866 protein-coding genes, 15 tRNA genes, 1 other RNA gene and 19 pseudogenes (2 of these 901 cut by a window edge) are annotated in these 893057 nt (G+C 62.2%); 539 read left to right on the top strand and 362 right to left on the bottom strand.

Translation table 11 applies throughout. The annotated features are described in order from the left end of the window. From AC19YX_RS08725 to AC19YX_RS08710, 4 genes are all read left to right on the top strand, one after another. Nucleotides 1-232, top strand: partial view of a glycosyltransferase gene (locus AC19YX_RS08725; protein ID WP_500606064.1) — the final stretch only. It extends 3350 nt beyond the left edge of the window; the window shows 232 of its 3582 coding nt (coding positions 3351-3582); its start codon lies off the left edge, out of view; its stop codon occupies nucleotides 230-232. A gap of 50 nt (nucleotides 233-282) precedes the next feature. Then, the gene (locus tag AC19YX_RS08720) at nucleotides 283-3024 is read left to right on the top strand and encodes a glycosyltransferase (RefSeq protein ID WP_500606063.1); all 2742 of its coding nucleotides are present in this window, start codon (nucleotides 283-285) and stop codon (nucleotides 3022-3024) included. A gap of 92 nt (nucleotides 3025-3116) precedes the next feature. Then, the gene (locus AC19YX_RS08715) at nucleotides 3117-4052 is read left to right on the top strand and encodes a methyltransferase domain-containing protein (RefSeq protein ID WP_500606062.1); all 936 of its coding nucleotides are present in this window, start codon (nucleotides 3117-3119) and stop codon (nucleotides 4050-4052) included. A gap of 364 nt (nucleotides 4053-4416) precedes the next feature. Further along, nucleotides 4417-5349, top strand: coding sequence for a ketoacyl-ACP synthase III (locus AC19YX_RS08710; RefSeq protein ID WP_500606061.1), 933 nt, complete (start codon nucleotides 4417-4419; stop codon nucleotides 5347-5349). A gap of 56 nt (nucleotides 5350-5405) precedes the next feature. On the opposite strand, the gene AC19YX_RS08705 is transcribed toward AC19YX_RS08710, so the two are convergent. Beyond that, the gene (locus AC19YX_RS08705; RefSeq protein WP_500606060.1) at nucleotides 5406-6203 is read right to left on the bottom strand and encodes a class I SAM-dependent methyltransferase; all 798 of its coding nucleotides are present in this window, start codon (nucleotides 6201-6203) and stop codon (nucleotides 5406-5408) included. 172 nt (nucleotides 6204-6375) lie between these two features. Here AC19YX_RS08705 and AC19YX_RS08700 point away from each other — a divergent pair, with 172 nt between their 5' ends. The 40 genes from AC19YX_RS08700 to AC19YX_RS08505 all read left to right on the top strand — a co-directional run bounded on the left by AC19YX_RS08700 (nucleotide 6376) and on the right by AC19YX_RS08505 (nucleotide 44734). After that, a complete protein-coding gene (locus AC19YX_RS08700) occupies nucleotides 6376-7233 on the top strand; it encodes a flagellin domain-containing protein (RefSeq protein ID WP_500606059.1) in 858 nt (285 codons plus the stop codon). Nucleotides 7234-7306: 73 nt separating this feature from the next. Beyond that, nucleotides 7307-7672 carry a flagellar protein FlaG gene (locus AC19YX_RS08695; protein WP_078471272.1) on the top strand — a complete coding sequence of 122 codons (366 nt, stop codon included), beginning with the start codon at nucleotides 7307-7309 and terminating at the stop codon, nucleotides 7670-7672. An 83-nt stretch (nucleotides 7673-7755) separates the two neighbouring features. Continuing rightward, entirely contained in the window at nucleotides 7756-9192 is a 1437-nt protein-coding gene (fliD, locus tag AC19YX_RS08690; RefSeq protein ID WP_500606058.1) for a flagellar filament capping protein FliD, read from the top strand. A 129-nt stretch (nucleotides 9193-9321) separates the two neighbouring features. Continuing rightward, nucleotides 9322-9717, top strand: a complete 396-nt coding sequence (fliS, locus tag AC19YX_RS08685; RefSeq protein WP_500606057.1) for a flagellar export chaperone FliS — start codon at nucleotides 9322-9324, stop codon at nucleotides 9715-9717. Between the two features lie 10 nt (nucleotides 9718-9727). Continuing rightward, on the top strand, nucleotides 9728-10024 hold the full coding sequence (fliT, locus tag AC19YX_RS08680) for a flagellar protein FliT (RefSeq protein WP_020299299.1): 297 nt from the start codon (nucleotides 9728-9730) through the stop codon (nucleotides 10022-10024). 168 nt (nucleotides 10025-10192) lie between these two features. Continuing rightward, complete coding sequence (locus AC19YX_RS08675) at nucleotides 10193-11668, top strand: sigma-54 dependent transcriptional regulator (protein ID WP_020299298.1); 1476 nt, start codon at nucleotides 10193-10195, stop codon at nucleotides 11666-11668. Between the two features lie 128 nt (nucleotides 11669-11796). Continuing rightward, nucleotides 11797-12990, top strand: coding sequence for a sensor histidine kinase (locus tag AC19YX_RS08670; RefSeq protein WP_500606056.1), 1194 nt, complete (start codon nucleotides 11797-11799; stop codon nucleotides 12988-12990). 5 nt (nucleotides 12991-12995) lie between these two features. Next, nucleotides 12996-14405, top strand: coding sequence for a sigma-54-dependent response regulator transcription factor FleR (gene fleR / locus AC19YX_RS08665; RefSeq protein ID WP_078470981.1), 1410 nt, complete (start codon nucleotides 12996-12998; stop codon nucleotides 14403-14405). A gap of 129 nt (nucleotides 14406-14534) precedes the next feature. Beyond that, nucleotides 14535-14861 (top strand): flagellar hook-basal body complex protein FliE, encoded by a 327-nt coding sequence (fliE, locus tag AC19YX_RS08660; RefSeq protein ID WP_020299295.1) that lies wholly within the window; start codon nucleotides 14535-14537, stop codon nucleotides 14859-14861. A 15-nt stretch (nucleotides 14862-14876) separates the two neighbouring features. Next, nucleotides 14877-16664, top strand: coding sequence for a flagellar basal-body MS-ring/collar protein FliF (fliF, locus tag AC19YX_RS08655; RefSeq protein WP_020299294.1), 1788 nt, complete (start codon nucleotides 14877-14879; stop codon nucleotides 16662-16664). After that, entirely contained in the window at nucleotides 16657-17676 is a 1020-nt protein-coding gene (gene fliG, locus AC19YX_RS08650; RefSeq protein WP_020299293.1) for a flagellar motor switch protein FliG, read from the top strand. The genes fliF and fliG overlap by 8 nt, the downstream gene beginning before the upstream one ends. 9 nt (nucleotides 17677-17685) lie before the next feature. Beyond that, nucleotides 17686-18543, top strand: a complete 858-nt coding sequence (gene fliH, locus AC19YX_RS08645) for a flagellar assembly protein FliH (protein WP_500606055.1) — start codon at nucleotides 17686-17688, stop codon at nucleotides 18541-18543. Further along, on the top strand, nucleotides 18533-19891 hold the full coding sequence (gene fliI, locus AC19YX_RS08640; protein WP_201130039.1) for a flagellar protein export ATPase FliI: 1359 nt from the start codon (nucleotides 18533-18535) through the stop codon (nucleotides 19889-19891). Before fliH ends, fliI begins: the two co-directional genes overlap by 11 nt. Nucleotides 19892-19897: 6 nt before the next feature. Beyond that, complete coding sequence (gene fliJ, locus AC19YX_RS08635; protein WP_078470984.1) at nucleotides 19898-20347, top strand: flagellar export protein FliJ; 450 nt, start codon at nucleotides 19898-19900, stop codon at nucleotides 20345-20347. 86 nt (nucleotides 20348-20433) lie between these two features. Further along, nucleotides 20434-20739, top strand: coding sequence for an STAS domain-containing protein (locus AC19YX_RS08630; protein ID WP_020299289.1), 306 nt, complete (start codon nucleotides 20434-20436; stop codon nucleotides 20737-20739). A gap of 5 nt (nucleotides 20740-20744) precedes the next feature. Further along, a complete protein-coding gene (locus AC19YX_RS08625; RefSeq protein WP_500606145.1) occupies nucleotides 20745-22451 on the top strand; it encodes a SpoIIE family protein phosphatase in 1707 nt (568 codons plus the stop codon). A gap of 30 nt (nucleotides 22452-22481) precedes the next feature. Continuing rightward, a complete protein-coding gene (locus tag AC19YX_RS08620; RefSeq protein WP_078470985.1) occupies nucleotides 22482-22826 on the top strand; it encodes an Hpt domain-containing protein in 345 nt (114 codons plus the stop codon). 107 nt (nucleotides 22827-22933) lie between these two features. After that, nucleotides 22934-24292 (top strand): flagellar hook-length control protein FliK, encoded by a 1359-nt coding sequence (locus AC19YX_RS08615; protein ID WP_500606054.1) that lies wholly within the window; start codon nucleotides 22934-22936, stop codon nucleotides 24290-24292. 288 nt (nucleotides 24293-24580) lie between these two features. Further along, nucleotides 24581-25081: a flagellar basal body-associated protein FliL gene (fliL, locus tag AC19YX_RS08610; RefSeq protein WP_078470987.1), complete on the top strand. Its 501-nt coding sequence runs from the start codon at nucleotides 24581-24583 to the stop codon at nucleotides 25079-25081. A gap of 9 nt (nucleotides 25082-25090) precedes the next feature. After that, nucleotides 25091-26059, top strand: a complete 969-nt coding sequence (gene fliM, locus AC19YX_RS08605) for a flagellar motor switch protein FliM (protein ID WP_020299284.1) — start codon at nucleotides 25091-25093, stop codon at nucleotides 26057-26059. 68 nt (nucleotides 26060-26127) lie between these two features. Further along, nucleotides 26128-26589, top strand: a complete 462-nt coding sequence (gene fliN / locus AC19YX_RS08600) for a flagellar motor switch protein FliN (RefSeq protein WP_043230301.1) — start codon at nucleotides 26128-26130, stop codon at nucleotides 26587-26589. A 45-nt stretch (nucleotides 26590-26634) separates the two neighbouring features. Next, on the top strand, nucleotides 26635-27030 hold the full coding sequence (gene fliO, locus AC19YX_RS08595; RefSeq protein WP_207202405.1) for a flagellar biosynthetic protein FliO: 396 nt from the start codon (nucleotides 26635-26637) through the stop codon (nucleotides 27028-27030). Nucleotides 27031-27227: 197 nt separating this feature from the next. Continuing rightward, a complete protein-coding gene (gene fliP / locus AC19YX_RS08590) occupies nucleotides 27228-27944 on the top strand; it encodes a flagellar type III secretion system pore protein FliP (protein ID WP_500606144.1) in 717 nt (238 codons plus the stop codon). A 23-nt stretch (nucleotides 27945-27967) separates the two neighbouring features. Next, nucleotides 27968-28237: a flagellar biosynthesis protein FliQ gene (gene fliQ / locus AC19YX_RS08585; protein WP_078470990.1), complete on the top strand. Its 270-nt coding sequence runs from the start codon at nucleotides 27968-27970 to the stop codon at nucleotides 28235-28237. Nucleotides 28238-28240: 3 nt separating this feature from the next. Further along, entirely contained in the window at nucleotides 28241-29023 is a 783-nt protein-coding gene (gene fliR / locus AC19YX_RS08580; RefSeq protein ID WP_078470991.1) for a flagellar biosynthetic protein FliR, read from the top strand. Nucleotides 29024-29025: 2 nt separating this feature from the next. Then, on the top strand, nucleotides 29026-30162 hold the full coding sequence (gene flhB, locus AC19YX_RS08575; protein ID WP_078470992.1) for a flagellar biosynthesis protein FlhB: 1137 nt from the start codon (nucleotides 29026-29028) through the stop codon (nucleotides 30160-30162). A gap of 206 nt (nucleotides 30163-30368) precedes the next feature. Further along, complete coding sequence (flhA, locus tag AC19YX_RS08570) at nucleotides 30369-32498, top strand: flagellar biosynthesis protein FlhA (RefSeq protein WP_020299277.1); 2130 nt, start codon at nucleotides 30369-30371, stop codon at nucleotides 32496-32498. Between the two features lie 11 nt (nucleotides 32499-32509). Continuing rightward, nucleotides 32510-33829, top strand: a complete 1320-nt coding sequence (gene flhF, locus AC19YX_RS08565; protein WP_078470993.1) for a flagellar biosynthesis GTPase FlhF — start codon at nucleotides 32510-32512, stop codon at nucleotides 33827-33829. A gap of 119 nt (nucleotides 33830-33948) precedes the next feature. Beyond that, entirely contained in the window at nucleotides 33949-34779 is an 831-nt protein-coding gene (gene fleN / locus AC19YX_RS08560) for a flagellar synthesis regulator FleN (RefSeq protein ID WP_020299275.1), read from the top strand. Continuing rightward, nucleotides 34776-35516 carry an RNA polymerase sigma factor FliA gene (fliA, locus tag AC19YX_RS08555; RefSeq protein WP_020299274.1) on the top strand — a complete coding sequence of 247 codons (741 nt, stop codon included), beginning with the start codon at nucleotides 34776-34778 and terminating at the stop codon, nucleotides 35514-35516. Before fleN ends, fliA begins: the two co-directional genes overlap by 4 nt. Nucleotides 35517-35682: 166 nt before the next feature. Then, on the top strand, nucleotides 35683-36054 hold the full coding sequence (locus tag AC19YX_RS08550) for a chemotaxis response regulator CheY (protein WP_003183998.1): 372 nt from the start codon (nucleotides 35683-35685) through the stop codon (nucleotides 36052-36054). 30 nt (nucleotides 36055-36084) lie between these two features. Next, a complete protein-coding gene (locus AC19YX_RS08545) occupies nucleotides 36085-36873 on the top strand; it encodes a protein phosphatase CheZ (RefSeq protein ID WP_020299273.1) in 789 nt (262 codons plus the stop codon). 12 nt (nucleotides 36874-36885) lie between these two features. After that, the gene (locus tag AC19YX_RS08540; RefSeq protein WP_500606053.1) at nucleotides 36886-39150 is read left to right on the top strand and encodes a chemotaxis protein CheA; all 2265 of its coding nucleotides are present in this window, start codon (nucleotides 36886-36888) and stop codon (nucleotides 39148-39150) included. A 47-nt stretch (nucleotides 39151-39197) separates the two neighbouring features. Continuing rightward, nucleotides 39198-40334: a protein-glutamate methylesterase/protein-glutamine glutaminase gene (locus AC19YX_RS08535; RefSeq protein WP_020299271.1), complete on the top strand. Its 1137-nt coding sequence runs from the start codon at nucleotides 39198-39200 to the stop codon at nucleotides 40332-40334. Continuing rightward, nucleotides 40334-41074 carry a flagellar motor protein gene (locus tag AC19YX_RS08530; protein WP_020299270.1) on the top strand — a complete coding sequence of 247 codons (741 nt, stop codon included), beginning with the start codon at nucleotides 40334-40336 and terminating at the stop codon, nucleotides 41072-41074. Before AC19YX_RS08535 ends, AC19YX_RS08530 begins: the two co-directional genes overlap by 1 nt. Before the next feature lie 15 nt (nucleotides 41075-41089). Next, the gene (gene motD / locus AC19YX_RS08525; RefSeq protein WP_201130044.1) at nucleotides 41090-41974 is read left to right on the top strand and encodes a flagellar motor protein MotD; all 885 of its coding nucleotides are present in this window, start codon (nucleotides 41090-41092) and stop codon (nucleotides 41972-41974) included. Between the two features lie 51 nt (nucleotides 41975-42025). Beyond that, a complete protein-coding gene (locus AC19YX_RS08520) occupies nucleotides 42026-42814 on the top strand; it encodes a ParA family protein (protein ID WP_020299268.1) in 789 nt (262 codons plus the stop codon). An 84-nt stretch (nucleotides 42815-42898) separates the two neighbouring features. Continuing rightward, on the top strand, nucleotides 42899-43780 hold the full coding sequence (locus AC19YX_RS08515; protein WP_500606052.1) for a CheW domain-containing protein: 882 nt from the start codon (nucleotides 42899-42901) through the stop codon (nucleotides 43778-43780). A gap of 78 nt (nucleotides 43781-43858) precedes the next feature. Continuing rightward, on the top strand, nucleotides 43859-44341 hold the full coding sequence (locus tag AC19YX_RS08510; protein WP_007922496.1) for a chemotaxis protein CheW: 483 nt from the start codon (nucleotides 43859-43861) through the stop codon (nucleotides 44339-44341). After that, on the top strand, nucleotides 44342-44734 hold the full coding sequence (locus tag AC19YX_RS08505; protein ID WP_020299266.1) for a DUF2802 domain-containing protein: 393 nt from the start codon (nucleotides 44342-44344) through the stop codon (nucleotides 44732-44734). It abuts the gene before it with no gap. Between the two features lie 43 nt (nucleotides 44735-44777). On the opposite strand, the gene AC19YX_RS08500 is transcribed toward AC19YX_RS08505, so the two are convergent. Together AC19YX_RS08500 and fliK are read right to left on the bottom strand one after the other, a co-directional pair. After that, nucleotides 44778-45110 (bottom strand): EscU/YscU/HrcU family type III secretion system export apparatus switch protein, encoded by a 333-nt coding sequence (locus AC19YX_RS08500; RefSeq protein ID WP_078470997.1) that lies wholly within the window; start codon nucleotides 45108-45110, stop codon nucleotides 44778-44780. Next, nucleotides 45107-46678, bottom strand: coding sequence for a flagellar hook-length control protein FliK (gene fliK / locus AC19YX_RS08495; protein WP_078470998.1), 1572 nt, complete (start codon nucleotides 46676-46678; stop codon nucleotides 45107-45109). The genes AC19YX_RS08500 and fliK overlap by 4 nt, the downstream gene beginning before the upstream one ends. A 195-nt stretch (nucleotides 46679-46873) precedes the next feature. Here fliK and ccmA point away from each other — a divergent pair, with 195 nt between their 5' ends. The 11 genes from ccmA (at nucleotide 46874) to AC19YX_RS08440 (ending at nucleotide 55486) form a co-directional block, all read left to right on the top strand. Further along, nucleotides 46874-47509 carry a cytochrome c biogenesis heme-transporting ATPase CcmA gene (ccmA, locus tag AC19YX_RS08490; protein WP_201130046.1) on the top strand — a complete coding sequence of 212 codons (636 nt, stop codon included), beginning with the start codon at nucleotides 46874-46876 and terminating at the stop codon, nucleotides 47507-47509. Continuing rightward, nucleotides 47506-48174, top strand: coding sequence for a heme exporter protein CcmB (gene ccmB, locus AC19YX_RS08485; RefSeq protein WP_201130047.1), 669 nt, complete (start codon nucleotides 47506-47508; stop codon nucleotides 48172-48174). The genes ccmA and ccmB overlap by 4 nt, the downstream gene beginning before the upstream one ends. A 92-nt stretch (nucleotides 48175-48266) precedes the next feature. Further along, the gene (locus AC19YX_RS08480; protein WP_078471001.1) at nucleotides 48267-49022 is read left to right on the top strand and encodes a heme ABC transporter permease; all 756 of its coding nucleotides are present in this window, start codon (nucleotides 48267-48269) and stop codon (nucleotides 49020-49022) included. Then, nucleotides 49019-49195 (top strand): heme exporter protein CcmD, encoded by a 177-nt coding sequence (ccmD, locus tag AC19YX_RS08475; RefSeq protein WP_500606051.1) that lies wholly within the window; start codon nucleotides 49019-49021, stop codon nucleotides 49193-49195. The genes AC19YX_RS08480 and ccmD overlap by 4 nt, the downstream gene beginning before the upstream one ends. Further along, the gene (ccmE, locus tag AC19YX_RS08470) at nucleotides 49192-49647 is read left to right on the top strand and encodes a cytochrome c maturation protein CcmE (protein ID WP_020299259.1); all 456 of its coding nucleotides are present in this window, start codon (nucleotides 49192-49194) and stop codon (nucleotides 49645-49647) included. The genes ccmD and ccmE overlap by 4 nt, the downstream gene beginning before the upstream one ends. 3 nt (nucleotides 49648-49650) lie before the next feature. Continuing rightward, complete coding sequence (locus AC19YX_RS08465) at nucleotides 49651-51639, top strand: heme lyase CcmF/NrfE family subunit (RefSeq protein WP_078471002.1); 1989 nt, start codon at nucleotides 49651-49653, stop codon at nucleotides 51637-51639. Continuing rightward, nucleotides 51636-52172, top strand: coding sequence for a DsbE family thiol:disulfide interchange protein (locus tag AC19YX_RS08460; RefSeq protein ID WP_078471003.1), 537 nt, complete (start codon nucleotides 51636-51638; stop codon nucleotides 52170-52172). The genes AC19YX_RS08465 and AC19YX_RS08460 overlap by 4 nt, the downstream gene beginning before the upstream one ends. Further along, the gene (locus tag AC19YX_RS08455; RefSeq protein ID WP_078471004.1) at nucleotides 52169-52639 is read left to right on the top strand and encodes a cytochrome c-type biogenesis protein; all 471 of its coding nucleotides are present in this window, start codon (nucleotides 52169-52171) and stop codon (nucleotides 52637-52639) included. The genes AC19YX_RS08460 and AC19YX_RS08455 overlap by 4 nt, the downstream gene beginning before the upstream one ends. Further along, the gene (gene ccmI, locus AC19YX_RS08450) at nucleotides 52636-53841 is read left to right on the top strand and encodes a c-type cytochrome biogenesis protein CcmI (protein ID WP_078471005.1); all 1206 of its coding nucleotides are present in this window, start codon (nucleotides 52636-52638) and stop codon (nucleotides 53839-53841) included. The genes AC19YX_RS08455 and ccmI overlap by 4 nt, the downstream gene beginning before the upstream one ends. A 14-nt stretch (nucleotides 53842-53855) precedes the next feature. Further along, a complete protein-coding gene (locus AC19YX_RS08445) occupies nucleotides 53856-54257 on the top strand; it encodes a hypothetical protein (RefSeq protein ID WP_078471006.1) in 402 nt (133 codons plus the stop codon). A gap of 98 nt (nucleotides 54258-54355) precedes the next feature. Continuing rightward, nucleotides 54356-55486 carry a hypothetical protein gene (locus AC19YX_RS08440; protein WP_500606050.1) on the top strand — a complete coding sequence of 377 codons (1131 nt, stop codon included), beginning with the start codon at nucleotides 54356-54358 and terminating at the stop codon, nucleotides 55484-55486. Between the two features lie 6 nt (nucleotides 55487-55492). On the opposite strand, the gene AC19YX_RS08435 is transcribed toward AC19YX_RS08440, so the two are convergent. Both AC19YX_RS08435 and AC19YX_RS08430 read right to left on the bottom strand, forming a co-directional pair. Continuing rightward, nucleotides 55493-56377: a LysR family transcriptional regulator gene (locus AC19YX_RS08435; protein WP_500606049.1), complete on the bottom strand. Its 885-nt coding sequence runs from the start codon at nucleotides 56375-56377 to the stop codon at nucleotides 55493-55495. A 52-nt stretch (nucleotides 56378-56429) separates the two neighbouring features. Further along, nucleotides 56430-57638, bottom strand: coding sequence for an MFS transporter (locus AC19YX_RS08430; protein WP_201130055.1), 1209 nt, complete (start codon nucleotides 57636-57638; stop codon nucleotides 56430-56432). A gap of 258 nt (nucleotides 57639-57896) precedes the next feature. Between AC19YX_RS08430 and AC19YX_RS08425 the strand changes: the two genes are divergently transcribed. Together AC19YX_RS08425 and AC19YX_RS08420 are read left to right on the top strand one after the other, a co-directional pair. Next, nucleotides 57897-58526: a hypothetical protein gene (locus AC19YX_RS08425; protein ID WP_078471010.1), complete on the top strand. Its 630-nt coding sequence runs from the start codon at nucleotides 57897-57899 to the stop codon at nucleotides 58524-58526. A gap of 120 nt (nucleotides 58527-58646) precedes the next feature. Beyond that, nucleotides 58647-59096: a RidA family protein gene (locus AC19YX_RS08420; protein WP_078471011.1), complete on the top strand. Its 450-nt coding sequence runs from the start codon at nucleotides 58647-58649 to the stop codon at nucleotides 59094-59096. A 68-nt stretch (nucleotides 59097-59164) separates the two neighbouring features. Here AC19YX_RS08420 and AC19YX_RS08415 read toward each other — a convergent pair whose 3' ends face one another. The 8 genes from AC19YX_RS08415 to gcl all read right to left on the bottom strand — a co-directional run bounded on the left by AC19YX_RS08415 (nucleotide 59165) and on the right by gcl (nucleotide 68498). Continuing rightward, nucleotides 59165-60166 carry a sulfate ABC transporter substrate-binding protein gene (locus tag AC19YX_RS08415; protein WP_500606048.1) on the bottom strand — a complete coding sequence of 334 codons (1002 nt, stop codon included), beginning with the start codon at nucleotides 60164-60166 and terminating at the stop codon, nucleotides 59165-59167. A gap of 90 nt (nucleotides 60167-60256) precedes the next feature. Continuing rightward, the gene (locus tag AC19YX_RS08410; protein WP_078471013.1) at nucleotides 60257-61081 is read right to left on the bottom strand and encodes an ion transporter; all 825 of its coding nucleotides are present in this window, start codon (nucleotides 61079-61081) and stop codon (nucleotides 60257-60259) included. Between the two features lie 21 nt (nucleotides 61082-61102). Continuing rightward, complete coding sequence (locus tag AC19YX_RS08405) at nucleotides 61103-62026, bottom strand: urea transporter (protein WP_500606047.1); 924 nt, start codon at nucleotides 62024-62026, stop codon at nucleotides 61103-61105. Between the two features lie 58 nt (nucleotides 62027-62084). Beyond that, entirely contained in the window at nucleotides 62085-63500 is a 1416-nt protein-coding gene (gene pyk, locus AC19YX_RS08400) for a pyruvate kinase (protein ID WP_201130060.1), read from the bottom strand. Next, nucleotides 63490-64770: a glycerate kinase type-2 family protein gene (locus AC19YX_RS08395; protein WP_500606046.1), complete on the bottom strand. Its 1281-nt coding sequence runs from the start codon at nucleotides 64768-64770 to the stop codon at nucleotides 63490-63492. Before AC19YX_RS08395 ends, pyk begins: the two co-directional genes overlap by 11 nt. A 121-nt stretch (nucleotides 64771-64891) precedes the next feature. Beyond that, the gene (locus tag AC19YX_RS08390) at nucleotides 64892-65785 is read right to left on the bottom strand and encodes a 2-hydroxy-3-oxopropionate reductase (protein ID WP_078471016.1); all 894 of its coding nucleotides are present in this window, start codon (nucleotides 65783-65785) and stop codon (nucleotides 64892-64894) included. 54 nt (nucleotides 65786-65839) lie between these two features. After that, entirely contained in the window at nucleotides 65840-66622 is a 783-nt protein-coding gene (hyi, locus tag AC19YX_RS08385) for a hydroxypyruvate isomerase (protein ID WP_078471017.1), read from the bottom strand. Nucleotides 66623-66722: 100 nt separating this feature from the next. After that, nucleotides 66723-68498, bottom strand: a complete 1776-nt coding sequence (gene gcl, locus AC19YX_RS08380; protein ID WP_078471018.1) for a glyoxylate carboligase — start codon at nucleotides 68496-68498, stop codon at nucleotides 66723-66725. 265 nt (nucleotides 68499-68763) lie between these two features. On the opposite strand from gcl, the gene AC19YX_RS08375 reads away from it, so the two are divergent. Continuing rightward, nucleotides 68764-69204 (top strand): GlcG/HbpS family heme-binding protein, encoded by a 441-nt coding sequence (locus AC19YX_RS08375; protein WP_078471019.1) that lies wholly within the window; start codon nucleotides 68764-68766, stop codon nucleotides 69202-69204. Between the two features lie 133 nt (nucleotides 69205-69337). Here the strand turns inward: AC19YX_RS08375 and AC19YX_RS08370 are convergent, their stop codons facing one another. Continuing rightward, nucleotides 69338-69958, bottom strand: a complete 621-nt coding sequence (locus tag AC19YX_RS08370; RefSeq protein WP_201130064.1) for a TetR/AcrR family transcriptional regulator — start codon at nucleotides 69956-69958, stop codon at nucleotides 69338-69340. A 136-nt stretch (nucleotides 69959-70094) separates the two neighbouring features. On the opposite strand from AC19YX_RS08370, the gene AC19YX_RS08365 reads away from it, so the two are divergent. Beyond that, nucleotides 70095-71021: a DUF808 domain-containing protein gene (locus AC19YX_RS08365; protein ID WP_078471021.1), complete on the top strand. Its 927-nt coding sequence runs from the start codon at nucleotides 70095-70097 to the stop codon at nucleotides 71019-71021. Nucleotides 71022-71099: 78 nt separating this feature from the next. Here AC19YX_RS08365 and AC19YX_RS08360 read toward each other — a convergent pair whose 3' ends face one another. Both AC19YX_RS08360 and AC19YX_RS08355 read right to left on the bottom strand, forming a co-directional pair. Continuing rightward, on the bottom strand, nucleotides 71100-71888 hold the full coding sequence (locus AC19YX_RS08360; protein ID WP_201130069.1) for an MlaA family lipoprotein: 789 nt from the start codon (nucleotides 71886-71888) through the stop codon (nucleotides 71100-71102). Then, nucleotides 71881-73179: a lipoprotein gene (locus tag AC19YX_RS08355; protein WP_020299236.1), complete on the bottom strand. Its 1299-nt coding sequence runs from the start codon at nucleotides 73177-73179 to the stop codon at nucleotides 71881-71883. Before AC19YX_RS08355 ends, AC19YX_RS08360 begins: the two co-directional genes overlap by 8 nt. A 233-nt stretch (nucleotides 73180-73412) precedes the next feature. Here AC19YX_RS08355 and AC19YX_RS08350 point away from each other — a divergent pair, with 233 nt between their 5' ends. Continuing rightward, on the top strand, nucleotides 73413-73781 hold the full coding sequence (locus tag AC19YX_RS08350; RefSeq protein ID WP_078471023.1) for a hypothetical protein: 369 nt from the start codon (nucleotides 73413-73415) through the stop codon (nucleotides 73779-73781). Nucleotides 73782-73854: 73 nt separating this feature from the next. Here the strand turns inward: AC19YX_RS08350 and AC19YX_RS08345 are convergent, their stop codons facing one another. Continuing rightward, on the bottom strand, nucleotides 73855-75450 hold the full coding sequence (locus tag AC19YX_RS08345) for a glycoside hydrolase family 17 protein (RefSeq protein WP_178102952.1): 1596 nt from the start codon (nucleotides 75448-75450) through the stop codon (nucleotides 73855-73857). Between the two features lie 287 nt (nucleotides 75451-75737). Between AC19YX_RS08345 and AC19YX_RS08340 the strand changes: the two genes are divergently transcribed. The 3 genes from AC19YX_RS08340 to AC19YX_RS08330 all read left to right on the top strand — a co-directional run bounded on the left by AC19YX_RS08340 (nucleotide 75738) and on the right by AC19YX_RS08330 (nucleotide 78747). Then, on the top strand, nucleotides 75738-76589 hold the full coding sequence (locus tag AC19YX_RS08340; protein ID WP_078471026.1) for a glycine betaine ABC transporter substrate-binding protein: 852 nt from the start codon (nucleotides 75738-75740) through the stop codon (nucleotides 76587-76589). Nucleotides 76590-76780: 191 nt separating this feature from the next. Then, entirely contained in the window at nucleotides 76781-77092 is a 312-nt protein-coding gene (locus tag AC19YX_RS08335; RefSeq protein ID WP_020299232.1) for a DUF485 domain-containing protein, read from the top strand. Next, nucleotides 77089-78747, top strand: a complete 1659-nt coding sequence (locus AC19YX_RS08330) for a cation acetate symporter (RefSeq protein WP_078471027.1) — start codon at nucleotides 77089-77091, stop codon at nucleotides 78745-78747. The genes AC19YX_RS08335 and AC19YX_RS08330 overlap by 4 nt, the downstream gene beginning before the upstream one ends. 282 nt (nucleotides 78748-79029) lie before the next feature. Here the strand turns inward: AC19YX_RS08330 and gltA are convergent, their stop codons facing one another. Next, nucleotides 79030-80319, bottom strand: coding sequence for a citrate synthase (gene gltA, locus AC19YX_RS08325; RefSeq protein ID WP_003222994.1), 1290 nt, complete (start codon nucleotides 80317-80319; stop codon nucleotides 79030-79032). Between the two features lie 363 nt (nucleotides 80320-80682). On the opposite strand from gltA, the gene sdhC reads away from it, so the two are divergent. The 12 genes from sdhC to AC19YX_RS08265 all read left to right on the top strand — a co-directional run bounded on the left by sdhC (nucleotide 80683) and on the right by AC19YX_RS08265 (nucleotide 95171). Then, on the top strand, nucleotides 80683-81057 hold the full coding sequence (gene sdhC, locus AC19YX_RS08320) for a succinate dehydrogenase, cytochrome b556 subunit (protein ID WP_020299230.1): 375 nt from the start codon (nucleotides 80683-80685) through the stop codon (nucleotides 81055-81057). Further along, a complete protein-coding gene (gene sdhD / locus AC19YX_RS08315) occupies nucleotides 81051-81419 on the top strand; it encodes a succinate dehydrogenase, hydrophobic membrane anchor protein (protein ID WP_020299229.1) in 369 nt (122 codons plus the stop codon). The genes sdhC and sdhD overlap by 7 nt, the downstream gene beginning before the upstream one ends. A 3-nt stretch (nucleotides 81420-81422) precedes the next feature. Further along, nucleotides 81423-83195 carry a succinate dehydrogenase flavoprotein subunit gene (gene sdhA / locus AC19YX_RS08310; protein ID WP_078471028.1) on the top strand — a complete coding sequence of 591 codons (1773 nt, stop codon included), beginning with the start codon at nucleotides 81423-81425 and terminating at the stop codon, nucleotides 83193-83195. A gap of 11 nt (nucleotides 83196-83206) precedes the next feature. Then, entirely contained in the window at nucleotides 83207-83911 is a 705-nt protein-coding gene (locus AC19YX_RS08305; RefSeq protein ID WP_020299227.1) for a succinate dehydrogenase iron-sulfur subunit, read from the top strand. A 261-nt stretch (nucleotides 83912-84172) separates the two neighbouring features. Then, nucleotides 84173-87004 (top strand): 2-oxoglutarate dehydrogenase E1 component, encoded by a 2832-nt coding sequence (locus AC19YX_RS08300; protein ID WP_078471029.1) that lies wholly within the window; start codon nucleotides 84173-84175, stop codon nucleotides 87002-87004. A gap of 44 nt (nucleotides 87005-87048) precedes the next feature. After that, nucleotides 87049-88272 carry a 2-oxoglutarate dehydrogenase complex dihydrolipoyllysine-residue succinyltransferase gene (odhB, locus tag AC19YX_RS08295; protein WP_201130072.1) on the top strand — a complete coding sequence of 408 codons (1224 nt, stop codon included), beginning with the start codon at nucleotides 87049-87051 and terminating at the stop codon, nucleotides 88270-88272. A 103-nt stretch (nucleotides 88273-88375) separates the two neighbouring features. Continuing rightward, nucleotides 88376-89812, top strand: coding sequence for a dihydrolipoyl dehydrogenase (gene lpdA / locus AC19YX_RS08290; protein ID WP_078471031.1), 1437 nt, complete (start codon nucleotides 88376-88378; stop codon nucleotides 89810-89812). Nucleotides 89813-90037: 225 nt separating this feature from the next. Then, complete coding sequence (gene sucC, locus AC19YX_RS08285; protein ID WP_020299223.1) at nucleotides 90038-91204, top strand: ADP-forming succinate--CoA ligase subunit beta; 1167 nt, start codon at nucleotides 90038-90040, stop codon at nucleotides 91202-91204. Continuing rightward, entirely contained in the window at nucleotides 91204-92085 is an 882-nt protein-coding gene (gene sucD, locus AC19YX_RS08280) for a succinate--CoA ligase subunit alpha (protein WP_020299222.1), read from the top strand. Before sucC ends, sucD begins: the two co-directional genes overlap by 1 nt. 362 nt (nucleotides 92086-92447) lie before the next feature. Then, a complete protein-coding gene (gene brnQ / locus AC19YX_RS08275; protein ID WP_078471032.1) occupies nucleotides 92448-93761 on the top strand; it encodes a branched-chain amino acid transport system II carrier protein in 1314 nt (437 codons plus the stop codon). 176 nt (nucleotides 93762-93937) lie between these two features. Then, complete coding sequence (locus AC19YX_RS08270; RefSeq protein ID WP_020299220.1) at nucleotides 93938-94675, top strand: DUF599 domain-containing protein; 738 nt, start codon at nucleotides 93938-93940, stop codon at nucleotides 94673-94675. A 37-nt stretch (nucleotides 94676-94712) separates the two neighbouring features. Next, entirely contained in the window at nucleotides 94713-95171 is a 459-nt protein-coding gene (locus AC19YX_RS08265) for a hypothetical protein (protein ID WP_500606045.1), read from the top strand. Nucleotides 95172-95349: 178 nt separating this feature from the next. On the opposite strand, the gene AC19YX_RS08260 is transcribed toward AC19YX_RS08265, so the two are convergent. Continuing rightward, nucleotides 95350-95601 (bottom strand): hypothetical protein, encoded by a 252-nt coding sequence (locus AC19YX_RS08260; protein ID WP_078471034.1) that lies wholly within the window; start codon nucleotides 95599-95601, stop codon nucleotides 95350-95352. Between the two features lie 158 nt (nucleotides 95602-95759). Between AC19YX_RS08260 and AC19YX_RS08255 the strand changes: the two genes are divergently transcribed. From AC19YX_RS08255 to AC19YX_RS08240, 4 genes are all read left to right on the top strand, one after another. Continuing rightward, a complete protein-coding gene (locus tag AC19YX_RS08255; RefSeq protein WP_020299217.1) occupies nucleotides 95760-96236 on the top strand; it encodes a PaaI family thioesterase in 477 nt (158 codons plus the stop codon). After that, the gene (locus AC19YX_RS08250) at nucleotides 96233-96685 is read left to right on the top strand and encodes a PaaI family thioesterase (protein ID WP_078471035.1); all 453 of its coding nucleotides are present in this window, start codon (nucleotides 96233-96235) and stop codon (nucleotides 96683-96685) included. Before AC19YX_RS08255 ends, AC19YX_RS08250 begins: the two co-directional genes overlap by 4 nt. Before the next feature lie 88 nt (nucleotides 96686-96773). Next, nucleotides 96774-98678 (top strand): molecular chaperone HtpG, encoded by a 1905-nt coding sequence (htpG, locus tag AC19YX_RS08245; RefSeq protein ID WP_078471275.1) that lies wholly within the window; start codon nucleotides 96774-96776, stop codon nucleotides 98676-98678. A gap of 70 nt (nucleotides 98679-98748) precedes the next feature. Beyond that, complete coding sequence (locus AC19YX_RS08240) at nucleotides 98749-99477, top strand: dienelactone hydrolase family protein (RefSeq protein ID WP_078471036.1); 729 nt, start codon at nucleotides 98749-98751, stop codon at nucleotides 99475-99477. Nucleotides 99478-99575: 98 nt separating this feature from the next. On the opposite strand, the gene AC19YX_RS08235 is transcribed toward AC19YX_RS08240, so the two are convergent. Both AC19YX_RS08235 and AC19YX_RS08230 read right to left on the bottom strand, forming a co-directional pair. After that, complete coding sequence (locus tag AC19YX_RS08235) at nucleotides 99576-100448, bottom strand: pirin family protein (RefSeq protein ID WP_421547728.1); 873 nt, start codon at nucleotides 100446-100448, stop codon at nucleotides 99576-99578. Nucleotides 100449-100511: 63 nt separating this feature from the next. Continuing rightward, nucleotides 100512-100928, bottom strand: a complete 417-nt coding sequence (locus tag AC19YX_RS08230) for an OsmC family protein (protein ID WP_201130078.1) — start codon at nucleotides 100926-100928, stop codon at nucleotides 100512-100514. A 146-nt stretch (nucleotides 100929-101074) separates the two neighbouring features. On the opposite strand from AC19YX_RS08230, the gene AC19YX_RS08225 reads away from it, so the two are divergent. The 3 genes from AC19YX_RS08225 to AC19YX_RS08215 all read left to right on the top strand — a co-directional run bounded on the left by AC19YX_RS08225 (nucleotide 101075) and on the right by AC19YX_RS08215 (nucleotide 104415). Next, complete coding sequence (locus AC19YX_RS08225; RefSeq protein WP_500606044.1) at nucleotides 101075-102082, top strand: amidohydrolase family protein; 1008 nt, start codon at nucleotides 101075-101077, stop codon at nucleotides 102080-102082. 105 nt (nucleotides 102083-102187) lie between these two features. Next, nucleotides 102188-102652 (top strand): DUF3859 domain-containing protein, encoded by a 465-nt coding sequence (locus AC19YX_RS08220; RefSeq protein WP_020299210.1) that lies wholly within the window; start codon nucleotides 102188-102190, stop codon nucleotides 102650-102652. A gap of 137 nt (nucleotides 102653-102789) precedes the next feature. After that, on the top strand, nucleotides 102790-104415 hold the full coding sequence (locus AC19YX_RS08215; RefSeq protein WP_078471040.1) for a methyl-accepting chemotaxis protein: 1626 nt from the start codon (nucleotides 102790-102792) through the stop codon (nucleotides 104413-104415). 85 nt (nucleotides 104416-104500) lie between these two features. On the opposite strand, the gene fabB is transcribed toward AC19YX_RS08215, so the two are convergent. The 5 genes from fabB to AC19YX_RS08190 form a co-directional block, all read right to left on the bottom strand. Continuing rightward, the gene (gene fabB / locus AC19YX_RS08210) at nucleotides 104501-105721 is read right to left on the bottom strand and encodes a beta-ketoacyl-ACP synthase I (RefSeq protein WP_020299208.1); all 1221 of its coding nucleotides are present in this window, start codon (nucleotides 105719-105721) and stop codon (nucleotides 104501-104503) included. Between the two features lie 11 nt (nucleotides 105722-105732). Then, nucleotides 105733-106248 carry a 3-hydroxyacyl-[acyl-carrier-protein] dehydratase FabA gene (gene fabA / locus AC19YX_RS08205; protein ID WP_010211704.1) on the bottom strand — a complete coding sequence of 172 codons (516 nt, stop codon included), beginning with the start codon at nucleotides 106246-106248 and terminating at the stop codon, nucleotides 105733-105735. 247 nt (nucleotides 106249-106495) lie between these two features. Continuing rightward, nucleotides 106496-108397, bottom strand: coding sequence for an ATP-binding protein (locus tag AC19YX_RS08200; RefSeq protein ID WP_020299207.1), 1902 nt, complete (start codon nucleotides 108395-108397; stop codon nucleotides 106496-106498). Beyond that, nucleotides 108394-109326, bottom strand: coding sequence for an ABC transporter substrate-binding protein (locus tag AC19YX_RS08195; protein WP_500606043.1), 933 nt, complete (start codon nucleotides 109324-109326; stop codon nucleotides 108394-108396). Before AC19YX_RS08195 ends, AC19YX_RS08200 begins: the two co-directional genes overlap by 4 nt. 1 nt (nucleotide 109327) lies before the next feature. Further along, entirely contained in the window at nucleotides 109328-111451 is a 2124-nt protein-coding gene (locus AC19YX_RS08190) for a TonB-dependent receptor plug domain-containing protein (protein WP_500606042.1), read from the bottom strand. 195 nt (nucleotides 111452-111646) lie between these two features. Between AC19YX_RS08190 and AC19YX_RS08185 the strand changes: the two genes are divergently transcribed. The 10 genes from AC19YX_RS08185 to AC19YX_RS08140 all read left to right on the top strand — a co-directional run bounded on the left by AC19YX_RS08185 (nucleotide 111647) and on the right by AC19YX_RS08140 (nucleotide 120201). Next, a complete protein-coding gene (locus AC19YX_RS08185; protein WP_078471044.1) occupies nucleotides 111647-112672 on the top strand; it encodes an NAD(P)H-dependent glycerol-3-phosphate dehydrogenase in 1026 nt (341 codons plus the stop codon). Nucleotides 112673-112691: 19 nt separating this feature from the next. After that, nucleotides 112692-113039 carry a DUF4389 domain-containing protein gene (locus tag AC19YX_RS08180; RefSeq protein WP_500606041.1) on the top strand — a complete coding sequence of 116 codons (348 nt, stop codon included), beginning with the start codon at nucleotides 112692-112694 and terminating at the stop codon, nucleotides 113037-113039. Next, nucleotides 113036-113485 (top strand): phosphohistidine phosphatase SixA, encoded by a 450-nt coding sequence (gene sixA / locus AC19YX_RS08175; RefSeq protein ID WP_078471045.1) that lies wholly within the window; start codon nucleotides 113036-113038, stop codon nucleotides 113483-113485. The genes AC19YX_RS08180 and sixA overlap by 4 nt, the downstream gene beginning before the upstream one ends. A gap of 136 nt (nucleotides 113486-113621) precedes the next feature. Then, nucleotides 113622-115289, top strand: coding sequence for an AMP-binding protein (locus tag AC19YX_RS08170; protein ID WP_500606040.1), 1668 nt, complete (start codon nucleotides 113622-113624; stop codon nucleotides 115287-115289). Between the two features lie 29 nt (nucleotides 115290-115318). Continuing rightward, a complete protein-coding gene (locus AC19YX_RS08165; protein WP_020299200.1) occupies nucleotides 115319-115762 on the top strand; it encodes a hotdog fold thioesterase in 444 nt (147 codons plus the stop codon). A 116-nt stretch (nucleotides 115763-115878) separates the two neighbouring features. Next, nucleotides 115879-116685 (top strand): alpha/beta fold hydrolase, encoded by an 807-nt coding sequence (locus AC19YX_RS08160; protein WP_078471047.1) that lies wholly within the window; start codon nucleotides 115879-115881, stop codon nucleotides 116683-116685. Continuing rightward, a complete protein-coding gene (locus AC19YX_RS08155) occupies nucleotides 116682-117536 on the top strand; it encodes an alpha/beta hydrolase (RefSeq protein WP_500606039.1) in 855 nt (284 codons plus the stop codon). Before AC19YX_RS08160 ends, AC19YX_RS08155 begins: the two co-directional genes overlap by 4 nt. 50 nt (nucleotides 117537-117586) lie before the next feature. Beyond that, entirely contained in the window at nucleotides 117587-118246 is a 660-nt protein-coding gene (locus AC19YX_RS08150) for a glutathione S-transferase family protein (RefSeq protein WP_078471048.1), read from the top strand. A gap of 23 nt (nucleotides 118247-118269) precedes the next feature. Next, nucleotides 118270-119076: a DUF4892 domain-containing protein gene (locus tag AC19YX_RS08145; protein WP_201132134.1), complete on the top strand. Its 807-nt coding sequence runs from the start codon at nucleotides 118270-118272 to the stop codon at nucleotides 119074-119076. A 72-nt stretch (nucleotides 119077-119148) separates the two neighbouring features. Continuing rightward, nucleotides 119149-120201 carry an AI-2E family transporter gene (locus AC19YX_RS08140; RefSeq protein WP_421547722.1) on the top strand — a complete coding sequence of 351 codons (1053 nt, stop codon included), beginning with the start codon at nucleotides 119149-119151 and terminating at the stop codon, nucleotides 120199-120201. Between the two features lie 54 nt (nucleotides 120202-120255). Here AC19YX_RS08140 and xopAW read toward each other — a convergent pair whose 3' ends face one another. The 3 genes from xopAW to AC19YX_RS08125 form a co-directional block, all read right to left on the bottom strand. Continuing rightward, nucleotides 120256-121104 (bottom strand): XopAW family type III secretion system calcium-binding effector, encoded by an 849-nt coding sequence (gene xopAW, locus AC19YX_RS08135; RefSeq protein ID WP_500606038.1) that lies wholly within the window; start codon nucleotides 121102-121104, stop codon nucleotides 120256-120258. 122 nt (nucleotides 121105-121226) lie between these two features. Then, nucleotides 121227-122273, bottom strand: a complete 1047-nt coding sequence (locus AC19YX_RS08130) for a sensor histidine kinase (protein ID WP_500606037.1) — start codon at nucleotides 122271-122273, stop codon at nucleotides 121227-121229. Then, nucleotides 122273-123037, bottom strand: coding sequence for a response regulator (locus tag AC19YX_RS08125; protein ID WP_421547719.1), 765 nt, complete (start codon nucleotides 123035-123037; stop codon nucleotides 122273-122275). The genes AC19YX_RS08130 and AC19YX_RS08125 overlap by 1 nt, the downstream gene beginning before the upstream one ends. A 313-nt stretch (nucleotides 123038-123350) precedes the next feature. On the opposite strand from AC19YX_RS08125, the gene pyrF reads away from it, so the two are divergent. Continuing rightward, nucleotides 123351-124049, top strand: a complete 699-nt coding sequence (gene pyrF, locus AC19YX_RS08120) for an orotidine-5'-phosphate decarboxylase (RefSeq protein WP_421547718.1) — start codon at nucleotides 123351-123353, stop codon at nucleotides 124047-124049. A 77-nt stretch (nucleotides 124050-124126) separates the two neighbouring features. Here pyrF and AC19YX_RS08115 read toward each other — a convergent pair whose 3' ends face one another. Continuing rightward, nucleotides 124127-125131: an NADP-dependent oxidoreductase gene (locus AC19YX_RS08115; protein ID WP_201130084.1), complete on the bottom strand. Its 1005-nt coding sequence runs from the start codon at nucleotides 125129-125131 to the stop codon at nucleotides 124127-124129. 230 nt (nucleotides 125132-125361) lie between these two features. Here AC19YX_RS08115 and AC19YX_RS08110 point away from each other — a divergent pair, with 230 nt between their 5' ends. The 3 genes and pseudogenes from AC19YX_RS08110 to AC19YX_RS08100 all read left to right on the top strand — a co-directional run bounded on the left by AC19YX_RS08110 (nucleotide 125362) and on the right by AC19YX_RS08100 (nucleotide 128299). Next, nucleotides 125362-126123 carry an SDR family oxidoreductase gene (locus AC19YX_RS08110; protein WP_500606036.1) on the top strand — a complete coding sequence of 254 codons (762 nt, stop codon included), beginning with the start codon at nucleotides 125362-125364 and terminating at the stop codon, nucleotides 126121-126123. 166 nt (nucleotides 126124-126289) lie between these two features. Beyond that, nucleotides 126290-127390 (top strand): annotated as a pseudogene (locus AC19YX_RS08105) (HAMP domain-containing protein); the annotation flags it as partial. A 27-nt stretch (nucleotides 127391-127417) separates the two neighbouring features. Continuing rightward, on the top strand, nucleotides 127418-128299 hold the full coding sequence (locus AC19YX_RS08100; RefSeq protein ID WP_421548317.1) for a methyl-accepting chemotaxis protein: 882 nt from the start codon (nucleotides 127418-127420) through the stop codon (nucleotides 128297-128299). Nucleotides 128300-128392: 93 nt separating this feature from the next. Here AC19YX_RS08100 and AC19YX_RS08095 read toward each other — a convergent pair whose 3' ends face one another. Continuing rightward, complete coding sequence (locus AC19YX_RS08095) at nucleotides 128393-129151, bottom strand: hypothetical protein (RefSeq protein ID WP_078471057.1); 759 nt, start codon at nucleotides 129149-129151, stop codon at nucleotides 128393-128395. Nucleotides 129152-129523: 372 nt separating this feature from the next. Here AC19YX_RS08095 and AC19YX_RS08090 point away from each other — a divergent pair. The 4 genes from AC19YX_RS08090 to AC19YX_RS08075 all read left to right on the top strand — a co-directional run bounded on the left by AC19YX_RS08090 (nucleotide 129524) and on the right by AC19YX_RS08075 (nucleotide 129937). After that, a tRNA-Glu gene (locus AC19YX_RS08090) sits at nucleotides 129524-129599 on the top strand. Nucleotides 129600-129602: 3 nt separating this feature from the next. Next, a tRNA-Gly gene (locus AC19YX_RS08085) sits at nucleotides 129603-129678 on the top strand. 104 nt (nucleotides 129679-129782) lie between these two features. Next, nucleotides 129783-129858, top strand: a tRNA-Glu gene (locus AC19YX_RS08080). Between the two features lie 3 nt (nucleotides 129859-129861). Further along, nucleotides 129862-129937, top strand: a tRNA-Gly gene (locus tag AC19YX_RS08075). A 429-nt stretch (nucleotides 129938-130366) separates the two neighbouring features. Here AC19YX_RS08075 and AC19YX_RS08070 read toward each other — a convergent pair. Further along, a pseudogene (locus AC19YX_RS08070) lies at nucleotides 130367-130660 on the bottom strand (hypothetical protein); the annotation flags it as partial. On the opposite strand from AC19YX_RS08070, the gene AC19YX_RS08065 reads away from it, so the two are divergent. From AC19YX_RS08065 to pelG, 8 genes are all read left to right on the top strand, one after another. Next, nucleotides 130544-131455 (top strand): NAD-dependent epimerase/dehydratase family protein, encoded by a 912-nt coding sequence (locus tag AC19YX_RS08065; RefSeq protein ID WP_443217345.1) that lies wholly within the window; start codon nucleotides 130544-130546, stop codon nucleotides 131453-131455. The pseudogene AC19YX_RS08070 and the gene AC19YX_RS08065 sit on opposite strands and share 117 nt — an antisense overlap. A gap of 61 nt (nucleotides 131456-131516) precedes the next feature. Then, nucleotides 131517-134327 (top strand): bifunctional glycoside hydrolase/polysaccharide deacetylase family protein, encoded by a 2811-nt coding sequence (locus tag AC19YX_RS08060; RefSeq protein ID WP_421547716.1) that lies wholly within the window; start codon nucleotides 131517-131519, stop codon nucleotides 134325-134327. Next, nucleotides 134305-137883 (top strand): tetratricopeptide repeat protein, encoded by a 3579-nt coding sequence (locus AC19YX_RS08055; RefSeq protein ID WP_500606035.1) that lies wholly within the window; start codon nucleotides 134305-134307, stop codon nucleotides 137881-137883. The genes AC19YX_RS08060 and AC19YX_RS08055 overlap by 23 nt, the downstream gene beginning before the upstream one ends. 29 nt (nucleotides 137884-137912) lie before the next feature. After that, entirely contained in the window at nucleotides 137913-138431 is a 519-nt protein-coding gene (locus AC19YX_RS08050; protein ID WP_020300236.1) for a hypothetical protein, read from the top strand. A 5-nt stretch (nucleotides 138432-138436) separates the two neighbouring features. Then, nucleotides 138437-139804 (top strand): PelD GGDEF domain-containing protein, encoded by a 1368-nt coding sequence (locus tag AC19YX_RS08045; protein WP_500606034.1) that lies wholly within the window; start codon nucleotides 138437-138439, stop codon nucleotides 139802-139804. Then, entirely contained in the window at nucleotides 139782-140771 is a 990-nt protein-coding gene (locus tag AC19YX_RS08040) for a HEAT repeat domain-containing protein (protein WP_201130091.1), read from the top strand. Before AC19YX_RS08045 ends, AC19YX_RS08040 begins: the two co-directional genes overlap by 23 nt. Further along, nucleotides 140768-142282 carry a GT4 family glycosyltransferase PelF gene (gene pelF / locus AC19YX_RS08035; protein WP_500606033.1) on the top strand — a complete coding sequence of 505 codons (1515 nt, stop codon included), beginning with the start codon at nucleotides 140768-140770 and terminating at the stop codon, nucleotides 142280-142282. Before AC19YX_RS08040 ends, pelF begins: the two co-directional genes overlap by 4 nt. Then, nucleotides 142282-143652, top strand: a complete 1371-nt coding sequence (gene pelG / locus AC19YX_RS08030; protein WP_500606032.1) for an exopolysaccharide Pel transporter PelG — start codon at nucleotides 142282-142284, stop codon at nucleotides 143650-143652. Before pelF ends, pelG begins: the two co-directional genes overlap by 1 nt. 74 nt (nucleotides 143653-143726) lie before the next feature. On the opposite strand, the gene AC19YX_RS08025 is transcribed toward pelG, so the two are convergent. From AC19YX_RS08025 to AC19YX_RS08015, 3 genes are all read right to left on the bottom strand, one after another. After that, nucleotides 143727-144365 carry a LysE family translocator gene (locus AC19YX_RS08025; RefSeq protein WP_078471064.1) on the bottom strand — a complete coding sequence of 213 codons (639 nt, stop codon included), beginning with the start codon at nucleotides 144363-144365 and terminating at the stop codon, nucleotides 143727-143729. A 1-nt stretch (nucleotide 144366) separates the two neighbouring features. Then, nucleotides 144367-145137, bottom strand: coding sequence for a 2OG-Fe(II) oxygenase (locus AC19YX_RS08020; RefSeq protein WP_078471065.1), 771 nt, complete (start codon nucleotides 145135-145137; stop codon nucleotides 144367-144369). 107 nt (nucleotides 145138-145244) lie between these two features. Beyond that, nucleotides 145245-145871, bottom strand: a complete 627-nt coding sequence (locus AC19YX_RS08015; RefSeq protein WP_078471066.1) for an alanyl-tRNA editing protein — start codon at nucleotides 145869-145871, stop codon at nucleotides 145245-145247. Between the two features lie 90 nt (nucleotides 145872-145961). Between AC19YX_RS08015 and AC19YX_RS08010 the strand changes: the two genes are divergently transcribed. Continuing rightward, entirely contained in the window at nucleotides 145962-146960 is a 999-nt protein-coding gene (locus AC19YX_RS08010; RefSeq protein ID WP_500606031.1) for a LysR family transcriptional regulator, read from the top strand. Nucleotides 146961-147031: 71 nt separating this feature from the next. Here AC19YX_RS08010 and AC19YX_RS08005 read toward each other — a convergent pair whose 3' ends face one another. After that, on the bottom strand, nucleotides 147032-147439 hold the full coding sequence (locus tag AC19YX_RS08005) for a PA2817 family protein (RefSeq protein WP_020300245.1): 408 nt from the start codon (nucleotides 147437-147439) through the stop codon (nucleotides 147032-147034). 88 nt (nucleotides 147440-147527) lie between these two features. Next, nucleotides 147528-149975, bottom strand: a complete 2448-nt coding sequence (locus AC19YX_RS08000; RefSeq protein WP_201130098.1) for an acyl-CoA dehydrogenase — start codon at nucleotides 149973-149975, stop codon at nucleotides 147528-147530. Between the two features lie 237 nt (nucleotides 149976-150212). Here AC19YX_RS08000 and AC19YX_RS07995 point away from each other — a divergent pair, with 237 nt between their 5' ends. From AC19YX_RS07995 to AC19YX_RS07980, 4 genes are all read left to right on the top strand, one after another. After that, entirely contained in the window at nucleotides 150213-150872 is a 660-nt protein-coding gene (locus AC19YX_RS07995; protein ID WP_078471069.1) for a transglutaminase-like domain-containing protein, read from the top strand. Between the two features lie 41 nt (nucleotides 150873-150913). Beyond that, nucleotides 150914-151537: a glutathione S-transferase family protein gene (locus tag AC19YX_RS07990; protein ID WP_078471070.1), complete on the top strand. Its 624-nt coding sequence runs from the start codon at nucleotides 150914-150916 to the stop codon at nucleotides 151535-151537. 132 nt (nucleotides 151538-151669) lie between these two features. Then, the gene (locus tag AC19YX_RS07985) at nucleotides 151670-152602 is read left to right on the top strand and encodes an ABC transporter ATP-binding protein (RefSeq protein ID WP_020300249.1); all 933 of its coding nucleotides are present in this window, start codon (nucleotides 151670-151672) and stop codon (nucleotides 152600-152602) included. Then, a complete protein-coding gene (locus tag AC19YX_RS07980; RefSeq protein WP_020300250.1) occupies nucleotides 152599-153378 on the top strand; it encodes an ABC transporter permease in 780 nt (259 codons plus the stop codon). Before AC19YX_RS07985 ends, AC19YX_RS07980 begins: the two co-directional genes overlap by 4 nt. A 59-nt stretch (nucleotides 153379-153437) precedes the next feature. On the opposite strand, the gene AC19YX_RS07975 is transcribed toward AC19YX_RS07980, so the two are convergent. Beyond that, entirely contained in the window at nucleotides 153438-153953 is a 516-nt protein-coding gene (locus AC19YX_RS07975; protein WP_078471071.1) for a DUF2062 domain-containing protein, read from the bottom strand. 136 nt (nucleotides 153954-154089) lie between these two features. On the opposite strand from AC19YX_RS07975, the gene AC19YX_RS07970 reads away from it, so the two are divergent. The 12 genes from AC19YX_RS07970 (at nucleotide 154090) to AC19YX_RS07915 (ending at nucleotide 165565) form a co-directional block, all read left to right on the top strand. Continuing rightward, nucleotides 154090-156321, top strand: a complete 2232-nt coding sequence (locus AC19YX_RS07970) for a DNA internalization-related competence protein ComEC/Rec2 (RefSeq protein ID WP_500606030.1) — start codon at nucleotides 154090-154092, stop codon at nucleotides 156319-156321. A gap of 102 nt (nucleotides 156322-156423) precedes the next feature. Beyond that, nucleotides 156424-157059, top strand: coding sequence for a flagellar polar localization protein PocA (gene pocA, locus AC19YX_RS07965; protein WP_020300253.1), 636 nt, complete (start codon nucleotides 156424-156426; stop codon nucleotides 157057-157059). Continuing rightward, on the top strand, nucleotides 157056-157484 hold the full coding sequence (gene pocB / locus AC19YX_RS07960) for a flagellar polar localization protein PocB (protein WP_078471074.1): 429 nt from the start codon (nucleotides 157056-157058) through the stop codon (nucleotides 157482-157484). The genes pocA and pocB overlap by 4 nt, the downstream gene beginning before the upstream one ends. Further along, the gene (gene lpxK, locus AC19YX_RS07955) at nucleotides 157484-158494 is read left to right on the top strand and encodes a tetraacyldisaccharide 4'-kinase (protein WP_500606029.1); all 1011 of its coding nucleotides are present in this window, start codon (nucleotides 157484-157486) and stop codon (nucleotides 158492-158494) included. Before pocB ends, lpxK begins: the two co-directional genes overlap by 1 nt. A 22-nt stretch (nucleotides 158495-158516) precedes the next feature. Further along, entirely contained in the window at nucleotides 158517-158702 is a 186-nt protein-coding gene (locus AC19YX_RS07950; RefSeq protein WP_020300256.1) for a Trm112 family protein, read from the top strand. Beyond that, nucleotides 158699-159463 (top strand): 3-deoxy-manno-octulosonate cytidylyltransferase, encoded by a 765-nt coding sequence (gene kdsB, locus AC19YX_RS07945; protein WP_078471076.1) that lies wholly within the window; start codon nucleotides 158699-158701, stop codon nucleotides 159461-159463. Before AC19YX_RS07950 ends, kdsB begins: the two co-directional genes overlap by 4 nt. Beyond that, a complete protein-coding gene (locus AC19YX_RS07940) occupies nucleotides 159463-159927 on the top strand; it encodes a low molecular weight protein-tyrosine-phosphatase (RefSeq protein ID WP_500606028.1) in 465 nt (154 codons plus the stop codon). The genes kdsB and AC19YX_RS07940 overlap by 1 nt, the downstream gene beginning before the upstream one ends. Then, nucleotides 159924-160943: a UDP-N-acetylmuramate dehydrogenase gene (gene murB / locus AC19YX_RS07935; protein ID WP_500606027.1), complete on the top strand. Its 1020-nt coding sequence runs from the start codon at nucleotides 159924-159926 to the stop codon at nucleotides 160941-160943. The genes AC19YX_RS07940 and murB overlap by 4 nt, the downstream gene beginning before the upstream one ends. A 251-nt stretch (nucleotides 160944-161194) precedes the next feature. Continuing rightward, entirely contained in the window at nucleotides 161195-161665 is a 471-nt protein-coding gene (locus AC19YX_RS07930; protein WP_078471079.1) for a (2Fe-2S)-binding protein, read from the top strand. Next, nucleotides 161662-163980 (top strand): xanthine dehydrogenase family protein molybdopterin-binding subunit, encoded by a 2319-nt coding sequence (locus tag AC19YX_RS07925; protein WP_500606026.1) that lies wholly within the window; start codon nucleotides 161662-161664, stop codon nucleotides 163978-163980. Before AC19YX_RS07930 ends, AC19YX_RS07925 begins: the two co-directional genes overlap by 4 nt. Continuing rightward, nucleotides 163980-164975, top strand: coding sequence for an XdhC family protein (locus AC19YX_RS07920; RefSeq protein WP_500606025.1), 996 nt, complete (start codon nucleotides 163980-163982; stop codon nucleotides 164973-164975). Before AC19YX_RS07925 ends, AC19YX_RS07920 begins: the two co-directional genes overlap by 1 nt. Continuing rightward, the gene (locus tag AC19YX_RS07915; RefSeq protein WP_500606024.1) at nucleotides 164972-165565 is read left to right on the top strand and encodes a nucleotidyltransferase family protein; all 594 of its coding nucleotides are present in this window, start codon (nucleotides 164972-164974) and stop codon (nucleotides 165563-165565) included. The genes AC19YX_RS07920 and AC19YX_RS07915 overlap by 4 nt, the downstream gene beginning before the upstream one ends. A gap of 75 nt (nucleotides 165566-165640) precedes the next feature. On the opposite strand, the gene rne is transcribed toward AC19YX_RS07915, so the two are convergent. Further along, nucleotides 165641-168880, bottom strand: coding sequence for a ribonuclease E (rne, locus tag AC19YX_RS07910; RefSeq protein WP_500606023.1), 3240 nt, complete (start codon nucleotides 168878-168880; stop codon nucleotides 165641-165643). 715 nt (nucleotides 168881-169595) lie between these two features. Here rne and rluC point away from each other — a divergent pair. Genes rluC through sppA form a run of 3 tightly spaced genes read left to right on the top strand, consistent with a single transcriptional unit; the run spans nucleotide 169596 to nucleotide 172218 of the window. Further along, entirely contained in the window at nucleotides 169596-170555 is a 960-nt protein-coding gene (rluC, locus tag AC19YX_RS07905) for a 23S rRNA pseudouridine(955/2504/2580) synthase RluC (protein WP_078471084.1), read from the top strand. After that, nucleotides 170545-171207, top strand: coding sequence for an HAD-IA family hydrolase (locus AC19YX_RS07900; RefSeq protein WP_421547701.1), 663 nt, complete (start codon nucleotides 170545-170547; stop codon nucleotides 171205-171207). The genes rluC and AC19YX_RS07900 overlap by 11 nt, the downstream gene beginning before the upstream one ends. Before the next feature lie 21 nt (nucleotides 171208-171228). Continuing rightward, entirely contained in the window at nucleotides 171229-172218 is a 990-nt protein-coding gene (gene sppA, locus AC19YX_RS07895; protein WP_078471086.1) for a signal peptide peptidase SppA, read from the top strand. Between the two features lie 57 nt (nucleotides 172219-172275). On the opposite strand, the gene AC19YX_RS07890 is transcribed toward sppA, so the two are convergent. Next, nucleotides 172276-172854, bottom strand: a complete 579-nt coding sequence (locus AC19YX_RS07890; RefSeq protein ID WP_201130125.1) for a Maf family protein — start codon at nucleotides 172852-172854, stop codon at nucleotides 172276-172278. Between the two features lie 105 nt (nucleotides 172855-172959). Here AC19YX_RS07890 and AC19YX_RS07885 point away from each other — a divergent pair, with 105 nt between their 5' ends. The 22 genes from AC19YX_RS07885 to araH all read left to right on the top strand — a co-directional run bounded on the left by AC19YX_RS07885 (nucleotide 172960) and on the right by araH (nucleotide 193299). Continuing rightward, nucleotides 172960-173487: a YceD family protein gene (locus AC19YX_RS07885; protein WP_020300268.1), complete on the top strand. Its 528-nt coding sequence runs from the start codon at nucleotides 172960-172962 to the stop codon at nucleotides 173485-173487. Between the two features lie 13 nt (nucleotides 173488-173500). Further along, complete coding sequence (rpmF, locus tag AC19YX_RS07880; protein ID WP_008152339.1) at nucleotides 173501-173683, top strand: 50S ribosomal protein L32; 183 nt, start codon at nucleotides 173501-173503, stop codon at nucleotides 173681-173683. Nucleotides 173684-173687: 4 nt separating this feature from the next. Then, nucleotides 173688-174698 carry a phosphate acyltransferase PlsX gene (plsX, locus tag AC19YX_RS07875; RefSeq protein WP_078471088.1) on the top strand — a complete coding sequence of 337 codons (1011 nt, stop codon included), beginning with the start codon at nucleotides 173688-173690 and terminating at the stop codon, nucleotides 174696-174698. 126 nt (nucleotides 174699-174824) lie between these two features. Beyond that, a complete protein-coding gene (gene fabD / locus AC19YX_RS07870) occupies nucleotides 174825-175763 on the top strand; it encodes an ACP S-malonyltransferase (RefSeq protein WP_500606022.1) in 939 nt (312 codons plus the stop codon). Between the two features lie 16 nt (nucleotides 175764-175779). Then, complete coding sequence (fabG, locus tag AC19YX_RS07865) at nucleotides 175780-176520, top strand: 3-oxoacyl-ACP reductase FabG (protein WP_020300271.1); 741 nt, start codon at nucleotides 175780-175782, stop codon at nucleotides 176518-176520. Nucleotides 176521-176716: 196 nt separating this feature from the next. After that, nucleotides 176717-176953 carry an acyl carrier protein gene (acpP, locus tag AC19YX_RS07860; RefSeq protein ID WP_003175607.1) on the top strand — a complete coding sequence of 79 codons (237 nt, stop codon included), beginning with the start codon at nucleotides 176717-176719 and terminating at the stop codon, nucleotides 176951-176953. A 107-nt stretch (nucleotides 176954-177060) separates the two neighbouring features. Continuing rightward, nucleotides 177061-178305: a beta-ketoacyl-ACP synthase II gene (fabF, locus tag AC19YX_RS07855; protein WP_201130127.1), complete on the top strand. Its 1245-nt coding sequence runs from the start codon at nucleotides 177061-177063 to the stop codon at nucleotides 178303-178305. After that, a complete protein-coding gene (gene pabC / locus AC19YX_RS07850) occupies nucleotides 178305-179120 on the top strand; it encodes an aminodeoxychorismate lyase (protein ID WP_500606021.1) in 816 nt (271 codons plus the stop codon). The genes fabF (AC19YX_RS07855) and pabC overlap by 1 nt, the downstream gene beginning before the upstream one ends. Nucleotides 179121-179123: 3 nt before the next feature. Further along, nucleotides 179124-180296, top strand: coding sequence for an endolytic transglycosylase MltG (mltG, locus tag AC19YX_RS07845; RefSeq protein ID WP_500606020.1), 1173 nt, complete (start codon nucleotides 179124-179126; stop codon nucleotides 180294-180296). A 19-nt stretch (nucleotides 180297-180315) separates the two neighbouring features. After that, nucleotides 180316-180948 carry a dTMP kinase gene (gene tmk, locus AC19YX_RS07840; protein WP_201130130.1) on the top strand — a complete coding sequence of 211 codons (633 nt, stop codon included), beginning with the start codon at nucleotides 180316-180318 and terminating at the stop codon, nucleotides 180946-180948. Continuing rightward, a complete protein-coding gene (locus tag AC19YX_RS07835) occupies nucleotides 180941-181927 on the top strand; it encodes a DNA polymerase III subunit delta' (RefSeq protein ID WP_500606019.1) in 987 nt (328 codons plus the stop codon). The genes tmk and AC19YX_RS07835 overlap by 8 nt, the downstream gene beginning before the upstream one ends. Before the next feature lie 82 nt (nucleotides 181928-182009). Beyond that, nucleotides 182010-182801 carry a TatD family hydrolase gene (locus tag AC19YX_RS07830; protein ID WP_020300277.1) on the top strand — a complete coding sequence of 264 codons (792 nt, stop codon included), beginning with the start codon at nucleotides 182010-182012 and terminating at the stop codon, nucleotides 182799-182801. 789 nt (nucleotides 182802-183590) lie between these two features. Beyond that, complete coding sequence (locus AC19YX_RS07825) at nucleotides 183591-184229, top strand: TetR/AcrR family transcriptional regulator (protein ID WP_020300278.1); 639 nt, start codon at nucleotides 183591-183593, stop codon at nucleotides 184227-184229. 139 nt (nucleotides 184230-184368) lie between these two features. Then, nucleotides 184369-185337, top strand: coding sequence for a GTP 3',8-cyclase MoaA (locus tag AC19YX_RS07820; RefSeq protein WP_500606018.1), 969 nt, complete (start codon nucleotides 184369-184371; stop codon nucleotides 185335-185337). A gap of 100 nt (nucleotides 185338-185437) precedes the next feature. Continuing rightward, entirely contained in the window at nucleotides 185438-186040 is a 603-nt protein-coding gene (locus AC19YX_RS07815) for a DUF4823 domain-containing protein (RefSeq protein ID WP_020300280.1), read from the top strand. 22 nt (nucleotides 186041-186062) lie between these two features. Beyond that, nucleotides 186063-186626, top strand: coding sequence for a DUF1285 domain-containing protein (locus tag AC19YX_RS07810; protein WP_078471096.1), 564 nt, complete (start codon nucleotides 186063-186065; stop codon nucleotides 186624-186626). 148 nt (nucleotides 186627-186774) lie between these two features. Then, nucleotides 186775-187503 carry a FadR/GntR family transcriptional regulator gene (locus AC19YX_RS07805; RefSeq protein ID WP_500606017.1) on the top strand — a complete coding sequence of 243 codons (729 nt, stop codon included), beginning with the start codon at nucleotides 186775-186777 and terminating at the stop codon, nucleotides 187501-187503. A gap of 33 nt (nucleotides 187504-187536) precedes the next feature. Continuing rightward, nucleotides 187537-188412 (top strand): SMP-30/gluconolactonase/LRE family protein, encoded by an 876-nt coding sequence (locus AC19YX_RS07800; RefSeq protein WP_500606016.1) that lies wholly within the window; start codon nucleotides 187537-187539, stop codon nucleotides 188410-188412. Nucleotides 188413-188684: 272 nt separating this feature from the next. Continuing rightward, nucleotides 188685-189503: an SDR family oxidoreductase gene (locus tag AC19YX_RS07795; protein ID WP_201130134.1), complete on the top strand. Its 819-nt coding sequence runs from the start codon at nucleotides 188685-188687 to the stop codon at nucleotides 189501-189503. A 170-nt stretch (nucleotides 189504-189673) separates the two neighbouring features. Further along, entirely contained in the window at nucleotides 189674-190678 is a 1005-nt protein-coding gene (locus tag AC19YX_RS07790) for a substrate-binding domain-containing protein (protein WP_078471099.1), read from the top strand. A gap of 96 nt (nucleotides 190679-190774) precedes the next feature. Continuing rightward, complete coding sequence (araG, locus tag AC19YX_RS07785; RefSeq protein ID WP_500606015.1) at nucleotides 190775-192334, top strand: L-arabinose ABC transporter ATP-binding protein AraG; 1560 nt, start codon at nucleotides 190775-190777, stop codon at nucleotides 192332-192334. Next, nucleotides 192331-193299 carry an L-arabinose ABC transporter permease AraH gene (gene araH, locus AC19YX_RS07780; protein ID WP_078471101.1) on the top strand — a complete coding sequence of 323 codons (969 nt, stop codon included), beginning with the start codon at nucleotides 192331-192333 and terminating at the stop codon, nucleotides 193297-193299. The genes araG and araH overlap by 4 nt, the downstream gene beginning before the upstream one ends. Before the next feature lie 66 nt (nucleotides 193300-193365). On the opposite strand, the gene AC19YX_RS07775 is transcribed toward araH, so the two are convergent. The 5 genes from AC19YX_RS07775 to AC19YX_RS07755 form a co-directional block, all read right to left on the bottom strand. After that, nucleotides 193366-193746, bottom strand: a complete 381-nt coding sequence (locus AC19YX_RS07775) for a Rho termination factor N-terminal domain-containing protein (RefSeq protein ID WP_078471102.1) — start codon at nucleotides 193744-193746, stop codon at nucleotides 193366-193368. 54 nt (nucleotides 193747-193800) lie between these two features. Further along, nucleotides 193801-194067 (bottom strand): hypothetical protein, encoded by a 267-nt coding sequence (locus AC19YX_RS07770; RefSeq protein ID WP_078471103.1) that lies wholly within the window; start codon nucleotides 194065-194067, stop codon nucleotides 193801-193803. Between the two features lie 47 nt (nucleotides 194068-194114). Then, nucleotides 194115-194441 carry a hypothetical protein gene (locus tag AC19YX_RS07765; protein ID WP_078471104.1) on the bottom strand — a complete coding sequence of 109 codons (327 nt, stop codon included), beginning with the start codon at nucleotides 194439-194441 and terminating at the stop codon, nucleotides 194115-194117. An 86-nt stretch (nucleotides 194442-194527) separates the two neighbouring features. Next, nucleotides 194528-195745: an MFS transporter gene (locus tag AC19YX_RS07760; RefSeq protein ID WP_242487551.1), complete on the bottom strand. Its 1218-nt coding sequence runs from the start codon at nucleotides 195743-195745 to the stop codon at nucleotides 194528-194530. Between the two features lie 115 nt (nucleotides 195746-195860). Continuing rightward, nucleotides 195861-196511, bottom strand: coding sequence for an HD domain-containing protein (locus AC19YX_RS07755; protein ID WP_500606143.1), 651 nt, complete (start codon nucleotides 196509-196511; stop codon nucleotides 195861-195863). Nucleotides 196512-196658: 147 nt separating this feature from the next. On the opposite strand from AC19YX_RS07755, the gene AC19YX_RS07750 reads away from it, so the two are divergent. Next, on the top strand, nucleotides 196659-197138 hold the full coding sequence (locus AC19YX_RS07750; protein ID WP_020300292.1) for a GNAT family N-acetyltransferase: 480 nt from the start codon (nucleotides 196659-196661) through the stop codon (nucleotides 197136-197138). Nucleotides 197139-197400: 262 nt separating this feature from the next. On the opposite strand, the gene AC19YX_RS07745 is transcribed toward AC19YX_RS07750, so the two are convergent. Continuing rightward, complete coding sequence (locus tag AC19YX_RS07745) at nucleotides 197401-197844, bottom strand: hypothetical protein (protein WP_201130139.1); 444 nt, start codon at nucleotides 197842-197844, stop codon at nucleotides 197401-197403. 190 nt (nucleotides 197845-198034) lie between these two features. On the opposite strand from AC19YX_RS07745, the gene AC19YX_RS07740 reads away from it, so the two are divergent. From AC19YX_RS07740 to AC19YX_RS07725, 4 genes are all read left to right on the top strand, one after another. Then, on the top strand, nucleotides 198035-199024 hold the full coding sequence (locus AC19YX_RS07740; RefSeq protein ID WP_500606014.1) for a 2-dehydro-3-deoxygalactonokinase: 990 nt from the start codon (nucleotides 198035-198037) through the stop codon (nucleotides 199022-199024). A gap of 12 nt (nucleotides 199025-199036) precedes the next feature. Further along, nucleotides 199037-199657, top strand: a complete 621-nt coding sequence (locus AC19YX_RS07735; RefSeq protein ID WP_078471110.1) for a 2-dehydro-3-deoxy-6-phosphogalactonate aldolase — start codon at nucleotides 199037-199039, stop codon at nucleotides 199655-199657. Nucleotides 199658-199705: 48 nt separating this feature from the next. Continuing rightward, the gene (dgoD, locus tag AC19YX_RS07730; RefSeq protein WP_421547559.1) at nucleotides 199706-200854 is read left to right on the top strand and encodes a galactonate dehydratase; all 1149 of its coding nucleotides are present in this window, start codon (nucleotides 199706-199708) and stop codon (nucleotides 200852-200854) included. A 112-nt stretch (nucleotides 200855-200966) separates the two neighbouring features. After that, a complete protein-coding gene (locus tag AC19YX_RS07725; RefSeq protein ID WP_500606142.1) occupies nucleotides 200967-201770 on the top strand; it encodes an IclR family transcriptional regulator in 804 nt (267 codons plus the stop codon). Between the two features lies 1 nt (nucleotide 201771). On the opposite strand, the gene AC19YX_RS07720 is transcribed toward AC19YX_RS07725, so the two are convergent. Then, entirely contained in the window at nucleotides 201772-202824 is a 1053-nt protein-coding gene (locus tag AC19YX_RS07720; RefSeq protein ID WP_500606013.1) for an NAD(P)-dependent alcohol dehydrogenase, read from the bottom strand. Nucleotides 202825-203045: 221 nt separating this feature from the next. Here AC19YX_RS07720 and AC19YX_RS07715 point away from each other — a divergent pair, with 221 nt between their 5' ends. Then, complete coding sequence (locus tag AC19YX_RS07715; RefSeq protein ID WP_078471114.1) at nucleotides 203046-203936, top strand: AraC family transcriptional regulator; 891 nt, start codon at nucleotides 203046-203048, stop codon at nucleotides 203934-203936. 82 nt (nucleotides 203937-204018) lie between these two features. On the opposite strand, the gene AC19YX_RS07710 is transcribed toward AC19YX_RS07715, so the two are convergent. After that, a complete protein-coding gene (locus AC19YX_RS07710; protein ID WP_078471115.1) occupies nucleotides 204019-205683 on the bottom strand; it encodes an electron transfer flavoprotein-ubiquinone oxidoreductase in 1665 nt (554 codons plus the stop codon). A gap of 98 nt (nucleotides 205684-205781) precedes the next feature. Between AC19YX_RS07710 and AC19YX_RS07705 the strand changes: the two genes are divergently transcribed. The 15 genes from AC19YX_RS07705 to AC19YX_RS07635 all read left to right on the top strand — a co-directional run bounded on the left by AC19YX_RS07705 (nucleotide 205782) and on the right by AC19YX_RS07635 (nucleotide 217836). Continuing rightward, the gene (locus tag AC19YX_RS07705; RefSeq protein WP_102047915.1) at nucleotides 205782-205973 is read left to right on the top strand and encodes a hypothetical protein; all 192 of its coding nucleotides are present in this window, start codon (nucleotides 205782-205784) and stop codon (nucleotides 205971-205973) included. 256 nt (nucleotides 205974-206229) lie between these two features. Next, nucleotides 206230-206979 (top strand): electron transfer flavoprotein subunit beta/FixA family protein, encoded by a 750-nt coding sequence (locus AC19YX_RS07700; protein ID WP_020300301.1) that lies wholly within the window; start codon nucleotides 206230-206232, stop codon nucleotides 206977-206979. Nucleotides 206980-206981: 2 nt separating this feature from the next. Continuing rightward, on the top strand, nucleotides 206982-207911 hold the full coding sequence (locus AC19YX_RS07695; protein ID WP_020300302.1) for an electron transfer flavoprotein subunit alpha/FixB family protein: 930 nt from the start codon (nucleotides 206982-206984) through the stop codon (nucleotides 207909-207911). 81 nt (nucleotides 207912-207992) lie between these two features. Next, entirely contained in the window at nucleotides 207993-208817 is an 825-nt protein-coding gene (locus tag AC19YX_RS07690; RefSeq protein ID WP_201130147.1) for a substrate-binding periplasmic protein, read from the top strand. A gap of 9 nt (nucleotides 208818-208826) precedes the next feature. Further along, the gene (locus AC19YX_RS07685; protein WP_201130148.1) at nucleotides 208827-209183 is read left to right on the top strand and encodes a DUF4398 domain-containing protein; all 357 of its coding nucleotides are present in this window, start codon (nucleotides 208827-208829) and stop codon (nucleotides 209181-209183) included. Beyond that, nucleotides 209180-209992, top strand: a complete 813-nt coding sequence (locus AC19YX_RS07680; protein ID WP_421547555.1) for an OmpA family protein — start codon at nucleotides 209180-209182, stop codon at nucleotides 209990-209992. Before AC19YX_RS07685 ends, AC19YX_RS07680 begins: the two co-directional genes overlap by 4 nt. Nucleotides 209993-210194: 202 nt before the next feature. Beyond that, nucleotides 210195-211634, top strand: coding sequence for an aminotransferase-like domain-containing protein (locus AC19YX_RS07675; protein ID WP_020300307.1), 1440 nt, complete (start codon nucleotides 210195-210197; stop codon nucleotides 211632-211634). A 79-nt stretch (nucleotides 211635-211713) separates the two neighbouring features. Next, entirely contained in the window at nucleotides 211714-212226 is a 513-nt protein-coding gene (locus AC19YX_RS07670) for a translation initiation factor 2 (protein ID WP_500606012.1), read from the top strand. A gap of 170 nt (nucleotides 212227-212396) precedes the next feature. Continuing rightward, on the top strand, nucleotides 212397-212651 hold the full coding sequence (locus AC19YX_RS07665) for a YkgJ family cysteine cluster protein (protein ID WP_020300309.1): 255 nt from the start codon (nucleotides 212397-212399) through the stop codon (nucleotides 212649-212651). Between the two features lie 42 nt (nucleotides 212652-212693). Then, nucleotides 212694-213302, top strand: a complete 609-nt coding sequence (locus AC19YX_RS07660) for an START domain-containing protein (protein ID WP_078471120.1) — start codon at nucleotides 212694-212696, stop codon at nucleotides 213300-213302. A 108-nt stretch (nucleotides 213303-213410) separates the two neighbouring features. Next, entirely contained in the window at nucleotides 213411-213668 is a 258-nt protein-coding gene (locus AC19YX_RS07655) for a hypothetical protein (protein ID WP_500606011.1), read from the top strand. Nucleotides 213669-213878: 210 nt separating this feature from the next. Continuing rightward, nucleotides 213879-214220, top strand: a complete 342-nt coding sequence (locus AC19YX_RS07650; protein ID WP_020300312.1) for a ribonuclease E inhibitor RraB — start codon at nucleotides 213879-213881, stop codon at nucleotides 214218-214220. Nucleotides 214221-214661: 441 nt separating this feature from the next. After that, the gene (locus AC19YX_RS07645; RefSeq protein WP_078471122.1) at nucleotides 214662-216071 is read left to right on the top strand and encodes a circularly permuted type 2 ATP-grasp protein; all 1410 of its coding nucleotides are present in this window, start codon (nucleotides 214662-214664) and stop codon (nucleotides 216069-216071) included. Between the two features lie 11 nt (nucleotides 216072-216082). Then, a complete protein-coding gene (locus AC19YX_RS07640) occupies nucleotides 216083-217033 on the top strand; it encodes an alpha-E domain-containing protein (protein WP_078471123.1) in 951 nt (316 codons plus the stop codon). Further along, nucleotides 217030-217836, top strand: a complete 807-nt coding sequence (locus AC19YX_RS07635) for a transglutaminase family protein (RefSeq protein WP_078471124.1) — start codon at nucleotides 217030-217032, stop codon at nucleotides 217834-217836. Before AC19YX_RS07640 ends, AC19YX_RS07635 begins: the two co-directional genes overlap by 4 nt. Before the next feature lie 55 nt (nucleotides 217837-217891). Here AC19YX_RS07635 and AC19YX_RS07630 read toward each other — a convergent pair whose 3' ends face one another. Continuing rightward, nucleotides 217892-218698 (bottom strand): c-type cytochrome, encoded by an 807-nt coding sequence (locus AC19YX_RS07630; protein ID WP_500606010.1) that lies wholly within the window; start codon nucleotides 218696-218698, stop codon nucleotides 217892-217894. A 694-nt stretch (nucleotides 218699-219392) separates the two neighbouring features. Between AC19YX_RS07630 and AC19YX_RS07625 the strand changes: the two genes are divergently transcribed. From AC19YX_RS07625 to AC19YX_RS07615, 3 genes are all read left to right on the top strand, one after another. Beyond that, nucleotides 219393-220598: an acetyl-CoA C-acetyltransferase gene (locus AC19YX_RS07625; protein ID WP_078471126.1), complete on the top strand. Its 1206-nt coding sequence runs from the start codon at nucleotides 219393-219395 to the stop codon at nucleotides 220596-220598. Nucleotides 220599-220623: 25 nt separating this feature from the next. Next, nucleotides 220624-222768: a 3-hydroxyacyl-CoA dehydrogenase NAD-binding domain-containing protein gene (locus tag AC19YX_RS07620; RefSeq protein WP_500606009.1), complete on the top strand. Its 2145-nt coding sequence runs from the start codon at nucleotides 220624-220626 to the stop codon at nucleotides 222766-222768. A gap of 105 nt (nucleotides 222769-222873) precedes the next feature. After that, nucleotides 222874-223602, top strand: a complete 729-nt coding sequence (locus tag AC19YX_RS07615) for an amidotransferase (protein ID WP_500606008.1) — start codon at nucleotides 222874-222876, stop codon at nucleotides 223600-223602. Between the two features lie 36 nt (nucleotides 223603-223638). Here the strand turns inward: AC19YX_RS07615 and AC19YX_RS07610 are convergent, their stop codons facing one another. From AC19YX_RS07610 to AC19YX_RS07600, 3 genes are all read right to left on the bottom strand, one after another. Continuing rightward, nucleotides 223639-224610, bottom strand: a complete 972-nt coding sequence (locus AC19YX_RS07610) for a magnesium and cobalt transport protein CorA (RefSeq protein ID WP_020300321.1) — start codon at nucleotides 224608-224610, stop codon at nucleotides 223639-223641. Nucleotides 224611-224767: 157 nt separating this feature from the next. Next, the gene (locus AC19YX_RS07605; RefSeq protein WP_078471129.1) at nucleotides 224768-225490 is read right to left on the bottom strand and encodes a 1-acylglycerol-3-phosphate O-acyltransferase; all 723 of its coding nucleotides are present in this window, start codon (nucleotides 225488-225490) and stop codon (nucleotides 224768-224770) included. Nucleotides 225491-225704: 214 nt separating this feature from the next. Further along, the gene (locus AC19YX_RS07600) at nucleotides 225705-226394 is read right to left on the bottom strand and encodes a crotonase/enoyl-CoA hydratase family protein (protein ID WP_078471130.1); all 690 of its coding nucleotides are present in this window, start codon (nucleotides 226392-226394) and stop codon (nucleotides 225705-225707) included. A 319-nt stretch (nucleotides 226395-226713) separates the two neighbouring features. On the opposite strand from AC19YX_RS07600, the gene AC19YX_RS07595 reads away from it, so the two are divergent. From AC19YX_RS07595 to AC19YX_RS07570, 6 genes are all read left to right on the top strand, one after another. Then, nucleotides 226714-226803, top strand: a tRNA-Ser gene (locus AC19YX_RS07595). A 140-nt stretch (nucleotides 226804-226943) separates the two neighbouring features. After that, nucleotides 226944-227483 (top strand): P-loop NTPase family protein, encoded by a 540-nt coding sequence (locus AC19YX_RS07590; RefSeq protein ID WP_500606007.1) that lies wholly within the window; start codon nucleotides 226944-226946, stop codon nucleotides 227481-227483. A 161-nt stretch (nucleotides 227484-227644) separates the two neighbouring features. Then, nucleotides 227645-227839: a hypothetical protein gene (locus AC19YX_RS07585; RefSeq protein ID WP_078471131.1), complete on the top strand. Its 195-nt coding sequence runs from the start codon at nucleotides 227645-227647 to the stop codon at nucleotides 227837-227839. Between the two features lie 321 nt (nucleotides 227840-228160). Beyond that, nucleotides 228161-228538 (top strand): hypothetical protein, encoded by a 378-nt coding sequence (locus AC19YX_RS07580; RefSeq protein ID WP_043230875.1) that lies wholly within the window; start codon nucleotides 228161-228163, stop codon nucleotides 228536-228538. 110 nt (nucleotides 228539-228648) lie between these two features. Continuing rightward, the gene (locus tag AC19YX_RS07575) at nucleotides 228649-228822 is read left to right on the top strand and encodes a hypothetical protein (protein WP_178102954.1); all 174 of its coding nucleotides are present in this window, start codon (nucleotides 228649-228651) and stop codon (nucleotides 228820-228822) included. A gap of 192 nt (nucleotides 228823-229014) precedes the next feature. Then, the gene (locus AC19YX_RS07570) at nucleotides 229015-229710 is read left to right on the top strand and encodes an HAD-IA family hydrolase (protein ID WP_078471132.1); all 696 of its coding nucleotides are present in this window, start codon (nucleotides 229015-229017) and stop codon (nucleotides 229708-229710) included. A gap of 88 nt (nucleotides 229711-229798) precedes the next feature. On the opposite strand, the gene AC19YX_RS07565 is transcribed toward AC19YX_RS07570, so the two are convergent. Continuing rightward, nucleotides 229799-230545 (bottom strand): 3-oxoacyl-ACP reductase family protein, encoded by a 747-nt coding sequence (locus AC19YX_RS07565; RefSeq protein ID WP_500606006.1) that lies wholly within the window; start codon nucleotides 230543-230545, stop codon nucleotides 229799-229801. A gap of 125 nt (nucleotides 230546-230670) precedes the next feature. Here AC19YX_RS07565 and AC19YX_RS07560 point away from each other — a divergent pair, with 125 nt between their 5' ends. Next, nucleotides 230671-231594, top strand: coding sequence for a LysR family transcriptional regulator (locus AC19YX_RS07560; RefSeq protein WP_078471134.1), 924 nt, complete (start codon nucleotides 230671-230673; stop codon nucleotides 231592-231594). A gap of 42 nt (nucleotides 231595-231636) precedes the next feature. Here AC19YX_RS07560 and AC19YX_RS07555 read toward each other — a convergent pair whose 3' ends face one another. From AC19YX_RS07555 to AC19YX_RS07545, 3 genes are all read right to left on the bottom strand, one after another. Further along, nucleotides 231637-232365, bottom strand: a complete 729-nt coding sequence (locus tag AC19YX_RS07555; RefSeq protein ID WP_078471135.1) for an aspartate/glutamate racemase family protein — start codon at nucleotides 232363-232365, stop codon at nucleotides 231637-231639. 54 nt (nucleotides 232366-232419) lie between these two features. Then, on the bottom strand, nucleotides 232420-233955 hold the full coding sequence (locus AC19YX_RS07550; RefSeq protein WP_421547546.1) for an NCS1 family nucleobase:cation symporter-1: 1536 nt from the start codon (nucleotides 233953-233955) through the stop codon (nucleotides 232420-232422). 577 nt (nucleotides 233956-234532) lie between these two features. Next, nucleotides 234533-235267: a phosphoadenylyl-sulfate reductase gene (locus AC19YX_RS07545; protein WP_020300332.1), complete on the bottom strand. Its 735-nt coding sequence runs from the start codon at nucleotides 235265-235267 to the stop codon at nucleotides 234533-234535. A 174-nt stretch (nucleotides 235268-235441) separates the two neighbouring features. Between AC19YX_RS07545 and thrH the strand changes: the two genes are divergently transcribed. Next, the gene (gene thrH / locus AC19YX_RS07540) at nucleotides 235442-236059 is read left to right on the top strand and encodes a bifunctional phosphoserine phosphatase/homoserine phosphotransferase ThrH (RefSeq protein WP_020300333.1); all 618 of its coding nucleotides are present in this window, start codon (nucleotides 235442-235444) and stop codon (nucleotides 236057-236059) included. Nucleotides 236060-236204: 145 nt separating this feature from the next. Here thrH and pabB read toward each other — a convergent pair whose 3' ends face one another. The 4 genes from pabB to rloA form a co-directional block, all read right to left on the bottom strand. After that, nucleotides 236205-237548, bottom strand: coding sequence for an aminodeoxychorismate synthase component I (gene pabB / locus AC19YX_RS07535; protein WP_500606005.1), 1344 nt, complete (start codon nucleotides 237546-237548; stop codon nucleotides 236205-236207). A gap of 217 nt (nucleotides 237549-237765) precedes the next feature. After that, nucleotides 237766-238752, bottom strand: a complete 987-nt coding sequence (locus AC19YX_RS07530) for an alpha-L-glutamate ligase-like protein (RefSeq protein ID WP_020300335.1) — start codon at nucleotides 238750-238752, stop codon at nucleotides 237766-237768. Continuing rightward, nucleotides 238752-240284 (bottom strand): osmotic stress tolerance membrane protein RloB, encoded by a 1533-nt coding sequence (rloB, locus tag AC19YX_RS07525; RefSeq protein WP_020300336.1) that lies wholly within the window; start codon nucleotides 240282-240284, stop codon nucleotides 238752-238754. The genes AC19YX_RS07530 and rloB overlap by 1 nt, the downstream gene beginning before the upstream one ends. Nucleotides 240285-240289: 5 nt before the next feature. Next, nucleotides 240290-240826 (bottom strand): retropepsin-like aspartic peptidase RloA, encoded by a 537-nt coding sequence (gene rloA, locus AC19YX_RS07520; protein WP_020300337.1) that lies wholly within the window; start codon nucleotides 240824-240826, stop codon nucleotides 240290-240292. Nucleotides 240827-241096: 270 nt separating this feature from the next. Between rloA and AC19YX_RS07515 the strand changes: the two genes are divergently transcribed. From AC19YX_RS07515 to prpD, 6 genes are all read left to right on the top strand, one after another. Beyond that, entirely contained in the window at nucleotides 241097-241792 is a 696-nt protein-coding gene (locus AC19YX_RS07515) for a GntR family transcriptional regulator (protein ID WP_078471138.1), read from the top strand. Nucleotides 241793-241803: 11 nt separating this feature from the next. Then, nucleotides 241804-242700 (top strand): methylisocitrate lyase, encoded by an 897-nt coding sequence (gene prpB, locus AC19YX_RS07510; RefSeq protein ID WP_020300339.1) that lies wholly within the window; start codon nucleotides 241804-241806, stop codon nucleotides 242698-242700. Nucleotides 242701-242769: 69 nt separating this feature from the next. Beyond that, nucleotides 242770-243897: a bifunctional 2-methylcitrate synthase/citrate synthase gene (gene prpC, locus AC19YX_RS07505; protein WP_078471140.1), complete on the top strand. Its 1128-nt coding sequence runs from the start codon at nucleotides 242770-242772 to the stop codon at nucleotides 243895-243897. 113 nt (nucleotides 243898-244010) lie between these two features. Next, nucleotides 244011-246602: a Fe/S-dependent 2-methylisocitrate dehydratase AcnD gene (gene acnD, locus AC19YX_RS07500; protein ID WP_500606004.1), complete on the top strand. Its 2592-nt coding sequence runs from the start codon at nucleotides 244011-244013 to the stop codon at nucleotides 246600-246602. Nucleotides 246603-246662: 60 nt separating this feature from the next. Continuing rightward, nucleotides 246663-247853 carry a 2-methylaconitate cis-trans isomerase PrpF gene (prpF, locus tag AC19YX_RS07495; protein WP_500606003.1) on the top strand — a complete coding sequence of 397 codons (1191 nt, stop codon included), beginning with the start codon at nucleotides 246663-246665 and terminating at the stop codon, nucleotides 247851-247853. 287 nt (nucleotides 247854-248140) lie between these two features. Continuing rightward, nucleotides 248141-249625, top strand: a complete 1485-nt coding sequence (prpD, locus tag AC19YX_RS07490) for a 2-methylcitrate dehydratase (RefSeq protein WP_500606002.1) — start codon at nucleotides 248141-248143, stop codon at nucleotides 249623-249625. A 138-nt stretch (nucleotides 249626-249763) separates the two neighbouring features. Here prpD and AC19YX_RS07485 read toward each other — a convergent pair whose 3' ends face one another. Beyond that, nucleotides 249764-250666, bottom strand: coding sequence for a DMT family transporter (locus tag AC19YX_RS07485; RefSeq protein WP_500606141.1), 903 nt, complete (start codon nucleotides 250664-250666; stop codon nucleotides 249764-249766). 144 nt (nucleotides 250667-250810) lie between these two features. Between AC19YX_RS07485 and AC19YX_RS07480 the strand changes: the two genes are divergently transcribed. Continuing rightward, on the top strand, nucleotides 250811-252235 hold the full coding sequence (locus AC19YX_RS07480; RefSeq protein WP_500606001.1) for an aminotransferase-like domain-containing protein: 1425 nt from the start codon (nucleotides 250811-250813) through the stop codon (nucleotides 252233-252235). Between the two features lie 45 nt (nucleotides 252236-252280). Here AC19YX_RS07480 and ppsR read toward each other — a convergent pair whose 3' ends face one another. After that, nucleotides 252281-253099, bottom strand: coding sequence for a posphoenolpyruvate synthetase regulatory kinase/phosphorylase PpsR (ppsR, locus tag AC19YX_RS07475; protein ID WP_020300346.1), 819 nt, complete (start codon nucleotides 253097-253099; stop codon nucleotides 252281-252283). A 174-nt stretch (nucleotides 253100-253273) separates the two neighbouring features. Here ppsR and ppsA point away from each other — a divergent pair, with 174 nt between their 5' ends. From ppsA to AC19YX_RS07435, 8 genes are all read left to right on the top strand, one after another. Continuing rightward, nucleotides 253274-255649, top strand: a complete 2376-nt coding sequence (gene ppsA / locus AC19YX_RS07470) for a phosphoenolpyruvate synthase (protein WP_020300348.1) — start codon at nucleotides 253274-253276, stop codon at nucleotides 255647-255649. A 101-nt stretch (nucleotides 255650-255750) separates the two neighbouring features. Beyond that, nucleotides 255751-256740 carry an alpha/beta fold hydrolase gene (locus tag AC19YX_RS07465; protein ID WP_500606000.1) on the top strand — a complete coding sequence of 330 codons (990 nt, stop codon included), beginning with the start codon at nucleotides 255751-255753 and terminating at the stop codon, nucleotides 256738-256740. Between the two features lie 264 nt (nucleotides 256741-257004). Continuing rightward, nucleotides 257005-257496, top strand: a complete 492-nt coding sequence (rraA, locus tag AC19YX_RS07460) for a ribonuclease E activity regulator RraA (RefSeq protein WP_020300350.1) — start codon at nucleotides 257005-257007, stop codon at nucleotides 257494-257496. A 25-nt stretch (nucleotides 257497-257521) separates the two neighbouring features. Further along, nucleotides 257522-258517 carry a divalent cation transporter CmaX gene (gene cmaX / locus AC19YX_RS07455; protein ID WP_020300351.1) on the top strand — a complete coding sequence of 332 codons (996 nt, stop codon included), beginning with the start codon at nucleotides 257522-257524 and terminating at the stop codon, nucleotides 258515-258517. A 64-nt stretch (nucleotides 258518-258581) separates the two neighbouring features. Beyond that, a complete protein-coding gene (locus AC19YX_RS07450) occupies nucleotides 258582-258827 on the top strand; it encodes a hypothetical protein (protein WP_020300352.1) in 246 nt (81 codons plus the stop codon). A gap of 2 nt (nucleotides 258828-258829) precedes the next feature. Next, a complete protein-coding gene (locus AC19YX_RS07445; protein ID WP_016964357.1) occupies nucleotides 258830-259654 on the top strand; it encodes a mechanosensitive ion channel family protein in 825 nt (274 codons plus the stop codon). An 87-nt stretch (nucleotides 259655-259741) separates the two neighbouring features. Beyond that, nucleotides 259742-260332: an RNA polymerase sigma factor SigX gene (sigX, locus tag AC19YX_RS07440; protein ID WP_102047916.1), complete on the top strand. Its 591-nt coding sequence runs from the start codon at nucleotides 259742-259744 to the stop codon at nucleotides 260330-260332. 107 nt (nucleotides 260333-260439) lie between these two features. Next, entirely contained in the window at nucleotides 260440-261420 is a 981-nt protein-coding gene (locus AC19YX_RS07435; RefSeq protein WP_078471147.1) for an OmpA family protein, read from the top strand. A gap of 96 nt (nucleotides 261421-261516) precedes the next feature. Here AC19YX_RS07435 and cobA read toward each other — a convergent pair whose 3' ends face one another. The 8 genes from cobA to AC19YX_RS07395 all read right to left on the bottom strand — a co-directional run bounded on the left by cobA (nucleotide 261517) and on the right by AC19YX_RS07395 (nucleotide 272995). Then, complete coding sequence (cobA, locus tag AC19YX_RS07430) at nucleotides 261517-262269, bottom strand: uroporphyrinogen-III C-methyltransferase (RefSeq protein WP_500605999.1); 753 nt, start codon at nucleotides 262267-262269, stop codon at nucleotides 261517-261519. Between the two features lie 10 nt (nucleotides 262270-262279). Then, nucleotides 262280-264997 carry a nitrate reductase gene (locus AC19YX_RS07425; protein ID WP_500605998.1) on the bottom strand — a complete coding sequence of 906 codons (2718 nt, stop codon included), beginning with the start codon at nucleotides 264995-264997 and terminating at the stop codon, nucleotides 262280-262282. Next, nucleotides 264997-265314 (bottom strand): nitrite reductase small subunit NirD, encoded by a 318-nt coding sequence (gene nirD / locus AC19YX_RS07420; RefSeq protein ID WP_078471150.1) that lies wholly within the window; start codon nucleotides 265312-265314, stop codon nucleotides 264997-264999. Before nirD ends, AC19YX_RS07425 begins: the two co-directional genes overlap by 1 nt. Next, on the bottom strand, nucleotides 265311-267764 hold the full coding sequence (nirB, locus tag AC19YX_RS07415; protein ID WP_500605997.1) for a nitrite reductase large subunit NirB: 2454 nt from the start codon (nucleotides 267762-267764) through the stop codon (nucleotides 265311-265313). Before nirB ends, nirD begins: the two co-directional genes overlap by 4 nt. 305 nt (nucleotides 267765-268069) lie before the next feature. Continuing rightward, complete coding sequence (locus tag AC19YX_RS07410; RefSeq protein WP_500605996.1) at nucleotides 268070-269737, bottom strand: bifunctional protein-serine/threonine kinase/phosphatase; 1668 nt, start codon at nucleotides 269735-269737, stop codon at nucleotides 268070-268072. A 7-nt stretch (nucleotides 269738-269744) separates the two neighbouring features. Next, nucleotides 269745-270956, bottom strand: coding sequence for a nitrate/nitrite transporter (locus AC19YX_RS07405; protein ID WP_020300360.1), 1212 nt, complete (start codon nucleotides 270954-270956; stop codon nucleotides 269745-269747). Between the two features lie 237 nt (nucleotides 270957-271193). Then, nucleotides 271194-271769 carry an ANTAR domain-containing response regulator gene (locus AC19YX_RS07400; protein ID WP_020300361.1) on the bottom strand — a complete coding sequence of 192 codons (576 nt, stop codon included), beginning with the start codon at nucleotides 271767-271769 and terminating at the stop codon, nucleotides 271194-271196. A gap of 14 nt (nucleotides 271770-271783) precedes the next feature. Next, a complete protein-coding gene (locus AC19YX_RS07395) occupies nucleotides 271784-272995 on the bottom strand; it encodes a CmpA/NrtA family ABC transporter substrate-binding protein (protein ID WP_078471154.1) in 1212 nt (403 codons plus the stop codon). A 241-nt stretch (nucleotides 272996-273236) separates the two neighbouring features. Here AC19YX_RS07395 and AC19YX_RS07390 point away from each other — a divergent pair, with 241 nt between their 5' ends. After that, nucleotides 273237-274268 carry a quinone-dependent dihydroorotate dehydrogenase gene (locus tag AC19YX_RS07390; RefSeq protein ID WP_078471155.1) on the top strand — a complete coding sequence of 344 codons (1032 nt, stop codon included), beginning with the start codon at nucleotides 273237-273239 and terminating at the stop codon, nucleotides 274266-274268. A gap of 190 nt (nucleotides 274269-274458) precedes the next feature. Here the strand turns inward: AC19YX_RS07390 and rmf are convergent, their stop codons facing one another. Further along, nucleotides 274459-274674: a ribosome modulation factor gene (gene rmf / locus AC19YX_RS07385; RefSeq protein ID WP_020300364.1), complete on the bottom strand. Its 216-nt coding sequence runs from the start codon at nucleotides 274672-274674 to the stop codon at nucleotides 274459-274461. A 545-nt stretch (nucleotides 274675-275219) separates the two neighbouring features. Between rmf and rlmKL the strand changes: the two genes are divergently transcribed. Together rlmKL and AC19YX_RS07375 are read left to right on the top strand one after the other, a co-directional pair. Continuing rightward, entirely contained in the window at nucleotides 275220-277490 is a 2271-nt protein-coding gene (rlmKL, locus tag AC19YX_RS07380; RefSeq protein ID WP_078471156.1) for a bifunctional 23S rRNA (guanine(2069)-N(7))-methyltransferase RlmK/23S rRNA (guanine(2445)-N(2))-methyltransferase RlmL, read from the top strand. Between the two features lie 137 nt (nucleotides 277491-277627). Beyond that, on the top strand, nucleotides 277628-280027 hold the full coding sequence (locus tag AC19YX_RS07375) for a sensor domain-containing diguanylate cyclase (RefSeq protein ID WP_500605995.1): 2400 nt from the start codon (nucleotides 277628-277630) through the stop codon (nucleotides 280025-280027). 45 nt (nucleotides 280028-280072) lie between these two features. Here the strand turns inward: AC19YX_RS07375 and dacB are convergent, their stop codons facing one another. After that, nucleotides 280073-281533: a D-alanyl-D-alanine carboxypeptidase/D-alanyl-D-alanine endopeptidase gene (dacB, locus tag AC19YX_RS07370; RefSeq protein ID WP_078471158.1), complete on the bottom strand. Its 1461-nt coding sequence runs from the start codon at nucleotides 281531-281533 to the stop codon at nucleotides 280073-280075. A gap of 233 nt (nucleotides 281534-281766) precedes the next feature. Here dacB and AC19YX_RS07365 point away from each other — a divergent pair, with 233 nt between their 5' ends. Further along, a complete protein-coding gene (locus AC19YX_RS07365) occupies nucleotides 281767-282111 on the top strand; it encodes a YggL family protein (protein WP_020300368.1) in 345 nt (114 codons plus the stop codon). Nucleotides 282112-282285: 174 nt separating this feature from the next. On the opposite strand, the gene AC19YX_RS07360 is transcribed toward AC19YX_RS07365, so the two are convergent. Then, entirely contained in the window at nucleotides 282286-283476 is a 1191-nt protein-coding gene (locus AC19YX_RS07360; protein WP_078471159.1) for a benzoate/H(+) symporter BenE family transporter, read from the bottom strand. A gap of 320 nt (nucleotides 283477-283796) precedes the next feature. On the opposite strand from AC19YX_RS07360, the gene AC19YX_RS07355 reads away from it, so the two are divergent. Both AC19YX_RS07355 and AC19YX_RS07350 read left to right on the top strand, forming a co-directional pair. Beyond that, on the top strand, nucleotides 283797-284561 hold the full coding sequence (locus AC19YX_RS07355) for a GntR family transcriptional regulator (RefSeq protein WP_020300370.1): 765 nt from the start codon (nucleotides 283797-283799) through the stop codon (nucleotides 284559-284561). Between the two features lie 347 nt (nucleotides 284562-284908). Then, nucleotides 284909-285742 (top strand): nucleoside-binding protein, encoded by an 834-nt coding sequence (locus AC19YX_RS07350; protein ID WP_078471160.1) that lies wholly within the window; start codon nucleotides 284909-284911, stop codon nucleotides 285740-285742. A 95-nt stretch (nucleotides 285743-285837) separates the two neighbouring features. Here AC19YX_RS07350 and guaD read toward each other — a convergent pair whose 3' ends face one another. From guaD to xdhA, 4 genes are read right to left on the bottom strand one after another with little or no spacing between them, the layout of a single operon-like run. After that, nucleotides 285838-287142, bottom strand: coding sequence for a guanine deaminase (gene guaD / locus AC19YX_RS07345; protein WP_421547535.1), 1305 nt, complete (start codon nucleotides 287140-287142; stop codon nucleotides 285838-285840). A gap of 23 nt (nucleotides 287143-287165) precedes the next feature. After that, nucleotides 287166-288008: a xanthine dehydrogenase accessory protein XdhC gene (gene xdhC, locus AC19YX_RS07340; protein WP_421547534.1), complete on the bottom strand. Its 843-nt coding sequence runs from the start codon at nucleotides 288006-288008 to the stop codon at nucleotides 287166-287168. Nucleotides 288009-288015: 7 nt separating this feature from the next. After that, on the bottom strand, nucleotides 288016-290415 hold the full coding sequence (gene xdhB, locus AC19YX_RS07335; RefSeq protein WP_078471163.1) for a xanthine dehydrogenase molybdopterin binding subunit: 2400 nt from the start codon (nucleotides 290413-290415) through the stop codon (nucleotides 288016-288018). Beyond that, nucleotides 290408-291862, bottom strand: coding sequence for a xanthine dehydrogenase small subunit (xdhA, locus tag AC19YX_RS07330; protein WP_500605994.1), 1455 nt, complete (start codon nucleotides 291860-291862; stop codon nucleotides 290408-290410). The genes xdhB and xdhA overlap by 8 nt, the downstream gene beginning before the upstream one ends. A 369-nt stretch (nucleotides 291863-292231) precedes the next feature. On the opposite strand from xdhA, the gene AC19YX_RS07325 reads away from it, so the two are divergent. The 7 genes from AC19YX_RS07325 to AC19YX_RS07295 all read left to right on the top strand — a co-directional run bounded on the left by AC19YX_RS07325 (nucleotide 292232) and on the right by AC19YX_RS07295 (nucleotide 302470). Next, on the top strand, nucleotides 292232-292891 hold the full coding sequence (locus AC19YX_RS07325) for a GntR family transcriptional regulator (protein WP_078471165.1): 660 nt from the start codon (nucleotides 292232-292234) through the stop codon (nucleotides 292889-292891). 2 nt (nucleotides 292892-292893) lie between these two features. Continuing rightward, nucleotides 292894-296382 (top strand): chromosome segregation protein SMC, encoded by a 3489-nt coding sequence (smc, locus tag AC19YX_RS07320; protein WP_500605993.1) that lies wholly within the window; start codon nucleotides 292894-292896, stop codon nucleotides 296380-296382. A gap of 258 nt (nucleotides 296383-296640) precedes the next feature. Further along, a complete protein-coding gene (gene zipA / locus AC19YX_RS07315) occupies nucleotides 296641-297483 on the top strand; it encodes a cell division protein ZipA (RefSeq protein WP_020300378.1) in 843 nt (280 codons plus the stop codon). Nucleotides 297484-297616: 133 nt separating this feature from the next. Continuing rightward, nucleotides 297617-299983, top strand: a complete 2367-nt coding sequence (ligA, locus tag AC19YX_RS07310; RefSeq protein ID WP_421547530.1) for an NAD-dependent DNA ligase LigA — start codon at nucleotides 297617-297619, stop codon at nucleotides 299981-299983. A gap of 105 nt (nucleotides 299984-300088) precedes the next feature. Further along, nucleotides 300089-301255 carry a zinc-binding metallopeptidase family protein gene (locus tag AC19YX_RS07305; RefSeq protein ID WP_500605992.1) on the top strand — a complete coding sequence of 389 codons (1167 nt, stop codon included), beginning with the start codon at nucleotides 300089-300091 and terminating at the stop codon, nucleotides 301253-301255. A 251-nt stretch (nucleotides 301256-301506) separates the two neighbouring features. Continuing rightward, nucleotides 301507-301603, top strand: an RNA gene (ffs, locus tag AC19YX_RS07300) — signal recognition particle sRNA small type. A gap of 276 nt (nucleotides 301604-301879) precedes the next feature. Next, on the top strand, nucleotides 301880-302470 hold the full coding sequence (locus AC19YX_RS07295; protein WP_500606140.1) for an SH3 domain-containing protein: 591 nt from the start codon (nucleotides 301880-301882) through the stop codon (nucleotides 302468-302470). A gap of 68 nt (nucleotides 302471-302538) precedes the next feature. On the opposite strand, the gene AC19YX_RS07290 is transcribed toward AC19YX_RS07295, so the two are convergent. Next, nucleotides 302539-303432, bottom strand: a complete 894-nt coding sequence (locus AC19YX_RS07290) for a DUF2167 domain-containing protein (protein ID WP_500605991.1) — start codon at nucleotides 303430-303432, stop codon at nucleotides 302539-302541. A 117-nt stretch (nucleotides 303433-303549) separates the two neighbouring features. After that, nucleotides 303550-304416, bottom strand: coding sequence for a LysR family transcriptional regulator (locus tag AC19YX_RS07285; protein ID WP_500605990.1), 867 nt, complete (start codon nucleotides 304414-304416; stop codon nucleotides 303550-303552). 102 nt (nucleotides 304417-304518) lie between these two features. Here AC19YX_RS07285 and AC19YX_RS07280 point away from each other — a divergent pair, with 102 nt between their 5' ends. Next, the gene (locus tag AC19YX_RS07280) at nucleotides 304519-305451 is read left to right on the top strand and encodes a DMT family transporter (protein WP_500605989.1); all 933 of its coding nucleotides are present in this window, start codon (nucleotides 304519-304521) and stop codon (nucleotides 305449-305451) included. On the opposite strand, the gene AC19YX_RS07275 is transcribed toward AC19YX_RS07280, so the two are convergent. Both AC19YX_RS07275 and AC19YX_RS07270 read right to left on the bottom strand, forming a co-directional pair. After that, nucleotides 305423-305794, bottom strand: a complete 372-nt coding sequence (locus tag AC19YX_RS07275) for a VOC family protein (RefSeq protein WP_500605988.1) — start codon at nucleotides 305792-305794, stop codon at nucleotides 305423-305425. The two genes, AC19YX_RS07280 and AC19YX_RS07275, sit on opposite strands and share 29 nt — an antisense overlap. 146 nt (nucleotides 305795-305940) lie before the next feature. Next, nucleotides 305941-306255: a helix-turn-helix domain-containing protein gene (locus AC19YX_RS07270; RefSeq protein WP_020300385.1), complete on the bottom strand. Its 315-nt coding sequence runs from the start codon at nucleotides 306253-306255 to the stop codon at nucleotides 305941-305943. Between the two features lie 601 nt (nucleotides 306256-306856). On the opposite strand from AC19YX_RS07270, the gene AC19YX_RS07265 reads away from it, so the two are divergent. Then, entirely contained in the window at nucleotides 306857-308557 is a 1701-nt protein-coding gene (locus tag AC19YX_RS07265; RefSeq protein ID WP_500605987.1) for a putative bifunctional diguanylate cyclase/phosphodiesterase, read from the top strand. A 3-nt stretch (nucleotides 308558-308560) separates the two neighbouring features. Here the strand turns inward: AC19YX_RS07265 and AC19YX_RS07260 are convergent, their stop codons facing one another. Further along, nucleotides 308561-309334 carry a substrate-binding periplasmic protein gene (locus tag AC19YX_RS07260; protein WP_078471173.1) on the bottom strand — a complete coding sequence of 258 codons (774 nt, stop codon included), beginning with the start codon at nucleotides 309332-309334 and terminating at the stop codon, nucleotides 308561-308563. Nucleotides 309335-309472: 138 nt separating this feature from the next. Between AC19YX_RS07260 and dnaX the strand changes: the two genes are divergently transcribed. The 5 genes from dnaX (at nucleotide 309473) to AC19YX_RS07235 (ending at nucleotide 315111) form a co-directional block, all read left to right on the top strand. Continuing rightward, a complete protein-coding gene (dnaX, locus tag AC19YX_RS07255; protein ID WP_421547526.1) occupies nucleotides 309473-311581 on the top strand; it encodes a DNA polymerase III subunit gamma/tau in 2109 nt (702 codons plus the stop codon). A gap of 67 nt (nucleotides 311582-311648) precedes the next feature. Then, nucleotides 311649-311987, top strand: a complete 339-nt coding sequence (locus AC19YX_RS07250) for a YbaB/EbfC family nucleoid-associated protein (protein ID WP_020300389.1) — start codon at nucleotides 311649-311651, stop codon at nucleotides 311985-311987. 186 nt (nucleotides 311988-312173) lie between these two features. Continuing rightward, complete coding sequence (gene curA, locus AC19YX_RS07245) at nucleotides 312174-313208, top strand: NADPH-dependent curcumin/dihydrocurcumin reductase (protein WP_078471176.1); 1035 nt, start codon at nucleotides 312174-312176, stop codon at nucleotides 313206-313208. A gap of 65 nt (nucleotides 313209-313273) precedes the next feature. Next, entirely contained in the window at nucleotides 313274-313876 is a 603-nt protein-coding gene (recR, locus tag AC19YX_RS07240; protein ID WP_078471177.1) for a recombination mediator RecR, read from the top strand. A gap of 86 nt (nucleotides 313877-313962) precedes the next feature. Then, nucleotides 313963-315111: an acyl-CoA dehydrogenase family protein gene (locus AC19YX_RS07235; protein WP_500605986.1), complete on the top strand. Its 1149-nt coding sequence runs from the start codon at nucleotides 313963-313965 to the stop codon at nucleotides 315109-315111. Nucleotides 315112-315183: 72 nt separating this feature from the next. Here AC19YX_RS07235 and AC19YX_RS07230 read toward each other — a convergent pair whose 3' ends face one another. Together AC19YX_RS07230 and fnrA are read right to left on the bottom strand one after the other, a co-directional pair. After that, complete coding sequence (locus tag AC19YX_RS07230; protein WP_078471179.1) at nucleotides 315184-315732, bottom strand: adenine phosphoribosyltransferase; 549 nt, start codon at nucleotides 315730-315732, stop codon at nucleotides 315184-315186. 81 nt (nucleotides 315733-315813) lie between these two features. Continuing rightward, nucleotides 315814-316548, bottom strand: a complete 735-nt coding sequence (gene fnrA, locus AC19YX_RS07225; protein ID WP_201130207.1) for a Crp/Fnr family transcriptional regulator FnrA — start codon at nucleotides 316546-316548, stop codon at nucleotides 315814-315816. Between the two features lie 154 nt (nucleotides 316549-316702). Here fnrA and AC19YX_RS07220 point away from each other — a divergent pair, with 154 nt between their 5' ends. Then, nucleotides 316703-317179 (top strand): hypothetical protein, encoded by a 477-nt coding sequence (locus AC19YX_RS07220; protein ID WP_078471181.1) that lies wholly within the window; start codon nucleotides 316703-316705, stop codon nucleotides 317177-317179. On the opposite strand, the gene hemN is transcribed toward AC19YX_RS07220, so the two are convergent. The 14 genes from hemN to ccoN (AC19YX_RS07150) form a co-directional block, all read right to left on the bottom strand. Continuing rightward, nucleotides 317176-318558, bottom strand: coding sequence for an oxygen-independent coproporphyrinogen III oxidase (gene hemN, locus AC19YX_RS07215; protein WP_078471182.1), 1383 nt, complete (start codon nucleotides 318556-318558; stop codon nucleotides 317176-317178). The two genes, AC19YX_RS07220 and hemN, sit on opposite strands and share 4 nt — an antisense overlap. Before the next feature lie 148 nt (nucleotides 318559-318706). Continuing rightward, complete coding sequence (locus tag AC19YX_RS07210; protein WP_078471183.1) at nucleotides 318707-319390, bottom strand: sulfite exporter TauE/SafE family protein; 684 nt, start codon at nucleotides 319388-319390, stop codon at nucleotides 318707-318709. Then, on the bottom strand, nucleotides 319383-319613 hold the full coding sequence (gene ccoS, locus AC19YX_RS07205; protein ID WP_078471184.1) for a cbb3-type cytochrome oxidase assembly protein CcoS: 231 nt from the start codon (nucleotides 319611-319613) through the stop codon (nucleotides 319383-319385). Before ccoS ends, AC19YX_RS07210 begins: the two co-directional genes overlap by 8 nt. A gap of 22 nt (nucleotides 319614-319635) precedes the next feature. After that, on the bottom strand, nucleotides 319636-322086 hold the full coding sequence (locus tag AC19YX_RS07200) for a heavy metal translocating P-type ATPase (protein ID WP_500605985.1): 2451 nt from the start codon (nucleotides 322084-322086) through the stop codon (nucleotides 319636-319638). 163 nt (nucleotides 322087-322249) lie between these two features. Beyond that, nucleotides 322250-322789, bottom strand: a complete 540-nt coding sequence (locus tag AC19YX_RS07195) for a FixH family protein (RefSeq protein WP_421547521.1) — start codon at nucleotides 322787-322789, stop codon at nucleotides 322250-322252. 11 nt (nucleotides 322790-322800) lie between these two features. Then, nucleotides 322801-324216 (bottom strand): cytochrome c oxidase accessory protein CcoG, encoded by a 1416-nt coding sequence (gene ccoG / locus AC19YX_RS07190; RefSeq protein ID WP_020300401.1) that lies wholly within the window; start codon nucleotides 324214-324216, stop codon nucleotides 322801-322803. Nucleotides 324217-324487: 271 nt separating this feature from the next. Next, a complete protein-coding gene (gene ccoP / locus AC19YX_RS07185; protein WP_078471187.1) occupies nucleotides 324488-325471 on the bottom strand; it encodes a cytochrome-c oxidase, cbb3-type subunit III in 984 nt (327 codons plus the stop codon). Next, nucleotides 325468-325653: a CcoQ/FixQ family Cbb3-type cytochrome c oxidase assembly chaperone gene (locus AC19YX_RS07180; RefSeq protein ID WP_003175465.1), complete on the bottom strand. Its 186-nt coding sequence runs from the start codon at nucleotides 325651-325653 to the stop codon at nucleotides 325468-325470. The genes ccoP (AC19YX_RS07185) and AC19YX_RS07180 overlap by 4 nt, the downstream gene beginning before the upstream one ends. A 5-nt stretch (nucleotides 325654-325658) precedes the next feature. Beyond that, on the bottom strand, nucleotides 325659-326267 hold the full coding sequence (gene ccoO, locus AC19YX_RS07175; protein ID WP_011060240.1) for a cytochrome-c oxidase, cbb3-type subunit II: 609 nt from the start codon (nucleotides 326265-326267) through the stop codon (nucleotides 325659-325661). Then, entirely contained in the window at nucleotides 326267-327709 is a 1443-nt protein-coding gene (ccoN, locus tag AC19YX_RS07170) for a cytochrome-c oxidase, cbb3-type subunit I (protein WP_078471188.1), read from the bottom strand. Before ccoN (AC19YX_RS07170) ends, ccoO (AC19YX_RS07175) begins: the two co-directional genes overlap by 1 nt. 487 nt (nucleotides 327710-328196) lie before the next feature. Further along, the gene (gene ccoP, locus AC19YX_RS07165) at nucleotides 328197-329144 is read right to left on the bottom strand and encodes a cytochrome-c oxidase, cbb3-type subunit III (protein ID WP_500605984.1); all 948 of its coding nucleotides are present in this window, start codon (nucleotides 329142-329144) and stop codon (nucleotides 328197-328199) included. Beyond that, nucleotides 329141-329359: a cbb3-type cytochrome oxidase subunit 3 gene (locus AC19YX_RS07160; protein WP_020300405.1), complete on the bottom strand. Its 219-nt coding sequence runs from the start codon at nucleotides 329357-329359 to the stop codon at nucleotides 329141-329143. Before AC19YX_RS07160 ends, ccoP (AC19YX_RS07165) begins: the two co-directional genes overlap by 4 nt. Before the next feature lie 3 nt (nucleotides 329360-329362). Beyond that, nucleotides 329363-329971 (bottom strand): cytochrome-c oxidase, cbb3-type subunit II, encoded by a 609-nt coding sequence (gene ccoO, locus AC19YX_RS07155; RefSeq protein WP_020300406.1) that lies wholly within the window; start codon nucleotides 329969-329971, stop codon nucleotides 329363-329365. 10 nt (nucleotides 329972-329981) lie between these two features. Beyond that, nucleotides 329982-331406 (bottom strand): cytochrome-c oxidase, cbb3-type subunit I, encoded by a 1425-nt coding sequence (ccoN, locus tag AC19YX_RS07150; RefSeq protein ID WP_078471190.1) that lies wholly within the window; start codon nucleotides 331404-331406, stop codon nucleotides 329982-329984. Between the two features lie 99 nt (nucleotides 331407-331505). Between ccoN (AC19YX_RS07150) and AC19YX_RS07145 the strand changes: the two genes are divergently transcribed. After that, nucleotides 331506-332198: an alpha/beta family hydrolase gene (locus AC19YX_RS07145; RefSeq protein ID WP_500605983.1), complete on the top strand. Its 693-nt coding sequence runs from the start codon at nucleotides 331506-331508 to the stop codon at nucleotides 332196-332198. A 90-nt stretch (nucleotides 332199-332288) separates the two neighbouring features. On the opposite strand, the gene AC19YX_RS07140 is transcribed toward AC19YX_RS07145, so the two are convergent. From AC19YX_RS07140 to acnA, 3 genes are all read right to left on the bottom strand, one after another. Continuing rightward, entirely contained in the window at nucleotides 332289-333854 is a 1566-nt protein-coding gene (locus tag AC19YX_RS07140) for a methyl-accepting chemotaxis protein (RefSeq protein ID WP_078471192.1), read from the bottom strand. A gap of 231 nt (nucleotides 333855-334085) precedes the next feature. Then, complete coding sequence (locus AC19YX_RS07135; protein WP_500605982.1) at nucleotides 334086-334877, bottom strand: CPBP family intramembrane glutamic endopeptidase; 792 nt, start codon at nucleotides 334875-334877, stop codon at nucleotides 334086-334088. A gap of 156 nt (nucleotides 334878-335033) precedes the next feature. Next, on the bottom strand, nucleotides 335034-337775 hold the full coding sequence (gene acnA / locus AC19YX_RS07130) for an aconitate hydratase AcnA (RefSeq protein WP_078471194.1): 2742 nt from the start codon (nucleotides 337773-337775) through the stop codon (nucleotides 335034-335036). 204 nt (nucleotides 337776-337979) lie between these two features. Here acnA and rlmM point away from each other — a divergent pair, with 204 nt between their 5' ends. Then, complete coding sequence (gene rlmM, locus AC19YX_RS07125; RefSeq protein WP_500605981.1) at nucleotides 337980-339053, top strand: 23S rRNA (cytidine(2498)-2'-O)-methyltransferase RlmM; 1074 nt, start codon at nucleotides 337980-337982, stop codon at nucleotides 339051-339053. 113 nt (nucleotides 339054-339166) lie between these two features. Beyond that, entirely contained in the window at nucleotides 339167-339418 is a 252-nt protein-coding gene (tusA, locus tag AC19YX_RS07120; protein ID WP_078471196.1) for a sulfurtransferase TusA, read from the top strand. Here the strand turns inward: tusA and AC19YX_RS07115 are convergent. Further along, nucleotides 339415-340824 (bottom strand): MATE family efflux transporter, encoded by a 1410-nt coding sequence (locus AC19YX_RS07115; protein ID WP_078471197.1) that lies wholly within the window; start codon nucleotides 340822-340824, stop codon nucleotides 339415-339417. The two genes, tusA and AC19YX_RS07115, sit on opposite strands and share 4 nt — an antisense overlap. A 190-nt stretch (nucleotides 340825-341014) precedes the next feature. On the opposite strand from AC19YX_RS07115, the gene pdxB reads away from it, so the two are divergent. After that, complete coding sequence (gene pdxB, locus AC19YX_RS07110; RefSeq protein WP_500605980.1) at nucleotides 341015-342157, top strand: 4-phosphoerythronate dehydrogenase PdxB; 1143 nt, start codon at nucleotides 341015-341017, stop codon at nucleotides 342155-342157. 95 nt (nucleotides 342158-342252) lie between these two features. Here the strand turns inward: pdxB and AC19YX_RS07105 are convergent, their stop codons facing one another. Continuing rightward, complete coding sequence (locus tag AC19YX_RS07105) at nucleotides 342253-342432, bottom strand: PA1571 family protein (protein ID WP_078471199.1); 180 nt, start codon at nucleotides 342430-342432, stop codon at nucleotides 342253-342255. A gap of 255 nt (nucleotides 342433-342687) precedes the next feature. Here AC19YX_RS07105 and AC19YX_RS07100 point away from each other — a divergent pair, with 255 nt between their 5' ends. Continuing rightward, complete coding sequence (locus AC19YX_RS07100; RefSeq protein WP_161955747.1) at nucleotides 342688-344454, top strand: ABC transporter transmembrane domain-containing protein; 1767 nt, start codon at nucleotides 342688-342690, stop codon at nucleotides 344452-344454. Nucleotides 344455-344592: 138 nt separating this feature from the next. Here the strand turns inward: AC19YX_RS07100 and AC19YX_RS07095 are convergent, their stop codons facing one another. Continuing rightward, nucleotides 344593-346521 carry a transglycosylase SLT domain-containing protein gene (locus AC19YX_RS07095; protein ID WP_078471200.1) on the bottom strand — a complete coding sequence of 643 codons (1929 nt, stop codon included), beginning with the start codon at nucleotides 346519-346521 and terminating at the stop codon, nucleotides 344593-344595. Nucleotides 346522-346734: 213 nt separating this feature from the next. On the opposite strand from AC19YX_RS07095, the gene AC19YX_RS07090 reads away from it, so the two are divergent. Beyond that, nucleotides 346735-348651 (top strand): ATP-binding cassette domain-containing protein, encoded by a 1917-nt coding sequence (locus AC19YX_RS07090; RefSeq protein ID WP_500605979.1) that lies wholly within the window; start codon nucleotides 346735-346737, stop codon nucleotides 348649-348651. A 67-nt stretch (nucleotides 348652-348718) separates the two neighbouring features. Here AC19YX_RS07090 and AC19YX_RS07085 read toward each other — a convergent pair whose 3' ends face one another. Next, the gene (locus AC19YX_RS07085) at nucleotides 348719-349156 is read right to left on the bottom strand and encodes a universal stress protein (protein WP_078471202.1); all 438 of its coding nucleotides are present in this window, start codon (nucleotides 349154-349156) and stop codon (nucleotides 348719-348721) included. A 104-nt stretch (nucleotides 349157-349260) separates the two neighbouring features. Here AC19YX_RS07085 and AC19YX_RS07080 point away from each other — a divergent pair, with 104 nt between their 5' ends. The 10 genes from AC19YX_RS07080 to AC19YX_RS07035 all read left to right on the top strand — a co-directional run bounded on the left by AC19YX_RS07080 (nucleotide 349261) and on the right by AC19YX_RS07035 (nucleotide 360553). Further along, nucleotides 349261-349698 (top strand): hypothetical protein, encoded by a 438-nt coding sequence (locus tag AC19YX_RS07080; protein ID WP_201130228.1) that lies wholly within the window; start codon nucleotides 349261-349263, stop codon nucleotides 349696-349698. Between the two features lie 579 nt (nucleotides 349699-350277). Continuing rightward, nucleotides 350278-352425, top strand: coding sequence for a fatty acid oxidation complex subunit alpha FadB (gene fadB / locus AC19YX_RS07075; RefSeq protein WP_500605978.1), 2148 nt, complete (start codon nucleotides 350278-350280; stop codon nucleotides 352423-352425). Between the two features lie 32 nt (nucleotides 352426-352457). Continuing rightward, on the top strand, nucleotides 352458-353633 hold the full coding sequence (fadA, locus tag AC19YX_RS07070; protein WP_008028488.1) for an acetyl-CoA C-acyltransferase FadA: 1176 nt from the start codon (nucleotides 352458-352460) through the stop codon (nucleotides 353631-353633). A gap of 100 nt (nucleotides 353634-353733) precedes the next feature. Beyond that, nucleotides 353734-353970 carry a DUF1653 domain-containing protein gene (locus AC19YX_RS07065; protein ID WP_078471206.1) on the top strand — a complete coding sequence of 79 codons (237 nt, stop codon included), beginning with the start codon at nucleotides 353734-353736 and terminating at the stop codon, nucleotides 353968-353970. 114 nt (nucleotides 353971-354084) lie between these two features. Then, nucleotides 354085-356694, top strand: a complete 2610-nt coding sequence (gene topA, locus AC19YX_RS07060) for a type I DNA topoisomerase (protein WP_078471207.1) — start codon at nucleotides 354085-354087, stop codon at nucleotides 356692-356694. A 156-nt stretch (nucleotides 356695-356850) separates the two neighbouring features. Continuing rightward, nucleotides 356851-357375, top strand: coding sequence for a DUF6586 family protein (locus AC19YX_RS07055; RefSeq protein ID WP_500605977.1), 525 nt, complete (start codon nucleotides 356851-356853; stop codon nucleotides 357373-357375). Between the two features lie 49 nt (nucleotides 357376-357424). Continuing rightward, nucleotides 357425-358441 carry a hypothetical protein gene (locus tag AC19YX_RS07050; protein WP_500605976.1) on the top strand — a complete coding sequence of 339 codons (1017 nt, stop codon included), beginning with the start codon at nucleotides 357425-357427 and terminating at the stop codon, nucleotides 358439-358441. 154 nt (nucleotides 358442-358595) lie between these two features. Further along, the gene (locus AC19YX_RS07045) at nucleotides 358596-359612 is read left to right on the top strand and encodes a hypothetical protein (RefSeq protein ID WP_500605975.1); all 1017 of its coding nucleotides are present in this window, start codon (nucleotides 358596-358598) and stop codon (nucleotides 359610-359612) included. Nucleotides 359613-359614: 2 nt separating this feature from the next. Then, nucleotides 359615-360172: a LemA family protein gene (locus AC19YX_RS07040; protein ID WP_500605974.1), complete on the top strand. Its 558-nt coding sequence runs from the start codon at nucleotides 359615-359617 to the stop codon at nucleotides 360170-360172. A gap of 147 nt (nucleotides 360173-360319) precedes the next feature. After that, nucleotides 360320-360553 carry a hypothetical protein gene (locus AC19YX_RS07035; RefSeq protein WP_078471281.1) on the top strand — a complete coding sequence of 78 codons (234 nt, stop codon included), beginning with the start codon at nucleotides 360320-360322 and terminating at the stop codon, nucleotides 360551-360553. Nucleotides 360554-360659: 106 nt separating this feature from the next. Here AC19YX_RS07035 and sulA read toward each other — a convergent pair whose 3' ends face one another. Together sulA and lexA are read right to left on the bottom strand one after the other, a co-directional pair. After that, nucleotides 360660-361133 carry an SOS-induced cell division inhibitor SulA gene (sulA, locus tag AC19YX_RS07030; protein ID WP_201130231.1) on the bottom strand — a complete coding sequence of 158 codons (474 nt, stop codon included), beginning with the start codon at nucleotides 361131-361133 and terminating at the stop codon, nucleotides 360660-360662. Between the two features lie 10 nt (nucleotides 361134-361143). Continuing rightward, the gene (gene lexA, locus AC19YX_RS07025; protein ID WP_078471213.1) at nucleotides 361144-361752 is read right to left on the bottom strand and encodes a transcriptional repressor LexA; all 609 of its coding nucleotides are present in this window, start codon (nucleotides 361750-361752) and stop codon (nucleotides 361144-361146) included. A gap of 252 nt (nucleotides 361753-362004) precedes the next feature. Here lexA and AC19YX_RS07020 point away from each other — a divergent pair, with 252 nt between their 5' ends. The 3 genes from AC19YX_RS07020 to AC19YX_RS07010 all read left to right on the top strand — a co-directional run bounded on the left by AC19YX_RS07020 (nucleotide 362005) and on the right by AC19YX_RS07010 (nucleotide 364671). After that, a complete protein-coding gene (locus AC19YX_RS07020) occupies nucleotides 362005-362712 on the top strand; it encodes a TetR/AcrR family transcriptional regulator (protein WP_078471214.1) in 708 nt (235 codons plus the stop codon). A 204-nt stretch (nucleotides 362713-362916) separates the two neighbouring features. Continuing rightward, entirely contained in the window at nucleotides 362917-363915 is a 999-nt protein-coding gene (gene nagZ, locus AC19YX_RS07015; protein WP_500606139.1) for a beta-N-acetylhexosaminidase, read from the top strand. Between the two features lie 12 nt (nucleotides 363916-363927). Beyond that, the gene (locus AC19YX_RS07010; protein ID WP_078471216.1) at nucleotides 363928-364671 is read left to right on the top strand and encodes an S-methyl-5'-thioinosine phosphorylase; all 744 of its coding nucleotides are present in this window, start codon (nucleotides 363928-363930) and stop codon (nucleotides 364669-364671) included. 44 nt (nucleotides 364672-364715) lie between these two features. Here the strand turns inward: AC19YX_RS07010 and AC19YX_RS07005 are convergent, their stop codons facing one another. From AC19YX_RS07005 to mfd, 3 genes are read right to left on the bottom strand one after another with little or no spacing between them, the layout of a single operon-like run. After that, entirely contained in the window at nucleotides 364716-367406 is a 2691-nt protein-coding gene (locus AC19YX_RS07005) for a DEAD/DEAH box helicase (protein ID WP_500605973.1), read from the bottom strand. A gap of 11 nt (nucleotides 367407-367417) precedes the next feature. Beyond that, a complete protein-coding gene (locus AC19YX_RS07000) occupies nucleotides 367418-367984 on the bottom strand; it encodes a CsiV family protein (protein WP_201130233.1) in 567 nt (188 codons plus the stop codon). 10 nt (nucleotides 367985-367994) lie between these two features. Further along, nucleotides 367995-371444 carry a transcription-repair coupling factor gene (gene mfd, locus AC19YX_RS06995; protein ID WP_078471219.1) on the bottom strand — a complete coding sequence of 1150 codons (3450 nt, stop codon included), beginning with the start codon at nucleotides 371442-371444 and terminating at the stop codon, nucleotides 367995-367997. Nucleotides 371445-371783: 339 nt separating this feature from the next. On the opposite strand from mfd, the gene AC19YX_RS06990 reads away from it, so the two are divergent. After that, the gene (locus AC19YX_RS06990) at nucleotides 371784-373247 is read left to right on the top strand and encodes a glyceraldehyde-3-phosphate dehydrogenase (RefSeq protein WP_078471220.1); all 1464 of its coding nucleotides are present in this window, start codon (nucleotides 371784-371786) and stop codon (nucleotides 373245-373247) included. Nucleotides 373248-373311: 64 nt separating this feature from the next. On the opposite strand, the gene AC19YX_RS06985 is transcribed toward AC19YX_RS06990, so the two are convergent. Next, nucleotides 373312-374604 carry an MFS transporter gene (locus tag AC19YX_RS06985; protein WP_500605972.1) on the bottom strand — a complete coding sequence of 431 codons (1293 nt, stop codon included), beginning with the start codon at nucleotides 374602-374604 and terminating at the stop codon, nucleotides 373312-373314. A gap of 338 nt (nucleotides 374605-374942) precedes the next feature. Here AC19YX_RS06985 and AC19YX_RS06980 point away from each other — a divergent pair, with 338 nt between their 5' ends. Continuing rightward, entirely contained in the window at nucleotides 374943-375920 is a 978-nt protein-coding gene (locus AC19YX_RS06980) for an FAD:protein FMN transferase (protein ID WP_500606138.1), read from the top strand. Nucleotides 375921-376121: 201 nt separating this feature from the next. Then, nucleotides 376122-377516 (top strand): Si-specific NAD(P)(+) transhydrogenase, encoded by a 1395-nt coding sequence (sthA, locus tag AC19YX_RS06975; RefSeq protein ID WP_078471222.1) that lies wholly within the window; start codon nucleotides 376122-376124, stop codon nucleotides 377514-377516. A gap of 42 nt (nucleotides 377517-377558) precedes the next feature. Here the strand turns inward: sthA and AC19YX_RS06970 are convergent, their stop codons facing one another. After that, nucleotides 377559-378281, bottom strand: a complete 723-nt coding sequence (locus AC19YX_RS06970; protein ID WP_078471223.1) for a glycerophosphodiester phosphodiesterase — start codon at nucleotides 378279-378281, stop codon at nucleotides 377559-377561. 51 nt (nucleotides 378282-378332) lie between these two features. Then, nucleotides 378333-378920, bottom strand: a complete 588-nt coding sequence (locus tag AC19YX_RS06965; protein ID WP_078471224.1) for a PilZ domain-containing protein — start codon at nucleotides 378918-378920, stop codon at nucleotides 378333-378335. Nucleotides 378921-379014: 94 nt separating this feature from the next. Here AC19YX_RS06965 and AC19YX_RS06960 point away from each other — a divergent pair, with 94 nt between their 5' ends. From AC19YX_RS06960 to AC19YX_RS06950, 3 genes are all read left to right on the top strand, one after another. Beyond that, nucleotides 379015-380265: a lipoprotein-releasing ABC transporter permease subunit gene (locus tag AC19YX_RS06960; RefSeq protein WP_500605971.1), complete on the top strand. Its 1251-nt coding sequence runs from the start codon at nucleotides 379015-379017 to the stop codon at nucleotides 380263-380265. A gap of 7 nt (nucleotides 380266-380272) precedes the next feature. Continuing rightward, on the top strand, nucleotides 380273-380956 hold the full coding sequence (lolD, locus tag AC19YX_RS06955; protein ID WP_178102957.1) for a lipoprotein-releasing ABC transporter ATP-binding protein LolD: 684 nt from the start codon (nucleotides 380273-380275) through the stop codon (nucleotides 380954-380956). Nucleotides 380957-381028: 72 nt separating this feature from the next. Then, nucleotides 381029-382273, top strand: a complete 1245-nt coding sequence (locus AC19YX_RS06950; RefSeq protein WP_078471227.1) for a lipoprotein-releasing ABC transporter permease subunit — start codon at nucleotides 381029-381031, stop codon at nucleotides 382271-382273. Nucleotides 382274-382300: 27 nt separating this feature from the next. Here AC19YX_RS06950 and AC19YX_RS06945 read toward each other — a convergent pair whose 3' ends face one another. Then, the gene (locus tag AC19YX_RS06945; protein WP_500605970.1) at nucleotides 382301-383662 is read right to left on the bottom strand and encodes a heavy metal sensor histidine kinase; all 1362 of its coding nucleotides are present in this window, start codon (nucleotides 383660-383662) and stop codon (nucleotides 382301-382303) included. Further along, nucleotides 383662-384342, bottom strand: coding sequence for a heavy metal response regulator transcription factor (locus tag AC19YX_RS06940; RefSeq protein WP_078471229.1), 681 nt, complete (start codon nucleotides 384340-384342; stop codon nucleotides 383662-383664). The genes AC19YX_RS06945 and AC19YX_RS06940 overlap by 1 nt, the downstream gene beginning before the upstream one ends. A gap of 155 nt (nucleotides 384343-384497) precedes the next feature. Here AC19YX_RS06940 and copI point away from each other — a divergent pair, with 155 nt between their 5' ends. Then, the gene (copI, locus tag AC19YX_RS06935) at nucleotides 384498-385070 is read left to right on the top strand and encodes a copper-resistant cuproprotein CopI (RefSeq protein WP_500605969.1); all 573 of its coding nucleotides are present in this window, start codon (nucleotides 384498-384500) and stop codon (nucleotides 385068-385070) included. 67 nt (nucleotides 385071-385137) lie between these two features. Next, on the top strand, nucleotides 385138-385968 hold the full coding sequence (gene queF, locus AC19YX_RS06930; RefSeq protein ID WP_500605968.1) for an NADPH-dependent 7-cyano-7-deazaguanine reductase QueF: 831 nt from the start codon (nucleotides 385138-385140) through the stop codon (nucleotides 385966-385968). A 45-nt stretch (nucleotides 385969-386013) separates the two neighbouring features. Here queF and AC19YX_RS06925 read toward each other — a convergent pair whose 3' ends face one another. Together AC19YX_RS06925 and pcrP are read right to left on the bottom strand one after the other, a co-directional pair. Then, on the bottom strand, nucleotides 386014-386277 hold the full coding sequence (locus tag AC19YX_RS06925; protein WP_500605967.1) for a DUF4404 family protein: 264 nt from the start codon (nucleotides 386275-386277) through the stop codon (nucleotides 386014-386016). 123 nt (nucleotides 386278-386400) lie between these two features. After that, nucleotides 386401-387009 (bottom strand): HAD superfamily inactivated hydrolase PcrP, encoded by a 609-nt coding sequence (gene pcrP / locus AC19YX_RS06920; RefSeq protein WP_421547502.1) that lies wholly within the window; start codon nucleotides 387007-387009, stop codon nucleotides 386401-386403. Between the two features lie 244 nt (nucleotides 387010-387253). Here pcrP and AC19YX_RS06915 point away from each other — a divergent pair, with 244 nt between their 5' ends. Beyond that, on the top strand, nucleotides 387254-387892 hold the full coding sequence (locus AC19YX_RS06915) for an MlaA family lipoprotein (protein WP_500606137.1): 639 nt from the start codon (nucleotides 387254-387256) through the stop codon (nucleotides 387890-387892). A gap of 58 nt (nucleotides 387893-387950) precedes the next feature. Here the strand turns inward: AC19YX_RS06915 and AC19YX_RS06910 are convergent, their stop codons facing one another. Continuing rightward, nucleotides 387951-388250, bottom strand: a complete 300-nt coding sequence (locus tag AC19YX_RS06910; protein ID WP_500605966.1) for a PilZ domain-containing protein — start codon at nucleotides 388248-388250, stop codon at nucleotides 387951-387953. A 275-nt stretch (nucleotides 388251-388525) separates the two neighbouring features. On the opposite strand from AC19YX_RS06910, the gene rssB reads away from it, so the two are divergent. Continuing rightward, nucleotides 388526-389707 carry a two-component system response regulator RssB gene (gene rssB / locus AC19YX_RS06905; protein WP_078471236.1) on the top strand — a complete coding sequence of 394 codons (1182 nt, stop codon included), beginning with the start codon at nucleotides 388526-388528 and terminating at the stop codon, nucleotides 389705-389707. Then, nucleotides 389707-390189 (top strand): anti-sigma factor antagonist RssC, encoded by a 483-nt coding sequence (gene rssC, locus AC19YX_RS06900; RefSeq protein WP_068587814.1) that lies wholly within the window; start codon nucleotides 389707-389709, stop codon nucleotides 390187-390189. The genes rssB and rssC overlap by 1 nt, the downstream gene beginning before the upstream one ends. 76 nt (nucleotides 390190-390265) lie before the next feature. Here rssC and tal read toward each other — a convergent pair whose 3' ends face one another. The 5 genes from tal to AC19YX_RS06875 all read right to left on the bottom strand — a co-directional run bounded on the left by tal (nucleotide 390266) and on the right by AC19YX_RS06875 (nucleotide 394168). Then, on the bottom strand, nucleotides 390266-391192 hold the full coding sequence (tal, locus tag AC19YX_RS06895) for a transaldolase (RefSeq protein WP_500605965.1): 927 nt from the start codon (nucleotides 391190-391192) through the stop codon (nucleotides 390266-390268). A 226-nt stretch (nucleotides 391193-391418) separates the two neighbouring features. Beyond that, nucleotides 391419-391919 carry an RES family NAD+ phosphorylase gene (locus AC19YX_RS06890; protein WP_421547500.1) on the bottom strand — a complete coding sequence of 167 codons (501 nt, stop codon included), beginning with the start codon at nucleotides 391917-391919 and terminating at the stop codon, nucleotides 391419-391421. Then, nucleotides 391916-392386 carry an Xre family toxin-antitoxin system antitoxin gene (locus tag AC19YX_RS06885; RefSeq protein ID WP_078471239.1) on the bottom strand — a complete coding sequence of 157 codons (471 nt, stop codon included), beginning with the start codon at nucleotides 392384-392386 and terminating at the stop codon, nucleotides 391916-391918. The genes AC19YX_RS06890 and AC19YX_RS06885 overlap by 4 nt, the downstream gene beginning before the upstream one ends. A gap of 145 nt (nucleotides 392387-392531) precedes the next feature. Continuing rightward, nucleotides 392532-393533, bottom strand: coding sequence for a tRNA dihydrouridine(20/20a) synthase DusA (gene dusA, locus AC19YX_RS06880; RefSeq protein WP_500605964.1), 1002 nt, complete (start codon nucleotides 393531-393533; stop codon nucleotides 392532-392534). A 146-nt stretch (nucleotides 393534-393679) separates the two neighbouring features. Continuing rightward, nucleotides 393680-394168: a hypothetical protein gene (locus AC19YX_RS06875; protein WP_078471241.1), complete on the bottom strand. Its 489-nt coding sequence runs from the start codon at nucleotides 394166-394168 to the stop codon at nucleotides 393680-393682. Nucleotides 394169-394359: 191 nt separating this feature from the next. On the opposite strand from AC19YX_RS06875, the gene AC19YX_RS06870 reads away from it, so the two are divergent. Next, nucleotides 394360-395931, top strand: coding sequence for a sensor domain-containing diguanylate cyclase (locus AC19YX_RS06870; protein ID WP_078471242.1), 1572 nt, complete (start codon nucleotides 394360-394362; stop codon nucleotides 395929-395931). Here AC19YX_RS06870 and AC19YX_RS06865 read toward each other — a convergent pair. Next, nucleotides 395928-396518, bottom strand: coding sequence for a GNAT family N-acetyltransferase (locus AC19YX_RS06865; protein ID WP_500605963.1), 591 nt, complete (start codon nucleotides 396516-396518; stop codon nucleotides 395928-395930). The two genes, AC19YX_RS06870 and AC19YX_RS06865, sit on opposite strands and share 4 nt — an antisense overlap. A gap of 204 nt (nucleotides 396519-396722) precedes the next feature. On the opposite strand from AC19YX_RS06865, the gene AC19YX_RS06860 reads away from it, so the two are divergent. Beyond that, entirely contained in the window at nucleotides 396723-397559 is an 837-nt protein-coding gene (locus AC19YX_RS06860) for an arylamine N-acetyltransferase family protein (RefSeq protein ID WP_078471244.1), read from the top strand. 40 nt (nucleotides 397560-397599) lie between these two features. On the opposite strand, the gene AC19YX_RS06855 is transcribed toward AC19YX_RS06860, so the two are convergent. Together AC19YX_RS06855 and AC19YX_RS06850 are read right to left on the bottom strand one after the other, a co-directional pair. Beyond that, nucleotides 397600-398025 carry a DUF4952 domain-containing protein gene (locus AC19YX_RS06855; RefSeq protein ID WP_178102958.1) on the bottom strand — a complete coding sequence of 142 codons (426 nt, stop codon included), beginning with the start codon at nucleotides 398023-398025 and terminating at the stop codon, nucleotides 397600-397602. A 25-nt stretch (nucleotides 398026-398050) separates the two neighbouring features. Next, a complete protein-coding gene (locus AC19YX_RS06850) occupies nucleotides 398051-398503 on the bottom strand; it encodes a hypothetical protein (RefSeq protein ID WP_078471245.1) in 453 nt (150 codons plus the stop codon). Between the two features lie 239 nt (nucleotides 398504-398742). On the opposite strand from AC19YX_RS06850, the gene AC19YX_RS06845 reads away from it, so the two are divergent. Beyond that, complete coding sequence (locus AC19YX_RS06845) at nucleotides 398743-400287, top strand: nucleobase:cation symporter-2 family protein (RefSeq protein WP_500605962.1); 1545 nt, start codon at nucleotides 398743-398745, stop codon at nucleotides 400285-400287. Between the two features lie 62 nt (nucleotides 400288-400349). Here the strand turns inward: AC19YX_RS06845 and AC19YX_RS06840 are convergent, their stop codons facing one another. Further along, complete coding sequence (locus AC19YX_RS06840; protein WP_078471247.1) at nucleotides 400350-400766, bottom strand: SH3 domain-containing protein; 417 nt, start codon at nucleotides 400764-400766, stop codon at nucleotides 400350-400352. A 95-nt stretch (nucleotides 400767-400861) separates the two neighbouring features. Continuing rightward, a complete protein-coding gene (locus tag AC19YX_RS06835) occupies nucleotides 400862-402019 on the bottom strand; it encodes an MFS transporter (RefSeq protein ID WP_500605961.1) in 1158 nt (385 codons plus the stop codon). A gap of 536 nt (nucleotides 402020-402555) precedes the next feature. Between AC19YX_RS06835 and AC19YX_RS06830 the strand changes: the two genes are divergently transcribed. The 3 genes from AC19YX_RS06830 (at nucleotide 402556) to AC19YX_RS06820 (ending at nucleotide 406659) form a co-directional block, all read left to right on the top strand. Then, nucleotides 402556-403092 (top strand): sigma-70 family RNA polymerase sigma factor, encoded by a 537-nt coding sequence (locus AC19YX_RS06830; RefSeq protein ID WP_201130268.1) that lies wholly within the window; start codon nucleotides 402556-402558, stop codon nucleotides 403090-403092. Continuing rightward, entirely contained in the window at nucleotides 403089-404036 is a 948-nt protein-coding gene (locus tag AC19YX_RS06825) for a FecR domain-containing protein (protein WP_500605960.1), read from the top strand. The genes AC19YX_RS06830 and AC19YX_RS06825 overlap by 4 nt, the downstream gene beginning before the upstream one ends. Before the next feature lie 97 nt (nucleotides 404037-404133). Continuing rightward, on the top strand, nucleotides 404134-406659 hold the full coding sequence (locus AC19YX_RS06820) for a TonB-dependent siderophore receptor (RefSeq protein WP_500605959.1): 2526 nt from the start codon (nucleotides 404134-404136) through the stop codon (nucleotides 406657-406659). A gap of 578 nt (nucleotides 406660-407237) precedes the next feature. Here AC19YX_RS06820 and AC19YX_RS06815 read toward each other — a convergent pair. Continuing rightward, nucleotides 407238-407633, bottom strand: coding sequence for a cupin domain-containing protein (locus AC19YX_RS06815; RefSeq protein ID WP_020302267.1), 396 nt, complete (start codon nucleotides 407631-407633; stop codon nucleotides 407238-407240). A 128-nt stretch (nucleotides 407634-407761) separates the two neighbouring features. On the opposite strand from AC19YX_RS06815, the gene AC19YX_RS06810 reads away from it, so the two are divergent. After that, nucleotides 407762-408349 (top strand): TetR/AcrR family transcriptional regulator, encoded by a 588-nt coding sequence (locus tag AC19YX_RS06810; RefSeq protein ID WP_020302266.1) that lies wholly within the window; start codon nucleotides 407762-407764, stop codon nucleotides 408347-408349. On the opposite strand, the gene AC19YX_RS06805 is transcribed toward AC19YX_RS06810, so the two are convergent. Beyond that, entirely contained in the window at nucleotides 408346-408921 is a 576-nt protein-coding gene (locus AC19YX_RS06805) for a TetR/AcrR family transcriptional regulator (RefSeq protein WP_020302265.1), read from the bottom strand. The two genes, AC19YX_RS06810 and AC19YX_RS06805, sit on opposite strands and share 4 nt — an antisense overlap. 173 nt (nucleotides 408922-409094) lie before the next feature. On the opposite strand from AC19YX_RS06805, the gene AC19YX_RS06800 reads away from it, so the two are divergent. The 7 genes from AC19YX_RS06800 to AC19YX_RS06770 are packed head-to-tail and all read left to right on the top strand — an operon-like array spanning nucleotide 409095 to nucleotide 416363. Beyond that, nucleotides 409095-409892, top strand: coding sequence for a crotonase/enoyl-CoA hydratase family protein (locus AC19YX_RS06800; protein WP_038442105.1), 798 nt, complete (start codon nucleotides 409095-409097; stop codon nucleotides 409890-409892). Nucleotides 409893-409913: 21 nt separating this feature from the next. After that, a complete protein-coding gene (locus tag AC19YX_RS06795) occupies nucleotides 409914-411689 on the top strand; it encodes an acyl-CoA dehydrogenase family protein (RefSeq protein ID WP_115486828.1) in 1776 nt (591 codons plus the stop codon). A 12-nt stretch (nucleotides 411690-411701) separates the two neighbouring features. Beyond that, nucleotides 411702-413393 (top strand): AMP-binding protein, encoded by a 1692-nt coding sequence (locus tag AC19YX_RS06790; RefSeq protein ID WP_500605958.1) that lies wholly within the window; start codon nucleotides 411702-411704, stop codon nucleotides 413391-413393. Next, the gene (locus tag AC19YX_RS06785) at nucleotides 413390-414310 is read left to right on the top strand and encodes an alpha/beta hydrolase family protein (RefSeq protein ID WP_020302261.1); all 921 of its coding nucleotides are present in this window, start codon (nucleotides 413390-413392) and stop codon (nucleotides 414308-414310) included. The genes AC19YX_RS06790 and AC19YX_RS06785 overlap by 4 nt, the downstream gene beginning before the upstream one ends. Continuing rightward, on the top strand, nucleotides 414310-415044 hold the full coding sequence (locus AC19YX_RS06780) for a nitroreductase family protein (RefSeq protein WP_020302260.1): 735 nt from the start codon (nucleotides 414310-414312) through the stop codon (nucleotides 415042-415044). The genes AC19YX_RS06785 and AC19YX_RS06780 overlap by 1 nt, the downstream gene beginning before the upstream one ends. Nucleotides 415045-415081: 37 nt before the next feature. Further along, nucleotides 415082-415915: an enoyl-CoA hydratase/isomerase family protein gene (locus AC19YX_RS06775; RefSeq protein WP_020302259.1), complete on the top strand. Its 834-nt coding sequence runs from the start codon at nucleotides 415082-415084 to the stop codon at nucleotides 415913-415915. A 10-nt stretch (nucleotides 415916-415925) separates the two neighbouring features. Then, nucleotides 415926-416363: a hypothetical protein gene (locus AC19YX_RS06770; protein ID WP_500605957.1), complete on the top strand. Its 438-nt coding sequence runs from the start codon at nucleotides 415926-415928 to the stop codon at nucleotides 416361-416363. A gap of 16 nt (nucleotides 416364-416379) precedes the next feature. On the opposite strand, the pseudogene AC19YX_RS06765 reads toward AC19YX_RS06770, so the two are convergent. The 4 genes and pseudogenes from AC19YX_RS06765 to AC19YX_RS06750 all read right to left on the bottom strand — a co-directional run bounded on the left by AC19YX_RS06765 (nucleotide 416380) and on the right by AC19YX_RS06750 (nucleotide 420120). Continuing rightward, nucleotides 416380-416681: pseudogene (locus AC19YX_RS06765) on the bottom strand (hypothetical protein). Beyond that, nucleotides 416678-417648, bottom strand: a pseudogene (locus tag AC19YX_RS06760) (integrase domain-containing protein). Before AC19YX_RS06760 ends, AC19YX_RS06765 begins: the two co-directional pseudogenes overlap by 4 nt. Before the next feature lie 912 nt (nucleotides 417649-418560). Further along, on the bottom strand, nucleotides 418561-419883 hold the full coding sequence (locus AC19YX_RS06755; RefSeq protein ID WP_020302255.1) for a tyrosine-type recombinase/integrase: 1323 nt from the start codon (nucleotides 419881-419883) through the stop codon (nucleotides 418561-418563). A gap of 161 nt (nucleotides 419884-420044) precedes the next feature. Further along, nucleotides 420045-420120 (bottom strand) — tRNA-Asn (locus AC19YX_RS06750). A 267-nt stretch (nucleotides 420121-420387) separates the two neighbouring features. Between AC19YX_RS06750 and AC19YX_RS06745 the strand changes: the two genes are divergently transcribed. After that, nucleotides 420388-420621, top strand: a complete 234-nt coding sequence (locus AC19YX_RS06745; protein ID WP_078471253.1) for a hypothetical protein — start codon at nucleotides 420388-420390, stop codon at nucleotides 420619-420621. Between the two features lie 5 nt (nucleotides 420622-420626). Here AC19YX_RS06745 and AC19YX_RS06740 read toward each other — a convergent pair whose 3' ends face one another. Beyond that, the gene (locus AC19YX_RS06740; RefSeq protein ID WP_078471254.1) at nucleotides 420627-420824 is read right to left on the bottom strand and encodes a hypothetical protein; all 198 of its coding nucleotides are present in this window, start codon (nucleotides 420822-420824) and stop codon (nucleotides 420627-420629) included. 123 nt (nucleotides 420825-420947) lie between these two features. Further along, nucleotides 420948-422144, bottom strand: a complete 1197-nt coding sequence (locus tag AC19YX_RS06735; RefSeq protein ID WP_500605956.1) for an amino acid aminotransferase — start codon at nucleotides 422142-422144, stop codon at nucleotides 420948-420950. Between the two features lie 337 nt (nucleotides 422145-422481). Between AC19YX_RS06735 and uvrB the strand changes: the two genes are divergently transcribed. Beyond that, a complete protein-coding gene (uvrB, locus tag AC19YX_RS06730; RefSeq protein ID WP_078471256.1) occupies nucleotides 422482-424497 on the top strand; it encodes an excinuclease ABC subunit UvrB in 2016 nt (671 codons plus the stop codon). A 66-nt stretch (nucleotides 424498-424563) separates the two neighbouring features. Here uvrB and AC19YX_RS06725 read toward each other — a convergent pair whose 3' ends face one another. Together AC19YX_RS06725 and AC19YX_RS06720 are read right to left on the bottom strand one after the other, a co-directional pair. Next, nucleotides 424564-426114 carry an MDR family MFS transporter gene (locus tag AC19YX_RS06725; RefSeq protein WP_078471257.1) on the bottom strand — a complete coding sequence of 517 codons (1551 nt, stop codon included), beginning with the start codon at nucleotides 426112-426114 and terminating at the stop codon, nucleotides 424564-424566. Next, nucleotides 426104-427150, bottom strand: coding sequence for an HlyD family secretion protein (locus AC19YX_RS06720; protein ID WP_500605955.1), 1047 nt, complete (start codon nucleotides 427148-427150; stop codon nucleotides 426104-426106). The genes AC19YX_RS06725 and AC19YX_RS06720 overlap by 11 nt, the downstream gene beginning before the upstream one ends. Nucleotides 427151-427380: 230 nt before the next feature. Here AC19YX_RS06720 and gltX point away from each other — a divergent pair, with 230 nt between their 5' ends. The 10 genes from gltX to AC19YX_RS06670 all read left to right on the top strand — a co-directional run bounded on the left by gltX (nucleotide 427381) and on the right by AC19YX_RS06670 (nucleotide 433221). Continuing rightward, nucleotides 427381-428862 (top strand): glutamate--tRNA ligase, encoded by a 1482-nt coding sequence (gene gltX, locus AC19YX_RS06715; RefSeq protein WP_500605954.1) that lies wholly within the window; start codon nucleotides 427381-427383, stop codon nucleotides 428860-428862. 147 nt (nucleotides 428863-429009) lie between these two features. Further along, nucleotides 429010-429085, top strand: a tRNA-Ala gene (locus tag AC19YX_RS06710). 79 nt (nucleotides 429086-429164) lie between these two features. Then, nucleotides 429165-429240: transfer RNA gene (locus AC19YX_RS06705), tRNA-Glu, on the top strand. 53 nt (nucleotides 429241-429293) lie between these two features. Then, a tRNA-Ala gene (locus AC19YX_RS06700) sits at nucleotides 429294-429369 on the top strand. A gap of 87 nt (nucleotides 429370-429456) precedes the next feature. Further along, a tRNA-Glu gene (locus AC19YX_RS06695) sits at nucleotides 429457-429532 on the top strand. Nucleotides 429533-429714: 182 nt separating this feature from the next. After that, nucleotides 429715-430254 carry a TetR/AcrR family transcriptional regulator gene (locus AC19YX_RS06690; RefSeq protein ID WP_078471260.1) on the top strand — a complete coding sequence of 180 codons (540 nt, stop codon included), beginning with the start codon at nucleotides 429715-429717 and terminating at the stop codon, nucleotides 430252-430254. A gap of 31 nt (nucleotides 430255-430285) precedes the next feature. Then, nucleotides 430286-431119 carry an alpha/beta fold hydrolase gene (locus AC19YX_RS06685; protein ID WP_078471261.1) on the top strand — a complete coding sequence of 278 codons (834 nt, stop codon included), beginning with the start codon at nucleotides 430286-430288 and terminating at the stop codon, nucleotides 431117-431119. A gap of 47 nt (nucleotides 431120-431166) precedes the next feature. Beyond that, nucleotides 431167-431601 carry an acyl-CoA thioesterase gene (locus tag AC19YX_RS06680; RefSeq protein ID WP_020297820.1) on the top strand — a complete coding sequence of 145 codons (435 nt, stop codon included), beginning with the start codon at nucleotides 431167-431169 and terminating at the stop codon, nucleotides 431599-431601. Between the two features lie 97 nt (nucleotides 431602-431698). After that, entirely contained in the window at nucleotides 431699-432658 is a 960-nt protein-coding gene (locus AC19YX_RS06675) for a tRNA dihydrouridine synthase (RefSeq protein ID WP_500605953.1), read from the top strand. A 116-nt stretch (nucleotides 432659-432774) separates the two neighbouring features. Further along, nucleotides 432775-433221 (top strand): Hsp20 family protein, encoded by a 447-nt coding sequence (locus AC19YX_RS06670; protein ID WP_500605952.1) that lies wholly within the window; start codon nucleotides 432775-432777, stop codon nucleotides 433219-433221. 221 nt (nucleotides 433222-433442) lie between these two features. On the opposite strand, the gene AC19YX_RS06665 is transcribed toward AC19YX_RS06670, so the two are convergent. Both AC19YX_RS06665 and AC19YX_RS06660 read right to left on the bottom strand, forming a co-directional pair. After that, nucleotides 433443-436721 carry a sensor domain-containing protein gene (locus AC19YX_RS06665; protein ID WP_078471263.1) on the bottom strand — a complete coding sequence of 1093 codons (3279 nt, stop codon included), beginning with the start codon at nucleotides 436719-436721 and terminating at the stop codon, nucleotides 433443-433445. 70 nt (nucleotides 436722-436791) lie between these two features. After that, nucleotides 436792-437697 (bottom strand): LysR family transcriptional regulator, encoded by a 906-nt coding sequence (locus tag AC19YX_RS06660; protein WP_078471264.1) that lies wholly within the window; start codon nucleotides 437695-437697, stop codon nucleotides 436792-436794. A 153-nt stretch (nucleotides 437698-437850) separates the two neighbouring features. On the opposite strand from AC19YX_RS06660, the gene leuC reads away from it, so the two are divergent. From leuC to AC19YX_RS06625, 7 genes are all read left to right on the top strand, one after another. After that, on the top strand, nucleotides 437851-439281 hold the full coding sequence (leuC, locus tag AC19YX_RS06655) for a 3-isopropylmalate dehydratase large subunit (RefSeq protein ID WP_020297825.1): 1431 nt from the start codon (nucleotides 437851-437853) through the stop codon (nucleotides 439279-439281). Nucleotides 439282-439283: 2 nt separating this feature from the next. After that, nucleotides 439284-439928, top strand: a complete 645-nt coding sequence (gene leuD, locus AC19YX_RS06650; protein ID WP_020297826.1) for a 3-isopropylmalate dehydratase small subunit — start codon at nucleotides 439284-439286, stop codon at nucleotides 439926-439928. A gap of 132 nt (nucleotides 439929-440060) precedes the next feature. Next, complete coding sequence (locus AC19YX_RS06645; RefSeq protein WP_500605951.1) at nucleotides 440061-440825, top strand: class I SAM-dependent methyltransferase; 765 nt, start codon at nucleotides 440061-440063, stop codon at nucleotides 440823-440825. A 51-nt stretch (nucleotides 440826-440876) separates the two neighbouring features. After that, nucleotides 440877-441959, top strand: coding sequence for a 3-isopropylmalate dehydrogenase (gene leuB, locus AC19YX_RS06640; protein WP_078471266.1), 1083 nt, complete (start codon nucleotides 440877-440879; stop codon nucleotides 441957-441959). Between the two features lie 54 nt (nucleotides 441960-442013). Continuing rightward, nucleotides 442014-443126 carry an aspartate-semialdehyde dehydrogenase gene (gene asd / locus AC19YX_RS06635; protein WP_020297829.1) on the top strand — a complete coding sequence of 371 codons (1113 nt, stop codon included), beginning with the start codon at nucleotides 442014-442016 and terminating at the stop codon, nucleotides 443124-443126. Between the two features lie 179 nt (nucleotides 443127-443305). Then, entirely contained in the window at nucleotides 443306-444316 is a 1011-nt protein-coding gene (locus AC19YX_RS06630; protein WP_078471267.1) for an aspartate-semialdehyde dehydrogenase, read from the top strand. A 206-nt stretch (nucleotides 444317-444522) separates the two neighbouring features. Then, the gene (locus AC19YX_RS06625; protein ID WP_500605950.1) at nucleotides 444523-447129 is read left to right on the top strand and encodes a motility hub landmark protein FimV; all 2607 of its coding nucleotides are present in this window, start codon (nucleotides 444523-444525) and stop codon (nucleotides 447127-447129) included. 120 nt (nucleotides 447130-447249) lie between these two features. Here AC19YX_RS06625 and AC19YX_RS06620 read toward each other — a convergent pair whose 3' ends face one another. Next, nucleotides 447250-447909, bottom strand: a complete 660-nt coding sequence (locus tag AC19YX_RS06620) for a M24 family metallopeptidase (RefSeq protein ID WP_500602561.1) — start codon at nucleotides 447907-447909, stop codon at nucleotides 447250-447252. A gap of 231 nt (nucleotides 447910-448140) precedes the next feature. Between AC19YX_RS06620 and truA the strand changes: the two genes are divergently transcribed. The 12 genes from truA to AC19YX_RS06560 all read left to right on the top strand — a co-directional run bounded on the left by truA (nucleotide 448141) and on the right by AC19YX_RS06560 (nucleotide 457571). Further along, complete coding sequence (gene truA, locus AC19YX_RS06615; protein ID WP_020297833.1) at nucleotides 448141-448965, top strand: tRNA pseudouridine(38-40) synthase TruA; 825 nt, start codon at nucleotides 448141-448143, stop codon at nucleotides 448963-448965. Between the two features lie 63 nt (nucleotides 448966-449028). Further along, on the top strand, nucleotides 449029-449661 hold the full coding sequence (locus AC19YX_RS06610) for a phosphoribosylanthranilate isomerase (protein WP_500605949.1): 633 nt from the start codon (nucleotides 449029-449031) through the stop codon (nucleotides 449659-449661). A gap of 259 nt (nucleotides 449662-449920) precedes the next feature. Continuing rightward, nucleotides 449921-450841, top strand: a complete 921-nt coding sequence (gene accD / locus AC19YX_RS06605) for an acetyl-CoA carboxylase, carboxyltransferase subunit beta (RefSeq protein WP_020297835.1) — start codon at nucleotides 449921-449923, stop codon at nucleotides 450839-450841. Beyond that, a complete protein-coding gene (folC, locus tag AC19YX_RS06600) occupies nucleotides 450838-452145 on the top strand; it encodes a bifunctional tetrahydrofolate synthase/dihydrofolate synthase (protein WP_500605948.1) in 1308 nt (435 codons plus the stop codon). Before accD ends, folC begins: the two co-directional genes overlap by 4 nt. Continuing rightward, a complete protein-coding gene (locus tag AC19YX_RS06595) occupies nucleotides 452129-452782 on the top strand; it encodes an SPOR domain-containing protein (protein ID WP_500605947.1) in 654 nt (217 codons plus the stop codon). Before folC ends, AC19YX_RS06595 begins: the two co-directional genes overlap by 17 nt. 98 nt (nucleotides 452783-452880) lie before the next feature. Further along, entirely contained in the window at nucleotides 452881-453438 is a 558-nt protein-coding gene (locus AC19YX_RS06590) for a CvpA family protein (protein WP_020297838.1), read from the top strand. Nucleotides 453439-453479: 41 nt separating this feature from the next. After that, nucleotides 453480-454985 carry an amidophosphoribosyltransferase gene (purF, locus tag AC19YX_RS06585; RefSeq protein ID WP_078474020.1) on the top strand — a complete coding sequence of 502 codons (1506 nt, stop codon included), beginning with the start codon at nucleotides 453480-453482 and terminating at the stop codon, nucleotides 454983-454985. Nucleotides 454986-455020: 35 nt separating this feature from the next. Next, nucleotides 455021-456232: an O-succinylhomoserine sulfhydrylase gene (locus tag AC19YX_RS06580; protein ID WP_078474021.1), complete on the top strand. Its 1212-nt coding sequence runs from the start codon at nucleotides 455021-455023 to the stop codon at nucleotides 456230-456232. Nucleotides 456233-456237: 5 nt separating this feature from the next. Continuing rightward, nucleotides 456238-457005: an SDR family oxidoreductase gene (locus tag AC19YX_RS06575; protein ID WP_207202425.1), complete on the top strand. Its 768-nt coding sequence runs from the start codon at nucleotides 456238-456240 to the stop codon at nucleotides 457003-457005. Between the two features lie 176 nt (nucleotides 457006-457181). Continuing rightward, nucleotides 457182-457257: transfer RNA gene (locus AC19YX_RS06570), tRNA-Val, on the top strand. A gap of 59 nt (nucleotides 457258-457316) precedes the next feature. Continuing rightward, nucleotides 457317-457393: transfer RNA gene (locus AC19YX_RS06565), tRNA-Asp, on the top strand. 101 nt (nucleotides 457394-457494) lie between these two features. Next, nucleotides 457495-457571: transfer RNA gene (locus tag AC19YX_RS06560), tRNA-Asp, on the top strand. Nucleotides 457572-457759: 188 nt separating this feature from the next. On the opposite strand, the gene AC19YX_RS06555 is transcribed toward AC19YX_RS06560, so the two are convergent. Further along, nucleotides 457760-459043, bottom strand: a complete 1284-nt coding sequence (locus AC19YX_RS06555; RefSeq protein WP_500605946.1) for an NAD(P)/FAD-dependent oxidoreductase — start codon at nucleotides 459041-459043, stop codon at nucleotides 457760-457762. Nucleotides 459044-459227: 184 nt separating this feature from the next. Between AC19YX_RS06555 and AC19YX_RS06550 the strand changes: the two genes are divergently transcribed. Further along, nucleotides 459228-459304, top strand: a tRNA-Val gene (locus AC19YX_RS06550). Nucleotides 459305-459473: 169 nt separating this feature from the next. Here the strand turns inward: AC19YX_RS06550 and prfH are convergent. Together prfH and AC19YX_RS06540 are read right to left on the bottom strand one after the other, a co-directional pair. Then, nucleotides 459474-460091 (bottom strand): peptide chain release factor H, encoded by a 618-nt coding sequence (prfH, locus tag AC19YX_RS06545; protein WP_201130281.1) that lies wholly within the window; start codon nucleotides 460089-460091, stop codon nucleotides 459474-459476. Next, nucleotides 460091-461224 carry an RNA ligase RtcB family protein gene (locus AC19YX_RS06540; protein ID WP_500605945.1) on the bottom strand — a complete coding sequence of 378 codons (1134 nt, stop codon included), beginning with the start codon at nucleotides 461222-461224 and terminating at the stop codon, nucleotides 460091-460093. Before AC19YX_RS06540 ends, prfH begins: the two co-directional genes overlap by 1 nt. Nucleotides 461225-461538: 314 nt before the next feature. Between AC19YX_RS06540 and AC19YX_RS06535 the strand changes: the two genes are divergently transcribed. From AC19YX_RS06535 to AC19YX_RS06525, 3 genes are all read left to right on the top strand, one after another. Continuing rightward, on the top strand, nucleotides 461539-461859 hold the full coding sequence (locus AC19YX_RS06535) for a helix-turn-helix domain-containing protein (RefSeq protein WP_020300185.1): 321 nt from the start codon (nucleotides 461539-461541) through the stop codon (nucleotides 461857-461859). 90 nt (nucleotides 461860-461949) lie between these two features. After that, nucleotides 461950-462300: a hypothetical protein gene (locus AC19YX_RS06530; protein WP_078474025.1), complete on the top strand. Its 351-nt coding sequence runs from the start codon at nucleotides 461950-461952 to the stop codon at nucleotides 462298-462300. A gap of 185 nt (nucleotides 462301-462485) precedes the next feature. Next, entirely contained in the window at nucleotides 462486-462923 is a 438-nt protein-coding gene (locus AC19YX_RS06525) for a bleomycin resistance protein (protein WP_500605944.1), read from the top strand. On the opposite strand, the gene AC19YX_RS06520 is transcribed toward AC19YX_RS06525, so the two are convergent. Further along, nucleotides 462920-463168 carry a hypothetical protein gene (locus AC19YX_RS06520; protein ID WP_020300182.1) on the bottom strand — a complete coding sequence of 83 codons (249 nt, stop codon included), beginning with the start codon at nucleotides 463166-463168 and terminating at the stop codon, nucleotides 462920-462922. The genes AC19YX_RS06525 and AC19YX_RS06520 overlap by 4 nt on opposite strands. A gap of 294 nt (nucleotides 463169-463462) precedes the next feature. Then, nucleotides 463463-463657, bottom strand: coding sequence for a carbon storage regulator CsrA (gene csrA / locus AC19YX_RS06515; protein ID WP_007920550.1), 195 nt, complete (start codon nucleotides 463655-463657; stop codon nucleotides 463463-463465). 266 nt (nucleotides 463658-463923) lie between these two features. On the opposite strand from csrA, the gene AC19YX_RS06510 reads away from it, so the two are divergent. Next, entirely contained in the window at nucleotides 463924-464280 is a 357-nt protein-coding gene (locus tag AC19YX_RS06510; RefSeq protein WP_201132145.1) for an SPOR domain-containing protein, read from the top strand. A gap of 93 nt (nucleotides 464281-464373) precedes the next feature. Here AC19YX_RS06510 and AC19YX_RS06505 read toward each other — a convergent pair whose 3' ends face one another. The 3 genes from AC19YX_RS06505 to AC19YX_RS06495 form a co-directional block, all read right to left on the bottom strand. Continuing rightward, nucleotides 464374-465063: an endonuclease gene (locus AC19YX_RS06505; protein WP_020300180.1), complete on the bottom strand. Its 690-nt coding sequence runs from the start codon at nucleotides 465061-465063 to the stop codon at nucleotides 464374-464376. Between the two features lie 4 nt (nucleotides 465064-465067). Next, nucleotides 465068-465319, bottom strand: a complete 252-nt coding sequence (locus AC19YX_RS06500; RefSeq protein WP_078474028.1) for a DUF1654 domain-containing protein — start codon at nucleotides 465317-465319, stop codon at nucleotides 465068-465070. A gap of 210 nt (nucleotides 465320-465529) precedes the next feature. Beyond that, a complete protein-coding gene (locus AC19YX_RS06495; protein WP_020300178.1) occupies nucleotides 465530-466618 on the bottom strand; it encodes an asparaginase in 1089 nt (362 codons plus the stop codon). 333 nt (nucleotides 466619-466951) lie between these two features. On the opposite strand from AC19YX_RS06495, the gene AC19YX_RS06490 reads away from it, so the two are divergent. From AC19YX_RS06490 to AC19YX_RS06455, 8 genes are all read left to right on the top strand, one after another. Further along, entirely contained in the window at nucleotides 466952-467401 is a 450-nt protein-coding gene (locus tag AC19YX_RS06490) for a hypothetical protein (RefSeq protein WP_078474029.1), read from the top strand. A 262-nt stretch (nucleotides 467402-467663) separates the two neighbouring features. After that, nucleotides 467664-468620 (top strand): sugar ABC transporter substrate-binding protein, encoded by a 957-nt coding sequence (locus AC19YX_RS06485; RefSeq protein ID WP_201130285.1) that lies wholly within the window; start codon nucleotides 467664-467666, stop codon nucleotides 468618-468620. Nucleotides 468621-468677: 57 nt separating this feature from the next. Further along, complete coding sequence (locus AC19YX_RS06480; RefSeq protein WP_500605943.1) at nucleotides 468678-470231, top strand: sugar ABC transporter ATP-binding protein; 1554 nt, start codon at nucleotides 468678-468680, stop codon at nucleotides 470229-470231. Next, nucleotides 470228-471205 (top strand): ABC transporter permease, encoded by a 978-nt coding sequence (locus AC19YX_RS06475; protein ID WP_020300173.1) that lies wholly within the window; start codon nucleotides 470228-470230, stop codon nucleotides 471203-471205. The genes AC19YX_RS06480 and AC19YX_RS06475 overlap by 4 nt, the downstream gene beginning before the upstream one ends. A 3-nt stretch (nucleotides 471206-471208) precedes the next feature. Beyond that, a complete protein-coding gene (locus AC19YX_RS06470) occupies nucleotides 471209-472228 on the top strand; it encodes a LacI family DNA-binding transcriptional regulator (protein ID WP_421547410.1) in 1020 nt (339 codons plus the stop codon). A 23-nt stretch (nucleotides 472229-472251) separates the two neighbouring features. After that, nucleotides 472252-473169 (top strand): ribokinase, encoded by a 918-nt coding sequence (gene rbsK / locus AC19YX_RS06465; RefSeq protein WP_500605942.1) that lies wholly within the window; start codon nucleotides 472252-472254, stop codon nucleotides 473167-473169. After that, nucleotides 473166-473570, top strand: a complete 405-nt coding sequence (gene rbsD, locus AC19YX_RS06460; protein WP_078474035.1) for a D-ribose pyranase — start codon at nucleotides 473166-473168, stop codon at nucleotides 473568-473570. The genes rbsK and rbsD overlap by 4 nt, the downstream gene beginning before the upstream one ends. A 41-nt stretch (nucleotides 473571-473611) precedes the next feature. Then, nucleotides 473612-474640 (top strand): nucleoside hydrolase, encoded by a 1029-nt coding sequence (locus AC19YX_RS06455; protein ID WP_500605941.1) that lies wholly within the window; start codon nucleotides 473612-473614, stop codon nucleotides 474638-474640. Nucleotides 474641-474675: 35 nt separating this feature from the next. Here AC19YX_RS06455 and AC19YX_RS06450 read toward each other — a convergent pair whose 3' ends face one another. After that, nucleotides 474676-474888, bottom strand: a complete 213-nt coding sequence (locus AC19YX_RS06450) for a hypothetical protein (RefSeq protein WP_020300168.1) — start codon at nucleotides 474886-474888, stop codon at nucleotides 474676-474678. A 165-nt stretch (nucleotides 474889-475053) separates the two neighbouring features. Here AC19YX_RS06450 and AC19YX_RS06445 point away from each other — a divergent pair, with 165 nt between their 5' ends. Beyond that, a complete protein-coding gene (locus AC19YX_RS06445) occupies nucleotides 475054-475359 on the top strand; it encodes a hypothetical protein (RefSeq protein ID WP_020300167.1) in 306 nt (101 codons plus the stop codon). Nucleotides 475360-475510: 151 nt separating this feature from the next. After that, entirely contained in the window at nucleotides 475511-475822 is a 312-nt protein-coding gene (locus tag AC19YX_RS06440) for an I78 family peptidase inhibitor (protein WP_078474037.1), read from the top strand. 73 nt (nucleotides 475823-475895) lie between these two features. Here the strand turns inward: AC19YX_RS06440 and AC19YX_RS06435 are convergent, their stop codons facing one another. Both AC19YX_RS06435 and AC19YX_RS06430 read right to left on the bottom strand, forming a co-directional pair. Further along, nucleotides 475896-476108: a cold-shock protein gene (locus AC19YX_RS06435; protein WP_003179963.1), complete on the bottom strand. Its 213-nt coding sequence runs from the start codon at nucleotides 476106-476108 to the stop codon at nucleotides 475896-475898. Between the two features lie 293 nt (nucleotides 476109-476401). After that, nucleotides 476402-476701, bottom strand: a complete 300-nt coding sequence (locus AC19YX_RS06430) for a hypothetical protein (protein ID WP_020300165.1) — start codon at nucleotides 476699-476701, stop codon at nucleotides 476402-476404. Nucleotides 476702-477076: 375 nt separating this feature from the next. Here AC19YX_RS06430 and thrS point away from each other — a divergent pair, with 375 nt between their 5' ends. The 9 genes from thrS to AC19YX_RS06385 all read left to right on the top strand — a co-directional run bounded on the left by thrS (nucleotide 477077) and on the right by AC19YX_RS06385 (nucleotide 484531). Then, nucleotides 477077-478999, top strand: a complete 1923-nt coding sequence (gene thrS / locus AC19YX_RS06425) for a threonine--tRNA ligase (RefSeq protein ID WP_500605940.1) — start codon at nucleotides 477077-477079, stop codon at nucleotides 478997-478999. Continuing rightward, nucleotides 478999-479550, top strand: coding sequence for a translation initiation factor IF-3 (gene infC, locus AC19YX_RS06420; RefSeq protein WP_170827566.1), 552 nt, complete (start codon nucleotides 478999-479001; stop codon nucleotides 479548-479550). Before thrS ends, infC begins: the two co-directional genes overlap by 1 nt. 60 nt (nucleotides 479551-479610) lie before the next feature. After that, nucleotides 479611-479805, top strand: a complete 195-nt coding sequence (rpmI, locus tag AC19YX_RS06415; RefSeq protein ID WP_002553160.1) for a 50S ribosomal protein L35 — start codon at nucleotides 479611-479613, stop codon at nucleotides 479803-479805. A gap of 28 nt (nucleotides 479806-479833) precedes the next feature. Continuing rightward, nucleotides 479834-480190 (top strand): 50S ribosomal protein L20, encoded by a 357-nt coding sequence (gene rplT, locus AC19YX_RS06410; protein WP_002553161.1) that lies wholly within the window; start codon nucleotides 479834-479836, stop codon nucleotides 480188-480190. 109 nt (nucleotides 480191-480299) lie between these two features. Further along, nucleotides 480300-481316, top strand: coding sequence for a phenylalanine--tRNA ligase subunit alpha (pheS, locus tag AC19YX_RS06405; RefSeq protein ID WP_020300163.1), 1017 nt, complete (start codon nucleotides 480300-480302; stop codon nucleotides 481314-481316). 26 nt (nucleotides 481317-481342) lie between these two features. Continuing rightward, nucleotides 481343-483721 carry a phenylalanine--tRNA ligase subunit beta gene (gene pheT / locus AC19YX_RS06400; RefSeq protein WP_500605939.1) on the top strand — a complete coding sequence of 793 codons (2379 nt, stop codon included), beginning with the start codon at nucleotides 481343-481345 and terminating at the stop codon, nucleotides 483719-483721. A gap of 3 nt (nucleotides 483722-483724) precedes the next feature. Further along, entirely contained in the window at nucleotides 483725-484027 is a 303-nt protein-coding gene (ihfA, locus tag AC19YX_RS06395; protein WP_002553164.1) for an integration host factor subunit alpha, read from the top strand. Then, entirely contained in the window at nucleotides 484008-484364 is a 357-nt protein-coding gene (locus tag AC19YX_RS06390) for a MerR family transcriptional regulator (protein ID WP_007920509.1), read from the top strand. The genes ihfA and AC19YX_RS06390 overlap by 20 nt, the downstream gene beginning before the upstream one ends. A gap of 90 nt (nucleotides 484365-484454) precedes the next feature. After that, nucleotides 484455-484531 (top strand) — tRNA-Pro (locus AC19YX_RS06385). Between the two features lie 79 nt (nucleotides 484532-484610). On the opposite strand, the gene AC19YX_RS06380 is transcribed toward AC19YX_RS06385, so the two are convergent. The 6 genes and pseudogenes from AC19YX_RS06380 to AC19YX_RS06355 form a co-directional block, all read right to left on the bottom strand. Continuing rightward, a complete protein-coding gene (locus tag AC19YX_RS06380) occupies nucleotides 484611-485774 on the bottom strand; it encodes a tyrosine-type recombinase/integrase (protein WP_500606136.1) in 1164 nt (387 codons plus the stop codon). Then, entirely contained in the window at nucleotides 485660-486046 is a 387-nt protein-coding gene (locus AC19YX_RS06375) for a hypothetical protein (protein WP_223817938.1), read from the bottom strand. The genes AC19YX_RS06380 and AC19YX_RS06375 overlap by 115 nt, the downstream gene beginning before the upstream one ends. Before the next feature lie 85 nt (nucleotides 486047-486131). Beyond that, nucleotides 486132-486443 (bottom strand): hypothetical protein, encoded by a 312-nt coding sequence (locus AC19YX_RS06370; protein WP_500605938.1) that lies wholly within the window; start codon nucleotides 486441-486443, stop codon nucleotides 486132-486134. Between the two features lie 144 nt (nucleotides 486444-486587). Continuing rightward, nucleotides 486588-487079: an SAM-dependent methyltransferase gene (locus AC19YX_RS06365; protein WP_500605937.1), complete on the bottom strand. Its 492-nt coding sequence runs from the start codon at nucleotides 487077-487079 to the stop codon at nucleotides 486588-486590. A gap of 46 nt (nucleotides 487080-487125) precedes the next feature. Then, a complete protein-coding gene (locus tag AC19YX_RS06360; RefSeq protein WP_500605936.1) occupies nucleotides 487126-487503 on the bottom strand; it encodes an ASCH domain-containing protein in 378 nt (125 codons plus the stop codon). Between the two features lie 146 nt (nucleotides 487504-487649). Then, a pseudogene (locus AC19YX_RS06355) lies at nucleotides 487650-487964 on the bottom strand (hypothetical protein); the annotation flags it as partial. A 153-nt stretch (nucleotides 487965-488117) separates the two neighbouring features. On the opposite strand from AC19YX_RS06355, the gene AC19YX_RS06350 reads away from it, so the two are divergent. Then, a complete protein-coding gene (locus AC19YX_RS06350; RefSeq protein ID WP_078468665.1) occupies nucleotides 488118-488360 on the top strand; it encodes a hypothetical protein in 243 nt (80 codons plus the stop codon). Here the strand turns inward: AC19YX_RS06350 and AC19YX_RS06345 are convergent. Both AC19YX_RS06345 and AC19YX_RS06340 read right to left on the bottom strand, forming a co-directional pair. After that, entirely contained in the window at nucleotides 488357-488671 is a 315-nt protein-coding gene (locus AC19YX_RS06345) for a hypothetical protein (RefSeq protein WP_500605935.1), read from the bottom strand. The two genes, AC19YX_RS06350 and AC19YX_RS06345, sit on opposite strands and share 4 nt — an antisense overlap. Continuing rightward, entirely contained in the window at nucleotides 488664-489317 is a 654-nt protein-coding gene (locus AC19YX_RS06340; RefSeq protein WP_500605934.1) for a phiTE_072 family protein, read from the bottom strand. The genes AC19YX_RS06345 and AC19YX_RS06340 overlap by 8 nt, the downstream gene beginning before the upstream one ends. A gap of 70 nt (nucleotides 489318-489387) precedes the next feature. Here AC19YX_RS06340 and AC19YX_RS06335 point away from each other — a divergent pair, with 70 nt between their 5' ends. Beyond that, the gene (locus AC19YX_RS06335; RefSeq protein ID WP_078468668.1) at nucleotides 489388-489618 is read left to right on the top strand and encodes a hypothetical protein; all 231 of its coding nucleotides are present in this window, start codon (nucleotides 489388-489390) and stop codon (nucleotides 489616-489618) included. Here AC19YX_RS06335 and AC19YX_RS06330 read toward each other — a convergent pair. The 14 genes from AC19YX_RS06330 to AC19YX_RS06265 form a co-directional block, all read right to left on the bottom strand. Continuing rightward, the gene (locus tag AC19YX_RS06330) at nucleotides 489615-491684 is read right to left on the bottom strand and encodes a DNA cytosine methyltransferase (RefSeq protein WP_500605933.1); all 2070 of its coding nucleotides are present in this window, start codon (nucleotides 491682-491684) and stop codon (nucleotides 489615-489617) included. The genes AC19YX_RS06335 and AC19YX_RS06330 overlap by 4 nt on opposite strands. Before the next feature lie 43 nt (nucleotides 491685-491727). Beyond that, the gene (locus AC19YX_RS06325) at nucleotides 491728-492039 is read right to left on the bottom strand and encodes a hypothetical protein (RefSeq protein ID WP_500605932.1); all 312 of its coding nucleotides are present in this window, start codon (nucleotides 492037-492039) and stop codon (nucleotides 491728-491730) included. 69 nt (nucleotides 492040-492108) lie between these two features. Beyond that, nucleotides 492109-492699 (bottom strand): hypothetical protein, encoded by a 591-nt coding sequence (locus AC19YX_RS06320; RefSeq protein WP_500605931.1) that lies wholly within the window; start codon nucleotides 492697-492699, stop codon nucleotides 492109-492111. Further along, complete coding sequence (locus tag AC19YX_RS06315) at nucleotides 492696-493463, bottom strand: lambda exonuclease family protein (RefSeq protein ID WP_500605930.1); 768 nt, start codon at nucleotides 493461-493463, stop codon at nucleotides 492696-492698. The genes AC19YX_RS06320 and AC19YX_RS06315 overlap by 4 nt, the downstream gene beginning before the upstream one ends. Continuing rightward, a complete protein-coding gene (locus AC19YX_RS06310) occupies nucleotides 493460-494218 on the bottom strand; it encodes an ERF family protein (RefSeq protein ID WP_500605929.1) in 759 nt (252 codons plus the stop codon). Before AC19YX_RS06310 ends, AC19YX_RS06315 begins: the two co-directional genes overlap by 4 nt. Nucleotides 494219-494228: 10 nt before the next feature. Then, the gene (locus tag AC19YX_RS06305) at nucleotides 494229-495386 is read right to left on the bottom strand and encodes a hypothetical protein (RefSeq protein ID WP_500605928.1); all 1158 of its coding nucleotides are present in this window, start codon (nucleotides 495384-495386) and stop codon (nucleotides 494229-494231) included. 156 nt (nucleotides 495387-495542) lie between these two features. After that, complete coding sequence (locus AC19YX_RS06300) at nucleotides 495543-495785, bottom strand: hypothetical protein (RefSeq protein ID WP_500605927.1); 243 nt, start codon at nucleotides 495783-495785, stop codon at nucleotides 495543-495545. After that, nucleotides 495782-495919, bottom strand: coding sequence for a hypothetical protein (locus tag AC19YX_RS06295; RefSeq protein WP_500605926.1), 138 nt, complete (start codon nucleotides 495917-495919; stop codon nucleotides 495782-495784). The genes AC19YX_RS06300 and AC19YX_RS06295 overlap by 4 nt, the downstream gene beginning before the upstream one ends. After that, nucleotides 495916-496107: a hypothetical protein gene (locus AC19YX_RS06290; RefSeq protein WP_099490147.1), complete on the bottom strand. Its 192-nt coding sequence runs from the start codon at nucleotides 496105-496107 to the stop codon at nucleotides 495916-495918. Before AC19YX_RS06290 ends, AC19YX_RS06295 begins: the two co-directional genes overlap by 4 nt. After that, nucleotides 496104-496535: a hypothetical protein gene (locus AC19YX_RS06285; protein ID WP_500605925.1), complete on the bottom strand. Its 432-nt coding sequence runs from the start codon at nucleotides 496533-496535 to the stop codon at nucleotides 496104-496106. Before AC19YX_RS06285 ends, AC19YX_RS06290 begins: the two co-directional genes overlap by 4 nt. Nucleotides 496536-496554: 19 nt before the next feature. After that, on the bottom strand, nucleotides 496555-496716 hold the full coding sequence (locus tag AC19YX_RS06280) for a hypothetical protein (RefSeq protein WP_500605924.1): 162 nt from the start codon (nucleotides 496714-496716) through the stop codon (nucleotides 496555-496557). A gap of 21 nt (nucleotides 496717-496737) precedes the next feature. Beyond that, entirely contained in the window at nucleotides 496738-496950 is a 213-nt protein-coding gene (locus AC19YX_RS06275) for a hypothetical protein (RefSeq protein WP_500605923.1), read from the bottom strand. Between the two features lie 577 nt (nucleotides 496951-497527). Further along, nucleotides 497528-497833 carry a hypothetical protein gene (locus AC19YX_RS06270; protein ID WP_170060325.1) on the bottom strand — a complete coding sequence of 102 codons (306 nt, stop codon included), beginning with the start codon at nucleotides 497831-497833 and terminating at the stop codon, nucleotides 497528-497530. A 63-nt stretch (nucleotides 497834-497896) separates the two neighbouring features. Beyond that, complete coding sequence (locus tag AC19YX_RS06265; RefSeq protein WP_500605922.1) at nucleotides 497897-498088, bottom strand: hypothetical protein; 192 nt, start codon at nucleotides 498086-498088, stop codon at nucleotides 497897-497899. 550 nt (nucleotides 498089-498638) lie between these two features. Here AC19YX_RS06265 and AC19YX_RS06260 point away from each other — a divergent pair. After that, entirely contained in the window at nucleotides 498639-498950 is a 312-nt protein-coding gene (locus AC19YX_RS06260) for a DUF1654 domain-containing protein (RefSeq protein ID WP_500605921.1), read from the top strand. Between the two features lie 53 nt (nucleotides 498951-499003). On the opposite strand, the gene AC19YX_RS06255 is transcribed toward AC19YX_RS06260, so the two are convergent. The 7 genes from AC19YX_RS06255 to AC19YX_RS06225 all read right to left on the bottom strand — a co-directional run bounded on the left by AC19YX_RS06255 (nucleotide 499004) and on the right by AC19YX_RS06225 (nucleotide 502700). Next, entirely contained in the window at nucleotides 499004-499267 is a 264-nt protein-coding gene (locus AC19YX_RS06255; RefSeq protein ID WP_500605920.1) for a helix-turn-helix domain-containing protein, read from the bottom strand. 50 nt (nucleotides 499268-499317) lie between these two features. Further along, nucleotides 499318-499611 (bottom strand): superinfection immunity protein, encoded by a 294-nt coding sequence (locus tag AC19YX_RS06250; protein ID WP_315415870.1) that lies wholly within the window; start codon nucleotides 499609-499611, stop codon nucleotides 499318-499320. 95 nt (nucleotides 499612-499706) lie between these two features. Then, nucleotides 499707-500033: a DUF2388 domain-containing protein gene (locus AC19YX_RS06245; protein ID WP_315415868.1), complete on the bottom strand. Its 327-nt coding sequence runs from the start codon at nucleotides 500031-500033 to the stop codon at nucleotides 499707-499709. A 92-nt stretch (nucleotides 500034-500125) separates the two neighbouring features. Further along, on the bottom strand, nucleotides 500126-501028 hold the full coding sequence (locus AC19YX_RS06240) for a hypothetical protein (protein WP_102618505.1): 903 nt from the start codon (nucleotides 501026-501028) through the stop codon (nucleotides 500126-500128). Beyond that, nucleotides 501015-501590 (bottom strand): DUF6932 family protein, encoded by a 576-nt coding sequence (locus tag AC19YX_RS06235; protein WP_500605919.1) that lies wholly within the window; start codon nucleotides 501588-501590, stop codon nucleotides 501015-501017. Before AC19YX_RS06235 ends, AC19YX_RS06240 begins: the two co-directional genes overlap by 14 nt. 41 nt (nucleotides 501591-501631) lie before the next feature. Next, a complete protein-coding gene (locus AC19YX_RS06230) occupies nucleotides 501632-501871 on the bottom strand; it encodes a hypothetical protein (protein ID WP_500605918.1) in 240 nt (79 codons plus the stop codon). A 4-nt stretch (nucleotides 501872-501875) separates the two neighbouring features. Then, a complete protein-coding gene (locus AC19YX_RS06225; RefSeq protein ID WP_500606135.1) occupies nucleotides 501876-502700 on the bottom strand; it encodes a S24 family peptidase in 825 nt (274 codons plus the stop codon). A gap of 112 nt (nucleotides 502701-502812) precedes the next feature. On the opposite strand from AC19YX_RS06225, the gene AC19YX_RS06220 reads away from it, so the two are divergent. The 13 genes from AC19YX_RS06220 (at nucleotide 502813) to AC19YX_RS06160 (ending at nucleotide 509900) form a co-directional block, all read left to right on the top strand. Next, a complete protein-coding gene (locus AC19YX_RS06220; protein WP_017479602.1) occupies nucleotides 502813-503049 on the top strand; it encodes a helix-turn-helix domain-containing protein in 237 nt (78 codons plus the stop codon). Nucleotides 503050-503077: 28 nt separating this feature from the next. Beyond that, on the top strand, nucleotides 503078-503554 hold the full coding sequence (locus tag AC19YX_RS06215) for a phage regulatory CII family protein (protein WP_500605917.1): 477 nt from the start codon (nucleotides 503078-503080) through the stop codon (nucleotides 503552-503554). Further along, the gene (locus AC19YX_RS06210) at nucleotides 503554-503850 is read left to right on the top strand and encodes a hypothetical protein (RefSeq protein WP_457246952.1); all 297 of its coding nucleotides are present in this window, start codon (nucleotides 503554-503556) and stop codon (nucleotides 503848-503850) included. Before AC19YX_RS06215 ends, AC19YX_RS06210 begins: the two co-directional genes overlap by 1 nt. 143 nt (nucleotides 503851-503993) lie before the next feature. Further along, nucleotides 503994-504857 carry a BRO-N domain-containing protein gene (locus tag AC19YX_RS06205; RefSeq protein WP_500605916.1) on the top strand — a complete coding sequence of 288 codons (864 nt, stop codon included), beginning with the start codon at nucleotides 503994-503996 and terminating at the stop codon, nucleotides 504855-504857. Then, nucleotides 504857-505783: a DnaT-like ssDNA-binding domain-containing protein gene (locus AC19YX_RS06200; RefSeq protein WP_500605915.1), complete on the top strand. Its 927-nt coding sequence runs from the start codon at nucleotides 504857-504859 to the stop codon at nucleotides 505781-505783. The genes AC19YX_RS06205 and AC19YX_RS06200 overlap by 1 nt, the downstream gene beginning before the upstream one ends. Continuing rightward, on the top strand, nucleotides 505773-506579 hold the full coding sequence (locus AC19YX_RS06195) for an ATP-binding protein (RefSeq protein ID WP_500605914.1): 807 nt from the start codon (nucleotides 505773-505775) through the stop codon (nucleotides 506577-506579). Before AC19YX_RS06200 ends, AC19YX_RS06195 begins: the two co-directional genes overlap by 11 nt. Nucleotide 506580: 1 nt before the next feature. After that, nucleotides 506581-506853: a hypothetical protein gene (locus AC19YX_RS06190; protein ID WP_500605913.1), complete on the top strand. Its 273-nt coding sequence runs from the start codon at nucleotides 506581-506583 to the stop codon at nucleotides 506851-506853. After that, nucleotides 506850-507188, top strand: coding sequence for an XkdD/Y8K6 family phage-associated protein (locus tag AC19YX_RS06185; RefSeq protein WP_500605912.1), 339 nt, complete (start codon nucleotides 506850-506852; stop codon nucleotides 507186-507188). The genes AC19YX_RS06190 and AC19YX_RS06185 overlap by 4 nt, the downstream gene beginning before the upstream one ends. Then, nucleotides 507185-507802: a hypothetical protein gene (locus tag AC19YX_RS06180; protein ID WP_500605911.1), complete on the top strand. Its 618-nt coding sequence runs from the start codon at nucleotides 507185-507187 to the stop codon at nucleotides 507800-507802. Before AC19YX_RS06185 ends, AC19YX_RS06180 begins: the two co-directional genes overlap by 4 nt. 142 nt (nucleotides 507803-507944) lie before the next feature. After that, on the top strand, nucleotides 507945-508415 hold the full coding sequence (locus tag AC19YX_RS06175; RefSeq protein WP_500605910.1) for a hypothetical protein: 471 nt from the start codon (nucleotides 507945-507947) through the stop codon (nucleotides 508413-508415). Further along, on the top strand, nucleotides 508412-508624 hold the full coding sequence (locus tag AC19YX_RS06170; RefSeq protein ID WP_104902916.1) for a hypothetical protein: 213 nt from the start codon (nucleotides 508412-508414) through the stop codon (nucleotides 508622-508624). The genes AC19YX_RS06175 and AC19YX_RS06170 overlap by 4 nt, the downstream gene beginning before the upstream one ends. Then, entirely contained in the window at nucleotides 508621-509226 is a 606-nt protein-coding gene (locus tag AC19YX_RS06165; protein WP_500605909.1) for a recombination protein NinG, read from the top strand. The genes AC19YX_RS06170 and AC19YX_RS06165 overlap by 4 nt, the downstream gene beginning before the upstream one ends. After that, complete coding sequence (locus tag AC19YX_RS06160) at nucleotides 509223-509900, top strand: hypothetical protein (protein WP_500605908.1); 678 nt, start codon at nucleotides 509223-509225, stop codon at nucleotides 509898-509900. Before AC19YX_RS06165 ends, AC19YX_RS06160 begins: the two co-directional genes overlap by 4 nt. 142 nt (nucleotides 509901-510042) lie before the next feature. Here AC19YX_RS06160 and AC19YX_RS06155 read toward each other — a convergent pair whose 3' ends face one another. After that, nucleotides 510043-510993: a hypothetical protein gene (locus AC19YX_RS06155; RefSeq protein ID WP_500605907.1), complete on the bottom strand. Its 951-nt coding sequence runs from the start codon at nucleotides 510991-510993 to the stop codon at nucleotides 510043-510045. Between the two features lie 259 nt (nucleotides 510994-511252). On the opposite strand from AC19YX_RS06155, the gene AC19YX_RS06150 reads away from it, so the two are divergent. Genes AC19YX_RS06150 through AC19YX_RS06140 form a run of 3 tightly spaced genes read left to right on the top strand, consistent with a single transcriptional unit; the run spans nucleotide 511253 to nucleotide 512251 of the window. Further along, nucleotides 511253-511624: a chemotaxis protein gene (locus tag AC19YX_RS06150; RefSeq protein ID WP_025856073.1), complete on the top strand. Its 372-nt coding sequence runs from the start codon at nucleotides 511253-511255 to the stop codon at nucleotides 511622-511624. Beyond that, entirely contained in the window at nucleotides 511624-511941 is a 318-nt protein-coding gene (locus AC19YX_RS06145) for a hypothetical protein (protein WP_368983538.1), read from the top strand. Before AC19YX_RS06150 ends, AC19YX_RS06145 begins: the two co-directional genes overlap by 1 nt. A gap of 55 nt (nucleotides 511942-511996) precedes the next feature. Further along, nucleotides 511997-512251: a hypothetical protein gene (locus AC19YX_RS06140; RefSeq protein WP_500605906.1), complete on the top strand. Its 255-nt coding sequence runs from the start codon at nucleotides 511997-511999 to the stop codon at nucleotides 512249-512251. A 30-nt stretch (nucleotides 512252-512281) separates the two neighbouring features. Here the strand turns inward: AC19YX_RS06140 and AC19YX_RS06135 are convergent, their stop codons facing one another. Continuing rightward, complete coding sequence (locus AC19YX_RS06135; protein WP_500605905.1) at nucleotides 512282-512467, bottom strand: hypothetical protein; 186 nt, start codon at nucleotides 512465-512467, stop codon at nucleotides 512282-512284. A gap of 75 nt (nucleotides 512468-512542) precedes the next feature. Here AC19YX_RS06135 and AC19YX_RS06130 point away from each other — a divergent pair, with 75 nt between their 5' ends. The 22 genes from AC19YX_RS06130 (at nucleotide 512543) to AC19YX_RS06025 (ending at nucleotide 530319) form a co-directional block, all read left to right on the top strand. Further along, nucleotides 512543-513142 (top strand): hypothetical protein, encoded by a 600-nt coding sequence (locus AC19YX_RS06130; RefSeq protein WP_500605904.1) that lies wholly within the window; start codon nucleotides 512543-512545, stop codon nucleotides 513140-513142. Nucleotide 513143: 1 nt separating this feature from the next. Beyond that, a complete protein-coding gene (locus AC19YX_RS06125; RefSeq protein ID WP_500605903.1) occupies nucleotides 513144-514631 on the top strand; it encodes a terminase in 1488 nt (495 codons plus the stop codon). Then, complete coding sequence (locus AC19YX_RS06120) at nucleotides 514631-516091, top strand: DUF4055 domain-containing protein (protein ID WP_500605902.1); 1461 nt, start codon at nucleotides 514631-514633, stop codon at nucleotides 516089-516091. Before AC19YX_RS06125 ends, AC19YX_RS06120 begins: the two co-directional genes overlap by 1 nt. Next, nucleotides 516066-517154 carry a minor capsid protein gene (locus AC19YX_RS06115; protein WP_500605901.1) on the top strand — a complete coding sequence of 363 codons (1089 nt, stop codon included), beginning with the start codon at nucleotides 516066-516068 and terminating at the stop codon, nucleotides 517152-517154. The genes AC19YX_RS06120 and AC19YX_RS06115 overlap by 26 nt, the downstream gene beginning before the upstream one ends. Nucleotides 517155-517199: 45 nt before the next feature. Further along, nucleotides 517200-517634 carry a hypothetical protein gene (locus tag AC19YX_RS06110; protein ID WP_500605900.1) on the top strand — a complete coding sequence of 145 codons (435 nt, stop codon included), beginning with the start codon at nucleotides 517200-517202 and terminating at the stop codon, nucleotides 517632-517634. Nucleotides 517635-517722: 88 nt separating this feature from the next. Further along, nucleotides 517723-518430, top strand: a complete 708-nt coding sequence (locus tag AC19YX_RS06105) for a hypothetical protein (protein WP_500605899.1) — start codon at nucleotides 517723-517725, stop codon at nucleotides 518428-518430. An 11-nt stretch (nucleotides 518431-518441) separates the two neighbouring features. Then, nucleotides 518442-519410: a major capsid protein gene (locus AC19YX_RS06100; RefSeq protein WP_500605898.1), complete on the top strand. Its 969-nt coding sequence runs from the start codon at nucleotides 518442-518444 to the stop codon at nucleotides 519408-519410. Between the two features lie 53 nt (nucleotides 519411-519463). Next, entirely contained in the window at nucleotides 519464-519775 is a 312-nt protein-coding gene (locus AC19YX_RS06095) for a hypothetical protein (protein ID WP_020300112.1), read from the top strand. Between the two features lie 3 nt (nucleotides 519776-519778). Next, entirely contained in the window at nucleotides 519779-520279 is a 501-nt protein-coding gene (locus AC19YX_RS06090) for a DnaT-like ssDNA-binding protein (RefSeq protein ID WP_020300111.1), read from the top strand. A 123-nt stretch (nucleotides 520280-520402) separates the two neighbouring features. After that, nucleotides 520403-520651: a hypothetical protein gene (locus AC19YX_RS06085; RefSeq protein ID WP_500605897.1), complete on the top strand. Its 249-nt coding sequence runs from the start codon at nucleotides 520403-520405 to the stop codon at nucleotides 520649-520651. A gap of 59 nt (nucleotides 520652-520710) precedes the next feature. After that, on the top strand, nucleotides 520711-521079 hold the full coding sequence (locus AC19YX_RS06080) for a hypothetical protein (protein WP_500605896.1): 369 nt from the start codon (nucleotides 520711-520713) through the stop codon (nucleotides 521077-521079). Next, nucleotides 521076-521732 (top strand): hypothetical protein, encoded by a 657-nt coding sequence (locus tag AC19YX_RS06075; protein ID WP_500605895.1) that lies wholly within the window; start codon nucleotides 521076-521078, stop codon nucleotides 521730-521732. Before AC19YX_RS06080 ends, AC19YX_RS06075 begins: the two co-directional genes overlap by 4 nt. Next, nucleotides 521729-522145: a phage tail terminator-like protein gene (locus AC19YX_RS06070; RefSeq protein ID WP_500605894.1), complete on the top strand. Its 417-nt coding sequence runs from the start codon at nucleotides 521729-521731 to the stop codon at nucleotides 522143-522145. Before AC19YX_RS06075 ends, AC19YX_RS06070 begins: the two co-directional genes overlap by 4 nt. A gap of 73 nt (nucleotides 522146-522218) precedes the next feature. Continuing rightward, on the top strand, nucleotides 522219-522875 hold the full coding sequence (locus AC19YX_RS06065; protein ID WP_500605893.1) for a phage tail protein: 657 nt from the start codon (nucleotides 522219-522221) through the stop codon (nucleotides 522873-522875). A gap of 3 nt (nucleotides 522876-522878) precedes the next feature. Then, entirely contained in the window at nucleotides 522879-523259 is a 381-nt protein-coding gene (locus AC19YX_RS06060; RefSeq protein ID WP_500605892.1) for a phage tail assembly chaperone, read from the top strand. Nucleotides 523260-523321: 62 nt separating this feature from the next. Next, a complete protein-coding gene (locus AC19YX_RS06055; RefSeq protein WP_043230749.1) occupies nucleotides 523322-523576 on the top strand; it encodes a DUF1799 domain-containing protein in 255 nt (84 codons plus the stop codon). After that, nucleotides 523573-526794: a phage tail tape measure protein gene (locus AC19YX_RS06050; RefSeq protein ID WP_500605891.1), complete on the top strand. Its 3222-nt coding sequence runs from the start codon at nucleotides 523573-523575 to the stop codon at nucleotides 526792-526794. Before AC19YX_RS06055 ends, AC19YX_RS06050 begins: the two co-directional genes overlap by 4 nt. A gap of 47 nt (nucleotides 526795-526841) precedes the next feature. After that, nucleotides 526842-527180: a phage tail protein gene (locus AC19YX_RS06045; RefSeq protein WP_020300103.1), complete on the top strand. Its 339-nt coding sequence runs from the start codon at nucleotides 526842-526844 to the stop codon at nucleotides 527178-527180. Beyond that, nucleotides 527177-528454, top strand: a complete 1278-nt coding sequence (locus tag AC19YX_RS06040; RefSeq protein ID WP_500605890.1) for a hypothetical protein — start codon at nucleotides 527177-527179, stop codon at nucleotides 528452-528454. Before AC19YX_RS06045 ends, AC19YX_RS06040 begins: the two co-directional genes overlap by 4 nt. Next, nucleotides 528451-528807 (top strand): hypothetical protein, encoded by a 357-nt coding sequence (locus tag AC19YX_RS06035; protein WP_500605889.1) that lies wholly within the window; start codon nucleotides 528451-528453, stop codon nucleotides 528805-528807. The genes AC19YX_RS06040 and AC19YX_RS06035 overlap by 4 nt, the downstream gene beginning before the upstream one ends. Before the next feature lie 49 nt (nucleotides 528808-528856). Further along, the gene (locus AC19YX_RS06030; RefSeq protein ID WP_020300101.1) at nucleotides 528857-529540 is read left to right on the top strand and encodes a phage minor tail protein L; all 684 of its coding nucleotides are present in this window, start codon (nucleotides 528857-528859) and stop codon (nucleotides 529538-529540) included. A gap of 2 nt (nucleotides 529541-529542) precedes the next feature. Next, nucleotides 529543-530319 carry a C40 family peptidase gene (locus AC19YX_RS06025; protein WP_500605888.1) on the top strand — a complete coding sequence of 259 codons (777 nt, stop codon included), beginning with the start codon at nucleotides 529543-529545 and terminating at the stop codon, nucleotides 530317-530319. Here the strand turns inward: AC19YX_RS06025 and AC19YX_RS06020 are convergent, their stop codons facing one another. Then, a complete protein-coding gene (locus tag AC19YX_RS06020; RefSeq protein WP_500605887.1) occupies nucleotides 530320-530862 on the bottom strand; it encodes a hypothetical protein in 543 nt (180 codons plus the stop codon). It lies immediately after the preceding gene. A gap of 121 nt (nucleotides 530863-530983) precedes the next feature. On the opposite strand from AC19YX_RS06020, the gene AC19YX_RS06015 reads away from it, so the two are divergent. The 6 genes from AC19YX_RS06015 (at nucleotide 530984) to AC19YX_RS05990 (ending at nucleotide 537600) form a co-directional block, all read left to right on the top strand. Further along, entirely contained in the window at nucleotides 530984-531403 is a 420-nt protein-coding gene (locus AC19YX_RS06015) for a hypothetical protein (RefSeq protein ID WP_500605886.1), read from the top strand. Between the two features lie 42 nt (nucleotides 531404-531445). Beyond that, entirely contained in the window at nucleotides 531446-532018 is a 573-nt protein-coding gene (locus tag AC19YX_RS06010; protein ID WP_500605885.1) for a tail assembly protein, read from the top strand. A 58-nt stretch (nucleotides 532019-532076) separates the two neighbouring features. After that, entirely contained in the window at nucleotides 532077-535166 is a 3090-nt protein-coding gene (locus AC19YX_RS06005) for a TipJ family phage tail tip protein (RefSeq protein ID WP_500605884.1), read from the top strand. 274 nt (nucleotides 535167-535440) lie between these two features. Then, nucleotides 535441-536133 (top strand): hypothetical protein, encoded by a 693-nt coding sequence (locus AC19YX_RS06000; RefSeq protein WP_500605883.1) that lies wholly within the window; start codon nucleotides 535441-535443, stop codon nucleotides 536131-536133. 319 nt (nucleotides 536134-536452) lie between these two features. Continuing rightward, complete coding sequence (locus tag AC19YX_RS05995; protein WP_500605882.1) at nucleotides 536453-537058, top strand: glycoside hydrolase family 19 protein; 606 nt, start codon at nucleotides 536453-536455, stop codon at nucleotides 537056-537058. Continuing rightward, nucleotides 537055-537600 carry a DUF2514 family protein gene (locus AC19YX_RS05990; RefSeq protein ID WP_500605881.1) on the top strand — a complete coding sequence of 182 codons (546 nt, stop codon included), beginning with the start codon at nucleotides 537055-537057 and terminating at the stop codon, nucleotides 537598-537600. Before AC19YX_RS05995 ends, AC19YX_RS05990 begins: the two co-directional genes overlap by 4 nt. On the opposite strand, the gene AC19YX_RS05985 is transcribed toward AC19YX_RS05990, so the two are convergent. Next, on the bottom strand, nucleotides 537558-538256 hold the full coding sequence (locus tag AC19YX_RS05985; RefSeq protein ID WP_500605880.1) for an SOS response-associated peptidase family protein: 699 nt from the start codon (nucleotides 538254-538256) through the stop codon (nucleotides 537558-537560). The genes AC19YX_RS05990 and AC19YX_RS05985 overlap by 43 nt on opposite strands. A gap of 82 nt (nucleotides 538257-538338) precedes the next feature. Here AC19YX_RS05985 and AC19YX_RS05980 point away from each other — a divergent pair, with 82 nt between their 5' ends. From AC19YX_RS05980 to AC19YX_RS05950, 7 genes and pseudogenes are all read left to right on the top strand, one after another. Next, entirely contained in the window at nucleotides 538339-538548 is a 210-nt protein-coding gene (locus tag AC19YX_RS05980; protein WP_421547349.1) for a hypothetical protein, read from the top strand. A 96-nt stretch (nucleotides 538549-538644) separates the two neighbouring features. Further along, nucleotides 538645-539070, top strand: coding sequence for a LexA family protein (locus AC19YX_RS05975; RefSeq protein WP_421547348.1), 426 nt, complete (start codon nucleotides 538645-538647; stop codon nucleotides 539068-539070). Further along, nucleotides 539063-539383, top strand: a pseudogene (locus tag AC19YX_RS05970) (Y-family DNA polymerase); the annotation flags it as partial. The gene AC19YX_RS05975 and the pseudogene AC19YX_RS05970, both read left to right, overlap by 8 nt. 58 nt (nucleotides 539384-539441) lie before the next feature. After that, nucleotides 539442-540755 carry a site-specific integrase gene (locus AC19YX_RS05965; protein ID WP_017849256.1) on the top strand — a complete coding sequence of 438 codons (1314 nt, stop codon included), beginning with the start codon at nucleotides 539442-539444 and terminating at the stop codon, nucleotides 540753-540755. Next, complete coding sequence (locus tag AC19YX_RS05960; RefSeq protein WP_271674342.1) at nucleotides 540748-542484, top strand: site-specific integrase; 1737 nt, start codon at nucleotides 540748-540750, stop codon at nucleotides 542482-542484. Before AC19YX_RS05965 ends, AC19YX_RS05960 begins: the two co-directional genes overlap by 8 nt. Next, nucleotides 542481-544499, top strand: a complete 2019-nt coding sequence (locus AC19YX_RS05955; RefSeq protein ID WP_238560708.1) for a hypothetical protein — start codon at nucleotides 542481-542483, stop codon at nucleotides 544497-544499. The genes AC19YX_RS05960 and AC19YX_RS05955 overlap by 4 nt, the downstream gene beginning before the upstream one ends. Then, a complete protein-coding gene (locus tag AC19YX_RS05950) occupies nucleotides 544489-544935 on the top strand; it encodes a hypothetical protein (protein ID WP_017849253.1) in 447 nt (148 codons plus the stop codon). Before AC19YX_RS05955 ends, AC19YX_RS05950 begins: the two co-directional genes overlap by 11 nt. Nucleotides 544936-545365: 430 nt before the next feature. Here AC19YX_RS05950 and AC19YX_RS05945 read toward each other — a convergent pair. The 7 genes and pseudogenes from AC19YX_RS05945 to cadR all read right to left on the bottom strand — a co-directional run bounded on the left by AC19YX_RS05945 (nucleotide 545366) and on the right by cadR (nucleotide 551910). Next, nucleotides 545366-546351: pseudogene (locus AC19YX_RS05945) on the bottom strand (arsenic resistance protein). Nucleotides 546352-546448: 97 nt separating this feature from the next. After that, nucleotides 546449-547333, bottom strand: coding sequence for a sterol desaturase family protein (locus AC19YX_RS05940; RefSeq protein WP_017849250.1), 885 nt, complete (start codon nucleotides 547331-547333; stop codon nucleotides 546449-546451). A gap of 68 nt (nucleotides 547334-547401) precedes the next feature. Then, nucleotides 547402-548076 carry a helix-turn-helix transcriptional regulator gene (locus tag AC19YX_RS05935; protein WP_271674341.1) on the bottom strand — a complete coding sequence of 225 codons (675 nt, stop codon included), beginning with the start codon at nucleotides 548074-548076 and terminating at the stop codon, nucleotides 547402-547404. A gap of 59 nt (nucleotides 548077-548135) precedes the next feature. Next, entirely contained in the window at nucleotides 548136-548645 is a 510-nt protein-coding gene (lspA, locus tag AC19YX_RS05930) for a signal peptidase II (RefSeq protein ID WP_017849248.1), read from the bottom strand. Beyond that, the gene (locus AC19YX_RS05925) at nucleotides 548642-548989 is read right to left on the bottom strand and encodes a DUF3703 domain-containing protein (protein ID WP_017849247.1); all 348 of its coding nucleotides are present in this window, start codon (nucleotides 548987-548989) and stop codon (nucleotides 548642-548644) included. Before AC19YX_RS05925 ends, lspA begins: the two co-directional genes overlap by 4 nt. A 7-nt stretch (nucleotides 548990-548996) precedes the next feature. After that, nucleotides 548997-551408 (bottom strand): heavy metal translocating P-type ATPase, encoded by a 2412-nt coding sequence (locus AC19YX_RS05920; RefSeq protein WP_081610208.1) that lies wholly within the window; start codon nucleotides 551406-551408, stop codon nucleotides 548997-548999. A 94-nt stretch (nucleotides 551409-551502) separates the two neighbouring features. After that, nucleotides 551503-551910 carry a Cd(II)/Pb(II)-responsive transcriptional regulator gene (cadR, locus tag AC19YX_RS05915; protein ID WP_081610207.1) on the bottom strand — a complete coding sequence of 136 codons (408 nt, stop codon included), beginning with the start codon at nucleotides 551908-551910 and terminating at the stop codon, nucleotides 551503-551505. A gap of 100 nt (nucleotides 551911-552010) precedes the next feature. Between cadR and AC19YX_RS05910 the strand changes: the two genes are divergently transcribed. The 3 genes from AC19YX_RS05910 to rloA3 all read left to right on the top strand — a co-directional run bounded on the left by AC19YX_RS05910 (nucleotide 552011) and on the right by rloA3 (nucleotide 553838). Beyond that, nucleotides 552011-552904, top strand: a complete 894-nt coding sequence (locus tag AC19YX_RS05910; protein ID WP_222017743.1) for a cation efflux transmembrane domain-containing protein — start codon at nucleotides 552011-552013, stop codon at nucleotides 552902-552904. 59 nt (nucleotides 552905-552963) lie between these two features. Then, nucleotides 552964-553233: a hypothetical protein gene (locus AC19YX_RS05905; RefSeq protein WP_017849243.1), complete on the top strand. Its 270-nt coding sequence runs from the start codon at nucleotides 552964-552966 to the stop codon at nucleotides 553231-553233. Nucleotides 553234-553370: 137 nt separating this feature from the next. After that, complete coding sequence (gene rloA3 / locus AC19YX_RS05900; RefSeq protein ID WP_238560711.1) at nucleotides 553371-553838, top strand: retropepsin-like aspartic peptidase RloA3; 468 nt, start codon at nucleotides 553371-553373, stop codon at nucleotides 553836-553838. Nucleotides 553839-553843: 5 nt separating this feature from the next. Here rloA3 and istA read toward each other — a convergent pair. Next, a pseudogene (gene istA, locus AC19YX_RS05895) lies at nucleotides 553844-554371 on the bottom strand (IS21 family transposase); the annotation flags it as partial. Between the two features lie 49 nt (nucleotides 554372-554420). Here istA and AC19YX_RS05890 point away from each other — a divergent pair. Then, nucleotides 554421-554711, top strand: a pseudogene (locus AC19YX_RS05890) (TetR family transcriptional regulator); the annotation flags it as partial. Between the two features lie 3 nt (nucleotides 554712-554714). Here AC19YX_RS05890 and AC19YX_RS05885 read toward each other — a convergent pair. Further along, nucleotides 554715-554810, bottom strand: a pseudogene (locus AC19YX_RS05885) (DUF4113 domain-containing protein); the annotation flags it as partial. A gap of 459 nt (nucleotides 554811-555269) precedes the next feature. Between AC19YX_RS05885 and AC19YX_RS05880 the strand changes: the two are divergent. From AC19YX_RS05880 to AC19YX_RS05870, 3 genes and pseudogenes are all read left to right on the top strand, one after another. Then, on the top strand, nucleotides 555270-555791 hold the full coding sequence (locus AC19YX_RS05880; RefSeq protein WP_271674645.1) for a hypothetical protein: 522 nt from the start codon (nucleotides 555270-555272) through the stop codon (nucleotides 555789-555791). Between the two features lie 442 nt (nucleotides 555792-556233). Further along, nucleotides 556234-557073: pseudogene (locus AC19YX_RS05875) on the top strand (DUF4113 domain-containing protein); the annotation flags it as partial. A 154-nt stretch (nucleotides 557074-557227) separates the two neighbouring features. After that, nucleotides 557228-558193, top strand: a pseudogene (locus tag AC19YX_RS05870) (DUF4113 domain-containing protein); the annotation flags it as partial. Nucleotides 558194-558787: 594 nt separating this feature from the next. Here AC19YX_RS05870 and AC19YX_RS05865 read toward each other — a convergent pair. The 3 genes from AC19YX_RS05865 to AC19YX_RS05855 all read right to left on the bottom strand — a co-directional run bounded on the left by AC19YX_RS05865 (nucleotide 558788) and on the right by AC19YX_RS05855 (nucleotide 564702). Continuing rightward, complete coding sequence (locus tag AC19YX_RS05865; protein WP_500605879.1) at nucleotides 558788-562072, bottom strand: metallophosphoesterase; 3285 nt, start codon at nucleotides 562070-562072, stop codon at nucleotides 558788-558790. A 630-nt stretch (nucleotides 562073-562702) separates the two neighbouring features. After that, nucleotides 562703-564082, bottom strand: coding sequence for a hypothetical protein (locus tag AC19YX_RS05860; protein WP_500605878.1), 1380 nt, complete (start codon nucleotides 564080-564082; stop codon nucleotides 562703-562705). Nucleotides 564083-564135: 53 nt separating this feature from the next. Further along, nucleotides 564136-564702, bottom strand: coding sequence for a hypothetical protein (locus AC19YX_RS05855; protein ID WP_500605877.1), 567 nt, complete (start codon nucleotides 564700-564702; stop codon nucleotides 564136-564138). Between the two features lie 1216 nt (nucleotides 564703-565918). Between AC19YX_RS05855 and AC19YX_RS05850 the strand changes: the two genes are divergently transcribed. The 7 genes from AC19YX_RS05850 to AC19YX_RS05820 all read left to right on the top strand — a co-directional run bounded on the left by AC19YX_RS05850 (nucleotide 565919) and on the right by AC19YX_RS05820 (nucleotide 572999). Beyond that, nucleotides 565919-566425 (top strand): nuclear transport factor 2 family protein, encoded by a 507-nt coding sequence (locus AC19YX_RS05850; protein WP_500605876.1) that lies wholly within the window; start codon nucleotides 565919-565921, stop codon nucleotides 566423-566425. Then, nucleotides 566422-567516, top strand: coding sequence for an amidase (locus AC19YX_RS05845; protein WP_500605875.1), 1095 nt, complete (start codon nucleotides 566422-566424; stop codon nucleotides 567514-567516). The genes AC19YX_RS05850 and AC19YX_RS05845 overlap by 4 nt, the downstream gene beginning before the upstream one ends. Before the next feature lie 42 nt (nucleotides 567517-567558). Then, the gene (locus AC19YX_RS05840) at nucleotides 567559-568833 is read left to right on the top strand and encodes an aromatic ring-hydroxylating oxygenase subunit alpha (protein ID WP_078473832.1); all 1275 of its coding nucleotides are present in this window, start codon (nucleotides 567559-567561) and stop codon (nucleotides 568831-568833) included. A gap of 16 nt (nucleotides 568834-568849) precedes the next feature. Then, a complete protein-coding gene (locus AC19YX_RS05835) occupies nucleotides 568850-569326 on the top strand; it encodes an aromatic-ring-hydroxylating dioxygenase subunit beta (RefSeq protein WP_500605874.1) in 477 nt (158 codons plus the stop codon). A 16-nt stretch (nucleotides 569327-569342) separates the two neighbouring features. After that, on the top strand, nucleotides 569343-570299 hold the full coding sequence (locus AC19YX_RS05830) for a PDR/VanB family oxidoreductase (RefSeq protein WP_500605873.1): 957 nt from the start codon (nucleotides 569343-569345) through the stop codon (nucleotides 570297-570299). A gap of 208 nt (nucleotides 570300-570507) precedes the next feature. Next, nucleotides 570508-571668: an OprD family outer membrane porin gene (locus AC19YX_RS05825; RefSeq protein ID WP_242487587.1), complete on the top strand. Its 1161-nt coding sequence runs from the start codon at nucleotides 570508-570510 to the stop codon at nucleotides 571666-571668. 26 nt (nucleotides 571669-571694) lie between these two features. Continuing rightward, on the top strand, nucleotides 571695-572999 hold the full coding sequence (locus AC19YX_RS05820; protein ID WP_238596244.1) for an MFS transporter: 1305 nt from the start codon (nucleotides 571695-571697) through the stop codon (nucleotides 572997-572999). Nucleotides 573000-573059: 60 nt separating this feature from the next. On the opposite strand, the gene AC19YX_RS05815 is transcribed toward AC19YX_RS05820, so the two are convergent. After that, a complete protein-coding gene (locus tag AC19YX_RS05815) occupies nucleotides 573060-573998 on the bottom strand; it encodes a LysR family transcriptional regulator (RefSeq protein ID WP_500605872.1) in 939 nt (312 codons plus the stop codon). Between the two features lie 372 nt (nucleotides 573999-574370). Beyond that, on the bottom strand, nucleotides 574371-574655 hold the full coding sequence (locus AC19YX_RS05810) for a hypothetical protein (protein WP_078473826.1): 285 nt from the start codon (nucleotides 574653-574655) through the stop codon (nucleotides 574371-574373). Between the two features lie 298 nt (nucleotides 574656-574953). Between AC19YX_RS05810 and AC19YX_RS05805 the strand changes: the two genes are divergently transcribed. Further along, nucleotides 574954-575307: a HEAT repeat domain-containing protein gene (locus AC19YX_RS05805; protein WP_078473825.1), complete on the top strand. Its 354-nt coding sequence runs from the start codon at nucleotides 574954-574956 to the stop codon at nucleotides 575305-575307. A gap of 12 nt (nucleotides 575308-575319) precedes the next feature. Here the strand turns inward: AC19YX_RS05805 and AC19YX_RS05800 are convergent, their stop codons facing one another. After that, nucleotides 575320-575766, bottom strand: coding sequence for an NUDIX hydrolase (locus AC19YX_RS05800; protein WP_078473824.1), 447 nt, complete (start codon nucleotides 575764-575766; stop codon nucleotides 575320-575322). 57 nt (nucleotides 575767-575823) lie between these two features. Then, nucleotides 575824-576396 (bottom strand): type 1 glutamine amidotransferase family protein, encoded by a 573-nt coding sequence (locus tag AC19YX_RS05795; protein WP_078473823.1) that lies wholly within the window; start codon nucleotides 576394-576396, stop codon nucleotides 575824-575826. 232 nt (nucleotides 576397-576628) lie between these two features. On the opposite strand from AC19YX_RS05795, the gene AC19YX_RS05790 reads away from it, so the two are divergent. After that, nucleotides 576629-577039 carry a hypothetical protein gene (locus tag AC19YX_RS05790; protein WP_500605871.1) on the top strand — a complete coding sequence of 137 codons (411 nt, stop codon included), beginning with the start codon at nucleotides 576629-576631 and terminating at the stop codon, nucleotides 577037-577039. Nucleotides 577040-577076: 37 nt separating this feature from the next. Here AC19YX_RS05790 and AC19YX_RS05785 read toward each other — a convergent pair whose 3' ends face one another. From AC19YX_RS05785 to fabF (AC19YX_RS05755), 7 genes and pseudogenes are all read right to left on the bottom strand, one after another. Further along, nucleotides 577077-577811, bottom strand: coding sequence for a UTRA domain-containing protein (locus tag AC19YX_RS05785; protein WP_078473821.1), 735 nt, complete (start codon nucleotides 577809-577811; stop codon nucleotides 577077-577079). Between the two features lie 104 nt (nucleotides 577812-577915). Then, nucleotides 577916-578497: a nicotinamide riboside transporter PnuC gene (gene pnuC, locus AC19YX_RS05780; RefSeq protein WP_078473820.1), complete on the bottom strand. Its 582-nt coding sequence runs from the start codon at nucleotides 578495-578497 to the stop codon at nucleotides 577916-577918. A 34-nt stretch (nucleotides 578498-578531) separates the two neighbouring features. Next, a pseudogene (locus tag AC19YX_RS05775) lies at nucleotides 578532-580724 on the bottom strand (TonB-dependent siderophore receptor). A gap of 121 nt (nucleotides 580725-580845) precedes the next feature. Further along, a complete protein-coding gene (locus AC19YX_RS05770) occupies nucleotides 580846-581718 on the bottom strand; it encodes a sulfurtransferase (RefSeq protein ID WP_500605870.1) in 873 nt (290 codons plus the stop codon). Beyond that, nucleotides 581715-582878 (bottom strand): phosphotransferase enzyme family protein, encoded by a 1164-nt coding sequence (locus tag AC19YX_RS05765; protein WP_421547333.1) that lies wholly within the window; start codon nucleotides 582876-582878, stop codon nucleotides 581715-581717. Before AC19YX_RS05765 ends, AC19YX_RS05770 begins: the two co-directional genes overlap by 4 nt. Continuing rightward, nucleotides 582878-583795 carry an ABC transporter substrate-binding protein gene (locus AC19YX_RS05760; protein WP_421547332.1) on the bottom strand — a complete coding sequence of 306 codons (918 nt, stop codon included), beginning with the start codon at nucleotides 583793-583795 and terminating at the stop codon, nucleotides 582878-582880. Before AC19YX_RS05760 ends, AC19YX_RS05765 begins: the two co-directional genes overlap by 1 nt. A gap of 221 nt (nucleotides 583796-584016) precedes the next feature. Then, nucleotides 584017-585285 (bottom strand): beta-ketoacyl-ACP synthase II, encoded by a 1269-nt coding sequence (gene fabF / locus AC19YX_RS05755; RefSeq protein ID WP_421547331.1) that lies wholly within the window; start codon nucleotides 585283-585285, stop codon nucleotides 584017-584019. 124 nt (nucleotides 585286-585409) lie between these two features. Between fabF (AC19YX_RS05755) and AC19YX_RS05750 the strand changes: the two genes are divergently transcribed. The 3 genes from AC19YX_RS05750 (at nucleotide 585410) to AC19YX_RS05740 (ending at nucleotide 586533) form a co-directional block, all read left to right on the top strand. Then, a complete protein-coding gene (locus tag AC19YX_RS05750; protein WP_500605869.1) occupies nucleotides 585410-585916 on the top strand; it encodes a winged helix-turn-helix transcriptional regulator in 507 nt (168 codons plus the stop codon). A 99-nt stretch (nucleotides 585917-586015) separates the two neighbouring features. Continuing rightward, nucleotides 586016-586222, top strand: a complete 207-nt coding sequence (locus tag AC19YX_RS05745) for a DUF6021 family protein (RefSeq protein WP_201130318.1) — start codon at nucleotides 586016-586018, stop codon at nucleotides 586220-586222. A gap of 119 nt (nucleotides 586223-586341) precedes the next feature. Beyond that, nucleotides 586342-586533: a DUF2188 domain-containing protein gene (locus tag AC19YX_RS05740; protein WP_078473812.1), complete on the top strand. Its 192-nt coding sequence runs from the start codon at nucleotides 586342-586344 to the stop codon at nucleotides 586531-586533. Between the two features lie 136 nt (nucleotides 586534-586669). Here AC19YX_RS05740 and AC19YX_RS05735 read toward each other — a convergent pair whose 3' ends face one another. The 4 genes from AC19YX_RS05735 to AC19YX_RS05720 form a co-directional block, all read right to left on the bottom strand. Then, nucleotides 586670-587290, bottom strand: coding sequence for a hypothetical protein (locus AC19YX_RS05735; protein WP_421547328.1), 621 nt, complete (start codon nucleotides 587288-587290; stop codon nucleotides 586670-586672). A 39-nt stretch (nucleotides 587291-587329) separates the two neighbouring features. Next, nucleotides 587330-587743: an LIC_13387 family protein gene (locus AC19YX_RS05730; protein WP_500605868.1), complete on the bottom strand. Its 414-nt coding sequence runs from the start codon at nucleotides 587741-587743 to the stop codon at nucleotides 587330-587332. A 99-nt stretch (nucleotides 587744-587842) separates the two neighbouring features. After that, the gene (locus AC19YX_RS05725; protein ID WP_078473809.1) at nucleotides 587843-589615 is read right to left on the bottom strand and encodes an acyl-CoA dehydrogenase C-terminal domain-containing protein; all 1773 of its coding nucleotides are present in this window, start codon (nucleotides 589613-589615) and stop codon (nucleotides 587843-587845) included. 96 nt (nucleotides 589616-589711) lie between these two features. Beyond that, the gene (locus AC19YX_RS05720) at nucleotides 589712-591334 is read right to left on the bottom strand and encodes an acyl-CoA synthetase (protein WP_078473808.1); all 1623 of its coding nucleotides are present in this window, start codon (nucleotides 591332-591334) and stop codon (nucleotides 589712-589714) included. Nucleotides 591335-591515: 181 nt separating this feature from the next. Here AC19YX_RS05720 and AC19YX_RS05715 point away from each other — a divergent pair, with 181 nt between their 5' ends. Together AC19YX_RS05715 and AC19YX_RS05710 are read left to right on the top strand one after the other, a co-directional pair. Next, nucleotides 591516-593387 (top strand): PAS domain S-box protein, encoded by a 1872-nt coding sequence (locus AC19YX_RS05715; protein ID WP_078473807.1) that lies wholly within the window; start codon nucleotides 591516-591518, stop codon nucleotides 593385-593387. Nucleotides 593388-593391: 4 nt separating this feature from the next. Further along, nucleotides 593392-594024, top strand: coding sequence for a response regulator transcription factor (locus AC19YX_RS05710; RefSeq protein ID WP_201130324.1), 633 nt, complete (start codon nucleotides 593392-593394; stop codon nucleotides 594022-594024). Between the two features lie 9 nt (nucleotides 594025-594033). Here AC19YX_RS05710 and AC19YX_RS05705 read toward each other — a convergent pair whose 3' ends face one another. Both AC19YX_RS05705 and AC19YX_RS05700 read right to left on the bottom strand, forming a co-directional pair. Next, a complete protein-coding gene (locus AC19YX_RS05705; protein ID WP_500605867.1) occupies nucleotides 594034-594642 on the bottom strand; it encodes a TetR/AcrR family transcriptional regulator in 609 nt (202 codons plus the stop codon). Further along, nucleotides 594629-595480: a 3-hydroxybutyryl-CoA dehydrogenase gene (locus AC19YX_RS05700; protein ID WP_500605866.1), complete on the bottom strand. Its 852-nt coding sequence runs from the start codon at nucleotides 595478-595480 to the stop codon at nucleotides 594629-594631. The genes AC19YX_RS05705 and AC19YX_RS05700 overlap by 14 nt, the downstream gene beginning before the upstream one ends. 207 nt (nucleotides 595481-595687) lie before the next feature. On the opposite strand from AC19YX_RS05700, the gene AC19YX_RS05695 reads away from it, so the two are divergent. Then, a complete protein-coding gene (locus AC19YX_RS05695; protein WP_078473803.1) occupies nucleotides 595688-596704 on the top strand; it encodes an AraC family transcriptional regulator in 1017 nt (338 codons plus the stop codon). A 79-nt stretch (nucleotides 596705-596783) separates the two neighbouring features. Here the strand turns inward: AC19YX_RS05695 and AC19YX_RS05690 are convergent, their stop codons facing one another. Further along, entirely contained in the window at nucleotides 596784-598673 is a 1890-nt protein-coding gene (locus tag AC19YX_RS05690; protein ID WP_201130328.1) for a sigma-54-dependent Fis family transcriptional regulator, read from the bottom strand. 342 nt (nucleotides 598674-599015) lie between these two features. Between AC19YX_RS05690 and AC19YX_RS05685 the strand changes: the two genes are divergently transcribed. From AC19YX_RS05685 to AC19YX_RS05660, 6 genes are all read left to right on the top strand, one after another. Continuing rightward, nucleotides 599016-600092: an ATP-NAD kinase family protein gene (locus AC19YX_RS05685; protein WP_500605865.1), complete on the top strand. Its 1077-nt coding sequence runs from the start codon at nucleotides 599016-599018 to the stop codon at nucleotides 600090-600092. 2 nt (nucleotides 600093-600094) lie between these two features. Beyond that, nucleotides 600095-601072: a thiamine pyrophosphate-dependent dehydrogenase E1 component subunit alpha gene (locus AC19YX_RS05680; RefSeq protein WP_020300038.1), complete on the top strand. Its 978-nt coding sequence runs from the start codon at nucleotides 600095-600097 to the stop codon at nucleotides 601070-601072. Between the two features lie 33 nt (nucleotides 601073-601105). Continuing rightward, a complete protein-coding gene (locus tag AC19YX_RS05675) occupies nucleotides 601106-602122 on the top strand; it encodes an alpha-ketoacid dehydrogenase subunit beta (protein WP_078473800.1) in 1017 nt (338 codons plus the stop codon). Continuing rightward, nucleotides 602122-603234 (top strand): acetoin dehydrogenase dihydrolipoyllysine-residue acetyltransferase subunit, encoded by a 1113-nt coding sequence (locus tag AC19YX_RS05670; RefSeq protein ID WP_201130332.1) that lies wholly within the window; start codon nucleotides 602122-602124, stop codon nucleotides 603232-603234. Before AC19YX_RS05675 ends, AC19YX_RS05670 begins: the two co-directional genes overlap by 1 nt. A gap of 93 nt (nucleotides 603235-603327) precedes the next feature. Then, nucleotides 603328-604392, top strand: a complete 1065-nt coding sequence (locus tag AC19YX_RS05665; RefSeq protein WP_238596245.1) for a 2,3-butanediol dehydrogenase — start codon at nucleotides 603328-603330, stop codon at nucleotides 604390-604392. Nucleotides 604393-604518: 126 nt separating this feature from the next. Further along, on the top strand, nucleotides 604519-605268 hold the full coding sequence (locus AC19YX_RS05660; protein WP_242487591.1) for a hypothetical protein: 750 nt from the start codon (nucleotides 604519-604521) through the stop codon (nucleotides 605266-605268). A 541-nt stretch (nucleotides 605269-605809) separates the two neighbouring features. Here the strand turns inward: AC19YX_RS05660 and AC19YX_RS05655 are convergent. Next, on the bottom strand, nucleotides 605810-606211 hold the full coding sequence (locus AC19YX_RS05655) for a type II toxin-antitoxin system HicB family antitoxin (RefSeq protein WP_078473797.1): 402 nt from the start codon (nucleotides 606209-606211) through the stop codon (nucleotides 605810-605812). A gap of 32 nt (nucleotides 606212-606243) precedes the next feature. After that, a pseudogene (locus AC19YX_RS05650) lies at nucleotides 606244-606425 on the bottom strand (type II toxin-antitoxin system HicA family toxin). 278 nt (nucleotides 606426-606703) lie between these two features. Here AC19YX_RS05650 and AC19YX_RS05645 point away from each other — a divergent pair. Further along, complete coding sequence (locus AC19YX_RS05645) at nucleotides 606704-607183, top strand: VOC family protein (RefSeq protein ID WP_020300027.1); 480 nt, start codon at nucleotides 606704-606706, stop codon at nucleotides 607181-607183. Between the two features lie 110 nt (nucleotides 607184-607293). Here AC19YX_RS05645 and AC19YX_RS05640 read toward each other — a convergent pair whose 3' ends face one another. Next, on the bottom strand, nucleotides 607294-607575 hold the full coding sequence (locus AC19YX_RS05640) for a hypothetical protein (protein WP_078473796.1): 282 nt from the start codon (nucleotides 607573-607575) through the stop codon (nucleotides 607294-607296). Nucleotides 607576-608071: 496 nt separating this feature from the next. Continuing rightward, a complete protein-coding gene (locus AC19YX_RS05635) occupies nucleotides 608072-608494 on the bottom strand; it encodes a hypothetical protein (RefSeq protein WP_421547321.1) in 423 nt (140 codons plus the stop codon). Here AC19YX_RS05635 and AC19YX_RS05630 point away from each other — a divergent pair. Further along, complete coding sequence (locus AC19YX_RS05630) at nucleotides 608472-608729, top strand: hypothetical protein (RefSeq protein WP_500605864.1); 258 nt, start codon at nucleotides 608472-608474, stop codon at nucleotides 608727-608729. The two genes, AC19YX_RS05635 and AC19YX_RS05630, sit on opposite strands and share 23 nt — an antisense overlap. Nucleotides 608730-608867: 138 nt before the next feature. On the opposite strand, the gene AC19YX_RS05625 is transcribed toward AC19YX_RS05630, so the two are convergent. Beyond that, the gene (locus tag AC19YX_RS05625; protein WP_500605863.1) at nucleotides 608868-609284 is read right to left on the bottom strand and encodes an Imm50 family immunity protein; all 417 of its coding nucleotides are present in this window, start codon (nucleotides 609282-609284) and stop codon (nucleotides 608868-608870) included. Between the two features lie 436 nt (nucleotides 609285-609720). On the opposite strand from AC19YX_RS05625, the gene AC19YX_RS05620 reads away from it, so the two are divergent. Beyond that, on the top strand, nucleotides 609721-610275 hold the full coding sequence (locus AC19YX_RS05620; protein ID WP_500605862.1) for a hypothetical protein: 555 nt from the start codon (nucleotides 609721-609723) through the stop codon (nucleotides 610273-610275). Between the two features lie 544 nt (nucleotides 610276-610819). On the opposite strand, the gene AC19YX_RS05615 is transcribed toward AC19YX_RS05620, so the two are convergent. From AC19YX_RS05615 to AC19YX_RS05590, 6 genes are all read right to left on the bottom strand, one after another. Continuing rightward, a complete protein-coding gene (locus AC19YX_RS05615; protein WP_078473792.1) occupies nucleotides 610820-611608 on the bottom strand; it encodes an amino acid ABC transporter ATP-binding protein in 789 nt (262 codons plus the stop codon). A 17-nt stretch (nucleotides 611609-611625) separates the two neighbouring features. After that, nucleotides 611626-612867 carry an NAD(P)/FAD-dependent oxidoreductase gene (locus tag AC19YX_RS05610; protein WP_500605861.1) on the bottom strand — a complete coding sequence of 414 codons (1242 nt, stop codon included), beginning with the start codon at nucleotides 612865-612867 and terminating at the stop codon, nucleotides 611626-611628. 50 nt (nucleotides 612868-612917) lie between these two features. Then, nucleotides 612918-613628: an ABC transporter permease gene (locus AC19YX_RS05605; RefSeq protein WP_020300018.1), complete on the bottom strand. Its 711-nt coding sequence runs from the start codon at nucleotides 613626-613628 to the stop codon at nucleotides 612918-612920. Next, the gene (locus tag AC19YX_RS05600) at nucleotides 613625-614344 is read right to left on the bottom strand and encodes an ABC transporter permease (RefSeq protein WP_020300017.1); all 720 of its coding nucleotides are present in this window, start codon (nucleotides 614342-614344) and stop codon (nucleotides 613625-613627) included. The genes AC19YX_RS05605 and AC19YX_RS05600 overlap by 4 nt, the downstream gene beginning before the upstream one ends. Before the next feature lie 108 nt (nucleotides 614345-614452). After that, the gene (locus AC19YX_RS05595) at nucleotides 614453-615208 is read right to left on the bottom strand and encodes a transporter substrate-binding domain-containing protein (RefSeq protein WP_020300016.1); all 756 of its coding nucleotides are present in this window, start codon (nucleotides 615206-615208) and stop codon (nucleotides 614453-614455) included. Between the two features lie 12 nt (nucleotides 615209-615220). Continuing rightward, the gene (locus AC19YX_RS05590) at nucleotides 615221-616096 is read right to left on the bottom strand and encodes a MurR/RpiR family transcriptional regulator (protein WP_421547317.1); all 876 of its coding nucleotides are present in this window, start codon (nucleotides 616094-616096) and stop codon (nucleotides 615221-615223) included. 133 nt (nucleotides 616097-616229) lie between these two features. On the opposite strand from AC19YX_RS05590, the gene AC19YX_RS05585 reads away from it, so the two are divergent. From AC19YX_RS05585 to nahK, 4 genes are all read left to right on the top strand, one after another. Further along, nucleotides 616230-617261 (top strand): Ldh family oxidoreductase, encoded by a 1032-nt coding sequence (locus tag AC19YX_RS05585; protein ID WP_500605860.1) that lies wholly within the window; start codon nucleotides 616230-616232, stop codon nucleotides 617259-617261. A 204-nt stretch (nucleotides 617262-617465) separates the two neighbouring features. Next, complete coding sequence (locus tag AC19YX_RS05580) at nucleotides 617466-618650, top strand: porin (RefSeq protein WP_500605859.1); 1185 nt, start codon at nucleotides 617466-617468, stop codon at nucleotides 618648-618650. Nucleotides 618651-618825: 175 nt separating this feature from the next. Next, on the top strand, nucleotides 618826-619989 hold the full coding sequence (gene nosP, locus AC19YX_RS05575) for a nitric oxide-sensing protein NosP (protein ID WP_020300012.1): 1164 nt from the start codon (nucleotides 618826-618828) through the stop codon (nucleotides 619987-619989). Further along, complete coding sequence (gene nahK / locus AC19YX_RS05570) at nucleotides 619919-622555, top strand: hybrid sensor histidine kinase/response regulator NahK/ErcS' (protein WP_161955779.1); 2637 nt, start codon at nucleotides 619919-619921, stop codon at nucleotides 622553-622555. The genes nosP and nahK overlap by 71 nt, the downstream gene beginning before the upstream one ends. A 156-nt stretch (nucleotides 622556-622711) precedes the next feature. On the opposite strand, the gene AC19YX_RS05565 is transcribed toward nahK, so the two are convergent. The 6 genes from AC19YX_RS05565 to AC19YX_RS05540 form a co-directional block, all read right to left on the bottom strand. Beyond that, nucleotides 622712-623377 carry a response regulator transcription factor gene (locus AC19YX_RS05565; protein ID WP_078473787.1) on the bottom strand — a complete coding sequence of 222 codons (666 nt, stop codon included), beginning with the start codon at nucleotides 623375-623377 and terminating at the stop codon, nucleotides 622712-622714. Nucleotides 623378-623434: 57 nt separating this feature from the next. Next, the gene (locus AC19YX_RS05560; RefSeq protein WP_500605858.1) at nucleotides 623435-623992 is read right to left on the bottom strand and encodes a PQQ-dependent catabolism-associated CXXCW motif protein; all 558 of its coding nucleotides are present in this window, start codon (nucleotides 623990-623992) and stop codon (nucleotides 623435-623437) included. A gap of 127 nt (nucleotides 623993-624119) precedes the next feature. After that, nucleotides 624120-624911, bottom strand: a complete 792-nt coding sequence (locus AC19YX_RS05555; protein WP_421547312.1) for an ABC transporter permease — start codon at nucleotides 624909-624911, stop codon at nucleotides 624120-624122. Further along, nucleotides 624908-625651, bottom strand: coding sequence for an ABC transporter ATP-binding protein (locus AC19YX_RS05550; protein WP_078473785.1), 744 nt, complete (start codon nucleotides 625649-625651; stop codon nucleotides 624908-624910). Before AC19YX_RS05550 ends, AC19YX_RS05555 begins: the two co-directional genes overlap by 4 nt. Beyond that, complete coding sequence (locus tag AC19YX_RS05545; protein WP_020300006.1) at nucleotides 625648-626607, bottom strand: YVTN family beta-propeller repeat protein; 960 nt, start codon at nucleotides 626605-626607, stop codon at nucleotides 625648-625650. Before AC19YX_RS05545 ends, AC19YX_RS05550 begins: the two co-directional genes overlap by 4 nt. A 30-nt stretch (nucleotides 626608-626637) precedes the next feature. Then, the gene (locus AC19YX_RS05540) at nucleotides 626638-627822 is read right to left on the bottom strand and encodes an ABC transporter substrate-binding protein (RefSeq protein ID WP_500605857.1); all 1185 of its coding nucleotides are present in this window, start codon (nucleotides 627820-627822) and stop codon (nucleotides 626638-626640) included. Between the two features lie 182 nt (nucleotides 627823-628004). Between AC19YX_RS05540 and AC19YX_RS05535 the strand changes: the two genes are divergently transcribed. The 3 genes from AC19YX_RS05535 to AC19YX_RS05525 are packed head-to-tail and all read left to right on the top strand — an operon-like array spanning nucleotide 628005 to nucleotide 630027. Then, the gene (locus AC19YX_RS05535; protein WP_020300004.1) at nucleotides 628005-628127 is read left to right on the top strand and encodes a hypothetical protein; all 123 of its coding nucleotides are present in this window, start codon (nucleotides 628005-628007) and stop codon (nucleotides 628125-628127) included. Between the two features lie 2 nt (nucleotides 628128-628129). Then, nucleotides 628130-629389 (top strand): HAMP domain-containing sensor histidine kinase, encoded by a 1260-nt coding sequence (locus AC19YX_RS05530; protein ID WP_500605856.1) that lies wholly within the window; start codon nucleotides 628130-628132, stop codon nucleotides 629387-629389. Beyond that, nucleotides 629389-630027 (top strand): response regulator, encoded by a 639-nt coding sequence (locus AC19YX_RS05525; protein ID WP_020300002.1) that lies wholly within the window; start codon nucleotides 629389-629391, stop codon nucleotides 630025-630027. Before AC19YX_RS05530 ends, AC19YX_RS05525 begins: the two co-directional genes overlap by 1 nt. A gap of 784 nt (nucleotides 630028-630811) precedes the next feature. On the opposite strand, the gene AC19YX_RS05520 is transcribed toward AC19YX_RS05525, so the two are convergent. Both AC19YX_RS05520 and exaA read right to left on the bottom strand, forming a co-directional pair. Beyond that, complete coding sequence (locus AC19YX_RS05520) at nucleotides 630812-631471, bottom strand: pentapeptide repeat-containing protein (RefSeq protein ID WP_500605855.1); 660 nt, start codon at nucleotides 631469-631471, stop codon at nucleotides 630812-630814. Nucleotides 631472-631661: 190 nt separating this feature from the next. After that, nucleotides 631662-633557 (bottom strand): quinoprotein ethanol dehydrogenase, encoded by a 1896-nt coding sequence (gene exaA / locus AC19YX_RS05515; RefSeq protein ID WP_078473730.1) that lies wholly within the window; start codon nucleotides 633555-633557, stop codon nucleotides 631662-631664. Nucleotides 633558-633809: 252 nt separating this feature from the next. Here exaA and pedF point away from each other — a divergent pair, with 252 nt between their 5' ends. The 11 genes from pedF (at nucleotide 633810) to AC19YX_RS05460 (ending at nucleotide 646095) form a co-directional block, all read left to right on the top strand. Then, nucleotides 633810-634271 carry a cytochrome c-550 PedF gene (gene pedF, locus AC19YX_RS05510; protein WP_020299999.1) on the top strand — a complete coding sequence of 154 codons (462 nt, stop codon included), beginning with the start codon at nucleotides 633810-633812 and terminating at the stop codon, nucleotides 634269-634271. Nucleotides 634272-634276: 5 nt separating this feature from the next. Then, nucleotides 634277-635152 carry a substrate-binding periplasmic protein gene (locus tag AC19YX_RS05505; RefSeq protein WP_078473729.1) on the top strand — a complete coding sequence of 292 codons (876 nt, stop codon included), beginning with the start codon at nucleotides 634277-634279 and terminating at the stop codon, nucleotides 635150-635152. 9 nt (nucleotides 635153-635161) lie between these two features. Next, nucleotides 635162-635923 carry a quinoprotein dehydrogenase-associated SoxYZ-like carrier gene (locus AC19YX_RS05500; protein ID WP_078473728.1) on the top strand — a complete coding sequence of 254 codons (762 nt, stop codon included), beginning with the start codon at nucleotides 635162-635164 and terminating at the stop codon, nucleotides 635921-635923. Between the two features lie 41 nt (nucleotides 635924-635964). Next, nucleotides 635965-636894, top strand: coding sequence for a quinoprotein relay system zinc metallohydrolase 1 (locus AC19YX_RS05495; protein ID WP_500605854.1), 930 nt, complete (start codon nucleotides 635965-635967; stop codon nucleotides 636892-636894). A 346-nt stretch (nucleotides 636895-637240) separates the two neighbouring features. Further along, nucleotides 637241-639013: a PQQ-dependent methanol/ethanol family dehydrogenase gene (locus tag AC19YX_RS05490; RefSeq protein WP_078473726.1), complete on the top strand. Its 1773-nt coding sequence runs from the start codon at nucleotides 637241-637243 to the stop codon at nucleotides 639011-639013. 266 nt (nucleotides 639014-639279) lie between these two features. Beyond that, complete coding sequence (gene exaC / locus AC19YX_RS05485; RefSeq protein ID WP_078473725.1) at nucleotides 639280-640800, top strand: acetaldehyde dehydrogenase ExaC; 1521 nt, start codon at nucleotides 639280-639282, stop codon at nucleotides 640798-640800. 229 nt (nucleotides 640801-641029) lie between these two features. After that, entirely contained in the window at nucleotides 641030-641101 is a 72-nt protein-coding gene (pqqA, locus tag AC19YX_RS05480) for a pyrroloquinoline quinone precursor peptide PqqA (protein ID WP_011060521.1), read from the top strand. A gap of 64 nt (nucleotides 641102-641165) precedes the next feature. Beyond that, entirely contained in the window at nucleotides 641166-642080 is a 915-nt protein-coding gene (pqqB, locus tag AC19YX_RS05475; protein ID WP_201130358.1) for a pyrroloquinoline quinone biosynthesis protein PqqB, read from the top strand. 232 nt (nucleotides 642081-642312) lie between these two features. After that, a complete protein-coding gene (ercA, locus tag AC19YX_RS05470) occupies nucleotides 642313-643476 on the top strand; it encodes an alcohol dehydrogenase-like regulatory protein ErcA (RefSeq protein ID WP_078473723.1) in 1164 nt (387 codons plus the stop codon). Next, nucleotides 643460-645187 (top strand): hybrid sensor histidine kinase/response regulator, encoded by a 1728-nt coding sequence (locus AC19YX_RS05465; protein WP_500605853.1) that lies wholly within the window; start codon nucleotides 643460-643462, stop codon nucleotides 645185-645187. Before ercA ends, AC19YX_RS05465 begins: the two co-directional genes overlap by 17 nt. Before the next feature lie 65 nt (nucleotides 645188-645252). Continuing rightward, nucleotides 645253-646095 carry a VanW family protein gene (locus AC19YX_RS05460; RefSeq protein WP_500605852.1) on the top strand — a complete coding sequence of 281 codons (843 nt, stop codon included), beginning with the start codon at nucleotides 645253-645255 and terminating at the stop codon, nucleotides 646093-646095. Here AC19YX_RS05460 and AC19YX_RS05455 read toward each other — a convergent pair. Next, entirely contained in the window at nucleotides 646069-646617 is a 549-nt protein-coding gene (locus AC19YX_RS05455; protein WP_500605851.1) for a YniB family protein, read from the bottom strand. The genes AC19YX_RS05460 and AC19YX_RS05455 overlap by 27 nt on opposite strands. A 128-nt stretch (nucleotides 646618-646745) precedes the next feature. On the opposite strand from AC19YX_RS05455, the pseudogene AC19YX_RS05450 reads away from it, so the two are divergent. Next, nucleotides 646746-646893: pseudogene (locus AC19YX_RS05450) on the top strand (VanW family protein); the annotation flags it as partial. A 12-nt stretch (nucleotides 646894-646905) separates the two neighbouring features. Here the strand turns inward: AC19YX_RS05450 and AC19YX_RS05445 are convergent. Beyond that, nucleotides 646906-647454: a YniB family protein gene (locus AC19YX_RS05445; protein WP_421547307.1), complete on the bottom strand. Its 549-nt coding sequence runs from the start codon at nucleotides 647452-647454 to the stop codon at nucleotides 646906-646908. Nucleotides 647455-647635: 181 nt separating this feature from the next. On the opposite strand from AC19YX_RS05445, the gene AC19YX_RS05440 reads away from it, so the two are divergent. The 4 genes from AC19YX_RS05440 (at nucleotide 647636) to AC19YX_RS05425 (ending at nucleotide 652604) form a co-directional block, all read left to right on the top strand. Next, nucleotides 647636-648304 carry an ABC transporter ATP-binding protein gene (locus AC19YX_RS05440; protein WP_078473736.1) on the top strand — a complete coding sequence of 223 codons (669 nt, stop codon included), beginning with the start codon at nucleotides 647636-647638 and terminating at the stop codon, nucleotides 648302-648304. A 1-nt stretch (nucleotide 648305) separates the two neighbouring features. Continuing rightward, a complete protein-coding gene (locus AC19YX_RS05435) occupies nucleotides 648306-650786 on the top strand; it encodes an ABC transporter permease (protein ID WP_500605850.1) in 2481 nt (826 codons plus the stop codon). Next, nucleotides 650776-651858, top strand: a complete 1083-nt coding sequence (locus AC19YX_RS05430; RefSeq protein ID WP_500605849.1) for a lipocalin-like domain-containing protein — start codon at nucleotides 650776-650778, stop codon at nucleotides 651856-651858. Before AC19YX_RS05435 ends, AC19YX_RS05430 begins: the two co-directional genes overlap by 11 nt. A gap of 161 nt (nucleotides 651859-652019) precedes the next feature. Then, on the top strand, nucleotides 652020-652604 hold the full coding sequence (locus AC19YX_RS05425) for a hypothetical protein (RefSeq protein WP_078473715.1): 585 nt from the start codon (nucleotides 652020-652022) through the stop codon (nucleotides 652602-652604). Nucleotides 652605-652839: 235 nt separating this feature from the next. Here AC19YX_RS05425 and AC19YX_RS05420 read toward each other — a convergent pair whose 3' ends face one another. The 18 genes from AC19YX_RS05420 to AC19YX_RS05335 form a co-directional block, all read right to left on the bottom strand. After that, nucleotides 652840-653151: a hypothetical protein gene (locus AC19YX_RS05420; protein WP_500605848.1), complete on the bottom strand. Its 312-nt coding sequence runs from the start codon at nucleotides 653149-653151 to the stop codon at nucleotides 652840-652842. Beyond that, a complete protein-coding gene (locus AC19YX_RS05415; RefSeq protein WP_500605847.1) occupies nucleotides 653148-653390 on the bottom strand; it encodes a hypothetical protein in 243 nt (80 codons plus the stop codon). Before AC19YX_RS05415 ends, AC19YX_RS05420 begins: the two co-directional genes overlap by 4 nt. Continuing rightward, on the bottom strand, nucleotides 653387-653836 hold the full coding sequence (locus tag AC19YX_RS05410) for an SMI1/KNR4 family protein (protein ID WP_500605846.1): 450 nt from the start codon (nucleotides 653834-653836) through the stop codon (nucleotides 653387-653389). The genes AC19YX_RS05415 and AC19YX_RS05410 overlap by 4 nt, the downstream gene beginning before the upstream one ends. Nucleotides 653837-653875: 39 nt before the next feature. Further along, nucleotides 653876-654226, bottom strand: coding sequence for a hypothetical protein (locus AC19YX_RS05405; protein WP_421547303.1), 351 nt, complete (start codon nucleotides 654224-654226; stop codon nucleotides 653876-653878). Nucleotides 654227-654288: 62 nt separating this feature from the next. Continuing rightward, nucleotides 654289-654735, bottom strand: coding sequence for an SMI1/KNR4 family protein (locus AC19YX_RS05400; protein ID WP_421547302.1), 447 nt, complete (start codon nucleotides 654733-654735; stop codon nucleotides 654289-654291). Next, nucleotides 654732-655109: a hypothetical protein gene (locus AC19YX_RS05395; RefSeq protein ID WP_500605845.1), complete on the bottom strand. Its 378-nt coding sequence runs from the start codon at nucleotides 655107-655109 to the stop codon at nucleotides 654732-654734. The genes AC19YX_RS05400 and AC19YX_RS05395 overlap by 4 nt, the downstream gene beginning before the upstream one ends. Beyond that, nucleotides 655106-655486: a hypothetical protein gene (locus AC19YX_RS05390; RefSeq protein ID WP_500605844.1), complete on the bottom strand. Its 381-nt coding sequence runs from the start codon at nucleotides 655484-655486 to the stop codon at nucleotides 655106-655108. The genes AC19YX_RS05395 and AC19YX_RS05390 overlap by 4 nt, the downstream gene beginning before the upstream one ends. After that, a complete protein-coding gene (locus tag AC19YX_RS05385; RefSeq protein ID WP_421547299.1) occupies nucleotides 655483-655923 on the bottom strand; it encodes a hypothetical protein in 441 nt (146 codons plus the stop codon). Before AC19YX_RS05385 ends, AC19YX_RS05390 begins: the two co-directional genes overlap by 4 nt. A 145-nt stretch (nucleotides 655924-656068) precedes the next feature. Beyond that, nucleotides 656069-656368, bottom strand: coding sequence for a DUF3349 domain-containing protein (locus AC19YX_RS05380; protein ID WP_500605843.1), 300 nt, complete (start codon nucleotides 656366-656368; stop codon nucleotides 656069-656071). Nucleotides 656369-656396: 28 nt separating this feature from the next. Beyond that, nucleotides 656397-656735 carry a DUF7668 domain-containing protein gene (locus AC19YX_RS05375; protein ID WP_078473705.1) on the bottom strand — a complete coding sequence of 113 codons (339 nt, stop codon included), beginning with the start codon at nucleotides 656733-656735 and terminating at the stop codon, nucleotides 656397-656399. Between the two features lie 154 nt (nucleotides 656736-656889). Then, entirely contained in the window at nucleotides 656890-657180 is a 291-nt protein-coding gene (locus tag AC19YX_RS05370; protein ID WP_078473704.1) for an addiction module antidote protein, read from the bottom strand. A gap of 1 nt (nucleotide 657181) precedes the next feature. Beyond that, nucleotides 657182-657475 (bottom strand): type II toxin-antitoxin system RelE/ParE family toxin, encoded by a 294-nt coding sequence (locus AC19YX_RS05365; RefSeq protein WP_201130370.1) that lies wholly within the window; start codon nucleotides 657473-657475, stop codon nucleotides 657182-657184. A gap of 173 nt (nucleotides 657476-657648) precedes the next feature. After that, a complete protein-coding gene (locus AC19YX_RS05360) occupies nucleotides 657649-658065 on the bottom strand; it encodes a GlcG/HbpS family heme-binding protein (RefSeq protein WP_500605842.1) in 417 nt (138 codons plus the stop codon). 129 nt (nucleotides 658066-658194) lie between these two features. Continuing rightward, nucleotides 658195-658977, bottom strand: coding sequence for an ABC transporter substrate-binding protein (locus tag AC19YX_RS05355; RefSeq protein WP_078473701.1), 783 nt, complete (start codon nucleotides 658975-658977; stop codon nucleotides 658195-658197). 150 nt (nucleotides 658978-659127) lie between these two features. Further along, nucleotides 659128-659481 (bottom strand): RidA family protein, encoded by a 354-nt coding sequence (locus AC19YX_RS05350; RefSeq protein ID WP_078473700.1) that lies wholly within the window; start codon nucleotides 659479-659481, stop codon nucleotides 659128-659130. Then, nucleotides 659478-660884, bottom strand: a complete 1407-nt coding sequence (locus tag AC19YX_RS05345; RefSeq protein WP_421547297.1) for an FAD/NAD(P)-dependent oxidoreductase — start codon at nucleotides 660882-660884, stop codon at nucleotides 659478-659480. The genes AC19YX_RS05350 and AC19YX_RS05345 overlap by 4 nt, the downstream gene beginning before the upstream one ends. Continuing rightward, the gene (locus AC19YX_RS05340) at nucleotides 660874-661206 is read right to left on the bottom strand and encodes a (2Fe-2S)-binding protein (RefSeq protein WP_421547296.1); all 333 of its coding nucleotides are present in this window, start codon (nucleotides 661204-661206) and stop codon (nucleotides 660874-660876) included. Before AC19YX_RS05340 ends, AC19YX_RS05345 begins: the two co-directional genes overlap by 11 nt. After that, on the bottom strand, nucleotides 661196-662320 hold the full coding sequence (locus AC19YX_RS05335; RefSeq protein WP_500605841.1) for an NAD(P)/FAD-dependent oxidoreductase: 1125 nt from the start codon (nucleotides 662318-662320) through the stop codon (nucleotides 661196-661198). The genes AC19YX_RS05340 and AC19YX_RS05335 overlap by 11 nt, the downstream gene beginning before the upstream one ends. 157 nt (nucleotides 662321-662477) lie before the next feature. Here AC19YX_RS05335 and AC19YX_RS05330 point away from each other — a divergent pair, with 157 nt between their 5' ends. Both AC19YX_RS05330 and AC19YX_RS05325 read left to right on the top strand, forming a co-directional pair. After that, nucleotides 662478-663386, top strand: coding sequence for a LysR substrate-binding domain-containing protein (locus AC19YX_RS05330; RefSeq protein ID WP_500605840.1), 909 nt, complete (start codon nucleotides 662478-662480; stop codon nucleotides 663384-663386). Between the two features lie 117 nt (nucleotides 663387-663503). After that, a complete protein-coding gene (locus AC19YX_RS05325; RefSeq protein ID WP_500605839.1) occupies nucleotides 663504-664181 on the top strand; it encodes an SMI1/KNR4 family protein in 678 nt (225 codons plus the stop codon). A gap of 68 nt (nucleotides 664182-664249) precedes the next feature. Here AC19YX_RS05325 and hglS read toward each other — a convergent pair whose 3' ends face one another. From hglS to AC19YX_RS05310, 3 genes are all read right to left on the bottom strand, one after another. Then, nucleotides 664250-665644 (bottom strand): 2-oxoadipate dioxygenase/decarboxylase HglS, encoded by a 1395-nt coding sequence (hglS, locus tag AC19YX_RS05320; RefSeq protein ID WP_500605838.1) that lies wholly within the window; start codon nucleotides 665642-665644, stop codon nucleotides 664250-664252. Nucleotides 665645-665823: 179 nt separating this feature from the next. After that, nucleotides 665824-666765 carry an alpha/beta fold hydrolase gene (locus AC19YX_RS05315; RefSeq protein WP_500605837.1) on the bottom strand — a complete coding sequence of 314 codons (942 nt, stop codon included), beginning with the start codon at nucleotides 666763-666765 and terminating at the stop codon, nucleotides 665824-665826. Between the two features lie 25 nt (nucleotides 666766-666790). Further along, nucleotides 666791-668245, bottom strand: a complete 1455-nt coding sequence (locus AC19YX_RS05310) for a flavin-containing monooxygenase (protein ID WP_500605836.1) — start codon at nucleotides 668243-668245, stop codon at nucleotides 666791-666793. Nucleotides 668246-668448: 203 nt separating this feature from the next. Here AC19YX_RS05310 and AC19YX_RS05305 point away from each other — a divergent pair, with 203 nt between their 5' ends. Next, nucleotides 668449-669534, top strand: a complete 1086-nt coding sequence (locus tag AC19YX_RS05305) for a diguanylate cyclase (protein WP_078473691.1) — start codon at nucleotides 668449-668451, stop codon at nucleotides 669532-669534. A gap of 101 nt (nucleotides 669535-669635) precedes the next feature. Here the strand turns inward: AC19YX_RS05305 and AC19YX_RS05300 are convergent, their stop codons facing one another. The 5 genes from AC19YX_RS05300 to AC19YX_RS05280 all read right to left on the bottom strand — a co-directional run bounded on the left by AC19YX_RS05300 (nucleotide 669636) and on the right by AC19YX_RS05280 (nucleotide 674763). After that, a complete protein-coding gene (locus tag AC19YX_RS05300) occupies nucleotides 669636-670985 on the bottom strand; it encodes an APC family permease (RefSeq protein ID WP_078473690.1) in 1350 nt (449 codons plus the stop codon). 191 nt (nucleotides 670986-671176) lie between these two features. After that, nucleotides 671177-671929: an N-formylglutamate amidohydrolase gene (locus tag AC19YX_RS05295; protein ID WP_500605835.1), complete on the bottom strand. Its 753-nt coding sequence runs from the start codon at nucleotides 671927-671929 to the stop codon at nucleotides 671177-671179. Continuing rightward, nucleotides 671913-673265, bottom strand: coding sequence for a type I glutamate--ammonia ligase (locus AC19YX_RS05290; protein ID WP_500605834.1), 1353 nt, complete (start codon nucleotides 673263-673265; stop codon nucleotides 671913-671915). Before AC19YX_RS05290 ends, AC19YX_RS05295 begins: the two co-directional genes overlap by 17 nt. After that, nucleotides 673262-673906 (bottom strand): cysteine hydrolase family protein, encoded by a 645-nt coding sequence (locus tag AC19YX_RS05285; RefSeq protein ID WP_500605833.1) that lies wholly within the window; start codon nucleotides 673904-673906, stop codon nucleotides 673262-673264. Before AC19YX_RS05285 ends, AC19YX_RS05290 begins: the two co-directional genes overlap by 4 nt. Before the next feature lie 2 nt (nucleotides 673907-673908). Continuing rightward, nucleotides 673909-674763, bottom strand: coding sequence for a MurR/RpiR family transcriptional regulator (locus tag AC19YX_RS05280; RefSeq protein ID WP_500605832.1), 855 nt, complete (start codon nucleotides 674761-674763; stop codon nucleotides 673909-673911). A 427-nt stretch (nucleotides 674764-675190) separates the two neighbouring features. Here AC19YX_RS05280 and AC19YX_RS05275 point away from each other — a divergent pair, with 427 nt between their 5' ends. After that, nucleotides 675191-675754, top strand: coding sequence for a histidine phosphatase family protein (locus AC19YX_RS05275; protein WP_078473685.1), 564 nt, complete (start codon nucleotides 675191-675193; stop codon nucleotides 675752-675754). 58 nt (nucleotides 675755-675812) lie between these two features. After that, nucleotides 675813-676574 (top strand): precorrin-6A synthase (deacetylating), encoded by a 762-nt coding sequence (gene cobF, locus AC19YX_RS05270; RefSeq protein WP_201130394.1) that lies wholly within the window; start codon nucleotides 675813-675815, stop codon nucleotides 676572-676574. A 15-nt stretch (nucleotides 676575-676589) separates the two neighbouring features. On the opposite strand, the gene ftrA is transcribed toward cobF, so the two are convergent. Then, nucleotides 676590-677564, bottom strand: coding sequence for a transcriptional regulator FtrA (gene ftrA / locus AC19YX_RS05265; RefSeq protein WP_201130396.1), 975 nt, complete (start codon nucleotides 677562-677564; stop codon nucleotides 676590-676592). A gap of 103 nt (nucleotides 677565-677667) precedes the next feature. Between ftrA and AC19YX_RS05260 the strand changes: the two genes are divergently transcribed. The 5 genes from AC19YX_RS05260 (at nucleotide 677668) to AC19YX_RS05240 (ending at nucleotide 681706) form a co-directional block, all read left to right on the top strand. Then, a complete protein-coding gene (locus tag AC19YX_RS05260; RefSeq protein WP_500605831.1) occupies nucleotides 677668-678102 on the top strand; it encodes a rhodanese-like domain-containing protein in 435 nt (144 codons plus the stop codon). 367 nt (nucleotides 678103-678469) lie between these two features. Further along, nucleotides 678470-679249, top strand: coding sequence for an ABC transporter substrate-binding protein (locus AC19YX_RS05255; RefSeq protein ID WP_500605830.1), 780 nt, complete (start codon nucleotides 678470-678472; stop codon nucleotides 679247-679249). Nucleotides 679250-679352: 103 nt separating this feature from the next. Further along, the gene (locus AC19YX_RS05250; RefSeq protein ID WP_500605829.1) at nucleotides 679353-680465 is read left to right on the top strand and encodes a succinylglutamate desuccinylase/aspartoacylase family protein; all 1113 of its coding nucleotides are present in this window, start codon (nucleotides 679353-679355) and stop codon (nucleotides 680463-680465) included. Nucleotides 680466-680493: 28 nt separating this feature from the next. Next, complete coding sequence (locus tag AC19YX_RS05245; RefSeq protein ID WP_500605828.1) at nucleotides 680494-680886, top strand: hypothetical protein; 393 nt, start codon at nucleotides 680494-680496, stop codon at nucleotides 680884-680886. 79 nt (nucleotides 680887-680965) lie between these two features. Continuing rightward, nucleotides 680966-681706 carry an alpha/beta hydrolase gene (locus tag AC19YX_RS05240; protein ID WP_500605827.1) on the top strand — a complete coding sequence of 247 codons (741 nt, stop codon included), beginning with the start codon at nucleotides 680966-680968 and terminating at the stop codon, nucleotides 681704-681706. A gap of 102 nt (nucleotides 681707-681808) precedes the next feature. Here AC19YX_RS05240 and AC19YX_RS05235 read toward each other — a convergent pair whose 3' ends face one another. Then, a complete protein-coding gene (locus tag AC19YX_RS05235; RefSeq protein WP_500605826.1) occupies nucleotides 681809-682384 on the bottom strand; it encodes a DcrB/PsbP domain-containing protein in 576 nt (191 codons plus the stop codon). 316 nt (nucleotides 682385-682700) lie between these two features. Between AC19YX_RS05235 and AC19YX_RS05230 the strand changes: the two genes are divergently transcribed. Genes AC19YX_RS05230 through AC19YX_RS05220 form a run of 3 tightly spaced genes read left to right on the top strand, consistent with a single transcriptional unit; the run spans nucleotide 682701 to nucleotide 683969 of the window. Continuing rightward, on the top strand, nucleotides 682701-682844 hold the full coding sequence (locus AC19YX_RS05230; RefSeq protein WP_161955776.1) for a hypothetical protein: 144 nt from the start codon (nucleotides 682701-682703) through the stop codon (nucleotides 682842-682844). Continuing rightward, nucleotides 682841-683410, top strand: coding sequence for a chalcone isomerase family protein (locus tag AC19YX_RS05225; RefSeq protein ID WP_500605825.1), 570 nt, complete (start codon nucleotides 682841-682843; stop codon nucleotides 683408-683410). Before AC19YX_RS05230 ends, AC19YX_RS05225 begins: the two co-directional genes overlap by 4 nt. A 19-nt stretch (nucleotides 683411-683429) precedes the next feature. After that, nucleotides 683430-683969, top strand: coding sequence for a DUF3833 domain-containing protein (locus tag AC19YX_RS05220; protein WP_201132149.1), 540 nt, complete (start codon nucleotides 683430-683432; stop codon nucleotides 683967-683969). Here the strand turns inward: AC19YX_RS05220 and AC19YX_RS05215 are convergent. Then, nucleotides 683960-684397 carry a thiol-disulfide oxidoreductase DCC family protein gene (locus AC19YX_RS05215; RefSeq protein WP_201130404.1) on the bottom strand — a complete coding sequence of 146 codons (438 nt, stop codon included), beginning with the start codon at nucleotides 684395-684397 and terminating at the stop codon, nucleotides 683960-683962. The two genes, AC19YX_RS05220 and AC19YX_RS05215, sit on opposite strands and share 10 nt — an antisense overlap. A 125-nt stretch (nucleotides 684398-684522) precedes the next feature. Here AC19YX_RS05215 and AC19YX_RS05210 point away from each other — a divergent pair, with 125 nt between their 5' ends. After that, complete coding sequence (locus AC19YX_RS05210; RefSeq protein ID WP_078473734.1) at nucleotides 684523-685842, top strand: Nramp family divalent metal transporter; 1320 nt, start codon at nucleotides 684523-684525, stop codon at nucleotides 685840-685842. 508 nt (nucleotides 685843-686350) lie between these two features. Here AC19YX_RS05210 and AC19YX_RS05205 read toward each other — a convergent pair. Then, entirely contained in the window at nucleotides 686351-687283 is a 933-nt protein-coding gene (locus tag AC19YX_RS05205; protein WP_078473733.1) for a LysR family transcriptional regulator, read from the bottom strand. Nucleotides 687284-687398: 115 nt separating this feature from the next. Between AC19YX_RS05205 and AC19YX_RS05200 the strand changes: the two genes are divergently transcribed. Both AC19YX_RS05200 and AC19YX_RS05195 read left to right on the top strand, forming a co-directional pair. Continuing rightward, nucleotides 687399-687908, top strand: a complete 510-nt coding sequence (locus AC19YX_RS05200) for a DMT family transporter (RefSeq protein ID WP_078473673.1) — start codon at nucleotides 687399-687401, stop codon at nucleotides 687906-687908. Between the two features lie 2 nt (nucleotides 687909-687910). Beyond that, entirely contained in the window at nucleotides 687911-688363 is a 453-nt protein-coding gene (locus AC19YX_RS05195; RefSeq protein WP_500605824.1) for a DMT family transporter, read from the top strand. Between the two features lie 12 nt (nucleotides 688364-688375). Here AC19YX_RS05195 and AC19YX_RS05190 read toward each other — a convergent pair whose 3' ends face one another. The 4 genes from AC19YX_RS05190 to glcD are packed head-to-tail and all read right to left on the bottom strand — an operon-like array spanning nucleotide 688376 to nucleotide 692588. Then, nucleotides 688376-688777 carry a GlcG/HbpS family heme-binding protein gene (locus AC19YX_RS05190; protein WP_500605823.1) on the bottom strand — a complete coding sequence of 134 codons (402 nt, stop codon included), beginning with the start codon at nucleotides 688775-688777 and terminating at the stop codon, nucleotides 688376-688378. Beyond that, nucleotides 688774-690021 (bottom strand): glycolate oxidase subunit GlcF, encoded by a 1248-nt coding sequence (glcF, locus tag AC19YX_RS05185; RefSeq protein WP_500605822.1) that lies wholly within the window; start codon nucleotides 690019-690021, stop codon nucleotides 688774-688776. Before glcF ends, AC19YX_RS05190 begins: the two co-directional genes overlap by 4 nt. 3 nt (nucleotides 690022-690024) lie before the next feature. Beyond that, nucleotides 690025-691089: a glycolate oxidase subunit GlcE gene (gene glcE / locus AC19YX_RS05180; RefSeq protein WP_500605821.1), complete on the bottom strand. Its 1065-nt coding sequence runs from the start codon at nucleotides 691087-691089 to the stop codon at nucleotides 690025-690027. Then, nucleotides 691089-692588, bottom strand: coding sequence for a glycolate oxidase subunit GlcD (gene glcD, locus AC19YX_RS05175; protein ID WP_500605820.1), 1500 nt, complete (start codon nucleotides 692586-692588; stop codon nucleotides 691089-691091). Before glcD ends, glcE begins: the two co-directional genes overlap by 1 nt. Nucleotides 692589-692821: 233 nt before the next feature. Between glcD and glcC the strand changes: the two genes are divergently transcribed. Further along, nucleotides 692822-693589 (top strand): transcriptional regulator GlcC, encoded by a 768-nt coding sequence (gene glcC, locus AC19YX_RS05170; RefSeq protein WP_201130412.1) that lies wholly within the window; start codon nucleotides 692822-692824, stop codon nucleotides 693587-693589. Here glcC and AC19YX_RS05165 read toward each other — a convergent pair whose 3' ends face one another. Continuing rightward, nucleotides 693590-694783, bottom strand: a complete 1194-nt coding sequence (locus AC19YX_RS05165; RefSeq protein WP_500605819.1) for an MFS transporter — start codon at nucleotides 694781-694783, stop codon at nucleotides 693590-693592. It abuts the gene before it with no gap. Nucleotides 694784-694957: 174 nt separating this feature from the next. Here AC19YX_RS05165 and AC19YX_RS05160 point away from each other — a divergent pair, with 174 nt between their 5' ends. After that, the gene (locus tag AC19YX_RS05160) at nucleotides 694958-695131 is read left to right on the top strand and encodes a metallothionein (RefSeq protein ID WP_078473665.1); all 174 of its coding nucleotides are present in this window, start codon (nucleotides 694958-694960) and stop codon (nucleotides 695129-695131) included. A 92-nt stretch (nucleotides 695132-695223) separates the two neighbouring features. On the opposite strand, the gene AC19YX_RS05155 is transcribed toward AC19YX_RS05160, so the two are convergent. After that, complete coding sequence (locus AC19YX_RS05155) at nucleotides 695224-695451, bottom strand: DUF6555 family protein (RefSeq protein WP_020294514.1); 228 nt, start codon at nucleotides 695449-695451, stop codon at nucleotides 695224-695226. 225 nt (nucleotides 695452-695676) lie between these two features. On the opposite strand from AC19YX_RS05155, the gene AC19YX_RS05150 reads away from it, so the two are divergent. From AC19YX_RS05150 to AC19YX_RS05125, 6 genes are all read left to right on the top strand, one after another. Beyond that, a complete protein-coding gene (locus AC19YX_RS05150) occupies nucleotides 695677-696462 on the top strand; it encodes an AraC family transcriptional regulator (RefSeq protein ID WP_500605818.1) in 786 nt (261 codons plus the stop codon). Between the two features lie 160 nt (nucleotides 696463-696622). Then, nucleotides 696623-696796, top strand: a complete 174-nt coding sequence (locus AC19YX_RS05145) for a DUF1427 family protein (RefSeq protein ID WP_020294512.1) — start codon at nucleotides 696623-696625, stop codon at nucleotides 696794-696796. 30 nt (nucleotides 696797-696826) lie between these two features. Further along, nucleotides 696827-697783: a quinone oxidoreductase family protein gene (locus tag AC19YX_RS05140; protein WP_500605817.1), complete on the top strand. Its 957-nt coding sequence runs from the start codon at nucleotides 696827-696829 to the stop codon at nucleotides 697781-697783. Between the two features lie 243 nt (nucleotides 697784-698026). Beyond that, nucleotides 698027-699274 (top strand): kynureninase, encoded by a 1248-nt coding sequence (gene kynU, locus AC19YX_RS05135; RefSeq protein ID WP_500605816.1) that lies wholly within the window; start codon nucleotides 698027-698029, stop codon nucleotides 699272-699274. A gap of 32 nt (nucleotides 699275-699306) precedes the next feature. After that, complete coding sequence (locus AC19YX_RS05130) at nucleotides 699307-700722, top strand: amino acid permease (protein WP_500605815.1); 1416 nt, start codon at nucleotides 699307-699309, stop codon at nucleotides 700720-700722. Nucleotides 700723-700856: 134 nt separating this feature from the next. Beyond that, a complete protein-coding gene (locus AC19YX_RS05125) occupies nucleotides 700857-702185 on the top strand; it encodes an OprD family porin (protein ID WP_500605814.1) in 1329 nt (442 codons plus the stop codon). Nucleotides 702186-702263: 78 nt separating this feature from the next. Here AC19YX_RS05125 and AC19YX_RS05120 read toward each other — a convergent pair whose 3' ends face one another. The 10 genes from AC19YX_RS05120 to AC19YX_RS05075 all read right to left on the bottom strand — a co-directional run bounded on the left by AC19YX_RS05120 (nucleotide 702264) and on the right by AC19YX_RS05075 (nucleotide 711920). Next, on the bottom strand, nucleotides 702264-703601 hold the full coding sequence (locus AC19YX_RS05120; RefSeq protein ID WP_500605813.1) for an MFS transporter: 1338 nt from the start codon (nucleotides 703599-703601) through the stop codon (nucleotides 702264-702266). 135 nt (nucleotides 703602-703736) lie between these two features. Next, complete coding sequence (locus AC19YX_RS05115) at nucleotides 703737-704726, bottom strand: amidohydrolase family protein (protein WP_500605812.1); 990 nt, start codon at nucleotides 704724-704726, stop codon at nucleotides 703737-703739. Beyond that, nucleotides 704723-705295: a 3-hydroxyanthranilate 3,4-dioxygenase gene (locus AC19YX_RS05110; protein WP_078473657.1), complete on the bottom strand. Its 573-nt coding sequence runs from the start codon at nucleotides 705293-705295 to the stop codon at nucleotides 704723-704725. Before AC19YX_RS05110 ends, AC19YX_RS05115 begins: the two co-directional genes overlap by 4 nt. A 17-nt stretch (nucleotides 705296-705312) precedes the next feature. Then, entirely contained in the window at nucleotides 705313-705759 is a 447-nt protein-coding gene (locus tag AC19YX_RS05105; RefSeq protein ID WP_500605811.1) for a RidA family protein, read from the bottom strand. After that, entirely contained in the window at nucleotides 705756-706547 is a 792-nt protein-coding gene (locus AC19YX_RS05100) for a 2-keto-4-pentenoate hydratase (protein ID WP_500605810.1), read from the bottom strand. The genes AC19YX_RS05105 and AC19YX_RS05100 overlap by 4 nt, the downstream gene beginning before the upstream one ends. Next, nucleotides 706544-707581, bottom strand: coding sequence for a 4-hydroxy-2-oxovalerate aldolase (gene mhpE / locus AC19YX_RS05095; RefSeq protein ID WP_500605809.1), 1038 nt, complete (start codon nucleotides 707579-707581; stop codon nucleotides 706544-706546). The genes AC19YX_RS05100 and mhpE overlap by 4 nt, the downstream gene beginning before the upstream one ends. An 11-nt stretch (nucleotides 707582-707592) precedes the next feature. Next, the gene (locus AC19YX_RS05090) at nucleotides 707593-708534 is read right to left on the bottom strand and encodes an acetaldehyde dehydrogenase (acetylating) (protein WP_500605808.1); all 942 of its coding nucleotides are present in this window, start codon (nucleotides 708532-708534) and stop codon (nucleotides 707593-707595) included. 14 nt (nucleotides 708535-708548) lie between these two features. After that, complete coding sequence (locus AC19YX_RS05085) at nucleotides 708549-709361, bottom strand: 2-keto-4-pentenoate hydratase (protein WP_500605807.1); 813 nt, start codon at nucleotides 709359-709361, stop codon at nucleotides 708549-708551. A gap of 14 nt (nucleotides 709362-709375) precedes the next feature. After that, nucleotides 709376-710842: a 2-hydroxymuconic semialdehyde dehydrogenase gene (locus AC19YX_RS05080; RefSeq protein ID WP_078473651.1), complete on the bottom strand. Its 1467-nt coding sequence runs from the start codon at nucleotides 710840-710842 to the stop codon at nucleotides 709376-709378. 103 nt (nucleotides 710843-710945) lie between these two features. Then, nucleotides 710946-711920, bottom strand: coding sequence for a LysR substrate-binding domain-containing protein (locus tag AC19YX_RS05075; protein WP_500605806.1), 975 nt, complete (start codon nucleotides 711918-711920; stop codon nucleotides 710946-710948). A 271-nt stretch (nucleotides 711921-712191) separates the two neighbouring features. Between AC19YX_RS05075 and AC19YX_RS05070 the strand changes: the two genes are divergently transcribed. Then, nucleotides 712192-712554: a nuclear transport factor 2 family protein gene (locus AC19YX_RS05070; RefSeq protein ID WP_078473649.1), complete on the top strand. Its 363-nt coding sequence runs from the start codon at nucleotides 712192-712194 to the stop codon at nucleotides 712552-712554. 3 nt (nucleotides 712555-712557) lie between these two features. On the opposite strand, the gene AC19YX_RS05065 is transcribed toward AC19YX_RS05070, so the two are convergent. Beyond that, the gene (locus tag AC19YX_RS05065) at nucleotides 712558-713232 is read right to left on the bottom strand and encodes a histidine phosphatase family protein (RefSeq protein ID WP_078473648.1); all 675 of its coding nucleotides are present in this window, start codon (nucleotides 713230-713232) and stop codon (nucleotides 712558-712560) included. Nucleotides 713233-713545: 313 nt separating this feature from the next. On the opposite strand from AC19YX_RS05065, the gene AC19YX_RS05060 reads away from it, so the two are divergent. Then, a complete protein-coding gene (locus AC19YX_RS05060; RefSeq protein ID WP_078473647.1) occupies nucleotides 713546-714250 on the top strand; it encodes a glutathione binding-like protein in 705 nt (234 codons plus the stop codon). Between the two features lie 114 nt (nucleotides 714251-714364). Then, entirely contained in the window at nucleotides 714365-715207 is an 843-nt protein-coding gene (locus AC19YX_RS05055) for a PhzF family phenazine biosynthesis protein (protein ID WP_500605805.1), read from the top strand. A gap of 39 nt (nucleotides 715208-715246) precedes the next feature. On the opposite strand, the gene AC19YX_RS05050 is transcribed toward AC19YX_RS05055, so the two are convergent. Further along, on the bottom strand, nucleotides 715247-715867 hold the full coding sequence (locus AC19YX_RS05050; RefSeq protein WP_078473645.1) for a LysE family translocator: 621 nt from the start codon (nucleotides 715865-715867) through the stop codon (nucleotides 715247-715249). A gap of 175 nt (nucleotides 715868-716042) precedes the next feature. On the opposite strand from AC19YX_RS05050, the gene hemB reads away from it, so the two are divergent. Then, complete coding sequence (gene hemB, locus AC19YX_RS05045; protein WP_500605804.1) at nucleotides 716043-717017, top strand: porphobilinogen synthase; 975 nt, start codon at nucleotides 716043-716045, stop codon at nucleotides 717015-717017. 6 nt (nucleotides 717018-717023) lie between these two features. Here the strand turns inward: hemB and AC19YX_RS05040 are convergent, their stop codons facing one another. Both AC19YX_RS05040 and AC19YX_RS05035 read right to left on the bottom strand, forming a co-directional pair. Further along, entirely contained in the window at nucleotides 717024-717938 is a 915-nt protein-coding gene (locus AC19YX_RS05040) for a LysR family transcriptional regulator (RefSeq protein ID WP_500605803.1), read from the bottom strand. Between the two features lie 75 nt (nucleotides 717939-718013). Next, nucleotides 718014-719411: an FAD-binding oxidoreductase gene (locus tag AC19YX_RS05035; protein WP_500605802.1), complete on the bottom strand. Its 1398-nt coding sequence runs from the start codon at nucleotides 719409-719411 to the stop codon at nucleotides 718014-718016. A gap of 209 nt (nucleotides 719412-719620) precedes the next feature. Between AC19YX_RS05035 and AC19YX_RS05030 the strand changes: the two genes are divergently transcribed. From AC19YX_RS05030 to AC19YX_RS05005, 6 genes are all read left to right on the top strand, one after another. Beyond that, complete coding sequence (locus AC19YX_RS05030; RefSeq protein WP_500605801.1) at nucleotides 719621-720475, top strand: SDR family NAD(P)-dependent oxidoreductase; 855 nt, start codon at nucleotides 719621-719623, stop codon at nucleotides 720473-720475. Next, on the top strand, nucleotides 720468-721352 hold the full coding sequence (locus AC19YX_RS05025) for an SMP-30/gluconolactonase/LRE family protein (protein ID WP_500605800.1): 885 nt from the start codon (nucleotides 720468-720470) through the stop codon (nucleotides 721350-721352). The genes AC19YX_RS05030 and AC19YX_RS05025 overlap by 8 nt, the downstream gene beginning before the upstream one ends. Before the next feature lie 280 nt (nucleotides 721353-721632). Continuing rightward, a complete protein-coding gene (locus AC19YX_RS05020; protein WP_078473640.1) occupies nucleotides 721633-722016 on the top strand; it encodes a c-type cytochrome in 384 nt (127 codons plus the stop codon). A 150-nt stretch (nucleotides 722017-722166) separates the two neighbouring features. After that, complete coding sequence (locus AC19YX_RS05015; protein ID WP_078473639.1) at nucleotides 722167-722688, top strand: sigma-70 family RNA polymerase sigma factor; 522 nt, start codon at nucleotides 722167-722169, stop codon at nucleotides 722686-722688. Continuing rightward, nucleotides 722685-723647 carry a FecR domain-containing protein gene (locus AC19YX_RS05010; RefSeq protein WP_078473638.1) on the top strand — a complete coding sequence of 321 codons (963 nt, stop codon included), beginning with the start codon at nucleotides 722685-722687 and terminating at the stop codon, nucleotides 723645-723647. The genes AC19YX_RS05015 and AC19YX_RS05010 overlap by 4 nt, the downstream gene beginning before the upstream one ends. Before the next feature lie 101 nt (nucleotides 723648-723748). Continuing rightward, entirely contained in the window at nucleotides 723749-726235 is a 2487-nt protein-coding gene (locus tag AC19YX_RS05005) for a TonB-dependent siderophore receptor (protein ID WP_500605799.1), read from the top strand. On the opposite strand, the gene AC19YX_RS05000 is transcribed toward AC19YX_RS05005, so the two are convergent. From AC19YX_RS05000 to AC19YX_RS04990, 3 genes are all read right to left on the bottom strand, one after another. After that, entirely contained in the window at nucleotides 726232-727776 is a 1545-nt protein-coding gene (locus AC19YX_RS05000; protein ID WP_421547260.1) for an FAD-dependent oxidoreductase, read from the bottom strand. The genes AC19YX_RS05005 and AC19YX_RS05000 overlap by 4 nt on opposite strands. Nucleotides 727777-727835: 59 nt before the next feature. Continuing rightward, nucleotides 727836-728450 carry a LysE family translocator gene (locus tag AC19YX_RS04995; protein ID WP_020296883.1) on the bottom strand — a complete coding sequence of 205 codons (615 nt, stop codon included), beginning with the start codon at nucleotides 728448-728450 and terminating at the stop codon, nucleotides 727836-727838. A gap of 88 nt (nucleotides 728451-728538) precedes the next feature. After that, nucleotides 728539-729006, bottom strand: coding sequence for a hypothetical protein (locus AC19YX_RS04990; protein WP_500605798.1), 468 nt, complete (start codon nucleotides 729004-729006; stop codon nucleotides 728539-728541). A 193-nt stretch (nucleotides 729007-729199) separates the two neighbouring features. Here AC19YX_RS04990 and AC19YX_RS04985 point away from each other — a divergent pair, with 193 nt between their 5' ends. Then, nucleotides 729200-730291, top strand: a complete 1092-nt coding sequence (locus AC19YX_RS04985) for a DUF1615 domain-containing protein (protein WP_500605797.1) — start codon at nucleotides 729200-729202, stop codon at nucleotides 730289-730291. A gap of 315 nt (nucleotides 730292-730606) precedes the next feature. Further along, nucleotides 730607-731149, top strand: a complete 543-nt coding sequence (locus AC19YX_RS04980; RefSeq protein ID WP_201132151.1) for an ATP phosphoribosyltransferase regulatory subunit — start codon at nucleotides 730607-730609, stop codon at nucleotides 731147-731149. Nucleotides 731150-731773: 624 nt separating this feature from the next. Here AC19YX_RS04980 and AC19YX_RS04975 read toward each other — a convergent pair. Beyond that, the gene (locus AC19YX_RS04975) at nucleotides 731774-732568 is read right to left on the bottom strand and encodes a DUF4349 domain-containing protein (RefSeq protein WP_421547257.1); all 795 of its coding nucleotides are present in this window, start codon (nucleotides 732566-732568) and stop codon (nucleotides 731774-731776) included. Nucleotides 732569-732747: 179 nt separating this feature from the next. On the opposite strand from AC19YX_RS04975, the gene AC19YX_RS04970 reads away from it, so the two are divergent. Next, a complete protein-coding gene (locus tag AC19YX_RS04970; RefSeq protein WP_078472725.1) occupies nucleotides 732748-733158 on the top strand; it encodes a PaaI family thioesterase in 411 nt (136 codons plus the stop codon). 27 nt (nucleotides 733159-733185) lie between these two features. On the opposite strand, the gene rtcR is transcribed toward AC19YX_RS04970, so the two are convergent. Further along, complete coding sequence (gene rtcR, locus AC19YX_RS04965; RefSeq protein ID WP_500605796.1) at nucleotides 733186-734793, bottom strand: RNA repair transcriptional activator RtcR; 1608 nt, start codon at nucleotides 734791-734793, stop codon at nucleotides 733186-733188. Between the two features lie 204 nt (nucleotides 734794-734997). Between rtcR and AC19YX_RS04960 the strand changes: the two genes are divergently transcribed. The 8 genes from AC19YX_RS04960 to AC19YX_RS04925 all read left to right on the top strand — a co-directional run bounded on the left by AC19YX_RS04960 (nucleotide 734998) and on the right by AC19YX_RS04925 (nucleotide 743988). Further along, nucleotides 734998-736548 (top strand): RNA-binding protein, encoded by a 1551-nt coding sequence (locus tag AC19YX_RS04960; RefSeq protein WP_500605795.1) that lies wholly within the window; start codon nucleotides 734998-735000, stop codon nucleotides 736546-736548. Between the two features lie 730 nt (nucleotides 736549-737278). Next, entirely contained in the window at nucleotides 737279-738505 is a 1227-nt protein-coding gene (locus AC19YX_RS04955) for an RtcB family protein (protein ID WP_078472722.1), read from the top strand. Nucleotides 738506-738509: 4 nt separating this feature from the next. Continuing rightward, nucleotides 738510-739859 carry a PBS lyase gene (locus tag AC19YX_RS04950; RefSeq protein ID WP_500605794.1) on the top strand — a complete coding sequence of 450 codons (1350 nt, stop codon included), beginning with the start codon at nucleotides 738510-738512 and terminating at the stop codon, nucleotides 739857-739859. 13 nt (nucleotides 739860-739872) lie between these two features. Beyond that, a complete protein-coding gene (locus AC19YX_RS04945) occupies nucleotides 739873-740514 on the top strand; it encodes a hypothetical protein (RefSeq protein WP_201130447.1) in 642 nt (213 codons plus the stop codon). Between the two features lie 12 nt (nucleotides 740515-740526). Beyond that, nucleotides 740527-741315: a nucleotidyltransferase domain-containing protein gene (locus AC19YX_RS04940; RefSeq protein ID WP_500605793.1), complete on the top strand. Its 789-nt coding sequence runs from the start codon at nucleotides 740527-740529 to the stop codon at nucleotides 741313-741315. A 9-nt stretch (nucleotides 741316-741324) separates the two neighbouring features. After that, nucleotides 741325-742353: an RNA 3'-terminal phosphate cyclase gene (rtcA, locus tag AC19YX_RS04935; protein ID WP_078472717.1), complete on the top strand. Its 1029-nt coding sequence runs from the start codon at nucleotides 741325-741327 to the stop codon at nucleotides 742351-742353. 114 nt (nucleotides 742354-742467) lie between these two features. Then, nucleotides 742468-743619 carry a M50 family metallopeptidase gene (locus AC19YX_RS04930; protein WP_500605792.1) on the top strand — a complete coding sequence of 384 codons (1152 nt, stop codon included), beginning with the start codon at nucleotides 742468-742470 and terminating at the stop codon, nucleotides 743617-743619. A gap of 51 nt (nucleotides 743620-743670) precedes the next feature. Beyond that, complete coding sequence (locus tag AC19YX_RS04925) at nucleotides 743671-743988, top strand: DUF3144 domain-containing protein (protein WP_078472715.1); 318 nt, start codon at nucleotides 743671-743673, stop codon at nucleotides 743986-743988. 10 nt (nucleotides 743989-743998) lie between these two features. Here AC19YX_RS04925 and qhpR read toward each other — a convergent pair whose 3' ends face one another. Beyond that, nucleotides 743999-745054 carry an AraC-like transcriptional regulator QhpR gene (gene qhpR, locus AC19YX_RS04920; RefSeq protein WP_421547252.1) on the bottom strand — a complete coding sequence of 352 codons (1056 nt, stop codon included), beginning with the start codon at nucleotides 745052-745054 and terminating at the stop codon, nucleotides 743999-744001. A gap of 436 nt (nucleotides 745055-745490) precedes the next feature. Between qhpR and eat the strand changes: the two genes are divergently transcribed. The 5 genes and pseudogenes from eat to AC19YX_RS04895 all read left to right on the top strand — a co-directional run bounded on the left by eat (nucleotide 745491) and on the right by AC19YX_RS04895 (nucleotide 751295). After that, entirely contained in the window at nucleotides 745491-746846 is a 1356-nt protein-coding gene (gene eat, locus AC19YX_RS04915; RefSeq protein ID WP_078472713.1) for an ethanolamine permease, read from the top strand. Between the two features lie 15 nt (nucleotides 746847-746861). Beyond that, a complete protein-coding gene (locus tag AC19YX_RS04910; RefSeq protein WP_421547251.1) occupies nucleotides 746862-748253 on the top strand; it encodes an ethanolamine ammonia-lyase subunit EutB in 1392 nt (463 codons plus the stop codon). A 9-nt stretch (nucleotides 748254-748262) separates the two neighbouring features. Beyond that, on the top strand, nucleotides 748263-749087 hold the full coding sequence (gene eutC, locus AC19YX_RS04905; RefSeq protein ID WP_201130453.1) for an ethanolamine ammonia-lyase subunit EutC: 825 nt from the start codon (nucleotides 748263-748265) through the stop codon (nucleotides 749085-749087). Between the two features lie 6 nt (nucleotides 749088-749093). After that, nucleotides 749094-749885: pseudogene (locus AC19YX_RS04900) on the top strand (cache domain-containing protein); the annotation flags it as partial. Between the two features lie 117 nt (nucleotides 749886-750002). Then, nucleotides 750003-751295, top strand: a complete 1293-nt coding sequence (locus tag AC19YX_RS04895; protein WP_500602853.1) for a methyl-accepting chemotaxis protein — start codon at nucleotides 750003-750005, stop codon at nucleotides 751293-751295. 3 nt (nucleotides 751296-751298) lie between these two features. Here AC19YX_RS04895 and AC19YX_RS04890 read toward each other — a convergent pair whose 3' ends face one another. Then, on the bottom strand, nucleotides 751299-752240 hold the full coding sequence (locus tag AC19YX_RS04890; RefSeq protein ID WP_078472743.1) for a LysR family transcriptional regulator: 942 nt from the start codon (nucleotides 752238-752240) through the stop codon (nucleotides 751299-751301). A 91-nt stretch (nucleotides 752241-752331) separates the two neighbouring features. Between AC19YX_RS04890 and AC19YX_RS04885 the strand changes: the two genes are divergently transcribed. After that, on the top strand, nucleotides 752332-752844 hold the full coding sequence (locus AC19YX_RS04885; RefSeq protein WP_201130455.1) for a GNAT family N-acetyltransferase: 513 nt from the start codon (nucleotides 752332-752334) through the stop codon (nucleotides 752842-752844). A gap of 105 nt (nucleotides 752845-752949) precedes the next feature. On the opposite strand, the gene lysA is transcribed toward AC19YX_RS04885, so the two are convergent. Then, complete coding sequence (gene lysA / locus AC19YX_RS04880; protein ID WP_500605791.1) at nucleotides 752950-754188, bottom strand: diaminopimelate decarboxylase; 1239 nt, start codon at nucleotides 754186-754188, stop codon at nucleotides 752950-752952. Nucleotides 754189-754312: 124 nt separating this feature from the next. Between lysA and AC19YX_RS04875 the strand changes: the two genes are divergently transcribed. Then, nucleotides 754313-755245 (top strand): LysR family transcriptional regulator, encoded by a 933-nt coding sequence (locus AC19YX_RS04875; RefSeq protein ID WP_500605790.1) that lies wholly within the window; start codon nucleotides 754313-754315, stop codon nucleotides 755243-755245. Nucleotides 755246-756522: 1277 nt separating this feature from the next. On the opposite strand, the gene AC19YX_RS04870 is transcribed toward AC19YX_RS04875, so the two are convergent. The 3 genes from AC19YX_RS04870 to AC19YX_RS04860 are packed head-to-tail and all read right to left on the bottom strand — an operon-like array spanning nucleotide 756523 to nucleotide 759113. After that, on the bottom strand, nucleotides 756523-757701 hold the full coding sequence (locus AC19YX_RS04870) for an acetyl-CoA C-acetyltransferase (protein WP_078472669.1): 1179 nt from the start codon (nucleotides 757699-757701) through the stop codon (nucleotides 756523-756525). Nucleotides 757702-757715: 14 nt separating this feature from the next. Next, nucleotides 757716-758375 carry a CoA transferase subunit B gene (locus AC19YX_RS04865; protein WP_020300219.1) on the bottom strand — a complete coding sequence of 220 codons (660 nt, stop codon included), beginning with the start codon at nucleotides 758373-758375 and terminating at the stop codon, nucleotides 757716-757718. 39 nt (nucleotides 758376-758414) lie between these two features. Continuing rightward, nucleotides 758415-759113 carry a CoA transferase subunit A gene (locus AC19YX_RS04860; protein WP_500605789.1) on the bottom strand — a complete coding sequence of 233 codons (699 nt, stop codon included), beginning with the start codon at nucleotides 759111-759113 and terminating at the stop codon, nucleotides 758415-758417. 228 nt (nucleotides 759114-759341) lie between these two features. Here AC19YX_RS04860 and AC19YX_RS04855 point away from each other — a divergent pair, with 228 nt between their 5' ends. Then, complete coding sequence (locus AC19YX_RS04855) at nucleotides 759342-760247, top strand: LysR family transcriptional regulator (protein WP_500605788.1); 906 nt, start codon at nucleotides 759342-759344, stop codon at nucleotides 760245-760247. A 19-nt stretch (nucleotides 760248-760266) separates the two neighbouring features. Here the strand turns inward: AC19YX_RS04855 and AC19YX_RS04850 are convergent, their stop codons facing one another. Further along, complete coding sequence (locus AC19YX_RS04850; RefSeq protein WP_500605787.1) at nucleotides 760267-761106, bottom strand: NAD-dependent protein deacetylase; 840 nt, start codon at nucleotides 761104-761106, stop codon at nucleotides 760267-760269. Nucleotides 761107-761236: 130 nt separating this feature from the next. Beyond that, a complete protein-coding gene (locus tag AC19YX_RS04845; protein WP_201130458.1) occupies nucleotides 761237-762202 on the bottom strand; it encodes a helix-turn-helix domain-containing protein in 966 nt (321 codons plus the stop codon). 160 nt (nucleotides 762203-762362) lie between these two features. On the opposite strand from AC19YX_RS04845, the gene AC19YX_RS04840 reads away from it, so the two are divergent. The 13 genes from AC19YX_RS04840 (at nucleotide 762363) to AC19YX_RS04780 (ending at nucleotide 781039) form a co-directional block, all read left to right on the top strand. Continuing rightward, nucleotides 762363-764354 carry a TonB-dependent receptor gene (locus AC19YX_RS04840; protein ID WP_500605786.1) on the top strand — a complete coding sequence of 664 codons (1992 nt, stop codon included), beginning with the start codon at nucleotides 762363-762365 and terminating at the stop codon, nucleotides 764352-764354. A gap of 10 nt (nucleotides 764355-764364) precedes the next feature. After that, a complete protein-coding gene (locus AC19YX_RS04835; RefSeq protein ID WP_500605785.1) occupies nucleotides 764365-765405 on the top strand; it encodes a methyltransferase in 1041 nt (346 codons plus the stop codon). Then, the gene (locus AC19YX_RS04830) at nucleotides 765402-766673 is read left to right on the top strand and encodes an MFS transporter (RefSeq protein WP_500605784.1); all 1272 of its coding nucleotides are present in this window, start codon (nucleotides 765402-765404) and stop codon (nucleotides 766671-766673) included. The genes AC19YX_RS04835 and AC19YX_RS04830 overlap by 4 nt, the downstream gene beginning before the upstream one ends. A 205-nt stretch (nucleotides 766674-766878) precedes the next feature. Beyond that, the gene (locus AC19YX_RS04825; protein WP_500605783.1) at nucleotides 766879-769293 is read left to right on the top strand and encodes a decarboxylase; all 2415 of its coding nucleotides are present in this window, start codon (nucleotides 766879-766881) and stop codon (nucleotides 769291-769293) included. A 23-nt stretch (nucleotides 769294-769316) separates the two neighbouring features. Beyond that, the gene (gene pigE / locus AC19YX_RS04820; RefSeq protein ID WP_500605782.1) at nucleotides 769317-771827 is read left to right on the top strand and encodes a prodigiosin MAP biosynthesis aminotransferase PigE; all 2511 of its coding nucleotides are present in this window, start codon (nucleotides 769317-769319) and stop codon (nucleotides 771825-771827) included. 176 nt (nucleotides 771828-772003) lie between these two features. Next, nucleotides 772004-773176, top strand: a complete 1173-nt coding sequence (gene moeB / locus AC19YX_RS04815) for a molybdopterin-synthase adenylyltransferase MoeB (protein WP_500605781.1) — start codon at nucleotides 772004-772006, stop codon at nucleotides 773174-773176. Between the two features lie 20 nt (nucleotides 773177-773196). After that, nucleotides 773197-773604 carry a M67 family metallopeptidase gene (locus AC19YX_RS04810; RefSeq protein ID WP_500605780.1) on the top strand — a complete coding sequence of 136 codons (408 nt, stop codon included), beginning with the start codon at nucleotides 773197-773199 and terminating at the stop codon, nucleotides 773602-773604. 73 nt (nucleotides 773605-773677) lie between these two features. Further along, nucleotides 773678-773950, top strand: a complete 273-nt coding sequence (locus AC19YX_RS04805; protein WP_078472658.1) for a MoaD family protein — start codon at nucleotides 773678-773680, stop codon at nucleotides 773948-773950. 85 nt (nucleotides 773951-774035) lie between these two features. After that, nucleotides 774036-775886: a CoA transferase gene (locus AC19YX_RS04800; RefSeq protein ID WP_500605779.1), complete on the top strand. Its 1851-nt coding sequence runs from the start codon at nucleotides 774036-774038 to the stop codon at nucleotides 775884-775886. Then, the gene (locus AC19YX_RS04795; RefSeq protein WP_020296669.1) at nucleotides 775883-777532 is read left to right on the top strand and encodes a class I adenylate-forming enzyme family protein; all 1650 of its coding nucleotides are present in this window, start codon (nucleotides 775883-775885) and stop codon (nucleotides 777530-777532) included. Before AC19YX_RS04800 ends, AC19YX_RS04795 begins: the two co-directional genes overlap by 4 nt. Further along, nucleotides 777526-778746: an acyl-CoA dehydrogenase family protein gene (locus tag AC19YX_RS04790; RefSeq protein WP_500605778.1), complete on the top strand. Its 1221-nt coding sequence runs from the start codon at nucleotides 777526-777528 to the stop codon at nucleotides 778744-778746. The genes AC19YX_RS04795 and AC19YX_RS04790 overlap by 7 nt, the downstream gene beginning before the upstream one ends. Further along, a complete protein-coding gene (locus AC19YX_RS04785) occupies nucleotides 778743-779960 on the top strand; it encodes an MFS transporter (RefSeq protein WP_500605777.1) in 1218 nt (405 codons plus the stop codon). Before AC19YX_RS04790 ends, AC19YX_RS04785 begins: the two co-directional genes overlap by 4 nt. After that, on the top strand, nucleotides 779957-781039 hold the full coding sequence (locus AC19YX_RS04780; protein ID WP_500605776.1) for a glucuronyl hydrolase: 1083 nt from the start codon (nucleotides 779957-779959) through the stop codon (nucleotides 781037-781039). Before AC19YX_RS04785 ends, AC19YX_RS04780 begins: the two co-directional genes overlap by 4 nt. 40 nt (nucleotides 781040-781079) lie before the next feature. Here the strand turns inward: AC19YX_RS04780 and AC19YX_RS04775 are convergent, their stop codons facing one another. The 6 genes from AC19YX_RS04775 to AC19YX_RS04750 all read right to left on the bottom strand — a co-directional run bounded on the left by AC19YX_RS04775 (nucleotide 781080) and on the right by AC19YX_RS04750 (nucleotide 788924). Continuing rightward, entirely contained in the window at nucleotides 781080-782711 is a 1632-nt protein-coding gene (locus AC19YX_RS04775) for a methyl-accepting chemotaxis protein (protein WP_078472652.1), read from the bottom strand. Nucleotides 782712-783005: 294 nt separating this feature from the next. Then, nucleotides 783006-785237: an LTA synthase family protein gene (locus tag AC19YX_RS04770; RefSeq protein WP_421547239.1), complete on the bottom strand. Its 2232-nt coding sequence runs from the start codon at nucleotides 785235-785237 to the stop codon at nucleotides 783006-783008. A gap of 347 nt (nucleotides 785238-785584) precedes the next feature. After that, complete coding sequence (locus AC19YX_RS04765) at nucleotides 785585-786025, bottom strand: CBS domain-containing protein (protein ID WP_500605775.1); 441 nt, start codon at nucleotides 786023-786025, stop codon at nucleotides 785585-785587. Between the two features lie 171 nt (nucleotides 786026-786196). Next, on the bottom strand, nucleotides 786197-787381 hold the full coding sequence (gene solA / locus AC19YX_RS04760; protein WP_500605774.1) for an N-methyl-L-tryptophan oxidase: 1185 nt from the start codon (nucleotides 787379-787381) through the stop codon (nucleotides 786197-786199). A 25-nt stretch (nucleotides 787382-787406) separates the two neighbouring features. Beyond that, nucleotides 787407-787931, bottom strand: a complete 525-nt coding sequence (locus AC19YX_RS04755) for a DUF2867 domain-containing protein (protein ID WP_500605773.1) — start codon at nucleotides 787929-787931, stop codon at nucleotides 787407-787409. 102 nt (nucleotides 787932-788033) lie between these two features. Continuing rightward, nucleotides 788034-788924, bottom strand: a complete 891-nt coding sequence (locus AC19YX_RS04750; protein ID WP_500605772.1) for a LysR family transcriptional regulator — start codon at nucleotides 788922-788924, stop codon at nucleotides 788034-788036. 138 nt (nucleotides 788925-789062) lie between these two features. On the opposite strand from AC19YX_RS04750, the gene AC19YX_RS04745 reads away from it, so the two are divergent. Continuing rightward, nucleotides 789063-790574: an MFS transporter gene (locus tag AC19YX_RS04745; protein WP_500605771.1), complete on the top strand. Its 1512-nt coding sequence runs from the start codon at nucleotides 789063-789065 to the stop codon at nucleotides 790572-790574. A 183-nt stretch (nucleotides 790575-790757) separates the two neighbouring features. Here AC19YX_RS04745 and AC19YX_RS04740 read toward each other — a convergent pair whose 3' ends face one another. The 5 genes from AC19YX_RS04740 to AC19YX_RS04720 form a co-directional block, all read right to left on the bottom strand. Then, nucleotides 790758-791855 (bottom strand): polyamine ABC transporter substrate-binding protein, encoded by a 1098-nt coding sequence (locus AC19YX_RS04740; RefSeq protein ID WP_078472646.1) that lies wholly within the window; start codon nucleotides 791853-791855, stop codon nucleotides 790758-790760. A 42-nt stretch (nucleotides 791856-791897) separates the two neighbouring features. Next, nucleotides 791898-792788, bottom strand: coding sequence for an ABC transporter permease subunit (locus AC19YX_RS04735; RefSeq protein ID WP_020298242.1), 891 nt, complete (start codon nucleotides 792786-792788; stop codon nucleotides 791898-791900). Continuing rightward, on the bottom strand, nucleotides 792785-793666 hold the full coding sequence (locus AC19YX_RS04730; protein WP_161955769.1) for an ABC transporter permease subunit: 882 nt from the start codon (nucleotides 793664-793666) through the stop codon (nucleotides 792785-792787). Before AC19YX_RS04730 ends, AC19YX_RS04735 begins: the two co-directional genes overlap by 4 nt. A 44-nt stretch (nucleotides 793667-793710) precedes the next feature. After that, nucleotides 793711-794853 (bottom strand): polyamine ABC transporter ATP-binding protein, encoded by a 1143-nt coding sequence (gene potA / locus AC19YX_RS04725; RefSeq protein ID WP_078472644.1) that lies wholly within the window; start codon nucleotides 794851-794853, stop codon nucleotides 793711-793713. 245 nt (nucleotides 794854-795098) lie between these two features. After that, nucleotides 795099-795860, bottom strand: coding sequence for a gamma-glutamyl-gamma-aminobutyrate hydrolase family protein (locus tag AC19YX_RS04720; protein WP_078472643.1), 762 nt, complete (start codon nucleotides 795858-795860; stop codon nucleotides 795099-795101). A gap of 267 nt (nucleotides 795861-796127) precedes the next feature. On the opposite strand from AC19YX_RS04720, the gene AC19YX_RS04715 reads away from it, so the two are divergent. The 4 genes from AC19YX_RS04715 to AC19YX_RS04700 all read left to right on the top strand — a co-directional run bounded on the left by AC19YX_RS04715 (nucleotide 796128) and on the right by AC19YX_RS04700 (nucleotide 801281). After that, complete coding sequence (locus AC19YX_RS04715; protein WP_078472642.1) at nucleotides 796128-797504, top strand: glutamine synthetase family protein; 1377 nt, start codon at nucleotides 796128-796130, stop codon at nucleotides 797502-797504. Between the two features lie 33 nt (nucleotides 797505-797537). Next, entirely contained in the window at nucleotides 797538-799028 is a 1491-nt protein-coding gene (locus AC19YX_RS04710; protein WP_078472641.1) for an aldehyde dehydrogenase, read from the top strand. A 59-nt stretch (nucleotides 799029-799087) separates the two neighbouring features. Then, nucleotides 799088-800368 carry an NAD(P)/FAD-dependent oxidoreductase gene (locus AC19YX_RS04705; RefSeq protein ID WP_500605770.1) on the top strand — a complete coding sequence of 427 codons (1281 nt, stop codon included), beginning with the start codon at nucleotides 799088-799090 and terminating at the stop codon, nucleotides 800366-800368. Nucleotides 800369-800732: 364 nt separating this feature from the next. Next, nucleotides 800733-801281 (top strand): cupin domain-containing protein, encoded by a 549-nt coding sequence (locus AC19YX_RS04700; protein ID WP_078472639.1) that lies wholly within the window; start codon nucleotides 800733-800735, stop codon nucleotides 801279-801281. 142 nt (nucleotides 801282-801423) lie between these two features. Here AC19YX_RS04700 and fabI read toward each other — a convergent pair whose 3' ends face one another. The 7 genes and pseudogenes from fabI to AC19YX_RS04665 all read right to left on the bottom strand — a co-directional run bounded on the left by fabI (nucleotide 801424) and on the right by AC19YX_RS04665 (nucleotide 807227). Beyond that, on the bottom strand, nucleotides 801424-802218 hold the full coding sequence (fabI, locus tag AC19YX_RS04695) for an enoyl-ACP reductase FabI (protein ID WP_078472638.1): 795 nt from the start codon (nucleotides 802216-802218) through the stop codon (nucleotides 801424-801426). Nucleotides 802219-802568: 350 nt separating this feature from the next. Next, a complete protein-coding gene (locus AC19YX_RS04690) occupies nucleotides 802569-803336 on the bottom strand; it encodes a methyl-accepting chemotaxis protein (protein ID WP_500606134.1) in 768 nt (255 codons plus the stop codon). An 87-nt stretch (nucleotides 803337-803423) separates the two neighbouring features. Beyond that, nucleotides 803424-804509 (bottom strand): annotated as a pseudogene (locus AC19YX_RS04685) (cache domain-containing protein); the annotation flags it as partial. Between the two features lie 170 nt (nucleotides 804510-804679). Then, the gene (locus AC19YX_RS04680) at nucleotides 804680-805225 is read right to left on the bottom strand and encodes a P-loop NTPase family protein (protein ID WP_201130478.1); all 546 of its coding nucleotides are present in this window, start codon (nucleotides 805223-805225) and stop codon (nucleotides 804680-804682) included. 99 nt (nucleotides 805226-805324) lie between these two features. Then, nucleotides 805325-805771, bottom strand: a complete 447-nt coding sequence (locus AC19YX_RS04675) for an HIT family protein (protein ID WP_500605769.1) — start codon at nucleotides 805769-805771, stop codon at nucleotides 805325-805327. Nucleotides 805772-805882: 111 nt separating this feature from the next. Further along, the gene (locus tag AC19YX_RS04670) at nucleotides 805883-806599 is read right to left on the bottom strand and encodes a lecithin retinol acyltransferase family protein (RefSeq protein WP_078472635.1); all 717 of its coding nucleotides are present in this window, start codon (nucleotides 806597-806599) and stop codon (nucleotides 805883-805885) included. 187 nt (nucleotides 806600-806786) lie between these two features. Then, complete coding sequence (locus AC19YX_RS04665) at nucleotides 806787-807227, bottom strand: hypothetical protein (protein ID WP_500605768.1); 441 nt, start codon at nucleotides 807225-807227, stop codon at nucleotides 806787-806789. Between the two features lie 192 nt (nucleotides 807228-807419). Here AC19YX_RS04665 and AC19YX_RS04660 point away from each other — a divergent pair, with 192 nt between their 5' ends. After that, nucleotides 807420-808349: a PoNe immunity protein domain-containing protein gene (locus AC19YX_RS04660; RefSeq protein WP_500605767.1), complete on the top strand. Its 930-nt coding sequence runs from the start codon at nucleotides 807420-807422 to the stop codon at nucleotides 808347-808349. 266 nt (nucleotides 808350-808615) lie between these two features. On the opposite strand, the gene AC19YX_RS04655 is transcribed toward AC19YX_RS04660, so the two are convergent. Together AC19YX_RS04655 and AC19YX_RS04650 are read right to left on the bottom strand one after the other, a co-directional pair. Next, nucleotides 808616-809275: a hypothetical protein gene (locus tag AC19YX_RS04655; protein WP_078472632.1), complete on the bottom strand. Its 660-nt coding sequence runs from the start codon at nucleotides 809273-809275 to the stop codon at nucleotides 808616-808618. Nucleotides 809276-809443: 168 nt separating this feature from the next. Next, the gene (locus AC19YX_RS04650) at nucleotides 809444-810061 is read right to left on the bottom strand and encodes a LysE family translocator (protein WP_500605766.1); all 618 of its coding nucleotides are present in this window, start codon (nucleotides 810059-810061) and stop codon (nucleotides 809444-809446) included. Between the two features lie 64 nt (nucleotides 810062-810125). On the opposite strand from AC19YX_RS04650, the gene AC19YX_RS04645 reads away from it, so the two are divergent. Both AC19YX_RS04645 and AC19YX_RS04640 read left to right on the top strand, forming a co-directional pair. After that, the gene (locus AC19YX_RS04645; protein ID WP_078472631.1) at nucleotides 810126-811043 is read left to right on the top strand and encodes a LysR family transcriptional regulator; all 918 of its coding nucleotides are present in this window, start codon (nucleotides 810126-810128) and stop codon (nucleotides 811041-811043) included. A gap of 142 nt (nucleotides 811044-811185) precedes the next feature. Continuing rightward, nucleotides 811186-812055, top strand: a complete 870-nt coding sequence (locus AC19YX_RS04640; protein WP_500605765.1) for an AraC family transcriptional regulator — start codon at nucleotides 811186-811188, stop codon at nucleotides 812053-812055. A 159-nt stretch (nucleotides 812056-812214) separates the two neighbouring features. Here the strand turns inward: AC19YX_RS04640 and AC19YX_RS04635 are convergent, their stop codons facing one another. After that, nucleotides 812215-813093, bottom strand: coding sequence for a LysR family transcriptional regulator (locus AC19YX_RS04635; RefSeq protein ID WP_020298223.1), 879 nt, complete (start codon nucleotides 813091-813093; stop codon nucleotides 812215-812217). 129 nt (nucleotides 813094-813222) lie between these two features. On the opposite strand from AC19YX_RS04635, the gene AC19YX_RS04630 reads away from it, so the two are divergent. The 12 genes from AC19YX_RS04630 (at nucleotide 813223) to AC19YX_RS04575 (ending at nucleotide 829705) form a co-directional block, all read left to right on the top strand. Further along, nucleotides 813223-814101 (top strand): alpha/beta hydrolase family protein, encoded by an 879-nt coding sequence (locus tag AC19YX_RS04630; RefSeq protein ID WP_020298222.1) that lies wholly within the window; start codon nucleotides 813223-813225, stop codon nucleotides 814099-814101. Nucleotides 814102-814227: 126 nt separating this feature from the next. Continuing rightward, a complete protein-coding gene (locus AC19YX_RS04625; protein ID WP_078472628.1) occupies nucleotides 814228-815796 on the top strand; it encodes an ABC transporter substrate-binding protein in 1569 nt (522 codons plus the stop codon). A gap of 11 nt (nucleotides 815797-815807) precedes the next feature. Further along, nucleotides 815808-816749 (top strand): ABC transporter permease, encoded by a 942-nt coding sequence (locus tag AC19YX_RS04620; protein WP_078472627.1) that lies wholly within the window; start codon nucleotides 815808-815810, stop codon nucleotides 816747-816749. Beyond that, complete coding sequence (locus AC19YX_RS04615) at nucleotides 816746-817615, top strand: ABC transporter permease (RefSeq protein WP_201130484.1); 870 nt, start codon at nucleotides 816746-816748, stop codon at nucleotides 817613-817615. Before AC19YX_RS04620 ends, AC19YX_RS04615 begins: the two co-directional genes overlap by 4 nt. A 2-nt stretch (nucleotides 817616-817617) precedes the next feature. Next, complete coding sequence (locus AC19YX_RS04610) at nucleotides 817618-819249, top strand: ABC transporter ATP-binding protein (RefSeq protein ID WP_078472625.1); 1632 nt, start codon at nucleotides 817618-817620, stop codon at nucleotides 819247-819249. 129 nt (nucleotides 819250-819378) lie between these two features. Beyond that, on the top strand, nucleotides 819379-820659 hold the full coding sequence (locus AC19YX_RS04605; protein WP_500605764.1) for an OprD family porin: 1281 nt from the start codon (nucleotides 819379-819381) through the stop codon (nucleotides 820657-820659). A gap of 67 nt (nucleotides 820660-820726) precedes the next feature. Beyond that, nucleotides 820727-822241, top strand: coding sequence for a serine hydrolase domain-containing protein (locus AC19YX_RS04600; protein ID WP_500605763.1), 1515 nt, complete (start codon nucleotides 820727-820729; stop codon nucleotides 822239-822241). Continuing rightward, the gene (aptA, locus tag AC19YX_RS04595; protein WP_201130487.1) at nucleotides 822238-823563 is read left to right on the top strand and encodes an omega-aminotransferase AptA; all 1326 of its coding nucleotides are present in this window, start codon (nucleotides 822238-822240) and stop codon (nucleotides 823561-823563) included. Before AC19YX_RS04600 ends, aptA begins: the two co-directional genes overlap by 4 nt. A 14-nt stretch (nucleotides 823564-823577) precedes the next feature. Then, complete coding sequence (locus tag AC19YX_RS04590) at nucleotides 823578-824996, top strand: aldehyde dehydrogenase family protein (protein ID WP_500605762.1); 1419 nt, start codon at nucleotides 823578-823580, stop codon at nucleotides 824994-824996. 299 nt (nucleotides 824997-825295) lie between these two features. Further along, nucleotides 825296-825802, top strand: a complete 507-nt coding sequence (locus AC19YX_RS04585; RefSeq protein WP_020298211.1) for a sigma-70 family RNA polymerase sigma factor — start codon at nucleotides 825296-825298, stop codon at nucleotides 825800-825802. Next, nucleotides 825799-826764, top strand: a complete 966-nt coding sequence (locus tag AC19YX_RS04580) for a DUF4880 domain-containing protein (RefSeq protein ID WP_500605761.1) — start codon at nucleotides 825799-825801, stop codon at nucleotides 826762-826764. The genes AC19YX_RS04585 and AC19YX_RS04580 overlap by 4 nt, the downstream gene beginning before the upstream one ends. 97 nt (nucleotides 826765-826861) lie before the next feature. Then, nucleotides 826862-829705 (top strand): TonB-dependent receptor, encoded by a 2844-nt coding sequence (locus AC19YX_RS04575; protein ID WP_201130490.1) that lies wholly within the window; start codon nucleotides 826862-826864, stop codon nucleotides 829703-829705. 5 nt (nucleotides 829706-829710) lie between these two features. Here AC19YX_RS04575 and AC19YX_RS04570 read toward each other — a convergent pair whose 3' ends face one another. From AC19YX_RS04570 to AC19YX_RS04550, 5 genes are all read right to left on the bottom strand, one after another. Continuing rightward, nucleotides 829711-830130: a hypothetical protein gene (locus AC19YX_RS04570; RefSeq protein WP_078472617.1), complete on the bottom strand. Its 420-nt coding sequence runs from the start codon at nucleotides 830128-830130 to the stop codon at nucleotides 829711-829713. A 154-nt stretch (nucleotides 830131-830284) separates the two neighbouring features. Further along, nucleotides 830285-830578 carry a YciI family protein gene (locus AC19YX_RS04565; protein WP_078472616.1) on the bottom strand — a complete coding sequence of 98 codons (294 nt, stop codon included), beginning with the start codon at nucleotides 830576-830578 and terminating at the stop codon, nucleotides 830285-830287. A 58-nt stretch (nucleotides 830579-830636) separates the two neighbouring features. Further along, nucleotides 830637-831944, bottom strand: coding sequence for an MFS transporter (locus AC19YX_RS04560; RefSeq protein ID WP_500605760.1), 1308 nt, complete (start codon nucleotides 831942-831944; stop codon nucleotides 830637-830639). Between the two features lie 43 nt (nucleotides 831945-831987). Then, entirely contained in the window at nucleotides 831988-832767 is a 780-nt protein-coding gene (locus AC19YX_RS04555) for an SDR family NAD(P)-dependent oxidoreductase (RefSeq protein ID WP_500605759.1), read from the bottom strand. Next, entirely contained in the window at nucleotides 832764-833657 is an 894-nt protein-coding gene (locus AC19YX_RS04550) for a sugar phosphate isomerase/epimerase family protein (protein ID WP_500605758.1), read from the bottom strand. Before AC19YX_RS04550 ends, AC19YX_RS04555 begins: the two co-directional genes overlap by 4 nt. 129 nt (nucleotides 833658-833786) lie before the next feature. Between AC19YX_RS04550 and AC19YX_RS04545 the strand changes: the two genes are divergently transcribed. Together AC19YX_RS04545 and AC19YX_RS04540 are read left to right on the top strand one after the other, a co-directional pair. Beyond that, complete coding sequence (locus tag AC19YX_RS04545; RefSeq protein WP_500605757.1) at nucleotides 833787-834692, top strand: LysR substrate-binding domain-containing protein; 906 nt, start codon at nucleotides 833787-833789, stop codon at nucleotides 834690-834692. A 105-nt stretch (nucleotides 834693-834797) separates the two neighbouring features. Continuing rightward, entirely contained in the window at nucleotides 834798-835640 is an 843-nt protein-coding gene (locus AC19YX_RS04540) for an AraC family transcriptional regulator (RefSeq protein WP_500605756.1), read from the top strand. Nucleotides 835641-835726: 86 nt separating this feature from the next. Here AC19YX_RS04540 and AC19YX_RS04535 read toward each other — a convergent pair whose 3' ends face one another. The 3 genes from AC19YX_RS04535 to AC19YX_RS04525 all read right to left on the bottom strand — a co-directional run bounded on the left by AC19YX_RS04535 (nucleotide 835727) and on the right by AC19YX_RS04525 (nucleotide 839750). After that, nucleotides 835727-838186 carry a TonB-dependent siderophore receptor gene (locus AC19YX_RS04535; protein WP_500605755.1) on the bottom strand — a complete coding sequence of 820 codons (2460 nt, stop codon included), beginning with the start codon at nucleotides 838184-838186 and terminating at the stop codon, nucleotides 835727-835729. A 93-nt stretch (nucleotides 838187-838279) separates the two neighbouring features. Beyond that, on the bottom strand, nucleotides 838280-839248 hold the full coding sequence (locus AC19YX_RS04530) for a FecR domain-containing protein (RefSeq protein WP_201130495.1): 969 nt from the start codon (nucleotides 839246-839248) through the stop codon (nucleotides 838280-838282). Further along, complete coding sequence (locus tag AC19YX_RS04525) at nucleotides 839235-839750, bottom strand: sigma-70 family RNA polymerase sigma factor (RefSeq protein WP_078472610.1); 516 nt, start codon at nucleotides 839748-839750, stop codon at nucleotides 839235-839237. The genes AC19YX_RS04530 and AC19YX_RS04525 overlap by 14 nt, the downstream gene beginning before the upstream one ends. Before the next feature lie 224 nt (nucleotides 839751-839974). On the opposite strand from AC19YX_RS04525, the gene AC19YX_RS04520 reads away from it, so the two are divergent. Together AC19YX_RS04520 and AC19YX_RS04515 are read left to right on the top strand one after the other, a co-directional pair. Further along, a complete protein-coding gene (locus tag AC19YX_RS04520) occupies nucleotides 839975-840298 on the top strand; it encodes a hypothetical protein (protein WP_500605754.1) in 324 nt (107 codons plus the stop codon). 37 nt (nucleotides 840299-840335) lie between these two features. Then, nucleotides 840336-841271 carry a hypothetical protein gene (locus AC19YX_RS04515; protein WP_078472608.1) on the top strand — a complete coding sequence of 312 codons (936 nt, stop codon included), beginning with the start codon at nucleotides 840336-840338 and terminating at the stop codon, nucleotides 841269-841271. 138 nt (nucleotides 841272-841409) lie between these two features. Here AC19YX_RS04515 and AC19YX_RS04510 read toward each other — a convergent pair whose 3' ends face one another. The 4 genes from AC19YX_RS04510 to AC19YX_RS04495 all read right to left on the bottom strand — a co-directional run bounded on the left by AC19YX_RS04510 (nucleotide 841410) and on the right by AC19YX_RS04495 (nucleotide 843029). Then, a complete protein-coding gene (locus AC19YX_RS04510; RefSeq protein ID WP_020298197.1) occupies nucleotides 841410-841703 on the bottom strand; it encodes a hypothetical protein in 294 nt (97 codons plus the stop codon). Nucleotides 841704-841796: 93 nt separating this feature from the next. Next, entirely contained in the window at nucleotides 841797-842003 is a 207-nt protein-coding gene (locus AC19YX_RS04505; protein ID WP_078472607.1) for a helix-turn-helix transcriptional regulator, read from the bottom strand. Next, nucleotides 842000-842374, bottom strand: a complete 375-nt coding sequence (locus AC19YX_RS04500; RefSeq protein ID WP_078472606.1) for a hypothetical protein — start codon at nucleotides 842372-842374, stop codon at nucleotides 842000-842002. Before AC19YX_RS04500 ends, AC19YX_RS04505 begins: the two co-directional genes overlap by 4 nt. Before the next feature lie 232 nt (nucleotides 842375-842606). After that, nucleotides 842607-843029: a YybH family protein gene (locus AC19YX_RS04495; RefSeq protein WP_500605753.1), complete on the bottom strand. Its 423-nt coding sequence runs from the start codon at nucleotides 843027-843029 to the stop codon at nucleotides 842607-842609. On the opposite strand from AC19YX_RS04495, the gene AC19YX_RS04490 reads away from it, so the two are divergent. From AC19YX_RS04490 to AC19YX_RS04480, 3 genes and pseudogenes are all read left to right on the top strand, one after another. Further along, nucleotides 843028-843297: a hypothetical protein gene (locus AC19YX_RS04490; RefSeq protein ID WP_500605752.1), complete on the top strand. Its 270-nt coding sequence runs from the start codon at nucleotides 843028-843030 to the stop codon at nucleotides 843295-843297. The two genes, AC19YX_RS04495 and AC19YX_RS04490, sit on opposite strands and share 2 nt — an antisense overlap. 34 nt (nucleotides 843298-843331) lie before the next feature. After that, the gene (locus AC19YX_RS04485; protein ID WP_500605751.1) at nucleotides 843332-844555 is read left to right on the top strand and encodes an MFS transporter; all 1224 of its coding nucleotides are present in this window, start codon (nucleotides 843332-843334) and stop codon (nucleotides 844553-844555) included. A gap of 7 nt (nucleotides 844556-844562) precedes the next feature. Then, nucleotides 844563-844977, top strand: a pseudogene (locus tag AC19YX_RS04480) (NUDIX hydrolase). Between the two features lie 23 nt (nucleotides 844978-845000). Here AC19YX_RS04480 and AC19YX_RS04475 read toward each other — a convergent pair. From AC19YX_RS04475 to argC, 4 genes are all read right to left on the bottom strand, one after another. Then, a complete protein-coding gene (locus AC19YX_RS04475) occupies nucleotides 845001-845402 on the bottom strand; it encodes a hypothetical protein (RefSeq protein ID WP_078472602.1) in 402 nt (133 codons plus the stop codon). Nucleotides 845403-845436: 34 nt separating this feature from the next. After that, the gene (locus tag AC19YX_RS04470) at nucleotides 845437-845733 is read right to left on the bottom strand and encodes a cyclic-phosphate processing receiver domain-containing protein (protein ID WP_078472601.1); all 297 of its coding nucleotides are present in this window, start codon (nucleotides 845731-845733) and stop codon (nucleotides 845437-845439) included. A gap of 383 nt (nucleotides 845734-846116) precedes the next feature. Next, entirely contained in the window at nucleotides 846117-846548 is a 432-nt protein-coding gene (locus AC19YX_RS04465; protein ID WP_078472600.1) for a hypothetical protein, read from the bottom strand. Between the two features lie 120 nt (nucleotides 846549-846668). Then, nucleotides 846669-847598 (bottom strand): N-acetyl-gamma-glutamyl-phosphate reductase, encoded by a 930-nt coding sequence (argC, locus tag AC19YX_RS04460; RefSeq protein ID WP_500605750.1) that lies wholly within the window; start codon nucleotides 847596-847598, stop codon nucleotides 846669-846671. 112 nt (nucleotides 847599-847710) lie between these two features. Here argC and AC19YX_RS04455 point away from each other — a divergent pair, with 112 nt between their 5' ends. Then, a complete protein-coding gene (locus AC19YX_RS04455) occupies nucleotides 847711-848595 on the top strand; it encodes a LysR family transcriptional regulator (protein ID WP_421547209.1) in 885 nt (294 codons plus the stop codon). A gap of 6 nt (nucleotides 848596-848601) precedes the next feature. On the opposite strand, the gene AC19YX_RS04450 is transcribed toward AC19YX_RS04455, so the two are convergent. Next, nucleotides 848602-849306: a hypothetical protein gene (locus AC19YX_RS04450; protein ID WP_500605749.1), complete on the bottom strand. Its 705-nt coding sequence runs from the start codon at nucleotides 849304-849306 to the stop codon at nucleotides 848602-848604. Nucleotides 849307-849475: 169 nt separating this feature from the next. On the opposite strand from AC19YX_RS04450, the gene AC19YX_RS04445 reads away from it, so the two are divergent. Next, the gene (locus AC19YX_RS04445) at nucleotides 849476-850105 is read left to right on the top strand and encodes a DMP19 family protein (RefSeq protein WP_421547208.1); all 630 of its coding nucleotides are present in this window, start codon (nucleotides 849476-849478) and stop codon (nucleotides 850103-850105) included. On the opposite strand, the gene AC19YX_RS04440 is transcribed toward AC19YX_RS04445, so the two are convergent. Both AC19YX_RS04440 and AC19YX_RS04435 read right to left on the bottom strand, forming a co-directional pair. Continuing rightward, a complete protein-coding gene (locus AC19YX_RS04440; protein WP_500605748.1) occupies nucleotides 850093-851052 on the bottom strand; it encodes a 2-hydroxyacid dehydrogenase in 960 nt (319 codons plus the stop codon). The two genes, AC19YX_RS04445 and AC19YX_RS04440, sit on opposite strands and share 13 nt — an antisense overlap. Before the next feature lie 52 nt (nucleotides 851053-851104). Further along, the gene (locus AC19YX_RS04435; RefSeq protein ID WP_078472594.1) at nucleotides 851105-851767 is read right to left on the bottom strand and encodes a glutathione binding-like protein; all 663 of its coding nucleotides are present in this window, start codon (nucleotides 851765-851767) and stop codon (nucleotides 851105-851107) included. 96 nt (nucleotides 851768-851863) lie between these two features. On the opposite strand from AC19YX_RS04435, the gene AC19YX_RS04430 reads away from it, so the two are divergent. Beyond that, nucleotides 851864-852712: a LysR family transcriptional regulator gene (locus tag AC19YX_RS04430; RefSeq protein WP_500605747.1), complete on the top strand. Its 849-nt coding sequence runs from the start codon at nucleotides 851864-851866 to the stop codon at nucleotides 852710-852712. A gap of 103 nt (nucleotides 852713-852815) precedes the next feature. After that, nucleotides 852816-853154: a DUF5713 family protein gene (locus AC19YX_RS04425; RefSeq protein ID WP_078472592.1), complete on the top strand. Its 339-nt coding sequence runs from the start codon at nucleotides 852816-852818 to the stop codon at nucleotides 853152-853154. A gap of 18 nt (nucleotides 853155-853172) precedes the next feature. Here the strand turns inward: AC19YX_RS04425 and AC19YX_RS04420 are convergent, their stop codons facing one another. Further along, a complete protein-coding gene (locus AC19YX_RS04420; protein ID WP_078472591.1) occupies nucleotides 853173-853667 on the bottom strand; it encodes a PaaI family thioesterase in 495 nt (164 codons plus the stop codon). A gap of 347 nt (nucleotides 853668-854014) precedes the next feature. Here AC19YX_RS04420 and AC19YX_RS04415 point away from each other — a divergent pair, with 347 nt between their 5' ends. From AC19YX_RS04415 to AC19YX_RS04405, 3 genes are all read left to right on the top strand, one after another. After that, nucleotides 854015-855493 (top strand): hypothetical protein, encoded by a 1479-nt coding sequence (locus AC19YX_RS04415; protein ID WP_500605746.1) that lies wholly within the window; start codon nucleotides 854015-854017, stop codon nucleotides 855491-855493. A gap of 37 nt (nucleotides 855494-855530) precedes the next feature. Further along, nucleotides 855531-855827 carry a hypothetical protein gene (locus AC19YX_RS04410; RefSeq protein WP_078472589.1) on the top strand — a complete coding sequence of 99 codons (297 nt, stop codon included), beginning with the start codon at nucleotides 855531-855533 and terminating at the stop codon, nucleotides 855825-855827. A gap of 308 nt (nucleotides 855828-856135) precedes the next feature. Then, nucleotides 856136-856477: a GNAT family N-acetyltransferase gene (locus tag AC19YX_RS04405; RefSeq protein ID WP_500605745.1), complete on the top strand. Its 342-nt coding sequence runs from the start codon at nucleotides 856136-856138 to the stop codon at nucleotides 856475-856477. Between the two features lie 15 nt (nucleotides 856478-856492). Here AC19YX_RS04405 and AC19YX_RS04400 read toward each other — a convergent pair whose 3' ends face one another. The 7 genes from AC19YX_RS04400 to AC19YX_RS04370 form a co-directional block, all read right to left on the bottom strand. After that, nucleotides 856493-858934, bottom strand: a complete 2442-nt coding sequence (locus AC19YX_RS04400) for a TonB-dependent siderophore receptor (protein ID WP_500605744.1) — start codon at nucleotides 858932-858934, stop codon at nucleotides 856493-856495. 104 nt (nucleotides 858935-859038) lie between these two features. Then, nucleotides 859039-860001 carry a FecR family protein gene (locus AC19YX_RS04395; RefSeq protein WP_421547203.1) on the bottom strand — a complete coding sequence of 321 codons (963 nt, stop codon included), beginning with the start codon at nucleotides 859999-860001 and terminating at the stop codon, nucleotides 859039-859041. Further along, complete coding sequence (locus tag AC19YX_RS04390) at nucleotides 859994-860527, bottom strand: RNA polymerase sigma factor (protein WP_078472585.1); 534 nt, start codon at nucleotides 860525-860527, stop codon at nucleotides 859994-859996. Before AC19YX_RS04390 ends, AC19YX_RS04395 begins: the two co-directional genes overlap by 8 nt. Nucleotides 860528-860743: 216 nt before the next feature. Then, nucleotides 860744-861373, bottom strand: coding sequence for a DUF6348 family protein (locus AC19YX_RS04385; RefSeq protein WP_500605743.1), 630 nt, complete (start codon nucleotides 861371-861373; stop codon nucleotides 860744-860746). A gap of 254 nt (nucleotides 861374-861627) precedes the next feature. Then, nucleotides 861628-864075, bottom strand: a complete 2448-nt coding sequence (locus tag AC19YX_RS04380) for a TonB-dependent siderophore receptor (RefSeq protein ID WP_500605742.1) — start codon at nucleotides 864073-864075, stop codon at nucleotides 861628-861630. Nucleotides 864076-864173: 98 nt separating this feature from the next. Beyond that, nucleotides 864174-865142: a FecR family protein gene (locus AC19YX_RS04375; protein ID WP_500605741.1), complete on the bottom strand. Its 969-nt coding sequence runs from the start codon at nucleotides 865140-865142 to the stop codon at nucleotides 864174-864176. Continuing rightward, nucleotides 865139-865645 carry a sigma-70 family RNA polymerase sigma factor gene (locus AC19YX_RS04370; protein ID WP_020298861.1) on the bottom strand — a complete coding sequence of 169 codons (507 nt, stop codon included), beginning with the start codon at nucleotides 865643-865645 and terminating at the stop codon, nucleotides 865139-865141. The genes AC19YX_RS04375 and AC19YX_RS04370 overlap by 4 nt, the downstream gene beginning before the upstream one ends. Nucleotides 865646-865786: 141 nt before the next feature. Here AC19YX_RS04370 and AC19YX_RS04365 point away from each other — a divergent pair, with 141 nt between their 5' ends. From AC19YX_RS04365 to AC19YX_RS04350, 4 genes are all read left to right on the top strand, one after another. After that, nucleotides 865787-866158, top strand: coding sequence for a hypothetical protein (locus tag AC19YX_RS04365; RefSeq protein WP_500605740.1), 372 nt, complete (start codon nucleotides 865787-865789; stop codon nucleotides 866156-866158). Nucleotides 866159-866219: 61 nt separating this feature from the next. Then, a complete protein-coding gene (locus tag AC19YX_RS04360) occupies nucleotides 866220-867002 on the top strand; it encodes a hypothetical protein (RefSeq protein WP_500605739.1) in 783 nt (260 codons plus the stop codon). Nucleotides 867003-867273: 271 nt separating this feature from the next. After that, nucleotides 867274-868443 (top strand): p-hydroxyphenylacetate 3-hydroxylase oxygenase component, encoded by a 1170-nt coding sequence (locus AC19YX_RS04355; protein ID WP_078472579.1) that lies wholly within the window; start codon nucleotides 867274-867276, stop codon nucleotides 868441-868443. A gap of 75 nt (nucleotides 868444-868518) precedes the next feature. Then, nucleotides 868519-869460, top strand: coding sequence for a p-hydroxyphenylacetate 3-hydroxylase reductase component (locus tag AC19YX_RS04350; RefSeq protein WP_078472578.1), 942 nt, complete (start codon nucleotides 868519-868521; stop codon nucleotides 869458-869460). Nucleotides 869461-869481: 21 nt separating this feature from the next. Here AC19YX_RS04350 and AC19YX_RS04345 read toward each other — a convergent pair whose 3' ends face one another. After that, complete coding sequence (locus AC19YX_RS04345) at nucleotides 869482-870363, bottom strand: alpha/beta fold hydrolase (RefSeq protein WP_500605738.1); 882 nt, start codon at nucleotides 870361-870363, stop codon at nucleotides 869482-869484. A gap of 147 nt (nucleotides 870364-870510) precedes the next feature. Here AC19YX_RS04345 and AC19YX_RS04340 point away from each other — a divergent pair. Beyond that, a pseudogene (locus AC19YX_RS04340) lies at nucleotides 870511-870630 on the top strand (LysR family transcriptional regulator); the annotation flags it as partial. Nucleotides 870631-870717: 87 nt separating this feature from the next. After that, entirely contained in the window at nucleotides 870718-871683 is a 966-nt protein-coding gene (locus AC19YX_RS04335; protein ID WP_201130517.1) for a bifunctional helix-turn-helix transcriptional regulator/GNAT family N-acetyltransferase, read from the top strand. A 59-nt stretch (nucleotides 871684-871742) separates the two neighbouring features. Here the strand turns inward: AC19YX_RS04335 and AC19YX_RS04330 are convergent, their stop codons facing one another. From AC19YX_RS04330 to AC19YX_RS04320, 3 genes are all read right to left on the bottom strand, one after another. Then, nucleotides 871743-872381 carry a hypothetical protein gene (locus AC19YX_RS04330; RefSeq protein WP_201130518.1) on the bottom strand — a complete coding sequence of 213 codons (639 nt, stop codon included), beginning with the start codon at nucleotides 872379-872381 and terminating at the stop codon, nucleotides 871743-871745. Between the two features lie 9 nt (nucleotides 872382-872390). Then, nucleotides 872391-872681 carry a hypothetical protein gene (locus AC19YX_RS04325; protein WP_020298850.1) on the bottom strand — a complete coding sequence of 97 codons (291 nt, stop codon included), beginning with the start codon at nucleotides 872679-872681 and terminating at the stop codon, nucleotides 872391-872393. A 239-nt stretch (nucleotides 872682-872920) separates the two neighbouring features. After that, nucleotides 872921-873979, bottom strand: a complete 1059-nt coding sequence (locus tag AC19YX_RS04320; protein WP_078472575.1) for an NAD(P)-dependent alcohol dehydrogenase — start codon at nucleotides 873977-873979, stop codon at nucleotides 872921-872923. A 200-nt stretch (nucleotides 873980-874179) separates the two neighbouring features. Between AC19YX_RS04320 and AC19YX_RS04315 the strand changes: the two genes are divergently transcribed. Then, complete coding sequence (locus AC19YX_RS04315; protein ID WP_500605737.1) at nucleotides 874180-875061, top strand: LysR family transcriptional regulator; 882 nt, start codon at nucleotides 874180-874182, stop codon at nucleotides 875059-875061. Nucleotides 875062-875070: 9 nt separating this feature from the next. On the opposite strand, the gene AC19YX_RS04310 is transcribed toward AC19YX_RS04315, so the two are convergent. Then, entirely contained in the window at nucleotides 875071-875694 is a 624-nt protein-coding gene (locus AC19YX_RS04310; protein WP_500605736.1) for a LysE family translocator, read from the bottom strand. A gap of 222 nt (nucleotides 875695-875916) precedes the next feature. Between AC19YX_RS04310 and AC19YX_RS04305 the strand changes: the two genes are divergently transcribed. Together AC19YX_RS04305 and mntP are read left to right on the top strand one after the other, a co-directional pair. Further along, nucleotides 875917-876639, top strand: a complete 723-nt coding sequence (locus AC19YX_RS04305; RefSeq protein WP_500605735.1) for a GNAT family N-acetyltransferase — start codon at nucleotides 875917-875919, stop codon at nucleotides 876637-876639. A 273-nt stretch (nucleotides 876640-876912) separates the two neighbouring features. Next, nucleotides 876913-877482: a manganese efflux pump MntP gene (gene mntP / locus AC19YX_RS04300; RefSeq protein ID WP_421547191.1), complete on the top strand. Its 570-nt coding sequence runs from the start codon at nucleotides 876913-876915 to the stop codon at nucleotides 877480-877482. Nucleotides 877483-877549: 67 nt separating this feature from the next. On the opposite strand, the gene AC19YX_RS04295 is transcribed toward mntP, so the two are convergent. The 4 genes from AC19YX_RS04295 to AC19YX_RS04280 all read right to left on the bottom strand — a co-directional run bounded on the left by AC19YX_RS04295 (nucleotide 877550) and on the right by AC19YX_RS04280 (nucleotide 879817). Beyond that, on the bottom strand, nucleotides 877550-877999 hold the full coding sequence (locus tag AC19YX_RS04295; protein ID WP_421547190.1) for a DUF7832 domain-containing protein: 450 nt from the start codon (nucleotides 877997-877999) through the stop codon (nucleotides 877550-877552). Nucleotides 878000-878037: 38 nt separating this feature from the next. Then, complete coding sequence (locus AC19YX_RS04290; RefSeq protein WP_500605734.1) at nucleotides 878038-878976, bottom strand: ankyrin repeat domain-containing protein; 939 nt, start codon at nucleotides 878974-878976, stop codon at nucleotides 878038-878040. A 120-nt stretch (nucleotides 878977-879096) separates the two neighbouring features. Beyond that, entirely contained in the window at nucleotides 879097-879405 is a 309-nt protein-coding gene (locus AC19YX_RS04285) for a DUF2834 domain-containing protein (RefSeq protein WP_078472570.1), read from the bottom strand. A gap of 1 nt (nucleotide 879406) precedes the next feature. Further along, nucleotides 879407-879817 carry a DUF6713 family protein gene (locus AC19YX_RS04280; protein ID WP_500605733.1) on the bottom strand — a complete coding sequence of 137 codons (411 nt, stop codon included), beginning with the start codon at nucleotides 879815-879817 and terminating at the stop codon, nucleotides 879407-879409. A 112-nt stretch (nucleotides 879818-879929) separates the two neighbouring features. Here AC19YX_RS04280 and AC19YX_RS04275 point away from each other — a divergent pair, with 112 nt between their 5' ends. Beyond that, nucleotides 879930-880754: a helix-turn-helix domain-containing protein gene (locus AC19YX_RS04275; protein WP_421547187.1), complete on the top strand. Its 825-nt coding sequence runs from the start codon at nucleotides 879930-879932 to the stop codon at nucleotides 880752-880754. Here AC19YX_RS04275 and AC19YX_RS04270 read toward each other — a convergent pair. Together AC19YX_RS04270 and ppnN are read right to left on the bottom strand one after the other, a co-directional pair. Then, a complete protein-coding gene (locus AC19YX_RS04270) occupies nucleotides 880751-881125 on the bottom strand; it encodes a DUF2784 domain-containing protein (RefSeq protein ID WP_421547186.1) in 375 nt (124 codons plus the stop codon). The two genes, AC19YX_RS04275 and AC19YX_RS04270, sit on opposite strands and share 4 nt — an antisense overlap. Nucleotides 881126-881350: 225 nt before the next feature. Further along, entirely contained in the window at nucleotides 881351-882724 is a 1374-nt protein-coding gene (ppnN, locus tag AC19YX_RS04265) for a nucleotide 5'-monophosphate nucleosidase PpnN (protein ID WP_078472566.1), read from the bottom strand. Nucleotides 882725-883127: 403 nt separating this feature from the next. Between ppnN and AC19YX_RS04260 the strand changes: the two genes are divergently transcribed. Further along, nucleotides 883128-883535, top strand: a complete 408-nt coding sequence (locus AC19YX_RS04260; protein WP_500605732.1) for a response regulator — start codon at nucleotides 883128-883130, stop codon at nucleotides 883533-883535. On the opposite strand, the gene AC19YX_RS04255 is transcribed toward AC19YX_RS04260, so the two are convergent. After that, nucleotides 883536-884405 carry an isocitrate lyase/PEP mutase family protein gene (locus AC19YX_RS04255; RefSeq protein ID WP_020298836.1) on the bottom strand — a complete coding sequence of 290 codons (870 nt, stop codon included), beginning with the start codon at nucleotides 884403-884405 and terminating at the stop codon, nucleotides 883536-883538. Nucleotides 884406-884858: 453 nt separating this feature from the next. On the opposite strand from AC19YX_RS04255, the gene AC19YX_RS04250 reads away from it, so the two are divergent. Next, nucleotides 884859-885986, top strand: a complete 1128-nt coding sequence (locus AC19YX_RS04250) for a saccharopine dehydrogenase family protein (protein ID WP_500605731.1) — start codon at nucleotides 884859-884861, stop codon at nucleotides 885984-885986. A gap of 195 nt (nucleotides 885987-886181) precedes the next feature. Continuing rightward, on the top strand, nucleotides 886182-888302 hold the full coding sequence (locus tag AC19YX_RS04245) for a TonB-dependent siderophore receptor (protein WP_500605730.1): 2121 nt from the start codon (nucleotides 886182-886184) through the stop codon (nucleotides 888300-888302). 51 nt (nucleotides 888303-888353) lie between these two features. Here AC19YX_RS04245 and AC19YX_RS04240 read toward each other — a convergent pair whose 3' ends face one another. The 3 genes from AC19YX_RS04240 to AC19YX_RS04230 form a co-directional block, all read right to left on the bottom strand. Next, nucleotides 888354-889676 carry a hypothetical protein gene (locus tag AC19YX_RS04240; protein WP_500605729.1) on the bottom strand — a complete coding sequence of 441 codons (1323 nt, stop codon included), beginning with the start codon at nucleotides 889674-889676 and terminating at the stop codon, nucleotides 888354-888356. A gap of 133 nt (nucleotides 889677-889809) precedes the next feature. Further along, nucleotides 889810-890757, bottom strand: a complete 948-nt coding sequence (locus AC19YX_RS04235) for a sensor domain-containing diguanylate cyclase (RefSeq protein WP_500605728.1) — start codon at nucleotides 890755-890757, stop codon at nucleotides 889810-889812. A gap of 4 nt (nucleotides 890758-890761) precedes the next feature. Next, on the bottom strand, nucleotides 890762-891751 hold the full coding sequence (locus AC19YX_RS04230; protein WP_078472560.1) for a response regulator: 990 nt from the start codon (nucleotides 891749-891751) through the stop codon (nucleotides 890762-890764). Between the two features lie 610 nt (nucleotides 891752-892361). On the opposite strand from AC19YX_RS04230, the gene AC19YX_RS04225 reads away from it, so the two are divergent. Continuing rightward, nucleotides 892362-893057, top strand: partial view of a suppressor of fused domain protein gene (locus AC19YX_RS04225; RefSeq protein WP_500605727.1) — the 5' portion only. Its footprint extends 336 nt past the window's final position; the window shows 696 of its 1032 coding nt (coding positions 1-696); it begins with the start codon at nucleotides 892362-892364; the stop codon falls past the right edge of the window.

Genomic DNA, 893057 nt, shown 5'->3' with positions numbered 1-893057 from the left:
GTGCGGCTTCCCGGTGATCTGCACGGATACGAAAGCGTATCGCGGTTATCTGCCTTGCACGCGAGTGAGCGATAACTCGACTCGCGAGTGGCTGGACGCGATACGGATGCACCTTGCCGACCCGGGCGCCAGTTATCGCCAGGGCGATGCGTTGCGCGAAGTCGTGCTTAGCGACTATGTGCTGACCGAGAACAATCTGCAGCTCTGGGCCAATGCCTGGTTAGCTGATTGAAGTCCTTGTGCTGATGCAGGGCAAAGAACAACGTGAGTATCGGGTGTGCTATGGGTGAACAGGCTGGCGAACAAAAGTGGCCACTGCAGAATGTGACAGTGGTGTTGCTCGGGCATGAAGATGAAGAGTGCCGGGCACGGGCAACCCGTTACTACGATATGCAGGGCATCCGCTGGTTGACTGTTGAGTCACGTCTCGGCGATGGCGGTCAGGCCGCGCTACGCCAGGCTTTACAAGGCGTCGATACACCGTATGTGGTGCTGGCTCAAGCGACTGATGTGTTGTTGCCGGAGATGCTCCATGCATCCGTAGACTGGCTTCAGCAAAACCCCGGCGAACAAATGGCGCAGGGTTATGCGCTGGGTTATCGCCCGGGTAACGGTGTGGTGGCTTACTTCAAAATCGGCGAAGCGATCGCGGATGAAGTGGTTGCAGATGCTCGTGCACGTATTGATCGACATGCCGCCAGTGGCTTGCAAGCGTGGCGCGCAGTGGTTCGACCGGAGGCGCTTGATATCGCGTTGAGCGCTTTGCCCTGCGCACTGGCATTCGATGAGTGGCTGGTTGCGTTGTCCTATGCGCTATTGGCGAACGGCCCGGTGAAAGTGCTGGATTGCACCGGTGTATTGGTCCAGTGCGCCCCTGATACGGTTGATCAGGTCGCCCGGGAACAGACATTGGCCGATCTGGTTCGCACCCTTCGGCATTGGGAGGGTGAGCAACATGGGGTGTGTGCTGACGATGACGGCTTTGTCATTCTGCGCAAATTCGTCCACAACACTTATCCGGCTTGCGACGCCGTCCAGCTGTTCACCTCGCCATGGACCCGTATTGGCTCTGAGCCGGAGCGCAGCTTCGAGGCGCGGCAGTTTGTCGAGTTGCCTTACTACAATGCGCGTTTGTTCAAGCAATTGACGGTTGTTGAGTTTCTGCTGCACGCCTGGCCGGTGGGAAGTCTTCACACCCACGCACTGGAAGGTGTTTGGGTGCAGGTGCACGATTTACTACAGGCCCAGGCCAGTGACACCGCCGAGAGCCTGCTGCATCGTTACCGGCAAGCGCTGAGTTTGTATCGATTCAGTCCGCATGTTTGTCGCCTGCTGTTGAATGCCTTGGATGATTCGGGCATCGAAGCGGGCACTGTCGAGCTGAGAGATTGGTTGAGTCGCCTGGAGCAAGTTGTTTCGGTCGACATTGAGTCGCGCCTGGCGTCGACCCCGTCGGGAAGGATTCTTCAGGCGATCAGCGTGGCAACTCCGGACTCCGCTGAGAAACAGCGTATAGCGCAGCATTTCGCCAGCCTTCAAGTGCCCGAAATCGCGTTGGTGGTCTTCGATCCTGACGACAATAATGATGCTCTGCAAAGCACCTTCGACAGCATCCTGGCAAGCGGTCTGCAGCGTTTTCGCATCGTTGTGCTCAAAAGTGGCGATTTACCGGCTATTACCACTGCACGTGACACCCTTCACTTCATCAAGGTGACGGCTGAGAACCAGGTGTCGCACCTGAATCAACTCTTGCGGCAATTGCCCAGCGAGTGGCTCATTCTGCTTGATGCCGGAGATTTGCTTTGCGCAGCAGGTGTGTTGCGTTTGCAGGAAGCGTTAGGCAACTCACCGGCGTGTCTGGCGATTGCCGCCAACGAGGTGCAGCGTGATCCTGATGGGCGCTTGATCAGCGTCGTGCGGCCAGGTGCCGATATTGATCTTCTACGCAGCCGTCCCGATGTCATGTCCAGGCACTGGCTGGTTAAGCGTCAGGCGGTGCTTGAGGTCGGAGGGTACAGCGAGGTTTATCGACAGGCACTAGAGTTTGACGTGCTTTTGCGACTGATCGAGACCCAGGGACCGGCATGCCTCTCGCATCTAGACGAATATCTGGTGATTGGACAGCAAAGCGAGGAGGCGGTGACGGACCACGCGATGTCCAGCCTCAATCGCCATCTCACTCAGTTGGGGTACCGAGCGCAGGTCAGTGATCAGGGAGAGCGTCATCTGCACATTGATTTTCGCCATTCAACCACACCGTTGGTGAGTATTCTGCTCAGCGCAGGTGCGGATCCTGCGCGACTTCAGGCCAGCCTCAATAGTGTGCTCCAGCGGACACGTTACCCTCGGTATGAAGTGTTGGTGGTGTGTACGCCTGATACCGTTGCAAGCTGCGAGCAAGCCCTGCTGGGGATGGGTAGCAAAGTCCGCCTCGTATGTGCTGAAGACGGCTGTACTGAAGGCCAGTCGCTCAATATCGCCTCAGCTCAGGCGCGGGGCGACTATCTGGTGTTTCTCTCCAGTCGTTGCCAGGTGGTGACTCCCGCATGGCTCGAAGCGTTGCTGAATCAGGCAGAGCGCCCTGAGGTCGGTGTTGTTGGTGCCAGGTTGGTCGCAGGCAATGGTGTCATCAGCCATGCAGGTTACGAGTTGCTGAGCAGTCGCGAGGTGGATTCCGTTTGGCTTGGGTTGAAACAGGCGACTGCACGTGAATTAGGCGTGCGCGAGGTGCGCAGCTATCAGGCGGTTTCTGCCGATTGCCTGATGGTGCGGCGCGAGGTCTTTGAGCAGTGCGGCATGTTGTCAGCGGCCAACGGCGCAGATATTGAACTTTGCCTGCGAGTCGCGGCTGCTGGCTTATTAGTGCTTGGCTCGCCTTATGCACAGCTATGCAATGAAACAGTGCCGACGTTGACCGAAGAGCAGATTCAGCCATTGTTCGATCAATGGCCTGAGGCGTTTTACCGTCGGCGTGTGGCACTGGCAACTTGTCACAACGGACTCGACGAAAACTGTAGCAACTAGAACATATCGATGAATAAAAGGTCGTCTCTCAACGAGCGACAGGTTCTCAGGCGTGTCGGGTTGGCCGCATTATTAGATTTGGGGGATGAACATTGAACAATGAAAAAGTAAAAGGTATGGCTCTTGCGCATAAGTACTGCCTGGGGAGCGGTATCGAACTCGGTGCGGCAGCGCACAATGCATTCTATTTGCCTGATTGCCTCAATGTGGCGCCAAGCAACGGCACGGACTATGTACATGAGCGTGACTTGGCGGATTACGTCAAGTACCGCGATGCGCAACTTCAACGCACCGGCACTGTATTGCCAGTGCACTTGGTCGGGGATTTCCAATCCATTAAATGCCCCGATGAGTCCTTTGACTACCTGGTCAGCTCCCATGTTATCGAGCACTCGCCGAACACCTTGGCGGCTTTCGTCGAGTCGTCCCGTGTTCTCAAGAACTTTGGCGTGTTCTTCTGCATTTTCCCCAAGCGTATTGCTGCCGCAAGTGATGCCCTGCGTGCATTGACCCCGCTGTCGTTACTGGAGCAGGCATTCGAGGAAAAACTGGATATTCACGGAATGCCGGAAGCGGACTGGCGTGAGCACTACCATGTGTTTTCCCTGCAGAGCATGCTCAAGATTGTCAATTACCTGAACACTAATGAATTGGGCAGTTGGTACATCGAGTGCGTTGAGGAAACCGACAGTAAGGTGGGTAACGGCCACACGATTGTACTGCGCAAGTTTGATGGCCTGTCCGGTTCTCGTTGGGCTGACAACGATGCTTTTGCGAAAGAGTTCACTGATCAGTACAACGCTGGGAAGCTGGGAGAGGCGCTAGTCATGCTCAAGGTCTCCTTGTCCTATGACTTTTTTGACCCGGTAAAGCTGCACCTCGCTGCGTGCCTGAGTCGTGAGCTGGAAGATGAGTATGAAAGTGTCGAGTTCTTGCGCCAAGCCTTGATACTCGAGCCCGAGAACGAAGACTTCCGCAGTGACTTCTTCAGCTGGACAGGTCGTTATTACACCAATCCGGTTCTCTGAAGATAACCGCAACCCTTCGCGGGTGTGGCCTGAGCGCTAGCCACGGCGCAATATGGGTGTGATTTGATGACAAGCCCACTGCCATAGTGGCCTCTGGGCCTCGTGTGGGTGGGCTTGCTTCGAATTAATTTTGTGGCCGGTGTGCGTGGTCGGTGATTGAGGTCTTGGGGCTACCTGTAGATCGAGCTCAGCCATTGATGGCATTTCCTGAAACGGTAAGGCGTTGCAAGAGTGACTTGGCAGTCGAAACGCGCATCTCTAAGCTAATCAGTCATCTGGCGGTGAGGTTGGTGCGGTATGCGAATTCCTGTTGCCAAGGTTCCCTGCCTCCCTGAAATTCCGCCATATCTATCGGGAAGCCACAATGATTGGCATCAAAAGCATCGCGAGTTACGTCCCTGTTGAGGGTGTCGATAATTACGCCCAGGGTGCGAAATTCGGAAAGGACCAGGATTTTATTTTCGGCAAGATCGGTTCGACCTTCCTGCCGCGCAAGGATGCAAGTCAGGAAACTTCGGACCTCTGTGTGGAGGCGGTGAATGCTCTTTTCGCCGCGAATCCGTCGCTGGATCCGGCGTCAATCGATGCGTTGATCGTCGTCACCCAGAATGGGGATGCTGAAGGCCTGCCGCATACATCCGCCATCGTGCAGCACAAGCTCGGCCTCTCAACTGGGGTTGCTGCGTTCGACATTTCCTTGGGGTGCTCTGGCTATGTCTATGGCCTTTACGCCATGAAAGGCTTTATGGAAGCGGCCGGCTTGAAGAATGGCCTGTTGATCACGGCCGACCCCTATTCAAAAATTGTCGATCCCGAAGACCGTAACACCACCATGCTCTTCGGTGACGCGGCGACGGTCACCTGGATGGGGGAGGATGCCCGCTGGAGCTTGGGCAAATCGCGCTTTGGTACGGATGGCAGTGGTGCGGAGTTCCTCAAGGTCAACGATGGCCTGTTCTTCATGAACGGCCGCCAGGTCTTCAACTTTGCATTGCTCAAGGTCCCCGCGCACCTGCACGAGTTGATCGAGGCAAGTGAACTGGTCGAAACAGATATTGACTTGTATTGCATTCATCAGGGCAGCGCGGCGATTGTCGATGCCGTGGCTCGACGCTTTGAAGAAGAACCGGCCAAATTTATCAAGGACATGACAGAGACTGGCAACACCGTGTCTTCCAGTATTCCGCTATTGCTGGAAAAACATGTCCTTGGCTCGCCGCACAAGCGTGTTGCGTTGAGCGGTTTTGGAGTTGGTTTGTCCTGGGGCTCTGCGATTATCGAGCGGGTGGAGAACTGATTTGCTGTCGTCCGGACAGGCCCACCTTGTTAAGGAGGGCCTGTCCAGGCCGATAATCAGCTCATATCGACACTGAGCAAGCGTGTAGCAAGATTTTTGATGCTGGTCTGTGGTGCTTTCTTCAAGGGGATATTGCCCCTCTGGAAGACGATGACGCTGTCGTAGTAACTGATGCTGAACGTAAATCGCGTGATGAAATTCGGTTCAACGGTCCCGCGAGAATGGTCGGCATTAAGGTCGTCGATGAAATGCTTGCTGATGTTGATGAATGTCTCTGGGTTATCCTTGCCGCCACCGTATTCCTGCCAATATGCGGTATGCAGGTCTTCGACGATGTAAATGCCGTTCTTCGACACTTTTGGATAGAGGAACTCGAACGTCTTGTTTATGTGCGCCATTTGATGGCTGCCGTCATCCAGTACGATGTCGAAGCTGCCAAACTCGGTGATCAGCGCCTCCAGGAATGCAGGATCCGATTGGTCGCCAATTCTCACGTGAACGCCGTCTTCCTCGAATGCCTTGCAGTTCGGGTCGATATCAATGCCGACAATCGTGGCGAGCGGTCCGAAGAAGCGCTTCCACATTTGCAATGACCCTCCCTTGGAAACACCTATCTCCAGAATTGTGATGGATTTGTTGCGCCATTCCATCAGATGCTTTTCGTAGATCGGAAAGTAATGAGTCCATTTATGAATCAATCGATCATCGTTGGTGAGGAAATCTTGCCAAAGGTTCATTAGGGTGGCTTCGCTAGAGTCCGGTACAGCAACCGGACGTGGTGAGTGGAGTTGGCGCGACGTCGGGAAAATGCCGGCCATGGACTGGCGAAAGCTCATAAGCAAGGTCTGTTCCAACGACTCTCAAGCCCTTGGTTTTATTGAAGTGGCTAGGTGCCAGTAAAAAAATCTCAAATAAGCCCTAAAGCAACCTGAGTTCCCGACGATAACCATTACGAAGGTTCTCTAGGCCACACCCGGCGGATGCCAGGGCCGGAAGCCGTAGTCCCCATCCAACGAGGAATTCGTCATGGCATTAACCGTAAACACTAACGTCACGTCTTTGAGCGTTCAGAAAAACCTGAACCGTTCTTCCGATGCGCTGAGCACCTCGATGACCCGTCTTTCCTCGGGCCTGAAAATCAACAGCGCTAAAGACGACGCTGCCGGCCTGCAGATCGCTACCCGCATGACCTCGCAGATCCGTGGTCAGACCATGGCGATCAAAAACGCCAACGACGGTATCTCGATCGCCCAGACCGCTGAAGGCGCGATGCAAGAGCAGACCAACATTCTGCAACGTATGCGTGAACTGGCTCTGCAATCGGTGAACGACTCGAACAGCAAGCTGGATCGTGATGCTCTGGATAAAGAATTCAAGGCGATGATCAGCGAAATCGGCCGTATTGCTGATAGCACCCAGCTGAACGGCAAGAACCTGCTCGACGGTAGCGCTGGCAAAATGGTTTTCCAGGTGGGTTCCAACACCGGTACTCAGAACCAGATCTCCATCGACATGTCGAAAGGCCTGAGCTCCGCAACTTCCGGTGCATTGAGCGCCTTGGCAACCCAGACCATCTCTGGTGCCGTGAGCTCTGATGCCCAAGCAACCTTCAGCGCTGCAATGAGTGCGATTGACTCGGCACTGGATACCATCAACGGTGTGCGTGCTGACCTGGGTGCTTCCCAAAACCGTCTGTCCAGCACCATCAGCAACCTGCAAAACATCAACGAGAACGCCGAAGCTGCTCGTGGTCGCGTACAAGATACCGACTTCGCTGCTGAAACTGCGCAGTTGACTAAGCAGCAAACCCTGCAACAAGCTTCCACCGCAGTTCTGGCTCAGGCCAACCAACTGCCATCCGCTGTACTGAAACTGCTTCAGTAATAGCTGATGCGTTTTAGGCGGGGGAGTGCGCTAGTCGCACTCTCTCGCTTTTTTAGTTCGAGAGGTGATGGACATGGATATGAGCGTCAAGCTGAACTTGTCTTATCCTGCTGCGAAGCCTGCAACGCCTGTTGCTGAGCCTGTGGCGGAGAAGCCTCAAGCCGCTGCTGCGGTTGCGGCAACGGTCAAGGATGAAGCAAAAGATACGACCAGCGAGCGAGACAAACTTAAAATGGCCGTTCAGGAAATTGAAAAGTTTGTGCAGTCGGTCAAGCGAAACCTGGAGTTCTCGATTGATGAACCCTCAGGCAAAGTCGTCGTCAAAGTCATAGCCAGTGACTCCGGTGAGGTGATCCGTCAGATCCCCAACGAAGAAGTTCTGAAATTGGCCAATAGCTTGAATGACGCAAGCAGTCTGCTGTTCAGCGCTCGAGTCTGACAGCTGGCACAAATTTTGTTGCTATGTTCTTTTGGGCGTTGTAGTGGTCAAAAGACCGGCGAGACACTAAAAGGGAGCTCCTCATGGCAAGTCCAATTCTACCAGGCACGGGTTTAGGCTCTGGTCTGGACACCGGTGCAATCGTCAAGGCCCTGGTCAACGCTGATAAAGCGGCCAAACAAGGGCAGATTGACCGTGGCACCACCACCAATACCGCGTCCATCTCCGGTATCGGTACTCTCAAGTCGCTGATGGCGACATTTCAGACGACCTTGGCGGCGCTGGGTAACACCACTGAGCCTCAGTTCAATGGGTTTGTTGCGACCCCTTCCGATCCTAAAGTCCTTTCTGCCACGGCCAAAAACTCGGCGATCAATGGTGTTTACAACATCAAGGTCGATCAAATTGCGACCGGCTCGAAGATTGCGTCGGCTGCGTTCAAGGATGGTCCAAAGAGCGCGATAACCGCCGGCACCATGGTGATCTCCGTAGGTGCCTCCCCCGACAACGCCTATAACCTGGAAGTGCCTGAAAACGCCACTCTAGAATCGGTCGCCAAGTCGATCAACGACAAGTATCAGTTCAGTGGCCTGAGTGCCAACATCGTGACCGACAGTTTCGGTTCGCGCCTGGTAGTCAGTTCGTCTAACACGGGTGCCGGTTCTGATATTTCCCTCAGTGGGATTCCTGAGCTGAAAGTCGATGGCACGAAGGTGATGGCGGGTACCGGTGGGAAAGATGATACCTCGGAGGCTACGGCTACATCGTCGGGCGCTGTCGGGGCGATAGCCAAGGATGCGAAGTTCAGCGTCGATGGCATGCCGATTACCAGTGCGAGCAACAAGCTTGATAATACGGTGTCCGGGTTGTCGATGACGCTGTTTACGGTTGGTGAGTCGCGGGTTGTGGTCAGTCCGAACAACGATGGCCTGAAGGCTTCGGTGCAGAAGTTCGTCGATGCCTACAATGCTGTGGCCAACGCCATTACTTCGCTGACCAAGCCTTCTCTGGATGACGACGGCAAGCCGACTATTCCAGCGGCGCTGACAGGCGACGCCCTGCCACGTTCAATCCTCGCAGCCATCCGCGGCCCCTTAACCGAAACTGGTAGTGGCGACAAGTTGACCGTGCTTTCGCAGTTGGGTATCACGACTGATCAGAAAACCGGTGCCTTGAACTTCAATACCGTCAAGTTCGATGCCGCGATGAACGACAAGAAGCTGGGTGGTGAAGTGCAAACCCTGTTCTCGGGCGATAATGGTCTGATGAGCCGCATGACTAAGGCCATCACGCCCTACACTAAGACGGGTGGCATTCTGACCACGCGTAGTGATGACTTGAACAAGGCCAAGACCAAGCTTGCAAACGATCAATTGGCGCTGGATCGCCGCATTGAATCCCTGACCGCTATGCTGACCAAAAAGTACAACGACATGGATACTCTGGTCGGCAAGCTCAAGGCCACTGCCAGCAACATCACCTCGATGTTTGATGCGATGAACGCGCAAAAGAAAGGCTGATAGCCGCTAGTGCCAAAAGCCCGGCGGCGCCTTTCGGTGTTCCGGGCTTTTGTGTTTCAGGTCTAAAGATTTTTGACGCGTTGTCGATACACTGGTTATACGAACCACAGAATTTGCATGAGGTAGAGCATGAATCCAATGTTAGCCCTTCGCCAATATCAGAAAATTGGTGCCCAGGCGCAGACCTCCGAAGCCAGCCCGCACCGTCTGGTACAGATGCTGATGCAGGGTGGCCTGGACCGTATCGCTCAGGCCAAAGGCGCCCTGGAACGCAAGGACATTCCCAACAAAGGCATTCTGATCGGCAAGGCCATCGGCATTGTCGGTGGTCTGCGCGAGGGGCTGGATCTGGAAAACTCGCTCGACAGCCTGGGCGAGCTGGATAACCTCTACACCTACATGATGAAGCGTCTGGCAGAAGCCAACGTGAAAAGCGATCCCCGGATTCTCGATGAGGTCGCAGGTTTGCTCCGCACGGTCAAAGATGGCTGGGATGCCATCGCCGAGCCTGGTCCGCAGTTTTAAGGAGATCGCCATGAGTCTTGTATTGCAGCGAATCGAACACACCCGTGATGCCCTGGTCGGAGCTCTGGCCGAGCGTAATTGGGAAGCCATTGGTGAGTTGGACTTGGCGTGCCGTTCCTGCATGGAAGACGTCTTGAGTGAAGCTTCGGTGGACGAGGCGGCGTTGCGCAATAATCTTGAGGAGTTGCTTGGGGTCTACAAGCAATTACTGGAGGCGGCGAGTGGTGAGCGCCAGGCGATTGTCGACGAGATGTCGCAGATCCATCAAGCACAGAGCGCGGCAAAGGTTTACCATCTGTTCGGTTAATGTTGAGTTAATCCGAACCTGGCGCGCCATAAATTTGACTGTGCACGCTTTTTTGACTTAACTAGTGCTGTTTTCAGATTTCAGACGTCTATAAGGCAGATAATGCCTACAAGCGTCTAGCTTGCCCCTCATTCTGGGCATTGAGTTGACTAGGGAAGTTGCTATTGCATGTGGCGTGAAACCAAAATTCTGCTGATCGATGACGATAGCGTCCGCCGCCGCGACCTGGCGGTAATTTTAAATTTTCTCGGCGAAGAAAATTTACCCTGCGGCAGCCATGACTGGCAGCAGGCGGTCGGCTCTTTGTCATCAAGTCGTGAAGTCATTTGCGTACTGATCGGGACGGTGAGTGCTCCTGGCGCGCTTTTGGGCCTGTTAAAGACACTCTCAACCTGGGATGAGTTCCTTCCAGTTTTGTTAATGGGCGATAATTCTTCCATTGACCTGCCTGAAGACCAGCGTCGGCGAGTGCTTTCGACCCTGGAAATGCCCCCCAGTTACAGCAAACTGCTCGACTCCCTGCACCGTGCCCAGGTCTATCGTGAAATGTACGATCAGGCCCGCGAGCGCGGTCGTCATCGCGAGCCGAACCTGTTCCGCAGCCTGGTGGGCACCAGTCGCGCTATCCAGCATGTGCGGCAGATGATGCAGCAGGTGGCCGATACCGACGCCAGTGTGCTGATCCTTGGCGAGTCCGGCACGGGCAAGGAAGTGGTGGCGCGCAACCTGCACTATCATTCCAAACGCCGCGACGCGCCATTTGTGCCGGTCAACTGTGGGGCGATTCCTGCGGAACTGCTTGAAAGCGAATTGTTCGGCCATGAGAAGGGCGCCTTTACCGGGGCGATCACCAGCCGGGCTGGCCGTTTCGAGTTGGCTAACGGTGGCACCCTGTTCCTCGACGAAATCGGCGATATGCCTCTGCCGATGCAGGTCAAGCTGCTGCGGGTCCTGCAGGAACGTACCTTTGAGCGTGTGGGCAGCAACAAGACCCAGAGCGTCGACGTGCGGATCATTGCGGCGACCCACAAGAACCTTGAAAGCATGATCGAGGTCGGCAGCTTCCGCGAAGACCTGTACTACCGCCTGAACGTATTCCCGATCGAGATGGCCCCGCTGCGCGAGCGCGTCGAGGACATCCCGTTGCTGATGAACGAGCTCATCTCGCGCATGGAGCACGAGAAGCGCGGGTCGATCCGCTTCAACTCCGCCGCCATCATGTCGCTGTGCCGCCATGGCTGGCCGGGCAACGTCCGCGAGCTGGCCAACCTGGTGGAGCGCATGGCGATCATGCATCCCTATGGGGTTATCGGCGTGGTCGAGTTGCCGAAGAAATTCCGCTATGTCGATGACGAAGACGAACAACTGGTCGACAGCCTGCGCAGTGACCTGGAAGAGCGCGTGGCGATCAATGGCCATGCGCCGGACTTCGCGTCCACCGCCATGTTGCCGCCTGAAGGCCTGGATCTGAAGGACTACCTGGGCAGCCTTGAGCAGGGCTTGATTCAGCAGGCGCTGGACGATGCCAATGGCATTGTTGCGCGTGCAGCGGAGCGTTTGCGTATTCGTCGCACCACCCTGGTGGAGAAGATGCGCAAGTACGGCATGAGTCGTCGTGAGGGTGATGAACAGGCGGATGATTGACGCCTGTTTTTCAACTCGTTGAAATGGCTGTGGTTTTTTTTAGGCACGGGTATTGCTAAGTCTCTTGCAACGTTCCGTTTAACTGACGGTCAGCCAAGCGAGAGAGCACGATGCCCCAAGCCGCCCAGATGTCTCCTGTCCCTGACGCTTCGGGGCAATCGTCGTCCGTAGAGCAGGCAAGCCGGCTTGGCCTTGAGCAGGCGTTCGCCTTGTTCAACCAGATGTCGAGCCAACTTACCGACTCCTACAGCATGCTTGAAGCGCGGGTCACCGAGCTCAAGGGTGAGTTGGCGGTGGTCAGCGCACAGCGCATGCAGGAATTGGCGGAAAAAGAACGCCTGGCCAATCGCCTGCAAAACCTCCTTGATCTGTTGCCGGGTGGCGTCATCGTCATCGACGGCCAGGGCATGGTCCGTGAGGCCAACCCGGCGGCCTGCGAATTGCTCGGTCTGCCGCTCGAAGGGCAACTGTGGCGCCAGGTCATTGCCCGCTGCTTTGCGCCTCGTGAAGACGATGGTCATGAAATATCCCTCAAGGACGGGCGCCGCCTGTCGATTGCCACGCGCTCGCTGGATGCCGAGCCGGGGCAATTGGTGCTGCTCAACGACCTGACTGAAACCCGACACCTGCAAGACCAGTTGGCGCGCCATGAGCGCCTGTCCTCCCTGGGGCGCATGGTTGCCTCCCTGGCCCACCAGATTCGTACGCCGTTATCGGCGGCTTTGCTGTACGCCAGTCATTTGACTGAGCAGGAGTTGCCGCTGGCAACCCAGCAGCGTTTCGCCGGGCGCCTGAAGGAGCGTTTGCACGAGTTGGAGCATCAGGTGCGCGACATGTTGGTGTTCGCCCGTGGCGAGCTGCCGCTGACCGATCGCATCACCCCCAAATCCTTGTTGCAGTCGCTGCAGGCGGCCGCCTCGACCCAGGTCCAGGACGTGCCAGTCCGTTGGCAGTGCGACAGCCATGCCGGCGAGTTGCTGTGCAATCGCGACACCCTGGTCGGCGCAGTACTCAATCTGATTGAAAATGCGATCCAGGCCAGTGCCGGCCAGGCACGGCTCAAGGTGCACCTCTACACCCGCGATAACACCTTGCGCCTGTGCGTCAGTGACAGTGGCAGTGGAATCGAAGAAGCGGTGCTGGCGCGCCTTGGCGAGCCGTTTTTTACCACCAAGGCCAATGGAACCGGCCTTGGCCTGACGGTGGTCAAGGCGGTGGCCCGTGCCCATCAGGGAGAATTGCAGCTGCGCTCGCGTTCGGGGCGTGGAACCTGTGCGCTGGTGACCTTGCCGTTGTTCTCCAGCGCTCACGCAACGGAGTGAAAGTAATGGCGATCAAGGTGTTACTGGTTGAAGACGATCGTGCCCTGCGCGAGGCCTTGGCGGACACGCTGCTCCTGGCGGGTCATGACTACAAGGCGGTCGGCAGTGCCGAAGACGCTCTGGACGCGGTGGCCAGCGAATCGTTCAACCTGGTGGTCAGTGACGTCAACATGCCGGGTATGGACGGTCATCAGTTGCTCAATGTGTTGCGCTCGCGCCAACCGCAATTGCCGGTGTTGTTGATGACCGCCCACGGCGCCGTCGAGCGCGCGGTGGATGCCATGCGTCAAGGCGCCGCCGATTACCTGGTCAAGCCCTTCGAGCCCAAGGCTCTGCTCGACCTGGTGGCGCGTCATGCCCTGGGTTGTCTGGGCGCTGCGGAAGGCGAGGGGCCAGTGGCGTTCGAGCCGGCCAGTGCGCAGTTGCTGGAATTAGCGGCGCGGGTCGCCAGAAGTGACTCCACGGTGTTGATTTCCGGCGAGTCGGGCACGGGCAAGGAGGTGCTGGCGCGTTACATCCACCAGCATTCCGGCCGTGCCAGCCAGCCGTTTATCGCCATCAACTGTGCGGCGATTCCCGACAACATGCTCGAAGCAACTTTGTTCGGTCACGAGAAGGGCTCGTTTACCGGCGCCATCTCGGCCCAGGCCGGCAAGTTCGAGCAGGCCGATGGCGGCACGATTCTGCTCGATGAGATTTCCGAAATGCCCCTGGGCCTGCAAGCCAAGTTACTGCGTGTGCTGCAGGAGCGGGAAGTGGAGCGGGTCGGGGCGCGCAAGCCCATCACCCTGGATATCCGCGTGGTGGCCACCACCAACCGGGATCTGGCCGCTGAAGTGGCAGCCGGGCGTTTCCGTGAGGACCTGTACTACCGGTTGTCGGTCTTTCCCCTGGCCTGGCGCCCACTGCGCGAGCGCACCGCCGACATCCTGCCGCTGGCCGAGCGCCTGCTGGCCAAGCACGTCAATAAAATGAAACACGCCGCGGCGCGGCTGTCGCCCGAGGCCCAGGCCTGCCTGATCGGCTACCCGTGGCCGGGCAACGTGCGTGAGTTGGACAACGCCATTCAGCGTGCGCTGATCCTGCAGCAGGGCGGCCTGATTCAACCCCAGGACTTCTGCCTTGCCGGTCCTGTGGCCTGCGCTCCGCTGCCGTCACTGGCGCCCCGGACCCCGGTTGCGGAGCGGGCGCAGGTGAAAGAGGTCGAGGCGGGAGTGGGTGAATCGGCGGGTGCGCTGGGGGATGACCTGCGGCGGCGCGAGTTCCAGATGATCATCGATACCTTGCGCTCCGAGCGCGGGCGCCGCAAAGAAGCGGCCGAGCGCCTGGGCATCAGCCCGCGCACGCTGCGCTACAAGTTGGCGCAGATGCGTGATGCGGGAATGGATGTCGAGGCCTATCTGTTTGCAACATGAATCGTTTCACACTAGGCCCGGGATGGGCTTTTGTTCGGCGTGGCCATGGAGCTGGCACCCTTGTTGCTAACACCTCACTAACCGCTGAGTGAGTGTCAAAAAATTGCGGGTCGTCAGAGAGAGTAGAGCATGAGCCAGGGTATTGAATTTAATCGATTGATGTTGGATATGCGGGCCATGCAAATGGACGCCATGTCTCAGCCCAAATCGGCCGCCGTGCCACAAATCAGCGGCAGCAGCTTCTCCGACATGCTCGGGCAAGCGGTGAACAAGGTCAGCGATACCCAGCAGGCTTCCAACCAGTTGGCCAGCGCCTTCGAGATTGGCAAAAGCGGCGTGGATCTGACGGATGTGATGATTTCCTCACAGAAAGCCAGTGTGTCGTTCCAGGCGTTGACCCAGGTGCGCAACAAGCTGGTTCAGGCGTACCAAGACATCATGCAGATGCCGGTTTAAGGACGAGATTGAGTCATGGCAGAAGCAGTCGCCGATAACGTACCGGCCAAGGCCACCCCGATAGACGGCAAACCGCCGCTGTTCGGGCTGTCCTTCCTGGAAAACCTCTCCGAGATGACCATGCTGCGTCAGGTAGGCCTTCTGGTCGGTCTGGCGGCGAGCGTGGCGATTGGTTTTGCCGTGGTGCTGTGGTCTCAGCAGCCCGATTACCGTCCGTTGTACGGCAGCCTTGCCGGCATGGATGCCAAGCAGGTGATGGACACCCTGGCCTCCGCTGACATTCCCTACACCGTCGAGCCCAACTCCGGGGCTCTGCTGGTCAAGTCCGAAGACCTGTCCCGTGCGCGCCTGAAGCTGGCTGCTGCCGGCGTGGCTCCGGGTGACGGCAATATCGGCTTTGAAATCCTCGACAAGGAACAGGGCCTGGGTACCAGCCAGTTCATGGAAGCGACCCGTTATCGTCGCGGCCTGGAAGGCGAGCTGGCGCGGACCATTTCCAGCCTGAACAACGTCAAGGGCGCCCGCGTGCACCTGGCGATTCCGAAAAGCTCGGTGTTTGTGCGCGACGAGCGCAAGCCCAGCGCCTCGGTATTGGTCGAGCTGTATTCCGGGCGCTCCCTGGAGCCCGGCCAGGTGCTGGCGATCATCAACCTGGTGGCTACCAGCGTTCCCGAGCTGAGCAAATCGCAGATCACCGTGGTCGATCAGAAGGGCAACCTGCTCTCCGATCTCGCGGAAAACTCCGAACTGACCATGGCCGGCAAGCAATTCGATTACAGCCGCCGCATGGAAAGCATGCTGACGCAGCGGGTACACAACATCCTGCAACCGGTGCTGGGTAACGATCGCTACAAGGCTGAAGTGTCCGCCGATGTGGACTTCAGTGCGGTCGAATCGACTTCCGAGCAGTTCAACCCTGACCAGCCTGCGTTGCGCAGCGAGCAGTCGGTCAACGAACAACGTACCGCCAGCAATGGCCCGCAAGGTGTGCCGGGTGCCTTGAGCAACCAGCCGCCGGCGCCTGCTTCGGCGCCGCAAACCACCGGCGGCGCCACCGCTTCGGCCGGCATGGTGCAGCCAGGCCAGCCACTGCTCGACGCCAACGGTCAACAGATCATGGACCCGGCCACCGGCCAGCCGATGCTGGCACCGTACCCGGCCGACAAGCGTCAACAATCGACCAAGAATTTCGAGCTCGACCGTTCCATCAGCCACACCAAGCAGCAGCAGGGTCGCCTCAATCGCCTGTCGGTCGCCGTCGTGGTCGACGATCAGGTCAAGGTCAACGCTGCCAACGGCGAAACCAGCCGTGCGCCGTGGAGCGCCGATGAATTGGCGCGTTTCACGCGGCTGGTGCAGGACGCGGTGGGCTTCGATGCCAGTCGTGGTGACAGTGTCAGCGTGATCAACGTGCCGTTCTCGGCTGAACGCGCTGAAGTGATTGCCGATATTCCGTTCTATTCGCAGCCGTGGTTCTGGGACATTGTCAAACAGGTGTTGGGCGTACTCTTCATCCTGTTGTTGGTGTTCGGTGTCCTGCGTCCGGTGCTCAACAACATCACCGGCGGCGGCAAAGGCAAGCAATTGGCAGGCCTGGGCAGTGATGTCGAGCTGGGTGGCATGGGCGGTCTGGATGGCGAGTTGGCCAACGACCGTGTCAGCCTCGGTGGTCCGCAAAGCATCCTGCTGCCTAGCCCGAGCGAAGGCTATGACGCTCAATTGAACGCGATCAAGAGTCTGGTGGCTGAAGACCCGGGTCGTGTGGCTCAGGTCGTGAAAGAGTGGATTAACGCAGATGAGTGATAACCGAGTCGCTACCGCCAAACTGACCCGGGTCGACAAAGCCGCGATTCTGCTGCTGTCCCTGGGGTCCACCGATGCTGCGCAAGTGCTGCGCCATATGGGGCCCAAGGAGGTCCAGCGGGTGGGTGTGGCCATGGCCCAGATGGGCAACGTGCACCGTGAGCAGGTCGAGCAGGTGATGAGCGAGTTTGTCGACATCGTCGGCGATCAGACCAGCCTCGGCGTCGGTTCCGATGACTACGTGCGCAAAATGCTCACCCAGGCACTGGGCGAAGACAAGGCCAACGGCCTGATCGACCGCATCCTCCTGGGCGGCAACACCAGCGGCCTGGACAGTCTGAAGTGGATGGAGCCGCGTGCCGTGGCGGACGTGATCCGTTACGAGCACCCGCAGATCCAGGCCATCGTCGTGGCGTACCTCGACCCCGACCAGGCCGGTGAAGTGCTGGGCAACTTCGACCATAAGGCGCGCCTGGACATCATTTTGCGGGTTTCCTCGCTCAATACCGTGCAGCCTGCCGCCCTGAAAGAGCTGAACCAGATTCTCGAGAAGCAGTTCTCCGGCAACTCCAATGCCTCGCGTACCACCCTGGGTGGCATCAAGCGCGCGGCCGACATCATGAACTTCCTCGACAGCTCGATCGAAGGTCAGTTGATGGATTCGATTCGCGAAGTCGACGAAGACCTGTCCGGTCAGATCGAAGACCTCATGTTCGTCTTCAACAACCTGTCCGATGTCGACGACCGCGGAATCCAGGCGCTGTTGCGCGAAGTGTCTTCCGATGTGCTGGTGCTGGCCCTCAAGGGGTCGGACGAAGGCGTCAAGGAAAAGATCTTCAAGAACATGTCCAAGCGGGCTGCCGAACTGTTGCGCGACGACCTCGAGGCCAAGGGCCCGGTGCGCGTCAGCGATGTGGAAACCGCGCAGAAGGAAATCCTCACCATTGCCCGCCGTATGGCCGAAGCCGGAGAAATCGTTCTCGGCGGGAAGGGCGGCGAAGAAATGATCTAAGGTCGCTTTATGTCGTCCAGCAGTGATGAATCCCCCAGCGACCTGATTCGCGCCCGGGACGTCGGAGGTTTCGACGTCTGGTCGCTGCCCAGCTTCGACCCGCATCAACCTGAGCCCGAGCCTGAGCCGGAGGAAGAACTGCCGGCGCAGATGGAAGAAGTGCCGCTGGATGAAGTCCAGCCACTGACCCTGGAAGAGCTCGAAAGCATTCGTCAGGAAGCCTACAACGAAGGTTTTGCCACCGGCGAAAAAGAGGGTTTTCACAGCACCACGCTGAAAGTCCGCCAGGAAGCCGACACGGCTCTGGGCGCCAAGCTGCAAAGCCTTGAGCTGCTGATGAGCAACCTGTTCGAGCCTATCGCCGAGCAGGACGCGCAGATCGAGAAGTCCCTGGTGGGCCTGGTCAAGCATGTCGCCCGGCAAGTGATCCAGCGTGAGCTGGCGATGGACTCGACGCAGATCGAACACGTCATGCGCGAAGCCCTCAAGCTGCTGCCCCTGGGTGTGGGCAATGTGCGCCTGTATATCAACCCGCAGGATTTCGAGCAGGTCAAAAGCCTGCGCGAGCGCCATGAGGAAACCTGGCGCATCGTCGAGGACGAAGCCATGTTGCCGGGCGGGTGCCGGGTCGAGACCGAGCACAGCCGGATCGATGCGACCATTGAGACGCGTATTTCCAAAATCATGGACCAGCTTGATGACCAGTTGCACGAGCAGGTCCTGCATCCGGCGCCGGCCGACCTGAGCCTTGAGCTGGGGGCGGCCGCAACGCCGGTCCCTGAGGCCGAGCCGGCCACCGAGGGCGCGCCAGAGGCGCCGTCGGAGCCAGGCTCGGAGCCGGATTCGGAGCCTGCCAATGCGCCTTGAGCGCACCAGCTTCGGCAAGCGCCTCGGCAGTTATGCCGAGGCCAGCGAATTGCCTGGCCAACCCATTCTCGAAGGACGCCTGTTGCGCATGGTGGGCCTGACCCTCGAAGCCGAGGGCCTGCGCGCCGCCATGGGCACCCGCTGCCTGGTGATCAACGACGACAGCTACCACCCGGTGCAGGTCGAGGCCGAGGTCATGGGCTTCTCCGGCGCGAAGGTGTTCCTGATGCCGGTGGGCAGCGTCGCTGGCATCGCCCCGGGAGCCCGTGTGGTGCCCCTGGCGGATACCGGGCGCCTGCCGATGGGCATGAGCATGCTCGGGCGGGTGCTTGACGGTGCCGGTCGCGCCCTGGATGGCAAGGGCGGGATGAAGGCCGAAGACTGGGTGCCCATGGATGGCCCGACCATCAACCCACTCAAGCGCGACCCCATCAGCCAGCCCCTTGACGTTGGCATTCGTTCGATCAACGGTTTATTGACGGTCGGCCGCGGCCAGCGCCTGGGTCTGTTCGCCGGTACCGGCGTGGGCAAAAGTGTGCTGCTGGGCATGATGACCCGCTTCACCGAGGCCGACATTATCGTGGTCGGTTTGATCGGCGAGCGGGGTCGCGAGGTCAAGGAGTTCATCGAGCACATCCTCGGTGAAGAAGGGCTCAAGCGTTCGGTGGTAGTGGCTTCGCCCGCCGACGATGCACCGCTGATGCGCCTGCGTGCCGCCATGTACTGCACGCGGATCGCCGAATATTTTCGCGACAAGGGCAAGAATGTCCTGTTGCTGATGGACTCCCTGACCCGTTTCGCCCAGGCCCAGCGGGAAATCGCCCTGGCCATCGGCGAGCCGCCGGCGACCAAGGGTTATCCGCCTTCGGTATTCGCCAAGCTGCCGAAGTTGGTGGAACGCGCCGGTAATGCCGAGGCCGGAGGCGGTTCGATCACCGCGTTCTATACCGTGCTGTCCGAAGGCGATGACCAGCAGGACCCGATCGCCGACGCGGCGCGGGGCGTGCTCGACGGCCATATCGTGCTGTCGCGGCGCCTGGCCGAAGAAGGTCATTACCCGGCAATCGATATCGAGGCCTCCATCAGCCGGGTCATGCCAGCGGTGGTGACCCCCGAGCACATGAATCGGGCCCAGTACTTCAAGCAGTTGTGGTCGCGCTACCAGCAGGCGCGCGACCTGATCAGCGTCGGCGCCTATGTGCCGGGCGGCGATCGGGAAACTGATACCGCGATCGCCTTGCAGCCATCGATGGTGGTGTACCTGCGCCAGGGCCTGAACGACAGCATCAGCCTGGGCGAAAGCGAGGCCCATCTGGAGATGGTCTTCGCTCCCGCGCCCGGGGGTTGATAGGCCATGGCTAACAGCCGCGCCGCGCGCCTGGCGCCGGTGGTCGACATGGCTCAAAGCGCCGAACGCACCGCCGCCCAGCGCCTGGGGCACTTCCAGGGCCAGGTGCGCCTGGCGGAAAGCAAGCTCGGCGACCTTGAGCGCTTCCGTGGCGAATATCAGCAGCAATGGATCGACCGTGGCAGCCACGGGGTGTCCGGGCAGTGGCTGATGAACTACCAGCACTTCCTCAACCAGCTGGAAACAGCCGTGGCCCAGCAGCGCCAGAGCCTGGTCTGGCACCAGACCAACCTCAATCGTGCGCGGGAGACCTGGCAGCAGGCCTATGCCCGGGTCGAAGGGCTGCGCAAGCTGGTGCAGCGCTATGTCGATGAGGCCAGGCAGTTGGAAGACAAGCGTGAGCAGAAGCTGCTCGATGAACTTTCCCAGCGCCTGCCCCGTCAAGATCAGTACTGATCCGCGCATTTTGCTACTGCGGGTTGTCCATGTGCCGTGGGGGTGCTAAACCTTCTGCACGTTGCCAATGACAAGGAAGCAGTCTTATGTCAGTCGTTACTGAAGTGTCCCCGGATGGGCAAACGCTTACGATCTCGATCAAGGGCCGGTTCGATTTCGGTCGGCATCAGGAGTTTCGCGAGTCCTATGAGCGCCTGAATCAGAAGCCCGACTCCATCGTGGTCGACCTCAAGGACGCCACCTACCTCGACAGCTCGGCCCTGGGCATGTTGTTGCTGCTGCGCGATCACGCCGGGGGCGACGATTCCGACGTACGGGTGATCAACAGCAATTCGGATGTACGCAAGATCCTGGCAATTTCCAACTTCGACAAACTCTTCGATATCAGTTGATCGATATGCGTTCGATGGCGCGGCCGTTGTGTGTCTTGATTGCCGAGGACGGCGCTGCCGATCGCCTGTTGCTATCGAGCATCGTCCGCCGCCAGGGGCATGAAGTGCTGACCGCCGCCAATGGCGCCGAAGCGGTGGCGCTGTTCGAGCGCGAGCGGCCGCAGTTGGTGCTGATGGACGCGATCATGCCGGTGATGGACGGTTTCGAAGCGGCCCGGCAGATCAAGCAGTTGGCAGGCGAAGCGCTGGTGCCGATTATTTTCCTGACCTCGATGACCGAGAGTGAAGGCCTGGCCCGCTGCCTGGAGGCGGGCGGTGACGACTTTCTGGCAAAGCCCTACAACCCGGTAATCCTGGCGGCCAAGATCAAGGCCATGGATCGCCTGCGCCGCTTGCAGGACACGGTGCTGCAGCAGCGTGACCAGATCATCCGTCACCACGACTACCTGCTCAACGAGCAGCGGGTGGCCAAGGCGGTGTTCGACAAGGTGGCGCACTCCGGCTGCCTCGACGCGCCGAATATCCGCTATCTGCAATCGCCCTACGCGCTATTCAATGGCGACCTGCTGCTGGCGGCGTTCACCCCGGCCGGCGACATGCATATCCTGCTCGGGGATTTCACCGGGCACGGCTTGCCCGCGGCGGTTGGCGCCATGCCCCTGGCCGAAGTGTTCTATGGCATGACGGCCAAGGGCTATGGCCTGGCGGAAACCCTGCGCGAGATGAATGCCAAGCTCAAGCGCATCCTGCCGGTGGACATGTTCTGTTGTGCGACCCTGCTCAGCCTGAGTTTTCAGCGGCGCGCAGTGGAGGTCTGGAACGGCGGCATGCCCGATGGCTACCTGCACTGCCTGGAAAGCGGGGTGCGCACGCCGCTGGTGTCCCGGCATCTGCCCCTGGGCGTGCTCGGGGCGGAAGCCTTTGACGATCGCACCGAGGTCTGGCCCATGGCACGGGGGGATCGGGTGTTCCTGCTGTCCGACGGGGTCATCGATACCGGCGATGCCGACGATCAATTATTTGGCGCCGAGCGCTTGCAGCAGGTGTTTGCCGCCAACCGGCACGTCGACAGCCTGTTCGAGGAAATCCAGCAGGCCCTGGCCGATTTTGGCGGCCAGGTGCGTGATGATGTGAGCATGGTCGAAGTCGGCCTGCTGGAGCCGACGCAACTGCGGCCGCCGAGCCTGGTGTATTCCGACAGCGGCCAGTCGTGTCCCCTGGACTGGTCGCTGAGTTTCGAATTTCGCGCGGCCACCCTCAAGCGCTACAACCCGTTGCCGTACCTGTTGCAATTGCTGTTGGAGGTGCATGGGCTGCGGGCCCAGAGCGGGGCGCTCTACAGTGTGCTGGCCGAGTTGTATTCCAATGCCCTGGAGCACGGGGTACTGGGCCTGGACTCGAGCCTCAAGCGAGACGCCCAGGGGTTTGCCCGTTACTACCGTGAGCGTGGCGCGCGTCTGGCCGAGTTGCAGGAAGGCTTTGTCCGGGTGCATCTGCAAGTGGTTCCACAAGCGACCGGCGGTTGCCTGACCATCCGGGTCGAGGACAGTGGCAAGGGGTTTGATATCGAACGGGTCATGGCCAGGCCTCACGACACCGACCGGCTTTCCGGGCGTGGGGTGAGCCTGGTCCGGCAACTGAGCCGCCGGGCCAGTTGGTCAGACGATGGTCGCAGTGCCTGCGTGGAGTTTTCCTGGGAGGCTCAGGCATAATTCGTCGATTCTTGATCAAGGAGTGAACAAGTGGCTGAGATTCATCTGGACCACAACGTATTGAGCGCATTGCAGGAGGTCATGGAGGAGGAGTATCCGGTGCTGCTGGAGACTTTCCTGTGTGATTCCGAGGAGCGCCTGCGCGTGCTGCGCCACGCCGACGATGCCGGCGAACTGGTCGCCACCGCCCACAGCTTCAAGGGCAGTAGCAGCAATATGGGCGCGATTCGCCTGGCGCGGTTGTGCCATGAGCTGGAGCAGCGCGCCAAACAGCCGTCGCTTTCCGGGATCGAAAAACTGGTCGGCGAAATCGACGGTGAGTTCGCCATTGTCCGCAGCCTGTGCGAGCAGGAGCGGCAGCGCTTTCACTGCTGAAGGCTTCGTGGCTGGGGAATTTATCGGGGTAAGGCAAAAGCTGGCTCGACCTTTGCAGTCTTGTCTTCTACCTGTACCTACGATCCCAGTGCAGCGGAGACCGTGTTATGCCACTTGCCCCCAATCTGCTTCTTCAGGCCGCTACGCAGGCCAAGACTCAAGCCGCGTCCGCCAATACTGTGGCGAATGCTCCTGAGCCCGGGGATAAGGCCTCAAGCTTCGCCCAGGTGTACGCCAACCAGTCCCCAAGCAAGGCCCAGAGCGCCAGTGATGGCCCGCTCAAGCCGGCGCGCGACAAGGGCGCGGACACCAGCGCCAAGAAGGATGTCGCCAGCGACAAGGCTGCCGCCCCCGAGCCTGCGGTTGCCGATAGCGGCAAATCCTTGCCTGCCGACAAGGCTGCCAGCAGTGACGACAAAACCGCCAGCGACGATTCGAGCGCCAGCGATACGCCGGTGGCCGATGCGCTGCCCGTGGATCCGACCCTCGACCCGGCCCTGCTGCAAGCCGCGCAAGCCGTGCCTCCGGTAGTGGTGGCTGAAGCGGCGCCGGCTGCGGTGGCCACACCGCCAGAGGTTGAAGTGACGCCTCTGGTGGCGGCGACGGTGAACAGTGCCGCGCCGGCGGTGGCGGCCGAGCCTGCGTTCGATCCCGAAGCCGATCCGCTCGATGCCTTGCCGGCCGTGCGCCTGGCCATGGAGCAGGGTGGGCATGTGTCGGCGAGCAGCCAGGCGCAACCTAAAAACGCACCGGCGACGCCTACCGATGCCGAGCCGACTTCGGCACAGAACTTCGCCAATGGCATGGCGGGCATGCTTGACCTGCAGTCGGCCAAGGACAGTACCGAGCAAGGCGGCGACAAGGCCTTCAGCGGCCTGATCGACGATGGCCTGAAAGACCTGAAAAGCGCCTCCAGCGACACCCGGGTCGACGATTTCGCCAACCGCCTGGCGGCACTGACTCAGGCGGCCACGCCCAAGACTGCCAATGCCATCCCGGTGAATCAACCATTGGCCATGCACCAGAGCGGCTGGACCGAAGAAGTGGTGAACCGGGTCATGTACCTCTCCGCCACCAACCTCAAGTCGGCGGAGATTCAGTTGCAACCGGCTGAGCTGGGGCGTCTGGACATCCGGGTCAACATGATTCCGGACCAGCAGACTCAGGTCAGCTTCATGAGTGCCCACGCCGGTGTGCGTGAGGCTCTGGAAGGGCAGATGCACCGCCTGCGGGATATGTTTAGCCAGCAGGGCATGGGGCAGGTTGACGTCAACGTGTCTGATCAGTCCCGTGGTTGGCAGGGTCAGGAGCAGCAGGCCCAGCAAGGTCAGAACCGCAGCAGTGGCAGCAGTGCCAATGGTGGTCGCCTGGACGCCATGGATGATGAAACGCCCCAGGGCATCGCGGAAATTGCCGCCAGCACCACGTCGGTGGTTGGCTCCAGTGCCGTGGACTATTACGCCTGACGCCCAGCGCGCCACCTTGTTCGCCGTGCGGGTCGCCCTGACCCGCGCGAGCGGCGTTGCCTCCCGAATATCACGACCGTTGTAGCCGCTGCCGAAGGCTGCGCTGTCCGCCCAAGGCGCCATCTCCCCCCGGGGCACACCGTCTTTCATCACGGCTATCGCCAGCTACTGGCGGCCGCGACGGCCTGGCGTGTAGCGGGGCAATGACCGTTCAGACAAATCTGGCATAACACTTGCTCTTGCCTAGGCGTGCAACTGTGAAAACCCGAATAGTGACGGATTATTGGCATGGCGAAGAGCGAAGCAGCAGAGAAACCCCCCGCAGGGAAAAGCAAACTCAAGCTTATCCTCTTGATTGTTGTCGCTTTGTTGTTGGCGATCGGCTTGTCCGTCGGGGCAACCTGGTACTTCATGCACAGTGCCCAGAGCAAGCCTGCACCGACCCCGGAAGCGGCCAGCAACGTCAAGCCGGCGGCGATCTACGAGCCCATGGCGCCAGCCTTTGTGGCCAACTACAACCAGAACGGTCGGCAGCGTTACATGCAGGTGAGCATTACCCTGCTGGCGCGTAACCAGGCCGATCTGGATGCGCTCAAAGTCCACATGCCGGTGATCCGCAATAATTTAGTGATGCTGTTCTCTGGGCAGAGCTTTGACACCCTTGCGACCCCGGTCGGCCAGGAAATGCTGCGCCAGAAGGCCACCGCCAGCGTGCAGGAAGTGGCGCAGAAAGAGGTCGGCAAAGTGGTGGTCGAACAGTTGCTCTTCACTAACTTCGTACTGCAGTAGGAACTCGACATGGCCGTGCAGGACCTGCTGTCCCAGGATGAGATCGATGCGCTGTTGCATGGTGTCGATGATGGTCTGGTACAGACCGATAGTGCTGCCGAGCCCGGCAGCATCAAAAGCTACGACCTGACCAGCCAGGATCGCATCGTCCGTGGACGCATGCCGACCCTGGAAATGATCAACGAGCGTTTTGCCCGTTACACCCGTATCAGCATGTTCAACATGCTGCGCCGTTCGGCAGATGTGGCGGTAGGCGGTGTGCAGGTGATGAAGTTCGGCGAGTACGTGCATTCGCTGTACGTGCCTACCAGCCTCAACCTGGTGAAGATCAAGCCCTTGCGCGGCACCGCCTTGTTCATCCTCGACGCCAAGCTGGTGTTCAAGCTGGTGGACAACTTCTTCGGCGGTGACGGCCGTCACGCCAAGATCGAAGGTCGCGAGTTCACCCCGACCGAGTTGCGTGTGGTGCGGATGGTGCTGGAGCAGGCCTTCATCGACTTGAAGGAGGCCTGGCAGGCGATCATGGAAGTCAATTTCGAGTACATCAACTCGGAAGTGAACCCGGCCATGGCCAACATCGTCGGCCCGAGTGAAGCCATTGTGGTTTCGACCTTCCATATCGAACTCGACGGCGGTGGCGGCGACCTGCACGTGACCATGCCGTACTCGATGATCGAGCCGGTGCGCGAGATGCTCGACGCCGGCTTCCAGTCCGACCTCGATGACCAGGACGAGCGCTGGAGCAAGGCGCTGCGTGAAGACGTGCTGGATGTCGATGTGCCGCTGAGCGCCACCGTGGCCCGCCGCCAATTGCGCCTGCGGGACATTCTGCACATGCAGCCGGGTGATGTGATCCCGGTTGAATTGCCGGACGAAATGATCATGCGCGCCAATGGCGTGCCGGCCTTCAAGGTCAAGCTGGGCTCCCACAAGGGCAATCTGGCCTTGCAAGTGGTCGAGCCGATCGGGCGCCGTTAATCGGCGCCTCACTCTTTTGCTTTTAAACGACTGCTTCTGATTGAAGAGTTGCCCGCCGAGGACAAATGATGGCTAACGATATGAATTCCCAAGACGACCAGGCCCTGGCCGATGAGTGGGCTGCGGCCCTGGAAGAAACCGGTGACGCTGGCCAGGACGATATTGATGCCTTGCTGGCCGCCGATGCCGGCAACGCGTCGGCCCCCGGTCGCCTGCCAATGGAAGAATTCGGCAGCGTGCCGAAGAACCATGAGCCCGTGACCCTGGAAGGCCCGAACCTGGACGTGATCCTGGATATTCCAGTGTCGATCTCCATGGAAGTGGGCAGCACCGATATCAATATTCGCAACCTGTTGCAGCTCAACCAGGGGTCGGTGATCGAGCTCGATCGTCTGGCCGGCGAGCCGCTGGATGTGCTGGTCAATGGCACCCTGATCGCCCATGGCGAAGTGGTTGTGGTCAACGAGAAGTTCGGCATCCGCCTGACCGACGTGATCAGCCCCAGCGAACGCATCAAGAAGCTGCGCTAAGTGAAAAGGTTTCTCGGTGTGTTGCTGGCCCTGCCGGCCATGGTCATGGCGGCTGAGCCCGTAGCGTCGACCGCGGCGCCTTTGCCTGTCGGCAGTGGCAGCGTGGCCGGGCAATTGAGTCAGCTGGTGCTGGGTCTATTGCTGGTGCTGGGGCTGATTTTCTTCCTGGCCTGGTTGCTGCGCCGTGTGCAACGGGCTGGGCCTGCGGGCAAGGGCCAGGTGATCGACCTGATCGGCTCCCGAGCCCTGGGGCCACGTGATCGGCTGCTGCTGGTGCAGATCGGCAACGAACAGATCCTGCTTGGCCTGACGCCGGGCAGCATCACGGCCTTGCACGTGATGAAAGAGCCGGTGCAGGTGCCCAGTACCGAGCAGGCGACACCCGAGTTTGCCCAGCGCCTGATGGAGCTGTTGGGCAAGGATCAGAAGGATAGGAAGTAATGGCATTGTCAGGCCCCGTGATAACTACTCCAGGCTGCGCTCCTTCGTCGCACGTGCGAAATTCTGCGTTAAAAACAGGCTCGGACTGCTCATTTACAGCCTGTAAACTCCGCGTCCTCGCCTGTTTTTGCCTTGTCTTTCCTTCGCTCGCTACGTTCTCACTCGGCCTGCCGCGCATCCTCTTGACCCTGGCGCTGATGCTGGCCGCGCCGTTGGTGTTCGCGGCCGACCCGCTGTCGATTCCGGCCATTACCCTGGGTACCGGGGCCAACGGCCAGCAGGAGTACTCGGTCAGCCTGCAGATCCTGCTGATCATGACCGCGCTGAGTTTTATCCCGGCGTTCGTCATGCTGATGACCAGTTTCACCCGGATCATCATCGTCTTCTCGATTCTGCGTCAGGCCCTGGGTTTGCAGCAGACGCCGTCGAACCAGATTCTCACCGGCATGGCGCTGTTCTTGACCATGTTCATCATGGCTCCGGTATTTGACCGGGTGAACCAGGATGCGCTGCAGCCTTACCTCGCGGAAAAGCTCTCGGCTCAGGATGCGGTGGCCAAGGCCCAGGTGCCGATCAAGGACTTCATGCTGGCGCAGACCCGTAGCAGCGACCTGGAGCTGTTCATGCGCTTGTCCAAGCGCACGGACATTGTATCCCCCGATCAGGCGCCGCTGACCATCCTGGTGCCGGCCTTTGTCACCTCGGAGCTGAAGACCGCGTTCCAGATCGGTTTCATGATTTTCATCCCGTTCCTGATCATCGACCTGGTGGTGGCCAGTGTGCTGATGGCCATGGGCATGATGATGCTGTCGCCGCTGATCATTTCCCTGCCGTTCAAGATCATGCTGTTCGTCCTGGTGGATGGCTGGGCCCTGATCATCGGCACCTTGGCGGGCAGTTTCGGTGGTGTCTAAACCTTGTTTTCGGGTAATGCACAATGACTCCTGAAGTTGCGGTAGACCTGTTTCGCGAAGCGCTGTGGCTGACCACCATGATGGTTGCGGTGCTGGTGATCCCCAGTCTGCTGGTGGGGCTGGTGGTGGCGATGTTCCAGGCTGCGACCCAGATCAACGAGCAGACCTTGAGCTTTCTGCCGCGCCTGATCGTGATGCTGATCACGCTGATCGTCGCCGGCCCCTGGCTGGTGCAGACCTTCATGGAATACATCCTGCAGCTGTACGGCAGTATTCCGCAGTTGATCGGCTGACCCATGTCCTTGCTGGCGTTGACCGACACCCAGATCAGTACCTGGGTCGCGACCTTCATGCTGCCGCTGTTTCGCATCACGGCGGTGCTGATGACCATGCCGATCTTCGGTACGACTCTGGTGCCGCGGCGGGTGCGCCTGTATTTCGCGGTGGCGATCACTGTGGTGTTGGTGCCTGGCTTGCCGCCGATGCCCGAGGTTCGCGCGCTGGACTTGAGCGCGCTGTTGTTGATCGGCGAACAGGTGATTATCGGCGCGCTGCTGGGCTTTTCCCTGCAGCTGTTCTTCCAGGCCTTTGTGGTGGCCGGGCAGATCATTTCGATTCAGATGGGTATGGGTTTCGCCTCGATGGTCGACCCTACCAACGGCGTCTCGGCGGCGGTGATCGGACAGTTCCTGACCATGCTCGTGACCTTGCTGTTCCTGGGCATGAACGGCCATCTGGTGGTGTTCGAGGTGTTGACCGAAAGCTTCACCACCTTGCCGGTGGGCAGCGGCATGCTGGTCAATCATTTCTGGGAGCTGGCAGGCAAGCTCGGCTGGGTGCTGGGGGCGGCGATGCTGCTGGTGTTGCCGGCGATCACTGCACTACTGGTGGTGAACATCGCCTTTGGCATCATGACCCGCGCCGCGCCGCAACTGAACATTTTCTCTATCGGCTTTCCCTTGACCCTGGTGCTGGGGTTGGTGATTTTCTGGGTCACCCTCGGCGATATCCTCAATCAGTACCAGCCGCTGGCCGTTGAAGCCTTGCAGCTGTTACGCAGTCTGGCTCAGGCGCGTTAGCCATGGCGGAAAGCGAGAGCGGTCAGGACAAGACAGAAGACCCCACGGACAAGCGCAAGAAGGACTCCCGTGAGAAGGGGGAGATTGCCCGTTCCAAGGAGCTCAACACCCTCGCGATCATGCTCGCGGGAACTGGTGCGCTGCTGGTCTACGGCGGCGGCCTGGCGTTGGATCTGCAAGAAATCATGCGCCTGAATTTTTCCCTGCCGCGCGAAGTGGTACTCGACACCGGAGCCATGGCTCGCTACCTGCTGCATTCGGGCAAGATCGCGATTCTGGCGGTGCAGCCGGTGCTGCTGACCTTGGTTCTGGCGGCGGTGATCGGTCCGATTTCCCTAGGCGGCTGGTTGTTTGCCGGCAAGAGCCTGGCACCGAAGTTCAGTCGCATGAATCCTGCCAGTGGCCTGAAGCGGATGTTCTCCTCGACGGCGCTGATCGAGTTGCTCAAGGCCTTGGCCAAATTTCTGCTGGTGCTGTTTGTGGCGTTGTCAGTGCTCTCGTCGGACATCGACGACCTGCTGCAAATTGCTCACGAGCCTCTGGAGCGGGCGCTGGTCCACAGCCTGCAACTGGTGGGCTGGAGCGCGTTGTGGATGGCCTGCGGGCTGATCCTGATTGCCGCAGTCGATGTGCCGGTGCAGCTCTACCAGAGCCACAAGAAACTGCTGATGACCAAGCAGGAAGTGCGCGACGAACACAAGGACAATGAGGGGCGGCCGGAGGTCAAGCAGCGCATTCGCCAGTTGCAGCGCGAGATGTCTCAGCGGCGGATGATGGCGGCGATTCCCGACGCCGACGTGGTCATTACCAACCCGACTCACTACGCCGTGGCGCTCAAGTACGACGCCGAGAAAGGCGGGGCGCCGGTGCTGCTGGCCAAGGGCAGCGATTTCCTGGCGCTGAAGATCCGCGAGATTGCGGTGGCCAACGAGGTGCTGCTGTTGGAGTCGCCGGCTCTTGCGCGTTCGATCTTCTATTCCACCGAGCTTGAGGAAGAGATCCCGGCCGGCCTGTACCTGGCGGTGGCCCAGGTGCTGGCGTACGTCTACCAGATCCGCCAGCACCGCGCGGGCAAGGGCAAGCGCCCGGATCCGCTCAAGGATCTGCCGATTCCGCCGGATTTGCGGCGCGACTCCTGACGTCAGAGGTGATTGGCGGCACGGCCCGGCAAATTGCATATGGCCTGTATCTGCCCCTTCGCCGTTCCCGGCGCCCTTCATTAGCTCTTCGGCCCGCGACTTAGCGGGCCTTTTGTCGCATGGGCAAAAGTTGGAAGGCTTCTTGCAATACCCGTCCTGCGGCGCTTTCAGGCGTCAAAAGTTTGCTTAAGGAACGGGGAAAACCGGTGGATCGTACTCAGTTATTCAACAGCGCTCGCAGCAACCTGACTGACCTCGGACGAGGCAATCTGGGTGTGCCGGTGTTGCTGTTGGTCATGCTGGCGATGATGATGTTGCCCGTCCCGCCGTTTCTGCTGGACGTGTTCTTCACCTTCAATATCGCGCTGTCGATTGTGGTCCTGCTGGTCTGCGTGTACGCCCTGCGTCCGCTGGACTTCGCCGTGTTCCCGACCATCCTGCTGGTGGCCACGCTGCTGCGCCTGGCGCTCAACGTGGCGTCGACCCGGGTGGTGATGCTCCACGGCCAGGACGGCCATGCCGCGGCCGGCAAGGTGATCCAGGCCTTCGGTGAGGTGGTGATCGGCGGTAACTACGTGGTCGGTATCGTGGTGTTCGCGATCCTGATGATCATCAACTTCGTCGTGGTGACCAAGGGTGCCGGGCGGATTTCCGAGGTGAGCGCACGCTTCACCCTCGATGCGATGCCCGGCAAGCAGATGGCGATCGACGCCGACCTCAACGCCGGCCTGATCGACCAGCCCCAGGCCAAGCTGCGCCGCCAGGAAGTGGCGCAAGAGGCCGAGTTCTACGGTTCGATGGACGGTGCCAGCAAATTCGTGCGCGGCGACGCCATTGCCGGCCTGCTGATTCTGTTTATCAACCTGATCGGCGGCATGGCGGTCGGTATCTTCCAGCACGGCATGAGCTTCGGTGACGCCGGTCGGGTCTATGCCTTGCTGACCATCGGTGACGGTTTGGTGGCGCAATTGCCATCACTGCTGCTGTCGACTGCGGCGGCGATCATGGTGACCCGTGCTTCGGGCTCCGAAGACATGGGCAAGCAGATCACCCGCCAGATGTTCACCTCGCCCAAGGCCCTGGCAGTCGCTGCCGGCCTGATGGCGGTGATGGGTCTGGTGCCCGGCATGCCGCACTTTTCATTCCTGACCATGGCGGCGGTGGCTGGTGGCGCCGCTTACCTGCTGTGGCGCAAGCACAACGTGGTCAAGGTCCAGGCTTTGCAAGAGGTCAAGCGCCAGCAGGAACTGCTGCCGTCGCCGGCCCGGGCCATGGAAACCAAGGAGCTTGGCTGGGATGACGTGACGCCGATCGACATGATTGGCCTGGAAGTCGGTTACCGCCTGATCCCCCTGGTGGATCGCAATCAGGGTGGGCAGTTGCTGGCGCGGATCAAGGGCGTGCGCAAGAAGCTGTCCCAGGACCTGGGCTTTCTGATGCCGACCGTACACATCCGCGACAACCTTGACCTGGCGCCTAGTGCTTACCGTTTGACGCTGATGGGGGTGATCCTGGCCGAGGCCGAGATCTACCCTGATCGCGAGCTGGCAATCAACCCGGGGCAGGTCTACGGCTCGCTCAATGGCATCACCGCCAGGGATCCGGCTTTTGGCCTGGAGGCGGTGTGGATCGAGATCAGCCAACGGGCCCAGGCGCAATCCCTCGGTTACACCGTGGTCGACGCCAGTACCGTGGTCGCCACTCACCTCAACCAGATTCTGTACAAGCACTCCAGCGAGCTGATCGGCCACGAGGAAGTCCAGCAGTTGATGCAATTGCTGGCCAAGAGCTCGCCGAAACTCGCCGAGGAGCTGGTGCCGGGCGTGCTGTCGCTGTCGCAGTTGCTCAAGGTGCTGCAGGCGTTGCTCGCCGAACAGGTGCCGGTACGGGACATTCGCAGCATTGCCGAGGCCATCGCGAACAATGCCGCCAAGAGTCAAGATACTGCCGCTCTGGTGGCTGCAGTCCGCGTCGGATTGTCGCGTGCCATCGTCCAAAGCATTGTAGGCACTGAGTCCGAGCTGCCTGTGATCACCTTGGAACCAAGGTTGGAACAAATATTGCTCAATAGTCTGCAGAAGGCAGGACAAGGCCAGGAAGAAGGCGTTCTGCTGGAGCCAAGCATGGCTGAAAAGCTGCAACGTTCGCTGATCGATGCGGCGCAGCGTCAAGAGATGCAAGGTCAACCGGTGATTCTGTTGGTAGCAGGTCCGGTACGCGCAATGCTTTCACGGTTTGGACGTTTGGCAGTCCCCGGTTTGCATGTGTTGGCGTACCAGGAAATCCCTGACAACAAACAAGTGACCATCGTTGCGACAGTAGGGCCCAACGGCTGAGGTAACGGGTTATGCAAGTTAAGCGTTTTTTCGCCGCCGATATGCGTCAGGCCATGAAACTGGTTCGTGATGAGCTGGGCGCAGAGGCCGCCATTATCGGCAACCGCCGTATTGCTGGCGGTGTCGAGCTGACGGCTGCCCTCGACTACAAGCTGTCGGCGCTGGCGCCGCGCGTGCCGAACATGGAGCTCGAGGATGAGCTGCGCAAGACCCAGTCGCGGATCGTGACCGCCCAGGCGGAATTGAGCCTGCGTGGCGACAGCGATGCCATGACCAATCGTCAGCTGTTCGCCGGCCTGCCACTGACGGCAGCCGAGCCGCTGATCGAGCCGACTTTTTCCGAGCCGCACCGTCCGGCGCCGGCCCCTGTCGCGGCAGACGGCATTGACCAGCGGGCGTTCGATTCGATGCGGTTCGAACTCAATGGCCTGCGCGAACTGCTGGAAGTCCAGCTCGGTTCCCTGGCCTGGAGTCAGCTGCAAGGCAGTCGTCCGGAGCAGGCCAACCTCTGGCGTCGCCTGCAGCGCATCGGCTTGTCCGGCCCCCTGGCCCGTGACCTGCTGGCGCTGGTGACTGAAATCGACGAACCCCGTCAGGCCTGGCGCATGCTGTTGGCGCACCTGGCGCGGATGATCGTGACCCCTGAGGTCGAGCCTTTGGAAGAGGGGGGCGTGATCGCCATGGTCGGCCCTGCCGGCATGGGCAAGACCACCACCCTGGCCAAGCTGGCGGCGCGTTATGTGCTCAAGTACGGCGCGCACAACATCGCGCTGGTGAGCATGGACAGCTTCCGTATCGGTGCCCAGGAACAGCTCAAGACCCTGGGGCGGATTCTCAATGTGTCGGTGACCCATGTCGATCCGGGCCAGTCCCTGGCGCAGGCGCTCGACCCACTGTTGCGCAAGCGCGTGGTGCTGATCGATACCGCCGGCCTGCAAGCCAGCGACCCGGCCCTGCGCATGCAGCTCGAAAGCCTGGCCGGTCGCGGGATCAAATCGAAGAATTATCTGGTCCTGGCCACCACCAGCCAGAAACAGGTGCTCACCGCCGCCTATCACAGCTACAAGCGCTGCGGGTTGGCCGGTTGCATCCTGACTAAACTGGATGAAACGGCCAGCCTCGGTGAAGTGTTGAGCCTGGCGATCAGTCATGAGTTGCCCGTTGCCTATCTGACCGATGGGCCACGGATTCCTGACGATCTGCACCTGCCGCGTCGGCACCAGTTGGTCAGTCGCGCAGTGAGCGTGCAGATGCAGGAAGAACCCAGCGAAGAAGCCATGGCCGATATGTTCGCGGACCTCTATCACAACCCCGCAAAACGGGTTGGATGAGGGTGGTCATGAAGAGATTGCACCGTATCTACATCGATGGTCTGCCATGCATTGTTCCAACGGTGAACGCGCAGCCAGTTATGTGGCCCCGTCTAAGTAAGACAAGGTAAAGAAAGAACATGGGCAGCATGCATCCCGTACAGGTGATTGCGGTGACCGGCGGCAAGGGTGGCGTCGGCAAGACTAACGTGTCAGTGAACTTGTCACTGGCCCTGGCTGAGCTCGGCCGGCGCGTCATGCTGCTGGACGCCGACCTGGGCCTGGCCAATGTCGACGTCCTGCTGGGCCTGACCCCCAAACGTACCCTGGCTGACGTCATCGAGGGCCGCTGCGAGCTGCGCGACGTGTTGCTCCAGGGCCCGGGCGGGATCCGTATCGTGCCTGCCGCCTCCGGCACCCAGAGCATGGTGCACCTGAGCCCGGCCCAGCATGCCGGCCTGATCCAGGCTTTCAGTGATATCGGCGACAACCTCGATGTGCTGGTCATCGACACTGCTGCGGGTATTGGTGACTCGGTAGTCAGTTTTGTCCGCGCGGCCCAGGAAGTTCTGCTGGTGGTCTGCGACGAACCGACCTCGATCACTGACGCCTACGCGCTGATCAAGCTGCTCAATCGCGACTACGGCATGAACCGTTTCCGGGTCCTGGCCAACATGGCGCAAAGCCCGCAGGAGGGTCGCAATCTGTTCGCTAAGTTGACCAAGGTCACGGATCGCTTCCTGGACGTGGCCTTACAATACGTCGGTGCAGTTCCTTACGACGAATGCGTACGCAAGGCCGTGCAAAAGCAGCGTGCGGTCTATGAAGCCTTTCCTCGTTCGAAGTGCTCGCTGGCGTTCAAGGCCATTGCGCAAAAAGTCGATACCTGGCCGTTGCCTGCCAACCCACGTGGGCATCTGGAGTTTTTTGTCGAGCGGCTAGTGCAGCAAACAGCAGGACCGGTGCTATGACAGCCAGCGGCTACAACCTGTACAAGAAGTCGGCGCGTGACAGCCAATATGAATTGATCGAGCGCTATGCGCCTCTGGTCAAGCGTATCGCCTACCACCTGCTGGCACGGCTGCCGGCCAGTGTTCAGGTCGAAGACCTGATCCAGGCCGGGATGATCGGTTTGCTCGAAGTGTCGACCAAGTACGATGCGAGCAAGGGCGCAAGTTTCGAGACTTATGCCGGGATTCGTATTCGTGGGGCGATGCTCGACGAAGTGCGCAAGGGCGATTGGGCGCCACGTTCAGTACACCGCAATACACGGATGGTGAGTGATGCCATTCGCTCAATTGAAGCTAAAACCGGTCGTGACGCTAAAGATCACGAAGTTGCGGCCGAACTTGAATTGAGCCTCGACGATTATTACGGGATTTTGAACGACACCTTGGGCAGCCGCCTGTTCAGCTTCGACGACCTTTTGCAGGACGGCGAGCATGAAGGGCTGCATGAGGATGGCGCGAGTGCTCATCTCGAGCCGTCACGCGATCTGGAAGATGAACGCTTCCAGGCGGCGCTGGCGGACGCGATTGCCAATTTGCCGGAGCGTGAGCGACTGGTCTTGGCGCTGTACTACGACGAAGAGCTGAACCTCAAGGAAATCGGTGAGGTCCTGGGGGTCAGCGAATCGCGGGTCAGCCAGTTACACAGCCAGTGCGCGGCCCGCTTGCGGGGGCGTTTGGGGGAGTGGCGAGCGCGCTGACAGGCAGTGTGGGGACACTGCGAACGGGACCGGTAAGGCGTGATGCCGCACCGGTCTTGCAGTGTGTATTCCATGCAGTCGTTGAGTGTTACGTCGTATTGATTGAATGGCGCGTTCAGGTGCTGGGCGCGTTTAAGACTGCTTGGAGGTCGAATTGGACAAGAACATGAAAATCCTCATCGTTGATGACTTCTCAACGATGCGGCGGATCATAAAAAACCTGTTGCGTGACCTGGGTTTCACCAACACGGTCGAGGCCGATGACGGTACTACCGCCATTCCGGTCCTCAACAGCGGGAGCATCGACTTTCTGGTAACGGACTGGAACATGCCTGGCATGACCGGTATCGATTTGCTGCGCCACGTGCGCGCCGACGAGAAGCTCAAGCACCTGCCGGTGCTGATGGTGACTGCCGAGGCCAAGCGTGAACAGATCATTGAAGCGGCTCAGGCCGGCGTCAATGGCTACGTAGTGAAACCATTCACGGCTCAGGCGTTGAAAGAGAAGATCGAAAAAATCTTCGAACGCATCGGTTGATGCGCGAAGACATTGCGCCACGGGGGAGCTATGGAGCATAACGAATCTTCATTGGGCGATTTTGAATCGACCCTGAAAAAACATGCCCACGAACTGGTCGAGAGCCTTGAAAAAGGCAAGTTTGGCGAGGCTGTGCAACTGATCCATGAGCTCAATCAGACCCGTGACCGCGGCCTGTATCAGGAAGTCGGCAAGCTCACCCGCGAGCTGCATAGCGCGATCGTCAATTTTCAGATTGACCCGCATATGCCGCAAGCCGAGGAAGTTTCACAGATCACGGATGCCACCGAGCGCCTGTCCTATGTGGTCAGGCTGACCGAGGCTGCGGCCAATCGCACCATGGATTTGGTGGAAAGCAGCACCCCGCTGGTCAACGGCCTGAGCAACGATGCCCAGGCCTTGAGCGCTGACTGGGGGCGCTTCATGCGTCGCGAAGTCGGGGCTGAAGAGTTTCGCGAGCTGGCACGGCGCGTCGACAGTTTCCTGACGCGTAGCGAACAGGAGACCCGGACCGTTTCCGGCCATCTCAACGACATTCTGTTGGCGCAGGATTACCAGGACCTCACGGGCCAGGTGATCAAGCGCGTGACCCAGTTGGTCACGGAAGTCGAAAGCAATCTGCTCAAACTCGTCTTGATGGCCAGCCAGGTCGACCGTTTTGCGGGCATCGAACATGACCGCGAATCGATCCTGGCTGAAAAAGATCCGCAAAAACATCTCGCCAAGGGTGAAGGTCCGCAGATTCATGCCGATAAACGTGAAGACGTTGTGTCCGGTCAGGACGATGTAGACGATTTGCTTTCCAGCCTTGGATTCTAGGAGCACCCATTAATGAGCTTCGGCGCCGATGAAGAGATCCTTCAGGATTTCCTGGTTGAGGCCGGCGAGATTCTAGAGCAACTGTCCGAACAACTGGTCGAGCTGGAAAGCCGACCGGATGATGCGGATCTGCTCAATGCAATTTTTCGCGGTTTTCACACTGTTAAAGGGGGCGCCGGCTTCCTCCAGCTCAATGAGCTGGTGGAGTGCTGCCACATCGCCGAGAACGTCTTCGACATCCTGCGCAAGGGTGAGCGTCGTGTCGACTCGGAGCTGATGGATGTGGTGCTCGAAGCGCTGGACGCGGTGAACGGCATGTTCGGCCAGGTCCGCGAACGGACCCAGGTCACGGCAGCGACTCCGGAGCTGCTCGCGGCTCTGGCGCGTCTGGCAGAGCCTGCGGCTGCGGTAGAGGTGGCAGCGGAGCCCGAAGTGGCTGAAGCGGTGGCCGAGCCGGTGGCTGAAAGCGAATCGGGCGATATCACCGATAACGAATTCGAGCTGCTGCTGGACTCGCTCAACGCCGCCAAGGCCGAAGCCGAGGCGCCTGCGGCTGCTCCGGTGGCCAGCAGCGATGCGGCCAGCGACGAAATCACCGATGCCGAGTTCGAGTCCTTGCTCGACCAGTTGCATGGCAAGGGCCAGTTCGCCCCGGATGCCGTTGCAGCGAGCGAACCTGCCGCGGCGAAAGCAGCGACGCCGGGTGCGAGCGACAGCAACGAAATTACCGATGATGAATTCGAAGCACTGCTCGATCAGTTGCATGGCAAGGGCAACTTTGCCGTGGACGCGCTCGAGTCTGCCGTCGCTTCGGTACCGGCAGCTACCGCGCCCGTTGCGGCTGCAGCCGGCAGCGACCTGATCAGCGATCACGAATTCGAATCCCTGCTCGACGAGTTGCACGGCAAGGGCAAATTTTCCGAGGTGGCGGGTGCCGGTTCTGCCGCTCCAGCCGCTGCGACCGCGGCTGCGGTGGCGGCCAAGCCCGTGGCGAAAAAGCCCGAGCCCAAGGCCGAAGCTCCCAAGGCTGCGGCTCCAGCGGCCGCTGCAGCTCCTGCTCCGGCACGTGCCGCCGCAGCGCCACCGCCAGAAAAACCCGCCAGTGAAGCCGAGACCACCGTACGGGTTGATACCGCACGCCTGGACGAGATCATGAACATGGTCGGCGAACTGGTGCTGGTGCGTAACCGCCTGGTGCGCCTGGGCCTCAACAGCGGCGATGAAGCCATGCAAAAGGCCGTGTCGAACCTCGACGTGGTCACGGCTGACCTGCAGACCGCGGTGATGAAGACCCGGATGCAGCCGATCAAGAAAGTGTTCGGGCGCTTCCCGCGCCTGGTTCGCGACCTTGCGCGGCAGCTGAAGAAAGAGATCAACCTGGAGCTGGTCGGCGAAGAAACCGACCTCGACAAGAACCTGGTGGAGGCCCTGGCCGACCCGCTGGTCCACTTGGTGCGCAACGCGGTCGACCACGGTATCGAGTCACCGGAAGAGCGCGAAGCCTCGGGCAAGGCGCGCGGTGGCAAGGTGATCCTGGCCGCTGAGCAAGAGGGCGACCATATCCTGCTGTCGATCTCCGATGACGGCAAAGGCATGGACCCGAATGTGCTGCGCGCCATTGCCGTCAAGCGTGGAGTGATGGACAAGGATGCCGCTGATCGCCTGAGCGACACCGAGTGCTACAACCTGATTTTCGCCCCGGGGTTCTCGACCAAGACCGAGATCTCCGACGTCTCCGGACGCGGCGTGGGCATGGACGTGGTGAAAACCAAGATTTCCCAGCTCAACGGTTCGATCAATATTTACTCGACCAAAGGCCAGGGCTCGAAGATCGTGATCAAGGTGCCGTTGACCTTGGCGATCATGCCGACCCTGATGGTCATGCTGGGCAACCAGGCGTTTGCGTTCCCTCTGGTCAACGTCAACGAGATCTTCCACCTGGACCTGTCGCGCACCAACGTGGTCGACGGCCAGGAAGTGGTGATCGTGCGCGACAAGGCGTTGCCACTGTTTTACCTCAAGCGCTGGCTGGTCCGTTCCGCCGCTCATGAAGAGCAGCGTGAAGGCCATGTGGTGATCCTTTCGGTGGGCACCCAGCGGATCGGCTTTGTCGTCGATCAACTGGTCGGCCAGGAAGAAGTGGTCATCAAGCCATTGGGCAAGATGCTGCAAGGGACCCCGGGCATGTCCGGCGCCACCATTACCGGTGACGGCCGCATTGCACTGATCCTCGATGTTCCAAGCATGCTCAAGCGTTACGCCGCACGGCGTATTTGATTCGGGGTGGCGGGGCGATTTGCCTCGCCCCGCCTAACGGAGTGTTTATGGCAGTCAAAGTCCTGGTGGTGGACGATTCGGGGTTTTTCCGCCGCCGCGTCTCGGAAATTCTTTCAGCGGATGCGAACATCCAGGTCGTCGGTACGGCGACCAATGGCAAAGAGGCGATCGATCAGGCCCTGGCACTCAAGCCGGACGTGATCACCATGGACTACGAGATGCCGATGATGGATGGCATCACGGCGGTGCGGCACATCATGCAGCGCTGTCCGACCCCGGTATTGATGTTTTCCTCGCTGACCCATGAAGGCGCCCGGGTAACCCTCGATGCGCTGGATGCTGGTGCGGTCGACTTCCTGCCCAAGAACTTCGAAGACATCTCGCGCAATCCCGAGAAGGTCAAGCAGCTGCTGTGCGAGAAAGTCCACAGCATCTCGCGCAGTAACCGTCGTTTCAGCAGCTATAGCACTCCGGCTCCGCAGCCGGCTGCCGCCCCGGCGCCTGCGCCATCGGGTATCAGCAGCTTCGGCAGCAGCAGTGCTGCGCCGCGTCCGTCCGCACCGGCTCCTGCGCCTGCCCGGGCTCCGGCGGCCAGCGCTTCGTCGCCGGCACCGAAACGCAAAGCCTACAAACTGGTGGCCATCGGTACCTCTACTGGCGGTCCGGTTGCCTTGCAGCGGGTCTTGACCCAGTTGCCGGCCAACTTCCCGGCACCGATCGTCTTGATCCAGCACATGCCAGCGGCCTTCACCAAGGCTTTTGCCGAGCGTCTGGACAAGCTGTGCCGGATCAGCGTCAAGGAAGCCGAGGATGGCGACATCCTGCGTCCGGGCCTGGCCCTGCTGGCACCCGGTGGCAAGCAGATGATGATCGACGGCCGTGGCGCGGTGAAAATCCTCCCCGGCGACGAGCGTCTGAACTACAAGCCTTGCGTGGATATCACCTTCGGTTCGGCGGCCAAGTCCTACGGTGACAAAGTTCTGGCGGTGGTGCTCACCGGCATGGGCGCCGACGGTCGCGAAGGCGCACGCCTGCTCAAGCAGGGCGGCAGCGCGATCTGGGCCCAGGATGAAGCCAGCTGCGTGATCTACGGCATGCCAATGGCCATCGTCAAAGCCGACCTCGCAGACGCGGTGTACGGCTTGGACGACATTGGCAGGCATCTGGTCGAGGCCTGTATCTGATGGATGTCTTGAGCCTTATCGGGATCATCATGGCGTTTGTCGCCATCATTGGCGGCAATTACCTGGAAGGTGGTCACCTGTCGGCCCTGGCCAACGGTCCGGCGGCGCTGATTGTGCTGGGTGGCACCATCGGTGCGGCCTTGCTGCAGTCGCCGATGAGCGCATTCAAGCGTGCCGTGCAGATTCTGGGCTGGATCCTCTTCCCGCCCCGGGTCGATCTGCCCGGCGGCATCGATCGGGTCGTCAACTGGAGCCTGACCGCGCGCAAGGAGGGCCTGCTGGGCCTGGAAGGCGTGGCCGATGCCGAGCCCGACGCTTATTCGCGCAAGGGCCTGCAACTGCTGGTGGACGGCGCCGAGCCGGAAGCCATCCGCAGCATCCTGGAGGTGGACTTCTACACCCAGGAAAGCCGCGACATCGAAGCGGCCAAAGTCTTTGAAAGCATGGGCGGCTATGCGCCGACCATCGGCATCATCGGTGCGGTGATGGGCCTGATCCACGTGATGGGCAACCTCGCCGATCCGTCCCAGCTCGGCAGCGGCATTGCCGTGGCCTTTGTCGCCACCATCTACGGCGTGGCCAGTGCCAACCTGGTGCTGCTGCCGGTGGCGGCCAAGCTCAAGTCGATTGCCTTGCGGCAGTCGCGTTATCGCGAAATGTTGCTGGAAGGGATCCTGTCGATTGCCGAAGGTGAGAACCCTCGTTCCATCGAGTTGAAGCTGCAAGGCTTCATGGATTGATGGGAGGAATGGAGCATGGCCCGTCGCCGCAAGCCTGAAGAACACGTCAACCACGAACGCTGGCTGGTGTCCTACGCCGACTTCATCACCTTGCTGTTCGCGTTTTTCGTGGTCATGTACTCGATCTCGTCGATCAACGAAGGCAAGTACAAGGTGATTTCCGAAGCGCTGGTCGGCGTATTCACCGACTCCGACCGGGCCCTCAAGCCGATTCCCATCGGCGATGAGCGGCCCAAGACCGTGACCCCGGCCAAGCCGCTGGTCAAAGACAGCGACGAGACCGATGCCGGTATTTCCGGGGGCAGCGACCCGCTCAAGAGCATCGCCGACGATATCAGCGCAGCCTTTGGCGACCTGATCAGCTCCAACCAGATGACCGTGCGCGGCAATGAGTTGTGGGTCGAGATCGAACTCAATTCGAGCCTGTTGTTCGGCAGCGGCGACGCCATGCCCAGCGACCTGGCGTTCAACATCATCGACAAGGTGGCGGCGATTCTGAAGCCGTTCGATAACCCGATCCACGTCGAAGGCTTTACCGATAACCAGCCGATTCAGACCGCCCAATACCCGACCAACTGGGAGCTGTCCTCGGCCCGTTCGGCGAGTATCGTGCGCATGCTGGCCATGCAGGGGGTCAACCCCGCACGCATGGCATCGGTCGGCTATGGTGAGTTCCAGCCGGTGGCCAACAATGCCACCGCCGAAGGCCGGGCACGCAATCGCCGGGTGGTGCTGGTGGTGTCGCGCAACCTCGATGTACGGCGCAGCCTGACCGGTACCGGCACCGCCAATGCGACACCCGATGCCGCATTGAAGCGGGCTGGCACACAAACTGCACCAACCCCGGTCAAGACGCCGGTACGACAGAGCGCCGTCAATTCTCCGTCACCCGCTTTATAACTAGTGCTATTTCTCGGCCGGTCTTCTGGCTTGTCGAGAGGAACAATCCGAATGAGAGTCTGGGCAGTCGCCAATCAAAAGGGTGGTGTCGGTAAAACCACCAGTTCCATCGCTTTAGCCGGCTTGCTGGCCGAGGCGGGCAAGCGCGTGGTCGTGGTTGACCTCGACCCCCACGGCTCGATGACCAGTTACTTCGGTTACGACCCCGACACCCTGGAGCACAGCAGCTACGACCTGTTCCTGCACCGGGGCAGCGTGCCCCAGGATCTGCCGGGCCAGCTCCTGCTGCCCACCAGCGATGAACGTATTTCCCTGCTGCCATCGAGCACCGCGCTGGCGACCCTTGAGCGCCAGTCGCCGGGGCAGAGCGGCCTGGGCCTGGTGATTGCCAAGAGCCTGGCGCAGCTGTGGCAGGATTTTGATTACGCCGTGATCGACAGCCCGCCGCTGCTCGGGGTGTTGATGGTCAATGCCCTGGCGGCCAGCCAGCAGTTGGTGATCCCGGTGCAGACCGAGCATCTGGCGGTCAAGGGCCTGGAACGCATGGTCAATACCCTGGCGATGATCAATCGTTCGCGCAAGCAGGCGCTGCCATTCACCATCGTGCCGACCCTGTTCGACCGTCGTACCCAGGCTTCCCTGGGCACTCTGCGGGTATTGCGTGACAAGTTTCCCGACGACATCTGGCAGGGCTACATCCCGGTCGATACCCGCCTGCGCGATGCCAGCCGGGCCGGCCTGACGCCTTCGCAGTTCGACGGCAAGAGCCGTGGCGTCCTGGCCTACCGGGCGCTGCTCAAGCACCTGCTGGCGCAACAGCTTGTCGCGCAGGTGGCCTGACGTGCGTCTTCATTCAAGCCGGACCCCGATCTTGCCGATAACCCCTACAGGTCACTGTGTCGGGGTCGCTCCATGGGCATTCATATGAACCGTCCTCTGGACATAAAAAGCCGACCGCAACTGGCGCTGCAGTCCTATCTGGACGCGTTGTTGCAGGACGCGACCGAAGAAGAAGCGGCACCGCTGGCGCCCCCTTTGGCCGTGATCGAAGAGCCCGTCGCGGAGTTGGACGAGTTCCAGCTGGCGGTGCTCGAAGAGCAGGCCCATGACGCCAAGGTGATCAAGGCCGCGCCGCCGGTGGCGCGTACCGAAGTTCAGGTCAAGGCGGCTCCTGTGGTGGCGCCTGTGCTGGACGCGCCAGTGCCGGTCCTGCCGTCGATTTCACCGGTCGCGCCGATGCTCCAGGCATTGGTGGCGCCGGTGGTCGAAGTGCATTTGCCGCCCAGCAATACGCCGCCACCCGTGGTGGGTGACGACCGCCCCAGCTGGGCCGCCGAGCCGTTCGAATGCCTGCTGTTCGACGTTGCCGGTTTGACCCTGGCAGTGCCGCTGGTGTGCCTGGGTTCGATCTACTCCCTGGCTGGCCAGGAGTTGACGCCGCTGTTCGGCCAGCCGGAATGGTTCCTGGGCATCCTGCCGAGCCAGGCTGGCAACCTGAAGGTGCTGGACACCGCGCGTTGGGTGATGCCTGATCGCTATCGCGATGATTTCCGCCAGGGCCTGCAATACGTGATCTCGGTGCAGGGCTACGAGTGGGGGCTGGCGGTGCATCAAGTCAGCCGCTCGTTGCGCCTGGACCCCAATGAAATCAAATGGCGCAGCCATCGCGGCCAACGTCCGTGGCTGGCCGGTACGGTGATCGAGCACATGTGTGCCTTGCTCGACGTCGCCGCATTGGCTGAACTGATCGCCAGCGGCGGCGCCAAGCAGATGGCCTTCAACAAACCGGCCAACAAGCCGACATAGACAAATAACAGGCGGCGCCGGTGGCGTTGCCCGATAGAACACACACCGTTTTCAACGGTTTTTTGAGGGGTCAGGGGTATGAATAAGTCGTCGTCTGCACAGAGTTCCGAAGATCCGATCCTGCAATGGGTAACCTTCAAGCTGGATAACGAGTCCTACGGCATCAATGTGATGCGTGTCCAGGAAGTCCTGCGCTACACCGAAATCGCCCCTGTGCCGGGGGCGCCGAGCTATGTGCTGGGCATCATCAACCTGCGCGGCAATGTGGTCACCGTGATCGACACCCGCCAGCGCTTCGGCCTGGTACCGACCGAGGTCAACGACAACACCCGTATCGTCATCATCGAAGCCGACAAACAAGTGGTCGGGATCATGGTCGACAGCGTGGCGGAAGTGGTTTACCTGCGTCAGTCGGAAGTCGAAACCGCACCTAACGTCGGTAACGAAGAGTCGGCCAAGTTCATCCAGGGCGTGTGCAACAAGAACGGCGAACTGCTGATTCTGGTTGAGCTGGACAAGATGATGAGCGAAGAAGAATGGTCGGAACTGGAGAGTATCTGATTGATTCTTGAGGTTGCTGTGATTGTCCTGGCCATCCTCTGGATAGCCTCTGTGGCGCTGTTTGTGTCCTATACCCGCAACCAGCGGCAGATTGCCGCGCAGCAGGCCGAGGGCGATGCGCTGCGAGACCAGCGCATCAAGGAACTCTCCCGGCGCGTCGACAATTACCAGAACGGTACGGTGCGCATGGGCGAGGACTTGCACGAGTTGCGCGCCGTGGTCGGGCCGCTGCCGGACAAACTGGCGCAGCTGGAGCAGCGTGATCCTTCCAGCCTGTCGTTTGCCCAGGCCGCGCGCCTGGTGGGCATGGGGGCCAGCGTCGATGAGCTGACCCAGTCCTGCGGCCTGACCCAGGCCGAAGCCGAGCTGATGAGCAAGTTGCATAAAAACTAGCTGCAAGCCGCAAGCTGCCAGTTTTTAGCCTGAAGCTTGTGGCTTACAACTGGCGGCTGCTGTCCGGTGTTACATCCTTCTCCTGCGCCACCGCATCCGGATCATGCCCCGCCGGGAACTTGCCCTTGAGGTTCCAGGCGAAGGCAATGATCTCGGCGATGGTCCGATACAGCTCCTCGGGGATACTGTCCCCCAACTCCATCCGTGCCAGCAGCTTCACCAACTCGGCGTTTTCGTAGATCGGCACTTCATAGTCGCGGGCGATTTTCAGGATTGCTTCGGCCAGGGCATCGTCACCTTTGGCGGTCAGGGTCGGGGCTTGCCGGCCGTCGTACTTGAGGGCGATGGCTTGGCGGGGAGTGTTGGGGTTTTTCATGCGGTTTCGTCGACCCAGCGTTGTTCCAATCGGGTTTTCGTGCCCTGGGGCGGGGTGCCGAGGTGGCAGTCCAGATCGCCCACCGTCAGGCCTGAAGCCAGCAGGCGCTCGCGCAGGCTGCCCAGGTGGCTCTCGATCAGGCTCGCGGTATAGGCCCGTTCAGCCCACAGCTGGCTGGATAGCCGGCCCTGAATCAATTGCGCCTGCACGTGCAGCGGCCCCAATGGCTCAAGATCGAACGCCAGTTCGACCCGCCACAGTGCCTGCTTGGGTTCGCGTTCTTCGCGTTTTTCGTTGGGTTCCGGCTCTACGGGCTCCTCGCGCTGGAACTTGACCTGCAACGGCACGATGTCTTGCAGGGTGCGCATGGGGATTTCCAGTTGCCAGGTGGTTTGCAGGCGTCCGTCATCGGTCAGGCCGGTTTGCTCCAGGCTGGACAGTTGATGGCTTTGCAGGCGCGACACGGCTGCCGCGGCCAGGCGCAGCAGGTGCTCCAGGTCGCCTTCGCCCTCCAGGCTCTGCAGCAGCCGCGAGGGCAGGGGGAAGCCGCCTGGCTGGGGCTTGGCGCTGACTTGACCGAGGGTGCCCAGGGCGCTGCGCACAAAGCTCGGCAGGACCTGGGCCAGGGTGTTGGCGGCAATGATCGCGTTGAAGTTGCTGCCGGTGGGGAGCGCCGGGGCCAGTTGCGCGATCAGGCGCAGCAGGTTGCCCTTGAGGTCCGGGGGCTGGACCGGGTTGTCCCCGGCCAGCAGCTTGGCTTCCAGGAACATGCCGCTATTGGCCAGCGCCAGTGCCAGGCCCTTGGGATTGCTCAGTTGTTGCAGGTCGGGGAGCCCGGCCAGGAGTTTGTCCACGGCCAGGCGCAGGTCATTGGAGGTGGCATCGTCGGCCGGCAGATTCTGCAGGGCGCTGAGCAGCCCGGTCAGCGAGGCCTGGCGGCTTTGCTGGGTGCTCAGTTGCTGGGCGATTGCCAATTGCTCCTGGCGTCCGCTCAGGGGCACGAAATTCAACGTCTGGGCATCCTGGACCATGGCGCTCAACAGGCTGCCGATGCGCAGCGGCTGAGGGCTGTCGATGCTCAGGGTGCTGCCGCTAAGGGCGGTGTTGAGCAGGCTCACCAGGGAGCGGTAGACCGCCGGTTGGCCGGCGGCCTGGGGCAGCACCTGGCTGGTCAGGACCTTGCCTTGCAGCAGGGTGCCGACCGGCAGTTGCGCGGTATCGAGGCGGGTCAGGGTGGCGACGCTGGACGCCAGGGCCTGCTGCACGCTGATCGCCAGGTTGCCGGCGGACGGCTGGCTGATGGCGAGGCTGGTGCCTTGGGGCAATGGCTGGTTGCTGGTGGCCTGAATCGTGGTCTGCTTGCCGCTGTCGAGGGTGACCTTGAGCAACAGCTCGAAGGTCTGGTCCGCCTGCTTCAGTGACAGGACTTCGGCGCGGGCAGTCTGGCCGGCGGCGATCAGGCCTTCCATGGGCTGCAACAGCTTGAGCAGCTCACTGCCGACCCCCGGCGCGCGCGTGGCGGAGGGCGTCGCCTGGGGCAGCGGGAGGATGTTGATTTCACCTGACATCTGGACACAACCTGAGGAAATTAGCCCTCTTTAGAGTAGGGCATCACATGTATAATGCCGCCCGTCTTTGGATGCGCGGTAAAAACATGGCAAATGTTTGACGCAGCTCTCTAGAACCGGCTGCCAATGCATTTATTCTGCACCTCTTTAACGGCCGCTCGACAGCCGACTTGAACCGTAAAGGCCTGCTATCTCTTGACCAGCCCTCTTCTAGAAGCCGTCGCCCTTGCCTGTGAGCGAGACTTGCGTCTGCTGTTTGAAAACCTCGAATTGCGTGTGCAGGCGGGCGACATGCTGCAGATCAGCGGCCCCAATGGCAGTGGCAAGACCAGCCTGCTGCGCTTGCTGGCCGGGCTGATGCAGCCCACCGACGGCAAGGTGCTGCTCAATGGCCAGCCATTGGCCTCCCAGCGCATCGAACTGGCGCGCAATCTGTTGTGGATCGGCCATGCCGCCGGGATCAAGGATGTGCTGAGCCCGGAAGAGAACCTCTCCTGGCTCTGTGCCCTGCACCAACCGGCGCAGCGCGAGGCCATCTGGCAGGCGCTGGCGGCGGTCGGGCTGCGAGGCTTCGAGGATGTGCCGTGCCACACCTTGTCGGCCGGTCAGCAGCGCCGCGTGGCCCTGGCCCGTTTGTACCTCGACGGGCCGCCGCTGTGGGTGCTCGATGAACCTTTCACCGCCCTCGACAAACAGGGCGTGGCCCAACTTGAAGAACACCTGGCCGGGCATTGCGAGCGTGGCGGCATGGTGGTCCTGACCACTCACCATACGTTGGCGCGGGTACCGGCCGGTTATCGCGACATCGACCTGGGGCAGTGGGCGGTATGAGTGTGTTTGCGCTATTGGTGGCCCGCGAGGCCCGACTGTTGTTTCGCCGTCCGGCGGAGTTGGCCAACCCGTTGGTGTTCTTCGCCATCGTTGTCGCATTATTCCCATTGGCGGTGGGACCTGAGTCTCAATTGTTGCAAACCTTGTCTCCGGGACTGGTCTGGGTCGCGGCACTTTTGTCAGTCCTGCTCTCGCTGGACGGGCTGTTTCGCAGTGATTTCGAGGACGGATCCCTGGAGCAGTGGGTCCTTTCGCCGCACCCCCTGGCTCTTCTGGTATTGGCCAAGGTGCTGGCACACTGGGCGTTTTCCGGCCTGGCACTGGTATTGCTTGCGCCCCTGTTGGCCTTGATGCTCGGATTGCCTACGGCGGCCATTCCGGTGCTGCTGTTGTCATTGTTGCTCGGCACCCCGGTACTGAGCCTGCTCGGCGCAGTGGGCGCCGCGCTGACAGTGGGGTTGAAACGCGGCGGGCTGTTGCTGGCGCTGCTGATTCTGCCCCTGTACATCCCGGTACTGATTCTCGGCAGCGGCGCCTTGCAGGCGGCGTTGCAGGGCATGCCGGCAACCGGTTTTCTGCTGTGGCTTGGGAGCCTGACCGCCCTTGCAGTAACCCTGACACCCTTTGCAATAGCGGCTGGCCTGAAGATCAGCGTCGGCGAATAATAATGCGGTCTGATCGTTTTTTGATCACTTCTTGGTACAAGAACAGACCCTGACTTTTCGTGATAACGAAGAGCAACCGTGATGGAAACAGTATGAACTGGACCTGGTTTCATAAGCTCGGCTCACCCAAATGGTTTTATGGCATCAGTGGCAAGCTGCTGCCCTGGCTGAGCGTCGCCGCCTTGTTGCTGATCGGTATCGGCGTGGTTTGGGGCCTGGTCTTCGCGCCGCCGGATTACCAGCAAGGCAACAGCTTTCGGATCATCTATATCCATGTGCCGATGGCGATGCTGGCCCAGTCCTGCTACGTGATGCTGGCGGTGTGCGGGGTGGTCAGCCTGGTATGGAAGATGAAACTGGCCGATGTCGCCCTGCAGTGCGCGGCGCCCATCGGGCATTCGATGACCGTGATTGCGCTGTTGACCGGGGCAATCTGGGGCAAGCCGACCTGGGGCTCGTGGTGGGTCTGGGATGCACGACTGACGTCGATGCTTATCCTCCTGTTTCTGTACGCAGGTCTTATTGCGCTGAACCAGGCCATCAGCAATCGTGAGAGCGCCGCCAAGGCCTGCGCGGTGCTGGCCGTCGTCGGGGTGATCAACATCCCGATCATCAAATACTCGGTGGAGTGGTGGAACACCTTGCACCAGGGCGCGACCTTCACCCTGACCGAACGCCCGGCGATGCCTGCCGAGATGTGGCTGCCGCTGTTGCTGACGGTGCTGGGTTTCTATTGCCTGTTCGGCGTGCTGCTGCTGTTGCGCATGCGCCTTGAGGTGCTCAAGCGTGAAGCCCGGACCAGCTGGGTCAAGGCCGAAATCCAACGCAGCCTGGAGGTGGCGCCATGAGTTTTGCATCCTTCGACGAATTTCTCGCCATGGGCCATCACGGCCTGTATGTCTGGTCGGCCTATGGCATCTGCCTGGTGATCCTGGCTCAGGAACTGGCGGTGCCGATCGTGGCCCGCAAGCGTTATCTGCAACAAGAGGCGCGTCGTTTGCGCCGGGAGAACGGCAAGTGAATCCGCTGCGTAAAAAGCGTCTTTTGATCATCCTGGCGATCCTGGCCGGTATCGGCATTGCCGTGGGCCTGGCCCTCAGCGCGCTGAAGGAAAACATCAACCTGTTCTACACCCCGACCCAGATCGCCAATGGCGAGGCGCCCCTGGACACGCGGATTCGCGCCGGCGGCATGGTGGAGCAGGGTTCGCTGCAACGCTCCGGCGATTCGCTGGACGTACGCTTTGTGGTCACCGACTTCAACAAGTCAGTGACTATCTCCTACCGCGGCATCCTCCCGGATCTGTTTCGCGAAGGGCAGGGCATCGTTGCCCTGGGCAAGCTCAATGCCGAGGGCGTGGTGGTGGCCGATGAAGTACTGGCCAAGCACGACGAGAAGTACATGCCCCCCGAGGTGACCAAGGCCCTGAAAGACAGCGGCCAATCGGCACCGACACCCGCGAAGGAGGGTTAACCCATGACTTCCGCACTTTTCATCCCTGAACTGGGGCATCTGGCGATGATCCTGGCCCTGTGCTTTGCCCTGGTCCAGGCGGTGATCCCGCTGCTCGGCGCCTGGCGCGGCGATCGGTTGTGGATGAGCCTGGCTCAGCCGGCGGCCTGGGGGCAGTTCGCCTTCCTGCTGTTCGCCTTCGGCTGCCTGACCTATGCCTTCATGAGCGACGACTTCTCGGTCGCCTATGTGGCCAGCAACTCCAATAGCGCCTTGCCCTGGTACTACAAGTTCAGCGCAGTATGGGGCGCCCACGAAGGCTCGCTGCTGCTCTGGGCGTTGATCCTGGGTGGCTGGACCTTTGCCGTGTCGGTGTTCTCGCGACAGTTGCCGCAGGTGATGCTGGCCCGGGTGCTGGCGGTGATGGGCATGATCAGCACCGGCTTCCTGCTGTTTCTGATCCTGACCTCCAACCCTTTCGCGCGGATCTTGCCGCAGATCCCGGCCGACGGCCGTGACCTCAACCCGTTGCTGCAGGACATCGGCCTGATCGTTCACCCGCCGATGCTGTACATGGGTTATGTCGGTTTCTCCGTGGCCTTCGCCTTCGCCATTGCCGCGCTGCTCGGCGGGCGTCTCGACGCCGCCTGGGCGCGCTGGTCGCGTCCCTGGACCATCGTCGCCTGGGCTTTCCTCGGCATCGGCATCACCCTGGGCTCCTGGTGGGCCTACTACGAACTCGGCTGGGGCGGCTGGTGGTTCTGGGACCCGGTGGAAAACGCCTCCTTCATGCCGTGGCTGGTGGGGACGGCCCTGATCCACTCCCTGGCCGTCACGGAAAAGCGCGGCGTGTTCAAGAGCTGGACCGTGCTGCTGGCCATTGCCGCGTTTTCCCTGAGCCTGCTGGGAACCTTCCTGGTGCGTTCCGGGGTACTGACCTCGGTGCATGCCTTCGCCTCCGACCCAGAGCGCGGCGTGTTCATCCTGATCTTCCTGCTGTTTGTGGTGGGCGGTTCGCTGACCCTGTTTGCCCTGCGCGCGCCGGTGGTCAAGAGCCATGTCGGGTTCAACCTGTGGTCGCGGGAAACCCTGCTGCTGGGCAACAACCTGGTGTTGGTGGTGGCTGCGTCGATGATTCTGCTGGGCACCCTGTACCCGCTGGTGCTGGATGCCCTGACCGGGGCCAAGCTGTCGGTCGGCCCGCCGTACTTCAATGCGCTGTTCATTCCGCTGATGGCGCTGCTGATGGTGGTGATGGCGGTCGGTGTGCTGGTGCGCTGGAAAGACACCCCGGTCAAGTGGCTGGTGAGCATGCTGACCCCGGTCCTGCTGGGCAGCGCGGCCTTGGCGGTGGTGGCTGGTATCGCTTACGGCGACTTCAACTGGGCGGTGCTGGCGACCTTTATGCTGGCCGCCTGGGTGCTGTTGGCCGGTGTGCGCGACATCGTCGACAAGACCCGCCACAAAGGCCTGATCAAAGGCCTGCCAAGCCTGACCCGCAGCTATTGGGGCATGCAGATTGCGCACCTGGGCATCGCGGTCTGCGCCCTGGGCGTGGTGCTGTCGAGCCAGAACAGCGCCGAGCGCGACCTGCGCCTGGCGCCGGGCGAATCCATGGACCTGGCCGGTTATCACTTCATTTTTGAAGGCGCCAAGCACTTCGAGGGGCCGAACTTCACCTCCGACAAAGGCACCGTGCGCGTGGTGCGCAACGGCAAGGAAGTCTCGGTGCTGCACCCGGAGAAGCGCCTGTACACCGTGCAGAACTCGATGATGACTGAAGCCGGGATCGACGCCGGCTTTACCCGCGACCTGTATGTGGCCCTCGGCGAGCCGCTGGGCGATGGCGCCTGGGCGGTGCGGGTACACGTCAAGCCGTTTGTGCGCTGGATCTGGTTCGGCGGCCTGCTGACCGGCTTCGGTGGCTTGCTGGCGGCGCTGGACCGGCGTTACCGGGTCAAGGTGAAAAGCCGCGTGCGCGAAGCGCTGGGCATGACAGGAGTCACTGCATGAGACGTTGGATGATGTTGCTGCCGCTGGCACTGTTCCTGGTGATGGCGGTATTCCTCTACCGCGGGCTGTACCTGGACCCGGCCGAGTTGCCGTCGGCCATGATCGGCAAGCCGTTCCCGGAGTTCTCCCTGCCGGCGGTCGAGGGTGAAACAACCCTGACCCGCGCCGACCTGCTGGGCAAACCGGCACTGGTCAACGTCTGGGGCACCTGGTGCATTTCCTGCAGGGTCGAGCACCCGGTGCTGAACAAGCTGGCGCAGCAGGGCGTGGTGATCTATGGCGTCAACTACAAGGACGTCAACGCCGATGCCTTGAAGTGGCTGGCCGAATTCCACAACCCGTATCAGCTGGATATCCGCGACGAAGAGGGCACCCTGGGCCTGAACCTGGGGGTGTACGGTGCGCCGGAAACCTTCTTCATCGACGCCAAGGGCATCATCCGCGACAAATACGTCGGGGTGATCGACGAGGTGGTCTGGCGTGAAAAACTGGCGGCCAAGTATCAGTCGCTGGTGGACGAGGCCAAGCCATGAAGCGCTGGTTCGCCGCCCTCGTACTGGGTCTGGGTATGGCTTCCGTAGCCCAGGCCGCCATCGACACCTATGAGTTCGCCAATGACGCCGAGCGTGAGCGTTTTCGCGAGCTGACCAAGGAGCTGCGCTGCCCCAAGTGCCAGAACCAGGACATCGCCGATTCCAATGCGCCGATTGCCGCCGACTTGCGCAAGGAAATCTTTCGCATGCTGGGCGAAGGCAAGGACAACCAGCAGATCATCGACTTCATGGTTGACCGCTACGGCGACTTCGTCCGCTACAAGCCGGCCCTGACCGGCAAAACCGCCTTGCTCTGGTTCGGCCCCGCCGGGTTGCTGCTGGGGGGAGTGGTGATCATCGCCGTGATCGTCCGGCGTCGTCGTGCCGAGCGCACTGACAGCCCGAACACGCTTTCTGCCGAGGAGCGTCAGCGCCTCGACCACCTGTTGGAAAAAGACTCCGAATGATTGATTTCTGGCTCGCTGCAGGTCTGCTGCTCCTGGTAGCCCTGAGTTTTCTGTTGATCCCGGTTTTACGCGGCCGCCGTGCCCAACGTGAAGAGGATCGTACCGCGCTGAACGTGGCGCTCTACCAAGAACGGGTTGCCGAGTTGCAAGGGCAGCAGGCGGAGGGTGTGCTGAGTTCGGACCAGATGGACAGCGGCCGCGCCGAAGCGGCCCGCGAGTTGCTGGCCGATACCGAAGGCGTGGCCCCAGCCAGGGTTTCGCGGCTGGGCAAGCCGCTGCCGTTGCTGGCGGCGATCCTGGTGCCGGTGCTGGGCCTGGGTCTGTACCTGCATTTTGGCGCTGTGGACAAGGTCGAACTGACCCGCGAATTCGCCCAGGCGCCGCAGTCCATGGAAGACATGACCCAGCGCCTCGAGCGCGCGGTGGCGGCCCAGCCGGATTCCGCCGAGGGCCTGTACTTCCTCGGTCGCACCTATATGGCCCAGGATCGTCCAGCGGACGCGGCGAAGCTCTTCGAGCGCACCGTGGCCCTGGCGGGCCGCCAGCCGGAGCTGCTCGGGCAATGGGCCCAGGCGCAGTATTTTGCCGACAACAAACAGTGGTCGCCCAAGCTCCAGGCCTTGACCGACGAAGCACTCAAGGCCGACCCCAAGGAAGTCACCAGCCTTGGACTGTTGGGCATCGCGGCGTTTGAAGGTGAGCGTTATCAGGACGCCATCGATTACTGGAACCGCCTGTTGGCCCAATTGCCGCCGGACGACAGCTCCCGCGCTGCGCTGCAGGGCGGTATCGCCCGGGCCAGCGAGAAGCTGGTCGCCACCGGTGGCAAGGTTGCCCAGGCGCCGGCCGCCCCGGCCAAGAGCGCCGTGCTCAAAGTCCGGGTCGACCTGGCGCCTGAGCTGAAGGCCAAGGTCCAGCCGGGTGACAGCGTGTTCATCTTTGCCCGGGCCGTGTCCGGCCCACCCGCGCCGTTGGCGGCCAAGCGCCTGACCGTGGCTGATCTGCCGGCCACCGTCGAGCTGGGGGATGCCGACGCAATGATGCCGCAGTTGAAACTGTCGAACTTCCCTGAAGTCCAACTGGTTGCGCGCGTGTCCCGTGCCGGCCAACCGACAGCCGGTGAATGGGTCGGTCGCAGCCAGCCCCTGGCCAGCAGCACCACCGCGCCACAACAGCTGACCATCGACAGCCCGGATCAATAACCAGAGAAGCCGCCATGACCGCCATCGCACGTATCACCCTGTTATCACTGGTTGTGGGGTTGAGTGCATGTACGGTCCAGCGGCCGCAGCCCACCAGCTCCGAACCCATCCCGCCGGCGGTGCCGAGCACACGCTCGGTGCCCTCGACCGCGCCTGGGGCACCGGCGACGCCCAATCGTCCGGCCAAGCCCCTGCCACGCACCTCCGCCAGTTTTGCCCCACCTCCCGGCGGCCATAGCCATTGGGATGCGCGGCTGGGGGTGTATGTGCTGGATGACCAGAGCAACACCTTCTATCGCCAACGCACCTATTACCGCTGGAACAACGGCTGGAGCCGCTCCATCGGCCCGGATGGCCCCTGGGAGGAAACCGACATCCATGGCGTTCCGTCCGGCTTGGGGCGTCAGTTCAAATAGCCCCGCGAGGGGCTTGGGCGACGGTGCTTGTTGTTCAAGCCCTCTGGCTCACGGCCGATACAGCGCCATGTCCCTGAGTATCGTTGCTTGAGCACCTGATGAAGATAAAACCCAACAAGCTGTATTTGGCCCGGCTGCAGTTCTGCCTGTATGTCTGCCTGTGTTTCGTGGTGCTGTATTACTGTCACAACACCGACATTCCGGGGCTGATCTATCTGTTGCTGACGCCGTTCTTCCTGGTGGCGCTCTACGGTTTTATCTATTACCTGTTCTGCTGGCTTTTTATCGCCTACCGGCCTCGGGATGAGACGTGGTGGAAGCGTATCGACTATGTCTGGCTGTTTTTCGCCTCGTTGGCGTTGATCGGACAGACCCAGAGCGTGCGCGAAATGTGGTTTCAGTCGCCTTACGAGATGGCCCAGGCCTCCAAGGCCGGCATCGACAAAAGCCTGCGCGCCGAAATCAACGACATGCTCGACCCGGCGCAATGCGCCACGGCTACCAGCCGCTACGAAGCGGCCGACGCGCTGCAGGTTGCAAGCCTGTGCCAGCGCTATGCCGACGTGGCCCGGCCGCTGTCCGACGTGGCGTTGGTCAATCTGTTGCAGGAGCTGCCGGCGCTGGGCGCCGAGTACTCGGCCGAGCCGATACAGCGCTGGCTGGCGGGGTTGCAGGAGACGCTCAAGGAGCGAGAGCTGCGGCGTACAGAGGTGGTCAAGTACCAGAACCTGATCAGGGAAACCGAGTTCGAAGAGCTATTTCGCTATTTCGCGCCGTTGCTGGTGGTAATCGCCCTGGCGCTGCGCGCGTCCAAGGTCTCCGGCGAGCTCTATTTGAAAGCGCCGAAGCAACGCAAGTTTTGGCTGATCATCAACCAGCGGGTGGTGGTCGACAGCCTGGGCTTCAGCGATGTTGCGCACAAACGCTTTGCCCAGGCCCTGGGCAGCTGGCGCAAGGCCGAATGGGGCGTGGTCCATATGGCCTGTGATTTCATTGCTCAGAGCAGCCAGCGTGGCAGCAACGAACCGGTGCTGCCCGGGAGGTTTGAGAGTGAGTTTCAGTTGGCGAGCGTCGAGGAGTTCGAGACGTCGGGTTTTGTGCAGTGGGCCGCCGGGCAGTCGATGGAGCTGTTGTACCTGGTGGGCGAAACCGACCCTGAGCTGATCCGTCGGCTACGGCAGTGGGGCGAGGCGACGAACACTGAAGTGCTGGTGCGCGAGCACATCTGAGGCCGCTCAACGGCTGGTCATCAACGCCTCGACATACGTGACAAAGGCCCGGGCCTTGGCGCTGGCCAGGCGCCCGGTAGGAAATACCGCCCACAGTTGCTGGGGCGGCAGCTGCCAGTCGCCGAGCAGCTCCTGGACCTGACCTCGGGCCAGCTCCGGGGCGAACATCCAGTACGAGGCCACGGTCAGCCCCTGGTGGGCCAGCACTGCCTCGCGCAGCCCTTCGGCGGCGTTGACCCGCATCCTGCCTGCCAGTACCACCGCCTGTTGTTCGCCGTGACGGGTGAAGGTCCAGTGGGCGCCACCGCCCAGGCTGTAGATGATGGCCGGCAATCGGGGCAACTGCTCGGGGGCGGTCGGCGTGCCATGCCGTGCCAGGTACTCAGGCGTCGCCACCACCACGCGTCGGCACTGGCTGATCTGGCGTGCGGTCAGCGCCGAATCCTCCAGGCTGCCCATGCGCAGGGCGACATCGATCCCGGCCTCCACCAGGTTGCTGTTGTGGTCGTCCAGTACCACATCGATCGACAGTTCCGGGTGCTGCTCAAGGAAGGGGCCCAGGTTCGGCACGATGTGCATGCGGGCGAAGGTCACCGCCGCAGCGATGCGCAAGGTGCCGCGCAGGCCGGCCGCCGAGCCCCGTGCCGCGCGCTCGGCCTCATCGGCCTCTTCCAGGGTGCGCCGGGCACGCTCGAAAAACGCCAGGCCGGCCTCGGTGGGCGTGAGGCCGCGGGTCGAACGCAGCAACAGTCGCACGGCCAGGTGTGTCTCCAGTTGCGCGATGCTTTTCGAGACGGCCGGCTGGCCGATGTTGAGGCGCCGGGCGGCGGCGGAAAACGAACCGGTTTCCACCACATTGATGAAGGTTTCCATGGCAGCCAGGCGGTCCATCGGCGTTGCTCCAGTCGGGGGCAGGGCGCGGGCCAGCCCGCGCAGGTGGGTTTCAGGCGCTGGCCGGCAGCGGCTTTTCGGACACCAGCAAAAAGCGCAGCAGCGCCAGCAGCGGGAACAGGCTGCCGACCAGGATCACCCCCAGCCAGCCGCCGTGTTCGTACACCGCACTGGCGATGGACGAGCCAAAGGCGCCGCCGATAAAGATGCTGGTCATGTACAACGCATTCAAGCGGCTGCGGCTCTGGGCATCCAGGGCATACACCGCCCGCTGGCCGAGGACCATGTTCATCTGCACGCAGAAATCCAGGACCACGCCGGTCACCGCGAGACCGATGACGCTGTAGGCCGGATGCACCAGGCCCGGAAGAAAACTCAGGGCCGCGAACAGCATGGCCAGCAGCGAGGCGACGCGGGTGTGGCCGGCATCCGCCAGGCGCCCGCTGATGGGGGCGGCGATGGCGCCGATGGCGCCAACCAGGGCAAAGAGTGCGATCTGGGTCTGGGACAGGCCGTGATTGCGCGCCAGCTCCAGCGGTGCGGCGGTCCAGAACAGGCTGAAGGTGGCGAACAGGCAACCCTGGTAGAACGCCCGCTGGCGCAGTACCGGCTGGCGGCGCAGCAAGGTGCCCAGGGAGCGCAGCAACTGGCCGTAGCTGGCACTGTGCTCGGGCTGGCGCTTGGGCATGGTCAGGGCCAGCACCGCACTGATGGCGACCATCAATACCGCAGCGGCAATGAACATGGCGCGCCAGCCGAAGTGATCGGCCACCACGCTGGCCACCGGCCGTGCCAGCAGTATCCCCAGCAACAAGCCGCCCATGATCCCGCCGACCACCCGCCCGCGAGACTCGGCCGGGGCCAGGTGTGCTGCCAGGGGGATCAGGATCTGCACCGACACCGAGCTGAAGCCGATCAGCAGCGATACCAGCAGGAAGGCATTGGGGGCGGTGGTGAAGGCCGCCACCAGCAGGCTGACAATGGCCACCAGGGTGGTGACGATCATCAGGCGCCGGTTTTCCAGGAGATCGCCCAGGGGCACCAGGAAAAACAGGCCCAGGGCATAGCCGATCTGGGTCAGGGACACGATCAGGCTGGCCAGGGTGCTCGACAGGCCGACGTCCGGGGCGATCAGCTCGATGATCGGCTGGGCGTAATAGATGTTGGCGACGATCGCGCCGCAGCAGAAGGCAAACAGCAGCACCATGCCCCGGGTCATTGTCGCGCTGGTGGCGTGCAGCGCTTGGGAAGTTGTAGTCATCGCGGTTCTCTTGGCGGCGAAAGGATGTGGGCGAGGTTAGGAGGCTGGCCCGTGACGCGGTAGAGAGGCTCGGGTGATAGCATTTATTCCCGTGGGGAATAGGGGGGCGAAGCGGCTTGAACGAAGCACTGAGAAGGGCTCCCCGGGCTGATGATACATTTACTTACAACTGCTTCGATAGCCGGCTTATAGTTGGCCAGGAAGTCGTGAGCATTGCTCCGATTGATCATCAGCCTTTCAGCACGGGAAGCCTGCCCCATGAAACTGTCTTTGCGCCGATTGTTCGACGCTGTCGCGAGCATCGTTTTGGCCAGCCTGATGCTGGTCGGCCCGGCCCAGGCCCAGGATGCGCCGGGGATGCGCATCGCGGTACGGGGTGAAATCACCGGCATCAGCGGCGATGTGCTGCGGGTGCATGCCAACAATGGTGAGGTGGCCAGCATCGAGCTGACGCCCCAGACCCAGGTGCGGGCAGTGAGCCTGGCCAATATCGAAGACATCAAGCCCGGCAGCTACATCGGCTCGGCGGCGGTGCCCATGGCCGATGGCACCCTCAAGGCCCTGGAAGTGCATGTATTTCCCCCACAGATGGTCGGCACGGGCGAAGGCCATCGACCGTTTGACCTGGTCAAGGGCAGCAGCATGACCAATGGCAGTGTCGGCGACCTGGTGGTGAGCAACGGTCGCACCCTGACCGTCAACTACAAGGGCGGCCAGCAGAAGATCCTGGTGCCGGACGATGTGCCCATCGTCAATCTGGCGCCAGCTGATCGCAGCCTGCTCAAGGCCGGGGTCAAGGTGGTGATGTTCGTGACCCAGGGCGCCGATGGCAAATTGACCGCGCAATCGATCTCGGCCGGCAAGGACGGGGTCACCCCGCCGATGTAAGGCGCGCCCTCTCTGCACGGCGGCTGTTGCGTTGCCAAGTGTTGCTGTAGCGGCGTTTCGGTGGAACTCCGGGCGGGCTTGGTTTAGGGTTTTCGGTCGCTCATCGCGTCGGGAGGCCCCATGCAAAAGTCCACGTTCAATCCGCCAAACATCTTCAATTCTCTGCAATACGGTTTCAGCCAGGCTGTCGAGGTTCGCGGCGGCCGGCGCCTGCTGCTGTCGGGCCAGGTTGGCGTCGACGAGCACGAATCCACTGTCGGCCCCGGACTGCGGGAGCAGACCGAGCAGGCCTTCGACAATATCGAACGGGTGCTGGCCCACGCCGGTGGCGCGCTGGGGGATGTGGTGATGCTGCGCATCTACATTGCCGAAGCGGCCCGTGACCAGCAGGAGCAGATCAGCCAGGTTCTGCTGCAACGTTTCCCCAATGACCCGCCGGCATCGTCGTGGATCATCGTCAGCGGCTTGTCGTTGCCCGAGTGGCTGATCGAGGTCGAGGCCGAAGCCATGCTCGCCGAACGGCAGCCGGCCCAGGAGGCGGCGTTGCTGAGCCCGGTGGTGGGGCTCTAGCCGTTGCGCCTAAAACCGCAGGCATAAAAAAAGCGACCATCACGGTCGCTTTTTTTCAGCAGTAACCCTTACTTGGCGTCGCCGTAGATCTGGTCGAAGATCCCGCCGTCATTGAAGTGGGTCTTCTGCACGGTGCGCCAGTCACCGAAGGTTTTCTCCACCGAGAGGAAGTCGACTTTCGGGAAGCGGTCGGTGTACTTGGCCAGGACTTTCGGGTCCCGTGGGCGCAGGTAGTTGTTGGCGGCGATTTCCTGGCCTTCCGGCGACCACAGGTACTTCAGGTATTCCTCGGCCGCGGCGCGGGTGCCTTTCTTGTCGACCACTTTGTCGACCACCGACACCGGTGGCTCGGCTTCGGCGGAAACGCTCGGGTAGATCACTTCGAACTGATCGCGGCCGAACTCGCGGGCGATCATCTCGGCTTCGTTTTCAAAGGTCACCAGCACGTCGCCGATCTGGTTGGTCATGAAGGTCGTGGTAGCGGCGCGGCCACCGGTATCCAATACCGGAGCCTGGCGGAACAGTTTGCCGACAAAGTCCTTGGCCTTGCTTTCGTCACCGCCATTCTTGAGCACGTAACCCCAGGCCGAGAGGTAGGTGTAGCGGCCGTTGCCCGAGGTTTTCGGGTTGGGCACGATCACCTGGACGCCATCCTTGAGCAGGTCCGGCCAGTCTTTCAGGGCTTTCGGGTTGCCTTTGCGCACGATAAACACGGTGGCCGAGGTGAACGGCGCGCTGTTGTTCGGCAGGCGGGTCACCCAGTTGTCCTGGACCAGCTTGCCGTTGTCCACCAGGGCATTGATATCAGTGGCCATGTTCATGGTAATGACGTCGGCCGGCAGGCCGTCGATGACCGAACGCGCCTGTTTGCTCGAACCGCCGAAGGACATCTGCAGGGTGATGTTCTCCTTGTGCTCGGCTTGCCAATGCTTCTGGAAGGCTGCGTTGTAGTCTTTATAGAAGTCGCGCATCACGTCGTAGGACACGTTCAGCAGGGTCGGTGCGGCCTGGGCCGCGCTGCCCAGTGCCAGGCCGGCAGCCAGAAGAGAGGCGCTCAAAAGTTTTTTCACTGCACATTCCTTTTATTCGAGAGTGAAGGCATTTTGCCGCCGACTATAGCCGGGGCGTCATAGCGGTTTAAAGATTAAAAAGCACTTTGCTTATTCCATTTTCTTGAACAGCGCATTCCCGCAGCGCGAGCAGAATGCAGCGCTGGGTTCATGGTTGCTCTTCTTGCACACTGGGCAGTCATGCTTGAGTTGTTCGCCGCGCATGGCACTGGCCAGTTCAGCGGTAAAGATCCCGGTGGGGACGGCGATGATCGAGTAACCGGTGATCATCACCAGCGATGAAATCACCTGGCCCAATGGGGTTTTCGGCACGATATCGCCGAAGCCCACCGTGGTCAGGGTGACGATAGCCCAATAGATGCCCTTGGGAATGCTGGTAAAGCCGTGCTCCGGGCCTTCGACCACATACATCAAGGTGCCGAACACCGTGACCAGGGTCGACACGCTGAGCAGGAACACAATGATCTTCTGCTTGCTGCCCCGCAGGGCCGACATCAGGTAGTTGGCCTGCTTGAGGTAGGGGCTCAGCTTGAGCACACGGAAGATCCGCAGCATGCGGATCACACGGATGATCAGCAGGTACTGGGCATCGCTGTAATACAGCGCGAGGATCCCTGGGACGATGGCCAGCAGGTCCACCAGGCCATAGAAACTGAAGGCATAGCGCAACGGCTTGGGCGAGCAGTACAGGCGCAGGCCGTACTCGATCGCGAAAATCAGGGTAAAACCCCATTCGATGTAGGCCAGCACGTTGGCGTAGTCGCGGTGCACCTGGTCGATGCTGTCGAGGATCACGATCACCAGGCTGGCGAGGATGATCAGCAGCAAGGTGCTGTCGAAGCGTCGACCGGCCACGGTGTCGGTCTGGAAAATCATGACGTAGAGACGGTCACGCCAGTGGTTGCTGCTGTCCATGTAGATCGCCTGAAACAAATATCAGCGCAGCCTAGGTGGATTGCCCCTTGCAGTGCAAGGCGCACTGTCTCGGGCCGCCTGACGCATGACCCGGACCGTGGCGCGTACCAGCCAGGCAGCGAGGATAAAGGGCGCGGTCAGGGGCGCCAGGCCCAGGGCGGCAAAGCCCGGCGTCAGTAGCAGGGCCAGGGCGACACCGGGCACTGGCAGCCAGCACAGGGCGCGGGGTTGCTGGCTGAGGGCGATGGCCACCAGCACGGCGTTGTAGCCGCCCAGGCCAAGCAGGGCGCTGGGGTTTTCATGATGCAACAGACTGAACCCCAGGCCGGCCGCCGAACCGAACACGGCCCAGGCCGCAGCGCGCCGGTTGGCCAGGAACAGCCCGAGGGCAATCAAGGCACCGGCCAGTGGCTGTTCAAGGAACAGCACTTGCCCCAGGCCCTTGGCGGTCGCCCCCAGCAGCTCGAGCAGGCCGGGTTCGGCCAGGGGCGGGTTGGCCGGCAACATGGGCTCGGCAACGCTCAGCAGCAACCAGCTCAAACCGACAAAAGGCGCGGTGTAGGCCGGCAGGCAATGGTGGTCCCGTGAGCGCTTGAGCCACTGCTGGGTCAGGATCGCGCTGATCCCGCCGCAGGCGACAATCAACGGCGGCAGCAGCGCCGACCAGGGGAAATAAAGGCTCAGCAGCAAGCCAAGCAGCACCCCGTTGTAGCTGAACAGCCCGGCCTGGCGATCGGCCTTGGGGTAGCCGCGTCGTTGTGCCGTAAGCAGGCCGGCGACGCCACCGAGCAGGGCGCCGCCGAGCAGGGCCGGAGCACCGATCAGGATGGCCAGCAGGCACAGCAGGCCACACAGCGGGTGGCGCTGGAGAAAGATCTGACTGAAGCCATTGAGCACGGCGCTGGCCCAGTCGGGGCAATAGGAGTTGAACGACTCTGAAGGCATGAACAATTCGTCAGGGCGCGCCATGGCCGTCGCCGGCCATGGCGGTTGGGGCCGAGGGTCAGATCAGGGTTTCGATCCGCAGCGAGTTGGTCGAACCCGGCTGGCCGAATGGCACGCCGGCGGTGATCAGCAAGGTGTCGCCGCGTTTGGCCAAACCCTGGGCCTGGGCGATCTCCAGGGCCGTGGAGCAGATCTCATCGACCTGGCGCAGGCGGTCGTTGACCACCGAATGCACGCCCCAGGCCACGCTCAGGCGGCGCGCGGTGGCCAGGTTCGGCGTGAGGTTGAGGATCGGCACCCGAGGCCGCTCGCGGGCGGCGCGCAGGCTGGAGCTGCCGGACTCGCTGTAGTTCACCAGCACCGCCACTGGCAGGATGCTGCTGATACGGCGGATCGCGCAGCTGATGGCGTCCGACTGGGTGGCTTCGGCCTGGGGCCGACTGACGTCGAGCTGAGCCTGGTAGTCGGGGCCGCTTTCGACCTGGCGGATGATCTTGCTCATCATCTGCACGGCTTCCAACGGGTATTCGCCGGAGGCGGTTTCCGCCGACAGCATTACCGCGTCCGCCCCTTCGGCCACCGCATTGGCCACGTCCGTGACCTCGGCCCGGGTCGGCGCCGGCGAAAAGCGCATGGATTCGAGCATCTGGGTCGCCACCACCACCGGTTTGCCCAGTTGGCGGCAGGTGCTGATGATGTCTTTCTGGATCTGCGGCACGCTTTCCGCTGGCACTTCCACCCCCAGATCACCTCTGGCGACCATGATCGCGTCGCTCAACTCGGCGATTTCCCGCAATTGGGTGACGGCCGAAGGCTTCTCGATCTTGGCCATCAGGAACGCTTTGTTGCCGATCAGGACCCGCGCTTCATGGATATCCTCGGGGCGCTGGACAAAGGACAACGCCACCCAATCCACCCCCAGCTCCAGGCCGAAGCTGAGGTCGCGGCGGTCCTTGGCCGTCAGCGGGCTCAGGTCGAGCACGGCCTGGGGCACGTTGACGCCCTTGCGGTCCGACAGCTCGCCGCCGTTGAGTACCGTGGTGTCGATGGCGTCGGCGTGTTTGCCGGTTACCCGCAGGCGCAACTTGCCGTCGTCCAGCAGCAGGTCCATGCCCGGCTCCAGGGCGGCGATGATTTCCGGGTGCGGCAGGTTGATCCGGCGCTGGTCGCCCGGGGTTGGGTCCAGGTCCAGGCGCAGGGCCTGGCCGCGCACCAGTTGCACCTTGCCCGCGGCGAACTTGCCAACCCGCAGCTTCGGCCCTTGCAGGTCCATGAGGATGCCCAGGGGGTAGTTCAGCTGGCGCTCGACCTCGCGGATCCATTGAAAGCGCTGGGCGTGGTCGGCGTGATCGCCGTGGCTGAAGTTGAGGCGAAAGATATTGACCCCGGCCTTGACCAGTTCACGGATGTCCTCAATGCCGTCGGTGGCAGGGCCCAGGGTGGCGAGGATTTTGACCTTTTTATCAGGCGTCATGTGTCGGGTTCTCAAGAATCAGGATGGCGCGGAAGTCATTGACGTTGGTGCGGGTCGGTTCGGTGACGATCAACGCGTCCAGCGCGGCGAAGTAGCCGTAACCGTTGTTGTTATCCAGCTCGTCGCTGGCGCTCAGGCCCAGGGCGGTGGCGCGGCTGTAGCTGTCGGGGGTCATGATGGCCCCGGCGTTGTCCTCCGAGCCGTCGATGCCGTCGGTGTCGCCGGCCAGGGCATAGATCCCGGGCAGGCCCTTGAGGCTGTCGGTCAGGCTCAGCAGGAACTCGGCGTTGCGCCCGCCGCGGCCGGTGCCGCGCACGGTGACCGTGGTTTCGCCACCCGACAGAATCACGCAGGGCGCCGCCAGCGGCTGGCCATGCAGCAGGACCTGGCGGGCGATGCCGGCGTGGACCTTGGCCACCTCGCGGGATTCGCCTTCCAGGTCACCCAGGATCAGTGGGCTGAACCCGGCCTGGCGCGCCTTGACTGCGGCGGCCTCGAGGGACTGCTGGGGCCGGGCGATCAATTGGAAGTGGCTGCGGGCCAGGGCCGGATCACCGGGTTTGACGGTTTCCGATTCGGCGCTTTGCAGCCAGTTGCGCACGGCAGCGGGCACGTCGATGGCGTAGCGCTTGAGAATGGCCAGGGCTTCGGCCGAGGTGCTGGGGTCGGCCACCGTCGGGCCGGAGGCGATGACCGTGGCCAGGTCCCCGGGTACGTCGGAGATCGCGTAGGTGTACACGCTGGCCGGCCAGCAGGCCTTGGCCAGGCGTCCGCCCTTGATCGCCGACAGGTGCTTGCGCACGCAATTCATCTCGCCGATGGTGGCGCCCGACTTGAGCAGCGCCTTGTTGATCGACTGCTTGTCGGCCAGGCTGATGCCGGCAGCGGGCAGGGCCAGCAAGGCTGAGCCACCGCCTGACAGGAGGAAGATCACCCGGTCCTGTTCCGACAGGTTGCTGACCAGCTCCAGGACCCGCTTGGCCACGGCCAGGCCGGCGGCGTCGGGGACCGGGTGGGCGGCTTCGACCACTTCGATTTTCTGGCACGGCGCGCCATGGCCATAGCGGGTCACCACCAGCCCGGACACTTCGCCCTGCCAGCAGCGTTCAACCACCTGGGCCATGGCGGCTGCGGCCTTGCCGGCGCCAATAACGATCACCCGGCCGCTGCGATCGCGGGGCAAGTGGGCTTCGAGCACGTGTTGCGGATGGGCGGCGTCGATGGCTGTGGCGAACAGCTCGCGCAGGAATTGTTGCGGATCGACCGACATGGCGGGCTCCCGGTGTTCTTGTTATGGGGGGCTTGAAACTGCCTGCTGGCGCGGACGCAGGCGCTGCCGGGGGGAACTGATGCACTCTCCGGCGGCCTGCGCTCGCGGCTACAGCCGAGGCTTATTGCGGGTCGCGAATCGAGAAGTTGGCCATGTGCTCCAGGCCCTTGATCAGCGCCGAGTGGTCCCAGTTGCTGCCACCGATGGCGGCGCACGTACTGAACACCTGCTGGGCGTTGGCCGTGTTCGGCAGGTTGATGCCCAGCTCGCGCGCGCCGGCCAGGGCCAGGTTGAGGTCCTTCTGGTGCAGGTTGATACGGAAACCCGGGTCGAAGGTGCCCTTGATCATCCGCTCGCCATGGACCTCGAGGATCTTCGACGAAGCGAAGCCACCCATCAGCGCTTCACGCACCTTGGCCGGGTCGGCGCCGTTTTTCGCCGCGAACAGCAGGGCCTCGGCCACCGCCTGGATGTTCAGGGCGACGATGATCTGGTTGGCCACCTTGGCGGTCTGGCCGTCGCCGTTGCCACCGACCAGGGTGATGTTCTTGCCCATGCTCTGGAACAGCGGCAGGGCGCGTTCGAAGGCCTGGCTGTCACCGCCGACCATGATGCTCAGGGTCCCGGCCTTGGCTCCGACTTCACCACCGGACACCGGGGCATCCAGGTACTGCGCGCCTTTCTCGTTGATCTGGGCGGCGAAGGCCTTGGTCGCGGTAGGCGAGATCGAGCTCATGTCGATCACGATCTTGCCTTTGCCGACACCGGCGGCGATCCCGTCGGCACGCAGCAGCACGTCTTCGACCTGCGGGGTGTCGGGCACCATGATGATGATGAACTCGGCTTCCTGGGCCACTTCCCTGGGGTTCGCCAGGGCGACCGCGCCCGCGGCGATCAGGTCGGCCGGTGCCTGGCCGTGATGCTCGGACAGGAACAGGCTATGACCGGCCTTTTGCAGGTTCGAGGCCATTGGGTGGCCCATGATGCCGGTGCCGATAAATCCGATTTTAGCCATGAAGAAATCCTCTTGTGGGGGCCGCTCGATAAGGGCCGGGGTAGGGCTGCCGGGTCAGATCGCGTTGTGGCTCTTGAGCCAGCCGAGACCGGCCTGGGTGGTGGTCAGCGGTTTGTATTCGCAGCCGACCCAGCCCTGATAACCGATGCGCTCCAGGTGTTCGAACAGGAAGCGGTAGTTGATTTCGCCGGTGCCCGGTTCGTTGCGCCCGGGGTTGTCGGCGAGCTGGATATGGTTGATGGCCGGCAGGTGGTTTTCCATGGTTCGGGCCAGGTCACCCTCCATGATTTGCATGTGGTAGATGTCGTATTGCAGGAACAGGTTGGCGCTGCCGACCTGCTCGCGAATGGCCAGGGCCTGGCGCGTGTTGTTCAGGTAGAAGCCCGGGATGTCACGGGTGTTGATGGCTTCCATCACCAGTTTGATGCCCACCGCCTGCAGCTTGTCGGCGGCGTACCTGAGGTTGGCGACCAGGGTTTTTTCCAGGGTGGCGTCATCGATGCCTTGTGGCCGAATACCGGCCAGGCAGTTGATCTGGGTGTTGCCCAGGACCTGGGCGTAGGCGATGGCCAGGTCGACCCCGCCGCGGAACTCCTCGACCCGATCCGGCAGGCAGGCGATGCCCCGCTCACCCTTGGCCCAGTCACCGGCCGGCAGGTTGAACAGCACTTGGGTCAGGCGGTTGGCATCCAGCTGGGCCTTGATTTCGGCGGAGCTGAACTCGTAGGGGAACAGGTATTCGACCCCGCTGAATCCCGCCTCGGCGGCGGCCTTGAAGCGGGCAAGGAAATCCTGTTCGGTGAACAGCATGGACAGGTTGGCGGCAAAACGCGGCATGGTGATCTCCGGTAAAAATGAAGCGTTCCGGCAGTGGCTGCCTGAAGGTGCGCCCGCTTTTGCGGTTGATCGCAGCCTTCGGCAGCCGCTACAGGGCGGGTCAGTCGAGCATGGAAATGGCGGTGGGCGCGTCGTTGCCCACCAGGGCCAGGTCTTCGAACTCGTTGACCGCGTTGATCTCGGTGCCCATGGAAATATTGGTCACGCGTTCGAGAATGATCTCGACGATCACCGGCACCTTGAACTCCTCGATCAACGCCTGGGCCTTGCGCAGGGCCGGCTGGATCTGGCCCGGCTCGAATACGCGCAGGGCCTTGCAACCCAGGCCTTCGGCGACGGCGACGTGGTCGACGCCATAACCGTTGAGCTCCGGTGCATTGAGGTTGTCGAAGGACAGCTGCACGCAGTAGTCCATCTCGAAACCGCGCTGCGCCTGGCGAATCAGCCCCAGGTAGGAGTTATTCACCACCACGTGGATGTAGGGCAGCTTGAACTGTGCGCCCACCGCCAGCTCTTCGATCATGAACTGGAAGTCATAGTCGCCGGACAGCGCCACCACCTTGCGGCTCGGGTCGGCCTTGACCACCCCGAGTGCGGCGGGGATGGTCCAGCCCAGCGGGCCGGCCTGGCCGCAGTTGATCCAGTGCCGTGGCTTGTAGACGTGGAGGAACTGCGCCCCGGCGATCTGCGACAGGCCGATGGTGCTGACGTAGCAGGTGTCCTTGCCGAACACCTGGTTCATCTCTTCGTACACCCGCTGCGGCTTGACCGGCACGTTGTCGAAGTGGGTCTTGCGCTGCAGGCTGGCCTTGCGCTGCTGGCAGTCCTGGAGCCACGCACTGCGGTCCTTGAGTTTGCCGGCGGCGTGCCATTCACGGGCCACTTCGAGGAACACGGTCAGGGCGAAGCCGGCGTCGGAGACAATCCCCAGGTCCGGGTTGAACACCCGGCCGATCTGGGTCGGCTCGATGTCGACATGGATGAACTTGCGACCTTCGGTGTACACCTCAACCGAGCCGGTGTGGCGGTTGGCCCAGCGGTTGCCGATGCCCAGCACCACGTCCGACTTGAGCAGGGTGGCGTTGCCATAGCGGTGCGATGTCTGCAGGCCGACCATGCCCACCATCAGCGGGTGATCGTCAGGAATGGTGCCCCAGCCCATCAGGGTCGGGATCACCGGAATCCCGGTCAGCTCGGCGAATTCCACCAGCAGCTCGCTGGCATCGGCATTGATGATGCCGCCCCCGGCTACCAGCAATGGGCGCTCGGCCTGGTCCAGCAGGGCCAGGGCTTTTTCCACCTGGATCCGGGTTGCGGTGGGCTTGGCCAGGGGCAGGGGCTGGTAAGCATCGATGTCGAATTCGATCTCGGCCATCTGCACGTCGAACGGCAGGTCGATCAGCACCGGGCCTGGGCGGCCGGAGCGCATTTCATAGAAGGCTTTCTGGAAGGCGTAGGGCACCTGGCCCGGCTCCAGCACGGTGGTCGCCCACTTGGTCACCGGCTTGACGATGCTGGTGATGTCGACGGCCTGGAAGTCTTCCTTGTGCATGCGGGCCCGTGGCGCCTGGCCGGTGATGCACAGGATCGGGATCGAGTCGGCCGAGGCGCTGTAGAGGCCGGTGACCATGTCGGTGCCGGCGGGGCCGGAGGTGCCGATGCACACGCCGATGTTGCCGGCCTTGGTGCGGGTGTAGCCCTCGGCCATGTGCGAGGCGCCCTCGACGTGGCGAGCGAGCACGTGATCGATGCCGCCGACCTTCTGCAGGGCGGAGTACAGCGGGTTGATGGCGGCCCCGGGGATGCCAAAAGCGGTGTCGACCCCTTCACGGCGCATCACCAGAACGGCGGCTTCGATTGCTCTCATTTTGCTCATTGTTTTGTGCCTCTTACGTTTTGTAATTGTATACAAGTGGCTTTGCGCAAAGTGTATTCACGGCGGACGGCGCAGGTCAATCCATTTTCTCAAGCGGCTGTGGCTTTCGTCGGAAGCCTTTAAATCAGCGGTTTTTTGTCGCAGGCAGCGCTTTTCGATAATTATTGTATACAAAATAGATTGTCATTGTGTTCTATTTATCCCATTCGGCTTCGTACAACGAATGGCCCGACCGCTTTCCCATAACAAAATAAGGACGGCACCCATGAGCGCTTTAACCTTGAAAGTCGCAGTTAACCTGGCCAGCCAGGCCATCGCAGCGGGGCGCGCGATCAGCGCCGCGCCGCTGACCATCGCGGTGCTGGATGCCGGTGGGCACCTGGTGACGTTGCAACGGGAGGATGGGGCCAGCCTGCTGCGCCCGCAGATCGCCATTGGCAAGGCCTGGGGTGCGGTCGCCCTGGGCAAGGGCTCGCGTCTGCTGGCGCTGGACGCGCAACAGCGCCCGGCTTTTATCGCCGCGCTGAACAGCCTGGGGCAGGGCAGCGTGGTGCCGGCACCGGGCGGAGTGCTGATCCGTGATCGGGAGGGCAGGGTGCTGGGGGCCATCGGTATCAGCGGTGACACGTCGGACATTGACGAGCAGTGCGCCATCAACGCCATCGAAGCCCTGGACCTGACCGCGGACGCCGGCGTAAGCGCCTGACGCCGAACCGGTAGCCGCTGCCGAGCCCGCGAGGCTGCGCTGGCCCGATAGGGCGCCGAGGCGTGTCAGGCAGAAGGATGTTGTTCCGCAGGGTCAGCGCAGCCTGGCGGCAGCGGCTACAGCGGTTGAGGTATCAGCTCGACGCTGGCTGGTCGGGTTCGCAGCCTTTGAGCACCAGGCGGATGATGGTTTGCGCGGCGGCTTCGTAATCGGACTCGTCGAGCTTGGGCTTGCCGGTGACGACCGAGATCTGCCAATCGAAGTCGGCGTAGGTCTGGGTCGCGGCCCAGATGCTGAACATCAGGTGGTTGGGGTCGATGGCGGCGATCTGGCCACGGTCGATCCAGGTCTGGATGCAGTCGATGTTGTGCCGCGCCTGGGCGTTGAGTTGTTCGGTTTGCTCGGCGCTCAGGTGCGGCGCGCCGTGCATGATCTCGCTGGCGAAGACTTTGGAAGCGAACGGCAGGTCGCGGGAGATGCGGATCTTGGAGCGGATATAACCGCTGAGCACTTCGCTGGGCACCCCCTCGGCATTGAACGGGGTCGAGGCCTGGAGAATCGGCTCGATGATGCTTTCCAGCACCTCGCGGTAGAGGTTTTCCTTGGACTTGAAGTAGTAGTAGACGTTGGGTTTGGGCAACCCGGCCTTGGCCGCGATATCGCTGGTTTTGGTCGCGGCGAAGCCCTTGTCGGCAAATTCTTCGCTGGCAGCACGCAGGATCAATTCTTTATTGCGCTCGCGGATGGTGCTCATAAATCCGGTGATTCCTTGCCTGGGGCGGCGGTTGCGCATGGTAGCACCGGCTTTGCGCGGGGCTCAAGAATGCCTCCCGGAGTGCTTCGCCGCGCGGTATGCTGCGCGCCTTGATCACCGAATGGGACTTTGATTCATGGCAGGAAGCAGTTTGTTGGTGCTGATCGACGATATCGCGGCAGTGCTCGACGATGTGGCGTTGATGACCAAAATGGCGGCCAAGAAAACCGCAGGCGTACTCGGCGATGACCTGGCGCTCAATGCCCAGCAGGTCTCCGGGGTGCGTGCCGAGCGTGAAGTGCCAGTGGTCTGGGCCGTGGCCAAGGGGTCGTTCCGCAACAAACTGATCCTGGTTCCGGCGGCGCTGGCCATCAGCGCGTTCGCCCCCTGGCTGGTGACCCCGCTGCTGATGCTCGGTGGCGCCTACCTGTGTTTCGAAGGCTTTGAAAAGCTCGCCCACACCTTCCTTCACAGCAAGGCTGACGATCAGGCCGGGCATGAGCAGTTGCTGGAGGCGGTGGCCAACCCCGAAGTCGACCTGGTGGCCTTCGAGAAGGACAAGATCAAAGGCGCGGTGCGCACCGATTTCATCCTGTCGGCGGAAATCATCGCCATCACCCTGGGCACTGTGGCCGATGCGCCGCTGATGCAGCAGGTGGTGGTGCTCTCGGGTATCGCGATTGTCATGACCGTGGGCGTTTATGGCCTGGTGGCGGGCATCGTCAAGCTCGATGACCTGGGGCTGTGGCTGACTCAGAAGCCGGGGCAGTTGGCGAAGAGTGTGGGTGGGGTGATCCTGCGCGCCGCACCGTACATGATGAAAAGCCTGTCGGTGATCGGCACGGCGGCGATGTTTATGGTCGGCGGCGGCATCCTCACCCACGGCGTACCCGCGGCGCACCACCTTATCGAGGGGCTGACCGGGCAAACCGCAGCCGTGATCGGCGGCTTCTCGGTGATCATGCCGACCCTGCTCAACGCAGTGGCCGGGATTATCGCCGGCGCCGTGGTGCTGGTGGGCGTGACCCTGTTCAGCAAGCTGTGGAAAGCTGTCAGGACCTGAACCCGGGCGCTGTCCCAACCATGAAAAAAGGCCATTCGGAGTTCCCGGATGGCCTTTTTTTGTAGCGCAGGAAGGGGGTTATTCGGCGATCTGCAACTTGCGCGACTCAGTGTAGACGTAGCGCACCTTCTCGTATTCGAACGGCGAGTTCAGCTGGCCGTAGCGGAAGCTGGTCTGGTAGCGCTTGTCGACGCCGCGCAGGACCCAGATCTCCGGATGGTTGCTGCTGACTTCCGAAACGTTGAGGAAGTTGATCGCCGATTCTGCGGTGAAGTCCACTGCCAGGCCGGCGGTGTCACGCAGGTTCGACGGACCGAAGATCGGCAGCACGAAATAGGCGCCGCCCGGAACCCCGTAGAACCCCAGGGTCTGGCCGAAATCTTCGCTCTGGCGCGGCAGGCCCATGGCGGTTGCCGGGTCCCACAGGCCGGCGATACCGATGGTGGTGTTGAGCAACAGGCGCCCGGTGGTCTCCATGGAGCGGTGGCCCTTGAGCTGCAGCAGGCTGTTCAACAGGTTGGGCACATCGCCCAGGTTGTTGAAGAAGTTGCTGACGCCAGTGCGCAGGAAGCTGGGGGTGACGTAGCGGTAGCCGTCGACCACCGGCAGGAACACCCATTGATCGAAGCGGTAGTTGAAGTGGTAGACCCGACGGTTCCATGACTCCAGCGGGTCGTACACGTTCAGTGCGTTGAGGGTTGAGCGCTCGAATTCGCGCTGGTCCAGCCCGGCGTTGAACTTGAGTTTCTTCAACGGCTCGGTGAAGCCGTCCGAGTCAACCACGGTCGGCGCGTTGGCTTTGCTGTTGTCGGCTTGGGCATAGCCTGCACAGAGCAACGCAGCGATTAGCAGGAGATGTTTAGCCACGGAAGAACTCCAGCATGGCGTCGCTGTTGACGCGGTAGTTGAGATTGCCGCAATGGCCGCCATGGGGGTAGACGGTCAGGCGGTCGCCGAAGGTGGTGCGCAGGAAACCCAGGTCGCCAGGGCCGAGGATCACGTCATCGGCGTTATGCATCACGGCGATTTTCGGGCTGTCGTGCAGGTAATCCTTGAGTGCATACAGGCTGACCTGGTCGATCAGTTGCAGCAGGCTGCCGCCGTCGGTGCGCGCGCGCCACATGGGGATCACTTGTTCGGTCAGGTAGCAGTCGAAGTCGCACTGCAGGGCACGCTTGAGGAACGGCGTCAGGCTGGTGCCCTCGCTGATCGGGTATTTGGGCGGGGTGATCAGGCCGCGGCGGTTGATCAGGTCCGAGGTGAAGGCGATATCGGCCGCCGAGAAGCGGAACGAAGTGCCGATCAGCATCGCCATCTGTTCGTTGGTCAGGTGCTGTTTGGACTGCTGGAAGTCGTAGAGCAGCGCATCGTTGAGGTCGATGTAGCCTTTTTGCTGGAAGTAGCGGGTCAGTTTGTTCAGCACCAGTTCATAGAAGGTGGTGCTGTTGTTGATGCCTTTGACTTCGGTCTGCACCAGTTTGTCGAGGTTGCTGATCGAGGTGTACAGGTTGACCGGAGGGTTGAGCAGCAGGACCTTCTTGAAGTTGAAGCTGCGCCGGGTTTCATCCAGTTTGCTGACGAAGGCCGCATCCAGGGCGCCCAGGCTGTAACCGGTGAGGTAGTACTCGGTGATCGGCAGCTTGGGGTTCTGCGCGCGTACGGCCTGCATTACCCGGTACATATCCTCGGCATCTTCCTGGGTGACCCCAGGGGTGGCGAAGCGCGAGGCGGCGCTGATGAAGTCGAAGCTGGTGGGCGACGACAGCTGCACCACGTGATAGCCAGCCTTGTAGTAGAGCTTTTTCAGGTATTCGTTGAGGCTGCTGTCATAGCGCGCGCCGGTGCCGGCGATGAGGAAGATCAGCGGGGCGGCGTGATCCTGCTCGGCGATGCGGTAGGTCAGCTTCTTCACCGCCCAGAAGTTGTCCGGGAGGATGAACTCGCGCTCGGGGCGCAAGGTCAGGCTGCGGTCGGACTGGTTGATATCGTCGTTGGACGGCAGTTCCGGGCGCAGCTCCGGCGGGGTGGTGGCAATGGTCGCTTCGAACGGATTGGTCAAAGGATAGCCATAGCTGGCAGCGTCGATATCGACTGCCAGTGCGGACGCACTCAAGATAAGGCCGCCAAACAGGGCAGCGAAGCGCAAGGAACGGAGCATGACTGAATCCCTTAGAGGAAGGTGCCGGGAGAGGTTCGCAGGCTATGACCACCGGGGTACTGCCGAAGTGCCATGGTTCGGCACAAATATCGGTCAAGACAGGCGGGATCGGGGGTAATAGTAGCCGGACGATACACTTTGCCGCTAATTGCTCACAGTTATATGTGTAACAGGCTTGCTTACCGCTCTCGGGCGATTATGCTGGGCGCCGTTTTCGCTTATCGGAGTGCCTCATGTCCCGTCTTCCCGTGGTTGTGCTGCTTATTGTCCTGCCCCTGTGGCTGGCCGCCAGTTATGGCCTGCGCTACGGCTTTATGGAAGATGCTCGGTGGGTGGGCGTCTGTGTCGATGAGGCGAGCCGCTGGGAGTGCCAGGCACGTTCCACTCTGGGCCTGTGGATTCACTTCAAGGTCATGGGCTGGGCGGCCCTGGTCTCGGCGCTGCTGGCGTTTGTGCTGCCGGGCCGCGGTGGCTGGGGCCTGGCGGTGGTGGCGCTGCTGTGCGGTTTGCCGGCGCTGGCGCTGTACAACACCACCCTGGCGGTGTTTGCCGTGGTGATCGCGGCCTTGCGCCTGGTCAGGGCGCCGCGCCAATCGGCCTGATCAAGCGGGGCTCGATAAAAAAGGGATGACTGTTGTCATCCCTTTTTTTGTGCCCGTGAGGCCTGAATCGGGATCAGGCCTTGCGTGCCCGCAGGCTGCGCCACATGGCGGCCACCAGCAGCAGGCTGACCAGGGCCCAGGTCCAGGCCTGCTGGTTTTGCAGGCCTTCGCGATACAGCTGCGGAGCAATCCCGGCGCCGACGATAAAGGTCAGCAGGGCGATCTCGCGGCGTGGCACCCGTACCGGGCGGCACAGGTAGACCAGGGCCGGCAGCACCAGGGCCGCACTCGGGAAGCTGCGATAGCGCGGGTCGAACACCAGCTCCAGCATCATCACCGCGGCCGCGAAACCGGCGGCGGTGAGCAACCAGCCAGCGCGTTTCTCCAAGGCAGCGAAGGCGCATCCACGCCAGCCGCTGCGGGTACTCAGGGTCAGGGCCGCGTGGGCCAGCACCAGCAGGTTCAGGCCCAGCAGCAGCGCGGCCCAGAACCACTCGCCGGCAAACCGGCTGGTGACCCGCGCCAGCTCGCCCCAGGCCCCGATGGAGCAGGCGGCGAGGGCGCCCAGCAGTGGCAGCACCAGCGCCGCGCGGGTGCTGCGGACACGGCCGCCGAGCAGCAGGGTCACGAGGAAGATCGCCCCGCCCACGCCCAGCCACACTGGCCAGTAAGGCAGGTTGGATACCGAGCCGGCGAGCACGCCCTTGTCCTGGCGGTCGGCATCGAACAGGCCCCAGTAACCGCCGACGGCGCCTTCGCTGGCGCGCTTCCAGGGTTGGTCGAAGGCTTCAATCAGGTTGTAGTGCCAGCCATTGTGCTCGGCCAGGGCGACGAACCCGCGAATGAACTTGGCTTCATTGACCCGGCTCGGCAGGGCGGTTTCACGCTGGCGGCCTTCGCTGGGCCAACCCGTTTCGCCGATCATCACGTCCTTGGGCGCGAAGCGGTTGCCGAATACCTGGCGCACCTCGGCAACGTGGTTCAACGCGGCGTCGATATTGGACGGATCGTCTTCCCAGTACGGCAGCAAGTGGATAGTCAGGAAGTCCACCGCCGGGGCGATTTCCGGGTGCTTGAGCCAGAACTCCCAGACATCGGCATAGGTCACCGGCTGTTTGACGTTGGCCTTGACCTTGTGGATCAGCTTGGCCAGTTGCGGGCCGGTGACTTCCTTGCGCAGCAGGGCTTCGTTGCCGACGATCACCGAACTCACCACATCCGGGTTGGCGTTGGCCGAGGCGATCAGCAGGTCGACTTCTTTTTCGGTGTCCACCGGGTTGCTGTTGACCCAGGCGCCGATCATCAGCTTCAGGCCGTGCTTGCGCGCCAGGTCCGGCAGGGCTTCAAGGCCGGTCATGGAATAGGTGCGGATGCACTCGAAGCGGGTGGCCAGCAGCGCCAGGTCGGCGTCCATGCGCTCCGGGCGCAGTTTGAACGGCTGGTCGAACGGTGACTGGTCTTTATCGAAAGGGGTGTAGGAGGCGCATTGCAGCTTGTGGCTGGCGCTGGCGACGTCGGGCAGCAAAACCGGCTGGCCGAGGCCGTACCAGAAGCCGCAGATCGCAAACAGGCCAAGCAGGCAGGCAAATAAATAAGGCAGGACAGGGAAGCGGGCTATCGCGGGCATGGTCAGGCCGTCTGGGAGCAAAGCCGGGCATCTTACCTGCATTTGCCGCTGGCTTGGGGCGCCGCATGATTTTGACATGCAAAGTTCGGGCGGGATCGGTATCTGCCCTGGAAGCGGCAGGATTGCTGGCTATCTGATGTCGTTGCTGGCTGCCTTGAGGTCGCAGACAGAGCAGGTTGCAGATGGCCGCAGGTTGATGATCGAAACATCAGTACTCCGCTGATGTTCGAACGGGTTTTGTGGTGAGCGTGAAGGGGGCGCCGTGCACCAGAACAATAGGTTGACGCGGCTCGGCATCCGTCGGGCGCAGCACTTTCGGGGAAGTAACGATGAAGATGCGACGACTCTTAGGCGCAGGTGCCGCTCTGGTACTTGCGATCAGCTCCACCCTGGCCAGCGCCGACAGCAAAACCCTGAGCATCGGCTATGTCGACGGTTGGTCGGACAGCGTGGCGACTACCCATGTGGCGGCTGAAGTGATCAAGCAGAAGCTCGGTTATGACGTCAAATTGCAAGCCGTCGCGACCGGGATCATGTGGCAGGGCGTCGCCACCGGCAAACTCGATGCCATGCTGTCGGCCTGGCTGCCAGTGACCCATGGCGAATACTGGGCGAAGAACAAGGACAAGGTGGTCGACTACGGCCCCAACTTCAAGGACGCGAAAATCGGCCTGATCGTGCCGGAGTATGTGAAAGCCAAGTCCATCGCCGACCTCAAGGACGACACCAGCTTCAAGAACAAGATTGTCGGCATCGACGCCGGATCGGGTGTGATGCTCAAGACCGACCAGGCGATCAAGGATTACGGCCTCGATTACAAACTGCAGGCGAGTTCGGGGGCGGCGATGATTGCCGAGCTGACCCGTGCCGAAGAGAAAAACGAATCGATTGCCGTCACCGGCTGGGTGCCGCACTGGATGTTCGCCAAGTGGAAACTGCGCTTCCTCGACGACCCGAAAGGCGTGTATGGCGCGGCTGAAACCGTCAACAGCATCGGCAGCAAGGGCCTGGAGAAGAAGGCGCCGGAAGTCGTGGCCTTCCTGAAAAAGTTCCAATGGGCCTCGAAAGACGAAATCGGCGAAGTCATGTTGGCCATTCAGGACGGTGCCAAGCCTGATGTAGCAGCGAAAGAGTGGGTGGCCAAACACCCGGAGCGCGTCGCGGAGTGGACTGCTAAATAATCGACGAAGCGTCTAGATTAGGCTTCTCAAGGCTGCCCGGTGTTCGCACCGGGCGGCCTTTGTTTTTTCTTGGGGATAAATTGGCGTCATGACTAATGTCGTTCTAATACTAAGGTCGTCTGGAACCTGCTCCATAGCCGCATAGAGTGGAATGCGTTCCAACTAAAATCTGTGCTGCGAGGATAAAAACAATGAACGACAGCATTTACCTCTCGATTCAAAACAGCCCGCGTTTCAAGGAGCTGGTCAGCAAGAGAGAGCGGTTCGCCTGGATTCTTTCGGCGATCATGCTTGGGCTTTACTCGGGCTTCATTCTATTGATCGCCTATGGACCTCAGATCCTTGGCGCCAAACTCAGTCCAACGTCATCCATCACCTGGGGCATTCCCATCGGTGTCGGGCTGATTCTTTCGGCCTTTGTGCTGACGGCTATCTACGTACGACGCGCCAATGGCGAATTCGACGACCTGAACAATGCGATTCTCAAGGAGGCTCAGCAATGATCCGGCGTCTATTGGCATTACTGGGCGTCGCGGCCTTTGCTCCAAGTGTCTGGGCGGCTGAAGCCCTGACTGGCGAAGTGCATAAACAACCACTCAACGTTTCCGCGATCATCATGTTTGTGGTGTTTGTCGGTGCAACCTTGTGCATCACCTACTGGGCCTCCAAGCGCAACAAGTCGGCGGCCGACTACTATGCGGCAGGCGGCAAGATCACCGGTTTCCAGAACGGCCTGGCCATCGCCGGCGACTACATGTCGGCGGCGTCCTTCCTGGGTATTTCCGCGCTGGTGTTCACCTCCGGTTATGACGGCCTGATCTACTCGATCGGCTTCCTGGTGGGCTGGCCGATCATTCTGTTCCTGATCGCCGAGCGCCTGCGCAACCTGGGCAAATACACCTTTGCCGACGTGGCGTCCTACCGCCTCGGGCAAACCCAGATCCGCTCCCTGTCGGCCTGTGGCTCGCTGGTGGTGGTGGCGTTCTACCTGATCGCGCAGATGGTAGGTGCCGGCAAGCTGATCCAGCTGCTGTTCGGCCTCGACTACCACGTGGCGGTGATCCTGGTGGGGATCCTGATGTGCCTGTACGTGCTGTTCGGCGGCATGCTGGCGACCACCTGGGTACAGATCATCAAGGCCGTGCTGCTGCTGTCCGGTGCCTCGTTCATGGCATTGATGGTGATGAAACACGTCAATTTCGACTTCAACGCGCTGTTTGCCGAGGCGATCAAGGTTCACCCCAAAGGTGAAGCGATCATGAGCCCGGGCGGCCTGGTGAAGGATCCGATCTCGGCCTTCTCCCTCGGTCTGGCATTGATGTTCGGTACCGCTGGCCTGCCACACATCCTGATGCGCTTCTTCACCGTGAGTGACGCGAAAGAAGCTCGCAAAAGCGTGCTGTATGCCACTGGTTTCATCGGTTACTTCTACATCCTGACCTTTATCATCGGCTTCGGCGCGATCCTGCTGGTCAGCACCAACCCGGCCTTCAAGGACGCTGCTGGCGCGCTGTTGGGCGGCAACAACATGGCGGCGGTGCACCTGGCCAATGCCGTAGGCGGCAGCGTGTTCCTGGGCTTCATCTCGGCGGTGGCCTTCGCCACCATTCTGGCGGTGGTTGCCGGCTTGACCCTGGCAGGCGCTTCGGCGGTGTCTCACGACCTGTATGCCAGCGTGATCAAGAAGGGCAAGGCCAACGAGAAGGATGAAATCCGCGTCTCGAAGATCACCACCATCGCGCTGGGCGTCCTGGCGATCGGCCTGGGCATCCTGTTCGAAAGCCAGAACATCGCGTTCATGGTCGGCCTGGCGTTCTCCATTGCCGCCAGCTGCAACTTCCCGGTACTGCTGCTCTCGATGTACTGGAAAAAGCTCACCACCCGTGGCGCCATGATCGGCGGCTGGCTGGGGCTGGTCAGTGCGGTTGGCCTGATGATCCTGGGCCCAACCATCTGGGTGCAGATCCTGCATCACGAGAAGGCGATCTTCCCGTACGAGTACCCGGCATTGTTCTCGATGATCATTGCCTTCGTCGGGATCTGGTTCTTCTCCATCACTGACAAGTCGGCTGCTGCGGAAAATGAGCGGGCGCTGTTCTTCCCGCAATTCGTCCGCTCGCAAACCGGTCTTGGCGCCAGTGGGGCGGTGTCGCACTAAGGTAGCAAGAGGTATCGGCTTCTATATATAAGCGGCGTTACCCGAAAAATGCCCCGGTCGAGAGACTGGGGTATTTTTTTGCCTGGGGGGAGGGCTGGGGTGAGGCGGAGATCGAGCGCAGCCTGAGGCGGTGGTTACAGAGGGTGGGGCGCTGTCGGTATGCTGTAGCCGTTGCCACAGCCTGCGCGGGTTGTAAGGTTGTCGACCTTTATCTCGGACACAAAAACGGCCTCTTAAAGAGGCCGTAATCGCTGCTGCTAAGACGTTATCGCAAGGCAGATCTTATTTGCGGTCTTCCAGCTTGGTGATATCACGCGACTCGTAACCGGTGTACAGCTGGCGCGGGCGGCCGATCTTGTACGGGCTGGAGAGCATTTCTTTCCAGTGGGAGATCCAGCCAACAGTCCGCGCCAGGGCGAAGATCACGGTGAACATGCTGGTTGGAATGCCGATCGCCTTGAGGATGATCCCCGAGTAGAAGTCGACGTTCGGGTACAGCGAGCGTTCGATGAAATACGGGTCGGTCAGGGCGATCTCTTCCAGGCGCATGGCCAGTTCGAGTTGCGGATCGTTGTTGATCCCCAGTTCCTTGAGCACTTCGTCGCAGGTCTGCTTCATCACGGTGGCGCGCGGGTCGCGGTTCTTGTAAACCCGGTGACCGAAGCCCATCAGCTTGAACGGATCGTTCTTGTCCTTGGCCTTGGCGATGAATTTGTCGATGTTCGAGACATCGCCGATTTCATCGAGCATGGTCAGCACGGCTTCGTTGGCGCCGCCGTGGGCAGGGCCCCAGAGCGCGGCGATACCGGCAGCGATACAGGCGAACGGGTTGGCGCCCGAGGAGCCGGCCAAGCGCACGGTGGACGTCGAGGCATTCTGTTCGTGGTCGGCGTGGAGGATGAAGATCCGGTCCATTGCCTTGGCCAGTACCGGGCTGATCGGTTTGATCTCGCACGGGGTGTTGAACATCATGTGCAGGAAGTTTTCCGCGTACGTCAGGTCGTTGCGCGGGTACATCATGGGCTGGCCCATGGAGTACTTGTAAACCATCGCTGCCAGGGTCGGCATCTTGGCGACCAGGCGGATCGCGGAGATTTCGCGATGCTGCGGGTTATTGATGTCCAGGGAGTCGTGGTAGAACGCCGAGAGGGCGCCGACTACGCCGCACATGACGGCCATCGGGTGAGCATCGCGACGGAAGCCGTTGAAGAAGGTCTTCAACTGCTCGTGGACCATGGTGTGGTTTTTCACGGTGCTGACGAACTGGGCCTTCTGTTCCGCTGTTGGCAGTTCGCCATTAAGCAGCAGGTAGCAGGTTTCCAGATAGTCCGACTTTTCAGCCAACTGCTCGATCGGATAGCCACGGTGCAACAGGATGCCGTTGTCGCCGTCGATGTAGGTGATTTTCGACTCGCAGGAAGCGGTCGACATGAAGCCAGGGTCAAAGGTGAAGCGGCCCGTGGCCGTCAGGCCCCGAACATCAATAACATCGGGACCAACGGTGCCGGTTAAAATGGGCAGCTCGACGGGGGCTGCGCCCTCGATGATCAACTGCGCTTTTTTGTCAGCCATGTGGCCTCCTATTTATGCTTGAAATCATCAGACAGACCCCCCACGCAGGGCCCGCACCACTATAGTGAGATAAATCTGAATGTCAATTTGCCTAAAGTCTTGCCCCAGAAGGCTTTAACCGTACTTTTTCCTCGAAATTCCCTGCCATTTACGCCTTTTATACTCGTAACGCAATGCGCTATTAGGGGAAGGCGTTTGCGTTGTCATTAGTAGCCTAACTGTCTATACTCGGCCACCGACCGCCATGGGCTTTTGGGCCTGTTTTGATGGGGGTCGCACTCCCTGGGTGGTGGTTACCTGACCAGTGCACTCCCCAACAACTTTGCCCTGATTGTTAGGGGCTCTTCAGTGTGAAAAAAAGCCGTGAATAGCCAACGACCTGTAAACCTAGACCTAAGGACCATCAAACTCCCCATTACTGGCGTTACGTCATTTCTCCACCGTGTTTCCGGCATCATCCTCTTCCTGGGCCTTGGCATCATGCTTTATGCATTGGGCAAATCCCTGGGCTCCGAGGAAGGTTTCGCCGAGGTGAAGGCATGCTTGACCAGCCCGCTGGCCAAATTCGTTGCGTGGGGCCTGCTGTCCGCCTTGCTGTATCACTTGGTGGCCGGTGTACGCCATCTGATCATGGACATGGGCATCGGTGAGACGCTGGAAGGCGGCAAGCTGGGCTCGAAAATCGTTATCGCCGTATCCGTGGTGATCATCGTTCTGGCGGGAGTTTGGATATGGTAACTAACGTCACGAACCTGTCGCGTTCGGGCCTCTATGACTGGATGGCGCAACGCGTTTCTGCAGTCGTTCTCGCGGCTTATTTCATTTTCCTGATTGGATACCTCGTTGCGAACCCGGGCATGGGCTACGCCCAGTGGCACGCGCTGTTCGCAAACAACGGGATGCGCATCTTCAGTCTGTTGGCTCTGGTTGCTCTGGGCGCTCACGCCTGGGTCGGCATGTGGACCATTTCGACCGACTACCTGACGCCGATGGCGCTGGGCAAGTCCGCGACTGCAGTACGTTTCCTTTTCCAGGCAGTATGCGGCGTTGCAATGTTCGCTTACTTCGTCTGGGGTGTGCAGATTCTCTGGGGTATCTGATTCATGTCTAACATTCCAACTATTTCCTTCGACGCCATCATCATTGGTGGCGGCGGCGCCGGCATGCGTGCCGCACTGCAGCTGGCCCAAGGCGGCCACAAGACTGCAGTGATCACCAAGGTGTTCCCGACCCGTTCGCACACTGTGTCTGCCCAGGGCGGCATCACGTGCGCCATCGCTTCGGCCGACCCGAACGATGACTGGCGCTGGCACATGTACGATACCGTCAAGGGTTCCGACTACATCGGTGACCAGGACGCTATCGAATACATGTGTCAGGAAGGCCCGGCTGCGGTCTTCGAACTGGACCACATGGGTCTGCCTTTCTCGCGTACCGAGCAAGGTCGTATCTACCAGCGTCCATTCGGCGGCCAGTCCAAGGATTACGGTAAAGGTGGCCAGGCTGCCCGTACCTGCGCCGCGTCCGACCGTACCGGTCACGCGCTGCTGCACACCCTTTATCAGGGCAACCTGAAAGCCGGCACCACGTTCCTGAACGAGTACTACGCGGTTGATCTGGTCAAGAACGCACAAGGCGAATTCGTCGGTGTGATCGCCATCTGCATCGAAACCGGTGAAACCACCTACATCCGCGCCAAGGCTACGGTTCTGGCGACCGGCGGTGCAGGTCGTATCTACGCATCGACCACCAATGCCCTGATCAACACCGGTGACGGCGTCGGCATGGCACTGCGTGCAGGCGTTCCGGTACAAGACATCGAAATGTGGCAGTTCCACCCGACCGGCATCGCCGGCGCCGGTGTACTGGTTACCGAAGGTTGCCGTGGTGAAGGTGGTTACCTGATCAACAAGCACGGCGAGCGTTTCATGGAGCGTTATGCTCCGAACGCCAAAGACCTTGCCGGCCGTGACGTTGTTGCCCGTTCGATGGTTAAAGAGATCATTGCCGGTAACGGCTGTGGCCCTAACGGCGACCACGTACTGCTGAAGCTCGATCACCTGGGTGAAGAAGTGCTGCACAGCCGCCTGCCAGGTATCTGCGAGCTGTCCAAGACCTTCGCTCACGTTGACCCGGTGGTTGCTCCGGTTCCGGTTGTTCCAACTTGCCACTATATGATGGGCGGCGTGCCGACCAACATTCATGGCCAGGCGATCACCCAGAATGCCGAAGGCCAGGACGAGATCATTCATGGTCTGTTCGCGGTAGGCGAAGTGGCTTGCGTATCCGTACACGGTGCCAACCGTCTGGGCGGCAACTCGCTGCTCGACCTGGTGGTGTTCGGCCGTGCGGCTGGCCTGCACCTGGAAAAAGCCCTGACCGACGGCATCGAGTACGATGACGCGACCGACGCCAACATCGAGGCCGCCCTGGCGCGTCTGAACGCTCTGAACGAGCGCACTGATGGCGAAGATGTGGCTACCCTGCGTCGCGAGCTGCAAAGCTGCATGCAGAACTACTTCGGTGTGTTCCGTACTGGCGAATACATGCAGAAAGGTATCGCCCAGCTGGCCGACCTGCGCACGCGTATCGCCAACGTCAAGATCAACGATAAGAGCCAGGCGTTCAACACCGCTCGTATCGAAGCCCTTGAGCTGCAAAACCTGTTGGAAGTGGCTGAAGCGACTGCGATCGCCGCCGAGGTTCGTAAAGAATCCCGTGGTGCTCACGCTCGTGAAGACTTTGAAGATCGCGACGACGAAAACTGGTTGTGCCACACCCTGTACTTCCCGGGTGACAAGCGCGTAACCAAGCGTGCCGTGAACTTCTCGCCGAAGACGGTTCCGACGTTTGAACCGAAGATTCGGACTTACTAAGGGTGGCTGCCATGTTGAAAGTCAGTGTTTATCGCTACAACCCTGATCAGGACGCTGCGCCGTTCATGCAGGAATTTTCGGTCGATACCGGTGGTAAAGACCTGATGGTGCTGGATGTGCTGGCCCTGATCAAAGAGCAGGACGAAGGTTTCTCCTATCGTCGCTCTTGCCGTGAAGGTGTTTGCGGTTCGGATGGCATGAACATCAACGGCAAAAACGGTCTGGCGTGCGTTACGCCGCTGTCCGCTGTCGTAAAAGGTAACAAGCTGGTCATTCGTCCGCTGCCAGGTTTGCCGGTTATCCGTGACCTGGTCGTCGATATGAGCATCTTCTACAAGCAATACGAGAAGGTTAAGCCATTCCTGCAGAACGATACGCCGGCTCCGGCCATCGAACGTCTGCAGTCCCCGGAAGAACGCGAAAAGCTCGATGGTCTGTACGAGTGCATCCTGTGCGCTTGCTGCTCGACTTCCTGCCCGTCCTTCTGGTGGAACCCGGACAAGTTCCTGGGTCCAGCTGCTCTGCTGCAAGCCTACCGCTTCCTGGCAGACAGCCGCGATACCAAGACTTCCGAGCGACTGGCTTCGCTGGATGACCCATTCAGCGTATTCCGCTGCCGTGGGATCATGAACTGCGTCAACGTTTGTCCGAAGGGCCTGAACCCGACTAAGGCCATCGGTCACATTCGTAACATGCTGCTGCAAAGCGGCGTTTGATTCAGCTGCTGTACCCGTAGACCGCTGTACCGTAGATGCTGCGGCGCAGGCTTCAACCGGCGCCGTAGTTTTAACCTGAGTAGCAGCTCACAAAGCTGCCGCTCTATATTTTGAAGAAATGAGACAAGCAGGGGCATCCGGGCTGGTACCCGGACTATCAGCGTGATCCTAAGTGGCTTGTTTTGGTCGCTGCACTCGGACTTCTGCAAGTTTGCTCGGTGTCTTCGCCGGTGGTGTTCCCCTAACCGAGGGTGACCAAGCATGCAAGAAAGCGTGATGCAGCGCATGTGGAACAGCGCCTACCTATCCGGTAGTAACGCTGCCTATGTGGAAGAGCTCTACGAGCTCTACCTGCACGACCCTAACGCTGTGCCAGAAGAGTGGCGCACTTACTTTCAGAAGTTGCCTACCGAAGGCAGCACTGCCATCGATGTTTCGCACTCGACAATCCGCGATCATTTCGTCTTGCTGGCAAAGAACCAGCGCCGCGCTCAACCGGTATCCGCCGGTAGCGTGAGCAGTGAGCACGAGAAGAAGCAAGTTGAAGTGCTGCGATTGATCCAGGCCTACCGTATGCGGGGCCACCAAGCAGCCCAGCTTGACCCGCTGGGGCTGTGGCAGCGTCCTGCACCTGCAGACCTGTCGATCAATCATTACGGCTTGACCAATGCCGATCTTGATACGACCTTCCGTGCCGGCGACCTGTTCATCGGCAAAGAGGAAGCGAGCCTACGCGAAATTCACGAAGCGTTGCAGCAGACATATTGCCGCACCATCGGCGCTGAATTTACCCATATCGTCGATACCGAGCAGCGCCACTGGTTCCAGCAGCGTCTGGAAAGCGTGCGTGGTCGCCCAACGTACTCCGCCGATATCAAGGGCCACCTGCTTGAGCGCGTAACTGCAGCTGAAGGCCTGGAAAAATACCTGGGTACCAAATACCCGGGTACCAAGCGTTTCGGCCTGGAAGGCGGCGAGAGCCTGATTCCGTTGCTCGACGAGCTGATCCAGCGTTCCGGTTCCTACGGCACCAAGGAAATCGTCATCGGCATGGCCCACCGTGGTCGCCTGAACGTGTTGGTCAACACCTTCGGCAAGAACCCGCGTGAGCTGTTCGACGAGTTCGAAGGCAAGAAGAAGGTCGAGCTGGGGTCCGGTGACGTCAAATACCACCAGGGCTTCTCGTCCAACGTCATGACTGCCGGCGGTGAAGTTCACCTGGCCATGGCTTTCAACCCGTCCCACCTGGAAATCGTTTCCCCGGTGGTCGAAGGTTCGGTACGTGCTCGTCAGGATCGTCGTAACGACGCCAATGGCGACAAGGTCCTGCCGATTTCCATCCACGGTGACGCTGCATTCGCAGGTCAGGGCGTGGTCATGGAAACCTTCCAGATGTCGCAGACCCGCGGCTTCAAGACTGGCGGCACGATCCACCTGGTGATCAACAACCAGGTTGGCTTCACCATCAGCAACCCGCTGGACTCGCGTTCCACCGAGTACGCTACCGACGTTGCGAAAATGATCCAGGCGCCGATCCTCCATGTGAATGGTGATGATCCGGAAGCCGTATTGTTCGTGACCCAGTTGGCCATCGATTACCGCATGCAGTACAAGCGCGATGTCGTGATCGACCTGGTCTGCTACCGTCGCCGCGGTCACAACGAAGCGGATGAGCCGAGCGGCACCCAGCCGCTGATGTACCAGCAAATCGCCAAGCAGCGCACTACCCGTGAGCTGTACGCCGAACGCCTGACTCAGGCCGGTGTGGTGGATGATGCCCGTGTTCAGGCGAAGATCGATGAATACCGCAACGCGCTGGACAACGGCCTGCATGTTGTAAAAAGCCTGGTCAAAGAGCCGAACAAGGAACTGTTCGTCGACTGGCGTCCATACCTGGGCCACGCCTGGACTGCGCGCCACGACACCACGTTCGATCTCAAGACCCTGCAAGAGCTGTCTGCCAAGCTGCTGGAAATTCCGGAAGGCTTCGTGGTTCAGCGTCAGGTTGCGAAGATCTACGAAGACCGTCAGAAAATGCAAGCCGGCGGCCTGCCGATCAACTGGGGTTATGCCGAAACCATGGCGTACGCGACCCTGGCGTTCGAAGGTCACCCGATTCGCATGACCGGCCAGGACATCGGCCGCGGTACGTTCTCGCACCGCCATGCGGTCTTGCACAACCAGAAAGACGCGGGCACCTACATCCCGTTGCAGCATCTGTACGAAGGCCAGCCACGTTTCGACCTGTACGATTCGTTCCTGTCCGAAGAAGCTGTATTGGCGTTCGAGTATGGTTACTCGACCACCACGCCAAATGCCCTGGTTATCTGGGAAGCTCAGTTCGGCGATTTCGCCAACGGTGCCCAGGTGGTTATCGACCAGTTCATCACCAGTGGCGAGCACAAGTGGGGCCGTCTCTGCGGTCTGACCATGCTGCTGCCGCACGGTTATGAAGGGCAGGGGCCGGAGCACTCCTCGGCTCGTCTGGAGCGTTACCTGCAGCTGTGCGCCGAGCACAACATTCAGGTGTGCGTACCGACCACCCCGGCTCAGATCTACCACCTGCTGCGTCGCCAGGTCATTCGCCCACTGCGCAAGCCGTTGGTAGTCCTGACTCCGAAGTCGCTGTTGCGTCATAAATTGGCCATCTCGACCCTGGAAGATCTGGCGGAAGGTTCGTTCCAGACCGTTATTCCGGAAATTGATGCCCAGGACCCGAAAAAGGTCGGTCGCATCGTACTGGCGAGCGGCAAGGTCTATTACGACCTGCTGGAAAAACGCCGTGCCGAAGGTCGTGACGACATTGCTATCGTGCGTCTTGAGCAGCTGTACCCATTCCCTGAGGACGACTTGATTGAAGTCCTGGCTCCTTATTCCAACCTCAAACACATCGTTTGGTGTCAGGAAGAGCCGATGAACCAGGGTGCCTGGTACTGCAGCCAGCATCACATGCGTCGCATCATCAGCGGTCACAACAAGTCGCTCGTACTCGAGTACGCGGGCCGTGACGCTTCTGCTGCACCTGCTTGTGGTTATGCATCGATGCACGCTGAGCAGCAGGCAAAACTGCTGCAAGATGCCTTTACTGTTTAACGCCTTCGCGCTGACTGAAACCGAATTTTAAGGAACCACAGATAATGGCTATCGAGATCAAAGCCCCCACTTTCCCGGAATCGGTTGCCGATGGCACCGTTGCCACCTGGCACAAACAACCGGGCGATGCTGTCAAGCGTGACGACCTGATCGTCGATATCGAAACTGACAAAGTCGTACTGGAAGTGTTGGCCACTGCTGACGGCGTGCTGGGCGCTATCGTCAAGAACGAAGGCGACACCGTTCTGTCCGACGAAGTCCTGGGCTCCATCGTGGAAGGTGGCGCTGCCGCCGCCGCTCCGGCCGCTGCTGCTGCACCTGCTGCCGCACAGGCCGCTGCTCCAGCCGCTGCTGGCGAAGACGATCCTGTTGCTGCTCCAGCCGCGCGTAAGCTGGCTGAAGAAAACGGTATCAACATCACCTCCGTTGCCGGCACTGGCAAAGGCGGTCGTGTGACCAAGGAAGACGTGGTAGCTGCTGTTGCCGCCAAGAAAGCCGCTCCGGCTGCCGCGCCTGCCAAGGCTGCTGCTCCTGCTGCCGCTGCCCCGGTATTCGCTGCCGGTGATCGTGTCGAGAAGCGCGTACCGATGACCCGTCTGCGGGCCAAGGTTGCCGAGCGTCTGGTTGAAGCTCAATCGAACATGGCGATGCTGACCACTTTCAACGAAGTCGACATGACTGAAGTCATGGCCCTGCGTTCGAAGTACAAGGACCTGTTCGAGAAGTCCCACAACGGCGTACGCCTGGGCTTCATGTCGTTCTTCGTGAAAGCGGCTACTGAAGCGCTGAAGCGTTTCCCGGCAGTCAACGCCTCGATCGATGGCGCGGACATCGTTTACCACGGCTACGCCGACGTCGGTGTTGCCGTGTCCAGCGACCGTGGCCTGGTAGTGCCGGTTCTGCGTAACGCCGAACTGATGAGCCTGGCTGAAATCGAAGGCGGCATCGCCACCTTCGGCAAGAAAGCCCGCGACGGCAAGCTGTCGATGGAAGAGATGACTGGCGGTACCTTCACTATCACCAACGGTGGTACTTTCGGTTCCATGATGTCGACCCCGATCGTCAACCCGCCGCAAGCGGCCATCCTGGGCATGCACAACATTCTGCAGCGTCCTATGGCGATCAACGGTCAGGTCGTTATCCGTCCGATGATGTACCTGGCACTGTCCTACGATCACCGCCTGATCGATGGTAAAGAAGCTGTGACTTTCCTGGTTACCATCAAAAACCTGCTGGAAGACCCGGCTCGTCTGCTGCTGGATATCTAAAAAGCAGCGGCAAGCTGCAAGTGGCAAGCCTCAAGCTCAAGAGCTGCTGGGCTTCGAACTTGCAGCTTGCGGCTTGTAGCTTGTTGCTAAAAGGGAACCTTTTATGACACAGAAATTTGACGTTGTAGTTATTGGTGCGGGCCCTGGTGGCTACGTAGCCGCGATCAAGGCTGCACAATTGGGCCTCAGCACTGCCTGCATCGAGAAATACACCGACAAAGAAGGCAAGCTGGCCCTCGGCGGTACTTGCTTGAACGTAGGTTGCATTCCTTCCAAGGCGCTGCTGGACAGCTCCTGGAAATTCCACGAAGCCCAAGACGGTTTCGCGATCCACGGTATCAATCACGCTGGCGTGACCATGGACGTATCGGCGATGGTCGGCCGCAAGGCCAACATCGTCAAAGGCCTGACTTCCGGCGTTGCCACCCTGTTCAAAGCCAACGGCGTGACCTCTATCCAGGGTCACGGCAAGTTGCTGGCTGGCAAGAAAGTCGAAGTGACCAAGCCTGACGGTTCGGTTGAAGTGATCGAAGCCGAAAACGTGATCCTGGCTCCAGGTTCGCGTCCAATCGACATTCCACCGGCTCCAGTCGATCAGAACGTGATCGTCGACTCCACCGGCGCTCTGGAATTCCAAGCTGTACCAAAACGTCTGGGCGTGATCGGCGCTGGCGTCATCGGCCTGGAACTGGGTTCGGTATGGTCGCGCCTGGGTGCCCAGGTGACCGTTCTGGAAGCCCTGGATACCTTCCTGATGGCTGCAGACGCTGCCGTTTCCAAGGAAGCGCTGAAAACCCTGACCAAACAAGGTCTGGACATCAAGCTGGGTGCTCGCGTTACCGGTTCCAAGGTCAATGGCGAAGAAGTCGTAGTGACTTACACCGACGCCAATGGCGAGCAGACCATTACTTTCGACAAGCTGATCGTAGCCGTTGGTCGCCGTCCGGTGACCACCGATCTGCTGGCTGCTGATTGCGGCGTGACCCTCGACGAGCGCGGTTTCGTGCACGTTGATGATCACTGCGCCACTACCGTACCGGGCGTTTACGCCATCGGTGACGTGGTTCGCGGCATGATGCTGGCTCACAAGGCCTCGGAAGAGGGCATCATGGTTGTCGAGCGCATCAAGGGTCACAAGGCTCAGATGAACTATGACCTGATCCCTTCGGTTATTTATACTCACCCGGAAATCGCGTGGGTCGGTAAAACCGAGCAGGCCTTGAAAGCTGAAGGCGTTGAAGTTAACGTCGGCACCTTCCCGTTTGCAGCCAGTGGCCGTGCCATGGCCGCCAACGACACCGGCGGTTTCGTCAAAGTGATCGCCGATGCCAAGACTGATCGCGTATTGGGCGTCCATGTGATTGGCCCAAGCGCTGCGGAACTGGTTCAGCAAGGTGCAATCGGCATGGAATTCGGCACCAGTGCCGAAGACCTGGGCATGATGGTTTTCTCCCATCCGACCCTGTCCGAAGCCCTGCACGAAGCAGCATTGGCAGTGAATGGCGGCGCCATCCACATCGCCAACCGCAAAAAGCGTTAAGACAATAAGAAACCACGGCGGATTGCCCGTCGTGAGCCTTGCGAGCAAGACTCACCGCGGAACATCCGCTGGACTCGACCTCATGGGATCGCTTCAGCGCTGTACCAGAGCCACGGCTCCGGGTTCAGGGCTGGAGATGTCCGGTGAGTAGCGGTCACAGGTGGCGCGGCACTTATCAACAGTGCAGCGCCGAATGCGCAGTACCTAACGAAGACGGTAAAAAGCATGAATCTTCACGAGTATCAGGGTAAGCAGCTGTTCGCTGAGTACGGCCTGCCAGTATCCAAAGGTTACGCGGTAGACACCCCCGAAGCAGCAGCAGAAGCTTGCGACAAGATCGGCGGCACCGAGTGGGTTGTCAAAGCCCAGGTTCACGCAGGCGGTCGCGGTAAAGCGGGCGGCGTTAAGCTGGTTCGCAGCAAAGAAGACGCTAAAGCATTCGCTCAACAGTGGTTGGGCAAGCGTCTGGTGACTTACCAGACTGACGCCAATGGTCAGCCTGTCACCAAGATCCTGGTTGAATCGTGCACTGATATCGCTAAAGAGCTGTACCTGGGCGCTGTCGTTGACCGTTCGAGCCGTCGCATCGTGTTCATGGCTTCCACCGAAGGTGGCGTGGACATCGAGAAAATCGCTCACGATACCCCTGAGAAAATCCTCAAGGCCACTATCGATCCACTGGTTGGCGCTCAGCCATTCCAGGGTCGCGAGCTGGCATTCCAGCTGGGCCTGGAAGGCAAGCAAGTCACTCAGTTCGCCAAGATTTTCGTAGGCCTGGCCAAGCTGTTCCAGGACCACGATCTGGCTCTGCTGGAAGTGAACCCGCTGGTGATCAAGGCTGACGGTGATCTGCATTGCCTCGATGCCAAGATCAACATCGACGCCAACGCCATGTACCGTCAGCCTAAGCTGAAGACTTTCCACGATCCGTCGCAAGACGATCCGCGCGAAGCGCACGCTGCCAAGTTCGAACTGAACTACGTAGCCCTGGAAGGTAACATCGGTTGCATGGTCAACGGTGCTGGCCTGGCCATGGGTACCATGGACATCGTCAACCTGCATGGCGGCAAACCAGCCAACTTCCTCGACGTAGGTGGTGGCGCTACCAAGGAACGCGTTACCGAAGCGTTCAAGATCATCCTGTCCGACACCAACGTCGCTGCAGTATTGGTCAACATCTTCGGCGGCATCGTTCGTTGCGACATGATTGCCGAAGGCATCATCGGTGCAGTGAAAGAAGTCGGCGTGAAAATCCCGGTTGTTGTTCGCCTTGAAGGTAACAACGCTGAACTGGGCGCTAAAGTACTGGCAGAAAGCGGCTTGAACATTATCGCTGCTACCAGCCTGACCGACGCTGCTCAACAAGTTGTCAAAGCTGCGGAGGGCAAATAATGAGCGTCCTGATCAATAAAGACACCAAAGTTATCTGCCAGGGTATTACCGGTTCGCAAGGTAGTTTCCATACCCAGCAAGCTCTGGAATACGGCACCAAGATGGTGGGTGGTGTAACGCCTGGTAAAGGCGGCACCGAGCACCTGGGTCTGCCAGTGTTCAACACCGTGAAAGACGCTGTAGCTGCCACTGGCGCCACCGCCAGCGTGATCTACGTTCCAGCTCCTTTCTGCAAGGACTCCATCCTGGAAGCAGCATTCGGCGGCATCAAGCTGATCGTTTGCATCACTGAAGGCATTCCTACCCTGGATATGCTGGATGCCAAGGTCAAGTGCGACGAACTGGGCGTAGTCCTGATCGGTCCTAACTGCCCAGGCGTGATCACTCCGGGCGAATGCAAGATCGGCATCATGCCAGGTCACATCCACTTGCCAGGCAAGGTCGGTATCGTTTCCCGTTCCGGCACCCTGACCTACGAAGCTGTGAAGCAGACCACTGACGCCGGTTTCGGTCAGTCGACTTGCGTCGGCATCGGCGGTGACCCGATCCCAGGTTCGAACTTCATCGACATCCTGAAGCTGTTCCAGGAAGACCCGAAGACCGAAGCGATCGTCATGATCGGCGAGATCGGCGGTTCGGCTGAAGAAGAAGCCGCTGCCTACATCAAGGCCAACGTGACCAAGCCGGTTGTTTCCTACATCGCTGGTGTGACTGCCCCTGCGGGCAAGCGCATGGGCCATGCTGGCGCAATCATCTCCGGCGGCAAGGGCACTGCAGACGAGAAGTTTGCTGCCCTGGAAGACGCAGGCGTGAAAACCGTGCGTTCGCTGGCAGACATCGGCAAGGCTCTGTCCGAGCTGACCGGTTGGGCTATCAAGTAAGCCTCGCGCTTAGCTGAAACCCCTAACGACAAAAGCCACCTTCGGGTGGCTTTTGTTGTTTTAGGGGCCGCTACAAGCGGCAAGTTTGTAGCTTCAAGCTTGAAGCCCAAGGCCGTTGTTTGCCGCTTATGGCTGCTTTTCTTTCAAAAACGCGACACGCAAATGTCGCTTATCAGATAGTTCGCCCTCTAACGGTGCGCTTGTCTTGTGAAATCTGTAATCTAGCCGCCTCTTTTTGCGTCTGCGTCCCATAAGGATGCTGCGCGCTAAACGGGTCAGTCTTATACGGACTGACAGCATTTCCCTCACCCATAAGGGAAATCCCTCTCTAAATTCCGATTCAGTAGTGTGGTATTTCCTTAATGAAAGTGTTGAAAGGCCAGGACATTCTGGCACTTGGTTTTATGACGTTCGCCCTGTTCGTCGGGGCTGGCAACATCATCTTCCCGCCTATCGTCGGTTTGCAGTCCGGACCTCATGTCTGGATGGCGGCGCTGGGTTTCCTGATCACGGCAGTCGGTCTGCCGGTGGTCACAGTCGTAGCCCTGGCCAAGGTCGGCGGTGCGATGGATGCGCTGAGCAGCCCGATCGGCAAGATCGCCGGTGGCCTGCTGGCGGCATCGGCTTATCTGGCGGTAGGGCCGTTGTTCGCGACGCCGCGGACCGCCACCGTGTCCTTTGAAGTGGGCCTGGCGCCATTGACGGGTGAAAGCCCGCTGGCGTTGTTCCTCTACAGTTCGGTGTATTTCCTCCTGGTGTTTTTCGTCTCCCTCTACCCAGGTCGCTTGCTGGATACCGTTGGGCGCTTCCTGGCGCCGTTGAAAATCATCGCCCTGGCGGTACTGGGTATCGCTGCGTTTGCCTTGCCAGCCGGTGATATCGGGGTTGCTACCCCGGAGTACGTTGCCGCGCCGTTCTCTCAAGGCTTCGTCAATGGCTACCTGACCATGGATACCCTGGGGGCACTGGTGTTTGGCATCGTTATCGTCAACGCCATCCGTTCTCGCGGTATTGAGTCGCCACGCCTGATCACCCGCTACGCGATCATCGCCGGCCTGATCGCTGGGGTGGGTCTGGCATTGGTGTACATCAGCCTGTTCCGCCTGGGTGCGGGCAGCCATGAAGTGGCGGCGGGTGCCAGCAACGGCGCCGCGGTATTGCACGCTTATGTGCAGCACACCTTTGGCTCCCTGGGCAGCGGCTTCCTTGCCGTGTTGATTTCCCTGGCGTGCCTGGTGACTGCGGTCGGCCTGACCTGCGCCTGCGCCGAGTACTTCAGCCGGATCCTGCCGCTTTCCTACAAGACCTTGGTGGTGATCCTCGCGCTGTTCTCGCTGGTGGTGTCCAACCTGGGCCTGACCAAGCTGATTGCGTTCTCGATTCCGGTGCTGACCGCGATCTACCCGCCGTGCATCGTTCTCGTGGCCCTGAGCTTCTGCAAGGACTTCTGGTATGAGGAGCGGCGTATTGTCGGGCCGGTGATGCTGGTGGCGTTTGTGGTTGGCGTGATTGACGCGCTCAAGGGCACGCCGTGGGCGCACAAGATCCCGCCGGCGTTGTCCGACATGCCGCTGAGCGCACAAGGCCTGGCATGGCTGGTGCCTGCATTCAGCGTCCTGGTGTTCGCCTTCTTGTGCGATCGCCTGCTGGGTAAGCGCAGCGACGCCCTGGCCTGATACCTCCTTGATGGCTGGGTTGCCACGAGCGACCCCGGCGCAGGAATGAACATGCCCCGCATCCATCGATGCGGGGCATTTTTTATGGGCGGCGCAGGGTGTCTTTTTCTCAGGTGCAGCGTCGAAGCAGTTCGGGTCTGTTCTTACCTTCTGCCAACGCTCTTGTAGGGAAATGCATGTCGTTTGTTCAAGCCAACCTGATCCATATTCTTGCGGCCCTGTGGTTTGCCATCTGTTGGGGCGGCTACACCCGCTACGCCACCTGGAAGGGGCGCGATACGGCGTGCCTGGCCAGCGTGCTGCATTTGTACCGCGAAGACTGGATGCGTCGGATGCTGCTGCGTGACAACCGCATCGCCGATGCCAGCGTGATCGGCAACCTGGAGCGTAATGCCTCGTTCTTTGCTTCCAGCACCCTGATTATCCTGGCGGGTATCCTCACTGTGTTGGGCGCGTCCGAGCGTGCAGTGTCGCTGCTGGCGGACATTCCCATGGTCCAGCAGGCGTCCCAAGGCATGTCGGAAATCAAGTTGTTGTGCCTGGCGCTGGTGTTTGTCTATGCCTTCTTCACCTTCAGTTGGTGCATGCGCCAATACAACTTTGCCGCGATCCTGGTGGGCTCGGCCCCGATGATCGGCGAGCGGCATGTCTCCGAGCAGGAGCGCAAGGCATTTGCCTCGCGGGCTGCGCGGGTGATCTCCATGGCTGCCAACCAGTTCAACTTCGGCCTGCGTTCCTATTACTTCGGCATGACTATGTTGGCCTGGTTCGTCAGCCCCTGGTTGTTCATGCTGATGAGTGCCGGGGTGGTGTTTGTGCTCTATCGGCGTGAGTTTCATTCCGATGTGCTCGACGTTATGGTCTATACCCCGACCGAGGCGCCGCTTGCGGAGTCCGCCAAGGACGCAGGCTGACGGGCTTTTTCATATTCAGCTAAACAGGATGTTGCCGATGACGCAGTCGAGTGCCTTCAAGCTGCTGCTTTTATGTGTGCTGGTGTTGCCGGGATGCCGAGTTCAGACCTTGTACCTCAATGGTGAAGGTTCCGCCGTGGTGGTGGATGCCATGACGGCTGAGCCCATCGCCCAGGCGCAGGTCAACTTTTGCGGGGTCAGGCGGGTGACGGGCGATGACGGCGCTTTTCATGTCGCCGAGAAAACCGATTGGGAGGTGGTGAACTTCCTGGCAGGGCGCTCGCCACTGGACAACAAGCGGCCGTGTTTCGTGAGCATTGAGGCTCCGGGTTACCAGGCCAGGCATTGGGAAGTGCTCTTCGACAGGCGTTATGAGTTTCCTGTGCGCATGCTCCCGGCTGGCAGCCACTTAACTTACAAGGTTGCCGAGCATTCCACGGTGGATGTTCCGTTGCAGGTCGAACCCCAGGCCGATGAGGTATTTGTTCCGCGATAGGCCTGGCCGCCATTAGTTGTTGGGGGTGGTGACTGAATCGTTTTACTGCGTTATCGATCGGCATTGGTCGACGCTGTATCAACTTGCAATCAAGCAGTCTTTGCAGTGGCGCAGCTGAATAACTTAGCCCATAAAAAAACCCGCACTAAGCGGGTTTTTTTGTTGCTCTAAAACCGTATTAGTTGGTTTTAGGTGCAGCTTCCGGAGCGGCTTCTTGAGCAGCAGCCTTATTCGATTCAGCCTGATCTTTGGCAGCTTCGGCGTTTTCTTTTGCCGCCTCGTTCACCTTATTCTGAGCTTCGTTCATTTTCTGTTGAGCTTGCTCAGCATGTTGGTTGGCATCTTGAGCTTTGTCCTCGGATTTTTTATCGCAGGCAGCGAGACCGAGGGTAGCGGTCAACATCAAGGCAATAGCTAAAGTCTTACGCATGGGGTGTTTCTCCTTAGTGAAGATATCTTCTGGCCTTTCGAGCACACCCCAACAGGTTAAGTTCCTTGAGATTCACAGATATATTAAGTGCTCAGCGCAGGGAACTTTTACAGCCCCCACCCATTGCCAAGTTTCGACATTAAAAGAGAGTTCAGCCCATGGCGCAAAACCCCATTTTTGAGCGTGCGACGCGATTTCTTTCAGCGTTGCGACACTGTCAGGTCCTGGGGATGTGCGTGCACAGCGCCTCGACGGACGGCATTACCGTGACCCTGCCATACAGCCCGCAAATTGTCGGCAACCCGCAAACCGGGGTGATTCATGGTGGCGCGCTGACCTCATTGATGGATACCGCGTGCGGCATGGCCATCCTCTGTGTGCTGCCGGAGTTCGAGGTCTGCCCGACCCTCGACCTGCGCGTCGATTACATGCACCCAGCCGAGCCGCACAAGCCGGTGTATGGCTTCGCCCAGTGCTACCGGGTTACCCGTGATGTGATCTTCACCCGCGGTTTTGCCTATCAGGACGACCCCGAACAACCGGTCGCCCATGCTGTCGGCACCTTCATGCGCATGGGCAAGGGGCTCAAGGGAACCAGGGGCTTCACCAGCGCGATCAAGGACGGTGCTGCATGAGCGACGACTTCAAGGAACAACTGCAAACCGCCCATGAGCAGGGCGACTATGCATCGCTGCTGCACCTGATTCCCTACGCCAAACTGATCGGCATCGAGTGTTCGCGCCTGGGCGATGAATTGCTGTTTCGCCTGCCGGCCAACAAAGACAACATCGGCAACCCCTTGCTGCCGGCGATCCATGGCGGAGTGATTGCGGGTTTCATGGAGTTGGCCGCTGCCCTGCACCTGTTGATTTTCACCGGCTCGCCCGGGGTGCCGAAGATTATCGACTTCTCCCTGGACTACCTGCGGGCCGGGCAATTTCGTGATACCTACGCCAAATGCCAGGTGTGCCGCCAAGGCCGACGGGTGGCCAACGTCGCGATAACCGCCTGGCAAAGCACCCAGGCAGAGCCCATCGCCACGGCGCGGGCACATTTCAAGATTGAAGAAAGCCCCAGCCCTTGAAATCCCGGCCACAGCCCCCAACTTTGATGACATCCCGCCGTTAGCCCCGTAGGCACGGCTTATGCCATCTGATTGGAGTTTGATGACCATGAGTGTGGAAACTCAAAAAGAAACCCTGGGCTTCCAGACCGAGGTGAAGCAACTGCTGCACCTCATGATCCATTCGCTGTATTCCAACAAGGAAATTTTCCTTCGCGAATTGATCTCGAACGCCTCTGACGCAGTCGACAAATTGCGCTTTGAAGCCCTGTCCAAGCCCGAGTTGCTGGAAGGTGGCTCGGAGCTGAAGATCCGTGTGAGCTTCGATAAAGACGCCAAGACCGTCACCCTCGAAGACAACGGCATCGGCATGAGCCGTGAAGACGCGATCACCCATCTGGGCACCATCGCCAAGTCCGGCACCGCAGACTTCATGAAGAACCTGTCGGGCGACCAGAAAAAAGATTCGCACCTGATCGGTCAATTCGGTGTGGGCTTCTACTCGGCCTTCATCGTCGCCGACAAAGTTGAAGTGTTCAGCCGTCGCGCCGGCCTTGACGCCAGCGAAGGTGTGCACTGGTCGTCCAAGGGTGAGGGCGAATTCGAAATCGCCACCATCGACAAGGCCGACCGTGGCACCCGCATCGTGCTGCACCTGAAATCCGGTGAAGATGAATTCGCCGATGGTTACCGCCTGCGCAATATCATCAAGAAATACTCCGACCATATCGCGCTGCCGATCGAACTGCCGAAAGAACAGGCAGCTGCCGAAGGCGAAGACAAGCCTGCCCAGGAATGGGAAGTGGTCAACCGCGCCAGCGCCCTGTGGACCCGTCCTCGCACCGAGGTGAAGGACGAGGAATACCAGGAGTTCTACAAGCATATCGCCCACGACTACGAGAACCCGCTGAGCTGGAGCCACAACAAGGTCGAAGGCAAGCTGGAATACAGCTCGCTGCTCTACGTACCGGCCCGCGCTCCGTTCGATCTGTATCAGCGTGAAGCGCCGAAAGGCCTGAAACTGTACGTGCAGCGTGTGTTCGTCATGGACCAGGCGGAATCCTTCCTGCCGCTGTACCTGCGCTTCATCAAGGGCGTGGTCGACTCCAACGACCTGTCGCTGAACGTGTCGCGGGAAATCCTGCAGAAAGATCCGATCATCGACTCCATGAAGTCCGCACTGACCAAGCGCGTGCTGGACATGCTGGAAAAACTGGCGAAGAACGAGCCTGAGCAATACAAGGGCTTCTGGAAAAACTTCGGCCAGGTGATGAAAGAAGGCCCGGCTGAAGATTTCGCCAACAAGGAAAAAATCGCCGGCCTGCTGCGCTTCGCCTCCACCCAGGGTGAAGAAGGGGAACAAGTGGTGTCCCTGGCCGAATACCTGGCTCGCGCCAAGGAAGGTCAGGACAAGATCTACTACCTGACCGGCGAGACTTACGCACAGGTCAAGAACAGCCCGCACCTGGAAGTCTTCCGTAAGAAAGGCATCGAAGTGCTGCTGCTGACCGACCGCATCGACGAGTGGCTGATGAGCTACCTCAACGACTTCGACGGCAAGAGCTTTGTCGACGTGGCACGTGGCGACCTGGACCTGGGCAACCTGGATTCCGAAGAAGAGAAGAAAGAAGCCGAAGAAGTGGCCAAGGCTAAAGAAGGCCTGGTCGAGCGTATCAAGACTGCGCTGGGCGATGCCGTCAGCGAAGTCCGGGTTTCCCACCGCCTGACCGATTCCCCGGCGATCCTGGCCATCGGCGAGCAGGACCTGGGTCTGCAGATGCGGCAGATCCTCGAAGCCAGCGGTCAGAAGGTTCCGGATTCCAAGCCGATCTTCGAGTTCAACCCGGCTCACCCGCTGATCGAGAAACTCGACGGCGAGCAGAGCGAAGAGCGTTTTGGCGACTTGTCGCACATCCTCTTCGACCAGGCGGCCCTGGCTGCCGGCGACAGCCTGAAGGATCCGGCGGCCTATGTCCGTCGACTGAACAAGCTGTTGGTTGAACTGTCGGTTTAACTGCGTTGCAAGAAAAACCCGCTTCGGCGGGTTTTTTCATTCTCGTCCTCTCAGCTGGAGAACATGATTAATGAGCCAAGTCACTCTGCGTTCCGTGGTCTATCAGGTCGATGGCCAGTCTTATGAAAGCCGCCTGGCATTCGACGCCAGCCATAAGGGCGCGCGGCCGGGCCTGTTGATGGCGCCGAACTGGATGGGCGTCAGCGCCGGTGCCGAGCAGATCGCCGAAGCGGTCGCCGCCAAGGGCTACGTGGTGCTGGTGGCCGACTTGTACGGGCAGACAGTACGGCCGAGCAACGCTGACGAAGCCGGTGCCGCAATGATGCCGCTGAAGAATGACCGCGCCCTGTTGCGCAAGCGCATGCAGGCCGCCTTTGAAGCCTTGCAGAGCCAGGGCGAGGCGGCGGTGGACAGCTCCAGGCTGGCGACCTTTGGTTTCTGTTTCGGTGGCTGCTGCTCGCTGGAACTGGCCCGTACCGGTGCGCCCCTGAAGGCCGCGGTTTCGTTCCACGGCACCCTGGATACGCCGAACCCGGCAGACGCCAACAACATCAAGGGTTCGGTGCTGGTGCTGCATGGCGCCGCTGATCCGCTGGTGCCGAAGGAGCAACTGCCGGCCTTCGAGGCGGAAATGGATGCAGCAGGCGTCGATTGGCAATTGCTCAGTTACGGTGGCGCTGTGCATTCCTTCACCGATCCGCACGCCAACGTGCCGGGCAAGATGATGTACGACGCCAAGACCGCCAGCCGCGCCTTCACCTCAATGCATAACCTGCTGGATGAAGTGTTCAAGGCCTGACCCGGAGCGGGCGCCGGCAAGCCATCGGTTTGCCAGCTTCGGCTTTTTTGCCCGGGGAGCGCCCTTGCCATCCTGGGTTGCCGGCGAATTGAGCAGGATCAGCGCCTGCTCGGCGGCAATTCGATGCGCTCGCTTTCTCCCGGTACCTGCGGCCAGTCGCCGGCCGCCCAGCGTCGGCGAGCTTCATCGATGCGTGCCGGGTCGCTGGCAACGAAGTTCCAGTTGATGCGTCTCGGCCCGTCCAGCGGCGCGCCACCCAGAATCACCCCATGACAGTCACTCTGGGCGCAGAGCGTCGCGCTTTGCCCGGGTTCAAGCACGATCAGCGTGTGGGGCTGCACCGCTTCGCCATCCAGTTCGGCATCGCCATCCAGCACATATAGCGCGCGTTCCTGATGTTCGGCCGGGATCAGCAGGCTGGTTGCCGTCTGCAGCTGCACCTCGGCATACAAGGTCGGGGAGAGCACCGGCACCGGGGACTCCAGGCAAAAACCGCTGCCGGCAATCATGCGGATCTTCACCCCCAGCACCTCACTGACCGGCAGGCTGGCGGCCGGGTGATGGCTGTAGTGCCCGGGGCCCTGCTCATGGTCCTTGGGCGAAGCCAGCCAGACTTGCAGCCCATGCAGACGGAAGCCGCTCTGTTTCAAGGCTTCAGGCGTGCGCTCGATGTGGGCGATGGCGCTGCCGGCGGTCATCCAACTGACGTCCCCCGGGTTGACGAGTTGGTCTGAGCCGAGGCTGTCCTTGTGCTGGATCTGGCCTTCGAACAGGTAGGTGAGGGTGGACAGGCCGATATGGGGGTGCTGGCGGATATTCATGCCGCTGCCGGCCGGGTAGGCGGTGCTCAGCATATGGTCGAAGAATACGAAAGGCCCGACGCTGCGGCATTGTGCCGAGGGCAGGGGGCGCAGGATGGGTTGGCCTTCGACGTCCTCGGCGCGGGGACGGATCACGACTGATGTGGGCATGGGGACATTCCAGGCAGGGCGGGTCATGCCCGAAAGCATAACCCGCCGCTGATGCCCGCGCCGCTACTGGCTGAAGGCGCCTTCGGAAAGGTGGGTCTCGATGCTGACCTCGGTCGTGGTCATCAATTTATGCACCGGGCAGCGATCCGCCACCTGGTGCAATTCGTCGCGCTGGGCGTCGGTCAGCACGCCCTTGAGGGTCAGTTTGACGTGCAGCGCGTATTTGCCTTTTTGCTCCTGGCTGCTGTCGTGCTTGACCTCCACCGTGACCCCGGTCAGCGGGATGCCCTTCTTGTGGGCGTACAGCTTCAGGGTCAGGGCTTTGCAGGCGCCCAGCGCCGCGTCGAAGTAGTCGTGCGGGTCAGGAGCCGAACCTTCGCCGCCCAGGGTCTTGGGCAGGTCGGTAAACAGTTCATGGTCATCGATCTGGATGCTGTGGCGAAAACCTTCGCTGGACTCGGTATTGACGGTAATGGTCATGGCAAACCTCAGGCAGTGATGAAACTCGGACAGGCTTCAAAGGTGCTGAAGTTATAGAGCATTACGCTGCCGCTGCGTTCCCCTTTTTATGAACCGCAGCGCCTCGGGACGGGTCTATCCTGCTCGGAACGACTGGAGATTACCCCGTGCACTGGACTCATCTGACTGCCCTGTTGTTGCTGCTGCCCGCGGCCCTGACCCAGGCCCGGGACTACGCCTACAGCGATGCGCACCTGCATTACGTGGACTTTTTCCAGGAAACGGCGGGCATGGACAAGCTGCTCAAGTCCATGGCCGACAATCGCATCGAGCACGTGATGATTTCCGGGATTCCGGTGGCCAAGAAATGGCATGAGGATGAACCCAAGCGCCCGCGCTATTACGCCGGCGATGACGCCGATGCCTACTGGTACAGCGCCACTGACGTGATTGTCGCGGCGGCGGTCAACAAGCTGACGCCCGAGCAGCGCCAGCACTTTCATCCGTTTCTTGCGGGTTTCAATCCCAATGATAAAAACTCCGCGGCCCATATCCAGCGCATGCTCGATCTTAACCCGGGCCTGTGGCAGGGCATCGGCGAGGTCTTCACTCGCCACGACGATCTGACCGCACTGACCTCCGGCGACACGCCGCGCGCCAATAACGAAGCCATGACCCGCATCTATCACCTGGCGGCGGAAAACGATCTGCCGGTGATGCTGCATTCCAACATCACCTCCAAGCGCGAGCGCAACCCGCTGTATCTGGCGGAGGTCGAAGAGCCGCTGCGCAACCATCCGCACACGCGTTTTATCTGGGCCCATGCCGGCACCAGCGCGGAGATCCATCGGCACCAGGTGCAGCTGGATTTTCTGCTGCCGACCCTGGCGCGAATGCTCGAGGCCTACCCCAACCTGTACGTGGACCTGTCCTGGAGCGTGCTCACGCCTTATCTGCTGGATGACAAGGGCAAGCCTCGCCCTGAATGGCTGGCGCTGGTCCAGCGCTTTCCGGAGCGCTTCATGCTGGGGTCCGATGTGGTCGGGCGTTTCAACAAGCTGGGCCGGGAGTTGTGCAGTTTCGAGCCGTTTCTCGATGCCTTGCCGCCGGAGGTGGCGCACAAGGTGGCGCGGGACAACTTTCTGGCGATATTGCCCCGCACCGTGGCGCGCTGAGCGCCGGTGCCTGGGGGGAGCGAGTGCGCCAGGCGCGCCTCAGACTGTCATCAGCCTGTCATGCCTGCGTCATAGGCTCGCGCCATCTCAATCAAGGAGCGCGATATGCACCTCACCCGTTTTAGCGCGTTGGCCGCGCTGATGATGCTCAGTGGCCTGGCCAGTGCCGAAGTCCGTGTCGAAGGCCCGGTGGAATATGGCGTGTTCAGCGGGCCCAAGGCCGAGTTGCAGTCGGGCGAGCGCGTGCTGCGCCGCAGCAATGAGAAAATCCAGCAGACCGAAGTGGTCCCGGCCAAGTTGGGCAGCAAGTTCGGCCTGCGTTATTCGCTGGTGGGCAAAGTGGCCGATGACGTGCCGCTGACCCTGCTTTACCTCACGCCAGGGATCCGCACCCCTGACGGGCTGCGCCATGACAAGTTCGAAGTCACCCAGAAGCTGGTGCCCGGAGCACCGCAGGATGTGATGGCCTACGAATTCACCGAAAGCCATGAAGTGATACCAGGCGAATGGCATTTCATGGTGTTCCAGGGCGATCGTTTGCTGGCGCAGCAGCGTTTTACCGTACGCTGAATCGATTGAGCCCTGGTATGGAAGTGCTAGGGCGTTTTGATATCACGTTTTTGTCTTACGCAAAATTTCCAAGGGCCGATACCTTCTAAAGCAGCCAGCTGCATGGCGGATGCAGCGCTCTTGGAAGGAACCAGAGGATGAGTATCAGAAGTCTCAATATCGCGCCGCGTGCAGGCCTTGGTTTTGGCTTGCTGGCGCTGATGGTGTTCGGCCTGGGGATGTTCGCCCTGATGCAGATGTCGAACATGCGCCAGCAATCCGATGAGGTCGACAACAACTGGCTTCCCAGCGTGATGTCGGTTGGCGAGATGAATCAGGATCTATTGCGCCTGCGGGCCCTGACCATGCGCTTGCTGGTCAATCGCAATCCCCAGGCCCTGGCCCAGAACGAGGGCAAACTCAATGACATCAAGCGCGGCCTGAGCATTGCTCAGGACCGCTATGAAGCGCTGATCGTATTGCCCGCGGAGCGCGTGCTGTTCGACCGCTTCAAACAGATCGAGCGCCAATACCTTGAGCACCAGAGCCAGGTCATGGCGTTCTCCGGTCAGGGCCGGGTCGAGGACGCGGTGGCGGTGGTCAATGGCGAGATGAGTCAGCTGGCCGACGACATGACCCTGACCCTGAACGAGCTGATGGCCTTGAACAAGCTGAACGCCAGCCAGGCCACTGAACTGGCACGCACGGTATTCAGCAACTCCCGGGTGTGGGTGATCGGCATGATCCTGGTGACTGGGCTGGTGACCATCGCCCTGGCGCTGCTGCTGACCCGCAGTATTGTGCTGCCGCTCTCGCAATCGCTGAATGTTGCCGAAGTGGTGGCGGGCGGCGACCTTACCGGAGATATCACGATCAGCGGCAAGGACGAGCCGGCGCGCCTGCTGCAGGCACTCAAGACCATGCAGCACAACCTGCGCGAGACCATCCGCCGGATTTCCGACTCTTCCAGCCAGTTGGCGTCCGCCTCGGAAGAACTCAGTTGCGTGACCGAGGACGCGACCCGTGGTCTGCACCAGCAGAGCCTGGAGATCGAGCAGGCGGCGACGGCGGTCAACCAGATGACGGCAGCGGTGGAGGAGGTGGCAAGCAATGCCGTGGCCACGTCCGAGGCATCGCGGGAATCGGATCGGATTGCCCAGCACGGTCGCGAGCAGGTGCATCAGACGGTGCTGTCGATCGAGGCCCTGGCCGACGATGTGACCGCCAACGCTTCACAAGTTGAAGATCTGGCGCAGAAGGTCTACGGCATCAGCAAGGTGCTGGATGTGATTCGTTCGATCGCCGAGCAAACCAACCTGCTGGCACTCAATGCGGCTATCGAGGCGGCGCGCGCTGGCGATGCCGGGCGCGGTTTTGCGGTGGTGGCCGATGAGGTGCGGGCCCTGGCCCATCGCACCCAGCAGTCGACCCAGGAAATCGAGCAGATGATTGGCGGTATTCAGCAGGGCACCGACCAGGCTGTCAGTTCCATGCAGCACAGCAACACCCGTGCCCGTTCAACCCTGGAGGTAGCCAAGGCCGCTGGCACGGCGCTGGAGGAGATCGCCTCGGCGTTCACCCTGATCAATGAGCGCAATATCGTGATCGCCAGCGCATCGGAGGAGCAGGCGGCTGTGGCACGGGAAGTCGACCGCAATCTGATGAACATCCGTGACCTGGCGTTGCAGACGTCGGCCGGAGCCAACCAGACCAGTGCCGCGAGCCAGGAGCTGTCGCGCCTGGCGGTGGACCTCAACAGCATGGTGGCGCGCTTCTCGGTATAGGTGGTCGGCCTGGAAAGGCCATTGTCCCAGGCATAAAAAAGCCCCGAACCAGTCGGGGCTTTTTCATGGTGCCAAGCTGCGGGGCTTACTTGCCCTGCCAGCGTTTCAGGACCAGGGTGGCGTTGGTGCCACCGAAGCCGAAGCTGTTGCTCATCACGGTGTTGATGGTGGCGTTTTCGCGAGTCTTGGTCAGGATTGGCATATCGGCCACTTCCGGATCCAGTTCGTCGATGTTGGCCGAGCCGGCCATGAAGTTGCCTTCCATCATCAGCATGCAGTAGATCGCTTCATGAACGCCGGCGGCGCCCAGGGAGTGACCGGACAGGCTCTTGGTGGAGCTGATGGCCGGAGCCTTGTCGCCGAACACTTCACGCACGCCCTTCATTTCGGCAACGTCGCCGACCGGAGTCGAGGTGCCGTGGGTGTTCAGGTAGTCGATCGGTGCGTCAACGGTGGACATGGCCATCTGCATGCAGCGGATGGCGCCTTCGCCGCTTGGAGCGACCATGTCGTAGCCATCGGACGTTGCGCCGTAGCCCACGATTTCAGCGTAGATCTTCGCGCCGCGAGCCAGAGCGTGCTCCAGCTCCTCGACCACGACCATGCCGCCGCCGCCGGCAATGACGAAACCGTCACGCTTGGCGTCGTAGGCGCGGGAGGCTTTTTCCGGGGTTTCGTTGTACTGGCTGGACAGGGCGCCCATGGCGTCGAACAGGAACGATTGGCTCCAATGTTCTTCTTCACCGCCGCCGGCAAACACGATGTCCTGCTTGCCCATCTGGATCTGTTCCATGGCGGTACCGATGCAGTGAGCACTGGTGGCGCAGGCAGATGCGATGGAGTAGTTCAGGCCCTTGATCTTGAACGGCGTTGCCAGGCAGGCGGAAACGGTGCTGCTCATGGTCCGCGTAACGCGGTATGGGCCGACGCGCTTGACGCCTTTCTCGCGCAGGATGTCCAGCGCTTCCATCTGGTTCAGGGTCGACGCGCCACCGGAACCGGCGATCAGGCCGGTACGCGGGTTGGAAACCTGCTCTTCGGTCAGGCCGGAATCGGTGATGGCGTCTTTCATGGCCAGGTAGGCGTAAGCCGCCGCGTGGCCGACGAAGCGATAAATCTTGCGATCGATCAGTTCTTCGAGGGGCAGGTCAATGGAGCCGGAAACCTGGCTACGCAGACCCATCTCGGCATATTCCGGGTTGAAACGGATGCCAGGGCGACTTGCACGCAGGTTAGCGGAGACGGTCTCTTTGTCATTGCCCAGGCACGAAACAATGCCAAGACCTGTGATAACGACGCGGCGCATGCGGATAACCCTTAGAAGTTGTCAGTGGAGGTGAATACGCCGACCCGGAGGCCTTCGGCGGTGTAGATTTCGCGGCCGTCGACACTGACCGAACCATCGGCGATGGCCAGGTTCAGCTTGCCTTTCAGGACGCGCTTGATTTGGATGTTATAGGTGACTTTCTTGGCAGTCGGCAGGACCTGGCCGAAGAATTTCACTTCGCCCGAACCCAGTGCGCGACCGCGGCCTGGCAGACCCTGCCAGCCAAGGAAAAAGCCAACCAGCTGCCACATGGCGTCGAGGCCCAGGCAGCCCGGCATTACCGGATCACCTTCGAAGTGGCAGGCGAAAAACCACAGGTCTGGAGTGATATCCAGCTCGGCGACCAATTCACCCTTGCCGTACTTGCCACCCTCTTCGCTGATATGGGTGATGCGATCCACCATCAGCATATTCGGGGCGGGCAGTTGCGCGTTACCTGGGCCGAACAGCTCACCGCGACTGCAGCGCAGCAGGTCTTCCCGGGTAAAGGCGTTTTGTTTGGTCATGCGAGCTCCTCAATAGTCCCATGCGGCAGGTGGGGCAAATCTTCCCGGCCGATCGAAGCCTTCATGCCTCGAACCGGCAGCCTACTCATAGACTATTGCGTTGTGGTGAAAGTCACAGCACAAGGAACATGAATGTACACTTGTGCACTGAAAATTTAAAACCGGCCCGTTTCCGGGTCCGTTCGGGTGCCTAAGACTGCCGCACTTTCGCCCTTCACGCCAGTCGTAGCAGTACGAAAACCGCTTCTCAGCGCACCCAGCGTTGGAGAATTTGCTGCAAATCCGTGCGTTTGAACGGCTTGGCCAGGTAATCGTTCATTCCAGCCGACAGACAGGCCTCGCGATCACCCTGCAAGGCGTTGGCGGTCAGGGCGATGATCGGCAGATCGGCACAGCCGGGCAGTTGGCGGATCTGCCGGGTGGCTTCATAGCCATCGATCAGCGGCAGCCGGCAGTCCATCAGAATCGCTTCGAATATCAGGCTCTCGGCACTGCGGATTGCCTGGGCACCGTCGGTGGCGATGCTCACGGTAAAACCCAGGCTGCGCAACATGGCCTGGATCACGGTCTGGTTGACCGGGTTGTCTTCCACCAGCAGCACATTGCGCCCCTCGCCGTGGGCGTTGCCGGCGTGGGCTCGCGGTGCCAGCACCGGCAGGCTCTGTTGAAACCGCGCCAGAGGGATTTCCAGGGTGAAGACCGAGCCCTGACCCTCTTCGCTCTGGGCGCGCAGGGTGCCGCCCATGCGTTCGGCCAGGGTGCGGGCGATGGGCAGGCCCAGGCCGGTGCCGCCATAACGTCGGGAGATCGAGCTGTCGGCCTGTTGGAAGGCATCGAACATCAGCTCCAGGCTTTGCGCGCTGATACCAATGCCGCTGTCGCGCACGGTGCAGGTGAACCACAGCAACTCGTGATCCAGCGCTTGCCACTGCGGCTCGATGCTGACACTGCCTTTCTCGGTGAACTTCAAGGCATTGCCCACCAGGTTCACCAGGATCTGGCGGATCCGCGTCGGGTCGCCCTTGACCTGCAAAGACTCCATACCGGGCGGGATCTGCAGTTGCAGGTCGAGGCCGCGCTGCGCGGCGTTGTGCTGGAAGGCCTGGGCCGAGCTGATGATCAGCTCCGACAGGTTGAACGCAATATGCTCCAGCTCCAGGGCCGAACGCTCGATGCGCGAGAAATCGAGAATGTCGTTGATCACCTTGAGCAGATGCTCGGTGGATTCGGAGGCCAGCGCTGCGTATTCAGCCTGCTCCTCGGTCATTTCGGTGGTTTCCAGCAACTGCAGCATACCTAGCACGCCATTCATCGGCGTGCGCAGCTCGTGGCTCATCATCGCCAGGAAGTCCGATTTGGCGTTGTTCGCGCGCTCGGCTTCTTCCCGGGTCTGGATCAGTTGCGCCATGGCCTGGTGCTGCTCGCGGCTGGCGAGTTCGAGGCCGGCGGCGAGGTTGTTGATGTGCCGCGCCAGGTCGCCCAGCTCGGCGTCGTCGACAATGGGCAGCGGCGTCTTGAAGTCGCCTTCCTGGATCGCCTTGACCGCCTGGCCCATGGCACTGATGGGCTGCGACAGGCCGGCCGCCAGGCGCCGCGCCAGGAGAAAGGTGAACAGCAGGGCAAACAGCGCCAGCACGGCGGCCTTGAGCAGGATTTCCTGCTGGCGCTGGCTGAAGGCGTCGTTCGACATGCCGACGATGACCCGGCCCAGATACCCGTCGCCCAGGGTGCCGAGGTGGCTGTCTTCATTCTGGAAGAAGTCGTTCTGCACCTGGATCCGCTGCAGGCGTACCGGGGCCTGGAACACCTTGACCTGTTGCGAGCGGTTGTCGGCCTCCGACGGCTGTTCGACGTAGACCAGGATGTTGTTGGCGCTGTCCTGGACTTCCAGGAAGCGCACATGGGGCGTGGCCAGGGTGGCTTTGAGCAGGCTTTCGAGCCCCTCGCTGTTGCCCGAGATCACCCCGTACTCGGTGGCGGGCGCCAGTTGGTTGGCGATCAGTTGGCCGGTGTGGTTGAGCTCCTGACGCAAATCCTGGATTCGCACGAAGGTGAAGAAGCTGATCAGCAGCAACGTCAGCAGCAAGGCCGGGCCAAGGCTGATGACCTGGGTGCGGGTGTTGATGTCCCAATGGCGACGCAAACTCATGGGCGTTGTTCTCCTTCGGCCAGTCGGCGTGCGACGGACGTCTCGTCAATCTCTTCGATACCCAGTGACCGAGCCACCTGCGGGTTGCTCAGCACCTTGAAATTCGTGGGGTAGAGCGCTCCAGGCCAGCGCGCCGGGGGCTGGTCGAGCAGGCTGTTGAGGGTGTGCAGCCAGTCTTGCTGATCGCTGTAGGTACTGACCAGGCTGCCGGCCTTGACGAAGCCGGCATTCGGGCCGACCAGCGCCAGGTGGCGAGCGTAGCTGCTGAGCAACAGGTTCTTGGCGGTCTTGGGGTTGTACAGCAGGGGATCGTCCAGCCCCAGCAGGACGTCGCTGTTTTTCAGCAGGGCCTGCAGCGGCCGGCTGTCAGCGGTGCTGTCCCAGCGCTCGGCAACGATTTCCAGCCCCTGGTGGGCGGCGGCGCTGCCCAGCTCCTTGAGCAGAAACTCGCTGTGGGCGCTGTACAGCACGCCGACTCGCCTGGCTTGGGGCAGGACGCTTTGGATCAGGCGCAATTGCCGGGCCAGCGGTGGATCGCTCCATAGCAGGCTGAGGCGTGGAGTGCGGCTGATTACCGGGTGTTTTTCGGCTTGCAGGCGGCTGATGCGCAGCACCAGAGTCCATGGTCCCTGGGCGTCCTGCAGGCGCCAGTCGAGGCTGGGAGGGTCGAGCAGGATCAGTCGGGTATTGCTCGGCAGGTGGCTGGGGGCGGGCAGGTCATACAGGGCGACGAACCGTACGTTGTCCATCGGTCGTTGCCGGGCCAGTTCCTGGGTGAAGGCCTGAACGCCGAGGCTGTCTTCGCTGGCAGTCAGCAGAACCGAGGCGGCCCAGGCCGGCGCCGCGCCCCACAGGCTGGCCCATAGCGCCAGGCAGGCGACCAGCTTGCGGCCCCAAGCGGACGGTACCCGTGACTGAGCCCTGCCCATGTCAGAACTCCAGCTCCGCGCTGAAGTACAGGACGTGACGCTGGTCGTAATTGTTGTCGCTGAAGGTTGTCGGCTGTTTGTCCAGGCGTTGCTGGAGCATGGCGGCCAGCTCCAGGTTGGCCTTGCCCAGGGCCAGGTGCTTGGCGACACGGCTGTCCACCCGTTCGAAGCGATAGCCGTTGAGCGCATTGTCGCCATAGTAGAAGAGCGCGCTCGACCAACCCTGGCCCCAATCGCGCAGCCAACCCGCCGAACCACTGTTGCTGGCGGTCTGGCGCTGATCCAGGCGATTGCTGGCTTCGGCATGCACATAGGCGTAGGTCAGGCGCAGCCGGTCGGCGCGGCTCAGGTGCCAGTCCAGCTGGCTCTCGGTGCCGCTGAAGCGCGAGCTGTTGGCATTGCTGGCGATGTACTGATTGTTGCGCAGGGGCTCGCTGACCATGCCGGTGATTTCGTCATAGAACAGTTTGACGTCGAGGTTGAGCCCCAGGTCGACGAAAAAGCCGTTGTAACCCAGCTCCCGCGAACGCATGTGTTCCTGGTCGAGGTTGCCCGGACCCCGGGTCTTGACGAAGTATTCGGCGCTGGGCTGGCCATAGGCGCGAGGGCTGAGGCCGGTGACCCGGTAACTCCAGTTGACGTTGTTCTCGAACATGTCCGGTGAGCGGATCGCTTCCGAATACACCGCACGCAGACCATGGCGCGGGTTGATCAGGTAGTTGAGCGCGACCCTCGGGGTCAGCGAACTGCCGGTCAGTTGGCTGTTTTCAAACATGGCTCCGCCCTGCAACAGCCAGTGTTCGCTGGCGCGCCATTCAAGCTGGCCGAACAGGCGCCAGGTGGTGTCATCGAGGGTGCCATTGAAGTAGGTCTCGGAGTCCGCCCGGTCATAACGATAGTTCATGCCGCTGACCAGTCGCAGGCTGTCGGACAGGCTCAGGGTGTCTTGCAGCTCCAGGTCGTAGCGGGTTTCCCGGGCGCTCTGGTCGATATTGCCGCACACGGTCTGGCTCGCGCCGTCCCGCCACTGGGTCAGTACCTGGTTGGCCAGGGCCTGTTCGTCGCTGCGGCCCGCCGGCGCACCGGTGCCGAGGTAGCTGGGAATATTGCGCGCCAGGCGCTCGGCGTAATTCGGGTTGAGCTGCCACAGGCGGGTCAGTTCGGGGCTGAACGAGATCTCGGCATCGCAGGCGCGCCAGGTCTGCTGGCGGTCCCAGTGCTGGGCCGACCCCTGGATGTACAGGCTGTGCCTGGGGTTGAGGTCGAGGTTCCAGCGCAAGGAACTGGCGTAGTCCTTGGCCGCCACATCGGAGTCCTTGCCGGTCTGAGTGATACCGGCGAACACCGGCCGGTAGGTATAAGGACGCTGGTTGCTGCCTTCCTTGGCGCTGAACTGCCAGTCGATGCTCTGCCGCTCATCGAGCATCTGCCCCAGGGCCAGGCTGACGCGGTTCAGGCGCCTGCTGTCGCGGTAGTCGGCACCGCTGCGGTCGGAGTCGAAGCCGTCGTCTTCCTGGCCGGACAGCGACAGCCGCAGGTCGCCGCTGTCCCAGCCGGTGCCCTGGCTGGCGTACCAGTCGCTGATGCCGCGTTGGCCGCGGGTCATCTTGAACCGGGTGCCGTGGCTGTCGGCCGGGGCGCGGGTAATGATGTTGACCACCGCCATCAGCGCGTTGGCGCCGTAACTGACGGTGTTGGGGCCGCGGAAGACTTCGATGCGCTCGATGTCTTCCATGGCCACCGGGATATCGCTCCAGTCCACGGTCGCCAGGCCCGCGCGATACACCGAGCGGCCGTCGATCAGCACCTGCATGCGTCGCGCTTCGCTGGCGCTGGTGCCGTGATAGTTGACCGCCGCCTGGTTGCCGTTGATGGCGCCGACCATCATCCCCGGCACCAGGCGCAGCAGTTCGCCGATATCCCGGGAACCGCTGGCCTTGATCAGCTCGCTGTCGAGCACCGTCATGCTCCCGGGCACCGCTGCCGGGGACTGCTTGAGACGGGTAGCCGTCAGCACTTGCGGCAGCGGCTGGTTGTCCACAAACAGGTCGTCGGCCAGCGCCGCAGCACTGAACAACAGTGCCAGGAGCAGCGACGAGGGGCGGCGGGGAGGGCCAAAACGCACGGTACAGCCTTGAATCGGAATAATGGCCGCGCATGTTAACCGAGATGGTTGAGTTTTCCAGTCGATAAGCCCGACATTCCCAGATCGAATCCGGCAGATCCCGACATTTCGCGCTAATTGTCCCAGGGGCTGGTAGGCGCAGGACCGAACCGTATAATGCCGCCATCGCCACTGGTATGGATTGACGGATTGCATATGACTGAACAGCGCCCTATTGCGGTCCTGGGAGGCGGAAGTTTTGGTACCGCCGTTGCAAATCTACTGGCCGAAAACGGTCATCGGGTGCGGCAGTGGATGCGCGATCCCGAGCAGGCCGAGGCCATTCGGGTCAATCGCGAGAACCCGCGCTACCTCAAGGGCATCAAGATTCATCCGGCGGTCGAGCCGGTCACCGATCTGTTGGCCACCCTCGGCGAATGTGACCTGTGCTTTGTTGCGCTGCCTTCCAGCGCCTTGCGCTCGGTACTGGCCCCCCATGCGCAACTGCTCAGCGGCAAATTGCTGGTGAGCCTGACCAAAGGCATCGAAGCCCAGACCTTCAAGCTGATGAGCGAAATCCTCCAGGACATCGCTCCCCAGGCGCGGATCGGCGTGCTTTCAGGGCCGAACCTGGCCCGCGAAGTGGCCGAGCATGCGTTGACCGCCACCGTGGTCGCCAGCGAAGACGAAGAGCTGTGCCAGCGCGTGCAGGCCGCGTTGCATGGGCGCACCTTCCGCGTGTACGCCAGTGCCGATCGTTTTGGCGTCGAGTTGGGCGGGGCGTTGAAGAACGTCTACGCGATCATCGCCGGCATGGCGGTGGCGCTGGGCATGGGGGAAAACACCAAGAGCATGCTGATCACCCGGGCGCTGGCGGAAATGACCCGCTTTGCCGTCAGCCAGGGTGCCAACCCGATGACCTTTCTCGGCCTGGCCGGGGTGGGCGACCTGATCGTCACCTGCTCTTCATCCAAGAGCCGCAACTATCAGGTCGGCTTTGCCCTGGGCCAGGGCTTGAGCCTGGAAGAGGCGGTGACCCGCCTGGGCGAGGTGGCCGAAGGCGTCAACACGCTCAAGGTGCTCAAGGTCAAGGCCCAGGAACTGGGGGTGTACATGCCGCTGGTAGCCGGGCTGCACGCGATTCTGTTCGAAGGGCGTACGCTGAACCAGGTGATCGAGTTGCTGATGCGTGGCGAGCCGAAAACCGACGTCGACTTTATCTCCACCAGCGGATTCAACTGAAAGCAGACAGGAGCGAGACATGAACGATAGCAATTCCGAAGCCAAATACGAGTCGATCCTGCTGCGGGTCCTGTGGATGCTGGTGTTTCTGCTGGTGTGGCAGGTGGCGCAATTCATCCTCGGCGTCCTGGTGCTGGTGCAGTTGATCTATCGCCTGATCTACGGCGCGCCCAGCGCCAGCCTGATGAACTTCGGCGACAGCCTGAGCCAGTTCCTGGCGCAGATCGGCCGTTTCGGCAGCTTTCATACCGATCAGAAACCCTGGCCCTTTGCCGACTGGCCGGCGCCGCGCACCCCAGAAGGCGAGGCGCCCCATGCCGTGCCGCCGGCCCCGCACCCGGCCTGTGACGAGGAGCCCAAGCTATGAAGCTCTGGGTGTTGCGCCACGGCGAAGCCGAGCCCCACGCCCGCAGCGATGCCGAGCGCAACCTGACCGAGCATGGGCGCAAGGAAGTCCTGAGTAGTGCCGCGCAATTGATCGGCCAGCCCATCGACGCCATCCTTGCCAGCCCGTATGTGCGGGCCCAGCAGACCGCCGAGCTGGTGCGCGAGGCCCTGGGCTTCGAGGCGCCGATCCGCACCGTGCCCTGGCTGACGCCCGACAGCAACCCGCTGACCGCGCTGGAGCGAATCGATTCGGCGGACAACCTGCTGCTGGTCAGCCACCAACCCCTGGTGGGCAACCTGATTGGCTTGTTGCAGCATGGTCACCTGCGCAGCCCGCAGGCGATGGGCACCGCCTTCCTTGCCGAGCTTGAAGGCGACTGGCCACTGGCCGGGCTGATGGCGCTCAATAGCCTCAAGCAGCCCTAGAGGGACAGCCCTGTCTCCAGGTGGCAGGGCGCAACATTTCTTAACTTGCAGCGCTCCTTTGTGCGTGGAATAGTCGGCCGAGCAAGTGCTTGGTTGGCTAGTCTCACGATCAGAACAAAAACAAGGAGCGAGTCGCATGTCTACTGCTTTTCGTTTGCCGCTGGAAGTGTTCTACGAGCGTGAAGCTCGTCATCCCCGCCAACGTTTTCTGGTCCAGCCCACGGGCGGTGGGCAGGTCGAGGAACTGGACTGGTCCCAGGTCGCTCACCAGGCACGCTGCGCCGCACATTGGCTGCGCGGGCGCGAGCTGCCGCCCGGCAGCCATATCGCGATCATCTCCAAGAACTGCGCGCACTGGATCATTGCCGACCTGGCGATCTGGATGGCCGGCCACGTCTCCGTGCCCCTGTACCCCAACCTGACCGCCGACTCGGTGGCCCAGGTGCTTGAACACTCCGAGTCGGTCCTGGTGTTTATCGGCAAGCTGGATGACTGGCCCGCCATGGCGCCCGGGCTCAAACCGGGGTTGACTACCGTCAGCCTGCCGCTGCACCCCGAGGGCGATTTTGATTTCAACTGGGACGATCTGCAGCGCTGTTCACCGATCCTGGACAGCCCCACGCCGGCCGGCGAGCAACTGGCGACCATCATCTATACCTCCGGCACCACCGGCCTGCCCAAAGGGGTGATGCACAGCTTCGCCAACCTGGGGTTTGCCACCACCCACGGCGCCGGGCTGTTCGGCCTGGGCACTGCGGACCGCCTGCTGTCCTACCTGCCGCTGTGCCACGTGGCCGAGCGCATGTTTGTCGAGATGGCGGCCATCTATACCGGGCAGACGGTGTTCTTCGCCGAGAGCCTCGATACCTTCCTCACCGACCTGCAGCGCGCGCGCCCGACCGCGATGTTCGGTGTGCCGCGGATCTGGACCAAGTTCCAGATGGGGGTCTACAGCAAGGTCCCGGCCAAGCGCCTGGATTTTTTGTTGCGACTGCCATTCATCGGCAAGCGCGTGGGCCACAAAGTGCTGGCCGGGCTGGGCCTGGACGCGTTGCGCGTGGCGCTGTCGGGTGCGGCTCCGGTGCCGCAGACGTTGCTGCACTGGTATCAGCGCCTGGGGCTGGATGTGCTGGAGGTGTACGGCATGACCGAAAGCTGCGGCTACTCCCATATCGGCCGCCCCGGGGAACATATTCCCGGCTGGATCGGCAAGCCGTGCCCGGATGTCGAAGTGCGCATCGATGAGTTCGGTGAAGTCCAGGTGCGCAGCGGCGCGACCATGCTCGGGTACTACAAGGATCCGCAGAAAACCGCCGAGACCCTCACCGCCGACGGGTTTTTGCGTACAGGCGACAAGGGCGAGCAGGACGCCGCTGGCAACCTGCGCCTGACCGGCCGGCTCAAGGAGATCTTCAAGACCAGCAAAGGCAAGTATGTGGCCCCGGCGCCAATCGAGAATCGCCTGGCGGTGCACCCGCGGATCGAGCAGGTGTGCGTGGTGGGGGACGGTCTGGGGGCGCCGCTGGGGCTGTGCGTGCTTTCGGCGGTGGGCGTGCAGGAGGCCGCCGGCGCGGCGCGCGGTGCCCTGCACGGCAGCCTGGAAGTGCTGCTGGAGCAGGTCAATCAGGTCCTGGATAAACACGAGCGCTTGCGTCGCCTGGTGGTGGTGAAGGACAGTTGGGCGGTCGAGAACGGTTTCCTGACGCCGACCCTGAAGATCAAGCGCAACGTGATCGAAGCCGCTTACGGCCAGCGCTTTCAGGAGTGGAGCGAGCGCTCCGAAGCCGTGCTGTGGCAGGATTGACCCCCATAAAAACCCTGAAGGATGCAGCGATGAGCCTATGGCGTACCACTCCGAACATCGAACAACTCAATTCGCTTCAGAAAAACACCATCGGCGAAGTACTGGATATTCGCTTCGAGTCCTTTGACGAAGAATCCCTGACCGCAAGCATGGTCATCGATCATCGCACTCACCAGCCTTACGGCCTGCTGCATGGCGGCGCCTCGGTGGTGCTGGCGGAAACCGTCGGCTCCATGGCCAGCTACCTGTGCATCGATGCCAGCAAATTCTATTGCGTGGGCCTGGAAATCAACGCCAACCACCTGCGTGGCCTGCGCAGCGGCCGGGTGAGCGCGGTGGCCAGGGCGGTGCACATCGGCCGCACGACCCATGTCTGGGATATCCGCCTGAGCAGCGATGAGGGCAAGTCCAGCTGCATCTCGCGCCTGACCATGGCGGTGGTGCCGCTGGGGGAAACGCCGCCGGCCCGCTGAGCGGCGCAGGCTTATAGGCTGAAGCGGCGTGTCATCATTCGTGTTCGTTACGGTCATTGCCCTGGTGCGGTGACCTGCGGACAATCAGCCATTGTCCGGTCCATGGGTAACTCGGTATGTCGCAGCAGGTCTTTTTCGCTCACGCCAACGGCTTTCCTTCGGGAACCTACGGCAAGTTGTTTGCTGCCCTGGCGCCCGAGTATGACGTGGCCCATTTGCAGCAACACGCGCACGATCCGCGTTTTCCAGTGGACGACAACTGGCAGAACCTGGTCAGCGAGCTGATCCACCATCTGCAACAGCAGGCGCAGCCGGTGTGGGGCGTGGGTCATTCCCTGGGCGGCATTCTGCATTTGCATGCCGCCCTGCGTTGTCCGGAACTGTATCGCGGGGTGGTGATGCTCGATTCGCCGGTGCTGACCCGTGCCGACCAATGGGTCATCCGGGCGGCCAAGCGCTTTGGATTTATCGACCGCCTGACCCCGGCCGGCCGCACCCTGGGGCGGCGCGAGGAGTTTGCCAGCCTGGAGTCGGCCCGCAGTTACTTTGCCGACAAGAGCCTGTTTCGCCGGTTTGATCCGGAATGTTTCGAAGCCTATCTGCAACACGGCCTGCATCAGGTCGGCGATCGTCTGCGCCTGCGCTTCGACCCAGCGACGGAAATCAGCATCTACCGTGGGGTGCCCCACACCAGCCCGGGCCTCGCCCGCCAATTGCAGGTGCCGCTGGCCATGGTGCGTGGACGGCATAGCCGGGTGGTGATGCGGCATCACGCCAGCGCGGTCGGGCGCATGCCCCAAGGCGAGTCGCTGAGCATGCCGGGCGGGCACATGTTTCCGCTGGAGCGCCCCCAGGACACCGCGGCGCTGCTCAAGGAGCTGTTCAGCCGCTGGGACACACGCCGCGAACGGAGTTGCGCATGAGCCGGGTGGTCGAAGAGGTGCGCCTGAGCCTGCCCCATATCGAACTCGCGGCCCATCTGTTCGGTCCCGAGGACGGCTTGCCGGTAATTGCCCTGCATGGCTGGCTGGATAACGCCAACAGCTTTGCGCGCCTGGCGCCCAAGCTCGACGGCTTGCGTATCGTTGCCCTGGACATGGCCGGCCACGGCCACTCCGACCATCGGCCGGCGGGCGCCGGTTATGCCCTGTGGGACTATGTGTACGACGTGCTGCAGGTGGCCGAGCAACTGGGCTGGAAACGCTTTGCCCTGATGGGCCACTCCCTGGGGGCGATTGTCTCGCTGGTGCTGGCCGGGGCCTTGCCGGAGCGCGTCAGCCACCTGGCGTTGATCGATGGGGTGATCCCGCCCACCGCTGGCTCCGAGAATGCCGCCGAGCGCCTGGGCATGGCGCTGCAGGCGCAACTCGCCCTGCAGGACAAGCGCAAGCGGGTCTACGCCACTCTGGAGCAGGCCATCGAGGCGCGGATGAAGGGCCTGGTGGCGGTCAGTCGTGAAGCGGCCGAATTGCTGGCCCAGCGCGGCCTGATGCCGGTGCCCGGGGGCTATACCTGGCGCAGCGATAACCGCCTGACCCTGGCGTCGCCGTTGCGCCTGACCGAAGAGCAGGCCATGGCCTTCGTGCAGCGGGTCAGTTGCCCGACCCGGCTGGTGGTGGCGGCCGATGGCATGCTGGCCAAGCACGGGCAATTGCTCGAGCGACTACCCTTTGCCCGGGAGCAGTTGCCGGGAGGCCATCATTTGCACCTGAACGACGAGGCCGGCGCGATCTTTGTCGCAGACTGTTTCAATCGGTTTTTCGCCGTTCCTTGACTTGCGCCGGTCAACTGTCGAGGCTGGGCGGGTTGAAATCGGAGACAACCATGATAGATCTCTACACCGCTGCGACGCCTAATGGCCACAAGGTCTCTATCGTGCTCGAGGAACTCGGCATGCCCTATACGGTGCATGCCCTGAGTTTCGACAAAAAGGAACAGAAGGCTCCAGACTTTCTCAAGATCAATCCCAACGGGCGGATCCCGGCAATCGTCGACCGTGCCAATGGCGATTTCGCCGTGTTTGAATCCGGCGCCATCCTTATCTACCTCGCCGAACTCAGCGGCCAATTGCTGCCCGCCGACCCCAAGGGGCGTTCGCTGGTTCTGCAATGGCTGATGTTCCAGATGGGCGGGGTCGGCCCGATGCAGGGTCAGGCCAACGTGTTCTTCCGTTACTTCCCGGAAAAACTCCAAGGCGCCATCGACCGCTACCAGCATGAAACCCGGCGTCTGTACGAAGTGCTCGACGGTCGTTTGCAGACGGTGGAATTTCTGGCCGGTGACTACAGCATCGCCGACATCGCCACATACCCCTGGGTCCGCGGCCATGAATGGTCCGGGGTCTCGGTCGACGGCCTGCCGGCCCTGCAGCGCTGGATGGCGGCCCTGGCGGCGCGCCCGGCGGTGCAACGCGGCCTGCTGGTCCCCCAACGCACGGATGACGCCAGCGTTGTCAAAGGTGCCCAGGCCATGCTGATCCGATGAGCGTATTTCCAATGAAAGGACTCATCCGTTGTTTCAGCATGCTGGGTTTGTACTGTGCCAGTTCCATGGTGTTCGCCGCCGACGTGCCCGGTAGCCACGACTTGCCGCTGGTACCGCGCCTGGCCGATGCGCAGATTGTCGATTACCGGCCACTGGCGGAGCTGGAGCGCATCTACCCCATGGGGTCGATCCGCAGGATCAGCGGCCAGTTGCGCTTTGACGGCCAGGTTGGCGCCCGGGGCAAGGCCACTTCGGTGACCTATGAGTTGCCGCCCGAGCATTCATCCACCGAAGCCTTTACCGCCGCCCGTGAAGCCCTGCAGAAGCAGGGCGCCGAACTGCTGTTCTGGTGCCAGGCGCGGGACTGCGGGGAAAGCAGCCTGTGGGCCAATGAAGTGTTCGGCAACGCCAAGCTCTTTGGCGCCGACGACCAGCAGGCCTACCTGCTGTTGCGCCTGGCCGCGCCCCAGGACAATTCCCTGGTGGCGCTGTACAGCATCACCCGGGGCAATCGCCGGGCGTACCTGCATGTCGAACAGTTCGAGGCCAGTGCGCCACTGGGTGACTTGCTGCCGACTTCGGCAACCCTATTGCGCCAGTTGAAAGACACCGGCCGCCTGGACCTGCCCAAACTCGGTGCCGACCCGCAGCCGGTCTGGCTGACCCTGCTGTCCCGGGGGCTGAACCTGGATACCACGCTGCGGGTCAGTATTTCCGGGAGCAACGCCGAAGCCTGGCGTCAGGCCCTGATCGGCCAGGGCGTGCGCGCCGCGCGGATGGAAACCGGCAACACCGATACGACGGGCCTGCACTTCGAGCTGTTGCGCTAATACCCTCCAAGGCGAACACACCGGCCCTGTGTTCGCCTACTCTGTGTTCGACGTCCTTTCTCGAGATTCTTCATGCTCAATAACGATCGCCTGTTGGTGCAGATTCTGCTCCTGGTGTTGTTTGGTGCCAGTTTGTGGGTGATGGCGCCGTTTTGGTCGGCGCTGTTCTGGGGTGCGGTGCTGGCGTTTGCCAGTTGGCCGCTGATGCGCCTGCTGACACGCTGGCTCAATGGCCGCGAGTCGTTGGCCGCGGCCCTGTTGACCCTGGGCTGGATGGTGCTGGTGGCCGCACCCATGGTCTGGCTGGGCTTGAACCTGGCTGACCATGTGCGCGATGCCACGGCCTTTATGAAGGACGTGCAGGTCGATGGCCTGCCCGCTGCGCCGGTCTGGCTGGGCAGCATCCCTCTGGTCGGGGAGCGTCTGGTGGGGCTGTGGGACAGCATCGATCAGCAGGGCGCGGCGATGATGCTGGCGGTCAAGCCCTACCTGGGGCAGGTCGGGAACTGGTTGCTGGCGCGCAGCGCACAGATCGGCGGCGGCATCCTCGAGTTGACCCTGAGTATCGTCTTTGTGTTTTTCTTCTATCGCGACGGCCCGCGCCTGGCGCTGTTCGTGCACAAGCTGCTGGAACGCCTGATCGGCGAGCGGGCCGGCTACTACATCGAGCTGGTGGCGGGTACGGTGCAGCGGGTGGTCAATGGCGTGATCGGCACGGCAGCGGCCCAGGCGATCCTGGCCCTGATCGGCTTTCTGATCGCAGGGGTGCCGGGCGCCCTGGTCCTGGGGATCACCACCTTCCTGCTCAGTCTGATTCCCATGGGGCCGCCCCTGGTGTGGATACCGGCCACGGCCTGGCTGGCCTGGAAGGGCGAATACGGGATGGCGGTGTTCCTTGGGATCTGGGGCACGTTCATCATCAGCGGCGTCGACAACGTGCTCAAACCCTACCTGATCAGCCGTGGCGGCAACCTGCCGCTGGTGATTGTGCTGCTGGGGGTGTTCGGCGGCTTGATCGCCTTCGGTTTTATCGGCCTGTTTATCGGCCCGACCCTGCTGGCGGTGGCCTACAGCCTGCTCACCGACTGGAGCGCGAGCCAGGCGCGGGTCGAGGACCAGCGCTGACTGTGCGACTTGCTGGCGTGCAGGCGCTGGCAGGCCAGCGCCGCTTTCCGCGGATCAGGCGGCGACGTTGACGCTGCTGCCGACCTGCGCCACGTTATCGAGCTGATACTGCTTGTTCAGGTTGGCGATCATCTTGCCCAGGGCCTGGGCCAGTTCGCTCTTTTCGCTGGAGGCCGTGCTTGGCTGATCACGACCGGCCTGCAACGCGGCCTTTAGCTCGTCGCTGCTGACGCCACCGCTGTTATCGCTGTCCAGCACCTTGAGCAGGGCGGCACTGCTGTCAGTACTGGTGGTGCTGCTATTGCTGGCCTGCAGCGCGCTGCTCAGTTCGCTGGTGGTAATGCTGCCGTCGCCGTCGGTGTCCAGCTGGCTGAACAACTCCTCACTGGAAACCTGCTGAGGCGGCGGTGGAGGCGGGGCGAGGGCGGCGGCCATTTCTTCCTGGCTGACGCTGCCATCCTGGTTCTTGTCCAGGGCCGAGAAGATTTCCTTGCTGTCGGCGCTGCTGCCGGCACTGCTCAGGCCGTTGCTCAGCTCGTCGCTGCTGACAACGCCGTCACCGTCGGTGTCCAGGGCCTTGATCAGGGCATCGGCCAGCTCGGTATTGGGTGCCTGGGCCTGCGATGGCGGCGGCGGGGGCGCCATGGCGGCCATTTCTTCGCTGCTCAGGCTGCCGCTGCTGTCGCTGTCCAGGTCACTGAAGTTCTTGCTCAGGCTGACCAGGATGCCGTTGTCGCTTTTCTGCGACAGGGCGCTCTTGAGCTCGTCCTGATCCACTGCGCCGTCGCCGTTGCTGTCGAGTTTGCTGAACAGCTCTTTCTGCAACTGCTGGCTGCGGGTGTTGTTGGTCGTACTGCTGCTGGAGCTGATATAGCTCGAATAGTTACTGACGCTACCGATCATGGGGCTCACTCCCTGCGGATGGATAAAGCCGGTGGGTGTGCCGGCTTGTGCAGCCTCGCGGGGGGATTTGTCGTGGGTATGTGGGCTTTGTACCCGGGGCTACACATGCTGCTCGAGGGGGATCAGTGACGCGGCAGGCGGACTACTGCGGTCAGCCCGCCGCCAGGGGTTTGTTCCAGGCTCAGCTGGCCACCCAGGCGCCCGACCGCCTCGCGGGCGATGGTCATGCCCAGGCCGACGCCGCCGGAGTTGCGGTTGCGCGAGCCTTCCAGACGAAAGAACGGCTCGAATACCGCCTCGCGTTGGGTGGCGTCGATCCCCGGGCCGTGGTCGATGACCCGGATCAGCAACTGTTCGCGGCTGTCCTGCAGGTCGATCGCGGCATGCCCGGCGTAACGCAGGGCGTTGTCGAGCAGGTTGTTCAGGCAGGAGCGCAAGGCCATGGGCTGTACTTGCAACGGCGCGCAGTGGCCGCTGGCCTGGACATCGGCGCCCTGGTCCTGGGCGTTTTCGCAAAGCGATTCAACCAGGGCCTGCACGTCCATGCGCTGCTGGGCTTCACTGGTGCGCTGCTCGTGCAGGTAGCTGAGGGTCGCGTCGAGCATGCTGATCATGTCGTCGAGGTCCTGGCGCATCTGCCCTTGCAGCTTGATGTCTTCGATCTGCTCCAGGCGCAGCTTGAGGCGCGACAGGGGCGTGCGCAGGTCATGGGAAACCGCGCCGAGCATGCGCCCGCGCTGCTGCACCTGCTCGCGGATGCGGCGTTGCATCAGGTTGAAGGTGTGGGCCGCTTGGCGTGCCTCTCGTGGCCCGGACTCATCCAGTGGCGGGCTGTCGAGGTTTTCACTCAGGCGTTCGGCGGCGCCGCTCAGGCGCTGGATCGGGCGGCTCAGCAGCTTGGCGCCGTACCAGGCGGCAATCACCAATGAAATCAGCTGAAAGGTCAGCGGCACGATGGGCCCGCCAAACCACGGTCGTGGCGGCCGCGGTTCAAAATTCGGCGGCCCGCGGGGCGGACCGTTGAAGGCTTGTCCGGCCGGAGGAGGGGGTGGCGGCGGTGGCGGGCCGTAGTGGTGAAACCAGAAAAAGGCCAGCAGGTGGGCGAGTACGATCGCAATCAGCAACATCCCGAACAGGCGGCTGAACAGCGTATCGAAACGCCCCCGCATCAGCCGATGTCTCGCGCGTCGAACAGATAACCCTCACCGCGTACGGTCTTGATCAGCTGTGGCGATTTCGGATCGTCGCCCAGCTTCTGCCGCAGGCGCGAGACCAGCAGGTCGATACTGCGGTCGAAGGCTTCGATGGAGCGGCCGCGTGCGGCGTCCAGCAGTTGCTCGCGGCTCAACACCCGGCGCGGGCGCTCGATGAACACCCAGAGCAGGCGGAACTCGGCATTCGACAGCGGCACCACCAGGCCATCGGCGGAGATCAGTTGGCGCAGGACGCTGTTCAGGCGCCAGTTGTCGAAGCGGATATTGGCCCGCTGTTCGCTGCGATCGTCGCGCACCCGGCGCAGGATGGTCTGGATCCGCGCCACCAGTTCCCGAGGCTCGAACGGCTTGGCCATGTAGTCGTCGGCGCCCAGTTCCAGGCCGATGATGCGGTCGGTGGGTTCGCAGCGCGCGGTGAGCATCAGGATCGGGATGTCCGATTCGTTACGCAGCCAGCGGCACAGGGACAGGCCGTCTTCGCCCGGCAGCATCAGGTCGAGCACCACCACGTCGAAGTGTTCGGCTTGCAGTGCCACGCGCATGGCGGCGCCATCGGTGACGCCACTGGCGTGGATATTGAAGCGTGCCAGGTAGTCGATCAGCAGTTCGCGGATCGGCACGTCGTCGTCAACGATCAAGGCCCGGGTGTTCCAGCGTTTTTCGTCGCTGCTGACGGGCGCTTTCTGATCGTCGTTGAGAGGGGCTGGAGTGTTTTGCATGGGTGCGATCATCTGCCAGGTAGGCTGCCAACCACAAAGATGGGCTGCGAGGTTGTGGCTTCAGCATAGGCGTCCGGCCCGAGGGCTGGAAGTGCTGTTCGGGGTATAGCGGCTGGCGAGGGTAGCGCTGTGGATTGTTGCGGGCGTGTCGGAAGTGTATCGGGCTTGATACAAAGCCCGCCGTGTCGGCCATTGTGCCCGACCTGGCAGCTGATCGGGCGCTCCTGGCGACGATTTACCGATCACCGGGTCCCGGAACATCCCGGCTTGCGCTACAATCCGCGCCGATTTCGACTTGCCTGAGAGCCCATTCATGTCCGCCTGCCAGACTCCTATCATCGTCGCCCTGGATTTCCCCACCCGTGACGCCGCACTGAAACTGGCTGATCAGCTGGACCCGAAACTGTGCCGGGTCAAAGTCGGCAAGGAACTGTTCACCAGTTGCGCCGCCGAAATCGTCGGGACCTTGCGCGACAAGGGTTTTGAAGTGTTCCTCGACCTCAAGTTCCATGACATCCCCAACACCACGGCGATGGCGGTCAAGGCCGCGGCGGAAATGGGTGTGTGGATGGTCAACGTGCATTGCTCCGGTGGCCTGCGCATGATGGCCGCCTGCCGTGAAGTGCTCGACCAGCGCAACGGCCCGAAACCGCTGCTAATCGGCGTGACCGTGCTGACCAGCATGGAGCGCGAGGACCTGGCCGGGATCGGCCTGGACATCGAGCCCCAGGAGCAGGTGCTGCGCCTGGCGGCGCTGGCGCAAAAGGCCGGCATGGATGGCCTGGTGTGCTCGGCGCTGGAAGCCCAGGCGCTGAAAGCCGCCCACCCGTCGCTGCAATTGGTGACTCCGGGCATCCGTCCGGCAGGCAGCGCCCAGGACGACCAGCGGCGCATCCTCACCCCGCGCCAGGCGCTGGATGCCGGTTCCGACTACCTGGTGATCGGTCGGCCGATCAGCCAGGCGGCTGATCCAGGCCAGGCGCTGGCGGCTGTGGTCGCCGAACTGGCCTGAGGGTGAACAGGCCCTGAGGCGCCAGTCCATCGCCGGTGTGCCGGCGATGGACGGTGCTCTTCAATGGTCAGCCGCGCTTAAACCTTCAGCACCAACTTGCCAAAGTTCTCGCCGCTGAACAGTTTCATCAGGGTTTCCGGGAACGTCTCCAGCCCTTCGACAATATCTTCCTTGCTCTTGAGCTGCCCCTTGGCCATCCAGCCGGCCATTTCCTGCCCGGCCGCCGCGAATTGCGCGGCATGGTCCATCACCACAAAACCTTCCATGCGCGCACGGTTGACCAGCAACGACAGGTAGTTGGCCGGGCCTTTGATCGCTTCCTTGTTGTTGTACTGGCTGATGGCACCGCAGATCACCACCCGTGCCTTGAAATTCAGGCGGCTGAGCACCGCATCCAGAATGTCGCCGCCGACGTTGTCGAAATACACATCGACGCCTTTCGGGCATTCGCGCTTGAGGCCGGCGTGCACGTCTTCGCTCTTGTAGTCGATGGCGCCGTCAAAACCCAGTTCGTCGATCAGGAACTTGCACTTGTCCTGGCCCCCGGCGATGCCGATCACGCGGCAGCCCTTGATCTTGGCGATCTGCCCGGCAATGCTGCCCACCGCTCCGGCGGCCCCGGACAGCACCACGGTCTCGCCGGCCTTGGGCGCGCCGACGTCGAGCAGGGCGAAGTAGGCGGTCATGCCGGTCATGCCCAGGGCCGAGAGGTAGCGCGGCAGGGGAGCGAGCTTGGGGTCGACCTTATAGAAGCCGCGAGGCTCGCCGAGGAAGTAGTCCTGCACGCCCAAGGCGCCATTGACGTAGTCGCCGACATTGAAGCCCGGGTTGTTCGACGCAATCACCTGGCCCACGCCCAGGGCACGCATCACTTCGCCAATCGCCACCGGCGGGATGTAGGACTTGCCCTCGTTCATCCAGCCGCGCATGGCCGGGTCCAGGGACAGGTATTCGTTCTTCACCAGAATCTGCCCCGGCCCCGGTTCACCGACCGCAACCTGCTGGTAGGTGAAGGTCTCGCGGGTCGCCGCGCCTACAGGGCGCTTGGCGAGCAGGAACTGGCGATTGGTCTGGCTGGTCATGGCAGGCACTCAAGGTCAATGAAACCCTAGTTGATAGACCTTCAGCGCCGCTGCCGCAAGGATTGCCGGCGCAGCGAATAGGCGCCGATCCAGTGCAGTGATGGTCACCCCGGGCGGTTTATCACTGCCGCGCATAAGTCCTCAACCGGGCTTCTGATAGTGCTGCCGCAGGGCCCCGGCCTGTGGCTAGACTCCCGGCACGCGACCCGCATTCCATCGAGGACATAACAATGAGCATGACGTTTTCCGGCACAGTGGCCCTGGTTACCGGTGCCGCCGCCGGTATTGGCCGAGCCACGGCCCTGGCATTCGCCGGCGAAGGCTTGAAAGTGGTGGTGGCGGACCTGGATGTTGACGGCGGCGAAGGCACAGTGGAGCTGATTCGCCGTGCCGGTGGCGACGCCTTGTTCGTGCGCTGCAACGTGACCCTGGAAGCAGATGTACAGCAGATGATGGCCCAGGCGGTGAATGCCTACGGGCGGGTCGATTACGCCTTCAACAATGCCGGAATCGAGATCGAGAAGGGCCGGCTGGCCGACGGTACCCAGGATGAGTTCGACGCGATCATGGGGGTCAACGTCAAGGGCGTCTGGCTGTGCATGAAGTACCAGTTGCCGCTGATGTTGGCTCAGGGCGGCGGTGCCATCGTCAACACCGCTTCGGTGGCAGGCCTCGGGGCGGCACCGAAGATGAGTATCTACGCCGCTTCCAAGCACGCGGTGATTGGCCTGACCAAGTCCGCAGCCATCGAGTATGCGAAGAAGAAAATCCGCGTCAACGCGGTCTGCCCGGCGGTGATCGACACCGATATGTTCCGCCGCGCCTATGAGGCCGATCCAAAGAAAGCCGAGTTCGCGGCAGCCATGCATCCGGTGGGCCGGGTGGGCAAGGTCGAGGAGATCGCCAGCGCCGTGTTGTATCTGTGCAGTGACGGCGCGGCCTTCACCACCGGCCATGCGCTGGCGGTCGACGGCGGCGCCACCGCCATCTGAGAGGATTTTTCGTCGAGGCGGGACGGTGATGTGCCCTGTCGCATCCAGGCCCGCCCGATCGACCTCGACCGTCCTGAAAACGACCTGCACCTAGCTTTTTGCCATTATTCCGACGCCAGAGACTTGTGTTGCGGTACAGCCCGTTGCGAACCTGCAGTACTCGAAAATGGCCTTGCCGCCATTGGGTATCGGAAGGGGACTGAGCGCAATGAATTCGGCCACGAGCGGACGTTTTGCCAACCTGGGCATGGCAAAGAAACTGGGCATCGGGTTTACCCTGGTCCTGTTGTTGACGGCAGTGGTGGCGGCCATTGGTGTCTGGTCGTTGCAAACCATCAGCCATCGTTTTGATGGCCTCAAGCAGATGTCGTCCCTCAACAGCGGTTTGCTCAACGTGCGCCTGCTGGAGCAGGAGTACGCCCTGCGTGGCGACCCCAAGACCGTCGATGCCCTGCATGAGGGGGTCGAGGGTTTGCTGCGGTTGGCGTCCGAGCTCAAAAGCCAATCGGCGGCGAACGTGCCGGTAATGAACGATGTCGAGCAGGCTTTGGCGGCTTATCGCAAGGCTTTCGATGAGTTTGTCGAACTGACCCAGGCCAAGGACCTGGCGCTGGAGATGGCCAGTTGGTCGGTCTCCAGCGTGGCCAATAACCTCGATGTCCTCCAGGCCGGGCTGGCCGACGATGGCACCTACGGATTGAAGGAGTCCCAGGGCAAGGAGGGCAGCGAATTCATCGACCAGGCCAATCAGGTCAGCCAGGTCTCGCGGCTGATGTTGCAGGCCATGAATGAAGCGCGCCTGCGCCTGGATCAAAGCCGCAAGGGCGACGAAGAAAATGCCGGCCAGGGCAAGATCGAGCAGGCCGAGCAGGCGTTGGCCCAGGCCGAGCAGCTCAAGACCGCAGTCAAGGATGCCGGCTATCAGACGGTGCTCAATGAGGTCGCCGGGCACATTGGCAACTTCGGCGAAAAACTCGCGGAGTACACCGGGCTGCTGGCTCAGGAGAAAACCGTTTACCAGCAGCTGCGCGAACGCGCCGCGCAGGTGACGGAGCGGGTCGACCAGGCCTACGCCGCCCAGGACCTCTCAATGCAGGCCGAGCTGAAGCAGAACGCCTGGCTGATCATCGGATCTTCGGCCCTGGCCCTTTTGGTGGGGCTGCTGGCGTCGTGGATCATTACCCGGCTGATTGTCGCGCCGCTGCGCAGCGTGATTCGCGTGGCCCAGCAAATCGCCGCCGGCGATCTCAGCGCCACGGTCGAGGTCACCCGGCGCGATGAGATCGGCCAGTTGATGCTGGCGATGCAGCAGATGGGGGCAGGGCTCAGCAGTATTGTCAGCGGCTTGCAGGCTGGTATCGAGCAACTGGCCAGTTCGGCACAGTCCCTGTCGGCGGTCACCGAGCAGACCAACCTTGAAGTCAGCAGCCAGAAGGAAGAAACCGAGCAGGTTGCCACTGCCATGAATCAGATGACCGCCACCGTCCACGACGTGGCGCGCAACGCCGAGGAGGCGGCGCTGGCGGCGCAGTCCGCCGACAACAAGGTGGAGAGCGGGCAACAGGTGGTGCGCCAGAGCATGCAGCGCATCGAGCAACTGGCCGACTCGGCGAACAGTGCCAGCAGCAGTATCGAAAGCCTGAGTGCCGAGATCCAGAACATCGGCGCGGTGTTGGGGGTTATCAAAAGCGTGGCCGAGCAGACCAACCTGCTGGCCCTCAACGCTGCCATTGAGGCTGCGCGTGCGGGCGAGCAGGGCAGGGGTTTTGCGGTGGTGGCCGACGAAGTGCGGGCGCTGGCCAAACGGACGCAGCAGTCCACCGAGGAGATCGAGCGCCTGGTCAGTGCCTTGCGCGCGGCGGCGGACTCTTCGGTGCAGCAGATCCAGGGCAGCGGCGAGCTGGTCAAGCTGGCGGTCAGTGATGCCCTGCAAACCGAAAGCGCCCTGGGCAGCATTGCCGCGGCGGTGTCCCTGATCCAGCAGATGAACCAGCAGATCGCCGCCGCCGCCGAGCAGCAGAGCTCGGTGGCCGAAGAGATCAATCGCAGCGTCACCAGCATCCGTGCCAGCGCCGACCAATCGTCACTGGCGATGCAGGGCAATGCCGCATCGAGCATTGAGCTGGCGCAGTTGGGGGTGGAGTTGAAGGGGATGGTCGGGCACTTCCGGCTCTGAGGCCGTGTGCTTCACCTGCGGGTTATTGGCCGCAGGTTGAGGGCAGGTCCTGGCCCTTGCCGCACGAGGAGCTCGTGGGGCAAGGGGCTGGCATCAATCGTAGATCGCTTTCTTCTTCCAGTCGGCATCGGTTTCGGCGGTCTTCAGGCCTTCGGTCAACTGGTTGACTTCGCCTTCGACCGGCTGGGTGCTGGCCAGCACCATCGAGTTGGCCCGGGCCAGGAGCTTCTCCAGGTACTCGAGTTGCTCCCTGTAGGTGTTCGGGTCCTGCTGCTTGCGCAGGTACTGGGCGCCGCGCTCGAAAGCCAGGCGCGCCTGGCCGGGCTGGCCCTGCTGCAGGGCATGCTGGCCAAGGTTGTTGAAGAACTCGATGTGCAACAGCACCAACAGATGGCGGATCTCGCGGATCCAGCGCTTGGCTTCATTGGTCGGCAAAAAGCCGTCCTGGGCCGCGCGCGTCACCTGGCCGTGCATGGCTTCCAGCAGAAAGCGCACATCCTTGGCCTTGGCTTCGGTCTGGATCGGGCAGGGTGGGTTGTTCACCGGGATCGATTCGCCCTGGGCGATCAACGCATTGAGCTCGGCGATACGGGCCTTGATCCCGCTATCGGACTTGTGCAGGTTGAGCAGGCGCTGGTTGACGTTGAGTTCCAGTCGGGTCAGCAGCAGCTTGAGCGCCGGTGTCATCAACTGGCCGGGGAATGTCTCGGTGATTTCGCCGCAACGACGCAGGCGATCATTGAGTTCGACCTTGGTGCGGGCCTTTTCCAGTTTGCTGTTTTCCACCACATGGTTCATGTAGCCAATGGCGATCAGTATTACGATCCCGGCTACAACTAGCAGGGTGATCATGAGTGGTGTCACCGTTAAGACCTCTTTATAGGATTTCGCGTGCGAGTGTAGTGGCTTCGCATGGGGGCGCATAGCGCCGCTCGACGAGCCGGGCCAAGCTGCAACGCTGCTTATATAGGTAGTGGCGGCAATAGGTGCACATTGCCATCATTGGCAGCGCTGGACTATAACGCCTTGTCGGGTGCCAGAATATAGGCGTCAAAGCCCGGGCGACAGAAATGCCCGCCCAGCCCGGTAATCGGCGGGGAAGTCATTGATTTAAATAAATTTATATCAGGGGGTTGACGACCCCCCAATCCATCCATAGAATGCGCGCCACTTACAGCGTAAAGCACATAGCGAAACGCAGTAAGCAGTGAATGTTGTACGTGTGTCCCCTTCGTCTAGTGGCCTAGGACACCGCCCTTTCACGGCGGTAACAGGGGTTCGAGTCCCCTAGGGGACGCCATATGCGGGAATAGCTCAGTTGGTAGAGCACGACCTTGCCAAGGTCGGGGTCGCGAGTTCGAGTCTCGTTTCCCGCTCCAATTTTAAACAGCAGTGCCTTCGGGTGGTGCTGAGTGAAACCAGGACCAAGTCTTCGGATTCGGGTCTGGGCACTGGAATACACACCATGTATTTCAGTTAGCGTGTCCCCTTCGTCTAGTGGCCTAGGACACCGCCCTTTCACGGCGGTAACAGGGGTTCGAGTCCCCTAGGGGACGCCATTTGCGGGAATAGCTCAGTTGGTAGAGCACGACCTTGCCAAGGTCGGGGTCGCGAGTTCGAGTCTCGTTTCCCGCTCCAATTTCACAAAAACGCCGCTCATTGAGCGGCGTTTTTGTTTGTCCGCGATTTACCGATCCACTGTTTTTTCAAACAGTGGATTATTGATCTCCAGGCACGAATCCGAGCCTGTAATCCCTCCTGAAGTCCTTGAATCTCCCAAGAAGTTCCGCCTGCACCATGGCATATCAGCCATTTTTTCAGTCTTTCAGTCGGAGCCACTCAATCGCCTGACGTGGCGTCAATCCTAGGGAAACCGCTTTAGATCGGGCGTCTTGCCGCTATGGGTGCAGTCCTTTTTATAGAGCGACTCTATATTGTCGTCAAACAAATGGCATTTTATTGGCGTATTACCGTTTGTCCGCGAAAAAATACAAAGCAAAAACAAAATATTGACACTCTTGGGCGGGTATCTCACTATCGGCGCCGCATTCGATGGCGCATAGCCAGCTATGCGTCGCGGCGAATCGCGTTCAAATTCGGCCGAAACGCCGTCTTTGGCGGGGTTTTCCGACGAAAACAGCGGCAGGCATTGATGCCCTGCGCCGGCCCAGCCCCTTGGCAGGCTGAAAGTGGCAGGCGGATACAGTTTCTTGGAGTTTTTGCATGTTTTCTGAGCGGATATTGGTGACGGGCGGAGCTGGCTTTATCGGCTCTCATTTGGTCGAAGCGTTGCTGGCCATGGGCTACAAGGTCCGTGTGCTGGATAACCTGTCCACCGGTAAGGTGAATAACCTGCCCATGGACAATGGCAACCTGAGCCTGATCATCGGCGATGTCGCCGACAGCGATGCCGTAGCCCAGGCCATGTCCGGCTGCCAGGCCGTGGTGCATCTGGCTGCCGTGGCCTCGGTACAGGCGTCGGTGGACGACCCGGTCGCGACCCATCAGAGCAACTTCGTCGGCACCCTCAACGTCTGCGAAAACATGCTGCACGCCGGCATCCACCGGGTGGTGTTCGCATCCAGCGCGGCGATCTACGGCAATAACGGCGAGGGCACGGCGATCCCCGAGGACACCGCCAAGTCACCACTCACGCCTTATGCCGCCGACAAGCTGGCGAGTGAGTATTACCTGGACTTCTACCGCCGCCAGCACGGCCTGGAGCCGGTGATCCTGCGCTTTTTCAATATTTTCGGGCCGCGCCAGGACCCGTCTTCGCCGTATTCCGGGGTGATCAGCATCTTCACCGAGCGGGCCATGGCCAAGCAGCCGGTGGCGGTCTTCGGTGACGGCGATCAGACCCGTGATTTCGTCTATGTAGCGGACCTGGTCAGCATCCTGATCCAGGCGCTGCAAGCCGATCAGCCGGCCCCTGGTGCGGTCAACGTCGGCCTCAGCCGTTCCACCAGCCTCAATGACCTGATCGGCGAACTGGGCCGCGCCACCGGCAGCCCCCTGACCGTGATCCACCACGCGCCACGTCTGGGCGACATTCGCCACTCGCGCGCCAATAACACTCGTCTGCTCGAGCGCTTCACCCTGCCAGCACCGACCTCTATCGGCGATGGCCTGGCGCAACTGATCCGCAGTTTGTAACTCGGTCCGTCACATCAGCCGAGACATCCACGTATCGGCTCAGTCATCTCAAGAGTGAGTTATGGAAAACGTTTTTCGCGGGACGCACTTCTGCTCGGCCATCAAACGCCTGCTGGCTGCCCTGACGCTCTGTTTTACTGGCGCGGCGGTGCATGCCGCGGCCCCGGTGGCGCCTTCCAGCGTGGCGTTCTGGTACGCCGATAAACCGCCGTTGCCGGAGCTGGCGCAATTTGACTGGGCCGTGGTCGAGCCGGGGCACATGGCGCCCGCGGATGTCAAAACCCTGAGTGGGATGGGCAGCCAGCCGTTCGCTTATCTCTCGGTGGGTGAGTTCCACGGCGGCAAGCGCGAGCTGGACCAGCAAGCCCTGGGCGCCGCCGTCAGCCCGACGCGCAACAAGGCCTGGAACAGCCAGGTGATGAACCTGGCAGCACCGGCCTGGCGCGAGTATCTGTTCGCCCAGGCCAAGGCGCTGCAGGCCCAGGGTTATGCCGGTCTGTTCCTCGACACCCTGGACAGTTTTCAACTGCTTCCGGCCGCAGACCAGGAAGCCCAGCGCCTGGCCCTGGCCAGTTTCCTGCGGGAACTGCATCAGCGCCAACCGGCCCTGAAGCTGTTTTTCAACCGCGGCTTCGAGGTGTTGCCGGAGCTGGAGGGTGTGCCTGCGGCGGTCGCCGTGGAGTCGATCCACGCCGGTTGGGATGCTTCGGCCAAGCGTTATCGCCCGGTCCCGGAAGCGGATCGCCAGTGGCTGGAAACCCACCTGCAACCGTTGCGCGCCAAGGGCATCCCGCTGGTGGCCATCGACTACCTGCCGCCGGAACGGCGTGAAGAGGCGCGCACACTGGCTCGGCGCCTGCGCGACGAGGGGTTCATCCCTTACATCGGCACCCCGGACCTGGACTCCCTGGGCATCAGCAGCATTGAAGTCCAGCCCCGGCGTATCGCCCTGGTGTTCGACCCGCGTGAAGGCGACCTGATCCGCAATGCTGGGCACACCCTGCTCGGCGGCTTGCTGGAGTACCTGGGCTATCGCGTGGATTACCTGGCGGCCGATGCGCTGCCTGAGTACAGCTTCAGCGGCCTGTACGCCGGCGTTTTGACCTGGATGACCAGCGGTGCGCCGCAAGACAGCCAGGTGTTCAACCGCTGGCTCAACAAGCGCCTCGACGAGCAGGTGCCGCTGGTGTTTTTCGCCGGCCTGCCGGTAGAGGACAAGGTCCTGCTCAAGCGCCTGGGGCTCGAACGCTCCGCGCCGCCGGCGACCCAGGCATTGCAGATTACCTACCAGGACAAGGCCCTGATCGGCGCGTTCGAAGCACCGGTACAGCCGCGTTCCCGTGACCTGACCGCCCTCTCTCTGTTGCCCAAAGGCCCCAAGGCCGCATTGCTGCTCAAGGGCGAGGGCGGCCAGGAGTTTGCGCCAGTAGCGGTCGCGGCGTGGGGCGGCCTGGCGCTGGCGCCTTATGTTCTGGAAGTGAACAACGAGCGCAGTCGCTGGATTCTCGATCCGTTTGCCTTCCTCCAGGCGGCCTTGCGCCTGCCGGTGCAGCCGCGTCCGGACACCACCACCGAAAACGGTCGTCGCATTGCCACGGTGCACATTGACGGTGACGGCTTCCCCTCGCGCGCCGAGGTCCGGGGTACGCCCTATGCCGGCAAGCAGGTGCTGGATGACTTCATCCGTCCCAACCCGTTCCTGACGTCGGTGTCGATCATCGAAGGCGAGATTTCCCCGCGCGGCATGTTCCCGTTCCTGGCCCGGGAGCTGGAGCCGATTGCCCGGGATATTTTTGCCGACCCGAAAGTTGAAGTCGCCACCCACACCTTCAGCCATCCGTTTTTCATGCAGCCGGAAGTGGCGAAGAAACGCGAAGGTTTTAACCCTGAGTACGGCTTGAAAATGGCCATCCCGGGCTACGAAAAAATCGATTTTCGGCGTGAGATCTTCGGTTCGCGGGACTACATCAATCAGCACCTGACCACCCCCGAGAAACCGGTCAAGGTGGTGTTCTGGCCGGGTGACGCTTTGCCCGCGCCGTCGACCATCAAGCTGGCCTACGACGCCGGGCTAAAGAACGTGAACGGCGCCGAGACCATGCTGACCCGCGCCAACCCGTCGCTGACCGGGCTCAACCCGCTGCTGCGTCCCACCGAAGGCGGCTTGCAGTATTACGCGCCGATCATCAACGAGAACCTCTACACCAACCTGTGGAAAGGCCCGTACTACGGCTTTCGCGATGTGATCGACACCTTCGAGCTGACCGACAGCCCACGGCGCATGCGCGGCCTGCACCTGTATTACCACTTCTATTCCAGCACCAAGCAGGCCTCGATCAAGGCCATGAACGAGATCTACGGCTACATGAAAGGCCAGCAGCCGATCTCCCTGTGGATGAGTGATTACCTGGATCGCCTGCACGGCCTGTACCAGTCCAGCCTGGCGCGCACCGCCGATGGCGCCTGGCAGGTACGGGGCATGGATGCCTTGCGCACCCTGCGCCTGGACCCGCAGATGGGCTGGCCGGACCTGGGTCGCTCCAGCGGTATCGCCGGGGTTCGCGATTTGCCCCAAGGGCGATATGTGCACTTGAGCAGCGACCGTGCGTTGCTGGTTTTGCGGGCCGATCGCGACCCGCGTCCGGCCCTGGAGGAAGCCAACTTGCCGCTGCAGGAATGGCGCTACCTGGATGAGCGCCGGGTGAGTTTCTCTTTTGCCGGCCAGATCGATTTGAGCTTCTCGGTACGTGCGCCTGGCGTCTGCCGGGTTGAAGTCGACGGCCAGCGTTTCGCGGGTCAGGGGTCGGCAGGCCTCTGGCATTTCCAACTCCCCATGAAGCAGGTGAGTCATGCCCAACTCCTCTGCAACTGAAAGCAGCCGGCTGCTCAATCCCTGGGCACTGGTAGTGATAGCGGTCGCCGTGGGCGGCCTGTTATGGCTGACCTTCCAGCGAGAAGAACTGTTCGAGCCCGATGGCCGGCAGCCGGACGCCGTGTCGGCCAATTACGCCGAACTGCTGCTGGCTGCGCACCCGGAAGATGACCGCCTGCGCTTGCAGTTGGTGGACCTGTTGATCCAGTTGGGCGACTACACCAAAGCCCGACAGAACCTGGACAGCTGGGCCCATCCGCAGCCGACGTTGCTCGCGTATTACCAGCTGGAAATCGACACCCTGGTCGCCGCCAGCAGCCAGGAACAGGGCGCCGCAAAGGGCCTGGTGGAGCGTCTGCAAGCCTTCGACCATCGCCAGTTGCCGCTGCCGCAATTGCAGCGCCTGGCCAAGTTGGCGCTGAGCCTGCAAGCCCCGGCGTTCGCCGCCGGGGTTTATGAAGAACTGGCCGAGCGCGACCCGCAGCAGCGTATCGAATCGCTCAAATCCGCTGCCCAGTGGTACCTGGCGGGGGAGGAGCCGGGCCGTGCCGCGGACATCTACCTGCTGCTCAAGCAGGACACTCAGCAACCCGAAGAGCGCCGTCGCTACGCGCAGCTGGCTTTCAACAGCCTGCTGGCCGCCGGACGTGGCGAGCAGGCGGCGCAGGTATTGGCCGATGAACTGGATCAGCTAAACAACCCGGAAACCGATGCGGCCTGGCTGGAACAGGGCGTGGATGTGGCCGTGGCCAACAAGCGCTTCGACCTCGCGCAGCGCCTGGTGCAGCAATGGCGCACCTTGCAGCCGAATAACCCGCGGATCCTGGCCAAGGACTTCACGATGCGCCTGGCCCTCGGCGACCTCGACGGCGCCTGGAGTGCCGGCCAGCAACTGCTGGCGGCTCACCCGGATGACCCCGAGCTGCTGGAGCAGATGGGCCACCTTGGCGAATGGCGGGGCCAGACCTATGAGGCACTGGGGTACTGGATCCGCCTGCTGGCGTTGCGTGAAGACCCGCAGACCCGCGAGCACGCCTGGCGCCTGGCGAGCCAGCAATTCGACTTTGATCGCAGCATCCCGTTACTGGCCGGCATCATGGACCAGCGGGCGCTGACTGACGTCGAACTCGACGCGCTGATCTACGGTCATGAATCCCGCGGCACCCCGGAGCAGGCCGAGGCCTGGCTGCAAACCTATCTGCGCAAGTACCCGAAACACCGCCTGGCCTGGACCCGCCTGCTGCAGAATCTGGAAAACACCGGCCAGTTCGCGGCCAAGACCAAGGCCTACAGCGGCATGTCGAGCCGCTTTGCCCTGACCAGCACCGAACGCGTCGACTGGGCCAACACCTGGCTCAAGCTCTTCGACAATCAGGCCGCCTGGAAGGTGTTGCAGGTGGATAACCGCAAGATCACCGACGACAGCTACTGGCGTACCCGCGCGGCACTGGCCTGGGACCTGGAGCTGGATGATGAGTTGCAGGTTTCCCTGGAGAAACTGCTGGCGCTCAAGGGCTCGCTGAACAGCGGCGACGAGAGCCAGTTGATCACCCTGTATCGCACCAGCGATCCGCAACGAGCCTTGGCCCTGATGGTCGCCGGCTGGCAGCGCAGCCATGATCCGCAGCGCCTGGTGGAAGCCTTGCAGCAAGCCCAGGAACTGCAGGACTGGCCGCAGGTGGCGGCGTTGATCAAGGACGCCGAGCAGTACCCGGCGGTCTACGATCAGGCCCAGGTGGTGGCGGCGCGCGGTGCCCTGGCGATGCAGCAGGGGCAGTTCGACGAGGCACAGCGCCTGTACCTGTCGGGCCTGGCCCGCTTCCCCTACGACAACCTGTTTCGCGAACGGTTGATGTGGCTGTATGTCGATCAGGGCCGGGTCGAGCAGCTCAAGCCATTGCTCAGCCAGTGGCGGACCCAGGCGCGGCAGGACCGGACCCTGTGGCTGCCATTCGCCAGCGCCAGCCAGATGCTTGGCCGCAACAGCGAGGCCTTGGCCTGGTATCGCCTGTACCTCAAGGGCAGCCCCAACGATTGGCTGGTGCAGGCGGCCTATGCCGATGCCCTGGACGGCGCCGGTTATCAGGACGCGGCCCAGCGTTTGCGCCTCAAGCTGTTGCGCAGCCCCGAGGGCGACAACCTGCAGCCGCAATCGCCGCGCTACGGGATCTGGCTGCGCCTGGTGGCCAGCAGTTACTCGCCGCGCAAGGCCCAGCAGCAGGTGCTGAAGTGGCAGGACGGTTCGCCGGCCATGCTGCAGTTGTGGTTCGACCGCTTGCTGGCGCGCCTCGACGCGACCAATCAGGAAGCGCAAAAGGATCAATGGCTGGCCTGGGCTCGCCAGCAAGGCCTGAAGGTCGAGCGCTATGAACAGATCCAGGAAGCCCTGCGCAGCCGCAACACGGCGCAGGTCGAAACCTTGCTTGCCAGCAGTGACCTCAACCCGGCCCAACGGGCCCAGGCCCTGAGTCGCCTGGGGCGTGACGGCGCGGCCCTGGACGTGAGCCTGTCGGCCCTCGGCGACGAGCAGCCCCAGGCCGTACGCGAGCAGTTGCGACGCCAGGCCGTGGAGATCCACGAGCGCACGCCCCAGGGCGCGCAACTGTCGTGGCAGGAGCAAGACTACGGCGGGCTGGAGTTCAACGCGCCGCGCCTGCGGGTTGCGCGCAACCTGGGGGACCAGTGGTACGCCAACCTGGTCCTGGAGCAGGGCACCTACAACAGTGACCAGCTGATTTCTTCGCGCCTGGGTCAGGAGCGCAATGGCGAATTGACCTTGCAGCGTCAGGTAGAGAACGGCAGCTACAAACTGATCGCCGATACCAGCCAGCGTCGGGACGATGACCGCAATGGCCTGGGGCTCAGCCGCTCTTGGCAGCTGGGCGTCAGCGATGAGCTGGAGACCGGGGTCGACTGGCACCGCAAGAGCGAGGACAGCGGGCTGATGCGTGCTTTCGGCCAGCACGACAGTGTCTGGCTGGCCGGGCGCCATGGGTTGTCTGCCCGTGACCAACTGAGCTGGGAAGTGGCACAGAAGTCGTTTTCCACCCGGGGTGGCGACTCCCTGGGCCAGGGGCAGGCATTGAAGATGGAATACAACCACACCCTGGAATTCGAAGGGCCGAACTGGACCCTGCGCAGCGGTATCGACTACCAGCACAACCGGGTCGATGACCGCACCCTGGACGACTTGGCCAGTGGCAACGGTGGCCCGGTGAAGAACCCGGACAACCCGCTTGAGTCGCCCACGGTGCTGGCCAGTGATCTGCTGCAAAGCCGTTACGGCCAGCTGTATGTGGGCAGTTCTTGGCGGCGCGGCATGCCCGGCGCCTTGAACCGCACACGTCCGCAATACACCTGGCTGGTGGATGTCACGGCCGGCTGGCAGTGGTTCGACAAAAGTTTCAACTACGGCCTCAGCACCGGTATCGGTGTCGAGATTCTTGGGGATGACGAACTGGCCCTGACCCTTGGCTACCAATCTGCGCCACAAGGCGGGGACGGGCAGTCCGGCGGCATCCTGGGTGTGAGCTACGGCGTGCGTTTCGGACGCTGATCATGGAATGTCTACAGGAGATAAAACCTATGCAATCAATTCGTAACCTGAGCCTGGCGCTGGCCGCCCTGCTCATGGCCGGTTGCGCCAGCTTCACCAGCGAAACCAGCCCGGGCCTGCCGCGCAATGCACAGTGGGGCATCGTGCCGATGGTCAACTACTCGCAGACGCCCCAGGCCGGTGAACGCAGCGAGCAGATTCTGCTCAGTGTGCTCAGCAGCCATGGCGTGCAGCCGCAGGTCTACCCGGTCTCGACCCAGGGCGAACAGGCGCTGATGGATGACAACGAACGCCTGGCCGGTGCCCTGGATTGGGCCCGTGAGCAGAAGCTCGATTATGTGGTCGCCGGCAGCGTCGAGGAATGGCAGTACAAGAACGGTCTCGACGGCGAGCCGGCGGTAGGCATCAGCCTGCGCGTGCTGGAAGCCGGCACTGGTCGTGTGCTGTGGAGCAAGAGTGGCGCGCGCGCCGGCTGGTCCCGTGAAAGCCTGGCCGGCACTGCGCAAAAGGTGCTCGGCAAACTTGTTGGCGCCCTTCGGTTCGAGTGATCGCAATGAATTCTCCGCACATGGATTACAGCCTGGCGCCTCGCGCCAGCGGCCCGGTGTCTTGGCTGGAAACCTTCCTGGTCACCGGCCTTGCCATCGGCCTGGGGCTGTGGCTGGCCCCGAACGACCCGCTGCAGATGTTCGCGCCCTTTCCCTGGCCGGTGCTGGCGCCATTGCTGGCCGGGGTGCGCTACGGTTTTGTCCGCGGGCTGCTCAGCGCCGGGCTGTTGGTGCTGGCGGTGTTTGTCCTGCGTCATAACGGGCTTGAAGGTTATGCCGAGATCGAACCGTCATTCATTGTCGGCGTACTGGTCTGCGGGATGCTGGTGGGCGAGGTCCGGGATCTGTGGGAGCGGCGCCTGCAGCGCTTGCAGATGGCCAACACCTATCGCCAGTACCGCCTTGACGAGTTCACCCGCTCGCACCAGATCCTCAGGGTCTCCCACGACCTTCTGGAGCAGCGTGTGGCGGGCAGTGACCAGAGCCTGCGCAGCTCCCTGCTGGGCCTGCGCGACAAACTGCGGCTGATGCCGGGGCAGGGCGATGGCCTGGCGCTGTTGGCCGATGCGGTGCTGGCGGTGTTGGGCCAGTACGGCTCGTTGCGGGTGGCCGGTTTGTACCGGGTGCATGAGAACGAAAAACAGGTGCTGCCTGAGGCCTTGGCCAGCATCGGGGTCATGGGCGCACTGGATGTCGACGACGAACTGATCAAATTGTGCCTGGAGCGCGGCGAGCTGGTGAGCGTGCGTCAGGAGCTGATCGATGCCGGTCATTCGATGCAGTTTTCTTCGTTGCAGGCCTGCATCCCGTTGATCGACGCCGAAGACCGCCTGCTGGCGATCCTGGCAGTGCGGCAGATGCCGTTCTTCGCTTTCCAGGAGCGCACCTTGAGCTTGCTGGCGCTGTTGGCCGGGCACATCGCCGACCTGCTGCGTCGCGACCAACAGGTCCTGCAACTGGCGGATGCCGATGCGCAGCATTTCACCCAGCAGCTCAAGCGTTCGCTGGTGGATGTCGAGCAGCACGGCCTGACCGCCGGCCTGTTCGGTTTCGAAATGACCCGCGCCAACGACGAACTGGCGCGCCTGTTCGAACGCAGCCAGCGTGGCCTGGACCTGCAGTTGCCGTTACTCAACAGCCGAGGCAATCGCCTGCTGCTGGTGCTCCTGCCCCTGACCAGCCCGGAAGGCGGCGAAGGCTATCTGGCCCGTATCGGCCTGATGCTGCACGAGCACTTCGGCATCGACAGCGACCTGGCCAGCCTGGGTGTGCGGGTGCTGCCTTACAGCCTGGAACCTGCCGGTGAGCGTAATGAGCTGCGTAATTTCCTGTTCAATGAGTGTGGTCTGAATGATCAGCAAGTGGCTGTTTAGCGGCGCACTGCTGCTGGAAGCGGGGAGTTGGGCCAGCCTGTGGATGGTCGCCCCGCAATGGCAGCAATTCCTGGCGTTTACCCTCAGCCATGGCCTGGCCAGCGCGCTGTTGTGCGCGGCCGTGTGGCGCCTGTTGCCGGCACGCTACCGTGCGCCGCTGCCCTGGAGCCCGCTGTTTATTTTCAGCCTGGCGTTCTTTGTGCCGGTGCTGGGCACCCTGGGCGTGGTGACGGCGATCTTCCCGGCGCTGTACCTGCCGCGCAAACGCGACAAGCAGGCCTGGCAGGCGGTGGGCATTCCCACGCTGCCATTCCGCGCCCAGGTGCAATTGCATTCGCCAACCTTCGCCGATGCCGGGCTGCAGGATGTGCTGCGCCATGCGCCGGACCCGGATCAGCGCCTGGCCGGTCTGCTGGCCACCCGGCGCATGCCCGGGCGGGACGCGGTGCCGATCCTCAAGCTGGCCCTGGGCGACCCGAGCGACGATGTGCGGCTGCTGGCGTATTCGATGCTCGACAAGCAGGAAAACGACATCAACCTGCGGATCCAGCTGGCCCTCGCGCAGTTGCCCAGCGCAAACGCGCAGGCGGCGGGAGCCTTGCATGCCACCCTGGCGCGCTGGTACTGGGAGCTGGCCTACCTGGGCCTGGCCCAGGGCAGCGTGCTCGAACACGTGTTGAACCAGGCCAGTGAACATGCCGAGCAGGGCCTGCAGGCCGGCAAGGGCGGCGAATTGTTACTGCTGGCCGGGCGCATCGCCCTGGAGCGGGGCGATATTCCACGGGCCGAAGTGCTGTTGAACCAGGCCCGCGCCAGTGACATGGATGAAGCCCAGGTGCTGCCGTTCTGTGCCGAGCTGGCCTTCGAGGCCAGGCGCTACCACGAGATCGGCGGGCTGCTGGCCCGTCTGCCGGAAGACATGCGCCAGCGTCCGCCCTTCGCGGCATTGGTCAGGAGCTGGACATGAGCCATAGCGACGACACCCCGTTGACCGATATCTGCCTGCTGCTCGAAGGCACCTGGCCGTACGTGCGCGGCGGTGTTTCCAGCTGGATCCACCAGATGATCCTCGGTTTGCCGGACCTCACCTTTTCCGTGATGTTTATCGGCGGCCAGCGCGAGGCGTACACCGAGCGACGCTACGGGATTCCGGCCAATGTGCTGCATATCGAGGAGGTGTTTCTCGAGGACGCCACGCACCTCAGCGAAAGCCGGGCCGCACCGCGAGCAGCCGACGAGCAGCAACTGTCGGACCTGTACCGCTTTCTGCATCACCCGGAGCAGCCGGCGGTCGAGCTCGGTGAGCGCCTGCTGGCGAGCATCGCCCAGGGCCAACTGACCCTGGATGATGTGCTGCGCAGCCGCGCGAGCTGGGCCACCCTCAGCGAGGGCTATCGCGAGCATTGCGCCGACCCGTCGTTCGTCAATTATTTCTGGACCCTGCGCTCGATGCAGTCGCCGCTGCTGATGCTGGCCGAAGCGTCGCGGCGCATGCCCCGGGCGCGGGTGCTGCATGCGATCTCCACCGGATACGCGGGCATGCTGGGGTGCATTCTCAAGCAGCGCTGGAATTGCGCCTACCTGCTCAGCGAGCACGGCATCTACACCAAGGAACGCAAGATCGACCTGGCCCAGGCCAGCTGGATCGCCGAGAGTTCGGGCCAGGCGCTGAACGGCAGCCTGGATGCGGGTTCGGGTTATATCCGCACCTTGTGGGTACGGTTTTTCGAACGCATCGGGCAACTGACCTACAACAGCGCCGACCAGATCATCGCCCTGTACGACGGCAACCGCCAACGGCAGATCAAGGACGGTGCCGACCCGGCGCGGACCCAGGTGATCCCCAACGGCATCGACCTGCCGCAATGGAGCGCGGCCCTTGAGGCGCGCGCGCCGGGCATCGCCCCGGTGGTGGGGCTGATCGGCCGTGTGGTGCCGATCAAGGATGTCAAAACCTTCCTGCGGGCCATGCGCGGGGTGATCAGCGCCATGCCCGAGGCCGAGGGCTGGATTGTCGGCCCGGAAGAAGAAGACCCGGAATACGTCAGCGAATGCCGCAGCCTGATGGCCAGCCTGGGGCTGGAAGGCAAGGTGCATTTCCTCGGTTTCCAGCGCATCCAGGACATCCTGCCGCAGTTGGGCCTGATGGTGTTGACCTCCATCAGCGAGGCGCAACCCCTGGTGATTCTCGAAGCCTGGGCCGCCGGGACGCCGGTGGTCAGCAGTGACGTCGGTTCGTGCCGCGAGCTGATCGAAGGCGGCAGCGCCGAAGACCGTGACCTGGGCAGCGCGGGCAAGGTGGTGGCGATTGCCGACCCCCAGGCCACCTGTGCGGCGATCCTCGAGCTGCTGCGCAGTCCGGCGAGCTGGCAGGCGGCCCAGGCCAGTGGCCTGCTGCGCGTGACCCGTTATTACACCGAGGCCTTGATGCTCAAGCGCTATCGCGAGCTGTACCAGACTGCCATGGAGAATTGCTAATGGCCGGGATCGGCTTCGAACTGCGGAAAATCCTCTCCCGGGATTCCTACACCGCCACCCTGCACGCCTATGTCTATGCCGGGCTGATCAGCTCGGGGCCCTGGGTCCTGTCGATTGTCAGCGTGATGCTGGTGGGCATCATCAGCCTTGGCCTGCTGTTGCCCGATGTGCTGGTGCGGCAGTTTCTGGTGACGGTCACTTACCTGATGGCCACCTCGCTGATCCTCACCGGCGGCTTGCAGCTGTTTTTCACCCGCTTCGTTTCCGACCGATTGTTCGAGCGGCGCTTTGAGCAGATCCTGCCCAACCTGCTGGGGGTGTTGTTGCTGGTGACCCTGGCGGCGGGAATCCTCGTTACGTTGATCCTGGCGCTGCTGTTCGATCAGCCTCTGATCTACCGGTTGCTGGTGCTGGCGAACTTCGTGGTGCTGTGCAACCTGTGGCTGGTGATCATCTTCCTGTCGGGGATGAAGGCCTATAACCGCATCCTGCTGGTGATGCTGGTGGGCTATACGCTGATGGTGGTCAGCGCCTACCTGCTGAGTTTCCTGCAGATGCCCGGGCTGCTGCTGGCGTTGTTGATTGGCCATAGCACGCTGCTGTTCCTGTTCCTGTACGACATCCTGCGCGAGTACCGCGCCGAGAAACTGATCGCCTTCGATTTCCTAGAGCGCCGCCAGGTATTCCTCAGTCTGTTGGCCACCGGCTTCTTCTATAACCTGGGAATCTGGATCGACAAGTTCATGTTCTGGTTCAACCCCGGGACCTCGGGGCAGGTGATCGGCCCGTTGCGCGCATCGATCCTCTATGACTTGCCGATCTTTATCGCGTACCTGGCGATCATCCCCGGCATGGCGGTGTTCCTGGTGCGCATCGAAACCGACTTCGCCGAATGGTACGACCGCCTGTTCCGGGCGATTCGCGATGGCGAGACGCTGCAACACATCGGCCAGTTGAAAACCGAAATGACCTTGTCGATTCGTCAGGGGCTGCTGGAAATCTGCAAGGTGCAGGGGCTGACGGTGGTGCTGCTGTTTCTGTTTGCCCCGCGTCTGCTGGACTGGCTGGGGATCTCCAGTTACTACCTGCCGCTGTTCTACATCGACCTGGTGGGGGTGAGTATCCAGGTGGTATTCATGGCCTTGCTCAACGTGTTTTTCTACCTCGACAAGCGCACCGTGGTCCTGGAGTTGTGCGTGTTGTTCGCGGTGTTGAACGCAGTCCTGACCCTGTTCAGCCAGTACCTGGGCCCGAGCTTCTTCGGCTATGGGTTCACCCTGTCGCTGCTGGTGTGCGTGCTGCTGGGGCTGCATCGTCTTTCCAGTGCCCTGGAAGACCTGGAGTACGACACTTTCATGCTGTCGCGCTGAATCTTCAGCACACGCGGAAACCAAAAAGGCCCGTCGGCAAACATTGCCGGCGGGCCTTTTTGGTATGCGTGAGGCTACATCGACAGGATCAGGCGCCCGGCGAAAAGAATCAAGATCACCCCCATGCAGCGTTCGAACCAATGCCCCAGGCGCATGAACAACTGGCGCACGCGGGCGCTGGAAAAGAACAGTGCGACGATGATGAACCACAGCGCGTTGACCATGCACATCCACATCCCGTACAGCGCCTGAATCTTCAGGGGCGTGCTGGCGCTGATGACCGTGGTGAAAATCGCCAGGAAAAACAGCGTGGCCTTGGGGTTGGTGGCGTTGGTCAGAAAGCCGGTCATAAAGGCTTTGCCCAGCGTCTGCTGTTGCGCCGGTTCGACACTATCGTTGCTGCCTTCTACGGCGGTCTTGGGTTTGCTGCGCAACAGGCTGATCCCCAGGTACAGGATGTAGGCCCCGCCGATCACCTTGGCCACCGTCAGCAGCCAGGGCGTGGTGTGCATCAGCGCGCCGACCCCCAGCAGGGTGTACAGCACGTGTACGGAAATACCGGCGCCAATGCCAATGGCGGTGCACAGCCCGACCATTCGCCCGAAACGCACGCTCTGGCGGATGGTCACCGCAAAGTCCGGGCCGGGGGCGACCACGGCCAGGAAGTGGATGGTCGCCAGGGCGAGGAATTCGCCAAGATAGTTGGAAAGCATTTCAACTCCAGAAAGTCAGGGGCGACGAGTTGCCGCGGTAGCCGACAAAGAACGACAGGCTCAGGCGCGGCGCAGCGATGCCGGGCGTGACCGAGTGCATGCGTCGTGAATTGAACATGATGAAATCCCCGGGCTCGGGCAGGATTTCCAGGGTCGGCGGGCCGAGCAGGGCAGGGTCGATGCCGTAGCTGTCGCCGCGCATTTCGTCGAACTGGTCGGGGGAAATATCGTGGTCCCACATCTGCAAGGCGCCCCCGGCGTCGGGCATGTTCAGGTAGACGTTGCAGGCAAACTGCGCTTCCAGGCTGCGGGCCTGAAAGCTCTCCGGCGCGTCCTTGGCGAAGATGTCGTGGTGAGCCAGAAAGCACACGCCGGGTTTGACCACGCGCGACAGGCCGACGTACATCTTGCGTCCGTAGAGGTTCTCCAGGTGGGCGCCGGCGGGCCAGGATTCGTCGAGCATGCAGCGCAGGGTGTCGACGGGGGAGGCGAAGGGCGCGCAGCGATTGCGCAGTTCGGTGATGTTGGAGGTGGCGCGCTCGAAGTAGTCCTCGATCAGCAGCGGCTGGTTTTCCGCTTCGTAGAACGCCATGCCGATGCGCCCGATGCTGGGGGCATTGATATAGCCTTCAAAGCCGGGGGCGAGAATCTTGTCGCCCAGTTCGATCGCCTGGGGCTGGCCCAGGAAGTTTTTCAGCCTCAGGGCGAGCACTTCCTCGTTGGCCAGTTTTTTTATGCACGTTTCATCGAGCCGCTCGACGTCAAGCATCATGTCCTAGATCCCTCTATTAGATAGTCCTGGGGACCGCGCACGCGCAATCCCCCCTTGCTTCAGGCGATGAGTCGCGCGTGATGTCTGCAGCGACATCGCTGAATGAGTCAGTCCACGCTGTAGTGAACCGAGAGCGTGCCCTTCTTGTTGGAAAGGGAAGCGATATTGACTGTGCCCAACTCCTGTAGGCGCTTGACATGAGTGCCGCCGCATCCGTAGGCAGGCAACTCGCCGAAGCCGATTTCCCGCGAGCCTTCGCGTAGGGAAATCAGGCGTGGCAGGTCATTGTCGATCCATTGTTCGAGGGCGTGCTGAATGGTCGCGGTGTCGAAATCCTGAGGGTTTTCCCCGGGTTTGAATGACACCCGACCTTCGCCCGGCCAGTGGTGGGCCTTGGTCGGTATCCAGCCCAGGGTTTCGGCGAAGTGGCCGATCAGGTGGCCGGCCGAGTGCATCCGGGTATTGAATTGGCGTCGCTGGGGGTCGACCTGGATCTGAATCATCCCCGGTTTCACCGGCTGGTCGACGTAATGCACGATGCGCTCCGGTTCCTGGACTACTTTCAGTACCTGGCTTTCGCCGATCCAGCCGGTGTCGCAGGGTTGTCCGCCGCCTTGAGGATGGAAAAGGGTGGCGCGCAGCACGACCGCAAAGTGGTCCTCGTGAGCGCTGCACTCGAGAACTTCCACGTTGGCCTTGAGTTCATCGCTGTGGAAGAAGAGGCGAAGCGTCATATTCCCGGCTCTTATTAAAATTGAATTTTTAATTATATGAAGGGGCTGATTGCGTGATAATCCATTCAAACATCAAAGGACTGTTGCGTTGTGAGCATAAATCTCCCGCTGCCGCTGCTGGGTGAAATGGCGATTTTCGTCAAAGTCGTGGAGACCGGAAGCTTCTCGGAGGCCTCTCGGCAACTGGGCTCGTCGCCCTCGGCGGTGAGCCGCAGCATCTCCCGTCTGGAAAAGGCCCTGGCCACGCGTTTGCTGCAACGCACCACGCGCAAGCTGCGGTTGAGCGAAGGCGGAGAGGAGGTGTTCAAGCGTTGTAGCGAGATGGTCAGCGCCGCCAAGTCAGTGATGGAGATCAGCGGCCAGTTCACCCACGAGGCCGAAGGATTGGTGCGTATCAGCGTGCCCAAGGCCGTGGGGCGGTTTGTCGTGCACCCCTATATGCCGGAATTTCTGCGCCGTTATCCCAAAGTGGATGTGGAGTTGCTGCTGGAGGATCGCAGCGTCGATCTGATCGACGATAACGTCGACCTGGCGATCCGCATCACCGATCGGCCGCCGGCGGGGCTGGTGGGGCGCCAGTTGTTGACCATCGATCACATCCTCTGCGCGACACCCCATTACCTGGCGCAGCATGGCACCCCCAGCCACCCCCATGACCTGCTCGATCACAGTTGCATCTACCTGGGAGAAACCCCGAGCGACGCCCGCTGGAAATTCAAGAAAGGCTCGAAAGCGGTGACCGTGGGCGTCCGCGGGCGCTACGCAGCCAATCATACCGGCGTGCGCCTGGGCGCGGTGCTGGAGCATATCGGCATCGGCAGCCTGCCTTATTTCACCGCGCGCCATGCCCTGGCCCAGGGGCTGATCGTGCAGGTACTGCCGGACTGGACCTTCCACGCCTCCTACCACGGCGGCGCCTGGCTGCTGCATTCACCGACCCGTTATCTGCCCCCCAAGTTGCGGGTGTTTATCGACTACCTGGTGGAGTGCCTGGCCAAGGAGCCGACCTTGAGCAAGCCGGGCAAGCAGGGCGACGCGATGCGGGTTGCGGGTAAATACGAATTGCCCGAGTGCGACGGCCTGCTCTAGGGCGCCGGTTCCAGCATAAAAAAAGGCCCGCCGGGGTTACCGTGCGGGCCTTTTTAGCAAGCGATTCGGGCTCAGTGCTTGCTGTCCTGGGCGGAGAGCGCCAGCAGCTGTTTTTCCTGGTTCCAATCGAACGGCTCGTCATTCTGCTCCGCTTCGAAGCGACGCTCTTCGAGGGCCTGGTACAGGTCGATTTCTTCATCGGGCATGTAGTGCAGGCAGTCACCGGCGAAGAACCACAGCAAATCCCGCGGCACCAGGTGTGCCACTTGTGGATAACGCTGGATGACCTGGCACATCAGGTCCTGGCCCAGGTACTGGCTTTCGATCGGGTCGACCGGCAGCAGGGCACGCAGTTCGTCGAAACGTTCCAGAAACAGGGCGTGGCTTTCTTCGGGAACCTGCTCGGCTTCACCTACCGCGACCAGAATGCTGCGCAGGTGGTCAAGCAGGACAAGATGATCGGCGACGACGTTGGACATGACATAAGTCCTCAAGAGCAAAACGGGCGCGGGAGTATATAGCTCCGGCGCCCGGTTTCATAATCGCCCCGCTGCGAGGCGATCTGGCTTAGCGGATTTTCCCCTCGCTCAAGGTCAACTCTTCCTTGGCGAAATCATCCACATCAATCACGCGGCGGCGCGCAGCTTCTGCGTCACGCAGGGTCTGGGCTTCCCCAGGCTGCAGGACGCCGGCTTGCAGCGCGGCGTCGATGGCATGTTCACCCGCGGCAGGTTTGACCTGGCCGCTTTTGAGCGCCTCGTGGAGTTTTTTCTGCAGCGGATGGCTGGCGCCCAGCAAGTCATAGGCGTGTTGCAGGGCACCCACCGGGTCGTCGCTCGATTGCGGGCGATAACAGCCGGCGAGCACCGCTTCCAGCGCCGGGTCACCTTTGGCCCGGCCCAGGATGGCCGCGACTTCAGCGTCCAGCGTGTCCGAAGGCCCGGTGTGACGACGGCCAAAGGGAAATACCACCACTCGCAACAGGCAGCCGAGAATCCGGCTCGGGAAGTTGCTCAGCAGTTCATCCAGTGCGCGTTCGGAATGCCCCAGGCTTTCCTCCATGGCCCAGGCGAACAGCGGCTGCAGGTATTCCGGCGAGTCGAGATCGTGATATCGCTTGAGCGCCGCCGAGGCCAGGTACATATGGCTGAGCACGTCGCCCAGGCGCGCCGAGAGGCGTTCACGACGCTTCAATTCGCCACCCAGCAGCATCATGCTCAGGTCGGCCAGCATGGCAAACGCCGCTGCCTGCCGGTTGAGGGCGCGGAAATAGCCCTGGCTGAGCTTGTCGCCGGGGGCCTGTTCGAGGTGCCCGAAGCCGAGGTTCAGCACCAGGGTGCTGGCGGCGTTGCTCACCGCAAACCCAATGTGGTCGAGCAGCAGGCCGTCGAATTCGCGCAGGGCCTGATCCTTGTCTTCACGCCCGGCCAGGGCCATTTCCTTGAGCACGAACGGATGGCAGCGAATCGCTCCCTGGCCAAAGATCATCAGGTTGCGCGACAGGATATTCGCGCCTTCCACGGTGATGAAGATCGGTGCGCCCTGCCAGCTGCGGCCCAGATAGTTGTTCGGGCCCATGATGATGCCCTTGCCGCCGTGCACATCCATGGCGTGGCTGATGCATTCGCGGCCGCGTTCGGTCAGGTGGTACTTGAGGATGGCCGAGAGCACCGAGGGTTTTTCCCCGAGGTCGACGGCATTGGCGGTCAGCATGCGCGCGCTGTCCATCAGCCAGGCGTTGCCGCCGATGCGCGCCAGGGCTTCCTGGATACCTTCGAAGGCGGCCAGGGGCACATTGAACTGCTCACGCACCTGGGCGTACTGGCCGGTCACCAGGCTGGTGAACTTGGCCGCGCCGGTGCCCACCGCCGGCAGGGAGATGGAGCGCCCGACCGACAGGCAGTTCATCAGCATCATCCAGCCCTTGCCGAGCATTTCCTGGCCGCCGATCAGGAATTCGAGGGGGATGAACACATCCTTGCCCGAGTTCGGGCCATTCATGAACGCCGCGCCCAGGGGCAGGTGGCGCCGGCCGATGTCGACACCCGGGGTTTCGGTCGGGATCAATGCCAGGCTGATGCCCAGGTCTTCCTTGTCGCCCAGCAGGTGGTCCGGGTCATAGGCCTTGAAGGCCAGGCCAAGCAACGTGGCAACCGGGCCGAGGGTGATGTAGCGCTTTTCCCAGTTCAGGCGCAGGCCGAGGGTTTCCTCGCCTTGCCATTGTCCTTTGCAGATCACCCCGGTATCGGGCATCGCACCGGCGTCGGAGCCGGCCAACGGGCCGGTCAGGGCGAAGCAGGGAATATCGTCGCCACGGGCCAGCCGCGGCAGGTAGTGGTTGCGTTGCTCGTCAGTGCCGTAGTGCAGCAGCAATTCGGCCGGGCCGAGGGAGTTGGGAACCATCACGGTGGAGGCGAGGTCGCCACTGCGGGTCGCCAGCTTCATCGCCACTTGCGAGTGGGCGTAGGCGGAAAAGCCCTTGCCGCCGAACTCCTTGGGAATGATCAGGGCAAAGAAGCCATGTTGCTTGATGTGGTCCCAGGCTTCAGGCGGCAGATCCATGGATTGGCCGATCTGCCAATCGCTGACCATGGCGCAGAGCTCTTCGGTCGGGCCATCGATAAAGGCCTGTTCCTCTTCGCTCAGCTGGGCTTTGGGGTAGGCCAGCAGGGTGTCCCAATTCGGCCGCCCGCTGAACAATTCGCCGTCCCACCAGACGGTGCCGGCATCGATGGCGTCGCGTTCGGTCTGCGACATCGGTGGCAATACTTTTTGAAACCAATTGAACAGCGGCGCGCTGAAATGCTTGCGCCGCAGGTCAGGCAGCAGCAACGGCGCGGCAACGGCCGCCAGCAGCACCCAGAAAATCAGCAGCAGCCAGCCTGGCGCGTGGCTGAATGCGCCCATGGCCAACAGGTAAACGGCGACCACACCCAGGGCGGGCAGGGGGGCGATGCGCCGGTGTGCCAGATAGGCAATACCGACCACCAGAACCAGTATCCACAACAACAGCATATTTAATCCTCCGTGAAACCAGGGGCAAAATCACCCTCAGAGCTTAGTCGGCATCCGATAAAACGGGTGATCAGCGCGGTACCTTTGAATCGGTAAGAAATAGCCGACAGACAACGTCAGGCGGGTTCTTGAGTGGGGTGCAGCACACAGCGCCAGGCACTGATAATTGGCCGAAACGTCGTTATCTCTGGGCCGGATGCCTGGTTAGACTCCAGGTTTGCGCCGGAGACCAGCCTCATGCATCAGTACCTGAGCCCCAGCCGCTTCATCGATAGTGACCACCCAGCGGTGGTGGAGTTCGCCGAAACTCATCGAGGTTCCAGTCGTGACCCTCGACAGCAGGCGATAAGCCTCTACTACGCGGTTCGCGAAGCGGTGCGCTACAACCCCTACACCTTCAGTCTCGATCCCCAGACCCTGTGCGGCAGCTACGCGTTGCAGGCTGGCGAAAGCTACTGCGTGCCCAAGGCCACCCTGCTTGCCGGTTGTGCCCGGCAGTGCGCGATACCGGCGCGGATCGGCCTGGCCGACGTGCGCAATCATCTGTCGACTCCGCGCCTGCTGGAGTTGCTGCGCAGCGATGTGTTTGCCATGCACGGCTATACCGAGCTGTACCTGGAAGGCCGTTGGGTCAAGGCCACACCTGCCTTCAACGAAGGTTTGTGCACCCTGTTCGATGTGGCGCCGCTGGAGTTCGACGGGGTGCACGACAGCGTGTTCCACCCGTTCAACCGTCAGGGCGCGCCGCTGATGGAGTATCTGGTGGACCACGGCCAGTTCCCCGATGTGCCCGAGACCTTCTTCTTTGCCCACCTGGAAAAATGCTATCCCCACCTGTTTGGCGAGCAGCAACCCCAGCTGTTGGGGGACATGCAGAGTGATTTGAGTCGCGGCTGATCCGGCGTAGACTGCTGCGCACTCACTATTTAGGAGCGGTCATGCTGAAGATCTGGGGTCGGAAAAACTCATCGAACGTCAGGAAGGCACTGTGGTGCGCCGAGGAACTGGGGCTGAGCTACCAGGCCTTGGATGCCGGAGGCGCCTTTGGTGTGGTGGACACTCCTGAATACCGGGCGATGAATCCCAACGGGCGGATTCCGTTGATCGAGGACGACGGTTTCGTGCTCTGGGAATCCAACACTATCGTGCGCTACCTGGCCGCGCGCCACGCCGCCGATTCGTCCTGGTACCCCGCTGATCCCCAGGCCCGAGCCAGCGCCGAGAAGTGGATGGACTGGACCACCTCGACCTTTGCCGAACCGTTCCGGCATCTGTTCTGGGGCGTGTTGCGCACTCCTGCGGCGGAGCAGGACTGGGTCAAGATCAACGCTGCGCTGAAAACTTGCGGTGATCTGTTGCAGGTGGTCGATCAGGCACTGGCGCAGCATCCGTACCTCTCCGGCGAGGAAATCGGTGTCGGCGATATTCCCCTCGGCAGCTTTATTTATGCCTGGTTCGAGATGCCCGTCGAGCGGCCGCAGATGCCCAATCTAGAGGCCTGGTATCAACGTTTGAAGGCGCGTCCGGCGTATCGCCTGGCGGTCATGACCGCGTTGACTTAATACTGACTATCACTACGCGTGACTGTACTTGTGCGGCGTCGCCAAGCAACATTGCCGGGTTCGACGCCGTTGTAATTGCAACGGTGCGCCCTTATTTATTCTCTTTCCCCCTTCTTGGTGCATGAATCCGATATGAGTTCCGCTCTGTCCATCCGGCAGTTAACCAAAACCTACGGCAACGGTTTCCAGGCCCTGAGTGGTATCGATCTGGACGTCGCCGAAGGTGACTTTTTTGCCTTGCTCGGCCCCAACGGTGCCGGTAAATCCACCACCATCGGCATCCTCTCGACCCTGGTGAACAAGACCAGCGGTACGGTGAACATCTTCGGCCACGACCTGGATCGTCAACCGGCCGCGCTCAAGCGCTGCATTGGCGTGGTGCCGCAGGAATTCAACTTCAACCAGTTCGAAAAGACCTTCGACATCGTCGTGACCCAGGCGGGCTACTACGGCATCCCGGCGAAAATCGCCAAGGAGCGCGCCGAGCAGTACCTGACCCAGCTTGGCCTGTGGGACAAGCGCGATGTGCCCTCACGCTCGCTGTCCGGTGGGATGAAGCGGCGTCTGATGATCGCCCGGGCCCTGGTGCACGAGCCGCGGCTGTTGATTCTCGACGAACCGACGGCTGGCGTGGACATCGAGCTGCGGCGTTCGATGTGGACCTTCCTCACCGAACTGAACCAGAAAGGCATCACCATCATCCTCACCACCCATTACCTGGAAGAGGCTGAACAGCTGTGCCGCAACATCGGCATCATCGACCACGGCACCATCGTCGAGAACACCAGCATGCGTAACCTGCTGGGTCAGTTGCATGTGGAAACCTTCCTGCTCGATCTGAAAAACGACATGCAGGTGGCGCCGCAACTGATCGGTTACCCGAACCGTCTGGTCGACAGCCACACCCTCGAAGTGCAGGTCGACAAAGCCGTGGGCATCACTGCGTTGTTCGGGCAGTTGGCATTGCAGAACATCGAAGTCCTGAGCCTGCGTAATAAAACCAATCGCCTTGAGGAGTTGTTCGTGTCCCTGGTGGAGAAAAACTTGTCGAAGGTGGCGGTATGAGTTCCGAGCTGCAGCCCAACCTTGTCGCGCTCAATACCATTGTCTACCGCGAGGTGCGGCGGTTTACCCGGATCTGGCCCCAGACCCTGCTGCCGCCGGCGATCACCATGGTTCTGTACTTCGTGATCTTCGGCAATCTGATCGGTCGGCAAATCGGCGATATGGGTGGTTTCACCTATATGGAGTACATCGTGCCGGGGCTGATCATGATGTCGGTGATCACCAACTCCTACGGCAACGTGGTGTCGAGCTTCTTCGGCAGCAAGTTTCAGCGCTCCATCGAGGAACTGATGGTATCGCCGGTGTCGCCGCACACCATTCTGATCGGCTACACCCTGGGCGGCGTGCTGCGCGGGTTGATGGTCGGGGTGATCGTGACCTTGCTCTCGCTGTTCTTTACCCATTTGCAGGTGCATCACTTGGGCCTGACGATCCTGGTGGTGGTGCTGACGGCGACGATCTTCTCCCTGTTGGGCTTTATCAACGCCGTGTTTGCGCGCAACTTCGACGATATATCGATTATCCCGACCTTCGTCCTGACGCCACTGACGTACCTGGGCGGGGTGTTCTACTCCATTACCCTGCTGCCGCCGTTCTGGCAGACCGTGTCCCTGGCCAACCCGGTGCTGCACATGGTCAATGCCTTCCGGTACGGCATCCTGGGTGTTTCGGACATCAAGATCAGCGTGGCCATCACCTTTATGCTGGTGGCGACCGTGGTCCTGTACATTGGGTGCGCGCGGTTGCTGGTCAGCGGGCGCGGCATGCGCCAGTAGGCGTCATGGCCACGACCGTTGCATGAAAAAGGCCTCCCATGTGGAGGCCTTTTTGCATTTCAGGAGCGGCTGCGCTTGCGGCGCTTCCATTGTCGAGCCACCCACCAGCGCCAATAGAGCATCGTCAGGCAATAGGCGAGGGCGCCAAGCACCACGCCGGCCACCACCGAACCCAGCAGGAATGGTTGCCACAGGGTCGAGAGCTGGCTGCTGATCCATTCCCAGGTCAGCTCATCGGGCAGGCTGCGAGGCGGTACATTCATCAGCCAGGCGCCGAGCTGGTAAGTGCAGAAGAACACGGGAGGCATGGTGATGGGGTTGGTCAGCCACACCAGGCTGACTGCAATCGGCATATTGCCGCGCACCGTCACCGCGAGCACGGCGGCGAGCAGCATCTGCATCGGTATCGGGATAAAGGCCGCGAACAGACCCACGGCCATGGCTCGGGCCACCGAGTGCCGGTTCAGGTGCCAGAGGTTCGGGTCATGCAGCAGGGTGCCTAGAAAGCGTAAGGACTTGTGTTCCCTGATGCTGCTCGGATCGGGCATGTAACGTCTGATTAAGCGCCGGGGCATAAGGCTTCTCGGTCGGTTCGAGGGGCAAGTATGCCCGGATTCTACGAGGCGCCCATTCAGACTTTGTGACAAATGATATAGCGGTGGCGGCCGCCGCTGAGCTAAGCCAGGAGAGGGGATTCTCAAGGACTGGCTTATGCGCACAGGGATGTTGGCGCTGGCTACGGGGCTGCTGACGCTGCGTTTTCTGCCGCAGTTGCCGCCTGGCTGGCTGTTGTGGCCGATGCCGTTACTGGCATTGATGCTGTTGCCGTTTCGCAGTTATCCGCTGGCTTTTTGGCTGCTTGGCTTCAGTTGGGCCTGCATCAGCGCGCAGTGGGCGTTGAATGACCGTCTGTCGCTTGAGCTCGACGGCCAGACCCGCTGGCTTGAAGGGCGGGTCAGCGGCTTGCCGCAGCAGGTGGACCGCGTGGTGCGTTTTGAGTTGGAAGAGGCCCGCTCCAGGCGCGGGCGCTTGCCGCAGCGTCTGCGCCTTGCCTGGTATGGCGGGCCGCCGATTCACGCCGGCCAGCGCTGGCGGCTGGCGGTCAAACTCAAGCGTCCGGTGGGGCTGCTCAATGTGCAAGGCTTTGACTATGAGGCCTGGTTGTTTGCCCAGCGCATCGGTGCCACCGGCACGGTCAAGGACGGCCAGTTACTGCGCTCCGCCCGCACGCCCTGGCGTGATGACCTGCGCCGGCGTCTGCTGGAAGTCGATGCCCAAGGCCGCGAAGGCGGCCTGGTGGCCCTGGTGCTGGGCGACGGATCAGGTCTGACGAGGGAGGACTGGCGGGTGCTGCAGGACACCGGCACCGTGCACTTGATGGTGATTTCCGGGCAGCACATCAGCCTCCTGGCCGGGGTGATCTACGCCGCGGTTGCAGGGCTGGCACGCTACGGGCTGTGGCCACGACGCGTGCCCTGGCTGCCGTGGGCCTGTGCGCTGGCTTTTGCCGCTGTGCTGGGTTACGGGCTGTTGGCGGGGTTCGATGTGCCGGTGCAGCGCGCTTGCGTGATGGTCGGCCTGGTATTGCTCTGGCGCCTGCGCTTTCGCCATCTGGGGGCCTGGTGGCCGCTGCTGCTGGCATTGAATGCGCTGTTGTTGTGGGAGCCGCTGGCCAGCCTGCAGCCGGGATTCTGGTTGTCTTTTGCCGCGGTGGCGGTGCTGATCTTCACCTTTGGCGGGCGATTGGGGGCGTGGCGCTGGTGGCAGGCCTGGACCCGTGCCCAATGGCTGATTGCAATCGGCCTGTGCCCCGTGTTGCTGGCGTTGGGGCTGCCTATCAGTCTCAGCGGCCCCTTGGCCAACTTGCTGGCGGTGCCCTGGGTCAGCCTGGTGGTGTTGCCTCCGGCCCTGCTCGGGACCTTGCTGCTGCCGCTGCCGCCTGTGGGCGAAGGGTTGCTGTGGTTGGCCGGTGGATTGCTCGACGGCTTGTTCTGGGCCCTGGCACTGGTGGCCGGCTACTGGCCGGCCTGGGTCGCACCGCTGATTCCGTTCTGGGCCTGGGTGATCAGCACCTTGGGCGCACTGTTGCTTTTATTGCCCAAGGGCCTGCCGATGCGCCTGCTGGGTTGGCCGATGTTGTTGCTGGCGGTGTATCCGCCGGGCAACCGCGTGCCCGAAGGACAGGTCGAAGTCTGGCAACTGGATGTCGGACAGGGCCTGGCGGTTATTCTGCGCACCCGCGATCACGCGATGTTGTACGACGCCGGCCCGCGCTTTGGCGACTTCGACCTGGGCGAACGCGTGGTGCTGCCGGCCCTGGGGCAACTGGCGATCCGGCGCCTGGATCTGTTGTTGCTCAGTCATGCCGATGCCGACCACGCGGGCGGAGCCTTGGCGGTTCAGCGCGGCTTGCCCGTGGCTGAGGTCGTCAGTGGTGAGCCGAGTGCCTTGCCCGCCGGCTTGCAGGCCGGTCCTTGCGAAAGCGGACGCGGTTGGCAGTGGAATGGGGTGAACTTCAGGCTCTGGCAGGCACTCGACGGGGCGACCGGCAACCAGCGTTCCTGTGTGCTGCAAGTCGAGGCCAATGGCGAGCGCCTGTTGCTGACGGGAGATATCGACACCTGGGCCGAAGCCCGATTGCTCGCCGGGCCATTGGCAGTTGCTACCGACTGGTTGCAGGCGCCGCACCATGGCAGTCGCAGTTCGTCATCCATGGCCTTGTTGCAGCAGTTGTCACCGGAGGCGGTACTGATTTCCCGGGGCCACGGCAACAGTTTTGGCCACCCGCACCCCGAGGTGCTGGAGCGTTATCGGCGGCTCGGAAGCGAGGTGTACGACAGCGCGCGCCACGGCGCCCTGAGGCTGCAATTGGGCGCTTTCAGCGCGCCGCAGGTGATGCGCGCGCAACCCAGGTTTTGGCGCCAGGCGTCAGCATCTCCTTAAATAGCCGTGAGTTATTAAAGCGTCGGAGGATGCGACATCACGGTCTTCGGTGCGCCCGGACCCTATGTTAGAGTGGCGCACTTTTTCGAGGGGGCTGTCACTGTGTGGGAATTGGTCAAATCCGGCGGCTGGATGATGTTGCCGATCATTCTGAGTTCCATCGCCGCTGTCGGCATCATTGCCGAGCGTTTGTGGACCCTGCGCGCCAGCCGTGTCACTCCGCCCCATTTGCTGGGCCAGGTATGGCGCTGGATCAAGGACAAGCAACTCAATAAAGACAAGCTCAAGGAGCTGCGTGCCGATTCGCCCCTGGGGGAAATCCTCGCGGCGGGCCTGGCCAACTCCAAGCATGGTCGCGAGATCATGAAGGAATGCATCGAAGAGGCAGCGGCCCGGGTCATTCATGAACTGGAGCGCTACCTCAACGCCCTCGGCACCATCGCCGCCATGGCCCCATTGCTTGGGTTGCTGGGGACGGTACTGGGCATGATCGATATCTTCAGCTCGTTCATGGGCTCGGGCATGACCACCAATGCCGCGGTGCTGGCGGGTGGTATCTCCAAGGCGCTGATTACTACTGCAGCCGGTTTGATGGTCGGTATCCCTGCGGTGTTCTTCCACCGTTTCCTGCAACGCCGGGTCGATGAACTGGTCGTGGGCATGGAGCAGGAAGCGATCAAGCTGGTTGAAGTGGTACAGGGCGACCGTGACGTCGACATGGTCGAGGGCAAAGCGTGAAATTCCGCCGAAAGCCTCGGGAAACCGTCGATATCAACCTCGCGTCATTGATCGACGTGGTGTTTATCCTGTTGCTGTTTTTCGTCGTCACCACCACGTTCACCCGCGAAACCCAATTGCGTGTCGACCTGCCCGAGGCCGTCAGCGGTTCGCCCGCTGAAGACCAGCAGATCAAGCAACTGGATATCGCCATCAGTGCCGACGGGGTGTTTTCGGTAAACAACCAGTTGCTGCCGAAAAACGACCTGGCCGGCCTGATCGATGCCTTGCAGAAGGAGTCGGGGGGGGACACCAATATGCCGCTGTCCATCAGTGCGGACGGCAAGACCCAGCACCAGGCGGTCATTACAGCCATGGACGCCGCCGGCAAGCTCGGTTTCAGCCATTTGCGCATGACCACCGTCGAGGCGGCACCGGCACCCTGATGGCACTTTCTGATCGCTTGCTCGCCGCCTGGTACAACGGCCATCCCGCGTTGAAGCTGCTGCAGCCCCTGGAATGGCTGTATCGACGGGTGGTGGTGCGCAAGCGCGAGCGCTTTCTGGCGGGAGAGGGGGCTGTCTACCAGCCGCCGGTGCCGTTGATCGTGGTCGGCAATATCACCGTTGGCGGCACCGGCAAGACGCCGCTGATCTTGTGGATGATTGAACACTGCCAGCGCAGCGGTTTGCGGGTTGGCGTGGTCAGCCGAGGGTATGGCGCCAAGCCGCCACAACTGCCCTGGCGCGTCACGCCCGAGCAAAGCGCGCAGGTCGCCGGTGACGAGCCGTTGCTGATTGTCCAGCGCAGCGGCGTGCCGTTGATGATCGATCCGGATCGCAGCCGTGCCGTGCAAGCGCTGTTCGCCGCCGAACCTCTGGACCTGATTCTTTCCGACGACGGCATGCAGCATTACCGCATGGCCCGTGACCTGGAGCTGGTACTGATCGACGCCGCCCGGGGCCTGGGCAATCGCCGCTGCCTGCCTGCCGGCCCCCTGCGTGAACCGGTGGAGCGTCTGCAAAGCGTCGATGCCGTGCTTTATAACGGCGCCGGTGATGATCGCGAGGATGGCTTTGCCTTTCGCCTGGAGCCCACGGCGCTGATCAACCTGCTGACTGGCGAGCGCCGTGGGCTCGAGCATTTTGCGCCAGGCCAGGGGGTGCATGCGGTGGCGGGTATCGGCAACCCGCAACGTTTCTTCACTACCCTTGAAACGCTACACTGGCGACCCGTCCCCCATGCTTTTGCCGACCACGCCGAATACAGTGCCCAGGCCTTGAGTTTCACGCCGTCGCTGCCCGTGGTCATGACCGAAAAGGACGCGGTGAAGTGCCGTACTTTTGCGGCGGCCGACTGGTGGTACCTGGCGGTGGATGCGGTGCCGTCGCCGGCCTTCGTGGCCTGGTTCGATACCCAACTGATGCGCCTGTTGCCTGCTCGTCTTTTGCCTTAACGCTGTTATCCAGGGAATTCTCATGGACACCAAATTGCTCGATATCCTCGCCTGCCCGATCTGCAAGGGGCCGCTCAAACTCAGCGCCGACAAGACCGAGCTGATCAGCAAGGGCGCCGGCCTGGCCTTCCCGATCCGCGATGGCATTCCGGTGATGCTGGAAAGCGAAGCCCGTACCCTCAGCAACGACGAGCGCCTGGATAAATGACCACCGCCTTTACCGTTGTCATCCCCTCGCGTTATGCCTCCACCCGCTTGCCGGGCAAGCCGCTGCTCCTGATCGCCGGCAAGCCGATGATCCAGCATGTCTGGGAACAGGCCTGCAAAAGCAGCGCCGAGCGCGTGGTGGTGGCGACCGATGATGCGCGCATCCTCCAGGCCTGCCAGGCCTTTGGCGCCGAAGCCGTGCTGACCCGTGAAGACCACAACTCCGGCACCGACCGCCTGGCGGAAGTGGCTGCCCAGCTGGGCCTGGCGGCAGATGCCATCGTGGTCAACGTGCAGGGTGACGAGCCCTTGATCCCGCCTGCAGTGATCGATCAGGTGGCCGCCAACCTGGCCGCCCACACCGAGGCGCGCATGGCGACCCTGGCCGAGCCGATCGAAGACGTCGAGACCCTGTTCAACCCGAACGTGGTCAAGGTGGTCAGCGACCTCAATGGCCTGGCGCTGACCTTCAGCCGCTCCACCTTGCCCTGGGCCCGTGATGCCTTCGCCAGGAACCCCGGGCTGTTGCCGGAAGGCGTACCGTATCGGCGGCATATCGGCATCTATGCCTACCGCGCCGGCTTCCTGCATGACTTTGTCAGCTGGGGCCCGTGCTGGCTGGAAAACACCGAATCCCTCGAACAATTGCGTGCCCTGTGGCACGGCGTGCGTATCCATGTGGCCGACGCGCTGCAAGCGCCGCCGCCGGGGGTGGATACCGCCGAAGACCTTGAGCGCGTTCGTCGCCTGCTGGAGGCCTGATGCGGGTTCTGTTTGTCTGCCTGGGCAACATCTGTCGCTCGCCAACCGCCGAGGGCGTGCTGCGCCACAAGCTGCTTCAGGCGGGCCTGGCCGAGCAGGTCGAAGTGGCGTCGGCCGGCACCAGCGACTGGCACGTCGGCAAGCCTCCAGATGCTCGCAGCCAGCGAGCGGCCCTGGCGCGGGGCTACGATTTGTCGGCGCAACGTGGCCAGCAGGCCCGCCGCGAAGACTTCGCCCGCTATGACCTGATCCTTGCCATGGACCAGAGCAACGTGCGCAACCTCAAGGCCCTGCAGCCAGCGGGGGCCAAGGCTGAGCTGGACTTGTTCCTGCGCCGCTACGAAGGCGCGGTGGATGAGGTGCCGGACCCGTACTACGACGGCGACCAGGGTTTCGAGCAGGTGCTGGACCTGATTGAACAGGCCTGTGACCGACTGGTGATCGAATTGAAGGGGCGCCTATGACCTTGCAGGTGCAGGCCCGGGTTTCCCTCAAACCGTTCAACACCTTTGGCGTCGATGTGCAGGCGCAGCAGTTCGCCGAGGCCCATAACGATGCCGACGTGCGCGAGGCCCTGGCCTACTGCGCCGAACACCAGTTGCCGCTGCTGGTGATCGGCGGTGGCAGCAACCTGTTGTTGACCGCCGATATCCCGGCACTGGTGCTGCGCATGGCGACCCGTGGCCTGCGTTTGCTGAGCGACGACGGCCAGCGGGTCGTGGTCGAGGCCGAAGCCGGTGAAGCCTGGCATCCGTTTGTGTTGTGGACCTTGGGCCAGGGCCTGTCCGGTCTGGAAAACCTGAGCCTGATCCCCGGCACTGTCGGCGCCGCGCCGATGCAGAACATCGGTGCCTATGGTGTGGAGATCAAGGATGTGTTCGCCGGCCTGACCGCCCTCGATCGCCAGACCGGCGAGTTGCGCGAGTTCAGTATCGACGAGTGCGAGTTTGCCTACCGCGACAGCCTGTTCAAGCGCCAGGCCGGGCGCTGGCTGATTCTGCGCGTGCGTTTTACCTTGCAGCGAGTGGCCCATCTGCACCTTGAATATGGCCCGGTGCGCCAGCGCCTGACCGAGCAGGGCATCGATCAGCCGACCGCCAGCGATGTCAGCAGGGCCATTTGCAGCATTCGCAGCGAAAAACTGCCGGATCCTGCGATATTGGGCAATGCCGGCAGCTTCTTCAAAAACCCGGTGATTCCGGCGGCCCTGGCGGCCGAGATCAAGCTTGAATACCCGGGGCTGGTGGGTTATCCACAAGCCGATGGGCAGGTGAAGCTGGCCGCTGGCTGGCTGATCGAGCAAGCAGGCTGGAAGGGTTTTCGCGAGGCCGATGCCGGGGTGCATCGCCTGCAGTCGCTGGTACTGGTCAACTACGGGGCGGCCACCGGTTTGCAACTGTTGCAGTTGGCGCAAAAGATCCAGCAGGACGTTGCCCGGCGTTTCAAAGTGAACCTTGAGATGGAGCCCAACCTCTATTGAGTATCCGGGCTTGAGCTAGTCTCAATGCTTGAACCAAAGCCTTGCCTGGGTCACTCCAGGCAAGGCTTTTTTATTAACGGCGGCTTAACGTGACCTGCTGACAATGCAGCTGTTTTGCCCCCCAAAAGGCCCGGTGAAGATTCGTCCTCACAAGAGAGCCCATTAGCCTGAGTCAATCTGTTTGCGCCGCGAACCGCGCCATCCCGCTGCAGATTGCTCGACCCCATAACCGAACCTATGCGGGCGTGCCCATGATTACCCTGAAGCTCAATGGTCAAGATCATCAACTGGATGTCACCGAGGACATGCCACTGCTCTGGGCGATCCGCGATGTGGCGGGTTACAACGGCACCAAATTCGGCTGCGGCATGGGGCTGTGCGGTGCCTGCACCATTCATATCGACGGCTCGCCGGCCCGCAGTTGCATCACGCCGATCGGCTCGGTACTCGGGCAGAACGTCGGCACCATCGACAACCTGCACGCCGACCCTGTCGGCCAAGTCGTGCAGCAGGCGTGGCTGGACACCGCTGTCGCGCAATGTGGCTACTGCCAGGGCGGGCAGATCATGTCCGCCACCGCCTTGCTCAAGGTCAACCCCAACCCCAGCGACGAGCAGATCGAAGAGGCCATGCTGGGCAATATCTGCCGCTGCGGCACTTATAACCGGATCAAGACCGCCATTCGCCAGGCCGCGACCCACCTCAAGGAGGGCCGGGCATGAGCCAGTTACCCCATGATTTCACCCTGAGCAACCTCAGCCGGCGCGGTTTTCTCAAGGGCGTCGGTGCGACCGGTGCCCTGGTGTTGGCAGCGAGCTGGGGTTGGCAGGATGCCTTTGCCGACGACAAGAAGTTCGGCGCCGATGGCATGCCCCATGGCTGGGTCGACGATCCCAAGGTGTATGTGAGCATCGCCGCCGACGGCAGCGTGACGGTGGTCTGCAACCGTTCGGAAATGGGCCAGGGGGTACGTACCAGCCTGAGCATGGTGGTCGCCGATGAACTGGACGCCGACTGGGCCCTGGTCAAGGTGCAACAGGCCCCGGGCGATGAAGTGCGCTTTGGCAACCAGGACACCGACGGTTCGCGCAGCATGCGCCACTGGTACGAGCCCATGCGGCGCTGCGGCGCTGCGGCACGGGCCATGCTCGAACAGGCCGCTGCCGCCCAGTGGAATGTGCCGCTGGGTGAATGCCGGGCGCAGTTGCACAAGGTGGTGCATCCACCCAGCGGGCGTGAACTGGGTTACGGAGCCCTGGCCGTGGCCGCGGCGGCCTTGGCTGTACCGGCTCGCGACAGCCTGCGGCTGAAGCAGCCGTCGGAGTTTCGCTACATCGGCAAGGAGGCCACCCGCGCCATTGATGGCGCGGATATCGTCAATGGCCGGGCGCTGTACGGCGCCGACGTGCATTTCGACGGCATGCTGTACGCCACCGTGGCGCGCCCACGGGTCCATGGTGGCAAGGTCAAATCTTTCGATGACAGCGCAGCGCTGAAAGTGCCTGGGGTGATCAAGGTGTTGCAGATCGACAGTCGGCCGCTGCCTTCGGAGTTCCAGCCCCTGGGCGGTGTAGCAGTCATTGCCAGCAACACCTGGGCGGCGATCAAGGGCCGCGAAGCTTTGAAGATCGAGTGGGATGACGGGATCAATGCCGGTTATGACTCGATTGCCTATCGCAAGCAACTGGAGGATGCCGCCCGTAAGCCCGGCAAGGTCGTGCGCAGCACCGGCGATATCGATGCCGCGCTGAACAGCGCCGACAGCAGCCTGGAAGCGGCCTACTACCTGCCGCACCTGGCCCAGTCGCCCATGGAACCGATGGTGGCCGTGGCCCGTTTCGAAAACGGTGAATGCCAGACCTGGGCTCCGAGCCAGGCGCCGCAGGTCACCCGCGAGCGGATCGCCGAGCGCTTAGGCATTGCCTTCGACAAGGTCACGGTCAACGTGACCTTGCTCGGGGGCGGTTTCGGCCGCAAATCCAAGCCGGACTTCATCCTCGAGGCCGCGATCCTGGCCCAGGCGGTGCCCGGCAAGGCGGTGCGGGTGCAATGGACCCGGGAGGACGACATCCACTGCTCCTACTTCCATACCGTCTCGGCGGAGTACCTCAAGGCCAGCCTGGGCAAGGACGGCATGCCCTCCGGCTGGTTGCACCGCACTGTGGCGCCCAGCATTACCGCGTTGTTTGCCCCGGGCATGAACCACGAGGGCGCGTTCGAGTTGGGCATGGGCTTTACCAACATGGCCTACGCAATCCCCAACGTACGCCTGGAGAACCCCGAGGCTGCAGCCCATACACGCGTCGGCTGGTATCGCTCGGTGTCGAATATTCCCCACGGCTTCGCGATTCAGAGTTTTGTCGACGAGCTGGCGCACAAGGCGGGGCAGGACCCGCTCAAGTACCAGCTCAAGCTGCTGGGGCCGGATCGTCAGATCGATCCGCGAACCCTCAGCGAAGAGTGGAACTACGGCGAATCCCCGGAACGTTATCCCATCGATACCGCGCGCTTGCGTGGCGTGCTGGAAGTCGCAGCCAAGGCCGCCGGCTGGGGCCGGAGCCTGCCCAAAGGCCGAGGCCTGGGGCTGGCGGTGCACTACAGCTTTGTCACCTACGTGGCGGCGGTGATTGAAGTGGAGGTCAAGGACGATGGCACGCTGATCGTGCACAAGGCCGACATTGCCGTGGACTGCGGCCCGCAGATCAATCCCGAGCGCATTCGCTCGCAGTTCGAAGGCGCTTGCGTGATGGGGCTGGGCAATGCGGTGCTGGGTGAGATCAGCTTCAAGGAGGGCAAGGTCCAGCAGGACAACTTCCATATGTACGAAGTGGCGCGGATGTCCCTGGCGCCGAAACAGGTGGCGGTGCATTTGGTCACTCCGCCGGGCAACGTACCCCTGGGTGGAGTGGGTGAGCCGGGCGTGCCGCCGATCGCCCCGGCGTTGTGCAATGCGATCTTTGCCGCCACCGGGCAGCGGATTCGCAACCTGCCGGTGCGCTATCAGTTGCAGGGCTGGCAGCAAAAGGCCGCCAGTTGATGGACAGCGTCGATCTGAATGTCTTGCGCAGTGTGCTGGATTGGCGCCGTGCCGGGCACGCTGTGGTGCTCTACAGTGTGGTCCAGACCTGGGGCAGTGCGCCGCGGCCCCCTGGCGCCATGCTGGCCTTGCGCGGAGATGGAGTGGTGATTGGCTCGGTGTCCGGCGGGTGCATCGAAGATGATTTGATTGCCCGCTTGCAAGACGGGCGCTTGCCCGCAGAGGGACCGCCGGTGCAGTGGATTACCTACGGCGTCAGTCGTGACGAAGCCGCGCGTTTCGGCCTGCCGTGTGGTGGTACCTTGCGCCTGGCCGAAGAGCGGGTCGGCGATCCGGCCTGGGTCGCCGAACTGCTGCGGCGCTGCGAGGCTCATGAAATCGTCGCCCGGGTGCTGGACCTGAAAACCGGGGCGGTCGAGCTGGAGGTGGCGAGCAAGAGCGACGTCTTGAGCTGCGATGGCCAGACCCTGCGGGCAATCTACGGACCGCGCTGGCGCTTGCTGCTGATCGGGGCCGGCCAGTTGTCGCGATACGTGGCGCAGATCGCGCGCTTGCTGGATTTCGAAGTCCTGGTCTGTGACCCGCGCAAGGAGTTCGTCCATGGCTGGGAAGACCAGCAGGGTCGGTTCGTCGGTGGTATGCCGGATGACGCGGTGCTGACTATCGAGACCGATGAGCGCACGGCGATTGTCGCGCTGACCCACGACCCGCGCCTGGATGACATGGCGTTGCTCACGGCGCTGAATTCGCCGGCGTTCTACGTCGGCGCGCTGGGCTCGCGGATCAACAGCCAGAAGCGGCGAGACAACCTTGCCCAGCTGGGGCTGTCGGCAGACGCCATCGAGCGATTGCATGGGCCGATCGGCTTGCATATCGGCAGTCATACGCCGGCCGAAATTGCCCTGTCCCTGATGTCGGAGATTGTGGCGATCAAAAATGGCATCGACTTGCTGCAGAAAAAGCCCGCGCCGGTCGTGGACGAGGCGCCGGCTTGAGTCAGGAGCCTGCGGTGATTGTGCTGGCAGCGGGGCAGGGCAGCCGCTACCGACAGTTGGCGGGGGCTGATCAGGACAAGCTGTTAGCGCCCTGTATCGGTCGCGATGGGGTGGTGCGACCGGTGCTTGAACACGTGCTGGTCAACCTGCCTGCGCGGTTGTCCCGGCGGCTGTTGGTGACGACGGCAGATCGACACGCAGTCGCACGCCTGGGCCAAGCCTATGGGTGCCAGGTGCTGCGCGTGGATTCGCCGGGCATGGGCCATAGCATTGCGGCCGGGGTCGGCGCCTGTACCGATGCGGGCGGTTGGCTGGTGATGCCGGGGGATATGCCGTTCATCCTGGCGTCGACTGTCGAGCGCGTGTTGCAGGAGATGGAGGAGGGCGCTATCAGCGTCCCCGTGCTGGGCGCCGAGTATGGGCATCCGGTGGGGTTTGGCCGAGGCTATGGCGCTGCGTTGCTGGGGTTGTCCGGTGATCGTGGGGCCAGGCGGCTGTTTGCGCAGGGGGCGGTGGTTCCGGTGTCGGTAACGGACCCAGGTGTGCTGTGGGATGTGGATGTGCCGCAGGCGCTGCTGTTCAGCGGTTGAGTGCAGGAGCGCGACAATAGCCATAAAAAAGCCCCGCCTGGGTGACCAGGCGGGGCTTTTCAGTAGCGACCGGAATCAGACGAGGGGTTTAGTCTCGTGCTCTTCTTCCAGGGCTTTAGGTTGCTGCTCTACCGCTTCTTCGACCACCCGAGGGCTCTCGTCGATGGAAGCTGGCTGTTCAACAACCGGCTCGACCACTGCCGCAGGTTCGGCTTGGGCCGCAACCGGAGCAGGCTCTTGCGCCACAACTGGAGCTGCGGCGCCAGCCTGTTCGGCTTCTTTCTGCAGACGCTCGGCTTCACGTTTGCGGCGACGCACTTCACGTGGGTCGTTCGGCGCGCGGCCATTGCTGCCCAAGGCGCTCACAGGAGCGGCTTCGACCACTGGCTCAACCACTTCGGCAGCAACCGGAGCTTCAACGGCGGCTGGAGTCGGTTCAACGACTTCGGCTGCCACTGGAGCTGCTTGCTCAACCACGGCATCAACCACCGGGGCTGGAGCCTCGACAGGTGCTTCGACCACGATCGATTCGGCAATGCGTTCGAAAGCGCTTGGCGCTTCTTCGGCAGGTGCAGCAGCTTGCTCGGCAGGAGCCTGGAACTCAGGTTCTGCAGTAACGGCTTCGCTGATCACCGGTTGCTCGATCACAACTGGAGTGGCCGGTTCGGCAATGACAGCAGGCTCGACCGAGACTTCAAGCTGAAGTTGCTCTTCGCGAACTTCACGAACTTCAACCGCAGGAGCGACAGGTGCTTCTACCGGCGTGGTGGCTTCAACCACAGGCGCTTCAACCACTGCGGTTTCCAGAGCGGCAGTAGCGCGCTCAGCCTGCTCGTTGGCCTGGGCTTCGGCAGGTGCGCTGATCACGGTGCTGGCAACGGCGGCAGTGACTGCCAGGCCGGCAGCCAGATCGGCAGAGCTTGGTTCTTCACTGTTCTCTTCCGAACCTTCGATCACGTTGCCGTTGGCATCGCGCTGACGTTCACGACGGTTGCTGCGGCGACGCTGGCCACGGGAGCGGCGACGTGGACGATCGTCCTCGGCGTTCTCCTGGCCGTCTTCCGACAGTTGCTCTTCGTTGTTCAGCAGCTCTTCATCGGCAACGGCAGCCGCTTGTTCAGCAGCAGGTTGACGCTCTTCACGCGGTGCACGCGGTTGGCGTTCTTCGCGTGGCGCACGAGCTGGACGTTCCTCGGTGGTCGCGGCAGCAGCAGCTGCAACGGCCGGGGCGGCATCCAGAGGTTCGCGCAGTTCACGGACCGGACGCTCTTCACGCTCGCCACGAGGCTTGCGATCTTCGCGCGGTGCACGTGGTTGACGCTCTTCACGTGGAGCGCGTGGTGCGCGTTCTTCGCGAGCGGTGGCTTGAACTTCTTCGCGAGCCTCGCGTACTTCACGTGGCTGACGCTCTTCGCGCGGCGCACGTTCTTCACGTGGGGCGCGTTCTTCGCGAGGTGCACGTTCTTCACGCGGTTTGCGTTCTTCGTCGCGGCGACCGTTACGGTTGCGGCTTTGCTGGCGACCGTTGCGACGCTCTTCGTTGCGAGCAGGGCGCTCGGTCACAGGCTTTTCAACCACGACCGGGGCGACAGGCTCTTCCTTGGTAGCGAACAGGCTGACCAGGGATTTCACCAGGCCCTTGAACAGGCTTGGCTCGGCGACTGCAACTGGAGCGGCGACCGGCGCTGCGGCTTCAACCGGAACCGGAGCGTTGGCACGTGCCGGGGCGGTCTTGACGGCGGCCTCCTGGCGAACCAGGGTGCGGGTCGCGGCGGCTGGCTGGACTTCTTCAACTTCAGCAGCGGCAGCGGCGATTTCGTAGCTGGACTGGTTGATGCTGGCTTCCGGGCTGTCATCGCGCAGGCGCTGAACTTCGAAGTGCGGCGTTTCGAGGTGATCGTTCGGCAGGATGACGATGCGGGCGCGGGTGCGCAGTTCGATCTTGGTGATCGAGTTGCGTTTTTCGTTGAGCAGGAACGCAGCTACCGGGATCGGCACTTGGGCACGAACTTCGGCGGTGCGGTCTTTCAGGGCTTCTTCTTCGATCAGGCGCAGGATGGCCAGCGACAGCGATTCCACATCACGGATGATGCCGGTGCCGTTGCAACGTGGGCAGACGATGCCGCTGCTTTCGCCCAGGGATGGACGCAGGCGCTGACGGGACATTTCCAGCAGGCCGAAGCGCGAGATGCGACCGACCTGCACGCGAGCGCGGTCGGCTTCCAGGCATTCGCGGACTTTCTCTTCCACGGCGCGCTGGTTCTTGGCAGGGGTCATGTCGATGAAGTCGATGACGATCAGGCCGCCGATGTCGCGCAGGCGCAACTGACGGGCGATTTCTTCGGCAGCTTCAAGGTTGGTCTGCAGGGCGGTTTCTTCGATGTCGCTGCCTTTGGTGGCGCGCGCCGAGTTGATGTCGATGGACACCAGCGCTTCGGTCGGATCGATAACGATGGAGCCGCCGGAAGGCAGTTCAACGACGCGCTGGAAAGCGGTCTCGATCTGGCTTTCGATCTGGAAACGGTTGAACAGCGGAACGCTGTCTTCGTACAGCTTGATCTTGCTGGCGTACTGCGGCATCACTTGGCGGATGAAGGTCAGGGCTTCGTCCTGGGCTTCAACGCTGTCGATCAGCACTTCGCCGATGTCCTGGCGGAGGTAATCGCGGATCGCGCGGATGATCACGTTGCTTTCCTGGTAGATCAGGAATGGCGCGGAGCGATCCAGCGAGGCTTCTTTGATGGCGGTCCAGAGTTGCAGCAGGTAATCGAGGTCCCACTGCATTTCTTCGCTGCTGCGGCCCAGGCCGGCAGTGCGCACGATCAGACCCATGTCAGCCGGGGCAACCAGGCCGTTCAGAGCTTCACGCAGTTCGTTGCGCTCTTCGCCTTCGATGCGACGGGAAATGCCGCCGGCACGCGGGTTGTTCGGCATCAGAACCAGGTAACGACCGGCCAGGCTGATGAAGGTGGTCAGGGCGGCGCCCTTGTTGCCACGTTCTTCTTTCTCGACCTGAACGATGACTTCCTGGCCTTCGCTCAGGACGTCCTTGATGTTCACGCGGCCTTCGGGGGCTTTCTTGAAGTATTCGCGGGAGATTTCTTTGAGGGGCAGGAAGCCGTGGCGCTCAGAGCCGAAATCGACAAAGGCAGCCTCGAGGCTTGGTTCGATGCGAGTAATCCGGCCTTTATAGATGTTGGCCTTTTTCTGCTCGCGTGCACCGGATTCGATGTCCAGGTCGTAGAGGCGCTGGCCATCTACCAGTGCAACACGCAACTCTTCGGGTTGAGTTGCGTTAATCAGCATTCTTTTCATGTAGTACCGTCGGTTTCCGGGCTGCCGGAAACGGCGTTCGGCACACACGACTTCTCACGGTCGGTGTCAGGTGCGTCAGGAGTGGTTGGCCACTCGAGTGTCTAGCGAGGTTCGACCAAAGGGGGCGAAGTCGCGACTCACGCGTCCTGCTTGCTGTGGTGACATAAGGCACCGCTTAAGCAAAAGTTTGTCAGGAGGAGGAATCAACCGGTAACTGTGGACGAGATGAAGCGTCTTGATAAAGCCTAATGCTACACAGTCCGACGGTTGTGCATCTCCACCCTACACGTATCCCTGATAGTTCGGGTGCTGCCGCGCGCAGAATCCGCAGCGGGTTGGCATTTACCGTGAGCTCCGAAAGGGGAGGTCACGCATCATGGCTAATTTAGGCGTTGTTTCCGAAGCCTTCGCTCGGGGTCATTCGCAGCTGACTGCACTTTGTGAACTGGCCATGAATATTGGCTCGCAAGGCGAGTGAAAACTCTGCTTTGCCGCTTGATTCAGGCCTCATGTCACCTGCGCTCGTTACACCTGCAAACTCCACCGTTACGTAGCGAAAGCCCCGTAGGACGGCCTCGCGTCCTGGTGAATTGCGTTGGTCAGGGCCGGTTTTTGACCGTTAGTCCGCTGTCCAGGCCGCTTTTGGCGGCGTTCGCGACTATAGCAGCAATCATTAAGTGCTTCAATTCCATAAAAAATTGTTATCATTTGCGGCATGACGACTACTGCCCCCTCGACTCCAAGCGTGCAACTGCTTGAAGTCTCGCCGGAATATGCCGGCCAACGAATTGACAACTTCCTTCTCGCCCGGCTCAAAGGCGTGCCCAAAACCTTGATTTATCGCATTTTGCGCAAAGGCGAAGTGCGGGTGAACAAGGGGCGGATCAAGCCCGAATACAAGCTGCAGGCGGGCGATATCGTGCGCGTGCCTCCGGTTCGCGTGCCTGAGCGCGACGAGCCAGTGCCGCTGGCCCAGGGCCTGCTGCAGCGCCTTGAGGCCTCGATTGTCTTCGAGGACAAGGCGCTGATCGTGATCAACAAGCCCACCGGCATTGCGGTTCACGGCGGCAGCGGCCTGACCTACGGCGTGATCGAAGCCTTCCGCCAGTTGCGCCCTGATGCCAAGGAGCTGGAACTGGTTCACCGGCTCGATCGTGATACCTCCGGCCTGCTGATGATCGCGAAGAAGCGCAGCATGTTGCGGCACTTGCACGCGGCCCTGCGCGGCGATGGCGTGGACAAGCGCTACATGGCGCTGGTGCGTGGCAACTGGGCGGCCTCGATCAAGCAAGTTCGGGCGCCGTTGGGCAAGAGCAACCTGCGTTCCGGCGAGCGGATGGTCGAGGTCGACGAAGACGAAGGCAAGGAAGCGGTCACCGTATTCAAGGTTCTGCGCCGTTTCGGCGACTTTGCCACCCTGATCGAAGCCAAGCCGATCACCGGCCGGACTCACCAGATCCGCGTCCATACCTTGCACGCCGGGCATTGCATTGCCGGCGACACCAAGTATGGCGACGACGACTTCAGCAAGGAAATTCGTGATCTGGGCGGCAAGCGCCTGTTCCTGCACGCTTACATGCTGACTGTGCCGCTACCCGATGGGGGTGAGCTCAAGTTGCAGGCGCCAGTGGATGAGATCTGGGCCAAGACCGTGGAGCGCCTGAGTGCATCCTGATTACAAGCTGCTGATTTTTGATTGGGACGGCACTCTGGCCGACTCCGTTGGTCGGATTGTCGAGGCCATGCATGTGGCCTCCGATCGTTCCAATTTTGCGCGTCGCGATGACTTCGCGGTCAAGGGCATTATCGGTCTTGGGCTGCCGGAGGCGATTCGCACCCTGTACCCGGAAATCGATGACGAGCAGCTGATTGCCTTTCGCCAGCATTATGCTGATTGCTATATCGCCCTTGAGGCGGAGCCTTCGCCGCTGTTCGCTGGGGTGGTGCAGTCCCTTGACGCATTCCGGGCGGAGGGCTACCGCTTGGCGGTGGCTACAGGCAAGGCGCGGCGGGGGCTGGATCGGGTGTTGAGGGCTCATGGCTGGGAGGATTATTTTGATATCACCCGCGCTGCCGATGAAACCGCCAGCAAACCCCATCCGCTGATGCTGGAGCAGATTCTTGCCCATTGCGATGTGCGTCCCGAGCAGGCGCTGATGGTGGGTGACTCCTCTTTCGATCTGTTGATGGCACGCAATGCGGGCATGGACTCGGTTGCTGTCAGTTACGGAGCTCAATCGCTGGAGGCCTTGCGCGCATTCGAGCCGCGCATCGCTATTGATAGTTTTCCTGAGTTGCACGCCTGGCTTAGCCTGCGCGCCAATTAAGTTTTTGCTGGGGTAGATGGCATGACCGATGAATGGAAGGCGCCGAGCAAGGCGAGTGCTGAAGGCGGCGATGACAAGAGCTGGAAGCTCCTGGAAAAGACCCTGTTGGCCAGTGTGCAGGAGCAGCGGCGTTCGCGGCGCTGGGGGATCTTCTTCAAGTTTCTGACGTTTATTTACCTGTTCGGTGCGCTGGTGTTGTTTACGCCGCTGATGGACATGGAGAAAAGTGCCACCCGGGGTGCGGGCTACACGGCGGTGATCGACGTGACGGGGGTGATTGCCGACAAGGAAGCGGCCAGTGCTGACAATATTGTCGGCAGCCTGCGCGCGGCGTTCGAGGATCCCAAGGTCAAGGGCATTGTCTTGCGCATCAACAGCCCGGGCGGCAGTCCGGTGCAGTCCGGCTATGTCTATGACGAGATTCGCCGTTTGCGCGGCTTGCATGCCGACACCAAGGTTTATGCGGTGATTTCCGACCTGGGTGCCTCGGGTGCCTATTACATCGCCAGCGCTGCTGATCAGATCTACGCCGACAAGGCCAGCCTGGTGGGCTCCATTGGTGTGACGGCGGCCGGTTACGGCTTTGTCGGCACCATGGAGAAGCTGGGGGTGGAGCGGCGCGCCTACACCTCGGGTGAGCACAAGTCGTTCCTCGATCCGTTTCAGCCGCAGAAGCCCGACGAAACCAAGTTCTGGCAGGGCGTGCTCGATACCACTCATCAGCAGTTCATTGCCAGCGTCAAGCAGGGGCGTGGCGATCGTCTCAAGGACAAGGATCACCCCGAGCTGTTCTCCGGTTTGATCTGGTCGGGTCAGCAGGCGCTGCAATTGGGCTTGATCGACGGCCTGGGTAATACCAGTTCGGTGGCGCGCGATGTGATTGGCGAGAAAGAGTTGGTGGACTTCACTGTTCAGGAGTCGCCGTTTGATCGCTTCTCGAAGAAGCTCGGCGCCAGTGTGGCTGAGCAGTTGGCAATGTGGATGGGCTTCCAGGGGCCTGCCCTGCGTTAAGTTCTTCTGTATCCAGGAAAAAGCCGGCCTTCGCGCCGGCTTTTTCGTGGGCGCGGGTCAGGGAATCTCGATGCCTTCGGCAAGGAGCATGTCCACCAGGCGAATCAGCGGCAGGCCGACCAGGCTGGTGGCGTCAGGGCCTTCGGTGCTGCGAAACAGGCTGACCCCCAAGCCTTCGGCTTTGAAGCTGCCGGCGCAGTCGTAGGGTTGCTCGGCGTGCAGGTAGCGTTCGATGCGTTCTGCAGTGAGGCTGCGCATGTGTACGGTGAAGGCAATGCAGTCGACCTGGCAGGCTCCGGTCTGGCTGTTGAGCAGGGCCAGGCCGGTGAGGAAGGTCACGCTGTTGCCGCTGGCGGCGAGAAGCTGGTCGCGGGCCTTTTCGAAGCTGTGAGGTTTGCCGATGATGCGCTCGCCGAGCACGGCAACCTGATCCGAGCCAATGATCAGGTGTTGCGGATGAGTGGCGGCGAGCGCCTGGGCTTTTTCCCTGGCCAGGCGCTTGACCAGTTGCGTGGCGGTCTCTCCGGATCGATGGCTTTCGTCGATGTCCGGGGAGGCGCAGGTGAACGGCAGCCGCAGGCGGGCCAGCAATTCTCGGCGGTAGACCGAGCTTGAAGCGAGTAATAAAGGCAGCATGCGCATCTCCTGAGGCGGGTTGCGGATTCTAGCGAGGCTTGCAAGTGACCGACAGGGTTGAATTTCCTTTGACATGGCCGGGTGCATCCCTATAATGCTGCGCCTATGTTGAATGACCCGATTCCACCTCACGTTGACCCGCGCAAATTGGCTGACCGTGGCACCACCCTTCAAGGTGAACTGCTGCTGGCCGATTTGAAGAGACTCTGCGACCCGCTTTCCGACGATGTCGGTACGGTGCAGGCAAAATTCGTTTTTGAACGAGATGAACGTAAGTCTGTGGTAATCCACAGCTTTATCGACACCGAAGTCAAAATGGTTTGCCAGCGTTGTCTTGAGCTGGTCACCCTGCCGATCCATAGCGAATGCAGTTATGCTGTGGTGAAGGAGGGTGCGAATACCCAGTCGTTGCCGAAAGGTTATGACGTGCTGGAACTGGGCGAAGATCCTTTGGATCTGCAGTCACTGATCGAGGAGGAGCTTCTGCTCGCCTTGCCCATTGTGCCTGCTCATCATCCGGAAGAATGCCAGCAGCCGGCGGGTCTCGATGAGCCCGAACCGAGCGAGGACGAGGTAACGCGGTCCAACCCGTTCAGTGTATTGGCGCAGTTAAAGCGTGACCCAAACGTTTAGGAGTTAATCAATTATGGCTGTTCAGCAGAACAAAAAATCCCGCTCTGCCCGTGACATGCGTCGTTCGCACGACGCCCTGACGGCGAGCACTCTGTCTGTAGAAAAAACCACCGGTGAAATTCACCTGCGTCACCACGTATCGCCAGAAGGCGTATACCGTGGCCGTAAAGTGATCGACAAGGGCGCTGACGAGTAATCACTTGTCTGCTCAAGTCATCGCGATTGACGCAATGGGCGGGGACTTCGGTCCCCGCAGCATTGTTCAGGCCAGTCTTGCTTGCCTGTCTGCTACGCCCTCGCTGCACCTGGCCCTTGTCGGTCAACCCTCCCTTTTAGAAGATCTGATTTCCGGCCATTCGGCTGTGGATCGCGCTCGCCTGACGATTGTGCCGGCCGCCGAAGTGATCGGCATGGACGAAAAGCCCTCCCAGGCTCTGCGCGGCAAACCCGACTCTTCTATGCGGGTGGCCCTTGAGTTGTTGCGTGAAGGCAAGGTCCAGGCCTGTGTCAGTGCGGGGAATACCGGTGCGCTGATGGCGTTGTCGCGCTATGTGCTCAAAACCCTGCCGGGGATTGATCGTCCGGCGATGGTGGCCGCCATCCCGACCCAGCGTGGCTATTGCCAGTTGCTGGACCTGGGGGCCAACGTCGATTGCAGCGCCGAGCACCTGTTCCAGTTTGCGGTGATGGGGTCGGTCGCGGCCGAGACGCTGGGCATCGCGCGTCCGCGGGTCGCGCTGCTGAATATCGGCACCGAAGACATCAAGGGTAACCAGCAGGTAAAGCTCGCGGCGACCTTGCTGCAAAATGCTCGTGGCTTGAATTACATCGGCTTTGTCGAGGGTGATGGGCTGTATCGCGGCGAAGCGGATGTGGTGGTGTGCGACGGCTTTGTCGGCAATATCCTGCTCAAGTCCAGCGAGGGTCTGGCGACCATGATTGCCGCGCGGATCGAGGCGCTGTTCAAGCGCAATGTCGCTTCGCGCCTGGTGGGAGCCCTGGCATTGCCGCTGATGCGGCGTCTGCAGGCTGATCTGGCGCCGGCGCGGCACAATGGTGCGAGTTTTCTGGGTTTGCAGGGGATCGTGGTGAAAAGCCATGGTTCGGCAGGAGTTCAGGGCTTTCAGAGTGCCATCCAGCGGGCGCTGATAGAGATTCAGGAGAACCTTCCCGAGCGTCTGCACGGGCGGCTTGAGGATCTGTTGCTTTAGGCGTTTCCCCTCGGGAGTGCTTAAATGTGACCGCTCAGTTCAATTGGCCATCCAACTGTCAGTTTCTTGCGTCCGCTTCGGCAGGGCGTCAATTCTCCGACGACAAGATCATTAGGGGCTTGTTACATGTCTGCTTCCCTCGCATTCGTCTTTCCAGGACAGGGCTCGCAGTCCCTCGGCATGTTGGCCGAGTTGGGCGCGCAATACCCGTTGATCCTCGACACCTTCAAAGAAGCCTCCGATGCTCTGGGCTACGACCTGTGGGCTCTGACCCAGCAAGGTCCGGAAGAGCTGCTCAATCAAACCCATAAAACCCAGCCGGCCATTCTGACTGCGTCCGTCGCCTTGTGGCGTCTGTGGCTGGCAGAAGGCGGTGCTCGCCCGGCGTTCGTCGCAGGCCACAGCCTGGGTGAATACAGCGCGCTGGTCGCCGCTGGCAGCCTGAGTCTTGGTGACGCGGTGAAGCTGGTAGAGCGTCGTGGCCAACTGATGCAGGAAGCTGTTCCTGCGGGGCAGGGCGGCATGGCTGCGATTCTCGGCCTGGAAGATGCCGACGTGCTGGCGGCCTGTGCCGAGGCGGCTCAAGGTGAAGTGGTCAGCGCAGTCAACTTCAACTCCCCTGGCCAGGTGGTGATCGCCGGTGCCAAGGCGGCTGTAGAGCGCGCCATCGAAGGCTGCAAGGCGCGCGGCGCCAAGCGTGCCATGCCGTTGCCAGTCAGCGTGCCGTCGCACTGCGAGCTGATGCGCCCGGCTGCCGAGCGTTTCGCCGAGTCGATCGCCGCGATCGACTGGCAGGCGCCGCAGATCCCGGTGGTGCAAAACGTCAGCGCGGCAGTGCCGGCAGACCTCGAGACCCTCAAGCGCGACCTGCTGGAGCAGTTGTACAAGCCGGTGCGTTGGGTCGAGTCGGTCCAGGCCCTGGCATCCAAAGGTGCGACCCAGCTGGTCGAATGCGGTCCGGGCAAGGTCCTGGCCGGCCTGAGCAAGCGCTGCGCCGAAGGCGTATCGACCTCCAACCTGAATACCCCCGATGCCTTTGCTGCCGCTCGCGCAGCACTGGCCTGAATTAGGAGAAGCCTGCATGAGTCTGCAAGGTAAAGTTGCACTGGTGACTGGCGCGAGCCGCGGTATTGGCCAGGCCATCGCGCTTGAGCTGGGTCGTCTGGGCGCGATTGTCGTGGGTACCGCGACTTCCGCCTCGGGTGCCGAGCGCATTGCTGCGACCCTCAAGGAACACGGCATTCAAGGCACTGGCCTTGAGCTCAATGTCACCAGCGACGAATCGGTTGCGGCGGTCCTGGCGAGCATTCAGGTGCAGTTCGGCGCGCCGGCGATCCTGGTCAATAACGCCGGTATCACCCGTGACAACCTGATGATGCGCATGAAAGATGACGAGTGGTACGACGTGGTCGATACCAACTTGAACAGTCTGTTTCGCCTGTCCAAAGGCGTTTTGCGCGGCATGACCAAGGCTCGTTGGGGTCGAATTATCAGTATTGGCTCGGTAGTGGGTGCCATGGGCAACGCAGGCCAAGTAAACTACGCAGCCGCCAAGGCGGGTCTGGAAGGTTTCAGTCGTGCTCTGGCGCGTGAAGTGGGTTCGCGGTCGATTACGGTCAACTCGGTAGCACCGGGTTTCATCGATACCGACATGACTCGCGAATTGCCTGAAGCGCAGCGTGATGCCTTGCTGACACAAATTCCGCTGGGCCGTCTGGGGCAGGCACAAGAGATCGCGCAAGTGGTCGCTTTTCTGGCTTCTGACGGTGCGGCATACGTTACTGGGGCTACAATCCCGGTCAACGGCGGGATGTATATGTGAGTTAAATGTGACGGATTGCTTCAAAAAAATGTCATACGAGCTGTCTAAAATCCGTTATAAAGCTGCAATCTATTTATAGGCAGATGGCCAAAGGGTTTGAGGAGTGAAGCTTTCAGTTGAAAAGCTGAAAAGCCTTTCTATACACTTACCCACTGGCCAGCTGCCTGAATTTGTCCATTAGGAGTGAAAACAAGGTATGAGCACCATCGAAGAGCGCGTCAAGAAAATCGTTGCTGAGCAACTGGGCGTTAAAGAAGAAGAAGTTGTTAACACCGCTTCCTTCGTTGAAGACCTGGGTGCCGACTCCCTTGACACCGTTGAGCTGGTGATGGCTCTGGAAGAGGAATTCGAGACCGAAATCCCTGACGAAGAAGCTGAAAAGATCACTACTGTTCAAGCTGCTATCGACTACGTTACTAGCCACCAGGCGTAATAGTTTGTAGTCGTTGCTTGCTGTCATGGAAAAACCGCACTGCCTCATGGCGTGCGGTTTTTTCTTTAGGCCTGATGCAAAGTCGTCATTAGAAAAAGGAGAGTGCTGTGTCGCGTAGACGCGTCGTAGTCACCGGTATGGGTATGTTGTCGCCACTGGGTACAGATGTGCCGAGCAGCTGGCAGGGCATTCTGGCTGGCCGCAGTGGCATTGGTCTGATCGAACACACCGACCTTTCTGCCTATTCCACCCGTTTTGGCGGCTCGGTAAAGGGCTTCAATGTCGAGGAATACCTGTCGGTCAAGGAAGCGCGCAAGCTCGACCTGTTCATTCAATACGGTCTGGCCGCAGGGTTTCAGGCGGTGCGCAACTCCGGTCTGGAAGTCACTGACGCCAACCGCGAGCGCATCGGTGTAGCCATGGGCTCGGGTATTGGCGGTTTGACCAATATCGAAGAAACCAGCCGCACACTTCATGATTCCGGCCCACGACGGATTTCTCCGTTCTTTGTGCCAGGCTCGATCATCAATATGATTTCCGGTTTCCTGTCCATCCATCTGGGTGCCCAGGGACCTAACTACGCCATTTCCACGGCGTGCACCACCGGCACCCATTGCATCGGCATGGCTGCGCGCAATATCGCCTACGGCGAGGCTGACGTGATGATCGCCGGCGGCGCCGAAATGGCTGCCTGTGGCCTGGGCATGGGTGGCTTTGGCGCATCCCGTGCGCTGTCGACCCGCAATGACGAGCCGACCCGTGCCAGCCGTCCGTGGGACAAGGGCCGCGACGGTTTCGTCCTGTCCGACGGTGCTGGGGCCCTGGTGCTTGAAGAGTTGGAGCACGCCAAGGCGCGTGGCGCCACCATCTACGCCGAGCTGATAGGTTTCGGCATGAGCGGTGATGCGTATCACATGACCTCGCCACCCGCCGATGGCGCCGGTGCTGCGCGTTGCATCGCCAACGCCCTGCGGGATGCCAAGCTGAACGTCGAGCAGGTGCAGTACGTCAACGCCCACGGCACCTCGACGTCGGCCGGCGACCTGGCGGAAGCCGAGGCGATCAAGACGGTGTTCGGCGATCACGCCTACAAGCTGGCCGTGAGCTCGACCAAGTCGATGACCGGTCACCTGTTGGGTGCTGCGGGCGCGATCGAGGCGATCTTCAGCGTGCTGGCGATCAACAGCCAGGTGGCGCCGCCGACCATCAACCTGGATGAGCCCGATGAAGGCTGCGATCTCGATTTCGTGCCGCACACCGCGCGCAGCATGGACATAGACGTAGTGCTGTCGAACTCCTTCGGGTTTGGCGGGACCAACGGCTCCCTGGTGTTCCGCCGGTTCGCCGAGTGATGCAGAGCTGGGTCGACGGTCAGTCTGCGGACACGTTGTCGCTAAAAGACCGGGGCCTGGCGTATGGCGACGGCCTGTTCGAGACCATTGCGGTCAAGGCCGGGCAGCCGCTGTTGCTGGAGCGGCACCTTGCCCGTCTGGCCGAGGGCTGTCTGCGGCTGGCGATCACTGCGGACCACTCGCTGATCCGCAGTGAGCTGCTGGCCTATGCGGCAGCGTTGGGGGAGGGTGTGCTCAAGCTGATCCTCACCCGTGGCGACAGCTTGCGCGGTTATGCCGCCGACCCTGCCGCCCAGGCGCGTCGGATTCTCCAGGGCAGCCCGCCCGCCACTTATCCAGCCGCCCATGCCGAACAGGGTATTCGCCTGTTCCCCTGTGCCACCCGTCTGTCCGAGCAGCCCTTGCTGGCCGGCCTCAAGCATCTCAATCGTCTTGAGCAGGTCCTGGCTCGCTCCGAGTGGCGCGATGCCGAGCATGCCGAAGGGCTGATGTGCGACACAGGCGGCCGCCTGATCGAAGGCGTGTTCAGCAACCTGTTCCTGGTGGCTGAAGGGCGCTTGCTGACCCCGGATTTGAGCCGCTGCGGCGTGGCCGGGGTGATGCGCGCTGAAATAGTGTTTCAAGCCGAGTCCTTGGGCATTCCCGTGGAAATCGCCGATATCAGCCTCGATCAGTTGCGACAGGCCGACGAAGTCTTTGTCTGCAATAGCGTTTATGGCATCTGGCCGGTACGGGCCTGTGCTGACCTGAGCTGGTCGGTTGGGCCGCTCACCCGTAAACTGCAGGGCATTTCCCGCGCGCTACTGGATGTTTGATTCGTGAGACGTAAATTACTGCTTCTGCTGGAAACCGGACTGGTTCTGGCAGGGCTGCTGGCGGGCGCTTGCGCCTGGAAACTGCACTCGGCCCTGGAGCAACCGCTCAACCTGCCACAGGAGCAGTTGCTCGATGTGCCCGCAGGTTCGACACCGACCGGGACCTTCAATCGCCTGGAGGCCGACGGCGTGCTGCAGGACGCGTTCTGGTTGCGCCTGTACTGGCGCTTCAACCTCAATGGCCAGCCACTGCACAGTGGCGAATACCGCATGAGCCCCGGCATGACTGCACAAAGCCTGATCGGTGTCTGGCAGCGTGGCGAAGTGGTGCAATACAGCCTGACCCTGGTGGAGGGCTGGAACTTCCGCCAGGTACGCGCCGCCCTGGCCAAGCATGAAAAACTCGAACAGACCCTGACCGGCCTCAGCGACACCCAGGTCATGGAAAAACTCGGCCACCCCGGGGTCTTTCCCGAAGGCCGGTTCTTCCCCGATACCTACCGCTTTGTGCGTGGCATGAGCGACGCCGAACTGCTGGAAAAAGCCTACGACCGGCTCGATGACGTGCTGGCCAAGGAGTGGAGCAAGCGCGCCGCCGATGTGCCCTATACCGACCCCTATCAGGCGCTGATCATGGCCTCGCTGGTGGAGAAGGAAACCGGCGTGCCTCAGGAACGCGGGCAGATTGCCGGGGTGTTCGTGCGGCGCATGCAGATCGGCATGCTGCTGCAGACCGACCCCACCGTGATCTACGGCCTGGGTGAGCGCTACACCGGCAAGCTGACCCGGGCTCACCTCAAGGAGCCGACCCCGTACAACACCTATGTGAATGCCGGCTTGCCGCCGACGCCGATTGCCATGGTCGGTCGCGAGGCGATTCATGCCGCGCTCAACCCGGTGCCGGGCAAAAGCTTGTACTTTGTTGCCCGTGGCGATGGCAGTCATGTGTTTTCCGATGACCTGGACGCGCACAACAGCGCGGTTCGCGAGTTCCAGCTAAAACGCCGCGCCGACTACCGCTCCAGCCCGGCACCGACGCCAGCGCCTGCCCCAGCGGTTCAGGAGGCACCGAGCCCGGCACCGGCAGCCGAACCGGATGCCGCGCCGTCCGCGCCTGTACCGCAGCAAGCGCCGGCCGAGGCTCCCGTCGAGCCTGAGCCGAAAAGCCCGCAATGACTTTGATTAAGGACCGCCCGTGACTGGCTTGTTTATTACCCTGGAAGGCCCGGAAGGCGCCGGCAAGAGCACCAATCGCGAATACCTCGCCGAGCGTTTACGCGCCGCGGGTATCGAAGTGCTGCTGACCCGCGAACCCGGCGGCACACCATTGGCCGAGCGCATCCGCGAAGTGCTGCTGACCCCTGGTGACGAAGTCATGAATGCAGACACCGAGCTGCTGCTGGTGTTCGCCGCCCGCGCCCAGCACCTGGCCGGGGTGATTCGCCCGGCGTTGGCCCGTGGCGCCGTGGTGCTCTGTGATCGTTTTACCGATTCGACCTACGCCTATCAGGGCGGCGGCCGTGGCCTTTCGGTGGAGCGTATTGCCACTCTGGAGCGTTTCGTCCAGGGCGACCTGCGTCCCGACCTGACCCTGGTGTTTGATCTGCCGGTAGAAGTCGGCCTGGCGCGCGCCAGCGCCCGTGGTCGGCTGGACCGCTTCGAGCAGGAAGGCCGGGCATTTTTCGATGCGGTACGCAGCGCTTACCTGGCCCGTGCCGAAGTGGACCCTGTGCGTTATCGCCTGGTTGACGCGGCGCAGCCGCTGACGCAGGTCCAGCAGGCGCTGGATGCATTGCTGCCGCAATTACTGGAGCTTTACCGTGGCTGAGGCCTATCCCTGGCAGGACGCCCTCTGGCAGCAGCTGGCGGGCCGTACCCAGCATGCCCATGCCTATCTGCTGCATGGCCCTGTCGGTATCGGCAAGCGGGCCCTGGCCGAGCGCCTGATGGCGCGCTTGCTGTGCCAGCGTCCGGATGGGCTGGATGCGTGCGGGACCTGCAAGTCATGCATGTTGCTGCACGCTGGCAGCCACCCGGATAACTACGTGCTGGAGCCGGAAGAGGCCGATAAGGCGATCAAGGTCGACCAGGTGCGTGATCTGGTCAGTTTCGTGGTGCAGACCGCGCAGCTGGGCGGGCGCAAGGTGGTGCTGATCGAGCCGGTGGAGTCGATGAACATCAACGCGGCCAACGCCCTGCTGAAAAGCCTCGAAGAACCTTCCGGAGAGACGGTGTTGCTGTTGGTCAGCCACCAGCCGAGCCGCTTGTTGCCGACCATCAAGAGTCGCTGTGTGCAGCAGGCCTGCCCGTTGCCCAGCGAGGCCTTGAGTCTGCAATGGCTGGCCCGGGCGCTGCCGGATTGCGGCGAAGGGGAGCGGGTGGAGCTGCTGACCCTGGCTGCCGGTTCGCCGCTGGCGGCGGTGAGCTTGCACACCCAGGGCGCTCGCGAGCAGCGGGCGCAGGTGGTGGACGGGGTCAAGAAGCTGCTCAAGCAGCAGCAATCGCCGACCCAACTGGCTGAAAGCTGGAACGCGATTCCGCTGCTGTTGCTGTTCGATTGGTTCTGCGACTGGTCGAGCCTGATCCTGCGTTATCAATTGACCGAAGATGAGCAGGGCCTGGGCTTGGCCGATATGCGCAAAGTGGTGCAGTACCTGGCGCAGAAGTCGACTCAGGGCAAGGTCCTGGATATTCAGGACTGGATCCTCGCTCACCGCCAGAAAGTGCTGAGCAAGGCTAACCTCAACCGTGTGCTGCTGCTCGAAGCCCTGCTGGTGCAGTGGGCGGCCTTGCCCGGCCAGCGCTAAGCCCCGTCCTCAAGCACACCGAACCATTGGCCGCCGCCCCGGCTGCGGCCCTTTCATTGACTGGATGTAGTTGCGGCCTCTTATGCTCGTAGATTCCCATTGCCACCTCGATCGCCTTGACCTTGCCGCCCATGACGGCTCCCTGGATGCTGCGCTGGACGCGGCGCGCCAGCGCGGCGTCGGGCACTTCCTGTGTATCGGGGTCAGCGTCGAGAACGCTGCCGACGTCAAGGCCCTGGCCGAGCGCTACGCCGATGTCGATTGCTCGGTCGGCGTGCACCCGCTGGACGTGCAACCGGGGGCCGCTCCGGCGCTCGACTGGCTGCTGCGCGAGCTGGATCATCCGCGGGTGGTGGCCATTGGCGAAACAGGGCTGGATTACCACTACGAGCCGGAAGCCGCCGAGTTGCAGCAGGCGTCCTTTCGTCTGCATCTGCAAGCGGCCCAGCAGACCGGCAAGCCGGTGATCGTGCACACCCGTGGGGCGCGGGCCGACACCCTGGCACTGTTGCGCGAGGCGGCCCTGCCCCAGGCCGGCGTGCTGCATTGCTTCACTGAAGACTGGGACATGGCCAAGGCGGCCCTGGACCTGGGTTTCTATATTTCTCTTTCTGGCATCGTCACCTTCCGCAATGCCGACGCGCTGCGTGATGTTGCGCGCCAGGTGCCGGCCGATCGCCTGCTGGTGGAAACCGACTCGCCGTACCTGGCGCCTATCCCTTATCGCGGCAAGCCCAATCTGCCGCAGTACGTACGCGAAGTTGCGGAGTTCCTGGCGATGCTGCGCGGTGAGTCCTACGACGCCTTTGCCGCACAGACCACCGAGAATTTCCAGCGCCTGTTTCCGTTGGCCCATGTCGGGCGAGCTGACTGAGAACGCCGCTGTAACGGCGCGGGGTGGGTCCAAGGGGAGGGGCCTGGCTGAATCCCGGGCAAAAAAAACCCGGGTTCTGGGGGGTGAATCCGGGTTAAGACCATTAGGAGTAAAACAAAGGCACGCGGTCCTTCGGTACCTTCATCGGCGCTTCACTTGGGGGAGATGTCACGCCGACAGTTCAAGTATTGATCACTATCGCGTTCAGTCCAGTTAGGGCTGCTCGTTTTTTAAACAATTTTGGAATACGCCCGCTTCGGTTGGGTTCTCATTGTCCCGGACGGCCCGGCACCATCGGACGCTTTGGCGGATCAGCACCTATCTGTCGTCATCAGCGGCCAACGCCCGGGTTTCTCAAGGCGCTTCCAGCACACACCCTGTTGCAGTTCAGGTGCCTGGAAGCCCTCCCTGGCTGATACGTGACCGTTCGTGAAAACACTATCAAGATGACGCAGGGCTGGCCTACGCTGTGTTTCTGACCCGTTACGCATCAGGCGTCGATATTGGATGTGGTGGGTCGGATAAGCGTTCATACAATTGCTGCGCAAGTACTGTAGAGTCTCGATGGCGCCGCGGAGTGGCTTTAGAGTTCTGTGTTTTTTCCGCTGCGCCAAGGCCGCATCGGCTGGATAAGCAGGAGCAGGGCCGGAGCCCCCGGGGCAAATGGCTGGCACCCGCAGTCGATGCAAAATCATCCAGATACATCGTCATCTTCGGATGATCCGTGCATTTTTGCGCAAGTTAGGCATAATACGCGGCTTCGATTTTGACCCCGACAGACCTTTTCTTATGCAGAAAGAACCTCGTAAGGTCCGTGAGTTTCGTCGCCGTGAGCAAGAAATTCTCGATACCGCGCTCAAGCTGTTCCTCGACCAAGGTGAAGACAGCGTCACCGTCGAGATGATTGCTGATGCCGTGGGTATCGGCAAAGGCACCATCTACAAACACTTCAAATCCAAGGCCGAGATTTATCTGCGCCTGATGCTCGACTACGAGCGCGATTTGAACGAGTTGCTGCACTCGGCCGATGTCGACAAAGACAAGGAAGCCCTGTCCCGCGCCTACTTTGAATTCCGCATGCGCGATCCGCAGCGTTATCGGCTGTTCGATCGCCTGGAAGAGAAAGTGGTCAAGGGCAACCAGGTGCCGGAGATGGTCGAGGAGTTGCACAAGATCCGTGCCTCCAACTTCGAACGCCTGACCTTGTTGATCAAGGGGCGCATCAGCGAAGGCAAGCTTGAAGACGTGCCGCCTTACTTCCATTACTGCGCGGCCTGGGCGCTGGTGCACGGCGCGGTCGCGCTGTATCACTCGCCGTTCTGGAGCAATGTGCTGGAAGATCAGGAAGGCTTCTTCCAGTTTCTGATGGATATCGGCGTGCGCATGGGCAACAAGCGCAAGCGCGACACCGACACCCCGAGCAGCTGATTCATTCAGCAGCCTGATTGCGCCGTGATTCTCCTATATGGCGCAGTGCCCCAGGAATATACTCAGGCATGGGACTTGCCAAAACCTGATTTATAAGTCAGGTTTTGCCGGTTCTCTACTTCCTCCGCCGGAGTACCCCATGATCGTTGATCGTCAAGGCAGGCGTTTTCGCAATCTGCGGATCAGCCTGACCTCAGCCTGCAACTACGCCTGTACCTACTGCGTGCCCAATGGCAAGCGGTTGGTGGCTGCGCAGGATGAACTGTCGGCCGAGGCAATGGCGCGAGGCGTGGCCTACCTGATCGAATCCGCAGGCATCGAGCGCCTGCGCATTACGGGCGGCGAACCGCTGGTCAGTCCGAAGCTGGAAGCCTTCATGGGCGCCGTCGGACAAATGGGCCTGGACGATATCAGCCTGACCACCAATGGCCAGTTGCTGGCGCGCAAACTGCCGCTGCTGGTAGACGCCGGTATCCGTCGGATCAACGTTTCCCTGGACACTCTGGACGCTGCGGCCTTCCGTGGCATTGCCCGTGGTGGTGACCTGGCCACCGTGCTGGACGGCATGGATCAAGCCAGCGCAGCGGGGTTGAAGATCAAGGTCAATATGGTGCCGCTGCGCGGACAGAACCTGGACCAGGTCATGCCGCTGCTCGATTACTGCCTGGAGCGGGGCTACGAGCTGCGTTTTATCGAATTGATGCGCATGGGCCACCTGGCCAGTGATTCGAATGCCTTCCTGCAACAGTTTGTCAGCCTGCAGCAACTGCTGAGTCTGATCGGCGAGCGTTATGAATATCAGCAGGCCGATGCGCCGGTGGATGCGACGGCGGTGCGCTATGCGATTCCGGGAAGGGGGCACTTTGGCGTGATCGCCAACGAAAGCGTGCCGTTTTGCCGGACCTGCTCGCGCCTGCGGTTGTCCTCCACGGGGTGGCTGCACGGCTGCCTGTCGTCGAGCAATCGGCACTACGTCGGTGACTTGCTGGACAAGCCTCGGCACCAGGCATTGCCGGCGCTGCAGGGGCTGTTGATGAAGGCCCTGGGCGATAAGCAGGAGGTTGCATTCTCCGGTGGCGCAACGGTGATGAAAATCATCGGTGGCTGATCGCTGGCCGTGGTCATTGCTGGCCGTCGGGCAAGCTGGCGCGGAAGCTGCATCTCGTGCCCATTCGCCGGTTTTCCGTCACCGGCTTCTGGAGGGTAGGATGCGTAGCCTGGTTTTGCTGCTGGCCTTTTTGGCGCTTGGCGGCTGCATGAATGTCAGCGATATGGGCGAGGGCGTGCGTTATCACTTGAGCGACTCGGGCATGCTCGATCACAGCGATACGCGCCGCACGAGCTCGTTCCGCATTCAGCCGGACTCGTTCATATTTATCGCCCAGGGCGCGTTTGTGCCGCCTGGCAGCGCCTATCCGCGACCTAACGTCGTGGCGGAAGAAGCCTTTAACGGCTTTATCGAATACTTCCCGATGGTGCGCCGCGCCCGAGCGCCCGAAGGCCTCAACCAGGCCATGGCAGAAGCCCGGGAAGTCGGTGCGCACTACCTGCTCTATGCTCGCTTTGCCAAGGCCGACGACCGTATCGGCAACTCCGATGAGTGGTTCGATCAAGAAGCTGTGGATCGCCTGGGTGTCGACACCGGCGTCATCCAGATCATGCTGATCGAGACCAGCACCCAGTATTTGATCGATACTGCACGGATTCGCAGTCGTGGCGGTTTACTGACGTTCCACGACAACAAACCGCAAGACCTGCTCGGTCCGCCGCTCCAGCAATACGCCCGTGGCTTGCTGGGGTTGAGCGACTGAGCAACGCACAAGGAGTACATCGATGAGTGGTCCAGGCAAAGCCAACGACCTGTTGGCGCAAATTCCCAAGTCTGAAAAAGGCTTGCCGCCGGTCCACCTGTGGAACCCCGATTTCTGTGGCGATATCGACATGCGGATCGCCCGCGACGGCACTTGGTACTACCTGGGTACCCCAATCGGGCGCAAACCGATGGTCAAGCTGTTCTCCACCATCATGCTGCGCGAAGGTGACGATTATTTCCTGATCACACCGGTGGAGAAGGTCGGGATCAAGGTCGACGACGCACCCTTTGTCGCGGTAACCCTGGACGTGCAGGGCCAAGGCGAGCACCAGCTGCTGCGCTTTACCACCAACGTCGAGGAACAGGCCGAAGCCGGTACCGAGCATCCGTTGCGCGTGGTCATCGACCCCCAGACCCAGGAACCGGCGCCGTACGTCCATATCCGCAGCAACCTCGAAGCCCTGATTCATCGCAACGTCTTCTACCAGTTGGTGGAGCTGGCAGTGCCCCGTGAAATCGACGGCCAGCGCTGGCTCGGGGTCTGGAGCGGCGGTGTGTTCTTTCCTATCGGCCTTGAGCCCTGACTCCAGGCGCTACCCTCAGTTGATACCTCGGCATCACGCTGCTTGAGGTTGTCGCCTGCCCGTCGAAAAACCTTTGACAGCCAATCATGTGATCAATAGCGTGAGCCGATGCTGCACGGCTCCGTTTTTCTTCATCACGAGGGTGTCCATGTCCAACAGTTTTCACGCGTCGACGGTCGATTGGCTGGGCTCCTGGATTGCCGCCGGGCATGTTCAGCCCGGGCAGGCGATCAAGGTCGAGGCGGACCTGGGCCTGCAGCTCGGGGTCAGTCGCACGGTGATCCGCGAAGCGATCAAGACCCTGGTTGCCAAAGGCTTGCTGGAAGTCGGGCCCAAGGTCGGCACCCGGGTATTGCCGGTGCGGCGCTGGAACCTGTTCGATCCGCAGGTGGTGGGCTGGCTGTCACGCAACGGCTTGCCGGAAAACTTTGTCGACGACTTGCTGGATCTGCGTCGCACCATCGAACCCATGGCCGTGCGCTGGGCTTGCGAGCGGGCGTCGGTGGAGCAGATCGAGGCCATAACGCTGGCCTACAACGCCCTTGAGCGCGCGGTCGACAGCGGCCTGGATTACAACCTCGCCGATCAGTATTTCCACGAGTGCATTCTTGCCGCCAGCCATAACCAGTTCATCGAGCAAATGGTGCCGGCCCTGGGGGCCCTGCTCGCGGTGTGCTTCGAAGTCTCGGCCGCCGACCCCGACGAACTGCGGCGCACCTTGCCCATTCATAAGGACCTGGCCCACGCCATTGCCGCCCGGGATACCGGGCGCAGCGTGTGGGCCTGCATGACCCTGATCGACAACGCGGCCTTGGCGATCAAGCGCTACTACCCGGATCTGATGGCCGGCAAGGCCGCCAGCGCTGCCGGACGCTGATATCACCTGACCACCATAAGAGCGGGAGGTTGTATGGACTGGAAGGCGGTTACCCCGCATCGGGCCCTGCTGGGCGAGGGACCATTCTGGGACGGTGCCGAACAGGCCCTGTACTGGGTGGACATTGCTGCAAAGCAGGCGCTGCGCTTCAAGGAAGGCGGCTTGCGGGTCTGGCACCTGCCGGAACACGTGTCCGCCTTCATTCCTACGGTGCGTGGCGATGCCCTGGTGACCCTGAGCAGCGGGGTCTATCGGCTCGACCTGGAGTCCCCGGCCGATGCGCCCCGGCTGCAATTGTTGTGCGTCGCCGATCCGCATCCCGGTAACCGGGCCAACGAAGCGCGTTGCGATGAGCAGGGGCGACTCTGGCTCGGCACCATGCAGAACAACATCGGACCCCACGGTGAGGACCTGCCCGTGGTGCAGCGCAGCGGCGGCCTGTTCCGGGTCGACGCCAGTGCGCAGGTGACGCCGCTGCTCCAGGGGCTGGGGATTCCCAATACCCTGATCTGGAGTGATCAGAGCGCCACCCTGCATTTTGCCGACAGCCTGGACGGCACCCTCAATCGCCATGCCGTCGCGGCTGACGGCAGCCTCGGGCCGGCGCAAGCCTGGCTGGGGCAGCATCCCCGTGGGGGGCCGGATGGCTCGGCACTGGATGCCGAAGGTTGCCTGTGGAACGCCCGTTGGGATGGCAGTTGCCTGCTGCGCCTGACCCCGGATGGAGAGGTGGATCAGGTTATCGAGCTGCCGGTCAGTCGGCCCACCAGTTGTGTGTTTGGTGGGGAGGACTTGCAGACCCTGTACGTCACCAGTGCCGCCAGCCCGCAGGCGCATGGGCTGGACGGTGCAGTGCTGGCAGTTCGGGTCTCGGTGGCGGGCACGGTATGCACACGTTTCGCGGGTTAAATCCCTATATATGGGATGTAAAATTATATATTGAGATTTCTTAAGGGCCGGGTTTATAGTCGGCCACAGCTCCACGCACTCACACTAAAAAAATAATACCGGTGACGCGATGCAGAGATCGTCCTACGCACTCCTTAGCGGAGTCGATGTTTCAGGCCATCAAGGCCGGCCGGCGCCTGCCGGTGCGCGATGCATGCCTTCCCCTGTCGATGCTGGCCGGTCATCCCTGGATGCCCGGCGTTCGTCGTGCCCTGCCACAGGAGTCCCGATTCATGGCTGATGCTCTTTCCTTGCCGCCGGTGCCTGAACCGCCTCGGGGCGAACGCTTGAAAAACAAGGTGGTGCTGCTGACCGGCGCGGCCCAGGGAATCGGCGAGGCGATTGTTGCCTGCTTCGCCGCACAGCAGGCAAAACTGGTGATCAGCGATATCCAGGCGGAAAAGGTCGAGGGCGTGGCGGCTCATTGGCGGGAGCAGGGCGCTGATGTCCAGGCCCTGCGCGCCGATGTGTCGCGGCAGGCGGACCTCGATGCACTGGCCCGGCAGGCCATCGAGCTGCATGGCCGGATCGACGTACTGGTCAACTGCGCCGGGGTCAATGTGTTCCGCGACCCGTTGCAGATGACCGAGGACGACTGGCGGCGCTGCTTCGCCATCGACCTGGACGGCGCCTGGTACGGCTGCAAGGCGGTGCTGCCGCAGATGATCGAGCAGGGCGTCGGCAGCATCATCAACATCGCCTCGACCCACTCCACCCACATCATTCCCGGCTGCTTCCCGTACCCGGTGGCCAAGCACGGCCTGCTGGGGCTGACCCGGGCCTTGGGCATCGAATACGCGCCCAAGGGCATCCGGGTCAACGCCATCGCCCCGGGTTACATCGAGACCCAACTGAACGTCGATTACTGGAACGGTTTTGCCGATCCCCATGCCGAGCGCCAGCGGGCCTTGGACCTGCACCCGCCGCGACGCATCGGCCAGCCAATCGAGGTGGCAATGACCGCGGTATTCCTGGCCAGCGATGAAGCGCCGTTCATTAATGCGTCGTGCATCACCATCGATGGTGGGCGATCAGTGCTCTACCACGACTGACGGTGGAGTGTTTCGGGCTGAGAACTTCGCCTGAAGCGCAATGATCATATGATATGACTATTCGCTTGAAGCTGTGACTGCAACGAGATACGCCGCCAGGCTGCGCAACGCCCCCAATCGGAGGTGGTGCCTGGAGGCGGTTGGCTTTCAATAAAAATAAGGAGTGAGCTATGAATCGTCGTCGTGGGTTCCGTTCCCTGTGTCGCGCCGCCCTGGCGGTGACCGCAGTCAGCCTGAGCAGCAGCTTGCTGGCGGCCGAAGCGGTAAAAATCGGCTTTCTGGTCAAGCAGGCGGAAGAGCCCTGGTTCCAGACCGAATGGGCCTTCGCGGAAAAAGCCGCCAAGGACAAGGGCTTTACCCTGATCAAAATCGCCGTGCCCGATGGCGAGAAAACCCTTTCGGCCATCGACAGCCTGGCGGCCAATGGCGCCAAGGGCTTCGTCATCTGCCCGCCGGATGTGTCCCTGGGCCCGGCCATCATGGCCAAGGCCAAGCTCAACGACCTCAAGGTCATGGCGGTGGACGACCGCTTCGTCGATGCCAACGGCAAGTTCATGGAGGACGTTCCCTACCTGGGAATGGCGGCCTTCGAAGTCGGGCAGAAACAGGGCAACGCCATGGCTGCCGAGGCCAAGAAGCGCGGCTGGGACTGGAAAGACACCTACGCGGTGATTAACACCTTCAACGAGCTGGACACCGGCAAGAAGCGCACTGACGGCTCGGTCAAATCCCTGAAGGACGCTGGCCTGCCAGAGGATCACATCATCTTCTCGGCACTCAAGACCCTCGACGTACCAGGCAGTATGGACGCCACCAATTCGGCCCTGGTCAAGCTGCCAGGTGCGGCCAAGAACCTGATCATCGGCGGCATGAACGACAACACCGTGCTCGGTGGCGTGCGGGCCACGGAAAGCGCCGGCTTTGCCGCCGCCAACGTGATCGGCATCGGCATTAACGGCACCGACGCCATTGGCGAGCTGAAAAAGGCCAACAGCGGCTTCTTCGGCTCGATGCTGCCCAGCCCGCACATCGAGGGCTACAACACCGCGAGCATGATGTTCGAGTGGATCACCACGGGCAAAGAACCCCCCAAATACACCGCCATGGACGACGTGACCCTGATCACCCGGGACAACTTCAAGCAGGAGCTGGAAAAGATCGGCCTGTGGAACTGAGCGCCGGGCGAGTCGCTGGCGGCCCGGGTCCGGGGCGCTTGAACGGGTGGTAGGCGAGGGCGGCAGTTGCCGCACTCGTCGGATCGAGGAGGGGCTATGCAGGCGCAAACAACTACAGCGGCCGTGAACGTGGGCGGCAGCCTTCGCTTCACGGGCATCGGCAAGCGTTTCCCCGGGGTCCAGGCACTGGCGGATATCAGCTTCGTGGCGCACCCGGGAACGGTTCACGCCCTGATGGGGGAGAACGGCGCGGGCAAGTCGACGTTGCTGAAAATCCTTGGCGGGGCCTACGCGCCGAGCAGCGGCCACTTGCAGATCGGCGAGCAGGTGCTGAGTTTCAAGTCCACGGCGCAGAGCATTGCCAGTGGGGTCGCGGTGATTCACCAGGAGCTGCATCTGGTGCCGGAAATGACCGTGGCCGAGAACCTGTTTCTCGGTCATCTGCCGTCGCGTTTCGGCTTGGTCAAAGGCGCCGAGTTGCGGCGCAAAGCCCTGGCATTGCTCAAGGGCCTGGCCGATGAGATCGACCCCCAGGACAAGGTCGGCCGGCTGTCCCTGGGCCAGCGGCAATTGGTTGAAATCGCCAAGGCGCTGTCCCGTGGCGCCCATGTGATTGCCTTCGACGAGCCCACCAGCAGCCTGTCTTCCCGGGAAATCGAGCGCCTGATGACGATCATTGCGCGCCTGCGGGACGAGGGCAAAGTGGTGCTCTACGTGTCCCATCGCATGGAAGAAGTGTTCCGCATCTGCAACGCAGTGACGGTGTTCAAGGACGGGCGTTATGTGCGCACGTTCGAGCAGATGAGCGAGCTGAGCCACGACCAGTTGGTGACCTGCATGGTGGGTCGGGACATTCAGGATATTTACGATTACCGCCCGCGGGAGCCGGGTGCGGTGGCGCTCAAGGTCGAGGGTCTGCTCGGCCCGGGCTTGCGTGAGCCGGTGAGTTTTGACGTGCGCGAGGGCGAGATCCTCGGCCTGTTCGGGTTGGTGGGCGCTGGCCGTACCGAGTTGCTGCGGTTGCTCAGCGGCCTGGCGCGCAAGAGTGCCGGCAGCCTGGAACTGGCGGGGCGACCCCTGACCCTGCGTTCGCCCCGGGATGCGATCGCGGCGGGGGTGCTGTTGTGCCCCGAGGACCGCAAGAAGGAGGGCATCCTGCCGCTGGCCAGCGTCGCGGAAAATATCAACATCAGCGCCCGTGGCGCCCACTCGACCCTGGGCTGCCTGCTGCGCGGCGACTGGGAGCGGAGCAATGCCGACAGGCAGATCAAGGCGCTGAAGGTAAAGACCCCATCGCCCGGGCAAAAAATCATGTACCTGTCCGGCGGCAATCAACAGAAGGCCATTCTCGGCCGCTGGCTGTCGATGCCGATGAAAGTCCTGCTGCTGGACGAACCGACCCGGGGCATCGATATCGGCGCCAAAGCCGAGATCTACCAGATCATCCACAACCTGGCTGCCAGTGGCATCGCGGTGATAGTGGTCTCCAGCGACCTGATGGAGGTCATGGGCATTTCCGACCGCATCCTGGTGCTTTGCGAAGGCGCGGTACGCGGCGAATTGCCCCGTGCCCGGGCCAATGAATCCAATCTGTTGCAACTGGCATTGCCAGGCCAGCGCAGCCAAGGCCCTGGCCCATCCGAGAGGTCTCTATGAGTACGCAAAACACCACCTTGAGTGCACCGCGCAAAGCCCCTGACCTGCGCCGCTTCCTGGATGACTGGGTGATGCTGCTGGCGGCAATCGCGATCTTTGCCCTGTGTACCTTGCTGATCGACAACTTTCTTTCGCCCTTGAACATGCGTGGCCTGGGGCTGGCGATTTCCACCACCGGGATCGCGGCCTGCACCATGCTCTATTGCCTGGCGTCGGGGCACTTCGACCTTTCGGTCGGCTCGGTCATCGCCTGCGCCGGTGTCGTCGCGGCGGTGGTAATGCGCTCTACCAACAGCGTGTTTCTCGGCGTCAGCGCGGCGCTGCTGATGGGCCTGGTGGTGGGGCTGATCAACGGCATCGTCATCGCCAAGCTGCGGGTCAATGCCCTGATCACCACCTTGGCGACCATGCAGATTGTCCGGGGCCTGGCTTATATCTTTGCCGACGGCAAGGCCGTGGGGGTCTCCCAGGAAAGCTTCTTCGTATTTGGCAACGGGCAACTATTCGGGGTGCCGGTGCCAATCCTGATTACCCTGGTGTGCTTCCTGTTCTTCGGTTGGCTGCTCAACTACACCACCTATGGGCGCAACACCATGGCTATCGGCGGCAATCAGGAAGCGGCGTTGCTGGCCGGGGTCAACGTCGACCGCACCAAGATCATCATCTTCGCCGTGCACGGCCTGATCGGTGCCCTGGCTGGGGTCATCCTGGCGTCGCGCATGACTTCGGGCCAGCCGATGATCGGCCAGGGGTTCGAGCTGACGGTGATCTCGGCCTGTGTACTGGGCGGGGTGTCCCTGAGCGGGGGGATCGGCATGATCCGCCACGTGATTGCCGGGGTGTTGATCCTGGCGATCATCGAGAACGCCATGAACCTGAAGAACATCGACACGTTTTACCAGTACGTGATTCGCGGTTCGATCCTGCTGCTGGCGGTGGTTATCGACCGTTTGAAGCAGCGTTAAAGCAAGACAACCGGGCCAGCGCCTGCGGGGGTTGCAGGCGCTGGGGGGGCAGGGCGCAGGTCGTTTTCAACCGGCTTTGCGCAGCGCCTCGATCAGCTCCTGTTTACGCATGGTGGAGCGCCCGGGAATGTTCCTGGCCCGGGCTTCCTTGAGCAGGGCCTCCTTGCTCTGGGTGGCCAGCGAGGGGGCGCTGTTGCGGGCATGGCCCTGGCGCGTGGCGACGGCGCGGCGCGCGGATGCCTGGCGATCGCTGGCCTTGGCGCTTTCCGGCTTGTGGCGCCCGGAGCCGCCGGCACGCTCACCACCGCCGGACTGTTTGTTGACAGTGGCCCAGGCGCGGGCCTCGGCTTCGGCTTCAGGTAAGCCCTTGGCTTCATAACTGGCTTCGATATGAGCGGCTTTGCGCTTCTGCGCGGCGCTGTACTTGCTCTTGCTTGCGCGAATCATTGGATCACTCCTCAAGGCCCTGGCGCCCAGGACCTTTATGGATGGGTTTGATACTCAGTGCGAAGTATTGCCCTCGAGCTTCTGCGCGGCCTCGACGCCCGACGCGGTGAGCTTGATCGGCAGGTTGAGGGCATGTTCCCCGGCGGTGTTGCAAGTGACGTGGCCTTCCTTGATCAGCCCGCGATCCTGCAGGGCGGCCAGGGCCTGGGCTACGACTTTTTCCCCTCGGTAGTTATCCAGCACCTCCTTGCCCAGGCCACTGGGGTGGGCATGCAGCAGGCGGGTGAGGACTTCTTTCTCAAGGTTTTTATCGACGTTCATGCTGACCTCTTCGTTGGTTGAATACAGGTGTGCGTCGTCTTGCAGGGTTATTGGCTGTTGCCTTCAGAGCCGGAGCCACCGGTGGTGCTCTTCGAGCCGATGCCGGTCTTGCCGTTGTCGGGCGTGCTGGAATCCATGGTGCCTACGCCGCCCTGGCGCCCGGTATCGCTGCCCTGGACCCGCGGGTCGGTGCCGGTGGCGGGCGGCAGCGAGCCTTCCTCCATGGGCGGTGGGTTGATGTTGATCCTGGGCGTGTTTTGGGTGGCTGGGGACTTGGGACCTTCCACCGGGTTGGTGGGGCCGGTGGCGCCGGCGAAGGCTGCCGAAGACAGCAGCCCGGCCAGGGCGAAAGCGGTGAGTTGAGCCTTGATCATGATGTCGCCTCCATTCGTTTCAGAGTCGCTACCTGATATTGGTCAGCCGCTGATTTGCATTGGTGCCTGATGATCGACGAACGGTCTCAGGCATCTTGCAGGACTTTCTTGTCTTGCCCCCAGCGCCAGAGCAGGCGCCCGGCGCTGATCAGCCAGTTCAGCAGGGCCACCGCCAGAACTGTTAGCAGAAGTGTCGGCATGCCCTGTTCAACGATGATCTTGCCCGCCAGCAGGGGGAACCCGAAGACCCCGATAAAGTAGGCGAGGCTGAACAGCAGCAACGCCTGGGAGGTGCTGCCGGCCGGCGCTTCGTTGGCGGCCAGGCCATTGATCACCGAGTAGGTCAGGCCATAGCCGACGCCCAGGACCATGGCCGCCAACAGGTAGCTGAGGCTGCTGTCGACCACGAACTGCAGCAGCAGCACTGAGAGCACCATCAGCCCGGACAGGAGGCAGGCCGAGCGATAGGCGTCGCGCTTGACCACGATGCCGGCGATCAGCAGGCGGCTGCTGATGGCAGCGCCCATGAAACCGAGAAAGAACAGCGAGTAATCCAGGGAGCGTGACGCCGCATAGCTGGTTTGAAAACTCGACAAACCACCAAATACACAGCCGCCCAGGCCCACCATCAGAATCGGAAACAGCGCCCTGGATGACAGGACCCGGGCACTGCTGGCCCAGCTGATTTTTGCCGCGCCGCTGCCCAGGTGGTTGGTCTGCTGCTGCAGGCGACGGCCAAGGAACCAGAAGATGATCACCCCGGCCAGGCTGGCCGCAGCCGCGATCAGGAAGGCCGCCGTCAATGGCCAGCCCAGGGCACTGGCCGCCCGCCCCAGGAGTGGCCCGGAGCCGATGCCGGTCATCATGCTGCCCGACAGCAGGGCGAAGTATTTGGCGCGCTGGGCGGGTTCCACCAGCATCGCCACGATGATCGGCCCCAGGGTGTAAAACACCCCCCAGCCCAAGCCCAGGATCAGGCCGAACAGGAGCAAGGCATGGCCGAAGCCCGGGGTCAGGGCGAAGCCCAGGCTGGCCACCACCAGCAGGCAGCCGAACAGGGCGATCGAGCGCGCGGCGCCCAGCCAGTCCGAGAGGTGTCCGGAGAAGATCACCGCGACAAAGGTGCTGAGCATGGCAGCGGAAATCACGCTGCCGGCGTCGTGCTCGTTACCGCCACGGGCACTGATCAGCAGCGACAGCAGGAAGGTCGAGCCATAAGACAGCGACAGCAGGTAACTGCCAAGACAGAACAGCCCGAACAATGGGCCTGAAACCATGGGTTGCCGTGTACCGCGAGCAGGCATGAGTGAGCCTCGTCCTTATTGAAGTTATGCGCGATTTTCTACCACGGGCCTGGCGGTTGTTTGTTGTGTACCTGCTGGTTTCAGGATTAGCTCACAGCGGAGTAAGCAGGGCGGCTCAGGCGTCGATCTCCTCCAGCAACTCCTCCATGAAGCGTTGCAGGCGCTGATGCCGAACCTGCGCCAGGTGCGTGCCGGCCGGGGTCTGGAAGCCGCTGGCGAGGTGCAGCAACTTGGTCTGGAAATGGTCCAGGCAAAAGCGTTTGTCATCGTATTCACGATGCTCTGCGCGTGGGTCGAGCGGGTCGTACAGGGCGCTGCCCATGCGCCCGGCAATGTAGAAGGTGCGGGCCACGCCGAGGGCGCCGAGGGAGTCGAGGCGATCGGCGTCCTGCAGGATCTTGGCCTCAAGCGAAATCGGCTCGATCGCCGCAGAAAAACTGTGGGCCTCGATGGCGTGGGCCACTGCGTCGATCGACGCCTGGGCCCAGTGCAGGCTGGCCAGGATCTTGCCCGCCTGCACCGCCGCCAGGCGCGAGGCCTGGGAGCGCAGTGGCGAGTTCTTTTCCACGGCGACACAGTCGTGCAACAAGGTCGCGGCCAGCAGTACGTGCAGGTCGCCGCCTTCCTGCTCGGCGATACGCCGGACATTGCTCCACACCCGCTGCAAATGCGAAAGGTCGTGGGCGCCGTCTTCGGCAGGTTCCAGGGCATGGGGCAGCAATTGGGCGGCGAGGGTGTGCAGGGGGGCAAAGGCCTGGGCGTTCATCGGTGCAACCTGAAGGTGATCGGGCAAGGCCGCCACTGTAGCCGCTGGCGCAGGGTTGTGGGCAAAGCGTGGCGTCAATAAATGCCCGTGCATGTGTTTCCCCTGTCGATCTACTATGGCCGCCTGATTCCGCCATGAGAGCCACCGATGTCCGTCGATATCCGCCCCGCCGTGCCCAGCGATGCTCCGCAAATCCTCGCGTTCATCACGGAACTCGCCGACTACGAGCGTGCCCGCCATGAAGTGATCGCCAGCGTCACCGACATCCAGCGCAGCCTGTTCAGCGAAGGCGCGACAGCCCACGGCCTGATCTGCCTGCGCGATGGCGTACCGATCGGGTTTGCGGTGTTCTTCTTCAGTTACTCGACCTGGCTGGGCAGCAACAGCCTGTACCTGGAAGACCTCTACATCACCCCCGAGCAGCGTGGTGGCGGAGCGGGCAAGCAGTTGTTGCGGCATCTGGCAAAGATCGCCTGTGACAATGATTGCGGGCGATTCGAATGGAGCGTGCTGGAGTGGAATGAGCCGGCGATTCAGTTCTACAAATCCCTGGGCGCGCAGCCCCAGGAAGAATGGGTCAAGTACCGCATGGATGGCGACGTGCTGCGGGCGTTTGCCCGGGGCTGAGAGCGTGCCGGCGGAGGGTGGTTTTCACGGATTTGAACCAGACGGATTTGAACCAGGTTGTTCAGCGGTGAAAATGGCCAGGCCTCTGTAGCTGGTCGTGTTGCTGGCGTGTGCCTCGTGCGTGCATCGGCCGATTCTCGGCCCGGCCTAGGTGATCCTGCACGAGGACGGACGCCAGGAACACGGCGTTACCGACGCGCAGGGCAACACCCACCGGGCGGGCTCGACCGACCCGCAAGACGGGGTGTTCGACCTGGAGTGATCACCGGCTTTCTTCCCAGTCGCCTCCCAGCAAGTCATTCAGGGTCTGGGCCACCGAGGTCTTGAATGCCCCGGCCTGGTGTGCGTCGTAGGCGGTCTTCCACACCGTGTAACCCTCGCTGAAATCGGCCAGTTGCTCGGCGTGCCCCACGCGCTGGGTCACGCTCTGCTGCAACGCGCCGGCGCGAAACGGCAGGTGCGGGATGTCGCTGATCTGATTGCCCTTGAGCGGGTTGATCAGGTGAATACCATCGACCCGGATATGCACCACCTGGCCCAGGTCCGGGTACTGCTCGACTTTGAGAATGGTCAGGGTCGAGGCGTTTTCGCCAGGCCGTGTCTGGTACGACCAGATATCGCCAACCGTGAATGGCTCTGCCGCGCCGATGGCGCTACCGGTTAACAGCAGGCCGCCGATGAGCAGCAGGTTTCTGAAGCGTTGCATGGGTCTTCCTTGAAAGGGGCGGGGCGGGTGGGCGGCATTTTAAGGGATTGGGAGGCAGGTGCGAGCAGTCTGTTTATTCCCTATATATGGGATGTAAATTTATATATTGAGATTTTATTCCTGCGGGGTTTATAGTCGCCGCCAGCAGCTCTTACGCACTCACTGCCAATAACAACTCACAGGTGAAGCGATGCAGGCGCAACTGATCGGGCTCGATTGGGGAACCACTTCCCTGCGTGCCTACAAACTCGCGACAGGCGGCGAAGTGCTGGAGCAGCGCGCGCTGACCTCGGGAGTCATGCAACTGCCCAGGGCCGCTCGAATCATCGACGGCCAGGCCTGCAGCGACGGTTTTGAACTGGCCTTCGACGAAGCCTGCGGCGACTGGCTCGATAGCGCGCCGCACTTGCCGGTGATCGCCTGTGGCATGGTCGGCAGCGCTCAAGGCTGGCGTGAGGCAAGCTACTGCGAAACCCCGGCGGACGTTACCCAACTGGGTCGCGCCCTGGTCTCGGTGCGCAGCATGCGTGGGGTTGAGGTGCACATCGTGCCCGGTGTCATCCAGCGTTCGCGCCTGCCAAACGTCATGCGTGGCGAAGAAACCCAAGTGCTGGGGGCGCTGCACAATCTGCCGCGGCAGGCCACGGATAACCTGCTGATCGGCCTGCCTGGCAGCCATTCGAAATGGGTCGAGGTGGTCGACGGCCGCATCGTGCATTTCGAGACCTTCATGACCGGCGAACTGTTCGCCGTCCTCTGCGAACACAGCATTCTTGGCCGCACCCAACAGCGCGGTGCGGCGTTCGACGGTGCGGCCTTCGACCGTGGGGTTCAGGTGGCGCAGTCCCTGGAGGGGCAGATCGGCCCGCTGTCGACCCTGTTCAGCGCCCGCAGCCTGGGCCTGACGGCTGAACTTGGCGCCAGTGCCCAGCCCGATTATCTGTCGGGGCTGCTGATCGGCCATGAATTGACGGCCCTGGCCCAGGTGCAGCACCGCCGCCGCAACAGCGCCCACCTGCCTTCAATCCTGTTGATCGGCAATTCCCAACTCTGCGCCCGCTACAGCCGCGCTCTTCCTGCCTGTGGGTTCGCCCGCGTGACCCTGGCCGAGCAGGCCACCGAACGCGGCTTGTGGCTGTTGGCCGAGGCGGCCGGGCTGCTCCCTGGCGTTCAACCATAGAAGAGGTTTGCAATGCTCAAGCAAGCACTGGCACAAAACGGCCTGGTGGCGATCCTTCGGGGCGTGCGTCCGCACGAGGTCCTGGCCATCGGCGAGGCCCTGTACGAGGCGGGTTTTCGGGTGATCGAGGTGCCGCTCAATTCGCCCCAGCCCTTTGACAGTATCCGCAGCCTGCGCAGCCATTTGCCGCCCGATTGCCTGATTGGTGCCGGCACTGTGCTGGAGCCTGCGCAGGTGGCCCAGGTGCAGGCGGCAGGCGGACAGGTGATCGTCATGCCCCACAGCGACCCCAAGGTCCTGCGCGCAGCCAAAGCCGCCGGGCTGTACCTGGCGCCGGGTGTCGCCACGCCGACCGAGGCCTTTGCCGCGCTGGCTGAAGGTGCGGATGTATTGAAGATGTTCCCCGCCGAGCAAATGGGCCCGGCGGTGGTGAAAGCCTGGCTCGCGGTGTTACCGGTCGGCACTGTGCTGTTGCCCGTGGGCGGCATTACCCCGGACAACATGCGGGTGTTCGTCGAGGCCGGCGTCAAGGGCTTCGGCCTCGGCTCGGGGCTGTTCAAGCCCGGGCTGAGCAGCACTGACGTGGCCCTGCGGGCCAAGGCTTATGTCGCCGCGTGGCATGCCTTGGCTTAAGCTTTTTCCGGCGCCGCGCGCGCTGCCTCAAACCAGAGAGACAAGCAGATGAAAATCACCAAACTGACCACCTTCATCGTTCCGCCGCGCTGGTGCTTTCTCAAGGTCGAGACCGATCAGGGCGTGACCGGCTGGGGCGAGCCGGTGGTGGAGGGCCGGGCCCACACCGTGGCAGCGGCGGTCGAGGAACTCTCGGACTACCTGATCGGCAAGGACCCACGCAATATCGAAGACATCTGGACCGTACTCTATCGCGGCGGTTTCTACCGTGGTGGAGCGCTGCACATGAGCGCCCTGGCCGGTATCGATCAGGCACTGTGGGACATCAAGGGCAAAGACCTCGGGGTCTCGGTCAGTGACCTGCTGGGCGGCCAGGTGCGGGACAAGATCCGCGTCTATTCGTGGATCGGCGGCGACCGCCCGGCCGACACGGCGCAGGCGGCCAGGGAAGCGGTAGCACGGGGCTTTACCGCCGTGAAAATGAACGGCACCCAGGAGCTGCAATTTCTCGACACCCACGACAAGGTTGACCTGGCCCTGGCCAACGTCGCGGCCGTGCGCGATGCGGTCGGGCCCAATGTCGGGATCGGCGTCGACTTCCATGGCCGGGTGCACAAGCCCATGGCCAAGGTGCTGATGAAGGAACTCGACCCCTACAAACTGATGTTTATCGAAGAGCCGGTGCTCAGTGAAAACTACGAAGCGCTGAAGGAACTGGCGCCCTTGACCAGCACCCCGATCGCCCTCGGCGAGCGCCTGTTTTCGCGCTGGGATTTCAAGCGGGTGCTCAGCGAAGGTTACGTTGACATCATCCAGCCGGATGCCTCCCACGCCGGTGGCATCACCGAAACCCGCAAGATCGCCAACATGGCCGAAGCCTACGACGTCGCCCTGGCGTTGCATTGCCCGTTGGGCCCGATTGCCCTGGCCGCGTGCCTGCAACTGGACGCGGTCTGCTACAACGCGTTTATCCAGGAGCAGAGCCTGGGTATCCATTACAACGAGAGCAACGACCTGCTGGATTACCTCAAGCATCCGCAGGTGTTCGACTACGACCAGGGCTACGTGAAGATCCCCAACGGCCCGGGCCTGGGCATCGAGATCAACGAGGAATACGTGGTCGAGCGCGCGGCCGTCGGTCATCGCTGGCGCAACCCGATCTGGCGCCACGCCGACGGCAGTTTCGCCGAGTGGTAGGCGCGCGCCCGGGCCTCCCTGTGGCGGGTGGCCGAGGTGGCGCGCAGCAAGTTGTGGTCAAGGCGGGTGGGCGACCATAATGCCGCCCGTTCTCTCCCTCGGAAGGCTGGATATGCAGGAAGACGCGCCAAAGATCGCCAAGGACGCCGCACCGACCGGCACCCAGACGCTGCTGCGTGGCCTGGGCGTGGTCCAGGCCGTGGCCAGCGGTGCCCGCGACCTCAAGGAAATCGGCCGGCTGATCGGCACCACCCGTAGCACCACCCACCGCCTGGCCAGTTGCCTGGTGGAAGAGCGCTACCTGCGCGTGGTACCGCAAGTGGGTTATCTGTTGGGACCAAAGTTGATCGAGCTGGGGTTCCAGGCGCGCGAAGCGCTGCCGCTGGTCAGCCTGGCCACGCCTATCCTGGATGAGTTGTCGGCACTGACCGGCGACACCATTCACCTGGCGATTCGCGAGGACGATGACGTGCTGTACCTGCACAAGAACCCGGGGCGCAATGGCCCGGAGATGCGTTCGCGGGTTGGGCATCGGATGCCGTTGGCCCGTACCGGGATCGGCAAGGCGCTGATGCTCGACGACAGCCAGCAGGACTGGCAGCGGTTGTATCAGATCAGTTTGCCGGTGGGGGGGCGCAATGTGCTCTGGCCGCAGCACGAGGAGCCATCCTGGGAGCAGTTCCAGCAGCGCATGCTGGAGTATGTGAAGGGCGGTTATGCGTTTGACCTGGAAGACAACGAGCCCTCGATCCGTTGCGTCGCAGCGCCGGTACGGGATGCCAGCGCACGTATCGTGGCCGGCATCAGTGTCGCCAGTACCGTGCCCTACATGCCGCTGGAGAAAATGGCCGAGCTGATCCCCCTGGTGAAACAGGCGGCCGCCCGGCTTTCCGCGGAGTTGGGCGCGAAGGCCTGAATCAGGCTTTCAGAGTGGCCATGTCGATCACGAAGCGGTACTTCACATCGCCTTTGATCATTCGGGTGTAAGCCTCGTTGATCTGGCGGATGTCGAGCATTTCGATGTCGCAGGTGATGCCGTGCTCGGCGCAGAAATCCAGGACTTCCTGGGTTTCGGCAATGCCACCGATCAGCGAGCCGGCCAGTACCTTACGCCCCAGAACCAGCTTGGCGGCGTTGACGGGTGGGTCGACCGGTTCGATCAGGCCCACCAGGATATGCACGCCGTCAAAGCGCAGGGTATCGAGGTAGGGGTTCAGATCGTGCTGCACCGGAATGGTGTCCAGCAGGAAGTCGAAGTGCCCGGCAGCGGCCTTCATCTGCTCGGCGTCGGTGGAGACGATCACATGATCGGCGCCCTGGCGCCGGCCTTCCTCGGCCTTGCTCGCGGAGCGGGTGAACAGCGTGACCTCGGCGCCCATGGCCTTGGCGAACTTGATCCCCATATGGCCCAGGCCGCCCATGCCGAGAATCCCGATCTTGTCCCCGGCCTTGACCCCGTAGTGCTTGAGGGGCGAGTAGGTGGTGATGCCGGCGCAGAGGATCGGCGCGGCGCTGGCCAGGTCGAGCTTGGCCGGAATCTTCACCACGAAGTGTTCGCTGACCACGATGCTGTCGGAGTAGCCGCCCATGGTGTTGCTGCCATCGACCCGGTCCGGGGTGGCGTAGGTCATGGTCGGGCCTTCGAGGCAGTATTGCTCCAGGTCCGATTTGCAGGCGTCGCAATGGCGGCATGAGTCGACCATGCAGCCCACGCCCACCAGGTCGCCGACCTTGTGCGCAGTGACGCTGGCGCCGACGGCGGTGACTTTGCCGACAATCTCGTGGCCCGGCATCAACGGGTACACGGCAATGCCCCATTCGTTGCGCGCCTGGTGGATATCGGAGTGGCAGACGCCGCAGTAGAGGATCTCAATCGCCACGTCATCGGCACGCGGGCTGCGGCGTTCGAAGGACATGGGGGCGAGGGGAGTGGTGGCCGATTGGGCGGCATAACCGATGGCGGTGTACATAAAAAGACCTCGCAAAAGCAGGAACAGGTGAGGCGGGCCATTCTCCCCATCGAGCCTGGGCGCGGCCATGGCGATTGCTCCGAGTCTTATGCCTAAAGCTCCGGGGGAGCAGTGGAAAGCGGCAAGCGACGCGCTGCAGGCTATAAACTGTGCGCCCACGTTCGCCGCTTACAGCTAATCGCTTGTGGCTTGCCGCTCCCCACACTCCGAGAAGTGCTCCAATGCTCCTGACCCGCCATCTCGACGCTAACGCCACGCTGGTTTCCCTGATCGAGGGGCTGACTTCCAGCGACGGTTTTTCCCCGACCCACCTGCCCGGTGTGCAGGTATTGCGCGCCAGTTGCGACGTGGCGCGTGGGCCGCAGATCTATGAGCCGAGCCTGATGATCGTGGCCCAGGGCAGCAAGGTCGCGTACCTGGGCCCGCGCACCCTGGAATATGGCGCCGGGCATTACCTGATCCAGGCGATGCCGGTGCCGTTCGAATGCGAGACCTTTGCCCTGCCTGATGCACCCTTGTACGGCGTGACCGTCGGCATTGATCGGGTGGTGCTCGGGGAGTTGGTGATGGCGATGGGCATTCAGTCCGGGCCACCGCCGGCGGCGCAGACCCTGGAGTCGATGAGCTCGGTGGTACTGGATGACGCCATGCGTGGCTGCGTCGAGCGGCTGTTGCAGTGCCTGCACGATCCGCTGGAGAGCCGGATCCTGGGTCCGGCGCGGGTTCGGGAGTTACTGTTCACGGCCTTGCGCGGGCCCCAGGCCGATGTGTTGCGGGCGCTGGTGGAACAGCAGGGGCAGTTTTCCCGGGTCGCGACCTCGTTGAGTCATCTGCACGCCCATTACGCCGAGCCGCTGAATATCGAGACCCTGGCCAGTTATGCACACATGAGTGCCTCGACCTTTCATGAGCACTTCAAGCGCTGCACCTTGCTCTCGCCGGTGCAGTACCTCAAGCGCCTGCGGCTGCTCAAGGCCCAGCAGTTGCTGCTGGTAGAGGGCATGGGGGTGGCGCAGGCGGCCCACAGCGTGGGCTATCAGAGCACGTCGCAGTTCAGCCGCGAGTACAAGCGCTACTTCGAGCGCAGCCCGGGGGAGGAGCGGGCGGCTTGATCGCCCCGCGGGGGCGGGCACGCTAGATTTTCGGGCAACAAAAAGGCCCCCAGATGGGAGCCTTGATGTTCAAGCGGGCGGCTTACATGTTCGGGTAAGTCGGTCCGCCCGCGCCTTCCGGCGTGACCCAGGTGATGTTCTGCGAAGGATCCTTGATGTCACAGGTCTTGCAGTGCACGCAGTTCTGGGCGTTGATCTGGAAGCGCTTCTCGCCGTCTTCCTTGGTGATCACTTCATACACGCCAGCCGGGCAGTAGCGCTGCGCGGGTTCATCGTAGAGTGGCAGGTTGGTGCCGATCGGGATGCTCGGGTCTTTCAGCTTCAGGTGGCACGGCTGTTCTTCTTCGTGGTTGGTACCAGAGATGAACACCGAGCTGAGTTTGTCGAAGCTGAGTTTGCCGTCGGGTTTCGGGTAGTCGATCTTCTTGCAGTCCTTGGCCAGCTTGAGGCAGGCGTAGTCCGGCTTGGTGTCGTGCAGGGTGAACGGCATTTTGCCGCCGAGGATGTTCTGGTCGAACCAGTTGAAGCCGGCACCGATGATCGGGCCGAACTTGTGCATCGCCGGGCCGAAGTTGCGGGAGGCGAACAGTTCTTCGTAGAGCCAGCTGTTCTTGAAACTGTCGACGTAGGCGGTCAGTTCATCACCGCCTTCGGATTCAGCGAACAGGCGATCAGCCACGGCATCTGCGGCGAGCATGCCGGACTTCATGGCGGTGTGGCTGCCTTTGATCTTGGCGAAGTTCAGGGTGCCCAGATCGCAGCCGATCAGCGCGCCGCCTTTGAAGACCATCTTCGGCAGCGAGTTCAGGCCACCTTTGCAGATGGCGCGAGCGCCGTAGCTGATGCGCTTGCCGCCTTCCAGGTACTGGGCCAGCACCGGGTGATGCTTGAGGCGCTGGAACTCATCGAATGGCGACAGGAAGGTGTTGCTGTAGGACAGGTCGACGATCAGGCCGACCACCACCTGGTTGTTTTCCAGGTGATAGAGGAACGAGCCACCGGTGTTCTCGGCGCTCATTATGTCCAGCGGCCAACCGGCGGTGTGCACCACCAGGCCTGGCTGATGCTTGGCCGGGTCGATTTCCCAGATTTCTTTCAGGCCGATGCCGTAGTGCTGGGCGTCGGCGTCGCTGTCCAGGTTGAAGCGCTGGATCAATTGCTTGCCGATGTGGCCGCGGCACCCTTCAGCGAACAAGGTGTACTTGCCACGCAGTTCCATCCCCGGGGTGTAGACGCCTTCTTTTGGCTGGCCTTCACGGTCGACGCCGAGGTCGCCAGTGATGATCCCGCGGACCACGCCGTTCTCGTCGAACAGGGCTTCCTGGGCGGCGAAGCCTGGGTAGACTTCCACGCCCAGGTTCTCGGCCTGCTGGGCCAGCCAGCGGCACAGGTTGCCCAGGGAGATAATGTAGTTGCCTTCGTTGTGCATGGTCTTGGGCACAAAGAAGTCTGGAACCTTGATTGAGCTGTCGGCGCTCTTGAGGACATAAATGTCATCGCGTTTGACCGGGGTGTTCAGCGGTGCGCCGAGCTCTTTCCAGTTCGGGAACAATTCGTTCAGGGCCCGCGGCTCGAATACGGCGCCGGACAGGATATGAGCACCGACCTCGGAGCCTTTTTCGACCACGCAGACGCTAATTTCCTTACCGGCTTCGGCGGCCTTCTGCTTCAATCGGCAGGCGGCGGACAGGCCCGCGGGGCCGGCACCGACGATGACCACGTCGAATTCCATAAATTCGCGTTCCACTAGGCTATCTCCTACTCAAGGCTCAACGGTTTTTTTCTAATTGGAGGTTTGGCGCTGCATCCATTATTTCCTCCTCAACAGGGGGGAGGGGACAATGGATGACCCGCCTTTCTCTCTGGGCGGCGCATTATATCTACACCACTCTCAGCGTCCAATACAAACGTTTGTTTGAATTTGCTGGAAGCCAGGTAAATCAAAGAAGCGCGGCTTATGACTGGCCATTTTGCCGTATTGACCGGAAAAGGCGTTCCGGTCAAGATACGGTCGGTTTTGCGCTCGCCGTAGGCTGACTGTTGGTTTCAAGAGCACCTCTAAAGACAGGGCGAAGGCTGTACAAGGTGACGCAGTGCGCCGCGCAAGCGCGCAGTTTACACGCCGCGATAAAGAATGACTCGTCGGTCACCACTGACGAACGGTCATCATCCCCGTGAGCAAGGTCGCCTGTTCCATGCCAGCGTTTTTAGAGGTGCCCTTGTGCCGATGAGCATCAACCGCCAGGTTCTCGCCTAGGCGACTTTCTTTTCACCGGAGAGTAACGAGGAATCCATGAAGGTTCTTGTAGCTGTCAAACGAGTGGTCGACTATAACGTCAAGGTTCGCGTCAAAGCGGACAACTCCGGCGTAGACCTCGCTAACGTCAAGATGTCGATGAACCCTTTCTGCGAAATCGCAGTGGAAGAAGCCGTACGCCTGAAAGAGAAAGGTGTTGCGACTGAAATCGTCGTCGTCTCCATCGGCCCGTCCACCGCTCAAGAGCAACTGCGCACTGCGCTGGCTCTGGGTGCCGACCGTGCCATCCTCGTCGAATCTGCCGAAGACCTGACTTCCCTGGCGGTTGCCAAGCTGCTCAAGGCGGTTGTCGACAAGGAACAGCCATCGCTGGTGATCCTCGGCAAACAAGCCATCGACAGCGACAACAACCAGACTGGCCAGATGCTCGCTGCATTGAGCGGGTACGGTCAGGGCACCTTCGCCTCGAAAGTCGAAGTCAGTGGCGACAACGTTGCCGTGACTCGCGAAATCGACGGCGGCGCGCAGACTGTTTCGCTGAAACTGCCGGCCATCATCACCACCGACCTGCGTTTGAACGAGCCGCGTTATGCGTCCCTGCCAAACATCATGAAAGCCAAGAAGAAGCCGCTTGAAGTGCTGACTCCGGATGCTTTGGGCGTTTCCACCGCCTCCACCAACAAGACCCTGAAAGTCGAAGCGCCGGCTGCACGCAGCGCAGGTATCAAGGTCAAGTCGGTGGCTGAACTGGTCGAGAAACTGAAAAACGAAGCGAAGGTAATCTAATCATGACTATCTTGGTAATCGCCGAACACGACAACAAAGTGCTGGCTCCGGCCACACTGAACACCGTGGCTGCCGCCGCCAAAATCGGTGGTGATATCCACGTGCTGGTTGCAGGTCAGGGCGCAGGCGCCGTGGCTGAAGCTGCTGCGAAAATCGCTGGCGTGGCTAAAGTGCTGGTGGCCGACAACGCCGCCTACGCGCACCAGCTGCCGGAAAACGTCGCGCCCCTGGTCGCCGAACTCGGTGCTGGCTACAGCCACATCCTGGCTGCCGCTACCTCCAACGGCAAAAACATTCTGCCGCGGGTTGCCGCCCAGTTGGATGTTGACCAGATCTCCGAGATCATCTCCGTAGAAAGCGCTGACACCTTCAAGCGCCCGATCTACGCCGGTAACGCGATCGCTACCGTGCAGTCCACCGCAGCGGTCAAAGTGATCACTGTGCGTGCTACCGGTTTCGACCCGGTCGCCGCTGAAGGTGGTTCGGCTGCCGTTGAAGCCGTTGCTGCTGCTCACGACGCTGGCAAATCCAGCTTCGTCGGTGAAGAACTGGCCAAGTCCGATCGTCCGGAACTGACCGCTGCCAAGATCGTCGTTTCCGGCGGCCGCGGCATGCAGAACGGCGACAACTTCAAGCACCTGTACGCCCTGGCCGACAAGCTGGGCGCTGCTGTCGGCGCTTCCCGCGCTGCGGTCGACGCAGGTTTCGTACCCAACGACATGCAGGTCGGCCAGACCGGCAAGATCGTTGCGCCACAGCTGTACATCGCCGTCGGTATCTCCGGCGCGATCCAGCATCTGGCGGGCATGAAGGACTCCAAAGTGATCGTTGCGATCAACAAGGACGAAGAAGCACCGATCTTCCAGGTGGCTGATTACGGCCTGGTGGCGGACTTGTTCGAAGCCGTACCCGAGTTGGAGAAGCTGGTCTAATCCGGCTGCTTCACTTATAAAGAGCCCGGCCTTTTGGCCGGGCTTTTTTATTGTCTGAATTAATTGCGGGAGAGTTTCGCCATGGTTCTGCGCCGCTTGAGTGGATGCGCGGTATTGCTGGGAATGGTTCTGGCGCCTGGTTGGGTGCTGGCCGCCGGCAAGTGCGAGCGCCTGGTAGTCACTGGCAGCCCCGATGCGCCGCCTTATCTGTGGCGCGACCCGCAGGATCCGAAACACCTCATAGGCGCCAGCGCCGACCTGCTGCAGCAGGTGGCGGGCGAGCTGGGGCTCAAGGTCGAATTGCTCTATGCCGGGAAGCGCTCCGAAGCCCTGGCCGAAGTTCGCAGCGGGCGCATGGATATGCTGGCCGATGCGCCGCTGACTCTGAGCGAGCTGGAGTCGCTGGACTACATCCATCCACCCCTGGTGCAGAACGATTACCTGGTGTGGACGCGCAAGGGGTCAACGCTGGTCTACAACCAGTTGGCTGATTTGCATGGGCACCGTGGCGCTGTTTCGGAAAAGGCCCGCCTGACCCAGCCGTTCGAAGCCTTTGCCAAGGATCAGTTGACCCTGCGGCGCACGACCAACCTCACCGAAGCCTTGCAGAAACTGCTGCTGGGTGACGTCGAATATGTATTGGCCGGGCGTTATGCCGGGATGGCGCTGGCGCAGTCCCTGGGCATGGCCAACGACCTGGTGGCCGCTGCGCAGCCGGTCGACCGGCCGGGGCTATTCCTGGCGGTCTCCCATGACTCGGCCTGCAATGACCCATGGTTGCGCGGACAGTTGGCGAAAAAGATGACAGAATTGCCCGCGTCCGGCCTGACCGAGGCCTTGCTGCAGCGCAATCTTGAGCGCTGGAAAGCCCAGTTACAGCAACCCGCCGGCACCTCAAAACAGTAGGGATTTTGTGTGAGTATTCGACCTCTTTTCGCTGCCATGGCCATTGTGGCCCTGGCGGGTTGTGCAACCGATCCGGCGCCCATTGAACAGATGCGCCTGACTGAACAGGCCCTGGAACAGGCCAAGGCCGTTGGGGCCACTGTAGAAGATGTGCCGGAACTGAAACTCGCCGAAGACAAGTTCAAGCGAGCCCAGGGCAATATGCAGGATGAGTCCTACAAGCATGCACGCATGCGCGCCGAACAGGCCGAACTGGATGCGCGCCTGGCCGAGGCGCGGGTCCTGACCCTGAAAAGCCAGGAGCAGCTGAACGTACTGCAGAGCCGCATCACTCGCCTGCGCAAGCAACTGGGGGATGCCCAATGAACCTGATCACCCGAGTATTCAGCGGTGCCCTGGTGCTGGCCTGTGCGGGCTTGTATGGCTGTGCCGGTCAGCAAAGCGAAGAGGTCTTGCAACAGGCCGGTAACGACTTCCAGAAGGTCAAGGAAGACTCCAATGTGCTGCGCATCGCGCCCAAGGACGTGATTCGGGCCGGCGAGTCCCTGGCGCGTGCCGATCGCTTGTCCAGCTACTGGGGCAGCGGCTCCGACGTGGTGCATTACGCCTACCTCAGCCGGCGCTACAGCGAAATCGCCCGCGAGCACACCGAGCAAGTGTTGAATGAAGAGCGTGCAGCCAAGCTCGAACTGGAGCGCCAGCGCCTGCAATTGGCCCTGCGTGAAGCCAAGTTGCTCAGCGTGCAGCAGCAGGGCAAGTGGCTGGAAGAGCAGATTATCAGCCTGGCCACGACCCAGACCGACCGTGGTCTGGTCATGACCCTGGGCGATGTGTTGTTCGATACCGGTGAGGCGGAGCTGAAAAGCTCGGCCAATCGTACGGTGCTCAAAGTGGTGCAGTTCCTTCAGCTCAACCCCAAGCGGGTAGTGCGGATCGAGGGCTACACCGACAACACCGGCGACAAGCAAAGCAACCTGCAATTGTCCCGCGACCGGGCACAAGCCGTGGCCGATATGCTGGTAGACCTGGGCATCGACGAAAAACGCATCAAGGTCGAAGGTTATGGCGACGATTACCCGGTAGAGGCCAATGCTTCTGAACGCGGACGCGCGCAGAACCGTCGAGTGGAAATTGTGTTTTCCGACGAGAAAGGCCAGCTCGGCGCCGCCCGCTAAGGCCTGAGCAACACCCGAACCCGGTTACCTCAAGGTGCCGGGTTTTTTTATACCTGCCGATAGCCTCACAAAAAACCGTACAGTTTTTGCTGACACTGCGGTGTATCGTCGACTATTGTGACAACTGTCCCCGTACACTTCCAAACTGTTCCGGTAGTGTTTCACACAAGAATAAAATGCCCGTGAAATCGAGTGCTGCGTCATGACCAATCTCTTGCTGTATCAACGTATCGCTCAGCAACTGGCTGAGGATATTCGTCGGGGTGTGTACCAGCCCGGTGAGCGCGTACCCTCGGTGCGCAAGATGAGCTCGCAGCTCAATGTCAGCCACGCCACGGTGTTGCAGGCGTATGCCAATCTCGAGGATCAGGGGCTGATCCGCGCCCGGCCGCAGTCCGGTTATTACGTGCACCAGACTCCGGCCCTGACCGCGCCGACCCCGGACATTGCCCGGGTCGAGCGCCCGGGACTGGTCACCCGCAGCAGCATTATTCAACAGGTGTTGGTGGAGTCGCGCCGCGAAGGGGTGTTCCCGCTCGGCGCAGCGGTGCCCAGTGTCGATTACCTGCCGGTGCGCGCCCTGCATCAGCAGTTGGCCAAGGTCACCCGATTTCATAGCCCACGGGCGTTCAGCTACATGTTCAGCCCGGGTTTCGAACCGCTGCGCCGCCAGGTGGCCATTCGCATGCGCGATGCCGGTGTGGTGGTGGACCCTTCCGAAGTGGTGATCACCCACGGTTGTGTCGATGCCTTGCAGATGTCGTTGCGGGTGCTGACCCGGCCCGGCGACCTGATTGCCGCGGAGTCGCCCACCTACTACGGCCTGTTGCAACTGGCCGATCTGCTGGGGCTCAAGGTTATCGAGATTCCCAGTGACCCGGCGACGGGCATGAGCCTGGAGGCCTTGCAGCTGGCGGCCAACCAGTGGTCGATCAAGGCCCTGGTGCTGACGACGCGCCTGAGTAACCCGCTGGGTGGGACCATGCCCGAAGAGCGGCAGAAACAGTTGCTGCGCCTGGCGTCGGATTTTGACATTCAGGTGGTCGAGGACGATATCTACGGCGAACTGATGTTCGAAGTTGGGCGTACCAAGGCCCTCAAGGCCTATGACCGCCTGGACCGGGTGATCTACTGCTCGAGCTTCTCCAAGACCCTGTCACCGGGGGTGCGCATCGGCTGGATGATCGCGGGCAAGTATCAGCAGGAGATCCAGCGGCTGCAGACGTTCAGTACCCATTCGGCGTGCAGCGTGACGCAGATGGGGGTGGCGGCGTACCTGGAGAACGGTGGTTATGATCGCCATCTACGTTATATCCGTCAGGAGTACCGCAAGAATCTCAGTGCCTTCCAGTTGGCGGTGCAGCAGTATTTCCCCGAGGGCACGCAGATTACCCGGCCAACTGGCGGTTTCATTCTCTGGGTCAGCCTGCCGGGGCGAGTCAACACGCAAGAGTTGCACGTGCGTGCGTTGCAGCAGGGAATCAGCATTGCGCCAGGGCTGATCTTCAGTAATACCGAGCAATTCAACCACTGCATCCGCCTTAATTGCGGTACGCCATGGAATCGCGAGGCCGAGCGAGCGTTAATGACGCTGGGTATGTTGGCCAGTCAATTATGTCAGGAGACCGCTGGCGGTTTTTGAGGGGCGCCGGTTGCAACGCTTGTCATGAAGCTGTCGACAAGCGAGCATATGGCACCTTTCACTGCGCCCTTTTTTGTCTATGAAAGCTTTTTATCCTGCTGTCTGCCTGTTGATCTGCCTGTCGACGGCCTTGGGCGCCGGCCCGCTGCTGGCGGCGCCGACGCAGGACGAAAGTGCCCGGAGCGCGGCTTCCGGGTCAAAAAAACCGGCTGCAAATACGCCTTCTGCGAGCAAAAAACCTGCGGCCGCCAAACCCGCAGCCAAGCCCAAAAAAGCGGCCAAGACCAAAAAACGTGCGCCTATTGCTTCCAAATCCAAGTCCGCGCGTGAGATTGCCAAGACCCTGTTGCCGCCCGCCAAGCTCGACCTGAGCCTGCCACCGGAAATGGTCAAGCACCTGCAGCCCATCGGCACGGTAGCCATGCCCAAGCGCGAACCCTTGCTGCCGCAAATGTTTGGTGAGAAGCCCAAGGAAAGCAGCCCGTTTCAGCTCAACGGCCGTTTGTTGAGCAACGAAATGCAGTTGCAGTTGCGCAATGAAGAGCGGCGTGACGTCGAGGGCGCGGCCCTGGATTTCGAGTTCAAGCAATAAATTCCTTCCCCGTGTGTGACCCCTGACAACGACACTTTGTCGGAGACTGGTCAGTCACACAGCTTTCAGTGCAAAAACCGTTCTTAGAGTAATTTTAAACGGCTGTTTTAGCAGTTACTCTTGCTGTGCGTCATTTTCAATACTTTGCTCGTCGCGAGGAGCGTTTCACCATGAACTGCCGTGAAGGTTGTGGCGCTTGCTGCATTGCCCCTTCCATCAGCACACCGATTCCGGGCATGCCCCAGGGCAAGCCTGCCGGAGAACGTTGCGTGCATCTGTCGGTCGAACATTTGTGTGCGTTGTTCGGCCTGCCCGAGCGTCCGGCCGTGTGTGGGGCGTTTCATGCGGATATCGAAGTCTGTGGCGACAGCCGTGAGCAAGCCATCAAGTTGATTGGCTGGTGGGAACAAATGACGGCGGCTTGAGTGTTTTCAATGAACGGAACTTCAACAATAAGGAATAAGACAATGGGTTCGCTGCAACGAATGGCTGCGCTCTGTGGTTTGACAGTGTTACTGGCAGCAACGGCTCAGGCCGAAGATTGGCAAACGGCCAAGGATCAGGACGGGATCAAGGTCTCCCTGAGCGAAGTGGCGGGTTCCAAATACAAGGCTTACCGCGGCGTTACCGTGATCAAAACCTCGATGGCCAAACTGCAAAGCCTGCAGGAAGACGTAGCGGGTGCCTGTAGCTGGATCCACGAGTGCAAATCGCAGAAGCTGCTCAAGCACGAAGGTAACCAGAGCTGGACCTACACCCAGTTCAACACGCCGTGGCCGGTCACGGCTCGTGATTCGGTGCTGCATATCACCACCACCGAAGGCGCTGACGGTAGCCTGACGCGCAAGCTTGAAGGCGTGCCGACCTACATTCCCGAAGAGAAGGGGTTTGTTCGTGTGGCCCAGGTCGAAGGCTTCTGGAAAATGGTGCCCAAAGGTGCCGACCAGATTGAGGTGACCTACCAGGTGCACACCGAGCCTGGCGGCAGCGTGCCGTCCTGGCTGGCCAACAAGTTCGTGGTCGATGCACCGTTCAATACCCTCAAGGCGCTGAAAGAGCGCGCTGAGAAGCCTTGATCATCACCAGGCCTCACGCCAAAGGCCGCCTTCGGGCGGTCTTTTTTATGCGCAACAGCGGTGGAACGATTTCCCGGGCCTCAGGGTCGAGATGTTGTAGGCCCACCCATGGGCTTTATCGAGGAGGCACTGATGCAAAAGTGGCAAATCACTTTCGTTGACGATCATGGTGTCCAGTCAGTGGAGCAATTCGACTGTGAACAGCAGCCCAGCATGGAGCAGGCGGCACGAATGATTCGCGCAAAGCTGTTGCCGGTTTCGGCCGAACTGGATCTCAATGACCTGGAGGGGCGTACCGACGACCCGACAGTCAAAAGTCTGAAAGAACAGAACAGCATTCAAATCCTCGGCATTACTGCAATTTAGTCACCCGCCCGCTTGATCCTCAACCAGACCTTGGCAGCGCCCGGTTCTTGGCGCTACTCTGCAAACGAGATCAGCGAATGAATCGCTAAGGTCTGGTCTTGTCAGCTACATGCTTGTGTCCTGGCGGTGCTGTTTGCCGCAACGTCTGCAGCCTCTAGGTGCGGACAGGGAGTACGGAAAGTCTATCCATTGGTTCCAGGAGGACGTTTCATGAGCACAGCCTATCAAGAAGACATCAGCACCAGCGTGTTGCGCCGCATGAAAGAGGGCGGCTTCGACTTTTCACGATTCCATCCCATCGAGTTCTACGCCATTTTCCCGGATGAGGAGCGGGCGCGCAGGGCGGCAGGACATTTCCGCGGTGAATCCTTGAATGCCCAGATCAGCGTGCGCGACGATGGCGCGTGGTACCTGGAGCTAAGCAAGGTGATGTACGCCACCTACGGCGGCATCGGCGACTTCGAGCAGGACTTTGAGGCGGTGGTCGAGCCTCTGGGCGGCATCATCGAAGGTTGGGGCGTGAAGCAGGAGGTTCGAGGGTTACTCGTATAGCGCATATGAATAGCGTCAAGACAGCATCGGCTGACCCTCGGGTTGGCCGATTTGGTTTCCGCAAGGCAAAAAAAGGCCACCTGCAAGGGGTGGCCAAAAGGGAAGAGCGGTATTAGGGAATGCCGTCGGGGTGGTGAGCACCCATCAGCGGCAACGCCCTGAAGCTTAAGGCATCGACTCCGTCACGCCGGGTTACGAAGTTTTGCGCGATGCACGGATTATCCAGCGCCTCGCCCGGGCAGTGAAATCAACTCTGACTATGCTGGTGATAGCCACGGCCATTGCCTCGCATTAGAGCGTGGGCGATCAAGTTGGGGCGTTTGCTGCACGGCAATGGTGCGGTGTGACCGAGAAGTTAATCCAACTAATTGAAATCAAAGCGTTTATGCCAGTGGCACGGGCCTTGCGATGCCTAGATGTCCGGGTGACAAGGAGTACGGCATGATCCGCACCTATTTTGATGAAATGTACGATGCTGGCGGCCAGGTTCGCCCGCATTACCGGGAGTTTGCCCGTTGGCTTGCCGAAACCCCTGACGAGCTTCTGGCACAGCGGCGACGCGAGGCCGACCTGCTGTTTCACCGCGCCGGCATCACCTTCACGCTCTATGGCGACGAGCAGGGCACCGAGCGCCTGATTCCGTTCGACACCATTCCCCGCAGCATTCCGGCCAGTGAGTGGCGGATCGTCGAGCGCGGCTGCATCCAGCGGGTCAAGGCACTGAACATGTTCCTGGCCGATCTTTACCACGACCAGCGGATCATCAAGGCCGGGATCATTCCTGCCGAACAGGTGTTGGCCAACGAGCAATACCAGTTGGCGATGCAGGGGTTGGATCTGCACCGCGATATCTACTCGCATATTTCCGGAGTCGATCTGGTGCGCGACGGCGACGGTACCTATTACGTACTCGAAGACAACCTGCGGACCCCCAGCGGCGTGAGCTACATGCTCGAAGACCGCAAGATGATGATGCGTCTGTTCCCCGAGCTGTTCGCCGCCCAGCGCATCGCGCCAATCGACCATTACCCGAACCTGTTGCTCGATACCCTGAAAAGCTCCAGCGCGCTGGATGACCCGAGTGTCGTGGTGTTGACACCGGGGCGTTTCAACAGCGCGTTCTTCGAACATGCGTTCCTGGCGCGGGAAATGGGCGTGGAACTGGTGGAAGGCGCAGACCTGTTCGTGCGTGACGATCGGGTCTTCATGCGCACCACCGACGGCCCCAAAGCGGTGGATGTGATCTATCGCCGCCTGGATGACGCCTTCCTCGACCCGCTGGCCTTCAACCCGGACTCCATGCTCGGCGTGCCGGGCCTGCTGTCTGCCTATCGTTCGGGCAATGTCGTGCTGGCCAACGCCATCGGCACCGGCGTGGCCGACGACAAGTCGGTTTATCCCTTTGTCACCGACATGATCCGGTTCTATCTGGATGAAGAGCCGATCCTGAAGAACGTGCCGACCTGGCAGTGCCGCAAGCCCGACGAATTGTCCCATGTGCTGGCTCATCTGCCGGAACTGGTGGTCAAGGAAACCCAGGGTTCCGGGGGCTACGGCATGCTGGTGGGACCGGCCGCTACCGCAGCGGAAATCGAGACCTTCCGCGCGCGGATCAAGGCCAAGCCTCACGCCTATATCGCGCAACCCACCTTGTCGCTGTCCACGTGCCCGACCTTTGTCGAAAACGGCATCGCTCCGCGGCACATCGACCTGCGTCCGTTTGTCCTGTCTGGCCGTGAAACCCGTGTCGTGCCCGGTGGTCTTACCCGTGTGGCGCTGCGTGAAGGCTCCCTGGTGGTGAACTCCTCCCAGGGTGGTGGAACCAAGGACACCTGGGTGGTCGAGGATTAAGGAAGCTTGCCATGTTGAGTAGAACCGCCTCGGACCTGTATTGGATGTCGCGTTATCTGGAGCGGGCGGAAAACCTCGCGCGGATGCTCGACGTCAGTTATTCACTGTCATTGATGCCCCAGGACGGTCGCGGCGATGGCTTGCACGAACTGGCCATGCCGCTGCTGATTACCGGCACCCTGGATGACTACCTGGAGCGCCACGGCGAACTGCACGCCGAGCGCCTGTTGCATTTCTTCGCCCTGGACGCCGCCAACCCGGCCAGTATCTACAGCTGCCTGGGCTCGGCACGTGCCAGTGCCCACGCGGTGCGTGGGCGGATCACCGCCGATATGTGGGAAAACATCAACGCCACCTGGCTGGAGATTCGCGGCATTGCCGAACAGGGCCTGAGCCGTTACGGCATGAGCCGGTTCTGCGAGTGGATCAAGGAGCGCTCACACCTGTTTCGAGGCGCTACCTACGGCACCATCATGCGCAACGACGCCTTTCGCTTCATTCGCCTGGGCACCTTTATCGAGCGCGCCGACAACACCTTGCGCCTGCTTGACGCGCGCTACGAGATGGCCGGCGATCAGGCCGACGCCGTCAGCGACGGCACGGCCCATGCCTATTACCAGTGGAGCGCCTTGCTGCGCGCCTTGTCGTCGTTCGAGGCCTACACCGAGATCTACCGCGACGCGCCGGGCGCCAGGCATGTGGCCGAGTTGCTGCTGTTGCGCGCCGACGTGCCGCGCTCCCTGCGCGCCTGCACCGAAGAGATCGACCAGATCCTCGCCAGCCTGCCGGGAACCAACGGCCGGCCGGCGCAGCGCCTGGCGGCCGAAATGGATGCGCGCCTGCGCTACACCGGCATCAACGAAATCCTCGAAGAAGGCCTGCACGCCTGGCTGACCGAGTTCATCCCGCTGGTGCGCCAGCTGGGCAACGCCATTCACAGTTCCTACCTGGAGGCTGTATGAGACTCTCCATCAGTCACGAAACCGCCTATCACTATGAAAACCAGGTGCGAGCCAGCATCCAGTACCTGCGCCTGACGCCCCACGACAGCGAGCGCCAGCACGTGCTCAGTTGGCAGCTTGATCTGCCGCGTCCGGTGCGCGCGCAGCTGGATCCCTTCGGCAACATTCTGCACGTGCTGACCTTGGACGAGCCTCACGAGGCGATCATCATCGGCGCGCGCGGGCAGGTGGATATCGACGAGTTGCGCGAGGCCGAGCATGAGAGCCAGTCGCCGCTACCGTTCCTGCGCTTTACCCGGCTCACCGAGGCCGACCAAGCCCTGCGTGCCTTTGCCGACAAACAATGCCGCAAGCGTCGTGATCGCAGCGGGCTGATCGACCTGATGCACGCGCTGAACCAGTACATGACCTATGCACCGGGTTCTACTGCAGTGGACACCAGTGCGGCTCAGGCCTTTGCCGGGCGCTCCGGCGTCTGCCAGGACCACACCCACGCCTTTCTCGCCTGCGCTCGCAGTCTCGGGGTGCCGGCGCGGTACGTATCGGGATACCTGTACAGCGAGAACAGCGAGCACCTGGCTAGCCACGCCTGGGCCGAAGCCTGGCTGGATGACGCCTGGTACAGCTTTGACGTGACCAATGAGCTGGCGCGCCCCGAGCGCCACCTGAAACTGGCGGTGGGCCTGGACTACCTGGATGCCTGCCCGGTGCGTGGCATGCGGCGCGGCGGTGGTGGCGAACAGATGCACGCCAAGGTGCTGGTTGCACCGACCCCGCCGGTGATCCTGGTACAGCAGCAGTAGGTTGTACGCCGCGGGCCCAGGGGCGGCCTTTCAGGCGTTTATCTGGCAGCAGTCTTCAAGGCTGCTGTTTACGCCCCGCCATATGTTTCAGATACCCGAGCAGCAACTCCAGCTCCGTGTCCGGCAGGACGCTGCTGGAGAACCCCGGCATCTTCGCCTGGGGCCAGCGGCGCAAGCTTTGCGGATCGCGGATATAGCGCTTGAGAAAGGCTTCACCGAAGTACTCGGTCGGGCTGTAGGGGATGTTCAGGTCAGGGCCGAACTGCGAGTCGCCCGCAGCATTCAGGCGATGGCAGGCCAGGCAGTTCTTCTGGAATAACGCAAACCCTTGGTTCACCGGGTCGTCGCTCGCCAGGGCCGGGTCTGGCCGCAAGGCTGGGAAACGCTCGGCAACCGGCGCCAGGCGCTTGATGCTGGCCAGCTCGAACGGCCATTGCTCCGGGCTGATATGGCCGGCCTGGGGGTTGGTCCAGACCAGGTAGAACGGCCCTGCACTGGGTTTGCCCTGAGCCAGTTTCGGCCAGGGCCTTGACGGGTCTTCGATGGCCAGCCAGGCCCGGGCGCCGTCGCGATTGAGCAGGGGCGCGGCGGAGAGTTCGGCGGCAAACCCGTCCAGGGCCACTGCCTGCAAGTGATCGTCGGCCTTGACCCCTTCCAGCAGCGCCTCCAGTGGCACGGCGCGATAAATCATGTCGCGTTTGTAGGAGACGTCGTCGCTGATGGTGATGGTCCGCACTTCAGGGTGTGCCAGCAACTCCGCGGTCTGCCAGGTGCGGCTGCCTGCGCCCAGCTCCAGGACCAGTTGCGCAGCCTGCAATGGCGTACACAGGAGCAGGGCGCTCCAGAGGATAAGAGGTTTCAATTGATCGCCGTTCTATTGCTGAAAATGAGTGCCCGGGCGCTCCGCAAGAAGCCTGCCTGATGATGGGCAGCGGCGCGGCCATAGGCTGGCTCAGCGGCGCTGCGTCAGGAAGGTTGGCACACAACTTCGCACGCCGAAAGCGCATCGGCGCGCAACGTGCTGCATGGCGGTGAAACAGCCACGCTGACTAGCCGATCACTTTGGTGAGGTTGGGCAAGATCAAGAGCAAGGTGGTAGCGAAAAGAATGAGCCCGGCTTGACGTACTTTCGAATGCTTGAACATGGCTGTGTGCCTTTTGTTGTTATTCCTGAACATCTGATGCATGCGTCTGTCGACTTCACGATGACCCGACCATGTGTCCCTTTTCTTACACGTGCCCGGGAAATCCCCGGCTGCAACGATTTACTGCCTGCTGTTTCTACCTTAGGGGCCTTGTAACACTTGGCTTAGATCCAATTCATATCAAGTTGTCATGTAAAGCTTTTCAACGGTTATGAGGCTTATTGCCAGCTGCGTCGGCGCCCGTTGGCTAGACAGTTCCCCGTCGTTGTTGGCGACATCTATTAGCTCGCTACCGTTCGTCTGAGCGCGTGGGTCAAGGCCGCTGAGCGCATCGGTCATTGAATCCGGCGCCGCCCGGCCTAAGGTGAGCGCTCTGCCTTTTTCTCTCCCGTACAGCGGTTCGAGGACGTCATGACTGAAGCTTTGATATTCGACGCGTTACGCACGCCCCGTGGCAAAGGCAAGGCCGATGGCGCCTTGTACAGCGTCAAGCCGGTGAACCTGCTGGCCGGGTTGCTCAATGCGCTGCAACGGCGCACCGAGCTCGATACCAGCCAGGTGGATGACATCGTCCTCGGCTGTGTCACGCCGGTGGGCGACCAGGGCGCCGACATTGCCAAGACCGCAGCCCTGGTGGCGGATTGGGACATCAGCGTGGCCGGGGTGCAGATCAACCGGTTTTGCGCGTCGGGCCTGGAGGCGGTCAACCTGGGAGCGATGAAGGTGCGTTCCGGTTTCGAGGACCTGGTGGTGGTCGGCGGGGTCGAGTCCATGTCCCGGGTACCCATGGGCAGCGACGGCGGGGCCTGGGTCCTGGATCCGCAGACCAACCTGCACAGTCATTTCACCCCGCAGGGTATCGGCGCCGACCTGATCGCGACCCTGGAAGGCTTCAGCCGGCAAGACGTCGATACCTTCGCCCTGCAGTCCCAGCAAAAGGCCGCGCGGGCGAGGGCGGATGGGGCCTTCGACAAGTCCCTGGTGCCGGTCCGGGACCAGAACGGCATCCTTCTGCTGGAGCAGGATGAGTTCATCCGTGGCGACTCGACCCTCGAAGGCCTGGGCAAGCTCAAGCCGAGCTTCGAGATGATGGGGCAAATGGGGTTTGACGCCACTGCCTTGCGCGTCTACAGCCATGTCGAGCGCATCAACCATGTGCACACGCCGGGCAACAGTTCGGGGATCGTCGATGGCGCGGCGTTGATGCTGATCGGCTCCGAAGCCAAGGGCCGGGACCTGGGGCTGACGCCTCGGGCGCGGATCGTTGCCACTGCGGTCACCAGTACCGATCCGACCATCATGCTCACCGGGCCAGCACCGGCCACTCGCAAAGCCTTGGCCAAGGCGGGTTTGCGCATCGAGGACATTGACCTGTTTGAAGTCAACGAAGCGTTTGCCTCGGTGGTGTTGAAATTCATCAAGGACATGGCCATCGACCCGGCCAAGGTCAACGTCAATGGCGGTTCGATCGCCATGGGCCACCCACTGGGCGCCACCGGTTGCGCGATCCTCGGCACCCTGCTCGATGAGCTGGAGGCCCGGCACCAGCGTTACGGCCTGGCGACGCTGTGCGTCGGCGGCGGCATGGGTATCGCCACCATCATCGAACGCCTCTGAGCCCCGACTTCAAGGAAACCTCGTCATGACCGATGCCATCCGTTACGAAAAAGGCCAGGACCAGATTGTGGTGCTGACCATCGATATGCCGGGCCAGAGCGCCAACACCATGAACGCGCAGTACCGCGAAGCCATGGCCGCCAGCGTCGCGCGCCTGCAGGCCGAGGACGACAGCCTGGCCGGGGTGATCATTACCTCGGCGAAAAAGACCTTCTTTGCCGGCGGTGATCTCAACGAACTGATCAAGGTGGGCAAGCCCGAGGCCAAGGCTTTCTACGACATGGTGCTGAGCCTCAAGGCGCAGCTGCGCGCCCTGGAAACCCTGGGCAAGCCGGTGGTCGCTGCGATCAACGGCGCGGCCCTGGGCGGCGGCTGGGAGATTTGCCTGGCCTGCCACCACCGCATTGCGCTGGATGATCAGACGCTGCAGATTGGCCTGCCGGAAGTGACCCTCGGCCTGTTGCCGGGCGGTGGCGGCGTGGTGCGCATGGTCCGCATGCTGGGCCTGGAAAAGGCCTTGCCCTACCTGCTTGAGGGCAAGAAAGTACGGCCGCAGCAAGCGTTGCAGGCCGGGCTGGTCGATGAGCTGGCGAGCGACCTTGAGCAGATGTTGGCCAAGGCCCGGGCCTGGATCCTGGCCAACCCCTCGGTCAAACAGCGCTGGGATGTGGCGGGTTACCAGATCCCCGGAGGCACGCCATCGAACCCCAAGGTCGCGCAGATGCTGGCCATTGCCCCCTCGATTTTGCGCAGCAAGACCCATGGCTGCATGCCGGCGCCGGAGAAGATCCTGTGCGCAGCGGTGGAGGGCGCCCAGGTCGATTTCGACACCGCGCACTTGATCGAGACCCGCTATTTCACTGAGCTGACCACCGGCCAGGTGGCGAAGAATATGATTGGCACCTTCTGGTTCGGGCTCAATCAGATCAACGCCGGCGGTTCGCGCCCGCAAGGCATTGCGCCCAAGGTGACGCACAAGGTCGGGGTGCTGGGCGCCGGGATGATGGGCGCGGGAATCGCCTACGTCAGCGCCCTGGCGGGTATCCAGGTGGTGCTCAAGGACATCGACCTGGCGGCGGCCGAGAAGGGCAAGGCGCACTCGGCGACCCTGCTCGAGAAAAAGGTCGCTCGCGGGCAACTCAGTGGGTTGCAGCGTGATGCGGTACTGGCGCGAATCAGCCCCACCGGGCAGGACGCCGATCTGGCGGGCTGCGACCTGATCATCGAAGCGGTCTTCGAGGACCGCGAGCTCAAGGCCAAGGTGTCCTCGGCGGCGCAGCGGGTGGTCGGCGCGGAGGCGGTGATCGCCTCCAACACATCCACCTTGCCCATCAGCGGCCTGGCCAGCGCGGTGCCGAATCCGGACAAGTTCATCGGCCTGCACTTCTTCAGCCCGGTGGACAAAATGCCCTTGGTGGAAATCATCAAGGGGGCTCGCACCAGCGACGAAACTTTGGCCCGAGGTTTTGATTTCGTACTGCAAATCAAGAAAACCCCGATAGTGGTCAACGACAGTCGCGGATTTTTTACTTCGCGGGTATTCGGTACCTTCACCAATGAAGGCATCGCCATGCTGGGCGAAGGTGTCGCCGCAGCGATGATCGAAACCGAGGCGCGCAAGGCCGGCATGCCCATTGGCCCGTTGGCGATCTCCGACGAAGTATCGCTGAGCCTGATGAGCCACATTCGCCAGCAGACCACCAAGGACCTGCAGGCCGAAGGCAAGCCGCCCATCGAGCATCCAGCCTTTGCCGTGATCGATCTGCTTCTCAACGAATACAAGCGCCCCGGCAAGGCGGCGGGCGGCGGTTTCTACGATTACCCGGCGGGGGCGCCGAAGCACCTGTGGCCGGAGCTCAAGGTGCGCCTGGAAAAAGCCGAGGGGCAGATTTCAGCGCAGGACGTGCGCGACCGGTTGCTGTTCATCCAGGCCATCGAGACCGTGCGTTGCCTGGAAGAGGGCGTGCTGCACTCGACGGCGGATGCCAACGTCGGTTCGATTTTCGGCATCGGTTTCGCCGCCTGGACCGGCGGTGCCCTGCAGTTCATCAACCAGTACGGCTTACGGGATTTCATCGCCCGCAGCCACTACCTGGCGGAGCAATACGGCCAGCGTTTCGCACCACCGGCCCTGCTTCTGGAAAAGGCCGCCCAGGGCCAATGCTTCTGATGCTGAACGGCGTGCAGTGAACCTTTCCGGGGCTTGCCTTGACCCAGTGTTTCAAGGCAGGCTCTGGGCTGTTCATTATTCCCATCATCGTGTCAGGTATTTTTTATGTCGCTACGCATCTGCATTCTGGAAACCGACATCCTGCGTCCCGAACTGGTCGATCAATATCAGGGTTACGGGCAGATGTTTCAGCGCCTGTTTTCACAGCAACCGATCGCCGCCGAATTCACCGTCTATAACGTGATGCAGGGCGATTACCCGAGTGATGATCTGAGCTTCGATGCGTACCTGGTCACCGGTAGCAAGGCCGATTCCTTCGGCACCGATCCCTGGATTCAAACCCTCAAGACTTACTTGTTGGCGCGCTACGAGCGCGGCGACAAGCTGCTGGGTATCTGCTTCGGCCATCAATTGCTGGCGCTGCTGCTGGGCGGCAAGAGCGAAAGGGCGAGTCAGGGCTGGGGCGTGGGCACCCACAACTACAAACTGGCCGCCAAGGCCCCCTGGATGAGCCCGCTGGTGGAAGAGCTGACTCTGCTGATCAGCCACCAGGACCAGGTCACCGCCTTGCCGGAAAACGCCACGGTGATCGCCTCCAGCGACTTCTGTCCGTTCGCCGCCTATCACATCAATGACCAGGTGCTGTGCTTCCAGGGGCACCCGGAGTTCATCCACGACTATTCCCGAGCGCTGCTGGAGATTCGCCAGCAACACCTGGGCGAGCAGATCTACCAGCAAGGCGTGGCCAGCCTCGATCACGCCCACCATGGCGCCACGGTCGCGGAATGGATGATGCGCTTTGTGGCCCACACCCCTGAGGTCAAGTCGGCCTGAAGCGGCTCAGCTCGGTTCCTGCAACAGGGGCCGGGCCTACAACCATCCCGAGCGCTTGAAGCTGGCCCACAGGCTGACGCAGCCGACACTGATGAACCCCAGTACGCCGAAGTAGCCGTAATGCCAGCTCAGCTCCGGCATGTTCTGGAAGTTCATGCCGTAGATCCCCGCCACCGCTGTCGGAAACGCCAGGATCGCCGCCCAGGCCGCGAACTTGCGTTGCACCACGCTTTGCCGCGAGGCCTCCAGCAGCACACCGATTTCGATGGTCTGGCTGGCGATGTCGCGCAGGGTCGACAAGTCTTCCATTTGCCGCGTGACGTGAATTTGCACGTCACGAAAGTACGGCCGCATGTTCTTGTCGATAAACGGGAAGCTGAGCTTTTGCAGCTCCTCGCTGATCTCCACCATCGGCGCCACGTGCCGCCGCAGACGCAGGACGTCGCGACGCAGGCCGTGAAGGTTCTGGATGTCGCGCTCGTTCAATGAGTCGCACAGGACATTGCGTTCCAGTTCGTCGATCTCGGCGTGGATCGCCTCACTGACCGGCTGGTAGTTCTCGGTGACGAAATCCAGCAGGGCGTAGAGCACGAAGTCTTCGCCATGCTCCAGCAGCAGTGGCCGCGCTTCGCAGCGCTGGCGCACGTAGCCGTAGGATTTGGAGTGGCCGTTGCGGGCGGTGATGATGTAGCCGTTGCCGGCAAAGATGTGGGTTTCGATGAACTCCAGCTTGCCGGCCTCGCGCACCGGGGAATAAGTGACGATAAACAGCGCGTCGCCGAAGGTTTCCAGCTTCGGCCGGCTGTGTTTTTCCAAGGCGTCCTCAATGGCCAGTTCATGCAGGTTGAACTGGCGTTGCAGGTTGGCCAGTTCGTGAGCATTGGGTTCTTCCAGGCCGATCCAGACAAAGTGACCGGGTTTGGCCGCCCAGGCGGCCCCTTCGTCGAGGGTGATATCAGTGACTTTCTTACCGGCGCTGTAAACGGCAGCAGCAACAACTCTACCCATAGTTCTTGTTCGCTTCTTCTTATCAACATGATCGAGACAGACCTGCACCAGCTTAGCCTGCAATACCTGATCAGAGTCAGCAGAATCGGCGGAGTTCGCCGTTAATAAAAAGCCCGCACAAGGCGGGCCATTCGGGGCAAAAGAGGGGGCGCCAGCATCAGCCCGGTTGCAGCTGGCGATCCATCGAGGCGATGCATTCGCGCATCTGTTCACGGCACTGGGCAATCAACAGCGGCATGTCATCCATGCTCAAACCGGCAGTGGGAATGGCCGGCAGCGAGCGGATCAGGATCTTGCCGCTGCGCCAGCGACTCAGATTCATCTGTTTGATATAGCTGCTGACACACACGGGCACGATGGGCACGCCGGCCGCTATCGCCATCTGGAACGCGCCTTTCTTGAATGGCAGCAGGTCTTCACCGAAGTTGCGCGTGCCCTCGGGGAACACCCAGATCGAGGTGTCCTCGTGCTGCAAGGTGTGGGTGGTGGTCAGCATCGAGCGCCGGGCCTTTTGTGCGTTGCCACGGTCAATCAGCACGTTGCCCGCCAGCCAGAACAATTGACCGAACAAAGGCACCCACTTCAGGCTCTTCTTGCCGATGCACACGGTACGGCGCGGCACCACGTTGCCAAACACAAACAGGTCGTAGTTGGATTGGTGGTTGGCAATGATCACGCAGCTCTGTGGCTTGTCCATCAGCGAGCCAACGTCAGCCTTGACCCGCAGGCGCAGGATGCACATCGCCGGCCACGCATAGAGGCGCGCGCAGAGGCGGCTGTTGTCCGGGTTGAACGGGCGGCATAGGCCAATCAGCACGCCAAGGACCCCCGCAGCCATAAAGTGCAGCCCCATCAACAACATACGAAACAAATACAGCATCTACGAGCCCACCTGGGACAAAAGGTGGCGCAGTGTACGGATGTGCACTGGTTTCGGCAATTGCTGCCATTCACTGGAGATGGCCGATGTTTAAGCGCATGTTTCCAGCAGAAGGGCTCAGCTGCGGTTTAGAGCGGTTGCCGTAAGTGACCGGGCTCGGGCAAGAAAAAGCCCGACGCTGAGGTCGGGCTTTTGCCGGGCAAATTCCGGGGAGTTAGCCCAAGTGCTCCTGATCCTGAATGATGGCGTTGTCCAGGGTGTCCAGCAGTGCCTTGCGCACCTTCAGCTTGGTGTTCTTGTGAGCGGTCATGTTGATCTTCTTCAACTGACGTGCAACTTCCAGCGCGGCGCTGGTCAGCTCATCGGGGCTTACCACCTTGTCGAGGAAGCCTGCGTCCACCGCGCTTTGCGGGTTGAACATTTCGCCGTTGATCACTGAGCGATGGAACGCCGACCGGCGCAGGCGATCACGGGCCAGTTCGATACCGGCGTGGTGCATGGTCATGCCGATCTGTACCTCGTTGAGGCCGATGCTGAACGGGCCGTCGACGCCAATCCGGTAGTCGGCCGACAACAGGATGAATGCGCCCTTGGCCACTGCGTGCCCAGGGCAGGCAACGATCACCGGAAACGGGTGCGACAGCAGGCGCCGCGCCAGGGTCGAACCCGACGTCACCAGGCTCACGGCCTCCTTGGGGCCGGCAGTCATGACCTTCAGGTCATAGCCGCCTGACAGAATGCCCGGCTGACCGGTGATGATCACTACGGCACGGTCGGCGACCGCACGGTCCAGCGCGGCATTGAAGGCGACAATCACGTCCGGGGAAATGGCATTGACCTTGCCATTGCTCAAGGTCAGGGTCGCGATACCGTCTTCGAGATGGTAAGAAATCAATTCACTCATGACGCAATTCCTTGTATTGAAGTGGGGCAGACGTTACCCACCACCGTAGGTCAGGTAAAGCGCTGTGACTGACTGATGAGTCAGCCTTTCAGCGCTCGACAAGCCTAGCCGGCCACACAGACCGTGCATCACCCCTTCTATATAGAGGGGCGCCAGGCCAGAGATTGGCCGGTTTGCCATGGCCCAATCCCAGTCCTGAGCCCGGCAATCTGCAGAAGTGCCTTAAGCGCATGAAAATTCTCAAAAAAACCTTTGCCATCGGAAAAGCTTTCGACTACATTAGCGCGCCTCGACAGACTGAATCAGTTTGACGAGACACGGTTGGGTGTCCGAGAGGCTTAAGGAGCACGCCTGGAAAGTGTGTATACAGGAAACTGTATCGAGGGTTCGAATCCCTCCTCAACCGCCATATTCGATGTACACAAAACCCCTGGTTTCCTTGAGAAGCCAGGGGTTTTGTGGTTTCTGGCATTTGAAAATTCACCCGCCTGCGGCATTGATGACCTCGGTGGCTGGGCGAATCTCGGATTGGGCAAGGGAGTCCTGAAGATGGGGAGGCGGATTTACATCAGCGGTGCATCCGGTGCCGGCGTCAGCACCCTGGGTGCCGCGTTGGCGGCGAGGCTTGGGGTGGCGCATGTGGATGTCGATGATTACTACTGGTACCCGACTGAGCCACCCTTTGTGCAGGCGCGCCCTGTGTTGGAACGTGTGAGTCTGCTTCGTGGGGTTCTGGCTGAGGGTGACTGGGTGCTTTCCGGTTCCCTGGATGGCTGGGGCGACGAGGTGATTCAAGGCGTTGACTGGGTGGTGTTTGTCGACACGCCGACGGCGCTGCGTATTGAGCGGATCAAGGCGCGGGAATTGCAGTGTCACGGTGAGCGCATTCTTCCGGGCGGGGACATGCATGAGAATCACCTGGCGTTCCTCGCCTGGGCCGAAAGCTATGAGTCGGGCAGCCGGGCCGGACGCAATCGACCGCGACATGAGCGCTGGCTCGATCAGTTGCCGCTGCCCTGGCTGCGGGTCGACGGTGCGCTGCCGACCGAGTTGCTGTTGCAGCGGGTCCTGTCAGGGATTGCTGGTTGAGTGGCCTGCGACAAAAGCCCGCGGCCGTTCGTCGGTGCCTTGTGCCTCTGAACGGGCAGGTCTGTAAATGACCAGCTAGTCTGAAGCGCCGTGATGGTCAGTATTTCCAAGGCAATCAGGTGCTTGCCGGTGCTGGCTGGTTGTTGATAGGAGCTGGGCTTATGAGTGTTCCTTATATCGAGGACAACGGGGATGAGTTCCCCATCAACAATCTGGTGCGCTGCGGTCAGGCAGCGTTTGATGTGGACGCGGGTGAATCCCTGGCCAAGGTTGTGGCGGGCAGGAGCCCGTCGCGTGCTCCGTTGAAGGTCGGTGGAGCGAAGTTTTTCCCCAAGGCGCTGCCGTTGCGCAAATGACTCGAGTGTTGATTGAGCCCCGCCAGCCAGCGGGGCTTTTTATTGGGCGGGTTGGGGAGGGGCTGCGGCGGGTTGAATCGTGTGGGATAGGGCGGCGGCGTTTTTTTCACATAATCTTCACATCCGGGGCAGTAGGCTCAGCTCATCCGTTAGAAAGCAATCCATTGGCCCGTTACCCCAGCGGGCTTTTTTTTGCCTGTCTTAAAACTCTTTGTGTATAAGCTGTCCAACTCACGCGATATCAGGTGTGGGGCGCTCTGTCGTGCGCCCCATTCCGATCTGCACGTGGGTCTTCGATCTTCTTTTTTTGAGGTTTATGTCATGCGTTTAACACTGCCTGCTCTGGTTGTAGGGCTTCTGGTCGCTCAAGGTGCGATGGCTGGCGATGGCACTGCGGCGATTGGCGGCGGCCTGGGTGGCGTCTTGGGTAATGTGGTCGGCCAGCAGATGGGTGGCAGCACTGGCGCGGCGATCGGCGCCGGTGTAGCGGGTGCGGCCGGCAGTGCCGTGGGCGCGCGCAAGGGTAGCCGGGTCCAGGCTGCGGTAGGCGGCGGTATCGGATCGGCGGGCGGTTCGGTCATCGGCAGCAAGCTGGGCGGCAGTACCGGTTCGAATATCGGTGCCGGCCTGGGTGGCGCAGCCGGTGGCGCGCTGGGCAGCAGCATGGGTAACAAGGGTCACAAGCACAAACATCGTTGAGCATCAGCGGTCGTTGAAAAGCCCGGCAATTTGCCGGGCTTTTTTAGGGTTGAACGTTTTGCGGTTTTTCGATTCGAAATTTTACCTCCCCCGCGAAAATCGAGACTGCCATGACCCCCGAAACTGCAGGCAATGAAGAGAAAGGCCCAAGCGGACTGCCCTTTATCAACGATCCGGGCAACGAAGATCCGGGTTCGCTGATGGATGATGCGCAGGTGCCACTCAACGACGCCGACGAAGCGCTGGATGAAGACGACGAGCCGGATCCCGACGACAGTTACTGAGATTCGCCCCCGCCCTTGGCGTTGAGCCGCCCGTCGCGCCGCCCTCTGTGGCGCTTTTCACCGCGCCCGAGAATCACTGCCCGTTGCCCCTGGCCCGTGCACGCCGCTATGCTGCTGAACCCATTAATCGAGCAAAAAACTGGGCGTACCTGAGCCGCTCCCCGGATGTTTTTTGTTAACGGAGCAGACGCGATGAATGCACGGTTGAATGAATTGGGCCCGATCAAGGCCGTTATTTTCGATATGGATGGGTTGCTGCTGGACACCGAGGGCATTTACACCGAGGTCACCCAGCTGATTGCCGATCGCTACGGTCGCACGTTCGACTGGAGCATCAAACAGAACATCATTGGCCGTGGCGCCGGTGACCTGGCGCGCTATGTGGTCGAAGCACTGGAGCTGCCGATCAGCGCCGAGGAGTTCCTGGTCATCCGCGAACCGCTGATGCGCGAGCGTTTCCCCCGTGCCCTGGCCATGCCGGGCGCCCGGGAGCTGGTGCAGCATCTGAAGGCGCATAAGGTGCCGATTGCCGTGGGCACCAGTTCGTCACGCCAGTCCTTCGGCCAGAAAACCACGCTGCATACGGACTGGTTCGCCCTGTTCGACACCGTGGTCACTGCCGATGACCCCGAGGTTGGCGCGGCCAAGCCGGCGCCGGATATCTTCCTCACCGCCGCTCGGCGACTGGGGGTGGCGCCGCAAGATTGCCTGGTGTTCGAGGATTCGCCGTTTGGCGTGACCGCCGCCAAGGCCGCCGGCATGACCGCGATTGCGGTACCGGACCCGGCCATGGCTGATGAGCGCTATGCCCATGCCGATGCCATTATCCGTTCGCTGAAAGCGTTCCAGCCCGGCGCCTGCGGCTTGCCTTCGCTGCAATGGGCGTGACACCGATCAACGCCGCGTGACCGCGTGACAGCAAAGCGCCGGGCAACCTGATGACAGGGTTGCCCGGCGTTTTTGTGTGGCTGGCGGATCAGGCGCCGAAACCACCGTCGATGGTCAGGCTGGCCCCGGTGATGTAGGCCGCTTCAGGGCCGGCCAGGTAGGCGACGAAACTGGCGATCTCTTCGACCTTGCCGTAGCGGCCGACCGCCATGTAGCCCATCAGGGATTCGGCGAAATCGCTGTCGGCCGGGTTCATGTCGGTGTCTACCGGGCCGGGTTGCACGTTATTGATGGTGATGCCTCGCGGACCCAAGTCGCGGGCCAGGCCTTTGGTCAGGCCCACCAGCGCGGCCTTGCTCATGGCATACGGGCCGCCGCCGGCGAAGGGCATGCGATCGGCGTTGGTGCTGCCGATGTTGATGATGCGCCCGCCCTGGCCCATGTGGCGGGCGGCTTCCTGGGTGGCGATAAACACGCTGCGCACGTTGATGGCCAGGGTCTGGTCGAAATCTTCGAGTTTGAAATCCTCCAGAGGTGCTACTGCCAGCACGCCGGCGTTGTTGACCAGGATGTCCAGGCGGCCAAAGGTCTCGACGGTGTGGTTGACAGCCTGGCGAATGGCGGCTGCATCGGCGCTGTCGGCCTTGATCGCCAGGGCCTTGCCGCCACTGGCAATGATCGCGTTCTGCAGCTCTTCAGCCTTGGCGGTCGAGCTGACGTAGGTGAAGGCAACCACTGCGCCTTCGGCGGCCAGGCGTTTGACGATGGCGGCGCCGATGCCGCGGGAACCGCCCTGGATCAGGGCCACTTTGCCGTTGAGGGATGAGGTGTTCATGTCGTTCTCCTGAAGTTCAAGGCGGGTTGCCTTGTGAATGGAGCCGAGTATCGACCGCTGATTAGCAGCTGTGTAGCGGGTAATCCCTATACTCTGTGTAAACCAAAAGTTTAGAGTCGCCGCTAATGGAAGCCTTCAGCAGCATCGAATGTTTTGTCCGCAGTGCCGAAGTCGGGAGTTTTGCCGAAGCTGCACGGCGGCTGGGCCTGACCCCCGCCGCGGTCGGCAAGAGTGTAGCCAAGCTGGAAGCCCGGCTTGGGGTCAGATTGTTCCAGCGCAGCACCCGGCGCCTGACGCTGACCGAAGCCGGGCGCCTGTTTCTTGCTGAAGTCAGCGACAGCCTGCAGACCATCCAGAATGCCGTGAGTACCTTGGCCAATGCCCAAGGGCGTCCGGCCGGTACGCTCAAGGTCAGTGTGGGCACGGTCTTTGGCTGTCTGTACATCGTGCCGATGCTGGGGGAGTTTCTGCAGCGTTACCCGGAAATCCACCCGGACTGGCATTTTGACAATCGGCAGGTGGATCTGATCGGCCAGGGCTTCGATGCGGCCATCGGCGGTGGCTTCGAGTTGCCCCAGGGGGTCGTCGCGCGCAAATTGTCACCGGCCCATCGCGTGCTGGTGGCCAGTGCGGGTTACCTGCAAGGCTGCGCAGCCATTGACCAGCCCGAGGACCTGCACCATTGCCGGGGGATCCTGATTCGCTCGCCACAGACCGGACGAATCCGCACCTGGCAACTGACCGGGCGAGCCGGGGCCATGCAGCCTCTGGAGCTCAAGGCCGGCATGACCATGAGCGACTCCCAGGCGGCGTGCATTGCGGCCGCTCAGGGTTTGGGGGTGGCGCTGGTCAGCATGCCGTTTGCCGTCAACTACCTGCGTTCCGGTGCCTTGCAGCGGGTGTTGCCGGACTGGTACGTGGATGACGGCTTTACCTCGATCTATTACGCCGAGCACAAGCTGCTGCCGGGCAAGACCCGGGCCTTTGTCGACTTTGTGCTTGAGCAGTTCGCCGAGCAGGGGTTGGCGCAGGCATTCAGCGCGGTGTGATGGCCGGCCCCGTAGCCGGGGCCGGCCCAAGCGTCATGCCACTCAGCGCCCGAAGCGCAGCGGCCAGCCGACAATGGTCTTGGGGCGCGGCGTGGCGTAGGTGCGCACCTTGGAGGTGGACAGCCCGAGCCGCACCAGGGACTCGGCAATGGTCACCGCCGCCGTTACCCCATCCACCACGGGCACGCCGGTGCGCTGGCGAATCTGCTCGTCGAGACCGGCCATGCCGCCGCAACCCAGACAGATGACCTCGGCCTTGTCTTCGCTGACCGCCAGCTCCGCCTGGCGCACGATGGCCTGCACCGCGCGCTGTGGGTCCTGTTCCAGCTCCAGTACCGCCAGGCCGCTGGCCCGTACCGAGGCGCAACGGTCGTAGAGGCCGGAGAGCTTGAGCCGGTCTTCGATCAGCGGCACGGTGCGGTCCAGGGTGGTCACCACCGAGTAGGCGTGGCCCAGGAACATCGCTGTACTGGCGGCGGCGTCGGTGATGTCCACCACTGGCACATTGAGCAGTTCCTGCAGGCCTTCGCGGCCGTGTTCGCCATAGCCGGCCTGGATCACCGCGTCATAGGGCTGGTCGTAGGCCAGTACCCGGTCCATCACCGCGATGGCAGCCAGGTAGCTTTCGAAATTGCCTTCGACCGATTCGGCGCCGAAGTACGGGGTCAGGCCGACGATCTCGGTGCCGGGGGCCGCCACGCTTTGGGCCTGGCGGGCGATGGCCTGGGTGATGGAGTCGGTGGTGTTGACGTTGATCACGAGAATACGCATGAACATTCCTTGCACGTTTGCTTCAAGGGGGCCGTGGTGACGACCGGCTAGCGGTCAGTGGCTGACGTTGTCGACCGCGATGGATTCGCCGCTGATGTCGGCGTAAAAGGCCTCGCGCCGGGCGATCAGCAGGTACAGCAGGGCGGCGATCCCGGCGCCAAACAGCCAGGAGAAGGGCGAGACGCTGGCAAACCCCGGTACCAGCGCCAGGACAATGGCGATCAGCGCGGCGGGAACGAAGGCCGCCACGGCCCTGAGGTTGACCCCGCGGCTATAGAAGTACGCGCCTTGCGGGTCTTCACTGTAGAGCTCGGGCACGTTGATCCGGCCTTTGCGCACCAGCCAGTAGTCGACCATGATCACGCCGTACAGCGGCCCCAGCAGGGCGCCGAGCCCGGACAGGAAGTACACGATCACCAGCGGGCTGTTGTAGAGGTTCCACGGCAGGATCAGGACCGCGATGGCGGCGCTGATCAGCCCGGCGCGGCGGAAGGTCAGGTACTTGGGCGCCAGGTTGCTGAGGACGAAGGCCGGGGCGACGAAGTTGGCCATGATGTTCACCGCCACGGTGACAATCAGGAAGGCCAGGCAACCCAGGACCAGGAACCCGGTGTTGGGAATCGAGGCAATGATTTCGGTGGGGCTTTCAATCACCCGTCCGTTGATCTGGAACTGCGCGCCGCAGAGCACCACGGTAATGACGGCAAACACCAGGATGTTCACCGGCAGGCCCCAGAAGTTGCCCACCAGGATGGTCCTGCGGCAGGGCGACGAGCGGGCGAAGTCGCAGAAGTTGAGAATCAGGGTGCCGTAGATCGCCAGCCACAACGCGCCACCGGCAAAGATCTGGCGCCACATCTCGCCGCCGCTCAGGGGCTCGCGGATCGACCAGGCAATGCGCGCGTCGGCCTGGGTGTACATCCAGAGGGCCAGGGCGGCGACGGTCAGCAGAATCACCGGCCCGGCAAACCCTTCATAGCGCCGGACCATTTCCATGCCGTAGGCCAGAATCACCAACTGCACCAGCCAGATCACCACGAAGCAGGCCCAACCCAGGCCCGACAGGCCGAGGATCAGCTGTTGGTCATACTCGGCAAACCCCGGGTGGATGGCGATCAGCAACACGCGAAAGACCACCGACGCCAGGTAGGTCTGGATGCCGAACCAGGCAATGGCGATGACCGCTCGGATCAGCGCCGGAATCTGCGCGCCGTGGATACCGAAACTGATGCGGCTGATCACCGGGAAGGGCACACCGGTCTTTTGCCCCATGTAGCCGGAGAGGTTCATGAAGAAGTACACCAGCGCCGCGCCGATCCCCAGCGACAGCAGGATCTGCCAGCCGCCCAGGCCCAGGGCGTAGAGCCCGATGGCGAAGGAGTAGTTGGCGATGTTGTGCACATCGTTGGTCCACAGGGCAAAGATGCTGTAGCGACCCCAACGCCGGCCTTCGATTCTGGTGGGCGCCAGGTCTTTGTTGTGCAGGCGCGGGCTCAGGGCCGGCAATGCTCCAGGGGACGGGTCAGGGTAGGTCGAGGGGCGCGAGGAGGGCAGTTCGAGTGCGATGTTGTTAGAGGTATTTGTACGCATTCCGGCAGGCTCCTGACTGCGAGGCCCGCGATGACTGTGCTTGAGCTCATGCTCGACAATCTTCGTCGCAAGGCCCCGTAAGTCACTGGGTTCGGGGCATCTGCAGCCTGGCTCGCTGGACAGGCTTGCGGATATAAAATGTATGTATGTTTTGTGATAATTGTATACAAAACACGAATTCACTTAAGCCACTTCTGTGCCAGATATTTATCTATATCGCCGGGTTTTAATTTCCTTTTTATCTGTTCTATTTATAACTTTATGAATTTGAACAGTTATAAGTTGACCAATTGAACAGCTATTTATTTTTATAAGTCGTCATACAGCCATCAGCCTTATTTTTAATAAAGCGTTGGATGTAACTTTTATGGGCGGTTTATTGTGAAGTGCATACAGGAATGACACGGATGGTGACATCGAGTGTGTACAGGATTTTGGCCGTGGGCGCTCCGCAACATGGCCGGTGTTTAGCGCGTTCGCGGCGGCCAGGGGGAGAGGGGGCGTTGCGGAGGGGGCGGGCGGCGCTCTCGCGGGCCTGGGTCGCCGGCTCTTTTCAGGGCCGGCGCCGCCGTGTGAATCAGGCCTTGCTGATGATATTGCCGGCGTGCAGGCCGCACTCTTTTTGCGTGGCTTCTTCCCACCACCAACGGCCTTCGCGCTCGTGCTGGTTAGGCAGTACCGGGCGGGTGCAGGGTTCACAGCCGATGCTGATGAAGCCGCGCTCGTGCAGGCTGTTGTAGGGCAGTTCGAGCATGCGGATGTAACCCCAGACTTCTTCACTGCTCATCTGGGCCAGCGGGTTGAACTTGTACAGCGGGCGCTCCGGGGTCGAGAACGCGCCGTCGAGTTCCAGTGCCGCCACCTGGCTGCGGGTACCCGGGCTCTGGTCGCGGCGCTGGCCGGTGGCCCAGGCGCTGACGGTGGACAGTTTGCGCCGCAGGGGCTCGATCTTGCGGATGCCGCAGCATTCGCCGTGACCGTCCTTGTAGAAGCTGAACAGGCCCTTTTCCTTGACGAAGGGTTCGAGCTTGCTGTGGTCCGGCGAAATCAGTTCGATCTCGATCTTGTAGTGCTCACGCACCTGATCGATGAAGCGATAGGTCTCCGGGTGCAGGCGCCCGGTGTCGAGGCTGAAGACTTTGACGTTCTTGTTGAGTTTCCAGGCCATGTCCACCAGCACCACGTCTTCGGCGCCGCTGAAGGAGATCCACAGGTCATCGCCGAAATGGGCAAATGCCAGCTTGAGGATGTCCTGGGGGGACTTGTTGGCATAGGTCGCGGCGAGTTCAGCGACGTCGAACGGTTGGCTCATCAGGGCGTTTTCCTACAGGTCGGTGGCGCTGTGCGCTCTATAGGGGGGCGATCTTAACAAAAACCGGCCGGCCCTGGCGCGCTCCTCTGCGTTGCACCTCTCAGGGCGAATCGCTAGAGTTCGCCAGTCCTTTTGCTCGCTCAACTTAATAACCAATACAAATGGGAGTGTCTTGTGGAAATTGCCTGTCTCGATCTGGAAGGTGTGCTGGTCCCGGAAATCTGGATCGCCTTTGCCGAAAAAACCGGGATTGAATCCCTCAAGGCAACCACGCGGGATATTCCCGATTACGACGTGTTGATGAAGCAGCGCCTGCGGATTCTCGACGAGCACGGCCTGAAGCTGTCCGACATCCAGGAAGTGATCGCCACCCTCAAGCCGCTCGACGGCGCAGTGGAGTTCGTCAACTGGCTGCGCGAGCGGTTTCAGGTGGTGATTCTCTCTGACACTTTTTACGAGTTCTCGCAGCCGTTGATGCGCCAACTGGGCTTCCCGACGCTGCTCTGCCACCGTCTGATCACGGATGACACAGGGCGGGTCAGCAGCTATCAACTGCGCCAGAAAGACCCCAAGCGTCAATCGGTGCTGGCGTTCAAGAGTCTGTACTACCGGGTGATTGCCGCGGGGGATTCGTACAACGACACCACCATGCTGGGCGAGGCGGATGCGGGGATTCTGTTCCATGCACCGGACAATGTGATCCGCGAGTTCCCGCAATTCCCGGCCGTGCACACTTTTGCCGAGTTGAAGCAGGAGTTCATCAAGGCCTCGAATCGGGCGCTGAGTCTGTAATCGCCGAGGGAATTCCGGCGTCTGTCCCGGCCAGCGTCGCCTACGGCAGCGGCTACAACGGTGTAGCTGCTGCCGCAGGCGGCGCTGGCGATCTCTGGCAATATTTATCCACCTGACACCCCACGGCGTTTAGCGGCTGCCGAATTCAAAGGTTTTGCAGGGTTTCCAGCAGGACTCGGACCTTGGTGATGGACTCCTGGTATTCCTCCTCGCAATCCGAATCGGCGACTATTCCGCCGCCGCCCCAGCAGCACACCTGCCCGTCCTTGACCAGCAGGCTGCGGATGGCGATCGAGCTGTCCATTTCCCCGCGTACGTCCAGGTACAGCAATGAACCGCAATACAGGCCGCGCCGGGTCGGCTCCAGCTCGTCGATGATCTGCATCGAGCGGATCTTCGGCGCGCCGGTGATCGAGCCGCCCGGGAAGCTGCCGGCAATCAGGTCCAGGGCATCTTTGCCCGTGGCCAGCTCACCGGTAACGCTGCTCACCAGGTGATGCACATTGGGGTAGCTCTCGAGGCTGAACAGCTCCGGAACGCGCACCGAGCCGAGCCGGCAGGTGCGCCCCAGGTCATTGCGCAGCAGGTCGACGATCATCAGGTTTTCCGCGCGGTCCTTGGGGCTGGCCAGCAGTTCGGCGGCATTGGCCGCGTCTTCGCTGGCGTCCTGGCCGCGGGGTCGGGTGCCTTTGATCGGGCGGGTCTCGACCTGGCCCTGGCTGACTTTGACAAAGCGCTCCGGCGACAGGCTGAGCACCGCGCCGCCATCAGGCAGGCGCTGAAAACCCGAGAACGGCGTCGGGCAGGCCAGGCGCAGTGCGCGGTAAGCGCTCCAGGGGTCGCCCTGGCATCCGGCGCGAAAGCGTTGGGCAAAGTTGACCTGGTAACAATCGCCGGCCTGGATGTACTGCTGGATACGCTGGAACGCCTGGCGGTAGTCCTCGGCGCTGAGGTCGGCGGTCATGGTGCTGGTCAGGGTGAAGCGGTCCGCGGTAGGGGATGGCGCTTGGCTGAACAGGTCGATCAAGCGTTGTCGCTGGTCGTCGCCGAGGCTGGGGTGGAACACCAGTTGGCTGCTGGCTTGCTGGTGGTCGCTGATCAGGGCCCAAGAGTACAGGCCAAGACGTGCGTCCGGCAGATGCAGGTCGTCCCCGGCCTGGCTGGGCAGGCGCTCCAGGCGCCGGCCGAAGTCGTAGCTGAGGTAGCCGATCAAGCCACCGGCAAAGGGCAGTTGGCAGGGGGCAGGAAGGTCGGCCGGGCCCAGTTGCTGGAGACTGCTGCGCAGGCGTTGCAGGAACTCGGCCCCGCTTTCACCGGCCTGCACCGTCAATTCAGCCAGGGGCCAGGCGCTGAGCAGGTCGTAGCGACCGCGCTCGGCACTCGGGCGGCCGCTGTCGAGCAGCACGGCCCCTGGGGCATGCTGAATCGCTGCAAAGTAGGCGGCAGGGTCGGCGCGGTAGGGCAGTGGGTGTACGGAACAGGTTGGCATGCGGGGCAGATCAGTCATCGAAGCGCGGCTGGCGATTGTAGTCCTCTGCCAGGGTTGCTCCTAGAGGGATGTCGGCGATTACGGCGTTCGTGGCGTATTCGGCGTGCGGTGGTTTAAGGAGGGGGTGACATTTTTGCGCTGCCTTTGCCGGCCGGCGTCCGGACGCGGCCCGAGCCTTTGGCTGCGGCTACAGAGAGCGGTAGCCGCGCCGACAGGCCTAGCCTTCGACCGGCGGAATATGGCCGAACAGTTCCTGGGCGAATTTCACCCGGTCTTCGACGCTTTCTTCGATGCCGCGTGCCTTCAGCTCTTCCAGGCGCGCCTCGACCGCATGGGTGCGCAAGGTCAGGCCACAGTCGTTGGCGATCTGGATGTTGAGGCCGGGGCGGGCGTTGAGTTCGAGGATCAGCGGGCCTTTTTCCTGGTCCAGGACCATGTCCACGCCGATGTAACCCAGGCCGCACAGCTCGTAGCAGCCCGCCGCGAGCTTCATGAAACCGTCCCAGTAGGGCAGTTGCACGCCATCCACCGCGTTGGTGGTGTCCGGGTGCTTGGTGATGATGTTGTTCAGCCAGGTGCCGCGCAGGGTCAGGCCGGTGGCCAGGTCGACACCGACGCCGATGGCGCCCTGGTGCAGGTTGGCCTTGCCCCCGGACTGGCGGGTCGGCAGGCGCAGCATGGCCATTACCGGGTAGCCCATGAGCACGATGATGCGGATGTCCGGCACACCCTCGTAGCTGATGCTCTTGAAGATCTGGTCCGGGGTCACCCGGTATTCGATCAGTGCACGATCGCGGTGGCCGCCCAGGGAATACAGGCCGGTGAGAATGCTGGAGATATGGTGCTCGATCTCCTCGTGGCTGATGATCTTGCCCGACACCGTGCGATAACGGCCCTCGAAACGGTCGGCAATCACGATGATGCCGTCACCGCCGGCGCCCTGGGCCGGCTTGATCACGAAGTCGCTGCGCCCGGCGATGATTTCGTCGAGCTTGTCGATTTCCTTCTCGGTGGAGATCACCCCGTACAGCTCCGGCACATGGATGCCGGCCTTGATCGCCCGTTCCTTGGTGATGATCTTGTCATCCACGATCGGGTACAGGCTGCGCTTGTTGTACTTGAGCACGTAATCGGCGTTACGCCGATTGATGCCCATGATTCCCCGCGCTTCCAGGGCTTTCCAGGTCTTCCACAGGCCGAACATCAGGAGTCAGCCTTGACGAAGGCTTTGAAGCGTACGAGCTCGGTCAGGCGGTAGCCGCGATAGCGACCCATGGCCAGCATGAAGCCCACCAGGATCAGCAGGATCGCCGGGAAGGTGAAGACGAAGTACGTAAGCTCCGGCACGCTCATGATCAAGTGCGCCAGGGAGGCTGCGAACAGCGTGCCGATCGCCACTTTCATGGCATGGCCGCCACCGCGCTCTTCCCAGGTGATCGACAGGCGCTCGATGGTCATGGTCAGGATCACCATCGGGAACAGCGCCACCGACAGCCCACGTTCCAGGCCCAGCTTGTGGCTGAACAGGCTGATGGCGGCAATCAGCACCACCACGAACGTCAGCACCACCGACAGCCGCGGCAGCATCTGCAACTTCAGGTGTTCGAGGTAGGAGCGCAGTGATAGCCCGAGCGCCGTAATCACCGTAAACAGCACGATGCCAAAGCCCAACTGGGTCTCGCGGAAGGCCAGGGCAATCAGCACGGGAGTGAAGGTGCCCAAGGTCTGCAGGCCGATCAGGTTGCGCAGGATCAGGATCACCAGCACGCCAATCGGGATCATCACCATGATCATGAAGGTCTGCTGGGTCTGCAGCGGCAGGCCGTACAGCGAATACTCGAGGAAGTTGGCGTCGGTGTTCTCGTCGGTCAGCTTGGCCAGGCGAATGGCGTTCATTTCGCTGTTGTTGAGGCTGAAGGTGACGTTGGCTTTCTTGCCGCCATCGACGGTGATCAGGTTGTCGTCGCCGGTCCACCACAGCAGGCGGTCGGTGGGCAGGCCTTGTTCACCGGTTTCCGGGTTGAAGTACAGCCAATCGTTGCCATTGAAGCTGCGCAGCCACAGCTCCGGAGTTTGCGGCTGGTCGGCCACCAGGCGGATGGTGTGCACCTTTTCGATCGGTACGTGGGCGATGGACAGCAGCAGTTCGACGATCTTGGCCTTGTGCGGGGTGGACGGGTCGCCGGCCAGCAGCAGTTTCACGTTGTCGTCGTTGAGGTTGTTGACCCGCTTGATGGCTTCGCCGATGAAAGTCTCGACGTCGGCCGAGTGCTGGCGAATAGGTGCGAGCAGGGCTTCGGCAGCGATCTTTTCCGGGCCTTCGACGGCAATGCTGTCACGGAAGGTCGGGCCTTTGACCTTGGCTTTCTCGCCGGTGTAGCGCTTGGTCAGCACCAGGCGGTAGTACAGGGTCTGGTTGCCCTTGGCCCGGCGCGCCGACCAGGTGACCTTGCGGTTGCCATCGACGCGGTTCACCGCGACCCCGTAGTTGTTGGAGATAAAGCTTTCGTTGAGGCTGACGTAATCGCGGCTCAGGGGCGGCACGAACATCTGGATCTTGATCGGGTCCTTGGCGTTGGCGACAAACTCGACCTTGGCGTCGATGTTCCACAGGTCGTCGGTGGCGTCTTCGGTCACCGGAATACCGAGCACGAAAATCTGGTAGGCCGTGATCGAGATACCCAACACCACCAGGATGGCGATCAGGACTTTCAGATGAAGGGTAAGAGAGCGCATTGGAATTACTCTGCGGTTTGAACGTCGATGGCGCAGGCGGGTTTGCCAGCAGCGTATTTAAGACTGGGGTCGACCAGCGCGTCGAAGCGTTTCAGGGCTTCGGAGCCGATCAGCAGCGGGTATTGGAATGCACTGCGGTCGGTCAAGTTCACTTCTATGCTGCGCAGGGCCGTGCCCATGCACACATCAAGGGTAATGACCGGGCGCGAGGTGTATTTCTTGTCGTCTTCGGGATCGATGTCGCCGGCGCGGCGCTTGATCTTGCTGACCCGAGCCAGCGGCCGTTCGATCGGGTGGGAATGGGCGGCATCGATGGCCAGGTAGAAACGCACCCAGGACTCGCCATTACGCTTGAAGCGTTTGATGTCGCGGGCGCTGAGGGAGGCGGTTTTGGCCCCGGTGTCGAGCTTGGCCGCGACTTCCAGGTCGATACCGGCCAGCCTTGCGTATTCATTGAGACCGTATACGGTCTTTTCGGCGGCAGCGCTCACGCCGGGCAGGCACAAGAGGCAGAGCAATAGGGAAAAGGCCTTGAGTCTCATAAATCCTGATGTGTCGCATGGGTTCTTCAGTTCAAGGCGACTGGCATTGCTGCGCAAACTCCCTCGTGTGCCTGCCATATAAAGATGACAGGCAAATGCGGGCGGCATTCTAGCACGCTGGTTTTATGGCGCCAGCGCCGGGGGCGGGCCATTTGAGTTGTTTTGGTGCAAAGGGTTATTAGACGATTGTCGACAATGTCTATTTTTCCTTTGACTGTAATGGGGTAATTGGCTAGTTTTTGTCACATTGATTTCAAAGGTGTCGACAATATGCTGGATCAACTCGATCCCCCGGTTCTGCTTCAGGACGATTCCGAGACCTTGTCCGAGAACGTTTTCCGGCGCATCCAGGCGGCGATCGTCAAGGGCGAGATCGCCCCCGGCAGCAAGATCTCCGAACCCGAGCTGGCACGCACCTACGGCATCAGCCGCGGCCCGTTGCGCGAAGCCATCCATCGCCTCGAAGGGCAGCGCCTGCTGGTAAGGGTGCCCCACGTTGGCGCGCGGGTGGTGTCCCTGAGCCACGCCGAGCTGATCGAACTCTACGAAATCCGTGAATCCCTGGAAGGCATGGCCTGCCGCCTGGCGGCGGAGCGCATGACCACCGAGGAAATCGACGAGCTGCGCCGGGTGCTCGACACCCACGAGCGCGATGCGGCATTCCAGGCCGGCGTCGGCTACTACCAGCAGGAAGGGGATTTCGACTTCCACTATCGGATCATCCAGGGCGCCGGCAACCGCACCCTCACGCAAATGCTCTGTGGCGAGCTGTATCAACTGGTGCGGATGTACCGCATCCAGTTTTCCGCCACGCCCAATCGGCCGCGCCAGGCGTTCGCCGAGCACCACCGGATTCTCGATGCCATCGCCGACCGCGACGGTGAATTGGCCGAGTTACTGATGCGCCGACATATCGGCGCCTCCAAACGCAACATTGCGCGTCACTTTCCAGAGTCCGCGCCCTAGAGAGGTGAGTCATGAGCTCCACTAACAAAAGCACTCCAGGCCAGCGTTTCCGTGAGGCGGTCGCCAGCGAGCACCCCTTGCAAGTGGTCGGCACCATCAACGCCAACCACGCCCTGCTGGCCCAGCGCGCCGGTTTCAAGGCCATCTACCTATCGGGTGGCGGGGTGGCTGCCGGCTCCCTGGGCGTGCCGGACCTGGGCATCACCGGCCTGGATGATGTGTTGACCGACGTGCGCCGCATCACCGACGTCTGCGACCTGCCATTGCTGGTGGACGTGGACACCGGCTTCGGTTCCTCGGCGTTCAACGTGGCTCGCACCGTCAAGTCGATGATCAAGTTCGGCGCGGCGGCGATCCATATCGAAGACCAGGTTGGCGCCAAGCGCTGCGGCCATCGCCCAAACAAGGAAATTGTCTCGCAGCAGGAAATGGTCGACCGCATCAAGGCCGCCGTCGATGCGCGCACCGATGACAGCTTCGTGATCATGGCGCGCACCGACGCCCTGGCGGTCGAAGGCCTGGAATCGGCCCTGGATCGCGCCGCCGCCTGCATCGAAGCCGGCGCCGACATGGTGTTTCCGGAAGCCATCACCGAACTCGAGATGTACCGGATTTTTGCCGATCGGGTAAAGGCGCCGATCCTGGCCAATATCACCGAATTCGGCGCGACCCCGCTCTACACCACCGAGCAGCTCGGCTCCGTGGGCGTGTCCCTGGTGCTGTACCCGCTGTCGGCCTTCCGCGCCATGAACAAGGCGGCGGAAAACGTCTTCACCGCGATCCGTCGCGATGGCACCCAGCAGAACGTGATCGACACCATGCAAACCCGCATGGAGCTGTACGACCGCATCGACTACCACGTCTTCGAGCAAAAACTCGATGCGCTGTTTGCACAGAAAAAAGGTTGATTAGCCAACCACGAACAAACCGTTGATGAAGTTGCCAAGTCCCTAACAAATTCAAGATTGGAGAGAGCAATGGCCGAAGCAAAAGTATTGAGTGGCGCGGGCCTGCGTGGCCAGGTTGCCGGGCAGACCGCACTGTCCACCGTGGGCCAGGCGGGCGCCGGCCTGACCTATCGCGGCTATGACGTGCGTGAACTGGCGGCGGATGCCCAGTTCGAAGAAGTGGCCTACCTGTTGCTGTACGGCGAACTGCCCACCAAGGCCCAACTGGCGGATTACCAGGCCAAGCTGGGCAAGCTGCGCGACCTGCCCCAGGCGCTGAAGGAAGTGCTGGAGCGGATCCCGGCCGACGCCCACCCGATGGACGTGATGCGTACCGGCTGCTCGTTCCTGGGCAATATCGAGCCTGAGAAGGACTTCAGCGCACAGCACGATGTCACCGACCGCCTGCTGGCCGCATTCCCGGCGATCATGTGCTACTGGTACCGCTTCAGCCACGATGCAAAACGCATCGATTGCGTGAGTGACGAGCCCTCCATCGGCGGCCACTTCCTGCACCTGCTGCATGGCAAGAAGCCTAGCGAGTTGCACGTCAAGGTCATGAACGTGTCGCTGATCCTCTACGCCGAGCACGAATTCAACGCCTCGACCTTCACCGCCCGGGTCTGCGCCTCGACCCTGTCCGACCTGTATTCCTGCGTCACCGCGGCCATCGGCTCGCTGCGCGGCCCGCTGCACGGCGGCGCCAACGAAGCGGCGATGGAGATGATCGAACGCTTCAGCTCGCCACAGGCCGCGGTCGAGGGCACCCTCGGCATGCTCGAGCGCAAGGACAAGATCATGGGCTTCGGTCACGCGATCTATAAGGACAACGATCCGCGCAACGAGGTGATCAAGGGCTGGTCGAAAAAGCTCGCCGACGAAGTAGGCGACAAGGTGCTGTTCCCGGTCTCCGAAGCCATCGACAAGACCATGTGGGAGCAGAAGAAGCTGTTCCCCAACGCCGACTTCTACCATGCCTCGGCGTACCACTTCATGGGCATCCCGACCAAGCTGTTCACGCCGATCTTTGTCTGCTCGCGCCTGACCGGCTGGGCCGCCCACGTGTTCGAGCAGCGGGCCAACAACCGCATCATCCGTCCAAGCGCCGAATACATCGGCGTTGAACAGCGCAAGTTCGTGCCAATCGAGCGTCGCTGACCGGCAGCGTGTCGGCGCTGATATTGAATGAGCCGGGAGTCCCGTGGGGGCAGGCTTCCATTCCATGCAGCGCCGCACGCTTCCTTTGAAACTACCGTGACCGAGTCCTGACGATGAACACTGAATTTCGCAAAACGCTGCCCGGCAGCCGCCTGGATTATTTCGACACCCGCGCGGCGGTCGATCAGATCGCCCCCGGCGCCTATGACAGCCTGCCGTACACCTCGCGGGTGCTGGCGGAAAACCTGGTACGCCGCTGCGATCCGGCAACCTTGAGCGCTTCGCTGCGCCAACTGATCGAACGCAAGAGCGACCTCGACTTCCCCTGGTACCCCGCGCGGGTGGTGTGCCACGACATTCTCGGCCAGACCGCGCTGGTGGACCTGGCCGGCCTGCGCGACGCGATCGCCGACCAGGGCGGTGACCCGGCGCTGGTCAATCCGGTGGTGCCGACCCAGTTGATCGTCGACCATTCCCTGGCGGTCGAGCGCGGCGGCTTCGATCCCGAGGCGTTCGAGAAGAACCGCGCCATCGAAGACCGGCGCAACGAAGACCGTTTCCACTTCATCAACTGGACCAAGAAGGCGTTCAAGAACGTCGACGTGATCCCGCCGGGCAACGGCATCATGCACCAGATCAACCTGGAGAAAATGTCCCCGGTGATCCAGGTGCGCGATGGCGTGGCCTTCCCTGATACCTGCGTCGGCACCGACAGCCATACCCCTCACGTGGATGCCCTGGGGGTGATCGCGATTGGCGTTGGCGGCCTGGAAGCCGAGAGCGTGATGCTTGGGCGAGCGTCGTGGATGCGCCTGCCGGAAATCATCGGCGTCGAGCTGACCGGCAAGCTGCAACCAGGCATCACCGCCACCGACATGGTGCTGGCGCTGACCGAGTTCCTGCGGCAGCAGAAGGTGGTGGGCGCCTGGCTCGAATTCTTTGGTGAAGGTGCGTCGGCCCTGACCCTGGGCGACCGCGCGACCATCTCCAACATGGCCCCGGAATACGGCGCCACTGCAGCGATGTTCTACATTGACCAGCAAACCATCGACTACCTGAAACTCACCGGCCGCGAAGAGCAGCAGGTGCAACTGGTGGAAAGTTACGCCAGGCACACCGGCCTCTGGGCCGAGAGTCTGAAGACCGCGCGTTATGAGCGTGGCCTGCAGTTCGACCTGTCTTCGGTGGTGCGCAACATGGCCGGGCCCAGCAACCCCCATGCACGGGTGGCCACCAGCGACCTGGCAGCCAAGGGCATTGCCGGCCAGTGGGATGACGTACCGGGGCAGATGCCCGACGGCGCGGTGATCATCGCCGCCATCACCAGTTGCACCAACACCAGCAACCCGCGCAACGTGATCGCCGCCGGCCTGATCGCGCGCAACGCCAACAAGCTGGGCCTGACCCGCAAGCCCTGGGTCAAGTCGTCCCTGGCGCCGGGCTCGAAAACCGTGGCCCTGTACCTGGACGAAGCCGGCCTGACCAAGGAACTGGAGCAGTTGGGATTCGGCGTGGTGGCCTTTGCCTGCACCACCTGCAACGGCATGTCCGGGGCCCTGGACCCGGTGATCCAGCAAGAGATCATCGACCGCGACCTGTATGCCACGGCGGTGCTCTCGGGCAACCGCAACTTCGACGGGCGCATCCACCCGTACGCCAAGCAGGCATTCCTCGCCTCGCCGCCGCTGGTGGTGGCCTATGCGATTGCCGGCACCATCCGCTTCGATATCGAGAAGGACGTGCTGGGCCTGGACACCCAGGGCAACGAAGTGCGACTCAAGGACATCTGGCCCAGCGATGAAGAGATCGACGCGGTGGTCAAGGCCTCGGTCAAGCCGGAGCAGTTCCGCCAGGTGTACATCCCGATGTTCGCCATCCACGAAGACACCGGGCCCAAGGTCGAGCCGCTGTACGACTGGCGCGAGATGAGCACCTACATTCGGCGCCCGCCGTATTGGGAAGGGGCCCTGGCCGGCGCGCGCAGCCTGAGCGGCATGCGCCCGCTGGCGGTGCTGCCGGACAACATCACCACCGACCACCTGTCGCCGTCCAACGCCATCATGCTCGACAGCGCCGCTGGCGAGTACCTGGCGAAAATGGGCCTGCCGGAAGAGGACTTCAACTCCTACGCCACCCACCGTGGCGACCACCTGACCGCCCAGCGCGCGACCTTTGCCAACCCCAAACTGTTCAATGAAATGGTCCAGGAAAACGGCAAGGTCAAGCAGGGTTCCCTGGCGCGGATCGAGCCCGAAGGCCAGGTCACGCGGATGTGGGAAGCCATTGAAACCTACATGCAGCGCAAGCAGCCGCTGATCATCATCGCCGGCGCCGACTACGGCCAGGGTTCGTCCCGCGACTGGGCGGCCAAGGGTGTGCGCCTGGCGGGGGTCGAGGCGATTGCCGCCGAAGGTTTCGAGCGTATCCACCGCACCAACCTGGTGGGCATGGGCGTGTTGCCGCTGGAGTTCCTGCCGGGTACCAACCGCAAGACCCTGGGCATCGACGGCACCGAGACCTTCGACGTGATCGGCGAGCGCACGCCGCGCGCGACCCTGACCCTGGTGATCAACCGGCATGACGGCGAGCGACTGGAAGTTCCGGTTACCTGCCGTCTCGACACCGCAGAAGAAGTATCGATCTATGAGGCGGGCGGCGTGTTGCAGCGCTTTGCCCAGGATTTCCTCGAATCGGCTACGGCCTAAGTGGCGCGCCGGGGGCCGACTGCAAGGTCGCGCCCCCGGCCTTATCAGGACCAGATTTCCATGGCTTTCGTACCGCAAATCAAGATTCCCGCCACCTACATGCGCGGCGGCACCAGCAAAGGTGTGTTCTTCAACCTGCAGGATCTGCCCGAAGCGGCGCAGTTGCCCGGCGCGGCCCGTGATGCGTTGCTGCTGCGGGTGATCGGCAGCCCCGACCCGTACGACAAGCAGATTGACGGCATGGGCGCGGCGACCTCCAGCACCAGCAAGACGGTGATTCTGTCGAAAAGCATCAAGGCCGATCACGACGTCGATTACCTGTTCGGCCAGGTCGCCATCGACAAGCCCTTCGTCGACTGGAGCGGCAACTGCGGCAACCTGTCGGCGGCGGTCGGTTCCTTCGCCATCAGCAGCGGGCTGGTGGACGCAGCCCGGGTGCCGCAAAACGGCGTGGCCGTGGTGCGTATCTGGCAGGCCAACATCGGCAAGACCATCATCGCCCACGTGCCGATCACCGAAGGTGCGGTACAGGAAACCGGTGATTTTGAACTCGACGGCGTGACCTTTCCCGCCGCCGAAGTGCAATTGGAGTTCATGGACCCGGCGGCCGAGGAAGAGGGCGCGGGCGGTTCGATGTTCCCCACCGGCAACCTGGTTGACGACCTCGAAGTGCCGGGTGTCGGCACGTTCAAGGCGACCATGATCAACGCCGGGATCCCGACCATCTTTATCAATGCGCAAGACCTGGGTTACCAGGGCACCGAACTGCAGGGCCAGATCAACGGCGATCCCAAGGCGCTGGCGATGTTCGAGACCATCCGCGCCCACGGCGCCCTGCGCATGGGGCTGATCCAGCACCTGGATCAAGCCGCTACGCGCCAGCACACACCCAAGGTGGCTTTTGTCGCGCCGCCGGCCGACTACACCGCGTCCAGCGGCAAGGCGGTCAAAGTCGGTGATGTCGACTTGCTGGTGCGGGCGTTGTCCATGGGCAAGCTGCACCACGCGATGATGGGCACTGCGGCAGTGGCCATCGGCACGGCGGCAGCGATCCCCGGCACCCTGGTCAATCTCGCGGCCGGTGGCGGTGCGCGCAGCGCGGTGCGTTTCGGCCACCCCTCGGGCACCCTGCGGGTCGGCGCCGAAGCCAGCCAGGCCAATGGCGAGTGGACGGTGGTCAAGGCCATCATGAGCCGCAGCGCCCGGGTGCTGATGGAAGGCTGGGTGCGGGTGCCGGGCGACAGTTTCTAAGAGCAGAGGAGTTTGGATGGGGGAGCTTGCCGTGGCGAGGGAGCTTGCTCCCGCTCGGCCGCGCAGCGGTCGTAAAACCTGAGCACGCGATTTACCTGCTGCAACGCATGGGCCGCCTTACGGGCGGCTACGCCACCCAGCGGGAGCAAGCTCCCTCGCCACGATTGCTGATAGTGATGTTGTTATCGAGTAGCTGAGCAGGCGCAGACCTGCGATGCCGTTATTGACCTGACCTGTGCCTGAGGAATCGACCCTACATTCGACCCTGTAACTGGAGTGAATCGCTCATGAGCGCCAACGTTGACCTCAACAACCGTCCCGACTACGACCAGGTCCTGCAGGACATTGCCGACTACGTCCTGACCTACCGCGTCGACTCGCCCGAAGCCCTCGACACCGCCCGCAATTGCCTGATGGACACCTTGGGCTGCGGCCTGCTGGCCCTGCGTTTTCCGGAGTGCACCAAGCACCTGGGGCCGATCGTCGAAGGCACCGTGGTCCCCTTCGGCGCACGGGTGCCGGGCACCAGTTATCGCCTGGACCCGGTCAAGGCGGCCTGGGACATCGGCTGCATCGTGCGCTGGCTCGACTACAACGACACCTGGCTGGCAGCAGAGTGGGGGCACCCTTCGGACAACCTCGGTGGCATCCTCGCCGTGGCCGATCACCTGTCGCAAAAGCGCGTGGCCAATGGCGAGGCGCCACTGACCGTGCGGGCGGTGCTGGAGGCGATGGTCATGGCCCATGAAATCCAGGGCGTGATTGCTTTGGAAAACTCCTTCAACCGGGTGGGTCTGGACCATGTGCTGCTGGTCAAAGTGGCCTCCACTGCGGTGAGTGCCAAGTTGATGGGTGCCAATCGCGAGCAGTTGCTGGCGGCGTTGTCCCACGCCTTTGTCGACGGCCAGGCACTGCGCACTTACCGCCATGCGCCGAATGCCGGTTCGCGCAAATCCTGGGCTGCGGGGGATGCTTCCAGCCGTGGCGTGCGCCTGGCAGATATCGCCCTGCGTGGCGAGATGGGGATTCCCGGGGTGCTGAGCGCGCCGCAGTGGGGGTTCTATGACGTGCTGTTCAGCCATACCAACAAGGACCTGGCGCTCAAGCCCGAGGGCCAGCGCCGGTTCAGCCTGTCGCAGAAATACGCCAGCTATGTGATGGAAAACGTGCTGTTCAAAATAAGCTTCCCCGCCGAGTTCCATGCCCAGACCGCCTGTGAAGCGGCGGTGACCCTGCATCCGCTGGTGCGCAATCGCCTGCACGAGATCGAGCGCATTGTGATCACCACCCACGAATCGGCCATCCGCATCATTTCCAAGGTCGGGCCGCTGGCCAATGCCGCTGATCGCGACCACTGCATCCAGTACATGACCGCCGTACCCTTGGCGTTTGGCAACCTGGTGGCCGAGCAGTACGAAGATGAATTCCACGCCGCGCACCCGATCATCGATCAGTTGCGCGAGAAAATGCAGGTGGTCGAAGAGCCGCGCTACACCCGCGAATACCTGGAGGCCGACAAGCGCTCGATTGCCAATGCCTTGCAGGTGTTTTTCAGGGACGGTTCCAGCACCGAGCAGGTGGTGGTGGAATACCCGATCGGCCATCGTCGGCGCCGCGCCGAAGGCATCCCGCTGCTGGAAGACAAGTTCAAGGCCAACCTCGCCACCCGCTTCACCGCCCAGCGCTCGGCGCAGATCTTCGCCCTGTGCAAGGACCAAGCACAGCTCGAAGCCACACCGGTGCAGCGCTTCGTCGACCTGTTCGTGATCTGACCAGCGCCCATCCACCCTGTAGCTGATGCCTAGCCTGCGAGGCTGCGCTGGCCCGACCTAACGCCGTGGCGTGTCAGGTGTACCCACGGCGTTGAAGATGGCCAGCGTCCGAACGCGGCCCGAGCCTCTCGGCGGTGGCTACAGAGGCGCTTTGGCCTTAAACAACCACTTCTCCACCGGCAATTTGGTGATGGCAAACCCGGTCAATAACACCGCCGAGTACATCAGCAATTCCCGCGACAGGCTTTGCCCTTCGTACCAGGCGCCGATCATCACCGCGAACACCGGGAAGATGATAAACACGAACGACAGAATGATCGGGCTCAGGCGCTTGAGCAGCAGGAAGTACACGATAAAACCGCCCACCGATGCCACCAGCCCCAGGTACAGCAGCGCGCCCCAGGAGCGCGGGCTGATCGTGCCGAAACTCGGGCTCTCGACACACAGCCCGATCACAAACAGCATCAGCCCGGCAATGCCGATCGGCAGGGTGTTGTAGGTGATAACGCTGATGGCGCTGCCTTGCTGCTTGGTGATGACGTAGCACAAGGCGTGCAGCACCGCGGCGGCAAGAATCGCCACCACGCCAAACAGCTCGGCGTGGTCCAGGTGCAGGCCCTGACTGCGGATGATCATGTACAGGCTGGCAAAGCCGATGGCGATCCCGACCACCTGCGAGGTGTAGATTTTCTCCCGCAGGAAGATCGCGGAAAAAATCAGGATAAACACCGGCATGCAACTGAACAGCAAGGCCGTGAGCCCGGAAGAAACGTGCATCTCGCCGTAGTTCAGCAGGTAGTAGGGCAGGCTGAAATAGCACAGGGTGACGAACACGAAGAACCAGCGCTTGGAGCGGGGAAACAGGATCGGCTCGCGGCGTACCAGGGCGAAGCCGAGAAACAGCGGAAAGGCGATCAGAAACCGCAGGCCGGCGGCGGTCAGGGGCGGCACACTTTCCACGGCGATCTTGATGCCGAGCCAGGTGGTGCCCCAGCTCAGGCAGACGATCAGAAACAGCACGCTGGTGATCAGACCGGCCAGCCAGGGCTTGGAGACACGGGTGTTGCTGTGTATGGCTGTTGAGGTAGTCAACCTGGGATTCCTTTCATGAAGCGGAATTGACCTCTATATTGAGCGGGTCTGTTCCGGTAATTGAACCTGTAAAGCACGCTATTAGGGAAAATGATGGCTGTCAAAGTAAGTATTGACATGGTGTCAATGATCCGATCCGCACTCGAATCGGAGGTCGGCCCCAAGTACCAGCGCCTGGCCGGCGCTATCGATGACGGCATTGTTCAGGGGACCATTGCCCCGGGCAGCAAATTGCCGCCCCATCGCCTGCTGGCGGACAGCCTGGGAGTGACCATTGGCACCATCAGCCGCGCCTACGGCGAGCTGGAGCGTCTGGGGCGGGTGGTGGCGCGGGTCGGCGATGGCACCTACGTGCGTCAGCAGGGCATGGAGCGCCAGCGTGATGCGGGCTTTCGCAACGTCAGCGATGAACCGCCGGCCAGCTTCGACATGAGCCGCAACACCCATATCCCCGGGCCGGAAATTGCCCTCATGGCGCAGGGGCTGCACGCCTTGGCCCAGGACCTTGCGACTTTGCATGACCTCAGCCGCTACAGCGCCGAGGCCGGCCTGGTGCGTCATCGTGCGGCGGGCGCGCGCTGGCTGTCGCAGGAGGATTTCACTGCGCAGGCCGAGCAGGTCATTTGCGTCAATGGCGCCCAGCACGGGCTGCACATTACGTTGATGGCACTGCTCAAGCCCGGGGACACTCTGGTCACCGAACAATTGACCTACCCTGGCCTGATCAGCACCGCGCGCATGCTCGGGATCAAGCTGATCGGCCTGGAGATGGACGCGCAGGGCCTGCTCCCGCAGGCCCTGGATGAGGCCTGCCGCAACCATCGGGTGGTGGCTCTGTATTGCACCCCGAGCTTGCAGAACCCGACCACCGCGGTGCAGTCGCCAGCCCGGCGCCAGGCCATCGCCGAACTGGGTCGCCAGCACAATCTGCTGCTGATTGAAGATGAGGCCCATGCGGTGCTGATGGACCAGCGCCCGGCGCCCCTGAGTCATTTCGCCCCCGAGCGCACGGTGTTGATCGGCAGCCTGAGCAAGGCGCTGGCGGCCGGGTTGCGGGTAGGGTTCGTGCATGCGCCGGTGGCGCTGGTGGACCGTTTGGCGGCGGCGGTTCGCGCGACCTGCTGGATGGCCACGCCGTTGACCCTTGAGCTGGCTTGTGCCTGGATCGAAAGCCCGGTGGCCGAGGCCCTGCGGCAACAGCAGATCGCTGAAATCCGCCGGCGCAAGGCCTTGGTCGAAGGCCTGTTGGCGGGGCTGGAGTGGCGCAGTCCACCCGGTAGCCCGCATTTCTGGATCAAGGTCCCCGAGCCATGGCGCGCCTCGGAAATCGAGGCTGAACTCAAGCGCAACCACTACCTGATCGCCACCGCCGAAGCGTTTGCCGTGGGGCAGGCGGCCGTGCCGCAATACATTCGCGCCAGCGTCTGCAACACCTCGGACGATGATCGGTTGTTGGTGGCGGGGTTTGGCGCCTTGGCCCGGGCGCTGGGGCAGGGCGACGGGGCGAGCGCCTGGTAAATCGCCGTGGCTAAGGCGCAAACGCCTTCGCCACGGGGGAGGGGCTTACTTGAAACGGCGTTCCACGCCTTTTTCGACGAGGATTTTTGCCGAAATCTCTTCCACCGAAAAATGCGTGGAGTTGATGTGGGGGATGTTTTCGCGACGGAACAGGTTTTCCACCTCGCGCACCTCGAACTCGCACTGGGCGTAGCTCGAATAGCGGCTGTTGGGTTTGCGCTCGTTGCGGATCGCGGTCAGGCGGTCGGGGTCGATGGTCAGGCCGAACAGCTTGTGCTGGTGCGCGCGCAAGGCGTTTGGCAGTTGCAGGCGCTCCATGTCGTCCTCGGTCAGCGGGTAGTTGGCCGCGCGAATGCCGAATTGCATGGCCATGTACAGGCAGGTCGGGGTTTTGCCGCAGCGCGAAACGCCCACCAGGATCAGGTCGGCCTTGTCGTAATAGTGGGTGCGGGCGCCGTCGTCGTTGTCGAGGGCGAAGTTCACCGCCTCGATGCGCTCCATGTAATTGGAGTTGTGGCCAATGGAATGGGACTTGCCGACCGAATACGACGAGTGCTCGCTCAACTCCTGCTCCAGTGGGGCGAGGAAGGTCGAGAAAATATCGATCATGAAACCATTGGAGGTCGCGAGGATCTCACGAATGTCCTGATTGACGATGGTGTCGAAGATGATCGGGCGAAATCCGTCCTTTTCGGCAGCGATGTTGATTTGTTGTACCATGGCCCGCGCTTTTTCCACGCTGTCGATGTACGGCCGCGTGAATTTGCTGAAGGTGATGTTTTCGAACTGCGCCAACAGGCTTTGGCCGAGGGTTTCGGCCGTAATGCCGGTGCCGTCGGAAATAAAGAAAGCAGATCGTTTCATTTGCACCTTGGGCCTTAAGCTAGTGACGAATCTTGGATATGATAGGCGCGATTTGCCGGCCTGGAATGGCCCGCATTCTCACTTATTTTCCAGGTCCAGGCCATATAGCGGGCAATTGCTCCTTCGAGCAGCCGGCTTCTGAGCTTTTCCAACACAGTTAGTGGAGAGATCACCTTGGTAGAGTACGTAGTTTCCCTCGATAAGCTCGGCGTCCATGATGTAGAGCATGTGGGGGGCAAGAACGCATCCCTGGGCGAGATGATCAGCAACCTCGCGGGCGCCGGCGTATCGGTCCCCGGCGGCTTCGCCACGACGGCTCAGGCCTACCGTGATTTTCTTGAACTCAGCGGTCTCAACGACCAGATCCATGCGGCACTCGATGCCCTGGACGTCGATGATGTCAACGCCCTGGCCAAGACCGGCGCACAGATCCGTCAATGGATCATGGAAGCCGAATTCCCCGAGAAACTTAACGCCGAGATCCGCACCGCCTTCGCCGCGCTGTCGGCCGGCAACCCCGATATCGCCGTAGCCGTACGCTCCTCTGCGACGGCCGAAGACTTGCCGGACGCCTCCTTCGCCGGCCAGCAGGAAACCTTCCTCAACATCCGTGGCGTCGAGAACGTGATTCGCGCCGCCAAGGAAGTGTTTGCCTCGTTGTTCAACGACCGCGCCATTTCCTACCGCGTGCACCAAGGCTTCGACCACAAACTGGTCGCCCTGTCTGCCGGCGTGCAGCGCATGGTGCGTTCGGAAACCGGCACTGCCGGCGTGATGTTCACCCTCGACACCGAGTCGGGCTTCCGTGACGTGGTGTTTATCACCGGCGCCTACGGCCTGGGTGAAACCGTGGTCCAGGGCGCGGTCAACCCCGACGAATTCTACGTCCACAAAAACACCCTTGAAGCCGGTCGCCCGGCCATCCTGCGCCGCAACCTGGGCAGCAAGGCCATCAAGATGATCTACGGCGACGAAGCCAAGGCCGGCCGTTCGGTGAAAACCGTCGATGTCGACAAGGCCGAACGCGCCCGTTTCTGCCTCAGCGATGCGGAAGTCAGCGAGCTGGCCAAGCAGGCGATGATCATCGAGAAGCACTACAAGTGCCCGATGGACATCGAATGGGCCAAAGATGGCGACGACGGCAAGCTGTACATCGTTCAGGCCCGTCCTGAAACCGTGAAAAGCCGCACCCAGGCCAACGTGATGGAGCGTTACCTGCTCAAGGAAACCGGCACTGTGCTGGTGGAAGGCCGTGCCATCGGCCAGCGCATCGGTGCCGGCAAGGTGCGGATCATCAAAGACGTTTCCGAGATGGACAAAGTCCAGCCCGGCGACGTCCTGGTGTCCGACATGACCGACCCGGACTGGGAGCCGGTGATGAAGCGCGCCAGCGCCATCGTCACCAACCGTGGCGGCCGTACCTGCCACGCGGCGATCATCGCTCGCGAGTTGGGGATCCCGGCGGTCGTTGGTTGCGGCAACGCCACCCAACTGCTGAAGGAAGGCCAGGGCGTCACCGTATCCTGCGCCGAAGGCGACACCGGCTACATCTTTGAAGGCGAGCTGGGCTTCGACGTCAAGAAGAACTCGGTCGATGCGATGCCTGACCTGCCATTCAAAATCATGATGAACGTCGGCAATCCGGATCGCGCCTTCGACTTCGCCCAGTTGCCCAACGCCGGTGTCGGCCTGGCCCGCCTGGAATTCATCATCAACCGCATGATCGGCGTGCACCCCAAGGCGCTGCTGAACTACGCCGGCCTGCCGCAGGAAATCAAGGACAGCGTCGACAAACGCATCGCTGGCTATGACGACCCAGTCGGCTTCTACGTCGAGAAGCTGGTGGAAGGCATCAGCACCCTGGCCGCTGCGTTCACGCCGAAAAAGGTCATCGTGCGCCTATCGGACTTCAAGTCCAACGAATACGCCAACCTGATCGGCGGCAAGCTGTACGAGCCGGAAGAAGAAAACCCGATGCTGGGCTTCCGTGGTGCCTCGCGCTACATCAGCGAATCCTTCCGTGACTGCTTCGAGCTCGAGTGCCGTGCCCTCAAGCGCGTGCGCAACGAGATGGGCCTGACCAACGTCGAGATCATGGTGCCGTTTGTCCGTACCCTGGGCGAAGCCAGCCAAGTGATCGACCTGCTGGCTGAAAATGGCCTGAAGCGGGGCGAGAACGGCCTGCGCATCATCATGATGTGCGAGCTGCCTTCCAACGCGATCCTGGCGGAAGAGTTCCTCGAATTCTTCGACGGTTTCTCCATCGGCTCCAACGACCTGACCCAGCTGACCCTGGGCCTGGACCGTGACTCCGGGATCATCGCGCACCTGTTCGATGAGCGTAATCCGGCGGTCAAGAAGCTGCTGGCCAACGCCATTGCCGCCTGCAACAAGGCCGGCAAGTACATCGGCATCTGCGGCCAGGGTCCTTCGGACCACCCAGACCTGGCCAAATGGTTGATGGAGCAGGGTATCGAGAGCGTCTCGCTGAACCCCGACTCCGTACTGGAAACCTGGTTCTTCCTGGCTGAAGGTCAGGCTGCGGTCTGATCGGTGAATGAAGGCCCGGCCGGCCACGTGTCGGCCGGGCCTTTGAGATTCAAGTAGGGCGGGCTCCATCTGGATGCCGCCCTTTTTTGTGCAAGAGCATTATGCAAAGCAGCAGCAACCTATTTCCCGTCGCCTTGATCAGTGCTGAACGTCGAGGCGACCTGAGTGAAGACGTGTACCGCCTGAAGCCGGGTAACAGTCCGGACAGCACGGTGGAGATCGCCGTTACCCGTTTGGGCCTGGCTGATGAGCCTGAGGCTCGTGGTGTTCCGGTGATCTTGCTTCACGGCAGTTTTTCCAACCGCCGCTTCTGGTTTTCCCCCAAGGGCCTGGGTCTGGGCGCATACCTGGCCCGTGCCGGTTTTGATGTGTGGATCCCTGAGATGCGTGGCCATGGCCTGTCGCAGCGCAACGCTGGCTATCGCAAGAATCGTGTCGCCGACTATGCGCGTTACGACCTGCCGGTCATTGGCGCCTTCGTGCGCGAGCAGAGTGGGCAGGTCCCGCACTGGATCGGCCATTCCCTGGGGGGGATCACCCTGGCCGCGGCCTTGGGCGGACAGTACCTGGGCGAGCCGGCTGTGGCCTCGGCGGCCTTTTTTGGCAGCCAGGTCAGCCGCACGTACTGGCCGTTGAAGATTCCACCGGTGGAGTGGGGCGGTCGTTTTGTTCTCAAGCGCTTTGCCCAGCTCTCGGGGTCGCGGCTCAAGCGTGGTCCGGAAGACGAGCCGATCGGCCTGGCGTTGGAAAGCATGCGCTGGTACGGCCTGTTCGGACGTTTCGGCGACAGGGACAAGGATTGGTGGGCCGGCCTGGCCGAGGTCCAGATGCCGGTGCTGGCCGTCAGCGCCGCGGGCGATCATCAGGACCCGACCTGGGCCTGTCGCAAGCTTTATGAGCAGCTAGGTTCCGAGCACAAACAATTTGTCTGTCTGGGGCGCGAGCAGGGTTTCAGCGGTAATTTCGGGCATGTCGAAATGCTGGTGAGCAAAGCGGCGCAGGTTGAAGTCTGGCCGTTGGTTGCCCGCTGGTTGACCGACCAGCAGGCGCTGCTGCTGACGCCGGCACCTGATCTGGCCGCCGTGGTTTGATGCCGGGGCGCTGACAAGAGCATTTCGCTCGGCCCGGGTTGCGGCTAAGATATGACGCATTGAGCTGTTTTGGTCATATTCAGTTACGAAGTGGGAATTGTGTTCGTGTTGCTTGTTTCGGGCGTCGGCCGTTGATGGTCGAGCCTGATGTCGCATGATTCCCACCGCAGCATTAAACCTGCGCGGTCTGGGCTCGTTTCATCAATACAGTGCCCGGGTTTGCGGCATCTTCAATCGTGGTCTTTCTGTTACAGGAGTTTCTCGATGAATCATTACCTCACTCCCGACCTGTGCGACGCCTATCCGGACCTGGTGCAGGTGGTTGAACCGATGTTCAGCAATTTTGGTGGCCGAGATTCCTTCGGCGGCGAAATCGTGACCATCAAATGCTTCGAAGACAACTCGCTGGTCAAAGAGCAGGTCGATCTCAAGGGCGATGGCAAAGTATTGGTGGTCGACGGCGGCGGTTCGCTGCGTCGTGCCCTGTTGGGCGACATGCTGGCCGAGAAAGCAGCGAAAAACGGTTGGGAGGGCCTGGTGATCTACGGCTGCATTCGCGATGTCGACGTCATTGCGCAGACCGACCTCGGTGTCCAGGCGCTGGCCAGCCATCCGATGAAGACCGACAAGCGCGGCATTGGCGATCTCAATGTGGCCGTGACCTTTGCCGGCGTGACATTCCGCCCGGGTGAATATGTCTATGCCGACAATAATGGTGTGATCGTTTCGCCCAGCCCGCTGAAAATGCCTGAATAAACAGTCGACCTAGCAAGGGATGAGGATGTTCGAGGAAGAAAACGCGCAGTGGGGCCTGGTACATGCCCTGATTCTGGATGGTAAAGGCGGTGCGCGTTCGATTGCCCGGACTGAGCTCGACGAGTTGCAACTGCAGCCCCATGAAAGCCTTTGGCTGCACTGGGATCGCAGTCATCCACAGACTCAGACCTGGCTGCGCCGCTCCAGCGGCCTGAGCGAGTTCAGCTGTGACCTGCTGCTCGAGGAGAACACCCGGCCGCGCCTGCTGGCATTGCCGGACTCCGAGTTGCTGCTGTTTTTGCGCGGTATCAACCTCAATCCCGGGGCCGAGCCGGAAGACATGGTCTCGGTGCGCATCTTCGCCTCGGCCCAGCGGGTGATTTCCCTGCGTTTGCGTCCGCTGCGAGCCACTGACGAGTTGCTGGTGCAACTGGCCGATGGCAAGGGCCCGAAAACCGCCTCGGAGCTCATCCTTTATATGGCGCAATACCTGACCCACAAGGTTCAGGATCTGGTCAGCGACCTCTCTGAAGTGGTCGATGGCGAAGAAGAAAAACTGGATGCCGACGAACGGTATACGCCGGAGCATGGCAGCATTTTGCAGATCCGTCGGCGAGCGGCCGGGCTCAAGCGTTTTCTCGCGCCGCAGCGGGATATTTTCGGCCAGCTCAGCCGCATCAAATTGCCCTGGTTTGCCAATGACGACGGCGACTACTGGAACGAATTGAACAACAGTCTGACCCGTTACCTGGAAGAGCTGGAATTGACCCGGGAGCGCGTGGGGCTTGTGCTGGAGGCCGAAGATCGGCGCTTGAGCGTGCGCATGAATCGCACCATGTACCGCTTCGGGATCATCACCGGGATTTTCCTGCCGATGAGTTTTCTTACCGGCTTGCTGGGCATTAACGTCGGCGGCATTCCGCTTTCCGCCAGCCCCTATGGCTTCCTCGTGGCGTGCCTGCTGTTGGCCAGCGTGGCGCTGGGCCAGTGGTGGTTATTCCGACGTTTGCGCTGGGTCTGACGAATGAGCCATGTGACCCGAAGAAATTTGATCGCGTCTTTCACAGACATCACGAGAGGTGCGTATGCACGATCCGTTTGAACAGTCTTTGCGTGACATGCTGAAAGCGACGCCGTCCAGCCGTGACGACGACGCTTGCCTGGGCCGCGTACTGAAAACCGCCAACCGCCAGGTCGGTGCCGGTGATCTGTTCAGCCTGCTGGGCCGTTGGCTGCCAGCGTTGATGATCGCCTTGAATAACGGATCGGCCCACGTCGCGCCGGTGTCCCGTCGTAAACCTACTGCTCGCACTGCTGATAAGGCTGATTGAATATGGAACTTGATCTCTGGACTCAGAGCCTCGTCACCGCGATGACTGCGTTGTGGACCAAGGTAGCGAATTTCATTCCTAACCTGTTCGGCGCCCTCGTGGTGCTGTTGCTGGGTTTTGTCGTGGCCAAGTTGCTGGACACGCTGCTCTCCAAATTACTGGCCAAGCTGGGCCTGGATCGCCTGATGGGCGGCACCGGCTTGACCAAGCTGCTGTCCCGCGCCGGGTTGCAAGTGCCGATCTCGACCTTGATCGGCAAGATCGTGTATTGGTTCGTGTTGTTGATATTCCTGGTTTCTGCTGCCGAATCCCTTGGCCTTGAGCGAGTTTCAGCTACGCTCGACATGCTGGCGCTGTATTTGCCCAAGGTCTTTGGTGCTGCGCTGGTACTGCTGGTGGGGGTTTTGCTGGCGCAACTGGCCAACGGCCTGGTGCGCGGTGCTGCAGAAGGTGTGGGTCTGGATTACGCCAGCGGCCTGGGGCGGATTGCCCAGGGCCTGGTAATTATCATCAGTATTTCGGTCGCGATCAGCCAGTTGGAGGTCAAAACCGACCTGCTCAACCATGTGATCGTGATTGTATTGATTACCGTTGGTCTGGCAGTTGCCTTGGCCATGGGATTGGGAAGCCGGGAAATTGCCGGGCAGATTCTTGCGGGAATCTATGTGCGTGAGCTGTATCAGGTTGGGCAACAAGTACGCGTGGGCGAGGTCGAAGGTCAGATCGAAGAGATCGGCACGGTTAAAACTACACTGCTGACCGAGGAGGGTGAGCTAGTCTCTCTTTCCAATCGGATCCTGTTGGAGCAGCACGTAAGTAGCCGCTAACCCGGCAAACCCTGCTAATGTATGCCGCCGCAAAATGCCCTGTCCGGGATGCGGCGGACATTGACCTGACTGTCGGCCCGACTCGTTTTGAATAAAGCCCAATCGTTATCCATGCGCTACGATCCCCGCGAGCTCTCCGATGAGGAGTTGGTTGCGCGTTCGCATGCGGAGCTGTTTCACGTAACGCGCGCCTATGAAGAGTTGATGCGGCGCTACCAGCGAACCTTATTTAATGTCTGTGCACGTTATTTAGGGAACGATCGCGACGCGGACGATGTCTGTCAGGAGGTGATGCTGAAGGTGCTGTATGGCCTGAAGAACTTCGAGGGCAAATCAAAGTTCAAGACGTGGCTATATAGCATTACGTACAACGAGTGCATCACACAGTATCGAAAGGAGCGGAGAAAGCGTCGATTGATGGACGCTTTGAGTCTTGACCCCCTCGAGGAGGCGTCTGAAGAGAAGGCGCCGAAACCTGAGGAAAAGGCCGGACTTGACCGCTGGTTGGTGCATGTGAATCCGATTGACCGAGAAATTCTGGTGCTACGATTTGTCGCAGAACTGGAGTTTCAGGAGATCGCGGATATCATGCATATGGGTTTGAGTGCTACAAAAATGCGGTACAAACGAGCTCTTGATAAATTGCGTGAGAAATTTGCAGGCATTGCTGAAACTTAGTTCGGCGCAAATATCTCTTACGTCTAGGTGAGTTCTGATAGACTTACCGCCGAGTTGTCCCCCGGTATGTGGGACTGCTTTACAATCACCAGATGGGGATTTAACGGATGAAACTGAAAAACACCTTGGGCATTGCCATTGGTTCTATTGTTGCCGTGACTTCGTTCGGCGTTCTGGCGCAAGGCCAAGGCGCGGTCGAGGGTGAACTGTTTTACAAAAAACAGTACAACGACAGCGTTAATCACGTTGAAGACGGCTTCAACCCAGGCGCATCGATCGGTTACTTCCTGACCGACGACCTGTCGTTGAACGCTACCTACGACAAGACCAACCACACCCGTTCTAACGACGGCACTGGTAACCAGAAAATCAAGGGCGACAACTTCGGCCTGAACGCTCAGTACCACTTTGGTACCGTGGGTGACGCTCTGCGTCCATACGTTTCCGGCGGTGTTGCTCACAAGAGCATGACCAACGTTGAGGTCGACGGCCACAACGGTCGCGATCAGTCGACTTTCCTGACTGCTGGCGCTGGTGTTAAGTACTACTTCACCGACAACCTGTTTGCACGTGCCGGCGTTGAAGCCGACTACAAACTGGACAACGGCAAGTGGGACTACGCTCCTACCGTTGGTCTGGGCGTGAACTTCGGTGGCAGCGGCGGCAAAGTTGCTCCAGCACCTGCTCCAGCACCAGCTCCAGTAGCTGAGCCAGAGCCAGAAGCTCCGGTTGCTGAAGTTGTTCGTGTTGAGCTGGACGTGAAGTTTGACTTCGACAAGGCTGTGGTTAAAACCAACAGCTACGGCGACATCAAAAACCTCGCTGACTTCATGAAGCAGTACCCACAAACCACCACCGTTGTTGAAGGTCACACTGACTCCGTCGGTCCTGACGCTTACAACCAGAAACTGTCTGAGCGTCGTGCAAACGCCGTTAAGCAAGTTCTGACCAACCAGTACGGTGTTGAGTCGAACCGCGTTCAATCCGTTGGTTACGGTGAGTCCCGCCCAGTTGCTGACAACGCAACTGAAGCTGGCCGCGCTGTTAACCGTCGCGTAGAAGCGTCGGTAGAAGCACAAGCTAAGTAATTAGCTTTGTAGCTCAGAAAAACCCGGCCTAGGCCGGGTTTTTCTTTGTCCGCGATTTGAGCCCTGGTCCTTGCGCCGCCAGCCATTCGCCAGGCGCTACGCAAGCTGGACAAGCAGGCTGTCGGGCGCGTCCTCGATGCTTGCAGCGGCTGCAACCTTGCCTATCACCAGGATTGCCGGGCTCTGCAGCTGGAAATGCAGTGCCGCGTCGTGCATTGTCTCCAGGGTGCAGCGGCATTCCCGCTGTTCTGGCAGTGAGGCGTTTTCAATCATTGCCACCGGTGTCTTTGCAGCAAGCCCCCCTTTGAGCAGTTGCTCACGAATGTCCGCGAGTTTCGCCACCCCCATGTAGATCACCAGCGTCGTGCCACTTTGCGCCAGGGCTTGCCAATTCAGGCTGCTGCCATCCTGGGTATGGGCCGTCACCAGCGTGACGCCACGGGCGACGCCGCGCAGGGTCAGAGGGATATCGCAGCGCGTCGCCCCGGCAAGGCCGGCGGTGATGCCATTGACCAATTCCACTTCCACGCCGCGTGCCCTGAGCCACTGCGCCTCTTCGCCGCCGCGTCCGAAAATGCACGGGTCGCCACCCTTGAGGCGCACCACGCATTTGCCCTGGCGGTTGTAGCGCAGCATCAGGCGGTGAATGAAGTCCTGAGGTGTGGAGCGACAGCCACCGCGCTTGCCGACATGGACAACCCGTGCTCGGGGGCAGTGCTCCAGTAGCGCGTGGTTGACCAGGTCGTCGATCAGTACCACCTCGGCTTCGCCCAGGGCGCGGACGGCCTTGAGGGTCAACAATTCGGGGTCGCCGGGGCCGGCACCTACCAGCCAGACTTTTGCGCTCATGTATTTTTCCTCACAAGGTGATGGCGATCGGCTGCGCCGAGGCAGCCAGCAGACGTTTGATTTCCGGGATGCATGACCCGCATTGGGTGCCGCAGCCCAGTTGCTGTTTCAGGCCGTCGAGGTCCAGGCCACGTTCGATGCCGGCAAAAACCGCGTTGAGGCTGACGTTCTTGCAGTTGCACAAGGTCTTGTTGCTAGGCGACGACAGGCCGGCGGCCCCAGGTGGGGTGCTCATGGGCGCCAACAGCCAGCGGCGCAGTTGTTCATCGGCGCGGCCTTCCAACCACAGGTTGTGCAACCAGTGCTGGGCCAGAGTTTCACCGGCCAGGCGGATGGCGATGATTCGCCCCTGTTCGATTCGCACCCGTTTGCCGATGGCGCGTCGCGGATCGTCGTAAGCCAGGACAGGGCCGTGGCTCAGACCCAGTAAATGATCGATGTCCTTGAGCAGCAACGGGTCTGGTGCCTGGGCATGCGCCGCGCGAATCAACAGGGCAGGCCGTTCACGGCCGGTGAGGCTCAGGCTCAGGTAGGAAAAGCTGTCGCACAGTGGCCGCAACGCCTCGAAATGTTGCTGCACATCGCCCTCGATCAGGGCGAACAGATGCCATGGCAGCTGCACCGGCTCCAGGCGCACACCGCTGTGCTTGAGTTCCGGCTGCTTGGACAATGGGTCAAACGCCGATTGGGTGACGGCGTTGATGCCGCCCTTGAGAAAACGATCGCCCCAGTGCATTGGTAAAAAAGCCTGGCCTGGGCGTACGCCGTCGTCGCTGCCCACGGCGACGATCACGCTGCCGCGGCGGCTTTTGAGGCTGACCAGATCGCCATTTTGCAGGCGATGTCGCCGCAGCTCGTCCGGGTGCAGGCTCAGTACGGCTTCGCTGACATGGCCGAACAGCTGCGCGGCGGTGCCGGTGCGGCTCATGCCGTGCCACTGGTCGCGCAGGCGACCGGTAATCAGGGTCAGCGGGAACCGCGCATCACGTTGTTCCTTTGCCGCCTGGTAGGGGTCGCAGACAAACTGGGCGCGGCCATTGGCTGTCGGGAACACGCCATCGCCATAAAGGCGCGCGGTGCCGTGTTCGACGCCCGATGGAAACGGCCATTGCTGCGGCCCGAGGCGGTCGAGCAGGGCATGGCTGATTCCGCATAGATCCAGGTCGCGGCCTTGGGTCAGGTGTTTGTATTCGTCGAATACCTGGGCCGGCTCGGTGAACCTGAACAAGCTTGGCTTACCGGGACGCAGTTGCTGTTCCAGGCGCTGGGCGAAGTCCACGGTGATGGCCCAATCCGGGCGTGCTTCGCCCGGGGCCTTGATCGCCCGGCGGACGTGGGAGATGCGGCGTTCGGAGTTGGTCACCGTGCCGTCTTTTTCACCCCAACTGGCGGCGGGCAGCAGCAGGTCGGCGAACGGCGCGGTTTCGGTGGTGCGAAACGCTTCCTGCAACACCACGAATGGGCAAGCCTCGAGGGCTGCACGAACTGATTGCTGGTCGGGCAGCGATTGCGCCGGGTTGGTACAGGCGATCCACAGCGCCTTGATGCGGCCGCTTTTCACCTGTTCGAACAGCTCGATGGCGGTAAGCCCGGTGCGCTCGGGCAACTGTTCGACCCCCCAGTAGTGGGCGACTTGCGCGCGATGCTCGGGGTTGGCCGCTTCGCGGTGTCCGGGCAGCAGGTTGGACAGGCTGCCGGTTTCGCGACCGCCCATGGCGTTCGGCTGACCGGTCAGAGAGAAGGGGCCGGCACCGGGTCGGCCGATCTGGCCGGTGGCCAGGTGCAGATTGATCAGGGCACTGTTTTTCGCGCTGCCCGAGGTGGACTGGTTCAGCCCCATGCACCACAGGGAAAGGAAGCTCGGCGCAGTTCCAATCCACTGCGCGCACGCCTGTAGCTGCTCGACATTGATCCCGCAGAGCTGGGCCACCATGTGCGGGGTGTAGTCGCGCACCAGGGTTTTCAACGGCGCCAGGCCTTCGGTGTGGGCCTCGATAAAGGCGCGGTCCACCCAGCCTTCCCACAGCAGCAGGTGCAGGATGCCGTGGAACAATGCGACATCGGTGCCCGGCAGGATGGCCAGGTGCAGGTCGGCGAGGTCGCAGGTATCGGTACGACGCGGGTCGATGACGATGACTTTCATCTGTGGTCGCAGGCGCTTGGCTTGTTCCAGGCGGCGAAACAGTACTGGATGGGCGTAGGCCATGTTACTGCCTACTATCATCACGCAATCACTCTGTTCCAGGTCTTCGTAGCTGCAGGGTGGGGCGTCGGCGCCCAGGCTGCGTTTGTAGCCGACCACTGCCGAAGACATGCACAGCCTTGAGTTGCTGTCGATATTGTTGGTGCCGACCAGCGCTCGGGCCAGCTTGTTGAAGACGTAGTAGTCCTCGGTCAGCAATTGCCCGGACAGGTAGAAGGCCACGCTGTCCGGGCCGTGTTCGGCGATGGTGGCGGCAAACACGTTGGCCGCATGCTGCAACGCACTGTCCCAGTCGGTGCGGCTGCGGGGCAGGCGTTTGCCCAGGCGCAATTGCGGGTACAGCGCACGTGCCGCGAGGTCGCCGGTCAGGTGCAGGCTGGCTCCCTTGCTGCACAGTTTGCCGAAGTTGGCCGGGTGCGCCGGGTCGCCGCTGACGCCCAGGATCTGCTGGCCGTCATGCTCGATCAGCACGCCGCAGCCGACCCCGCAGTAACAACAGGTCGAAGCGGTCGTCTGGCGGCTCATCAGCCTGCATCCCGCAGCGCCAGCAGGACCCGGCCATTTTCCACCCGGGCAGCATGCTGGTGTGCACAGCCTGTATCGGGGGCCTGGGCTTGGCCTGATTCGAGGTCGATCTGCCAGTTATGCAACGGGCAGGCGACTTTCTTGCCGTAGATCAGCCCCTGGGACAACGGGCCGCCCTTGTGCGGGCAGCGGTCATCGAGGGCAAAGACCTGGTCGTCGCTGGTGCGAAAAATGGCGATGGCGCCCTTGGGCCCGTCGACGATGCGCGCGCCGAGGGCGTTGATGTCTTCCAGGGCGCAGATATCCTGCCAGTTCATGCCGGCACCTCCAGGTTGTTCAGGGGGATCAGGTCGAATTCTTTCTTCAGCAACGGCTGCTGCAGGCGCTCTTTCCACGGGTCCTGCTCGAACGACAGGGAGAATTGCAGGCGTTCGTTGAGTGCCTTGCGCCGCTGCGGGTCTTCCACGACCGCGCGTTTGATGTGGTCCATGCCGACCCGTTGCAGGTAGTGCACGGTGCGCTCCAGGTAGAAGGCTTCTTCGCGGTACAGCTGCAGGAAGGCACCGTTGTACTCGCGGACTTCCTCGGCGGTCTTGAGCTTGATCAAGAACTGCGCGACCTCGGTCTTGATCCCGCCGTTGCCGCCGATGTACAGCTCCCAGCCGGAGTCGACACCGATAATCCCCACGTCCTTGATCCCGGCCTCCGAGCAGTTGCGCGGGCAGCCGGAGACTGCGAGCTTGACCTTGTGCGGGGACCACATATTGAACAGGTCGTGTTCCAGCTCGATCCCCAGTTGCGTCGAGTTTTGCGTGCCGAAGCGGCAAAACTCGCTGCCGACGCAGGTTTTCACGGTGCGGATGGACTTGCCATAGGCGTGGCCCGAGGGCATGTCGAGGTCTTTCCACACGCCAGGGAGGTCCTGCTTCTTGATCCCCAGGAGGTCGATGCGCTGGCCGCCGGTGACTTTCACCATGGGCACCTGGTACTTGTCCGCGACATCGGCAATGCGCCGCAACTCAGACGGGTTGGTCACGCCCCCCCACATTCTCGGCACCACCGAATAGGTGCCGTCTTTCTGGATGTTGGCGTGGGCCCGTTCGTTGATCAGCCGCGACTGTGGATCGTCCCTGGCTTCACCCGGCCAGGTGGAAATCAGGTAGTAGTTCAGCGCCGGGCGGCAGGTGGCGCAGCCATTGGGCGTACGCCAGTTGAGGTAGCTCATGGTGTCGGCGATGGTCAGCAGGTGCTGTTCGCGGATGGCCTGGCGGATCTGCCCGTGGTTGAGGTCGCTGCAGCCGCAGATGGCTTTTTCGCTTTTCGGCTTGACGTCCGCTGCGCCGCCGACGGTGTTGATCAGGATCTGCTCCACCAGGCCGGCGCAGGAACCGCAGGAGCTGGCGGCCTTGGTGTGTTTCTTGACCTCGTCGACGCTGAACAGCCCGTGCTCCTGGATCGCCTTGACGATGGTGCCCTTGCACACTCCATTGCAGCCGCAGACTTCGGCGTTGTCGGCCATGCCCATGGCTTTGTCCTGACCTTGATGGCCGACATCGCCCAGCGCGTTTTCGCCGAACATCAGGTGGTCGCGGATCTCGCCAATCCCATGGTTCTCGCGGATCTGCCGGAAGTACCAGCCGCCGTCTGCGGTGTCTCCATACAGGCAGGCCCCGACCAGCACGTCATCCTTGATCACCAGCTTTTTGTACACGCCGCCGATGGGGTCGGAGAGGGTGATGGTTTCGGTCCCTTCTGCGCCCATGAAGTCGCCGGCGGAAAACAGGTCGATGCCGGTGACTTTCAATTTGGTTGAGGTCACCGAGCCCTGGTAGCGCGCGAAGCCCAGTTGTGCCAGATGGTTGGCGCAGACCTTGGCCTGTTCGAACAGCGGCGCCACCAGGCCGTAGGCGATGCCGCGATGGCTGGCGCATTCGCCGATGGCGTAGATACGCGGGTCGTAGGTCTGCAGGGTGTCGTTGACCAGGATCCCGCGATTGCACGGGATCCCGGCTTTTTCCGCCAGCTCGGTGTTGGGGCGGATACCGGCGGCCATCACCACCAGGTCGGCGGGGATGATGTCGCCGTTCTTGAACTGCACCGAGCCCACCCGGCCATTGCCGGCATCATGCAGGGCCTGGGTTTGCTCGCTCAGGCGAAAGTGCAGGCCTCGGGCTTCGAGGGCGGTTTGCAGCAGTTGGCCACTGGTCTGGTCCAGTTGCCGCTCCAGCAGCCATTCGCCGATGTGCACCACGGTGACGTGCATGCCACGCAGCATCAGGCCGTTGGCCGCTTCCAGGCCGAGCAGGCCGCCGCCGATCACCACCGCGTGTTTGTGGGTCTTGGCGGTGTCGATCATCGTTTGAGTATCGGCGATGTCGCGGTAACCGATGACCCCCTGCAGGGTGTTGCCGGGGATGGGCAGGATAAACGGCGTCGAGCCGGTCGCGATCAACAGGCGATCGTACTCGGCCTCGGTGCCATCCTCGGCCATCACGCGGCGCCTGGCCCGGTCGATCTGCACCACCTTGCGGTTGAGCAGCAACTTGATCTGGTTATCCAGGTACCAGTCCAGGTCGTTGAGCACGATCTCGTCGAACGACTGCTCGCCGGCCAGGACCGGCGAGAGCAGGATGCGGTTGTAGTTGGTGTGGGGCTCGGCGCCGAAGACCGTGATGTCGTACAGCTCGTTGCTCAGCTTGAGCAGTTCTTCCAGGGTACGGACCCCGGCCATGCCGTTGCCGATCATCACCAGTTTGAGTTTTTTCATCAGGTTCTCCGTGAGCTCAGGCGGTGGGTGGGGCCTGGCTCGACAAATCGCACAACAAAAAAGGCGTCCCGCTAGTTGCCTAGCGAGGACGCCTTTGTCCGGTCCCGTTCTCTCGGGAAGCCTGCCCTTCGTCGTTGAAGGTCGGGCTGTATGTCTGTTGCGTAGAACTAATGCAGCGCTTGTGCCAAGTCGCCACAGGCAGGGTTTTGCCGGGGTTGCTCCGCGCACTGGCGCCTGTTCATGCACCGAATCAAGGCGCGGCGCCCTCTTTCAGCGCGGCAGCGGCTACGGGAGGATTTGGGGTTTCAGTGCAGGAGCAGAAATAGCAGCACCAGATTGAGCAGCAGGGCGGCCAGGGCCACGCTGCGCCAGACTTTCAGCGGCTCGCGTTCGAGCAGGGGGCGCGGGCGTACGCTCAGGCTGCCGCGCTCACCGTGTTCCAGGGCCAGTAGCCATTCCTCGGCGGTCTCGAAGCGTTGGCCGGGGTCGGCATTTACCCCGCGCTCCAGGTTGTGTGCCAACCAGTCCGGCAGATCCGGGCGATAGCGACTGGCGCAGGTCGGGAGGCCGAAGCGCGGGCGCTGGAAGGCTTCGATCTCGCCATGGGGGTAGTGCCCGGTCAGCAGCAGGTACAATGTCACGCCCACGGCATACAGGTCCTGCTGCGCATTCGGCGCAGCACCGCTGAAGGCCTCCGGGGCGATGTAGCTGGGGGTGCCCGGCAGCAAGTTGGCCGGGTCCTCGCACAGGCCGGGGCAGTAGGCCAGGCCGAAGTCCAGCAGGCGCAACTCGCCGTCATCGCTGAGCAACAGGTTCTCGGGCTTGATGTCGCGATGCAGGATCTGTCGCCGGTGCAGCAAGCCCACCACGCGCAGCAGGCGCTGGGCCAGTGTCTGCCATTGCGCCAGGGGCAGCGGGCCATTTTTGGCGAACAGTTCGGCCAGGGTGCTGCCCGGGTATTCGCGCATTACGTAATACAGATGCTGGCGTGAGGTGCTGGCGTGGACCTCCGGAAAGTAGCGCCCGGCTACCCGACGCAGCAGCCATTCCTCAGCCAACAGGGCTTGTCCGGCCCGGTGATCGTTGTCCAGTTGAGTCGGCAGGGTTTTCAACAGCCAGGGCTGCAACTGGGCATCGCGTACCCGATAGCGCAATGACTGCTGGCTTTGCCCGAGCACGGCCTCGACCTGCCAGCCCTCGAACGCCTGGCCGGGCTTGAGTGGCGGCGGCAGGGGCCATTGCTGCAGGTGGATCAGGGCATCGCCGATCGAGTGTTCGCCCAGGGTGTCGACCCGTATCAGCAGTGCGCTGGCATTGTCCTGGCTGCCCGCCAGATGCGCGGCAGCGACCAGGGTCTGCACGGCGCTGTCGAGGTCGGGCTGATCATGCAGGATCGCGGCAATGGCCGTGTCGCCGAGGGTCGCCCAAACCCCGTCGCTGAGCATGAGCAAACATTCACCCTGGCGCAGCTCATCGTCGAGGAAGTCCACCACCAGGTGTTGATCCAGGCCCAGCGCGCGCTTGAGCACGTGCTGCATGCCGGGTTGCTCCCAGACGTGGTCCTCGCTGATGCGCTGCAGATGCCCGGCGTGCCAGCGATAGACCCGGCAGTCGCCAACGTGGGCCAGAGTGAATCGCCGGCCACGCAGCACCAGCGCGCTGACGGTGGTCAGCAACGGCTGGCCACCCCCGTTGGCTTGCAGCCAGCGATTCTGCGCCAGCAACAGACGCTCCAGAGCCTGGGCCACGGGCCAGGTTTGCGGGGTGGCGTAGTAGTCCAGTGCCAACGCCTGCAAGGTCGAACGCGCCGCCAGGCCTCCATCGGCGCATTGGCTGACGCCGTCGGCGATGGCGAATAGCAGCCCTTTGCTGGCCGCCAGCGCCGGTGCCGGCGTCACCAGGCGCAGCGCGTCCTGGTTTTCAGGCCGAGGACCGATGGCGCTCGCCTGGGCATGACTCAGTTGCAGGCTCATGGGCGGCTCAGACCCGCGCCGCGGTGACGGCGGCGGAGCCCCAGGTGGTGCGCCAGCGACGTTTCACCCCATGCAGACCGAACCAGGCCAGGATGCCCAGGCCGGCAAACAGCCACAGTGCCAGTTGATAGCTGCCGGTGCTTTGCTTGATCGCTCCCATGCCCGCCGCCAGGGCAAAGCCGCCGATGCCGCCGGCCATGCCGATCAGCCCGGTCATCACGCCGATCTCGCGACGAAAGCGTTGTGGTACCAGTTGGAACACCGCACCGTTGCCGGCACCCAGGCCGAGCATGGTGCAGACAAACAGCGCCAGCGCCGCGTAGGAACTGGGCAGGTTGAAGCCGACTGCGGCAATGCACAGCACCGCTACGCCGTACATGCCGAGCAAGGTCCGGATGCCGCCGAAGCGATCCGCCAGGGCGCCGCCCAAGGGGCGCATCAGGCTGCCGCCAAAGACACAGGCTGCGGTGTAGTAGCCGGCGGTGACCGGGCTCAGGCCGTACTGGTCGTTGAAGTAGCCGGGCAGAGCGCTGGCCAGGCCGATAAAGCCGCCAAAGGTCACGCTGTAGAAAAACATGAACCACCAGCTGTCACGGTCGCCCAGGGCTTTGAAATAGTCCGCCATGGACTTGGCCTTGGGCCGTTCCGGCGCGTTCTTGGCCAGCCAGGCGAAAATCACCAGGGTCAGAATCAGCGGGATCAAGGCGAAGCCGAACACATTGCTCCAGCCAAAAGCCGCCGCCAGCACTGGCGCGAGCAGGGCCGCAAATACCGTCCCCGAGTTGCCGGCACCGGCAATCCCCATGGCCTTGCCCTGATGCTGCGGCGGGTACCACTGCGAAGCCAGGGGCAACGCCACGGCGAATGAAGCCCCGGCCATGCCCAGAAACACCCCCAGCAGCAGGGCCTGTTCATAACTGTGGATACCCAGTTTCCAGGCGCCGAACAGGGCACAGATCACGATCACCTGGCCGATCAGCCCGGCGGTTTTTGGCGACAGGCGATCAGCCAGCAGGCCCATGGCAAAGCGCAGCAGGGCTCCGGCCAGGATCGGTGTCGCGACCATCAGGCCGCGCTGCTGGGTGGTCAAGTGCAGGTCGGCGGCTATCTGCACTGCCAGGGGGCCGAGCAGGTACCAGACCATGAAGCTCAGGTCGAAATAGAGAAAGGCCGCGAACAGGGTCGGGGCGTGGCCGGATTTCCAGAAGCTTGAATTCATCGCGCACCTCAGCTGAAAAGAGTCTCGAAAGGAGTCATGAGCCTTCAGGTGGTGCACCGTCACGGCCGCACCACCGGCCCCGGGCTGTGGGGCCAAAACGAAAAAACGCCGCAACCCTGTCTGCCTGAGCGAAGGGTGTGCGACGTCTTTGTCGTAGGTGGGGCAACCGCCGTTGGTTACCTGCGGAGTTTCCAAAGCAAGAGCTGAGCCAATCCGGCTGAGGCGTGGGGCGGGGGCTCAGCCAAGCAGTTCACTCATGGCGATAATCTGCTCGGCTACCTGGATCAGTTTCTGCTGACGGCTCATGGCTTGGCGGCGCATCAGGGTGTAGGCCTCTTCCTCCTGGCAGTGCTTCATTTTCATCAGCAAGCCCTTGGCTAATTCGATGCGCTTGCGCTCGGCCAGCTGCTGGTCCCGCGCATGCAGCTGGGCACGCAGCGCCTGGTCACTTTCAAAGCGAGCCATGGCCACATCGAGGATCGGTTGCAGGCGTTGGGTCTGGATGCCCTCGACTATGTAGGCGCTGACACCGGACTTGATCGCCTGGCGCATCACTCCCGGGTCGTGCTCGTCGGTGAACATCACGATCGGCCGCGGCTGATCGCGGCTGACCAGCACCACTTGCTCCAGTACATCGCGGCTGGGTGACTCGGTATCGATCAGGATCACGTCCGGACGCACCGTTTCGACCCTGGCCGGCAGGTCGATGGTCAAGCCGGACTCGTCGATCACTTCGAAGCCGGCCTCGATCAGTGCCGCCTTGAGCCGGCCGACTTTTTTTGCGGTGTCATTGATCAACAGGATTCGCAACATGCTCAAGGCTCCTGTCAGCGGCTGGCGAGAAGGGGTGAGCTGTCGCTCATGGCGTGCAATTTGAAGCTGCGTGCATAGCCGCCCGGGTCTGTGCCATCCCAGATTTTGCCGTCGATCAGTTGGCTGCTGCGCATGTCCTGGCCCCAGGACGCAACACCCACCGCCGTGGCCGCCTCGCGGTACAACCCAAGCTGTTGCACCTGGCGGGCGACGTCGAGGTAGTCCGGGTCTTCGCGCAGCAGGCCCCAGCGGCGGAACTGGGTCATGAACCACATGCCATCGGACAGGTACGGCAGGTTGACCGCGCCGGCATTGTGAAAGCGCAGGGCATGGGGGTCTTGCCACTGGTTGCCGAGGCCGTCGGCATAGTCCCCCAGCAGCCGCGGCTGGATACAGTCGAGCGGGGCGTCGAGGTAGGCGCCGGCGCTGAGCAACTGCGCGGTACTTTCACGGTTTTCACGGCTTTGTTCGATAAAGCGGCTGGCCTCGAGGACCGCCATCACAAGCGCACGGGCGGTGTTGGGGTACTGCTCGACAAAGGCGCGGGTGCAGCCCAGGACTTTTTCCGGGTGGTCGGGCCAGATGGCCTGGGTGGTGGCCAGGGTAAAGCCTTGGTCCTGGCGCACCGCGCTGGCGCTCCAGGGCTCGCCGACGCAAAAGCCGTCGATGCGCCCGGCTTGCAGGTGCGCCACCATTTGCGGCGGCGGCACCACCACGCTGTCGACATCCTGCAACGGGTGGATGCCCTGGCTGGCGAGCCAGTAGTACAGCCACATGGCGTGGGTGCCGGTGGGAAAGGTCTGGGCAAAGGTCAGCTTTGCACGACGTTGGTGCACGTGCTGGTAAAGCGCTTCAGGACTGGTCACCTGCAGCCCTTGCAGCTCTCGCGACAGGTTGATGCTCTGGCCGTTCTGGTTCAGCCCCATCAACACCGCCATGTCGCTGGCATTAACGCCGCCGATGCCCAGGTGCACGGCATAAATCAGGCCGTACAGGCTGTGGGCGGCATCCAGTTCGCCGCTGACCAGTTTGTCCCGCAGGCTGGCCCACGATGCCTGGCGCTTGAGGTTCAGGGTCAAGCCATAGGGCTGGGCGAAGCCCTGGGTTGCAGCAACCACCACCGAGGCGCAGTCGGTCAGTGCCATGAACCCCAGGTCGATGGCGCTCTTCTCCGGGGCGTCGCTGCCGTTGACCCAGGCCAGCGGGCCGATTGCGAGTTCATTCATGAGCCTGACCACCTTGCAATGAAAAAGCGCCGTACCCGAGCGCCTGGCAGAGCCAGGGCGGGTGACGACGCCTTTGTCCGTATCGATAGGGGCACCCTGCCGCCGTTGGCAGAAGTACTGATGTACACCTTGGTGCAAGGCATATGCCATTCACCGCTGATTTCACTGTGCGCCTCGCGTGCAGGCCCCGGGCCCGGCTATAATCGCCGCCTTATTCGCCGCCACCGAGTCAAGCCCGCCCATGTATACCCTGGCCCGCCAGCTGTTGTTCAAACTCTCCCCGGAAACCTCCCATGATCTGTCCCTGGACCTGATCGGCGCGGGTGGGCGTTTGGGCCTCAATGGGCTGTTGTGCAAGGCGCCGGCGCAGATGCCGGTGCGGGTCATGGGGTTGGACTTTCCGAACCCGGTTGGCCTGGCTGCCGGTCTGGACAAGAACGGTGCGGCCATCGATGGTTTTGCCCAGCTGGGGTTTGGTTTTGTCGAGATCGGCACCATCACCCCGCGTGCACAGCCCGGCAACCCCAAGCCACGGATCTTCCGTCTGCCCCAAGCTGAAGCGATCATCAACCGCATGGGCTTCAACAACCTGGGCGTCGATCACTTGTTGGCGCGGGTGGCTGCAGCCAAGTATCAGGGTGTGTTGGGGATCAACATCGGCAAGAACTTCGACACCCCGGTCGAGCGCGCGGTGGATGACTACCTGATCTGCCTGGACAAGGTGTATGCCCACGCCAGTTACGTCACGGTCAACGTCAGTTCGCCCAACACCCCGGGCCTGCGCAGCCTGCAGTTCGGCGAGTCGCTCAAGCAATTGCTCGGCGCCTTGAGCGAGCGGCAGAAGGAGTTGGCGCTGCGTCACGGCAAGCATGTGCCATTGGCGATCAAGATCGCTCCGGACATGACCGATGAAGAAACCGTGGACGTGGCCCAGGCCTTGATCGAAACCGGCATGGACGCGGTGATTGCCACCAACACCACCCTGAGCCGCGCAGGCGTCGAAGGGCTGGAGCACGGTGAAGAGGCGGGCGGCCTGTCCGGTGCCCCGGTGCGCGACAAGAGCACGCACACGGTCAAGGTGCTGGCGGCCGAATTGGCCGGGCGCCTGCCGATCATTGCGGTTGGTGGTATTACCGAAGGCCAGCACGCGGCTGAAAAAATCGCTGCCGGTGCCAGTCTGGTGCAGTTGTATTCGGGGTTCATCTACAAAGGACCGGCGTTGATTCGCCAGTCGGTGGATGCCATTGCGGCATTGGCTGCGCGGCAGTCGTAACCCTCAGGCTTAAGAGCGGCGCGCCCAGGCCTGTTTGGCCTGGTGGCGGGGAGCAGTCTTTCGTCATGAATCGCGGCCAATAAAAAGGGCTCCTTCAAGGAGCCCCTGGGCCGAAGCCCGCCGTCCGGATGGGACGTGCGTGGTTAAGTCACAAGCTATTCAAGTTTTAGTGTCGGAATGGTGCCCTTATTTAGCCGACAGCGTGAAGTTCGTTGAGTCTGTGGATGCCCGCAGTGCCTGTCATACCGTCCCAATTGTCGCCGCGTCCTTCGCGCCAGCCGTTAATCCAGGCTTGACGTACCGACGGTAGAGTAAATGGGCAAAGCTCACGGGATTTGCCGTTAACGCCATAGTGATATCCGCGTACAAATGCTTTTTCCAACGGATCACGCTTAAGTCTTCTCATAGGGTGTTTCCCTCACTTGTTGACTGTACTTATGTCCTATCGACCTCTACCTGAGGTCGGGCAGAATGCTTCTGCCGTTGGTGCTCGCTGCCGGCGTGGCGAGCTTGATTGTTGACGTCATTGCGGCGTCAACCTGTGTTGAGTTCTAACCAATAGGTCACACGGTGGGAATGATCGTTTTGTCATAAGGACGTAACGATAATGCGGGTAAGGCCATAAGAACGGCTGGATGCGAACCGTTTTTATTGGGCAAAGCCTGCTGTGATGAGCCTTTGGTTAGATGACGGTGTTAATGCTTTAGTAAGAATGTCGACCTGTTGCAGTCGGGTATTATTCGACGAAGGGTCGACTTATGACATTTTGTTGCTCGACTTTTTATCTGCCTCTGCCATCTAAGCTTTTTCTACCCTTGTGGTGAGCTGGTCGGCAGGGGTGGGACGGCACACTTTCGTGCCACGCGAGCGCTCTTCAAGAAAAGCGCTTGATTGAAAACCGGGCGGACAATGCGTTGTCCGTTCACTTATGCCAAAGGCCCTGGAACTCCCATGTCGGATCGTTACGAACTCTTCCTCACTTGCCCTAAAGGCCTCGAAGGCCTGCTGATCGAGGAAGCCGTCGGGCTTGGCCTTGAGGAAGCGCGCGAGCACACCTCTGCCGTGCGCGGCATGGCCGACATGGAGACCGCTTATCGGCTGTGTCTATGGTCGCGCCTGGCCAACCGGGTGTTGCTGGTGCTCAAGCGCTTCCCGATGAAGGACGCCGAAGACCTCTACCACGGTGTGCTGGATATCGACTGGCAAGACCACATGCTCGCTGACGGCACCCTGGCGGTGGAGTTCAGTGGCCACGGTTCGGGCATCGACAACACCCACTTCGGCGCCCTGAAGGTCAAGGACGCCATCGTCGACAAGCTGCGCACCCCGACCGGCGAGCGTCCTTCGATCGACAAGCTGAACCCGGACCTGCGCATTCACCTGCGCCTGGACCGTGGCGAAGCGATCCTTTCCCTCGACCTCTCCGGCCACAGCCTGCACCAGCGCGGTTATCGTCTGCAGCAAGGCGCTGCGCCGCTGAAGGAAAACCTGGCCGCCGCGATCCTGATCCGTGCCGGCTGGCCACGCATTGCCGCCGATGGCGGGGCGCTGGCTGACCCGATGTGCGGCGTGGGTACCTTCCTGGTGGAAGCGGCGATGATCGCTGCCGACATTGCCCCCAACCTGAAGCGCGAGCTGTGGGGCTTCACCGCCTGGCTGGGCCACGTCCCGGCGCTGTGGCGCAAGCTGCATGACGAAGCCCAGGCTCGGGCCCAGGCCGGCCTGGCCAAGCCGCCGTTGTGGATCCGCGGTTACGAGGCCGACCCACGACTGATCCAGCCCGGGCGCAATAACGTCGAGCGCGCCGGCTTGAGCGAGTGGATCAAAATCTACCAGGGCGAGGTGGCCACCTTCGAGCCGCGCCCGGACCAGAATCAGAAAGGCCTGGTGATCTGCAACCCTCCCTACGGCGAGCGCCTGGGTGACGAAGCCAGCCTGTTGTACCTCTACCAGAACCTCGGCGAGCGTCTGCGCCAGGCCTGCCTGAACTGGGAGGCGGCGGTGTTTACCGGTGCCCCGGATCTGGGCAAGCGCATGGGCATTCGCAGCCACAAACAGTACTCGTTCTGGAACGGCGCCTTGCCGTGCAAGCTGCTGTTGATCAAGGTCCTGCCGGACCAGTTCGTCACGGGTGAGCGCCGTACCCCGGAGCAGCGCCTGGCCGAACGTGAGCAGGCCGAGGCCGACAAGGCCCCGCTTGAGCCGCAAGAGCGCCAGTACAACAAGAATGGCAACCCGATCAAGCCCGTACCGGCGCCGGCCCCAGTGGTCGAGCAGGCGCGCTTGAGCGAAGGCGGGCAGATGTTCGCCAATCGCCTGCAAAAGAACCTCAAACTGCTGGGCAAATGGGCCAAACGTGAGGGCATCGAGTGCTACCGGGTCTACGATGCGGACATGCCGGAGTACTCCCTGGCCATCGACCTGTATCACGACTGGGTCCACGTTCAGGAATACGCCGCGCCGAAATCCATCGACCCGGAGAAGGCCCAGGCCCGTCTGTTCGACGCTTTGGCCGCCATCCCCCAGGCGTTGAACGTCGACAAGAGCCGGGTAGTGATCAAGCGTCGCGAGCGCCAGAGCGGCACCAAGCAGTACGAGCGCCAGAGCACCCAGGGCAAGTTCACCGAAGTCACCGAGGGTGGAGTCAAGCTGCTGGTCAACCTGACCGATTACCTCGACACCGGGTTGTTCCTCGATCACCGGCCGATGCGCATGCGGATTCAGAAAGAGGCTGCCGGCAAGCGCTTCCTCAACCTGTATTGCTACACCGCGACGGCCAGTGTGCATGCGGCCAAGGGTGGGGCGCGCAGCACTACCAGCGTCGACCTGTCCAAGACTTACCTGGACTGGGCGCGTCGCAACTTCTCGCTCAACGGTTTCTCCGACAAGAACCGCCTCGAGCAGGGCGACGTGATGACCTGGCTGGACGCCTGCCGCGATGAGTTCGACCTGATCTTCATTGATCCGCCGACCTTCTCCAACTCCAAGCGCATGGAAGGGGTGTTCGACGTACAGCGCGATCACGTGCAGTTGCTCGACCTGGCCATGGCCCGCCTGGCACCGGGTGGCGTGCTGTATTTCTCCAACAACTTCCGCAAGTTCCAGCTCGATGAACACCTTGAATCGCGCTATGCGGTCGAGGAAATCAGCGCCAAGACCATCGATCCGGACTTCGCTCGCAACGGCAAGATCCACCGCGCCTGGAAAATCACCGCGCGCTGATCGGCACTTGAATGCACGGAGCCTTGATATTCAAGGCTCTTGGCTATTTTTGCGCTGGTCAAATTAATGGCCAATAGCTATAAGTGACTCGCAGCCAGCTTGGTCCCCAAGCCCCCTCCGGCGTTGTGAGTCTGCTTATGCGGTTACGCGTGGTACGCCCCAGAATTCTCGGTTTCATCAGCGAAGACGTTTCGGCCTGGCTGGTCGCGGGCGTGGCGTTGCTGGCGGGAAGTGTATTGACCGGATTATTGGCCTGGTCGACGCTCAACCTGTACCAGCAACAGTTGCGCCAGCGCTTCCACTTGCTGGCTGGGGAGCGCTTCAGCCGGATTGAAGAGCGCTTTCAGGATCAGGAGCAGCGGCTCGAAGGACTGCGGCGCTTCTTCTCCAATTCCGACGCGGTCACCCGTCAGGACTTCGATGGCTACGCCGCGCCGTTGTTGCTCCGCACTCAAGCCTATGCCTGGGCTCCCAGGGTCAGTCGTGCCGAGCGTCCGTTGCTGGAGCGCAGTGTGCGCGAGCAGGGCATCAGCGATTTTTCAATTCGCCAGTTGAACGCCGCCGGCGAGCTGGAGCCTGCGGCCGATCGCGATGAATATGTGCCGGTGCTCTACAGCCAGACCCAAAGCTGGCTTGGCTCGCCCTTGGGCTATGACCTGCTGGCCCAGCCTCTGCGTCGCGCCACCCTGGAGCGTGCCCGGAGCCAGGGCGGGATGGCGGTGTCCCAACCCTTGCACCTGGTCAGCGTCGATCCGGCCTACGCCAACGGCATATTGCTGGTAGCGCCGGTCAACCGGCTTTCCACCAGTGGCAGGCCAACCACCGAGCCTTACGGCTACGTCCTGGCGATCATCAGCATGCGGCAATTGGTGGCCGACGGCTTGCCGCAGCCTGCCAGTGACAACCTGGCCGTGCGGATACTCGACCTGTCCACCGAGGGCCGGCATGAGGTCCTGTACGAGTCGAGCAATGCCCCTGCCGACAGCTCGCTCCTGGCAACCCGGCTGCTGCGCCTGGCTGATCACTATTACCAGGTGGATATCCGGCCCAGTGCGGCGTTTCTCCTGGCCAATCATTCATCGGCGGGCAGCCTGATGGTCCTTGGCGGGTTGCTCAGTATCCTGCTCAGTGCCTTGCTCTATGTGCTGGTCAGCCAGCGCCAGCGTGCGTTGCACCTGGTCGAGCAGCGCACCGAGGAGCTGCGCACCCGGGAGCGTGAGTTGCGTGGCACCCACGGCCAATTGCGCAGCGTGCTGGATGCGGCGACCCAGGTGGCGATCATTGCTACCGATCTGCATGGCACCATCAGCACCTTCAATGCCGGCGCCGAACAGATGCTCGGTTACAACAGCGCCGAGGTGCTGGGCAAGCTGACCCTGGAAAGCCTGCACCTTCCCACGGAGCTTGCAGACCGCGCGCGCCAGTTCAGCCGGCATTACGGCAAGCACATCTCGCTGGCTCAGGCGATGCTGGCCGGTGCCGAGGAGGAGGGTATCCACGCCGCCCGCGAGTGGACGCTGGTGCGGCGTGACGGTAGCCAGCTGGCGGTGAACATGCTCGCCACCCCGGTGCTCGATGAGCATGGCCTGTGGGTCGGTCACCTGGCGATCTGTATTGATATCACTGAACGCAAGCGGGTCCACGAGGCACTGGCCGCCCGCGATCAGTTGCTGAAAAAGCTCACGGCCCACGTCCCGGGCGGGATCTACCAGTTCAAGATGGAAGTCGCGGGGCACGCCAGCTTCAGCTACGCCAGTGACGGTATCCGTGAGATCTACGAGATCGAGCCCCATTTGCTGCAGCAGGATGCAGCCGTGGTGTTCGATCGGATCCACCCCGAGGATCTGGCGCGGGTGCGGGCCTCGATCCGGGCCTCGGCCACGGACCTCAGCCCCTGGCAGGAGGAATACCGCGTGCTCCTGCCCCGGCGCGGCCTGCGCTGGGTGCGCGGCGCGGCGACCCCGGAGAACCTGCCCGGCGGGGGCGTGGTATGGCACGGCTACATCTCGGACATTTCCGATCTCAAACGCGTGGAGGAGGAGCTGCGGGCGCTGTCGGTCACCGACTCGCTGACTGGTATCCACAATCGCCGGTACTTTCACGAGCGCCTGCAGGCCGAAATGGAACGGGTCACCCGGGGGGCAGGCGATCTGGCGGTGATCATGCTGGATATCGACCACTTCAAGCGCATCAACGATCAATTTGGGCACGGGGCCGGTGACCGGGTACTCAAGTGCGTCTGCGAGCGCATTCGCTATCGCCTGCGGCGCAGTGACGTGTTCTGCCGCCTGGGTGGCGAAGAGTTCATGGTGCTGTGCCCCGGCACCGATGGGGGCAAGGCATATGCCCTGGCTCAGGAGTTATGGCAGAGCCTGCGCAGCTCGCCGATCGACAGCGTGGGTGTGGTTACCGCCAGTTTTGGCATTGCCAGCTGGCGTGAAGGCGAGGGCGCCGATGCGTTGTTGCTGCGTGCCGACGCGGGGGTGTACGCGGCCAAGCAGGCCGGGCGCGACAGGGTCGAGCGCGAGATACCCTGAACCTGATGGGCTGAGTGCTGGCCTCGGCCCATCAGGTGCAGCGGCTTACAGGTCCGAAGCGGCAGTGGCCAGTTTTGGCTGGCGATACAGGTCCAGCAGCACCTGGTCCAGCACCGACGAGGCGCCGAAAGGTTTCGGATCGTTGAGAATCGCCACCACCGCCCAGGTATTGCCGTTGCTGTCACGGCTGTAGCCGGCGATGGCGCGCACGGTGTTCAGGGTGCCGGTCTTGATGTGCGCTTCGCCGGACATGGCGGTGCGTTTCAGGCGCTTGCGCATGGTGCCGTCCATGCCGGCAATCGGCATCGAACTGATGAACTCGGCGGCGTACGGGCTTCTCCAGGCGGCTTGCAGCAGGCCGGCCATTTCCCGTGCGCTGACCCGCTCGGCGCGAGACAGGCCGGAGCCGTTTTCCATCACCAGGTGCGGCGCGGTGATGCCTTTCTTCGCCAGCCACTGGCGCACCACGCGCTGCGCGGCCTTGGCATCGTCGCCATCGGCGTCGTTGCGGTATTGCGCGCCCAGGCTCAGGAACAGCTGCTGGGCCATGGTGTTGTTACTGTATTTATTGATGTCGCGGATGATCTCCGCCAGGTCCGGGGAGAAGGCCCGGGCCAGGACCTTGGCGTCTTTGGGCACCGCAGCCAGGCGGTCTTTGCCCTGGATGCTGCCACCCAGTTCCTGCCAGATCGCCCGTACGGCGCCGGCGGTGTAGGTGGCATGGTCGAGCAGCGACAAGTAGGTCTGGGAGCTGCAGCCATCGCCCAACTGGCCGTTGACGGTGACTGTGACGCTGCCGTCCGCCTGGGCGACCGGGTTGTAGCGCACATCGCCGGTGCATTGCTTGCCGGGCGCGGCTTTGACCTGGTTGTCGATGCGGATCTTGGCGATCGGCGGTTCAACCGACACCAGCACCCTGCCCGAGTCGTTGCGTGCGACAAAACGCAGGGCCTTGAGGTTGACCATCAGCGAGTCGGGCTTGACCAGGAACGGCTTGTTTTCGTCATTGCCGTCGTCATTGAATTCCGGCAGTTGCGGTTGCACGAAGAAGTTGCGGTCCAGCACCAGGTCGCCGGTGACTTGCTGCACGCCGTTGGCTCGCAGGTCACGCATCAGCAGCCAGAGTTTCTCCATGTTCAGCTTCGGGTCGCCACCGCCCTTGAGGTACAGGTTGCCGTTGAGGATGCCGCCGCTGAGGGTGCCATCGGTGTAGAACTCGGTCTTCCACTGATGGTTGGGGCCGAGCATTTCCAGCGCAGCGTAGGTGGTGACCAGCTTCATGGTCGAGGCCGGGTTGACCGAGACGTCGGCGTTGAAAACAGTCGGGGTGCCGGGGCCGTTGAGCGGGATCATCACCAGCGACAGGGCGTTGTCCTGCAGCTTGCTGGCTTTGAGGGCTTGTTGAACCTTGGGAGACAGAGTGGTGTTGACGGGAGCTGCGGAGACGGTGAAGGCCAGGGGCAAGATAAAACTGGCGAGAAGCAATGGACGCAAAGATTTGATCATCTGAAATAAAACCCTGCAGGCGAGGGGGAAAAAGAAGAGGGCATGAAGATAACTTCCCTCGGTGGTCATGAAAGTGTCGGCATTATGCCCCAAGGTATAGCGCCTTGTGCCGTGCGGCGGGCGGCTAATCCGCTATTTTTTTCCCAATGGCCTGCTCGCACGTCTATAGAGTCAGGCAATCACTTGCTTAAACTGCTAAAGTGCCGCCCGTTATTACTTAAGAGGATTGTTCCATGGCTACTAACCGTTCCCAGCGTCTGCGCAAAAAACTGTGCGTCGATGAATTTCAAGAGCTGGGTTTCGAACTGAACCTGGATTTCAAAGAAGATCTGGGTGAAGAGGCTATCGACGCTTTCCTCGAAGCCTTCCTGAAAGAAGCGATGGAAGCCAACGGCCTCGGCTACGTTGGTGGTGATGACTTCGGCCTGGTTTGCCTGAGCAAACGCGGTTCGGTCAGCGAAGAGCAACGCGCCAAGGTTGAAGCCTGGCTCAAGGCCCGCACCGAGCTGACCAGCGTTGAAGTCAGCCCGCTGTTGGACGTCTGGTACCCGGAAAAGCCAATCAATCCGGTAGCCTGATGTCATGAGTCGGCGGCCCGTCCGGGCCGCTGACTCGTTGCTGCCCCAGGGCGGCGTCTCGATTTCCCCACTGATCCTGTCAATGCCTCGGGCCTGTATCCCGGGATGTGCCGTGGGCGTTGATCAAGGTCATGGCGGCCCGGATTGGGTTGGACCGCCGCGTGCGCCAGTGCCTCAGGCCTTGCGCCAGTTGAGGATCGCCAGGGTCAGGACCCCGGCGACAATCCCCCAGAAAGCCGAACCGATGGAGAACAGCGTCAGCCCCGAGGCGGTGACCATAAAGGTGATCAGCGCCGCTTCGCGCTCCTTGACTTCACTCATGGCGATGCTCAGGCCGTTGATGATCGAGCCGAACAGCGCCAGGGCGGCAATCGACAGCACCAGTTCCTTGGGCAGCGCGGCGAACAAGGCCGCGAGGGTGGCGCCGAAGACCCCGGCGATGCCGTAGAAGATCCCGCACCAGACCGCTGCGGTGTAGCGTTTGTTGCGGTCTTCGTGAGCGTGGGGGCCGGTGCAGATGGCCGCGCTGATGGCGGCCAGGTTGATGCCGTGGGAGCCGAACGGTGCCAGCAGCAACGAGGCGATGCCAGTGGCGGTAATCAGCGGCGAGGCCGGTACGTTGTAGCCGTCGGCGCGCAGGACGGCGATGCCCGGCATGTTCTGCGAGGTCATGGCCACCACGAACAGCGGGATGCCGATGCTGATGGTCGCCGCCAGGGAGAAGTGCGGTGTGGTCCAGACCGGGGTTGCCACTTCCAGGTGGAAGCCGCTGAAGTCCAGCAAGCCCATCAGGCCCGAGAGCAGGGTGCCGAGCAGCAGCGCCGCGAGCACGGCATAGCGTGGCGACAGGCGCTTGACCACCAGATAGGTGAAGAACATCCCCAGCACCAGGCCGGTCCGGTGCTGGGCGGCGACGAAGATTTCGCTGCCGATCTTGAACAGGATCCCCGCCAGCAACGCCGCCGCCAGGGACGCCGGAATGCGCTTGACCAGGCGCTCGAAGCTGCCGGTCAGTCCGCAAATGGTCACCAGTACCGCGCAGGTGATGTAGGCGCCGATGGCCTCGCCGTAGGTCACCCCGGACAAACTGGTGATCAGCAACGCCGCACCCGGGGTCGACCAGGCGATGGTGACGGGCGTGCGATAGCGCAACGACAGGCCAATGCTGCACACCGCCATGCCGATGGAGATGGCCCAGATCCACGAGGAAATCTGCCCGCTGCTCAGGCCGGCGGCCTGGCCGGCCTGGAACATCAGCACCAGGGAGCTGGTATAGCCGGTCATCATGGCGATGAAGCCGGCGACGATGGCCGAAGGCGAAGTGTCGGCCAGCGGGCGCAAGGGCGCGGTGGAGGCGTCGGACATGGGGGTGCAATTCCTTGTTCTTGATAAGAGCAGAAGCAGACAACGGGCCGTTGCAGCCAGGGTGTCGGAAGTACCAACAACACTGTTCCGGTACCCGAAGTTCAAGCCTAAACTTAAAAGTAACCGGACATTGCAATACAGCCGCGACCGTAAACAGCCGTACAGTCAGGCCCTGGCGGTCGGCTTTTAACTCTTATTGCGAATGATCCCCATGGGTTGTGTACAATGTGCCATTGTTTTAACGCGATACTTGCCAGCGACCCACTGTGCCGTATTACAGTCACCGTCAAATCGCCGCAGTCCTTCCGACCCGAGTGCCCATGAACGAACAGTTGCAACCCCTCAAGAAACAACCGCGAGCCGGCAAGGCCGGTCGCAGCGGAACCCAGGACGATATTGTCTACGCACATATCTTCGAGGCCATCCTCGAACAGCGCCTGGCGCCCGGTACCAAGTTGAGCGAAGAAGCGCTGGGGGAAATTTTCGGAGTCAGTCGGACCATCATTCGTCGCGCCTTATCGCGCCTGGCCCATGAAGGCGTGGTGCTGCTGCGCCCCAACCGTGGCGCGGTGGTGGCGAGCCCCAGTGTCGAGGAAGCGCGGCAGGTGTTTCTTGCACGGCGCCTGGTGGAGCGAGCGATTACCGAGTTGGCGGTGGAGCATGCCACGGCCGAGCAGTTGGCCGAGTTGCGGCAGATGGTCAACGACGAGCGTGACAGCTTCTCGCGCGGTGATCGCGGCGCCGGTATTCGTCTTTCCGGCGAGTTCCACTTGAAGTTGGCGGAAGCGGCCAAAAATGCACCGCTCATCAGCTTCCAACGTAGCCTGGTGTCCCAGACTTCGCTGATCATCGCCCAGTATGAAAGTGGCAACCGCTCCCACTGTTCCTACGATGAGCACACCCAGTTGATCGATGCCATCGAAGCCCGTGACGGCGAGTTGGCGGTGAACCTGATGATGCATCACATGGATCACATCGACAGCAAGCTCAACCTCGACGAAGAAAGCGCTTCGGACGACCTGCACGCAGTGTTCTCGCACCTGCTGCAAACCAAAAAGCCGGGTCGAGCTGCCGCCAAGCTCTGATTGACCTGAGATAAACATCCCCCGCCCGGGATCACCGGGACGGGGGATTTTTTTGGCCGGGTGAAAAGCGCTGTGCATGTTTTTGCAGCAGCGACGGCTGCGTTCAACGCCTTGTTTTAATTACGGTCAGCCACGGCTCTCAACGCGGCCAGCAAACTATTTGAAATGTTGTGATCAATTGTTTGTGCAATTTAGTCACTGTTTGTATACAGTTTTTGCGTCGAGTCCCGATCAGGCGGTAGCGGCAGGGGCCAAGGTGCCGCGCCTCTATTTCCTGGTGGTTCAGGGCTCGATATGCACTGCCCGGCAGCCGGCCGGGCCTGTATCAGGCACAGGACATAATAAAAATGAGAAAGGCACTTCAAGGCGCAACCCTGCTGATGAGCATCATTGGCGCCGGGGAAGCGGTGGCTGTGGAATGGATGAACAACAGCGTCGGGTTTCGTTACGGCAAAGAGTTCACCAACCCCAACAACCCGCACTACATCAGCAAGCGCATCTACAGCTTCACCCACGCCAGCGGCTACCAGTACGGCAGCAACTACCTGCACCTGGACGTTCTGCTTTCCGACAATGACGACCCACGCAAGGGCACTCGCGAAGGCAGCAGCGAAGTCTACGGCGTCTATCGGCACCAGCTCTTCGCTTCACGGGTCTTCGATACGCCATTGGGCACTGGCGCGATCAAGGATTACGCGCTGACCCTGGGTTTTGACGCCAGCCGCAACAACAACCTGGGTTCGGCGAAAAAACGCGCCCTGGTGTTCGGCCCGACCCTGAAGTTCAACACCGTCGGTGTGCTTGACCTGAGCCTGTTGTACTACAAGGAAAACAACCATTCCGGGATCCCCGGGGCCAAGGATCCGGATCACACCTTTGATGACACCTACCTGCTGAACCTGGCCTGGATGCGCCCGTTCGAGCTGGGTAGCCATGGCGCCAAGTTCCAGGGTTTCATCAATTACACCGGGGAGAAGGGTCACGATTACAACTACCGCGACACCGCGCCGGAAACCCTGGTGCGCACGGCGCTGATGGTGGCGGTGTTGCCGGGTAAAAACGTCAAGCCCAACCTCTACCTGGGGGTGGGCTACGAGTATTGGCACAACAAGTTTGGTGTCGACGGCGGACGCGGAACCCGCACCTCGACCCCGACCCTGAACCTGGAAGTGACCTTCTGATCCACTGCCCGCACAGGTCGCCCTGTGCCTCTGAGCAGGCATGAAAAAAAATCCCCCGCCCGGTTGATCCCGGACGGGGGATTTTGCGTTTGCCCCTAGCGCTGGTGGACCAACTGGCCGGCGGCGTAGGTCTGGGACACGGTGCGGTCATCGCCCAGGGTCATCAGCACGAACAGGGTTTCGGCGATGCTCCTGGCCTGCTTCAGGCGATAGCTGAGCAGTGGTGTGGCGTGGTAGTCGAGCACCAGGAAGTCGGCATCGGTGCCGGGTTGCAAGGTGCCGATCCGGTCTTCCAGGCGCAACGCCCGGGCGCCGCCGAGGGTGGCCAGGTACAGTGACTTGAAGGGGCTCAGGCGTGCGCCTTGCAGTTGCATGACCTTGTAGGCTTCGTTGAGGGTTTGCAGAAGCGAGAAGCTGGTGCCGCCACCGACGTCGGTGCCCAGGCCGACGTTGAGGTTGTGTTTTTCCGCCATCGGCAGGTTGAACAGGCCGCTGCCGAGGAAGAAGTTCGAGGTCGGGCAAAAGGCCACGGCCGAGCCGGTTTCAGCCAGGCGTGCGCATTCGTCGTCGCACAGGTGCACGCCGTGGGCGAACACCGAGCGCTCGCCGAGCAACTGGTAATGGTCGTACACGTCCAGGTAGCCCTTGCGCTCCGGAAACAGCTCCTTGACCCACTCGATCTCCTGCAGGTTTTCACTGATGTGGGTCTGCATGTAGAGGTCGGGATACTCGGTCAGCAACTGGCCGGCCAGGGTCAGTTGTTCCGGGGTGCTGGTGGGGGCGAAGCGTGGGGTCACCGCATAGTGCAGGCGGCCCTTGCCGTGCCAGCGTTCGATCAGCGTTTTGCTTTCCCGGTAACCGGATTCGGCGGTGTCGGTCAGGTAGTCCGGGGCGTTGCGGTCCATCATCACCTTGCCGCCGATCATCCGCAGGTCGAGCTTGTGCGCCGCCTCAAAGAAAGCATTCACCGACTGCGGGTGCACGCTGCCGAACACCAGGGCCGTGGTGGTGCCGTTGCGCAGCAGTTCCTTGATGAAAATATCGGCCACTTCATCGGCATGGGCCTGGTCGGCGAACTGGCTTTCGCAGGGGAAGGTGTAGGTGTTGAGCCAGTCCAGCAGTTGCTCGCCGTACGCACCGACCATGCCGGTTTGCGGCAGGTGGATATGGGTGTCGATAAAACCCGGGGTGATCAGGGCATCCTGATAGTGGTTGATTTCGATATCGGCAGGCAGGCTGGCGAGCAGTTCGCTGGCGTGGCCCAGGGCGCTGATCTGGCCGTTTTCGACCACCAGCAGACCGTCTTCGAAGTACTCGTACGAGGCTTCGATACCGACCACGGCGGGGTCGGCAATGCTGTGCAGGATGGCGGCCCGGTAGGCTTTACGTGTCAGAGGCATGGAGATTCTCAATCAGTGGTTTTTCAGTTTGAAGCCTGGCTGCGGCGCGAAGCCGGCAGCAGTTTGGCAATGGGTTCGGCGCTGGCGCTGTGCTGGCCGAAATTGGCGTTATAGGTGGCGATGATTTCGCCGGCGATGGAGATGGCAATCTCCACCGGCAACTTGCCTTTGACCTCACCCAGGCCCATCGGGCAGCGCATGCGTTGCAGCACGCCGCTGTCGAAACCGCGGTCGCGCAGGCGGTGTTCGAACTTGACGCGTTTGGTCTTCGAACCGATCAGGCCGAAGTAGGCAAAGTCGTTGCGCTTGAGGATCGCGGCGGTCAGTTCCAGGTCGAGCTGGTGATTATGAGTCATGACGATGCAATAGCTGCCCACCGGTAACTCGGAAATTTCGTCGACGGGCTCTTCGCTGACGATTTTGCGCACGCCGTGGGGGATCTGTTGCGGGAACTCCTGCTCCCTTGAGTCGATCCAGCGCACCCGGCATGGCAGGCTCGCCAGCAGCGGCACCAGGGCGCGGCCGACGTGGCCGGCGCCGAACACCGCGATCTGCGCCTGCACCTGGCCCATGGGTTCGAACAGCAGCACGGTAACCCCACCACAGCACTGGCCAAGGCTGGCGCCGAGGCTGAAGCGCTCCAGGTGAGTGTTCTGCTGGCCGCGCAGGAGCATGTCCCGGGCGATCTGCATGGCTTTGTATTCCAGGTGGCCGCCGCCGATGGTGTCGAAGCTGTGCGCCGCGCTGATGACCATCTTCGAGCCGGCATTGCGCGGCGTGGAGCCGAGCTCTTCGATGATGGTCACCAGCACGCAGGGTTCTCCCTGGTTCTGCAGGTCGGCGAGGGCGCTGATCCAGTTGTTCATAATCACCTCAGAGCGAAGCCAGCTCGGTTTCGGGTACCAGCGCTTTTGCAGCGTTCAGTTGGCGCATCTGCTCGCAGCCCCACAACACCCGCTCCGGCGTCGCCGGGGCGTCAATCTTCGGCTGATGGCGGTAGTCGCCGAGGCTGGCCACGGCATCCTTGATCGCACACCAGGCGGCAATGCCCAGCATGAACGGTGGCTCGCCCACGGCCTTGGAATGGAACACCGTGTCTTCCGGGTTCTTGCGGTTTTCCACCAGCTTGACCCGCAGGTCCAGGGGCATGTCGGCCACGGCCGGGATCTTGTAGCTGGCAGGGCCATTGGTCATCAGCTTGCCCTTGGCGTTCCACACCAGCTCTTCCATGGTCAGCCAGCCCATGCCCTGGATAAACCCGCCCTCGACCTGGCCGATATCGATGGCCGGGTTCAGGGAGGCGCCGACGTCGTGCAGGATGTCGGTGCGCAGCATTTTGTATTCGCCGGTCAGGGTATCGACGATCACCTCGGCGCAGGCCGCGCCGAAGGCAAAGTAATAGAATGGCCGGCCGCGGGCCTGGCTGCGGTCGTAATAGATTTTCGGGGTCTTGTAGAAGCCCGTGCTCGACAACGAGACCTGATTGAAATACGCCTGCTGGATCAGGGCTTCAAAGGTCAGGATGTGGTCGCGCACCCGCACGTGGCCATTGTGGAACTCCACGTCTTCTTCGCTGACCTTGTACTGCCGCGCGGCAAACTCCACCAGGCGCTGCTTGATGATCTCGGCCGCGTTCTGCGCCGCCTTGCCGTTCAGGTCGGCACCGCTGGAGGCGGCGGTCGGCGAGGTGTTGGGCACCTTGTCAGTGTTGGTGGCGGTGATCTGCACCCGGTCCATTTCCACCTGGAACACTTCCGACACCACCTGCGCGACCTTGGTGTTCAGGCCTTGGCCCATTTCGGTGCCGCCGTGGTTCAGGTGAATGCTGCCGTCGGTGTAGATGTGGATCAGCGCGCCGGCCTGGTTGAGGAAGCTGGCGGTAAAGGAAATGCCGAATTTGACCGGGGTCAGCGCCAGGCCTTTTTTCAGGATCGGGCTGTTGGCGTTGTAGCGGCGGATCGCTTCACGGCGCTCGGCATACTGGCTGCTGGCTTCCAGGTCTGCGGTCATTTCCTCGAGCATGTTGTGCTCGACGGTCTGGTAGTAGTGGGTGACGTTGCGCTCGGTCTTGCCGTAGTAGTTCGCCTTGCGCACCGCCAGCGGGTCCAGCGCCAGGTGGCGGGCGATGGCATCCATGACTTCTTCGATGGCGACCATGCCTTGCGGGCCGCCGAAGCCCCGGTAGGCGGTGTTGGACGCGGTGTTGGTCTTGCAGCGATGGCCGTTGATGGTGGCATCGCCCAGGTAGTACGAGTTGTCGGCATGGAACATGGCGCGGTCGACAATCGACGCCGAGAGGTCCGGCGAACAGCCGCAGTTGCCAGCCAGTTCCAGCTGGATTCCGTGCAGCCGGCCATTGCTGTCGAAGCCGACGTCGTATTCGATGTAGAACGGGTGGCGCTTGCCGGTCATCAGCATGTCCTCGACCCGCGGCAGGCGCATCTTGGTCGGCTGGCCGGTGAGGTGCGCAATCACCGCGCACAGGCAGGCCGGGCTGGCGGCCTGGGTTTCCTTGCCGCCGAAACCGCCGCCCATGCGCCGCATGTCGACCACGATCTTGTTCATCGACACGTCCAGCACTTCGGCCACCAGCTTCTGCACTTCGGTGGGGTTTTGCGTGGAGCAGTAGACGATCATCCCGCCGTCTTCGGTGGGCATCACCGAGGAAATCTGGGTCTCGAGGTAGAAATGCTCCTGGCCGCCGATGTGCAGCGAACCCTGGATCCGGTGTTCGGCGGTTGCCAGCGCGTTGGCCGAGTCGCCGCGCTGGTGGGTGTGGCTGTCGAGCACGAAGTGGCGCTTGCGCAGGGCCTCGACCACGTCCAGCACCGGTTCCAGGTCCTGGTATTCGATGATCGCGGCCATGGCGGCCTGGCGTGCGGTGTCCAGGTCCCTGGCGGCGACGGCCAGCACCGGCTGGCCGACGAACTGCACATCATCGATGGCCAGCAGCGGATCGCCCGGGAGCAACGGGCCGATGTCCTTGAGCCCGGGAATGTCCTGATGGGTGATGACAATACGTACACCGGCAAAGGCATAGCAGGGAGCGGTGTCGATGCTGAGGATTTTCGCGTGGGCGCGGTCCGAGAGCCGGGCGTACACATGCAGTTGGTTGGGAAACTCCAGCCGGTCGTCGATGTACTGCGCTTCGCCGGACACGTGCTTGTCGGCGCTGTCGTGCTTGACGCTACGCCCGACGCCGGTGGTGAGGTCCTGCTGGAACAGGGCGGCGAGTTCGGCTTGGGTCTTCTCGACCTTGTGATGATTAGACATAAGCGGTCACCCGAGTCTCGATGTGCGGTGTTTGCAGCTCGATAAAGTATTTGCGCAGCAGGTTCTGGGCGCTGAGCAGGCGGTATTCCTTGCTGGCGCGAAAGTCCGAGAGCGGGGTGAAGTCTTCGGTCAGGGCGGCGCAGGCGCGCTCCACGGTGTGATTGTTCCAGGATGCGCCGCGCAGCACGGCTTCGCAGTTCTTGGCGCGTTTGGGGATGGCGGCCATGCCGCCGAAGGCCACGCGGGCGTCGACCACCGTGCCGTTTTCCAGGCGCAGGTTGAAGGCCGCGCAGACCGCGGAAATATCGTCATCCAGGCGCTTGGAGACCTTGTATGCGCGAAACAGCTGCTCGGCGCTGGCGCGGGGCACGATGATCTTCTCGATGAACTCGCTTTCCTGGCGCGCGGTCACCCGGTAATCGATGAAATAGTCCTCCAGGGCCAGGGTGCGGCGGGTGTTGCCTTTGCACAGCACGATCTGCGCACCGAGGGCGATCAGCAGCGGCGGCGAGTCACCAATGGGCGAGGCGTTGCCGATGTTGCCGCCCAGGGTGCCCTGGTTGCGGATTTGCAGGGACGCGAAGCGCTGCAGCAGTTCGCCGAAGTCCGGGTACTCGGCGTTCAGCGCCTCGTAGCAGTCGGTGAGGGCGGTGGCGGCGCCGATTTCCAGGCGGTCGTCGAAACGTTCGATGCGCTTCATTTCTGCGACGTTGCCGACGTAGATCATCACCGGCAAGGTGCGGTGGAACTGGGTGACCTCCAGCGCCAGGTCGGTGCCTCCGGCCAGCAACCGGGCCTGGGGGTAGGCATCGTAGAGGTCGGCCAGGTCGGCGACGGTCAGCGGCACCAGGCAGCGTTTGTCGCCACTGTTGAGTTCGCCGGTGTCACTGGGGGCAATGGCCTTGAGGCGGGCGATGGTCTCGCTTTCGCGAGCGTCGAACTGGTCCGGCTGCTCGCCGCAGCAGGCTTGCGCGGCAGCGGCCAGGATCGGCCGATAACCGGTGCAGCGGCACAGGTTGCCGGCCAGGGCTTCGTGGGCCTTGTGGGTGTCTGGCTGGTCGCTGTTCTTTTGCAGGGCAAACAGCGACATGACAAAGCCCGGGGTACAGAAGCCACACTGCGAGCCATGGCACTCGACCATGGCCTTCTGCACGCTGTGCAACTGGCCTTGATGCTTGAGGTCTTCAACGCTGATCAATTGTTTGCCATGCAGCGACGAGACAAAGGTCAGGCACGAGTTGAGGCTGCGATAGCGGATTCGCTCGACGCCTGTGGCGTCCGTCTGCAATTCGCCGACCACCACGGTGCAGGCGCCGCAGTCGCCACTGGCGCAGCCTTCTTTGGTACCGGGTTTACCCAAGTGTTCGCGCAGGTAATTGAGCACGGTCAGGTTCGGGTCCAGGACGTGCTCACTGCACAGCTCCTGGTTAAGTAAAAACTGGATCACGGAGGGCCTCGCAGACTCATTATTGTTGTTAATCGCTGTGGGCCGAATTTAGTCAGATCTGACTTTTCGGTCAACGAATTTCTGACCTATGGGTCAGGAATTTTAAGCGATCAACAATTCAAGTATGGCCAAGATCCCCGAGGCCGCCTTGCAGAGCGGTCAGCGCTGCTCAAAGGCGCGCTGTGCGTGCGCTTGCCATCAATCCTTCGCAGTGGCTCGCGGCATCAGGCAATCGCCCCGATCGGGGTGGCTTGAATGAGTAAATGTGCTTATTTCATGCCAATTGTGCTGTTTGGGCACTCCGCCATGACGTGTCAATTGCGCTACACTGCGCCGCCTGTACTGATCGAAGATTTTTGAAGGAAAACCATGACGTTCAAGGCGCCGGACAGCCTCGCCGAGCAAATTGCTCACCACCTCGCCGAACGTATCATTCGCGGCGATCTCAAGCCTGGGGAGCGCATTCAGGAGCAGAAGGTCACGCTGGCACTCAATGTCAGTCGCGGTTCGGTCCGCGAAGCCTTGCTGATCCTCGAACGTCGTCACCTGATCGCGATCCTGCCGCGACGTGGGGCCCATGTCACCGAACTCACCGCGCACAAGGTGCAGAGCTTGTGCACCCTGATGAGCGAGCTGTACATCCTGCTCGGCAACTCGGTGGCCAGCGGCTGGACGGTCCAGGTTGACATGGCGCCGTTCCTGCAGATCCAGCAGCGCCTGATCGCCGCCTACGAGCGCCAGGACATCCGCACCTTCGTTGAAGAAAGCTTCAATGTGATGCGCGCGGCCTATCCCTTTGCCAACAACCCGTACCTGCAGGAGACCGTCGAGAACCTGCAGCCGGCCATGAGCCGTGCCTACTTCCTGGCGCTGGAGCAGCGCAAGGCGGAAATGAGCGAGTTCCTGGCGTTGTTCGAGCAGCTGCTGGCGGCGGTGATGGCCCGTGACCTGCCGCAAATCCGCCTGGTGCTGACGGCCTACGCCCAGCGCAGTTGCGACCTGGTGATTTCTGCGTTGACGGTCGCCTAAACGTGCGGCTCAAGTGCATCAAGCTGGCCGGGTTCAAGTCCTTCGTCGACCCGACGACCGTCAACTTCCCCAGTAACATGGCGGCGGTAGTCGGGCCCAATGGCTGCGGCAAGTCGAACATCATCGACGCCGTACGCTGGGTGATGGGCGAAAGCTCGGCCAAGAATTTGCGCGGCGAGTCGATGACCGACGTCATCTTCAACGGCTCCACCAGCCGTAAACCGGTGAGCCAGGCGAGTATCGAGCTGGTGTTCGACAACTCCGACGGCACCCTGGTCGGCGAGTACGCGGCCTATGCGGAAATCTCCATTCGTCGCAAAGTGACCCGCGACAGCCAGAACAGCTATTTCCTCAACGGCACCAAATGCCGGCGCCGTGACATCACCGATATTTTCCTCGGCACCGGCCTGGGGCCGCGCAGCTACTCGATCATCGAGCAGGGCATGATCTCCAAGCTGATCGAAGCCAAGCCCGAGGACCTGCGCAATTTTATCGAAGAAGCGGCCGGCATCTCCAAGTACAAGGAGCGCCGGCGCGAGACCGAGAATCGCATCCGCCGCACCCACGAGAACCTGGCGCGCCTGACCGACCTGCGCGAAGAACTCGAACGCCAGCTCGAACGCTTGCATCGCCAGGCCCAGGCGGCGGAAAAGTACCAGGAATACAAGGGTGAGGAGCGTCAGCTCAAGGCCCAGCTCTCGGCGTTGCGCTGGCAGGCCTTGCATGAGCAGGTGGCCCAGCGCGAGTCGATCATCGGCAACCAGGAAATCAGCTTCGAAGCCCTGGTGGCGGAACAGCGCAATGCCGATGCGGCCATCGAACGCCTGCGCGACGGGCACCATGATCTGTCCGAACGCTTCAATCTGGTGCAGGGGCGCTTCTATTCGGTCGGCGGCGATATCGCCCGGGTCGAGCAGAGCATTCAGCATGGGCAGCAGCGGCTGCGCCAGTTGCAGGATGATTTGCGCGAGGCCGAGCGCGCGCGCCTGGAAACCGAATCGCACCTAGGCCATGACCGCACCTTGCTCGCGACGTTGGGCGAAGAGCTGGACATGCTCGAGCCCGAACAGGAAGTCACCAGCGCCGCCGCCGAGGAAGCCGCCGCGGCCCTGGAAGACGCCGAAACCACCATGCACGGCTGGCAAGAGCAGTGGGACAACTTCAACTTGAGCTCTGCCGAGCCGCAGCGCCAGGCCGAGGTTCAGCAATCGCGTATCCAGCAGCTCGAAGGCAGCATGGAGCGCCTGGCCGAACGGCAGCGGCGTCTGGTCGAGGAGCGGGCATTGCTCGCCGCCGACCCGGAAGACGCTGCGATCCTCGAATTGAATGAAGAACTCGCCGCCAGCGAGGCGACCCTGGAAGACCTGCAGGCCAGCGAAGAGTCCCAGGTCGAGCGCCTGGAGCAGTTACGCCAGGAGTTGCAGCAAGCGACCCAGGCCCAGCAGCAGGCCCAGGGTGAATTGCAGCGTCTCAACGGTCGTCTGGCTTCTCTGGAGGCGCTGCAACAGGCCGCCCTGGATCCGGGCACCGGCACCGCACAATGGCTGCGCGAGCAAAACCTGGCCGAGCGCCCGCGCCTGGCCGAGGGCCTGAAGGTCGACCCGGGTTGGGAGCTGGCGGTGGAAACCGTGCTGGGCGCTGACCTGCAAGCGGTGCTGGTGGATGACTTTGCCGGCTTCGATCTGGCGGGCTTTCATCAGGGCGATTTGCGCCTGCTGCAACTGGCGGGCGATGGTGTGCGGATTGCCGGCAGTCTGCTGGACAAGGTGGAGGCACAGGTCGATCTGTCGCCCTGGTTGGGGCAGGTCAAGCCGGTGGAAAGCCTGGAGCAGGCCCTGGCCTTGCGTGGCCAGCTGGCAGCCGGAGAAAGCCTGATCAGTCGCGATGGCTTCTGGGTTGGGCGGCACTTTTTACGGGTGCGCCGGGCCAGCGAAGCGGAAAGCGGGATGCTCGCGCGCAACCAGGAAATCCAGCAGTTGGGCCTTGAGCGCGATGAGCGTGAAGCCGCGGTCGAGGCCCTGGAAAGCCAGTTATTGAACTTGCGGGCCCAGCAACGCCAGCAGGAAAACGGCCGCGAGCACCTGCGCCGTTTGCTGCAGGACGAAGCCCGCCAGCAGGGCGAGTTGAAAGCCAAGCTCTCCGCCGGCAAGGCCAAGGTCGAACAGTTGGCCCTGCGCCGCACCCGCCTCGACGAGGAAGTGAGCGAGCTGGGCGAGCAGCGCGCCCTGGAGCACGAACAAGTGGGCGAGGCCCGCCTGCAATTGCAGGAAGCCCTCGACAGCATGGCCCTGGATACCGAGCAGCGTGAACTGCTGCTGGCCCAGCGTGACAGCTTGCGCGAGCGCCTCGATCGGGTGCGCCAGGAGGCCCGTCAACATAAGGATCACGCCCATCAACTGGCAGTGCGCCTGGGCTCGCTCAAGGCCCAGCACGACTCCACGCGCCAGGCGTTGGAGCGCCTGGAGCTGCAATCCGAGCGCCTCACCGAAAAGCGCGAGCAACTGAACCTCAACCTGGAAGAGGGCGAAGCGCCACTGGAAGAGCTGCGCCTGAAACTCGAAGAGTTGCTGGAAAAGCGCATGACGGTGGACGTCGAGCTCAAGACCGCGCAGATCGCCCTGGAAGACGCCGATCGCGAGCTGCGCGACGCCGAGAAGCGCCGCACCCAGGCCGAACAGCAATCTCAGTTGATCCGCGGGCAGCTCGAACAGCAGCGCATGGAATGGCAAGCCCTGACCGTGCGCCGCAAGACTCTGCAGGATCAGTTGCTGGAAGATGGCTACGACCTGCAAGGCGTGTTGGCCACCCTCACCGGTGAGGCCAACGAGAAAGACGCCGAAGAAGAACTTGAACGCATTGCCGCGCGGATCCAGCGCCTGGGCGCCATCAACCTCGCGGCCATTGATGAATACCAGCAACAGTCCGAGCGTAAACGTTATCTGGATGCCCAGAACGCCGATCTGGTGGAAGCGCTCGACACTCTGGAAAACGTGATTCGCAAGATCGACAAAGAAACCCGTAACCGCTTCAAAGATACCTTTGATCAGATTAACTCGGGTTTACAGGCACTCTTTCCAAAAGTTTTCGGCGGTGGCAGCGCATATTTGGAACTGACGGGCGAAGATCTACTCGATACAGGGGTAACGATCATGGCGCGTCCGCCGGGCAAGAAGAACAGCACCATTCATTTGCTCTCCGGTGGTGAAAAGGCGTTGACCGCATTGGCCCTCGTATTTGCCATCTTCAAGTTGAATCCGGCGCCGTTCTGCATGCTCGACGAAGTTGACGCGCCGCTGGATGACGCTAACGTTGGACGCTATGCACGCTTGGTCAAGGAGATGTCGCAGACGGTGCAGTTCATCTATATCACCCACAATAAGATCGCCATGGAAATGGCCGATCAATTAATGGGGGTAACGATGCACGAGCCCGGTTGTTCGCGCCTGGTAGCAGTGGATGTCGAGGAGGCGATGGCGATGGTGGACGCCTGAGTCGTGATTGACCCGGGCAGTTGGGGCGGCAAGTAACAGCGTTTTAGCCACTCATACTGCTGGCCAATCAACATAATGGCGCTAGCCATTGCGACAGACGGTGTAAAGTTATCTTTGGTCGTGCTAGTTTAATGTCAATTTTTCGTATGCGTGGGCAAAACGCCATTCAGAACATAGAGTTGGCGCCACGTTTTAAAGCGGTTTGCAGTTTGCTAAACCCCTTATTTTTCAGCATTTTTTATAGAGGCACGGGATTACATGGAAATCGGTCTGCGCGAGTGGCTGATCGTCATCGGCATTATTGTCATTGCCGGTATTCTTTTCGATGGCTGGCGCCGTATGCGCGGCGGCAAGGGAAAGTTGAAGTTCCGTCTGGATCGAAGCCTGTCCAACCTGCCGGACGAGGACACCAGTGCCGAACTGCTGGGCCCGCCACGGGTGCTGGATACCCATAAGGAACCGCAACTCGACGAGCATGACTTGCCGTCGGTGAGCATGCCTGCCCGTGAGCCCCGCGAGTCGGGTTCCAAGCGCGGCAAGCGTGGCAACGAGCCCCATCAGGGTGACCTCAACCTGGACCTGGACAGCGGTCCGAGCTTCAGCAGCCGTGACGATGATTTCCCGGACGAAAACAAAGTTTCCAGCCACGTCGACAAGGACCAGCCGCAGGCCGAAGAAGTACTGGTGATCAGTGTGATCTGCCGCGACTCCGTGGGCTTCAAGGGGCCGGCCCTGTTGCAGAACATTCTGGAAAGTGGCCTGCGCTTTGGCGAGATGGATATTTTCCACCGCCACGAAAGCATGGCCGGTAACGGCGAAGTACTGTTCTCCATGGCCAACGCGGTCAAGCCGGGTGTATTCGATCTCGACGATATCGACCACTTCAGTACGCCGGCCGTGAGTTTCTTCCTCGGTTTGCCAGGCCCGCGTCACCCGAAGCAAGCCTTCGACGTGATGGTGGCGGCGGCGCGCAAGCTGTCCCAGGAACTCAATGGCGAACTCAAGGACGACCAGCGCAGCGTGCTGACCGCCCAGACGATCGAACACTACCGTCAACGCATCGTCGAATTCGAACGTCGCGCCCTGACTCAAAAGCGCTAAGCGCTTGCTCGCCGGCCTGCCGGTTGCCGCCGATCGATCAGGATCGCGCAGGCACCGGTTGGCTGGCGATGCTTCTGGAACCATCTTCAGATCGAGCAGCCTAGGCTGCTCTTTTGCTTTGTGAGAGAACATCATGACCGCCGCCGAAACCCGCATTCTTGAGCTGCGCGCTGAGCTGGATCAGCACAACTACCGCTACCACGTACTCGACGAGCCGAGCATCCCGGACGCTGAGTACGATCGGTTGTTCCACGAGCTCAAGGCCCTGGAAGCCGAGCATCCTGAACTGGTGACCAGCGATTCACCGACCCAGCGTGTCGGCAGCGCGGCGCTCTCGGCGTTCACCCAGGTGCGCCATGAAATCCCGATGCTCAGCCTCGGCAACGCCTTCGAAGAAGTCGACATGCGCGAGTTCGATCGTCGGGTCACCGAAGGCCTGGATCTGCCGGTAGGCGATCTGTTCGGCGCCGGGGCGGCGGTTGAGTACAGCTGTGAGCCCAAACTCGATGGCCTGGCGGTCAGCCTGCTGTATCAGGATGGCGTGCTGGTACGCGGCGCGACACGCGGCGATGGCACCACCGGCGAAGACATCAGCGTCAATGTGCGCACGGTGCGCAATATCCCGCTCAAGTTGCAGGGCAGTGGCTGGCCGCCGACCCTGGAGGTGCGCGGTGAGGTCTTTATGTCCAAGGCCGGCTTCGAGCGCCTGAATGCCACGCAGTTGGAAATCGGCGGCAAGACCTTCGCCAACCCACGTAACGCGGCGGCAGGCAGCTTGCGTCAGCTGGATTCGAAAATCACCGCCAGCCGCCCGCTGGAGTTCTGCTGCTACGGTATCGGCCAGGTCACGGCCGACATTGCCGACAGCCATATCGGCAACCTGCAGCAACTGAAGCAGTGGGGCATGCCGATCAGCCGCGAGCTGAAACTGGCCAAGGGCATCGACGAGTGCCTGGACTACTACCGCGATATCGGTGAGCGCCGCAACGCGTTGCCCTATGAGATCGATGGCGTGGTGTTCAAGGTCAACAGCATTGCCGCGCAGCGCGAGTTGGGTTTCCGAGCCCGGGAGCCGCGCTGGGCGATTGCCCATAAATTCCCGGCCATGGAAGAGCTCACCGAACTGCTCGACGTGGAATTCCAGGTCGGCCGTACCGGGGCAGTCACGCCGGTTGCGCGTTTGAAGCCGGTCAAGGTCGCCGGAGTCACCGTGTCCAACGCCACCTTGCACAACATGGACGAAGTGGCGCGCCTGGGGCTGATGATCGGCGATACCGTGATCATTCGTCGGGCAGGCGATGTGATCCCGCAGGTGGTGCAAGTGGTCACCGAGCGTCGGCCGGAAAACGCCCGGCCGGTGCAGATTCCCGAGAACTGTCCGGTGTGCGGCTCCCATGTCGAGCGCACCCAGTTGGTCAAGCGCAGCAAGGGGCGCGAGACCGTCAGCGAAGGCGCGGTGTACCGCTGCGTCGGGCGCCTGGCCTGTGGTGCCCAGTTGAAGCAGGCAATCATTCACTTTGTTTCGCGACGGGCCATGGACATCGAGGGCCTGGGGGACAAGACCATCGAGCAACTGGTGGACGAGAAGCTCATTGGCTCGCCGGCTGACCTGTACAAGCTCAAGTACGACCAGATCATCGACCTTGAAGGCTTTGCCGAGGTGTCCAGCAATAAGCTGCTCAAGGCCATCGAAGACAGCAAGACCCCAACCCTGGCGCGTTTTATCTATGCCTTGGGGATCCCGGACGTGGGCGAGGAGACGGCCAAGGTCCTGGCGCGGTCCCTGGCGTCTTTGGAGCGGGTCCAGCAAGCCTTGCCCGAAGTCTTGACCTACCTGCCGGACGTTGGCCTGGAAGTGGCTCACGAGATTCACAGCTTCTTTGAAGACAGTCACAACCAGGAGGTGATCGGCGCCTTGCTGGACCCGCAACAGTGCGGGCTGGTGCTGCAGGATCAGGGCGAGCTGGGCGCCGACTTTGCCGCCAGCACCACCCTGGAAGGCATGCTCGACAAGCTGCATATCCCCTCGGTGGGGCCGGGCGCGGCGCAGAAACTGGCCGACAAGTTCGGCACCTTGCAGGCGGTGGTGGCGGCTGACTGGCTCGATATGCGCCAGGCCCTGCCGGAGAAACAGGCCAAAGCGGTGCGCGACTTCTTCGATATCGAGAGCAACGCTCAGCGGGCACTGGCCATCGAGGCGCAGTTAAAGGCGTTCGGCATGCATTGGCAGAGCGAGAAAAGGGTCGTCGAAGGCTTGCCGCTGGCGGGCCAGACCTGGGTGCTCACCGGCTCCCTGGAGTTGATGAGCCGCGACGTGGCCAAGGACAAGCTGGAAAGCCTGGGCGCCAAGGTGGCCGGATCCGTGTCGGCGAAAACCTACTGTGTGGTGGCGGGCCCCGGCGCCGGTTCGAAACTGGCCAAGGCCAATGAACTGGGGCTGAAAGTGTTGGACGAAGAGGCGTTCGTCAGCTTTCTTTCCGGGCACGGCATCACGGTCTGATCGGCGGCGGGCAATCGCGACCACCTGCCGATTAATCGAACGAATCTTGGAACCCCTGAAGCTTGCCCATGATCTAGTCTTGGCAAGCCTCAGGGAGGGATCGTCATGTACCGTTTTTTCGAGCAGCTCAGTTCTCGTATCGCCGCGCCATTCATGGCCGGGCAGAGTCGCAACAGCAAAGTCTGGCAGTGCCGCTGCGGGCAATCGCTGTTCTTTCGCAACAGCCAGTGCCTGGCCTGTTCCGCCGCCCTGGGTTACCAGCCGGAGCAGAGCCGCCTGACGTCCTTGCAGCCAGGTTTTGAGGTGGATACCTGGACGCTCGATGCCGACCCGCCGGCGGGGTTGTTTCGTCGTTGCGCCAACCTTGATACCCCGGCGGCCTGCAACTGGCTGCTGCCGGCCTATGGCGCGGGCACCCTGTGCATTGCCTGCAGCCTCAATCGGACCATTCCTGACCTGTCGGTAGCCGAGAACCCCGAGCGGTGGCGCAAGGTGGAGATCGCCAAGCGGCGTCTGGTCGCGCAGTTGGTCAGCCTGGGTCTGCAGGTCATCCCGAAAACCCAGGATGAGGACTGTGGCCTGGCGTTCGATTTCGTCGGTGTCGACCTTGAAGGCAAGGCCCCCACCACCGGCCATGCCAACGGCCTGATCACCCTGGACATCAAAGAGGCCGACGATGCGCACCGGGAGAAGGTTCGGGTGCAGATGCGCGAGCCGTACCGGACCTTGCTCGGGCATTTTCGCCACGAGGTGGGGCATTACTACTGGGACCGCCTGATCGCCAACAGCCATTGGCTGGAGCCGTTTCGCGGCCTGTTTGGCGACGAGCGGGCCAGTTATGCCGAGGCGCTGGAGCGCCACTATGAACAAGGTGCGCCGCTGGACTGGCAGCAGAACTGCGTCAGTGCCTACGCCACCATGCACCCTTGGGAGGATTGGGCGGAAACCTGGGCCCATTACCTGCACATGATGGACGCGGTCGACACCGCCCTCGGTTTTGGCATGAGTGCGCGGGAGATGGATTTCGATTACCAGCCGTTTCCCTTGAGCACCTTGTATGACCCCGAACATCCGGGCGGGCCGGCCTTCCTCTCGTTCGTCAACGCCTGGATCGAGTTGGCCGGCATGCTCAATGAGTTGTCGCGCAGCATGGGCCAGCCGGACTTCTACCCCTTCGTCCTGCCGCCGGCGGTGATTGCCAAGCTGCACTTCATTCACCTGGTCATCCAGCAGGAAGGCGGCAAGGCCGACGACGTCCTGGCTCTGGACTAACACCGCTGCTGAAGGCCGGGTGGGGCGGCCCAGCCTTCCAGGCTCCCCGACCAGCCCCATGCTGTATCAGCAACCCGTCCCCGGGATTCGGCGTAACACCCTGCCACAACGCCCGCCCGCAGCGTGCCTGCTCCTGCGACAAGTGCTTGAAGCCCATCATATTTTTTAATCTGCATGCAGCGGTTGTAACTTCGACTCAGATAGGTACAATGGCGCGGCTCGCCGTCAGGTGAGCGTCGTTATGGTGACCCCATCGGTCCCCCCGCAACGATTACCCGTGAACCTGGTCAGAGCCGGAAGGCAGCAGCCACAGCGGGAACATTGTGTGCCGGGGTGTGGCTGGTGGGGTTGCCTCCATAACGCTTACTCGTTGATGTTCTTCAACGAGTCTTTTCTCGAATCACTCTCCCTTTTTTGAATGCCATGCTTCAGGCTTATCGTGCTTGCGGTTGAATTTCGCCTGCCTTGGGCGCAGGGGAAGCTGCATTCGCAATGCGGTGCTGATGACGGGCATGAAGTACAAGGACGTTGTCGCCATAGCTTATAGCAGGCGCATTGAAAATGCCGACACGGCACTCAAAGGGAAAAAATAACGTGGTGATTCGACGTTCTACTTGGCTGGTCCTGACCGCTTCGGTCTTCAACCTGTACCTGGGGGATGCTGCGCTGGCGGCGACATCAACCCTGCAATCGGGCAAATACGAAGCCTTGATGTTGGCGGTAACCCCGGAACATCAGGTCGAGGGTTACTACTCCGAACAGATGGGGGAGGGCGTGAGCCGCAGTTGCACCTTTTACCTGCAAGGCAAGGTTGAGGCGGGGCGCAAGGCAGCGCTGGTCACCTGGCTTGATGCCAGCTACCCCGGCAGCCTTGAAGCCACCGCCACGGGCGTGAACCTGACCATCGGCAAAGGCCAGCAGCACCCGGGTTGCATCAGTGTGATGACGCCGGAGATCGCCACCGGCCTGGAGTTGACCCGGACCGCCAGCAAGCAGTGGGTCAGCCTGGTCACCGTGACCGCCGACAAGGCGTACCTGCAAAAGGCCCCTGACGCCAAGGCCGGGCATCGCGCCTATCTCGTCAAGGACGATGTGGTCGGGGTGTTGGGCTTCAACAAGGGGTGGGCGCAGGTTGAGTTCATCAACGATCAGGACCGATCGTTCAGCGGCTGGATCAGCCAGGACCAATACGCGAAGTTGACGCCGAAGCAGTAAGGCGTTTATCCGCTAGGGCCTAGGGATTGGGCAGGCATCGCCCCCGCAGTACGGGGGCGATTTTTGGCTCAGGACTTCTTCTTGAACAGTTTGCGGATCAGCACGCCAAGGCCGACCAGACCAAGCACAATGAATTTCTTGCCCGCCAGGAGCAGTACGCCGAGTTTGGCGAACAGCCCGGCCTTGCTCGCGATACCGCCGGCGACCAGGGCTGCCAGGCCGTAGGAGGCCAGTTTGTCGGTGCCCGGGTTGTAGTCGGCGTAGCGGTTGCCTTCAGTGAAGTTGGTGGAGGCCAGCACCTTCGGCATCTCGCGCTTGATGGTCGGCAAGTCGGCCATGGCCGCCACCGCGTTGAGCTCCAGCACGCCCTCGCGGCCCAGCACGCGGATGCTGTAGTTCAGGGTGCTGTCCTTGGCTTCTTCGGCCTTGAGTTCGCGGGCCCAGTACATCTTGTGCGATTGCGCGTCATAGCGCGGCTGTTCGGCCCAACCCAGCAGGTAGAGAGCGCCGTAGCCCTGTTCCTTGCGTTGTTTGTTGTCTTCTTCGTCTTCGGCCTGCATTTGCTTGAGCAGGTCGTTGTAGTCGATTTTTGCCGCGTCTTCGTCGGAGATATGCCCGTCGTCGTTGTAGCTGATGATCACGCCCCAGCCTTCGGCTGCCAGGGGGCTGACGTTGCTCGGGACGATCATGCCCAGGTTGCTGAAGCCGGGCGGGTTGCCCCAGCCTTCGGTGAGGAGCTTTTCGGTGTCGGTGGGGTTGAGGTAGTAGAACTCTTTACTCAGGTCGAGGCGGGCAATGTCGCCAGGCAGTTTGATGCTGCCGTGCTGCGGCGAGAGTGATGCCAGGAATTGCTCCGGGGTCACCTGGTCGGCGTCGCTGCTGTCGGCAGGGGCGGCGGCGCTGGCGCTGAATGGCGCGGCATAGAGGGTCAGTGCGGCCAGGAGGAGGCGCAGGTATTTCATCGTATTCCCTTACATCTTGTGACAAAAAGACGCGCAGGATACCGGCAGCGTTGGGGGCAGCTCAATCGGATTGTTCCGTTTTGCGCCAGTACGGCAGGGCGTTGCGGCGGTTTTGAATCAGCCTTGGAGCTGCTCCTGCAGCAGTTGCGCAAAGGCGTCACGTGCCGTGTGGCGCTGGATTTCCTGGTGCCAGACAAAGCGATTCTCCACCGGCTGCAATTCGGCAAAGCGATAGATCTGCAAGCTTGCGGACTGGGCGTATCGCTCCAGTACGCCCTCGGGCACCAGGGCCATGCCTGCACCCGCACTGACGCAGCCGATGATGGTGCCCCAGCTGGCGTAGCCGGTGATCGACGCCTGGACCCCGTTGGCGCCCAGCCAGTCTTCCAGGGCGCGGCGATAGGGGCAGCCGCTGGGCCACATGAACAGGGTCTGGCCGTGCAGATCGCGGGCACTGAGGATCGGTGCGGCGCAGGCATGGGTGATCAGCACCAATGGCTCGCTGTAGAGCGTGGTGCGCTGCAATTTGGCGGGCAGTGCGTCGGTGGCGACCAGGGCGCCGTCGAGCCGATGGTGCTGCAGTTCGTCAAACAGCTGGGACCAGGTGCCGGTGACCAGCTCCAGGGTGACGTGGGGATAACGGCGATGGTATTCGGCGAGCAGCGGCGGCAGGCGGCCTCCGGCGCAGGATTCGATTGCGCCGATGCGCAGGCTGCCACGGGGGCTGGCGTTGTGGTCGACGGCGCGCTTGGCTTCGTCCACCAGCGCCAGGATGCGTTCGCTGTAGCCGAGGAATATTTCCCCGGCCGGGCTGATTTTCAAGCCGCGGCCGGCACGGATGAACAGTGCGGTGCCCAGTTCGCTCTCCAGCTGCTTGATCCGGGTGGTGATGTTGGAGGGCACGCAATGCAATTGCAGGGCGGCACGGGCGATGCTGCCGGTGCGCGCTACCGCTCTCACCATGTTTAGTTGGGCCAGTTCCATCGTTCACTTCCTGTGAGGTCTGGGCTCAGTATCCATCAATTGTGGTGAGGTGTGCAGGGCGCGAGACTGAGGTTCTTTCCTCGGCTACCCGGACTTCATCCCTTGAACATTTCCCCCATATTGAAAACGGTCCTGGCCGGCGCCTTCGTCATTCTGTGCTGGGCCTATTCCCCGGTGGGTATCCACATCGGGCTCGAGGGCTATGGGCCGGGGCACCTGGCGCTGCTGCGCTTTGTCATCGCGTCGGTGTTCATGGCCGGGGTGGCCCTGGTGATGAAGATCTCCCTGCCACGCTGGCGCGATCTGCCGTGGCTGCTGGTGCTGGGATTCTTCGCAATTGCCTTGCATCACGTCAGCCTCAATTACGGCCAGCAAGGGGTCAGTGCCGGTGTGGCGAGTGTGTTGGCGCAGTCGGCGCCGATCTTCAGCACGCTGATCGCGTTTTTCTGGTTGAAGGAGCCAGTCAGCGGCTGGCGCTGGTTTTGCGTGGGGCTCGGGCTGTTCGGGGCGCTGCTGGTGATGGGCGCCGATCGTGGGTTGGCCGGGATTGAGCCCAGAGGACTGCTGATTTTGCTGGCGGCGTTTTCCTGGGGGTTGTACTTCGTTTTGCAGCGTCGTTACTCGGGGCATTACGGGGTGCTGACCACGGTGTGCTACATGGTCTGGTCCGGCACTCTGTTGCTGACTGTGTATGCACCGGGCCTGGCCCAGGCAGTGGTGCAGGCAACCTGGCGGGTGAACCTCGCGGTGCTGGTGCTGGGGCTGTTTCCCAGTGCATTGGCTTACCTGGCGTGGGCCTATGTGCTGGCGCGCACCGAAGTCAGTCGGGCGGCGATTGCGATGTACCTGATCCCACCGCTGGCGATGCTGCTGGCGTCGCTGGTGTTGCACGAACCGTTGCGCCCCGAAGTGCTGCTGGGGGCCTGCGTAGTGTTGGGCAGTGTACTGGCGATGCAGTTGGAGGGGCGTTGGCGCAAGGGCAGGGGCGCGCCAGCAGCGGGGCAGATCAGTCGAGGGTCGGCGCAAAGACCCTGAGCCGGTGCCCGTCCGGATCGACGGCGACAAAGGTGTAGCCAAAATCCAGGGCGATGGGGGCGAGGAGGATGGGCTGGCCCAGTTCGCTCCAGCGCTGATGCAGGCGGTCGACCTCGGCCAGGCTGTCCACCGCAAGGCCCAATTCGGCCGCGCCCGGGAGTGCCTGGGGCGAAGGCTCTACGGTGTGCCTGGACCACAGCCCGAGCTTCAGACCCGAATCCAGGATGAACAGGGCGAAGGTCGGCGACAGCTCCACGGGCGGCTTGTCCAGCAGGCGGCTGTAGAAGTGGGCGCTGGTGGCCGGGCTGTCGACGTAAAGCAGAAGGTAGGTGTGGGTCATCATGAGACTCCGATTTCCGTGCTGGGTGGCTGAACAGAGGCCACCAGCTTAAGTGGCGCAGCTGTCAGTTCCTGTCAGGAGTCGTGGTTAAAAAAAACCAGGCAGATTATCGCGGGCGATAGCCTGCCTTGTTCGTGCATGACTGGGCTCTAAGGCTTGGACAAGGCCTGGTCAACCGCTGCTATCAGCTTTCCCAGATCCTTCGGGGGGGCGTTGTGAATGACACCGAACAAATAAGCTCGCTGTTCGTCTTCCTCGCCCATATCGGCAAAAAAGGCTTTCAGCTTCACTCCCAGAACATCGGCAAACAGAAACAGAGCTTCAACGCTGGGGGTGTAGGTGCCGGTTTCGAAGCGGCTGATGGTTTTAGGGTCAAAACCGGTTTTTTCACCTAGTTCAGCCTGAGTAAGCCCCGCTACCTTGCGATAACGTCTTATGGCTGGACCCAAACTTGAAATTTGCATCGCTCAATTCCCATTTAGAATCAAGAACTTAACGATAAATCTTCGCATTAGACAACACCATGATTCATCACCTTGCTTTGCAAAATGTGATGTATTTCGTAGAATCGACGCTTCGGACAGGTATTTGGTGATCTGGTTTCAGAAGGCGGAGTTTGCGAAACAGGAACTCATTGCATTTGCCCTGTCCGCCCGGACCCGAGGATATGGCGCGCGCTGGACGTCTCGTTAACCTGCGCCAACACTCCGTCGCCACCGTGCCCGGTGCCCTGTTTGATCCTAGTTGGTCTTCGTCGACCCGAAGCTCGACCGTCGCGCAAACCGCTGTACGGCTGCAACCCCGGCATCAGTGTCGGTGGAGCCTTGCCGCCCCGAAGTACATTGCGAACAGCCCGCAGCCGGCCACCCCGGCATGGGTTTGGAATGCTCTCCATGGAGTTCTAACGTGCGTCTCAAATTGCCGGTTACCTGTGTTGAACGGATCTTTCCGGGGCAGCAGCGGCTCGATGTCCGGTGCCCCGGTGCTCCGGATCCAAAACGAATCTCTTCCGGGCCCCAGGCCCTGGTCGAGCGGTTCAACCGCTAGCGACAGTGAGCCTGACTCATGGATGAGAAATACCGCAGGGCCGTAGACGCAGCCGCCATTTTTTCCGAGACCGATCTGGACGGGCGTATCACTTACGTCAACGACCTGTTCTGTAAAGTCTCGGGTTACAGCCGCGAAGAGTTGGTGGGCGCCGATCACAAGATCCTCAGCTCCGGCCTGCACCCGCCCGAATTCTTCACCTCCCTGTGGCGCACCATTGCCCTGGGCCAGGTGTGGAAGGGTGAAATCTGCAACCGGGCCAAAGACGGCACCCTGTACTGGGTCGACAGCACCATGGTGCCGCTGCTCGACGATTCTACCGGGCGCGTGATGCGCTATGTGTCGATCCGCTTCGATGTCAGCGAAAACCGCCAACTCTTGCATTCATTGCAATGGCGGGTGGGGCATGACGTGCTCACGGGCTTGCCCAATCGGGCGTTTCTTTCCGATCTGTTGAACCAGGCACTGGCGTTTTCCCGCCAGGAAGACATCCCCCTGGCGGTGTGCATGCTCGATCTCGACGGCTTCAAGGCGGTCAATGATGGTTATGGGCATGCCTGCGGTGACCTGCTGCTGGTCGAAGTGGCCAGCCGCTTGCGCAGCATTGTGCGTGGCGAGGATGTGGTGGCACGGCTGGCCGGTGACGAGTTCGTGCTGATTCTGCGCTATGTGCGCGACGTTCAGGAGTTGCGGGCGGCCCTGCACCGGGTGCTGAGTGCGATTTCCACGCCCTATTCGATTCAGGGCAAGGAAATCAATGTCTTCGCCAGTATTGGTGTGACCCTGTTTCCGGCGGACAACGACGACGCCGATACCTTGCTGCGCCATGCCGACCAGGCGATGTATGTGGCCAAGCAGGGCGGGCGCAATCGCTTCCATCTGTTCGATGTGTCCCGCGACCGCGAGGTCAAGGCTACGCACCAGACGGTCGAGCTGGTGCGCCATGCCCTGAACGCCGGGGAGTTGTGCCTGCATTTCCAGCCCAAGGTGAATATGCGCACCGGCTCGGTGGTCGGTTTTGAAGCCTTGCTGCGCTGGCAGCACCCGCAACGCGGGCTGGTGGGTCCCAATGAGTTTCTGCCGCTGGTGGAAGAAACCGACCTGATCGTGGATATCGGCGAGTGGGTCATGAATCAGGTCATGACCCAGTTGCAGCAATGGCAAGTGAGCGGTCAGGGTTGGCCGATCAGCGTCAATATTGCCGCGCGGCACTTCCAGCGCGCTGATTTCGTCGAGCGCCTCAAAGCGATGCTGGCGCGTTATCCGCAGGTGGCGCCGCAGTTTCTGGACCTGGAAATTGTCGAATCGGTGGCGATCGAGAATATCGAGCACGTCAGCGATTGCCTGCAGGCCTGTCAGGCCCTGGGCGTGCAGTTTTCCCTGGGGGATTTCGGCACCGGTCATGCCTCCCTGAGTTACCTCAAGCGCCTGTGCACCCAGACCATCAAGATCGACCGGGTATTTGTCGCCGATATCCTGCAAGACCAGAACGATCTGGCCCTGGCCCAGGCGCTGATCGGCCTGGCCCGTGCGTTCGGGCGCAAGGTGGTGGCCGAGGGCCTGGAAACCCGCGAGCACGGGGAAGTGTTGATGGCCCTGGGCTGTGACGTGGCCCAGGGCTACTTCATTGCCCAGCCGATGCCGGCGCAGGAGATTCTGCGTTGGGTGGCGAGTTTCAGCGCCCCTCTGGAATGGCAGGCCCGGGAAGTCGCGTTGTGAGGCTCAGGGCTGATCGGCGACCGGCACGGCCTCCGCTGACTCGCGGATGCCGGTGTAGAGCTGGATGATGTCGTCGATTTCGCCGGACATTTTCATCCGCAGCAGGGTACGCAATATGGTTTGCACCGGCACCTGCGGGTCATTGCGCACGTAGCAGCCGATGGCCTGTTCCTGCAGGACCGCCACGCTGTGCAATTGTTTGTCGGGCATCAGCCGCTGGTTGAACCAGTTCAGGGTCCATTGATTGCTGACCGCATAGTGGTAGCGGCCGGCGCCGAGTTTCTCCAGCACCTGTTCCTGGTTGCGCGCATCGTCGCGTACCAGTTGGCCGCGTTCGAACAGCGGCTGCAGGGACGGGTAGGTGTAGCTAAGCACCGTGCCGATGTTTTGTGGCGGCAGGTTCGCGGCCGTGATCGCCTGTGGGTCTTGCCCGGTACTGACCAGCAGGTCGCGCTGCACGAACAGCGGAATGCTCCAGATGTAGTCGCCCGACTGATTGGGCAGCCAGGACTGCGCGACATAGCAGCGCACGTCGATTTCACCGCGTTCCATGGCGGCCTGTACCCGCGCCCGCGCCAGGACATGAAATTCGGCGGGGCGACCGACCTGGGTGGCGAGGCTGGCCATCATGTCGTGGAGGATGCCCTGGGTCGGTTTGCCCGCCTCAATCTGCACCAGGGGCATGGCCCAGCTATCGGCGATCGCAAAACGCAGCGCCGGCTCGCTGGCCGAGGTACTGGCACTGATCAGTAGCAGGGCGCCCCAGGTTAAGCGCATACGATCTCCGTCCGTGATTAGGCCGCTTGCAGCCCCGCAAAATGCAGCTTAGCCAGATTAGACGAGCACACCGGATGCAATTTCGCCCTTGCTCCGCTAGCATTACCGGCTTCCGCTTCCCAGTTGCGACGGTTTTCGATGAGTTATCAGGTTCTTGCACGTAAATGGCGTCCGCGCTCGTTCCGCGAAATGGTCGGCCAGACCCATGTGCTCAAGGCTCTGATCAATGCCTTGGACAGCCAGCGGCTGCACCACGCCTATCTGTTTACCGGCACCCGCGGGGTGGGCAAGACCACCATCGCGCGGATCATTGCCAAATGCCTGAACTGTGAAACAGGTATCACTTCCACGCCCTGTGGCACCTGCTCGGTCTGCCGCGAGATCGACGAAGGGCGCTTCGTCGACCTGATCGAGATCGACGCCGCGAGCCGGACCAAGGTCGAAGATACCCGCGAACTGCTGGATAACGTGCAGTACGCGCCGAGCCGCGGGCGCTTCAAGGTCTACCTGATCGACGAAGTGCACATGCTTTCCAGTCACTCGTTCAACGCCCTGTTGAAAACCCTGGAAGAGCCGCCGCCCTACGTCAAATTCATCCTGGCCACCACCGATCCGCAGAAACTTCCTGCAACCATTCTGTCGCGCTGCCTGCAGTTCTCCCTGAAGAACATGACGCCGGAGCGTGTGGTCGAGCATTTGACCCACGTGCTGGGCGTCGAGAACGTGCCGTTCGAAGACGACGCCCTGTGGCTGCTGGGGCGTGCCGCCGATGGCTCGATGCGCGATGCCATGAGCCTGACCGACCAGGCCATCGCCTTTGGTGAAGGCAAGGTCATGGCTGCCGACGTGCGGGCGATGCTCGGTACCCTGGACCACGGTCAGGTATTCGATGTCCTGCATTCACTGATCGAAGGCGATGCCAAGGCATTGCTTGAGGCGGTGCGCCACCTGGCCGAGCAGGGCCCGGACTGGAATGGCGTGCTCTCGGAAATTCTCAACGTTCTGCACCGCGTCGCCATTGCCCAGGCATTGCCCGAGGGTGTCGACAACGGCCATGGCGACCGCGACCGGGTGCTGGCCCTGGCCCAGGCCCTGCCGGCCGAGGATGTGCAGTTCTATTACCAGATGGGTCTGATCGGCCGGCGCGACCTGCCGCTGGCTCCGGACCCGCGAGGCGGCTTCGAGATGGTGCTGCTGCGGATGCTGGCCTTCCGCCCGGCAGACACTGCGGACGCGCCGAGGCAGGCGCTAAAGCCAGTGGGGATCAGCCAAGCCACAGTTGATTCCGCTCAATCCGTGGCGCGCACCGTACCTGCTGCACCCGTAGCGGCAGTGGTGGCGCCGGTCGCTGCTGTCGAGCCTGTCGCCCCCGTTGTCCCACAGGCTGCCCCACCAGCCGTGCCTGAGCCGGTAGTGGCGGCCGTTGTGGCCCCAGCGCTTGAAGTCGTCCCCGAGCCGACGCCCGAACCGCCAGTTGCCGAAGCGGTGGTCGACTTGCCGTGGAATGACCCGGTTGAGCCGAGCATCGAGCAACAGCCCGCTGTCGAACCGGTGCTGGAAACCGCCGCCGAGCAGCCAGAGCTGACGCCGATGCCGACCCCCACGCCTGACAGCGTGGTGCCGGACGCGCCGGAGTGGGTCAGCGCGCCGGTGCCGGAGCCGACGGTGGCCGAGGTGGACGCCGCGACACCAGGTATTGACCTGGACGACGAGCCGCCGTTGGACGAGGACTATATTGAGCCGGACATGGATTCGGCCTACAGCTACCTGGACGAACTGGCCAGTGAGCACGCCGCTGAACCGGCCCCCGAGCCGGAACCGGAGCCTGCGGCGATGCCGGCCACCGGCCTGGCATTGGAGTGGTTGGAGCTGTTCCCGAAACTGCCGATTTCCGGCATGACCGGCAGCATTGCCGCCAACTGCACCCTGATGGCGGTGGACGGCGACAACTGGTTGCTGCACCTGGACCCGGCGCACAGCGCGCTGTTCAACGCTACCCAGCAACGCCGGCTCAACGATGCACTGAATCAGCATTTCCAGCGCACCTTGAGTATCAGCATCGAGCTGATCAAGCCCGAGCAGGAAACCCCGGCCCAGGCCGCATCGCGGCGGCGGGTCAATCGCCAGCGCGAGGCCGAGGAGTCGATCCACGGCGATCCGTTCATCCAGCAGATGGTGCAACAGTTCGGCGCGGTGGTTCGGCACGATACTATTGAACCTGTCGAAGCCCTGGTCACTCAGGGCTAATAACTGAAGGGCGCCGGGTCCTGTTGGCCGGGCGCGATGTTTATCCAAGTACTTTGAGGTGATTCCCATGATGAAAGGTGGCATGGCCGGCCTGATGAAGCAGGCGCAGCAGATGCAGGAAAAAATGGCCAAGATGCAGGAAGAGCTGGCCAACGCCGAAGTCACCGGCAAGGCGGGTGGCGATATGGTCACCGTGGTCATGACCGGTCGTCACGACGTCAAGCGTGTCAGCATCGACCCAACCCTGCTTGAAGGTGTCAGCGAGGATGACCGCGAAGTACTGGAAGACCTGTTCGCTGCGGCGGTCAACGACGCCGTGCGCAAGATCGAAGCCAACAGCCAGGACAAAATGTCCGGCATGACTGCAGGCATGCAATTGCCTCCAGGCATGAAGCTGCCGTTCTGATTCGCGCGAGCGCATCGGATGTAGTACAAAAAAAGCCAGGCTTCGAGCCTGGCTTTTTTTTGCTTCAGCGCACCTGCCCGGCGCCGGCGATGCCTGGCATGAACAGGTAGAAACTTCGAACGCCCCCGGCATGTCGCGGTCTGCACCCTGTATGACCCATTCAATCCTTGATAAGGAGCGCCTCTGATGTCGCAAGCATTGACCCTCAACCAGCGCGTGGTTCTGGTTTCCCGGCCGAACGGAGCGCCTGTGCCGGAAAACTTTCGCCTGGAGCGCGTGGCGTTGCCGGACCTGGCGGACGGCCAGGTACTGCTGAAGACCTTGTACCTGTCGCTGGACCCCTACATGCGTGGACGCATGAGTGATGCACCGTCCTATGCTGCGCCCGTCGAGATCAATGAAGTCATGACCGGCGGTGCTGTCAGCCAGGTCGAACGCTCACGCAACCCGAAATTTCAGGAAGGTGACCTGGTGGTGGGCGCCACCGGTTGGCAGAGCCACAGCATTTCCGACGGGCGCAATCTGGTGCCGGTGCCGGTGGGGCTGCCCAGCCCGTCCATGGCCTTGGGGGTGCTGGGCATGCCGGGCATGACCGCCTACATGGGGTTGATGGACATCGGCCAGCCTAAGGCCGGGGAAACCCTGGTGGTGGCTGCGGCCTCCGGCGCCGTGGGTTCGGTGGTAGGGCAGGTGGCCAAGCTCAAGGGGCTGCGAGTGGTCGGGGTGGCCGGCGGTGCCGAGAAATGCCGGTATGTGGTTGAGGAATTGGGTTTTGATGCCTGTATCGATCACCACAGCCCGGATTTTGCCGACGAACTGGCCCAGGCCTGCTTCAAGGGGGTGGACATCTATTTCGAGAACGTCGGCGGCAAGGTGTTCGATGCAGTGTTGCCGCTGCTCAACCCGAAGGCACGGATCCCCCTGTGCGGGCTGATTGCCCAGTACAACGCCCAGGAGGCGCCACCCGGACCGGATCGCCTGCCGCTGCTGCAACGTGCATTGCTGACCAAACGCGTGCGCATCCAGGGTTTTATCGTGTTTGATGACTACGCTGATCGCCAGCCGGAGTTTGTCAGCGCCATGGCGCCCTGGGTGCGCGAAGGCAAGGTCAAGTTCAAGGAGGACGTGGTCGATGGCCTGGAACAGGCACCTGAAGCCTTTATCGGCCTGCTCGAAGGGCGCAACTTCGGCAAGCTGGTGGTGCGCGTCGCGCAACCTTGAGCATTTGACGCTAATCGGAGGCGCGGGTATAAACCGCGTCTCGTTGTTTTGTCGGACCTTTGCCCATGAGCTTCAGCCCCCTTATTCGCCAACTGATCGACGCCCTGCGCACCTTGCCCGGTGTAGGTCAGAAAACCGCCCAGCGCATGGCCCTGCAATTGCTCGAGCGCGACCGCAGCGGCGGCTCGCGGCTGGCCCTGGCCCTGAGCCAGGCCATGGAGGGCGTGGGTCATTGCCGGCTGTGCCGGACCCTCACCGAAGACGATCTGTGCCCGCAATGCTCGGATAATCGCCGCGACGACACTTTGCTGTGTGTGGTCGAGGGGCCGATGGATGTGTACGCGGTGGAGCAAACCGGTTATCGCGGTCGCTATTTTGTGCTCAAGGGGCATTTGTCGCCGCTGGACGGCCTTGGCCCTGAAGCCATCGGTATTCCACAATTGGTGGCACGCATCGAGGAGCAGGGCAGTTTCACCGAGGTGATTCTGGCGACCAACCCTACGGTCGAGGGCGAGGCTACGGCGCACTACATCGCTCAACTGCTGAGCAACAAGGGCCTGGTGACCTCGCGTATTGCCCATGGCGTGCCGCTGGGTGGCGAGCTGGAGCTGGTGGACGGCGGGACCCTGGCCCATTCGTTCGCCGGGCGCAAACCTATCGCCTTGTAAGGACTCGTGGCGCGCCGAGCGTGGCGCTGCCTTGAAAACCAAGCAAGCGCTTGGTAAGTTCCTCCGACCTTCAGAGGAGCTTGCCGATGTCTGCCTGCCAGGAATACTTCGACCCCAGCCACCAATTGATCCGCGATAGCGTGCTACGTTTCGTCGAGCGCGAGATCCTTCCCGATATCGACCAGTGGGAAGAGGCCGAGACCTTCCCCCGCGAGTTGTATCTCAAGGCCGGCGCTGCCGGGATCCTCGGCATCGGCTATCCGGAGGCACTGGGTGGCAGCCATGAAGGTGACGTGTTCGCCAAGATTGCCGCCAGCGAAGAGCTGATGCGCAGCGGCTCCGGCGGCCTGGTGGCGGCCTTGGGGTCACTGGATATCGGCTTGCCGCCGATCGTCAAATGGGCCCGGGCGGAGGTTCGTGATCGGGTGGTGCCCCAGGTACTGTCCGGGGAGAAAATCAGCGCCCTGGCGGTGACTGAGCCCGGCGGTGGCTCGGATGTGGCCAATCTGCAAACGCGGGCCGTGCGCGAGGGCGATTATTACCGGGTCAGCGGCAGCAAGACCTTTATCACCAGCGGTGTGCGCGCGGACTTCTACACCGTGGCGGTGCGCACCGGGGCGCCGGGCTTTGGTGGTATCAGCCTGCTATTGATCGAAAAGGGTACCCCGGGCTTCAGCGTCGGCCGTCAGTTGAAGAAAATGGGTTGGTGGGCCTCCGATACCGCCGAGCTGTTCTTCGATGATTGCCGGGTGCCTGTGGAACATCTGATCGGCGCCGAAAACATGGGGTTTGCCTGCATCATGGGCAACTTTCAGAGCGAGCGGCTCGCCTTGGCGCTGATGGCCAACATGACCGCGCAACTGGCTCTGGAAGAGAGCCTGAAGTGGGCGCGTGAGCGTGAGGCGTTCGGCAAACCCATCGGCAAGTTTCAGGTGCTCAAGCATCGCCTGGCGGAGATGGCCACGGCGCTGGAAGTCTCACGGGAGTTCACGTATCGGCAGGCCGCGAAAATGGCCGCCGGCAAGAGTGTGATCAAGGAGATTTCCATGGCCAAGAATGTGGCCACCGACACCGCCGACCGCATCACTTATGACGCGGTGCAGATCCTCGGCGGGCTGGGCTACATGCGTGAAAGCCTGGTGGAGCGGCTGTACCGCGACAATCGCATCCTTTCCATCGGCGGTGGCACCCGGGAAGTGATGAACGAAATCATCAGTAAGCAGATGGGTTTGTAGCGCGATTTGCCGGCAAGGCCGCTGCCACATTGCATGGGGCGGTAGCGGCGGGCGTGCCGGCGAGAAGGATAATCAGCGCTCAGTCAGGGAAAACCGGGTCAGGCAAAAGGTCGGGATGCCCATGTCTTCCAGTTTTTGCGAGCCACCCAGTTCCGGCAGGTCGATGATGGCGGCGGCTTCGAAGATCTTCGCTCCCATGCGCCGTACCAGGTTGGCCGCGGCGATCAGGGTGCCGCCGGTCGCGATCAGGTCATCGAACATCAGCACCGAGTCGCCTTCGCACAGGCTGTCGGCGTGCACTTCGAGGAAGGCCTCGCCGTACTCGGTCTGATACCCCTCGGCCAGCACATCAGCAGGCAGCTTGCCCTGTTTGCGGAACAGGATCAGCGGTTTGTTCAGTTGGTAGGCGATGATCGAGCCGATCAGAAACCCACGGGCATCCATGGCGCCAATGTGGCTGAAGTCTTCTTCGACATAACGCTGGGCAAAGCTGTCGGCTACCAGGCGCAGGGCCTTGGGCGACTGGAACAGGGGGGTGATGTCGCGAAAGATGACGCCCGGTTTCGGAAAGTCGATGACGGGGCGGATCAGGGATTTGATGTCGAAGCTGTCGAAGACCATCGTGAGGGTGTCCTGGCGGGCAAATGGGCCGCGCCAGTATACCCGCGCCTGCGCCGCTTGGCTCGGCGCGGGCGGCTGGGGTCAGACTTCCAGTGCGCCGCCAGCGAGGGCGCAGAGCTGGATCGGATCGAGGATGTGCACTTCCTTGCCTTCGGCCGCGATCAGTTCGTTCTGCTGGAAGCGCGTGAACACCCGGGACACGGTTTCCACCGCCAGGCCCAGGTAATTACCGATTTCGTTGCGTGACATGCTCAGACGGAACTGATTGGCCGAGAACCCGCGAGCCCTGAAGCGCGCGGAGAGGTTGACCAGAAAGGTCGCAATGCGTTCGTCGGCGGTTTTTTTCGATAGCAGCAGCATCATTTGCTGGTCGTCACGAATTTCCCGGCTCATGACGCGCATCAGCTGGCGGCGCAACTGTGGCAGTTGCAAGGCCAGTTCATCGAGGCGTTCGAAAGGAATTTCGCAGACTGAGGTGGTTTCCAGCGCCTGGGCGGAAACCGGATGGCTTTCGGTGTCCATCCCGGACAGGCCTACCAGCTCGCTGGGCAGGTGGAAGCCGGTGATCTGTTCTTCGCCGCTGTCGCTCAGGCTGAAGGTCTTGAGCGCGCCGGAGCGTACCGCATAGACGGAGTCGAATTTATCGCCCTGGCGAAACAGGAATTCGCCTTTCTTCAGTGGCCGACCACGTTTGACAATTTCGTCCAGCGCATCCATGTCTTCCAGATTCAGAGAAAGTGGCAGGCAGAGGGGGGCCAGGCTGCAATCCTTGCAATGGGCCTGGTTGTGAGCGCGCAGTTTAACTGGCTCGGACATTACTAAAATCCTTGTGGGGAAACACACATAAGCCGTAAGGGTACCTCACAGTACAAGGTTCAAGCCAGTCCGCGCCGCAGTGACGTTCAGTCGTAAAGCATTCCTTTCAGGGGTCGATAACCTGTCATCGCCAATCGTGCAGGGAACCTAAATCATGTCTTCCATTGGCAGCATTTCCAGTGGCAACAACAACTTGCAGCCACTGATCGAGCCTTCGCCGATAGCGGGCGATGACCCCTCTCATGCGGCCAATGGGGCCATTGCACTCAGTGCCGAGGGCGTCAAAGTGTCGCTGTCCGGTGCCGGGCAAAGTAAATCCTCCGCTGCCAAGGGCTCCGACAACGATATTGAAGAAAGCGGCCTGCCCGAGAATATCCAGCAACTGTTGAAGATGATTCGCAAGTTGCAGCAGCAGATCGCCGAAAAAATGGCCGAAATGCAGGCGGTCATGGCCGACAAACATCTCACGCCGGAACAGGTCAAAGCCCGCCAAGGCAGCTTGCAAGCCGCCTTGGCGGGGCTCAATGCCGGTTTGCTGACCGCCAACAACGCCTTGGCCAAAGCCATGAAAACGTCCGGACTGTCTCCTGAGCAAGTGCTCAAGGCCGCCTCCTTGTTGATGAAGTCCTAGATCACCCGGGAAAACCGCTGACGATTCTGTTGTTCCAGGTAGGCGTCGAACACCATGCACACCGAGCGCACCAGCAGGCGCCCGGCGGGCAGTACGGTGATGCCGGTGCTGTCCAGCTCAATCAGGCCGTCATTGGCCATGGCCCGCAGTTGTGGCCACAGGTCTTTGAAATAGCCGTGAAAGTCGATATTGAACGCCTGTTCGATGGCTTCGAATTGCAGGCTGAAATTGCAGATCAGTTGCTGAATCACCTCGCGCCGCAGCCGATCGTCCGGGTTGCACACCAGGCCGCGGCTGGTGGCCAGTTGGGCGCCGGCCAGGGCGTTCTGATAGTGATTGAGGTCGCTGCTGTTCTGGCAGTACAGGTCGCCGATCTGGCTGATGGCCGAGACGCCGAGACCAATCAGGTCGCAATGGCCGTGGGTGGTGTAGCCCTGGAAGTTGCGCTGCAGGGTCGAGTCTTCCTGGGCAATGGCCAGCTCGTCGTCGGGCAGGGCGAAATGGTCCATGCCGATATAGCGATAGCCCGCCGCTGTCAGTTGCTCGATGGTGCGCTGGAGCATCTGCAATTTGTCGGCCGGGGCCGGTAGTTCATTGCCGTTGATCCGCCGCTGAGGCATGAAGCGCTCGGGCAGGTGGGCGTAGTTGAACACCGAGAGCCGATCCGGCTGCAGGTTGATCACCTCCTCCACGGTGCGGGCGAAGTTGTCCGGGGTCTGCTTGGGCAGGCCGTAGATCAGGTCGATGTTGATCGAGCGAAACTGCAGGGTGCGCGCGGCTTCGATGACGGCGCGGGTTTCTTCCAGGCTTTGCAGGCGGTTGACCGCACGTTGCACGGCCGGGTCTAGGTCCTGCAGGCCGATGCTGACCCGGTTGAAGCCCAGCTCGCGCAGCAGGCCCATGGTCGACCAGTCGGCTTCACGGGGATCGATCTCGATGCCGTAGTCGCCGGAGTCGTCGTCCAGCAGGTTGAAGTGCTTGCGCAGCTGGGCCATCAGTTGCCGCAGTTCGTCATGGCTGAGAAAGGTCGGGGTGCCGCCGCCGAAGTGCAGCTGCTCGACTTTCTGGTTGGGGTCCAGGTGGCAGGCGATCAGCTGGATTTCCTGCTCCAGGCGCTGCAGGTAGGGCTGGGCGCGGCCGCGGTCCTTGGTGATGACTTTATTGCAGGCGCAGTAATAGCAAATGTTGGCGCAGAACGGCACATGCACATACAGCGACAGCGGGCGCAGGGCCTTGCGACTGTCGCGAAGGGCGTGCAGCAGGTCGAACGTACCGACCTGGCTATTGAATTGCACGGCGGTCGGATAAGAGGTGTAGCGAGGCCCCGCCAGGTCGTAACGGCGGATCAGATCAGTGTCCCAACGAATGGCGTCGAGCATGCGGGAATTCCCCCGGATAGGCTGGCAGTGTTCGCGAGTCTAGGGGGTCGATGCGGCGCCCATCTTGATTTGCATCAAGGGTGGTCGGTGGCTCGCGGGTCGATGCGACCAGCGTAAAGCGTGATGCTAGACGCCTGTCGGGCGTTGCTCAGTGCCCCATCAGCCAGTGCTGGTGCGGGCCGGGCAGGGTCCAGATACCAAACAGGATCACCAGCAGGCCACCCGTCATGCGGATGCTGCGCTTGCGCAACAGGGCCGTGACCCGCTCGGCGGCCAGCCCAGTGGCCAGCAGCACCGGCCAGGTGCCCAGGCCGAAAGCCAGCATCAACAGTGCGCTGTCCACGGCATTCCCCTGGCTGGCCGACCACAGCAGGGTGCTGTAGACCAGCCCGCACGGCAGCCAGCCCCAGAGCGCGCCCAGGAGCAGGGCGCGGGGCAGGCTCGACACCGGCAGCAAGCGATTGGCGAATGGCTGTATATGGCGCCACAGGCCGCGTCCGAGGCTTTCGATGCGGGTCAGGCCGCTCCACCAGCCGGCCAGGTACAGGCCCATGACAATCAGCAGCAGCCCGGCGAGTACCCGCATAAACAGCGCCGCCGGGCTGTTGGCCACCGCCCATCCGGCGAGACCGAGCAACAGGCCGGCCGTGGCGTAACTGAGAATCCGCCCCAGGTTGTAGGCCAGCAACAGGCGAAAGCGTCGGCTGCGCTGTTCCTTGGGGATTGCCAGGGTCAGCGCGCCCATCAGGCCGCCACACATGCCCAGGCAATGCCCGCCGCCGAGCAGGCCGAGGATGACGGCAGAAACCAGCAGCGGCGCCAGTTCAAGCATGGGGCGGTGCCTGGTCTTTGCCGGGCGCCGGCTCAGCCTCGGGCTGGCCTTTGGCTTCGTCGACGGCGGCCTGGTGCTTCGGGTCCTGGTCGTCGAACAGAATGCTGTGGGCCGGGCCGTCGAGGTCGTCGTACTGACCGCTGTCGACCGCCCAGAAGAAGATGTAGATGGCGATGCCCACGATCAGCAGGGCCGCCGGGATCATCACATAAAGAGCTGGCATCTGGACTCCATGCTGGCGCGGCTCAAGCCGGCAACGGGCGGGTTTCAGGCGTGGCGCTGGCTGCCTGCACGGCTGGCATGCGGGTCAGGCGTAGGGCGTTGAGCACCACGGTCAGGGAACTGATGGACATGCCGACCGCAGCCCAGACGGGAGTGATCCAGCCGAGGGCGGCGAACGGCAGCATGAGGCCATTGTACAGCCCGGCCCACAGCAGGTTTTCGATGATCACCCGCCGGGTACGCCGGGCCAGGCTGAAGGCCTGTACCAGGGCCTCCAGGCGATTGGACAGCAGCACCGCGTCGGCACTGGTTTTCGCCAGGTCCGTGGCCGAGCCCATGGCCACGCTGATATCGGCCGCGGCCAATACCGGCACATCATTGACCCCGTCGCCGAGCATCAGCACCTTGCGTCCCTGTTGATGCAACTGTTGCAGGACTTGCAACTTGTCATCCGGGCGCAAGCCGCCGTGGGCTTCATCGATCCCCAGTTCGGCGGCGACGCTGGCAACCATCGGCGAGCTGTCGCCGGACAGCAGCAAGGTGCGCCAGCCGCGTGCCTTGCAGGCGGCGAGCAGGGCAGGGGCGTCGGCGCGCAGCCGATCATCCAGGACGAACCAGGCCAGCGGGCCCTGGCGGTTGCCCAGCAGCAGCCATTGTCCGGCCTCATCAGGCAGGGCTGGCAGTGCCGCGCCGCTCAGGGCGCAGACAAAGGCCGGCTGGCCGATGCGCAAGTGCTGTTCGCCGACTCGGCCTTCAAGGCCCAGGCCCGGGGTGCTGAGCACTTCTTCGGCTGCCACCGGGGCGCGTCCGAATGCGCGGGCGATTGGGTGCTCCGAACGATTTTCCAGCGCGGCGGCAAGGCCCAGGCACTGCTCGCTGTCGAGGTGGCTCAGCGGCCGGATGGCGCGCAAGGCCAGGCGCCCTTCGGTGAGGGTGCCGGTCTTGTCGAAAATGACCGTATCGATCTGGTTCAGGCCCTCCAGCACATGGCCGCGAGTGAGCAGCAGGCCCAGTTTGTGCAGGGTGCCGGTGGCCGCGGTGAGTGCGGTCGGGGTGGCCAGGGACAGCGCGCACGGGCAGGTGGCGACCAGCATCGCCAGAACGATCCAGAACGCCCGGGAGGCATCCAGTTGCCACCACAGCAGGCCGATGGCGGCTGCGGCGATCAATGACAGCAGGAGGAACCACTGGGCGGCGCGGTCGGCGATTTCCGCCAGGCGCGGCTTCTCCGCCTGGGCCCGGTCCAGCAGGCGCACGATGGCCGAGAGGCGGGTGTCCTGGCCCAGGGCCAGAACCTCGACGGTCAGCGCGCCCTCGACGTTGAGGGTGCCGGCGGTGACCGCATCCCCAGTGGTGCGCGGTTGCGGCAGGTATTCTCCGGTCAGCAGCGATTCATCGATGCTCGATTGGCCGTCGAGGATCTTGCCATCGGCCGGCAGGATGGCACCGGGGTGCACCAGCACCCGGTCGCCCAGGGCCAGTTCGCTGAGCAGGATGCGCTCGCTCTGGCCGTCCGCGCCCAGGCGCAGGCACGAGGCGGGCAGCAGGTTCACCAGTTGCGCGGTGGCGGCAGCGGTACGTTCCCGGGCCCGGCGCTCCAGGTAACGCCCAGCCAGCAGGAACAGGGCGAACATGCCCACCGCATCGAAGTACAACTCGCCGACCCCGCTGATGGCGGTCCAGATCCCGGCAATGTAGGCGCCGCCAATGGCCAGGGACACCGAGACGTCCATGGTCAGGTGGCGGGTGCGCAGGTCGCGCATGGCGCCCTTGAAGAACGGTGCGCAGCTGTAGAACACGATCGGGGTGGTCAGGAACAGTGCGACCCAGCGCAGGATGGTGTGCAGTTCGGGGCTGAGGTCGATGTTGAATTCCGGCCAGGTGGCCATGGTGGCCATCATCGCCTGGAACCACAGCAAGCCGGCCACCCCCAATTGGCGCAGGGCCAGGCGATTTTCGCTGGCCAACTGCTCGGAGGCGCGATCGGCCTGGTAGGGGTGGGCCGCGTAGCCGATATGCCGCAGTTCACTGAGCAGTTGGCTCAGCGGCAGTTGGCTGTCGACCCAGCTTACGTGCAGGCGATGGTTGGACAGGTTCAGGCGCGCCTCAGCCACGGCGGGCAGGCTGCGCAGGTGTTTCTCGATCAGCCAGCCACAGGCGGCGCAACTGATGCCCTCCATCAGTAGCGTGGTTTCTGCCAGGTCGCCCTGGTGCCGGACAAAGGGTTTTTGCACATCGGCGCGGTCGTAGAGCGCCAGTTCATCCACCAGTTGCACCGGCAGCGCCTCAGGGTTGGCCGAGGCTTCGCTGCGATGCTGGTAGTAGCTTTCCAGGCCGCCGGCGACGATCGCCTCGGCAACCGCCTGGCAGCCGGGGCAGCAAAATTCGCGGGCCTGGCCCAGGACGACAGCGGTGAAGCGGCTGCCGGACGGAACCGGCAATGCGCAGTGGTAGCAGGGGAGGGGCGTGGTCATGTGCGTAGCCATTAAAACCGTTGTGGCCAGGAAGCGGGCGCGTGCCCGCCAGTCAGGTCGATGCACTGTCGCGCAAGCGCATGACCTGAACGATCGGCGTCGCAAACCATGGTGCCGCGGTGCGGCCTTGCGGGAGCACGCTCCCTAGCCACAGGGGTGCGCATTACTTCTTCAGGTCTTCGGCGCCTTGCAGAGGCTCGTCGCCTAGCAGCAGGTCCTTGTCATGGCTGACTTGCTCCTCTTCGAACATGCGCCAGGTCTTGTCGCCCTCCACGCCCAGCAGCTCGACAAAACGACGGCCCTCGACCTTGTCGGTCAGTTGCCCGATATAGCGGCCTTGCTCGGTTTCGCTGCGGGCCAGGGTGATCTTGCGGTCTTTTTCCGGCTGGGTCGGCGAGATCAGGTTCAGCTCCAGGGTGGAGGGCTGGCTGTTGCCGCTCAGGCGCAGCTCGACTTCGCCGGTCAGCTCGTCGAGGTGCACGTTGGCGCGCATTTTCAGGGTCTGGGCCAGCAGTTCGCGGTCCAGCGAGCGATTGATACCCTTGCCGGCCTCGTAATAGTTGTCGTTGACCAGGTTGTCCGGGTTGTTCACTGCAATGGTCACCATGGACAGGGTCAAGGTCACCGAACAGGCCAGGATGCCGATGATGATCCAGGGCCAGAGGTGCTTGTACCAAGGGCTTGCGGCGGTTGCTGCGGGCATGATGACTTCTCTCAACGAATTTGTGGGCCGATGAACCGGCTCTTGGCTTCAACGTGGACGCTTTCATCGTCGGCGTCCTTGAGGATGAACTTCACCTCGTTGGTGCTCGACGGCAGTTGTTCCGGGGCGCTCGACAGCTCCACCGGCATGCTGACGATATCGCCGGCCGCCACCTTGATCTCGCGTTTGCCTTGCAGTTTCAGGTCCGGCAGGCCGGCAGCGTCGAGGACGTAGGTGTGGTCGCGCTGGTCCTTGTTCATGATCTTCAGGCTGTAGACGTTTTCGATCCGGCCCTCGGCGTTTTCACGGTAGAGCACGCGGTCTTTGCTGACGTCGAAACCCACCAGCGAACGCATGAAGAACGCGGTGACCAGCAGGCTGATCATGGCCAGCAGCACCAGCGCATAACCGATCAGGCGCGGGCGCAGTTTATGGGTTTTCTGCCCGGAAAGGTTGTGCTCCGTGGTGTAGCTGATCAGCCCCCGCGGGTACTCCATCTTGTCCATGATGCTGTCGCAGGCGTCGATGCAGGCGGCGCAACCGATGCACTCAATCTGCAGGCCGTCGCGGATGTCGATGCCGGTCGGGCAGACCTGTACGCACATGGTGCAGTCGATGCAATCGCCCAGGCCCATGGCCTTGTAGTCGGCGCCTTTCTTGCGCGGGCCACGGGCTTCACCCCGGCGCGGGTCGTAGGAGACGATCAGGGTGTCCTTGTCGAACATCACGCTCTGGAAGCGCGCATACGGGCACATGTAGATGCACACCTGTTCGCGCAGCCAGCCGGCGTTGCCGTAGGTGGCCAGGGTGAAGAAGCCGACCCAGAAGTACGACCAGCCATCTGCCTCGCCGGTGAAAAAGTCGATCACCAATTCGCGAATCGGTGAGAAGTAACCGACGAAGGTCATGCCGGTGACGAAACCGATCAGCAGCCACAGGCTGTGTTTACTGAATTTGCGCACGAACTTGTTGGCGCTCATGGGCGCCTTGTCGAGTTTGATGCGCTGGTTGCGGTCGCCTTCGGTGACCTTTTCGCACCACATGAAGATCCAGGTCCAGACGCTTTGCGGGCAGGTGTAGCCGCACCAGACACGCCCGGCATAGACAGTGATGAAAAACAGGCCGAAGGCGGCGATGATCAGCAGCCCGGACAGCAGAATGAAGTCCTGGGGCCAGAAGGTGGCGCCGAAGATAAAGAATTTGCGCTCCGGCAGGTTCCACCAGACGGCCTGGTGGCCACCCCAGTTGAGCCAGACGGTGCCGAAATACAGCAGGAACAATCCGGCACCCCCGAGCATCCGCAGGTTGCGGAACAGTCCGGTGAAGGCGCGGGTGTAGATTTTTTCTCGGGAGGCGTAAAGGTCGACGCTGTTGTTCGCGTTCTTGGCAGGCGGGGTAACGTTTTGTACCGGAATCTGATTGCTCATCATTGCATCCCACGGCAGTGGAAAAATGCCTCGGTCAGTACGTGCCGACCGCGGTCAAGAAAGGTAGTGCAGTGGCGCAATGATACGCCTGTCGCTCTGGCCCAAGGGTGCGACCTTTGGTCGCGTTGGGGGAAATCAATTGATGGTGTAATGACTTGAATCAATTGACTTGTGAATTATGGACGGCTTTGCCGGGGCGGCGAGGGCATGAAAACAAAAAGGCCCCGCTCATTTACATGGGCGGGGCCTTTTTTTGTTTCAGGCGTTTGCCTTACTGGGCGTCTGCCTCAGGCGCCTTGTCGCTGTGCGACAGGCTGTAGACGTAAGCGGCCAGCAGGTGAACCTTGTCGTTGCCTTGCAGTTGTTCCTGGGCAGGCATCTGGCCCTGGCGGCCGTAACGGATGGTCTGCTGCAGTTGGGCAAAGCTCGAGCCGTAGATGAAGGCGGCCGGGTGGGTCAGGTTAGGTGCGCCCATTGCTGGAGTGCCCTTGCCTTCCGGACCGTGGCAGACCGCGCAGTTGGCGGCGAACAGCTTCTGCCCCGCAGCCACGTCGGCCTTGGCGCCTTCCGGCAGCTTGCGCCCATCGAGGTTGGTCAGGACATAAGCCGCCACATCGCTGACGCCTTGCTCGCCAATGACTTCGGCCCAGGCCGGCATCACTGCGTGGCGACCGCCCATGATGGTGGTCTTGATGGTTTCCGGCTCGCCGCCCCAGCGCCAGTCGGCGTCGGTCAGGTTCGGGAAGCCGTAGGCGCCCTTGGCATCGGAACCGTGGCACACCGAGCAGTTGGAGGCGAACAGGCGACCACCCATCTTCAGCGCTTGCGGGTCCTTGGCCACTTCTTCAATGGGCATCGAAGCGAATTTGGCGAAGATCGGCCCAAACTTGGCGTCCGACTTGGCCATTTCCTTTTCCCATTCGTGCACGCCGGTCCAGCCGGACTGGCCGTTGGCGAACTCGGTTTTCTTGTCGTTATCCAGGTAGGCATAACCCGGCAGCAGGCCTTTCCAGTTGCCCAGACCCGGGTACAGCACCAGGTAACCCAGGGCGAAGATGATGGTGCCGACAAACAGCATGAACCACCATTTCGGCAGCGGGTTGTCGTACTCCTCGATCCCGTCGAAGGAGTGGCCAACCGTCTCGTCGGTCTGCTCGGCGCGCTGGCCCTTGCGGGTCGACAGCAGCAGCCAGGTCAGGGCGAAGATGGTACCCAGACTGAGGACTGTGACGTACAGACTCCAGAACGTAGTCATTCTTTGTTACTCCTAGAAGCTTGCTCGACGTGCTTGATGGCTTCGGGATCATCCGCGAAGGGCAGCAAGGTCGCGTCTTCAAACTCGGACTTGCGCTTGGGGCTGAACACCCATAGCGCCAAGCCGATGAAGGCCACCATCACGACAACGGTGCCCAGGCCTCGAATCATCCCGATATCCATCTAGATCACCGTTTGCTTTTGATGATGGTGCCCAGGCCTTGCAGATAGGCCACCAGCGCGTCCATTTCGGTTTTGCCCTTCACAGCATCCTTGGCACCGGCGATGTCTTCGTCGGTGTAAGGGACGCCGAGCGTGCGCAAGACTTCCATTTTTTTGGCGGTGTCCTTGCCGTCGAGCTTGTTTTCCACGAGGAACGGATAAGCCGGCATTTTCGACTCGGGCACTACGTTGCGCGGGTTGTACAAGTGCGCACGCTGCCAGTCATCGGAGTAACGACCGCCGACTCGGGCCAGGTCCGGGCCGGTACGCTTGGAACCCCACAGAAACGGGTGGTCCCAGACGCTTTCACCGGCGACCGAGTAGTGGCCGTAACGTTCGGTTTCAGCGCGGAACGGACGGATCATCTGCGAGTGGCAGCCGACACAGCCGTTGGCGATATAAACGTCGCGGCCTTCCAGTTCCAGGGCGGTGCGCGGCTTCATGCCTTCGACCGGCTTGTTGGTCACGTCCTGGAAGAACAGAGGGACGATCTGGGTCAGGCCGCCGATGCTGACGGCGATGACCATGAAGAAGGCCAGCAGGCCGATATTCTTCTCGACTACTTCGTGCTTCATCAGTGAGCTCCAACTACAGCGATCTGAGCAGCGGCTTCAGCTTCAGCCGGGTTCGAGGCGCGAACGGTGCGGTACACGTTGTAGGCCATGAACAGCATGCCGCTGGCAAAGAACGCACCGCCCAGGGCACGAACGATGAAACCAGGGTGGCTGGCTTGCAGGGCTTCGACGAAGGAGTAGGTGAGGGTGCCGTCATCGTTGATTGCGCGCCACATCAGGCCCTGGGTGATGCCGTTGACCCACATCGAAGCGATGTAGAGCACGGTACCGATGGTCGCGAGCCAGAAGTGGGTGTTGATCAGGCCGATGCTGTGCATCTGCGGGCGCCCGAAGACTTTCGGGATCATGTGGTAGAGCGCGCCGATCGAGATCATCGCCACCCAGCCCAGAGCACCGGCGTGTACGTGGCCGATGGTCCAGTCGGTGTAGTGCGACAGCGAGTTGACGGTCTTGATCGCCATCATCGGACCTTCGAAGGTCGACATGCCGTAGAACGCCAGGGACACCACCAAAAAGCGCAGGATCGGGTCGGTGCGCAGCTTATGCCAGGCGCCCGACAGGGTCATCATGCCGTTGATCATGCCGCCCCAGCTTGGCGCCAGCAGGATGATCGACATCGCCATGCCCAGGGACTGTGCCCAATCCGGCAGTGCGGTGTAGTGCAGGTGGTGCGGGCCGGCCCAGATGTACAGGGTGATCAGGGCCCAGAAGTGCACGATCGACAGGCGATAGGAGTAGATCGGACGCTCGGCCTGCTTCGGCACGAAGTAGTACATCATCCCCAGGAAGCCGGTGGTCAGGAAGAAACCTACCGCGTTGTGGCCGTACCACCACTGGATCATGGCGTCGGTCGCACCGGCGTAAGCCGAGTAGGACTTGAAGAAGCTGACCGGCAGCGAGGCGTGGTTGACGATGTGCAGCATCGCCGTCACGACGATGAAGGCACCGTAAAACCAGTTGCCGACGTAGATGTGCTTGGTCTTGCGCTTGGTGATGGTGCCAAAGAACACCAGACCGTAGACGACCCAGACAATGGCCAGCAGGATGGCCAGGGGCCATTCCAGTTCCGCGTATTCCTTGGTGGTGGTGTAACCCAGCGGCAAGGTAACGATCGCGCCGACGATCACGGCTTGCCATCCCCAGAAGGTGAAGGCGGCCAGCGTGTCGGAAATCAGTCGCGTTTGGCAGGTTCGCTGCACGACGTAATAGGAAGTGGCAAACAGTGCACATCCACCGAAGGCGAAGATCACCAGGTTGGTGTGCAGTGGGCGTAGGCGTCCGAACGTCGTCCAGGGAAGACCGAAGTTCAATTCAGGCCACACAAGTTGTGAGGCAATGAAGACACCAAGCCCCATGCCAAGGATCCCCCAGACCACCGTCATGATGGCGAACTGGCGGACTACCTTATAGTTATAAGCAGTCGGACTGATTGCTGTGCTCATTCTAAGGTTCCACGGTTTGGGTGTTTTATTAGGAGTAAAAAGCGGTCGCAAGTATGGAGAAACCGGGGTGCCATTGCAACGCAACCTGATCTGCGTCAATGCTTGCCAAACCAGATTCTGCGCCCTTTCCATGTTCCGCGTAGGGACAAAATCAGGTGGCAAAAATTGTCGCCTCGGACAAAAAATCCATGGCCGTCAGGTGAGATGTAACTGACTGTGTATGAACACGTTATTCAGGTGACGGACGGCGAGTGACGCGACAGCCGGTATAAACCAGCCTTTGCGCCTGACATCACGCAGAAATGTCTGAGTCGTCGGTTGTCGTCAGCTGCTGAATGGCGGTTCCAGGCCCACTGTCGAAACAAGCGTAGACCCGAATGGGAAGAGGGGAAAGCGAGGTCGGCGAAGGGTGCGACACTTGGTCGCGCAGTAGCGGGGAGCTGCCGCATCTTGATCCGATGCGGCAGCCAGGTCGAGCAGCCGGGGCTTATTCGGCTTTGCTTTCTGGCGTTGTGCCATCAGCAGGGTGGGACAGGCTGTATACGTAAGCGGCCAGCAAATGCACTTTATCGTTGCCTTGCAGGGCTTCCTGGGCTGGCATCTGGCCCTGGCGACCATGGCGAATGGTCTGTTGCAGTTGGGTCAGGCTGGTGCCGTAGATGAACGCGGCCGGTTGCGTCAGGTTCGGCGCCCCCATGGCTTCGACGCCGTGGCCTTCAGGACCATGGCACGCTACGCAGGTGGTGCTGAACGCTTGCTGTCCTGCAGCGAGGTTGGCGCTGCTGTCGGCGGGCAAGGGCAGCTTGGCCAGTTCGTGACGGACATAGGCTGCGACGTTTTTGACCCCGTCTTCACCCAGCACTTCACCCCAGGCCGGCATTGCCGCATGGCGCCCATTCATGATGGTGGCCTTGATGGTGTCTGCCGAACCACCCCAGCGCCAGCTGTTGTCAGCCAGGTTGGGGAAGCCGAACGCGCCCTTGGCATCCGAGCCGTGGCACACCGCGCAGTTGGAGGCAAACAGACGGCCGCCCATTTTCAGCGCTTGTGGGTCCTTGGCCACGTCTTCCACGGGCATGGCTGCGAATTTGGCGAAGATCGGCCCGAACTTGGCGTCGGCCTTAGCCATTTCCTTGTCCCATTCCTTGGTTTGGGTCCAGCCGTCCTGATAACCCGGCAGCACGCCTTTCCAGTTACCCAGGCCTGGGTAAAGGATCAGGTAGCCCACGGAAAATACCAGGGTGCCGGCGAACAGCAGGAACCACCATTGCGGCAACGGGTTGTCGTACTCCTCGATGCCGTCGAAGCTGTGGCCCATGGTCTGGTCGACGCTGCCCTTGGTTTCGCCCTTGCGCGTGCCGATCAGCAGCCAGGTCAGACCGATCAGGCTGCCAATGGTCAGTACGCAGATCCACGTACTCCAGAAGGTGGTCATGGCCGAATGCTCCTTGTTGCAGGCTCTTCAGGTTGAGCGTCAGGTTGGGTAACGGCGTCCGGCAGCGGCTCGTCGGCAAACGGCAGCAGGCTCGCCTGGGCGAACTCCGGGTTGCGCTTGGAGTTGAATACCCAGAGCGAGAGGCCGATGAAGGCAATTGCCACCACCAGCGTGCCGAGGCCGCGGATCATTCCAGTATCGAATTCAAGACCCATGGCTCACCTCTTGCTCTTGATGGCAGTGCCGAGCACTTGCAGGTAGGAGACCAGCGCGTCCATTTCGGTCTTGCCCTTGAGGCTGGCGACGGCGCCGCTGATGTCTTCGTCGGTGTACGGCACGCCGAAGCCGCGCATGACCTTGAGCTTGGTTTCGGTGTGGCTGCTGTCCACCGGTGCGGTGACCAGCCATGGGTAGGCCGGCATCTTCGACTCAGGCACCACGTTGCGCGGGTTGTACAAGTGCGCGCGGTGCCAGTCATCGGAGTAGCGCGCGCCGACCCGGGCCAGGTCCGGACCAGTACGCTTGGAACCCCACAGGAACGGGTGGTCCCAGACGCTTTCACCGGCGACCGAGTAGTGGCCGTAGCGCTCGGTCTCGGCGCGGAACGGCCGGATCATCTGCGAGTGGCACTGGACGCAGCCTTCGCGGATGTAGATATCGCGGCCTTCCAGTTGCAGCGCGGTGTAGGGCTTCATGCCTTCCACCGGCTTGTTGGTGACGTCCTGGAAGAACAGCGGGACGATCTGGGTCAGGCCGCCGATGCTGACGGCGAACACCATCAGCAACATCAGCAGGCCGACGTTCTTTTCAATCGTTTCGTGTTTCATGGCTAACTCCTCAGGCCATCTGCGCAGCGGCGGCAACTTCAGCGGGTTGTGCATCCCGCACGGTGCGCCAGGTGTTGTAAGCCATCAGGAACATGCCGCTGAGGAAGATTGCACCGCCCACCAGTCGCACGATGAAGCCTGGGTGGCTGGCCACCAGGGTTTCGACGAAGGAGTAAGTCAGCGTGCCGTCTTCGTTGACTGCGCGCCACATCAGGCCCTGGGCGATACCGTTGACCCACATCGAGGCGATGTAGAGCACGGTGCCGATGGTGGCGAGCCAGAAGTGCGCGTTGATCAGGCCCAGGCTGTACATCTGCTGGCGACCAAAGACTTTCGGGATCATGTGGTAGAGCGCGCCGATCGAGATCATTGCAACCCAGCCCAGGGCACCTGCGTGCACGTGGCCGATGGTCCAGTCGGTGTAGTGGGAGAGGGCGTTCACAGTCTTGATCGCCATCATCGGACCTTCGAAGGTCGACATGCCGTAGAACGCCAGGGACACCACCAAAAAGCGCAGGATCGGGTCGCTGCGCAACTTATGCCAGGCGCCCGAGAGCGTCATCATGCCGTTGATCATGCCGCCCCAGCTTGGCGCCAGCAGGATCAGCGACATCACCATGCCCAGGGACTGCGCCCAGTCTGGCAGCGCGGTGTAGTGCAGGTGGTGCGGACCGGCCCAGATGTAGAGGGTGATCAGGGCCCAGAAGTGCACGATCGACAGGCGATAGGAGTACACCGGACGCTCGGCCTGTTTCGGCACGAAGTAGTACATCATCCCGAGGAAGCCGGCCGTCAGGAAGAAACCTACGGCGTTGTGGCCGTACCACCACTGGACCATGGCATCCGTCGCGCCGGAGTACAGCGAGTAGGACTTGGTCAGGCTGACCGGCACTTCCAGGTTGTTGACGATATGCAGGATCGCCACGGTGATGATGAACGCACCGAAGAACCAGTTACCGACATAGATGTGCTTGGTGTTGCGCTTGACCAGGGTGCCGAAGAACACGATGGCGTAGGCGACCCAGACGATGGTGATCAGGATATCGATCGGCCATTCCAGCTCGGCGTATTCCTTGGAGCTGGTGTAGCCCAGCGGCAGGCTGATGGCCGCCAGGACGATCACCAGTTGCCAGCCCCAGAAGCAGAACGCGGCGATTTTCGGCGCGAACAGTTGGGTCTGACAGGTGCGTTGCACCGAGTAGAAGGAGCTGGCGAACAGTGCGCAGCCACCGAAGGCGAAGATCACCGCGTTAGTGTGCAACGGGCGCAGACGACCGAAGCTGGTCCACGGCAGGTTGAAGTTAAGTTCGGGCCAGACCAACTGGGCAGCGAGAAAAACCCCGAGCCCCATGCCGACGATGCCCCACACCACCGTCATAATGGCGAATTGGCGGACCACCTTGTAGTTGTAGGCGGTACTGATAGAAGTGTTCATGGTTCCCCATCCACGGTTCAGCTGAAGTGAAAGCGACTGCGCACGGCAAGGCGCGCTCACTTCTTCTGGAGTTATAGGCAGACTAAAAGCGAGGCAAGCATGGGCAAAGAGCACAAGGCCAGTATTGACGGGGATCAATGGGCGCAGTGCGTCAAGGAACTCGGCGGGTTGTGGGATGCTGCGCGGGCGCCGGGCAGTGGCGAGCCGCTGACACTGATCCTGGCTCACGGAGCCGGTGCGCCGATGGACAGCGGGTTCATGAACGATATGGCTGCACGCCTTGCCAGCCATGGGGTCGGCGTCTTGCGTTTCGAGTTTCCCTACATGGCCCAGCGGCGCCTGGACGGTGGCCGGCGCCCCCCCAATCCGGCCCCGAAACTGCTGGAATGCTGGCGCGAGGTGTATGCCCGGGTGCGACCCCATGTCGCTGGGCGCCTGGCCATTGGCGGCAAGTCCATGGGTGGGCGCATGGCCAGCTTGCTGGCCGATGAATTGAGCGCCGATGCCCTGGTGTGCCTGGGTTACCCGTTCTATGCCGCGGGCAAACCGGAGAAGCCTCGCGTAGCCCATCTGGCCGAGATTGCCACGCCGACCCTGATCATCCAGGGCGAACGTGATGCCCTGGGCAATCGGGCGACGGTCGAGACCTATGCATTGGCGCCGAGCATCCAGCTGCACTGGTTGGCGGCCGGTGATCACGATTTGAAGCCGCTCAAGGCCTCTGGCTTCATCCATGAGCAACATCTGGAGGCTGCCGCGAGTCAGGTCGCGTCTTTCCTATGCGCGCTTTGAGGAGGGTCGTGGGCGCCTTGCAGTGGCCTGGACGACGCCCATAAAAAAACCGGAAGCCTGGGCTTCCGGTTTTTTTTACCGCTCAAGGCATCAGCGGTTGAAGCGTTCCACCAACGAGTACTGAGTGTTGGCGGTGCGGGTCAGCTCTTCGCTGAGTTGCGCCGAGTGCTGGGCCTGTTCCGACGTTTGATCGGCCAGTTGCGCAATGGTGCTGATATTGCGGCTGATCTCTTCGGCCACGGCGCTTTGCTCTTCGGTGGCCGCGGCGATCTGGGTGGTCATGTCGGTGATATTGGCCACCGCCTCGCTGATGCCGATCAGTGCCTGGTCGGCTTCCAGAACCCGTGCCACCCCTTCTTCGGCCTGGCGATGCCCGGCGTCCATGGTTTGCACGGCGGTGCTGGCGGTTTGCTGCAGCTTGGCGATCAGGGTGTGGATCTGCCCGGTGGACTCGCTGGTGCGCTGGGCCAGTTGCCGCACTTCATCGGCCACCACGGCAAAGCCGCGACCCATTTCCCCGGCGCGCGCCGCTTCGATGGCGGCGTTCAGCGCCAGCAGGTTGGTCTGGTCGGCGATGCCCTTGATCACATCGACCACGCCGCCGATTTCATCGCTGTCCTTGGCCAGTTGGGTCACGGTCAGGCCGGTTTCACCCACGACCACCGACAGGCGCTGAATCGCCTCGCGGGTTTCGCCGGCGATGTCGCGACCGCGACCGGTCAGGCGGTTGGCTTCCTGGGTCGCGTCGGCGGTGCGTTGCACGTGGCTCGCCACTTCCTGGGTGGTGGCCGCCATCTGGTTTACCGCAGTGGCCACTTGTTCGGTCTCGACCCGCTGGCGTTCCAGGCCGGTGGAGCTCTGGTGGGCCAGGGTGTCGGACTGACGGGCTTGCTCGTTGAGGTGCTCGGCGGTGTCCTGCAAGCGTGTCAGGCAGGTCTTCAGGCGAGCTTCCTGGCTGAGGATGGACATCTCCAGACGCGCCTGTGCGCCACGGCTGTCGGTGTACATCTGCGCAATCAACGGGTCGGATGTGGTCTGTTCGGCCAGGCGCAGCAGGCGCTTGAGGCCGCGTTGCTGCCAGCTCAGGCCGAGCAGGCCCAGGGGCACCGACAGCGCGGCGGCCAATGCGAAGCCCCAGTGGGAGTTGAGCCAGGCGCCGATCATGAAGCTCAGCTGGCTGACCAGGATAAACGGCAGCCAGTCCTGTAGCACCGGCAGCCATTTGTCGCGTTTCGGAATAGCCGACTTGCCCTGGTTGATGCGCTGGTAAAGCGCTTCGGCGCGGCGGATCTGTTCGGCAGTGGGCTTGACCCGCACCGACTCGTAACCGACCACCTGATTGCCTTCGAACACCGGCGTGACATAAGCGTTGACCCAGTAGTGGTCACCACTTTTGCAGCGGTTTTTGACAATGCCCATCCATGGCAAGCCTTGTTTCAGAGTGCCCCACATATGCGCGAACACCGCAGCTGGAACGTCTGGGTGACGGACCAGGTTGTGCGGTGCGCGAACCAGCTCTTCACGCGAAAACCCGCTGATCTCGACGAACGCGTCGTTGCAGTAGGTGATCACGCCTTTGGCATCGGTCGTGGAGATCAACCGTTGCTGAGCCGGGAAGGTACGTTCGCGCTGGGTGACGGGCTGGTTATTACGCATGGTTTTTCAATCCGCAAGGCTTTGATGTGTTGTCGGCCGGGTCGGCCAATTATTGAGATTATTTTTCAATAATCTGCACCAGGTCTCATTGGCGGGAGGTGTCGCTTGCAAATAAGCGTGAGGGGCAGTTGTCGCCGTAGGGCGAGGGCAACAATCAATAGGCTTGGGCGCGGGCAGTCAATAGTACTGAAGTACTGTTTATAAGTACTTCAGTGCCAATTGCCGGCGGATTCAGCCCGCGAGCATGGGGTAGGTGAATAGCGCGAAATGCAGCAGATTCAGGCCGAAGTGGGTGGCCAGCGCCGCCCCCAGGCCGCCAAACCGATAGGCCAGGCCATAGCCGACGCCGGCGATGCTGGCCAGGAGCATCCATTGCCAGCCGGCACCCAGGTGCACCAGGCCGAACAGCAGGGCGGCGCACAGCAGTGACAGGTTCTGACCGTAGGGCAGGTGGTGCAGGCGCCGGCTCAACCCGCCCTGGATATAGCCGCGAAACAGCGCTTCCTCGACCAGGGTGACCAGCAGCAGGTTATTGAGCAGCCACAGCCAGGCCGAGTCCGGCCATTTTGGCGCCCAACTGATGATGCCAAGCCACACCGCGCCACCCAATGCCGCGAGCGCACTCAGCGCCAGCGCCATGGCGCCTGCGTACAGCCCGAGGCGCAACGAGCGGCGGCCGACGATCCAGGGGCAGGCCAGCAACAGCCAGAAGCCGATCATCGGCTTGTCCAGGTTCAGGTACATGGAAAACGGCACGGCGTCGTCAGTGAAGCGCTCGGGACCGATGGCCCGGCCGTTATGGAAGCCGGGCAGCCAATGCATGGCCAGCGCCAGGGCCAGCACCACAAACAGGCCGTGGCCGAGGTAGCGACCGACGGGGCTTCGGCGCTGGCGCACCGCCAGGCCTGCGCACAGCAGCAGGGCCACCGGCACGGCGGCGAGCAGACCCAACTGGCCATAGGTCAGGGCCAAGGCGTAGCCCATGGAAAGAACAGCCAGGTACAGCCATGGCAAGGCGCTCATGGGGAATCCTTGTTGCAAAAATGGGCAGATGGCGTGCCGGTGCAGCCATCGTGCGCGGCGGGGGATTATAGCGAGGCAGGCCAGGCGGGACAGGGCGACGAAAAACACCGCCCGAAGGCGGCGTTTTGTCAGCGTGGTTCAGGACCCGATCGCGTCTTACGAAGCGATCAGTTGGCGCAGCACGTAGTGCAGAATCCCCCCCGCCTTGAAGTACTCGACTTCATTCAAGGTATCGATCCGGCACAGCACCTCGACTTTCTCCTGGCGCCCATCCTCGCGAGTGATGACCAGGGTCAGGTTCATCCGTGGGGTCAGTTCGACGTTGGAAAGGCCGAGGATGTCCAGGGTCTCCTTGCCGGTCAGGTTCAGGCTCTTGCGGTTCTGATCGAGTTTGAACTGCAACGGCAGCACGCCCATGCCCACCAGGTTGGAACGGTGGATGCGCTCGAAGCTTTCGGCGATCACCGCCTTGACCCCCAGCAGGTTGGTGCCCTTGGCCGCCCAGTCACGGCTGGAGCCAGTGCCATATTCCTGGCCGGCAATCACCACCAGCGGCGTGCCACTGGCCTGGTAACGCATGGCGGCATCGTAGATCGCCAGTTTCTCGCCGGTGGGAATGTAGATCGTGTTGCCGCCTTCCTCGCCGCCGAGCATTTCGTTGCGGATACGGATGTTGGCGAAGGTGCCGCGCATCATCACTTCGTGGTTGCCACGGCGCGAGCCGTAGGAGTTGAAGTCACGCGGTTCCACCCCTTGCTCGCGCAGGTATTGGCCCGCCGGGCTGTCGGCCTTGATGTTGCCGGCCGGGGAGATGTGGTCGGTGGTGACCGAGTCGCCAAGCAGCGCCAGGACCCGGGCAGCGCTGACATCCTTGATCACCGGCAGCGGGCCGGAGATATCGTCGAAGAACGGCGGATGCTGGATGTAGGTGGAGTCCTTCTGCCAGACATAGGTCGCGGCCTGAGGCACTTCAATGGCTTGCCATTGCTCGTCGCCGGCGAACACTTCGGCGTATTCCTTGTGAAACATCTGGGTGCTGACCTGGGCCACCGCGTCGGCGATTTCCCGGCTGCTGGGCCAGATATCCCGCAGGTACACCGGCTTGCCGTCCTTGCCTTCACCCAGAGGTTCGCTGCTGATATCGGTGCGCACAGTGCCGGCCAGGGCATAGGCCACCACCAGGGGCGGCGAGGCCAGCCAGTTGGTTTTCACCAGCGGGTGGACCCGGCCTTCGAAGTTGCGGTTGCCGGAGAGCACCGAGGCCACGGTCAGGTCGGCCTTCTGGATGGCTTTCTCGATCGGCTCGGGCAGCGGCCCGGAGTTGCCGATGCAAGTGGTGCAGCCATACCCCACCAGGTCGAAACCCAATTGGTCGAGGTATTGAGTCAGGCCGGCGGCCTTGTAGTAGTCGGTGACCACCTTCGAGCCCGGTGCCAGGGACGTCTTGACCCAGGGTTTGCGCTTCAGGCCTTTTTCCACCGCTTTTTTCGCCACCAGGCCGGCCGCCATCATCACGCTGGGGTTGGAGGTGTTGGTGCAGGAGGTAATGGCCGCGATCACCACCGCGCCGTTTTTCAGGCGGTAGGTCTGGCCTTCGTAGTCGTAGTCGGCTTCGCCCACCAGGTCGGCATTGCCCACGGCCACGCCACCGCCACCTTCGCTTTCCAAGCGGCCTTCTTCCTTGGTGGTGGGTTTGAATTGCAGGTCCAGGAAGTCACTGAAAGCCTGGCCGACGTTGGGCAGGGAAACTCGGTCCTGGGGCCGTTTCGGTCCGGCCAGGCTGGCTTCCACGGTGCCCATGTCCAGGCCCAGGCTGTCAGTGAAGACTGGCTCCTGGCCGGGCAGGCGCCACAAGCCCTGGGCCTTGCTGTAGGCCTCCACCAGTTTCACCAATGGCGCCGGACGCCCGGACAGGCGCAGGTATTCCAGGGTCACTTCATCCACTGGGAAGAAGCCGCAGGTCGCGCCGTACTCCGGGGCCATGTTGGCGATGGTCGCGCGATCGGCCAGCGGCAGGTCGGCCAGGCCATCGCCGTAGAACTCGACGAATTTCCCCACCACGCCTTTTTTGCGCAGCATCTGGGTCACGGTCAGCACCAGGTCGGTGGCGGTGATGCCTTCCCTGAGCTTGCCGGTGAGCTTGAAGCCGATGACTTCCGGAATCAGCATCGACACCGGCTGCCCCAGCATCGCGGCTTCGGCTTCGATCCCGCCCACACCCCAGCCCAGTACGCCGAGGCCGTTGATCATGGTGGTGTGGGAGTCGGTGCCCACCAGGGTGTCGGGGAACGCATAGGTGCGGCCGTCTTCGTCCTTGGTCCAGACCGTGCGTCCGAGGTATTCCAGGTTGACCTGGTGGCAGATACCGGTGCCCGGCGGCACCACGCTGAAGTTGTCGAAGGCACTCTGGCCCCAGCGCAGGAAGGCGTAGCGTTCGCCGTTGCGCTGCATTTCGATGTCGACGTTTTGTTCAAAGGCGCTGGTGGTGCCGAACTTGTCGACCATCACCGAGTGGTCGATCACCAGGTCCACCGGCGACAGCGGGTTGATGCGTTGCGGGTCGCCGCCGGCCTTGGCCATGGCCGCGCGCATGGCGGCCAGGTCGACGACGGCGGGCACGCCGGTGAAGTCCTGCATCAGCACCCGCGCCGGGCGGTATTGGATTTCACGATCGGAGCGACGCTCCTTGAGCCAGGCGGCAATCGCCTTGAGGTCGGCGCCGGTGACGGTCTTGTCGTCTTCCCAGCGCAGCAGGTTCTCCAGCAGGACCTTCAGCGACATCGGCAGTTTGTCGAGGTCGCCCAGGCTCTTGGCGGCCTGTGGCAGGCTGAAATAGTGGTAGGTCTTGTCGTCGACTTTTAACGTTTCAAGGGTTCTCAGGCTATCGAGGGACGGCATTGAATGACTCCTTATGGTCCGCACGGCTACGGACCTGACGGGACGGACAGAGCTCTTAACCTAGCCCTGTTTTAAGTAGCTGGCTAATAACTGGACTCTATGGACAAGTCCAAGGTTCCGAACTCGGCTATCATGCGCCCGTTTTCGTGACAGGCTTTGCTACAGGGCAAGTCCGCGATTCATTGACGTTGCCCAGGAGATTCGATGAACACCCTCTTTATGCATTGCCGCCCAGGTTTTGAAGGCGAAGTCTGCTCCGAGATCGCCGACCATGCCGCGCGCCTCAACGTGGCCGGCTATGCCAAGGCCAAGACCGCTGCCGCCTGCGCCGAGTTTGTCTGCACCGAAGACTACGGTGCCGAGCGCTTGATGAAGGGGCTGCGCTTCGCCGAGCTGATCTTCCCTCGGCAATGGGCGCGGGGCATGTTTATCGATCTGCCGGAAAGCGACCGGATCAGCGTGATCCTGGCTCATTTGGCGAGCTTCCCGACCTGCGGCAGTTTGTGGCTGGAAGTGGTGGACACCAATGACGGTAAGGAACTGTCGAACTTCTGCAAGAAATTCGAAGGCCCGCTGCGCAAGGCCCTGACGGCCGCTGGCAAGTTGGTGGATGACCCAGGCCGGCCGCGTTTGCTGCTGACCTTCAAGAGCGGGCGTGAGGTGTTTGTCGGCCTGGCCGATGCCGGTAATTCGGCAATGTGGCCGATGGGCATTCCGCGGTTGAAATTCCCGCGCGAAGCGCCCAGCCGTTCGACCCTGAAGCTGGAAGAGGCCTGGCATCACTTCATCCCCCGTGACCAATGGGACGAGCGCCTGCACAGCGACATGACCGGTGTCGATCTGGGGGCCGCCCCCGGCGGCTGGACCTGGCAACTGGTCAACCGCGGCATGCTGGTGACGGCCATCGACAACGGGCCGATGGCCGAGAGCCTGATGGACACCGGCCTGGTCCAGCACCTGATGGCCGACGGCTTTACCTTCAAGCCCAAGCAGCCTGTGGACTGGATGGTGTGCGACATCGTCGAGAAGCCGGCGCGCAACGCTGCCCTGCTGGAAACCTGGGTCGGCGAGGGACATTGCCGCGAGGCGGTGGTCAACCTGAAGCTGCCGATGAAGCAGCGTTATGCGGAAGTGAAGCGCCTGCTTGAGCGCATCGAAGAGGGCTTCAAGGCCCGCGGGATTCGTGTGGCGGTGGGGTGCAAGCAGCTGTACCACGACCGTGAGGAAGTGACCTGCCACCTGCGCCGGCTGGATGTCAGCAAGCCCAAGGCCCGTTGAGAATCGGCGTGGCCTGGTGGTCGCGCCCGCAACAATTCATCTGAAAAAACATGGCTACGGATGACCTGGTTTCGGTGTTGCGCGACAATGCCGGCCAGTTTCAGGAGTGAGTAATGAACCCAACCATCGATACCCCCGTTGACGGGACCCTCGACGCCACGGGCCTCAATTGCCCGGAGCCGGTGATGATGCTGCACCAGCACATCCGCGACCTGGCGCCTGGCGGCCTGCTCAAGGTCATCGCCACCGACCCGTCCACCCGCCGCGACATTCCCAAGTTCTGTGTGTTTCTCGACCACGAACTGGTGGCGCAGCAGGAAGAGGCCGGAACCTATCTGTACTGGATCCGCAAGAAGCTCGCTTAACCCAGCGAGCGGCTGATGCGGATCCGCTTGCGCGCACTGCGGGTCAGGCGGATCGACAGCATCAGCGCCGCGCAGCTCAGGCCCACGATCAACCCTTCCCAGAGCCCGCTCGGGCCGCGGGCGGGGCCGAACCAGTCGGTCAGCCCCAGCGCATACCCCACCGGCAAACCAATGCCCCAGTAGGCGAACAGGGTCAGGACCATGGTCACCCGGGTGTCCTGATAGCCGCGCAGGGCGCCGGCGGCGGTGACCTGGATCGCGTCGGAAAACTGGAACAGTGCCGAATACACAATCAGCATCGACGCCACATGGATCACCATGGGGTCGGTGGTGTAGATGCTCGCAATCGGTCCGCGCAGCAATAGCATCATGCTGGCCGAGAGGCAGGCATAAGCCAGCGCCGTGCCCATGCCGACCCCGGCGGCAAACCGCGCCTCACGTGGTTCGCTGCGGCCCAGGGCCTGGCCGACCCGCACGGTCACGGCCATGCCCAGGGAGTAGGGGATCATGAACACCAGGGAGCTGACGTTGAGGGCGATCTGGTGCCCGGCGACCACGGTGGCGCCAAGGCTGCCGATCAGCAGGGCAATCACCGCGAAGATGCTTGACTCGGCAAATACCGCGATGCCGATGGGCAGGCCGATGCTCAACAAGCGCTTGATCACCGCCCATTGCGGCCAGTCGAAGCGACCGAACAGGTCAATGTTGCGATAGGCGGGGGCCCAGCGGGTCCAACTGGCCATGCCGAACATCATGGCCCACATCACGATGGCCGTGGCCCAGCCGCAGCCGACGCCGCCCATGGCCGGCACGCCGAAGTGGCCATAGATGAAGACGTAGTTGATCGGGATATTCAGCGCCAGCCCGCACAGGCCCATGACCATGCTCGGCCGGGTGCGGCCCAGGCCGTCGCTGAAGCAGCGCATGACGTGATACAGCGCCACTGCCGGCAGGCCGCTGGCGATGCCGCGCAGGTAGCCCATGCACGGCTCGATCAGTTCGGGGTCGACCTTCATCAGGTGCAACACCGGCTCGGCGTTGAACAGAATCAGGGTCGCCATCAGCCCCACCACCAGCGCCAGCCACAAGGCCTGGCGCACCAGCGGGCCGATTTCGCCAGGTAGCCCGGCGCCGTGGCGTTGCGCAACCTTGGGCGTGGTTGCCAGCAGGGTGCCGGTCATCAATAGAAAGACCGGGATCCAGATCGAGTTGCCCAGGGCCACTGCCGCCAGGTCCCGAGGCCCGACCCGGCCGGCCATCACCGCATCGACAAAGCCCATGGCGGTGGTCGCCAGCTGCGCGATCATGATCGGCAGCGCCAGCCCAAGCAGGTTGCGCAGCTCGAGATAGACCCGGGCGGGGCGCTTGAGGGAAGTGGCGGCGGGGGTGTCGGAGACAGAATTCACAGGCGAAGCGTCCATAGGTGGGGTGGCGCAGGACGCGACATTCTACGCGTTGACGCTGCGGTCAGGAAAACATCCTGTGTTGCGGATTTGTAAGCGCTGCAGCCCGCCTGAAATCGGGCTGCGGCGGTATTGGCACTGGCCCCTGACCCTCCACTACGCCTACACTGCGGCTCCGCGAAAGGAGCCTGCCATGCTGATTGTTGCCGACGAAAATATCCCGCTGATCGAAGAGTTCTTTGCCGGTTTCGGTGAAATTCGCCGATTCCCAGGACGCTCCATCGACCGTGCGACCGTTGCCGAAGCGGATGTGCTGCTGGTGCGTTCGGTGACCAACGTCGATCAAGCCCTGCTTGAAGGCAGCAAGGTGCGTTTCGTCGGCACCTGCACCATTGGCACCGATCACCTGGACCTCGAGTACTTCGCCCAGGCCGGTATTCACTGGTCCAGCGCGCCGGGTTGCAACGCCCGTGGCGTGGTGGATTACGTGCTCGGCAGCCTGTTGACCCTGGCGGAAATCGAAGGCGTCGCGCTGCCCGGGCGCACCTATGGCGTGGTGGGTGCGGGCGAGGTGGGCGGGCGGCTGATCCAGGTACTGCGTGGCCTGGGCTGGAATGTGCTGGTGTGCGACCCCGTGCGCCAGGCCGCCGAAGGTGGCGACTACGTGAGCCTGGAACAATTGATCGAGCAGTGCGACGTTATCAGCCTGCACACGCCCTTGACCCGCAGCGGCGAACTCTCGACCTGGCACCTGCTGGATAAGGCGCGCCTGCAACAACTCAGGCCGGGTACCTGGCTGATCAACGCTGCCCGTGGCCCGGTGGTCGATAACCACGCCCTGCGCGAAGTGCTGCTTGAGCGCGAAGACTTGCAGGCAGTGCTGGACGTGTGGGAGGAGGAGCCCAGGGTGGATCAGGCCCTGGCCGATCTGTGTGTCCTGGCTACGCCGCATATTGCCGGTTACAGCCTGGATGGCAAGCAGCGCGGCACCGCGCAGATTTACCAGGCCTACTGCCGGTTTTCAGGCCAGGCGGAGCAGGTCAGCCTGGATACGCTGCTGCCCCAGCCGTGGGTTTCGCACCTCTGGCTCAACGCCAATGCCGACCCTGCCTGGGCGCTGGCGACTGTCTGCCGCGCGGTGTACGACCCGCGCCGGGACGACGCCGACTTCCGGCGCAGCCTGGGCGGCACCCCGGCCGAGCAGCGCAGTGCCTTCGACGGTCTGCGCAAACACTACCCTGAACGCCGTGAGATCGACGGCCTGAGCGTGCACATTCAGGGCGATTCGCCAGCGCTGCAGCAGATCGTCACTGCCTTGGGTGCGACCCTGGCCTGAATAGCCTGCGGCGGGTCGCGAGGCCCGCGCAGTGGGGAAGGCAGGCATAAAAAACCCGGCTTCGAGGCCGGGTCAAGAGAGTGCGAGGCGAGGGCTCAATCTTGCTGGGCAGGCTTGACCAGTCGCTTTTCCAGTTCGCGGCATGCGCTCTGGATCATGTCTTCAGTAATCGGTACTTCGCGACCCTGAGCGTCGATGATGGCACACCCTAGAGACTGGTTTGGCTGGGTACGAATCACTTGAATCTTGTCATCGCTGCTGTGTTGCAAGGACATGGCCTGTCTCCTCATCAGGTTGTGTGCTTAGTTTATAACCGCCAGGTGACCGGGCTGTGACAGCGGACTACAGGGCCCCGGCAGTGCTCTCACTCCACCAGAAATCCCCCACGAGTGCCAGCCGGACATTAGATCAATAGCCTCTAGGCTCTAGTGTCAGCGGTCATATTTAACCTGACTCATTGTGATTCGCGTAAGTTCCGGCCAATGGGTCGGTGTAGGCTTGGCAGTGCCTCGCTCCTGGTGACCTATCGGATGATCGTCATGCTTTCTTCGCACCAACGCCGGGCTATTCGCCTGGCCAGTCAGTTTATTGCGCCTTACCGCTGGCAGGCCCTCGGGGCACTGCTGGCGCTGATCGTCACTGCCGGCATCACTTTGTCCATGGGGCAGGGCATTCGGCTGCTGGTGGATCAGGGGTTCATGACCCGTTCGCCACACTTGCTCAATCAATCCATCGGCCTGTTTCTGTTGCTGGTGCTGGGGCTGGCCGTGGGCACTTTCGCCCGTTTCTACCTGGTGTCGTGGATCGGCGAGCGGTGTGTGGCAGATATTCGCCGGCAGGTGTTCAACCACCTGATCTACCTGCATCCCGGGTTTTACGAGAGTAATCGCAGCTCTGAAATCCAATCGCGGCTGACCGCCGACACCACCTTGCTGCAGTCGGTAATCGGTTCGTCGCTCTCGTTGTTCCTGCGTAACGCGCTGATGGTGATCGGCGGCATCGTGCTGCTGTTTATCACCAACCCCAAGCTCACCAGCATCGTGGTGGTGGCCTTGCCGCTGGTGCTGGCGCCGATCCTGATTTTCGGCCGGCGGGTGCGCAATCTGTCGCGCTTGAGCCAGGACCGTATCGCCGATGTCGGCAGCTATGTGTCCGAGACCCTTGGCCAGATCAAGACCGTGCAGGCCTATAACCACCAGCGCCAGGACGAGCAGCGATTTGCGCTGACCGTGGAAGAGGCGTTCAACACCGCGCGCAAGCGTATCGTCCAGCGTTCCTGGCTGATCACCCTGGTGATCGTGCTGGTGTTGGGCGCGGTCGGGGTGATGTTGTGGGTCGGTGGCATGGACGTGATCGCCGGGCGGATTTCCGGTGGCGAGCTGGCGGCGTTCGTGTTCTACAGCCTGATTGTGGGCAGTGCGTTCGGCACGTTGAGCGAGGTGATTGGCGAGTTGCAGCGAGCGGCGGGGGCTGCCGAGCGAATTGCCGAGCTCCTGCGCTCGGAAAGCATTATCCAGCCGCCGACCACTGATGGGGTGGCCCTGCCGCCGCGAGTGCGGGGTGAGCTGGCCCTGGAAAATGTGCGCTTCTCCTATCCTTCACGGCCTGAAAGCAATGCGGTGGATGGCTTGAGCCTGGAGATCCATGCCGGCGAAACCCTGGCCCTGGTCGGCCCGTCAGGCGCCGGCAAGTCGACCATCTACGATTTGCTGCTGCGCTTCTACGACCCGCAGCAGGGGCGAATCCTGCTCGATGGCGTACCGCTGACCCAGCTCGATCCACAGGATCTGCGGCGCTGCTTTGCCCTGGTGTCACAAAGCCCGGCGCTGTTTTTCGGCAGCGTCGAGGAGAACATCCGCTACGGCAACCCCGGGGCGACCCTGGAGCAGGTGCGTGAGGCGGCGAAGATTGCCTACGCCGATGAATTCATCGAGAAGATGCCCAACGGTTACCAGACCCATCTGGGGGATGGTGGGCTGGGGCTTTCCGGTGGCCAGCGCCAGCGCCTGGCCATCGCCCGGGCGCTGCTGGTGGACGCGCCGATCCTGCTGCTGGATGAAGCCACCAGCGCCCTCGACGCCCAGAGCGAGCACCTGATTCAACAAGCCCTGCCCAGCCTGATGCAGAACCGCACCACCCTGGTCATCGCCCACCGTCTGGCCACGGTCAAAAACGCCGACCGAATCGCGGTGATGGACCAGGGCAAGCTGGTTGCGGTGGGCACTCATCAGCAACTGATCGCCAGTAACCCTCTCTATGCACGTCTGGCGGCGTTGCAGTTCAGCGAGAAGGAGTAGGGGCAGCTCTAGGCCGCAAGCTACAAGTTTGTAGCGGTTTTTGAATCGCATACAAAAATGCCCGCATTTCTCAATGCGGGCATTTTGCTTTCAGGCTTGAGCTTGCGGCTTGTAGCTTACCGCTCGCCGCTGCGTCTCTTATTGATCGTCGAAATATCGCTCATGCCAATCCACCAGCGGCTGTGGCGAGTTGAGTTTCTGGCCGTAGATCACCGAGTACGACAGCACGTTCTGCACGTATTGCCGGGTTTCGTCGAAGGGGATGCTTTCAACCCAGACGTCGAAGCTCAGGTGGTCGGCGCCCTTGAGCCACTGGCGCACGCGGCCGGGGCCGGCGTTGTAGGCGGCGGAAGCGAGCACGCGGTTGCCGTTGAACTGGCTGTGGACCTGGCTCAGGTAGGCGGCGCCGAGCTGGATGTTCTTGTCCGGGTCCAGCACTTGCTGGGGTGATGCCAGGGGGATGCTGAACTTGCGTGCGGTTTCCTTGGCGGTGCCGGGCATCAGTTGCATCAGGCCGCTGGCGCCGACGCCGGAGCGGGCGTCGTCCATGAAGGCGCTTTCCTGGCGGGTGATGGCGAACACCCAGCTCGAATGCAGGCCGCGGACCTTGGCTTCGCGCACCAGGGTGTCGCGGTGGGCCATCGGGAAGCGAATATCCAGGTCATCCCAGTACTGCGCCTGGCTGATGGTGCGGATGGCCGGGAAGTACCATTTCAGGTCATAGGCGAGCTTGGCCTGGGCCACCATTTCGTCACGGTTGAAGTGACGGCTGACGTGGTACCACTCGCGCCGGCCATCGACGATCTGGCCGCGGGCGTGGAACTCCAGGGCGCGGCGCACGCCGGGGGTGTTGCGTACCTTGTTGATCAGCGCCTGGCTCATGACCAGCGGTTTGTTGACCAGGGAGTAGGGCGATTGCGAACGGTCGGCAGCCAGGAAACCATAGAAGTCGCGCTCGCGGGCCAGGTTCTTGTAGAGGGTCTGCGCCTGCGGATTCTGCGGCTGTGCCAGTTCCAGGCTGCGGGCCTGCCAGTAGCGCCAGCGGTTGGTGGTGGCCAGGTCCTGAGGCAGGCGTCGGGTCAGTTGATAGGCGTCGTCCCAGCGCGCCAGGCGCAGCAGCAGGCGCAGGCGCCATTCAGACACGGTGTTGTCCCGCAGCTCCGGGTCGTACTTGGTCATGACGTCCAAGGCGCGGCCGTCGAAGCGGCGCGCCAGGGTCAGGCCGATTTCACGGGCGATGGCGACTTTTTCATCGCGGGAGAAATGCATGCTGCTGGCATAGCCGTCGAGCAGGGCCATGGCCTTGTCCGGATCCTGGCGGGCCAGGCGCCGCAGGCCGAGGCTGACGATGTCGGACATCGGCTCATCGGCAGGGGTGAAGCGTGTGGGCTGGTTGAGCAGCTCCGGCTTTTGCGCCACTTCCACCAGCAAGCGCCCGCGGGGGGCGAGGGTGGTCAGGCCGTTCACCAGGCTGTTGGCCAGCGGGTAGTTGCGGGCCTGGGCCGCGAGTTTGGTGCGCTCCCAGCGTTTCTGTTCGGTCAACTGGCCTTCGGCGGCCCACACGCCGAACAGGCCATCACAGGCGGCCGGCTGGCTCTTGCCGCTCAGCCAGAGTTTTTCGGCGTTGGCGTAGCCTTCGGCCTTGAGGTTGTGGCCGATCTGATACTGCGCGTTCAGGCAGTCCAGTTCGGTGAAGTTGAGTTTGGGGTCGTAGTACTTGACGAACGTCGCCCAGTCACCGCGATCGGCCAGCCAGCGCAACCAGCGCAACTTCATCCAGTTGGCCTGGGGCAGGTCGCCATGTTCGGCGAGGAATTTCTCGATCTCGGCGTTGCTCGCGGTTTTCAGGCGCGCGGTCAGCTCGTCGTAGGCAAGATAGGGTTCCAGCGGGTAATCGCTGAGGGCCTGGCTGTAGCGCATGTAGGGCCCGGAATCGCCTTTGGCCAAGGCGCGCTTGGCTTCATCGTAATACTGGCGTTGGGTGGAGAGGTCCACGGCCTGGGCGGATTGAGCAGCGGTGGCAGAAAGAAGCAAGCACGATAAAAGACTGAAAAGGCGACTGCGCATGAGACATCCGTGCAGAGAAATCATGACAAGTGCAAGCCACGCTCGCACTGAATTGTCCGTAGCTTAGCCTTTTGCCGCCAGCAGACGAAAGCTTTGCAGGCTGTGCGGCATCAGTTCGCAACATTTGTTATGCAGAGTGCTTCGACATTGAAAATGCCGGCCTTCTGCGGTCTCAAGTCAGGTAGAATGCGCGCCCGGTTTTTGGAGAAGCTCATGACCCTGCTCAAATTCAGCGATGTGTCCCTTGCTTTCGGCGCTATGCCGTTGTTGGACAAGGTGTCCTGGCAGATCGCCCGTGGTGAGCGGGTGTGCATCATCGGCCGAAACGGCACAGGCAAGTCCAGCATGATGAAGCTGGTCAAGGGCGATCAGAAGCCCGATGACGGCTCCGTCTGGCGCGCGCCTGGCCTCAAGATCGGCGAATTGCCGCAAGAACTGCCGGTGGCCGACGAGCGGACAGTGTTCGACGTGGTCGCCGAAGGCCTGGATGGCGTGGGCGCGTTGCTCGCCCAATACCATCACCTGGCGCAGAACTGCGTCACCGAAGAAGACCTGGACAAGCTGATGCATGTCCAGCAAGACCTCGAAGCCCGTGATGGCTGGCGCTTGCAGCAATTGGTCGACAGCACCCTGAGCCGCCTGCAACTGCCGGCCGACAAGACCCTCGCCGAATTGTCCGGCGGCTGGCGTCGTCGCGTGCTGCTGGCTCAGGCGCTGGTGTCCGAGCCGGACCTGCTGCTGCTCGACGAACCAACCAACCACCTGGACATCGGTGCGATTGCCTGGCTGGAAGAAGCCCTCAAGGATTTCCAGGGCGCCGTGCTGTTCATCACGCACGACCGTTCCTTCCTGCAGAACCTGGCGACCCGAATTCTCGAACTGGACCGTGGCGGCCTGATCGACTGGAACGGCGACTACGCCAGCTTCCTGGTGCACAAGGAGGCCTCGCTGGCCGCCGAGGAAACCGCCAACGCCCTGTTCGACAAGAAACTGGCCCAGGAAGAAGTCTGGATCCGCCAGGGCATCAAGGCTCGTCGCACCCGTAACGAAGGCCGTGTACGCGCCCTGAAAGCCTTGCGCGTCGAGCGCAGCGAGCGTCGCGAGCGTACCGGCAAAGCCAACATCCAGCTGGATACCGCCGACAAGTCCGGCAAGCAGGTCATGGTTCTGGAAAACGTGAGCTTCGCCCACCCGGGTGGCCCGTTCCTGATCAAGGACTTCTCCATGGTCCTGCAGCGCGGCGACCGTATCGGTCTGCTGGGCGCCAACGGCACTGGCAAGACCACGCTGCTGAAACTGATGCTCAACGGCCTGCAACCGACCAGCGGCACTGTGGAAGAGGGGACGCGCATCGACGTGGCCTACTTCGACCAGTTGCGCCACCAGCTGGACCTGGAAAAGACCGTGATCGACAACGTCGCCGAAGGTCGCGACTTTATCGATATCGATGGTCAGAGCCGTCATGTGCTGAGCTACCTCGGCGACTTCCTGTTCAGCCCGCAGCGTGCCCGCACGCCGGTCAAGGCGCTGTCGGGTGGTGAGCGTGCACGTCTGTTGCTGGCCAAACTGTTCAGCAAACCAGCCAACCTGCTGGTCCTCGACGAACCCACCAACGACCTCGACGTGGAAACCCTCGAACTGCTGGAGGAGGTGTTGCTGACCTTCAACGGCACCGTGCTGATGGTCAGTCACGATCGGGCATTCCTCGACAACGTGGTCACCAGCACCCTGGTCTTTGAAGGCGAAGGCAAGGTTCGTGAATACGTCGGCGGGTATCAGGACTGGCTGCGTCAGGGCGGTTCGCCGCGCCTGCTGGGCGTGACCGAGAACAAGTCGGGCAAGGCCGAGCTGAACTCCGCGGTGGTGGCTCCGGTGGTGGAAGCGGCACCGGTTCAGGAGGCTTCGACGGCGAAGAAAAAGCTCAGCTACAAATTGCAGCGCGAGCTTGAAGCTCTGCCAGGTGAGATTGAAGCCATGGAGCAGCAGATTGCTGCGGTCGAGGCCGAGATGGCTGATGCCGGTTTCTATCAGCGTCCATCCACTGAAACCGCGGCGGTGATTGCCGGTTTGGAAAAGCTCAACGCTGACCTTGAAGTGTTGGTCGAGCGCTGGGCCGAGCTGGATGCCTGAGTGAATCAGCACTGACAAAAAGCCCGACGATGATGTCGGGCTTTTTGTAGGGGCTGGCGCGTAAGACTTAACGCTTGACCAGGTGCACCGCCAGTACGTCGCAAGGCGCGCCATGCAGCACGTCATTGGCGGTGGAGCCCAGCAGCAGGGCCAGGCCGTGCCGGCCGTGGCTGCCGACCACGATCAGGTCGCAAGCCTGCTCCTTGGCCAGGTGATGGATCTCTTGGCGTGGCTGGCCGTAGGTCAGGTGGCTGTATTCCTTGGACAGCTCGGGGTACTTGATGATCAGCCGGTCCAGGCGCTCTTTGGCCTGGTCAAATTGTTGTTGCTGCAGTTGTGACAGGTCCATCGGCACATCGCCGCCGAACGCCATGGCCATGGGTTCGACAATATGCACCAGGGACAGCTTGGCGCCGTTGCTCACCGAAAGTTCGCGAGCGCGATGGATAACAGGATCGCACTCTTCGGTTAGATCTACAGCGACCAGAATATGGTGGTAGGACATGAGGTGCACCTCCTGAGGATTGCAATAGCTTCAAGTATGGCTGGTTTCAAGCGGGTTGGTCCAAAGGTGGCGCAACCCGCTCATCAAGAATCGGGAGTACAGATATGACGGTATGGATAGTGGTGTCAATCCTTGCGGTGGTCTTGAGCCCCCTGGCATGGTTGCGCCCCTCGCACCGCCAGAGCGGCCAGATAGCCATGCGCATGGAGGCGCGGCGTATCGGCCTGGCCATGCAGTTGGCGCCCCAGGAGTGGCCGCACTGGCTGGGACAGGAGCCGCCGAACCCGTGTCCGCAGTATCACCGGCCAAGGCGCAGCACCCAGCCGCTGTGCTTCAGCTATTGGCAGACCGCACCCGGGGTGTGGGTCAATCAGTGGCGTGAAGCATGCGTGGATGAGGCGTTGTTAGGGCATTTGGAAAAGTTGCCCGCCACCGTGTTCAAGATCGAGGCCGACAAGCAGATGATCGCCCTGTACTGGAACGAGCGCGGCGAGTTGAGCGTGCTGCAGGACATCGCCTCGGTGCTCAAGGCCCTGGCCTGAACCGGGCAGGCCTGGTGCCGCAATGGCGCAGGCCAAATCGCAGGCAATAAAAAGCCCGATATCATCATCGGGCCGGGGTTGGCCAGGCAGGCCGGTAATTCAGTCTTGAAACAGCGCACCACTAGCTGGTGCGGGTCTTCGCGTGCGCTCGATCTTACGCCCTGTCTCGGATAAACGTGCAACGGTATCTATTCTGCGGTGGTTGCCAGCGTAGACGGTGTATCGGTGCCTGGCATAACAGTTAGGGCGAATTTTCTAACTATTGATTCTATGAATGGCAGAGGATACGCCGGCCTGTTGCTGCGAGCCCATGATATTGAAGTGACCGCAAGGTCGCATTTCAAACCGCATTTTGGGCGATTGACAATTGGTGGTTTTTCCCTGAATGTGGCGTACCCAAATCAAACGGGCGTATGAATTGAGCGTTTGTATTAGCAGGCGACTCTCGCAGAATCCCGACTATCGCGTCGGCGGGTGTGCCTGGCGGATTGGCATCAGCACCGACATTCAGGTCAGTGCCAAGCCAGAAGTCAGCGTCCGACGTGTACTGTTCAGCTTCCATATCGTGGAGATCAGTTGATGATTTACGAAGGTAAAGCCATCACGGTTAAGGCTCTTGAAAGTGGCATCGTCGAATTGAATTTCGACCTCAAGGGTGAGTCCGTCAACAAGTTCAACCGTCTAACCCTGAACGAACTGCGTCAGGCGGTAGACACCATCAAGGCAGATGCTTCGATCAAAGGTGTGATCGTCAGCAGTGGCAAGGACGTGTTTATCGTCGGCGCCGACATCACCGAATTTGTCGACAACTTCAAGCTGCCGGATGCAGAGCTTGTTGCAGGCAACCTCGAAGCCAACAAGATTTTCAGCGATTTCGAAGACCTCAACGTTCCGACCGTTGCCGCGATCAATGGCATCGCGCTGGGCGGCGGTCTGGAAATGTGCCTGGCGGCGGACTACCGCGTCATGGCCACCAGCGCCAAGATCGGCCTGCCGGAAGTCAAACTGGGCATCTACCCGGGCTTCGGCGGTACCGTGCGTCTGCCGCGCATCATCGGTGCCGACAACGCCATCGAGTGGATTGCCGCCGGCAAGGAAAACCGTGCTGAAGACGCGCTGAAAGTCGGCGCCGTCGATGCCGTCGTCGCCTTGGACAAACTCAAGGATGCCGCGCTGGAGCTGATCAAGCGTGCCATCTCCGGTGAGTTCGACTACAAGGCCAAGCGTCAGCCGAAGCTGGAAAAGCTCAAGCTCAACGCGATCGAACAAATGATGGCTTTCGAAACCGCCAAAGGTTTCGTAGCCGGCCAGGCTGGCCCGAACTATCCGGCGCCGGTTGAAGCGATCAAGACCATCCAGAAGGCCGCGAACTTCGGTCGCGACAAAGCCCTGGAAGTCGAGGCCGCAGGCTTCGTCAAACTGGCCAAGACCTCTGCCGCGCAGAGCCTGATCGGTCTGTTCCTGAACGATCAGGAACTGAAGAAAAAGGCCAAGGCCTACGACGAAATCGCCAAGGACGTGAAGCAGGCTGCCGTACTCGGCGCCGGCATCATGGGTGGCGGTATCGCTTATCAGTCGGCATCCAAGGGTACGCCGATCCTGATGAAGGACATCAACGAGCACGGTATCGAGCAGGGCCTGGCAGAAGCCGCCAAGCTGCTGGTAGGCCGCGTTGATAAAGGCCGCATGACCGCCGCGAAGATGGCTGAAGTGCTCAACGGCATTCGTCCGACCCTGTCCTACGGTGACTTCGGCCACGTCGACCTGGTGGTCGAAGCGGTTGTCGAGAACCCGAAGGTCAAGCAGGCGGTATTGGCTGAAGTCGAAGACAAGGTCAAAGAGGACACCATCCTCGCGTCCAACACCTCGACCATTTCCATCACCTTGCTGGCCAAGGCCCTCAAGCGTCCGGAAAACTTCGTCGGCATGCACTTCTTCAACCCGGTGCACATGATGCCCCTGGTGGAAGTGATCCGTGGCGAGAAGTCCAGCGAGCTGGCAGTTGCCACCACCGTTGCCTACGCCAAGAAAATGGGCAAGAACCCGATCGTGGTCAACGACTGCCCGGGCTTTTTGGTCAACCGCGTCCTGTTCCCGTACTTCGGCGGTTTCGCCAAGCTGGTCAGCGCTGGTGTGGACTTCGTCCGTATCGACAAGATCATGGAAAAATTCGGCTGGCCAATGGGCCCGGCGTACCTGATGGACGTGGTCGGCATCGACACCGGCCACCACGGTCGTGACGTGATGGCTGAAGGCTTCCCGGACCGCATGAAAGACGACCGCCGCTCGGCAGTCGACGTGCTCTACGAAGCCAAGCGCCTGGGCCAGAAGAACGGCAAGGGCTTCTACGCCTACGAGACCGACAAGAAGGGCAAGCAGAAGAAAGTCGCCGCCCCGTCGGTGCTGGAAGTGCTCAAGCCGATTGTCTACGAGCAGCGTGAAGTCACTGACGAAGACATCATCAACTGGATGATGATCCCGCTGTGCCTGGAGACCGTGCGTTGCCTGGAAGACGGCATCGTCGAAACCGCCGCCGAAGCTGACATGGGCCTGGTCTACGGTATTGGTTTCCCTCCATTCCGTGGCGGTGCGCTGCGCTACATCGACTCTATCGGTGTTGCAGAGTTTGTTGCCCTGGCCGACCAGTACGCTGATTTGGGCGCGCTGTACCACCCGACCGCAAAACTGCGTGAAATGGCCAAGACTGGCCAGCGGTTCTTCGGTTAAGCGTCCAAACACTAGAGCGAGAGTGAAATTTTATGAGCTTGAATCCTAGAGACGTCGTGATTGTCGACTTCGGTCGTACTCCGATGGGCCGCTCCAAGGGCGGCATGCACCGCAACACCCGCGCCGAAGACATGTCGGCGCACCTGATCAGCAAACTGCTGGAACGCAACGTCAAGGTCGATCCGAACGAAGTCGAGGATGTGATCTGGGGCTGCGTCAACCAGACCCTGGAGCAGGGCTGGAACATCGCGCGCATGGCGTCGCTAATGACCCAGATCCCGCATACGGCTGCCGGCCAGACCGTCAGCCGCCTGTGCGGCTCGTCGATGAGCGCGCTGCACACTGCTGCGCAAGCGATCATGACCGGTAATGGTGACGTGTTCGTGGTAGGCGGCGTCGAGCATATGGGCCACGTGAGCATGATGCACGGTGTCGATCCGAACCCGCACATGTCGCTGTACGCGGCAAAAGCCTCGGGCATGATGGGTCTGACCGCTGAAATGCTCGGCAAGATGCACGGCATTACCCGCGAGCAGCAAGATGCCTTCGGCGTGCGCTCCCACCAACTCGCCCACAAGGCGACGGTGGAAGGCAAGTTCAAGGACGAAATCATCCCGATGCAGGGCTACGACGAGAATGGCTTCCTGAAGCTGTTCGACTATGACGAAACCATTCGTCCGGAAACCACCCTGGAAAGCCTGGCGGCACTCAAGCCAGCGTTCAATCCCAAGGGCGGCACCGTGACGGCCGGTACTTCGTCGCAGATCACCGATGGTGCCTCGTGCATGATCGTGATGTCGGCGCAGCGTGCCCAGGACCTGGGCATCCAGCCTCTGGCGGTGATTCGCTCGATGGCCGTGGCGGGTGTGGACCCGGCGATCATGGGCTATGGTCCAGTACCGGCGACCCAGAAAGCACTCAAGCGTGCGGGCCTGGGCATCAACGATATCGACTTCTTCGAGCTCAACGAAGCTTTCGCCGCACAGGCCCTGCCAGTGCTGAAAGATCTGAAAGTACTCGACAAGATGAACGAGAAGGTTAACCTGCACGGCGGCGCGATCGCCCTGGGTCACCCGTTCGGTTGTTCCGGTGCCCGTATCTCCGGCACATTGCTGAATGTGATGAAGCAGAATGGCGGCACCTTTGGGGTGGCCACCATGTGCATTGGTCTCGGCCAAGGCATCTCCACCGTCTTCGAACGCGTTTAAGCGTCTCGTTGATGGAAGCCGGGGCCAAGTGCCCCGGTTTTTGTTTTTCGGAAGATTTATTTTGTTTTTATTTTGAAAAGATTTGTGTGAGGGCCAAAGCATGCCGTTACAACCCGGGCTCTATCAGCATTACAAGGGGCCGCAGTACCGCGTTTTCAACGTGGCGCGGCACTCGGAAACCGAAGAAGAAGTGGTGTTCTACCAAGCCCTGTATGGCGATTACGGCTTTTGGGTGCGTCCCTTGAGCATGTTCCTGGAGTCCGTCGAGGTTGACGGCGAGCAGGTGCCACGCTTTGCTTTGGTGCAGGCCGAAGCCAGTCTTTTTTCAAAGGCATAAGCGCAGGTCGCGCAGTACCCTGCGCTTGACCTCACCTTGTTGCCACTATATATAGCGGTGCCGCGTCAGGCGCCAACCGCCTTTCTCTTCTCGAATTCAGGAATTTTCTGATCCATGGGCAAATCGCTGGTCATTGTGGAATCCCCGGCTAAGGCCAAGACCATCAACAAGTACTTGGGTAACCAATACGTGGTGAAGTCGAGTATCGGCCATATCCGAGACCTGCCCACCAGCGGTTCGGCGAGCGCCGCCAAGGAGCCTGCCAAGCGTGGCAAGGCCGCTGCAGGCGAAGCTCCGGCCTTGTCGCCTAAAGAAAAGGCGCGCAAGCAGCTGGTCTCGCGCATGGGTGTCGATCCGGAACACGGCTGGAAAGCCAAGTACGAGATCCTTCCTGGCAAGGAAAAGGTCATCGAAGAGCTGCGCCGGCTCGCCAAGGATGCTGACACCATCTATCTCGCAACCGACTTGGACCGCGAAGGGGAGGCTATTGCCTGGCACCTGCGGGAAGCCATCGGTGGTGACGACAGCCGCTACAAGCGCGTGGTGTTCAACGAAATTACCAAGAAGGCGATTCAGGAAGCCTTTTCCAAGCCGGGCGAGCTGGACATCGATCGTGTCAACGCCCAGCAGGCGCGGCGTTTCCTCGACCGTGTCGTGGGCTACATGGTGTCGCCGCTGCTGTGGGCCAAGATCGCTCGTGGCCTGTCCGCCGGTCGCGTGCAGTCGGTAGCCGTGAAGCTGGTGGTGGAGCGTGAGCGCGAGATTCGTGCGTTCAACCCGGAAGAGTACTGGGAAGTCCATGCCGACCTCGGTACAGCCAAGGGCGCCAAGGTGCGTTTTGATGTGGCCCGTGAAAACGGCGAGGCCTTCAAGCCGCTCAATGAAGCCCAGGCCATGGCCGCGCTGGAGAAGCTCAAGGCTTCCAGCTACAGCATCGTCAAGCGTGAAGACAAGCCGACCAGTAGCAAGCCTTCGGCGCCGTTCATCACCTCCACCCTGCAGCAGGCCGCGAGCAACCGCCTGGGCTTCGGGGTGAAGAAAACCATGATGATGGCCCAGCGTCTGTATGAAGCGGGCTACATCACGTATATGCGTACCGACTCGACCAACCTTTCGGCCGATGCCGTGGCGATGGCGCGTACTTATATTGAAGGTGAGTTCGGCAAAAAATACCTGCCGGAAACCCCGAACGTCTACAGCAGCAAGGAAGGCGCACAAGAGGCTCACGAAGCGATTCGTCCTTCCGATGCCAACACCGAACCAAGCAAGCTGTCGGGCATGGAACGTGACGCTGAGCGGCTCTACGAGCTGATCTGGCGCCAATTCCTGGCTTGCCAGATGCTGCCGGCGCAATACCTCTCGACCACCGTCAGCGTCGCCGCTGGAGACTTCGAGCTGCGGGCCAAGGGCCGCATCCTGAAGTTCGACGGTTACACCCGCGTCATGCCGCAAATCAGCAAGCCGGGCGATGACGATGTATTGCCGGACATGGCTCAGGGCGATGTGCTCAAGCTGATCAAGCTCGATCCGAGCCAGCACTTCACCAAGCCGCCGGCGCGCTACTCCGAAGCCAGCCTGGTCAAGGAAATGGAAAAACGCGGTATCGGTCGTCCTTCGACCTACGCGGCGATCATTTCGACGATTCAGGACCGCGGCTACGTGGCGCTGCATAACCGTCGTTTCTATTCGGAAAAAATGGGCGACATCGTTACCGAGCGTCTTTCAGAAAGCTTCTCCAACCTTATGGACTACGGCTTTACCGCCGGCATGGAAGAGAACCTCGATGACGTGGCGCAGGGCGAGCGCGACTGGAAAAGCGTGCTGGACGAGTTCTACGGCGACTTCAAGAAGAAACTCGAAGTAGCCGAAAGCGCTGAAAGCGGCATGCGTGCCAATCAGCCAGTGATGACCGATATTCCGTGCCTGACCTGCGGCCGGCCGATGCAGATCCGCACTGCCTCTACTGGTGTGTTCCTCGGTTGCTCGGGCTACAGCCTGCCGCCGAAAGAGCGTTGCAAGGCCACCGTGAACCTGGTACCGGGTGATGAAATTGCCGCGGATGACGAGGGTGAATCCGAATCCCTGGTACTGCGCGGCAAGCACCGTTGCCCGATCTGCAGCACCGCGATGGACGCCTACCTGCTGGATGAGAAGCGCAAGCTGCACATCTGCGGTAACAACCCGGATTGCGCCGGTTACGAGATCGAGGAAGGCAGCTACCGGATCAAGGGTTATGAAGGCCCGAGCCTGGAATGCGACAAGTGCGGCAGCGAGATGCAACTCAAGACCGGCCGTTTCGGCAAGTTCTTCGGTTGCACCAACCCGACCTGCAAAAACACCCGCAAGCTGCTGAAAAGCGGTGACGCGGCGCCGCCGAAGATGGACCCGGTGAAGATGCCTGAGCTGAAATGCGAAAAGGTCAACGACACCTACATCCTGCGTGACGGCGCTTCGGGACTGTTCCTGGCTGCCAGCCAGTTCCCGAAAAACCGCGAAACCCGTGCGCCGCTGGTGATCGAGATCCTGCCGCACAAGGACGAGATCGATCCGAAGTACCATTTCCTCTGTGATGCACCGCAGAAGGATCCGGACGGTCGTCCAGCGGTGATCCGTTACAGTCGCAAGACCAAGGAGCAGTACGTGCAGACCGAGGTGGACGGCAAGCCTACCGGCTGGAAAGCGTTCTACGACGGCGGCAAATGGAAGGTCGAAGACAAGCGTTGATAGGGTGATGCCCGGGTTCATTTCCGGGTGCTGAAGACAGGCCGCGTGCGCTCTCAAGGGCTACGCGGCCTTTCTTTTGGCTTGCGGTTGGCGGGAATGATCCACGACACTGTGCGACCAGCTCGCTGTTTTCTTTCCGTTGTGGAGGCTGCCGTCATGGCCCACGAACTCTATACCCGTACCAATCAGAAAATTTACTTCGCCGGCTTGTCCCTCGAAGCGTTGGCCAGAGCCGAGGAAGGGCGGGCGATGAACGCCCAGGCGCTGATACAGGCCGGTCGCGAGTCGGTGCTGTTTCACTTGTACGGTGCGTTGCTGGGGCTGTGTCATGAGATTGCGGGGTTCTATCGCTTGCCCCAGGCCAATGCAGCCCGTGCGGAATTGATTCTGACCCGTGAGGTGCTGGACAGCCTTGCGATCCCCGAACTCGCTGAGTTGGTCGAGTTGGCGCAAAACCGCGAAACCTGGCTGGCGAAGCTGCTGGCGGCTCATGCCGCGCTGTTCCAGCCGCCGCGCGCCCCGCACAAGCCCAAGGGCGACGTTACCCAGCCGTTGATTGTGGCTGTCAGCCTGGATGAAGAAGAGCCGGTGGATGAGTTGAGCCGGGACGAACTGGAAAGCTGGCGGCAGAACCTCAAGGCCCTGGCGATTCGCTTTCGCGATGGCTTGAACGAATGCTGAGGCCGAGCGCGGATTGATCCGCGCTCAGGGGTGAGATCAAGGATGAATCATGTTGTTTTTCTTGCGTGATCACGCGTTGAATCGACTGTTGCAAGACTGCCGGGTACGGGTCACTCGGGCCCAGTCCACGGCCGACCTGTTAGACGTGCTGGACAGGCTTGAAGTCTTCCCCGGTGAGCTGGAGTTTGATCACGCGCAGTCAATACTGCTGCTGGTAGTGGCCTTTGCTTCGCTGGTCGTTGCGCTGTTGATGGACGGCATGGGTGGCATGGTCTGGGTGGCCGTGGCGTGTTGTATTTTCAGCTACTACGTGAAGAAAGGCCTCTCTGGTTCGCTGACGGAGCTGTCGGCGAGTATCGCCTGCAAGTGTGCGCTGTTCAGCAATGGCTTGAGCGAACCGGACAGCAGTGCTGACTGGTGCCTGACGAAGCTCGACAGCCAGTTTGGTGATTACCGGCGCGGTAATGAGCGGCGTCATATTGTGGCCTCGGCCCAGGGTGTCTACCAAGGCACCCGCCATTCGCTGGCGTTCGAGTATCACCATCTGCTTTACGTAAACGCCGTCAGTGAGCGGGGCGCCAGCGGCTACAGGACGGCCTATAAAAGCTTCGATCGCTATAGCCTGGTGCTGGAGTTTCCCTGGTTGAAGGGGATTTCGGTCCAGTCCGACCCTCTGGAAATGCCCTTGGCGGGTCAGCGCTTCAAAACCGACTGCGACGAATTCGATCGCACTTTTCTGCTGCGAAGCAGTGATCAGGTCCGTTTCGAAAGCTTCGCCACGCCCGCGACCCTGAGCCTGCTGTTGGACTTATCACGGCTTTTGAACAAGGTGAATCTGGAGTTCTACAGTGAGGGCCGGCTCTGCCTGAGCTTTGATAATGCAGAAGTCTTTGCCCATGCCGATCCGGGGCCGCTCAGTGACCTGGCGGCGTTTCGCCAGCGGATGATCGAGGGCATCGCGTTGCCGGGGCTTAATCCGGCACTGGAGCGCATGCATCGGTTGGCGGAGTTGCACGACCATCCGCTTGATCATCTTTTGGCCGTCACCAAGAAAGTGGCGCTGTAACCTGCGCAGGCTTTGGCGTGGTTCCCTCACCTGAAAAACCCGAAAGAGCGACCGGCCATGGCTGGTACAATTCCGACCTTTCGTGGAAACCGGCCATCAGGCCTGCGCTATCTACAGAAAGTTCTGAATCCAGCAGATTGATCAAGGAAGAGTGATGCAGTTTCTGAAACATGATGCTGAGTTGGTCCGGCTCCTGGAGCGCAGTGACTCAGAGGTCGCACGCGCCAGGTCCAATGACGACCTGTTGCAAATCATCGATAACCTCAAGTCGTTCAAGGGGGGGCTGACGTTCGATCATGCTCTGCCTTTGGTGTTGCTGCTGCTGGCCATCGTTTCGGCGATACCGGCCATGGCGGGCGTGATCTGGATGTGGTTTGCCACCGGATGCCTGGGGTTTGCCAGCCTGTATACCTGGATGAGCCGCGCCAATGTCATTGATGATCTGCCGAAGAAAATAGCCCGCAAGTGCTCCTTTCTCAGTAACGGCCTGCGCGATCCGGGCGGTTCCGCCGATGAGCGTTTCCAGCGATTGAGCGAAGAGTTCGATGACTATGACCGCGGCAATGACAGCCGCCGCATTAAGGACTCGGCCAAAGGTGTCTATCAGGGGACGCTGCACCAGCTGTCCTTTGTTTTTCACCACCTGTATTACGTGAATTCCCGCGATAAAACCGACTCTGACGGCAAGACCGAGAGGATCTATACCGGTTTTGATCGCTACAGCCTGGTGGTGGATTTTCCCTGGGTCAAAGGTGTGAAGGCGCGCACCCATCCTTCGAATAAAAAAAGAACCAAGCTCAAGGGGTTCGACACTACGTCCGATGAATTCAATCGAGTGTTCAGTCTGAGCGGCGAGAGCGAGTTGGCTTGCGCGAAATTCGCGACGCCTACCACCATGGCGTTCTTGCTCAACCTTTCCCGACGGCTGACGAATGTGAATCTGGAATTTTCCGATCAAGGCCACCTGTGCCTGAGTTTCGATAATCCCGAGGTCATGGCCTACAAGGACCCTGGGACGCTAAAAGACCTGCCGGCCTTCTACGCCAATATCAAACAAGGACTGGAACTGCCGGGTCTGTTCCCAGTCCTGGCGTTGGTGCACGAGCTGGCAGAGTTGCATGACAATAATTTCGAGCCTGCCTTGAAAGCCACTGATGAAATGGAGCGGTAAGTATGGAATTGTTGTTGATCATCGCGGTTGCCGTGGGAGTCCTGGCCTATGTGCACTACAACAAGATCGTCAGTGCCTATAACCGCGTGCAGCGCGCCTGGTCGGATGTGCTGACCTATGAGCGGCAGAAGATCAAGGTGCTGGATGTGCTAGAGCCGCAGGTGGCTGGTTTTCAGGAGTACGAAAGTCAGTTGCTGGAGAAGATAGTCGGGCTGCGCACGGCCATCACCAGCTTGCCATCGGTAGCGGATGGCGATGCGCTGAAGTCGGTGGATCAGGGCACCAAGGCGCTGATGGGGGGATTGAACCTGGCGTTTGAGGCGTACCCGGATCTCAAGTCCGCGGGCTTGTTGAACAACTTGATGCGCGAGGTTGCCGAGCAGGAGAGCAATATCGGTGGCGCTATTACGCTGTTCAACCTGAGTGTGGAGAATTTCAATAACACCATTCAGTTGTTCCCTGGTTCCGTGGTCAATCAACTGACCCTGAAGAAGTCGCTGATCACTCCGTTCTCCGACAGCCAGGCCTCGGCAGGTTTTGAATACAAACCCAATTTCTGAAGGCCCTGGCATGCTGCGCTGTCGGCTCGGCTAGAGGTTTGATGTGTGGGGCCAGGGTGGAGGCTCTCGCGCCCCATACGCAAGATCCTGAGCGGGGCGGGGGCGATGACTGATATAATCGCGCCCTTTCGTGGAGAACAGACCTTTATGCCAACGTCCTTTCTAGAAATTGTCGAGTTGCCAGACGGCCGTATCGAGCTGCGCAGAGCTGAGGACGAGGGTTCTCTGGTTACTTTGGATTTCTCCGAGGATGCCAAAGCCTTTTTGCAAGGTCAGCACGTGGAAGTGGCAAAAGCCATGTTGAGCGTCGGCGTACAGATGGCTGGACGTCTGGTTGAAGGCGAAATCGAGAAGGAAGATGGGCCGCGGGTTCTTCACTGAGTCCGTTTGTCGGTTTTTCAGCGGTTATTCGTCGCTTTATATCGGCTTCTCAATCCTGGAGAAGCCCTGTGTCATTTGAACGACTACGGGTCGAGACCCCTCTCAACTAGCCCAGGCGGATATTCAGGCTCTGCGCATCACCCGTGCGCGCGGCGCTGATCAACTGCTGCTTGGCGTTGCTGCTCAGCGGGTTGAGCCAACTGACCACGGTATGGCTACGGCCCAGGCGCAGTGCCTCGCAGGTCAGTTGTTGAGCACTTTGCGAGCCCCTTGGCTGCAGCAGTAGGATCCGCTCGCGATTGAGCCCGGCATCTCGCAACCAGGCCTGGGTCAGGCTGGAGGGTGGAGCGATCAGGGTCAGCCAGCGTGCGTCCTGCTCTTCGCTCAGATCCCTCAGGATTGGGGCCAGCAAGCTCAGGCAGCTCCCCGCCGCACCGCGTAACGACAGTTCACTGAAAACTTCCGGATCGTTATTCCAGGGCGTCTCGACTACTTCGTTGAGCAGCGGTGCCAGGGGCTGCATCATGAATGCTTCGAACAGTGGCAGTTGTGTTTGCTGTGGTGCGTGTGGGAACTGCATAAAGCCTCCTTTAGCGGCGAATCACGCCGACACTCAAGCCTTCGATCACCAGTTCCTGATCTTTCAGGTTGACTTCGATGGGGGCAAACTCAGGGTTTTCGGCAATCAGGAAGACTTTGCTGCCTTCACGCTTGAAGCGTTTTACCGTGACCTCATCACCGATGCGCGCCACCACGATCTGGCCGTTACGGGCCTCGCGAGTGGTGTGAACGGCAAGCAGGTCACCGTCGAAAATGCCGATGTCTTTCATGCTCATGCCGTTGACGCGCAGCAGGTAGTCGGCACGGGGGTGAAAGAAGGTCGGGTTGATGTTGCAGGACTCTTCAATGTGCTGCTGGGCAAGAATCGGCGCGCCGGCCGCAACACGACCGATGATCGGTAGGGTGGAGTCGTCATTCTTGGCTTCGAAGCCGGGGATCCGGATGCCGCGAGAGGCGCCTGGGGTCATCTCGATCGCGCCCTTGCGGGCCAGGGCCTTGAGGTGTTCCTCGGCGGCGTTGGGCGATTTGAAGCCGAGCTCCTGGGCGATTTCCGCACGGGTTGGCGGATAGCCGTTGTCGTCAAGGCAGCGTTTGATAAAGGCCAGAATTTCAGCTTGGCGTGGCGTCAGTTTTATCATCTCGATCGCTCTGTCTTTTTATACAGTGACTGGGATTATATACAGTGAATCGTACTTGGCAATCCTCCTTTTTTCCGCTGCCGCCGGGCGGTCACCGTGGGGGTGGCGGGGCCTTGCCGGGCGAGGCTGGCTACAGCGGGCTGCAGGTGTGATTAAATAGCTGACTGGCCGGCCGCAAAACGGACCGGCAGGCTTGACAATACAAGGGCTGAAACGTATGTTTCAAACAAGTGTTTGTCAGGCGGAGTAGTCATGGCCCAGTCGGAAACCGTTGAACGCATTCTTGATGCTGCGGAACAGTTGTTCGCGGAGAAAGGTTTTGCCGAGACTTCATTGCGGCTGATCACCAGCAAGGCCGGGGTCAACCTGGCGGCGGTGAATTATCATTTCGGTTCAAAAAAGGCCCTGATCCAGGCAGTGTTTTCACGCTTCCTGGGGCCGTTCTGCGCGAGCCTCGATCGAGAGCTCGAACGTCGCCAGTCCAAGCCGGACAACAAGCCAAGCCTCGAAGAACTGCTGGAAATCCTCGTCGAGCAGGCGCTGGTGGTGCAACCACGCAGCGGTAACGACCTGTCGATCTTCATGCGTTTGCTGGGGCTGGCCTTCAGTCAGAGCCAGGGTCACTTGCGGCGTTATCTGGAAGATATGTACGGCAAGGTCTTTCGCCGCTACATGTTGCTGGTCAACGAAGCGGCTCCGCGTATTCCTCCCATCGAATTGTTCTGGCGCGTGCACTTCATGCTCGGTGCTGCGGCATTCAGCATGTCCGGGATCAAGGCGTTGCGGGCCATTGCCGAGACCGATTTCGGGGTCAATACCTCGATCGAGCAGGTGATGCGCCTGATGGTGCCGTTCCTCGCGGCCGGGATGCGCGCCGAAACCGGCGTCACCGATGACGCCATGGCCAGCGCACAGTTGAAGCCGCGCAGCAAATCGGCCCCGGCAGTCGCCAAGGCCTGATCGCACGGGTGGGCGCGGCAGCTTACATCCGCTAAGCTAGCCGCCCATGCCGACTCTGGTTTTACACCTCTTTTCACTCTCTTCGCCGACTGCGGTTTGCCGGGTTGTATTCGTGGCAAGCCGTTGCTGTGCCCGCGTCTTGCCGGCACGATGTTCGGCGCCGGGCATGCACCGGGTTACTAAGGATTTTCTATGAGCGCTGGCCTGCAAGGCTCCTTGATGGTGGACGTCGCCGGTACCTGGCTGACGGCCGAAGATCGCCAACTTCTGCGCCAGCCCGAAGTGGGCGGCCTGATCATTTTTGCCCGTAACATCGAACATCCACGCCAGGTGCGCGAGTTGAGCGCAGCCATTCGTGCCATTCGCCCCGACCTGTTGCTGGCTGTGGACCAGGAGGGCGGCCGTGTGCAGCGCCTGCGCCAGGGGTTCGTGCGGCTGCCGGCCATGCGCGCCATTGCCGACAACCCGAATGCCGAGTACCTGGCCGAGCAGTGTGGCTGGATCATGGCCACAGAAGTGCTGGCGGTCGGGCTGGACCTGAGTTTCGCCCCGGTGCTGGACCTCGACTATCAGCGCAGTGCGGTGGTCGGCAGCCGTTCCTTTGAGGGCGATCCAGAGCGTGCTGCGCTGCTGGCCGGCGCCTTTATCCGCGGGATGAACAGCGCGGGCATGGCGGCTACCGGCAAGCATTTCCCCGGGCACGGTTGGGCCGAGGCGGATTCCCATGTGGCAATACCCAATGACGAGCGCAGCCTCGACGAGATTCGCGCCAAGGACCTGGTTCCCTTCGCCCGCCTGAGCAGGCAGCTCGCCGCAGTCATGCCGGCCCACGTGATCTATCCACAGGTAGACCCCCAGCCCGCCGGCTTCTCCCGGCGCTGGTTGCAGGACATCCTGCGCGGCGAATTGCAGTTCGATGGCGTGATCTTCAGCGACGACCTGTCGATGGCAGGCGCCCACGTGGTCGGCGATGCGGCGAGCCGGATCGAGGCGGCGCTGTCGGCCGGGTGTGACATGGGGCTGGTGTGCAACGACCGTGCTGCCGCCGAGCTGGCCCTCAGTGCTGCCCAGCGGCTCAAGGTCAAGCCCTCGGCCCGGATTGTGCGGATGCGCGGGCAGGCCGTTGCCAGCACCGAATATCGCCAGAACCCGCGCTGGCTGACTGCGCTTGGCGCGCTCAAAGATGCCCAACTGATCGATTAAGGACTTTTCACAATGACGGTTTACGCGATTATCGGTGGTACCGGCCTGACTCAGCTCGAAGGCTTGAGCATTCGCCAGTCGTTGCCGCTGGACACGCCCTATGGCGCGCCTTCGGCCGAGATCCAGATCGGCGAGTATGCCGGCCGTGAAGTGCTGTTCCTGGCGCGCCACGGTCACCCGCACCGCTTGCCGCCGCATCAGGTGAACTACCGGGCCAACCTCTGGGCCTTGAAGCAGGCCGGGGCCGAAGCGATCCTGGCGGTCAACGCGGTGGGTGGCATTCATTCGGCAATGGGTACCGGGCACTTCTGTGTGCCGCACCAACTGATCGACTACACCAGCGGGCGCCAACACACCTACTTTGCGGATGATCTGGAGCAGGTCACCCATATCGACTTCAGCTACCCCTACAGTGAGCCGCTGCGCCAGCAGTTGATTGCCGCGTTGGCCGCTGAAGGCGCCGCCTACAGCAGCCATGGCGTGTATGCCTGCACCCAGGGCCCGCGCCTGGAGACCGTGGCCGAGATCGCGCGCCTGGAGCGTGATGGCTGCGACATCGTTGGCATGACCGGCATGCCTGAAGCGGCGTTGGCCCGTGAGCTGGAGCTGGATTACGCCTGTCTGGCGCTGGTGGTCAACCCGGCGGCTGGCAAGTCCACCGCGGTGATTACCATGGCCGAGATCGAGCAGGCGCTGCATGACGGCATGGGCAAGGTGAAATCAACCTTGGCCCGGGTGTTGGCGGCCAACGCTTAAGCTGCGACGAAGAGCCTGCGTGCCTCAGGGGGGCGCAGGCTGTTTCAGCGGCCGGTCTTTTTGTCTGGCAGGGGCGCGAACAGTGCCTCGATATCTTCGCTCTGCAGTTTCCAGTCCCCGGCCTTGCGCCCATCCAGCACGCCCGCCGCCAGGTCGGACTTTTCCTTTTGCAGGTGCTGGATTTTCTCCTCCACCGTGCCCCGGGCAATCATCTTGTAGACGAATACCGGCTTCTCCTGGCCGATGCGGTAGGCGCGGTCGGTGGCCTGGTTTTCAGTGGCCGGGTTCCACCACGGGTCGTAGTGGATCACGGTGTCGGCTTCGGTCAGGTTCAGGCCGACCCCGCCGGCTTTCAGGCTGATCAGGAAAATCTGCAGTTTGCCGCTCTGGAAGTCCCTGACCGGTGTCCGCCGATCGCGGGTTTGCCCGGTCAGCAGGGCGTAGGCGATGTTGCGGCGTTTCAGTTCGGCCTCGATCAGGGTCAGCATCGAGGTGAACTGGGAGAACAGCAGAATTCGCCGACCTTCCTCGAACAGCTCTTCCAGCATTTCCATCAAGCTGTCGAGCTTGCCCGAGGTACTGCCCCTTGGTGGTGGCGTGTCATTCACCAGGCGCAGGTCGCAGCAGACCTGGCGCAGCTTGAGCAGGGCTTCAAGGATGATGATCTGGCTGCGGGCCACGCCCTTGCGGGTGATTTCGTCGCGGACCTTCTTGTCCATGGCCAGGCGCATGGTTTCGTACACATCGCGCTGGGCTTCATTGAGGTCGACCCAGTGAATGATCTCGGTCTTGGGCGGCAGTTCGGTGGCGACCTGCTCCTTGGTGCGGCGCAGGAGGAAGGGTTTGATCCGGCCGTTCAGGTGTTGCAGGCGCACTTCGCTGGCGTGTTTCTCGATCGGGACTCGGTAGTCGCGGTTGAAGCTTTTGACGTCGCCGAGCCAGCCGGGCAGCAGGAAGTGGAACAGCGACCACAGTTCCCCCAGGTGGTTTTCCAGGGGCGTGCCGGACAGGCACAGGCGTTGCCGGGCGTTCAGCGCGCGGGCGGCCTGGGCGGCTTTGCTCGACGGGTTCTTGATGTACTGCGCCTCATCGAGCACCAGCACATGCAGCGCCACGGCGCTAAGCTGATCGATGTCCTTGGGCAGCAGGGCGTAGGTGGTCAGGAGCAGGTCGTAGTCGGCCAGTTGCTCGAAATGCTTTTTACGCCCCGCGCCATACAGCGCCAGGACTTTGAGCTGCGGCGTGAAATGCGCCGCCTCATCCAGCCAGTTGGGGATCAGGCTGGTGGGCATCACCACCATGCACGGGCGATCCAGGCGCCCGGCGTTTTTCTCACTCAGGACATGGGCCAGGGTCTGCAGGGTTTTGCCCAGGCCCATGTCATCGGCGAGGATGCCGCCCACTTCCAGTTGCCGCAGCGACTGCATCCAGTTCAGGCCTTCCAGCTGATAGGGCCGCAGCGTGGCATTCAGGCCCTCGGGGGCCGGGGCTGAATAGTCGCGGATATCCCGCAGGCGCTGGGCAAAGGTGCGGATGTGATCACCGCCCTCCCACAGCAGGGGCAGTTCTTCCAGCGGATTGAGGCGGATCGCATCGGCGCTGTTCAGGCGCAGGGCGGTTTCACCCGGCTCTTGCAGGTAAAACTCGCCCAGGGTCGCCAGCACCGGTTTCAAGCGGCCATAGGGCAGCGCCACCTGCAGCGCGCCGTGGGGTGAGTTGGGGCGATTGGGGATGTTCACCAGAACCAGCTCGTCGTCGCGGCGTTTGGCCAGGCGTTCCGGGTTGAGCAGTTCGGTGTGGGAGCGCATCAGGTTAAGCAGGATCGGCAGCAGGCTCAGGCGTTCGCCGTTGACGATAATCCCCAGCTCCAGGTCGAACCAGTCGCGACCGGGTGCCTCTTCAACAGTGGCGTACCAGTCATCGACGGTGGTCAGGTCGAAGCCGAAATCTTCGTCGATCTGCAGTTCCCAGCCCTGACTGCGCAACTTCGGCAGCTCATTGAGGGTGAAGGTCAGCCAGGCGCTGTCATTGACCATCTCGAACAGTTCGCCGGCGCTTTCCGGCAGGGCCTTGCTTTGCCGAGTGGCGATCTTGAAGCCCAGGCCGCGCAGTGTTTCCCGATGACGTTGCTCGACCTCGGGCTGGCGCTTGATGCGCAGGACCTGATGTTCCTGGCGGATCAGGATGTCAGCGTTTTTCTGCCCGCTGACGTACTCGTCCAGGTAACTGAAGGAGAGGGCGGCGCGGTGCTGAATATAGCGCTGCATCTTGCCGTTGCGCGGCTCGAAGGCGCTGAACTCGACACTCGCCAGCCACAGGCGCGGCACCGGCTGCACGTTGTCCAGCAGCTGCTGCGGCAGGGCGGCGGGGCTGCGATTGTCGAGCACCGCCTGCAGCTTCTCCAGCAGTTCGGCGTCCTTGGCGGCTGCGGGGTAGGCCAGGGTTTCCTGGACCTGCAGCAGCACCGCCGCCAGGTGTTTGCAGTGGTTGTGCACCGGGCAACTGCAGCTGGATTCGCCCAGCAGCAGGGTGCCCTTGGCCGACTCGCGCAAGTGGATGGTCTGGCGGTAAACGTTGCCGCCGGAGCCTTCACAGCTGGCAGTGATGGTGCTGTCGCCGGCCTGGACAATCCTTACGCGGTTTTCCAGGGCGTAGCGTCGGCCACGCTCCAGGGCTTGTTCCTTGAAACGGCTGACCCACGAAGGCGCCAGGGGTTTGGTCAGGGTCGAGGGCATGGGGACTTGATTCAGTCCGGTATTTCAGCAGGCGCTTGGCGTGGCGCAGGTGCGGAGAGTGAGGTGATCTTGATCAGCAGCGCCAGGTGGCCATTGTCGAGGTAGTTGAGCTGCCCGTTTCGGGTGTGGCTTTGCTGCTTCAGGCGTTCGCTGGCGGTGACCAGGCCGTTGCCATCGATCTGGTTGACCCAGAAGTCGGCATCGACATCGGTAAAGCGCCCGAGCTTCAGGCCCAGGGTGCCTTCGATCGGGAACTGGCCGAACTGTTCCTGGCCGTCGCTGACGGCCACCTTGACCGGGTTCTCGCCCAGTTGCTGTTGCCAGGCCTTGTGCATCAGCACGCTGTAGTCGCTGCTGGCGGCGAGTTTCTCCACGATACCGCCCAGGGCCGGGGTGCGTTGGCTGTCCGCTGACAGGCGCTGCGCCCCGGCGGCCCAGTCCTCGGGCGCTGCCCGGCTGATGATGGCCGGCTCGGCGTTCTGCCGGACCAGGATCATTTCCACCTGGTACAGGTCGTCGGCCAGGACGGCAGGAGTGACCAGGACCAGAAGCAGGGTCAGCGAGCGAAACAGGCGCATGTGGCGTCCTTCAAGCAGATTTCGGAGTGAGGCGCTCGAACAGCGCCTCCAATGTATTGAAGCGTTCTTCCGGGCGCTCCATCGGCACCATGAATTTAAACAGCGTAGCGCCTTCGAACTTGTAGCGTTTGGGCTGGCCCTGGATCAGCTTGATCAGTGCCAGCGGGTCGACCGGAGTGTCGGCGGCGAACTCGATGCGGCCACCCTGCGGCCCGCCATCGACCTTCTTGATCCCCAGTTGCTCGGCCTGCAATTTGAGCAGGGTCAGGCGCACCAGATTCTTGGTCGGTTCCGGCAACAGGCCGAAGCGGTCGATCATCTCGACTTGCAAGTCCTTGAGGCCGTCTTCGTCGGTGGCCGAGGCGATGCGCTTATACAGAATCAGCCGCGCATGCACGTCCGGCAGGTAGTCCTCGGGAATCAGTGCCGGCAGGCGCAGGTTGATTTCCGGGCCGCCGCCCAGAGGTTGGTCCAGGTTCGGCTGTTCACCCTTGCGGATGGCCTTCACCGCGCGTTCGAGCATCTCCATGTAGAGGGTGAAGCCCACGGCCTGGATCTGTCCGCTCTGGCCGTCGCCCAGCAGTTCGCCGGCGCCACGGATCTCCAGGTCGTTGGTGGCCAGCACGAAACCGGCACCGAGGTCCTGGGTGTTGGCGATCGCCTCCAGGCGCTTTTCCGCGTCCGGGGTGATTTGCTGGCGCGGTGGCGTCAACAGGTAGGCATACGCCTGGTGGTGACTGCGCCCGACCCGGCCGCGCAACTGGTGCAACTGGGCCAGGCCGAATTTGTCGGCACGCTCGATGATGATGGTGTTGGCACTGGGCACGTCGATGCCGGTCTCGATGATGGTCGAGGCGATCAGCACGTTGAAGCGCTTGTGATAGAAGTCGCTCATCACCTGTTCGAGTTCGCGTTCGCGCATCTGGCCGTGGCCGATGGCGATCCGTGCTTCCGGCACCAGTTCGGCGAGGTCGGCGGCGCACTTCTCGATGGTTTTCACATCGTTGTGCAGGTAGTACACCTGGCCGCCGCGCAGCAACTCACGCAGCAGGGCTTCCTTGACCGTGCTCTTGTTCTGCTCCATGACGAAGGTGCGCACCGACAACCGGCGCGCCGGCGGCGTGGCGATGATCGACAGGTCGCGCATGCCCGACACAGCCATGTTCAGCGTGCGCGGGATCGGTGTGGCGGTGAGGGTCAGGATGTCGACTTCACTGCGCAGAGCCTTGAGCTGCTCCTTCTGGCGAACCCCGAAGCGGTGCTCTTCATCGATGATCACCAGGCCGAGGTTTTTGATCTTCACGTCATCCGACAGCAGCTTGTGGGTGCCGATGACGATGTCGATCTTGCCTTCGGCCAGGTCGGCGATGGCGGCATTCACTTCCTTGGCCGACTTGAAGCGGCTCATCACTTCCACGGTCACCGGCCAATCGGCGAAGCGGTCGCGGAAGCTGTTGTAGTGCTGCTGGGCGAGCAGGGTGGTTGGCACCAGGATCGCCACCTGGCGACCGCCGTGGACTGCAATAAAGGCTGCGCGCATCGCCACTTCGGTCTTGCCGAAGCCCACGTCGCCACACACCAGGCGATCCATCGGCTTGGGCGCGAGCATATCGGCTCGAACGGCTTCGATAGTGGTTTGCTGATCCGGGGTTTCTTCGAACGGGAAGCCGGCGCTGAAGGTGGCGTAGTCGGCTTTCGGGTCGGCGAAGGCATAACCTTCGCGGGCGGCGCGCCGGGCATAGATGTCCAGCAATTCGGCGGCCACGTCGCGTACCTGTTCGGCGGCTTTGCGCTTGGCCTTCTGCCAGGTTTCCGAGCCCAGGCGGTGCAGCGGGGCCAGGGCGTCGTCGCTGCCGGTGTAGCGGGCGATCAGGTGCAGGTTGGCCACCGGCACATACAGCTTGGCGCCCTCGGCATAGGCCAGGGTCAGGAATTCCGCGGCCTGGTTGTCGATTTCCAGAGTGGCCAGGCCCAGGTAGCGGCCGACCCCATGGTCGATATGCACCACTGGCGCGCCTTCGCGCAGCTCGGTGAGGTTTTTGATCACCGCATCGTTGTTGGCATCGGCGCGTTTTTCCCGGCGCCGACGTTGCATCACGCGCTGGCCGAACAGCGGGCTCTCGGCGATCAGCGCCAGTGCCGGATCTTCCAGGAGCAAGCCTTCGTCCAAGGGGGCGATGGTGATCGCCAGGCGATCCTTGCCGGCGACGAAGTCTGGCCAGCTGTCGACGGTTTTCGGGCGCAGCTTCAGGCGTTCGAGCAGTTCCAGCAGCACCTCGCGGCGTCCGGCGGACTCGGCGGTGAACAGCACCCGCCCGGAGAACTGCTCGAGGAAGCCGGCCAATGCCGCCAGCGGCTGGTTAGCCTTGGCTTCGATGGCCAGGTCCGGCAGGACCTGGGCCGGGAAGCGCTCGCGGCCGACGCCGGTGTCGATGTCCTGCTGGCTGGCAACGACGCGCGGCCAGTTTTTCAGGCGGGCGAAGCAGTCTTCCACAGGCAGGAACAGTTCGGCGGGTGGCAATAAAGGACGGGACGGATCGACGCGGCGCTCTTCGTAGCGGTTGCGCACGTCGTTCCAGAAGTTTTCCGCAGCCTGCTCGATACCCGGCAGGGAGAACACCTGGGTGTCCTGGGGCAGGTAGTCGAACAGGGTCGAGGTGTCGTCGAAGAACAGCGGCAGGTAGTACTCGATACCGGCCGGGGTGATCCCGCTGCTCAGGTCCTGGAAGATCGGGCAGCGACGGAAGTCGACATCGAAGCGCTCGCGAAAGCGTGCCTTGAAGCGGGTCACGGCATCCTTTTGCAGCGGGAATTCCCGCGCCGGCAGCAGGCGCACCGATTCCACTTTGTCGATCGAGCGCTGGTTCTCCGGATCGAAGGTGCGCAGGGTTTCGATTTCGTCGTCGAACAGGTCGATGCGATAAGGCAGTTTGCTGCCCATCGGGAACAGGTCGATCAGGGCGCCGCGTACCGCGAACTCGCCGTGCTCGTACACCGTGTCGACACAGCGGTAACCACTGGCTTCGAGGCGCGTGCGCATCTGCTCGACATCCAGCTTCTGGCCGATGTCCAGCACCAGGCTGCTGCCCAGCAGGAACTTGGTCGGCGCCAGGCGGTGCAGGGCGGTGGTGATGGGCACCACCAGCACGCCATGGTCCAGTTCGGGCAACCGATAGAGGCTGGCGATGCGCTGGGAAATGATGTCCTGGTGCGGCGAGAACAGGTCGTAGGGCAGGGTTTCCCAATCGGGAAAATGCAGCACCGGCAAATCGGGGGCGAAGAAGCTCAGCTCCTGCTCCAGGCGTTCGGCGCTTTGGCTGTCGGCGGTCAGCAGCAGGGTGAAGCGCTTGGCAGCGCTGGCAGCCTCGGCAATGGCCAGGCTCAGAGCGGCACCGGGCAGGTTGCCCCAGTGCTGTTTACCTGCCGCGGCAGGGAGTAGCGGTAGACGCAGAACGGGCACGGAAGGTTGAGCTCCAAGCGTTGCGACAAAGTCGGTAATTGTAGCGGCCCCGGGTGCCGCCTGTCAGTTGCTGACTGTGCCTATTACGTAATGAGGGAAATGTAGTGGTTATGACAAACAATGCCGCTCTTTGACTCAATATGTAGTGCCAAAATGCACGTATGGTTCGGAGGGTTACGGACAAGTCGCCGCGGGCTTTCCGCTAGGGGTGCTCTGAAAGCCGCGTATTTACTGGGCTGGAGCGACGCGTGTTTTTTGCGCAAGGGCTTTTGTTGCGGACCGCGCATTGCTCGCAGGGCGACTGGGCGGCATAATGTAGCCCCTTTTTTAAGCCCCTACATGTGGAAGGTTCCCGTGACTCAGAAGCCCGACCAGTGTCTTGGTGAATGGATCGACCGTGAAGCACTCGCAGAAGCGATGATTCCGCTTATCGGTCAGCTGTACCGCAATAACAATGTGGTGAGCTCGATCTATGGCCGCAGCCTGATCAACCAGTCTGTCATCGCGATTCTCAAAGCTCACCGCTTTGCTCGCCATCGTTCCTCCGACGACAGCGAACTCTCCGTCCACGAAACATTCCCTCTGTTGAAAGCCATGAGCGAGCTCAAGCTCGGCGCGGCTTCGGTAGATTTGGGCAAGTTGGCGTTCAAATTCCGCGTCGAAGGCAATGGTCGCACCGCCGAGCAGTTCGTGCGTGAAGAAATGGCCGACGTCGTTGGCCAGCAAAATGCTTCGGCGCGCAAAGGCACTGACGTGGTGCTGTACGGCTTCGGTCGTATCGGTCGCCTGCTGGCCCGCATCCTGATCGAAAAAACCGGTGGTGGCGACGGCCTGCGTCTGCGCGCCATCGTGGTGCGCAAAGGCGCCGACAACGACCTGACCAAACGCGCCAGCCTGCTGCGGCGCGATTCGGTACACGGTTCGTTCAACGGCACCATCACCATTGACGAAGAAAACAACACCATCACCGCCAACGGCAACCTGATCCAGGTTATCTACGCGAAGAACCCGACCGAAGTGGACTACACCCAGTACGGCATCAAGAACGCCCTGCTGGTGGACAACACCGGTGTATGGCGTGACGCCGACGGCCTGGGCCAGCACCTGGCGTGCCCGGGTATCGACCGCGTGGTTCTGACCGCTCCTGGCAAAGGCAAGCTGAAGAACATCGTGCACGGTATCAACCATGCCGAGATCACCGCTGACGACAAGATCGTTTCCGCCGCTTCCTGCACCACCAACGCCATCGTGCCGGTGCTGAAAGCCGTGAACGACAAGTTCGGTATCGTCAACGGTCACGTTGAGACGGTTCACTCGTACACCAACGACCAGAACCTGATCGACAACTTCCACAAAGGCGACCGCCGTGGTCGTAGCGCCGCGCTGAACATGGTCATCACCGAAACCGGTGCTGCTACCGCTGCTGCCAAGGCCCTGCCTGAGCTGGCCGGCAAGCTGACCGGTAACGCGATCCGTGTTCCGACGCCTAACGTGTCGATGGCCATTCTCAACCTGAACCTTGAGAAAGCCGCCACCCGTGAAGAGATGAACGAGTACCTGCGCTACATGGCGCTGCACTCCGATCTGCATAAGCAGATCGACTTCGTCAATTCCCAGGAAGTGGTTTCCACCGACTTCGTTGGCTCGCGCCACGCGGGTGTAGTGGATGCCGAAGCGACCATCTGCCAAGACAACCGCGTTGTTCTGTACGTCTGGTACGACAACGAATTTGGTTACAGCTGCCAGGTGGTTCGCGTGATGGAAGACATGGCTGGGGTCAACCCGCCTGCATTCCCGCGCTAAGCGTCAGCGGTAAATGAAAACGCCCCGACATGTCGGGGCGTTTTTTTTGCCTGGGATTTAACCCTTAGCGGGCGATAGCCGCTTCGGCGGTACGCAGTTCATGACGGTTGCCCTTGAACAGGATCAGTGTGGCGATCAAGCCAAGCACCGCTGCGGCGCTGAGCCAGATGCCCGGTGCGGCCTTGTTGTCCAGCACGTGGATCAGGTAGGTACAGGCCGCCGGAGTAAAGCCGCCAAAGGTCGCGGTCGCAAGGCTATAGGCCAAGGAGAAGCCGGTGGTGCGCACGTCTACCGGCATGATTTCGGTCAGTGCCACAACCATCGCCCCGTTGTACGAGCCGTACAGGAACGACAGCCAGAGCAACACGATCAACAGATGGCTGAAGCTCGGGTTGGCCACCAGCCAGGACAGCGCTGGATAAGCAGTGAGAATCGCCAGAATCGTCGCTCCCAGCAGCAGGGGTTTACGGCCGATCTTATCGGACACCGCGCCCATCACCGGCAGCCAGATGAAGTTGGAAATACCCACGCAGACGGTTACCAGCAGCGCGTCGAAGTCCGACAGGTGCAATTCGGCCTTGCCGAAGGTCGGGGTGTAGGCGGTGATCAGGTAGAACGACACTGTGGTCATCACCACCAGCGCCATGCCGGCGATCACTATGCCGAAGTTTTGACCGATCGAACGCACGATTTCCCGCAGGGTAGGGCGGTGTTTGCGCGCCTGGAACTCAGGGGTTTCTTCCAGGGAGCGACGAATGACGAATATCACCGGCACGATCAGGCAACCAATCAGGAAGGGCACGCGCCAGCCCCAGTCACCCATTTGTTCGGGGCTGAGCCAGTGGTTCAGGCCCACGCCCAGCAGGCCGGCGAACACCACTGCCGCTTGCTGGCTCGCGGACTGCCAGCTGACGAAGAAGCCTTTGCGGCCCGGTGTGGCGATTTCCGCCAGGTACACCGACACACCGCCCAGCTCGACACCGGCGGAGAAGCCTTGCAGCAGGCGACCGAACAGCACGATCAGGGGCGCCGCGACGCCCAGGGTGGCATACCCGGGAACGCAGGCAATCAGGACGGTGCCGGCAGCCATCAGCGCCAGGGTGATCACCAGACCCTTTTTACGGCCGTGACGGTCGATGTAGGCACCGAGGAAAATCGCCCCCAGCGGACGCATCAGGAACCCGGCACCAAAGGTCGCCAGGGACAGCATCAGGGAGGCGAAGGCGCTGTCGGTAGGGAAGAAGGTCTTGGCAATGGCCGTGGCGTAAAAGCCGTACACCATGAAGTCGAACATCTCAAGGAAGTTGCCGCTGACAACGCGAAATATCGCCTTGCCTTTGCCCGTGGTCGTGGACATTTTTTTCACTCACTTTGGCTGTCTTGTTAGCAATCCCTGGTCATTACTCGTCCTTACTGCAAAGTCGGGGCGCGAAGCTGGACGCTGAACAGTTTTGTAACGATATGTGTATGAGGGCTGTCAGGCAACAAAAACTCTTGGCCTTGGAGTGGGAAGTGCACCCCGGACTAGAGCTTTATCAGGGAATGGAATAGGGCTGATGGTCGCACCTGTGTCTGAGTCATAATGGCGCCCCCTGAAATCTCATGGCTGATGGGGGTTGGGTCCTGTGCTGGAGAAGGTCTTTGGCGGTAAATGATTGGCGACGATGGGCTGCTCCTTGGGTGCTGGTGCTGGTGCTGGTGCTCCCCGGGTGTGGCGACGGGCGCTCCCAGGAAAGTTTCGGCGGCCCGACCATGGGCAGCACCTACTCGATCAAGTATGTCCGCCCGGCCGGAGGGGCGGAGCCTGGCGCGGTGCAGGCCGAGGTGGAGCAGATTCTGGCCGAGGTCGACCGGCAGATGTCGACCTACCGCAGCGATTCGGATATCGAGCGCTTCAACCAACTGCCCGCGGGCAGTTGCCAGGCGATGCCCAAGCCGGTTTTGCAGTTGGTCAAGGTGGGAGAGCGCTTGTCCAGGGAGAGTGACGGTGCGTTCGACCTGACGGTCGAACCCTTGCTCGACCTCTGGGGCTTTGGCCCTCAGGGGCGGGCAGAGCAGGTGCCGAGCGACGAGGCGCTGGCCCTGGCTCGGCAGCGCGTCGGGCATGGGCATCTGCGGATCGAAGGCGATCGGTTGTGCAAGGATGCAGCCGTGGAAGTGGACTTCAACAGCATCGCCGCCGGCTATGCGGTCGATCGGATCGCTGCCCGATTGCAGGCCATGGGTATCGACAACTACCTGGCGGAGGCCACTGGCGAGCTCAAGGCGGCCGGCAGAAAACTTGACGGCTCGGCCTGGCGCATCGCCCTCGAGGAGCCGCGGGACGATCAGCAAGTGGCCGAGCGCATCATCGCGGTGGATGGCCAGGGCGTTTCCACCTCTGGCGATTACCGTAATTACTTCGAGCGTGACGGGCGGCGCTACTCCCACACCTTCGATGCCCGCAGCGGCCGGCCGGTGGAGCATGCCCTGGCGTCCGTCACGGTGATTCATCCTTCGGCATTGATGGCCGATGGCTTATCGACCCTGTTGCTGATCCTGGGTCCGGAGCGCGGCTGGGCGTACGCGGAAAAACAGGATATCGCCGCATTTTTTGTGATTCGCGCCGATACAGGTTTCGTCACACGCAGCAACCCGGCGTTTGATCGCCTGTTTGCTGGGAAAAAGCAGTAACCTTGCGCGGTGCCGATGCCGGGGCAATGCAGGCAAAAGTAGCCTACGACGCGACCAAGGGTTAATGTGCGCGGCGTTGACGCTTCTATAGACTGTGCCCGGGTTCGTAACCGAGCCAAATTGATCCTTCATGCCGCTGGCCGCGGCATGATTTAGCCGGAGGCGCCAGAAGGGTGTCTCGGCCTGTTCTGAGGAGTACGCATGGCTGTCTACAACTACGACGTAGTGGTGCTGGGTTCAGGCCCCGCTGGAGAAGGTGCGGCGATGAACGCCGCTAAAGCAGGACGCAAAGTGGCGATGGTCGATAGCCGTCGTCAGGTCGGCGGTAACTGCACCCACCTGGGTACCATCCCGTCCAAGGCCCTGCGTCACTCGGTCCGGCAGATCATGCAGTTCAACACCAACCCGATGTTCCGGGCCATTGGTGAGCCGCGCTGGTTCTCGTTCCCCGACGTACTGAAAAGCGCCGAGAAGGTCATTTCCAAGCAAGTCGCTTCGCGTACCGGCTACTACGCCCGTAACCGCGTCGATGTGTTTTTCGGCACCGGCAGCTTTGCCGACGAGCAGACCATCGAAGTGGTGTGCGCCAATGGCGTGGTCGAGAAGCTGGTGGCCAAGCACATCATCATCGCCACCGGGTCGCGTCCGTATCGCCCGGCCGATATCGATTTCCACCACCCGCGTATCTACGATAGCGACACCATCCTCAGCCTTGGCCATACCCCGCGCAAACTCATTGTGTACGGCGCCGGGGTGATCGGCTGCGAATACGCGTCGATCTTCAGCGGCCTCGGGGTGCTGGTGGAGCTGGTGGATAACCGTGGCCAGTTGCTGAGCTTCCTCGATTCCGAGATTTCCCAGGCCCTGAGTTACCACTTCAGCAACAACAACATCACCGTGCGCCACAACGAGGAGTACGACCGAGTCGAAGGCCTCGACAACGGTGTGATCCTGCACTTGAAGTCGGGCAAGAAGATCAAGGCCGATGCCTTGCTCTGGTGCAACGGCCGGACCGGCAACACCGACAAGCTGGGCATGGAAAACATCGGGGTCAAGGTTAACAGCCGCGGCCAGATCGAAGTCGACGAGAACTACCGCACCTGCGTGCCGAACATCTACGGTGCCGGCGACGTGATCGGCTGGCCAAGCCTGGCCAGTGCCGCCCACGACCAGGGGCGTTCTGCTGCAGGCAGCATTGTCGATAACGGCAGCTGGCGTTTCGTGAATGACGTACCGACCGGGATTTACACCATTCCGGAGATCAGCTCGATCGGCAAGAACGAGCAGGAACTGACCCAGGCCAAGGTGCCTTACGAAGTGGGCAAGGCCTTCTTCAAGAGCATGGCGCGGGCGCAGATTGCCGGTGAGCCGCAGGGCATGCTGAAGATCCTGTTCCACCGCGAAACCCTGGAAGTGCTGGGTGTGCACTGCTTCGGTTACCAGGCGTCGGAGATCGTCCACATCGGCCAGGCCATCATGAGCCAGCCGGGCGAACTCAATACCCTGAAGTACTTCGTCAACACCACGTTCAACTACCCGACCATGGCTGAGGCCTATCGGGTAGCAGCTTACGACGGCCTCAACCGGCTTTTTTGAGCGACTCCGGCCGGTGGCCTGAGCCGGCCGGGGAGACCGATTTCAGTAATTCTCGAGCGTGGCGCTGGCCAAACCGGGAAAGTCTGTAATCAGGCTATCTACGCCGAAGTCGGCGAGCCTGCGCATCAGCGCGGGTTCGTTGACCGTCCACACCGACACATGCAACCCCTGACGCTGCGCGCGCTGCAGTCGTTCGGGGGTGCAGAGTGTCCAGTTCAACGCCAGAATCTCGCAACCATAGCTTTGTGCGACCTTCAACGGGTCGAGCCAGGCGTATTCGGCCACCAGTCCGCGTGACAGGTCTGGCGTCAGCTCTACCGCGGCCTTCAGCACTTCGCGCGAACTCGAGGTCACGGTGACCTTGTCCAGCAAGCCGAAACGCTGCGCCATCTCGCGAATCGCCAGGACCGTGGTCGCCGCCCGTGTACGCGAAGCGCTTTTGACTTCCAGCTGCCAGTGCTCGAACGCGCATTTCTCGAATAGCTCTTCCAGGCGCGGGATCGGGCAGGGGTTGACCCAGCCCGGGCCGCCCTTGCGCGCATCGTAGGTCACCAGTTCGGCAGCGGAGTGCTCAACCACCTTGCCGCGACGGTCGGTGGTGCGTTTGAGGGTCGGGTCGTGGATCACCATCAACTCGCCGTCCATGGACAGGTGCAGATCGAGTTCGCAACGACGTACGCCGTGTTTCAGGCATTCCTGAAAGCTGGTCAGGGTGTTTTCCGGTGCTTCGCCTTTGGCGCCGCGATGGCCATAAATCAGGGTCACGATTGCTCCTTCACGGAAAGTATTTCCATTCGATGGTGATTGCCAGGTAGATCAATCCGGCGTCGGGTCGCTCTGTTCGCGCGCCAGGCGGCGTTCCTGTGCCTGTTTTTGCAGGATATAGCGCGCCAGGAGCTGGCGCTGGGCGTCGGTCAATGATTCGAACTCGGTGCCGATTTCGAAGTTGCCGAAGCTGCGGGGTTCGCAATGGGTGACCTTGGCCCGCAGCAGGAGGCCCAGGGCCTGGGGCATCAGCAACAGCTTCAGGGCCAGGTGGCTGCCGGCCGGGTAGGCGAGGTTATGCTCGAATTCGATGCCGCCTTCGGACAGTTTCACTCGCTGGGGTTCGCCAAACTTGCCGAGTACGGTCTGTGCCACCACTTGGCCGAGCAGGTCGATGCGCTTGTTCATCACTTTGAGGTAGCTGGCCAGGGTTCGATCACGCTCGCTGACCTGGCGCAGCAGATGCTGGGATTCGAACTCGCTCAAGTGCAATTCGCTGAGCAAATTGAACAGTGGCGAAGCATCCTGCAACACTTCCTTGCTCGCCGCGTCATGGGCGGACAAGGGGCTAATTTCCAGTGCGATCATGTCCTCGATACGGTAGTATTCGCGGCGATCTTCTTCATCTAATGTCGACATGGCGAACCCATGGTAGCGGCGGTGGTCTGAGTGTAAAGCTGCTTACCAAGCCCCGCCACAAGGACGTCTTCTTTTCCTCCGAACAAGCCCCGACATGTTCAGACCTCTCTTCGTATTTATTGGCACGCGTTATACCCGTGCAAAGCGACGCAATCATTTTGTGTCATTCATTTCCCTGACCTCGATGATCGGACTCGCCCTCGGCGTAGTGGTGATGATTGTCGTGCTGTCGGTGATGAACGGCTTCGATCATGAGATGCGTACCCGCGTGCTGGGCATGGTGCCCCACGCGACCATCGAATCCGGTGAACCTATCAGCGACTGGCAGGGCCTGGCGGATAAAGTCCGGCAGAACCCCAAGGTGCTGGCGGTTGCGCCCTTCACCCAGATGCAGGGTCTGTTGACCAACAGCGGCCAGGTGCAGAAGGTGCTGCTCAACGGCATCGACCCGGCCCGCGAGCGGCAAGTTTCGATCATCGATAACTTCATGCAGCAGGGCAAACTGGACGACCTGGCGCCCGGCAGTTTTGGCATCGTCATCGGCGACAAGGCGGCGACCAAGCTCGGCGTCGGCCTGGGCGACAAGCTGACCTTTGTCGCGCCGGAAGTCACGGTGACCCCGGCCGGGATGTTCCCGCGGATGAAGCGCTTTACCGTGGTCGGTATTTTCCATGTCGGCGCCGGCGAGCTGGACGGTTACCTGGGGGTCACCAACCTTGAGGACCTGAGCCGACTGCACCGCTGGAAGCCGGACCAGATCCAGGGTCTGCGCTTGAAGTTCGACGACCTGTTCGAGGCGCCGCGCACTGCCTGGGAAATCGCCCAGCAGTTGGGTGAAAGCCACTACTACGCCCGTGACTGGACCCGCACCCACGGCAACTTGTATCAGGCCATCCGCATGGAAAAAGCCATGATCGGCCTGTTGTTGCTGCTGATCGTCGCGGTGGCGGCCTTCAACATCATTTCCACCCTGGTGATGGTGGTCAACGACAAGAAGGGCGATATCGCCATCCTGCGGACCCTGGGCGCGACCCCTGGCACGATCATGGCCATCTTTATGGTGCAGGGCACGGTGATCGGCGTGGTCGGTACATTGATCGGTGCGGTGGTCGGGATATTCGCCGCGCTGAATGTGAGTGCGGCGATATCGGCCCTCGAAGGCCTGATCGGACACAAATTCCTCAACGCCGACGTCTACTTCATCGACTACCTGCCGTCGCAACTGATGGCCGACGACGTGTTGATGGTCTGCGGTGCCGCGCTGGTCCTGAGTTTCCTCGCCACCCTGTATCCAGCCTGGCGTGCCGCGCGCACCCAGCCTGCGGAGGCGCTACGTTATGAGTGAGTTGGGCATGAGTGAAAAAGCAATCTTGAGCTGCCGCGATCTGGGTAAGTCCTATGACGAAGGCCCGGAATCAGTCGTGGTGTTGTCCGGCCTGCAGCTGGAGCTGCACCCGGGCGAGCGAGTGGCCATTGTCGGGACGTCCGGCTCGGGCAAAAGTACCTTGCTCAACCTGCTGGGTGGTCTGGATACGCCTTCCAAGGGCAGTGTCTGGCTCGACGGTGAAGAGCTTTCAGCGTTGAGCGAGAAAAAGCGCGGCCTGTTGCGTAACCGCTCCCTGGGCTTCGTCTATCAGTTCCACCACTTGCTGGCGGAGTTCACCGCGCTGGAAAACGTCTGCATGCCGCTGCTGATCGGCAAGACCGCGATCCCGGAGGCCCGCCAGCGTGCCACGGCGTTGCTGGAGCGGGTCGGGTTGGGTCACCGCCTGGAACACAAACCGGCCGAGCTCTCGGGCGGCGAGCGCCAGCGCGTGGCCATTGCCCGCGCCCTGGTCAACCAGCCGGGCCTGGTGATGCTCGACGAGCCCACCGGCAACCTCGATTCGCACACCGCCCAAGGCATTCAGGACTTGATGCTGGAGCTCAGCACCTCGATGCGCACGGCGTTCCTGGTGGTGACCCACGACATGAACCTGGCTCGGCAGATGGACCGCGTACTGCACTTGCAAGAAGGCCATCTGGTCGCGATTTGATGCGGCCGCACACGGCGCTGGCGGCTACACCTGCCGGCGCCGGGTTTTTAATTTTTCTACGGTGCCTCGCCCATGTTCAGACCGTTATCGATCTTTATCGGCGCGCGCTATACCCGCGCCAAGCGTCGCAATCGCTTCGTTTCCTTTATCTCGATGACCTCGATGATCGGCCTCGCCCTCGGTGTGCTGGCAATGATCGTGGTGCTGTCGGTGATGAACGGCTTCCAGCGCGAAATGAGCTCGCGCATCCTCGGTATGGTGCCCCACGCCACCATCGTGGGCGTCAAGCCGATCGATGACTGGCAGCCCGTCGCCGCTGCTGCGCTGAAAAATCCTGAAGTCACCGCCGCCGTGCCCTTCACCGAGATGGAAGGGATGCTGTCGTACAAGGGCGCGATGCAGCCGATCCAGATCAGCGGTATCGACCCGGCCCAGGAAGGCAAGGTGTCGATTGTTGCCCAGCATATCGTCCAGGGCCGCCTGGAAGACCTCAAGCCCGGCGAGTTCGGGGTGGTGATCGGTGAAATCACCGCACGGCGCTTTCGCTTGAATGTCGGCGACAAGCTGACCCTGATCGTGCCCGAAGTCAGCAGCGCTCCAGGCGGTATTACGCCGCGCATGCAGCGCCTGAACGTGGTCGGCGTGTTCAAGGTCGGGGCCGAGCTGGACGGCTCCATGGGCCTGATCCACGTGGCCGACGCGGCCGAGATGCAACGCTGGCAGCCCAATCAGGTGCAGAGCGTGCGGCTGGCGGTCAAGGATCTGTACGCTGCGCCGCAAGTCTCCAGTGACATCGCCAAGGGCCTCGGCGCCGACTTCAAGGCCGACGACTGGACCCACACCCAGGGCAGTCTGTTCAGCGCAATGAAGATGGAAAAGACCATGATCGGCCTGCTGTTGCTGATGATCGTCGCCGTGGCGGCCTTCAACATCATCGCGACGCTGATCATGGTGGTGAACGACAAAGGCGCGGATATCGCGATCCTGCGTACCATCGGCGCCACGCCACGGCAGATCATGGCGATCTTCATGGTCCAGGGCACGGTGATCGGGATTGTCGGCACGTTGATCGGTGGTGTGCTCGGTGTGATTGCGGCGTTAAACGTGAGCGAATTGGTGGGCTGGCTGGAGCGGATCAGCGGCCAGCATATCTTCAGTTCCGACGTGTACTTCGTCAGCAACCTGCCTTCAGAGCTGCAAGGCGGCGATGTGGCGCTGATCTGTGGTGCCGGCTTCGTCCTGAGCTTCCTGGCCACGGTGTACCCGGCCTGGCGCGCGTCCAAGGTCGAACCGGCGCACGCGTTGCGTTATTCCTGAGGCTTGAGGCCGTTATGCCGGCCGGGGTCAGTCCCTGGTCGGCAGCTCGATCACAAACCGGGTCCAGGCACTGCCTGATTCGCAATGAATCTGCCCTCCATGGGCACGGATGATCGACTGGGTAATCGCCAGCCCCAATCCCGCATGTTCACTGCTGCCTTCACGGCGCGCCGGATCGGCGCGATAGAAACGGTCGAACAGGCGCGGCAGCAGTTCCGGGGCAATCCCCGTGCCGCTGTTCTCGATGCTCAGTCGTAGCCCGCCAAGTGTCTCCTCGATGCTTACCCGAACCCGCCCTCCGACCGGGGTGAAGCGCAGGGCATTGTCCAGCAGGTTAGACAGGGCCCGGCGCAGCATGCTGCGGTCGCCATTCAGGCGCGCCGTGCCTTCGCGGGTCAGGCTGACCTGTACGTCTTCCGCCAGGGGGGCGTAAAACTCCAGCAGCATGTCGGCCTCGTCCGCCAGCTCCAGGGCTTCACGCCGTGGGGTCAGCAGGCCGTGGTCGGCCTTGGCCAGGTACAGCATGTCGTTGACCAGTTGCGCCATCCATTGCAGCTCTTCGAGGTTGCTGTGCAGCGCTTCGCGGTAATCCTCCAGCGCGCGCGGGCGGGTGAGGGTGACCTGGGTATGGGTCAGCAGGTTGGACAGCGGCGTGCGCAGCTCATGGGCAATGTCGGCAGAAAAGGCCGATAGTCGCTGAAATGAATCATCCAGGCGCCCGAGCATGTCATTGAAGGTGCGCGCCAGATTGGCCAGTTCGGCGGGCATCTGGTCCTGGGGCAGGCGTTGGGTCAGCGAGCTGGCAGACACCCCGGCGGCGACTTCACTCATACGCCGCAATGGGCGCAGGCCGCTGCGGGCAGCCCAGGCGCCGAGCACCGCAGTGGCCAGCGCCGAGAGGCCCACGGTCAGCCAGATCAGGTGTTGCATGCGCTGCAGGAAATGCTGGTGATGGGTGATGTCGAGCATCAGGGTCAATGTGGCCGAGTGCGGATTGTCCGGTTCTAGCGCGACGCTGTACACGCGGTAGGCGTTGTCTGCGTCATGCAGGCTGTGCAAGTTGCCGTCCATCGGCGCGGGCATGCTCAGGTTCGCAGCGCTGTCGAACCAGGTTTTCCCGTCCGGGCCCTGGACGCGCAGCGCCAGGTCTGGCTGATGGTTGAGCTCAGCCTGCAACTGATGCTTGCGCTCGGCAAACCGCTGGATGTCGCTGGCGCCTTGCAGTGCGCTGCGCAAGGTCATCAGCTTGCTGTCCAGTAATTGCTGGTCGAGTTCGATGAAGTGGGCTTCACTGGCGCGGCTGAACAGCACCCCGGCGAGCAGCGAAACCACGGCGGTGCACGCTGCAAACAGCAGCGCCAGGCGGCCACTCAACGACAGCCGGCGCATCAGGCCTGGCGCTCTTCAAGCACATAGCCCATGCCGCGCACGGTGTGGATCAGCTTGTTGGGGTAGTCGTCATCGATCTTCAGGCGCAGGCGCCGAATCGCGACTTCGATGACGTTGGTGTCGCTGTCGAAATTCATGTCCCAGACCTGGGAGGCGATCAGTGATTTGGGCAACACCTCGCCCTGGCGTCGCAGGAGCATTTCCAGCAGGGAGAATTCTTTGGCGGTCAGGTCGATGCGCTGGCCGTCGCGTTCGACTCTGCGGCGGATCAGGTCCAGGCGCAGGTCGGCCAGTTGCAGGCTGGTTTCCTGCGGGGCGGCGCTGCCACGTCGCAGCAGGCTGCGGACCCGGGCCAGCAGTTCAGAGAAGGCAAAGGGTTTGACCAGGTAGTCGTCGGCCCCCAGTTCCAGGCCGTGGACCCGGTCTTGCACGGCATCGCGGGCGGTGAGGAACAGTACCGGCGTATCGAGCCCGGCGGCGCGCACGGCCTGGAGAATCTGCCAGCCGTCGCGCCCCGGCAGCATCACGTCAAGGATCAACAGTGCGTAATCGCCGGTCAGCGCCAGATGTTGGCCGCTGGTGCCGTCGGCCACCAGCTCGGTACAGAAGCCGGCCTCGCTCAGGCCCTGGCGCAAGTAATGGCCGGTTTTCGGTTGGTCTTCGACGATCAGCAGTTTCATGGGCGACTCGTGGCAAACGTAACGGCTGCTTTATACCTTGGGTGGTTGCAAGGTGGCGCAAGCTGACAAAGTTGTAATCTAGCAGTCAGCTGGCTGGCAGCGGCGCGGCGTTAGAGTTTCCCACAAGCTGAATGTAATCGTGTTGGAGTGTGACTATGGCGTTGGCAAGAAAGCACCTTTTAACCCCGCTGCTAGTGGCCGGCTGTTTGCTGGTCTTGAGTGGCCCGGCACCGGCTTCGCCGGCGCAGGGCTATGATTTCGGCCAGCCGGCCGCTGCATCCAAGGCTACGCGCACGGTGGAAGTGGTGATGGGGGATATGTCGTTCGATCCCAAGGCGCTGCAGATCAAGGCCGGTGAGACCGTGCGTTTTGTGCTGATCAACAAGGGGCAGTTGCTGCACGAGTTCAACCTGGGCAATGCGGCGATGCACGCCGAACACCAGCAGGAAATGCTCAAGATGCAGCAGAGCGGAATGCTCACCCCTACGGCCATGAACAGCATGCCCGCCGGGGCCATGGACCATTCAGCCATGGGCCATGGTTCGATGCCGGGCATGGATCATCAGGCCCTGATGAAACACGATGACCCCAACAGCGTGCTGGTGGAACCGGGCAAGACGGCGGAATTGACCTGGACCTTCAGCAAGGCCGGCAGCCTGGAGTTCGCCTGCAATATCCCGGGGCATTATCAGGCCGGCATGGTCGGCAAGCTGACCGTCAGCCAGTAAGCGCCGGGGGCTCAAGGCGCGAGCAAAGGCTGGTAGAATCGCCTGATTCTTCAGTCAGGTTTCCGCCATGCATCCCGCAGCCGAACATTCGCCGCTGGGCAAGTCCAGTGAATACGTCTCTACCTACACCCCGTCCTTGCTGTTCCCGATTCCACGGGCGGCCAAGTGGGCCGAGCTGGGCCTGAGCGCCGAAACCCTGCCTTATAAGGGCGTGGACTTCTGGAATTGCTTCGAGTTGTCCTGGTTGCTGCCATCTGGCAAGCCCGTGGTGGCGATCGGCGAGTTCAGCATTCCCGCGGACTCGCCGAATATCATCGAATCCAAGTCGTTCAAGCTCTACCTCAATTCGCTGAACCAGACGTCGTTCGCCGATCGCCAGAGCCTCGAGGAAACCCTGCGCCGCGATTTGTCGGCCGCTGCCGGCAAGCCGGTGGGGGTGCGTGTTCGCAGCTTGAGCGAGGTCGAGGCCGAAGGCGTGGTGGCGTTACCCGGGACCTGCATCGACGAGTTGGATATCAGTGTCAGTAGTTATGAGCATCCGCGTCCGGAGCTGCTGCGCTGCGATCCGTCACGTGTCATTGAAGAGAGCGTGCACAGCCATCTGCTGAAATCCAACTGCCCAGTCACCAGTCAACCGGACTGGGGCAGTGTGGTGGTGGAGTACCGCGGTGCGGCGCTGGACCATGCGAGTTTGCTGGCGTACCTGGTGAGCTTCCGCCAGCACTCGGATTTCCACGAGCAGTGCGTGGAGCGGATCTTCCTTGACCTGCAGCGCCTGTTGCAGCCGGAGAAGCTGACGGTCTATGCGCGCTACGTGCGCCGTGGCGGGCTGGATATCAACCCGTACCGCAGCACCGAAACGGCGCAATTCCCCAACTTCAGGCTGGTGCGTCAGTAATAAAAAGCCCCGCTTATTGAGCGGGGCTTTTTTGTTTGATGCCGTTCAGATTCCGATGTTGCCGAGGGTCTGCACAATGTTGCGCAAGGTTCCGGCAATGGCGGGGTGTTCAAGCTCGAAGCGTTCGACGGCAAGGTTGACGCCGTCGGCGAGGTTGGAGTCCTGGGTGGCATTCTCGAGTTTGATTTCCAGTTCGATCTGTTGCATCAGATCTTGCAGATTGTCGCGCTCGGCTTGCGAAAGCGGAGGGTTCTGCTCCAATTGCTCGCGCAGGGTATCGAGTTGTTCTTGCAGTTCGCGGGCAGGCATGGCGTTCTCCCTTTATTGATAGGCACAGGCATGGACCGCGGCACTGAGCTAAAGGTCCATGGCCAGGCTGTTAGAGTAATCCACTCCCACGTGTGCTGCATGATCTCGATCAACGAGGGTATGTCAGGGTTTTTCGCCCTTTTGCCGGCGCAAGCCGATGTCTGCCAGGCAGGTGGAAAGCTCCCCCAGATGGTCGATCACCGAATGCACGCCGAGGCCGAACAACTGCATGGTTGCCCTGCCGCGCTTGAGTTCGCGTTCCTGCTGGCTCAAGGCCTGCCACTCGGCCGGAGCCAGGCCGCATAGCGAGCCGCAGGATGCCAGACCGATGGTCCAGAGACCGGCGTTCAAACCGGATTGCAGGAGTCGCGGTTCGCCGCTGACCAGCACGCAGCCGTCCAGCCGAGTGACATTCAGCGCCATCAGCGCCTGCCAGCAGGCATCCGGGGCGGGCCATTGGGTGGGGTTGGCGATAGTCGGTTGGATCCATGGCGGCAGCGCCGCCGCCAATTGCTGACTGACATCGCCAGGCAGTTCATCGAGCCAGGCGCAGGGGATTCCTTGATGCTTGAGGTTGCCCAGGGCCTCCAGTGCGCCGGGCGTGGCGTGGCTGTGGGCGCGTTCGGGCGCGCGATGGGTCTGGGCGCCAAAGTCCACCAGGCAACCGCTGAGGCCGAACAACACGGCGGTCAAAGTGGGAGAGGGCAGGGGTAAGGCGTCAGCGTTCGGCATATCAACGTCCTTGAAATAGCCGCAAGGCTAGCGGGCCCTGATGACGGTTGGGTGACAGCCCGGTGAATGGCAAGTCATGCTTGAGGCATCAACTTGGCGTGCGCAATGCTGCCTAAACGTCGCCATCCGTTTTATACTGAGCCGCTTAACGCCAGGGCATAGCCCCCGCGACAGAACAATCCAAGGAGTTTCTGCTATGCGCTGGAGCAGTCATCTAGTTCAGCTATGCGTGTGTGCCGGTGTGATGTTGGTGCCGTTTGCGGCCCAGGCCGCTGAAGATGATCCATGGGAAAGCATCAACCGCCCGATCTTCACCTTCAACGATAAACTCGACACCTATGCCCTCAAGCCACTGGCTCAAGGCTACCAGGCGATTACCCCGCAGTTTCTGGAAGATGGTATTCACAACTTCTTCCGCAATATCGGTGACGTCGGCAACCTGGCCAACGACCTCCTTCAGGTCAAGCCGCGCGCGGCCGGCGTCGACACCGCGCGCCTGCTGATGAACACCACCTTGGGTCTGGCCGGGTTTTTCGATGTCGGCACCAAGATGGGCCTGCAGCGCAACGACGAAGACTTCGGCCAGACCCTTGGTTACTGGGGCATGCCTAGCGGCCCATACGTGATGCTGCCGTTCTTCGGGCCCAGCACTGTGCGTGACGCGCCGGCCAAGTATGTGGACAGCTACACCGAACCTTACCGCTACATGAATGACATTCCGGCGCGCAATATGTCGATCGGCCTGGATATCATCGATACGCGCGCCAGCCTGCTGTCGGCCGAGAAGCTGATCAACGGCGACAAGTACACCTTTATTCGCAATGCCTACCTGCAGAACCGCGAATTCAAGGTCAAGGATGGCCAAGTTGAAGACGACTTCTAACCGTCGGCGTTAAATGAAAAAAGGCGGCCAGTGGGCCGCCTTTTTCGTGGGCGAGGGTTCAGTTCATCTTAAGGATTGTAAGGCCAAGTTTCTGAGTGTGGTCCTGAAGCTCGGTGACCCAGACCACTTCGGTCTCTGCTTCCAGCCCTCTGAGCGCCGTATGCTCGGAGTCGATACGCACGCTGAGCCGATCACCGACCTTGAACGGGCGTGTCGCCTGAACCTGCATCCCACTGCTGGAAAGGTCGATACAGACGGCTGGAATCACTTGCCCCTGATGAATCAGCGTGACCTCTGCATCCACGCGCATGCGAATGTAATCGCGCTTTTCACTGTAGTCCCGTTCGTTTTGGCTCATGGGTTCCGTCCTGCGATTACGTTGCGGTTTTGCCTGTTCTTATAACTCCCGGTGATTTGCGGTGTAAAGACGCCAGGCGACCATCGGCGTGAGCTTGAAACGCCCCGCGGATGGGAGTACCGTCTGCGCCTTAGAAGGGCACCTCTGTTGGACGAGCGTGCAGGGCTCCGGGCCTTGGCTCCAACTCCAGAGTGGCTAGAAAGCGAATCCAGTAGTGTGCGCCGGGTCTCAGCCTCGCCGCCTACGCCAACCTAATTCTGGCGCCGTTTGCCCACATGCAAAAAACCAGTGCCACGCTGCTGATAATCGATGACGACGAAGTAGTGCGCGCGAGCCTCGCGGCCTATTTGGAAGACAGTGGCTTCAGCGTCCTTCAGGCCGGCAACGGCCAGCAGGGTCTTCAGGTATTCGAGCAAGAGAAGCCCGACTTGGTGATCTGCGATCTGCGCATGCCGCAGATGGGCGGCCTCGAACTTATCCGTCAGGTAACCGACATCGCACCGCAAACGCCGGTGATCGTGGTATCGGGTGCGGGCGTGATGAATGACGCGGTCGAAGCATTGCGTCTTGGTGCGGCGGATTACCTGATCAAACCGTTGGAAGATCTGGCGGTGCTCGAGCACTCGGTGCGTCGGGCCCTGGATCGTGCGCGGTTGCTGCTTGAAAACCAGCGTTACCGCGAGAAGCTTGAAGCCGCCAACCGCGAGCTTGAAGCCAGCCTGAATCTGTTGCAGGAAGACCAGAATGCCGGGCGCCAGGTGCAGATGAATATGCTGCCGGTCAGCCCCTGGTCGATTGATGAGTTCAACTTCGCCCATCAGATCATCCCGTCGTTGTATCTGTCGGGGGATTTTGTCGACTACTTCAGGGTCGACGAGCGCCGGGTTGCTTTCTATCTGGCGGACGTTTCCGGTCATGGCGCCTCGTCAGCATTCGTTACTGTCCTGTTGAAGTTCATGACCACGCGCTTGTTGTTCGAGTCCAAGCGCAATGGCACATTGCCCGAATTCAAGCCTTCGGAAGTCCTTGGCCATATCAACCGTGGCCTGATCAGCTGTAAGCTGGGTAAACACGTCACTATGGTCGGTGGAGTCATCGACGAGGAGACCGGTTTGTTGACCTATAGCATTGGCGGACACCTGCCATTGCCTGTGTTGTACACGCCAAGCAGTGTGCGTTACCTGGAAGGGCGCGGTCTGCCGGTGGGCTTGTTCACTGAAGCCACCTATGAAGACCACATCCTGGAATTGCCGCCGACCTTCAGCTTGACGCTGATGTCTGATGGCATTCTGGACCTTTTGCCAGAACCCACACTCAAAGAGAAAGAAGCCGCCTTGCCTGAACGGGTAAGAACGGCAGGCGGCAGCCTGGATGGTCTGCGGCAGGTTTTTGGATTGGCCACGCTAGGGGAGATGCCGGATGATATCGCCCTGTTGGTGTTGAGCAGGAATCTTTAATGAGTACCGGTAGAATCCAGTTCGCCGAGCAGGACGGCACCTTTGTCCTGAAGTTCGTCGGTGAAGTACGCCTGACCCTGTGTTCGGCGTTGGATGCGACTATTGAGCGGATTTTCACGGCGCTGAACTTCTCGGCCATCGTGATCGATCTGACCGAAACCCGCAGCATCGACAGCACCACCCTTGGCCTGCTGGCCAAATTGTCGATCCTGTCGCGGCAGAAGGTCGGTCTGTTGCCGACGGTCGTCACCACCCACGAAGACATCACCCGTCTGCTGCAATCGATGGGCTTCGATCAGGTGTTCAACATCGTTGATCGTCCGATTCCCTGCCCGGAATGCCTGACTGACCTGCCGTCTCAGGATCAGTCGGAAGAAGTGGTGCGGATCAAGGTGCTGGAAGCGCACAAGATCCTCATGGGGCTCAACGACTCCAACCGCGAAGCCTTTCACGACCTGGTGAATGCGTTGGAGCGTCACTGATCGATTAAGGCGCCAGGCGCATAAAAAAGGGCGAACCCTCACGGGTTCGCCCTTTTTTGCTTGGGCGTGGATCAGTTCACAGCTTGGCGGCCAGCAGGGCTTCCAGTTTCTCCTGGTCGCGGGCGAACTGGCGAATGCCTTCGGCGAGTTTCTCTGTGGCCATGGCATCCTCGTTCGAGGCCCAGCGGAACTGCGACTCAGTCAAGCTCTGGCGGGGTTCGCCTGCTGCGCCCGGGGCCAGCTTGCGTTCCAGCTTGCCGTTGTCGGCAGCCAGTTTCTCGATCAGGTCCGGGCTGATGGTCAGGCGATCACAGCCGGCCAGTTGCTCGATCTGGTTCAGGTTGCGGAAGCTGGCGCCCATGACCACGGTCTTGTAATCGTTGGCTTTGTAGTAGTTGTAGATACGGGTTACCGACTGCACACCCGGATCGTCGGAACCGCTGTAGTCGGTGCCGTTGGCTTTCTTGTACCAGTCGTAGATGCGGCCTACGAAGGGGGAAATCAGGAACACCCCGGCTTCGGCGCAGGCGACGGCCTGGGCGAAGGAGAACAGCAGGGTCAAGTTGGTCTGGATACCTTCACGCTCCAGCTTCTCGGCGGCGCGGATACCTTCCCAGGTGGAGGCGATCTTGATCAGCACGCGATCGCGGCCAATCCCGGCTTTTTCATACAGCCCGATCAGGCGATGGGCGCGTTCCAGCATGGCATCAGTGTCGAACGACAGGCGTGCGTCCACTTCGGTAGAAATCCGTCCCGGAATCACTTTCAGGATTTCCTGGCCGACGGCAACGGCAAAGCGGTCGCTGGCCAGGCCCACATCGCCCTTGCAGTCGCTGACGCAGGCGTTGAGCAGTTCGGCATAACCTGGGATGGCCGCAGCCTTGAGCAGCAGCGAAGGGTTGGTGGTGGCATCCACCGGCTTGACCCGGGCAATGGCTTCGAAGTCGCCGGTATCGGCAACGACGGTAGTGATCTGTTTGAGTTGTTCCAGCTTGGAAGTCATGGGCGTGCTCTGTCCTGTGGGTCTGGTGACATTACCCGAGCGCTGACAGCGGCTCAAGGGCGCATAGGCGTATCGTCGGCTGCAGGGGCAACTCCCTGAGAACAGGCGTTTGAATGCGCAGGCGCTATGCGCTAACTACGATGCCAAAATAGCCGACAGGTTCCGGGTAATTGATCGAAGGCGGTCGCGTGGAGTGACGGCGGCCGTTCTGCTCGGGCGCAAATGGTCAGTGGGGCGGTGGATTGAGGCGGGTATCCAGGGCAAAGCGTTCTTGCTGGACCACTTCGTACAGCCCCTGGGCCAGTTGCGGGTTCATGACGATGTTCCAGCTGTGTCGGGACACCGTCGAAGGAATCAGGATAAACGGATGGCGCTCCAGCAGTTCGTCACCAAACTTCTGTTGTCCCAGGCTGGGAGTTCCGGGTATCAGCCAATTGGGGTTGGCAATCTGGCTTGGCACAATCCGTGGGACTCGGGAAGGATCGAGGATACGCGCTGCGGTCAGCACATGGGGGACACAATCAAGGGCGCGGAAGCCTTTATGCACGGCCACTTCGAGGATGGCGGTGGAAGGATCGGCAGAGCCATACACCGCTTTGACCCCTTTGGAGTTCCAGCGACCGCCGCCCAGCTCCGCACCGATACCGCTGAACCAGGTGGCGGCATGTTCCGAGCGGTCGAGTCGCCAGAAGTACAGTTCGGTTGGCGCGAGTGGGGCAGGACTCAAGAATAAACCCCGTAGTCCATGCGGGTCAGGAAATCATCGACCAGCTCGAAGCCGACTTGGGTGGTCAGCAAATCGATGGGCGCACGGTTTTCCAGGCCCAGTGCGGGTGTGACCATCCAGTTCGCCGCCTCCTGAAGATCGCCCAGCACTCCCTCGGCCTTGCTCAACACCTTGGCCAGGCGCCAGGCACTGCTGCTTTGTTCCGAAGTGAGAGGCTCCGGATTCTTGATCCGCCGCTGCACGGTCCGCTCCGACAGGCCGATGATTTTGCCGAACACCTGCTTGTCCTTGAAGCGCGTGACCGACTGCACAAAGTTGATCACCGCGTCCGACGGAAAGCCTTTTTCAATCAGCTCATGCACCTCAAAGGCGTCATGGGCGCGAGGAGGCCGGTTGCCGAACAGCAGTTGCAGGGGCTTGGTCGGGTCTTGGGACTGGTAGTGATGGGTTTCGCTTTGAGCAGCCATGGAATCACCTCGTTTTGCCATCTGGCGAAAGTATACTGCCAAGTGGCGAAGCTGGCGAATGCTTGCCCTGGCTTTACGCCGAACGGAAAAGCACCAGGCGCCTGGCCTGGCGGTATTTGGGCAACCGCAGCAAATAGCGTCTGGCTCAACGCCCTTCCAGCAATAACCCTACCTGATCCAGCAGCGCCAAAGGGTCCTTGGCCTTGTGGATATCCACCGACAACAACTGGCGGAATTTACGCGCCCCCGGAAACCCGGTGCCCAAGCCCAGCACATGCCGGGTGATATGGTGCATCGCGCCGCCCGCAGCCAGGTGTTCGGCTATGTAGGGGCGCAGTTGTGCCAGCGCCTCGGCGCGGGAAATCACCGGCTTTGTGCTGTCAAACAACTGCTGGTCCACTTCGGCCAGCAGGTAGGGGTTGTGATAGGCCTCACGCCCCAGCATCACCCCATCGAAGGTCTGCAAATGCTCGTGACAGGCCTCGAGGGTCTTGATTCCGCCATTGAGGATAATCTCCAGCTCCGGGAAATCCTCCTTCAACCGCGCGGCAACGTCATAGCGCAGCGGCGGAATATCGCGATTCTCCTTGGGCGAAAGCCCCTCCAGAATCGCAATCCGGGCATGCACGGTAAAACTGGTGCAACCCGCATCCCGCACCTGGCCAACGAAATCACACAGCTCTTCATAACTGTCACGACCATTGATCCCGATGCGGTGCTTCACCGTCACCGGAATCGTCACCGCATCGCGCATTGCCTTCACGCAGTCAGCCACCAGTCCAGGATGCGCCATCAGGCACGCACCGATCATATTGTTCTGCACCCGATCACTGGGGCAGCCCACATTCAAATTCACCTCGTCGTAACCATGCTGCTGCGCCATCCGCGCGCAAGCCGCCAAATCCGCCGGTGTACTGCCACCCAGCTGCAAGGCCAGGGGATGCTCGGACGGGTTATGGCGCAAAAAACGCTCGTGATCGCCATTGAGCAGCGCACCGGTGGTGACCATCTCGGTGTAGAGCAGGGCATGTTTGGACAGGATGCGCAGGAAGTAGCGGCAGTGGCGGTCGGTCCAATCCATCATCGGCGCCACAGAAAAGCGGCGGGACGGCTCTGGCCGGGAAGGGGCTGGGTTGTTCAAAGGCATGGAATAGTGTCGCTGTGGTTCGGCTGGTGCGCAGGTGCGCGCGGGCCTGATGGGCGTAAGCAGGGCGGCGCGAAGTTTATCAGTAATTGATTGGGGACTGGCGGACCTTGGTCGGGTCCGCCAATCACGCTATATCGGTCACTTCGTCAAAGCCCCAACCCTTCCTCCACCACCGTCAGCAGGTTGTCTTCATTGAACTCCACAGGCTCCTGCTGCGGTCGCCCCGATTGCGGAGCCGTGTGAATCATCCAATGCCCTTCGCCATGATCGCTGGCGGTGCGCAGCAGGTATTTTTCCTGGCCTTTGGCATGGATGTCGATGCGTCCGGTGGCGCCCGGGATGAAGCGTGCGATGGGGTCGAAGGTGATGCTGGTGTGGTTGCCTTCGAGCACCAGTTGATCGATGGCGTAGTTGAAGGTGGCGCCGGAAGGCGTGCTCTCGAAGACCCGGGTGGCGTTGCGGCGGATGCCCAGGCCGGCCTCGGACACGGGCGTCAGCCAGGTTTCGATCTGCTGGTACAACTCGTTGACCTGGACGGGCCAGAGTTCGATGGTTTTGTCTGCGCTGGCCTCCTTGTCGGCGCGGCCTTGTTGTTTTTGCTTTAGCTTGGCAGCGAGCTCATCAGCCTTACTCATTCCGATTTCCTATCGTGTGGTGAGTGTGGGGTAGCGCCTCAAGTTACTGCACCTTGGCCTGCGCTGGCCAGTCCGCCAAGCCGACTGTTGACCGCCGGGGTTCATTTGCCCGCTATCGGCCCTTACGCTAAGCTCACCGACATCAAGGGATTTGGGCGCTGGCTCATGCCTTCCCCTTCAGGATGATGCTTTTGCCTATCCCCATTCATGACCCGCACTCCACCTCCGATGGCTCGCTGAAACGCCTCCCTCTGCTCAAGGCTGCGGTGGCATTTATCGCGACGGTTTGCCTGTGCCTGTGTGGTCTGTTGTACCTGCAGTTGGAACAGTCGCGGCGCCATGATCTGGCGATGGCGGAGGTGGTGTCGATCAACCTGACGCGCGCCATGGCGCAGCAGGCGGAAGACACCTTCATGGAGGCCGAGTTGGTGCTGACCAGCCTGGCCGAGTGGGTCCAGGCTGATGGCTATGAAGGGGCGGCGGCCGCACGATTGCACAGTACCTTTTCCCGGCGAGTGCAGGCGCTGCAACAACTGAGCGGGCTGTTCATGTTCGACAAGCATGGGCAGTGGGTGGTGACATCCTTCGATGATCTGCCGCGTGGGGAAGGGGTGGCGGACCGTGATTATTTCCGCTTCCACCAGCAGAATGCCTCGTTGCTGGTGCATATCGGCCCGGCGATTCGCAGTCGGGAAAACGGCGAGTGGATCATTCCCCTGTCGCGCCGGATCAACGATAAGCAGGGCAACTTCCAGGGCGTGCTGATGGCCGGGATCAAGTTGGCTTACTTCGATCAGTTCTTCAAAAGTTTCAATATCGATGACGACGGCACGATGTTCCTGGCCTTGTCCGATGGCACCTTGTTGACGCGTCGGCCTTTTGAAGAGCGGCAGATCGGTGCTTCGCTGAGCCGTGGTGAGATTTTCCAGAAGTATTTGCCCAACTCGCTCTACGGCAACGCGATGATCACCTCGGTGGTGGATGGCGTGGTCAGGTTGTATGGCTATCGGCAGCTGGAGGCCTACCCGCTGGTGGTGGCCGCCGCAACGTCAAGGGATGCGATCCTCAAGGGCTGGTACGCCACGGCTTATCAGTCCAGCGTGATTGTGGCCTTGGTGGTGCTCGGTATCGGTTTGTTCGGCTGGGTGTTTGTGCATCAGGTGCGTGACGGCCAGCGTATCGAGGCTGACCTGCGCAAGGCTCAGGAGGCGCTGGAGGTGATTGCCACCCATGACAGCCTGACCGGGCTGGCCAACCGGCGGCTGTTCGAGCGGGCCCTGGAAATCGAGTTTGGGCGCGGAGCGCGCCAGTCAAGCCCGCTGAGCCTGATCATGCTCGATATCGATTACTTCAAAAGCTACAACGACACCTACGGCCACGTCGCGGGAGACCATTGCCTGACCGAAGTGGCGCAGGTCTTGAAAAACTGCTGCCAGCGCAAGGCTGACCTGGCGGTGCGCTACGGTGGCGAAGAATTCGCGGTGCTGTTGCCGGACACTGATATCCAGGGCGCCCTGACCATCGCCGAGCAGATTCGCCTCCGGGTCATGGAGCAAAATATCGAGCACGGTGGTTCTCCCACGGGTCGCCTGACGGTGAGCCTGGGCTGCTACGCCTTCGTGCCACGAGGGGCGGACAGTATCGAGGCCTTTATCCAGCGCGCGGACGCAGCGCTGTATCAGGCCAAGAAGGGAGGGCGCAACCGGGTGGAGGTGCTGTCCATGGAAGAGGCGGCCGCGCCACTGCTGCGTTCTGACCGCTAGCCCTGTCCCTCCACCTGCTGCGCGAGTTTGCTTTCCAATTGCCGGCGTACTGCTGGCCATTCATCGTCAATGATGCTGAAACGCACCGAGTTGCGCTTGCGGCCGTCGGGCATGATCCGCTCATGGCGCACGATGCCTTCCTGTTGGGCCCCGAGGCGCAGGATGGCCTGGCGCGATTTCTGGTTGATTTCGTCAGTGGTGAATTGCACCCGTACGCAGTCCAGGGATTCGAAGGCGTAGCGCAGCATCAGGTACTTGGCCTCGGTGTTGACGAAGGTTCGCTGCCAGCGGCTGGCGATCCAGGTACTGCCGATTTCCAGCTTGCGGTGCTGGCGGTCGACCTTCCAGAAACGCGTGCAGCCGATCACCTGACCGTTGGTTTTCAGCACCGTGACGTAGGGCAGTACCGTTCCGGCATCCCGCCCGCTCAAGGCCTGTGCGATGTAGGGGTGGACCGTATCCCGCGAAGGCACCACGGTGAATGGCAGGTTCCACAGCTCGCCATCTTGCGCGGCGTCGACCAGGGCCTCGGCGTCGCTGGGCAGCAGCGGGCGCAGGATGATTCGCGGGCCTTCCAGGGTTTGCATGCGGGGCCTTCTCATTCGGGGGCGGGCAGACGGTATTACAGGCAAGCGCGGTGGCCTTGGCAAGATCCAATCCAGGGCCAATGCCATAAAACTGATTGGCTAAATCAATTGTCGAGCCGTGCCCGTTATGACTTATACATAGCCCGCGATTCCCAAGACTGGCCCGCCATACCTTCGTAATACCTTGTGGACAAGGACCGCACTATGAGCCAACCCGCTGTGATGGACTTCGACCTCTACCTGCACCAGCTCGGCTTCGATGCCGCACCCGCGCCGACCCTGGACACCTTGCGCCGGCTGCAACTGCGCCACACCAGCACCTTTGCCTTCGAAAGCCTGTCGACCCTGCTGCGGCTGCCGGTGCCCATCGATTTGCCGACGGTCGAGAAAAAAATCCTGCATGACGGCCGTGGCGGCTATTGCTACGAGCTCAATCAGATGTACCTGGCACTGCTGCAGCATCTCGGGTTCCAGGCCCGGGGCATTACCGGGCGCGTGGTGCTGGGCGGGCCGGAAGATGCCCTGACTTCGCGCACCCATCGCCTGGCGCTGGTGACCCTCGACGACGTGCAGTATTCGGTGGATGTCGGTTTTGGCGGCATGGTGCCAACTGCTCCGCTGCGCCTGGACACCGATGCGGAGCAGGCCACGCCCCACGAGCCGTACTGCATCGTCCGGCGCGATAGCGGTTATGCCTTGCGCGCCAAGGTCATGGGCGAGTGGCGACCCATGTATGTGTTCGATCTGCAGGTGCAGGGCGACGCCGACTACGAGATGGGCAACTGGTACGTCTCGACCCACAGCCGCTCGCCATTTCTCGGGCAATTGAAAGCCGCGCTGACCGGTGACGGCTGGCGCCGGACGCTCAACAACGGCAGTTATGCCCTGCACCGCATGGGCCAGCCCAGCGAGCGGCGACAGATCAGCGATGCGGATGAACTGCTCGACTTGCTGCAGCGCGAGTTTCGGATCCGCTTGCCGCAGCACCCGGCGTTGCGCGAGGTGGTTGCGCAACTGATCAGCGAACCCGCGGCGGTGTGACTGACACTGCGCTGGCGGACGCCTCCAGTCGCTCTCGGCCCTAAGGGTCTTCAGCGTAGGCGTCGACGCGCAGGTAGATAAAGTCGATGTCCTGCAGTGCTTCACGACGGTTGACCGGGGTTTCTCCTGAGCCCATGAAGACCGAGTAACCGATTCCGGTATGCGGATCGCGGAAGAAGCCCGGGGGCGCATCCCAGATGCAGCAGGAGCGGCGCAGCGGCTTCATGGCGAAGCGTTCGGCGGCATAGCGCTCAGCGTTGTACACCTCGCGCCCCGGCAGGCGGTAGGTGGCCCGGAACGGGGCGCCCTGGAGCTCGGGCTCCTGATGACACTCGAGAAACTCCAGGTAGGCAGGCTTGCCGCCAGCATTCGCCAGAAAGTCATCGCAGCTCAGTTCTGCGTGGGCGCTACTGATCAGCAGCAGGAGCGCCACCGGCAGCCAGCGGGTCCATGTACGTCGGTTCAATGTGGGGTTTCCTGGGCCGGGGCCCTTACCAGGGGTCGAATGTCCATTTCCCGCTTTTACGGTCCAGGCGCCGGCAGCGCATGCCCAATCGCGGGCTGACCAGGGGCCAGTGCCGGAGGCGCAGGGTGAAATAAAAGCGGTAGTGCTCAAGTCCTTCGATGGTCAGGTAAAAGTGCCGATCATCCTGCCACGCCACCTCTTCCAGGTAATACGAGCTGTACCAGCGTGTCAGCGTGCGGTGGGCCAATACCCGTTGCAAGTCGAGGCTGACCAGCACCACAAGGACAGCTTCTTCGACCCAGTAGTCGAGCTCGGTAATCAGCACATAGCCCAGTGCGGTCTGGTACTGACGCCGCAGTAGCCGGCCCGGAATACGCAGCGCGGACACTTGCCCGTCGACGATCAGGAGCGCATCGGCGGGGTCGGTCTGCGGCGAGCCATGGTGGGGCTGCAGGGCGAATCGTTCGATCGTTTGCATGAGTCGAGGCGAAGAGGGCGAGGCGGCATTCTAGCAGGGCTCAGCAGCCAGTGATTTATATCCTGGGCCCGGATCGTTGCTCGTCCGGAGCCACTTGGACGGGAGTTGCGAAGCATCAGTGGGGTGTTATGGCACAAAAGCCGTCCTGTATTGTCCGACAAACTGTATACAATTGTATGGACAGTTGTCTTGGATGTTGAATACAGTGTGCCCATAACAAAAACAGGGAACCCCAAACCATGACTACCCCCCTCGATTCACAGCAGCGCCCGGAAGATGAAAACCTGGGTCTGGGCGCCAACATGGCCTACGGCCTGCAACACGTGCTGACCATGTACGGTGGCATCGTTGCGGTACCGCTGATTGTCGGCCAGGCGGCCGGGCTGTCTGCGGCGGAAATCGGTCTGCTGATCGCTGCGTCGTTGTTCGCAGGGGGGCTGGCAACCTTGCTGCAAACCCTGGGCATTCCATTCTTTGGCTGCCGTTTGCCGCTGGTTCAGGGGGTGTCCTTCGCCGGCGTCTCGACCATGGTGGCGATTGTCAGCAGTGGCGGCGAAGGTGGTTTTCAGTCGGTGTTGGGGGCGGTGATCGCCGCTTCGTTGATCGGGCTGCTGATTACTCCGGTGTTCTCGCGTATCACCAAGTTTTTCCCACCGTTGGTGACCGGCATTGTCATCACCACCATCGGCCTGACGCTGATGCCGGTGGCCGCGCGCTGGGCCATGGGCGGCAACAGCCGGGCGGCGGATTTCGGCAGCATGTCCAATATCGGCCTGGCGGCAATCACCCTGGTGCTGGTGCTGCTGTTGAGCAAAATCGGCAGTGCGACCATTTCTCGCCTGTCGATCCTGCTGGCGATGGTGTTTGGCACGTTGATCGCGGTCATGGTCGGCATGGCGGACTTTTCCGGCGTGACCCAGGGGCCGATGTTCGGCTTGCCGACCCCCTTCCACTTCGGCATGCCCACCTTCCATCTGGCGGCGATTCTGTCGATGTGCATCGTGGTGATGGTGACGCTGGTGGAGACCTCGGCCGATATTCTCGCGGTCGGTGAAATCATCAACACCAAGGTCGATTCCAAGCGCCTGGGCAACGGCTTGCGGGCCGACATGCTGTCGAGCGTGCTGGCACCGATCTTCGGTTCCTTTACCCAGAGCGCCTTTGCGCAGAACGTCGGGCTGGTGGCGGTCACCGGGGTCAAGAGCCGCTTCGTGGTGGCCACCGGCGGGGTGTTCCTGGTGATCCTCGGCCTGCTGCCATTCATGGGGCGGGTGATCGCTGCCGTACCGACCTCGGTACTCGGTGGCGCCGGTATCGTATTATTCGGCACCGTGGCGGCCAGCGGCATTCGCACCTTGTCCAAGGTCGACTACCGCAACAACGTGAACCTGATCATCGTTGCCACCTCCATTGGCTTCGGCATGATTCCGATCGCGGCACCCAACTTCTACGATCATTTCCCCAGCTGGTTCGCGACTATCTTCCATTCCGGCATCAGTTCGTCGGCGATCATGGCGATTATCCTCAACCTGACCTTCAACCATTTCACCACCGGCAACTCGGATCAGCAGTCAGTATTTGCCGCGGGCACCGAACGCACCCTGCGCTTCCAGGATCTGGCGGCGCTGCGCGAGGGCGATTACTTCAGCGATGGCAAGTTGCACGATGCCGAAGGCAATGAAGTGCCGGTGGTGGTCGAGCCGGTTGGCAAGGCGGGCGCACATGGGGCGGAAGGGCCGGCGGTCGGCCATGCCAGAAGCGCAGCCGAGACCAGCAAGGTCTAGGTGCGTCCGACGGCAGTGAAGCCTGAGCAAACCGGCGCCCCCAAGGGCGTCGGTTTTTTTGTTCATGGGGTTGCAGGCGCTTGCTGCTCGGGCGCGGGTTCGGCGTCGTCGGCATCGTTGCCACCGTAGTGGTCGCCCAGTTTCAGGCGTTTTTCTTCGACCCAGCCGCTGTAGTCCTGACCGTCCTTGGCGATGTACATCACCTGCGCCCAGCCGCTTTGGCTGGAGGCATATACCGTCAGGCTGTCACCCGGGATGACAAACAGCTTCTTGTTGATGCAGGCCGGGCTGGGAGCGCTGTGGAAATACAGTCGGCCCTGGTCGATGACGGTGGCCTCCAGGGGCGGACGATAGCTGCCAGCCTCCAGGGACGCGTTGTCGCCCAGGGTGTCGCAATCAATGGTTTCGGCCTGGGCGACAGCCAGGGGCAGCAGGCTGAGCAGCAGGCAGGACGGCAGCAGGCGCAGGGATCGGTCCATCGGTATGGGTCCAGGGCGAGGGGGCGGGTGGCGCGATAGTAGTGACAAAAGCCGAGGCTGCCCACCCCGGCCACATGCCCTTTGGCTGGCGCGTATTACTCCGTGATCTGTTGCGCCTGGTGTTGCCTGAGCAGCGAGCAGGCAAACAGCACCACCACTGCTGCGGCAGCCGCGAGGGTCAATGGCAAACCATGGGAGCCGCCGCTCATGGCGGCGCCGCTGAGCAGCGGCCCGAGCAGGCTGCCGATGCCCCATAGCAGGCCGGCACTGGCATTGGCCGTGACCAGGTCCGGGCCGCTGAATTTTTGCCCGATCAGGATGATTGCCAGGGTATACACCCCGCCGGCCGCGGCCCCGAGTACCACCAGGCTGGGCCAGAGCAGTGCCGGATAGCCGATCAGCAGCGGCAGGCCCAAGCCGATCAGCAGTGCCACCAACCCGCAGCCGAGGTAGATGGCGGCGCGGCCGGTCTTGTCCGATAGCCAGCCCAGGGGAAACTGAAACACCGCGTCGCCGAGCAGAATGATGCTGACCATCAAGGCTGCGAGCTTGATGCTGTAGCCGTGGCCTGCGGCATAGACCGGGAACAGCGAGAGAATCACCGTATCGAAGAACGCGAAGAACAGGATGCCCACGCACAGGGCCGGCGCCACACGGATGAAGCCGAGCACCGAAAAGGTCTTGCTCTGGGTGTGATCGGCCAGGATGTGCTGATGGGGCAGGGTCAGCCAGATCACCGCGATGGCCAGTACATAGCCGGCGAGAACGATGGCCAGCACCTGGGGGCCGTCGGTACCCAGCAGGGCGACCAGGCCCGGACCGATCAATTGGAACACCGTGAAGCAGGTGGTGTAGACCGCGATGATGCGCCCGCGGGTGGCCTCTTCGGCCATTTCATTGACCCAGGTTTCCCCGAGGATGATGATCAGGCCGGCGCCGAGGCCCATCACAATGCGCGCCATGCCCAGGCCATAGAGGCCGACGCCGGGAATCTCCAGCAGGGCGATGCTCAAGGCACACAGGCTGAAGCACAGCAGGTAGATCTGCCGCCGACTGAGTTTCAGGCACAGCCAGTCCACCAGGAAGGCCGAGAGCATCATCCCGGCGGCGGGCAGTGCCGACATGATGCCGATCTGTGCATTGGAGGCGCCGGCCTGGTACAGGCGTAGCGCAATCACCGGCACTGTCGAGCCGATGCTGAGGCCGACGATCGAGATGCCGAGAATAAGTGCTGCTAATAGTTTGCTGTTCATAAAAAGTGCCTGTGCCTGGGTTATCAGGCATCGAGGTTGTTCCGTGGTCTGGCCGCAAGGGCCGGGCCTGTACATGACTGCCGGGCAAGGCGCTTTTCTGGACGCAGCACGAGGTTCCGAAGCGCGGTGGCGCTAGCGGTTTCGGGTTCTGCGGTGAAAGGCGTCAACAGCTTTGATCCGAGGCATCAGGGCTGCCGGGGTATCAAAGTCGCGCGGGGTTCAGTCGCAACCGTGGGTGGCGTGGTGCGGCGAGAAGGTGAAGGCGAACAGCACGCTGCGGCGCCGGCGATTGATCGCGCAGTCGTGTCGGGTAACGGCGAGGATGTCCGTTGGGCTCATTGAGGTAAAAGCGCAAGCGGATAGGGCAGGGACATACATCGGATTGGTCGGGTCGGATTAAAAGAGTCGCACAGCCTACGCCAGGCCCGGAGGGCAAAGCAATTGCGGGTATCGAGAGCACGCTGGTCTACGTGTAATTGCCATCAGAATGCCTTTTCGGTTAAATTGAGATTGGTTCTCAACTGCGTATCATTACCATGTCCTCCGGTGCCTCTCCACCCGAAGCTCCTCAGTCCATCACCAGCCTGTACTGTGACCACCATGGTTGGTTGGTGCGCTGGTTGCGGATGCGCCTGGGATGTTCTCATCAGGCGGCAGACATGGCCCAGGACACCTTTGTGCGGTTGCTGCTCAGTGAACGCAAAGGCCCGGCCACTCCTCTGCTGCAAAAGCCCCGCTACTATCTGGCGACTATCGCACGGCGAGTGATGGTCGACAGTTTCCGCCGCAGAGCGCTGGAGCAGGCTTATCTGCAAGCGCTGGCCCAGCAGCCGGAGGCCTATGCGTTGTCACCTGAAGACAAGCTGCTGATGGTCGAAGCGCTGCATGCGGTAGATGCCATGCTCGACGGCTTGGGGCGCAAGGTGAAACAGGCGTTTCTCCTCTCGCAATTGCAAGGCATGGGCTACAAGGAAATCGCCGCCAGACTGGGGGTATCGGTCAGTTCAATTACCCAGTATGTGGCCAAGGCTTCCGAGCATTGCCTGTTGTTCGCCCTGGAATCCGAGCTGTGACTGTCGACGAAAAACGTCAGGCATTGCGCGCTGCAGCACAATGGTTAGCCCGCCGCTCGGGGGCGCCAGACGATATAGCGCTGCAAGACGCCTGGCGCCGCTGGTGCATGGAAACCCCGACCAACCACTGGGCCTGGCAGCGAGTTGAGCGACTGCAACTGCAATTGGGCAAACTGCCGAGTGCCATGGCGTACGAGGTGCTCGATCACGCGCCTGTCGCGCTGGCGCAGCTGAACCGTCGTTCACTGCTCAAAGGAATCATCGTGATCGGTGGTGTCAGCGGTCTGGGGTGGTCCGGCTACCGGCAGGCACCCCTGTGGATGGCTGATCAGCGCACCGCGATCGGCGAGCGGCGCAGCCTGCAATTGGCCGATGGCACCCGGCTGACCCTCAACACCTCGACCGCTGTGGATATCCAGTTCGACGCCCAAGTGCGCTTGATAAAGCTGCGGGCCGGGGAAATCCAGGCCCAGACCGGCAAAGACCCCCGGCCCTTTATCGTGCGTAGCGCCCAGGGCGATATGCAGGCGTTGGGCACCCGGTTTGACGTGCGGCAGCATGCCGGCACTACCACGTTGAGCGTGTCGGAACATGCGGTGCAGGTCCGCCTGGGTAACGGTCGGACTCAAAGGGTCGACGCCGGGCAGACGATGAGTTTCAGCCGCGACGATTTCGGCCCACTGCAAGCGGCGGCGCCGGGCAGTGACAGTTGGGTGGAGGGCTTGTTGCGGGTTGACGACTGGCCCTTGCAGCGTCTGCTTGGCGAGTTGAGCCGCTATCGTCCGGGCTACCTGGGCTGCTCGGACGACGCAGGCAGCCTGGTCCTGTCGGGTGTGTTCCCGCTGGACAACACCGAGCTGGCCCTGGCCGCCATCGCTCGTGCACTTCCGGTGCAGGTGCTCCAGCGCACCCGCTACTGGACCCGGGTGCTGAAGAAAACCTGATCGGCAAAAAAAACACTCGGGTCTCTGTAGAAAGGCCTGAGCCTGTTCGACCTACTCCTGAACTTATAAAACTCTGCCAAACATTTCAGGAGCTTTCATGTCCCCCCGGCAAATCAACTACCTTGATGATCGCCCCTATCGGGCTCGCAAATCGCCGCTGGCCAAGGCCATTCTCTGCGCAAGCCTGGCCTTGCCGTGCATGCTCCTGACGCCCATGGGCGTCAACGCCGGGCAGGCTCAGCCCAGTACCGAACAGCGAAGCTTCAGGATCCCGGCAGGCCCGGTGGGGGCGGCGATTACCCGCTTCTCCGCAGAGGCCGGGGTGGTGGTGTCGTTCGATGCCAGCTTGGCCGCCGGGCGCAAGACTTCCGGGTTGAATGGCGCCTACAGCATCGAGCAGGGGTTCGCCGTATTGCTCGAAGGCAGCGGTCTGCGGGCACAGAAGATTGATGCAAGAACCTATCTGGTCTCCCGCCTGGAGCCTAACGGAGCATTGGATCTTGGCGCCGTCCGCATCGATGCCCAGGAAATGGAGGGCACGACTGAGGGGACGGGCTCGTACACCACGGGTGTGACCAGCACCGCGACCAAACTGAACCTTTCACTGCGCGAAACGCCGCAGTCGGTCAGCGTTATGACCCGCCAGCGCATCGACGACCAGAACTTGCGCAGTATCGGGCAGGTGCTGGAACAGACGCCTGGAATCAACGTGCAAAGCCCGGGCAGTGACCGGCTGTATGTTTTCTCCCGGGGTCTGGCCATTGATAACTATCAATATGACGGCATGCCCACCACGTCCTTTGCCTTCACCCAGGCCTTGCCGCAATCGCTGTCCGACATGGCGATCTATGACCGGGTCGAGGTGCTGCGCGGGGCTTCCGGGTTGCTGTCCGGCGCTGGTGATCCTTCCGGCACGATCAACCTGATTCGCAAAAAACCGACCTCGACGTTTCAGGGGTACATCAGTGCCGGCCTGGGCTCCTGGAACCTGTATCGCAGCGAAGTGGATGTGTCCGGACCGCTCACCGAGAACGGTGCTTTGCGCGGGCGTGCAGTGGCGGCCTATCAGCAGGGCAACAGTTTTACCGATCATCTGCAGCAGGAAAAAACCATCCTCTATGCAGTGATGGAAGCTGATGTGAGCGACAGCACGCTGCTGACCCTGGGTGTCGAGTACCTCGACAATGACCCGCGTGGGTTCTCCACCACCGGGTTGCCGTTGCTCGACAGCAAGGGCAATCGCCTGCACACCTCGCGCAGCGATAACCCTGCCAGCCGCGACAGCAGCAATCGCCAGGAATCGGTGAACACCTTCGCCTCGATCGAGCACAAGCTGGCGTATGACTGGACCTTGAAAGTCTCCGCCAACGCCATGTATGGCACCCGGGATTACGACTCGATCATCGTCGGTACCACCACCGGTTTCGTTAACGCGCAGACCGGCAGCGGCCTGAGCTACACCGCAACCAAGGGCGACAACACCCAGGAACAAAAAGGCCTGGATATCATGTTCTCGGGCCCGTTCCAGTTCATGGGGCGCGAGCATGAGTTGGTGTTTGGCTTCAACTTCCAGGACTACGAAAACCGCCGCGACGGCTTTGGCAACCTGCTGGCCAATGGCACCAGCAACAACGGCGTCAGTGGCAAACCGGTGAATATCTACAGCTGGGACAACTACGCGCCCCGCGCTGCCTACAATTTCAACCGCGAAGACGACAACATCGACCAATGGCAGAATGGAGCCTACCTGGCGACTCGTCTCAAGCCCACCGATGAGCTATCGCTGATCCTCGGGGCACGGGTAAGCAACTACCGCTACGATGCCTCGCTGCACTACAACGTGGCCAACATGGTGGCCTATAACACCGACGATACATTGCGGGTCAACGGCGAAGTCACGCCCTATGCCGGCGTGGTTTACGACCTGACTCCCAACCACTCGGTCTATGCCAGCTACACCAGCATCTTCAAGCCGCAGCCGTACCGCACCAGCGCGGGAAAGATGCTGGATCCCCGGGAAGGCAACAACTACGAGATCGGCCTCAAAAGTGATTACTACGACGGTCGGCTGAACACATCCATCGCGTTGTTCGAAGTTGATCTGGAGAATGATGCCGTGGCCGATGGCATGGTCGCTGGCAGCGATACATTGACGGCCTATGTGGCGAAAAAGACCAGGACCCGGGGCGTCGATCTGGAAGCCAGCGGCGAGCTGCTACCGGACTGGAACCTGGCTGCCAGTTACAGCCACAGCGTGGTCAAGGACGATGACCACGAGCGGATCAAAACCACGATCCCTGCCGATCTGCTGAAAATCTGGACCACCTACCGCCTGCCCGGCGAGTTGGATCGCCTGACCATAGGCGGGGGTGTGAACTGGCAAAGCGGGATCCACATGACGATCGATAGCGGGCGCCTGCCTGCCCCGACACAGGTCAAGCAGGGCGACTACGCCACCGTGAACCTGATGACCCGCTATCAACTGACGCCCCAGTGGTCGGCCACTGCCACGGTCAACAACCTGTTTGACAAGAAGTACATCAGTTCCCTGGATAGCAACTTCTACAGCGGCTCATACGGCGAGCCGCGCAACTTGATGGTGAGCACCAAATACAGCTTCTAGGCCGGTAGCCGCTTCGTGGGCGAGGGGTAACCTCCCTCGTCTGCGATGGCCCGTGACCGGTTTGGGCTCATTCAGCACAACGCTGTTTAAAACGGCGAGCAACCAGCGCCAGGCCAAAACGAAAAAACCCGCCAGAAGGCGGGTTTTTTGGTGGTTTCAGAGCTTTTGAAAGCCTTCTCTGCAACCTTGTGTGGCTCCACGACCTGGACTCGAACAGAAAAATAAGCATTTGTTTTACAATGAAATTATGCTGATTTTTAGTATTCATATCCCTACGATTATCCTAATCAAGCCCGTATTTTATTGGAGTTCTTTCGATTCCCCATGAGCACGGCAGCAGCAAGCTGCCGAAGGTGGCGTACCCAGGCCATTCTGTGCTGGATCAGGAAAGTACATCCGAATGACTCCTTTTGGTTGTGACTGCTTGTCATAAATGGCCGAAAGCAACCCAAAGCAGCCAATCAATTTCAATTCAAGTTGGGTGCGTTCACCTGTGAGCGGGGCGAGCAACTGTTCAGGTCATAAAACTGGAGCATGACTGCAGGTGGCCTGAACACGATGCGAAGATCCATGTGAGGTCAATCAACGGATCCGCTGGTTACCACGGTGAATTTCCGGCTGAACTCAAAGACCTCGCAGACCCCCGTGTGCCCAGCCGGAATCGAGACGGCATCGCCCGCGCTCATCTCGAATCGCTCGCCGGTGTCCATGGTGATGGCGATGCGACCTTCGATCAGCACGAAGGCTTCATCATTATCGAAGCGCCAGTCAAACTTCGACGGTTGTGAAGTGAAGAACGCCACGGCTTTGTACGGGGTTTTCACGCCGACCGTACGCAGAAGCTTCATCCGGGTGTCGGGATTGCCTTCGATCACATCATCGCCCAGTGGGTAGGCAAGCCAGCCATCGGGAGTGTTCAGCGATGCCAGGGCTACGGAATCGATTGGATTGGGAAGTGTGGGGCGAACGGTCATCTTTTCGGTGCCTCGTATTGGAAGAGGTGGATGAACGACTATGACAAGTGGCATAGTCGAGGTCGAGACTACATCAAAATATGACAGGTGGCATAATTTTTACGATGAGCGCTTCCACTCGTGACCGAATGATCGTCGGCGCCGCGGATCTTCTGCGCCGCAAGGGCATGACCGCGACCAGCATGCGCGAGGTCGTTCGTTACTCGAACACGCCGCGCGGCTCCATTGCGCACCACTTTCCCGGCGGCAAGCGTCAGCTGCTTGAGGCCGCCGTCGACCACGCGGGTCGAGAGGTTAGCGAGCCGCTGGTGCAGCTGCTGGGCAAGCATGGTCCTTTGAAAGGTTTGGAGCTGTTCGTCGCCCTGTGGCGCAGCACCCTTGAAGAGACGGCCTTCCAGGCCGGCTGTGCGGTGTTGGCCGTGGCGGTCGAGCAGTACACGTCCGACCAGCGCGGCGAGTCGGAAACCGAACTGGAAGCGCAGATCCAGTTGCAGCTGCTGGATCAGGCCAACGGCATCTTTGTGCGATGGCAGGAAATCATCAGTCATTCGCTACAGGAAGCGGGCGTAGCGGAAATCCGCTCTCGCAGCTTGGCACTGTTCGCGATTGCTTCCATCGAGGGTTCTGTCGCGCTGTGCAGAGCCGCTCGCAGTGTGGAGCCGCTCGACCTGATCTGGCAGGAATTGCAACGGAGTTTTGAGCGGGAACTGGCCTAGACGCCTACGCCCGCTGATTCCAGCTGATGCAGGCCTCGCTCGGTCACAGCATCTATGTAGCTCGGATCGCCATAGATACGAGCCAGCAAGATAGCCCCCTCGAAGTCGGCAACCAACTGCCTCGCCAGCCGTTGCGCCTCCTCCTGGCTGTACCCGGCGCTATAGAGCTTGGCGAACGCGGCAGTCCAGTCATCCAGGAAGAGCCGGATCGGCTCCATCAGCTCCACCTTGCCATAGGTGGCATCGACCGCGACGACGCCCATCAGACAACCGATCGAGTCGTCCTGGAAGAGCTTCTTGGCTTTGCGCCCCATGCTTGTGAGTCGCTCTTGCGGAGCCAGGTTTTCATCGAAGGCGATGGAGAACAGCGACTGTTTCAACCGCTCATGCGTCCAGCCCAGCACGTCCCGCAGTAGCGATTCCTTGTTGGGGTAGTGATGGTAGAAGGACGCCTTGGTCAACCCGCAGGCGGACGACAACGCATCCATGGTGGTGCCGTGGTAGCCGAGGCGCTTGAAGGTATTGGCGCAGCGCTGCAGAAGCTCATCGCGTGGGATTTTCAGTGGGCGCACGGGTTACTCCTGCTCTAAATCATGCAGATTGATTCTACGTCATAAGCCTTGGCGTCTCAATTTGACGGTTACCGAATGTTTGTTTAGTTTTATCAAACCGAACATTCGGTAAGTAATTAGAGCCCGCCTGGAATTGCCAGGCAGCCCCCTCATTAAGCCAGGAGAAGTCTCCCATGAGCGAAGCAAACAGCGGTCCGGGTCGCGTTACCCGAGAGCAGCGTGGTCATCTGTTCCTTATCGGTCTTGAACGGGCCGGCAAACGCAACGCTTTCGACAGCGCCATGCTCAATGACTTGGCCCTGGCCATGGGGGAATTCGAGCGCAACGATGAAATGCGCTGCGCCGTCGTGTTCGCCCACGGCGACCATTTCACGGCAGGCCTCGATCTGATGGAGCTGACGCCGAAGCTGGCTTCGGGCGGCTTCAAGTACCCGGACGAGGGTATCGACCCGTGGGGCGTCTCGAAGCCGCGCCGCACCAAACCAGTGGTCCTCGCCGTGCAAGGCACCTGCTGGACTGCGGGCATCGAGCTGGTGCTCAACGCCGACATCGCGATTGCCGCCAGCAACACCCGCTTCGCCCACCTGGAGGTGCTGCGCGGCATTCCGCCGTCTGGCGGCTCCACCGTGCGCTTTACTCAGGCCGCAGGTTGGACTAACGCCATGCGCTACATGCTGACCGGCGAAGAGTTTGGGGCTGACGAGGCGCTGGCTATGCGTTTGTTGACCGAGGTCGTTGAGCCAGGCCAGGAACTGGCGCGCGCCATCGAGTACGCCGAGCGCATCGCCAAAGCCGCACCGCTGGCCATCAAGGCCACCCTGCAGTCTGCCTTCCAGGCGCGCGACGAGGGTGACGATGCCGCGCTCTCCAAGCTCAACGAACTGCTGTTCACGCTGATCAAGAGCGAAGACGTGCGTGAAGGCGTCATGGCGATGATGCAGAAGCGCGAACCGGTGTTCAAAGGTCGTTAACCAATAAGGCAGGGGCAAGAGATGCTGCAGTACCAAGCACCACTGGAGGAGTTCAACTTCCTCGCTCACAAGGTTCTTCGACTTTCAGAGCTGTTGCCTCTGCTGCCAGAGCACCACCATATCGACGTCGACCTGTTCAAGGCCACTCTGGAGGTCGGTGCCGAGCTCACCCAAGAGCAACTGCTGCCCTTGAACGGCAGCGGCGATGCCGAGGGTTGCAGGCTTGAACAGGGTGGGGTCAAAACCCCACAGGGCTTCAAGTCAGCTTACCGCCTGTTTCAGGAGAACGGCTGGCCCGCCCTGACGGTCCCACTGTCCATTGGGGGGCAAGGTTTCCCAGGAACGGCAGGTGTCTTCTTTGACGAGATGCTCGCCTCCACCAACCTGTCTTTCAGCATTTTCGCCAACGTGCGCGAAGGTGTTCTCCGTTGTGTCGACCGATTCGGCGATGAGCGGGTTCGATCCCTGTTTTCCGACAAGCTTGCCAGTGGCGAATGGCTTGGCACCATGTGCCTTACCGAGCCTCAGGCTGGCAGCGATCTTGGTCTGATTCGCACGACTGCAGTCACGCAGTCGGATGGCTCCTACCTCCTGAGTGGAACCAAGATATTCATCTCGAACGGCGATCACGACCTGACCGAGAACATCGTTCACCTGGTGCTCGCCAGAACGGAAGGGGCCCCGGCAGGTACTGGCGGCCTCAGCCTATTCGTCGTGCCGAAATACCAATTGGAGGTTCCTGCCTCAGCCAACGGGGTGTCGGTCATCGCGCTTGAGCACAAGCATGGCATTCGTGCCAACGCCACATGCGCCCTGGCATTCGAGAATGCCAGGGGCTACCGCGTCGGCGAATTGAACCGTGGCCTTGCCTGCATGTTCCTGCTGATGAACAGCGCACGGCTCGCCGTCGGTGTCCAAACCGTAGGTCTGGCCGAGGTCGCTTACCAAAACGCGCTGCGCTATACCCAGGAGCGCTTGCAAGGCCGCGCGCTGAATGGTGCCACGCACCCCGATCAACCCGCTGACCCTCTGTTAAGTCATATTGGCGTCAAGTCGAGCCTTGTTCAGCAGCGGCTGTTTATTGAGCCAGCACGCTTGCTCTGCGCCTGGGTCGGCACCCTGCTTGATGAAGCGCGTTGCCACCCGGATGACGCGCGACGCAAGGAGGCCTCACAGCTGGCAGAGTTGTTGACCCCCATCGTCAAGGGCTACCTGTCTCAGCACGCGGGTACACATATCTCGTCCGCTCTCCAGCTGTTCGGTGGGCACGGTTACATCGTCGAAACCGGCATGGAGCAGCTGCTGCGCGATGCGGCCATCTGTCCGATCTATGAAGGCACGAACTACATCCAGTCTCTGGACTTGCTAGGGCGCAAGACTCTGAGCGATCAGGGACAGCGCTTGGGGATCTTCCTCAGCCACATCCCCGCGCTAGCCGAGCGTCTGCGCCAGCGTCCAGGACTGGAAGGGGTCGCCACGACCTTGGCGTCATGGGGGACCGAGTTCGAACCATTGGTTCAGCAACTATCGGTCGATACGGTTTTCAACCGGGACGTTGTGGGTTTGGTTGCGCCGGACTTCCTTGAACTGCTGGGTACCGTTGTTTTTGGCTATTTGTGGGCATGGATCGCGGATGCCGTCGCGCCGTCAACGTCTGATGAAGAATTCCTCAGAAGCAAACCTGCTCTGGCCCGTCTGTATTTTTCCGAAGCCGAAGTACGTGTTCCTTCACTTATCGAAAAGCTGAAGCGCAATGCATCGCGTCTTGGGCTGCTCGAACAGATCCAACTCTGCTAGGGCGGACCACAGATGAATCGTTCAAATAAAAAAGATAATGAGAAACTGAAGTTAGTCAGTACCCCGCAGAGTGGCAGCGAGCTTGCTGACCTTGGGGTTTGCACCATAGAAGAGCTGCTGCAGCGTAGCGCTATGAAAACGCCTAAAGCCCCGGCCCTGTCGGCAATGGGTGCCAACATAAGCTACGAGCGATTACAGAATCTGAGTGCTGCGGTAGCGACCTGGTTGATCAACCAGGGGCTGCAACCGGGAGCTCGGGTTGCAGTCGCTTTGCCGAACATGCTCGCCCATCCGGTGGCGTGCCTGGGAATAATCCGGGCGGGTTTGATCGCCGTCTGTGTGAACCCTTTGTATACGCCGCAGGAGCTGGCGCAGGTTTTCAAGGACAGTGAAGTCAAAGCCGTATTTCTCTTCGAACCCATGGGCCAGGGTGTCCAGCAGGCCATGCTCAAGGCCGGTGTAAGTATTGCTGTGCAAGTCGCCCCAGGTGATCAACTAGGCTGGCGACGGTCATTGGTTAATTGGTTAGCTCATCGACGCTTGGGTAGTAAGTTCACCCGCATAGAAGGAGCCGTCGACTGGCGCAAGGTCGTAGCGACTCGTGCGACCAAACTAAGTCGACGCGCGCCCATTACAGCCGAGCAGACGGCCTTCATACTCTATAGCGGTGGCACTACAGGGCAGCCCAAAGGAGTGCCCATCAGTCATCGGGCTTTGCTGTTCAACGTTGGCCAACAGCATTCGGCTCTGCGTCCGCATCTTTTAGGCAGGGCCGAGCCGGATTACGTGTTGCTGCTCGCGGTGCCGCTCTACCACATTCTCGGCCTGGGCAATCTGCTCTTCACCCTGGCCAAAGGCGGTAAAGCGATATTGGTGATGAATCCACGCGATACCACGGCGTTTGTCAAAGAGTGGTCCCGGCACCGCATAAGCAGTTTCCCCGGCGTCAACACCCTCTACAACTCGCTCCTGGAGAACGAAGAATTTCACTCGCAGGACTTCACGGACCTCGCTCTCTGCCTCGGTGCGGGCATGCCGGTCAGCGAGTCCACGGCCAAGTTCTGGCACCGGATCACTGGCTGCCATATCACCGAAGCCTACGGTATGACTGAAACCGGACTGATTTCCTGCAACCCGGCCGGACGCTCCCGCCCCGGCTCGGTAGGTTTGCCAGTAGCGGGAATTGAAATTTCCCTACGAAGCGAGAATGACGACGAGGTCACCGTCGGTGCCGGCGAGATATGTGTGCGCAGCCCCGCCATCATGGCCGGTTACTGGCGACGGCCCGAAGAAAACGCGTCTGCATTCACCAGCGATGGCTTCTTCCGCACGGGGGACATCGGTCTCTTCGACCCGGACGGCTATCTGCGCCTGGTCGACCGCAAGAAGGAAATGATCATTTCCTCGGGATTCAAAGTCTTCCCTTCGGAGATCGAGCGAGTTCTGAATGCTCACCCCGGGGTGATGGAGTCGGCGGTCGTGCCGGCTCCTGACGAGAAGGCCGGAGAAATACCCATCGCCTACGTCGTTCGTCGCCAACCCTATCTGGATGAGGCCCACGTGATCGCACACTGCGAAAAGTATCTGGTCAGCTACAAGCGTCCCCGCCGCATCATCTTCCGAGACGACTTGCCCAAGAGCAATGTGGGCAAGATTCTCCGAAAAGAACTGGTTGGCGCAGAACAGCAGGAGTGCTCTGAATGACTCTGCCTAATTCAGCCGCCACCTTCTCGGTGATTGATCAACTGACGCTAGTGGCCGACGACGGCTACCGCCTCGCCGCCACCCACTATTCAGCACAGGGCAATCTGAAGGGCAACCTGATCATGGCCGGTGCGACCGGTGTGCAACAGCGTTTCTACCGCCGCTTCGCCGAGCATGCCAGTAAACAAGGCTTCAACGTCCTGACTGTCGATTACCGAGGTATCGGAGAGTCCAGGCCCACATCCCTGAAAGGTTTCGAGATGTCCTACCTGGACTGGGGCTTTCGCGATCTGGCAGCAGCCGTTGAGCACATGGACGATGGCAGGACTCCGCTGTTCTGGGTCGGCCACTCCTTTGGTGGGCATGCTCTGGGCTTGCTGCCCAATCATCACAAGATCACTTCTGCCTATTGCTTCGGTACTGGCGCCGGATGGGCCGGGTGGATGCCCAGGCTTGAAGCCTTCAAAGTTCGCCTGCTGTGGTCTTGTGTTCTGCCGCTGATCGTCGCGTACAAGGGCTACATGGCCTGGAGCATGCTGGGGATGGGCGATGACCTGCCACTGGGTGTCTATAAAGACTGGCGGCGCTGGTGTGCCCACCCCCATTACTTTTTCGACGATCCCTCAATGGCTCCGGTCGCCAGCCTTTATGCCGAAGTCCGCATGCCCTGCGTCTTCGCCAATGCGGTGGATGACCCATGGGCGCCTCCTGCCTCGCGAGACGCCTTCCTCAAGGGTTATCGCAATGCTCCGTTGCTGACGCGTGATCTCCATCCCGAGACGAAAAAGCACCCCATCGGTCACATGGGGTATTTCCGGGCTTCAGCTACGGATGCCTGGGACGAGGTGCTCAACTGGTTTGCGGCGCAGAGCAACAGTACAACGACGCAAAGTCGCGCTGGCACGGGATGCCGCTGATGAGCACCACCGCGCCACGCACAGAGTTTTCTGCATCTGCCAAGGTATTCCGCTCACTGGTCGAAAGTCGGCGCGCAGTGCGACATTTCACGGCCGAAGCGGTGCCCAAGGCGGTTATCCAGGAGTGCCTGGAGCTGGCAATGCTGGCACCTAGCTCATGTAATCTGCAGCCTTGGTCTTTTCATGTCGTACGCAATCCCGATCTCCTGCAACAACTGCAGCCTGTGTGTTTGGGCCAGAGCGCTGCGAAAGCACCGCTGATCATTGCCGTGTTCGCACATTCGAACACCTGGGAACAGGCATGTGCCGATGTACTCAGGCTTTGGCCAGAACCCGCTGTGCCCAAGGCGATTGAGCATTTCTACAAGAACAGCGCCCCATTCCAGTACAACCAAGGCTGGTTGGGTTGGCGCGGTTTGCTCAAACGACAGATGGTCAGGCTGATGGGCTTCAGGCGCCCCGTCATGCGCACGCCCAATAGCCTGGAACAGATGCGACTCTGGGCCGTGAAGTCGACAGCGCTGGCGGCGCAGAACCTGATGCTGGCGTTCCAGAGCCACGGCTACAGCACCTGCCCCATGGAGGGCTTCGATGAGAAGCGTCTGAAGCAGGTGCTGCCCGTTCCGAAAGGCGCAATCCCAGTCATGCTGCTGGCGGTCGGGATGCCCGGAGAACGCGCGGTCTACAACCCACGGTTGCGCTTCCCGCTCAATCAGCGCGTGGCGTGGCATTGATCATCCGCACAGAACAATAACAAGAGGGCTAGCTGCCATGGCTTTTACCCAAATCGACTACGAGACACACGGCCCTATCAGGGTCATCCGTTTCAATCGCCCAGACAAGCGCAACTGCATTGGGCCAACCACCCACTTGGAGCTGGTGGAGGCCTGGACACGTTTCCGGGATGACCAGAGTGCTCTGGTTGCGATCATCACTGGTGCCGGCGACAAAGCTTTCTGTACCGGTGGAGACCTTGAGGCAGGATTTGACCTGGTGCCTTCCACCGCGGACGAGATTGCTGCGCACGACCGCGGCGAGCGCCCGGGTATTCTCGGACCCAGCCGTTGGACGGACATCTACAAGCCCGTGATCGCTGCTGTGAATGGCGCTGCCTACGCCGGCGGCCTGGAATGGGCCTGCTTCGCAGACATGCGCATCGCCGAGGAGCACGCCTCCTTCGGTGTGACCTGTCGCCGCTGGAACATTGGCCTGGCCGATGGCGGCAGCCAACGCCTGCCGCGCATCGTGGGGTTGGGCAGGGCAATGGAGCTGATCCTGACAGGCAAGGTCATCTCGGCCTCTGAAGCCCTCACCATCGGCTTGGCCAATGAAGTGGTCCCCAAAGGGCGCTCACTGGAGCGTGCGATGGAACTGGCCAAATTCCTCTGTGCCCTCCCTCAACCCGCCATGTGCGGGGACAAGGAGGCCGCGATCCGCGGCTATGGCCAACCCCTGTCTGAGGGCTTGCGCATCGAGGCGGAGTGTTTCAACCGTTCCATCCATCAACCCGAGACCCGCGAGGGGCTGCGTCGCTTTCTTGAGCGCGATCATCCCGACAGACGCTCCGATGCGCCAACTAAGACGCCAGGTTTGATCAGGGACTGAGGAGAACACCATGCGATTTAACCTTTTGCTTCAACTACATCTTTTCGCCGTGGCCTTCTGGCTGGGCGTCGTAGCGGTCGAGTACCTGCTTGAACGCACCCGAGCACAGAGTCGGAGTCAGGGCTTCACAGTCGCCAGGCTGCACAGCCAGATCGATCTGTTCTTCGAGATGCCCGCCTTCAGCGTGGTGCTGGTGACCGGATTGCTGCTCATCGAGCCTGCGCGCTCCGACGGAATTTATGCCCTAAAAGTTGTGGCAGGAGGCATCGCTGTTCTCGGCAATGCACTGTGCCTTGTGCCCGTACTGAAGCGACGTGCATCCGCAGAGACAGACGACCTCGCCGATGTCATTTATCAGTCAAAGATGATCGACCAGATCTCCTTGTTGGCCATCCCGGCTGGGCTGGTGGCACTAGCCTGTGGTGTCTATCTGACGGTACTTCGCTGACATCTTGATACCCTGCTCAAAGGTTCGTTTTTGGCCGGTTGTTGGCCCTTGTTTGGCGGTTGAACTGCCAGGACTTTCCTAGACGATGAGCAAGCAAGTGCACGGTCAGCAGATAGTAATAGCGCGTCGATTCAGCGTGCTGGTTCATATGGTGATATAGGAACCATGCGAGATGCTTTTGCTGCCAAGTCCATGGATTGTCGCGTCGCCAGCGATCAGCTATTGCTGTTTGGATAGCCTTCGCTGACGCAGGTGGCGTTGGCGTGTGGTATGAGACCCGCCCGCCAGGAACAACTCCATATCGAATGCCTTACTCATGCTCGGCCCCCTATGTAAGCCGAAACTACGTCGATACGACCGTGCCCCAGCTCATAGCTGATTTGTGCTCGGGCCTCCTGATCGAGGTGTCGGTCGGGCTGGTAGCAGCTGCCACCGTTGATGGGTGCAGGATGCTGGGTGATTTGCTCATAGCGTTTGCACGCATAGGTCGCCCGCAATTCGTGGAAACCCTTGAGGTTGTGCGCATGGAGAATCTCCCGTGCGGGGCGAACGATTACCTGTTGGAAATCGAGGTAGCGTTCATTCGCTGCAAGCAGGTTGCGGCTACCGTCAGGCGAGACTTGAAGGGCGAATGCCAGTGCGTCGAGGATGTGCTCATCCACCGAGGGGCCGAGGCGCCGGATCGGCCACCTTTGGTGCCGTCTTGGATGTTGATCCTCCCGAGTTGCTCGGCTTCCCGTTGTAGTCGGGGAAGGTCGGCCAAAATCGCCTCGCGTAAGCGCATACCGGTTGCTCGCGCCAACTGCGCGATGGAGGCGGCGCGCGACTGCTGATGTCCGCAGAGCCCGTCTACGACCCGCTTCACGTGTTCGCGGTCTTGGCCTTGCGGCACCGAGCGACGAACACTGGTGCGCCGCATTCCCAACGCCTTGCTCGGACTCGCCACCTTCACATACTGATCACCGCGCAGCGCAGCCATCGTTCGGTTCACGCTGGACAACCGGTTTTGCGCGGTGGCGATGCCGATAGCGCCTTGTTCAACGTGCTGGCGCAGATGTCCGGCGTAGTCCAGCAAGGTCTGCCGATCAATCTGCCGCGCATCGTTAAACCCTGGCCCATCCTCCGAGCGACACCAGCGTACAAACGCCTGCCAGCGATCACTGTGCGCCTTGACGGTCCCGTAATGCCCGCCGCCAAATAGATCGCGCAATGCCTGCGGCCCGGCATAACTCAGTTGCCGGCCATAGCCAAAATTGCGTCCATCTCGCCTGCCCACCAGTGCCATGATCGAACGCCTCTCGAAGCCAATACTTTTAAAACCTTCCCCACGTCATCCCGCCAAGAATGTTGAGTGTTATCAGGGATCAAGGCCCCTGCGGCCTGTGAGGGTTGTCCACTCACGCGGGACTGGCGGCTCCTTACGACCGGGAGCTTGGGCATCTCATGATCTGACCTCCTGAGCACTTCCGAGGAAGTGGGCGGGTGGAGGCTGCACTGGCTGACGAGACCAGCGCCGCGAGATCCTGAGTCGGGTGAAGGCAGTGATGAGATGACCGGGGCATGCCTGACTGTCAGTCAGGTGCAACCCATTCCTTGGGCTGCGGCACCATCATCTGCATCGCTGTTGCTGGTGACTTCGGTGTTTGTCACGCCGATTGTCACGAGGGGGAATGCCGCAAAGCCTTGTACGAGTTGGGCTGCAGCAGCGGTAGGAGCGCCCGTCTCTTTCCGGGAGAAAGAGACGGGCGCAGGTTGGCGCAATGAAATGGCCAAGCGAATAGGTTGCTGCAGGGCAGCTATAAAAGGGTATGAGTTGCCGCAGTGGGCACACTGGTAAAAGTAGGCATCCATCACTCGGTGAGTGACCGTGCGAGCCGCCGGACGCTAATCGCACTTTGGGAGAACCACCACGGTGTGGCGTAGCCTTAAAGGTTCTGGCTACCTGGGTTGCTGTCAGCGACAGCGCTTTGCCCGACCTTTTCTACGCCTGTGGAGAATTAGGGTCAAGGCTCGAATTTTCGGGAGTTCTGCGGCTGTGGATGAAATTATCCACTAATGGAAATCAGTGGTTTTCCACAGACAATTGCGTGGGCTTTAGATTTTTTAAGTGAGGTCCATCCAAACAGGGCGGCTTTGCAGCCCTGTTTGGATGGACCCGCGTGGACAAACGGATCACTGAGATATGAGGACCGAGCGCTTACTCAGTTGCGCCACGTTTTGCTTTTAGGCGAGTGACATTGGCACCCGTCTGATTGGCGAATTCGCGTGGGCTGACATGCTTCTGCTGATTAGCCTCAAGGTAGCGACTCCACCAGTTCATGATCAGCCTGCGCTCCTCGATGAACTCGGCCTTGTGGATGTAAGCGGCGCGGACGTTGTTGCGTTCCTTGTGGCTCATCTGCCGCTCGATGGCTGTGTCCGTCCACAAGCCTGACTCGATCAGTGCGCTGCAGGCCATCGAACGAAACCCATGCCCACAGATCTCGGATTTGGTGTCGTACCCCATCTTCCGAAGCGCGCTGTTCACCGTGTTTTCGGACATTGGTTTCCAAGACTTGGTATCGCCTGCGAACACCAAGTCAAATTTGCCTGTGATTGCGTGGATCTGCTCGAGCAGGGCGATCGCTTGCGGCGATAAGGGTACAAGATGGATATCGCCTGCCATCTTCGTACCCCTTGTGGAAAAGGGTACGCCTTCCAACGCTGGTCGCGTGTCGGGTATTTCCCAGACGCCACGTTTGAGGTCGAACTCGCTCCAGCGGGCGAAGCGCAGCTCGCTGGAGCGTACAAACACGTGCAGCGACAGCAAGACCGTCAGCCGGGTAAGTGCGCGGCCTTTATAGGTGTCGATCCGTTCCTGCAATTCAGGCAAGCGCGATAAGGATAAGGCGGGGCGGTGGACGACCCGCGAGGCTTTGATCGAGCCTACGAGGTCGTAAGCAGGGTTTACGGTGATAAGCCGGAGGCGCTTTGCCTCGCGCATGATGCTCTGCAGGTAGTTTTGTACCCTTAAAGCAATATCTATCGTTCCGCGCTTCTTAATCGCGTCCAGGGGCCGCATAAGGTCGTGGGTATCAAGGTCGACAATGGCGCGGGCGCCGATCAGCGGGAAGAGATGAGTTTTGAGGCGACTCATCACTGTCTTGGAATAGTCCGGTGCCCACTTGGCTGACATTTCCGTGTGCCAGCCGAGGGCAACGCTTTCAAAGGTGCGGCCTTTGATTAGGGCTTGCGTCTTGGCTTGGTGCTTGGCTCCTATAGGGTCAATGCCATCCGCCAGCATTCGCTTGACCTCCAAGCGCTTGCGGCGCGCATCCGAGAGGCCAACGATGGGGTAGTTGCCGAATGAGGTCAGTCCTTCCCGGCCATCAGGTTTGACGTATCTGAGACGCCAGCCTTTGCGGCCATTGGGTTGGACTAGAAGGTAAAGGCCGTCGCCGTCGAAAAGCTTGTAGGCGCGGTCTGTGGGCTTGGCCGAACGGCAAGCGGCGTCGGAGAGTGGAGCAGTAGTGCGCGACATAAGGGTACTCCCTTTTATCGAACTGACCTTTATCCCAAACTCTACCCTTAAAATGGCTGGTATCCACCGGAATCCGACAGAACGCCAAAACGAAAAAACCCGCCAGAAGGCGGGTTTTCGGGGGTTTCAGAGATTTTGAAAGCCTTCTCTGGAACCTTGTCTGGCTCCACGACCTGGACTCGAACCAGGGACCCAGTGATTAACAGTCACTTGCTCTACCAACTGAGCTATCGCGGAATGCGCCGTATCTTACTGATTGGAAAAGAGAAGTCAAGCGCGAGAAGCGATTTTGTCGGTGCTAGGGGTGTCAACCGTCGCGCGCGCGGCGGTTAAGGGTCAATCGGCAGTTGGCGGTTACCAGAACGGCGGTAGCGGTCTACCATGGCGCCCCGGAAGTGGTTTCACGCGCTGCCGGCCTCAAGCCGCAAAGGTACGCTTTATGACCCGCTTCATGGTTTCACCCGTTGCACCTGCCATTTCCTGCGCCCTGTGGGAGGTGTTCGCATGAGCATCGACCAGATCAGCCTGCCCAAGGGCGTAGGTCCACAGGCCAGCAAGTTGTGGGACGCCATTACCCAGGCCGGCACCGCCGAGGATCTGAATCGCGCCGGGGGCAAGGCCGAGGGTTTTGTCCTGGGCCTGGAAAGCGCTAAGGCGATCAAGAGCCAGGTTGCCGAATCCTTGTATGTCGCCTTTGACGACGCTGCCAGCCAGCGTGCCGCCGAACTGGCTGGCTGAGTTTCTCAGCCGCCGAAGGTGAGGGTGCCCAGCATGAACTTGGCGGCCAGTGTGGTGGCAGCCAATTGCACTAGCCACAGCGCCAGGCCGCCGAGAAACACTCCCAGGGCAACTTGCAGTACCAGGCTTTTTTCACGCTTTTGCTGGCGTGGGATGAAATGGTCAAGCTCGTCGCGGTCTGCCCGCAGGTCATCGTTTTTCATAGGCATTCTCGACAGGGAAGAGGAGGCGGATCGTGGTAGAAGCCGGCTTCTACAGGTGAGCGTAGTGTGGACTAAAAAGGGGAAGCCGATTGGCTTCCCCTTTTTGGTGTTGCCGGGTTGGACTCAGATCACCTGCACGATGGCCTTGGTCACGGCTTCGATGTTGTTCTGGTTCAGCGCGGCGACGCAGATGCGGCCGGTGTCCAGGGCATAGATGCCGAACTCGCCGCGCAGACGCGTCACTTGTTCAACGGTCAGGCCGGAGTAGGAGAACATGCCGCGCTGGCGACCGACGAAGCTGAAGTCGCGCTGCGGCGCGGCCTTGGCCAGCATGTCGACCATTTGCATGCGCATGCCACGAATGCGCAGGCGCATTTCTGCCAGTTCCTGCTCCCACTGGGCGCGCAGTTCCGGGCTGTTGAGGACCGCGGCGACGATGCTGGCGCCGTGGGTCGGCGGGTTGGAGTAGTTGGTGCGGATCACGCGTTTGACTTGCGACAGTACGCGGGCACTTTCTTCCTTCGACTCGCTGACGATCGACAGCGCGCCAACACGTTCGCCATACAGCGAGAACGATTTGGAGAACGAGCTGGAAACAAAGAAGTTCAGGCCCGATTCGGCGAACAGGCGCACGGCGGCGGCGTCTTCGTCGATGCCATCGCCAAAGCCCTGGTAGGCCATGTCGAGGAACGGCACCAGGTTTTTCGCCTTGACCACTTCCAGCACGTCTTTCCAGTCGGCCGGGCTCAGGTCGACGCCGGTCGGGTTATGGCAGCAGGCGTGCAGCACCACGATGGACTGGGCGGGCAGGGCGTTGAGGTCTTCCAGTAGGCCGGCACGGTTAACGTCGTGGGTGGCGGCGTCGTAGTAGCGGTAGTTCTGCACCGGGAAACCGGCGGTTTCGAACAGCGCGCGGTGGTTTTCCCAGCTTGGATCGCTGATGGCGACTACGGCATTGGGCAGCAGCTGCTTGAGGAAGTCAGCGCCGATTTTCAGGGCACCCGTGCCACCAACGGCCTGGGTAGTGATGACTCGGCCAGTGCTGATCAGCGGCGAATCGTTACCGAACAGCAGTTTTTGCACGGCTTGGTCGTAGGCAGCGATACCGTCGATCGGCAGGTAGCCCCGGGAAGCGTGTTGGGCTACGCGAATCGTCTCGGCTTCGACAACGGCGCGCAGGAGTGGAATTCGCCCCTCCTCGTTGCAGTAAACACCGACCCCCAGGTTGACCTTGTTGGTACGGGTGTCAGCGTTGAATGCTTCGTTGAGGCCCAGGATTGGATCGCGTGGTGCCATTTCGACAGCGGAGAACAGGCTCATTTTTACGGCGGCTCTGAATGGAGTGTGGAGGGACGTGTCGCGCTCCAGCCGAATGCACTAGAGCGGTGCACAAACGGGGAGCTAGTATAGAGGCCATCACTGCGGGCGGCGACAGGCGATTGAGCTTTTGCCGCAAGTTTTTCGGTTTATTTTTCGACCGTTAGTCTTATTGCAACGTCAAAGGCGTTAAGGGGTGTAGGACCTTTGCCTTGAAAGCGGTGGTATTTGCCACCACATCTAGGACAATCCCCGTTTCCCCGGCGACAGTCGTCGTTCGCGGTCTTTCTCATTCCTGCCTGGCCACCCCCCGGCCCAGGAGTGAATCCAGAGGTATGTTATGTCCGACTTCCAGCTAGTCACCCGCTTCGAGCCCGCCGGCGATCAGCCGGAAGCCATTCGCTTGATGGTCGAGGGCATCGAGGCCGGGCTGGCGCACCAGACGCTGCTGGGTGTGACCGGCTCGGGCAAGACCTTCAGCATTGCCAACGTGATTGCCCAGATCAACCGCCCAACCCTGGTGCTGGCGCCGAACAAGACCCTGGCCGCGCAGCTGTATGGCGAGTTCAAGGCGTTCTTCCCGAATAACGCGGTGGAGTACTTCGTTTCCTATTACGACTACTACCAGCCCGAAGCCTATGTACCGTCGTCCGACACCTTTATCGAGAAAGACGCCTCGATCAACGACCACATCGAGCAGATGCGCCTGTCCGCGACCAAGGCGCTGCTGGAGCGCAAGGACGCGATCATCGTCACCACCGTGTCCTGTATCTACGGCCTGGGGAGTCCGGAAACCTACCTGAAAATGGTCCTGCACGTGGACCGCGGCGACAAACTCGACCAGCGCGCCCTGCTGCGCCGCCTGGCCGACCTGCAATACACCCGCAATGACATGGACTTCGCCCGTGCGACCTTTCGTGTGCGCGGCGATGTGATCGACATCTACCCGGCGGAATCCGATCTGGAAGCGATCCGCATCGAACTGTTCGATGACGAGGTCGAGAGCTTGTCGGCCTTTGACCCGCTGACCGGTGAGGTCATTCGCAAACTGCCGCGCTTCACCTTCTACCCCAAGAGCCACTACGTGACGCCGCGGGAAACCCTGCTCGACGCCATCGAGGGGATCAAGGTCGAGTTGCAGGAGCGCCTGGAGTACCTGCGTTCCAACAACAAGCTGGTGGAAGCCCAGCGTCTGGAGCAGCGTACCCGTTTCGACCTGGAGATGATCCTCGAGCTGGGTTACTGCAACGGCATCGAAAACTATTCGCGCTACCTCTCGGGCCGCCCCTCGGGTGCCGCGCCGCCGACCTTGTATGACTACCTGCCGGCCGATGCCTTGCTGGTCATCGATGAGTCCCACGTCAGCGTGCCCCAGGTCGGCGCGATGTATAAGGGCGACCGTTCGCGCAAGGAAACCCTTGTGGAGTACGGCTTCCGCCTGCCGTCGGCACTGGACAACCGGCCAATGCGCTTTGACGAGTGGGAAAGTGTCAGCCCGCAAACCATCTTTGTCTCGGCCACCCCGGGCAACTATGAGGCCGAACATGCCGGCCGCGTGATCGAGCAGTTGGTACGGCCCACCGGTCTGGTGGACCCGCAGATTGAAATCCGCCCGGCCCTGACCCAGGTCGACGACCTGCTGTCGGAGATCACCAAACGCGTGGCCCTGGAGGAACGCGTGCTGGTTACCACCCTGACCAAGCGTATGTCCGAGGATTTGACCGACTACCTGGCCGACCACGGCGTCAGAGTGCGTTACCTGCACTCGGATATCGACACCGTGGAGCGGGTCGAGATCATCCGTGATCTGCGCCTGGGCACCTTTGATGTGCTGGTGGGGATCAACCTGCTGCGTGAGGGCCTGGACATGCCAGAGGTGTCGCTGGTGGCGATTCTGGATGCGGACAAGGAGGGTTTTCTGCGCTCCGAGCGCTCGCTGATCCAGACCATCGGCCGCGCCGCGCGCAACCTCAATGGCCGGGCGATTCTCTATGCCGACCGGATCACCGGTTCCATGGAGCGGGCGATTGGCGAAACCGATCGTCGCCGGGAAAAGCAGATCGCCTTCAACCTGGCCAATGGCATTACCCCCAAGGGCGTGTTCAAGGATGTCGCCGACATCATGGAAGGCGCCACCGTGCCAGGTTCGCGCAGCAAGAAGCGCAAGGGCATGGCCAAGGCGGCCGAGGAAAACGCCAAGTACGAAAACGAACTGCGTTCGCCGAGCGAGATCACCAAGCGCATCCGCCAGCTGGAAGAGAAGATGTACCAGTTGGCCCGCGACCTGGAGTTCGAGGCCGCCGCGCAGATGCGCGACGAAATCGGCAAGCTGCGTGAGCGCCTGCTCGCCGTTTGATTGGTTGTGGGGCAGGGCTCCCGTGGCAAAGGAGCGTGCTCGCGCCAGGCTGCAGCGCAGTCCTGTCTAGTGCGCTTCCCCCGCCTTCACGCCCGCCGGCAAGGCCTTGGTCAGCAACACCGCGAGCATGCTGATGCCCAGGGCAATCCCGACAAAATGAAAGGCGTCGTTGTAGGCCATGATCTGCGCCTGCTGGTGGGTGATTTCGCTGAGTTTGCCCAGCGCTGCGTTGTCGCTGCCGAACTTCTCGGCCAGGCTCGCCAGGCGCTCGGCCACTTGCGGGTTGCTCGGGACAATGGCTTCGCGCAGGTAGTCGAAGTAGGTCTTGGTTCGTGCATCCAGCAGGGTGGCCAGCAGGGCAATCCCGATCGCGCCGCCCAGGTTGCGCAGGATATTGAACAGGCTCGACGCCGACCCTGCGTCCTGCGGCTGTATGTAGGCGGTGGCAATCAGCGAGATGGTGACCATGATCAGCGGCTGGCCCAGGGCGCGGATGATCTGGATCTGGTTGAACTGCGGCCCGGCGAAGTCCGGGTTCAGCACTCCGGAGGAGAAACTCGCCAGGCCGAACAGACCGAAGCCCAGGGTGCATAGCCATTTCGGCGAAATGTACTTCATCAGCTTGGGCACCAGCGGAATCAGGAACAGCTGGGGAATGCCCATCCACATGATCACCTGGCCGATCTGCAGGGCGTTGTAATTCTGAATCTGCGCCAGGTACAGCGGCAGCAGGTAAATCGAGCCATAGAGGCCGACCCCCATTCCCAGGCTGGAAATGCTCGCCAGGCCGAAATTGCGGTTGCGCAGGATGCCGAGGTTGATCAGCGGGTTGGGCTTGGACACCTGGACGATGACAAAGGTGATCAGACTGAGCAGGGCGATGCTGCCCAGGGCTACGATCAGGTTCGATTCGAGCCAGTCCTTGCGGTGGCCTTCCTCGAGAAACACCTGCAGGCATCCCAGCCCCACCCCCAGGGTGAAAATGCCGGTGTAGTCGGTGCTTTTCAGCAGTTCCCAGTGCGCGGCTTTCTTCTCCAGGCCATACAGCAGGCCGGCGATCATGATCAGGCCCGGCGGGATGTTGATATAGAAGATGTACTCCCAGCCCCAGTTTTCCGTGAGCCAGCCGCCGATGGTGGGGCCGATGGAGGGGGCGAAGGTGGCAGTCATGGCGAACATCGCCATGCCTTTGGCGCGGTGATGTTCGGGGAGCTTGATCAGGGTCAGGGTGAACGCCAGCGGGATCAGCGCGCCACCGGTAAAACCCTGCAGGGCGCGGAACACGATCATGCTCTCCAGGCTCCAGGCCATGGAGCACAGCAGCGACGCCAGGAGGAACCCCACCGAGACCCAGACCGCCAGCCGGCGTGCCGACAACAGCTGCACCAGCCAGGCGGTGAGGGGGATCATGATGATCTCCGCCACCAGGTAGGAAGTGGAAATCCACGAGCCTTCCTCCAGGGTGGCGGACAGCGCGCCCTGGATGTCCTTGAGCGAAGAGTTGGTGATCTGGATGTCGAGCACCGCCATAAAGGCGCCGAGCATCACGCTCATGACGGCAATCCAGTCGCGCCGGGTCGGTTCGCCGACCGGGCGCAGCAGTTGGTCACCGGCCATCGACAGGGTCTTTGATATTCACATTGACGGTGACCGACATGCCCGGGCGGATCTTGCCGTGCAGCGGGTTGTCGGCAGCGAAGGTCAGCTTCACCGGAATGCGTTGCACCACCTTGGTGAAGTTGCCGGTGGCGTTGTCCGGTGGCAGCAGGCTGAACTGCGCGCCGGAGGCGGCGAACAGGCTCTCGACCCGGCCCTCGATCGGTGTGTCGCTGTAGGCGTCGAAAATCAGCTCGGCTTTCTGCCCAGGCTGCATATGGCCGATCTGGGTTTCCTTGAAGTTGGCCTGAATCCAGATGTCCTGGTCCGGGACGATCGACAGCAGGTAGGCGCCGGCCTGGACGAACTGGCCGTTGCGGGCGGCGCGCTGGCCGATCAGGCCGCTGATCGGGGCGTGGATTTCGCTGCGGGTCAGGTTCAGTTCGGCCTGGGCCAGGTCGGTGCGGGAGTTGGCGATCTGCGCGTCGAGGCGCTTGATCTCGGCGTTCAGCGCATTGACCTGCTGGCGCTGGCCTTGCAGGTCGGCCTGGGCCTTGGCCACTTGCGAACGGGCAATATGGCTGTCGGCGGAGAGGGTGGTGACCCGCTCTTCCGAGACGTACCCGGGCTTGCGCAAGGTCTGTGCGCGGGACAGGTCGATTTGCGAGCGGCCCAGGCTGGCCTGGCTCGACTCTACCTGGGCTTCACCGGCGGCGATCAGGCTGGCTTGCTGGGTCAGTTTGCTCATGGCTTGCAGGCGCTCGGCTTCGCGAGTGGCCAGCGCGGCATTGGCGCGGTCGACGGCGAGGTGGAAGTCATCGCCTTCGAGGCGGACCAGTAATTGGCCTTTTTCCACGTGCTGGTTGTCCTGCACCAGCACCTGCTCGATACGTGCCCCCAATTGGCTGGAGACGCGGGTGATCTCGCCCTGGACGTAGGCGTTATCGGTGCTCTCATAAAAGCGCCCCTTGAACCACCAATGGGCGAAAAAGCCGAGGACGATGATCACGACCAGAAACAGGAAAACAAACAGGCGACGCTTGAGTTGGGCAGGCATGGGCAGGCTGGATTCAAAAAGTGTAAGGAGATATATCCGTGGGCGAATTTGGCATATAGCCACCTAGGGGTAAATGCCACAGCAAGATAATCGCCGTTGCAACGGGGCTACAGTGGTTTGTAGGCGCAACCTTGGCTTAAATGCCCTCCTGACTGGAGCCGGGTCGGCATCGCCTGTTACCATTCGCCCCCTGTTTGATCTCCGCTTTTATATCCTTTCCGAGACATGCCATGACCACCGTCCGCACGCGCATCGCGCCATCGCCCACTGGGGATCCCCACGTCGGCACCGCTTACATCGCTTTGTTCAACTATTGCTTTGCCAAGCAGCATGGCGGTGAGTTCATCCTGCGTATCGAAGACACCGACCAGTTGCGTTCGACTCGCGAGTCCGAGCAGCAGATTTTCGATGCCTTGCGCTGGCTGGGCATCACCTGGGCCGAAGGTCCGGACGTTGGCGGCCCCCACGGCCCGTACCGCCAGAGCGAACGCAGCGACATCTACAAAAAGTACACCCAGCAGTTGGTGGACATGGGCCACGCCTTCCCGTGCTTCTGCACCGCTGAAGAGCTGGACCAGATGCGCGCCGAACAACAGGCCCGGGGCGAAACCCCGCGCTATGACGGCCGTGCACTGTTGCTGTCCAAGGAAGAAGTGGCCCAGCGCCTGGCCGCCGGCGAGCCCCATGTCATCCGCATGAAAGTACCGAGCGAAGGCGTATGCGTGGTGCCGGACATGCTGCGCGGCGATGTCGAGATCCCGTGGGATCGCATGGACATGCAAGTGCTGATGAAGACCGACGGCTTGCCGACCTACTTCCTGGCCAACGTGGTCGACGACCACCTGATGGGCATCACCCACGTCCTGCGTGGCGAAGAGTGGCTGCCATCGGCGCCGAAACTGATCTTGCTCTACGAGTACTTCGGCTGGGAACAACCGCAGCTGTGCTACATGCCGCTGCTGCGTAACCCGGACAAGAGCAAGCTGTCCAAGCGCAAGAATCCGACCTCGGTGACCTTCTACGAGCGCATGGGCTTTATGCCGGAGGCGATGCTCAACTACCTGGGTCGCATGGGCTGGTCGATGCCGGACGAGCGCGAGAAGTTCTCACTGCAGGAAATGGTCGACAATTTCGATCTGTCCCGTGTCTCCCTGGGTGGGCCGATCTTCGATATCGAGAAGTTGTCGTGGCTCAACGGCCAATGGCTGCGTGACCTGCCGGTGGAGGAGTTCGCCAGCCGTGTGCAGCAGTGGGCGCTGAACCCCGAATACATGATGAAGATCGCGCCGCTGGTGCAGGGCAGGGTGGAGACCTTCAGTCAGGTCGCGCCCCTGGCCAGCTTCTTCTTTGCCGGTGGCGTGAACCCGGACGTGAAGCTGTTTGAGTCGAAGAAACTCTCGGGTGACCAGGTTCGCCAGTTGATGCAGTTGATCCTGTGGAAGCTCGAAAGCCTGCGCCAGTGGGAGAAGGATGCAATCACTGCGACTATCCAGGCCGTGGTTGAATCCCTGGAATTGAAACTGCGCGATGCGATGCCACTGATGTTCGCCTCCATCACCGGCCAGGCGAGTTCGGTGTCGGTACTCGATGCGATGGAAATTCTGGGCCCGGACCTGACCCGTTTCCGTCTGCGCCAAGCCCTTGATTTGCTTGGTGGTGTGTCGAAGAAAGAAAACAAGGAATGGGAAAAGCTGCTGGGCGCTATCGCTTAACCCGGCTGATGTAACGGCCAAACCCCGGTTTTCCGGGGTTTGCTCGGTAAGTGATTGTTATCTCGGCAAAAAATTTTGAAAATTGTTGAAAATAAATTTGACAGGTTTCAAATACGCCATTAAGATTCGCCCCGTCCTCACCGACGAGGGGCTATAGCTCAGCTGGGAGAGCGCTTGCATGGCATGCAAGAGGTCAACGGTTCGATCCCGTTTAGCTCCACCAATTTACAGGTTCAAGGTCTGGCCACACCGTCCTTGAATTCGATCAGACTCAGCCTGATCACGTTGTATAGAAGGTTTGTGTCCCCTTCGTCTAGTGGCCTAGGACACCGCCCTTTCACGGCGGTAACAGGGGTTCGAGTCCCCTAGGGGACGCCAGTTTTACAGAAGTGATGTTGCAAGATGTCACTCCGCCGCGAGGCGAAAAATCTGGGGCTATAGCTCAGCTGGGAGAGCGCTTGCATGGCATGCAAGAGGTCGACGGTTCGATCCCGTCTAGCTCCACCAATTTTACAGTTCAAGGTCTGGCCACACCGGCCTTGAATCGATCAGCACTCAGCACTCAGCACTGATCAGTTGTATAGAAGGGTTTGTGTCCCCTTCGTCTAGTGGCCTAGGACACCGCCCTTTCACGGCGGTAACAGGGGTTCGAGTCCCCTAGGGGACGCCACGTTTACCCGCTCTGCGGGATTTTTAAGGGTCATTCAATTATTGAATGGCCCTTTTGTTTGTCTGGCGTTTGGCCAATCCTCTTTTCTTTCCTGAAAATCCCTTCTGACCAGCGGTCACAATCGCGACTTGCGAAAATTTATTATGAGAATAATATTCTGTTCGTAATATTCGGAGGCAACGATGAACGATAAAAAAGCTCAAACCCGAGAACGCATTCTCCAGGCCGCCAGTTCGGCGTTGATCCAGCGTGGCCCGGCCGAGCCGAGCGTGGGCGAAGTCATGGGCGCTGCCGGGCTGACGGTGGGCGGTTTCTACGCCCATTTCGAAAGCAAGGACGCGCTGATGCTCGAAGCCTTCACCCAGTTGCTGGCCCAGCGTCGGGGACTGATTGCCGATATGGACAGCGAACTGACCGGTGAGGAACGGCGTGCCCTGGTCGCGGCGTTTTACCTGTCGCGCAAGCACCGCGATTCCACCGAGCAGGCCTGCCCGATCCCGGCTTCGATCGGTGAGCTGGGTCGCCTGCCTGATGAGTTCCGCAAGGCCCTCAATGAGCATGTGGAGTTGATGGTCGCGCAGCTGGCGTCCAGCCCTGAAGACACGGACAAGGCTCTGGCGGATATGGCCCTGATGATTGGCGGCCTGGCCATGGCGCGGGCCCTGGGCCCTGGTGAGTTGTCGGATCGATTGCTGCGCGCCGCCAAATCGGCGGTGCTCTGACCCGGGCCGTCCTGGCCTGAGGAGATGAACCATGAGCGGGTTGGGCTGGATTCGAAGCGTTAATGGCACCTTGGGGCATGTGGCCCCGCAATTGATTGCCAGGAAGATGCGGCAGGTGTTCATGACGCCCCGCGAGCGCCCGCCACGGGCCTGGGAGTTGCCGTTGCTGGCGCGGGCCGAGCGCATCACCCTGCGTTTCGGGCTTTCGGCGTTGCGCTGGGGTGAAGGCCCGACGGTGTTGCTGATGCACGGTTGGGAAGGGCGGCCGACGCAATTTGCCAGCTTGATCGAGGCCCTGGTGGCTGCAGGCTATACGGTGGTGGCGCTGGACGGCCCGGCCCATGGTCGCTCCCCGGGGAACGAGGCGCACGTCGTGCTGTTCGCCCGCGCCATGCTCGAGGCCGCGGCGGAGTTGCCGCCCCTGCGGGCCGTCATCGGTCATTCCATGGGCGGTGCCAGTGCCATGCTCGCGGTGCAATTGGGCCTGCGTACCGAGACCCTGGTCAGCATCTCGGCGCCCGCGCGTATTCTCGACCTGCTGCGCGGGTTTGCACGCTACATGGGCCTTCCGCCACGGGCGCGCTCGGCGTTTATCCATGAAGTCGAGCAGAAAGTGGGCATGCGCGCCGCCGCCCTCGATGTGGCGCACTACCAATTGGACATGCCCGGGCTGATCGTGCACGCCGAGGATGATCACTTCGTTGCGGTGCAGGAGTCGGAGCTGATCCATCAAGCCTGGTTTGACAGCCGCCTGCTGCGACTGGAAGAGGGTGGCCATCAGCGGGTACTGGCCGACCCGCGAGTGATCGATGGCGTGCTGTCGCTGGTCACCGGTCGTCGCCTGCCGGCGCGGCAATCCGCCTGAGCATCCGGTACACTGCCCCGGTCAAAAAAACTGACCGGGAGTGAGGCATGGGCTGGGATCTGGCAACGCCATTTATCATTGATCTGCAGGTGGACGCACAAGACATCGACGGCTTGGGCCACGCCAATAATGCGGTGTATGTCAGTTGGCTGGAGCGTTGCGCCTGGCGCCACTCTCAGCGCCTGGGCCTGGACCTGGTCGAGTACCGGCGGCTGGACCGGGCCATGGCCGTGGTCCGGCATGAAATCGATTACCTGGCCGCCGCCTACGAAGGCGACGAGCTGCAATTGGCAACCTGGATCGTCGATTGGGACCAGCGCCTGAAAATGACCCGCCGCTTCCAGCTGATCCGCCCCAGCGACAACACCACCTTGTTGCGCGCCCAGACCACTTTTGTCTGCATCGAGCTTTCCAGCGGCAAGCCAAAGCGCATGCCAGCGGAGTTTCTCGAAGGCTACGGGCCGGCCTTGCAGGCGGGTTGAGAGCGGAGCGTTCTGTCAGCCCAAACACCTGCTGGTGTGCGAAACCCAGTAAACTGCCGCACGTTTTTTTGCCCGTGTTTTTCGTTGAGTGTGATTCATGCAAATTGCTTTGGCGCCCATGGAGGGGTTGGTCGACAACATCCTGCGCGATGTACTGACCCGAGTCGGCGGTATCGACTGGTGCGTGACCGAGTTCATCCGGGTCAATGATCGCCTGCTGACCCCGGCCTATTTCCACAAACTCGCGCCTGAATTGCTGCACGGTGCCCGTACCGCTGCGGGGGTGCCGCTGCGTGTGCAATTGCTCGGCTCCGATCCGGTGTGCCTGGCGGAAAACGCGGCGTTGGCCTGTGAGTTGGGTTCCGAGGTCATCGACCTCAACTTCGGCTGCCCGGCCAAGACCGTGAACAAGTCCCGGGGCGGCGCGGTGCTGCTCAAGGAGCCCGAGTTGCTCAATGAAATCGTCGAGCATGTACGGCGTGCCGTGCCGGCCCATATCCCGGTTACCGCCAAGATGCGCCTGGGTTTCGACAGCCCGGACGGTGCCCTGGTCTGCGCCACGGCCCTGGCCGAAGGCGGTGCGGCGCATATCGTGGTGCACGCGCGGACCAAGGCTGACGGCTACAAGCCGCCCGCGCACTGGGAGTGGATCCCGCGGGTGCAGGAAGTGGTCAAGGTGCCGGTGTTCGCCAATGGTGATATCTGGAGCGTCGAAGACTGGCGGCGTTGCCGCGAAATCAGCGGCGTCGAGGACATCATGCTCGGCCGTGGCCTGGTCTCGCGTCCTGACCTGGCCCGGCAGATCGCCGCAGCGCGGGCTGGAGAAGAGGTGGTGGAAATGTCCTGGGCCGAGTTGCAGCCACTGCTCCAGGATTTCTGGGCCCAGGCCGTGGCGCAACTGACCCCGCGCTCGGCGCCGGGGCGTCTGAAGCAATGGATGGCGATGCTCACGCGCAATTATCCGGAGGCGGTCGAGCTGTTCACGGCCATGCGCCGGGAAACCGATCTGGATCAGGTCGGGCGTCTGCTGGGTGTCCAGGGCAGCGCCGCCGCCTGAAAATTTTTTCAAGAAAAACCTCTTGAAATGCCTGCCTCCATCCCTATCTCTTGGGTACGCGATGCCGAATTCGGGTCGCGGAGATAACCACTCGCTGAACTAATCAGGAGATACCCATGAGTACTGCATTTTCTTTGGCTCCACTGTTCCGTTCCTCTGTTGGCTTCGACCGTTTCAATGACCTGTTCGAGTCGGCGTTACGCAACGAGCCGGGCAGCAGCTACCCGCCCTACAACGTCGAGAAGCGCGCGGACGACCAGTACCGCATCGTGATCGCGGCGGCCGGTTTCCAGGAAGAAGACCTGGAGCTGCAAGTTGAAAAAGGCGTGTTGACCGTAAGCGGTGGCAAGCGTGATGCCGATGACAGTGTCACCTACCTGCATCAGGGCATTGCCCAGCGGGCGTTCAAGTTGTCGTTCCGCCTGGCCGACCACATCGAGGTCAAGGCTGCCGGCCTGAGCAGCGGTTTGTTGAATATCGACCTGCTGCGCACCGTGCCGGAAGAGGCCAAGCCAAAACGCATCCCGATCAATGGGGTACAGCAAGCAGCCCTGCAAAACTGAGGCGGCGAGCTGGGAGGGGGCGTGTCGCCGTCACTTAAACGCTGATCCAGCACGCCCCTTCGGCAAAAAAGGCTCCGACTTGTTCGGGGCCTTTTTTTATGGCTTCGGTGTTCTGTTTGAAGGGGATTGTCCGCACCAGCAGGCGATTGCCGTGCAAGGTCAGTGGGGCGGTTCTAGCGCGATCTGGGCACCACAGGCGGCTGAGGCGCTGCTTGGAAGGCCTAGCGCAGCATCAGCCGCAGGTCCTTGAGCGGCAGCGGCCGACTGTGCAGGTAGCCCTGGTACAGATGGCAGTCGAGGCCCTGGAGGAACTCCAGTTGCTGTGGGGTTTCCACGCCCTCGGCGATCACCTTGAGTTGCAGGCTGCGGGCCATGGCCACGATGGCGCGGATGATTTCCGCGTCGTTCGGGTCGTGGGTGGCGTCGCGGACGAAGGATTGGTCGATCTTCAGCGTGTCCACCGGCAGGCGCTTGAGGTAGGTCAGGGAGGAGTAGCCGGTGCCGAAGTCATCCATCGCGAAGCTGATGCCGAGTTTTTTCAGGCGGCGCATCTTGCTGATGGTGTCTTCCAGGTTCTGGATCACGATGCCTTCGGTGATTTCCAATTTCAGCAGCGAAGCGGGCAACTGGTAGTGGGCCAGGCAGTATTCGATGCGCTCGACAAAGTCGTTCTGGCGAAACTGCCGGGGGCTGATGTTCACGCACAGGCTGAAATCCAGCGGGTCGATCAGCCCTTCGTTGATCAACTGGCTGAAGGCCAGGCAGGCTTCGTCGAGAATCCAGGTGCCGACTTCAAGGATCAGCCCGCTGTCTTCCAGGACCTTGATGAATTCCGTGGGCGATTGGGCACCCAATTCCGGGTGCTGCCAGCGCACCAGGGCTTCGGCGCCGACAATCCGGTTATCGCGGGCATCCACCTGGGGCTGGAAGTGCACACTGAACTCTCCCCGTGACAGGGCCAGGCGCAGGTCGGTTTCCATGCGCAGCCGCTCGCTGGCCGCCTTTTGCATGGTGTTGTGGAACATCTGGGTGGTGTTGCGCCCCGAATCCTTGGCTCGGTACAGGGCGATGTCGGCGCGCTTGAGCAGGTCGGTAGGGGTCGAGCCGTGGTCGGGAATCAGCGCAATGCCAATGCTCGGCGTGACTTGCAGGCGCTGGCCGTCGAGGAACATCGGCTCGGACAGCAGCTCGCGCAAGGTATCGGCCAGCTCGCGGACCTGTTCGGTGACGGCGCTGCGGGTGCCGTCCAGGCCACTGAGCAGCACCACGAACTCGTCGCCGCCCAGGCGCGCCACGGTGTCCTCCATGCGCACGCTGGCCTCAAGGCGTGCAGTGATGATCTTCAGCACGGTGTCGCCCACCGGGTGGCCGAGGGAGTCATTGATGTGCTTGAAGTGGTCGAGGTCGAGAAACAGCAGCGCACCGCGCAGGTTGTGGCGCTTGAGCAGGGCGATCTGCTGGCTCAGGCGATCCATCAGCAGGGCGCGGTTGGGCAGGTTGGTCAGCGGGTCGTGGTAGGCCAGGTGGCGGATCTGCGCCTGGGCATTCTTCAGCAGGCTGACATCCCGTGCCGTCAGCAGCAGGCAATCGGTTTCATTGAGGGTGATGGGTTCGACCGACACTTCCAGGGTGATGATTTCCCCGCGTTTGTTGCGTCCGAGCATTTCCAGATGGTGCACCCGGCCCTTGAGTTGCAACTCGGCCATCAGCATCGCCAGCTGCCCGCCGTCGGCCCAGATCGCGACTTGATACAGGGTGTGGCCGAGGACCTCCTCCGTGCGGTAGCCGGTCAGGCGGCAGAAGCCGTCGTTGACCTCCAGGTACCGCCCGCTCTCGCGTTCGCAGATGATGATGGCGTCGGGGCTGGAGTGGAACGCCTTGGCGAATTTCTCTTCACTGGCCTTGAGGGCCGCTTCCGAGCGCTGCTGCTGGGTGATGTCGCGCAGGGTGGTGACGATACAGGGCTGCTTGTCGACGGTGATCTGGCGGCTGGAAATGATGCAGGTCAGGGACTGGCCGTTCTTGTGCCGCACCACCACTGCAACGTTGTTCAACGCCTGTTCGCGGATGACTTGTTCTACCCGTTGCAGGCGTTGTGCGGAGTCTTCCCAGAGGCCTATCTGCTCGGCGCTGCGGCCGATCACTTCGTCGACGGTCCAGCCGAAGGCCTGGGTGAAGCTGGAATTGATCTCGATGAATTGCCCGGTGGCCAGCAAGGTCACGCAGATCGGGTCGGGGCTGACCTGAAACAGGCTGGCGAACTTCTCTTCCGAGGTCACCAGGCGCTGCTCGCGCTCGACCTGTTCGGTGATGTCGAGCAGGGTCCCGGCCATGCGCAGCGGGTTGCCCGCGTCATCACGATAGAGGCGGGCGCGGCTTTCGAGGTAGCGCGAGCTGCCGTCTTCCAGTTGCACCCGGTAGGTCAGCTGATAATTGCCGGCCGGGCCTTCGCGCAGGCTGCGATAGGCGTTGCGCATGCTGTCGCGCTCTTCGTCGGGCACGCCTTCGAAAAATGCGTCGAATGACTCGTGAAAGGGCGCGGGGTCCAGGCCGTGCAATTGGGCGGCCCGCGCCGAACCGTAGAGCATGCCGCTGGGAATGTGCCAGTCCCAGGTGCCGAGCTGGGCCGAATCCAGGGCCAGGTCCAGGCGTTCCTGGCTGTCCTTGAGCGCCTGTTCGGCGCGTTTGCGCTCGCTGGTGTCGAGGAACGTGCTGAGCAGATAGGCCTGCCCCTCCAGCTCGACCTTCTGTGCGCTGAGAATGCCATCGTGAATCTGCCCGTTGCTGGCGCACAGCTGGACTTCAAGGCTCGCGGCCCGGCCCTTTTTCAACACGGCCTTGATCAGTTGCACCCGCTGCTCGGGGTTGACCCATAGGCCGATTTCCACGGTGGTGCGACCAATCACGGTGTGCGCCGGCCAGCCGAACAGGCTTTCGAAGTATTGATTGGCCTCGCTGATCAGGCCGTCTTCCAGCCGGGTCAGCAGCACCATGTTGGGGCATAGATGAAACAGCGTGGCAAAACGCTTTTCCGAGCTGCTGAGGGCTTGCTCCCGTTGACGCTGGTGGGTGATCTCGCGAATCACCCCGATCATTCGGGGCTTGCCGTTTTTGTCCGGGAGCACGCTGCCGTTGATTTCCAGCCAGTGCAGGCTGCCATCGGGCCAGCGGATGCGGTGGTGCATGGCGTGTTCCAGCGGCGCGCCGGCCAGTACCGAGTGGAAGGCGCGGACGGTCTTGGCGCGATCTTCGGGGGGCAGCAGGTCGAGGTATTCCAGGTCCTTGGGCAGTGGCTGGCGGGGGTCGAAGCCAAACAGCGCCTGGGTGCCCCGCGACCAGCTGATTTGCCCGCTTTCGATGTCCCAATACCAGGCGCCCAGGCGTGCGCCATTGAGTGCGGCCAGCAATTGCGGTGCACTCTCCCAGCTTTGCTCCGACTCACGAGGGTCAAGCGCATGGACACGTGGCATGGGGGGCATACGGTCGGCGGGTTTGGGCATTGGCTGCGGGCCTTGGGCTGAATAGGGCGTTTGGCGCGGGAAGCTCAAAGTATTAAAGGGTAGGCACAGATTATTGCCGGGGTTCTTGTGCCTGACTCCCTGGCCAATCGATTTGTGCATCCAATAAGGCCATGAAAGCCCGCGCAGCGTTCGACAGCGTCCGTTCGGTGTGCAGGATATAGCCTAGCTGGCGAGTGAGCTGTATGCCCGGTAAAGGGATGCGCGCCACCTGATCGTCGAGCATGGTGCGCGGCAGAACGCTCCAGGCCAGGCCGATGGACACCATCATTTTTATAGTTTCCAGATAGTTAGTGCTCATGGCGATGTTCGGCGTCAGCCCCTGGGCTTCGAACAGGCGCTGCACGATATGGTGGGTAAAGGTATTGCCGCCGGGGAAAACCGCCGGGTGCAAGGCAATGTCCGCCAGGCTGACCTGGCCATTACTGACCAGCGGGTGCTCGGGCGCGGCGACGAAATCCAGCGGGTCGTCCCATACCGGTTTGGCCTTGACCAACGCATGGGGCTCGGGGGCCAGGGTGATGACCGCCAGTTCGGCGCGGCCATGGAGGATTTCTTCGTAGGCCACTTCCGAGTCGAGAAACTGGATGTCCAGGGCCACGTCCGGGTATTTCCGGGTAAAGGCCCGCAGCAGCGGAGGCAAGCGGTGCAAGCCGATGTGGTGGCTGGTGGCCAGGGTCAGGCGCCCAGTGACTTCGCCGGTAAGGTTGGTCAGCGCCCGGCGCGTGTCATCCAGTACGTTGAGAATCTGATAAGCCCGTGGCAGCAGGGCGCGCCCGGCCTCGGTCAGGCCCACTTCACGACCCAGGCGATCGAACAGCCGGACCTTGAGTTGCTGCTCCAGCCCGGCAATACGTTTGCTGATGGCGGGTTGAGTCAGATGCAGCCGTTCGCCTGCCCCGGAGAAACTGCCGGTCTCAGCGATGGCAATAAAAGCATTGAGGTTGGCCAGGTCCATGTTCGTATTCCAGTTGGTTATCCAAAGCATAAAAAATATGAATTTGAGTTATTTAATGTAACGCCATAGCATCAGCCTCACAAGCCAAGGGGTTATTGATTGGGTGTCAGCAATGACCCGCGGCATAGAAACAAGCTGATGAGGAAACGTCTGATGGCCGGCAAAACGCTCTACGACAAGCTCTGGGATTCGCATTTGGTCAAACAGCGCGACGATGGTTCGGCGCTGATCTATATCGATCGTCACATCATCCACGAAGTGACTTCGCCGCAAGCCTTCGAAGGCCTGCGTCTGGCCGGGCGCAAGCCTTGGCGCATCGATGCCAACATCGCCACCCCGGACCACAACGTACCCACCACGCCTGAGCGCAAAGGCGGGATCGAAGCGATTGCCGACCAGGTCTCGCGCCTGCAGGTTCAGACCCTTGATGACAACTGTGACGAATACGGCATTGTCGAATTCAAGATGAACGACGTGCGCCAGGGCATCGTCCACGTGATCGGTCCGGAGCAGGGTGCAACCTTGCCGGGCATGACCGTGGTCTGCGGCGACTCCCATACCTCGACCCACGGCGCCTTCGGTGCCCTGGCCCACGGTATCGGCACCTCCGAGGTCGAGCATGTGCTCGCCACGCAGTGCCTGGTCGCCAAGAAAATGAAAAACATGCTGGTGTCCGTTGAAGGCACCTTGCCTTTTGGCGTGACCGCCAAGGACATCGTGCTCGCGGTGATCGGCAAGATCGGCACCGCCGGCGGCAACGGCCATGCCATCGAGTTCGCCGGCAGCGCGATCCGTGACCTATCCGTCGAAGGCCGCATGACCATCTGCAACATGTCCATCGAAGCCGGCGCTCGCGTGGGTCTGGTGGCGGCGGACGAAAAGACCGTGGAATACGTCAAGGGCCGCCCGTTTGCACCCAAGGGCGCCGAATGGGACCTGGCCGTCGAAGCCTGGAAAGACCTGGTGTCCGATGCCGACGCCACCTTCGACACCGTGGTCGAGCTCGACGCTGCGCAGATCAAGCCGCAAGTCAGCTGGGGCACTTCCCCGGAAATGGTTCTGGCCGTGGATCAGAACGTGCCGGACCCGGCCAAGGAAATGGACCTGGTCAAGCGCGACTCCATTGTCCGCGCCTTGAAATACATGGGTTTGACCGCCAATCAGGCGATCACCGACATTCAGTTGGACCGTGTATTCATCGGCTCCTGCACCAACTCGCGCATCGAAGACTTGCGCGCCGCCGCCGTGATCGCCAAAGGCCGCAAAGTGGCCTCGACCATCAAGCAGGCCATCGTGGTGCCGGGCTCGGGTCTGGTGAAGGCTCAAGCCGAATCGGAAGGGCTGGACAAGATTTTCCTCGAGGCCGGCTTTGAATGGCGTGAGCCGGGCTGCTCGATGTGCCTGGCAATGAACCCGGACCGTTTGGAGTCGGGCGAGCACTGTGCATCGACCTCCAACCGCAACTTCGAAGGCCGTCAGGGCGCCGGTGGTCGTACCCACCTGGTGAGCCCGGCCATGGCCGCCGCCGCCGCAGTGAACGGTCGCTTCATCGACGTCCGTGAATTGACCCAGGGAGCGCAGTAATCATGAGAGCTTTTACCCAGCACACTGGTCTTGTCGCGCCTTTGGACCGTGCCAACGTCGACACCGACCAGATCATCCCCAAGCAGTTCTTGAAGTCCATCAAGCGCACCGGCTTCGGCCCGAACCTGTTCGATGAGTGGCGTTACCTGGATGTGGGGCAACCGTATCAGGACAACTCCAAGCGTCCCTTGAACAAGGATTTCGTGCTCAACGCCGAGCGATACCAGGGTGCCAGTGTGTTGCTGGCCCGGGAGAACTTCGGCTGCGGCTCGAGCCGCGAGCACGCGCCCTGGGCCCTGGAAGAGTACGGTTTCCGCAGCATCATCGCGCCCAGCTATGCCGACATCTTCTTCAACAACAGCTTCAAGAACGGCTTGCTGCCGATCATCTTGAGCGACGCTGAAGTCGACGAACTGTTCCAGCAAGTGGAGGCCACCCCCGGCTACCAGTTGCAGGTCGACCTGCAAGCCCAGACCGTGACCCGTCCTGACGGCAAGGTCTTGAACTTCGAGATCGATGCGTTCCGCAAACACTGCCTGCTCAACGGTCTGGACGACATTGGCCTGACCCTGCAGGACGGCGATGCGATTGCGACGTTCGAAGCCAAGCATCGCGCCAGCCAGCCCTGGTTGTTTCGCGACGCCTGAGCCGAACCTCGGTAGTCATCCGTCGAGTACTGTCACGTCGCTGCCTGCGCCCATGCGCAGGCAGCGCTCCCACCGGTTTCGACCGAAAATTCATAGTCTGAACCCGGCAACATCTTCCCAAAGGACTTCATCATGACCAGCAACGCCCATAGCCAAGTCGTGCAAAAGCAATTCGGTGAACAGGCCTCGGCCTATCTGAGCAGTGCGGTGCACGCTCAAGGCACCGAATTCGCCCTGCTGCAATCGGCACTGGCGGGGCAGGGCGCTGCGCGCTTGCTGGACCTGGGCTGTGGCGCCGGTCATGTGAGTTTTCATGTGGCGCCGCTGGTCAGCGAAGTGGTGGCCTACGACCTCTCGCAGCAGATGCTGGATGTGGTGGCGGGGGCGGCAGTGGACCGTGGCCTGGGCAATATCAGCACCGTGCGGGGCGCCGCCGAGCGCCTGCCGTTTGCCGATGGCGAGTTCGACTTTGTCTTCAGCCGCTACTCGGCGCACCATTGGAGCGATCTCGGCCTGGCCCTGCGTGAAGTGCGTCGGGTGCTGAAACCCGGTGGCGTCGCGGCCTTTATCGATGTGATGTCGCCGGGCAGCCCGCTGTTCGACACTTACCTGCAAAGCGTCGAAGTGCTGCGCGATACCAGCCATGTGCGCGATTATTCGGCGGGTGAGTGGCTGCACCAGGTCAGCGAGGCGGGGTTGCATACACGCAGTACCACGCGCCAGCGCCTGCGTCTTGAGTACAACTCCTGGGTTGAGCGCATGCGCACGCCGCAGGAGCTGCGGGTTGCCATTCGCCAGTTGCAGCAAGCCATGGGCAACGAAGTGCGCGATTATTTTGAGATTGAGGCCGATGGTTCGTTCAGTACAGATGTACTGGTGCTGTGGGCCGAGCGATAACATTTTCCCGGGTGTGCCCGCGGGCACGCCGACAGAGCAAACGAGGAACGCATGAGCAAGCAGATTCTGATTCTCCCCGGTGACGGTATCGGCCCGGAAATCATGGCCGAGGCGGTCAAGGTCCTGAACCTGGCCAATGACAAGTACAACCTGGGTTTCGAGCTGAGCCACGACGTGATCGGCGGCGCGGCCATCGACCAGCATGGCGTACCCCTGGCGGATGAAACCCTGGAGCGTGCCCGCGCCGCTGACGCAGTATTGCTGGGCGCCGTGGGCGGTCCGAAATGGGACAAGATCGAGCGTGATATCCGCCCTGAGCGCGGCCTGCTGAAAATCCGTGCCCAGCTGGGCCTGTTCGGCAACCTGCGTCCGGCGATCCTCTACCCGCAACTGGCCGACGCGTCGAGCCTGAAGCCGGAGATCGTTTCCGGTCTCGACATCCTCATCGTGCGCGAGCTGACCGGCGGTATCTACTTCGGCGCGCCACGGGGCACGCGCACGCTGGAAAACGGCGAGCGTCAGTCCTACGACACTCTGCCGTACAGCGAGAGTGAAATCCGCCGTATCGCCCGGGTCGGTTTCGACATGGCCCGTGTGCGCGGCAAGAAGCTGTGCTCGGTGGACAAGGCCAACGTCCTGGCATCCAGCCAGCTGTGGCGTGAAGTGGTCGAGCAAGTGGCCAAGGATTACCCGGACGTCGAACTGAGCCACATGTACGTGGACAACGCGGCCATGCAACTGGTGCGCGCGCCGAAGCAATTCGACGTGATCGTCACCGACAACATGTTCGGCGACATCCTGTCCGACGAAGCGTCGATGCTCACCGGTTCCATCGGCATGCTGCCGTCGGCATCCCTGGATGCCAACAACAAGGGCATGTACGAGCCATGCCACGGTTCGGCGCCGGATATCGCCGGGCAGGGCATTGCCAACCCGTTGGCGACCATTCTGTCGGTGTCGATGATGCTGCGTTACAGCTTCAATCTGCACGACGCGGCGGCTGCCATCGAGCAGGCCGTGAGCCTGGTGCTGGATCAAGGTTTGCGCACCGGTGACATCTGGTCTGCCGGTTGCGAGAAGGTAGGTACGCAGGAAATGGGCGATGCAGTAGTCGCCGCGCTGCGGAATCTGTAATCTTTCGGGCCCACCGCTCAGACGGTGGCCCACTTTTGTATAGGTGTAGTTGCGATGAAACGTGTAGGTCTGATCGGTTGGCGCGGTATGGTCGGTTCCGTGCTCATGCAGCGGATGCTGGAAGAGCAAGACTTCGACCTTATTGAGCCGGTGTTTTTCACCACCTCCAATGTCGGCGGCCAAGGCCCGTCCGTGGGCAAGGACATTGCCCCGCTCAAGGACGCGTACAGCATTGAAGAGCTGAAAACCCTCGACGTGATTCTGACCTGCCAGGGTGGCGACTACACCAGCGAAGTATTCCCCAAGCTGCGCGAAGCCGGCTGGCAGGGTTACTGGATTGATGCCGCTTCCAGCCTGCGCATGCAGGATGACGCGGTCATCGTCCTGGATCCGGTCAACCGCCGGGTCATCGACCAGCAGCTCGACGCCGGGACCAAGAACTACATCGGCGGCAACTGCACCGTCAGCCTGATGCTGATGGGCCTGGGCGGCCTGTTCGAAGCCGGCCTGGTGGAATGGATGAGCGCCATGACCTATCAGGCGGCCTCCGGTGCCGGCGCGCAGAACATGCGTGAGCTGATCAAGCAGATGGGCGCCACCCACGCGGCGGTCGCCGATCAACTGGCCGACCCGGCCAGTGCGATCCTCGACATCGATCGGCGTGTGGCCGAAGCCATGCGCAGCGATGCCTACCCGACCGAAAACTTCGGCGTGCCATTGGCCGGCAGCCTGATCCCGTGGATCGATAAGGAACTGCCGAACGGCCAGAGCCGCGAAGAGTGGAAGGCCCAGGCCGAGACCAACAAGATCCTCGGTCGCTTCAAGAGCCCGATCCCGGTGGACGGCATCTGCGTGCGGATCGGCGCCATGCGTTGCCACAGCCAGGCGCTGACCATCAAGCTCAACAAAGACGTACCGATCGCCGATATCGAAGGGCTGATCAGCCAGCACAACCCTTGGGTCAAGCTGGTGCCCAATCAGCGTGATATCAGCATGCAGGAGCTGAGCCCGACCAAGGTCACCGGCACCCTGAACATTCCGGTAGGGCGCCTGCGCAAGCTGAACATGGGTTCGCAGTTCCTCGGCGCGTTCACCGTGGGTGACCAACTGCTGTGGGGCGCGGCCGAACCGCTGCGTCGCATGCTGCGGATCCTGCTGGAGCGTTGATCGGCTGATGGTCTGAACGAGCCCGCGCCTTGCAAGAGGTGCGGGCTTTTTCTTGGCGCCGAAAGTCGGCTTCCTTTCAATAACGCCCAAACCGGGCACGCCGTGACCCGCGGGCGAATTGCCTCGTCCCCATGCGCCGGGTAAAGTGCCGCTCCCCACGTTTCGCCAGAGGTAGCACCATGAACCAGTCCTTTGATATCGCCGTTGTCGGCGCCACCGGTACTGTCGGCGAAACCCTCGTCCAGATTCTCGAAGAACGCGATTTTCCGGTCGGCAATCTGCACCTGTTGGCCAGCAGCGAGTCCGCCGGGCATTCGGTGCCGTTTCGCGGCAAGAACGTGCGTGTGCGTGAAGTCGACGAGTTCGATTTCAGCAAAGTGCAGATCGTGTTTTTTGCCGCCGGCCCGGCGGTGACCCTGAGCTTCGCCCCGCGCGCCAGTGCGGCCCAGTGCACGGTGATCGACCTGTCCGGCGCGTTGCCGTCGGCCCAGGCGCCGAATGTGGTGCCCGAGGCCAATGCCCAGGTGTTGGCCGGCTTGCAGAAGCCGGTGCAACTGAGCAGCCCGAGCGCTTCGGCGACCTCGCTGGCGGTGGTGCTGGCGCCCCTGGTGGGTTTGCTCGATCTGCAGCGGGTCAACCTGACAGCGAGCCTGGCGGTATCCAGCCAGGGGCGCGAAGCCGTGACGGAGCTGGCACGCCAGACCGCCGAACTGCTCAACGTGCGCCCGCTGGAGCCGCGCTTTTTCGATCGGCAGATGGCCTTCAATTTATTGGCCCAGGTCGGTACGCCTGATGCCCAGGGCCATACCCTGCTGGAAAAACGCCTGGTTCGTGAGCTGCGTGAGGTCCTGGGACAACCTTTGTTAAAGATTTCTGTCACTTGCGTTCAAGCCCCGGTGTTTTTTGGCGATAGCTATAGCGTGACCTTGCAGTCAGGCCGCGCCATCGACCTGGCAGCGGTCAATGCGGCGCTGGAGTCCGCGCCGGGTGTCGAGTTGGTGGAAGCCGGCGATTATCCGACAGCGGTGGGTGATGCGGTCGGACAAGACGTGGTGTATGTCGGCCGGGTGCGTACGGGGGTCGATGACCCCGCGGAACTTAATCTGTGGCTGACGTCAGATAACGTACGCAAAGGCGCTGCACTCAATGCGGTGCAGTTGGCTGAGTTGTTGATAAAAGACCTTCTGTAAAAGATACTTGGCGACAATTTGCAGAATGAATCTAGCCGGGCGCTATGCTTGGCTGGTTTGCTGGAGGTGAGCTACCGTCAGGTGCTTCCAAGGGCATGAGTAAATAATCGCGCGCAATGGCTATTCAAGGCCGCGCGCAGTGCCTTACGGCAGTTGCTACAACACCTTCTCGCTGGCCGAGGAATGTTCAGACAAAGGATGAGGCTATGGTTCAAGTTCGCAAACTGGTGTTAGCAATAGCGGCCGCATCGGCGCTGTCCTCCGGTATGGCGCATGCGCTTGGGCTCGGGGAGCTGACGCTGAAGTCGACTCTGAACCAGCCTTTGGTAGCAGAAATCGAACTGCTGGATGTCAAGGATCTCACCGCGGCCGAAGTGGTCCCCAGCCTGGGTTCGGCAGATGATTTCGCCAAGGCCGGTGTCGACCGCCAGGCCTTCCTCAACGATCTGAGTTTTACCCCGGTCATCAATGCCAGCGGCAAAAGTGTCTTGCGCGTCACGTCGAGCAAGCCGCTGTCCGAGCCGATGGTCAAGTTTCTGGTGCAGGTGATGTGGCCCAACGGTCGCCTGCTGCGGGATTACAGCGTGTTGCTGGATCCGTCGAAATTCTCCGCACAAACCGCCGAAGCCGCCGCCAAGCCTGCCCCTGCAGTGGCTGCGGTGCGGGCACCGGTCACTGCGGCCAGCAAGCCTGCGCAATACACCACCTCGGCCCGCGACACCCTGTGGGAAATCGCTGCCAAGGCCCGCAACGGCGGTTCGGTGCAGCAGACCATGCTGGCGATCCAGGCGCTGAACCCGGACGCCTTTATCGATGGCAACATCAATCGCCTGAAAACCGGCAAGGTCCTGCGCCTGCCTGATCCGGTGCAGAGCACCAGCTTGCCGCAGCCCCAGGCGATCGCCGAAGTGGCCGCGCAAAATGCTGCCTGGCGCCAGGGCCGTCGCTCCGCGACACGTGGACAGCAGCAACTGGATGCCACTCGTCGTGGCGGCGGCGACAAGGTGGCCGGGCAGGGGCCAGCCAAAGACAGCCTGAGCCTGGTCTCTGCCGACTCCGCCAAGGGGCGTGGCAAAGGCGCGGCCGGGGACAGCAAGGATTTGAGCAACAAACTGGCGGTCACCCAGGAAAGCCTGGATACCACCCGCCGCGACAATGCCGAGCTGAAAAGCCGCATGACCGATCTGCAAAGCCAGCTGGATAAGCTGCAACGCCTGATCGAGTTGAAAAACAATCAATTGGCCAAACTCGAAGCTGAAGGCGCAGCCAAGCCTGCAGCCGCTGCGGCAGTGCCGCCGGCCATGCCCGCAGAATTGGTGGCCAAGCCTGAAGCTCCAGCAGTTGCTGCAACCCCGGTGACCGATCCGGCCCCGGTTGTCACGCCCGCTGCCGCTCCCGACGCTACCCCGGTGGCGGCTCAGGAGCCCAAGTCCGATGACGCCACGTTCAACGAGCTGCTGACCAACCCGATCCTGCTGGGTCTGGTAGGGGGCGGCGCGGTCCTGGTCCTGCTGTTGCTGTTGCTTCTGGCGCGCCGTCGCAAGGCCCAGCAGGAAGCGGAAAAGCATTTGCGCATGGCCCGGGCCTTGTCTGAAGAGAACGACATCACCACCGAGGAGCTGGATCTGCCGGAAAGCAGCTTCGAAGGCCTGGAAGTGCCTGCGCCGAGCGTCAAGCTGGCGGTCGCCCCAATACCTGCTCCGGCGCCTGCGCCAGTTGTGGCGCCGGTCGCAGTGGTAGCCCCTGCGGTGGCTGCTGCGGTTGAACATCCGACCGATGTGCTGGAGCAGGCGCAGAACCATATCAATGCCGGGCGCCTGAATCAGGCCGCTGAGCTGCTTGAAGAAGCGGTCAAGCTGGAGCCGCAGCGCAGCGAATTGCGCCTGAAACTGATGGAGGTCTACGGTCTCCAGGGCGATCGGAGTGCCTTTGTTGCTCAAGAGCGGCAGTTGGTGGCCAATGGCAAGAACCACGCGGAAGTCGAGCAACTCAAGAGCCGTTTCCCGGCGATGGTGGTTGCGGCAGCAGCGGCTGCGGGCCTGGGCGCGGCGGCAGTGGCTGCGGAGTTGGATGCCGAATACGTCAAGGAGCTGTTGCAGGATGAGCCTCCGGCGCCGATTGCCGAGCTGCCAATCGAAGGTTTTGATGCTGATTTCGATCTGAGCCTGGACGATCTGGAAGCGGCCTCGCCGGCTGTGGTTGCGGCAGAGCCGGTCCTGGACGAGTTCCCGCTGGATGATGACCTGAGTTTCGAATCGGTGCTGCAACAGCAGACCGAGGCCAAGGAAAGCCTGGACGATCTGTCGGACTTCGACCTGGACCTGGGCGAAGACTTGCCGGCTACGGCTCAGAGTGACGAGGATTTCCTGTTGAGCCTGGAGGACGATCTCAAGGATCTGCCGCTGGGTGAGGTGCCTACGATCACCGAAGCACCACTGGATGATCTGGATCTGCCGGCCGACTTCGATCTGTCGCTGGCCGACGAGATGGATGCCCAGCCCGAGCCCAAGGATGCATTCGCTTCCGAGCTGGACGATGTCAACGCCGAGTTGGATCGTTTGTCTCAGAGCCTGGAGCAGCCGGCCGTAGCCGAGCCTACTTTTACGGCTGAAGACGCGGCGGTCGGCATGGACGAGGGTGATTTTGATTTCCTCTCCGGCACCGACGAAGTAGCCACCAAGCTGGACCTGGCCCAGGCCTACATTGATATGGGTGATAACGACGGCGCCCGGGATATTCTCGGCGAAGTGATCACCGAAGGCAGCGATGGCCAGAAAAACGAAGCCAAGGAGATGCTGACGCGTCTGGCTTGATCGACGCTGAGGTCCAAATAAAACGGCAGCCCTTGAGGCTGCCGTTTTTGTTTGTGCTTCGGCTTGAGCGCTTGCCTGCGATGGCCATCTGGCCGGTGCAAGGCGTTGTTTGCAGCGGTTTCAGGTAAGCAGGTCTTCGTAGAATGCGCCGAAGGGCCGGGTAGGGTGGGCGATCTGGATCTCCAGGATCCACAGGCCGACGTTCGGGCACTCGTCGAAATCTCCCAGATCGCCCGCGCGGTAGATCGCGTGGGGAAAGTCACTGACGCGATGGCCCTTGATGTCCAGGTTCAGCACCCAGCCCATGGCGCTCGCCTGCTCTTCGGCGTAGCGGTAGAGTTCGGGGCCGGCCACCTGGTGGTTCTTCCAGTGGTCGTGCACGCGGTCGAACAGGGTTTTGGCCGCGGCGGCGCAGGCCTGCATCTCGGGGTCGTTGCCGGTGGTAAAGGTGGCACCGGAGTCGCCCTCGTGGCGATCCCAGACCACCCCCAGGTCAATAAAGAAAATATCGTTCTGCCCCAGCCGGGGATCGCCTTCGGAGCGTTGCTTGAAGGTCTTCAGGGTGTTTTCGCCAAAGCGAATCAGCAGCGGGTGCCAGATCCGCTCCATGCTCAGGTCCTTGAGAATCGCCAGTCCCAGCTCCCGGGCCTCTGATTCGAGCATGCCCGGCGTGATGCGCCTGGCCATCTCGGCTATCGCTTCCCAGGTCATGCGTTTGGCGTGGAGCATGCCTTCAAGGCTGTACGCCAGGCCCACGGCTTCTTTGCTTGTGGCGGTCATTCATCAGGTCTCGGTCGGGTGGGTCTTTTATAGTTCGTTATATATTTATCTATATAGCGATTACCTGGGTGGCGATGCAATCCCATTAGGTGTGGCCCTGGGCGGAAGATCGATCTGCAACTAAAAGCCGGTGGCGCATGGCGTCTGCTTCCGGCGGCCTTATAATGGCCGCCTTTGCGTACATCAGCGGGCTGTAAGTTCTTGGCAAATATAGATAACGCGGCCGCCGAAATGGCGGCCGCAGGCTTTTTCAGAATCGCCCTGGGTGTTGAATACAAGGGTTCGCGCTATCGCGGCTGGCAGCGGCAGTCGTCCGGCGTGCCCACCGTGCAGGAAACCCTGGAGAAGGCCCTGTCCAAGGTGGCCGACTCCCCGGTAGTGCTGTCCTGCGCCGGACGTACCGATGCGGGCGTGCATGCCTGCGGGCAGGTGGTGCATTTCGACACCCAGGCCGAGCGCTCGCTCAAGGCATGGGTCATGGGCGCTAACATCAATTTGCCCCATGACGTCAGCGTCAGTTGGGCCCAGGTCATGCCGGCGCATTTTCATGCGCGCTTCAAGGCCATTGCCCGGCGTTATCGCTATGTGATCTACAACGATCAGATCCGCCCGGCCCACCTCAACGAAGAAGTCACCTGGAACCACCGCCCGTTGGATGTCGAACGCATGGCCGAGGCCGCGCGCTACCTGGTGGGCACCCATGACTTCAGCGCCTTCCGGGCCGGACAGTGCCAGGCCAAGTCGCCGATCAAGGAAATTCACCATCTGCGGGTTACCCGGCACGGCAAGATGATCGTCCTGGATATCCGTGCCAGCGCCTTTCTGCATCATATGGTGCGCAATATTGCCGGCGTGTTGATGACCATTGGCGCGGGTGAGCGTCCCGTGGAGTGGGCCGGTGAGGTGCTGGAGAGCCGCATTCGGCGTACTGGCGGGGTTACGGCGCATCCGTTCGGGCTGTATCTGGTGCAGGTCGAGTACCGGGATGAGTTCCAACTGCCGGAGCGATACATCGGGCCACATTTCCTCACCGGTTTCACCGAACTTGACGGCTGACGCTGGGAAAAGCATTTGCTACCATCCAGAACTTTTACGGATTTGCCCCGGGGTTTAAACAACATGACAGCCGTTCGCAGCAAAATTTGTGGGATTACCCGCATAGAGGATGCGCTGGCGGCGGTCGAAGCCGGGGCTGATGCCATCGGCCTGGTGTTTTACGCCAAGAGCCCAAGGGCGGTCACGGTGCAGCAGGCGCGGTCGATCATTGCCGCGTTGCCGCCGTTTGTGACCACTGTTGGGCTGTTCGTCAACGCCAGCCGTTGCGAGCTGGGGGAGATTCTCGATGCGGTGCCCCTGGATCTGCTGCAGTTTCATGGCGATGAGTCGCCGGCCGATTGTGATGGCTACCATCGGCCCTACATCAAGGCGCTGCGGGTCAAGGCCGGGGATGATATCGCCGGCCTTTGCGCGACCTATGCAAAGGCCCGCGGGATTTTGCTGGACACCTATGTCGAGGGCGTACCCGGTGGAACCGGTGAAGCCTTCGACTGGTCACTGGTACCGCAGGGCCTGAGCAAGCCGATCATCCTTGCTGGCGGTTTGACTGCGCAGAATGTGGCCCGGGCGATTGCCCAGGTGCGCCCCTACGCGGTGGATGTCAGTGGTGGGGTGGAGCAGGGCAAGGGCATCAAGGACCAGGCAAAGATTCGCGCATTTATGCAGGCCGTGCGCGGCAGCAGTGAGTCGATGTGACGGCTGGCAGTCTGCCGCCGTCCATAACTCCACTGTACAAAACAGGTGGGCACTGTCTTCGGACAGGCCGAAGTCGAAGTGGCAACCGCTCTGTTGCGGGCTGTCGGGATGGCTGAGGAGCAGTTCGCTACAGGCAGGTCGAGCCTCGTGCTGACCGCGGTAGCGCACCGATCATCGCCGCACACATGAATTTAGCTCAAGGGCATACGCGGGGCTGCGAACCAGAGCGTTCGGGCCGCCGGTACTGGAGAAAGAAAGCATGAGCAACTGGTTAGTAGACAAACTGATCCCTTCGATCATGCGTTCCGAGGTGAAGAAAAGCTCGGTGCCTGAAGGTCTTTGGCACAAGTGCCCGTCCTGCGAGGCGGTGCTGTATCGGCCGGAGCTGGAAAAAACCCTGGATGTTTGCCCTAAGTGCAATCACCACATGCGTATCGGTGCTCGCGCCCGTATCGACATTTTCCTCGATGCCGAAGGCCGTGCCGAACTGGGCGCCGACCTGGAGCCGGTGGATCGCCTGAAGTTTCGCGATGGCAAGAAGTACAAGGATCGCCTGACTGCTGCACAGAAGCAGACCGGCGAGAAGGACGCGCTGATCTCCATGAGCGGCACCCTGCTGGGCATGCCGGTGGTGGTTTCGGCCTTTGAGTTCTCCTTCATGGGCGGCTCCATGGGTGCCATCGTCGGTGAGCGTTTTGTTCGTGCCGCCAACTACGCCCTGGAAAACAAATGCCCGATGATCTGCTTCGCCGCCTCCGGTGGTGCGCGGATGCAGGAAGCGCTGATCTCCCTGATGCAAATGGCCAAGACCTCTGCGGTACTGGCGCGTCTGCGCGAGGAAGGTATCCCGTTCATCTCCGTGCTGACCGACCCGGTCTACGGTGGTGTGTCGGCGAGCCTGGCGATGCTGGGTGATGTGATCGTTGCCGAGCCCAAGGCCCTGATCGGTTTCGCCGGTCCGCGGGTTATCGAGCAGACCGTGCGTGAAAAGCTGCCAGAAGGCTTCCAGCGCAGTGAGTTCCTGCTGGAGCACGGCGCGATCGACATGATCATCGCCCGTCAGGAACTGCGCCCACGTCTGGGCAATCTGCTGGCGCAATTGATGGGGCTGCCGACGCCTGAGTTCGTCGCCGCACCTGTCGAGCCGATCGTGGTTCCGCCGGCTCCAGCCAACCTATGACCCAACGTACCCTTGGCGAATGGCTCGCCTACCTCGAGCAGTTGCATCCGTCGGCCATCGACATGGGGCTCGCGCGCTCGCAAGAGGTAGCGTCCCGCATGGGATTGGGCAAGCCGGCGCCTCGGGTGATTACGGTGACCGGTACCAACGGCAAGGGTTCGACCTGTGCGTTCGTGGCATCCCTGCTGCGAACCCAGGGTTTGCGAGTAGGGGAGTACAACTCGCCACACCTGTTGCGTTACAACGAGCGGGTGCAGATCGATGGCGTCGAAGCCAGCGATGCCGAGCTGTGCGAAGCCTTTGCCGCGGTCGATGCCGGGCGTGGCGAGATTTCCCTGACCTATTTCGAGGTGGGCACCCTGGCTGCCTTCTGGCTGTTCCAGCGTGCCGGGCTTGATGCGGTTGTGCTGGAGGTCGGCCTGGGTGGGCGCCTGGACACGGTCAACCTGGTGGATGCGGATCTGGCGCTGGTGACCAGTATTGGTGTCGATCACGTTGACTATCTTGGCGATACCCGTGAGTCCGTGGCCTTCGAGAAGGCCGGGATCTTCCGCCAGGGCGCGCCGGCGCTGTGTGGGGATCTCAATCCGCCACAGCCGCTGCTGGACAGGGCGCGTGAGCTCAATTGCCCATTCTTCCTGCGTGGGCGCGATTTCGACCTGGGTATGACCGAGCAGCACTGGCAATGGCGCGGCCTCGATCTTTCGGGTGCCCCGGTGGAGCTGCACGATTTACCGTTGCTCGATCTGCCCATGGAAAACGCCGCCCTGGCCTTGCAGGCCTATTTGCTGACGGGCCTACCTTGGCAGCCAGAGCGGATAGTGGCTGCCTTGCGCCAGACCCGGGTGGTCGGTCGCCTGGATCGTCGGCAGTTCGATTGGCAAGGCAAGCGCCTTAATCTGCTGCTGGATGTGGGCCACAACCCCCACGCCGCGCAGTATCTGGCCGAACGCCTGGGCCGTCGGCCGCTGGCTGGCAAGCGTCTGGCGGTGTTTGGTCTGCTGGCAGATAAAGACCTGGCTGGCGTGGTTGAGCATCTGCATCCGCAGGTCGAAACCTGGGCGGTGGCCCCTCTGGATTGCCCTCGGGCGCGTCCGGTTGCGGACTTGCAGGCGGCGCTGGAGAACCTTGGGGCTCGCGTAACGTCCTATGACAGCGTTGCTGCCGCTTTGGAAGGGCAGTGCGCGCTTGCAACGGCAGAGGATGAAATCCTGCTGTTCGGATCTTTTTATTGTGTTGCCGAGGCGCTTGAGTGGCTCGCCCGGCGCTCCACGGAGGAAGCTGCACATGGCTATGCTGGATAACGTCTACAAGCAGCGAATGGTTGGAGCTCTGGTTCTGGTGGCACTGGCGGTGATCTTCCTGCCCATGCTGTTTTCCCGCGAAGATGAGCAGCGTCATGTCAGCGTCGAGGCGCCTGCCGCGCCGCAAGCGCCTGTCATGCCTCAGGTGCAGGTCGAGCCGGTTGTGGTTCCCGAGCCGCAAGCGCTGCCCCAGGAGCCGATTCCGAGCGATGACGAGGTGGTGCAGCAGTCCGCACCGTCTGCGCCGATTGTGCCCAGTGCACCGGCGATCCCTGTTGCACCACCGACAGCTGCGATCAAGCCAGCTCCAGCGCCGGTCGCGCCCAAGCCTACACCTGCTCAATCTGTTGCCAGCACACGGCCGGACACCAGCCAGAGCCGGATCGATGCCAATGGCCTGTCGGTGAGTTGGTCGGTGCAACTGGCCAGCCTGTCCAGCCGCGAAAGCGCTGAAAACCTGCAGAAAACCCTGCGCAGTCAAGGCTATAACGCCTATATCCGTTCCGCCGATGGCAAGAACCGGGTATTCGTCGGTCCGCTGATCGAGCGTGCCGAAGCTGATCGCCTGCGTGACTTGCTGGGTCGCCAGCAGAACCTCAAGGGGTTTGTGGTGCGTTTTCAGCCTGAGCGTGGTTAAGGCTATCTGCTTGATTTGAAAAGCACAGTGAATCGCAGCTTACCGACAGCCAAGCGCTCTGCTAAAATGCGCCGCCTTATCCGTCTGTAGGCTGCACTGTGCCATTTACCTGGGTTGATTGGGCGATCGTTGCAATAATCGCCATCTCCGCGTTGATCAGTCTGAGCCGCGGCTTCGTCAAAGAAGCACTGTCGCTGCTGACCTGGATTATCGCTGGAGTCGTTGCCTGGATGTTCGGTGGCTCACTGTCCGAGTACCTCGCCGGATACATCGAAACACCTTCGGCTCGCGTGATCGCGGGCTGTGCCATCATGTTTGTCGCCACCTTGCTGGTAGGCGCAATGATCAACTTTCTTATCGGCGAATTGATTCGCGTCACCGGCCTCTCCGGGACCGATCGATTTCTCGGCATGGCCTTTGGCGCCGCGCGTGGCGCGTTGCTGGTGGTCGTGGCGGTCGGGCTTTTGAGCCTGGGGCCGGTACAACAGGATTCCTGGTGGCAGCAGTCGCGACTGGTGCCACAATTTCTATTGGTTGCAGACTGGTCGAAGAACCTCATATTGGGGTGGAGCAGTCAGTGGCTGGCCAGCGGTATCAGCGTACCCGCTGATATTCCGTTCAAGGAGCACCTCTTACCGGCCAAAACGCCTCAGTAAGATGTGTTCAGTTCAGTTTCATTAAGTAGGGGTTGCGTCGCATGTGTGGCATCGTCGGTATCGTCGGTAAGTCGAACGTCAATCAGGCGCTGTATGACGCGCTAACCGTCCTCCAGCACCGCGGCCAGGACGCTGCCGGTATCGTGACCAGCCATGATGGCCGGTTATTCCTGCGCAAGGACAATGGTCTGGTCCGTGATGTATTCCATCAACGGCATATGCAGCGCCTGGTCGGCCACATGGGCATCGGCCATGTGCGCTATCCAACCGCAGGCAGCTCGACTTCGGCCGAAGCTCAACCGTTTTACGTCAACTCGCCGTACGGCATCACCCTGGCGCATAACGGTAACCTGACCAACGTTGAACAGCTGGCCAAGGAGATTTACGAATCCGACCTGCGCCACGTCAACACCAACTCCGACTCCGAAGTCCTGCTCAACGTGTTCGCTCACGAGCTGGCCCAGCGCGGCAAGTTGCAGCCGACCGAAGAAGACGTGTTCGCGGCCGTGACTGACGTGCACAACCGTTGCGTCGGTGGTTACGCAGTCGTGGCCATGGTGACCGGTTACGGCATCGTCGGTTTCCGCGACCCGCACGGCATCCGCCCGATCGTTTTCGGCCAGCGTCACACTGACGAAGGCGTCGAGTACATGATCGCCTCGGAAAGCGTTTCCCTGGACGTGCTGGGTTTCACCCTGATCCGCGACCTGGCACCGGGTGAAGCGGTCTACATCACTGAAGACGGCAAGCTGCACACCCGCCAGTGTGCGACCAACCCGCAACTGACCCCGTGCATCTTCGAGCATGTGTACCTGGCGCGCCCGGATTCGATCATCGACGGCGTCTCGGTGTACAAGGCGCGCCTGCGCATGGGCGAGAAGCTGGCCGAGAAGATCCTGCGCGAGCGTCCTGAGCATGACATCGACGTGGTTATCCCGATCCCGGATACCAGCCGTACCGCTGCGCTCGAGCTGGCTAACCACCTGGGTGTGAAGTTTCGCGAAGGCTTCGTGAAGAACCGCTACATCGGCCGTACCTTCATCATGCCGGGCCAGGCTGCGCGGAAAAAATCCGTACGCCAGAAGCTCAACGCCATCGAGCTGGAATTCCGCGGCAAGAACGTGATGCTGGTGGACGACTCGATCGTGCGCGGCACCACCTGCAAACAGATTATCCAGATGGCTCGCGAAGCCGGTGCGAAAAACGTCTACTTCTGCTCCGCGGCGCCGGCCGTGCGCTACCCGAACGTGTACGGCATCGATATGCCGAGCGCTCACGAGCTGATTGCGCACAATCGTTCGACCCAGGACGTAGCTGACCTGATCGGTGCCGATTGGCTGATCTACCAGGACCTGCCAGACCTGATCGAAGCGGTCGGCGGCGGCAAGATCAAGATCGAGCATTTCGACTGTGCAGTGTTTGACGGCAAGTACGTCACAGGCGACGTCGATGAGGCTTATCTGAACAAGATCGAAAACGCGCGTAACGATGCCTCCAAGGTCAAGACCCAGGCGGTCAGCGCGATCATCGATCTGTACAACAACTGATTCAGAGCATTTAGAAGACTTGAGGAGTAGGCGGCATGAGTCAGGATTGGGATGCCGGTCGGCTGGACAGCGACCTTGATGGCGTAGCTTTCGACACCCTGGCCGTACGTGCCGGCCAGCACCGTACGCCGGAAGGCGAGCACGGTGACCCGATGTTCTTCACCTCAAGCTATGTGTTCCGTACGGCCGCCGATGCGGCCGCGCGGTTCGCTGGCGAAGTGCCAGGCAACGTCTATTCGCGCTACACCAACCCGACCGTGCGTGCCTTCGAAGAGCGCATCGCCGCCCTGGAAGGTGCCGAGCAGGCGGTGGCCACGGCTACCGGCATGGCTGCCATTCTGTCGGTGGTGATGAGTCTGTGCAGCGCGGGCGATCATGTGCTGGTGTCGCGTAGCGTATTCGGCTCGACCATCAGTCTGTTTGAAAAGTACTTCAAGCGTTTTGGCATCGAAGTCGATTACGTGCCCCTGGCGGACCTGTCCGGCTGGGATGCGGCAATCAAGGCCAATACCAAATTGCTGTTTGTCGAATCGCCGTCCAATCCCCTGGCAGAGCTGGTGGATATCGCCGCGCTGGCCGAAGTGGCTCACGCCAAGGGTGCGATGCTGGTGGTCGACAACTGTTTCTGCACGCCTGCGTTGCAACAGCCATTGAAGCTGGGTGCCGACGTGGTGGTGCATTCGGCGACCAAGTTCATCGACGGCCAGGGCCGTTGCATGGGCGGCGTGGTGGCCGGCCGGGGTGAGCAGATGAAAGAAGTGGTGGGTTTCCTGCGTACCGCAGGGCCGACCCTGAGTCCGTTCAATGCTTGGATCTTCCTCAAGGGGCTCGAAACTCTCAGCCTGCGCATGCGTGCCCACTGTGCCAATGCCTTGGCCTTGGCGCAGTGGCTGGAGCAGCAGGATGGCATCGAGAAGGTGCACTACGCCGGCCTGCCGAGCCATCCGCAATACGAACTCGCCAAGCGTCAGCAGCGTGGATTCGGGGCGGTGGTCAGTTTTGAAGTCAAGGGTGGCAAAGACGGTGCCTGGCGCTTTATCGATGCCACGCGCCTGATTTCTATTACCGCCAACCTGGGTGACAGCAAAACCACCATCACTCACCCGAGCACCACCTCTCACGGTCGCCTGGCGCCGCAGGAGCGTGAAGCGGCGGGCATTCGCGACAGTCTGATCCGGGTCGCTGTGGGTCTCGAAGACGTTGCCGACCTGCAAGCCGACCTGGCTCGCGGCCTGGCCGCCTTGTGATCGAGTTGTCCTCGCAGCAGGGCAGTGCCAATGGTCGCGTTGCGCTGGTCACCGGCGCGGCACGGGGCATTGGCCTGGGGATCGCCGCCTGGCTGATCAGCGAGGGCTGGCAAGTGGTATTGACCGACCTTGATCGCGCGCGCGGCGCCAAGGTGGTCGAGGTCATGGGGGAGAGCGCCTGCTTTATCGCCATGGATGTCTCGGACGAAAAGCAGGTGGCCCAGGGTGTGGCGCAAGTGCTCGGCCAGTTTGGTCGGCTCGATGCGCTGGTGTGCAACGCGGCCGTGGCCGATCCGCGCAATATCACCCTGGAAAGCCTCGATCTGGCGTACTGGAACCGTGTACTGGCGGTGAACCTCAGTGGGCCGATGCTGTTGGCCAAGCACTGTGCGCCTTACCTGCGCGCTCACGGCGGCGCCATCGTCAATCTGGCCTCGACCCGCGCCGGCCAGTCCGAGCCCGATACCGAGGCTTACGCGGCGAGTAAGGGTGGGTTGCTGGCCTTGACCCATGCCTTGGCTATCAGCCTGGGTCCGGAAATCCGCGTCAATGCGGTCAGTCCGGGCTGGATCGACGCACGTGACCCGGCAGCGCGCCGTGCGCAGCCGTTGAGTGATCTTGATCATGCTCAGCACCCCGCGGGCAGGGTCGGGACGGTCGAGGACGTTGCGGCGATGGTGGCCTGGCTGTTGTCGAAGAACGCTGGGTTCGTCACGGGCCAGGAGTTCGTGGTCGACGGCGGCATGACCAAGAAAATGATTTATCAGGAATAAGAGCAGCGACAAGCTTTTAGCTGCAAGCGGCAAGCAGGGGTGAGCAGTATCCCTTGTTGCTGCTTTTTCTTGCAGCTTGAAGCTAGCTGCTCTCAGCTGTTTTTGAAAAAAACTCCAACGCTGCTATTGACTTAGCTTCGGTATCTGCGTAAATTTCGCGGCCTCAACGAAGCAAAGGGTGATTAGCTCAGCTGGGAGAGCATCTGCCTTACAAGCAGAGGGTCGGCGGTTCGATCCCGTCATCACCCACCACTTCTTGAGTGTCTTTCGAAAGAAAGGCGGAAGCTTCCAAGGAAGCCTCCAACCGACGCGCAGCGGTAGTTCAGTCGGTTAGAATACCGGCCTGTCACGCCGGGGGTCGCGGGTTCGAGTCCCGTCCGCTGCGCCATATTTTCCAAGTCAGGTTCGCCTGGCTTGAGATTGAAAAGCCTCGAAGCTGATCAGTCCGACGATTTAAAAGGTTCAAATGGACGCAAGTCCAAGCGATACGCAGCGGTAGTTCAGTCGGTTAGAATACCGGCCTGTCACGCCGGGGGTCGCGGGTTCGAGTCCCGTCCGCTGCGCCATATCTGCCTCAAGGCCCACTGAACGCCTTGAAGCTACGAAGACGCCACAGGTGCTTCGGATTGATAGCAAAGACCCTGGTCGAAAGACCGGGGTTTTTTGTTTTCGATATTTGGAATGTCAGTCGCGTTTTTTGGTTCTGCCGCACACATGAAAACCCCGCCTGTTTGGCGGGGTTTTTTGTGGGAGTTTAGAAACCGTATTTGTCCCGCAGGCTGTAGTACCAGGCGCCCAGGGCGGTAAATGGAGTGCGCAGCAGCTGGCCGCCAGGGAAGGGGTAGTGCGGCAGGTCGGCAAAGGCGTCAAAACGCTCTGCCTGGCCGCGCAGGGCTTCGGCCAGGACCTTGCCCGCCAGGTGGGTGTACGTCACGCCGTGGCCGCTACAGCCCTGGGAGTAATAGATGTTGTCGCCCAGGCGTCCGACTTGCGGCAGTCGCGAGAGGGTCAGCAGGAAGTTGCCGGTCCAGGCGTAATCGATCTTGACGTTTTTGAGTTGGGGGAAGGCCTTGAGCATCTTCGGTCGGATGATGGCTTCGATATTGGCCGGGTCGCGGGCGCCGTAGACCACGCCACCGCCGAAGATCAGGCGCTTGTCCGCAGAAAGGCGGTAGTAGTCCAGCAGGTAATTGCAGTCTTCGACGCAATAATCCTGGGGCAGCAGGCTGTTCGCCAGTTCGTCGCTCAAGGGTTCGGTGGTGATGACCTGGGTGCCGCAAGGCATGGACTTTGCGGCCAGTTCCGGAATCAGGTTGCCCAGATAGGCATTGCCCGCGACGATGATGAACTTGGCCCTGACCTTGCCCTGTGGCGTGTGTACCACCGGATTGGCGCCGCGCTCGATGCGCAGGGCCGGGGATTGCTCATAAATAGTGCCGCCCAGGGACTCTACGGCTGCCGCTTCGCCCAGGGCCAGGTTCAGCGGGTGGATGTGCCCGCCACTCATGTCGAGCATGCCGCCCAGGTATTGATCACAGGCCACGACTTCGCGGATGCGGCGTTGGTCCAGCAGTTCCAGTTGGCTATGGCCGTAGCGCTCCCACAGGCGCTTCTGCGACTCCAGGTGGCCCATTTGCTTGCTAGTCAGGGCGGCAAACACGCCGCCGTCCTTCAGGTCGCACTGAATGTGGTACTTGGCCACGCGTTCGCGAATGATCCTTGCGCCCTCAAAGGCCATTTGCCCTAGCAACTGCGCCTGCTTGGGGCCGACGCTGCGTTCGATCACATCGATATCGCGGCTGTAGCTGTTGACGATCTGCCCGCCATTGCGGCCCGAGGCGCCAAAGCCGACCTTGGCCGCCTCCAGTACTGTTACGCGAAAACCGTTTTCCAGTAGAAACAACGCGCTCGACAAGCCGGTATAGCCGGCACCGATCACACAGACATCGGTTTCTACCTCGCCCTGCAGTGAAGGGCGTTCTGGCACGGCGTTGGCCGACGCTGCGTAATAGGATTCTGGGTAGGGAGTGTTCGCCATCCTGCAGCCTCTGTTTAATATATTTTACGAGTGCGCCGATCGTACCTGAGTTGAAAATCGGCTGCCAGCCGCTGATAAAGTCTTGCTCGCCACTAAAAAATTAAATAATTCGCATATTCATAGGCTTAGCTGCAAAAAAGGTGTTGACACCCCTCCGGAATTCCGTAGAATGCCGCCTCACAGCAGGCACGTAGCTCAGTTGGTTAGAGCACCACCTTGACATGGTGGGGGTCGTTGGTTCGAGTCCAATCGCGCCTACCAAACAAAATCCGCTCTGCTGGGCGGTCTAGAAGGGCTCACCGAAAGGTGGGCCCTTTTTTGTTGTCTGGGATTTGCAAAGCCCTCATTCATTGATTTCCCCATTGGCATTCACTACCAATCACCGGGATTGGAGCAGAGCCGCCTTTATGGCGGCTCTGGTCGATGGTGGTCAGTCCTGGGGGATGAATGTCGGGCCGGCAAACGACCTTACAGCGTTGCCCCGCTCGACCTTGTGGTGGGAGTCCCGGCGCTGCAGGCGCAGGGTGTTGTGGGCTTCCTGCTCAAGGCCTGCGAGGCGCTGCTGAATCAGCAGCACTGCCAGGCGCTTGTTGTCGTGCTGGCTGCGCCCGGACTGGACCTTGACGCTGATCCCTGAAGCCAGGTGAGTGGCGCGCACCGCCGAGTCGGTCTTGTTCACATGCTGGCCGCCGGGTCCTGAAGAACGCATGGTTTCAAAGCGTATCTGGCTCTCCTGGTTACCTTGCGGGGCGTTGAAGACCTGGCCGGCGAAGAACCAGTTCTTGCGCTTGTGCCCGGGTCGGTAATGGCTCTTGCAGCTCCAGAGCAGGGTGCCGGTCCAGCGTCCGGCAAGCGCCTTGGCATTGTCGCCATCAAGGCCGACCAGTACCGACTTGCAGGTGCCGTTATGCCAGCCGGGTTCGCGCTCTATCACGCACAGACTGACCGCCTGGGTTTCGGCTTCGTCATGCAGCCTTTGCAGGGCCTTGGTCACGGCCAATTCACACTCGGCCGGCCCCTGTGCCGATGACAGCTGTAACAGAACCATCAGCAGCACCCCCGGCGTTTGTAGGTCAGCACCGGCTTGAGTCGCGCGATGATGTGCAGCAGGCCTGCGTCACGCAGGCTGCCGACCACGCTGTCGATGGCCTTGTAGGCTTCTGGAGCCTCTTCGTACATCAGGGCGCGATCTTCGCAGATCACTCGACTGCCGAGGCTGGTGCGCTTGAGCTGATCGAAGCTGAAGCGCGCCGCCAGGCGACCCTTGCAGTCGCCGCGAATCCACTTCCTGCCGGCGCCATGGGCCAGGGAGTACAGGCTGCTGGCAAGCGGGATGGGCTGCACCAGGTAGCTGTAGTCACCGCGGGAGCCGGGGATGACCACCACGCCCTGATCGGACGGTGTGGCGCCCTTGCGGTGGATCCAGCCGGCTTCGCCGTCGACGCTGCCGGGCGATACCAGGTTGTGGTTGATATCCAGCGCGCTGCGGCCTTTCGCCCGCAGATTGACCAGGATGCGCTCCGCAATCAGCCGGCGGTTGGCTTCGGCAAAGCGCAGGGCTTCGTCATGGCGTTGCAGGTAGTCGACGCCGGCCGGGCTGTCGACCGCGATACCGGCATGGCCGTGTTGATCGACATGCCGGCGCAGAATGGCTTCGCCCAGGCCGCGCGAGCCGCTGTGTACCAGCATCAGCAGCGAGCGCCGGTCCAGGCCCAGGGTTTCCATGGCGTCGCTGTCATGGATCTCGTCGATCTGTTGCAGCTCGGCGAAATGATTGCCGCCGCCGATGGTGCCCAGGGAGTGTTCGTGGCCGGTGGCGGCCAGCGCCAACAGCGCCAGTTCCTCCTGCCATTGCTCATCCAGGGCGGTGTCGATGTTGCCGATTTTCTTTTCCAGCTTGTCCAGGTTCAACCGGGCGCTCGGGATGTCCGTCTGCCACAGCGTCATGCCGCAACCGATGTCATTGCCCACCAGTGCCGGGTAAAGGGTTTCGCTGGAAAAGAAGGCTGCACCTACCGGATAGCCGCGACCTGGGTGCAGGTCAGGCATGCCGACCACGCGGCGCATGCCGGGCAGTTGTGCGGTCGTTTGAAGTTGCTGGATCGCTTTGTCTTCGATCCAGGTGCTGTCGGAGGCGATAAGTGATACGCCGGCCGACAAATTGCGGATGCAATTGTCCATGTCCAATTCCTGATTGGAGAAAATATTCAGGTAAGTGGCAGGGCGGATCCGGAGTAAGCGAGGCGCTAGAAACTAGCGGGTATAGCGTTTAAACCAGGCACGTCCTGCAAAGAGCGATCAGGTATTTCATGGTGGATCTCCTTTGCGAAAGTGTGGGAAGGGCGCGCAGATTAATCCGCGTTCGCGAATCTGGCAATGGTTGTCGCGGATTTTTGTCGGTGGGTGGCTGTTCCGGGCGAGACCCGGGGTTGGAAAAGGGCACGTTTGGGACGGCGCAGGGTCCTAATCGTGTTGCGTCATGAATGAGGAATTCCATGGACAAGTTTGGAGAACGGTTGAAAGAGGAGCGCAAGGCGCTTGGTCTTTCCCAGCAAGAGTTTGGTGCCATTGGCGGGGTTGAGGCCAATGCCCAGGGTCGTTACGAGAGCGGCGAGCGGCTGCCCAAGTCGGATTACCTGATGGCGGTGGGGCGCAAGGGCGTGGATTTGCTGTATGTCCTGACCGGTGAGCGTTCGAAGCTGTCGGACGGCCAGCTGAGTGCGGAAGAAAGCCGGATCATCGAGCATTACCGCAGCCTGGGCGAAGACGATCAGGAGGCCATTGCCCAACTGGCCTCATCCCTGGCGGAGTGCTGAGCGCGGGTCGCCAGGGGTTTTTCTGGCTGTGTGGTATCTGCCGGCTCCAGGGTGGGCGATACTCTCGGTTTTTCAGCACGAGGTAGCATCATGCGGGTGTTAATGGCGATGATCGCCGCGGCGTTGCTTGCGGGATGCGCGAGTTCGGCAATGAATGAAGCGCGCTCCAAGAGTCCTTCGCGGGTGCTCTCTTCGGCCAAGGCCGATCAACTGGTGGCGCAGTGCGTGCAGTTTGCCTGGCAGGACGAGGCGGTCTTCGGCGTCGATGCTGCTGCCTATCTGGAGCCGCGCAAAGGCGGTGGGTACACGGTCTATACGCGTTCCGCGGAGTCCTTTGCCGATATCCAGGTGCAGGCTTCGGGCACCAGCGTCAGTTACTACGCGCTTCACGACGACTGGATCGCCAAGCGCAGGCTCGCGGCCCTGGGTACGTGCCTGTAACGCGTAGCAGGGCCCAAAGGCGTCTCGGTTTAGGCGCCTTTTTTATGCCTGATGCAATGGGGGGCTTCACCGCGTCATCTGTTGCGAAGTTTTAATCAGTTGTGAACATTGGTAAGCGGGGGCTGCGTAAACCGGGTCGGGGGTTGTAGGCTCGCCCCTCAAATTTACCTGAATGGACGCAGCCGATGTTTGTGATGAATGCCCTGGTTCCGGAGATGCTCGTCAGTGACTTGCAGCGGAGTCTGACGTTTTACCGCGATGTGCTGGGGTTCAAGGTCGAATACGAGCGTCCGGAGCACCTGTTTGCCTTTTTGTCGTTCCATGGCAGCCAACTGATGTTGGAGCAGGACGATGGCGAAGCGTCCCCATGGCGCGTCGGCCCACTGGAGCAGCCGTTTGGGCGCGGTATGAACCTGTCGATCGAATGCCCTGACCTTGCAGTGTTGGTTCAAGCCCTGGCCGACGCCGGTTACCCATTGCGCAAGGAAATCGAGGAGCGCTGGTATCGTCACGATGCCCTGTTGCATGGGGAACTGAACTGTTTGCTGCTCGATCCTGATGGTTATCTGTTGCGCTTCACTCAGGACCTGGGGTTCAAGCCAGTGGAGGGCGGGGCTGCCTAGGAAAGCTGGCTGAAGGCTTTGCAGACCGTGTCGCGATTGGTTTTGTACTCAGCCTGCTGCACCGGAATGATGCCGAATTCATCGCTGATGATGGAGAGGGCGCGGTGCAGGAAGTCGACATTAGCCCTGGAGCGGAACGTGAAAATGCCACGCTTGACCTGGTACAGGCCTTCTGTGGAGCACGCGGCAACGGTTCTCATCGCATTCGGGTCATTGGTGATCAGCAGATAAGCGAACTCTTGCATCAAACTGCTCCTGGTTCATAAGGCATCGACTGGCGTCGTTGACGCTGGCTGACTCGCGTACGTGCGATAGCTGAAAGCTACTCCTGCGACAGCGCCATGCGTTACTGGGCATTTATACAAAGGTGGCTAATTGCCGGTGGTGCAGGCAGCCGCGTGCCTTGGGCGCAAAAGGACAGGGCCTTGCACTTTTCAGGTCGAGTTGCAGGAAGGGGGCGCTAGCGAAGCAGGGAGGGAATGAGACTGAGTCCAGCGCCAGCCATTGTGGTCAGACAAAGGGCTGGCAACTCATCAAGCTCAAGGTGTTTCGCGTTTGTCCGGAGCGGTAAGCCCGGCCTGGATCCGTTGATAGATCTCTTCACGGTGTACGGCTACGTCTTTGGGGGCGTTGATGCCGATCCGGACTTGCTGGCCGCTGACGCCCAGGATGGTGATCGTAATGTCGTCACCGATGTTTATGCTTTCACCGACTTTGCGGGTGAGTATCAGCATGAGCTTCTCCTTGATTGCGTAGTAGGGCACCTGATTTCAGACAGTGCAGATATCGGTCGTATGTATAGATTAGTGCGAAGTTCCACTGAGTGGGTGCCTCTTTTCTGACGCGCAGACGATGTATTAATTCCCAGGGTGCAACTATACAGAGGCGATAAACATGATTCTCCCTGTTTCGGCCTGTTTTTGTGGCAGTGACCTGGCAGCCGGCAGTGTTAAAATCGCCGCCTCAGAATTTTAAGGGGTAGGTTGTGCGCACAGTAGCGATGATGGTTGCGGTATTGGCCTTGGCTGGCTGCGGCGAAGGCAAGGTGGCAGACGCCGGCAATAAGCCCGCTGCGCCGGCCCAGGCTCAACAGGTACAAGAGGCGGCGACCCCGCAGTGGGACGTGCTGGTGGGTAGCGATCTGCCGCAGGCGGTGAGCGATATGACCGGCTGGCTGATCGAGCACGGCATCATCTCCAGCGTGGTGATGCAGGACGGCAAGCAATTGATTCTGGTTGGGCCGTTCAACTCCCAGGCTGAAGCCGAGGCGAAAAAGGCCGAGCTCGAGGAGAAGTTGGCCAAGGCCAAGAAGCGCAACGTCAATGCAACGGTGATCGAGCACCGGGCAACGCAGTGAGCTTGAAGGGGCTGACGACAGGCACGGTCGGCAACCTCGCCTGAAAGGTTGGATCCAGGCCTCGCAGAACCGGCGAGGCCTTGGCGCTGAAGGCTAGCCGCAGGCTTTCAGATCCACCGGGCCAACAAAGTCGTTACCGTGGCCCATCACGCAGCCTACGCTTTGATTGCGCTGGCGTTCCCAGGCCTGGACCGGGTAGGTCTTGTTCCAGGCTTCATACAGCTGGCGATCCTGTTTGGACAGGTTCAGACCGTATTGCTTGCTCATGTAGAAATAAGTACGGGCGATCATTCCGCGAATCGAAGGGCGCGGCATGACCTTCTTCGCCTTGAAGTCGACCTGGGTCAGGCATGAGCCGTATTGCCCGGTTTTCTCCGGCAGCCAGCCAAAGCTGAAGTTATTGCGGTCGCCATTCACCTCGCCGATGCTCGGCACCAGGTTGTGCAGGTCTGCCTCGGCGCGCTGGTAGATCTTGTCGGTGCGGGTGCAGTTCTTGCGCCCGCCCTGTTGCCAGCATTGGCGCTGGTGGCCAATCTGCCAGGCCGGGACGATGTGCTCCCACTCGATACGGGCTGCGCGATTGGCGTTCTTGCGCGGTATGTAACCGCACGCCGCAAGGTCCACGCGATTGCCGTTGTATTTACAGCCACAGTAGAACTCGGTGGATTGCGGGGCGTAGAGCTTCCAGGCGACCTTTTTCGCTTGGCTGAACGTACTTGGCGCATCGGCTTGGGCATTGAGGGCAACGCAGAACAGCAAAAAAACCAGACAGCGGACAATCATCGACTCAATCTTCCTTCGGCACGACCCAGAAAATCTGCACGCCGCCGTCGTCCCGATAGGCCAGGGTGACATTGTCGTTTTCAGCAATTTCCTCCAATAGACGCGCCCATTCGTCCGCAGGCTCATCTTCAAGGCGGAAGATCAGTGCGGCTTTGGCCTTTTGTGCGGTAGGGGAGTTGATGATTTTTTGAACGCGTAGCCCCATCCGTTCGTAGGAGCCTGGCGGGGTATTGCTTGCAGCAGAAGACTTGGCCACGGAGTAATCCTTATTAAGCTGTACGTGCGTACAGTATTTAACTGTAGGCAATTTCGCAACTGCTTAAAATTCAAGAAAATCTTCTGACAGCACTTTTTCCGATTTGTCTGAAATCGTGGGGGTTTTTTATTGCGGCGGGCGGGAGGGGGGCCGCTCGCCCGGGCGTGCAAGCGGCAGGGTGCCCGACCAGGGAAGGTCGGGCGAGTGCTATCAGTATTCCCAGAACATCCGTTGCAGCTCTTTGCTGTCCTGAGTCTTGGTCAGGGCAACCATGGCCAGGATGCGGGCTTTCTGTGGGTTCAGATCATGGGCGACGACCCAGTCGTACTTGTCGTCAGGCTGTTCTGCGTTGCGCAGAACAAAGCCGCCGGCATTGACATGGGACGAGCGAATGATCTGCACGCCATTCTTGCGCAGTTCCTGCAGGGCCGGCACAACCCGCGAAGACACCGAACCGTTGCCGGTGCCGGCGTGGATGATGGCTTTGGCGCCGCCTTGGGCCAGGGCTTTGTAGGCGGTGTCGCTCACGTTGCCGTAGCCGTAGGCGATTTCGACGTCAGGCAGGCTCTTGATGTTCTTGATGTCGAATTCCGAATCCATGGTGTGGCGCTTGGCTGGCAGGCGGAACCAGTAGGATTTGCCTTCGACCACCATGCCCAGCGGGCCCCATGGGCTCTTGAAGGCTTCGGTCTTGATGTTGATCATTTTGCTGACATCACGACCCGACTGGATCTCGTCGTTCATGGTGACCAGTACGCCCTTGCCGCGAGCGTTCTTGCTGCCGGCAACAGCCACGGCGTTGTACAGGTTGAGCATGCCGTCAGCCGACATGGCGGTGCCTGGACGCATGGAGCCGACCACGACGATTGGCTTGTCGGTTTTTTCCACGAGGTTGAGGAAGTAGGCGGTTTCTTCCAGGGTGTCGGTACCGTGGGTGATCACGATGCCATCGACGTCCTTGCTGTCGGCCAGTTCGGCGACGCGACGGCCCAGTTGCAGCAGGTTGTCGTTGGTGATGCTTTCGGAGGCGATCTGCATGACTTGCTCGCCACGAACATTGGCCAGCGTGCTCAGTTCCGGAATCCCGGCGATCAGTTGTTCGATACCCACCTTGGCGGCCTGGTAAGTGGCGCTGTTGGCGGCGCTGGCGCCAGCGCCGGCAATGGTGCCGCCGGTGGCAAGGACCACGACGTTGGCCAGTTTCTGTTGGGTCTCGGCTTCTTTTGCTTGCAGTGCAGTAGGCAGGAGCAGGAGCAGGGCCAAAGCGCCCGGAACAAAGGTATTAAAGGCAGATTTCATTATTTTCTCTCTAGTGGTGAGACGGTGCTGGTGCAAGTTCATCTAGAAACACCCCGGCGGCAGATCTGAATGCCGTGGGGCGATGAGGAGGGAGCAGGATCTGTACCAGCGTCACATTGGCTCGTTAAGTATTTTAAGTTATTGATTTATATCAATTTTATTTCAGTTGTTATTTGATCGACGTGGAACTTTGTCCGGGTTTCCGAACATTTGGCGAGTGCTCTGTTCGGCAATCCGAAAACGGCCCGTGTCCGCTAATGGCGTTTTGCCACGGGCTAAAGAATCGGCCTGGCCGGTCGATGCTGTTCAAAGGGTATTTTTTCAGGAGCTCATATGTCTTTTTCAGTCGGTTTCCCAAGTGCCGGTGCGATCACCATCAATGGCAAGTCGCCGGCCACCATCGACGCGTTGAGCAAGGCGACTGCCGATACGGCGTCACAGGTCCTGGGCACCGATGACCAGGACAAGGTCAAGGCGGGTGGGGCGTCGCAGGCCGAAGAAGGTTCTGCGCAAGGTTCCGATGGCGGTGGCAACAGCATCGCGGTGCAGATCCTGCTCAAGCGCATGCAGGAGTTGCAGGAGCAGCTCAAGCAACAGCAGCAACAACTGGCAGCGGCCCAGGCGGCCAACTATCCGACCCCTGAAGCGAAGCAGACCATGGTGATGGCGGTTCAAGGTCAGATTGCCGATACCAATGGGGCGCTGCTGGACGTCTCCGGCCGTTTGGTCACGGAGCTGAGCAAAGGCTCATCCTCCGGCTCAGTGATTAGCACCACCGCCTGAAAAAGTGCCAGTGCCGACCCTCGAAAGAGGGTTTTCGGCATGTTGGAGCGGGGGTGTCGAGGATTCTCCGATGATAGGGTTATGCGTTGACAAAACGCCGTAGCGTTCGCATAGTTGATTTCCGCAAACGTTTGCGAGGTATTCAAGGGGTGACTTTCATTCCTTGAAGCGCGCGTTGATTGCCGTTGTCAGCGGTGGCGATCGTCAAAGCTTCTAACCTTGCAGGCGCTGCTCACAATAATCATAAGATCGGAGTCAATCCATGAAGCTGCCATTTGCTGGACGTCTTCTCGCTGTCGCTATCCTGGCCGCGGCATCCGCTGCGCTTCCTTTCTCTTCGGCCTACGCCGATACCGCTCAAAAACCCAAGGTCGCCCTGGTCATGAAGTCCCTGGCCAACGAGTTCTTCCTGACCATGGAAGATGGCGCCAAGGCTTATCAGAAAGAACATCCCGCCGATTTCGACCTGGTCTCCAACGGCATCAAGGACGAAACCGACACCGCCAACCAGATCCGTATCGTCGAGCAGATGATCGTGTCCAAGGTCAACGCCCTGGTGATTGCCCCGGCTGATTCCAAGGCCATGGTGCCGGTGATCAAAAAAGCCATGGATGCCGGCATCACCGTGATCAACATCGACAACCAGCTCGATCCGGCAGTGCTCAAGAGCAAAAACATCAGCGTGCCTTTTGTCGGGCCTGATAACCGCAAGGGTGCGCGGCTGGTGGGCGAGTACCTGGCCAAACAATTGAAGGCCGGTGATGAGGTCGGGATCATCGAAGGCGTGTCCACCACCACCAACGCGCAGCAGCGTACCGCTGGCTTCAAGGACGCGATGGAGGCGGCCCAGGTCAAGGTGGTTTCCCTGCAGTCCGGTGATTGGGAAATCGACGCCGGCAACCGCGTGGCGTCGGCCATGCTCAGCGAGTACCCGAATATCAAGGCGCTGCTGGCCGGCAATGACAGCATGGCCGTCGGTGCGGTTTCGGCAGTGCGTGCAGCAGGCAAGGCGGGCAAGGTCCAGGTGGTGGGCTACGACAACATCAACGCGATCAAGCCGATGCTCAAGGACGGCCGAGTACTGGCGACGGCCGACCAGTTTGCCGCCAAGCAGGCGGTGTTCGGCATCGAGACTGCGTTGAAAATCCTCAAGGGCGAGAAGGTCGACAGCGGCACCAACGGCGTCATCGAAACTCCGGTTGAACTGGTCACCAAGTAGTCATTCTGGCGGCACAACGGCGTCCGTCCACAGGGGCGGGCGCATGGAGAGTTTCCTATGTCAGTTTCCGCTGCGAACGCTGTCCTGACGGTCAGCGGTATCGGCAAGACCTACGTCCAACCGGTCCTGACCGGCATCGATCTGACGCTGATGCGCGGTGAGGTGCTGGCACTGACCGGTGAAAACGGCGCCGGCAAAAGCACCCTGTCGAAAATCATCGGTGGCCTGGTCACGCCCACCACCGGGCAGATGCAGTTCAATGGCCAGGCGTATCGCCCTGGCAGCCGCACCCAGGCCGAAGACCTGGGTATCCGCATGGTCATGCAAGAGCTCAACCTGCTGCCGACCCTGTCGGTTGCGGAAAACCTGTTTCTCGACAACCTGCCCAGTCGCGGCGGATGGATCAGCCGCAAGCAATTGCGCAAGGCGGCGATCGAGGCCATGGCCCAGGTCGGGCTGGACGCCATCGACCCCGACACCCTGGTCGGCGAACTCGGCATCGGGCACCAGCAAATGGTGGAAATCGCCCGCAACCTGATCGGCGATTGCCATGTGCTGATTCTCGACGAACCGACCGCGATGCTCACCTCGCGGGAAGTCGAAATGCTGTTCGAGCAAATCACCCGCCTGCAAGCCCGGGGCGTGTCGATCATTTACATCTCCCATCGCCTGGAAGAACTGGCGCGGGTGGCACAGCGCATCGCCGTGTTGCGCGACGGTTGCCTGGTCTGTGTCGAGCCCATGGCCAATTACAACAGCGAGCAACTGGTCAACCTGATGGTGGGGCGCGAGTTGGGCGAACACATCGACCTGGGACCACGGCAGATTGGCGGCCCAGCGTTGACGGTGAAGGGGCTGAGCCGTTCGGATAAGGTGCATGACGTTTCCTTCAGCGTGCGCAGTGGCGAGATTTTCGGGATTTCCGGCCTGATCGGGGCCGGGCGTACCGAGTTGTTGCGTCTGATCTTCGGCGCGGATAAAGCCGACAGCGGTACGGTGGCCTTGGGAACGGCGGAGCAGGTGGTGAGCGTTCGCTCGCCTGCCGATGCGGTGGCCCATGGCATTGCTCTGATCACCGAGGACCGCAAGGGCGAGGGGCTGCTGTTGAGCCAGTCGATCGGAGCGAATATCGCCCTGGGCAACATGCCGGCTATTTCCAGTGCCGGGCTGGTCAACGGCCAGAGCGAGGCACGGCTGGCACAACGGCAGATCGATGCCATGCGTATCCGCAGCTCCGGACCGGCACAACTGGTCAGCGAGCTTTCGGGCGGCAACCAGCAGAAGGTGGTCATCGGCCGCTGGTTGGAGCGCGATTGTTCGGTGCTGCTGTTTGATGAGCCGACTCGCGGCATCGACGTCGGCGCCAAGTTCGATATCTATGCCTTGCTCGGCGAGTTGACGCGCCAGGGCAAGGCGCTGGTGGTGGTTTCCAGTGATCTGCGCGAGCTGATGTTGATCTGTGATCGCATCGGTGTGCTGTCCGCCGGGCGCCTGATCGACACCTTCGAGCGCGACAGCTGGACCCAGGATGAATTGCTTGCCGCCGCATTTGCCGGCCATCAAAAACGTGATGCGTTGCTCAATGAAGCGGCGCCTAGGAATGCACCATGAAAACTGCACCTGCAACCGGCAAGCGTGCTGGCAACTATTACGGCCTGGGGACTTACCTCGGCCTGGCGGGCGCCTTGCTGGCGATGATCATCCTGTTCTCGACCCTGAGCAGTCATTTTTTGTCCTATGACACCTTCAGTACCCTGGCCAACCAGATTCCCGACCTGATGGTGCTGGCGGTGGGCATGACCTTCGTACTGATCATCGGCGGCATCGACCTGTCGGTGGGTTCGGTGCTGGCCCTGGCGGCGTCGACCGTCAGCGTGGCGATTCTCGGCTGGGGCTGGAGCGTGCTGCCTGCCGCCTTGTTGGGCATGGCCTGCGCGGCGCTGGCCGGAACCATCACCGGTTCGATCACCGTGGCCTGGCGCATTCCGTCCTTTATCGTGTCCCTCGGCGTGCTGGAAATGGCCCGGGGTGTGGCCTACCAGATGACCGGTTCGCGAACTGCCTACATCGGCGATGCCTTTGCCTGGCTGTCGAATCCGATTGCCTTTGGCATTTCTCCCTCGTTTATCATTGCCCTGTTGATTATTTTCGTCGCCCAGGCAGTGCTGACGCGTACCGTGTTTGGTCGCTACCTGATCGGTATCGGCACCAACGAAGAAGCGGTGCGCCTGGCGGGGATCAATCCCAAGCCCTACAAGATCCTGGTGTTCAGTCTGATGGGGTTGCTGGCCGGCGTGGCGGCACTGTTCCAGATTTCACGCCTGGAGGCGGCGGACCCGAATGCGGGCTCCGGCCTGGAGTTGCAGGTCATCGCTGCGGTGGTGATTGGCGGCACCAGCCTGATGGGTGGGCGTGGTTCGGTGATCAGCACCTTCTTCGGCGTTTTGATTATCTCTGTGCTGGCTGCAGGTCTCGCGCAAATCGGCGCGTCTGAGCCGACCAAACGCATCATCACCGGCGCGGTCATCGTGATTGCCGTGGTGCTGGATACTTATCGCAGTCAGCGTGCACTTCGGCGGGTTTGATTCATGGCAACAATCAAGGATGTGGCGGCGCTCGCGGGGATTTCCTATACCACGGTGTCCCATGTAGTGAACAAGACGCGGCCGGTCAGCGAAGAGGTGCGGGTCAAGGTCGAGGCGGCAATCAAGCACCTCGATTATGTGCCCAGCGCCGTCGCGCGGTCGCTGAAGGCCAAGACCACCGCGACCATTGGTTTGCTGGTGCCCAACAGCCTCAATCCGTACTTTGCGGAGCTGGCTCGGGGTATTGAGGATTACTGCGAGCGCAATGGTTACTGCGTGATCCTGTGTAATTCCGACGATAACCCGCACAAGCAGAGCAGTTACCTGCGGGTGCTGCTGGAGAAACGCGTCGACGGGCTGATCGTCACCTCGGCTGGCGGCGACAGCGGGCTGGCGGAAGGCCTGGCTGCTGTGCGCACGCCCATGGTGATCGTCGACCGTGGGCTCGAAGGCGTGGATGCGGACCTGGTGCGCATCGATCACGAATACGGCGCGTACCTGGCCACTCGGCATTTGCTCGAACTGGGCCATCGCGATATCGCCTGCATTGGCGGCCCGGCCAATACCAGCGTGGCGCAGATGCGCCTGGCGGGGTTTCTCCGGGCATTGAAAGGGGCGGGGGTTGCGGTCCCGCCAGAGCGCATTCTGCAAAGCGATTTCACCAGTACCGGTGGGTATAGCGCTGCGGCGTTGCTGCTGCAGAACAACCCGCCAAGCGCCATTTTTGCCGGCAACGACATGATGGGCATCGGCGTGCTGCGAGCGGCGGCAGAGCGCAATATCCGGGTGCCCAGCGAACTCTCGGTGATTGGCTTCGACGATATCCAGATGAGCCGTTACGTCTATCCCGCGCTGACCACCGTCGGCCAGTCGATCCTGCAACTGGGCGAAAAGGCCGCGGAGCTGCTGCTGCGGCGGATTGCCAAGCCGGGCCAGGCGATCGATCAGCGCATCGTTACACCCAACATTGTCTTGCGAGAGTCGACTGCACCGCTGGCCGGGGCATTCGCCGAATACCGCTGAATCGAATTGATGAGTACCGATGTATGTCAGCAAAAGTAGTGGTAGTGGGCAGCCTGAACATGGACCTGGTAACCCGGGCCGAGCGCCTGCCCCGAGGTGGTGAAACCCTGATTGGAAAATCCTTCGCCACGGTGCCCGGCGGCAAGGGAGCGAACCAGGCGGTGGCTGCGGCCCGGTTGGGCGCACAGGTGTCGATGGTCGGCTGCGTGGGCGACGATGCCTATGGCGAACAGCTGCGCGGCGCCTTGCTGGCCGAGACCATCGATTGCCAGGCGGTCAGCGTGATCGAGGGTTCCAGCGGGGTGGCGCTGATCGTGGTCGACGACAGCAGCCAGAATGCCATCGTCATTGTTGCCGGGGCCAACGCCCAGCTCGCCCCCGAGGTGGTGGCAGGGTTTGACGCAATCCTGCAGGCAGCCGATGTAATCATCTGCCAGCTTGAGGTGCCGTATTCGACTGTGGGTTATGCCCTCAAGCGCGGGCGGGAACTGGGCAAGACCGTGATTCTCAACCCGGCGCCGGCCAGCGGGCCCTTGCCGGCTGATTGGTATGCGTCGATTGATTACTTGATTCCCAATGAGAGCGAGGCTTCGGCCCTGAGCGGCTTGCCGGTGAATTCCCGGGAGAGTGCAGAAGCCGCAGCCAGCCAGCTGATTGCCGCCGGTGCGGGGAAGGTCATCGTGACACTGGGGGCTCAGGGCTCGTTGTTCGCCGATGGCGCACGCTTTGATTACTTCCCGGCGGCCAAGGTCGAGGCGATCGACACCACGGCGGCGGGCGACACCTTTGTCGGCGCATTCGCGGCGGCCTTGGCTGCCGGTAAAAGCGAAGCCGAGGCCATCAGTTTTGGCCAGGTCGCTGCGGCGTTGTCGGTGACCCGAGCCGGCGCGCAACCTTCTATCCCCACGCTGTCCGACGTCCAGGCGTTCTCTCCCTCATGAAAAAGACACCTTTGCTCAACGTCGCACTGTCGCGTTTGGTTGCCTCCCTGGGGCATGGCGATATCGTGGTGATCGGCGATGCCGGGCTGCCGGTGCCGGCTGGCGTCGAGCTGATCGACCTGGCCTTGACCCACGGCGTCCCGGATTTCGTCACGACCCTGCGGGTGGTGCTCAGTGAAATGCAGGTGGAGAGTCATGTACTTGCCGAAGAGATCTTGCTCAAGCATCCGCCGGCCCTGCAGGCGCTGGATGAGTTGAGCACCAGTGGCGAGCTGGGCTCGCGCGAGCTGTTGAGTCATGAGGCATTCAAGGTACTCAGCCGCCGGGCACGAGCCGTGGTGCGCACCGGTGAGTGTCAGCCTTACTGCAATATCGCCTTGATTGCCGGGGTGACCTTCTAGCCAACCCGGCCTGTTATTTCTTCACGCACAAGGAGTGCGCCATGCACCGCTATGCTCAGCTACTGCACCATTGGCTTCGGAGTCTGCTGCTTTTGTCTTTGCTCACTGCTACAAGCGCCCAGGCGGCGGAAAAAATCGACCTGATCATCGACACCGATCCGGGGGCCGACGATGTGGTCGCCTTGCTGTTCGCCCTGGCCTCACCCGAGGAGTTGCAGGTGCGTGCGCTGACCACGGTCGCCGGCAACGTGCGCCTGGACAAGACGTCGCGCAATGCTCGCCTGGCCCGTGAGTGGGCAGGGCGTGAAGAGGTTCCGGTGTACGCGGGGGCGCCGGGCCCACTGCTGCGGACGCCGATCTATGCCGAAAACATTCATGGCAAGGAAGGTATTTCCGGGGTCACTGTACATGAGCCCAAGGCGGCGCTGGCCAAAGGCAATGCGGTCAATTACCTGATCGATACCCTGCGTGCAGCCAAGCCTCACAGCATCACCATCGCCATGCTCGGCCCGCAGACCAACCTCGCGCTGGCCCTGATCCAGGCGCCGGATATCACCCAGGGCATCAAGGAGGTGGTGGTCATGGGCGGCGCGCACTTCAATGGCGGCAATATCACCCCAGTGGCTGAGTTCAACCTGTTTGCCGATCCACAGGCCGCCGAGGTGGTGCTCAAGAGTGGGGTGAAGCTGACGTACCTGCCGCTGGACGTCACCCATAAAGTGCTGACCAGCGAGGCGCGCCTGCAGAAAATCGCGGCCTTGAACAACCAGGCGAGCAAGATCGTGGGCGATATTCTCAACGAGTACGTCAAGGGCGATATGCAGCATTACGGCATTCCGGGCGGTCCGGTGCACGATGCCACGGTGATCGCCTACCTGCTCAAGCCCGAATTATTCAGCGGGCGTCAGGCCAATATGGTGATCGACAGTCGCGAAGGTCCGACTTTCGGCCAGACCATTGTCGATTGGTACGACGGTTTGAAGCAGCCGAAGAACGTGTTCTGGGTTGAAAACGGCGACGCCCAGGGCTTCTTCGATCTGCTGACTGAGCGCCTGGCTCGGCTGAAATAAATCTGCGTGCTTGAGCGCGGTCAGCCTGAGGGCTGTCACTCGCGCTCGGGATCCGGAGCGCCCGGGTGGTCGGCAGGGTACTTTTCGAAGACTTGTCGGATAAACGCCTGGGCAGCCTGGGTTCCGAACTCCTTGACCAGCAGGTCGATACCGATGATTGCCAGTTCCTCCGGGCTGCCGGGGCTGTAGGAGCAATGGCCTTGTGGCCACTTGGCTTTGATGTCGGCGTCGATACTTACGATGGCCATGAAAATCTCACGATGTCTGTAGTTGAGGCGGGGCCTGAAAGGCACTGGTGCGGTATTGGCGGTGCGGCAAAGTTAAACATCTTGCCAGATTTTTAGCACTGCTACTTAGGCATGAGGGGAGGGCTATGCGACACTTGGGTTTTGTCTGTTTTCAAGGAAGCTCGCGTGCAGATCGATTTGAATAACCCTGACGCCTTGACCCTTGAGGCGGTTCGGCAGTTGCTGGCGTCGGCCAGTGACAACGTTCATACCCAATTGCGGGTTACCAAAGGCGGTATTGCCTACCTTTCCTCGGGAGTGGTGGGAGGCGTTGATATCGATGACCTGCTGTTCCGGCTCGAAACTTGGGCCGCCGGCTCTGGTTATGTAGGTCTGGTGGCGGCCAGCGATGAAGTCTGGGTCATGCAGATATTCAACGCGTTGAAACAGAACTGGCCCAAGCCGCCGTTCGACTACATCGACATTTATTGAACGCTGTTCATATTCAGTGACGATTGTGTGCTCAGGCTTGAGTCGCGTCTGAGGCAGACTTGTCCGCCACAGGGCAAATGGCCATTTTTTTGAAACCAAACGTCCCTGCCGCTGTCGCACGATCTCTGCTTATTTTTGAAAAGGAGGCTTCATGCCTTGGAAGCTTGCATCATTCGCCACCCTGCTGGCCGCGATCACCCTGGCTGGGTGCAGCACCTCGGGAGCGGAAAAGGACCCAGTGGTTGCCGATTCCGGTAACAGTCGTTGTGAGTCGAAAGCCGCCGAGTTCGCTATTGGCAAGAAGGCTTCCCCTGAACTGCTGGAGCAGGCCCGTACCCGTGCGGGGGCGCAGAATGCACGAATTCTCAAGCCGAATGACATGATCACCCTAGAATACCGTTCTGACCGCTTGAACCTCAATACCGATGCCAACCTGGTGATTACCCGGGTCAATTGCGGCTGATTGCTTCAAGACATTGTCAGCGCACATAAAAAACCCCGTCACATGGACGGGGTTTTTTTAGCTCGCGTAGATTTTACTCTGGGCGAACTTGTGCAGCTTGCATACCCTTTTGGCCTTTCTCAGCCACGAAGGAAACGGTTTGGCCTTCTTTCAGGCTTTTGAAACCGTCGCTTTCAATAGCTTTGAAGTGTACGAACAGGTCGTCACCGCCACCTTGAGGAGTGATGAAGCCGAAGCCTTTTTCATCGTTGAACCATTTTACGGTGCCGGTTTGGCGATTAGACATGGTGTATCTCCAAGAAACATATATTTTCAGTAGTGCTGTGCTGCTCAGGCCAACTGGGCACACCGGGCTATCATAGTCGAAATGTTCGACTTGGGAGCCCCCCGGCGGTGCTGTTTACCTGGTAGTTGCATGCTTTTTGTTGCTCTGGTCGGCTGAAACCCCCGGTTTAAGGGGCTTTGGCAGAAAATAATCGGTTATAAAAAAAGCCGTAAAAGCTGCGTAAATTGTGAAAAAAGCCACTTTTTCAGCCTGCTTTAGCCCTGAAAAAGTGTCCCTTCACTGATAGCTTCGAGCTATTTCACTACCCGGCAAGCTGCAATTGCATCCAGCGCCTTGGTTCTGAGTTCTGCGCTGGGCGGATTCTGCTTGCTCATCAGCTCTTTGATTTGCTCACCGGTGAATTTTTCGTTCAGTTTGTCCGCGCCGCACGCGCAGTGCTTCTCAGCGGTCTTGGCATCGACGCTCTGGCTGGCAGCGGCGGTGCAATCCTTCATATAGTCGGCGCGCAGACCGGTGGGCCAGGCAGCTTGGGCGCTAAGAGGCAAAAGCAGGGCAAAGGGGGCGGCTAGGGCGAGTAATTTAGTGAGGCGCATGAGTCGGGCTCTCCTGAGGTCGATAGCAAGAATGGCGATTCTCCGATTATTTGAGGCCGCCGGTACACATCAAGTTCACTTTCTTGCACAAAAGCCTATTAACCAGGTGGCCGCAGCGCGATGACCGTTCATCTGTGCTAGCATGCCCGGCTTGGGTATTTGCCGGCTTTGGACGAATTCAATTGTCCTTGCCCCTTATGCCCCAATCTTTTGATTTGAATCCCAGTCACTCTGGTTCGATTTTCCGGTTGGCCGCCAAGGCCCCTGCCACTGTGCGGCAGGCGTTGTCAGACAACGGCCTGGATTGAACCGCGTACTGGCTCATCCCAACCCACGTGACCTTTGGTAGGGGTCACCACTAGGAGAGGAGGCGCCATGCCCACCATTACTCTTCCCGACGGCAGTCAACGTTCATTCGATCATCCGGTTTCCGTAGCCGAGGTCGCCGCATCCATTGGTGCAGGCTTGGCCAAGGCCACCGTGGCCGGCAAGGTCAATGGCAAGCTGGTCGACGCCTGCGATTTGATCGACGGCGACGCGACCCTGCAAATCATCACGCCAAAGGATGAAGAGGGGCTGGAGATCATTCGCCACTCTTGCGCCCACTTGGTCGGCCATGCGGTCAAGCAGTTGTATCCGACTGCGAAGATGGTTATCGGCCCGGTCATTGATGAAGGCTTCTATTACGATATCGCCTATGAGCGTCCTTTCACTCCGGACGACCTGGTGGCGATCGAACAGCGCATGCAGCAGCTGATCGAAAAAGATTACGACGTGATCAAGAAAGTCACTCCGCGCGCCGAAGTGATCGATGTGTTCAAGGCCCGTGGCGAAGAGTACAAGTTGCGCCTGGTCGAAGACATGCCGAATGAACAGGCCATGGGCCTGTACTACCACGAAGAATATGTCGACATGTGCCGCGGTCCACACGTGCCGAACACACGCTTCCTGAAGTCTTTCAAGCTGACCAAGCTGTCCGGCGCCTACTGGCGTGGCGATGCCAAGAACGAGCAATTACAGCGCGTTTACGGCACCGCCTGGGCCGACAAGAAGCAACTGGCGGCTTACATCCAGCGAATCGAAGAGGCTGAAAAGCGCGACCATCGCAAGATCGGCAAGCGTCTCGGTCTGTTCCATACCCAGGAAGAAGCACCGGGCATGGTGTTCTGGCACCCTAACGGCTGGACCCTGTACCAAGTGCTCGAGCAGTACATGCGCAAGGTTCAGCGCGATAACGGCTACCTGGAGATCAAGACACCTCAGGTCGTGGATCGCAGCCTGTGGGAGAAATCCGGGCACTGGGCCAACTACGCTGAAAACATGTTCACTACTCAGTCGGAAAGCCGCGACTACGCGATCAAGCCGATGAACTGCCCGTGCCACGTGCAGGTGTTCAACCAGGGCCTGAAAAGCTACCGCGAGCTGCCGCTGCGCCTGGCCGAGTTCGGTGCTTGCCACCGTAATGAACCGTCAGGTGCGTTGCACGGCATCATGCGCGTGCGCGCATTCACTCAGGACGATGCGCACATCTTCTGTACTGAAGAGCAAATGCAGGCTGAATCCGCTGCATTCATCAAGCTGACCATGGATGTCTATGCCGACTTCGGCTTTAAAGACATCGAAATGAAGCTTTCCACTCGCCCTGAAAAGCGCGTGGGTTCCGATGAGTTGTGGGATCGGGCCGAATCGGCCTTGGCTGCGGCGCTTGATAGCGCGGGCCTGCCTTACGACTTGCAGCCGGGCGAAGGCGCGTTCTACGGTCCGAAAATTGAGTTCTCGCTGAAAGATTGCCTTGGCCGTGTCTGGCAGTGTGGTACCTTGCAGCTCGATTTCAACCTGCCGATCCGTCTGGGTGCCGAATACGTCTCCGAAGACAACAGCCGTAAACATCCGGTCATGTTGCACCGGGCGATTCTTGGTTCGTTCGAGCGCTTCGTCGGAATTCTGATCGAGCACTACGAGGGGGCTTTCCCTGCGTGGCTGGCTCCGACTCAGGCAGTGATCATGAATATCACTGATAAACAGGCAGATTTTGCCCTTGAAGTCGAAAAAACTCTCAATCAAAGCGGATTTCGTGCCAAGTCCGACTTGAGAAATGAAAAGATCGGCTTTAAAATCCGCGAGCATACTTTGCTCAAGGTTCCTTATCTCTTGGTTATCGGAGATCGGGAAGTCGAGATGCAGACTGTCGCTGTGCGTACCCGTGAAGGTGCTGACCTGGGCTCGATGCCCATCGCCCAGTTTTCGGAGTTCCTCGCACAAGCGGTTTCCCGGCGTGGTCGCCCAGATTCGGAGTAATTACTATTAAGCGTGAAATGAGACAAGATAAACGAGCTGCACCGAAAGCCCCGATCAACGAGAATATCTCGGCACGCGAGGTTCGGTTAATTGGGGCTGAAGGTGAACAGCTTGGGATTGTGTCAATTGAAGACGCGCTTCTTAAGGCTGAAGAGGCCAAGCTGGATCTGGTGGAGATTTCCGCCGATGCAGTGCCCCCTGTTTGCAAACTGATGGACTACGGCAAATCGATCTTCGAAAAGAAGAAACAGGTTGCCGCAGCGAAGAAAAACCAGAAGCAGATTCAAGTAAAAGAAATCAAGTTTCGTCCAGGGACGGAGGAAGGGGATTACCAGGTAAAACTGCGCAACCTGGTACGTTTCCTGAGTGATGGGGACAGGGCCAAGGTATCCTTGCGATTCCGCGGCCGTGAGATGGCCCACCAGGAGCTGGGGATGGAACTCCTCAAGCGGGTTGAAGCTGACCTGCTCGAGTACGGTTCGGTCGAACAGCATCCTAAGATGGAAGGACGCCAGCTGATCATGGTCATCGCCCCGAAAAAGAAGAAGTAATCAATAGGGCACGGCAGGCCTTCTGATTATGTTTATCAACTGAATGCGGAGTATCCGAACATGCCAAAGATGAAAACTAAAAGTGGTGCTGCTAAGCGGTTTCTGAAAACTGCTAACGGTATCAAGCACAAGCACGCTTTCAAGAGCCACATCCTGACTAAAATGTCGACCAAGCGTAAGCGTCAACTGCGCGGTAGCAGCTTGCTGCATCCGTCCGACGTGGCAAAAGTCGAGCGCATGCTGCGCCTTCGTTAATTTTAGTCAAGAATAGAGGAAGTAACTCATGGCTCGTGTAAAGCGTGGCGTCATTGCCCGTAAGCGTCACAAAAAAATTCTGAAACTTGCTAAAGGCTACTACGGTGCACGTTCGCGCGTATTCCGTGTTGCCAAGCAAGCGGTAATCAAGGCAGGCCAATACGCCTACCGTGACCGTCGTCAGAAAAAACGTCAGTTCCGCGCTCTGTGGATCGCTCGTATCAACGCTGGTGCACGTGTTAACGGTCTGTCCTACAGCCGTTTCATTGCTGGCCTGAAAAAAGCGTCCATCGAGATCGACCGTAAGGTTCTGGCTGATCTGGCAGTGAACGAAAAAGCGGCGTTTGCTGCGATTGTCGAGAAAGCTAAAGCCACCTTGGCTTAAGTACCCCCGACAGTCACCTGGGCTCACCTCTGTGGGCTAGGGTGTTAAACGTCATAAATAGGGGAAGAGCCTTCAAGCTCTTCCCCTATTTTGTATCTGGAGTCTGTACATGGAAAACCTGGATGCGCTGGTCTCTCAAGCACTAGAGGCTGTGCAAAGCGCTGAAGATATCAATGCCCTGGAGCAAATCCGGGTTCACTACCTTGGCAAGAAGGGCGAGTTGACTCAGGTGATGAAGACCCTGGGGAATTTGCCGGCAGAAGAGCGTCCGCAAGTCGGCGCCCTGATCAACGTTGCCAAGGAGCGTGTCACAGAGGTTCTCAATGCGCGCAAGGCGTTGTTCGAGGAGGCCGATCTTGCGGCCAAACTCGCCGCCGAATCCATTGACGTGACCCTGCCTGGCCGCGGCCAGACCTCTGGTGGTCTGCATCCGGTTACTCGGACTCTGGAACGTATCGAACAGTTCTTCACCCATATCGGCTACGGCATTGCCGAAGGCCCTGAGGTCGAAGACGACTATCACAACTTTGAGGCGCTCAACATCCCAGGCCATCACCCGGCCCGGTCGATGCATGACACCTTCTATTTCAACGCGAACATGCTGTTGCGCACCCATACCTCGCCGGTACAGGTCCGCACCATGGAGTCGACCAAGCCGCCAATTCGCATCGTCTGCCCGGGCCGTGTGTATCGCAGCGACTCCGATATCACCCATTCGCCGATGTTCCATCAGGTCGAAGGCCTGCTGGTCGATCGCGATATCAACTTTGCCGACCTGAAAGGCACCATCGAAGAGTTCCTGCGGGTGTTCTTCGAAAAAGAGCTTGCGGTACGTTTCCGTCCTTCCTACTTCCCGTTCACCGAACCTTCCGCCGAAGTCGATATGGAGTGCGTGATGTGTAGCGGTAAAGGCTGCCGCGTCTGCAAGCAGACTGGCTGGCTGGAAGTGATGGGTTGCGGCATGGTGCACCCGAACGTGCTGCGCATGTCCGGGATTGACCCGGAAGAGTTCTCGGGTTTTGCCTTCGGCATGGGCGTTGAGCGTCTGGCCATGCTGCGTTACGGCGTGAACGACTTGCGTCTGTTCTTCGACAACGACTTGCGGTTCCTCGCGCAATTTCGCTAGTCGTAACGGATCTTTAGGAGAGCAGGATGAAATTCAGTGAACAATGGCTGCGTGGCTGGGTAAGCCCGCAGGTAAGTCGCGACGAGCTGGTTGCTCGTCTGTCGATGGCCGGTCTTGAGGTCGATAGCGTAACGCCGGCCGCCGGTGATTTCAGTTGCGTGGTAGTGGCCGAGGTGCTGAGCACCGAGCAGCACCCGGATGCTGACAAGCTGCGTGTATGCCAAGTCAGCAATGGCGCGGAAACTTTTCAGGTGGTATGCGGGGCGCCCAATGTGCGTCCAGGCCTGAAAATTCCATTCGCCATGATCGGTGCCGAGCTGCCTGGCGACTTCAAGATCAAGAAGGCCAAGCTGCGCGGTGTCGAGTCCAACGGCATGTTGTGCTCCCAGGCAGAACTGCAAGTGGGCGAGGGCAACTCCGGCTTGATGGAGTTGCCTGCGGACGCGCCGGTGGGTGAAGACATTCGTACCTACCTCAACCTGAACGATGCCAGCATCGAGGTCGACCTGACCCCGAACCGTGGCGACTGCCTGTCCCTGGCGGGCTTGGCTCGCGAAGTCGGCGCCTTGTACGCCGAGCCGGTTGCACGTCCAGCTGTGGCTGCCGTTGCAGCGGTGCACGATGAAGTGCGTCCGGTTGAAGTGCTGGCGCCCGCTGCGTGCCCGCGCTACCTGGGCCGCGTCATCCGCAATGTCGACCTGTCCAAGCCTACACCGCTGTGGATGGTCGAGCGTCTGCGTCGTGGCGACGTACGCAGCATTGATGCGGTCGTGGATGTAACCAACTACGTGATGCTGGAGCTTGGCCAGCCGCTGCACGCTTTCGATCTCGCCGAAATCAATGGCGGCATCCGCGTGCGCATGGCTGACGAAGGCGAAAAACTAGTCTTGCTCGATGGCCAGGAAATTACCCTGCGTGGCGATACCCTGGTCATCGCCGATCATACTCGTGCCCTGGCGATTGCCGGTGTCATGGGGGGGGAGCACAGCGGCGTTACTGCTGGTACTCGCGATATTTTCCTTGAAAGCGCGTTCTTCGATCAGATCGCGGTAGCCGGCAAGGCGCGTTCCTACGGCCTGCACACCGATGCCTCACATCGTTACGAGCGCGGCGTGGATTGGCAATTGGCCCGTGAAGCCATGGAGCGTGCTACCGGCCTGCTGCTGGAAATCACTGGTGGTGAAGCTGGTCCGATCATCGAAACCGTTAGCGAACAGCATCTGCCTTCGGTTGCGCCTATCACCTTGCGTGCTGAGCGCGTCACCCAAATGCTTGGCCTGGAAATCGACGCTTCCGAAGTCGAGCGTCTGCTCACTGGTTTGGGTTTGAAAGTTTTCGCTGATGGGGCAGGGCAGTGGCGTGTTGAGGTGCCAAGCCATCGTTTCGATATCAGCTTGGAAGTTGATTTGATCGAAGAGTTGGCCCGCCTGTACGGCTACAACCGTCTGCCGGTTCGTTACCCGCAGGCTCGCCTGGCACCTCAAGCCAAGGCGGAAGCGCGTAGCGACCTGCCTGAGTTGCGTCGCCTTCTGGTCGCTCGTGGTTATCAGGAAGCGATTACTTATAGCTTTATCGATCCGAAGCAGTTCGAATTGTTCAGCCCTGGCGTTGAGCCGCTGTTGTTGGCCAACCCGATTTCGAATGACATGGCAGCCATGCGCGCCTCTCTGTGGCCTGGTCTGGTCAAGGCACTTCAGCACAACCTGAATCGTCAGCAGGATCGTGTCCGTCTATTCGAAAGCGGCTTGCGCTTTGTCGGTCAGTTGGAAGGTCTGAAGCAAGAGCCAATGCTGGCTGGTGTGGTTTGCGGCAGTCGCTTGCCTGAAGGCTGGGCGCAAGGTCGCGACGTCGTGGATTTCTTTGACGTCAAAGCTGATGTCGAAGCGGTATTGGGCTTTGCCGGTGCTCTGGATTCGTTCAGTTTCGTGCCTGGTAGCCACCCAGCGTTGCACCCGGGGCAAACGGCCCGCATTGAGCGTGAAGGTCGCTTGGTGGGTTATGTGGGCGCCATTCACCCCGAGCTGTCGAAAAACCTCGGTTTGGATCGCCCGGTCTTCGTCTTCGAGCTCGTTCTGGCCGAAGTTGCTCTGGGTAAAATGCCTAAATTCCAGGAGTTGTCGCGTTTTCCTGAAGTGCGTCGTGACCTTGCACTGGTGGCCGACAAAGACGTCGCAGCCAGCGCTGTGTTGGATGTAATCCGTGAAAATGCAGGTGAATGGCTGACAGACCTCAGGCTATTTGACGTGTATCAGGGTAAAGGCATTGATCCGCATAGAAAAAGCCTTGCAGTTGGCTTGACCTGGCAGCATCCATCGCGCACTCTTAATGATGATGAGGTGAATTCTGCGACACAAAATATCCTCACCTCGCTCGAACAAAGGTTGAACGCCACGTTAAGGAAGTGACGTATGGGGGCTCTGACGAAAGCTGAAATGGCCGAACGTCTCTACGAAGAGCTGGGTCTGAATAAACGTGAGGCCAAGGAATTGGTCGAACTGTTTTTTGAAGAAATCAGACACGCTCTCGAAGACAACGAACAGGTCAAATTGTCCGGTTTCGGTAACTTCGACCTTCGGGATAAACGCCAGCGTCCTGGCCGCAACCCGAAAACGGGAGAAGAAATCCCGATCACGGCTCGCCGTGTGGTCACCTTTCGTCCAGGGCAGAAGTTGAAGGCCCGAGTTGAGGCTTATGCTGGAACCAAGTCATAACGACGAGCTACCCGTCATCCCGGGTAAACGCTACTTCACCATCGGTGAGGTCAGCGAGCTCTGTGCGGTCAAACCGCATGTGCTGCGTTATTGGGAGCAGGAGTTTCCTCAACTCAACCCCGTCAAACGCCGCGGAAATCGCCGGTATTATCAGCGCCAGGATGTGCTGATGATCCGGCAGATCCGCGCGTTGCTTTACGATCAAGGGTTTACTATCGGAGGTGCGCGCCTGCGTCTTTCCGGTGATGAGGCCAAAGACGACACCACCCAATACAAGCAATTGATCCGCCAAATGATCTCCGAGCTGGAGGATGTCTTGGTGGTGCTCAAGAAGTGATTTTTTGCTTTTAAAATACTTCCATATTTCAAAAGCTTGCGATATATTCTTCATCGCTTCGTTAGAAGCGAACCCAGTATCACGCCTAGTCGGGGCGTAGCGCAGTCCGGTAGCGCACTAGCATGGGGTGCTAGGGGTCGAGTGTTCGAATCACTCCGTCCCGACCATATTTTTCAATGACTTAGGCCAATGTTCACAGCATTGGCCTTTTTCGTGTGCGTGACTTTTGCGTGACTTCTCTATTTTTCACGCCTGCTTCCTCTTCAAAATTGTCAGGACCGGTCCTCGCGAATCGGTTGCTGATACCATGTTCGCAGCTTCAATCAGATGCCCGAGCTCTGCGCCCGAGTAGTGGCTGGTGATGCTGCCGTTCTTATGCCCCAGAAGAGCCTTTCGGTCTTCCTCGGTTACGCCTGCCGCACGCAGCCGGCGGCCAAATGTGTGCTTGAGGTCGTGAATCCTTATGGATGCATAACCCGGGTGAGCGGGGCGAAGGTTTTCCTCCTGCCAGAGTTTCGCCGCTCTCACCCGCGCCTTCTTCCAGGCCGAGTCGTTCATTCGGTGCATCGCGGTGCCGTTGTATGGGAAAACCCACTCCTTGCTTATGCCGCGCTGCTTCTCGATGATCGACCTGGCCACGCTGTTCAGCACAACCAGGCGCTCGTCGCCGTTCTTGACGCCGGAGCGTTCGTGCCTTCCCCCAAAGTCGGCCGGTATCAGAAATACGCTGGTGCCCAGTTCCGGTACCGCGATCTCCCAATCCCACCTCAGCTTGCAGACCTCCTGCTCACGCGTGCCGGTGTTCACCTTGAACAGCGCCATCGTTTGCAGGTGAGCCGGCAACTCTCCAAAAAGAATCGACTGCTCCGGCCATGACATCGGGTACGGCTTGCGGCTCGACTTCTTCTCTTCCAGCTTCGTGAGCATCGGCACGCTATCCAGCCACGGCCTGCGCTCATCGTCTCGCCACTTCCTGGCACACAACGACAAAACCCGAACCACGCGCTCGATCGAGATATTCACCGTCCTATTGCTGACACCCTTCTTTACCTTCCCGCCCTCCAGTTTCTTCGTCGCCAACCGATCCTTGATGAATGGCACCAAGGCCTGGTCATCAATGTGGGTCAGCGGCATGTCGCCAATGAATGGGTCGAGCTGCGAAAGGTGATGCGCCGACAGCTTGATTGAAGGCTGATCTTTGAACTCCAGCAGAAAGCGAGTCGCCGCCTCCCGCCAGATCCTCACCTTCTTTACGCCGTACACCTTCTGTTGCCGGATCTGCTCCAGCCGGTAGATCAGGTAGCGCTCCGCTTCTTCCCGGTCACCAGTTCCAGTGCTTTCGTAAAGTCGTTCTCCGTTGATTTTCTTGTCGATATGCCAGATACCTTTCCTTTGGGAGAGGCCTGTGATCGATTTTCGCGCCATGATTTATCTCCTTTCTGGCGCTCGCTGCGGGGCGATTGTTGCTCCGTTGCGCCTTTTTTATCAATCGCCTTTGCCTCGACGTAGGCCGTGGCCCAGTCGTCCAGTTCCTGCCGATCAAACCCGACGCCGCGCCCGCCGATGGGGAACTCACTTACAAACGGCCTGACTGTCTCGTCGAAAATTGCCCGGCACATGCCCAGGTATCCAGGTGCTTCCTTTGCCCTGATGAATCTAGGGATCAGCTGTTGAGCGCCCATAGCTATCTCCCACAGCCCATTCGGGGCCGCGCTGAATTAATGGTCATTTGGTGTCCTTGCCGCGCTGGGCGGCAGAAGGTGGTTGTTAGAAGTTCGGCTGCTGGTGATATGGGGTCGGCGCCGGCTGGCGCTTCTTTTTGGCTGGCTTTAGCGAATCGTCGAGGAAGTCGCCAAACTCCCAAATCATGTTGGTGATGGCGAGAACTCTTGTGCGAGGCCCGCCGACTGATTTGAGTCCGGCGCTCAAAATGTTCCACGCTGTCCCTTTGGTCATTCCAGGATTTACAGCACTGACTTGTTCCCAGTTGGTGATCCCGGCCTTGGCGCGCTCGAACATGGTCTCCAGCTGTTCGATAGTTATGGTTTCCGCAATGCGTTTTGCGTCAGTTTTGTTCATGCGTGCATACCTCGCCCGCCGGCCGGCAGGCTGTTTAGATTGTTGAGTGGGATGTTTCAGATGGTGCTGATAGCTGCCAGCGTTGCGCCGTGGGATGGTTGCGTGGCTCGCCCGGCCTATGTCCTGGCCACCCCGCTGACTGCTCTAGGGGCTGGGCGGGCTGTAGCGCTTCATGAACGTGATCCAGTGCGTTTTTTCCCGCTTGCCGGACTTGTGGCCAAACAGGGGCTTTTCGTTGGTCAGTGCCAGCAGTTCGCTCACCAGTACCTGGGTCTCGTTCCACTTGAAGATCAAGATTCCTTCCGGCTCCAGCACTCGGAAGCACTCTGCGAAGCCTTGACGGATATCCTCGCGCCAGTCGCTGGTGAGCATTCCGTACTTCGCCCGCATCCAGCTATCCACCCCGGCCCGGGTCAGGTGTGGCGGGTCAAACACGACCAGGCGGAAGGCACCATCGGCGAAGGGCAGTTGCCGGAAGTCCATCAGAACGTCCGGCTCGACCCGCAGCACCCGACCATCACACAGCAGGTGTTCCTCATCGCGGATATCGCCGAACAGGGCCCGCTGGTCTTGCTTGTCGAACCACATCATGCGGCTGGCGCTGCAGGGGTCGAGAACCTTCGCCGCGGCGCTCATGGCCTTGGCCCCGTGTAGATCAGGTAGAGCATGTAGGCGAGGGCGATCATGGGGTCACCAGTTCATCAGGGACCTCGAAGAAGTTGAGTCGGCCTTTCAGCGGCGTGAACGACAGAGGCTTCGGGTCTTGCAACAGGAACGCCTTCTCGCCCATGTACCAGGGCGAGTCGCTGTGATCAAGACTGTCCACCAGCTCTACAGAGCCGATAATGCCGCCACACTGCATGTCGTTACGATCCGGTAGCGTCAGTCCGCGGTCCAAGCAGTACAGCAGCGCCTGGGTGAACTCATCGCTGGTCATCCCCTTGGCCGCGTGCACTAGGAAACGGCCACGATACTTGGTGTGCCAGGAACGGTTCTCGACGTCCTTGCCGCCGTGGATGATCAGCCACGCCCAGGGCTGGCGAATTGAAAGGGCCTTCACGGGGTCACCTGGGTGCAGTAGCCGCACTTCAGGAGGATCTCTTTGCACTTGTCGGCTGCTTCCGGCCCCTGGTCGACTGCTACCCCCTCAAGCCATTCCTCTACGGCCTCATTGCGCAGAGCAGCCAAGGGGGCATTAATTTCCTCCCGGCGCGCCCACCAGCAGACAGGGCCGTCGTCGGTGTCGTGAATGGCCAGGCAGAACCAGCCTTCGCCATCAGGCCGATCCGGCTCCCAGTAACTGCAGTCTGGGTCCCCAGCTTCGAAATAGCGCTCAGAGACCGATTCGTCGCTGTGGTATTCGAGCTCCACCATCTTCACCTGCAAGTGCTGTGAAGCGACCCAGGCCTTGCACTTATCACCGTCGCCCTCGTCGAAGTCGGGCATATCGGGATGAGCGAACATGCCATATTCATCGCGCACGACCGGGGCTGGCTGGATCAATTTGATTTCTTCAGGCATGACTTCGTCCTTGGCCGCAATAGCGGCTAACTTGAAAGGGAGGGATGGCTTTATGCCTCGATAGAGAGTCCACCCGATTGGGTGTAAAAGTATGGTTTAACTTGGTTCTTAATGGTTCATCATGGTTCAACTTGGTTCAATTAAGGAGGGCGTGTGTCACACATTCGGGATGTGCCAATCGAACATGAATACCGCGGGCAGAAGGTGTTTCTGAAGTTCGAATGGGAGCGGCCAAACGATGTGGCACCGGTCTTATTCCGGGTGATTGAGTCGAGCGAGATTCCCGGCTTTGGGAATGTGGCGGCGGAGATCGCCGGCCCCTGGCAGGACTACCAGGCCGCCCTGGCAGATGCGATGGCAGCGGCCGAACGTTGGATCGACTGGCAACTGACTTAAGCGGGATGCTCGCCATGGGGCTGGGCGGCGTAGAGCGGCGTATCGCAGTACTCCGTGCGCAGTGCGCTACCCGCGATATTCCTCGGCAGGTTGTGCATCATCGGATTGTTCGGCTGCACCTCTCGCGGCGAACGACTGCACAGCAGTAGCTGCTCACCATTGGCCCACGCCACCGGCTCGCCCTGGTGCTGGACGGCTGGCTTGGCGAGAAGGGCGCGCAGCTCTTTCCACGCGCCCCAGAATTCAGGCCCAGCAATCGAGACGTGAGCATCCCTCAGACGCTCCAGCAGTTTGCGCAGTTCGTTATTCATGGCTCGCGCCCTCGGCGGTCTGCTGCTCCTGGCGCAGGGCTTGTTGCACGGCCTCGACAACGCGGCGCAGGTATGTGTATTCGTGGTTTTCCTCGACAGCCTTCCCATCGAGCGGGTAGTGCCATTCGTCCCCGAACAGCTCGGTCAGCAGCGCGCTGTGATGCCAGCACTCGCTCGATCTCTCGACACTGCGCAGAATATCGATGTCGTCCCAGAGCTGGCGGGCTTCGCTTTTGCTCAGCTCGCCCAGTTCCCAGTCATGGCGGCCTGTCTGCTGCCGGCGGCGCTGCACGATGCACTTCTGGGCCAGGGTGTGCAGAGCTTTGCCGCTGAACACCGTAGGGCTGATACCGCGATCCAGGCAATTCAGGATGTAGTCCCAGCCGCAATCGCCCACAAACTCGGCGACGGTGCGAGGGCCCATGTCGCCCCAGTAGGCGTTCCAGCTATTGTCCCAGCAGTTGATGGTGATCTTGCCCTGGGCGGTCTGGTAGTTCGGATCGGATTCAGTCGGGCAGTCGCGCCGGCCGAAGTCCTCGAGGAAGACGGTGATAGGGTCCAGCCGCGGAGCGCCGGTGATCACCAGCTTTGTGACTGTCGAGCGCACGACCTGCAGCGGTGTGGTCGGTTTGTTTTCTGTAGGCATGGTGAGTCCTTGCCGGGCCAGGCCCAGACAGTGGGTGCTACGATGGCGCCTCACTCAAACGAGCAAGCCCATGACAAAGCACGATATTTATGATGAGCACGAAGGCTTTCAGCTCTGGAACTACATGGAGTGCGAGAAGGACGAGGAGGGCCGTGAGACCTGGCGGATCAACGTCGAAGTGAAGCGGGGCGGCGAAGTGGTGGTGCCGGTTGTTGCGGGTGACCGAACCTATGTTGACCGTGGCCTGGCGCAGGTGGCCGGCCGAGAGCTGGGTGCCAAGCTGGTAGCCGGCAGGGCTTAAGCCGCCTCCGACACCCGTTCAGTAACGCGCCACGGGTCATTGGCCCGCGCCAGTGCCGCCATCGGCGGTGGGCTGACGCTGTTGCCGCACATGTGCACCTGTTGGGTCTTGGTGAACGGCTTGCCGTCGGCGCCGTGGCTGATGATGTAGTCGGCCGGGAAGCCCTGGGCCTTGTACAGCTCAGCCGGTTTCAGCATCCGCAGGCAGATGTCGACGATCACATACGGCGTCCCTTGGAGCATTACGGTGACCATGGCCAAGCGATCCTTGGTGGTGATGGTCGGTGCTGGTGAGTCGCAGGCGCTGATGTTCTCGGTGCCGTAGTAGCTGATCAGGAATGCGGCGACACGCAGGGCGCCCGCCTCATGCTCTGGCGAGAGTGTCAGCGATACCAGCGAGCTCTTTCCGCCGCCACCGGCCGTGATGGTAGGCGCCGGTTCTTCCAGGCCCTGGCCAACACTGGCGCCGAACGCCCGCTCCATGAATGCGCTGGCCAGCCCGTGGTGCTGGCCGCCGGCGCTGATGGTGTGCAGCGGGTCGTTTACGTCCCGTGCGTCACAGTTACCGCGCAAGTGCACCAGGTTCGCTGCCACCAGTTGCTGCTGGCTGCCGGTATTAGTCACCGTGGTCATTGGGTCTTCGATGCTCTTGGCGGCCGTGGTGTTGAATCCGCCATTCATCTGGGCCATGAACACCGTGGATATGCCCATGGCATGAGCGGCCCCGGCCGGCCGCTGATAGTTGCCGCCGCTGGTGATGGTCGGCAGTGGCTCATCCAGAGCCTTGCCCGCGTCGTTGAATCGGAACTTCACCAGGTGCGCTGATGCGATCGAGTGCCCGCCGCTTGCTGTGACGGTGCCCAACGGGTCAGCAGAGGATTTGCAACCGTCTCCCCAGCGCTGAACGCCTCCCGGCTTCCCTTCGCCGTGGGCAGCGGTAACCATCACGGGACTGATCAGCGTTAGTTCCCCACGGTTCGCGCAGGTGACTGTCGGTAACGGTTCAAGCGGGTCGTTGATCCGGTCGCTGCCCTGGTGGGTTGCCGGGGCAATGATTGGGCTCACCACCGAGAAGGCGCCGCCCTTTGGGTAAGAGGTGATGGTGCGCAGCGGTTCACCGGCCGACTGAACTGCCTCCCCTGACCAGTTGGCAATCGGCACAATGAACGGCGCCGGATTGTCGATGACAAACTTCTTCATGCCCTTGGCGACACGGCGCAGGGTGGCCTGGGCCAGGTCTTTCTTGCGGCCAAAGATGCTTTTGCCCAAGTCGCTGAAATCGATGCAATCGGCGGCCGTTTTCCACTTCTGCTGTCCCTTTGCTGGGATCTTTGCGTGGGTGGGGGCCGGCCACACGATCGGCTGGCCATCGCACCGCGCGATCATGAACAGCCTTTCGCGGCTCGTCGGTGCGCCGAAGTCGCACGCTTTGATCACCTTCCACTCAACGACGTAGCCCATGCCTTCCAGCAGGGCCACGAAACGGCGCCAAGTCCGGCCACGTTGTTTCGGGTCAGGGATCAGGAACTGCTGGCCCACCGGCACAACCTCACCAGGTGCAGCAATCTCGCCGCCGAGCTTCACCACGCGGCCGGTGGCCTTATCGCGCTTGGCGATCAGCCGGCCCCACTGCAGGATCTGCTTCACATTCTCCAGGCTGATCACCCGGGGCCGCTTCATGCCTGCCCACTTCAGGCCGATCCACGACAGGTTGCGGATCTCGCGCTTGCGCGGCTGGCCGCCGGCTGCCTGGCTGTGGTGGGTGCAGTCCGGGGACATGTGAAACCAGCCGACGGCCTTGCCGCCGCATTCGGTATCCGGATCACCCTCAAACACGTCGGTGGTGAAGTGCTTCGCGCCCGGGTGATTTACGGTGTGCATGCTGATTGCCTGGGGGCTGTGGTTTTTCGCCACATTCACCGTGCGGCCCAGGCCTATCTCCAGACCGGTCCCGGCACCGCCGCCGCCACAGAAGAAGTCGACAACGATCTCATCGTCCTGAGGGTTGAAGCCGAGTCCGTATTGGGTTTTGAAATCGAAGGGGTGTTTCTTCTGTTGTGCGGACATAGGGGATCCTCGCCGGCTGGCGTGATTCGTTGATGTTGGGTGGTTATTCGTCGTGGCAGATGCGCAGTGATTCGCGGGCGTAGGCGAGTTGAAGTTTTGCCGACACGTTTTCGGGTATCACGTATTCGTGTCGCGGCGGCGCGAGGAACTGAGCTGACCCCGCCGGGCCCAGGCCGTGCAGATGGTGAACCATCAATGTCATGGCCTCGCCCTGTTCCTCAATGCCGTGCCAGGCCATCAAATCAGCCAAGGCCTGACGGGTGCCGGCCATGGTGTGCAGTCGCAATTCTTCCTCGCCGCGAGTCTTTCGCCTCGCCGCAGTCTTTGCTGAGCGTTCTTTCGGGGCGGCAGCCATGGCTTACCTCTTCGATTGCGCTGGCGGGTAGATCCAGCCAGGTTTGGCGTTTGCGTTGCTGGATGCGGGCTATGCGGCGCATGAAGTGCCCTGGCGTGCTTTGGGGTAGTCGATGCCGTGGGCGGCGATGATCCGTTCAAAGGCCTTGTTGCTTATCGCCAGACTTCCGCAGCACTGGCGCCGGGTTATGCCCAGTTCCAGGAAGGCGCGAATCCGCTCGGCATACTTCGCGTCTCGGGCTTCCAGCTGTTCCGATCGCTCGGCACCGTTGGCCCCGCCACGAGTTGGCTTCTTGAACTTGATCCCATGTTCTTGAGCCATGCTGCAGAGGGTCCGCCTGCTGATGCCCAGAATGGCTAAAGCCTCGGATTGGGTGTGAGTCGGGGCCAGGGCGATAGCGCGCTCGACATTCCTCATCCGCTTTTCCGTGCGCCCATTCACCGGGGCCGGCGGCAGAGGGGCTGCCTCCACCCGCCGGCGAACGAACGGCTTGGGCGCCGGCGGCATCTGGTTGCTGTAGGTGATTTCCTTAGGCTTGTAGCCGCTCGGCGGCCCTACTTCGATCTTGCCGCCACGCGCCACAAACTCGGCCATCTGTTCGGCCAGCTCATCGTGGAACGGGCGAAGCCTTTCGACTTCGTTCTGCAGGATGCTGATCATGCTGCTTTACTCCTGAGCGCCGACTCGTACCCGTCTACCAGCAGCTTGAATTCCCAGAGGTCTTCTTCGAGGTTTTCGATGTAGTCGTTGTCGCGCTTGAACTCTCTCCACCAGAGCTGGCGACCCACCGCTTTCAACAGCGGGCAGTACATCCCGATGTGCCACCACTTGCGGTCGGTAATCCACATACAGCCCTGCACCTGGTCGATGACTTCGCTGGCATCATTGTCGATGTGGAATGAGCGGAGTTTGTCGGGGGCCAGGAAGCACTTGTACTCAGAGCCGCCGTCATCACCGATGAATCCGTCTGCACTGGCGCCGAATACGCCGTCATCTGTTTTCACAAGGCCGACCTGGGTGACGATGAGTCCGGTCTGGATTTCGTGTTCCATTCGCGCCTCGGGCTCCAGTTCATGCCCTCGGCGCATCTGCCAAGTCTCGAACCCGCCGTCCAGCGGCGCGCCGCCGATGCGCTCGACGGCCAACTCAAAGGCGTAGGACAGTGCTGCGTTCGAAGGCTCCCCGACCTTTTCACCGTCCAGAGCGCGCTGAACGACCTCGGCCTTTGGGCCGGCCTTGTACCCGGCTAACTCCATCGCTTTCGTTTCGCCTTTCCCGGCAAGCATGGCGTCGACATATTTTTTCTGCTGGGCGTTCAGCCCGTTCACTTTGGAGCGTGCGGTGCTGAACATGCTGGCGGTGATGACTCCAGCTCGGGCCTGGAGCCATTCAGGGGAGCCCTGAGTGCAATTCACGATGATCATTGAGGCGCCTCCAGCTTGGCTTTATGGACGGTAACCGCCGTCTTCACTGTGGAATACCCGTTGGTGTCTCCCGACGCCTGAAGAACTTTCAGGCTGGCCTGCCAAACATCCTTCAGCTCATCCGGCGTCGTGGTCTGCCCAACACGCTCAAGGATGTCCGCGACGACCTGGGCGCGCATATCCTCTGTTTCAGAGCCGTCCGACGACTGTCCGTCGTCGTCGCGGATATCGCCGGTCGTGATGTTCAGCAGCGCACACATCACGTAGCGCTTGCCGTAGGTAGTCGATGAGCCAACGGCCTGAACGTCGTTGCGACCCTTTCCAATATCAGCCGGGAGGGTCATGGTTGTTTGTTCGCGGTGCCCACCCCGATGCATCAAAATCCCGGTGACCTTGATTGCCTTGTCCGCGTTTTCAACCTTAAAGGTGATGGCGAACCCGTGCTGCTGCATGATTGGCTTCAGGGTGTGGGTGATGTGGTCCAGAGTGGCGTAGGAGTTGCCTGTGTGCAGATTCACTGCACCCTCGAAAACCGTGGGGATGTTGCACTGCATTTCTGCCATCGCTGCGTTGAAAGCTTGCTCCGCCTCCTTGGCCTGCATGCGCTCGTGCATGGCCAGCAGGCGCTCCATCTTCTCAATGTCGCAGGTTGGATCGGCGGCGGCACGGCTGATGACGGCCATGATGCTGTTGTCCGTGGAGATCGGCGCCACAGCCTGGCGCCGCTGTTCGGGAACGATGATTTGGCCGCTCATGCTGGCTACCTCAGAATTGGATGGTGATGTGTGGGACTTCGCGGCGTGCAATCTTCAGAACAATGGCCTTGGCCAGTTCCTCGGTGATGTTCATCGACATAAGCGCCTCTTTGGCGGCGCCCATGATCTTCACCTTGTGAGCCTGGTCCGCCTCGCGCGCCTTCTGCTGGCGCCGCGTCTCTTCAGCCTCCGCTGCCTGCCGGGCAATCTCCGCCAGTCGCGCCTGCTCTACGGCCTCTTCCTGGCGACGCGCCGCGGCGATGCATTCTTGCTCGGCGCGCTGTTCAGCGGCGATTCGGTTCGTCTCGGCCTGTGCCGCTGCTGCGCGGGACTGTTCGGCCTGCAGTTCCAGTTGCAGGCGTTGGCGTTCGGCGGCGGCCTCGGCATCCAGTGCAGCCTGTGCCGCGGCCCGCTGAGTGGCGGCGGCCTGGTCCAGCAGTTCCTGTTCACGTCGTGCGGCAGCTTCGCGCTCGGCTTGGGCCCGCTGCTCAGCCTGGAGCCGGGCTTGTTCGGCGGCGACTCGGGCAATCTCCGCATCGCGGTCGCGCTGGGCTTGCGCCTCTGCCTCGGCGCGCAGGCGCACTAGTTCGGCTTGTTCGGCTTCGTAGGTAGTGCGCTCAGCCAGCAGGGCGCGCAGCTTCGCCAGTGTCTGGTCCTTCACCTGGGCGGCTTCGGCCAGGAACTCTTCCCAGGTATCGTTGATTTCGACCAGCTCAAGGTCGGCAATGACCTGGGCGACATGGGCGGCGGCCGGTGTTGCCTCGAAAACAGCCAGATCCTTGATTCCCTGAATCCCGTCAACATGCTTGTCTTTGCGGGCCTGCTCGGCCTCTTCCCACTCCGTCAGCGGCTGGCGGGTGGTATCGCGCAGGTTGTCCATCTTGGTGACAAAATCGCGCAGCTCGGCTTCCACCACCTTTGGCATTTCCTTGAGGCGGCGCAGGTAGTCACGGCCCGGCTTTTCCACGGCTGCTTTCGACTTGCTGACTGTGGCGGCGAGGGAAGCGATGCGCTCGCGGCCCTTGCGGGTGGTCAGATCGGGCACCTCACCGGTGACTTCGGCCTTCACCGCGTCGAAGAACTGGCCCAGGCCACCGGCAACGTAGATGGCCGGCGCGTTGTCGGCGCTGATGTCGTCGATGGTGATTACTTGCTGTTTTGCGGACATGGGGATTCCTTGCCGCGATGCTCGCAGCGATTGAAGGTGTTGGTTACTGGGTGACGCGATCGGCGAGGGCGCCAAGCAGCATCAATAGAGAGAGGAGGGTTAGCGTGATGGCAGACCCGCGCCAGAAGCAGTAGCGCTTGGCTCTTTGGTAGGAGGTCATTCGTAACCCCTTGCTTCGTCAGCCCAGGCTTTGCAGGACGCAATATGCTGGGAGTATTTCCGCCACTTTCGCTTTTCTTCGGCGGCCATGCTTCGAAGGCAGTTCTTGCAGGTGACATGCTTGCGTATGCCGGTCTCCTGAATTTCATAACCTTCGATCATGCAATGCGTGCTGCACTCGCAGTCATCCACCGCCGCGCAATGGTGCTCAACCAGATGCACCGCCTTGATCCGACTCACATCGCCACCTTGCACGTCCAGCGGCCCGCACACTTGCAAGGCTGCTCGATCCATTTCACGTCCACCAGAAACAAGAAACCCTGATTTCTCAGGGCCTCGGCGATTCCTTTGAATGATCCGGCGATGATGGTCATGCGGCCTCCTTGCGCTGCCTGACGATCTTCAGCAAGCGCTGGCAGTAGTGACTGAATTCGTCGAGGGTGATGAGTCCATCAGTCATTAACCTGGTGATGATCTGCTGGACCAGAATGCTGTTATCTGGCGGGCTGTCGGGATGGTTGAGGCCATCGAGAGCCACGTCGATAAGAATGTGAGGGCTCACCATCCGACCCTCCGCTCAAGCTTGTCTTGCTCTTCCTGGAGCGCCACAGCATTGGCTGCGTGTGGCTTGAGCAGGCCCACAGCAATTTCCTTTCGGGCCGTCTTGGAGCCAAGCAGATAGACGGACAGGTCAAACATCTGACCGCCGCTGCCGAAGTTTCCGGCTGCAGCCAGAAGCTGCCCGAAGGCGTCGATCTTGTCCTCGCCGTCGATCTGCCGCTGGTTGGCGTGATCCTGAAGGGCCCGGTAGTAGTCGGCCTGGGTCACTTCACCGCGGTCAGCTTTGTTGTAGCCCCACTCAATTCGGTACCCGAGCATCAACCGCTCAGCGCTCGCTTCGATCCATTCAATCTCCGCCAGGTCTTCTTCGCTCACCGGAGGCGGCAGTAGTTCGTCATGCTCAAATTGAGCCTTGCGTAGTGCTGACATGGTCGCCTCCAGGGTGGCGTTATTCTGGGTTACGTTCAGGCTTGATGATGTCGTCACCACCAAGTGCCCAGCCCAATGACCAGCAGCGCTCGCATGGCTCTGGATGGGCATAACAGCCGCACTGGGATGCCTCTTCCTCAGTCCAGCCAACCTCCTTTTCTACTTCTTCTACGGTTCGCATGGCGACCTCCAGTGTTTGGGGTTAGGCGGAACGGGCCGAGATTTCTAAAATCTGCTCAGCCCACTCGGTGCAAAAATCTTCAAAGTCGCTGCTCTCAAGCCACTGCGAGTGGACTTGGTCGCAGTCACCGCTTGGCGAAGTTCGCTGCAGCCAATCTTCAAACACCCGTTGTTCTGCGTTATCGACGGCAGAAGACAGCGCCGTCAGAGGATCTGGAGCGATTTTTGATTCCATGACTCTCTCCATTCGTTGGTTCACCTGTATTCGTCAACACTCATGCCTCCCGCTGGTTGCCGATGGGCGCGGGGGAGGAGTGCTGAAGGGTAGAGGCGGGGAAGGGTGCAGGCGCCCGGCACTGCCCGGGATGTGTCGAGTCTGGCCAGCTATGCCCTCGGACTCGCCTGCGGTGTTCGTCTTCGTTTTGGTTGGGCCTACCTTTCGGCTGATGCGCGGTGACATCGTCGGCCCTGCTTTCCGCTGCCTGTCAGGGTGCTGGGCGAAGCCTTCAGGCTTGCTACGCCACACGAGTGAACCGTTGATCTACTTCATGGCCGTATCTCCTGCTGTTCGCTCACTGGGAAGGCAGCGGCCACCTATTGAATCTGCATCGGGGTGTGATCTGCCCAGGAATCGAACCTGGAAGACTTACGCGTTCGGCTACCGGGCGCCCGTCGCCTTGCGCTGCATATCTGTGGCGATACCGGCCTTCATACCGTCGAACCGATCCACAGATCACACTCCGATGCAGCCTGGTGCTGGGGAGTACCAGGGCCTCGGGCAGTTAGCGACAGGCTGTCGTAGCACTGGTTGTTCAAATAATCGCTGTCAGCGTTTTTGATCCATCAGGGTTCTGGCTGGTGATGTGCATTGCCAGTGATTGCGGCGCTCCACGTCGGATTGTTACGGCACACTTGCTGTAGCGCTCATCAAAAACCTGATCGCCATCGGGGAGATGGGACGTGCATGTCAGGTTGGAGCAGTCTTCACCGTCCGGGCCTTCGCCATCGTGAGCGATATTGAAGCTGGCAATCATCGCAATGCCCTGGGCCTTGCAGATTTCGATAATTTGCAGCATCAGGGGGCTGATCTGGCTGTCGTAAATCTCTTCTTTGTTCATGGTCACGCTCCGGTTGTTTTCCCGATGCACCCGGGTAACCAGGTGCATCAGTAAAAAGGTCCGTCATGCTTGCAGCGTGCTCAGTTTCTGGCGGCAGTCGCGAACTTCTGCCATGCATCGAGCGGCTTCCGCTTTGTCACCGCCGCGCAGCGCTTGCTTGGCCCAATGCGTCCAGTCATCAATAAAGCCCTGCAGATCGGCGGCCATTGCCGTGTTGGTGCTGACGAACTGACCTTTGTCGTTACGAATAGCCATGGTTAATTCCTCTTGGTTGTCATCCCAAGCAGCCCTCGCGAGAAGGCTGCTCAGTGATGCTGTCCAGTTGAACCCCCGAGGATTTCTCGGTAGTTCGTTTCTCCACCACGCGCTTCGCCCGATTCATATCTCTGGCCAGGTCACACATTTCGTGTCCGGTGTTCTTCCTGGCTGGCTTGCGTGGTTTCGCGCACTCGCATGAGGGAGTGCGGCAGCTATCCAGAGGCTGCATGGGCGGCGATTTAGCTTCTTCCGACCCAGGTGATTGCCTGGGTACGTCGCGGTGGTCACGTCATGTTTTTAAAGAGCGGCAGGCCGGAGGCCCTTCGCAGTGGCTGTGTCGCTGCGATGGAGTTAATTTAGCCTCAAGCTAAAATATCGTCAATAGCTCCAAGCTAAATATTTAGCGATTGGCGAAATTAAATCGACTCGACAGATCTCTCCGCGCCGTTGGCTTGAGTCCATAAGCGCTTTACGCGGCAGTTAGCAGTGAGCTATGATTTTTCCGTAAGCTGTATGGATATACAGCATTCGGCTGGGAGGGGATTTCATGGCGAAGAAGCAGGCTGCACCCGCATCTCGGGGAGAATTGAGTGGCATGGAGCGCCTTGCGCTGCGCGTCTCATCGATGATCAATCACCCCGTCGCGCAGACGCAGCGCTGGGTGACGATCCATCGCCTGGACACGGATGGAGATCGCGAGTGGGAAGAGGTGCTGAGCGTAATCGCCGAAACCGACGAGCTTGAGCTGACACTCAATGACGACGGCAGCGTGACGGTGAGGTGGGAGCAGCAGGAAGTCGAGGTGGCGGGCAGGGGAGAGGTCGAGTTTCAGCCAGAAGAAGAGGCGGCGCCTTTCTGATAGGCATGAAAAAGCCCGCTCAGTGGCGGGCTCTGGATTCAGGTCGGGGGGAGCTAGGCTTTATGCGTTGCAGTACAGGGTGTTCGCTTGCCGGTCACAACATAAAGCACGTCCACGCCAGCCTTGGCGATGTTGGCCAGGTAGATTGCATTCGGCACTCTCGCCCCTCTCTCGTAGATGCTTTGGGCATTCACTCTTAACCCGCCAGCCTTTGCAAGATCTGCCTGGGTCAGGCCTAGACGAATCCTCTCTTCCCTGAGTCGATCAGTGATCTCTTTCAATGACGCTACCTCGCAATTGAGCTCGGACTTTAGCATTCGTGGCGTACCGCCCCCATTGAATCGTGGGGTGAAGAGCCCTTCTAGCCCTACACGTTCTCACTGAGCTCATCCTCGACTCGCAACTCTGCACCGCGCAAAGCCAAGTAGTAGGCCGCGCACCATCCGATCAGCGTCCAGCCTGTCAGTAGGTTGATGATAAATATACGTCGCGGGGGAACTGGTTCGACCAGGGCGATGTAGATTGAGGGGAATAGGTACAGGGCAACGGCGGTGATGTAGAACATAAGGTCAGCTGCAATAGCGACTCCATTGTCGCCGCTACTGATGAAGTAACTGACCAGGCAGGTCGGTGCGAGCAGTGCCAATCCAAAAACCTTCATCGCAGTTACTCCGTGAGAACTGGTCGATGGCTAATTGATACCATGCGGCACGCGCTTTAGATAACGGGCGTTTTCATGACCAATATGCGCGCTGCTCAGAAGGTGGATGCGATGGCTTGGGCCAGCTGCATATCTGACATGAGAGGGGAGGGATAGGAAGACCGATAGTATCTGGAAGCCTGCTCAAATTGAGCCCCACGAATCTCTCCATCTGACCCAATGAACGCGAGGGCATCGTCCTTCGCCTTTATCATCATTGACGGGCCGTAGACCGTAAATGCTGTGGTTCCACCGAGGATCATCGTTGGAACCATGGTGGTGACTGTCAGGGTTCTCTCGACGGGGTTCTTGACTTCAAACGCTGCAGCGTCAGCGCTGATCGATGCCAGTAGGGCGATTGCCAGAGTCTTCCATGAGTCCATTCTTCGAAGCTTCCGTTGCGATCAGAGGGCGCCACCATAGCAGAGCAGGGCGCTTGCCAGATACAAGAAGCCCGGCGCTGGGCCGGGCTTGATTACCAGGGGAGCTGGGATAGGGTATATCGCGGCCTGCCTTTGCCCACCGTTCTAGCACGAACTTGAATGGTAAAGGCTTTATTCAGGTGCATATTGATAACTGCCGGATTTTCAATTTCGGCGGCAATTCTTCCGTGTATCACAATCCCTTCCTGAGTCTTGAATTCGAACCGTCTTTCCGCAGGAAAGGCCCCCAAGAACTCGCCAGAAAATTCGACGCCTTTCTCGGAAATGTTTTCAGTACTGAGGCGGGACCTGCTAATCCTGACCTGATCAACACTCGTAAACGAGAACAGATGGTCGCGGGTTGCCACTGAGCAGTAGGCTTCGTATGAGATCAGCTTGTCGAGGTAATCCGAAATCGTTGCTATCGCCCTGGTGCCTAGCCGAGAGGCAGGCTCGGATAACTCCTCATCACTCTTGGTGGAGGCTTCGAGCAGCTCAGCTACCAACTCAAATGCCTGCGAAACAGACGTGGTTCCCTCAAGAGGCAATTGCGCCTCAAGTGATGGAGCCTCTTCAAACTCAAATCCGAAAGAGCCGACAGCCGTGCCTGTTATGAGTATCTGATTCTGGGCCTTGTTCGGTATGGGGCCAAAATCATTCAAAACACCCCCGATAGAAGCGGCTACGGCAGCAATAGCTTCCGAGAACTTCGCAGTTGCTATGGCGCCAAACTCAGCAACGACACCATGCACACCCCAAACGGGAGCGCCTCGGTAGGTCACTACAGCTTTTGCGGGAGAAAATGCCCCTCTACCAGGATCAAGCAGGCGCGATTCAACCTGCTCTTTTCTTGAGCTCATTGAAAGTTGCGCGAGCTTGCTCAGCCCCGGTTTGCGCGACATGCGATCCAAGAAATTGATTTCAGCCTGCGCATGGGTGAATTCAGTTCTGTTCATTCTGGACCTCCCGCTTGCGATTCTCCAAAAGACGCCTGGCACCATCATCATGGTCCGGCTCGAGCCTGACGCTCAAAAAGCCTTTCCACTGCTGAGACCTTCTGTGAGACCACATACTGTACCAGTATGCCGACATCTCGACTAAAAATTCCGCAGGTTCCGACAGAGGGAGAAGGTAAAAGTCAACCTTATAGGTTTGCTTTATCCACGGGTTATCGGTTAGCGCCTTGATGTCCTCCGGCGCCAAAGCAGCTTCCACTTCCGGTCGAATATCCGCAAAGGTCACAACATCCATGTCGTTTGGCGCTCTCCCTTCCAGCAACTCAACGTGCTCCATAAAGCTTCCATTCAACCACTGAAAGCCAGAGACAACGCCTATACGGTGCATTTCAGCTCGGTGGGATAGGAAGCCTTCGAGAATCTCGCACCTTTCAATTGTAGTAGAAAATCGCTCAACGATTTGCTCGACGGTTACCGGATATGGCGCCCTCTCAAGCGCCGTCGGGTCGTTTTCATCAATGGGGGGAATTATCCCTTGGTGATTCCATTGCGGGATCAACACTTACCTCCTTGTGGTGCTGTTATAAGAGCGCTAGGTGCAGCTTAATTTGATTTTGAGCGCGTTATCTGGCCAGCCTTCACCTCATCCGCATACCCATCCATCAGCTCCTCGACCTCCTGGAACCTCATAGCGATCGCTATCAGTTCGCGAGCGTCATCTTCCTGGCCGGCATCAGAAAGCTTTACAGCAGCCTGCTTCAGGTCGACGCCTGACCACTTGAGCAGGGCGGTAGCCTCTTTAAGGTCGCGGTGCAGTTGCTGGTTAGGTTTGGTCAGGGCCATGGCGTTAAACCGGCTGTCCGTTCCACACGTAAAGCACTCGAGCAAGGATGTGCGTGTCATCCACCCGGATGTCCTCGGGGTCGTGGTGCTTGTTGTCCGAGATCATCTTGAAACGATCCTTGCCCTTCTTCTGCAACCGCTTCACGTAAAGCATGTCGTCGTGGGAGAAAAGGTAGATGCCATCCCCAGTGAACTCCCGGATCGTGATGTCGACCAGTAGCGGGTCTCGATCCTTGATGGTTGGAGCCATCGACTGTCCCCACCCGGTGATCATCTTGAGGTGGAAGTGCTCTTTGAAGGTTACGCCCAGATCACGCAGGTGCTTCGGGCTGACCCTTATGTCCTGGAGCATTTCCGGGTATTCGTGCGGTATCTGTCCGCCGCCCATCGCCGCACGCACGTCGTAGTGGGCAATCCACACCTCATCGCCGACTTGGCCCGGGCGAGAGAAGTCGACTGTTATGACGTTACTCGTCTCGTCAGCCGCCGCGATGATTCGGTCACGAGCAGCGCTCGTCAAGCCGCTGACCTTCGCAAGCATTTGTCTTACCTGGTCGGCCGCGCTCTGCGCCGATGCTTCGCCTTCCGCGGCGCCGCTATTTAGAGATGTCGACTCGTCGGCCGAGATGGAGTCAAACCAACCCCTTGGCAGCTTCTCGACAACCTCAATTCGCCGCGCAACATCGTCCCCAAGGTTCTTTGCAGTCTTGTCCGACAGAATCTGACTCAGGTGCGCAGGTGCCATTCCCCAGCGCTCGGCGCAAGCGCCCTTTCTCTGGGTTCCTATCAGACTGATCAGTTTCTGCTTGCGAATCGCATAAATATCCATGCGGGCAAGAATGCCAGCCTTTAGCTCAATGCTAAATGTGCTCAAAGCTAAATATTCCTTGCTACGATATTAGCCATAAGCTAAATTTCTCCTATGTTTAAGGAGAGATCCCATGAATGACCATCTGCGTGACTGGCTCGCCAGCGCTTCAAACGAACGGCGCCAGTCAGTGGCTGCCGCTGCTAAGACGACGGTAGGGCACCTGTGGCAGCTGGCAGGCGGTCACCGCAAAGCCTCTGCGGACTTGGCTGAACGCCTTCAGGACGCATCTGGTGGCGAGATCACCATTGCGGGTCTTCGCCCTGATCTTCTCGACTTGGCGCACAAAGTCCTTCGCGGCGCCGCCTGACATCCCTGTCCGCCGTTCCATTGAGCAAATGATCGCCTCTGCACCTGCAGGGCGCCACGTAAAGAATTTCGAGGTTTTAGGCATGCAGGATTTTTTGAGGGCTTGCGACACCGCCGTAGAAGAGGCGAACACCAAGAATCTCGCCACGTTGATGAGTATGCCTCCTGTGAGCCTGCTTCAGCGTGCCAACGCGAATTACGACAACGCCTGGTTCAACGTAAAGCACCTGTATGCCTTGCTGCTACATACGGATGACATGCGCCCCTTGGCTGCACTGGCTGGCGAGTTTGGTTATTCGATCATGAAGACGGATCAGCCCTCGGCAATCGACATTCATGAGGCGCTGGGGCGCGCAACTCTAGAGTTTGCCGAGGTGACCGTCGAAACGCATGCAGCGATGGCTGATGGCCGAGTAGATCAGGTCGAGCGAGCGCGAATCCTGCGCGAGATCGACCATGCCGAGAGCGCTCTGGCACAGCTGAAAGCCTCGGTGAAGGTCGCCTGATGAAAGCCGAACTGAAACTTCAACTGAACGCCGAGCCGGGCCTTTCCGAGCTTGAGGGGCTATTTGCCGCCCTTGAACAGATTCTCTCCGATGCTCCGCACCTTCGCATGAAGGTCATCGATCTGCTTTTCACCCTCAGCGACGGCAGCCTCAAACCCGGCCTTGTCGAGTTGGTGGCGATTCCCGCATTCGGGGCAGATGGTCATTCGGTCATTGAGCTTCAGATAACCGACCGAATGAGGGAATTGGTGGGCGCACTCGCCGCAGGTGATGTTGAAGTTTTGAGTATCGATTAATGACATGTCCGGCCTCCTGGCCTTCGTTTGTGGAAATTCGAAATTACCACGGATGCGCCGGACACCTATAACGCCTGAATCTCAGGCACAAAAAAACCGGGTTCACGGCCCGGTTCATTGCTACATCACTTGAGGCAACTCTAATGCAACAGATAACTCAAGGCAATACCCCCAACAATCTCGCGCCACGTTTTTCGCAATCTGAAAACGTGGCGCGGATTAAACCAGTGACACCTTTCGACTTCCACGGCTTTCCCGTCCGCGTAATTGACGACGGTCACGGGGAGCCATGGTTCATCGCCAAGGACATCGCCGAAGCCCTGGGCTACTCCAACACATCGAAGGCGATCAATGTCCACTGCAAAGCGGTCAGTACCTGCAATACCGAAATGGGAGGTCAGGTCCGCGCAGTGCAAATCATCCCTGAACGCGATCTCTACCGGCTGGTGATGAAGTCCAAGCTTCCGGCTGCTGAGCAGTTCGAAGAGTGGGTGGTTGGCCAGGTCCTGCCGACCATTCGAAAGACCGGCTCTTACACCGGCCAGGAGACGAACAACTCCAAGGTCATTGGCGAACTCGCCATTCTGGAATGCTTCGATCGCCTGCTGAAGCCGGCGCCCTCCAGCAAAATGATGATGCTTGCGCAGATCGCCGCCAACAACGGCCTGGATGCCAAATTCCTCCCAGGCTATGCAGTGGACGCCGCCTCTGACGCTGCCGGCGGGTCTTCGATGCCGACCAAGGCAATTACCGCCCTGATCAAAGATCACGCCATCGCCAGCACCGCCCGCGCCTTCAACCTTGCACTTGAGGCCCACGGCTTCCTCAAGGTCCTCCAGCGCAAAAACTCCAAGCAGGAAATGGTCGATTTCTGGTCCGTGACCGAGAAGGGCATGGCCTACGGCAAGAACCTCACCAGCCCTCAATGCCCCCGCGAGACGCAGCCTCACTGGTACGTGGATCGTTTCCTTGAATTGTCCGGCCTTGTCGGCAAAGGAGCCAAGTAATGGCCCGCATTCGCACCATCAAACCAGAATTCTGGTCGAGCGAGCAGGTGATGGAAAGCCGTCCGCTCGCTCGACTGCTGTTCATTGGGCTCTGGAATTTCTGCGATGACGGCGGCAACCACCCGCTGGCCCCGCGCACTATTAAGGCTCTGGTATTCCCAGGCGACGACATCACTACCGAGGCGGTCAGCGAATTGCTGGGCGAGCTTGAAGGCTCTGGTCTGACCCGCAGCTATTCCGTATCCGGAAAGCAGTACCTCCACGTTAACGGCTGGAAGCACCAGAAGATCGAAAAGCGCACCTTCAAGTACCCCAAGCCTCCGCAACTGATCGTCGAGGACGAAGAGCCTTACAGCGACGATAAGTCGATCAATCAGGAAGAAGTCGTCGAGCAGTCGTCGAGCGGTAGCGGAGAAGTCGTCGAGGAGTCGTCGAATTATCCTCGAGACCTCGACCCCGGAAGGGATGTAGATGTAGAAGGGAATGGAAGGGATCAACACCACTCTCATAACGCGGGCGAAGAAGTCCCGGGCTCAAGCTTCGAAGGCTTCGATGATCTCGAAGACCTTCCCCCGGAAGAGGGCGAACCACCTGTTGACCCAAAGGCCCCTGTCGAGATGACCCTGGATTGGATGCCTGACGCCAGTCTGCTGAAGACCTACTGCATCCACTTCGGCGTCTCGACTGACCTGTTCACCAAGGAGGCCGTGGCCCCGTTTACCGCTCACCACGAAACAACCGGCCTGCTGCAAACCCAATCCAAATGGGTTTCCCTGTTGGTGAAGTGGGTCAAGGACGACAAGAACAGGGCCAGCAACGTCCGCCCGTTCGTGAAGCGTGAGACCCCATCTCGCCACACGGGCTTCGCTGAGCGCGACTACACCGCAGGCTTGATCCAGCGGGAGGACGGCACCTATGCGCTCTGAGAAAGCGGTGTCAGTTCCGGATGGTGTGCTGCCAATCCGCACCCAGCCGGCCGATTGCGAGAAGCACGGCAAATTCGACCAGAAGGTTACCGTGATCCTCGGGCGGGAGCTGAAGGGCGGATGCCCTGAGTGCCTTCGCGCTATTGCCATTGAGCGTGAGGAAAGCGCCAAAGCCGAGAAGGCATACGAGCTGCGCCTGTCCCTGGCCCGGAAGTTGGGTGACGCGCTGATCCCGAAGCGCTTCCTGAGCCGCACACTGGATAACTACCAAGCCGAGCATGACGAGCAGCGCCGGGCGCTGAAGTTCTGCCGCCACTACGTCGCCACGTTCGACCAGATCCGCGAAGTAGGGCGCTGCATGGTTCTGATCGGAAAGCCCGGAACCGGAAAGACGCACCTCGGCGTAGCCATGGCCAATGAACTGCTGCACAAAACGCCACTTACGGCCGTGTACCGAACCGTCGGGGCAGTCCTGCAGGCCATCAAGGCAACCTTTGACCGCAAGAGCGAACTGTCCGAGTCGGACATCCTGTCCAGCCTGATCAATCCCGACCTGCTGGTGCTGGACGAGATCGGCGTGAGCAAGGAGCAGCCGAGCGACTTCGAGCTGACCACCCTGTTCGCGATCATCAATGGCCGGTACGAGCGTGAAGCTCCGACGGTGATTATTTCCAACCTGGGCGCCGGCGAACTGGGGCGGGCCATGGGCGACCGCTGTGTCGACCGGTTGCGGGAGGGCGGTTTGATCGTCGTTCCGTTCGAGTGGGAATCTCAGCGTGGCAAGGAGGGTTTTTGACATGGCAGTTACCAGCATTCGATACAGCACCGCACAGGCCAAGGCAAAACCGCAGGCCGGCGACGAACGCTTCCTGAAAGGCCGTGGTGTCCAGCAAATCCGCCAGCAGCAGTACAGCCAGATGTACCGGGCTTACATGGTCAGCAACGGCCGTCCTGTGTGGGAGTGGGTCGACAAGGGCAGCGAGAAAGATCGCACGTCTGAGGCGTGGCTCCAGGCGCGCAAGTTGGAGCGCATGGCATTGATCGCAGAAGCAGCGGAGAAGCGGACATGAGCAATCACACCAAAGAAGAATGGCTGGTAGACCGCCAGGACTATTGCGTCTGCGTCCTGCGAGATGGAGAGCCTCTTGAGATCGCCACCATTGGCGCCATGGATCACAACGGCATCAAGTTTGTGATCGGCGACGAGAGCTGGGCGAATGCTTACCTCATGCGCACCGCTCCAGAACTGCTGAAGACCCTCGAAGCCATGATGGCCAAGGCCTACAAGCAGAATTGGAATGATCAGTACCCAGAGTTGCTGGAGCAGGCCGAGAAGGTCATTGCGCTGGCGAAGGCTGGATCTGCGCCGGGCGATGGTGGTGAGTCGCTGGAGCAAGAGCTATGACCTACGTCCGGGAACAAACATCCGCCGAGCTTGCCGCACACATGCGCAGCTTGAAAAAAATGGCTGGCTGGTTCGATCCACTTGCTGACCGGTTGTGGCAAGAGGTTGAAGCGCTCAAGGCCGAGAACGATGCGGCGCGCAAGGATCTGCAAAACCTGCGTTCCGATAACGCCCAGCTGACTTACGCGCTCAAGCAGCAAGAGCAGAGCTATCTGGTGCTTCGTGCCGACCGGGACCGGCTCAAGGCTGAGAGCGAGGCGTTGCGCGACGACATTGAGCAGAGCCAGTACGACGCCAACGCATGGCGCAATGGTGAAGAATCGGTCTGGATCGAGGTCTTCAACAGCGAAGGCGACGATCCATTCATCAGCGCTATAAGCGGCCAAATCACCGTCGAGCAGCTGGCCTTGATCCAGGCGGAGATCCTTGAATATCGGGAGGACTATTTCGATAAGGGGCCGGGCCTTTACGTTTTCAGGTGCGGCCACTGCCAGGCTTATCACGACAACGTGGGCATGACTGAGCCCGCTCATTGGGAGACTGACTTCGAGTCGCACAGTCCTTTCCCTTGGGAAGAAGAGGCCTCCGCCTTGGGCAAGGGGGAGCGGTCATGACTCCAGTTCGCCCTTGCCCAAAATGCCGCGGTTATGACATCGAGCGCCGCTGGTGCGGTCTTTGCGGTGGTCGTGGAGTGGTCGAGCCTGACCGTCGCGATGCGGCCGCAGAAGTTTTCAAGCTGTTGCGGGATGGCAAGTGATGGCTGACCGAATCAGCGTCAACTGCCGCTCCATGCTTACCGAGGCTATCACCCGCATGTCCAAGATGTTCGAGGACAAGCACTTTGTGGTGGTGAGCCTTCGCCCGGGCAAGGATCGCACGCTTGACCAGAACCGCCTGTGGTTCGCGATGTACAAGCGTATCGCCGAGATGACCCAGATCGGTGACGCCGCCGACGCCCGCCAGTACTGCAAGCTGCACATCGGCGTGCAGATCCTGCTGAACGAGGATGCCGGTTTCCAGGCCGAGTGGTACCGGGTGATGCGTCACCTCCCGTACGAAACGAAGCTGGACATGATGGGCGAGTGCCACCTGTTCGGGCCGGACGGCTTCCCGGTGACCAGCCTTTTCAATCGCGCCCAGGGCATCGCTTACACCGACCGCATCGTCGCTCGCTTCGAACCGCAGGGCGTGTACTTCTCTGACCTGCTTAGCCAGGAGGCTGCATGAGCCCATTCAAGGAAAGCCCAGAGTTCACGCGGCAACGGGAAATAGATGAGGCCCGCTGCCGTGCGTACGAGGCTTACGTTTCACCATGGATGAACCGAGCTGCGCGCCGAACTGCAAGAGGTCGAATGCTCGTAGCGCAGGGAGAGGCTGCAGCAATGAAGGCCGAGATTGAAGTGCTGCGTCGTCAGGTTGAGGAGATGAGCGCATGAGCCTCTCAGCCAAACAACCCCGCCCGAAACCCTGCAAAAACCCAGATTGCACGGAATCATTCGTGCCTCAGCGCCTCGGGCAGAAGGTATGCAGCCCCAAGTGCGGCCTTGCCATCAAGGACGTGAACGAGGCGAAGGCGCGCAAGTCGCTGGGCCATGTCGAGCGATCTGAGATCCGGGTACGCAAGGAGAAGCTGAAGAGCAGGGCGGATCACTTGCGTGAGGCCCAGGCCGCCGTGAACGAGTACGTTCGCCTGCGTGACGTGCACCTGCCGTGCATCAGCTGTGACTCGACGCCGAACGACAACGACCTCATGACCGGCAGCCGGTGGGACGCCGGGCATTACCGCTCCGTCGGCGCCTGCCCGGAGCTGCGCTTTGAACCGCTGAACATCCACCGGCAGTGCGTGAAGTGCAATCGGAATCTGTCCGGCAACGCCGTGGAATACCGAATTCGCCTGGTGCAGCGCATCGGCGCCGAGAGGGTTGCCTGGCTGGAAGGGCTGCATCCGGCCTGCAAGTACACCGTGGAAGAGATCAAGGCCATCAAGGCCGACTACCGGGCAAAGACCAAAGAACTGAAGAAGGGGCAGGCAGCATGAAACTGATCAACGCACGTCAAGCGTGGACTGATGCGCAGCACGAATCGAACGCCTCAATCAGTGCCGCGGCGGCTGATCGGGCCAAGTCCGCAACCGTAGTAAGGACGGAAAAGGCAGCACTGCGCGAGATCATCTTCGCTGCCCAGGGCGAGGACAAGGAAGAGCGCATCATGGCTGCGCGCCAGAAGATCAGCATTGCCGAAACGCGACGCGCACCGATTGGACGCTCCACCGATCGTGCAGCTCACCTTCTCACCATGGGGAAGGTGCAGAAGGCAATCGAGTCGCTGCCGTTCCAGGTGCAGCAGTTGGGGCACTACCTCTATCACCCGTGCATGACCGTCGTGCACATGCTCAACGCCGAAAAGCTGATCTGGTCGGATACGGACTTTAGCGCGCTCACCGACGCCAAGGCGGTGAAGGTTCATTGCCTGATCACATGCGCCTTGCAGTCCTACAAGGTAGAGGTGAGCGGCGGTGACCCATGGGGCCCAGCTCGAGTGTCTGACGCCATGATGAAGTTGTATGGGATCACCATCGAGCCCAAGCACTGGGACCGCGACTGGCTCGATATTTGGAATTTCCTGCGAAAAGCTATCGAGGAAGTGGATATTCAGGCGCAAGAGCCGGTGTGGCAGGTGATACACGCGGAAAACTCAGAGGATGCGGCATAAAGTTGTTGCTGTGGTGGGGGATTTGATGTACTTTTCCCACACTGCGCAACTTACCTCCAGCGCACGATCACTTCAAAGCCCAGCCAAAGCTGGGCTTTTTTTGTGCACGCAAATGCGAAATGCATCCTTCTGAGGATGGAGGTCAGCGGATGTCTGGCGGGAGCCCGCTGAATTGCACGTGGATAAGATGCGTGCGCTCCTCGTTAGCGTTTTCACCCCAACCTACCGATGCCCCGCCCCCCATCTTTTTTGCCTTGATCGCGAATTCGATGTTTCTGTCTTCTGAGAAAGAAGTGTTTTCCTTCAGCTCCAGGGAAGCCTCGGTGCATCCACCGTGCTCCCTGGCAAACAGAACCGCTTTCCAAGAGGGCTCAAATGCGAGCCAAAAGAAGCTGCTGCGATCTACTTGTGTTGAGGCGCTCCAAGGACATCCGTTGAGATTGAATACTCTTGTGTCCGTAGTCGCGGCTGCAAGTTGGGTATTGTCCTTGTAGCCTGCTTTCGCCGTAATAATTGGGCCTGCATCTACGGAGCCGCTTGTTTCAAGCCTGTCCCCGTTGCTGGCCGTAGTAATCTTCGTAATGCTGATTCGGATCGCGCCAAGTGAAACCAAAAGCCTAATCAGCTCTGACTCTCTCTCTTCCAAGACATGTGCGTCATAGCTCTCGCTCGGGATGTATAAATTTTCTGTTTCAGTGATAGAAAAGTCTGCGAGGGGATGGCGTCTATACGATTTTCCCGCCATTGGGTGCCCAGGTTGGAACCGATATCCAGCCGCTTTCGCTTGCGTCGGCGAAAAAGTCGCTCGTTCCACAAATGCAGCGAGCAACATTTCTTTCTGTGCTCGTGCAGTCTTGTCCTCTCCTTCGTCAGCGCTTAGGAGGCTACCCAACGTTGGGATGCTAGATATAGCAGCCTGGACAATTGAGTTGGGGAGGGGCCAGAGGATGTCCTGAGTAAGAGCGACAGCAAACGACCCTAGCGGATTTCCGACTGGGTTGCGGCCAACCATAGTGAAGTTCTGAGCTGAGTCGTCTTGCTTCTGTTTAGGTTTTACTAGGTACTCATCAATGATGTGAATGGTGTCAAGCACAATGCAGCTCCAAGTCAGTTTGCGCCCGGCGTTCAGGCTGCCGTGACGCTTTAAAGCAATTCAATCCTGTCGGCACTGAGGGCACGTCGAAGATCATTTTTCGTCAGCTTCTTGAATTCTGTCTGCCTCGATAGGCTGTGTAATACGGATATTACTAGGCAAACTCTCAACAATCTCCTCTTACAATAAGCAGCGCTATTTCAGCCTCAATTTTGGTGTGCCGCGCTGGCGCGCTGTGACCTGCACATAGGGATAACTCATGGATCCTACTGACCTTGGCCCAGGCACAGCTACCTGGCTGGGCGGTAGCGCCACCGTAGTGCTGGGCGGCCTGTTATGGCTGCGCCGGTTCCTCTCCAAGGACGCAACCGACCGGGCAATGGACAGCGCCGATATCGGCACGCTGAAGCGCCTGAACGAGTTGCTGAACCAGGAGCGCGCCGCGCGCAAAGAGGCCGAGGCCCGCGCCGATCAATTTGCGAAAGAGCGGAATGATCTGGCCGCTGCAGTAGGGCGCATGGAAGGCAAGATCGAGGCTCTGACCAGCCAGGTCGCCCAGCTCACTGACCGCGTGACGCAGCAGAGCGATGAGATCACTCGCCTGCGCACCAAGCTGGGAGGAATCGCCTGATGGACAGATGTGCATTGGAATTTATCGCGCGCCGCTGGTGGCGCCGGGCCGAGGTCTGGGCGATTGCTGTCGTGCTGGTCGGTGGTGGTGCTGTTCTCGGTTACCAGGCCGCCTACTGGTCTCTCGCCGAGAGCCAGAGCAACCAGGTGACCGACATCCGCAAGGCCTACGACACCGCAATGGGCGAGCGTGACAAGCGCCTGGAAGAGCTGACCCGCCAGACCGGTACCGCCGCCGACAAGGCGACGAAAGCTGCAACGACCGCGGCTCAGGCTGCCGACAAAGCGGACGAGGCCCTCAACCGGGTATCGCAGTGATCCACGCCACGTTTTCGAATGTGCCAAATCGTGGCGCGCAAGTGTGAGGGGTCGCATGACTATCAAAGTTCTGGAGTTCAAGCGGGAGGACTGGCGCGATGCCGCCAAGACCCTGCGCAAGATCGCCGACGACCTTGATGCAGGTGAGCATCCAGAATGCACTGTAGGTGCCTTGACGCTTATCGGCGCGAAGGGAGAGGTCACGGTGTTCGGGCTGGGGCCTAAATGCGATGACTTGCAGTGCTTGGGCGCCATGCGCCTGGGTGAGCAGAAGCTGATTGATGTGCTGTTGGATGGCGGCGCGGGGTAGGTGTGCCGCAGATGAGGGCGGTACATTCCATCATCGGGCGTTTTCGGCATTCAGCTTCGCACAAACCGAATCAGCCTCTGGTTTGTCTGAAAACACTCCGTTTTTGCTGAGATCGCTTGGATCCTCTTTATCGAAGATTCGGTATTTCTTCTGTCCCGTTGGCCTACCTTGTTCGTCGATAACGTTGGTGTCTATCACTTTGAATCTGACTTCCATATTAGATCTCCGGGAGTTCACTAATCCTCATCAATACCGGCATCCAGCCATCATTTCAAGCATCAGAGTGAACCTATGACAGCCAAGCAGCCCGACTGGGAGGCAATCGAACGCGCCTACCGGGCCGGGGCGCTTTCCATCAGAACCATTGCTGAGCGCCAAGGCGTGAGTGATACCGCAATCAGAAAGAAGGCCAAGGTCCTGGGCTGGGCTAGAGACCTTTCTGACCAGGTGCGCAAAGAGGTTCGCAGCAAGCTGGTTCGCGGAGAGGTTCGCAACGACCAAGGCGCGAACTGCGAACTTGACGCAGAGATCATCGAAGAGGCCGCAGAGGAAGGCGCTCGGGTGGTTCGCAGCCATCGCCGAGACATTCGTAAGGCCTCGAACCTTGCGAACTTGCTGATGGATGACCTGCTCAATACCATCCAGCGTCGCGAAGAGATCGAAGATGCGATCATCGACGAGACAAGCGAGGACAACAACGGCATGCGCCGGGCTTCGATGCTTGCTGCTGTCGCGCTACCCAGCAATTCCAAAACCTTGTTCCAGCTTTCCTCTGCAATGAAGAACCTGCAAGTCCTGGAGCGTCAGGCATTCAGCCTGGACGAGAAGGAGAAAACGGACGACGCCGATGAGATCTCGAAGATGATGGATGAACTAACACAGGACGCCTGATATGAAGCCCGAGCACATGAAGCTGCTCCGGGATCGATTCTGGCGACTGAATAACCTCTACTTCATCACCGACAAGCAGGGCAAGAAGGTTCGCTTCCGCATGACGCAGGAGCAGATCGATTACTTCCAGGGGATGCACACCCGCAACATCATCCTCAAAGCGCGTCAGCTGGGCTTCACCACGCTGGTCTGCATCGTCCAGCTGGACGCCGCGCTGTTTGAGGCCGCCAAGTGCGCGTTGATCGCCCACACCCTGAACGACGCCAAGCGCCTGTTCCGGGAAAAGGTGAAATATGCTTACGACAACCTGCCGAAAGAGATTCGCGCCGCCAACCCTGCGCGCAACGATGCCGCGGGCGAGCTGGTGTTCAGTAAGGGCGGGTCGTTGTACGTCTCCACCTCGTTCCGGGGCGGCACGCTGCGCTACCTGCACGTATCCGAGTTCGGAAAGATCTGCGCAAAGTTCCCGCACAAGGCTCGGGAGATCGTCACCGGTGCTTTCGAGGCGGTGGCCGTTGAGTGCTTCGTCACCATCGAGTCAACGGCAGAGGGCCGGGCCGGGTATTTCTTCGATTACAGCCAATCGGCGGAGAGGCAGCAGCTTTCCGGTGTACCGCTTGGCCTGCTCGACTGGAAGTTCTTTTTCTTCAGCTGGTGGAACAACAAGGCCTACAGCCTTGACGCGACTGACGTGGTCATCCCGCAGCGCTTGACCGATTACTTCAACGAGCTGCGCGCCAAGCACGGGATCGTCACGAACGACGGCCAGCGCGCCTGGTACGCAGCCAAGGAGAAGACGCTCGGCGACGACATGAAGCGGGAATACCCGTCCATTCCTGCCGAAGCCTTCCAGCAGTCGGTCGAGGGCGCTTACTACGCGCAGCAGTTGACCAAGCTTTACGCCCAGCAGCGGATCGGGGTGATTCCCGACAATAGCCACCTTCCAGTGATGACCTTCTGGGATATCGGTGTCGGCGACTCCACGGCCATCTGGTTCGTACGCCAGGTCGGCGAAGAGTTTCACGTCATCGACTACTACGAAAACTCAGGCGAGGGTCTGCGGCACTACATGAAGGTGCTCAAGGACAAGGGTTACACCTATTCCGAACACTGGGGGCCGCACGACATCGACAACCGAGAGTTCGGCAGCGATGCCAAGACCCGCCGAGAGCTGGCCCGTGAGGGCTACGACATCGATGGGCAAAAGTACTGCATGACCTTCCAAGTCGTTCCAAAGCTCGGCGTCAATGATGGCATTGAGCAGGTTCGGGAGATCCTGCCTAAGTGCGCCTTTGATGACTCGAAGTGCGAGCAGGGCGTGTCCTGCCTTGAGAACTACCGCAAGGAATGGGACGACAAGCGCGGCTGTTGGAAAGACAAGCCGCTTCACGATTGGACCTCTCACGGCTCCGACGGATTCCGTTACTTCGCTGTCGCCAAGAGCGCCAGGAAGCCGGTCAAATCAATCAAAATGGGATTCGCACGCTAATGGCAGACGTCACATACACCCGCCCGGAATACGACGCGGCGCAGTCCCGTTGGCGGCTGGTGCGCGACGTGTGCAAGGGATCCGAGACGGTAAAGGGGCGAGGCGATGTGTACTTGCCGAAGCCCAACGAGCACGACACGAGCAAAGAGAACCAAGATCGGTACAAGTCCTACAAGCAGCGTGCCGTGTTCTATAACGCCACAGGGCGCACGAAGCACAGCTTGGTAGGCGCAGTTTTCCGCACCTGGCCAACGCTGACTGTTCCAGGTGCGCTCGATTACGTCGCCACGGATATCGACGGGCAGGGCGTGAGCGTCTACCAGCAATCACAATCGGTCATAGGGCATTTGCTTGAAGTTGGCCGGCACGGATTGCTGGTGGACTACGCAGCTGTTCAGGCTGGCACGGTGAGCAAGGCTGATGAAAAGGCGGGGCGAGCGCGCGCAAATGTGGCGAGCTATCCGGCCGAATCCATCAGGAACTGGAAGACTCGCAGGGTCGGCGGTCAGCACTTGCTGAGCTTGGTCGTGTTGCGTGAAGAAGCTGACATAGACACTGATGATGGCTTTGGTAGCGAAAAGGTCGTTCGGTATCGTGTGTTGCGCCTGGATGAGGCTGGTGTCTATACCCAGGAAGTTTGGCAGGAGAGCTCAAGTGAAACGGCGATGATCATCCCGCCGTTCACACCACTGAACGGCGCCGGCCAGCCTTGGCGCGTTATCCCCTTTCAGTTTCTCGGCAGCGAGAACAACGACACCAGCATCGACGACTCGCCTCTGTACGACATGGCCGTGCTGAACATCGGCCATTACTGCAACAGTGCGGACTATGAAGACTCGGTCTGGTTCTCGGGGCAGCCACAGTTCTGGATTTCCGGCCTGGACGAGGCTTGGCGAGACCACCTTGAGGCCAATGGCATCTATGTCGGCTCCAGGGCGCCGTTGACGCTTCCAGTGAGCGGGGCGTGCGGCTTTGCTCAGCCTGAGCCGAATACGCTTGTTAAAGAAGCCATGGACGCCAAGAAACAGGACATGGTTTCTCTCGGCGCCCGACTCATTGAGCGCGGCAGTGCAGTGAAGACCGCAACCCAGGCCGACAACGACAGCGCTGCCGAACACAGCGTTCTCTCCTTGATGGTGAGCAACGTCAGCGAGGCGTACAGCCAGTGCCTGGTGTGGATGGCCGAGTTCGTCAACGCCCCGGGAGAAGCGATCTACAAGCTCAACCAAGACTTCAGCCAGATCACCCTGGACGCGACGATCCTGGCGGCACTGTTCAACGCAGTACAGGGCGGCAAACTTCCCGAGGGCGACTTCTGGCAATACCTACGCGACCGCGGCGTGATAGACCCCGAGAAGACGGACGACGAAATCCGGGATGAACTGGAGGCACAAAGCACCGGGCCAGCCCTGGACGACACCGAGGTAATTCCGAATGGCGGCAAACCAAGCAATCCTTGACGCCACCATCCGTCATGCCGTCTTCCTGGAGCAGCTGAAGTCGGGGGAGGTGGAGAAATTTGCGCCTTTACTCAAGGAGATCGACCGCTCGATTCGTGAGCGGCTGACACGGGCGGACCTTACGGATTACACCGTCGCACGCCTGGAACGGCTGCTGAGCCAGGTTGACAGCCTGTTGCTGGGCATCTTCGACCGATACAGCGAGAAGTTGAACCTCGACCTGGTGGACATCGCCAATTACGAGGCCGAGTTTGAAGCGACCTGCCTGACCCGGGCGGCACCGGTTGGCGTGTCGTTCGATGCCGCGGTGCCAGGTGCTGCCGCAATAAGGACGGCCATCCTCACCAATCCGCTCAGCGTACGCGGCGCTGATGGCGGGAAGCTGCTCAAGTCGTTCATCGATGGCTTTACTGCTACCGAGCGACAACGCCTCACAGGCGCGATCCGGCAGGGTTTCTTCGAAGGCCAGACCAACTTCCAGATCATCAAGAACATCCGCGGCACCAAAGCGCTCAACTACAAAGACGGCATCCTGGCCACGACCAACCGCAACGCCGGAGCCGTCGTGCGGACGGCCGTGCAGCACGTCGCCACCCAGGCGCGTATGGAGACGCTCAAGGAGAACTCTGATGTCGTGCAGGCAGTCGAGTGGGTTAGCACCCTGGACACGAAGACGACTAGCCAGTGCCGGACGCTCGATAAGCGCCGGTTCAAGCTGACTGAGGGGCCGAGGCCGCCGATCCACATCAACTGTCGCTCGACGGTGGTGGCGGTGACCCGATTTAGCACGCTGTTCGCCGAGGGCGCTACGAGGGCTTCCGTCGGCGATGCTGGCCCGCAGCAGGTGAGGGCAGACCTCAGCTACTACGACTGGCTTGTACGGCAACCGGCGGCGTTCCAGGACAAGGCTATAGGCCCGAAACGCGCCAAGTTGTTGCGGGATGGCGGCCTGAGCATCGAACGATTCTCCGAGCTGCAGCTTGATCGCAACTTTGCACCTCTGACCCTTGTGCAGATGAAGGTTCTTGAGCCCCTGGCGTTCGAGCGGGCTGGCATTCGTTAAGCCTTGATGTAAAGTGCTCAGTCGTAACTTTAGGAATGGATGCCAATGTTCAGTAAAATGCCGGGCGGAAGCAATCGCATCGAGTTGAATAGGTTGTTGATAAATTACCTTTGTTACTATGATGACGAGGGGCGGCGAACGAAACTTTATGATGAACTCGTTAAGACGCTGAATTTTTCGGAGTCGAAAGGCTGGATAAACAAGTCCGTTGTTCTAAATGATCTTAATTTAATTGCTTCTTATAAGTCGCTGAGACTTTCAGCTCGATATCAGTCTAGTGGTTTCATCATGGGTTGGGTGATGAGCGCCGCAAGCAAGCAAAAAATCATTGATCTGGTTGAGTTTTTAGAGAGCCATGATATTTGGCCTGTTCTTAAAGAGGTTTCGATTTTTAGTGTTATTGAATTTATCGAGACTGACCTTGAGCCTCCGCCTTACTGTGAGCGGCATTTTAATTTAGTGCGCATGCATTTCATCTGAAGCCTTCTTCGTTTCACAAAGCCCGCCATCAGCGGGTTTTTTTATGCCCGCAGGCAGGGCCTGCACCTACGTCTCTGGGAGACAACCAATGCTGAAATTCCAACTGGATACCCTGGAAGGGGTAGATGAAGCCGTGCGCGCTCTTTACACCGAGAAGGACGGCAAGTTCGTACTCGGCATAGAAGGTCTGCCTCAGCAAGAAGATGTCACCGGCCTGAAGGCCAAAGTTGATGAGCTGCTTGGCGAGAAGAAAGCTGCCGAAAAGAAGGCGCGCGAAGCTGAAGAAGCAGCTCGTCTTGAGCGAGAAGAACTCGCACGTAAATCGGGCAACGTCGACGAGCTCGAAAAGTCCTGGTCCGAAAAGTACGCGCGCCGTGAAGCTGAGCTGAGCGGTCAGCTGGAACAGGAGCGTGGGGCGCTGAGTGGGCAGATCCGGGATCTGACCGTTGGCCGTACCGCCACTGATATCGCGTCTGCCCTGGCAATCCCAGGTAGCGCCAAAGCCCTGTTGCCGCACATTGAACGCCGCCTGAGCGTCGAGCAGCGCGACGGGAAGCCTGTTGTGGTCGTCCTCGACCAGCAGGGCAAGCTCTCGGCGGCAACGCTGGACGAGCTGAAAGCAGAATTCGCAAACGACACGGCCTTCGCGCCGTTGATCGCGGGTAGTAAGGCATCTGGCGGCGGGGCTGCTGGTGCTGGAGGTGGCGGCGGGGCCGCAAAAGGAAAAATCGGCGGCACCAAAGAGGAACGCACTGCCGCAATCGCCGGCAAGTTCCCAGATCTCCCTCTCAATTAAGGATTTGACTCATGTCCCTGTCGCAAATGCAGGTTTTCAACGAATACATCATGCCAGCGACTCTCGAGACGCTGGATCAGTATCTCGCCGCTTTCAACGCCGCAAGCCGTGGCGCAATCGTGCTCTCTCCGGACGGCTTCACTGGTGACTTCCTTCAGGAGTCGTTCTTCCAGACTCTGGCCGCCGCCCAGCGCCGCGTGGATCGTTACAGCTCGAACGCCGCCGTTGCTGCCACCGACCTGACCGAGCTGAAGAACACTTCGGTGAAAGTCGCCGGTGGCTTCGGCCCGATCCGCTACGAGCCGTCGCAGATGACCTGGCTGGAGCGTCCAACCGCGCAAGGTATCGAAGTCGCCAGCCGCGCGTTCGCTGAAATCCTGTTGAAGGACCAGTTGAACACCGCGATCGCCGCTCTGGTTGCAGCAATCACCGCCCAGGCCGCCGCGGTCAACGATGTGTCGGCTACCGCCGGCATCACCTACGCTGGCCTGAACAACGCTCACGCGAAGTTCGGCGACGCAAGCCAGAACCTGGTCACCCAGGTGATGCAGGGCACCAGCTACCACAAGTTGGTGGGTCAGAACCTGGCGAACCAGCAGCAGCTGTTCCAGGCGGGCAACGTCCGCGTGGTGGACATCCTCGGAAAGATCTCCGTTGTGACGGATGCCCCGGCTCTGATGCAGGCCGGCACCCCGAACAAGGAAATCATCCTGTCCTTGGTGCAAGGCGCTGCGCTGGTTCACGACGGCCGCGACATCATCAGCAACGTCCAGACCACCAACGGCAAGGAGCGTATCGAAACTACGCTTCAAACCGACTACACCTTCGGCCTGGGCATGAAGGGCTACACCTGGGACACCACCACTGGCGGCAAGTCTCCAACGGACGCCGAGCTGGCGACCGGTACCAACTGGGACAAGACCGCCACCAGTATCAAGCACACCGCTGGTGTTGCTCTGATCGGCGACGCCTCCAAGTAACCATTCAATGACTGCGCCGGGGTGTTGAGCCCTGGCCCAGCGGAGTGACAACGATGACTGATAAAAACGTCTGGTATCTCCCGGGCCCTTTCCACCGCTATGAAGACGACGTAAAGGCTCTCGCGAAGAAGGCTGGCCTGCGCATCATCGATGCGAACATGACCGAAAACCGCGACAATGAAGCCGAGAAGCCGCCCAAGGCAAAGCTCAAGGCTGAGTATCGCGAGTCGGGAAAAGCTGCCGCTGATCCTCGAGACAAGTTCGATCTCGACCAAGTGAAGGCCGCCCTGACAGAAAAGTCAGTAACCTTCGACGACAAGGCTGATCAGCCAACCCTGCTGAAACTGCTCAAAGCACAGGACTGACACATGCTCATCATCGAGGACGGCACCGGCAAGCCTGACGCCGACAGCTACGCAAGCGCCGAGGACCTGGCCATGTATGCCGTGAAGTTCGGCACGGTCATTCCTGCGGGTGTTCCTGAGCAGGAAGCGTTGCTGCGCCGGGCGGCCTTGGCGATGGATGGCATGACCTGGAAGGGGCGCAAGACCAACAGTGAGCAAGGCCTGTCCTGGCCGCGCCGGGAGGTGCTGCTGGACCAGGAGATCAAGCCAAACAACTACCTGCCGGCGCGAATCCAGTACGGGCAGATGGCCTTGGCCGCTGAGATTCATCAGGACGATATTGATCCGGTAGAGAAACGGAAGGGGGCGGTGCTGCTAGATCGTGTTGAGGGCGCGGTGACGCGGCAATACGCGGCTATCCCCAGCACCAGCACCAGGCTGTTGCCGGCGGCGCCGGATCGGCCGAGTGCTACTCAGTTTGCTGATTACCTGCAAAAGCGAGGCTTGTTTGCGGTTCGGGCATGAAGCCCTTGGTTGTTTGACAGAGCATTTCGTTTGGTGGATCGTAGCTACTCCCCGAGCAAGTAGAGCCGCAACTGAGGTGGCTGAAAGCGAAGGGATAATCAGATAACGACAGAGGTTATTAGCATGTTGAATAGCACAAACAAATTCAAAGTCCAGAGCATCATTTTCAATAATGGTGAGTTTGCAATCGCATCGGGATTTTGGGATGGCCAGCCTAATCTGAGCGTTGCGTGTCGATGGCATGAAGATGGGGGTATGGGCTACCCGCAGACTTTCGGAAAACCTCAATGGATGTTGCTACCCGAAGTTGGAGTGGACATTCTTAACGCCTTGGATCCATCCAACTCGACGGTTACGCTGACTTTCGGCTGATCATCACTGCCTTACTAAAACCCAGCCATTGCGCTGGGTTTTTTGACTCTGGAGCCATCATGACCTTCTACGACGAAATGGCCTTGATGGCTCTGGAGATGATCACAGAGGTCGGCCAGCCCGTGACCATCCGCGACATCGTCAAGGGTGAGTACGATCCTGATACCAGTATGACCCCGCCTGATTCTGTGGTTGAGCGAACTGCCCAAGGCATCCTGCTGGACTTCACCGGGCAAGAATTTCAAACCAACTCGCTGATCAAGGTCGGCGACAAAAAACTGAAGATCGCGGCCGCCGGCTTGGGCCCGGCTCCCAGTCTGCTCAGTAAAGTGGTGGTCCAGGGGAGAACCTGGATGATCATTCCCCCGCTGAAGGAGATCAACCCCGCCGGTACGCCGATCCTGTATGAGCTGCAGGTCCGATCATGAGCAGTCGGTACGCGGGTATGAACGGCAGCTTCGCCGAGAACATCCGCCAGTTCGCCGAGCAGGCCCAGGCAGGTATAGACGCCACCATCCGCGAAATCGTGATCGAGATCGGCAGCAGCGTGATTCGCATGTCACCGGTGGGCAACCCGGAGATCTGGGCGGCAAACGTGGCTCAACGGCAGGTCAACACGCGCGCAGCTGATGACTACGACTTCAAAGTGGCGGTCCGCAACACACTGATCAACCTGAACGAAGGCAATTTCACCAAGTCGGGCAAGCTGCGCCGAGGCGTGAAGTACGCCAAGCCCCTGACCAAGGCCGAGCGTGACCAGAACTTCAATGTGAACGGTCTGGTCGCGGGCAAGGATTACGTTGGCGGGCGTTTCCGGGGTAACTGGCAGTTCTCGATCGATACCCCGGCCGACGGCGTCTTGGATGAGATTGATCCGTCGGGCGGCGTGACCATCGCGGTGCTTAGGGCGCAGGTGCAGTCACTGACGGCGGGGCAGACTGCCTACATTGTGAACAACCTGCCGTACGGCATTCCGCTCGAGTACGGCCACTCCAGGCAGGCGCCCGGCGGCATGGTGCGAGTGACACTGGCCCGCTTTCAGCAAATCGTCGCCGAAGCCATCAGGAACAACCAAATATGAGCCACTTGATCATCCGGCAGCTGTACGAGAAACGCCTGAGAGATTGGGCTGCGGCACGGCTTAAACCGCTGCGAATTGCCTATGAGAACGTCGAGTTCACGCCTGCGGACGGTGAAACCTACTTACGGGCCTTTGCTATCCCGGCCGGCACCGATAGCAACACCCTCAGCGGTGATCACAGAGCGTTCACGGGCGTGTTCCAGGTTAGCGTCGTGTCGCCTTCGGGTTCCGGCGCCGGCGCTGCTGAGTCAATCGCTGAAGAGCTCGCTGCGTTGTACCCGATTTACCTGCGGCTACAGCGAGCCAGCTTCGAAGTGGTGACCATGACCCCGGTCGAACCAGGTCCAGGCATTCCGGACGACAGCAGCTACACAGTCGCCGCGTCGTTCCAGTACCGCGCCGACACCAACTGATTCCGCCCATCGGGCAACCCCACAGACCCGCCATTGAGCGGGTTTTGTTATTTCTGAAGAGAGGAAACACCCAATGGGATACCGAATTCCTAACGGCGGCACCTTCCAGCACGCAGCCACCTATGAGGTTGCACTGCCGTTTACCGCCATCTCCAACGCAGCAGAGGCGGTGGCCACGGTCGTCGGTGCTGATCTCGATGCCGGTGACATCGTGCTGATCACCTCCGGCTGGAGCAAGTTGGATAACAAGGTCGTGCGCGTGAAGGCAGCGACAGCGACCGCCATCACCTTGGAAGGTATCGACACCACCGATACCCAGATCTTCCCGGCCGGCAACGGCGCGGGCACCCTTAAGAAGGTGCTGACCTGGGTACAGATCCCGCAGGTAACTGACCTGGCCTTCTCCGGCGGCGAGCAGAACTACCTGGATGTGGTGTTCCTCGAGAACGACCAGGGCAAGCAGATCCCCACCGACAAGTCGGCGGCCAGCATGGTGCTGACTATCGCTGATGACCCTGCACAGCCTTTCAACGGTGTGCTGATGAAGGCGGATGCCGGAAAGCAGGTCGAAGCGGCTCGCTTGAACCTTCCAGGTAACGACACGCTGTTCTACGGGGCATACACCTCGTTCTCCAAGCAGCCGGCCGTTTCCCGTAACAACCTGCTCACTCGCACCGTGAGCCTGGCGTTGCAGTCCGAGCCCACTCGCTACCTGACCGCGGTGATCTAACCCATGGCCAAGTTCACACTGATCCAAAAGCCGACCTTTCACGCCACCGTCATGGTTCCTCAGGTCGGCGGCGATCCGGTGCAGGTCGGGTTCGATTTCAAATACCTGGACCGAACCGCGCTTGCGGATCTGTATGCCGAATGGGGGGAGCGCCACAAGACGCTCGGCTTGAAGGTAGAGGAGATGGACCTCAAGTCGTTTACCGCCGCCCAGATCGATCTGCAGGTGGATCAGGTCAAGGCGGTGGTGGTCGGCTGGGAGTTTGACGAAGAGTTGAACGACGAGAATATCCGCATCCTCGTCAGCTCCATTGTCTCGGTACCCAGCGCTGTGTTGGCAGCCTACTCCGAGGCCTTCAACCAATCCCGCCTGGGAAACTCCTAAGCGCCGCACGTGCCCTCTACGCCCAAGGCCCCTCGGCTGAAGAGCTGAAGACCTTTGGCTTCTTGGTCGGCGATCTCTCCGGACAGGACTGTGAGGTCTGGCCAGATAACTGGCCGGCCTTCACCGTCTTCGAGGCGATGAGCACCCAGTGGCGCGTGGGCGCGTGCGGCGCTACTGGCCTGGACTATGCCGTCCTTCCGAGCGTCATTCGAATGTGTGGTGTGCCCGCCAGCGAACGGCAAAGCATCTTCAGCGATATCCGGCACATGGAAGCTGAGGCCCTGCAGGTGATGGCGGAACAGAGAGACAACAAATGAGCACCAACTTCGCATCGCTTGGCATTGCAGTTGAGTCGTCGGAAGCCGTGAAAGCGGCCGAAGATCTGGGAAAGCTGATAGTCGCAGCCGAGGGCGCGGAGAAGGCTGTAGATGATCTGGGCAAGGCCGGAGATGGATTGGCCAGCACTGGCAAGAAGATTGTTCAGGCCGAAACAGAGGCCGCTCAGGGGATCGACAAGTCCACCGGCGCGCGGGAGCGGCAGGCCGGCGCCCGGCGGAAAGCTACCGAAAGCGCCACCAGCGAAATAGCTGTGATCAGCCAGCTCGACAAGGCGATGACGGGTAGCCTCGACAGCATCCAGCAACTGATTCAGGCCGAAGGGCTGCTGGAGCGCGCTCGTAAGGGCGGCCTGGTCACGATTGAGGAGCGGACCCGCTACCAGGATCAACTGGGCAAGGCCTACGACAAGATCGAAAAGGCGGAAGTTAAAGAGGCGGCACAGAAGCAACGACTGATCGAGGCTGAGAATCGCCAAATTGAGGCTCTGAAGCGCACCGTCAACAGCATTGATCCAGTAACGGCAAAGCTCGCCAAGCTCGAGGCGCAGGAGAAGGCCCTGGAGGCCGCTCACAAAGCCGGTGTGGTTGATGCCAATCGCTACAGTGCAGCGCTTGCAAAAATTGGCGGTGACCGCGCAGCCCTGGAGAAAACTGCAACTGGATTCGACAAGCTACGACTCGGTTCCCGCCAGGCTCAGGAAAACGTTGTTCAACTGGGTAACGCCCTGTCGTCTGGAGATTGGGGGAGCGGGGTTCGTGCGGTCGCACAGCTTGGCGCCGGCGCCGGAGCCTCCGCTGCAAGCCTGTTGGCAGCATTGGGACCAATTGCTTTGGTGTCCGCCGCTGTGGCTGCGCTTGGCGTCTCCTATTACAAGGGCACTCAGGAACAGGACGAATACAGCAAATCGCTGATTCTGACTGGTGGCGCTGCCGGAGTGAGTGCCGGTCAGCTCGGGGACATGGCACGCCAAGTTGGCTCACTGATTGGCACCACTGGCGCCGCCGCCGACGCGCTCGCTTCCTTGGCCGGCAATGGCAAGATTGCCGGTGAGAGCTTTCAAAGCATTACTCAGGCCGCTGTGTCGATGCAGGAAGCAACCGGCAAAGCAGTGGGCGAGACGATTGCCGAATTTGTGAAGATCGCGGATGACCCGGTGAAAGCGTCCGCGGCGCTCAACGAGCAATACCATTACCTGACCGCGTCTGTTTATTCGCAGATTGCTGCCCTGGAGGAACAAGGCGATCACGCTGGCGCCGTAAAGCTGGCCACTGAGCAATACGCCGATGCGATCAACGAGCGCACCCCGAGAATCCTCGAAAACCTGAGCTTTTGGGAGAAGGGCTACAACGCAGTCGCGCGGGCAGCGGACAACCTCAAGAATATTGGGCGTCGCGATATCGGTTCGGACATTGATCAGGCCCGTCTGGACCTTGCGCGGGCTCAAAAGGGCGATGTTGGGGCCTTCCAGAACAAGAAGGAGATGATCGAGTTCTACAGCAACCGTCTCAATATGCTGGAGGACCAAAAAGCAGCCGAAGCGGATATTGCCAAGTTCGAAGGAGAACAGGCAAAAATCCAGAAAGACGCGGTTGCGGCGATGACTAAGGTCGATGCCCTTGCCAAGTCCGCTTGGACGAACGAGCAAAAGCGTACGGAAGCGCTGAAGGAGTATCGGCAACAGTTAGACGATATCCGCAAGGCGAATCCCAGCGATAAGCGCCTTGATAAGGACGTCGTCGCAAAGAACATCTCGAACATCAACGACAAGTTCAAAGACTCCAAAGCTGCAGCTGGCTCAGTCGACCTGACTGCTTTCAACGACTCCAAGAATACGCTCACCGGCATCCTGGCCGAGTACAAGAATGCCCAGAAGGAACTGGACGCCGCCCAGAAGGCTGGCCTGGTCTCTCAGGCCGATTACCTGCTGAAGCGCCAGGCCATGATTGGCAACGAGCGGGACGAGGTTTCGGCGGCGTATGAAGCCGAGATCGCAGCGCTTGAGGCCGCGAAAGGGAAGGCCGGCACATCGGCTGCGCAGCGTATCCAGCTGGACCAGAAGATCGCAGATGCGCGTGCGGCCATGGTCAAGGCGCAAAAGGATGCCGATACCGAACTGAGCGTGCTGGCCAAGAACGAAGAGGGCAGACTCAAGAAGCAAGAACTGGCGGTAAAGACCTACACCAGTGCGCTGCAACAGCAGGTCGATACTCTGCGGGAGCAAGGTATTCGAGCTGCAGCTGGACTTGGCCAAGGTGACCGCCAGCGAGATCTGACAAACCAGCAGAATGGCATCGACGACCGTATTAACCAGAAAAAGCTGGATTTGGCGAACCAGTATGGCGATGGCTCTCGAGGCATGAGCCTCGATGAGTACAGCGACAAGCTGAAGGCGCTCGAGGCAACCCAGCAGAAGCTCCACGACACGGTCGTCAGCAATTATGACGATATGTCGGCAGCCCAAGGCGACTGGACGAGCGGGGCGTCATCCGCTTGGCAGAACTACCTGGAGTCGGCACGTGACGTCGCCGGCCAGACCAAAAGCCTGTTCACCAACGCCTTCAGCTCGATGGAAGACGCGATCGTCAACTTCGCGTTAACCGGAAAGCTGTCGTTCGCTGATTTCGCCAAGTCGATCATTGCCGACATGGCTCGGATTGCGGCCCGCCAGGCGGCATCCTCGGCGCTTAGTTCGCTGTTTGGTATGGCGGCGTCCGCTGCTGGGTCGTATTTCGGCGGCGCTGCCTCTGCGGGCTCTACCCAGGCCGGTTACACCTCTGGAACGGACTTCTCCAGCTACCAGGCCAATGGCGGCATGTGGTCGGGCGGTGTGCAGATGTTCGCAGATGGTGGGGCGTTCACCAACTCCATCGTCAGCAAGCCCACCGCGTTCGGTATGGCGGGCGGGCAGGCTGGGGTGATGGGTGAGGCAGGGCCCGAGGCAATCATGCCTTTGACCCGAACCGCAGGCGGCGCGCTGGGCGTGCGAGCGCTGGGGGGCGGGCAAAGCTCAAGCAACAACCAGGTGGTGATCCAGCAAAGCTTTGCAGTGCCTGAAGGACAAGGTGGTGCGAGTGACGCGGATAGCCAGGCCGTGGCCCAGGCCTACGCGAAGTCGGCCAAGCAGGGCGCCCAGGAGCAGATCGCAAAGGATCTTCGCCCCGGCGGCCAGATCTGGGCCGCAATCAACGGTCGATAAAATAGCAGCCCCATTTCGGTGGGGCTTTTTTATGCCAGGAGGAAAACATGGCTACGGAAACTTTCACCTGGACACCGAATGGCGACCCGGCGGCAACCATCAACTTTCGCACGAAGTCTGCCAAGTTCGGTGATGGCTATGAGCAGAAGGCTGCGGACGGCATCAACAACCGCACGCAGTCCTGGCCCCTCACGTTCTCTGGCCAGAAGGCGCGCATCAAGGAAATCATGGCGTTCCTCGATCGTCAGGCGGGCGCGACACCCTTTTACTGGACCGATCCGCTTGGCGACCAGCAGCTCTACCGCTGCGCCGAGTATCAGCCCAAGGCCATGGGCGGCGACACCTACACCCTGACTGCCACCTTCGAACAGGCATTCCACCCATGAGCATTGACCTACTGAATCTTGGCAGCGCGCCTGATGACGGCAACGGGCAAGATTTGCGCTCCGGCGGTCAGGTCATCAACGACAACTTCGCCGAGCTCGATACCCGAACTTCCGCCGCTCAGGCTGCGGCTGACGCTGCCGAACGGACGCTGGTTGCAGGCGAAAACATCCTTATTGATCGAACCGATCCTGATCACCCTGTTATCAGCGCATCGGGTGGTGGTGCCGGGACTGTCCAGACAGTTGCGGGCGTTACTCCGGACGGGGGTGGTGATATCCCTTCTGCCGGTCTGTCCTCTGCGATTGGCCTGGACAACAAGGTCGACAAGGTGCCGGGCAAAGGCCTGTCGTCAACTGACTTCACATCGGCCGAGAAGACCAAGTTGGCGGGCGTGGCCACGGACGCCACCAAGAACGCCACGGATGCCGCTTTGCGCGACCGCGCCACCCATACCGGCACTCAGCTTGCGGCGACCATCAGCGACCTGGCAGCGACCGTGCGCGCCGTGCTCCTTACAGGGCTCGACACGTCGACGAACGCAGTTCTCACAGCAGCAGATACCGTCCTTTCTGGCCTGGGCAAGCTGCAGAAGCAACTCAGCGATGCCGTTGTTTCAATCGCCAACAAGGCAAATAAAGGCGCGAACAGCGATATCACATCGCTCTCCGGGCTCACCACGCCGCTGAGTGTGGCGCAGGGCGGTACGGGCTCGACAACGGGCGTTCCGACTCTGGCGGGAGCCACGGCCTCGACTGCCGGGGCAAAAGGTCTGGTGCCGGCTCCGGCGGTCGGTGATCAGCTCAAGTTCTTGCGTGGCGACGGCACGTTTCAGGCGGTTACGGCTTCTACGGTTTGGGGCGGGGTTACGGGCACGCTTTCGGCGCAGACGGATTTGCAGGCGGCTCTTGACCTAAAGCTAGACAAAAGCGATGCAACTCCAATCAAATCGTACGCCTCTCCTGATCAGACAATCACGCCGGGGGGGTCACTAACCTTGCTTCACCAGCTTGGCTCTGAGCCCTTTGAAGTTCAAGGGTTTATCGTTTGCAGAGATGCGGACGCCGAGTACGCAGTAGGCGACGTTGTCCCTGTACCGCATTTCGCAGTGGACTACGCGTACAACTATGGGGTCTCGCTCGTAACCAGTTCTACAAGTATCTTCTGCCGTTTCGGCACAGCCGCTGGCGCATTCTTTGTATTGCGAAAGACTACAGCCACAACAGTTGGAATTGTCCCTGCAAAATGGCGTTTCATCGTGAGGGCTAGAACATGACCACTAAATATTTCATTAATAGCGACGGCAGATTTGTCGGCGCGTTTGGCGAAGGGGCGGAGCCTCCAGCAGGAGTTATTGAGGTTGAATCCCCGCCACCCATTCACGCCGACCAGCCATGGCGTTTCCCCGGCTGGGGGCCAAGCCCAAGCCATACCCGCAAGGTCGAGGATGAATGGCGAACAGCCGAGATGCCTATCGCCCGCGAGAATGTGACCGCTATCGAATTCGGCGACGATTCAATCCCAGGCAAATCCGCCGATTGGAAAGCCTACTGGCTCGCACTGCGAGCCTGGGTCGTCGGCGCCGATGGCTACCCGGACCCAACCCGCCGACCAATCAAGCCAACCTGATACACCGCACCCGCCAACGAGCGGGTTTATTTTTGCCTGAGGAAACACCATGCCGATCACGGCCGATATCCAGACCCTGGAGCCTGGCGCGTGGGTGGAGCTTTTTGAGCTCGACGCCACCGTCCTTGGCGCCGAGCTTTACCGCTTCCACGGCTACCCCCAGCAGGCCTCGATCTTCTGGCAAGGCAACGAGTACTCGCCCTGGCCGATCAAGGCTGAGGGGTTCGAAATGACGGGGCAGGGTGCCCAGCCGACACCAACGCTTTCTGTCGGCAACGTTGGCGGGTTCATCACGGCGCTCGTGCTGTACTTCGAGGACCTGGTCGGATCGAAGCTGATCCGCCATCGAACCCTGGGCAAGTACCTGGACGGCCAGCCTGAGGCCGACCCTGATGAAGAGCTCCCGCCTGACATCTGGTACGTCGAGCGCAAGTCGGCCGAGAACAACGAAACCGTGCAGTTCGAACTGGCCACGGCCTTGGACTTCGCGGGCGTTCAGCTCCCGCGCCGGCAGATCGTGGCCAACGTTTGCTGGTGGTTGAGCTGTGGCGGTTACCGCGGGCCTTACTGCGGCTACAACGGGCCGCCCGTGGCTGATGAGAACGACGTCATTGTCACGGATGCGGCCAAAGACAAATGCGGTGGGCGCCTGACGAGCTGCAAGCTGCGCTTTGGCGAGAACAACCCACTGCCTTTCGGTTCATTCCCGGCCGCCGGCCTGCTTCGGAGCTGACCATGAACAAAGCAAATAGAGCTGCAGTCGAGCGGCATGCCCTGGCCGAGTATCCCAAGGAGTGTTGCGGGCTACTGGTGCGAGAAGGGCGCAAGGAGGTCTATGTGGCTTGCCGCAACACCGCGTCCACGCCGAGCGAACACTTCCGCCTGGCGCCTGAGGATTATGCGGCCGCCGAGGACCGCGGGCGGGTGCTCGCTGTCGTGCATAGCCACCCTGACTATCCAGCGGCCCCCAGTGAGGCTGATCGCGTCTCCTGCGAGGCCTCCGGGCTTCCCTGGTACATCCTTGAGGTCCGCAAAAGCGAGGACGAACAGGTGCGCCCAGGCGAGCTTGTGAGCTTCGCGCCGGAGGGCTACCAGGCTCCACTGATCGGCCGCAAGTTTGCCCACGGTGTGCACGACTGTCTGAGCATCATCCTCGACTTCTACCGGCGCGAGATGGGCATCGATCTGGGCGATTACGAGCGCGAGGATGGCTGGTGGGACAAAGGCGGCAACCTCTACCTGGAGAATCTGCCGGCCGCCGGCTTCGAGAAGGTCTCAACCCTGGAGCATGGCGACATTGTGCTGATGCAGATCCGATCGCCAGTGCCAAACCACGCCGGGATCTACCTGGCCGACGGCGTGCTGAAGACCGAGCCCGAACATTACCCGGCGCCTGGATCAATCCTGCACCACCTCTACAACCGCGACAGCAAGCGTGACGTGTACGGCGGCTACTGGTCAGAGGTGACGGTGGGCTACTGGCGACACAGGGATGCACTCAAGAACGCTTAGTCATACTGGAGGCTCAAATGCCGGAAGCTCTTGAAACTCGTGTAGGAAGAGATGGAAAAGCTCCACAAGCTGACGATGAGTCGATTCTTCCGTCGCGCGATGGTAAGCGGTTATCAGATATTGCGGCTCACTTCCGCGGAGTGAAAATGAACGATATGCCAATACCACGTTTGCCAGAATCGGTGCGGCGTAGTCTGGGTATTTTGACTTAACCCAATCGTTCCATGCCAAATCAAAGGCGTGAACGGCGTCAATGCTCAGAGCCCGCTCATGGTCTCGAAGAGTGAACTCGATGTATGAGTCGTACGTACCATCCATGCCAGAGGCGCAGCCGAGAGACATGAACTGCCCACCTGGCTTGTTCATCTCAATAAGGAGAGGTCGCAGGCCGTTTTCGTCGGTGGCCTCATGGATGAGCGTGATCCGCTCGGGGTGCTCAATTAGATCTATGCCGCCATTATTGTTGTTCCCGTCCTCTCGAAGCTCGGGAATATATGGCCACCGCTTGAAGTGGTCTGAATCGAAGTCCTGTTTCATTGGCATGTGCTTGTCCTTGGCTGTATGAGGCAGAGGAAGGCTACTACCGCACGCCTCCCGCCAGTTACTGAGGATTCATCCAGCCTGAAAATGCTATCGTCTGCCGATCTCAAAAGGAGCTGGATCTATGCGGATTTTGATTGGCGCGATGGCGCTGGCGGTTTTGGCGGGGTGTTCGACCTCCCCGATGCCTTCTGAAAAAGCAAAGCCTGCGCCTATAGAGCGCGTCACTGGCTTTCAAAGTCCTTCCGAAAACGCAGCGACAATTGTTGTTACCAGGGATACGGGCTATGCGGGTGGCGGTTGTTTTGCAGCTGTTTACCTGAATGGTAATCGTGTCGCCAAATTGAACCCTGGAGAAAAAGCGACTTTCTTCGTACCTGCAGGGGAGTGGATTATTGGTGCGGGACTTGAAGGGGCAGCACTTTGTGGGGCTAACCCAGCAAGGCTCGAGGTGACAACGAATGTAGGGCCTGGCCAGTTGAAAAAGTTCAGAGTTTACAATCCAGGGGACAGCGCATTTCACATAGCGCCTACAACATTCTAAAAACAGCCGCCTCCGGGCGGTTTTTTATTGCTCGGAGAATTTATGTCGCAGACTGTTGAAAAAATGCAAACCGTTCTCCTGTCTGGCTCGCTGGCTCAAAAGTTCGGCCGACGCCACAGGATGACTACAGGCAGTGGCTGGCGGGACATCATGGGCTACTTCAGGCAGTTTCCCGGATTTGAAAAATACATTCTTGAGAGCTCAAGCAAGGGTTTACGTTTTGCGATATTCAACGGCAAGGAAACCATTGCCGAGGATGACCTGGCGAAGCCCACCGGGCGTGACGTTATCCGGATTGTGCCTGTTATAGCAGGCTCGAAAAGGGCGGGCCTGCTGCAAATCATTGCCGGTGTAGTGTTGATTGCGGCCAGCTACTTCGGTGCTCCCACTGCCCCTGTAGGTTTCGCATTACTTGCCGGCGGCGTTATCCAGATGCTCAGTCCTCAAGCCAAGGGCCTTGGAACCCAAGACAGCCCCAACAACCGACCCAGCTACAGCTTCAACGGCCCGGTAAACACCAGCGTCCAGGGCAATCCGGTCCCGCTGCTTTACGGCCGAATGATCGTCGGCAGTGCAGTGATCAGCGCCGGGATCTACTCCGAAGACCAGATGTAGCTCGAACCCCAGCCAGCACACCCGCCATGAGCGGGTTTTTTTCGCCTGAAGGAAAGCCATGACCACCAAGAAAATCACCGGCCGCAAGGGCGGCGAATCGAAGCCGCGCCCCTCTGTTGAGGCGCCCGATAGCCTGCAAAGCACTGCCTACGCGCGCATCCTGGACCTGGTGAGCGAGGGGGAGATCCGCGGCCTCGCCAGTGGCATGCGCTCCGTATTCCTCGATGAGACCCCGCTGTCGAACGCTGATGGCGGGATCAACTTCAGCGGCGTCACGTTGGATGCGCGCACGGGCAGCCAGGATCAACTGCATATCCCCGGCTTCCCGGCCGTAGAGAGCGAGATCAGCATCGGCGTCGAGCTGCGTTATGGCCAGCCCTGGGTGCGCGCGGTCACCAACCTTCAGCTTTCTGCCGTGCGCATTCGCCTTTCGGTGCCGCGCCTGGCCCAGACCAACACCAGCAATGGCGACACCAACGGCTACACCGTCCAGTATTTGATCGAGGTGGCCACGGATGGCGGCGCATATGTCCCGGTTTTGACTTCGGCCTTCAGCGGCAAGACCTCGACCAAGTACGAGCGATCGCACCGTGTAGATCTGCCGCCGGCGACGTCAGGCTGGCAGGTGCGTGTAACTCGCCAGACGCAGAACTCGACCAGCAGCGCGATCGCCGACACCACCAACATCGACGCGATCACCGAGGTCATCGACGCCAAGCTGCGCTATCCCGGGTCGGCCATCATCGGCCTGCAGTTCGATGCCTCGCAGTTCCAGTCGATCCCGACGCGCTCGTTTGACCTGTACGGCCGGATCATCAAGGTCCCGAGCAACTACGACGCCGAGAGCCGGATCTACGCAGGTGTGTGGGATGGCAGTTTCAAGACCGCATGGACGGACAACCCGGCCTGGATCTTCTACGACCTGCTTCTGCACTTCCGCTATGGCCTGGGCCACCTGCTGAACGCCGGCCAGGTCGACAAATGGGAGCTGTACCGGATCGGCCAGTACTGTGATCAGCCGGTCCCGGACGGGAAGGGCGGTACCGAGCCGCGATTCACCTGCAACCTGTTCTTATCGGTTCGCGCCGACGCCCTGAAGGTGCTGCAGGACCTGGCCACTACCTTCCGTGGCATGGCCTACTGGGCGGCCGGCTCCGTTATGGCTGTGGCCGATATCCCTGAAGACCCGGTCTACACCTATTCGAACGCCAACGTCATTGACGGCAAGTTCGGCTATTTTGGGTCGGCGAAAAAAAGCCGGTACACCGTGGCCCTGGTGAGCTGGAACGACCCGACGGACTTCTACCGGCAGAAGGTCGAGTATGTAGACGATCAGGCCGGCATTACTCGCTACGGCATCCAGCAGACCGAGATCACTGCCACCGGCTGCACTTCGCAGGCCCAGGCCCAGCGCGTGGGCAAGTGGGCGCTGCTGACCAACCGCCTGGAGCCGGAAAGCGTGGGCTTCTCCGTGGGCCTCGACGGTACTCTGGCGCGCCCCGGGCAGATCATCCGCATCGCTGACAATGATCGGGCCGGCCGCCGCATCGGTGGACGCCTGCGCTCGTCCACGATCAATACGCTGGTGCTCGACGCGGACGTGAAGGCGTACCCAGGCGACACCATCACGATCATCATGCCCAGCGGCAAAGCTGTATCGCGCGTCATCAAGTCGTCGGGGTACCCGCTGACCTGGGACAGCAGCGGCATCAGATGGGACAACGGCAGCATCACCTTTGACACCACGGGCTTTCCGGCCGAGGTCCAGCAGGTGGTGCTGGCCGAGGACTTGGATGATCTACCGCCTCAGCATTCGATGTGGGCGATTGACTCGGCAACCTTAGCCACGCAGTTGTTCCGCGTGATGTCTGTGGCTGATGATTTCTCCGACACCGATATCAAATTCACCATTACCGCGGTGCGCCATAACGCGAGCAAGTTCGGCGCCATCGACAATGGCACTCGCATCGAGCGGCCGCCGGTGACGGTGATCCCCCCGAGCGTCCAGAGGCCGCCGGCGAACGTCACGGTCAGCAATGACCACTTTGTGGATCAGGGCAGCGCAATCAGCGTGATGACCATTGCCTGGGAGAAACCAGAGGCCGCGATCGCGTACGAGGTTTACTGGCGCAAGAACGACGGCGACTGGATCTTCGCCGGCCGCACGGGCACCACGTCCATTGATGTCAGTGGTATCTACGCCGGGCGCTACGTGGCGAAGGTGCGGGCCATCAACTCGCTCGATATCGGCTCGGTGTTCGCCACTTCGGTTGAGACCGTGCTGAATGGCAAGACCACGCCGCCGCCAGTGCCGTCCTCGTTCACCGCCGAGTCGATCGTATTCGGCATCAAGCTGAAGTGGGGCATTCCGGCAGGGCTCAGCACGGCCGACCTCCAACGGACTGAGATCTGGTACAGCCAGACCAACCAGGTCGGCACGGCGATAAAGTTCGGTGATTACGCTTATCCGCAGACAGACCTGACGATCATGGGGCTGGCCGCCGGCGTGCAGTTCTTCTTCTGGGCCCGCCTGGTCGACCGTATAGGCAACGAGGGTGCATTCTTCGGGCCGGTCACCGGGCAGTCGTCCTCGGACGCTGGCCCGATCCTGGATTACCTCAACGACCAGATCACCGAGACCCAGTTGAGCCAGCACCTTCTGGATAAGATCGACTCGGGCGGTGGCGCCTCGGTGGAGGTGGAAGCGCTGAAGACCGAACTGGCAGCGATGTACACGATCAAGACCCAGCTCACCGTCGACGACAAGCCGTACTTGGCCGGCATCGGGGTCGGCGTGGAGAACGACGAGGGAATTATCACCAGCCAGGTGCTGATCGCCGCAAGCCGGTTCGCCATCATCGACCCCAACACCACCGACGTGTTCTACCCGTTTGTGGTGCAGGACAACGCTGCCTATATCGACACCGCATTTATCCGCAATGGCAGCATCAGCATGCTGAAAATCGGGGAGTCTTTGCAGTCGGATAACTTTGTCTCTGGTTCTACAGGGTGGCGGTTTGCCAAGTCTGGAGGTCTGGAAATGAATGGAGCTATTGCGGGAGGTGCAAAGAAGATTGATACCAACTCAAGCACCAGAATCTACTACCCGAACGGTCAGCTCGCGCTTGCCATGGGGATTGATATATGAGCGTTGGGATTAAGGCGTGGGATGAGGCGGGTAACTTAATCCTTGATTATACAGACCGAATCTCAAAAGTTTTCAAGACGGGATTCATAACGTTTAACTCGCCCAACCAAACAATAAGTGTCAGCGTTCCAGAAATGGCGGACACAGATGATTGGGCAGTTTTAATTCCGAATGGCCATTATGTAAGAATAAATAATGGTTCATTTACGGCTATCGCCTCAAATTCCTGGACTGACCCAGGGGCGTCTGTTCCCTATACGGTGATAAAGAGATAATGAGCATTGGATTTAAGACATATACTCCCGACGGCAAAGAGCAGCTGAATAGCATGATTCCAAATATGCGCGTGGTAGCAACTGGTTATGCTTCGGGTAGCGCCGCGATTGAAAGGATCTCAATCCCGGATTTGTATCCGGAATCACCCATGATGCTGATCAAGCCGGCGCCGGGGACATTTGTGGGTGGAGTGCAGTGTTTCCAGAGAAATAGCCTGATTGGCAACTGCTTTCAATACCAGGCTAATGGCCAATTCCAATGGGCGCTATGCTCGACAATTGGAAATCCGATCACAATAGGAGAAGGGAAGGTAGGATTAAAAATGTGGGATGAAAGCGGAAAGCTGATATTCACCCCGCAATTTAAGTACCCAAGAATCCAGACCCTTGTGTCTATTGAGTCTCCTCCTTACAGCCAAAGTGCAACCAGCAGGACGGTTACCTTTCCGGCGCTAACCCAGACACCTTGGATTATTGCGCAAGATGCGACGTTGGTATTTGAAGTCTCAGGCGGTGGAGACACTGGATATCCGCCTTATTGCTACTCCATTAGCATTGGGGGAGGGCTGAATTCACTTACCGTGCAAATGCGAAATACTGATGATTTCTCGCCAGCTGGATATCGGGCGGCCAATGATGTTTTTAATGGAAGGCTAATGCGCTTTCCGCTTTGCGATATACCCGGTCTGTAGGCTATATCGAAAGCCATTCATTGTATTGCGCATAGTTTCCAAGATCTGACCAAACCCGTTGGTCCTTGCATACAAACTCATACACAACTCGGCGCTGCGGGATTTTATAAACGGAGCCGGCAAGTAGTTCTTTCTTATTCCCAGTAGCCACGCAAGAGTTAGCCTTGGAGAAGGCGGCCCACCGATCTTGGTTCGAGTAGCAAGAAGCGCATGCTGCGAATGCAACAAAGATAATTAGTTTTTTCATGAGTTCGTCCTTGATCACATCGCCGCACTATATGGCAGTGATCGGTTATTGATAGTTTTTGAGGTGTTTGCTATGCCCATCACCCAGCGGCAGTTGCTGCAGATCCTTCCCCAAGCCCGCCAAGTTGCGGGCTTTTTTGTGCCCGCGCTGAATGCAGCGATGGCCCGTTTCAAGATCAACTCCCCGGTGCGCATGGCGGCCTTCATCGCCCAGGTCGGGCATGAGTCCGGCCAGTTGACGCGGATGGTCGAGAACCTGAACTACAGCGCCGATCGTCTCCAGGTCGTCTGGCCGAATCGCTTCGACGCCGCCCTGGCCGCGCAGGTGGCTCGCAAGCCTGAGCAGATCGCGAACATCGCGTACGGCGGCCGAATGGGTAACGTGTTGCCCGGCGACGGGTGGAAGTATCGAGGCCGCGGCCTGATCCAGTTGACCGGTGCGAACAACTACCGCGCCGCCGGCGCCGCCCTGGGTCTGGACCTGGTAAATCACCCTGAACTGGTGGAGCAGCCCGAGACTGCCGCCCTGGTCGCCGGGTGGTTCTGGCAGTCGAACGGCCTCAATGAGCTGGCCGATTCCGGGCAGTTCGCCAAGATCACCCGAACCATCAACGGCGGGCTGACTGGCCAGGCGGACCGCGTGGCACTGCGTGACCTGGCGGCGAAGGTGTTGGCATGAACGTCCTGGCCCTGAAGGTTGGCGGCATTGCCCTGGCGGCCCTGCTGTTTCTGGGCGTGGTGTTCGGCGCGCTGTACGTCGCATATGGCCACGGCAAGTCGGTCAAGGATGCCGAGTGGCAGTCACGATGGAATGCCCGTGATGCTGGAGACAAACAGGCCTGGGCCTTGGCCGACGTCGCCGAGCGCGATAAGGAGCAGGCCCGGCAGAACGCGATCAATAAGGTGGTTCAAGATGGACAACAGATTATCGACCAAGCAACTGCTGATGCTGCTTCCGCTCGCGCTGCTGCTGGTAGCCTGCAGCGGTCAGTCGACGACCTTGCCGGCCGTCTCGCAGCCCAGGCCCGCAGCCATTCCTGCACTGCCGCCACAAGCGAGGCAGCTTCCCGCGCCGTCCTGGTGCTTGCCGACGTGTTCAAGCGCGCTGATGAAAGAGCGGGAGACCTGGCGGCTGATGCTGATCAAAGCCGGAGCAGGGGAGTGACGTGCGAGCAGGCCTATGACGGTGTTTCGACGGGCTCTATCAATTCAGGGCCCTGATTCTTCACATTGCCTACGGCCTTTCCGACTGGGTACCACTCAAACTCTTCAGTGGGTTGGCACAGGTTTTTGGCTATTTCCTCGGCACGCTCGGGCGATAGCTCTGGGTCGAGCCATTCGTTCGCATGCTCAGGTGTCAGCACAAGCGGCCGGCGGTCGTGGATATCGACCATCCCTGAATCACTCGCCGCGGTGATGATCACAAAGCCATCCCCTTCGTGCGGCTCCAGCCCGGGGTGAACTTGGGCCAGGGCGCCGAAGAACATGGGCCGCCCGCTCTTCAAGCGGATGAAGTAGGGCTGTTTCTTCTTGGGATCATCGGGATCCTTTACCCACTCATACCACCCTTCGCTGGGTACGATGGCACGACCTTTCGGCCAGAGCTGTTTGAAAAACTTGCCGGTGGTAACCGTCTCAACCCGGGCATTGATCGGGTCGGGCCGCTTTCCCTTCGCCCAAAATGGCGCCCATCCCCAGTGGACCGCATCTATGTGTAGTCCGTCCTCTTGGCCGTGCAGCACCTGCACGCGCGTCGAAGGTGCGACGTTGAACCGGTTTATCGGTTGAGCGTCGTAGCCGCTGAACAGCTTGAGCTGCGGGCTCAGCTCTTCCATGTAGACCGCCATCCCCTCGTATTGCACGAAGCGTCCGCACATCGCTGCCTCCACATGTCGGAAGTACTGAACGGCCCGGCGTGGCCGTTTTCAATACTGTAGACCCCGACCGGTGCGCATCGTCATGAAAATCGACATCCAAAAAATCAACGAGCTTGAAGCGTGGTACGCGCTGTTTAACGATCCCGAGTTTTTAGCCGGGACCCCTGAAGATCGCTACGACGCCAGGTTGGCCCTTGCTGATGACCTTGTGGCGCGGGGCGTTATTGACAAGTGGGAGTGGAAAGAACTGATGGAAGAGGCTGACGCTGGATACGCTGACGAGCTCGGCTGATATCAATCCGCCTGTCAGATAAATCCTACGTGGAAATTGACCGCAAGCCGTTCTCACAGTTAACTGTACATTCGTACAGTATTGAGCGTCTGCGTCATGAGCTTTTCAATTTTAGGCCCTATCGCCGAGGGCGGCCGGAAGCTGCCGCTGTGTCTCTTCCAGGTCCCTGCCGGGTTTCCATCTCCGGCGGCTGACCACATCGAGGCACACATCTCATTGGATGAGGTTCTAAATATCCGTGCTCCCCATGTGTACCTTGTGTCGATCACCGGTGACAGCATGCAAGGTGCCGGAATCTATGAGGGGGATCTGGCCGTGGTCGACCGCTCTATTGAGCCGGCCCACGGCCATGTCGTCGTCGCATTGCTGAACAATGATCCCGTCTGCAAGCGTCTATGCAAGCGCGGCAAGGAAGTCATTCTGCTGTCCGAGAACCCTAAATACCCGGCCCGGTATGTCTTGGAAGGCGACGAGCTCTCTATATGGGGTGTGATTACCAGCACAGTGCGCAGCCATGTCTAAGGCCCCGTCTGTTTTTGCCCTGATCGACTGCAACAGCTTCTATGCCAGTTGTGAGCGGGTATTCCGGCCGGACCTGGCAAAGGTCCCGATTGTGGTGCTTTCGAACAATGATGGTTGCGTCATCGCTCGTAGCTACGACGCCAAGCCCTTTATCAAGATGGGCGAACCGTACTTTCAGATCAAACAGATACTTCGCCAGCACGGCATCATCCCGTTCTCATCGAACTACGCGCTTTATGGCGACATGAGCGAGCGGGTGATGACGCTGATTGAGTCGATGGTGCCGGCGGTCGAGGTCTACAGCATCGATAAGAATAAGTTGCATACTGTGGACGCCCAAAGTTAGATGGTATCCCCATGGACATTGACGCTTGTTCTTACAGAGATTTCACTTGCCTACCGTCGAACACATTCACTTCAGTCCGCATGACCTTTCTGTCAAAGACCGCCTGATTACCTACTCGCTGAATAGCTCTCGTGTAGTGATCGAAGGACTACCACAAATATTCTGGGAAGACGGCTTGCCCTGGAGAGAAGCCAATCTCTGGGCTATGGAGAGAGTCACCAATGGTGAGGCACTCCTTAAGACCGTTTCTAGCAACCTGAACGGGCTGTTGAACTACGCGAAGTTTTTGGAGAGTCGCGGGCTTCAGTGGTTTGAGTTTCCGTCTCGAAAGGCTGATCGATGTCTTGTTCAGTACCGTGGGGCGCTTATCAAGGCTCGTGATGCTGGTCATATCAGTCCTGCCACGGCTTCCGAGTACATGCGTAACTGCATCAGTTTCTACAGATGGGTTAGGAGGCGTGGCCTTCTAAACCCGATATTGCCGCTGTGGAAAGACAAGCGCTATTTCATCAAATACTTTGACCAGGTTGGCTTCGAGCGAACGCTAGCTGGCACCACCACCGATCTGGGTATTCCAAACCGAAAACGCATTGGGGTCACATTGGAAGGTGGGCTACTTCCTGTGTCTGCGGCTGATCGAGACGCCATTCTTGATTTCGCAAAACAGAACGCCTCACCCGAGCTTTATCTGATGTTGGCTCTAGGTTTCTTTACGGGTATGCGACTGGGAACGATCTGTGACCTTCGTATTGATACGTTGGAGCGTGCCTTACACGATCCGTCTGCTAAAGGTCTATTTCTGATATCCGTAGGGCCAGGTGCGTCCCCACCCGTGCATACCAAATTTGGAGTAACTGGCCAGGTATGGATTCCCGAAGCTTTGTGTTCAGAAGTCCTGGAGTACACCAAGAGTCTTCGCAGGTTGACTCGCGAGGCATCTGCTGCTGGCGAGCATCAAGACTTAGTGTTCTTGACACGATTCGGAAACCCTTTCGGACGTCGCGACAGTGATCAGTCTTCGGCCATAAACGTTGAAATGTCATCGCTTAGAAAATTAGGTATCGCGTCGGGCATCAAAGCGCTCAGGAAATTTCGCTTTCACCAATCGCGATGCACCTTTGGAACTGAGCTAGCTAGGCTCGCTTTAGCAAATTGCACTGATGTGGCGATAGTGATTGCGACGGTCAGCAACGCATTGCTTCACGGGCCAAATTCGGAGGCTACCACCTTCAAATACATCAAATTTGTGCAGGCCGCACCCGCTAAGCAGGCCATTGCGAACAGCTTCATGGCTGCGTTTACAGGTATTGCTTCGATGCAGGGAGCAAGCAATGAATAACCTAACGTTTTCAGACCTAACGTTTCCAGTGCTTGAGTACGCGAAAAATGAGACGCCCTGGGATCTGGCACCACTTTTATACAGCGGTGGTGCTGAGGCAAAGGTGAAGACTGTACGCAGTAAAATCACATCAGGTGCTTTAGGTGATCCTTTGCTGGAGCGAGTAGAGCTTGTGAAGGGGCTCCATGACTGTTTGACCGACGACCTTGTCGGCGGGGGGAGCCGCTTTTCGGCAAATAACAAGATTGGCGCGTTGAGGAAGTTTTTTCAGTGGGTGGATCAGTGCGAGCGTCCGTTGAGCATTGATACGGTCGCGGAGGAATACCTGGGGTGGGCTGAACATCTTCTACAGCGTCATCGCGTGGAAGGATATCTAACTGCCGGATCGTTATACGACGCGGCAAGTTTAACCGCGACGATGCTCGACCGAGTTCTAGGCCGAAGCTCGACGCTTCTGTACAGCACCCGAATCCGCAAGCCTAGAGGCAACGGAAAGGCCAGTAATGGGGGCGCTGATAAGCAAAGTTTAGAAGAGAGCTTTTCATTCGGGCAGTTCATTGCCGACGTCTGTACGTCCCTTACCTATGAAGCTGTGACGGGGCCATTTCCCATCCACGTGGAGTTGCGGTCGGGTTCGACGCTACCTATCTGGTGCGGCCTGCGCGATACAGAGAAGGAAGCGTCGCGACGGATTCGACCTCAAACCAAATTCCAGATTGCGGCCATTCTTAGAAACCGCGAACTTCGGAACGCTGACGTTTCAATCGAGACTCGATACCCGGCGGTGAATCTGCGAATCGAAGCCGAGCTGCTCATGTTCATCGCACAAACCGGCATGAATTTGTCGCAGGCGCATCAGCTTCGGATCGACCAATACCATTACACGAGTCATTTTGATGGTTACCAAGTGAGGTCTTACAAAAAACGCCGTCAGGGTGAAGTGCTGTTTGACGTTTTCTCAAGCTACAAGCAGTGGTTCGAACGCTACATTGAGTGGCGTAACACGTGGTTTCCAGACGATCTAGAGGGACTTCTTTTCCCTCTCGTCCGCCCTGGGGGACGTCTCGTTTTAGAAGCTCCTCAGTTCACGGCTATTGCGCGCGTCTGCACCGATTCCAGTGTTCGATTCGTTCGACCTCGTAAGCTCCGGGGGGCGCGTATTAATTGGCTGTTACGTGAGTCGCAACGCCCCGAACTGGTGGCGGAAATCGCACAGCATACCGCTGAAACTTTGATTCGTGTGTACGCCGAGCCCAATCCGCAAATTGCGATGATTGAAATCACTCGATTTCACCGGCAAGCAGATCCCGTCGTTTGCTCACCTGCTCCAGGTACTTGTGTGGCGCCGATACCAGAATCGGTCGTGGATGCTCCGACTAATGCTCCTGATCCCGATTGTATCAACGCTGCGGGTTGCCTTTTCTGCGTCAATCATCGGGATATTGAAAGCGAGGATCACGTCTGGTCTCTGAGTAGTTTGCGAGTGCTCAAGAGCTTGGAGCTAGTTAGATATCGCCCAGCTTGCACGGATAGATCTGACGAGGCTGACCATCCAGCGATGCTTGCGGTCGAGCGTCTGAGTGCGAAGTTACGGTTCTTTCAAGAGAGTAGCGAGGTACGTCGGCTTTGGGTGGAAGAGGCATTCGCACGCATAGCTGAGGAGGACTATCACCCAGCTTGGGACGGATTTATTCGGCTTGCGGAAGTTACAGCGGGGGCTTCCCTATGAATATGCTCACGACGTTAGGGCTTTCTATCGAGTCGCCTCTCGCCGTTCCTGGGGCATCGAATTACCGTCCAGAGAGCTGGCCTCCGCCACCTGATTGGCCCGTCATAATTGATGCGCAGGGCAACGTAGTAAGCCGCTGGGGTGATCCAATTTGGAGGCTTGATCCATGGGCCAAGAAGGCACTGACCCTGAATTTTGGTGATGGGCCAGTTAAAAAATCAGCGGCGCCAATTAGCTCAAAGAACGCAAATTTACTTCGAATCATCACTGGCTGGTGGCTATACGGGCCGTACGGCGCTCGTGGCTACAGATCCCTTAAAACGCGTTTCGATCAGATGCGGCGGCTCTTTGTTCTTTGCGAAGAGGCAGGAATACTTGCCAGCGAATTAAGCCACTTTCCACGTGTATGCGAACGGATCCCTGCCTTTCTTCATACCTCAAGAAAAACCGAGTTTCTGTCGTTAATGCATGAGCTTTACGCGTCCAGGGATGCCGTAGGGTTTACGTTGCTGGATTCAGGCTCCCTAACCCGTCTGGCTGCGCTTTTTCCAACTCATCATACAGCTCAAACACCTTACATTCCTCCACGTATTTGGCGCTATCAAGTTACTAGGCTGCGAGAGTGCCTTGATGACTTCCTATCCCATCGAGAACAGGTTGAAGCTTGTTACCGGTTCTGCTTCGCGGCTTACGAACATAACCAGAGGGTTTCAGAGAGAACGGCGTGCGTAAACGCACCGCCTTTTTGCGGCCATAATATGCAGTTATCAGGCGCTAAAACGGGGCTTCGTTTTCTCGGCGCGTTTGCAGATACCGCGAAACGCTTCGGCATCTTTGAGCTGCTTGAACGTTGGGTGGGTCGCAGTGGCGACTTACAAGTAAGAGCGCTGACTAGCTATCTGAAACTGGTCAACGGCGCGGGATTAGCTTACATCCTTAACTTCAGTCTCATGCGGGTCGAGGAAGCATGGAATCTTCGAGCCGGGTGCCTTGACATCGAGCACGACAAGAGCTTCGGCGACATTTTTTTGTTACGTGGGCAGACGACAAAAACGCTCTCTGATAGCGACGCCGTTTGGGTCACATCCCCATCTGTGGCAGTCGCCGTGAAGGCGATGGAGGTTATTTCTCTATTTCGCTCACTATACGCGCCTCACGAAGCCGCGAGAGTTCTCGCCGGGCGTTACTTGACCGATTTTTCTTACGAGCCCTGGAGTTCATTGCGCAATAAAGGTAATCACTCACTGAGACCGAGCATTCAGCCATATTCCGACCTTTTGGGGCACGGGAAGCTCTTTGACTTAGAACGTTTGCGTATCACGACTGAGGATTTGAAATTGGCCCGGCTAGCTACCCCTACACTGCCGGAGGAGTATCAAGTGGGCGCTGTATGGCCGTTGGCGTGGCATCAGTTGCGTAGAACTGGGGCAGTAAACATGCAAGCTTCCGGGCTCGTAAGTGATGCTTCGCTTCAGTACCAGCTCAAGCACGTCACTCGAGCGATGAGCCTTTACTACGGACAAAATCACTCTCGGCTGCGTCTAGAGGAGAAGGCTCACACCCTGTACGTTCGCACAATGTACGAGACGCTTGGAAGAGAGTTACAGCAGCTTACGAGTGAGCGTTTTGTCAGTCCCCATGGAGACAAACGAAAGGCTGAGATCGTTCGGCTGATTTCGCCAGAGGATGCGAAGAAGATGATTGGTTTGGCAAAGAAAGGCGCAGTCGCCTGTCGCCCGATCATTCTTGGCGTTTGTTCGAGTCGCGAGCCTTGTCCGTACGGCGGAATTGACAACATTGCCCATTGCGGGGGCGGTGATTCAGAGGATGCAAAACCTTGCCCTGATGTGCTGTATGACTCAGAACGATTGGGTGCGGTAGATGATCTTGAACATGTACTCAAAGAGCGGCTTGCTACTGTTCAGGATGGAAGTCCGCTAATGGAATCGTTGATGGCTCAACAGCGAAGCGTAGAGAGCTTCCGTCGTGTCGTAGGGAGCGCAAATGGACGTTGAACTCCCCACTCGCCGCAGCGCTGCTGATCAATATCGTGATGCTTTTGAGCGCCTGAAACTCAATAGGCCACAGCTTCTACCGAAGGGGACACCGGTCACTCAGAACAACGTGGCCAAAGAGGCCGGGAGCGATCCGTCGGCGCTTAAGAAATCTCGTTTCCCGAGTCTCGTCGCAGAGATAAAAACCTACGTGGATCAACATGCGGAGGAGCGACCTCCTTCGTTGAACAAGGTAAATATTCTCGCCCGCCAGAAAAGCCGCGCCCTGCGTGATCGGATTGAGCAAGTTGCCCGGCAGCGCGACCAACTCGCTAGTTTATTGAGCGAAGCGGATGCGAAAATCATTGAGCTGTATGACCGTATCGCTGAGCTTGAGCGGCAGTTGCCTGCGTCAAATATAATTTCGTTGGATCCGCGCGGGCCGAGAAAGCTTTGAGATAACAGCGCGTATGCAGCTAGTCGCCTGGGTGTAGGGACTGGCCTATTCCGACCACTCTGCTGCTCAACCTTGATGCGGCGAGCCGGAAGGAGCTGAGCGCTCTGCTAGATTGATGCATCTCAGCCGGCAGCTCCGGGCTAGATGCTTCCTGCCTACTGGCTGCGATCCGCCGATGGAAACAGGCAGCTATCGGCCGATTCTGTTGAAAAAGTCGGCCATGGTTTCCTCCGCAGAAAAGTACGCGCTTGAGATTGATATCTTTAATTTGAGCAGAGGATTCCAGGCTCAGATTTCGCGTAGCTGCACGCAAAAAAGGTATTTTCAGCAGTCACTACGTGGGCGGTCGGGAAAGACCGACTTTTTCAACAGAATCGGCCAGTAGCAGTCATTCAAGCTTGATCAAAACCATGTCGCGACGTTTCGATTTCTATCGCGTTATTGACGCAGTCTGCGAACTTTTTCGCCAAATTAGTGCCGGTACTGCGCGGATGTAGATCAGCTCACCCACCAACTCGACTAGCGTCTGGGTGATCACCGCCGCCGCCGCAAGGCCTCGAATCTCTTCAGGCAATGCCAGGGCCAGTGGGAGAACGACCAAAGAGTTGCGTGTTGACGAGCTGAATGTCACTGCTCTGGCAGTCGTGGACGGCAGCTTGAAAGCTCTCGAAGCCAAAGCGCCAACCAACGGAGCCAATAGCATGAAGCCGATGTATACGGGGATGACCGGAGCAAGTTTGTCGATGTCGCGAACGACCGAGGAGATTTGAGAGCCGACCACCGCGACCAGAACCGCAGCCATTGCTGGGACAGGTAGCCAAGCCCAGGCGGCATTCCAACCACTGACGATTTTCGACTTTTGGCTAGCGCCGCTGTTACCACCGCCAATAACAACGGCGCGACAATCAGCACGAGAAAGGCTTCAACAAAGGGGCCAACCGAGATCATGACTTCGGACTGTCCACCCAACATGAAGGCCAAGTACACGGGTAGCAGAACCAGCTGAAGCAGCAGCAGGATTGGTGTGGCTGCAAGGATTCCACGAGAGTCGCCCTTGCCAATATGAGTAAAGACCACCACGTAGTCGATGCAGGGTGTCAGCAGTACCAGGAGAGCACCAACAAGGATCGCCGGATGATCCGTGAGTCCCCGAGTGAGCCCCCATACCAACAGCGGAATCAGTACAAAGTTGGCGATCAGCAGGGCTGACATGAAGCGTCTATTGCTCAGTCCTTCACGCAGATTAAGAAAGGGAATCTGTAAGAACATCGCGTACATCAGCACGGCGATGGTTGGCGTTACCAAAGCGTTCAACCCCTGAGCAGCCACAGGCGCCATGAACCCACCGATTGCTGCGGCAATGACCGCGACGAAATAGATCGGTATTTGGTTCTGTTCAAGTGCGTCCCTATCCATAGCGCTCCCCTCGGGTATCAAAAAAAGGCCGTCAACCTAAACAACACCAGCTCGTCCGTCGAGTGATGGTGTAGGCACACGGTCATGCCATTATATGTCACGTATCATCGCGGTTTATTTGGGGCAAGGTTGCTTTTCCAAAGGGCACAACAAGCTGCTCCAAATAGCCCTGCGGGAATCCCTGTTCATGCAGTCCAACCTCTGCCTCGCCCAGCTTCCCTGCGCTGTCGTAGAACGTGCCGAACAACCGATCCCATACCATCAGAAACTCACCAAAGTTCACTTGGGCATCTTCGAAGTCACGCTTGTGGTGCCAACGATGGATTTCGGCGACCCCAAACACATGTCGTAACCAGCCCACCCGGTAATCCAGGTTCGAGTGCTGGAAGGCCAGGTGCACGCTCAAAATGCCAAACCAGGTCGCGACCACCGCCGAGGGTGCCCCTGAAGCGAGCAGCACTACCAGCCCAGGGCCTGCCATGAGCGCAGCGTGGAGGGGGTGGCGCCGCTCACCGTTCATCCAGTACAGCCGTTCGGCACTGTGGTGAACCATGTGGAAACGCCACAGCCAGGGCACCTGGTGGCTGATTCGGTGGATGCTGTACAGACTCAGGTCGAGCACCACCACAACTAGCAACAGCTGCAGCCATAATGGGCTCTCACTGGGAAATAGACGCATCGAGGCAGGTACCGCATCCCCCAGTTTGGCCACGATTTCTGCCGTGAACTGAATGACGGAAAGGTTTACTAGCAAGTGCAGCAAGTCCGTCTGGGTGTCCTGGTGATCTTCCAGCCACTCCTGCCGAAACGGCAGAAGATGCTCCAATGCCGCGATGGCCAGCAGCCCGACCGCAGCGACAAGGGGGGATGTCGGCCAATAGGGCATTCCAGCGTATAACGCCCACACCATGAAGGCCGCACAGCCGCCAAATACTAAGGGATAGCTCAACCTTCGAATGGCGAAACGAGAAATGCTGGACATTATCGGGCTCCTGAGTTGTGAGCCTTTACGATATGTGTGGGTACGCGCTGGCAGCTTGAACGAAAGAGCTAGCCTTCCTGCAGGCGAACCTCGGCAAGCGCTGAGGATGGATCTATGCCCAGCAGCGCACGAAAGGTTCGTGAAAAATGGGCGGAATCGGAGAAGCCTACCGCGTGTGCCGCTTCGGTCATCGATAGCCCACTGGCCAATAGCTGAACTGCATGGGTGAGGCGCAGCCATTTTGCATAGCTACGCATCGGCAGGCCGGTCTGCTCCACGAACCAATGGGAAAAACGCGTCGGAGACAGGTGCACCAAGGCGGCGAGTTGGTCACGCCGCACGCTGCCGCTGTGCACGGCTGCGCTGACCGCAGCCAGGCGCGGGTCGGTTGTCGGCAGGTCGATTACTCCCAACGCCCTCCGAACTGCCCTTCGGACATCGAGGGTCGTCTCGTCTAAGGCATCGATCAGCCTCGTCACGTCGGCCGTAGCAATTTCGAGCGGCGCCAGGGTTCTGCCCTCGGGCAGAGCCCGGGCTTCATCCGACAATACATCTAGGTAGATCGACATGACGATGTCGCCGCTGAGCCGATGGCGAACACCCGCAGGAATGCGAACCGCGGCCCCGGTGTGGCAACCCTGGGGGGACTCTACGGAGACGAGCGCATTCACTCCCAGTGCAATCTGGTGTGCCTGATGATGGTGCCGGTCTTGATGCCCGGCGCGGCCGATGAAGATAGCCATGCCAGGGGCAATCCACGCACGACCGGACCAGCGAGGCGAGTCGACCGCTGCGGGCACCTTCATCCCGTCCGACCTGCTTGTGGACTCGGTTGCGACAGGCTGCTCAGGAACAACAGTAGAACACCACCGACGATGGCGATATCCGCTAGGTTGAACGCCGGCCAACTCCATGTCTGGTAGTAGAAGTCCAAGTAGTCGACAACATAGCCGCGGAACGACCGATCGATGAGGTTACCGATAGCGCCGCCCAAGATCAGGCTATAACCCAAGGCTTCGCTCGGGGGGCGCGCACGACGAAGCAGCAGGGCGAGCACCACGGACACGGCCAAAGCGATGGCGATGAAAAAATAACGCTGCCAACCGCCCGCTTCAGCCAAGAAGCTGAAGGCTGCGCCGGTATTCCGGGCATGCACGAGATTGAAAAATGAACTCAAGGGAAGCGTTGAACCCAGCGCGAATAGACGCTCAACGATGGATTTGAACCCTTGATCGAGGGTGGCAACTGCAGTCGCCAGTCCCCACCAAAACCAAGGTGTGACGTAGTGCGTTGCTTCCTGATGTGCCTTCACTGGTGCTTACCTTGCAGTAGTCGTTGCAGATCCTTTGGTACTGGCATCGAGCGGAATGCACTGATCCTGGCCCGTCCGGTGTTGCCGATTGGTACCCAGAGTTTGCTGAACAGCAAGGCGGCCATTATCCGTGTGGTTTGGCCAAGCATTTCCCGGTAGTCGCGCTGTTGCCAGCCAGCCCGGAGCATCAACCAATGGCTGCATACGTGCAGCACTGGCAGGCGCTGACTGAGAATGTGGGCGCGCTCCAACCAGGGATATGCGCGCCAAGGCTCCTTGGCCGCAAGTGCCTGCTCGGCTTGCTGGAAGGCCATGCCGATGGCAGTACGTAGTTCGCTGTTCATCTCGCCCTCACTTGCGCAGCAGGCGCAATCCATTCAGGACTACCAACAGACTTACCCCCATGTCGGCGAATACCGCCATCCACATCGTGGCGTGACCGGCCAGCGTGACTACCAGAAAGATCGCCTTAATCCCCAGAGCCAGTCCGATGTTCTGCATAAGCACCGCAGCGGTTTGCCGGGAGAGGCGGATGAAGGCCGGGATCTTGCGCAGGTCATCGTCCATGATCGCCACATCTGCAGTCTCGATCGCGGTATCGGTACCCGCCGCGCCCATGGCAAAACCGACATCGGCACGAGCCAGTGCGGGGGCATCGTTGATGCCATCCCCGACCATGCCCACGGTAGCTCCGTTGTTGATCAGGTCTACAATGGCGCTGAGCTTGTCGGTCGGTAACAGGTTACCTTTGGCTTCGTCGATGCCCACCTGCGCGGCGATCGCTTCGGCGGTGTACGGATTGTCGCCCGTCAGCATCAGCGTTTTCACGCCCAGTGCGTGGAGTTCGCCAATGGCAGCCTGGCTGCTGTCCTTCACCGTATCGGCCACGGCGAACAGGGCCAGCACCTGAGTTTTGTTGGAGAGGATGACAACCGTTTTGCCCTGACGCTCGAATCGTTCGAATAACGCTTCGAATCCAGTCGAACAAAGACCGAGCTCCTCTAGCAATCGATGATTGCCCAGATGGTACTGATGAGCGTCAATAACACCGCGGACGCCGCGCCCAACAATAGCTTCAAAACTCTCTACGGCCAGCAACGGTATTGAGCGCTCAGCAGCCTGGTTGGCAATGGCTTGCGACACTGGGTGGTCAGAGCGACTGGCCAGACTCGCCGCCGCCGAGAGGTATTCCGCTGGCAGGTCTGTGCCAATGGGTAGGAAGTCGGTTTGAACCGGCTTGCCATGGGTGAGGGTGCCGGTTTTGTCCAAAGCCAGGTGCGTGATCTTGCGGCCGCTTTCCAGGTACACCCCGCCCTTGATCAGAATGCCTTTGCGAGCGGCGGCCGCCAGGCCGCTGACGATGGTGACAGGGGTGGAAATCACCAGGGCGCAGGGGCACGCCACCACCAACAATACCAGGGCACGATAGATCCAGTCGAACCACATCCCGTTCATCAGCAAGGGCGGTACGACAGCCACAGCCAGCGAGAACAGGAACACCGTCGGCGTGTAAATCCGCGCGAACTGATCAACGAAGCGCTGGGTTGGCGCACGGGCACCCTGAGCCTCTTCGACGGCGTGGATGATTCGAGCCAGGGTGGTATGGCTGGCTTCCGCCGTGACGCGATACTCCAATTCGCCAGCTTGGTTAATGGTGCCGGCGAACACCGTATCGCCTGGCCCCTTTTCCACAGGCAGGCTCTCGCCGGTGATGGGTGCCTGGTTGATCGTTGAATTACCTTTGACCACCTCCCCATCCAGGCCGATACGCTCACCTGGGCGAGCCCGGACCAGACTTCCGATGCCGACCGTGGCCACCTCCAGCTCGATCCAACGGCCATCGGGTTGCTGCACCGTCGCCTTGTCCGGAGCCAGGTCCATCAGGCCGCGGATAGCATTCCGAGCGCGATCGAGGGATTTGGCCTCGATCAATTCCGCGACCGCAAACAGGAACATCACCATGGCAGCTTCGGGCCATTGCCCAATTAGAATCGCGCCCGTAACGGCAATACTCATCAGCGCATTGATGTTGAGGTTGCGGTTCTTGAGGGCGATCCAGCCTTTCTTGTAGATGGCCAACCCGCACAGCAACACGGACGCCAGGGAAATGGCCGCAACGCCCCATTCGGGCACCAACTGGGTGAAGTGCAAGATCTCCGCGGATGCGGCGGCGGCTCCGGACAGCCCAAGCCGCCACCAGTAAGCGTTGGTCGGTGGATGCGGTTCGGTCGAGGATTGGGTTTCGGCCGCAAGCTGGGGAGTGAAGCCGAGCGCGCGGATCGCGTCCAACGCGGGCGCCAGTGCCTCCGGCTCATGGCTGATGGTGAGTGTTCGTTGCAGCAGATTGAACCGCAGTGCCGAGATGCCCGGCATACCGGACAGTTTGTCGGTGATCAGTCGCTCCTCGGTGGGACAGTCCATTTGCGCAATTACCACACGAGTGCCCTGCGCGGCGGTCAATGGCTCAGCCTTCATCCCCAATGAAGCTATGGCCTCCACAAGCACCTGTGGAGACAGCGGCTCGTGACGAACGTCGAGAGTTCGGTTTAGCAGATTGAACTGCAGCGCCTGCACCCCGGGCAGTTTCTCCAGTTTGCCGCGGATCAGCGCTTCTTCAGTAGGGCAATCCATTTGTTCAATGCGAAAGCTGCTCAGTTCGCCTACCGGTGCTGCCGGTGCCGCGCAAGCCGTTGCACTGCAGCTTGTCTCCGCAGAATCGCCGCAGGAGCTTTTTTTCGGGGTGTCGTCGCAACAATTAGCCATTATGGCGTCTCCTCTGTTGTTGCGCAGTGAACACCCTATAGTCGCTATATGGTCAAGGACTAAATTTTTGAGCAAAAGCGAAGGGGCGCGTGCATCAGGAGTGTGTTGAACCGCCCTCCACCAAGCCCGAAAGTATTCCGCAGTCCAAGCTTTGTCGTTCGTTATCGCAGCAGCGGCGCAATCTCACCAATTGCTCTTCCAGGACTTGCAAGGACGTGATTTGGGTTCTGACCTGAACAATATGACTATCAAGCAGCGCATTCACCGCCGCGCAAGGTTGCTGCGGCTGTGCTTGAAAGCTCTGCAAAACAGCGATTTCCTCCAACGACATACCGAACGACCGGCAGCGACGGATGAACAGCAGTCTTTCCACATGTTCCGCTTCATAGGCGCGGTAGCCATTGGCCTGACGATTGGGCGGTGGAAGCAGACGTTGGCGCTCATAAAAACGAATGGTCTGAATATCCGCTCCTGTCAGCTGTGCTAGTTGACCGATGCGCATCAGTGGTTCCTCGATAAAAATCTAGTATATCTACGCTTGACCCTATACCTACTATATGGTTTTCAATGGCCAGAGTGGAAACCGATAGGAAAAGTGGATCATGAGCGCCTGTGATAAATCCTGTGGTTGTGGCCCCGCGTCAACAACCACTGAAGCGGCATCTTCGTCGTCGAATGATGGAACATGGGTTAGCAGTTTTTTGGTGCCCAAAATGGATTGTCCGTCAGAAGAACGGATGATTCGGCTCGCATTAAATGGCTTGCCTGAGCTCCATTCATTGTCCTTTGATCTGGCGAGCAGGCAGGTACGCGCTTTCCATGACGGGCCTGTTGATCTGATCACTACAAAACTGGAGTCACTTGGCCTGGGCGCAACGTTACTGGGGACTGAACCGGCCAGTCAGGAAGCGGCCTCGGCCAACAGTTCCAATGAAGAGCTGACTACTGCCAAGGAGGCAAGCACGCTCAAAATCCTACTCGGTATCAATGCCGCGATGTTTGTCATGGAGATGGGCGCAGGTTTGATCGCCCAGTCGGCTGGCCTGGTGGCCGACTCACTGGACATGTTTGCTGATGCTGCCGTCTATGGCCTGGCTCTCTATGCAGTCGGCCGAAGTGCACGGCTGCAGGTTCGCGCTGCGCACCTGGCGGGTTTCTTTCAGATCGTGTTGGCCCTGGGTGTACTCGTGGAAGTGGCGAGACGCTTTCTCTACGGCAGCGAACCTGAGTCGATGCTGATGATGGGTATTGGCGCAGTCGCACTGGTTGCCAACGTCAGCTGTCTCTTGATGATCTATGGCCATCGCGAAGGCGGTGCACACATGAAAGCAAGCTGGATTTTTTCAGCCAACGACGTGCTGGCGAACCTTGGCGTTATCGTTGCCGGCGTGCTGGTCGCCTGGACAGGTTCTGCCTATCCAGATTTGGTGATTGGTACTGTTGTGGGCCTCATCGTCTTAAATGGGGCACGCCGAATTCTGGCCTTGAAAGCGTGATTTAGGGGCATTTGCTGGCTGCTGTTCACGCCTTTCCTCCAACCAGAGGCTCGTGACGTATGACTGATAATTACACGCTTGAGATAGAGCAGTTAATGGCGGGTTTAAACCGCACTATCGCCGAAGGGCATGCCGTCCAGAGTCGAGATGCGGCTTATGCTGTCTACCTGAAGTTGATGGCACTGCGCGAGCAGTCGGGCATCAGCGCTGAGGCAGAGAGACTTCTGGAGCAGAACTGTCAGAAGGCCTGGTTGCTCTATGAGGCCTTCCACCTGGAGCTGCAGCATGAGTTGGAATGGGCGAACAGCCGCAGTTACGAGGATGTTTAGGGCTCGTCATTGACGGAGCAGCAGACAACCTAAGCTCCCTACAGCACAAGAAACAACTCTCTCAGCCCATAAAAGAGGTTTCCTTTATGCCGTATCGAACGACAAGATGGTTGATTGCGGGGGTTTTTGCTTTGGCGATGGCGCCCGGATTTGCCGAGACGAAGTCACCCCCGAAGGTATTTGGGTGGGTGGAGGAAGGGCAGATTCAACCAGAAAACATCTCGGTGAAAATCAAGCTCGATACCGGAGCGTTAACCTCGTCCATGGATGCGAAGGATCTGGAACGGTTTGAAAAGGACAACGAGAGGTGGGTCCGCTTTAACGTGGAAGTCAAAGACAACATGACTGGCAAGATGACCAACTCATCCTTTGAGCGCAAGGTCGTTCGTAACGTAAAAGTGCGTGGCGCCGGCGGCGCGGAGCGGCGTCCGGTTGTGATGATGAAAATATGTATCGGATCGCGTATGTATGATGAGGAGTTCTCGCTGAAGGATCGGGGCAAGATGAATTATCCCGTGCTGATTGGGCGCAGTACCTTAGCGCGTATTGGAGCGGTTGATGCCTCGCGGACCTTCACCGTGGAGCCGAAATGCGACACCCCATGAATGTTATGGGCATCGAACAGCATCTCGTGGCCTTGGCTGGGATATGCAACCAACCAGAACGCGCGACTGGCGCACAGCTTCATGTGGGAAACCTGGATGCGTCGGAAAAGGCCGCCGATCAGCAGACCTTCTTCACTCCAGTCAAATTGAAAAGCCTCACCGAGTGCAAACGTCAGCGGTACAAAGGCACGTAAAGATTTGCCTTGCTCACCGCGCCACGAGCGGATGAAGGCGGTGAGCTGGCTGTAGCCGCCGTCGTAACCCTCGGCCTTGATCTGCTCGAAAAGTGCCTTGGCGCTCCTGCGGTTGTGCTTTGCCCGAAACGAATCGGCCTTGAGCGCCTGCTCCAGCGTCTCGTGAAATGGACTGAGTTTGTTGAAGGTAGCGCCCCGCTGGTACGCCGGCTGACTGGCTTCGGGTGCTCTGACCCATTTTCGGATGGTGTTTCTCGACAGCCCGGTACGCTTGGCGATCTGGTGCAGCGACAGTTTGTCGCGAAAGTACATCCTCCGAATTTTCCCCAACATTTCCATGCTGATCACCCTGTGTTCTCCTGCTCGGAAAGTGAGCAGAAGTAGTTGAACACCTGGGTCAGTTTTCAGTCAGCGGCAACACCATAATACCTACCCAGCGGTGGCAGAGAAAATTCGCAATCTGATGGGAAAATCAGTGCGCGCACAGCGAGATTCGAAGCACCAGGCGTTGATGAATGAGAAGGAGAAAAACAGGGCACTCCGAGCGGAAAACGATCAGCTTTTAGAGGAGCTTGTCCGAATTGCTTCTGTTAACCAGCGTCTACTGTTCGAAATGGCTGAGTTGAAAGCAGTCGTCAGTGGAAAGGTTGTCTCTATAACCCCGAAGCCCGGAAAATAGCCCCTATTGGAATTTGACCGTCCAAAGCTGATCAAGCCGGGTTGTGTAGCTGGGACTAAGCATCTTGCGCTTCATACCCCATTCTGGGCTCGCTGGGACACGACCTGGTCATTCAACCTGATCATTCATTTGCATCGAATTTGACCAGTATGTTTCGTGGCCCTGACCGGCAGAGAACGCCCCATAGCTGTCAGTCAGTATCGGCTGAAATTGGCTTTTCGAAGTCTGTCGCGGCAGGCTGCAAACGCATGGTCACGGCTTATCAATTGGTCATGGCCGTGTGGATGCTGCCCCTTGCAGCCATGAGGGGGCTGTTGGGCATCGCCAAGTGCTCATCCGGGCTCTTTGGTCTCCGGCGCAAACAGCGGACTTCGGAGACCGCCTCAGGCTATGACATAAATCAAGGTCGACGTGGGTAGTTCTGCTAATCATTGAGCGTTAACAGGCGATTGTCATGCTGAGGTCTATAATTTCGGGCGAATGCGGTTGAACCCAAGCACCGTAATCGTTTGGCTCATTAGATTTTGGTTCGGCTCACCCCCACAAAGGCAGCGCGAAATGAAAAATACCAAATTGGCCGTTCTTTTCCTCGCCGCATCGCTTTCCCCCATATGGGCGTTAGCAGCTCAGCAATCTCAAGTGACGGAGACGCAGCAACAAACTCCAAATGTTGCCGAGTTCGATAAGCAGATGTCCCAGGCGCAAGAAACCTTCAAGAAAATGCAGGCGGAGATGGAGAAAATTCAGCAGACCCAAGATCCCCAGCAGCGTCAGAAGCTCCTTCAGGAGCATTGGAATACCATGCAAAATGGAATGAGCATGATGAACGGTATGTGGGGGCCGGGAATGATGGGCTGCTGCGGAGGCGGCATGATGGGCAATGGACACATGATGGGCGGTGGCATGATGGGCGGCCACATGATGGGGTGGCAGGACTACTCGAACTTGACCCCGGAGCAAAAGAGTCAACGCCAGTACATGATGGACAGGTACACGGGGATGCAACAGATGATGATGGATCACATGATGTGGCACCAAAACTATATGCAGGGGCAGCCACCGGCCAAGCCTGGACAGTAGGTCTTTGCTCGATTTTTGATCGTGGAGTACGTTCTTCGTTAATTCGGGGCGTACTCCTAAAACGTTGCCCCTTCACCTATGGCTGGTGGCTGACTCGGTAGTGCCCACTGCGGTGCTAGTGGTCATTCTGAACGGTTGCGCTGGCGCAGACGATAGCAGATGGATGCAATCATCTTGTCGTCGCAGAAAAGCTCAAGCCAACTACGTGCTACAGCAGTGGAAACGCTTTGTTTTTTGTCGTGGCCGACAGTCATCTATTGGCCTTTCTCTGCCGATCAGGCCACGAAACGTATAATAAATGATGCAAGCCACCGCTCTGAACACGGCGAAACGCCAGCCGAAGACTCGCCGCCAGGCCAAAAAACACAAAAAATGTTAGCTGAATAATTTCTTTATAAATCAGTAAGTTATTCTCTGCTAATTGTTAGGGTCATTCAGATATAACGATGGTTGTGTGATTGCTCGTAGCGCCGACGCAAAGCCATTCATCAAGATGGGCGAGCCCTACTTTCAGATCAGAGAAAAACTCGTGCAGCACGGGATTGTGGCTTTCTCTAGCAACTACGCCCTCTACGGTGATTTGAGCCAACGAGTGATGACTGTTATCGACAGTCTGGTTGTAAATTCGATGGCCTACAGCATCGACGAAGCATTTTGTGACCTAAGCGGAATGACTGTGCCATTGGAGCGGTTGGGCCGACAAATACGCTCGAAGGTGCTTCGTTACACCGGCATTCCTGTGGGGGTAGGTATTGCCGGAACCAAGACACTGGCCAAGCTCGCAAACCATGCAGCAAAGCGTTGGCAACGCCAAACCGGTGGTGTCGTAGACATCACTGACTCAGTTCGCCGGGACAAGCTGTTGAGCATACGCACCGGCATGTTCAATCCCGACGAGCCCAAATATGCTCGCGGTGTTATCTGTGAACTGCCATATCCAACGGACGACACGCGGGTCATCACAAAGGCTGCGGTTGCGTCTCTAAACGAGCTGTTCCAGGAGGGATTCAAATTCAGCAAGGCGGAGATACTGCTGATGGATCTGCGGCAGCCTAACGAATTCACCGGCGACCTATTCGCGCCATCACAGCCAGAGGCAAGCGGGCGAGTGATGAATGTTTTGGATGAGATAAATGCCAAGTGGGGGCGAGGTACATTGCGGACTGCCAGCGTCCCTGTATCACCTGAATGGGGTATGAGGAGAGAGCTTAAGAGCCCCAGTTATACAACCAGGTTGGATGAGCTTTGGACTATTGGAGCGGGCTCATCTTGGTCACGCTAGCTTTCGTCGTCACAAAATTCGCGTATTTGCCATGGACACCACGTGATCCATTTCTGTGAAAAATGCGTGTGGTCTATGGACATCGGACACCTGATCTAAACCCTGAAAAATATTCATTCAAACCGATGTCCATGGGTTGACATCTTTCCTTTAAATCGATGAGGCCTTCGCCGACCTTACTGGGATCGATGGCCTGGACGGGCTCGGCCGGCGGATCCGGGCCCAGGTGCTGCGCTGTACCGGCATCCCGGTCGGCGTCGGTATTGCCCACACCAAGACCCTGGCCAAGTTGGCCAACCACACAGCGAAGCGCCTGCAGGCGCAAACCGGTGGAGTCGTGAATATCTGCGATCAGGTCAAACGCGACTGGGTGTTGCGCAACACCGATGTGTCAGAGGTATGGGGCGTCGGCCGGCGGATGAAAGCGCACCTGGACGCCATGGGCATCAAGACCGCGATGGACCTGGCCAAGGCCGACCCTTGGACGCTGCGCAAGAACTTCAGTGTGGTAATCGAGAAGACGGCCCGGGAGCTGGCCGGCACGCCGTGCCTGGAGCTGGACGAGCCCGACCCACCGAAACAGGAGATTTGCTGCAGCCGGATGTTCGGCAAGCGCCTCAAGGACCTGGCACCGATCAAAGAGGCCGTGGCCACCTACATGATGCGTGCTTCGGAAAAGCTCCGCGCTCAGAGCTCACTGTGCAAAAAGATTCGCGTCAGCATCCGTACCGGCATGTTCAATCCGGAGGAGGCCAAGTACGCCAATGGCGTGATAGTGGATCTGCCATACCCGACCGACGATGTTCGGCTGCTGACCAAGGCCGCGGTTGACGCCCTTGATCGGGTGTTCAGGCCCGGCTTCAACTACAGCAAGGCGGAAGTGATGCTGCTGAACCTGTGCCAGCCTGGCGAGTATACCGACGATCTTTTCGCTACATCTCAACCAGCCGAGGCTACGAAGGTGATGGCGGTACTTGATCAGATCAATGGCCGGTGGGGCAGGGGAACACTTCGATCGGCCAGCGTACCGACCAATCCGGACTGGGGAATGCGGCGGGAGATGATGAGCCAAAGCTATACCACGAAGCTTGATCAGCTGTGGAAGGTTTCATGTCGATGACGTAGAAAATCAACAGGTAGCTTACGGCTCAGAGTGTGTAAAAACGCTTTTCCAAAATTGAAGTGCGCGCGTCTACGTTAAATCTCAAATTTATCGGTACGTCAGCAGATGTGGATTTTGCGTAGAAACGCGATTTTCAGTCCGGTTTTGAGTACCTGTCGCGCTCAAAAACGGTTTCACACAGCCTCGGCCAGAAGCGGACGTTAAACGGCCTTACCCAACTCATGGCAAGCGTTTGCTAACAAAAGTTGCGCAGGTAGAGGGACATTCTGTTCAGCCGCATCGGTCTCACCTGTTCTAGCCCACCACATTTGAGACACCTCAAGGTGACGCTCATGGCTATCCTATCGATGGAAATTCTGCTGGATCCCTTCCATGCCGCTCCCCTGCGAAATACGGTCTGTTACGTGATCACCTGTACTAGACCGTCATTGACTATCAGCCGTACAAAGTTGGTTTGCTAGGTGATCCCATGCAATGAGTATCTTGGAACATAGGATCTAAATGCCACGCTGGTTTGAAAAGGTTCGAATAAGTAAATTCTTGATGAGAGCAGCCTAGTCAAAGCTATGGCTAATTCTAGGCTGAGCAATATCAAATTTTCTCCAAAAATTTATGAGAAGTTTTTAATTTGAAGTCTTGAATTCTACCTTGAATGTATAAGTAGTCCCTTTCCAGCAACCAGTTATCCGGCCCAATTCTGCGATTGACCAGCTTCTGTAAATATACCTGTTCGAGTGCTTCATCTTGTAACAATCTCAGCGTTTTTGAACTCAATGCCATTAGTCGACCAAGCAATATATCGTTCCGCTTGGCTTCAAGTATTTGCCATAATGACGAGTGAGCCGACCTGAATAACTTTTCGAGCCGCTGGCTTCTGGCGTAATCGTAACACCTACTTAAGGACTTAGTTACATGTTTATTTATGGGGGTGTTCGAGGCCAATAAAAGCTCGACGTATCTTGTGCAAGCTCTTACGTGGTTGTAAAGGTCGTCTTCTCTAATCGCCGTCATGGTAATTCTGCCAAAAGTTTGCATGGCGATTTCGCTTGTTTCAAAGCGATTGGCCACGCGTAGAGCAATGTTGTTGGCAGCTCTCAAATGGTTTTCCTGCTGACATTTTTTTTCTAGCGATTTGAGACGGCTGTGCATATTGCTCGTTTTGGAGCGAATAATTATTATCGAGCGTGCATGGTAATAGGTTGACTTCTTGGCATAGTCTTTCTTTACTGCCTTTGCATGTTTTAATGTGTTGGGCTCATCATCTAGCTCGTCATACAACAGCGCTAAATTAAGATTCAGCCTAGACTGTTGGCTAGTCGATTGCTCGGGTGTTTCAAGAAGCTCTTTATAAAGCTCCTCCGCCTCTTCGAAGTTTTTAAGCATACGCATCGCGTTCGCATATCGAAAAAGAATATCTCGAGCAGCGCTCCATTTAGTGAGGCTTTGTAAGGTCGGAACAATTAAAGCTAATAACTCGCAGATTTCTTTATGGCGGCACTTGAAGTCAAGTTTTGCTGTATAAAAGTTTATAAGCCCCAGCGCATCTTGCATTTTTCGAGGTGTTTTGGAGAGTTGAGCGTCTTTAAAAACCCGACGGAGTAGATTAGTCGCGTTTCGCGTGGAGTATTCGAATTCTGTTAAGATCTCAAGGCTAAAACTCTGGCCTAGTTTATATTTTCCAGAGCGCCAATTTTTTCCAAAATAAAGGTCGATAGCTCGCTCTGTGAGTTCAAAGAACTGGTCAGGATCAGTAGCTCTTATGTATTCATTTGTTGAGTCGCTTGAGATTACGATCTTTGGTAGGTCTTCTTGTTCACGATCAAAAAAGTCCTGTTTAATAGTATTCAAGAGGCCGCGCTGAACTAATTTCGCGGACTGCATTGGGTAGAGTGGCTTTCCCTGTCTCAAATTTCTAAGCTGCTTAATATCCTCGCCGTAAGGAAAGACGCAGAATACAGCAAGAAGGTCGAATAATTCCTGGTCCCCGCTGTTCTTTAGCTCTTTGATTTTAAAAACCAAGCTAGAGTCTATAAGGCTCAGGTCTACGTTTTTAACTGCCATTTCTGAACTTTCGCTGACAACCTCGCCAATGCTTGTGAAAGTTAGCTTATTTAAAATTCTCTGAATTGCTCCGGGATAGCCTCCCCCCAGTCTGTGGATCTCTCCTGTGGCTGCTGCACTACTAGGAACGTTGTCCCTAAGAGGATGTGTTAGAACGAACTGATTTGTGTCAGCTTCATCCATAACATCCAGATAGATGTAAGGCATGGGCGGAGAGAGCGGTATGGATCGAGAGCGTAAAATTAACCTAGTTGTACTGGTTAACCGGATGATGTCCTGGGCAAAAGATATAGCATCCTCAAGGAGGCTAGTGCCTGTCTCAAGCTTCTCATGGCTCACATTATCGAGGATGAGAATTGCCTGAGGAGTTGAGTTTAATATAGCCACCAAAGAGGCATAATTAAGTCCGCAAATATTCTCAACAGATCTTAAAAATGACGTTGAGTTTTGGAGTTGAGAAAAATCCACACGAAAGTATCTGGATGGCTTCGGGGTTACGGCCTCGCTTAATGCGGAAATAAATTGGTCACCGTAAGCATCCCATGGGGATATGTGCCAAGTCAGCCTTTCGGACTCTAATGCGGCCACCGAATTTGCAAGCAATTTCGGATAATAAGTCCACGTCATATAACGTTGGAAAGGGGGGATAGGGTAATTTAGCTTCAACAGGTGATGCTGTAGCGGAAGCTCTTCAATTTCAAGCTTCCCTACATCTTGGTGGTTCCGCTCTAGTGTAGTGAGCGTTAAATTTTTTTTTTTTGTAGTTTGGAAGGGGATTTCTCCGGTTTCAAAGCTTCCCTCGGGGAGAGAGCTGGTTTCTGGAGCTATCTTCCAACCTCCTGCGCCGGTCATCAACTCAGCTTTTCGTGGCCAGTATTTAAGTTTTTCAGTTTCAAAATTAACCTGACCATAGTAGTAGCCGTGGCGTCTTTCTATGTTTTTTTCTGAATACTTTTCAAGGCCGAATAACGATGCAGCTTGTAGTGAGGCTTTGTTGGTTGTGTGGCCATAATTTTCAAACTTTGCAGTTGACTCGTGCATGTGGCCGAATAAGTGTCCGCTGAAAGCGCCCAAAGGGTTTGTGTAATTATTGAAAATAACTTGGGATTCATCCGTCAGCCAGTCGTAAGGATGATGAGTTACCAAAAGGCTAATATCGTTATCCTGAGTCCAATCGTCAAGAGAGGTTGGTAGCACAAGAGAAATTTGTTGCTCGCTAATATGAAGGTGGCGTTTCATGTCTCCACCTTTCCATTGAGACCAAGCAGTATTTAGCCCTACTAAGCCAATACGTTTCCCCCTGACTGTAATTACGCATGAAGAGTCACCGGGAAGCGCGCCAGATTGATCAACTTGGAAGTTGATGCCTATTTTGGCTAGCTCTCCAGTAAAATTGGTGTATTCCTTGAAAATGTTCTTGAGTTCGGTGTCATACGCACTTTCTTTCGAAAGAAACTGCTCTTCTACAGACGTATCCCAATTGGAGATTGCAAGCGCAACTGGTGTTCCTGCTTTAGGGCGAGTGAAGTCGTGGTTGCCCGGCACGCAAAATAGAACTGGATTGCAACCAGTCTCTGCAAATTTTCCCCAAATTGCTTTTAGTTCAGATTTTAAATAATCAAACTCTTCTTTTTTGCCAGCTTGGGTTAGGTCACCTGAAAATATGACTAGATCTATAGTTCCATTTTGTTTGATGAAGTTTGAAATATCATCAAGGAATTTTTTCCTTACTTGATCCCATTTTTTGCTGGCACCATCCATGCCTGCGTGAAAATCGCTGATATGAAGCCATCGGAATGTGTTGCTACTATCCATAGATATCCCCGGGTTCAAGTGAGCTCAGAGTAAACCTCGGAGCGACCAATCAGTCCTCCCTCTTCAGGCGAGAAGGTAGGTATATACTGTCGAAGATAACCTAAAGACGATAGAGTCGCTACCGATGGCCCCCCCAAATAGTCTATCTTTCTGCGGGGCAATCGATCTCGGTGTGTACCATCGTCAACAATTTTCACTTGCGGGTATTCGTCGCAAAGTCAAAAGGTTGGTTTCGCTAACCTATCGGATCGTCAGCAACTATTAGTGCAGATAGCTCAGACGACAGGGCTTATTGGTCGCAGCGAAGGTACTGATTGAATGACCCAGCCCTCATCAGCGATTTTCTTGCTTTTTACCCCACTTGATCTGCTCGTGTGCAAAGCGATCAAGAGTGTGCTGAATTAAAAACGCAGATCACTCAGGAGTCTGCTTTAGATCATAAACGTCGATGGAGGTCTTCTCCTCTGTTCCCTCGAACGCTCGTTTCAGGGGAAACGGCAACGCAGGCTGGTGCAACGTTGCGAATGTCAGCTTCTGGCTGTGGATTCAACCAGCCAAAAGCAGTCACTCCTTTTCTCTTCGAAACACTGGCAATTCAGTCACCGATGGTTTATCCCGCCAAGTCAGGATTTACCAAGTAGACTTGGAAGCCTTGTCCTGCTCCCAATGGGTCACATCCTCAATTTCCTGGGTGTCGTCTGCGGACAGCATCAAGGAGCTGGAGTAGAAATCCATCAACTGCGGCATGCGGGCGAAGAACTGCATCGTCTCCGCCGATTCGTAACGGTTTTCGTACGGGTAATAATTCGCACCATGAATCAGAATACCCATCACCAATGTGCCGGAAGCGTCAACCGTTGAAAGGCTGTCGATGTTTTTAAACTGGCGAATCTCCTCGATATCGACCCCCTCTACTGTCTCGTACCAAATATGGACGATCCCCGGTTTATCAGGGGGAATCTGAGCAATCCCATTTTTGGCAAGCCCCTTGAAATGACGTGAGCGACGCTCATGCGAGATCGCATGGTCACACCGCCATTGGGCCGCTACACAATTGGCAACATCTTGAACAAAAATATTGAGAATGGTGTTTGAGTCACCTGGCCGAACGATGCTTGCTGCTATCGTCGCAATGCTGCGTTTTTCATTGCTATCTATGTCACCGAATACCAGTAACTCATGCTGAGGACTGTTGGCCCTGACAGAGTTGCTGTGGTAATGGCATTCGAGGTGCTCCCTATCAATCCTACGAATATGCGCACTGATCGCTCCCTCCCGAACCCTGCCAGATCCAATTTCGATAGCGCGATTCACCACCTTGATCACATCGTCCGCAGTCACATCAGATACCTGATTATGGAAGGTCAGGTCAACGATGCTCCATGGTGCGACCTTAAGCATATGCTGGCTCAACTGACTCCATATACTGACCCAGCTCTCTTCTTCAATCTGCGAATATTGAGTCTGCTTGTCCGCTCGCTTGCACTCAACGTAGATCTCCACGTCCTCGTTTTTGACAAGCAGATCAGGGGACTTTTTCGTTTTTCCGTCCTGCCAAATGAGACTGTTCTCTGGAATGAAGCTAACCTTATAACCATTTTTCAGATAGAAGGAGGCCGTCAGCAACTCGAAAATCTGCGTCTCAGGCTTCGTGTTATTAGCCAGCATCTTATTCAAAACCCCGTTCACATTAGGGACTTTCCGAAGCTGTTCTGAAAAGGCACCGATGGCCTTAGCGTAAGGATAGATCCGATCGCTGCTGTAGGCGCAGTCGCTGTATGGGCTGTCATAAGCCAACTCAGCCACCAAGATATACCAGTCAATATCGTCCTCTGGCGGTATGAAAAGTTGGGGCTCGATTGGCATCTTAAGATCAATATTCGACTCTTTAGCTCGGATACGATCCTCAAAAGCTGCTCTTCTCTTGGCCCAGACTTTAGCCCCTAGCTTATCCACCAGCAGGTTGTAGAAAGCTTTGATTTTTGCATATTCAACCTCACGAGCATCCATTATAATTTTTCCTAGTTGGGTGTTCGTACCCTGCACCTAATTACCTTAGAAGATTAGTATTGCCGAGGGAAATAATGTCCATCGGGGTATGGTAGCCGCCCATTTATAAACTTCACGAACTCTAGAAACTTGGACAACGCAGCATGCAGCTCATCTGTGGTGCCGATGGTTTTGGCCTTGAAAGCGTGTATCGCGTTCCGGCGCTGTTGAACCATCCGTACCCATGTCTCCCATTCTTCTTCGGGGGCCCAAACTCTTCGTTTGAAAAAGAGAATCAACGGTTCCAGAGATACTCCGTCAGGATCTAGTGTACGCCCTTTCTTTTTGATGGCATCAGCATCTGTTAGGTAAGTCTGGTAATAAACCGAGATATACAACTTCATCTGACCCTCAACTAACGCACCTAGGTTTGCCCAGGCGAGAATAAGCTGGCCGTCACTCAACGTGCCGCACCATACTGACAGTTGATCTGCCAGTGAGCCCTGCCATTCAAGCATTGATTTATTCAGAAGTTCTGCAGCCTGGGTCGGAGCCCAACCTTCAGCCTGTTTCCAGAACTCCATCATGTCTTGAATTAAGCGCGTGGTTCGTTTGACTGTTTCGGTAAGTGGTATCGACATTTGACTTCCTTGTCTAACACGTAGGCGCGTGGGCGTTCGCTTGCCTGGATGGGCGAATCCTGAGCAGATTTGGATCCAACAAGCATTACTGATGTCGCTATGCCGGCGCAACCTCAAAGGGATGTCGAATTGTCACTTCGTCGATTGTTAGATAGGGCTTGCTGTGATCAATACAGGAATGGCCGAGGATGATCTAGACCGTCTCAACATCCCCTGTTGCCGCCAACACTTTGGCCGGCAGGGAGCGTCCGCAGCTGTACGAGGATTCCTGTTTGATGCCGGCCTATCTGTAGAGCCAGCGGATTGTCTGCTGAAGCGAATCACATGCCGGGTAACCCCCCCCCCCCGCTCACTGGTATAGCTGACGATGCTTGAACGCGAGTTCAAAGGCTTGGCCCTTATGTGGCGTGACCAGCGTTGAACCCGGTCGCAAACCTAGGTATTCGTCGGCGCCGAAAAGGCCACAGTGGCGCTGCAAGCGAACTGCGTTCCAGCCGTCCAGGGCAGCAAGGCATCGTGAATGGGTCAGGTGCACATTGTGCGGTCGGCAGCCCTTGGTGATATCTGCGCCCAGATACACCTCGGGCCTTATGACTCCGCTGGGGTACCGCACGTCTGCGACCTCCAGCAAGGCAAGCTCGGTTTTCTCTGGTATGCGCAAAACCTCCCCTGAAGGCCGTGAGTTTTCGTTTGCATAAGAACAAAAACGATGAGATTTTGCCAACCTAGAATCGAAAGTTATTTCTTTTAAAACAATAGGTTATAGGTTTTCTGGTGTAAGCATGGGGTGCTAGGGGTCGAGTGTTCGAATCACTCCGTCCCGACCATATTATTCAATGAAAAAGCCCAACTTTAGCGAGTTGGGCTTTTTCATGTGCGTGACTTTTTCGGCCCTACCTTTTTGTGAGTTGGCAGCAGATTTGGGTACTCACTAGCAACAACGAGCTTTCGAGCCCAACTCCAGTGCCTTATCCAGCGTCAGCGCCATTCACCTCAACTCCAGGTTTAATCCCGTGCTCGCCCGAAACAGCAACGTCGCCTGCCCGCTGACGGCCGACCTTCGCCGTTTCTAACCGCTCCCGCCTAAGCAGCGCCCCCCCAACCCTCAACTCGTTGCATAAAACGCAACAAGTTACTCACGCCCTGTGATTGTTGCCCCTCCAGCTCATCGCTAATTTCCTGTCATCGCAATGTAAACGCTGGCAGGTGCTCTCTTATGAATTCATCCCTTGCAGATATTACGGTCCTGGCCGAGCGGGTCAGGGTGCTTGAGGCTGAGTCGGCGGTGCGGCGGGTGCTGCATCGCTACATGGCGTTGTGCGACGTTCCCGGTGAGGAAGATCGTCTGCCGGCGCTGCGTCAGTTGTTTTGCAGTGATGCGTATTGGCAGGGTGTGGGGTCGCGTTATGCCCGCAAGTTCGGTCGGCTTGAGGGGCGTGAGGCGATTGTGGCGATGCTTGCGGGTTATCTGCCGCCTAATCCGCACTTTCGCTTCAATGCGCATTTTCTGGCGGGCGAGCAAATTGCCGTTGACGGTCTTGAGGTGACTGGCCGTTGGTTGCTGCAGCAGCTCTCGCGTTATGACTCGGGGCAGGGGGAAGCCATTGTCGCTGCGCTGAACCTGAGGTTTCGCCTGGAGGAGGGCGCCTGGCGCATAGCGTCTTTCACCACTGAGCGACTCGATGTCTGCTCCCTTGCGCGCGCACAGGAAGGACAGTCATGAGCCCGCTGGTTGTTGAAACTCATAAGCGGGGGCCAGGGCCTACCGTGGCCATAAAGGATTCGCTGGATGTGGCCGGCTGGCCAACCCGCTGTGGCAGCCGTGCCTTTGAAGCGGCGCCGCCGGCCCAGCGCAATGCTACCGTGGTGCAATCGCTGCTGGACGCGGGTTGGCAGGTGATCGGTAAAACCGTGTTGCACGAGCTGGCCTTTGGCGTCACCGGGATCAACGATTGGGCGGGTACGCCGATCAATCCTCAGGCTCCCGAGCGCATTGCGGGTGGCTCGTCCAGCGGTTCTGCGGTGATTGTCGCCCAAGGCGCGGTCGATGCAGCGCTGGGGACTGATACCGGTGGCTCGGTTCGCATGCCTGCCGCCTGCTGCGGTGTGTACGGGCTCAAGCCGACCTTTGGCCGCTTGAGCCGGGAAGGTGTGTACCCGCAGTTCAGTTCCCTGGACTGTGTCGGCCCCATGGCCCGCGATCTCGACACATTGGTCGCCGTGATGCTCGCCATGGACGCCACTTTTGTCATGCCCCGGGCGCCCGAGCGGGTCCGTATCGGCCTGGTGGATGTGGCCTGTGACTCCAACATCCGCGCCGCCATTGACCAGGAAGTCAGCCGTCGTGGCTGGGAGTGTGAAGTCGTCAGCCTGACCCTGCTGGACTCGGCGTTCGAAGCGGCGTTGAGCGTGATCAATGCTGAAACCTGGGCCGCCTTTGGCCAATACACCGGTCGCGGTCTGCTGGGTGCAGACATCGAAGCCCGGCTGCTGCGTGCAGCCGCCACCGATGACGACGAGCTGCGCGCCGCCGAGGCTGTCCGCGCTGCGTTCAGTGAACAGGTCGACGGGTTGCTTGCGCAGTTCGACGCCCTGGTGCTGCCCAGCCTGCCGCGATTGCCGCCCTTGCTGGCGGATGTGCGCGCTGGTGCGCCGGTAATCGATCTGACCCGTTTTCTACGCCCGTTCAACCTCAGTGGCCACCCGGCGCTGAGTGTGCCCATCCCCTGTCCACAAACCTGTTTGAAAACCAGCCTGCAACTGATCGGGCGCAAGGGCGGCGATGCGCAGTTGTGCGCCATCGCGAACGCCTGACTCATAAAAACGCTGCTCGACATCAACGTATAGGACCTGACCGTGACCCAACTTATCGACGCCGTGAACCTGGGCATCAACCCCGCTGACCTGGTCAAGCCGGACCGTGTCCACACTTCGCTGTATACCGACGCCAAGCTGTTCGACGCAGAGCTTGAAAAGATTTTCTACAGCACCTGGGTCTGGGTGGCGCATGTCAGCGAGATCCCGGAGTCGGGCAGTTACAAAAGCACCTACATCGGCAAGCAGCCGGTGATTGTGGTGCGTGATCGCAAGAAGCAGGTGCACGTGCACCTCAATCGTTGCCGTCATCGCGGGGCAACCGTCTGCGAGCACAAGAAGGGCAAGACCAACAGTTTCGTCTGCCCCTACCACGGCTGGAGCTACGCCCTCGATGGGTCGTTGCGCGGTGTGCCGCATCCGGAGAGCTACGGGGACTGCCTGGATAAAGGCGAACTGCCCCTGGTGAGTCTGCGGGTGGAGGAGTACGCCGGGATGCTGTTCGCCACCTTCAAGGACGACATCGAACCCCTGGTGGACTTTCTCGGCCCGGCGAAAAAGTGGATGGACCTGTTCATGAAGCAGGGCGCCGGTTATCCGATCAAGGTCCCGGGCGAGCACCGTTTCCGCTTCCCTGGCAACTGGAAGATTCAGCTGGAAAACACCACTGACGCCTACCACTTCCCCTTGGTGCACAAGTCGTTCCTGTCGTCCGTGGATGAACAGACCCTGGCGCTGTTCGATTTCGTCGAAGGCCCGGGCTACGTCGAAGACCTGGGCAATGGTCACAGCGTGATGGTGATGATTCCCGACCTGGTGGACCTGGAAGCCGATCTCGACAAGCCGATCCCGGAGCGTTTCGCCGGGCTGGCTGCCGAGTTGCGCGATGAAGGCCTGGAAGAGAACCAGGTGCGGCGCATTGTTCGCGCCGTGGGTGGTTCTGGCTTCAACCTCAACCTGTTTCCCAACGTCGCCTGCTCTATGGCGTTCTTTCGCGTGTTGCAGCCGATCTCGGTGCTGGAGACCGAAATCCATCATTCGGTGATCACCATGGACGGCGGGCCCGTTGCGGCCAACCGTTACCGCCTGCGGCTGCACGAACACTTCCAGGGCCCCATGGGCTTTGGCACGCCGGACGATTCCGAAGCCTGGGAGCGGGTGCAGAAGGGCGCCAGTGCCGGGGAAAACCTCTGGATCATGCTCAACCGTGGTTTGCCCGGCGAACGGGCGACCGAGGATGGCCTGGTCAGTGATGTCAGTGCTGAGACCGGAATGCGCGCGGCCTACCAGCAGTGGAAAAAGATGATGTCGGTGTAACTGGCGGAGAACCTTGATGAACCTGAATTTACTGAACGAAGTCACCGCTTTCATCTGGCAGGAAGGCGACATGCTCGACCATGGCGAATTCGATGCCTGGCTGGACCTATGGGCGGAGAAGGGCACTTACATCATCCCGATCGACCCCCAGGAGCAGGACTTCGAAAACACCCTCAATTACGCCTATGACGACGCCGACATGCGCCAGCTGCGGGTGCAGCGCCTGACCAGCGGCGAGTCGATTTCCACCAGCCCGCAGCCGCGTACCGTGCGCACGTTGTCGCGCTTTCGCGTGCTGTCGGAAAACGCGCAACAGGTGACGGTGCGCTGTGCGCAGAACCTGCGGGAGTTTCGCAAGGATTCGCTCAAGCACTACAGCGCCGACATCGTCTATGAGCTGGAACGGGACGCAGGCACCTTCAAGATTCAGCGCAAGCTGATTCGCCTGATCAACTCCGACGATACCCTCGCCGGTATCGGTTACATCCTCTGATCATGGGCGTGAATCGATGACTGACAGTGTATTGAAGGTTGTGGTGCACAAGGCCCGGCAGCAGGGCGGCAAAGTGCTGGTACTGGACCTGTGTGCCTCGGATGACACGCCGTTGCCCGCGTTCGAGGCCGGGGCCCATGTGGATGTGCATTTACCCGATGGCCTGGTGCGCCAGTATTCGCTGTGCAGCGATCCGGCAGACCCTGGCCTCTATCGATTGGGGGTGCTCAAGGATCCGGCCTCGCGCGGTGGCTCCGAGGCGGTTCATGCCACGTTGCGCGAGGGAAGCGTGGTGACCATCAGCGCTCCGCGCAATCTGTTTCCGCTGGCGGTTGATGCCCAGAGCTCACTGCTGATAGGAGGCGGAATCGGCATCACACCGATGATCGCCATGGCCTATGCACTGCACGCCCGGGGCGCTGATTTCGAGTTGCACTACTGCGGTCGCTCGCGCAGTCAGGCGGCGTTTTTGCAAGAGCTGGCCAGCGCACCGTTTTCCCAGCGGGTCAGCACCCATTTCGATGATGAGCCGGCCGGCAAGCTCGACCTGAATGCCGTGCTCGGCACTGCGGCTCCAGGCTGCCATGTGTACACCTGTGGGCCGTCGGGGTTCATGACCTGGGTGATCGACGCGGCCACGGCGGCTGGCTACGGCGATGAGCAGGTGCATCGCGAGTATTTCCAGGTTGAGGTTGACGGTTCCGGTGAGGCCTTCGAAGTCCACACCGCCCGCAGCGGTAAAACCCTGCAGGTGCATGCCGGGCAAAGCATCGTGCAGGCCCTGGCCGAAGTGGGCATCACCATTGACGTGTCGTGCGAGCAGGGCGTCTGCGGCACTTGCCTGTGTGACGTGCTGGAAGGAGAGCCCGATCACCGTGACGTCTACCTGACTGCAGACGAGCGCGAGGCGAACGATCAAATGCTGCTGTGCTGTTCAAGGGCGCGCTCCGGGCGCCTGGTTCTGGATATCTGATTCACCACTCAAACAACAATAAAAAACATGACAGCCGCGGGCGTTCAGATCGGCGCTGTCATTCACTGCCATGTCTCTGAAGTTCTGCCCCCAACCGTGGCAAACCTGTATGGATGTAACTATGTCAAAGCGAGCTTTGCGTGTGCATGCAATTCACTACTTAGGGCTTATAGGGATAGCAATACCGTGGTCGGCCCACGCCGACCTGATGGACGAGAGTCACCTGTCCTTGAACTTCAGGAACCTGTACCTGAACCGCAACTTCACCAACAGCGAGGCGCCCACCTCCAAAGTCGGCAACTGGTCCCAGGGCTTTGATCTGCAGTTTCAATCCGGATACACCGACACCCCGCTGGCCATCGGTTTCGATGCCAATGCCCAGTACGCGTTGCGGCTTGATTCCACGGGCAACGATGGTTCATTGCCCTACAGCACCTACGAGCAAAAGGCTGCTAATGACTACAGCCGCGCCGGTGGCACGCTGAAGCTGCGTTACTCGAAAACCGAAGTGAAAATCGGTGACCAGAAACCCAACCTGCCGATCGCTTCCAACGATCCCAGTCGGCAGCTCGATACCATCTACCAGGGGGCGGTGGTCAACTCTCGGGAAATAGACCGCCTGGAGCTGACGGGAGGGCGCTTCTGGTCCAGCGTCACCCGGCAGTCTTCCAACCACGAGCAGCTCTACAAGTACGGCTCTACCGACGATCTGGACAGCAAGGGGCTGGATTTCGGCGGCGGCACCTACTCGTTCACGCCGACCCTGCAAGGCACTTATTTTTATGGCGTGCTCAACGATATCTACCGCCAACACTACGCCGGTCTCAAACATGCGCTGGACCTGGGGGACGGCTACGTCCTGAAGACTGACTTGGGCTACTTCAACAACAGTGAAGATGGCAGTGCCCTTGCAGGCAAGGTCGACAACCGATCCTACAGCGGCCTGGTGACCCTGCAAAAAGGCGCCCATCTGTTTGGCGTCAGCTATCAGCGCATGCTGGGTGAAACGGTGTTCCCGACGCTCAACGGCTATGTTCCGCAACCGTATCTGCCGAACTGGGCAGGCCTGCCGTTCATCCGGCCGGACGAGCGATCGTGGTCGGTGCGTTATGGCTATGACTTCGCAAATATGGGGATACCCGGCCTGAAACTGTTCACGCGCTACATCAAGGGCACCGCCATCGACCGTGGTGCAGGGTTGAGCCATGACCAGGAAAGTGAACGCAACATCTTCCTGTCTTATGTGGTTCAAAGCGGTGCGCTCCAGGGCTTGAGCGTTGACCTGAAGAACTTCAACACCAAGCAGAAGTACGGCAACAACTATGACGAGTACCGCCTCGTCACCTCATACACCTGGAAGATCTGGTGAGCCGCTGGCTCGGTTTGGAGAAGTATATGAGTAATTTCAAAGCAGGCGTCACCCAAACACCCAGCTCTTCCACCATGCGCCGAATTGTCATCGCCTCGGTGTTTGGCAACGCATTGGAGTGGTATGACTTCTTCCTGTACGGCACGGCGGCGGCGTTGATTTTCGGCCCGCTGTTCTTTCCTGCCGGGACTGATCCGGTGCTTGGCACCATGGGCGCGTTCGCAGGTTTTGCCGTGGGCTTTTTTGCCCGCCCCCTGGGCGGGATTATCTTTGGTCATATCGGCGACCGGGACGGGCGCAAAAAAGCGCTGGTCATGACGCTCAGCATCATGGGGGTTTCGACATTCCTGATGGGCTTGCTGCCGACATTCGAACAAGCGGGTTATCTGGCGCCCATCACCCTGGTGCTGTTGCGTATCGCCCAGGGCATCGCTTCGGGGGGCGAGTGGGGCGGTGGCGTGTTGATGATCAGCGAAAACGCGCCGGCCAATCGCGTCGGTTTCTATGCGGCCTGGAGCCAGCTTGGCGTTTCCGGTGGGTTTGTGCTCTCGGCCGCAGCGTTCTACCTGGTGCAGATGCTGCCCACCGAGGATTTCCTGAGTTGGGGCTGGCGCCTGCCGTTCCTGGCCAGTGTCCTGGTGTTCGGGGTCGGTATCTACATTCGCCGCAACCTGCCGGAGAGCCGCGATTTCGAGGATGCTGCGGCGCAACGGGCGAAGGTCAAGCATCCGCCGGCGATGGAGGTTCTGCGCAAGCACCCCAGGGAAGTGTTCCAGGCCATGGGGCTGCGCATGGCCGAAAACAGCTGCGCGTATATCTTCCTCGCCTTCGTGATGGCTTACGCAAAACTGACCGGCTTGAGCACGCAAGTGGTCTTGGGCGGGGTGATGGTCGCCATGATTGTCGAGGCCTTCACCATTCTGTTCTGGGGTTGGCTGTCCGACATCATTGGCCGGCGTACGGTCTATGCCATCGGTTCCATCAGCCTGGTGCTGTTCGCGTTCCCGTTCTTCTGGTTGATCGATACCCATGTCAGCGGCTACGTCTACCTGGCATTGCTGGTCGGCCTGGCCTTCTGCCATGGCGCCATGATCGGTACCCAGCCGGCGTTGATGGGGGAACTGTTTCCGGCCCATGTGCGCTATTCCGGCATGGCGTTGGGGCACGAGATTGCGTCGATTTTTTCCGGTGGGCTCGCACCGTTGGCGGCAACGGCCTTGTTCGGGGCCTTCCACTCGGCCTGGCCGGTGTCGGTGATGTTGATTGTGTTTGGCTTGATCACCACGGGCACCTTGTTCAGCATCCGGCGCAAACCGGATTTGCCTCACTGACCTTGCCCTGACAAAAAAGGCGGAACGGTTTCTACGTTCCGCCTTTTTTGTGGTTCCGGTTCAGCCGGCGTTGCTCAATTTGCTGATTGAACGCGCCAGGTGGCGGATCAGTTCCTGGGTGACGGGGGGCAGTTTGCGTGACTGGCGGCGAATGATCTGCAACTCGGTGCTGTTCATTTCCGGGCACTCCACCTCAAGGGCCACCAGGGTTCCGGCCTTGAGCTCCGGCAGGATCATCACCTCGGCCAGCAGGGTGCTGGCCATGTTGGCTTTGACGAAGTCGATGATCACCTGCAGTGAGTTGGCAGTGATTGCCGGTTCAATTTCAAATGGCCTGCCCTTGCAGGACAGGGTGACCAACTCCCGCACCCGATAGCCGTGGTTGGGCAATACCAGTTGGGTGCTCGCCAGTTGTTCCAGGGTAATGGATGGCTGTCGGGCCAGCGGGTGATCAGGGTGGACGATGGCCCGCAGCGGCTGCTTGATACCGAACTGGCGGCGCAATGCAGGGTTGGGATGGGGGGCGAAGAGCACGCCGATCTGCGCCTGGTCTTCCATCACCATGTGCTGAACTTCAAGGGTCGGGGCAATCAGGATCTCGGTGCGCAGGCCCGGGTAGGATTTGAAAAAACTCTGCAGTTTGCCGATCAGCTGCGCACCGAAGAGCCCTTCACCCACGGCCACCACTGTCTTGCCCAAATGCTGGCCGCGCAAATCGTCCAGCCGGTTGAGCAGCGCCTCATGTTGGCTCGCCCGTGCACGGTAGTAATCCACGGTGACCAGGCCCGCTTCGGTCAGGCGAATGCGGTGAGTGCCGGCTTCGATCAGATCGATGCTCAGCTCTGTCTGCAGTAAATTTATTTGCCGGCTGACCGACGATGGGGCGATCCCCAGTTGGTCTGCCGCAGCGCGCATGGACCCTAGTTGATAGCTGAGAAAGAGATACTTCAGCCGCTGGTCCTGAAACTCCAGGGACGGGGTAAGTTTTGAAAGATCCATGCAAGGGCGACCTCTGAACTGCACATCAGGCGAAAGGAGCGCGACTCGTTGTTCGTGCTCTCGTTATGGTTATTTTTTTGCAATTAACGTGCCCCACCCGACTTCGTTTCCAGCTCCGCGCGTGCGCTAGTTTCTGATGGCCGTCCCTGATCAAAGCCGCGTGCATGCGCTGAAGGGCATGCAGGTGAGCAAGACGCCGTGTGGGTGGTTGAGGCTACTATTTGCGCGGCTCTGGGCGTTACTGGAAATTCGTACAGACAGGCAACTGCAGGGTTTGCATGGACAACAAAGCCCGCACTCGGCGGGCTTTGGCGGATCAGTGCTCAGGTCATTGCTGCGCAGTGGATAGGCTGGATCTGCAGCCCCGAATGTTTAGACAAACGGCTGCGAAGCAAAGCCGCGAGGCAAGCGTTGCGGCCCCTTCATGGCGGTCAGTCTTTCTCGCCATGCGGCGCGCCAATCATTGGCGGTGTGGGTGGCCCTGGCTTTGCGGGCGGCGCGACGGGTGGCGTTGCGCTCATCCTTGCGGGCCTGTTTGTAGGCCTCGGTATTTCTGCAGCTACGGCATTTGACCCGGGTCAGTTCGGAGCTTGAGACCAGGTGGGTGCCGTGGTGGCCGCAGGCAAGGTGCCCTGCGACCTTGTAGTGGGTAACCATTGAGTGTCTCCTTCGTTAAGCGGGCGGCACCCGGAACATCTGGGGTGCTCGCTCGATCAGGCGAAGTACTCGATTGTCAGAGTGCTTCGCTGCGTCTGAATCCGCTTATCGCTGATCACGACATCTTGACTCTCGCCCGTATCAGCAGCGTCTTCATAAAGGTTTCGACCTTTATGGACCTGTGACGTTCACCTGCGGGCCGGGACGTTGCACGGCCCGGAAGATCGCGTCGCACGCCCACTCTGTTGTATTTTTGCCCGCGGTCGCAATTTCGCGCCCGCTTTGCGGATTACGCCCCATGGACGCCAAGCAACTGAAGGAGGCCTGCGAACGCCTCATCATGACCGACCACGAGGACCATGAAGAAATCATCTGGTCGCTGCAGCAGGCCGCCGACCCTGGCAGCGTGCCGTTCCTGCGCCAGGCGGTGTTGTTGAAGCCGCTCCTGGAGTACCTGGAATACGACGACTATGGCGCCTACTACAAGAAGTGCTTCTGGGCGCTACGGGCGATTGGCACCAGCGAGGCGGTGGCGGTGATCAAGGCGTTTGCCGAGTCCGAGGACCAGGTGCTCAAGGAGCAGGCGCTGTATCGCCTGCACAAGATCCGCAATCCCGAGACAGGTAGCCGCTACCCGCGCCTGGATATCTGAAGCAGCGCGGGCTCAGTCGAGCAGCCCGGCCTTCTTCAGCAGCTCGTACAGCCCCACGGGCACCAGTGGCGCCTGGTGGGTGAAGCTTGAGCTGTCATGCCAGCTTGCGGTAAAGGCCATGCCGTCGGTTTCATGGCCATTGAGGTGAGGCTGTTGGTAGAGGCTGGAGTCGTCGAAGTCGGCGTCGTAGATCTGCACGATTTCATGACCCTGGGTGCCGTCGTACATAAACAGGCTTTCCAGAGTGCCGAGCAGCCGAACGCCGCTGATGGCCACGCCCAGTTCCTCACGGACCTCCCTGACCACCGTCTGTGCACTCAGCTCACCGAACTCGATGCCGCCACCGATCGGGCGGAAGAAATGCTGCTCTTTGACCTTGTCGTACGCCTGGTTGACCAGGATTTTGCCGTTGTGGTGAAAGACGCAGAGGGCAAGTGGGCGAATGCGTTGGGCAGCCATGGGCGGGGTCCGGTTAGCTGAAAAAAGGGCGCCATTAGAGCACGCTTTTTTTGATTTTCAGCCAGGGTGACTGTGCTCTGCCGCGTGCATCGCCAGGTAGGCGTCCAGGCGTTCATCGTGGATGCCCGCGACCCGCAGGATCTGCGCCATAAAGCTCACGGGTGCGGTGCCCGGGGCGGTGACGACACGCTGGTCGGCCACGGCATAGGGCACATCCTGATAGTGGGCGGCTCCCGCATAATTGAGGGCCAAGAGGTTTTCTGCCGAGTTGGAAGTGTGGCGCACCGCATCCAGCACGCCTGCCTGGGCCAGGACCCGGGTGCCGTCGCAGATGCCGGCGACGATCAGGTTTTTAGCATGGGCGGTGCTGATCAGGGCGCTGATGTCCGGGGCCTGCTCGGACTGCCAGACCGTGCCGCCACATACGATCAACAGATCGAGTTCATCGAGGTCGATGGCCTCGATCGCCAGGTCAGGAAGGATGCGCATGCCGCCGGAGGAGGTCACCGCCGCGCCGCCAGGGGTGGCAAAACGCGTCTGGAAGCCGAAGTAACCGCGGCCCGTGGAGTTGATCAGGGCGGTTTCCCAATCGGCAAAATTCTCGCTGAGGATGGTGATGGAGCGTGTCATCGGAGTGTCCTTCTCATGGGGGCTTGCTTCAGGCGTCGAGTAGCCTGAAGTCGCCGTCAGCCTAACCGGGTTTGGTGTCAGTTTCTGTCAGGAGCGGGCCAGGCCACTGGTGCAGTCCCCTGATGGAAGATGGCTGGATTGATCAATGAGTTGTCCAGGTTGAACGATGCGGTCAATTTTGCTTTTGCAGATGATAGATATTCTTGTTTGTCAGTTTCCGAGGAAGCCTCCCATGATCATCGATCACCGCCAATTTCCCCTGGTCTGGTTGCACTACCGCCCAGCCGTGGGCCAGGACGATCCATTCGCCCAGCTCGACGCCTTGCTGCAACGCCAGCAGCCCTTTGTGCTGGTCACCGCCGACGTGCCGGGCGAGCAGCCGCAACCGAAAGAGGATAGCCAGGCTTCGCTCAAGCAGGCATCGCTGTGGATGAAGCAGAACAAGCAGGCGCTGCGCCGCTGGATCAAGGCCAGTATCGTGATTGCCCCGGACGCCGAGGCCCAGGCCCGGGTCGAGGCCTTCGCCGACAGCTACCAGAAGTTCTGGGGTTACCCCTTGTTGCACTGCGCTTCAGTCGAGGCCGCGAGTGCCAGGGTCGACAGCCTGCTGAGCCGCGCGACGGCCACCCGCCACAATGGGTAGGGCGCGTTGTCGCCCGGGGCCCCTGTACCAGGTGCCTTCAGGCGGTGCCCGGGTAGCGGGTCTGCATCACGATCGACAGGGCATCGGGGCGCCAGAACTCCTGGTCGAACTCCACCGGCTGATCCGCTTCGCCGAAGTTCAGGCGCTCCAGGTAGACGCTGGTGGAGCCGGGAGACAGTTGCAGCAGTTCGGCTTGTTGCTCGTTGACCGTGCCGATGTGCATGTCCAGTTCGCAGCGCGATTGCACCCGCGAGAAGCGTTCGCGCAGCAGTCGGGTGAGGGAGGTGTTCAAGTCGGCGTCGAGCAGGCCCGGGCACCAGCTGGCGAGCAGCGCGTTGAACTCCAGAAGCACCGGGCGGCGGTCGATCCAGCGTCGGCGCTGAAGGTAGAACACGGGCTCGTCGGCCGAAGCCAGGCCCATGCGCCGTGCCAGCCAACTGCCGGCCGGGCGCAGTTCGGCCTGCAGGCATTCGGTGCGCGGGGTACGGCCCTGGGCGCTGACGTATTCCATGAAGCCGCTGATGCGCGTCGGGTCATAGCGGATGCGCTGCGGGCTGACGAACCAGCCCCGGCGGTTTTCGCGGTACACCAGGCCTTCGGCTTCCAGTTGCTGCAGGGCCTGGCGCAAGGTGACCCGGGTGCAACCGAAGCGTTCGATCATGTCGCGCTCGGAAGGGAATTTCTGATCGGCCTCGGGTACGCCATTGGCGATGTCGCTGGCGATCTGCTCGCGGATCCGCTGGTAGTGGGGGGAGATGGGATCGAAGGGCATTCGGTCTGGCGCCTGTTGGCGAAGCGAAGAGGACGATGGCGCCAAACGGCGCCATCAATAGGCTGTCTACACTAACCAATCGACTTGCCAGCCGTCGAGCGGGCTCACACGGGGCGCGCGTGTTGTTCCTGGCGCGCCAGGTCCTGTTGCCAGGCACGCAGGCCGTACACCGCCAGCACCACGAAGCCTGCGTACAACCCGGCCGTCAGGCGCAGGTCCTTGAACAGGAACAGGCCGACATACAGGCAGTCGAGGACGATCCACAACCACCAACTGACCACATATTTGCGCGCCGCCCAAACGCTGGCCACCAGGCTGAAGGCAGTCAGCAGCGCGTCCATCCAGGGCGCCGAAGCGTCGGTGTAGCGGTGCATCACTGCCCCCAGCAACAGTGCGCCGATAGCGCCGCACAACAGGCCCAGCAGGCCTTCGCGCAGCGGCAGGCGCGCCACCCGGACCTTGCCGTCGGCCAGGCCGCCCTGGCTCCAGCGCCACCAGCCGTAGCCCTGCAACACCACGAACACGCCCTGCAACAGGGTGTCGGAGTAGAGCTTGGCCTCATAGAAGATCCACCCGTACAGCAGCACCGCAAGCACGTTGACCGGCCAGCACCAGCGGATCCGCCGGGCGGTCAGCCAGACGCCAAGGATGTTGGTGATGACGGCAGCTATTTCGAGATCGGACATAGCAGGTTCCTTAACTCACACGTCAGGGGGGCAATCAGAAGTTGATCGAAGCACTCAGGCGGGCCGTCAGTGGCGCACCCTGGAACAGGTAGGCATCGCCCATGTATTCGCCGGCATCACGCCAGTAGCGCTTGTCGAACAGGTTGTCGACCGTCAGGCGAAACACCGTGTCGTAGCCGTCGATGCGAGTGCTGTAGCGGCTGCCGAGGTTGAAGATGGCGTAGGACCCGGTCTGCACCTGGCCCAGGTTGTCGGCGTACTTGCGGGCACTGTATTGCACGCCGCCGAGCACTGCCAGGCCATCGAACCAGGGCAGGGCGTAGTCACCGTAGAGGCTGGCCCGCAGCTTGGGGACGTTGATTGCCTGGTGCCCGTCATAGGCGTCGGTGCCACTGTCGCTGACCCGGGCGCGGATCGCCGCCACGCTCGCCGAAATCTGCAGGCGCTGGCTGGCCCAGCCATTGGCCGAGAGTTCCAGCCCAGTGTTTTTCTGTTGGCCCTGCTGGACGAAGGTGAAAGTGTTGGCGACGTCATTGTTGGGCCGCGAGTACTGGTAGGCCTGGCGCAGCTGGAACAGCGCGGCGGCGAAGCTGATGCGCTGTCAGTCATACTTGACCCCGGCCTCGATCTGCCGCGACACGCTGGGCGCCAGGATTTCAAATGAGTTGCTGGCAAACCACGGCGCTTCGCCGCCCAGGGACAGGCCCTTGCTGTAGCGGGTGTAGAGCGCCAGGTTGGGCGCCGGTTTATAGATCAGCGCCGCCTCGGGCAGGAACACGTATTGCTGGGTGTGGCGGACGTCGCTGCCATCTTTGTTGAAGGCCTGTTCGTCCAGGCGCACTTCGCGCCCGCCGAGCACGGTCTGCCATTGCTCGTTGAAGCTGATCCGGTCATTGACGAACAGCCCGTACTGGCGGCTGTCGAGGCGGGTGTGGGACTTGTTGAGCGGGCCGCTGTAGCGCTCCAGGTCCGCCGGTTCGCTGTTGATGTTGCCGCTGCCGAGCCACTCGTTGATCGGCTCGCGTTTATCCACCACGCGGCGCAAGGCGCTGGTGCCGACGCTGAGTTCATGGCCCAGGCCGGCGGTGTCGAAGCGGCCGCTGAGCATGGCCTGGGCTTCGTCGGTGCGCCGGGTGTCGTCGGGGCTGCGGAAGTCGTAGATGTCGTAGTCGCCTTCCGGGCTGAAGTAGTTGGCGACGCCGGGGGTGATGCAGCCGACGGTGCAGCCGCCCCAGGCGAACGAACTGTAGTCGTCGATCACCACCTGGCTGCGCGACGCGCTGAAGCTGCCTTTCCACTGTTCGTTGAAACGGTACTCGAAGTTGCCATTGAGGTTCAGCGCCTCGCTGCTGACCGGCTTGGAGCCGCTCTGGTGTGCCAGCAGTTTTTTCGGCGAGGCGTGGTGCGGCAGCTGGGTGCCGCCAAGCAGTTGGTAGCCCGGCACCGAGCGCTGTTCCTTGGTCTGGTACTCGGCATCCAGTTGCAGCAGGGCGTCGGGGCTGATGTTCCAGTCGAAGGCCAGGGACACGAAGTCGCGCTGGCCATTGGCGTGCTCGACGTAGGAATGCAGGTCTTCATGGGCCACGTTGGCGCGCAGGCCGAATTGCTGCTGGCTGCCGAACCAGCCGCCGACATCGGTGGCCAGGTAGCCGCTGCCGCGATCGTCGGTGGAGACCGTCACCGAGCGCACGTCGGTCGGACGCTTGGTCACGTAGTTGATCAGCCCACCGGGTTCACTGATGCCGCTCTGCAGGCCGGCCAGGCCCTTGAGCAGTTCCACCTGCTGCTTGTTTTCCAGGGCGACATTCTGTTCGCCGGTGATGGTGCGGCCATTGATCTTGTAGCTGCTGGCGGCGTTCAGCGAGAAGCCGCGCACCACGAAGTTTTCGTAGTAGCCGACTGGTGCGTAGCTGTCGCCCACCGAGGCATCGTTGCGCAGCACTTCGCTGAGCAGGCGGGCCTGCTGATCCTTGATCATGGCGTCGTTGATCACCGTGATCGAGGCCGGGGTTTCAAGCAGGGGCGCGGCTTCAAAGCCGCCGACCGACGCGCTGTGGGCCTGATAGCCTGAGGTGTCTTCGCCGGTGACGGTCACCGCCGGCAGTTCGGTTTCGCTGGCCTGGGCCGCAGGCATCGCGTTGGCCAGCAGCAGGCCAAGGGTCAGCAGGTTCAGTGCGAACCGCGGGGCGGACACTCCTTGGCGGGCCGTCCGGTAAAGCGTATCCATGTAAAGCTCCTCGACGACTGCGATCCCGGGCCAGGCGCGTGCCGGGCGCAGTAGCCCAGGCGCGCTCCAGGAAGGAGCCGTGCTGTTAAGACAGGAAAAAGCGATGAGTGCCCTAAGGGCGTCAGGCCGGAGTTGCTCCGGTGGTCATTGGCAAGTCTGAATCCGCGGCCCACTCTTGAAGCGAGCCATCATACAAGAGGACGTCGTCGCGTCCGACCCTTGTCAACGCCAGCGCGAGCGCCGCCGCTGAAATACCACCGCCGCAATACAGCACCAGCGGGCCCGGAGCCTGGAGCAAGTCGCTGCCCAGTTCCTGCTGCAGTTGTCTGCGTGGCAGGTAGCGGCCCTGGGCGTCGAACACGGTGCGCGCCGGCACGTTCAGGCTGCCCGGCAGGTGCCCGCGGCGGGCGTAACGGCTGGCCGTGGTGCCATGAAACAGCGCCGCCGACAGGGCGCAGATCAGCAGCCCCGGGCGCTCGCCAGCCAGCACGGCCTGCACGCCCTGGCGCTCGATCCAGAACCCCGGGCCCTGTTCCAGGCGCTGGGGTTCGACCGGCACCGGGGTCGATTCACCCTGTTCCAGTGGCAGCCCGGCATCGCGCCAGGCGCTGAGGCCGCCGTCCAGCACTTGGGCGTGAATGCCCACGCTGCGCAGCATCCACCACAGGCGTGCGGCCCAGAAACCGTCGCCACGGTCATAAATCACCAGGCGGCTGCTCGCGGCGATCCCCAGGCGGGACAGGCCGTTGGCCAATGCCTGCGGGCCGGGCCAGGCAAAACTGAATGGGGCCTCGGGCAGGGCCAGGTCATGCAGCAGGTCGGCATGCAGTGCGCCCGGAATATGGGCCTGGCGCCAACCCTCGCGGCCGCTGGCCACGCGGTAGTCCTGGTCGAAGCGCGGCGACGGCAATTCGACGCTGGCGTCGAGCACCCGCCACTGGGGTTGGCCCAGATGCCCGGCCAATTCGGTGGGACTGATCAGGATCGGTTTCATCGGCCATGACCTCCCAGGCTGGCCAGGCGTTGCAGGTGCTCCAGCAGGCCTTGACCGGCATCGCCGGCAAACCAGTGCAGGTGCCCCAGCAGGTAGGCGTGGTAGGCCACATCGGCACTGGCGGTGGAGCCCACCACGCCCTGGAAATAGGCGATTTCCGACAGGGCGAAATCCACATGCACCACCGGCAGCAGGGCGGCCAGGGTCTGCAGGTCCCGGGCGGACAGCGGCTTGACGCTGGCGTAGCCGTCGAGCAGGGCGTCGATATCCCCGAGGGCGGCCCGGGCGCTGCCGCCCTGGTCGAGTTCCAGCCAGGGGATGGCGTTGCGTTCAATGGCCGTGGCCAGGTCGAACAAGGCAAAGGTGCGATCAGCCAGGCCGAAGTCGAGCACGCAACTGACGGCGGCATCCTTGGCGCTGGAACTCCACAACAGGTTGGAGCCGTGCCAGTCGTTGTGGGTCCACAGTGCCGGTTGCCGTGCCAGCAGCGGCTGCAAGGTGCGGTGCCAGGGTTGCAGCAGCGGCAGCAAGTGCGCGTGCCAGTCACGCTGCCCCAGGTAATCGGCCAGCGCCGGATCGCGGGCGATGGCTGCGTTGAGGCTGGACCTGAGGTCGCCACCGGCGAGCACTGTGCAGTTGGCCAGCAGGACACGGGCCTGGCGTGCGGGCGCCGGGTAATCCTCGGCGGCACGATGCAGGCGGGCTAGAGCCTGGCCGGCGGCCCAGGCCTGTTGCTGGCTGAAAAACGGCGTCCAGGACAACGCGTCGCGGTACAGGTCCTGGCCTTCAGCCAGGGCGTGCACCTCGTACGTCCATGGGCCCTGGGCGATGGCCGTGGCGCCGTTTGCGTCCGCCAGCACCGGGCTGACGTTGATGCCGCGCTGGCCCAGGTGCGCCATGAAGCGGTGTTCTTCCTGGAGCCAGGCCGGGGTGCGCACACTCTGGTGATGGCGTTTGACGAACAGGGTCGCGGCGTCGGTCTGGACCAGGCTGGCGGCGGAAAACGGCCGGGGGCTGTGCCAGTCGATACGCTGCACCGACCCCAGTTGCGGGTAGCCGCGCAGCAACTGCTCGACGTCGTCGGCCTGCAATGCTGGCCAGTCGGCGGCCACCGGTTCGAGGCTCAGGCCGTGGGCGGTCAATGCCTTGAGCGCAGTCATCAGACTGGCTCCGGCAGGAAGGCATTGCTGGTGGCCTGGCGCCAGGCCTGAGCATCGTCCAGCACCCCGTTGGCGTGCAGCCAGTGGGCGTAGGGTTCGAGCAGTTCATCCCGTTGCCGGCCCCAGGCCCCCTCATGCAGCCAGGTGGGGGCGATCTTGTGCAGCGATGCCGCCAGCAGTTCGCGAGGGAAATAAGGCGTCACGTTTTCGTAGGCCTGCAGGGCGCTGGCCGGGTCCGCCGCTGCGGCCAGGTAACCCCGGGCACTGGCCGCAAGGAACGCTCGGGTCAGCTCCGGTCGGGCCTGCAATGTCTGTTCGTGGGCGCCCAGCAGGTAGCTGTGGTAAGCCGGTGCGCCCAGTTGGTCGACTGGCCAGACCACTCGCCGTTCAGCCTCGATCGGGCTGTCCATCAGGGCCTCCCAGGCCCAGTAGCCGCCGAAGCTGGCATCGGCGATGCCGGCGGCCAGTTGCTCGGGCCGCAGTTCGCGGGTGCCGCTGTCCACCAGGACCAGGGCATCCGGGTCGCCGCCGTCGACCCGCACCAGGTGCCGCACCATGGCCAGGCCGCGCGGTGTGGGGTTGAGCGCCAGACGCCGACCTGCAAGGTCTCGTGGGCGCCGGATTCCCGAGTCGGTGAGGGTCTGGATCGACTCCAGGCCCTGATGATTGATCGCGGCCACGCCTTGCAACGGCTGCCCCAGAGCCCGGCGTACCAGCAGGCGATTGCTGGGGAACAGCCCGAAGTCCACGGCACCGGCCAACAAGTGATCCAGGGTGTCGCCGCGCCAGGGGTCATGCACCACCAGCTCCACATCCAGCCCGGCTTCTTGATACCAACCACGTTCGCGCGCCAGATACAGGCCGGCCGAATTCGGCCAGGGGTGAAAATATTCCAGCATGACCCTTACAGAAACCATCGCATTCGACTCCAACCCGAAGCCTTCGACGGCCTCGTGCACTGTGTTTGATTGCGGCGATTTATAAGGGAGCAATCTGGTATATACCAATATCCTTTATCACTATGGATATACCCGGAATGCGCAACGCCCGCACAGGGCGGGCGTTGCTTGGGGTGGAGCCGCAGTGCCGGTGCTCCAGGTACGTCGCCCGCAAGTGCGGACGACAACTCAGCCAGGACTTATGCCCAGCGCTTGAACAGCACGCTGGCGTTGACCCCGCCAAAGCCGAAGCCGTTGGACAAGGCGTACTCCATGGGCCATGGACGGGCCTGGCCGCTGACCAGGTCGAGGCCCGCGGCGGCGCTGTCGGGGGTTTCCAGGTTGAGGGTGGCGGGCACGATCTGGTCGCGCAGTGCGAGCACGGTGAAGATCGCTTCGATGCCGCCAGCGGCGCCCAGCAGGTGGCCGGTGGCGGATTTGGTCGAACTGATGGCCAGGCCGCTGCCTGGGCCGAACACCGCCTGGATTGCCGCCAGTTCGCCTTTGTCGCCGACCGGGGTCGAGGTGGCGTGGGCGTTCAAGTGCTGGATCTGCGCGGCCTGTACCCCGGCCTGGCGCAATGCCTGGAGCATGGAGCGGCGTGCGCCGTCGCCATCTTCCGGGCCGGCGGTCATGTGATAGGCGTCGGCGCTGGTGCCGTAGCCCACCAGTTCCGCCAGCGGCGTCGCGCCACGGGCCAGGGCGTGTTCCAGTTCTTCGATCACCAGCAGGCCGGCGCCTTCGCCCATGACGAACCCGTCCCGGGCCTGGTCAAAGGGCCGCGAGGCGCGCTGCGGGCTGTCGTTGTAATCGCTGGACAAGGCGCGGGCGGCGGCAAAGCCGGCGAGGCTGACCCGGTGGATCGCGGCTTCCGCGCCACCGCATACGGCGACATCGACTTCACCGGCGCGGATCATCCGCGCGGCATCGCCAATCGCCTGGACCCCGGCCGCGCAGGCGGTGACCGGCGCGCCCAGCGGGCCCTTCAAGCCATGGCGGATCGACACGTGGCCGGCTGCCATATTGCTCAGGAATGAGGGGATGGTGAACGGCGACAGGCGCCGCGGCCCCTTGCTGTCGGTGGTGCGCACGGCTTCGGCAATCGCCGGAAAACCGCCCACGCCCGAGGCGATGATGGTGGCGGTGCGTTCCTGGGCCTCGGCGGTTTCGGGATGCCAGCCCGCCTGGGTCAGGGCTTCTTCGGCGGCGGCCAGGGCGAACAGGATGAAACGGTCCATCTTGCGCTGTTCCTTGAGCGCCAGCAGGGCGTCGGGATCAAACCCGGCCTCGGGGTCCTGGTCACGGTCCTGGACCTGGCCACCGATGCTGATCGCCAAGTCGCCGATCAATTCCTCGGGCAGACGACGGATCCCCGATTGCCCGGCCAGCAGGCGTTGCCAGATCTGTTCGACGCCACAACCCAGTGGGGTCAGCGCGCCCATGCCGGTGACGACTATGCGTTTGTTCATGAGGGTCCAGCTCCTTCAGCGTTTGGGGGGGAAGCGTCTTATGGACGTCACTATCATTATGAAAGTAACATGGCGCAGCGATAAAAGTCCTGGCCCACCCCGCCCGCTCGTCCAAGGAGACCCCATGCAGCGCAAGACCCTGATCCACGCCGAATGCCCGATTGCCCTGAGTCTGGAGCGGGTAGGGGAGTGGTGGAGCATCCTGATCATGCGCGACGCTTTGCAGGGGCTGCGGCGCTTCGAGGAGTTTTCCCGCAGCCTGGAAATCGCCCCGAACATGCTGACCCGGCGCCTCAACTCATTGGTCGAGGACGGCCTGCTCGAACGCCAGGCCTACAGCCAGCGCCCGCTGCGCTACCAGTATGTGCCGACCGCCAAGGGCGAGGATTTCGCTGGGGTGCTGCTGGCCCTGGTGGCCTGGGGCAACCGCCATTACGCCCCCGAGGGCGAGAGCGTGCAGATTGTCGAGCGCGGCAGCGGACGCCCGCTGCAACCGATGATGGTAGACAGGGCCGATGGGCGCCTGGTGCCCCTGGACCAGTGCACGGTGCAGGCCGGGCCTGCGGCCAGTGCCGGTATGCGCCAGCGCCTGGAGGGCCTGGTCCTGGAGAGCCTGGCCGAGACGCCATGAGCCTCGTGGGCCATTCGTCAGTTGCCTCGCACCTTGGTTGCCGTGGGGGCTCTTAGCTGTAGGCCGGCGCTTTTGCCGGGCCCTGAGCAGGAGGTGCACATGAGTGCCAGAACACCCACCGGGCCGCGATCGTCCGAGCATGGTTCAGGTCAGGATGATCTGGGTTTCGACCCTGACTCCCCGGACCTGGCCGACCCGCAAGTCGACCCCATCGGCCCGGCCAAGGCGCCACTGGACGAGCACGATGACCCGTCCGAGCAGCGCTCCCGGGCCTACGATCCGCTGGCCAACCTGAAGAAAAAGTGAGGCGCCAGCACCGGCGCCGTCCCGACGTCTGGCGGGCACGGCCCGACCAGCCGGGTGTAAGGTAGTCCAGGCCATGTGCTCGGTCTCGGTCGAGACGGAGCGGCGATAAGGAGGTGACTATGAGCGTTGCGATGCTGAACAAAATGCATATCAACGGCTACGACGTGCTCAGCGTGAACAATGGGCCCTGGCGAGTCTGCACCCAGGGCGACCGTCTGGGTTCCTTCGGTACCCGGGAAGAGGCCCTGGCCTACGCCGCCTGCCTGCCGGTGCGCAAGGAACGACCGGCACTCAAGGCGAGCACGCGCTGAGCGATCATCCACTAATCCACTGGCCTGGAGCCTGGATCGACCTGACCCTCGCCACACCCCCCCTGTGGCGAGGGAGCTTGCTCGCGTCGGCGCGCGAAGCCGCCCTGAAAAATCGAACGGCTACCCTTGGCACCACTCAGTGACCTGATCCCCCCGCCTGACCCTGCGCTTTATCCTGCGTCCCCACCCCCAGCGAGACCTGCCGTAGCGGCTTGTCATCGCGAGTCAGGCGCACCTGCAACACCAGCAGCGGCAACCCCAGGAAGTAGATCAGCAGCACCCCGGCGGCGATCATCTGCAACAGGCCCTTGCGCCGAGTCAGGGGCGGTCGCTGGCGCGGCGCCGGCTTGCGGCAATAGAAAAACCAGCCGATGCCCAGCCAGCCGATCGCCAGCCACATGGCCAGTTCAAGACTTTTCGGCGGTGGGCTGTATAGCAGGTTGCCGTCGAAATCATCCGGGAAGTTCAGGCGCCAGCCCAGGGAAATGCACAGTTGTACAAGGCCACCGGCAAACCACGCCAGGCGCGCTCCGGGCAGGCGCAGCAGGGCCAGCAGCATCAGGCCCAGGCAGGCCAGGGCCCAGCCCATGGCGATCCAGATAAACCCTATGGACCCGCCAAACAGCGTGCCGCCGATGTCCCTAGGGGTTAGCAGCTCCCAGCAGAAGTAGACGCAATGGGCCACGATCATCGCGGCGGTGAGCCCGCTCAGGGCGTAATACGGGCGTAACCACGAAGGCGGTAACAGACGGGGCATAGAACCTGCTCGGTTGATAAAGGAAAGCAACGCCATGGCTCAGGCCAGCAACAGCGCGGTGCCGACGGCGAACAGCAGCAGCGCCAGACCGATACCCACCAGCGGGACTCTGAACCAGTAGCGTTGCGCCAAAAGCAGCATGGCTCCCAGAAACAGCAGCCCGATGGCTAGCAGCAACGGCGCGTCCAGCAACATTGGCAGGTGCAGCAGGCCCATGTAGCCGTAGAGGGCGCCAAACAGCATCGCCCCCAGGCTGTGGCTGGCGTTGAAGCCGATCCAGGCGCGCCACAAGGTGGTTTGCGGCGAGATGGCCGGTGACACGCACTGCATATGCGCGGTCAGGGCTGCGTCGCGGGGCACGAATTTGGCGCTGAAGTAGGTGAGTAACAGGTGCAGGGTGCCGAGCAGCAGCACAATGGCCGCGCTGGTTACGATCAGGGTTTGCGCCAACACAGTCGTTCCTTGGGTGTGTTTGGGGGCGCAAGTATGCCGTGCCCGGCGCTAATTTGCATGGGCAGGCGCCGGGCCTTGCGCCCGACGCCGGATGGCGCTCTAGAACTGTTCGGCAGGCAGTTCGAACAGCGGGCTGCTGCCGGCGCGAATGCTCTGTTCCAGGCTGAGGATGCGCGGTAGCAGGCGGCTGAAGTAGAAGCTCGCCGTGGCCAGCTTGGCGCTGTAGAACCCCTGGTCCTCGGCGCGCCGATGCTCGGCAATCTGCGCCATGCGCGCCCAGAGGTAGGCGTAGGCCACATAACCGAACAGGTGCAGGTATTCGACGCAGGCGCTGCCAATCGCGTTCGGGTCGAGGGCGGCTTGCTGCTGCAGCCAGTCGCTGAGGGTTTCCAGGCGTTGCACCGCATCCAGCAACGGCGCGGCGTAGGCGGCGCCCGGCAGGACGGCATAGGCGCGGATCTCGCTGGTGAACAGGCGCAGCGCCACACCGCCATTGCCCACCACTTTGCGTCCCAGCAAGTCGAGGGCCTGGATGCCGTTGGTGCCTTCGTAGATCTGCGCAATGCGCACGTCGCGCACCAGTTGTTCCTGGCCCCACTCGCGGATATAGCCATGGCCGCCGAACACTTGCTGGCCGTGGATGCAGCTGTCGAGGCCGGTGTCGGTGAAAAACGCCTTGGCCACCGGCGTCAGCAGCGCCACCAGGGCCTGGGCGTTGTCGCGCTCGGCCGCCTGGTCGGAGAACTTGGCCAGGTCCAGCTGTTGCCCGACATAACTGGCAAAGGCTCGGCCGCCTTCGGTCATGGCCTTCATGCTGAGCAGCATGCGTCGCACATCGGGGTGGACGATGATCGGGTCGGCGCTTTTATCCTTGGCCTGGGCCCCGCCCGGGGCGCGGCTTTGCAGGCGGTCGCGGGCATAGGTGCGGGCGTTCTGGTACGAGGCTTCGGCGCAGCCAATGCCCTGGATACCGATCGACAGCCGCTCGTAATTCATCATGGTGAACATCGCTGCCAGGCCCTTGTTGGCCTCGCCGATCAGCCAGCCGCTGGCGCCGTCGAAGTTCATCACGCAGGTGGCCGAGGCCTTGATCCCCATCTTGTGCTCGATGGAGCCGCAGCTCACTGCGTTGGCCGCGCCCAGGGCGCCGTTGGCGTCCACCAGGACCTTGGGCACCAGAAACAGCGAAATGCCTTTGGGCCCGGGCGGTGCGTCCGGCAGTTTGGCCAGCACCAGGTGGATGATGTTTTCGGTCAGGTCCTGATCGCCGCCGGTGATGAAAATCTTGCTGCCGCTGAGGCGATAGCTGCCATCGGCCTGGGGTTCGGCGCGGGTGCGAATCATGCCCAGGTCAGTGCCGGCATGGGCTTCGGTCAGGCACATCGAGCCGGCCCAGCGGCCTTCGTACAGGGCGGGCAGGTAGCGCTGTTTCAGCTCCTCGCTGGCGTGGGCGTCGATGGCCAGGCAGGCACCGGAGCTCAGGGCCGAATACAGGGCGAAGCTTGAGTTGGCGGCGTAGAGCATCTCTTCGAACTGCACCGCGAGCATCTTCGGCATGCCCATGCCGCCGAACGCCGGGTTGCCGCTCAGACCCACCCAGCCGCCGGCGATGTACGTCTGGTACGCCTGCTTGAAACCCTCGGGGGTGGAGACCTGGCCGGCCAGCCATTGGGCGCCCTGTTCGTCGCCGCTGCGGTTGAGCGGGGCGATCAGGTTGCCGGTGACCTTGGCTGCTTCTTCGAGGATCGCGTCGGCGGTGGCGCCGTCGACCGTCTCGGCCAGGGCCGGCAAGCGCGCCCAGAGGGCCGGGGCGTCGAACAGTTCATGCAGGACAAAGCGCATGTCGCGCAGCGGAGCGTTGAATTCGGGCATTGCACAAAACCTCGTGTCAGGCGGGGCAGGCGGCCGCAACCGCCTGCTTCAAAAGGGTCCAGGCCGAGTGTCATCAGCCTGGCGTCGCAGGCGCCGCTAGAGCGCCTTGGCCATGTCGCGCAGGACGAATTTCTGGATCTTGCCGGTCGAGGTCTTTGGCAGCAGGGTGAAGACCACGCTGCGCGGGACCTTGAACCCTGCCAGATGCTCGCGGCAGAAGGCGATGATCTCGGCTTCGCGCACCTGCTGGTGATCGGCCTTGAGGGTGATAAAGGCGCAGGGGGTCTCACCCCATTTTTCATCGGGCCGGGCCACCACGGCCGCTTCCAGCACCGCCGGGTGCCGGTAGAGCACGCCTTCGAGTTCGATGGTGGAAATATTCTCGCCCCCGGAAATGATGATGTCCTTGAGCCGGTCGCGGATCTCCACGTAACCGTCGGGGTGGGTCACCGCCAGGTCGCCGGTGTGGAACCAGCCGCCCTCGAAGGCTTCGGCGGTGGCGCTGGGGTTTTTCAGGTAGCCCTTCATCACCGTGTTGCCGCGCATGAAAATCTCACCGATGGTCTGGCCGTCATGGGGCGTGGGTTCGAGGGTTTTCGGGTCGGCCACCATCACCCCTTCCAGGGTCGGGTAGCGCACGCCCTGGCGCGCCTTGATCTGCGCCCGCTGCTCTAGGGGCAACTCGTCCCAGGCCGCGTGCCAGGCACACAGGGTCACCGGCCCGTAGACCTCGGTCAGGCCGTAGACGTGAGTGACCTTGATGCCCATTTCTTCCACGGCGCCTATCACTTTGGCCGGCGGCGCGGCGCCGGCGACCATGGCGTTCACCGGGTGGTCGATGGCGGCCTTGGCCGAGTCCGGCATGTTGACCAGGGCATTGAGCACAATCGGCGCGCCGCACAGGTGAGTGACCTGGTGCTCGCGGATCAGGTTGAGGATCTTCTGCGGGTCGACCCGGCGCAGGAACACATGCACCCCGGCCAGGGCGGTCACGGTCCAGGGGTAGCACCAGCCGTTGCAGTGGAACATCGGCAGGGTCCAGAGGTACACCGGGTGGTTGCCCATGGCCCAGGTCATCTGGTTGCCCAGGGAATTGAGGTAGGCGCCGCGGTGGTGGTAGACCACGCCCTTGGGGTTGCCGGTGGTGCCCGAGGTGTAGTTCAGCGAGATCGCCTGCCACTCGTCATCCGGCCATTGCCAGGCAAAATCCGGGTCGCCCTCGGCCAGGAACGCCTCGTAGTCCAGTTCGCTGACTGCCTGGCCTTCGCCGTATTCCGGGTCGTCGAGGTCGATCACCAGGGGCGGGTGGTCGAGCATGCCGATGGCCGCCTGCACCACATCATGGAACTCGCGGTCGGCGATCAGCACCTTGGCTTCGCCGTGGGCCAGCATAAAGGCGATGGCCTCGGCATCCAGGCGCACGTTGAGGGCATTGAGCACCGCGCCGATCATCGGCACGCCGAAGTGCGCCTCCAGCATCGCCGGGATATTGGGCAGCATCACCGCCACCGTGTCGTTCTTGCCGATGCCGCGTCCGGCCAGGGCCGAGGCCAGGCGTCGGCAGCGGCGGTAAGTGTCGGCCCAGGTGCGGCGGATCGAGCCGTGGATCACCGCCGGGTAGTCGGGGTAAACGCTGGCGGTGCGCTCGATGAAACTCAGGGGCGAGAGGGCGATGTGATTGACGGCAGTCGGCGCAAGGCCTTGCTCGTAGATGGACATGGTTCGGGTACCCGGTGGCTGATTATTAGCTCTATGGACCGAGGCTTTTTTAACGGCGCTCGGTGACTTATCCGGGGTCTTTTATATACTGTTTGCCGGTTGGTATGGAAGTACTACCTGAGTTGTATAGTAGTTGTACTATAATCATAATTCGCTGCTCCGGCTCACAGGTTGATCGACGATGCCCAGCTCCACTCCCTTGAACCGCTGGTTGCGCCAGCAACGTGAAGGCCGGCTGACGGACACGCCCTGGCTTGGCCACGACCCGCAACCCAGTGTGCTGCTGGATGCCCAGGCGCAGCCCCTGGACCTCAACCCGGCCCTGGAGCAATGGCTGGAAACAGCGGCGCCGTGCACGGTGTCGGCGCTGTTGCCGGTCAACCACCCGGCCCTGGTGCGGGCCTGCCTGGAGCAGCAGCGGGCCATCGAAGACGTCGAGGCCCAGTGGGGCGAGCGGATCCTGCTCTGGAGCTTTATCCCCGACCCGCAACGGCAACGGGTCCTGGCCCGCTGCCGTGAGGCCACGGCGCAGATCCACGCCGAGCGCGAGTCGGCCCGGGCCCGGCGTCTGTACCGGCTGATCACCGAAAACACCACCGACCTGATTTCCCGGCACACCCCCGACGGCTGCTTCCTCGATGCCTCGCCGGCGTCCTTTACCCTGCTCGGCTACTGGCCCGAAGAACTGCGCGGGCGCCTGGCCCGCAGCCTGTTCCACAGCCAGGACCTGGCCGGGCTGATGCAGCGCACCCGCGATGCCCTGGAGCAGGACGGCTATCACACCATGACCTACCGCATCCGCCATCGCGACGGCCATTACCTGTGGTTCGAGACCGCCTGCCGGGCCATCCGCGAAACCTACACCGGGGCGGTGGTGGAGGTGGTCAGCGTGTCGCGGGACATCACCGCCCGGGTCCAGGCCGAGGAGACCAAGCGCCGCCTGGCCGAGGTGGTGGAAGCCCATACCGACCCGGTGCTGTTTATCCAGCCCAGCGGCGCCGTCACCTACCTCAACCCGGCAGCCCGGCGCACCCTGGGCCTGACCGCGCGCCAGGAGATGCCCAACCTCGACCGCCTGCTGGCCCCCGAGGCCCTGGCGCGCCTGCAGCGTGAAGGCTGGACCTGCGCCGAGCGCGATGGCCGCTGGAGCCTCGACACTCGCCTGCACCCCGTGGTCGATGGGCAATCGGTGGCGGTGTCACTGATGCTGCTGGCCCATCGCTCGGCCAGCGGCGAGCGCTTTTATTCCCTGGTGGCCCACGACCTGACCGAGCGCGAATTGCGCGAAGCCGAGCAACGCCATCACCAGGACGAACTGGCCCACACCGCGCGCCTGGTGACCCTGGGTGAACTGGCCTCGGGCATCGCCCATGAGATGAATCAGCCGCTGGCCGCAGTGGTCAACTACGCCAGCGCCAGCCAGCGTTACCTGCAAGCCCTGGGCAGCCAGCCCCAGGCGGCTGAGCGCGTGGCCCAGGGCCTGGAGCGGATCGTGGTCCACGCCACCCACGCCGCCGAAGTGATCAAGGGCCTGCGCGCCTTCTTGCGCAAGGGCCGGCGGCGCATGGAGGCGCTGGACATCAGCGAAGTGGCCCGGGAAACCGTGCGTCTGTGCGCCTGGGAGGCCGGTGCCTGCCAGGTGACGATCGAGCAGCAGTTGCCGGATAATCTGCCGCCGATTTATGCCGACCGGGTGCTGCTCGAACAGGTGCTGCTCAACTTGCTGCGCAACGCCATCGACGCCAACCGCGAGGTGCACGCGGATGCGCCGTCGCGGATCATCCTCGGCGCCCAGGGGCTGCCTGATGGCGGGGTCCAGGTCAGTGTCAGCGACCAGGGTCCGGGCGTTTCCGAGGCGCAGTTGCAGCAGATCTTCACCCCGTTCTACACCAGCAAGGCCAATGGCCTGGGGCTGGGGCTGTCCATGAGCCGCAGCATTATCGAAGGCTTCGGCGGCGAGTTGCAGGCCCGGCCCCAGGCGGTCGGCTTGCAGATGTGCTGCCGCTTGCCGGCCCCCGCGCTGAGCGGGGCAACCTCACAACAACAGGAGTAAGGCCATGGCGAATGTGGCGCAGCAGGTGGTGTATGTGGTCGACGATGACCAGGGCATGCTCGACTCCACCGTCTGGCTGCTGGAGTCGGTGGGCCTCAAGGCGCTGCCGTTCACCAGCGGCCGCGAGTTTCTGGACGCCTGTGACAGCCGGCTCAATGCCTGTGTGCTGCTGGACGTGCGCATGCCGGGCATGGGCGGGCTGAATGTGCAGGAAGAGATGCGCAGCCGCGAGTTGCGCCTGCCGGTGATTTTCGTCAGTGGGCATGCCGATGTGCCGATCGTGGTCCGCGCCTTCAAGGCCGGGGCCCATGACTTTATCGAAAAGCCCTACAACGAGCAGTTGCTGCTGGACAGCGTGCAACAGGCCCTGAGCCACAGCGATGAGCGTCAGCCCGACGCGGGCCTGGGCGCGGTCCAGGCGCGCCTGCAAAGCCTCACCCCACGGGAGAACGATGTGCTGCTGCCGCTGGTGCAGGGGTACAGCAACCGCGAGGTGGCGGAGCAACTGGGGGTCAGCGTCAAGACCATCGACCTGTACCGGTCGCGGGTGATGAAGCGCATGCAGGCCGATAACCTGCCGCAATTGGTGGGCATGGCCATCGCCGCCGGCCTGGTCGATCCGCTGCAACTGCGCTGAGGGGCCGCTTCAGGCCACCGCCACCTGCAGGCTCGGCTTGGCCGCCAGCACTCGCTCGATGGCCCCGGTCAGCAGGTTTTCCAGCAGCTCATCGCGTTCGCCTGGCTCCAGCGCCTGCTGGGCCAGCCAACTGGGGGCGCTGTTGAGCAGAATGGCGATGGCATGCCCGGCCGCCTGCAGCGCGCCCGGGCTCAAGCGGCGCGGGCGGCCGAGCATCAGCAGCAACTGGCGTTCGTATTGCTCGCGCAACTTCCGCACCCGCAGTTGTTGATCGTCGTTGAGGCAACTGCTGTCGCGCTCCACCAGGCGAAAATGCCAGGGCATCTCGCGGTACAGCTCCAGGTGCGCGCGAATCAGCCGCTGCAGGTTGCCGCGCCGCGAGCGCGGTGTCTGCTCGATGCGCTCCAGAGTTGCCAGCAGCTCTTCGTAGAACTCTTCGATCAGGTCCAGCAGCAAGTGCTGCTTGCTCGGGTAATGGTGATACAGCGAGCCTGGGGTCAGCCCCAGGTAAGTCGCCAACTCGCGCATGCCGACCTGGCCGAAGCCCTTGCAGGCGAACAGCTCCAGAGCCTTGTCGCGGCTCTCGGCAAAACGCGAGCAGCGCTCAGCCATAGACATGGAAGCCGCGTCCGGTTTTGCGCCCCAGGTAACCGGCGGCCACCATTTCCTTGAGCAGCGGGGCGGGGCGGTACTTGCTGTCGTTGAAACCGTCGTAGAAGGCTTCGAGAATCGCCAGCAGGGTGTCCAGGCCAATCAGGTCGGCCAGGGCCAGCGGGCCGATCGGCTGGTTGCAGCCCAGGCGCATGCCGGCGTCGATGTCCTCGGCGCTGGCCAGGCCCTCCTGAAACACCAGGATCGCTTCGTTGATCATCGGTACCAGGATCCGGTTCACCACAAACCCCGGGCGGTTGCCGGCGGTGATCGCGGTCTTGCCCAGGCGCTGGGCCAGGTCCATGGCCAGGGCGTGGGTCGCGTCGCTGGTTTGCAGGCCGCGAATCACTTCGATCAGGCCCATCATCGGCACCGGGTTGAAAAAGTGCAGGCCGATAAAACGCTCGGGGGCGTTGACGCTGGCCGCCAGTTGGGTGATCGACAGCGACGAGGTGTTGGAGGCGATCACGCAGTCGGCGCCGACCACGCCGGCAATCTGTTGCAGCAGGCGCAGCTTGAGGTCGAGGTTCTCGGTGGCGGCTTCGATCACCAACTGCGCCTCGGCCAGGCTGGCGTAGTCGGTGCTGGTACGGATCCGGGCCAGGGCGCTGTGTTTTTGCTCTTCGGTCAGGGTCTGCTTGGCGATCTGCCGGTCGAGGTTCTTGCTGATGGTGGCCAGGGCTTTTTCCAGGGCGCTGGCGCTGATGTCCAGCAGGGTCACCTCGAAACCGGCCAGGGCGCAGACCTGGGCGATGCCGTTGCCCATGGTGCCGGCGCCAATCACGCCAAGGGTGTGCAGATTCATAAAGGACAGTCCTGTGCAAACGGTTCGAATGAGCGCGTAGGGCCGAGGAGGCATCGTCGGTCGCCTGCGACTGGCGTACCATGGCGCGCGGCCCTCGACACGGGGTTGGGCGCCAGTCTAGAGGCCACCGCCTGGCGGGCCTATGCCATAACTGTTCAGCGATGCTGGCGTTTTTTGCCATTCGGCTGATGGGGAGAACCGGCTTTGATGCGGGAAAAGGATTCGGTCGCGGCGTATTTCGTGCACGCCATGATCCACGGGCTGCGTGATCAGCCCCAGCGCCTGGCGGCGGTACTGGCCGAGGCCGGCATCGACCCGTCGTTGATGGAGCAGCCCCACGCCCGGGTGCCGGCCAGTGCGTTCGCCGCGTTGTGGCTGATTCAGATCCGCGAGTTGCAGGACGAGTTCTTCCAGCTCGATGCCCATGGCATGCCCGTCGGCAGTTTCGCCCTGATCTGCCGCGCGCTGATCCAGGAGCCCGACCTGGGCAAGGCGCTGCGCCAGTGCCTGGCCAATTTCGGGCTGTTCCTCAAGGACTTTCACGGCAGCCTCAGCGTGCGCGGCAAGCGTGCGGTGATCAGCCTGCACACCACCGCCACGGACCCGGACGCGCGGCGTTTTGGCGAAGAGACTTTCCTGGTGCTGATGATCAGCCTGCTGTGTTGGCTGGGCGGGCGGCGTATCCCTATCGACCGGGCGGATTTTCGTCAGACGCGCTTGTCCTTGAGCGACGACGCGTTGCTCTGGGGGCCGAATTTGAGTTTCGGCGCCGAGCGCACCGAGATCGAATTTGCCAGCCGCTTTCTGCGCTTGCCGGTGGTCCAGGACCTGGCCTCGCTCAAGGTGTTTTTACGCAGCGCGCCGCAGTGGCTGGTGATCCGCTTTCGCAATCAGCACGGGCTGGCGACCCAAGTTCACCAGCGGTTGCGGCGCAGCCACTACAGCCAGTGGCCGACCCTGGATGCCTTTGCCGGCGAGCTGCAAATGAGCCCCAGCACCCTGCGCCGGCGCCTGGAGCGGGAGGGTTGTTCGTACCAGGAAATCAAGGACGAAGTGCGCCGCGGCATGGCCGTGCAACTGCTGCGCAACAGCGCCACCAGCATCGGCGAAATCGCCGAGCAGACCGGCTTCCAGGAACCCAGCGCCTTCCACCGCGCCTTCAAGAAATGGACCGGCGAAAGCCCCGGCCGCTACCGCGCCCGTTTCCAACCCCACACCCTGTAGCCGCTGCCGAGGCGCGAGGCTGCGCTGGCCGGCCCGAACGCCGCAGCAATACGGCGTCAATCAGGGCTGTCACCAGCGGCTACAGGCTTCGGCCGGGCATTTCGATGCCGTGCTGGTGCACGCGGCGGTACAGGGTGGCGCGGGAGATGCCCAAGGCCTTGGCGGCGGGCAGGGGTTTCCAGCGGTGGCGCACCAGGGCGTCGAGCAGGGCCTGGCGTTCCGGGCTGGCGTGGCTCTCGGCCGGGCTGTCGAGGGGCGTGCCGTCCACTGCCAGGCCTTGCAACTGTTCGGGCAAATCCCGCAGCTGGATCAGGTCGTCCTCGCACACCGCACAGGCGTAGCGCAGCACATGCCGCAACTGGCGCACATTGCCCGGCCAGCGGTAACCCAGCAGGCATTCCAGTGCGGCGCTGCCCAGCTGCACCGGCGCCCCGCACAGCTGCGACTCTTCCTGCACAATGCGCTGGATCAGCGCCAGGCGATCGCTGCGCTCGCGCAACGGCGGCAACTGAAAGCGTGCGCCGCCCAGACGAAAATACAGGTCCTCGCGAAACTCGCCCGCCGCCACCAACTGCTCCAGGTCACGGTGACTGGCGCACACCACCTGGATATCCACGGCCTTGCGCCGCGAAGCCCCCAGCGGCGCCACTTCGCCCTCGGACAGCACCCGCAGCAGCCGGGTCTGCAACGCCAGGGGCATATCGCCGATTTCATCGAGAAACAGCGTGCCGCCATCGGCCTGTTGCAACAGGCCCTGCATGCCCTTGTTCGACGCCCCGGTAAAGGCCCCGGCGACATACCCAAACAACTCGCTTTCAATCAGGCTTTCCGGGATCGCCGCGCAGTTCACCGCCACGAACGGCCGCTCGCGGCGTTGGCTGGCCTGGTGCACCTGGCGGGCAAACACCTCCTTGCCGGAGCCGGTTTCACCCTGGATCAGCACCGGCAGGTTGCGGTCCTTGACCCGTACTGCCAGGCGCAGGCTTTCGGCCAGGCGCGGATCGAGTTCGGCCGGCGCCAGGGCCAGGCGCTGGCGATTGCGGTTGACGCGCCGCGGCGCACTCAGGCGCCCGTGCAGCGCCTGGCGGCCGCCCAGGCAGGGCAGCAGGCACAGCGACTCATCCCGGGCCCGGTGCAGCGACTGTTGGTCGAACACCTGGCCGATGTGCTCCGGCAGGCGCCCCAGCCCCTGCAATAACCACTGGCGCGCCGCCGGGTTCAGCGCGTGCAGGCGGCCATCGTCGTCCCAGGCCAGCAGGTAGTCCGGCTGGCTGTCGACATAGCCCGGGCTGTGGTGGGCCCGCAGCACCCAGAAGCCCTGGGCGCTGCTCATGAAAAACGCCTGTTCGATCTCCCGTGCGCTCTGCACCACCATCTGCCGGATCAGGTGCTGGGAGCGGCGCTCGTCCGGGGAGCGCACCGCCGACACATCGAGCACCCCGAGCAGTTCGCCCTGGGGGTCGAAGACCGGCGCGGCGGAGCAGGTCAGGCCGATAAAGGCAGCGCGAAAGTGGTCGCGCTTGTGCACCGTCACCGGGGCCCGGGCGGTCAGCACTGCGGCCACGCCGCAGGTGCCTTCCTCGCCCTCGGACCAGCAGGTGCCCAGGTACAGCCCGGCCTTGCGGCAATCATTGCGGATGGTGCTTTCGACCCGGTAGTCGATGGTCTGGCCCTGGGCGTCGGTGAGCAGCACGCAATAGTCGGCGTCGCGCACCCGGCCGTGCAGGCGCGCGACCTCTTCGCTGGCGATGCGCAGAAACAGCTCGGAACGCTCGCGGCATTCCTGCAGCACATTCTGCGACAGGATCCGTGGCCCCTGCAGCGAGCCCGGGTCCAGGTGATGTTGCTCCATGGAGCGGCGCCAGGAATCGAGGATCAGGTCCGAGACCGGCAATTGCGGCAGGTGTTCGGCGTTTCTCAAGACACGGCTGACGCAATCCACATGCGCCTTCGAGTGTGCGCAAAGCATGAGGGCCTCCGGTTCCAGCTTCTTATCGTTGTGCGGGCATTAAGCGCCGAACACCGGCCGCCGACAAGCGCCCTCTGATCGCAGGTCGGGGTGAGACGCAACGTCTCAAGGTCTCGTCCAGGCCCCGTGCAGCCTGACATGCAGCGTCTCAGCCGGTGTCTTCCGATGCCACTCGGCCATCGCTTGCACGAGGCCCTGGGCCGGGCTTTTGCGGGGTTTTTTCGCAACCTGGCACCGGCCTTGCTCTAGCTCTGATACCCAGCCTGACTGGCCAGATAATAAGAAGAGGTGCCCTATGTCGTTCGCTCAAGGTTCGTTCGCCGTTGTGCCCGGGGTGGCTGCATGAGCCGTTTGCCCTTGACCGTGGGCATCATCGCCAACCCGGCCTCGGGGCGCGACGTGCGCCGCCTGACCGCCAATGCCGGGCTGTTTTCCAGCACCGACAAAGTCTCGGTGATCCAGCGCCTGCTGGCGGCGTTTGGCGCCACCGGTATCGAACGGGTGCTGATGCCCACCGACATGACCGGCATCGCCGCTGCGGTGCAGAAAAACAGCCACAGCCGCCAGGCCCGGGACAGCCATTGGCCGGCGCTGGAGTTTCTCGACCTGACCCTGCGCCAGAGCGTCGAAGACACGCGCAAGGCCGCACGCTGGATGGCCGAGCGCGGCGTGGCGCTGATTGCCGTGCTCGGGGGCGACGGCACCCACAAGGCGGTGGCCGCCGAGGTCGGCGATATTCCGTTGCTGACCCTGTCCACCGGCACCAACAACGCCTTCCCCGAGCTGCGCGAAGCCACCAGCGCCGGGCTGGCCGGCGGGTTGTTCGCCAGCGGGCGGATCCCGGCCGAGATCGCCCTGCGGCGCAACAAACGGCTGCTGGTGCGCGAGCCCGCACGGGGCCTGCACGAGATCGCCCTGGTGGACGTGGCGGTGTCCTCGCTGCCCTTTATCGGCGCTCGGGCCATCAGCCGTGCGGCGGACCTGGCCGAGGTCTTCGTGACCTTTGCCGAGCCCCAGTCCATCGGCCTGTCTGCCCTGTGCGGGCTGTGGCTGCCGGTCACCCGCCAGGAACCCTACGGCGCCTGGATGCGCCTGGAACCCAATGCGCCCCAGGCCCTGCTGGTGCCCCTGGCCCCGGGGTTGTTGCAGGGCTGCGGGGTGCGCGACGCCGGTTACCTGCAACCCGGGGTACCCCGGCCCCTGTCCCTGCCCAGCGGCACCCTGGCCCTGGATGGCGAGCGCGAAATCGAATTCAACCTGCACGACCGACCCACGGTCACCCTCGATGGCGGCGGCCCGCTGAGCATCGATGTCCAGGCGGCCCTGGCGTTCACGGCGCAAGAGCGCCTGTTGGCCATCGGTCGCGAACACCCGCAACACCCCGTGAACCTTCAGCACCAAGACACTCCTGGAGAATAAAAATGTCGACACCTTTGACCTCTGATCAGTTGCTGCATGCCTACCAGGTGATGCGCACCATCCGTGCCTTCGAAGAGCGCCTGCACGTGGAGTTCGCCACCGGCGAGATCCCCGGTTTCGTCCACCTGTATGCCGGCGAAGAAGCCTCGGCCGCAGGCGTCATGGCCCACCTGGGCGACGATGATTGCATCGCCTCCAACCACCGCGGCCACGGCCATTGCATCGCCAAGGGCGTTGACGTGTACGGGATGATGGCCGAGATCTACGGCAAGAAAACCGGGGTCTGCCAGGGCAAGGGCGGCTCCATGCACATCGCCGATTTCGAGAAGGGCATGCTCGGCGCCAACGGCATTGTCGGCGCCGGCGCGCCACTGGTGGTGGGCGCGGCCCTGGCCGCCAAACTCAAGGGCACCGACAGCGTGGCAGTGGTGTTTTTCGGCGATGGCGGCTCCAACGAGGGCGCGGTGTTCGAGGCCATGAACATGGCCTCGGTGTGGAACCTGCCGTGCCTGTTCATCGCCGAGAACAACGGCTACGCCGAGGCCACGGCCTCCAACTGGTCGGTGGCCTGCGACCACATCGCCGACCGCGCCGCCGGCTTCGGCATGCCCGGGGTCACGGTCGACGGCTTTGACTTCTTTGCCGTGCACGAAGCTGCCGGCGCGGCCGTGGAACGGGCCCGGGCCGGGGAGGGGCCATCGCTGATCGAGGTCAAGCTGACCCGCTATTACGGCCACTTCGAAGGCGATGCCCAGACCTACCGCGCGCCGGATGAGGTCAAGCATTTTCGCGAGCACAACGACTGCCTGATGCAGTTCCGCGAGCGCAGCACCCGCGCCGGGCTGGTCCAGGCCAGCCAGCTGGACCAGATCGACCACGAGGTCGAACTGCTGATCGAAAACGCCGTGCGCAAGGCCAAGTCCGACCCCAAGCCGAGCCCCGCCGACCTGCTCACCGACGTCTACGTCTCCTACCCCTGAATACTCCCTATAACAAGAATCGAGACCTCTATCATGGCGAGAAAAATCAGTTATCAGCAGGCCATCAACGAAGCCCTGGCCCAGGAAATGCGCCGCGACCCCAGCGTGTTCATCATGGGTGAAGACGTCGCCGGCGGTGCCGGTGCCCCCGGTGAAAACGATGCCTGGGGCGGGGTGCTGGGCGTGACCAAAGGCCTGTACCACCAGTTCCCCGGGCGCGTGCTCGACACGCCGCTGTCGGAGCTGGGCTATGTCGGCGCGGCGGTCGGCGCGGCCACCTGCGGCGTGCGTCCGGTGTGCGAGTTGATGTTCGTCGACTTCGCCGGTTGCTGCCTGGACCAGATCCTCAACCAGGCGGCCAAATTTCGCTACATGTTCGGCGGCAAGGCGGCCACCCCGCTGGTGATCCGCACCATGGTCGGCGCCGGGCTGCGCGCGGCGGCCCAGCACTCGCAGATGCTGACCTCGCTGTGGACCCACATCCCCGGGCTGAAAGTGGTCTGCCCATCCTCGCCCTACGATGCCAAGGGCTTGTTGATCCAGGCCATTCGCGACAACGACCCGGTGATTTTCTGCGAGCACAAAATGCTCTACAGCATGCAGGGCGAAGTGCCGGAAGAGCTCTACACCATCCCCTTCGGCGAGGCCAACTTCCTGCGCGACGGCAAGGACGTGACCCTGGTCTCCTACGGGCGCACGGTCAACACCGCGATGGACGCGGCGCGCAGCCTGGCCGGGCGCGGCATCGATTGCGAGGTCATCGACCTGCGCACCACCAGCCCGCTGGATGAAGACAGCATCCTCGAAAGCGTGGAGAAGACCGGGCGTCTGGTGGTCATCGACGAAGCCAACCCGCGCTGCTCCATGGCCACCGATATCTCGGCCCTGGTGGCGCAAAAAGCCTTTGGTGCGCTCAAGGCACCGATTGAAATGGTCACCGCGCCGCACACCCCGGTGCCGTTCTCCGATGCCCTGGAAGACCTGTACATCCCCGACGCGGCGAAGATCGAAAACGCCGTGCTCAAAGTCATCGAATGGAGCAAGCGCTGATGAGCCAGATCCATACCCTGACCATGCCCAAGTGGGGCCTGTCGATGACCGAGGGCCGGGTCGATGCCTGGCTCAAGGAAGAAGGCCAGGCCATCACCAAGGGCGATGAAGTGCTGGACGTCGAGACCGACAAGATCTCCAGCAGCGTCGAGGCGCCGTTCTCCGGGGTGCTGCGGCGCCAGATTGCCCGTCAGGACGAAACCCTGTCCGTCGGCGCCTTGCTCGGCATCGTGGTCGAGGGCGACGTCAGCGACGCCGAGATCGACGCGGTGATCGAGCAGTTCCAGGCCGACTTCGTGCCCGGTGCCGGTGCCGAGGAAGACAGCGGACCCAAGCCCCAGAAAGTCGAACTGGACGGGCGCCTGGTGCGCTACTTCGAGCGCGGCGAAGGCGGTGTGCCGCTGGTGCTGGTGCACGGTTTTGGCGGCGACCTCAACAACTGGCTGTTCAACCACGAAGCCCTGGCCGCCGGGCGCCGGGTGATCGCCCTCGACCTGCCGGGCCATGGTGAGTCGGCCAAGCAGTTGCAGCGCGGCGACCTGGATGAACTGAGCGGCGTGCTGCTGGCGCTGCTCGATCACCTGGATATCCCCGAGGCGCACCTGGTGGGCCATTCCATGGGCGGTGCGGTGTGCCTCAACGCCGCGCGCCTGGCCCCGCAGCGGGTGCGCTCGCTGACCCTGATCGGCAGCGCCGGCCTGGGCACGGAAATCAACGGCAGCTACCTGCAGGGATTCGTCGAGGCGGCCAACCGCAACGCCTTGAAGGCGCCGCTGATGCAGCTGTTCTCCAACGCCGAGCTGGTCAACCGGCAGATGCTCGAAGACATGCTCAAGTACAAGCGCCTGGAAGGGGTGGACAGCGCCCTGCGGCAATTGGCGGCGAACCTGTTCGGCGAAGGCCGGCAACAGCTCGACCTGCGAGCCGTGGTCCAGGACGGCGCGCAACCGGTGCTGGTGATCTGGGGCAGTGATGACGCGATCATCCCGGCGGCCCACAGCCAGGGCCTGGCGGCACAGATCGAGATCCTGCCGGGCCAGGCGCACATGGTGCAGATGGAAGCGGCGGAACAGGTCAACCGGCTGGTGCTGGAGTTTATCCGCCAGCACTGAAGCCCGTGATGGCTGCGCCGGCCCCCTGGCTGCGCAGCCCTATAACAATAAGGAGTAGCCAAGATGGGTGTTTCTCTCAAATCGACTCAAAGCATGCGTGCCGCCGTGTGGCATGGCCGCAACGACATCCGCGTCGAAGACGTGCCGCTGCCGGGCGCGCCACCGGCCGGCTGGGTGCAGATCCGCGTCGAGTGGTGCGGGATCTGCGGTTCCGACCTGCATGAATACGTGGCCGGCCCGGTCTTCATCCCGGTGGATGCGCCGCACCCGCTGACCGGCATCAAGGGCCAGTGCATCCTTGGCCATGAGTTCTGCGGCGAGATCGTCGAGCTCGGTGCCGGGGTCCAGGGTTTCAGTGTCGGCGAGCCGGTGGCGGCCGATGCCTGCCAGCACTGCGGCACCTGTTATTACTGCACCCACGGCCTGTACAACATCTGCGAAAACCTGGCCTTCACCGGGTTGATGAACAACGGCGCTTTTGCCGAACTGGTCAACGTACCGGCCAACCTGCTGTACAAATTGCCGGCCAACTTCCCGGCCGAAGCCGGGGCGCTGATCGAGCCCTTGGCGGTGGGCATGCACGCGGTGAAAAAGGCCGGCAACCTGCTGGGGCAGAACGTGGTGGTGGTCGGCGCCGGGACCATCGGCCTGTGCACCATCATGTGCGCCAAGGCCGCCGGCGCGGCCCAGGTCATCGCCCTGGAAATGTCCGGCGCACGCAAGGCCAAGGCCCTGGAAGTCGGCGCCACCCACGTGCTCGACCCCAAGGAGTGCGACGCCCTGGCTGAGGTCAAGCGCCTCACCGGCGGCCTGGGGGCCGATGTCAGCTTTGAATGCATCGGCAACAAACGCACGGCCAAGCTGGCCATCGACCTGATCCGCAAGGCCGGCAAATGCGTGCTGGTGGGCATCTTCGAAGAGCCCAGCGAGTTCAACTTCTTCGAGCTGGTGGCCACCGAGAAACAGGTGCTGGGCTCCCTGGCCTACAACGGCGAATTCGCCGATGTGATTGCCTTTATCGCCGACGGCCGCCTGGACATCACGCCGCTGGTGACCGGGCGCATCCAACTGGAAGAGATCGTTGGCCAGGGCTTTGAGGAGCTGGTCAACAACAAGGAACACAACGTGAAAATCATCGTTTCACCGGGTCGCGTGTAGCACGCCCAAGCGGGCGATTTGGCGATGGCCGTGGGTGGCCATCGCACTTTTTTAGGTTTTGCCGCTCTATTCATGGCCAGGCCGCGCTGATCCCCAGCTGTGCCAGTGAATATTGACCCGGTGCCGATGGCCTACGCCCCCTTCTTTTGCATGAAGCAATTGCTGCGCCGCCCCCTGCTGTTGGCAGGGCTGTTGGTGCTCTGTTCCAGTGGCTGCAGCCAGCAGCAAGGACGCGATATCGCGGAACAGTTTCGTAAAGGCAAACCCGACGAATTCTTCCAGACCAGCGTCGACCGCATGGCCACCCTGGGCATGCGCGACAACCTGCAAAGCCTGTACCTGCTGATGGGCAAGCTGTACCTACGCAACCCGGCGCAGTGGCGCAAATCGGGCTACCCCGACGGCACCACCGCCCAGCGCGAAATCCGCAACGCCATCGAAAAACGCCAGCCGCTGCCTTCATTGGGCGATCGCCGGGATCTGGCGGCCTTGAGTTATTCCCTGAGCCCGGAATTTCAGGGGGACCGGGTCGGGGCGTTTATCTATGCCATTGGCAGCATGCTGGTGACGGCCCATGGCGGGCGCACCGAGTTTTATATGACTGATGCGATTGATCCGCAGTTTGTCAGCAATGCGGCGCGCAATATTGAGAAGGCCACTTGGTTGTTGAGCCAGCGGCAGGATGCCAATGGGGTGCTGCTGTTGTTTTCCAATGAGATTTCGGAGGAGGGCAGTAATCTGAGTTTTGCGGTTGAGTTTGGCAAGATTGTGGCGCGGTTGGATTTGCTGACGCAGATGTTGGATGAGCGGTATCGGCGGATTGGGTTGAATTATGCGCAGAGTTTGCTGTTTATGAATTTTTTGCCGGTGCAGTAGTTCGCAACTCCCAGGCGGCCCTCCGGCCGACCTGGCTCACGGCTTACCCCGCATCCCTGTGGCGAGGGAGCTTGCTCCCGCTGGGCCGCGCAGCGGCCCCAAGACCGGGCGCCTCGGTTTTATGGGTGTACATATCCATTGCTGCGGGTGTGGCGGCTGAGGGTTCCGCCCTTACGGCGGCTCACTTTTGAACAGCGCAAAAGTAAGCAAAACGCTCTTGCCCCACCACTCGGTGCCTCGCTTCGGCTCGGCATGCCCTCACTCCGGCATTGATCCGTGGGCCGCCGCGATGGGCCATCCTTGGCCCAGCGCGGCTAACCCGGCGTCCTGCCGGGTTGCCCACGGCTCACTGCCTGCGCTCGGCCAGCGTGGTTTAACGGAGCGCTTCAGATCAAAATCAAGGGCAAGACGGCGGCCTTCCGGCCGGCCTGTTTTTGGTTCGTTCTGTCCCTGTAGCCGCTGCCGAGCCTGCGAGGCTGCGCTAGCCCTTACCGCCGCCCAACACACCTGCTACTGCCACCGCCCAAACGCCCCCCAATCCTCAACGCCCCAATTTCTCCATCGCCGCATCCGCCAGAAAAGACGACCGGCTCTTGATGTTGTGCTCGCGCACGAACCGGTCGATCCGTTGAATCACGTACCCGGGCAAGGTCACGTTGACCTTCTCGGTTTTGCCCAGGTAAGGCGCGACGTCGATGTCCAGCATGCCCCAGCCCATCCCCGCGAAATCGGGGTTGGCGCGGTGCTGGCCGATGGAGGTGGGCAGGGGAATGGCGTGTCCTGCACGGGCCAGTTCTTCGAGCATGATGTGGGCGATTTCCATGGCGGCGCCGTACGCGGACTCGAAGCTGTCGCCAGCGGTGACGGCTCCAGGAATGTCGGGAATCTGGATGCCGGTGGCCGTCTGTTCGTCGCCCCACTCGATGCAGATGGGATATTGCACGGGGATTTCCTCAATAGATGAAGGCTGAAGGGCTATATCAGTCCAGTTAGTTTCCGGATGGCCCTGACCGTGCCCGTGGCAGGTCCTTCTTCGGGTGCGGCACCGGAACGGTCTCGGGCCGGTAGGGATGCTTGAACAGGTGGCGGCTTCCGGTGATCCGGTCCAGTACCCATCCTGCGGCTTCAAGCTCCTTGATCAGCTGTCTGCTTTGCACCTCCATCTCCTTATCGGGGTGAGGGGTGCTTTATAACTCTAGGCGCATGGTAACGCAGGTTGAATTGTGTGTCTGGAGTTATGTATCGGAAAGTATCGTTCAGGCGTCTTGGCAAACATCAAAGCGCTTTCGGCCAACGGCTGCCGGTTGTAAGGGGCTGCAAGGGGTCGATTTTTGAAAAAACCGCGCTTTGTACAACACTTAGGGTTCGCCTGTGGATGTGCCTAGGTTCAGCGCGGCTGGAGTGAAGGTATCAGGCCTGATTCTGGAGAAGAAAAATGCTCAACAAAAACACCATCTGCCTCTGGTACAACGGCACCGCGCAAGACGCTGCGCAGTTCTACGCCCAGACCTTCCCGGACAGCGCCGTAATCGCCGTTCATCACGCGCCTGGCGACTACCCGGCGGGCAAGCAGGGCGATGTCATAACGGTCGAGTTCACGGTCATGGGCCTCCCTTGCCTCGGATTGAACGGCGGGGCGGGGATCACCCATAACGAGGCTTTTTCATTCCAGGTGGCGACCGACGACCAGGCCGAAACGGACCGCTTGTGGAACGCGATTGTCACCAACGGAGGCCAGGCAAGCGTCTGTGGCTGGTGCAAGGACAAGTGGGGCGTGTCATGGCAGATCACGCCCCGTGTGTTGACCGCCGCGATCATCGACCCCGATCCCGCGGCGGCCAAGCGCGCTTTCGACGCCATGATGACCATGACCAAGATAGACATCGCGGCCATCGAAGCCGCACTCGCCGGTTAGCGGGCCTGTGAGCCGGTGCGTTTTGGTATTGGCCGTCATCCGAACGCCAGCGGCTACAGAGCCTGTAGCCGCGCCGAGGCACGAGGCTGCGCCGTGATACTTCAGGCGCATCAGAGCTCTTGTCCCGTACGCCACTGAATCACCTCCAACACCGCGCACCCTTCCCGGGTGAGCAGATGCACCCCACGAGTGATCCGCGTCAGATCACAGTCGGAAATATCTTTCAGATTAAGCGTGGACAGCGTGTCCATCAGATCCCGCACCACAGTGAAACGATGGGCCGCACTGCTGGCCAGATCGTTCAGGGAGGCTTGGGTGTCGAGGTAGAAAACCGCTTGATCGGCGTCGTGGGTGTCGACGGCGGTAAAGCGCGAGAGTGCTTGGTCAATCATCGGTGCAGCTCCTATGCATGGAGCAATCACCTGAGGTGCCGGCTACGAGGGAAATGACGATTGTGCGGGTATGTGCCGACCTGGGATCCACCGCGCACAGCCGTCATAACATCCTGTCGCGGGCACCTGATAGGCGACTGCAAGAGTGTGTCGAACGCTGATGCTGCGTTGTAATCCCGACCGGCCAAGGTCGTTCGCGATTTTGCTGCGAGGGCGAACTATAGGGTGGGTGATTGAGAGCGACAACTGGGTATCGGTTGAGATTGTTTGAGTAGGTGTGTCGTGGAAGCAGTGGCGACGACACATAGGTGATTAAGCTGTGGTTTGCCTTCGGGCATTGAGTACATACAAGAGGCCGCTATCGGCCAAAAGGAGTCACTCATAGCATCTACTAAACTGGGGCGATTGATGTATTAATCAAAGGACGCCAAGGTTAGATGTTGATTTATTTCAGTAGACTTTGACCCTCTGGGAGGGTTGGCAGCTGGAATGGAAGTCAAAATGTATATACCCATAGTTCATTAAATACATAATCAGGGTCAAGGATATCGCTGAGGCTTTCAAAGTCGTCAAGCTCTTCGGGAAGAGATAACCCAATTCCGCGAAGCTGGTCTATTTGAACAAAACCCGACCACGCTATTTGTGCTTTTGAATTGGCCAGTACTTCTGAAACGGTAATTCCAGGCCATAATTTATCCATGTACCTTCCTTGGAATTTTTCATTGCATGATACTGCCGAAATTATACCTTCGCTGTCATGGTATGCGGTTATTAATCCATTATTTATGACTAATGCATTCGTTGTTTTTTCAATAAGGTATTCGCTTTTTAATATTGCTCTGGCTATGTTCTCTATCTGCTCGCCAATCGATATTCCCCCAATAGATACTCCGGGGATGATGATGTTGTTTATTTTCATGGTTGCCCTCTATTTTGGCGAGTTAGCCAAGATTTCATTAATGAATACGCTGATGACCGTCTCGCTATCCTTACCGACCAACTTCACCAGCATTACGTTTTATTCGTTCGTTGCCTTTCACGAAGGGCTGCTTCTGGCCGATAGCCGTCCTTCGTTAACGACCGCTATCGGCCAGAAGCCGCCAGTGGCGAAAGACTACTCTCGATCCAAAGCTGACCTTCACCCAGCCTGCTAAAACCGAGAAGCTGAATCAATGTAGACGATCAGCACCAAGGGAAAACGGCTGGAGCATGCTCGACCTCAAGCCGCACCAGTCTTCCTTAGCGACCTTCCAAACAATGTAAAGCTGAGTAAAAAGTAGAGCAGGCGAGGATCAGGACATTAGATTCGTTACCGCTCCAACGGCTACATGGTTGCAACGAATGCTTCCGCCAATTCCCCAGATCGAGACGATCTCCACGAGAATCGATAAGTCTTGTAATCGCTTCAGATCAATTGATTCGAGCACGTTTTGATGATTGAAATCTGTCAGTGAAAGGTCATGGATATCACTGAATATCAGCTCAACCAGTAAACTTTTCTGGCATACGTATTCAAAGTCCGCCGTCCCAACGCCAACCGCATCATGCTCTCGATAGTGCACGCACAGCTTCGCGATCGTAGCCGAACCTTGGTCCGGCAGGGCACGCGATACCAAAAAAGAGATCACCTCTGCGTCGTGAAACGATGGCCAGAAACCAATAGTTTCAATCACATTTTCGGCTCCGCTGATCAGCTCTTCGGGTTTCACTGTGTGCCTCCAGGATGACGTCAATGATTGATATTCATCAGATATGCAGCAAACGGCAAGTCATTGTGCAGCGACCGCGCCTCACACTGTAGAGATCCTATGCAGGAAAAAGCCTGAATCGGTAGGCTTGCTCAGTGATGACTGCAAAGGATCTTTTGGGTCGACTGTAGCCCTTCGCGACAGGCAGAAATCGGCTCTAAGTCTTCCTTCTCGTAGAAGGCTATTGATCAGAGGCTGCTGGTCAATGTTTCTCAATATTCACGCACAGTCCATCCCGCAAGACTCCCAATATTTCCTACACCAGAAAACCCCAACCGGCTTTTCATGGACGCCCCCATGCCGTCCATTGCACTATTGCGCCGACCTTTCAGTCATCCACCATCCTCCCGTCAATGGCCGCCCCATCAACGGCCCACGCTAAGGAAGCAACCGTTTTATGACCGTCTCCGAACTGTTCGCCGCGATTCGTAAACCCTATGTTGAAACGCTGTCACGTGTCGCTGCGCAGTGCGCGTCGCACGTTGAGCCGGCTTATAGAAACAGCGATGGTTCATTGGCCACTGAAGGGGCAATGGACACGCCCTGTCGGGTGGATGTCATTGCAGCGGAGGGCGTTTCGGCTGGGCAGCTGGTGCAGGTCGACTCTGAAACCGAGCTGGCCTTTGAGCCTGTACGTTTTGAGCTTGGGCAGACGGCGGTGGTCATTTCTCCGTTTGGTTGGGACTGGTTGCCGTTGCAGGTGCGGGGCTTGAGTGGGGAGGTGGCTTCACAGGTTATTCGGACCTGGTTCCTGGAGTGGTTCGATGGGGAGGATGAGAACCCGCCCACCGAAGAAGGGCTGCAAGGTGTGGTGCATTTTGTGTCGGACCCGGAGGCGACGGAAGAGGGGTACAGGGTGAAGATTGATTTGGGGTCGGCTCCGGGGGAGGCGGTGGAGGGGCTGCTTTTTGAGTTGTCAGATGCGGGGGCTGTTGGGGTTGCGCTTGGGTGAATGAGTACATCTGAGGGGGCATGGTGTTTTTGAGGGCCAGCGCAGGCTCGGCAGCGGCTACAAGGACGCGAACGAACCAAAACCAGGCCGGCCGGAAGGCCGCCGTCTTGCTCTTGATTTTGCTTTTGATCTGAAGCGCCCCGTTAAACCACGATGGCCGAACGCAGGCAGTGAGCCGTGGGCAACCCGGCAGGACGCCGGGTTAGCCGCACTGGGCCAGGGACGGCCCATTGCGGCGGCCCACGGATCAATGCCGGAGTGAGGGCATGCCGAGCCTAGGCGAGGCACCGAGTGGTGGGGCAAGAGCGTTTTGCTTACTTTTGCGCTTTTCAAAAGTGAGCCGCTGTAAGAGCGGAACCCATAGCCGCCACACCCGCAGCAATGGATATGCACCCCCATAAACCCGAGGCGTCAGGTCTTGGGGCCGCTGCGCGACCCAGCGGGAGCAAGCTCCCTCGCCACAGCAAGCTCCTTCGCCACAACAAGCTCCACCTCACAAAGTCAGCTCGCCAGACCCGCAGATCACACATCTACATCCCAAAAATCAATGCACAATCTGCGCAAGAAACGCCTTGGCCCTCTCACTCTTCGGCGCCCCAAAAAACGCCTCCGGCGGCGCATCTTCCACAATCCGCCCCCCATCCAAAAACAACACCCGCTCCGCCACCTGCCGCGCAAACCCCATCTCATGGGTCACACACAGCATGGTCATACCACTCCCCGCCAGCTTCACCATCACATCCAGCACCTCACTGACCATCTCCGGGTCCAGCGCCGAGGTCGGCTCATCGAACAACATGATCTTGGGCTCCATGCACAACGCCCGGGCAATCGCCACGCGCTGCTGCTGCCCGCCGGACAGCTGGCTCGGGTATTTGTCGGCCTGGTTCTCGATCCCCACCTTGGCCAGAAACCCCCGGGCCAGTTCCTCGGCTTTTTTGCGCGACAGGCCGCGGACGGTGATCGGCGCCAGGGTGCAGTTGTCGAGCACGCTCATGTGCGGGAACAGGTTGAAGTGCTGGAACACCATGCCCACTTCGCTGCGCACGCGGGCCGCTTCGCGGGTGGCTTGGGAGAGGTCGGTGTTGTCGATGAGGATCCGGCCTTTCTCGGCGATTTCCAGGCGGTTGATGCAGCGGATCAGGGTCGATTTGCCCGAGCCGGAAGGGCCGCAGAGGACGATGCGTTCGCCCTCGCGCACTTTGAGGTCGATGTCGTGCAGCACGTGGAACGCACCATAGAATTTGTTCAGGCCGCTGATATCCACCACCACTTTGCGGGTGTCGGTGGCGATGATCGGCGCGGTGGTCAACGGGGCAGTCTGGGTCAGCATGGTCGGGTCTCCGGCGATCAGTGGAAGCGGTCGGCGCTGTAGGGCGCAGGGTCGGTGAACGGCGTGGCGCCGGTGAGCATTTCCGCCAGCAGGCGGCCGCTGACCGGGCCCAGGGTCAGGCCGTGGTGGGCGTGGCCGAAGTTGAACCACAGGCCTTTATGGCGTGCGGCCGGGCCGATCACCGGACACATGTCGGGCAGGCACGGACGACGGCCGAGCCAGGGCTCGGCGTCGACCCGTTCGCCCAGGGGGTAGAAGCGGCGGGCCAGGGCTTCGCAGCGGCGCAGCTGGATTTCATTGATCGGGTCGTCGCGGTCGGCGAATTCAATGCCGGTGGTCAGGCGAATGCCGCCGACCATCGGCGCCAGCACGTAGCCGCCCACCGGGTCCAGCAGCGGGTGTTGTAAATGAGTGCCCGGCAGCGCCGCGTAGTGCATGTGGTAGCCGCGCTTGATCGCCAAGGGGATCTGGTAGCCCAGGGGTTCGAAAATCCCCCGCGCTTCAGGGCCCAGGGCCACCACTGCCTGTTCGGCGCTGATCACCCCAGCCTCGCTCTGCACCTGCCATTGGCCGTCGACCTGGCGCAGGCTCAGGGCATCGCCGATCACGAAGCGGCCACCGCGCTGCTTGAACAGTTCGGCGTAGCCGCGGGTCAGGCCGCCCGGGTCGGTGACGGTCTTGGGGTCGAGCCAATGCAGGCCGCCCACCACGTCGGGGTGCAGCCCGCTTTCCAGTTGATGGATCTGCTGGCGGTCGAGCACCCGGTAGTTCAGGCCGTATTCCTCCAGGGCCAGGGCGTCGGCCTGGGCCTTGGCGAAGGCGGCCGGGTCGTTGAAGGCTTCGATCCAGCCTTCACCCTGGATCAGGCCCTGCATCCCGGCGGGTTCGGCCAGTTGCATATGTTCGCTGACGCAGCGCTCGATCAGCGGCAGCATGGCGCGGGTGGCACGGGCCAGGCCTTTGGGCGCGGAATGGCGCCAGTACTGCAGCAGCCAGGGGCCGGCCTTGGGCAGGTGGCTGAAGCTGTAGCGCACGTCCGATTGCTGGTTGAGGCCGTAGCGCAGCAGCTTCGACACTTCCCGGGGGAAGGCGTAGGGGATCACGCTGGCGCGCTCGATCAGCCCGGCGTTGCCGTGGCTGGTGCCGTTGCCCGGTGGCTGGCGGTCGAGCAGGATCACCTGCTGGCCGCGCGCTTGCAGGTGCAGGGCGGTGCTGACGCCGACGATCCCGGCGCCCAGAACGATGGTTTGGCAATGCATGGGGTCAATCCTTGGTACGCGGGCCGCCAGGGCGTCCCGCTGGAGTTCGGTCAGTTGAGGTGGCGGCTGAGGCGGCCTTCGAGGAGTTTCAGGCTGCGCCGCACCACTTCAACGATCACCAGGTACAGCACCGCGGCCCAGAGGTAGATCTGGAAGTCGAAGCTGCGGGAGAAGGCCAGTTTGGTCACGCCCATCAGGTCATAGATGGTCACCAGGGAGGCGATGGCGCTGGCCTTGATCATCAGGATCAGCTCATTGCCCAGGGGCCCGATGGCCACCAGCAACGACTGCGGCAGGATCACTTTGCGAAAGCTGGTCCAGCGCGACAGGCTCAAGGCCTTGCACGCTTCGCGCTGGCCCTCGGCGACCGCCAGCAGGCTGCCACGCAGGATCTCGGCCTGGTAGGCGGCGGTGTTCAGGGTGAACGCCAGCAGGGTGCAGAACCACGCATCGCGGAAGAACCACCACAAGCCCACGTCCTGCCAGAAGCCTTTGAACGAGCCCAGGCCGTAATACAGCATGAACAGTTGGGCCAGCAGCGGCGAGCCGCGGAAGAAGTACACATAGGCGCCGCTGACGTTGCGCAGCAGGCGGCTGTTGGACAGGCGGGCGAGGGCGATCAGCAGGCCGAGCACGGCGCCGAGGCTGAAGGAGATCGCCACCAGCTTGCCGGTGACCAGCAGGCCGTCGATAAAACGCGCGCCGTAGCGGTCCAGCAGCTCGGGGCTGAGGAACAGGTTGAGCAATTCATCCAGGCTCATGGGCGCGCGCTCCGTTGATGACGGTTGAAGTACTGCTCAAGGAAGCGGAACAGTTGCCCGGACAACGCCGAGAAAAACAGATAGCCGAAGCAGGCCACGGCGTAGAACAGCATCGGTTCCTTGGTCACGCTGACGGCCAGGTTGGTCTGGCGCATCAGGTCCACCAGGGAGATGGTCGAGACCAGGGAGGTGTCCTTGAGCAGTGACAGCCAGTTGTTCGACAGGCCCGGCAGGGCGATGCGGGTCAACTGCGGCAGCACCACCTTGGTGAAGGTGGTACGGCGCGACAGGCTCAGGGCCGAGGCGGCTTCGTACTGGCCCTTGGAGATGGTCTTGAAGGCGCCCAGCCAGATCTCGCTGGAGAACGCGGCGAACACCAGGCTGAAGGCGATCATCGCGGCGACGAAGGTGTTGATCGCCACTTCGCCGGGGTAGCCCATGGCGCCCAGGATCTTCTGTGCAGCAATCTGGCAGCCGTAGTAGATGATCAGCAGGGTCAACAGCTCCGGCAAGCCGCGAAATACGGTGGAGAAGGTGGTGGCCCAGGCCCGCACCCAGCGATTTTTAGAGCGGGCGGCCAGGGCGACGGCGAGCCCCAGGGGCAGGCCGATGGGCACGCAGCTCAGGGCCAGGGCGATGGTGACCAGGGCCCCGGCCAGCAAGGCCGAACCCCAGCCGCCGCTGGCGAACGATAACAGTGACAGATGTTCGAACATGCTCGAACCCTCAGGACAAATTGAGCCTGCACGCCGGCGCCGCACTCAAGGGGTGAGTGCAGGGCAGGGGTACTCGAAAGAGGCGGGCCGCCACGCGGCCCGGGGCGGTCAGTAGATATCGAAGGCGAAGTAGCGGCTGGAGATCTTCTTGTAGGTGCCGTCGGCCACGATCTCGTCCAGGGCCTTGTTCAGGCGCTCGCGCAGGGCGTTGTCTTCCTTGCGCACGGCGATCGAGGCGTCGGCGGTGGTGCCTTGCACGTCACCGATGATCTTGCAGCAGTCCTTGCCGGCGGTTTCGGCCCAGGCCAGCAGCGGAAACTTGTCGGCGATCACCCCGTCGACACGGCCGGCGGCCAGGTCGCTGTTGGCTTCGTCCAGGGTCGGGTAGAACTTCACGTCGGCACCGGCCGGGCCGTAATGGTCTTCGGCGTAGATGGCCTGGGTCGAGGACGACTGGGCGCCGACGGTGCGGCCTTTAAAGCTGGTCTGGGCGTCGGTGATGTCCGAGTCCTTGGCCACGGCGACCGACAGCGGGGTGCGGTAGTAGTGGTTGGTGAAGGCGATTTTCTTCTTGCGCTCGTCGGTGGCGATCATCGAGGCCACCACGGCGTCGTATTTCTTCGCCAGCAGCGCGGGGATGATGCCTTCCCAGTCCTGGGCGACGATGGTGCATTCGACCTTCATGCGTTCGCACAGGGCGTTGGTGATGTCGACGTCAAAGCCGTGCAGCTTGTTGTCGGAGTCGACGTAGTTGAAGGGCGGGTAGGCGCCTTCGGTGGCGATTTTCAGGACTTCAGCCTGGGCACCGGTAGCACCGGCGAGGACCATGGCACATGCACTGGCAAAGCGAACGACATTCTTCATTTAGCACCTCGATTATTGTTTTGGTCTGGCAGAGGATGTGTAACCCACGAACTCGTTATGCAGGGCGGCGGTGGCTTCCAGGCGGCGCTCGACGTCCGGGCCCAGTTGCTTGCACACCTCGTTCACCAGCAGGTGCACCAGCGACAGCATGGCTGCGGTGGACTCCCAGAACAGGTTGAACTCGGTGGGCACGCGGAAAACTTCATCGGCGTTCTGCTCGGCCCAATCGCAGAACGTGTCGGTGACCAGGGTCACCGCGATCCCGGCCTCACGGGCCTTGCGGCACAGGTTGAGGGCGTGGCGCGAATAGCGCCGGGCCTCGAACACCACCAGGGCGCAATCCCCCGGCTGGCTCAGCAGCACCTCGGCGTAATGCCCGGCGGCACCGTCCACCAGGTGCACGTCATCGCGCAGGTACTGCAGCAGGTGGACCATGGACGCGGCAATACCACGCTCGGTCTGGAACCCGGCGACAAACACCTTGCGCCGGGTGGCCAGGCGCTGGGCCACGGTGATCCAGGCCGGGGTCAGGCTGTATTCATAGACTTTCATCAGGGCGCCGACTTCCAGCTCGAAGCTGCGCGGCAAACCCTGGGGCGCCTGGTTCGGCTGCTGGCGAAACTCCTGCAACCGATCGCCGACCAGCCACGGGCCTTCGCCGAGGTCATTTTTCAGGTCGTTCTTCAGGTCTTTGAAGTGGCTGTAACCGATGGCGCGGCAGAAACGCCCAACGCTGGATTCGCTGACGCCGAGTTTGTCGGCAATGTCGGCGGCGGTCTGGAAGGGCAGCTCGTAGAGGTTGGCCAGCATGTAGCTGGCAATGGCCCGGCCCGAAGCGGTGGCGCTCGACAGACTGCTTTCAAGGCGTTGTTTGATGGGCTGGCTCACGGCGAATTCCTGTGGTTGGACAGCGCGTGGAGTGGAAAATGAATGTTTTCTGTCATTAAGTCAATGTTTGACAGATAACTGGCGTGACGCGATAGTCAGGCCACTTCCAATAACAACTCCACCGGAGCCTGCGATGTCCGAAGCCACCCCCGTGCACGCCGAAATCGAGCACCTTGAGCTGTCCGAATTGACCCAGTTGTTGCAGCGCATTTTCCTGCGCCACGGCACCAGCGCCGAGGTCGCGCAGGTACTGGCCGACAACTGCGCCCGGGCGCAACGCGACGGCTCCCATAGCCATGGGGTGTTTCGCATCCCGGGTTACCTGGCGTCCCTGGGCAGCGGCTGGGTCGATGGCCAGGCGCTGCCGGTGGTGGAGGATGTGGCCAGCGGTTTTATAGCCGTGGATGCGGCCAACGGCTTTGCCCAGCCGGCCCTGGCCGCGGCCCGCGAGGCCCTGATCGAGAAGGCGCGCAGTGCCGGGATCGCGGTGCTGGCGATTCGCAATTCCCACCACTTCGCCGCGCTCTGGCCCGATGTCGAGCCCTTTGCCGAAGCCGGCCTGGTGGCCCTGAGCGTGGTCAACAGCATGACCTGCGTGGTGCCCCACGGCGCCCAGCGGCCGCTGTTCGGCACCAACCCGATTGCCTTTGCTGCGCCACGCGCCGGCGCCGACCCGATTGTGTTCGACCTGGCCACCAGCGCCATCGCCCATGGCGATGTGCAAATCGCCGCGCGCCAGGGCGAGCAGCTGCCGCCGGGCATGGGCGTCGATCGCCAGGGCCAGCCGACCTGCGACCCCAAGGCGATTCTCGACGGTGGCGCCCTGCTGCCGTTTGGCGGGCACAAGGGCTCGGCGCTGTCGATGATGGTCGAGCTGCTGGCGGCGGCGCTGACCGGCGGCAACTTCTCCTTTGAGTTCGACTGGTCCCAGCACCCCGGCGCGCAAACCCCCTGGACCGGCCAGTTGCTGATCGTCATCGACCCGAGCAAATCCGGGGGCGGGCGCTTTGCCAGCCGCAGTGACGAGCTGGTGCGGCAGATGCAGGCGGTAGGCCTGGAGCGCCTGCCGGGCGACCGCCGTTATCGCAGCCGCGCCCAGGCCCGCGAGCACGGGATCCCCCTGGCCGCTGCCGAGCTGGCCAAGTTGCGCCAGTTGGCGGGTTGAGCCGCAAGTCGTTCATCCTCTCGGGCCGGGGCTTGTAGGCCTTAAGTTTTGCTCCCGGTAGCGGTCCGGTCTTACGTCGAGTTTGCCGGGCCCTGCCAGCCACTCCAAAGCAGCCGCCATTCAGCGCCAAGGCAGCATGGGCCTGGCCGCAGGTCCTTTTGATAATCGCCTCCGACATCTCGTCCCCCGTTTGCGGAGCGCGCCATGCATAACAATAAGAATTTGCGGCAGTCTTTCCTGCCGGCCCTGATCGCCGGCTTTTCGACCCTCGGCCTGAGCACCATCGCCGAGGCCGAGATCATGCTGTACGACAAGGACCAGACCACCTTTTCCACCGACGGCTACATCAACGCCTTCTACGTCAACAGCGATGTCGACCGTGCCGGCGATCAGTACGACCGGCGCCAGGCACGGGTCAAGATGGGCTTTTTGCCCAACTACCTGGGCTTCAACATGGGCAAGCAGGTGGACGATTTGAAGCTCGGGGCCCGCGCCTCGTTCTGGGTGACCATCAACGACAGTGAAACCAACGGCACCGACACCGCCATCGACGTGCGCCAGTTCTACGGCACCGTGGCCAACCCGGAGTGGGGCGAGGTGCTGATCGGCAAGGACTTCGGGCTGTTCGCCCGGTCCAACATCCTGCTCGATGAGCTGCTCGCCGGTTACGGCCAGGTCAGCGACAGCCTGGGCCTGGTGGATGGCGGCGGGGTGTCGTTCGGCAATATCGGCAGCGGCTACCCGTACCCGTTCCCGACCTCGCAGATCACCTATCGCACCCCGGTAATGGACGGCCTGCGGGTCGCGGTGGGGATCATGGACCCGGTGGACACCAACGACAGCAGCCCGACCGGCAAGGCCTACCAGGAGAACCCGCGCACCGAGAGCGAGATCACCTACCAGTTCGACCTGGGCGGGGCCAAGGTCTACAGCTGGCTCAACGGCAGTTACCAGAGCTCGGACAACACCGACTCCACGGTCAAGTCCGTCACCTCCAAGGGCCTGGGCTATGGGGTGCAAGCCAAGATGGGCGGTTTGTCCCTGACCGGTTCGGGGTTCCAGGCCAAGGGCATCAACCCGTTCTTCACCAACAACGCCGGCGAAGCCACGTTGCGCAATGTCGACAGCAACGGCTACCTGCTGCAGGGCTCGTACAAACTCGGCAAGAACCGCCTGGCCCTGTCCTATGGCAAGACCCGTGACGACGGCAACGGCGTGGTCGGCAGCGGCGCCGACTATGAAACCCGCGGCATCGCGCTGTTCCACGACATCAACGACAACCTCAAGCTGGTGGCCGAGTACAACCAGTTCCAAATCGATGGCCACGACACCAGCGCCCAGAACGAAAACACCGACACCTTCGCCGTCGGCGCAGTCCTCACCTGGTAACCCCCTGGCCCGGATCCCGCCGTGCGCATCGCGGCGTGGCCCGGGCCGTCTGCCTGGCGCTGGCGGTCGGCGTCTCATCCCATTGAAGCGCCCACCCACTACCCAAGTAGCATTCGTCGGGCGCGGGCGACTTCGTACACTCATGCCTCATACAGCGCACCCGCGGGAGGCGAAGATGCAACAAGCCCAGAGCGAGGGTGTCGTCAGCGCGATGTCCCAGGCCACCGATGTGCAGCAGGTCGCCCAGGAGCTGGCGCGGCAGCTGTTGCACCCGCACCTGGGGTTCGTGCTGTTTTTCTGTTCGGCCGAATATGACCTGCAGGCCCTGGGCCAGGCCCTGCATCAGGGTTTTGGCGGGATCCGCCTGGTGGGCTGCACCAGCGCCGGGGAGATCACCCCCCAAGGCTACGGGCGCAATTGCGTGACTGCGATCGGCTTTGACCACCGGCACTTTTCCATCGCCACCGAGCTGATCGACCAGATGGAGCACTTCAGCCTGATCGACGCCCAGCAGATGGTCGAGCGCCTGGTCAGCGACTGTCGCAGCAACACCCTGGCGCCGATCAAGGGCAACAGCTTTGCCCTGACCCTGCTCGATGGCTTGTCCAGCCGCGAAGAAATGGTCCTCGCGGCGCTGAGCGCGGCACTGGGGGATATCCCGCATTTCGGCGGCTCGGCCGGCGACGACAATTACCTGACCCACACCCATGTCTACTTCGGCGGCGAGTTCCACAGCGGCGCGGCGGTGGTGGTGCTGGTCAATACCTGGCTGGATTTCGAGGTGTTCACCACCCACCACATCCTGCCGCGGGAAGAAAAACTGGTGGTCACCGGCGTCGACAGCAGCTTGCGCCGGGTCTACGAACTCAACGCGGAGCCGGCCGCCGAGGAATACGCGCGGCTGATCGGGGTGCCGGTGGCCGAACTCGACCACCGGGTATTCGCCGCCCACCCGCTGGCGGTGCGCATCAACCAGCACTACTACGTGCGCGCAGTGCAACAGGTGCACCCGGACCTGAGCCTGAGTTTTTACTGCGCGGTGGAAAACGGCATCGTCCTCACGGCCATGACCCCGGGGCCGTTGCTGCCCAACCTGCAAGCGCTGTTCGACGGCCTGCAACAGCGCCTGGGCGGGCTGTTGCTGACCATCGGCTGTGACTGCTTTTTGCGTCGACTGGAGCTCGAAGACCGCGGCAGCCTGGACGAGATCGGGGCCTTTTTGCGCGAGCAGCGGGTGATGGGGTTCAACACCTACGGAGAACAGTTCAATGGCATGCATATCAACCAGACCTTTACCGGGGTTGCCATTGCCCGCAGCCGAACCCCCGCCAGCCGCTGAGCTGCAAGCCCAGGTCACGCGGCTTGCAGAAGAGAACCGCAAACTGCGGCGGATCAACGCCGCGCTGATCGAGCGGGTCGAATCCGGGGTCACCCGGGGCAACGACCCCTACGCGGCGTTCCAGCATTCGGTGGTGTTGGCCGAACAGGTGCGCGAGCGCACCGATGCGCTGAACCAGGCCATGGCCGAGCTCAAGGCCGGCAATCGCCTGTTGAGCGAGGCGCGGCTGCGGGCCGAGACCGCCCATCAGTATCTGATCGATGCCATTGAGAGTATTTCCGACGCCTTTGTGCTGTTCGACGAAGAGCAGCGCATCGTGCTGTTCAACAGCCGGTTCAAGGCGTTCTGGAGCAACAGCCGAGTTCGGATCATGGCCGGCATGCGCCTGGCCGAAGTCAAGCGGCTGATGACCAGCACCGGGATGTTCAGCGAAGAACCCCGGGGCCATGGCGACGAACACCTGCTGTATCGCTTGCAGGACGGGCGCTGGTTGCAGATCAGCGAACGGCCGACCCTGGAAGGCGGGCGGGTGATCCTGTTCACCGACATCACCGAGGTCAAGCTCAGCGAAACCCTGCGTCGGGAGCAGGCGGTGGCGCAAAAATCCCACCTGCTGCAGCGGGCGGTGGACAACCTGTCCCAGGGCGTGGCCATGGTCAACGCCGAGGGCATCCTTGAACTGTGGAACCGGCGCTTCCTGGAGCTCAGCGGCCTGGCCCCGGTGGCGGCCCACCGGCCGTTCGCCGAGGTCATCGCCGACAGCGAACTGAGCCTGCTGACCCCCGCCAGCCGCGACAGCAACGGACGGGTGATCCATGAATGCGAGCAGCGCCTGTACGACGGGCGCATGCTGGAAATCCGCACCCATCCGCTGCCCACCGGCGGTTTCGTCAACACCTTCACCGACATCACCGAGCGCTACCAGCACGCCGAGGCCCTGAGCGAAAGCGAGCGCTGGATCCGTCTGATCACCGACCATGTGCCGGCGCTGATCGCCTACCTCAACGCGGACCTGGTCTACGAATTCACCAATAAGGTCTACGAGGAATGGTACTGCTGGCCGCGCGGGGTGATGCTCGGCCAGAGCCTGCGCGAGGTCCACAGCGAACAGCACTACCAGCGCCTGGAGTCCTACGTGGCGCGGGCCTTGGCCGGGGAGAGCGTGACCTTCGAGTTCCCGGAAACCAACATCAATAACCAGGAGCGCTACATGCTGCGTTCCTACGTGCCCAACCGCCTGGCCACGGGTGAGGTGGTGGGGATTTTCGTGCTGATCCGCGACATCACCGAACGCCGGCGCACCGCCGAGGCGCTGCACCAGGCCTATCAGAACCTGGAGCTGCGGGTCCGGGAACGCACCGCGGAATTGACCACCCTCAACCAACAGCTGCTGCGGGAAATCGACGAGCGCAGCCGGGTCGAATCGCGCCTGCGGGAAGCCAAGCTGGAAGCGGAGCAGGCCAACCTGTCGAAAACCAAATTCCTCGCGGCGGTCAGCCATGACCTGCTGCAACCCCTGAACGCGGCGCGGCTGTTCACCAGCGCGCTGCTGGAGCGGCGCGAGCCCCAGGCCTGCCAGGTGCTGGTGCGCAATGTCAGCAATTCCCTGGAGGACGTGGAAAACCTGCTGGGGACTTTGGTGGATATTTCCAAGCTCGATGCCGGGGTGATCAAGGCCGACATCGCGCCGTTCGCCCTCAGCGAGCTGCTGGACAACCTGGCGGTGGAATACGCCCAGGTGGCGCGCAGCGAAGGCCTGGAGCTGCATTTTGTCGGCTGCTCGGCACTGGTGCGCAGCGACATCCAGTTGCTGGCCCGGATCCTGCGCAACCTGCTGAGCAATGCCATTCGCTACACCCGCAGCGGGCGCGTGGTGCTCGGCTGCCGGCGCCAGCGCCAGCGGCTGTCGATCGAGGTGTGGGACAGCGGCATGGGCATCGCGGAAAACCGTCTCGAGGAAATCTTCCAGGAATTCAAGCGCGGCGATGTACAGCGCCCGGACCAGGATCGCGGGCTGGGCCTGGGGCTGGCGATCGTGGAGAAAATCGCCGGCATCCTCGGCCACCGGATACGGGTGCGCTCGTGGCCGGGCAGGGGGTCGATGTTCGCCGTCGAAGTGCCCCTCAGCGCCACCGCGCCCAAGGCCCTGCCCAGCCTGAACATGAGCGAACCGATGCTCGAACGGCTGCGGGGCGCGCGGGTGTGGGTGCTGGATAACGACGCGGCGATCTGCGCCGGCATGCGCACCCTGCTCGAAGGCTGGGGTTGCCGGGTGGTGACCGCCTTGTCCGAGCAGGACCTGGCGCGTCAGGTCGATAACTACCACGCCGAAGCCGACCTGCTGATTGCCGACTATCACCTGGACAATGACCAGAACGGCGTTGACGCCGTGGCCCGGATCAACGCCCGCCGCGCGTCGCCGGTCCCGGCACTGATGATCACCGCCAACTACAGCAACGAACTCAAGCAGCAAATCCGCGAGCTGGGCCATACCCTCATGCACAAACCCGTGCGCCCGATGAAACTCAAAACCGCCATGAGCCACCTCCTGGGCCCCAACCCATAGCCGCTGCCGCCAGGCTGCGCTGCGCCGAGGCACTCAGGTCAATTGGGGGCGTTATTGAGGGCCAGCGTCCGACCGCGGCCCGAGCCTTCGGCAGCGGCTACAGGGTGCTGCGGCTTCCCGTTTCGGGGCGCGTTCAGACGCCGATGGGCTACCGGCTCAACGACGCAAATAGGCGCCGAAGTCGATGTCCCCGGCGCTGAGGATGGCCTGCACGCGGTTGTGGACGTTGAGTTTGCGCAGGATGGCCGAGACGTGGGCTTTGACCGTGGTTTCGGCGATGTCCAGGGTGTAGGCGATCTGTTTGTTCGATTCGCCCTTGGTCATGCGTTCGAGTACCAGCAGTTGCTTGCGGGTCAGGGCCTGGAGCAGTTCCGGCGGGAAGCTGGGGTTTTCGTTCATGCGCCGCCCGGAGCTGCTCTTCTGGGTGCGGATGATGTCCGGCGGCAGGTACACGTTGCCGTTGAGGATCTGCTCGATGGCCTCGGTCATCTGCGAGCGCGGCGAAGACTTGGTGATAAACCCCACCGCGCCATAGGTGATGGCCTGGAGCACGATCTGCTTGTCCTGCTCGGCCGAGACGATCACCACCGGGATGGTCGGCGCTTCGTTGCGCAGGTTGATCAGGCCGTTGAGGCCGTGCATGCCCGGCATGTTCAGGTCGAGCAGGATCAGGTCCAGGTCGTCGTGCTGCTGGGTCAGGGCCAGGGCGCTTTCCAGGTCGGCGGTTTCCATGACTTCGCTGCCGGGGAAACCATCGCTGATAACGTTGTGGATCGCTTCACGAAACAGGGGGTGATCGTCGGCAATCAGAATTTTGTACATGGCCTTTCACCTCGTTATTTTTTGATTGTGGTGGGGCTGGAGCACGCGGGTATTGGCTCAGGGAAAGGGTTCGGGCTGGGCTGGCGACACGGGCAGGTTGGCGGCTTGCCAGGCGTCGAGGCCGTCGCGGTACCAATACAGGGTTTTATAGCCCAATGCTGCGGCGCGTTTTACCGCGTTCCAGCTCAACCAGCAATCGGATCGGCAATAAAAGACCAACGGTTGTTCCAGGCGGCCGGCGCTGGCTTGTTGCAGATGGCGGGCGAAGTAGGCCTGCCAGGGCGCGCTGAGTTCGCCGTCGCCGGTATTGGCCAGCCACAGGCTGCCGGGCAGGTTGGCATGGGGTTCGTCCTCGATGAAGCGGCCTTGCAGCCATTGCCGGCGATAGACATCGACCAGCACCGGGCGCGGGGTCTGTTGCAGCAGCTGTTGCAGGGCGGGGGTGTCGATGATCTGCGCACCGTCCAACTGGTTCGGCGTCGGGCTGCGGTACAGGCTGGTGCGATAACCCTCGGCGGAAAACAGCGGGGTTTCGGCGTGTGCCGGGCCGGCCAGCAGGCTCAGCCAGGCAAGTGCCAGGCAGGGGCGTAACAGACAACGCAGGGCACGTGGCATAGGGCTTTTATCCTTCTTGTTATAGGCCCATTACATGCCACGGATGGAGCTTTGTGAATGCGACGATAGACAGTAAAACCGCTACGAAAGTACTGTTTTCTGCCCACGGCAGGCCCCGGCGGCGCCCTCAGCCCTGTTTGCGCAGCGCCGCATGCTGCGGGTTGAAGGTCAGCACCGCCAGCAGCGAGAACAGCAGGGTCAGGCCCAGGCACACCGCCAGGGCCAGCGGGTTGAAGCGCTGGTACAGGGCAAAGCGCACCAGTTCCACGCCATGGGTGAAGGGGTTGAGGGCGCACAGCCAGTACAGCCACTGGCTGGCTTCGAGCATCTTCCACAGCGGGTACAGCGCTGACGACAGGAAGAACAACGGGAAGATCACGAAATTCATCACCCCGGCAAAATTCTCCAGCTGGCGAATGGCATTCGACAGCAGCAGCCCTAGGGCGCTCAGCATCAGGGCCACCAGCAGCAACGCCGGCAAGGCCATCAGCAAGCCCATGGCCGGCGGCTGCACGCCGTACAGCCAGGCAATGGCCAGGAAGGCATAGACCTGCAGCAACGAGATCAGCGAGGTGGCCAACAGCTTGCTGGCCAGCAGGAAGGCCCGGGGCAGGGGGCTGGTGAGCAGCACCCGCATGCTGCCCATTTCCCGGTCGTAGACCATCGACAGCGAGCCCTGCATGCCGTTGAACAGCAAAATCATGCAGGCCAGCCCGGGGATGATGTAGACCTCATAGGGGATGTAGGTGTCGTAGGGCTCGATGATGGCGATGCCCAGTGCCGCGCGAAAGCCGGCGGCGAACACCAGCAACCACAGGAGCGGACGCACCAGGGCACTGAGAAAACGCGTGCGCTGCAACACGAAACGCAGCCATTCGCGCAGCACGATACCGCTGAAACACTGCCAGTAGGCGTTCATCGGCCTGCGACTCCAGAAGGGGATGGGGCGGTGAGGCGGGCGAACGCCGAATCGAGATCGCCGCCGTGTTCTTGGCTCAAGGCTGCGGCCTGTCCGCTGGCCACCAGCCGGCCCTGATGCAGGATCAGCAGGTCATCGCTGGCCTGCACTTCGTCCAGCAGGTGGGTGGTCCAGAGCACGCTTAACTGCTGCTCGCGGCACAGGTTGCGGATGTGCTGGTTGAGGGCCAGGCGGCTGGCCGGGTCGAGGCCGGCGCTGGCCTCGTCGAGCAATAACAGGCGCGGTTCATGCAACAGCGCGCGGGCGATTTCGACCCGCCGCCGGTGCCCGCCATTGAGCTCGCGGACCCGTTCCCGGCGGCGCTCGGCGAGGCCCTGGCGCTCCAGTTCAGCGTCGATGCGGGCATGGCTCTGGCGCCGTGACAAACCGTGCAACGCCGCGTGGTAACGCAGGTTCTGCTCGATGCTCAGGTCCAGGTCCAGGGTGCTTTGCTGGAACACCACACCCAATTGGCGCAAGGCCGGGCGCGGGGCCTCGCGCAGGGAATGACCGCCGACCCGGATCTCGCCCTGCTGCACGTCATACAGCCGGGTGAGCAAGGCGATCAGGGTCGACTTGCCGGCGCCATTGGGCCCCAGCAACGCGGCAAAACGCCCGGGTGCCAGGCTGAAGCTGACCTGTTTCAGGGCCTCGCGCGGGCCGTAGGCAAAGCTCAGTTGGCTGACCTCCAGGGCATTCATGGGGTGACCACCACGCCCCACGGATAACGCCCGACCTTGATCGACTTCAGCACCTTGCGGCTTTGCACATCGATCACCGAGACGTCGCCGCTGACGCCGTTGGTGGCCAGCAGTTGGCGCTGGTCCGGGGTAAATGCCAACTGCCAGACGCGCCGGCCCACCAGCAGGTAGTCGAGAATCTCGAAGGTCTTGGCGTCGATCACCGCCACATGGTTGGCCGGGCCCAGGGCAACGAAAGCGTACTGGCCGTCGGCACTGAGCTTGATCCCCACCGGCTGCACTTTGTCGGGGTGCACGCCCTTGATCTGGAAGTTCAGGGTCTTGAGGATCTTGCGTGTGGCGACGTCGAGAATGGTCACCGTGCCGCCGATTTCTGCCGAGGCCCAGAGCTGCGAACCGTCCTGGTTGAACTCGACAAAGCGCGGGCGCTGATCCACCAGGGTGCTGTCGGCCAGGGTCTGGGTGCTGGTGTCGATCCAGTGCAGCATGTTGGTGGTTTCACTGGTATTGACCGCCCACTTGCCGTCGGGGCTGACTGCCATGCCTTCGGGCTCGACCCCGACATTGATCTGGCCGATGACCTTGGAGGTCTCGGTGTCGATCACCGTCACCAGCGCATCGTCCTCGTTGGACACATACAGCCAGCGGTTGTTGGGGTGCAGGGCGAACTGCTCGGGGTCCTTGCCGGACGGCAGTTCCTTGATGATCTTGCGCGTGGCCACGTCCATCACCTGGACCCGGTCCGAGTCGCTGGCGCAGATGTACAGCAGCTTGTTGTCGTGGGACAGCAGCAACCCGCGCGGACGCTGGCCCACGGGCAGGGTCTCGGTGACTTGCAGGGTCTGCATGTCGATCAGGCTCAGGCTGTTGTCTTTCTCGTTGGAGACCCAGGCGGTGGCGGCCGCGGCGTTTCCGGCAGCGAGCAGCAGGGCGCATGAGAGCAGGGTGCGACGCATGGCGGATTCCTTGTTGTTGTGGTGTTGGGATCAGGGGTAGCGGCAGGTCACCTCGGGCTTGTCGTAGCCCAGGCTGTCCATTTCATTGAAGGGGTGCAGGAAGCCGTCCTGGGGCGAGGTGCTGACCAGTGCCCGGGGTTGGACGATGGGGATCGGTTGGCGCAACTGGCCGTTCCACGGGCGATAGCTGAGCTTGCGGCCCTTGAACCCGTCCAGGGGCAACTGCTCGGACAGTTCCAGCTGCTGGATGGCCACGGGGTCGGCCTGACGCAATTTGCTGACGGCGCTGGCGATGCTGCGCACGGCGATCCAGGCGGCGAAATCCCGGTCGTTCATCCAGCGTCCGGCCAGGGCCTCGAAGCGTTTCTGCAACTGCGCGGCGCCGTAGGTTTCCACGGTCTTGTGCCAGCCGGTGGGCGTCAGGCCCTGGGTCCCGGCCACCGGCCGCGGGTACCAGGTCTGGTACGGCACGTACTCGCCGAAATCACCGCGTTCATCGGCCACCAGCACCACGTCGTATTCGGCGGTCTGGGTGAACAGCGGCATGTCGGCCTGGGCGCTGCGGCGCTGGTCGTTGTCGAAGCTCCAAGGTTTTTCGGCGACGATCTTCACCCCGAAACGCTTGCTGGCGCGGCGCAGGGCGGCCGCATAGGCCTCGTCGTCCGGGGTCTGGCCGACGATCAGCAGCGCGCGCTGCCATTTGCGCACGGCCATGAACTGCACCAGCGCGTCGGCGAGCATGGCCCGGCTCGGCAGGCTGTGCAGCACGTTGCCCAGGCAGGCGTTGCTGCGCAGGCTGTCATCGGCGCTGCCGGCGTTGAACAGCAGGCTGTCGGGCAGGGCGGCGCTGAGCTGGCGCAGGCTGGCCGCCGGGGCATTGACCACGAACAGCCGCAGGCCCTCGGCGTGCTGGGCCTGGGCGGCTTGCAGCAGGGCCTCGGGGCTGTCGACGCTGGCGCTGCGCAGTTGGTAGTCGTGCTTGAGAAAACGCCCGGTGCTGTTGCTGTCCTCGATCGCCAATTGCGCGCCGCGCTCACCGGCGTCATTGGGCTCGGGAATGACGTTGGACAGCAGCGGGCCGGGGTCGGGACGATACCCCAGGTAGCCGATGCGCACGCTCAGCGTGCCCTCGTCGGCCTGGCTTTGAGTCGCCAGCAACGCGGCGCTGGCAATCGCCAGCAAGTAGATCAAGGCGTAACTGACGAGCTGGCGCATGGGGCACTCCGCTAGGGGAGGCGTCAGCATAGGAAGCCCTGGCGGGCGGGGAAATATGCAGAAAGTACCGCTCGGCCAGTACCAAGGTAGTACCCCGCTGGCTCCGGCGCGGTTTTAGCATGAGGGCAACGGTCACCTGGCGCGCCACCTTCCTTGCATCGCCACCTTGGAGAGCACCGAACATGCGGATTCTCAAAGCGTTGCTGTTGCCGCTGTTACTGATCCTGAGCCTGATCGGCGTCGACAAACTGCACCCGGCGCGACCCTTGCAGACCCTGGTCGCGCCTGCAGTGCCGGGGCGTTAGGGATGTCGGCACTGTGGCGGATCAACCTCTGGGTGACGGCATTTTTCGCCCTGGTCACGCTGGCCTGCATGGCGCTGCTGCTGCACCAGGCGGTGGCGGATGTGGAGCGCGAGCTGCAATCGGCCGAGGCGGTGGTGCAGTACCTGGGTGAAACGGCCGAGCGCGATCCGGCCAGCCTGCAACCGCGCCTGACCCGCAGCCTGCGCCATGTGCGGGTGCACTGGCTGGCGCCGGGCGAGTCACTGGAGCTGGCCTCCGAGCAGGGGCTGGATGCCTGGCTCGGTCGCCAATTGTTCGACGGTAGCCGTCGCAGCCATAAGGTGCTGGACTTGAGCGACGGGCGCCGGGTGCTGATCGGCGTCGACCCCAGTGATGAGATCGATGAAGTCTGGGATTCATTGCAGCAACTGCTGAGCCTGTGTGGCCTGGCACTGTTGCTCAGCCTGCTGACCATCCGCTGGGCGGTGCGCCGCGGCATGGGCCTGCTGGACGACCTGCTGCGCGCCTTGCGGCAAGTGTCGGGCGGGCAACTGGCGGTGCGCCTGCGGGCCGAGGGTCTGCCCGAGGCGCGGCAGCTGGCCGGCCACTTCAACCACATGGTCGAGGCCCTGGAACAGGCCCGGGGCGATAACACGCACCTGACCCAGGCCCTGCTGGCGGTGCAGGAACAGGAGCGCACCCACCTGGCCCAGACCCTGCACGATGACCTCGGGCAATACCTGGCGGGGATTCGCGCCCAGGCCTGCCTGCTGCGGGTGGTGACCGACCAGCCGGCGCTGCTGGCGCAGACGGTGCAAGCCCTGGAATCGAACTGCGAACACCTGCAACAGGGTTTTCGCGCCCTGGTGCACGACCTGTATCCGGTGGTGCTGCAACACCTGCCGCTGGACCAGGCCCTGGGCCTGCTGGTGGAGCATTGGCGGGGTAGCCAGGGCATCGATTGCCAGCTGCGGGTGGACCAATACCTGCCGCCGCTGTCGATGCCGAGCAAGACTCACCTGTATCGGCTGCTCCAGGAAGCCCTGACCAACGTCGCCCGCCACGCCGGGGCGAGCCGGGTCCGGGTGCGCCTGCAACACCGCGCCGGGCGCCTGCGCCTGTCGATCCGCGACAACGGCCGTGGCGCCCAGCAGCCGCAGCAGCCTGGAGTGGGCCTGCATTCGATGTTCGAACGCGCCCGCAGCCTGGGTGGCGAACTGCGCATCAACAGTCAGCCCGGCGCCGGTTGGGCGCTGGCCTTGAGCATTCCCTTGGAGGCGTGATGAATATTTTGCTGGTCGATGACCACGCGGTGGTCCGCCAGGGCTATGCCAGCCTGCTGCGGGCCTTGTTGCCGGCGATCCAGGTGCGCGAAGCGGCCACGGGCGAGGAGGCCCTGGTTCGGGTCCAGGAAGAGGTGCCGAACCTGGTGATCATGGATTTTGGCCTGCCCGGCATCAGCGGCCTGGAAACCACCCGGCGCTTGCGCCAGCGTTTGCCACAGCTGCGGGTGCTGTTCTTCAGCATGCATGACGAGCTGCCGCTGGTGCGTCAGGCGCTGGATGCGGGGGCTTCAGGCTACCTGACGAAGAACTCGGCACCTGAGGTGTTGATCGAGGCGGTGCGCAGGATCCTCGCGGGGCACGCCTACATCGAACAACCCCTGGCTACGCAACTGGCCTGCACGCCCCAGCAGAATGCCAGCGACCCGCGCCTGCAAAGCATGACCCAGCGCGAACTGGAGATTTTTGTGATGTTGGCCAAGGGCACACCGGCGCGGTTGATTGCGCAGCAGCTGTGCATCAGTGCGAAAACGGTGTCCAACTATCTGACCATGCTCAAGAGCAAGTTGCAGGTTAGTTCTCATGCGGAGTTGGTGCATTTGGGGATTGATATGGGGGTGGTTAGGGTGGCTGGGTGATTTTTGGGGGGGAAAATATCCGTTGCTGCGGTAACGGCTACTTAGGGTTTCGCCCTTACGGCGAGTCCCTTTTGTCAAACGCCCGGAATGCCGGCCCAGCCAAAAGTAACCAAAAAGTCTCGCCCCGAGCGTACGGCCCTCGCTGCGCTCGGGTTCCCTCGTTCCGGCGTCCCTCAGGGGGCATCGCTTCCAGCGACGTCTTCGACTGCGTCGAAGGGCGCTGCGCGCCAATCCCCTGATGAACACCTCCACTCGGCCTGCCGAAGGGGCGGGTAGATCAAAATCTGAAGCCACTGCCGCCAGGCTGCGCTGGGCGGCATTGGCGCTGTGGTTTATCAGGTTGATGAGGTGGTGTGAGGGCCAGCGTCCGAGCGCGGCCCGAGCCTGCGGCAGCGGCTACAGATGGCCGGTAAAGTTGCAGTGATTTTAGGGGCGCGGGACGCGCAGGTACCGGCCCAGGCCGGCCGGAGGGCCGCCTCGCTCTTGATTTTGATCTGAAGCGCCCCGTTAAACCACGATGGCCGAACGCAGGCAGTGAGCCGTGGGCAACCCGGCAGGACGCCGGGTTAGCCGCACTGGGCCATGGATGGCCCATTGCGGCGGCCCACGGATCAATGCCGGAGTGAGGGCATGCCGAGCCTAGGCGAGGCACCAAGTGGTGGGGCAAGAGCCCTTTGGTTACTTTGGGGCTTTTCCAAAGTGACCCGCCGTAAGGGCGGAACCCATAGTCGCCACAACCGCAGCAACGGATCTGCCCCCAATCCCAAATCCCCCGACCGACCCCCTACTTATCCCAACTCCCCGGACACCCCCCACACCCCTCCATATTCGCATCCTGAAAATTCGCATAATGCTGCCGCGACCCACTCAGGTTCGCCCGCTCCAGATTACTCTCGCCAAACTTGGCCTCCTGTAGATTGGCATCCCGCAAATCCGCCCCCTGCAAATCCGCCTTGCTCAACCAGGTCATTTCCAGGTCGGCAGCCTGCAGATTGGCCTGGTGCAACTTGGCCCCGGACAACCTGGCAAATTGCAGATAGGCACCGCTCAAATTGGCGTTCTGAAACTGCGCCCCCTGGGCAAACATCCCCCAGCCCTGAATCGACATCAGCTTGGCGTCCGTGAAATCCGCCAGGCGCAGGTTGCTCTGCTGCAAGCTGGCGCGGGTCAGGTTGGCGCCTTGCAACTGGGCTTTTTCCAGGTTGGCCAGGTCCAGCTGGGCATGGCGCAGGTCGGCATCGCGCAGGTCGGCGCCGGCCAGGTTCATCTTGCGCAGGTCCTGGTTGGCCAGGTTGGCCCCGCGCAAGTTGGCGCCAGGGCACTGGCTGGATTCGTCGATCAGGCAACCATTGATGGTCAGGGGGACATCGTTGCCGTCGTCGTCGATATTCACGGCGAAGGCAGGGGAGAGGGTCAGCAGCAGGGCCAGTGGCAGATAGTTCATGGTGCGGTTCTCCGGCTGGAGTGAAGGCGGGTGTGGTGAGGGCGCGGGCTGGCCGGCGCCCCGGGGCGTAGCCGTGGTGAATCCGGCCCACGCGCTATGCCTGAGCTAGCGTGTGGGCGGGTTTCGGGGCCGCTGCGCGCTGGTACGCCAGCCCGGCCCGGCGGGAGCAAGCGCCCTCGCCACACGTCGGTTAGCGCTGGGCGGTCTTGGTATCCCAGCTCGGGATCTTGAACACCCAGAACGAACCGCCTTGCGCCACCGGCTTGGTCAGCTCAGCCATGTCGCCACCCCACAGCGGCACCGCGCCGCCGTAACCCACGGTCACGCCGATGTACTGCTCGCCATCCTGTTCCCAGGTGATCGGCGGCGAAACGATGCCGCTGCCGGTCTGGAACTTCCACAGCTCCTTGCCGGTTTTCGCGTCGAAGGCCTTGAAGAAACCGTCGCCGGTGCCGGTGAACACCAGGTTGCCCTTGGTCGCCAATACCCCAGCCCACAGCGGCAGGTGTTCCTTGTGCTCCCACACCACCTTGCCGGTGGTCGGGTTCATCGCACGCAGGGTGCCGACGTGGTCGTCGTACATGCGCTTGATGCGGAACCCCATCCCCAGGTAGGCCGAGCCTTTCTTGTAGTTGACCTCCTCGGTCCAGTACTCCTCCTTCCACTGGTTGCCCGGGATGTAGAACAGCCCGGTGTCCTGGCTGTAGGCCATGGGGTTCCAGTTCTTGCCACCCAGGAACGGTGGCGAGACTTCCACTGGCTTGCCCTTGGTTTCACCCGGTAATGGCTTGGCCGGACGCTGGCCTTCGTTTTCCACGGGGCGACCGGTCTTCAGGTCGATATGGCTGGCCCAGGTGATGTTGTCGACGAAGGGGAAGGCGTTCTGCAGTTTGCCGTTGTTGCGGTCCACGACGTAGAAGAAGCCGTTGCGGTCGGCGTGACCGGTGGCCTTGACCACCTTGCCGTCCTTGTCCTTGTAGTCGAACAGCACCAGCTCGTTGTTGCCGGAGAAGTCCCAGGCATCGTTCGGCGTGTGCTGGTAGAACCACTTGACCTCGCCGGTGCTCGGGTCGACGCCGACCTGGCCCGAGGTGTAGAGGCTGTCGTAGTCGTGGGGGTTGCCGTCTTTCGAGGTCCGGGCCCAGGTGTTCCACGGGCCGGGGTTGCCGGCGCCGACGATGATGGTGTTGGTTTCGGCATCGAAGCTCGCGCTCTGCCAGGGGGCACCGCCGCCGTGGCTCCAGGCTTCGACCTTGCCGGTTTCGGTGGTCTTGTCATCGGGCCAGGACGGCGCCTTGACGTCGCCGGTGGTGGTGCTGTCCTTGCCATTCAGGCGGCCCATGTGGCCTTCGACGAAGGGCCGCATCCACACCTCTTCACCGGTGTCCGGGTCGCGGGCGAACAGTTGGCCGACCACGCCGAACTCATCACCGGAGCTGCCGTGGATCAGCAGCACCTTGCCGGTGACCTTGTCTTTGATCAGCACCGGGGCGCCGGTCATGGTGTAGCCGGCGCTGTGGTCGCCGAATTTCTTGTTCCACACCACTTTGCCGGTGTTTTTGTCGAGGGCGATCAGGCGCGCATCGAGGGTGCCGAAGTAGATCTTGTCACCGAAGATCGCCGCCCCGCGGTTGACCACGTCGCAGCACGGACGGATGTTGTCCGGCAGGCGGTGGTTGTAGGTCCACAGGCGCTTGCCGGTCTTGGCGTCGAGGGCGAACACCCGGGAATAGGAACCGGTGACGTAGACCACGCCGTCGCTGACGATGGCCTGGGATTCCTGGCCGCGCTGTTTTTCGTCACCGAAGGAGTAGGACCAGGCCGGGGTCAGCTTGAACACGTTCTTGTCGTTGACCTGGGCCAGGGGGCTCCAGCGCTGGGCATTGGTGCCCATGCCGTACTGCAGCACGTCCTTGGTGGTCAGGTGATCGTTGGCGATGTCTTCCCAGGTCACGTTCTTGGTGGCAGGCGCCGCCGGGGCAGTGGCGGCCACGGCGGCCGAGGTCAGCGACAGGCTGCTGACCAGCAAAAAGGCTTGCACAGACAGGGTCAGGGGCGAAAGGGCGGGTAGCGATCTTATTGTCATGGTTGCAGTTCCCAGTGGAGGTTTTGGCCTGCATAGGGTGGGTTGCCGCCGGTTTTGCAGATACGGAAAAAGTCCCGCCCTTGCCGGGAAAAGTTCCCAGGCGGCACATGATTTAGGCCCTCGCCACAAGCCCTACTACCAAGGGAGTAGGGGCCGACCACCAAAGCAGCATACGGCTGGCGCGGGGGTGTTCCTAAGATGGCGGCATAGCCTCTGTAGAGAGGTCTTGCGTGCAATCTTGAGGGCATAACAATGACAACAAAACGCAACGCCTTGCTCGCGGTAGGGCTCCTGGCCGGGTTGATCAGTACCGGTGCGGTCTGGGCCCATGGCAACGTGGTGCCGCAGGCGGTGGAAACCAAAGGCCTGACCCCTGTCAAGGACGCAGGCGTGACCGTGGATGGCGACGGCTGGGCGGCGGTCAACCCGTACCGCACCTCCGCGGAACACGACAAGGCGGTGGAAATCGGCGCCTCGGCCTACAACCAGAACTGCGCGGCCTGCCATGGCCTTGAAGCCAAGTCCGGTGGTATCGCCCCTGACCTGCGCATGCTCGATGTCGGCGAAGCCGGCGATGAGTGGTTTGTCGAACGCGTGCGCCATGGCGCCGTGCGCGACGGCCGGGTGTACATGCCGAAAATGGCCGACTACCTGAGCCAGGAAGCCCTGTGGGCCGTGCGCACTTACCTGGACAGCGTGCACGTCGAGGAGTAAGCGCCATGCGCCTGTTTGCCGCGCTGTTGACCGGCCTGCTGCTGTGCTGCCAGGCGGCGCAGGCGCAGGTGCGCACCTTCGACCAGATGATCGCCGACGGCGAATTGAAGGTCGCTGTCTACAAGGACTTCGCCCCCTACAGCTTCGAGGACCAGGGCCAGGCCAAGGGGGTCGACGTCGAGTTGGCGCAAGCCCTGGCCAAGGCCCTGGGCGTGCGCCTGCAACTGATCTGGGCGCCGCCCGGGGAAAAACTCGACGACGACCTGCGCGACTACATCTGGCGCGGCAGCCAGCTGCGCAACCAGCAGTTGGCCGACCTGATGATGCGCGTGCCCTACGACCATGACTACGCGCAAAAACGCAACGAGCTGGGGGAGCTGAACAATGACCATGTGGTGATGTTCGGCCCGTACCAGAGCGAGTGCTGGCAGGTGGCCTATGACCGGCGGCGCCTGGACTCGGTGGCCAGCGTGGCGGTGTTCGAGCAGCACCCGATCGGGGTCGAGGTCGACAGCGTGCCGTCGTTTTACCTGACCTCGGTGTTCAACGGCATGCTCAGTGCCAAGACCCATCATTACCCCGATGTCGGCCAGGCCTTTGCCGCGATGAAAGCCGGCGAGGTGGACGCCGTCATGGCCATGCGCGGCGAGATCGACTGGCAGGTGCACCAGGCCGCCGACCCGCAACTGGCGCTCGCCGAAAACGCCTACCCGAACATGGGCAAGCAGCTGTGGGAGATCGGCATGGCGGTGCATGAAAGCAATCGCCAGCTGGCCTACGCCGTGGAAGAGGCCCTGGAAGGGCTGATCCGCGACGGCACGCTCAAGGCGCTCTACGCCGGCTACGGCCTGCGTTACGAAGTCCCGCAGATGTATCAATAGGAGCGTGTGATGAACTGGCGAGCGAGTTGGCTGCTGATCTGCTGGCTGCCCCTGGCAGGCCAGGCGGCGACGGTCGACCCGGGCAAGGACCCGGTGCCCTCGGTGATGTGGGCCTTCTACCACAAGCAGATGCTCGGCGATGCGCCCTTTGTTTTCGATGACCGGGTCAAGCTGCTGGCGCCGCCCTTTGCCGAGGATGCACGGCAGGTGCCGCTGGAGATCGACGCCCGGGCATTCGCGGGGCAGGTGGTGAAGATCCTCGCCTGGGCCGAGCTCAACCCGTTGCCGAAGATTGTCGACTTCCAGCCCGGGCCGGGGGTACAGCCCTGGTTGTCGATCCGCATCCGTATCGAGCAGGCCACGCCGCTGCGGGCGGCGGTGCAGACCCGCGACGGCCTGTGGCACGTCGGCTCGACCCTGATCGACGCCGCCGGCGGCGGTTGTACCGCACCCAGTGTGGTGCGCACCCAGCCCGGCTGGGAGGAGCACATCGGCGAAGTCCTGGGCGGGCGCTACCCCCGCGGCGACTCCAGCCGCCTGCGTTTGCAGGTGGCGCACCCGATGGACAACGGCATGGTCAGTGGCATCCCCGAATTCTTCCTCAACCACGCCGAACTGCAGGACGCCCAGGGCCAGGTGCTGGCGCGCCTGGAGCTGTTTCCGGCGGTCAGCGAAAACCCCAACCTGGGGTTCGACCTCGAGGGCGCCGGGCAGACCCGCCTGCTGCTGCGTGACAACAGCGGCAATGAGTTCGAGGCAGCGATTCCCTGAGCCCATTGCCGCACCCCATTCGCTGAACAAGGGAGCGCGCCATGCGCTGGATACTGCTGTTGTGCCTGAGCCTGTGCCTGCCGGCGTGGGCCGAGCTGGACTACCACCTCAAGCCCCGGCAGATCGCCGAAGGCACCTGGCTGCTTGAGGGCAGCACCGACAACTTCGCCAAGAACAATGGCGGCAATATCGTCAATACCGGGTTTATCGTCACCGACAGCGGGGTGGTGGTGATCGACAGCGGGCCTTCCCGGCGCTACGGCGAAGCCCTGCGCCGGGCAATCGCCGCGACCACCGACAAGCCGGTGATCCAGGTGCTGCTGACCCACCATCACCCGGACCATGTGCTGGGCAACCAGGCCTTCGCCGACGTGCCGATCGGCGCCCTGGCCGGCACCACCGACCTGCTGCGCCAGCAGGGCGATGCCATGGCCGAGAACATGTACCGCATGGTGGGCGACTGGATGCGCGGCACCGAGGTGGTGCTGCCGACCCAGGTGCTGGAGACCGGCACCCTGAACATCGGTGGCCACCCGTTGCGCCTGCTGGGGTTGGGCGGGCACACCGGGGCGGACCTGGCGATCCTGGATGAAAAAACTGGGGTGTTGTTCGCCGGTGACCTGGTGTTTTACCAGCGCGCCCTGACCACCCCCAACAGCCCCGGGCTGGACGTTTGGCTCAAGGACCTGGATACCTTGCAGGGCCTGCCCTGGAAACTGATCGTCCCCGGTCACGGGCCGCTGGCCAGCGATGCCGCGCCCTTTGCCCAGATGCGCGATTACCTGGGCTGGCTCGACCAGTTGATGCGCGACGGCGCGGCCCAGGGCGATGACATGGCCGAGATGATCCGCCGCCCCATCCCCGAGCGTTTTGCCGGCATCAGCCTGAGCCGTTACGAGCTGATCCGCAGCGTCAGCCACCTGTACCCGCGTTATGAGCGGCAACAGTTGCGGCGTGTGGACACGCAGTAGTCCAGGCGCCGAGGGCTTTTTCTGTGACGAAGGTGTTGGCGCTGCTGAAGGGCTTCATGTGGCGAGGGCGCGTGCTCCCGCTGGGTTGCAAAGCAACCCCAACCCCGGCGCATGGAGTCTGCCTGATGCAACCCGTACCCAGGTTTTACGGCCGCGGCGCAGCCGAGCGGGAGCAAGCGCCCTCGCCACAGGAGTGTTCACAGCCGCGCTCTTACATTCACCCCCCACCAAGGAACTAGAAAACTCCGTACTGCGGGTAATTGTTGGGAAGCGGGCCGGGACCAAGAATCTGCGCCAGACCGGGAAAATTTCCCGGGTACAACAAAAAACCGCAGAGGTAGCCGCCATGTCCCATCCCGCACGTCGCCCGTCCTTCGCCGTGAGCCTGTTGCTCAGCGCCATGCTGCTGTCCGGTACGGCGCTGGCTGGTGTCACCGATCAGGAAATCCTCCAGGACCCGCAGAACCCCGAGCAGATCGTCACCAACGGCCTCGGGGTCCAGGGTCAGCGCTACAGCCCGCTGGACACCCTCAACGTCGACAACGTCAAGGAGCTGCGGCCGGTCTGGGCGTTTTCGTTCGGCGGCGAGAAGCAGCGCGGCCAGCAGGCCCAGCCCCTGATCAAGGACGGGGTGATGTACATGACCGGCTCCTATTCGCGGGTGTTCGCCGTGGATGCGCGCACCGGCAAGAAGCTCTGGCAATACGACGCGCGCCTGCCGGATGACATCCGCCCCTGCTGCGACGTGATCAACCGGGGCGTGGCGTTGTATGGCGACCTGGTGTTCTTCGGCACTCTGGACGCCAAGCTGGTGGCCCTGAACAAAGACACCGGCAAGGTGGTGTGGAGCAAGAAAGTCGCCGACCACAAGGAAGGCTATTCCATCAGCGCCGCCCCGATCGTGATCAACGGCAAGCTGATCACCGGGGTCGCCGGTGGCGAGTTCGGCGTGGTCGGCAAGATCGAAGCCTACGACCCGAAAAACGGCGACCTGCTGTGGACCCGGCCCACGGTCGAGGGCCATATGGGCTACGTCTACAAGGACGGCAAGGCGGTGGAGAACGGCATCTCCGGTGGCGAGGCCGGCAAGACCTGGCCCGGCGACCTGTGGAAGACCGGCGGTGCGGCGCCGTGGCTGGGGGGCTACTACGACCCGGAAACCAACCTGCTGCTGTTCGGCACCGGCAACCCGGCACCGTGGAACTCCCACCTGCGCCCCGGCGACAACCTCTACTCATCGTCGCGCCTGGCCCTGAACCCGGACGACGGCAGCATCAAATGGCACTTCCAGAGCACGCCCCACGACGGCTGGGACTATGACGGCGTCAACGAGCTGATTTCCTTCAACTACAAGGAAGGCGGCAAGGAAATCAAAGCGGCGGCCACCGCCGACCGCAACGGTTTCTTCTACGTGCTGGACCGCACCAACGGCAAGTTCATCCGCGGCTTCCCCTTCGTCGACAAGATCACCTGGGCCACCGGCCTGGATAAAAACGGCCGGCCGATCTACAACGAAGCCAGCCGTCCGGGCGCCCCGGGCAGCGAGGCCAAGGGTTCTTCGGTGTTCGTCGCCCCGGCCTTCCTCGGGGCCAAGAACTGGATGCCGATGGCCTACAACCGCGACACCGGGCTGTTCTACGTGCCATCCAACGAGTGGGGGATGGACATCTGGAACGAAGGCATCGCCTACAAGAAGGGCGCGGCGTTCCTCGGTGCGGGCTTCACCATCAAGCCGCTGAACGAGGACTACATCGGCGTGCTGCGCGCCATCGACCCGGTCAGCGGTAAGGAAGTCTGGCGCCACAAGAACTACGCGCCTCTGTGGGGCGGCGTCCTGACCACCAAGGGCAATCTGGTCTTCACCGGCACCCCGGAAGGTTTCCTCCAGGCCTTCAACGCCAAGACCGGCGAGAAAGTCTGGGAGTTCCAGACCGGCTCAGGGGTCCTGGGCTCGCCCGTGACCTGGGAAATGGACGGCGAGCAATACGTCTCGGTGCTCTCCGGCTGGGGCGGCGCGGTGCCGCTGTGGGGCGGGGAAGTGGCCAAGCGCGTCAAGGACTTCAACCAGGGCGGCATGCTCTGGACCTTCAAGTTGCCTAAAGCGTTGGTGAAGCAGTAGCGAGCGGCAAGCGGCACGCTGCACGTTAAGAGCGTTCGGTGTAGCGCTTTGGATGTGCAGCAGGCGCGAGCGGCAAGCTGACCGCGTTCCGCTCCGCACTTGCCGCTTGCAGCTCCAGGCTTGCAACTGGGCCGCAAGCGGCCCCGCCCTACTACCAAATAACGAGAGTCCCCCTGCCAACGGCGCATTCGTCTGGGGCCCGGGGCTCTCTACCATCGGGGTATCGCCTGTTGACTGACAGGCTTCGACCCAAGCAGAGGCCCAGCATGATCTACGCACAACCCGGAACCCCAGGCGCTGTCGTTTCCTTCAAGCCGCGCTATGGCAATTTTATCGGCGGCGAGTTCGTGGCCCCGGTCAATGGCCAGTACTTCAGCAACACCTCGCCGGTCACCGGTGAAGTGATCGCCGAATTCCCCCGCTCCAGTGCCGAAGATGTGGAAAAGGCCCTGGACGCCGCCCACGCCGCCGCTGACGCCTGGGGCAAGACCTCGGCCCAGGACCGCTCCCTGGTGCTGCTGAAAATCGCCGACCGTATCGAGCAGAACCTGGAAATCCTGGCGATCACCGAAACCTGGGACAACGGCAAGGCCGTGCGCGAAACCCTGAATGCCGACGTGCCCCTGGCTGCCGACCATTTCCGCTATTTCGCCGGTTGCATCCGCGCCCAGGAAGGTTCGGCCGCCGAGATCAACGAACACACCGCCGCCTATCATTTTCACGAGCCCCTGGGCGTGGTCGGGCAGATCATTCCGTGGAACTTCCCGCTGCTGATGGCCGCCTGGAAACTCGCCCCGGCACTGGCCGCCGGCAACTGCGTGGTGCTCAAGCCGGCCGAGCAGACGCCGCTGTCGATCATGGTGTTCGCCGAGCTGATTGCCGACCTGTTGCCGGCCGGGGTGCTGAACATCGTCCAGGGCTTTGGTCGCGAAGCGGGCGAGGCGCTGGCCACCAGCACGCGCATCGCCAAGATCGCCTTCACCGGCTCCACGCCGGTGGGCTCGCACATCATGAAATGCGCGGCCGAGAACATCATCCCGTCCACCGTGGAACTGGGCGGCAAGTCGCCGAACATCTTCTTCGAAGACATCATGCAGGCCGAGCCGCAGTTCATTGAAAAGGCTGCCGAAGGCCTGGTGCTGGCGTTCTTCAACCAGGGCGAAGTCTGCACCTGCCCGTCGCGGGCGCTGGTCCAGGAGTCGATCTACGAACCCTTCATGGCTGAAGTCATGAAGAAGATCGTCAAGATCAAGCGCGGCAACCCGCTGGACACCGAAACCATGGTCGGTGCCCAGGCGTCGGAGCAGCAGTACGACAAGATTCTCTCGTACCTGAAAATCGCCCAGGAGGAGGGCGCCGAGCTGCTCACCGGTGGCGCTGCCGAGCACCTGGAGGGCGACCTCTCCAGCGGCTATTACATCCAGCCGACCCTGCTCAAGGGCCACAACAAAATGCGCGTGTTCCAGGAAGAAATCTTCGGCCCGGTGGTGGGCGTGACCACCTTCAAGGACGAAGCCGAAGCCCTGGCGATTGCCAACGACAGCGAGTTCGGCCTCGGTGCCGGCCTCTGGACCCGCGACATCAACCGCGCGTACCGCATGGGCCGGGCGATCAAGGCCGGTCGCGTGTGGACCAACTGCTACCACCTGTACCCGGCCCACGCCGCGTTCGGTGGCTACAAGAAGTCCGGCGTGGGTCGGGAGAACCACAAAATGATGCTCGACCACTATCAGCAGACCAAAAACCTGCTGGTGAGCTACGACATCAATCCCCTGGGCTTTTTCTAAAAGCCAGGGTAGTAGCGGGGCAGTTGGGTGCTGCCTCGCTCCGACCTGAAGGAACACAATAAAACGGCGCGACGTCTTGGGTGGACGCCGCGCCGTTTTGCGTTGCCCCTCAACCTCATCCCCTACCAACGCACCCCGCCAGCTTGTCCCAAAGTAGCATTCGGCCTCGTTGCCCCCCGTGCATTAATGCCTCTACCGGAATCGCCCGGCACAAGAAGAGGATTGACCCATGTGGCATAAACCCGCGTACACCGATCTGCGTATTGGCTTCGAAGTGACCATGTATTTCGCCAACCGCTGATGCGTTCCGCTCCGGTCAATCGTCTGCGTTGGCCGGAGTCTTCCTCGATTCCGGGAGCTTGCCCATGCATATCCGCATTCTTGGTTCCGCGGCCGGTGGCGGCTTCCCGCAGTGGAACTGCAACTGCCGCAACTGCGCCGGCGTGCGCGACGGCAGCGTGCGCGCCCTGCGCCGTACCCAATCCTCGATTGCCCTGAGCGACAACGGCGTCGACTGGATCCTGTGCAACGCCTCGCCCGACATCCGCGCCCAACTCGAATCCTTCCCGGCCCTGCAACCGGCGCGGCAGCTGCGGGACACGGCGATTGCCGGGGTCATCCTGCTGGACAGCCAGATCGATCACTGCACCGGCCTGCTCAGCCTGCGCGAAGGCTGCCCGCATCAGGTCTGGTGCACCGAGATGGTCCATCAGGACCTGAGCAGCGGCTTCCCCTTGTTCAACATGCTCAGTCACTGGAACGGCGGCCTCGACTGGCAGCCGATCGATCTTTCGGGCGAGGCCTTCAGCGTCCCGGCCTGCGAGCACCTGCGGTTGCGCGCAATCCCCTTGCGCAGCAGCGCGCCGCCCTATTCGCCGCACCGGGGCAACCCGCACCCGGGGGACAACATCGGCCTGTTTGTCGAGGACCTGCGCAGCGGCGGCACCTTGTTTTATGCGCCGGGCCTGGGCCAGGTAGACCCGGAGCTGCTGGGCTGGATGCGCCGCGCCGACTGCCTGCTGGTGGACGGCACGCTGTGGCGCGACGATGAAATGCGCGTCTGCGAAGTCGGCGACAAACTGGGCAGTGAAATGGGCCACCTGGCACAAAGCGGCCCTGGCGGCATGCTCGAACTGCTCGACGGCTTTGCGAGGGCGCGCAAGGTGCTGATTCATATCAACAACACCAACCCGATCCTCGATGAGGACTCCGCCGAACGGGCGCTGCTCGACAGGCGCGGGATCGAGGTCGCGTTCGATGGGATGGACATTCACCTCTGAGCCCCTGCTGTAGCCGCTGCCGCACGCTCGGGAACCACCGCAGTTCCACGGCGTGCTTCAGGGCCGGTGCAGCCTCGCCGGCCCGGCAGCGGCGACAGGCATTGGGTGGTGTTCGAACTGCCACGGCGTAGTCAGGCAGCGGCTACAGGGGTACCCGATGGTCGGATTGCATTCGCAGCGGGATGCTTTAGGCTGGCGTTCATCTTCCAGAACAACAAGAAACAGGCTTCCCATGGGCCAGAATCTCAGTCTGCTGCGTAAATTCGTTTCCCCGGAAATCATCTTCGGTGCCGGCTGTCGGCACAACGTCGGCAACTATGCCAAGACCTTCGGTGCGCGCAAGGTGCTGGTGGTCAGTGACCCCGGGGTGATCGCCGCCGGCTGGGTGGCCGATATCGAGGCCAGCCTGCAGGCCCAGGGCGTCGACTATTGCCTGTACAGCGCGGTCTCGCCCAACCCTCGGGTGGAAGAGGTGATGCTGGGCGCCGAGATCTACCGCGAGAACGGCTGCGACGTGATCGTCGCGGTCGGCGGCGGCAGCCCGATGGATTGCGGCAAGGCCATCGGCATCGTCGTCGCCCACGGGCGCAGCATCCTTGAGTTCGAAGGCGTGGACATGATCCGCGTGCCGAGCCCGCCGCTGATCCTGGTGCCCACCACGGCCGGCACCTCGGCCGATGTGTCGCAGTTCGTGATCATCTCCAACCAGCAGGAACGGATGAAGTTCTCCATCGTCAGCAAGGCGGTGGTGCCGGATGTGTCGCTGATCGACCCGGAAACCACCCTGAGCATGGACCCGTTCCTCTCCGCCTGTACCGGCATCGATGCCCTGGTGCATGCCATTGAAGCCTTTGTCTCCACCGGCCACGGTCCACTGACCGACCCCCACGCGCTGGAGGCGATGCGCCTGATCAACGGCAACCTGGTGCAGATGATCGCCAACCCGACCGACATCGCCCTGCGGGAAAAAATCATGCTCGGCAGCATGCAGGCCGGCCTGGCGTTTTCCAACGCCATCCTGGGCGCGGTGCACGCCATGTCCCACAGCCTCGGCGGCTTCCTCGACCTGCCTCACGGCTTGTGCAACGCGGTGCTGGTAGAGCACGTGGTGGCCTTCAACTACAGCTCGGCCCCGGAGCGTTTCAAGGTGATTGCCGAGACCTTCGGCATCGACTGTCGCGGCCTCAACCATCGGCAGATCTGCGGGCGTTTGGTCGAACACCTGATCGCCCTCAAGCACGCCATCGGCTTCCACGAAACCCTGGGCCTGCACGGCGTGCGCACCGCGGATATTCCGTTCCTCTCGGAGCACGCCATGGATGACCCGTGCATCCTCACCAACCCGCGGGAATCGAGCCAGCGTGACGTCGAGGTCGTGTATGGCGAAGCGCTCTGAGGAGCAGCAACGCGCCCTCGCCGGACTGCTGGGGCTGGGCAACCACTCGGCGCGCAAGAGTCACTACCCGGAGCTGGCGGCGCGCCTGGACGACCTGGAAGCCGAGCGCAACCGCTACAAATGGCTGTTCGAGAACGCCGTGCATGGCGTGTTCCAGGGCAGCCTGCTGCAAGGCATGCGCGCCGCCAACCCGGCCCTGGCGCGGATGCTCGGTTATCAGGACCCGCAGGAGGTGCTGTTTTCCCTGGCGGACCTGGCCGGCAACCTGTTTGTCGGCGGTGCCCCGGAGCTGGAAGCCATAGGCGAAATGCTGCAACGCCAGCGCAGCCTGCTGGGCTATGAAACCCAGCTGCGGCGCAAGGACGGCAGCAGCATCGATGTGCTGATGAACCTGTTGCTCAAGCCGGACCAGGATGAACTGGTGGAAGGCTTCGTCGCCGATATCACCGAGCGCAAACTGGCCCAGCAGCGCCTGCAACAACTCAATGACCAGCTTGAACAACGGGTCGCGGCACGCACCGACGAACTGCTGGAGGCCAACCGTAACCTGCAGCAGCAGATCGCCCAGCGGGAACAGGTCGAACAGGCCCTGCGCGATGCCCGGGACGCCGCGCAAGCCGCCAACCGCAGCAAGGACAAATACCTGGCCGCCGCCAGCCATGACCTGCTGCAACCCTTGAATGCCGCGCGGCTGCTGATTTCCACCCTGCGTGAACGCCAGTTGCCCGCTGCCGAAAAGGTGCTGGTGGAGCGTACGCACCAGGCCCTGGAAGGCGCCGAAGATCTGCTCACCGATCTGCTGGATATCTCCAAGCTCGACCAGGCCGCGGTCAAGCCGGATGTGGCGCTGTACCGCCTGGATGAACTGCTGGCGCCGCTGGTCTCGGAATTCCAGTCGGTGGCCGAGGCGACCGGACTCGATTTGCGCGCGCGCATCGGTGATTTCGCGGTGCGCACCGACCTGCGGCTGATGACGCGCATCTTGCGCAACTTCCTCAGCAACGCCTGCCGCTATACCGAGCGCGGCAGCATCCTGCTCGGTGCCCGCCGACGTGGGGCCATGCTGCGCCTGGAGGTCTGGGACACCGGCCGCGGTATCGCTGCCGATCGCCTGGACTCGATCTTCCTCGAATTCAACCAGCTGGATGTCGGCCGCGCGGCCGATCGCAAGGGCGTCGGCCTGGGCCTGGCGATTGTCGAGCGCATTGCCAAGATCCTCGGCTACCCGGTTTTGGTGCGTTCCCAGCCCGGGCGCGGCTCGGTGTTCAGCATCGATGTGCCGCTGTCTGGCGAAGTGCCGCTGCCCATCAGCCTGGCCATGCCGCAGCCGAGCACCGGCAACCCGTTGCCGGGCCGACGCCTGCTGGTGCTGGACAACGAAGTCAGCATCCTGGAAAGCATGGCCGCGCTGCTCGGGCAGTGGGGTTGCGAGGTGCTGACCGCGACCGACGAGGCGGGGGCACTGGAGGTTCTGCAAGGGCGGGCGCCGGAGCTGATCCTGGCGGACTTCCACCTCGATCACGGGGTCATAGGGTGCGAGGTGGTGCGCCACCTGCGGGAACATTTCCGTTTGCCGCTGCCAGCGGTGATCATCACCGCCGACCGCAGCGACCAGTGCCGCCGCGCCCTGCAACAGCTCGGCGCGCCGCTGCTGAACAAACCGGTCAAGCCGGGCAAGCTGCGGGCGGTGCTCAGCCAACTGCTGGGCTAGGCTGCGCCGGGCGCTGCCGTTAAGATGCCGCAGTTTTTTCACGGACGAAGGCTGCGGGCCAATCGATGAAACCCCTGTCGCTGTATCACCCGCTCCTGTACTGGCTACGGGTCCGGCAAAAACGCCTGGTGCGGCACCTGGCCTGGCGCTTTGGCCGCCGGCGTTATGCGCGTCCCGAGGCGGGCAGCGAGCGCCTGGCGTACCGCTATATCAAGCACACCTCGAAACTGATCCGCAAACTGGGCGACTCCGACCTGGCCCTGCAGCACAACAAGGTGATCAACCTGCGGCTGGCGGTGGCCAGTATCGATGGGGTGCGCATTCCCCCGGGCGAGTACTTTTCGTTTTGCCGCCTGGTCGGTCGCCCAAGCCGCGAGCGGGGGTTTGTCGAAGGCATGGAGCTGTCGTTCGGCGAGGCGCGCAGCGGCATCGGTGGTGGCATCTGCCAGTTGAGCAACCTGATTCACTGGATGGCGATCCACTCGCCGCTGGTGGTGGTCGAGCGTTCCAACCACAGCTTCGACCCCTTTCCCGACGAGGGCCGGGTGCTGCCATTCGGTTCGGGGGCGGCGATCTTCTACAACTACATCGACCTGGTGCTGCATAACCCGAGCACAAGCACCTTCCAGCTCAAGTTGAAGGTCGGCGAGTCTCAGCTCGAAGGCGAACTGCTGTGCGAGCAGCCGCGGGATTTCAATTACCACATCTTCCAGCGCGGCCATCGCTTCACTCGCGAAGGCAGCCGGGTGCTGCGTGAGAACGAGATCTGGCGCGATGTGCTGACCAAGGGCCAGAACCCGCAGCTGGAGCGCCGGGAGTTGCTGTACCGCAACCGGGTCGTGGTCAAGTACCCGGTGGCGGACGAGCTGCTGGACCCGCCGCTAAAGGACCCGCAGCGTCCACAGTAGGCCGAGGAAGACCACCGCGATGCCCAGGGGCAGCACGTACAGCAGGCGCGCCTGGGAAAAGAACGAAGGCACGTCGCCGATCAGGGTCGAGTCCTCTAACTGCTGGCGGGTCATCACCGGCACGCCGTCCTGCGCCGGGGCGCTGAGCTGGGCCTCGATATGGGGTTCGACGGCCGCCACTTTGCGCATCAGTGCCCGGCCCGAGGCGAACAGTGCGGCACCGACGAAGATCAGCAGGTAAATCACCAGGTATTTCCAGTGCTGCGAACTGTGGAGCCGAATGAAATCCGGGACCGGGCTGTTACTCCAGAACCAGTCCAGGGGCCGGGTGTTTTCGTAGAGCCAGTACATGAAGTTCTTGATCGGCCGGTTGATGGTGCCGGCCATGGCGGTGTAGTCGTCCAGGCGCCACTTGAACATCTGCAGGGTGGAAAACACGGTGGAGATCAAGGCGCCGGTGAACATCAGTGCACCTACGCCGATGAACAGCCGGTATTTCAATTGGGCGCGGGTGTAGTTCATGTGTGCTTCCTGCCATGAAGAAAAGGGGCGCAATACTATATTCCGCCGCGCCTGGCCGATAGGGGCGGCGCGGGTTGATGGGCGCTCAGGCATTGACTGCCTGGAGCGGCGAAGGTTTCAGCGCCACGCACACCTCGAAACTGATCCGGAAGCTGGGTGACTCCGAGCTGGCCCTGACGCACAACAAGGTGATCAACCTGCGGCTGGCGCTGGCCAGTAGCGATGGGGCGCATTGCCCCGGGCGAGTACGTTTCGTTCTGCCGGCTGGTCGGTCGCCAGCGTCGGGCATCAGATGATGCCCAGCATCCACAGTAGGCCCAGGTAGACCGCCGCGGCGCCCAGCGGCCAGACCACAAGCAGGCGGACCTGGCTGAAGAACGACGGCGCCTTGTCCACCAGGGTCGAGTCTTCCAGCTGTTGCAGGGTCTTGGCCGGTACGCCTTCCTCCACCGGGGCCTTGAGCTGGGCTTCGATCAGCGGCTCGACTGCTTCGACCTTGCGCATCATTCCCCGGCCCGTAGCGAACAGCGCCGCGCCGACGAAGATCAGCAGGTAGATCAGCAAAAATTTCCAGTGGGACGGGTAGCTCAGGTCGATGAAGCTGGGTGTCGGGCTGTTGTCCCAGAACCAGTTCAGCGCCTGGGTGTTGTCGTTGACCAGGTACACGAAGTACTTGATCGGGCGATTGATAGTCGAGGCCATGGTGGTGTAGCTGTCCAGGCGCCAATAGAGCATTTTCAGGGTCGAGAAAAAGGTCGAGATCAAAGCACCGGTAAACAACAGTGCGCCTGCGGCGATGTACAGCCGGTACTGCAATTGGACCCTGGTGTAGGTCATGGATGCTTCCTGCAATGAAAAAAGGGCTGCAATACTATATTCCGCCGCGCCAGGCCGATAGGGGCGGCGCGGGTTGATGGGCGCTCAGGCATTGACTGCCTGGAGCGGCGAAGGTTTCAACCGGCCTCGGGCGCTGCACGCGCTATCCTTGGGCCTCATCTTCGGTCGGACGATTCAGCCCATGCTCGATGTACAAGGCGTGTTCAAGAGTTACGCCACGCCCCAGGGGCCGTTGGCGGTGCTGCAGGGTGTCGACTTGCAACTGGGGCAGGGCGGCAGCCTGGCGCTGATGGGTGAGTCGGGCAGCGGCAAGAGCACCTTGCTGCACCTGGTGGCGGGGCTGGATCAGGTTGATCGCGGCAGCATTCGCGTTGGCGGGCAGCCGCTGGAGCACATGAACGAACACCAGCTGGCCAACTGGCGACGCACGGAAGTGGGCCTGGTGTTCCAGCAGTTCAACCTGATCGGCAGCCTGCGGGTTGACGACAACCTGGCGTTCCAGGCGCGCCTGGCCGGGCGTTTCGATCCGCGCTGGCAGGCGCAATTGGTGGAGCGCCTGGGCCTGGGCGAGTTGCTGCGGCGCTACCCGGAGCAGTTGTCCGGTGGCCAGCAGCAACGGGTCGCCCTCGGCCGCGCGCTGGCGTCCAGGCCTGGCCTGCTGCTGGCCGACGAACCCACCGGCAGCCTCGACGAAGCCACCAGCGACGAAGTGCTGCAGCTGTTGCTCGACCTGCTGGCCGACAGCCCCACCAGCCTGCTGATGGTTACCCACAGCCAGCGGGTCGCGAGCCGCCTGGGGCAGATTGTGCTGTTGCACGGCGGACGCCTGGCCGACCCGGACGGGCACTGAGATGGGGGTCTTCAGAGGCGCCCTGGGCGCGTTGCTCAGCCATTGGCGCCGGCACCCGGTGCAGTTCTTCAGTGTGGTGACTGGTTTGTGGCTGGCCACCAGCCTGCTGACCGGAGTCCTGGCGCTCAACAGCCAGGCCCGTGACAGCTACGCCCGGGCCAGCCAACTGATCGGCGGCGAGCCCCAGGCCAGCCTGGGCACGGCCAGCGCCGGCAACTTTACTCAAGCCTGGTTCGTCAGCCTGCGCCGTGCCGGTTGGCCGGTATCGCCCGTGCTGCAAGGGCGCATTACGCTCAAGGAACATCCGCAGGTGCGCCTGCAATTGATGGGGATCGAGCCGCTGTCGCTGCCGGCCGGGGCCGCGGTGGCCGGCAAGGCCCTGGACCTGCGGCAGATCGTCGACTTCTTCGGCCCGCCCGGGCGCACCTGGGTCGCGCCGCAGACCCTGGCTGCCCTGGGTTATCACGAGGGCCAGCAGCCGCAGACGGCGGATGGCCAGGTGCTGCCGCCGTTGCACAGCCAGGCCGACATGGCCCCGGGCATGCTGTTGCTGGATATCGGTTTTGCCCAGGCCTTGCTGGGCCAGCCGGGGCAAGTCTCACGGCTGCTGTTGCCCCGGGACTTCGCCGCCCATGCGCCGCCGTTGCCCGCCGAGCTGGCCGGGCAGTTGCGGCTCAAGCAGGGCGCCGATGAGAGCGACTTGTCGCGCCTGACCGAAAGCTTTCACCTCAACCTCAATGCCCTGGGCTTTCTGTCGTTTGTGGTCGGGCTGTTTATCGTCCACGCCGCCATCGGCCTGGCCCTGGAGCAGCGCCGCAGCCTGCTGCGAACCTTGCGTGCCTGCGGTGTCAGCGCGCGGATGCTGATCTTCTGCCTGGCGGTGGAGCTGGGCGGCCTGGCGCTGCTGGGCGGGATTGCCGGGGTGGCCAGCGGTTACCTGCTGGCGGGGTGGTTGCTGCCGGATGTTGCTGCCAGCCTGCGCGGGCTGTACGGCGCCGAGGTGGCGGGGCAATTGAACCTGAGCCCCGGGTGGTGGCTGAGCGGCATCGGCCTGAGCCTGTTGGGGGCCTTGCTTGCCGGCGGCAACAGCCTGCTGCGTGCCGCGCGCCTGCCGCTGCTGGCCCTGGCCAACCCCCAGGCCTGGCATCAGGCCCACGCCCGCTGGCTACGGCGCCAGGGCCGGGTCGCCGCCCTGGCGTTGGCCGTGGCGGGCGCGGCCTGGTGGCTGGGCGACAGCCTGAGCAGCGGCTTTGTACTGATGGCGGCCTTGCTGCTGGGGGCGGCCCTGGGATTGCCGGTGCTGCTCGATGCCTTGCTCGGCGGCCTGCTGGGGCGCAGTCGCTCGGTACTGGGGCAGTGGTTTGTCGCCGATTGCCGTCAGCAACTGCCGGCACTGAGCCTGGCGTTGATGGCGCTGCTGCTGGCCCTGGCGGCCAATATCGGCGCCGGCAGCATGACGTCGGGTTTTCGCGAGACCTTCACTGACTGGCTCGAACAGCGCCTGACCGCCGAGCTGTACCTCAACCCCCAAAGCCCGGCCCAGGCCCGGGAGCTGCAACAGTGGCTGCCCGCGCAGCCGGAAGTGACAGCGCTGCTGCCCAGCTGGCTGGTGCCGTTGCAAGTGCAGGGCTGGCCGGCGGAGCTGTACGGGGTCATCGACCATCCAACCTACCGCCAGCACTGGCCGCTGCTGGAAGCCCTGGGCGAGCAGCCCTGGGACCAGTTGGCCCGGGACGACAGCCTGATGCTCAGCGAACAGCTGGCGCGTCGGCTCAAGGTGCGCGTCGGCGACCGCTTGCCGATCCCGGTGCCCGGAGGCCAATGGGCGCCGCAGGTGGTGGGGATCTACGCCGACTACGGCAACCCCAAGGGCCATATCCTGGTCAACGCCGGGCACCTGTTGCAGCACTGGCCGCAACTGACGCCGAGCCGTTTCAACCTGAGGATCGAGCCGTCGGCCATCGGCCCCCTGGTCAGCCGCTTGCACCAGCAGTTTGCCCTCGACGACAGCCGGATCATCGATCAGGTGCAACTCAAGGGCTGGTCGAGCCAGGTCTTCGAGCGCACCTTCGCCGCCACGGCAGCCCTCAACAGCCTGACCCTGGGGGTGGCCGGCGTGGCGCTGTTTATCAGCCTGCTGACCCAGAGCCAGAGCCGCCTGGGCCAGTTGGCGCCGCTGTGGGCCCTGGGCGTGACCCGGCGCCAACTGATGCTGCTCAACCTGGGCCAGACCTGGCTGCTGGCGGTGCTGACCCTGGTCCTGGCACTGCCCCTGGGCATCGCCCTGGCCTGGTGCCTGGACACCGTGATCAACGTCCAGGCCTTCGGCTGGCGCCTGCCGTTGCGGGTGTTCCCATGGCAGTTGCTGCAACTGCTGGGGCTGGCGCTGCTGGCCACCTTGCTGGCGTCGGCCTGGCCGCTGTTCACGCTTTACCGCACGCAACCCGTGGACCTGCTGAGGACGTTTGCCGATGAGCATTGATCGGGCATGCCGCCTGTTGCTGGTGTTGAGCCTGTGCCTGGGCGGTTGTGATCAGCCCGCTGCACCGCAACAGGGCTTCGCCGGGCTGGGCAACCAGGCGGCCGACTTCGCCCAGGTGGTGCCGGGCCGCACGTTCGGGTTTCCCGCCGATCACGGCGCCCATGAGGGGTTTCGCATCGAATGGTGGTACCTCACCGCCGATCTGGTGGACCCTCAAGGCCAGCACTTCGGCGTGCAATGGACGCTGTTTCGCAGCGCCTTGCGGCCTGGCCCCGAGCAGCCCGGCTGGGGCGCGCCGTTGGTGTGGCTGGGCCACGCGGCGGCTACATCGGCCGACGCCCATCACGCCGCCGAGCGCTTGGCCCGGGGCGGGGTGGGCCAGGCCGGGGTCAGTGCCCAGCCGTTCCAGGCCTGGATCGACGACTGGAGCCTGCGCAGCCTCACGCCCGTCGGCGATCCCCTGGCCCACCTGCAGGTGCAGGCCAGCGGGCCGGGCTTTGCCTACCAATTGCAACTGCACGCCAGCCAGCCGCCGGTGTTGCAGGGCGAGGGCGGCTACAGCCGCAAGTCGGAACAGGGCCAGGCCTCCTATTACTACAGCCAGCCGTTTTTCCAGGCGGCGGGCAGCTTGCAGATCGATGGTAAGACCTATCAGGTCAGCGGCCCGGCCTGGCTCGACCGCGAGTGGAGCAGCCAGCCACTGGCGGCCGGGCAGAGCGGTTGGGACTGGTTCTCGTTGCACCTGGACAGTGGCGAGCGGCTGATGCTGTTTCGGGTTCGGGAGAACGATCGGGAGCCGTACCTGACCGGCACCTGGATCAGCGCCGATGGCCGCACCCAGACCTTGCACAAGGATGATATCGAACTGCTGCCCCTGGACCTGACCCGGGTCGCCGGCCGCGACTTGCCAACCCGCTGGCAGCTGAAAATCCGCTCCAGGGGCCTGGATATCAGCACCCAGGCACTGAATCCCAAGGCCTGGATGAACCTGAGCATTCCTTACTGGGAGGGACCGGTACGCCTCAGTGGCAGCCATGGCGGCAGCGGTTACCTGGAAATGACCGGCTACTGAGGTCGCGGCAAAATCGGGCGCCGGGTGTGGCGTGCAGTGGGCGGCCGGGATGACGAGCTGGCGGGCGCACTCGCCAGCAGCGTCTATGCTCATGCCCCACGCCTGATCGAACACCTCGATTGGCGGTCGGTTTTGTTTTCAACCACAAGGAATGTTGCCCTATGAAACTGCACACTTTAACCAAGGCCATTGCCCTGGCCACTCTGCTGTCAGCCGCCAGCCTCAGTGCCCATGCGGCGGATATCCCGCTGGCTGGCGCGGTGGAAGCCGATGAGGTGGTGACCAAGGTCCTGTCCGTGGACGCGGCCAAGCACCAGGTGGTTCTGGAAGGCGCAGGCGGCAAGCCGGTGCATGTGCAACTCAGTGACCAGGCCAAGGACCTGGGCAACCTCAAGGTGGGCGATCAGGTCAAGGTCCTGGTCACCCATTCGGTGGTCGCCGTGCTCGACACCCAGGTGGATAAAGGCGCGCCGGATGCCAGCGAAAGCAGCGGGGTGATCCGTGCCACCAAGGACAACCCCAATCCGGGTGGCGAGGCCTATCGCCAGGTCCAGGTGCAGCTGAAAATCACCGCCATCGACCTGAAGAAAAACCAACTGACATTCGAAGGCCCGGCCGGCAATAAAAAGGTCGTGAGCGTCGAGAAGCCGGAAGTCCAGGCCCGCCTCAAGGATCTCAAGGTCGGCCAGAGCGTGGTGGTGACTTACACCGACGTGCTCAAGGTCACCAGCGAGCATGAAAGCTGATCGAGGTTTGTCGCCGCACCCGGTTCGGTTTGAGGCGCAATGGGTGTCTCAAATCGAACATTCAGCGCGGTGATTGTGTGCAGATTTGTTCAGAATCTGTGCACGGACTTTCTTCGGACGTTCGATTAAAATAGCCCCCGTTCGCCCGGTGCAAAGGCTCTTTACCAGTGCATGGATTGCCGAGGCCAAAGCACTGGGCGAACACCTTTTTTTCGACGCGATGCAAGGCAGGGCTTCAGCACTTCAAGGTCTGCAACGGACCGAGCTTCCGGCTCAACGCTGCTGCGAATTGCGCCTCGTCCGCAAACTGTTCGGTCTCGATAAAATCCAGAAACCACAGCCCCTCGGCCCCGGCCAATACCTCCAGCCAGCCGGGCTTGCGGATCTGTTCCTGGGGAATCGTGCTGCCGCCCATGCCATGACCTTTACCCTCGCTCAGCATGAACAGGCGCTGCTCAAAGCAGTAGGCAACCTGTTTGGGCCACTCGGCGTGATGGGGGTACTGGGGAAACAGGTCTTTTTCGGCGATCACGTAAAAGGTTCTCATGGGCAGGCCACCATCGGCGCGACATCACCCTTGAGGCAGCGCTCGAGGAAGGCACGGGCCGCCTGCGGATCACGCTGGAACAGCTCGAAGGACGCCGCGTCCAGCTCGAAGTAATGATCGAACTCCACCAGGCTGCGGCCCGGGCGTATCGGGGTGGACATATAGGTCCGGCCCGACTCCTGCTCGATACCGAGGCAAAACTGCTCGGTGCGGTTGATGAATACGTCGTGGTACGTCATGTGCGCTCCTGATAGTTGACGCAATGGGCCAGCAGGAATTGCAGGAAGTCGGCCGGGGCGAAGCTGCTCCAGCGCTCATCGTCGTGCCGGTAGATCGACACCCGGGGCAGGCAGCGACCGTCCCTGATTGCAAAACCGTACAGGTCACCGCAACCGTTATCGGAGAACAGCACATGTTGGCCGCGCAGGGCAGCGTATTGCTGGTTGAGCTGGACCAGGTTCAAGCTACTGGCCGGGTCCAGCGAGTAGACCGTGCCCAGGGCAAAGAAGCCGCCGCCATGGCGGCTGATGAACCTGAGGTAGTCGTCGGGCAACAGGCAGTTCAATTGCTGCTGGGCATGCTGGATCTGGCTGGCGTTCGGCGGTTGGTCCGTCTCCAGTTCGAACCAGATCGGCTGCCGTTGGCGCGCATCGTCGATCAGGCGCTCAAAGATTTCAAAGTCCATGCTGCACACCCGGTGATGGGGCAGGGAGATGCCTGCGATTCATGAGTACTGGCCCTCGCAGCTGTCCAGCAGGTTGCCCAGGCATTCCTCGTCGAGGGTGACGTTGTCCAGTTGCTGCGGGTCCAGCTCGCTCCAGTCTTGTTCGGCGCTGATTTCATGGATGGTCAGGGGGATTTCCCGGGCCTGGAAAAACGCCAGGATCGCACGCAACGTGGCCGCTTGTTGCACATGCTCGTTGCTGTAGACCTGCCCGTCGTAGAAGAACCCGGTTGCGCCCGCCGCCAGTTTGGCGCTGGCCATGGACAGTGGCAGGCCCAGGCGTTGGTGAAGGAACTTGGTGGCTTCGAGGTTTTTCAGCGGCAGGGTTGAGGCAATTCTGATTCTGGACATGGTCTGGTTCGCTGAGCCCGTAGTAGAGAGTGGGAGGTGCCAGGTGTGGACGCTCGATGGCGTCACAGTCGCAGGTTCACGTAGTCCTGGAAAAACAGCGAGAAGCTCGGGTTGAGCACGCGCTCGATCTTGCGCTGGAACAGGCTGTAACTCAGCACCCGGCCCTGGCCCTGGTCACTGCAATCCACGGCCCAGCAGACTTCGTCGTCACGCAGGTAGATGACGGCCAGGTGTTCGGGCAAGCCGAATTCGCTGCGGCAATAGGTGGTGGCGTAGAGCAGGCTGCCGCCATTGCAGAGTGTCGCGTCGTTGTCTTCAATGCCGGCGATTTCCGATTGCACCACGCCTCCGCCGCCGCAGGTCAGCAGGAACGCCACCAGGTCGGCAGGCAGTTGCAGTTTCAGCAGGCCTTGCAGGCGCTGTATCTGCTCCGCGCTGGCGGGGCCGAACCAGAAGGTTTCCTCGTCGCCGGCGTCCAGGGCGTCGATCAGGGGCTGATAGTCAGTCATGGTTGTGCGCTCGATGGAGGGCCTGGTTGCGGTTGCGGTGCCCGGTCGTACCGACAGTCGTCGGCGATGATGCTCAGCACCGGGCGGCCGCTCCAGGCGCAGATAAAACTGTAGCTGTCAGGGGCCGATGACAACTCCCCCGGGTCCACCTGGGCCAGCAATTGCGACAGAGGAGCGCGGCTCAATTCGGCTATCTCCGTGCCTTCGGCGCCGAGGCTCTGGTAGGCCACCAGCCCGGTGAAGGACAGCACCCAGGGCTGTTGCTGCCAATCGATAAACTCGACGCGCAACAGCCCCGGGCTGCTGCCGAGGTGTTGGATGCTGCCGTCGGCGACACAGAACGGGGTGTCCGGGCCTGGTGTTGACGGGGTCACAGTGCAACACCCTGCAACGTGACATCGCGCGCGACCAGTTCGACCCACCCGGTGCGAGCCTCCGGGTTCGGTGCCAGGGAAATCAGCACAATCGAGCCGCCAACGTTGAGCGCCCCGGTGCCGTCGGCCTCGATGGCGATCAGCTCGGCGCGCAGGTGCAGGGCATCATCCTGGACGCGCAGCTGGCAGTCGTGGTGGGTACTGGGTTTGAGGTTTTCCCCCCAGTGGAATGCATCGTCGAGGTCGAGCTCGACCTCCAGCCAGGCGTCGAGCGCCGGCCGCGGCCCTGACCAGTTGGCCTGGCCCGTGCCGTGGGCGCTGAGGAAGCTGACCCGGGCCGGGTCCGAGGGCTTGCATTGCAACAGACGAACCTTCATTGGCGCGGCTTTACTGCATCGAAGGTTTCACCGGTTACCGTCAGCACATCGCCGTTGAGCTCGGAGGTGAACAGGTTGTTGATCACCAGTTCCAGGCAGCCCTCATTGTAGGGAAACAGATGCTCCAGCAATTCCTGCCACAGGTACTCGCGGATCAGCCAGGCCGCCACGTCTGGCCAGCGCTCGGCCAGGGTCTGTAGGTCCGGGTAGCCCAGAACCTGTATTTCGGGGATGTCGACGGTGCCGTATTGCTGGTCATCGATCGGGCATTCGGCGATGAAGATATCGGCCAGGGCAAAGAACGCCGGGCGCAATTCATCCAGGGTCACGCTGAAGCTGAAGGCCTTGGTAGGGCGGTCGACTTTCTGCGAAAAACCCGGCTCGCGTTGAGTGATTGTCCGTGGGTCGACCACGTTGCCTGCTGATAGGACGATCATGCCGTTCCCTGTTGATGTGAATGAACGCTTCCTTGTGCCAGCGACCCGGGCAGAAGGGGCGCTGCCGGGGGATTTTTACACAGTAAGTGCTTGCCGATCAGCTGCTTATTTTTCCGGGGGCGGTTTTTGTTCGGGCCCTAGCTGTTCAGTGCCCATCGGGCCGCTCGCCATGGCTCTGCTCGGCGCTGTAAAGGCTGCTGAGTCCCAGGGCTTCGAGGTGCTGCTGCACCCGCTTCACGTTTGCGGCATCGGGTTTGTCGGTGCCGTGGACGCGGTAAATATCGTTGAGCACCCGATCCGGATCCCTGGCACTGAGCGTGGCGATCAGTTCGGCCAGATTGCGGTCGGAAAAGTGTTCGTAGAGCAACGCCAGCAAGGGCCGGTAGTCCGCTTCGGGCAGTCCCTGCGGGTAGGCGATCTGCAGCATCTTCAAGCTGGTTGGCATGGGGCAGGTCCTCACCTGGAGCGATGGTTCAAAGCACGTGCAGGTCAAGCATCTGCAGCTGTGGGCGGTCGCCTTCGAACAGCACTTGCAGCGACAGGGTCAGGTCGCTCAAACCTTCCTCGGCGGTCCACAGCGGTACGTCCAGGTGCAGGCCCGACCCATCCTGATAGGCGTAGCGCTCGATGCTGTCGATAAAGGCGGGGGGCGGAGCCACCAGCGTGGCGCCGTATTCGTGCAGGCACAGTTGCACGTCGTCCTGGCGCAGCCGGCCGAGCCAGCCTTCAGCGCAAAGGGTGGCGTAGTCCGCTGTCACCAGTGCATTGACCAGCTCGCGGATTTGCTGTTGCAGAGGGGGATCGACGTCCATTGTCCAGGGCCTTTCAAGTGAGGGCGAAGCCTGTCGCGGTGCGGTGCTTTTTACAAGCCGGCGCACTGGTTTTTTTGCGACCTGCCGGGGTTGTTCGCCGCGATGCCTGCGCCAGGGCGACAGGCTGCCGGGTATTCAGGGCCGCCTGCCGGCTTCAGCCGTGGGTCACTTGGGTACGCAGTTGAATTCCCAGGGCGCGCATGACCTTGACCACGGTGTCGAAGCGCGGCTTGGCGCCGGGGGCGAAGGTTTTATAGAGGCTGGCGCGGCCCAGGCCCGAGTCGCGGGAAACCTGGGCCATGCCCCGTGCACGGGCGACGTGGCCCAGGGCGCGCAGCAGTTCATCGGTGTCGCCGTCGGCCAGGACCTGGGACAGGTACTCGCTGATGGCCTCGTCGCTGTCGAGCAGGGTTGCCATGTCGAAGGGAACAAGTGTGCCAGCCATATTAAAACTCCTTTGCCAGGGCGCGGGCCTTGTGGATGTCGGCTGCTTGGGTCGCCTTGTCGCCACCGTGCAGCAGAATGATCAGCCAGGTGCCACGCCGAATGAAATAAATGCGGTAGCCGGCGCCGATATCGACGCGCATTTCACCGAGTTCGCCGCCCAGCGCCTTGACGTCGCCGAGGTTGCCCGCCGCCGCGCGCTCGAGGCGCCGTGCGATGGCGATCCTGGCCCGCAGATCGCGAAGTGAGGCATGCCAGCGCGCAAAACCGGGCGTCTGCTGGAGCGTGTAATCCATGGCTGAGTGTATCCATATAGAGACAAAAAACAATGCCGTCATGAAGCCATCCGACTGGCGGCTCACAACGAATGCCTGGCTATAAGGTAAGCAGCGAAGGGTGCGGGGAGGGCGGCATTTTTCGTATCGGAATGTTCGGTGCATACCCCCGGCCAGAGCCAGGGGCGCGAGCTTCAGCCTTGTACGGCGTCCAGCGCGGCGACAACCAGGCGCGCCAGTTCCGCGTCCTGCTCGGGCCTGACGCCGGAAACGCCGATCGCGCCGATGCATTGCCCCAGGTGCAGGATCGGCACCCCGCCTTCAAGCATGCCTTGCAGCAGCGGTGCGCTGAGAAATGCCTGGCGACCGCCGTTGATCATCTGTTCATAGGCCCCGCTGTCGCGGCGGCCGAGGGCGGCGGTGCGGGCTTTTTCCGTGGCGATGTAGGCGCTGATGGGCGCCGCGTCGTCGAGCCGCAGCAGGCCCAGGGGATGGCCGCCGTCATCGACCACGGCAATGCTCACGGCCCAGCCGCGTTCACGGGCGGCGTGCTCGGCCGCAAGTAGCATCTGGGTGACGTCGGGCTGGGACAGGACCGGTTTGTTGCGCATGCTGTTTCCTCTATCGAGCGCCACTGGCCAGGCGCGTGTCACGCGCCCGGCCAGCTTCGTGGGGTTTAGGTCTGGCACGTTCACCGTTGCCGGCTAGCGGGCCGCAACGGCGTCCGCCAGGGGGAGGGCTTACTCGCCGTAGATATCGAAGTTGAAGTACTTCTTGCGGATCTGCTCATAGCTGCCGTCGGCCCGTATTGCCGCCAGGGCCTGGTTCAGTTCGGCGCTCAGCGGGTCGTTCTTGCGCACCGCGATGCCGATGCCAGTGCCGAAGTACTGCGGGTCGGTGAAGCTGGGCCCGACAAAGTGATAGTCGCCGCCTTCGGGCCGTTTGAGCAGGCCTTCTTCGACGGCCACCGAACTGGCCAGGGTGGCGTCGACGCGGCCGGCCAGCAGGTCGAGGTAGATTTCGTTCTGCGAGCCGTAGCGCACGATCTGCGCACCGGCCGGCTCGAAGGTGGCCGAGGCGTAGCGGTCGAAGTTGGTGGCGCGCTGCACGCCGATGCGCTTGCCGGCCAGGGACGCTGGAATGGCCTCGATGCCGTTGCCCTTGCGGGTCACCAGCTTGGCTGGGATGCGGTAGTAGCGGTCGCTGAAGTCCACCGATTTGAGGCGCTCGGGGGTGATCGACACCGAAGAAATCGCCGCGTCGATCTTGCGCACCTTGAGCGCCGGGATCAGGCCGTCGAATTCCAGTTCCTGCCACTGGCAGGTGACCTGCATCTTGGCGCACAGGGCCTGGCCGATGTCGTAGTCGAAACCTTCCAGGCGGTTGTCGCTGGTCTTGTAGGCAAACGGCGGGTAAGCCGCCTCGATGCCCACGCGCAGGGTTTTCTCGGCGGCCTGGGTGCTGGCGCCGAAACTGGCGAGGCTGGCCAGGCCAAGGACGGTGAGGGTTTTTTTCAGGTTCATACAAAGCTCCGGATGCGTGTTGTTGTACATCGGGCACTCGCCAATGCAAGGCGCCCGTTATCGGCAGTCGCAATGAGAACGCAGGGTCGGGCGGCTCGCAGGTGGCTGCCCTGACCGGTTGCCCGCGTGTGCGGGCGGCTTGCCTGAGCCTCAGACGGCGGCGGTGACGATCAGCTCGAGGCGGATCTCGGCGTCGTCGAAAGCCACCTGGGCCGTGGCTCGGGCCGGGGTTTGCGTGGGGTCGACCCAGGCGCTCCACAGCGCATTCATGGCGTCGAAATCGGCGGTCATGTCTTTCATCCAGATCTGCACACTGAGCAGGCGGCTCTTGTCAGTGCCGGCCTCGGCCAGCAACTGGTCGACACGCTCCAGCACCTGGCGGGTCTGGCCCTGGATGTCCTGGCTGCAATCGGCGGCGACGATGCCGCTGAGCCAGGCCACCTGGTTGTGCACCACCACGCGGCTTAGCCGTGGGTTGCTTTGGATACGCTGGATAGAGGTCATGGGTGCTCCTGGGAACGGTCGAGGCAGGCTTCACCTGCGAGTTGGGTGAGGGTGATGGGTTTGAGTGGCGGGCGGATGCGGTAGTAGCCGACGGCGGCCGGGGAAACCTGGCGCCGCTCGGCGATCACTTCGCTGACGCTGAGGCCGCACAGGCGGCCCTGGCAGGGGCCCATGCCGCAGCGGCCGAAAGCCTTGGCCTGGTTCGGCCCGAGGCAGCCCAGGTCGACGTAGTGGCGCAGGTCGCCGGCGCTGACTTCTTCGCAGCGGCAGACGATGACGTCGTCGGCGGGGATGCGGTTCTGCTGCTGCGGGCGGTACAGGGCGTCGATCAGCGGACGGGCCGCCAGGTGCCGGGCCAGGGCGCGGCGCAGCGCTGGCAGTTGGGCATTGATCTGCGCGGCAGCATGGGGCTGCAACTGACGGGCGATTCCCAGGGCCGCTATCCGCCCCTGTTCCCGTGCGGCCAGGGCGCCGCCGATGGCCGCGGCATCGCCGGCGATAAACACGCCGGGCTGACTGGTTTCTCCAAACGGGTCGCGATGCACGGTCCAGCACAGTTGTTGTTCGTCCCACTGGTGCTCCAGGCGCAGCGACCAACTGATCTGGGTGTTGGGCACCACGCCCTGATGCAACAGGATCAATTGCGCCGGGAGCCGATGTTCATCCCCGCCGCAGCGAAAGCGCAGGGCCCGGGCCTGGTCTTGGCCTTCGATCTGCAAGTCGCGCGCGCCCCGGAAATGGCGGATCCCGGCACGCCGCAGTTGCCTCAGCAGGCCCAGGCCCTTGCGCAGTTCGCGCCAGCCGCCGAGGGCCGCCGGGATCTGGCGCCAGGCGCGCAGCAGGTCGGCGTGGCTGCTGGTGTCCACTAGGGCCGCGACCTGGACTCCGGCCCGCAGGTATTGCGCCGCCAGCAGGTACAGCAGCGGGCCACAGCCGGCCAGCAGCACCGGCACCGCCGGCAGCAGCGCAGCACCCTTGAGCAGGATCTGCCCAGCGCCGGCGTTCATCACCCCGGGCAGGGTCCAGCCGGGAATCGGCAGGGCGCGTTCGTAGGCCCCGCAGGCAATCAGCAGGCGCCGTGGGTGAAGGGTTCGCGCCTGGCCCTGGTGGAGAAAATGCACTTGCTGTTGCGGGCTCACCAGCCACACCGAGGCCTGGGGGATATAGCGCGCGCCGCAGGCCAGGAAGCGCTCGACCAGGGCCAGCCCGGCCTGGTAGTCGGCACCCAGCACGGCCAGGCGCTGAGGGTCGGCGAGGCGCACATCACGGTAGATCTGCCCGCCGGGGCTGGCCTGTTCGTCGAGCACCGTCACGCTCAAGCCCAGGCCGCAGGCCTCGATAGCAGCCGCCATGCCGGCGGGGCCGGCGCCGATGATCAGCAGGTCCACAGGTTCAGGCTTCATCGTCGGCCCCCTCGGTAGTCGACACTGCACGCACCCCGTGCTGGCTGCGCACACGCATGCCTTCGCGCACCGGCAGCAGGCAGGCCTGGCAACTGGCTTGGCCGTCGACCTCCACCAGGCACTCAAAGCACACCCCCATCATGCAAAACGGCGCCCGCGGGCTGGCACTGACCACGCTGCTGCGGGTGCTGCGCACGCCACTGGCGAGCAGCGCCGCCGCCAGGGAAACACCGGCCGGCACCCGCAGGGGTTGGCCGTCGAATTCGATGGTCAGGGTCGGGTTGCTGGCGGACATGGGTTGAAACAGGCGATCAGCCGGCATGCTGCACCTCGCTGGCAGATTGAAAGCGCGCCAGGCCAAAAGGCTGCACGTCGGGAAGTTGGCCCTGGCCGCTGAGCCACGGCGCCAGCAACAGGGCGTGGGCCGCGGCCAGGGTGACGCCGCTGTGGCAACTGGCGACAAACACCTGCGGGCACTCGGGCAGCGTCTGGTAAATCGGCAGGCCATCCGGGCTCAGGACCCGCAGCGCACCCCAGGCCCGAACCAGGCGCACATCGGCCAGTAAGGGGAAGCAGCGCACGCCGCGCTGGGCGATGTCGGCCATCACCTCGGCGCTGCCCCGGTCGTCGTAGCCCACGGCTTCCATGGAGTCGCCGAGCTGCACCGTGCCTTCGTCGGTCTGGCGCACATAGGTGGTGGGGTAGTGCAAAAAGGGCGCGAGGCGCTCGGTGACCAGGATCTGCCCGCGATTGGGCTGCACCGGTACCTCGACGCCGAGCAGGGCGCCCAGCGAACGGTTGCCCAGGCCGGCGGCCAGCACCAGTTGCCCGGCCTGCCAGCGCTGGTCGCCAGCGCGCACTTCAAGGCCATCACCGACCTGGCGGATGGCGTCGACCCGATGGCCGTTGTCGATCTGCACTCCATGGCGGCGGCAGCCGGCATACAGCGCTCGCAGCAATTTCAGCGGGTTGACCTGGCCATCCATCGGCGAATAGCAGGCCCCGACCACATCCGGACCGACGCCGGGCAGGCGTTTGCGCAGCTCGCCCGGGCTCAGCAGTTCAAAGGGGTAGTCGCCGTCCTGGGCTTGCTGCAGCCAGGCCAGACGCTGGCTTTCCTCGGCCATTTCCGCCTCGGACAGGCACAGCTGGAACCCCCCGGCCTGTTGCAGGCAGACATCCACGCCGCTGTCCTCGCGCAGGTACGCCGCCAGTTGCGGCCACAGCGCCACCGACTGCCGGGTCCACTGGGCATAGGCGCTTTTGCGATAGCCCTTGCCCTGCACCCACAGCAGGCCGAAGTTGCCACGGGCCGCGCGCAGGGCACTGTCGCCCTCGTCCAGCACGCGCACCTGGCGCCCGCTGCGGGCCATGCCGTAGGCGATCGCTAGGCCCACGAGGCCGCCGCCGATTATCAGTGCATCAGGTTTTTGCATGGGTGGGTCCAGTTCCAGGCCGGTCAGGCGTTATCCCGATAAATCGGGTGCAGGCTGAGGCGGTTGAGGCATGGCTGGGATGCTAGGGGGCTGATGCAGCGATGAAAAATGCTTTATTTTGCGCAGGTCATGTCTTTTTGTTATGGGGTGCGGTGGGATGAATTTGCGTCAGCTGGAAGCCTTTCGTGCGGTGATTCTCGGCCAGACCGTGACCCGCGCCGCCGAGATGCTGCATATCTCCCAGCCCGCCGCGACGCGTTTGATCAGCGCGCTGGAGGAAGACATCGGCTTTGCCCTGTTCGAGCGTCTCAAGGGGCGCCTGCAGCCGACGCCCGAGGCCCTGGTGCTGTATGAGGAGGTGCAGCGCTCATTACTCGGCGTCGAGCGCATTGCCCGCACCGCCCAGGAAATTCGCACCCTCAAGCGCGGCTCGTTGCAGATCGCCTGCGCCCCGGCCATGGGCCTGGGATTCATGCCGCGGGCCATCACCGCCTTCCAGCGTGAACACCCCGAGGTGCAGATCAGCCTGGTGGTGCACTCCTCGCGTGAGGTGGTCGACCTGGTGGTCGGCGGGCGCTGCGACCTGGGGGTGATCGTCGAGCCCAACACCTACCCCAGCCCGCGCGCGGAGAAACTGCTGAAATCGCGCATGCTCTGCGCCTTGCCGGTGGGGCATCGCCTGGAACCGCAGGCGCTGATCGTGCCCGAGGACCTGGAGGGCGAGGCGTTTGTTTCCTACCCCCATGCCATCGCCTCGCGCCAGCACGTCGACGCGATCTTTGCCGCCCATGGCGTGCAGCGCCACTTGCGCCTGGAAACCCAGCTGTCGCTGCCCATGTGCCTGTTTGTCGAAGAGGGCGCCGGGGTGGCGCTGGTGGATGCCATCAGCGCCCTTGAATACCGCGGGCAGGGCGTGGTCTTCCGTGCCTTCGAGCCGGCCATCGAAATGGACTTCAGCCTGCTGCTGCCGCCCCAGGCGCCCCTGTCCCGATTGCAGGAGCGCTTTGTCGAGCACATGCGCGAGTTCGTCGCGACCCAGGTGCCGTCGGCGTATCGGGTGCAGTAGGGATCCGGGCGCGGCGAATTTCGCTGCCCAGGGTTCAACCGGAGCTGGCACATGCCCTAAGATGCGTCGGACTTTTTGCGCGGATGACCCCGCCGAACTTTGCAGAAGTGAATGCACATGAGCGATTTTGAACGGCTGGCCGAGACCGCAGGTATAGCCTTGCCAGCGGAGCTGCAGTGGCTGCTGGCCGAGGGACGGACCCGCTACGGCAATAGCCGTGAGGACTGGAGCAAGGGGTGGCGTGAGTACACCCTGTCGGCACAACCGGCGTTGTCCTGCGCCTACGACTTCGAGTGGATCGACGGGCAACAGGCCGGCGACGTTATCGAAGAATGGCTCAACCCGGCCTACCAGGACGGGCGGCGGTTCTTGCCGTTTGCCCAGTCCGGTGCCGGCGACGCGTACTGCCTGACTCCCCTGCAAGACGGGCAGGTCGGCGTCGCCCTGGTCTGGCATGACCGAGAGTCCAGCGAAGTGGAAAACCTGTCGTTTGCCGGGTTCGCCTACCGATTGCTGGTGGAGTCTGCTCAGGATATTGAGCATCTGCTTGACGACGACTGGGCGTTCGACGATGCCAGGCACTGCGTGATCGCCAACCTGCAGCTTATGGAAAACTGCCTGCCGGAGCCCTTCAAGGCCGGGCTCAAGCAACTGGTGGCGCAGGTGCAGCAAGCCCATGCAACCCCGCACGCGTTGATCACGGCAGAACAGGCGCGGGTTGCGCTGGCGGTTGTGCCCGAGCCTGTCGCGCAGCGGTTTTCAGTGACCGCCAGATGGGAGTGCGGGCAGGGTTGAAGCGGCGCTGAGGTCAGGATCCACCGACAACGTCAGTGCCATGGCGGTGGATCACGCGCCGCCTGTATTCACAACCCGGGCAGGCCCAAGGCACTCGCACACTGCTCCAGCGAGCGCTGCTGGGTCTGGGCGTAGAGCTGCAATTCATCGATGGTCGGCCGGCCCAGGGCCTGTTCGAAGGCCTGCTGGTTGGACTGGCCGGCGTAGTGACTTTGTGCGTCGTCGCCGAGGTTGGACTGGAAGATCCCGGCGGCGCTGACCGGCAGGAAGTCTTCATACACCAGAGGTTCGAAGCGCACGTGCCCGGCGGCAATCAGTGTGGCCAGGGTCGTGGGCCGCTGGGCCTGTTCGCGTGCGGCCAGGCCCTGTTCGGTGGCGAAATAGCGGAAGTACGCCAGGTCCTCTTCGCGCATGGCGTCGTGGCTGTCGGGGAAGGTTTCGAAGTGGTCGCGCATCAGGGCGTCGTAGCGATCGGCGTTGGACTCGTTGGGGAAGGCATTGAGCTGGTCGCGGGCGGCATTCAGCAGGCGGTCGTACAGGGCGCGGCCTTTGGGGGTGAGGGCCGCACCGCGTTGTTCGATTTCGCCGAAGCGTGCGCTGTGGCTGCCCTGGCTCTGTTCCTGGTCGGTGAAGGCCACGGTTTCCTCCAGGGCCTTGAAGCTGGTCTGGCGCAGCAGGATCGGGCAGTCCCGCCGTGGCGGGCCTTCGATCACGGCCTTGGGGGTGATGCCGTGGGCGGGCATCAGGCGTTGCACCTGGTCGATGTCCAGGGTACGTGGGGTCAGGTGGTTGATGTGCGGACCCTTGAACGCCACCACATCGGCGATCAGCCGGTGCTGGGCGCTCAGTTGCTGATACTGCGCGGCAGTCACGGTGGCGCTGTGGTGCCAGCGGAAGGTTTCCAGGGCCTGCTCGACGAACGCCTCGGCATCCGCCTGGTTCAGCCCGCCATCCGCTTCGCACTGGGCGATCAGGCTCAGGGCCCGGGCGGTGAAGATCGAGCGCCGGGCCAGGACCGATTCGGCAAAGGCGCGCAGTTCGGGGTTCTCGATCAGTTCCAGGCGCAGCAGCGAGGTGAAGACCCGGAACGGGCTGATGTGCAGCGCCGTTTCATGCACCGCGCGAAAGGCCGTGGAGTGCACCGGGACCCCGGCCGGGGTCAGGTCGTAATAGCCCACCGGCTGCATGCCCATGACCGCGAACAGGCGGCTCAGGGTCGCCAGTTCGGTCGCGGTGCCGACGCGGATGGCGCCGTGGCGCTCCAGGTCCAGGCGTTCGATTTCACCGGTCTGGCGCAGGTGCCGGGCCAGGTCGGGATGCTGTTCCAGGGTCTGGGCGTTGACCTCGGCCACCAGTTCCATCAGCGCGCCATACAGCGGCACTTCATCGCGGTACATGTCCGACATTGCCCGCGAAAAGCGTTGGCGGATCAGGTCAGGGCTGACGAAGCTCTGGTTGCTCATAAACAGGATTCCCGCTGCAGTGACATCAAGGGTGGAGTGGGGCCGATTCTGTTCGGCGTCGGGGGCGCTGACAAACGAAGTTTCCTCTGAACTTCATTCTGCAAATGAATGCACTGCCGTTCGGGCTCCGCGCGTCGGGCGCCGTGCCCGGGCGTCGCTGGCAAAGTGGGCTCGAGCGTTCAGCGGCTATTGCGCAGGGCTGCCTGTTGCAGGAACTGGCGGTACAGCCGGGCGCTGCGGTTAGGGCGCTCGACCATGGGCATATGGCCGATGCCTTGCCAGATCTCCACCTGCAACTGGGGGATGCCCCGGGCCCAGATCAGCGCGCTGCTGGCATGCAGCAGCCGGTCCTCGCGGCCCCAGAGCAGCAGGGTCGGGGCCTGGATCGAGCCCAGCAGGGGTTCCATGGGCGCACTGCCATGGAAGTCGTCGAAGATTTTCGCCAGCTGCGGGCGCCGCTGCCGGTAGCGTTCGGCGATGGCCGCCAGGACCACCTCCGGCACCCAGGGCGGATCGGCCATGGTCATGCCGTAGAAGGTGTCGAAGTCGGCGCGGGTGTCGATCAGGAACGGATTGCGGCCCGCCGCCAGCATGCGCTCCAGGTCGCTGGGCTCGGGCGCGCTGACGCCGGCGGGGTCGAACAGGGTCAGTGACGCTACCCGCTCCGGGCTGGTGGCCGCCAGCCACGCCGCGATATAGCCGCCCATGGAGTTACCGACCAGGTGCACCCGTGCCACCTGGCAGGCGTCGAGCAATTGCAGCAGGCGTCGGCCCTGGGCCGGGATGCTGTAGTCCTGGCTGGCGTCGAAACCGGTGGCGCCATGGCCGCCCAGGTCCGGGATCAGCACCCGGCAGTCTTTGCTGAAGTGCCGGGCAAAACGCAGCCAGATGCTTTTGTCGGCGCTGTAGCCGTGCAGCAGCAACAGGGTCTGGCTGGCGGTGCTCGGGCCGCCCATGTAAGTCGCCAGGGTCATGCCATCGATGGCCACCGGGTGTTTTTTCAACCGGTAGAGCCGGGCCTCCAGCGCGCTGCTGGCGTCATACAGCCAATGGCCGATGCGCGGGTAGGTGCGATAGCACCAGAACAGGCCAAGGGCGAGCAGGGCGACAATCACGAACATCGGGTGGCTCCTGTGCGGGCACGGGTCAGGACAGTTGATGGTCCACGGGCTTGAGGCCCCGGGTCAGCCAGTGGTAGCTGAAGCTGAAGCCGGGAAACAGCGCCGTCACATGCCCGCTGCTGCTGCGGTACCAGCTCTGGCAACCGCCGGATTGCCACACCGTGCGCTGCATCTCGCGGTGGATCATCGCGGTGTAGCGCGCCTCCGCTTCCGGGCGAGCTTCAATGGCCTGCAAGCCCTGGGTCTTGAGGGCCCGGATGCAGCTGAGAATGTAGCGGGTCTGGGATTCGATGATGAACAGCAGCGAGGTGTGGCCGATCCCGGTGTTGGGGCCGCAGAGGATAAACAGGTTGGGGAACCCCGGCACACAGGTGCCCAGGTAGGCGCGCGGGTAGGGCGCCCAGGCATCGCGCAACAACTGGCGGTCCTTGCCGCGCACCGGGTAGGCGATCATGCCGTCGGTGGTGTCGAAGCCGGTGCACCAGATGATCAGGTCCAGCTCCAGGTGCTGGCCGTCTCGGGTGTTGATGCCGCTGGCGTCGAGGCTCTGGATGCCTTGCTCGCGCCCGTGCAGGCTGACGTTGGCTCGCCCCAGCGCCGGGTACAGGGTGTTAGACAGGATCACCCGCTTGCAGCCGATGCTGTAGTCCGGCGTCAGTTGGCGGCGCAGTTGCGGGTCGGGCACCTGGCGTTTGAGCAGGCCCAGGGCCTGGCGCTGCACCAGGGCCATTGCCGGCCGTGAATACTTGAAGGCGATGATCCGGCTTTCCAGCTGCCAATAGATCAACCAGCGCAGCAGGGTGTAGGCCGGCTTGAACCCCAGCAGGCGCCGTTCCAAGGCACTGAAGTGCCGGTCAGGGCGCGGCAGCACCCAGTGCGCACTGCGCTGGAACACATGTAACTGGGCGACATCGGCGGCAATTGCCGGGATGATCTGCGCCGCGCTGGCGCCACTGCCGACAATCGCCACGCGCTTGCCACGGTAGTCGTAGTGGTGGTCCCACTGGTTGCTGTGGAACTGGTGGCCGGTGAAGTCGGCGAGGCCCTGGAGGGGCGGAATCAGGGGTTGGCTCAAGGGCCCCGAGGCGTTGATCACGAACTGCGCCTGGAATCGACCGCGGGCCTGGGTCTGGACGATCCAGCGTTGCTGCGCCGAGTCCCAGTCCATGGCCTCGACCTCGGCCCCGAGCAGCACCTTGTCCTGCAAGTCTTGCTGGTGCAGCAGATGCTGGGTATAGCGCTGCAATTCGTCCTGGGTGGCGTACATCTGGCTCCACCGGTAAGGCGCGAACGACAGGGAGTACAGGGGCGAGGGCACATCGACCGCGGCGCCGGGGTAGGTGTTCTGGCACCAGGTGCCGCCAGGGAAGTTGCGGCGCTCCAGCAGCAGGAAGTCATCTATTCCCGCCTTGAGCAGATTGACCGCTGCACACTGTCCGCCAAAACCGCTGCCGATGATCAGTACCTGATAGCTGTGCATGCGCCTCCTCCGGGGTACTTGGCAAGCGGGCGCAGAGTAATGTTATGTGCCCACCGTCAGTTATAGCCAAATATTCCCGCAATGCCGGGCCAGGGCGCTGTAAACAGGGGGGAAGGGGTAATGGCTATTTGACTCTTCGCTGGTAGACTGCTCGGCAGTCCCAGTAGCCTCATCGACCCTCGTACTGCTTGCACGGAGGAGCCTTGGCCCCTACGCCACATACACCAGGGAAGGGACTTTCATTGGCCAGGAGGCTATACAAGTCGCGGATCCTGGGTCTGGCCCTGGGCTTCTTCTGCGTCGCCGCAGCCATGCAACCGCTGCAGCCCCCGGCCTGGCTCTGGGGCTTCATGCTGTTCAACGCCTTTGCCTGGCCGCACCTGGCGTACCAGTGGGCGCGCCGGTCACGGGTGCCGTTTCGCGGCGAACACCGCAATTTGCTGGTGGACTCGTTCCTCGGCGGGTTCTGGGTCGGCGCCATGCATTTCAATCCGCTGCCGACCACGACCACCCTGGCGATGATGGCGATGAACAATATCGCCATTGGCGGTGTGCGTTTCTTTCTCGCCGGGAGCCTGGCTCAGGCCCTGGGGATCGGCGTCTCGCTGCTGCTGTTCAGCCCGTTGTTCATCGCCGAAACCAGCCAACTGCAAGTCTATGCCTGCCTGCCGATGCTGACGTTGTACCCGCTGGCCCTGGGGTATATCTGCTACCAGCAGGCGTGCGTGCTGGCCGGGCACAAGCGCGAGCTGTTGGCCCTGAGCCGCACCGACAGCTTGTCCGGGCTACTTAACCATGGCGCCTGGAAGGATCAGCTGGAGGTTGAGTTCCAACGCTGCCGACGCCAGCAGCAGGGTGGGGCCATTGCCCTGATCGACATTGATCACTTCAAGGTCATCAACGACACCTACGGCCATGTGGCCGGCGATATCGTGCTGCGCCAACTGAGCAAGATCCTGCGCCAGAACCTGCGGGTCAGTGATCAGATCGGCCGTTATGGCGGTGATGAGTTTTGCGTGATCCTGCCGGACGTGCCCCTGGAGCAGGCGGCCCAGTTGATGGAAGGCCTGCGCACCCGCTTCGGTGCCCTGGGCTACGAGCAGAACCCGGCGCTGCAAGTCAGCCTGAGCATTGGCCTGGCGGCGTTTGATCCGGAGTACAGCGACGCGGTCAACTGGCTGGACGACGCCGACCAGGCGCTGTACGAAGCCAAGACCACCGGCCGCAACAAAGTCAGCTGCCGACCGGGAGACGTGCCGTCGCGGGTGCTGCTCAATTCCTTGCATTGACCCCACCTGTAGCCGCTGCCGAGCCTGGCGGCAGCGGCTACAGGTGCGCCGGTTTCTATCGATTATCGATTGAAAGGACCCGCGCAACCTCGCGCTAGCGGCTACAAAGGTTCCTGGATTTTATAGGGTTCGCCGTTGCCCAGTTTGTTCAGCAGGAACAGGTACACCACGCCGACGACGATCCAGATGGCGCCCAGTTTCTGTGCCTCGATCCCCATGTTGAACAGGATCGCGCAGACGATCAGCAGGCCGATGGCCGGGCACACCAGATGGCGGATCACCTGGCCGGACTTGAGTCGGCGCCAGTAGTAGTTGATCACCGTCAGGTGCAGCAGGATAAACCCGCTCAAGGCGCCAAAGTTGACCAGTGAGGTCAGGGTGTCCACCGAGTCGATGAACAGGTAGCAGATCAGCAGCGACAGCACGGCCACCAGGTAGATGCTGATATGGGGCGTGTTGTGTTTGCGATGGACCCGGGCCAGGACCTTGGGCAGCTTGCCGTCGCGGGCCATGCCGAACAGCAGGCGCGACACCGCGGCTTGCGAGGTGATCGCCACCGCCACGCCCCAGGCCAGGGCCGTGGCCACCCCGGTCAGGGTCGCCAGCCAGCTGCCGGCGGCGATCTCGGCGATCTCGTAGAAGGCGGTGTCGGCGGACTTGAAGCCCATGCCGGCCGCGAGGTCGGTGGCGATCCAGGTTTGCACGACAAAGATCAGCCCCATCACCACCAGGGTGATCAACGCCGCCCGGCCGACGCTGCGCCCGGGGTCGCCCTTGACCTCTTCGGCCAGGGTCGAGATCGCGTCAAAACCCAGGAACGACAGCACCGCGATCGACACCCCCTGCATCAACATGCCGAAGTGGAAACCTTGCGGGTTGTACAGCGGCGCCAGGGTCAGTTGACCGTTGCCGGCGCCCCCGTGCAGGGCCGTCCAGGCGTAGAACAGGAAGATTCCCAGCACCACCAGTTGCGCCAGCAGAAACACGATGTTCATCCGCGCGGTAAAGGTGATACCCCGCAGGTTGACGAAGGTGGCACTGACCAGGAACGCGAGGATAAACCCGACCTTGGGGATGTCCGGGTACAGGTGGTTCAGCGCCATGGCCGCGTAGACGTACAGCAGCGGCGGGATCAGCAGGTAATCCAGGAGCATCAGCCAGCCGGCGATAAAGCCGACATGGGGGTTGAGGCCGCGCTGGGCGTAGGAATAGACCGAGCCGGCGATGGGAAAGGCCCGGGCCATGCAGCCGTAGCTGAGGGCGGTGAAGACCATCGCCACCATGCCGATGATATACGCCAGGGGCACCATGCCCGGGGCTTCCTGATTGACGTAGCCATAGACCCCGAACGGCGCGATGGGGATCATGAAAATCATCCCGTAGACCACCAGGTCCCTGAGGGTCAGTCCGCGTTTGAGTTCCTGTTTGTAGCCGAATTGTTCAATCTCCATGACACAGTGCTCCTGAGCAGGCATTGAGTGGGGTGCAGGCCCGCGCAACGTGGCGCGAGCGCACGTTGAACAAGGCCCGGTGTTCGAACCTGGCAGGTTAAAAGACACACCACGGCGGTTTTTGTAATTGTTCTACCGGTCCGGCAAACAGCAGTTGGTGCAACAGCGACAGCGTGATTCGACAGCAGGGTCTACAACAGCGGCGCCAGGTAATCGCTCCAGCGCCTTACCGCTTGCGGGGTGCGCAGCAGGTCGTTGCGCACCTCGATCAACACCGAGTCCAGGCCGCGCCCGTCGCCGTGCACCGGCACCGTCATGTCGCTGCCGGCCTCGATCCGATACGGCTGGTTGCCCGCCACCTGCAACGGGTGCTGGCCCAGGCCGGCCACCAGGCGTTCGGCGTAGGCCTGGGCGCGGTCGTAGAGCACGCCGATTTCCAGTTGGCGCGGCTCGCCGAAGTACACCGGGGTGAAGCTGTGGATGCCCACCACCCGTAGCGTTTTTCCGGCGGCCAGGCGCTCGTCGATCAAGCTCGCCAGGCGTGAGTGAAACGGTCGGAACAGGCACTGGCGCCGGTATTCGCGGGTGGCTTCATCCAGCGCCTGGTTGCCCGGCACCGGGTAGATCTCGCTCTTGAGCGGGATGCTGTCGGGGGCGTGCAGCGGGCGATTGAGGTCGATCAGCAGGCGTGAGTAATTGGCCGTCAGCAGCGTCGCGCCCAGGGCCTCGGACAGGCTCTCGGCCAGCGCCAGGGCACCGATGTCCCAGGCGATGTGCTGCTGCGCCGCTTCCGGGTCCAGGCCCAGGTCATTGAGCGGCGCGGGGATATAGCGGCTGGCATGCTCGCAGACCAGGATCAGCGGGTGCTCGGACGCTTCACGCAGCAGGCCATAGGCCGGCCGGTCGAAGTAGCCAAGCTCGGGGGTTTCAGTAGAGGCGTGCATAGTGTTCACAGAGTTGGGCCGGGTCAAGGTCTTGGGTCAGGCGCAGTTCTTCGTGCTTGACCGCCAGGTAAGTGTCGAGCAGTGGCTTGGGCACGTCCTGGGTCAGCGCCGGGTTGGCGGCCAGCAGCTCCAGGGCCTGGGCCAGGGAGCCGGGCAGGGCGACGATGCCGCGCTCCTTGAGCTGAGCCGGGCTCAGGGTGTCGGGCGCATCATCGGTGGTGGCGCGCAGGGCCAGCCCCTGCTGGATCCCCAGGCGCCCGGCGATCAGCACCATGGCCATGGCCAGGTGCGGCGAGGCGGTGGCGTCCAGGGCACGAAACTCCAGGTTGTACTGCGGCGCCACGTCCTTCCCGCCGAGGCTGACGGTCGGGCAGATACGCAACGAGGCTTCGCGGTTGCGTTGCCCGAGGCAGGCGTAGGCGGCGCTCCAGTGATGGGGTTGCAGGCGCTGGTAGGAGATCGGTGTCGGTGCGGTAAAGGCGCACAGCGCCGGCAGGTACTTGAGCACCCCGGCGGCCCAGCGCCGGCCCAGTTGCGACAGGCCATTGTCGGCCTGCGGGTCGTAGAGCTTCGGCCGGCCGTCGAGGTCTTGCAGGCTGATATGCAGGTGCACGCCATTGCACACCGCATGCTGCGACACCTTGGGTGAAAAGCTCACCTGCTGCCCCAGTTGCCGGGCGATTTCCCGGGTGATCTCCCGCACGTTCACCGCGCGGTCGGCGGCGGCCACGCCCGAGGTCGGGCGGCAGGTGATCTCGTACTGTTGCTTGCCGTATTCGGGGAGGAACATCTCCGGCTCGACCCCGGCGGCGCGCAGGGCGCTGAGCAGCCAGCCGCCGAAGTTCGCCCCCTGGCGCTGAGCGCCCAGGGAGAACGCCAGTTGCTCGGCTTGCGCGGGGGCGCCCTGCAGGTTGAATTCGTGTTCGAAGGCGGCGGTGATCTGCAGTTTCAGGTCGTCGCGATAACGCGCCACCTCTTCGCGCAGCAGGGTGCGCGGGCAGGCGGCCCAGGGCGTGCCGTCGGTTTCGCAGATATCGGCGTGGAGGTAATCCAGGGGCGCGGCCTCGGGATCCGGGCCGTTGGCGACGCTGACCCGGCTCGCCATGTCCGGGATCAGCCGCAGGTCGCCATAGGCGCCCCAGGGGTTGGCCTCGGCAATCTGGTCCTGCGGGGTCAGGGCGCTGTTGGCCGGGACCCAGCCACAGCCGGCAGCCTGGTAGCTGTCCAGCTCGTCGCTGGGAAAGGAACGCCCGCGGGTCACGCCGATCAGATCGGTGGTGACGATGCTGGTCATGGCCACGGCGGTCAGCGGCGTCACGCCGCTACCCCGGCTCATGCCGCCAACTCATGCAGGCGGTCGAGCACGGTCCGGGTGTCGGTGATCCAGCAATAACCCTTGATCGCATTCAGGCAGGCCAGGTGCCGCGCCTCGGTGTAGGTGGCGCAGGCGTCTTCCACCAGGGTCACCAGGTAGCCGCGATCGGCGGCATCGCGCACGGCCATGTCCACGCACTGGTCGGTGACGATGCCGGCGATGATCAGGTGCCGGGTCTGCAGGTTGCGCAGCACGTAGTCGATATTGGTGGAGTTGAAGACCCCGGACGAGGTCTTGGGCAGGATGATTTCGTTTTCCCCGGCCGCCAGTTCATCGATGATCGCCGCCTGCGGGCTGCCCTTGGGCAAGTGCATGTCCGACAGCTTGTGGTCCAGCGAGCGGTCGCGGCCGTCGGCGGTCAGGCTTTCGATCAGGGTGTGCAGCACGTTCTGCCGGGCGCTACGCATGGCTGCCAGGAGCTGTTGCTGGTTAGGGATCACCTGGGTCCGTGTCCGTTGCAGGAAGTACTGCGCGTCGGCGTCCTGCAGGTGCGGGTCGAACTGCGGTTCGAGCCAGGCACGTTGCATATCCACCAGCAGCAGGGCGGTGTGGTCGGCGACAAAGGGCAGGTCGCGGGGCGAGCGATGGGGCAGGCTGAACATGCTTACTGATCCTCCAGCAGGTGGGTGGCAAAGCTGTCCCGCAGGGCGTCGATACCCTCCAGGCGATCTTCAAGATGGTCGCCGCGCAAGGTCAGGCTGGCGATCAGCGCTTCGACCTGGGCCAGGGCCGGCACCAGGGTGTCGAAGGCCGAGACCGACTCCACCGGGGCGCTGATCACCAGGTCCGCCAGTTCGCGCAGGGGCGAGGCGTAGATGTCGGTGAACAGCACCACCCGGGCGTAGCGCGCCTTGGCCGCGCTGGCCACGCGCAGGGCCTGGGCCTGATAGCGGCGGTAGTCGAACAGCAGCACGATGTCCTGGCGTTGCAGGTCGTACAGGCGGTCGGGCAGGTGCGCGTTGTCTTCCAGGGCGAAGCAGCCCGGGCGTAGCAGCCGCAGATGGTTGAGCAGGTAGCCGGCGAGGAAGCTGCTGAAGCGGCCACCGAAGCAGTACACGGCGTGCCGGCTGTCGAGCAGCCACTCCAGGAGGATGCGGATGTCTTCGGGCTGGGTCAGCGCCTGGGTCTCCACCAGGCGCCGGGCGCTGTCATTCAGGTAGTGATTCCAGGCGTCATCCTGTTGCAGGTGCGAGCGCGGCTGCAACAGGGTGCTGGGCGAGCGCAGGCGGTCATCCATGTCGCTGAGCAGGGCTTCCTGGAAATCGGCATAACCGCCGAACCCGAGCTTTTTCACCAGGCGCACGATGGTCGGATCGCTGACCCCGGCATGCTCGGCCAGGCGCGACATGGGCCCCAGGCCGTTGCGCGGATAGTGGTCAAGCAGGGCCCGGACCACCTTGCGCTCGGCGGGGGTGAGTTCCAGTGCGGGGTCGGTGATCAGCTCTCTGAGCGAGGACATGGCAGCGCCTTGAATGTCGTGTGTTGTTTTTATTTCATATCGAGTGAAATTAGTATTTATGTAATTTACGCTACATGTCCAGCGAAAGTTTCAGCGCAGGTGAAATGCCCCGCAAGGGGGCGTAATGCTGTTCACTTAAGAACCAACACCGTACCTGTGGCGAGGGAGCTTGCTCCCGCTGGGGCGCGAAGCGGCCCTAAAAATGGGATGGCTGCGCACTGGCGCGCCGGCCGGTCCAGTCGGAGCAAGCCCCCTCGCCACATTGACCACACCTATAGCCGCTGCCGCCAGGCTCGGGCCGCGTGCGGACGCTGGCCGGTAGGGCGCCTAGGTCGGGGTTGGCAACGCAGTGGGAAATTGCCCGCCGGCCATGCTACAAACGCAACCTCAGCCCAGGCCGTCGATGGCCCTTTTTCGAGAACGCCCCGTGCAAGCCACCCGCTTGACCCTGATTTGTCATGCCCGAACCGTCGCCCAGAAACGCGCGTGCTTTCCCCTGGACGAGCCGCTGGAGCTTGACTGGCAAGCACTCGCCGGCTCGCGGGCGGCGCTGTTCAAGCGTCCGCCGCGCCTGCTCAGTGCCCCGGAGTTGCGGGCACGGCAGAGCGCCGGGTTGTATGGTGCCGAGCCGCAGATCGTCAGTGCCTTGCGCGACTGCGACATGGGTGATTGGGCGGGGGTGGCGCTGGATCACTTGCAGCAGCACCAGCCGCAAGCCTTGCAGGCGTGGCTGGCCGATCCCCAGGCGGCGCCCCATGGCGGTGAGTCGGTGGCGCAGTTGTGCGAGCGGGTCGCGGCCTGGCTGGACAGTGTGAGCCAGAGCCCCGGCCATGTACTGGCGGTGACCCATCCGCTGCTGATTCGCGCGGCCTTGCTGCAGGTCATGCAATGCCCGCTGGCCAGCTTCAATCACATTGATGTCGAGCCGCTGTCGGCCCTCGAACTACGCTTCAACGGGCGCTGGCGCCTGCGCCTGGATGCCCGGCCATAAGTGGCCGGGTCCCTAAGCCCCCCATACCGGGCTCCTGCCCACAGATTGAGAACCGCCCATGAAAACCCTCCTGATCATCGGCATCGGTGCCGGCAACCCCGACTACATCACGATGCAGGCGGTCAAGGCGCTGAACCGCAGCGATGTGTTCTTCCTCATGGACAAGGGGGCGAGCAAGGACTCATTGATCGACCTGCGCCGCGAGATCTGCGAGCGCTATATCACTGAGCCGGGCTACCGTTTCGTGCAGGCGCAAAGCCCGGAGCGGCTGCGTGGCGATGTCGATTACCAGGCCAGCGTCGAGGACCTCAACCGCGACAAGCAGGCGACCTTCGAACGCCTGATCGACGAGGAATTGGCCGATGGCCAGACCGGGGCCTTCCTGGCCTGGGGCGATCCGGCGTTGTACGACAGCACCCTTCGCATCCTGCAGGCGATTCTGGACAGCGGTCGCTGCCGCTTCGAGTTCGAGGTCATCCCGGGTATCACCAGCGTCCAGGCCCTGGCCGCGCAGCATAAGGTGCCGCTCAACCGCATCGGTCGCTCCGTGGAAATCACCACCGGGCGTCGCCTGGCAGCGGGGCAGGTGAGCGACGCCGACAGCCTGGTGGTGATGCTCGATGCCGAGGACTCCTATCGCCAGGTGCTGGACCGCGAACTGGATATCTACTGGGGCGCCTACCTGGGCACTGCGGACGAGATTCTGATCAGCGGCCGGTTACAGGACGTGGCGGATGAAATCCAGCGCGTGCGCAAGGCGGCGCGGGAGGCCAATGGCTGGATCATGGACACCTACCTGCTGCGCAAACCGGACGCCTGACGGGCGCCGCCGGCTTCATACCGGAGTCTTGGCGCCCCGGCCAAAGCGCTCGCGGTACACCGAGGGCGGCACCCCCACCACGCTGCGAAACGCCACGCGAAAACTCTCCACCGAGCGATAACCGCAGCGCAGGGCGATGTGCTCGGTGTGTTCGCTGCCGCTTTCCAGCAATTCCCGGGCCCGGGCCAGGCGCTCATGTTGCAGCCAGGCCTTGGGCGAGGCACCGGTGGCTTCGCTGAAACGCCGCAAGAATGTGCGCTCGCTCATCAGCGCCTGGCGGGCCAGGTCGCGCACCTCCAGTGGCTCATGCAGGTGTTCGCGCGCCCACTGCATGACTTTCGACAGGTCGCTGCGCGGCGTACGGCTGACCGGCGCCGGAATGAACTGGGCCTGGCCGCCGGTGCGCTGCGGCGACATCACCAGGCGCCGCGCCACCGAGTTGGCAACGTGGGTGCCGAAATCCCGGGCCACCAGGTGCAGGCAGGCGTCGATCCCGGCGGCGCTGCCGGCCGAGGTGATCAACTGCCCGGCGTCGACGTAGAGCACATCCGGGTCCACCTCGATCAGCGGGAAGCGCGCCGCCAGTTCCTCGGTGTAGCGCCAGTGGGTGGTGGCGCCACGGCCGTCCAGCAGCCCGGTGGCGGCGAGGGCAAACACCCCGGAGCAGATCGACAGCAAACGTGCGCCACGCCGGTGGGCGCGGCGCAGGGCGTCGATCAGGGGGCCAGGCAAGGGATCGCTGCGGCTGCGCCAGCCGGGAATGATGATGGTGCGGGCCTGCTCCAGCAGCTCCATGCCGCCGTCGGCCGTCACCTGGATCCCGCCGGTGGCGCGCATGGGGCCTGGGTCCACGGCGACGATGCGGTGCTCATACCAGGGGAAATCGAACTCCGGGCGCGCCAGGCCGAAGATCTCCACGGCAATGCCGAACTCGAAGGTGCACAGGCCGTCGTAGGCCAGGATCGCGACTAAACCGGGGTGGGCGTGCATTTGGCGGAAAGTTACCAGTCAGTGTCTTGTGCGCCACTGTAGCGGCGCGGGCGTGGCGGATAAAGTCTTTCTCTCACCCCCATTCGCTTTCGGAGATGCCCCCATGACCAGCCTGGTTCGTGATGTTCCCGCCGCCCCCTCGGCCATTGCCCTGATGCATTTTTCCAGCCGCCTGACCTTTGAAACCGACTGCTCCGATGTGCACGCCAGCCAGCAGGCGGGCGCGCTGGACTTCGTGTTGCTGGACGTGCGCGGCCCGCAGGCGTTCGAGCGCGGGCATGTGCCGGGGGCGATCAATATCCCCGGGCGGCAGATCAGCGCCGAGCGCCTGGCGGGTTACGCCCGGGACACGCTGTTCGTGGTCTATTGCGCCGGGCCCCACTGCAACGGCGCGAACAAGGCCGCGGTAAAACTGGCGGCGCTGGAGTACCCGGTCAAGGAAATGATCGGCGGCATCACCGGCTGGCTGGATGAGGGGTTCCACCTGAGCGCCCCCATCGAGCGCCCAGCACCCACCGTGATCGAGTGCGCCTGCTAAACCTGGCCTCCCCAACGACGCCAGTCGACCCACCCCGATTCCTGTAGCCGCTGCCGCAGGCTGCGGCTACAGGTGCAAGGCGTATTTCAAGGCCAGCACAGCGTTGCGGCAGCGGTTACAGGATTTGTGGAGGGGGTGTTTTCAATTCGACCGCCGGGTCGGATTCCGGACGGCGGGTGGGCGCTTTACCGGCTTTTGCACCGCTCTGGGGCGGGGCTTTCAGGGGGAAATGGCACGCGTGACTTTTTCATAAATATTTGTCGCATAAACGCAATTTGCTTCCCGGGGGCGCCTCTAGACTGCTGGCCACTTCGATTTCCCGTAATCGAAACCCAGCCAATAAAAGTCTCCACCCTTGGAGTTATAAATGAACAAGTTTGCGTTCTTCGGTGCCCTGGCACTGTCGATGTTTTCCCTCTGCGCCGTGGCCGATGAAGCCAAGCCGATTCGCATTGGTATCGAAGCCGGCTACCCACCGTTCTCGATGAAAACCCCCGACGGCAAGCTCACCGGTTTTGACGTGGATATCGGCGATGCGCTGTGTGAGCAGATGCAGGTCAAGTGTGTGTGGGTCGAGCAGGAATTCGACGGCCTGATCCCGGCGCTGAAGGTGAAGAAAATCGACGCCATCCTGTCGTCGATGACCATTACCGACGACCGCAAGAAAAACGTCGACTTCACCATCAAGTACTACCACACCCCGGCACGCTTCGTGATGAAGCAGGGCATCGAGATCAAGGACCCGCTGACCGAGCTCAAGGGCAAGAAAGTCGGTGTGCTGCGCGCCAGTACTCACGACCGTTTCGCCACCGAAGTGCTGGTCCCGGCCGGGATCAGCCTGGTGCGCTACGGCTCGCAGCAGGAAGCCAACCTGGACATGGTCTCCGGCCGCATCGACGCGCTGCTGGCCGACTCGGTCAACCTCGACGACGGTTTCCTGAAAACCGACGCCGGCAAGGGCTTCGCTTTCGTCGGTCCCGAGTACAACGATCCGAAATACTTCGGTGGCGGCGCCGGCATTGCCGTGCGCAAGGGGGATACCGCCCTGGCCGAAAAATTCAACACGGCGATTACCGAAGTGCGCACCAACGGCAAGTACAAGGCCGTGCAGGACAAGTACTTCAAGTTCGACGTTTACGGTGAGTAATCGCCAGCAGTGAAAAAAAGGTGGCGCCCGTTGATACGGCAGCCACCTTTTTTATGCGCTGCTGTTTTATCCTGCGCCACCCCATTTTCCTCAGGGAGCTGCCATGCAACGTATTGACCACCCATTGCCCTGGAGCCACCTGGGCAGCGAGCGCCAGCTCAGCGTGTTCCGCTTTGGCGCAGGTTTGCGCAAGGTGTATATCCAGGCCAGCCTGCACGCCGATGAGCTGCCGGGCATGCGCACCGCCTGGGAACTGAAAAAACGCCTGGGCGAACTCGAAGCCAACGGCCAGTTGCATGGCGTGATCGAGCTGGTGCCGGTGGCCAATCCCATTGGCCTGGACCAGTACGTGCAAAGCAGTCATCTGGGGCGCTTCGAGCTGGGTAGCGGGAAGAATTTCAACCGTGCGTTCTTTGAACTCAGCGGCCCGGTGGGCGACCTGATCGGTGGCCAGCTGGGCACTGACGCTGCGGCCAACGTGGCGCTGATCCGGCGCACCATGGGCCAGGTGCTGGACCGCTTGCCTGCGCCGGGCTCCCAGCTCGAAGCCTTGCACCGCCTGTTGTTGCGCCATGCCTGCGAGGCCGAGATCACCCTCGACTTGCACTGTGATTTCGAAGCGGCGATCCATCTCTACGCACTGCCCCAGCACTGGCCGCAGTGGCAACCCCTGGCCGCGCGGTTGAAGGCGGGCGTGGCCTTGCTCTGCGAGGACTCCGGCGGCAGCTCGTTCGATGAGTCCTGCTCCGCGCCCTGGTTGCGCCTGGCCCGGGACTTTCCCCGGGCGGCCATTCCCCCGGCCAACCTCGCTACCACCCTGGAGCTGGGCAGCATGGGTGACACCCGGGTCGAGCAGGCCCAGGCCAACTGCGAGGCGATCCTGGGGTTTCTGGCCGAGCAGGGTTTGATCAGCGGCGACTGGCCGCCAGCCCCCGATGCGTGTTGCGAAGGCATGCCGTTCGAAGGCACCCAGTACCTGTTCGCCCCTCACCACGGCGTGGTCAGTTTCCTGCGCGAAGCCGGCGAGTGGGTCGAGGAGGGCGATGCGCTGTTCGAGGTGGTCGACCCGCTGCAGGATAAAGTCAGCGTGGTACGGGCGGGCACCAGCGGCGTGCTGTTTGCCCTGGACCGTGGGCGCTACACCCAGCCGGGCATCTGGCAGGCCAAGGTGGCCGGGCGCGACGCGATTCGCGCGGGCAAGCTGATCAACGACTGACCCGATCTCTTTGAAGGCGAATGGCTCCATGCACCGATGTTCTCTGCTGATTCGCCTGCTGTTCGCCTTGTGCCTGTTGGCCGCGACCGCCAATCACCTGCGGGCCGTGCTCGATCACGGCTGGCTCTGGGATTACGGCTATGGCCCCCAGACCTTGCTGGCCAGCCGGGTGTTCTGGGGCGCGTTGACCGTGCTCGATCCGCTGGCGGCGCTGCTGCTGTGGTTCAGGCCGCGCTGGGGCCTGCTCCTGACCCTGGCGATCATTGCCTGTGACGTGCTGCACAACAGTTTCTACGTCGCCGCCCATGGGCAATGGACACAGACCTTTTACCTGTCCCAGCTGGGCTTTTTACTGGCGGTGCTGGTGCTGTCCCCCCTGGCCTGGCGCGGAGTGCGCTACCCGCTGAGGCCGGTCGGCTGAATCTCATCGCTGTTTGTCGGTCCGATCTTCAGTCACCCGCCTTGTGGCTACCCGCCGCGCCGTGAAAGGAAAACGCCTCATGTCCAAGACCTCGCTGCTCAAGTGCTGGCTGGTGCCGTTGCTGCTGGCCTGCGCCTCAGCCCAGGCTCAGCCCGGCTCGCCCACGCTGCACAGTGACCTGCCGTTGCAGTACCTGGAGCAGGCCGGCGCCGATACCCGCAACCAGCCGCTGGTGATTTTCCTGCATGGCTACGGCAGCAACGAGGAGGACCTGTTCGGGCTCAAAGAGCAGCTGCCGGCCGGCTACACCTACCTCTCGGTACGGGCACCCCAGGTGCTGGAGGAGGGCAGTTATCAGTGGTTCCACAAGAAGGGCGACGGGGCCTATGACGGCGTGACCGAGGAACTGGCCAGCAGCGCCCAGGTGCTCGAGGCCTTTGTGGCCAAGGCTGCGGCCAAGTATCAGACCCCGCCTGACAAGGTGTTTTTACTGGGCTTCAGCCAGGGCGCGATCATGTCCTATGAAGTCGGCTTGCGGCACCCGCAGGCGGTGCGTGGGATTGCGGCACTGAGCGGCAGTGTGCTGCCGGTGCTGAGGTCGCAGCTCAAGCCAGACCAGGGGTTGCAGCACCTGGCGATTTTCATCGGCCATGGCACTGCCGATCAGCGCCTGCCCTACAGCGATGGCTCAGAGGCCAACAGCCTGCTGCAGGGCCTGGGCCTGGCGCCGGAATTTCATGCCTACCCGGGCCTGGGGCACAGCATCAGCGAGAGTGAAGTCCACGACCTCAAGGACTGGTTGCAGCGGCTCAACCCCTGAGAACCTGTTCACGACCTGCTGCGCCTAGCTCAGGGGCGTTAACAATGCCTGAGCGTCGCTGGCTGGTTCGTGAACAGGTTCCGGGACCGCTGCCAGGCCTGCTCAGCGGCCGAGGATCTGTTTCATCAGGGCTTCGTGACCGGCCTTGTCGATGATCCGCGACACCACCTGGATTACCGCGATACGCCCGCCGGAAGCGGCCAGCAGGGTCGAGTTCAGGGTCTTGCCGCCGCCCATGGTGGCGCTGCTGTCGATCTGGCGTACGCCCAGGCCCTTGATGGTCAGGCTCTTTTCACTTTGCTTGGTGAAATCCGGCAGGGCCGCTGCCTGTTGCTTGAGAAACCCCGCCACGGCTGCGTCGAGGAACGGGGCGTCGTTGTCCTTGGCCTGTTGCCCATTGGGGATGGTGTTTTCCGCAGCGATCACCGCAGTCTTGGTGTCGTTGTTGGAGTACAGGGTGCCGGTCGCCCCGGCGGTGCCGTTGGCCGCGCTGCCGGCGGGCAGCACCGTGGCCGTGAAGCCTTTGGGCAGGCTGAAGGCAAGTTTGCCGCCCAGCATCGAGACCTTTTGCGCCGTGGCGCCAGCGGCACTTGGCTGGGCCGCATAGACGCTCGCCGCGCCCAGGCCGAGCAAGGCTACCAGGGCCAGGCCCAGGGCTTTTTTACCGAACAATGACATGCAGATTCTCCAGAGTGATCGCGTCAGGCGCGCATCATCCCACGGGCCCCGAGCGACACTCCAGCGGGTTATGGCGGTTCGGATAAAAGGCGCCGGCGAGCAGGGCAGCCCCTGGCCAATCATTGCACCGCGTGTGCATCCATTCTTCGACCTGATCCGTATGTACAACCATGGGCAGGTCGACTTGTTCGTTTTGTATAGGTTTTTTCGGATTTTGATTGGTTTTTGCGTCAATATCCGCTAAATAGTTATACATTCTTAATTGTGTTGTATAGGTATTGAGAGTGGCGGGCCTGCGAATGGGATCGGCCGCTCCATGGTTAGTGGACCCGAGGTCAAGTCCGGGCAGCGCCAGGGCTGGGCCAGTCAAGCAATCGGCTACCTCGGGTCCACCTTTGTTCAGCCGGGCCAGGCACTCAAGCAGATTGAGGCGGGCTCCTATCAGGACGTGCTGCCATGAATTCGCTTGTGCCCGAGCCTGGAGGAAGCTGCAAGCGTTGCGGTGGATCCGCCTGGCGGCCCTGGTTGTGGCTGCTGCTGGTGCTCAGTGCCACGGCGGCGGCCGGCTGGCAGCAGACGCTGCCCGGTGCCCGGGTGGTGGGCAGCGGCGAGTTCAGCTGGTTTGGTTTCAAACTCTACAACGCCCGGCTCTGGAGCCCGGTCACGCCGCTGGCAGCGGACACCCCGTTCGCCCTGGAGCTGACCTATCGCCGCAGCATCAGCCGCGACGATCTGGTGCAGGCCAGCCTCGACGAGATCAAGCGCCTGTCCGGTTCGGCGGTCAGTGCCGAGCAATTGAGCCGCTGGCAGGCGCAGATGCAGCAGTCGTTTGTCGATGTGCAGGCGGGCACCGTCATCACCGGGGTGTTTCTGCCGGGGCAGGGCGCGCAGTTCTTTGTCGACCAGCAACTGCGGCATGAGGTCAGGGACCCGGCGTTTGCCCGGGCCTTTTTTGATATCTGGCTGGACCCGCGTACGCGCAACCCCGAATTGCGCCGGCAGTTGCTGGGCCAGGCAAAACCCTGAACGGCCGAGGGCCATGAGCATGTGGAAAACCTGGATTCTGTTGTTGGGCCTGGGCGCCGGCCTCGCCGGTTGCGGCGGTATTGATGTCACTCACTACCGCGAACAGACGCCGCCCCTGGAACTGCGCCAGTTCTTCAGCGGACGGGTCGAGGCCTGGGGGCTGTTTCAGAAGCGTTCGGGGGAGGTGATCAAGCGCTTCCATGTCGTGATCGACAGCCACAGCGAGGGCGACACCTTTGTCATGCACGAAGACTTCACCTACAGCGACGGCACCCGCCAGACCCGGATCTGGACCCTGCACCCGGACGGTCCGGGTATCTGGCGCGGCACTGCGGGCGATGTGGTCGGCGAAGCCCTGGGCGAGGTGTCCGGCAATACCTTGCGCTGGCGCTATGTGCTGAACCTGCCGGTGGACGGCAAGACCTATCAGGTGCACTTCGACGACTGGATGTACCTGCTGGATGAAAACACCCTGGCCAACCGCTCCTACATGACCAAGTTCGGGGTCGAACTGGGGCAGGTCACGTTGTTCTTCCGCCGCCAGCCGGGTCAGTCCTGATGGTTGAGAAAGCGTCCGCGGTGCTCGGCGCTGGGCAGCAGGCACTGGTCGTAACGGCCGAACAGCCGATAGCGGTTGCGGGCGATCCGGTCGTAACCCCAGTCGCGCAGCGGTCGCGGCACCAGGCGCAATACCCTGAGCCAGGACCAGGGCCGAGGCAGGTGGCGCATCAGCTGGATAAAGGCCCCGGAGCGGGTATACAACTGCTGATCGTCGATCAAGGCCACGGTGTCGAAACGCTCGGTGGGCAGGCCGAACCAGGCGAGCAGGGCCTGGCCCTCCACCGACTGCACCGAGGCCAGTTTGATCCGGCGCCGGGTGTCGTGGCGGATGACGAAGCCGACCGAGGCATTGCACAACTTGCACACACCGTCGAACAGCAGCACCCGGTCACCGGGTTGTAAAAAAGGCGGGGAGCTGGAGTTCATGCCAATCCTTGGGTGCCAGGGTTGAGGTGCCAGCAGCATACGCGCCTGGGCCTCGGTTTTCAGGCTTGGGCGTGGCGGCGCAAACGTCTAAGCTGGGCCATTGTTTCATGTTGCTGGATGTGTCCGTGAAATTGACCTTGCCGAAAATCGCTACCGCTCCCTTCTGTCCACCGGAAGTGGCGGGCAGCATCAGCGTTGACCCCACTGCCTCGTTGTTCAAGCGTGTCCTGCGTTTCGCCGGCCCCGGACTGCTGATTTCCATTGGCTACATGGACCCCGGCAACTGGGCCACGGCCATCGAGGCCGGCTCGCGCTATGGCTACAGCCTGTTGTTCGTGGTGCTGCTGGCGAGCCTGGCGGGGATGGTCGTGCAATGCCTGTGTTCGCGGCTGGGCATCGCCACCGGGCGCGACCTGGCGCAACTCTGTCGCCAGCGCTACAGCCCCCGCGCGGCGCGCACCCAGTGGCTGCTGGCGGAGATCTCGATCATTGCCACCGACCTGGCCGAAGTGCTGGGCTGCGCTCTGGCGTTCCACCTGTTGCTCGGGGTGTCGCTGAGCACCGGGATCATCATTACCGCCTTCGACACCTTGCTGATCCTGGCCCTGCAGAACCGGGGCTTTCGCCGCCTGGAAGCGATCATGCTGGTGCTGGTGGCAACCATCGGCGTGTGTTTTTTCATCGAGTTGCTGCTGATCAAACCCTACTGGCCGGACGTGGCTCGCGGCTTTGTCCCGTCGCTGGCGGCGGTCAGCGACGCCGCGCCGCTGTACCTGGCGATCGGTATCCTCGGCGCCACGGTGATGCCCCATAACCTGTACCTGCACACTTCGATCGTGCAGACCCGGCTGGTGGGGCACGACCAGGCCAGTCGCGAGGATGCGATCAAGCTGTCGCGCATCGACACCATCGGCTCCCTGGCCCTGGCGCTGCTGGTCAACGCGGCGATCCTGATCCTCGCTGCCGCGGCGTTTCACCAGACCGGGCACACCGAGGTGGTGGAAATTCAGGATGCCTATCACCTGCTTGATCCCCTGGTGGGCGGGGCCCTGGCCAGTGTGCTGTTTGGCGTGGCGTTGCTGGCGTCGGGGCAGAGTTCGACCTTTACCGGGACCATTGCCGGCCAGGTGATTATGGAGGGTTACCTCAATCTGCGTTTGCCGTGCTGGCAGCGGCGTTTGATTACCCGTGGTCTGGCGCTGATCCCGGCGTTTGTTGGGGTTTGGTTGTTGGGGGATGGGGCGGTGGGGCAACTGTTGGTGTTGAGTCAGGTGGTGTTGAGTCTGCAATTGCCGTTTGCGTTGTATCCGTTGATTCGTATGACTAACGATCGGCAGTTGATGGGGGTGTTTGTTAATCGGTGGCTGACTCGGGTTCTCGCTTGGGGGTTGTTTGTTGTGATTAGTGGGGCTAATGCGTGGTTGATTGGGCAGTGGTTGGTTTGAGTGTTCTGTAGTGGGGTTGAGGGTTTTTTTGGGGGGCTTTGGATGTGGTTTCGGGGGGGCGCACATTCTGTGGTGAGGGAGCTTGCTCCTGCTGGATCGCGTAGCGGCCGTAAAACCTGAGGTTGCGGTCTTTTTGGTGTACATATCCATTACTGCGGGCGTCGCGAGTATGGGTTCCGCTCTTACAGCGGCTCACTTTTGAAAAGCGCAAAAGTAAGCAAAACGCTCTTGCCCCACCACTCGGTGCCTCGCCTAGGCTCGGCATGCCCTCACTCCGGCAGTGATCCGTGGGCCGCCGCGATGGGCCATCCCTGGCCCAGCGCGGCTAACCCGGCGTCCTGCCGGGTTACCCACGGCTCACTGCCTGCGCTCGGCCATCGTGGTTTAACGGGGCGCTTCAGATCAAAATCAAGAGCAAGACAGCGGCCTTCCGGCCGGCCTGGGTTGGCAACTGCGCGTTCCCGACACACGGCCAGCAAGCGGCTACACCCGACCTCGGCGGCTACGGTTATTGGTCCCAGTAGGGCACGGGCCCGAATTTTTCGACGAAGAAGTCGATCACGGTGCGCACTTTGACTGACAGGCGTCGGCTGCCAGGCCACAGGGCGGCGATTTGTTGGGGTTCGAGGCTGGTGGCTACCTGGTAGTCGCCGAACAGCGCCACCAGCCGTCCTTCGCGCAGGGCTTCGCCGATCAGCCACGACGGAAACAGTACCAACCCCAGCCCTTGCTCGGCGGCCTGGGTCAGGGTGTCGGCGTGGTTGCCGGTGATCGCGCCTTTGACGCTGTAGGGTGTCCAGTCCATGTCGTCCTGGCGGAAGAACCAGCGCTGCTGGCCGGTCTCGCCCTTGTAGGCCAGGCACTGGTGCGCCGCCAGTTGCTCGGGGTGGTGCGGCGTGCCGTGTTCGGCGAGGTACGCCGGGCTGGCGGCGATGCGGTAGCGGTGCGGGGCGAAGATCCGTGCCTGCATCCCCGAATCGTTGAGGCTGCCGATGCGAAACAGCAGGTCGGCGCCTTCCTGCAAGGGGTCGACGTAGCTGTCGGTCTGCTGGATATCCAGCTGCAATTTCGGATAACGCCGACACAGTTCCCCAAGCCATGGCGACAGGTGGCGCTGGCCAAACACCACCGGTGCGTTGATCCGCACCAGCCCGCTGGGCTCGCTTTCCTGTTCCTGCAGCGCCTGTTCGGCTTCTTCCCACTGCGCCAGGACCCGCCGCGCGTGGTAGCCCAGCAGGCGTCCGGCCTCGGTGGGGCTGACTGCTCGGGTATGGCGGTAGAGCAACTGCTGGCTCAGGGCCTGTTCCATCAGCTGGATCTGCCGCGAGATCGACGACGGCGCCAGGCCTTCGCGCCGGGCCACCGCGGAAAAGCTGCCGAGGTCGAGCACCGCCACAAACAGGCGCAGTGCCTTGAAACCCAGTTCATTGAAGCCGTGCATGATCGGTCCTTGCTGTGCGTAATACGCAAAGGTGTTGTCGGCATGCTCCCATTTATCGCAAAGGATCGGCAATCGATAATGGGCGCATTCCCTTACTCCTTGACGCAGGTTTCCCATGCAGGCTTCTTCCCTTGATCACGTCGCGGCAGCCCCGACCCCGGCCGTGGCGGCCCCCGTTCCCAACCCCTGGCTGCGCCTGTTGCTGCTGCCGCTGGTGATCCTCGCCGGCATGGGCCTGTCGGTGGAGGCCGGGCTGCTCGGGCCGCTGGGGGTGCAAGTCGGGCACCTGTGGGCGACCTTGAGCATCTTCGGCGTCGGTGCGGCGCTGCTGTTTCTGCTGTTGCTGCTCAGCGGCCGCCAGCAGGGCCCGGCCTTCAGCGAGCTGCCGCGCTGGCAGTTGATCGGCGGCTTTCTGGGGCCGATCTATGTGGTGGTGCTGACCCTGGCCACGCCCCATATCGGCATTGCCATGACCATGATCGCGATCCTCTCCGGCCAGGTCGGCAAGAGCGTGTTGATCGACCATTTCGGCTGGTTCGGCAGTGCCCGCAAGCGGGTCAACGGCGAGCGCTGGCTGGCCCTGGCGCTGATTGTCGCCGCCCTTGTCCTGATTGCCCGAGGTTAAGCATGAGCCTGATTCTATTGTTGGTTGTGGTAGTGGCCGCCGGTGCGGTGTTGAGTGTGCAGGCGGCGATCAATGGGAGCCTGGGAGAGACGGTTGGGGTCCTGCGCAGCAGCCTGCTGACTTTTGCCGTGGGCGCGGTGGTGACGGCGCTGCTGATTGTTTTTTTCGAGCCGGCGCACGCCGTGAGTCTGCTTGATGTGCCCAAGTGGCAACTGGCCGGCGCGCTGTTCGGTGTGGTGTACATGATGGTCATGGTCGGCGCGGTGCCCCGGGTTGGCACGGCGGTGGCCACGGTGGCGGTGATCGTCGGGCAACTGGGCATGGGCATGCTGATCGACAACTTCGGCTGGCTCGGCAACCCGGCCATCGAGTTGTCGGGCAGCCGGGTGCTGGCGATGGTCTGCCTGGCCCTGGCGCTGCTGTTCATGTACCGCAGCAGTGCCCGCCAGGCCTGAGCCACGGGGGATTCAGCCGAGGCTTTGGGCGCCGCGGCGGGCAACCTGGGCGTCCTGCTCGGACTTGACCCCCGACACCCCGATGGCGCCGACCACCTGGCCGTCGACGATGATCGGCACCGCGCCTTCGAGGCAGATCAACAGCGGTGCCGAGAGAAACGCCGTGCGCCCGCCGTTGACCATCTCTTCGTAGAGCCGCGATTCGCGGCGACCCAGGGCCGAAGTCCGGGCCTTTTCGGTGGCGATATAGGCACTGGCCGGCGAGGCGCCGTCCAGGCGTTCGAAGGCCAGTGGATGGCCGCCGTCATCGACGATGGCGATGCTCACCGCCCACTGGTTGGCCTGGGCCTCGTCGCGCGCGGCGGCAAGGATCTGGCTGACTTCGGTCTGGCTCAATACGGCTTTGCTGTTCATGGGGTTCTCCGGGGAGCAGGGGGCTGATGGGGCAATGCACCGTCCACCAGTTCGATCCAGTGCCGGACCGGCGTGCGGCCGGCGCCGTCGAGGTGGGTCTGGCAGCCGATATTGGCGGTGACGATGACATCGGGGTGGCCACTTTCCAGGGCGCTGAGTTTATTGTCACGCAGTTGTCGCGCCAACTCGGGCTGGGTCAGTGAATAGGTGCCCGCCGAGCCGCAGCACAGGTGGCTGTCGGGCACCGCCGTGAGGTTGAAGCCCAGGCGCACGAGCACCGCCTCTACCGCGCCGCCGAGTTTCTGCGCGTGCTGCAAGGTGCAGGGGCAGTGGAAGGCCAGGCGCTGCTCGCCGTGGACGCCGAGTTGTTCCAGGGGTTCGTCGCCCAGGACCTGCACCAGGTCGCGGGCCATGGCACTGACCCGTTCGGCCTTGGCCGCATAGCGCGGGTCGTGGGCCAGGAGGTGCGCGTAATCCTTGACGAAGGCGCCGCAGCCGCTGGCGGTCTGGACGATGGCTTCGGCGCCGTTTTCCAGCAGTGGCCACCAGGCGTCGATATTGCGTCGCGCCCGATCCAGGCCTGCTTCCTGGGCATCCAGGTGATAGTCCACAGCGCCGCAGCAGCCGGCCTGGGGCGCGGGCCGGATGCCGATGCCCAGGCGGTCCAGGACCCGTGCCGTGGCGGCATTGGTATTGGGCGACAGCCCCGGCTGCACACAGCCTTCGAGCAGCAGCACCTGGCGCACATGGGCGTTGCCGGGGCGCGCCTCGGCCACCTGGACCCGGCGCGGCAGCTTGCCTTGCAGGGCCTGGGGCAGCAGCGGGCGCAAGCGTTCGCCGCTGTTGACCAGGGCCTTGAACAACTGCGGGTTGGGCACCAGCGCCCTCAGCCCCTGGCGCAGCAGGCGCTGGCCCAGCGGGCGCGGCACCGTGGCGTCCACCAGCGCGCGGCCGATGTCCAGCAGGTTGTGGTAGTCGACCCCGGAGGGGCAGGTGGTTTCACAGTTGCGGCACGACAGGCAGCGGTCCAGGTGCTGCTGGGTCTTGACCGTCGCCGGCTGGCCTTCGAGCACCTGCTTGATCAGGTAGATCCGCCCGCGCGGGCCATCCAGTTCATCCCCCAGCAGCTGATAGGTCGGGCAGGTGGCGTTGCAGAAACCGCAATGCACGCAACTGCGCAGGATGCGTTCGGCCTCTGCGGCGCGGGGCAGTTGCCGCGCCTGGTCGCTCAACGTGGTCTGCATGGTTCAAAGCTCCGCGTACAGTCGGCCCGGGTTGAAGATCCCTTGCGGGTCCAGTTGTGCCTTGAGTTGCCGGTGATAGCGCAGCAGGGTCGGCGCCAGCGGCTGGAACGGGCTGTCGATCAGGCCCGGACGGTAGCAGGTGGCATGCCCGCCGACGGCCTGGACCCGGGCGCGGATCTGTTCGGCACTGGCGTCGGACTTGAGCCAGCGCTGGGCCCCGGCCCAATCGATCAACTGCTCGCCGGGCAGGTCCAGGGGGCCGGTGTTGGTCGGCAGCGACAGGCGCCACAGCGGCAGTGCCTGGGCAAAAAATGCCAGGCGCTGTTCGTTCAGGTCGCTCCAGTAGGCGGACGCCAATGGCTCGCCCCCCAGACGCTCGTGGGCCGCCGCCACCGATCCGGCGCCGCCCTCCAGCCGCAGGTGCAGGCGCTGGCCATCGTGGCTGGCGGCACTGATCGGCAGTGGCTGCTGGCCCCATTCGGCGAGCTTGGCCAAGGCCCGGGCGCTGTCCATTTCCAGGGCCAGGCTCAGGCACTGCCGGGGCTTGGGCAGGACCTTCAGAGAGACTTCGGTGAGCAGGCCGAGGCAGCCGAAACTGCCGGCGAGCAAGCGCGAAAGGTCGTAGCCGGCGACGTTTTTCATCACTTCGCCGCCAAAGCGCAGGTGCTTGCCGGTGCCGGTGATGACCCGGGTCCCGAGCACAAAGTCGCGCACCGAGCCCGACCACGGCCGCCGTGGCCCGGACAACCCGGCGGCGACCATGCCGCCAACAGTGGCCTCGGCCCCCAGGCTCGGCGGCTCGCAGGGCAGCATCTGCCCGGTGCGCTCCAGTGCGGCGTGCAGCTGGTGCAGCGGGGTGCCGGCGCGGACGGTGATCACCAGTTCGGTCGGGTCGTAACTGACGATGCCGCGATGGGCGCGGGTGTCGAGCACCTGGCCCTCGGTGGGGCGCCCGAGGCCGGCCTTGCTGTTGCCGCCCTGGATCCGCAGCGGTGTGCGGCGCAGCAGGGCCTGGTTGACCTGTTCCAATAGGCTGGCGCTGGCGTCGACGTTCTGTGGCCCGGTCATCAGAAACGCTCCAGCTCAGGGAAGGGCAGTTGCCCCAGGTGCACATGCATTGCGCCGAATTCGGCGCAGCGATGCAGGGTCGGGATGTTCTTGCCCGGATTGAGCAGGCCGCCGGGGTCGAAGGCGGCCTTGACCGCGTGGAACAGGGTCAACTCGTCGCTGTTGAACTGGGCGCACATCTGGTTGATTTTTTCCCGGCCGACGCCGTGTTCGCCGGTGATGCTGCCGCCGACCTTGACGCACAGTTCGAGGATCTTGCCCCCCAGGGCTTCGGCGCGGTCCAGTTCGCCGGGCTGGTTGGCATCGAACAGAATCAGCGGGTGCATATTGCCGTCGCCGGCATGAAACACGTTGGCCACCCGCAACTGGTACTCGGCGGCCAGCGCGGCAATGCCCTTGAGCACCCCGGGCAGTTCGCGGCGGGGGATGGTGCCGTCCATGCAGTAGTAATCCGGTGACAGCCGGCCCACCGCCGGAAACGCGTTCTTGCGCCCGGCCCAGAAGCGCACGCGTTCAGCTTCGTCCCGGGCCTGGCGCACCTCGGTGGCGCCGGCGCGTTCCAGCACGGCGCGCACCCGCTCGCAGTCGTCGTGCACATCGGCTTCCACACCGTCCAGCTCACACAGCAGAATGGCCTCGGCCTCCACCGGGTAGCCGGCGTGGATAAAGTCTTCGGCGGCGCGCAGCGCCAGGTTGTCCATCATCTCCAGGCCACCGGGGATGATGCCGGCGGCGATGATGTCGGCCACCGCGGCGCCGGCCTTTTCCACCGAGTCGAACGCCGCCAGCAGCACCTTGGCGATCTGCGGCTTGGGCAGCAGCTTGACCGTGACCTCGGTGATCACCCCGAGCATGCCTTCGGAACCGGTGAACAGCGCCAGCAGGTCGAACCCCGGGGAATCCAGGGCTTCGCTGCCCAGGGTCAGGCGCTCGCCCTCGACGGTGAGCACGTCCACCTGCAACAGGTTGTGCACCGTCAGCCCGTATTTCAGGCAGTGCACGCCACCGGCGTTTTCCGCAACGTTGCCGCCGATGGAGCAGGCGATCTGCGACGACGGGTCGGGCGCGTAATACAGGCCAAAGGGCGCCGCCGCCTGGGAGATTGCCAGGTTGCGCACCCCTGGCTGGACCCGGGCGATGCGGGCTGCCGGGTCGATGTGCAAGATGGCGTTGAAGCGCGCCATCACCAGCAGCAGGCCTTTTTCCAGGGGCAGGGCGCCGCCGGACAACCCGGTGCCAGCGCCGCGTGCCACCACCGGAACCCGCCATTCATGGCAGATCTGCAACAGGGTCTGCACCTGGTCGAGGTGGCGCGGCAGGGCCACCAGCATCGGCGTGGTGCGGTACGCCGAGAGCCCGTCGCACTCATAGGGGCGCAATTCTTCCAGCTGATGCAGCAGCTCCAGGTCCGGCAAGCGCGCTTGCAGGGTCTTGAGCAATGCGGCTTTGTCCACCGTCGGCAGGGCACCGTCGACGCGTTCGTCGTAGAGAATATTCATGGGCGGCTAATGACCCTGAGTTGTTTTTATTAGGGCGCGTTGTCAGCAACGGCTGCCTTGCATCATTGGCCCGGCGGGCTTTACTGTCCATCGGGCGCCAGGGTGGTCGAACCAGTTTGTGCAGCGGTGACTGCTTGCGGGTCGACTTAAAACCACGCATTTCAATGGCTTGAATCGCCCAGTCGGTGGCCGGGGTTTAGCGGTCGCTTCTGGTCATACCAGTTGGAGAGCCCATGAGCGCCAGCCATACCCCGCCACAACCCCATGTCGCAGACGTGGTGTGCCAGCGCATCGAGCGCTTGATCGTCGACGGCGTGCTCAAGACCGGGCAGCGCTTACCCTCGGAGCGACGGCTCACGGAAAAACTCGGCGTCTCGCGCACCGCCTTGCGCGAAGGCCTGCAACTGCTGCGGGCGCGGGGCATTATCGACACCGCCCAGGGCAAGGGCTCGTTCGTCGCGGACTTGTCGGGGCAGGGCCCGGCCTCGCCGTTGATGCACCTGTTCAGCTCCCAGCCGCGGACCCTGTATGACCTGTTCGAGGTGCGCAGCCTGCTGGAAGGCGAGTCGGCGCGCCTGGCGGCATTGCGTGGCACCGAGGCCGATTTTGTGTTGATCGGCCGCGCCTATCAGGCCCTGGTCGACGCCCGCGAGCAGACGCTTGAGGCCTCGGCCCACGCCCGGCTCGATCATGCCTTCCATCTGGCGATCTGCGAGGCCTCCCATAACCCGGTGCTGGTGCAGACCCTGGCTTCATTGACCGATCTGCTACTGAGCTCGGTGTTCGCCTCGGTCAACAACCTCTATCACCGCGACGTGCAGAAACGCCAGATCGATCGCCAGCATGCGCGGCTCTACAACGCCGTGACCGGCCGCCTGCCCGAACAGGCGCGCAAGGCGGCGGTGGCCCATATCCAGAGCATCTGCGACAACCTGCGGGAAATCGAAAACGAAGAGCAGCGCCTGGTGCGCGCCACCTTGCGCCTGGAGGGCTGGGACTGATCAGCCCCGCTCAGGTCTGGCGCCGCTGCCGAAGCGCCACAGCGCGCCGATGCCGATCAGCGCACTGAGCCCGGCCAGGGCCAGGATCACCCGTTGTGTGCCCCAGGGCGTGGCCAGCAGCGCCACCAGCAAACCGGCCAGGGGTTGCGACAGGTTGTTGAGCAGGGTCAGCACGCCCACGGTCTTGCCGAAGTCCCGGGTCGGAATCACTTGCTGGCGCAGGCTGCGGATATAGACATTGAACATTTTGTCGAAGCCGACAATCAGCAAAAAACCCAGCACATAGCCCGACAGCCCCGGGCTCAGGGCGCAGATAAAGGCGCCGCCGCCAATCATCAGGTAGGCCACCAGCCCCAGCACCCGCAATGGCAGGGTGACGCGGGCGAGAAACAGCAGGATGCCGATGGTCACCAGGGCGCCGACCGCTTGCAGGCTGGCGTAGTCATCTTTGCTGGCGCTGTACTGGCCGATGACCATGGCCGCCGAGGTGGCCAGGGTCACGCCGATGATCAGGTTGACCCCGACCGCCAGGGTGATGATTTTCTGCAGTTGCGGCTGCTCGCCGATATGCCGGAAGGCGATGCGCAGCGGTTGCAGCCAGATATCCCGGTGTTGATCGAAGCTTTCCAGGGGGGTGCGGTTGTGGCGCTGCCACACTCCCATCCCCAGGTCGGCCAGCAGGAACAGCCCGGCCACCCACAGCACCACCCAGTGCCAGGCGCAGAATTCCAGCAGCAGCGCGGCCACCAGGGGCCCGAGCACCAGGCCGGCCTGATCGGCAATCTGCGAGTAGGACAGGGTCTTGGTGTAGCTGTAATCACTGAAGATGTGCGGCAACAGCACTTCCCGGGCCATCAGGCCCTGGGTGGTCAGCACCCCGCACAGCGCCGAGAGCGCGATCACCCAGCCGATCCCGCCGAAGACCCCGTGCAGCGCCATCGCCAGCACACAGGCCAGGGCCCGGTAGACCTGGCTGATGTGCAGCACCTTGATCGGCGAGTACTTGTCGCAGAGGGCGCCGCACACCGGAAAGGCCAGGTAGCGCGGCAGTGATTCAATGAAAAACGCCAGGCCGGCCCAGGCAGCGCTGCCGGTGGTCTGGAACACGATCAGCGGCACCAGGAATAGCAGAATCTGATCTGCCAGCCGCGAGACAAACAGCGAGCTGAAAAAGGCCAGGTATTCCTTGCGCATGGTGACGTCCTGTCGGGGCGGGCGGTGGGGCGGCTATCTTAGCCGGCGCCGAGCCGCGTTGCTTGAGCTTGAGCGAGCGTCAAGTTCCCGGAACTTGCTTTCACCCCAGGCAGTCACTGTTTCAGGGGCGGAAAAACCCTGCGCCCTGACGACCACTGCCAAAGGAGTCACACCATGAATGATCAGACCTGTGCCTGCCCGAGCTGCAAATGCAAAGTCGGCGCCAATGCCATCGTCCATCAGGGCAAGCACTACTGCTGCGAAGGCTGTGCCGAGCACCATGCCCAGGGCCAGCCCTGTGCATCGACCGAGGGCTGCAAATGTGCCGAGGGTTCCGGGGAGGGCTGACGGCCAATGACAGGCGGAGCCGGGTAGGGCTCCGCTTTCAACGCCTGGCGTGATGAAGGTGAATCTGCTTTATCGGGATCAAGCCTGAGGTTTCAGACTGACGGGCGCCATGTCACGTTTTCGATGCCGAATTTCTCCGCCAGCGGCTTGCTGGTTTTTTTCACCTGCTCCCGACCGAAACGCCCGATCCGGCCGACCCCTGCATCGCAGCTTGCCCAATGCCAGGCTTCGGCGTTGTCCATCTTGTCCAGGCGGATGATGAAAGACTTCGGCGTGCCGTGCAGGGTGTATTCGATGACGAAAAGTTTTGCGTTGTTCATAAAGCCATTAATTCTCCCTGTGATGGTTAAGTGATCCTGCGTGGCGCAAATAATTCACTCCGATTGCCCGGCGGCGGCACCAGCGGTAGAGCCCTTGGCGCCGATTCATTCGAACGGGTTCGTCGCGCAGTGCACAGGGCTCCGTTCGGGGGGATCTGCGGGCGCTGGCGGCGCCCGGAGCGGCTGGTTACCATGGCCACCCCTCGATCAATCACGTGCCTTGTCATGGCCCTTGCCACGCCTCCCGACCTCAGCGATACCGATGTGCCGGTGCAACCCCTGGCGCGCACCTACCCGCGCGGGCTGTTTATCGAGCCGCATCAGCATGTCTGGGGCCAGTTGCTGTACGCCATGAGCGGGGTGATGTGGGTCGAGACGCCCAGCGAGGCGCTGGTGGTGCCGCCCCAGCGCGCGGTGTGGTTGCCACCGGGGGTGCCCCACGGCATTCGCGTGGTCAGCGACCTGCAGATGCGCAATATCTACCTGCGCCCGTCCCTGGCGGCGACGCTGGACAGCCAGGTCCAGGTGTTGCAGGTGGATAACCTGCTGCGCGAGTTGATCGTGCGTCTGGTCGAACAGGATCAGCCGCAGCCGGAGTACTACGAGGCGCTGGTGGGGCTGGCCTTGCTGGAGCTGCGCCGGGCCCGGCGTTCGTTGCTGAAAATCCCCCTGCCGGACGGTGGCGAGCGACGGCTGATGAACCTGTGCCAGGCGGTGATGGCTGCACCGTCCCTGGCCATTTCCTTCGAGCAGCACGCCGATGCGGCCGGGGCCAGCGTGCGCACCCTGGCCCGGCTGTTCAAGGATGGTCTGGGCATGGGCTTTGCGCAGTGGCGCCGCCAGGTGCAACTGGCCACGGCCGCCGCCGAGCTGATCCAGGGCGTGCCGATCGGCAGCATCGCCCGGGCGTTGGGCTATTCCCCCAGCAGCTTCAGCGACATGTTCCGCCGCGAGCTGGGAGTGGCGCCGTCGCAGTACGGCGCGGAGCAGGGCCTGCGCGCAGCGGGCTGACAGCGCCGGGGCAGGGCAAGGGCGCTGGCGATGGCCGTGCGTCGACCCGGTGTCGCGCCTCATCTTGGCCGAAATTCAGAAGCCCTTGACCGATCGCCTGGGAGGCACCTGCCTACACTCGCGGCATGCCCAATCACTCCCGCCCCCCATGGAGTCTGTCATGAGTTACCTCATTTCCCTGGCCATCGGCCTGGGCGTCGGCTTGCTCTATGGCGCCCTGAACGTTCGTTCTCCGGCACCTCCGGCCATCGCCCTGGTGGGCCTGCTCGGCATGTTGGCCGGGGAGCAGCTGTGGCCCATCGGGCGGCAGTGGCTCAGTGGCTGGTGGTCCTGAAACCCCTTACTCAGTTGGATGAAGACACTTATGAAAGCACTGCAATTTTCCCGTACCGGTGACCTCGCGGCGCTGCAATCGGTCGAGGTGCCGACCCCGGTGCCGGGCGCCGGGCAGGTATTGGTGCAGATCAAGGCGGCGGGCCTCAACCCCAGTGATGTGAAGAACGTGCTGGGGCGCTTTCCCTACACCACCTTGCCGCGCATCCCCGGGCGCGATTTTGCCGGGGTGGTGGTGGACGGGCCGCAGGCGCTGCTGGGGCAGGAAGTCTGGGGCACCGGCAAGGAACTGGGCTTTTTCGCCGATGGCTGCCATGCCGAGTACGTGGTGCTGTCGGCCAAGGGCGTGGCGCCTAAACCCCGGCACCTGAGTTTTGCCCAGGCCGCCAGCCTGGGGGTGCCGTACACCACGGCCTGGGATGCCTTGCAACGCAGCCAGGTGGGCTCGGGTACGCGTCTGCTGGTGATCGGCGGTGGTGCCGTGGCCACTGCGGCCCTGGCCCTGGCCAAGGTCAGCGGTGCCCAGGTACTGGCGGCGGTGCGTCGACCCGAGCAGGCCGAGGCGCTGCGGGCCCAGGGGTATGCCACCTTGCAATTGACCGAGTCCGAAGCCTTGGCGGCGCAGGTCAATGACCTCTACAGCGGCGGTGCCGAGGTGATTTTCGACACCACCGGCTTCTGGTTGCCGGCCGCGGTGCCGGCCCTGGCCCCGTTTGGTCGCATCGCGATCATCGCCGCACCGGTCGACGGCCACGTGCAACTGCCGGCCCTGGCCCTGTACCGGCGGGGCGGCTCGCTGGTGGGGATCAACTCTCTGCTGTACGGCGTCGACGCCTGCGCCCTGATGCTGGAGCAGTTTGGTCGGTTCTTCGATCAAGGCTTGCTGCCATTGCCCGAAGGCCTGGTAGAAGCGCCCCTGGAACAGGGGCTGGAGCGCTACGCACAGGTCAACCAAGGCACCAGCGAGAAAATAATCCTCGTGCCTTGATGCGCCACGGTGTCCTCACGGGCCAGCGTCCAAACGCGGCCCGAGCGGCTACAGGGGGTTTCCCGCGGGGTTTCCCCGCGGGGTGTTCGCGAGGGCTGCAGCGCTTGCGATGTCTATGTCGATTTGGAATACCCAGGGTCACCTTTTCTATTATCGGGTAATGGATGCCGGAGTTAGGATCCGCGGGCGTCTGTGGGCTGTCTGCCGCACCGACTAATAAGAACAATGCCCCGAGGGATCCGTATGTCCAGCTCGACCCCGCTCCGTACGCGCGATTATTGCGTTCATCTTGACCAGGTGGATGAACTCAGGCGTTTTCGCGCACGTTTTGATTTGCCCAGGGACCAGATCTACTTCGATGGCAACTCCATTGGCGCGATGCCGGCCCATGTGCCCGAGCGCATGGACAAGGTCTTGCGCCAGGAGTGGGCCCAGGGCCTGATCCGGTCCTGGAACGATGCCGACTGGTACCCGGCGCCGCAGCGCACCGGCGCCAAAATCGCCCGGCTGATCGGAGCCCAGGGACATGAGGTGATCGTCGCCGATTCGACCTCGATCAACCTGTTCAAGGTGCTGGTGGCGGCCCTGCGCATGCAGCCGGGGCGCAAGGTGATTCTGGCCGAGCGCGGCAACTTCCCCACCGACGTGTACATCGCCCAGGGCGTGGCCGAGCTGACCGCCTGCGAGTTGCGCTGCGTGGAGCCGGAGCAGGTGCTGGACGCCCTTGGCGAAGACGTGGCGATCCTCTCGCTGACCCACGTCAACTTCAAGTCCGGGCGCCGCTACGACATGGCGGCCATTACCGCCCGTGCCCACGAACTCGGGGTGCTGGTGGTCTGGGACCTGTGCCACTCGGCCGGGGCCATGCCCATCGAGCTGAACCAGGCCGGCGCCGACTTCGCCGTGGGCTGTGGCTACAAATACCTCAACGGTGGCCCGGGAGCGCCGGCATTCGTGTTTGTCGCCGAACGCCATATTCCCCAGGTGCGCCAGCCGCTCACCGGTTGGCACGGCCACGCCAAGCCTTTTGATTTCACCCACGACTACGTCCCGCACCCGACCATCGACCGCATGCTGGTGGGCACCGCGCCGCAACTCGGGGTATTGGCCCTGGAGGCCGCGCTGGAGGTGTTCGACGACGTCGACATGAGCGCCCTGCGGGCCAAGAGCGAAGCCCTGGGCGACCTGTTCATCGAGCTCTGCGATCAGCACCTGGGCGGGCTCGGTGTGGAGCTGCGCAGCCCGCGCGAGGCCGGGCAGCGCGGCAGCCAGGTGTCCCTGGCCCATGCCCAGGCCTACGCGGTGATGCAGGCACTGATCGCGCGCGGCATCATCGGCGACTTCCGCGCGCCGGACCTTTTGCGCTTCGGTTTCGCGCCGCTCTACAACGGTTACCAGGATGTCTGGGATGCCGTGGCCGCCCTCAAACACATCCTTGAACAACAAGAATGGGATCGCCCGGAATTCCTCGCCCGTAAATCGGTGACCTGAGTTCCCACGCCAAGCCCTGGAGCATGAATGTCATGACAAAAACAACACGCACATTCGAACAGGTTTCAGACCGCGAAAAAGGCCTCAAGCAGAGCCTGACCAGTGGCCAGCTGTCGATGATCGCCATCGGTGGCGCCATTGGTACCGGGCTGTTCCTGGGCAGTGGTTTCGCCATCGGCTTTGCCGGCCCCAGCGTGCTGATCAGCTACGGCATCGGCGCGGTGATCGCGCTGCTGCTGATGGGCTGCCTGGCGGAAATGACCGTGCGCCACCCGACCTCGGGTTCGTTCGGCTCGTTCGCCGAGTTCTACGTCGCGCCCTGGTTCGGCTTCGCCATCCGCTATGCCTACTGGGCCTCCATCGTGTTTGCCGTGGGCACCGAAATCACCGCGGCGGCGATGTACATGAAGTACTGGTACCCCGAGGTGCCGGGTGGCTACTGGATGGTCACCTTCTCGATGGCGCTGATTCTGGCCAACGCCTTCAGCGTCAAAGTGTTCGGCAGCATCGAGTATGTTTTTTCCTTGCTCAAGCTGTGCGCCATCGTCGGTTTTATCCTGCTCGGCGCCTGGGTGGTGTTCGACGCCCCGGCCCAATCGAGCATCGGCTTTGCCAACTACAGCAATGACCGCGGGTTCTTCCCCAATGGCCTGTGGGGCACCTGGGTGGCGGTGATCGTGGCGTTCTTCAGTTACCTGAGCATCGAGATGATCGCGGTCGCCGCCGGCGAGGCCAAGGACCCGCAACAGGCCGTGACCCGCGCCTTTCGCATTACCGTGGTGCGGCTGGTGGTGTTCTACCTGCTGACCATCGCGCTGGTCCTGGCCATTGTGCCCTGGGGCAAAAACAGCGGTGGCGAAAGCCCGTTCGTCACGGTGATGGCGGCCACCGGCATTCCCTATGCGGGCGCGGTGTTCAACGCGGTGATCCTGATTGCCGCGCTGTCGGCGATGAACAGCCAGCTGTACATCACCACCCGGCTGATGTTCAGCCTGTCGCGCGCGGGACAGGCCCCGGCGGTGTTCGGCAAGCTCAGCGAGAAGGGCGTGCCGTTGCCGGCGCTGCTGCTGTCGTCCCTGGGAATTGCCCTGGCGACCTTGCTCTACCTGGCGTACGCCGACAAGGCCTTCACCCTGATGATGTCGATTGCCATGTTCGGCGCGATGTTCACCTGGGCCGGGATCTTCCTTACCCACCTGTTCTTTCGTCGGCAACAGGGCGACCAGCCGCTGGCGTTCAAACTCTGGGGCTACCCCTGGACCAGCCTCGGCGGGTTGCTGCTGATGCTGGCGGTGATGGTCACCACGCTGTTCACCGCCGAGTTCGAATTGACCCTGTGGATCGGCCTGCCGTTCCTGGGGGTGATCCTGCTGATTTACTTCCTGCGTTTCCGGCACAAGGCGCCCCTCATTGCAGACGCCCCCAAGCCGTTGCCGATCCGTCACTGAGTACCCGGGGCCGGACACGGCCCCACCTTCACCCTGACCCTCCTGGACCGTTCCGGGCCGCTTATCGGCTTGGGCTCACGGCTGTGCGCGATGGCGCGTGCAGGCTTATTACAACAACAAGAAAAGAGGCACCCATGCGTCAACCAACCCATCCCCATACCCTGTTGCTGCTGCCCCTGCTGTGCTCGCTGCCGTTGGCGGCCGCGGCTGGCGAGGGCGAAAGCGGCTTTATCGAAGACAGCCACCTGACCCTGCTCAGCCGCAACTACTACCTCAACCGCAGCATCCAGGACGGGCGCCGCGACCGCAAAGACTGGACCCAGGGCTTTATCGCGCGTTTCAGCTCCGGCTTTACCCAAGGCACGGTCGGGGTCGGGGTCGATGCCTTCGGCACCCTGGGCCTGAAGCTGGATGCCTCGGGCGGCAAGATCGGCACCTACAACCTGCCGGTGCACGATAACGGCAAACCGGCGGACGAATACTCCAAGGGTGGCGCGGCGCTCAAGCTGCGGATTTCCGAGACCGTGCTGCGCTACGGCGAGCAGTCGGTGGACACCCCGGTGTTCGCCGTCGGCCACAACCGCCTGATTCCCCAGGCCGCCACCGGCTTTGCCCTCGACAGCCGGGAAGTGCAAGGCCTGACGCTGCGGGCCGGGCACTTCACCTCGGCCAGCGGCCACGTCACCACCAACAGTGACGGTGATCTCTGGGCGTTCTACGCCGGGGTCACCACGCCGTCGGTGGACTACCTGGGTGCCGACTACCAGTTCAGCGACAAGCTCGGTGCCAGCCTGTACACCGCACGCTTTGCAGACATCTGGAACCAGTACTACGCCAACTTCAACGGCAGTACCGACCTGGACGAGCGCCAGCAAGTGGGCTTCGACCTGAACCTGTACCGCACCGTCGACACCGGCCAGGCCAAGGCCGGGGCCATCGACAACACCACCCTTGGCGCATCGGTGTTCTACGGCCTGGGCGCCCATCGCCTGACCCTGGCCCTGCAGAATGTGGATGGCAACACGCCGTTCGACTACCTCGGGGTGGGCGATATCGACCGCAACGGGCGCAATGGCCGCGACCAGGGGGCGTCGATCTATCTGCCGAACTCGGCGCAGTATTCGGACTTCAACGGCCCCAACGAACGCTCCTGGCAATTGCGCTACGACCTGGCGATGGACAGCTACGGCGTACCGGGCCTGAAGCTGATGGCGCGCTACCTGCGCGGCTCCGGCATCGACGGTACGCACATGCCGGTGGGCAGCCCCTACGCTGGTTTCTACGGCAAGGACGGCACCCACCGCGAGAGCAACCTCGAAGCCCGTTACGTGGTGCAGAGCGGCCCGCTCAAGGACCTGAGCCTGCGCCTGCGGCAAACCTGGCACCGCGCCAATGCGGCCCAGGGCGAGGGCAATATCGATGAGTTCCGCCTGATCACCGACTACCCGCTGGATATTTTCTAAGCCGGTTGCCGCATAAAAAATGCCGCTGGGCCTGTTGGGCGCAGCGGCATTTTTTTCAGGTTCAGCAGTACCTGGCCATCAGCTCTCGACCGACGCCTCCTGGTGCCGGCCCTGGCTGTTCATCAGCATCAGCGCCAGGCTGGCGATCAGCACCGGCACCGCGATCCAGATAAAGAACTGCGGCAGGTCGCCCGCGCTGCTGAAGATCCAGCCGCCGAGCATCGAACCGATGATCGAGCCGGCGCGCCCGGCGGCCAGTGCCCAGCTGACGCCCGTGGCGCGCGAGCGGGTGGGGTACAGGGTCGCGGCCAGGACACTGAGGTTGTTCAGGGTCCCGGTCAGGCTGAAACCGGCCAGGAACACAATCGCCAGCAAGCGTGCGCCGTGCTCCAACTGGCTGCCGGTGCAGGCCAGGGCCACGGCGCCGGTCAGGCACAGCAGCGGCAGCACGCGCAGGGCGCCCAGGCGGTCCATCAGCAAGGCCATGGCGATCCCGCCGAGCACTCCGCCCAGGGGAATCATCGCGCTGATCTGCGCCGCATTCGCCGTGCTGTAGCCGCTGCCGCGGAGCACGGTGGGCAGCCAGTTGGTCAGCAGGTAGAACACAAACAGGCAGCAGAAGAAGGTCAGCCACAGCAGCAGGGTGCGGGCCATCTGGCCCTGGCTGAACAGCGCCGCCACCGACGAGTGCCCGGCGCGTTGCGCGGCGTCGCCGATAAAGCGCACACCGTGCCAATCCTCGCGCCCGCTGATGCGCTCCACCGTGCGCCGCAACGCGGCCTGATGGCGCGGGCTGTCGGCCATGAAACACACCGACTCGGGCAAGGCGAACCACAACACCGGCCACAGCAGCAGCGGCGCCAGGCCACCGATCAACAGCAAGCCCTGCCAGCCCACCAGGGGCAGCAGCACCCCGGCCACCGCGCCGCCCAGGGCCAGGCCCAGGGTAAACCCGGAATAACTCAGGGTGACCAGCAGCATGCGCCGCCGCGCCGGTGAGTATTCGGAGCTCAGGGTGATGCAGTTGGGCAGCACCCCGCCCAGGCCGATGCCGGTGATAAAACGCAACACCGCCAGCACCTCCACCGACGGCGAGATCGCCGAGGCCAGGGTGCCGAGGGCGAAAATCAGCACACACACCAGCAGCACGCTCTTGCGCCCATGGCGGTCGGCCAGGGGGCCAAAGCAGAAGCTGCCCAGTAGCATGCCGAACAGCCCGGCGCCAAACACCGGCGCCAGTTGGGCGCGCTCGATGTGCCAGCTTTGCAGGAGTTCCGGGGCGATGTAGCCGATGGCGGCGGTGTCGAAACCGTCCAGCAATACCACCAGGAAACACAGGACCAGCACCCGTATCTGCAAACGCGAGAGCGGGCTCTGGTCGATCAGTTCAGTGAGGTTTTGCGTGCTGTGGGACATGGCTTGCTCCTTGTGATTGTTGTTGGAGTTGAGCGCAGCGAAGCTGTCTGGCGGCCACAGTCGCCCGTTACCGGGCACGCCCGGCGCGTTGTACCAGCGCCGTCAGACAGGGGGTGGGCCGTCGGGGCCCGGGGATCAGTGCAGGTCGAAGAAGGCCTGGGCGTTGCCGGCGAGGATCTGTGCCTGCTGGGCGCGGTCCAGTTGCGGGTGTTCCAGGACCCCGGCACCGATGCGTTGCTCGCCGAGGGGGAAGGGCGAGTCGGAACCGAGCATCACCCGGTCGCTGCCCATCACGTCCACCAGCAGTTTGAGCGCGCCCGGGTCGAACACCGCCGAGTCGACGAAGAAGCGTTTGACGTAGCTCGACGGCAACTGCGGACAGTCCTCGCGCACGATGTCGCGGTGCAGCCAGGCGTTGTCCACCCGCCCCAGCAAAAAGGCAAAGCCGCCGCCACCATGGGCGAAGCAGATACGCAGCGACTCGGGCAGGCGCTCGAAGGCCCCGGACAGGATCAGCGATAGAATCCCCAACTGGGTCTCCGCCGGCATCGCCACCAGCCACGGCAGCATCCATTTTTTCATGCGTTCGCCGCCCATCATGTCCCAGGGGTGCACCAGCACCGGGATGTTGTCGTGGGCGCAGTGAGTGAGGAAGCTCACCAGGTTGTCGTGGTCCAGGTCATGGTTGCCCACATGGTTGCCGATCTGCACCCCGATGTGCCCACAGGCCTTGGCCCGGCTGGCTTCGCGGCAGGCGGCGTCGAGGTCCTGCAGTGGCACCTGGGCCAGGACCTTGAGTCGCTCGGGAGCGCTGGCGGTCATTTCCAGGGCGCGGTCGTTCATCAACTGGGCCCAGGGCAGGGCCTTGGCGATGGGCGCGTCGTAGGCAAACATCACCGGCGTGGCGCACATGACCTGCTGGTCCAGGCCTTGCTCGTCGAGGTGCTCGATGCGCCGCTGCGGGTCCCAGAGCACGTCGTGCACCGGGCGAAAGGCCTTGTCGCCGACCATGATCTGGCCCTTGCGCCCCTCACGCTGCAACCAGGGCGCGCGCTCGGGGTTGAGCCGAGCCGCCTCGGCCTGGCTGATGGGGGGGAAGAAGTGCGAGTGGATATCGATTTTCATGGGTGCTTCGCTGCGTTGAGGGTTCGGTGCCAGGTCTGCCAGTCGCGGCCAGGGTGGGTTTCGCCGCATTCATTGCAGCGCCGCTCGCTGTCGCTGGTGGCGTAGAACTGTTCGTACACCGGCGGCAGGTCGTGGACGATGCTCTGCAACTGCATCTCGTAGCGCTTGATCAGGGTGCCGCAATGGGCGCACGACCATTGCAGCGCGTCATGCAGGCCCTGGGGCCGCTGGCGCTCGATGACCAGGCACAGGCTGCCGGGCTCCGGGCGCTGGGGCGAGTGGATGACGTGGGGCGCCATCAGGTAGATATCGCCCTCGCGCAAATCGATGCGCTCATAGCGCCCACGGTCCCAGATATTGAGGTAGGCGTTGCCCCGGAACTGGTAGAAAAACTCCTCCACCGGGTCATCGTGAAAGTCGGTGCGCTGGTTCGGGCCACCGACCACCGTGACCATGAAATCGGCGTCCTGCCACACCTGGCGGTTGCCCACGGGGGGCTTGAGCAGGTGTGCGTGTTCGTCGATCCAGCGGTTGAAGTTGAAGGGTGGGCTGTAGTGATGCTTGTCCATGTTCGAGGTGCTCTTTTTTATTGTTGTTCTGGGGCGCCACCGCGATCGAGCGGGGCGTAGGCCACGGCCTTGATTTCGATCCGCAGGTGCGGGTGCGGCAATTGATGCACGGCCACGGTGGTACGGGTCGGGCCGCTTTCATTGAAGTACTCGGCGTAGACCTGGTTGTAGCCGCCGAAGTCGTTCATATCGACCAGGTAGCTGCACAGTTCCACCAGGTCCTGCAGGCCGGCATTTTCGCTGGCGAGGATATCGCGAATGTTCTCGATGACGGCGCGGGTCTGGGCACGAATGTCCAGGCAGGTGGTGCCCATGGCGTCGACTTCGACCCCGTCGAAACTGTTGTCCGGGCGCCGCGAGCTGGTGCCCGAGACATAGAGAAAATCCCCTGCGCGCCGGATATGGGGGAAGCGCCCCCGGGGCGTGGCCTTGCCGGCCACCACGGTCGAGCGGCTGGCGGTCATGGCGCGACTCCCGGGCGGGTGCCGCTGCAGGTGAAGCCACATTCGCCGTAGCCGGCGATCTCCACCGCGACGTGGCTCCCGGGCACCAGGGCAACCGCAGCGGTGGCGGCGCCGGCCATGATCAGGCTGCCGGCCGGCAGGGCGATTTCGGCCTTGGCCAACAGCTGCGAGGCCTGCACCAGGCTGCGCAACGGATGGCCGAGAATCGCCGCGCTGGAGCCGCATTCCACCAGGCGTCCGTCGACACGCAACAGCACCCCGGCATTGGCCAGGCCGCTGAAATCCCGGGACCAGGCGCCCAACACCAGCCCGGCCGATGAACAGTTATCCGCCACCACGTCCTCCAGGCTGAACTTGAAGGCCTGGTAGCGCGAGTCGATGATCTCGATCGCCGGGGCCACCGCTTCCAGGTAGTCGGCGGCTTCGAGCTGGGTCAGTGGGCCGTCGATGGCGCGTTTGGTGAGAAAGCACAGCTCGGGTTCGGCCCGGGGGTGGATGTAGCGCGACAGGTCCACCAGGCCGCCGTCCTCTTCGAGCATGGCGTCGGTCAGCCAGCCCCAGATCAGGCTGTCGACCCCCATCTGGATCATCTTCGCGCGGCTGGTAAACCCCAGCTTCACGCCGATCATGCGTTCGCCATCGGCGTAGCGGTGCTGCATCGAGGCGCGCTGGATCCGGTAGGCCTGTTCCAGGCTGAACGGGGTGACGCTGCTGAATTGCACCAGGGCTTCGGCGCGGCGCGCGGCCTGGTCGAGGGCGTGGGCGATACGGGCGGTATCGGGGGTCATGGGCGCTGCTCCTGAGGGTGGGCGAGAAGGTCGAGGGCGACGTCGACGATCATGTCTTCCTGGCCGCCGACCATGCGCCGGCGGCCCAGCTCGACCAGGATGTCGACGGTTTTCAGGCCGTACCGGGCGGCGGCCACTTCGGCGTGGCGCAGGAAGCTCGAATAGACCCCGGCATAGCCCAGAGCCAGGGTTTCGCGGTCGACCCGCACCGGGCGATCCTGCAGGGGCCGCACCAGGTCGTCGGCGGCATCCATCAAGGCATAGAGGTCGGTGCCGTGGTCCCAGCCGAGCTTGTCGGCGGCGGCGATAAACACTTCCAGCGGTGCGTTGCCGGCGCCGGCGCCCATGCCGGCAAGGCTGGCGTCGATGCGGTTGCAGCCTTCTTCCACGGCGACCATGGAGTTGGCCACCCCCAGGCCGAGGTTGTGGTGGGCGTGCATGCCGGTCGCGGTCTCGGGCTTGAGCACGGCCTTGAAGGCACGGAAGCGCTCGCGAATGTCCTGCATGTTCATCGCGCCGCCGGAGTCGACCACGTAGATGCAGGTGGCGCCGTAGCTTTCCATCAGCAGCGCCTGCCGGGCCAGTTCGGCTGGCGCCAGCATGTGGCTCATCATCAGGAAACCCACGGTGTCCATGCCCAGTTCCCGGGCGGCCTCGATGTGCTGGCGCGACACGTCGGCTTCGGTGCAATGGGTGGCGACCCGCACGATGCGGGCACCGGCGTTGTAGGCGGCCTTGAGGTCATGCACGGTGCCGATCCCGGGCAGCAGCAGGGTGGCGATCCGGGCGTGGCGCACCACGTCGGCGGCGGCTTCGATCCACTCCAGGTCGCTGTGGGCGCCGAACCCGTAGTTGAAGCTGGAGCCTTGCAGGCCGTCGCCGTGGGCCACTTCGATGCTGTCGACCCGGGCGGCATCCAGGGCCTGGGCGATGCGCTGCACCTGGTCCAGTGAGTATTGATGGCGCACGGCGTGCATGCCGTCGCGCAGGGTCACGTCGCTGATGTACAGCGGGGTGTTGGGGATTGCAGTCATGGCGCGGTTCCTCAGCGGCAGTGGCTCATGGACTGGGCCATGCGTTCGGCGGTGGCCAACGCGGCGCAGGTCATGATGTCGAGGTTGCCGGCGTAGGCAGGCAGGTAGTGGGCGGCGCCTTCGACTTCAAGAAAGATCGAGGTCTTGAGGCCACTGAAGCGTCCGATCCCGGGCAGGTACAACGGCGCGTCGGCGTTGATCGGGTCGAACTGCACCTGCTGCTTGAGGCGATAGCCGGGCACATAGGCCTGGACCGCCGCGGCCATCTCTTCGATCGAGGCGGCGACCCGCTGCGGATCGGCGGCGGCCGACAGCACGTACACCGTGTCGCGCATCATCAGCGGCGGCTCGGCCGGGTTCATGACGATGATCGCCTTGCCCCTGGCTGCGCCTCCGATGACTTCGATGGCCTTGGCCGTGGTTTCGGTGAACTCGTCGATATTGGCCCGGGTCCCGGGACCGGCGGATTTGCTGGCGATCGAGGCGATGATTTCCGCGTAATGCACGGTCGCTACCCGTGACACCGCAGCGACCATGGGAATGGTCGCCTGGCCGCCGCAGGTGATCAGGTTGACGTTGAGCTGGTCGAGGTTGTGTTCCAGGTTGACCACCGGCACGCAATACGGGCCGATGGCCGCCGGGGTCAGGTCGATCAGGCGGATGCCCGGCCGGGCCTGGCGCAGCAGGGCGTCGTTGCGCACGTGGGCGGTGGCCGAGGTGGCGTCGAACACGATCTGGATCTCGGCGAACTGCGGCATCCGCAGCAGGCCTTCGACCCCTTCATGGGTGGTGGCCACGCCCAGCCGGCGCGCGCGTTCAAGGCCGTCGGAGGCGGGGTCGATGCCAACCATCACGCTGATCTCCAGGTGCCGGGCCTGGCGCAGAATCTTCAGCATCAGGTCGCTGCCGATATTGCCCGAGCCGATGATGGCGGCTTTTATTTTCGGTTGCATGTGCCAGTCCTTGTTCAGTGCGCGGCGGCGAAGGCGGCGGTGACGCTGCCCAGGCCCTGGATATGCGCGGTAAAGCTGTCGCCGGGCCGGGCCACGACCATCGGCCCCAGGGCTCCAGTGAGCAGCACGTCGCCGGCACGCAGGGGCTGGCCGAGGCGCACCTGGGTGTCGGCCAGCCACAGGGCGGCGTTCAGCGGGTTGTCCATGCAGGCCGCGCCGGCGCCGACCGAGACCGGCTCGCCGCGCAGGGTCATGTGCATGCCGCAGCGCACCAGGTCCAGGGTCGCCAGTGGCACCGGGCGGCTGCCGAGCACGAACAGGCCGGAGGAGGCGTTGTCGGCGATGGTGTCGAGCAGGCGGATGTCCCAGTTGGCGATGCGGCTGCCGACGATTTCGATGGCCGGCAGGGCAAAGGCGGTGGCGCGGATCAGGTCGGCCACGGTGTGCCGCTCATGGGTCAGGTCGTGCTCCAGGATCAGGGCGATCTCCGCCTCGACCTTGGGTTGCAGGGTGTCGGTCCAGGCGATGGGCTGGCCATCACCCCGGGCCATGTCGGCGAACAGCTGGCCGAAGTCCGGTTGCTCCACTCCCAGCTGTTGCTGCACGACGCGCGAGGTGAGGCCGATCTTGTGCCCCACCGGGCGCCGTCCGGCCGCAATCGCTCGTTGGTTGTTATGGCGTTGCACGGCATAGGCCAGGTCGATGGCGGCCTGTTGCGGCAGGTCGGCCTGGGCGCTGGCGATCAGCTCGCGCAGCGGGGCGCAGGGCTGGCCGGTGAGCTGGGCCTGGTGCAGGCGCTCGGCGGCTTGAAGAAGTGCTGCATGCATGGGGAAGCTCCCGCTCAAGGGTTGACGCAAATGGTGGTGATCGCGGAGTAGAAATCCAGGGAATGGTGGCCGCCTTCGCGACCCAGGCCCGACAGCCGCGCACCGCCGAACGGGGTGCGCAGGTCGCGCAGGAACCAGGTATTGACCCACACCATGCCCACGTGAAAACGCCGCGACACCTGGTGCGCGCGCTTCAGGTCGCGGGTCCACAGGGCAGTGGCCAGGCCGTAGGCGCAATCGTTGACCCGGCGCACCACTTCGTCCTCGCTGTCGAACGGGGCGATATGGCACACCGGGCCGAACACCTCTTCGCGCATGCAGCGCGCGTCGTCGCCGAGCCCGGTCCAGATGGTCGGCTGCACGTAGGCGCCGTTGTCCCGGGCATCGCCAAAGTGCGGCACGCCGCCCCCGGTGACCTGGGTCGCGCCTTCATCCCGGGCCAGCTGGAAATAGCCGAGGACCTTGTCCCTATGCTTGTGGGAGATCAGCGAGCCCATGTTGACCCCGTCTTCATCCGGGTAGCCGATCTTCAGTGCCTCGGCCCCGGCCGCCATGGCCGCGACAAACCGCTCGTAGATCGGCCGTTCGACGTACACCCGTTCCGAGCACAGGCAGACCTGGCCCGAGTTGCTGAAGCTTGAGCGCAAGACCCCGGCCACGGCGGCGTCGAAATCGCAGTCGGCAAACACCACCGCTGCGTTCTTGCCCCCCAGTTCGAAGGACACTTCACGCACCCCTTCGGCGGCGGCTTTCATGATGGTCGAACCGGTGCGGGTCTCGCCGGTGAAGGTAATGGCGTCGACGTCCGGGTTGCGGGTCAGGAACTCGCCCGTGGACTGCGGGCCGAAGCCGTGCACCAGGTTGAATACGCCGCTGGGCAGGCCGGCATCGCGCATGACCTCGGCCAGCAGGGTGGCGCTGGAGGGCGAGTCTTCCGACGGCTTGACCACCACCGAGTTGCCGCAGGCCAGGGCCGGGGCGACTTTCCAGGTCAGCAGCAACAGCGGCAGGTTCCACGGCGAGATGATCGCCACCACGCCATGGGGTTTGCGCACGGTGTAGCTGAACACCTCGTTGCCATCGGCGGCGCGCATCTCGAAATACTCGCCGCCGGACTGGCGCAGCAGCTCGGCGAAGGTGCGGAAGTTGTGCACGGCGCGGGCGATGTCCAGGGTTCGCGCCTGATGCACCGGGCGCCCGGTGTCGGCGACTTCGGCGGCCACGAACTCTTCGAAACGCTGCTCGATGCCCTGGGCGATGCGCAGCAGCATGTCGGCGCGCTGGCTGCTGCTGTAAGCGGCCCAGGGGCCTGCCTGGGCAGCGCGGGCGGCGGCCACGGCCTGGTCGACCTGATGGGCGTCGGCCTCGCAGACCTGACTCAGCTGGCGGCCGTCGATGGGCGAGATGTTGGCAAAGGTCTTGGCGCTGGCGACAAATTCGCCGGCGATGAAATGGCGCAACAGGGGCAGGGCAGTGGACACGCGAACCTCCGGAACTTGGGTTTCGGAGCGAGTGTAGGCAGGCCAAGTATTAGTTAATAATCAAATACTCCGGGTTGTCTATTAGTGATTGGAATACATGGGTTCAGGTCTCGAGGCTGGCCTGCTGTGGGTCCGAATCTTCGCGGGCGGCCAGGTACAGGCATTCGCGGAACAGGCGCGCGGCCGGGCCCAGGTTGCGGGCATTGGAGAAGAAACAGCCGATATCGCCGAACTGCATCGGAGCCCCCAGATCGAAGGCCTTGAGCATGCCGGCCGCGACAAACTGCAGGGTCGCCTCGTAGGGCATCAGGGCCACGGTGCGCTGGTCCTGCATCAGGCTGAGGTTGGTCAGGATCGACAGCGACTCTGCAACATTGTCCGGCGTCGACAGCCCGGCGGCGGCGAACATCTGGTCGGACGTGCGGCGCAGCAGCGAGTCGCGGGTCGGCAGCACCCAGGGGTAGGCGTGCAGGTCGTGCAGGCTGATGGCGCCCTTGCCATGCAGCGGGTGCGCGGCCCCAGCGACCACACTCAACTCTTCGCCATACAGCACCTCGACGTCCAGGCTCGGCGACTGGTTGCGCCAGCTCCAGTCGTCCGGAACCCGGCCCACCACCAGGTCCACTTCGCCCACCGCGAGCGCCGGGAACAACTGGTCCATCTGCCCTACGCGCAACGACACCAGGACCCCGGGCGCCCGTTGCTTGAGCAGGCGAATGGCCTTGGGCAGCAGCGAGGTCGAGGCGGAAATCAGCGTGCCGACCATGACCTGGCCCGCGGTGCCTTCCTGAAAGGCGTTGACCTCGTCGGTCAGCGAGCGCAGTTCGGCCAGCAGCGACTTGGCCCGCAGTACCACCAGTTCGCCGAGCTCGGTGGCCGTGACCCCGCGGTTGCTGCGTACCAGCAGCGGTGCGTCGAAATAGGATTCCAGCTCGTGGATGATCTTGGTCACCGCCGGCTGGGTCAGGTTCAGCGCCTGGGCCGCGCGTACCAGCGAGCCGCTTTGCAGCACCTGGTCGAACACCAGCAGTTGGTAGAATTTGAGCTTGCGGGCAATGGAGATGGTGGTGAATTTCATGCAGGGCCTCGGTTCGTTCGCTGGGGTCGCCGCGTGGCGCCGGGCAAGACTAACCAAAGCTGCGGGCTTTTGCTCCTTTGGCACGGCGTACCGTGCTGGCCGGGTTGTCAGCGGCGCGGCAAGAGGCTGGACAGGGGGGGCGCCACCGGTTAATGATCGGGCGCCGTTTATTTCAGCCTACGGGCTGCAACACGCCTGAGTGCGTGATGCCGCGGCATCGATGACGTGGCCAGGAGGCCTGGCCTGTCGATTATCCAAGGAGGAGAACCCCATGAGTCTGCATCAACAATTGCTCGATCTGGAAAACCGCCTGCTGCAGGCCGAGGTCCGCGCCGACCGCGAAAAGTTGCGGGCACTGTTGGCCGAGGACTTTTTTGAGTTCGGCGCCAGCGGTGGCACCTGGCACCGTTCCGAAGTGCTGCAACGCCTGCCCGGGGATGAGTTCGTCGAGCGCAGCATCAGTGATTTTTCGGTCAAGCGTCTGTCGGACGTGCTGGTGCTGGCGACCTATCGCTGTCGTCGCGCCGAGACCGCCGGGCAGCCGGCGCTCGATTCCCGCCGCAGTTCGATCTGGCGCTTTGACCAGGGGCGCTGGCAGATGATCTTCCATCAGGGCACCCAGGTCCCGGCCTAGGGGTCAGCTCGGGCAACTTTCCTGGCCGTTGTCCAGGCCTTGCTTGTAGTTGCGGCTGAGCAGGGTGGCCTTGCCGTTGTGCCAGGTCAGGGTCAGCACATACAGGGTGTCGAAATCGTTGGAAGCCCAATCGTCGGTGATGGTGCGCTTATCGCCGACGGCTTCCTGGGCCACCTTGTTGATCAGTTCCGGCAGGTAACCGTGGGACCAGGCGGTGTAGATAATCGAGTTGTGGTAGCGGTCTTCGAGCAGCTCATCGGCCAGGGCACTGGTGTCGTTGGCCGAAAACTCGATGTTCACCGGCAGGCCGAGCTTGATTGCGCTGGGGCTGATGGTCATAAGCGGACGGATGTAGCTGTAGGAATTATCGAACTCGCCTTCTTCGACATTGCGCGTCGGGTTGGCGGCGAACACGTAGTCGGCCTTGCCGAATTTTTCGGGCAGCAGCGAGGCCAGGTCGATGGCGCGGTTCAGGCCCTGGCAATTGAGCTGGCCGAGACCGCCGGCGGGTTTTTCCGCGTGGCGCAGGAACACCAGGGTCTGGGTACCGTCGGCCGGCTGGGCGCGGCTCTCGCCGGACTCCAGCGACAGCAGCAGGCCGCTGACGAGCAACAGGGCCGGGAGCACGATGTAACCGCGATGTTTAAGGCGTTTGGCGAGGTTCAGCAGCTTGGTCATTGAATAGGTGTTCTTCAGCGCATTCGATTGAGGCTGACAAACCTTTGCACGGCACCCTGGCGGTGGCCTGTGGTTTTCCCTGTCATAAGCGATGCATCCACCCGAAGGTAGTTGTCTGAGTCCCTGCACGGCTTTTGGTTCGATCCTGGCAGGCTGATGGCACTGTATGCGCCTTGGCCCCAGGGTGTGAGCGAGCTTAACCACAGGATGTTGCCGATTTAAGAATGCGTCTCGCCGCGTGACGCTTATAATCGATCCGCCGCCGCTCTAGCGCCTGCGGCACAGCCCCCCTGACCGTCACTGGAAACCTGTCATGACTGATCTCTCAGCCTTTCCCATCACCCAGAAGTGGCCCGCGCAGTTTGCTGACTGGATACAGCTGTACTCCTTGCCCACGCCCAACGGGGTCAAGGTCTCGATCATGCTCGAGGAAATCGGCCTGCCCTACGAGCCGCACCGCGTCGGTTTCGACACCAACGATCAGTTGTCCGCCGAGTTCCTGTCGTTGAACCCCAACAACAAGATCCCGGCGATTCTCGACCCCCACGGCCCGGGCGACCAGCCGCTGGCCTTGTTCGAATCGGGGGCGATCCTGATTTACCTGGCCGATAAGAGCGGGCAATTGCTGGCCCAGGAATCGGCTGCGCGCTACGAGACGATCCAGTGGCTGATGTGGCAGATGGGCGGCATCGGCCCGATGTTCGGCCAGCTTGGCTTCTTCAATAAATTTGCCGGCAAGGACTACGAGGACAAGCGTCCGCGCGACCGTTACGTGGCTGAATCCAAGCGCCTGCTGGGCGTGCTCGAAGGGCGCCTGACCGGCCGTGACTGGATCATGGGCGAGCGCTACACCATCGCCGATATCGCGGTCTTCCCCTGGGTGCGCAACCTGATCGGCTTCTATGAGGCTGGCGATCTGGTGGGCTTCAAGGACTTCCCCAACGTGCAACGGGTGCTGGACCGCTTCCTGGCCCGGCCCGCCGTGATCCGCGGCCTGGAAATCCCCAAGCCGGTGTAAACCTGTAGCCGCTGCCGAAGGCTCGGGCCAGCGCCCGAACGCGGTCCGAGCCTGGCGGCTACAGCGCTATCCGATAACCCTTCTTCAGCGTGCTAATTCAACCCGGGAACGGCAATGCGCCAATTCGATTTCAGGCAAGTGGATGTGTTCAGTACCCAACCGCTCAAGGGCAATCCGCTGGCGGTGGTGCTGGGGGCCGATGAGTTGAGTGATGAGCGCATGGCGGCCTTCGCCCGCTGGACCAACCTCAGCGAAACCACCTTTGTGCTCAAGCCCCGGGACCCGCGGGCCGACTATCGGCTGCGGATTTTCACCACCCTGGAAGAGTTGCCCTTCGCCGGTCATCCGACCCTGGGCAGTTGCCATGCCTGGTTGCAAGCCGGTGGCGTGCCCCAGGGCGAGGAGGTGATTCAGGAGTGCGAGGTCGGCCTGGTGCGCATTCGGCGCCAGGGCGCGGACCTGGCTTTTCTCGCGCCGCCGCTGTTGCGCTCGGGTGCGGTCGAGCCCGAGTTGCTGGAGCAGGCGCGGCGTGGCCTGGGGTTGGCGCCGGGGGCGATTGTCGAGGCGCAATGGGTCGATAACGGCGCCGGCTGGATGGCGCTGATGCTCGCCGAACGCCAGCAAGTGCTGGAGTTGCAACCCGATTACCCGCAGCTGCAAGGCCTGGCCGTAGGCGTTATCGCCCCATGCGACCCGCAACGCGACGATACCGATGCGCAGTTTGAAGTGCGGGCCTTTATCGCCGGGGACGGCATGCCCGAAGACCCGGCCACCGGCAGCCTCAATGCCGGAATCGCCCAATGGCTGCTGGGTGCGGGCCTGGCGCCGTCGAGCTACGTGGTGAGCCAGGGCCTGAGCATGGGCCGGGCGGGCAGGATTCACGTGCAGCAGCGGGGCGAGGAAATCTGGATCGGTGGCGCGGTCGTGACCTGCATTCAGGGCCGCCTCGACCTGTGAGCCAACACCCGGCCCCCGGCGCACCGGGGGCCAGGGTCATCAGCGGTTGTTGGTCGCCAGCTTGATGCCAAAACCGATCAGCGCCAGGCCGGCAACCCGGGTCGCGATGCGCCGCGCCATGGGCAGGGCCTTGAGGCGGATCGCCGCGGCGTTGCCCAGGAGCACCAGGCCGACCTGATACACCAGGCTGATGGCGGTGATGTGCAGCATCATCACCAGCAGGGTCATGCTGGAGCCGTCCGGACGAATGAACAGCGGGAAAAACGCCACGAAAAACAGAATCACTTTCGGGTTGGTCATGGCCACGGCCAGCCCGGTGCGGAAATAGACCCAGCCCGAGGTTTTGGGCTCGAGCCCCGAGTCTTCCGCCTTAATCGGGGTGCGCAGCAACTGCACGCCCATCCAGCACAGGTAGGCCGCGCCGAACCATTGCAGGCCCTGGAACAACATTGGGTTGGCCTGCATCAGCGCGGCCAGCCCGGCGACGGCGGCGACCATATAGATGATGTCCCCGAGCAGGGTGCCCATCGCCGCGCCGATCCCCGCGTTGACGCCATTGCGCGCCGTGGCATTGAGAATGGTCAGGGTGCCGGCGCCAGGAATCATCTGGAAAATCACGATAGCGGCAATAAAACTGCCGTAGTTCTGGATATCGAACATCGGAGTGACTCCTGTCACGGGGGGGAGGCCAATACTAGTCAACAATTCCATTGTTACGAAAGCGGAAAAATACTCTTGGCAAAGCGGTGTTTGTGCCCTTGGCATTCAAGGCATAAGCTTTGCCCCTTTTTAGACTTTGGTCCTGTTTACACTTGGCCTGCCGTTAGGAAATCCCATGTCCAGCCAGTTCCCCGAAGCCCGTCCACGTCGCCTGCGTCGCACCGAGCAAATGCGCAGCCTGTTCCAGGAAACCGAGTTCACCCTCAACGACCTGGTGCTGCCCATTTTCGTCGAGGAAGAAATCGACGACTTCGTGCCGATCAAGAGCATGCCGGGGGTGATGCGCATCCCCGAGTCCAGGCTGGCGGGCGAAATCGAGCGCTACGCCCGGGCCGGGATCAAGTCGGTGATGACCTTTGGCGTGTCCCACCACCTGGACAGCACCGGCAGCGACACCTGGAATGACAACGGCCTGGTGTCGCGCATGTCGCGTATCGCCAAGGACGCCGTGCCGGAAATGATCGTGATGTCCGACACCTGCTTCTGCGAATACACCGACCACGGCCATTGCGGCGTGGTGCACGGCCATGAAGTGGACAATGACCAGACCCTGATCAACCTGGGCAAGCAGGCCGTGGCCGCGGCCCGTGCCGGCGCCGACGTGATCGCGCCGTCGGCGGCCATGGACGGTCAGGTCCAGGCCATTCGCCGGGCCCTGGACCAGGCCGGCTTCAGCCACGTGGCGATCATGGCCTACTCGACCAAGTTCGCCTCGGCGCTCTACGGCCCGTTCCGTGAAGCCGGCGGCAGCGCGCTCAAGGGTGACCGCAAGAGCTACCAGATGAACCCGATGAATCGCCGCGAAGCGGTGCGCGAGTCGTTGCTCGACGAGCAGGAAGGCGCTGATTCACTGATGGTCAAGCCGGCGGGGGCCTACCTCGACATCATTCGCGATATCCGTGAAGTGTCGCGCCTGCCGCTGACCGCGTATCAGGTCAGTGGCGAGTACGCCATGATCAAATTCGGCGCCCTGGCCGGTGCCATCGACGAGCAGCGGGTGGTGCGTGAAAGCCTGGGTTCGATCAAGCGTGCCGGCGCCGACCTGATTTTCACCTACTTCGCCATGGACCTGGCCCGCGACGGGATCTGACCCGGATCAGGCCGCAGCCGGCGGCAGGTGCTGCTCCAGCAGCGCCTGCAGGTTCTCCAGCGGGATCGATGCCGGCAGCCGGTTCCAGTTCATGTACAGGCCGATGCCCGGGTTCGGCGTCTGGCTGACCGGGGCCAGCGGGCGCAACACCAGCTCATCCCTGAGGCCGCTGGCGGCGAACGATTGCGGCACCAGGGCTACACCGAAACCGCAGGCCACCAGGCCCAGCAGGGTCTGGATCTGCGCCGCCTCCTGCACGATGCGCGGGTAGAAACCGGCGCTTTCGCACAAGGCAATCAACTGTGCGTGGTACCCGCTGCCCAGCACTTGCGGGGTAAACACAAAATCCTCGGTGGCACAGTCCTGCAACCGCACCTCGCTGTGCGCGGCCAGCGCGTGATCGCGGGGCAGGGCCAGCAGCACGGGTTCATCGAGAATCAGCCGTGACGCCAGATGACCGCCCGGCAGCGGCAACTGGCGCATAAAGGCGATGTCGCTGTCGCCGGTCAGCAGCGCCTTGGCCTGCTCGGCGGACGGCATCTCGCGGATGATCAACTGCACCTGCGGGTAGGCCTGGCGAAAGGCCTTGAGGCTGTGCAGCAAAAACGGGTAGCCGGCGATGGAAATGGCGGTGACCGTCAAGCTGCCGGCCATGCCCTTGGCCACTTTGCGTGCCTGTTCGACGCCGTGCTCCAGGGTCTGGAGGGTGGCGTGGGCGGTGGCGAGAAAGTCCGCGCCGGCCACGGTCAGCCGCACTTCGCGCTTGTCCCGGGTGAACAGGCTGAAGCCGAGTTTGTCTTCCAGGCGGTTGATTGCCTGGCTCAGGGGCGGCTGGGCCATGTGCAGGCGGATCGCCGCGCGGTGAAAATTCAGCTCCTGGGCCACGGCGATAAACTGCCTGAGCAGGCGGGTTTCGATCATTCGAGGGGTTCTCCGGGCAAGCGGCGAAGGGGCGGCAATCCATAGCATGAACGGGCAGTGTGCGTGGGCCCGGGTTTAACCTCCGACCCCATACGCATCCCACAATTTATTGCGAAATTTATTCCCTGGATCGACCCGTGCCTTGAGCGCAAAAAACTCGGGCGCCCGTGGATAGGCCGCGCGAAACTGCGCCGGCGTGGCGTGGATCTGGTAGGGCAGGTAATAGCTGCCACCACGCTCGATCGCGCTGTCCACCAGGGTCCGGGTCCATTCCCGCACGTCATCCCGCGCTGCCGGCGCGGTGCTCTGCTGGTAATACAGTACGAGCGCGAAGACGTCGGTCTTGGCCCAGGCCAGCAGGGTGCCGGGATCTGCCTTGGCGTGGCGGATCGACAGGTTGATCACGTTGACCTGGTGCGCGCGCAGGGTGGCGCCCATCTCCTGGATAAAGCTCTCCAGTTGCGCCGGGGGCACGAAATATTCCTGCAGCACGTACGTGCGCTTGGCCCGGGAGTCGGGTTCTAGTTCGCGCACGTCGAGGCTGGCTTCGTGGTTGCGCCAGCTCACTTGTGGCTTCTTCAACACCAGCGGGTCGATCACATCCTGGCGCAGGGTCTTGCCCATGGGCCACTGGCTCACGACCTTCAAGGCTTTCTGTTCTTTCCAGTAGTTGCGGTCCAGGGGTGTCAGGCGTTCGGCGACGGTGAGCGGCAGCTCGGTCTGGCGGTAGGACACGGCGCGCAGGGTCTGATACTGGTCGGGGTAGAGCACGGCGTTGTGCAGGATGACCTTGGGATCGTGCTCGATCTGTTTGAAGAAAAAGGGCCGGTAGTCGCTCAGGGGCATCTCTTCGACGCTGCGCAACAGGCGCACGTTATCGCTCAGGCGCAGGGTGGCTTCGACTATCACCCCCAGGCCGCCGTAGCCGCCGATGGCGCCGTAGAACAGATCGGCGTTGTGCTGCGGGCTGGCCTCGACCACCTGACCGTCGGCCAGCACCAGCTTGATGGCCTTGACCGAGGTCACCAGCGGGCCATAACCGACGTAACGCCCGTGGGCGTTGACGCTCAGGGCGCCGCCAACGGTGAAGTTGGCGTAGCTCTGCATGATGCTGACAGACAGGTCATGGGGGTCGATAACGTCTTGCAGGGCCCGCCAGGTGATCCCCGGCTGGACCGTGATCTCCTTGCGCTCTTTGGAAAAATCCAGCACCCGGTTGAAACCGCGCATATCGATCTGCAACGCATGCTCGGTGGCGGTCTGGCCGCCCATGCTGTAGCGCCCGCCACCGATGGCGATGGGCCCGGGGTGGGTGGCCACCAGTTGCGCGATCTGCTCCAGGGTCGTGGGCCGGGCCACCTGGTCGACCACGATGGGGTTGAGCTGAGTGATGTCGTTGACGGTTTCTGCCGCGTGGGCATTCAGGGCGGTGCCGAGCGCACAGCAGAAAAACAGGCCGATCGCGAATCTCATTCGCCGTGTCCATCCTTGGTGGAGCGCCACCGGTTCGGGCGCGAGTGGCGGCAGAATAACTTTCTCGCCCGGTCCTGACCATGGGCCCCTGCCATCGGGTCGCCGCGCGGCGTTGTGGCTGATACCTGGAACGTCTCAAAAGCGCCTGTATTAAGTATTAAACCCTTGATTTCATTGTTGTTAGGCTGGAAAAAAAGGAGGACTCCAGCATGAATTTCAAAGGTAGGACCGCCATCGTTACTGGCGCTGGCCGCGGCTTGGGCCTGGTGTATGCACGGGCGCTGGCCGAACGGGGCGCCCAGGTGCTGATCAATGACCCGGGCACTGATCGCAGCGGAGTCGGCAGCGATGCCGACGTGGTCCAGGAGGCCGCACGCAGCCTGCAAGCCGACGGTTTGTCGGTACTGGGCGACAGCAGCAGCCTGGCCGAGGAGGCGGGTTGCCAGCAGTTGATCGCGCGTGCCCTGGACGCCTTTGGCGGCCTGGACATTCTGATTCACAACGCCGGCTGGGTCGGTTACCAGCCCATCGAAAGCGTGGACACCGGGTTTATCGAGCGGGCCGTGGCGGTGAATATCCAGGCGCCGATCTGGCTCTGCAAGCATGCCTGGCCGCACCTTCGGCAATCGCCGGCGCCACGGGTGGTGCTGACCACTTCGGACCGGGCCATGTACCAGCGTTACGCCCAGGCCGGACTGGTGGCCTATGCCGCCGGCAAGATGGCGCAACTGGGGATCATGAACGCGTTGAGCATGGAGGGCGCCGCGCACGGGATTTTGGTCAACGCCGTGTCGCCGGTGGCCAAGACACGCATGTGGGGTATCTCCGGCCAGCCGCCGGACCTCACGCCCGAAGCGGTGGCGCCGGGTGTCATCTACCTGGCCAGCGCCGATTGCCACGACAGCGGCTATATCCTGCGGGCCAGCAACGGCCAGTTCAGCGCCACCCGCTTCGAGGAAAATCCCGGCGTCGACTACCCGCTGGACCTGGCCCGGGTGCACGCCGCCAGCGCCGTCGACGTCGCCCGGTTGTGGGCCAGCATCAAGGAGACACGGCATGCCTGAGCCTTTGAGGGTGCGCCGGGTGGCCAAGGCCCAGGCCGACCTTGGCGAAAGCCCGGTCTGGGATGAGCAGCGGCAGATTCTGTACTTTGTCGATATCTCCGGCGGTCGCATCCATCGCCTGGATGCCGGGGGCACACTCGCCACCCTGTACCGCAGTGCGGCACGGATTGGCGCCCTGGCCCTGACCGACAGTGGAAACCTGATCTTCACCGAAGACACTGCCGTGGCGATTCTCGATAGCCGGAGCCTGGCACCTGTTCAGCGCTCGGCGGCGTTGGCCGGGCCGGCCTCCTGGCGCTTCAACGACGGCGCCTGCGACCCGCAGGGGCGATTTGTCACAGGGCTGATGGACGAGGGCCACAGCCCGGACAGCGGCAAACTGCTGCGCTACGACCGTCAGCTCGGCTCCAGTCTGCTGCACCAGCCCCTGGGCCTGCCCAACGGGCTGGTCTGGTCCGAAGACGGCCGGCAGCTGTTTTTTGTCGATTCGGTGGCGCGGCGAATCTACCAGGCGCCTTACGCGGCGGGCGAGGGCGGGCTGGGGCCGGTCTCGGTCTTTGCCGAAACCCCGGCGCACCTGGGCCGCCCCGACGGCCTGGCCATCGACCGCGAAGGCGGGATCTGGGTCTGCCAGTTCAACGGCGGCTGTCTGTTGCACTACGACCGTCACGGCGAATTGACCCGGGAGCTGGCGATGCCAGTGCCACGTCCCACCAGTTGCTGTTTCGGCGGGCCGGACCTGCGCACCCTGTTTATCACCAGTGCCCGCTTCGCCATGAGCGCCGAGGAACTGGCGCGCTACCCCGAGTCCGGCGACCTGTTCGCCATCGACTACTTGGTGCCCGGGTGCCCACGGCACCGTTTCCGGCAGGGCTGAGGCATTGGCGGCGAACCCGGGCTGATCCCTGAGGGCTCACAAGTCCTTCCGGACGCTCCTTGCAAGCCAGTACGCGCCAAAGGAGAATGGCGCGCTTCTAATCACCGTGATTAGTGTTTGTTCAACTAAATCAACGTATTGAAGTCAGGTTTGTGGGGCGCGGCCCATTGCCAATCAGCCCTCTCGGTTTGAGCATCATCGAGAACATGGAGGGTTGCGGTGGCGCTGTCGGGATAGCCCTGGAGTCAGAGCTGATTGACACCATAAGGACATGTGGCACATGAAAATAAGAAGATTGTTCATCGCTTCGCTAGGGGTGTTATCGCTGCTTCAAACATCACTTTCCGTTGCGGATATTGCCAATGGCAAGACGCTCTATCTGCAGAGATGCGCCATGTGCCACGGAGCCGATATCAAGGCCACAGGGCCACTGGCCAATAAAAGCAATCCTCCTACACCCGACCTCACGACGTCCGCGTTCAAGAAGCGTCTGAATGATTATCCGGGGGTTATCGTGTCGTCGGTAATCCTTCGCCCCAACGGCAACCTGATTCCAAAGACCTTGCAAGAGAACGGTGTAAAGCTGGCGCCGTTCTCGTGGAAAGTTCAGGATTTTCGCGACTTGAATCAATACATGACGGGTGTGATTGCAAAAAGTCGATAGAGGGCCCGCGTCACGGTCCACCTCCCTTACCGAGATCGGTCGATCGGTCATGAGCCCATCGCGATTGAACAAACCCGGATGATGGCTATTGCCAAGCCCTGAGTGCTACATGACAATGCGATTCATTATCAAACGTGAATTTTCTGTGTCATGCCCGCCGACGACTTGTCCCTTCGCAGCGCCGTCAACACCCTCTACTCCGAGCACCAGAGCTGGTTGCACGGCTGGTTGCGCCAGCGCTTGGGCAATGCCTGCGATGCCGCGGACCTGGTCCAGGACACGTTCGTACGGGTGATCACGGCGCGCAATGCCATGGAAATCCGCGAGCCGCGGCCCTATCTGTCGCGGGTCGCCAAGGGCCTGCTGATCGACCTGTTCCGCCGCCGCTCCCTGGAGCAGTCCTACCTGGAGGCCCTGGCCAACGTGCCCGAGGCCGAGTACCCATCGCCGGAAGAGCAGGCGATCCTGTTGCAGGCGCTGCTGGACATCGACCGCATGCTCGAAGGCCTGGGCAGCAAGGTGCGCCAGGCGTTCATCCTGTCGCAGTTCGACGGCTTGACCTACCCGCAGATTGCCGAGCGCCTGGGGATCTCCGAGCGTTCGGTGAACAACTACATGGCCAAGGCCATGGAGCATTGCTGTCTGATGCAGATCCGGATGCAGTGCCCATGAGCCTGTCCGGCCCGCAACTATCAGCTGCCGAACTGCAAGCCATCAGCGCCGCTGCGCGCTGGTATGCGCGGCTCAGGTCCGGCAGCCAGACCGAACAGGAACAACAGGCCTGGCACCAGTGGCTGGCTGCCGACCTGCTGCACCGTGAGGCGTGGACGCGCATGCAGCAGGTCGGCGAGCAGATGGCCGCCGTGCCGGGGCGCCTGGCCGCGCCGACCCTGCGCGGTGCCAGCCATTCGCGGCGCGAGGTCCTGCGCGGGCTGGTGCTGGTGGCTGCGGCCGGTTCCCTGGGCGCCCTCGGCTGGCGCAGCGAAACCGCGCAGAACCTGCTGGCCGACTACCGCACCGAGGTCGGCGAACGCCGCGAAGTGCGCCTGGCGGACGGCAGTTCGCTGCTGCTCAACACCGACACGTCGGTCAATGTGCGTTTCGATGGCCAGCAGCGGGTGCTGGAATTGCTCTGGGGCGAGATTCTGGTCAACAGCGTGGTCGATCCCTTGCAGCGACCGTTGCGGGTCGACACCCGCTACGGCCAGGTTCTGGCCTCGGGCGCGCGGTTCCTGGTGCGCTCGTCGGCCGAGGGGGACCAGGTGGCAGCCATGGACCAGGCACTGCAGGTCAGCCCGAGCGGTGCCGGTGCGCCCCTGCGCCTGGACGCGGGCCGGCACCTGCAGTTGAACGCTCAGGGCCTGGGCACGGTGGCGCTCAATGACGTCACCCTGGGCGCCTGGCGCCAGGGCAGCATCATTGCCATCAATCGGCCGTTGGGCGAGTTGCTGGCCGACCTGTCGCGTTACCGGCGCGGTGTCGTGCGCTGCGATTCGCGCATCGCCGACCTGAAAATCTCCGGGGCCTTTCCCATCGATAACACCGACCTGGCGCTGGCGGCGTTGCAGAGCGGTTTCTCCCTCACGATCAATCGCTACACGCCTTACTGGGTCACGGTTTCCGGGGCCTGAGCAGTTTTTTTGAAAAATTCTCATTAGCCTTTGCAGTTTTTTTGCCCCTGGTTCGGCTTATCCCCCAGTGGATTCATTTTTGTCATTGGGGAAGGGAAAGCATGTCTGAAGTTCACAAGCCGAAGCCGGCGGGGCTGTCGATTGCGGTGAAGGCAGGGTTGTGGGGAATGGTCGCGTTGTACTCGGCGCTCACGCTGCCGCTGGCCATGGCCGAAAGCCCCGTCCAGCAGGGCGCGGTGCGCAGTTTCGATATCGCCGCGGGCAACCTGACCGAGGTCCTGAGCCGTTTTGCCAGTGCCGCCGGGGCGGCGATTTCCTTCGATGCGCAGCAGACCGAAGGGCGGCGATCGGCAGGGCTCAAGGGTGATTACGGGGTCGACGAAGGCTTTGCCCGGATCCTCTCCGGCAGCGGCCTGCAGGCCGAACCGCAGAGCAACGGCAGCTACGTGCTGCGCGCCGCGCCCAATGCCGGCTCGGCCCTCGAGTTGGGTGTGACCAGCGTCCAGGCCCAGGCGCTGAACGCCACCACCGAAGGCTCGGGCTCCTACACTACCGGCGCGGTGACCATCAGCAAGGGTGCCCATTCGCTGAAGGAAACCCCGCAGTCGGTGACGGTCATCACGCGCAAGATGATGGATGACCAGCACCTCGACACCATCGATCAGGTGATGGAAAAGACCCCCGGCATCACTCTCTACGACTCGCCCATGGGCGGCAGATACTTCTACTCCCGGGGCTTTCGCATGACCGGCCAGTACCAGTTCGACGGCGTGCCGCTGGACATGGGCAGCAGCTACGTGCAGGCCGACAGCTTCAACAGCGACATGGCTTTTTATGACCGGGTCGAAGTGTTGCGCGGCGCCGCCGGGATGCTCAAGGGCGCGGGCGGCACCGCAGGTTCGGTGAACTTTGTGCGCAAGCGCGGCCAGGCCACCCCCCACACCGAGCTGACGATGTCGGCCGGCTCCTGGGACAACTACCGGGGCCAGGTCGATACGGGCGGCCCGTTGAATGAATCCGGCACCATTCGTGGCCGGGCCGTGGTAGCCCAGCAGAGCCGGCAGTATTTCTACGACAATGCCGAGCGCCGCGATCAGGTGTACTACGGCGCCCTGGACTTCGACCTCAGCCCCGACACCACCCTGGGCCTGGGTCTGGCGTATGAAGATGTGGATTCCACCCCATGCTGGGGCGGCCTGCCACGCTACAGCGACGGCAGCGACCTGAAGCTCAGCCGTTCCACCTGCCTCAACACCGCCTGGAACAACTCGCGCAGCAAGAAAATCACCTACTTCGGCGATCTCAAGCACCAGTTCGATGACAACTGGGCGCTCAAGGTGGCCGGGGTCTACAGCAAGAACACCCAGGACATCGCGTACGCCTTCCCGAGTGGCGCGGTGCCGGTGGGCAGCACCAGCAGCAACACCCTGATGCTGGGCAGCATCTATGACTACGATCAGGTCGACTACGGCTTCGATGCCTACGTCGATGGCAAATTCCAGGCCTTTGGCCAGGAGCACGAACTGATTGTCGGGACCAATGCCAGTCGTTCGCGCAAGGACGATTTCTACGCGGTGGCGGCATTGCCCCAGCGCCAGAATGTGTTCAACCCGGATAAACACATCCCCGAGCCCGACGACAGCTACTACGACACCCACTCCACGCGGGGCGGCCCGGTGGACATCCATATCCAGCAATACGGCGCTTATTCGACCTTGCGCCTGAAGCTGGCCGACCCGCTGACCCTGGTGGTCGGCAGCCGCGTCAGCTGGTACAGCTCGGAGAATGACTCCCTCAGTTACTGGATGGACACGCGCACGCCGATCAACGCCAAGTCCAAGGAAACCGGCCAGGTCACGCCCTTTGCTGCGGTGCTGTATGACCTCAACGATAACCTGACCGCCTACGCTAGCTACTCGGATATCTTCACGCCTCAGGGCAGCTACCGCAGCTTCGACGGTTCATCGCTCAAGCCGCTGATCGGCAAGAACTACGAACTGGGGATCAAGGGCGAGTGGTTCGACGGGCGCCTGAACAGCGCGTTCAACCTGTTCCGCACCCTGCAGGAAGATGCGGTGCAGGACGACCCGGCGTGCCCGGACAGCAGCTGCTCGATGAACTCGGGCAAGGTCCGGGCCCAGGGCTTTGAGGCTGAAGTCAGCGGTGAAGTGATCGAGCGCCTGCAACTGCTGGCCGGCTACACCTACACCCAGACCAAGACCCTGGAAGACGCCGATACCAGCAAGAACGGTTCGGCGGGCAACTCCTATGTGCCGCGCCACCTGCTGCGGGTGTGGGGCGACTATGCCCTGGACGGGGCGCTGGACAAGTTCTCCATTGGCGCCGGGGTCAATGCGCAAAGCGACAACTACCGCACCTCGCCGACCAGCAGCAGGCATATCTCCCAGGCCGGTTATGCGATCTGGAACGGGCGCATCGGTTACCGCATCGATGACACCTGGTCCCTGGCCCTGAACGGCAACAACCTGTTCGACAAGCGCTACTACCGGACCGTCGGCACCGAAGGCTTCGGCAACTTCTACGGCGATCCGCGCAACTTCATGTTGTCGGTCAAGGCCAGCTTCTAGGGCTTGGGTACGCCGTTGCTCCAGGGCGTGAGGTCGCGTTCGGCAAAGTAACGCTCCAGCACCTTGGGGTCCGCCGAACGTTCGGCCAGCGCCACGTAGGTGTCCGGGCGCAGCAGGTAAAAGCCGTTGCGCGCCAGGCCCGCCGTGGCGTGGGCCGGGTGCCAGGGAAACTGCTGCACGGGCAGTTGATGGGCCCTGCACCAGGCCTGCAACTCATCGCTGGTGTCGCCATACACATGCACTTGCCAGCCAATCAGCGCCAGGCTGGCGAAGTTGTCGCTGTCGGCGTCATGGGCCCAGGGCAGGCGATCACCGCCATGCACATGGCCGCTGCTGCCGACGCTCAGGGGCATGCCCCGGTAGTTGAGGGTGATCTGCGACACGGTGCGAAACAGCAGCTCGCGGGCCGACTCCAGCGCCGCGACCCGGGGGATCAGCAGCGGCGCCAGGCGCGTGCGCAGCAGGTTGGCAATCGGCCCGTCGGCGGTGGCGAAGCTGAACACCCGGTCGGTGGTCGCCACCAGGCGCCGGGCAAACTCGATGCGTTCGATTTCATAAGTGTCCAGCAGGCTTTGCGTGGCCTTGCCGGTCAATACTGCGGCGAGTTTCCAGGCCAGGTTGATGGCGTCTCCGATCCCGGTGTTCATGCCCTGGCCCCCGGCCGGGCTGTGCACATGGGCCGCGTCGCCGAGCAGAAACACCCGGCCGCGACGAAATTGTTCGGCCACCCGGTGGTGCACCCGATAAGCGGAAAACCAGTTGACCTGCGCCACCTCGACCTTGAGGTGGTGCAGGGCGCGCTGGCTGACGTCTTCGAACTTCAGGGCCTGCGGGTGCTGCGCACGGGCGTCGCGCACGGTGCCGATCAGCCGGGCGTGGCCCGGGTCGGCCAGGGGGAACACAGCGAGAAAGTCCGCTTCGTCGAGGTCGATATGCAGCTGGCCATCCAGCGCCGGGCCGCTGGCTTCGACGTCGGCCACGTAGAACACTTGTTCATAGGTGCCGCCGGGGAAGCCCGTGCCCAGGGTCTTGCGCACCGTGGAGTGGGCGCCGTCGCAGCCGGCCAGGTAATAGGCCTGGCAGGTTTCCTCGACGCCATCGGCACCGCGCAGGCGGGCGCTGAGCAGGTGGCCGTGGTCGTCAAAGGCCAGCAATTGGGTGTTGCGTTCCACGCTGACGCCCAGGTTTGCCAGGCGCTCGATCAGCAGCTGTTCGTGCAGATCCTGGGGGAAAATTTCCAGGAACGGGTAGGGTGTCAGGTCGGCGCCGATGGCCCCCAGCGGCAGCTGGGCAGTGGGTTCGCCACGGACCCAGAGATTGACCGCCGGCACTTGATGGCCCTGGTCGAGGATGGTCTGGGTCAGGTCGAGCTGACGGTACAGCTCCAGGGTCCGGGCCTGTACCGCCAGCGCCCGGGACGTGGTGCCGGGGCCGCTGGTCTGGTCGAGGATCCGCACCTTGATTCCCTGCCGGGCGAGCCACAGCGCCAGTACCAGGCCGGTGGGGCCGGCGCCAATGATCAGTACGTCGCTGCGGTTCATGGCCTTGTCCTCGGTCAGGGATCAATGCATGCCGGTGGTGCGGCCCCGGGCCGCGGGTTTCAGCGCTGGCTGAACGCCAGGTTCAGCCCCAGCCCGGCAAAGCTGGCGGCAAAGCTGCGGCGCAGCCAGTTCTGCACCTTGGGCGACTCGATCACCGCCGTGCGGAACAGGTTGGCCAGCACGCCGTAGAGCACGAACACGGCAAAGGTCATGGCCATGAACACACCGCTCAAGGTCAGCATCTGCATGGCCGGTGCGGCGCCATCGTGGCTGATGAACTGCGGCAGGAAGGCCAGGAAGAAAATCGTCAGCTTGGGGTTGAGAATATTCAGCAGGCAGGCCTTGAGGATCAGGCCGCCGGCGCTGCTGGCGGGCAGCGAGCTGTCGACGGCAAAGGCCGAGCGATCACGCCAGGTGGCATAAGCCAGGTACAGCAGGTAGGCGACGCCGGCGAACTTCAGGCCCTGAAAGGCCAGGGCGCTGGTGTGCAGGATGGCCGAGAGGCCGAGCACCGAGGCCAGCAGATGCGGGACGATCCCGGCGGTACAGCCCAGTGCGGTGTACAGGCTGGCGCGCTTGCCGGCCACCAGGGCGGTGGAGATGGTCAGGATCACGCCACTGCCGGGGATCAGCACCACAATCAGCGAGGTGATGAAAAAATCCAGGGTCAACATTGCACACTACTCCATGTCGGAAAGGTCGAGCGGGGTGGGCAAAACCTACACAGTGCGCGACCTACACACAATAGTCCGCCACGGGGTTTTACGCGGTGCTGGTCCAATAAAAATGCAGGTACTCGTGGCTGTATTCGGCAAACAGCGACACCAGCAGGTCGGTGTCCAGCGAATACATCAGCAACGCGCCCTGGAAGGTTTGGTCGCTGATCAGGGGCAGCGGCGGCGGTTGGATCAGTTCGGCGCAACAGTCGGCAATCTGCTTGAGCAGGGCCGGTTCGGACAACGGTTCAAAGGCGGCATCGGCCAGGTAGGGCGCAAAATAGCGCTCGCGCTGGGGCGTGAAATCCACGCTCTCGGCGGCCAGCCAGAACCCCAGGCCATTGTCGGCAGCGGCCTTGGGCGCGCGGGTGATGCGCAGGGTCTGCTCGCTGTCCGGCACCTGGAACGCGTATTGCGGGTAGGTGCTGTAATGCAGGCCACGATAGCCCGCCACGAACCTGGGGTTGGCCAGGGAGGTCCGGGCCAGTTGCTGGAAATCTTCGCGGGTAAACATGGGGCTGGGGTCCGCCGGGAGTGAGGAATCTGCGAGGCGAGTGTCGCAGGGGCGGGGGCCACTATAATCGCAAATGGGCCAGGGCGACCGAGGTTGCGCGCCGCCTTCGGGCGCTGCTGGCGAACCACCGGGCGCGCGGGCAGTCGATATCCTTGCCTGCCTGTTTCTCGGGCACTGCCTGGTTAGGAGCCTTATGCACGTTTATCGTCCCCTTGCGCTGCTCGGCGCGCTGCTGGTCCTGGCCGGTTGCGCCGGCTCGGGCACCGCGCCCCAGGTGGCGCCCTTGTCTCCCGCCCAGGTCCAGGCCCGGGTCGGGCGCCTGCTGCCGGCACAGACCGCCGACCGTGCCGGCTGGGCCCGGGATATCCAGGTGGCGTTCACCGCCCAGGGCATTGAGCCCAGCACGCAGAACCTGTGTGCGGTGCTGGCGGTCACCGAGCAGGAGTCCACCTTCCAGGTCGACCCGGCGGTGCCGGGGCTGGGCAAGATCGCCCGCCAGGAAATCGACCGCCGGGCGGCCACCGTGCATGTGCCGGCGCTGCTGGTGAGTGCCGCGCTGCAAGTGCGCTCACCCACTGGCAAGAGCTACAGCGAGCGCCTGGCCAGTGCTCGCACCGAGAAGCAGTTGAGCGCGATCTTCGACGACTTCATCGGCATGGTGCCCATGGGCAAGACCCTGTTTGGCACCTTCAACCCGGTGCACACCGGCGGGCCGATGCAGGTCAGCATCGCCTTTGCCGAGAAGCAGGCGCGGGACTACCCCTATTCGGTCGACGGTTCGATTCGCCAGGAGGTCTTCAGCCGGCGTGGCGGGATGTACTTCGGCATTGCCCACCTGCTGGGGTACCCGGCCAACTACCCGCAGCCGCTGTACCGCTTTGCCGACTTCAACGCCGGCTGGTACGCCAGCCGCAACGCCGCCTTCCAGAATGCCGTGAGCCGGGCGTCGGGCATTGCCCTGGCCCTGGACGGCGACCTGATCCGCTATGACTCGATCATGCCCGGCACCACCGAACTGGCGGTGCGCGCCCTGGGTAAACAGCTGGACATGCGCAACCCGAGCATTCGCGATCAGCTGGAGCAGGGCGACAGCCTGGACTTTGAAAAGACCCGGCTCTACCAGCGCGTATTTGCCCTGGCCGACCAGGCCGCCGGCAAGCCAGTGCCGCGCCAACTGCTGCCGGGGATCGAGCTCAAGAGCCCGAAAATCACCCGCAAACTGACCACCGCCTGGTTCGCCAAGCGGGTCTATGAACGCTATCAGCGCTGCCTGAAGCGGGGTTGAGAAGCGCTTGTCAGTACCCCGTGCGCCGTGCAAGGATGCGCGATGATTTTTTCTGACCTGAATTCCCGCATCCATCATCACGGACCTCATTCCCGGGGGCCGTGGTCGCTTATGCGCATCGAACCGTCAGTGGCTGCAACGACTCACTGACCAACGATGAAAAAACCAAGGCGCCCACAAGGCGCCTTTTTTATTGCCTGGCAAACAGCCAGAACGAGGAAAAACCAATGACGATGCTCCGTGGAACCCGAATGATCACCGGCCAACAAGCCGCCGCCCTGCGCACCCTGGAAGGACGCTTCCGGAGCTGGCTTCATCGAAGCGGGTGCTGAAGAAGTCATAGTTCCGGCGCTCTGGGGCCAGGACACCTTTATCGAGAAAGCCGGTGGCAGCGAAGTGATCGGCCAGATGTGGGCCTTCAACGACAAGGCCGGGCGGCCGTGCTGCCTGATTCCGGAAGCCACGGCGCTGTTCCAGGAAACCGCTGGTACCTTGCTGGCGGGGCGTGAAGAGGCGGCGTTTTTCTATGTGGCGCGTTGTTATCGCTATGAGCGGCCGCAGGCGGGTCGTTATCGCGAGTTCACCCAGTTGGGGCTGGAGATTCTGGGGCCGGATCCGCAGCGTGCGTTGCAGCGCAGCCGGGAGTTGTGTGTGGGGTTTCTTGATGGGTTGGGTCTGGAGTATCAGCTTGAGTTGGGGGTCAAGCGGGGGTTGACCTATTACCTGGGTGGGGAGGGGTTTGAGGTGCGATGTCCGCGGTTGGGGGCGCAGCAGCAGGTGGTGGGGGCGGGGGCTTATCGGGAGGGGGCAGGGTTTGGGATTGGGTTGGAGCGGTTGGCTTTGGCGTTGCAGGGGTGAGCTTTTTGGCTGGTGGTGCAGGGGGATTTGGTGCGGGAGCTGATTCGTTGCTCTGGCAAGGGCGTTTTTTGAGGTGAGGGAGCTGGCTGTGGTGAGGGCGCTGGCTGTGGTGAAGGAGCTTGCTGTGGCGAGGGAGCTTGCTCCCGCTGGGTCGCGCAGCGGCCCCAAGACCTGGCACCTCGGGTTTATGGGGGGGCATATCCATTGCTGCGGTCACGGCTACTTATGGTTCCGCTCTTACAGCGGCTCACTTTTGAACAGCCGGAATGCCGGCCCAGTCAAAAGTAAGCAAAACGCTCTTGCCCCACCACTCGGTGCCTCGCTTAGGCTCGGCATGCCCTCACTCCGGCATTGATCCGTGGGCCGCCGCGATGGGCCATCCCTGGCCCAGCGCGGCTAACCCGGCGTCCTGCCGGGTTGCCCACGGCTCACTGCCTGCGCTCGGCCATCGTGGTTAACGGGGCGCTGCAGATCAACATCAAGAGCAAGACGGCGGCCTTCCGGCCGGCCTGGATCGATACCTGCGCGCCCCGTCCTTTTACTGACCAGCGCAGCCTCGTGCCTCGGCAGCGGCTACAGGCGATCTCCGCTCTGTAGCCGCTGCCACAGGCTCGCACCTCACTCTCAGCTACGTCGACGCACAAACTTGCGCCACAGCCAGACCCAGATCAGCGCCAGGGGGAAGGCCAGGATTACGAAGGGCAGTGCGTGGCTGATTTTTTCCACTGCGCTGGCGGTGCCGTCTGCCAGGTTGCCGAGGATGTTGCTGAAGGCCTGGCGCAGGTTGGACATGCCTTCGCTGCTGTCGGTGGGTTCGAAGTTCAGGGTCAGGCGGTTGGTGTCCAGGCGTCGTTGCTGTCCGGCGGCGGCCTGGGCCAGGGCTTGCAGGTCGTTTTCGATAGCGGCCTGTTCCTTGCTCAGGGCAATCAGGTCGCTGACGGTGATATCGCGGCGCGCGGCCAGTTCGTCGAGGCGTTTTTGTTGTGCCTTGAGGCGTTCCTGCTGGCGTTGGACGTCGGCGACGGCGTCGGCCAGGTCTTCGGCGGTGGTCACTCGTTCGGCCAGTTGCGCGCCCTGGGAGGCGAGCTTGACGAGGGGCTCCACACCGTCGGGGACGATGCGCACAATCACTTGGGAGCGATACTTGCCGTTTTCGATGCGCAGCACGTTGCAGGCGCCGAACTGGGCGTTTTCGCAGGCTTCACGGGTGGCGGTGAGGCGCGCGGACACCAGGTCGGCGGGCAGCGACAGGGTCAGTTGGTGTTCGTAGGCGAGCAGGGCGCCAGCCTTGCCTCGGGCGCCGGCGAGTTCGGCTGACGAGGAGTCGCCACCGCCGGAGCAGGCGCTCAGGGTCAGGCTGCTCAGCAGGACGAGGGCGAGGCGGCGCAGGGTGGTGGATTTGCCATCCGGGTGGTGCATGGTCGTTCCTTGAGATCGTGGGTCGTGGCGTTTTTTCTGGCGCGCATCTTACCGCTGATCGATAGGTTGGGAAGGGCTTTCGTCTGGCTTATCGGGTTTGATTTGCCGTCCTGATACAGCTGGGCAGCGGAGCCTGGGTGCACTACATATCAGGCACCTCTTTTTAAAGGATTCAGCCCATGGACGCCCCGGACATTCCCCACGGTTACAGCCCGCTGTCGCGCAGCAGCCCGTTACTGGAGCTGATCGGCCCGGTCTATAGCCGAGGCAGTGGCCTGCAACTGGAGATCGGCCTGCGCGCCGATCAACGCCACGCCAATGGTCGCGGCACGGTGCACGGCGGCATCATCGCCACCCTGGCGGACATCGGCATGGGCTACGCCATGGCGTTCTCCAGCGATCCGCCGTTGCCGCTGATCACCGCCAGCATGACCCTCGACTACCTTGGCGCGGTGCGGGTCGGGGAGTGGATCGACGTGCGCCTGGAACACTCCAAACGCGGTCGGCAAATGGCGTTCGCCACCGTCAGCCTGCACGTCGGCGATCGCCCCGTCGCCCGCGCCAACGCGGTGTTCGCCGTACCTCTGTAGCGGCTGCCGATAGGCTCGGCTACGGGTTCAGGGCTGGGTTTCGCTGATTTTTTTCCAGTCGATGTCGAAGCGGGCCAGGTATTTGCGCAGGCGGTCGGCGTCGTTGGGGGTGGCTTTGGCTTGGCGGGAGACGCCGAACAGCTGGCGGCCGGCGGCAGAGAGGCTGCCGGCCTGGCGGCAGACGCCGATCACGGCCTTGAGTTGCAGGCGGTCGAACAGGTCCAGTTGCAGCTCGTCCGCCAGCAGCGGCTCCAGGTCGTCGTGTTCCTGGGTCAGGCCCCAGGCATAGCGCAGGCGCTGGATTTCCTCCGCGACCTGGGCTTCGTCGATGCGGCCGCTGTCGGCCAGGGTTGCCATGCGCGTGATCGACGCCGACAGCTCGCGAAAGTTGCCCAGCCAGGCCGCCTCCCCGGAGCTGGCAAAGGCCAGGTAGCGGCGCCGCGCTTCGAGGTTGAAGCGCACCAGGCGCCCTTGTTCGCGGGCATGGCGCTCCAGCTCGAAATCGATGTTCGGCTCGATGTCTTCACGGCGTCCGGCCAGCCCTGGCAGGTCGAAGGTCCAGAGGTTGATCCGCGCATACAGGTCTTCGCGGAACAGGCCCTCGGCCACCCGCCCGCGCAAGTCGCGGTGGGTGCCAGCGATCACCAGGAAGTCACTCGCTACCTCCTGGTCCGCGCCCATGGGGAAGAAGCGTTTTTCCTCGATGGCCTTGAGCAGCATCGCCTGCTCGTCGGCCCCCAGTTCGCCGATTTCATCCAGGAACAGCATGCCGCCATCCGCCGCCCGCAACAGGCCGTCGCGGGCATTCTGCGCCCCGGTAAAGGCGCCCTTGATATGCCCGAACAAGGTCGACATGGCGCCGTCGCCGCGCAGGGTGGCGCAGTTGACCTCGACAAAGCGCCCCTCGACCTGATGCCGGCTGCGCTTGAGTTCGTAGATGCGGCGCGCCAGGAACGACTTGCCGGCGCCGGTCGGGCCAATCAGCAGCATCGGCGCCTTGGAGCGCACCGCGACCCGTTCGATCTGCTCGATGGAGCGGTTGAACGCGCTGTTGCGCGTGGCGATCCCGGACTTGAGAAACGCCAGGCCCTCCAGGCGCTTGTGGGCAAAACGCGAGGCGATGCGGTCGTAGCGCGACAGGTCCAGATCTATCAGCGCGTAGGTGCCGGTGGCCTGCTCGTCGAGGTTGCGCCGGCGGGACGGGGAGGTCTGGATCAGCCGCGCCGGCAGGTAGCGGGCCTCGGTCAGCAGGAACCAGCAGATCTGCGCCACGTGGGTCCCGGTGGTGATGTGCACCAGGTAGTCCTCGTGCTCGGTGTCGAACGGGTAGGCGGTGGTGAAGTCGTGCAACGCGCCGTAGACCTCTTCGAAGTCCCAGGGGTTGCGCAGCTCCATGGGGTGCAGGCGCACCTCGGTCAGCGGCGAGACCTGGCGGATATCCTCGCGCACCCGTTCGGCCAGGCCGAGGTCGCGGGCTTCGGTGCCGTGGATCAGGTCCAGGCGATCCAGCAGCAGGTCGTCCTGCTGGCACAGGCCGACGCTGGGCCGCCAATGGCTCCAGCGATTGGCGCCCTTGCCGACGCGGTCGAGGTTGGAGCCGATAAAGCCGATGGCGACCGTGCGCTTGGCGGGCATGTTTATATCCTTGGATAAAAGGCGATATGAAAGGATAAATAAATCCAGGGTATTACGCTTGCCTAAAACACTGTTTAAATTCTTTTTTAAAAATAAAACTATATAAATCAATAAGTTAAAAATAATTTCAGCCAAGAAAACAAACCTGGCACGTGCTCTGCAACATCTCTAGCAACGAACGAGACAACAGAGCGAGACGCCAAGATGGCCAACTTCAAGCTGTTCAACAGCCAACCGGCAACCCTGCCAGCCTGCGACACCTTGAACGCGGCCCAGGCCCCGGCCTACGCCTACAGTGCCAAGCACAAGCTGGCGCAACTGGCAGTGACCGGTTGCCTGAACCAGACCTTTTACGCCTCGGCTGAAAGCCAACTGGCCGACGTGCTGCAACTGGTGGCCGAACTCGACAGCCGCTATGTGGCCAAGGCCGCGCTGTATGCCCGGCGCAAAGGGCACATGAAGGACATGCCGGCGCTGATGCTCTCGGCCCTGACCGCACAACGTTCGGCCCTGGTGCCGGAGCTGTTCGAGCAGGTGGTGGACAACGGCAAGATGCTGCGCAACTTCGTGCAGATCCTGCGCAGCGGGGCCACCGGGCGCAAATCCCTGGGCTCGCAACCCAAGCGGCTGGTGCAGAGCTGGTTGAACAGCGCCAGCGAATACCAGCTGTTGCAAGCCTCGGTGGGCAACCAGCCGTCGCTGGCGGATGTGGTGAAGATGGTTCACCCCAAACCCAAGGAAGCCTGGCGTGCAGCGTTTTTCGCCTGGCTGATCGGCAAGCCGGTGGATATTGCGGCGCTGCCGGAGCTGACCCGTTCGCTGCTGATGTTTCGCAGCGGGGCCAGCACACAGATACCGCAGGTGCCGTTTCAGTTGCTGAGCAACCAGACCCTGAGCCCGGAACAATGGGTGGCCCAGGCGCGGAACATGGGCTGGCAGGCGCTGCGCATGAACCTCAACACCCTGGCGCGCAACGGTGCGTTCCAGGTGGCCGGTTGCGCCGAGTATGTGGCGGCGCGCCTGGCGGATGCCGAGGCGGTGGCCAAGGCCCGGGTCTACCCGTACCAGTTGCTGGCGGCCTACCGCATGGCCGGCGACGATGTGCCGCTGGTGGTGCGCGAGGCGTTGCAGGATGCCCTCGAGCTGTCGCTGGCCAACGTGCCGGCGCTGCAAGGTGCAGTGGTGGTGTGCCCGGATGTCTCGGGTTCGATGCACAGCCCGGTCACCGGTTATCGTCCGGGAGCCAGCACGGCGGTGCGTTGCATCGATGTTGCGGCGCTGGTGGCGGCAGCGGTGCTGCGCAAGCAACCGACGGCGCGGGTGATGCCGTTTGAAGTGCAGGTGGTGGATATCTCGCTCAACCCTCGCGACAGCGTGATGAGCAATGCACAGAAACTGGCGGCCATCGGCGGTGGCGGGACCAACTGCTCGGCGCCCCTGGCCAGGCTGGCCGATACCAAGGCCAAGGTCGATACCCTGATCCTGGTCTCGGACAACGAGTCATGGATTGACGCCCGGCGCCGTGGTGCCAGCGCGACGATGCAGCAATGGGCGCGGATCAAGAAGATCAACCCGCAAGCGCGGCTGGTGTGCATCGATATGCAACCCGGCGCCACCACCCAGGCAGCGGACCGCGAGGATATCCTCAACGTCGGCGGCTTCAGTGATGCGGTGTTCGATGTGATCGCCCAGTTCACCGCCGGCCACTACGGTGCGCGGCACTGGGTCGAAGCGATCGAAGCGATGCAGCTCTGATCGTGGCAACAACAGTCGTCCGCCGCTGACCCGGCGGGCGCAACAGAAATTGATTTTCGGCGTGTGTGAATGCCGGCGGGACTACATTGACGGCGTCTCGCCAAACCCTTGTCACACGCACTGAAGGCACGAATGCCCGTGGCTGTACATCATGGATACGCCGGTTCGATTCCGGCTAATCAGTCACACCTTTTGTCGTGCCACCTATTTGCGGTTTTATGCGACGAATGCTTGTGGAACTACATCCCAGGTTCGTGATGCGGGTTCGACTCCCGCCGGTGGTTGAAAGACCGCCGTAGTTCAAGGGGCAGAACACCAACCACTGTTTCCACACACCCTTGTCGTCGCACCTTTTGACCCGCCTCGGCGGGAGGCAGCGAATGCCACAGGTACTCCATTGTGTCGCGGGTTCGAGCCCCGCCCCGGCAACGGGTAGCTCAGTCGGTAGAGCAAATGTGCCTGTCCCCTTGTCGCTGCCAGCAGGCCCAGGCTTGCAGGTTTTATCGATTGACCCGGCGAATGCCGGTGGAACTACAGAACAGCGTGGTAACGGGTTCGACTCCCGTGCGCCTCACGGCGCTAGCTCAACGGTAGAGCGTGCTGCAATGTTTCACCTGACCCTTGTCGCCGTTTATGCGGGCTTCGGCTTGCAGTGGTTTGCCTGACTGATTGAACGAAGCGTCTGAAAAATTTGTGCCGGATCGCCGGCCCACGGAAAAGAGTCGAGAACATGGAACACAAAACCTATCAATTGCTGGAAGTGGCCAACGGTAAGCCGATCAAGATGTGGACCCAGGGCGTGCCTGTGGAAAGCGAAGCCAAGCAGCAATTGATGAACACCGCGCAGATGCCGTTCATCTTCAAGCACCTGGCGGTGATGCCCGATGTGCACCTGGGTAAGGGGTCGACCATTGGTAGCGTGATCCCGACCCAGGGCGCGATCATCCCGGCGGCGGTCGGGGTCGATATCGGTTGCGGAATGATTGCCGCGCGCACCTCGCTGACCGCCGCCGACCTGCCGGATAACCTGCTGGGTCTGCGTAGCGCCATCGAGCAGGCCGTGCCCCATGGCCGGACCTCGCCCCGCAGCGGCCGCGATAAAGGCGCCTGGGGGGAGATTCCGCAGCAGGCCGACCAGGCCTGGGCGGCGCTGGATCCACGGTTCAAGGCCATCACCGACAAGTACCCGGCGCTGGCCAACAGCAACAACCGCAAGCACCTGGGAACCCTGGGGGGTGGTAACCACTTCATCGAGGTGTGCCTGGATGAGGCGAACCGGGTCTGGTTTATGCTGCACAGCGGTTCCCGTGGGGTCGGGAATGCCATCGGTAACCTGTTTATCCACCTGGCCCAGGCCGATATGCGCCAACATATCGCCAACTTGCCGGACCGTGACCTGGCGTACTTCGAGGAAGGCAGCCAGCACTTCGACGACTATGTCGAGGCCGTGGGTTGGGCTCAGGATTTCGCCCGGCAAAACCGCGAGCTGATGATGCTGGCGGTGATCAAGGCGACGCGCCAGGTGATCAGCAAGCCGTTCGAGGTGGCGCTGGAGGCGGTCAACTGCCACCACAACTACGTGCAGAAAGAGCGGCACTTTGGTGAAGAGGTGCTGGTGACCCGCAAGGGCGCGGTGTCGGCGAAGAAGGGCGAACTGGGGATCATTCCAGGGTCCATGGGGGCCAAGAGTTTCATTGTGCGTGGCCTGGGTAACGAGGACGCCTTTTGCTCGTGCAGCCACGGTGCCGGTCGCACCATGAGCCGGACCCGGGCCAAGAACACTTTCACCCTCGAGGACCAGATCCGCGCCACGGCCCATGTGGAGTGCCGCAAGGACGCCGATGTAATTGATGAAATACCGATGGCCTACAAGGACATCGATCAAGTCATGCACGCCCAGCGCGAGCTGGTGGAAGTGCTGCACACCTTGCGTCAGGTGGTGTGCGTCAAGGGATAAGAACATGGATTGCATCACCCAACTCAAGCAGCTGCGCAGCCAGTCATGGCAGCAGCGGCCCTATGAAGCCGATCAGCTCGACGAACTGATCGCCGCGCTGCAAGGCCCGGACGATCACCAGGGCTGGAGTGCCCTGAGTCAGTTCCGTTGGGGGTATGTGCGGGAAGTGGCGGTCCGGGCCCTGGGCCAGCGGCCCTCGGCCCAGGCTCTGGCGGCGTTGCTGCTGCGCCTCAATGACTGGGTGCCGCAGGTTCGGCAACTGGCCGCAGCGGCGGTCGAGCCCTACCTGCGCCGGGAGTACGTCGGCCTGCTGTTGCAGGCGCTGGGGCCGTTGATCGCCCTGGGCGACAAGCAGCGGGTGGATCACCTGGCGACCCTGACGGCGGCGCGTGCAGTGCTTCAGGCGCCCGAGGTGCGGGCCGAGGTCGAAGCGGCGTTCGTCAGCCTGCAAGGCAAGCCGGCGCGCTTTTTGTTCGGCTTGCTGCACGAGGCCACGGCGCAACCTGAGGTGCTGATCCGTCGGGCCCTGGTCCACCGCGACATGATGGTGCGGCAATTGGCGGTGGAAGCCTGCGCGGCATTGACCCTGGAGCAGGCCGTGCCGTTGCTGGAGTTCGCCCTGCACACCCGGGGCGCCAGTGTCCGGGTCAAGGCCCTGCGCCGGTTGCTCGGTTTGGTGCAGGCGCCGCAGGCGTACCTGCAACGAGCCCTGCTGGATGATTCGGCAGCCATGCGGTGCCTGGCCCGCTGGGCGGCGCCGCAATGGCAGGTGGAGGCGCGCCAAGTGTTGCTGGTACGGCTGGCCCTGCCGGCGCCGGCTTCGCGCCGTGAATGGCTGGGGCTGGCGGGCCTGGCCCGGGAGCTGAATGAGCCGGCGGCCGAGCCGCTGCTGTGCCTGGCCCTGCAATCGCCCTTGGCGTCGGTGCGTCTGCAAGCGCTGGAGGCCCTGGGCGAGCGCGGCCTGGAGCAGCAGCTGGCAGCCTTGGACGATGAGTCGGACAAGGTCTTCACGCGGGCGGTGGAGCTGTTGCGCGAACAACCCTGGCGGGACCTCGACGAGCCGCTGCGCCAGCGCCTGGATGCGGGCTGGCAAGGGTTGCCGGCACAACGCCGGGCGGCCCTGATGACGCTGTGGCCCCGGGGTTATCAGTTGCAGTACCTGCTGCAGCGTCATGCCCGGGCCGGTGCGGATCAGGCCTATTGGTTGACCTGTGTCCAGGGCTGGTGCCGGGGCCGTGTCACCCTGGCCGACGCGCATACGCCCAAGGCGTTGCGCGAGGCGTTGCTGCAACAACTGCAGACAATGGAAGAGGCCGCTGAACTGAGCCCCGGCACGGTCAGCCGCCTGCGTTAGAAAAGGATTGAGCGTGATCAGACAGACAACCCTGCTGCAGGGCATCGAGCAGGCCCATTGCGCCTCGCTGCGAAATCGCATGGACGCGGCCGGTTGCGTCTTCGAGTTCGTGCTGCTGGCGCCCGAGGCCGAAACCCGGGTGGACGAGGCCCTGCATCGCCAGGCCTTGCAGCAGTTGCATGAGCACCTGATGCACGGCCAGTTGGAGTGGCACCGGGCCTTGATCCAGAACCCGGAATACGCTCATCGTCCGCCGCCCAGCATGACCTGGGAACAGCATCGGGCCCAGGCCACGCCCCTGGCGGCGGAGCAGGTGCAGCGTTTGTTGCGGGTCGAGGAGGCGCCCCAGGAACCGCTGGAGCTCTACCACGGCTTTCGCCGGCCGCCCTATGGCACCCGATTCAAGGGTGGGGAAGAGGAGGCCCGGGCACTGTTTCACGAGTGGTGCAACCTGCTGGGCCTGGAAGCCGCAGAGGGGGTGCAGGTGATCAATTGGGTCGACGGCTTTGTCCTCGACTGGCAGGACGGCGACGACAACCCGCCCTGGAGCGACTATTTCGCCAGCGGCCTGGAGTGGTGGGGGATCTGGTGCATGACGGTGTGGAACCCTCGGCGCCGGACCCTCAGTGCCCTGGTCGCCAGTGCGACTGATTAAAGGAAGAGCAACATGGATTTCGAACAGCGCCACCCCCTCGACGCCGCGATGCGCGAGCGGGTGCTACAAGAGCTGGAACGCATCGAGCGCGAGCGCAACGTCAAGGTGCTGTACGCCTGTGAATCGGGCAGCCGCGCCTGGGGTTTTGCCTCCACCGACAGCGACTATGACGTGCGTTTTGTGTACGTGGAAAAGCCCGAGTGGTTTATCCAGGTCGACACCCCGCGGGACGTGATCGAACGCCCCCTGGACGACGAACTGGACGTCAGCGGCTGGGAGCTGCGCAAGACCCTCGGGCTGTTGCGCAAGTCCAACCCGACCCTGCTCGAATGGCTTGACTCGCCCCTGGTGTACCGCAGCGAAAGCGTCGCCACCCTGCGCCTGCGGGAGTTGGCCGAAGCCTTCTACAGCCCGCCGGCGGCCCGCAGCCACTACCTGTCGATGGCCAGGAAGAATTTTCGCGGCTACCTGCAAGGCGACAGCGTGCGCCTGAAAAAGTACTTCTACGTGCTGCGGCCGTTGCTCGCCGTGCGCTGGATCGACCAGGGCCGTGGCCGGCCGCCGATGACCTTCGACGACCTGCTGGGCACCGTCGACGATCTGGCGCTGCTGGCGGAAGTGGCCGAGCTGCTGGTGCTCAAGCGCAACGCCGATGAGGCCACCTATGGCCCACGACGCCCAGTCCTGCATCGGTTTATCGAAACGGAATTGGCGCGTGCGGTGCCCAAGCTGCCCCGCACCCAAGAAGACAACAGCGTGCTGGATGCCTACCTGAGACAGATGGTTGGCCACTACGCCTGAGGAATGGTGATGAAACAGGATGTGATTGAAATAGACGGCGCCATCGGCGGCGGGCAGGTATTGCGCAGCGCCTTGAGCTTGTCGATGGTGACCGGTCGTGGGCTGCGGATTAAGAATATTCGCGCCAGGCGCAGCAAGCCGGGGCTGTTGCGTCAGCACCTGACCTCGGTGCTGGCGGCGGCCGAGGTGTGCCAGGCCCGGGTCGAAGGGGCCGAGCTGGGTTCGCAGCAGTTGACGTTCGAACCCGGGGCGATTCGCGGTGGCGACTACCGCTTCGCCATCGGCAGCGCCGGCAGCTGCACCCTGGTGTTGCAGACCTTGCTGCCGGCCTTGCTCCATGCGTCGCAACCCAGCCGGGTGACCATCAGCGGCGGCACCCACAACCCGATGGCGCCTCCCAGCGATACCCTGGAGCGGGCCTGGCTGCCGCTGCTGCGGCGCATGGGCGCGCAGGTCGAGCTGCAACTGCTGCGGCACGGTTTTGTGCCCGCGGGCGGTGGCGAACTGACCCTGTTCGTCCAGCCTTCGTCGTTGCAGCCTTTGCACCTGCCCCAGCGTGGAAAGCTGCTTGAGCAACGGGCCACGGCCTTGATTGCCGGCGTGCCGTGGCGCGTGGCCGAGCGCGAGCTGGATCGGGTCGCCAAGCGCCTGGGGTTCGCTGCCGAGCAGTTGCAGGTGAGCCAGATCGACCAGGAGCACGGCCCCGGCAATGTGCTGTTGCTGGAGTTCGCCTTTGAGCACCTGACTGAGGTCTTCAGTGCTTTTGGCCAGACCAGCGTGCGCGCCGAGACCGTGGCGGACCGGGTCGTCGACCAGGCTCGCGAATGGCTGCACAGCGAAGCGGCCGTGGCCGAACACCTGGCCGACCAGTTGCTGCTGCCGATGGCCCTGGCCGGGGGTGGCAGCTTTACCACGCCGCGCATGAGCGATCATCTGCGCAGCAACCTGGCCGTGATCGAGCGCTTTTTGCCGGTGCGCATCGAATGCCGGCAGCAGGCCGAAAACCTGTTGCTGGTGGAGTGCCAGCCCAGCGCCTGATTGCACCGCCTGCGTCGCAGGCGGCCGCGGCAATCGGCGCTTGAATCGCCAGGGCGGAAACTGGCAGGCTGCGCGCCTGGATGACCATTGGCTTCACACTCAAGGACGCGCGCGATGCAAGGCAGCAAGGGGCTCAAGGCCCTGAACAGAGTGCTCAATCTCCTGCAGCGCCTGATATCGATCAGTGGCTGGTTTATCGCCGCGCTGATCCTGGGCTTCGGCATAAAGTCCGGGCTGCAGCCGTTCCTGGCCATGGCCCTGGCCACTGTGCTGGGGATCATCGGTCTGGTGGTGCATGAGGGCGGGCATTACCTGGGGGCCCGGCTGGCGGGAATGCCGGTGTTGCTGGTGCGTATCGCGGCGCTGGAGATACAGGTGCAGCGGCGTGGCTGGCGGGTGCGCTGGTCACCTCAGCTCAAGCGCAATCGCCTGGGCGGCTATGTCATTCCGGCGACCAATCCGCAGCGTCCCTGGCGCTCGCAGTGGATGCTGGTGGCCGTGATGGGGCCGCTATCGAATCTGGTGGTCGGGCTGCTGGCCCTGGGGTTGGGCTTGTACGCATCCTCGGTGGTTGGGGCGATGTGCCTCGCGTTCGCCGCCATCAACCTCAGCATGGGCCTGGCGAATCTGCTGCCGTCGTGGCACGTGATGCCCAGCGACGGCATGCTCCTGATCGCCTGGTATCGGCATCGCGATGACCAGAGTGCGGCATTGGCCCAGGCGCGCCTCACCGCCTTGACGGTAGCCGGGGTGCCCAGCGGGCAACTGCCGGTGGCCGATCTTCAGTTGCTGGACCAGGGCGCCATGCCCGAACCTTTGATGGCCTTCAGCTACCGGCTAAATGCCGCGCAGGATCGCGGCGACTGGCCAGGGGCGGCGCAGATGAGCCAGGAGCTGGACGGGTTGCTCAAGGCCCGGGCCGGGCAATTGCACGGCATGAGCGCCTTGATCGAGTTATTGCGCGCCGAGTTGGCCTTTTGCCAAGCCAGCGAGCAGCAGGATGCGACACCCTTGAATGACAGCGGCCTGAGCGCCGATGCCGATTGGTACGCGCCCTGGCTGCGCCCACGTTGCCAGGCCTTGCGCGCGCTGCTTGAGGGGCGCCCGCAACAGGCCGAGGCCTATCTTGCGCAGGCGCAGCAGGCGGCGGATAACAGCCCGGTGCTGTCCCAGGGCCACAGTGAGCGGCTGCTGGCCGCCAGCCTGCGCCAGTTGTCAGCGGGCACCTGCGCAGCGTCCGAGAAAGCCCTCGGCCTCGGGCGCTAAACCTCTTTATACTGGCGCGCTTTTTTCCGCCCATTGATGAGGAACGCCCCTATGACTGACGAAGCGGCCAACCAGACGGCTAACGAAACGGATCAGGATTTCTACAACCGCGCGGACGCCATTATCGAACTGGCCAACACCCAGATCGCCGACAGCAGCCGTGGCAAGACCAGCGCTTCACTGATGTACGCCAACTCGCGTTTCAGTGCCTGGGTCAGCGCCTGCGGGTGCCGCAATGCCGAGGAACTGGCGGCGGCCAAGCAGCAGGCGGTGGATTATTTCGTCGAGGAATTCCGCTTGATGATGGAAGAGAACCTGACCGACTACATCGAGAACTTCGACCGCTACATGACCCGCCAGGACCACTGACAGCCCAGTGTCAGGCGTGGGCCGCGCTGCGCCACTGCTTGGGGCTGAGGCCGAACCAGCGCTTGAACGCCCGTGAGAAGGCGCTGGTTTCCGAATAGCCGAGTAGGGAGGCGAGCTGGGTCACGCTGAGGTTCTGTTGTTGCAGGTGGTTCATCGCCGACTCCTGGCGGATCTGGTCCACCAGTTGGGTGAAGCTCAGGCCGCAGTCGCGCAGCTTGCGCTGCAAGGTCCACTCCGACAGCTCCAGGCGCCGGGCCAGTTCATCCAGTGACGGTTCCCCCAGGTGCAGGGTGGCGAGGATCGCCTGGCGCGCCTGATCCAGCAGGCTGACCTCGCGCCCGCCGTCACCCAGCTGGCGAATTGCATCCTTGATCAGCATCAGCAGCATCGGGTCGCTGCCGGGCATGGCCTTGGCGTACAGCTCGTGCTTGGGAATCAGCACCGAGTTGCAGGCCTGGCCAAAGCGCACATCGCTGCGAAAGGCCTCGCGGTGCTCGTGCCAGTCCTGGGGCTTGGCATGTTCGAAGCACACCTCGCGCGGCGCCCAGTCCGCCCCCAGCACATGACGCACCAGGTTGGTGGCCATGCCCATGGTCAATTCGGCGTCCTGGCGCCGTTCGCTGATGGCGCCGTGGCGCACCTGATAGTCAAAGCGGTAACAGTCGCCCTGGTCCACCAGCTGGATCAGGGTGCTGTGCTGGTGAAAGGGGAAGGCGGCGGCGAAGTTGACCAGGGCCTCTTCCAGGGTCGCCGAGCACAGGCCGATATAGCCCAGCAGGCCCAGGGCCTGGGGCTGGAACTGCTGGCCATAGCGCAGGCCGAAGTTGTCGCACTCGGTTTGCCGGGCGGCTTCTTCCAGCACCCGGCAGTAGTTGGGCAACGGCAGGCTCAGGGTCGGGTGCAATAGTTGCTCGGGGTCGATCCCCGAGCGGCCGAAGACCCGGTCCAGGTCCCCGCCATGCTGCACGATAAAGCCGTCCAGGCCATTGGCAGCGGCCGACAAGACTCCACGATTGCTGGTGCCCGAGGCGTTCAACGGTGAGGGCGAAAGCAGGCTCTGGAACATGGAGATGAAGGACCGTCATGGTGTGTATGAAAATAATTCAAGCAATTGTCATACCTTGTTACGTCTGACGTTGCGCTACCGCAGTCCGCCCAGGGCAGGCGCTGCTTGAGCGCAAGGGTTGCGGGCGGTTGCTGCGAGGCATAGGTGCTCGGGCTGGGCCGGTCCGGTGCACAGCGCTTTGCTACTTCGCGACTCAATGGCGCCCAGGCTCCCGGGGCCCGGTTGGGGTGATCGGTGGCAGCGCACAGGGGGCGTCGGTGACCTGATTTGAGGCGCTGTGCCAGATTCGTGCGCCGCCGTGCAGCATCAGGCAGCACGCCGCTGAAAACTTGACCGCAGACGACAAAAGCGGCGTTCCCGGGTCAAGCCTTGGCGCCGTCGCTGTGACTATTCTCGACTCCAGGCAAATACCGTCGCTTGGCTTCCGGGGTGCACGATCATGACCGTTACACAACTCAAACCTACATTGGGCACCCTGCATCTGTGGGGGCTGGCCGTCGGCCTGGTGATTTCCGGCGAGTACTTCGGCTGGAGTTACGGCTGGGGCACGGCGGGCACCTTGGGCTTTCTGGTCACCACACTGATGGTGGCGGTGATGTACACCTGCTTTATCTTCAGCTTCACCGAACTGACCACCGCCATTCCCAACGCCGGCGGCCCGTTCGCCTACAGCCTGCGAGCATTCGGCGTCACCGGCGGGATGATTGCCGGCCTGGCAACACTCATCGAATTCGTCTTTGCGCCACCGGCCATTGCCATGGCCATCGGCGCCTACCTGAATGTGCAATACCCGACCCTGGACCCGAAGGTGGCGGCGATTGGCGCCTACTTCGTGTTCATGACCCTGAACATTCTCGGGGTGAGCATCGCCGCGACCTTCGAACTGGTGGTCACGGTGCTGGCCGTGGCCGAGTTGCTGGTATTCATGGGCGTGGTTGCACCAGGTTTCAGCTTCAGTAACTTCGTGCTCGGCGGCTGGTCCGGCTCCGATACCTTCGGCCTGCCGGCGATCAGCGGCATGTTCGCGGCGATCCCCTTTGCCATCTGGTTCTTTCTCGCCATCGAAGGCGCGGCCATGGCCGCCGAAGAAGCCAAGGACCCCAAACGCACGATTCCCCGGGCCTATGTGGCGGGCATCCTGACCCTGGTGGTTCTGGCCATTGGCGTGATGATCTTTGCCGGCGGCGTCGGCGACTGGCGGACCCTGGCCAACATCAACGACCCGCTGCCCCAGGCCATGAAAGCGGTGGTCGGCAACAATTCGAACTGGATGCACATGCTGGTGTGGATCGGCCTGTTCGGCCTGGTGGCGAGTTTCCACGGGATCATCCTCGGCTACTCGCGGCAGTTCTTTGCCCTGGCCCGGGCCGGTTTCCTGCCGGCGAGCCTGGCCAAGCTCTCGCGTTTCCAGACCCCGCACCGGGCGATCATCGCCGGCGGCGTGGTGGGCATCGCGGCGATCCTCAGCGATGGCCTGGTCAACCTGCAAGGCATGACCCTGACCGCCGCCATGATCACCATGTCGGTGTTCGGCGCGATCGTGATGTACATCGTCAGCATGCTCAGCCTGTTCAAGCTGCGTAAGAGCGAGCCCAACCTGGAGCGCACCTTCCGCGCCCCGGGCTACCCGGTGGTGCCGGCGATTGCCCTGGTGCTGGCGGTGGTCTGCCTGGTGGCGATGGTCTGGTTCAACCCGCTGATCTGCGCGATCTTCCTGTGCCTGATGGCACTGGGTGCGCTGTTCTGCAAAGTGGTGCGCGCTCGCGGTGCGGTCGCGCTGCCGGCGGCCTGATAACGGAGGTCCTGTATGAGCTTCGCCCACAGCATCGGTGGCATGACCTGGCGTTTCGAGCACCTGCGCGAGCTGATGGCCAAGGCCACGCCCGCGCGCTCCGGGGATTTCCTGGCCGGGGTCGCGGCCGCCAGCGACGCCGAACGGGCGGCGGCGCAGATGGCCCTGGCCGATGTGCCGCTCAAGCGCTTTCTCAACGAGGCGCTGATCCCCTACGAAAGCGATGAAGTGACCCGGCTGATCATGGACAGCCATGACCTGGCGGCCTTTGTCCCGGTCAGCCACCTGACCGTGGGCGGCTTTCGCGACTGGCTGCTGGGGGACGAGGCCACCGAGGCCAGCCTCCGGGCCCTGGCCCCGGGTCTGACCCCGGAAATGGCCGCCGCGGTGTCGAAGATCATGCGTGTGCAGGACCTGGTGCTGGTGGCGCAGAAGATCCGTGTGGTCACGCGCTTTCGCAACACCGTGGGCCTGCGTGGGCGGATGTCGACCCGCCTGCAACCCAACCATCCCACCGACGACCCGGCGGGCATCGCCGCCAGCGTGCTCGACGGCCTGCTGTACGGCAACGGCGACGCCATGATCGGCATCAACCCGGCCACCGACAGCATCAGCGCCATCAGCGAATTGCTGAAGATGCTCGACGGGGTCATCCGCCATTACGAGATTCCCACCCAGTCCTGCGTGCTGACCCACGTCACTTCGTCGGTGGCGGCCATCGAGAAAGGCGTGCCCCTGGACCTGGTGTTCCAGTCCATCGCCGGCACCGAAGCGGCCAACAGCAGCTTCGGCATCAGCCTGGAAATCCTGCGTGAAGGCCACGAGGCCGGCTTGAGCCTGAATCGCGGGACCCTGGGCAACAACCTGATGTACTTCGAGACCGGGCAGGGCAGTGCGCTGTCGGCCAACGCCCATCACGGCGTCGACCAGCAGACCTGCGAAACCCGGGCCTACGCCGTGGCCCGGCATTTCAACCCGTTCCTGGTCAACACCGTGGTCGGTTTTATCGGCCCCGAGTACCTGTACAACGGCAAGCAGATCCTGCGCGCAGGCCTGGAGGATCACTTCTGCGGCAAGCTGCTGGGCGTGCCCATGGGCTGCGACATCTGCTACACCAACCACGCCGAAGCCGACCAGGACGATATGGACACCCTGCTGACCCTGCTGGGGGTGGCCGGGATCAACTTCATCATGGGCATCCCCGGTTCCGACGACATCATGCTCAATTACCAGACCACGTCCTTCCACGACGCCCTGTACGCGCGCAAGACCCTGGGCCTGCGCACGGCCCCGGAGTTCGAGGCGTGGCTGGCGCGCATGGACATCCTGCGCCACGACGACAGCGGCCTGCATCTGGGCCAGGGCGTGCCGCCGCTGTTCCGTCAGGCCCTGGCGCGACTCACTTAAGGAGCGGCCATGAGTGCCCGCGATACCTCACCGGCCCACGGCAGCGCCTGGCGTCAATTGCGCGGCCTGACCTCGGCGCGCATTGCCCTGGGCCATGCCGGCACCAGCCTGCCCACCGGGGCCCAGCTGGATTTCCAGTTCGCCCACGCCCAGGCCCGGGACGCGGTGCACCTGCCGTTCGAGCCCGGGGTCCTGGCCGAGCGCCTGGCGGCCCGCCAGCGCGAGACCCTGAGTGTGCATAGCTCGGCGCCCGACCGGCATATCTACCTGCAACGGCCGGACCTCGGGCGGCGCCTGTCCACGGCGTCGGCCGGGCAACTGCGCGAATGGGGACAGGCCCATCCCCAGGGGTTCGATCTGGCGCTGGTGGTGGCCGATGGCTTGTCCTCACTGGCGGTGCAGCGCCACAGCCTGCCCATGCTGGAACGCATCGATGAACTGGCCGCCGCCGAAGGCTGGAGCCTGGCGCCGGTGGTGCTGGTGCAGCAGGGGCGGGTGGCGGTGGCCGATGAAGTGGCCGAACTGCTGGGGGCGCGGATGGTGGTGATCCTGATCGGCGAACGCCCCGGCCTCAGCTCGCCGGACAGCCTGGGCCTGTATTTCACCTTCGCCCCGCGCGTGGGCCTGAACGACGCCGCGCGCAACTGCATTTCCAATGTGCGCCTGGAGGGCATGAGCTACGCCATGGCCGCCTACAAACTGCTGTACCTGATGCGCGAGGCCTGGCGCCGGCAGTTGTCCGGGGTCAACCTCAAGGACGAGGCGCCGGTACGCAGCCTGGACACGGCGGACCAGGGCCGGGGCAATTTCCTGCTGGGGGCGCCGATGCCCTGAACGGTAATGCCTTTGACTTTGATTGATGTCAATGTGACATTGTTTGTGGCGTGTCAGAGGCGCTTTTTTTCATTCGCACCTCCCGGCTTTGGCCAGGGGCTGCGCCTGCCGCTTCCAGTGCCGCGACCTGGGCCCCACGCCCGGCTGCCACGCGGCCGACATCGATCCAGAGCCTTTTACCCGGAGTTCACCATGGCCTTGCTACCCGTTCGTCTGTCTCAGCGTTTGACCTTGGGCAGCCTGATGCTGTTGTTGTGCACGGCCCTGGCGGTCTTTGCGGTGATGACCCTGCGCGGCCAGCCCCGGGTGGTGGCCGCCAGCTCGGCGCTGATCGAGCAGACCGGCAGCGCCATCGTCCGCCAGCTGGCCTTGCAACTGGCGGGCATCGAAGGCGTGACCGCGAGCATGGCGCACCTGGTGGAAGGGCTGCCCAGGGAGGCGCCGCTGTACATGGGCACCTTGCCCAATGTGATTGACCACCAGGGCGACAAGGCGATTGCCGGCGGCGGGATCTGGCCGGAGCCGGGGGCCTTCAGCGCCGGGGTCGAGCGCCGCAGTTTCTTCTGGGCCCGCAGCGATGCCGGGCAACTGGTGTATTCCGATGACTACAACGCCGCCAGCAGCCCGGCCTATCAGCAGGAGGCCTGGTACAGCAGCGCGCGCAACAGTGCCCTGGGGCGCTGCCTGTGGTCCGAGGCCTATCAGGACCCGGTGACCCACGTGCCGATGACCACTTGCAGTGTGCCGTATCGCCAGGGCGGGGCGTTCGCCGGGGTGGCCACGGTGGATTTGCGCCTGGAAGACCTGGCGCGCTTTCTCAAGGAGCAGGGCGCGGTCACCGGCGGCTACGCCTTTGCTGTGGATCAGGCGGGCAACGTGCTGTATTTCCCCGATGCGCCGCAGAGTGCGAGCGGCATGCTGGGTTTTGACGCGTTGAGCAAACAGCAGCCCTGGTTGCAACCGGTGGCCCAGGTTTTAGCGCAGGCCAAAGGGCGCCCGGGCGAAGTGCGCAGCCTGGACCTGGACGACGACGGGCGCTTGCAGCAGGCCAGTCGGGTCAGCCTGTTTTCCATGCCCGACACCGGCTGGACCATCGGCCTGGTGACGCCGGAAACCCGGGTCACCGGCCTGGCCCGGGCGCTGACCGCCGAGATTCTGTTGTTCCTGTTGCCGCTGCTGGCGTTGCTGCTGTTTCTGGCCTGGCTCGGCGGGCGCAAATTTATCAAGCAACTGGAAGAAACCACCCAGCAGATCGACGCCCTGGGCAGCGGCCAGGCCAGCAGCAGCGCCGAGCTGCATGTAGAGCGGGCGGATGAAATCGGCGCCCTGCGCGGCGCCGTCAACCGCTACGCCGGGCAACTGCGGCAGATGCTCCAGGACATTGCCAGCGAGGCACAGCGCCTGCAGAGCGAAGCCGGGCGCCTGGGGGACCTGAGCAGCACTCTGGCCCGTCGCGCCGAGCAGCAACGCCAGGAAAATACCCAACTGGCCACGGCCATTACCGAGATGTCTTCCAGCGCCCTGGAAGTGGCGCAGAACACCAACAACTGCGCCGACACTGCGCGCCAGTCGCTGGTGGTGGTGCAGGACGGCCAGCAGCGCGTGGCTGCCAACAGCCAGTCGATCCAGCAGCTGTCCACGGAGATGGCTGCGGCGGCCGCCGTCATGCAGCGCCTGGAGCAGGACAGCCAGCAGGTGGGTGCGGTGCTGGACGTGATCAAGGCCATTTCCGAGCAGACCAACCTGCTGGCGCTCAACGCCGCCATCGAGGCCGCCCGGGCCGGTGAGCAGGGCCGCGGTTTTGCGGTGGTGGCCGATGAGGTGCGGACCCTGGCCGGCAGGACCCAGAGTTCGGCCAATGAAATCAGCGGCATGATCGGCACCTTGCAGCAGGCCTCGCGCCAGGCCGTCGAGGCGATCCAGGCCGGCGAGTCGCGCACCCGGCAAGCGGTGGGCGAAGCGGCGGGGGCGGCGGATGCCTTGTCCAGCACGGTCACCAGTTTCGACGACATCTCCCAGCGCGCGCAGCAGATTGCCGTCGCCGCGCAACAGCAGAGCCACGTGACCCAGGAAATCAACGAACTGGCGGTGCGTATCCACGGCATCAGCGAAGACAACGCCCGCGACGCCCAGGCCCTGGATAAAGTCAGCGAGGCGATGCAGGCGCTTTCCGGGCGCCTGTCGAACCTGAGCCAGGGGCAGCGCTAGGGGTCAGCCCGGGTTCGCGGCGCAGCGTTGCGCCGCGAACAGCGTCTTGAGCTGTGCGCTCATCCACTGATGGGCATCGCTGCGGGCATATTTGCTGTGGCTGTAGAGCTTGAGCCGATAGGGCGCAATCTTGAACGGCGGCGGATACAGGGCAATCCCGGCGGCGGCTTGCAGCGCCACGGCGGCCGGGCGCGGGAGGGTCATCAGCCACTCGCTGTCGGCGATGATGAACGGCGCGACCATGACGGCCGGCAGTTGCAATGCCACCTGGCGTTGCAGGCCCATGGCCTGCAACACATGGTCAACCACTCCCAGGGTTTCGCCCCAGGGCGTGATCACCACATGCCGTTCAGCCAGGTACGCCGAAAGCTCGGGAGGCCCCTGGATGCGTGGATGGCGCTGGCTGGCGATCAGCACGTAGTCGTCCTGCAACCAGTCCTCGCTGTGGATGCCGGCCGGCAACGTGTCGCGGTCTTCGCTGTAGCCCAGGGCAAAGTCGATCCGCCCCGAGGCCAGGTCTTCGATGGACACCTTGCGATCGGAATACACCACCCGCAGGCATAACCCCGGCGCACTGCTCTGCAGTTGCCGGATCAGGCCCGGCAGCAGGGCGAAGGCGGTGTAGTCACTGGCGGCGAAGACAAAGGTGCGCTGGCTGGTGGCCGGGTCGAAGGGCTCCCACTCGGCCAATTGGTCACCCAGCAGCTTGAGGCTGGCACCGACCGCCGTGGCCAGTTGATCGGCACGCTGGGTCGGGTGCATGCGATTGCCCTGGCGAATGAACAGCTCATCGTTGAGGGCGTCGCGCAGCCGTCCCAGGGCATGGCTGAACGCCGAGGCGCTGATGGAAAGCTCATTGGCCGCGCGGGTCACGCTGCGGTGGCGGTACAGGGCGTCGAACGCCAGCAGCAGGTTGAGATCGAGACGTCGAAGAATGGAATGCATAGTCTTCACTTTGAGCTGAATAAGTTGCACTACATGCATTCTATGGCGGGCTTTAGCATCGGTGCTCCTGACTTTTTACGGATGCACCCTCTTGGAACTTCAGATCCGAACCGCCCAACCGGCCGATGCCGGGCAAATCCTCGCGCTCATCACCGAACTGGCCGATTACGAACGCGCACGCCACGAAGTTGTCGCCAGCGTCGAGGACATCCAGCGCACGCTGTTTGCCGACGGGGGCGCGGCCAAGGCATTGATGTGCCTGCGCGGTGAGCAGGTGATCGGTTTCGCGGTGTATTTTTTCAGCTATTCAACCTGGCTCGGGCAGCCGGGGTTGTACCTGGAGGACCTGTACATCACGCCTCAACATCGGGGCAGCGGCGCCGGTCGGCAGATGCTCCAGTACCTGGCGCGCGAAGCCTGCGCCCAGGGTTGCGGCAGGTTCGAGTGGAGCGTGCTGGACTGGAACGAGCCGGCCATCGGCTTCTACCAATCCATCGGCGCCCAACCCCAACCCGAGTGGGTGCGCTATCGCATGCAGGGCGAAGTCCTGACGGCATTTGCCGAAGGCCGTACCGTGCCTGCGCAATGCCATTCAGTTAGCTGAAAGCCCACGCTGTTCTCGCGGGCTATCAACTCACCTGAAACCCCACGGCGCCCTCGAGGGCCAGCGTTCGAACGCTGGCCCGAGCCTGGCGGCAGCGGCTACCGGCTACAGGCCGATTTCCAGTTGCAGCAGGTCGGCCAGGGGTTGGCGGCGGCGGATGAGGTGGGTGGTGCCGTTTTCGAACAACACTTCCGGCAGCAGCGGCCGGCTGTTGTAGTTCGACGACATGCTGGCGCCGTAGGCGCCGGTGTCGTGGATCACCAGCAGGTCGCCGACTTCGGCCCGGGGCAGCAGGTGGGGGGTCAGGGCTTCGTCGTCCTGGGTGAAGATATCGCCGGACTCGCACAACGGCCCGCCGACCACTGTGGGTTGCAGCGGACGCTCCAGGGGTTGGCCGTTGCCGTCGAGCAGGGTCATGGCGTGGTAGGCGCCGTACATGGCCGGGCGCATCAGGTCGTTGAAGCCGGTATCGGCCAGCACGAAGTGATGGTTGCCGGCAGTTTTCACCGCACGCACCTCGGCCACCAGGCAGCCCGACTCGGCCAGCAGGAAACGTCCCGGCTCGATTTCCATGCGCACGCCGTGGCCGAGGTAGGCTTCGATCTGCTCGCGGGCCTGGCGCCAGGCGTTGGCGTAGCGTTGCACGTCCACCGGCTCGTCGTCGGCACGGTACGGCGTGGACAGACCGCCGCCGATGGAAAAGGCCTCGATGTCATGGTCCAGGGACTTCACCGCCGTCACCATGGCCGCGCCCACTTGTTCCAGGTGGTCGTAATCCACCCCCGAACCAATGTGCATATGCAGTCCCACCAGGTGCAGGCCGTATTGGCGAATCACCGCCAGGGCCTCACCCATCTGTTCGTGCCAGATCCCGTGTTTGCTGTTCTCGCCGCCGGTGTTGGTCTTGCGGCTATGGCCGTGGCCGAAGCCCGGGTTGATCCGCAGCCACACCCGATGCTCGGGCGAGCGCTGGCCCAATTGGCACAGCATGTCGATGGAGCCGGCGTTGACCTCGATCTTGAGCTCGACCACCCGCTGCAAGGTGGCCTGGTCGAACAGGTCGCAGGTAAAGACGATCCCCGCCGGGTCGCCTGCCGGGCTGAAGCCGGCCAGCAGGGCACGTTCGATTTCCCCCAGGGACACGGCGTCGACCTGGACCCCGGCTTCGCGGATCAGGCGCAGGATGCTCAGGTTGGACGAGGCTTTCTGCGCATAGCGCACCACGTCGAAGGCTTGCAGCTGGGCGATGCGCGCCTTGATCGTCGCGGCGTCGTAGCACCACAGCGGGGTGCCGTACTGGCGGGCGGCGGCGGTCAGTTGCGGGAAAGCGAAAGGGATCGGCATGGACGGGTTCATCTGCGGCATGAAAGAGAGCTGCATGATGCCGAGCTGTGTGTATTCAATAAAATATCTATTCTTTGTCCATCGATTCAGTTTTGATATGGGTTTTGTTCAACGGAGAACCACGATGGGCATGTCCCTGCGACACATCGAAGTGTTCCGCGCCATCATGCAGGCCGGCAGTGTCACCGGTGCCGCGCGCCTGCTGTTCACTTCGCAACCCACGGTCAGCCGCGAGCTGGCGCGGCTTGAAGCGCTGTCCGGGCTCAAGTTGTTTGATCGCGAGGGCGGGCGCCTGCTGCCCACGGCCCAGGCACTGATGCTGCTGGAAGAGGTGGAGCGGGCCTATGTCGGCCTGGAGCGGATCAACAGCGTGGCGCAATCGATCCGCCGTTTCGAACACGGCCAGTTGAGCATCACCTGCCTGCCGCTGTTCTCCCAGACTCTGCTGCCGCGGGTGTTCAAGCATTTCCAGCACCAGCACGCGGGCATCGGCCTGAATATCAGCGCCCAGGAATCGCCGTTGCTGGAAGAGTCCCTGAGCGCCCAGCGCCACGACCTGGGGTTGACCGAAAACCAGCATGTGCCAAGGGGCACCCAGGGCGAGTTGCTGTTTTGCGCTGACATGGTGTGCGTGCTGCCTGACGGTCACCCGTTGCTGGCCAGGCCGCTGCTGCAGATGGAGGATTTTCGCGGTGTCGATTTCATCAACCTGGCCGGCCTGGATATCTACCGCCAGACCCTCGACGAGCGTTTTCGCCAGGGCGCGGTGGACCGTCGGGTGGTCATCGAAACCACCAATGCCGCGTCAGTCTGCGCCATGGTTCGCGAGCAGCTGGGAGTGGCGATCATCAACCCGCTGACCGCCATGGCCGAAGCCGGCCGGGGTTTGGCGATTCGTCCGTTGCAGTGGTCGATTCCGTACCGGGTGATGCTGATTCGCCCGGACTATCGACCGTCGTCGAGTTTTGTCGAGGGGTTCTGCCAGTCATTGCGGGAAGAGGCGGTGCGTCTGGATGAGCAGTTGAAGGCGATTGTGCACACCTGCAATCCGCTGTAGGCCCTGTAGCCCTGTAGCCGCTGCCGAGCCTGCGAGGCTGCGCTGGCTCTATGCAACAACCCACTTCTACCCGGCGTATCCCAGGGTTTCACAGCACCTGTGGCGAGGGAGCTTGCTCCCGCTCGAGTGCGTAGCGCTCGTAAACCTTGGTGTACATATCCATTTTTGCGGGTGTGGCGGGTAATGGTTCCGCCCTTACGGCGGCTCACTTTTGAGAGGAGCGCAAAAGTAAGCAAAACGCTCTTGCCCCACCACTCGGTACCTCGCCTAGGCTCGGCATGCCCTCACTCCGGCATTGAGCCGTGGGCCGCCGCGATGGGCCATCCCTGGCCCAGCGCGGCTAACCCGGCGTCCTGCCGGGTTGCCCACGGCTCACTGCCTGCGTTCGGCCATCGTGGTTTAACGGGGCGCTGCAGATCAACATCAAGAGCAAGACGGCGGCCTTCCGGCCGGCCTGGTGCCGCGCTCTGTAGCCGCTGCCGAGGCTGCGCTGGCCCTACGCAACAATTCATTACTTCCTGGCCTATCGCGCTGCCTATTTTCGCCAGCGGCTCCCTGGGTTTCACACCACCTTGTGGCGAGGGAGCTTGCTCCCGCTCGAGTGCGTAGCGCTCGTTAACCCTGGTGTACATATCCATTTTTGCGGGTGTGGCGGGTAATGGTTCCGCCCTTACGGCGGCTCACTTTTGAGAGGAGCGCAAAAGTAAGCAAAACGCTCTTGCCCCACCACTCGGTGCCTCGCCAAGGCTCGGCATGCCCTCGCTCCGGCACTGAGCCGTGGGCCGCCGCAATGGGCCATCCATGGCCCAGTGCGGCTAACCCGGCGTCCTGCCGGGTTGCCCACGGCTCACTGCCTGCGTTCGGCCATCGTGGTTTAACGGGGCGCTTCAGATCAAAATCAAAATCAAGGGCAAGACGGCGGCCTTCCGGCCGGCCTGGTGCCGCGCTCTGTAGCCGCTGCCGAGGCTGCGCTGGCCCTACGCAACAACTCATTACTTCCTGGCCTATCGCGCTGCCTATTTTCGCCAGCGGCTCCCTGGGTTTCACACCACCTTGTGGCGAGGGAGCTTGCTCCGGCTCGAGTGCGTAGCGCTCGTAAGCCCTGGTGTACATATCCATTGCAGCAGGTGCTGCGGCTTTAAGTTCCGCTCTGACAGCAGCCCATTTTTTGAATAGCCGAAATGCCGAGGTCAGTGCAGTCTCGTGGCTCGGCAGCGGTTGGATTGTGGCGAGGGGAGAGGGAGTGTGGCGAGGGGGAAGCCCCTCGCCAGCGGTGGTTAGCGTTCGATGGCCAGGGCTACGCCTTGGCCGCCGCCGATGCACAGGGTGGCCAGGCCTTTTTTGGCGTCGCGCTTGATCATTTCGTGGAGCAGGGTCACCAGCACTCGGCAGCCCGACGCACCGATCGGGTGGCCGATGGCGATGGCGCCGCCGTTGACGTTGACCTTGCTCGGGTCCCACTCCAGCTCTTTGCCCACGGCCAGGGCCTGGGCGGCGAAGGCTTCGTTGGCTTCGATCAGGTCCAGCTGTTGCAGGGTCCAGCCGGCTTTGTCCAGGCAGCGGCGGGTGGCCGAGACCGGGCCGATGCCCATGATGGCCGGGTCGACACCGGCGTTGGCGTAGGCGGCGATTTTTGCCAATACCGGCAAGCCCAGGGCCTTGGCCTTGGCCGCGCTCATCAGGATGACCGCCGCGGCACCGTCGTTCAGCGACGAAGCGTTGCCGGCGGTCACCGAGCCGTCTTTCTTGAAGGCCGGCTTGAGCTTGGCCAGGGCTTCGGCGGTGGTGCCAGCACGGGGTTGTTCATCGGTGGCGAAGGCCACCGGGTCGCCCTTGCGCTGGGGAATCAGAATCGGCGTGATCTCATCGACAAAACGCCCGCCCTCGATGGCGGCGATGGCTTTTTGCTGGGAGGCGGCGGCGAAAGCGTCCTGGGCTTCGCGGCTGATGGCGTATTTGTCCACCAGGTTCTCGGCGGTGATGCCCATGTGGTAGTCGTTGAAGGCATCCCACAGGCCGTCGCTGATCATGGTGTCGATCATCTGGCTGTGGCCCATGCGCAGGCCGGTGCGGGCGCCGGGCAGCACGTAGTTGGACAGGCTCATGTTTTCCTGGCCGCCGGCAATGATCACCTCGGCATCGCCGCAGCGAATGGCCTGGGCTGCCAGGTGCAGGGCCTTGAGGCCCGAACCGCAGACTTTGTTCAGGGTCATGGCCGGTACGGCGTGGGGCAGGCCGGCCTTGATCGCGGCCTGGCGCGCCGGGTTCTGGCCGGCGCCGGCGGTGAGCACCTGGCCCATGATCACTTCATCGACCTGGGCCCCGTCGAGGCCGGTCTGGGCCAGCAACTGGCGGATGACGGCGGCGCCCAGGTCCACGGCGCTGATACTGGCCAGCGAGCCCTGGAAACTGCCCACGGCGGTACGGGTGGCGGCAACGATTACGACGTCTTGCATGGAATTGATCCTCCTCAGGCGAACTGCATTTCAGGTACATGGTCCGGCACGATCAGCTTGCCGGCGGTCTTGCTGACGATTTCCTCGACGCTGACCCCGGGCGCGCGTTCCTTGAGGATAAAGGCGCCGTTTTCGATTTCCAGGTAGGCCAGGTCCGTCAGGACGCGTTTGATGCATTTGGCGCCGGTCAGCGGCAGGCTGCAGCGGGCCAGCAGTTTCGACTCGCCGTCCTTGGAGGCGTGGGTCATGGTGACGATGATGTTCTCCGCACCGGCCACCAGGTCCATGGCGCCGCCCATGCCCTTGACCAGTTTGCCGGGGATCATCCACGAGGCGATGTTGCCCTCGACGTCCACTTCAAAGGCACCCAGCACGGTGAGGTCGATATGGCCGCCGCGGATCATCGCAAACGACTCGGCGGAAGAAAAGATCGAGGCGCCGGTGCGGGCGGTGACCGTCTGTTTGCCGGCGTTGATCATGTCGGCGTCGACTTCGGCCTCGGTGGGGAAGGCGCCCATGCCCAGCAGGCCGTTTTCCGATTGCAGCATGACTTCCATGCCTTCGGGGATGTAGTTGGCCACCAGGGTCGGAATGCCGATGCCGAGGTTGACGTAGTAGCCGTCCTGCATTTCGCGGGCGACGCGTTGAGCCATTTGTTCGCGGGTAAGAGCCATGAGGGTTGTCCTTTTATTCTTGAGGCTGGAGGCGTGGGTTCACTTGCGCACGGTGCGCTGTTCGATGCGCTTCTCGAACGTGCCGCAGATGACCCGGTCGACGTAGATGCCAGGGGTGTGGATCTGCGTCGGGTCCAGCTCGCCCGGTTCGACGATCTCTTCGACCTCGACCACGGTGATCTTGCCGGCGGTGGCCGCCAGCGGGTTGAAGTTCTGCGCCGTGTGGCGGTACACGACGTTGCCGAAGTGGTCGGCCTTCCAGCCTTTGACGATGGCGAAATCGCCGGTGATGGACTCTTCCATCAGATAGGGGCGGCCGTTGAATTTACGGGTTTCCTTGCCGTCGGCGACCGGAGTACCCACCCCGGTGGCGGTGAAGAAGGCCGGAATGCCGGCGCCGCCGGCGCGCATTTTTTCCGCCAGGGTGCCTTGGGGGGTGAGCACCACTTCGATTTCGCCGCTGAGCAGCTGCTTCTCGAACAGGGCGTTTTCGCCGACGTAGGAGGCGATGACCTTGCTGATCTGCCGATCTTCAAGCAGCACGCCGAGGCCGAAACCGTCGACCCCGCAGTTATTGGAAACCACCGTCAGGTCGCGGGTGCCGCGACGCTTGATCTCGGCGATCAGGTTTTCCGGAATGCCGCACAGGCCAAAGCCGCCGGCGAGTACGGTCATGCCGTCTTCCAGACCTTCAAGGGCTTCTGCATAAGACGCCACGCGCTTGTCGAAACCTGCCATTGGACCATCCTCTTTTGTTATTTGTCGGCGGCTGGCTAGCCGTATGGGGAAGCAGTGTTGCGCCGCTGGATTGATTTGTTAAGTTGTTTTTTAAGGGTCATTGATTTAGAAAGCAGCACAATAAGCGGCGAGTTGCTCGCGGCAAGCTGCGAGCAACAGCCACTCACATCCCGCTTTTCCCTTGCAGCCTGCAGCTTATAGCTTGCCGCTGCTCCTCTGGAGCTGCCGATGACCGTTAAACAGATTCGGGCTTTTCTGGCTGTTGCCCACAGCCTGAGCTTTGCCCTGGCATGTGAACGTCTGCATTTGTCGCAGTCGGCGTTGAGCTTGACCATCAAGGCCCTGGAGGAGGGGCTGGGGGGGCGGTTGTTCACCCGTAATACGCGCAACGTGGCCCTGACCCCGGAAGGCGAGGCCCTGGTGCCCCTGGCCCGGCGCCTGATCGCCGACTGGGATAACGCCGAGGATGACCTGCGCCAACGCTTCACCCTGCAGCGCGGGCGCGTGACCCTGGCGGCGATGCCATCGTTTGCCGGCAACCTGCTGCCGCCGATTCTCAAGGCGTTTCGCGCCCGGTATCCCAAGGTCAATGTCACGGTCAATGACGTGATCAACGAGCAGGTGCTGGAGATGGTCCGCGACCGCCAGGTGGAGTTGGGCGTGGCCTTCGAACCGCAAGACAGTTCGTCCCTGGAGTTCACGCCGCTGTATATCGACCGTTTTATCGCGGTGGTGCCCAGCGATTCGGAGCTGGCCCGGCGCAGCGAGATCGATTGGCAGAGCCTGTTGCAGCAGCCCTTTATCACCTTGCAGCGGCCGTCCACGGTGCGGGTCATGCTTGAAGAGCACTTGCGCGCCCGGGGCATGCCGTTGCCGGTGGAATTTGAAAGCCACCAGTTGGCGACCGTGGGACGCATGGTCGCCAGTGGCCTGGGGGTGAGTGCGGTGCCGGCCTTGTGCGCCGGGCAGATGCGCGAGCTGGGGGCGCACTGCATCACCCTCGGCGACCCGGTGGTGGAGCGGGCGATTGGCATACTGACCAAACCCGGGCACGAGTTGTCGGCGGCGGCCCAGGCACTGTTCGATACCTTGCGCGCTGCGCGCCTGGGCGAGGCCATGTTCAACCTTGACTGAGCAGAGCGTCACCAGGCACTTATGCCAGGCGCTCCACCAGCAGCGGCAGCAACACCTCGCAAGGGGTGGCGATCTTCATCTGCAACAGCTCGTCGGCACGGGTCCTGCCGAAGTTGATGGCGATCAGTGGCTTGTGCTGCTCGACGATATTCAGGCACAGGCGATACGCCGAGTAGGCCATCAGCGACGACCCCACCACCAGCAACCCCGCGCTCTGTTGCACTGCCTGCATGGCCTGAGCGGCGGTGGCCGGGGCGACGTTTTCGCCAAAGAACACCACATCCGGCTTCAGCCGTTCGCCGGCGCAATGGGGGCATTGCGGCACCTGGAAGCGCGACTCGAAGGCCGGGTCGAGCAGGGTGTCGCCATCCGGCGCCTGGATGGCATCGACTCCGGCCAGGTAGGGGTTCTGCTGCTCCATCACCTCCTGGATCAGCTGGCGCTCGCTGCTTTGCCCGCAGTCCAGGCACCGCACCCGGTGCAGGCTGCCATGCAGTTCGATGGCCTGGGGGCTGCCGGCCTGGTGGTGCAGGCTGTCGACGTTCTGGGTGATCAGCCCGGCGATCTGCCCACGCTCCTGGAGGGTGGCCAGGGCCGAGTGGGCGGCGTTCGGCCGGGCCTGGCGCACCCGTGGCCAGCCGAGCATGGCGCGGGCCCAGTAGCGGCGGCGGGCTTCGGCCCGGGCGAGGAATTCCTGGTACATCATCGGCTGGCGTCCACGGCGCACACCGTCGTTGTCGCGGTAGTCGGGAATGCCCGAGGGGGTGCTGATGCCAGCACCGGTGAGCACCACAAAGGATTGCCCGGCCATCACCCGGGCCAGGGAGTCGAGGGCGTTGCGAGTTTGGCTGTCGATCATGCTGGAGGCCCGGGTACGGAGGCGCGCTGAGCGGTACCCAGGAATAAACGCAAACGCGGCGCCAGGCCAGTTTTTTATGCAGCGGCGGCTGATTGCCCTGGCGTTCCGGGCGCCTGCCGCGCCGTTGCGCTCAGCGGCGCTTGCCGAACACCGACTTGGGCGGCTTGCCGAAGAATCGGGTAAAGGCCGCGCTGAAGTTGTTGGGGAACTTGTAGCCCACCTGATACGCCGCCTGCGCCACCTGGCAGCCGCTTTCCAGCAGGGTGTAGGCCTTGCGCATGCGCAGCTCGTGGAGCATGCGATGGGGGGTGGAATTGAAGCGGTGGTGCAGGCCTTCCTTGAGCTTGAACTCGTTGAGCCCGACCGCGGCGCACAGGTAGGGAATGGTCAGCGGCTGGTCCATCTGCTCGATCATGATCTCGCGCACCCGTTCCAGCTTCTCGATATCGGCGGCGGCAAATTGCAGGTTTTCCGGCGTGCTCGGCGGGCTCAGCAGTTTGAGCTGTTCGGACAGCAGGCTGAGGGTGTGGATGTGCAGCTCCAGGGTGTCGCTTGCCCCCTGGTTGAGGTAGCGCGTCAGGGCCGTGGCGTGGCAGATGCTGGTGGCCGAGGTCTTGGCGAAGCCCAGTTGGCGCACGTTGCCGTTACCCAGCAATTGCCGGGTGCGCTGCTCGCCAAGGTACTTGCACAGGGTGTGTTCACCGATCAACAGGCGCAGTTGCGAAACCGTGGCCCCCGCCTCGTAGCAGCGCTCGCCGAGGCTCGACTGGAACGAGGTGATGGTGGTGTGGCCGGCGCGGAACACCACGGCTGATCCGTCGGCGCCCTTGTAGCCGGAGTCGCCCTGGATGCCGTAGGTGATCACCAGCATGTGGCGGTTGTGCGGGCTTACGGTTTCTTCGATCAGGTTGCGGGTGGGGCGGTAGCGCGAACGCACCACCATCAGGTCGTCCTCCAGGGAGAAACGTTCGGAATAGCATTCGCCCAGTTCGTGGGGCAACTGATGGCGCATCCAGCCGCAGGCATCGTTGCTGACCAGCCGCGAGTGCGTTGACGCGACTCGATACGACTGGGAAATCCTTTGTAAAGCCGCCACTTTTGCTGTCCTCCCTTGAGTTGGCTCCGGCTCGCATATGGATTGATCCAGAATCCATACGAACACACATGATAAGCATTCGCATTAATGAATAGCATGTTTCCACGGCAACTGCTATCGCCAGGACGAAGCGGGCGCTGATTCATTGATGGGGAGCACGATGAGCAAGCATGTGTTGAAAGCCGGCGGTTATACGCTGTGGGTCGGCTGCTGGCTGGGTGGGGTCGCCAGTGTGGCGGCACAGACCGAGCTGGCGCCGGTTCGGGTCACCGCAAACAAGATCGAACAGACCCAGGAACAGGTTCCGGCCAGCCTCTCGGTGCTCAACGCCGAAGACTTGCGCAAGGGCGGCATCGACGACCTGGAACGCCTGGCACGTGTGACCCCGGGATTCACCTTTCAGCCTTTCGGCCAGTCCGGCACCAACCTGCCGGTGGTGCGCGGCCTGACCTCCAGCCCCACGGCGTTTTCCTCATCGATGCTGATGCTGGTCGATGGTGTGCCGACCCTGATGGGCCAGGGCTTCGACCACAACCTGCTGGGGGTGGAGCAGGTGGAAATCCTGCGCGGCCCGCAGTCCACTCTTTATGGGCGCAACGCCGAGGCCGGGGTGCTGAGTATCCGCACCCGCCAGCCCGACGCCGAACCCTACGCGCGGATCGAGGCCGGCACCGGCAGCCGCGACCAGCGCACCCTGAGCGCCGACGCCAGCACCGCGCTGGTGCCCGATACCTTGTACGCCGGGGTGTCCGGGCAATGGCTGGAGCAGGACGGTTTTATCGACGACGGTTACCGGGGCGGCCAGGCCGATGACCGCGAGCGCCACAGTGCACGCATGGTGCTGCGCTGGACCCCGAGCCTGAACACCGACGTCAACCTGCGCTACAGCCGCCAGGACTATCGCGACGGTGCTTCGTTATGGGGCGCGGTCAATGCCTCGCGGCGCGAGGTGCGTTCCGGCACCCCGAGCTGGAACCACTCCAGCGGACGCAGCCTGTCCCTGGACGTGCTGCATGAGTTCGACTCAGGGCTCAAGCTGCGCTCGATCACTGCGCGCAACGACTTCTACGACCGGGTCCAGCAAGACACCGACTTCATGCCGGCCGACCTGTTTCACCTGCGTCGCGACTACCACATGAACACCCTGTCCCAGGAGTTTCGCCTGGAAGGCCAGTGGCGCGACAGCCAGTGGCTGTTGGGGGCCTACGCCGATCGCGATGACCACGACCTGTCGTACCAGCAGAAACTGCCCCTGCGCCTGACCCGGACCGATGTGCAACTGGGGGGCAATACCACGGCGTTGTTCGGCCAGTGGGTGATGCCCCTGGCCGAGCGCTGGACCCTGACCCTGGGTGCCCGTGCCGAGCAGGACAAGGTGCATATCGACCCGGCCATCGGCAGCCGTCAGAGCGATCAATGGCAGCGCCTGACCCCCAAGGCGGCGCTGCAATACGAATGGCAGCCTGATGCCTACCTCTATGGCAGCTACTCCGAGGGCTTTCGCGCCGGCGGCTTCAACGCGTTTTCCAGTGCCGCCAACTACCCGGGCTATGACCCGGAAAAGGTCAAGACCTACGAGGTCGGCGCCAAGGGCTGGATGGACGACAAGCGCCTGCGCTACTCGGCGGCGCTGTACTGGATGGACGTGCGCGACATGCAGGTGCAGCAAATGATCCAGCCGGGGGTGGTGTACATCACCAACGCCGCCTCGGCGCGCTCCACCGGCCTGGACCTGGAAGCCGAATACCTGCTCGCCGACAACTGGCGGCTGGTCAGCGCCGTGGGCCTGAACCGCACCCGCTTCCAGAGCTTTCGCGAGGGCAGCAACGACTACCAGGGCAATCGCAACCCCTACGCCCCGGACCTGACCGGCCACCTCAGCCTGCGCTACGACGCGCCCCAGGGCTGGTGGGCCCAGGGCGGCGTGAGCGCCGTGGGCAAGACCTACCTCGACTCGGCCAACCAATACAGCCGTGGCGGCTACGGCCTGATCGACCTGAACGCCGGGTACGACTTCAGCCACTACGGCATCAGCGCCTATGTAAAAAACGCCGCCGACAAGCGTTACGACGCGGTCGGCTATTTGAACGGCACCGCGCGGGTCTACAGCCCGCCCCGGGAAATCGGCCTGCGTGTGAGCTATGAACTGTGAGCTGCGAATTATGAATGGCGTCAACCTGGCAACCCCGCACCCGCTGCAACCTTATTGGGACCTGACATTGGCCGCCGTGCGCGCCGATGCCCTGCGCATCGCCCTGGAGTGGAAGCTGTTCAACCTGCTGCACCTGCCGGCCTCTGCGCAGTCGATCGCCCGCCAGCTGCAACTGGACCCGGCCAACACCGGTTACTGGCTCGACACGCTGTGGAGCATGGAACTGCTGAGCCGCGATGACAGCCAGCCGCCGCAATACCACAACACCTCGGTGGCCAGCGATTACCTGCGGCCCGAGGCGCCGGACTACTGCGGCGATGCCTGGAGCTTTCGCCTGCGCGGGTTGCGGCATTTTGCCGGGCAGCTTGGGGATCAGGTCCGGGCCGGCCGTCCCAGTGGCCAGGCGCCGGACGTGGCGACCACCATCGACAACTGGACCAGCGCCGCCCGCCTGCAGATCGCCCAGGAGCAGCGCGCGGTCACCGTCGACCTGGCGTTGCGCCTGATGGCGCAGATTCCGGAGTTCCCCGGGGCCCGGCGCATGCTCGACCTGGGCGGTGGCCCGGGGCTGGTGGCGATAGCCCTGGCCCGCGACAACCCGCTGCTGTGTGGCGAGGTGTTCGACTTTGCCCAGACCGTCAGCGTGGCCGCCGACAACATTCGCCTGGCCGGCCTGGAGCAGCGGCTGACGGTGCGTGGCGGCGACCTGGCGAGCGACCCGATCGGCGAGGGCTACGACCTGATCTGGTGTTCCTCGGTGCTGCATTTCGTGCCGGACCTGGCGGCCACCCTGAAAAAAATCCACGCCGCCTTGCGCCCCGGCGGGGTGCTGGTCAGTGCCCATGCCGAGATCCCCGAGGACCCGCAACAGGCGCGTCGGGTCATGCCTTACTACCTGTCGATGCAGATGCTCGGGCGCCAACTGACCCCCGCCGGCGGTCTGGTTGAAGCCCTGGGACAGGCCGGCTTCGAGGCCATCGACAGTCATGCCGAAGTGGCGTTTGCCGTGGCCCCGGTGGCGGTCCAGGTGGCGCGCCGGAGTCCGTCATGAGCCCGCTGTCGACTGCTCGCGCCTGGCGCCTGCAACTGATGTTCGGTTGGCTCAACTTCGTGCTCGCGGTGCCCAGCATCTACCTGCTGCTGGGGCTGCCGCTGGTGATGCGCGAGCACGGCTGGTCGGGCACCGATATCGGCCTGTTCCAGCTGGCCGGCCTGCCGGCGGTGTTCAAGTTCCTGCTGGCGCTGCCCGTGCAGCGCTATCGCTCGGTACGCGGCCACTACCGGGCCTGGGCCTGGGTGTTGTGCCTGTTGCTGGCGCTGTTGCTGGTGGTGGTCAGCCAGCAGGCGATCAATACCCATCGCCTGTACCTGTTCGGCCTGGCGTTCGTGGCCGGGGTCCTGGCGACCTGGGCCGATATTCCGGTGAATGCCCTGGCGATCAAGTTGCTGCCCCAGGCGCAGCAGATCCGTGCCGGTGGCATCCGTTCGGCGGCGCTGTTCCTGGGGGCCATTGTCGGCGCCGGGGTGATGCTGCTGGTGCAGAACCGCTGGGGATGGCAGGCGCCGTTCCTGTTGATGGCCGGCGGTCTGCTGCTGGCGCTGCTGCCCCTGGGCCTGCTGCGCGAAAGCGCCAGCGACGCCGATCAGCTGCAGCCGGCGCGGCCCTCGCTGACGGACTGGTCGGGTTACTTCAGCCAGCCGGGGGCCCGGCTCTGGACCTGGGTCCTGCTCAGCAGCTTTCCCTTTGTCGGCGCCGCCTGGCTGTACCTCAAGCCGCTGCTGCTCGACCAGGGCATGCCGGTGCAGCAGGTGGCGTGGGTCGCCGGGATCGGCGGCGGCGTGGTCGGGGCCCTGGCCAGCCTGCTGGGCGGGCGCCTGGTGCGACGTCTGGGCCCGGGCCGGGCGATCCCCTGGTTCATGGTCTTCGCCCTGGGCGCGTTGCTGGTCCTGACCGCCGCGCTTGGTCTCCAGGCCTCGTTGCCGTGGCTGGTGTTCGCCGCGTTTTTGCTGGCCTGCGCCATGGGTGCAGTGTCGACCCTGGTCTTCGGCTTGATGATGTTTTTCTCGCGTCAGAACCGCCAGGCCGCCGACTACGGCCTGCAGGCCAGCCTGTTTGTGCTGACCCGGCTGCTGGTGCCGATCGGTGCCGGGGTCTTGCTCGACCGCAGCGGCGCGCTGGGCATGCTCGCCGGCCTGTCGCTGGCGATGGTCGGCGTATGCGGCCTGGCACTGGCCGCACGGCATTCGATTACCCAGGCCACGGCCGGGGTGTATGGGCAACCCGACAAGGCAGTCGGCGCCCCACCGGGTTCCGGCTGACGGGGCTTGAGCCACCCCCGTCAGCCACTCGGAACCTGTTGACGATTTAGCGAGTGACGTTCAGGCAAGGCAAAAATGGCTGAGGAAGCGGAGTTTAGACCTCTAAATGAGCATTTTCGAAGCCATTTTCAACGCCGCATGGGCTAAGCGCAGCAACTCGTGGACAGGTTCTCAAGCGTAAGTTCGACTTAATAGGGATGAGTCCATGAAGGCTACTTTAGGTATCTGTCTGATTACCCAGGCTCAGCCTCTGATCGAAGACGTGGCATTTGTCATCGAGCAGTTGCAGGCCGGCTTGCAGCCACCGGCCAACGCCGCGGATTGGCCGCTGGCCAGTGCCGATTGCGAAGCCATGCACCGTGCCCTCGGGCCCCGTCCCCACAGTGAGGCGGTGCTGGAAACCCTGATGGTCCAGGCCCGGCGCTATCTGCAAGGCAACCCGGCGAACAGCGCGGCCTTGCCCGATCTGTGGCTGCTGACCTTCGACTCGCCACGGGCGGCACAAGAGCACTTGCGCTGCCAGAATCCGCCGCTGTCCAACGAGCTGTTCATTCTCGACCTCGGGCACCAGGCCGAGGCCGGTGCCGAGGACCCCTTCGACGAGCTGATCGAAGCCGCGCCCGAATCGCGCCTGTCACCCCATTCGGCGCTGTTGTATTGCGCCTTGCCGGCGCTGCCGGGGTGGATGAACCGCATTGGCGGCAACCGTCATCTGCGGGTGGCGGGGGAGGACCGTGCAGCGCGCCGCGCCGACCTGCTGCGGATCGTCCTCGATCACCTGGAGCACGCCCACTTCAACCGGCTGCTGGCGCGCTCCATCAGCGGCCCCTTGCTCTCGGTCAGCCTGGCCACTGAGGTCACGCGCTTTATGCGCAGCCGCTGGCAGGAGCTCTGGGACTTTCATTCCTACACCGGCTCCATGGTCGCCGGGCTGATCCAGTCGATGCAGGACAACGTCGCCGGCAGCGGCATCCGTTGCCTGGGCGGGTGCAACGAACACAGCCTGGCCGTGAGTGCCATGGCCGGCTGGCAGCTGTTTGGCCGGGCCTATGTGATCACCGTGACCTCGGGGATGATCGACGAGTTTCGCGGCACCCTGGCCAACCTCAAGCGCCTGGGCGCGCCGGGCCTGATCATCTGCGCCGACAGCCCGGACAGCGTGTGGTACGCGTTCCAGGGCACCCAGGACGTGGACAACGACGGGCGCCGGGTGATCGAGGCGCGGGGCCTGCGCCAGGTGTTTATCCGCAAGGTCGAGGAGATCGGCGCCCGCCTGGAAGAAGCCTTCGCCATGCTCGCCGAGCGTGCCGAGCCGGTGTTTATCCTGGCCACCCAGGGCGTGCTCGAATCGCGGCCCCAGGTGCCGTTGGATGTGCGCCTGCCGGAGCCCGCGGCGGCCCTGGCCCGGGTTCTCGAGCCTGGCCAGCGTGCGGCCCTGGACCAGGCCCTGGACCTGATCAACCACCAGCCGCTGCACCTGCTCTGGCAGTGCGGCAAGCTCAGCGCCGAACAACGCCTGCGCGTGCATGCCCTGGCCGAACGCGGCGCCATCGGCCTGGCCGACAGCATCACCCAGCCCGGCAGCATTGGCCCCTATCACCAGGGCCGGCCGGTGGCCGAGTACCTGGGGCCGCTGTCGCTGTATGGCTTCAGTCGCCGGGTGTATCGCTTCGTGCACACCGAGCACGAACTCAACGGGCCCCAGGAGCACTGCGTGTTTTTCCTCAAGGGCAAGGTCGACCAGGCCTCCACGCCGTTTTCCGAGGGCAAGCTCAAGCGCCAGTTGCGGGTGGTCCAGGTCAATCATGAGCCGCGTCACCTGTCGCCGTTCACCGACCTGGCCCTGGATGTGCCGTTGGATGTGTTCCTCGACCATATCGAGAGCGGCCTGCAGGTCGAGCCACAGATTCTCCAGCTGCGCCGCGACAAGTTGCAGGCCATGGCCCGCAGCAGCGAGAGCGTGGCGGCCGACCACATCGAAACCCTGCCGATGACCTCCAACTACTTCTTCCAGCGCCTGGGGCAACTGGTGCGCGAGCTGATCGAGCAGCAGGGCTATCGCTACACCGGGGTCTACGACGTCGGCCGCTGCGGGATCTCCGCGGTACGCAACGTGCCGCGCACCGACCCCGGGTTCTCCGGCTGGTATGGCCGCGCGCTGATGGGCGACGGGTTGATGGCCTTGCCCTATATCGCCATCACCGGCGAGCGCAATGTGCTGGCCTTTGTCGGTGACGGCGCCCGGGCCCTGGTGCCGGACATCGAGACGCGCCTGGCCGAAGGTCTGTCTCGGGACCCGACGGCCAGCGCACGCAACGTCAGCCTGTTCTACCTCACCAACGGCATGCTCTCGCTGATCCAGACCTACCTCGACAAGCGCTATGCCCACAACGGCGCGCAGCAAGTGACCATCACCCACCGCGCGCTCCAGGCCGCGCCGCTGCAGCAGGTTGGTGCCATCAGCGTGCACCGCGAGCGCCTGGTGCGTTTCGACGAAGCAGCCCTGCGCAGCGCCCTGACGCGCCCCGGCCAATTGAATATTTTCGACGTGTTGCTGGCCCATAACTCGGAAGGCGACGGCTTGAGCCTGGTCTCCGAAACCGCCTGGAACCGTCAATGAGTCAGCACCAAGGACAACCCACCATGAAATTCGGTTTTATCGCTCACCCGACCTCCATTGCCCTGCAACGCCAGGTCAAGATCATTGATCTGCTGGACCGCACCCTGGCCGAGCAGGATCGCGGCTATCAGCCTCACCTGTGGCAGCCGCGCAACCTGGTGCCGTTCGCCGATTTCGGGCGCATCGTCAGTGCCACCGGCGCCACCTGCGAAGGCATCCTGCATTACCTGCCACTGACCGCCGAGCAGATGCTCAGCCAGCCGCGCACCATTGCCGGCCGGGTGCTCGAAGGCGTGCACAGCCTGCAACAGCAGGGCGCGCAACTGGTGGGCCTGGGGGGCTTTACCGCGATTGTCGGCAACCGTGGCTTGCAGACCCTGGACCGCAGCGGCGTGGCGGTGACCACCGGCAACTCCCTGACCGCCTATGCTGCCTACAAGAACGTGCTGGAGGCCATGGCGCGCCTGGAAGTGGCGCCGGACGAGGCTGAGGTGGCGGTGGTCGGTTACCCGGGTTCGATTGCCCTGGTGATCGCCAAGCTCCTGGCCCGCGACGGCTGCCGCCTGCGCCTGGTGCACCGGGGCAGCGCCGAGCAGGGACGTGAAAGCCTGGCCTACCTGCCGGCAGAAATGCACGGCCAGGTGCACCTGACCTCGGACATCGACAGCTGCTACCACGAGCTGCGTTTCTACGTCGCCGCCACCTCCAGTGGCGGGGTCATCGACCCGTACCGCCTGGCCCCGGGCTCGGTGGTGGTGGACGCCGCGCTGCCCCGCGATGTGCTGCCGTACCGGCACGACCGCAAGGACATCCTGATCATCGACGGCGGCCTGGTGTCGGCCAGTGAAGCCCTGCGTTTCGGCACCGAGACCCTGGGCCTGGCACCCAAGAAGTTCCTCAACGGCTGCCTGGCGGAAACCCTGGTGCTGGCCCTGGAAGGCCGAGCCGAAGCGTTCTCCATTGGCCGCGAACTGCCCGAGGAACGGGTCCTGGAAATCGGCCGCATCGCCGAGCTGCACGGTTTTTCGCCGTCGCCCATGGCCTCCTATGGCGAGCGCCTGCGCGAGGAAGACTTCCAGGCCCTGCGCCGTTTCCATCGCCGCAGCGTGGCGGCCACCCCCATCGATCAGCCGGCGGCCCTGCGCGCCGAAGCCCTGCGTTGCTTTGGCGAGCACATCAACCCGGTGCTGCGCGAGTTCTACCAGTTCAACCATATCGAGCGCGTGTTCACCCATGGCAGCGGTTGCTGGCTAACTGATCTGGACGGCGGGCGCTACCTGGATTTCGTCGCCGGCTACGGCTGCCTGAACACCGGGCACAACCACCCCCGGGTCAACCAGGCGTTGCAGGACTACCTGCAACAGCAGCACCCGACCTTCGTCCAGTACGTCTCGGTGCCGCTGCAGACCAGCCTTCTGGCACAGCGCCTGAGCGAATTGGCGCCGGGCAATCTGGAGCGGGTGTTCTTCAGCAACTCCGGCACCGAGGCGATCGAGGCCGCATTGAAATTGGCCATGGCCGCGATGCAACGGCCGCGGGTGCTGTACTGCGACAACGGCTACCACGGCAAGACCCTGGGCGCGCTGTCGGTGACGGGTCGCTACAAGCACCGCGACCCGTTCAAGCCGCTGCTGTCGCGCTGCGATTCGATCCCCTTCGGCGACCTCGATGCACTGGAAGCCGCCTTGGGCCAGGGCGATGTCGGGGCCTTTATCCTGGAGCCGATCCAGGGCGAGGGCGGGGTGATCCTGCCGCCGCCAGGCTACCTGAAGCAGGTGCGTGCGCTGTGCGATGCCCACGATTGCCTGATGATTCTCGACGAGATCCAGACCGGCCTCGGCCGCACCGGCAAGCTGTTCGCCTGTGAGTGGGAACAGGTGGTGCCGGACATCATGGTGCTCTCCAAATCCTTGTCCGGCGGCGCCGTGCCCATTGGCGCCACGCTGTCCAGCGCCCAGCTCTGGGACCGCGCCTACGGCAGCATCGACACCTTTGCCTTGCACACCTCGACCTTCGGCGGCGGCAACTTCGCCTCGGCCTCGGCCCTGGCCACCCTGGACGTGATCGCCGACCAGGACTTGGCCGGCAATGCCGCCCGGGTCGGCGGCCAGCTCAAGGAGGCCCTGCGCGAGGCGGTCAGCGGCTACCCGTTTATCCGCGAGGTGCGCGGCGTGGGGCTGATGATCGCCATCGAGTTCCAATACAGCTTCGCCGGTGGGGTCGAGGCCTTTGTCCGCGAGTTTGCCAGCCGGATCCCGGGCAACGCGGCGGGCACCTACCGCATGCTCTCGGGCAAGGCCAAGCGGCATATCGAGGAAGCCATCAGCGAGGTCGAGAAGAACTTCGAGGAGATGTTCGTGCTGCGCTTTGTCAGCAAGCTGTCCCGCGAGCATGGGGTGCTGACCTTCGTCACCGCCAACAACAACCGGGTGATGCGCATCCAGCCGCCGCTGGTGCTCAACGACGCCGAGGCGCGGCATTTTGTCGAAGCCTTCAGTGCCGTGTGCAAGGACATGTCGACCTTTCTCGCCTGATTAATCGCGGAGGCGGCCGGCCCTCGGAAGAGGGCCGGGCACCGGCCGGAAAGTTGCGCCCGATGTTCGATTGAATACGAATTCGTCCCCTTCGAATATGAAAAACGCCGGTGGTTGAATTGCTTAATCCAAGTTGCTAGTTGAGAATCGATTGCATTCATAAACAGGTATTACTTATGAAACTTCCTGCACTTGTAGAACCTACAGCGAACTTAAGTAACGAAGAAATAACCCGTTATAGCCGCCACTTGCTGATCCCTGATGTCGGCCTTGATGGCCAGCGTCGGCTCAAGAGCAGCAAAGTGCTGGTGATTGGTGCCGGCGGCCTGGGTTCGCCCGCGTTGTTGTACCTGGCCGCGGCCGGTATCGGCACCCTGGGCATCATCGATTTCGACCGGGTGGACGAGTCCAACCTGCAACGCCAGGTGATCCACCGGGTGGCCACGGTTGGCCAGCTCAAGGTCGACAGTGCGGCCGCCGCGATCCACGATCTCAACCCCCATGTCCAGGTCCAGGTCTACGACCAGCGCCTGGAGCCGGAAAGCGCGGTCGAGCTGTTCAGCCAGTACGACCTGATCCTCGACGGCACCGACAACTTCGCCACCCGCTACCTGGTCAACGACGCCTGCGTCCTGGCCAATCGGCCCTATGTCTGGGGCTCGATCTTCCGCTTCGAAGGCCAGGCCTCGGTGTTCTGGGAAAACGCCCCGGGCGGCGTCGGCCTCAACTACCGCGACCTGTACCCCGAGCCGCCACCGCCGGAACTCGCGCCTTCGTGCTCCGAAGGCGGGGTGCTGGGGATTCTCTGCGCCTCCATCGGCGCGATCATGGCCACCGAGGCGATCAAGCTGATCACCGGCATTGGCGAGAGCCTGCTCGGCCGCCTGATGGTCTACGACGCCCTGGAAATGTCCTACCGGCAAATGCCCCTGCGACGCTTGCCCAACCGCCGCCCCATCGAGGCCCTGAGCGACTACCAGGCCTTTTGCGGCCTGACCGCGCCGGTCGGCGTGCAGCCTTCGGACATCCCTTCGATCAGCGCCCGCGAGCTGCACCAACTGCGCGAAAGCGGCCAGGATGTGCTGTTGATCGATGTGCGTGAACGCACCGAGTGGGACATCGTGCGGATCCAGGGCGCCCAGCATCTGCCCAAGGGCCCCAAGCTCGCCGAGCTGATCGAGACGCGCTTCGGCAAGCACGCCAACCTGGTGCTGCACTGCAAGTCCGGGGTTCGCTCCAAGGCGGTGTTGCTGGAATTGCAGCAGCGTGGGTTCAGCAACGTGCGCAACCTGGACGGCGGGGTGCTGGCCTGGGTGCGTGATGTCGAGCCATCGTTGCCGTCCTACTGAGCCGGGACTGGGGAGCCGAGATGTTGAGTCTTCGTGCCGGTCTGCTGGAGGCCATGCTGGAGCAGGCGCGGCGAGATCACCCCCTGGAAACCTGCGGCATCATCGCCGCGCCGCTGGGGGAGAAAACCGCCGAACGCCTGATCGCCATGGACAACGCCTCGCGTTCGCCGACCTTCTTCAGCTTCGACCCGAGGCAGCAGCTGCGGGTCTGGCGCGAGCTGGATGAGCGCGACGAGGAATGCCGGGTGATCTACCACTCGCACACCGCCAGCGTGGCGTATCCGAGTGCCGACGATGTGCGTTACGCCGGCGACCCGAGCGTGCACTACGTGATTGTTTCAACCCTGGCGGACACTGAAGCGCCGATCCGCAGTTTTCGAATAATCGATAACAAAGTGACTGAAGAAAGTATTTATATCGTTCGCTAAATCCACGACTGGCCAACTTTAACTAACGATCAACTTATTAATAACGGGCTGTATAAAGCTCGGGGAGTTCTGTATGTCGATTTCCGTCAACGTGCCCACTTTGTTGCGCACTTTTACCCACGATAAAAAGCGTGTCGAAGTTCAAGGCACTACTGTTCTGGAAGTTATCGAGCACTTGGAACGGGACTATCCAGGGGTCAAGGAACGCCTGATCGGCGATGGCCAGGTGCACCGTTTCGTCAACATCTACGTCAACGACGATGACATCCGTTTTGCCGACAACCTGGCCACCGCGCTCAAGCCGGGCGACGCCATCACCATCCTCCCGGCCGTGGCCGGCGGCTGAGGTACGCCGAACCCTCCGGGCCTGCGCGGCGTACCTCACCCGAGGCCATCGCGCAGTGGCATGCAATCACTCTGGCGTCTGTCTTATGTCTCCTCTCTTACAGGGCTGTACCCTCAGCGGCGGCTTTGCTCCATCGGCCACCGGGTTCGCCCCGCTGGCAGCGTCACTGCGCTATCAAGCGACGGCGCTGGGCCTTGCGCCGCGCATCATCCATGCCGATCCGGCGCAGCAGGGGTTGGGTTTCACCTTGCGCCATCCTGACCTGCAACCGGTGCAGGCCCTGGTTCACGCCTGGCCTGATGGCCGCTCCCAGGCGTTCAGTGAACATACGCTGCAGGCCGCCTGCGGCTTGATGTCAGTGCACGGTCGGGCCAGTGGCAAGGCCCAGGGGCTGGGGCTGGACTATGTGGCCAACCTCAGCGCCAGCCTGGCCTTGCAAGGTGCCTTCGCCGCCGCCCTGGGCCAGTTGCGCGGTGGTGAGTGGCGTGAGGTGCACAGCTCGATGGCGGCGGCCGGGGTGCTGGGCATCGGCCAATACCTGGCGGGTGCCACGGCCGGCGCCGAGGCCGAGCACCTGCTGCCGGGCGCCACCTGCGCCAAGAATCGCCCGCCCTTTGTCTCGGCCGACGGCCTGCACTTCGAACTGGAAACCCTCGACGCCGAACCCTGGCGCCGCTTCTGGTCCGCCGTGGGCATCGACGGCGAGCTGGCGGGGCAGGGCTGGAAGGCTTTTCTGCTGCGCTATGCCAAGGCCATCGCGCCTATGCCGCCGGCGTTTCGCCAGGCGCTGTCGCGCTTGTCGATGGCCCGCATCGAGGCCTTGTGCGCCTTGAGCGGCATGGCCGTATGCCCGTTGCGCAGCCTGCAACAGCGCGCCACCGATACCGATCTGTCACGCCAGCGCAGCCAGGGCCCCTGGGCCTTCAGCGCCGGCCTTGGCAGTGACGCCGGCTGGCCGGCCCTGGCCCAGGACGGCTTGCCCTTGAGCGGGCTGACGGTGATCGAATCCTGCCGTCGGATTCAAGGCCCGCTGGCCGGCCACTTGCTGGCCATGCTCGGGGCCGAGGTGGTGCGCATCGAACTGCCTGGCGGTGACCCGTTGCGTTCCATGGCGCCCTGTGTCGATGGGGTATCGGTGCGCTTTGATGCGCTCAACCGCCTCAAGCAGGTGCGCGAGCTGGACATCAAGTCGGCGGCCGGCCGTGAAGAGTTGTATGAGCGGGTCCGCAACGCCGCGGTGTTCCTGCACAACTGGGCGCCGGGCAAGGCCGCCGAGCTGGGCCTGGACCGCGCCGACCTGGCGCGGATCAACCCGGGCCTGGTGTACGCCTATGCCGGTGGCTGGGGCCATGACCGTCCGGGCGAACCCTTGCCGGGCACCGACTTCATGGTCCAGGCCTGGTCGGGGGTAGGCGAGTGCATCGGCCAGGCCTCGGCCACCCCGGGCGGTTCGCTGTTCACCGTGCTCGATGTGCTGGGTGGCGTGGTCGCGGCCCAGGGCGTCACCGCCGCCTTGCTCCAGCGTGCCCTCAGTGGCCAGGCGGTGCGCGTCGACAGCTCGCTGCTGGGCGCCGCCAACCTGTTGTGCGAACCGCTGTTGCAGGCCGAACCGGCGCCGGACTCAGTGCTCAAGGGCCTGTACCCGACCCTGGACGGGCTGCTGGCCATCGACTGCCAGACCCCGGAGCAGCTCCAGCGCCTGGCACGAATGCTCGACTGCGACCTCAGCGCCGGCCCGCCAGGGCAGGACGCGGCGTTGCGCAGTGCCCTGGCGTCGCAATCCGCTGCTACCTGGCAACAGGTGCTGGGCGACGCCGACATCCCGACCTCCGTGGTCGTACAAGACCTGTCGCAGCTGGCTGAAGACGGGCGATTGAAGACGTGTTTAAGCGTGAATTCCTATACCTCGGTCAACGCTCACTGGAGTTTTCGATGAATAACGCAGGCATTATTGATCTGGTCCCCGCCGATGTACGCCGTGTCTGGGAATCCGACGGCACCTACCCCAATCGTTCGGTGTATCAACTGTTCCGCGAGCACGCCCTGCGCGAGCCGCACAAGCCCGCAGTGCTCTGCGCCGAAGGCACCCTCAGCTATGGCGAGCTGCATGACGCGGCGTTGCGCATGGCCGCCAGCCTGCGCGCATCGGGCATCGTCGCCGGTGATGTGGTGGCCTACCAACTGACCAACAGCTGGCGCAGTTGCGCCATCGACCTCGCCGCCGCTGCCCTGGGGGCGGTGGTCGCGCCATTCCCGCCGGGCCGTGGCAGCCTGGATATCCAGGCCCTGGTGCGCCGCTGCGATGCGCGGGCGGTGATCGTCCCCGCCGAGTACGCCGGGATCGACCTGTGCCAAGTGATCGAAGCGCTGCGCCCGACCCTGTTGTCGCTGCGGGTGCTGATTGTCGAGGGCGAGGCCCGTGCCGGCTGGCTGAGCCTGGAGTCGATGCTCAAGGCCGAGCCCCTGAGCGACGCGCAATTGCCCACGGTCTGTGCCAATTCCCCGGTGCGCCTGCTGGTGTCGTCCGGCACCGAATCGGAACCCAAGCTCGTGGCTTATTCGCACAACGCGCTGGTGGGCGGTCGCGGCCGTTTCCTGCAACGCATCCACCCCGAAGGTGCGACTTTCCGTGGCCTGTACCTGGTGCCGCTGGGATCGTCATTCGGCTCCACCGCGACCTTTGGCAGCCTGTCCTGGCTCGGCGGTTCGATTGCGCTGCTGTCGCAGTTCGACGTCGGCGCGGCCATCGAGGCCATCGAGCAGTTGCGGCCGACCCATATCCTCGGGGTGCCGACCATGCTCCAGCGCATCGCCGCCGATGCGCGCCTGGCCGAGGTCGACAAGTCGAGCCTGCTGGGCCTGATCTGCGGCGGGTCGCTGATCGACGAGGTCACCGTGCGCCGTTGTGTCGAGGCCTTCGGCTGCGGCTTTATCAGCCTCTACGGCTCGGCGGACGGGGTGAACTGCCATAACACCCTGGACGACGCCCTCGACGTGGTGTTCTACAGCGTCGGCCGGCCGAACCCGGCGGTCTGCGCGATCAAGATCTTCGACGAACACGGCCAGGAACTGCCCCAGGGCAGCATTGGCGAAATCAAGGCCCGGGGGCCGCTGAGCCCGATGCAGTACGTCAACGCCCCGGAGCTCGACGCCCAATACCGGGACGCCGAAGGCTGGGTCAACACCGGCGACCTGGGTTACATCGACGCCGATGGCTACCTGATTCTGTCCGGGCGCAAGAAGGACATCATCATCCGTGGCGGGGCCAATATCAGCCCGGTGCAGATCGAAACCCTGGCCACCGGCCACCCGGATGTGGTCAGCGTGGCCTGCGTCCCGGTGCCCGATCCGGACCTGGGCCAGCGCGTGTGCATCTGCGTGACCCTGCGCGACGGTGCGCCGCGTTTCTCCCTGACGGAGCTGACCGATTACCTGCGCGAGCAGGGGCTGGAGGTCAACAAACTGCCGGAATACCTGCGCTTCTACCGTCAACTGCCGCTGACCCCGGCGGGCAAGATCGACAAGAAATCCCTGGCCGCCGAAGTGGCGTTTCTCGAAAGCGGGGCGGGCATCGCATGTTGAGTGCACTGGCGGTCGCCGCCCCCCAGGACAGCGCCGAACTGGCGCGGCAGGTCCGGCAGTTTGTCGATGAGCGGATTCTGCCCCATGAAGCCGAACTGGCCGGTGAGCCGCGCCAGGCGGCGCGGCGCATGGCCGAGCTGAGCGCCGCGGCCCGGGCCGCCGGGTTGTGGGGCAGCTTCTACCCCCAGGCCCTGGGCGGACGGGTCAGCAGCCTGCGCAGCTACCTGGCGGTGGCCGAGCAGGAAGGGCGCTCGGAATACGCTCCGGCGATCTTCGGCGACGACGCGACCCTGGACCTGCACATGCTCACCCGGCATGCCAGCGAAGACATCCGCCGGCGCTTTCTCGCGCCCCTGGCGGCGGGGTCGATGGTGTCCAGCTACGGCATGTCCGAGCCCGACAGCATTGGTTCGATCCCGGCGACCATGAGCAGCCGCGCGCAGTGGGTCGACGGTCATTGGCTGCTGAGCGGACGCAAGTGGTTTATCTGCCGCGCCGAGCGTGCAGCGCTGGTCACGGTGATCGCGCGCACCGCCGAGGGGCCGCTGGAAGGGGCACTGTCGATGTTGCTGGTGCCCAGCGATGCGCCGGGGTTTGGCGTGGTGCGGCCGCTGTCGATCCTCGGGCGGTTTTGCGGCCAGGGCGAGTTGCTCTTCGATCAGGTCAAGCTGCCCCCCAGCCATGTGCTGGGGCAGGCGGGGCAGGGCCTGGCGCTGATGCAGGAGCGCTTGCGCCTGGGGCGGGTGCTGCGCTCGGTGCACTGGCTGGGCCTGGCCCAGCGCTGCTTCGACCTGATGTGCGCGCGCATCCATTCGCCGCGCGGCGAGCAGGCGCGGCTGGGGGACAAGCAACTGGCGCGGCAGCGGGTGTTCCGGGTCTACCAGGCCATCGCCAGCGCCCGTGCGCTGTTGCAGGACGCCGCCGATAAATACGATGCCGGGGTGGCCAACAGCGTCGAAGTCAATATCGCCAAGGTTGCGTCTTCCCAGGCTCTGAGCATGGCGGCCGACTCGGCGATCCAGATCATGGGCGCCGAGGGCCTGAGTGAGCTGTCGCCGCTGTCGGGCATTTACCGCACTGCGCGCACCACCCATATCCTCGACGGCACCGACGACGCCCTGATCAGCGCCGTGGGCCGGCAACTGCTGGACAACTGCGGCGAGGCGGGGCTGGATTTCGACTGGCCATCACGGCCGGCGGGAGTCCCACGATGAGCGAGGGCAATACGGCGCGCGGCGGTGGGTTGCGGCTGGTACTGACCGCCGCCATGGCCCTGCCGATGCTGATCTTCTACGCCGTCGGCACCCTGGGCCCTTTGCTGGTGGCCGACCTCGGCGTGCCGACCCACTGGCTCGGCTGGCTGATCATGAGTGCCTTTGGTTTTGCCGCGCTGCTGTCGCTGTGGGCCGGGCCGCTGGTCAATCGCCTGGGTACCCGGCGTGCCCTGGCCTGGCTGTTCTGGGCCACGGCCGGTGCCTATGCGTTGCTGGCGAGCCTGCCGGGATTTGCCGGGGTGGTCCTGGCGCTGGCGGTCTGCGGCATTGCCCAGGCCCTGGCCAACCCGGCGACCAACCTGTTGATCGCCGAGCGTGTCGCCCCCCGGGACAAGGCCTCGGTGGTCGGCCTGAAGCAATCCGGGGTCCAGGTTTCGGCGCTGTTCGCCGGCCTGCTGCTACCGGGCCTGGCCTTGGGCCTGGGCTGGCGTGGGGCCCTGGCCACCATGCTGGTGCCGGCCTTGCTCCTGGCGGTCCTGGGACCGCGCGTGGCCCCGCGTACGCACCAGGCCAAGCCCATGAGCCTGGCCCTGCACCGGCCCAATGGACGCCTGGCGCTGCTGATGAGCGTGCAGCTGTGCGTGGGCATCGTGCTGTCGTCGTTCGTGACCTTTCTCGGGGTGTTCGCCACCCGCCAGGGCATGAGCCCGGGCCTGATCGGCGGCTTGATCGCCAGCTTCGGGGTGATGGGCATCGTCGCCCGCACCTGCCTGACCCCGCTGGGCGCGCGCATGGCCGATGAGTCCTGGTTATTGCTCGCGCTGTTGCTGCTGTCGGGGGTGGCGTTGTGGCTGACCTCCCTGGCCACCCCGGAGCGCCACTGGTTGCTGTGGGCCGGCGCCCTGGGCATGGGCCTGACGGCGGTGGCGACCAATGCCATCGCCATGAGCATGGTGTTGCGCGACCCGGGTTTCGGCAGCCCGGCCCCGGCGGCAGGCATGCTCTCGGTGGGCTTCTTTGGCGGTTTCGCCCTGGGCCCGGTGTTGTTCGGGCAACTGTTACGCGGGTCCCTGGGCTTCGCCGATGCCTGGCTGGCGCTGATTGGGGTGCTGCTGCTCGGCGGCGTACTGAGCCTGCTGCTGTACCGCGCCCGGCAACGCCATCGGCGTGCACCGGTAGTGGCGGCCAAGCCGCTGCTGAGGGCTGTCGAATGAACGCCTTGAGCCGCACCCAGGCGCCGCTGCAATCGGCGGAAGTGCAGCGCGCCATCGACCAGTTGCTGGCGCGCCTGGAGCTGATCGACGCCGCCTGTGGCGAGGGCTTCCCGTTGTATTGCCGGGGCCTCGACCAGCCCTGGAAAGTCTCCGCTGGCGGTTCCTGGCTGGGCGGTTTTTGGGCCGGCCTGTGGTGGCTGCGCGCCTATTGCCGCGCCGCGGACCAGGACCGGCAACAGGCCGAGCAGATCAGCCAGCGCCTGGCCGACAAGCTCGACAGCGACACCCATCACCGCAGCCTGATTTTCTGGTACGGCGCCGGACTTGGCGCGCGCCTGCTGGGCAGCGAGCCCGCTGCCGAGCTGGCACGCCAGGCCAGCCAGCGTTTGGCCCAGGCCTTCAATCCGTTGCTGGGGGCCATTCCCCTGGGGCGCGACATGGGCGGTGGCGAACAGGGCGATCAGAGTCTGAGTATCGACCCGTTGGTCGCGACCCTGCACCTGTTTGCCATGGACGCCGAGCCACGCTCCCTGGGCCTGGGGCGCCAGCAACTGCACAGTTCGTTTCGGGCCTGTGCCGGGCCGGACGGTGCCTGGAGCAGCCATGGGCGCTTCGTCCAGGGGCAGTGGCAGGCTGGTGATGCGCCCGGGAATTGGTCCCGGGGCCAGGCCTGGGCCATGCTCGGCCTGGGGGTGGGGGCCGAGCTTTACGGCGCGCCATTCACTGCCGATGCCCAGCGCGCGGCCGCGTACTGGTTGCGCAGCCGGGCGTTGGCCGGGCCGGTCAATCGGTTGTATGAACCCCAGGGTGCGGATGATCCCTGCGCGGCGGCCATGGCCTCCCTGGCCCTGCTCGGGCTGGCGGCCACGGCGGCCGATGGCGAGGCCTTGCGCCTGCAAGCCGAGGCGCAACTGGCGGCGATCATTCGTGGGGGCGACTTTCAGCAGGGCTGCTTTGTCGGTCACTGCTACCGCACGGCGCCGGCCGTGGAGCAGAAGGTCGAAACCGCCTGTGGCAGTTTTTTCCTGCTGGCGGCGCTGCTGGCCTGGTCCGGGAAAATCGACCCCAGGTGGATCTGACATAGCGCTTCACCTGCGTGAAGCGCTGGGTCCGGCGGGTTTACAGGCGGAACACATTCACCTGCTGTTCGAGGTTCTGTGCCAACTGCTGCAGCGAGCGCGCGGTCGCGGTGGTTTCCTCCACGGCCTGGCTGTTCTGTTGGGACATCTGGGCGATGCGCTCGACGTTGCGCGCCACGTCCTGGCTGGCGGCGGTCTGTTCGCGCAGGGCCAGGGAGATCTGATCCACCACCCGCACCACGCTGCCTGAAGACTGGCGGATATTGACGATGGCTTCCCCGGCCTGCTGCGCCAGTTCGACCCCGGTCTTCACCTGCTCCACCCCCACGTCCATCTGAGTGACGGCATCCCGGGTGCCGACCTGGATTTTCTTGATCATCTCGGTGATTTCCTGGGTCGAGTTGGCGGTGCGTTGCGCCAGCAGCCGCACTTCGTCGGCCACCACGGCGAACCCGCGGCCCTGTTCGCCGGCGCGGGCGGCCTCGATGGCGGCGTTGAGGGCCAGCAGGTTGGTCTGCTCGGCGATGCCCTTGATCACGCTGACAATGCTGGAAATCTGCTCGGAGTGCTGGTCCAGTTCAGCGATCTGGGTTGCCGAGGACTGCACCGTGTCGGCAATCAGACGCATGCTGGCCAGGGTGTCCTGGATCACGCTGCCGCCTTCCTCGGACTGGCGCCCCGAGTCGCTGGACATGGCGTGGGCTTCGCCGGCGTTGTCGGCCACGTGGTTGATGCTGACCGTCAGTTCTTCCACCGTGGCCGCCATGGACGAGGCCGAGTGGGATTGTTCATGGGCCGACGCCGAGAGCTGGGTCGAGGCGCTGGAGATACTCTGGGACGCGACCACCAACTGATCGGCGCCTTGCTTGATGCCGGTGATCATGCTCCGCAGGCGTTCCTGCATCACGGCGAAGGCGCTGAGCAGGTTGCTGACTTCATCCTTGCCGCTGCTGGCGATGCTGCTGTCCAGGCGCCCGTCGGCAATCGCCTTGGCCACGTCCACCGCCTGGCGGATGCGCCCCACCAGGTTCGACGACAGCGACCAGGCCACCAGCAGCGCCAGGACTGCCGCAGCCAGGCCGCCGCCGATCAGGATCACCAGAGCCGAGCGCTTGGCCTCGACCATGGCGGTGGAGCGGCTCTCCAGCAGTGCTCGTTCGTCGTCGCGCAGTTCACTGATCAGCTGGCGCATGCCATCCATCTTGGCCTTGTCGCGGCCGGCGGCGATCTGCTCGAGCAGCGCCGACAGCGGCTGGGTGCCGGCGGTCACCGCACGCCGCAGGTTGAGGTGGCTCTGGATATCGTCCTGCATCCACTGATCGTGCAGGACCTTGATGCGCTCCAGGCGCGACTGCTGCGCCGGGTTGTCGGCGGTGCTGCTCTTGATGCGGGCGTAATACTCGGCGAAGGCTTTTTCACCGTCCTGCAAGGGTTGCAGGAAACTCTCCTGGCCGCTCAGGGCAAAACCGCGCACGCCGGTTTCGATATTGATCAGGCTGCGCAGCAGGGACCCGGATTCGTTCATCACTTCGTAGCTGTGGATGTTGCTTTTGACGCTGCTGCTGACCTGATCGAAGCCGCGCAACGCCGAGAGCACCAGGACCAGGATAATCAGCAGGACCAGGCCGAAACCTGCATACAGCTTTTGCGAAATGCTCAGATTGGAAAACATGGGAGGTGGTTCCTGAACCGTTGGCCGAAGAAGTCACGGGCGCCTGCCACAGCGGGCGCCAAGTGATGGCTTATTGATATTTAAATGACATCAACGGTCGGACTTAAGCTGTACAAAAAAAGTTTCATGTACAGGTAATTTTAATTGCCGGAATGGCCGGCGCAGTTGTTTCAGCAGGTAACGGTGGGGGCGGCAGCTGGCGCAGGGCGCGCTCGCAGCACTGTGGCGGCAGGGGCTGAGGCGAGGTGGTGATGCCGTTGCCGCGGCGTCGAGGTGCGCGGCAACGGCGGCGGCTCAACTGGATTGGGCGACGTGGTCGTCCGGCACATCGTCCAGGGCTTCTTCCTGCCCGGGCACTTCGGTCACCACGCTGAAATCACTGACTTCAATGGCGCCATGGCCATAGCCCAGCAGGTGGAAGGAGAACGCTTTGCGCGACTCCGGGTTGGCGAAGCGGAAGTCCAGTTCCAGGGGCTGGTCCGGAGTCACCAGCATCTCGCCGTCCGGCAGGCCCAGTTGCACATCCTGCTCCAGTTCCTTGGCCTTGAGCAGGATGTAGGCGTTTTGTTGCGGGTCCAGGGAGCGCACCTTGAGGCGCACGCTGGTCTGCGAGCCCTTGGGCATTTCCAGGTACTGGGCGCCGATCAGGTTGTCGGCCCAGTCATCCTTGATCTGCGCCTGCAACGGGATCACCGCCGGGCTGCCGAACTGGTAGTGCTGGTTCAACGGCGTGCGCAGCAGGGTGCCGTCCAGGGCCGTGGCCCGGGCGCTGATCAGGCGCGCGCGCTGGCCGCCGTACTGCCCCAGCAGGGTGGCGCGCTCGGCGATAAAGCCGGGGCTGGCGTAGTAGCGGCAGCGCTGCTGGAAGTCGCACTCGGTCAGGGTGCCCAGGCCATCGTGGTAGCGCAGCTTGCCGTTGGTGTAGGACATGATCTCGCGCCCGCTGCTGTACTCGCGAAACAGCGAACGGCCGCTGAGGGCGGAGGGCACCGGCAAGGCGAAGTAGTCGAGGATCGATGCGCTCAGGTCCACATGCCCGTAGACCCCGGACTTGATCCTCGGCAGTTGCGCCTGCTCCGGTGCCAGGGTCAGGTTGAACCCCCAGGAAGAGGCCAGGCGTACGCCGTCGATGCCGTGGGATTCGTCCGAGGTGATCACCACCAGGGTGTCCTTGAGCACGCCTTTGCGTTCCAGGCCGCTGAGGAACTGTTCCAGGGCGTCATCCAGGTAACCCACGGCGGCCTGCTTGGGGCTGTCGTAGCGTTGCAGGTAGTCGTCGGGGGCGGAGTAGGGCTGGTGGGTGCCGACGGTGAGCAGCGTCAGCATCCAGGGCTTTTTCTGTTTTTTCAGCTGGCCGACGTAATCCAGGGCGCCTTCGAAAAAGGCCTTGTCGTCCTTGCCCCAGGGAAATTCCAGGTAGTTGTCGTTCTTGAACCACTCCAGCCCGTGGGTCGCGGCAAAGCCGATGTGCGGCATGATCTGGTCCTTGGCCATGAACCGCAGGCCCGCACCCTGCAGGTAGTGGGTGGCGAAGCCGTTCTTGCGCAGTTGGGCCGGCAGGCAGGCCTGGTTGCGCTCGCTCTGGGTGAGCATTTCCACACCCTTGGGCGTGCCGTTGTCGAGTTTGTCGTAGTCGCCGCAGAGCATGGCGTACAGGCCGCGAATGGTCTGGTGGGTGTGCAGCACGTAGTCCGGGGTGTTCATGCCGCGCTCGGCCCAGCGGCTGAGGTTGGGCATGAGGTTTTCCTGGTAGCTGCTGTGCAGCGCCTGGCGATTGGCGCCGATGTAGGCCCCAGGGATGCCTTCCAGGGCAATGATCAATACGTTGCGTGCCCGGCCCGGGGCCGCCAGCAGTTTTTCCCCTTGCAGGTCGAGCTGGGTCAGCCCGGCCATCTGTGGAGGGATATCGGCGATATCGCCTTCGAGCCAGTCTTCGGCGCGGGTCTGGAGTTCACCGACACCGGCGGCCAGCAGTTGATGGGGCAGGTTGAACAGGCGCCACTGGTCAGCCTCGGACGGCTGCAGGTTCTGGGTGCCCCAATGGGCGATCAACAGCAGCACCGGCACGCAGCCGCTGTAGCGCGGCAAGGGCGGGGCGGCATGGGCCCGGCCGGCCCAGCGGGTGGCCAGCCACAGGCCCAGGGCCAGGAGCAGGGCGACGCCGATCCAGGGCTGGGACATACCGCCGCCGGTGGAGTTGCCCAGGAATTGCGGGTCGATCAGGTAGTGCAGGTCTGCCGGCGTCGGCAACCGGCCGACAGCGGTGACCAGCTCGGCGGTGGACAGGGTAAACAGGCTCCACACCAGCAGCACGGGCAGCGCCAGCCACCAGGGCCGGCGATGCAGCGTGACCACCAGCAGGCTGCCGATGGCCAGGTCGGAGACGTAGCCCAGGGGTTCGGACCAGCCCAGCACGGCGCGCAGGACCAGGGGCAGGACCAGCACCCAGCCGATCAGGGCGATAAGCGCGGCGCGGGGGTGTTGCAACCCGTGACGAATGAAATTCACAAAGAGGGTTCCAGTCATTAAGTGGTCATAAAAGTGTGCGCGATGTTACCGGGCTACGAGGGCAAATGGGGGATATTCCCGGCCACGCAGGTGTTGGCGAATGCTTCGCCGGGGATGCAAGTGGCCTGCATGCCGCGCGCTGCAAGCCCTGGCGCGCAGACAGGGCACAGGCGCTGAACGGGTGAATCGGGGGGATTAACTGTTTCAGGCTGTTAAACGATGCCCTACGTCATACGCCTGTAGCCGCTGCCGAGGCACGAGGCTGCGCTGGCCCTGGAGGATGCCGGAGGTGTGTCAGGTGCATCTTCGGCATCGATCAGGGCCAACGTCCGAGCGCAGCCCGAGACTGGGGCAGGGGCTACGGGCTATTCGCCACGGATGTATTGCTCCAGCTGGCGGATCAGGTCGGCCTGTTCGGCGATGGCTTCCTTGACCAGGTCGCCGATGGACAGCAGGCCCAGCAACTGCCCGTTCTCCACCACCGGCAAGTGCCGCAGATGGCTGTCGGTCATGATGCCCATGCAGGTCTCTACGCTCTGGTGCGAGTCCACGGTGATCACCGGCGAACTCATGATTGCGCTGACTGGGGTGCCAACCGAGGACCGCCCGTGCAACACCAGCTTGCGCGCGTAGTCGCGCTCACTGATGACCCCCACGACCACGCCGTTTTCCAGGACCGGCAGGGCGCCGACGTTTTTTTCCGCCATCAGCATCAGGGCCTCCAGCACCATCTGGTGGGGCGCGATGGTGTGGACTTTCTGGTTGTGTTGGGCCTTCAGCTTGAGTAATTGCGCGACGCTCTTCATGGGGCGCTCCTGTTGTTGTGCCTGGAACGACGACGCATCGCCCGCAGGGGTTCCTACAGAATCGTAGAGACTGGCCCAACCGGCAAGGTTGAATGCGTCGCCCAAGCACGAAAAAACGCCGTACCCAGGCTGTTTTTGCCCAATAGCCCAAAGATCGGCGCTTTTAGCCGCTCATAGCGCCTGCCCGCTGCTGAAGCGCTGCAAGCTGAAGGCGCTCAGGTCGACATCGCCGCGGCCATCGACACAGCGTTGAGCCAGGGCTTCGCCGATGGCCGCCGAGTGCTTGAAGCCATGCCCGGAGCAGGCGCTGACCACCGTGACATTGGCCAGGCGCGGGTGCTGGTCGATGATAAAGCCCGAATCCGGGGTCACGGTGTAGGCGCAGACCGCCGACTTCACCAACTGCGGGGTGACCCCGGTGAAATTGACCGCCACCAGATGGCGGTACATCTGCTCGGCCTCGGCGCTGCTGACCTGGCGATCCAGGGTGTCCGGCAGCGAGGTGGCGCTGTACTGCTCGGTGGCGATTTTCATGCTGCCTTCCCCGGGAACCGGCGGAAAGCCGTAGCAGGTCTCGGCCTCGCTGGCGCCGTGGATGATAAAACTCGGCGAGCGCGGGGCGAAGGGCGTCGGTTGCGCGAGCTTGAACCAGTACAGGGTTTGCCGGCAGACCCGCAGCAACTGGTCGAACGGTGCCCCCAGCAGCTCGCTTGACCACATGCCGGCACAGACAATGGCCTTGCCCGCCGTCACGCTGCGGCCTTGGCTGGTGATCCGCACCAGGCCGTCTTCGTTGGCCAGCGCCATCACGGTTTCGCCGCCGATCCAGGTCGCCCCGAGGGCTTGGGCGCGGGTCAGTTGTGCCTCGATGCAACGTTCGGGGCGCACATATCCGCCGCCGGGCTCGAAGTAGCCCAGGGCACTGTCGTGGATCGGCGCGAACTGCGGGAACCGCTGGCGAATCTGCGCCGCGTCCAGCACCTCATGCTCGATGCCGTTGCGCCGCGCCAGCTCGATGCTGTGTTCGGTGAAGTCTGCGGCGCTGTCGGCGGCGGGCGCGGTGGCGCTGGAGGTCATCACCAGCACCCCACACTGTTCGAACAGTTGCACATCCAGCTCGCTTTCCAGCTCGCGCCAGATCTGCTGCGAGCGTATCGCCAGCGGCACATAGGCCGCGCCTTCGCCCACCGCCTGGCGGGTGATGCGCGTGTCGCCATGGCTGGAACCCAGGTCGTGGGGCGGGGTGAACCGGTCGATGCCGAGCACCTTCACCCCGCGCTTGGCCAGTTGGTACAGGGTAGCGGCGCCCATGGCGCCCAGGCCTACGACAACAACATCGAAATCGGGTGTATGCACGGCAAAAATCCTTGGACAGGGAGGTTCAGCGGCGATTGATGGCGGACAGGGTTATAGGCGCGATGATCCGGTGAAACGGCGCCACCGGCAGCATGTACAGGCGCCCCAGCCAGTTGTGCGGGTGTACCACGGTGGACAGCACCACCGGCCGTTGGCCATCGGCGGTCAGTGGCAGAAGGTTCAGCGACAGGTGCACATCCAGATGTTTGTCGCGGTCCACCACCAGCACCTCGTCGGGGCGCTGGGAGATCAGGGTGAAGATGCCGACCCGGTCGCCGGGCTGGTAATCCTCGTCGGGGCGGGACAGGTCGATACGGGTCAGGCGCCCCAGGTCCTTGAGGCCGAACAGCTGCACCACGCGGTTGCGCAGGCTCATCAGGTGGTCGATCCAGGCCGGCGTCTGGCTCATCAGGTTCAGCACATGGCGCATGGCGGTGCGTTCGGGATCAGTCGCCAGGGTCTGGCGGCAATCGATGAAAGTCGCGCCGGCGGCCAGGGCGGCGATGCTGGAGTCACTGGGCAGCGGGCAAGGGTGAACGGGTGACTTCATCGGTACGGCTCCCTGAAAAATGGCGGCTTCGGGCTTCATGCCCCTTAGCCATGGCAGACGCGGGGAAAAATACCACTTCTGTGGGCTGGCAGCTTGCGCAGGCTAGGGCGCAGTCTCCCTCGCCACCGATATGCCTCGGGCCTGGGGCTCGGCGTTGTGCACCAGCAACTGGCCGAACGCCTCGGCCGCCGCGCTCTTCTCGCCGCTGCTCCAGGCCAGCAGGAAGCGCGCCCCGGGCAGCATCGGCAGGCCGTATTCGCCGTCGACAATGCGCAGGCCCGGGCGCAGGTCGCTGGCCATTTGCACGGTCACCCCGAGGCCGGCGAGCACCGCATTGCGAATGCCTTCCTGGCTGGGCGAGCTGAACGCCAGGTGCCAGCTGCCGGCGCTTGCGCCCAGGGCGTCGAGGCCGATCTGGCGGTTGACGCAGGGTGCCGGCGCCAGGGCCAGGGGCAAGGAGGCCCCCGGGGCCAAGTCGAAGTGCTCGGCGGCGACCCAGACGAAGCGGGCACTGCGCAGCACTTCGCCGCTGTCCCGCCGCCCCGTCTCCGAAAGCACCACCGCCAGGTCCAGTTCCCCGGCCTTGAGCATTTTGCGCAGGTCGAGGTAGGTGCCGACGCTGACGTCCAGGCGCACCTCGGGAAAGGCCCGGGAGAACTGGCAAAGCAGCGGCGGCAGACGCTCGCCCATAAAGGTTTCGGGGACGCCGAAGCGCACCACGCCGCCCAGTCGCGAAGGCTGGAAGCGCCGCGCCAGGGCATCCAGGGAGGCCAGGATCTGCTGTGCGTGCTGCAGCACGTCCTGGCCGTCTTCGGTCAGGCTCAGGCGCCGGGTGGTGCGCAGCAGCAGGGGTTGGCCCAGTTGCTCTTCCAGGCGGCGGATCTGATGGCTGACTGCCGACTGGGTGAGGTTCAGGCGTTTGCCGGCGCGGGTGAAGCCGCCGCATTCATGGACCGCAACCAAGGCCCGCAGCAGGGTGGGATCGATATTCAAGGCAGGCTGCCATTCATGATGGGAATTACTGGATCCTACAAAATTTAATCATTTCCGTCATCAAGCGGGCTTGCCCAGACTTGAGCCCGCAGTCGCCAGCGGCTGAAACCTGCCGACCCTCTTTCTGGAAACCACTCGATGTCACCATCTCCTTCATCCAACCCACTGGCCCTGGCAGCGGTCTGCCTGGCCGCGCTGATGTTCGGCCTGGAAATCTCCAGCGTGCCGGTGATTCTCCCGGCCCTGGAAAGCCGCCTGCAGGGTGATTTCAAGGACCTGCAATGGATCATGAACGCCTACACCATCGCCTGCACCGTGGTGCTGATGGCCACCGGTGCCCTGGCCGACCGCTTCGGGCGCAAGCGGGTGTTTGTGCTGAGTATCCTGGCCTTTGGCCTGGCCTCGTTGCTCTGCGGCCTGGCGCAGGACGTGAACCTGCTGATTGCCGGTCGAGCGCTTCAGGGGCTGGCCGGTGGCGCGATGCTGATCACCCAGGTGGCGATCCTGTCCCAGCAGTTTCGCCAGGGACGGGAGCGCAGCCGGGCCTTCGCGGCCTGGGGCATGGTGTTTGGCATCGGCCTGGGGTTTGGGCCGATCATCGGCGGGGTGATCCTGGCGCTGTCCAGTTGGCCGTGGATCTTCCTGGTGCACGGGCCTCTGGCGCTGCTGACCCTGGGGCTGGCTTTGGGCGGGGTGGAGGAATCGCGCCAGGCCCGGGCCGGCAAGCTGGATGGCGCGGGGATTGTGCTGCTGTCCCTGGCGGTGTTCGGCCTGGCGTTTCTCCTGACCCAGGGCTCGAGCCTGAGCCGCCCCGGCGCCGTGCTCATGGTCCTGGCAACCCTGGCCTGTTGCGCCGCCTTTGTCCGCGCCGAGCGCCGCAGCCCGCAACCGATGTTCGAGCGGGAGGTGTTGCGCAACCGTCGCTTCTGCGGGGCGTTGCTGGGGTCCATGGGCATGAACTTCAGTTTCTGGCCCTTCATGATCTACCTGCCGATCTACTTTCACAGCGCCCTGGGCTACGACAGCCTGCACAGCGGCCTGGCGCTGCTGGCCTATACCTTGCCGACCCTGGTCTTTCCTCCGGTGGGCGAGCGCCTGGCCCTTCGCTTCGAACCCGGCCGGGTGATCCCCCTGGGGTTGTCCTGCATCGGCCTGGGGTTTGTGGCGATGTACGGTGCCAGCCAGTGGGCAGCGGTCAATGACCTGGCGATACTGCCCGGCGCCTTGCTGGCGGGGATCGGCCTGGGCATCACCAATACCCCGGTCACCAACACCACCACCGGTTCGGTGCCTGCCGAGCGTGCGGGCATGGCCTCGGGCATCGACATGAGTGCGCGGATGATTTCCCTGGCGCTGAATATCGCCTTGATGGGCCTGATCCTGGTGGCCGGGGTCGGCGCCTATCTGCAGCGTCACCTGAGCGGCGTGCTGGATGCCGGGCAAGTGCACCTTTGGGCGGAGCAGATCGCCGCCGGCCAGGGTGCGCTTGAGGGCTTGCCGTGGCTGGCCGGTGGTTCGGCGCAGGCGGCCCTGGCCCATGGCTTTGGCTGGGTGATGCTGTACGGCGGCTTGAGCGTCTGCGGGCTGGCGCTGTTCAGTGTCCTGACCTTCGCTCCCTGGCGGCGCGCGCGGCTGGGCAGTGTCAGTTGAACGCAAAAAAGGCGCCCTGACAGACCGTGTGAAAACGCAGTGGTTTTCACGCGGGCAGTGAAGGCGCCAAGGGGTTCACCCCAACCGAGGGGGGCCGGGTGAAGCCGTTCGCAACAAAGGTCGCGGTGGTAAGGCGCGACGGGAACGGAAGTGAGGGGCGCGCCGAGTGCTGGCGCGCCGGGGTTATTTGCCGAGCTTGACCTTGGTCCAGCCACGGGTCATCAGGCGCTGCACGGTGATGGGCTGATCGGGGATCGCGTACAGGGTGGCGAGCACTTCCTGAGGCGGGTAGGACGCCGGGTCGTTGCGGATCGCTTCGTCCACCAGGGGCGTGGCCGCCGCGTTGGCGTTGCTGTAGCCGACGCTGTTGGTGACCTCGGCGATGATGTCCGGGCGCATCAGAAAGTTCATGAAGGCATAGGCGTTGTCGACGTTGCTCGCGTCCCGGGGGATGGCCACCATATCGTAGAAGCTGCCGGCGCCTTCTTTGGGAATGCTGTAGTCGATCTTCACCCCGTTGTTGGCTTCTTCAGCCCGGGCGCGGGCTTGCAGCACGTCGCCGGAGTAGCCCACGGCCACGCAGATATTGCCGTTGGCCAGGTCCGAGATGTACTTGGACGAATGGAAGTACGCCACCGAAGGGCGGATCTTCATGAACACGTCCTGAGCCTGGGCGATCTGCTGTTTGTCCTGGGAGTTCACCGGGAAACCCAGGTAGTGCAGGGCCGCGGGCAGCATTTCGGTCGGCGAGTCGAGGAAGCTGATGCCGCAGGCCTTGAGCTTCTCGGCGTTCTCGGGTTTGAACAGCAGGTCCCAGGAGTTCAGCGGCGCGTCGGTGCCCAATGCCTGGCGGACTTTTTCCGGGTTGTAGCCGATGCCGATCGAGCCCCACATGTACGGGAAGGCATGGGCGTTGTCGGGGTCGCTGGCGGCGGCGTTTTTCAGCAGCACCGGGTTCAGGTTCTTCCAGTTGGGGAGCTTGGACTTGTCCAGGGGCTGGTAGACCCCGGCCTTGATCTGCTTGGCCAGGAAGCTGTTGGACGGGACCACGATGTCGTAGCCCGACTTGCCGGCCAGCAGCCGCGCTTCCAGGGTTTCATTGCTGTCGAAAACGTCGTAGGTGACGTGGATGCCCGTCTCGGCCTCGAACTTTTTCAGGGTGTCGGGGGCGATGTAGTCCGACCAGTTATAGACGCGCAGCACCTTGTCGTCGGCCTGGGCGCCGCCAGCCATGGCGCCCAACAGGGACAGTGTGAGCAGAGTCCTGCCAAACCTTTTCATGCATCCAACTCCATTTCTTGTTGTGGGGTAAAACGCGACGGCCTAGGCCGTCGCTGGCGTTCGTTGTGGCTGCTTGGGTTGCGCCTGCCAGGTTTCGCTGGCGGTCTGCTCCATGGCTTCCTGGATCGCCCGCTTGCGGTTGGCTTCGGCCTTGCGGCTGAAGTACCAGACCATGAAGGTCACCAGGGACACCGCCAACAGAATCAGGCTGGCCACGGCGTTGATCTCCGGCTTGACCCCCAGGCGCACGGCGGAGAACACCTCCATCGGCAGGGTGGTGGAGCCGGGCCCGGAAACGAAACTGGCCAGCACCAGGTCATCCAGGGACAGGGCGAACGACATCATGCCGCCCGCCGCGAGCGAGGGCGCGATCATAGGGATTGTGATCAGGAAAAACACCTTGAATGGCCGCGCACCGAGGTCCATGGCGGCTTCTTCGATGGACAGGTCCAGCTCCCGCAGGCGCGCCGAGACCACTACCGCAACATAGGCGGCGCAGAACGTGGTGTGGGCGATCCAGATGGTCACCAGCCCGCGTTCCATAGGCCAGCCGATCATCTGTGCCATGGCCACGAACAGCAGTAACAGCGACAGGCCGGTGATCACTTCGGGCATCACCAGGGGCGCCGTCACCAGGCCGCCGAACAGGGTCCGGCCCTTGAAGCGGGTGACCCGGGTCAGCACGAAGGCGGCGAGGGTGCCCAGGGCCACGGCGGCCACGGCGGTGTAGCAGGCAATCTCCAGGGAGCGCGCCACCGAGCCCATCAATTGGGTGTTGTCGAGCAGGCCCAGGTACCACTTGAACGACCAGCCGCCCCAGACCGTCACCAGCTTGGAGGCGTTGAACGAGTAGATCACCAGAATCAGCATCGGCAGGTAGATGAACAACAAGCCGAGCACCAGCATCAGGGTCGAAAAACTGAAACGCTTCATGCCCGTGCCTCCATTTCTTTGGCCTGGCTGCGGTTGAACAGCAGGATGGGAATAATCAGGATCGCCAGCATCACCACCGCCAGGGCGGACGCCACCGGCCAGTCACGGTTATTGAAGAACTCCTGCCACAGCACGCGGCCGATCATCAGGGTTTCCGGGCCGCCCAGCAGTTCCGGGATCACGAACTCGCCGACCACCGGGATGAACACCAGCATGCACCCGGCAACGATGCCGTTCTTGGCCAGGGGCACGGTGATTTTCCAGAAGTTGTTGAAGTTGCTCGAGCCCAGGTCCGAAGCCGCTTCCAGCAGGCTCTGGTCGTGCTTGACCAGGTTGGCGTACAGCGGCAGCACCATGAACGGCAGGTAGGCGTAGACCACGCCGATGTACACCGCGGTGTTGGTGTTGAGGATTTCGATCGGGCTCGAGGTCAGGCCGCTCCACATCAGGAAGGCGTTGAGCAGGCCGTTGTTGCTGAGGATGCCCATCCAGGCATAGACGCGGATCAGGATCGCGGTCCAGGTCGGCATCATGATCAGCAGCAGCAACACGTTTTGCGCTTCCTTGCGCGCCTTGGAAATCGCATAGGCCATGGGAAAGCCGATCGCCAGGCACATCAGGGTGCTGAGCAGGGCGATCTTCAGCGAGCCCAGGTAGGCCGAGATGTACAACTCGTCGGCGCCCAGCAGGCTGTAGTTGCCCAGGTTCAGCAGCACCTGGAGTTTCTGGTCGACGAAGCTGTAGATCTCCGAGTAGGGCGGAATCGCCACCGCCGCTTCGGAGAAGCTGATTTTCATCACCAGGAAGAACGGCAGCATGAAAAACAGGAACAGCCAGAGGAAGGGAATGCCGATCACCAGCTTGCGACCGCTGGGCAGCACACGGATCAACGCCTGATTGAAAGTGCTCATGGTCGAAGTACTCATGCCCGCAGTACCACGCCGCTGTCGTCTTCCCACCACACGTATACGGTGTCGTCCCAGGTCGGCCGGGCGCCACGGCGTTCGGCGTTGGCCATGAACGACTGGACGATCTTGCCGCTGGGCAGCTCGACGTAGAACACCGAGTGGCCGCCGAGGTAGGCGATGTCATGCACCTTGCCCTGGGACCAGTTGTAGCTGTTCTCGGGTTTGACGGTGCTGACCAGCATTTTTTCCGGGCGGATGGCGTAGGTCACCGACTTGTCCTGCACCGAGGTGCTGACCCCGTGGCCGACGTAGATCGGCTGTTCCAGCTCGGGGCAGTGGATGATGGCGTGGCCTTCGAGGTCTTCGACCACGGTGCCGTCGAAGGCATTCACGTTGCCGATGAACTCGCACACCAGACGGCTCACCGGGGCTTCGTAGATGTCCACCGGGCTGCCGATCTGGGCGATCCAGCCCAGGTGCATGATGGCGATGCGCTGGGCCATGGTCATGGCCTCTTCCTGATCGTGGGTCACCATCACGCAGGTCACGCCCACGCGTTCGATGATCTCCACCAGCTCCAGTTGCATCTGCGAGCGCAGCTTTTTATCCAGGGCGCCCATGGGTTCGTCGAGCAGCAGCAGTTTCGGGCGCTTGGCCAGGGAGCGGGCCAGGGCCACGCGCTGGCGCTGGCCGCCGGAGAGCTGGTGGGGTTTGCGCCGGGCGTACTGGGTCATGTGCACCAGCTTGAGCATTTCCTCGACCCGGGCTTCGATCTCGCTGGCCGGCAGGCGATCCTGCTTGAGGCCGAAGGCGATGTTCTGGGCCACGGTCATGTGCGGGAACAGGGCATAGGACTGGAACATCATGTTGATCGGCCGCTCATAGGGCGGCATATCGGTGATGTCCACGCCATCCAGCAGGATGCGGCCTTCGGTGGGCCGTTCGAAACCGGCGAGCATGCGCAGCAGGGTGGACTTGCCGGAACCGGAGCCGCCCAGCAGGGCGAAGATCTCGCCCTGGTGGATCTCCAGGGACACATCGTCCACGGCCACGGTTTCATCGAACTTCTTGGTTACGCGGTCGATCTTCACCAGCACCTTTTGTGGTTGCTGATGACCTTCCAGAGCCTTGCGATAAATGCTGGAGGCGTTTGCCATGTGAAACTCCCAACAGGTCGTCGGGCCAATGCGGCCTGACTTAATGAGGTTGATTGCAAACCTGCACCGTCAGTGCTGTGCAGGTTTATTCGGCGCCGCCGTCCTGGCTGCCTGGCCTTGCTTGTTGTTGTTCAGGTATTGCCGTTCACGCCGCACGACGGGCGCACGGAAGTGCGCGCGCCGGGTGGGCAGGGCGTGTCAATCGGTGACTCGGGTGCTTGCAACCCTGTGCGGGCTGCCTTGGGTTAAAGGCGCTGACGCTGCGCGGCACGGTGCCGGCAGGCATCGCCAAAGGCCTGGAAAATGCTCAGGTAGGCCGGGTTCGACAGGACCTGCCATTCCGGGTGCCACTGCACGCCGAAGGCAAACGCCTGGCTGTGCTCCACGGAAACGGCTTCGATCAGGCCATCCGGGGCCACGGCCTCGACCCGCAGGCCATCGCCCAGGCGGTCGATGCCCTGGCTGTGGATCGAGTTGACCTGGATCTCGCCGGCCAGGCCCATGGCCTCGAACGCACCGCCGGGCTGGATCGCCACCGGGTGCGCCGGGGCGTACTGGACTTCAAGGCGCGGGTCGTCGGCTTCGCGGTGGTCCATATAGCCCGGCAGTTCATGCACCTTCTGGTGCAGGCTGCCGCCAAAGGCCACGTTCATTTCCTGGAAGCCGCGGCAGATACCGAGGACCGGCACGCCGGCCTCCACCGCCGCCCGCAACAGGGGCAGGGTGGTGGCGTCACGCTGCGGGTCATGGGCGGTGCCCGGCGCGCTGGGAGTGCCTTGATAGTGGAAGGGTTCGACATTGGATGGCGAGCCGGTAAACAGCAGGCCATCGACGTAGCGCAGCAGATCCTTGATCTCGCAGAGGTCCGCCAGGGAAGGGATGATCACCGGCAGCCCCAGGGCCGCGACGCTGACAGCACGCAAGTACTTGTCGCCGCTGACATGGTAGGGGTGCAGGCCAATCTCTTTGACGCACGCAGTAACACCGATCAATGGCTTGAGTGCCATTTTTATCACCTCGAAATTCACGCTGGAACGAGTTTTTCCAGAGCTTATCCTCGTTGATTTTAATTAACAACTTTCCTGTAAAAAATTATAAACACCGCATGGCGTGATCAGGTTGATTAGCGGGGTGTGCACCCTGTATCGGCCTGATTGGTGTCAATATAATTAACGAAACACCTCAGGTGTTCGCTATTGACTTCACTTTCCCTTTCGGATTGACTGCTGTCACGAAACAGATTTGAACATAATAATTAACACAATAGGTGCATCATGTCGGTCCCACTGCGTGCCGTTCAGCTCAACGAAGCCAACGCCTTTCTGAAAAAACACCCTGAGGTCCTGTACGTCGATCTGCTGATTGCAGACATGAACGGCGTGGTGCGCGGCAAGCGCATCGAACGCACCGCGCTGCACAAGGTGTACGAAAAAGGCATCAACCTCCCGGCCTCGTTGTTCGCCCTGGACATCAACGGCTCCACCGTGGAAAGCACCGGCCTGGGCCTGGACATCGGCGACTCCGACCGCATCTGCTACCCGATCCCGGACACCCTGAGCATCGAGCCCTGGCAGAAGCGCCCCACCGCGCAGCTGTTAATGACCATGCATGAACTCGAAGGCCAGCCGTTCTTCGCCGACCCGCGGGAAGTGCTGCGTCAGGTGGTGAGCAAGTTCGACGAACTGGGCCTGACTATCTGCGCCGCGTTCGAGCTGGAGTTCTACCTGATCGACCAGGACAACGTGAACGGTCGCCCGCAAGCGCCGCGCTCGCCCATCTCCGGCAAGCGCCCGCATTCGACCCAGGTCTACCTGATCGATGACCTCGACGAATACGTCGATTGCCTGCAAGACATCCTTGAAGGCGCGAAAGAGCAGGGCATCCCCGCCGACGCCATCGTCAAGGAAAGCGCCCCGGCGCAGTTCGAGGTCAACCTGCACCACGTCAGCGACCCGATCAAGGCCTGCGACTACGCGGTACTGCTCAAGCGCCTGGTGAAAAACATCGCCTACGACCACGAGATGGACACCACCTTTATGGCCAAGCCCTACCCGGGCCAGGCCGGTAATGGCTTGCACGTGCACATCTCGATCCTCGACAAAAAGGGCAACAACATCTTCGCCAGCGAAGACCCCGAGACCAACGACGCCCTGCGCCACGCCATCGGCGGCGTGCTGGAAACCCTGCCGGCGCAGATGGCGTTCCTCTGCCCCAACGTCAACTCCTACCGCCGTTTCGGTGCGCAGTTCTATGTGCCGAACTCGCCGAGCTGGGGCATCGACAACCGCACCGTGGCCGTGCGCGTGCCGACCGGTTCGGCGGATGCCGTGCGCATCGAGCACCGAGTGGCCGGCGCCGACGCCAACCCCTATCTGCTGATGGCCTCGGTACTGGCCGGTATCCACCACGGCCTGACCAACAAGATCGAGCCGGGGGCGCCGGTCGAAGGCAACTCCTACGAGCAGAACGAGCAAAGCCTGCCCAACAACCTGCGTGACGCCCTGCGCGAGCTGGACGACAGCGAAGTCATGGCCAGGTACATCGACCCGCTGTACATCGACGTGTTTGTGGCGTGCAAGGAAAGTGAGCTGGCCGAGTTCGAGAATTCGATTTCCGACCTTGAGTACAACTGGTACCTGCACACGGTCTGACGGCCCTCCCACTTTTTGCGTTGAGCACTGCATATGACCAAGCATCGCAATGACTGGGAGCAGCACTTCCAGTCCCTGAGCCTTGAAGGCCGGGCCTTTATCGACGGCGAGTACCGCTGGGCCGAAAGCGGCGAGACCTTTGACAGCATCAGCCCGGTGGACGGGCGGTTTCTGGCCCGGGTCGCCAGCACCGATACCGCCGACGCCGACGCGGCGGTGGGCGCTGCACGCCGGGCGTTCGAATCCGGGGTCTGGCGCTTGCAAGCCCCGGCGGCGCGCAAGCGGGTGCTGCTCCGGTTCGCCGAGCTGATCCTCGAGAATCAGGAAGAACTGGCGCTCCTGGAAACCCTGGACATGGGCAAGCCGATCGGCGATTCCATGGCCATCGACGTGCCGGCCACCGCCAACGCGATCCGCTGGAGCGCCGAGGCCATCGACAAGCTCTACGACGAAGTGGCGCCCACGCCCCACGACCAGTTGGGCCTGATCACGCGGGAACCCTGCGGCGTGGTGGCAGCCATCGTGCCGTGGAATTTCCCGATGATCATGGCCAGCTGGAAGTTCGCTCCGGCCCTGGCGGCGGGTAACTCGTTCATCCTCAAGCCTTCGGAAAAGTCGCCGTTGACCGCCATTCGCCTGGCCCGGCTGGCACTTGAGGCCGGCATTCCCCCAGGCGTGTTCAACGTGCTGCCGGGCTACGGCCACACCGTCGGCAAGGCCCTGGCCCTGCATATGGATGTGGACGTGCTGGCCTTTACCGGTTCCACCGGAGTGGCCAAGCAACTGCTGGCGTATTCCGGCCAGAGCAATATGAAGCGGGTGTGGCTGGAGGCTGGCGGCAAGAGCCCCAACGTGGTGTTCGCCGATGCCCCGGACCTGCGCGCCGCAGCAGAAGCGGCAGCGGCCGGGATTGCCTTCAACCAGGGCGAAGTCTGCGTGGCCGGTTCGCGGCTGCTGGTGCAGCGCTCGATCCGCGAGGCATTTATTCCGTTACTGGTGCAAGCGCTCCAGGCCTGGAAGCCGGGGCACCCCCTGGACCCGGCGACCAAGGTCGGCGCGGTGGTCGATCAGCGGCAACTGGACAACGTATTGCGCTATATCGAGATCGGCAAGGAGCAGGGCGCCCAGCTATTGGTCGGCGGCCAGCGCACCCTGCAGGACACGGGCGGGCAGTACGTGGAGCCGACGATTTTCGACGGCGTGACCAACGCCATGACCATCGCCCGCGAAGAAATCTTCGGCCCGGTGTTGTCGCTGATCAGCTTCGACACCGAAGAAGAAGCGCTGGCGATCGCCAACGACAGCATCTTCGGCCTGGCGGCTGCGGTGTGGACCGCCAACCTCAGCCGCGCCCACCGCTTCGCCCGGGGCCTGCGCGCCGGCAGCGTGTGGGTCAACCAGTATGACGGCGGCGACATGACCGCGCCGTTCGGCGGCTTCAAGCAGTCGGGCAATGGCCGCGACAAGTCGCTGCACGCCTTTGACAAGTACACCGAGCTCAAAGCCACCTGGATCAAGCTCTAAGCCCTAATAACAACGGCGATTGCCGGCCTGCGCCGGCCAGTCGCCCGGGAGTCCGAACCATGCAACCTCATGTAAACAGCTACTACGCCGCGACCCGCAACCACACCGGCGAATTCCCCGTGCTTGAAGAGCTGGTGGAGTGCGATGTCTGTGTGATTGGCGCCGGTTATACCGGCCTGTCGTCGGCGCTGTTCCTGGCTGAAGCCGGCTACAGCGTCACCGTGCTCGAAGCGGCCAAGGTCGGCTTCGGCGCCAGCGGGCGCAACGGCGGGCAACTGGTCAACTCCTACAGCCGTGACGTGGATGTGATCGAACAGCGCTACGGTGAAAAGAGCGCCGAAATCCTCGGCAGCATGATGTTCGAAGGCGCCGATATCATTCGCCAGCGCATCCAGCACTGCGACATCCAGTGCGACTACCGCCCGGGCGGGATCTTCGCCGCGCTGAACAAAAAGCAGCTCAAGGGCCTGGCTGAACAGAAAAGCAGCTGGGAGCGCTACGGCAACCGCAATCTGCAGCTGCTCGATGCCAAGGACATGGCGCGTGAAGTGGGCTGTGACAACTACGTTGGGGGTCTGCTGGACAAGCAGGGCGGCCACGTCCACCCGCTGAACCTGGCCCTGGGTGAAGCCAGCGCCATCATCGGTCTGGGCGGCAAGATCTTCGAGCAATCGGCGGCCGAGGAAATCACCTACGGCGAACCCAACGTGGTGCGTACGGCCAAGGGCGTGGTCCGGGCCAAGTACCTGCTGATCGCCGGCAATGCCTACCTGCCGCAAAACCTCGACCCACGGGTGACCCGCAAAAGCATGCCTTGCGGTTCGCAGATCGTGGTCACCGAGCCGCTGTCGGAAAAAGTCGCGCGCAGCCTGATCACTAACAATTACTGCGTCGAAGACTGCAATTACCTGCTCGACTACTATCGCCTGACCGCTGATAACCGGCTGCTGTATGGCGGTGGCGTGGTCTATGGCGCCCGCGAGCCGGACGACATCGAGCAACTGATCCGGCCGAAGATCCTCAAGACCTTCCCGCAGCTGAAAGACGTCAAGATCGACTACCGCTGGACCGGCAACTTCCTGCTGACCATGTCGCGCATGCCGCAATTTGGCCGTATCGAAAAGAACGCCTACTACATGCAGGGCTACAGCGGGCACGGTGTCACCTGTTCGCATTTGGCAGGCAAGCTGATCAGCGAAGTGATCCGTGGTGACGCCGAACGCTTCGACGCCTTTGCCTCCCTGCCGCACATGCCGATGTTCGGCGGCCGTACCTTCCAGGCCCCGCTGACGGCCATGGGCGCCGCCTACTACGCCCTGCGCGACCGCTTCGGTATCTGACGCCACCGCCCTCCAGTGCTGAGCGCTTCCTGTGGCGAGGGAGCTTGCTCCCGCTGGAGGGCGTAGCCCTCCCAAACCCGGCGACCGCGATCAATCCAAACAACCCGTGCGCCTGATTGACGACCGCTTCGCGGCCGAGCGGGAGCAAGCTCCCTCACCACAAAAAGGCAGGGTTTCAGGGGGCTGTAGCCCGCGCCAACCCAGCCCGAAATCCCCCCGTCATTCCCCTCATCGCCAGTCTTTACAGCACCTGTGTCAAACATGTTTAAATAGCCGCCTTTCAGGCTCCAGGGGCAGCCAAATCGCGAAGTTCGCGACCCAACCGCCGCAAAATACCCTTAAGTTCCTCTCACATAAGGCTGTTATGGACACGGGCACCCGACTCAAACTCGTTCGCGAAAGCTACAAACTCTCCCAGCGCGAGCTGGCCCGTCGTAGCGGCGTGACCAACGCCACCATCTCCCTGATCGAACAGAATCGCGTCAGCCCCTCCGTCAGCTCCCTGAAAAAGCTGCTGGAAAGCATCCCCATGTCCCTGGCGGACTTTTTCACCTTCGACCAGCCGCCACGGGAACACCAATACATCTTCCGCGCCAACGAACAGCCCGACCTGGGCCGCGACGGCCTGCGCCTGCTGTTGGTGGGCGCACCGATCCCCAGCCGCCAGATGCGCTTTCTGCGGGAGCAATACGCCCCCGGCGCCAGCTCCGGCGAAGAACCGATCGTGCATGCCGAAGGCGAGGAGTGCGGTCTTGTCACCCGTGGCACCGTCGAGCTCACCGTCGATGGCCAGGTCAGCATATTGAATCCGGGGGATGGCTATTACTTCCCCACCACCTTGCCCCACAGGTTTCGCAATATCGGGCAGGATGAGGCGGAAATCATCAGCGCGAATACGCCGGCGAACTTCTAGGTAGGGTTGGGCAGGGCTTCTGTGGCGAGGGAGCTTGCTCCCGCTGGGGCGCCCGGCGCCCTCAATCCAGGCACCGCGCGATCAGGCATGCCACGTGCCTGACGGGAATGCCGCTTCCACCTGAAGCGGCACATCCCTTGGGTCAATCGTCCAGGTTGCCCATGGCCGTGGTGTTGAACCCGCCATCCACGTACATGATTTCCCCGCTGATACCCGAGGCCAGGTCCGAGCAGAGGAAGGCACCGGCGTTGCCGACTTCTTCGATGGTCACATTGCGCCGCAGAGGCGTTTGCGCTTCGTTGGCGGCGAGCATTTTGCGGAAGTTCTTGATCCCGGAAGCGGCGAGGGTGCGGATCGGGCCCGCCGATACCGCGTTGACGCGGGTGCCTTCCGGGCCGAGGCTGCCGGCCAGGTAGCGCACGCCGGCTTCCAGGCTGGCCTTGGCCATGCCCATGACGTTGTAGTTGGGCATGGTGCGCTCGGCGCCCAGGTAAGACAGGGTCAACAGGCTACCGTTACGGCCCTTCATCATCGGCCGCCCGGCCTTCGCCAGGGCGATAAAGCTGTAGGCGCTGATGTCGTGGGCAATGCGGAAGCCATCGCGGGTGGTGGCTTCGGTGAAGTCGCCGTCCAACTGGTCGCCAGGCGCAAAGCCCACCGAGTGCACGATGCAGTCCAGTGCATCCCATTGCTGGCCCAGCTTTTCGAAGACCTGGGCGATCTCCTCATCGCTGGCCACATCGCACGGGAAGCACAGCCCCGGGTTGGAGCCCCACTCAGTGGCGAACTCCTCCACGCGCCCGCGAAGCTTTTCGTTCTGGTAGGTGAAGGCCAGCTCGGCGCCTTCGCGATGCATGGCCGCGGCAATGCCCGATGCAATGGATAACTTGCTGGCGACACCGACGATCAGAACGCGTTTGCCCGTGAGAAAACCCATGTGTTGCTCCTTGAAAATTCGCTTTTTACTGCCGCTGCCGGGCGCTTTCAGTAGGCCTTGAACAGCGGCGCATAATCCGAGGCATGAGCACTTCAGGCCTCGGTTCGGCTGCTGGAAATCATGCGCAGGCGAGCCGGTTTCCAGGCTCTGCGCCTATGTCGGCCCAGGGAATGGGCGGCATGGGGCGAGAGCCGGGGATCGCGCAACAGGAATATGACGGACGAAATCTGTGCTGAGTTACATGGCTTGCGTTCGCAGGCGTTCAGCAGGAGGAGCCGGCGGCCCTGCAACCGATGCCTGATGATCAGGCACGTTTTGCAGCACCCGCCGGTGACCGGGGGAAGGGCAACCTACGACTTGAACCGCCCCACCAGGCCATTCAACTCTTCCGAGAGTTGCGACAGCCGGCCCGAGTCTTCCTGCGCCGAATGGGCCAGGGTTTCCACCAGTTGTGCTTCGTCGTAGATCTGCTGGATGTGCCGGTTGATCTCTTCGGCAACGCTGTGCTGTTCCTCGGCGGCGGCGGAGATTTGCAGGTTCTGGTCCCTGATTTCATTGACCGACAGCTGGATGCCTTCAAAGCTGTCACGGGCGTTTTCGATGGACGACACGCTGGCGCGGGACAGGTCGAGGCAGCTTTCCATCTTCTGCGAGACTTCCTGGGTCTTGCTGCCGAGGGTGCCCAGCAGTTGGTCGATTTCCCCGGTGGAGTCGGAGGTGCGCTTGGCCAGGGCCCGCACCTCGTCGGCCACCACCGCAAAGCCGCGCCCTTGATCGCCGGCCCGAGCGGCCTCGATGGCCGCGTTCAAGGCCAGCAGGTTGGTCTGTTCGGCGATGGCGCGGATGGTGCCGAGGATCTGGTTGATGCTGCGGCTACCGGCTTCCAGTTCGACCATGGCTTGGGAAGACTCGGTCAGGCGGCTGCCCAGGCGGTTGACGTTTTCCGTGGTCAGCTCGATCTGCTGTTTGCCCTCGGCCACCCGACGGTGCCCACTCTCGGCGGATTCGGCGGCATTGCTGCACGAGCGGGCCACTTCGTTGGCGGTGGCGACCATTTCGTTGAAGGCCGTGGACACCAGCTCCACCGCCTCACGCTGACGCCCGGCGGCGTCGTTCATGTTGTGGGCCACCTCGCTGTTGACCCGGGACGCATCCTGCAGATTGGTCGAGGCGGCGCCGATGTGCTGGATCAGTTGGCGGATGGCGGCCAGGAACTTGTTGAACCAGCCGGCCAGTTCCGCGGTTTCGTCCTTGCCCTGGACCACCAGGTCCCGGCGCAGGTCGCCCTCGCCCTGGGCGATGGACTGCAAGCCGGTGCTGACCTGGCCGATGGGCTTGACGATGACTTTGGAGAACGCCGCCGCCAGCAGGGCGAAGATCAGTGCCAGCACCACCACGATAATGGCGGTGAGGTAGGTCATGCGCGTCGCCGCAGCCATGACTTCGCTGTACTCGATCAGGCCGATGTAGCGCCAGCCCAGGCCCGGTGACGTCCAGATATTGGCCATGTAGCGCACGCCATCGATTTCCACCTCGGTGGAGCCCTGCGGGGTGGCCGCCAGGTGCGCATAGGCCGCGCCCAGGTCCTTGAGCTGCTTGAAGCTGTGCTTGGCGTCGCGCGGGTCGACCAGCACGGTGCCGTCTTCGATCAGCATCACGTAGCCGCTTTCGCCGAGCTTGATGCTCTTGACCAGTTCCGTGAGGTTTTTCAGGGAGACGCTGACCACGAACACGCCCTTGGCTTTGCCGGCGTTGTCGAGCAGGGCCCGGGCGGTGCCGACCAGGGCCACATCGTCCTTGTCGTAGTAATAGGCGGGGGTGCGCACGGTTTGCCCCGGGCTGGCCATGGCGGCCTTGTACCACGGACGTGCACGCGGGTCGTACTTGGCCAGTTGCGGGTCGTCCGGCCATTTGGCGTAGGTGCCGTCCTCCAGGCCGATGGACAGGATCGCCGCCGCCGGGTGGGTCTTGCCAAAGCGCGCAAACTGCTCGATGACCTGTCGGGCCGCTTCAGGCAGGGGCTGGCTGGCGGCATCGGCGGCCTGGTAGTCCTTCAGGCTGGCCACCGAGGTGTATACAGGATCGGCCGCCATCTGATCGACGTTCTGCTGGCTGGCGTCGAAAAACTGCCGGATATTGCCGTCAATCTGGCGAATTTCCCGGGTGCTGCCATCGATGAATTGATCCACCGCCTGGGTCCGGGTGTTGAGCACGGAAATCAGCGCCACCAGGCTGACCGGGATAAAGGCGACTGAGACGAACGCAAGCACGAGCTTATTTTTTATTTTCATGACGACAACCATCAGCGGGGAGGGCAGCGCAAATGGCCGAAAAATAAACTGCGTGGCCAAGTGCTATCACTGTTATGTCGGCCCGAGCGGGGTAAATCTTTAACCGTTTTTTGTGTACAACCCGTGCGGCACGCCTGCGGAACGGGTCCAGGCCCGGTACCCAGGGCGTTTCAGCGATTCGCGGTGGCCGTCGACGAGGCACGGCTGGGCAGGCCCGCCAGGTACTGGCGAATCTGCCGGGTACCCCGCAGGCGAACCACCGGAATGCCTGGGCCGATGGCCTGGCGCGCGGCTTCGATCCCGGGCCGTTGGCGCCGATCAAAATTCCACACGTAATTCAGAAAGCCCAGGAACTCCCGGTCCAGCTTCTCGCTGCAGCCTGCCGGAAGATCGGACCGCGGGCGGTTCAACAGGCTGCGCAACAGCACCCGACGCCAGCAGGTCAGGCGCGGCGTGTCGAGCCAGATGATCAGGTCGGCGCGGGGCAGCCGCAGGTCGAAGGTGCGTCGCGCATAGTTGCCTTCACACACCCAGGCGTCCGCCGCCACCGCCTGGCGGACCCTGGTGCGAAATGTCTCGGCATCCGGTTCGACCCAGCCGGCCTCCCAGAACAGCGTATCCAGGTGCACCACGGGAAGGCCCAGGCGCGCGCCCAATGTTCGCGCCAGGGTCGATTTGCCGCTGCCGGAGTTGCCCAAAATCACGATGCGTTGCATGAGCCGGTCCTTGCTGCAAAAAGCCGGCGATTGTAATCACCTTGGCGGGGCGGGTCACTGCGCCGTTCAGTCGGGCAGGGTGAGGGCCGAGCAGGCTGCTCAGGCGCTTGGGTTCGACGCTTGCAGCAGGTGGGCGATTTGCTTGCGCAAGTCGCCGTGGGTTTCCTCGGCGTAGGGAATGGCGGTTTTCCAGTCGTAGAACCAGGCCGGCATCTTGCGCTTCTGTTCCGGCTCCGAGGCGTAGCGGGGGAAAATATGGCAATGCAGTTCGGGCTCGGAGTTGCCGAGGATTTCATAGTTCATGCGCAGGGCGCCGGTGGCCGCCAACACCGCGTCCCCCATGCGCGCCATGTCCAGCAGATAGGCGGTGCGGGCCTCGATACTCAGGTCGTTCAGGCTGGCGACGACCGGGTCGGGCAACAGCAGGCAATAGCCCGGCAGGAACTGCACATCGCCCATGACCGCCCAGCCCGAGGGCATCCGGCAAATGACTTTATCGTTGGCTCCATGGCGTGCGAGCTCTACGCGTTGCGAAATCAGTGACATGCATCGTCCTTAATGAGGGGCACCAGGGGTGATGGGGCGCTGCCCTCGGTGCGGGTTCTGAAAAAAGCCGCCTATTCAACCACCCAATTCGGCATCGGGCACCGCCCGCGTTCAATCCACCAACCAATCCCAGAGTCGACCGGCCGCGTAGGCCGCGCCCGCCGCCAACGCAATGGTTGCAACGGCCGGGGCGAGCGCCGCGCCGCTGGCAATGCCTGCTGCGCCAAGCCCTGTGGCGGCCAGGCCGGAAACGCCGCCCGTGCCGATCAGGCCGGTTGCGGTGCCTACAGCGCCCCTGGCCAGGGTTTGGCCGACCAGGGAGCGAGCAGCCTGATTGGCGATGGTTTTGCTCGCTTGCCCGGTAATCAGATTGCGCGCAGCGGCCGTTGTCCCCTTGGCGGCCAATGAGGTTACTGCCTGCTTCGCCGCATCCTCGGCGGCTTTGCGTGTAAACAGCTGCGAGGCCAGCGCCGCGCCGACACGCATGCTCGCGGCCTCGACCTGCGCGCTGCTGTGCAGGTCGGTGACGCACCAATTGGCAAAGTGCTCGCAGTTGTTGAACAGGATGTTGTACTGATCTTCACCCAGTCGGGAGCGCGCACGCCGGCAAATGGCGGGGCCGCTGAAATAGGTTTTCTTGTAGGTTCTGATCCGCGGTTTCTTGTCCTGGCAGAACGCCGCAAGGCTGGTGGACTCGATGCAGCCCTTGTCGATGCCCGAGGCCATGCCGGAATAATGGATTACACGCTTTCTACCGACGTAAATCCCGTGGTGGGTGTACACGCCTCGACCGACAACCAGATGGGTTCCAGTGGGGTAAGTATCCATGTAAGGCTCCACATTCAATGTTTGGCGTGAGGGTGTGGGACTGCATCGACGGCCTTTTTACCTGGCGGCACGCGGTGCAGTAAAGCGGTCTTTGGCAGATTCCGGGGCTGGGATCGTTCGCTGATCGGGGTTGGCGGCAGAAGGTCCATTGCTGTGTCGATACACGCGCTGGCCGCCAGCGCCTGGGTCAGGTATTGGCCAAAAAGGCCTGTGCCTCGCCGGCCTCGCATTTCCAGTCGGCGAACACACCCACCAAGTGGCAGTTCGGGCAGTAGCAGCCGATGTAGTACCAGCGCACATCATTGCTTTGCGGGTAGAGCGCCACGGCTGACAGCAGATGGAACGCATCGCCGTCGCAGATGCACTCGTGGCTTTCCAACTCGGCCTCGCTGGCATAGAGCTCGCTGTCGCCCATCCAGTGTTCGGCACCGCACTGGGTGCAAGTGCGGCGGGCGGCACCGGCGTTTTCATCGCTGGCAAGGCGGAATGCCTGGCTGCCGCAGGGGCACGCCGCATGCCGGAAGCCAGTGGCCGGGTAGCGGTTGCGCGTGCTGTACCTGAGCACCTCGGCCTCGGTGTCGTGGGCGCTGGTGCCGTACCAGTACTTGCCCTTTTTTTGCACTGCCATGGATTGATCCTTATCTGGCCTGGCGCTGGAAAGTCGCTACCAGCGCGAACGGGGAGTATGAAAGGGCGGCGCGCAGGGGCCTGTCAACCAGGCCATGTCCCTGTCGCCTGGTGCGTGACCCGTGGACAGCGTGACTGATGCTTTGATAGCGTGCCGCCGGCCAATCGCAGCCACGTTTAGCAGGGAAGACCGGTGATCACGGAAAAAAGACAAACATTCTTGAGCGCAGCACGCTTCGACAACTTCTTTATCAACTACCGCAAGAGCGTGTGCTTCTTTGAAGAAAACACCTTCCAGGCCGACTCCGAGGCCCAGGAAAAGTCCGTCAGGGCCCGCTATTTCCAAAAGCTGATCTTCAAGGAAATCCTCATCCGCTACACCGCGGGTGATGCCATCGAATCCTTGATCCCCTTGCTGGAAACCTTGGTCGACAGCTACGAAGGGCTGCAGCGGCAATTGGCGATTTACCAGGGCATCCCCAACATCACCCCGCTGACCATCGACGACTGGCTCGACCAGTACGAAGAGTGCGTCCAGGTCTTCAGCCTGTGCATCCTGCTGCACCGCACCGACCTGCTGCAGCGCTTTGTCGCCCTGATCGACCCCGCCGGTTACGCCGGCGACGACACCCTCTACGAAGACTTGCTGTGCAAGCTGCTGCCTGAGCGCTATGACGTCGATCGTTGGTACCACGACCTCTACACCCCGCTGGTCCAGGCCATTTATGAAGAAGACCCGACCCAGGCCGCCACGCTGTTGCAGCAATACTGCGACGCCTGGTACCCGGCGTTCGAGCAGGCGCCCTGGCACGACAGCCACCTGCAAGGGGATGAGGGCAGCTACTGCGGGTACTGGGCGCTGGAGGCGGCGGCGGTGGCGTTTCTGTATGGGATCGATGACGGCGCGATTGAGTCGATGGTCTATCCCCGGGACCTGGTGGCCTACGCCAGGGATGTTCGGCCAGCTGATACGGGGCGGGTGGCGCCTTTGCCGGCGGGCCAGGCCTGTAGTCGGACGGGGTATTGGTTTGCGCCGCTGGAGACTGAGACGCGCGAGTATTTTGAGTCGGGGGAGGTGATGCCGCAGAGCGGTGGCGTTTGGTATTGGGTGGGGGAGGAATAGGGGGTGTGGATGACTGAGGTGCATCCACGGTCGAGATTTTTCAGGGCGGCTAAGGGGGGCTCGGCGTGAGCTCGCTCTTGTGATTGGAGCGAGGCTGATTGCCGGGCACACCCGTTGGGTGCCCGCCGTCCTTTGTAGATGTAACGTTTGAATAGGTGGTTTAGTCAGGGCAGATAAAATGCGTTACGGCTTGATCCACACCAACCCGGAAAGCCCCGCCGGGTGCTGTCCACCTCCGGCGAGGGCCCGATATGTTCCGCTGATCATCAGCACCCGGGCGCTTTGAGCTCCGAGCCGATGGTGACGGCAGTGACCGGCACATTTTCAAAGGCCTTCTGCGCGATGGAGGCGTATTTCTGGTCGCAGTTGAAGCGCGTTTCCATCACGTAGTCATCGCCTTCGGCCTTGCGCATGTGAGACTCCCACTGGCCGGAGGCGTCAAGCGCTGCATCCGATACCAGGACCACCTCCAGCAGGACTTCTCTGAATCCGACGGCATGGGGGCCTTCCCAGTGGGCGTAGACCGAAGGATCTGCGGCATTGCCGCACATGCTCAGGCAGTCGGCGGAGAAGCTCAGGCCACCACCGGACGAGGCGGTAAATGCACCGACGGTGAGGGGGTTGCCTGGAGCGGGAGCGTAGGTGCCGACGAACTGGGTCAAGTCAGCCTGGCATTTTGGCGTCAGTTCCAGGCGCAGCTTGCTGACTTTGCCGCCTTCGACCGTGGCGGTGATGTCACAACCCTGGACTTTGAAATGGTGATCGTTGCCGTTGGACTCCCGGGGAATGCCGGCTACCGATTCAAAGTAACGCTGATTGGTGCCCAACATGTCGCCGGTAAAGACTTCGGCAACGGAAGCGGCATGGGCAGTGTTGAGCGACATGGCCAGTGTTGAGGCGAGAAGGCTGAATAGCACCTTGTTCATAAGAGAGTCCTTTCAATGGGCGACCAGAACCCGTGGTCATCATCAAGTGGGTTCGGGGGCGGGAGTGTAGCAGGCGGCGGTTTTGCAGTGATGAGTACATTCATGCTCACGACAGAGTGCCGTTAGTTGGGCAACAGGGCGTTGTCTCTGCTCAAGGGCCGAGGCCACTCAAGCGGAACGCTGAGTGATGGTCAGGAATATGCCGAAGCTCACAAGCAGGCCGCCAAACCCTCGGTCAATCCATTGCCGTGATGCCATCAAGGTCTCGCGCATTTTTCCGCTTGAGAAGCACAGCGCGACCAGGCTGAACCAGGCTATGTGCGCACTCGCGATGAACAGGCCGTATGCCACTTGCACCGTCATCGCGGTATCCGGTCGTACTACGCCCATGAACAGGCTGACGATGAAGATCGATGTTTTGGGGTTCAACGCGTTGGTGAGAAACCCCGTACGCAGGGCGGCCAGATCCGAGATTGCCGGTGGCGGTACGTTTGGCTGTTCGCTCGCCGGCCCGGAACGGATCATCTTGATTCCCAGGTAGACCAGGTAAGCAGCACCCGCGAGCTTGAGCGCATTGAACAGCCAGGGCGTCTGCTGCAGGACCCACCCCAGCCCGAGCAGTGTGTAGCAAATGTGGACCAGAACCCCCGCGCCAATTCCCACTGCGGTCAGCAAGCCAGCCCGGCGAGACAGCAGCAATCCGTTGCGGGAAACCATGGCGAAGTCTGGCCCCGGGCTGATGCAGGCGAGTAGGGTAATGGTGATCACTGCTATCCATTCGCTCATGCTGAGCCCTTGCGTTGTTATGATGGAAAGCAATGTTTACAGATCATATTCCTGGGCGCTAACGATGATTTCTGATGAAAATGATGACTCAAGCTCACGAATCGGTGAGACGCGAATGCCTTCTTTGCTGGCATTGCGTTGCTTCGAGTCAGCCGGACGCTTCGAGAGCTTTGCCCGCGCCGCCCGCGAACTGCACCTGACGCCCGGCGCCATCAGCCGTGCCGTACGTGTGCTTGAAGAGGACCTGGGCGTTGATCTGTTCGAGCGCCGCAGCCGCAGGGTCTATTTGACGCACGCGGGAAAGCGCCTGGCGAACGCAGTGAGTGAGGGGCTCGGGATAATGAGCCAGGCAGTTCGCGAGATACGCACCGAAGCCCGGCGTACGCGGGTGCTTGTCCTGTCGTGCGAGCCAACGTTGTTGATGCGCTGGTTGATCCCTCGATGGAGCGACTTCCAACAAAGACATCAAGGGCAGGACATCCACCTGGTAGCCGGAGGTGGTTGTTTTTCGTTTGACCAGGGCATAGACCTGGCCATTCGCCGCGACGATTTTCCTCGGCCGCCCACCTACCATGCCGAGACACTGTTCACTGAAAAGGTTGGCCCTGTATGTCGGCCCGAGAAGGTCGGCCAATGGTTTGGCAAAGCCAGAAAGAGCCTGAGCCCCACGGCGCCATTGCTGCAGACCGCCAGCAGGCCTGACGCCTGGCAGGAGTGGGCCGGTGCAAGTGGACTCAGCCTTTGCGTGGCGCAGAGGCAGTCTTTCGAGCACTTCTATTTCAGCATCCAGGCGGCGGTCGCGGGCCTGGGGGTTGCCATCGGTCCGTGGCATCTGGTGCGCGATGATGTTCAGAGCGGTGTCTTGGCCGCACCGCTGGGATTTGTCGAGGATGGCTCGCGCTATTGCCTGTTCTCTCCCGCAGCGCTCAAGCAGGGCAGCCTGGAAATGGATCTGCTCAAATGGTTGCAGACAGTGGAATGAGGTGCGGCGTGCTTCAGCGACCCGCCGGCCAGACACAGGCATCGCGGCCCAACCCCAAACGTAGCTTGAGCAAACGCGGCTAGGCGTGTTGATGCGGCGATAGACGACTCTATTGGCGACCGAACTTCCAGGAGCTTTTCCAGTGTCAGACGTGCCGATCCATTTCGCTTACACAACACGCTTCAACGCCGTACTCGCCTACATTGACGCCAATCTTGAAGGTGACCTGTCGGTGAAGGCGTTGAGCCAGGTGGCGAACTTTTCGGCGTTTCACTTCCATCGGCAATTCACCGCGTTTGTTGGCGTGCCTGTCTCACGTTATGTGCAACTGATGCGACTAAGGCGCGCGGCACATCGCCTGGCCGCCGCTGCGGATCACTCGGTACTGGAGGCCGCGCTTGGTGCCGGCTTTGAAAGTCCCGAGGCATTTTGCCGGGCGTTCAGAAGGGCGTTCGGTATGACACCCAGCGCGTTCAGGAAGGAACCGAACTGGCAGGTCTGGAGTGCGGTCTTCGCCATCCCTCACTTTTCTAGGACGATCATCATGCAAGTAAGAATCGTAGATTTCCCTGAAGTCACAGTCGCAGCGCTTGAGCACTGCGGACCCGCCGGGCTGGTCAATGAGAGCGTGGGCAGGTTCATCAAATGGCGTATGCAGAGCGGCCAGTCGCCGGTGGCATCGAGTCGCACCTTTGGCATTCCCTACAACAACCCCGATACGACACCTGCCCACGCATTCCGCTTCGCAATCTGCGGCGAGATTCACGAGGCCGTGGCGCCGAATGAGTTCGGCGTGCACGAAATGGTCATTCCGGCCGGTCGCTGCGTCGTGGTGCGACACACCGGGTCGCCGGATCACATCGGCGAAACGATCTATCCGATTTACCGCGATTGGCTCCCGGCCAGTGGCGAGGAACTGCGTGATCATCCGCTGTTCTTCCACTACCTGAGCGCCTACCCCGAAACACCGCAGGATCAATGGCAAACGGACGTGTACGTTCCGCTGCAATAGCGGAACAGGCGGCTTTTAACCCTGAACGGGCGTTGACGAATGTCTGTTCAGGGGCGAAAGGTGCTTGCTTCGCAAGTGCGGGACGTTCTTCCAGAGGGGCAGGGGCGCAGTTCACGGCCGTTCCCGATGGCAGCACTCATGACCACACCAAGGGAAGGATTACTGGGACACCGCCGACATCAGCAACTTGCGAATTTCCCCGGTAATCGCACTTTTGGTGCCTTGTTCCAATATCCCCACCCGGCGTACTGCCAGGTCGCCCGGCAATGGCAGCACCCGCAGGCTTGGGTCTTTGTGCCAGTCGAAATTTTTCAGCAGCGGCACAATCGCCACCCCGACTTGCTGGCGCACCAGGTCGGCGATTCCGATGATCGAGTTCAGCTCCAGAATCTCCAGCGGTTCGACCGATTCACTCTTGATGATCGACTGCACCTTGCGCCCCACTGCCGTGGATCTGTCGTAGCGAATAAACGGCTGGGTTCTCAGCAACTCCACCGCGTCGTTGATGCCGGCGGTCTGCGTGGCATTGGCGAGCATGACGATGGGTTCGTTGTAGAGCAGGGTCCAGCTCAAACCACTGAAGTTTTGCCGCGCAGTCTCGATCAGCAGCGCGGCGTCGAGTTTGGCGGCCTGCACCAGGTTGACCACTTCGTCGGAACGGGCGGTCATCAGGTTGACCGAGATCCGGGGGTGCAGTTTTTTCAGTTGCACCAGGCAATTGGCGAGCAGGCCCATGCCAGAGGTGATGCCGCCGATCGACACTTCGCCCTCCATGGCCTCGCCATCGGGGGCTTCGGCGATCATTTGTTCGTAGTCCGCCAGCAGGCGCTTGGCCTTGGGCAGCAATAACACGCCGTCGCGGCTCAGCTTGATCTGCCGCTGACTGCGGTCGAACAGCGGGCGGCGCATTTCTTCTTCGAGTGCGCGCATTTGTTGGCCGACGGCGGCGTTGGTCAGTGCCACGCGGTCGGCAGCGGCGGCAAAGCTGCCGTACTCGGCGACGGCGATAAACGTCTTGAAAAAGCGAATGTTGCTCATGGGTCAACTCGCAGCCAGGGGTAGGGCCTGATCGTAAAGGTTTTGTTTGCTCTGGCTAAAGTTTAATTAGTTTTTCTTTTTGTAGCGCCCGGCCAATACTCAAGTCCGAACTGACTCGGCGAACTTTCCATGAGCAATCCAGATACCCATCCAGACACCAACCCCATCGACGCGGCCTTGCGTGCGGCCAAAAACGTGTATCACCTCGGCGCTACCACGGTGTACTCGCACCACGAGGACAGCCGTTTTGCCTACACCCTCTATGTGCCTGAAACCATCGAAGACAGCTCCCGGCCAGTGGACCTGGTGGTGTCGCTGCACGGCTCGACTCGTGCGATGGAGATTTATCGCAATGGCTTCGCGGAGTTTGGCCGCTGGAACGATTGTGTGATCCTGTCGCCGCTGTTCCCGGTCGGCGTGCTGGGTGACAGCAATGGCGATGGCTACAAGCAACTGGTCGAGGGCGATATCCGTTACGACCAGGTGTTGCTCGACATGATCGCCAGCGTCGGCAAGCGCTACGGGCGGCGCTTCGATACCTTTGCGCTGTTCGGCTATTCCGGCGGCGGGCAATTCACCCACCGGTTCTGCTACCTGCACCCGGAGAAACTCTGGGCGGCGTCCATCGGTGCGCCGGGCTCGGTGACCTTGCTGGACGCCGAGCAGGATTGGTGGGTCGGCGTGCGGGACTTCGCGACGCGCTTTGGCAAACCGTTGAACCTGCAAGCCTTGCAGCAACTGCCGGTGCACATGGTGGTCGGCGACTCAGACCTCGAAACCTGGGAAATCACCCACCGCGAAGGGGGCAAGCACTACATGGCCGGTGCCAACGCGGCCGGACGCACGCGCCCGGAGCGCCTGGCCAGCTTGAAGGCGAGTTTCGAAGCCGCCGGCGTGCACGTGCACTTCGACCTGCTGCCCAACGTCGCCCATCAGGGCATCAAGGCCATGCCGGCTGCCCAGGACTTCTTCGCCAAGGTGTTGCGCCGCAAGCGCAGCCTTGGCTGATACACCGTTGGTAGATGCACTCAGAACAGGCCGTATAACAATAACCAAGGATTCACTCATTCTGATGCCGGTCCTGCCTTGGCCCTCGCCACTGACCGGAAAATTTCTTCAAGGAGTCTTTCTCCCGTGAATAGTTACGTAAAGACGGCCCTGGCCGTCGCGATGTCGGCGTGCACCTTTTCCATGGCCGTCGCGCAAGACAAGGTCATCAGCGTGGGTCTCAATGGTGATATCCGCAGCACCGACCCGGGCGTCAACCGTGACGACAATACCGATGCGGTGATGATGCATATCGTCGAAGGGTTGGTGGCGTATCGCGAAGACACCAGCATCGCGCCGATGCTGGCCAGTGCCGTCGCGATATCGCCAGATGGCCTGCGCTACACCTTCAGCCTGCGAGACGGCGTGCACTTCCAGAATGGCCAGCTGTTGACGGCCAAGGATGTGCAATGGACCTGGCAGCGCTACCTGGACCCCAAGACCCAATGGCGTTGCCTGGCGGAGTTCGACGGGCGTGGTGCTGCCAAGATTGTCGATGTCGCCACCCCTGACCCGAAAACCGTGGTGTTCACCCTGGACCAGGCCAACGGCTTGTTTCTCGCCGCGATGGCTCGCCCGGATTGCGCCGGCAGCGGCATCCTGCACCCGGACTCGCTGGCCGCCGATGGCAGTTGGCGTGCGCCGATTGGCACCGGGCCGTTCACCCTGGGCAAATGGCAGAAGGGCCAGTACGTCGAACTGGATCGCTTCAAGGAATACACGCCGCGTGCCGAGGCCGAGGCGGACGGGTACACCGGCAACAAGCAGGCGTTTGTCGACAAGGTGCGTTTCGAGGTGATCCCCGATTCGGCCTCGGCCAAGGCCGCACTGCTCTCGGGTGGCGTCGACCTGTTGCCGGACGTGACGGCGATGGACGCCGCGCAACTCAAGCAGGTCAAGAATCTGCAGATCCAGGTCAGCCCGATCATGACCATCAGCGGCCTGCTGTTTCAGACCCGTGACCCGTTGCTCAAGGACGTGCGCATTCGTCGCGCGGTGGCGTTGTCCCTGGATTACGCGCAGATGGTGGCGGCCTTGTCCGATGGCTTGTCGGTGGTCAACAACTCGGTCATCCCCACCGCCAGCCCGTACTACGACGACACCGCGCACCAGGGCTACACCTACAATCTCGATGAGGCGCGGCGCCTGTTGAAAGAGGCCGGTTACGGCGGCGAAAAAATCCGCATGCTGGTCAACAAACGCTACCCGCAGATGTTCGACATGGGTTTGCTCAGCCAGGCCATGACTCAGGCAGCGGGGCTGAATATCGAGATGGAAACCCTGGAGTGGGGCACGCAGCTGGAGCGCTACCAGACCGGCAGCTACCAGATGATGTCGTTCTCCTACTCGGGGCGTTTCGATGCGGCGCAGAGCTACGAATCAGTGATTGGCGACAAGCAGAAGGAACCGCGCAAGGTCTGGGACAACCCCGAAGCCTTGGCGATATTGCGCGAGGCCCAGCGTGAGGTTGACCCCGCCAAGCGCCAGCCGCTGTTCGACAAGCTGCACACCTTGATGCTCAAGGATGTACCGATGGTGGTCATTTACAACGGCACCGCCATCGGCGCCATGGGCAAGCGCGTTGAAGGTTATCGCTCCTGGCCCGTTGCCAAACCGCGCCTGTGGGGCGTGAAGCTGGCCGACACTTCCAAGTAAGGCGTACCGCTATGTTTCGATTCATATTGCACAGGCTCGGCATGGCGGTGCCGACCCTGCTGTTGATCTCGGTGATTGTATTTGCCTTGATTCGCCTGATCCCCGGCGACCCGGCGTTGCTGATGCTGGGTGACATGGCCGACCCGCAAAGCCTCGCCGACATGCGCAGCAGCCTGGGGTTGGACCACTCGGTGGTGACCCAGTACCTGATCTGGATCAAATCGGTACTCAGTGGCGATCTCGGCATGTCCATCAGCAGCCGCCAGCCGGTAGTGGAGTTGCTGATCGAGCGCTTCAGCGTCAGCGCCACAGTGGTGCTCGTCGCGGTGTTACTGGCGACCCTGCTCGCGGTGCCGGTGGGTTTGCTCGCGGCCTGGAAGCAAAACAGCGCGCTGGATTTGGGCCTGGTGGCTACGGCGACCTTGCTGCTGTCGGTGCCGAGTTTCTGGTTGGGCTTGTTGTTGCTCTATGTGTTTGGCATTCAGCTCGGCTGGTTGCCGGTGATCGGTTACGTCGGCTTTGCCAGCGACCCGATGAAAGCGCTGACCTATGTGGTGCTGCCGATCATCACCCTGACCCTGGTGGAGTTCGGCGCGATTGCGCGGATGGCGCGGGCCAGCACCATCGAAGTGCTGCGCCTGGAGTACATCGCCCATGCGCGGGCCAAGGGGTTGTCGGAGGGAGCGGTGCTGTGGAAACACGCTCTGCGCAACGCGTTTGCGCCGACCTGGACCTTGATTGGCCTGATTCTCGGCAATTTGCTCGGCGGCATTGCGGTACTGGAAACCGTGTTCACCTTGCCCGGTATTGGCCGCCTGATGGTCGATTCGATCTTCTCCCGTGACTACCCGGTGCTGCAGGGTTGCCTGCTGCTGGTCACCTGCATCTACGTGTTGGTCAACCTGTTGGTGGATCTGTTGTATCCGCTGTTCGATCCAAGGGTGAAGCTATGAACCTCAAGACTCCTGCCTTGCCCACAGGGCTGGATGCCCAGCCGCGACGTGCCTGGCGTTACCCGCCGTTGAATGCGTTGATCGGCGGCAGCCTGCTCGCGGCACTGGTATTGCTGGCATTGCTCGGCGTGGTGTGGACACCTTTTGACCCGCTCAAGCTGGACCTGTTGTCGCGCCTGCACGCGCCCAATGCTGTGCACTGGCTGGGCACCGACGAATTCGGCCGTGACGTGTTCAGCCGATTGATCATTGGTGCACGCACCAGCCTGTGGATCAGCCTGCTCTCGGTGAGCGTGGCGGTTATCTGCGGCACGGTAATCGGTATGCTTGCCGGCTACCTGCGCGGCTGGACCGACCGCGTGCTGATGATGCTCAACGATGCCCTGCTGGCGTTTCCGGGCATTCTCATGGCCCTGGGCATCATGGCAATCGTTGGTGCCAGCCAGTACGGCATCGTGCTCGCCCTGGGCATTGCCTATACCCCGTCAGTGGTGCGGGTAGTGCGGGGCAGTGTGTTGTCGTTGCGTGAGCTGGAGTTCATCGAGGCGTCTCGGGTGATCGGCAACTCCGAGCTGTACACCATGTTCCGCCATATCACCCCCAACTGCCTGGCGCCGCTGTGCGTGCTGGGCACCAGCATGTTCGGCTGGGCGTTGCTCTCGGAGAGTGCGCTGAGCTTCCTTGGCCTGGGCGTACCGCCGCCGGCCGCGACCTGGGGCAGCATGCTCTCGGCGAGCCGCACCTACATCTCGACGGCACCGTGGCTGGGGATCTTCCCGGGCATTTTTATCAGCCTGACATTGCTGGCTATCAATCTGTTCGGCGATGCCTTGCGTGATCGTCTCGACCCGCGCATGAGGAAATGAGCATGAGCGTTCCAGTGCCATTACTGGCCGTTGAAAATCTACAGATTCGCGTCGGTGCGGACGGTCCGCTGGCCGTCGATGATTTCAGCTTCACCATGGCCCCTGGCGAGATCGTCGCGCTGGTCGGCGAATCGGGCAGCGGCAAGACCATGGCCGCACGCGCTGCCATTGGCTTGCTGCCGGCGCCGATGCAGGTGTGTGGTGGGCGCATCATGTTCCAGGGCGAACCGCTGGACAGCGGCAATGCCAAGGCGATGCGTGAAGTGCGCGGTGCGCGGATCGGCATGGTGTTCCAGGAGCCAATGGTCTCGCTCAACCCCGCGCTGACGATTGGCCGGCAGATGAGCGAGGCGCTCAAACTGCATACCACGCTGGATGCGGCGACGATCCGCGAGCGCTGCCGCGCCATGCTGCAACGCATCGGGATCAAGGATGCCGAGAAATGCCTGGGGTCCTACCCGCATCAGTTCTCCGGCGGCATGCGCCAACGCATCATGCTGGCCTCGGTGATGTTGCTGCGTCCGGCGCTGCTGATCGCCGACGAGCCCACCACGGCGCTCGATTGCCTGGCACAACTGGACGTGATCGAGTTGATGCTGGAGCTGACGCGCGAGCAAGGCACGGCGATTTTGTTCATCAGCCACGACTTGTCCCTGGTGGCGCGTTATGCCCACAAGGTGGTGGTGATGCGTGCGGGCAAGGCGGTGGAGCAGGGCCGTATCGAAGACATCCTGTTCGCGCCGAAGGCCGACTACACCCGGCAGTTGCTTGAAGCGCTGCCACGGCGCGGCGAGCTGGTGCCATTGCCGGCCGCCGACCACGCGTTGTTGCAGGTCCGGGATGTGTGCATCGAACACCCGGGGCCGCGCAGTTTCTGGGGCCGCAGCGTGCCCAAGCGCGTGGTGCATTCGGTGAACCTGAGCATCGCACCGGGCGAGACCTTGGCCCTGGTCGGTGGCAGCGGTTCGGGCAAAACCACCCTTGGGCGGGCAGTGGTCGGGTTGGTCACGCCCTGCGCCGGGGCCATCCTGTTCCAGGGCGTGGATATCCTCAAGGCCGCCAACCGGGCACACCGCCTGCAATGCCAGATGATATTCCAGGACCCGTATTCGTCCCTGGATCCGCGCATGACCGTCGGCCAGATCATTGCCGAGCCGCTGCGCCATGAGCCGGGGCTGACGGCCGCGCAAAAACGCCAGCGGGTCACCGAGACCCTGGTCGACGTCGGCCTGCCCGAGCAGTTCCGTGAGCGCTTTGCCCATCAACTCTCCGGTGGCCAGCGCCAGCGCGTGGCGATTGGCCGGGCGCTGGTCAGGCGACCCAAGCTGGTGATTGCCGACGAGCCGATTTCGGCACTGGACATGACCATTCAAAAACAGATTCTTGAGTTGTTCGAGCGCTTGCAACGCCAGTACGGGTTCGCCTGCCTGTTCATCTCCCACGACCTGTCGGCCGTGGAGCGCATCGCTCATCGCGTGGCGGTGATGAACCAGGGCGAAGTGGTTGAGATGGGGCCGCGCGACACCCTTTTCGACAGCCCGCAACATCCCTATACCCGGCGGCTGCTCGCAGCGGCCAGCCCCTTGGAGAAACGTGCGGATGGCAGTTACCGCCTCCGCGCCGGTGTGATTTAGGTACTGCTGCACCCCAGGCCATGTTTTGAAACCCAAACCTTCGTCAATCGGTGATTGGCGAAGCGGGCGAAGCCATGGCCGAAGAAAACAAAAACAACCCCACTCAACCTGTCTGCCAGGAACCTCCACATGAATAACCGCATCAACAAAGTTGTCACCAGTGCCAGCGTCATGGGCGTCGGTTTCATGCCCTTGTTTGCCCAGGCCGACTTTGTCGCCGACAGCAAGGCCTCGCTTGAATTGAAGAACTATTACTTCAACCGCGACTACCGCGAGTCCAGCGGGCAGAACAAGCGCGCCGAGTGGGCGCAGGGGTTTATTCTCAACCTCGAATCGGGCTTTACCGAAGGTACGCTGGGGTTTGGCCTGGACGCGGTGGGCATGCTGGGCGTGAAACTCGACTCGAGCCCGGATAACTCCGGCACCGGGCTGCTGGCGCGCTCCAGCATGGCCGAGCCGGGCTCTCCCAGCTATGCACGCCGTGCCCATGACAATTACTCCAAACTCGGCATTACCGGTAAGGCGCGCCTGGCCCAAAGCGAGCTGCGAGTGGGCTACATGGTGCCGGACCTGCCGACCCTGCAACCCAACCTCAGCCGTCTGTTCCCCCAGAGTTTCAGTGGCACCGCGCTCACCTCCAAGGACATCGACAAGCTGACCCTGACCGTGGGCCAACTCGACCAGGTCAAGCAGCGCGACTCGACCCACTACGAGGACATGGGCCTGACCAGCCAGTACGGCGCCTACAAAAGCAGCGCCAAAAGTGATGAGTTCCGCTACGCCGGCGGCGAGTACAAGCTCACGCCAACCACGCTTGTGACCTATCAGTACGCGCAACTGGAAAGCCTCTACCAACAGCACTACCTGGGTTTGAAAAACAGCTTCAAGTGGGGCCCCGGTACGTTCAAGACCGACATCCGTTACTTCAACGCCAGTGAAGACGCTGCGGCCCTGGCCGGCAAGGTGGATAACCGTGCGTTGAGTACCCGTATCGGCTACAGCCTCTATGGCCACAACCTCAGCGGCGGTTACCAGGCACAGTACGGCTCGACGCCGTTCACCTACGTGGACGGCACTAACACCTACCTGTTCACCGAGTACCAACTGGCCAACTTCTCCCAGACCGGCGAGCGCGTGTGGCATGCCCGCTATGACTATGACTTTGCCTCGCTGGGCCTGCCGGGCCTGCTGTTCTCGACGCGTTACGCCAAGGGCGACAACGCCAAGGTCATCGGCTTCAAGGGCGAAGGGCGCGAGTGGGAGCGCGATTTCAGCCTCGGCTACGTGGTGCAAAGCGGCACGTTCAAGGATGTGTCTGTGCGTTGGCAGAACGCCAGCGCCACCAGCAACTTCACCCGTGACACCAACGAGAACCGAGTGATCCTGGGTTACACCGTGGCGCTCTGGTAGCAGTAACGGCGGGCAACCGGGTCAGCCTGTTGCCCGCCAAGGCAGTGGAAATGAGGGGATAGATCAGATGACGAGTTTGCCGTTGCGGCGGGCACTGCCCAGCCACCAGCGCGTATCGGCGCGTGGCGTGAGTGATTTCATTGAGGCGGTGAACGCTGCGGGCCTGGAGCTGCACAGTTTCATGCTGTACCGCGACGGTGCGGTGGTGGCCGAAGCGTTTTGGGCGCCGTATCGCGCCGAACGCTTGCATGTTCAGCATTCGGTCACCAAGAGCTGGGTATCCATGGCCATCGGGCTGTTGGTGGATGACGGCGTGCTGTCGCTGGAGGCCAAGGTGGTGGATTTTTTTGCCGCAGATTGCCCGTCACCGATCAGCGCCAATCTGGCAGCCATGACCGTGCGCGATTTGCTGACCATGCGCACCGGCCATCGCCAGGGCATTTCCGGCGGGGCCTGGCGTGGGCGCAGTGAAAGCTGGGTCAAGCTGTTCCTCGATGAACCGGTTGAAGACCCGCCTGGGCAGCAGTTTATCTACAGCAGTGCCTCGAGTTTCATGCTCTCGGCGATTGTCAGCGTGGTCAGCGGCCAGACGGCCTTTGAGTTGTGCAACGCACGTATTTTCCAACCCATGGCCATGGGGACCATCGAATGGGACCTGGCACCTGGCGGCTTCAACACGGGCGGCAATGGCTTGAGTTGCAGCACCGAGGATTTGCTCAAGTTCGGTGTTCTGCACTTGCAACAAGGCCACTGGGAAGGGCAGCAGTTACTGTCCCGGGAGTGGGTGGCCGAAGCCACCCGTGGACATGTCGATGATGTATGGATGGGGGCCTTCGACGGCAAGCGCTACCAGGGTCGCGACTCGAGCGATGCAGGCGTCACGCGCCGTGAAGGCTACGGCTACCAGTGGTGGATGACCCTGCACGGTGGCTACTACGCCTCCGGGGTATTTGGCCAGCAGTGCATCGTCTTGCCACGCCATAACGCGGTGATTGCGTTTACCGCCGGGCTGCCCTTGGGCGAGCGGCGCTTGCACAGCCTGCTCTGGGAACATCTGTTGCCAGCGCTGGGCGTGCCCGCCGACGGCGCGGCGGATGCCGAATTGGCGGCGTTGTTGGCAAGCCAGCGGCGGCCGTCCCTTTCAGGGGCGTCGACTTCGCCGCGTCATGCCGAGTTCAACGGCACATTTGTGATGGAGGCCAACGACGATCACGTCAGCGAAATACGCTTGGTGCTGGGTACTGAACATTGCGACTTCTACCTCACCGACCCCCGTGGCACCCACTGCATTCGCGCCGGCCTGGCCGACGGCATCGAAAGCCGGACCAGCATGACCGGCCATTATTTGCATCACCAATACCAGCCCGAGCTCACCCCGGTGGTGGCGCAGGCGCGCTGGACCGACGACGGGGCATTGAGCATGACCTGGCAGTTTGTCGAGATGGCGTTTTGTGACCGTGTCAGCTGCCGTATCGAGCGCGGCATGTTGTACGTGGACCGCAGCGTCAACGTTAACGCAGGCCCGTTGCAGCGCCCGACGCTGACCGGCCATCCAAGAACCGCTTTGCAGGAGTCGCTATGAACGATATTTCCAACCCGACAGGTGCCGAGTGTGGCGCGTTCTGGGCACCGTTTACCCCGATGCGCCAGTTCCAACAGCAACCGATGATGTTCGCCAGTGCTGACGGCATGTACTACACCACCACCGATGGGCGTCGTGTACTCGATGCAATGGCCGGGCTCTGGTGCGTCAATGCCGGACATGGTCAGCCGAAAATCGTCGAGGCCATTCGCGAGGCGGCGGGGCGCCTGGACTTTGTTTCTTCATTCAAGATGAGCCACCCCCACGCCCTGGAGATGGCCGAGCGCCTGATCGACATCAGCCCGGCCGGCATGCAACAGGTGTTTTTTACCAACTCAGGTTCCGAGGCTGTCGATACCGCGTTGAAGATTGCCCGGGCCTATCACCAGGCCCGCGGCGACAGCCGCCGTACCAAGTTTATCGGGCGTGCCAAGGGCTATCACGGCATGGGTTTCGGCGGGCTGTCGGTGTCGGGTATCGGCCGGCAGAAGCGTGACTTCGGTCCGTTGCTGGGCGAGGTGTCACACCTGCCGCTGCCTTACGACGCGAGTATGCGTTTCAGCGCGGGGCAACCGCAGCAGGGCGTCCATTACGCCGACGCGCTGACCCAACTGTTGGACATTCAGGATCCGAGCACTGTGGCCGCCGTGATCGTCGAGCCGGTGACCGGCTCCGGCGGGGTGTACCCGCCGCCCCAGGGCTATCTGCAACGCTTGCGCGAGATCTGCAGCCGGCACGGCGTGCTGCTGATTTTCGACGAAGTGATCACCGGTTTTGGCCGCGTCGGCGAAAGCTTCGCCGCCCAGGCATTGGGCGTAACGCCAGACCTGATCACCACCGCCAAAGGCCTGACCAACGGCGCCGTGCCCATGGGCGGCGTGCTGGTCAGCGGTGCGGTATACGAAGCGTTCATGGCCGGGCCGGCGAATGTCATCGAGCTGATGCACGGCTACACCTATTCGGCGCATCCGCTGGCGTGTGCGGCCGGGTTGGCGACCATCGAGGTGCACCGCGAACTGGGCATCAATCAACACGTCAACGCGGTCAGCGGGCTCTGGCAGTCGGCCGCGCTGGCGCTGCGGGGTGTGGGGCCGGTGCTGGACGTACGCACCATCGGTTTGCTGTGCGCCGTCGAACTCGAACCGCGCCCCGGTGCCGCCGGCGCGCGTGGCAGTGACGTTGCGCAGTGGTGCTTTGAGCACGGCGTGCTGGTGCGCGGTTCGGGCGACACCATCGTGATTTCACCGCCGTTGGTGATCAGCCAGCAGGAGATCGCCCAGGTGTTCGACACCTTGGCGGCTGCCTTGAATCAGGTGGCCTGAAGGGAGTCGAGGGTATGTCCGATTTGTTTGAGTTCTACATTGACGGCGCCTGGGTCAAACCCCACGGCGAAACTGTCGAGACGGTGATCAATCCGTCCACCGAGCAAAGGGTTGCGCGCATCATCCTGGGCGACGCGCACGATGTAGACCGTGCGCTCGGAGCGGCCCGGCGGGCTTTTCCGGCGTTCGCCGCGAGTTCGCTCGAGGCACGTATCGACTTGCTGCAGCGCATCATCGAAGCCTACAAACGCCACAGCGAGGCGTTGATCGAGGCGGTTCATCTGGAGATGGGCGCGCCGCTGTCCCTGGCCCGAAGCGCTCATGTCCCGGCAGGCCTGGGCCATCTGGCGCAGGCGTTGGAAGTGCTGCGCGAGTACCGCTTCGAACGGCGCCTGGGCCAGACCCTGGTGGTGCGTGAGCCTATCGGCGTGTGCGCCCTGATCACCCCCTGGAACTGGCCCCTCAATCAACTCACCTGCAAGCTCGCACCCGCCCTGGCAGTGGGCTGCACCGTCGTACTCAAGCCCAGTGAGTGTGCGCCGTTGTCAGCGCATATCGTCGCGCAAATCCTGCATGAGGCCGGGGTGCCGAAGGGGGTGTTCAACCTGGTCCACGGCAATGGGCCGGGGGTTGGCGCTGCGCTGGCCAGCCATGCCGAGGTGGATATGGTGTCGTTTACCGGCTCGACCCGCGCCGGCATCGCCGTGGCCAAGGCGGCGGCCGATACAGTGAAGCGTGTGTCCCAGGAACTGGGCGGCAAATCGGCGAATATCCTGCTCGACGACGCCTACCTGCCTAGCGCGGTGCGCCACGGGGTACAGGCCTGTATCCGCAACAGCGGCCAGTCGTGCAATGCGCCAACACGCCTGCTGGTACCGCGCGCGCAGCAACCGGCGGTGATTGATATCGTCCGGGAAGTGCTGGCCCAGGTGTGCTTCGACGACAGTCACCCGACTTCCGCCATCGGTCCCGTGGCCAATGCCCTGCAATTCGAACGGGTACAGGCCATGATCGCCCAGGCCATCGCCGAGGGTTCGCGCTTGATCGCCGGAGGGCTGGGACGACCACAAGGGGTGGAGCGTGGCTACTACGTGCAACCGACGGTATTTGCCGACGTCACCCCGGACATGCTGGTGGCCCGGGAAGAAATCTTCGGCCCGGTCCTGGCGATCATGCCGTACGACAGTGAAGCCGAGGCAATAGCCATCGCCAACGACAGCCCTTATGGCTTGTCAGGCTACGTCACCTCGACCAGCCTCGAACGCAGCCGCGGGGTTGCGCGGCAATTGCGCACCGGCATGGTCCATCTCAATGGCGCCCGCGCCGACCAGGCCGCGCCGTTTGGCGGCTATAAGCAGTCGGGTAACGGGCGTGAGTGGGGGGAGTTGGGGTTTGACGAGTACCTGGAGAACAAGTCGCTGTTTGGCTATTGACGGTTTCAGAGGGGCGCTGCGGGGCGACAGTTAGATCAGCCGGGATTGCCGTGTTGATGATGAGTGGATCGGATCATTGCCGGTTCGACGTGGTCACGAAAATGACTAAGCGTGAGGCAGGCAATGGTGGCGGCATTTCCCGCCCATCATCAGCCCCCGCGAGCCTTGAGCTCCGAGCCGAGGGTGACGGCAGTGAGCGGCACCTTTTCAACGGCGGGCAGGGCTTTGTTTCAGCGCTCTATACAATCCCCACCCGCAAACCATAAAATGAGAAGCATTATCATTAATGCGAATCTCCCATGCACGACAACAGCCTTTTCTCCCCCGTCGCCCAGTTGTATGTGAACCATCACGGCTGGCTGCGGGGGTGGTTGCATCGGCGGTTGGGGCACAGTGCCGATGCCGAGGATTTGGCTCACGACACCTTTATCCGCGTGTTGCGCTCCCAGGAGGATGTGCGTGAATTGCGCCAGCCCATGGCCTTCCTGGCGACCATTGCCAATGGCTTGCTGATCAATCGCTGGCGACGCCAGGCCATCGAGAAGGCGTATCTGGAGGCGTTGGCGGCACGGCCAGAGGCGTACGAGCCGTCGCCGGAAGAGCGGCATTTGATGATCGAGACCCTGTTGCAGCTCGATTCGTTGCTGGTGGGGTTGTCGATGCGGGTGCGACAGATTTTCTTTTTGTCCCAGCTCGACGGTTTGACCTACCCGCAGATCGCCGCGCAGTTGAGCCTGACCGTCGCGCAGGTGCAGCGGGCCATGGGCAAGGCGTTCAGTGTCTGTTATGCGAGCCGTTTCGAATGAGTGAGGCGGTGGTTGATCCCCGGGTGCGCGATTGCGCCATCGATTGGATGGTGCGCATGCAGTCCGGACTGATGGGCACCGCCGATCAACAGGCACTGGAGCAGTGGCGACAGGCGAGTGCCGAACATGAATACGCCTGGCAGCGGGTCAGCAGTTTGCCGCTGCTGTTGCAGCCGGGGGCGAATCTGCTGGGCGATGCCACGGCGCGCCGAGCGCTGGAGGCGGCCGGGGCCGATCCGCAGCGCCGGCGGCAAGTGCTCAAGTGCCTGTTGGCCCTGGGGCTGCTGGGCGGGGTTGGCTGGCAGGGGGCGGAGTCGACCCTGGTGCGGTCGGCGCTGGCGACCTGCCGCACCCGTATCGGCGAGCGGCGACGCTGGGCGCTGGCAGACGGTGGCGCGCTGTGGTTGAACACTGCCAGTGCGGTGAACCTGGAGTTGAGCGCAACGCAGCGCAGGGTGCAGTTGGTCGAGGGCGAAATGGCCCTGGATATGCCGGCTGCGTCGGCTTCGCTGCAACTGCTGAGCGAGGACGCGGTGCTCTACAGCCATGGCGCCCATCTGCTGTTGCGCCAGGATCGACAGGGCACCCAGGTCAGGGTGCTGCGCGGGTTGGTGCAGGTCAGTGCGCGCCATCACTCGGCCCCGGTGCCGCTGCACGCCGGTTGGCAAACCCGGGTCGACGGCCGGGGCGTCGCTACGCCAAGCCCCGTCGATACGGTCCTGGCCCAGGCCTGGCTGCGGGGCATCTTGCCGGCCGAGCGCATGCGTCTGGACCAGTTGCTGGCGGAGCTGTCGCGCTACCGCCCAGGCATTTTGCGTTGCCGTGCCGAGGTCGCGGCCTTGCGCGTGACCGGCAGTTTTCAACTGGACGACACCGATGCCGCACTGGCGTTGGTGGCCCTGGCGCTGCCGGTGCGTATCGAGCACCGGACCCGTTATTGGGTGACGGTGGTGCCGGCCTGAAACTTTTTTTTCGTCGGGACGATAGTTTTTCAGATGTGCTTTGGCCTTTAGGTATTACCCACCGTAACAGGTGGGTCTCGACCCCTAGGAGCCCTGCATGATTTTCCCCGCCCGTGCCTTGTGCACTCACACCCTTGGCGTGCTTTTCCTCAGTGTGCAGCCGCTGTACAGCGTGGCGGCGTTCGCCGCTGCCGAGCGCCAGCACTACAGCATCGAGGCCGGCCCGCTGGATCAGGTGTTGTCGCGGTTTGGCGCCGAGGCCGGCATCAGCATGGCCGGCAGCGCGCTGCTCACGGCGGGCAAGACCAGCCCCGGGCTGCACGGGGATTTCAACCCGGAGGCGGGCTTGACCCAACTGTTGAGCGGGACTGGCCTGAGCTATCAGCGCCAGGCCGATGGCGGCTATGCCTTGCGCGTTGGCCAGGGGCAGGGCGCGGTGGTGCTGCCGGCGCAGCAGGTCAAGGGTGAAAACCCCGAGCAGGCCGAGGTCTACCGGGCGCCGCGCTCGTCGGTGTACATCTCCGGCGAAGACATGCAGCGCTTTGGTGTGGTCTCGGTGGGGGATGTGCTCAAGGGCCAGCCCGGGGTCCAGGTGGGCGACAGCCGCAATGGCGGCGGCCTGGATGTGAATATCCGCGGGATCCAGGGCCAGAGCCGGGTGGCGGTGACGGTGGACGGTTCGCAGCAGGCGCTGGATGTGTATCGCGGTTATGCCGGCACCCAGCAGCGCAGCTACATCGACCCGGACATGATCAGCGACATCAGCATCGACAAGGGCCCGAGCCTGACCTCCAGCGCCATCGGCGGCACGGTGAAGATGCGCACCCTGGGCGTCGGCGACATCCTCAAGGACGGCCAGAACATCGGCCTGCGCCTCAAGGGCGACGTCTGGAACAACGGCGTGGCCCCGGCCTCCCGTGACCCGCACTCCCGGACCGAAGACCTGTACTCGGAACCGCACCAGAGCCGGGGCGGCCTGTTTGGCTCCGAGGCGCAGGCCGGCAGCGCCGCGTTCGCCTATTCCCATGAACGGTTCGACGTGGTGGCAGCCTATGCCCACCGCAAGCAGGGCAACTATTTCTCCGGCAAAAAGGGCCAGGACCGCTACCGCACCTTTGACCGTTATGACCAGGAAGAAACCAGCGTGGCCACCACCTACAACGCTGGCGAAGAGGTGCTGAACTCGTCGGCCGAGACCGAGTCGTTCCTGCTCAAGACCACGATCCGCCCGGCGGACGACCACACCTTCGATTTCGGTTATCGCCGCTATGACGGACGCATCGGCGAGATCATGCCTTCGGATATTTTCCGCTTCGGCACCGGCGGCATTTATCAGTACCCCCTGGGCCATACCAAGATCGACACCTACACCGCGCGCTACAACTACCTGCCCTCGGGCAACCCGTTGGTGGACCTGACTGCCGACCTGTGGATGACCGACGCGCAAACCAGCCAGTTGACCTCATGGTCGGCACCGGCCTCCCAGGCCTTTCGTACCGACCGCGCCTGGAGCCGCCAGGCCAACCGCCGCACGGGCGGTGGCCTGGCCAACACCTCGCGGTTCGAGACCGGTTATGGCGACTTGAAACTGGACCTGGGCGGCTCGTTCCAGCTGGAGGAGCTGCGCCCGCAGAAGGGCGTGCTCACCACCCAGGACGATATCAACGCCAACCGCAGCTTGCGCGAGGGTTCCCGGCAGGAGTTCAGCTTCAACGGCAAGCTGGAGTACAAGCCACTGGACCAACTGACACTGTGGGGGGGCGGGCGATACACCCATTTTCGCAGCAAGGATCAGGTCGCCCAGGCGACGGCGCGCAAGGAGGTACGCGAGCACAAGTACGTGACGGTCAACAAGCCCGGTGACTATGGCTACCTGATGTGGTTCCCGGACCAGAACGGCCTGTACACCGACGCCACCGACCCTCGCCTGAACAACGGGATCGTCTTCAACAACACCAACTACCCGTTCGAGGGCACGCCCTATAACCAATACGGCGCGACCGATACCGACGTCGGCGACGCTCAAGTGGGCAGCGTGGTCAGCGGTTATAACTATTCCGGCAAGGACAGCAACAGCGGCGGCGCCTTTGCCCCGGCCTTCGGCATCAACATCGAAGTGCTGCCGGACACCTTCGTCTATGCCTCCTACACCCAGGGTATTCGCATGCCTTCGTTGTTCGAAACCGGTCACGGCGTGCAGCAGACGACCCCCGGCAAGGGCCTGAAACCCGAGCGCTCGAGCAACTGGGAGATCGGTGCCAGCACCCTGCAAAAAGGCTTGCTGTTCGATGACGACTCGGCGGCGATCAAGCTGGCCTACTTCAACAACAGCATCAAGAACTACATCACCCGCTACTACGACCCGAGCCCGGGCCTGTGGGGCCTGATGCGCTTCAGCAACACCGACAGCTATAAAACCAGCGGCCTGGAACTGCAGACCCACTACGACGCCGGCCGGGTATTTGCCGACCTGTCATCCACCTACTACCTGAAGACCGAAACCTGCGACGCGGCCTTCGCCGCCACCCTGCGCGCCACCGCTAACCCCTACCAGAAAACCAGCGACACGCCGAACTGCACCCCGGGCAGTTTCATGGGCTCCTACACCAACACCCAGAACCCGCCGCGCTTCGCCGGCAACCTGACCACCGGCCTGCGCTTCTTCGACCAGAGCCTGACCCTGGGCACCCGCATCACTTACACCTCGGGGCCCACGGTGACCGCCGACAAACCGTGGCAGACCGGCGCCACCACGCCACAGCTGAACTACCGCGAAGTGGCGCTGTTCGATCTGTTCCTCAACTACAAGTTGCAGGAGCACGCCCAGCTCAATGTCTCGCTGCAAAACCTGACCGACCGCTATTACCTGGACCCGCTGGCGCAAAGTTTCATGCCGGCGCCCGGACGCACCCTGCGGGTGGGGCTGCAAGCCCGGTTCTAAGGCGATCAGGCCTGGGCGTTGACGCCGATCCGGGCCTGCAGCCAGTCCTGATACTGCGCCAGGCTGTCCGTCGCCAGATCGCCGTTTTTCGCGCTCAGGGTCTTGCCCTCCAGGCGCCCGATCTCCAGCAGGTACTGCAAGCCGTTGGCGATATGGGTGGCGTCGCTTTTGCCGAGGGACTGCACGTCGGGCAGTTCGACCTTGTTGCTGCTGGGATCGAAGGTCGCCCAGCTGGGGTTGGCGCGGTAACGGGCGGTCATCTCGGCCGTGGCTTTCTGGCTGTCGAGAAAGCTGGCGTCGAGTTGGGCCTGGAGTTGCGGCGTGGCGTTGGCGACCTCGATCCTGCCGGCCTTGAGAGTGCCGTTTTCCAGCGACTTTCTGAGGGCGTCGACAGCCGGCAATGAAAATGAACTGCTTCCGATCATGGTGGTGCTCCCTGGTTGGTATCCGTGGAACTCAGCAAAACTCGGGCCATGGCGGCGCAGCCTTGCCCGGCAATGGCGTGGCCTGGGCGCTGGGCGAGCAGGTGGCAGCGGCTTGCCGACATTGGCCAGGGCCTGCCGCCCGAGCGCTTCCCGCTTAAGCCCGGGGCGGCAGATTCAGCAGCCTGATCTCGAGGATTTCCACGGTTTCCCAGACCCGTTGCGTGATGTAGGGCTCGTCCTCAAGCCATTGGTCCAGTTCCGCGCGCCGGGCAAAACCCAGGTGCACGTTGGAGCCGATCATTTTGCCTTGGGGGTCCAGCAGTACGCCGCCGCCAAGCAGTCGGCCCTGGTCGGCGAGCTGTTGCAGGCGCTGCAGATGCTGTTCGCGGCAGGCCATGCGGCGTTCCAGGGCATCGTCATAGTCGTGGGCGATCAGGGCAAAGGGCATGGCGGTGTCTCCGAGGTGGGGCGGGCACGGCAATCGCGCAGTACCCGCAGGTAGGGGATCAGGCGCGCTGGGCGAGCGCTGCGTGCGGGCGCTCGGCGGCAGGTTCGCTGGCCGGGCGTGAAAGCAGGGCAGCGATCGCGGCCACCAGGGCCAGGCCACCGATGAAGCAGCCCACGGGCAGCCAGGCATGGCCGTCCCCGAGCAGCGCATAACACACGCTTGGCGAGAAGCCGGCGACGATAAAGCTCAACTGGGTGGCCAGGCCGACGCCGGTGTAGCGCACGCGAATGCTGAACATCTCCGCGTAGAAGGACGGCCACAGGGCATTGGGGGCGCTGTAGACGATCCCCTTGAGCAGCACGGTGCTGAAGATGATCAGCCCGATCTGGCCGGTGGTGATCGACCACAGGAACAGGAACACTCCGGCGCAGCAGGCCAGGGACCCCGCGGCGAAAATGCGCTTCTTGCCGATCCGGTCCGCCAGCAGGCCGAACAGCGGTTGGCAGACCAGGGCCACGACCTGGCTGGCGGCAATCGCCGAGAGCATGGACGCGCGGTCCACCTGCTGGTTATTGGTGGCCCAGGACAGGCCGAAGATAATCACCAGCGACGACACCGAGCAGATCAGGGCGCAACAGAACACCACGACAAAGGCGCGCCATTCCTTGCTGAACATCTCCAGCACCGGAATCTGCGAAGCGTCGTGTTTTTTCGCCATGAACTCGGGGCTCTCATCCACCCCACGGCGGATGATCCAGGTAATCGCCACCATCACCGCGCTCAGCAGGAACGGGATGCGCCATCCCCAGGCCAGCAGCTGTTCTTCAGACAGCATCGACAGCGGGATAAACACCGACGTGGCGAGGATCGAGCCCATGGAGGCGCCGTTGATCAACCAACTGGTGTAGAACGCCTTGTTCTTGCCGGGTGCGTGTTCCATGGTCAGCAGGCTGGCCCCCACCTGTTCGCCTCCGGCGGACAGGCCTTGCAGCAGCCGGCACAGCACCAGCAACGCCGGGGCCCAGGCGCCGATGCTGGCGTGGGTCGGCAGCAGGCCGATGGTGAAGGTCGCCAGGCCCATCAACAACAGGGTCATCATCAGCACCTGCTTGCGCCCGAGGCGATCCCCCAGGTGCCCGAACAGCAGCGCGCCGACGGGCCGGGCGATGTAGCCGACGCCAAAGGTGGCAAGGGCCGCCAGGGTGCCGGCCATGGGGTCATCGGACGGGAAGAAGATTTTGTTGAAGACCAGCGCCGCCGCCGAGCCGTAAATGAAGAAGTCGTAATACTCGACCACGCTGCCGAGAAAACTGCCGAAGGCGGCCCGGCGGGCCATGCTCCGGTTGTCGGGTTGAGGGGTATTCATAAGCAACCTTTATTGTGATTGTGGTGGTTGAACCAAGTGCTGCTCAGCGGGTGCCGAAGGGCGCCAGCTGGCTGCCGCCGCAGACGTGAATGACTTCGGCGGTAATGAACGCAGCGTCGCTGGAAGCCAGGAACGAGGTGGTGTTGGCGATATCCTCGGGGGTGGTCAGGCGCTTGAGCGGGGTGTCGCCGATGGAGCTGTCGGCCATGCGCTGGAAGCTCTCGGCATCGCGCCCATCGAGGGTAAAGGCCGAGGGCAACAGCCCCGGGGCGATGGCATTGACCGTCACGTTGTGCGGCGCCAGCTCCCTGGCCATGGAGCGGGTCAGGCCCACCAGCCCAGCCTTGCACGCGACGTAGGCGGGCGGGCCGCCGGCGACCCAGCAGCGCGAGACGATATTGATCACCCGGCCGCTGGCCTGGGCCTGCCAGTACGGCGCGACCTTCTGGCACAGCAGGGCCGGGCCGCGCAGGTTCACCGCCAGCATGTGGTCCCACTGGGCGACGTCGAAGTCGTAGATCGAGCCCCGGTGGTTGACCGCCGCATTGTTTACCACCACATCGATGCGACCGAAGGCGGCACCGGCCTGGGCGACCATGGCGACGATCGACGACTCATCGCCGAGGTCGGCCTGAATCGCCAGGGCGCTCTGGCCCGGCTCCAGGTGCAGGGTTCGCAGCAGCCCTTGGGCGGCATCCAGGTTCAGGTCCACGGCGACCAGGTCCAGGCCGTCGCGGCACAGGCGCGTGCAAATGGCGCGGCCCAGTTCGCCGGCGGCACCGGTGACCAGGGCCACGCGGCGGTGGGTGTGGGGACTGTTCATTGGCTGATGGCCTCGTGGCGGGAAGAGACGGCGGGCTCGTTGTCGAGCCCCATGTAGTGCCGGACCAGGGCCCGGTTGCGCGACAGTTTCTGCAGGTCGCTGTAGGTGCTTGAAAAGTCCTCGATCGACACCCAGTCGCTGAAGCCACTGGCGCGCAGGGTGGCGAGCATCGCCTGCAGCGGCAGCACCCCGGCGTCGGGTGGGCACCAGTCCCACTGCCAGCCCTGGCCCGGGCCGAGGGGGCGGTAGGCGACGTTTTTGATCTGGACATGGGCCAGGTGCGGGCCCATCAGGTCCAGGGACAACTGCACATCCTCGCGGCCCTCGATGGCCAGGTTGCCGATGTCATAAATGATGCCCAGGTGCTGGTGCGGGTAGTGTTCGGCCACGCGCATGGCCAGGGATGGGCTGGAGCAGATGGTGCGCTGATGCACCTCCAGCACCAGGCGCACGCCCTGGGCCTGGGCCCGCGGCAGGATCTGGTCGAGGAAGCGGCGCATCCGGGCGTAGGCCTCGGGGTAGCGTTCGCCTTCATAGCCGGGGGCCCACAGCCGAATCCGGGCCTGATCGGCGAGGGCGGCGAGGTCGATCATGCGCAGGGTCTGGTCAAGGTCGCCCACGGTCAGGTAAGGGCTGAGGCCAAACACCTTGAGGCCCAGGGCCAGGCAATGGCGCTGGATGCCCTCGATCGCCGCAGCGTTGGGAGCGATGGTGCAGCGGTTGTTGCTGCGGGCGTTCCAGGGTTGGCTCGGGTCGAGCGGGCGGGTATCTGCCACGCGCCACTCGACCCCCTGGTAACCCAGGCGGGCCAGTTCGTCTGCCAGCGCCTCGGGGCTGAGGCTGGGCAGGGACGCGCTGGAGGCGCCTAGTCGCGGCTCGGGGTGGGTCATGGAACGGGTCCTCGCAAGGTCGGTCGGTGAAGTCAGGAGGCATGCTAAATCAAAGATTTGGTTGATTAAATTGATATAAAATCCGCTGTTAATTAACCTGTGGGTTGACTAAAAAGGTGTGTTCCCGCTGTGAGCCAATCCTCGATCAACCTGCGTCATCTGCGTGTCTTTACCGCCGTGGTCAGCTCCGGCAGCCTGGTCACCGCCTCGAAACTGCTGCACATCACCCTTTCCGCCGTGTCCAAGAGCCTCAAGGAGCTCGAGCAGGAGTTGGGGGTGCAGTTGCTGGTGCGGGGGCGCAAGGGGGTGCGCTTCACCGAAGCCGGGGAGGCCTTCCATAAACACGCGGCGCAGACTCTGGCCAGTTTCAACCAGGCCATGGACCCGACCCGGGTCGACACCCAGACCCCGCAACTGCTGCGGGTTGGGGCGTTGCCCACGGCGGCCGGCTACATGCTGGCGCCGGTGGTGGCGCAGATGCGCGAGCGCTATCCCCAGGTGCGGATCCAGGTGCTGTCCGGGGTCTACGATTTTCTGGTGGGCAAGTTGCGCACCCATGACATCGACCTGATCGTCGGGCGCCTGATTGGTCGCGACATGCTCGGCGTGGCTTTTGAAGCGCTGTACGAAGAAGACCTGCTGCTGGTGGTACGCCACGACCATCCCCTGGCCAAACGGGAACACCTGGTGCTGGATGACCTGCTGCCCTATGTGCTGCTGGCCTCGCCCCAAGGCACCCTGGTGCGCATCAGCGTGGATAATTTCCTGCTGTCCAGCGGCGCCGCGAGTGGCTTCCAGATGCTCGAATCCCTGAGCGAAACCTTTTCCCGGGTCTACCTGCAGGATTACGACGCGGTCTGGTTCGTGCAGCGCGGGGTGGTCGACCTTGACCTGCGCCTGGGCGTGGTCCGCGCGCTGCCGTTTGCCAGCCCGCTGCTGCGGGCCCCGGTAGGCTTGACCACACCCACCGATCGCCCGCTCTCGGAAGCGGCCCGGCACTTCATCCAGTTGCTGCGTGACTGGCGCGCTCGATAAGCGCCGGGCGCGGGTGCTTGACGAGATTGAGCAACCCTCGCACGATATTTTTCGCTTCGGCCAAACCCATGGTTCTCAAGATGAGGTGCTTCGTTCGTGGTCATCATGGTTTCCCCTGACCTGGCACCGTCCTGGGACGTGGACAACATCCCGCGCCCGGTCAGTGCGCTGAGTGCGTCCCTGGTGTCCAGGGACTGGGAGCACGCCAGCCATCGACATCGCAAGTCTCAGTTGCTGTATTCGCTGCGGGGCGTGCTCAAGTGCGAGGTGGACGGAGGGGTGTGGATCGTGCCCCCGCACTGCGCGGTCTGGATCCCTGGCGGGCTGGAGCATTCGGTACGCGGCTCGGGTGAGACCCACTGCTATTGCCTGTTCGTCGAGCCCGCTGCGGTCGCCGGCCTGCCCCAGGCCTGCTGCACGATCTCGGTGTCGCCGCTGCTGCGCGAGTTGCTGCTCAAGGCCGCGGGCTTTCCCCAGTTGTATCCGACCCAGGGCCGGGAGGCGCGCCTGATCGGCACCTTGCTCGACGAGTTGTGCGAGGCCCCGGTCGAAGACCTGCACCTGCCGATGCCCCAGGACCGGCGGCTGCGCCAGCTGGCGCAACTGCTCCTGGCGGACCCGTCTTGCAAGGCGACCCTCGGCGATTGGGCCAAGCGCATTGGCCTGAGCGAGCGCAGCATGAGCCGGCTGCTGATACAGCAGGTCGGCATGAGCTTCGGCCGCTGGCGCCGGCAGTTGCACATCATCCTGGCCTTGCAGCGCCTGACCCGGGGCGACAGCGTGCAGAGCGTGGCCCTGGAGCTTGGCTACGAGAGTGCGAGCGGTTTTGTCACCATGTTTCGCAAAGCCCTCGGCAAGCCACCGGCGCGTTACCTGTTCGAGCGGATGGCCACGGCCGAGCCGGCAGGCGAGGCTGCCAGCGTGCCAGGGATCGTGCTGCGGTCCTGATCCTGATGGGATGAGGCCGCTTTCGGCACGGCGGCCATGGGCCGGCGGCAGACGCGGTTCGCGTCCGGCCACCGGTGCCAACGGTTTTAGAAGGTGCCGCGCAGGGTCACTGCGACGTTGCGCGGGTCGCCGTAGTAGTAACCGGTCGCGGTCGCGGCCACCTTCTTGTAGTAGTGCTTGTCGAAGATATTGTTGGCGTTGAGTTGCAGCGAGTACTGCTCGTTGAAGCGGTAGCCCAGCAGCGCGTTGTACACCGCATAGCCGCTTTGAGTGGCCTCGGCGCTGCCGTTGCGCGAGTAGATGTCGCTTTGTGCGCTGACCCCGCCACCGACGGTCCAGGCGGCGTATTCCCCCGGCAGGCGGTAGCTGGAGAACAGCTTCAGCTGGCGCTTGGGGTCGGTGGAGCGCAGGACGTTACCGGTGTTGCCGACGGTGTCCTTGAGGTACTCGGTGGTGGTGTAGGTGTAGCCGCCGCTGACCTGCCAGCCGGGCAGCACTTCGCCGGACACTTCCAGTTCGACGCCGTCGCTGCGGTTCTTGCCGGCGGCGACCTTGCAATAGCCGGCGGTGTAGTTGGGCGGGCAGGGGTTGGGGCTGCTCAGGTCGTCCAGGGCATTGCCCACCTGGTTGATGCGGAACACCGCGAGCGAGGTGTTCAGGCGGCCGCCGTAGAACTCGCCCTTGAGCCCCATTTCATAGGCTTCGCCGGTGACCGGTTCGAGCACTGAGCCGGTGGCATCGGTGGCGCTTTGCGGGTTGAAGATTTCGGTGTAGCTGCCGTACAGGCTGAAGTTCCGGTTCAGGTCGTAGATCAGCGCCGCGTAAGGCACCACTTGCTGATCGACACTGTATTGGCCGGAACTCTTGGTGTTGTTTTCCTGCTCGTAGTCGTACCAGTTCAGGCGCGCGCCGATGATTGCGGTCAGCGGGTCGGCCAGGGAAATGCGCCAGGTGGCGTGGGCCGCTTCCTGGGTGGTGCGGGTGCGCACCGGGTGCGCGGTGATATTGATCGAGGGCTCGGCCAGGCTGGTTTTCGGGTCCCACTGGCGGATGTCGAAGACCCCGGAGGTGACGAAGTTGGTGGCCGAGGCATAGGAGTCGTTGCGGATGCGTTCGACACCGACCATCAGTTCGTGCTCGCGGCCCAGCAGTTCGAAGGGGCCGTTGAGGGTGGCGCTGAGGTTGGTCTGCTGGCTTTCGCCGCCGTCGCCTTCGGTGACCTGGTAGTTCATCAGGTAGGGGTTGGTGGTGCTGGCGCGGGTGAAATAGGTCTGCTTGAAGCCGTTGTCGTCCAGCTCGAACTGGGTGCGGGTGGCCGACAGCTTGAGGGTCCAGTCGTTGTCGAAGTTGTGCTCCAGCTCGCCAAAGGTCTGCAGGTTGCTGCGGTTCCAGCGGTTCCAGTCGGCGCCCAGGTAAGTGCTGCGCGACAGCTTCAGCGGCGAGCCGTCGAAGTTGGCCGGCAGGCCGCCCCAGGACCCCGTGGCCTCAAGCTCGGTGTATTCGATGCCGGTGGTGAAGGTGGTGCGCTCGTCGAGGTCGGCGGCCAGGGCGCCGTAGAACACGTTCTTGCGTTCCATGCGGCTGTCCTGGAACGAGTCCTTGTCGTCGTGCACGGCAATCATCCGTCCCCGGATTGCGCCGTTGTCGGTGAGCGGGCCGGAGAGGTCGGCGACGTAGCGTTGCGCATCCCAGGAGCCGGCAGTGACCGTGGCCGAGGCCTGGAAGTCGCGAGTGGGGCGCTTGCGCACCAGGTTCACCGTACCCGACGGGTTGCCCGCGCCACGCAGCATGCCGGTGGCGCCGCGCAGGATTTCGGCGCGGTCGATGATCGCCGAGTCGCTCTGGATAAACGAACCGCCGCCGCTGCCCTGGACCACGGTGGCGCCGTCGTACTGGATGGCGTCGATCTGGTAGCCGCGCGAGTAGTAGGTGACCCGCTCGCTGTCGGTGTAGTCGACGACGATGCCCGGGGTCTGCTCCATCATGCTCGTCAGGTTGGTGATGTTCTGGTCGTCCAGGCGCTGGCGGGTCAGCACCGATACCGATTGCGGCGTGTGGCGCAGGGTTTGCGGCATCTTGCCGATGGTCACGGCGCCGGTGGTGTAGGAGCCGGAGTGCTCGGTGGTGGCGCCCAGGAGCTCGCTGGAGATGGTGGTCGCGCCCAGTTCCAGGGCGCCGCCGCTGGTGGTGGCCGGCACGAGGATAAAGCTGTTGGCCGACTGTTGCTGGATCTGCACGCCACTGCCCTGCAACAGCAGCGACAGCGCCTGGGCACTGTCGTGGGCGCCGCTGACGCCCCGGGTCTGTTTGCCTTGCAGGCTCGCGGCGTCATAGGACAGGTTGAGCCCGCCCTGGCGCGCCAGTTGTTCCAGGGCCTGGTCCAGGGGACCGGGGGCGATGTTCCAGGTGCGGGCCTGTTGCGCGGTTGCGGGTTGCTCGGCACGTGCCAGCGCGGGCAGGCCGGCGCTGGCCATGGCCAGGCCGAACAGGGCGCCACGAATGGCACGCTGCAGTGGGTCGGGTTGAGCAACGCTTGGGTGAATCATTCGGAACTCCTGCGGAAGAAGGGGGCGAAAATTGCCTTTATTCCTACAGGCCGAACGCGAATGAGAAAGTACCTCATTTATCTGTGAAAAATTTCAACTCGCTGAAACACTGACCCAATAGCGGGTGCGGTAGTCGACCCGGACCGGCAGGGTTTTCGCGATCAGGGCGAGGATCTGGTCGGTGTCGGCCAGTTGATAGGTGCCGGACACCTTCACCCTGGCGACCTCTTCGGCGCAGCGCAGCAAGCCCGGGCGATAACGCGAGAGTTCGGCGATGAACTCGCCCAGTGGCATCTGCTGCACGCTCAGCACGCCTTCGCTCCAGCCCCAGGGATCGCCATGGGTGATCGCCGGCCGCACCTGGCCGCTGGCGCTGAGCAGCAACTGTTCGCCGGGGGCGGCTATGCGTAGGGCGCGGCCGCTGGCGGCATACAGCATCACATCGCCGCGACGCACGGCGAGTACCGTGTCTTCGCCCCGTTGGCGCACCAGCAGGTGGGCGTTCAGGGCCTGGAGCATGCCGTCGCGGGTGATCACCCGCAACGGACGCGGATCCTTGCCGGTGTCGATCGCCACTTCGCCCTGGACCAGGCTCAGGTTGCGCAACTGTTTGTCAAAGCGCAGGTCGATGGCGCTGGCGGTGTTGAGCTGGATTTTTGCACCGTCGGCGGTGTGGTAGGTGCGGCGCTCGCCGGTGGCGGTGTGACGGTCGGCCAGCAACGAGGGCAGCCCGAGCTGTTCGCGTCCGACCCAGCCCAGGCTGCCGACGGCGCACAGCACGCCCAGCAGCTTGAGGCTGTGTCGGCGGCTGGTGTGGTGGCTGGTGTGGTGGCGCTGGGTGCCTTCCAGGGTACGCCGGCTGAGGTCGCGGGGCAGGCCGCTGAACTCATCGCACATGGCCTCGACCTGGGTCCAGGCCAGGGCGTTATGCGGGTGCTGCTGCAACCAGTGCTGGAACCCTTGTTCGGTTTCGGCGCTGGGTGGGTTGTAGCGCCGTTGCACCAGCCATTCGATGGCCTGTTCGACGTGGGCCTGGCCCGGGGTGATTTCAGGACTGTGCATAGCGCCACCGGTAGCAGGTTGCCATGGCCTTGGCCAGGTCGCGCTCGACGGTGGCGCGGGAGATGCCCAGGTGCTCGGCGATGGTCTTGCAGCTCATGTCATCGAGTTGGGCATGCAAGAACACCTGGCGCACCCGTGGCTTGAGCAGCATCAGCAGTTGATCGAGACGCTCCAGGGTGTCGAGGATCACCCAGCGCTGTTCTTCCGACGGCGCTTCGCTGGGCGGCATCAGCGCCAGGCTTTCGAGGTAGGCCTGCTCCAGGGCACGGCGCCGGTACTGATCGATCATCAGCCCGCGAGCGATGCTGCTCAGGTACGCCCGGGGCTCCTTGAGCGGGTGCGCATGGCTCGCCTTGAGCAGGCGCACAAAGGTGTCCTGGGCCAGGTCCGCGGCATTGGCATGGCAGCCGACGCGACGGCGCAACCAGGTCGTGAGCCAGGAATGGTGGGAGCGATAGAGCAGGTCCACTTCAGAGGAATTCAGGGTGTCTCTCGTGTGCATCGTGGATCGGGTCCTGCCCCAGGGGGTTGTTATTGAAAATCGTTCTCATCTTATGCGTTCGCTGCCCGATAACGCAATTAGCAATCGTTCGCTATTTCGCTGTTTGGCTGACCATTGGTCGACTTCGCGGGCGCGGGCCAGAGGCTCGCAGAGCGGCTGCTTTCTGCTAATGTCGCCGCCAGTTATTCTCCGCCCACCCGCGCCGACCCAAGGACGACCCCTCGATGGCCTACGAAATTCATATCCTCAGAACCGCCGACGCGGGCGAGATCAGTCTGCAAGAGTGGCACGCGCTATGTGCCGCCGACCCCTCGCTGGAGCTGCAGGAGCAACTGGTCGGAATCAACCCGCGCACCGGTGAAACCATCGTTCTCGGTGAGACCGATGCGGCGTCCTGGCGGTCTCCGGTGAGCGGTGATGAGTACCTGCTCGACTATCGCCGCGGGCGCATTTCGTTTGTGCATGACGATGAACTGATCATCAAGGCCAAGGACATTGCCCGCGCCCTCGGTGCCCGGGTCGAGGGCGACGAAGGCGAAGCGTACTGAGGCGAAGGCCGTCACCGATCACACAGGAGCCCTGAAAATGTCAGCTCAGCTTGCGACTCGTGGTTATCAGCAACTTCTGCAATTGCAGCAGCGAATCCATCAATTCACGGTGGCTGCCGCCGAAGAACTGGAGGCCGATTTTGCCCGCCACGACACACCGCTTTACGTCGGCACCCTGCAATACCTGGCCCTGGCCCCGCTGCACGGAGGGCTGCACGTCGAGTTTTATGGCGAGGTGTATGACGAGCCCCTGTTCTGGACGCTGGAGTGCCTGAGCCGACAAGAGGTGGCGGATACCCTGGTGTCCCTGACCTTCACCGGCCCCGACTCGGGCGCCAATGGCACCCGTGAATGGGAATTCACGTCCTTGCTCAACAGCGATGTGCGCTTTCCCGCGTTGCGCTCCCTGGTCATCAGCCCGACCGAGCCGCAGCACCATAACGCGTCACTGATCCAGCGCGCCGGCAGCATCATGGAGGAGGGCGGCGAAGTCGCGCGCTTTTGCGCCAAGGCGCCGAACCTGACCCAGCTGGTGCTGCCCAACTCGCCCAACCGCGATTTTTTCCAGGTGCCGTTGCCGCAGTTGGCGACGTTGCGGATCGGCGGTAATTTCGACACCCAGCAATTCATCGACAACCTGGCAGCCTCAAGCAATCTGCCCAATCTGCGGTTGCTCGACTTCACCGAATCCACCGAACTGCAAAGTACCTGGGCCGACGTGCGCGAGGATGGCCTGGTGACCCGCTTTTCGTCCTATCAGGCATTATTTGCCAGCCCGGTCTGCGACGTGCTGCGAGTCCTGGTGCTGCGCAACAGTTGCTTGAGCCTGGAGCAGTTGCAGGCCCTCAACGCCTTGCGGCCGAATCTGCAATTCCAGGTGGTACAGGCGACCCATGGTGGCTATGTCAGCCATTTCGCCCGGGATGTCTTCCCTTGGCGGCACCTGGTGCAGGCGGATCCGGGGCAACGCTGAGGATCAAGCCTACGGCAGCGGCTACAGAAGACCCGTAGCCGCTGCCGAGCCCGTGACGCTGCGCAGTCCCTTGCAACCGCTCACTATCCTGCGATGGATCGTGGTGCCTATTCCGGACGGCGCAACCGTTGATGGCGTTCAATCGAACTGGGTAAAAAACTCGCCGGAGATCAGGTCCTGCAAAAACTGCTTTTGATCGGCCGTCACCAGGCTGCGTGGGGAATAGCCGTGTTCGTCGGGGGGCGCGAGCAGGCGTGCCTGGGTTTCTTCGGCGACTTGCGCCAGCGCGGCTTTTTCCGCGTCGGACATGATCGCGAAGTAGTCGGGCATGGACTCCTGCAGGCGGATGGCGAAGTCCGGGTCGAGGTAGTCGTCGTCGGTAAACATCAGGTGCCAGATGTAATCGAAAGCCAGGTTGGCGAGGGTTTTCATGGGGTGTGGCGTCCTTGCAGGGGCGAGGTGCGCTCAACAAAGGTTGAGCGCGTTGATCCTGTAGCGGTGGGCAGTTTAGGCCCGCGGGCAAAATCAATCCTGACTCTGAAAGCCATCATCGAAAATAGTTTCGATCGGCAACTGAAATACCCGCGCAATCTGGAACGCCAATGGCAGGCTCGGATCGTAGCGGCCGTTTTCGATGGAGTTGATGGTTTGCCGCGAGACATCCAGCAGTTCGGCCAGGTCGGCCTGTGACCACTTGCGCTCGGCGCGCAGTTCCTTGAGTTGGTTTTTCATTGATAGCGATGGCTGGCGAGGCGCAGGCCTACCATCCACATCACACCCATTACCGGCCACACCCACAGCCAGGAGATGTGCGGGAAACCGACATTTTCCAGAAACCCATAGCTGAAGGTCAGCAGTGCGGAGGCGGCAAAGGCGAAGCCCAGGGCTTCGAACTGGATCCGCAGGTGCATTTCGTCCAGGCGCCGCAACTGGCGCACGATCGCCCAGCACATCAGCCCGGCCGGCACCACCGGGGTCAGGGTGATGATGATGCGCAGCGCCATGCTGAAGTCCTCGGGGCGCCGCAGCAGGATCAGCGAACTGACCAATGCCAGCGCATAGAGGCCCAGGGAGGCGGCCATTTCGTAGTAGTAGCGTTTCATCCGTGTACTCCTGTATGTAAAACGTCCTTTACATGATTATGCAGTTTTGTGCGGATGTAAAGCTCGCTTTACATGGGCGATTCAGGAGCGAGATGCTCTCGAGGCGGGCAGCCCGCCGGGGCGGTGGCTGCAATCGTTTAAGGGGAGCATCAGGTCGGCCGCACGCTGCGACTGACTGAGTTACCGATACAGCTACGTGGACAGCCCGCGCAGCTGTATCGACAATCCTCAGTCAGAGAGCGTCGCTTGGGCTGCTTTCTCCGCCCAGCAGGTCGGTGCCGTAGGAGTTGTCGACCACGCACAGCCACCGGCCCGCGATGTGGCGGAACACATAGGTGGCGCGCCGGGTGATTTCGCTGCTGGCCCCTGCCGGGTAGGTGGTGTGCAGCAGGGTTTCCATGATCACCAGCGCCACGTCGCCGCCTTCTATCACCTGCATCTGGCCCTGGGTCACGTGGATGCTGTGGTTGAAGTGCTCGGCGATGGCGACAAACGCCCGGCGGATAGCTTCTTTGCCGGTGACGTTGAGGCCGGGCTTGACCACCAGGGTGGCGTCGTCGGCGTAGAAGTCCATCAGGGCGTCGAAGTCTTCGGCGTTGATCGCCCGGTCGGCGGCTTCGATGGTTTGCTGCAACAGGTGCTGGGTGCTGCTCATGCTTGCTCTCCTGGGGTGGACGCCGGGCCAGGCAGGAATGAAAAACCCGCCTGGGGAGGCGGGTCTGGTGCTGATTAAAGCGCTATCCCACCGACTGGTCAGCGGTGGTAATAATCAGGCGGTATACAGCTGGGCGTTGAAAATTCATGGCCGAAACTTGGCAGACACGGCAGCAGAGATCAACCACCCGCGCGCTTTATTTCTCCGCGCGCAGGCCCAGCAAAGACCATCGGTCGATCTAGGCGAGGGTCGATATTTACTGATTTAATGCCGCAGCCCTTTCAATACAGCGCTTCCCCGCCATGAATAATTCCCAAGCCCAGGTCGCTGCCGGCGAGCCGCCCTCCACGGATGCAGCGGTGCGCCGCCGCTCATTGTTCGCCGGCTGCGGTGCCCACGCGGTGCACGATGGTCTCACTGATCTGATCTATGTCCTGCTACCGATCTGGCAGGCGCAATTCGGCCTGAGCTTCGCCCAGGTCGGGCTGTTGCGCGGTGCCTACTCGGGGATGATGGCCGGCTTTCAGTTGCTGGCCAGTCGCGCGGCGCGACGTTGGGGCCGTGAGCGGATGCTGGTGGGCGGCACGGCCCTGGCCGGTCTGGCCTATCTGCTGGCGGGGCAGGCCGGGGGCTTGAGCGTGTTGTTCCTGGCCTTGCTGCTGGGCGGGCTGGGGGCGAGTACCCAGCACCCCCTGGCGTCGTCGCTGATCACCGATACTCATGAAGCGGGCGGTGGAGTCAAGGAAGCGTTGTCGCAATACAACTTCGCCGGCGACATCGGCAAGACCCTGATCCCGGGACTGGTCGGCCTGTTGCTGACGGTGCTCAGCTGGCGCGCGAGCGTCACGCTGATGGGCCTGCTGGGCCTGGCTGCCGCCGGCCTGTTGTGGTGGCTGATTCCGTCCCGGGCGGCCACGTCCTCCATGGCGGCCAAGGTGCCGAAGGCGGTCGTCGGCCAGGGCTCGGCCAGCGGGCTGCGGGCGCTGATTCTCACCGGCACCCTGGACAGTGCGGTGCGCATGGGTTTCCTGACCTTCCTGCCATTTTTGCTGCAAGCCAAGGGCGCCGGCACCGCGGGCATCGGGCTGGCGCTGACCCTGCTGTTTGTCGGCGGTGCCTTCGGCAAGTTGCTGTGCGGTTACCTGGGGGCGCGCATCGGCATGATGAAAACCGTGTGGCTCACCGAGTTCAGCACCGCGCTGTTGATCGTGCTCGCGGTGTACCTGCCGCTGTTTGGCCTGATGCTGATGCTGCCGTTGCTCGGGCTGGCGCTCAATGGCACCTCGTCGGTGCTGTACGGCGCGGTGCCGGACCTGGCGGGCGCCGGCAAGCGCGAGCAGGCGTTCGCGATTTTCTACACCGGCACCATCGGCGGCGGGGCGCTGGCACCGGTGCTGTTTGGCAGGCTGGGCGACCTGACCGGTGTGCCGGATGCGGTGATGCTGCTGGCGGCGACCTTGCTGCTGACGCTGCCGCTGTCGTGGTTCGTGCAGCGCGGTCTGGATCGGGATGGGGCGCGGGCTTGAGGTGTGCATGTCACGAATAGATAAAGCCTGCCCCGTGGTGCTGCGGCATGCCGCGGCGTTGCAGGTCCTGGCCTTTGCCCACCCCCTGGCGGGCTTGCAGCTGGTCAAGGGCAGCCTCGAACCGGGCGAAGCCAGTGCTGTCGCGGCGGTCCGGGAGCTGGCCGAGGAGGCGGGGATAAAGGGCGAAGTGATCGCTGACCTGGGACTCTGGGTTGCCCCCCCAGACCGGCCAGCGCTGGGCGTTCCATCAGTGTCGGGTTGCACCTGACCTGCCTGACACCTGGATGCACTTTGCCGCAGACGACGGTGGCCATGAATTCAGATTCTTTTGGCATCCCCTGGCCAGTGAGCCGTCTGCGCAGTGGCATCCCTTGTTCCAGGGCGCCTTGGCCTTTCTGCGTCAGCGCCTGGGGCCCATCTAGGCTCGCAGGCGCCCGCCTGCTATTTAGCTCGCGTCCGGCGGGTGATAGGAGGCGAACCGTTGCCGGTGCTGGACGGTTAGCGCGCAGGCGCCGGAGTGCGCCTGGGTGCCTGGCGACTGCCAGCTGCGGCGTTCGCCGCTGTAGGTGTGGATCACTTCGGCGCTGTCCCAGAACAGCTGTTGCAGCAGGCTTTCGAACTCAACCAGCCAGTCATCCTCGAAACGCCAGGCGTCCTTGTAATAGGCGGCGAAATGCAGCAGATGGCCGTAGTAGCACTGGCCTCGTGCGTTCGGCGTCAGGGCGAAGAGCGGCCTGGTCAGCCGTGCGCCGGATACCGGCAAACGGTCGAGCACCGCCTGGTTATGGGCTTGAGCGTCTTCCGCGCGGCTGAAGCAATGGATGAACCCATACAGGATGCTGCTCATGAGCGGTAGCGCATTGGGGAAACCTCGCGGGCCTTCAGTTCTGTTTGGCCAGGCGCAGAATCGAGCCGACGCCGGCCCGCATTTTTTCCACGGCTGAGGCGTTGGCGGAATGCACGTGAATCAGCGGTGGGCAAAAACCGTCGAGGGCCACAGCTTCCTCGATCCACAGGATCACGTCGTAGCCGGTGCCCCGCTCATCATCCCCCAGGTCATGGTCGAGGCTGATCTCGGTCACGCCGCCGGCCTTGAGCAGCGCGATGACTTCGTCCGGCCAGTAGGTCCGCACCCAGCCCTCGGGGGTCTGGCGCTCATCGTCGAGGTAGATTTTCATCGGTGGCTGATCGCTCCCTGGCTGATCGACGGCGCTTGTCTGCGGCCTGATCCGTATTTTTCAATCTGATCCGTATTTTTGCGGGCTATCTGCGTCTGTAATCAGTACAGCCATCGCCGCACACTAGCGCGAACTTTCGCGGCCTCGCAGCCGCCGTCACCCGCACTGATAATTTAGGATGCCCAATGTTCAAGATGGCGATGTTCCTCGGTGGATTTCTGGCTTTAACCATCCTGATCGGGATGCTGGCGACCATTTCTCCGGTCTAGGCCGTGCGCGGGTTGCAGCCCTGACTGCGCTGGCAGCAGGCGCTGCATCGGCCTTTTTTGCCTCAGCTTTGCGCCTCGCGGCGCAGAGTCACGGCGCCGCCCATGCCAAGCGGATCAGGCGGCGGCCTGGGCCTGCAACTGCAGGCTGCCATCCACGTCCTTGACCAGGCCACTGGCCACGAACAAGGGCTTGAGGCGCTTGTGCAGCTCGGGTTGGACAAATTCCTTGACCGTGTCCAGGGCCAGTTCGCCGCTGACTTCCAGCTCGGCCTTGGTGTAGGACAACCAGGCCTTCTTCAGGGCCTGCAACACGTCGCTGCCGGCGGTGGAGGCGAAGCGGCGGTTGGCCTGCTGCCCGTCGAAGTTGAAGCTGTGCGCGTGCTCGTAACCGGTTTCGTCGCCGGCGCTGGCCAGGCAGCGGCTGCAGGTGCAAGGGCCGTTGCCGAACGCTGTACGCAGATAGGTGTTGAAGTCCACCACCGGCTTGAGTGCCAGGCGTTTATCGACTTCGAACAGATCCCCGGTCATTTTTTCGTCATTACTCAACGTCCATTTCCTCACAGTCATGCGGCTGATTTTTACAGCGCGGCACAATAGCAGCCGGATCGATGACGCGGGTATTTTTTGCCCGTCCGGCGTGCGCCGACAAGCGCACGCCGGAGCCGATCAAAGGGCGCCCAGCATCAAGTCCAGGTTCTGCACTGCCGCGCCAGCCGCGCCCTTGCCCAGGTTGTCGAACACCGCCGCCAGCACCACCTGGCCGCTCTGTTCGTCGCCGCAGACCATCAGCCGCACATCGTCGGTGCCGTTCAGCGCCTGGGGATCGAGGTGGGTCAAGGCCTGCGCCTCGGCAGCGGGCAGTACCTGCACGTGGCGTGTCTCGGCGTAGTAGGTATCCAGGCAGGCCTGCAAGTGCCGGGCGTCGACCCCCGGTGCCAGCAACCGCAGTTGCAGAGGGATGGTCAGCACAATGCCCTGGCGAAACGCACCGTAGGCCGGCACGAACAGTGGCCGCTGGCTGAGGCCGCTGTGTTGCTCGATCTCCGGCACGTGCTTGTGGGTCAGTTGCACGCCATAGACCTGGAACGGCGTGGCCTGGGCCGCGTTCGGTCCTTCATAGGCCTCGACGCCGGCCCGGCCCTGGCCGGAATAACCCGACACCGCATTGATCGTGACCGGGTAATCCCGGGGCAGCAGCCCGGCCTCGATCAGCGGACGCAGCAGGGCAATGGCGCCAGTGGGGTAGCAGCCGGGGTTGCTGACCCGCCGCGAGCGGGCAATGCGCTGCGCCTGTTGCGGGTGCATTTCGGCGAACCCGTAGGTCCAGTCCGGATGCGTGCGGTGGGCCGAGCTGGCATCGATCACGCGCACCGCCGGGTTTGCAATCGAGGCCACGGCGTCGCGCGCGGCGGCGTCGGGCAGGCACAGCAGGGCGATGTCGCAGGCGTTGATCGCCTCGGCGCGGTGCTGCGGGTCCTTGCGGTGCTCAGGCGCCAGGGTCACCAGCTGCAGATCGCTGCGCGAGTGCAGGCGTTGCTGGATCTGCAAACCGGTGGTGCCTTGGTCGCCGTCGATAAATACCAGTGGAGTGCTCATGGGGTTCTCGGACAGTGGAGAGGAGAGGCGCCTATGGTCAGTCAGCGGGTAAGATAGGAAAAGTTGAATTTAATAACGATAAGATTCAGTTTTTCTGAATGAGGAGCAGGTCATGCGTGAGATCAGCCTCGACCGGCTGCGCACCCTGGTGGCGATTGCCGACCTGGGTTCCTTTGCCGAAGCGGCGCGGGTGCTGAACCTGGCACCGCCCACTGTCAGCCTGCATATCGCCGACCTTGAGGCGCGGCTGGGGGGCAAGCTGCTGTCGCGCACCCGGGGGCAGGTCCAGCCGTCGGTGATCGGCGCCACCCTGGTGGAGCGCGCGCGCCGGCTGCTGGCCGATGCCGAGCAGGCGTTACAGGAAGTGGAGCGGCAGATCCAGGGCCTCAGTGGCCGGGTACGCCTGGGGGCCTCCACCGGGGCCATCGCCCAGTTGCTGCCCCAGGCCCTGGAAACCCTGAGCCAGTGTCACCCGGATATCGACGTGCAGGTGCGGGTCCTGACCTCCCAGGAAAGCTTGCAGGAACTGGCCGCGGGCTCATTGGAAATCGGCCTGGTGGCGCTGCCGCAGACCGCGGTCAAAGGCTTGCTGATCGAGCCCTGGCGCCGCGACCCGGTCATGGCCTTTTTGCCGGCGCGCTGGGAATTGCCGGCCGTGGTCACCCCCGAATGGCTGTGCACCCAGCCGTTGATTCTGAATGACCACAGCACCCGCCTGGCGCGCCTGACCGCGGATTGGTTCGCCAGCAGCGCGGCCCAGCCCACGCCGCGGATCCAGCTCAACTACAACGATGCGATCAAGAGCCTGGTGGCGGCCGGCTACGGCGCCACGTTGTTGCCCCACGAGGCCAGCACGCCGCTGCCGGACACCCGGATTGCCATGCGGCCCTTGCAGCCCTTGCTCTGGCGGCAACTGGGAATCGCCCACCGCGACCAGGACATCGAGCGCTCGACCCAGCACGTGCTGCACGTCTTGCGCGGCCTGAGTGCCGGGTAGGGCGCCTCAGCGGTAGTAGTACTTGGCGGGGTAGGTGTAGGTGCGCCCCTGATCGGCGCACCACTGGGGGAAGCTGCCGCTCGGCGCCTTGGAGTAGGCGATCCAGTCGGCGATCAGGTCCTGGTACGCCAGCAGTTCGGTGTGCAGGTGCTGCAAGCGCTCGGGCTCGGTGGCGCCGGTTATCAGGGCCTGGGCGCGGGCCAGCTCATCCAGCGCGTACTGGACCTCGCCGATGAAATGGCTTTCATCGAGGTGGTGGGTGGCATGGTCGGCGCTGGACAAGTGATGGTCGATCAGGCGCATGCGCACCGGGGTATCGGCCGGATTCAGGGCCAGGGCCCTGAGCAGCAGTTCATGCTCATTGCGCTGCAAACCGAGCCAGCGCAACGGCACCTGGGCGTTGGGTTGCTCGTCGACCCAGGCCTGGAGCGTGGGCAGCAGGAACCGGCTCATCAGCGGCTGGTTCAGGAGATGATGCGCCTCGTGGGTCCGGGCGTTGGCTTCGAAAATGTCCACGGCCAGAGCACGCCGAGTGGCGGTGTCGAACGACGATGCGCTCGCGAGGAACTGTTCCAGCGCGCTGAACGCTTCACGCCGCAGGCCTTTTTCGCGCATGCGGCAATACTGCGCCAGCGCTTGCAGTCCGGGCTGGGCCTCAAAGTGCGCCGCCAGCGTCAGCAGCCCTTCGAAGTTCGGTTGGTTCCAATACATTGCAGTCTCCAGACACAGGGCCGGCCCGTGTGCGATTCTCCTTCGGCGCGCCGCCATGGCCGCCTGGTGCGCGCCTATCCGAGAGGCGCCTGCCCCTTGGGGCCGCGCTATAGTACCCGCGCTCACCCCCCTCACCACAGCCCCTTCAATGCCCGTCAGGATTTGCCTTATGCCCCACAACCCCATCACCCGCATCACCTTCGACGACACCATGCTCTGCGTGGGCTGGGCCGATGGCCTGGAATTGCGCCAGCACCTGACCCGTTTCGACCGCTTGCGAGAAGCCAGCGCCGCACAGCGCGCCGATTTTCAGATTATTGACGAGGGCACTTCGGTGGTTTGGCCGCGCCTGGCTACCGACGGCGTGACCATCGATGGCATCGACTGGATCTGGGAGCACCTGTGCAACCAGGCCCTGGGGCGTTTGCATGCCCTGGAGTGGCACCTGGACCAGGTGAGTGCCAAGGATCAGGCGATCGTCGCCCTCTGGCGCCTGGAGGCCGATGGCTACAACGGCGGTTTTCTGCAGTTTTTCTGCAACTGGGGCGACCAGACCTACGACCTGGCCGTGGCGGCCTTGCAGGCCATTGGCGCCGAGCGCACCCGGGAGCTGGTGAGCCGCCAGCGGCAACTGATCGATCACCTCGATGGCCATCCGCAACTCAAGGAACTGTGGGACATTCCGGGGCTGCTCAGCGATGACGAGCACGAGTTGATCAGCGTCGAACTGGACGCGAAGCTGTGGGACGTCGCCATGGAAATCCCGGCCCTGGCGGTGCGGCATTTCTACCCGGGCTGAACCTGCTCCGGCACCGGCGTCAGCAACGGCCGACCGGCAAAAAACGCCTCCAGGTTGTCGATCACCAAATGCAGGGTGGCGCTGACCGCCTCGGGCGAGCGCCCGGCGATGTGCGGGGTCAGGATCAGGTTATCCAGGCCCAGCAGCGAGCTCGGTACTTCGGGTTCGCCTTCGACCACATCCAGGGCCGCGCCGGCAATCTGCCGCTGCCGCAGGGCCTGGGCCAGGGCGCTGCTGTCGACCACGCTGCCCCGGGCGATGTTGACCAGGTAACCCTCCGGCCCCAGGGCCTGCAGCACTGCCGCATCCACCAGGTGCAAGGTCCCGGCACCGCCGGGGGTGGCGACGATCAGGAAGTCGGCCCAGGCCGCCAGCGCCTGCGGCGTCGGGAAGTACTGCAAGGTTGAATCCGGCCGTGGATGCCGGCTGTGATAGGCCACTGCCATGGCGAACCCGCCGGCGCCGCGCCGGGCAATCTGCTGGCCGATATTGCCCAGGCCGAGGATCCCCAGGTTCTTGCGCGACAGCAGCGGCCGCGGCTGGCGCGATTGGCTCCACAGGCCGTGGCGCACCGCCGCGTCGGCCTGGACAATGCCGCGCACCAGGGCCATCAGCAGCGCGATGGCATGGTCGGCCACCGACTCATCGTTGGTCCCCGGGCCGTGACTGACCTGGATCCCGCGTGCGCGGGCGGCGGGCAGATCGATCTGTTCATAACCGGCGCCCTGGGCACAGATGATGCCCAGGTTCGGCAGTGCCTCGATTTCCGCCGCGGCAAGCCCGGTGGAGCCGTTGGTCAATACGCCCCGGACCTTCGGCCCCAGGGTCCTGATGGCCTGGGCCCGCTCCCGGGCAGTGAGCGCCAGGTGCAGGGTGAAGCCCGCCGCCTCGAGGCGGGCAAGGCTGGTTGGCGCCAATTCAATCAGAACCAGAAGGTCTCGGGTCATGGCGGTGCGCTCTGGGTCGGGGGAGGGGGGACGGCCTATTTACCCTAGACGATCAGACGCACGTGTCACCCGCCACGTGCAAAGAATGAGGCGGCCCCTCGACGGCGACGGTCTGCTGCACCGAGCTCCTGGCGGCCACCCGGGCGGCGAAGGCCTGGAGGTGGGCCCAGGGCGCCAGATCCAGGCCGATGCGCCGGGCCCAGGTCAGCATCACGAACAGGTAGGCGTCCGGCGCGGTGAAGGCATCGCCCATCAGGAACTGCCGGCCCTGCAGATGCCGGTCGACATAGGCCAGGCGCGGCGCCACATGGACCCGCGTCTGGGCCTGGCCCTCGGCGGTCCTGGACAGGAAGTTGGCGGCGACCCCGTTGTGGCGCTCGGGGGTGATGAAGTTTTTGTGCAGGTCGGTGGCGATAAAGCTGAGCCATTCCAGTTCGTGATAACGTCGCCGCTCGCCGGCGGCTGCCAGCAGGTTTTTCTCGGGGGCCTGGTCGGCGATCCAGGTCAGGATGGCCAGGCACTCCGTCAGCCGGTCGCCGTCGTCCAGGGTCAGTGCGGGCACGCAGGATTTCGGATTGATCAGGTGGTAGTCGCCCTGGGCCCAGGTCTTGCTGGCCAGGTCGACCCGCTCGGCGCGAAACGGCACGCCGGCTTCATGCAGCAGAATATGCGCGGCCATGGAACTGGCGCCGGCGGCATAGAATAAATTCAGCATCGTGGTGCTCCTCAAGTCATCAGAGCCGCATCTTCTCAAACCTCTGGATCCGGTGAATCCCGTGAAAACGCAGACCAAGCGTGCGCAAATGCAGCCATGTTGAACTGGCAGGATCTTCAGTATTTTCTGGCGGTGGCCGAACACGGCTCGCTGTCCGCGGCGGCGCAGGCGCTGGGGGTTGATCACACCACCGTCAGCCGGCGGGTGGCGAGCCTTGAGGCCGGTACCGGGCTCAAGTTGATCGACCGCTTGCCGCGCAGCACGCGGCTCACCGAACAGGGGCTGGCCCTAGTGCGGGCGGCGGCGCCGATGGCCGTTATCGCCAACGATGTGCAGCGGCATGTGCGCGGCCAGGGCTCGGGCATTTGCGGCACGGTGGTGATCAGCGCGCTGCCACTCCTGGCGTCCCTGGTGATCGCCCCCAGCCTGGCGCGCTTGCGTTGCAGCCACCCGCAATTGCAGGTGGTGCTCAGTGCGACCCCGGCCCTGGCGTCCCTTGAACGGGGCGAGGCCGACCTGTCGCTGGGCCTGGTGCGGCCCGAGGCGCAAGGCCGTGTCGTGCGCAAGGTGGGCCAGTTGCCATTGGCCCTTTATGGGCATGTGGGCCATGCCGGCACCGCGCCCGAGGACTGGGTGTTTATCGGTTTCGAGCGCAGCCTGGAGCACATTGCCCAGCAGCGCTGGCTACTGGACGTCGCGGGCGCGCGGCCCTTTGTGCTGCGCAGCAACGATGTGCAGACCCAATACCAGGCGGTGAAATCCGGGCTCGGCCTGGGGCTGTTGCCCTGCCTGCTGGGCGATGCTGACGAGCAACTGGTCCGGCTCCAGGTCGATGCCGCGCCGCTGACGCGCACGTTGTGGCTGTCGGTGCACGCCGACATCCGCAAAACACCGGCGGTGCGGGTGGTGATGGATCATCTGATCGCCACGTTCGGGCAGTTGTGAGGGCGTTACGGCGCTTATTTTCTTGGCAGGACGGAGCCGGGCGTTTAACGTGCGCCGGCACCCTTTGACCGTACTGTTTCAACTCCAGGGAGAGGCGCCCGCCATGAGCATCAGCAACCCGGCACTGCAGCACTATCCGTTCCTGGCCGAGATGGCCGGGGACTCGTACTACCCGCCGCATCTGGTCGCCAAGGGCCAGCAACTGCTGGCGGCCCTGTGCGCCAGCATCGAAGCCCAGGCCCCGAAGGACCTGGACGCCTTGTACGCCCTCACTCACGCCACCACCGAGCAGTTCAACAGCCTCGCCGAAGCGTTCGACGAGCAAGGCAGTGAGATCGAAACCGTCGCCCGTGAGTGCATCGGCGCCGACGTCGCGGCGATTGCCACGGCCTACGGTTTCGATGCCGACATTGAAGAGCTGATCAGCCCGCGCGACTGGTGAGCCGGCACTGACCGCGCCTCACTCCTCCCGGCCATGGGCGTTTGCCGCCAACTGGCTGGTATCGACCCGCACGAACACCGAGTCGCCGATGGCCGTCAGCACGTCGCCGGCGTAGACCTCGCAGATCACCCGGCTCTTGCGCCCGACCGGGCCGTCGACCCGGGCGCGCAAGGTCAGGGCGACGCCCATCGGCGTCGGCTTGATGAACTTGATGCCCAGGTTGCCGGTGACGCAGTCGATGCGCGGCAGGCTGCCGGGCTCACGGTTTTGCGCACGGTAGTGGTAAGCCATGGCGGTCCAGTTCGAATGGCAGTCCACCAGCATCGCAATCAGCCCGCCATACACCAGGTCGGGCCAGCCGCAATATTTGGCTTCGGGGGTATGTTCGGCCAGCACGTGCACCCCGTCCTCGTGCCAGTGGCTCTTGATGTGCAGCCCGTGGGGGTTGCTGCTGCCGCAGCCGTAGCAGACGCCTTCAGGCGCGGCGCTGTCTTGCAGGGGGAGATCGTCCATGGATGCACCTTGTTGTTTTTGGAAAGGGTTGCCTCGGCCTTGAGCCGGGGCCGGCGAGTCGCGCGTTCGCGCTGAGCGCCCTTGAGTCGGGGATGATAATTGTTCGATTGGCCTGGCGCTGCCCATGCCTGCAAATAATCAGCGCGGCGGACAGGCGGCCCGCCAGCCTACCGGCTGATTGCGCCACGAATCCGCGCGGGGAATCGGCGAGCAGGTCGCAATTTCGCTGAAGACAGATCGCGTCCGTGGCGCTTGGGGCATATCATCCGATGCGCCGTGAATATTGACCGGCCCTGACTCGACCGAGACCCCACCCTCGGCATCCCCCCCCTGGATACGGACGCCCCATGCCTCGATCAAAACTGTTGGTCACCCTGTCTGTCGTGCTGATCGGCGCCGCGGCGCTGTGGTACGTGTGGATGCTCGTCAGCGCCAGGCTTGAGCTGGGCGGCGCCAGCCCCGACCGGCAAACCCTGGGCCGCGTGCAGGACCCCCAGCAGCGCGCCATGACCCAGTACTGCACCGGCGTGGTCGCCACGCCCCAGGGCACCTGGCTGGTGGGGCGGGTTGAGGCGCGCTCCAACCTGTTGCCGGCTGCACCCGAGGCGCTCGACCTGGATGCGCTGGTCTACGGCAAGGTCGGCGAGCCCCAGGAAGAGGAGGGCTCGGGGGCTTTTGCGAGTTTGATGCAGCCCCGCGAAAAGGAGGTTTCCTTTATCTCCCGGCTCGACGCCAACGGGCAGTTTCAGCGAATTGCCCAGGTCGGCGAGGTGGCGTGCCTGGTGGCCAGCCCGGACGGCAGCAGTGTGTTTCTGCTGACCGGCCTGAAACGGCCGCAGACCGCTGGCCGCGACGATGCAATCAGCCAGACCGTGGTCCTGCGCAGCGACGATCAGGGCAAAAGCTGGACCTGGCTGCGCCAGGGGCTGTTTCCCCAGGTCGAATCACTGGCTGAGAACCTCAGGCCGTATTTCCATGGCCCGGATGAGATCTGGGCCCTGGGCACCCCCAGCGGCCTGGACAACGAAGATGGCACCGACCGCCCCGGTGCCATTGCCACCGGGCTGTTCTACTCGGCCGATCGCGGGGCCAGCAGCACGCCCATCGTCGCCGCCGAGTCGCTGCTGGTGCCCGCCGAGTACGCCCACGGTACGCGGCCCGAAGTGCGGGAATGGCACAGCGGCGACCCCTATGGCGAGATCCGCAACCATGTCGTGCAGCTCGATGCCCAGCGCGCGGTGCTCTGGGTTTCCCAACGTTTCTGGGGCAGCCACCCGGACGGCGTCAGCGACCACATCGCGGCCACTGTCACCACCCGCGCCCAGTTGCAACGCAGCGGCGGGCACTGGCAGGTGACGTCGCTGCAGCGCGAAGACGGCCTGTACGTCGACGCCCTGGAAGACAACGGCGCCGGCCGGATCGTCGGCGTGATCGACCAGGGGACCGGGAGCCGCGATCGGGTGGCCGAGCTGGACACCACCACCTTTGCCTGGCGCGTGCTGAGCGAGCTGCCCAGTGTGTTTGCGCCCCTGGCCTCGGACAGTCACCTGCGGGGCGGCAACTTCTGGGTCGGACGCAACAGCCTGGTGGTCAACACCTGGAGCGAACACCGGCCGCCGCGCTGGCTTTACGGGTGGTCGGACGCCAGCATTTCCGCCAGCGCGACCTTCTACTCCAAGGATTGGGGTCAGTCCTGGCAGCGTTTGGCCATCGACGGCTATCTGGGCACCCTGGGTTTCCAGGGGGCCGAGGACCGGGTGATCTGGGCCAAGGGCAACTGGTACAACAGCAACGACCTCGGGGTCTATTCCTACGGTTTACAGTGAGGGCGAGGCGGTGTTGCCAGGCGTCGGACAAGGCGGGATGACCCGCGATTACGGCCAGCGTACCTGCGATCGCTGCGGCCAGCAGATCACCGCTTACTGCCCTTCGGTGCAGACGTTTTCCGCCATCGGCGCTTTTCTGGACCAGGGCCGGGACGCGGTGCTGGCCAAGATTATCGAATGGGAAGGGGTGGATTTGCCGACCCTGACCCAGTACTACGACCATCGCATGCAGCCCACCTGCCGGGTCAAAGTCGCCTTCTGCGCATTTTGCGCCGGGCCGTTGCGAACCTGGCGCGCCCGGCAATGCATGCATTGCCTGCGCGACTGGCACTGAGCGGGCCGGGCGCCGGATACCGACGGGCCTGGCTGTTTGTGCAACGCCGGGGTCGGCCAATGCAGCCTGAAGTTGCTAGTCCTTCCCCCATCGATCTGGTGCACAAGGAGCCCAGAGCCTAATGCCGATCAGTTAAGCGCTAGAGCGAACGAAACATAACCTGTGGCGAGGGAGCTTGCTCCCGTGGGGCCGGCCGGGGCTCCGGGGCGTAGCAGTCCCATTTTTGGGGCCGCTGCGCGGCCCAGCGGGAGCAAGCTCCCTCGCCACAATGACGGTGCCCGCCCTTAACTGACTGGCATTAGCCCACAGTGCCTGTTTTTGAAACCCCGAGATTGATCGTCCGCTCGCTGTCGCACCATGACCTGCCGGCATTGACCGCGATTCTGAGTGACCCGCAGGTGGTGCAGTATTCGATCCGTGGCGTGTGCGATGAGCAGGCCACGGCGCAGTTAATCGATTGGTGCCTGGGGTGTTATGCGAGCCATGGCATGGGCCCATGGGCCCTGGAAGACAAGGCAAGCGCCGAGCTGGTGGGATTTTGCGGAGTGGCCCCGGAAACCGTGGCCGGTTTCAGCGAGTTCGAGGCGCTGGAGTTCCACGCCCGGCCGGTGCGGTTGTACCGTTTGCAGCGGCAGGCGTGGAGTCGCTGAGGGCGAGCCGGGCCTTCAGAAGTCCCAGCGGGTGCTGAGCATGAAATTGCGCGGTTCGCCGTAGGCGGCGGAGTTATAGAAGCCGATGTTGGTGTAGTACGACTTGTCGAAGATGTTGTTGACGTTGAGGGTCGCCGAGAGGTTTTTGCTGATTTGGTAGCGGGTCATCAGGTCCACCAGCCAGTAGGCGTCCTGGGACACATCTTCGTACTTGCCCAGTGGCGCGTTGTAGATCGGCTGCCAGCCCACGCTCTGCCAGCGCACGCCACCGCCCACGGTCAAGCCGTCCAGGCGGCCGCGCAATTTGTAGCTGGTGTAGAGGCTGACCTGGTCTTCAGGTTCGAAGGTGGAAATCTTGGCGTCGTTCTCGTCGCGCACGACCTTGTGGGTGTAGCCGGCCTGGACCTGCCAGTTCGGGGTCAGTTCGCCGGAAAGCTCCAGCTCATAGCCCTTGGTCGTGGCCTTGGTGCCCTTGAACGCGTAGTTGGTCGGCTGGGGCCGCAGGTTGTTGTAGTCGTCGTCGGGCATCGCGCGGTTGGTTTCGTGGATCTCGAAATAGGCCAGGCTGGTGTTGAGGCGGCCTTCGAAATACTCGCCCTTGAGGCCCAGTTCGTAGTTCTGCCCTTCGTCGGGCTCGAGGATCTTGTCGTCGCGGTCTTTGTTCCAGCTTTCCTGGGGCATGAAGATGTCGGTGTAGCTGGCATACAGCGAATAGGTGTCGTTGAGGTCATAGACCGCACCGACGTAAGGCACGAAGCGCCCCGACTCGCGGTAGGACGGGGTCAGGCCGGTCAGGTGGTAATTGACCACGCGCCCGCCCAGCAGCAGTTTCAGGTCGTCGCTGAGGTTGAGCCGGGTGCTCATGTAGGCCCCGGTCTGGCGCACCACTTCGTCGATGCGGTATTGCAGCGGGCCCCAGTCCGGCTCCGCGAGTTTGCCGTTCCAGTGGTTGAAATCCACCACGTTGCCGTTTTGGTAGGTGACGTCCCAGTAGCTCTTGCCGGTCCAGTGCGAGGTGCCGATGGAGCCGCCGAGCACCAGCTCGTGTTCGCGCCCGAACAGGGTGAACGGGCCGCTGACATACAGGTCGCCGGAGTCGCTGGTGGTTTCGCCGATGTATTTGCCCGGGGTGATCTTGGCCGTGCCGTCGGCATTGGGCAGGTCGCCCTGGATCGAGCCGAGCACCGCGTGGTAGCCGTTGATCTTGTGGTCCAGTTGCAGCTTGGTGATCCAGCCATCGCCCAGGTCGTGCTCCAGGGTGGCGAAGGCGGTGCGAGTGTATTGCTCCCAGCGGCTCCAGTCGGTGGCGTTGTTGAACGAGCGCGAGACTTCGTTGTGGCCGCCGCTGGAGTTGATCAGCGGGAAGCTGCCGGACCAGCTGGAACCCTTGGGGTTGGTGTCCTGGTAGTCGCCGCCGACGGTCAGCAGGGTGTCGGGCGAGAGGTCGAATTCAAGGATGCCGTAGTACACCGAGCTGTTGCGCGAGTAGTGGTCCATGAACGAGTTCTTGTCCTGATAGGCCGCCACGGCGCGTCCGCGGACATTGCCGGTTTCGGTCAGGGGGCCGCCCAGGTCCAGCTCGCTGCGGTAGTTGTCCCAGGAGCCCATGCCCAGGGTGGCGTGGCCCTGGAAGTCGGCACTGGGCTTCTTGCGCACCAGGTTGATGGTGGCGCCCAGGGAGCCGGCGCCGCTGAGCAGGCCGGTGGCGCCCTTGAGCACCTCGACCCGGTCGTAGATCGCCATGTCGCTCAGGGTGTTGCCCGCCGAGTAGGCCACGTTGCGCACGGTGGAAGGAATCCCGTCGTACTGGAAATTGTTGATCGAGAAACCGCGGGCGTAGTAGTTGGTGCGGTCGCTGTCGAAGGCTGAGACGGTGATGCCCGGGGTGTGGCGCATCACGTCGTCGACGTTGTTGAGGCCGAAGTCGTCCATGTGCTGACGGGTGATCACGGTGATCGACTGCGGGGTTTGCCGAGGCGTGAGCACCAGCCGGGTGGCGGTGGCGATGGTGCCGGGGGTGTAGGAGCCGCTGCCCTCGGTGACGGTGCCCAGCTGGTTGCTGACGATGTTGGTGGCGCCCAGTTCCAGGCTGCCGCTGCCTTCGGGCAGGGGGGTCAGCAGCACCGCATTCGGGCCATTGCGCTCAAAGCCCAGGCGGCTGCCGGCCAGCAGTTCTTGCAGGGCCTGCTGGGTGCTCATGCGGCCATTGACCCCCGGCGACTCGATGCCCTGGGCCATGCCTGACGCATAGGCAATCTGCAGCCCGCTCTGCTCGCTCAACTGGTCGAGGGCATTGGCCAGCGGCTGGCGGGCAATGGCGAAGGCATGGGTGCTGAGCACCTGATCGTCCGAGGTGGCGGTCGCCGGCTCGACGGCCGCAGCCTGGGCGCAGGCCAGGCAGATGGCCAGGGCCAAAGTGGAGGTGGCGTAGCTGGGCTTGAGTGTTGGGAAGTGCATGCGGACACCGTGCTAATAAGAATTATTTGCAAAAGCAAACTCCTTGACGGGTTGGCATCACCAAAGCCGTAAAACTTTTTTCAGGAATTTCACGACCGGCTTTTTCAGCGGATCACCAGGATTCCACCCGGCAGGCGGGTGAGTTGAGCCGAGGCCACCTTGCTCAAGGCCTGGGCGACCGCCAGCGGGTCGTCCAGCTGGTAATTGCCGCTGACCCGGCTCTGGGCTACGCGGTCGTCGAGCACCAGGATCGGCGCCGGGTAATAGTGCCGCAGCTCCCCCAGCACCTCGGCCAGGGGCCGGTCCTGGAAGGACAGGCGGCCATTGACCCAGGCCATCTGCCGTTCGCCGCCCTCAAGGTTCAAGGCTTGCAGCTGCCCGTCCCTGAGTTGCTGCCAGTTGCCGGCCTGCAACAGCGCCTGCTGGCCGCCGTGATTGGCAAAGCGCACCCGGCCTTCACGTACCGCCACCGTCACCCCTTGTTCACGACGACTGACGCTGAACTGGGTGCCGACCACGGTCACTGTGGATTCGCCGGCCTCGATGGTCAGCGGGCGCGTGGTGTCGTGGAAGGCTTCGACGTACAACTCGCCGCGCAACAGGCGGATGTGGCGCTGTCTGTCGTTGATCTCGGTGCTGATGGCGCTGTCGCCCCCGAGCACGACATGGGAGCCGTCGGCCAGCTCCAGGCGCTGCACCTGGGCCACGGCGGTCAGGTGATCGGCTTGCAGGCGCAGGGGCACATCGGCCATCCAGCCGGCGCCCAGCATCAACACCAGCGTCGCTGCGCTGGCCAGCCAACGGCGGTGGTGGCGCACCCGGGGGCGGGCCGGAGGCAGTTCCAGGTCGAGGGCCAGGTGTTGCAGGGCCTGCTCGAACGCGCTGGCATTCCACAGGGCTTGCAGCTCGGCATAGGCCGCGGCATGTTGCGGGTCGGCTGCGTGCCACTGTTCGAAGCGTTGACGCAGCAGCGGGTTGTGGGCCATGGCCTCGCGTTGGCTGAACCAGTGGCTGGCCTGTGCTCGCAGCGCTGCGCTGGGCGGGGCATGGGGGCGCTGTTCAGTCATGGGGGCTCTGCAGGTCGGTGGCTTTGAGGCAGGCCTCAAGGGCGTGGCGCAGGTCTTTTTCCACGGTGCTCAGGGAAACCTGCAGGCGCTGGGCAATCTCGCTTTGCGCCAGGCCCTGGAGTTTATGCAAAACGAGGATTTGTTGCTGGCGTTTGGGCAGGGTCCCGAGCACCTGCTGGAAACGCTGTAATTGCTGCTGGCCCTGGGCGTGGCTTTCCGGGCCCGGAGCCGTGGTGGGAACTTCGGCAACCCGATCTTCATCGCTGTAGGAGCATTCGAAGCGGCGCTTGCTGCGCTGGTTGCGCAGGTGGTCGAACGCCAGGTACTGGGCGGTCTGATACAGAAACGGCCGCAGGTGTTCGATGGGCCGGGTGCCCAGGGCCTTGGCCACCTTGAGGTAGGTTTCCTGGGCCAGGTCCTCGGCCAGGCTGGCGCAGCCGACCACCCGCGACAGCATGCGAATCAACGCCCCGCGCTGATCGATAAACAGCACGCTGAGTTCTTGCTGATTGTCCCCGGTGTCCATGACCCTCTGCCCCCATGACCTGATGCGTCATCTGCATGACCGGCGGTATTCTAATGAGAATCCCTATCATTACCAGCTTAATCGCCCAGGGCCTGCGAACCGGCGTAGCGGCTGGCGTCCGCCGAGGGCGTCGGGGCATATCAGGGGCAGAGGCTGCGCTGGGGACGGTCAGCGCAGCCTCGCCTTGCTCGGCAGCGGCTACCGTGCTGGCTCAGATCATTGTGCAATGCACAGTGCAAAATGGCGGAAGCTGTAGAAGCCTTCAGTTTCCGGCCACTGCGCCTGTTGCAGCGCCTCCAGGGCCTGGGGCCACGGCTGGTTGTTGAGCAGCGCCTCGTACGTCGGCTCGCCCTTCACATTGACATAGAGCACCCGGCACGCCGTTACTCGGCTGGCACTGGTCTGCTGTTCAAGGGTGCGCTGGATCAGGTCGAACAGCATTGGGGGTGGCGAGACGTCGACCCCGGCTGAGGTCCGCACGCCAATGTTGCCCAGGTACAGCCGATGGGGTTGGCCGGCGACCGTGATGTCGGCACGTTGCACCTGCTCTTCATCGGTCTGGTCCCAGAAGGCCGACAGAAACACATGCAACGAGTTGCGCATAAAGTTGGCCCAGGCATCGGCAAGGCCTTTTTCGCCCTCGCCCAGGCCTGCAAAACTTTCATTGATCAGCACGCCGGCTTCAACCAGCACATCGATCGACAGGCGCCCTAGTGTCTCCTGGGGATACCAGCGGGCGCGGATCGCGGGCAGCTCGCCATAGGGCAGGACCCACTCGTCCTCGGTGGCGCACTCCAGGCCATGGCTGGTGATGAGTTCGAGCAGGGTTTCGGCGGGGTCAATCATGGGCACTCCAGGCCAGTGGCGACGTCGCTCGGCGACGATCAGGGCGTGCAAGTCTACGGGGTCGGCACGATCCTTTCGACGGGAAGTGGTGCTCGCGTGTTCGATCACGCGAGCACCACAGGACCGGGGCGACTCGACGCCTGCCATTCCCCCGGCCGGGGGCGAGGGCCTGGAGCCTGTTCACGCGCTGCTGCGCTTGGCTCATGGGGCGTCAACAATGCCTGAGCCTCGCCCGTCAGAGCGTGAACAGATGCTTAGAACTGCGGGGTGTACTTCACGCTGAGCATGAAATTGCGCGGGTCGCCGAAGCTGTTGCTGCCATTGAGCTGGTTGTAGCCGGGTACGTAGTAGTGCTTGTCGAACAGGTTGTTGGCGTTCAGCGCCAGGCCCACTTCCGGGCTCAATTGGTAGGCCAGGCGGGCGTTCCAAAGGGTGCTGCCAGGCACGTCGAAGGTGCGTTCATAACCCAGGGTGTGGCTCTGGCTGGTAAAGCCCAGGCCGGTGCTGACCCGGCTCCAGTCGCCGCTGAACTGATAGTCGCCCCAGACCCGCAGCATGTGCTTGGGCGTCCAGGTGCTGAACACCTTGCCTTTGTTTTGCGGGTCTGCGAGGTACTTGGTGGTGTTGTAGGTGTAGCCGGCGGACAGTTGCAGGCCATCGAGCACCTCGCCGCTGATCTCCGCTTCCACCCCCTGGCTGCGGACCTTGCCCGACGCCACGGAGCAGTTGCCGCCGCCGCAGGCGCCATTGGTGTTGGGGTCTTCGATGGCGCGGTTTTCCTGGTCGTAGCGAAACAGCGCCACCGAGGTGTTGACCCGGCCATCCAGCAGCTCGCCCTTGAGGCCGACTTCATAGTTACTGCCGATCACCGGCTTGAGTGCGGTGCCGCTGGCGGTACGCGCGGTCTGTGGCTCGAAGACGTCGGTGTAGCTGGCGTATACCGCCCATTCCTGGCTCAGGTCGTAGACCACGCCGGCGTAGGGGGTGACCTCGCCGGTTTCGGTCATGGTGCTCGGTTCGTTGACGGTGTAGGCGTGGGTGATGGCCTGCTCGTTGGCGTCTTTGTAGGAGTAGTCAAACCAGCTGACCCGCGACCCCAGGACCAGGGTCAGGCGATCGATGGGCTTGACCCGCCAGCTGCCGTACAGGCCTTTCTGCCGGACTTCGTACTCGGCGTAAGTGGCGCGGCCGCCTGCGGTTTCCAGCAGCCCGCCGAAACTGACTGCGGGGCGGTGGTGGTCGATGTCGAAGACGCTATCGCTGCTGTTGTTGAAGGTCCTGGCGTAACGGTCGTCGGTAGTCAGCTTGGAGTAGTTGCCGCCCAGGGTGATTTCCTGGGCCATGGACAAGGCTTCGAAGCGACCGGTGAGGTTCATGTCGAGGCCAAACTTCTCGTGGTTGAAATCGGTGTACCAGTCGGCATAGGTCATGCCGGTGCCGTCCGCCTTGAGTCCTTGAGCCGTGGATTGCACTCGCTGGTGGGTCGATTCATTGTCTTCGCTCATACGCACGGCGCCGACCTTGAGGGCCCAGTCGTCGTTGAAGTGATGCTCGATATCGGCCTGCAGCGTGGTGACATTGATCTGCGAATGGTTCCAGGTGGCGCCGCTGTAGGTGGAACGCGGCAGGTTCAACGGGCTGCCGTCGGTAAAGCGCGGCAGGCCACGCACCATGGGCCGAGACTCGGCCTCGGTGCGGCTGACGGCCAGGCCCAGGGTGGTGGCGTCGCTCAGGTCGAAGTCCAGCGAGCCGTACAGCGAGTGGGTCTTGCTCCACTCGTAGTCGATAAACGAATGGCTCTGGTCTTCATCGGCCACCATGCGGCCGCGTACGGTGCCGCTGTCGTTCAACGGGCCGCCGGCGTCCAGTTGCAGGCCGTAGTGGTCCCAGGAGCCGGCCTTGCCGGTGAGGGTCACGGTGGGCTTGGCCTGGCCGCGCTTGCGCACCAGGTTGATCGCGCCGCCTGGGCTGCCAGTACCTTGCAGCAGGCCCGAGGCGCCGCGCAGGACTTCCATGCGGTCGAAGAAAATCAGGTCCTGGGTCGCCCAGTTGCCCAGGGCGTAGATATTGCGCGGGATCGGCACGCCGTCGTATTGCCAGTCATCGATCTGGAAGCCGCGGGAGGTCAGGATCATGCCCTTGCCGATGCCCTGCACGCCCACCAGGCCGGTGGTCTGGTTGGCTGCGTCCTTGAGGTCGGTCAGGCCCTGGTCATCCATTTGCTTGCGGGTCATGACGCTGATCGACTGCGGGATTTCCTTGAGGCTGTGGCTGCCCTTGCCGATGGTCACGGCCTTGGCCGCATAGGAACCCGAGCCTTCGGTGATGCTGGGGTCGTCCACGCTGTGTTCGACGATGTGGGTCGCCCCCAGTTGCAGGCTGGTAGCGCTGTCGGCAGCCGGTTCGACACTGAAGTTGCCCTGTTCGGTCACCCGTAGCTGCAGCCCAGTGCCCGTCAGTGCGGTGTGCATGGCCTGGTCGGGGCTCATCTGGCCGATCACGGCCGAGGCCTGCTTGCCCTGCACCAGCGCCGGTTCCAGGGACACAATGCGCCCGCTCTGGCTGGCGATGGCATTCAGCGTGGCCGCCAGCGGGCCGGCCGGCAGGTTGAACGGCAAGCGTTGTTCCTGCGCCAGGGCAGGGCTGGCCAGGGTCGCCAGGGCAACGGCGACGCAAAGGGCTTTAGGCCAAGGGTTGAGCACGGCATTCTCCTGATTGTTTGAACTCGTCAGGAGATAGGTGGGACGAGAAATGAAAACCAGACACAAATAAGAAAGATTTTCAAAAAATAGTTTTCGCGTCACTTACCGCGAATCAGGGTCAGCCACGGACCGTAGCGATCGACCCGGATCGGCAGGGTCTCGGTCATGGCCAACAGCGCCCGATCCGGATCGTTGAGCGGGAATACCCCTTGCACCCGCAGGTTGCGCACCTCGGGGGCGACCCGGACAAACCCTCGGCTGTAGGGACGCAAGGCCTCCACCACGTGGTCCAGGGAGTCATCCAGCACGTTGAGCCGACCGCTGAGCCAGTCGGCGCGGTAGCGCTGGTCGTCGTTCAGGGGCGCGATGCGGTCCGGGTAGAGCAGGGCCGCCTGGCCTTGTTGCAGCGTGCGTTCGGCGCCACCGAACAGCTGCACACGCACCGAGTGCTCAAGCACCACCACGCGGCTGGCGGCGGCTTCCTGGTTGACCAGAAAACGTGTGCCCAGGGCCTGCACTTCGCCTTGGGCGGTGCGTACCCGCAGGGGCCGTTGCGGGTCGGGCGCGACCTGGATCACCAGTTCGCCATGGCGCAGGATCACCAGCCGTTGCCGGGCGTCGAAACGCAGGTCCACGGCACTGTCGGCATTCAGGCTCAGGCGGCTGCCGTCGGCCAGGGTGAAGTCCTGGCGCTGGCCGCGGCCGGCGTGCAAGTCGGCCAGCAATGAGTCGCCCAGCGGGCTGCGAGCCCCCAGCCACAGGCCACCCCCGAGCAGCCCCAGGCCGGCCATTGCCCGCAGCACGTCGCGTCGTGAACCCTGGGGCTGGAGCAGGACCTGGCGCGCCTCACCGGCCTGGCCCGGCAGGCGCCGATCCAGGCTGCGCACCGTCTGATAGGCGCCGCCGAGTCGCTGCTGCAAGCGTTCCCAGGCCAGGGCATGGCTCGGGTCGGCGTTCAGCCACAGGGTGAAGCGCTCCTGCAGCCGACTGTCGGCGGTGCCGGCGCGCAGGCGCACCATCCAGTCAATGGCTTGTTCGGCGGCCGGGTCCAGGCGCACCTTGCTCATGGCGTCAGTTCGCTGAGGTAGCACTGGCACAGGGCCTGCTTCATATAGCGGCTGACGGTGCGCTCCGAGAGCCCGAGCTTTTGCGCGATGGCCACGTAGCTCAGGCCGTCCAGTTGGCTGTAGAGGAAAGTGGCCTTGACCACGTGCGGCAAGCCGTCGAGGACGCGGTCGATGGTCACCAGGGCTTCGAGCAGCAGCAGTTGTTCCTCGGGGGAGGGCGCCAGCGGCTCGGGCAGCAGTGACAGGCGCTCCAGGTAGGCCAGCTCCAACTGCCGCCGCCGGTGCCGATCGAACATCAGTCGGCGCGCGATGGTCGACAGGTAGGCCCGCGGCTGCTCGATGCTGTCGGGGTCGACCTGGGCCGCCAGCAGTTGGCAGAAGGTATCGGCAGCCGTGTCCTCGGCGTCCGCGCGGTTGCGCAGGCGCTTGTGGATATGCTGCAGCAGCCACCGGTGATGGTCGCTGAAAAAGAACCCCAGCTTGCTGGTTGAAGTTGGTTGCACCGGTTGGCTTTCCAGGTGTGAGTGTGAATCGTTCGCAATAGTAACCGGCCCGGGATCACCACCGCAATCGGCCTCTGGCGTCGCCATGGTCGGTAGCTCGGGTATGATTGGCGTCTTTTTTTGCCCTTCAAGGACCGACCCATGCTCTTGAGCAAGCGCGAGCAGGCCCGCACCGAACGGCGCCTGGCAGCGACCCTGACCGAGGCCTGCGAAACCGCCAAGGCCGAAGTGCCGGGTTTTTGCTGGTTGACCCACAAGGTCGATTACGCGGCATTCGCCTCCAGCCTGCTGGTGCTGTGGGTGTTCGACACCCAGGCCAGCCAGGACCAGGCCCTGGTCGACGGGCAGGGCGCACGGCTGGTCGAGCTGACGGCCCAGGCCCTGTATGCGGCCCAGGTGCAGGTCAGTGCGGTGGCCGCCCATGTGCAGTTCGACAACGAAGAGCAATGCGCCCGGTCCAACGCCGGCAACTGGCAGCAACGTTTGGCGCGCAAGCGCCTGTTGCGCGGCTGAAGCGCGCCGGTATCACCCTCCAGCCCCGAGTGGGCGATCACATTGAGAACAGGACGATCCGATGGACATGCAGTTTTGCGGCAATGCCGCCCCGGGCAACCCCTCCGAAGGGCTGTGCGACGAGTACCGCTTGAGCACCATGACCCATATCGACGAGCTGTTCGCGGCCTGCGCACAGATCCTCGCCAGGCACCCGGGCTGCCGGCCGCTGGTGTCGCTGGATGATTTGCCCCAGGCCCGTTACACCTCGGGCCATGCGCGCCAGAGTATCGACCTCGACCAGGTGACCGAACTCGACCTCGCGGGCCTGCCGCCCGAGTGCTTCGAGGACGGCGAGTACGTGGGCTTTATGACCACCAAGGCCGAGTTCCCGATCTGTGTGCGCAACTTCGCCGCACTCACCGCCGGGGCGTCGTTCAGCGACGCCTGTAGCCATGGCTTGACCCTGGATGCCGAGGGGTTGGCGGAGTGGGTCGGCTATCAGCAGGAGCCGCTGGCGCTGCTCGATCAACCGCTTTCGGCCCTGGTGGTGCCGGTCGCGCAAGCCTGCGAGGCCCTGGCGGCCTTTCCCAACGGTTACTTCAGCTGCGATCTGGGGCCGGTGCACAACTTCGCGGTGGCGCGCCATCTGGCGCAGCACCATGGTTATCAACTGATCGGGGTCGGCGCGGCCTACCTCGGGTTTCTTCGGGCCACCGCTGCCGACCCGGAGACCGCCCGCGCCGTCGCCGCGGATTTTTGCGCGCTGTACAACGTCACCGATGAGCAGCGCGAAGGGCTGGCAGACACCGTGGCTCAGGCCGTGCTCGGGCGAACGTACCTGTGGCTGCGCTACGTGGAGTAAGGCCTGCAGAGCAACTGCGCAACGCTTCGGGGGAGCAGGCCTGAGGTCCTTTTCGACCTCGGCCGCCGTCTGCAATGGACGGCGGCTCGCGCCAGGCTCCTGCCTATGAAAAGTGCAATCTTCCAGGTGGAACGTGCATTTTTCATCGCCCTGCGCTTACCCATACTGACTCGGCACAGATCATTGATCTTCGCCATTGCTCCGCTGTCGGCTGCCTTGCACGACGCGCTGAGGCGAGATCAGCAGACGCCAATAATAAAAGAGTCAGTCCATGAAAAAGCCCAACCCGCTGCTTGAAGACCTGAAGTCGATCTTGCCCGCCATTGCCGCCAACGCCTTTCGGGCGGAACAGGATCGCACGCTGCCCGCCGAGAACATCGCGCTGCTGAAAAGCATCGGCATGCACCGCGCCTTCCAGCCGAAGAAATTCGGCGGGATGGAAATTTCCCTGCCTCAGTTCGCCGACTGCATCGCCCTGCTGGCGGGCTCCTGCGCCAGCACCGCCTGGGCCATGAGCCTGCTCTGCACCCACAGCCATCAGTTGGCGATGTTCCCGGCCAGAACCCAGCAGGAAATCTGGGGCGACGACCCCGACGCCACGGCCAGCAGCAGCATCGCGCCCTTCGGCCGTACCGAGGAAGTCGAGGGTGGGGTGACATTCAGTGGCGAGATGGGCTGGAGCAGCGGTTGCGACCACGCCGAGTGGGCGATTGTCGGATTCCGGCGCAAGAACGCCGAAGGCACCCAGGACTATTGCTTTGCCGTGCTGCCGCGCAGCGACTACCAGATCCGCGATGACTGGTACGCGGTGGGCATGCGCGGCAGCGGCAGCAAGACCCTGATCATCGACCAGGCGTTTGTTCCCGAGCACCGCATCCAGAAAGCCCGGGACATGATGGAGGGCACCTCCGGCGGCTTTGGCCTGTACCCCGACAGCAAGATTTTCTATTCACCGTATCGCCCTTATTTCGCCAGCGGCTTCTCCACCGTCAGCCTGGGGGTGGCCGAGCGCATGCTCGAGGTGTTCCGCGAGAAAACCCGCAACCGCGTGCGCGCCTACACCGGCGCTGCCGTGGGGGCCGCGACGCCGGCCCTGATGCGCCTCGCCGAGTCCACCCACCAGGTGGCGGCGGCGCGGGCCTTCCTGGAAAAGACCTGGGAAGAACACGCCGACCACAGCGCGCGCCATGAGTACCCGAGCCGCGAGACTCTGGCCTTCTGGCGCACCAACCAGGGCTACGCGACCAAGATGTGCATCCAGGCCGTGGATCGGTTGATGGAAGCGGCGGGTGGCGGTGCCTGGTTCGAGAGCAACGAGCTGCAACGGCTGTTTCGCGACGCCCACCTGACCGGTGCCCATGCCTACACCGACTATGACGTGTGCGCGCAAATTCTCGGTCGCGAGCTGATGGGCCTGGAGCCCGACCCGACCATGGTTTGATCCGCCCCGCTGCGGGCAGCCCTTGCACATAACAACAAATCGAGGCCGACCACTGCGCCGGCCCAGGAGTCTTGCATGCCTGACCTTTCTGAAATCGCCTTCGACACCCGCGCCTTTCGCCGGGCCCTGGGCAACTTTGCCACCGGCGTTACCGTGGTCACGGCCGCGGCCGAAGATGGGCGCCGGGTCGGGGTGACCGCCAACAGCTTCAATTCGGTGTCCCTGGACCCACCCCTGGTGTTGTGGAGCATCGACAAGCGCTCCAGCAGCCATGAGGTGTTCGAGGCCGCCAGCCATTTTGCGGTGAACGTGCTGGCGGCCGACCAGATCGACACCTCGAACAACTTCGCCCGGCCCCGGGAAGACCGCTTTGCCGAGATCGCATTCGACGCCGGTGCCGGTGGCGCGCCGGTGCTGGCCGATTGCGCAGCGCGTTTTCACTGTGAAAAGTACCAGCAGGTCGATGGCGGCGATCACTGGATCATGATCGGCAAGGTGGTGGCCTTTGATGATTTCGGCCGCTCGCCGTTGCTCTATCACCAGGGCGCCTACTCCATGGTATTGCCCCACACCCGCATGACCCGGCGCGAAGAAGGGCAGTTGCCCAGCAGCCACTTCCAGGGGCGCCTGAGCCACAACCTGTATTACCTGATGACTCAGGCGCTGCGGGCCTACCAGGCCAGTTACCAGCCTCGGCAATTGTCCACCGGCCTGCGCACCAGCGAGGCGCGCATGTTGATGGTGCTGGAGAGCGATGCCGGGCTGGACCTGGCCGACCTGCAACGGGAAGTCGCCATGCCGATTCGCGAGATCGAGGAGGCGGTGGCCAACCTGCGGCGCAAGGGCCTGGTGAGTGACGACGGCGGCCGGGTGCGCCTGACGGCCAAAGGCATCGATGAAACCGAAGGCTTGTGGAGCATTGCCCAGGAGCAGCAGGACAAGGTCTTCAGTCAGTTCGCCCCGGGGCAGATCGAGCATTTCAAAAATGTGCTCAAGGGCGTGATCCAGGACGCCTGATGGGGCTTTGCGCTGGCGGCGTCAGGCGTTCTCTTCGAGCAGAAAGTGCCTGACGGCCTGGGCGCTGGCTGCCGGGTTTTCCTGCATGAAGCAGTGCTGCCCGTCGATGACCTGGGTCCGCAGGTGCGGGTTGAGCGCGGCCCAGCGCCTGACCGAATGCGCCACATAGGGGTAGCTGTCGCGGCCGTGCAGCACCAGGCTCGGGGTCTGCACGGCACGCAGGGACTGCCACAGCCGGCGCGGGAACGAGCTGTAGATATCGACCTCCCGTTCCGGCAGGCACCTCAAGGTCACGCCGTGGGCAACGTCTTTCAGCCCGTGCTCGACATAAGCCTGCAGCGCTTCGTCGCACCAGCCCTTGAAGATCCCCCGATTGGCCAGTGCGGTGCTTGCGGTGGCGCGGTCCGGCCAGCTGTGACGGCGCGCCGCCGCCTTGCGCGCCAGGGCGTGACGGCGGTTGAGGCCCACCAGCGACAGCGCGCCGAGCATGCGCAGCATCGACGGCGGGAAGATCACCGGATCGAGCATCACCGCCCTGGCAAACAGCTGCGGCCGCTGCGCCACGATCAGGCAGGTCAGCACACCGCCGAAGCTGTGGCCCAAGGCATAGCGCGGCACATCGCCATAGGCCGCGATGCCGGCTTCGAACGCGTCGGCGGCCAGCTCGGCGCTGCGGTTCCAGCCAACAAAGCGGCCGCCATGTTCGGTTTCGCCATGGCCCTGGATATCGCACAGCCATAGGTCGAAGGACTCGGCCAGGAGCGCGAGCATCGGCCGGTAGGCCAGGGAGCAAAAGCCGTTGCCGTGAAGAAAGTGCAACAGCGGTTTGCCCGAAGGCGGGCAGCGCCAGCCGCGCAGGGTAAAACCTTCAGGGCAGGCGTAAGACCAGGGAATCAGTTGCATTGGGCCTCTTGGGCAAAGGGGTGATCAATCAGGTCGGCCACCAGCCCGCGAACCGGGCCTGGACCGGCCGCGATATTAATCGCCTTGGCCGGCGAAAACAAAAGCCCCGCTGAACACCAGCATCGCCAGCACGCCGATCACGCCGGGCTGCCACACCCGGTGGCGTTGCCGGAAATGGTCATCAACCTGTTCTGGCCCGCCAAATATCCCAAGGCCCCGGCCAATCGCTGGCTGCGGCAATTGATGTTCGAGGTGTTTTCGGACTGAGGTCGAGGCGCAGCGGGTCGGGCGCCGATTGACGGGATTATAGTTGCGCGATACAACTATGTTTTCGCGGATTTCGAGGGCCTGGCCATGAGCTCATCTCCCGTTGCGCTGATTCAGCAGATTCGTTCGGCCTCACGCCTGATGGTGCGTGAGCTTGGCTTTATGAATGCGACCCTGGCCGCCACCGACTATCCGCCCTCGGCGGTGCACAGCCTGGTGGAGCTGGGCCAGCACGGGGCCCTGACCGGTGCGGAGCTGGCGCAATTGCTGGGCCTGGAAAAATCCAGCGTCAGCCGCATGGTGCGCAAACTGATCGACGCCGGCGAGATCGAGGAACTGACCAGCACCCAGGACGGGCGCGCCAAGCCATTGCGGCTCACGGCGCGGGGGCGCAAGACCGTGCGCGCCATCGATCGCTTTGCTGCCGGGCAGGTGGGCAACGCCATCGCCCACCTGGGCCCGGAGCAGCAACAAACCGTCGGTGCAGGGCTGGCCCACTATGCCGGCGCTCTGCAAACCCAGCGCCTGGGCGCCTCGGCAGCGGTGCTGGCGCCCCTGCGGATTGTTGCGGGCTATCAGCCCGGGATCATCGGCCGCATCGTTGAAATGCACGCCCGCTATTACGCCGACCATGCTCGGTTCGGCCAGCCATTTGAAAGCCTGGTGGCCACCGATATGGCCGAGTTGATGGGGCGTCTGCACAACCCGCGCAACCAGGTCTGGGCGGCGATGGACGGCGAAAGGATTGTCGGCTCGATCGCCATCGACGGTGAAGGCGAAGACAACCAGGCGACGTTGCGCTGTTTTATTCTCGACGAAGCGGCGCGAGGGCGGGGCGCCGGCAAACGCCTGCTGGCAGAGGCCATGGATTTTTGTGACGGCTGGGGGTTCGCCCGGACTCGCCTGTGGACCTTCAAGGGCCTGGATGTGGCGCGCAAACTCTATGAAGACTGCGGGTTTACCCTGGCCCGTGAAGAGACGGGTCAGCAGTGGGGCGGGCCGGTGATCGAGCAGTATTTTGTTCGCGAAGCGCGGGCTGGCGCAGGCGTGTGAACGTGACTGGGCGAGTCGGCCAGGGGCCAACAACGCCCCGGCTAATTGGGCCCTGATGGTTACAGGGCGACCCGGGTCAGCCTTCGCAACGCGTCGATGACGCTGGGATTTCTGGCTTCGAGTACGTCGGCCTGGATCTGCGAGATCACCGATTTGAGCAACTCGGTCTGGCTCATGCGGGTGGCCTGCAACAGCCGGGTAAAGTCCTCGGCCACATGGGGATTGACCTTCATCGACAAGCGCTTCATCGACGGCGAAGGCGGCAGCTGGCGTGCGCCGAGCTGCTCGGCGAGGGCTTGGCTGAAGGCCTCGTGCACCCGCTGCAGGTTCGCGGCGGCGGTGGCCACGTGCCCTGCCAGTTCGTGGAAGTAGTAGCTGAAGAACAGCTTGCGAATATGCACGCCGGCCTCTGCGGTGACCGAATGCATCGCGGCATCCAGGGCGTCGAGGTAGATCGCCGGCAGGCGCGCCTCGATCGAGGTCTGCGGCAGTTTGCGTGACTCCTTGATCGCCGGCGTGGACTGGGCAGGGATGGCCACCACCGTGTCACACACCTGGCAGACCCCCACCAGAATATCCTTGGCCTCGCCGTGGCCGTCACTGAATGGCACGTCACGACGGACATAGGTCGTGGCGACCAGTTGTTGGCATGGCTCGCACAGCGCCTGGCCGTGATCGCCTTCGAAGAGAAGTTTCATGGGCTGCCCTCACTGGTGGACGCTGATAAACCAGGCATCCGGTTCGATGAAATAGAACTTGATGTACCACGGCCTTCTGGCCAGCACATGGACCTCGATTTGCGGCGCTGCATGGTGTGGGCTGCTGCTGTGATGCCGGCCCGTGCATTGCTCGATGATCTCGATCAGCTCCGGCACCGAGACTTCGGCGGTGGCCAGCAGGTTCTTGACCTCGATCGAACCACGCACCGCGTGCAGATAGTTGCCGGTTTGCAATGCCGCGATCAGGTCGCGCTTTGCTTGTCTGAAGCCTCTTTCCATGTTGGCCTCCATTTGTACGAAAGTAATCGTACATTGTCAAGGCGACCTTCAGTCGCGTTATTAGCCAGGTACTTGACCCGGACCGCAGATGATCGCCGATCTGTCCTCGCAGTCCTTCAAGGCATAGGTTTCAGGGTTTTTCGGCTCGTGATCGGCGAAGATTTTTGACTGCTCATGGGGTCGTCAGGCGCAAAAAAGCCGCCCGGCGCGCAAGCGACGGGCGGCTTGAGGCCAGCGACTCAGGCTTCGGCCGGGGCCGCCAGGGACGCCATGTCGATCACGAAGCGGTAGCGCACATCGGCGCGCTCCATGCGTTCGAAGGCGTGGTTGATGTCTTGCATGGCGATCATCTCGCAGTCCGGCAGGATGTTTTTGCGCGCGCAGAAATCGAGCATTTCCTGGGTCTGGGCGATCCCGCCGATGGGCGACCCGGCCAGCCGCCGCCGACCCAGCAGCATGGGCAGGGTCAGTTGTTCATCGATCGGGCCGACCTGGCCGACGATCACCAGGGTGCAGTCCACGTCCAGCAGCGGCATGTACGGCGACACGTCGTGGCGTACCGGGATGGTGTCGATGATCAGGTCGAAGCTCGACTGGGCCTTGGCCATGGCCGCCGGATCGCTGGACACGATCAAGCGGTCGGCGCCCAGGGCCAGGGCGTCGGCGGTCTTGTCGGCACTGCGGCTGAGCACGCTGACAATCGCCCCCAGGCCCACGGCCAGCTTGACCGCCATATGCCCCAGGCCGCCGAGGCCGATGACGCCGACCCGGCTGCCGGGGCCGACATTCCAGGTGCGCAGCGGCGAGTAGGTAGTGATCCCGGCGCACAACAGTGGCGCGGCCTTGGACAGGTCCAGGCCATCCGGCACCCGCAGCACAAACTCTTCGCGGACCACCAGGTGCTTGGAGTAGCCGCCCTGGGTCGCTTCCTTGCTGATGCGGTCAACGCCGTTGTAGGTCTGGGTGTTGTGCTCGCGGCACATTTGCTCTTCGCCCTTGCGGCATTGGTCGCACTCCTGGCACGAGTCGACCATGCAGCCTACGGCGACCGCATCGCCGACCTTGTAGCGCGTGACCTCGGCCCCGACCGCCGTCACCCGACCGACAATCTCGTGACCCGGGACCATGGGGTAGCGGCTGGCGCCCCAATCGTTGCGGGCCTGGTGCAGATCGGAATGGCAGACCCCGCAATACAGGATCTGCATCGCCACATCGTTGGGCCGCAGTGCGCGGCGCTGGAAGTTGAAGGGGGCAAGCGGCGCCCCGGCGTTTTGTGCGGCATAACCCAAGGTTTTCATCGGTGGCGATCCTGTAGGGAGGGAGGCAGCGATCCATAAGTTCGAGCACACAGCATAGAAGGCCTTCGCGCGCCATGACGGCGGATGTGGGCACCGTGCCCGGCCCAGCCGCTGAGGGGCCGTGGAAAAAGCTGCTGGGTCATTGGGTGAATTCGCATAAGATCGCCCGCCACAGGATGGGTTTTGGGGCGTGTAAAACAGTGAACTGGGATGATCTGAAGTGTTTCATTGCCGTTGCACAATCCGGCAGCCTCACCGACGCGGGAGCGATGCTCAAGCTCTCGGCCTCGACCGTTGCGCGCAGGATCGCCGCCCTCGAACAGGCCTTGGGCCGCACGCTGTTCGTGAAGAAAACCAATGGTTATTTCCTCAGCGAAGCCGGGGCGGCGCTGGTGCCCCTGGCCCTGGAGACCGAGGAGCGTTTTCGCCTGATCGAGCGCCAGCTGGCGCAGCCCGGCGCGGGCCTGGCCGGGCAGGTGCGTATCGATTGTCCGGAGTTGATGGGTACCCACCTGATCATTCCGGGGCTCGATGAGTTTCGTCAGCAGTACCCGCAGATCAGTTTCGACTTCAGCAACAGCGCGTCCTCGGCAAAACTCACGCAAAGCCACAGCGATGTCATCGTGCGCCTGCACCGTCCGGACCAGGGCAACTTCACCCTGCGCCGGGTGGGGTGGCTGGCCCAGGGGCTGTTCTGTTCCCCGGCCTATGCCGCGCGGCACGGGGTGCCGGGTTCGGCGGCCGAGTTGGCGCAGCACTCGCTGATCGGCTGGAGCACGGCCATGGCCCATATGCCGCTGGCGCAATGGCTGGAGCAGATCAGCGGCGGGCAGACACCCTGGATGCGCACCGCCAACCTCACGGCCCAGCTCAAGGCGGTGCAGGCCAACCTCGGCATCGCGGCGTTGCCGGCCTATGTCGGGCAGGGCGAGGGCTTGCATCCGGTATTGGATGACCTGCCGCCCCAGGGCGCCGATATCTGGTTGCTGCGCAACCAGGCGACCCAGGGCCTGGAGCGTGTGGACCGGGTGGTGGAGCACCTGGTGGCGCAGTTCCAGCGCTGCCTGGCGCCGCGGCCTTGATCGTGCCCCTCAGTGGGCGCCGCTGCGCATAAAGATCCAGACCGCCACTGCCATCAGCATCAGGCCGAATAGCCTGTTCTGGGCCACCAGCAATCGCGGCCGGGTGCGCAGCAGGCGTTGCACGCTCGAGCCCATGGAGACCCAAATCAGGTGCGCGCAGAAGTTGAGGCTGATCAGCGCCGCGCTGAGGGCCAGCACCAGGGCGATGCTGCGGCTGTCACCGCTGGGCATGAAGGTCGAGAACATCACCAGCAGCATGACCATGCCCTGCACATTGCCCAACTGCACCATGACTCCGTCACGCCAGCGCAGTTGCCGGGCCTCGGCCCCCGGAGCGGGCAGTGCACGCCACAACAGGCGCAGGCCGAGCCAGAGGATGTACAGGCTGCCCGCGACCCGCAGCAGCCACAGCAACTGCGGCTGGTTCATCAGGCTATGGGACAGCCCCAGCCCCACCAGCAGTGCCAGCAGGAAATAACACAGGTCGAGCCCGGCGATAAAACCCAGGGAGCGGCGTGCGCCACTCTGCGCGCCGGAGGTCGCGACCATCAGGTTGCCGGGGCCGGCGCTGAGGGTCAGTGGGGCCATGGTCGAAAGCCAAAGGGCCCAGTTGATGTCGAAAATGTGCTGCACCTGTCGCTCCCGGAGACGGTGCGAATTGCACCGGCGGCCAGTCTAAGACGCCCTCGCGGCCGAGGTTATCGCCAGGAATGCAAAGCGCTTTTGCACAAATGCCTGCAAGCCGCGAACCGATTGCCGCGGCATGCCCTGGGCCGCGCTCGGGTTATGATGGGCCGGCCCGGCGCCGCCCCTTGTGGCGGCGGGCACGCCTCAACCCCCGGAGTCAGACGTTCGATGTGCACTATCAGCCTTTTCCAAGCCCCGCCTCCCGAGTCGGTCAACAGCCAGATCCTGCAAATGGTGGTGGACTACCTGAGCGATGTCAGCCTGCTCGCCATCACCCCCAGCAACCCCCTCTACAACCTGTATCAATACGGCGTCGGCTACGAGGTACACCTGTACCTGGCGGCCATGGACGGCTCGCGCGGCATGGCCGTCGAGCTGATCGTGGCCCTGGACCCGGAGCAGCCCGAGACGGTGCTGGGCTTCCTGCTGTGCCTGCCGGTCAAGGACGATCCGCAGGCTTGCGCAGTGCCCTATATGGCCGTGCACGCCCGCCATCGGCGCCAGGGTATTGCCCGGGCCATGCTGGCGCAGATGCTCGCGCGCTACCCCCACGCGGAGCTGGCCTGCAGCGTTGCCAAGGTTCCGTATTTCGAGGCGCTGGGGTTTCAGGTGCTGGGCACCCGCGGCCCCCAGGTGTTGATGAATACCCGCGACCACAGCACTGAAGGCTTGCTGCCGGTGCTGGACGTGGCGCCGATCTACAGCTCGCTGGAGGTGCGGCAGATTCACAGTTACCTGCTGGCGCAGCACGGCAGGAAGGCCATGCTCGAGGCCGAGAAAAAACGCGACCGGCAACTGGATCAGATGACCCGCCAGGCTGCCCGTTTTGTCCAGGAGCACCTGGGCCTCGCCGCCGAGCCAAACCCGGGGCAGGGGCCGCGCCTGCAGTAGGGCAGGGCCGGTGACCCGGTTCGCCAGCCCTCTGGGCGAGCCTGCAACAGCCTGAAAAACACTTTCACGTTTTTTTCACGCATGGCTGGTATTCTCCGCAACCTCTTTGGGGAGTAGCCGGCCGTCACGTGAGTGATGGCGCTGTTGGTCAACATTCTCGGCAACCTGCCGTGGCCACAGCATCCGTCGGGATTGGCGAGACCAACGACATACCTGTGCTGAAGTCGGGCGCGCAGGGCTATGTCGTTGCTCAGGCCCGACTGGTACATAACCGTGAATGCAGTAGCCCTTATCTTCCTCGCGTTTGCCATGTCCACCGATGCGTTTGCGGCGGCCATCGGCAAAGGCTCCAGCCTCAACAAACCCCGTTTCAGCGAAGCCCTGCGCACCGGCCTGATCTTCGGTGTGATCGAAGCCATCACCCCCGTGATCGGCTGGGCCATCGGCCAGGCCGCCAGCAGCTATGTCACCGAGTGGGATCACTGGATCGCCTTCGTCCTGTTGCTGGGCCTGGGCCTGCACATGATCTATGCCGGCCTCAAGCCTGACGACGAACAGGAAGTCGAAAAGTCGACCCAGCACTCGTTCTGGGTACTGGCCGTCACCGCCGTGGCCACCAGCATCGACGCATTGGCGGTGGGCGTGGGCCTGGCCTTTGTCGAGGTCAATATCCTGGTGGCCGCTGCGGCCATCGGCCTGGCAACCATGGTGATGGTGACCCTGGGCACCCTGCTCGGGCGTGTACTGGGCAGCCTGGTGGGCAAGCGCGCCGAGATCCTTGGCGGGATCGTGTTGATGATCGTCGGCGGCACCATTCTCTATGAGCACTTGAGCGCGGTCTGACCCGCCGCCGCAGGGTTGATGCCCCGACGCTGTCAAAGGCGCCGGGGCTTGATTCGAACACGGGCTTTCAAACGATATACAGCGGCTGGCCTTGCGCCTTCCAGGCCGCGAAGCGGGCATCCATCAGCGGTGCCAGGCGCTCGTAGTTTTCCCAACTGTCTTCGACGCCATACAGCGACGCCTCGTCGACCTCGAACACCTGGAAGTAGTCGTCGATGTAGCGGCTGTCGTTATCCAGGCCTTTGTAATAGGCCAGGGTAAAGGCGTTGCCTTGCTCGCTGAATTCCTGATCGGTGAGCTTCTCGTCCAATACCCGCCGCACAAAGGCCGGCCCGCTGATGCGCCGCGCCTGCAGGTCGTCGATGTCACTGTCGGCATCCTCCAGCAATTCCTCGCTGGCCAAACCGTTGAGCAGCATCCAGGCCAGGAACATACCGATATGGGTCGCGGCTGCGGTGTCCGGCAGGTCCTTGGGATAATCGCCTTCGTAGTGCCAGGCGGCGTCGTCATATTTCATGTTTCAGGTCCTGGGGTGGGAGAGGGGCGCGCAGGGCGCTACAGAATGCTCGATTGCCATTTCTCGGTGCCGGCCAGGCGGCGTTTCACGCTGTCGATGCGCCATTGCCCGGCCGTGCGCTTGAGCAGGAAGCGGTGCTCGTAGCACAGGCTGCGTTCGGCCGGATCGCGGATGATGACCGCCGTCTGGTTGGCCGACAGCGGGTCACACGCCAGCAACTGATCCTCGGGCGCGTAGGTGGTGGGCCAGCCGTGGGAATGATGTTTGTAGACACGCTGGCGCTGGGTGCAAAAACGCTCGACGATCTGCTCCTGTTCGGCCCAGAAACTGCCATCGCTGCCATGCCCGGGGTCGGCTGCGCTCAGGGCGTTGCCCCGTTGTTCCCAGGCGTGCATGGCCAGGGTGTAGCCGCGCACGACGCTGATCGGATCGGTGCGGTCATCGACCGGGTCCGGCCACGGCAGGACCGGGGTGGGCGCAGGCGCAGGCGGCGCGCCAAGCCCGGCTTGCTCCAGGCGTTGCAGCACCGCCTGGTGGCCTTTGTCCTGGGCCAGGGACCAGGCGCTTTGCTGCTTGAAATCCAGCAGCTGCGGGTTGGCGCCGGCATCCAGCAGCAGCGCGACCAAGGCGGGATGGCCGGCCTGCGCGGCGCACATCAGCGCCGTGCGTTTGAGTTCCGGGGACGCCAGGTCGAGGGCGGCGCCGCGTTTGATCAGCAGCGTGGCCAGGGAGGCGTTGCCTGCATGGCTGGCCCAGGCCAGGGCGCTGTAGCCCAGGGCTGTGCATTGATGGTCGATATGGGCGCCGCGATCGAGCAGGGCCACGGTCGCTTCCCATTGCTCGGCGATGACTGCGCTGAGCAAGGCCGTGCGGCCGGTGCCCTTGTGGGTCCATTCAAGGTCCGCGCCGCCCTCGAGCAGGCGCAGCAGGGCAGGAAGGTTGCCGCTCTCGGCGGCTTTTGCCAATAGGTGGGACAAGGTCGGGGCGCTCGTGCAGATCAATCAATGAATCGCCTGCCGCACAAGCTGCATCCGTGCGTGGCGCTGTAAGGGCGCCCATGGTAACTGCGCAGCACCTTGATTCGCCACGCCGGGTTTTCAGCGTCCCTTGTGCCCGCCATTGACCACCAGGTACAGCAACGGGCCGATGGACACGAACAGCGCCGTCAGCGCCAGGTACGGCAGCACGCTGCTCATTGAGCGGCCCCGGGCCCGGGCATCGCGCAGCATCCATATGCCGGCCAGCAGCGCCATCAGGTACAGGTCGATCACCACCTGGGCGGTGTCGGGGCGTGACATCAGCTGCAGGCCGAATTGCAGCAGCGACTGCTCGGCGGTTGCCAGGGTGAAGAGGGTGTAGGCGCTGAAGGCCAGCAGGGTGACGAGGGCGAGGGTGGGGCGGCGCATTTCACTTTCCTTGTGCGGTCAGGGGGCGGCGGTGGGTCGAGAGGCGGTCCATGAGAGTCAGAAGCAGGTACAGCGATGCCACGGCCGCGCAGCCGAAAATCAGCAGTTGCGACAGCACTGAATCGAAGCTGTAGAGCGGGTGCAGGCGCAGGTTGAAGTGCAGGCCAGCGTGCACCACGGCAAAACCGGCCAGCAGCCTGCGGCTGGATTCGCGCCAGCGCCTTGCCGGGTGCCAGCCCAGCCACAGCACCACGCCCATCAAGGGCACATGCAGCGCCACGAACAGTGCCCGGGCGCTGTCTGCCTGCAGCTCGCGCAAGCCATACAACAGTCGCCATTCGGCCTGGCTGACGGCGTCCAGTTCATGGCCGAAGAACAGGCTCAGGCAGGTGATGAATACGAGGTTCTTCATGGTTCAAGGCTGGCGTGGCGAAGGGTGAGCACAGGCTAGCCGGGGTGCGCGCCGACACTCAATGACCTCCCAGGTCATAGACACGCCCGCGACCAGCTGCCAGAGTCGCGCCATGCTAAAACTCCTTGATCCTCAGCAACCGGTCGGTGCGCAACTGCGCCGCCTGCGCCAGCGGGCGCGCCTCAGCCAGCTGGAGCTGGCCCTGCAATCGGGAATTTCCCAGCGGCATTTAAGCTGCGTCGAAACTGGCCGCGCCAAGCCCAGCCCGGCGATGCTGCATGCCCTGCTGACCGCCCTGGACACGCCCCTGGAAGAGTGCAACGCGGCCTTTCTCGCCGCCGGCTATGCGCCGCGCTACGAGGCCTTGCCCCTGGCTGATCCGAATATGCAGGCGGTGCACAGCGCGCTGATGCACTTGCTGCACGCCAACAATCCGGCCCCGGCCATTGTGCTCGACAGCGCCTGGCAGGTGCTGGCGGCGAATGCCGCGACCGGGGTGCTGTTCGGGTTGGTGGGGTTGCCCGCGAGTGCGGCCCCGGGCGAGTTCAACCTGCTGCGCACGTTGCTTGAGCCCGGCGGCCTGGGTGACCACTTGCTCAATGCCGATGAAATCCGTCAGGTCGCCTGGCAGCGTGCATCCCGCGAGGCGCTCAATTGTCCGGCCCTGGCTGCGCTGCTGACGAGCCTGCCTTCGGCTGCCGAGGTCGATCCGGCTTCGAGCGCCAGCCCGTCGGCTCCGCTGTTGCTGACTCGAGTGGCGTCGACAGTGGGCGAGTTGCGCTTTCTGTCGACCTTCACCACCTTTGGCATGCCGCTGGATATCACCGTGGCCTCCTTGCGTATCGAGCACCTGATTCCTGCCGACCCGGCGACCTGGCGCATCATGGGCGAAGCCTACGAGCGTGCCAGTGCCGGCCAGGTCACTGTCGAGGCCTAAGCCGCTCTGTGCAGCTGCCACTGGCGGGCCAGGCGCAGGTAGACCAGCAGGTTGATCAGCAACACCACGCTGCCCATCACCAACTGCATGCCATTGGTCAGCCCGGCCGGGTAAATCAGCGGGATCAGGTAGTGCTCGATAAACCCATCGGCATACCCCTCCTGCCCGGCGTAATGGCGCAGCAGGTTTTCCCAGCGGGTCAGCGGGCAAGTCAGGTGAAACACCTCCACCGCCACCCCCCAGGCCGCCGCCGGCAGATGCAGCCACATCACGCCGCGCCACTTGAGCACCAGCAGCCCGCCGAACAGCACGAACAGAATGAACAGCAGGTGAAACAGCACCAGCCCATCGGCGGCAAATCGGAAGAACATCGTGACTCCTTTTTTTCTGATCCGCGTCCCTGGCGTCAGCGCCGCGGCGAATATACAGGGTGAGCCGGGGCGTGCGGGAGGTTGCAGGTGAAAGAGGGGTGGTTTGGCGCGGGGACCGGGTCAGCACTGCCCCTCGCCACAAGGTAAAAAACGCCATGTCCCGCTTAAAGGGCATGGCGTCTCTGTTGATTCGCTGGCCCGGTCAGGGGCAGCGCGCAGTCAGTCTCAGCTCACCACTCGATAGCACGGCACATACGCCGCGCCGCCGGGCAGTTTCATCCGGTGCTGCTCGACGAAGGCTTTAAGCAGTCTGTCCAGCGGCTGCATGATCGCAGGGTCGCCGTGGATGCTGTACGGGCCTTGCTCCTCAATCAGGCGGATGCCTTTGTCCTTGACGTTGCCGGCGACAATCCCGGAAAACGCGCGGCGCAGGTTGGCTGCCAGTTCATGGGGCGGCAGATCAAGGCTCAGTTGCAGTTCGGCCATGTTGGCGTGGGTCGGGTCGAAGGGACGTTGCAGGCTTTCGTCGATCTTCAGCAACCAGTTGAAGTGGAACGCATCGTTGCGCTCGCGACGGAACTGTTTGACCTGCTTGAGCCCTTCGGTCATCTGCCGGGCCACTTCGGCCGGGTTGTCGATGATGATTTCATAGTGGCGCTGGGCGGCATCGCCCAGGGTCGCGCCGACGAAGGCGTGCAGTTGTTCGAGGTAGGCCGCGGCGCTTTTCGGGCCGGTGAGGATGACCGGGAACGGCAGGTCGCGGTTGTCCGGGTGCATCAGGATGCCCAGCAGGTACAGGAACTCTTCAGCGGTGCCGGCGCCACCGGGGAAGATGATGATGCCGTGGCCGACGCGGACGAAGGCTTCCAGGCGCTTCTCGATATCCGGCAGGATCACCAGTTCATTGACGATCGGGTTCGGTGCCTCGGCGGCGATGATGCCCGGCTCGGTCAGGCCCAGGTAGCGGCCGCCGCTCATGCGCTGCTTGGCGTGGGCGATGGTGGCGCCCTTCATCGGGCCCTTCATCACGCCCGGGCCGCAGCCGGTACAGATGTCCAGTTTGCGCAGGCCCAGTTCGTGGCCGACCTTCTTGGTGTACTTGTATTCGTCGGTATTGATCGAGTGTCCGCCCCAGCACACCACCATCTTCGGCTCGACGCCGGGACGCAGGGTGCGCGCGTTGCGCAGCAGGTGGAACACGTAGTCGGTGATGCCCTGGGAGTCGCTCAGGTCGATGCGCTGGCTGTCCAGTTCGTTCTCGGTGTAGACGATGTCGCGCAGGGCGCTGAACAGCATTTCCCGGGTGCTGGCAATCATTTCGCCGTCGACGAATGCGTCGGCGGGCGCGTTCAGCAGCTCCAGGCGCACACCGCGATCCTGCTGGTGAATACGCACTTCAAAATCGTGATAGGCGTCGAGGATGGTCTTGGCGTTGTCGACGTGGGCGCCGGTATTGAGGATGGCCAGGGCGCACTGGCGAAAGAGGGTGTAGATACTGCCTGAACCCGCTGCGCTCAATTGCTGGACTTCGCGTTGGGAGAGTGTTTCCAGGCTGCCTTTGGGGCTGACCGAGGCGTTGATGACTTGTCTTGGGGGCATTCTAAAATTCCCTGAAAGCGGAGCCACCGGGCCGGCTGGGGCCGATGGCGAAAAAAGTTGCACATCCAATCTGACCGCGTGCACCGGGGATTTTCTCCGGTGGCGGTGCGCGAAAGCAAACTTCGGCGCGGGATCTGTCGCGCGGCGGATCTCACTTCGGTATAGCGTTTTTCGCCGGGAAGGGAAATGCGCCGCGGCACGCAGTGTGCCAGAAGAGAGGGCGTCGAAGCGCGGGTGCTGAAGCCTTTGCCGGCTAAATGGCACAGTGGCATCATTGGGCGTTGGTCAGTGCCGTATCAATCCAGACAATCAAGAATGAATTTCTGCGCCGGTCGTGGCTCATAAGAGCAGATAGCGTCGTTCATCCGCTCAGTCGTCCATGCAGTCAGGGAGCAACAATCTCATGAATCCAGCCTCGTCCACCCGCGCCGATACCGCCCGCCGATTGATCCTGATCGTGGAGGACGAGCCGACGGTGCTGGAGTTCCTGTGCGAGATTCTGCAGGACGAAGGGTTTGCCACTCAGGCGTGCGCCAGTGCCGACCTGGCGTGGGATTTTCTTCAACAGCACGCCGATGAGGTGTGCCTGCTGCTGACGGATATCACCATGCCCGGCCGGCTCAACGGTGCGAGCCTGGCCAACCTGGTGGGGGAACACTGGCCGGCGATGCCGGTGGTGGTGATGTCCGGCTACGAAACGCCGGAGAGTTCCGGGGTTCGTCAGCCGGTGACGTTTATCCGCAAGCCCTGGACCATTGGCCAGATTGTCGATTGTGTCGAGGGTGCACTCGGCAAGGCAGTGGCCCGCTGATTACTCCTTGACGCTCATGTACTCCTTGGCCCAGACGATGTAGTCCTCGGGCTGGGTGTAGGTGTGCGCCAGTTCCGTTGCGCTCAGGTCCGAGGCCTGGGTGAAGATCTGGCGCTGTTCGCGCAGGCAATCGTAGGTGGCCTTGATCGCGGCGAAGTAGGCGGCGTGGCCGTCGACTGCAATGCGCACACCGAGTTCGGCCAGGCGTGCGTCGTCGCGCAGGGCCGGGTTGCCGTAGGTCACCAGCATCAGCGGCACAGTCAGGTGTTCGCTGATCTGCTCCAGTTGTTCGAAGTCACGCACGCCGACCATGCAGATGGCATCCGCGCCTGCCCGTTGGTAATGCTGGGTGCGGCTGATGATTTCCTGGATCGGCAGGATCGCCGCGTTGGTCCGGGCAATGATCGACAGCTCCGGGTCGACCCGGGCTTCCAGTGCCGCACGGATCTTGCCCACGCCCTCGGCGACCGAGATCAGGTCGGTGGACTTGCGGCCGAATTGGGCCGGCAGCAGGGTGTCTTCGATGGTTAGGGCGGCGATGCCGGCACGCTCCAGTTCCACCACGGTGCGCATCACGTTGAGGGCGTTGCCGTAGCCGTGGTCGGCGTCGGCGAGTACCGGCAGTTGGGCGACGCGGCCGATGCGGGTGGCCTGTTCGGCAAATTCGCTGAGGGTGATCAGGGCAAAGTCGGGTGCGGCCAGGACCTGCAGCGAGGCGACCGAACCACCGAGAATCCCCACTTCAAAACCCAGGTCGGCGGCGATTCGCGCGGACATCGGGTCGAAGACTGAAGCGGTGTGGTAGCAGGCGTTGGAGGCCATGAGTTCACGGAAGGCGCGGCGCAGATCTTGATGGGAAAGCCTGGACATAACAGCTCCGAATTTGAAACGAAAAGGTGCCGACACTAGGGCCGAGTCAATATTTGCTGTCGGTTTTCCTGAAGGTCTGTAGTGGATAGACCCAGAGTGAAACGCTGAGCTGGGCAGAGAAGATCGAAGCAAGCATGTACAAGGCTTCTTTATCCTGCGCGGGTGTTCGAAGCGAACAGGCAGGTTTGTTGTACGAAGCCACAGAGGAGCGGAAGGCTATCACGCTCTTAAAGTCGGGATGATGACGAGTTTGCATAGCATTATGCCGCAGCGGCATTGGATTTTTTTCTCAGTCTGTAGGTCAGTCGGATTTTTCCGGGCTAAAAACGGGCACTTTCCGGCCCGGGAGGGCGACTGTGCTTGCCCCTGCCGGATAAATCGGAGAAGCTCCCGCGCGCCGGCCCCCAAGCCAGAAAAGGGACCGTCTGAGCCACTGATGCAAGGAAGTCATAGATGACGTTGAAGGTAATGGTGATCGGTGGTTACGGAAATTTCGGCAGCATCGTCTGCCGTCATCTGGGCCAGATGCCGGGCGTGAGCCTGGTGAGTGCGGGGCGCAACCGGCAAAAGCTAGCGCAACAGCTCGACGAACTGCGCCAGCAAGGCGCCCAGGATTGCAGCAGCTGGTGCGGCGATGCGATGGGGCCCCAGTTCACGGCGGCCCTGGGCAGCCTGGGCATCGAGCTGGTGATCCATACCGGCGGGCCCTTCCAGGGCCAGCCCTACACCGTGGCTCGGGCCTGTATCGAGGCCGGGGTCAATTACTGCGACCTGGCCGACTGCCGGACCTTTGTCGGCGGCATCGGCGTGCTGGACCAGGCGGCGCGCGAGGCCGGGGTCACGCTGCTCAGCGGCTGCAGCTCGGTGCCGACCCTGGCGGCGGCGATCATCGACCAGCATCGGGCGCGCTTTGCCCGTATCGAACGCATCGAACACGGTATTTCCTCCTCGGCGAAAATGCCCGGCCTGTCGACCATCGAAGGCGTGCTGGCCTATGCCGGCAAGCCGATCCAGCAACTCAAGGACGGCCGACCGTACCCGGTGATCGCCTGGCAGGGCCTGACCCTGCGCAAGATGCCGTACCTGGGCAGCCGCTTGCTGGCCAACGTCGACGTGCCGGACCTGGACCTGTTCGCCGAGCGCTACGGCGCCCACACCCTGGTGTTCAAGGCCGGCGCCGGGCTGAAGATCGCCGGCCTGGCCAATGCGCTGCTGGCCCAGGCGGTGCGGTTCGGGCTGGTGCGTTCGACCCAAGCCTGGGCGGCCCGGCTCTACCGGTGCGGCCTGTGGTTCGAAAAACTCGGCGACGGCCAGAGCGCGATGTATATCGACGTTCAGGGGCAGGACGTCGACGGCCAACCCCTGGCCATGACCGCACAACTGACCGCCGCCAACGACAAGGGGCCGCAGATTCCCAGCTGCGCCGCCGTGGCCCTGACCCGCAAACTGCTCGACGGCTACGTGCCGCAACCCGGGGCCCGGGCCTGTGTCGGTGAAGTCACCCTCGACGAGTACCTGGCCGCCATCAACGATCCGGAAAACCTCAAAATCGAGGCCTGGTTCTCTGCCGGGAACGCCTGAGACGCCGGGCAAGACACGCTCGCCAGCGGTCTTGGCAGGCGCGCGATATCAGGGTTCGAGTGATGGCACAACGGTATTTTTGTAGGACAAAGTAACCATAAAAAGTATCAAATGAGAATGAGTATTGATAATATTCGATACCAATTCTTGTCGGGCTCCTGTTGTGCCCGGCATCTCTTTAAGGGCAGTCCGTTGATGCGTCGAACTCTGGTTTCTCTGTGTGTGATCCAAGCCATTTCCCAGGCCGCCTGGGCTGAATCGGCAGCCACTGATAGGTCGACAATCGAGCTGCAGGCGATTGATATCAACGGCACCACCGAAGAGCAGGCCCAGGGTCCGGTCCAGGGTTATCGCGCCACCCGTTCCGCCAGCGCCACCCGCACCGACACCTCGATTCATGAAACCCCGCAGTCCATCAGCGTGGTCACCCGCGACGCCGTGGAAGACCTCGGCGCCACGCGCCTGCAGGATGCCCTGGACTACGCCGGCGGCGTGGGCCGGGCGAACAATTTCGGCGGCCAGGGCCTGACCACCTTCACTGTGCGCGGCTTTACCACCGGCGAGTTCTACCGCAACGGCTTCCCGATCAACCGCGGCTACCCGAACATGCCCGACGCCAACACCATCGAGCGTCTGGAAGTGCTGCGCGGCCCGGCCACCATGCTCTATGGTCGTGGCGATCCGGGCGGCACCTTCAATGTGGTGTCCAAGCAGCCGCTGAAAGAGACGGCGGTGACCCTGGGCAGCCAGCTCAGCGACCAGGGCATGCGCCGTGGCACCCTGGACGCCTCGGGGCCGCTGGACCAGGAAGGGCGTTTCGCCTACCGCCTGAATGTCATCGGTGAGGGCGGCGATACCTTCCGCGATCATGTGGAAACCGAGCGCTACGGCGTGACCCCGGTGCTCAGCTGGCAGGTCGACGATCGCACCAAAATCACCTTCGAGGGGGACTTCATGCGCAACAATGCGCCCCTGGATCGCGGCGTGACCCGCTATCCGGCGCAGATCGGCGTGGCCTCGCGCGAGACCTTCTTTGGCGAGAAGGACATCGGCAAGCTGCACAACGACAACAATATGGGCCAGTTGCGCTTCGAGCATTTCCTCAACGACGACTGGACCCTGGGTGGCGGTGCGCAGATCCTCGACGGCTCGCTGGCCGGCAACGGCATCGAGGCCAATGGCATTGCCGCCGACGGGCGCACCCTGGGGCGCAACTTCAACTACCGCAAGCTGGAGTGGCGTGACCGCGACTACCAGTTGAACCTCACCGGGCATTTCTCCCTGGCGGGTTTCGAGCACACCCTGCTCACTGGCGTCGAGTACGAAGACTACGATTACCAGTCGATCATCCAGCGCTCCGCGGGCGGCATCAGTTACCCCACCGATATCTTCGATCCGGTCTACGGCCAGGCCCGTCCGGCGCTGACCCGCACCACCACCCATGACCAGGAAAACCTCAAGACCTACGCCGCCTTCATCCAGGACCAAGTGAGCCTGACCGAGAACTTCAAGGCGCTGGTAGGGGCGCGTTTCGAGCGTTTCGAACATGACTACGACAGCTACCTGGCCGGCACGCCGAGCTGGACCAACAGCGACAACGCGGTGACCCCGCGCGCCGGCCTGCTCTACAACCTGACGCCGACCGTGGCGGTGTATGCCGACGCCGCGCGTTCCTTCAAGCCGAACACCGGCGCGGCGCGTACCGGTGGCGGCTTCAAGCCGGAGGAGGGCAAGTCTTATGAGGTGGGGGTCAAGTGGGAGGCCCTGGAGCGCCAGTTGAGTGTGGATGCGGCGCTCTACCAGATTGAAAAGCGCAACGTGCTCACGGCCGATCCGGTGGATTCGACGTTCAGCGTCGCCGCCGGCGAAGTGCGCAGTCGTGGCCTGGACCTGAACGTGGCCGGCAACCTGACCCCGGAGTGGCGGATGATCGGTGGCTACGCCTATGTCGACGCCGAGGTCACCAAAGACAACCGCCTGGCCTCGGGAACCCGCCTGCTGAACATTCCGCGCAACAGCTTCAGCCTGCTCAATGTCTACGAGTTCCAGGACGGCGGGCTCAAGGGCCTGGGCCTGGGGCTGGGAGCCAAGTATGTCGCCGAACGCGCCGGGCAGACCGCGGCCAACGCCTTCAGCATGGACAGCTACCGGGTGTTCGACCTGCTCAGCTACTACAAGCTCAACCAGCACGTGCGCCTGAACCTGGACGTGAAGAACCTGTTCAACGCCGACTATGACGAAGGTGCCTTCGGCAACGTCTACGCCTACCCGGGCGCGCCGCGTACGGTGCAGATGGGGATTGCCTACACCCTGTAGGGTGCCCTTGTTCCGGCCCGCGGGCGGCAACCGCCGCGCGCCGGCCGGGGCTTAGCAGACCAGGGGTTTGGCGAAACTCTTCCAGAACATCCAGCGCCGCACTTCGTGGTGATCGCCGGTGCCGATCTGCCATTGCGGGCGCCCGGTATCCAGGTCGATCTGCACGATGATCCCGGCGCAGGTGGCCGCCACCAGGGTCTTGCCGTCGGGGCTGATGTCCATCGCGCTGAAGGACGAGCCGACATAGTGCTGCCAGCGCTCCTCGCCGGTTTCACTGAAGGCGCGCAGGTAGCCGTAGGCGTCGCCGACGATGAACTCATCGTGGCGGGCCGCACCGGCATAGACCCGGGCACCTTCCTGCAACACCGGGGTACGGGGGTCATCGCTGTAAAAGTCGGTGCGCAGGCCCGGCAGATCAGCCACCGCCACCCCCAGGGTGCCGCCGTTGTAGAAGTGGCAGGCATTGAGGATCAGTCGGTCGCCGGCCTGGTTGAACATCGCGAAGTGCGGATATTCACCGGCCGGGCCGACCTCGGCCACCACCTCCAGCTGGGCGTTGAGCACCAGGTGATGCCCGCACTGTTCGCCGATGGCGATCCACTGGCCGTCAGGGGAGATCGCCCCGTGCTCCATGGACAGGCCCACGGCCAGGTCATCGGGGGCGACACCGTCGGCCAGGTCTTTGTCGAGTTCTTCCGGGCGCCGCAGGACCCGGGTGGCGCCTTCGGCGTGCAGCACGAAGATCCCGTCCGAACTCACCAGCAGCACCCGCTGGCCATCGGGGAAGGGGATCAGCGCGCTGGGCAGTATTTGCGCCTCTTCTTCCAGTACCAGGCTGTCCGGCAAGCCTTCACGCCCGGTGGGCCAGGGAAACTCGGCCACTTGCGGGCCATTCCAGCCGTCGGTAACACGCACGCCGCTGGGTACCGACCAGGCAAAGAATCGGCGCTGCGGGCAACGTCCGAAGAACTCGCCCTGGCTGACCTTTTCAATGTGCTGTCCGTCGATATGCACCACATGGCCACCTTCATAGGGGGCGCCGATGCGTGCCAGCAGGGTGCCGTCGTCCAGCAGTGCCAGGGCCGGGATCGAGCGGCCCTCCTGCTCCAGGCGCGAATGCAGCGGGAAGTGCGCCGGCGGCCACTCTTCACGCCAGGCGGCGAATGCGGCGGCATCCCGGGGTTGCTGGTTGAGGGTTTCGAGGGCGGCTTGCCAGGCATTCAGCAGGTGTTCGGTTTCCGGCAGTGTCGGCTCTTCGAGCCCGTCCCAACCTTGGGCCATGCCGTCTTGCACGTATTGGTTGATGGCGCGGGTGTATTGCAGTACGGCGTTGTGCCACTGCTGTTGAGGGGAGGCTGTTCGAGGATCGGCCATGGCCAGAGGACTCCTTGTTCCGGCAATTCAGGGGAGAGGTCGCATTGATGCAGCCAATGTGGACCGCGAGCTGGCGCACTCTATCCGCAGCCCGGGCTTTTTTTTAGCCCGGCGCCGCACTTGGCGCCCGGAGTCAGCCCGTGTAGCTGGACACCCGATTGCGTCCGGCATGTTTCGAGGCGTACAGCGCCTGGTCGGCCCAGCCGATCAGGCAGCGGTGGTCCTGGGTCGGGCGGTCGAGGCTGGCGACACCGAGGCTGATGGTGAAGCGGATGCTCTGGTCCTGATAAATGACTTCCTGGTGCTCGACCGCCTGGCGCAGGCGCTCGGCCAGTTTGCAGGCGCCGTCATGGTCGGTGTGGGGCAGGAGCAGGGCGAACTCTTCGCCGCCATAGCGCCCGGCCACGTCACCTGCACGCACGTGCTGGCGGATCAGGGTCGAGACCTGGCGGATCACGGCGTCGCCGGCGGGGTGGCCGTAGCGATCATTGATCGACTTGAAGTGATCGATGTCGAGCATCACCAGGGACATGCCGTGGCTCTGCCGCTGGTAGGCCAACTCCACGCTCTGCTCCCAGTGCCCACGGTTGTAGAGCTGGGTCAGGTGGTCGGTGCGCGACAGGTGCTGCAACTGGGCATTGGCGCCTTGCAGGGCCTGGCTGTTGATCGCCACATCGGTGACGTCATAGATCACCAGGCACACGTGGTGGATTTCGCTGTTGGACGAGCGCAGCGGCAGCAGGGTGGTGTTCTGGAACATGAACTCGCCCTGGCCGGTGATTGGCTGGTAGTTCTTGAACCGCACCAGGTACGGGCGCTGCTTCCAGATGGTGAAGGCCGGGGTACCCAGGGCCACCACCCGGCCGAGCTTGCGGCTGAACCACTCCTGGTCGACCTCGGGAAACAGCTCGAAGAACGAGCGGTCGATGGCGTCCTTGGACTGCACCCCGGAGCGGTTCTCCATAAAGCTATTCCACACCTGGACCTGGCATTCGAGGTCCAGGACCACGATGCCGACGTCAATGCTCTGGACGATCGCCAGCAGCCAGTGCAGCTCACTAAAATCCATTCGGTTGCGCATGGGCTCAGCTCATCAGGTAGGAAAGTTTTTGCTCCAGCAGCTCCATGGAGCCTTCGGTGAACAGCAGCAACAGGTCGAAGTGGATGTTCTGTTCTTCGAGGCTGTAGCTGATTTCCACGGCCTGGGTCTTGGCCCAACGTTGCTGATTGAGGCGGATCAATTCATCGATCGAGGTCTGCTCCCCCAGCACCTGCGGGTGGCCGACGGAAAAGAACACATCCAGCTGGTCGGCGATGCTGCTCAGGCAGGCGCCGATCAGGACGCTGGAGAGGTCGATCAGTACTTCCATTTCCTGGTACTCGGCGGTGCCGTGCTCCATCAGCTTGGCGATGTCGGCGACCTCCGAGTCATAGAACATCAGCAAGGCCTCGCCGGCGATGCCACTGCCGATGTAGCTCTGGCAAATGGCGGTCAGTTGCTGGGCGCGGTTGGCGTCGGCCAGCAGCATCTGCAGCTCGCCGGCTTCGAGCACATTGACGTGGGGAATCGGCAGGTGCACGAACACTTCGAGCACCTTGGCGATCAGCGCCGCGGCGTAGCCCATGGATACGTTGACCGTTTCGCGGAACGCGTCGCGAAAGGTCACTTGCGGGGCTGGGGAGGGCGCCAGGGCCGGGACCTGGACCGTGCCGTCGAGCAGGCGCAGTTCGCCGAGCAGCGCGCGCAACTGGTCCGGGTCGAAGGGTTTTTTCAGGAAGGCCCGGGCGCCCAGTTCGCGGGCCCGGCGAATGGCTTCTTCCTGCACATCACCGGAGATCACAATGATCTGCGCCTCGATTCCTTCGGCCTGGACCGCGCTCAACAACTGATAGCCATCCATCACCGGCATGGTCAGGTCCAGCAGCACCACCTGGCCCAGCCCCTGGCGCAATGCCTCAAGCCCCTCCTGGCCGTTGCAGGCCTGAGTGACGGACACTCGCCATTCGCTGGGCAGGGTTCGCAGCACCTGCTTCCTGGCCATGCTCGAATCATCACAGACCAATAACGGGATCATGGGGAGGCAGGTTTCATTGCGAAATATCCAGGCAGCCGCGGACTGTTTCAGGAAGTGCAGTGCGGTCCTTGCGCGGCCACTTCTTGAACGGGTTTTTTTATGCAGCGCGCACTATAGAGCGGCCGATGCTTATAGAACAAGCCAGTTTGACGCTGTATCGGGCTTATATAAGGAGTGCCAATCGGCTTGTTTAATCGCGTGGTTTATTCCGCGCCGCACGTCTCGGGCCTGGCGTGTGAATGGTGCGTATTATCTGGCGTCAGGCAATTGGCGGCTGGCACTGGAGGAGGAACTTCGATTAACAAAAGTTTGAAATGAAGCGATTGAGCTGAGTCAGTCTTTATTGATTGAACAGCAACTTTCCCTGGCAATTGTTGGCAATTACCGTTCGTAAGTTGTTCATGGGCGTTGCACAGTTGTGTTGCACTTTTGTGGTGCTCGGGTAATGCAATTGTTTACTTTATGGGTGGCCGGGTTCGGGTCGATCTGCGCGAGTTGTTGGGACACGCCCGTGCTCGACCCAGGGGCCGCAGGTTAAGATTGCCGGCACTTTTCACCGTCGATGCCGTCAATAGGCGGACCCGTACGATCGACCCCAAGGAGCGACATGATGTCCGACACCCCCCTCGAGCAAGACGAGCTGCCATCGACCGTGGGCTGGGACGGGATTTCCCAGCGCCTGGAAGCGCTGTATCCCGGCCAGGAACCCCAGCATTTCGGCACCATCATTTCCTATAGCCTCGGCGGCAACGATCCGTTGGACGGCATCAGCGTCTACAAGAACCTGGAGCCGCTGCCCCATTGGCACTTCATCACCTACGGCTTTTCCGAGCTGTACGCCAAGGAAAACGATAATGCGCAGACCAGCGGCTTTGGTTTCGAGCTGACTTTTCGCTTGGCCTGCGCCGCGGATGAAGCCCATCCGCCGACCTGGGCGATGAACTTTTTGCAGAACCTGGCGCGCTACGTATTCGGCAGCGGCAATGTGTTCCGTGATGGCGACTGGATGCCGGCCAACGGTCCGATTGCTCGCGACCAGCCGACGCAGATCTGCTCCATGGCTTTTATCAGCGACCCGCAATTGCCCGAGTTGGACACCGCCAATGGCAGCCTGAAGTTCCTGCAGGTGGTGGGCCTGACCGATGACGAAGAGCAGGCCGCCAAGCGCTGGCGCACCCACAAGCTACTGGATGTTCTGCTGCCTTATATGCCGCTCTGGATCACCGATCTTGAGCGTGAGTCGCTGCTCGACCGGGGCCAGGTTCGCCAGCAGATTGCCGAAGGCCTGAGCCGCGACGGATCCGCC

The organism is Pseudomonas sp. MF09150, assembly GCF_059862355.1.
The sequence above is the reverse complement of the archived record's forward strand: the minus strand, read 5'-3'. Positions and strand labels throughout refer to the sequence as shown.

Excerpts from the sequence above, each read along its gene's own strand:
- AC19YX_RS06320 (WP_500605931.1), bottom strand. The coding sequence starts at position 492,699 with ATGATCAGCATCCTGCAGAACGAAGTCGAAAGGCTTCGCCCGTTCCAC.
- AC19YX_RS07555 (WP_078471135.1), bottom strand. The coding sequence starts at position 232,365 with ATGCGTATTCTCGTGATCAACGTCAACACCACCGACTCCATCACCCAG.
- AC19YX_RS05990 (WP_500605881.1), top strand. The coding sequence starts at position 537,055 with ATGAACGTCCTGGCCCTGAAGGTTGGCGGCATTGCCCTGGCGGCCCTG.
- AC19YX_RS06755 (WP_020302255.1), bottom strand. The coding sequence starts at position 419,883 with ATGTCGCGCACTACTGCTCCACTCTCCGACGCCGCTTGCCGTTCGGCC.
- AC19YX_RS06200 (WP_500605915.1), top strand. The coding sequence starts at position 504,857 with ATGGCCCGCATTCGCACCATCAAACCAGAATTCTGGTCGAGCGAGCAG.
- AC19YX_RS05370 (WP_078473704.1), bottom strand. The coding sequence starts at position 657,180 with ATGGCTGGCACACTTGTTCCCTTCGACATGGCAACCCTGCTCGACAGC.
- AC19YX_RS08185 (WP_078471044.1), top strand. The coding sequence starts at position 111,647 with ATGACTGAACAGCGCCCTATTGCGGTCCTGGGAGGCGGAAGTTTTGGT.
- xdhB (WP_078471163.1), bottom strand. The coding sequence starts at position 290,415 with ATGTCTAATCATCACAAGGTCGAGAAGACCCAAGCCGAACTCGCCGCC.
- AC19YX_RS06075 (WP_500605895.1), top strand. The coding sequence starts at position 521,076 with ATGAGCAGTCGGTACGCGGGTATGAACGGCAGCTTCGCCGAGAACATC.
- AC19YX_RS05865 (WP_500605879.1), bottom strand. The coding sequence starts at position 562,072 with ATGGATAGTAGCAACACATTCCGATGGCTTCATATCAGCGATTTTCAC.
- AC19YX_RS08170 (WP_500606040.1), top strand. The coding sequence starts at position 113,622 with ATGTCTACTGCTTTTCGTTTGCCGCTGGAAGTGTTCTACGAGCGTGAA.
- prfH (WP_201130281.1), bottom strand. The coding sequence starts at position 460,091 with ATGGTTCTGTTACAGCTGTCATCGGCACAGGGGCCGGCCGAGTGTGAA.
- AC19YX_RS05490 (WP_078473726.1), top strand. The coding sequence starts at position 637,241 with ATGTCCCATCCCGCACGTCGCCCGTCCTTCGCCGTGAGCCTGTTGCTC.
- AC19YX_RS07290 (WP_500605991.1), bottom strand. The coding sequence starts at position 303,432 with ATGAAATACCTGCGCCTCCTCCTGGCCGCACTGACCCTCTATGCCGCG.
- AC19YX_RS04255 (WP_020298836.1), bottom strand. The coding sequence starts at position 884,405 with ATGTCCAGGCTTTCCCATCAAGATCTGCGCCGCGCCTTCCGTGAACTC.
- AC19YX_RS06480 (WP_500605943.1), top strand. The coding sequence starts at position 468,678 with ATGTCAGTTTCCGCTGCGAACGCTGTCCTGACGGTCAGCGGTATCGGC.
- AC19YX_RS05235 (WP_500605826.1), bottom strand. The coding sequence starts at position 682,384 with ATGTCATTGTTCGGTAAAAAAGCCCTGGGCCTGGCCCTGGTAGCCTTG.
- fadB (WP_500605978.1), top strand. The coding sequence starts at position 350,278 with ATGATTTACGAAGGTAAAGCCATCACGGTTAAGGCTCTTGAAAGTGGC.
- AC19YX_RS05340 (WP_421547296.1), bottom strand. The coding sequence starts at position 661,206 with ATGCCGGCTGATCGCCTGTTTCAACCCATGTCCGCCAGCAACCCGACC.
- rplT (WP_002553161.1), top strand. The coding sequence starts at position 479,834 with ATGGCTCGTGTAAAGCGTGGCGTCATTGCCCGTAAGCGTCACAAAAAA.
- AC19YX_RS08695 (WP_078471272.1), top strand. The coding sequence starts at position 7,307 with ATGGATATGAGCGTCAAGCTGAACTTGTCTTATCCTGCTGCGAAGCCT.
- AC19YX_RS04525 (WP_078472610.1), bottom strand. The coding sequence starts at position 839,750 with ATGCACACGAGAGACACCCTGAATTCCTCTGAAGTGGACCTGCTCTAT.
- AC19YX_RS07740 (WP_500606014.1), top strand. The coding sequence starts at position 198,035 with ATGCAGGCGCAACTGATCGGGCTCGATTGGGGAACCACTTCCCTGCGT.
- AC19YX_RS04825 (WP_500605783.1), top strand. The coding sequence starts at position 766,879 with ATGAAGGCTACTTTAGGTATCTGTCTGATTACCCAGGCTCAGCCTCTG.
- AC19YX_RS04675 (WP_500605769.1), bottom strand. The coding sequence starts at position 805,771 with ATGTCACTGATTTCGCAACGCGTAGAGCTCGCACGCCATGGAGCCAAC.
- AC19YX_RS06665 (WP_078471263.1), bottom strand. The coding sequence starts at position 436,721 with ATGCCCAAACCCGCCGACCGTATGCCCCCCATGCCACGTGTCCATGCG.
- AC19YX_RS06260 (WP_500605921.1), top strand. The coding sequence starts at position 498,639 with ATGGCGAAGAAGCAGGCTGCACCCGCATCTCGGGGAGAATTGAGTGGC.
- AC19YX_RS05605 (WP_020300018.1), bottom strand. The coding sequence starts at position 613,628 with ATGAGCCTGGATGAATTGCTCAACCTGTTCCTCAGCCCCGAGCTGCTG.
- AC19YX_RS07195 (WP_421547521.1), bottom strand. The coding sequence starts at position 322,789 with ATGCCCGCAGCAACCGCCGCAAGCCCTTGGTACAAGCACCTCTGGCCC.
- rloA3 (WP_238560711.1), top strand. The coding sequence starts at position 553,371 with ATGGCGCCCGGATTTGCCGAGACGAAGTCACCCCCGAAGGTATTTGGG.
- hglS (WP_500605838.1), bottom strand. The coding sequence starts at position 665,644 with ATGAGCAACCAGAGCTTCGTCAGCCCTGACCTGATCCGCCAACGCTTT.
- AC19YX_RS07550 (WP_421547546.1), bottom strand. The coding sequence starts at position 233,955 with ATGCGTACAAATACCTCTAACAACATCGCACTCGAACTGCCCTCCTCG.
- AC19YX_RS05715 (WP_078473807.1), top strand. The coding sequence starts at position 591,516 with ATGCCCAGCTCCACTCCCTTGAACCGCTGGTTGCGCCAGCAACGTGAA.
- rssC (WP_068587814.1), top strand. The coding sequence starts at position 389,707 with ATGAGTACCGGTAGAATCCAGTTCGCCGAGCAGGACGGCACCTTTGTC.
- fliH (WP_500606055.1), top strand. The coding sequence starts at position 17,686 with ATGTCGTCCAGCAGTGATGAATCCCCCAGCGACCTGATTCGCGCCCGG.
- lpdA (WP_078471031.1), top strand. The coding sequence starts at position 88,376 with ATGACACAGAAATTTGACGTTGTAGTTATTGGTGCGGGCCCTGGTGGC.
- AC19YX_RS05165 (WP_500605819.1), bottom strand. The coding sequence starts at position 694,783 with ATGCGCAAGGAATACCTGGCCTTTTTCAGCTCGCTGTTTGTCTCGCGG.
- AC19YX_RS05670 (WP_201130332.1), top strand. The coding sequence starts at position 602,122 with ATGAGCCAGATCCATACCCTGACCATGCCCAAGTGGGGCCTGTCGATG.
- AC19YX_RS07045 (WP_500605975.1), top strand. The coding sequence starts at position 358,596 with ATGCAGTTTCTGAAACATGATGCTGAGTTGGTCCGGCTCCTGGAGCGC.
- fliQ (WP_078470990.1), top strand. The coding sequence starts at position 27,968 with ATGACTCCTGAAGTTGCGGTAGACCTGTTTCGCGAAGCGCTGTGGCTG.
- AC19YX_RS06280 (WP_500605924.1), bottom strand. The coding sequence starts at position 496,716 with ATGCGAACCGTAGAAGAAGTAGAAAAGGAGGTTGGCTGGACTGAGGAA.
- AC19YX_RS04485 (WP_500605751.1), top strand. The coding sequence starts at position 843,332 with ATGAATAATTCCCAAGCCCAGGTCGCTGCCGGCGAGCCGCCCTCCACG.
- AC19YX_RS05255 (WP_500605830.1), top strand. The coding sequence starts at position 678,470 with ATGAACAAGTTTGCGTTCTTCGGTGCCCTGGCACTGTCGATGTTTTCC.
- AC19YX_RS05430 (WP_500605849.1), top strand. The coding sequence starts at position 650,776 with ATGAGCATTGATCGGGCATGCCGCCTGTTGCTGGTGTTGAGCCTGTGC.
- AC19YX_RS05525 (WP_020300002.1), top strand. The coding sequence starts at position 629,389 with ATGAATATTTTGCTGGTCGATGACCACGCGGTGGTCCGCCAGGGCTAT.
- AC19YX_RS06230 (WP_500605918.1), bottom strand. The coding sequence starts at position 501,871 with ATGGCCCTGACCAAACCTAACCAGCAACTGCACCGCGACCTTAAAGAG.
- AC19YX_RS05925 (WP_017849247.1), bottom strand. The coding sequence starts at position 548,989 with ATGAACAGCGAACTACGTACTGCCATCGGCATGGCCTTCCAGCAAGCC.
- AC19YX_RS07210 (WP_078471183.1), bottom strand. The coding sequence starts at position 319,390 with ATGCTTGAACTGGCGCCGCTGCTGGTTTCTGCCGTCATCCTCGGCCTG.
- AC19YX_RS07615 (WP_500606008.1), top strand. The coding sequence starts at position 222,874 with ATGTCGCTACGCATCTGCATTCTGGAAACCGACATCCTGCGTCCCGAA.
- fliA (WP_020299274.1), top strand. The coding sequence starts at position 34,776 with ATGACAGCCAGCGGCTACAACCTGTACAAGAAGTCGGCGCGTGACAGC.
- cobF (WP_201130394.1), top strand. The coding sequence starts at position 675,813 with ATGAAAACCCTCCTGATCATCGGCATCGGTGCCGGCAACCCCGACTAC.
- AC19YX_RS06630 (WP_078471267.1), top strand. The coding sequence starts at position 443,306 with ATGAACCAGTCCTTTGATATCGCCGTTGTCGGCGCCACCGGTACTGTC.
- AC19YX_RS07700 (WP_020300301.1), top strand. The coding sequence starts at position 206,230 with ATGAAGGTTCTTGTAGCTGTCAAACGAGTGGTCGACTATAACGTCAAG.
- pheT (WP_500605939.1), top strand. The coding sequence starts at position 481,343 with ATGAAATTCAGTGAACAATGGCTGCGTGGCTGGGTAAGCCCGCAGGTA.
- AC19YX_RS05145 (WP_020294512.1), top strand. The coding sequence starts at position 696,623 with ATGAGTTACCTCATTTCCCTGGCCATCGGCCTGGGCGTCGGCTTGCTC.
- pqqB (WP_201130358.1), top strand. The coding sequence starts at position 641,166 with ATGCATATCCGCATTCTTGGTTCCGCGGCCGGTGGCGGCTTCCCGCAG.
- AC19YX_RS08670 (WP_500606056.1), top strand. The coding sequence starts at position 11,797 with ATGTCTCCTGTCCCTGACGCTTCGGGGCAATCGTCGTCCGTAGAGCAG.
- AC19YX_RS05195 (WP_500605824.1), top strand. The coding sequence starts at position 687,911 with ATGAGCCTGATTCTATTGTTGGTTGTGGTAGTGGCCGCCGGTGCGGTG.
- rlmM (WP_500605981.1), top strand. The coding sequence starts at position 337,980 with ATGAACACCCTCTTTATGCATTGCCGCCCAGGTTTTGAAGGCGAAGTC.
- AC19YX_RS07365 (WP_020300368.1), top strand. The coding sequence starts at position 281,767 with ATGGCTACTAACCGTTCCCAGCGTCTGCGCAAAAAACTGTGCGTCGAT.
- ppnN (WP_078472566.1), bottom strand. The coding sequence starts at position 882,724 with ATGCCCCCAAGACAAGTCATCAACGCCTCGGTCAGCCCCAAAGGCAGC.
- AC19YX_RS05835 (WP_500605874.1), top strand. The coding sequence starts at position 568,850 with ATGAACCTGAATTTACTGAACGAAGTCACCGCTTTCATCTGGCAGGAA.
- AC19YX_RS04570 (WP_078472617.1), bottom strand. The coding sequence starts at position 830,130 with ATGATCGGAAGCAGTTCATTTTCATTGCCGGCTGTCGACGCCCTCAGA.
- ccmD (WP_500606051.1), top strand. The coding sequence starts at position 49,019 with ATGAGTTTTGCATCCTTCGACGAATTTCTCGCCATGGGCCATCACGGC.
- AC19YX_RS08390 (WP_078471016.1), bottom strand. The coding sequence starts at position 65,785 with ATGGCTAAAATCGGATTTATCGGCACCGGCATCATGGGCCACCCAATG.
- rne (WP_500606023.1), bottom strand. The coding sequence starts at position 168,880 with ATGAAAAGAATGCTGATTAACGCAACTCAACCCGAAGAGTTGCGTGTT.
- ccoN (WP_078471188.1), bottom strand. The coding sequence starts at position 327,709 with ATGAGCACAGCAATCAGTCCGACTGCTTATAACTATAAGGTAGTCCGC.
- AC19YX_RS08115 (WP_201130084.1), bottom strand. The coding sequence starts at position 125,131 with ATGACCAGCCAGACCAATCGCCAGTTCCTGCTCGCCAAGCGCCCTGTA.
- AC19YX_RS05610 (WP_500605861.1), bottom strand. The coding sequence starts at position 612,867 with ATGCATTGCCAAACCATCGTTCTGGGCGCCGGGATCGTCGGCGTCAGC.
- AC19YX_RS04375 (WP_500605741.1), bottom strand. The coding sequence starts at position 865,142 with ATGAGCAAGGTGCGCCTGGACCCGGCCGCCGAACAAGCCATTGACTGG.
- AC19YX_RS07990 (WP_078471070.1), top strand. The coding sequence starts at position 150,914 with ATGCTGAAGATCTGGGGTCGGAAAAACTCATCGAACGTCAGGAAGGCA.
- AC19YX_RS04580 (WP_500605761.1), top strand. The coding sequence starts at position 825,799 with ATGAGTGAGGCGGTGGTTGATCCCCGGGTGCGCGATTGCGCCATCGAT.
- AC19YX_RS04950 (WP_500605794.1), top strand. The coding sequence starts at position 738,510 with ATGGATTGCATCACCCAACTCAAGCAGCTGCGCAGCCAGTCATGGCAG.
- AC19YX_RS07755 (WP_500606143.1), bottom strand. The coding sequence starts at position 196,511 with ATGAACGCCCAGGCCTTTGCCCCCCTGCACACCCTCGCCGCCCAATTG.
- AC19YX_RS08015 (WP_078471066.1), bottom strand. The coding sequence starts at position 145,871 with ATGACGCTTCGCCTCTTCTTCCACAGCGATGAACTCAAGGCCAACGTG.
- AC19YX_RS07230 (WP_078471179.1), bottom strand. The coding sequence starts at position 315,732 with ATGGTCTTCGACAGCTTCGACATCAAATCCCTGATCCGCCCCGTCATC.
- AC19YX_RS07305 (WP_500605992.1), top strand. The coding sequence starts at position 300,089 with ATGTACCGTTTTTTCGAGCAGCTCAGTTCTCGTATCGCCGCGCCATTC.
- AC19YX_RS04410 (WP_078472589.1), top strand. The coding sequence starts at position 855,531 with ATGACCCGCGATTACGGCCAGCGTACCTGCGATCGCTGCGGCCAGCAG.
- AC19YX_RS05415 (WP_500605847.1), bottom strand. The coding sequence starts at position 653,390 with ATGACGTACCACGACGTATTCATCAACCGCACCGAGCAGTTTTGCCTC.
- AC19YX_RS04630 (WP_020298222.1), top strand. The coding sequence starts at position 813,223 with ATGAGCAATCCAGATACCCATCCAGACACCAACCCCATCGACGCGGCC.
- sppA (WP_078471086.1), top strand. The coding sequence starts at position 171,229 with ATGACCGATGAATGGAAGGCGCCGAGCAAGGCGAGTGCTGAAGGCGGC.
- fleN (WP_020299275.1), top strand. The coding sequence starts at position 33,949 with ATGGGCAGCATGCATCCCGTACAGGTGATTGCGGTGACCGGCGGCAAG.
- AC19YX_RS06625 (WP_500605950.1), top strand. The coding sequence starts at position 444,523 with ATGGTTCAAGTTCGCAAACTGGTGTTAGCAATAGCGGCCGCATCGGCG.
- AC19YX_RS06195 (WP_500605914.1), top strand. The coding sequence starts at position 505,773 with ATGCGCTCTGAGAAAGCGGTGTCAGTTCCGGATGGTGTGCTGCCAATC.
- AC19YX_RS07885 (WP_020300268.1), top strand. The coding sequence starts at position 172,960 with ATGTTGAATGACCCGATTCCACCTCACGTTGACCCGCGCAAATTGGCT.
- pabB (WP_500606005.1), bottom strand. The coding sequence starts at position 237,548 with ATGCCAACCTGTTCCGTACACCCACTGCCCTACCGCGCCGACCCTGCC.
- AC19YX_RS08615 (WP_500606054.1), top strand. The coding sequence starts at position 22,934 with ATGCCACTTGCCCCCAATCTGCTTCTTCAGGCCGCTACGCAGGCCAAG.
- rtcA (WP_078472717.1), top strand. The coding sequence starts at position 741,325 with ATGAAACAGGATGTGATTGAAATAGACGGCGCCATCGGCGGCGGGCAG.
- AC19YX_RS05770 (WP_500605870.1), bottom strand. The coding sequence starts at position 581,718 with ATGAAACCGATCCTGATCAGTCCCACCGAATTGGCCGGGCATCTGGGC.
- AC19YX_RS05750 (WP_500605869.1), top strand. The coding sequence starts at position 585,410 with ATGCAGCGCAAGACCCTGATCCACGCCGAATGCCCGATTGCCCTGAGT.
- rlmKL (WP_078471156.1), top strand. The coding sequence starts at position 275,220 with ATGTCGGATCGTTACGAACTCTTCCTCACTTGCCCTAAAGGCCTCGAA.
- AC19YX_RS05700 (WP_500605866.1), bottom strand. The coding sequence starts at position 595,480 with ATGAATCTGCACACCCTTGGCGTGATTGGCGCCGGCACCATGGGCAAC.
- AC19YX_RS06185 (WP_500605912.1), top strand. The coding sequence starts at position 506,850 with ATGAGCAATCACACCAAAGAAGAATGGCTGGTAGACCGCCAGGACTAT.
- fliE (WP_020299295.1), top strand. The coding sequence starts at position 14,535 with ATGAGCCAGGGTATTGAATTTAATCGATTGATGTTGGATATGCGGGCC.
- AC19YX_RS07350 (WP_078471160.1), top strand. The coding sequence starts at position 284,909 with ATGAGAAAGGCACTTCAAGGCGCAACCCTGCTGATGAGCATCATTGGC.
- AC19YX_RS08250 (WP_078471035.1), top strand. The coding sequence starts at position 96,233 with ATGAGCGACGACTTCAAGGAACAACTGCAAACCGCCCATGAGCAGGGC.
- AC19YX_RS06580 (WP_078474021.1), top strand. The coding sequence starts at position 455,021 with ATGAGTCAGGATTGGGATGCCGGTCGGCTGGACAGCGACCTTGATGGC.
- AC19YX_RS08330 (WP_078471027.1), top strand. The coding sequence starts at position 77,089 with ATGATCCGGCGTCTATTGGCATTACTGGGCGTCGCGGCCTTTGCTCCA.
- AC19YX_RS07815 (WP_020300280.1), top strand. The coding sequence starts at position 185,438 with ATGCGTAGCCTGGTTTTGCTGCTGGCCTTTTTGGCGCTTGGCGGCTGC.
- AC19YX_RS07445 (WP_016964357.1), top strand. The coding sequence starts at position 258,830 with ATGGAACTTGATCTCTGGACTCAGAGCCTCGTCACCGCGATGACTGCG.
- AC19YX_RS08710 (WP_500606061.1), top strand. The coding sequence starts at position 4,417 with ATGATTGGCATCAAAAGCATCGCGAGTTACGTCCCTGTTGAGGGTGTC.
- fabD (WP_500606022.1), top strand. The coding sequence starts at position 174,825 with ATGTCTGCTTCCCTCGCATTCGTCTTTCCAGGACAGGGCTCGCAGTCC.
- rbsK (WP_500605942.1), top strand. The coding sequence starts at position 472,252 with ATGTCAGCAAAAGTAGTGGTAGTGGGCAGCCTGAACATGGACCTGGTA.
- rpmI (WP_002553160.1), top strand. The coding sequence starts at position 479,611 with ATGCCAAAGATGAAAACTAAAAGTGGTGCTGCTAAGCGGTTTCTGAAA.
- AC19YX_RS04345 (WP_500605738.1), bottom strand. The coding sequence starts at position 870,363 with ATGCAACTGATTCCCTGGTCTTACGCCTGCCCTGAAGGTTTTACCCTG.
- ligA (WP_421547530.1), top strand. The coding sequence starts at position 297,617 with ATGACCGCCGCCGAAACCCGCATTCTTGAGCTGCGCGCTGAGCTGGAT.
- AC19YX_RS05500 (WP_078473728.1), top strand. The coding sequence starts at position 635,162 with ATGAACTGGCGAGCGAGTTGGCTGCTGATCTGCTGGCTGCCCCTGGCA.
- AC19YX_RS06680 (WP_020297820.1), top strand. The coding sequence starts at position 431,167 with ATGGGCTGGGATCTGGCAACGCCATTTATCATTGATCTGCAGGTGGAC.
- AC19YX_RS05115 (WP_500605812.1), bottom strand. The coding sequence starts at position 704,726 with ATGAAAATCGATATCCACTCGCACTTCTTCCCCCCCATCAGCCAGGCC.
- AC19YX_RS06960 (WP_500605971.1), top strand. The coding sequence starts at position 379,015 with ATGTTCAGACCTCTCTTCGTATTTATTGGCACGCGTTATACCCGTGCA.
- AC19YX_RS05995 (WP_500605882.1), top strand. The coding sequence starts at position 536,453 with ATGCCCATCACCCAGCGGCAGTTGCTGCAGATCCTTCCCCAAGCCCGC.
- hemN (WP_078471182.1), bottom strand. The coding sequence starts at position 318,558 with ATGCTCGACGCCATTCGTTGGGACACTGATCTGATCCGCCGTTACGAC.
- AC19YX_RS08535 (WP_020299271.1), top strand. The coding sequence starts at position 39,198 with ATGGCAGTCAAAGTCCTGGTGGTGGACGATTCGGGGTTTTTCCGCCGC.
- accD (WP_020297835.1), top strand. The coding sequence starts at position 449,921 with ATGAGCAACTGGTTAGTAGACAAACTGATCCCTTCGATCATGCGTTCC.
- dusA (WP_500605964.1), bottom strand. The coding sequence starts at position 393,533 with ATGCCTTTGAACAACCCAGCCCCTTCCCGGCCAGAGCCGTCCCGCCGC.
- AC19YX_RS08430 (WP_201130055.1), bottom strand. The coding sequence starts at position 57,638 with ATGACTACAACTTCCCAAGCGCTGCACGCCACCAGCGCGACAATGACC.
- AC19YX_RS06510 (WP_201132145.1), top strand. The coding sequence starts at position 463,924 with ATGATGGTTGCGGTATTGGCCTTGGCTGGCTGCGGCGAAGGCAAGGTG.
- AC19YX_RS06740 (WP_078471254.1), bottom strand. The coding sequence starts at position 420,824 with ATGAAAAACGATGACCTGCGGGCAGACCGCGACGAGCTTGACCATTTC.
- AC19YX_RS07265 (WP_500605987.1), top strand. The coding sequence starts at position 306,857 with ATGGATGAGAAATACCGCAGGGCCGTAGACGCAGCCGCCATTTTTTCC.
- AC19YX_RS04620 (WP_078472627.1), top strand. The coding sequence starts at position 815,808 with ATGTTTCGATTCATATTGCACAGGCTCGGCATGGCGGTGCCGACCCTG.
- AC19YX_RS05685 (WP_500605865.1), top strand. The coding sequence starts at position 599,016 with ATGAGCCGTTTGCCCTTGACCGTGGGCATCATCGCCAACCCGGCCTCG.
- AC19YX_RS07580 (WP_043230875.1), top strand. The coding sequence starts at position 228,161 with ATGCGTTTAACACTGCCTGCTCTGGTTGTAGGGCTTCTGGTCGCTCAA.
- AC19YX_RS04295 (WP_421547190.1), bottom strand. The coding sequence starts at position 877,999 with ATGAAATATGACGACGCCGCCTGGCACTACGAAGGCGATTATCCCAAG.
- AC19YX_RS08340 (WP_078471026.1), top strand. The coding sequence starts at position 75,738 with ATGAAGATGCGACGACTCTTAGGCGCAGGTGCCGCTCTGGTACTTGCG.
- AC19YX_RS05540 (WP_500605857.1), bottom strand. The coding sequence starts at position 627,822 with ATGCGCCAGCTCGTCAGTTACGCCTTGATCTACTTGCTGGCGATTGCC.
- pyk (WP_201130060.1), bottom strand. The coding sequence starts at position 63,500 with ATGACGCCTGATAAAAAGGTCAAAATCCTCGCCACCCTGGGCCCTGCC.
- AC19YX_RS05960 (WP_271674342.1), top strand. The coding sequence starts at position 540,748 with ATGAATAACCTAACGTTTTCAGACCTAACGTTTCCAGTGCTTGAGTAC.
- AC19YX_RS05310 (WP_500605836.1), bottom strand. The coding sequence starts at position 668,245 with ATGCACAGCTATCAGGTACTGATCATCGGCAGCGGTTTTGGCGGACAG.
- dacB (WP_078471158.1), bottom strand. The coding sequence starts at position 281,533 with ATGATCAAATCTTTGCGTCCATTGCTTCTCGCCAGTTTTATCTTGCCC.
- AC19YX_RS07920 (WP_500606025.1), top strand. The coding sequence starts at position 163,980 with ATGGACAGCGTCGATCTGAATGTCTTGCGCAGTGTGCTGGATTGGCGC.
- AC19YX_RS04795 (WP_020296669.1), top strand. The coding sequence starts at position 775,883 with ATGAATAACGCAGGCATTATTGATCTGGTCCCCGCCGATGTACGCCGT.
- AC19YX_RS05015 (WP_078473639.1), top strand. The coding sequence starts at position 722,167 with ATGCCCGCCGACGACTTGTCCCTTCGCAGCGCCGTCAACACCCTCTAC.
- AC19YX_RS06675 (WP_500605953.1), top strand. The coding sequence starts at position 431,699 with ATGCAAATTGCTTTGGCGCCCATGGAGGGGTTGGTCGACAACATCCTG.
- araH (WP_078471101.1), top strand. The coding sequence starts at position 192,331 with ATGAGTACGCAAAACACCACCTTGAGTGCACCGCGCAAAGCCCCTGAC.
- AC19YX_RS08370 (WP_201130064.1), bottom strand. The coding sequence starts at position 69,958 with ATGAGCACCATCCGCGAGCGCAATAAAGAATTGATCCTGCGTGCTGCC.
- AC19YX_RS04835 (WP_500605785.1), top strand. The coding sequence starts at position 764,365 with ATGAATGGCGTCAACCTGGCAACCCCGCACCCGCTGCAACCTTATTGG.
- AC19YX_RS04865 (WP_020300219.1), bottom strand. The coding sequence starts at position 758,375 with ATGGCTCTTACCCGCGAACAAATGGCTCAACGCGTCGCCCGCGAAATG.
- AC19YX_RS06215 (WP_500605917.1), top strand. The coding sequence starts at position 503,078 with ATGATCGCCTCTGCACCTGCAGGGCGCCACGTAAAGAATTTCGAGGTT.
- ercA (WP_078473723.1), top strand. The coding sequence starts at position 642,313 with ATGGGCCAGAATCTCAGTCTGCTGCGTAAATTCGTTTCCCCGGAAATC.
- AC19YX_RS08220 (WP_020299210.1), top strand. The coding sequence starts at position 102,188 with ATGCACCTCACCCGTTTTAGCGCGTTGGCCGCGCTGATGATGCTCAGT.
- folC (WP_500605948.1), top strand. The coding sequence starts at position 450,838 with ATGACCCAACGTACCCTTGGCGAATGGCTCGCCTACCTCGAGCAGTTG.
- AC19YX_RS05160 (WP_078473665.1), top strand. The coding sequence starts at position 694,958 with ATGAATGATCAGACCTGTGCCTGCCCGAGCTGCAAATGCAAAGTCGGC.
- AC19YX_RS05550 (WP_078473785.1), bottom strand. The coding sequence starts at position 625,651 with ATGAATGCCCTGGAGGTCAGCCAACTGAGCTTTGCCTACGGCCCGCGC.
- rloB (WP_020300336.1), bottom strand. The coding sequence starts at position 240,284 with ATGCGCTCTCTTACCCTTCATCTGAAAGTCCTGATCGCCATCCTGGTG.
- AC19YX_RS05705 (WP_500605867.1), bottom strand. The coding sequence starts at position 594,642 with ATGTCTATGGCTGAGCGCTGCTCGCGTTTTGCCGAGAGCCGCGACAAG.
- AC19YX_RS05215 (WP_201130404.1), bottom strand. The coding sequence starts at position 684,397 with ATGAACTCCAGCTCCCCGCCTTTTTTACAACCCGGTGACCGGGTGCTG.
- nosP (WP_020300012.1), top strand. The coding sequence starts at position 618,826 with ATGCAACAAGCCCAGAGCGAGGGTGTCGTCAGCGCGATGTCCCAGGCC.
- AC19YX_RS04655 (WP_078472632.1), bottom strand. The coding sequence starts at position 809,275 with ATGAACAAGGTGCTATTCAGCCTTCTCGCCTCAACACTGGCCATGTCG.
- AC19YX_RS05385 (WP_421547299.1), bottom strand. The coding sequence starts at position 655,923 with ATGATCGTCCTATCAGCAGGCAACGTGGTCGACCCACGGACAATCACT.
- AC19YX_RS06080 (WP_500605896.1), top strand. The coding sequence starts at position 520,711 with ATGACCTTCTACGACGAAATGGCCTTGATGGCTCTGGAGATGATCACA.
- guaD (WP_421547535.1), bottom strand. The coding sequence starts at position 287,142 with ATGCCTCTGACACGTAAAGCCTACCGGGCCGCCATCCTGCACAGCATT.
- AC19YX_RS07355 (WP_020300370.1), top strand. The coding sequence starts at position 283,797 with ATGAACGAACAGTTGCAACCCCTCAAGAAACAACCGCGAGCCGGCAAG.
- AC19YX_RS06210 (WP_457246952.1), top strand. The coding sequence starts at position 503,554 with ATGAAAGCCGAACTGAAACTTCAACTGAACGCCGAGCCGGGCCTTTCC.
- recR (WP_078471177.1), top strand. The coding sequence starts at position 313,274 with ATGAGCTTCAGCCCCCTTATTCGCCAACTGATCGACGCCCTGCGCACC.
- AC19YX_RS06745 (WP_078471253.1), top strand. The coding sequence starts at position 420,388 with ATGAGCATCGACCAGATCAGCCTGCCCAAGGGCGTAGGTCCACAGGCC.
- AC19YX_RS04230 (WP_078472560.1), bottom strand. The coding sequence starts at position 891,751 with ATGATCCCGTTATTGGTCTGTGATGATTCGAGCATGGCCAGGAAGCAG.
- AC19YX_RS05390 (WP_500605844.1), bottom strand. The coding sequence starts at position 655,486 with ATGAAGGTTCGTCTGTTGCAATGCAAGCCCTCGGACCCGGCCCGGGTC.
- AC19YX_RS06330 (WP_500605933.1), bottom strand. The coding sequence starts at position 491,684 with ATGTCCGCACAACAGAAGAAACACCCCTTCGATTTCAAAACCCAATAC.
- AC19YX_RS06030 (WP_020300101.1), top strand. The coding sequence starts at position 528,857 with ATGCCGATCACGGCCGATATCCAGACCCTGGAGCCTGGCGCGTGGGTG.
- lolD (WP_178102957.1), top strand. The coding sequence starts at position 380,273 with ATGAGTGAAAAAGCAATCTTGAGCTGCCGCGATCTGGGTAAGTCCTAT.
- AC19YX_RS04510 (WP_020298197.1), bottom strand. The coding sequence starts at position 841,703 with ATGAAAACCCTCGCCAACCTGGCTTTCGATTACATCTGGCACCTGATG.
- AC19YX_RS06305 (WP_500605928.1), bottom strand. The coding sequence starts at position 495,386 with ATGTCCGCAAAACAGCAAGTAATCACCATCGACGACATCAGCGCCGAC.
- AC19YX_RS08215 (WP_078471040.1), top strand. The coding sequence starts at position 102,790 with ATGAGTATCAGAAGTCTCAATATCGCGCCGCGTGCAGGCCTTGGTTTT.
- AC19YX_RS04395 (WP_421547203.1), bottom strand. The coding sequence starts at position 860,001 with ATGACTGAACAGCGCCCCCATGCCCCGCCCAGCGCAGCGCTGCGAGCA.
- ccoP (WP_500605984.1), bottom strand. The coding sequence starts at position 329,144 with ATGACCACCTTCTGGAGTACGTGGATCTGCGTACTGACCATTGGCAGC.
- AC19YX_RS05955 (WP_238560708.1), top strand. The coding sequence starts at position 542,481 with ATGAATATGCTCACGACGTTAGGGCTTTCTATCGAGTCGCCTCTCGCC.
- AC19YX_RS05790 (WP_500605871.1), top strand. The coding sequence starts at position 576,629 with ATGATCATCGATCACCGCCAATTTCCCCTGGTCTGGTTGCACTACCGC.
- pheS (WP_020300163.1), top strand. The coding sequence starts at position 480,300 with ATGGAAAACCTGGATGCGCTGGTCTCTCAAGCACTAGAGGCTGTGCAA.
- AC19YX_RS08550 (WP_003183998.1), top strand. The coding sequence starts at position 35,683 with ATGAAAATCCTCATCGTTGATGACTTCTCAACGATGCGGCGGATCATA.
- murB (WP_500606027.1), top strand. The coding sequence starts at position 159,924 with ATGACCTTGCAGGTGCAGGCCCGGGTTTCCCTCAAACCGTTCAACACC.
- AC19YX_RS05555 (WP_421547312.1), bottom strand. The coding sequence starts at position 624,911 with ATGAACGCCTACTGGCAGTGTTTCAGCGGTATCGTGCTGCGCGAATGG.
- AC19YX_RS06340 (WP_500605934.1), bottom strand. The coding sequence starts at position 489,317 with ATGCCTACAGAAAACAAACCGACCACACCGCTGCAGGTCGTGCGCTCG.
- ccoS (WP_078471184.1), bottom strand. The coding sequence starts at position 319,613 with ATGCCAGCTCTTTATGTGATGATCCCGGCGGCCCTGCTGATCGTGGGC.
- truA (WP_020297833.1), top strand. The coding sequence starts at position 448,141 with ATGGCGGCCGCAGGCTTTTTCAGAATCGCCCTGGGTGTTGAATACAAG.
- flhB (WP_078470992.1), top strand. The coding sequence starts at position 29,026 with ATGGCGGAAAGCGAGAGCGGTCAGGACAAGACAGAAGACCCCACGGAC.
- pnuC (WP_078473820.1), bottom strand. The coding sequence starts at position 578,497 with ATGTCCGATCTCGAAATAGCTGCCGTCATCACCAACATCCTTGGCGTC.
- AC19YX_RS04970 (WP_078472725.1), top strand. The coding sequence starts at position 732,748 with ATGGACGCCCCGGACATTCCCCACGGTTACAGCCCGCTGTCGCGCAGC.
- AC19YX_RS06965 (WP_078471224.1), bottom strand. The coding sequence starts at position 378,920 with ATGTCGACATTAGATGAAGAAGATCGCCGCGAATACTACCGTATCGAG.
- AC19YX_RS07590 (WP_500606007.1), top strand. The coding sequence starts at position 226,944 with ATGGGGAGGCGGATTTACATCAGCGGTGCATCCGGTGCCGGCGTCAGC.
- AC19YX_RS05200 (WP_078473673.1), top strand. The coding sequence starts at position 687,399 with ATGCAGGCTTCTTCCCTTGATCACGTCGCGGCAGCCCCGACCCCGGCC.
- AC19YX_RS05060 (WP_078473647.1), top strand. The coding sequence starts at position 713,546 with ATGACTGATCTCTCAGCCTTTCCCATCACCCAGAAGTGGCCCGCGCAG.
- AC19YX_RS07105 (WP_078471199.1), bottom strand. The coding sequence starts at position 342,432 with ATGTCCTTGCAACACAGCAGCGATGACAAGATTCAAGTGATTCGTACC.
- AC19YX_RS05850 (WP_500605876.1), top strand. The coding sequence starts at position 565,919 with ATGAATTCATCCCTTGCAGATATTACGGTCCTGGCCGAGCGGGTCAGG.
- odhB (WP_201130072.1), top strand. The coding sequence starts at position 87,049 with ATGGCTATCGAGATCAAAGCCCCCACTTTCCCGGAATCGGTTGCCGAT.
- AC19YX_RS07735 (WP_078471110.1), top strand. The coding sequence starts at position 199,037 with ATGCTCAAGCAAGCACTGGCACAAAACGGCCTGGTGGCGATCCTTCGG.
- AC19YX_RS04830 (WP_500605784.1), top strand. The coding sequence starts at position 765,402 with ATGAGCCCGCTGTCGACTGCTCGCGCCTGGCGCCTGCAACTGATGTTC.
- AC19YX_RS08235 (WP_421547728.1), bottom strand. The coding sequence starts at position 100,448 with ATGCCCACATCAGTCGTGATCCGTCCCCGCGCCGAGGACGTCGAAGGC.
- AC19YX_RS04925 (WP_078472715.1), top strand. The coding sequence starts at position 743,671 with ATGACTGACGAAGCGGCCAACCAGACGGCTAACGAAACGGATCAGGAT.
- AC19YX_RS06390 (WP_007920509.1), top strand. The coding sequence starts at position 484,008 with ATGCTGGAACCAAGTCATAACGACGAGCTACCCGTCATCCCGGGTAAA.
- AC19YX_RS06430 (WP_020300165.1), bottom strand. The coding sequence starts at position 476,701 with ATGCGCCTCACTAAATTACTCGCCCTAGCCGCCCCCTTTGCCCTGCTT.
- AC19YX_RS06435 (WP_003179963.1), bottom strand. The coding sequence starts at position 476,108 with ATGTCTAATCGCCAAACCGGCACCGTAAAATGGTTCAACGATGAAAAA.
- AC19YX_RS07425 (WP_500605998.1), bottom strand. The coding sequence starts at position 264,997 with ATGAGCCGCCAGACGACCGCTTCGACCTGTTGTTACTGCGGGGTCGGC.
- AC19YX_RS04390 (WP_078472585.1), bottom strand. The coding sequence starts at position 860,527 with ATGGACACCGGGGACAATCAGCAAGAACTCAGCGTGCTGTTTATCGAT.
- prpB (WP_020300339.1), top strand. The coding sequence starts at position 241,804 with ATGAGCTCCACTAACAAAAGCACTCCAGGCCAGCGTTTCCGTGAGGCG.
- lpxK (WP_500606029.1), top strand. The coding sequence starts at position 157,484 with ATGGCACTTTCTGATCGCTTGCTCGCCGCCTGGTACAACGGCCATCCC.
- queF (WP_500605968.1), top strand. The coding sequence starts at position 385,138 with ATGCATCCCGCAGCCGAACATTCGCCGCTGGGCAAGTCCAGTGAATAC.
- AC19YX_RS05300 (WP_078473690.1), bottom strand. The coding sequence starts at position 670,985 with ATGGAGATTGAACAATTCGGCTACAAACAGGAACTCAAACGCGGACTG.
- AC19YX_RS06835 (WP_500605961.1), bottom strand. The coding sequence starts at position 402,019 with ATGAACAGCAAACTATTAGCAGCACTTATTCTCGGCATCTCGATCGTC.
- AC19YX_RS05000 (WP_421547260.1), bottom strand. The coding sequence starts at position 727,776 with ATGAACCGCAGCGACGTACTGATCATTGGCGCCGGCCCCACCGGCCTG.
- AC19YX_RS05735 (WP_421547328.1), bottom strand. The coding sequence starts at position 587,290 with ATGCCCCGTCTGTTACCGCCTTCGTGGTTACGCCCGTATTACGCCCTG.
- AC19YX_RS04605 (WP_500605764.1), top strand. The coding sequence starts at position 819,379 with ATGAATAACCGCATCAACAAAGTTGTCACCAGTGCCAGCGTCATGGGC.
- AC19YX_RS05640 (WP_078473796.1), bottom strand. The coding sequence starts at position 607,575 with ATGATTGACCAAGCACTCTCGCGCTTTACCGCCGTCGACACCCACGAC.
- AC19YX_RS05855 (WP_500605877.1), bottom strand. The coding sequence starts at position 564,702 with ATGTCGATACCACTTACCGAAACAGTCAAACGAACCACGCGCTTAATT.
- AC19YX_RS05375 (WP_078473705.1), bottom strand. The coding sequence starts at position 656,735 with ATGGACGTCGATCCCCCTCTGCAACAGCAAATCCGCGAGCTGGTCAAT.
- AC19YX_RS04540 (WP_500605756.1), top strand. The coding sequence starts at position 834,798 with ATGGTTTCCCCTGACCTGGCACCGTCCTGGGACGTGGACAACATCCCG.
- AC19YX_RS07160 (WP_020300405.1), bottom strand. The coding sequence starts at position 329,359 with ATGGGTCTTGAATTCGATACTGGAATGATCCGCGGCCTCGGCACGCTG.
- ccoG (WP_020300401.1), bottom strand. The coding sequence starts at position 324,216 with ATGAGCAATCAGATTCCGGTACAAAACGTTACCCCGCCTGCCAAGAAC.
- AC19YX_RS06325 (WP_500605932.1), bottom strand. The coding sequence starts at position 492,039 with ATGGCTGCCGCCCCGAAAGAACGCTCAGCAAAGACTGCGGCGAGGCGA.
- AC19YX_RS04990 (WP_500605798.1), bottom strand. The coding sequence starts at position 729,006 with ATGTTTACCCGCGAAGATTTCCAGCAACTGGCCCGGACCTCCCTGGCC.
- AC19YX_RS06370 (WP_500605938.1), bottom strand. The coding sequence starts at position 486,443 with ATGAACAAAACTGACGCAAAACGCATTGCGGAAACCATAACTATCGAA.
- prpD (WP_500606002.1), top strand. The coding sequence starts at position 248,141 with ATGAGCGCCAACGTTGACCTCAACAACCGTCCCGACTACGACCAGGTC.
- AC19YX_RS06010 (WP_500605885.1), top strand. The coding sequence starts at position 531,446 with ATGTCGCAGACTGTTGAAAAAATGCAAACCGTTCTCCTGTCTGGCTCG.
- AC19YX_RS04270 (WP_421547186.1), bottom strand. The coding sequence starts at position 881,125 with ATGTTCTTCCGATTTGCCGCCGATGGGCTGGTGCTGTTTCACCTGCTG.
- AC19YX_RS05435 (WP_500605850.1), top strand. The coding sequence starts at position 648,306 with ATGGGGGTCTTCAGAGGCGCCCTGGGCGCGTTGCTCAGCCATTGGCGC.
- AC19YX_RS07620 (WP_500606009.1), top strand. The coding sequence starts at position 220,624 with ATGACCGATGCCATCCGTTACGAAAAAGGCCAGGACCAGATTGTGGTG.
- AC19YX_RS05005 (WP_500605799.1), top strand. The coding sequence starts at position 723,749 with ATGTCTGAAGTTCACAAGCCGAAGCCGGCGGGGCTGTCGATTGCGGTG.
- AC19YX_RS05055 (WP_500605805.1), top strand. The coding sequence starts at position 714,365 with ATGCGCCAATTCGATTTCAGGCAAGTGGATGTGTTCAGTACCCAACCG.
- AC19YX_RS04335 (WP_201130517.1), top strand. The coding sequence starts at position 870,718 with ATGAGCTCATCTCCCGTTGCGCTGATTCAGCAGATTCGTTCGGCCTCA.
- AC19YX_RS06770 (WP_500605957.1), top strand. The coding sequence starts at position 415,926 with ATGCGATTTAACCTTTTGCTTCAACTACATCTTTTCGCCGTGGCCTTC.
- cobA (WP_500605999.1), bottom strand. The coding sequence starts at position 262,269 with ATGAGCGCAAAAGTCTGGCTGGTAGGTGCCGGCCCCGGCGACCCCGAA.
- AC19YX_RS08445 (WP_078471006.1), top strand. The coding sequence starts at position 53,856 with ATGACCGCCATCGCACGTATCACCCTGTTATCACTGGTTGTGGGGTTG.
- AC19YX_RS06090 (WP_020300111.1), top strand. The coding sequence starts at position 519,779 with ATGCTCATCATCGAGGACGGCACCGGCAAGCCTGACGCCGACAGCTAC.
- fadA (WP_008028488.1), top strand. The coding sequence starts at position 352,458 with ATGAGCTTGAATCCTAGAGACGTCGTGATTGTCGACTTCGGTCGTACT.
- gltA (WP_003222994.1), bottom strand. The coding sequence starts at position 80,319 with ATGGCTGACAAAAAAGCGCAGTTGATCATCGAGGGCGCAGCCCCCGTC.
- AC19YX_RS04870 (WP_078472669.1), bottom strand. The coding sequence starts at position 757,701 with ATGCAAGACGTCGTAATCGTTGCCGCCACCCGTACCGCCGTGGGCAGT.
- AC19YX_RS04860 (WP_500605789.1), bottom strand. The coding sequence starts at position 759,113 with ATGGCAGGTTTCGACAAGCGCGTGGCGTCTTATGCAGAAGCCCTTGAA.
- AC19YX_RS07655 (WP_500606011.1), top strand. The coding sequence starts at position 213,411 with ATGGGCTTTATCGAGGAGGCACTGATGCAAAAGTGGCAAATCACTTTC.
- sixA (WP_078471045.1), top strand. The coding sequence starts at position 113,036 with ATGAAGCTCTGGGTGTTGCGCCACGGCGAAGCCGAGCCCCACGCCCGC.
- AC19YX_RS07250 (WP_020300389.1), top strand. The coding sequence starts at position 311,649 with ATGATGAAAGGTGGCATGGCCGGCCTGATGAAGCAGGCGCAGCAGATG.
- ccmI (WP_078471005.1), top strand. The coding sequence starts at position 52,636 with ATGATTGATTTCTGGCTCGCTGCAGGTCTGCTGCTCCTGGTAGCCCTG.
- AC19YX_RS07145 (WP_500605983.1), top strand. The coding sequence starts at position 331,506 with ATGGGCAAAGAGCACAAGGCCAGTATTGACGGGGATCAATGGGCGCAG.
- AC19YX_RS05400 (WP_421547302.1), bottom strand. The coding sequence starts at position 654,735 with ATGACTGACTATCAGCCCCTGATCGACGCCCTGGACGCCGGCGACGAG.
- AC19YX_RS06495 (WP_020300178.1), bottom strand. The coding sequence starts at position 466,618 with ATGAAATCTGCCTTTAATACCTTTGTTCCGGGCGCTTTGGCCCTGCTC.
- AC19YX_RS04470 (WP_078472601.1), bottom strand. The coding sequence starts at position 845,733 with ATGAAAATCTACCTCGACGATGAGCGCCAGACCCCCGAGGGCTGGGTG.
- AC19YX_RS04325 (WP_020298850.1), bottom strand. The coding sequence starts at position 872,681 with ATGGAAAGAGGCTTCAGACAAGCAAAGCGCGACCTGATCGCGGCATTG.
- gltX (WP_500605954.1), top strand. The coding sequence starts at position 427,381 with ATGACCACCGTCCGCACGCGCATCGCGCCATCGCCCACTGGGGATCCC.
- AC19YX_RS08260 (WP_078471034.1), bottom strand. The coding sequence starts at position 95,601 with ATGCGTAAGACTTTAGCTATTGCCTTGATGTTGACCGCTACCCTCGGT.
- AC19YX_RS08545 (WP_020299273.1), top strand. The coding sequence starts at position 36,085 with ATGGAGCATAACGAATCTTCATTGGGCGATTTTGAATCGACCCTGAAA.
- AC19YX_RS08110 (WP_500606036.1), top strand. The coding sequence starts at position 125,362 with ATGAGCATGACGTTTTCCGGCACAGTGGCCCTGGTTACCGGTGCCGCC.
- AC19YX_RS08355 (WP_020299236.1), bottom strand. The coding sequence starts at position 73,179 with ATGCTCCGTTCCTTGCGCTTCGCTGCCCTGTTTGGCGGCCTTATCTTG.
- AC19YX_RS07545 (WP_020300332.1), bottom strand. The coding sequence starts at position 235,267 with ATGAGCCAACCGTTCGACGTCGCTGAACTCGCCGCGACCTATGCCAAC.
- sucD (WP_020299222.1), top strand. The coding sequence starts at position 91,204 with ATGAGCGTCCTGATCAATAAAGACACCAAAGTTATCTGCCAGGGTATT.
- AC19YX_RS05455 (WP_500605851.1), bottom strand. The coding sequence starts at position 646,617 with ATGAACTACACCCGCGCCCAATTGAAATACCGGCTGTTCATCGGCGTA.
- AC19YX_RS04385 (WP_500605743.1), bottom strand. The coding sequence starts at position 861,373 with ATGATTGACCCCGCCGAAACCCTGCTCGAACTCATCACCAGCCATGGC.
- hemB (WP_500605804.1), top strand. The coding sequence starts at position 716,043 with ATGTCCAGCCAGTTCCCCGAAGCCCGTCCACGTCGCCTGCGTCGCACC.
- AC19YX_RS05090 (WP_500605808.1), bottom strand. The coding sequence starts at position 708,534 with ATGCAACCGAAAATAAAAGCCGCCATCATCGGCTCGGGCAATATCGGC.
- AC19YX_RS05205 (WP_078473733.1), bottom strand. The coding sequence starts at position 687,283 with ATGCACGGCTTCAATGAACTGGGTTTCAAGGCACTGCGCCTGTTTGTG.
- AC19YX_RS04690 (WP_500606134.1), bottom strand. The coding sequence starts at position 803,336 with ATGAACGACGCCGCCGGGCGTCAGCGTGAGGCGGTGGAGCTGGTGTCC.
- glcF (WP_500605822.1), bottom strand. The coding sequence starts at position 690,021 with ATGCAGACCACGTTGAGCGACCAGGCGCGGCAACTGCCCCGCGCCGCA.
- AC19YX_RS05360 (WP_500605842.1), bottom strand. The coding sequence starts at position 658,065 with ATGCGCAACAAACCGGTCCTGTCCCAGCCCGACGTCACCCAGATGCTA.
- AC19YX_RS06015 (WP_500605886.1), top strand. The coding sequence starts at position 530,984 with ATGCGGATTTTGATTGGCGCGATGGCGCTGGCGGTTTTGGCGGGGTGT.
- AC19YX_RS06540 (WP_500605945.1), bottom strand. The coding sequence starts at position 461,224 with ATGGACAATTGCATCCGCAATTTGTCGGCCGGCGTATCACTTATCGCC.
- AC19YX_RS07805 (WP_500606017.1), top strand. The coding sequence starts at position 186,775 with ATGTCCAACAGTTTTCACGCGTCGACGGTCGATTGGCTGGGCTCCTGG.
- AC19YX_RS06725 (WP_078471257.1), bottom strand. The coding sequence starts at position 426,114 with ATGGCCGGTGACCAACTGCTGCGCCCGGTCGGCGAACCGACCCGGCGC.
- AC19YX_RS04910 (WP_421547251.1), top strand. The coding sequence starts at position 746,862 with ATGAGCTTCGCCCACAGCATCGGTGGCATGACCTGGCGTTTCGAGCAC.
- prpC (WP_078471140.1), top strand. The coding sequence starts at position 242,770 with ATGGCCGAAGCAAAAGTATTGAGTGGCGCGGGCCTGCGTGGCCAGGTT.
- ihfA (WP_002553164.1), top strand. The coding sequence starts at position 483,725 with ATGGGGGCTCTGACGAAAGCTGAAATGGCCGAACGTCTCTACGAAGAG.
- fliF (WP_020299294.1), top strand. The coding sequence starts at position 14,877 with ATGGCAGAAGCAGTCGCCGATAACGTACCGGCCAAGGCCACCCCGATA.
- AC19YX_RS07260 (WP_078471173.1), bottom strand. The coding sequence starts at position 309,334 with ATGCGCTTAACCTGGGGCGCCCTGCTACTGATCAGTGCCAGTACCTCG.
- AC19YX_RS04610 (WP_078472625.1), top strand. The coding sequence starts at position 817,618 with ATGAGCGTTCCAGTGCCATTACTGGCCGTTGAAAATCTACAGATTCGC.
- AC19YX_RS05580 (WP_500605859.1), top strand. The coding sequence starts at position 617,466 with ATGCATAACAATAAGAATTTGCGGCAGTCTTTCCTGCCGGCCCTGATC.
- AC19YX_RS04635 (WP_020298223.1), bottom strand. The coding sequence starts at position 813,093 with ATGAGCAACATTCGCTTTTTCAAGACGTTTATCGCCGTCGCCGAGTAC.
- AC19YX_RS07560 (WP_078471134.1), top strand. The coding sequence starts at position 230,671 with ATGGAAGCCTTCAGCAGCATCGAATGTTTTGTCCGCAGTGCCGAAGTC.
- AC19YX_RS07270 (WP_020300385.1), bottom strand. The coding sequence starts at position 306,255 with ATGCAAATTTCAAGTTTGGGTCCAGCCATAAGACGTTATCGCAAGGTA.
- AC19YX_RS05425 (WP_078473715.1), top strand. The coding sequence starts at position 652,020 with ATGAAACTGCACACTTTAACCAAGGCCATTGCCCTGGCCACTCTGCTG.
- AC19YX_RS05465 (WP_500605853.1), top strand. The coding sequence starts at position 643,460 with ATGGCGAAGCGCTCTGAGGAGCAGCAACGCGCCCTCGCCGGACTGCTG.
- AC19YX_RS05815 (WP_500605872.1), bottom strand. The coding sequence starts at position 573,998 with ATGGATCTTTCAAAACTTACCCCGTCCCTGGAGTTTCAGGACCAGCGG.
- AC19YX_RS07480 (WP_500606001.1), top strand. The coding sequence starts at position 250,811 with ATGGCTGTCAAAGTAAGTATTGACATGGTGTCAATGATCCGATCCGCA.
- AC19YX_RS06865 (WP_500605963.1), bottom strand. The coding sequence starts at position 396,518 with ATGCAAACCCTGGAAGGCCCGCGAATCATCCTGCGCCCGCTGCTGCCC.
- AC19YX_RS05620 (WP_500605862.1), top strand. The coding sequence starts at position 609,721 with ATGACCGTCTCCGAACTGTTCGCCGCGATTCGTAAACCCTATGTTGAA.
- AC19YX_RS08520 (WP_020299268.1), top strand. The coding sequence starts at position 42,026 with ATGAGAGTCTGGGCAGTCGCCAATCAAAAGGGTGGTGTCGGTAAAACC.
- AC19YX_RS07605 (WP_078471129.1), bottom strand. The coding sequence starts at position 225,490 with ATGCTGTATTTGTTTCGTATGTTGTTGATGGGGCTGCACTTTATGGCT.
- AC19YX_RS08200 (WP_020299207.1), bottom strand. The coding sequence starts at position 108,397 with ATGAGTTTGCGTCGCCATTGGGACATCAACACCCGCACCCAGGTCATC.
- AC19YX_RS08365 (WP_078471021.1), top strand. The coding sequence starts at position 70,095 with ATGGCAGGAAGCAGTTTGTTGGTGCTGATCGACGATATCGCGGCAGTG.
- acnA (WP_078471194.1), bottom strand. The coding sequence starts at position 337,775 with ATGCCGTCCCTCGATAGCCTGAGAACCCTTGAAACGTTAAAAGTCGAC.
- AC19YX_RS05020 (WP_078473640.1), top strand. The coding sequence starts at position 721,633 with ATGAAAATAAGAAGATTGTTCATCGCTTCGCTAGGGGTGTTATCGCTG.
- acpP (WP_003175607.1), top strand. The coding sequence starts at position 176,717 with ATGAGCACCATCGAAGAGCGCGTCAAGAAAATCGTTGCTGAGCAACTG.
- AC19YX_RS04520 (WP_500605754.1), top strand. The coding sequence starts at position 839,975 with ATGGCCTACGAAATTCATATCCTCAGAACCGCCGACGCGGGCGAGATC.
- sucC (WP_020299223.1), top strand. The coding sequence starts at position 90,038 with ATGAATCTTCACGAGTATCAGGGTAAGCAGCTGTTCGCTGAGTACGGC.
- AC19YX_RS04855 (WP_500605788.1), top strand. The coding sequence starts at position 759,342 with ATGACCGTTAAACAGATTCGGGCTTTTCTGGCTGTTGCCCACAGCCTG.
- kdsB (WP_078471076.1), top strand. The coding sequence starts at position 158,699 with ATGACCACCGCCTTTACCGTTGTCATCCCCTCGCGTTATGCCTCCACC.
- AC19YX_RS04515 (WP_078472608.1), top strand. The coding sequence starts at position 840,336 with ATGTCAGCTCAGCTTGCGACTCGTGGTTATCAGCAACTTCTGCAATTG.
- kynU (WP_500605816.1), top strand. The coding sequence starts at position 698,027 with ATGTCCAGCTCGACCCCGCTCCGTACGCGCGATTATTGCGTTCATCTT.
- AC19YX_RS07035 (WP_078471281.1), top strand. The coding sequence starts at position 360,320 with ATGCCAACGTCCTTTCTAGAAATTGTCGAGTTGCCAGACGGCCGTATC.
- AC19YX_RS05740 (WP_078473812.1), top strand. The coding sequence starts at position 586,342 with ATGAGCGTTGCGATGCTGAACAAAATGCATATCAACGGCTACGACGTG.
- AC19YX_RS04285 (WP_078472570.1), bottom strand. The coding sequence starts at position 879,405 with ATGCGCCGCCCCACCCTCGCCCTCGTCACCCTGCTGGCCTTCAGCGCC.
- AC19YX_RS05150 (WP_500605818.1), top strand. The coding sequence starts at position 695,677 with ATGGCCCTTGCCACGCCTCCCGACCTCAGCGATACCGATGTGCCGGTG.
- thrS (WP_500605940.1), top strand. The coding sequence starts at position 477,077 with ATGCCCACCATTACTCTTCCCGACGGCAGTCAACGTTCATTCGATCAT.
- AC19YX_RS07810 (WP_078471096.1), top strand. The coding sequence starts at position 186,063 with ATGAGTGGTCCAGGCAAAGCCAACGACCTGTTGGCGCAAATTCCCAAG.
- AC19YX_RS07585 (WP_078471131.1), top strand. The coding sequence starts at position 227,645 with ATGAGTGTTCCTTATATCGAGGACAACGGGGATGAGTTCCCCATCAAC.
- AC19YX_RS06025 (WP_500605888.1), top strand. The coding sequence starts at position 529,543 with ATGAACAAAGCAAATAGAGCTGCAGTCGAGCGGCATGCCCTGGCCGAG.
- AC19YX_RS04840 (WP_500605786.1), top strand. The coding sequence starts at position 762,363 with ATGAGCAAGCATGTGTTGAAAGCCGGCGGTTATACGCTGTGGGTCGGC.
- AC19YX_RS05760 (WP_421547332.1), bottom strand. The coding sequence starts at position 583,795 with ATGGTTTCTGTAAGGGTCATGCTGGAATATTTTCACCCCTGGCCGAAT.
- AC19YX_RS06645 (WP_500605951.1), top strand. The coding sequence starts at position 440,061 with ATGACCAGCAACGCCCATAGCCAAGTCGTGCAAAAGCAATTCGGTGAA.
- nirB (WP_500605997.1), bottom strand. The coding sequence starts at position 267,764 with ATGAAAAAACTCAAACTGGTGATGATCGGCAACGGCATGGCCGGGGTC.
- AC19YX_RS06910 (WP_500605966.1), bottom strand. The coding sequence starts at position 388,250 with ATGAGCCAAAACGAACGGGACTACAGTGAAAAGCGCGATTACATTCGC.
- AC19YX_RS05630 (WP_500605864.1), top strand. The coding sequence starts at position 608,472 with ATGATGATGTTGTTTATTTTCATGGTTGCCCTCTATTTTGGCGAGTTA.
- ccmB (WP_201130047.1), top strand. The coding sequence starts at position 47,506 with ATGAGTGTGTTTGCGCTATTGGTGGCCCGCGAGGCCCGACTGTTGTTT.
- AC19YX_RS06830 (WP_201130268.1), top strand. The coding sequence starts at position 402,556 with ATGTCCTCCGGTGCCTCTCCACCCGAAGCTCCTCAGTCCATCACCAGC.
- AC19YX_RS04435 (WP_078472594.1), bottom strand. The coding sequence starts at position 851,767 with ATGCTGAATTTATTCTATGCCGCCGGCGCCAGTTCCATGGCCGCGCAT.
- asd (WP_020297829.1), top strand. The coding sequence starts at position 442,014 with ATGAAACGTGTAGGTCTGATCGGTTGGCGCGGTATGGTCGGTTCCGTG.
- AC19YX_RS07020 (WP_078471214.1), top strand. The coding sequence starts at position 362,005 with ATGGCCCAGTCGGAAACCGTTGAACGCATTCTTGATGCTGCGGAACAG.
- AC19YX_RS04735 (WP_020298242.1), bottom strand. The coding sequence starts at position 792,788 with ATGAAGCGTTTCAGTTTTTCGACCCTGATGCTGGTGCTCGGCTTGTTG.
- AC19YX_RS08515 (WP_500606052.1), top strand. The coding sequence starts at position 42,899 with ATGAACCGTCCTCTGGACATAAAAAGCCGACCGCAACTGGCGCTGCAG.
- copI (WP_500605969.1), top strand. The coding sequence starts at position 384,498 with ATGGCGTTGGCAAGAAAGCACCTTTTAACCCCGCTGCTAGTGGCCGGC.
- fliT (WP_020299299.1), top strand. The coding sequence starts at position 9,728 with ATGAGTCTTGTATTGCAGCGAATCGAACACACCCGTGATGCCCTGGTC.
- AC19YX_RS06190 (WP_500605913.1), top strand. The coding sequence starts at position 506,581 with ATGGCAGTTACCAGCATTCGATACAGCACCGCACAGGCCAAGGCAAAA.
- AC19YX_RS08140 (WP_421547722.1), top strand. The coding sequence starts at position 119,149 with ATGCTCAATAACGATCGCCTGTTGGTGCAGATTCTGCTCCTGGTGTTG.
- AC19YX_RS07890 (WP_201130125.1), bottom strand. The coding sequence starts at position 172,854 with ATGCTGCCTTTATTACTCGCTTCAAGCTCGGTCTACCGCCGAGAATTG.
- AC19YX_RS07820 (WP_500606018.1), top strand. The coding sequence starts at position 184,369 with ATGATCGTTGATCGTCAAGGCAGGCGTTTTCGCAATCTGCGGATCAGC.
- pelF (WP_500606033.1), top strand. The coding sequence starts at position 140,768 with ATGAGCCATAGCGACGACACCCCGTTGACCGATATCTGCCTGCTGCTC.
- uvrB (WP_078471256.1), top strand. The coding sequence starts at position 422,482 with ATGTCCGACTTCCAGCTAGTCACCCGCTTCGAGCCCGCCGGCGATCAG.
- AC19YX_RS08270 (WP_020299220.1), top strand. The coding sequence starts at position 93,938 with ATGTCGTTTGTTCAAGCCAACCTGATCCATATTCTTGCGGCCCTGTGG.
- AC19YX_RS04400 (WP_500605744.1), bottom strand. The coding sequence starts at position 858,934 with ATGCACTTCCCAACACTCAAGCCCAGCTACGCCACCTCCACTTTGGCC.
- rluC (WP_078471084.1), top strand. The coding sequence starts at position 169,596 with ATGACGACTACTGCCCCCTCGACTCCAAGCGTGCAACTGCTTGAAGTC.
- AC19YX_RS07220 (WP_078471181.1), top strand. The coding sequence starts at position 316,703 with ATGTCTTCCATTGGCAGCATTTCCAGTGGCAACAACAACTTGCAGCCA.
- AC19YX_RS07090 (WP_500605979.1), top strand. The coding sequence starts at position 346,735 with ATGACCCTGCTCAAATTCAGCGATGTGTCCCTTGCTTTCGGCGCTATG.
- AC19YX_RS08425 (WP_078471010.1), top strand. The coding sequence starts at position 57,897 with ATGAAACTGTCTTTGCGCCGATTGTTCGACGCTGTCGCGAGCATCGTT.
- AC19YX_RS06000 (WP_500605883.1), top strand. The coding sequence starts at position 535,441 with ATGAGCATTGGATTTAAGACATATACTCCCGACGGCAAAGAGCAGCTG.
- AC19YX_RS08155 (WP_500606039.1), top strand. The coding sequence starts at position 116,682 with ATGAGCCGGGTGGTCGAAGAGGTGCGCCTGAGCCTGCCCCATATCGAA.
- AC19YX_RS08345 (WP_178102952.1), bottom strand. The coding sequence starts at position 75,450 with ATGCAGGTAAGATGCCCGGCTTTGCTCCCAGACGGCCTGACCATGCCC.
- AC19YX_RS07050 (WP_500605976.1), top strand. The coding sequence starts at position 357,425 with ATGTTGTTTTTCTTGCGTGATCACGCGTTGAATCGACTGTTGCAAGAC.
- AC19YX_RS07010 (WP_078471216.1), top strand. The coding sequence starts at position 363,928 with ATGACGGTTTACGCGATTATCGGTGGTACCGGCCTGACTCAGCTCGAA.
- exaC (WP_078473725.1), top strand. The coding sequence starts at position 639,280 with ATGATCTACGCACAACCCGGAACCCCAGGCGCTGTCGTTTCCTTCAAG.
- fliG (WP_020299293.1), top strand. The coding sequence starts at position 16,657 with ATGAGTGATAACCGAGTCGCTACCGCCAAACTGACCCGGGTCGACAAA.
- fliN (WP_043230301.1), top strand. The coding sequence starts at position 26,128 with ATGGCTAACGATATGAATTCCCAAGACGACCAGGCCCTGGCCGATGAG.
- AC19YX_RS07625 (WP_078471126.1), top strand. The coding sequence starts at position 219,393 with ATGACTGAAGCTTTGATATTCGACGCGTTACGCACGCCCCGTGGCAAA.
- AC19YX_RS05260 (WP_500605831.1), top strand. The coding sequence starts at position 677,668 with ATGACCAGCCTGGTTCGTGATGTTCCCGCCGCCCCCTCGGCCATTGCC.
- AC19YX_RS05010 (WP_078473638.1), top strand. The coding sequence starts at position 722,685 with ATGAGCCTGTCCGGCCCGCAACTATCAGCTGCCGAACTGCAAGCCATC.
- AC19YX_RS08055 (WP_500606035.1), top strand. The coding sequence starts at position 134,305 with ATGCCCAACTCCTCTGCAACTGAAAGCAGCCGGCTGCTCAATCCCTGG.
- AC19YX_RS05845 (WP_500605875.1), top strand. The coding sequence starts at position 566,422 with ATGAGCCCGCTGGTTGTTGAAACTCATAAGCGGGGGCCAGGGCCTACC.
- pcrP (WP_421547502.1), bottom strand. The coding sequence starts at position 387,009 with ATGCCGAACGCTGACGCCTTACCCCTGCCCTCTCCCACTTTGACCGCC.
- AC19YX_RS05230 (WP_161955776.1), top strand. The coding sequence starts at position 682,701 with ATGGTTAGTGGACCCGAGGTCAAGTCCGGGCAGCGCCAGGGCTGGGCC.
- AC19YX_RS06135 (WP_500605905.1), bottom strand. The coding sequence starts at position 512,467 with ATGGAAGTCAGATTCAAAGTGATAGACACCAACGTTATCGACGAACAA.
- rraA (WP_020300350.1), top strand. The coding sequence starts at position 257,005 with ATGAATCATTACCTCACTCCCGACCTGTGCGACGCCTATCCGGACCTG.
- AC19YX_RS05880 (WP_271674645.1), top strand. The coding sequence starts at position 555,270 with ATGAAAAATACCAAATTGGCCGTTCTTTTCCTCGCCGCATCGCTTTCC.
- AC19YX_RS05460 (WP_500605852.1), top strand. The coding sequence starts at position 645,253 with ATGAAACCCCTGTCGCTGTATCACCCGCTCCTGTACTGGCTACGGGTC.
- nirD (WP_078471150.1), bottom strand. The coding sequence starts at position 265,314 with ATGAACTGGCAGGATATCTGCGCCCTGGAAGACATCAACGCCCTCGGC.
- ppsR (WP_020300346.1), bottom strand. The coding sequence starts at position 253,099 with ATGAAACGATCTGCTTTCTTTATTTCCGACGGCACCGGCATTACGGCC.
- AC19YX_RS07745 (WP_201130139.1), bottom strand. The coding sequence starts at position 197,844 with ATGCAACGCTTCAGAAACCTGCTGCTCATCGGCGGCCTGCTGTTAACC.
- AC19YX_RS04765 (WP_500605775.1), bottom strand. The coding sequence starts at position 786,025 with ATGAAGAGCGTCGCGCAATTACTCAAGCTGAAGGCCCAACACAACCAG.
- AC19YX_RS06945 (WP_500605970.1), bottom strand. The coding sequence starts at position 383,662 with ATGCGCCGGCTGTCGTTGAGTGGCCGCCTGGCGCTGCTGTTTGCAGCG.
- AC19YX_RS07715 (WP_078471114.1), top strand. The coding sequence starts at position 203,046 with ATGCTCCTGACCCGCCATCTCGACGCTAACGCCACGCTGGTTTCCCTG.
- rtcR (WP_500605796.1), bottom strand. The coding sequence starts at position 734,793 with ATGCCCGCCAAGCGCACGGTCGCCATCGGCTTTATCGGCTCCAACCTC.
- AC19YX_RS08045 (WP_500606034.1), top strand. The coding sequence starts at position 138,437 with ATGAATTCTCCGCACATGGATTACAGCCTGGCGCCTCGCGCCAGCGGC.
- AC19YX_RS06165 (WP_500605909.1), top strand. The coding sequence starts at position 508,621 with ATGAGCCTCTCAGCCAAACAACCCCGCCCGAAACCCTGCAAAAACCCA.
- flhF (WP_078470993.1), top strand. The coding sequence starts at position 32,510 with ATGCAAGTTAAGCGTTTTTTCGCCGCCGATATGCGTCAGGCCATGAAA.
- AC19YX_RS05785 (WP_078473821.1), bottom strand. The coding sequence starts at position 577,811 with ATGCCCTTCGATCCCATCTCCCCCCACTACCAGCGGATCCGCGAGCAG.
- AC19YX_RS04600 (WP_500605763.1), top strand. The coding sequence starts at position 820,727 with ATGACGAGTTTGCCGTTGCGGCGGGCACTGCCCAGCCACCAGCGCGTA.
- fliK (WP_078470998.1), bottom strand. The coding sequence starts at position 46,678 with ATGTCAGGTGAAATCAACATCCTCCCGCTGCCCCAGGCGACGCCCTCC.
- AC19YX_RS06115 (WP_500605901.1), top strand. The coding sequence starts at position 516,066 with ATGGCGGCAAACCAAGCAATCCTTGACGCCACCATCCGTCATGCCGTC.
- AC19YX_RS05680 (WP_020300038.1), top strand. The coding sequence starts at position 600,095 with ATGTCGACACCTTTGACCTCTGATCAGTTGCTGCATGCCTACCAGGTG.
- AC19YX_RS05140 (WP_500605817.1), top strand. The coding sequence starts at position 696,827 with ATGAAAGCACTGCAATTTTCCCGTACCGGTGACCTCGCGGCGCTGCAA.
- AC19YX_RS04785 (WP_500605777.1), top strand. The coding sequence starts at position 778,743 with ATGAGCGAGGGCAATACGGCGCGCGGCGGTGGGTTGCGGCTGGTACTG.
- AC19YX_RS07770 (WP_078471103.1), bottom strand. The coding sequence starts at position 194,067 with ATGAACGTCGATAAAAACCTTGAGAAAGAAGTCCTCACCCGCCTGCTG.
- AC19YX_RS06085 (WP_500605897.1), top strand. The coding sequence starts at position 520,403 with ATGTTGAATAGCACAAACAAATTCAAAGTCCAGAGCATCATTTTCAAT.
- AC19YX_RS08040 (WP_201130091.1), top strand. The coding sequence starts at position 139,782 with ATGATCAGCAAGTGGCTGTTTAGCGGCGCACTGCTGCTGGAAGCGGGG.
- pedF (WP_020299999.1), top strand. The coding sequence starts at position 633,810 with ATGACAACAAAACGCAACGCCTTGCTCGCGGTAGGGCTCCTGGCCGGG.
- AC19YX_RS06060 (WP_500605892.1), top strand. The coding sequence starts at position 522,879 with ATGGCCAAGTTCACACTGATCCAAAAGCCGACCTTTCACGCCACCGTC.
- AC19YX_RS08700 (WP_500606059.1), top strand. The coding sequence starts at position 6,376 with ATGGCATTAACCGTAAACACTAACGTCACGTCTTTGAGCGTTCAGAAA.
- AC19YX_RS06820 (WP_500605959.1), top strand. The coding sequence starts at position 404,134 with ATGTCCCCCCGGCAAATCAACTACCTTGATGATCGCCCCTATCGGGCT.
- AC19YX_RS07775 (WP_078471102.1), bottom strand. The coding sequence starts at position 193,746 with ATGATTCGCGCAAGCAAGAGCAAGTACAGCGCCGCGCAGAAGCGCAAA.
- AC19YX_RS04330 (WP_201130518.1), bottom strand. The coding sequence starts at position 872,381 with ATGAAACTTCTCTTCGAAGGCGATCACGGCCAGGCGCTGTGCGAGCCA.
- AC19YX_RS05665 (WP_238596245.1), top strand. The coding sequence starts at position 603,328 with ATGCGTGCCGCCGTGTGGCATGGCCGCAACGACATCCGCGTCGAAGAC.
- AC19YX_RS06050 (WP_500605891.1), top strand. The coding sequence starts at position 523,573 with ATGAGCACCAACTTCGCATCGCTTGGCATTGCAGTTGAGTCGTCGGAA.
- AC19YX_RS05985 (WP_500605880.1), bottom strand. The coding sequence starts at position 538,256 with ATGTGCGGACGCTTCGTGCAATACGAGGGGATGGCGGTCTACATGGAA.
- rloA (WP_020300337.1), bottom strand. The coding sequence starts at position 240,826 with ATGAGACTCAAGGCCTTTTCCCTATTGCTCTGCCTCTTGTGCCTGCCC.
- AC19YX_RS04560 (WP_500605760.1), bottom strand. The coding sequence starts at position 831,944 with ATGAATACCCCTCAACCCGACAACCGGAGCATGGCCCGCCGGGCCGCC.
- AC19YX_RS06345 (WP_500605935.1), bottom strand. The coding sequence starts at position 488,671 with ATGAATAACGAACTGCGCAAACTGCTGGAGCGTCTGAGGGATGCTCAC.
- AC19YX_RS06790 (WP_500605958.1), top strand. The coding sequence starts at position 411,702 with ATGAATCGTTCAAATAAAAAAGATAATGAGAAACTGAAGTTAGTCAGT.
- AC19YX_RS08100 (WP_421548317.1), top strand. The coding sequence starts at position 127,418 with ATGCTGGCGATGCAGCAGATGGGGGCAGGGCTCAGCAGTATTGTCAGC.
- AC19YX_RS04350 (WP_078472578.1), top strand. The coding sequence starts at position 868,519 with ATGCCTGACCTTTCTGAAATCGCCTTCGACACCCGCGCCTTTCGCCGG.
- AC19YX_RS05660 (WP_242487591.1), top strand. The coding sequence starts at position 604,519 with ATGGCCTACGCCCCCTTCTTTTGCATGAAGCAATTGCTGCGCCGCCCC.
- AC19YX_RS04590 (WP_500605762.1), top strand. The coding sequence starts at position 823,578 with ATGTCCGATTTGTTTGAGTTCTACATTGACGGCGCCTGGGTCAAACCC.
- AC19YX_RS05505 (WP_078473729.1), top strand. The coding sequence starts at position 634,277 with ATGCGCCTGTTTGCCGCGCTGTTGACCGGCCTGCTGCTGTGCTGCCAG.
- AC19YX_RS05190 (WP_500605823.1), bottom strand. The coding sequence starts at position 688,777 with ATGAACAGCAAAGCCGTATTGAGCCAGACCGAAGTCAGCCAGATCCTT.
- AC19YX_RS07180 (WP_003175465.1), bottom strand. The coding sequence starts at position 325,653 with ATGGATATCGGGATGATTCGAGGCCTGGGCACCGTTGTCGTGATGGTG.
- AC19YX_RS05380 (WP_500605843.1), bottom strand. The coding sequence starts at position 656,368 with ATGCCAACCAGCTTGAAGATGCTGCAGATCGCCTACCCGCAGGGACTG.
- AC19YX_RS08150 (WP_078471048.1), top strand. The coding sequence starts at position 117,587 with ATGATAGATCTCTACACCGCTGCGACGCCTAATGGCCACAAGGTCTCT.
- fabB (WP_020299208.1), bottom strand. The coding sequence starts at position 105,721 with ATGCGCCGCGTCGTTATCACAGGTCTTGGCATTGTTTCGTGCCTGGGC.
- AC19YX_RS05225 (WP_500605825.1), top strand. The coding sequence starts at position 682,841 with ATGAATTCGCTTGTGCCCGAGCCTGGAGGAAGCTGCAAGCGTTGCGGT.
- AC19YX_RS06065 (WP_500605893.1), top strand. The coding sequence starts at position 522,219 with ATGGGATACCGAATTCCTAACGGCGGCACCTTCCAGCACGCAGCCACC.
- AC19YX_RS06220 (WP_017479602.1), top strand. The coding sequence starts at position 502,813 with ATGAATGACCATCTGCGTGACTGGCTCGCCAGCGCTTCAAACGAACGG.
- AC19YX_RS05830 (WP_500605873.1), top strand. The coding sequence starts at position 569,343 with ATGACTGACAGTGTATTGAAGGTTGTGGTGCACAAGGCCCGGCAGCAG.
- AC19YX_RS06720 (WP_500605955.1), bottom strand. The coding sequence starts at position 427,150 with ATGCCTGCCCAACTCAAGCGTCGCCTGTTTGTTTTCCTGTTTCTGGTC.
- AC19YX_RS05440 (WP_078473736.1), top strand. The coding sequence starts at position 647,636 with ATGCTCGATGTACAAGGCGTGTTCAAGAGTTACGCCACGCCCCAGGGG.
- AC19YX_RS07765 (WP_078471104.1), bottom strand. The coding sequence starts at position 194,441 with ATGATCAAGGCTCAACTCACCGCTTTCGCCCTGGCCGGGCTGCTGTCT.
- AC19YX_RS05285 (WP_500605833.1), bottom strand. The coding sequence starts at position 673,906 with ATGTTCAGCCTGCCCCATCGCTCGCCCCGCGACCTGCCCTTTGTCGCC.
- AC19YX_RS06520 (WP_020300182.1), bottom strand. The coding sequence starts at position 463,168 with ATGCAAGAGTTCGCTTATCTGCTGATCACCAATGACCCGAATGCGATG.
- AC19YX_RS04810 (WP_500605780.1), top strand. The coding sequence starts at position 773,197 with ATGTTGAGTCTTCGTGCCGGTCTGCTGGAGGCCATGCTGGAGCAGGCG.
- AC19YX_RS06595 (WP_500605947.1), top strand. The coding sequence starts at position 452,129 with ATGGCTATGCTGGATAACGTCTACAAGCAGCGAATGGTTGGAGCTCTG.
- AC19YX_RS04875 (WP_500605790.1), top strand. The coding sequence starts at position 754,313 with ATGGGCATGTCCCTGCGACACATCGAAGTGTTCCGCGCCATCATGCAG.
- AC19YX_RS06455 (WP_500605941.1), top strand. The coding sequence starts at position 473,612 with ATGCACCGCTATGCTCAGCTACTGCACCATTGGCTTCGGAGTCTGCTG.
- AC19YX_RS06020 (WP_500605887.1), bottom strand. The coding sequence starts at position 530,862 with ATGCCAATGAAACAGGACTTCGATTCAGACCACTTCAAGCGGTGGCCA.
- AC19YX_RS07670 (WP_500606012.1), top strand. The coding sequence starts at position 211,714 with ATGAAAGCTTTTTATCCTGCTGTCTGCCTGTTGATCTGCCTGTCGACG.
- AC19YX_RS05025 (WP_500605800.1), top strand. The coding sequence starts at position 720,468 with ATGCCTGAGCCTTTGAGGGTGCGCCGGGTGGCCAAGGCCCAGGCCGAC.
- AC19YX_RS05100 (WP_500605810.1), bottom strand. The coding sequence starts at position 706,547 with ATGACCCCCGATACCGCCCGTATCGCCCACGCCCTCGACCAGGCCGCG.
- AC19YX_RS04360 (WP_500605739.1), top strand. The coding sequence starts at position 866,220 with ATGGACATGCAGTTTTGCGGCAATGCCGCCCCGGGCAACCCCTCCGAA.
- AC19YX_RS05745 (WP_201130318.1), top strand. The coding sequence starts at position 586,016 with ATGAGTGCCAGAACACCCACCGGGCCGCGATCGTCCGAGCATGGTTCA.
- pelG (WP_500606032.1), top strand. The coding sequence starts at position 142,282 with ATGGCCGGGATCGGCTTCGAACTGCGGAAAATCCTCTCCCGGGATTCC.
- AC19YX_RS05040 (WP_500605803.1), bottom strand. The coding sequence starts at position 717,938 with ATGATCGAAACCCGCCTGCTCAGGCAGTTTATCGCCGTGGCCCAGGAG.
- AC19YX_RS07790 (WP_078471099.1), top strand. The coding sequence starts at position 189,674 with ATGAATCGTCGTCGTGGGTTCCGTTCCCTGTGTCGCGCCGCCCTGGCG.
- AC19YX_RS04320 (WP_078472575.1), bottom strand. The coding sequence starts at position 873,979 with ATGAAAACCTTGGGTTATGCCGCACAAAACGCCGGGGCGCCGCTTGCC.
- htpG (WP_078471275.1), top strand. The coding sequence starts at position 96,774 with ATGAGTGTGGAAACTCAAAAAGAAACCCTGGGCTTCCAGACCGAGGTG.
- AC19YX_RS07610 (WP_020300321.1), bottom strand. The coding sequence starts at position 224,610 with ATGGGTAGAGTTGTTGCTGCTGCCGTTTACAGCGCCGGTAAGAAAGTC.
- AC19YX_RS05495 (WP_500605854.1), top strand. The coding sequence starts at position 635,965 with ATGCGCTGGATACTGCTGTTGTGCCTGAGCCTGTGCCTGCCGGCGTGG.
- qhpR (WP_421547252.1), bottom strand. The coding sequence starts at position 745,054 with ATGTTCCAGAGCCTGCTTTCGCCCTCACCGTTGAACGCCTCGGGCACC.
- acnD (WP_500606004.1), top strand. The coding sequence starts at position 244,011 with ATGAACACTGAATTTCGCAAAACGCTGCCCGGCAGCCGCCTGGATTAT.
- AC19YX_RS05585 (WP_500605860.1), top strand. The coding sequence starts at position 616,230 with ATGTCCGAAGCCACCCCCGTGCACGCCGAAATCGAGCACCTTGAGCTG.
- nahK (WP_161955779.1), top strand. The coding sequence starts at position 619,919 with ATGGCATGCATATCAACCAGACCTTTACCGGGGTTGCCATTGCCCGCA.
- AC19YX_RS04365 (WP_500605740.1), top strand. The coding sequence starts at position 865,787 with ATGCTCTTGAGCAAGCGCGAGCAGGCCCGCACCGAACGGCGCCTGGCA.
- AC19YX_RS07720 (WP_500606013.1), bottom strand. The coding sequence starts at position 202,824 with ATGTACACCGCCATCGGTTATGCCGCCCAATCGGCCACCACTCCCCTC.
- AC19YX_RS04280 (WP_500605733.1), bottom strand. The coding sequence starts at position 879,817 with ATGAAGAACCTCGTATTCATCACCTGCCTGAGCCTGTTCTTCGGCCAT.
- leuB (WP_078471266.1), top strand. The coding sequence starts at position 440,877 with ATGAGCAAGCAGATTCTGATTCTCCCCGGTGACGGTATCGGCCCGGAA.
- AC19YX_RS05130 (WP_500605815.1), top strand. The coding sequence starts at position 699,307 with ATGACAAAAACAACACGCACATTCGAACAGGTTTCAGACCGCGAAAAA.
- ccoO (WP_011060240.1), bottom strand. The coding sequence starts at position 326,267 with ATGAAGCACGAAGTAGTCGAGAAGAATATCGGCCTGCTGGCCTTCTTC.
- lysA (WP_500605791.1), bottom strand. The coding sequence starts at position 754,188 with ATGCCGATCCCTTTCGCTTTCCCGCAACTGACCGCCGCCGCCCGCCAG.
- AC19YX_RS04955 (WP_078472722.1), top strand. The coding sequence starts at position 737,279 with ATGGAACACAAAACCTATCAATTGCTGGAAGTGGCCAACGGTAAGCCG.
- AC19YX_RS08130 (WP_500606037.1), bottom strand. The coding sequence starts at position 122,273 with ATGCGGGGGCGTTTCGATACGCTGTTCAGCCGCCTGTTCGGGATGTTG.
- AC19YX_RS08530 (WP_020299270.1), top strand. The coding sequence starts at position 40,334 with ATGGATGTCTTGAGCCTTATCGGGATCATCATGGCGTTTGTCGCCATC.
- tusA (WP_078471196.1), top strand. The coding sequence starts at position 339,167 with ATGAACCCAACCATCGATACCCCCGTTGACGGGACCCTCGACGCCACG.
- AC19YX_RS06860 (WP_078471244.1), top strand. The coding sequence starts at position 396,723 with ATGAGCCAACCCGCTGTGATGGACTTCGACCTCTACCTGCACCAGCTC.
- AC19YX_RS06045 (WP_020300103.1), top strand. The coding sequence starts at position 526,842 with ATGGCTACGGAAACTTTCACCTGGACACCGAATGGCGACCCGGCGGCA.
- AC19YX_RS08675 (WP_020299298.1), top strand. The coding sequence starts at position 10,193 with ATGTGGCGTGAAACCAAAATTCTGCTGATCGATGACGATAGCGTCCGC.
- AC19YX_RS05940 (WP_017849250.1), bottom strand. The coding sequence starts at position 547,333 with ATGTCCAGCATTTCTCGTTTCGCCATTCGAAGGTTGAGCTATCCCTTA.
- AC19YX_RS05050 (WP_078473645.1), bottom strand. The coding sequence starts at position 715,867 with ATGTTCGATATCCAGAACTACGGCAGTTTTATTGCCGCTATCGTGATT.
- AC19YX_RS05420 (WP_500605848.1), bottom strand. The coding sequence starts at position 653,151 with ATGAGAACCTTTTACGTGATCGCCGAAAAAGACCTGTTTCCCCAGTAC.
- AC19YX_RS05825 (WP_242487587.1), top strand. The coding sequence starts at position 570,508 with ATGGACGAGAGTCACCTGTCCTTGAACTTCAGGAACCTGTACCTGAAC.
- AC19YX_RS05245 (WP_500605828.1), top strand. The coding sequence starts at position 680,494 with ATGCACCGATGTTCTCTGCTGATTCGCCTGCTGTTCGCCTTGTGCCTG.
- AC19YX_RS06175 (WP_500605910.1), top strand. The coding sequence starts at position 507,945 with ATGGCTGACCGAATCAGCGTCAACTGCCGCTCCATGCTTACCGAGGCT.
- AC19YX_RS04550 (WP_500605758.1), bottom strand. The coding sequence starts at position 833,657 with ATGACCCACCCCGAGCCGCGACTAGGCGCCTCCAGCGCGTCCCTGCCC.
- AC19YX_RS07690 (WP_201130147.1), top strand. The coding sequence starts at position 207,993 with ATGGTTCTGCGCCGCTTGAGTGGATGCGCGGTATTGCTGGGAATGGTT.
- AC19YX_RS04615 (WP_201130484.1), top strand. The coding sequence starts at position 816,746 with ATGAACCTCAAGACTCCTGCCTTGCCCACAGGGCTGGATGCCCAGCCG.
- AC19YX_RS04260 (WP_500605732.1), top strand. The coding sequence starts at position 883,128 with ATGAATCCAGCCTCGTCCACCCGCGCCGATACCGCCCGCCGATTGATC.
- AC19YX_RS06040 (WP_500605890.1), top strand. The coding sequence starts at position 527,177 with ATGAGCATTGACCTACTGAATCTTGGCAGCGCGCCTGATGACGGCAAC.
- prpF (WP_500606003.1), top strand. The coding sequence starts at position 246,663 with ATGGCTTTCGTACCGCAAATCAAGATTCCCGCCACCTACATGCGCGGC.
- AC19YX_RS06150 (WP_025856073.1), top strand. The coding sequence starts at position 511,253 with ATGGATCCTACTGACCTTGGCCCAGGCACAGCTACCTGGCTGGGCGGT.
- AC19YX_RS08480 (WP_078471001.1), top strand. The coding sequence starts at position 48,267 with ATGAACTGGACCTGGTTTCATAAGCTCGGCTCACCCAAATGGTTTTAT.
- AC19YX_RS06525 (WP_500605944.1), top strand. The coding sequence starts at position 462,486 with ATGTTTGTGATGAATGCCCTGGTTCCGGAGATGCTCGTCAGTGACTTG.
- potA (WP_078472644.1), bottom strand. The coding sequence starts at position 794,853 with ATGGCAAACGCCTCCAGCATTTATCGCAAGGCTCTGGAAGGTCATCAG.
- AC19YX_RS06095 (WP_020300112.1), top strand. The coding sequence starts at position 519,464 with ATGACTGATAAAAACGTCTGGTATCTCCCGGGCCCTTTCCACCGCTAT.
- AC19YX_RS05920 (WP_081610208.1), bottom strand. The coding sequence starts at position 551,408 with ATGGCTAATTGTTGCGACGACACCCCGAAAAAAAGCTCCTGCGGCGAT.
- AC19YX_RS04530 (WP_201130495.1), bottom strand. The coding sequence starts at position 839,248 with ATGCACAGTCCTGAAATCACCCCGGGCCAGGCCCACGTCGAACAGGCC.
- AC19YX_RS06885 (WP_078471239.1), bottom strand. The coding sequence starts at position 392,386 with ATGGCTGCTCAAAGCGAAACCCATCACTACCAGTCCCAAGACCCGACC.
- rssB (WP_078471236.1), top strand. The coding sequence starts at position 388,526 with ATGCAAAAAACCAGTGCCACGCTGCTGATAATCGATGACGACGAAGTA.
- AC19YX_RS04890 (WP_078472743.1), bottom strand. The coding sequence starts at position 752,240 with ATGCATTCCATTCTTCGACGTCTCGATCTCAACCTGCTGCTGGCGTTC.
- AC19YX_RS06225 (WP_500606135.1), bottom strand. The coding sequence starts at position 502,700 with ATGGATATTTATGCGATTCGCAAGCAGAAACTGATCAGTCTGATAGGA.
- AC19YX_RS06815 (WP_020302267.1), bottom strand. The coding sequence starts at position 407,633 with ATGACCGTTCGCCCCACACTTCCCAATCCAATCGATTCCGTAGCCCTG.
- AC19YX_RS07675 (WP_020300307.1), top strand. The coding sequence starts at position 210,195 with ATGACCAATCTCTTGCTGTATCAACGTATCGCTCAGCAACTGGCTGAG.
- AC19YX_RS08160 (WP_078471047.1), top strand. The coding sequence starts at position 115,879 with ATGTCGCAGCAGGTCTTTTTCGCTCACGCCAACGGCTTTCCTTCGGGA.
- AC19YX_RS07100 (WP_161955747.1), top strand. The coding sequence starts at position 342,688 with ATGATCGTCATGCTTTCTTCGCACCAACGCCGGGCTATTCGCCTGGCC.
- AC19YX_RS04770 (WP_421547239.1), bottom strand. The coding sequence starts at position 785,237 with ATGACTGGAACCCTCTTTGTGAATTTCATTCGTCACGGGTTGCAACAC.
- AC19YX_RS06130 (WP_500605904.1), top strand. The coding sequence starts at position 512,543 with ATGACAGCCAAGCAGCCCGACTGGGAGGCAATCGAACGCGCCTACCGG.
- glcE (WP_500605821.1), bottom strand. The coding sequence starts at position 691,089 with ATGACCGGGCCACAGAACGTCGACGCCAGCGCCAGCCTATTGGAACAG.
- dgoD (WP_421547559.1), top strand. The coding sequence starts at position 199,706 with ATGAAAATCACCAAACTGACCACCTTCATCGTTCCGCCGCGCTGGTGC.
- exaA (WP_078473730.1), bottom strand. The coding sequence starts at position 633,557 with ATGACAATAAGATCGCTACCCGCCCTTTCGCCCCTGACCCTGTCTGTG.
- AC19YX_RS06100 (WP_500605898.1), top strand. The coding sequence starts at position 518,442 with ATGTCCCTGTCGCAAATGCAGGTTTTCAACGAATACATCATGCCAGCG.
- AC19YX_RS07275 (WP_500605988.1), bottom strand. The coding sequence starts at position 305,794 with ATGATGACCCACACCTACCTTCTGCTTTACGTCGACAGCCCGGCCACC.
- glcD (WP_500605820.1), bottom strand. The coding sequence starts at position 692,588 with ATGAATATTCTCTACGACGAACGCGTCGACGGTGCCCTGCCGACGGTG.
- AC19YX_RS05765 (WP_421547333.1), bottom strand. The coding sequence starts at position 582,878 with ATGACTGCGCTCAAGGCATTGACCGCCCACGGCCTGAGCCTCGAACCG.
- AC19YX_RS07325 (WP_078471165.1), top strand. The coding sequence starts at position 292,232 with ATGACGTTCAAGGCGCCGGACAGCCTCGCCGAGCAAATTGCTCACCAC.
- AC19YX_RS06690 (WP_078471260.1), top strand. The coding sequence starts at position 429,715 with ATGAACGATAAAAAAGCTCAAACCCGAGAACGCATTCTCCAGGCCGCC.
- AC19YX_RS07390 (WP_078471155.1), top strand. The coding sequence starts at position 273,237 with ATGTATACCCTGGCCCGCCAGCTGTTGTTCAAACTCTCCCCGGAAACC.
- AC19YX_RS04780 (WP_500605776.1), top strand. The coding sequence starts at position 779,957 with ATGAACGCCTTGAGCCGCACCCAGGCGCCGCTGCAATCGGCGGAAGTG.
- AC19YX_RS07040 (WP_500605974.1), top strand. The coding sequence starts at position 359,615 with ATGGAATTGTTGTTGATCATCGCGGTTGCCGTGGGAGTCCTGGCCTAT.
- leuC (WP_020297825.1), top strand. The coding sequence starts at position 437,851 with ATGGCCGGCAAAACGCTCTACGACAAGCTCTGGGATTCGCATTTGGTC.
- AC19YX_RS08720 (WP_500606063.1), top strand. The coding sequence starts at position 283 with ATGGGTGAACAGGCTGGCGAACAAAAGTGGCCACTGCAGAATGTGACA.
- fnrA (WP_201130207.1), bottom strand. The coding sequence starts at position 316,548 with ATGTCCGAGCCAGTTAAACTGCGCGCTCACAACCAGGCCCATTGCAAG.
- AC19YX_RS07985 (WP_020300249.1), top strand. The coding sequence starts at position 151,670 with ATGAGTTCCGCTCTGTCCATCCGGCAGTTAACCAAAACCTACGGCAAC.
- AC19YX_RS05545 (WP_020300006.1), bottom strand. The coding sequence starts at position 626,607 with ATGCGTCGCACCCTGCTCTCATGCGCCCTGCTGCTCGCTGCCGGAAAC.
- AC19YX_RS05520 (WP_500605855.1), bottom strand. The coding sequence starts at position 631,471 with ATGAACTATCTGCCACTGGCCCTGCTGCTGACCCTCTCCCCTGCCTTC.
- AC19YX_RS04895 (WP_500602853.1), top strand. The coding sequence starts at position 750,003 with ATGCTGGGTTTTGACGCGTTGAGCAAACAGCAGCCCTGGTTGCAACCG.
- AC19YX_RS04665 (WP_500605768.1), bottom strand. The coding sequence starts at position 807,227 with ATGGCAGTGCAAAAAAAGGGCAAGTACTGGTACGGCACCAGCGCCCAC.
- leuD (WP_020297826.1), top strand. The coding sequence starts at position 439,284 with ATGAGAGCTTTTACCCAGCACACTGGTCTTGTCGCGCCTTTGGACCGT.
- AC19YX_RS06990 (WP_078471220.1), top strand. The coding sequence starts at position 371,784 with ATGTGGAAGGTTCCCGTGACTCAGAAGCCCGACCAGTGTCTTGGTGAA.
- AC19YX_RS06620 (WP_500602561.1), bottom strand. The coding sequence starts at position 447,909 with ATGACCGCCACAAGCAAAGAAGCCGTGGGCCTGGCGTACAGCCTTGAA.
- AC19YX_RS07140 (WP_078471192.1), bottom strand. The coding sequence starts at position 333,854 with ATGCGTAATAACCAGCCCGTCACCCAGCGCGAACGTACCTTCCCGGCT.
- AC19YX_RS04755 (WP_500605773.1), bottom strand. The coding sequence starts at position 787,931 with ATGAAGTCACCCGTTCACCCTTGCCCGCTGCCCAGTGACTCCAGCATC.
- glcC (WP_201130412.1), top strand. The coding sequence starts at position 692,822 with ATGAGCGCCAGCCATACCCCGCCACAACCCCATGTCGCAGACGTGGTG.
- AC19YX_RS06205 (WP_500605916.1), top strand. The coding sequence starts at position 503,994 with ATGCAACAGATAACTCAAGGCAATACCCCCAACAATCTCGCGCCACGT.
- mhpE (WP_500605809.1), bottom strand. The coding sequence starts at position 707,581 with ATGACTGCAATCCCCAACACCCCGCTGTACATCAGCGACGTGACCCTG.
- AC19YX_RS06940 (WP_078471229.1), bottom strand. The coding sequence starts at position 384,342 with ATGAAACTGCTGATCGTCGAAGACCAACCGAAAACCGGCCATTACTTG.
- AC19YX_RS04650 (WP_500605766.1), bottom strand. The coding sequence starts at position 810,061 with ATGAGCGAATGGATAGCAGTGATCACCATTACCCTACTCGCCTGCATC.
- AC19YX_RS07825 (WP_020300278.1), top strand. The coding sequence starts at position 183,591 with ATGCAGAAAGAACCTCGTAAGGTCCGTGAGTTTCGTCGCCGTGAGCAA.
- AC19YX_RS04985 (WP_500605797.1), top strand. The coding sequence starts at position 729,200 with ATGCACGTTTATCGTCCCCTTGCGCTGCTCGGCGCGCTGCTGGTCCTG.
- AC19YX_RS06950 (WP_078471227.1), top strand. The coding sequence starts at position 381,029 with ATGTTCAGACCGTTATCGATCTTTATCGGCGCGCGCTATACCCGCGCC.
- AC19YX_RS06785 (WP_020302261.1), top strand. The coding sequence starts at position 413,390 with ATGACTCTGCCTAATTCAGCCGCCACCTTCTCGGTGATTGATCAACTG.
- AC19YX_RS05905 (WP_017849243.1), top strand. The coding sequence starts at position 552,964 with ATGACTGATAATTACACGCTTGAGATAGAGCAGTTAATGGCGGGTTTA.
- AC19YX_RS06005 (WP_500605884.1), top strand. The coding sequence starts at position 532,077 with ATGACCACCAAGAAAATCACCGGCCGCAAGGGCGGCGAATCGAAGCCG.
- AC19YX_RS07760 (WP_242487551.1), bottom strand. The coding sequence starts at position 195,745 with ATGCCTGCTCGCGGTACACGGCAACCCATGGTTTCAGGCCCATTGTTC.
- AC19YX_RS04490 (WP_500605752.1), top strand. The coding sequence starts at position 843,028 with ATGCTTGCTCTCCTGGGGTGGACGCCGGGCCAGGCAGGAATGAAAAAC.
- AC19YX_RS06250 (WP_315415870.1), bottom strand. The coding sequence starts at position 499,611 with ATGAAGGTTTTTGGATTGGCACTGCTCGCACCGACCTGCCTGGTCAGT.
- fliS (WP_500606057.1), top strand. The coding sequence starts at position 9,322 with ATGAATCCAATGTTAGCCCTTCGCCAATATCAGAAAATTGGTGCCCAG.
- AC19YX_RS05795 (WP_078473823.1), bottom strand. The coding sequence starts at position 576,396 with ATGACACGCTCCATCACCATCCTCAGCGAGAATTTTGCCGATTGGGAA.
- AC19YX_RS08375 (WP_078471019.1), top strand. The coding sequence starts at position 68,764 with ATGAGCGCTTTAACCTTGAAAGTCGCAGTTAACCTGGCCAGCCAGGCC.
- AC19YX_RS07450 (WP_020300352.1), top strand. The coding sequence starts at position 258,582 with ATGCACGATCCGTTTGAACAGTCTTTGCGTGACATGCTGAAAGCGACG.
- AC19YX_RS05560 (WP_500605858.1), bottom strand. The coding sequence starts at position 623,992 with ATGCCACGTGCCCTGCGTTGTCTGTTACGCCCCTGCCTGGCACTTGCC.
- AC19YX_RS08095 (WP_078471057.1), bottom strand. The coding sequence starts at position 129,151 with ATGATCACCCTGCTAGTTGTAGCCGGGATCGTAATACTGATCGCCATT.
- AC19YX_RS05315 (WP_500605837.1), bottom strand. The coding sequence starts at position 666,765 with ATGTTCGTGATTGTCGCCCTGCTCGCCCTTGGCCTGTTCTGGTGCTAT.
- AC19YX_RS05030 (WP_500605801.1), top strand. The coding sequence starts at position 719,621 with ATGAATTTCAAAGGTAGGACCGCCATCGTTACTGGCGCTGGCCGCGGC.
- AC19YX_RS06840 (WP_078471247.1), bottom strand. The coding sequence starts at position 400,766 with ATGGACCGATCCCTGCGCCTGCTGCCGTCCTGCCTGCTGCTCAGCCTG.
- pyrF (WP_421547718.1), top strand. The coding sequence starts at position 123,351 with ATGTCCGCCTGCCAGACTCCTATCATCGTCGCCCTGGATTTCCCCACC.
- AC19YX_RS04305 (WP_500605735.1), top strand. The coding sequence starts at position 875,917 with ATGTGCACTATCAGCCTTTTCCAAGCCCCGCCTCCCGAGTCGGTCAAC.
- AC19YX_RS04555 (WP_500605759.1), bottom strand. The coding sequence starts at position 832,767 with ATGAACAGTCCCCACACCCACCGCCGCGTGGCCCTGGTCACCGGTGCC.
- AC19YX_RS04430 (WP_500605747.1), top strand. The coding sequence starts at position 851,864 with ATGTTGAACTGGCAGGATCTTCAGTATTTTCTGGCGGTGGCCGAACAC.
- AC19YX_RS08335 (WP_020299232.1), top strand. The coding sequence starts at position 76,781 with ATGAACGACAGCATTTACCTCTCGATTCAAAACAGCCCGCGTTTCAAG.
- AC19YX_RS06255 (WP_500605920.1), bottom strand. The coding sequence starts at position 499,267 with ATGCTAAAGTCCGAGCTCAATTGCGAGGTAGCGTCATTGAAAGAGATC.
- AC19YX_RS04500 (WP_078472606.1), bottom strand. The coding sequence starts at position 842,374 with ATGAAACGCTACTACTACGAAATGGCCGCCTCCCTGGGCCTCTATGCG.
- AC19YX_RS06240 (WP_102618505.1), bottom strand. The coding sequence starts at position 501,028 with ATGAACAGAACTGAATTCACCCATGCGCAGGCTGAAATCAATTTCTTG.
- AC19YX_RS08230 (WP_201130078.1), bottom strand. The coding sequence starts at position 100,928 with ATGACCATTACCGTCAATACCGAGTCCAGCGAAGGTTTTCGCCACAGC.
- AC19YX_RS05950 (WP_017849253.1), top strand. The coding sequence starts at position 544,489 with ATGGACGTTGAACTCCCCACTCGCCGCAGCGCTGCTGATCAATATCGT.
- AC19YX_RS04930 (WP_500605792.1), top strand. The coding sequence starts at position 742,468 with ATGCAAGGCAGCAAGGGGCTCAAGGCCCTGAACAGAGTGCTCAATCTC.
- xopAW (WP_500606038.1), bottom strand. The coding sequence starts at position 121,104 with ATGATCGGTAGCGTCAGTAACTATTCGAGCTATATCAGCTCCAGCAGC.
- argC (WP_500605750.1), bottom strand. The coding sequence starts at position 847,598 with ATGAGCACTCCACTGGTATTTATCGACGGCGACCAAGGCACCACCGGT.
- AC19YX_RS04455 (WP_421547209.1), top strand. The coding sequence starts at position 847,711 with ATGCGTGAGATCAGCCTCGACCGGCTGCGCACCCTGGTGGCGATTGCC.
- AC19YX_RS08410 (WP_078471013.1), bottom strand. The coding sequence starts at position 61,081 with ATGGACAGCAGCAACCACTGGCGTGACCGTCTCTACGTCATGATTTTC.
- AC19YX_RS06120 (WP_500605902.1), top strand. The coding sequence starts at position 514,631 with ATGGCAGACGTCACATACACCCGCCCGGAATACGACGCGGCGCAGTCC.
- AC19YX_RS07705 (WP_102047915.1), top strand. The coding sequence starts at position 205,782 with ATGACCCGCCTTTCTCTCTGGGCGGCGCATTATATCTACACCACTCTC.
- AC19YX_RS05280 (WP_500605832.1), bottom strand. The coding sequence starts at position 674,763 with ATGTCCTCGCTCAGAGAGCTGATCACCGACCCCGCACTGGAACTCACC.
- AC19YX_RS06670 (WP_500605952.1), top strand. The coding sequence starts at position 432,775 with ATGAGTACTGCATTTTCTTTGGCTCCACTGTTCCGTTCCTCTGTTGGC.
- AC19YX_RS07660 (WP_078471120.1), top strand. The coding sequence starts at position 212,694 with ATGGGTTCGCTGCAACGAATGGCTGCGCTCTGTGGTTTGACAGTGTTA.
- csrA (WP_007920550.1), bottom strand. The coding sequence starts at position 463,657 with ATGCTGATACTCACCCGCAAAGTCGGTGAAAGCATAAACATCGGTGAC.
- pabC (WP_500606021.1), top strand. The coding sequence starts at position 178,305 with ATGCAGAGCTGGGTCGACGGTCAGTCTGCGGACACGTTGTCGCTAAAA.
- AC19YX_RS07285 (WP_500605990.1), bottom strand. The coding sequence starts at position 304,416 with ATGGAACTGGCCCAACTAAACATGGTGAGAGCGGTAGCGCGCACCGGC.
- purF (WP_078474020.1), top strand. The coding sequence starts at position 453,480 with ATGTGTGGCATCGTCGGTATCGTCGGTAAGTCGAACGTCAATCAGGCG.
- araG (WP_500606015.1), top strand. The coding sequence starts at position 190,775 with ATGCAGGCGCAAACAACTACAGCGGCCGTGAACGTGGGCGGCAGCCTT.
- AC19YX_RS06925 (WP_500605967.1), bottom strand. The coding sequence starts at position 386,277 with ATGCCTGCCCGCGAACTGCAAGAACAACTCGATACCCTGCGCGAGCAA.
- AC19YX_RS05805 (WP_078473825.1), top strand. The coding sequence starts at position 574,954 with ATGGACGCCAAGCAACTGAAGGAGGCCTGCGAACGCCTCATCATGACC.
- topA (WP_078471207.1), top strand. The coding sequence starts at position 354,085 with ATGGGCAAATCGCTGGTCATTGTGGAATCCCCGGCTAAGGCCAAGACC.
- AC19YX_RS08125 (WP_421547719.1), bottom strand. The coding sequence starts at position 123,037 with ATGCAAAACACTCCAGCCCCTCTCAACGACGATCAGAAAGCGCCCGTC.
- AC19YX_RS06470 (WP_421547410.1), top strand. The coding sequence starts at position 471,209 with ATGGCAACAATCAAGGATGTGGCGGCGCTCGCGGGGATTTCCTATACC.
- AC19YX_RS05155 (WP_020294514.1), bottom strand. The coding sequence starts at position 695,451 with ATGAACAACGCAAAACTTTTCGTCATCGAATACACCCTGCACGGCACG.
- AC19YX_RS04715 (WP_078472642.1), top strand. The coding sequence starts at position 796,128 with ATGTCGGTCCCACTGCGTGCCGTTCAGCTCAACGAAGCCAACGCCTTT.
- AC19YX_RS07640 (WP_078471123.1), top strand. The coding sequence starts at position 216,083 with ATGTTGAGTAGAACCGCCTCGGACCTGTATTGGATGTCGCGTTATCTG.
- rpmF (WP_008152339.1), top strand. The coding sequence starts at position 173,501 with ATGGCTGTTCAGCAGAACAAAAAATCCCGCTCTGCCCGTGACATGCGT.
- AC19YX_RS08165 (WP_020299200.1), top strand. The coding sequence starts at position 115,319 with ATGAGCCTATGGCGTACCACTCCGAACATCGAACAACTCAATTCGCTT.
- fabG (WP_020300271.1), top strand. The coding sequence starts at position 175,780 with ATGAGTCTGCAAGGTAAAGTTGCACTGGTGACTGGCGCGAGCCGCGGT.
- gcl (WP_078471018.1), bottom strand. The coding sequence starts at position 68,498 with ATGAGCAAAATGAGAGCAATCGAAGCCGCCGTTCTGGTGATGCGCCGT.
- AC19YX_RS05345 (WP_421547297.1), bottom strand. The coding sequence starts at position 660,884 with ATGAAGCCTGAACCTGTGGACCTGCTGATCATCGGCGCCGGCCCCGCC.
- AC19YX_RS04440 (WP_500605748.1), bottom strand. The coding sequence starts at position 851,052 with ATGACCCGAGACCTTCTGGTTCTGATTGAATTGGCGCCAACCAGCCTT.
- AC19YX_RS04245 (WP_500605730.1), top strand. The coding sequence starts at position 886,182 with ATGCGTCGAACTCTGGTTTCTCTGTGTGTGATCCAAGCCATTTCCCAG.
- AC19YX_RS06375 (WP_223817938.1), bottom strand. The coding sequence starts at position 486,046 with ATGGGCGCTCAACAGCTGATCCCTAGATTCATCAGGGCAAAGGAAGCA.
- AC19YX_RS07055 (WP_500605977.1), top strand. The coding sequence starts at position 356,851 with ATGGCCCACGAACTCTATACCCGTACCAATCAGAAAATTTACTTCGCC.
- AC19YX_RS05565 (WP_078473787.1), bottom strand. The coding sequence starts at position 623,377 with ATGTACAAAATTCTGATTGCCGACGATCACCCCCTGTTTCGTGAAGCG.
- AC19YX_RS08405 (WP_500606047.1), bottom strand. The coding sequence starts at position 62,026 with ATGCCTTCAGAGTCGTTCAACTCCTATTGCCCCGACTGGGCCAGCGCC.
- AC19YX_RS07930 (WP_078471079.1), top strand. The coding sequence starts at position 161,195 with ATGATTACCCTGAAGCTCAATGGTCAAGATCATCAACTGGATGTCACC.
- AC19YX_RS08300 (WP_078471029.1), top strand. The coding sequence starts at position 84,173 with ATGCAAGAAAGCGTGATGCAGCGCATGTGGAACAGCGCCTACCTATCC.
- AC19YX_RS05405 (WP_421547303.1), bottom strand. The coding sequence starts at position 654,226 with ATGTCCAGAATCAGAATTGCCTCAACCCTGCCGCTGAAAAACCTCGAA.
- AC19YX_RS05295 (WP_500605835.1), bottom strand. The coding sequence starts at position 671,929 with ATGCACGCCTCTACTGAAACCCCCGAGCTTGGCTACTTCGACCGGCCG.
- AC19YX_RS04705 (WP_500605770.1), top strand. The coding sequence starts at position 799,088 with ATGCAACCTCATGTAAACAGCTACTACGCCGCGACCCGCAACCACACC.
- AC19YX_RS07235 (WP_500605986.1), top strand. The coding sequence starts at position 313,963 with ATGTCTGCCTGCCAGGAATACTTCGACCCCAGCCACCAATTGATCCGC.
- AC19YX_RS05600 (WP_020300017.1), bottom strand. The coding sequence starts at position 614,344 with ATGTTCGAACATCTGTCACTGTTATCGTTCGCCAGCGGCGGCTGGGGT.
- AC19YX_RS05860 (WP_500605878.1), bottom strand. The coding sequence starts at position 564,082 with ATGGATGCTCGTGAGGTTGAATATGCAAAAATCAAAGCTTTCTACAAC.
- AC19YX_RS07400 (WP_020300361.1), bottom strand. The coding sequence starts at position 271,769 with ATGTTGCGAATCCTGTTGATCAATGACACCGCAAAAAAAGTCGGCCGG.
- AC19YX_RS07405 (WP_020300360.1), bottom strand. The coding sequence starts at position 270,956 with ATGAATTCAAGCTTCTGGAAATCCGGCCACGCCCCGACCCTGTTCGCG.
- sulA (WP_201130231.1), bottom strand. The coding sequence starts at position 361,133 with ATGCAGTTCCCACACGCACCACAGCAAACACAACTGCCACTGTTCGAA.
- AC19YX_RS06365 (WP_500605937.1), bottom strand. The coding sequence starts at position 487,079 with ATGAGCGCCGCGGCGAAGGTTCTCGACCCCTGCAGCGCCAGCCGCATG.
- ftrA (WP_201130396.1), bottom strand. The coding sequence starts at position 677,564 with ATGCACGCCCACCCCGGTTTAGTCGCGATCCTGGCCTACGACGGCCTG.
- AC19YX_RS07995 (WP_078471069.1), top strand. The coding sequence starts at position 150,213 with ATGCATCAGTACCTGAGCCCCAGCCGCTTCATCGATAGTGACCACCCA.
- AC19YX_RS07565 (WP_500606006.1), bottom strand. The coding sequence starts at position 230,545 with ATGAACACCTCATCCCTCAACGGCAAAGTGGCCCTGATCCAGGGCGGT.
- AC19YX_RS04775 (WP_078472652.1), bottom strand. The coding sequence starts at position 782,711 with ATGTTTTCCAATCTGAGCATTTCGCAAAAGCTGTATGCAGGTTTCGGC.
- hyi (WP_078471017.1), bottom strand. The coding sequence starts at position 66,622 with ATGCCGCGTTTTGCCGCCAACCTGTCCATGCTGTTCACCGAACAGGAT.
- AC19YX_RS07095 (WP_078471200.1), bottom strand. The coding sequence starts at position 346,521 with ATGCGCAGTCGCCTTTTCAGTCTTTTATCGTGCTTGCTTCTTTCTGCC.
- AC19YX_RS04575 (WP_201130490.1), top strand. The coding sequence starts at position 826,862 with ATGATTTTCCCCGCCCGTGCCTTGTGCACTCACACCCTTGGCGTGCTT.
- AC19YX_RS08195 (WP_500606043.1), bottom strand. The coding sequence starts at position 109,326 with ATGGGCAGGGCTCAGTCACGGGTACCGTCCGCTTGGGGCCGCAAGCTG.
- brnQ (WP_078471032.1), top strand. The coding sequence starts at position 92,448 with ATGAAAGTGTTGAAAGGCCAGGACATTCTGGCACTTGGTTTTATGACG.
- AC19YX_RS06245 (WP_315415868.1), bottom strand. The coding sequence starts at position 500,033 with ATGGACTCATGGAAGACTCTGGCAATCGCCCTACTGGCATCGATCAGC.
- AC19YX_RS06490 (WP_078474029.1), top strand. The coding sequence starts at position 466,952 with ATGTCTTTTTCAGTCGGTTTCCCAAGTGCCGGTGCGATCACCATCAAT.
- AC19YX_RS08420 (WP_078471011.1), top strand. The coding sequence starts at position 58,647 with ATGCAAAAGTCCACGTTCAATCCGCCAAACATCTTCAATTCTCTGCAA.
- AC19YX_RS05110 (WP_078473657.1), bottom strand. The coding sequence starts at position 705,295 with ATGGACAAGCATCACTACAGCCCACCCTTCAACTTCAACCGCTGGATC.
- AC19YX_RS04680 (WP_201130478.1), bottom strand. The coding sequence starts at position 805,225 with ATGCAACGCATCGTGATTTTGGGCAACTCCGGCAGCGGCAAATCGACC.
- AC19YX_RS07800 (WP_500606016.1), top strand. The coding sequence starts at position 187,537 with ATGGACTGGAAGGCGGTTACCCCGCATCGGGCCCTGCTGGGCGAGGGA.
- fliD (WP_500606058.1), top strand. The coding sequence starts at position 7,756 with ATGGCAAGTCCAATTCTACCAGGCACGGGTTTAGGCTCTGGTCTGGAC.
- fliO (WP_207202405.1), top strand. The coding sequence starts at position 26,635 with ATGGCGGCTGAGCCCGTAGCGTCGACCGCGGCGCCTTTGCCTGTCGGC.
- AC19YX_RS05935 (WP_271674341.1), bottom strand. The coding sequence starts at position 548,076 with ATGGCTATCTTCATCGGCCGCGCCGGGCATCAAGACCGGCACCATCAT.
- AC19YX_RS04250 (WP_500605731.1), top strand. The coding sequence starts at position 884,859 with ATGACGTTGAAGGTAATGGTGATCGGTGGTTACGGAAATTTCGGCAGC.
- AC19YX_RS07435 (WP_078471147.1), top strand. The coding sequence starts at position 260,440 with ATGAAACTGAAAAACACCTTGGGCATTGCCATTGGTTCTATTGTTGCC.
- AC19YX_RS07725 (WP_500606142.1), top strand. The coding sequence starts at position 200,967 with ATGCAGGAAGACGCGCCAAAGATCGCCAAGGACGCCGCACCGACCGGC.
- AC19YX_RS04445 (WP_421547208.1), top strand. The coding sequence starts at position 849,476 with ATGCCCCACAACCCCATCACCCGCATCACCTTCGACGACACCATGCTC.
- AC19YX_RS04505 (WP_078472607.1), bottom strand. The coding sequence starts at position 842,003 with ATGAAAAACCAACTCAAGGAACTGCGCGCCGAGCGCAAGTGGTCACAG.
- eutC (WP_201130453.1), top strand. The coding sequence starts at position 748,263 with ATGAGTGCCCGCGATACCTCACCGGCCCACGGCAGCGCCTGGCGTCAA.
- ccoN (WP_078471190.1), bottom strand. The coding sequence starts at position 331,406 with ATGAACACTTCTATCAGTACCGCCTACAACTACAAGGTGGTCCGCCAA.
- AC19YX_RS06335 (WP_078468668.1), top strand. The coding sequence starts at position 489,388 with ATGACAAAGCACGATATTTATGATGAGCACGAAGGCTTTCAGCTCTGG.
- AC19YX_RS08465 (WP_078471002.1), top strand. The coding sequence starts at position 49,651 with ATGACTTCCGCACTTTTCATCCCTGAACTGGGGCATCTGGCGATGATC.
- AC19YX_RS06475 (WP_020300173.1), top strand. The coding sequence starts at position 470,228 with ATGAAAACTGCACCTGCAACCGGCAAGCGTGCTGGCAACTATTACGGC.
- AC19YX_RS05530 (WP_500605856.1), top strand. The coding sequence starts at position 628,130 with ATGTCGGCACTGTGGCGGATCAACCTCTGGGTGACGGCATTTTTCGCC.
- AC19YX_RS06775 (WP_020302259.1), top strand. The coding sequence starts at position 415,082 with ATGGCTTTTACCCAAATCGACTACGAGACACACGGCCCTATCAGGGTC.
- AC19YX_RS07665 (WP_020300309.1), top strand. The coding sequence starts at position 212,397 with ATGAACTGCCGTGAAGGTTGTGGCGCTTGCTGCATTGCCCCTTCCATC.
- fleR (WP_078470981.1), top strand. The coding sequence starts at position 12,996 with ATGGCGATCAAGGTGTTACTGGTTGAAGACGATCGTGCCCTGCGCGAG.
- AC19YX_RS05240 (WP_500605827.1), top strand. The coding sequence starts at position 680,966 with ATGTCCAAGACCTCGCTGCTCAAGTGCTGGCTGGTGCCGTTGCTGCTG.
- AC19YX_RS07650 (WP_020300312.1), top strand. The coding sequence starts at position 213,879 with ATGAGCACAGCCTATCAAGAAGACATCAGCACCAGCGTGTTGCGCCGC.
- AC19YX_RS05800 (WP_078473824.1), bottom strand. The coding sequence starts at position 575,766 with ATGGCTGCCCAACGCATTCGCCCACTTGCCCTCTGCGTCTTTCACCAC.
- AC19YX_RS04720 (WP_078472643.1), bottom strand. The coding sequence starts at position 795,860 with ATGGCACTCAAGCCATTGATCGGTGTTACTGCGTGCGTCAAAGAGATT.
- AC19YX_RS06530 (WP_078474025.1), top strand. The coding sequence starts at position 461,950 with ATGCGGGTGTTAATGGCGATGATCGCCGCGGCGTTGCTTGCGGGATGC.
- AC19YX_RS08255 (WP_020299217.1), top strand. The coding sequence starts at position 95,760 with ATGGCGCAAAACCCCATTTTTGAGCGTGCGACGCGATTTCTTTCAGCG.
- AC19YX_RS06440 (WP_078474037.1), top strand. The coding sequence starts at position 475,511 with ATGCCTTGGAAGCTTGCATCATTCGCCACCCTGCTGGCCGCGATCACC.
- AC19YX_RS07080 (WP_201130228.1), top strand. The coding sequence starts at position 349,261 with ATGACGGTATGGATAGTGGTGTCAATCCTTGCGGTGGTCTTGAGCCCC.
- fliP (WP_500606144.1), top strand. The coding sequence starts at position 27,228 with ATGCTGGCCGCGCCGTTGGTGTTCGCGGCCGACCCGCTGTCGATTCCG.
- AC19YX_RS05290 (WP_500605834.1), bottom strand. The coding sequence starts at position 673,265 with ATGAGCCGGGGTAGCGGCGTGACGCCGCTGACCGCCGTGGCCATGACC.
- AC19YX_RS08510 (WP_007922496.1), top strand. The coding sequence starts at position 43,859 with ATGAATAAGTCGTCGTCTGCACAGAGTTCCGAAGATCCGATCCTGCAA.
- AC19YX_RS04475 (WP_078472602.1), bottom strand. The coding sequence starts at position 845,402 with ATGAGCAGCATCCTGTATGGGTTCATCCATTGCTTCAGCCGCGCGGAA.
- AC19YX_RS05325 (WP_500605839.1), top strand. The coding sequence starts at position 663,504 with ATGAGCGATTTTGAACGGCTGGCCGAGACCGCAGGTATAGCCTTGCCA.
- AC19YX_RS05350 (WP_078473700.1), bottom strand. The coding sequence starts at position 659,481 with ATGACCTCTATCCAGCGTATCCAAAGCAACCCACGGCTAAGCCGCGTG.
- AC19YX_RS04415 (WP_500605746.1), top strand. The coding sequence starts at position 854,015 with ATGCCTCGATCAAAACTGTTGGTCACCCTGTCTGTCGTGCTGATCGGC.
- AC19YX_RS06915 (WP_500606137.1), top strand. The coding sequence starts at position 387,254 with ATGTTGGTGCCGTTTGCGGCCCAGGCCGCTGAAGATGATCCATGGGAA.
- AC19YX_RS04495 (WP_500605753.1), bottom strand. The coding sequence starts at position 843,029 with ATGAGCAGCACCCAGCACCTGTTGCAGCAAACCATCGAAGCCGCCGAC.
- AC19YX_RS05695 (WP_078473803.1), top strand. The coding sequence starts at position 595,688 with ATGCGGGAAAAGGATTCGGTCGCGGCGTATTTCGTGCACGCCATGATC.
- AC19YX_RS04355 (WP_078472579.1), top strand. The coding sequence starts at position 867,274 with ATGAAAAAGCCCAACCCGCTGCTTGAAGACCTGAAGTCGATCTTGCCC.
- AC19YX_RS06310 (WP_500605929.1), bottom strand. The coding sequence starts at position 494,218 with ATGAGCGGCCAAATCATCGTTCCCGAACAGCGGCGCCAGGCTGTGGCG.
- AC19YX_RS07360 (WP_078471159.1), bottom strand. The coding sequence starts at position 283,476 with ATGTCCGACGCCTCCACCGCGCCCTTGCGCCCGCTGGCCGACACTTCG.
- AC19YX_RS06275 (WP_500605923.1), bottom strand. The coding sequence starts at position 496,950 with ATGGAATCAAAAATCGCTCCAGATCCTCTGACGGCGCTGTCTTCTGCC.
- AC19YX_RS05675 (WP_078473800.1), top strand. The coding sequence starts at position 601,106 with ATGGCGAGAAAAATCAGTTATCAGCAGGCCATCAACGAAGCCCTGGCC.
- AC19YX_RS08500 (WP_078470997.1), bottom strand. The coding sequence starts at position 45,110 with ATGAAAAACCCCAACACTCCCCGCCAAGCCATCGCCCTCAAGTACGAC.
- AC19YX_RS06555 (WP_500605946.1), bottom strand. The coding sequence starts at position 459,043 with ATGGCGAACACTCCCTACCCAGAATCCTATTACGCAGCGTCGGCCAAC.
- xdhC (WP_421547534.1), bottom strand. The coding sequence starts at position 288,008 with ATGAACAACTGGATCAGCGCCCTCGCCGACCTGCAGAACCAGGGAGAA.
- AC19YX_RS07410 (WP_500605996.1), bottom strand. The coding sequence starts at position 269,737 with ATGAGCCTGCAACTGAGTCATGCCCAGGCGAGCGCCATCGGTCCTCGG.
- AC19YX_RS05720 (WP_078473808.1), bottom strand. The coding sequence starts at position 591,334 with ATGTCCATCTACGAGCAAGGCCTTGCGCCGACTGCCGTCAATCACATC.
- AC19YX_RS06295 (WP_500605926.1), bottom strand. The coding sequence starts at position 495,919 with ATGACCATCATCGCCGGATCATTCAAAGGAATCGCCGAGGCCCTGAGA.
- AC19YX_RS07085 (WP_078471202.1), bottom strand. The coding sequence starts at position 349,156 with ATGTCCTACCACCATATTCTGGTCGCTGTAGATCTAACCGAAGAGTGC.
- moeB (WP_500605781.1), top strand. The coding sequence starts at position 772,004 with ATGAAACTTCCTGCACTTGTAGAACCTACAGCGAACTTAAGTAACGAA.
- AC19YX_RS08395 (WP_500606046.1), bottom strand. The coding sequence starts at position 64,770 with ATGTCGGTCGATCCGCAACAATTCCTGCGCGAGCTGTTCGCCACAGCC.
- AC19YX_RS04975 (WP_421547257.1), bottom strand. The coding sequence starts at position 732,568 with ATGCACCACCCGGATGGCAAATCCACCACCCTGCGCCGCCTCGCCCTC.
- AC19YX_RS05725 (WP_078473809.1), bottom strand. The coding sequence starts at position 589,615 with ATGCCCGAATTCAACGCTCCGCTGCGCGACATGCGCTTTGTCCTGCAT.
- AC19YX_RS08240 (WP_078471036.1), top strand. The coding sequence starts at position 98,749 with ATGAGCCAAGTCACTCTGCGTTCCGTGGTCTATCAGGTCGATGGCCAG.
- curA (WP_078471176.1), top strand. The coding sequence starts at position 312,174 with ATGTCGCAAGCATTGACCCTCAACCAGCGCGTGGTTCTGGTTTCCCGG.
- AC19YX_RS04235 (WP_500605728.1), bottom strand. The coding sequence starts at position 890,757 with ATGCGCAACCGAATGGATTTTAGTGAGCTGCACTGGCTGCTGGCGATC.
- tal (WP_500605965.1), bottom strand. The coding sequence starts at position 391,192 with ATGACTTCCAAGCTGGAACAACTCAAACAGATCACTACCGTCGTTGCC.
- AC19YX_RS05635 (WP_421547321.1), bottom strand. The coding sequence starts at position 608,494 with ATGAAAATAAACAACATCATCATCCCCGGAGTATCTATTGGGGGAATA.
- AC19YX_RS04240 (WP_500605729.1), bottom strand. The coding sequence starts at position 889,676 with ATGGCCGATCCTCGAACAGCCTCCCCTCAACAGCAGTGGCACAACGCC.
- AC19YX_RS05595 (WP_020300016.1), bottom strand. The coding sequence starts at position 615,208 with ATGAAGAATGTCGTTCGCTTTGCCAGTGCATGTGCCATGGTCCTCGCC.
- AC19YX_RS04700 (WP_078472639.1), top strand. The coding sequence starts at position 800,733 with ATGGACACGGGCACCCGACTCAAACTCGTTCGCGAAAGCTACAAACTC.
- fliJ (WP_078470984.1), top strand. The coding sequence starts at position 19,898 with ATGGCTAACAGCCGCGCCGCGCGCCTGGCGCCGGTGGTCGACATGGCT.
- AC19YX_RS07795 (WP_201130134.1), top strand. The coding sequence starts at position 188,685 with ATGGCTGATGCTCTTTCCTTGCCGCCGGTGCCTGAACCGCCTCGGGGC.
- AC19YX_RS07005 (WP_500605973.1), bottom strand. The coding sequence starts at position 367,406 with ATGCCCTCGACCCTGACCAAACCCCTGGCGCCTTCGTGGGTCAGCCGT.
- AC19YX_RS05065 (WP_078473648.1), bottom strand. The coding sequence starts at position 713,232 with ATGACCAAGCTGCTGAACCTCGCCAAACGCCTTAAACATCGCGGTTAC.
- AC19YX_RS08180 (WP_500606041.1), top strand. The coding sequence starts at position 112,692 with ATGAACGATAGCAATTCCGAAGCCAAATACGAGTCGATCCTGCTGCGG.
- AC19YX_RS04800 (WP_500605779.1), top strand. The coding sequence starts at position 774,036 with ATGTCTCCTCTCTTACAGGGCTGTACCCTCAGCGGCGGCTTTGCTCCA.
- AC19YX_RS06875 (WP_078471241.1), bottom strand. The coding sequence starts at position 394,168 with ATGAGTAAGGCTGATGAGCTCGCTGCCAAGCTAAAGCAAAAACAACAA.
- AC19YX_RS04995 (WP_020296883.1), bottom strand. The coding sequence starts at position 728,450 with ATGTTGACCCTGGATTTTTTCATCACCTCGCTGATTGTGGTGCTGATC.
- AC19YX_RS06035 (WP_500605889.1), top strand. The coding sequence starts at position 528,451 with ATGACCACTAAATATTTCATTAATAGCGACGGCAGATTTGTCGGCGCG.
- AC19YX_RS04565 (WP_078472616.1), bottom strand. The coding sequence starts at position 830,578 with ATGCCCTTTGCCCTGATCGCCCACGACTATGACGATGCCCTGGAACGC.
- AC19YX_RS04670 (WP_078472635.1), bottom strand. The coding sequence starts at position 806,599 with ATGGATACTTACCCCACTGGAACCCATCTGGTTGTCGGTCGAGGCGTG.
- fabA (WP_010211704.1), bottom strand. The coding sequence starts at position 106,248 with ATGACCAAACAAAACGCCTTTACCCGGGAAGACCTGCTGCGCTGCAGT.
- AC19YX_RS08625 (WP_500606145.1), top strand. The coding sequence starts at position 20,745 with ATGCGTTCGATGGCGCGGCCGTTGTGTGTCTTGATTGCCGAGGACGGC.
- AC19YX_RS06450 (WP_020300168.1), bottom strand. The coding sequence starts at position 474,888 with ATGGCCATCGTAAGTATCGACGCCGACATCAAAGCCAAGTGGCCACAA.
- AC19YX_RS08005 (WP_020300245.1), bottom strand. The coding sequence starts at position 147,439 with ATGTCCAACGTCGTCGCCGATCATCTTGTCCTGCTTGACCACCTGCGC.
- AC19YX_RS08000 (WP_201130098.1), bottom strand. The coding sequence starts at position 149,975 with ATGCTGTTGTTGTGGATACTGGTTCTGGTGGTCGGTATTGCCTATCTG.
- AC19YX_RS07395 (WP_078471154.1), bottom strand. The coding sequence starts at position 272,995 with ATGAATGAACTCGCAATCGGCCCGCTGGCCTGGGTCAACGGCAGCGAC.
- AC19YX_RS07530 (WP_020300335.1), bottom strand. The coding sequence starts at position 238,752 with ATGTTCGGCCTGTGGAAGACCTGGAAAGCCCTGGAAGCGCGGGGAATC.
- AC19YX_RS06170 (WP_104902916.1), top strand. The coding sequence starts at position 508,412 with ATGAGCCCATTCAAGGAAAGCCCAGAGTTCACGCGGCAACGGGAAATA.
- AC19YX_RS05690 (WP_201130328.1), bottom strand. The coding sequence starts at position 598,673 with ATGCTTTGCGCACACTCGAAGGCGCATGTGGATTGCGTCAGCCGTGTC.
- AC19YX_RS06285 (WP_500605925.1), bottom strand. The coding sequence starts at position 496,535 with ATGTCAGCACTACGCAAGGCTCAATTTGAGCATGACGAACTACTGCCG.
- AC19YX_RS04425 (WP_078472592.1), top strand. The coding sequence starts at position 852,816 with ATGAGCATCAGCAACCCGGCACTGCAGCACTATCCGTTCCTGGCCGAG.
- AC19YX_RS07925 (WP_500606026.1), top strand. The coding sequence starts at position 161,662 with ATGAGCCAGTTACCCCATGATTTCACCCTGAGCAACCTCAGCCGGCGC.
- pdxB (WP_500605980.1), top strand. The coding sequence starts at position 341,015 with ATGCTGATTGTTGCCGACGAAAATATCCCGCTGATCGAAGAGTTCTTT.
- AC19YX_RS05910 (WP_222017743.1), top strand. The coding sequence starts at position 552,011 with ATGAGCGCCTGTGATAAATCCTGTGGTTGTGGCCCCGCGTCAACAACC.
- AC19YX_RS06985 (WP_500605972.1), bottom strand. The coding sequence starts at position 374,604 with ATGTCCACGACCACGGGCAAAGGCAAGGCGATATTTCGCGTTGTCAGC.
- AC19YX_RS05410 (WP_500605846.1), bottom strand. The coding sequence starts at position 653,836 with ATGGACTTTGAAATCTTTGAGCGCCTGATCGACGATGCGCGCCAACGG.
- sdhD (WP_020299229.1), top strand. The coding sequence starts at position 81,051 with ATGGTAACTAACGTCACGAACCTGTCGCGTTCGGGCCTCTATGACTGG.
- AC19YX_RS05335 (WP_500605841.1), bottom strand. The coding sequence starts at position 662,320 with ATGCAAAAACCTGATGCACTGATAATCGGCGGCGGCCTCGTGGGCCTA.
- lexA (WP_078471213.1), bottom strand. The coding sequence starts at position 361,752 with ATGATAAAACTGACGCCACGCCAAGCTGAAATTCTGGCCTTTATCAAA.
- AC19YX_RS06810 (WP_020302266.1), top strand. The coding sequence starts at position 407,762 with ATGATCGTCGGCGCCGCGGATCTTCTGCGCCGCAAGGGCATGACCGCG.
- AC19YX_RS07515 (WP_078471138.1), top strand. The coding sequence starts at position 241,097 with ATGCTGGATCAACTCGATCCCCCGGTTCTGCTTCAGGACGATTCCGAG.
- AC19YX_RS05615 (WP_078473792.1), bottom strand. The coding sequence starts at position 611,608 with ATGCTGACCCAGACTGCCCCGTTGACCACCGCGCCGATCATCGCCACC.
- AC19YX_RS06265 (WP_500605922.1), bottom strand. The coding sequence starts at position 498,088 with ATGGCTATTCGTAACGACAAAGGTCAGTTCGTCAGCACCAACACGGCA.
- AC19YX_RS07600 (WP_078471130.1), bottom strand. The coding sequence starts at position 226,394 with ATGAGTGAATTGATTTCTTACCATCTCGAAGACGGTATCGCGACCCTG.
- rmf (WP_020300364.1), bottom strand. The coding sequence starts at position 274,674 with ATGAGAAGACTTAAGCGTGATCCGTTGGAAAAAGCATTTGTACGCGGA.
- AC19YX_RS08020 (WP_078471065.1), bottom strand. The coding sequence starts at position 145,137 with ATGATGCTTGACGTCGAGCGGCTCGATGAAACGTGCATAAAAAAACTG.
- cmaX (WP_020300351.1), top strand. The coding sequence starts at position 257,522 with ATGTTCGAGGAAGAAAACGCGCAGTGGGGCCTGGTACATGCCCTGATT.
- AC19YX_RS04745 (WP_500605771.1), top strand. The coding sequence starts at position 789,063 with ATGTCACCATCTCCTTCATCCAACCCACTGGCCCTGGCAGCGGTCTGC.
- AC19YX_RS06110 (WP_500605900.1), top strand. The coding sequence starts at position 517,200 with ATGTTCAGTAAAATGCCGGGCGGAAGCAATCGCATCGAGTTGAATAGG.
- AC19YX_RS07635 (WP_078471124.1), top strand. The coding sequence starts at position 217,030 with ATGAGACTCTCCATCAGTCACGAAACCGCCTATCACTATGAAAACCAG.
- AC19YX_RS05330 (WP_500605840.1), top strand. The coding sequence starts at position 662,478 with ATGAATTTGCGTCAGCTGGAAGCCTTTCGTGCGGTGATTCTCGGCCAG.
- AC19YX_RS04450 (WP_500605749.1), bottom strand. The coding sequence starts at position 849,306 with ATGTATTGGAACCAACCGAACTTCGAAGGGCTGCTGACGCTGGCGGCG.
- AC19YX_RS06795 (WP_115486828.1), top strand. The coding sequence starts at position 409,914 with ATGCTGCAGTACCAAGCACCACTGGAGGAGTTCAACTTCCTCGCTCAC.
- AC19YX_RS08455 (WP_078471004.1), top strand. The coding sequence starts at position 52,169 with ATGAAGCGCTGGTTCGCCGCCCTCGTACTGGGTCTGGGTATGGCTTCC.
- AC19YX_RS04960 (WP_500605795.1), top strand. The coding sequence starts at position 734,998 with ATGGCCAACTTCAAGCTGTTCAACAGCCAACCGGCAACCCTGCCAGCC.
- AC19YX_RS05035 (WP_500605802.1), bottom strand. The coding sequence starts at position 719,411 with ATGAGATTCGCGATCGGCCTGTTTTTCTGCTGTGCGCTCGGCACCGCC.
- AC19YX_RS05220 (WP_201132149.1), top strand. The coding sequence starts at position 683,430 with ATGTGGAAAACCTGGATTCTGTTGTTGGGCCTGGGCGCCGGCCTCGCC.
- AC19YX_RS04535 (WP_500605755.1), bottom strand. The coding sequence starts at position 838,186 with ATGATTCACCCAAGCGTTGCTCAACCCGACCCACTGCAGCGTGCCATT.
- AC19YX_RS05980 (WP_421547349.1), top strand. The coding sequence starts at position 538,339 with ATGAAAATCGACATCCAAAAAATCAACGAGCTTGAAGCGTGGTACGCG.
- AC19YX_RS07975 (WP_078471071.1), bottom strand. The coding sequence starts at position 153,953 with ATGCCCCGGCGCTTAATCAGACGTTACATGCCCGATCCGAGCAGCATC.
- AC19YX_RS04850 (WP_500605787.1), bottom strand. The coding sequence starts at position 761,106 with ATGATCGACAGCCAAACTCGCAACGCCCTCGACTCCCTGGCCCGGGTG.
- ccoP (WP_078471187.1), bottom strand. The coding sequence starts at position 325,471 with ATGACTACGTTCTGGAGTCTGTACGTCACAGTCCTCAGTCTGGGTACC.
- fliM (WP_020299284.1), top strand. The coding sequence starts at position 25,091 with ATGGCCGTGCAGGACCTGCTGTCCCAGGATGAGATCGATGCGCTGTTG.
- AC19YX_RS08305 (WP_020299227.1), top strand. The coding sequence starts at position 83,207 with ATGTTGAAAGTCAGTGTTTATCGCTACAACCCTGATCAGGACGCTGCG.
- AC19YX_RS08540 (WP_500606053.1), top strand. The coding sequence starts at position 36,886 with ATGAGCTTCGGCGCCGATGAAGAGATCCTTCAGGATTTCCTGGTTGAG.
- fabI (WP_078472638.1), bottom strand. The coding sequence starts at position 802,218 with ATGGGTTTTCTCACGGGCAAACGCGTTCTGATCGTCGGTGTCGCCAGC.
- AC19YX_RS08435 (WP_500606049.1), bottom strand. The coding sequence starts at position 56,377 with ATGGACCGCCTGGCTGCCATGGAAACCTTCATCAATGTGGTGGAAACC.
- zipA (WP_020300378.1), top strand. The coding sequence starts at position 296,641 with ATGGAAATCGGTCTGCGCGAGTGGCTGATCGTCATCGGCATTATTGTC.
- AC19YX_RS07375 (WP_500605995.1), top strand. The coding sequence starts at position 277,628 with ATGCGGTTACGCGTGGTACGCCCCAGAATTCTCGGTTTCATCAGCGAA.
- AC19YX_RS06685 (WP_078471261.1), top strand. The coding sequence starts at position 430,286 with ATGAGCGGGTTGGGCTGGATTCGAAGCGTTAATGGCACCTTGGGGCAT.
- AC19YX_RS06160 (WP_500605908.1), top strand. The coding sequence starts at position 509,223 with ATGAAACTGATCAACGCACGTCAAGCGTGGACTGATGCGCAGCACGAA.
- AC19YX_RS04805 (WP_078472658.1), top strand. The coding sequence starts at position 773,678 with ATGTCGATTTCCGTCAACGTGCCCACTTTGTTGCGCACTTTTACCCAC.
- ccoO (WP_020300406.1), bottom strand. The coding sequence starts at position 329,971 with ATGAAACACGAAACGATTGAAAAGAACGTCGGCCTGCTGATGTTGCTG.
- AC19YX_RS05250 (WP_500605829.1), top strand. The coding sequence starts at position 679,353 with ATGCAACGTATTGACCACCCATTGCCCTGGAGCCACCTGGGCAGCGAG.
- AC19YX_RS07465 (WP_500606000.1), top strand. The coding sequence starts at position 255,751 with ATGCAAAGCAGCAGCAACCTATTTCCCGTCGCCTTGATCAGTGCTGAA.
- sdhA (WP_078471028.1), top strand. The coding sequence starts at position 81,423 with ATGTCTAACATTCCAACTATTTCCTTCGACGCCATCATCATTGGTGGC.
- AC19YX_RS07680 (WP_421547555.1), top strand. The coding sequence starts at position 209,180 with ATGAACCTGATCACCCGAGTATTCAGCGGTGCCCTGGTGCTGGCCTGT.
- AC19YX_RS07645 (WP_078471122.1), top strand. The coding sequence starts at position 214,662 with ATGATCCGCACCTATTTTGATGAAATGTACGATGCTGGCGGCCAGGTT.
- AC19YX_RS06800 (WP_038442105.1), top strand. The coding sequence starts at position 409,095 with ATGAGCGAAGCAAACAGCGGTCCGGGTCGCGTTACCCGAGAGCAGCGT.
- AC19YX_RS06610 (WP_500605949.1), top strand. The coding sequence starts at position 449,029 with ATGACAGCCGTTCGCAGCAAAATTTGTGGGATTACCCGCATAGAGGAT.
- AC19YX_RS05120 (WP_500605813.1), bottom strand. The coding sequence starts at position 703,601 with ATGTCCCACAGCACGCAAAACCTCACTGAACTGATCGACCAGAGCCCG.
- AC19YX_RS08440 (WP_500606050.1), top strand. The coding sequence starts at position 54,356 with ATGAAGATAAAACCCAACAAGCTGTATTTGGCCCGGCTGCAGTTCTGC.
- AC19YX_RS06850 (WP_078471245.1), bottom strand. The coding sequence starts at position 398,503 with ATGCAAACGATCGAACGATTCGCCCTGCAGCCCCACCATGGCTCGCCG.
- AC19YX_RS05975 (WP_421547348.1), top strand. The coding sequence starts at position 538,645 with ATGAGCTTTTCAATTTTAGGCCCTATCGCCGAGGGCGGCCGGAAGCTG.
- AC19YX_RS08060 (WP_421547716.1), top strand. The coding sequence starts at position 131,517 with ATGGAAAACGTTTTTCGCGGGACGCACTTCTGCTCGGCCATCAAACGC.
- AC19YX_RS07065 (WP_078471206.1), top strand. The coding sequence starts at position 353,734 with ATGCCGTTACAACCCGGGCTCTATCAGCATTACAAGGGGCCGCAGTAC.
- fabF (WP_421547331.1), bottom strand. The coding sequence starts at position 585,285 with ATGAACAAACGCATAGTCGTCACCGGCATGGGCGCGCTGACCCCACTG.
- AC19YX_RS07135 (WP_500605982.1), bottom strand. The coding sequence starts at position 334,877 with ATGAGCGCCTTGCCATGGCTGTACCTGGCTGTTCTTTCCATGGGCTAC.
- AC19YX_RS06070 (WP_500605894.1), top strand. The coding sequence starts at position 521,729 with ATGAGCCACTTGATCATCCGGCAGCTGTACGAGAAACGCCTGAGAGAT.
- AC19YX_RS05820 (WP_238596244.1), top strand. The coding sequence starts at position 571,695 with ATGAGTAATTTCAAAGCAGGCGTCACCCAAACACCCAGCTCTTCCACC.
- AC19YX_RS05365 (WP_201130370.1), bottom strand. The coding sequence starts at position 657,475 with ATGGATTACACGCTCCAGCAGACGCCCGGTTTTGCGCGCTGGCATGCC.
- AC19YX_RS04710 (WP_078472641.1), top strand. The coding sequence starts at position 797,538 with ATGACCAAGCATCGCAATGACTGGGAGCAGCACTTCCAGTCCCTGAGC.
- AC19YX_RS07575 (WP_178102954.1), top strand. The coding sequence starts at position 228,649 with ATGACCCCCGAAACTGCAGGCAATGAAGAGAAAGGCCCAAGCGGACTG.
- AC19YX_RS07750 (WP_020300292.1), top strand. The coding sequence starts at position 196,659 with ATGTCCGTCGATATCCGCCCCGCCGTGCCCAGCGATGCTCCGCAAATC.
- AC19YX_RS06105 (WP_500605899.1), top strand. The coding sequence starts at position 517,723 with ATGCTGAAATTCCAACTGGATACCCTGGAAGGGGTAGATGAAGCCGTG.
- fliL (WP_078470987.1), top strand. The coding sequence starts at position 24,581 with ATGGCGAAGAGCGAAGCAGCAGAGAAACCCCCCGCAGGGAAAAGCAAA.
- sthA (WP_078471222.1), top strand. The coding sequence starts at position 376,122 with ATGGCTGTCTACAACTACGACGTAGTGGTGCTGGGTTCAGGCCCCGCT.
- AC19YX_RS06735 (WP_500605956.1), bottom strand. The coding sequence starts at position 422,144 with ATGAGCCTGTTCTCCGCTGTCGAAATGGCACCACGCGATCCAATCCTG.
- AC19YX_RS06660 (WP_078471264.1), bottom strand. The coding sequence starts at position 437,697 with ATGGACCTGGCCAACCTCAATGCTTTTATTGCCATCGCTGAGACCGGC.
- AC19YX_RS07000 (WP_201130233.1), bottom strand. The coding sequence starts at position 367,984 with ATGCGCCTGTTTCGCTCGCTGACCCTGCTTCTGGTCCTGGTCACTCCT.
- AC19YX_RS06535 (WP_020300185.1), top strand. The coding sequence starts at position 461,539 with ATGGACAAGTTTGGAGAACGGTTGAAAGAGGAGCGCAAGGCGCTTGGT.
- AC19YX_RS08265 (WP_500606045.1), top strand. The coding sequence starts at position 94,713 with ATGACGCAGTCGAGTGCCTTCAAGCTGCTGCTTTTATGTGTGCTGGTG.
- AC19YX_RS05645 (WP_020300027.1), top strand. The coding sequence starts at position 606,704 with ATGCTCAACAAAAACACCATCTGCCTCTGGTACAACGGCACCGCGCAA.
- fliR (WP_078470991.1), top strand. The coding sequence starts at position 28,241 with ATGTCCTTGCTGGCGTTGACCGACACCCAGATCAGTACCTGGGTCGCG.
- AC19YX_RS07830 (WP_020300277.1), top strand. The coding sequence starts at position 182,010 with ATGCTCGTAGATTCCCATTGCCACCTCGATCGCCTTGACCTTGCCGCC.
- AC19YX_RS06505 (WP_020300180.1), bottom strand. The coding sequence starts at position 465,063 with ATGATTGTCCGCTGTCTGGTTTTTTTGCTGTTCTGCGTTGCCCTCAAT.
- AC19YX_RS05070 (WP_078473649.1), top strand. The coding sequence starts at position 712,192 with ATGAGTCTGCATCAACAATTGCTCGATCTGGAAAACCGCCTGCTGCAG.
- AC19YX_RS06315 (WP_500605930.1), bottom strand. The coding sequence starts at position 493,463 with ATGATCATCGTGAATTGCACTCAGGGCTCCCCTGAATGGCTCCAGGCC.
- AC19YX_RS05085 (WP_500605807.1), bottom strand. The coding sequence starts at position 709,361 with ATGCATGCAGCACTTCTTCAAGCCGCCGAGCGCCTGCACCAGGCCCAG.
- AC19YX_RS05710 (WP_201130324.1), top strand. The coding sequence starts at position 593,392 with ATGGCGAATGTGGCGCAGCAGGTGGTGTATGTGGTCGACGATGACCAG.
- motD (WP_201130044.1), top strand. The coding sequence starts at position 41,090 with ATGGCCCGTCGCCGCAAGCCTGAAGAACACGTCAACCACGAACGCTGG.
- AC19YX_RS05105 (WP_500605811.1), bottom strand. The coding sequence starts at position 705,759 with ATGACCGCCAGCCGCTCGACCGTGGTGGCCGGCAAGGCCACGCCCCGG.
- AC19YX_RS05445 (WP_421547307.1), bottom strand. The coding sequence starts at position 647,454 with ATGACCTACACCAGGGTCCAATTGCAGTACCGGCTGTACATCGCCGCA.
- AC19YX_RS04940 (WP_500605793.1), top strand. The coding sequence starts at position 740,527 with ATGGATTTCGAACAGCGCCACCCCCTCGACGCCGCGATGCGCGAGCGG.
- AC19YX_RS06140 (WP_500605906.1), top strand. The coding sequence starts at position 511,997 with ATGACTATCAAAGTTCTGGAGTTCAAGCGGGAGGACTGGCGCGATGCC.
- cadR (WP_081610207.1), bottom strand. The coding sequence starts at position 551,910 with ATGCGCATCGGTCAACTAGCACAGCTGACAGGAGCGGATATTCAGACC.
- dnaX (WP_421547526.1), top strand. The coding sequence starts at position 309,473 with ATGAGTTATCAGGTTCTTGCACGTAAATGGCGTCCGCGCTCGTTCCGC.
- AC19YX_RS05355 (WP_078473701.1), bottom strand. The coding sequence starts at position 658,977 with ATGAACCTGAAAAAAACCCTCACCGTCCTTGGCCTGGCCAGCCTCGCC.
- AC19YX_RS07980 (WP_020300250.1), top strand. The coding sequence starts at position 152,599 with ATGAGTTCCGAGCTGCAGCCCAACCTTGTCGCGCTCAATACCATTGTC.
- AC19YX_RS07950 (WP_020300256.1), top strand. The coding sequence starts at position 158,517 with ATGGACACCAAATTGCTCGATATCCTCGCCTGCCCGATCTGCAAGGGG.
- AC19YX_RS08630 (WP_020299289.1), top strand. The coding sequence starts at position 20,434 with ATGTCAGTCGTTACTGAAGTGTCCCCGGATGGGCAAACGCTTACGATC.
- AC19YX_RS06145 (WP_368983538.1), top strand. The coding sequence starts at position 511,624 with ATGGACAGATGTGCATTGGAATTTATCGCGCGCCGCTGGTGGCGCCGG.
- AC19YX_RS08460 (WP_078471003.1), top strand. The coding sequence starts at position 51,636 with ATGAGACGTTGGATGATGTTGCTGCCGCTGGCACTGTTCCTGGTGATG.
- AC19YX_RS08025 (WP_078471064.1), bottom strand. The coding sequence starts at position 144,365 with ATGCTTTCCAACTATCTTGGCGAATTCCTCGCCCTGGCGACCATCCAC.
- AC19YX_RS07940 (WP_500606028.1), top strand. The coding sequence starts at position 159,463 with ATGCGGGTTCTGTTTGTCTGCCTGGGCAACATCTGTCGCTCGCCAACC.
- AC19YX_RS05075 (WP_500605806.1), bottom strand. The coding sequence starts at position 711,920 with ATGAAATTCACCACCATCTCCATTGCCCGCAAGCTCAAATTCTACCAA.
- AC19YX_RS08050 (WP_020300236.1), top strand. The coding sequence starts at position 137,913 with ATGCAATCAATTCGTAACCTGAGCCTGGCGCTGGCCGCCCTGCTCATG.
- AC19YX_RS07200 (WP_500605985.1), bottom strand. The coding sequence starts at position 322,086 with ATGACCACGCCCCTCCCCTGCTACCACTGCGCATTGCCGGTTCCGTCC.
- AC19YX_RS07695 (WP_020300302.1), top strand. The coding sequence starts at position 206,982 with ATGACTATCTTGGTAATCGCCGAACACGACAACAAAGTGCTGGCTCCG.
- AC19YX_RS04790 (WP_500605778.1), top strand. The coding sequence starts at position 777,526 with ATGTTGAGTGCACTGGCGGTCGCCGCCCCCCAGGACAGCGCCGAACTG.
- AC19YX_RS08350 (WP_078471023.1), top strand. The coding sequence starts at position 73,413 with ATGTCCCGTCTTCCCGTGGTTGTGCTGCTTATTGTCCTGCCCCTGTGG.
- pigE (WP_500605782.1), top strand. The coding sequence starts at position 769,317 with ATGAAATTCGGTTTTATCGCTCACCCGACCTCCATTGCCCTGCAACGC.
- AC19YX_RS05535 (WP_020300004.1), top strand. The coding sequence starts at position 628,005 with ATGCGGATTCTCAAAGCGTTGCTGTTGCCGCTGTTACTGATCCTGAGC.
- AC19YX_RS07970 (WP_500606030.1), top strand. The coding sequence starts at position 154,090 with ATGCGCACAGGGATGTTGGCGCTGGCTACGGGGCTGCTGACGCTGCGT.
- AC19YX_RS07570 (WP_078471132.1), top strand. The coding sequence starts at position 229,015 with ATGAATGCACGGTTGAATGAATTGGGCCCGATCAAGGCCGTTATTTTC.
- AC19YX_RS04645 (WP_078472631.1), top strand. The coding sequence starts at position 810,126 with ATGATTTCTGATGAAAATGATGACTCAAGCTCACGAATCGGTGAGACG.
- AC19YX_RS06180 (WP_500605911.1), top strand. The coding sequence starts at position 507,185 with ATGACCTACGTCCGGGAACAAACATCCGCCGAGCTTGCCGCACACATG.
- aptA (WP_201130487.1), top strand. The coding sequence starts at position 822,238 with ATGAACGATATTTCCAACCCGACAGGTGCCGAGTGTGGCGCGTTCTGG.
- AC19YX_RS06845 (WP_500605962.1), top strand. The coding sequence starts at position 398,743 with ATGACTACCCCCCTCGATTCACAGCAGCGCCCGGAAGATGAAAACCTG.
- AC19YX_RS06125 (WP_500605903.1), top strand. The coding sequence starts at position 513,144 with ATGAAGCCCGAGCACATGAAGCTGCTCCGGGATCGATTCTGGCGACTG.
- AC19YX_RS06270 (WP_170060325.1), bottom strand. The coding sequence starts at position 497,833 with ATGAACAAAGAAGAGATTTACGACAGCCAGATCAGCCCCCTGATGCTG.
- AC19YX_RS04420 (WP_078472591.1), bottom strand. The coding sequence starts at position 853,667 with ATGGACGATCTCCCCCTGCAAGACAGCGCCGCGCCTGAAGGCGTCTGC.
- rbsD (WP_078474035.1), top strand. The coding sequence starts at position 473,166 with ATGAAAAAGACACCTTTGCTCAACGTCGCACTGTCGCGTTTGGTTGCC.
- AC19YX_RS06485 (WP_201130285.1), top strand. The coding sequence starts at position 467,664 with ATGAAGCTGCCATTTGCTGGACGTCTTCTCGCTGTCGCTATCCTGGCC.
- AC19YX_RS05810 (WP_078473826.1), bottom strand. The coding sequence starts at position 574,655 with ATGGTTACCCACTACAAGGTCGCAGGGCACCTTGCCTGCGGCCACCAC.
- AC19YX_RS04275 (WP_421547187.1), top strand. The coding sequence starts at position 879,930 with ATGCTAAAACTCCTTGATCCTCAGCAACCGGTCGGTGCGCAACTGCGC.
- AC19YX_RS04585 (WP_020298211.1), top strand. The coding sequence starts at position 825,296 with ATGCACGACAACAGCCTTTTCTCCCCCGTCGCCCAGTTGTATGTGAAC.
- AC19YX_RS06780 (WP_020302260.1), top strand. The coding sequence starts at position 414,310 with ATGAGCACCACCGCGCCACGCACAGAGTTTTCTGCATCTGCCAAGGTA.
- fliI (WP_201130039.1), top strand. The coding sequence starts at position 18,533 with ATGCGCCTTGAGCGCACCAGCTTCGGCAAGCGCCTCGGCAGTTATGCC.
- AC19YX_RS05125 (WP_500605814.1), top strand. The coding sequence starts at position 700,857 with ATGCGTCAACCAACCCATCCCCATACCCTGTTGCTGCTGCCCCTGCTG.
- AC19YX_RS04740 (WP_078472646.1), bottom strand. The coding sequence starts at position 791,855 with ATGAAAAGGTTTGGCAGGACTCTGCTCACACTGTCCCTGTTGGGCGCC.